Below are 909,245 nucleotides of genomic sequence, written 5' to 3' on the forward strand. Positions count from 1 at the left end.
CAGCCATGTGGCGATCAGTGCTCGAGCGTCCCAGGCCAGCCAGCAGGCGGCAATGCTGCTGCAGGATGATGCACGCTTCGTGCTCGGCAAAATGATTCAGGATATTCGGCAGGTGGGCATGTTTGGCTGCCAGGCCACGGCGTTTGTCGACAATGCGCCGGTGGCGTTTGAGCGGCCGATCAGTTGGCGTGCGACGGGAGGCTCGAAGTCGCTGACGTTGGTGACGGCCGATATGGGAGAGGGCAACGGCCTGCCGGATTGGACGGTGCTGTCCGACTGTTCCGGCCATGCGCAAGCCTTTGCCGGTGCACCGCCTTCGTTAACCCCAGGGCAGATACGTTTCGCGATACGGCAATTGACCTACACCTTCGAGTCGGGCCAGTTGAAGGTCAGCACCCCGGCGGCTCCGGCGAAAACGGTGCTGGTGGATAACGTGCAGGCGTTCGACTTGAGCTTTGGCGTGGCCGCTCGGTCCGAGTCGCGCCATGTTGTGCGTTATGAACAGAGCCCGGCGGACGAGTCGTTGATCCGTAGCGTGCGTATCCGCCTGACACTGCAGGACCCCACCGGGCGCGTGAAAAACCAGACCTACAGCGTCGTTGCGGCGCTGCGTAATCGGGTGGGATAGGGGGCGTATGTGCGCAATTGATCATCGGCAGAAGGGCATGGCGTTAATGATCAGCCTGGTATTCCTGCTGCTGTTGTCACTGGCCGGCCTGTCGTCGATGCAGGACGCTGTGTCGCAGCAGAAAAGCGCGGGCAGTGCGTGGCATCGCAATCAATCGCTGCAAAGTGCCGAAAGCGGCCTGAGATTGGGTGAGTCGAGCCTGCGTCGAGCCGCTGCCGCGTGGCCGTTGTGCGCATCGGTCATGACCTGTGGGCCACCGGGGGAGTCGGCTTCAGTGACGGGGCCTGGGACCCATCCTGTTTCGGCAGTGAAGTGGCTTGCCATGACGAACGGTTTCTATGGGGTTCAGTCGCTGGGGCCGACAACGGGGTTGCCGCATCTGCTGCCCCAGGCCGCGGCGCCGCTGTTTCGGGTCACGGCCGTGGGGATCAGTGGGCAGGTGCGTACCGTGCTGGAGGCCATGTACGCGCAGGTGGGAGAGGGGGAGGACGCGCAGTATCGGCGGGTCCTGTGGCGGCAATTGCACTAGGGAGCGTGTAAATGGGCAGGGATAGCAGGGGGTTTACCCTGATCGAGTTACTGATCGCCGTGGCGATCATCGCGTTGCTGGCCGGTATTGCCTATCCCGGCTACACCAGCCATGTAAAAAAGGCATACCGTGCAGAAATCGTCGCGTTGTTGACGCAGCAGGCGCAGCATCTCGAGCGCTTTTACAGCCGAAACGGCACCTTTATTGATGCGAGCGGCGTCAGTGATGGCAATGATCGCTATAGAATCACGGCTGCATTGGATCTCTACGCATTCAGCCTGCTCGCGACGCCTGTCGCCGATTCGGTGATGGCGGCTGATCCCTGCGGGGCATTCGGTCTCGCCAGCACGGGGGAGCGCACCAACCCGGGGGTGACCCCCGACATGTCGCGCAAGACATGCTGGGGGCAGTGATGAGCGTGCAGGAAGAATGGGCGCCGGGCGCGCCTTTCCCCTTTTATTGGCTGGATCAAATAATGGCTAAGCAACAGCAAGTGGTGATTGTCGGCGGCGGTGTAATTGGATTGCTGACGGCGTTCAACCTTGCCACTCAAGGGCTGGCAGTGGTTCTGTTGGACCGCGCCGGCCTTGGCCAGGAGTCTTCGTGGGCGGGTGGCGGGATCGTTTCGCCGCTGTACCCTTGGCGCTACAGCCCGGCAGTCACTGCACTGGCCCATTGGTCCCAGGATTTTTATCCACAGCTGGCAGCGCAATTATTTGCCGCAACCGGCGTCGATCCAGAGGTGTACACCACCGGTTTGTACTGGCTGGACCTGGATGACGAAGACGCAGCGCTGGCGTGGGCAGCCCGCGAAGGTCGACCGTTGAGCAAAGTCGATGTTTCGGCGGCGCACGATGCCGTTCCCGCATTGGGCGGCGGTTACGCCCAGGCCATCTACATGGCAAACGTGGCCAATGTGCGCAATCCGCGCCTGGTCAAATCCCTCAAGGCCGCGTTGTTGGCATTGCCGGGTGTGACCATTCAAGAGCAGTGCGAGGTCGATGGGTTCGTTCTGGACGGTGACACCGCGGTGGGTGTGAACACGCCAGCGGGTCCGATCCTGGGTGATCAGGTGGTGCTCGCGGCCGGCGCCTGGAGCGGGGAGCTACTGGCCAAACTGGGCTTGTCGCTGCCCGTTGAGCCGGTCAAGGGTCAGATGATTCTGTACAGCTGTGCGCCTGACTTTTTATCGAGCATGGTGTTGGCCAAGGGGCGTTATGCGATTCCCCGACGCGACGGTCACATTCTGATCGGCAGCACCCTGGAGCACTCAGGGTTCGACAAGACGCCAACCCGGTTCGCGCTGGACAGTCTCAAGGCGTCGGCCGTGGAGTTGATACCCGGGTTGGCGGATGCCGAAGTGGTTGGCCATTGGGCTGGTTTGCGCCCGGGCTCGCCGGAGGGCATTCCGTATATCGGCGAGGTGCCCGGCTTCAAGGGGCTGTGGCTCAACTGCGGGCATTACCGCAATGGCCTGGTGCTTGCCCCGGCATCCTGTCAGTTGTTCGCGGACTTGCTGCTTGAGCAGGTGCCGATCATCGACCCTGCGCCCTATGCGCCGGCAGGTCGGCTCAACGCTGGATAGATTTCGGCCCCTGCTCCAGGTGCGCCTGGGTGCAATACCAGTCCTGGTGCGAACTGATGGCGCGATCCTGCGGCAAATGCACGCCACAGTGGGCGCAGCGCACCATCAGCGCCGCGCCGGGTTCGCCGGGGCGTTGCTGCCGAGCTGCCGGGCTTTTGAACGTGCGCCATAACCATACCGCGGCAGCAATGACGGCAATCCAGAACAGTAGACGAACCATGATGGGCAGTTTCTCGACAGGGAATGCGGCAGTTTAGCCAAGGACGCGACGGGCGCACAGTGCATAAATACGCGCCCATGAAAAAGGGAGCTCCCGAGAGCTCCCTTTTGCGTTGCGTTGGACAGGTCAGTCGAACACGCCGAAGGTCATGTAGCTGAACCACGAGCGGTCCTGGTTATTGCCCAGGGCCTGTGGCTCCTGCTCCTCGATCACGTCACCGTTTTCGTCATGGGGCTTGAGCTCGGAAGGAATGGCATCCTTGGCGTCCTGGTACTGCTTGATCACGTCCTGGTTGGCGCGGGTTTCACCCGGCGGCAGCGGTGGACGGGAGTCGATCAGGCCCAGGGTGTACTTGCTCAGCCACGAACGATTGTCGGCTTCAGCCACCTGAGGCACGAACTGACCGTCTTTCAGGCTTGGGTGATCAGGGTAGTTGAGCTTCAGGGTTTCCAGGCTGGTGTTGGCCAGCTCGTCCAGGTGCAGACGCTGGTAGGCCTCGGTCATTACCGCCAGGCCGTCACCCACCGAAGGGGTCTCCTGGAAGTTTTCCACTACATAGCGACCACGGTTGGCCGCCGCTACATAAGCCTGACGGGTCAGGTAGTAGTGGGCGACGTGGATCTCGTAGGACGCCAGCAGGTTGCGCAGGTAAATCATGCGCTGCTTGGCGTCCGGCGCGTAGCGGCTGTTGGGGTAGCGGCTGGTCAGCTGGGCGAACTCGTTGTAGGAGTCGCGGGCAGCGCCCGGGTCACGCTTGGTCATGTCCAGCGGCAGGAAGCGCGCCAGCAGGCCTACGTCCTGATCGAACGAGGTCAGGCCCTTGAGGTAGTAGGCATAGTCTACGTTCGGGTGCTGTGGGTGCAGGCGGATGAACCGCTCTGCAGCGGACTTGGCAGCTTCCGGCTCGGCGTTCTTGTAGTTCGCGTAGATGAGCTCGAGCTGCGCCTGGTCGGCGTAGCGCCCGAACGGATAACGCGACTCCAGGGCCTTCAGCTTGGCTGTGGCACTGGTGTAGCTATTATTGTCCAGGTCTTTCTGAGCTTGCTGGTACAGCTCGACTTCGCTCAGGTTTTCGTCGACGACGTCCTTTGTTGACGAGCAAGCAGCAGTCATGGCGAGGATGGCGATCAGCAGCAGGTGTTTCACTTGCATGGCGGCTTGCGTCCCTATGACGGCCGCTGTCTTGGGCGGGGCCGTCCTGTTATGATGAGCGCCCCGTTGAAAGCCTCGGGGCAAAAGACGCCGTATTTAACCACAAGCGCGCAGCCGAAACCAAAGGCTGTGCCACGCCTAGTCTGAGCATGTCCGATAAAATTGAACTTCGCGCAGAGGTGCCGTCCGAATTGGGCGGCCAACGCCTCGATCAAGTCGCCGCACAATTATTCGCTGAGCACTCGCGCTCGCGCCTTTCCGCCTGGATCAAAGACGGCCGCCTGACTGTGGATGGAGCGGTTATCCGCCCGCGAGACATAGTCCATGGCGGTGCGATTCTTGAGCTGACTGCCGAGCAGGAAGCCCAGGGAGAATGGGTCGCCCAGGACATTGAGCTGGATATCGTCTATGAAGATGACGACATCCTGGTCATCAACAAACCCGCAGGCCTGGTGGTTCATCCGGCCGCCGGGCACGCTGATGGCACCTTGCTCAATGCCTTGCTGCACCACGTGCCGGACATCGTCAACGTTCCGCGCTGCGGCATCGTGCACCGCCTGGACAAGGACACCACCGGCCTGATGGTGGTGGCCAAGACCATCCAGGCGCAGACGCAGCTTGTTACTCAATTGCAGAGCCGTAGCGTCAGCCGGATCTACGAATGCATTGTGATCGGTGTGGTGGTGGCGGGCGGCAAGATCAACGCGCCCATCGGTCGCCACGGCCAGCAGCGCCAGCGCATGGCGGTCATGGAAGGCGGCAAGCAGGCCGTCAGCCACTACCGCGTGCTGGAGCGTTTCCGCTCCCACACCCATGTGCGGGTGAAGCTGGAAACCGGGCGTACCCACCAGATTCGCGTGCATATGGCCCATATCAACTTCCCGTTGGTCGGTGATCCGGCCTACGGCGGTCGCTTCCGCATCCCTCCTGCGGCGAGCCAGACCATGGTTGAATCGCTGAAAACTTTCCCGCGCCAGGCACTGCATGCCCGCTTCCTGGAGCTGGATCATCCGACGAGCGGTAAGCGGATGAGCTGGGAATCGCCGCTTCCAGACGATCTGGTCTGGTTGTTGTCGTTGCTCAAGCAGGATCGCGAGGCGTTTGTCGGATGAGTGACTGGCTGATTCCTGACTGGCCTGCGCCGTCTCAGGTTAAAGCCTGCGTTACCACCCGGGCGGGCGGCGTCAGTCTGGCGCCGTTCGACAGCCTCAATCTGGGCGATCATGTCGACGACGTTCTAGAGGCCGTGCTGGAAAATCGGCGGCGCCTTACCGATGCCTTCGCTATCGAGCCGGCCTGGTTACGCCAGGTCCATGGGGTTAGCGTGGTCGAGGCAGACCCTGGTCGCATTGCCGAAGCCGATGGCAGTTGGACCAGCACGCCGGGTATCGCCTGCACGGCCATGACCGCCGACTGCTTGCCGGCGTTGTTGTGCAATCGCGCCGGCACCCGTGTCGCGGCGGCCCACGCCGGTTGGCGTGGCTTGGCGGCTGGCGTGTTGGAGGCGGCGGTCGAAAGCCTGGCCACCGAGCCGGCCGACGTATTGGTCTGGCTCGGTCCGGCAATCGGCCCGCAAGCCTTTGAAGTGGGGCCGGAGGTGCGCGAAGCGTTCATGCACCAACTGCCGATCACCGAACGAGCCTTTGTACCCAGTCGCAATCCCGGCAAGTTCATGGCCGACATCTACGAACTGGCCCGCCTGCGCCTTGCTGCTCGGGGCGTAACAGCGGTCTACGGCGGCGGTTTTTGCACCGTGACCGACCCGCGTTTCTTCTCCTACCGTCGCAGCCCTCGCACCGGCCGATTTGCCTCCCTTATCTGGCTTGAACGCTAGACTCTCCTGATCCACGTCACGTGTCGCCCGCTTGAATCTTCCAGAATCCACCCCATCTATAAGGGTATCTGGCAGGTTTCTTCATTCAGGATGTGTTTACAGCTCCGGCCTGCTCAAAAGGAAGGTGACTAATGCGTATTGATCGTTTAACCAGCAAATTACAGTTGGCTTTATCGGACTCCCAATCTCTGGCGGTCGGCCTCGACCATCCGGCGATTGAGCCTGCTCATCTGATGCAGGCACTCCTGGAACAACAAGGTGGTTCTATCAAGCCCTTGTTGATGCAGGTGGGCTTTGACGTCAACAGCCTGCGCAAGGAGCTGAGCAAAGAGCTCGACCAACTGCCAAAAATCCAGAACCCCACTGGTGACGTGAATATGTCCCAGGACCTGGCACGCCTGCTCAACCAGGCCGATCGCCTGGCCCAGCAGAAAGGCGACCAGTTCATCTCCAGCGAACTGGTGCTGCTCGCCGCCATGGACGAGAACAGCAAGCTCGGCAAGTTGTTGCTGGGGCAGGGCGTGAGCAAGAAGGCCCTGGAAAATGCCATCAACAACCTGCGTGGCGGCGATGCGGTCAACGACCCCAATCATGAGGAGTCGCGTCAGGCACTGGACAAATACACTGTCGACCTGACCAAGCGCGCCGAAGAGGGCAAGCTCGACCCGGTGATCGGCCGTGATGACGAGATCCGTCGCACCATTCAGGTCTTGCAACGCCGCACCAAGAACAACCCGGTGCTGATCGGCGAGCCTGGCGTGGGTAAAACCGCGATTGCCGAAGGCCTGGCCCAGCGCATCATCAATGGCGAAGTGCCGGACGGCCTCAAGGGCAAGCGCCTGCTGTCGCTGGACATGGGCTCGCTGATCGCCGGCGCCAAGTTCCGTGGCGAGTTCGAAGAGCGCCTGAAATCCCTGCTCAACGAACTGTCGAAGCAGGAAGGGCAGATCATTCTGTTTATCGACGAACTGCACACCATGGTCGGCGCCGGCAAAGGCGAGGGCTCCATGGACGCCGGCAACATGCTCAAGCCGGCGTTGGCGCGCGGCGAGTTGCACTGCGTCGGGGCAACCACGCTCAACGAATACCGCCAGTACATTGAAAAGGACGCGGCCCTTGAGCGGCGTTTCCAGAAAGTGCTGGTGGAGGAGCCGAGCGAAGAGGACACCATCGCAATCCTGCGTGGCCTTAAAGAGCGTTACGAGGTGCACCACAAGGTGGCGATCACCGACGGCGCGATCATTGCGGCGGCCAAGTTGAGCCATCGCTATATCACCGACCGGCAGTTGCCGGACAAGGCCATCGACCTGATCGATGAAGCGGCCAGCCGCATTCGCATGGAGATCGACTCCAAGCCGGAAGTACTCGACCGTCTGGACCGGCGCCTGATTCAACTGAAAGTCGAATCCCAGGCCCTGAAGAAAGAAGAAGACGACGCTGCGAAGAAACGCCTGGAAAAACTCCAGGAAGAAATCCAGCGCCTGGAGCGCGAGTATTCAGACCTCGAAGAAATCTGGACCTCGGAAAAAGCCGAAGTGCAGGGCTCTGCGCAGATCCAGCAAAAGATCGAGCAGTCACGCCAGGAACTGGAAGCTGCGCGCCGCAAAGGCGACCTGAACCGCATGGCCGAGTTGCAGTACGGGGTGATCCCGGACCTGGAGCGCAGCCTGCAGATGGTCGACCAGCACGGCAAGTCCGAGAACCAGTTGCTGCGCAGCAAGGTGACCGAGGAAGAAATCGCTGAAGTCGTCTCGAAGTGGACCGGTATCCCGGTATCGAAAATGCTCGAAGGCGAGCGCGACAAGTTGCTGAAGATGGAGCACCTGTTGCACCAGCGCGTCATCGGTCAGGACGAGGCGGTGGTGGCGGTCTCCAACGCGGTACGGCGTTCGCGCGCCGGGTTGTCCGATCCGAACCGTCCGAGCGGCTCATTCATGTTCCTGGGCCCGACCGGTGTGGGCAAGACCGAGCTGTGCAAGGCGCTGGCGGAGTTCCTGTTCGATACCGAAGAGGCCATGGTGCGTATCGACATGTCCGAGTTCATGGAGAAACATTCGGTGGCGCGCCTGATCGGCGCACCGCCAGGCTATGTCGGCTATGAAGAGGGCGGTTACCTGACCGAAGCCGTGCGGCGCAAGCCTTACTCGGTGATCCTGCTGGATGAGGTCGAGAAGGCGCATCCGGATGTGTTCAACATCCTGCTGCAAGTGCTCGAAGACGGTCGCCTGACCGACAGTCATGGGCGTACCGTGGACTTTCGCAACACGGTGATCGTGATGACCTCCAACCTGGGCTCGGCGCAGATCCAGGAATTGGTGGGTGATCGCGAAGCCCAGCGTGCGGCGGTCATGGATGCGTTGACCACACACTTCCGTCCGGAATTTATCAACCGGGTCGATGAGGTGGTGATCTTCGAGCCATTGGCGCGGGATCAGATCGCAGGTATTACCGAGATCCAACTGGGGCGCCTGCGTGGACGTCTGGCCGAGCGAGAACTGTCGCTGGAGCTGAGCCGAGAGGCGTTGGACAAGCTGATCGCGGTCGGTTACGACCCCGTGTATGGCGCGCGGCCGCTCAAACGCGCCATCCAGCGCTGGATCGAGAACCCGCTGGCGCAGTTGATCCTGTCGGGCAGCTTCATGCCGGGCACCAGCGTCGAGGCGACGGTGGAGAACGACGAAATCGTTTTCCATTAAGCCCGGTCTGTACGCAAATAAAGAGAGGCCCCGCATTGCGGGGCCTTTTTTTTCGATAGGGCGTTGAACTGTAAGGCAAAGGCTTGTAAAGTGCGCCCCGCAGCAATGTCAGCCCACGGGTTTCTTCCCCCCAGGAAGAAATCAGAAAGAAGCGCAAATCCTTGTCTTGAAAGCAATTTAAAGGGTTGACAGAGGTTTTTAAGATTGTAGAATAGCGCGCCTCAGAGGCACTAACGTAGCGATACGGACGGGGCTGAAGAGGAAGTTACACCGCAGTAAAATTTGAAATATTCAGTTCCGTGATAGCTCAGTCGGTAGAGCAAATGACTGTTAATCATTGGGTCCCAGGTTCGAGTCCTGGTCACGGAGCCAATTTCAAACCGGGGTATAGCGCAGTCCGGTAGCGCGCCTGCTTTGGGAGCAGGATGTCGGGAGTTCGAATCCCCCTACCCCGACCATATTTGGGTCGTTAGCTCAGTTGGTAGAGCAGTTGGCTTTTAACCAATTGGTCGTAGGTTCGAATCCCACACGACCCACCATTTTTGAGACCAGTTCACGCTGGAATCAAATCTTAAGATCAGAGGCCAAAAGCGCTGATCGAAGAAGGCGACTGAAAAGTCGCCTTTTTTTTACCGGGGTATAGCGCAGTCCGGTAGCGCGCCTGCTTTGGGAGCAGGATGTCAGGAGTTCGAATCCCCTTACCCCGACCATATTCAGAAAAAAGGCGCCTCCATGAGGCGCCTTTTTTTTGCTCTGAATCTGGCAGTTGGGAATTGATGCTGCCAGGGTTTTCTATTCAGGCATCAAGCCGTTCAACTCCCCATACGTGAAACCCTTCAGTGCCTGCGTATCCAGCCTGCCGCGTTCCTGAAATGAGCGCGCGAGTCCTTCCATTGCTCCGTATAGAAATTCCGCGATGCTTGAGCCTGCACTCAAGCGCCTGACGCCCAGACGCGCCAGCTCATCCGGCGCGGGCAGGGCGTCACGCGCCAAAAGATTCACGGGCAGCCTCGATTCTTTGCACAGGATCCCTATCTCGGCCGGGTCGAGCATCCCGACGGCGAACAAGCCATTGGCGCCCGCTTCTGCATAAAGCGCAGCACGCCTGATGATCTCTTCGAGCTTTCGATCATTGGGCAAAAGGTTTTTCAGGTAAACATCGCTGCGCGCATTCACAAACAAGTTAACGCCGCGTTTTTCGGCTACCTCCCTGGCGACATTTATTTTGCGCACCAGTTGCTCGGGCGGCCCAACGCCATCTTCAATATTGATCCCCACCGCACCTGCCGCCACAACGGCATCGATGACGTGTGCAACGTGTTGCAGGTCGTCGGAGTATCCGCCTTCGATGTCCACGGTCAGCGGCACACGCAGCACCCGCGTCATGGACTCAACGTTGGCGGCCAACAGTGCCAGAGGGAGCTGATTGCCGTCTGCGTAGCCATTCGACCATGCCATACCGGCACTGGTGGTGGCGATTGCTGCGGCGCCCAGTGACTCCACAATCCGTGCGCCACCTGCGTCGCTTACGTTGGCCAGAATCAGTAGGCCCTGGTTGTGCAAATCATGAAAAACAGTGTCCAGTGACGTCATGTTATGTACCTCCGTGCGCTTTACGGGTCATTGGCGTTGGCGGCGCGGGTGGACGCGGGCGCTGTCCTTACGTCCGCCGCACCTGTGAGGATCAAGCCTTTATCACCTCGGCAGACCAGCCCAGCACGCGCTTGGCTTTCTCGTTGCTGACGGTTGGATTGTCCTCGGTAATGTTGAAAATACCCCCTTCCTCTGTCTGCAAGGCCAGCAAGGCGGCGCGCGCTGCGGCGTTTACATGCACGGGACTTGCACCGCTGGGCTCATCCGTGCCGGTGCCGGGCCCGTACAGTTGGCCATAACGCAGAACCGTGCCATGCAGTGTGGGTTCGCTCAGTACCTGATGTTCCAATGCTGCCACGCCTCCCACACTTATGCGGCGGGCACCCTCGGCCTCTACGTCCAGGGGATGGGTTTCCAGATAGGGCGTTTCGCCTGGGTAGTAGGCCCAGGCAATGCTTTGGGCGACCAGGCGACTGGCACCCGCGGCCTTTGCCGCAGCCACCAGATTGTGCGTCCCTTCGGTGCGGATGCGTGCGTTGTTTTCCACGGCCTTGGCCATCAGCTCGGGACTCAGCCCGCGTGGCAGATCCGTAAGTTGATGCACGACCCCCCAGGGCTGTATGCCAATCAACGCTTCTTCCAGGCGTTTCGCGTCGTAAACGTCAACGACCACCGCCGTTGCACCTGCCGCTTCGATGTCCTTCACCTTCTCGCTGTGACGCGTGGTGCCGTACACCTCGAACTGCGCCTCGACCAACAACTTGATCAAGGCGGTACCGATGACACCGGATGCGCCTGCGACCAGAACTTTACGCGACATTGCAATTACCTCTTTGAGCATTCATCGGGAACGAAGCAGGCCTGCGGCCAACACTTCAGAGACAACCATCCTAGCTGCTGTGAGTTATTCTCCTAGGGGCAAAAAACGTAAAACAGCCCATGACAAGAGTTGTCAGTCCCGAGGCTGCGGGCGCCCAGCCTTGTTTCAAATTCGATTTCTTGTCGTGTTCCAGTTGTCGAATCTTGTCCCTTAAACGGCCAGGTAGATCGGCCTACAGTCGCCGCATCGAAGACACCCTGGCGTCTGAATCGGACGACCAGTCAAGAATGAGAAGCTGACATGCCCGTATACCCCTCCTGGAAATTCGCGCTGATCCTTGCCCGTGTCGCATTAGCCAGTGCATTCCTTTCTGCGGTTGCCGATCGATTCGGCTTTTGGGGCGCGATGGGTCAGCCCGGCGTGTCGTGGGGCAGCATGCAAGGCTTCTATCTGCACGTGGCCAAGTTGGTGCCATGGGCACCAGACATGGCCGTGCCCGCGCTGGCCTGGTTCGTCGACATTCTGGAAGCAGTGCTCGGCATTCTTCTGTTGGCAGGCATTCAACTGCGTCGCACCGCATGGGTCAGCGGTGTCCTGTTGCTGGTGTTCGCCATCAGCATGGTGCTGTTCCAAAGCCTGAAGTTGGCCCTGAACTTCAGTGTGCTGACCTGCAGTGCCTGCTCCTTCCTCCTCTATCTGGCCTACGCCGCACCGCGCGACGTCGAGCCTGTGGCTGTGCCCCCGAAAGACGTTTGAGCTATTTCACTTCACACGAGAGATCCAAGGATGAACCCGATTACCCAGCAGCAGGCATGGGACACATTGTTCGCAGATCCGGAACTTGGTGCAGGAAACTTCCTGTCCAAGTCGGTAGCAGCCTACGGTCGGCTTGAAGCTGATTTTCTGTTCCTGGAGAAGGCGTTCGTGGGGCCCAGTGGTGAGTCGCACGAGGCATTCTCTCTGGACAGCCTGCACCACCAGGTGAAGCAATTGGCAGGCTGGTACCTGGGCTGCGGGGTGAGTGCAGGGCGTCACGTGTGTCTGTATCTGGGAGATGGCATCCCGTCTTTTCTGCACTTTCTGGCGTTGGGCACGTTGGGTTGCGTTCCCGTGTTGATCAACGGGCATCTGCGCGCCGACATCGCCACGCTGTACGCACAACGTAATCGGTTCGATATATTTGTGTGCGATCAGGAGACCCGCTCGCGCTGGAATCTGACCACAGAACTCGAAGGTCTGACGGTGCTGGATGCCCACTTTCGCGAAGGCTCGCCAGTCGCCTGTCTGCCGGTTCCCGAACAAGGCTGGCCGGTCACGAGAAAAGCTGAAGACATCATCATGGTGTGCCACAGCTCGGGAACCACCGGGATTCCCAAAGCCGTGCTGTTCGGCCATGAACAATTCTTCAATGGCAAGCGCGAGCGCCTGCGCAGCTTCGTGGAAGGCCCCGACGACAAACTGGCCACCGCCATGCCGCCCACTCATGCCGCCGGTATCAGTTACCTGATGACGGCCGTGATGCTGCAGTTGCCAACCCTGTCGCTCAATACTCAAACGGGTTCGGTGCTCGCTCACATGCTGGCGAGCTTTCAGCCCACGATCGTGACAGCGTTTTCGCAGAGTTATGCCTCGCTTGCCGAACTGAATTTGCCTGATGGCTACCTGGGCAGTATTCAACGTTTCTACAACACCGGTGATACCGCACACGAGGCGCATATTCGAGCGTTGTTGCGTCTGGCGCCCGAGGCTCGATTCACTGACATGTTCGGCGCCTCGGAGCTTGGGATGTCGCAGTTTTTCAAGGTGTCTCGTGAGGGCAGCGTCGCGAGCAAGCGTACCGTCGGACATGCCGCCAGCTATGCCCGCTGCGACATTCTTTCAGCGCAGGGCGAATTGTTGCCGGATGGCACCGCGGGCTATTTCGGCGTGCGCTCCCCCACGGTTACACCGGGCTACTACGGTCAACCGCATCTCACGGCGCTGACCGAACTGAACGATTACTGGCTGACAGGCGACGTGGGCTTGCGCATGGCCAATGGCGAATTCGTTCACCTTGACCGCATCGTTGACACCGTGCCGAGCAACCTTGGCGTTTCTGTCTACACCCTGTTGCTCGAAGAGCATTTGCTGGCGTTGCCAGGCGTGTTCGACGTCAGTGTCGTGGGCGTGTCCCGCGGACCTACCCGTGAAGAAGCCGTGCTGATACTGGTTCGTGGGCAGGACGCGGGTGTGGATGCCGATGAGGTGCTGCAGCATGCCATGACCTGCTACCCCTTCCAGGGACGAGGCGAGCTGCCAGGCTACACCCTCTGTGCTGGCATTCTGGCAAACACTTATGCGCTGCCGGCCGGCTCGACCGGAAAGATCCTCAAGCGCCAGATACGTGAGCACTTCTGGAACTGGCAGCGCGACTTTGACGAGGGCGACCGTTCAGTGCTGAGCGACCTGGTCTGGAACCAGTTTCTGCGTGAGCCGCCGTTGGCGACGACGCCGGTCAGCCTGCTGGAATATCTGCAGCCATGAGCACCGTATCGAGTCAGGACAGTGCTGTGTCAGAGGCCGCGTTTGCACAGCGGATCGACCGAGGCGACAAAATCGAGTCCCAGGACTGGATGCCCGAAGGCTACCGGCGCACGTTGCTGCGCCAGATCTCGCAGCATGCCCACTCGGAATACGTGGGCATGTTGCCCGAAGGTTTCTGGCTGACACGTGCGCCCAGCCTGCACCGTAAATGCGTGCTGTTGGCCAAGGTTCAGGACGAGGCCGGTCACGCCCAATATCTTTACAGCGCGCTGGAAAGCCTGGGTGTCGATCGCGACGAGGCGTATCAGGAGCTTCTGGCCGGGCGCGCGAAGTACCTGAACATATTCAATTATCCCGCGCTCACCTGGGCAGACGTTGGCATGATCGGCTGGTTGACCGACGGCGCTGCCATCGTCAATCAGGTCCCGCTGTCTCGCAGCTCGTATGGTCCCTACGCCCGGGCCATGGTGCGCATCTGCCAGGAAGAGAGTTTTCACCATCGCCAGGGTTTTGATTTGGTCCGCAAGCTGGTGGAAGGCACGCCCGAGCAACGGCTGATGGCGCAGCAGGCACTGGATCGCTGGTGGTGGCCGACGCTGATGGTGTTCGGTCCGCCGGATGCGGATTCACCCCATTCCCGGCAATCGATGAAATGGGGCATCAAGCTGTACTCCAACGACACCCTGCGTCAGAAATTCATCGACCAGACGGTCCCGCAGATTCACCACCTGGGCTTGAGCGTGCCCGACCCTGATCTGCACCTGAACCCGCACACGGGCCACTATGAAAGCGGCCCTATCGACTGGTCTGAATTCCGGCGCGTGATTGCGGGTAACGGGCAGTGCAACCGGCATCGCCTCAACAGCCGTCAGCGCTCCTGGGATCAGGGCGCCTGGGTTCGCGAGGCCGCTGCCTGCCATGCCGCCAAACAGGCAGCCCAATCTGCGAACGGGGGTGATGAGCATGCCGAATGAACTGAACACCTGGGAAGTTTTCGTGCGTAGCCAGAACGGTATTGCCCACCGTCATATCGGCAGCGTCCAGGCCAGTGATTCGCAGATGGCCCTGCAGTACGCGCGCGACGTGTACACCCGGCGGGATGCGTTTGTCAGCCTGTGGGTCGTGGCCTCCGAACACGTGATCAGCAGCGCCGGTCAAGACCAGGCTGCCTGGTTCGAAACCGCTCACGACAAGGATTATCGCCAGGCGACCTATTACCCGGTTCCCGACGGAGTGCAGCATCTATGAACCTGTCGGCCTCCTGCGACACCTCGTTGTCGGACTACCTGCTGCGCCTGGGCGACAACGCCCTGATCCTGTCTCAGCAGCTGTGTGGCTGGTGCGGGCACGCACCGACGCTGGAAGAGGACGTCGCACTGAGCAACATCGCGCTCGATCTGCTGGGGCAAGCCAGGCTGTGGCTGGAGTACGCCGGCGCCAGCATGGTTCCCGTTCGCGATGAGGATGACCTGGCCTACCACCGCGACGCCCATCAATTCACACATGTGCTGTTGGTGGAGCAACCCAACGGTAACTTCGCGGACACCCAGGTTCGGCAGTTTCTTTTCGATAGCTGGCATTGCCTGCTTCTGACCGAATTGTCCCGCTCCACGGAGCCGCGCATAAGCGCCATAGCAATCAAGGCGCGCAAGGAAGCCACCTACCATCTTCAGCACAGCAGCCAGTGGATAGTGCGCCTGGGCGATGGTACCGAGCGCAGTCATCGATACGCTCAGCGTGCGCTGGAACAGTGCGTTGACTACGTCGGCGAACTGTTTGCAATGGACGCGGTTGATCACGAGATGGTGCGTCTTGGCATAGGTGCCGACCTGGCCGCACTGCGACCACAGTGGCAGGCCTACGTGGAGCAGGTTCTGGCAGCAGGCAATCTGGTCTACCCGGCGAGTGCGCTCAGCGTTCAAGGTGGCAGACACGGCCAGCACAGCGAATTGCTGGTGGGGCTGCTGATGGAAATGCAGCACCTGGCACGCAGTTATCCGGGGGCTCAATGGTGAACCCTCATCAGGACGCCACGCAGGAGCAGGGCACGTCGGGAATCTGGGCACTGTTAGCTGAGATTCCAGACCCGGAAATGCCCTACATATCCATCGTTGACCTGGGCATTGTCCGCGAAGTGCGCTGGCAACCCGATGCCTTGAACGTGGTGCTGACACCCACCTACAGCGGCTGTCCGGCGCGCCGTGAAATTGAGCAAAGCGTGCGTGATGCGCTGCACCGAAACGGTATTCAGACGCTGTGCATCGAGACTCGCCTGCACCCGGCATGGACCACCGAGTGGGTCACCGCGCTGGGCAGAGAAAAGATGCGCGCTGCGGGTATCGCGCCGCCCCTGGCAGTGCTCGCAGAGTGGCAAACCTTGACGTTCTGGCCCTCGTCCAGTGACGCGCCCCGACCGCAGTGCCCCCACTGCGGCGCGGCGCAGACACGGCTGCAAAACCCGTGTTCAGGCAGCCGCTGCAAAGCGCTCTACCACTGCGATGCCTGCCGTAATCCGTTCGAGTATTTCAAGAGCTTTTGACTTTCAAGGGAATGACCATGTCGCAGTTCTTTGCTCTGACGCTCGCCCACGTACGCCGTGATACCCCGGACAGCATGGTGCTCACGCTCAATGTTCCCCACGAGCACCGGGCGCGTTTCGCCCATCGGGCGGGGCAGCACCTGACACTGCGCGCCTGGGTGGATGGGCAGGAGCTGCGCCGCTCCTATTCGCTGTGCAATGTGCAGGGTGATGGGTCCCCACAGTTGGCCATCAAGCGCATCGCCGACGGGCAGTTTTCCCAGTGGGCGCATCGGCATCTGCAGGCGGGCGCGGTGATCGAAGCAATGCCACCGACCGGAAGCTTCGGGCTTGAAAGTCCGTGCGGCGCCCCACGTCATCACGTCGCCTTTGCGGCCGGATCAGGCATTACGCCGATTCTGTCCATTCTGGAAACGGCGCTGCGCGATGAGCCAACCAGTCGCTTTACCCTGGTCTATGGCAATCGCGATCTGGCCTCCGTGCAATTTCGCGAGCGCTTGTGCCAGCTCAAGAACACTTACTTGACCAGGCTTTCCATTTTTCACTTTTTCAGCAATGAACCGCAGGACGTCGAACTGTTCAGTGGTCGCCTGGATGAGCGCCGTTGCGGGTCACTGCTCACCAGTTGCGTGCAAGTGTCCACCATCGACCACGTCTATCTATGTGGTCCGGCCGCCATGATGAAAGGCGTCAGCTCGGCCTTGCTGGCCAAAGGGTTTCCGGCCGGACGAATCCGCCAGGAGCGTTTCGGCACCGATCCCGCCGTGCGGCCGCCTTCGAGTGTGACTGTCTCGGCGTCCGGGGTCCAACTGACCGTTCGCATTGACGGTGCCACGCGACGATTGCGGCTGGCGTCGGGTGCCAGCTCCTTGCTCGACAGCATGCTCGCTGCCGGACTGGCGCCGCCTTACAGCTGCAAGGCCGGCGTCTGTGGAACCTGCCGCTGCAAGGTGCTGGAAGGCGAGGTGCAGATGCAATCGCCGCATGCGCTGGGACCTTCGGAAGTCGCTCAGGGCTACGTGCTGGCCTGCATGAGCAGCGTGCAATCCCCGACACTTGAGCTGGCATTCGATTAAGTGACTTTTATCCGCACTCAGGAAGACCGCTCAATGAACTCCGACACATCGATGTCTCGCGGCGTATTGGCCTTGTATTGCCTGGCGACAGGTTTCTCCGTGGCCGCCGTGGTGTATCACCAGTCAATGACTTTTCTGATTGCGGCGTCTTTCGGCCTGCCAGTCGACGCACTGTGGAGCCTTTCGCTGGCGACTCAGTTGGGCTACGGCGCGGGTCTTGTTTTGTGTCTGCCTCTGGGTGATGTGCATCCACCGCGCGTATTGATTCCTGGCGCACTCCTGTTGCTCGGCGTGACATTGCTGCTGCTGTCGGTGGCCCCGACGCTGACGGTGGTGATTGTTCTGTGTGCAGTGGCGGGCGTGCTTTCAGTCGGGGGTCAGCTGTTGATTGCGCATTGCGCCAGGACCTGTCTGCCCACCGAGCGGGCAGCTGTGATCGGCAGTCTGCTGTCTTCCCTCTTTGCCGGATTGCTGCTGGCTCGGGTGTTGGCAGGTTGGGGTGGGGAGGTGGTTGGCTGGCGTGGCATGTATCTGGTGGTGGGCATGCTTACGATGACACTCGGGCTTTTGATCCGTGCGCACCTGCGCATCGTGCCGCCAAGTGAGCCCATCGGCTATGGCGTGATACTGATCCGGCAATATCGACTGTGGATGGCCCATGCCCCGCTGCGCCGACTCGCACTGATCGCGGCCTGCTTCTTTGCGGCGTCCAACGGTATTTGGGCCAACCTGGGTTCGCTCACCCACACCACGCTTCAATGGAGCACCGCGCAGACAGGCTTGCTCGCCTTCACATCACTGGCGGCATTGCGCTCTCCCATGCTGGCCGACTACCTGCAACGCAAGATGCGATGGCAGGCCGTGGTCATGCTGCTGGGCACAGGTCTCATGCTCGTCTCGCTGGCCGGGGCCTTGATGGGCGCGCATGTCGTGATGATCGTCGTATTCCTGGTGGTTGCCGATATTGCCGTTCGGTCGGTGCAGGCCCTGACCCAATCGCGGGTATTGGCGATCAATCCAGCTGCCGCCTCCCGTCTCAACAGCCTTTACATGACCGTGTTTTTTCTCGGGGCGGCCGTTGGCTCATGGCTTGGCGGCGTGGCTGTGCACCACCTTGGCTGGCTGGGCATGTACCTGTTTCCGCTGTTCTGCACGCTGGCAGGTCTTGGGCTTCTGGTGTTCAGCGGGCATGACGAGTCAGACCCCACACTGTCGCCGGTGCTGCCCCAGCAGCCTCGTCCCTGAGATTTTCGATGTGCACATGCACCCAACAAGTTGCTTCCAGCCCCAACCCTGTAGTCCGATTTTTCAAGGAGATCCCCCTGTGCAAGCTATTGCGATCAAACCTCAGGAAGTAACGTCGTTGACAGGCATCAGCCCGCTCTGGTCTGACTGGCTTGTCGAGCAGGACCTGACTCGACTGGTTCAACACCCGCTGCTTGTGGCACTGGCGCGCAATGAGGTCAGTCTCGCGTCCCTCAAGACGATGCTGATCCAGCATAGCCACTACTCGCGCCATTTCACGCGCTACCTGTGTGCCCTGATGGGGCAGCTGGAGCATGCCGAAGATGTGCTGGCGTTGATGGATAACATGCGCGAGGAGATGGGTGTAGACGGTCAGGACCGTATTACCCATGCCGAGCTTTACCAACGTGCATTGCGCGTCCTGGGCGTGTCGACCGCTGATGAAGCGGCGCTGCCCGAGACGGCTGCGATGGCGCGCACCATGCTCGACCATTGCCAGAACAGCGACGCACTGGTGGGCTTGGCCGCCCTGTGCCTGGGGGCCGAAGCCATTGTTCCGCTGATCTATCGCCCCATCCTTCAGGCCCTGGAGCACAAGGGTTACGGCGAAGACGTCACGGAGTTTTTCAAGCTGCACATCGAAGAGGACGAAGATCACGCGCTGACCATGCTGGCGATCATGCAGCGCCTGATTCAGGGCGACGAAAAGCGTCATGCGCTCGCCACGCGCATTGGCCGCGAACTGATCGACTGCCGCATCGCAATGTTCGACGCGATCTGGGCGCAGTCGTTGGTCGTGGCGGTGGCCGAGACCGGGCACCGTGAACAGGCAAGTCGCTTCAGCTCTGCCGATTTCTGGCGCGTTCCCAGCCGTTTGCAGGCACGCCTGCCTGAACGGCTCAGCCACAGCCAGGTCATGCAGGCCAGCGATCAACGCGACGCAACCTTCTCTTCCCAGCGCAAACACAAGGTGCATATCGTCGACCTGCCGAGCCACAGCATCAGCATGACTTTGGGACGGTTGGACGTGACCGAAGCCACGCGGCTGCACCGACATAACTACGAGACACTGATTTACGTGATCCAGGGCGAGGGTTATTCACGCATTGGCGACCGCAATGTGCCGTGGTGTGCCGGTGATGCGTTTTACGTCCCGGTCTGGGCCGAGCATCAGCATGTCAATACCGGTGGCGGAGAATGCGTGTACCTGGCGTGTGAAAACGCTCCCATGCTGCAAAACCTGGGCGGTATCGCGCTGCGCGAAGAACTGGGTCCGGTCCACGCCTGAAAAACCGTCTGCCGCGTGATTGACTGCGCGCGGCAGTCTCCGCCTCTGAAACTCCACAGGACTGAGATCGACCATGCTGATTTCTCCCTCCGCCAGGCATCCCGATAATGGCAAGGCCGAATATTCGGCAACGGGAAGCAGCGGCCCTGAAGGCATGCTGCCTTTCAGGGCGCAGGCCCCCGCACCCGTGAACCTGGCCGCGCGGCTCATCGCGAGCCGCAGCGACAGCGACCGCCTCTGTTTTCATGGGCCGGGTTTTCAATTGAGCTACCGTCAGTTGGACCAGGCAGTGCGAGTCCAGGCGTTTGAGCTGTGCCAAAAGGGCGCCAGGGTCGATGACCGCATGTTCATCGCACTGGACGATGGTGCTGAACTGGCCATCCTGTTCTTCGCCGCATTGGCAATGGGTGCGCTGCCTGTCTTGCTCAATCCCAGGCTGGACGCGGCCGCTGTTGTTCAGTTGGTAGCGGATGCCCGGCCGACACTGTGTTTTGTCCATTCAGCGGCTGCCGAGCAATGGCGCGGCGCGCCAGGCCTGCATGTGCTGGAAGGCGACGCTTACAGCGGCTGGTTGAGCGCGTACTCGCCGAAGACTCATTGCCAGGCGTTTGCGCTCAAGGACCCCGGAGCGCCGGCCCTGATCCAGTACACCTCCGGCAGTACGGGTCAACCCAAGGGCGTGTTGCACAGTGCCCGTTCCATCCTGGCCTGCTGCGAGGATTTCGCCGTCAGGCAATTGGGGCTGGGCGAAAACGATGTGTTGTATTCAGTGCCCAAAACCTTTTTTGGTTACGGGATGGGCAACAGCCTGTTTTTTCCGCTTTACACAGGCGCCAGTGCGGTGCTGGACAGTGCCTGGCCAAGCGCACAGCGCGTGCGCGCCCTGCTGAATCAATACCGACCCAGCGTATTGTTTGCCGTGCCGACGCTGTACGCAATGTTGCTGGACGAGGCAATCGAGCCGACTGAGCTGGCACTGCGACTGGCCTTCAGCGCAGGCGCACCGCTACCAGCCAATATCGCCCTGCGCTGGCAGCAGCGCTTTGGAATCGGCTTGCACGACGGCATTGGTGCGACCGAGCTGGGTCATGTGTTTGCGACCAGTTACCCGGATGCCCAGCACCCTGGCAAGGTCGGGCGCATGTTGCCGGGCTGGGAGTCACGGATTGTGGACGCAGGCGGCCAGAGTGTCGTACCCGGTGAGTGTGGCGTGCTGCTGGTCAAGGCGCCCGGCATGGCCGTGGGCTACTGGGAGCGCCCGGACGATCAGGCAGAGCGCTTCAACGACGGCTGGTACCGCACCGGCGATCTATTCAGCCAGGACCGGCAGGGGCTACTGAGCTTTCATGGCCGAGAAGATGACCGTTTCAAGGTCTTCGGTCGCTGGGTGGTGCCCGTGGAAGTCGAAAACCTGCTGATCAGCCGGCTGCCAGAGCTGCGCGATTGTTATCTGGTGGCGGGTTGCACCGAGGATGAGTGTCGCCCGGTGCTGTTGGTGCGAGCCTCGGGTGCGGTAAACGATCTGACAGGCCGCATCGAAAACATCCTGCAAACGCAGCTGGAGAGCTACAAGCGCCCGGTTCGTATTGCATGGCTTGACGAACTACCTTTGAACCGCAACGGCAAGCCTGACCGCAGGGCGATGGCGCACATGGCCGATCAGTTGCTGCGTAGCGAAGTGGAGACCCCCGCATGTTGAGTCCTGAAGATTTTTTTGCTTACGGCGACGCAGGTTATAGCCACGTTCCACTTTGGCAACAGTTGACTTTGCCGGCAGGCGTTCAGGCGCTTTCGCTGTATGAGGCGCTGGCCAACCGGGGTCAGGATTACCTGTTCGAGACGGGGCAGTGGCAGCAAGGCACGTACGCGCAGACCTGCTCTGTGATCGGCCTGCCTTGCAGGCAGCGTGTAGAACTGGACGAAGGTGTCATGCGTGTTTACAGCGACGGGCAACTGGCTAGCGTCACCGAGTCGCCAGACCCACTGGCAGCGTTCTCTGCGCTGCAGGATGAGTTCCGCATTCCTCAGTGCCCGGGCCTGCCGCCATTCAGCGGCGGCTTCTTCGGCTATTTTGGCTTTGAGACGACGCGGCTTATCGAACCTCGCTTGCGCAACGCGCCTCGCAAACCTTCGGGCTTCGGTCTTCCCGACGTGCTGCAGTTGATCAGCACCGACTTGATCGTACTGGACCATGTCGAGCAGCAGATTTATTGCATCGTGCATGAACGGCCCAGGGCGCTTGGCGACTATCAGGCAGGGCAGGATCGACTCAATCAGCTGGTGGCCCGTGTTCGTCCTCTGCTTGTCCCGAGCGCACCGAGCACGCGGGCAGCGCCCACCCCGCTTTCAGAGGCCGAATCGTCCTTCCCACGGCCAGCCTTCATTGAGGCTGTGACGCGCATCAAGGACTACATTGCGGCGGGCGATGTGATGCAGGTTGTCCTGTCCCAACGCATGAGCCAGCCCTTCGAGCAGGATGCGATCAGTTTGTATCGCTCACTGGCGCAATTGGGGCATACGCCGTATCGCTATCTGCTGAACCTGGGTGATCACCAGGTGGTCGGCGCGTCTCCGGAGATGCTGTTCCGACAAGCCGGCCAACGGGTCACGACCCGGCCAATGGCAGGTACTCGGCGCCGCGGCGATTCGGCAGCCGAAGACGCTCGGCTCAAGGAAGAACTACTGGCCGACCCCAAGGAAGTGGCCGAGCACATGATGCTTGTGGATTTGTCACGCAATGACCTGGGCCGCCTTGCCAGCGTCGGGAGCGTGCAAGTGTCGCAACTATTGGACGTCGAATATTTCTCCCATGTCATGCACATCGTTTCTACGGTTATTGGCGACGTGCCCGACAGTGTCAGCGGCCTGGAACTGCTCAAGAGCCTCTTTCCGGCAGGCACGCTCAGCGGTGCCTCGAAGGTGCGCGCACTGGAAATCATCGCCGAACTTGAACCGCACGCCCGAGGCGTTTATGGGGGAGCGATCGGGTACCTGGACTGGAGCGGCCGGGCCAACCTCGCCATCGCCATTCGAACGGGACTTCTGCATGAGGGGCGTCTTTACGTGCAGGCGGGCGCGGGCGTGGTGCAAGACTCAGTGGCCGAACGGGAATGGCAGGAGACCATTGAAAAAAGCCAGATCATTCGCGTCGCAGCAGCGCGGTGCAAAACGGCCACGCCCTACCAGGAGGTAGCGTATGCACTTAATGATCGATAACTACGATTCTTTTACCTATAACGTTGTGCAATATCTGCGCATGCTCGGCGCCGATATAGACGTGCGCCGTAACGATGATATTTCACTGCAACAGATAGAGGACATGAAGCCCGAGTCGCTGATCATTTCGCCGGGTCCCTGTTCGCCCGCCGAGGCGGGTATATCGCTGTCAGCCATCAAACACTTCGCACAGCGTTTACCGATACTGGGCATCTGCCTGGGGCATCAAAGTATTACCGCAGCTTTTGGCGGCGAAGTGCGCCGTGCCCGCGAGGTGTTACATGGCAAGGTGTCGCGTATCTGTCATGACGGACGCGATCTGTTCGAGGGATTGCCGACAGAGTTGCAAGTGGCGAGGTATCACTCGTTAGTTGCCGGCGAGTTGCCGAGTGAGTTGGTGGCGACGGCACACGTCCTGGATCAGGACGGCAAGCGGGGCGAAATTATGGCGCTGCGTCACAGGGAACTGCCCATTTATGGCCTGCAGTTTCACCCCGAGTCATTGATGACGCCAACCGGCATGACGATGTTGGCAAATTACCTCCAACAGGTTGCGCAGGGTCAGGCCCTTCGCACTGTTGCCTGAACAGACCCCGTGGAACACATCATGGAAAATCCGCATTTCTCCAAAACCTATCTGATCCGTTTTCAACACTGCGACCCGGCAGGCATCGTTTACTTTCCCCAATATCTGGTGTTAACAAACTGGCTTGTGGAGGACTGGTTTACCGAAGGCTTGAACATCGATTTCTCTGACCTTATCGGTAAGCGCCAGTTGGGACTTCCGCTGGTAAAACTGAACTGTGAATTTACAGCGCCCTCGCGTCATGGAGACCAGCTGACATTTGATTTACGCGTTGAGCGCCTGGGTCGAAGCTCGTTGACTGTTGTTATCGAAGGGCATGTCAACGGCGCTTTGCGCATGCGCAGCCAACAAACGATGGTCCAAACCTGCTTGACGGACGGAACGTCCACGCCAATACCGGCAGATATTCGCCGTTCGCTGGGTCACTTTATTCCCGTGGCCGAGGGTGCCTTATGAATATCCTTCAACCACCCGGCTGGGATCGTCCGCGTGGCTACGCAAACGGTATTGTCGCCCGCGGGACGCTGATTTGCCTGTCTGGCCAGTTCGGCTGGGACGCTCAGAGCCGTCTGGTCAGTGATCGGTACGCAGAGCAGGCGATACAGGCGCTGCGTAACATAGTCACGGTGCTGGCAGAGGCGGGCGCTCGTCCGGAGCATCTGGTTCGTCTCACCTGGTATGTCAGTGATCGGGATGCCTATTTTTCCGAAGGTCGTGAAGTAGGGCTCGTTTACAAGACGTTAATAGGGCATTACCCACCCATGAGCGCTTTCCAGGTGCAAGGTTTGATGGTGGAGGGCGCCAAAGTGCAGATTGAGGCCATGGCGGTTATTCCTGACTAACGCGGGTCATCAACGTTGCCGGTGTGGCTCCACACTCAAGCGCAGTTGTCGAGCCAGACTGGCGGCCTGCTCCGGCGTAGCGATATTGGCAAATCCCAATAGCAGCCCTTTTCCACAATCATGTTCGATGCTGCGTGCCGACAATGACGCTATGCCGAACTGGTGGTCACGGGCACGCTGCGCCATCAGTTGGTCGTCGTCTTCCGGAGCGAGCCTGGCCAGGAGATGCAATCCTGTCGCCGGGGCGCTGAACGTTGCTCGCCCGCCAAACTCTGCCGTGAGGCTGTCGATTACCAGGGTTCTTCGTTGTGAGTAAGCCGCTCGCATCTTGCGCAAGTGTCGGGCGAAATAACCATTTTGCATGAATTCGGCGACAACAGCCTGGCTCAACAATGGACAGCCATCGTTGAGTTGATGGCACGCATTTTCAAATACTGAAACCAGCTTTTTGGGAACGACGAGATAACCAAGCCTTAATGACGGACTCAGCACTTTGCTGAATGTACCCAGGTACAGCACCTTGCCATTCGCGTCCAGGCTGGACAGTGCCGGCAGCGGCCGCGCGTCATAGCAATATTCACTGTCATAGTCGTCTTCAATGATGTAGGCGTCGTTGTGAGTGGCCCATGCCAATAGTTCAAATCGCCGTTTAAGGGATAACGTGACGCCGAGCGGACTTTGATGTGCGGGTGTGACCAGTGCGAACTTCGCATGCAGGGCGCGGGCTTTTCCGTCCTCCACTCTGAGGCCCTCTTCGTCCACGCGTACGGGTACAAGTTTGGCGCCCATCTGCGTCAGCAAGTGACGGTTAGGCGGGAAACACGGATCTTCTATCCACACCTCGTCCTCGGGTTTTATCAGCGTGCGGCCTACCAGTCTGAGTGCGCCTTGATAGCCCGCCGTGATGAATACCTGCTCCGGCGAACAATCCACTCCCCTCGATAGTTGAAGGTAGGCGCATACGCTGTCTCTGAGCGGTTGATAGCCTGTCGGGGTTGGATAGTTGAGCATCCTGTTCTGCAGCCGCATTTGCCTGGCGCTCAAACTGGACCACAACTTGTGCGGGAACAGGTCCAGTGCCGGTAAACCCAACTGATAAAAGAGTGGGCTGTCTGGCACTGCCTTTTCATGCCGCGCGCCAGGGCCGGTACTCTTTATGAGTGGCTTTGAAGTTTGGGGGTGTCCCTGCTGGGGTTTTCTTATGGAGGGCGTTGTTGAAACGTAGGTGCCCGCCTGACCGCGGGCTTCCAGATATCCATCGCTCATGAGCATGTTGTAGGCAATTTCAACGGTGTTCCTTGACACGTTCAACTCGCTTGCCAGCGAACGTATGGAGGGAACTCGCTGCCCAGGTCTTAAAGTCTCCTGGTAAATGGATCGGGCGATTCTGGAATAAACTTGTCTATACAGGCTTGGTCTTTCCATGATCTGCCTTATTAACTCTGCCGATTGCCGCCCATGTCCGACCCGTTTCGGGCTCACAAAATCCGCGTGGGCACGGATGTCGAGCGATAACGAAACCCGTGAATTATATCTTATTATTACGATCTAAAGTGCGCAACTTCTGTTTTTTTATAGCTTTATGGAATAAGAATGGCGCTTAAGGCGCATTATTCCCGCCGGTCGTCGCCTGTATTGAACCATTCTAGCCGTCAGCAGGGCATTAGCGGGCAGAGAGCGAGCAAGCTCGCTCCTGTGCGGATAACGTCAGTGCAGCTTCAAGCGCGGCTCCGTGCCCCGCCCGATCTTGCTGCCCAGCATCAACATCGCTGTACGAAAGAACCCATACAGTGCCACCTGGTGCATGCGGTACAGAGACACATAGAACATGCGCGCCAGCCAGCCCTCCAGCATCACGCTGCCGGTCAGGTTGCCCATCAGGTTACCCACCGCCGAAAACCGCGACAGCGAGATCAGCGAACCGTAGTCGGTGTATGTGTAGTGGGGCAGATCCTTGCCTTCGATGCGCAGCTTCAACGATTTGGCCAGCAACGACGCCTGCTGGTGCGCTGCTTGCGCACGGGGCGGCACGTTGCGGTCGGTGCCCGGTTGCGGACAGGCGGCGCAGTCACCGAAGGCAAAGATGTTTTCATCGCGGGTGGCCTGCAAGGTTGGCAATACTTGCAACTGGTTGATGCGGTTGGTCTCCAGCCCATCAATCTCCTTGAGGAAGGCCGGTGCGCGAATGCCGGCTGCCCACACCTTGAGGCTTGCGGGAATCGCCTGGCCGCTGCTGGTGATCAATGCGTCAGCGGTCACTTCGCTCACCGCTGCATTGGTCAGCACCGTCACGCCGAGCTTCTCCAGGGTTTTATGCACAGGCGCGCCGATGCGTTCCGGCAGCGCCGGCAACACTCGCGGCCCTGCTTCGATCAGGGTGATGTGCATGTTTTCCGGTTTGATGCGGTCCAGGCCATAGGCGGCCAGTTCATGGGCGGCGTTATGCAGCTCGGCGGCCAGCTCCACTCCCGTGGCGCCGGCGCCAACGATGGCCACGCTGATCTGCTCAACGGCATCGGTCTGCCCGGCATGGGCGCGCAGGTAGTGATTGAGCAACTGCTGGTGGAAACGCTCGGCCTGTTTGCGAGTGTCGAGAAACAAACAGTGCTGCGCCGCGCCCTCGGTGCCGAAATCGTTGGTGGTGCTGCCCACTGCAATCACCAGGCTGTCATAGCCCAGCACCCGTGCCGGCACCAGTTCGCGACCTTCTTCGTCGAGGGTGGCAGCCAGCTGGATTTTCTTCTGCTCACGGTCCAGCCCGCTCATGCGGCCCAGTTGGAACTCGAAGTGATTCCATTTGGCCTGGGCGACGTAATTGAGTTCGTCCTCCGAAGAGTTCAGGGAGCCGGCAGCCACTTCATGCAGCAGCGGTTTCCAGATATGGGTCAGGTTGGTATCCACCAGTGTGACGCTGGCAGTACCGCGCTTGCCCAGAGTCTTACCCAGGCGGGTAGCCAACTCCAGGCCGCCGGCGCCGCCGCCGACGATGATAATACGATGGGTCATGGGGATATCTCGCAAGGCTAAAGGAAATCGGAGCCGTTACCCTCGCGAGCGCCAGGCAGCTCATAGCGTCAGGTAACTCAAAAAGGCGGCTGGGCATACGAGCCTCGTCTGGTAGACGTTGCAAACGGGCGCCACGTTACAGGCGCGGTCTCAGAGGCTGATGCCCACATCGAACACTATGCTGCGCCCCAGATTGTTGCGCAAGAAATCCGGGGCGTTCGGGTGGGCGAACAGTACGCGTGCAAACGTCGGCCCTACCAGCGACAGTGAGCGCCAGCCCTGGCGCAGGTATTCGGTAGGCGGAGGGAAATGGCTATTGAGGTCCAGCACTTCGCGCTTGAGGCTGGTGAACGCGACGATATCCAGTTCGCCCAGGTCCATGCCGCGCTCTTTATAGTTATGCGCTTTTTTGCGCAGCGTTGGCGCCAGACGCAGCAGGAACTCATGGGCGGGAATGCGTCGTGGCTTGGCTTCGCGCCGCACCAATTGGCTGAGGGAAAACGCACTGCGCCTGCGCAGCAATTCATCGCGCCACTCATCGTTAAGACGGCGTCCCTCATCGAGCACGAAGAACACCTCGAAACTGGCGTCGCGAAACAGCACGTCCGGCGGTTCCTGCCCGGCGGCGTGAAACTCTTCGGCACGGAAGGGCACGTTCAGGCCTTGCAGCAGGCGCTGGCAGACCCAACGCTCACGCTCCCATTTGCGCGCATTGGACAGGAAAGCATTGGCTTGTTCGGCCGCCACGGTGAGCAGGCGCAAATAATCTGAGTCGTCCATGCCTGCAGCTTAGCGTTCAAACGATGACCGCAGGAAGTCCCACCTTTATACGACCTCAGTGTCGCGGCGTCAGATCCTCGGAGAACAGCTCGTCTTCGGCGTCCGGCGCCACCGGAATCTTGTGCTCTTCGGCAGCCCAGGCGCCCAGGTCGATGAGTTTGCAGCGGTCCGAGCAGAACGGCCGGTTGAGGTTGGTCGCTTTCCATTCCACGGGGGCGCCGCAGGTTGGGCAGTCGACGGTCAAGGGTTGGCTCATGATCGGCCTCCACGCAAAGTAAGGTAAAAGTGGTGCAGTCGCTCGACCTCGGCGTGCAGCCAGGCGAGGTCCTGGTCATTGACCAGTACGTCATCGGCATGGTTCAGGCGGTCTTCGCGGCTGGATTGGGCCTTGAGAATCGCCTGCACCTGTTGCTCGCTGATGCCGTCGCGCTGCAGGGTACGCTGAATCTGCAGCGATTGCGGCACGTCGATCACCAGGATGCGCTGGGTCATGCTGTACTGCCCGGATTCGATCAGCAGCGGCGACACCAGGATGGCGTAGGGGGACTGCGCACGCGCCAGGTGGCTGCGGATTTCCTCGGCGATCAGCGGATGCAGCAGGGCTTCCAGCCACAGACGTTGTTCGGGAACCTCAAAGATCAGCGTGCGCAGCGCGGCACGGTCCAGCTTGCCGTCGGGCATCAACACGCCGTCACCAAAGTGTTCGGCGATGCGTGCCAGCGCCGGGCGGCCGGGCTCGACCACCCAGCGGGCGGCGTGGTCGGCGTCGACCAAATCGATGCCCAGGTCGATAAAGTGCTGGGCCGCCGCGCTTTTGCCGCTGCCGATGCCGCCGGTGAGGCCGAGAATCCAGGGTGTTGCGACAGAAGAGGTCATCTGAAACCGACGAACTGCAAATAGAAGTCGGTTATTTGACCACCCCAGAGCAGCGCAATCCAGCCGGCAATTGCCAGATAGGGACCAAACGGTATCGGCGTGGAGGTTTGGGTCTTGTTCAGACTCATCAGGATCAGCCCCGTAATCACGCCCAGCAGCGATGAAAGCAACAGCGTCATTGGCAGGATTTGCCAGCCGCCCCAGGCACCGAGCAGCGCCAACAGCTTGAAGTCGCCGTAGCCCATGCCGTCCTTGCCGGTCATCAGCTTGAACAGCCAGAACACCGTCCACAGACTCATATAACCAAACACTGCGCCCCAGAACGCCTCGGGCAGTGGCACCAGCAGGTCGAAGCTGTTGCCGATCAGTCCCAGCCAGAGCAGGGGGAGCACCAACACATCCGGCAGCAATTGATGATCCACATCAATCAGGCTCATCGCCAGCAATCCCCAGCTCAACAGCATCACGGCGCCGGCCTGCCAACCGAAACCGAAATGCCACGCGACCACGGCCGAGACCACGGCGCATGCCAGCTCGGTAAGCGGATAGCGCGCACTGATCGGTTGATGGCAATGGGCGCAGCGTCCCCTGAGCATGAGGTAGCTGAGCAGTGGAATATTTTCCCAGGGCCGAATTGGCTGAGCGCAATGAGGGCAGCAGGAGTTCGGGTGCATCAGGTTGTACGGCGGCGCGGCGGGCTCCACGGGCAAGCCGAGCATCTCGCGGGCCTGCTCGCGCCAGTCCCGTTCGAGCATCTTTGGCAGGCGCCATACCAGCACATTGAGGAAACTGCCGACGACAAGGCCGAGCACCACCGCCAAGGTGACAAAAGCCCAGGGCTGCCCGATCAATAGCAGGTTCAAAAGGCCGTACCCAACTGGAACACCGGCAGGTACATGGCGATCACCAGCGCCCCGACGATGCCGCCCAGCACCACCATGATCAACGGCTCCATCAGACTGGTGAGGTTGTCCACCCGGTTATCCACGTCGGATTCGTAGTGGCTCGCGACCTTTTCGAGCATGTGCTCCAGGGTGCCGGATTCTTCGCCGATGGCGGTCATCTGGATCGCCATGCGCGGGAATAGCCCGCTGTTTGCCATGGACTGATGCAGTTGCATGCCCGTGGATACATCGTGACGCATATGCTCTATCGCCTGTTTGAACAGCTCATTGCCCACCGCGCCAGCCACGGACTCCAGGGCTTGCACCAACGGCACACCGGCCGCGAAGGTGGTTGAAAGCGTACGGGCGTAGCGGGCGACTGCGGATTTTTTCAGCAGTGTACCTGCCAGGGGCAGTTTCAACACACTGGCGTCCAGCCCATGACGAAAACCTGGTGAGGTGCGGCAGGCGTGGCGCAGCCCAACAACCCCCGCCGCCAGGCCCAGCGCGATGATCCACCAGGCTTGCTGCATGAACGCCGACAGCGCGATGACCTGCTGGGTAAATCCAGGCAGCGTGCCGCCGACCCCGGCGAACAATTGCTCGAACTGTGGCACCACGTGGATCAGCAGCACGCTGCACACGACGCCGGCGACCACGATGACGGCGATGGGGTACGTCATCGCCTTTTTGACCCTGGCCTTGAGCTGCTCAGTCTTCTCCTGATGGATGGCCACGCGTTCCAGCAGGGTTTCCAGTGCGCCGGCCTGCTCGCCCGCTGCTATCAGATGACAGTACAAATCATCGAAGTGGCGCGGCTGTTTACGCAGCGCCTGCGTCAGGCTGTTACCGGCGGCAACCTGCCGTTTCAAACCTTTGACCAGCGCCTGCATCTGTCGATTCTCAAAGCCTTCGCTGATGATGTCGAAGGCTTGCAACAGCGCAATCCCGGCCTTGAGCAGCGTGGCCAACTGGCGGGTGAACAGCGCTATATCGGATGGTTTGATCGGCTGGGTGAGGCCTGGCAGCCCTGGGTGCTTTTTACGCACGCGGCCAGGGCTGATCCCCTGCTGGCGCAATTGCGCCTTGAGCAGCGCAGGGTTGTGCGCCGTGGTCTGCCCTGACACCCTGCGGCCTTTGCGATTGATGCCTTCCCAGTCGTACATCGTTGAAGCGTTGTTCATGTCACGGTTCCGCACACAGGTCGTTGAAGACCTACAGCTTAGTCAGGGGAATGACTCGGGCAGGCTCGCGCTGAGCGGCAAAATGTCAGAATGTGCGACGAAGGCGCGATTGAGCGCCTGCGCATGAGTACACTGGCGCCGTTGCAGACTGCGGGGCGCAGGACGCGCCTTGTCATGGTTCTATTCTGGAGAGTGAATGTGATACGTCAAAAAGGCTTTACCTTGATCGAATTGCTCATCGTCGTGGCAATTATCGGCATCCTGGCCACCATTGGCCTGCCCATGTACACCACGCACCAGGCCAAGGCCAAGTTCACGGCCGGGCTGGCTGAAATCAGCGCGTTGAAGGCCGGCTACGAAGATACCCTCAACCAGGGGACCGTACCCACCGTCGCCTTGATCGGCGGCACCAGCCCCACCGCCAACTGCCGAATCGACGTGACAGGCGATGTCGCCACCGGCATCGGCTCCATCAGTTGCGAAATACTCGACGCCCCGGCGCCAGTGCTGGGCAAGAGCATTACTCTCACGCGCAGTGCCACCGAAGGTTGGAAGTGCGTGACCACCGCCGAGGCGAAATACGTCGCCAAAGGGTGTGGCGTCACAGGGGCATAAAGCGTGTTGCTAACCCGCACTCAGCGCGACAGCCTGTTTCTGATCGCCATGGCGTGCCTGCTGGCGCTGGGCATCTGTGCGCCGTTCAGCGGGCATGACCTGCAAAGGGGCACGCAGATCTGCCTGGGGCTGTGCGCGGTGCTGTACGGGTTGTCGGTCTCTTCACCCGAGCCGCCGGTGAATCGGCTTGCCGCTGCCGGCCTGGCACTGATTATGGTAGGGGGCCTGGTGTCGTCGGCACTTGCGCATCAGCCCCTGTGGGCACTCACCGAAGTGGCGCTGTTCATCTGCAGTGGGGCGATTGCGCTGGCGGTCAACTCGCTCAGGCGCCACGGCGGTGAGTCGATCGATAGCGCGCTGATGTTGATCGTGCTGATGTTGTGCGTGATCAAGTCAGTGCAGTACCTGTATGCGCTGATACTCGCGTTCGGCAGTGGTCAGCGCCTGCTCAACCTTGACCTGCTGCTGTCCGGGTTTTCCAACAAGCGCTTCTATGGTCAATTCCAGACGTTCACCCTGCCATTGCTCGCGCTGTCCCTGCTGATCCCCAAGGTCTCCCGCCCGGCCCGTGCGGCCGCGTTGGCGTTATTGTGTGTCTGGTGGTTGATTGCAATCAGCGGCGGCACCCGCGGTACATGGCTCGGCATGGCAGCCGCTGCGGCCGTGCTGATGTGGCTTGGCCCCTGGGGGCGGCGCTGGGTAGCCTGGCAATTGGCGGGCGTGTGCGGTGGGCTGTTGCTGTACGGTTGTTTGTTCATGCTGGTGGCGCACCATTTCGGCAACGAGATTGCCAGTGCCGCCGGTGACCGTCTCACTACGTCGCTGTCGGGACGTGGCCCGATCTGGTGGCAGGGCTGGCAGATGATTGTCGAACGCCCGTGGCTGGGCTTCGGGCCCATGCATTTTGCCGATGTGGCCAACCCCATTGCCGCCCACCCTCACCAGGCCATCTTGCAATGGGCCAGTGAATGGGGAGTGCCGTCGGCAGTGTGCGTGGCCATTCTCACAGGTTGGGGCGGCTGGGCCACTATTGGCCTGATCCGTGAGCGTGCCGTGCTTGCCACGCGTGCCGATCTTCTGCGTTTATGCCTGTTTGCGGCGCTGGTCGGTGCACTGACGCAGTCCATGGTCGATGGCGTGATCGTGATGCCCAACTCGCAGGTGTGGCTGGCGCTGGTGGTGGGCTGGCTGATGGCGCTGCATGTGCGGCGAGCCCCCGAGCCGGCTGCTGTGCCGCTGGCTGTTGGCGCATGGAAAGTAGCAACGGTGCTGGCAGTGGGGCTGTTGGTGTATGTGGTGATCCGCGACGTTCCGCATCTGGAGCAAGCCCGGCAAAGCTATCTGGGCGGGCGTGGTGATCATTTGCAGCCGCGCTTCTGGGCCCAGGGCGTGATTGCTCTGCCAAAGCCCTGAGGCAGCGGTTTTTAAACGTCCCGATAGTACTTGGCCGGTATGCCAAACCACACCTGATTATCGGGCACGTCCTTGCGCACCTGAGAGCACGCACCAATTTCGGCATTTTCCCCAATGGTCACAGACGGCATGATCACGACGCTGGCGCCGAAGCGTGAGCCTTTCTTGAGTGTGCCTACGCATTTTTCGTCATTTTTGGTCAGGTCGGGCGTATCAGTGACCACGAATGCATATTTCATCACCACATCATCTTCAACAATGGTGTTGGCGGAAAGTGTGCCTCGACTGCCCATCAGTACGCGGTTGCCCAACCGACAGTTGTCTCGAATTTCACAGTAGGAGGTGAATGAGCAATCATCGCCAATCACTGCATTCCGACCGATTTTCGTATAGGTGCCGATTTTTGTGTGTTTGCCGATTTTGGCGCCTTTGAGCACCATGGCATAGTCTTCGATCACAGTGCCTTCTTTGATTTCAACATCATCTTCAATGATGCAGAATCGGCCGATCACAACACCGTCGCCTATTACTGCCTTGTCTGAAACGATTGAGTAATTGTTCATTTCGATACTTTTAGTTTTTCAATGATTTTGGGACACCTGACAGATCGTCAGTTGCCGACTTCACCGTTTTGGCTGGCGTACCCATTACTAAAAGTCCGGGCTCGTCGATGTGTTTCACCACTACCGCTCCGGCGCCAACCACCGTGCGCTCGGCTATGCGCGTCTGTGGTCTTACGATAGCACCCGAGCCAAGAAAGCACTGATTTCCGAGCGTGACGTTGCCGGCAATCGATACGTTATTGGCAAAGTGGCACTCGTCGCCAATCAGTGAGCCATGACCAATTTTGCTGCCGTGTGCGATGACGCACCCCTGACCAATGGTGGTTGTCTCGTTGACCGAGCCACGCACCACGGTCACATCCGTGCCGAGGAAGGCGCCTTCCATGATTCGGGTGTAGCCGATCTGCGGCTGAATCACTCTTCGGCGCGTGGCCGGATCCCAGATCCAGGCCGCTCCCGTTGCGCCGACAGTGGAGTGCGATTCAATCGTGACATTTTCTTCGATGGTGCTTCCGCGCATCACGGTCACGTGGGAGTGAAGGTTCGCACCTGCCTTCACAACACAGTCCTCCAGTACACAGAAAGGTCCTATGTAAGCCGCAGGGTCGACTTCGCAATCCTCCCCAATAACGGCGGTAGGGTGGATGCCCTGACGTTTTTTACGGTCTGCCACCATGGCTTCCATCAGGCGATAAAACACAAGCTGTGGATGATCTACCTGGAGTATCACATTGCCTTCCCCGCACGCATCGGCTTCTTCGCGCAGGACAATGGAATGGGTTATGTGCGGCGGATGACCAATGCCTGGCGATAAAAAGTAAATCCCGCCTGGCTCAACCTGACGCAGGCTCTTGAATGCAAAGGCGCTTTGCGCAACTGTGCCGTGGCAGACAAAGGCAACACCCATTTGCCGGAGCTGGTGCTGGACCTGCGCAAGTGAGAAGGTCTTCGGGGCGGCGGGCAAATGCATTCTCCACGTAGGAATCTTGGTTCGATCGTCACTCATGAAACCTCAGGTAGTCAACGAACGAATGAGGTTTCGCCAGTCACATTCTGAGGGTGGCGATCTTTCGGCAGAGTGCCTATTATCGATCAGCGTGTCGGGCTGAGCGCCCGACGCGCGAACGGTTTCAACAGCAACACTGTTTTCAGCTGATCCCAGAATGGTTTCTGAAGGCCAGACGAGCAGGTATTGATGCCCGCTCTTTTGTATCTGCGCAACCTTGATGACCCAGATGCATTTCCATTCCCAGATCTGAGAGAACACCATGACCACGACTGAAGTGACCCAGGAAGCCCGGCACGAAGAGGCCCTCAAAAAATACCTTGAGGACACGCCGCAGCTCAAAGAAGAGATCAAGGACCTGAGCGCTGATGATCAGCGCGACCAGATCCAGTGGGCATTCGAGGATGAGGCCGAGAGCCAGAGTCTCCAGCCCTGGGAACTGACCCTCAAGTACACCTCGACATCTGAAGAGTTCGAGACCGCACGCCTGGCTTTGCACAAAGAGGCGGCCGAAGTGCTGGGTGTCGAATGGGACGAGTACTGCGAGATGAACAACCTGGTCGTCTGAACGCGAACCTGCGCAGGAGCGGGCTTGCTCGCTCCTGCATCAAACCGGCGTCAGATACTCAGTCGCATCGACAAATCCACTGCCTTCACATCCTTGGTCATCGCACCAATCGAAATGTAGTCCACCCCGGTTTCGGCGATGGGCAGCAAGGTGCTTTCGTTGATCCCGCCGCTGGCTTCCAGCCTGGCCTTGCCGCCGTTCAGGCGCACCGCTTCACGCATGTCGTCCAGGCTCAATTCATCGAGCATGATGATGTCGGCTCCCGCGTCGAGAGCTTCGCGCAGTTCATCCAGACTTTCCACTTCGATTTCCACCGGCTTGCCCGGCGCGATTCTGTGCGCGGCAGTAACCGCCTGGGCAATGCCGCCGCACGCCGCGATGTGGTTTTCCTTGATCAGGAAGGCGTCGTACAAACCGATGCGGTGGTTATGACAGCCGCCGCAGGTCACCGCGTATTTCTGCGCCAGGCGCAGGCCCGGCAGGGTTTTGCGCGTGTCGAGCAACTTGACCTGGGTGCTGGCGACGAAGTCCGCCAGGTACTGGGCACGCGTGGCAACGCCTGACAGCAGTTGCAGAAAATTCAACGCGCACCGTTCACCGCTGAGCAGCGAGCGGGCCGGACCCTCCAGGTGGAACAGCGCCTGATTGGGACTGACGCGCTCGCCGTCGGCCACCTGCCAATGCACGGCGACTCGCGGGTCCAGTTGGCGAAATACGGCATCCACCCAGGCTGTGCCACTGATAACCGCCGCGTCGCGGGTGATGATCGTGGCTTTGGCCAACCGTTCAGCCGGGATCAACTGCGCGGTGATGTCGCCACTGCCAATGTCTTCCAGCAGTGCGCGGCGCACGTTGGCTTCGATTTCGGCGGTGAGGTCGGCAAGACGGAGATTCGGCATAACAGGCTCCACAAACAATGTGCGCCGATTATAGGGGCACTGCGTGACCGAACCCACCGCCGCCTGCTCTTTTGCCGGTGAATCTCAGAGTTTGCTGGCGTAACGCCCCCTATTTGCAAGATAATCCCGCGCCTTGCAATTGGCGTCATAGCTTTGACGTCCCGGTGATAATCGGATATCGGCGGTGCCCGCCTGATCGTCCTACCCCCTTACACCGCCGTTTCAGGAGGCCAGGATGCACAATGACGGAAAGGTGGTGCCCATCAACAGGGCACAGGCTACGCCATCGCCGCTCGCGCGCCTGCCGGTGGTGTTGCTGCAGGTTCGCGACAAGGCTGCCCAACAGTTGCAACGCGGCTTGCAGGAGCTGTTTGATAACGCCGACGACACCTTGTTCGAAATGGCCGACAAGGCCCGCAGTAACGCCGATCACCATATCTTTTTTGAGGCCATGCGCGACCTGCGGCTCAAGCGCAAGAATTTCGAACGCGTCTTCATGGCGCAGCTGTTCCAGGCCTTTGCCCATCTTGGCCAGGTGGGCTGCGGTGATCCAAGAATGGTGCCGGTGGTGTCCTACGAGTCGCTGCCAGGGACCACTGGCGATGCCCGCGAAAAAGCCGTGGCGCTCGACGCGATGCTCGGTCGGGTGCGGCACCGTGATGGACTGGCCCTCGGGCAGTTGACCGCGCGTCTGAACGCAGTGCTCGGTACGCAGTTGGCCGAGCGCGAGAACCCTTTGGGCCCGGCCCTGTTGTGCGAGTTCTTCCTGCGCGCCGGGCGCAGTCTCGGCGTGGAAATCCGCGTCAAGCTGATCATGCTCAAGCTGTTTGAAAAATACGTGCTCAGCGACGCCGACCTGTTGTACGGCGAGGCCAATCAGTTGCTGGTGGCGACCGGTGTTTTACCCGAACTCAATAGTGTGCCTTCCCGTCGTCGTGCTGGATGCGTGGCGAGTGAGCCTGCCCCCCCAGGCAGCTTGCCAGGAACCGACCAGGCTCTGGATGAAAGCGGCCAGCAGGACTTCGCTGCGCTGCAGCAGTTGCTCGCGGCCGTACGCGGCAGTGTGGCGCCCACCCTGGAAGCCAGCGCCGAACCTCAGCCGATAGCCACCCGCGACCTGCTGCGCCTGCTTTCCCATCTGCAGCAATACGTCCCGGAGCCACAGGCCGAGGATGATTTCGACCTGCGTAATCAGCTTGAGCAACTGTTGACCCGCTTCAGCGTCAAGAGTGGCAAGTCCCGCGTGGTGGAGGGCGCCGACGAAGACGTGATCAACCTGGTCGCCCTGCTGTTCGAATTCATGCTCAATGACCCTGCGGTGCCTGAAGCCTTCAAGGCGTTGATTGCGCGCTTGCAGATCCCAATGCTGAAGGTGGCGTTGCTGGACAAGCGTCTTTTCAGTTGCGCCAGTCATCCCGCGCGGCAGTTGCTCAATGAAATAGCCGCCTCGGCCCTGGGCTGGAACCCGTGCGAGGATTATCTGCGCGACAGCTTGTACCTGCGCATCGAACAGGCCGTGCAGTGCCTGCTCAATGAATACGTCGACGACCCGGCGATTTTTTCCCGGTTGCTGACGCAGTTCAGCACGTTGCGCGCCGAGGAGCAGCGGCGCCGCGAGTTGATCGAGCAACACACCCACGACGCTGAAGACGGGCGCATTCGTGCCGATGCTGCACGCCAGCGTGTGGCTGACGTGCTCAACCGCCGGCTGATGGGCAAGGTGTTGCCGCAGGCCGTGGTGCAGTTTCTGCAACAGGCCTGGAGCCAGGTGTTGTTATTGGCCAGCCTCAACCATGGTGAGCAGTCGGTGCAGTGGCAGGCGGGGCTGCGCACCATGGACGAGTTGATCTGCAGCGTCAGCCTTCAGCAAGATACCGAGGCCGGTCGGCATCTGGTGGAGCACTTGCCGGGGTTGCTCAAGGCATTGCGGGACGGCTTGACCAGCGCAGCGTTCGATCCGTTCAGCACGCGCGATTTCTTTGTGCGCCTGCAGGCGTTGCATCTACCACCGGCCGAGGGTGTCGAGGCACTGATCGAGGTGCGTGAGCCGCTTGTGCTGGGCCCCGGTGCCGTCGATGCCACCGAAGGCCTGCCGGCGGACGACCCTGATCTGCTCAAGGCGTTGCAGCTGCGGATCGGAGGCTGGATCGAATGGCAGGACGAGCGGCCAGCCCCCGTGCGCTGCAAGCTGCTGGCGATCATGGCTCCTGCCGGCAGTTACGTGTTCGTCAACCGCTCGGGGCTCAAGGTCATGGAGAAAAGCGTCGGCCAACTGGCGTTGGCATTCAAGCATGACGCTCTGCGCCTGCTGGATGATGGCCCGCTGTTTGAGCGTGCATTGACTGCGGTGACCGGCAAACTGCGCCAACTCAATCGCGGCAAGTGATCGCAACGGCGGGGTGGAACGCGGCATACTGGTCACACTTAGTCACGTTCAAGGATCCTGCATGCAACTGGACCCCGTCAGTGGTTGGTGCCAGGGCATTCGTCACTGCCCTTCGCCCAACTTCAACGAACGCCCCTCAGGCGAAATCTCACTGTTGGTGGTGCATAACATCAGTTTGCCGCCGGCGCAGTTCGGCACCGGCAAGGTGCAGGAGTTTTTTCAGAATCGCCTGGATGTCACGGAACATGCCTACTTTGAAGGGATTGCCGACCTACGGGTGTCTGCGCATTTTCTGATTGAGCGTGACGGCGCGGTGACGCAGTTTGTGTCCTGCCTCGACCGCGCCTGGCATGCCGGTGTCTCATGCTTTGAGGGGCGTGAGACGTGCAATGACTTTTCCCTGGGCATCGAGCTGGAAGGCACGGACGACCTGCCGTACACCGATGCCCAGTACGCATCGCTGATCAGGCTGACGCGCCAGTTGCTGGCGGCTTACACGGGCATCACCCCTCAACGTATCCGGGGTCACAGCGATATCGCGCCGGGACGCAAGACCGACCCCGGTCCGGCTTTTGATTGGGCGCGCTTTCGCAGCGCCCTGCAGCAAGGAGAACGCACACAATGAGTTTCCTGGTGTTGGTACTGGCGGTATGGATCGAGAAATTCTCGGCCCTGCGTCAGCGGTTGCAGCGCGATGGTGGCTGGCTGCGTGAGCTGGCCAGGCTGGAAGCGAACCCGCGCCTGGGCAAGCAGCCCTGGCTGGTTCTGGTCGTGCTGGTGCTGTTGCCGGTCGCGTTGCTGGCGTTGCTGTTGCTGGTTCTGGAACCAGTGGCATACGGCCTGCTGGCACTGCCGGTGCACTTGCTGGTGCTGATTTACAGCCTCGGGCGTGGCGATCTGCTGGCGGCGCTCGGCCCGTTCCGTGACGCCTGGCGGCGCGGCGATTTGCAGGCCGCCGAACATGTGGCCGAACGTGATTTGAACGTGGGTGCCGACAGTGGCGAGCAGTTGCTGGAGCGTGTCCAGGGCCACCTGCTGTGGCAGGCGTACCAGAGTTTTTTTGCGGTGATTTTCTGGTACTTCCTGCTGGGCCCGGTCGCAGCCCTGGCGTATCGCCTGCTGGCCCTGGCCAGTGAGCACAGCCAGAACCCCCAGGTCGCCGAGCGTGCCGGGCAACTGCGGCATGCGTTTGACTGGGTGCCGGTACGCCTGCTGGCCGCGAGTTTTGCCCTGGTGGGCAACTTCGTCGCGGTTGGCCGGGTGATGCTTCACGAATTGCTGAGCTGGGACATCAGCGCCGCACAGCTGGTGGAAAAAGTCGGCCTGGTCGCCGCCGAAATCCCGCCGCCAGCCGTGGGTGCAGAAGGCATCAACAGCCTCGATCGCCTGTGGGAATTGCTGCTGCGCGCCGCCGTGCTGTGGTATGCCGGCTTCGCCATCTGGACCGTGTTGCCTTGATCAAGCGCCTCTTTTGGTGGGGCATGAGCTGATTCAGTCAACCACAGAGGCTCTGTTTGCTGCGTGACAGAGCCAGGTCGAAAGCTTGGCGGCGCTTTCCATATTTTGTAGGTGAGAGAAGGTTGTAAGCAGTTTCGTCCGGCGTTGTGGTTTATATCCTGATTTCCCCGCGTGGCGCTTTTGGCGACGAGGATGAGTGAGAATTTATATCATTCACTCACGTTCCAATGGAGGCACGACGATGACCGCTGCAATCGGCATCAAGGGGCACTGCGCCCATTGCGACATCACCTTTGAACTCAAGCCCTGGCAAATGAATGCCATCGCCATCCAGGAGCCCTTCGACTGCCCTTACTGTCAGCGCATCCTGCAGTTGAGTTGCCCCAGGCAGTTGCGCCGGTTCAAGGCCCTGGACCACTGGGCGCTGGTGCGGCCGGGCATGATTGTGCTGACCTGTGCCACGCTGATCGCGGCGCTGGTGGCGCAGTGGGTCGGGTTCATCCGCTTCACTGAACAACTGAACCTGTCGTTGGGCGTGGTGCTGGTGCATTTTCTGGTGTTGCGTTATGTCCGTCACCAGCAGCGGATGATCCTGGAGCTGCAAGTGGTCAGCCCGGCCCACGTGCTACCAATTGAACAGCTCGCGCGCATTGCGTGTGCTCGTCTCAGCCAGCACTAGAGGGCTGATGCCCATGCGTTCGGCCAGGGCCGCGCAGATGGCGGGCAAGTGCTGCGGGCTGTTGCGCTGGCCTGGGTACATGGCCGGCGGCATGTCCGGCGAATCCGTCTCCAGCACCACGGCCTCCAGTGGCAGTTGCGCAAGCACCCGATGCATGCGCAGGGCCTGGGGCCAGGTGGCTGCGCCGCCCAGGCCCAGTTTGAAGCCCAGCCTGATGTATTCGCGGGCTTCTTCCAGGCTGCCGGCAAACGCGTGGATGATGCCGCCCCTCGAGAGGCGGATGCGTTTGAGCGTGGCGATGACGGCAGCATGACTGCGGCGCACATGTACCAGCGCTGGCAACTGAAAGTCCACCGCCAACTTCAACTGGGCTTCGAACAGTGGTTGCTGGCGCTCACGGTCCAGCGTCTGAAGAAAGTAATCGAGACCAATCTCGCCCACGGCGCACAGTTGCCGATGGCCGTGCAGGCGCGTCAGCCAGTCACCGAGTTCAGTCAGGTCGGCGGTGCGATGCTGCTCGAGGTACACCGGGTGCAGCCCAAAAGCGGCGAACAGGCCGGCATCGGTCTGCACCATATCCCACACACGCTGCCAGTTCTGCTGATACACCCCGAGCACCACCATGCGCTGCACGCCGAGCTGTCGGCTATGCGCAAGGACGTCACGGCGGTCGCTGTCGAAGTCCGGAAAGTCGAGGTGGGTGTGGGTGTCGATCAGCTCCACGCTCAGGCCTCGATAATGCGCTGCTTGAAGGTGCGGCCAATGGCGTGCACGCCGGGCTGGTAATGTTCCGCTTCAATGGCGGCCAGGGCCAGGCGCAGTGCCGCGTCGGCAATCAACTGATGTTGCTGGGCCATGGCGTTGACCGGCAGCGGCAGGAAGTCCAGCAGTTGCGTGTCACCGAAGGTGCCCAGGCGCAGCGGTTGCGACTTGAGCGGATAATCGTGCAGCGCATCGAACACGCCTTGCAGCAGCACGTAGGACGTCGTCACCAGCGCGTCAGGCAAATGCCCCAGGCGTTGCAGTAATTGCTCCATCAACTGTCGGCCGCATTCACGGCTGAAGGCCTCGCCCTGTTCGATGATCACGTCGCCGGTAAAGCCTTGCAGCGCTTGGTGAAAACCTGCGGCGCGTTCCTGGCTGATGCTCAGCTCGGGCCGCGCGCCGATCAGCGCGATTTGACCGGGCAGCGGTCGCAGCAGGCTGCTGGTCAATTGCTGGCACGCCTGGCGGTCGTCGCTGACCACCGAACAGAACTGCTCTGCCTCCATCACCCGGTCGATGGCAATCACCGGCAGGCCCTTGGCTTGCAGTTCGCGGTAACTGTCATCGCTGGCCGGCAGGCAACTGGCGACGAACAGCGCGTCGCAGCGCCGCGCACGGAACAGTTGCAGCAACTGGCGCTCGCTGTCGGCGTCATCGTCTGAGCTGGCGATCAGTAACTGATAGCCACGCGCCCGCGCGCCTTGCTCCAGCAGCTTGGCGATGCGTGCGTAACTGGGGTTTTCCAGGTCCGGCAGGATAAAGCCCAAGGTGCGCGTGTGCCGGCTGCGCAACCCGGCGGCCTGAGGGTTAGGAGTAAAGCCATGGGCCTCGACCACGGCACGCACCCGCTCGACCGTCGCACTGCTGATGCGCTGCTGTGTGGCCTTGCCGTTGATGACGTAGCTGGCGGTGGTCACGGAAACACCGGCCAGGCGTGCGATATCGCTGAGTTTCAAAGCGGGATTTCCTTGTTTTTTGGCGCTTGCCCCGACATTTTGTCCAATCGTAACCGATTCCGGCATGCGACCAATGTCCAAGCTCAAGTGCCGAGTGGTCCTTCAAGCTTGCGCAATTAACGCGTAATCTGCCATAAATTCTAGATTAAACGTTTCAGCCAGCGTATTTTTGCGACGTTCGCGACTGACTGGCTACTGCCAATTGACCATCAGCCGTTTGGTTCATAAACACGCTTACACTGTTTTATTCAAAACAATACCTAGTGCGTTGCGCGCACTAACTAGGAGATCGGCATGCTTGAGCTCACTGTAGAGCAGATATCCATGGGCCAGGTGGCTGTGGATAAATCTGCTGCCTTGCAACTGCTCGCTGACACACTGGTGACCGACGGCCTGGTCGCCGAGGGCTACCTCAGTGGCCTGCAAGCCCGTGAAGCCCAAGGCTCGACCTTCCTTGGTCAGGGCATCGCCATTCCCCACGGCACCCCGGAAACCCGCGACCAGGTATTTTCCACCGGCGTGCGCCTGCTTCAGTTCCCCGAAGGGGTGGATTGGGGCGACGGCCAGATCGTCTACCTGGCGATCGGCATTGCCGCCAAGTCCGATGAACACCTGCGCCTGCTGCAACTCTTGACCCGCGCCCTCGGTGAAACCGACCTGGGCCAGGCGCTGCGCCGCGCCGAAAGCGCCGAAGCGCTGTTGAAACTGTTGCAAGGCGCGCCACAGGAACTGGCGCTGGACGCCCAGATGATCAGCCTGGGTGTGTCCGCCGATGATTTTGAAGAACTCGTATGGCGCGGTGCCCGGCTGCTGCGCCAGGCCGACTGCGTGAGCAATGGTTTCGCCGCCGTGCTGCAGCAGGTCGAGGCGCTGCCCCTGGGCGATGGCCTGTGGTGGCTGCACAGCGAGCAAACGGTGAAGCGTCCGGGCCTGGCCTTCGTCACCCCGGACAAACCCATGCGCTACCTCGGCCAGCCCCTCAATGGCCTGTTCTGCCTGGCGAGCCTGGGCGAAGCGCATCAGGCCTTGCTCGAACGCCTGTGCGCCTTGTTGATCGAAGGACGCGGCCAGGAATTGGGGCGCGCCACCAGCAGTCGCGCAGTGCTCGAAGTGCTCGGCGGCGAACTGCCGCCAGACTGGCCCAGTGCGCGCATCACCCTGGCCAACGCCCACGGCCTGCATGCGCGCCCGGCGAAGATTCTCGCGCAATTGGCGAAAAGCTTTGACGGCGATATTCGCCTGCGCATTGTCGATGGGGCGGTGGGCGCCGTGTCGGCAAAAAGCTTGAGCAAGCTGCTCAGCCTCGGCGCACGTCGCGGCCAGGTACTGGAATTTGTCGCCGAACCAGGCATTGCCGGCGACGCGTTGCCGGCCTTGCTGGCCGCCGTCGAGCAGGGCCTTGGCGAAGACGTCGAACCGCTGCCGACCGTGAGCGCCGAGCCCGCAATGGTCGATATCGAGCCGGTGATCAGCGCACCTGTTGCCGGCAGTCAGAGCCAGGCCATCGCCGCCGCTCCGGGCATCGCCATCGGTCCTGCGCATATTCAGGTGCAACAGGTGTTTGATTACCCGTTGCGCGGCGAGTCCTGCGCCATCGAGCGCCAGCGCCTGCAGGACGCGCTGGCCGATGTGCGCAGCGATATTCAGGGCCTGATCGAGCGCAGCCAGGCCAAGGCGATTCGCGAGATTTTTATCACCCACCAGGAAATGCTCGACGACCCGGAACTCACCGACGACGTCGACACCCGCCTCAAGCAGGGCGAAAGCGCGCAGGCGGCGTGGATGAGCGTGATCGAAAGCGCCGCCAAACAGCAGGAGTCGCTGCAGGACGCCTTGCTCGCCGAGCGCGCCGCCGACCTGCGTGACATCGGCCGCCGTGTGCTGGCGCAACTGTGCGGCGTCGAAAGCGCCCAGGAGCCGAGCGAGCCTTACATTCTGGTGATGGACGAGGTCGGCCCTTCGGACGTCGCACGTCTGGACCCGACTCGCGTGGCCGGGATCCTCACCGCCCGTGGCGGCGCCACGGCCCACAGCGCCATCGTCGCCCGTGCGCTCGGGATTCCCGCGTTGGTCGGCGCCGGGCCGGCCGTGTTGCTGCTGGCTGCCGGTACGCCGTTGCTGCTTGATGGCCAGCGCGGTCGCCTGCATGTCGACCCCGATGCCGCCACGCTGCAGCGTGCCACCGTGGAGCGCGACACCCGCGAGCAACGCCTGCAAGCCGCCTCGGCCCAGCGCCACGAGCCGGCCTGCACCCGCGACGGTCATTCGGTGGAAGTGTTCGCCAATATCGGCGAAAGCGCCGGCGTGGCCAGCGCGGTGGAGCAGGGCGCCGAAGGCATCGGCCTGCTGCGCACCGAGTTGATTTTCATGGCCCACTCCCAGGCCCCGGACGAAGCCACCCAGGAAGCCGAATACCGCCGCGTGCTGGATGGCCTCGACGGTCGCCCGCTGGTGGTGCGCACCCTGGATGTGGGCGGCGATAAACCGCTGCCGTATTGGCCCATTGCCCAGGAAGAAAACCCCTTCCTCGGCGTGCGCGGCATCCGTCTGACCCTGCAACGCCCGCAGATCATGGAAGCGCAACTGCGCGCCCTGTTGCGTTCGGCGGACAACCGCCCGCTGCGCATCATGTTCCCCATGGTTGGCAGCGTCGATGAGTGGCGCGCGGCCCGCGACATGACCGAGCGCCTGCGCCTGGAAATCCCGGTGGCCGACTTGCAGTTGGGCATCATGATCGAAGTACCGTCGGCCGCGCTGCTGGCACCGGTACTCGCCAAAGAAGTCGACTTCTTCAGCGTCGGCACCAACGACCTCACCCAGTACACCCTGGCCATCGACCGTGGCCACCCGACGTTGTCCGCCCAGGCCGATGGTCTGCACCCGGCCGTTTTGCAACTGATCGACATCACCGTGCGCGCGGCCCATGCCCATGGCAAATGGGTGGGTGTGTGCGGCGAGCTGGCCGCCGACCCGTTGGCCGTGCCGGTACTGGTGGGCCTGGGAGTGGACGAGTTGAGCGTGTCGGCCCGCAGCATTCCCGAAGTGAAAGCGCGGGTGCGTGAATTCAGCCTGAGCGAGGCCCAGAGCCTGGCGCAAAAAGCACTGGCGGTGGGTTCGCCCGCCGAAGTGCGAGCCCTTGTGGAGGCCGTGTAAATGGCGAAGATTTTGACCCTGACGCTGAACCCGGCGTTGGACCTCACGGTACGCCTGCCACGCCTGGCACCGGGCGAAGTCAACCGCAGCGAAAACATGCTCACCCACGCGGCGGGCAAGGGCGTGAACGTTGCCCAGGTGCTCGCCGACCTGGGGCATCAGTTGAGCGTGAGCGGCTTTCTCGGCGACGCCAACCCGCAGGCCTTCGATGCGCTGATCGCCCACCGTGGGTTTGTCGACGCATTCGTGCGCGTGCCGGGCGAAACCCGCAGCAATATCAAGATTGCCGAACACGATGGCCGCGTCACCGACATCAATGCCCCAGGCCCGCTGGTGAGTGAGCAGGCGCAAGCGCAATTGCTCGAGCTGCTCGCAGAGATCGGCCCCCGGTTCGACGCGGTAGTGGTCGCCGGCAGCTTGCCGCGCGGCGTCAGCCCGCAGTGGTTTCAGGCCTTGCTGGAAACGCTCAAAGCGCAAGGCTTGAAAGTCGCTCTGGACACCAGCGGCGAAGCCCTGCGCGCAGGGCTCCAGGCCGGGCCATGGCTGGTCAAGCCCAATACCGAAGAGCTGGCCGAAGCTATGGGCAATGCCCCGGATGCCATCAGCCGTCTGCATCAGCTGGGCGTGCAACATGTGGTGGTTTCCGACGGTGCTGCGGGCGTGAGCTGGTACAGCCCCGGCGCAACCCTGCACGCCACGCCGCCCAACGTAACGGTGGCCAGTACCGTGGGCGCCGGCGATTCGCTGCTGGCCGGAATGCTCCACGGCCTGCTCAGTGGCGATACGCCGGAGCAAACCCTGGGCCGCGCCACGGCGATTGCCGCGATGGCGGTGACGCAGGTCGGTTTCGGCATCGGCGACCACGCACAGCTGGACATTTTGCAGAGCGGCGTCCAAGTGCGCGCGCTGACAGAACAATAAGAGGGTTTGTCATGAAATTAGCCATCGTTACCGCCTGCCCGAACGGCATGGTCACCAGTGTGCTGTGCGCCCGCTTGCTGGACGCCGCCGCGCAGCGCCAGGGGTGGAGCACCAGCGTCGAAGTGATCGATGTGCAGCACCCTGAACGTCAGTTGTCCGAAGCGACCCTCAACGATGCCGAGTGGGTGTTGCTGGTCAGCAGCACGCCGGTGGACATGCAACGGTTCATCGGCAAGCGCGTGTTCCAGAGCACGCCGGCCCAGGCGCTGGCCGATGTCGAGGCGGTATTGCGCCGTGGGGCCGAAGAGGCTCAGGTGTACGTCGCCACGCAGGAAGCGGCCAGTCAGGCGCCGCGTATCGTCGCGATCACCGCCTGCCCAACGGGCGTGGCGCACACCTTCATGGCCGCCGAAGCCTTGCAGCAGACGGCCAAGCGCCTTGGGTACGACCTGCAGGTGGAGACCCAGGGCTCGGTCGGCGCACGGACACCTTTGAGCCCGCAGGCCATCGCCGAGGCCGACGTAGTGTTGCTGGCGGCCGATATCGAAGTCGCCACCGAGCGCTTCGCCGGCAAGAAGATCTATCGCTGCGGCACCGGCATCGCCCTCAAGCAATCGGAAGCGACCCTCAACAAGGCGCTGGCCGAAGGTGCGGTGGAAAGCGCCGCCAGCGGCGCGGTGGCCAGGCAGGAAAAAACCGGGGTCTACAAGCACCTGCTCACCGGGGTGTCGTTCATGTTGCCGATGGTGGTGGCGGGCGGCTTGTTGATCGCGTTGTCCTTTGTGTTCGGCATCCATGCCTTCGAAGAAAAGGGCACCCTGGCGGCGGCCCTCAAGAGCGTCGGCGACCAGGCTTTCATGCTGATGGTGCCGTTGCTCGCAGGCTATATCGCCTACTCGATTGCCGACCGTCCCGGCATCGCGCCCGGCATGATCGGCGGCCTGTTGGCCGGTACGCTGGGGGCGGGATTCATCGGTGGGATTTTCGCCGGTTTCCTCGCCGGTTACTGCGTCAAGCTGATCACCCGCGCGGTGAAGTTGCCCCAGAGCCTGGAAGCGCTCAAGCCGATCCTGATCATTCCGCTGCTGGCCAGTCTGTTCACCGGTCTGGCGATGATTTACCTGGTGGGCCCGCCCGTGGCGCGGCTGCTGACCGGCCTCACGGACTTTCTCAGCACCATGGGCACCACCAACGCCGTGCTGCTCGGCATCCTGCTGGGCGGCATGATGTGCGTCGACCTGGGCGGCCCGATCAACAAGGCCGCGTATGCGTTCTCGGTCGGCCTGCTGGCGGCCTCCAGCGGTGCGCCGATGGCCGCGACCATGGCCGCCGGTATGGTGCCACCGATTGGCATGGGCATCGCCACCTTCCTGGCGCGGCGCAAGTTTGCCCAGACCGAGCGCGAGGCCGGCAAAGCGGCGATGATTCTGGGCATGTGCTTCATCTCTGAGGGCGCGATTCCCTTCGCGGCCAAGGACCCGCTGCGGGTGATCCCGGCCAGCATCGCCGGCGGCGCGTTGACCGGTGCGCTGTCGATGTACTTCGGCTGCAAACTGGCCGCGCCCCATGGCGGATTGTTTGTGCTGATCATTCCGAATGCGATGAATCACGCGCTGCTGTATTTGCTGGCGATTGTGGCCGGCAGTGTGGTGACCGGTGTCGTGTATGCGCTGATCAAACGCCCGGAGGCGGTAGAGCTGGCAGTCGCGCCCGCCTAGAAGATTCGGCAGGGAAGCTTTATGTGGGAGGGGCTTGCTCCCGATAGCGGTCTATCAGTCGATGAATATCTGACTGACCCACCGCCATCGGGAGCAGGCCCCCTCCCACATTCAGCGCATTATTGGCTGTAAGGTCGGTGTCATATCGGCATGGTTTAGTGGCCTCTTTGCTACCCAGAGGGCACCCGCATGAGCCACTTCGATCTCGGCCGTCGCCGCGTGATGCAAGTCGTCGGCGCCGGCCTGTTGTTGCCTGGCCTGGCCCCGGCCGTGATCGCGTCGGTCAAGGACCGGCCGCAGCTCACCGAGGGTGTGCAGTCCGGCGACCTGCTGGGCGACCGCGCGATGGTCTGGAGCCGCAGCGACCGCCCTGCGCGCATGGTGGTGGAGTGGGACACCCGCAGCGTGTTCAGCAACCCGCGCCGGTTTGTCTCGGCGCTGGCCGACAGCCGCAACGACTTCACCGCCCGCGTCGAACTCACCGGCCTGCCGGTCGACCAGGCGATTTTCTACCGCGTGCATTTCGAGGACGCCCAGAGCGGCGTCGCCAGCGAACCGTGGTTCGGCCACCTGCGCAGCGTGCCGCAACAACGCCGCGACATTCGCTTTGTGTGGAGCGGCGACACGGTCGGCCAAGGCTTCGGCATCAACCCGGACATCGGCGGCATGCGCATCTACGAGGCCATGCGCCTGCGCCTGCCGGACTTCTTTATCCACAGCGGCGACACCATCTATGCCGACGGCCCGGTGCCGGCGCAACTGCCCACCGAAGGCGGCCGCATCTGGCGCAACCTCACCACCGAGTCCAAGAGCAAGGTCGCCGAAAGCCTCGACGACTATCGCGGCAATTATCGCTACAACCTGCTGGACGAAAACGTGCGGCGCTTTAACGCCGAGGTGCCGCAGATCTGGCAGTGGGACGACCACGAAGTGGTGAACAACTGGTCGCCCGGCAAGCAGCTCGACGAGCGTTACAAGGTCAAGGACATCAACACCCTGGTCGGCCGTGCACGCCAGGCCTGGCTGGAATATTCGCCGATGCGCAGGCAGGGCGCCGATGCCGGCGGGCGGATTTATCGCAAGCTCGCCTACGGCCCGTTGCTGGACGTGTTCGTGCTCGACATGCGCAGCTATCGCGGCCCCAACGATGACAACCTGGGCGGTGAAAAGCCCTTTCTCGGGCGTGAACAGCTGGACTGGCTCAAGCGCGAACTCAAGGCCTCGACGGCCCAATGGAAAGTCATTGCCGCCGACATGCCCATCGGCCTTGGCGTGCCCGACGGCGAAGTCAGCCCCGGCGTGCCGCGCTGGGAGGCCATCGCCAACAACGACCCGGGCCCGGCGCAGGGGCGTGAACTGGAAATCGCCGAACTGCTCGGGTTTCTGCGGGCGCAGCAGGTGCGCAACCATGTGTGGCTGACGGCGGATGTGCACTATTGCGCCGCGCATCATTACCACCCGGACCGCGCGGCTTTTCAGGATTTTGAACCGTTCTGGGAGTTTGTCGCCGGGCCCTTGAATGCGGGGAGTTTTGGGCCTAATCCACTGGACAAGACCTTTGGCCCCGAGGTGGTGTTCGAGAAGGCGCCGCCAGCGCAGAACACCTCACCGTTTGCCGGGTTTCAGTTTTTTGGTGAGGTGCAGATTGATGGGCAGACGGGGGAGTTGACGGTGGTTTTGCGGGATCTGGATGGGGTTTCTGTGTTTGAGCAGAGGTTGCAGCCTGTTTGATGCGGGGGCATTTTGGGTGCGTATATCCGGTTTCTGGGTGATGGCGGATAGGGGGTCCGCCCTTACGCGGGTCACCTTGGAAAAAAAGCCTCAAAGTGTGATTTCCATCAGACCAATGCAGATCCAAATGTGGAAGGGAGCAAGCCCCCCTCCCACATTTTGCACAGCGTTCGGCACATCAATACACATCCCGCCGATAACGCCCTTGCTCAATCAACCGCTCCACGGCCTCACTGCCCAGTATGTCCGCCAGCGCCTGATCCACCCCCGTCGCCATCCCTTGCAAACTCCCGCACACATAGATCGCTGCACCCTCGACCAGCCATTTGCGCAGCACGTCGGCCGATTCGCGCAGGCGGTCCTGCACGTAGATTTTTTCCGCCTGGTCGCGGGAAAACGCCAGGTCCAGTAGCGCCAGGTCACCACTGGCCAGCCAGCCTTGAAGCTCGTCCTGGCAGAGGAAGTCATGCTGGCGCGTGCGTTCGCCAAACAACAGCCAGTTGCGCTGCTGGCCCTCGGCGATGCGCGCTTTGAGCAAGCTGCGCAGGCCGGCGAGGCCGGTGCCGTTGCCCAGCAGGATCAGCGGCACCGGTACGTCGGGCAGGTGGAAGCCGCTGTTGCGGCGCAGACGCAGGCGGATTGCCGAGCCGATGGCGGCGTGTTCGGTGAGCCAGCCGGAACCCAGGCCCAGGCTGCCGTCGGCGTGGCGTTCCTGGCGCACGATCAGTTCGAGTACACCGTCGCTGGCAATCGAGGCGATGGAATACTCGCGCATGCCCAGCGGCACCAGTGCATCCACCAGCGCCTGGGCGTGCAGGCCGACCATGTGCGCAAGGTTGGCCGGCAACTGGCGTGTGGCCAGCGCTTGGGCGAGTGGTTGCGGCAGGCCGTCGATCAACACGCCTTCGCTGCCGTTCAGGCCCAGGCCCTGGAGAAACTGTTCGATGGCGTGCTGGCCATTGCACGGCAGGATTTCCACCAGATCACCGGCCAGCCAGGCGTGGGGCGACGCTGAGGTCAAGCCCAGCAGGTACACCGGCGCGCTCGCACTGTCGTGGTTCAGCAACGTGCGCTGGCTCAGCGTCCACTGTTCATACTGCGCCACCGGCCAGGCCGCTGGTGGCGCGTGGCCGGTGAGTTGGCCCAGTTGTTGTTGCCAGTCGAGCAGGGCGGTTGTGTCGCCGCTGTCGACTTCCACCGCGGCGAACAGCGGGTTGCCGCCCTGTTGGGTCAGCCAGAACTGCAGGCGCCGCGCAAAGCCGCAGAAGTGTGGGTACTGGCGATCACCCAGGGCCAGCACGGCGTAGTTCAAGCCTGTGAGGGACACGTCCTGGCCCAGGATGCTGCGCTCGAAACCACGGGCGTTGTCGGGGGCTTCGCCATCGCCGAAGGTGCTGATCACGAACAGTGCGTTTTGCGCCTGGCTCAACTCATCCTGGCTGAGACTGCCCAAGGGCTGCACATTCACCGGCAGGCCGGCGGACTGCAGTTGCCCGGCGGTCTGCCAGGCCAGTTGTTCGGCAAAGCCGCTCTGACTGGCGAAGCCGATCAGCCAGGCCGGTGCCTGGCTGTGGTGGTTCGCAAAGCCGCTGCGGGCCTCGCGCACCTGGCGTTTTTTGCGGCGGCGGTCGAGGTACAGCAGCCAGCCGGTGATGAAGAATAACGGCATGCACAGCGCGCTGACAGTGAGGATGACCCGCCCCACGACGCCGAAGTAGCTGCCGGTGTGCAGCGCATAAATGCTGGTGAGCAGCTGCGACTTGAGGCTTTTGCCGGCGTAGCGGTCATGGGATTTGACCTCGCCGGTGGCCGGATCGAGATTGATCTGATTCAGTGCGCGGTCATGGGACGCGTTGCGCAGCAGGTAATACACGATGGCCGGCTGCCCGGCGACGGTCGGCATGCGGATGTTGTAGGCGCTCAAGCCGGGGCCGGCGTTGCTGTAGATGCTGCTCCAGATCGCGGCGTAATTGGCCACAGGCAGGGCGTCTGCAGGCGCCGGGTTACGCGTGCGTACCCGTTCGTTCTGCGGCGCGTCGGACAGCAGTTGGGTCAGGCCCTTGTTGTACCAGTCGTAGGACCAGTACAAGCCGGTGAGCGCCGAGAACAGATAGAACAGCAGGCACCAGGTGCCGAACACCGAGTGCAGGTCCCAGTTGAAGCTGCGGCCCTTTTTGCGCCAGTCCAGGGTCAGCCAGGCGCGCCAGTTCGTCACCTGGCGCGGCCAGCGCAGATACAGGCCGGACAGGCAAAAGAACAGCAGGATCAGCGTGCAGGCGCCGGTGATCTGCCGCCCGGTCTCACCCATGGCGAGGAAGCGGTGCACTTGCAGGATAAAGCCGAACAGCTCCTGGCCCACCGCGTCGCCCATGTAGTCGCCGGTGTAAGGGTCGAAGTAGCGCATCTGGCCACGTCGCTCACCCGGTGCCGCGCTGAAGAACACACGTGCCGCGTTGCCGCTGTCGCTTTCCACCCAGAGCATCGACACGGTCTTGCCTTCGGTGGCCTGCAGCTTGCGCACCAGTTCGGCGGGTGGCAGCACGCCGGCTTCGCGTTTTTCGACCGTCAATACGCTGGGGTTGAGCGCCCTGAGTATTTCATCCTGAAACGACACCGCTGCCCCGGTAATCCCCATCAGGGCCAGCACCAGCCCGGCCGTGATGCCGAAGAACCAGTGCAACTGGAACAGGGTTTTCTTCAACACGTCGTACGGCCTCGCAAAACAGGATAGGGATTGACGGCGCTTAGTATGCCGTGGGTTGTCGAGAAACATTCCTTTTTACATGCAAAAAGCCCACGACAAGGCGTGGGCTTTTTGATCGGGCAGAGGTTACACGTAGAACGATTTCAACGGCGGAAAGCCGTTGAACTCAACCGCGCTGTAGCTGGTGGTGTAGGCGCCGGTCGACAGCCAGTACAAGCGATCACCGATGGCCAGGTTCAGCGGCAGGCCGTACTTGTAGTTTTCATACATGATGTCGGCGCTGTCGCAGGTGGGGCCGGCGATGACCACTTCTTCCATCTCGCCTTTCTTCTCGGTCCAGATCGGGAACTTGATGGCTTCGTCCATGGTTTCGATCAGACCGGAGAATTTGCCCACGTCGGTGTACACCCAACGCTCGACGGCGGTGCGCGATTTACGTGCCACCAGTACCACCTCGCTGACCAGGATGCCGGCGTTGGCGATCAGCGAACGGCCGGGTTCGAGGATGATCTCCGGCAGTTCGTCGCCGAAGTCTTCCTTGAGGAAGCGGATGATTTCTTCGGCGTAGGTTTCCAGGCTGTTGGTGCGGGTGATGTAGTTGGCCGGGAAGCCGCCGCCCATGTTGATCAGCTTGAGGTGGATGCCGTCTTCTTCCTTCAGGCGCTCGAAGATCACTTTGACCTTGGCGATGGCTGCGTCCCACACGCTGATGTCGCGCTGCTGTGAACCGACGTGGAAGGAGATGCCGTAAGGCACCAGGCCCAGGTCACGGGCGAGGATCAGCAGGTCCATGGCCATGTCGGTCTGGCAGCCGAATTTGCGCGACAAAGGCCAGTCGGCCGTGGTCGAGCCTTCGGTGAGGATGCGCACGTACACTTTCGAACCCGGTGCGGCCTTGGCGATGTTGCGCAGGTCGGCTTCGGAGTCGGTGGAGAACAGGCGCACGCCTTTCTCGTAGAAGTAGCGAATGTCTTTGGATTTCTTGATGGTGTTGCCGTAGCTGATACGGTCGGCGCTGACGCCGCGGTCCATGACCTTGTCCAGCTCGTAGATCGAGGCGATATCGAAGCTCGAGCCTTTGTCTTTCAACAGGTCGATGATCTCGACGGCAGGGTTGGCCTTGACGGCGTAATAGACTTTGGCGAATTCGAAACCGGCGCGCAGGTCATCGTAGGCCTGGCTGATCATCGCGGTGTCGATCACCACGAACGGGGTTTCCTGTTTGTCGGCGAACGCCTTCATTTTGTCAAAGGTGGCGCGCGCGAAATAATCTTCGACGTTGATCGACATGCTGGGAACTCCTAAGGGCAAACTGATTTGAGCAATGGGTGCAAATGAACGTCCTCCGTATCCCCACTTTGGTTCGCCTACTTCCCAAGGCATGTCGCCGAAAGCAAAAAGGCCATGGGATTTACGCGTCCCTTGGCCTTGCTGTCTCGTCGTCAGTACTTGAGCCGGATGGATCGTTTCCAGCATGGACGTTCGGCGCGAACTTTAGGGCTTGATGGGCGTGGGATCAACTAAAAATGTCGCGTTTTTGCACGCGTTCGTCGCGCGACCGCGTGCAGCTACTTATGTAACCGACCGGTGTGACGGAATGATGTTCCCCGCTGAGTGGTAATCGAGGCGATTTCCCTGACTCACCGAGGGGGAAATGTGAGAGGGGGCTTGCTCCCGATAGCGGTGGATCAGTGACAGATGAAGTGACTGACACACCGCCATCGGGAGCAAGCCCCCTCCCACATTTTTAACCGCAGGGAGTCAGATCAGGCCAGGGCAGTCTCGGCAGGCGAAACGATGCTGGTCTTGCCCCCACGGGACTTGCCGGAACTCAGGTACTCGGCAATCGACTCCTGAGTCACTTCACCCAGGAACACCCGCTCCGCGTCCATCACCGGCAGCCATGAGCGGTTGAACTCGTACATGCGCGACAACAGGATGCGCAAGTGCTCGTCATACGCCGCCGTGGCGTTGAATTCGCGCAGGTATTGGCCGCAAGTACCGGCCTGGCGGTGCAGGTCGCGGCGGCGTACATAACCCAGCGCCTTGTTCTCGGCGCAGGTGACCACCACATAACGGCGGTCATGCTCGTCCATCAGTTCCAGCGCATCGGCCACCGGGGTTTCCGGGCTTACCGACGGGGCGTTGTCTGCCGCGTCTTCGGCCTTCACCAGCAGCAGGCGCTTGAGGGTGCTGTCCTGGCCGACGAAGTTGCTCACGAACTCGTCAGCCGGGTGCGCCAGCAGTGTGTCCGGATGATCGATCTGCAGCAGCTTGCCGGCGCGGAAGATCGCGATCTTGTCGCCCAGCTTGATGGCTTCGTCGATGTCGTGGCTGACCATGATCACGGTCTTGTTCAGCGCGCGTTGCATCTCGAAGAACTCGTTCTGGATCATCTCGCGGTTGATCGGGTCGACCGCGCCGAACGGTTCGTCCATCAGCAGCAGCGGCGCATCGGCCGCCAGTGCGCGGATCACGCCGATGCGCTGCTGCTGGCCGCCCGACAGTTCACGCGGATAGCGGTGCAGGTACTGCTTGGGTTCGAGCTTGATCATGCTCATCAATTCGCGGGCGCGGTCGTGGCATTTCTGCTTGTCCCAGCCCAGCAGTTTGGGCACCACCACGATGTTTTCCTCGATGGTCATGTTCGGGAACAGACCGATCTGCTGGATCACATACCCGATGTTGCGACGCAGGGTCACTTCGTCGAGGTCGGTGGTGTCTTCGCCATTGATCAAAATCTTGCCCGAGGTGGGTTTGATCAGGCGGTTGATCATTTTCAGCGTGGTGCTCTTGCCGCAGCCCGACGGGCCGAGGAATACGCAAATCTCGCCTTCATTGACGGTCAGGCTTACGTCGTTCACGGCGGAGACAGTCTTGCCGTTGCTTTGAAAAGTCTTGGTCAGGTTTTGAAGTTCGATCATTTGAGCAGTCCTTTTGGAGTCAGCGAGCGTTGCAGCCATTGCAGAAGCAGGTCGGCGAAGATGGCCAGAAGACTGACCAGCACGGCGCCGACGATCAGCATCGACATGTCGCTGCGGCTGATGGAAGCCAGAATAAGTACACCCAGACCACCGGCGCCGATGGTGGCGGCAATGGTCATCACACCGATATTCATCACCACGGCGGTGCGCACGCCGGCGAGGATCACCGGCACTGCAATCGGCAGCTCGACCATGCGCAGGCGCTGGCCGAAGGTCATGCCGATGCCTTTGGCGGCCTCGCGGATGCCTGGTTCCACGCCGGTGAGGGCGAGGTAGGTGTTACGCATGATCGGCAGCAGCGAGTAGAGGAACACGGCGGTGATCGCCGGCATCGGTCCCAGGCCCTGGCCGAATTTGGAGTAGAACGGCAGCAACAGGCCGAACAGCGCAATCGACGGCACGGTCAGCAGCACCGTGGCGCTGGCCTGCAAGGGGCCGGCGAGCGTCGGGAAGCGTGTCATCAGCACGCCCAGGGGCACGCCAATGAAGATCGCCAGCAGTACGGCAATGCCGACCAGAGTGATGTGCTGCCAGGTCAGTTGCAGCACCTGGGCCCAATCAAGATGGGAAAAGGCGTTTAAAAATTCCATGTCTTCTCCTCGTTAGTTGATGGGATGTTGGCGCAGGAAATCTGCGGCAACGGCGGACGGGCTCTCATGGTCCACGTCGACCCGCGCATTGAGCTGGCGCATGGTTGTATCGTCGAACAGATCGGCCAGTGGCTTGAGCTCGGCGGCCAGTTGCGGATGCTGGTCGAGGTATTCCTGACGGATCACCGGCGCGGCCGTGTAGTCCGGGAAGTAGTGCAGGTCGTCTTCCAGCAGCTTCAATTTGAACGCGTTGAGGCGACCGTCGGTGGTGTAGACCAGCCCTGCAAACACCTGGCCGTTGCGCAGTGCGGTGTATACCAGGCCTGCGTCCATCTGCCGGGTATTCTCGCGGGTCAGGTTCATGTCGTAGAGCTTGACCATGCCGGCGAGGCCGTCGGAGCGGTTGGCGAACTCGGTGTCCAGCGCCACCAGGCGGTGTTCCCGGGTATCTGCCGCCATGGCCTTGGTGAGGTCGCTGATAGTGTTGATTTCGGGATGTTCCCTGGCCACCTTGTCCGGCAGCGCCAGGGCGTAGGTGTTGCTGAAGCGCGACGGCGACAGCCAGGTCAGGCCTTTTTTCGCGTCGAGCTCTTTCACCCGGGCGTAGGACTGTGCGCTGTCGAGTTTCTCGTCGATGTGGTTGTAGGCCACCAGCGACACGCCGGTGTATTCCCAGAGCAGGTCCAGTTGCCCGCTTTCCTGGGCACTGCGCGCCAGGTTGCTGCCCAGGCCGCCAGTGACGCGGGTGTCATAGCCTTTGGTGCGCAGGTATTGGGAGGTGATTTCGGCGAGCAGGGTCTGTTCGGTGAACACCCGGGCGCCGATGCGAATGACCGGTTTTTCGGCGGCTTGCGCGATGCCTGCACACAGCAGGACGCAGCTCAATATCAACGTTAGTTTTTTCATGTGAATTCCTTTACCCAGCCTTAAGACGGACGCAGCCCGCGTTCCAGCCAGAGGCGGCTGGCCATGGTCACCAGACCGTCAAGCAGCAACGCCAGCAGCGCGGTGCACGCGGCGCCGAGCAGCAGTTGCGGCTGGTTGTTCAGGGCAATGCCGGGGAAGATCAGGCTGCCCAGGCTGTTGGCGCCGATCAGGAATGCCAGCGGTGCGGTGCCGACGTTGATCGCCAGGGCTACGCGCACGCCGCCGATGATGATCGGCACGGCATTGGGCAATTCCACGCGAAACAGCACCTGGCGCGGGGTCATGCCGATGCCGGTGGCGGCTTCTTTCAGCGAGCCCTGCACATTCTTCAGGCCTTCGTAGGTGTTTCGCACGATGGGCAGCAGGGAGGCGAGAAACAGCGCGAAAATGGCCGGGCCGCTGCCGATGCCGAGGACGCCGAGGGCGATGGCCAGTACGGCCAGGGGAGGGACGGTGTTACCGATATTGAAGATCTGCATGAAGCGCTCGGCGCGCCCGACCATGTTCGGTCGGCTCAGCAGGATGCCGGCAGGGATGCCCACAATCAGGGCGGCCAGCATGGAGACTAAAACCAGAATCAGATGAGCTTGCAGGTAAAACAACAAATCGTCGCGGTACAGTTCGATCGTGTTGATGCCGATCCAGTGGACCAGCAGGGCCAGGAGCGCGACGACAACCGCACCTCCTATCAGCCCTTTGCCATAGCGAATAGCCACAGGCGGACTCCTTTTTTCTTTTGTCGGCGAACACATTCTCCGGCGGCAATGCCATTGCTGGCTGTCGGCGAAAGCGTTCGCGAAAAGCAGCTCGTCGATACCGGCAACGCGGTATGTATCGAGCCATGAGCGCAGCCCCGTCAGGCTAACTTGCTGATTTTTCAGCCCTGTTACGAGTGCGATAACAGGGGAGTGGACGTCTCCACCTTTTAAAAGGTTCCACACTTGGCAGCATTTAGCCACCCCTGATCGGGTGAACGGTGGTCCGACCCGTGGGGTTTGCGCTATACTCGCGCCCCTTTTTTGACTCACCTGCCAGGCGATTTCCCATGACCCACCAGGCCGCCGAAGTCGCGAAACGCCGCACTTTCGCTATTATTTCCCACCCCGATGCCGGTAAGACCACCATCACCGAGAAGCTGTTGCTGATGGGCAAGGCAATCGCAGTGGCCGGCACGGTGAAATCGCGTAAATCCGACCGCCATGCCACCTCCGACTGGATGGAAATGGAAAAACAACGGGGTATCTCCATTACCACGTCGGTCATGCAGTTCCCGTATCGCGACCACATGGTCAACCTGCTTGACACCCCGGGCCACGAAGACTTCTCCGAAGACACCTACCGCACCCTCACGGCGGTGGACTCGGCGTTGATGGTGCTCGACGGCGGTAAGGGCGTCGAGCCACGCACCATCGCGCTGATGGACGTGTGCCGCCTGCGCGACACGCCGATCGTCAGCTTCATCAACAAACTCGACCGCGACATCCGCGACCCGATCGAATTGTTGGATGAAATCGAAGCCGTCCTGAAGATCAAGGCCGCGCCGATCACCTGGCCGATTGGTTGCTACCGCGACTTCAAGGGTGTGTACCACCTGGCCGACGACTACATCATTGTCTACACCGCCGGCCACGGTCATGAACGCACCGATGTGAAAATCATCGAGAAGCTCGATTCCGATGAAGCCCGAGCCCACCTGGGTGACGAGTACGACCGCTTTGTCGACCAGTTGGAACTGGTGCAGGGCGCCTGCCACGCGTTCAACCAGCAGGAATTCCTCGACGGCCAACTGACCCCGGTGTTTTTCGGGACGGCCTTGGGCAACTTCGGTGTCGACCATGTGCTTGATGCCGTGGTGGATTGGGCGCCGAAACCGCTGGCCCGTGTCGCCAACGAGCGCACCGTGGAGCCGGTCGAAGAGAAATTCAGCGGTTTCGTGTTCAAGATCCAGGCGAACATGGACCCCAAGCACCGCGACCGTATTGCCTTCATGCGCATCTGCTCGGGTCGCTACGAAAAAGGCATGAAGATGCGCCACGTGCGCACCGGCAAGGACGTGCGCATCGGCGACGCCCTGACGTTCTTCTCCTCCGAGCGTGAACAACTCGAAGAGGCCTACGCCGGCGACATCATCGGCCTGCACAACCACGGCACCATCCAGATCGGCGACACCTTCACCGAAGGCGAAGCGCTGGGCTTCACCGGCATCCCGCACTTCGCCCCGGAACTGTTCCGTCGCGTACGCCTGCGTGACCCGCTCAAGTCCAAGCAATTGCGCCAGGGTTTGCAGCAGCTGGCGGAAGAGGGGGCTACCCAGGTGTTCTTCCCCGAGCGCAGCAACGACATCATCCTCGGCGCTGTGGGTGTGCTGCAGTTCGACGTGGTCGCCAGCCGTTTGAAAGAGGAATACAAGGTTGAGTGCTCGTATGAGCCGATCACCGTGTATTCGGCGCGCTGGATCGATTGCGCCGATAAGAAGAAGTTGGAAGAGTTCTCCAACAAGGCCGTGGAAAACCTGGCGATTGACGGCGGTGGGCACTTGACCTACCTGGCGCCGACGCGGGTGAACCTGGCGCTGATGGAAGAGCGCTGGCCGGATGTGAAATTCCGCGCGACGCGTGAGCATCACTAAGGTCTGAGCGGTAGATCCAAGGGCGAAGCTGTGATGGCTTCGCCCTTTTTTTAGGGTGGGGTTTACCTATACGTTGCTGCGGTAACGGCTGCAATTGTCTGCCGAAAGTTGTACAAAATGTGGGAGGGGGCTTGCTCCCGATGGCAGTGGGTCAGTCAACTTATGTGTAGCTGACCCACTGCCATCGGGAGCAAGCCCCTCCCACATTTGGATCTCCATTTGTCTGATAGGTATCACACCGTTTTTGATCTGCTTGGCTCTGGCTCTGGCTCTGGCTCTGGCTCTGGCTCTGGCTCTGGCTTTTGATCTTGATCTTAGGCGCCCCGTTAACCACGCTGGCCGAACGCAGGCTTGAATCCGTGGGTAACCCGGCAGGACGCCGGGTTAGCCGCACTGGGCCAGGGATGGCCCATTGCGGCGGCCCACGGATTCAAGCCTGCGTGCGGGCACACCGAGCGTGAGCGAGGTGCCGAGTGGTGGGGCAAGAGCGTTTTGCTTACTTTTGCGCTTTTCAAAAGTGAGCCGCCGTAAGGGCGGAACCCATATCCGCTATCACCCGAAAACGGATATGCCCCCGATCCAACCCCACCCTGCCCAGCCATTGGCGCTAACCCCACATAGGGTCTAGCGTCTACCTATCGACTGAAAAGGAGCCCCCCGTGCGAAACCTTCAATACGCAATCCATCTGGCATTGGCCGCGGCCCTGGGACTGACGGCTCTCCCCGCGTCGGCGGACAGAGGAACCCCACAATGGAAGGACACCGGCCCAGTCACCAAGAGAAAGCAGAACGAAGTCAATTCCGGCAGTTGGCAACCCCAAGCCCAACCCCAGCCTCAGGTAGATCCGGAGCAGCCGCTTAACGAAGGGGAAGACAGCGAAACCTACGACGACGGCGACACCTGAGTCGCCAAAAGAAAACCCCTCCCGCCAGGCTGATGCGCAACCTGACGGGAAGGGCTGTAGAACGCTATGTAGGGGAGCTGACCTATCCGGGAGTGTCAGTCGCGGCGCTGTCGACTGACCCACCGCCTTCGCGGGCAAGCCCCCTCCCACACGTTACCTAAGCAACGAATTGCTCCGCGTAATGGCAAGCCACCTGCCGATTATCCAGCGGCCGCAGCAGCGGCTCCTCGGTGCTGCACCGTGCGGTCGCGTAAGGGCAGCGCTTGTGGAACGCGCAGCCGGACGGCGGGTTCAGCGGGTTGGGCAGTTCGCCGACGATCTTGATCTTCGGCTTGTTCGGGTCCGGATGAATCGTCGGGGTGGCCGACAGCAGCGCCTGGGTGTACGGGTGCAGCGGACGCGCGTAGATGTCTTCCTTGGGGCCCACCTCAACCGGGCGGCCGAGGTACATCACCATGACGTCGTCGGCAACGTGCTGTACCACCGCCAGGTTGTGGGAAATGAACACATAGGCTGTGTTGAATTCCTGCTGCAGATCCATGAACAGGTTGAGCACCTGGGCCTGGATCGACACGTCGAGCGCGGAGGTCGGTTCATCCGCCACCAGCACTTTCGGTTGCAGCATCATCGCGCGAGCCAGGGCGATGCGCTGGCGCTGGCCGCCGGAGAACATGTGCGGGTAGCGCTGGTAATGCTCAGGGCGCAGGCCCACTTGCTTCATCATCGCCTGCACTTTCTCGCGGCGTTCGGCGGCGGACAGGTTGGTGTTGATCAACAGCGGTTCGCCGAGCTGGTCACCGACTTTCTGGCGCGGGTTCAACGAGGCGTACGGGCTCTGGAACACCATCTGCACGTCTTTGCGCAGTTGCTTGCGCTGGGCCTTGTCGGCGCCGGCGACTTCCTGGCCGGCGATTTTCAGCGAGCCCGAAGACGGCTCTTCGATCAGCGTCAGGGCACGGGCCAGGGTGGACTTGCCGCAACCCGACTCGCCTACCACGGCGAGGGTCTTGCCGGCTTCCAGTTCGAACGACACACCATTGAGCGCGCGTACCAGTGCATGGCCCTTGAACAGGCCACGGGACACTTCGTAGTGACGGGTCAGGTCGCGGGCGGTAAGAACGACGGCCATTACGCCACCTCCTGGTTCAAGGGGTAGAAGCAGCGCGCCAGGCTGTTGGTTTTAGGGTCGAGCGTCGGGCGCTGGGTGCGGCAGTTTTCCTGCACGTACGGGCAGCGCGGCGACAGCAGGCAGCCCTGCGGACGGTCGTAGCGGCCCGGCACGATGCCCGGCAGCGTGGCCAGGCGCGTGGCGCCCAGGCTGTGCTCGGGGATCGCCTTGAGCAGCGCTTCGCTGTAGGGGTGCGCCGGGATGTCGAACAGTTGCGGCACCTGGCCGACTTCCACGGCCTGGCCGGCATACATCACGCAGACGCGCTGGGCGGTTTCGGCCACCACCGCGAGGTCGTGGGTGATCAGCACCAGGCCCATGTTCTGTTCTTTCTGCAGGGCCAGCAGCAGTTCCATGATCTGCGCCTGGATGGTCACGTCCAGCGCGGTGGTCGGCTCATCCGCGATCAGCAGCTTGGGCTCGCCGGCAATTGCCATGGCGATTGCCACACGCTGGCTCATCCCGCCGGACAGTTGGTGCGGGTAGGCGTCCATACGGCTGGCGGCGCCCGGGATCTCGACTTTTTCCAGCAGCTCGATGGCACGTTTGCGCGCTTGCTTGCCGGACATTTTCAGGTGCAGGCGCAGCACTTCTTCAATCTGGAAACCCACGGTGTAGCTGGGGTTCAGCGCAGTCATCGGGTCCTGGAACACCATCGCCAGGTCTTTGCCGACGATCTGGCGGCGCTGGCGGTTGCTCAGCTTGAGCATGTCCTTGCCGTCGAAGGTCAGCGCATCGGCGGTGACAATGCCTGGATGCTCGATCAGGCCCATCAGCGCCATCATGGTCACGGATTTACCCGAGCCCGACTCGCCAACGATGGCCAGCACTTCGCCTTTGTCGACCGAAATGTCGAGGCCGTCGACCACCGGCACGGCGGTCGAGTCGCCGAAGCGCACATTGAGATTCTTGATTTCTAACAGTGACATGGGAATCTCCTCAGGCGGCGTTCTTGAGTTTCGGGTCCAGCGCATCGCGCAGGCCGTCGCCCATCAAGTTGATTGCCAGCACGCTGAGCAAAATGGTCAGACCCGGCAGGCTCACGACCCACCAGGCGCGTTCGATGTAGTCACGGGCCGAGGCCAGCATGGTGCCCCACTCAGGCGTTGGCGGTTGTACGCCAAGGCCGAGGAAGCCCAGGGCGGCTGCGTCGAGGATCGCCGAGGAGAAGCTCAGCGTGGCCTGCACGATCAGCGGTGCCATGCAGTTGGGCAGCACGGTGATGAACATCAGGCGTGGCAGGCCGGCACCGGCCAGGCGCGCGGCGGTCACGTAGTCGCGGTTCAGTTCGCCCATCACCGCAGCACGGGTCAGACGCACGTAGGACGGCAGCGAGACGATGGCGATGGCGATCACGGTGTTGATCAGGCCAGGGCCGAGGATCGCGACGATGGCAACGGCCAGCAGCAGTGAAGGCAAGGCCAGCATGATGTCCATCAAACGCATGATGGTGGGGCCAAGCAAACGCGGGAAGAACCCGGCGAACAGGCCCAGCAGGATGCCCGGAATCAGCGACATCACCACCGACGACAAGCCGATCAGCAGCGACAGGCGCGAGCCCTGGATCAGGCGCGAGAGCAGATCGCGGCCCAGTTCGTCGGTGCCGAGCAGGAACTGGATCTGCCCACCTTCGAGCCACGACGGCGGGGTCAGCAGGAAGTCACGGTATTGCTCGCTGGGGTTATGCGGTGCAACCCACGGGGCGAAGATCGCGCAGAACACGATCAGCAACATGAACGCCAGGCCGGCAACTGCGCCTTTGTTCTTGGAGAAGGCTTGCCAGAATTCTTTGTACGGGGACGGGTACAGCAGGCTTTGATCGACTGCTGACACTGGAGTAGGTGTGGTCATGGTCATGATCTCAGCGCTGGTGACGGATGCGTGGGTTGGCGAAGCCGTAGAGGATATCCACCACGAAGTTCACCAGGATCACCAGGCAGGCGATCAGCAGGATGCCGTTTTGCACCACCGGGTAGTCCCGCGCGCCAATGGCTTCGATCAGCCATTTGCCGATGCCGGGCCAGGAGAAGATGGTTTCGGTCAGGACTGCACCGGCCAGCAGGGTGCCGACTTGCAGGCCGACCACGGTGAGCACCGGGATCAGCGCGTTGCGCAGGCCGTGGACGAATACCACGCGCGCCGGCGACAGGCCCTTGGCCTTGGCGGTACGGATGTAGTCCTCACGCAGCACTTCGAGCATGGACGAACGGGTCATCCGCGCGATCACCGCCAGTGGGATGGTGCCGAGCACGATGGCCGGCAGGATCAGGTGGTGCAGCGCGTCCCAGAACGCGTCCGGCTCGTCAGCCAGCAGCGTGTCGATCAGCATGAAGCCGGTGCGCGGCTCGATGTCGTAGAGCAGGTCGATACGCCCGGACACCGGGGTCCAGCCCAGGCTCACCGAGAAGAACATGATCAGGATCAGGCCCCACCAGAAGATTGGCATCGAATATCCCGCCAGGGAGATGCCCATCACCCCGTGGTCGAACAGGGATCCTCGCTTGAGTGCCGCGATCACCCCGGCCAGAAGGCCCAGGATGCCGGCGAACAACAGGGCGGCCATGGACAGTTCCAGGGTCGCGGGAAAGAGGGCGGTGAACTCGGTCCACACGCTGGTGCGCGTGCGCAGCGATTCGCCAAGGTCGCCCTGGGCGAGCTTGCCGACGTAGTCCAGGTATTGCGCATACAGGGGCTTGTTAAGGCCAAGGCGTTCCATTGCCTGTGCGTGCATCTCGGGGTCGACGCGGCGTTCGCCCATCATGACTTCTACGGGGTCGCCGGGGATCATGCGAATCAACGCAAACGTCAGCAACGTGATGCCGAAGAACGTGGGGATCAATAACCCCAGTCGGCGGGCAATAAAACTAAACATCTTGTCGTTTACCTCAATCAGCCGGTTAGGCAGGTTCGGCACCGTCAATGTCGACGGTGCCGAGCGTTTCTCTTATTTACTTCACCTGGGTGGTGGCGAAGTTATTTGTGGTCAGAGGGCTTTGGATATAACCCTCGACGTTTTTACGCATGGCGGTGAACATTTTCGGGTAGGCCATGGGAATCCACGGTTGATCCTTGTCGAAAACGTCCATGGCTTGTTCATAGAGTGCGGCGCGCTGAGCGGGTTCAGCGATGGCGCGCGCCTTGTCGATCAAGTCTTGAAACTCTTTGTTACACCAACGGGCGTAGTTTTCGCCGTTTTTCGCTGCATCGCAACTCAAGTTAGGCGTGAGGAAGTTATCCGGGTCACCGTTGTCACCGGCCCAGCCGGCGGAAACCATGTCGTGCTCGCCGTTTTTAGCACGCTTGAGCATTTCGCCCCATTCCATAACTTTGATATTCACCTTCAGGCCAATCTGCGCCAGATCCGCCTGCATGCGCTGTGCGCCGAGCATCGGGTTCGGGTTGGTCGGGCCGCCGCCGTTACGGGTGAACAGGGTGAACTCAGTGCCTTCCGGCACGCCGGCTTCCTTGAGCAGGGCACGGGCCTTGTCGAGGTCACGCGGCGGGTTTTTCAGCTTGTCGCTGAAGCCCAGCAGGGTCGGCGGGTACGGGCCGGTGGCGTCAACGGCGTTGCCTTTGCCATACAGCGATTCGTTGTAGCCCTTTTTGTCGAACGCGATATTGATCGCGTGACGCACCCGCGCGTCGCTCATGTATTTGTGGGTGGTGTTCAGGGCGGTGTAGGCGGTGGTCATCGCCGCGAGTTCAGCGACCTTCAGGTTCGGATCGTTCTTGATGCTGGGCAGGTCATCGGGCTTGGGATACAGCGCGATCTGGCATTCGTTGGCCTTGAGCTTTTGCAGGCGCACGTTGTTGTCGACCGCAATGGCCAGGATCAACGGGTCGGCTGGAGGCTTTCCACGGAAATACTCCGGGTTGGCCTTGAAGCGCACCTGGGCGTCTTTCTGGTAGCGGGTGAAGATGAACGGCCCGGTGCCGATCGGTTTGCTGTTGAGCTCTTCGGTCTTGCCGGCAGCGAGCAGCTTGTCGGCGTATTCGGCGGAGTGGATGGCGGTGAACGGCATCGCAACATCGGCCAGGAACGGTGCTTCAGGGCGCGTTAGCGTGAAGACCACGGTGTGGTCGTCGGTCTTCTCCACGCTCTTGAGCAGATCCTTGAAGCCCATGCTTTCAAAGTACGGGTAGCCCACGTTGGACTTGTTGTGCCATGGGTGTTTCGGGTCCAGCTGGCGCTGGAAGCTCCAAAGCACATCATCGGCATTCATGTTGCGCGTGGGTTTGAAGTAGTCGGTGGTGTGGAACTTGACGTCGTCGCGCAGATGGAACGTGTAGGTCAGGCCGTCCTCACTGATTTCCCAGGAGCTGGCGAGCGCGGGCACGATCTCGGTAGTGCCGGGCTTGAAGTCCACCAGACGGTTGAACATGGTTTCGGCCGCCGCGTCGGCGGTGACGGCGGTGGTGTACAGCACCGGGTCAAAACCTTCCGGGCTGGCTTCGGTGCAGACCACCAGCGGTTTGGCCGAAACGCCGATCGCAACGCTCAACAGCGCAGCAGCAATGGCGGCTTGTAGCGGGAGCATTTTCATTCAGAGCCCTCTGCAATCGATGGGACCAGACAAACGTAGACGGCGGGCTCCTGGGAGCCCGCCGTCTACCTGGTGCTAATTAAAGGATGTTGAACGGGATGGTGGTGACCAGGCGGAATTCACGCAGGTTACCGTCAGACTGATTTTCGCTGGCGCGGTGCGTCACGTAGGTGGCGCGAACGGTGGTGGCTTTCAGAGGGCCGCTCTGGATGGCGTACGAGCTGCCAACGCCGTATTCCTGATGCTTCTCGCCGTCCTGGGACTGGATGCCGTTGTAGGCGAAGCCTTTCACGCCACCGTCGCCGGTGTAGTGAGTGCCGTCGATGCCCCAGCCGCGCGCCGAGTAGATGTTGAACTTCAGGCCTGGCACGCCGTATTCGGCCATGTTGATGCCGTAGGCGATCTGGAACGATTTCTCGTTCGGACCGTTGAAGTCGGACGTCAGGGAGTTGGCCAGGTAGATGCCGTTGGTTTCGTGCAGGTAGTCGAAGTACTCGTTACCGTTCACTTGCTGGTACGAGAAGGTCAGGCTGTGAGCCTGGTGGGTCAGGCCGAGCGACAGCGAGTACGTGTCGTTGTCGATCTTGCCCATCAACTTTTTGCCTTCGTCGACGGTCTTGTAGTAGTTCAGGCCGGTGGTCAGGCTCAGTTGCTGGCTGTCACCCAGTTCATGGGTAGCGCCGAAGTAGTACTGGTTCCAGAAATCCTTGACCTGAGCGCCGAATACGCTGGTTTTCAGGCTCTTGAACGGCTGGTAGTTCACGCCTGCGGTGTAGACGTGGTCAGCTTCCTGGCCATTGCCGTATTCGGAACGGAATTTCGACAGGCTTTGCTCGGTACGTGGCGACACGCGGTCGAAGTAAGCGCCCTGGAACGACAGGTTGCTGAACTCTTCGCTGTTGAGGGCGAAGCCTTCAAAGCTCGACGGCAGTGCACGGTTACCGATGGTGTCAACGATGCCGCTGCTGAAGTTCTGACGGCCGGCGGTCAAGGTGGTGTTCGAGACACGGAATTTGACGTTGGCCAGACCCAGTTTGCTCCACTGGTCGACTGCGTCGCCATCGGAGTCGGCCAGGGTACGGTTGGAGCCACCCTTGATGTCACGCTTGCTGCGGTCCAGCACGATTGCGTTGTAGGCCGCCACTTCAGTGGCCACGCCCACGGTGCCCTGAGTAAAGCCCGAGCTCAGGTTGAGAATGGTGCCTTGTACCCAGTTGGTACGGTAGGCGTCGGTGCGTGCCTGGCCGTGCTTCTGGTAGGTGAACTTGCCGCCACGAAACCGTTGTTCGTTGGAGAACCAGTTACGGGTGGTACCGCCCAGGCTTGCGCCGTCGACAAAACCTTTGGCCTCGCTTTGGGCGCTGGTGCCGGCCAGTGTGGTAGGCACGAAGTCCTGGCTCTGCGTGTCAGCGAAAGCAGTTGCCGTGATGCTGCTGATGGCCAGGGCCAGAAGCGCTTTGTTGCTCAGTTTCATGGGTGGAGCTCCTTTGGTTCTCTTTTTAATGCCGGTCTTTTTTGGTGATCCGGCTATTGGGTGTGTAACTCGTTCAAGCTGTTGCAAACGTTTGCTGTAGGAAATTTCCCTACAAAAGGCCGTACGTTTGCGCGAGAGCCCGATTCGCTCTCTGCAATCCGGTTATTTTCTTATGGGGTAATGCTGACGCCCGAGAACACGTTGCGGCCGAAGGGGCTCACTTTGAAGCCTTCGACTTTGGCGCTTAACGGCTGGTTGACCGTCGAGTGGGCGACTGGCGTGATCGGCACCTGCTGCTTGAGCAGTTGCTGCGCCTGTTTGTACAGAACAGTCCGTTGTTCGCGGTCGGTCACGACCTTGGCTTGCTTGATCAGCTTGTCGTACGCCGGGTCGCACCACATGGAGTAGTTGTTCCCGCCGATGGCGTCGCAGCTGTAGAGCGTGCCCAGCCAGTTGTCCGGGTCACCATTGTCACCGGTCCAGCCGATCAGGCTCACATCGTGCTCACCGTTCTTGGTGCGCTTGATGTATTCCCCCCACTCGTAGCTGACGATCTTCACTTTCAGGCCGATCTTGGCCCAATCGTTCTGCAGCATTTCGGCCATCAGCTTGGCGTTGGGGTTGTACGGACGTTGCACCGGCATCGCCCACAGGGTGATCTCGGTGCCTTCCTTCACGCCGGCGGCCTTGAGCAGTTCCCTGGCTTTTTCCGGGTTGTAGGCGGCGTCCTTGATGCTGTCGTCGTAGGACCACTGCGTCGGCGGCATGGCGTTCACCGCCAGTTGCCCCGCGCCCTGGTACACGGCGTTAAGGATGCTCTGCTTGTTCACCGCCATGTCCAGCGCCTGACGCACTTCGAGCTGGTCGAACGGCTTGTGGCGCACGTTGTAGGCGATGTAGCCCAGGTTGAAGCCGGGCTTGGTCAGCAACTGCAGGTTCGGATCGGCCTTGAGCGCGTCGACGTCGGCCGGGCGCGGGTGCAGGGTGACCTGGCATTCGCCGGCCTTGAGCTTCTGCACACGCACCGACGCATCGGTGTTGATGGCGAAGATCAACTGGTCGAGCTTGACCCGGCTCGGGTCCCAATACTGCTTGTTGGCCACATAACGGATCTGCGAATCCTTCTGGTAGCGCTGGAACACAAACGGCCCGGTGCCGATCGGCTTCTGGTTGATGTCGCTGGGCTTGCCGTCCTTCTGCAACTGCTCGGCGTATTCGGCCGAGAGGATGGCGGCAAAGCTCATGGCAATGTTCTGCACGAACGCGGCGTCCACCGTGTTCAGGGTCATCACCACGGTGTAGGGGCCGGTTTTCTCGACCTTGGCGATGTTCTTGTTCAGGCTCATCCCGTTGAAGTATGGAAACTCGGTGGGGTAGGCCTTGCGAAACGGGTGGTCGGGGTCAAGCATGCGGTTGAAGGTGAACAGCACGTCGTCGGCATTGAAGTCCCGCGTCGGCTTGAATTCCTTGTTGCTGTGGAATTTCACCCCTTCACGCAGGTGAAAGGTGTAGGTCAGGCCGTCTTCGGAAATATCCCACTTGGTCGCCAGGCCCGGCACAACATTGGTCTCACCTTTTTCAAACTCGACCAGACGGTTGTACAGCGGCTCGGCCGCATCGTTGTCGGTGGCGGTGGTGTATTGCGCAGTGTCGAAGCCTGCCGGGCTGCCCTCGGAGCAGAACACCAGGCTCTTCTTGTCGGCGGCCTGGCCCAGCGTGGCCACAGCCAGCAGGCTGGTGCCGAAAATCGCGGATAGAACGGTGGTATGGCGCATGACGATCCCAATCCTTGTTTGTAGTTATCGATCAGCAAGCAATCAACCGGGCGTCCTGCCAGGAAGACATTACTGATCCCACACACAGCAAGTGCCTTTCCGAACGTGGCATGTCTGCTGTCGTACGACGTTAGGGGTCGCGGACTTTGCAGTAAATGCGCAAATACGGATGGACCGTGTAGGCAGCGGAAGCACATATCGCAGTCCATTGCTGTAGGACGCAATGGATGCATATGTAGTCTTTTGCCTACGATCCGGGCAGAAACAATAACGGCGACGTTATGAAACGTCGCCGCCAGTGATGTTTACTTGCCGCTTACGCTGACGCCGTAGAAGGAGTTCAAGCCAAACGGGCTGATCTTGAAGTCCTGCACGGTGTTGCGCATGGGTTGATACACCGTCGAGTGCGCGATGGGTGTCATCGGTACTGCATCTTTGAGGATATGTTGCGCCTGCTTGTACAGCTCGGTGCGTTTGGCGACATCCGATGTAGCCTTGGCTTCTTTTACGATGCCGTCGAATTTCTTGTCGCACCATTTGGAGAAGTTGTTGCCGGCCAGGGAGTCGCAGCCGAACAGCACGTTCAGCCAGTTGTCCGGGTCACCATTGTCGCCGCTCCAGCCAATGATCATGGCCTGGTTCTCGCCGCCTTTGGAGCGCTTGATGTACTCGCCCCACTCGTAGCTGACGATGTTGACCTTCAGGCCGATCTGTTTCCAGTCGTTCTGCAGCATCTCGGCCATCAGCTTGGCGTTGGGGTTATACGGACGCTGTACCGGCATGGCCCACAGGGTGATCTCGGTGCCTTCCTTGACGCCGGCTTCCTTGAGCAGTTCCTTGGCCTTGGCAGGATCGTACTTGGCATCCTTGATGGTGGTGTCGTAGGACCACTGGGTCGGCGGCATGGCGTTGACGGCCAGTTGGCCGGCGCCCTGGTACACGGAGTCGATGATCTGCTGCTTGTTCACCGACATGTCCAGTGCTTCACGTACGCGCAGGTCGGACAGCGGGTTGGCTGCGGTCTGGCCCTTGAGTACCGGCATGACGTTGTAGGCGATGTAGCCCAGGTTGAAACCGGCCTGGTGCGGCAGTTTCAGGTCCTTGTCTTCGCCCAGCGCCTTGAGGTCGGCCGGACGCGGGAACAGGGTGATCTGGCATTCGTTTTTCTTGAGCTTCTGGATACGCACCGACGGGTCGGTGGTAATGGCGAAGATCAGGTTGTCGATCTTCACGTCTTCAGGTTTCCAGTAGTCCTTGTTGCCGGTGTAGCGAATGTTCGAGTCTTTCTGGTAGCTCTTGAACACGAACGGGCCGGTGCCGATCGGCTTCTGGTTGATGTCGGCAGGTTTGCCTTCCTTCAACAGTTGGGCGGCGTATTCGGCGGACTGGATCGAGGCGAAGCTCATGGCCAGGTTCTGGATGAACGCCGCGTCCACGGTGCCAAGGGTGAACTTGACGGTGTGGTCATCGACTTTCTCGATGTTCTTGATGTTGGTGTCCATCCCCATGTCCGTGAAGTACGGGAACTCGGTGGGGTAGGCCTTACGGAATGGATCGTCTTTGTTGATCATCCGGTTGAAGGTGAACAGTACGTCGTCGGCCGAGAATTCACGAGTCGGCTTGAAGTACGGGGTGGTGTGGAACTTGACGCCTTCGCGCAGGTGGAAGGTGTACGTCAGGCCATCCGGGGACACGTCCCAGCTGGTGGCCAAGCCAGGAACCACGGCGGTGCCGCCACGTTCGAACTGGCTCAGACGGTTGAACATGGTTTCGGCCGAAGCATCGAAGTCTGTTCCGGTGGTGTACTGGCCTGGATCGAAACCGGCCGGGCTCCCTTCGGAGCAGAACACCAGGTTAGTTGCCGCAAGGGCTGCAGGGGCGGCGGCCATTAGGCCCGCGCTCACTAATAACGGAAGGACTGCGTGTTTGAGCATGTTGGCCTCATGATTTGTTGTCATTTTTGGTGGTGAGGGCGACCTCGTGAGTCGGCCTGCGGATACTTATGCAGGCGCCATACCCATTGCAAGATGCTGAACCGCTGCAGGGCTCAAAGTGTGGTACGAGCGTACAGGAATGTCGCATTTATGAAAGTTTTGACATAAATGCATATATTTAGAGCGTTTTTTCGGTGCATCGGGCGCACCAGAAACGCCCAGTCGAGGCGCCTGGCGCACCCGGTTGGGGCGGTTGTGTTACTTCTCCAGACTCACGCCGTAGAACGGTGTCAGCCCAAACGGACTGATCTTGAAGTCCTGCACTTCCTTACGCAGCGGCTGGAAAACCGTCGAGTTTGCAATAGGCGTTATAGGCACCTGTTCCTTAAGGATTTTTTGTGCCTGTTGATACCACTTGATGCGCTGCTCGCGGTCATTGCTGACCTTGGCCTGCTGCACCAGCTTGTCGTAGGCCGGGTTACACCACTTGGCGTAGTTGCTGCCCTTGACCGCGGCACAACTGTAGAGCACGCCCAGCCAGTTATCCGGGTCACCGTTGTCGCCGGTCCAGCCGTAGATCATGGCGTCGTGTTCGCCGTTTTTAGCGCGTTTGATGTATTCGCCCCACTCATAGCTGACGATATTGGCCTTGATGCCGACCTTGGCCCAGTCCTGCTGGATCATCTGCGCCGACATGCGCGCGTTGGGGTTGGACGCACGCTGAACGGTCATCGCCCACAGGTTGATCGTGGTGCCGGGGGCAATACCTGCTTCTTTCAGTAGCGCCTTGGCCCTGGTCGGGTCATACGGGGCGTCCTTGATCGTCGGGTCATAAGACCACTGCGCCGGCGGCAGGGCGTTCTGCGCCAATTGTCCGGCGCCCTGATACACGGCTTTGATGATCGCCGGCTTGTCGATGGCCATGTCCAGCGCCTGGCGCACCTTGAGCTGATCCAGCGGCGGGTGGGTCACGTTGTAGGCGAGAAAACCCAGGTTGAACCCGGCCTGCTGCTGCACGCGCAGGTTGGGGTCCTGCTTGATCACTTCAATGTCCTGCGGGCGAGGGTAGCCGCTCACCTGGCATTCACCGGCCTTGAGCTTTTGCAGGCGTGAGGCCGCATCCGGGGTGATCGCGAACACCAGGTTGTCGAGTTTCACATCCTCGGGCTTCCAATACTGTTTATTGGCCACGTAGCGAATCTGCGAGTCCTTCTGGTAACGCTTGAACACAAACGGCCCGGTGCCGACGGGTTTCTGGTTGATGTCTTCGGCCTTGCCTTGCTTGAGCAACTGCGCGGCGTATTCGGCGGACTGGATCGAGACGAAGCTCATGGCCAGGTTCTGCACGAATGAGGCATCGACGTTGTTCAGGTTGAAACGCACGGTATGCGCGTCGATTTTCTCGACGTTCCTGATCGTGGTGTTCAGGCCCATGTCGGTGAAGTACGGCGATTCGGACGGGTAGGCCTTGCGAAACGGGCTGTCGGCGTCGAGCAGACGATTGAAGGTGAACAGCACGTCATCGGCATTGAAGTCGCGAGTCGGCGTGAAGAAATCAGTGGTGTGGAACTTCACGCCATCGCGCAGATGGAAGGTGTACGCCAGACCGTCTTTGGAGATATCCCAGCGGGTTGAAAGGCCGGGTTCGACTTCGGTGCCGCCGCGCTTGAACTGGGTCAGGCGGTTGAACACGGTTTCGGCCGAGGCGTCGAAGTCGGTGCCGCTGGTGTACTGGCTGGGGTCGAAACCGGCGGGGCTGGCTTCGGAGCAGTAGACCAGCGTTGTCGCCGCCTGGGCCATTGGCAGGAAGGCCAGCAGGCCTGCGGCGAGCAGCAGTGGTTTGATGGCAATTCTTTCCATGGAGACCCCTTAAATGGCAGGCATATAAAAGCTGCCCAAACGAAAACGGCGGTTACCGAGGTTACCGCCGTTTAGGTGTGCCAGGTAGGGGTTACTGCATCTGCACTTCGATCACGCCATCGGCGCTCATATTGACCTGACTGGTGCCAGCCTCTACCTCTGGCGTCGGCGCTGAATCAGCCATGGCCGCCTTCATCATCATCGCGCCATTGCGTGCGTAGGGCATCGGGTAGCCATTGGTGTTGAAGTTGAGGTTGACGATCTTGTAGCCCTTGCCACCCAAGGCATCGGTCGCCAATTGCGCACGGGCCTTGAACGCGGCCACTGCGTCCTTGAGCAACGCATCTTCGCTGGTCTTGCGCGTGGTGTCGGCGATAGCGAAGTCCATGTTCTGCATTTTCAGGGTGTTCAGCAGCTCGCCGGTGAGCTTGGACAGCGCCGGGAAGTCCGCGCTTTCCAGGCGCAGTTCGGCGCGTTCACGCCAGCCGGTGATCTTCTGGTTTTTGTTGTCGTAGATCGGGTAGCTGTTGCGGCTGCCCTGGCGCAGGGTCACGGCCTTGACTTCACGGGCCTGGCCGAGCGCGGTGTTCATGGTGTTGGTGATGTCGGCGGCGAGCTTGGCCGGGTCGCTGTTCTGCGATTCGGTGTAGAGGGTGACGATCATCTTGTCGCGGGCGACTTCCTGGCTGACTTCGGCGCGCAGGGAAATCTGGTTGTAATGCAGTTCGTCGGCGGCCAGCGCCGGCAGGCTGGCCAGGGTGCTGGCGCCGAGGGTGAGCAGGGCTGCGCTGCGAGTGAAACGAGACATGGAAGCTCCTTGGGGACAGTGGTGTTGGTATGACTGTAGACGTTGGTGTGGGGTTCTTCGGGTTTACACATTACCTACAATGCGGCGCATGCCGACGAACGGCGGTCTGTGCGGCCTGCGTCAAAGAGCCACACGCGCCCTGTCTGCGCTGCTGCTTCGTTTATACTCCTGGCGATCCGCCTGCAGCGCTCATCGGGAGAGCCCATGCTCGCCGCCGTAAAACTGACTTCCGCCACCCGCCAGAACCTCTGGCGCCTGACGTTTATCCGCACCCTGGTACTGGCCGCACAGGCCGGCTCCGTGGGGCTCGCCTATTGGTTCGATCTGCTGCCGCTGCCCTGGCTGCCGCTGGGTGTGACGCTGGGGTTCTCTACGGTGTTGTGCGTGTTTACCGTGATCCGGTTGCGTACCACCTGGCCGGTCACCGAGTTGGAGTATGCGCTGCAGTTGGCCTGCGACCTGTTTATCCACAGTGTGTTGCTTTATTTCTCCGGCGGTTCCACCAACCCGTTCGTTTCCTATTACCTGGTGCCGCTGACCATCGCCGCCGTGACCTTGCCATGGCGCTATTCGGTGGTGCTGTCGGGGATTGCGCTGACCCTCTACACCCTGCTGCTGGCCCAGTTCTATCCGTTGCAAACCTTCCCCATCGCGCGGGAAAACCTGCAGATCTACGGGATGTGGTTGAGCTTTGCGCTGTCGGCGGCGGTCATCACCTTTTTTGCCGCACGCATGGCTGAAGAACTGCGCCGCCAGGAAGAACTGCGTGCCATTCGCCGCGAAGAGGGCCTGCGCGACCAGCAACTGCTGGCCGTCGCCACCCAGGCCGCCGGCGCTGCCCATGAGCTGGGTACGCCGTTGGCGACCATGAGCGTATTGCTCAAGGAAATGACCCAGGATCATCATGACCCGGCCTTGCAGGACGACCTCGGCGTGCTGCAGGAGCAGGTCAAGCAGTGCAAGCTGACCTTGCAGCAACTGGTGCGCGCCGCCGAAGCCAATCGCCGCCTGGCGGTGCAGATGCAGGACGTCACCCAATGGCTCGACGAAGCCCTGAACCGCTGGCACCTGATGCGCCCCGAAGCCAGTTACCGCTTCACCCTGCTGGGCCAGGGCAACGTGCCGCGCATGGCGCCGCCGCCTGACCTCACCCAGGCGTTGCTCAACCTGTTGAACAACGCCGCCGACGCCTGCCCCGAAGGCCTGGGCGTGCAGTTGGACTGGGACGCGGAACACGTCACCATCAGCATCCGTGACCACGGCGCCGGCGTGCCGCTGGCCATTGCCGAGCAGATCGGCAAACCCTTCTTTACCACCAAGGGCAAAGGCTTCGGCCTGGGCCTGTTTTTGAGCAAGGCCAGCGTGACCCGCGCGGGCGGCTCAGTGAAACTCTACAGTCATGAGGAAGGTGGCACGCTCACCGAGCTGCGCCTGCCCCGTGTCGCACGAGGAGATAGCGATGAGTGACGAGATTCAAGTCGAAGGCGAAGAACTGCCGCACCTGTTGCTGGTAGACGACGACGCCACCTTTACCCGCGTGATGGCGCGCGCCATGAGCCGTCGCGGCTTTCGCGTGAGCACCGCAGGTTCCGCCGAAGAAGGCTTGAGCATCGCCCAGGCCGATCTGCCGGACTACGCCGCACTCGACCTTAAAATGGACGGCGACTCGGGTCTGGTGCTGTTGCCCAAGCTGCTGGAACTCGACCCGGAAATGCGCGTAGTGATCCTCACCGGGTACTCCAGCATCGCCACCGCCGTCGAGGCCATCAAGCGCGGCGCCTGCAACTACCTGTGCAAGCCGGCCGACGCCGACGACGTGCTGGCCGCGCTGCTCTCCGAGCACGCCGACCTCGACACCCTGGTGCCGGAAAACCCGATGTCGGTGGACCGCCTGCAGTGGGAGCATATCCAGCGTGTACTGACCGAGCACGAAGGCAATATCTCGGCCACCGCCCGCGCCCTCGGCATGCATCGCCGTACCTTGCAACGCAAGTTGCAAAAGCGTCCGGTGCGCCGCTGAACCTAAGCTGAACGACCCGTCTCAGGCCGCACGGAGCCTTGAACCGATCCCTTATGATCGGTTCAAACGCCTGCCATTTTTCCTACAGAGCCTGAACGATGAACCAGAACGCAGAGTATTCCGCGGTCAATGACGCCGTGCATGGGCAATTCTTCCGTCGAACCTGGGCGATGATCACGCCGTATTGGCGCAGTGAGGAGAAGGGCAGGGCGTGGTTGTTGCTGGCGGCAGTGATCGCGCTGTCACTGTTCAGCGTGGCGATCTCCGTGTGGATCAACCACTGGTACAAGGATTTCTACAACGCACTGGAGAAGAAGGACACCGCCGCGTTCTGGCAACTGATCGGCTATTTTTGCGGGATCGCGACGGTGGCCATTCTCGGTGCGGTCTACCGCTTGTACCTGACGCAGATGCTGACCATCCGCTGGCGCGCCTGGCTGACCGAAAAACACTTCGCGCGCTGGCTGGCGCACAAGAATTATTACCAACTGGAGCAGGGCGGTTACACCGACAACCCCGACCAGCGGATTTCCGAAGACCTCAACAGCTTCACGTCCAACACCTTGAGCCTGGGTCTGGGACTGCTGCGCAACGTCGTCAGCCTGGTGTCGTTTTCCGTGATCCTGTGGGGCGTGTCGGGCAGCATTGAAGTGTTCGGTTTCACCATCCCCGGGTACATGTTCTGGTGTGCGCTGGTCTACGCCGGGGTCGGCAGCTGGTTGACCCACCTGATCGGGCGTCGCTTGATCGGCTTGAGCAACCAGCAGCAACGCTTCGAAGCCGACTTGCGTTTCTCCATGGTGCGGGTGCGCGAGAATGCCGAGAGCATCGCCCTGTACAACGGCGAGCCCAACGAGAACCAGCGCCTGAAGACGCGCTTCGGCAGGGTATGGCACAACTACTGGGACATCATGAAAGTGTCCAAGCGCCTGACCTTTTTTACCGCCGGTTATGAGCAGATCGCTATCGTGTTCGCGTTTATCGTGGCGGCCCCGCGTTACTTCGCCGGCAAGATCGAGCTGGGCGAGCTGATGCAGATCAACTCGGCGTTCGGCAACGTGCAGGGCAACTTCAGCTGGTTTATCAGTGCCTACACCGACCTCGCCGCCTGGCGCGCCACCAGCGACCGTTTGTTGAGCTTCCAGCAAGCCATGACCGAAAACGAGCAGCGTCCGGCCGCTATTGAGGTGAATGCCGAAGGCGAACGTCTGATGGTGCAGGGCCTGGGCATGAACCTGGCCGATGGCCGTCACTTGCTCACCGACGCGAATATGATTGTCGAGCCGGGCCAGCGCCTGATGCTCAGCGGTCGCTCCGGCAGCGGCAAGAGCACCCTGCTGCGTGCCATGGGCCGCTTGTGGCCGGCGGGTCACGGCAGTATTCGCCTGCCAGCGGCACGTTATCTGTTCCTGCCGCAAAAGCCTTACCTGCCGATCGGCACGTTGAAGGCGGTGTTGAGTTATCCACAGGACGACAGCGCCTACACGGCCGAACGTTATGCACAGGTGCTGGAAACCTGCCGCCTGCCGCAGCTGGTTGCGCGCCTGGACGAGGCCAACCATTGGCAGCGCATGCTTTCGCCCGGCGAGCAGCAGCGTCTGGCTTTTGCCCGCGCCTTGTTGTTCGCGCCGCAGTGGCTGTACATGGACGAGGCGACATCGGCCATGGATGAGGAGGATGAGGCCAGCCTGTATCAAGCCTTGATCGATGAGCTGCCGGGGCTGAGCATCGTCAGCGTCGGCCATCGCAGCAGCCTCAAGCGCTTCCATGGGCGGCATGTGCGGATCGAGGGTGGCTGGTTGCAGGAGCAACCCGTTTCCTGAACCTTGGCTGCGGTCAGGGTGGGAGGGGGCTTGCTCCCGATAGCGGGGTGTCAGTTACAGCTGAGCTGACTGATGCATTGCTATCGGGAGCGAGCCCCCTCCCACATTTGATTTTTGTTGTGTTGGAGAAGCGAGTCTCAAACAAAAAGCCCGGCTGATCATCGATCAGCCGGGCTTTTTGTCGTGCCTGAAAAGACTTACTTCTTCAAGCCGTAATGCTCATCCAGCATGCCGGGGGCGTTCGGCGTTTTTGGCGCGTAGTCCCGTGGTGGCTCCTGGTTTTCCCGGGGTGGGGTCAGGCGTTCCCGTGGCGCTTGCGGTGCATCGGAATGCAGCGCGGCCAGCAGACGCTGGCGGGTGATGTCATCCAGGGCCAGGCGGTTGGCGCCATCGGCCAGATGATCCTGTACATCCTGGTAGCTCTGGGTGAGTTTCTTGACCAGGGTCGCGGTGCTGTTGAAGTGGGTAACAACCTCGTTCTGATAACTGTCAAAACGTTCCTGAATGTCATCCAGCTGACGCTGCGTGCGGTTAGGCGCGGCATTCGGCAGCAGGCGAGCAACCAGAAATCCAATGGCGACACCGGCAACCAGGGCAAGAGTCGGCAACAACCAAACTAAGAGCGAGTGTTCCACGAGTCCTTCCTCTATAAACGGCTTTGCTTTACGTTAACGGCTCGGACCTGCGCTGTATACCGCGATTAAGCTCGCAATGATGCCATGCACAGACTTTTAGCTAGACGAGTCGACCCTTTGAGAGGTCACGGAGTTCATCTCTTGCTCATGCGTGAAACCCCCGTTTTGATCGATGGCCCGGTGGGCCAATTGGAAGCCCTGTACCTGGATCACCCCGAGCCACGCGGCCTGGCGCTGATCTGCCATCCCAACCCGGTGCAGGGCGGGACCATGCTCAATAAAGTCGTTTCGACCCTGCAGCGCACCGCACGCGATGCTGGTTTGATTACGCTGCGTTTTAATTACCGTGGCGTCGGCGCCAGTGCTGGCACCCATGACATGGCCTCCGGTGAAGTCGACGATGCCGAAGCGGCTGCCACCTGGCTGCGGGAAAAACACCCTGACCTGCCGATCACCCTGCTCGGCTTTTCGTTCGGCGGTTATGTGGCCGCCAGCCTCGGCGGGCGCCTGGAAGCCAGGGGCGAACAACTCGCGCATTTGTTCATGGTCGCCGCTGCGGTGATGCGCCTGCGCGATAACGATGTGCTGCCGCTGGGTTGCCCGCTGACCGTGATCCAGCCGGAAACCGACGAAGTGGTCGACCCGCAACTCGTCTACGATTGGTCCGCCGCCTTGAATCGCCCCCATGAGCTGCTGAAAGTGGCAGAATGCGGGCACTTTTTTCATGGCAAGCTCACCGATCTGAAGGATCTGGTGCTGCCGCGCCTCTCGAATTGACAGCAGTCTGATAAGCGATTACCCATGACGACTCGTACCCGTATCCTCACCGGCATTACCACCACCGGCACGCCGCACCTGGGCAATTACGCCGGTGCGATTCGCCCGGCGATCCTCGCCAGCCAGGACGCCAATGCCGACTCCTTCTATTTCCTGGCCGACTACCACGCCCTGATCAAGTGCGATGACCCGCAGCGCATCCAGCGCTCGCGCATGGAAATCGCCGCGACCTGGCTGGCCGGTGGCCTGGATGTGAACCGGGTGACGTTCTATCGCCAGTCCGACATCCCGGAAATCCCCGAGCTGACCTGGCTGCTGACCTGCGTGGCGGCCAAGGGCCTGCTCAACCGCGCCCACGCGTACAAGGCTTCGGTGGACAAGAACGTGGAGGCCGGCGAAGACCCGGATGCGGGCATCAGCATGGGCCTGTACAGCTACCCGGTGCTGATGGCAGCGGACATCCTGATGTTCAACGCGCACAAGGTGCCGGTCGGTCGCGACCAGATCCAGCACGTGGAGATGGCCCGGGATATCGGCCAGCGTTTCAACCACCTGTTCGGCAAGGGCAAGGAGTTTTTTACCATGCCCGAGGCGCTGATCGAAGAAAGCGTTGCCACCTTGCCGGGCCTGGATGGCCGCAAGATGTCCAAGAGCTACGACAACACCATCCCGTTGTTCACCAGCGCCAAGGACATGAAGGACGCGATCTCGCGCATCGTCACCGATTCCCGCGCACCGGGCGAAGCCAAGGATCCGGACAATTCACACCTGTTCACCCTGTACCAGGCGTTTGCCAGCAAGGCCGAGGAAGAACAGTTCCGCGCTGAGTTATTACAGGGCCTGGGCTGGGGCGAGGCGAAGAACCGCCTGTTCCAACTGCTCGACGGCCAGCTTGGCGAAGCCCGCGAGCGTTATCACACGTTGATGTCGCGCCCGTCGGACATGGAAGACCTGCTGCTGGTGGGCGCGAAGAAGGCCCGTGCCGTGGCCGCACCGTTTCTGGCTGAACTGCGCGAGGCCGTTGGCCTGCGTTCGTTCGTCGAGCAGGCTGCAGCACCGGTCGCGACGAAAAAGAAAGCCGCGAAAACCGCGCGTTTTGTAAGCTTCCGCGAAGACGACAGTTTCCGCTTTCGTCTCCTGGCCGCCGATGGCGAGCAGTTGCTGTTGTCGCGCAACTTCGCCGATGGCAAAGCGGCGGGCGCGGTAACCAAGCAATTGCACAGCGGCGACGCGCTGGACGTGCGCAATGAAGGCTTGGCCTTCAGCGTATGGCTGGACGGCAACCCGGTGGCCGACAGTGCCGAGTTCGCCGACGAAGCGTCACGCGATGCCGCCATCGCCGCCTTGCGCATTGCGTTGACCCCCCTCGAGGATTAACCCGACCAAGGGTTGATTGCCATTATCCAGGGCCGTCGTTACAGTGACGGCCCGTTTTTGTTGCCTTGCTAACGAAATTATGACGCCCCTAGAACGATATCAAGCTGATCTGAAACGCCCTGAATTCTTCCATGATGCGGCGCAGGAAAATGCCGTGCGTCATTTGCAGCGCCTGTACGACGACCTCGTCGCGGCTTCGCAGAACAAGCCCGGGATGCTCAGCAAGCTGTTTGGCAAGAAAGACCAGACGCCGGTCAAGGGCCTGTACTTCTGGGGCGGCGTCGGCCGGGGCAAGACTTACCTGGTGGACACCTTCTTCGAAGCGCTGCCGTTCAAGGAAAAGGTGCGCACGCACTTTCACCGCTTCATGAAGCGCGTGCACGAAGAGATGAAAACCCTGCCTGGCGAGAAAAACCCGCTGACCATTATTGCCAAGCGCTTTTCCGACGAAGCCAAGGTGATCTGCTTCGATGAATTCTTCGTCTCCGACATCACCGACGCGATGATCCTCGGCACCTTGATGGAAGAGTTGTTCAAGAACGGCGTGACCCTGGTCGCCACCTCGAACATCGTGCCCGACGGTTTGTACAAGGACGGCCTGCAGCGTGCACGCTTCCTGCCGGCCATTGCGCTGATCAAGCAGAACACCGAAATCGTCAACGTCGACAGCGGCGTCGACTACCGCCTGCGTCATCTCGAGCAAGCGGAGTTGTTCCACTTCCCGTTGAACGAAGCGGCCCACGAAAGCCTGAAGAAAAGCTTCCGCGCGCTGACGCCGGAATGCACCCAGGCGGTGGAAAACGACAAGCTGATGATCGAGAACCGCGAAATCATCGCCTTGCGTACCTGCGACGACGTGGCCTGGTTCGAATTCCGCCAACTGTGCGACGGCCCCCGCAGCCAGAACGACTACATCGAACTGGGCAAGATCTTCCACGCGGTGATCCTCAGCGGCGTGGAACAGATGAGTGTGACCACCGACGATATTGCGCGGCGGTTCATCAACATGGTCGATGAGTTCTACGACCGTAACGTCAAGCTGATCATCTCGGCGGAAGTCGAGCTCAAGGATCTCTACACCGGCGGTCGCCTTAATTTCGAGTTCCAGCGCACCCTGAGCCGTTTGCTCGAGATGCAGTCCCACGAGTTCCTGTCGCGCGGGCACAAGCCGTAAGCAGTTTCCAGAGCTGTGGAGTTTTAATGTGGGAGGGGGCTTGCCCCCGATAGCGGTGAATCAGTCAGTGCATCATTGGCTGACAGACTGCTATCGGGAACAAGCCCCCTCCCACATTGGTTTTGTGTCTATCCCCAATTAAGCCGCTTGCTGGAATTGCTGGCGGTATTGGTTCGGTGAAAGTTCGGTGTGCTGCCTGAACAACCGCGCGAAGAAGCTCGCATCGTCATACCCCACCTCATAGCTGATGGTCTTGATGCTCTTGCGGCTGCCCGAGAGCAGGCCCTTGGCCGTCTCGATTCGCAGGCGTTGCAGGTAGTGCAGCGGCTTGTCGCCGGTGGCGGTCTGGAAGCGGCGCATGAAGTTGCGAATGCTCATACCGTGTTCGCGGGCCACGTCTTCGAAGCGAAACTTGTCGGCGAAATGCTCTTCGAGCCAGTGCTGGATCTGCAGGATGATCACGTCCTGGTGCAGCTTCTGCCCGCCAAAGCCAATGCGTCCCGGCGAATAATTGCGCTGCACCTCATAGAGGATGTCGCGGGCCACGGCCTGGGCGATATTGGCGCCGCAGAAGCGTTCTATCAGGTAGATGTAGAGGTCGCAGGCCGAGGTGGTGCCGCCGGCGCAATACAGGTTGTCGGCGTCGGTCAGGTGCTTGTCCTGATTGAGGTGCACCTGGGGAAAGCGCTCGCTGAAGGCCGTGAAGAAGCGCCAGTAGGTGGTCGCCTCCTTGCCATCGAGCAGACCGGCTTCGGCCAGCCAGAACACCCCGGTGGCCTCGCCGCAGAGTACGGCGCCGCGTGCGTGTTGTTCGCGCAGCCACGGCAGCACTTGCGGGTAGCGGGTGCACAGGGTCTCGAAGTCGTCCCAGAAGGCCGGCAACACGATGATGTCGGCGTCTTCCAGGCCGCCGTCCACCGGCATGATCACATCGCTGAAGCTGCGCACCGGTTGGCCGTCGGGGCTGACCAGGCGGGTTTCGAAGCCCGGGGTCAGGCCCAGGCCCTGCTGTTTGCCGTAGCGCAGGCTGGCGAGGTGAAAGAAATCCTTGGCTTGCATGAGCGTGGACGCGAACACCCGGTCAATGGCCAGGATGCTGACGCGCCGCAACGGCGTGGAGGCTTGGTTGGACATGATTTCATTTATTCTTATAGGGGAAAGTGGTCACCAGACGGCTGGATCGTCTTATTTTTCGTCGTGTGTGTCCAGTGCCCCGTGACGCCATCGAAAGCAGCTCCCCTGCGTGTTCACACATCAAGTGTGGAAGGGGCTTGCTCCCGATGGCGGTCTACTGATCAATCAGGGTGCAGGGTTAGGGTGCTCCTTCTGAATCGCCTCAATCCCTTCCAGCACTTCCTTCGACAGCGTCAGCCCGGCACTGGCAATGTTACTGTCCAGTTGTGCAAGGCTTGTGGCGCCAATGATATTGCTGGTCACGAACGGCTGTTGCGTGACGAACGCCAGGGCCATCTGCGCCGGGTCCAGGCCGTGTTCCCGTGCCAGCGCCACATAGCGGCTGCATGCCGCTTCCGACTGCGGGTTGAAATAGCGGCTGAAGCGGCTGTATTCCGTCAGCCGCGCCTTGGCCGGGCGCGCGCCGTTTTCATATTTGCCGCTGAGCATGCCGAACGCCAGCGGCGAGTAGGCCAGCAAGCCGCACTGTTCGCGAATCGCCACTTCCGCCAAGCCTACTTCAAAGCTGCGGTTGAGCAGGTTGTAGGGGTTCTGGATCGACACCGCGCGCGGCCAGCCGCGGGCTTCGGCCAGGGCCAGGAATTTCATGGTGCCCCATGGGGTTTCGTTGGACAGGCCGATGTGGCGGATCTTGCCGGCCTTGACCTGCTCGTCCAGCGCTTCGAGGGTTTCCTCCAGCGGGGTGATGTCCGGCTGATCCTCGTGCTGGTAGCTCAGCTTGCCGAAGAAGTTGGTGTTGCGCTCCGGCCAGTGCAGTTGATACAGATCGATCCAGTCGGTTTGCAGGCGCTTGAGGCTGGCGTCCAGCGCCTGGACGATGTGGGTGCGGTTGTGTTTGAGGTTACGGTCGCGGATATAGTCGATACCGTTGCCGGGGCCGGCGATTTTGCTGGCGAGGATCCAGTCGGCCCGGTCGCCGCGGCTTTTGAAGTAGTTGCCGATATACCGCTCGGTGGTGGCATAGGTGTCGGCCTTGGGCGGCACCGGGTACATTTCGGCGGTATCGAGGAAGTTGATCCCGGCCGCCTTGGCCCGCTCGATCTGTGCGAAAGCCTCTGCCTCGCTGTTCTGCTCACCCCAGGTCATGGTGCCCAGGGCTATCGCGCTCACGTTCAGATCCGTACGGCCCAGCTGTCGATAATCCATCGGGTACTCCTTGCAGGGAAAACAATCATAAAAGCAGGTTGAATTTTTTTTCGCAATCTGCATAATTGCCCACCTCTTTCTGCAGTGGAAGTGATGCGCCGTCTGCCGAAGAATCTTGCCGTTGAACGGACGCGCCGACCCGAGCCCCCGATAGCGTCTGTATCCGGCTGCCTTTGACTTGTCAAAGTACGCACTATTCAGTAAGATCCGCCGTCTAATTTACAGGGCGGCCCCTGAGGCTATTAAAGAATGACAACTTTTACTGCAAAACCGGAAACAGTTCAGCGCGACTGGTTTGTCGTCGACGCCGCTGGTCAGACCCTGGGTCGTCTGGCCACTGAAGTCGCCAGCCGTCTGCGTGGCAAGCACAAGCCTGAGTACACCCCTCACGTTGATACCGGTGACTACATCGTGATCATCAACGCTGAGCAGGTACGTGTTACCGGCAACAAAGCGCAAGACAAAATGTACTACCGTCACTCCGGTTTCCCAGGCGGTATCAAGTCTTCCAACTTTGAAGGCCTGATCTCCAAGAAGCCTGAAGCCCCGATCGAAATCGCGGTCAAAGGCATGCTGCCGAAGGGCCCACTGGGTCGCGATATGTTTCGCAAGCTGAAAGTCTATGCGGGCGCTGTACACCCTCATGCTGCTCAGCAGCCCCAAGAACTGAAGTTTTAACGGAATAGTTCATTATGTCGGCGACTCAAAATTACGGCACTGGCCGTCGCAAAACCGCAACCGCACGCGTTTTCCTGCGTCCGGGCACTGGTAACATCTCGATCAACAACCGCACTCTGGAAAATTTCTTCGGTCGCGAAACTGCCCGCATGGTAGTTCGTCAGCCGCTGGAACTGACCGAGACCGTTGAAAAGTTCGACATCTACGTCACTGTTATCGGTGGCGGTGTAAGTGGTCAGGCTGGCGCAATCCGCCACGGTATCACTCGCGCTCTGATGCAGTACGACGAAACCCTGCGTGGCGCTCTGCGCAAAGCTGGCTTCGTGACTCGCGATGCCCGTGAAGTTGAACGTAAGAAAGTCGGTCTGCGTAAAGCGCGTAAGCGTCCGCAGTACTCGAAGCGTTAATTCGCTTTACGTTCCACAAAAACGCCCAGTCTCCTCACGGAGCTGGGCGTTTTTTATTGCGCGGATTTTTCGTATTTTTTGCCGTGACAACATGCCGCGTCCTTATACTTCAAGGGCTGCTGGCTGGGCTCAGGGACATTCCCTATTCATCAGTCTGGCTTTTAACTACCATCCGACAACATTTTTACAGACAGACATTCAACGCTGAGCAGGTGCCTGATTTAGCAGGCTATAGAGCCGATGGGGAGAGGACTGAATGAGCAATGACGGCGTGAATGCAGGCCGGCGCCGCTTCCTGGTAGCAGCCACCTCCGTGGTGGGCGCTGCAGGAGCGGTCGGTGCTGCGGTTCCGTTCGTGGGGTCATGGTTCCCCAGTGCCAAGGCGAAAGCTGCGGGCGCGCCGGTGAAGGTGAATGTCAGCAAGATCGAGCCAGGGCAGCAGATGATTGCCGAGTGGCGCGGCCAGCCGGTGTTCATTGTGCGCCGTACGGAGGAAATCCTGAGGAACCTGAAAACCCTGGACGGCCGGCTGTCTGACCCCACCTCCGAGCATTCCGACCAGCCCGCCTACGCCAGGAATCAAGTGCGTTCGATCAAGCCCGAGATTCTGCTGCTGGTCGGTCTGTGTACTCACCTGGGTTGCTCACCTTCCTTTCGCCCTGAAGTAGCACCGATCGACCTGGGCAAGGACTGGGTCGGCGGCTACTTCTGTCCGTGTCACGGTTCCCACTACGACCTCGCCGGGCGCGTCTACAAGTCCCAGCCTGCGCCGCTGAACCTGCCCGTACCGCCGCATTCCTACGAAACGGACGACCTGATTGTCATTGGCCTCGACAGGGAGAATGGGTGATGAGCAAGTTCATGGACTGGATCGACGCGCGCTTCCCCGCCACCAAAATGTGGGAAGACCACCTCAGCAAGTATTACGCGCCGAAAAACTTCAACTTCTTTTACTTCTTCGGCTCCCTGGCGCTGCTGGTGCTGTTCAATCAGATCATCACCGGCGTCTGGCTGACGATGAGCTACACACCCACGGCTGAAGAGGCGTTCGCCTCCGTTGAAGGCATCATGCGTGACGTCAACCACGGAGCCATCATTCGCCTGCTGCACGCCGTGGGCGCTTCGATGTTCTTTATCGTCATCTACCTGCACATGTTCCGTGGCCTGCTCTACGGTTCCTACCAGAAGCCCCGCGAGCTGGTGTGGGTGTTTGGCATGCTGATCTACCTGGCGCTCATGGCCGAAGCCTTTATGGGTTACCTGCTGCCATGGGGGCAGATGTCGTACTGGGGCGCCCAGGTGATCATCTCGCTGTTCGGCGCGATCCCGGTGATTGGCAGCGACCTGGCCCAGTGGATCCGGGGCGACTACCTGGTCTCCGGCATCACCCTGAACCGTTTCTTCGCCCTGCACGTAGTGGCCCTGCCGATCGTGATCCTGGGTCTGGTGGTGCTGCACATTCTGGCGCTGCATGAAGTGGGGTCCAACAACCCGGATGGTGTGGACATCAAGCAGCACAAGGACGAGAACGGCATCCCGCTGGACGGCATTGCGTTTCACCCGTACTACACCGTGAAAGACCTTGTGGGCGTGGTGGTATTCCTGTTCGTGTTCTGCTCGATCGTGTTCTTTTTCCCGCAAATGGGTGGTTATTTCCTCGAGAAGCCCAACTTCGAGCCTGCCAACGCGTTCAAGACGCCTGAGCACATTGCTCCGGTGTGGTACTTCACGCCGTTCTACGCGATCCTGCGCGCCATCCCCGACAAACTCATGGGCGTGATCGCCATGGGCGCGGCCATCGCCGCGTTGTTCGTGCTGCCCTGGCTTGACCGCAGTGCGGTCAAGTCCATGCGCTACAAGGGCTGGCTGAGCAGGATCTGGCTGTGGCTGTTCTGCATTTCGTTCTTGACCCTGGGCGTGCTGGGGCTACTGGCGCCGACGCCTGGGCGCACGGTGCTGGCACAGGTCTGCACCTTTCTGTACTTCGCCTACTTCATGCTGATGCCGTTCTACACCCGGTTCGAGAAAACCAAACCGGTACCGGAAAGGGTGACGGGCCGATGAAAAAACTATTCATGGCATTGATGGTGGCGGCGCTGCCGCTGCTGGCCTGCGCCGCCGAGCAAGGCGCGCCGTTGGAGCACGTCGACATCGACGTGTCCGACAAGGCCGCCATGCAGGACGGCGCGCGCACCTTCGTCAACTATTGCATGGGCTGCCACAGCGCCAAGTACCAGCGCTATGAGCGCGTGGCCGACGACCTGGGCATCCCTCACGCACTGATGCTGGAGAAGCTGGTGTTCACCGGCGCCAGGATCGGCGACCACATGGACATCGGCATGCAGCCTGCGGACGCCAAGGCCTGGTTTGGCGCGGCACCGCCCGACCTGACCCTGGTGGCCCGGGTTCGTGGCACCGATTGGCTGTACGGCTACCTCACGTCGTTCTACGAAGACCCGGCCCGGCCATGGGGCGTGAACAACAAGGTCTCCCCGAATGTGGGCATGCCGAACGTTCTGGTCGGCCTGCAGGGTCGCCAGGTGTTAGGATGCACGCAGGTTCAGGTCGTTGAAGACGGCAAGAAGCACTATGATCCGTTGACCGGCACGCCGCTGACCCACCAAGCGTGTGATCAACTGACCATCGTGCCCAACACCGGTAAGCTGAGTGAAGCGCAGTTTGACGAGAAGGTCAGAAACCTGGTGACCTTCCTGGCCTATTCGGCCAACCCGGTCAAATTGCAGCACCAGCGCATCGGTACGTACGTCTTGCTTTACCTGGCTTTCTTCTTTGTATTCGCCTATCTGCTCAAACGTGAATACTGGAAGGATGTGCATTGATCCAACCGTGAGCAATTGCTGTTAATCTTGCGCGCCCAGCGGCTTCTCTGACTACACGGCGACCCGGTTGAACCGGATGCTGCAGAGAATCCCCCTGGGCGCGCTCGTTTTTGAGCTTTCGATAATTTCAACAAGCGAGGAGGACCGCCATGGGCGTGACCAACCGGTTGGCCTGTTACTCCGACCCCGCCGACCACTATTCCCACCGAGTACGCATCGTGCTCGCAGAGAAGGGTGTCAGCGCCGAGATCATCAGTGTGGAAGCGGGTCGTCATCCGCCGAAGCTGATCGAAGTGAACCCTTACGGCAGCTTGCCCACCCTGGTCGATCGTGACCTGGCGTTGTGGGAGTCGACCGTGGTGATGGAATACCTGGATGAGCGTTACCCGCATCCGCCTTTGCTGCCGGTGTATCCGGTGGCGCGTGCCAACAGCCGCCTGCTGATTCATCGGATCCAGCGCGATTGGTGCGGGCTGGTGGATGTGATCCTCGATTCGCGCAGCAAAGAGGCCGCCCGTGTCGTGGCGCGCAAGGAATTGCGCGAGAGCCTGACAGGCGTTTCGCCGTTGTTCGCGGATAAACCTTTTTTCCTCAGCGAGGAACAAAGTTTGGTGGATTGCTGCCTATTACCCATACTCTGGCGCTTGCCGATTCTGGGCATTGAACTGCCACGGCCGGCCAAGCCGTTGCTTGATTACATGGAGCGCCAATTTGCGCGTGAGGCTTTCCAGGCGAGTCTGTCTGGTGTCGAACGCGACATGCGCTAAGGCCTAAGGAGCCGTTGATGAACTCCAGTCGACCCTATTTGGTCCGCGCGCTCTACGAGTGGATTGTGGACAATGATTGCACCCCGCACATGCTGGTCAATTCCGAATTCCCCAAGGTGGATGTGCCGCAGGGTTTTGCCAGTGACGGACAAATTGTGCTGAACGTATCACCCAGTGCCGTGCGCCACCTGCACATGGACAACGAAGCCGTCAGCTTCGAAGGGCGTTTCGGCGGTGTGCCGCATACGCTGTTCGTGCCGATTGGCGCCATCCTCGGCATCTACGCCCGGGAAAATGGCCAGGGCATGGTCTTCGATCTGGAATCGCCTTTCGAGGACGAGCCGTCCATCGAAGGCGAGGGCGGTAATGATCTACCGCCGCCGGATTCGGAACCCCCGCGCCCCAGCGGCCGGCCGAGCTTGAAAGTGGTGAAGTAAAAGGTTTGTCCTTGCGGACGCACCGAATCAATGCCCCGGCGTGTGTCGGGGCATTTTTTTGCGCGCAGGATAGGGGTGAAAGTCGCGCCTGGACGGTGATCGTACAACCACCATGGGCTATGATGCGTGCTCAAGCTCACCGAGAAAGATGATTCATCATGGAAAACGCCAGCGCCGCCCCTCGTCTTCCCCGCAAGCGCCGCAGCCTTGCCCAGGAATTGGTCACGGTGTTGTCCGAGCAGATCCGTGACGGCCAGCTCAAGCGCGGTGACAAGTTGCCCACCGAGTCGGCGATCATGGACGCCCATGGCGTCAGCCGCACGGTGGTGCGCGAAGCCATCTCGCGCCTGCAGGCGGCGGGGCAGGTGGAGACCCGCCACGGCATCGGCACGTTTGTGCTGGATACGCCAAGCCCCAGCGGCTTTCGCATTGACCCGGCCACCGTGGTGACCTTGCGTGACGTACTGGCGATCCTCGAGTTGCGTATCAGCCTGGAAGTGGAGTCGGCAGGCCTGGCGGCCTTGCGCCGTAGCGATGAGCAACTGGCGGCCATGCGCGCTGCCCTCGACGCGCTCAACGAGAGCGCTGCCCACGCCGGCGATGCGGTTGCCTCGGACTTTGCGTTTCACCTGGAAATCGCCCTGTCCACCGGCAACCGTTACTTCACCGACATCATGACCCACCTGGGTACCAGCATCATTCCGCGAACCCGCCTGAATTCGGCGCGTCTGGCCCATGACGACCAGCAGCATTACATGGTCCGCCTGAGCCGCGAACACGAAGAAATCTACGACGCCATCGCCCGCCAGGATTCGGACGCAGCACGCGCCGCGATGCGCCTGCACCTGACCAACAGCCGCGAACGCCTGCGCCATGCCCATGAAGAGGCAGAGGCGCAGCGCAACTGAAGCAGAGGTTGCATGCGGTCAAAATGTGGGAGCTGGCTTGCCTGCGATGGCGATTTTTCGGTGTGCATATCCGGTGCTGCGGTAAAGGCGACTTAGGGTTCCGCCCTTACGGCGGCTCACTTTTGAAAAGCGCAAAAGTAAGCAAAACGCTCTTGCCCCAACACTCGGCACCTCGCTTAGGTTCGGCCAGCGTGTTTGACGGGGCGCCTCAGATCAAGATCAAGAGCGAGGCGGCCTGAGAGCCGACCGGGATTGTCTGCCGAACGCTGCACAAAATGTGGGAGCGGGCTTGCCCGCGAAGGCGTCGGCCCAGCAAACATTGACGTTGATTGACCCACCGCTTTCGCGGGCAAGTCGCACCGCCGCTCCCACAGGGGATCCGCGCTTAACTGACTGGCATCAGAGCAAGCCCCCTCCCTCATTGACTTCCATTGTCTGGAAAATCCCGCTGCACCCCCGTTGCGATGAATTGCAGTTGACGAATCCTTTTATGGTTGTACGATGACGTACGACATCACCACAACCAACAATAACCTTTCGACAGAAAGTCTTCGCCCAGGGTGTTCGAATAATGAATCCACAAGAACTGAAGTCCATCCTCTCCCACGGTCTGCTGTCTTTCCCGGTGACCGATTTCAACGCCCAGGGTGATTTCCACCAGGCGGGTTACATCAAGCGTCTCGAGTGGCTGGCCCCCTACGGCGCCACGGCCCTGTTCGCCGCCGGCGGCACCGGTGAGTTTTTTTCCCTGGCCGCCAGCGAATACTCCCAGGTGGTGAAAACCGCAGTCGATACCTGCGCCTCCAGCGTGCCGATTCTCGCCGGTGTGGGCGGTGCGACGCGCCAGGCCATCGAATACGCCCAGGAGGCCGAGCGCCTCGGTGCCAAAGGCCTGCTGCTGCTGCCGCATTACCTCACCGAAGCCAGCCAGGACGGGGTTGCCGCCCACGTTGAGGCCGTGTGCAAATCGGTCAAGATCGGCGTCGTGGTGTACAACCGCAACGTCTGCCGCCTGACTGCGCCGCTGCTGGAGCGCCTGGCCGAGCGCTGCCCGAACCTGATCGGCTACAAGGACGGCCTGGGTGACATTGAGTTGATGGTGTCGATCCGCCGTCGTCTGGGCGACCGTTTCAGCTACCTCGGCGGCCTGCCGACTGCAGAGGTTTACGCCGCTGCCTACAAGGCCCTGGGCGTGCCGGTGTACTCCTCGGCGGTGTTCAACTTCATCCCGAAAACCGCGATGGACTTCTACCACGCGATTGCCAAAGACGACCACGCCACCGTTGGCAAAATCATCGACGACTTCTTCCTGCCGTACCTTGATATCCGTAATCGCAAGGCCGGCTACGCCGTGAGCATCGTCAAGGCGGGTGCGAAGATCGCCGGCTACGACGCAGGCCCGGTGCGCACGCCGCTGACCGACCTGCTGCCGGAAGAATACGAAGCCCTGGCCGCGCTGATCGACAAGCAAGGCCCGCAATAACTTATCAACAAGGCCGCTGAGCAATCAGCGGCCTTTTGCGTCAGGAGAAGATTCGTGTCCCAAGCAAAGCGTTTTGAAAACTACATCAATGGCCAATGGGTAGCCGGTGCCGACTATTGCACCAACCTCAACCCGTCGGAGTTGTCCGATGTCATTGGTGAATACGCCAAGGCCGATGTCGCTCAGGTCAATGCGGCCATCGACGCCGCCCGCGCTGCGTTCCCGGCGTGGTCCACCTCCGGCATCCAGGCGCGCCATGATGCGCTGGATAAAGTCGGCAGCGAAATCCTCGCACGCCGTGAAGAACTCGGTACCCTGCTGGCCCGGGAAGAGGGCAAGACCCTGCCCGAGGCCATCGGTGAAGTGACCCGCGCCGGCAATATCTTCAAGTTCTTTGCCGGTGAATGCCTGCGCCTGTCCGGCGACTACGTGCCGTCGGTACGCCCGGGCGTCAACGTTGAAGTGACCCGCGAAGCCCTGGGCGTGGTTGGCCTGATCACCCCGTGGAATTTCCCGATTGCCATCCCCGCCTGGAAAATCGCCCCGGCCCTGGCCTACGGCAACTGCGTGGTGATCAAACCGGCTGAACTGGTACCCGGCTGCGCCTGGGCCCTGGCCGAGATCATCTCGCGCGCGGGCTTCCCTGCCGGTGTGTTCAACCTGGTGATGGGCAGCGGTCGCGTGGTCGGTGACGTGCTGGTCAACAGCCCGAAAGTCGATGGCATCAGCTTCACCGGCTCCGTGGGTGTCGGGCGCCAGATCGCCGTCAGTTGCGTGTCGCGCCAGGCCAAGGTGCAATTGGAAATGGGCGGCAAGAACCCGCAGATCATTCTCGATGACGCCGATCTCAAGCAGGCCGTCGAGCTGTCCGTGCAGAGCGCGTTTTACTCCACCGGCCAGCGCTGCACCGCATCGAGCCGCCTGATCGTCACCGCCGGTATTCACGACCAGTTCGTCGCGGCGATGGCCGAGCGCATGAAGTCGATCAAGGTCGGCCACGCCCTCAAAAGCGGCACCGACATCGGCCCGGTTGTGTCTCAGGCCCAACTGGACCAGGACCTGAAGTACATCGACATCGGCCAGAGCGAAGGTGCGCGGCTGGTGAGCGGTGGCGGTTTGGTGACCTGCGACACTGAAGGCTACTACCTGGCGCCGACGCTGTTTGCCGACAGCGAAGCCGCCATGCGCATCAGCCGTGAAGAAATCTTCGGCCCAGTCGCCAACGTGGTACGTGTGGCGGATTACGAAGCGGCACTGGCGATGGCCAACGACACCGAGTTCGGTCTGTCGGCGGGCATTGCGACCACGTCCCTGAAGTACGCCAACCACTTCAAGCGCCACTCCCAGGCCGGGATGGTGATGGTCAACCTGCCAACCGCCGGCGTGGACTATCACGTGCCGTTCGGTGGCCGTAAAGGCTCATCCTATGGTTCACGCGAGCAGGGCCGCTATGCACAAGAGTTCTACACCGTGGTGAAGACCAGCTACATCGGTTCGTAATACGCAACACCTGTGGCGCCCGCCTGGTGTGGGAGCTGGCTTGCCTGCGATAGCATTACCGGAGTGTGCCTGACACACCGCGGTGCCTGTATCGCAGGCAAGCCAGCTCCCACATGAAGCGGTGTGCGCAGCACAACTTGATTACCCGCAAAAAAAATAATTAGTGGGAGTACTTCTACATGCAAGCGACCAAGCCGACCCACGTCCGCTATTTGATCCTGCTCATGCTGTTCCTGGTGACCACGATCAACTACGCCGACCGGGCCACCATCGCCATCGCCGGCTCCAGCCTGCAAAAAGACCTCGGCATCGACGCGGTCACCCTCGGTTATATCTTCTCTGCATTCGGTTGGGCCTACGTGGCCGGGCAAATTCCCGGTGGCTGGTTGCTCGACCGGTTTGGCTCGAAGAAAGTCTATGCCTTGAGCATCTTCACCTGGTCGCTGTTCACCGTGCTGCAAGGCTATGTCGGTGAATTCGGTATCTCCACCGCCGTGGTCGCGCTGTTCATGCTGCGTTTCATGGTGGGCCTGGCCGAAGCGCCTTCGTTCCCCGGCAATGCCCGTATCGTGGCGGCGTGGTTTCCCACGGCCGAGCGCGGCACGGCCTCGGCGATCTTCAACTCGGCGCAGTACTTTGCCACGGTGTTATTCGCGCCGCTGATGGGCTGGATCGTCTACAGCTTCGGCTGGCAGCACGTGTTTATCGTGATGGGCGTGATCGGCATCGTCTTCTCGCTGGTCTGGCTGAAAGTGATCCACAGCCCGCGCCAGCACCCGATGATCAACGCCGCCGAGCTCGATTACATTGCGGCCAATGGCGCGATGGTCGACATGGATCAGGACAAGGGCAAAGGCAAGAAAACCGACGGTCCGAAGTGGGACTACATCCGCCAGTTGCTGACCAACCGCATGATGCTCGGCGTGTACCTGGGCCAGTACTGCATCAACGGCATCACCTACTTCTTCCTGACATGGTTTCCGGTGTACCTGGTGCAGGACCGTGGCATGACCATTCTCAAGGCCGGTTTCATCGCCTCGTTGCCGGCCATCTGCGGCTTTATCGGCGGTGTGCTGGGCGGGGTGATTTCCGACTACCTGCTGCGCAAGGGCCACTCGCTGACCTTCGCGCGCAAGGCGCCGATCATTGGCGGCCTGCTGATTTCCAGCAGCATCGTGGCCTGTAACTACGTGGATATCGAATGGATGGTGGTGGGCTTCATGGCCCTGGCCTTCTTCGGCAAAGGCGTTGGCGCACTGGGTTGGGCGGTGGTGTCCGACACCTCGCCCAAACAGATCGCCGGCCTCAGTGGCGGCTTGTTCAACACCTTCGGTAACCTGGCGTCGATCACCACGCCCATCGTGATCGGCTACATCATCAGCACCACCGGCTCGTTCAAATGGGCGCTGGTGTTCGTCGGTGCCAACGCACTGGTGGCGGTGTTCAGCTACCTGGTCATCGTCGGCCCGATCAAGCGTGTAGTCCTCAAAGAGCCGCCAAGCAAGGGGCCAGCGTTGACCAACCTAACCGAAGCGCATTCCTGAGAGGCCCCGTGATGCAATTGATTGAACATGCCGACTCGCCGCGCTCGATCCGTTTGCACGAGCGCGACAACGTGGTGATCGTGGTCAATGACCAGGGCGTCCCGGCCGGGACCGAGTTCCCGGACGGCCTGGTCACCGTGGATTTCATCCCCCAGAGCCACAAGGTGACCCTGGAAGATATTCCCGAAGGCGGTCAGATCATTCGCTATGGCCAGACCATCGGTTACGCCCTGGCGCCGATCCCGCGCGGCAGTTGGGTGCAGGAAGACCAGCTGCGCATGCCCACCGCGCCGCCATTGGACAGCCTGCCACTGTCCTCCGAGGTGCCCGAAGCCCAGGCGCCTTTGCAAGGGTTCACGTTCGAGGGCTATCGCAACGCCGACGGTACCGTGGGCACGCGTAATATCCTCGGCATCACCACCACGGTGCAGTGCGTCACCGGTGTACTCGACCACGCGGTCAAGCGCATCAAGGACGAACTGCTGCCCAAGTATCCTCATGTCGATGATGTGGTGGCGTTGACCCATAGCTACGGCTGCGGTGTGGCGATCACGGCGACGGATGCCTACATCCCGATCCGCACCGTGCGCAACCTGGCGCGCAACCCGAACCTGGGCGGCGAAGCGCTGGTGATCAGCCTGGGCTGCGAGAAACTGCAGGCCGGGCAGGTGATGCATGAGAACGACAGCTCGGTCGACCTGAGCGAGCCGTGGCTGTATCGGCTACAGGATTCCAGTCACGGGTTCACCGAAATGATCGAGCAGATCATGGCGCTGGCCGAAACCCGCCTGAAAAAACTCGACCAGCGCCGCCGCGAAACCGTGCCGGCGTCCGAGCTGATCCTGGGCATGCAGTGCGGCGGCAGCGATGCGTTCTCCGGCATCACCGCCAACCCGGCGCTGGGCTATGCCTCGGACCTGCTGTTGCGGGCCGGCGCCACGGTGATGTTTTCCGAAGTGACCGAAGTCCGTGATGCCATCTACCTGCTCACGTCGCGCGCGCAAACGAAGGAAATTGCCCAGGAGCTTGTGCGGGAAATGGACTGGTACGACCGTTACCTGGCCAAGGGCGAGGCCGACCGCAGTGCCAACACCACGCCGGGCAACAAGAAGGGCGGGTTGTCGAACATTGTCGAGAAGTCCCTGGGCTCCATCGTCAAGTCCGGCAGCAGCGCGATCAACGGCGTGCTGGGCCCCGGCGAGCGCTTCAAGAGCAAGGGCCTGATCTTTTGCGCGACGCCGGCCAGCGACTTTGTGTGTGGCACCTTGCAACTGGCGGCGGGCATGAACCTGCACGTGTTCACCACCGGACGCGGCACGCCCTACGGGCTGGCGATGGCGCCGGTGGTCAAGGTGTCGACGCGCACGGAGCTGGCGCAGCGCTGGCCGGACCTGATCGACATCGACGCCGGGCGCATCGCCACCGGGCGTGCGAGCATCGAGGAACTGGGCTGGGAGTTGTTCCACTTCTACCTGGACGTCGCCAGCGGCAAGAAACAGACCTGGGCCGAGCATCACAAGCTGCATAACGACATTACCTTGTTCAACCCGGCACCGATTACCTGAGACCGCGTCGCCTGCATCGGGAGCAAGCCCCTCCCACATTTGACTGCATTCACAGTTCAACATGTGGGAGCGGGCTTGCCCGCGAAGGCGGCCTACCAGACGCCACCGCGCCGCATGGCTTATCATTGACCTTCTGACGACGCTCAAAGGTTCTCCCCGGCATGCTGGCTATCTTCCTCACCACCCTTACCATCACCGCGCCGGTGTTTGCCATGCTGTTTCTCGGTGTGTTGCTCAAGCGCATCAACTGGATCAACGACAACTTTATCCATACCGCTTCCTCCCTGGTGTTCAACGTCACCATGCCGGCGCTGCTGTTTCTCGGCATCCTGCACGCCGACCTGCATGCGGCGCTCCAACCGGGCTTGCTGATCTATTTTGCGGTCGCCACCGTGCTGAGTTTTGCCGTGGCCTGGGGCTGGGCGATTTTTCGCTGCAAGCCGGCAGACCGGGGTATCTATGCCCAAGGCGCGTTTCGCGGCAACAACGGGGTGATCGGCCTGGCGCTGGCCGCCAGCATGTACGGCGACTACGGCATCTCCCTGGGCGCCGTCCTCGCGGCGCTGGTGATCCTGCTCTACAACACGCTGTCGACCATCGTGCTGGCGGTGTACAGCCCGGTGATCAAGTCCGACCCGTGGAGCATCTGCAAGAGTGTGCTGGCCAATCCGCTGATCATCAGCGTGTTCGTCGCCGCGCCGTTCGCCTACTTCCAGCTCGGCGTGCCCGGTTGGCTGGAAAAGTCCATGCAGTACCTGGCCGACACCACGCTGCCGTTGGCGCTGATCTGCATCGGTGGCACCTTGTCCCTGGCGGCGCTGCGCAAGAGTGGCAACATGGCGCTCAGTGCGAGCCTGATGAAGATGGTCTGGCTGCCGATCGTCGCCACCCTGGGGGCCTGGCTGCTGGGCTTTCGCGGGCCCGAACTGGGGATTCTGTTTCTGTACTTCGGTGCGCCCACCGCCGCAGCCAGTTATGTGATGGCCCGCGCGGCCGAGGGTAATCATGAGCTGGCGGCGGCGATTATCGTGATCACCACGCTGATGGCGGCGGTGACCACCAATATCGGGATTTTCGTGTTGCAGGCGGGTGGGTGGATCTAAGGTTGCGGTGGGCTTGCCTGCGATAGCTATCTGAAGATCACCGCTGCTCTGCCTGATACACCTCAATCACCTCCTGCGCCGCCCGGAATGCATCAATCGCCGCCGGCACCCCCGCATACACCGCGCAATGCAGCAGCGCCTCGCGAATCTCTTCCACCGTACAGCCATTGTTCAACGCCCCGCGCACGTGGCCCTTGAGTTCCTGCGGGCACTTGAGCGCGGTGAGGGCGGCGAGGGTAATCAGGCTGCGGGTCTTGAGCGGTAACCCCTCGCGGTTCCATACACTGCCCCAGGCATGGTCGTTGACGAAGTCCTGCAACGGCTGGGTGAATTCAGTGGCATTGCCCAGGGCGCGGTCGACGAACACATCGCCCATCACCTGGCGACGCATGGCTACGCCGGGTTTCTTCTGATCGGTCATTGCGGTTCCCTCTTGTGTTGGCGGCGCCAGGCGCGCAGCGTGCTGAACAACAGAAAAGCCACCAGCGCCGGCAGGACGTAATACAGCATCAGGTGTTCAAGCTTGCCGGCCAGGGGCATGCCCGTAGTAAACGCCATCACATGCAGCCCATACGCCAGGTACAGGCCCAGCATCACCAGGCCTTCGGCGCGGGTCACGCGGTAGCCGCTGTAGAACACTGGCAGGCACAGCACCACCACGCCGAGCATCACCGGCAGGTCGAAGTCCACGGCATTGGGCGACACCGACAGTGGCGTCGGCGCGAGCAGGGCGGTGAGCCCCAGCACCCCGAGCAGGTTGAACAGGTTGCTGCCGATCACGTTGCCTACGGCAATCTCGCGCTCGCCGCGCAGGGCGGCAATCAGTGACGTCGCCAGGCACGGCAGGGAAGTGCCGACGCCGATCAGCGTCAGCCCGACGATACGCTCCGACAGGCCCAGGTCGCTCGCCACGTCCACTGCCGCGCCAAGCAGCAGGTGCCCGGCCAGTACCAGCACCAGCAGCCCGCCAACGATGCGTATCACACTGCTCAGCCATGGCGCCCGGGCCACCGTGTCGAGAGTGCGCGGGCGCCGTGAATGGCGCGTCTGGTAATGCAGCACGCCGAGGTAGGCCAGCAGCGCGATCAGCAATAGCAGGCCGTCGAGGGGTGTCAGTTCCTCATTGGCCGCCAGGGTAAACACCAGCAGCGCGGCGATGATCATCACTGGGATGTCCAGGCGTACCAACTGGCGCGACACCCGCAGCGGAATGATCAGGGCCGCGAGGCCCAGGGTGACGAGGACGTTGAAGATGCTGCTGCCGATAACGCTGCCCACGGCGATATCGGTATTGCCAGCGAGGGTGGCCTGCAGGCTGACGGTCATCTGCGGCGCGCTGCTGCCGAAGGCGACGATGGTCAGGCCGATGATCAGCGGTCGCACCTTGAGGCTGGCGGCCAGGCGCACGGCGGCGCGCACCAGGACTTCGGCGCCGACGATCAGCAGTAGCAGGCCGCTGAACAGTTCGAGCAGGCTCCAGGGCGAGAGGGCTTTTAGTGCGAAAATGGCCTGTGCTCCTTCTTCAGTTGCTCATGGCCTGCACGCGAACCCGCGCAGTGCCGCGGCTCAGCATGCCCAATTGTGCGGCCGCCTGGCGTGAAAGGTCGATCAGGCGCCCACGTGAATGCGGACCGCGATCATTGATGCGCACGATCACGGAGCGGTTATTGTCGAGATTGGTCACCTTGACCTGCGTGCCGAAGGGCAGGCGCCGATGGGCGGCAGTCAGGGCGTTCTGGTTGAAGGGTTCACCGCTGGCGGTGCGGTTGCCATGGTGTTTGGCGCCGTAATAGGAGGCGGTGCCGGTTTCGTCGTAGCCATTGGGGTCGATGAGACCGCTGGCGCAACCGCCCAGCAGGGAAGACAGGGCCAGGAGACCGAGTAGACGCTTCATGTTCGACGTTACCCCCGTATCAACTGTGGAAGAAGAGGGCTGATGTGGGAGGGGCTTGCTCCCGATAGCGGTGTGTCAGACACAGGTGTGCAAGCTGATACACCGCTATCGGGAGCAAGCCCCCTCCCACATGGGGCCGATTCCACAAAGGGTCCGGGTGGGGTGTGAAATCCCGCCCGGCCCCGTCACCGCTATCAGCCTTCGAGCTTGCTTTTGAGCAGCTCGTTCACCTGTTGCGGGTTGGCCTTGCCTTTTGACGCTTTCATCGCCTGGCCGACAAAGAAGCCGAACATCTTGCCGCGCTTGGCTTCATCGGCCGCGCGGTATTGTTCGACCTGTTCGGCATTGGCCGCGAGCATTTCATCGAGCACGGCGGAGATGGCGCCGCTGTCGGTGACTTGCTTGAGGCCGCGCTTCTCGATGATCTCGTCAGCGTTGCCTTCGCCTGCCGCCATCGCTTCGAACACCGTCTTGGCAATCTTGCCGGAGATGGTGTTGTCCTTGATGCGCAGCAGCATGCCGCCCAGTTGCGCGGCCGAGACCGGCGCTTCGTCGATTTCCAGGCCTTGTTTGTTCAGCAGGCTGCCCAGCTCGACCATGACCCAGTTGGCCGCAAGCTTGGCGTCACCGGCAATGCTCACGACCTTTTCAAAGTAGTCGGCCTGCTCGCGGCTCGACGCCAGCACGCTGGCATCGTAGACCGACAGGCCGAACTGCGCCTGGAAGCGCTCGCGTTTTTGCGGTGGCAATTCCGGCAGGGTGGCGCGGATGTCGTTGAGGAACGAATCCTCAAGCACTACCGGCAACAGGTCCGGGTCGGGGAAGTAACGGTAGTCGTTGGCTTCCTCCTTGCTGCGCATGGCGCGGGTCTCGTCTTTGTTCGGGTCGTACAGGCGGGTCTGCTGGATGACCTTGCCGCCGTCCTCGATCAGTTCGATCTGGCGACGCACTTCGGTGTTGATCGCCTTTTCGATGAAGCGGAACGAGTTGACGTTCTTGATCTCGCAGCGTGTGCCGTACTCGGTCTGGCCTTTTGGCCGCACCGACACGTTGCAGTCGCAACGCAGGGAGCCTTCGGCCATGTTGCCGTCGCAGATGCCGAGGTAACGCACCAGCGCGTGGATCGTCTTGACGTAGGCCACGGCTTCCTTGGCGCTGCGCATGTCCGGCTCGGAGACGATTTCCAGCAGCGGCGTGCCAGCGCGGTTCAGGTCGATGCCGGTGGCGCCGTTGAATTCTTCATGCAGGCTCTTGCCGGCATCTTCTTCCAGGTGCGCACGGGTCACGCCGACGCGCTTGATGGTGCCGTCTTCCAGCGGGATGTCCAGGTAGCCCTTGCCGACGATCGGCAATTCCATCTGGCTGATCTGATAGCCCTTGGGCAGGTCCGGGTAGAAGTAGTTCTTGCGCGCGAACACGTTGTGCTGGCCGATTTCGGCGTCAATCGCCAGGCCGAACATTACCGCCATGCGCACCGCTTCCTGGTTCAGCACTGGCAGCACGCCGGGCATGCCCAGGTCGACGAGGCTGGCCTGGGTGTTGGGCCCTGCGCCGAACGTGGTGGCGCTGCCGGAGAAAATCTTCGATTGGGTGGCGAGCTGGGTATGAATCTCCAGCCCGATCACGACTTCCCATTGCATAGTGTTCTCCTCAGAAGCCGGTTGGGGTGCGAGTGTGCCAGTCAGTGTTCAACTGGTACTGGTGCGCCACATTGAGCAGGCGGCCTTCCTGGAAATACGGCGCGAGCAATTGCACGCCCACCGGCAGACCGTCAACGAAACCGGCCGGCATGGACAAGCCCGGCAGGCCTGCGAGGTTGGCGGTGATGGTGTAGAGGTCTTCGAGGTACTCGGCAATCGGATCGCCGGTCTTGGCACCGATCTTCCACGCCGGGTTCGGCGTGGTTGGGCCGAGGATCACGTCGACTTCTTCAAAGGCCGCCATGAAGTCGTTCTTGATCAGGCGACGGATTTTTTGCGCCTTGAGGTAGTACGCGTCGTAGTAGCCGGCCGACAGCGCGTAGGCGCCGACCATGATGCGCCGCTGTACTTCGGCGCCGAAGCCTTCGCCACGGGAACGTTTGTACAAATCGGAAAGATCTTTGGGGTTTTCGCAGCGGTAGCCGAAGCGCACGCCGTCGAAGCGCGACAGGTTGGAGGACGCTTCGGCCGGCGCGATCACGTAGTAGGCGGGAATCGCATGCTGGTTGTTCGGCAGGCTGATTTCCTTGATCACGGCACCGAGGCCTTCCAGCGTCTTGACGCTGTTGTGCACAAGATCGGCGATACGCGGGTCGAGGCCGGCGCTGAAGTATTCCTTCGGCACGCCGATGCGCAGGCCCTTGAGCGAGGTGTTGAGGCTGGCGCTGTAGTCCGGCACCGGTTCATCGATGCTGGTGGAGTCTTGTGCATCGAAGCCGGCCATACCTTGCAACAATATTGCGCAGTCTTCTGCAGTGCGGGCCAACGGGCCGCCCTGATCGAGACTCGACGCGTAGGCGATCATGCCCCAGCGCGACACGCGACCGTAGGTCGGCTTCAGGCCGGTAAGGTTGGTGAAGGCGGCGGGCTGGCGGATCGAACCGCCGGTGTCGGTGGCCGTGGCGGCCGGCAGCAGGCGCGCGGCAACGGCAGCGGCCGAACCACCGGACGAGCCGCCGGGCACGTGTTCCAGGTTCCACGGGTTTTTCACTGCCCCGTAGTAGCTCGACTCGTTGGCCGAACCCATGGCGAATTCGTCCATGTTGGTCTTGCCCAGGGTCACGGCCCCGGCGGCGGCGAGTTTGGACACCACAGTGGCGTCGTAGGGGGCTTTAAAGTTGTCGAGCATCTTCGAGCCGCAACTGGTGCGTATGCCCTGGGTGCAGAACAGGTCTTTGTGGGCGATTGGAGCGCCCAGCAGTGCGCCGTTTTCACCGTTGGCGCGACGCACGTCGGCAGCCTTGGCCTGGCTCAGGGCCAGTTCCTCGGTGAGGCTGATGAAGCTGTTGACCTTGGGGTCGAGCTCGGCGATGCGCGCCAGCAGGGTTTTGGTCAATTCTTCAGAAGAAAACTTTTTTTCGGCGAGACCGCGGGCGATCTCGGCCAGAGTCATGTGATGCATGAAAGGCTCTTTCCCTTTAGTCGATGACTTTCGGAACCAGATACAGGCCGTTTTCGACCGCTGGCGCGATGGACTGGTAGGCCTCGCGATTATCGCGTTCGGTCACGACGTCTGCGCGCAGGCGCTGGCTGGCTTCCAGCGGGTGAGCCAGGGGCTCGATGCCGTCGGTATTGACGGCCTGCATCTGGTCGACCAGCCCGAGAATGCTGTTCAGGGCTGCGGTGGTCTGTGGAAGATCGGCGTCATTCAGGCCAAGCGAGGCCAGATGCGCGATTTTTTCCACGTCGGAGCGTTCAAGCGCCATGGGTTTCTCCAGTGGAAAACAGAACGGAGGGCATCCGTGTGTTAGATTGTCGGAACACTACCGCATTTCTACGGTCATAAGGCCGCGATTGTGGGGGTTGGTGCACAGAAAGTCGGCCAATTTAGCACATTGGCGCCTTGCCCAAAATCCCTGTCGTTGTTAGAGTTTGCCGCACTTTTTTACCCACGCGTTGCCTAGGGTCCTTTCCCCATGTTCAAGAAACTGCGTGGCATGTTTTCCAGCGATCTTTCCATTGACCTGGGCACTGCCAACACCCTTATTTACGTGCGCGAGCGCGGTATCGTTCTGAATGAGCCATCAGTTGTGGCCATTCGGACCCATGGTAATCAGAAAAGTGTCGTTGCCGTCGGCACCGAGGCCAAGCGCATGCTCGGCCGAACACCTGGCAATATTGCTGCCATTCGTCCGATGAAGGACGGCGTGATTGCCGACTTCAGCGTCTGCGAGAAGATGCTGCAGTACTTCATCAACAAGGTTCACGAAAACAGTTTCCTGCAGCCCAGCCCTCGTGTGCTGATCTGCGTTCCGTGCAAATCCACGCAGGTGGAGCGTCGTGCCATCCGTGAATCGGCCCTGGGTGCCGGCGCCCGCGAAGTGTTCCTGATCGAAGAGCCGATGGCCGCTGCAATCGGTGCCGGCCTGCCGGTGGAGGAAGCGCGCGGTTCGATGGTGGTGGATATCGGTGGCGGTACCACCGAAATCGCCCTCATCTCCCTGAACGGTGTGGTATATGCCGAATCCGTGCGCGTGGGCGGCGACCGCTTCGACGAAGCGATCATCACTTATGTGCGTCGTAACTACGGCAGCCTGATCGGCGAATCCACCGCCGAGCGTATCAAGCAGGAAATCGGTACGGCCTACCCAGGCGGCGAAGTGCGCGAAGTCGATGTTCGCGGTCGCAACCTGGCCGAAGGCGTGCCACGTGCCTTCACCCTGAACTCCAATGAAGTGCTGGAAGCTCTGCAAGAGTCCCTGGCCACCATCGTTCAGGCAGTGAAAAGTGCGCTGGAGCAATCGCCACCGGAGCTGGCTTCCGATATCGCCGAGCGCGGCCTGGTACTGACCGGTGGTGGCGCCTTGCTGCGTGACCTCGACAAGCTGCTGGCCCAGGAAACCGGCCTGCCGGTGATCGTCGCCGAAGACCCGCTGACCTGCGTTGCCCGTGGCGGTGGTCGTGCACTGGAAATGATGGATAAACACACCATGGACCTGCTCTCCAGCGAATAAGATCGGCTGGTTGCGCCATGCTTCGCCCGCAGGCAGCACTTTGCAGTGCTGCCTGTCGGCGTTTATCTTCTTCAATCTGCATCCAGGCCGGTTTGATGCCGTATGAATAAAGAGAACATTTGCCCGGGAGGAGCGGCCTATTAAACCGCTTTTCGCCAAAGGCCCCTCATTGGGCGTGCGCTTGCTGGTGCTGGTCGTGCTTTCGGTCGCGCTGATGGTGGTCGACGCCCGCTTTGCGCTGCTCAAGCCCGTGCGCAGTCAAATGTCGCTGGTGTTGATGCAGACCTACTGGATCACCGACCTGCCGCAACGGCTTTATCAGGGTGTGGCAAGCCAGTTCGGCAGCCGCACCGAGCTTGTCGCCGAAAACGAAAAACTCAAGACTGAAAACCTGCTGCTGCAGGGACGCATGCAAAAGCTGGCGGCCCTCACCGAGCAGAACGTTCGGCTGCGCGAGTTGCTCAATTCTTCCGCGTTGGTCAACGAGAAGGTCGAAGTGGCCGAGCTGATCGGCATGGACCCCAACCCCTTCACCCATCGCATCATCATCAACAAGGGTGAGCGCGACGGTGTGGTGCTCGGCCAGCCGGTGCTCGATGCCCGTGGCCTGATGGGGCAGGTGGTCGAGTTGATGCCCTACACCTCCCGCGTCCTGTTGCTCACCGACACCACCCACAGTATTCCGGTGCAGGTCAACCGCAACGGCCTGCGTGCGATTGCCAGCGGCACCGGCAATCCCGAGCGCCTGGAGTTGCGTCACGTGGCTGACACCGCCGATATCAAGGAGGGCGACCTGCTGGTCAGCTCCGGTCTTGGCCAGCGGTTCCCGGCGGGTTACCCGGTGGCGACGGTCAAGGAAGTGATCCACGATTCCGGTCAGCCGTTCGCCATTGTGCGTGCCGTGCCGACTGCCGCCCTGAACCGCAGCCGTTACCTGCTGCTGGTGTTCAGCGATAACCGCACCCCGGAAGAGCGCGCCAACGATGCCGCGCAGGCCCAGGAAGCGGAAGACAAGCGCAACGGCACCCTGCCGGTCACGCCCGCCATCGTGCCCAAACCGGCCTTTGTAGGGCCACCGGCGCCGGCAAATCTTCCTGCAGCGGCGCCTGTGGCGACACCCGCCAAGCCCGCCACGCACAGCACTCGTCCGGCCAAACCGGCAGCCAGCACCACGCCTGCCGCGAAGCCGCCTGCCGGCGCTGCGACCACTACGCGACAGAGGGAGGAATAATGGCCAGTACTCATTCGCGCAATGGTTGGGTGGTGTGGCTGACGTTCGCCGTCGGCTTGCTGCTCAGCGTATCGCCGCTGCCGCAGTTCATGGAGATCCTGCGCCCGTTGTGGCTGGCCTTGCTGATGGCGTTCTGGGCGTTGCACCTGCCGCACAGGGTGGGCATGGTCACTGCGATGTTCCTGGGCTTGGCGGAAGATGTGCTCTATGGCACCTTGCTTGGCCAGAACGCGCTGATCCTGACCCTGATTACTTTTCTGGTGCTGTCGTTGCAGCAGCGTTTGCGCATGTTCCCGATGTGGCAGCAGTGCCTGGTGATCCTGGTGATCTTCGGCCTGGCGCAGTTGGTGCAACTCTGGCTCAGCGCCTTGACCGGCAACCGCCAGCCAACGCTGGCGCTGGTATTGCCGGCCCTGGTCAGTGCGCTGTTGTGGCCCTGGGTCAGTTTTGGCCTGCGTGGTCTGCGTCGCCGCTACAAAATCAATTGAATGGATTGCGAGGCTCTGCCTGGTTATCGAACCCCACAGGGAGAGTCTGCAATGAATTCGCTTTATCTGGCCTCGGGTTCTCCCCGGCGGCGTGAACTGCTGACCCAGATCGGTGTGCCCTTCACTGTGGTCAGCGCCGCCATTGACGAAACACCTCTTACCAATGAATCACCCGTTTCCTACGTCGAGCGTCTTGCGCGCGGCAAGGCAACGGCGGGTTTCGCCGTGCTTGAAACACCCTTCAATGCCTGTGTGCTGGGGGCTGACACGGCGGTGATTGTCGATGGCCGGATTCTCGGCAAACCCGTGGACCAGGCCGATGCCCTGGCGATGTTGATGGCCCTCGCGGGAAATGAACACGAGGTGCTGACCGCCGTTGCCCTGACGGAGGGTCAGCGCTGCGAAACCCTATGCGTCAGCAGCCGTGTACGTTTTCGCGAGATTGGCGTCGAAGAGGCGACCGCCTACTGGCACAGTGGCGAACCCCGGGACAAGGCGGGTGGCTATGCTATCCAGGGGCTGGGGTCGGTGTTTGTTGCCGGGCTCAATGGCAGCTATTCCGCCGTGGTCGGGCTGCCGGTGTGCGAAACCGCGCAACTGCTTAGCCGATTCGGCATACCCTGTTGGCAAAACCTTACCGTGCGCTGAACGCCGTATTACAGCGCCAAGCCTTGAGCGATCGGTCACTATTGTGAAAACGCCAGAACGAGACCCAGCCATGAGTGAAGAGATTCTGATCAATATCACGCCGATGGAATCGCGCGTGGCAGTGGTAGAGAACGGTGTTCTGCAAGAAGTGCATGTCGAGCGCACCCAGAAGCGCGGGATCGTCGGCAACATCTATAAAGGCAAGGTGGTGCGCGTGCTGCCGGGGATGCAGGCGGCGTTTATCGACATCGGCCTGGACCGTGCGGCATTTATTCACGCGTCGGAGATCTCTCTGCGCGAAGGGCCCGCGGTGGAGAGCATCAGTGCCCTGGTGCATGAAGGGCAGAGCCTGGTGGTGCAAGTCACCAAGGACCCCATCGGCTCCAAAGGCGCGCGGCTGACGACACAGCTGTCGATTCCTTCGCGTTATCTGGTGTACATGCCGCGTACCGCCCATGTCGGCATTTCCTTGAAGATCGAAGACGAAGGCGAGCGCGAACGCCTGAAAAAAGTGGTCAGCGACTGCGTGGCGGCCGAAGGCATCAAGGAAGCCGGCGGCTTCATCCTGCGCACCGCCGCCGAGGGCGCCGGTGCCGATGAAATCCTCATGGACATCCGCTACCTGCGGCGTCTGTGGGACCAGATCGGCGAGCAGATCAAGACCATTGGCGCGCCCAGCGTCATCTATGAAGATCTCGGCCTGGCGCTGCGTACCCTGCGCGACCTGGTCAGCCCGAAAATCGAAAAAATTCGCATCGACTCGCGCGAAACCTTCCAGCGCACCACCCAATTTGTCGCCGAACTGATGCCGGAAATTGCCGACCGCCTGGAGCATTACCCTGGCGAGCGGCCAATCTTCGACCTGTATGGCGTCGAAGACGAGATCCAGAAAGCCCTTGAGCGCAAGGTGCCGCTCAAGTCCGGCGGCTATCTGGTGGTGGACCCGGCGGAAGCCATGACCACCATCGACGTCAACACGGGGGCATTTGTCGGCCATCGCAACCTGGAAGAGACCATCTTCAAGACCAACCTTGAAGCGGCCACCGCGATTGCCCGCCAACTGCGCCTGCGCAACCTGGGCGGGATCATCATCATCGACTTCATCGACATGGAAGATGAAGAGCACCAACGCCAGGTGTTGCGCACCCTTGAGAAGCAATTGGAGCGTGATCACGCCAAGACCAATATCATCGGCATCACCGTGCTGGGCCTGGTGCAGATGACCCGCAAACGCACCCGCGAAAGTCTCGAACAGGTGTTGTGCGAACCCTGCAGCAGTTGCCAGGGGCGCGGAAAATTGAAAACCCCGGAAACGGTTTGCTACGAGATTTTCCGGGAAATCCTGCGCGAGGCACGGGCCTACCAGGCTGAAGGTTATAGAGTGCTGGCTAACCAGAAAGTGGTCGATCGGCTGCTGGACGAAGAGTCCGGCAACGTCGCTGAGCTGGAGGTGTTTATCGGGCGCACGATTCGCTTCCAGGTCGAAACCATGTATTCCCAGGAACAATACGACGTGGTGCTGCTCTGATCCCCAATCGCTTGTTTTCTTCGAGCCCGGCAGACCTTGATCTGCCGTCCGCCCACCGAGTTGAGGGTCGCCTGACATGGAGCGTCTGATACGCTTTTTTGCCGCTTTGACCCGCTGGGGCCTGGGCCTGTGCGCGCTGCTGCTGGTCTTGGCGGCGGTGTACGTGAGCCTGGGGCGTGAATTGACCCCGTTGGTGGCTGAATACCGTGCCGAGATCGAGGCCAAGGCCCAGTCGGCGGTGGGCATGCCCCTGCGTATCGGCAGCCTGGAAGGGCGCTGGAGCGGCTTTGCTCCCGTGTTGCTGGCTCACGATGTGATGGTCGGCGAGGGCAACAGCGCCTTGCGCCTGGACCAGGTCGAAGTGGTGCCGGATATCTGGGCCAGCCTGATTGCCCGTGAAGTGCGCCTTGCCCACCTGCAAGTCAGCGGCCTGCAATTGAGCGTCAAGGAAGACAAGGATGGCCACTGGGCCCTGCAGGGCTTGCCGCTGCCGGATGACCAGCCGCTGGACCCGCAGCAGTTGCTCGAGCGCATGCAGCGGGTCAAGCGGGTGTCGGTGCTCGACAGCCAGGTCACCCTGCAACCCTTCGATCAGGCGCCGGCGACCCTCACCTACGTTGGCCTGAGCCTGCACACCGGCACCGATCGCCAACGCCTGGATGCGCGCCTGACCCTTCCCGATGGCCAGCCGCTGGCCCTCAACCTGCGCACGCGCATCCGTGCCAGCCAATGGCAGGACGGCGAAGTCCAGGCTTACCTGAGCCTGCCCCAGAGCGATTGGGCCAAGTGGATTCCCGCCCGCCTCACTCAGCAATGGACACTCAGCGAGTTCAAGTCCGGCGGAGAATTTTGGCTGACCTGGGCCAAGGGCACCGTGCAAAGCGCTGCGGCGCGTCTCAACGCTCCCGAGATAAAAGGCAGTTATGCCGGGCGCAAGCCGGTGCATATCGAGAATTTTGCCCTGACGGCGTACCTGCAGCGCAGTGACACAGGCCTTAAGGTGCTGTTTGATTCGCTGGCGATGAACCTCGGCGACAACCGCTGGGAATCGCGCCTGCAATTGCAGCAGGCGCTGGCGACCGACAAGGCTCCGGAAACCTGGAAGTTGCAGGCCGATCGCGTGGACCTGACCCCGATTACTCCCCTGTTGAATGCCCTGGCGCCGCTGCCTGAAGGCTTCGCCAAAACCATCGCACACCTCAAGGCCACCGGCCTGCTGCGCAATGTGCTGGTGGATTTCCGCCCGGAGGACAGCACCGACCAAAAACTCAGCTTCGCCGCCAATCTTGAGCGCGTGGGTTTCGATGCCTATTCCGGCGCGCCGGCGGCGCGCAACGTGTCCGGCAGCATCAGCGGCGACCTGGGCCAGGGCGAGTTGCGCATGGACAGCAAGGATTTTTCCCTGCACCTGGACCCGATCTTCGCCAAGCCCTGGCAATACATCCAGGCCAATGCGCGGCTGACCTGGAAGCTGGATAAACAAGGCTTCACCCTGATCGCCCCGTATATCAAGGTGCTGGGCGAAGAGGGCAAGGTGGCCGCCGACTTCCTGATTCGCCTGCATTTCGATCATAGCCAGGAAGACTACATGGACCTGCGGGTGGGCATGGTCGATGGCGATGGGCGCTTTACGCCCAAGTACTTGCCGGCGGTGCTGAGCCCGGCTCTGGATGAGTGGCTGCGCACTGCGATTCTCAAAGGCGCGGTCGACCAGGGTTTCTTCCAGTATCAGGGGTCGTTGAACCATAACGCGTTGCCGGCTTCGCGCAACATCAGTCTGTTCTTCAAGGTGCATGACGCCGAGCTGGCGTTCCAGCCGGGCTGGCCTCATGTGAGCAAGGTCAACGGCGAAGTGTTCGTCGAGGAAAGCGGCGTGCGCATTCTGGCCAGCAAGGGCCAGTTGCTCGACACAAAGGTCAAGGACGTCTACGTCAATATTCCCCATGCCCCTGCGGGCAAGGACAGCCACCTGCTGTTGACCGGTGGTTTTTCCGGCGGCCTGGGCGATGGCCTGAAAATTTTGCAGGAAGCGCCGATTGGTACGGCGTCGACCTTTGCCGGATGGAAAGGCGAGGGCGATCTGCAAGGCAAGCTGGACCTGGATGTGCCGCTGGCCAAAGGCACCGAGCCGAAGATCGTGGTGGACTTCCAGACCGACAAGGCCCGCCTGCAGTTGGCCGATCCGACCCTGGACCTCAACCAACTGACGGGGAATTTCCGTTTCGACAGTGCCAAGGGCTTGAGCGGCGATCAAATCAGCGCCCAGGCGTTCGATCGGCCCATCAGCGCGCAGATCTTCGCCGAAGGCAGGCCGGGTGCTATCAGCACCCGCGTGGTCGCCAAGGGTCAGGTCACGGTCAAGCGGCTGACTGACTGGCTGAACGTTACCCAGCCGCTGCCCGTATCCGGCGATATCCCCTACCAGTTACAAGTCATCCTTAATGGCGCAGACAGTCAGTTGATGGTCAATTCCGACCTCAAGGGTGTGGCGGTGGATCTGCCGGCGCCGTTTGGCATGCCAGCGAGCCAGGGCCGAGACAGCACGTTCCGCATGACCCTGCAGGGCGCCGAACGGCGTTACTGGTTTGATTACGGGGAGCTGGCGAACTTCACCTTTGCCGCACCACCGGACAACTTCAATGAGGGGCGCGGCGAGTTGTTCCTCGGTGATGGCGATGCAGTGCTGCCGGGTGCGAAAGGCCTGCGCATTCGCGGCGTGCTGTCGGAGCTGGATATCGATCCGTGGAAGAAACTGGTTGGCCGTTACGCCGGTAATGACCCGGGTGGCAGCGCCAAGCAACTGCTCAGTGGCGCGGATTTCAAGGTCGGCAAGCTGACAGGCTTTGGCAAGCAGTTCGATCAGGTCAGCCTGCTGCTGGACCGCAAACCGGCGGCCTGGGGCCTGCAACTCGACAGCCAGCAGGCCAAAGGCTCGGTGAACCTGCCGGATGCGAAGGGCGCGCCCATCGCGATCAACCTGCAGTACGTAAAACTGCCTGCGGTTGACCCGACCGTGCAGGCGGATGAAAACGCGCCGGACCCGCTGGCCGACATCGACCCCAAGGACATTCCCGCGCTGGATATCAACATCGAGCAGTTGTTCCAGGGCCCGGACCTGATCGGTGCGTGGTCGCTGAAAATTCGGCCGACGGCCAAGGGCCTGGCCTTCAACAACCTGGACCTGGGCCTCAAGGGCTTGCAGCTCAAGGGCGCGGGCGGTTGGGAAGGCACGGCCGGCGACAGCAGCAGTTGGTACAAAGGGCGCCTGGACGGCAAGAATATTGCCGATGTGCTCAAGGGCTGGGGCTTTGCGCCTACCGTGACCAGTCAGGAGTTTCACCTCGATGTGGACGGCCGCTGGCCGGGTTCGCCGGCGTGGGTCGGGCCAAAGCGCTTCTCCGGCATGCTCGATGCCGATTTCCGCCAGGGGCAATTTGTCGAAGTCGAGGGCGGCGCCCAGGCGTTGCGCGTGTTTGGCCTGCTCAACTTCAACTCCATCGGTCGTCGCCTGCGGCTGGACTTCTCCGACCTGCTCGGCAAGGGCTTGAGCTATGACCGGGTCAAAGGCCTGCTGGCGGCCAGTGATGGCGTGTTTGTAACGCGAGAGCCGATCACCATGACCGGGCCTTCGACCAACCTTGAACTCAATGGCACCCTGGACCTGGTGGCCGACCGCGTGGATGCCAAGCTGCTGGTGACCCTGCCGGTGACCAACAACCTGCCGATTGCGGCACTGATTGTCGGCGCGCCAGCCATCGGTGGTGCGCTGTTTCTGATCGACAAGCTGATCGGTGACCGCGTTTCGCGCTTCGCCAGCGTGCAATACACCGTGCAAGGGCCGTGGAAGGATCCGAAGATTACCTTCGACAAGCCTTTCGAAAAGGCCAAGTGAGACTTGATGGAGTAGCCTGTGGCTATTCTTTTATGGAGTATCGGCCATGACGTTTGCGGTAATTCAGATGGTCAGCCAGAGCGACGTGCTGGCCAACCTGGCCGAGGCCCGGCGCCTGCTGGAGCAGGCCGCCCAGAGCGGTGCCCGGCTGGCGGTGCTGCCGGAAAACTTCGCCGCCATGGGCCGCCGCGACGTGGCCGATATCGGCCGAGCCGAAGCCTTGGGCGAAGGCCCGATCCTGCCATGGTTGAAACAGGCCGCCCGCGACCTCACCTTATGGATAGTGGCCGGCACATTGCCGTTGCCGCCCAGGGATCAGCCGAATGCCAAGTCCACTGCCTGCTCGCTGCTGATCGATGATCGCGGTGAGGTGGTTGCCCGTTACGACAAACTGCACCTGTTCGACGTCGACGTGGCGGATGCCCGGGGTCGCTATCGTGAATCCGACGACTATGCTTTTGGCAGCACTGTAATAGTGGCGGACACCCCCGTCGGGCGACTGGGCCTGACGGTGTGTTACGACCTGCGCTTCCCGGAGTTGTACAGCGAGTTGCGTGCGGCGGGCGCTGAGCTGATCAGCGCGCCCTCGGCCTTTACGGCGGTCACCGGCGCTGCGCATTGGGACGTGCTGATCCGCGCGCGGGCCATCGAAACCCAGTGCTATGTGCTGGCGGCGGCTCAGGGCGGCGTGCACCCGGGCCCAAGGGACACTCACGGACATGCCGCCATCGTTGACCCTTGGGGTCGCGTGCTGGCGCAACAGGACCAAGGCGAAGCGGTGTTGCTGGCCGCACGCGACAGCACGGAACAGGCGTCGATACGGGCGCGCATGCCGGTGGTGAATCACCGGCGCTTTTTCTCGCAGGGCGCGCAGCGACCTGCTTCAGAACGATGAATTTAAGGCCAAACCTATGAGCGAGTTGTTGTCCTCAGTCAGTGAACACCTCCTGGCACCCGGTGGCGTGACCATCGAAAGCTTGCAAACCGTGCTCGGTGACCTGGCCGGGCCAGGTATCGATGCGGCCGACCTGTATTTTCAGGGGCAGATTTCCGAGTCCTGGTCGCTGGAAGACGGCATCGTCAAGGAAGGCAGTTTCAACCTCGACCAGGGCGTGGGCGTGCGTGCGCAATCGGGCGAAAAGACCGGGTTTGCCTACAGCAACGCGATCACCCTCGAAGCGCTGGGCCAGGCTGCGCGTGCCGCGCGTTCGATCTCCCGCGCCGGCCAGAATGGCACAGTGCAGGCGTTCAGCACCCGGGATGTCGCCCAGTTGTACGGCCCGGATAACCCGCTCGAAGTGATCAGCCGTGCGGAAAAGGTCGAGCTGCTCAAGCGCATCGACGCCGCCACCCGTGCGCTGGACCCGCGAATCCAGCGAGTCACCGTAAGCATGGCCGGGGTGTGGGAGCGCATCCTGGTGGCGTCCACTGACGGCAGCCTGGCAGCGGATGTGCGCCCACTGGTGCGTTTCAATGTCAGCGTGATCGTCGAACAGAACGGCCGCCGCGAACGCGGAGGGCATGGCGGCGGCGGGCGCACCGACTACCGGTATTTCCTCGCTGACGACCGCGCCATGGGGTACGCCCGCGAAGCGCTGCGCCAAGCGCTGGTCAATCTGGAAGCCATTCCGGCGCCTGCGGGCACGTTGCCGGTGGTGCTGGGGTCCGGTTGGTCCGGCGTGCTGCTTCACGAAGCGGTGGGCCATGGCCTGGAAGGTGACTTCAACCGCAAGGGCAGTTCGGCCTATAGCGGGCGCATGGGCGAAATGGTTGCGTCCAAACTGTGCACGATTGTTGATGACGGCACGCTGGCCGGCCGTCGTGGCTCGTTGACGGTGGACGATGAAGGCACGCCGACCGAGTGCACCACCCTGATCGAGAACGGCGTGCTCAAGGGCTACATGCAGGACAAGCTCAATGCCCGCCTGATGGGCGTGGCGCGTACCGGTAACGGTCGTCGCGAGTCCTACGCTCACCTGCCGATGCCGCGCATGACCAACACCTACATGCTCGGCGGCGAAAGCGACCCGGCGGAAATCATTGCGTCGGTCAAGCGCGGGATCTATTGCGCCAACCTCGGCGGCGGCCAGGTTGATATCACCAGCGGCAAGTTCGTGTTTTCCACCAGCGAGGCGTACCTGATCGAAGACGGCAGGATTACTGCGCCGGTCAAAGGGGCGACCTTGATTGGCAACGGTCCGGAAGCGATGAGCAAGGTGTCGATGGTCGGTAATGACCTGTCGCTGGACAGCGGCGTGGGCACATGCGGCAAGGATGGGCAGTCGGTGCCGGTGGGTGTCGGCCAGCCAACGCTGAAGATTGATGCGATCACCGTGGGTGGCACGGGGTCGTAAGAGATGGAGCTTCGGGTGGCGCAGACCGCCACCCGGGGAAGAGGATCAGCGCAGGCCGCGTTGAGTCTCGTCCAGCTCACGGATGTACTTGAAGATTTTACGGCTGGTGGCTGGCGCCTTGTTATGCGCCTGCTCGTGCTGGGCCTGACGGATCAGGGAGCGCAGTTGCTGGCGGTCCGCGTCCGGGTAGTCCAGCACGAATTTCTCCAGCACGGCGTCATCGCCCGCAATCAGGCGGTCACGCCAACGTTCCAGGTTGTGGAAGCGTTCGTTGTACTGGCGAGTGGAGGCATCGGTTTGATCAAGCAGGGCCAGGATGGCGTCAATGTCCTGATCGCGCATCAATTTGCCGATAAACATGATGTGCCGTTTACGCGCGATATTCGCGCTGTGCTTGGGCGCATCGGCCAGCGCCCGGCGCATTTCGTCGGTCAGTGGCAGTTTGGCAATCAAATCTTTCTTGAGCGTTGTAAGGCGCTCGCCGAGGTCAACCAGCGCATGCAGCTCGCGTTTGACCTGGGTTTTGCTTTTCTCCCCATCGAGGGAGTCGTCGTAAGAATCAACCATGGTGGCAGTCCGCAAAGAAACGCCGCCATGATAACCAGTCGGGGGCCGCTTGTCCGGCCCGGTCGCTCGATGGCCTTAACCGAAAGCAGATTTTGAGTGGAGAAAACCATGAGTGCAGCCCAAAGCGTCGGTCCGCAAGCGTTACCGGCACTGCAGGAACAAGTCGAGCAGATCCTTGCCGAGGCCAAGCGCCAGGGGGCCGCTGCCTGTGAAGTGGCGGTGTCGCTGGAGCAGGGGCTGTCGACTTCGGTGCGTCAGCGGGAAGTGGAAACTGTCGAGTTCAACCGTGACCAGGGGTTTGGCATCACCCTGTACGTCGGTCAGCGCAAAGGCTCGGCGAGCACCTCGGCCAGCGGCCCGGACGCGATACGCGAAACCGTCGCCGCCGCCCTGGCGATTGCCAGGCACACTTCCGAGGACGAAAGCTCGGGCCTGGCCGACAAGGCGCTGATGGCCAGGGACGTGCAGGACTTCGATCTGTTCCACGCCTGGGACATCACGCCTGAGCAGGCGATCGAACAGGCGCTGACGTGTGAGGCCGCGGCGTTCGACGCAGATGCCCGCATCAAGAACGCCGATGGCACCACGTTGAGCACTCACCAGGGTTGCCGTGTGTATGGCAACAGCCATGGGTTTATCGGTGGTTATGCGTCGACTCGTCACAGTTTGAGCTGCGTCATGATTGCCGAAGCCAATGGCCAGATGCAGCGTGACTACTGGTACGACGTAAATCGCCAGGGCGAGTTGCTGGCCGACCCGGTCAGCATCGGCCAGCGCGCAGCACAGCGCGCCGCGAGCCGCCTCGGTGCGCGCCCGGTGCCAACCTGTGAAGTGCCGGTGCTGTTTTCCGCAGAGCTGGCCGGGGGCTTGTTCGGCAGTTTCCTGGGGGCGATTTCCGGTGGCAACCTGTACCGCAAATCCTCTTTCCTTGAGGGGGCTATCGGTCAGACGCTGTTTCCGGAGTGGATGACCATCGATGAGCGTCCGCACCTGATGCGCGCGATGGGCAGTTCATCGTTCGACGGTGATGGCCTGGCCACCTATGCCAAGCCGTTCGTCGAGCAGGGTGAGTTGGTGTCCTATGTGCTGGGTACCTACGCCGGTCGCAAGCTCGGCCTGCCCAGCACCGCCAACGCTGGCGGCGTGCATAACCTGTTCGTGAGCCATGGCGATGAAGACCAGGCCGCGCTGTTGCGTCGTATGGGACGTGGCCTGCTGGTAACCGAACTGATGGGGCACGGCCTGAACATGGTCACCGGGGATTACTCGCGCGGCGCCGCGGGTTTCTGGGTGGAGAACGGCGAGATTCAGTTCGCGGTCCAGGAAGTCACTATCGCTGGCAACATGCGCGATATGTTCAAGCAGATCGTAGCGGTCGGGAATGATCTGGAACTGCGCAGCAACATTCGCACAGGTTCGGTACTGATCGAGCGGATGACAGTAGCGGGCAGCTGACCCACCCTTCGTCTCAAATAAAAAGCGCGCTATTCCACACGGATAGCGCGTTTTTTTTATGCCTGGATTGTCGACGGACCACGCTGCCGCCATTGCGTTGATTCTGATTATCATTTAATAATAAATATCATTACCGAATGAGAGTGGGTTATGAGTCGCGTCCTGCATGAAGATCCCTACCTCGAAAGCTGGCGCTGGATGAGCCGTCAGATTCGCTGCGGCCTCGATCCCAACGAGCCGCGCCTGATCGAGCATTACCTCAACGAGGGTCGTTACCTCGCGTGCTGTACGGCGACTCACCCGTGGACAATTGCTGAAACCTCATTCCGCTTGCTGATCGACACCGCCAGCGATATTGCCCTGCCGTGGCACTGGCGATCGCTGTGCCTGGATCAGGCCTGGCGCCCGCTGCGCGACCTGGAAAAACTTTCCAGCTGTGCCTGTCGCCTCAAGCGCTGGCAGGCGTTTGCCTGGCAATTGGCGACGTGCCAATTGCAGCCCTCCCTTTCTGTTTCTGACCTGGTGCAAGGATCCTCCGATGAGTAACACCCGTATCGAACGCGACAGCATGGGCGAACTGCACGTACCGGCCGAGGCTCTGTACGGCGCCCAGACCCAGCGCGCCGTGGACAACTTCCCGATCAGCCATCAGCGCATGCCGGCGCCCTTCATTCGCGCGCTGATCCTGGCCAAGGCCGCCGCCGCCAAGGCCAATGTCGAGCTCAAACAGATCAGCGAAGGGCAGGGCAAGGCCATCGTCGACGCCGCCCAGGGTTTGCTCGAAGGCGACTTCATGCGCCACTTCCCGGTGGATATCTTCCAGACCGGTTCCGGCACCAGCTCCAACATGAACGCCAACGAAGTGATCGCCACCCTCGCCAGCCGCCTGCTGGGCGAGGGGGTCAACCCCAACGATCACGTCAACTGCGGGCAAAGCAGCAACGACATCATCCCCACCACCATTCACGTCAGCGCAGCAATGGTTTTGCATGAGCAAACGTTACCGGCGCTGCTGCATCTGGTGCAGGTTATCGAGCAGAAAGCCGAGCAGGTGCATCCGTTCATCAAGACCGGCCGCACCCATCTGATGGACGCCATGCCGGTACGCATGAGTCAGGTGCTCAACGGCTGGGCGCAGCAGCTCAAGGCCAACATCGGGCATCTGCAGGACCTGCTGCCCAGTCTGCAGGCCCTGGCCCAGGGCGGCACCGCCGTGGGCACGGGCATCAACGCACATCCCGAATTCGCCGCGCGCTTCAGTCAGCAACTGAGCAGCCTGACCGGCGTGAAATTCACCCCGGGCAAGAACCTGTTCGCGCTGATCGGCTCCCAGGACACCGCCGTTGCGGTGTCGGGCCAACTGAAGGCGACCGCCGTGTCGCTGATGAAAATCGCCAATGACCTGCGCTGGATGAACTCGGGCCCATTGGCCGGCCTGGGCGAAATCGAACTGCAGGCTTTGCAGCCGGGTTCGTCGATCATGCCCGGCAAGGTCAACCCGGTAATCCCCGAGGCGACCGCCATGGTCGCCGCGCAGGTGATCGGCAATGACACGGTGATCACCATCGCCGGCCAGTCGGGCAACTTCGAACTCAACGTGATGCTGCCGATCATCGCCCAGAACCTGCTCAGCAGCCTCGAACTGCTGGGCAATTCCAGCCGTCTGCTGGCGGACAAGGCGATTGCCGGCTTCAAGGTCAACGAAGCCCGGCTCAAGGAAGCGTTGTCGCGCAACCCGATCCTGGTGACGGCACTCAACCCGATCATTGGTTACCAGAAGGCGGCTGAAATCGCCAAAAAGGCCTATCAGCAGGGTCGCCCGGTGATCGATGTCGCCCTTGAACACACTGACTTGCCGCGTAGCCAACTGGAGGTCCTGCTGGACCCGGAAAAGCTCACGGCCGGCGGCGTGTAATCACCGACCTGCTTTGGAGGCTCACCATGGAGCACTGGAAACGCACGATCGAACGGGCCAATCGCTGTTTTATGGCCGGTGAACTGGTTGAAGCTCGCGAGGCCTACCTGCAAGCCCTGGCCCTGGCGCAAGTGTTGTTCGAACGCTGGGCGGATGCCGACGAAGCGGTGGCGGCCTGCGTCATTTCCCATCACAACCTGGCGGACCTGCACCTGCGCCTGAACCAGCCTGAGGAAAGCGCCGAATACCTCTGCGCGGTCCATCAGCGCCTGTTGCAGACCATGCAGGACCCGCGTCTGCCGCCGCAACTGCGTGAGGCGGCATTGCGCCAAAGCAGCAAAACCTACGTCGAACTGCTGAATTTCATCAGCGATCACGGTGAATACCCACGCACTCATCGCCTGCTGGGCGGTGCCGCGGTGCAACCGACCCCGTCTCAATACGGAGCACATTGATATGAGTTACACCTTGCCTGCCTTGCCCTACGCCTACGATGCCCTGGAACCGCACATCGATGCGCAAACCATGGAAATCCACTACACCAGGCACCATCAGACCTACATCAACAACTTGAACGCTGCGGTTGATGGTACTGAGTTTGCCGACTGGCCGATTGAAAAGCTGGTGTCCAGCGTCCAGCAGTTGCCCGAGAAGTTGCGCGCTGCGGTGATCAATCAGGGCGGGGGCCATGCCAACCACTCGTTGTTCTGGGCCGTCATGTCGCCCAAAGGTGGCGGCAAGCCCGAAGGCGCACTGGGCAAGGCGATTGATCAGCAATTGGGCGGCTTCGAAAGCTTCAAGGAGGCATTCACCAAAGCCGCGCTGACCCGCTTCGGCAGCGGTTGGGCCTGGCTGAGCGTTACTCCGCAAAAGACCCTGGTGGTGGAAAGCAGCGGTAATCAGGACAGCCCGCTGATGAACGGCAATACCCCGATCCTGGGTCTGGACGTTTGGGAGCATGCGTATTACCTGCTGTACCAGAACCGCCGCCCGGAATACATCAACGCCTTCTACAGCGTTATCAACTGGCCCGAAGTGTCTGCACGCTATCAGGCCGCTGTGGGCTGACATTTATCTCCATAACAAGACCTAAGGCCGACTATGGGTACTGGAACACTGGCGATCAGCAGCGTGCGATTGTTTCGCTATGCGTTTGGCTCGCTGCTGCTGCTGGCAGGCACTGCATTGCTGGTGGCCCACGGGCTGGCCTGGCTGGACCTGGAACCGCGCATCCTGCGTGCCCTGCAGGGCGGTGCGCTCTGCGCGCTCGGCACAGCTTTGGGCGCGGTGCCCGTACTGGTAATCCGGCGCATGCCGGTGGCGTTGAGCGATACGCTATTGGGCTTCGGGGCGGGGGTGATGCTGGCTGCGACCGCCTTTTCGCTGGTGGTGCCGGGTATTTCCGCCGCCGAAAGCCTGGGGCTTTCGCCTTGGGCCGCCAGTGGCCTGATCAGTTTCGGCATCATGCTGGGCGCATTCGGGCTGTATCTGGTGGATCGCAAGGTTTCCGGCACCAGTCCGGAGATGTTGGTGGGCACACCGGATAAACCGGTCATCCCGCCTCGAATCTGGTTGTTTGTATTTGCCATCATCGCCCACAACATTCCGGAAGGTATGGCGGTGGGGGTGTCCGCCGGCGGCGGCATGCCGGATGCCGACAGCCTGGCGATGGGCATCGCGCTGCAGGATGTGCCGGAAGGACTGGTGATCGCGCTGGTACTGGCGGGAGCAGGTATGTCGCGGGTCAAGGCGTTCCTGATCGGCGCCGCTTCAGGCCTGGTGGAACCGGTGTTCGCCGTGCTCTGTGCCTGGCTGGTCACCCTTGCAGAAGTGCTGTTGCCATTGGGCCTGGCATTGGCTGCGGGCGCGATGCTGCTGGTGGTGACTCACGAAGTGATCCCCGAGTCGCGGCGCAATGGTCACGACAAGCTTGCCAGCCTTGGGTTGTGCCTGGGGTTTTGCTTGATGATGGTGATGGACACTGCCCTGGGTTAGGCCGCGCTGCTACTCAGGTTGGCGGTTATTCACCTTCGTCAAACTTGTTGTTGATCAACTCCACCAAGGCTGCCATCGCTTCATCCTCCTGCTCACCTTCGGTTTTCAGATGAATCGTGGTGCCCTTGCCCGCAGCCAGCATCATCATTGCCATGATGCTTTTGCCATCGACCATCGACTCCGGTGTACGCCCGGCGCGGATCTGGCAAGGAAACTTCCCGGCAACGCCGACGAATTTGGCCGAAGCCCGGGCGTGGAGGCCCAGCTTGTTGATAATTTGAATTTCCAGAGCGGGCATCGCGGAGGTGTTCCTTTCAGCTTAGGTCGCGGTGGCGGACCTGAACGTTCTTGAGGGTTTGCTGCAGCACCAGGCCAAGACGTTCTGTCAGGTAGACGGAGCGGTGGTGACCGCCGGTGCAGCCGATGGCTATGGTGACATAAGCGCGATTGCTCGCGGCAAAGCGCGGCAGCCATTTGAGCAGGTAGGTGGAGATGTCCTGGAACATATCCTCCACATCCGGTTGCGCGGCCAGGTAATCGATCACCGGCTGATCCAGACCGGATTGTTCGCGCAACTCTGGCTTCCAGTAAGGATTGGGCAGGCAGCGCACGTCGAACACCAGGTCGGCATCCACCGGCATGCCGCGTTTGAAGCCAAATGACTCGACCAGAAAGGCCGTACCGGGCTCAGGCTGATTGAGCAGACGCAGCTTGATGGCGTCGCGCAGCTGGTACAGGTTCAGGTTGGTGGTGTTGATCTTGAGGTCGGCCAGATCAATGATCGGCCCCAGCAGCGTGGTCTCGTCTTCGATGGCCTCGGCCAGCGAGCGGTTCGGGCTGCTCAGCGGGTGGCGCCGGCGGGTTTCGGAGAAACGCTTGAGCAGCGTCTCTTCGTCGGCGTCCAGGTACAGCACATCACAATGAATATGCTTGCCGCGCACTTCTTCGAGCAGTTCAGGGAACCGCGAGAGGTGGCTGGGCAGGTTGCGTGCATCAATCGAAACGGCGACCAGCGGTTGCGCCAATTCGGTATGGATAAGCGCGCGTTCGGCCAGTTCCGGCAGCAGGCCGGCGGGCAAATTATCGATGCAATAAAAACCGCTGTCTTCAAGCACATTGAGTGCGGTGCTTTTACCCGAGCCGGAGCGGCCACTGACAATGATCAGGCGCATGGTTATTGCTCGTCCAGCACAACCTGATACAACGCCTCATTGCTGCTGGCGTTGCGCAGTTTATGACGTACTTCCTTGCGGTCGAGCATGCTGGCGATCTGCCGAAGCAGTTCCAGGTGAGCATCGGTGGCCGCTTCCGGGACCAGCAAAACGAAGAGCAGGTCGACCGGAGCGCCGTCGATGGCATCGAAATCAATGGGTCTTTCCAGGTGCAGCAAGGCGCTGACCGGTGTGTCGCAGCCTTTGAGTCGGCAGTGAGGAATGGCGATGCCGTTGCCAAAACCGGTGGAGCCCAGTTTTTCACGGTCGATCAGGGCCTTGAACACGACCTGCTCATCCAGCTCGGGCACTTCCCGGCTGATCAGGTTGGCAATGTGTTCGAGGGCTTTTTTCTTACTGCCTCCCGGCGCGTTCACCAGGGAACGGCCGGGGGTCAGGATGGTTTCAAGTCGGATCATGGGGGGGAGTTAACGACCTGTACCTTGCATCAGGTGCAGATTCTTTTCCTTATGCTTTATGAGTTGGCGGTCGAGCTTGTCGTAGAGCGAGTCAATCGCCGCGTACATGTCTTCGTGTTCCGCATTGGCGACGAGCTTGGCATTCGGTACGTGCAGGGTGGCTTCGATTTTCTGCTTGAGCTTGTCGACCTCCATGATGACCTGCACATTGGTGATCTTGTCGAAATGCCCCGCAAGCTTGTTCAGCTTGCTCTCGGTGTATTCACGCAGGGGCTTGGTGACTTCCAGCTGGTGTCCACTGATGTTGACTTGCATACAGCTTCTCCTTCGTTGCCAGTGCATAAAGCGACAGGCGAAAAGCGCCTGCCACTGGAACGCTGTGGCCCGCCCGTCACATCAACCGCTTACGCTCGCTGGAAGGCGCAATCCCAAGGGATTCGCGATACTTGGCGACGGTTCGACGGGCGACCTGAATGCCTTGTGCCTCCAGTAAACCAGCGATCTTACTGTCACTCAATGGCTTTTTCTGATTTTCCGCGGCAACCAGTTTTTTGATGATTGCGCGAATCGCCGTGGACGAGCATTCGCCGCCTTCGGAGGTGCTGACGTGGCTGGAGAAAAAGTATTTCAGCTCATATATACCCCGCGGGGTATGCATGAATTTCTGTGTGGTGACCCGCGAAATCGTCGATTCGTGCATGCCCACCGCTTCCGCGATATCGTGCAGCACCAGCGGTTTCATCGCTTCGTCGCCGTACTCCAGGAAGCCGCGCTGATGCTCGACGATCTGGGTGGCCACTTTCATCAGGGTTTCGTTGCGGCTTTGCAGGCTCTTGATGAACCAGCGGGCTTCCTGCAACTGGTTGCGCATGAAGGTGTTGTCGGCACTGGTGTCGGCGCGGCGCACAAAGCCGGCGTACTGCGGGTTGACCCGCAGGCGCGGCACGGATTCCTGGTTCAACTCCACCAGCCAGCGCTCGTTGTCCTTGCGGACGATCACGTCGGGGACCACGTATTCGGCTTCGCTGGATTCGATCTGCGAGCCCGGCCTCGGGTTGAGGCTCTGCACCAGCTCGATGACCTGGCGCAGTTCATCTTCCTTGAGCTTCATGCGACGCATCAGCTGGCTATAGTCACGGCTGCCCAACAGGTCGATGTAGTCGGTAACCAGGCGCTGGGCTTCAGCGAGCCATGGCGTCCTGGCGGGCAATTGACGCAATTGCAGCAGCAGGCATTCACTGAGGTTGCGCGCACCGATACCGGCGGGCTCGAACTGCTGGATACGGTGCAGGACGGCTTCAATCTCGTCCAGCTCGATATCCAGTTCGGGGTCGAAAGCCTCCAGAATTTCGTCGAGCGTCTCGTCCAGATAGCCCTGGTTGTTGATGCAGTCGATCAGGGTGACGGCGATCAGGCGATCAGTGTCGGACATCGGCGCCAGGTTCAGCTGCCACAGCAGGTGGCTTTGCAGGCTCTCGCCGACGGAGGTGCGGGTGGTGAAGTCCCACTCGTCATCATCATTGCTGGGCAAGCTGCTCGCGCTGGTCTGGTAGACATCTTCCCAGGCGGTGTCCACGGGCAGTTCGTTGGGAATGCGTTCGTTCCAGTCGCCTTCCTCGAGGTTGTCCACCGTGGGGGCAGTTTCCTGATAGGAGGGTTCCTGCACGTCCGGGTTGGGTTTTTGCTCGATGTTGTCGGCCAGTGGGTCTGCATTATCGAAGTCGTCGCCTTCTTCCTGGCGTTCGAGCATCGGATTGGACTCCAGGGCCTCCTGGATTTCCTGTTGCAGGTCCAGGGTCGACAATTGGAGCAGGCGGATGGCCTGTTGCAGCTGCGGTGTCATCGTCAGCTGCTGGCCCATTCTCAGGACTAGCGATGGTTTCATGGCAGGGGCTTAACACCTTATTCGCCGGCGCAATGCGCCATCCACGACAGGGCGCGCGAGCGCCAAACATAAGCAAATTATATGCCTGATATCAGGTGCTTTGCCTAGAGCGCGATGACAATAAAAATACTGAAGTTTTCATTGACTCGCGCGCTCGTCGGCGAACGCCCTGATACCACCGTGTCTACAGGCGGAACTCGTGACCCAGGTACACTTCCTTGACCAGTTCGTTGGCCAGGATAGTCGCCGAATCGCCTTCGGCGATCAGTTGGCCATCGTTGACGATATAGGCGGTCTCGCAGATATCGAGGGTCTCACGGACGTTGTGGTCGGTGATCAGCACACCGATACCCTTGGCCTTGAGATGATGGATGATCTGCTTGATGTCGCCGACCGAAATCGGGTCGACGCCGGCAAACGGTTCGTCCAGCAGGATGAACTTGGGTGCCGTCGCCAGGGCGCGGGCGATTTCCACGCGGCGACGCTCACCACCGGACAGACTCATGCCGAGGTTGTCGCGAATGTGGTTGATGTGGAATTCCTGCAGCAGGCTTTCCAGCTCCTGACGGCGGCCGTCGCGGTCGAGTTCCTTGCGGGTCTCGAGGATCGCCATGATGTTGTCGGCAACCGACAGCTTGCGGAAAATCGACGCTTCCTGTGGCAGATAGCCGATACCGGCGCGTGCGCGACCGTGCATGGGCTGGTGGCTGACGTCGAGGTCGTCGATCAGCACACGCCCCTGGTCGGCCTGGACGAGGCCCACGATCATGTAGAAGCAGGTGGTCTTGCCGGCGCCGTTGGGGCCGAGCAAGCCGACGATCTGGCCGCTGTCGATCGACAGGCTGACGTCGCGCACGACCTGACGGCTTTTGTAGGCCTTGGCCAGATGCTGGGCTTTCAGGGTTGCCATTACTCGGCCTTCTTCTTCGGCTGGATAACCATGTCGATTCGCGGACGGGGTGCAGTGACCTTGGAGCCATTGGCGCGACCGGCGTTGGCGATCTGCTTCACGGTGTCATAGGTGATTTTTTCACCTTCCGTGGAGTTGCCATCGGGGCTCAGCACCTTGGCCTGGTCGATCAGCACGATGCGATTCTGCTGGGCGTGATACTGGATGGTCTTGCCGTAGCCCTTCATCGGGCCGGTATCGGCAGGGGCCTGCTTCTGCTCGAAGTAGGCCAGGTTACCCACCGACGTCACCACGTCGATGTCGCCAGCCGGGGTGCGGGTGAGGGTCACCGTGTTGCCGGTGATCTTCATCGAGCCCTGGGTGATGATGACGCCGCCGGTGTAGGTTGCGACGCCTTGCTTGTCATCGAGCTGAGCATCGTCAGCCGAGATGTGGATCGGTTGCTGGCTATCGTTCGGCAGAGCCCAGGCGCTCACGCTTCCCAGTGCTGCGCCCAGACCGAGCAAAATAGGGAGAGTTTTAACGAGCCTCATACTGTCCTCTTACGTTCGATAGCAGGTGTATCCTGCTTTCTTTCAAATACGCTTTCATTCCCTTGCCAGTCGATACACCGCCAGCGCCGTCGATTCTAACGTCTTGCTCGGTCTGCGCATATTGCCTTTGTGGGAATACGGTCATGCGACTGCTGGTAATGATGGTGTCGCGGTTCTGCGCGTCAGTTCGTGCGACGCGCACCGAGTCGATCAGTTCCACCTCGGTGCCGTCCGGGTTGACCTCGCCACGCTTGCTGGTCACGTGCCACGGGAACTCGGTGCCACGGTACAGATTCAGGTCCGGGTTGGTCAGCAGCGTGACTTCGGAAGCCTTCAAATGCTCGACCTTGTCCGATGTCATCTCGTACTGCACCTTGCCATCGGGCAGAAACTGCACGCTGTAGGCGTTGGTTGCGTAATAGTCGATAACCCCTTCGTCAACCTGCGCAACAGGCTGGTCGAGAAAGCGCTCCGGGCTGATATTCCAGTAGCCTACCGCGAGGAACAGCGCGGCAATGACCCCGAATAACAGGAAGTTGCGAATCTTTTTGCTCAGCATAAAACGCTCTATAGGTAGGCGGCGTGGGCCGCTTCAAGGCGGCCCTGGGCACGCAGGATCAGCTCGCAGAACTCGCGGGCGGCGCCTTCGCCGCCGCGGGCGGTCGTGACGCCATGGGCGTGTTCACGCACGAACGCAGCAGCATTGGCGACGGCCATGCCCAGGCCCACGCGGCGAATCACCGGCAGGTCCGGCAAGTCGTCACCCAGGTAGGCGACCTGCTCATAGCTTAGGTTGAGTTGGCCAAGAAGCTCGTCGAGCACCACCAGTTTATCCTCACGGCCCTGATACAGGTGAGGAATACCCAGGTTTTGTGCGCGGCGTTCCACAACGGGTGTTTTTCGACCACTGATAATGGCCGTTTGCACGCCTGCGGCCATCAACATCTTGAGGCCCTGGCCATCGAGGGTGTTGAACGTCTTGAATTCGCTGCCATCTTCGAGGAAGTAAAGGCGGCCATCAGTCAATACGCCGTCCACGTCGAAAATCGCCAATTTGATGTGTTTGCCGCGTTGCAGCAGGTCGTCGCTCATTTACATCACTCCCGCACGCAGCAAGTCGTGCATGTTCAGGGCGCCAATCGGGCGGTCGTCGGCATTGACCACCACCAGCGCGCCGATCTTGTGGTCTTCCATGATCTTCAGCGCTTCGGCTGCCAGCATCTCGGGGCGTGCCGTCTTGCCGTGGGGCGTCATCACCGCATCAATGGTGGCCGTGTGGATATCGATGGTGCGGTCCAGGGTGCGACGCAGGTCGCCGTCCGTGAACACGCCGGCCAGTCGCCCGTCCGCTTCCAGAATAACGGTCATGCCCAGGCCCTTGCGCGTCATTTCCATCAGCGCATCCTTGAGCAGGGTACCGCGCTGGACGTGAGGCAGTTCATCGCCCGAATGCATCACATGTTCCACCTTGAGCAGCAGGCGGCGGCCCAGGGCACCACCGGGGTGGGAAAACGCGAAGTCTTCAGCGGTGAACCCGCGCGCTTCGAGCAGCGCCACGGCGAGCGCATCGCCCATCACCAGGGTGGCGGTGGTGGAGGAGGTCGGCGCCAGGTTAAGCGGGCAGGCTTCGTGGGTCACGTGTACGTTCAGGTTGACGTCGGCGGCCTTGGCCAGCGTCGACTCCGGGTTGCCGGTGACACTGATCATCTGGATGCCCAGGCGCTTGATCAGCGGCAGCAGGGTCACGATTTCGTTGGTGGTACCGGAGTTGGACAGGGCCAGGATCACGTCGTCGCGGGTGATCATGCCCATGTCGCCATGACTGGCTTCAGCCGGGTGCACGAAAAAAGCGGTGGTGCCGGTGCTCGCCAGGGTGGCGGCAATCTTATTGCCGACATGGCCGGATTTGCCCATGCCGACCACCACAACGCGGCCCTTGCTGGCCAGAATCAGCTCACAGGCGCGTACAAAATCCGCGTCGATATGGGCCAGCAAGCCTTCTACGGCTTCAAGCTCCAGGCGGATCGTACGTTGTGCGGATTGAATGAGGTCGCTGGATTGGCTCATGTCTGAAGTCGTATAGCCTGACGAAAAGTCGGCGATTATAGCGGTAATGAACAATTCCCTCACGCTAGATCGTCAGGGTTTATTCGATAGGCGCAAATTTACACTCGGTTACATCCCCGCGGTTTTTTCGCTGTCCTTATTCTGAACGAGCGATGTTCCGGCCTTGGGGGCTCTGCACCAGCGGTGATATAGTTCGCCGCTTGTTCGGCCCGCCCAGCACACGCGGCTATTTATATTGCGCAAGCGTGTAAACGTTTGTCGTTCACGTGGTGTCTGAGTGTGAGTCCGCATCCCAAGGAGTTTAGATGAGTGCCGATAACGCCTACGCGGTCGAGCTGAAGGGCCTTTCCTTCAAGCGCGGGACGCGCAGCATCTTCAATAACGTCGATATTCGCATTCCCCGCGGCAAGGTCACGGGCATCATGGGGCCTTCCGGTTGCGGCAAGACCACCCTGTTGCGTCTGATGGGCATGCAGTTGCGGCCCAGCGCCGGCGAAGTGTGGGTCAATGGCCAGAACCTGCCGACGCTGTCGCGCAGTGATCTGTTCGACGCGCGCAAGCACATGGGTGTGCTGTTCCAGAGCGGCGCGCTGTTCACAGACCTGGACGTGTTCGAGAACGTGGCCTTCCCGTTGCGGGTGCATACCCAGCTGTCCGACGAGATGATTCGTGACATCGTGTTGTTGAAACTGCAGGCCGTCGGCCTTCGCGGAGCCATCGACCTGATGCCGGACGAACTGTCCGGCGGCATGAAGCGCCGTGTCGCGCTGGCGCGAGCCATTGCCCTGGATCCGCAGATCCTCATGTACGACGAGCCCTTCGTGGGCCAGGACCCGATCGCCATGGGTGTCCTGGTGCGCCTGATCCGTCTGCTCAACGATGCGCTGGGAATCACCAGTATCGTGGTCTCCCACGACCTGGCCGAAACGGCGAGCATCGCCGACTACCTGTATGTCGTCGGCGATGGCCAGGTGCTGGGGCAGGGCACGCCCGAAGAGCTGATGAACGCCGACAACCCGCGCATTCGCCAATTCATGACCGGTGATCCCGATGGTCCGGTGCCCTTTCATTTTCCGGCAGCGGATTACCGCTCAGACCTTCTGGGGAAGCGTTGATGCGCAAGACATCTCTTATCGAGAAGGTTCGCCTTTTCGGTCGGTCCGGCATCGATATCATCGAAGTGCTGGGTCGTTCGACCATTTTCCTGTTCCACGCCCTGCTGGGGCGCGGTGGCATCGGCGGTGGCTTTGGCCTGCTGCTCAAGCAATTGCACGCTGTGGGCGTGATGTCGCTGGTGATCATCGTGGTGTCCGGGGTTTTCATCGGCATGGTGCTGGCGCTGCAAGGCTTCAACATCCTTTCGAGCTATGGCTCGGAACAGGCGGTAGGCCAGATGGTTGCCCTGACGCTGCTGCGTGAGCTGGGGCCGGTGGTGACCGCGCTGCTGTTCGCCGGGCGCGCAGGTTCTGCACTGACCGCCGAAATCGGCAACATGAAATCCACCGAGCAGTTGTCCAGCCTGGAAATGATCGGTGTGGACCCGCTCAAGTACATCGTTGCCCCACGCCTGTGGGCCGGCTTCATTTCCCTGCCGCTGCTGGCGATGATTTTCAGCGTGGTGGGCATCTGGGGCGGCTCTTGGGTGGCAGTGGACTGGCTGGGCGTCTATGACGGTTCCTACTGGGCCAACATGCAAAACAGCGTGACCTTCACGGGTGATGTGCTCAACGGCATCATAAAGAGCATTGTCTTCGCGTTTGTCGTGACCTGGATCGCCGTATTCCAAGGCTATGACTGTGAGCCCACTTCAGAGGGGATCAGCCGTGCCACCACCAAGACCGTTGTGTACGCCTCGCTGGCGGTACTGGGCCTTGACTTCATTTTGACCGCCTTGATGTTTGGAGACTTCTGATGCAAAACCGCACTGTGGAAATCGGTGTCGGCCTTTTCTTGCTGGCTGGCATCCTGGCTTTACTGTTGCTGGCCCTGCGGGTCAGCGGTCTTTCGGCCAGCCCCACCGCCGATACCTATAAACTTTACGCGTACTTCGACAATATTGCCGGTTTGACTGTCAGAGCTAAAGTGACCATGGCCGGTGTCACCATCGGCAAGGTCACGGCAATCGATCTGGATCGCGACAGCTTCACCGGGCGAGTGACGATGCAACTGGACAAGAAGGTGGATAACCTGCCGACTGACTCCACAGCATCTATCCTCACTGCGGGTTTGCTCGGTGAGAAGTACATCGGTGTCAGCGTGGGTGGGGAAACAGCCCTGCTCAAGGATGGTTCGACCATCCACGACACGCAGTCGTCGCTGGTGCTTGAGGACCTGATTGGTAAGTTCCTGCTCAACACGGTCAATAAAGACGCCAAATGAGGAATCTGTTCATGATCTCTACCTTGCGACGTGGCCTGCTGGTACTGCTTGCAGCGTTGCCGCTGATGGCAAACGCGGCAGGTTCTGCCCACGACCTGGTGCAGGACACGACCAACAAGATGTTGGCTGACCTGACGGCCAACAAAGAAAAGTACAAACAGGACCCGAGCCAGTTCTACAACGCGCTCGACACCATCGTGGGCCCGGTCGTGGATGCCGAAGGCATCTCCCGCAGCATCATGACGGTGAAGTATTCGCGCAAAGCCACGCCGGCGCAGATGCAGACCTTCCAGGAAAACTTCAAGCGCGGGCTGTTCCAGTTCTACGGCAACGCCTTGCTCGAGTACAACAACCAGGGCATTACCGTGGCCCCGGCCGGCGACGAATCGGGTGACCGCACCAGCGTCAACATGAGCGTCAAAGGCAACAATGGCGCGGTGTACCCTGTGCAGTACACGCTGGAGAAGGTCAAGGGCGAGTGGAAGCTGCGCAACGTGATCATCAACGGCATCAACATCGGCAAACTGTTCCGTGACCAGTTCGCCGACGCGATGCAGCGCAATGGCAACGACCTGGACAAGACCATCAATGGTTGGGCCGGTGAAGTGGCCAAGGCCAAGGAAACCTCCGACAAAGAAGCCGGGAAGTCTGCGCAATGACCGAGTCGGCTGTTCGTATCGGCGCTGCCGGCGAGCTGTTCCTCAGTGGCGTGCTGGATTACCGTACCGGGCCTGACCTGCGCAAGCAGGGCCAGGCGCTGATCCAGGCCAGCAGCGCACCTGCGCTGGTGCTCGATTGCTCGGCGGTGACCAAGTCCAGCAGCGTAGGTTTGTCCTTGTTGCTGTGCTTCATGCGTGATGCCGAAGCGGCCAACAAGCCGCTCAGCATTCGTGCGCTGCCCGAGGACATGCGTGAGATCGCCGAGGTTTCCGGTCTGACCGAGCTGCTGGCGCATCCTTAATACACGTTATTACAGGAGCCCCCCGTCAGAGTCCTGCTATGCGGGGTTCGCAGGCGCGGGGCTTTTTTGTATGATGTGCGACCCGTGCGCACTGGGCGCCGATAGAGGTTGAACATGCAGGCCCTAGAAGTTAAGAGCTTTCTCGAAGGAAAGCTGCCGGGAACGACCGTAGAAGTTGAAGGCGAAGGCTGCAATTTCCAGCTGAACGTGATTAGCGATGAACTGGCGGCATTGAGCCCGGTCAAGCGTCAGCAGCAGATCTATGCCCATTTGAACCCATGGATCACCGATGGCAGCATCCATGCGGTCACTATGAAATTTTTCAGCCGCGCGGCCTGGGCCGAGCGCACCTGAGCCCCCAAGGCGTCGAGATTCTTATGGATAAATTGATTATTACCGGCGGTGCCCGCCTTGATGGCGAGATCCGCATCTCCGGTGCGAAAAACTCCGCCTTGCCGATCCTGGCAGCGACCCTGCTGTGTGATGGCCCGGTCACCGTGGCCAACCTGCCGCACCTGCACGACATCACCACCATGATCGAGCTGTTCGGTCGCATGGGCATTGAGCCGGTGATCGACGAGAAGCTCTCGGTCGAAATCGACCCGCGCACCATCAAGACCCTGATCGCCCCGTACGAACTGGTTAAGACCATGCGTGCGTCGATCCTGGTGCTGGGCCCCATGGTTGCCCGTTTCGGCGAAGCTGAAGTGGCCCTGCCTGGCGGTTGCGCCATTGGCTCGCGTCCGGTCGACCTGCACATCCGTGGCCTTGAAGCCATGGGCGCGGTCATCGACGTCGAAGGCGGCTACATCAAGGCCAAGGCGCCAGAAGGCGGCCTGCGTGGCGCCAATTTCTTCTTCGATACCGTGAGCGTCACCGGCACCGAGAACATCATGATGGCCGCGGCCCTGGCTAATGGCCGCAGCGTCCTGCAAAACGCCGCGCGCGAGCCGGAAGTGGTCGACCTGGCCAACTTCCTGATCGCGATGGGTGCCAATATCAGCGGCGCCGGCACCGACACCATCACCATCGACGGCGTGAAGCGTCTGCACTCGGCCACCTACAAAGTGATGCCGGACCGTATCGAGACGGGCACTTACCTGGTTGCCGCCGCCGTTACCGGTGGCCGCGTCAAGGTCAAGGACACCGATCCGACCATCCTTGAAGCCGTTCTGGAAAAACTCAAGGAAGCCGGTGCTGAAATCACCACCGGTGAAGACTGGATCGAGCTGAACATGCACGGCAAGCGGCCAAAAGCCGTTAACGTGCGCACCGCTCCGTACCCGGCGTTCCCGACCGACATGCAGGCGCAGTTCATCTCCCTGAACGCAATCGCCGAAGGCACCGGTGCGGTGATCGAGACCATCTTCGAAAACCGTTTCATGCACGTGTACGAACTGCACCGCATGGGCGCCAAGATCCAGGTTGAAGGCAATACCGCCATCGTCACCGGTATCGACAAGCTCAAGGGCGCGCCAGTGATGGCTACCGACCTGCGTGCGTCGGCCAGTCTGGTGATCTCGGCGCTGTGCGCTGACGGCGACACCCTCATCGACCGCATCTACCACATCGACCGTGGTTACGAGTGCATCGAAGAAAAACTGCAGATGCTCGGCGCGAAGATCCGCCGCGTACCGGGCTAGTCCTGGCGCCGTAAACACCGCCGCTGTTGCGGCAAGTGGGCTCCTGCGGTGAGCGAGCTTTTGTGGCAAGCGGGCTTTTGTGGCGAGCGGGCTTGCCCCGCGTTGGACTGCGCAGCAGTCCCGCTTTTTGCGATCGCTACGCAACCCAGCGCGTTGCAAGCCCGCTCGCCACAGTGAGGTGCTTGCCGTTAAGTGAGCGGTGTGCTGAATTTGTTTCAAGTCGAGGCTGTCACGGCCTCGATCTGTGTCTGGCGCCGTTTGCGACCAGACCGCAATTGCCTGATGAAGGACTGACGTTCCCATGTTGACCATCGCACTGTCCAAGGGCCGCATCCTTGACGACACGTTGCCCCTGCTGGCTGAAGCGGGCATCGTGCCGACCGAGAATCCGGACAAGAGCCGCAAGCTGATCATCCCCACGACCCAGGACGACGTGCGCCTGTTGATCGTGCGGGCTACCGATGTGCCGACCTACGTCGAGCATGGCGCGGCCGACCTCGGCGTCGCCGGCAAGGACGTGCTGATGGAATACGGCGGCCAGGGCCTGTACGAGCCGCTGGACCTGCGTATTGCCCTGTGCAAGCTGATGACCGCCGGCCGTGTCGGTGATGTCGAGCCTAAAGGCCGCTTGCGGGTGGCCACCAAGTTCGTCAACGTTGCCAAGCGTTACTACGCCGAACAAGGCCGCCAGGTCGATATCATCAAGCTCTATGGCTCGATGGAGCTGGCGCCGCTGATCGGCCTGGCCGACAAGATCATCGACGTGGTCGACACCGGCAACACCCTGCGTGCCAACGGGCTTGAACCCCAGGATTTCATTGCCGATATCAGCTCCCGGCTGATCGTCAACAAAGCATCAATGAAGATGCAGCATGCCCGTATCCAGGCGTTGATCGACACCCTGCGCAAGGCAGTGGAGTCGCGACACCGCGGTTGACTCACCCGCGCGGCCTTAGGTCGCGCCCGTCTATCCGCCTCATAGCCAGAATTCTCAGGTGCCCAAGCGGATCGACTGCTAACGTTCGGCGCCTGAGCATTTTTGCCAATCCTATGAGGCCCTCGCTATGACCACGTCCACTGCAATTGCCCGACTCAACGCTGCCGACCCGGATTTCGCCCATCATCTGGATCATCTGCTGAGCTGGGAAAGCGTGTCCGACGACTCGGTCAACGGGCGAGTGCTCGACATCATCAAGGCCGTGCGCGAGCGCGGTGATGCGGCGCTGGTGGACTTCACCCGCCAGTTCGATGGCCTGGACGTCAAATCCATGGCTGACCTGATCCTGCCGCGCGAGCGCCTGGAGCTCGCACTGACGCGCATCACCGGCCCGCAGCGCGAAGCCCTGGAAGTGGCGGCGGCGCGGGTGCGCAGCTATCACGAAAAGCAGAAACAGGATTCCTGGAGCTACACCGAGGCCGACGGTACCGTGCTTGGCCAGAAGGTCACGCCACTGGACCGTGCGGGTCTGTACGTGCCGGGCGGTAAAGCCTCGTACCCCTCGTCGGTATTGATGAACGCGATTCCGGCCAAGGTGGCGGGCGTGACCGAAGTGGTCATGGTGGTGCCGACTCCGCGCGGCGAAATCAATGAGCTGGTGCTGGCGGCGGCCTGCATCGCCGGCGTTGACCGCGTATTTACCATCGGCGGCGCCCAGGCAGTTGCAGCCCTGGCCTATGGCACCGAGAGCGTGCCGAAGGTGGACAAGGTGGTCGGCCCCGGCAACATCTATGTGGCCACCGCCAAGCGCCATGTGTTCGGTCAGGTTGGTATCGACATGATCGCCGGCCCCTCGGAAATCCTGGTGGTGTGCGACGGCCAGACCGACCCTGACTGGATCGCCATGGACCTGTTCTCCCAGGCCGAGCACGACGAAGACGCCCAGGCGATTCTGGTCTGCCCGGACGCCGAGTTCCTCGACAAGGTCGCCGCCAGCATCGACAAGCTGCTGCCGACCATGGACCGCGCCGAGATCATCGAGAAGTCGATCAATGGTCGCGGCGCACTGATCCTGGTGCGCGACATGGAGCAAGCCATCGAGGTGGCCAACCGCATCGCGCCGGAGCACCTGGAGCTGTCCGTGGCCGATCCGCAAGCCTGGCTGCCGTCTATTCGCCACGCCGGTGCGATCTTCATGGGCCGCCACACCAGCGAAGCGCTGGGCGACTACTGCGCGGGTCCCAACCACGTGCTGCCCACCTCCGGCACGGCGCGTTTCTCGTCGCCGCTGGGGGTGTACGACTTCCAGAAGCGTTCGTCGATCATTTTCTGCTCGCCACAAGGCGCCTCCGAACTGGGCAAGACCGCCTCGGTGCTGGCCCGTGGTGAATCCCTCAGCGCCCACGCGCGCAGCGCCGAATACCGCATCCTTGAAGAGGGGAAATGACACATGAGCAAATTCTGGAGCCCCTTCGTCAAGGACCTGGTGCCTTACGTGCCTGGCGAGCAGCCCAAGCTGACCAAACTGGTCAAGCTCAACACCAATGAAAACCCCTACGGCCCATCGCCCAAGGCGCTGGCAGCAATGCGGGCCGAGTTGAACGACAACCTGCGCCTGTACCCGGATCCCAACAGCGACCTGCTCAAGCAGGCCGTGGCCAACCATTATGGGATCGATACCGGCAAGGTGTTCCTCGGCAACGGCTCTGACGAGGTACTGGCGCACATCTTCCATGGTCTGTTCCAGCACGACTTGCCGTTGTTGTTCCCGGATATCAGCTACAGCTTCTATCCGGTGTACTGCGGTCTCTACGGCATCACCTCCGCACCGGTGCCGCTGGATGAGCAGTTCCAGATTCGTGCGGCGGACTACGCCAGGCCCAACGGCGGGATCATCTTCCCCAATCCGAACGCCCCGACCGGCTGCGTGCTGGGGCTGGACGCGGTGGAGCAGATCCTCAAGGCCAACCCCGACTCGGTGGTAGTGGTCGATGAAGCCTATATCGACTTTGGCGGCGACACCGCCATCCGTCTGGTGGATCGCTACCCGAATCTGTTGGTCACTCAGACCCTGTCCAAATCGCGCTCACTCGCCGGTTTGCGCGTGGGCCTGGCCGTGGGCCACCCTGATTTGATCGAAGCGCTGGAGCGGGTCAAGAACAGCTTCAACTCCTACCCGCTGGATCGCCTGGCGATTGCCGGCGCGGCGGCGGCGTTCGAGGACCGCGAGTACTTCGCCAAGACCTGTCAACTGGTGATCGACAGCCGTGAGACGCTGGTGACGCAACTGGAAGGGAAGGGCTTTGAAGTGCTGCCGTCGGCGGCCAACTTCATCTTTGCCCGTCACCCACACCATGATGCTGCAGGCTTGGCTGCGAAGCTGCGTGAGCAAGGGGTGATCGTGCGGCACTTCAAGCAGGCGCGGATTGCCCAGTTCCTGCGGATCAGCATCGGTACGCCTGAGCAGAACCAGGCGTTGATCGACGGGCTTGGCGAGCTCTGACAGGCGCTGAAATACAATGTGGGAGGGGGCCTGCTCCCGATGGCGGTGTTCCAGTCAAGTATGCATCGACTGACACTCCGCTATCGGGAGCAAGCCCCTCCCACATTTGGTTTTGCGGTGTTAATTAGAGCATCGGCTCATCCGGCTTTTTGTGCTTCCAGCCATCATTGCCCGGCAGCAGCAGGTTCAAACCAATCGCCACCACCGCACACAGGGCGATGCCCTTGAGGCCGAAGTCATCCGGGCCGGTGCCGGTGCCAACCAGCACGCCGCCAATGCCGAACACCAGGGTCACTGACACAATCACCAGATTGCGCGCCTCGCCCAGGTCGATCCGATGGCGGATCAGCGTGTTCATCCCCACGGCGGCAATCGAGCCGAACAGCAGGCACAGGATCCCGCCCATCACCGGCACCGGAATGCTCTGCAGCAGTGCGCCGAACTTGCCGATAAACGCCAGGCTGATAGCGAATACTGCCGCCCAGGTCATGATCTTCGGGTTGTAATTTTTGGTCAGCATCACCGCGCCGGTCACTTCGGCGTAGGTGGTGTTCGGCGGCCCGCCAAACAGGCCGGCCGCCGTGGTGGCAATGCCGTCACCCAGCAGGGTGCGATGCAGGCCGGGCTTTTTCAGGTAGTCGCGACCGGTCACGCTGCCCACCGCAATCACCCCGCCAATATGCTCGATCGCCGGGGCCAGGGCCACCGGGACGATAAACAGGATCGCCTGCCAGTTGAACTCCGGCGCGGTGAAGTGGGGCAGGGCGAACCAGGGCGCGGCGGCGATTTTGGCCGTGTCGACCACACCAAAGTAGAAGGCCATGGCAAAGCCCACCAGCACGCCGGAAATGATCGGCACCAGGCGGAAAATGCCCTTGCCGAACACTGCAACGATCAACGTGGTCAGCAGCGCCGGCATCGAGATCATCATCGCCGTCTGGTAATGAATCAGCTCGGCGCCGTCGCCGGACTTGCCCATCGCCATGTTCGCCGCAATCGGCGCCATGGCCAGGCCGATGGAGATAATCACCGGGCCAATCACCACCGGCGGCAGCAGGCGATCGATAAAGCCGGTGCCTTTGATCTTCACTGCCAGGCCGAGAAAGGTATACACGAAACCGGCCGCCATCACCCCGCCCATGGTCGCCGCGAGCCCGAACTGGCCCTTGGCGAGAATGATCGGCGTGATAAACGCAAAGCTCGATGCCAGGAACACCGGCACCTGTCGCCCGGTGACCACCTGGAACAACAGCGTGCCCAGGCCTGCGGTGAACAGCGCAACGTTTGGATCAAGGCCGGTGATCAGTGGCATCAACACCAGCGCGCCAAATGCCACGAAGAGCATCTGTGCGCCGGACAAGATCTGGCGCCAAAGCGGGTCGTTGAATTCATCCTGCATGTTCACGCGTCCTTCTGCTTGGTGCCGAAGATCTTGTCACCGGCATCGCCCAGGCCCGGGATGATGTAGCCGTGTTCATTCAGGCGCTCGTCGATGGACGCGGTGTAGATCTGCACGTCCGGGTGGGCTTTCTCGACGGCGGCGATGCCTTCGGGCGCGGCAACCAGCACCATGGCGCGAATGTCCTTGCAGCCGGCCTTTTTCAACAGGTCGATGGTGGCAACCATGGAGCTGCCGGTGGCGAGCATCGGATCGATGATCATCGCCAGGCGCTCGTCGATTTCCGGGACGAGTTTTTCCAGGTAGGTGTGGGCCTGCAGGGTTTCTTCATTGCGGGCCACGCCCACGGCGCTGACCTTGGCGCCCGGGATCAGGCTGAGCACGCCTTCGAGCATGCCGATACCGGCGCGCAGGATCGGCACTACGGTGATTTTCTTGCCGGCAATTTTCTCCACCTGGACGGGACCGGCCCAACCGGGGATCTCGTAGGTTTCCAGGGGCAAATCCTTGGTGGCTTCGTAAGTCAGCAACGCTCCGACTTCCTGAGCAAGCTCACGGAAGTTCTTCGTGCTTATGTCGGCGCGGCGCATAAGGCCGAGCTTGTGCTGGATCAGCGGGTGGCGGATCTCGCGAGTGGGCATGGGAAAGGCTCCGGCGGCGGGCAAAAAAACCGGCCTAGATTAATCTATCCGAGGATGATGTCCTATAGACAATCAAGTACGTTAGTCCATAAAGGCTTGAACGTTGCCGCTCACATGCGTACCTTTGCCCGCTTTTCTTGCCACAGCACCCCCTTGGAGAGCGCCATGTCCGCTGATCTCGAGCATATCCGTCAAATCATGCGCGAGGCTGACTGCCTTTACAGCGAAGCGCAAGTCGAAGAGGCGATCGCCAAGGTTGGCGCGCATATCAGCCGCGAACTGGCCGATAGCAACCCGGTAGTGTTCTGCGTGATGAACGGCGGCCTGATCTTCGCCGGCAAGCTGCTGACCCATCTGCAGTTCCCGCTGGAGGCGTCCTACCTGCACGCCACCCGCTATCGCAATGAAACCAGCGGCGGCGACCTGTTCTGGAAGGCCAAGCCAGAAGTGTCGTTCATCGACCGCGACGTGCTGATCATCGACGACATCCTCGATGAGGGTCATACCCTGGGTGCAATCATCGACTTCTGCAAACACGCCGGTGCGCGTAAAGTGCACACCGCCGTGCTGATCGACAAAGACCACGACCGCAAGGCACGCCCGGACCTGAAAGCCGATTACGTCGGCCTGCCCTGCATCGACCGCTACATCTTCGGTTACGGCATGGACTACAAAGGTTACTGGCGCAACGCCAATGGCATCTACGCCGTCAAAGGGATGTAAGTCATGACCCGCTTTCTTGATCAGACGCTGTATGCCGAATTGGCCGAGAAGGCGGGCGCCAGCCCACGTGGCCGGCACCATCACAACTTTCACCAGATGGAAGAGCCGTGCCATCGCATGGCCGTCGGCCTGCAGCCCAGCACCTACGTGCCGCCCCATCGGCATTTGAGCGCCGATAAGGCGGAAACCCTGCTGGTGCTCAAGGGGCGCCTGGGTTTGCTGATCTTCAACGACACCGGTGAGGTGATCGCCAGGCGGGTGATGCAGGCCGGTGGCGAGTGCGCAGGTGTTGACTTGCCGCCGGGGGTTTTCCACGGGCTGGTGGTGCTGGAGCCCGACACGGTGATGTTCGAATGCAAGGCCGGACCGTATCGTCCGGTGGGCGAAGGTGAGCTGGCCAGTTGGGCGCCGCGTGAAGGCGATGCCGAAGTGGCGGCTTATCAAGCGTGGATGCTGGCCCAGTTCGACTAGGCGCTTCATCGCTTCCAAAGGTAGACTTCAGACCCCGTGAAAATGTCTGCAGGCTGGAGCCGGTAATGCGTAAAGATAAGAAACAGGTGATTGGTGACGAGATCGGCGACGACCAGATCAAGTTGTTCCTGGATTTCGAGCCGGTTGACGCGACTTCACCGTCTCTGCACAAGCTGATCAAGGCCTACCGTGGCCTGCGTATCGATGATTTCGAGCGCTTCCTTGGCTTTTTCAAGGCCGCCGGCCTGGATCTGGATGGCAAGGACGAGCATGGTCAGACCTTCGTCGACGTGATCAAGGACCAGCGCCACGCGCCCGAGTACATCGAGCTGATCGAAAAAGCCCGCGGCTGATGACCCCGGCCAAAAAAAACGCCCCTGCGAGGGGCGTTTTTTATTGCGTTCAGACCTCAAGCGTAGCTTTCAGCCTCGTCGCCTTGTTCAACCAGCTCCAGGCTGATGTTGTTCTGCGTGTTGATCCTGCGATACAGCTCGGCATCGGTTTCCAGCACTTTCTCACGTGCGGGGAAGATCTCGTGCAGCTTGGCCGCCCATTCGCCGGCAGCTTTTTCCGGGAAGCAACGCTCAATCAGTTCCAGCATGATCGAAACCGTCACTGAAGCTCCCGGAGACGCACCCAGCAGTGCCGCCAGCGAGCCGTCTTTGGCTGCGACCAGCTCGGTGCCAAATTGCAGCACGCCGCCTTTCTTCGGGTCTTTCTTGATGATCTGCACCCGTTGGCCGGCCACTTCCAGGCGCCAGTCTTCAGCTTTGGCTTGCGGATAGAAGCGGCGCAGGGATTCCAGGCGCTGTTCCATGGACTGGCGCACTTCGCTGACCAGGTACCTGGTCAGGTCCATGTTGTCGCGCGCCACGGCCAGCATCGGGCCGATGTTGCCGGCGCGAATCGACATCGGCAGGTCGAGGAATGAACCGTACTTGAGAAACTTGGTGGTAAAGCCGGCGTATGGCCCGAACAGCAGGGATTTCTTGCCATCCACTACCCGGGTGTCCAGGTGTGGCACGGACATCGGTGGCGAGCCCACCGCCGCCTGGCTGTACACCTTGGCCTGGTGATGCTTGACCACGTCCGGGTTGTCGCAACGCAGCCACTGGCCGCTGACCGGGAAACCGCCGAAGCCTTTGCTTTCGTCGATGCCCGACGCTTGCAGCAGCGGCAGGGCCGCACCACCGGCGCCGAGGAACACGAACCTGGCGTCGACTTCGCGGCTTTCGCCGCTGTTCACGTCCTTGATGCTCACCGTCCAGCCGGCACCGTTGCGCTTGAGGCCGGTGACCCGCTTGCAGTACTTGACCTGGGCCTCAGGTGTGCTGGTGAGGTGACCGAGCAACTGGTTGGTCAGGGCACCGAAGTTGACGTCGGTGCCGTTCATCACACGGGTGGCCGCGATTTTTTCATCCAGCGGGCGGCCGGGCATCATCAGCGGCATCCACTCGGCCATTTCGCCACGGTCTTCGGTGTAATGCATGTCCGAAAACGCATGGTGCTGCACGAGGGTTTCAAAACGCTTCCTGAGAAACGACACGCCGCTTTCACCCTGCACGAAGCTCAGGTGCGGCACCGGGCTGATAAAGGATCTGGCCGAGCCAAAGGTGCCCTTTTTGGTCAGGTACGCCCAGAACTGCTTCGACACCTCGAACTGGGTGTTGATATGCACGGCTTTCTTGATGTCGATGGAACCATCGGCAGCCTGCGGCGTGTAGTTCAGCTCACACAGGCCGGCGTGGCCGGTACCGGCGTTGTTCCACGGGTTGGAACTCTCCGCGGCACCCGAGTCCATCAGCTCAACGACTTCCAGCTTGAGGCCGGGGTCGAGCTCTTTGAGCAGCACGGCCAGGGTGGCACTCATGATGCCGGCCCCTACCAGTACTACGTCGACTGCTTCGTTATGCGCCATTTAACGCGTCTCCAAAATCTGCAGCACCAAATTGACGGCATGGCTGCCAGGAGTGACGGGGCGGTTCACGTGTTGCCCCAGGTTACCCATGGCCAGGATCGCCATGTCCGTTTCGCAATTCCTTGCAACTTCCAGCGCACGCTTGCTGCCGGGCTGATCTGCCTATGAACGCATTCATGGGCGCCTGTGGCAATTCGACTTATGGTCAAAGCGTGCGATTCGTGCAATCAATCCGTCGCGGACAGGCTCAAGCTCCGGTTATTGAGGCGTACTCGGTCCTGGGGGGGTGGGCTGTTCCAGACGCTGATGGTGCTTGTACAAACGCCAAACTATTCATTTGCTCGCCACACTCTTGTGAAGTTGTGAAAACCCGTTTTTTCACGCTCTTTTGAAGACGTGAACCTCAAAAAAGGGCTGCCTCAGCCTGGCACCTGGCCCGAAACACCTTTGCCGACACGCGGCAAAACGGGCAAACAACTCAAGTGGCCGAGCGCAATGGCAGCTCTGGCAGATGCGGTAAAGGCGGGTGGTCTGCAAGGAAAACAGCAAGCGCGCCAGCTTCACTCGATCTGTGTGGGCGGCTCTCTGTGGGCGATTCTTGGGTTAATGCCGAGGCATTAACGGTGCTGCGAGGCCCGATCAGGAGACGTCCTTATAATCGGGGGGAGATTGTAGCGAAGAACGCCGCAGAAATGGGCGTGTTTTATGACTTTTATTAGGCTTGTGGTCAGGAGGCCAACGCCTGGCGCGAATGTGCGTGCGCGACCCCCGGCCGAACCCGAGCGCTGGCGGGCAGTGGACGGTGCATCCAGCACAGGCGTGTCTCGGTGACTTCCACCCAGCCCTCGCCGACAGGTGGCAGGCTGCATTGCTTGAAGGCCAGGCAATGGCCCCTGGCGTCGAGCAGCGCGAACTGGCGATGGCGGGAGTGTGACATGAACAACGATTTGAGCAGGCGCATGGCGTGTACCGGTTGTGTTACATGCTTGAAGGTTGCCAGTCTGCCATGACACTGGAATGACGAATTTATGCGAAATTGTAATTTCGCCGTGGCTTCAGCTGCCGTTCAGGATCGCTGGTGAGTGGCGCGCGTGCACCGTTATACTGGCGGCCTGTTTGCATCTAGTCCTGGAGAAATGAGTATGTTGCAACGCCTGTTGTTCGGTTTGATCACTGTGACCAGTTTGACCCTGGTTGGCTGCGCCAACAGCCCGCAACAACTCAGCCCGCAACCCAAGATCACCACGCAGCTGGCGCCGGTGGGGCATGGTCAGCCGGTGTCGGTGCGTGTGGTGGACGGTCGTCCATCGCCAACCCTGGGCTCGCGCGGCGGCCTGTACCCGGAGACCGCATTGATTTCGGTGACCGGCCAGGACGTGCTGCCCAAGCTGCAGGCCCAGGCTGAAGCCGCCGTGCGCCTGCTGGGGTTCACGCCGACCACTTCGCCGGGTGCCCCCCAACTGACCGTTACCCTGGCCGAACTGAAATACCAGTCGCCCAAGGAAGGCCTGTACGTGACTGAAGCCTCCATCGGTGCCACGTTCAAGTCCGATGTCAGCGCCGGTACCCGTCGCTACAGCGGCCGTTACGCGGCGTCGCTCAACCAGCGCTTCGGCATGTCGCCGAACCAGGAAACCAACACCAAGCTGGTCAGTGACGTGCTCAGCGACGCGCTGACCCGCCTGTTCAAGGACCCCAGCATCGGCCAGTTGCTCAGCTCGCAGCAGTAAGCCGTTCACAAAAAAACCGGGCTCATCGCTGAGCCCGGTTTTTTTTCGCCGGGCGTTTCTTCACGCGGCGCTGTCGACGTGGAAGTCCAGCATGCTCACGCCCGTGAGCAGATCCATCTCCGGCCAATCCGCATGTTGATGCCCGCCCAGGGCGCAATACACCAGCCAGTGGCGGTCCTGAACGTTGAACGCCAAGCTGCCGATCAGCGCCTCCTGTTCATCACTTTGGGCGACCAGATACAACCGGTCCTGGTTCTGCGCATGCAACATGACAAGCTCCCGGGCGTTCGAAGGGCAACAGAATGGCTTGTTAAGGTGACGTTCAGGTGACGCTGTAAATTACTCGATACATTAATCGCAAGTGGACGGGATCGTTACAGGCGCAGGGCGCCACTACCGTTCAGGTGTGTCCGAATGGATATCAGCGTATGGGTTTACCGAGGTTTGCGATGGCGCTGCCCGCACTGTTGATCAATGTCATGGCTCTATTGCTGGCCGGCCTCGCGGCGGCGCTGCTGTTCATTGCGCGTTTTTGCGAGCAGCGCGCAATGGCCGACCTCACCGCCCAGAGCGAAGAGCGCGCGATCGACCAACCCATGCTGTTTCTGGATGTGCGCATCGAGCGGGCGCATCGCCTGGCTTACCGTATAGGGTTTGCAGGTCTCGGGCTGGCGCTGGTCCTGTCCTGGCTCAGCACCCATTTTTAAGATCACTGCAATACCCCCTGTGTGAAGGTGCTTACAGAGGGATTCCGGCTTTGACGCGGTACTGGTTGCGCACCGGCGTTGCGTACTGCGTCACCAGGTAGGGCCGGTGTTCCGCTGGGCACTCATTCAAACGCCTTTCCCATTCCGTTTTCGCCTTGGCCAGCTCATCGGCCGGGAAGACTTCAGCCGCGGTTGGCACCTGCAACTGCGGGTCTGCATCGGCCCACTGCGCATACGCCAGGTAATGCACCGGGAACAACCGATAACCGCCGAGAATCTGCCGGTCCATTTCCACGGCCAGCAGCTTGGTGTCCTCGAAGCGCTCGGTGATCGGCGGTGCGAAGTTGATGTGCACGCGGCCCTTGTAGCCGGTGATACCCAGCGCGATGCTCACATCGTCCTCGCCCGGCGCCTTGCTGTAGGTGCCGGTGGTGGCGCGGATATACAGCTCGCGCGCCTTCGCGGTATCGCAGGGGTCGTACTCGTAGCTGATGGATACCGGCGTCAGGTTCAACGACTGGATGACCTCGGCAAACGGCTCATCCTTGCGGCTCACGTGGAACATCTTGAGGATCGCCGATTCGGTGCGATCATCCCCGTCCTTGGCGCGGCCTTCGGCCTGGGCGATCCAGATGGACTGGCAGTCATTGCGGATCGAATGATTGATGTAGGCCGACAGCAAATGATACGCCGCCATCTTTTCCTTTCGCCCGGTGATCGAGCGGTGCACGATGAAGCTCTTGTTCAGGCGCATCAGGTCGCTGACAAACGGCTTTTGCAGCAGGTTGTCACCGATGGCGATGCGTGGCGTCGGCAGACCGGCGTGGTACACGGCATAGTTGACGAACGCCGGGTCCATCACGATATCGCGGTGGTTGGCCAGGAACAGGTACGCGGTGCCGGACTTGAGCTGTTCGACGCCGGTGTAGGTCACGCCGTCGGTCGCGCGGTCGATGGTGTGGTCGACGTAGTACTCGACCTTGTCCTGCAGCGTGGCCACGGTGGTGACGCCGGCGAATTCACGGCGCAGCTTGCGGGCAATCATCGGCTTGAGCAGCCAGCCCAGGGTGCCGGCGAAGCGGGGGAAGCGGAAGTGGGTCAGGATGTCCAGAAAGGCCTTGTCGCTGAACAGACGTGCCAGCACTGCCGGGACTTCGCTGTCGTTGTAAGGTCGGATGGTATCGAATTCGCCCATCATGCTCTCTTGTTGGAAACGGCTAGGATAAGTAGAGGAAATACCAGGGTGCGGCGCGGGTAATTGGCCCGGCCGATCAATAGCCCTGTCAATAGACCGGCGATTATACGCACAAGTCACCTGGGAGACTGCGATGCTGGAAACTGAACCGTATGATTGTCCTTATTGTGGTGAGCCGGCGGAGGCGGTGCTGGATCTTTCCGGTGGCGATCAGTGCTATATCGAGGATTGCCCGGTCTGTTGCCGACCGATCAATTTCATCCTGCAAACGGATGGCCATGAATGGATGCTTGAAGTCCACGCCGAGAACGAATAGCAGGCACGCCCATGCAGCGAATCTACGAACCGGAAAACCTCATGGAAGGCGAGTTGCTGCAACAGATGCTCGCCAGCGAGGGTATCGAGGCACATCTGGTGGGGCGCCATCTGCTCGGTGGCACTGGCGAGTTGCCGATTTTCGGCCTGCTGGGTCTGGAGGTTGATAATGATCACGCTGCCTATGCCCGTGAGCTGATCACCGCCTATATCGGCGCGCAGCCCCTGCCCGGTGATGAACCCGACAGCTTTCCCGACGTGCTGGTCTGTTAGGCTGTCGGTCGGTTTACCCCAAGAGTCGTGTTGCCCCATGTGTGGACGTTATGCCCTGTTTCGCTGGAATCCCGGCTTTGCCGCCCTGCCGGGCTTTCCGGCGGACCAGCAGGCCCAGTGGAACATTTCCCCGAATGACTCAGTGCTGATCCAGCGCCAGAGCGAAGGCCAGCGCACCCTGGCGCGTGCCCGCTGGGGCCTGACCCCGCCGTGGCTGACTGATCTTTCCCGCACGCCGGCCCATGCCCGCGCCGAAACCCTGGCGGAGCAACCGATGTTCCGCGAGGCGTTTCGCCAGCGTCGCTGCCTGCTGCCGGCCAACGGTTTTTACGAATGGCGCGGTACCCAGCGCAAACGCCCGTACTGGTTGACGCCGGGGGAGGGCTCGACGCTGTTTTTCGCGGCGATCTGGGAAGCCTACCCGGTGCAGGAACAGGTGTGGCTGAGCACTGCGGTGGTCACCCAGGCCGCGCAAAGCCAGCGCCGGCCGCTGATCCTGGATGCTGCGGGCCAGGCGGCGTGGCTCGATCCCGAGACCCCGTTGCACGTATTGCAGGCGCTGCTGGCCAGTGAGCCCACCGCGTTGCGCGAAAGGGTCCTGGCCAATATGGTCAACGATCCCAAGCTCAACGGCCCGGAGTGCCTGACCCCGGCCTGACAGTTGCTGCCGTCGGTACACTCTTGTGGGATGTATCGGAAATACAGCAGTTAAACGTCGTGTGTATCTGGCGCGGATACACACGAGGGCCTACGATACGCGCCATGTTTTCAGGGAGCGTCTCGCATGAAAAAGTCATTGGCAGTAAGTGTATTGGCGGCGGCCATGCTGCTGGCCGGGTGTCAGTCGGTCAACACCACCAGCGGCGGCGCCGTTGGGGTTGAGCGCAAGCAATACATGTTCAGCATGCTGTCGAGTCAGGAAGTCGACCAGATGTATGCCCAGTCCTACCAGCAGACGTTGGGCGAAGCCAGTGGCAAAGGCCTGGTAGACAAAACCAGTGCCAACGCCAAACGCGTGCAGGCGATTGCCAATCGGCTGATCGCCCAGGCGCCCACCTTCCGGCCGGATGCGGCGCAGTGGAAGTGGGAAGTGAACCTGATCAAGAGCGACGAGATGAACGCCAACTGCGGGCCTGGCGGCAAAATCTTCGTGTACAGCGCATTGATCGACAATCTCAAGCTCACCGATGACGAGCTGGCCGCAGTGATGGGCCATGAAATTGCCCACGCCTTGCGCGAGCATGGCCGTGAAGCCATGTCCAAGGCCTATGGCATCCAGATGGCCAAGCAAGGCGCCGGTGCGATATTCGGCCTGGGTCAGGACAGCCTGGCGCTGGCCGATACCGTGGCCAACTACGGCATGACCTTGCCCAACAGCCGCAGCAATGAAAACGAAGCCGACCTGATCGGCCTGGAGCTGTCGGCCCGCGCCGGCTACAACCCGAACGCGGCGATCACGCTGTGGAACAAGATGGCCAAGGCTTCCGAAGGCTCACCGCCCGAGTTCATGAGCACTCACCCGGCCTCCGATAGCCGGATCGCCTCGCTGCAGGCGGCCATTCCGAAAGTGATGCCGCTGTACCAACAGGCCAAAAAATCCTGATGTTCCAACGCTGATGAAGACCTGAGTGTGGGAGGGGGGTTGCTCCCGGTAGCAGTGGATCAGCCAAGGAATACCAGGCTGACGCACCGCAATCGGGAGCAAGCCCCTCCCACATTTGGCGCTAGATCCACCCGCTGCTTTGCATGGCCTTGTACACCGCCACAATCGCCAGGATGAAAAACGCCGTCGCTGCCAACCGGCGAATCAGGGTCAGTGGCAGTTTCTCCGCGGCAAAATTCCCTGCCAGCACCACCGGTACGTTGGCAATCAACATGCCCAGGGTCGTGCCGATAATCACTAGCCATAGCTCCGGGTACTGCGCCGCCAGCATCACCGTGGCGATCTGCGTCTTGTCACCGATCTCCGCGAGGAAGAACGCAATCAGCGTGGTCAGGAACGGTCCGAACTTGCGCGTGGTGCTGGCCTCGTCATCGTCGAGTTTGTCCGGTACCAGCGTCCACAAGGCCGTGGCACAGAAGCTTGCGGCGAGAATCCAGTGCAGCACCGCGTCCGAGAAAAAGCTGCCAAACCAGGCGCCCACGGCACCGGCGGCCGCATGGTTGGCCAGGGTCGCGGCGACGATGCCGGCGATGATCGGCCAGGGTTTGCGAAAGCGTGCGGCAAGGATGAGCGCGAGCAGTTGCGTCTTGTCGCCAATTTCGGCCAAGGCAACGATTGCGGTGGGGACGAGCAGAGAATCCAGCATCAGGTAGGTTCCAGGGGCGGGTCGACACGGCTATGACACGAACAGCCTTCCCGCCCCGGGTAAGGTGTGCGTGTCATAGGTCTTGTCAAACCCCGGTCCGTCTGTGCGGACTCCTGGGTCGCATACGCCATGGTCTGTTGACCAAGTATGTTGACGTATGCCGGACGAGATTGAACTCGTGGGAGACTACTCCCCTAGGACGGAGCGGATTCTGCCTAGCCAGGACACATTCGGCAAGCCTTCTTTTTCAAACGCCCGTTAGGGGCGCTTGGCGCGGTAAATGCGAAAACCGTTGCCCTCGGCCTTCACCGCACAGATGCCCAGGTGCTCTTCGATCAGCGGCTGATACTTCAGGAAGCTATTGGCGACCAGGCGAAGTTCGCCACCTTTTGCCAGGTGTTTCGCCGCTTTTCGCAGCAAGTTCTCGGTGGCGAAATAATCGGTGTGCACGCCGACGTGAAACGGCGGGTTGCTCAGGATCGCATTCAAACCCATCGGCGCGGCGTCGATTCCGTTGCCGGTCAGCACCTCGGCTTCCAGGCCGTTGGCCGCCAGGGTGAGGCGGCTGCTGGCGGTGGCGAAGGCGTCTACATCCAGCATCGTCACGCTGTTGTGCGGGTAGCGACGCTTGACCGCCGCCCCCAGCACACCAGCGCCGCAACCGAAGTCCAGCAGATGGCCGCTCGGCAGCTTGTCCAGATGCGCCAGCAGCAACTCGGTGCCGCGATCAAGGCGCCCGTGGCTGAACACGCCTGGCAGGCTGACCACTTTCAGCGGGCCCTCGGCCAGCGGCACCTCGAACACCTGTGCCAGGCTTTCCAGTTCTACGCTCTGCGGCGCATTGACCACGGTGATCTGCCACAGTTGGCAATGCCGCGCGTTGTCCAGCTTGCGCGGTTTGCCGAATGGGGCCAACTGCTTGGCGGCACTTTCGATACCGCCTTTTTTCTCTCCCACCAGAAACAGCTCGGCGCCGGGCAGGCGTGCGGCCACCGCATTGAGCAGGTAATCGGTGAGGTCCTTGGACTTGGGCAGGAAGATCACCGCCGCGTCGAACGCGCGCTCGGGTACATTCACGCCAAACGCGCTGCGCTCCGGGAAGCGTGCGTCGAGCGCCGCCTGGTCACCGGCGTGCCAGCACCAGCCGTGGGCATTGGGCAGACGACCGAGCAAGTCGTCGGCCGGCAAACCGACCAGCAGCAGGTTGCCTTGAAAAAGTTCGGGCTGGCGAAGCAGCACTTCACTGCGCGGATCCATGATCTGCTCCTTGAAAAAGGGGCGCAGTCTATCAACTGACGACCCGCAGCGGGGCGCCGTCGAAAAAGCCTCGGGCGTTTTCCGCCAGTTGGCCGACGATGCGCTGGCGCGCCTCGCGGCTGCCCCAGGCGTTATGCGGCGTGACGATCAACCGAGGAATATCGCCGGCCAGCAGCGGGTTGCCATTGACCGGCGGCTCCACGCTCAGCACATCCGTGGCGGCACCCCCCAGATGGCCGCTGCGCAACGCGTCGGCCAGCGCCTGTTCATTGATCAAACCGCCGCGCGCTGTGTTGACCACCAACGCGCCGGGCTTGAGCAGCGCCAGCTCGCGAGCGCCGATCATGTTGCGGGTGTGCTCGTTGAGCGGGCAGTGCAGGGTCAGCGCGTCGACCTGCGCCAGCAACTCATCCAGTGGCACCCGATCGGCGCGGGCAGGGCGTCCAGGAATGGCGCCCAGCAGCACGCGCATGCCAAAGGCTTCGGCCAGTTGCGCAACGGCACCGCCCAGTTCGCCATGGCCGAGCAAGCCGAGGGTTTTGCCTTGCAGCTCGACAATCGGATGGTCCAGCAGGCAAAACTGCGCGGCCGCCTGCCATTTGCCGGCGGCCACGTCGCGCTGATAGTCCTGCAGGCGCGTGGCCAGGTTGAGCAGCAGCATCAGCGTGTGCTGCGCCACCGACGGCGTGCCGTAGCCCTGGCAGTTGCTCACGGTGATGCCGTGGGCGCGGGCGGCCGCAAGGTCAACGTTGTTGGTGCCGGTGGCCGCTACGAGGATCAGCTTGAGCTCGGGGCAGGCGGCCAGCGTGTCGGCGTCGAGCGCGATCTTGTTGCTGATGGCGACCTGAGCTCCCTGCAGGCGCTCGATCAGATTCTGCGCGGTGGTCTGCTCGAACAGCTGCAGGTCGCTGAAGCAGGCCTGCAAACCGCTGAGGTCGAGGTCGCCCAGGTCGAGGGAAGGGTGATCGAGGAAGACGGCGCGGCGATTGTTCATGCTCAACTGTACCTTTTGCGACGAAGTTCGAAGGCGTACTCTGCCGAGACTATCAGATGAAATAATCCGTTACGTAAAGGGAGCGAACATGTACCTCGCCGAGTTTTTGACCGTGGCTCTGATTCACCTGTTGGCAGTGGCCAGCCCCGGCCCGGATTTCGCCGTGGTGGTGCGCGAAAGCGTGACCCACGGCCGTCGCGCCGGAACCTGGACTGCGCTGGGCGTCGGTTCGGCGATTTTCCTGCACGTGGGCTACTCGTTGCTCGGCATTGGCTTGATCGTGTCCCAATCCATCGTGCTGTTCAACGCGCTGAAATGGGCGGCGGCGGCCTACCTGCTGTACATCGGCTTCAAGGCCCTGCGCGCGCAGCCGGCCAAGCCCGTCGCCGAGGGCGAGTTGCACCGAGAAGTGGGCGAGCGCACGCCGCGCGGAGCGTTTACCGCCGGGTTCGTGACCAATGGCTTGAACCCCAAGGCAACGTTGTTTTTCCTCTCGTTGTTCACCGTGGTGATCAACCCGCACACACCGTTGGCGATCCAGGCCGGTTACGGCGTGTACCTGGCCGTGGCGACCGCGTTGTGGTTCTGCCTGGTGGCGATGCTGTTCAGTCAGCAGCGCGTGCGCGCGGGGTTTGCGCGGATGGGCCACTGGTTTGATCGGACGATGGGCGCGGTGTTGATTGCGATTGGGGTGAAATTGGCGTTTACCAGCGTGAAATAACCCGCTTGAGCGCCTCAACTGCTGGCGCAAAGCTAGCATTTGCAGCGCTCTGCAAATCATTCCTTTGGCTGATTTGGTTGAAACACAAGGTCTCTACAGTGCAAGTCTTCAAGCCAAGACCGTGCAGTCATAAAAAGGGATTCGTATGTTGCAGACCCGTGTTATCCCACCCGCCGAAGGCGCTTACCAATACCCGTTGTTGATCAAACGCCTGTTGATGTCCGGCACCCGCTACGAAAAGACCCGGGAAATCATCTACCGCGACAAACTGCGCTACACCTACCCGACGCTGATCGAGCGCGTCGCGCGGCTGGCCAATGTGCTCACCGACGCCGGGGTCAGGGCCGGTGACACCGTCGCAGTGATGGACTGGGACAGCCACCGCTACCTGGAATGCATGTTCGCCATCCCGATGATCGGCGCGGTGGTGCATACCATCAACGTGCGCCTGTCGCCGGAACAGATCCTCTACACCATGAACCATGCCGAGGACCGCTTCGTGCTGGTCAACAGCGAGTTCGTCGAGCTCTACCAGGCCATCGCCGGGCAGCTCACCACGGTGGACAAGACCCTGCTGCTCACCGACGATGACGCCCACACCGCCGAGTTGCCCAACCTGGTAGGCGAGTACGAAACCCTGCTGGCCGCTGCCAGCCCCACGTACACCTTCGAGGATTTCGACGAACACTCGGTCGCTACCACCTTCTACACCACCGGCACTACCGGCAATCCCAAGGGTGTGTACTTCACCCATCGCCAACTGGTGCTGCACACCATTGGCGTGGCGACCATCATGGGCAGCGTCGACAGCGTGCGCCTGCTGGGCACCAGCGACGTGTACATGCCGATCACACCGATGTTCCATGTGCATGCGTGGGGCCTGCCATACGTGGCGACCATGCTCGGTTTGAAGCAGGTGTACCCCGGCCGCTACGACCCGGAATACCTGGTGGAGCTATGGCACAAGGAGCGCGTTACCTTCTCCCATTGCGTGCCGACCATTCTGCAAATGCTGCTCAACGCCAAGGCTGCCCAGGACGTGGACTTTGGCGGCTGGAAAATCGTCATCGGCGGTAGCGCCCTCAACCGCACCCTGTATGAAGCGGCCAAGGCGCGGGGCATTCAGCTGACTGCCGCCTATGGCATGTCCGAGACCGGGCCGCTGGTGTCCTGCGCCCACCTCAACGATGAGTTGATGGCCGGCAGCGAAGATGAACGCACCACCTATCGCATCAAGGCCGGTGTGCCGGGGCCGCTGGTGGACGCGGCGATTGTCGACGCCGATGGCAACTTTCTGCCCGCCGATGGCGAGTCCCAGGGCGAACTGGTGCTGCGTGCGCCGTGGCTCAGTGAAGGCTATTTCAACGAGCCGCAAAAGGGCGCCGAGCTGTGGGCCGGCGGCTGGATGCACACCGGCGACGTGGCCACCCTGGACGCGTTTGGCGTGATCGATATTCGCGACCGCATCAAGGATGTGATCAAGACCGGCGGCGAGTGGGTCTCGTCCCTGGCCCTCGAAGACCTGGTCAGCCGTCACCCGGCGGTGCGCGAAGTCGCCGTGGTGGGCATCGCCGATCCACAGTGGGGCGAGCGCCCGTTTGCGTTGCTGGTGGTGCGCGATGGCCATGAGATTGGCGCGCGCGAACTCAAGGAACATCTCAAACCGTTCGTGGAATTGGGCCACCTGAGCAAGTGGGCGATTCCGAGCCAGATCGCCGTTGTTACGGAAATTCCCAAGACCAGCGTCGGCAAACTCGACAAAAAACGTATCCGCGTCGACATCATCGAATGGCAGGCCAACAACAGCACGTTCCTGTCCACCCTCTGAGTGCGTTCGCCGTGCCCGTTCGGGCAGGGCACTGCTCTATCTTGCGGCTTTACTTGTGATTTGCCGATTTTCAGCCATCCTTCCCGCGTCGGCCTTCGCCGACGTGGCGAAAGGACTGTGGCAGACGGGGTGGTGATGCAAATCACACTTTAGAGGGATCAAGCGGTATGCCCTGCTGGCTATAGTCACTCACAGAGTTTTTCAAGGATGTTGCACTTCAGGCCATGGGGGCCTGGTTGCCGGGCGGCATTGGAATCGTTGTATTCCGGCCGTTACACGCATCAACGAAAAAACTCACTGCCATAACAATAATGCACATGGAGTAGCGTCGATGACCTCAGTAAACCAGTTCTGGCGCCGGGCAAAACTGCCCCTGGCCGTCAGTCTCGCCTCTACGCTCGCCGGGCCTGCATTCGGCGTCAGTTTCAATATCGGTGAAATCGAAGGGAGCTTTGACTCGTCGCTGTCCGTGGGCGCCAGTTGGTCCACTGCCAAGGCCAATCGTGACCTGATCGGCGCCAACAACGGCGGCCGGGGTTTGTCCCAGACGTCCGATGACGGCCATCTGAACTTCAAGCGCGGCGAGACCTTCTCGAAGATCTTCAAGGGCATTCACGACCTGGAACTGAAATACGGCGATACCGGCGTGTTTGTGCGTGGCAAATACTGGTATGACTTCGAGCTCAAAGACGAAAGCCGGCCATTCAAGGACATCAGTGACAACAACCGCAAAGAGGGCGCCAAGTCCTCGGGCGGGCAGATTCTCGATGCGTTCATCTACCACAACTACAGCATTGCCGATCAGCCGGGTAACGTGCGGTTCGGCAAGCAGGTGGTGAGCTGGGGTGAAAGTACCTTCATCGGCGGCGGCATCAACTCCATCAACCCGATCGACGTGTCTGCGTTCCGTCGTCCGGGCGCCGAGATCAAGGAAGGCCTGATCCCGGTCAACATGTTCTATGTGTCCCAGACACTCACCGACAACCTGTCGGCCGAGGCGTTTTACCAACTGGAGTGGGACCAGACCGTTACCGATAACTGCGGCACCTTCTTCTCCCAGCCTGACGTGATTTCCGACGGCTGCAGCAATAACCTGCGCGTGCTGAACAAGCGCTCGACCATTCCGGGCGCAGCATTGCCGACCCTGAATGCGCTGGGCGTGGACGTCAACGGCGAGGGCGTGCTGGTGCGCCGTGGGCCGGACCGTGATGCGCGCGACAGCGGCCAGTTCGGCATGGCCATGCACTACAACTTCGAACCGCTGGACACCGAGTTCGGCGCGTACTTCATGAACTACCACAGCCGTGCGCCGATCTTCAGCGCCCAGGGCGCGCCGGCGTCGGCGTTCACTCGACCACTGGGTCCGCTGGCGGCACTGCGTCCGCTGATCGTGGCGGGCAGTTCCAACTACTTCGTCGAATACCCGGAAGATATCCGTCTCTACGGCCTGAGCTTCTCCACCACGCTGCCTACCGGCACCGCCTGGAGCGGTGAGCTGAGCTACCGTCCGAATGCACCGGTGCAACTGAGCACCACCGACATTCTGTTCGCCGGCGTCACGCCGATTCCGGGCTTTGGCAATGCGTCCGTGCTCAAGGGCAGCCCGGGCCAGGACCTGCACGGTTACAACCGCAAGGAAGTGACGCAGTTCCAGACCACCTTCACGCACTTCTTCGACCAAGTGATGGGCGCCAGCCGCCTGACCACCGTCGGTGAAATCGGTGTAACCCATGTGGGCGGGCTGGAGAGCAAGTCCCAGGCCCGTTATGGCCGTGATCCGGTCTTCGGCCCGGGCACCTTGCCGGGCGGCTTCTGCAATGCGCTCAACGCTTCCACCGCCAACGGCGCCGGTCTGCCCAATGCGGCCGGCCTGAACACCAACTGCAGCAACGACGGCTACACCACCGCCACCTCGTGGGGCTACCGCGCACGCGCCATCTGGGAATACCCGGATGTGTTCGCCGGGGTCAACCTCAAGCCGAACGTGGCCTGGTCCCATGACGTCAAGGGTTACTCCCCGGGCCCTGGCGGCAACTTTGAAGAAGGTCGCAAGGCGGTCAGCCTGGGCCTGGATGCCGAGTACCAGAACACCTACACCGCGAGCCTGGCCTACACCAACTTCTTTGGTGGCAAGTTCAGCACCGTGGATGACCGCGACTTCGTGGCCTTGAGCTTCGGCGCCAACTTCTAAGCACACTTTTCCAAGCGGCATGCATTTTCAGGAAGAACAACAACATGAAAATAAGCAAAAGTCTGTTGCACATCGGGGTGCTGGGGCTGTCGATCATGGCGAGCCACGTCATGGCGGCCGTCTCGGCGGATGAAGCCGCCAAGCTGGGCACAAGCCTGACGCCGATGGGCGCCGAAATGGCCGGTAACGCAGCCGGCACCATTCCGAAATGGTCGCCCATGCCAACCAACGCCGGTGCGGTCGATGCCCGTGGTTTCCTGGCCAACCCCTACGCCAGTGAGCAACCACAATTCACCATCACCGCGCAGAACGTCGAGCAGTACAAGGACAAGCTGGCGCCGGGGCAATACGCGATGTTCAAGCGCTACCCGGAAACCTTCAAAATGCCGGTTTACCCGACCCATCGTGGCGCCACCGTGCCGGCTGATGTGTTCGCCGCGATCAAGAAGAACGCTACCACCACCAACCTGGTGTCCGGCGGCAACGGCCTGGAAAACTTCTCAACGGCCGTGCCGTTCCCGATTCCGAAGACCGGCGTTGAGGTGATCTGGAACCACATCACCCGCTATCGCGGTGGCAGCGTGACGCGTCTGGTCACCCAGGCTACGCCGCAAACCAACGGTTCCTACAGCCTGGTGTACTTCCGCGACCAGTTCGTGTTCCGCGACAAGATGAAGGACTTCGACCCGAAAAACCCGGGCAACGTGTTGTTCTACTTCAAGCAGCAAGTGACCGCGCCGGCGCGTCTGGCCGGTGGCGTGCTGTTGGTGCACGAAACCCTGGACCAGGTGAAGGAGCCGCGTTCGGCGTGGGTCTATAACGCCGGTCAGCGCCGCGTGCGCCGGGCGCCGCAAGTGTCCTATGACGGGCCGGGCACTGCCGCCGACGGCCTGCGTACCTCCGACAACCTCGACATGTACAACGGCGCACCGGATCGCTACGACTGGAAGCTGGAAGGCAAGAAAGAAATCTACATCGCCTCCAACAGCTACAAGATCGACGACCCCAAGCTCAAGTACGCCGACATCATCAAGGCCGGCCACATCAACCAGGACCTGACGCGTTATGAACTGCGCCGTGTCTGGCACGTGGTCGCCACCCTGAAGGAAGGCCAGCGCCACATCTATGCCAAGCGTGACTTCTTCATCGACGAAGACACCTGGCAGGCTGCGGTGATCGACCATTACGACGGGCGTGGCCAACTGTGGCGCGTCGCCGAGGCCCATGCCGAGAACTACTACGACAAGCAAGTGCCGTGGTACGCCCTGGAAACCCTCTACGACCTGCAGTCCGGCCGCTACCTCGCGCTGGGCATGAAGAACGAAGAGAAACAGGCCTATGACTTCGGCTTCACCGCCACCACCAGCGACTTCACTCCGGCGGCTCTGCGTCAGGATGGTGTTCGCTAAGCGGTAACGGTAACCACTGTGGGAGGGGCTTGCTCCCGATGGCGTTGGATCAGTCGGTACATCGGTTGACTGATCCGCCGCCATTGGGAGCAAGCCCCTTTCACATTTCTTGTCGCAGTTCTTTTTAAGGCAAATGTTGCAAAGATATACAAGGCAGGCGCTTTTACCGCTAGTCTGCGGACATCTGCAATGCCGACAACAGCCTTCTACAAGAGCCCGGCGATGACTGATCTGTCCCGAATCCAGGGGCCTGCCAATGCGGTCATGCCGCCTCTGGAAGGTCGCTTTTACAGGCCTCCGCTGCCTGACGGCTACGTGCCGCGACCCCGCTTGTGCGAACGGCTGAGCGCGGGGCTCGAAGGGCGGTTGCTGCTGGTCAGCGCGCCTGCGGGGTTTGGCAAGAGTTCGTTGGCGGTGGAGTTCTGCCAGGCGTTGCCGCCCCATTGGCAGAGCCTGTGGCTGGGATTGAGCGCGAGGGACAGTGACCCGGGCCGATTCCTCGAACGGCTACTCGAAGGTTTGCAGCACTATTTCCCGCACATTGGCGCCCAGTCCCTTGGCCTGCTGAAAATGCGCCAGCGTCATCAGCCCTTCGCCTTCGAAGAATGGCTCGACGGCCTGCTCGATGAGCTTGCGCTGCACCTGTCCACCGGTGCGCCGCTGTTGCTGGTGCTGGATGACTACCATCTGGCCCAGGGCCCGGTGCTGGACCGCTGTCTGCAATTTTTCCTCAACCACTTGCCCGAGGGCCTGGTGGTGTTGGTCACCAGTCGCCAGCGTCCCGACTGGCACCTGGCGCGATTGCGTTTGTCCCGGCACTTGCTGGAGCTCAACGAGCAGGATCTGCGCCTGACCCATGCCGAATCCCTGGCAGTACTGGACCACCACAGCAGCTCACTGCGCGGCGAGGCGCTGGAGAACCTGATTCGCCGCAGCGAAGGCTGGGTGGCCGGCCTGCGTTTCTGGCTGCTGGCGGCGTCCGAAGCTGGTAGCGAAGAGGCGTTGCCGCAGAGTCTGCACGGCGGCGAGGGACTGATCCGCGACTACCTGCTCGAAGAGGTGATCGACTGCCTGCCGCCTGAAGTGCAGGCCTTTTTGTTCGATACCGCCCCCCAGGAACGCTTCTGCAGCGAACTGTGCGACGCCGTGCGCGAAGCCCACGACAGCGTGGAAATCCTGCGCTACCTGCAATCGCACCAGGTGTTTCTCGTCCCGCTTGACGATCAGGGCCACTGGTACCGCTATCACCATTTGTTCTCCGACCTGTTGCGCACCCGGCGTGCCAGTGCCGCCGTGCTGCCGGCGGCGAGCCTGCACCTGCGTGCCTGTCGCTGGTTCAATGCCCAGGGCTTGATCGACGAGGCCGTGGAGCAGGCGCTGCGCGCGGGCCATCTGGATGTAGCGGCCAATCTGGTGCAGAACCTGTCCGAAGAACAGCTATTGGCCGAGCAGAATATCGGCATGTTGCTGCGCTGGAAAATGGACCTGCCCGACAGCCTGCTGATCAGCACGCCGCGCCTGATCGTGCTGTACAGCTGGGCATTGGGCCTGGCCTGCCAGCTGGATGCGGCGGAAGAATTGTCCAGCTACCTCAGCCGCTTTCTGCCAGCGCCGTCGGCCACGGCGCAAAGGTCGATGCTGGCGCAGTGGCTGGCGCTGAGCGGGATCATCGCTCGGGGTCGGGGCGACCGCGAGTTGACCCAGCGTTATTGCAGTGAAGCGCTGGAAAGCCTTCCGCAGCGGCGTTATGGCCAGCGTCTGATGTGCCTGTCGACGCTGTCCAACCTGGCCATCGTCGACGCCGATCTGTGGCGTGCCCGTGGTCTGAACCGTGAGTCCCTGGAGCTGGCGCAACGCGTCGGCAACCCGTTGTTCGAGGCGTTGGCCCATTACGACCGCGCGCGGGTATTGCAGGCGCGCGGCGAGGTCCTGCGGGCCCTTGATGAAGTGCACCAGGGGCTGCAGCGCTTGAACGGCCTTGCGCCGCAACGGTTGTATGCGGTGCGCGCGCGGCTGTCGTTGTACGAAGGGTATCTACTGCTGATGCGTAATCAGCCCGACGCCGGTATCGCGCGCCTGCGCGCCGGCCTGACCGAGGCGCGGGCGTGCCGCGATATCAGCGTACTGATCGGTCATTGTGTGATCGCCAGTTTCGAAGGGCGCCGCGCGGATTTCGCCAAGGCCTTTGCCGAGCTGGCCGAGGCCGAGCGCCTGATGCATATCTGGGACGTGCCGCCGATCTACTACCTGGCAATGATCACCCTGATCAAATGCGAACTGTGGCTGGCCCAGGGCCGCACTGACCTGGCCGAAGCCTGGCTGGCGCGGCTCGCGCAAACCTACAGCGGCGAGCAGGCGGCCGCTGCGCCGGAATTTCATCCGCACCTGGCGCAGCATATCGAGCTGCAGCAGGCCACCCTCGATGCGATCCGCCATCAGCCCGATGCCGCACTGCAACGTCTCGACGATCTGGCGCAACACGCCCACGACAGCGGGCGGCAGATGATCGCCCTGCTGGCGCTGACCCAGCAGGCGCAATTGCTGCTCGACTGCGGCCAGGAAGCCAAGGCGCGGCCGGTACTGTCGCGTGCGCTCGAAGCGGGGGCGGGCGGCGCGCTGCTGCCATTCCAGCGACTGCTGGACGCGTACCCGGAGTGGATGCGCGAGCAACTGGGCAAAGACGCCCACGGCGTACTCAATCAGAGCTTGCTGGCGCTGCTGCCGGCAACGCTGGCGCCAGACGCCACGCCTGCTCATGAAACCCTGAGCAGCCGAGAGTTGGCGGTGCTGCAATTGATCGCCCAGGGCTGCTCGAACCAGGAGATCAGCAACCGGCTGTTTATTTCCCTGCACACGGTCAAGACCCATGCGAGCCATATCAACAGCAAGCTGGGGGTGGAGCGCAGGACGCAGGCCGTGGCGCGGGCGCAGGCGTTAAGATTGATTGGTTAGCGGAAAAGGGGGAGGGGGACAACCGGTTTCATCGCGCAGTTATTCTGGCGACATTCGTCCGAAAACGGTATCGCCTTGCGCGCAGCGTTGCAGCAAAACCGCAGGCCGCGTTCAGCCTGGGTCTGCTACGGTCTGTAAAGCGACAAGAACGGGCTGCCCTCGATGCACCTCGGTGAGCCGCAACGGAATCTTTACCATTTGTCGCGATCCAAACTCGGCACAGGCCAGTTGCCAATGTCCTCTGCATCACAGAATGCAAAAGTAGGAGCTCTCTTCATGTTCACTCCGCGTCGTCTGCTTGTTGTCGCCACCGCCGTAGCCCTTTTGTCCGGCTGCGCTTCTCCCAATCCCTACAGCGGCAATCAGGGGCAGGCCAGCAGTGGTTCCGAGGGCGGTATGAGCAAGACCGCCAAATACGGCGGCCTTGGTGCCTTGGCCGGTGCCCTGGCCGGTGCCGCCATTGACCACAACCATCGTGGCAAGGGCGCGCTGATCGGTGCGGCGGTTGCCGGTGCCGGCGCTGCCGGTTACGGCTACTACGCCGACCAGCAGGAAAAGAAACTGCGTGAAAGCATGGCCAACACCGGGGTTGAAGTGCAGCGCCAGGGTGACCAGATCAAGCTGATCATGCCGGGCAATATCACCTTCGCCACCAACTCGGACGCGATCGCCAGCAGCTTCTATCAGCCGCTGAACAACCTGGCCAACTCGCTCAAGCAGTTCAGCCAGAACACGATCCAGATCGTCGGCTACACCGACAGTACCGGCAGTCGCCAGTTGAACATGGACCTGTCCCAGCGTCGCGCCCAGAGCGTGGCCAACTACCTGACCTCCCAGGGCGTCAGCCCGACCAACCTGAGCGCACGCGGTGCCGGCCCGGATAACCCGATTGCCAGCAACGCCGACGTGAATGGCCGTGCGCAAAACCGTCGCGTCGAGGTCAATCTCGGCCCGATCCCAGGTCAGCAATACGGCCAACCTGCCGGTCAGCAGCAGGCGCCACAACAAAACAACCAGTTCCAGGGCAATCCGTACCAGCAGTACCAATAAACGCTGGCCACTAAAAAGGGCGCCGTGCAGTCAATGCACGGCGCCCTTTTTTATGGCGGCGGGTTCATATCAGTCGATGTATTCGAACACCTTCACGATCTTCTGTACGCCGGACACGCCCTGTACCAGGTTGGACGCGCGGGTCGCTTCCGCCTGGGTCAACAGACCCATCAGGTAAACGATGCCGTTGTCGGTGACCACTTTGATCCGCGAGCCTGGCACCGCATTGTCGGTGAGCATCTGCGCCTTGATCTTGGTGGTCAGCAGGGCGTCGTTGCTGATGGCCAGCAGCGTGATCGGGTCCATGACCTGCAGTTCATTGTGCACTTTCTTGACCCGCTGCACCGCCGAGGCGGCCTGTTCGGCCTGGGCCTTGAGGTCGGCGCGCGGCGTTTGTCCTGCCAGCAGTACAACGCCGTTGAAGCTGGTCACCACAATGCGCGAGGCGCCATTGCCCAGGTCTGTCGCGGCTTTGGCCACATTGACCTTGACCTTGGTTTCGATCAGCGAGTCATCAATGGTGCTGCCGAAGGTACGCGTGCCCCTGTCGTCCTGGATGGGGGTATCCCTTGTCGCGGTGATGGCCGTGCTGCAACCGCTGATGCCGAGGCACAGCGCAATAGTCACCAGGCTGAGTCGTTTAACGGTCATTCTTCACTCCCGAACAGTTGACTGTCGATCAGATCGCACAGGCAGTGGATCGCCAACAGGTGGACTTCTTGAATACGTGCGGTGACATTGGCCGGGACGCGAATCTCCACGTCTTCGGGCAGCAGTAGCGAGGCCATGCCGCCGCCGTCGCGTCCGGTCAATGCTACGACAATCATTTCGCGATCATGTGCGGCCTGGATCGCCTGAATAATGTTCGCCGAGTTGCCGCTGGTGGAAATCGCCAGCAGCACATCACCCGGTTGGCCCAGAGCACGGATCTGCTTGGAGAAGATTTCGTTGTAGCTGTAATCGTTGGCGATCGAGGTGATCGTCGACGAATCGGTGGTCAAGGCAATGGCCGGCAGGCTCGGGCGCTCGCGCTCGAAGCGGTTGAGCAGCTCGGAAGAGAAATGCTGGGCATCGCCGGCCGAACCGCCGTTGCCGCACGAAAGCATTTTGCCCTCGTTGAGCAAGGCGTTGACCATGACCTGACTGGCTTGCTCGATGTGCGGTGCAAGTACGTCCATCGCCTGTTGCTTGGTGTCGATGCTGGCCTGGAAAAGCTGGCGAATTCGGGATTGCATGTCCATCTGTGTGACCTTAAGTAGCGCGGCTGTTTGGCACAGAAATGTGCAGCCCGCAAAGCAAAGAGCAAAAATGTGGGGTGAAGATGCCGGGCGAATCAGCTGTCGAAGGCACTTTTGATCCAGTTCAGATCAGCCTTGCCAGACCGTGTGCTTTCTATGGCAACCACGTCGAAACGGCAGGGGGCGTCTGACCAGCGATGCTCCTTGAGCAGGAAAAACTGCGCGGCGAGTATCAGCTTCTGACGTTTGCGCCCGTCGATACTGGCGAGCGCGCCACCCCATTGTGCGTGTTTTCTGTAGCGGACTTCGACGAATACTACTGTATCGCCGTCAAGCATGACCAGATCAAGCTCTCCGCGTTTACACAACCAGTTCTGCGCCAGCAGGCGCAGACCCTGTTGCTGCAGGTAATTCAGAGCTTGCAGTTCGGCATCCTTGCCGCTTTGTGCGCTGGACCGCTCGGGCATCAGCGTGGGGTATCGGGAAGGCGCTGGACCTCGCCACCGACGAACTTCGCCCATGGCAGTTGACGGTCGACGCGTTGGTTGGTGCTGATGCCCAGGCTGCCCGACAGGCCGTCAATGCGGCTGTCCGGCAGTGCCTTGAGCTGGCCCAGGCGCGGCGCCAGGCGGTAGGCATCGACGCCCATCGCGTACAGACGGCCAAGGCTGCCATTGGCTTGCGGCCATTGTGCCGCCACCTGGTTGCGCAGCGGGTCAGTGGTGTTGAGCAGCCATGGTGTTTCGCAGAACATCACGTTGGTCATGTCCAGGTACTGGTTTTTGTCACCGCTGGCGCTGAACACGTGGGACGTGGCATACACCGGCACATCGCCGGCGTACTGGAAGTTCAGGGTCGGCTTGATCTGCTGGGCCAGTTGCGGCGGCACAGCCAGGAAAATGAACTCGATGTCCTGACGACGCGAAGGCTGGGCTGCGACGTCAGTGCCTACAGTGTTCTGCAGGCTCTTGGCGCGGCCTTCGCTTTTGCGCAACTGGAACAGTTCGGCGATCTGCTGGGCGAGCGCGACCGGTTGATCGACGTACTCGACGCCCAGCACGGTGCCGCCATTGGCTTCCCAATCCTGACGGAAGGCCTTGTAGACACGCTCGCCCCATTCGCCGCGAGGCACCATCGCAGCGGCGCGGTGCAGGCCGTCGGCGCGGGCGCGGCGCGACACTTCGCGGGCTTCGTCCTCAGCCGCCAGACCAAACTGGAACAACTGCGCCGGGCTTTGATCGGCTTCGCTGTAGTTCAGCGCCAGGGTGGTGATTGGCAATTGAGGGCGCGCGCTGAGCTGCTTGACCAGCGGCTTCTCCAGCGGACCGACCACCAATTGCACGCCGGCGGCCTGAGCCTTGGCATAGAAATCATCAAGAGAGGTCAAGCGCGAACTGTCGTAGAACTCGATCACCGGCGCTTTTTGCCCGGCCTGTTCAGCCTGGTAGTGCGCAGCCATGAAGCCTTCACGCAGCGCCTTGCCGACGGCGGCCAGCGGGCCATCCTGGGGCAGCAGCACGGCGATCTTGTTCAGGGGCTGGCTGGCCAGTTCCTTGAGCTTGGTCAGTGGCGTCGGCAACTGCACGGCGGCTGGGTGGCCAGGGTTCTGTGCGCGCCAGGTGTCGATTGCCGCCTGTTGTTGCTCCAGGGTGCCAGCACCCTTGACCGCCTTGGCCAGGCTGATCCAGCCGTCCAGCGTCGGATTGCCACTGGCTTGCAGTTGCTCTGCCGGCAGTGCGGCAATCAGGGCCCAGATCGCGTCGTGGTTGCTGCTGGCGGCATCGCCTTTGAGCCATGGCGCCATTGCCACGCGCTCGCGCGCAGCAGCCAGGGTCTGGCCATCGGCTTCATAGGCACGTGCATGCACGGTGCCGGTACGCACCTGTTGCTCTGCGGGCAGTTGATTCAGGTTTTGCAGGCTTGGATGGTTCAGCGCGGCTAACGCAGCCTTTGGCTGGTTGCGCGCCATCGCCAGTTCGGCCGCCAGGGTGCTGGCAAAGACTTGCGGGGCCGGTTTGAGGGCATTCAGGGGCACCTGCGCAAGAATCTGCGCCGAGCGGCCGGGGTTGTTCTGCCTGTAGGCCAGGTCGGCCGCGCTCAGGCGCAGCAGCGCAGCCTGTTCGGGCGTTTTGGCGGTAGTCGCCTGTTCGAGCAGTTGCTCGATACTGGCGTCCGGGGTCCGTGGAAGGTCGCCAAGGCTGGACGAGGGCGAGCTGGCACACGCGGCCAATAAGGCGGCGAGGCAGAGGGCGGAGAGCAGCCGCAGGCAAGCGATCATGTAAGTGTCCTGATACCGATCAAATTAGCGTGGAAGTGTACCCAAGCACTGGCCCAGGCGCGATGTTAGTGGCGTTAAAGCGTTGAATAAGGTCGTGCAAAAGGTGTTCATGACCACCCGCTGTCGAGTACGGGCAGGCCGTGATGGCACATTCTCAAGGCATCTACGCGCTACAATGCGGCTTTTGCCAAACATCGAGGTGTGCGTTTTGACTGCTCCAGGTCCTTTGAATTCCACTGCCGGCTCGCTTTTTGTGGTGGCGACGCCTATTGGCAACCTGGACGACATCAGTTCCCGGGCGCTGAAAATCCTGCGCGAGGTTAAATTGATCGCGGCAGAAGACACGCGGCACTCCCAGCGGTTGATGCAGCACTTTGGTATCAGCACGCCTTTGGCGGCGTGCCACGAACACAACGAACGGGAAGAGGGCAGCCGTTTTATCACCCGACTGCTGGCTGGGGATGATGTTGCACTGATCTCCGACGCGGGCACGCCTCTGATTTCCGATCCGGGTTACCACCTGGTTCGTCAGGCGCGTGCCGCTGGTATTACTGTAGTGCCTGTTCCCGGAGCGTGCGCGCTGATTGCTGCATTATCTGCCGCAGGCCTGCCATCGGACCGCTTCATCTTCGAGGGTTTCCTGCCGGCCAAGACGGTAGGGCGTCGGGCGCGTCTTCAGGCGGTAAGGGAAGAGCCGCGCACGTTGATTTTCTATGAGGCGCCGCACCGCATCCTTGAATGCCTGCAGGATATGGAGCTGGTATTCGGCGGTGATCGCCTGGCGCTGCTGGCGCGGGAACTGACCAAGACGTTCGAAACCCTCAAGGGCTTGCCGCTCGAAGAGCTGCGCGCCTTCGTTGAGGGCGACAGCAACCAGCAGCGCGGCGAGTGCGTGGTTCTGGTCGCGGGGTGGACCGCACCGGAGAGCGAGGATGCTGTCGGCAGTGAAGCCATGCGCATCCTCGACCTCCTGCTCAAGGAGATGCCGCTCAAGCGGGCGGCAGCTTTGGCAGCCGATATTACCGGGCTGCGCAAGAATGTTCTGTATCAGGTGGCGCTGGATAAACAGAAAGCCGAATAGTTCCGGGGGGTAGCCGGCATTTCGTCAGAACGTGATGGCATTGCTGCACTTTTAATACTTGTCCTGAGGCCGCCGGGCCGTTAACCTTCTCGGCGGAGAGTCGATTGGACAGTCGCTGCCCTCTATGAAAATTAGGGGGGGGAGGAAAGTCCGGGCTCCATAGGGCGAAGTGCCAGGTAATGCCTGGGAGGCGTGAGCCTACGGAAAGTGCCACAGAAAATAACCGCCTAAGCACTTCGGTGCCGGTAAGGGTGAAAAGGTGCGGTAAGAGCGCACCGCACGACTGGCAACAGTTCGTGGCTAGGTAAACCCCACTTGGAGCAAGACCAAATAGGGTCCCAAGGCGTGGCCCGCGCTGGGACCGGGTAGGTTGCTAAAGATGTCCAGTGATGGCCATCGTAGACGAATGACTGTTCAAGACAGAACCCGGCTTACAGATCGACTCTCCACCTTTTTCCTTCTGTCCGACTCCAGGGCAGAAAACCGGTAGTAACGCAAGAATCCCTCCCTGCCAAATCATTGGCAGATGCGTCTTCGTAATACCAAAAAAATCTTACTCTTAATAAATCACTTTAACTTTTGGCTCTAGTTCTTTGAGCTACTTACGCTTGATTAGCCAAAAACACCGTCGAACTCTGATTTCTCCTCCTTTAACGCTCCTAAATCTCCGTTCTGTAAGGCTTTTCCGCGTATTCGCGCCTTGACGGTGTGGTGGGCGCATTCCTATAGTGTGCGCAAGTGGCGGAAAGTGGCACAAAGTGGGTTTTTTGAACGTAAAACGCTAAAATTTGGAGAAACGCACCTGTGTTTCGCGGAGCTAATGCAATCAGTCTCGATGCAAAAGGCCGTCTCGCTATGCCGAGCCGGTATCGTGACGAGCTGATTTCGCGAAGTTCAGGGCAGTTAATCATCACGATTGACGCTGTTGACCCTTGTTTGTGTGTTTACCCGCTCGATGAGTGGGAGCTGATCGAAACCAAGCTGCGTGCCCTGCCTTCATTGCGTGAAGAAAACCGCCGTCTGCAGCGTTTGCTGATTGGTAATGCCGTCGACCTCGAGCTCGATGGCAGTGGTCGTTTCCTGGTGCCTCCGCGTTTGCGCGAATACGCCAGGCTCGACAAGCGCGCAATGCTGGTCGGCCAACTGAACAAGTTCCAATTGTGGGACGAAGATGCCTGGGATGCTGTTTCCGCAGCTGACCTGGCGGCTATTCAACAACCGGGTGCCATGCCCGACGAACTGCGTGATCTGATCCTGTGACTATTGATAGCGGCTTTAACCACATCACCGTACTGCTTGACGAAGCCGTTGAGGCTCTCGCCGTACGCGCGGATGGCTGCTATCTGGACGGCACGTTCGGCAGGGGCGGGCATAGCCGCCTGATACTCAGCCAGCTCGGGCCCGATGGCAAACTCCTCGGGTTCGACAAAGACCCTCAAGCGATTGCCACCGGGCAAGCGCTAGCGGCCGAAGACGGCCGCTTTGTCGTTGTGCAGCGCAGCTTTGCCGAGCTGGGTGCCGAAGTGGCCGAGCGCGGCATGGCGGGCAAGGTGGCCGGGGTTTTGCTCGACCTGGGCGTGTCTTCGCCGCAGCTCGACGATCCGGAGCGCGGCTTCAGCTTCATGAATGACGGCCCGCTCGACATGCGCATGGACCCTACCCGTGGCGTCAGCGCTGCGCAGTTCATCGCCACTGCCCCGGTGGAAGAAATCGCCCGCGTATTCAAGGAATACGGTGAAGAACGCTTCGCCGGCCGCATGGCGCGTGCCGTGGTCGAGCGTCGGGAGATCCAGCCGTTCGAGCGCACCGCAGACCTCGCCGAAGTGCTGAAAGTCGCCAACCCCGCGTGGGAAAAGGGCAAGAACCCGGCGACCCGTGCGTTCCAGGGCTTGCGTATTCACGTCAACAACGAATTGGGCGATCTGGAAGCCGGCCTCGAAGCCGCTCTGGAAGCGCTGGAAGTGGGCGGTCGCCTGGTGGTGATCAGCTTCCACTCCCTGGAAGACCGCATCGTCAAACTGTTCATGCGCCGCCTGGTCAAGGGCGAGTCCGACAACCTGCCGCGCAACCTGCCGGTGCGGTTCGAAGCCTTTGTGCCGAAAATCAAAGTCCATGGCAAAGCGCAGTTCGCCTCCGAAGCCGAACTCAAGGCCAACCCACGTTCCCGTAGCGCCGTTATGCGCGTCGCGGAGAAGTTGCGGTGAGCAAGCTTTTCGCCAAACCCCTGCCGGGCGGCAGCTTCTTTATGTTGCTGCTGTTTGTCGGCGTGCTGGTGTCCGCCATTGCGGTGTCCTACAGCGCGCACTACAACCGTCAATTGCTCAATACGCTCTACGGGGAGCTGAGCGTGCGTGACAAGGCGCAGGCCGAATGGGGTCGCTTGATCCTGGAACAAAGCACCTGGACGGCCCACAGCCGTATCGAAGTGCTGGCCACCGAACAATTGAAAATGCACATCCCCGGCGCGGCTGACGTGCGCATGGTGGCGCCATGATGAAGCTCGAGGGTGCACTCTACCCATGGCGCTTTCGCCTGATGCTCGGCCTGCTGGCCTTGATGGTGGGCGCCATCGCCTGGCGAATCATCGACCTGCAGGTGGTCGACCGTGACTTCCTGATCGGCCAGGGCGACGCTCGCAGCCTGCGGCATATCCCGATTCCAGCGCACCGTGGGCTGATCACCGACCGTAACGGCGAGCCGCTGGCCGTGAGTACGCCGGTGACCACCCTGTGGGCCAACGCCAAGGAATTGCAGGTAGCCAGGGACCGATGGCCGCAACTGGCCGCCGCCCTGGGGCAGGACCCAAAAGCCCTGGCCGAACGGCTTGAAGCCCAGGCCAATAAGGAATTCATCTATCTGGTGCGCGGCCTCACGCCCGAGCAGGGCCAGCAGGTGCTCGATCTTAAAGTCCCCGGTGTCTACGGCATCGAGGAATTTCGTCGTTTCTACCCGGCCGGTGAAACCACCGCGCACATGGTCGGCTTTACCGACATCGACGACCACGGCCGCGAAGGCGTCGAGCTGGCCTACGATGAGTGGCTGGCGGGCGTGCCCGGCAAGCGCCAGGTCATCAAGGACCGTCGCGGTCGGCTGATCAAGGACGTCCAGGTCACCAAGAACGCCAAGGCCGGCAAGCCGCTGGCGTTGTCGATTGACCTGCGCCTGCAATACCTGGCCAACCGCGAGCTGCGCAACGCGATCATCGAGAATGGCGCCAAGGCCGGCAGCCTGGTGATCATGGACGTGAAGACCGGCGAGATCCTTGCCATGGTCAACCAGCCCACCTACAACCCCAACAACCGTCGCAACCTGCAACCGGCGATGATGCGCAACCGCGCGATGATCGACGTGTTCGAGCCGGGTTCGACCATGAAAGCCATCTCCATGAGTGCCGCCCTGGAAACCGGACGCTGGAAACCCAGCGACAAGGTCGAGGTGTACCCGGGCACATTGCAGTTGGGCAAATACACCATTCGCGACGTATCTCGCACCGAAGGCCCGGTGCTGGACCTGACCGGTATCCTGATCAACTCCAGTAACGTCGGCATGAGCAAGGTCGCCTTCGATATCGGCGGCGAAACCATCTATCACCTGGCACAGAAGATCGGCCTGGGCCAACCCACCGGCCTCGACTTCCCCGGTGAGCGCGTCGGCAACCTGCCGAACTACCGTGACTGGAAAAAAGCCGAGACCGCCACGCTGTCCTACGGCTACGGCCTGTCGGTGACCGCGATCCAATTGGCTCACGCTTTCTCTGTATTGGCCAATAACGGCCGCATGGTTCCGTTGAGCCTGATCCACGTCGATGAGGCACCGAAAGCCACCCAGGTGATTCCGGAGAAAGTTGCCAAGACCATGCAGGGCATGCTGCAACAGGTGATCGAAGCGCCGCGCGGTGTATTCCGCGCCCAGGTGCCGGCGTATCACGTGGCCGGCAAGTCCGGTACCGCGCGTAAAACGTCGGTGGGCACCAAGGGTTACGCCGAGAACTCCTACCGCTCGCTGTTCGCCGGCTTCGGTCCGATGAGTGACCCTCGCTACGCCATCGTCGTAGTGATCGATGAGCCGAGCAAGGCTGGCTACTTCGGTGGTCTGGTCTCGGCGCCGGTGTTCAGCAAAGTGATGTCCGGCACCCTGCGCCTGATGAACATCACCCCGGACAACCTGCCGCCGACCCAGCAAGCCAACGCCGCACCTCCGGCCGCCGCTGTCAAAGCCAATGGAGGGCGCGGCTGATGTCTCTTAGTCTGAACAAGATTTTTGCCCACGCCGGCCGCGATCTGCTGATTCGCGAGCTGACCCTGGACAGCCGTAATGTCCGTGCCGGTGACCTGTTCCTGGCCGTGCCGGGTGGCAAGTTCGATGGTCGTGAACATATTGCCGATGCCTTGCAGCGTGGCGCCGCAGCTGTTGCCTATGAAGTGGAAGGCGCCACCGTGCTGCCGATCACCGACGTGCCGCTGATTCCGGTCAAGGGCCTGGCCCGACAACTGTCGGATATCGCCGGGCGGTTTTACGGTGAGCCAAGTCGTCACCTCAATCTGGTGGGCGTCACCGGCACCAACGGCAAGACCAGCGTGACCCAACTGGTCGCCCAGGCCCTTGACCTGCTGGGTCAGCATTGCGGCATCGTCGGCACCCTGGGCACCGGCTTTTATGGCGCGCTGCAAAGCGGTCTGCACACCACGCCGAACCCGATTGCCGTGCAGGCAACCCTGGCCGACCTGAAAAAGGCCGGGGCCAGGGCCGTCGCCATGGAAGTGTCGTCCCACGGCCTCGACCAGGGTCGCGTTACCGCGCTGGCCTTTGATGTGGCCGTGATGACCAACCTGTCCCGCGACCATCTTGACTACCACGGCACCATGCAAGCGTACGGTGCCGCCAAGGCCAGGCTGTTTGCCTGGAACGACCTCAAGTGCCGGGTGATCAACCTGGACGATGACTTCGGCCGGCAACTGGCTGCGCAGCACAGCGAAGCGCGCCTGATCACCTACAGCCTGGAAGATTCCAGCGCGTACCTGTATTGCCGTCAGGCCCAATTCAACGACGAAGGTGTGCGCGCCACCCTGGTGACGCCGCAAGGCGAGCACCACCTGCGCAGCACCTTGCTCGGCCGTTTCAATCTGAGCAACGTGCTCGCCGCTGTCGGCGCCTTGCTCGGACTGGATTACGCCCTCGACGAAATTCTCAACGTGCTGCCAATGCTTGAAGGCCCGGCCGGACGCATGCAGCGCCTGGGCGGCGGCACGCAGCCGCTGGTGGTGGTCGATTACGCGCACACTCCCGATGCGCTGGAAAAAGTCCTGTTGGCCCTGCGCCCGCATGCCAAAGGCAAGCTGCTGTGCCTGTTCGGCTGTGGCGGTGACCGTGATCGCGGCAAGCGCCCGCTGATGGCCGGCATTGTCGAGCGCCTGGCGGACGGCGTGCTGGTGACCGATGACAACCCGCGCAGCGAAGACCCCGCGCGGATTTTCGATGACATTCGCCAAGGCTTCAAAGACCCCGCGAACGTGACGTTCGTCGCCGGTCGTGGCGCCGCCATTGCCCAACTGATCGCCAGCGCCAGCGCGGACGACGTGGTGGTACTGGCCGGCAAAGGTCATGAGGACTATCAGGAAATCAACGGCGAGCGCCATGCCTTCTCCGATCTGGTCGAGGCTGATCGCGCGCTGACTGCCTGGGAGGCCGCCCATGCTTAAAGCCATGACGTTCCGCGAACTGGCCCAGGCCCTGTCGGCCCGTGTACTGTCCGGCGACTGCCGTTTCGACGGCGTCAGTATCGACAGCCGTAACATCACCCCCGGGCAACTGTTCGTGGCCCTGACCGGCCCGCGTTTCGACGGCCACGACTACCTGAACGACGTGGCCGCCAAAGGTGCCGTTGGCGCTCTGGTCGAGCACGAAGTGACTGACGCTGCCTTGCCGCAACTGCTGGTCGCCGACACCCGTCTGGCCCTGGGCCAGTTGGGTGCGCTGAACCGTGCCGCATTCGATAAACCCGTGGCGGCCATCACCGGCTCCAGCGGCAAGACCACGGTCAAGGAATTGCTCGCCGGCGTGCTGCGTACGCGCGGCCCGGTGCTCGCCACCCGTGGCAACCTGAACAATGATTTCGGCGCACCCCTGACCCTGCTCGAACTGGCCCCGGAACATACCGCCGCCGTGATCGAGCTGGGCGCCTCGCGCGTCGGCGAAATCGCCTACACCGTGGCGCTGACCAAGCCCCACGTTGCCGTGATCAACAACGCCGGCACCGCCCACGTCGGTGAGTTCGGCGGCCCGGAAAAAATCGTCGAGGCCAAGGGTGAAATCCTTGAAGGCCTGGACGCGTCGGGTACGGCCGTGTTGAACCTCGACGACAAGGCCTTCGAGACCTGGCGCATCCGCGCCGACGGTCGCAAGGTACTGACGTTTGCGGTGCTCAACGCCGCAGCGGATTTTCACGCCTCCAGCATCGCCGCCGATGCGCGTGGCTGCCCGTCCTTCACCTTGCACACGCCACAAGGCAGCGCGCAGGTGCAACTGAATCTGCTGGGCAACCATAACGTCGCCAACGCCCTGGCTGCCGCCGCCGCCGCCCATGCCCTGGGCGTCTCGCTGGCCGGTATTGCCAGCGGCCTGGGCGCGGTGCAGCCGGTCAAGGGCCGCACGGTCGCGCAATTGGCCGGCAACGGCATGCGCGTGATCGATGACACCTACAACGCCAACCCGTCTTCCATCAATGCGGCGGTCGACCTGCTCAACGGCTTTGCCGGGCGCAAGGTGCTGGTGCTGGGGGATATCGGCGAGCTGGGCGACTGGGCCGAGCAAGGCCATCGCGAAGTCGGCGCGTATGCCGCCGGCAAGGTCGACGCGCTCTACGCCGTGGGCCCGAATATGGCCCACGCCGTCGCGGCCTTTGGTGCCGGCGCGCAGCATTTCACGACTCAGGGCGAGTTGATCCAGGCGCTGACGGCGGCTGAACAAGACCCACAGACAACCCTTTTGATCAAGGGATCGCGCAGCGCGGTGATGGAAAACGTCGTCGCAGCCTTGTGCGGTTCCAGTACGGAGAAACATTAATGCTGCTGCTGCTGGCTGAGTATCTGCAACAGTTTCACAAAGGCTTCGCGGTCTTTCAGTACCTGACCCTGCGCGGGATTCTCGGTGTGCTGACCGCGTTGTGCTTGTCGCTGTTCCTGGGGCCGTGGATGATCCGCACCCTGCAGAACCTGCAAATTGGTCAATCGGTGCGCAATGACGGCCCGCAGTCGCACCTGTCCAAATCAGGCACGCCCACCATGGGCGGCGCGTTGATTCTGTCGTCCATCGGCATCAGCACCTTGCTCTGGGCCGACCTGCACAACCGCTACGTGTGGGTGGTGCTGCTGGTGACCCTGTTGTTCGGTGCCATCGGCTGGGTCGATGACTACCGCAAGGTGATCGAGAAAAACTCCAAGGGCCTGCCGAGCCGCTGGAAGTACTTCTGGCAGTCGGTGTTCGGCCTGGCCGCGGCGATCTTCCTGTACACCACTGCGCCAAGCGCCGTGGAAACCACCCTGATCATCCCGATGCTCAAGGACGCCAGCATCCCGTTGGGCATTGGCTTCGTGGTGCTGACCTACTTCGTGATCGTCGGCTCCAGCAACGCGGTCAACCTGACCGACGGCCTCGACGGTTTGGCGATCATGCCGACGGTGATGGTGGGCGGCGCGCTCGGCATCTTCTGCTACCTGTCGGGCAACGTGAAATTCGCTGAGTACCTGCTGATTCCCTACGTACCGGGCGCGGGTGAGCTGATCGTATTCTGTGGCGCGCTGATCGGCGCGGGCCTGGGGTTCCTCTGGTTCAACACCTACCCGGCGCAGGTCTTCATGGGCGATGTCGGCGCACTGGCGCTGGGCGCCGCCCTGGGCACCATCGCCGTGATCGTGCGCCAGGAAATCGTGCTGTTCATCATGGGCGGTGTGTTCGTGATGGAAACCCTGTCGGTGGTCATCCAGGTGGCGTCCTTCAAGTTGACCGGGCGCCGCGTGTTTCGCATGGCGCCGATTCACCACCACTTTGAACTCAAGGGCTGGCCCGAGCCACGCGTGATCGTCCGTTTCTGGATCATCACCGTGATTCTGGTCCTGGTCGGCCTTGCCACCCTGAAACTGAGGTAGAAACGAGTGTCCCTGATCGCTTCAGACCACTTCCGCATCATTGTCGGCCTCGGCAAGAGCGGCATGTCCCTGGTTCGCTTCCTGGCGAACCGGGGCACGTCGTTTGCCGTGGCCGACACGCGGGAAAATCCACCGGAGCTGGTCACGCTGCGCCGTGACTACCCGCATGTGGAAGTGCGTTGTGGCGAACTGGACGTCGAGTTCCTGTGCCGCGCCGATGAGCTCTACGTGAGCCCCGGCCTGGCCCTGGCGACCCCCGCCCTGCAAGCGGCGGCGGCACGTGGTGTGAAGCTGTCCGGCGATATCGACCTGTTTGCGCGTAACGCCAAAGCGCCGATCGTGGCCATCAGCGGTTCCAACGCAAAAAGCACCGTGACCACCCTGGTGGGCGAAATGGCCGCTGCGGCCGGCAAGCGCGTGGCGGTAGGCGGCAACCTTGGCGTGCCGGCGCTGGATTTGCTCAGCGACGACGTCGAGCTGTACGTAATGGAACTGTCGAGCTTCCAGCTGGAAACCACCCACGACCTGGGCGCCGAAGTCGCCACTGTGTTGAACGTGAGTGAAGACCACATGGACCGCTACAGCGGCCTGCCGGCCTATCACCTGGCCAAGCACCGGATCTTCCGCGGTGCACGGCAAGTGGTGGTCAACCGCCAGGATGCCCTGAGCCGTCCACTGATGGGCGAAGGCCTGCCGTGCTGGACCTTCGGCCTGGGCAAACCCGACTTCAAGGGCTTCGGCATTCGTGAAGAGAACGGCGAGAAATACCTGGCCTTCGAATTCCAGAACCTGATGCCGGTGCGCGAGCTGAAAATCCGTGGCGCCCATAACCAGTCCAACGCCCTCGCGGCCCTGGCGCTGGGGCATGCCGTGGGCCTGCCGTTCGACGCCATGCTGTCGAGCCTGCGCACCTTCGGCGGTCTCGAGCATCGCTGCCAATGGGTGCGCGACCTCGACGGCGTCGGCTATTACAACGATTCCAAGGCCACTAACGTCGGTGCGGCACTGGCGGCCATCGAAGGCCTGGGCGCCGACATCGATGGCAAGCTGGTGCTGATCGCCGGTGGCGACGGCAAGGGCGCCGACTTCAAGGACCTCAAGGCGCCGGTCGCCGCCCATTGCCGCGCCGTGGTGTTGATGGGCCGGGATTCGGACCTGATCGCCGCCGCCCTCGGCAACGATGTACCGCACGTACGTGCCGCCTCCCTGGACGACGCGATTGCCCGGTGCAAGGCGCTGGCCCAACCGGGCGATGCGGTGCTGCTGTCGCCGGCGTGCGCCAGTTTCGACATGTTCAAGAACTATGAAGAGCGCGGCCAGTTGTTCGCCCGCGCCGTGGAGGCTTTGGCATGAGCCTCAACCTGAGAAACATCATCAAGCCGTACCCGTCGCCGATCATCACCGGGCGCGGCATCGACCTCGATTTTCCGATGCTCGCCGGCTGCCTCGCGCTGCTGGGCCTGGGCCTGGTGATGATCACCTCGGCGTCGTCCGAAGTGGCCGCCGTGCAGTCGGGCAACACCCTGTACATGATGATCCGTCACCTGGTGTACCTGGTGATCGGCCTCGGCGCGTGCATCGTCACCATGATGATCCCCATCGCCACCTGGCAACGCCTGGGCTGGCTGATGCTGATCGGCGCGTTTGGCCTGCTGATCATGGTGATCCTGCCCGGCATCGGGCGCGAGGTGAACGGTTCGATGCGCTGGATCGGCTTCGGCGCGTTCAACGTGCAACCGTCGGAAATCGCCAAGGTGTTCGTGGTGATCTACCTCGCCGGCTACCTGGTGCGTCGCCAGAAAGAAGTGCGCGAAAGCTGGATGGGCTTCTTCAAGCCGTTCATCGTGCTGCTGCCGATGGCCGGCCTGTTGCTGATGGAACCCGACTTCGGCGCCACCGTGGTGATGATGGGCGCGGCGGCGGCGATGCTGTTCCTTGGCGGCGTCGGTCTGTTCCGCTTCACCTTGATGGTGGTGCTGGCGGTGGCTGCGGTTACCGTGCTGGTGCAGGCGCAACCCTACCGGATGGCCCGTCTGATTACCTTTACCGATCCCTGGTCCGATCAGTTCGGTTCCGGCTACCAGTTGACCCAGGCGCTGATTGCCTTCGGTCGCGGCGAGTGGCTGGGCGTGGGCCTGGGCAACAGTGTGCAGAAACAGTTCTACCTGCCGGAAGCCCACACCGACTTCGTGTTCTCGGTACTCGCCGAAGAGCTCGGCGTGGTCGGTTCGCTGTGCACCGTCGCGCTGTTCGTGTTCGTCTGCGTTCGCGGCATGTACATCGGCTTGTGGGCCGAGAAGGCCAAACAGTATTTCGCCGCTTATGTGGCGTACGGCCTGTCGTTCCTGTGGATCGGCCAGTTCCTGATCAACATCGGCGTGAACGTCGGCCTGCTGCCGACCAAGGGCCTGACCTTGCCGTTCCTCAGTTACGGCGGCAGTTCGTTGGTGATTTGCTGCGCGTGCCTGGGCCTGTTGCTGCGCATCGAGTGGGAGAGTCGAACCCACCTGGGCAGCGAAGAGATGGAGTTCAGCGAAAGCGACTTCGCCGAGGAGCCGACCCATGGGCGCTAATGTGCTGATCATGGCGGGCGGCACCGGGGGCCACGTGTTCCCGGCCCTGGCGTGTGCGCGTGAGTTCCAGAACCGTGGCTACAGCGTGCACTGGCTCGGCACACCGCGTGGCATCGAAAACGAACTGGTGCCCAATGCCGGCTTGCCGTTGCACCTGATCAATGTCACCGGCCTGCGCGGCAAGGGCAAATTGTCCCTGCTCAAAGCGCCGTTCGTCTTGCTCAAGGCGGTGTGGCAGGCACGCAAGGTCATCCGTCAATTGCAGCCGGTGTGCGTGCTCGGCTTTGGCGGTTATGTGACTGGCCCCGGCGGCGTGGCGGCAAAACTCGCCGGCGTGCCGGTGATCGTGCACGAGCAGAATGCCGTCGCCGGCACCGCCAATCGCCTGCTGGTGCCGCTGGCGGCGCGTGTGTGCGAGGCCTTCCCGAAGACCTTTGGTGCCTCGGACAAGTTACGCACCACCGGCAACCCGGTGCGCACCGAACTGTTCATGGGCATTGCCCGTCAGGCACTCGCAGGGCGCAAGCCGCACCTGTTGATTCTTGGCGGCAGCCTGGGCGCTGAACCGCTGAACAAATTGCTGCCTGAAGCGCTGGCGCAACTGCCCGTGGACCTGCGTCCCGAAGTGTTTCATCAGGCCGGCAAACATCACGATGAAGTCACCGCCCAGCGTTATCGCGAAGCGGGTGTGGAGGCTGATGTGCAGCCCTTCATCAAAGACATGGCCCATGCCTATGGCTGGGCCGACCTGGTGGTCTGCCGCGCTGGTGCGCTGACCGTCAGTGAACTGGCCGCCGCCGGTCTGCCGTCGTTGCTGGTGCCTTTGCCCCATGCCATCGACGATCACCAGACCCGCAACGCCGAATATTTGGCCGGGGAGGGCGCTGCCTTCCTGCTGCCGCAAAGAACGACTGGCGCCGCCGATTTGGCCGCACGCCTGACCGAGGTTTTGATGCAACCGGAACGACTCAACAGCATGGCGAGCACCGCAAGCCGCCTGGCCAAACCTGACGCAACCCGCACCGTGGTCGATATCTGCCTGGAGGTGGCCCGTGGTTGAGAATCAGAAAGCCATGCCGCAACCCGAAATGCGCCGCATCCGTCGTATCCACTTCGTCGGCATCGGCGGTGTGGGCATGTGTGGTATTGCCGAAGTGTTGCTGAACCTGGGCTACCAGGTGTCCGGCTCGGACTTGAAAGAGTCGCCGGTGACTGATCGCCTGAAAACCTTCGGCGCGCAGATCTTCATCGGCCACCGTGCCGAGAACGCTGCCGAGGCTGACGTACTGGTGGTGTCCAGCGCCGTGAACACGTCCAACCCGGAAGTGGCCACTGCCCTTGAGCGCCGCATCCCGGTGGTGCCGCGTGCCGAGATGCTTGCCGAGTTGATGCGCTACCGTCACGGCATCGCCGTGGCCGGCACCCATGGCAAGACCACCACCACCAGCCTGATCGCCTCGGTGTTCGCTGCCGGTGGCCTGGACCCGACCTTCGTTATCGGTGGCCGCCTGAATGCAGCCGGCACCAATGCCCAGCTCGGCACCAGCCGCTACCTGATCGCCGAAGCCGATGAAAGCGATGCGAGCTTCCTGCACTTGCAACCGATGGTCGCCGTGGTCACCAATATCGACGAAGACCACATGGCCACCTACGACGGTGACTTCAACAAGTTGAAGAAAACCTTCGTCGAGTTCCTGCACAACCTGCCGTTCTACGGGCTGGCGGTGCTGTGCCTGGATGATCCGGTGGTGCGTGAAATCCTGCCGCAGGTGAAACGTCCGACCGTGACCTATGGCTTCAGCGAAGATGCCGACGTGCGTGCGATCAACGTGCGCCAGGAAGGCATGCAGACCTACTTCACCGTGCTGCGTCCCGACCGCGAGCCGTTGGATGTATCGGTCAACATGCCGGGCAACCACAACGTGCTCAACTCCCTGGCAACCATCTGCATCGCCTCCGATGAGGGCGTCAGCGATGAAGCCATCGTCGAGGGCCTGTCGCGCTTTGCCGGCGTGGGCCGCCGCTTCCAGGTCTACGGCCAACTGCCGGTGGAAGGCGGCGACGTGATGCTGGTGGATGACTACGGTCACCACCCCACCGAAGTGGCAGCCGTGATCAAGGCCGTGCGCGGTGGCTGGCCGGAGCGCCGCCTGGTGATGGTCTACCAGCCGCATCGCTACAGCCGCACCCGCGACCTGTATGACGATTTCGTCAATGTATTGGCCGACGCCAACGTGCTGCTGTTGATGGAAGTCTACCCGGCCGGTGAAGAGCCGATCCCGGGTGCCGACAGCCGCAAACTGTGCAACAGCATCCGCCAGCGTGGGCAGTTGGACCCGATCTACATCGAGCGTGGCGTGGACCTGGCGCCGATCGTCAAGCCGCTGCTGCGTGCCGGCGACATTCTGCTGTGCCAGGGTGCCGGTGACATCGGTGGCCTTGCCCCGAAATTGCTCGCGAGCCCGCTGTTTGCGTCCGCCAAGGGGGCGTCGAAATGATCACCGACTACGCCTCCCTGTTCTCCACCATCACGCCTGCCGACTTCGGCCGCGTGGCCGTGTTGTTCGGCGGCACGAGCGCCGAGCGTGAAGTGTCGCTCAAGTCCGGCAACGCGGTGCTCCAGGCGCTGCAGAGCGCCGGTGTGAATGCGTTCGGTATCGACGTCGGCGATGATTTTCTCGCGCGTCTGCAGGCCGAAAAGATCGACCGTGCCTTCATCATCCTGCACGGCCGTGGCGGTGAAGACGGCAGCATGCAGGGCCTGCTGGAATGCGCCGGCATCCCTTACACCGGCAGCGGGATCCTCGCGTCGGCACTGGCGATGGACAAGCTGCGTACCAAGCAGGTGTGGCACAGCCTGGGCATTCCGACGCCGCGTCACCGAGTGCTGTGCAGCGAAGACGATTGTATTTCTGCAGCCAAGGAACTGGGCCTGCCTTTGATCGTCAAACCAGCCCATGAAGGCTCCAGTATCGGCATGGCCAAAGTGAACTCGGCCGCCGAATTGATCGACGCATGGAAAGCGGCCAGTACCTACGATTCGCAAGTGATGGTTGAACAGTGGATCCAGGGTCCCGAGTACACCATCGCCACCCTGCGTGGCCAGGTATTGCCGCCCATCGCATTGGGCACGCCCCACACCTTTTACGACTACGACGCCAAGTACGTGGCTTCCGATACCCAGTACCGGATCCCGTGCGGCCTTGACGCAGACAAAGAACAGCAATTGATGGACCTCACGGCCAAAGCCTGTGAGGCGCTGGGTATCGCCGGTTGGGCGCGGGCAGACGTGATGCAGGATGACCAGGGCAACTTCTGGTTCCTGGAAGTCAACACGGCGCCGGGCATGACCGACCACAGCCTGGTCCCCATGGCAGCCCGTGCCGCCGGTCTGGATTTCCAGCAGTTGGTGCTGGCGATCCTTGCCGAAAGTATTGAGCCAAGAGGCTAAGACATGAAAGGCGCATCGCTTCGTCATCAGCCCTCCCAAGCACCGAGCCGCAAGCCGGTGCCACGGGGTGCCAGCCGCATGGTGGCTAAAGAGCCGATGTCGGCGCGCCTGCCGAAAGCCAATTTTGCTTTCCTCAAGGCGCTGTTCTGGCCGGTGCTGCTGGTGGTGCTGGGCTTTGGCACTTATGAAGGTGCACAGCGGCTGCTGCCGTATGCCGACCGGCCGATCACCAAAATCAGCGTGCAGGGTGACTTGAGCTACATCAGCCAGCAGGCGGTACAGCAGCGCATCGGCCCGTACCTGGCGGCGAGCTTCTTTACCATCGACCTGGCCGGGATGCGCTCGGAGCTGGAGCAGATGCCGTGGATCGCCCACGCCGAGGTGCGCCGTGTCTGGCCGGACCAGGTGACGATTCGCCTGGAAGAACAATTGCCGGTGGCGCGTTGGGGCAACGAGGCGCTGCTGAACAACCAGGGCCAGGCGTTTACCCCGCGTGAGCTGGCCAACTATGAGCACCTGCCGCAGCTGTTCGGGCCGCAGCGGGCGCAACAGCAAGTGATGCAGCAGTACCAGGCCTTGAGCCAGATGCTGCGGCCGCTGGGCTTCTCCATTGCACGCCTGGAACTGCGTGAGCGGGGCAGCTGGTTTTTGACCACCGGGGCAGGCAGTTCCGGCCCGGGTATCGAGTTGTTGCTGGGACGCGACCGCTTGGTGGAGAAGATGCGCCGTTTCATTGCCATCTACGACAAGACCTTGAAAGAACAGATTACGAACATTGCGAGCGTCGACCTGCGTTACGCCAACGGCCTTGCCGTCGGCTGGCGTGAACCGGCTGCGCCGACGACAGACAAACCCGCTGTCGCGAAGAATTAAGAAGAGGCAGGACCCATGGCAAACGTGCAAAGCGGCAAAATGATCGTCGGTCTCGATATCGGCACCTCCAAGGTGGTGGCGCTGGTCGGTGAGGTCGGTGAAGACGGCGTGATCGAGATCGTCGGTATTGGCACGCATCCGTCCCGGGGCCTGAAGAAGGGCGTGGTGGTGAACATCGAGTCCACCGTGCAGTCGATCCAGCGCGCCATCGAAGAAGCGCAACTGATGGCCGGTTGCCGAATTCACTCGGCGTTCGTCGGCGTGGCCGGCAACCATATCCGCAGCCTGAACTCCCACGGCATCGTGGCGATCCGCGACCGTGAGGTCAGCGCCGCCGACCTTGAGCGCGTACTCGACGCTGCCCAGGCCGTGGCGATCCCGGCGGACCAGCGTGTGCTGCACACCCTGCCGCAGGACTACGTGATCGATAACCAGGAAGGCGTGCGTGAGCCCCTGGGCATGTCGGGCGTGCGTCTGGAAGCCAAGGTCCACGTGGTGACCTGCGCCGTCAACGCCGCTCAGAACATTGAAAAATGTGTGCGTCGCTGCGGCCTGGAAATCGACGACATTATTCTGGAGCAACTGGCTTCGGCGTATTCGGTACTCACCGACGACGAGAAAGAACTGGGCGTGTGCCTGGTCGATATCGGCGGCGGCACCACTGACATTGCAATCTTCACCGAGGGTGCGATCCGTCACACCGCCGTGATCCCGATTGCGGGCGATCAGGTCACCAACGACATCGCGATGGCGTTGCGTACACCGACCCAGTACGCCGAAGAAATCAAGATTCGCTACGCCTGCGCTCTGGCCAAACTGGCCGGCGCCGGCGAGACCATCAAGGTGCCGAGCGTGGGCGACCGGCCACCGCGTGAGCTGTCGCGCCAGGCCCTGGCCGAAGTGGTCGAGCCGCGCTACGACGAGCTGTTCACCCTGATTCAGGCTGAACTGCGTCGCAGCGGCTACGAAGATCTGATCCCGGCCGGCATCGTGCTGACCGGTGGCACCTCGAAGATGGAAGGCGCGGTCGAACTGGCCGAGGAAATCTTCCACATGCCGGTGCGCCTGGGCGTGCCCCATGGCGTCAAAGGCCTCGGCGATGTCGTGCGCAACCCGATTTATTCCACCGGTGTGGGCTTGCTGTTGTACGGGCTGCAAAAGCAGACCGACGGCATCTCCATGTCGGGCCCGAGTATCCGCGACAGCTACCGCAGCGACGACGAAGCGAAAGCACCGTTGTTCGAGCGGCTGCAGGCTTGGGTCAAAGGAAACTTCTGACGAAGTTAGCTTCAAGCGACAAGTTTTAAGCGTCAAGTAACACGCTTCAAGCTTGCAAGCTCATGGCTTGCAACTTGTAGCTGATGTAAAGCAGTAGGCGAAAAAACTAGAGAAAATGAAAGGAGAGGGAACATGTTCGAACTCGTAGACAACATCCCCGCTAGCCCGGTTATCAAAGTAATCGGTGTCGGCGGTGGCGGCGGTAACGCTGTCAACCATATGGTCAAGAGCAACATTGAAGGCGTTGAATTCATCTGCGCCAACACTGATGCCCAGGCGCTGAAAAGCATCGGCGCGCGGACCATCCTGCAATTGGGCACAGCCGTGACCAAGGGCCTCGGCGCTGGCGCCAATCCGGAAGTCGGCCGTCAGGCCGCCCTGGAAGACCGCGAGCGTATTGCCGAAGTGCTGCAAGGCACCAACATGGTGTTCATCACCACCGGCATGGGCGGCGGTACCGGTACCGGTGCTGCGCCGATCATTGCCGAAGTGGCCAAGGAAATGGGCATTCTGACCGTTGCCGTGGTAACGCGTCCGTTCCCGTTCGAAGGCCGCAAGCGCATGCAGATCGCCGACGAAGGTATCCGTCTGCTGTCTGAAAGCGTCGACTCGTTGATCACCATCCCCAACGAGAAGCTGCTGACCATCCTGGGCAAGGACGCAAGCCTGCTGTCCGCGTTCGCCAAGGCTGACGATGTACTGGCCGGTGCCGTGCGCGGTATTTCCGACATCATCAAGCGTCCAGGCATGATCAACGTCGACTTTGCCGACGTACGTACCGTCATGAGCGAAATGGGCATGGCGATGATGGGCACTGGCTGCGCCAGCGGTCCGAACCGTGCGCGTGAAGCCACCGAAGCGGCCATCCGCAACCCGCTGCTCGAAGACGTGAACCTGCAAGGTGCACGCGGCATCCTGGTGAATATCACTGCCGGCCCTGACCTGTCCCTGGGTGAGTACTCCGACGTGGGTAGCATCATCGAAGCCTTCGCGTCCGAGCACGCCATGGTCAAGGTCGGTACCGTTATCGATCCGGACATGCGCGACGAGCTGCACGTAACCGTGGTTGCCACCGGCCTGGGTGCGAAAATCGAGAAGCCTGTGAAGGTCATCGACAACACCCTGCACAGCAGCCAGGCGAGCCAGTCGGCTGCCGCTCCAGCGCCTGCGCGCCAGGAACTGCCGTCGGTGAATTACCGTGACCTGGACCGTCCGACCGTGATGCGCAACCAGGCTCAGGCCGGTGCTGCTGCGTCCCGTAGCCCGAATCCGCAAGATGATCTGGATTACCTGGACATCCCGGCATTCCTGCGTCGTCAGGCCGATTAATGGAATGTATCAGGGCTATGAAGGTGATTGGTGTTCAGCAAAGGTCTGGTCTGCTATTATCGCCAGCCTTTGTTGATACCAGTTCGCAATTTGCGCTGAAGCGGTCCAAGCCATGATTAAACAACGCACTCTGAAGAATATTATTCGTGCCACAGGTGTAGGTCTGCACTCCGGGGAAAAGGTCTACCTGACCCTCAAGCCTGCACCTGTCGACACCGGCATCGTGTTTGTGCGTGCCGACCTGGACCCTGTCGTGCAGATACCTGCGCGCGCGGAAAACGTTGGCGAAACAACCATGTCGACCACGTTGGTCAACGGTGACGTCAAGGTGGACACGGTGGAGCACTTGCTCTCGGCCATGGCCGGTCTGGGCATCGATAACGCCTACGTCGAGCTCTCCGCGTCCGAAGTCCCGATCATGGATGGCAGCGCTGGACCCTTCGTATTCCTGATTCAATCTGCCGGCCTGGAAGAACAGGACGCAGCCAAGAAGTTCATTCGCATTCTGCGGGAAGTGACAGTAGAAGACGGCGACAAGCGCGCCACCTTCGTCCCGTTCGAAGGCTTTAAAGTGAGCTTTGAGATCGATTTCGATCACCCGGTATTCCGTGACCGCACCCAAAGTGCAAGCGTGGATTTTTCCAGCACTTCGTTCGTAAAAGAAGTCAGCCGCGCCCGTACCTTTGGTTTCATGAGTGACATCGAGTACCTGCGCAAGCACAACCTCGCACTCGGCGGTAGCGTTGAAAATGCCATTGTGGTCGACGCGGACGGGGTACTGAACGAAGACGGCCTTCGCTACGAAGACGAGTTCGTGAAGCACAAGATCCTCGATGCAATCGGTGACCTCTACCTGCTGGGCAATAGCCTGATAGGCGAGTTCAAAGGCTTCAAGTCGGGCCACGCCCTTAATAACCAGCTGCTGCGCAAGTTGATTGAGCAGACAGACGCCTGGGAAGTCGTGACCTTCGAAGATGCCAGCACCGCACCGATCTCTTACATGCGTCCCGTTGCGGCGGTGTAAGTAACAACTCTCTTTCTTTAGTTTTTAAAGGCTGCCTTCGGGTGGCCTTTTTTTTTGCTGAAAATTCGGCGCAGATGATATTTTTTTGAAAGCAGTCATTGTTTTTGTGGGAACTGATACAGCTATACGTACCACAAGTTAAATATCAGATCGTCGAATAATCCAATATGCAAGTAGGGATGAGCTATTAATGGAGTGTGAATGTTGGATAAAGGTCGATATGGAAAATAAACTATTAGTAACAACTAAAGAGGTTGTTTATGAATGGCGTGTCTGCAGCTCAAACTTATCGTCCCGCTAATATTCGGTCACGCATTGAGGGCGATATAGGAAAACAGCAAAAAAAATCCGACGCCATCCAGGCACCGCGCGCTTTGACTGCCGCCTATACCGCGAATGTTTTCGGTGGTCAGGCCTCGTTTCAGCCAATCCCCACGCTTGTTTTTCGCCCTAAGACTTATCTCACGCTCAATGCGACAGCCAACCTGATTCCTGGTCTTGTCAGCGCGGGCGCCAGCAAGACCATTCGATTCGATCCGTTGATCAGGATCAGCCCGACAGACACTGGCGGCGTCACTGTGGGCTTCGCTCCACGGCTGGAAGTGGAATTAAGCGGAGCCGTCCGTGCAGGCCTGACGAATATCTTTAATACTGGACTGGGCGTGAATGGGGGGCTGGGTGGCGCACAGAAGTTTACGTTTGGTGCTCCGCAATTCAGGGCCAATCTCGAACCGACGGGCGTATTCAAAGCCAAGGCCGATTTACATCCCACGTTTGGCAGTGAGCAAACATTAAGCGTGAATGCTGGCGCGAACTTTGGTGCGGGCGCTGTCAGTGTCGGTGCGGATCAGCGTTTTTCACACAGTCTTGCGCAGCAGTTAAGAGTCGGTGGACCGGGCGTTCAGTTTCAGTTGAGTTCCACCGGCCAGCCAAGAATATCCAGCAATTTCGACAGAACGGTATCGATCTCGAACAGTTACACCTTTTCTCCCAAGACCCGCTTGAATGCGCAAATCAGTGCCGGTCAGGTAGATGCCCGCGCGAGTTTGGGAGCGGGACCATCATTTACCATTGAACACACAGTCACCTTCAATACCGACCCTGCAAGGAAGGCTCCTCCAAAGCATGATTTCTCGGTGAGGTCAGGGGCGAGTGTCGATGGTTCGTTCGGTTTCAGGGTGAACCTGCTTCCCAGCGGGTCGCCACTGAATATCTCGGTGGAAGTTGGTTTCAATCCAAGCGCTTCCCTATCCGGTGGTGGGCGCTACACGGTCTAACGGTTGACCTATGAATGTCAGGGTGCAAGCACGTCTTCCTCGTGACATTTGTTGAAACTACCTACGCAGTATTTGTAGGAACTGTTACTTCGCTGTGTCCCACATAGTTTGCGTAGACCCGTTGAATTACGACATTCGAATAGTTAATCGTCAATTCATCAGGTGCTGCACAAACCAATAAAGCGGGTGTATTAGCCATGAACCAGATTTCTGCAAATTCGCCGTATCGTTCGCCTACCCCACAGCCACAAAACAATAGTGAGGTGAATAAACAACAACACCCTTCGCGGGCCTTCACTGCCCCCTATACCGCCAATGTGTTTGGAGGCGAGGCCAAGTTTCAACCCATTCCCACCGTCACTTTTGTGCCCGCTACGTCTGCCACCATTGCGGCCAGAATCACTCCGTTGCCTGGCGGCCCGAGCGTGGGTGCAAGCGCGACGGCCAAGTTTCTACCCGAAATCGTCTTGCGTCCAAACGATGCGGGCGGCCTCAATGTCAGCGTAACGCCCAAGATGCAGCTCGAACTGAACGCCGATTTAACGGCTGGCATTCCCAATATCCTGGGGACGGGGATTGGCGTGAGGGGCGGCGGCAGTGCTTCCAAGTGGTTTACGTTCAATGCTCCGCAGGCCAGCTTCAATCTGAATCCGGACCTTTCATTTAACGTAAGCGCCAATCTCAATCCCGCACTGACAACTACCCAGCGTATTGGGCTTAATGGTGGGGTGCAGGGCCGTGTTTCAGCCTCGGGATTTGGGGCTGGCGCTGGGGTGGATCAGGCTTTTACGCATCAGACGCAGCAAGAGTTCAAGCTCGGCGGTCCAGGCGTCAAGTTCGAAATGACACCTGCTGGAAGGCCGACGATAACGCAGAACTTTGATAAAACGGTGTCCATCTCCAACAGTTACAGCTTCCTGCCGCGAACGTCCGTCAACGCGAACGCCCAGGCCGGTCCTCTTACGGTCAATGCGGGGGCCAGCGTCTCACCGGGTGTTACGGTCAAGTACAAAGTGACGTTCAGCACTGACCTTGCGAGCAAGACGCCCCCCAAAACTGAAGTGTCCGTGTCACCCGGAGTGCGGGTGGACGGGGACCTTAGCGTCGGCGTGTCGTTGTTACCCCGCGATTGGCCGGTCAGTCTCAGCGCTTCCGTTGCAGCTCAACCCTATGTCAGGTTCTCTGCCGACGCCAGCTATACGGTTTAAACGCCGGCACTCAGAAAACGCCTGTGCCAAAGGCAGGCGTTTTTCAACCCAGGGCTGCAGCATCCACAATCCGGTTGCGGCCCGTGTGCTTGGCTTCATACAACGCCTGATCCGCACTGAGCAGCAACGCCTCCAGGGAGGTTCGACTGCGCTTGTTCCAGGTGCTCATGCCGATGCTCACGGTGATGGGGCGGCCATCTTCGGCCACCCTGGGCAAATGCTCCACGCCGCTGCGGATATGCTCGGCAATCACCCAGGCGCCCTTGGCGTCGGTATGCGGCAGCACCACTGCAAACTCTTCCCCGCCATAGCGCGCCGCCAGATCGGCCGGGCGACGAATGTTGCTGCCGATCACCTGGGCCACGTTGCGCAGTGCCTCGTCGCCGCCGTTATGGCCATGCCGGTCATTGAAGGCCTTGAAGTGGTCCACATCGATCATCAGCAGCGTAAGCGACTCGGTTGAGCGCTGGGCGCGGTCCCATTCCAGGCGCAGGCGCTCATCGAGAATGCGACGGTTGGGCAGACCGGTCAGCGCATCGGTGGCGGCCAGTTCCGACAGCACGCGTTCGGCGCGATGCCGACGTCGCAGTTCGCGGCGCAGCATCCAGCTCAGCCACAGCACGCCAATGCACAATATGCCGGTGGCCCCACCGGTCAGCAGCGCCGCGCGGTGCCATTGGGCGAAGACATCCTCGCTGGACAGCGCCACCACCACGATCAGTGGCAGCGCGCCGACACTGGTGAAGGTGTACAGGCGCTCCTTGCCGCTGATGGCGGAAATCGCCTGGAAACTGCCCATGCCCTCACGCAGTATTCGCTTGAAGTTGGGACGGTCGCTCAGGTCCTTGTCGATCATGTCGCGCTCCATCAGCGGCTGTTGGGCCAATAGGACGCCTTTGCTGCTCAACAGGTTGATGCTGCTGCCGTTGCCGATGGTCAGGCTGCTGAACAACTGGTCGAAGTAGGCCAGGCGCATGGTCGCCACCGCGACGCCGGCGAACTCACCGTTGGGCCCCGACACACGCCGGCTGAATGCCATGCGCCAGACCTGGTCGCAGTTGCAGTGAATCCTGAAAGGGCGGCTGATGAACAAGCCGGTCTTTGCGTCGCTGGCGTGCGCCTGGAAATAATCACGTTTGGCAAAATTACGCGGCGTGGGCTTGAGGGTCGAGGAGTCCGCGATCACGTCGCCCTTGGCGTCCAGTAACAGCACTTCGCCCTTGTAAGGCGCGGCAGTAGACAGATCAAACTGCAGCCGATGGCGAATGTCCGCGGCTACCCCGGACAAGTCTCCGCGCTGCCTGGCCTCGATCAATCCGGTGAGGGCCAGGTCGTACAGCTCGACGTTGCGCAGCACATCGGCATTGATCAACTGGGCAATGTTGGTGGTCGAGCGCGTGGCCGCCAGCAGCGTGCTGGCATGCTCACGGATCAACAGCCCCGTGACGATGATCATAATCAGCGCGACGGTAAGACCGCTGCCCAACATCAGTAACAGTTCCGGGCGAGCAGGCGGGGTGCGACCAGAGCGTTTATTCATCGGGCAGACTTCAGCAGCGCAGATGCTGGCAGTTTAGTTCTACCCGATAAAAAGTGAATGCTCTGCTAAAAAGAAAGATTTGGCGCGTCAGAACACTTCGAATGCATAGTCGAGAATCATGCGGTACTCATCCACGTCCCGGTCCACCGCCGAGTAGCCGTTGCTACCCCGGTGGGTAGCCCATTGCAGACGTACGGCGAGGTCCTTGGCCTTGCCGCTCTGCACCACATACTTCAAATCGATATCCCGTTCCCAGTGCCTGGCATTCTTGCCGTCGGCGCTGTACCACGCGCTGTAGCCACGGCTCTGCGGGTCGACGCTGGTCAGGTCGGTCTGGCCGCTGATGTAGGACACGGCCGAGGTCAGGCCGGGCAGGCCCAGGCCACCGAAGTTATAGGCGTACTTGAGTTTCCACGAGCGTTCGTTGGGGCCGTTGAAGTCCGAGTACTGCTGGGAGTTGTCGAGGAACACGCTGTCGCCCTGGGCAATGTAGTCGAACGGGGTGTTGCCGTTGACCCGCTGGTACGCGGCAGTGACGCTGTGATGGCCGGCGGCGACGGTGAAGTGCAGGCTGTAGGTGTTGTTGTCGATAGCCCCCAGCAGCGACTGTCCGGTGTCCTGGGTATGGTAGTAGTGCAGGCCGGGATTGAGACTGATCATCTCGTTCACCACATAGGTGTAGTCCAGGTCGTAGTAGTACTGCTGCCATACGTCCTTGAGTTCGGAGGCGTAGAGGTTGCTGGTTACACTGGGAATGGCGCTGAACGATACGCCCGCCCAGTTCAGGTGCTGGCTGTCGGTGTTCAGCGGCAGCGCGCCGTAACTGGTGCCGATGCGTCGGTGGCCGCTCTGGTTGTAGGGCTTGGTGAAACTGGCCTGGCCGCCTTCGAGCAGCCAGCCGTCGATGCTGTGGTTGGTCAGGCTGACGCCACGGAAGGTCTGGGGCAGCATACGGGTCATGCCGCCGGCGATCACCGGGTTGTTGAGGAACAGGTCGCCGGCCTTGAGCTCCGTGTCGAACGCGCGCATTTTCAGGGTGCCGCCAGCGGTCGAGAACGCGCCGGGCGCCTTGCCGTTGCCGCCGCCGTAGGGAAGGATGCTGGAACCGTCGGTGCCGCCACCGCCGTCCAGCTTGAGGCCGAGCATGGCATGGGCGTCGAGGCCAAAACCCACGGGGCCCTGGGTATAACCTGATTCGAACGTGCCGAGAAAGCCCTGGCCCCACTCCTTGCTGTCGTCGGTATGAATGTCGCGACGGTCGCGGTTCATGTAGTAGTTGCGGGCATTGAGTTTGAGGCTGGAGCCTTCGACGAAGCCGTCGGTGGGGGTGGTGTCGGCTGCGTGGGCAAGGGGGCTGATCGTTGCTGCAATGGCGAGGAATAACGGGGTGAGCGAGGTCTGCACCGGTGGGCTCCTGTATGGATGGCAAAAAAAAACCGCTGAAGAGCAGCGGCTTTTGGAAGCGAGGAGTGTAACAAGATAATGACTGTTGCCCAAACCGCAACAGTGCTTAGAGGGGCAGGGTGATGCCGAAGGTATTCGCACCACTTTCGCTGCGCACGAACACATCGCCGCCGTGCATCAACGCAATCGCCTTGACGATGGCGAGCCCCAGCCCGTGATTGGCCCCGCTGTTGCTGCGCGACGCGTCCACCCGATAGAAACGCTCGAACAGCCGTGGCAGATGCTCGTCGGCAATCGCCTCGCCGGGGTTGGTCACGCCAATCACCACACGATCCTGTTGCACATCGATATTGACCTCAATGACCTGTCCCGGCGTGGTGTGTTGCACCGCATTACTCAGCAGGTTGATCAGTGCACGGCGCAGGTGGGCTTTTTCGATCTGCACCTGGGCGTCGCCCTGTACCCGTACCTCGACCTGAGCGTCTTCGAGGATGAAGTCCAGGTAGTCGAGCGTGGTCGCAACTTCATTGGCCAGGGAGCTTTCGATCAGTTTGGTGGCCTTGCTGCCCTGGTCGGCGCTGGCCAGGAACAGCATGTCGTTGATGATCGAACGCAGACGCTCGAGCTCTTCCAGGTTCGATTGCAGCACCTCGAAGTAATGCTCGGCCGAGCGCCCGCGTGTAAGGGCCACCTGGGTCTGGCCGATCAGGTTGGTCAGCGGTGAGCGCAGCTCGTGGGCCACGTCGGCATTGAACGATTCCAGGCGTGAATAGGCCTGTTCGACGCGGTCGAGGGTGGCGTTGAACGAGTTGACGAACTGACTCAGCTCCGGCGGCAGCGGCGACAGTTGCAGGCGTCCGGAAAGTTTGGGCGGCGCCAGCTTGCGCGCTTCGCCCGAGAGCCTTTCCAGCGGCTTGAGGCCGATACGCGCCACCCAGAAACCCAGCAGCGAGGCCAGCACCACGCCGGCCAGCGCCAGGCTGACCAATGCCACCAGCAGGTGGTGCTGGGTGGCGCGAAAGTTCTCGGTGTCGATGGCAATCATGAAACGCAGCGGCGGTCGCTGGTCCCGGGCGGCGAACTGGCTCACCAGCACTTTGAACGGGTAGGCATGGCCCGGCAGGCGCAAATCGCGCTTGCCGACGGGGCCTGCGGCGAATGCGCGAATCTGCGCGTCCGGTTCGCCGTACTCGTAGTTGGGGTCACTGCTGACCACCCAAAAGCGGATGCGTTTGTCTTCTTCACCGAGCAGCTTGAGCTTGGCGCGGATCTTCACCCAGTGCTCCGGCGTGCCGAAGCGATTGACCGAGGACTCCAGCACGCTGTAACGCGCGTCCAGCTCCGCCCCTGGCAACAGGCCAAGGCCGCGATCCACCTGCTGATACAGCACGCCGCCAATCAACAGAAAAATCAGCGCCGCCACCAGGGTGAACAGGCCGCTCAGACGCACGGCAATCGAGTTAACCGACACTGCGGTTCTCCAGCACATAGCCCATGCCACGAATGGTGTGCAGCAGTTTGTGCTCGAACGGCCCGTCGAGCTTGGCGCGCAGGCGCTTGATCGCCACTTCGACCACATTGGCGTCGCTGTCGAAATTGATGTCCCAGACCATTTCGGCAATCGCCGTCTTGGAGAGGATTTCACCCTGGCGCCGGGCCAGCACGCTGAGCAGCGAAAACTCTTTGGCGGTAAGGTCCAGGCGCACGCCGTTGCGGCTGGCCTTGCGGCTGATCAGGTCGATCCACAGGTCGGCGACCGTCACCTGCACCGGCTCGTGGCCGCCGCTGCGCCGGGTCAGCGCCTGCAGGCGCGCCACCAGTTCGAGGAAGGAAAACGGCTTGCCCAGGTAATCGTCGGCGCCTTCACGCAGGCCGCGAATGCGGTCTTCCACACGTTCGCGGGCAGTCAGCATGATCACCGGTGTCTGCTTGCGCGCGCGCAACGCCCGCAGCACGCCGAAGCCGTCGAGGCCGGGCAGCATCACGTCGAGCACGATCACCGCGTAATCGTTCTCCAGCGCCAGGTGCAAACCCTCGACGCCCTCGCGCGCCACGTCCACCGTGTAGCCTTGCTCGGTGAGGCCGCGGTGCAGGTAGTCCGCGGTTTTTTCTTCATCTTCGATAATCAGGACGCGCATGACACCGCCTCAGCGTGTGGTCGCCAGCTCGGCAGCTGGTTTGGGCCGGTGGAAAAACTTCTCGAGGTACAAGTATATGACCGGCGTGGTGAACAGCGTCAGTGCCTGGCTCACCAGCAACCCGCCGACCACCGCGATGCCCAGTGGCTGGCGCAACTCGGCACCGGGGCCGGCACCCAGCATCAACGGCACGGCGCCGAGCAGGGCGGCGAGCGTAGTCATGATGATCGGCCGGAACCGCGTGACACAGGCCTCGTAAATCGCCTCGTGGGGCGGCAGGCCGCGTACACGTTGTGCCTCCAGGGCGAAATCGATCATCAGGATGCCGTTTTTCTTGACGATACCGATCAGCAGCACCAGGCCGATCAGCGCCATGATCGAAAAGTCCTGGCCCATCAACGTCAGCATGATCAGCGCCCCCAGCCCGGCTGACGGCAAGGTGGAAATAATCGTCAGTGGGTGCACGAAGCTTTCGTACAGCACCCCCAGGATGATGTAGACCGCCACCAGCGCCGCGAGGATCAGCCAGGGCTGGCTGGCCAGCGAACTCTGGAACGCCTGGGCCGCGCCCTGGAAGTTGCCGATGATCGTGGTCGGCATACCGATTTCATTCTTGGCCTGCTCAAGCATGATCACCGCGTCGCCCAGGGCCACGCCGGGCGCGAGGTTGAACGACAGGTTGGCGGCCGGGAACATGCCGTCATGGCTGATCGACAACGGCCCGACCGCGGGTGCGTCGACCTTGGCCAGCGCCGACAGCGGCACCATTTCATTGGTCAGTGGCGAGCGCAGGTAAAAGTAGTGGAGGCTTTCGGCCTTGCCGCGTTGCCGAGTGTCCAGCTCCAGCACCACCTGGTACTGGTTGGTCTCGGTCTGGAACTCGTTGATCTGGCGCTGGCCGAACGCGTCGTACAGCGCCTGGTCGACATCGGTGGCGGTGAGGCCGAAGCGCGCGGCGGCCTGGCGGTCGATGCTGATGTGGGTGATGCTGCCGCCCAGTTGCAGGTCGTTGGACAGGTCGCGAAACGCCGGATTGCCACGCAGTTTTTCGGTGAGCCGCTGGGTCCAGGTGTTCAGCGTCGCACCGTCGTTGCTCTTGAGCACGTACTGGTACTGGGCGCGACTGGGGCCGGAGCTGAGGTTGATGTCCTGCCCCGCGCGCAGGTACAGGACGATGCCCGGCACCTTCGCCAGTTTCGCGCGGATACGGTCGATGAACTGGCTGGCGGACACATCGCGCTCGCCGCGGTCCTTCAAGGCGATCCAGAAGCGGCCGTTGGCGATGGTCTGATTGCTGCCGGTAACGCCCACCGAATGGGAAAACGCCAGCACCGCCGGGTCGTCCTTGACGATCTCGGCCAGGGCCTTGTGCTTGGCGACCATGTCCGGGTACGACACGTCGGCCGCTGCTTCGCTGGTGCCGAGCACAAAGCCGGTGTCCTGCACCGGGAAAAAGCCCTTGGGGATAAACACGTAGCCGATCACGGCCAGCGCCAGCGTCACCAGAAAGAGTGCCGCCATGCTGCGCTGATGGGCCAGTGCGCGGCGCAGGTTGCGCGCGTAACCGGCCAGCAGGCGTTCGCTGAAGCCCGGTTTGTCGTGGGCCGGGTGCGTGGGCGCGCGCATGAACAGCGCGGCGAGGGTGGGCGCCAGCGTCAGCGAGACCACCACCGAAATCAGGATGGTCGACGTCGCCGTCAGCGCGAACTCCTTGAACAGCCGCCCGACCACACCGCCCATGAACAATAGCGGAATAAACGCCGCCACCAGCGAAAAGCTGATGGACACCACGGTAAAGCCGATCTCACCGGCGCCCTTGATCGCCGCTTCACGCTGGCCCAGTCCGGCCTCGAGGTGACGGTGGATGTTCTCCACCACCACGATTGCATCGTCCACCACAAAGCCCACGGCGATCACGATCGCCACCAGCGTCAGGTTGTTCAGGCTGAAACCCATCAGGTACATCAAGGCGAAACTGGCGATCAGCGACACCCCCAGCACGCTGGACACAATCAGTGTGGCCGACAGCTGGCGCAGGAACAGCGCCATCACCGCCACCACCAGCAGGATGGCGATCAGCAGGGTCACTTCCACCTCATGCAGCGAGGCGCGAATGGTCCGGGTGCGGTCGGTCAACACGCTGACCTGCACCGACGCCGGCAACATCGCCTCCAGGCGCGGCAACTCGGCCTGGATGCGGTCCACGGTCTCGACGATGTTGGCGCCGGGCTGGCGCGAGATCACCAGGTTGACGCCGGGCGTATCGCCGGACCAGGCCTGCACGTAGGCGTTTTCCGAACCGTTGACAACGTTGGCGATGTCGCGCAGTTGAACCGGTGCACCGTTTCGGTAGGACACAATCAGTTGGGCGTAGTCCTCGGGTTGAAACAGCTGGTCGTTGGTCGACAAGGTCGACACGCTGTCCTTGCCGTAGATCGCGCCCTTGGCCAGGTTGAGGCTGGACTGCTGGATGGCCAGGCGCACGTCGGCCAGGGTCAGGCCGATGGCAGCGAGTTTGTCCGGCGAGGCCTGCACACGGATCGCCGGGCGTTGCTGGCCGGTGATATTGATCTGGCCGACCCCGTCGATCTGGCTGATCTGACGCGCCAGCAGGGTTTCCACGTAGTCGCTCAGCTCGGTGCCGGGCATGCTGCTGGAGCTGACGCTGAGGATCAGCACCGGGCTGTCGGCCGGGTTGACCTTCTTCCAGGTCGGCAGGTTAGGCATGTCACGGGGCAACTTGCCGGCCGCAGTATTGATTGCCGCCTGCACTTCCTGCGCGGCGGTGTCGATGCTCTTGCTGAGGGTGAACTGCAGGGTCAGCAGGCTTGAGCCCAGTGCGCTGCTGGAGGTCATCTGGGTCATGCCGGGGATGGCGCTGAACTGCACCTCCAGTGGCGTTGCCACCGATGAGGCCATGGTGTCGGGGCTGGCGCCGGGCAGTTGCGCGGTGACCTGGATCGTCGGAAATTCCGCCTCCGGCAGTGGGGCGATGGCCAGGCGCGGGAAGGCAATGATCCCGAGCAGCACCAGGGCGAAAGTCAGCAGCAGGGTGGCGACCGGGTGGTCGACGCACCAGGCCGAGGGCGACTTCATGGCTGCACCTTGGCATCGACGGTCTGGATCACCTGCGGCGGCTCCTTGAGGACGTCCACCTGGGCGCCGGCCTTGAGCCGCGATTGCCCGTCGCTCACCAGCACGTCGCCGGCCTGCACGCCCTTGATGATGTTGAGGTCGCTGTTCTGATAGATCACTTGCACGGGCACCGCTTCAACCTTGCCCGCGTTGACCCGGTACACAAAGTGCGTGTCCAGCCCGCGTTGCACCACGGTAGGCGGCACCACCAGGGCATTTTTGTCGAGGGCGGTCTGGATCTTGATGGTCACCAGTTGACCCGGCCACAGGCGTTGCGTGGCGTTATTGAACTCGGCCTTGGCGCGCAGGGTGCCGGTGGTGGAGCTGATCTGGTTGTCGATCAGGCTCAAGTGGCCGGCGCCGAGCAGGTCACCGGTCTGGCCGTCGGTGTCGGCGCCCAGATACGCGTCGACGCTGGCTTTGTCGGGGGCAGCGATCAGGGCCTGCAAGGTCGGCAGCATCTGTTGCGGCAGGGAGAACTCGACGGCAATCGGGTCGATCTGGGTGACCGAGAACAATCCCTGAGTGTCGCTTGTGCGCAGGAAGTTTCCTTCGTCGACGGTACGAATCCCCACGCGACCGCTGACCGGCGAACGAATTTGCGTGTAGGAAAGCTGCACCTGCGCCGCATCAATCGCCGCCTGGTTGCCTTGCGCAGTGGCCCTGAGCTGGTTGACCAGGGCCTGTTGCTGGTCATAGGTCTGCTTCGACACGCCATTATCGACGCTCAGTTCCTTGTAACGCTTGAGGTTGATCAACGCCACTTGCAACTGGGCCTGGTTCTCGCCCAATTGCGCCCTGGCCTGGGCGAGACTGGCGCGGATCGAGCGGTCGTCGAGGGTGGCAAGCAGGTCGCCGGCCTTGACCCGTTGGCCTTCCTTGACCAGCAATTGGGTAAGAATGCCGTCTACCTGGGGCCGAATGACCACGCTGTGCAACGACAGCACCGTGCCGATGCCGCTGACAAAGCGCGGAACGTCCTGCTGCGCCACGGTCACCACCCTTACGGGTATGGCGCTGGGCGCTGCCAGCCGGGTTTTGGCCGGGCGGGTCAGGGCCCAGGCGGTCACGGCCAGCACCGCGAGGAGGCCGACGATAAGAGCGGTTTTGCGTTGATTGGGCATCAGGTAGGCGCGCCGGGGCAAGGAGGGAGACGTGAGCGTTCTTTATAGCCGGGCAATCGGGTCAGCACGGTGACTGCTAACTGACAGCGCTGTCAGTAAACACCGACCATTCGTACGGACGTGCTTAAACATCTGAACCGCGCAGGTATACTGCGCGCCAACGTGGCCCGCAAGCCGGCCTCGCATCATTTTTTGCACGCCCGGAGCGCCCCATGACTTCCCCGACACAACCCCCTGTTGAAGCGACTAATCTCGTCGATCCGGCCAGCGCTGACGGCGTTGAAAAAGCCGGGATTGCGCCGTTCAAATTCCCGTTCAAACCGGGTGAACTGGCCGGCGCCAAGCAGACTGCCCAGCCCTGGTACAAGAACGGTGCCAAAAACGGTCACACCAAGTCGCCGGGCATGGCGCCACCGGGTACGCGTCGGTCAATGGGTAAACGTTGAGAATATTCGGCTGAGCACTTTATCGGCCTTTGCCTACAAAGCTGGCTGATATTTCCGCTTGTAGGTCCACGTCCGTTTCTTGAAAGCTTGCACGGCATTTGCCCATGGCCCCACCTGAAAGGGGCCGTTACCCATGCCGATCTCTCTGGAAAAGGACGTTCCCGTGGCCCAGATACGCACCTGCGTAGTGTTTGCCTTAGCGCTATCGACGGGTATTTTTCCCTTCGCCCTGGCGGATGATTCGCCGCGAAACGAAATCCGTTTTGCCGTCGTCGCACAATTTCCGCCCTTCCAAAGCCGTAATCGGCAGGACCAGTTGGTAGGGCTGCATATCGAGCTGGGCAGTGCCTTGTGCCAGCAGCTCAATGTGCGGTGCACCTGGGTCGACCAGGTGTTGTCAGAAAATTTCTCGGGCCTTGAGGCCAGGCAATTCGACGCGATCATGGGCATCGCCCCGACACCGCAGCGTCGCCGACAGGTGAGCTTCACCGACGACCTCTATCCGTTCACCACGCGCCTGGTTGCGCGCAAAAACTCCGGCCTGATGCCCTCCGCGCGCGCGCTCAAGGGCAAGTGCGTGGGCGTCTTGCTGGGCAGCAATCGCGAGGCCTTCGCCTTGGCCGAGTGGGCCCCCAAGGGGGTCAGGGTCAAGAGTTACTGGCTCAACGATCAACTGATTCGCGCGCTGGTGGCGGGGGATATCGACGCTACATTGCAAGGCACCGTGGAAATTCGCGAGGTGCTGCTCGACACCGCTGTTGGCCAGGATTTCGGCTTTCTCGGCCCGGTTGTCTCGTCGAGCCTCCTTGGCAACAGCGTAGCGATCGCGGTGCGCAAGTCCGATAGCGCGTTGCGGCGCGATCTCAACGGCGCGCTTGAGCAGTTGATGCACAACGGCGAGTACCAGCGGATCGTCCAGCCTTACCGCCTTGATGCGCTCGCTCCCCAGGGTGATGGCTGAGTGATCTGTGACGATGGACCCATGCCTTTCGGTGTCTCTGGGAAATTCCCTACGCGGTAAACGGACACGTCGCGCTTGGACATTGTCGGGTGCCTGCTAAAAAGTGTCTGCTGGAAAGTTATCTTCTGGAAAGTTGAGTGCGTTCGGGCCTGATCGGTTGAGCCGCGACGCCTCCCACCCTCTTTGCGCAGGACAGTTTGTATGACTAGACGAATACTGGCGCTTAGCCTGGCATTGTTTGCCGGGAGCGGATGTGCGGTTCCCCCGCCGCCTGCAGCTTCGTGGAGCGAAATACGTTTTGGCGTCGAAGCCGATGTGAAACCGTTCGAGTACCGGGATGAGCGAGGCGAGCTCAAGGGCCTGGATATCGAATTGGGCAATGCGCTGTGTGCCGAACTCAACGCACGCTGCGTGTGGGTCGATCAGCCCTATGCCACCAATATTGCGGCGCTGCAGAGCGGGCGCTTCGATGCAATCATGCCGATGACGCCGACCCCGGCGCGGCGCGAAACCCTCGACTTCACCCACCTGCTTTATCCATTGGAAAGCCGCCTGGTAGCGCGTACCGGGGCCAATCTGTTGCCCGATGCGCAATCGCTCAAGGGCAAGCGTGTCGGCGTATTGGCCGGCACCAGCCGGGAAGCCTTCGCCCAGGCACGCTGGGCGCCCCAGGGCGTGGTGGTACGCAGCTTCAACCTCAATGGTGAGTTGATCGCCAGCCTGTTCAAAGGCGAGTTGGACGCGACCTTGCAGAACACCATCGAAATCACCGAAGCCTTGTTGAACACCCCGAAAGGCGCTGCGTTTGCCTTCGCGGGCCCCAGCATTGTCGATGAAATGCTCGGCGGCGGTGTTGCGATTGCCACACGCAAGACTGACCCCGCTTTGACGGAAGCCCTCAACCGTGCCCTGCAAAACTTGAAAGACAACGGCAAATACGCGGCGATCACCCAGTCGTACCTGGCGCCGGCGGCCGCCAGGCCACAGCAGGCCACGATGGTTTACGTACCGGCAGGCGCTGGTCTGCCGTTTTCGCAAACCGTGCAACTGGGGCAAACCCTCTACCTCTCCGGGGTGCTGGGGCAGGATGAAAGCGGCAAGCTCGTGCGCGGTGGCATTCGCGCAGAAACGGCCCAGGCCCTTGAGACCCTGCGCAATACCCTCAAGAGCAGAGGCTTGGGAATGGACAGGGTGGCCAAGTGCACGGTGATTCTTGCCGACATCAACGATTTTTCGGCGATGAACAGCGTCTACACCCGCTATTTCCCGTCCGATCGCCTGCCGGCGCGTACCACGTTCGCCGCCGGCAAGCTGTTGGACGATGCCCGCATAGAAATCGAATGCCTGGCCGGGCTGTGAGCTGGCGCGCTAGGACGCGCGCAATGAAATAAAGGCGTAATTGGCTGGCACTTGTGTGGCAATCCGGGCGCCGGAATCGAGCATCTGTTCGGCAATGTCCATTGCCGACACATGAAACACCCACTCGTTGCTCTCTGCCGGCTGTTGCATAGCCAATTCGATCGCCTGGGCAAAGGCGTTCATATCCGGCAGGTACGCGGTAAATCCATCCCCTTTCAGGGCGGTGGTGCAGATGCCCAGCAGCGCGCACACCGCCTCCTTGGTCTGCACGTCATCGCGGTCGGCCTGGCGTGAACGCTTGATCAGCTCGGCCAATTCCCCGTCTACCAGTTCACCGCCAACGATCAGTGCAGGGCCCTGTTCCCAGGATTCCGGCGGGCAGTCCTTGGCACCGGGGTTGAGCGGGATGTGCGGGTTGATTTCCATCGGGTAGATACGGCACACCAATGGACGACGTTCATAGATGCCGCAGCGGTTGTCTTCGTCAAGATTCCGGCAGCGTCCGGCGTTGTAGGCGGCGAAGGTGATCGCCACGAACGCCTCGGCCGTGCCGCTGGGCACCACCACCGAACGGCGCTCGGCATGCTCGCGCTGGTCTGTCGGAAGGCCCAGGCCATTGCCGAGAAAAGCTTCCACCAGGATGATGACATTGCCGCCATCGGCCGCCCACTGGCGGGCCTCGGCGAGGGTGAGGGGCACGTGATGGTCAGTGCAGCACTTGCCGCAACCGACGCAGGAAAAGTGAGTGTTCATGGCGTATCTGTCACCAGGCAAGGTCAGAGGGCGCTCTTGAACGGCGGCGGTTTTTTACCGCTACCCAGCGTTCAGACTCTCTGGAAGCAAGTTATGCGCCAGTGGTTGTCAGGCGTCAGGCACCAGGTCGCGCAGGACGAATCTCATGCCGACGCTTTCATACAGCTGTCGAGCGCGCAGGTTGCTTTCGCGTACCTTGAGGTCGACACAGGGTTCGCCGCGCTGCTTGAACACTGCAAAAGCGTGCAGCAACAAGGCCCGGCCCAGCCCCTGGCCCTGGGCGCAAGGGTGTACGGACAGGTTCTTGATAAACGCGCTGGTCCAGCATTGCGCCACGCCGAGGACGGAATTCGCGCGACTGACCACCAGGCACAACGCAGGATCGAACTCGGCATCGGTGAAAAACGACTGGCGCCATTGCGCCAGACTGGCGACACGACCACCGCCCTGGTCTTCGGTCAGGCGCAACAGCGCATGAATCGCCGGCGCCAGCTCGTCGCGGTAAGGCTCCAGCCGCATAGCCGGCGGCCACTGCGGCGCGGGCAAGTTGCCCATGAGGTCGCGCCGCAGCAACTGGTAATACTCGGTCACCCTTTACAGGCCTTTTTGCGCCACGGTCTGTGCGGCCACCACCAGGCACTTGGTCAGCTCGGGCGAGGAGAACTTGGTCAGCACCGCGTCGGCGCCGGCCAGGCGGGCTTTTTCGCTGTTCATCGCGCTGTCCAGGGAGGTGTGCAGCAGCACGTAGAGGTTCTGGAAGTCCGGCGTTTCACGCAGGGTGCGGGTGAGGGCGTAGCCGTCCATTTCCGACATTTCGATGTCGGACACCACCACATTGATCTGCTCGACGGTGCCTTGCAGCTCCAGCAGCACATCGATGGCTTCCTTGGCGCTGCGCGCGGTGTGGCAGGTCAGGCCGAGGTTGCGCAGGGTGTGCACCGATTGCTGCAGGGCCACCTGGCTGTCGTCCACCACCAGAATGCGGGCGTTGCCGAGTACTTCGGCTTCGTCCATGGTCAAGTCGGTAGGCGCCGCTTCAATCGGTGCCGGCGCGATGCCGTGGATCACCTTCTCGATATCCAGCACCTGCACCAGGCCGCCTTCCACCTGAGTCACCCCGGTGATAAACGCACGGTTACCGCCCGAGCCGTAGGGCGGCGGGCGGATGTCGGTGGTCAGGCAATGCACGATCTTGCTCACTGCCTGCACATGCAGGCCCTGCTTGGAACGGCTCACATCGGTGACGATCAGGCAGCCACCGTCGGGGTCCGCCAGGGGCATTTCACCCAGCGCCCGGCTCAGGTCGATCACTGCCAGCGAGTTACCGCGCAGGGTGGCGATGCCTTTGACGTGCGGGTGCGACTCCGGCAGCTTGGTCAGCGGCGGGCAGGGGATGATTTCGCTGACCTTGAGCAGGTTGATCGCCATCAGCTTGCCGCTGCGCAAGGTAAAGAGCAGAAGCGAGAGTGAGTCTGCGCGGGCTTTGGTGGTGGGCATAAAAACCTTCTGTGGATCAGGGAAGACAGTCTATGAACCTTTATCGACTTGAAGAAGCCAGCCTTTAACCGATTTTTCGTTCATGTGGCGACCCAATGTGGGAGGGAGCAAGCCTTCTCCCACACTGTGTGTGCTGTCAGCCCTTCCACACCTGCGGGTTCACCAGATCCTGCGGGCGCTGGCCCAGCAGGGCGCTGCGCAGGTTGTCGAGGGCGCGGTTGGCCATGGCTTCGCGGGTTTCATCGGTCGCCGAGCCAATGTGCGGCAGCGTCACCGCATTGCTCAACTGGAACAGCGGCGACTCGGCCAGCGGTTCCTGCTCGTACACATCCAGCCCGGCGCCGCGAATGGTCTGGTTCTGCAAGGCCTGGATCAACGCCGGCTCATCCACCACCGGGCCTCGGGAAATGTTGATCAGGATGGCACTGGACTTCATCAGCGCCAGCTCCCGGGTGCTGATCAGATGACGCGTCTTGTCGCTCAACGGCACTACCAGGCAGACAAAGTCCGCCTCGGCCAGCAGTTGCTCCAGGCTGCGAAACTGCGCACCCAGCTCCTGCTCGAGGGCGGTCTTGCGGCTGTTGCCGCTGTACAGGATCGGCATGTTGAAACCCAGGCGCCCGCGCCGCGCCACGGCGGCGCCGATATTGCCCATGCCGACGATACCCAGGGTCTTGCCGTGCACATCGCAGCCAAACAGCGGTGCGCCAACGCTGGCTTTCCACTGCCCGGCCTTGGTCCAGGCGTCCAGCTCGGCCACCCGGCGTGCGCTGCTCATCAGCAGCGCAAAAGCGAGGTCAGCAGTGCTTTCGGTCAGCACATCCGGGGTGTTGGTGAGCATGATCCCGCGCTCATTGAAATACGCCACGTCATAGTTGTCGTAGCCCACCGACACGCTGGACACCACCTCCAGTTTGCTCGCGCCCTGCAACTGCTCGCGGCCCAGCTTGCGCCCCACGCCGATCAGACCGTGGACATGGGGCAGGGCTTCATTGAACTGCGCGTTGATGTCGCCGAGCTTGGGATTGGGCGCGATCACCTCGAAATCCTGTTGCAGGCGTTCGATCATGGGCGCGGTGATACGGCTGAAGGCGAGGACAGTCTTTTTCATGGCAGGCGGGCTCATCGACTACGGAAGAATGCCAGGCACGCTAACATCCCCACCGACAATTGTCAGGCCGCGCAGCCAGCACGAGCGGGCTTTGTTGTGGCAAGCCCTAATGCCGTTCAGTCAAGGAACATGTGTGGGCTTATTGTGGCGAGCGGGCTTGCCCCGCGTTGGGGTGCGAAGCGCCCCCAATCAAGAAACCCTCGGTATACCTGATACTACGCGGAGGCTGGCTTTGGGCCTGCTGCGCAGCCCAACGCAGGACAAGCCCGCTCGCCACAACAAGCCCTTAAGCCATAGCGATCTGGTCACCTGAAATAGCGGACAGCTCAGTTAGCCAGCCGCGCCCCGCTGAGGCTGCCACTCAGCTCATACGCCACCAGCTCCGCCTGATGCGCCGCCAGAATCTCCGGCAACGAACCGCGCAGGTATTCCACCCAAGTCTTGATCTTCGCATCCAGGTACTGGCGCGACGGGTAGATGGCGTACAGGTTCAGCTCCTGGGAACGGTAGTTGGGCATCACCCGCACCAGCGTGCCGTTGCGCAGGCCCTCGATGGCCGCATACACCGGCAGCAGGCCGATGCCCATGCCGCTGGTGATCGCGGTTTTCATTGCGTCGGCGGAGTTCACCAGAAACGGCGAACTGTTGATCGCCACGCTTTCCTGGCCTTCGGGGCCGTTGAAGATCCATTTGTCCAACTGGATCACCGGGCTGACCAGGCGCAGGCAGGCGTGGTTGAGCAGGTCATGGGGGCGATGGGCGCAGCCCTTGGCCTTGACGTAATCCGGCGAAGCGCAGGCGATGCTGTAGGTGATGCCCAGGCGCTGGGAGACGAAGCCCGAGTCCGGCAGTTCGCTGGCCAGCACGATGGACACGTCGTAGCCCTCGTCCAGCAGGTCGGGCACGCGGTTGGCCAGGGTCAGGTCGAAGGTCACGTCGGGGTGCGTGCGGCGGTAGCGGGCGATGGCGTCAATCACGAAATGCTGGCCGATACCGGTCATGGTGTGCACTTTCAATTGCCCGGCGGGGCGCGCATGGGCATCGCTGGCTTCGGCCTCGGCTTCCTCGACATAGGCCAGGATCTGTTCGCAGCGCAGCAGGTAGCGTTTGCCGGCTTCGGTGAGGGCGATGCGGCGGGTGGTGCGGTTGAGCAAGCGGGTTTGCAGGTGGGCCTCAAGGTTGGAGACCGCGCGCGAGACGTTGGCGGTGGTGGTGTCCAGTTGCACGGCGGCGGCGGTGAAGCTGCCGGCTTCGGCCACGCAACTGAACGCGCGCATGTTTTGCAAAGTGTCCATGGAGAGTTCTCAGGGGAGATGACAAATTGTGACAGAAAGTGGCCCCGTCCAGTGATCCCTACCAACGGATTATCGCGTGAACGGTAACAAAGATTCACAGGAATGCCAGCTTATCCTCCTCCAACGCCCCGCCTAGAATTGCGCCGCCTCTCCCGCACCTCACCTCAGGAATTCGCTTGCCGTGCCGCGTCGCATCAGCAGAGAGCTGAAGACTCTCAGTGTTTGGGCTTTATCGTTAGCAATCAGCGGCTGTATCGGAACCGCAGGCATCGCCCCCCAAGGCCAGTCCTTGAACGCCAATGACCTGGCCACCGATGAGGCTATCCAGCACGCCGCCCGAGACGCGCACTGGCCCACCGCGCAATGGTGGCAGGCCTACGGCGATCCTCAGCTCAACCGCTGGGTCGAGCTTGCCACCCACAGCAGCCCGAGCATGGCCATGGCCGCCGCCAGAGTGCGTCAGGCACGCGCGCTGGCCGGCATTGCCGAGTCGGCCGAATCCCTGCAGATCAACAGCGACACCACCCTCAAGCGCCACCATTGGCCGACGGATCAGTTCTATGGCCCTGGCGAGCTGAGCGGGTCGACCACCTGGGACAACACTTCATCCCTGGGCCTGAGCTACGCCCTTGACCTGTGGGGCCGCGAAAGCAATGCCACCGAGCGTGGCGTCGACCTGGCCCATATGCGCGCGGCCGAGGCGCGCCAGGCTCAGCTCGAGCTGCAAAACAACGTGGTGCGCGCCTATATCCAGTGGTCGTTGCATTACGCCAACCGCGATAGCGTGGCGGCCACGCTGGCCCAGCAACAGCAAATTCTCGATCTGGCCAATAAGCGTCTGGACGCGGGCATCGGCACGCATCTCGAGGTTAGCCAGGCTGAAACCCCATTAGCGGAAACCCGTCGCCAACTGGACGCTCTCGACGAAGAAATCGCCCTCGGCCGCAACCAGCTGGCGGCGCTTGCCGGTAAAGGGCCCGGCGAGGGCGCGCAGTTGCAGCGCCCGACGCTGTCACTCGCCGCGCCGCTGAAGTTGCCATCGCGCCTGCCTGCGCAGTTGCTCGGTCAGCGCCCGGACGTGGTCGCCAGTCGCTGGCAGGTCGCGGCGCAGGCACGTGGCATTGATGTCGCGCAGGCCGGTTTCTACCCCAATGTCGACCTGGTCGGCGGCCTTGGCTACATGGCCACCGGCGGCGGTTTGCTGGCCTTTCTGGCCGGCCACACATTCAACTACACCCTCGGGCCGGCGATCACCTTGCCGATCTTCGACGGCGGGCGGTTGCGTGCCGAGCTGGGAGAAGCCAGCGCCGGGTATGACATCGCCGTAGCGCACTACAACCAGACCCTGGTCAATGCACTCAAGGGCATCAGTGACCAATTGATCCGCCGCGAATCCATGGACAAGCAAGCCTCTTTCGCCGCGCAATCGGTGGCGTCAGCGCAGAACACCTATGACATCGCGACCATCGCCTACCAACGCGGCCTCACCGACTACCTCAATGTGCTGAACGCGCAGACCCTGCTGTTTCGCCAGCAGCAGGTCGAGCAGCAGGTGCAGGCCGCACGCCTGAGTGCCCATGCCGAACTGGTGACGGCACTGGGCGGTGGCCTCGACGCCGGGCAGGACGCGCCGCAATGAAATACCTGCAGTCCCTTGAATGGCGCCGTGGTTTCTTCGACTGGGCGCGCAGCGACGGCGTGACCTGGGTATCTATCTTCAAGGTGCTGATCGCCGCGTTCCTCACGCTATGGCTGGCCATGCGCCTGGAATTGCCGCAGCCACGCACGGCCATGATCACCGTGTTTATCGTGATGCAGCCGCAGAGCGGCCAGGTGTTCGCCAAGAGTTTCTATCGCTTGCTCGGCACCCTGGCCGGCTCGGCGGTGATGGTGTTGCTGATTGCGCTGTTTGCGCAGCACACCGAACTGTTCCTCGGCGCGCTGGCGATCTGGGTTGGCCTGTGCACGGCGGGCGCGACGCGCAACCGCAACTTTCGCGCCTATGGTTTTGTGCTGGCCGGCTACACGGCGGCAATGGTCGGCCTGCCAGCGCTGGCGCACCCGGACAGCGCCTTCATGGCGGCAGTGTGGCGCGTGCTGGAAATTTCCCTGGGGATCCTCTGCTCCACGCTGGTCAGCGCCGCGATCCTGCCGCAAACCGCCAGCGCCGCGATGCGCAATGCGCTGTATCAGCGTTTTGGCATGTTCGCGCTGTTTGTCACCGAAGGCCTGCGTGGGCGCTACCAACGCGATGGGTTCGAAACCGCCAATGTGCGTTTTATCGCCGAGGCCGTGGGCCTGGAAGGGCTGCGCAGCGTCACGGTGTTCGAAGACCCGCACATGCGTCGGCGCAACGGTCGGCTCAACCGCCTCAACAGCGAATTCATGAGCCTGACCACGCGCTTCAACGCCCTGCATCAGTTGCTCGCGCGACTGCGGGCGGGCGGCGCCGATCATGCGGTGGATGCAATCAAACCGGGCCTGCAGGACCTCGCAGAACACCTCGATGGTTTCTCGGGCCGCGCTCTCACCAGTGCCGACGCCGCACGCCTTGCCGAGCAACTGCGCGCCTATCGGCAAGACCTGCCCACTGCGCTGCGCAGCCTGCGTGCGCACTTTGAGCAGGGCAGCCCAGGCGACGCCGAGCAACTGGACTTCCATACCGCCTGCGAGCTGCTCTATCGCTTCGTCGACGACCTGCACAACTACGTGCAAACCCACGCGTCCCTGGCCGATCATCGCCATGCGCGCGAACAAGGGAACGAACCCTACACCCCCAAAACCAACTGGCTGGCCTGCGCCGCTTCGGGCATTCGCGCGGCGTTTATCCTGATTGTTCTGGGCAGTTACTGGGTGGCCACCGCCTGGCCCAGCGGAGCTACCATGACGCTGATCGCCGCTGCGACGGTCGGCCTTTCCGCCGCCACGCCCAACCCCAAACGCATGGCGTTCCAGATGGCCTGCGGCACCTTGATCGGCGCGCTGGTGGGGTTTGTCGAAATGTTCTTCATCTTCCCCTGGATCGACGGTTTCCCGCTGCTGTGCGTGGTGCTTGCGCCGGTGATCGTATTGGGTGCCTTCCTCGCCTCACGCCCGCAGTACGCCGGGGCGGGCCTTGGCCTGCTGATTTTCTTCAGCACCGGCTCGGTGCCGGACAACCTCACGGTCTACAACCCCTACACCTTTATCAACGATTACCTGGCCATGGTGATCGGCATGCTGGTGTGCGCGGCGGCCGGGGCGATCATCCTGCCGCCGAACAGCCGCTGGCTGTGGCGCCGCCTCGAACAGGACCTGCGCGAGCAAGTGGTGTATGCCATCGGTGGCAAACTCAAGGGCCTGGCCGCACGGTTCGAAAGCCGCACCCGTGACCTGCTGCACCAGGCCTACGGCCTCGCCGTCGCGCAGCCGCAGGTGCAACGCGACCTGCTGCGCTGGATGCTGCTGGTGCAGGAAGTCGGCCACGCGATCATTGAGTTGCGCAACGAGCAGGCGATGCTGCCGGTGCACCCGGCCTACGCCGAGTCCCAACCCTGGCGCCAGTCCATCCGCGTGATGGGCCGTGCGCTGATGCGCCTGTTCCTGCAACCCAACGCCGGCAATCTGGAGCGCGGGTTGATCGCCGTCGACCACGCGATCAGCCGCGTGCAGGCCACCGACGAACCCTTCGCCCCGCACTTCGACACCTCGGCCCTGCGCCGGATCAAAAGCTACCTGCACTTTATCCGCACCTCGTTGCTCGACCCGCAAGGACCGCTGCATGCCTCGTGAAATCGCGTTCCACGGCCTCTACATGCCAAGCATCAGCCTGATGTTCCTGATCGCGGCGGGCCTTGCCTGGGGGCTGGATCGCTGTATGGCGGGGTTTGATCTGTACCGTTTCTTCTGGCACCCGGCGTTGCTGCGCCTGAGCCTGTTCGTCTGCCTGTTCGGCGCCTTGGCGCTCTGCATCTACCGTTGAGAATGCCCCGATGAAAAAGTTTTTCAGCCTGCTCGCCACCTTGCTGGTATTGGCGCTGGCGATCTGGATTGGCCGCACGCTGTGGGTGCACTACATGGACACACCCTGGACCCGCGACGGCCGCGTGCGTGCCGACATCATCAACGTCGCGGCCGACGTGACCGGCGAGGTGGTCGAGGTGCCCGTGCGCGATAACCAGTTGGTCAAAAAAGGTGACCTGCTGATGCAGATCGACCCCGAGCATTACCGCATTGCGGTCAAGCAGGCGCAGTCCCTGGTGGCCTCCCGCAAAGCCACCTGGGACATGCGCAAGGTCAACGCCCACCGCCGCGCCGACCTCGACGCGCTGGTGATCTCCAGGGAAAACCGCGACGACGCCAGCAACATCGCCGACGCGGCCCTGGCCGATTACCAGCACGCCCTGGCGCAACTGGAGGCCGCCGAACTCAACCTCAAACGCACCCGAGTGCTCGCGGCGGTCGACGGCTACGTCACCAACCTCAACGTGCACCGCGGCGACTATGCACGCATCGGCGAAGCCAAAATGGCCGTGGTGGACATGAACTCGTTCTGGGTCTACGGCTTCTTTGAAGAAACCAAGTTGCCCCATGTGAAGGTGGGCGACAGCGCCGATATGCAATTGATGAGCGGCGAGACCTTGAAAGGCCATGTGGAAAGCATTTCGCGCGGCATCTACGACCGCGACAACCCCGAGAGCCGGCAGCTGATTGCGGATGTGAATCCGACCTTCAACTGGGTGAGACTGGCCCAGCGCGTGCCGGTGCGCATTCATATCGATCGGGTGCCAGAAGGTGTGTTGTTGGCGGCCGGGATCACCTGCACCGTAATCGTGAAGCCCGTGCGGCACTGAACCTTGGCGAACTGTGGCGAGCAAGCTGTGACGGCGGTCTTTTGTGGCGAGCGGGCTTGCCCCGCGTTGGGGTGCGAAGCGCCCCCAATCCAGCAAAATGCGGTGTACCTGATACGCCTCAGCGCCTGGTTTTGGGGCTGCTGCGCAGCCCAACGCAGGACAAGCCTGCTCGCCACAGTAGCCCGTCTGCCACAGGGCAGCCTTTGCCGATAGCTAAGGCCCAAACCGCACCAGCATGCGCTGCCCCACCCGCAGCGATGCCGGCGGTGGTTGGTCGAACGCGAGTATGCATTCGACCGTGCGCATATTGGCTCTGACCTGGGGGTCGTCTTCCAGGGTGCTGCTGCCCAGCACTGAGCTGATGCGCACCACGTGGGCGGTCAGCGGCGTGGAGCCGTTGACGCTGTCGTCGGTGACCTCGGCTTTCATCCCCGGGACCACCACGCCGGTGAATGACTCATTCAGCTCGGCGCGCACGATGCGTGGCTGGTTGGGCAGCAACACGAATGCTGCGCCCGATTGTGCGGAGACGGCGGCGCCAGGCTGGATCAGGCGGCGGACCACTTCGGCGTCGATGGGCGCACGCAGGCTGCGCCGGGTCAGTTCGTAGCGGGCCGCCGTCAGTTTTCTTGCGGCTGCCTGGGCGTCGCCCTGATTCTTTTCAAGCGCGTCGCGTAACCGCGCGGCGCTCTCGCGGGCCTCGTCGGCGCTCTGGCTATCGCCAGCACCGGCGGCAGCGGCCGTGCTCAGGCGCGTGGCCGTCTGCTCGGCGAACGTGAGTTGCCTGGCCAGTTGCCTGGCCTGGACCTCCACCTGCTGTTGCTCCCCCAACGCGGCAGCCACCGCCAGTTGCGCGGCCTCACTGTCCAGCGTGGCGAGCAGTTGGCCCTGCTTGACGGACTCGCCTTCATTGACCTTGACCTCGGCCACCACGCCGTCACGGGTGACGCCCAGCCTGAGCAGGCCGCCCTCCACGTCGATGCGGCCGCGCGCCACCGCGAGATAGGTCGGGGGCGCCGCAGCGGGCTTGGCCGGGACGTCTTCACGGGAGCAGGCACTCAGCACCAGCAGTGCGCTGCTCAACAACAGCCAGGGGCGAAACAGACGTGGGTTCATGCGCTGGGTTCCTGGGCACCGGCGATCGTCGCCGGCTGGAAGGGAGAAGGGGTGTCGTTGAGGATGCGGCCGTCTTCAATGGTCAACACCCGGTCGGCATTGCTGATCAACCGCGGGTCGTGACTGACGCACAGCACCGTGGTGCCCCGCGTGCGGGCGATGCGGTGCAGGATGTCGATCACGATGTGGCCGTTGGCGGCGTCCAGCGCACTGGTCGGTTCGTCGGCGAACAACAACTCGGGCGCCTTGGCCACTGCCCGCGCAATCGCGACGCGCTGCTTTTCGCCGCCGGACAATTCGGCCGGGCGCAGTTTCAGGCGCGCACCCAGGCCGACCTCTTCCAGCGCTTCGATGGCGCGTTGCTGGATTTCCCTGGCCGGCAGCCCGAGGTAGCCCAACGGCAGCGCCACCTGCTGCAGCGCGGTCAACGCCGGAAACAGGTTGAAGCCCTGGAACACAAAGCCGGTGTGCCGTAGGCGAAACTGCTCCAGGGCGCGTGCGTCGAAGCTGTCCAAGTCGTGCCCGAGTGCGCTGGCGCTGCCGCGGTCGGGCCGCTGCAGGCCGCTGAGAATCGCGAGCAGGGTGCTTTTGCCGCAGCCGGACGGGCCGGAGATCAGGGTCAGTTCGCCGGGGCGTATCGCCAGGGTGATGTCGTGCAGCACGGGGGTCACCACCCGTCCCGAGGTGAAGGATTTGCTGATCCCGCTGGCGTGCAGGGTGATAGGGGCTGCCGAGGTCAGGATGCGCATGGGCGGGTCATCTCAAAAGGCTCGCCGGGTCGGCGTGACGTAAAGTGCGGATGGCCGCCAGGCCTGACACCAGGGCCAGGGTCATGCTCAGCAGCAGGCACGCCAGGGCTGCGATGGGCGAGAGCTGCAGTGGCACGTTGTAGTAGCCGGCCAGCACGAAGAACAGCCCGGCCAGCAGCGAACTGCCGAGCAGGCCCAGGGCCCCGACCCAGAACGCCTGCTCCATCACCACTTTGCGCAAGGCCGTGACGCCGACGCCGAGGGCGTTCAAGGTGGCGTATTCGCGGATCGAGCCGACGACCGCAGCCACCAGCGTCTGGCTGGTGATCACGGCGCCCACCAGAAATACGATGGCCGCCAGAAACAGCACGCCGGCCCCGGCGCCCGTGTCGAACATCCAGTACCACTGCGAGCGCTGGGCGAACTGTTGTGCCGTCCACACCGCGTAGCTGCCGAACGCGGCGCCGTCGCCCAGGCGTGTGGCAACCGCCTCGGCCTGAGCCGGGTCGCGCACCTTGGCCACCAGGTAGGTAATGCGGTCTGCGGGAGCGGTGGTGTCGAGTTGTCGCGCGGTGGTCAGCGACGCCAGCACGTTCACCCCGCCCAGCGCGCGCAGGCCGCTGGCGATGCCGACCACGCGCACGCGATGGCCGTTGATGGTTGCGGCGTCCCCCAGGTTGACGCCCAGGCTGTCGAGGTCGGCGCGGTCGACGATCACGGCGCCGGGTTCGTCCAGGCGTGCGCGCAGATCGGTCGATAGCACGCGTTCAAACATCAGGCCTTGCGGACCCGCGTCGATACCCGACACAAACACCGACACGCCGCCGGTGTCCCGTGCGCCGCGCCAATCGGCGTCGACCCAGCGAAACGGTTCCACCCGCACCACATCGGCGTCCATGCGCAAGCGCATCTCTACGCCGGCGTCGATGGGCCTGCCGAGGTTGACGCTCTGGGTGCCGGGGTAACCGACCCACAGGTCGGCCGTGGAGCCGGTGATATACACGCTGGCGCTGCCAAAGATGCCCAGCACCAATGCGGCCTGCAGCAATTGCAGCAACCCGGCGAAGCCCACGGCAATGATTGCCGGCAGGAAGCGGCGCCATTCATGGATCAGGGTCAGGCGGGCGAGCGCAACCATCAGTCCGTTTCCTTGATTGCGCCGGCCGGCAACGGCGCGCCACCAAGCGCCTTGTACAGCGCGATGTAGGCGATACCCCGTTCAGTGCTGGCAGCGTCGGCCTGTTGCCGGGCCTGCTGCGCCTGCACCTCGGCGCCCGCCAGCTCCAGCGTGCTCATCAACCCCAGCTGCGTGCGCTGTCGCAAGGCGTGCAGGCGTGCTTGCGTCGCTGCCTGTGCCTGGCGGGATGCCTGTTCACGCAAGCGTGTCTGTTCCAGATCCCCCAGCGCCATTTCCACCTGAGTGACGCCTTGCAGGACGGCCTGGCGATAATCCAGCAGGGCGGCCTGCAGCAGGTGGTCGCTGGCGCGAGCGGCGCTGGCGCGTTGGCCCCAGTCGAACAGCGGAATGCTGATGCCCGGTCCGGCCGAGAAAATGCCGTTGCCGCTGGGCGTGCGTTTGCGGTTGCTGGCGATGTTCACCGACCACTGCAACGAGGCGCCCAGGCTCAGGCGTGGGTACATGTCGGCGCGGCTCATGCCCAGCTCACCGGCGGCGACCAGCACCTGGGCTTCGGCGCTGGCGATTTCCGGGCGTGTGCGCAGCAGGTCCGCCGGCAGGTTGTCGAGTTGCCACGGGCCAAGGGTGGGCAGCGGTCGCGGTTGCAGCCAGCGCGGTTCAGGTTCGGATTGGCCCGCCAGCAGCGCCAACTGTTGCGCGTGGCGGTTGATCAACTGACGCGGCGTGCTCAGGCTCATCTCGGCCTGCGCCAGTTCCACTTCAGCGGCGGCCACTTCGGCGGGCGAGGCCAGGGCCAGGTGCTCGCGCACTCGCAGCAGCGCCAGTTTTTCCCGCTGGGTGTCGCGCTGGCGGGTCAGGCTGAGCTGCGCCTGTTGCGCCGAACGCAGCTCCAGCCACTGCCGCGTGAGTTCGGCCACCAGTGACACTTGCACGCTGCGCACCTCGGCCTGCAGCAGCGCTTCATGGCCCTGGGCCAGGCGTTCGGCACTCTGCCGGGCACCGAACAGGGGCAACTCCCACTGCGCATCGAAGCCGATCAGAAAGTACGAGGTGCTGGTGTCAGGGCTGATCGCATCATGGGTCTTCACGCCCAGCGACGGCAGGTAAGGTGCCTGCGCGCTGCGGCTGAGCACGCGGGTGGCACGCAACCGCTCGATGGCCGCGCCCGCCTCCAGATTGTTGTGCAGGGCACGCACCACCAGGGCATCGAGTTCGGGGTCGTTGAAGGCGCGCCACCACTGATTGACGTCGGGCTTGCGCGGCGCCAGGTCTGGCGGGGTGTTGCGCCAGACCTGCGGCGTGGACGGTTTCAAGGCCGGCAGGGGGGCTACCGAACAGCCGGCGATCAACACCAGGGACAGGGTGCATAGCATGCGACACGAGCGCGATCTGCTAGGAAACTTGATAGGGGTCACCCAAGGGCGTGATTGGATCGAGGCGGACTACGATCAACGACAAACGCGAGAGGGGTCTGAGGATGCTGAGTCTGGATTCAGGACGCGACTGTACCCATAGCGCCCGTTCAGTTCTGTAGCGAAATTGTATTGCAGCGCAATGAGCGGGCTGGCGACCGCGCGCGCGGGCCAGCCTTGGGGAAGTGGCCGATCAGGCCTGGCAGTAGGTCTCGTGCAAATGGCGCCACAGCAGGGCGCCGCTGGCCAGCTTCTCGAACACCACCGTGGCCCGGCGGTCTGTCTGGGTGCCGCTGTCATCGACCTGATGCTCGCGGTAACTGACGATGGCCCCGCGTGCGTGCCGGTCAATGCCGGTCAGCTCGCTCAAGGTGATCTTCAACCCCGGCCGCTGCCCGCCGAGCCGCGTAAACAGATAATTGACCCCGGCCGCATTCATGCGCGTACCGGTGGACGGCGCAATCATGGTGAACTCCGGCGAGAAGCGCGCCAGCAACTGTTGCAGCGTGCCCTGCGGCGCGACACCGGCGAACCATTGCTCGATCTCGATGTGGGTCTGAATCACTTCTTCGAAAAAGTCGCTGTAGTCGATCATTTATAAACTCCCATTCAAGCCAAAGCGTTTCTTCAATGCTTTTTCCAATAAGCCCCTGGGCAACAACGCCGCCATCAGCGGCAACACCCGGCTGCCATTGCCCGAGCGCAGCAGGCGCGGGGGCTGTTGCCGCTGCGCGGCCTGGAGCACATGCGCCGCGAATACGCCGGCGGGTGTCGGCTTGTCCTGTGAGGCCTGGGTGCGGGCGCGGATGCTTTCGCGCAGGGGCCACCAGGGTGATTGTTCGTTGATCAACTGTTCGGCCTGGGCGCCGGCGTTTTTCGCAAATTGGGTATTGATCGCGCCGGGTTGCACTTCCATCACACGGATGCCGAACGGTGCCAGTTCCATGCGCAGGGCATCGCTCAGGGCGTGCACGGCGGCTTTGGAGGCGCAGTAGGCGCCGGCAAACGGGGTGACCAGCACACCGGAGACGCTGCCGATGTTCACCACCAGGCCCTTGTTGCGCCGCAGGGCGGGGAACAGCGCCTGGGTCACGCCGACAATGGAAAACACATTGGTCTCGAACTGGCGCTGCATGGCTTCGGTGCCGCCGTCGAGCAGCGGCCCCATGCCGCCGTAGCCGGCGTTGTTGACCAGCACATCCAGCTCGCCCAGTTGCTCGGCCAGGTGCTGCAGGGCGGCGCTGTCGTTGACGTCCAGTTGCACGGCCCGCAAGCCTGCGGCGGCGAGGGCGGCGACATCGTCCGCGCGGCGGGCGCTGGCCCACACGTCGAAGCCTGCGCTTTTAAACGCGTCGGCCAGGGCGCGGCCGATGCCGCTGGAGCAGCCGGTGATGAGTACGTTGGGCATGGGTCAATCCTTTGTCAGTCCGAGAAACTGCCTTGCAGGTGCTCGGCACGAAATTCCAGGGTTTGCGCGCGGTAACCGGGGCGCAGTGGCGGGGTGGGCAGGCAGTCGTCCCAGGTGGCGCCGGCCTGCAGTTCGCCGGGGCCGCGATAGCGCGGAGCGGCGTAGACGTTGTCGGCCAGGTTCACGCTGTCGCCCGGTGCGTAGGCGGCGACGCGCCAGCGCAGTTCGGTGAGGGGTACGTCGTTGCCGTTGTTCAGGGTCAGTTTCAGTGGGCGGTCGGCGGGGCATTCCTGGGGTGCGTAGACGATGCGCAGTTCAAGGCGCGCCAGTTGCGAGGCTTCGCGGTTGTCCAGCCACACCACCCACACCGCGACCAGACCCAGGCCTGCGGCGGCGGCCAGGGACACCGGCAAGGCTTTGGCCGGGTAGCGCAGCAGCAGGATCAACCAGGTGATGATCAGGAGAACGCCGAAGAACATGGAGACCGCCTCGCGAATGGATGGACCATCCTACTGTGAGGGAGGCGGGTTGACTATCCGGTGTGCTTTCGCACGCCATCGCAGGCAAGCCAGCGCTTATCAAACTTATTGATTTTAAAACCTGAAGTTTCAGGCAGCCACATTCCTGTGGCGAGCGGGCTTGCCCCGCGTTGGGGCGCGAAGCGCCCCCAATCAAAGAAAACGCGGTGTACGTGACACTACGCAGAACATGGTTTTGGGGCTGCTGCGCAGCCCAATGCGGGGCAAGCCCTGATGCCGTTCAGTCAAGTGCAGATGCTCTGTGGAAGCGGCGGTGCGACTTGCTCGCGAACGCTTACTGACTGAACAGCCAGTGTGAGTACGCGGGCGATGCCTGATACGTCGCTGGTGCGTTCGCGTGCATGTTTGATGGAGATGCCACCACACGTCCCAAAAAAAGCGGTGTCCAACTCGCTGCGGATGACGGGCGCAATGTTCTGCAATAGACATTAATCCTAACGGAGTGTGTTCGCGTTTTTTTGCTCGGATTGACACTCAGGTCATGACGTCCTTTCGGATAATTCCCAGACCAGATGGTCTGTCAACGTGTATGAGCCCCCGCCAATGATCACCGCTCCTCAGCGTTCGCAACATCAGACAGCTCCCAGTGAGCCTGCCTATCCGCCAGAGCCGGTGGCGGTGCGGTCTATGCCGCAAGAGCCTGTCCGTTCTGTCCCGTTGGCGGCACGCTCAAATGCCCCTGTGGTCGATACCGGGCAAGCCGCCAGGGCCTCGCTCGAGAAAGACAAGTTCAGCAAGCTTGCAATGAGTGCGGCGGCTGCACTCCCGGATGTGCGCGCCGAAGCCAGGCGATGCGCTGAAGCAATTGTGTTCGACCTGACCGGCTTGCAGGTGGATGCCGACAAGACCTACCTGAACCGTTTTCATGGTTCGCAATCGGCCTCGACCGCATCCGGTTGGGAACATCTGGATGAGGAACCAGCCTCCTCAATCAGCTTGACCGACGCAGTATTGAACAACTTTTCCGAGCATGATTGGGCTCCAGGCAATCTGGACCTGGAGGCCGGGTTGTATAAAGACGGCCCCGGCCAGAGTCAAAAATCAGGGTACGGCGCGCATAATCAAATTCCGCTGGCCCCGTCGGATTTTATGCGCGGCGTCTGGAAGTACGATTTGCAGGCGAAGGTCACCGAAAAAATTACCCGTTTCTGGAAAGATCATGCCGATGACTACCGAACAGTCCTGAAAGGCGAATTCATCTACCAGGCGCGTCAGCAACTGCAAACCCAATTGAACAGTCTGCCTGCCGAGCGGGCATTGCAGGTCCCTGAGCATCAGTTCTCCCGTAATGATTTTCGCAGGCTGATGGAAGCGATAGGCGGCGTGCCTGTGGATGAAAACCAGCCTCTGGGCGTCGAACAGTTGAAGGCCCCGTTTCCGGTCAGCGGCAGCGTGGACGTCCATGCCTTCGATATCAATGGATTCAAGTCCACTGATATTTTGCGTTTCACTCTGCCCGACACAGGCCCGCGCGAGTACTTGAAGGGCCGCCTCAACGGCAGGCAGATCCTCTATATACCGGGCGCCAGGCCCGCATTTCTTACATTCGCCTCACTGGAGAAAATGGACCAGTGGGTCGCCGACCAAGCCCGTTCTGCATCAACGCGAAAAGCTCTGGAATCGCACTTCTCATTAGAAAATCGGCAGGACAGGGGGGCCGATACCTTTTGGCTGAACCTGCTTCACGCCGTGAACCCGCTGACCGAGCTGATCGCGCTGATTCCCAGCCGCCCAAAGGAAGGCGTCGACGTGTCCCTGGAACATCTCGGTACGGGCGCCAGCGATAATCTGGAAGGTACCGTCATTGACCGCAGCAATTTCGCCATCAAGGACGATATTTTCAGCCACATGGCGCAACTGACCGCCGAGCGTATGTACAGCGACGCGGATGTTGCCATCAAATCCGACAGTGAAGTCACCCGCGACACCTGGCTTAACGACCTGTCGGTTGCTGCCCAATTGTTGGCCAGATTGGCGCCTCTGGGCGCGCCTGCTGCGGCGGCGGCCGTATTCACAGGCCTTGCGGAAGCTGCAGTGGGGGGCGAAAAAACTGTTTCTGGCGATACACAGGCAGAGCGTGCGGTTGGAAACGCCAAGGTGATCGACGGCATGCTCAACACCCTGTTTTCGATCAGTGGCGGGGCGAAAGTCGACGACCCCTTTACGCTTCCCCAGGAAGGGCCTCCCGTGATCGTGCCGGAGTTCAGCGAGGCCGATATCGGGTTACCTGACTTCAGCGAACACGCGTTGCCCGATGCCCTATTGGAGGGCTGCACGATCAAGGGCGACGGTACTTACCAGGTCGGGGAGCAGCACTATGTGCGCTACGGCGAAGGCGGGGGTGAACGCGGGGTTTTCGAAATCAGTCGTGTCTACAAATCCGGAGGACCTGTCTGGGTCATCAATCCGGTGACCAGAGCCAGGGTGATGCTGCTGGAGCCGACAGGCAACGGCCAGTGGCGCATGAACAGAATGCTCGGCGGTGGCAGGGAAGGGCAGCAGTTACCGAGCAAGCGCCCGCGAGACGCGACTGGGACCTCGGCTTCAGCAACGTCCAGCGACGGGCAGGCCGGGCAATCCACGTTCAAGCGGCCCAGGTTGGCTGAAGCCTTTCCCGGTGAAAAGGCTGAGCTGGAGCCGCCCGTCAAAGGAAAGAACGTGTTCTACAAATATACGTCGCAAGACCGTCAGGCTTCGTTCGCCGCGCAACGCGCCTTCGAGCCATCCTCCACGCATTTGAACGGAACCCCTCTGCCCCGAGGGCAGGGCAGGCACTACTTTACGGACCTGGCCCCTGAAGACAGGCCAACGGAGCAGATATCCCGGCTGATTTTCGGGCGGCGAAGATATGGCAACACGCTGGATAAAATGACCAACTATTTCGAGGTCAACACCTCAGGCCTGGTGCTGTTGAGCGACCCGGATTACCCACATATCTTCTATGTGGACACCAAGTTCGACATCCCATTGCAGTACAGGACCAGCCCTGGCTCGGGGCTGACCAATCGAGTCATCTCTCGTGGTGAGACGCCCTATATGCCGCCTAATCCTGGCTAGGCAAAAGCGCAGGGGCCTTCACAATCGCCAGCAATCCAAAAAAAAGCCCCCACCCGGCCCACTGCGGATAGGGGACGCAGTGGGCCGGGTGGGGGCTTGTTCTACGACCGTGTTACTGCGCGATAGTTTTCACCGACACGCCACGTTCAATCGGCGTCGAGCGGCCGTAGATGTCTTCGAAGCGCTCGATGTCGTCTTCGCCCAGGTAGCTGCCCGATTGCACTTCGATGATCTCCAGCGGGATCTTGCCCGGGTTGCGCAGACGGTGCACCGAGGCGATCGGGATGTAGGTGGACTGGTTCTCGCAGAGCAGGAACACGTTCTCGTCACAGGTGACCTCGGCGGTGCCGCTCACCACGATCCAGTGTTCGGCGCGGTGGTGGTGCATCTGCAGCGACAGGCACGCGCCCGGCTTGACCGAGATGTGCTTGACCTGGAAGCGCCCGCCCATGTCCACCGAGTCGTAGGAGCCCCACGGACGATAGACTTCGCAGTGGTTCTGGGTTTCGCTGCGGCCCTGCTCGTTGAGGGTGTTGACCATCTGCTTGACGCCCTGGACCTTGTCCTTGTGGGCAATCATCATCGCGTCCTTGGTTTCCACCACGACGATATTGTCCAGACCGATCACCGACACCAGCTTGCCGTTGCCGTGCACCATGCAGTTACGGCTGTCCTGGATCACCACGTCGCCCTTGCTCACGTTGCCGTTGGCGTCCTTTTCGTTGACCGCCCACAGCGAGGCCCAGCAGCCCACGTCGCTCCAGCCGGCGCTCAGCGGCACCACGCAGGCGCGCTGGGTTTTTTCCATCACGGCGTAGTCGATGGAGTTGTCCGGGCAGCAGGCGAAGGTGGCTTCGTCGAAGGTCACGGTGTCGGCGGTCTGCTCGCTGCGCTCCAGGGTCAGCAGGCAGGTGTCGTAGATGTCCGGATCGTGCTTTTTCAACTCTTCGAGGAAGCGGCTGGCGCGGAACAGGAACATGCCGCTGTTCCAGAAATAGCCGCCGCTTTTGACGAACTCGACGGCGCGCTTCTCGTTTGGTTTTTCCACGAACTGCTCGACGCGGCTGACGCCTTCGGGCAGCAGCGAGTCGTTGGCCGACTTGATATAGCCATAACCGGTTTCCGGGCGGGTGGCCGGGACACCGAACAGCACCATCTCGCCGCGCTCGGCGGCCACGGTGGCCAGGGCCAGGGCGCGTTGCAGGGCTTTCTGGTCGTCGATCACGTGGTCGGCCGGCAGCACCAGCATCAGGTCGTCACGGCCTTCGTTGACCAGCATCATCGCGGTCAGCGCCACGGCTGGCGCGGTGTTGCGGCCGAAGGGTTCCATCAGGATGCGCTGGCACTCGAGCTTGCGGGCGCTCAACTGCTCGTTGACGATGAAACGGTGGTCCTTGTTGCACACCACAATCGGCGCGTCCATGCCTTCGAACACCAGGCGCTCCAGGGTTTGCTGGAACAGGGTGTGCTCACCGGTCAGGGCCAGGAACTGTTTTGGGAACTGTTTACGCGAAAGCGGCCAAAGACGTGAGCCGCTGCCACCGGAAAGGATTACTGGAATCATCGGTATTTCTCCTTGAATCGATTGAGTCAGAGTCAATTTCAAAAGCTAATCAGCGGGTCGATACCGGGCGTTTCACCCACACTGGCGACAGGCTCGAACCTGTGCCGGTGACATACAGCACCGCCGCTTCACCACGTTCCAACGCAACCGGCTTCACATCGCCGACTTTCTTGTCACCGTCATACAACGCCAGGCTTACCTTCACCGGGTTGATTTCACGCTCGCCACGGCCCTTGGCGGCCACCGACTTGACCACATCGGTCTTGCCGTCGGCGGTTTTCAGGGTCAGGGCCTTGTCGCTGAGGTTCTGCACGCGCACCAGGGATTTCTGCTTGTTCTTGAACGGCGGCTCTTCGATCAGCTGCGGCTGGCCGCTGCCGCTGTTGACCAGGGTGTAGTAGTGATCGGCGGCCAGTTTGACCGGCACGGTCTGGCTGCCGACCTTGGCGCTGTAGTCACCGCCGGGCATGAAGCTGAAGTCGCTGCTGGCCAGTGGCGCAACCTCACTGAGGTTGGTGTTGCCCACGGTGGCGCTGACTTCCTGGTTGCTGGCGTTGTAGATGCGCACAAAGCTCGAGCCTTTTGGCGCGGTGGGGCCGTACAGGGCGGCGTCACCACCGGCGAAGGCGGACATCGATACGAAGCTTACGCCGGCAGCGATGGTCAGGGACTTGGCGAGATGGCGCGCAGTTGTAGTGAAAGTCATGTGAGTTACCTCTCTTTCAGTTTTGCGCCCGGTCGGGCGTCTCGGATTTTTTAAGGGTGTTGTTCAACGCCATGTCTTGCTGGCGCATACCGGCTTGTTTGAGCTGCGCAACCCAGTCGGGGTCGGCGTCGCCGATTTCGTTGTTCACAGGCAGATAACGTTCAGGAAATTCCCAGATCAGCACTTGCGGCGGATTGTTCTTGAAGTCATCGCTTTTCAGGTAGCTGAGCATCGGCAGGATCGGGCCGTGGCCGTCTTCGGAGTAGTTGATGACGTCGCTGTGCAGGGCCTGCTTGAGCGCGCCGACGAAGTTCCAGTTGGGGTTGGCGCTGTAGCTGGTGCCCACCAGTGCCACCGGGGTCTCGCTGTCGGCAAACAGGGCGTCGTCGCCTTTGTCTTCAGCCAGGTGCGTCACGCGCTTTTGCAGGGGCTCCTTGGGCGGCATCAGGTTTTCGAACAGCGGGTCCAGGGGCAGGAACAGGCGCAGGTCACCTTTGTGCGGCTCGGTTTTTTCCGCCTCCGTGACAAAGCGCTGCGGCTCGCCGCTCAACGGCGTTTTCTCGGAGATGGTTTTGGCCAACTGCCTGGCCGCGATTTCCGCGCCGTCCGGAGTCCAGTGGGTGTCGGTGCGCAGGAACACTTGCGTGCCAGCCAGCTTGGCCTGTTGCAGCGGCCCCAGCAGGTCCGGCGCGACGATCTTGTCGGCGGCGACACGGGCGTGGAAGTCCTGGTACAGGTTGGCGTGGATGCTCGCCGGTTTCACCTCATCCAGATGCTCCGGGTACAGGCGCACCTTGGCCGGCACAATCGCCATCACCAGCTGGATGCCACGGGCCTTGAGCTGCTGGCGTACGCCCTCGACCAGCGCGTAGTTGTCTTGCAGGTTCTGGTCCTGGTTGGCGATGGCGTTGAATTCCTCATCGCTGTACAGCCAGTGATCGCGACCCAGTACCACGCCGGTGCGGCCTTCGTTGAACAGCTTGTAGTCCAGCGCTGCCCACAGGTTGGTGCCCAGGCGTTTGATCGGGAACTCTTTGTCGTAATGGGTCTCGACGGCCTTGGTCCAGCGACCGTTGAGCACGGTCGCGTCGGCGTTGGTGCTAAAGCCCATGAAGCTGCGCAGCGACCAGGCGCCCAGGGCCAGCAGCAGCGCCAGGAACAGGCTTATATAGAGGACGCGTAATGAACGGGTCATGGTCGGCTCCCTCAGAATTGGAAGTAAAGGAACGGCGAGAAACTCTGCGCCGACAGTTTCAGAATCGACGCCACGAACAGCAGCAGCACCGCCGCGCGCATGGCGTAGCGTGGCCAGTCAGCGGTCCAGTAGGCCGGTTGCACGGCCGCATCGCGACCCACGCTGAAACCGGGCTGATGGATGCTGCCGGGGTTGTCGCCCGGTACCGCCTTGATCAGGCTCGGGTCGGCCGGTTTGGCTTTATCCGCAGGGCGGTTGGTGTAGAAGTCGCGCAGGCCGAAGAACGCCAGGGTGGCGTAGGCCACCACCAGGGTTGCCACTTGCAGGCCGGTGAGGCTGGAACGGTTGAGTTCCGACAGCGACCACTCGCCAAAGCTGAACATGGCGCCGTACATACGCCCGGCCACGTGCAGGTTTTCGGCGCGGAAGATCACCCAGCCCATCACCACCAGCAGGAAGGTGAAGGCCCAGCGCACCACGTTGAAGCTGCGCGGCGCGGTGTTCAGGCCAATGGCTTTTTCAATCGCCAGCCACATGCCGTGCCAGGCGCCCCACACGATGTAGGTGATGTTCGCGCCGTGCCACAGGCCACCGAGCAGCATGGTCAGGAACAGGTTGCGGTAGGTGGTCAGTGTGCCTTTGCGGTTGCCGCCCAGGGTGATGTAGAGGTAGTCACGCAGCCAGGTGGAGAGGCTGATGTGCCAGCGCCGCCAGAACTCGGTGATCGACTGGCTGATGTACGGCTGCTTGAAGTTTTCCATGAAGCGAAAACCCATCATCAAGCCCAGGCCGATGGCCATGTCGCTGTAGCCGGAGAAGTCGAAGTACAGCTGCGCGGTGTAGGCCAGCGCGCCGAGCCAGGCATCGCCCGTGGTGGGGTTTTGCAGGGCGAAGCAATGGTCGGCCACCACCGCGAGGGTGTCGGCAATGAATACCTTCTTTATGAAACCCTGCATGAACCGCGTGCAGCCCTCGGAGAATTTATCGAGGGTGTGCGTGCGGTTGTTGAACTGGTCGGCCAGGTCGCGAAAACGCAGCACGGGGCCGGCGATCAAGTGCGGGAAGATCGCCACGAACGCGGCAAAGTCGATGAGGTTGCGCGTGGCCGGGGTGTCGCCGCGATACACGTCGATGATGTAGCTGATGGACTCGAAGATGTAGAACGAGATGCCGATCGGCAACAGCACGTGGGTGAGGATGAACGGCTCCAGGCCCGCCGACTTCATCATCACGTTGATGCTGTCGACGCCGAAGTTGGCGTACTTGAAGTAGCCGAGAATGCACAGGTCGACGGCCACGCCCAGCAGCAGCCAGCGTTGGGCCGGCTTGGTGCGCACGCCCGCCGCACCGACCTTCAGGCCGATCCAGTAATTCCACAGCGTGACGGCGGCGAACAGCGCCAGGAAGTCCACTCGCCACCAGGCGTAGAACACATAGCTGGCAATCAGCAGCAGCAGGTTGCGATAGCGTTGCCCGCTCAAGTAGTACAAGCCGAGAAAGATCGGCAAGAACAGAAACAGGAACACATTGGACGAGAAAACCATCCCGATCTCTCCATGTTTAACCAACAGTCAAGGGCCAGAGCCCCCCCAAACCCCCCACGAAAAGACGGGGAGGGCGGTACAACATTCCTACTGACGAAACCGGCTCAAACTGTGGGAGGGGGCTTGCCCCCTCCCACATTTCTAACCGAGTTTGCTCAGGAACCTTTGTTGCCTTTTTCATGCGCCGGGTCGTAGACCTTGGTCAGGTCACCGCCCAGGCGGAAGGTCTTGAACGGTTGCATGCCGTGCTTGCGCTCGATCACGTCCGGGGCGCAGGTGTAGAGGGTGCAGAAGGGTTCGAGCCAGGCGAATTTCATGTCCTGTTTCAGGTCCTTCATGTCCTGCTCTTTGCCGTTCTTCTGCTCGAAGATCTCTGGGTCCTTGACCCCGGCCAGCACTTTGTCGCCCAGGCGCTTGAGCGCGCTGTTGTTTTCCTGGCGCAGGTCCACTCCATTCACCAGCGCGAAACTGGCGATCATCGACAGCGGCGGCAGGGCGTAGTTGTGGTACGACAGGGCGCGTTGCTGGCGCTTCAATTCATTCGGCAAAAAGCCCTGGTCGTCGACCTGGTTCACGCCGACCTTGTATTCCTTCACGGCCCAGTCAAACAGGTCGCGACGGTTGGTGGCGACGGACGTGGCCATCACCGACCAGGCGGCCCAGTAGGAATGATTGTTGTTTTTTTCCAGCGGCAGGTTGTCCCAGTCGCTCACCACCTGGTCGGCGAGTTTGTTGAACCAGGCTTCGATCAACTGCGATTCCTGCTGGTGATTGGCCAGCGGGTGCGAGTCGGAGAACTTCAGGCGCACATAGGCCGAGGCCATGCTGCCCAGTGCCCATTTGCGCATGGACTTGCCGGTGTGGTTGAAGTCCTTGGACATCAAGGCGTCGGCCTTGGCCCACGACACCAACCAGTTCAGTGTGCATTCAAGCTGCTGCGGACGGCCGTCGCGCATGAACTGCATCACCCGCTTGCTGGTGTCTTTTTCCAGCTTGGTGATGTCGGCGGTGCTGTCGCGAAAGGCTTTTTCAGACTGCAGGTTCAGCGTGGAACGTGCCTTGTCGGAGCCTTCGTATTTGCTGCGAAACTGCAATGGCCCGGTGTAGGGCGTGGGCATGGTGTCGCAGTTTTCCTTGAAGTCGCCGGTCTTGAACGCTTCGATCGGGGCGAAATAGCCCTGGGGCGGACGCAGCGGCGCGGCGGCGTTGGCGGCGCCGGCAAAGATTGCCAGGCCGAGCAACGATGGAATCAATAACTTTTGCATAGGTAACCTCACTTTCCGAGTTGGGCGGTCTGTTGACCACCGCCTGGAAATACGTTGCGTGTGCAAATTTTCGCTTCGACTTTCTGCGCGGCAGCGCCCGCTTCGGGGCCCTGCACTTCCACGGCCAGCAGGTTCTGCGAGGCCCAGTCTTCATCGGTGCGCAGTTCAAAGGCGAAACGCCCGTCTGTATCGGATGTTTCGGGTTTCTCGATCTTGATGTCCTCGTGGCGCCCGTTCATGTACCAGAGGGTGGCTTGCAAGGTTTTCACCGACGGATCGGCGAAGCGGATATCGACCTGGTGGTTCACGTTACGCAGGTCTTTGTTCGAACTGTTGACCATCAGTTCGTTCTTGCCGGGTTTGAGCGTGGTGCTGGCACTCATCTGCGCAGGCTTGCCTTCGCAGCCGTTGTCGAGCAGCGCCATCATCTGGCGGTAGATGGTTTCCTGGTCCAGGCGATACAGCGGCGAGAATTCCCAGATAAGGATTTTCGGCGGGGTTTTCTGGAATTCTTCGCTGCCCAGGTACTGGATCATCGAGCCTTCCAGGCCACCGCCGGGGAAGGCGACATTGAGGATGTCGGCGCCGATTTCCTGTTGGAGGAAGCCGGCGAAGTTGTAGTTCTTGCCGCTGTGGCTGGTGCCCACCAGGGTGATCTGCGGGTTGCCCGAATCGCTGAACAGGTCGCCGTCGCCCGCTTCGCCCTTGGGCTCGGTGGTGAACTGGTCCATGTACTGGATCGCGTAGCTGGTGCCGCACAGCTGGCCGGCCATGTTGTGCAGGGTGCCGGTCTTGCCCATGCGCCCGGAACGCTTGGTTTCGAATTCCTGGCGAGGAATATCGGCAAATTCCGGCAGTGAGCGCACCTTGGCGCCGACGATCTTCGCGGTGCGCTGGGCGCCGTACGGGGTCCAGTGCTGGTCGCCGCGGAAGTAGAAATCGTGGGCCGGCAATTCATCCGGCAGTTGCTCGTTGGTCAAGGGCGACAGGTCCGGCACCACGTAGCCCATTTTGGCGAAGCGGCCGAGCATGGTTTTGTAGTTGCCCAGTGCCTTGTCGAAATCGAAAGAGGCTTTTTCCGCCGGGTTGAGCTTGTTGCGGTTCACCAGGCCACGGGTCGGCTGGTACACCAGCACCAGTTCCACGCCCTTGGCCTTGAACGCATCGTGCAGCTGTTGCAGACGCTTGTAGCCGGCGGGGCTGGTGTCGAATTCGGTGCGCAGGTCTTCCTGGGTACGGAACAGCCAGTCGCCCTGGGCTTGCACCAGGGTGGTGAAGTTCTGCTGGTAGCGCGTGGTGTAGTTCTTCGCGTCATGGGCGGCCGGGCACAGGCTGCAGCACGGTTCGGCGGTGAAGGTCGGCGCCTTCACTTCGTCGGCGCGCACGCCCTGGCTGGCCGCCAGCAGGCCGAGGGTCAGACCCGAAAGGCTCAGCAGTTTGATCATGTGTGGGTGCATAAGGGTCATCCTCAGTCCAGCATTTCGGTCTGGCGTTCGACAGGGTCGATCAGCACGGCTTTCTGCTGGCGCACCAGCAGGTCGAGAATTTCTTCCTGGCGTTCACCGAGAATCCCGGAGAAGCTGATGCCACTGGTTTTGGTCGGTGCCAGCATCGACACGCGGTACAGCTCGATGCTCAACGGCGAGTCGATCGACAGCGGCCCGCTGCCGTTACCGGCCAGTTCACCGCCGACCACGATCAGCGAGACCTTGGCGTCGAACGGGTCGAGGGCGATGTCGCGGTCGGTGTCGGTCAGGTCCTTGATGTGGCCGTACACGCCGGTCAGCCCGTTGGCCATCGAAGTGTTTTCGTACAGCTTGATGTTCACGCTGTTACGCACGCGGATGCCGTGACGACGGTTGCTGATCACCTTGTTGCCCCACAGCAGGTTGTCGCCGCTCTCATAGAGGGTGATGCCGTCGGTGTGGTTGCGGTAGATCTCGTTATCGGCGATCAGGTTGTTGACGCTGTTACGGTCGATCACCAGGCCCGAGAGCTTGTTGTCGTAGCTGCGGTTGTTGAAGATGAAGCTGTCGTTCACTTCGCGGGAAATGATGATGCCGTGCTTCTTCTTCGTGCCGTACACGGTGTTGTCCGCGATGATCAGGCCGTGGGACCGGTCGTGGGGGTCAATGCCGTAGACGATGTTGTCCTTGTAGGTATTGCCCTTGATCACAAAGCCCGTGGTCTCGTAGCAGTAGAAGCCGTACCACATGTCCGAGAACTCTGAATCGATGATCCAGCCAGTCGGCTCAGGGCGCTTGAGCACCTTGGCCATGTTTGGCGTGTACTGGGAAATACTCACCCCGTACGACTTGCTGTTGGCGTAGCCGAAGCTGGCCATCTTGCTGTTGGCGATATAGGTCTGGGTACCGCCCCAGGCCAGCAGGAACGGGCGGAATTCGTTGGGCGACTTGAACAGCGCCGGGCCGTTGGTTTTTTCATCCCAACCGGTAATTTTGGTGTCGCGCACAAACAGCTGGCCGTCGTTGATCAGGAACGAACCGGCTTGCTGGGACAGGCGCAGCTCCTGGGTTTTCCCGTCGATTTCGAGGATGCCCTTGCGGCCCACCACGATTGGCAGCTTGGCCAGGAACACCCCCGGCGACGTTTCGCTCAAGTACTGTTTGGGCACTTTGGCCAACAGGTCCTTGAGGTTCATGTAGCCGTCGTCGACAAAGATCGCCTGGGGAATGCCGTGCTGGCGCACCACCCATTCGGCCATCTTGTTATCACCGCCGATAAAGTCCTTGAGCGCGTCTTCCTGCATCATGCGACGGATGCTGACCTTGCCCGGCTTGCTGCGCACGATCTTCTTTTCCATCGCCGCCGCGGTGTAGCCCGAGAGGTCGGGCAGCGCCGGCTTGGCCATTTCCAGCGGCGCGGTGGGCGGGCTGGAAATGGTGTAGGTCTTGGCCTGTTGCAGTTCCTTGGCGATGGTCGGCGCCTTGGCCGCCGTGTCGGCAAAGGCCGTGGCGCTGGCCATCAGCATTGCCGCGACGAGTAGGCTTTGAGCATTCATTGCACAGGCTCCCATCAGAACTTCCAGATCACGTCGACAAAGGCGCGATGCATGTACGAGTCGACCTGGCTGCCATAGGCGTCGCCCGGCTTGAACACGCCGGCGCGAAAGCGCACCAGCGCCGACGGCTCGTCAATCGACTGGCTGAGCGCGGCCGGCAGCAGGCCTTTCTTGAAGTATTTGGTGACGACCAGGTCCATCTCCTGGCCCAGGTCTTTCTTGCCGTCTTCCAGAGGCAGCGAGGTGCTGGAGAGGATCGCGCCGGTCACGTCATCGGTGTTGTTCTGCACCGCGTCGATGCCGTTGCTGCCCACCGGCTTGTTGCCGTCCACGCGCCAGAACTTGTGGTACACCAGGCTGGCGTCGTAGTCCTCACGCAGCTGCCAGGAACCGAACAGGCTCATGGACTGCATGTTGTTCATTTCGCCGCGAAACGCTTCGCCGAAGCGGTGCACGCGGGACTGGGTGCCGGTCCAGTTCGAACGGTTGCTTTGCAGGCCGTTCTGCTCGTACTCGGCGCTGGCACGGGAGTACGCCGCGCCCACTTGCCACTGCGGGTCCAGGCGCAGACGCACGCCCAGGTCGGTGGCCCAGCCGCTGATGTTGTCGCTGCGCTTGGCGGTGGCAGGGCGGCTGCCGTCGGCGTTCAGCGCGTTGACCGTGTCGCGGTCGCCTTTCATGCCGGTGACGCTGGCCCAGTAGTTGACGGTGTTGGTGTTGCGCCAGTTATAGGCGTCGCTGTTGGCTTCGATGCCGAGCCAGGTCAGGTCGCCGTTTTCGCGCTTGTCCAGCGAGTCGGTGGCCACGCCCGGTTCCGGGAAGTCGAGCTTGCCGTTGTCATGGGTGTGGTGCCCGCGCAGGCCGATCCACTGGCCCGGCGTCCACTGGTAGGCGGCGTCGGCGTAAAGGTGCTGGCGGTCCTTGTCGACCGGGGACAGTTCCTTGAGGTCGGTGCGGTATTCGCTGAAGCGTTCGGCGGCGCCCACATTGGCCTTGAGCAGGGTGGTGTCGAAGGTCCAGTTCAGCGCTTCGATGTTGGTGTCGCGCCATTGGCCGTCGTCATTGCGCAGGCGCTGGCGACCGAACTTGAGAAGCTCGCCGGGGTAGGGCGTGAAGCCGCCGTACGCCACCCAGAATTCGCGCATTGCCAGGTAATTCTTTTTGGTCTTGCGGTCGCTGTTGCTGGTTTGCTGGTTCTCGTCATTGGCCGACTGTTGCAGGGTGTCGGTTTCGATGATGTCGCTGGAGGCCACGGCCTGGCCCATGGCGTAAGCGCTCCAGTTGCCGCTTTCACCGTAGATCCACGGGCGCAGGTCGATACCGATACCGTTGACGTCGCCGCCTTTCTGGGTGCCCAGGTCGCGGTCGTCCTCGGACTGGCCGGTGACTTTGACTTCCAGGCCGAAGTTCTTCGCTTCGGTGAGCGCGGCCAGGGTCGGGCACGACCACAGCAGGGCGAAGGTCAGGCCGATACCGGCCTTGACGAATGGGTTGAGCTTCATAGGGATTCCTCGCCGTCGTCTTCTTCATCCAGGGCGTGCAATTGCAGCGTGCTCTGGGCCAGGGTGCCGCGGGCGGCCAATTCCTGTTGCACCAGGCGTTGGCCTTCGGTGCGTTGCTCAGGCGTCAGCGGTGCTTCGAGCTGGCTGGCCAACTCATTGGCTTCCGGGGTGTCCTGGGCCTTGGCCAGCTGGCTGAAGACATAGGCGTTCAATGGGTCGGGCTTGGTGCCTTTGCCTTGGGAAAACAGTTGGGCGATGGCGAAGTCGGCGCTGTTCTGGCCGTTGCGCGCAGCGGTCAGCAGGTGGTCCAGGGCCTTCTGCGGATAGACCTTGCCCAGGTAGCCACGGCGGTAGATCTGGCCGAGGTAGTAGTCGGCAGCGACTTCCCTGCCCACGGCTTTTTCGAAATGCGCTTCGGCGGCCTTGGCGTCTGCCGGCACCCATTTGCCTTCGTAGTAGAGCTTGCCCAGCAGCAGTTCGGCGCGCGGCTGGTCGGCGGCGCGGCCGTTGTCCAGGTACTGCATCATCTGGTCGACGTCGCCCAGTTCCGGGAAGTCGTAGAGCAGTTGCGCCAGGCTGACCCAGGAGGCCGGGTAGCCGGGGGCGATTTTTTCCAGCAAGGCCTGGGCGGTTTTTTCATCCGGGGTGCCGAGGGTGGCATCGCCAAGCACGCGGGCAACGCTGTCGACGCGCTGCGCAGTGACGGTGCCACGGCTGTAGCCGGCTTCCAGTTGCTTGAGCAGTTCGGCCTGTTTTTCCGGCGCGGCCTGTTTCTGGTACACGGTGGCCAGCTCGACATAGCAGATGTCGGTGGTGTTGAGCGCGGCCTTGCAGATGCGCTCGACGTCAGCCAGATGCTGGTCGTAGGTGTCCTGGGTGCGATACAGCAGCACCTGGGCCAGGCCGGCTTCCGGGTAACCGGCGGCTTGCCACTTGGTGATCTGTTGCTGCGCGTTCACGTTCGGGAAACTGTGCGGGTATTGCAGGTACAGCATCGCCAGCGGGATCAGCGTGTTGCCTTCGCCATTGGCAAAGGCTTTTTTCAGCAGGCCTTCGGCTTCATGGTGCTCGGCTTCGGTGCTGCCCGGCTTGGCCACCAGCAGGCGGCCGAGGCGGGCCTGGGCGCGCGGCGAGGTGTCGGCGGCGGCGCGGTAGGTGGCTTCGGCCTGTTTGATTTGCTCGGGGTCACGGGTACCGACCTGGATATCGGCCAGGCCCACTTGGGCCTCGCTGTAACCCAGCTCCGCCAGCTGCTGGTAGTTCTGCTGGGCGGTCACGGTGTCGCCGCGCTTGAGGGCTTCGTTGGCCAGGCGCTGGTCGGGCAGGCCGGCGCAACCGGCCAGGCTCACCGCAACCGCCAGCAACGCCACCGAACCCATGTGGGAGGGGGCTTGCCCCCGATGCAGGCGACTCGGTGAATCAGGCAAACCGCGCTGATCCCATCGCGAGCAAGCCCGCTCCCACAGCGATTGTGTTGTGCTTGAAATAGGCTTCACAGGCATGTCCTCGCTTACAGACCGTGAGCCATGGCTTTGTCGATCAGCCAGTTCAGCGACGGGCCACGGTCGCTGGTGACTTCCACCGGGCGGCCGGCGTAGGCGCTGTCCAGCGGTGCATCGGGCTTGATCTGCACGCGGATGTCGGAGGACAGGTCGGCGCTGTTCAGGCTGGTGCTGCTGACGATGGTGCCGGTACGCACCTGTTCTTCATCGGCCACCTGGAAACTCACCGGCGTGCCTGGGCGCACGTCGCCGAACTGGCGATAGGTGAAGCGCGCTTCGACATTGGCCTGGGCGCCGCGTGGCACCAGTTGGAAGATCACATCGCCTTTGCTGGCGTATTGGCCGTCGGCGACCATTTGCTGGGCAACCACGCAATCGCACGGCGAGGTCAGGGTGCCGGTCATTTGCTTGCCGAACAGCTCTTCAACCTTGGCCGGTTGCAGCTGGTCTTCGTCCAGATGGCCCTTGAGGACGTCGAGCATGCTGGTGCTGAAGGTGGCCAGCGGTGCGCCTTTAGCGGCAATCGCGTCACCTTTGAGCAGGCTCTGCACGGTGCCGTCGCGCGGCATGGTCACGTTCATGCCGGGCACGCTGACCAGGCCGGCCTGGGCGTGGCTGACAAAGTACATGCCGTACACCGATTTGAAGACAAACCCGAACGCGGCCAGGCCGACGATGAAGATACCGGCGCTGAACACCACGGCGCGCAGGCGACCGAACGCGGTCATGCCGCTGCCGCCGTCCTTGACCTTGCGCGCCTTGGTGAAGTTGTCACGCTGCAGGGTGGCGAGCACGTCGCCCATGGTCACGATGTCGCCGGACAGGTGCGAGGTGATCAAGTGGCGCAGGGTGGAAATATCCTGGGCGTCGAGGTTCTGGAACTGGCAACCGGTGCGGCCGGTCTGGCGGTCGTAGGAGCGGATCTGCAGCTCCACGTCCATCGCCAGGCCGAGGTTATCGATCACAAATTGCAGGCGGCCCTTGTGCACTTCACCCACGGTCAACGGCTGGGTGGCGGTGAACGCCAGGCCGCCGGCGGACAGGTCGATCACCCGTGCTTCGGTCTGGGTGCGGTCGGTGTTGAAAAAGCGCAGCTTGGCCGGGATTTTGACCCGGGCATGTTGGCGCTGGGCTTCGGACTCGTGGACAACGTTGGCGTTTACTTGGCTATTCATCGGTGTAATTCCTAGGTTAATTCAGGCTTGGCAGGGTCAGACCATCATCAAGAGCACGGCGACGAAAATGCTGCCGGCGGAGAAGGTCATGGTCCGAGACGACCAGGTGTTGAACCAACGTTGAAAGCTGGCCAAATCGCGGGTCAGTTTGGTGTCCTGGCGGGTCCAGGACTGTTGATCAAGGCGGAAGAACACGTAGATCTTCACCAGCGCGCCCATGATCTGGTTGTAATAGAGAATGACCGGGTAAGCCGGGCCGATGGTGTGACCGGAGCACGACAGCAGCAGGGTCAGGATCAGGCGGGTGATGCCGATCCACAGCAGGTACGCGAGGATGAAGGCGCCGCCGTACTTGAAAGTGGCAATGATCGCCACGGTCAGGCCGAGCAGGGAGGTCCACATCGACACGCGCTGGTCGAACAGCACGATGCTGGTGAACACGCCCAACCGACGCACACCCAGGCCCAGGGCACGGGAGTTCTGGCGCAGGTTGTTGCCATACCAACGGAACATCAGCTTGCGGCTGGCCTTGATAAAGCTCTTTTCCGGCGGGTGTTCCACGGTGTTGATCGCGGCGTCCGGCACGTAGAAGGTGTCGTAGCCCAGGCGCATCAGGCTGAACCAGCTGGACTTGTCATCACCGGTGAGGAACTTGAAGCGGCCCAGGCGCCAGTGTTGCAGCGAGTCGCTTTCCACGTCGGCGATAAAGCCCGGGTCGGTGACCACGCTGGCACGGAACACTGACATGCGTCCGGTCATGGTCAGCACGCGCTTGGACAGGGCCATGGAGCACATGTTGATGTGGCGCTGGGCGAAGCGCAGCTTGTGCCACTCGCTCATGATGTAGCCGCCGCGCACTTCGCAGAACTCGTTGGTGGTCAGGCCACCGACGTTGCCGAACAGCTGGAACCACGGCACGGTCTTGCGCACCACGCCTTCGGCCAGCACGGTGTCGCCATCGATCACGGCCACCACGGCGCGGTCATCCGGCAGGTGGCGGGAGATGGCGCGAAAACCGAAGGCCAGGCCGTCGCGCTTGCCGGTACCGGCGATGCGCACGAAGTCGAGCTTCACGTGCTCGGGTGGGTTCATCTTCTCCCACAGGCTTTTCACCAGCAGCTCATCGGACATTTCCACCAGCGAGCAGACCACGGTGGTGGGGAAGCCGCATTCGATGGCTTCGCGGATCACCGAGCTGTAGACCTGCGCGGTGGTCAGCGCATCGATACGAAAACTGGTGACCATGAGGAACACATGGGACGGGTCGGCAGCCTTGCCCAGCTTGCGCACTTTGCGGCGCAGGTGCGGGTACACCACATACAGGAACAGCATGCCGCGAAAGAAATGCGTCGCACCCATCGAATAGCGCCAGATACCCACGGCGCCAATCAGGAAAATAAAATTCTTCGACTCGGAGTCGAACGTGCTCGCCGGCAGCAGCAGGGCGAGTCCCATCAGCAGGCTGAGAAAGAACAGCCAGCCAGCCGATTGCAGGAGTACATGTTTTAACTTGGACATAAGCGTCATCCGAAGGTGAAGAAGGCTTCAAGCCGCAGGCGCCGAGTGCGCCTGCAGCTTGAAACTCGCCGTTGCTGTTACCAGCAAATGCCTTCGGTGCGGCCGCTGACGCTGGTGGCCTTGGACATGAAGCCCACCAGGTCGACCACTTGCTTGCCGTGCGGTGCGTTATGCGCCAGGGCGCGGAATTTCTCGTCACGGTTGCCGAGGATGATCACGTCGGAGTTGTTGATCACATCGTCGAAGTCGGCGTTGAGCAGGGACGACACGTGGGGGATCTTGCCCTCGATGTAGTCCTTGTTCGCGCCGTGGACACGGGCGTACTCGACGTTGCTGTCGTAGATGCTCAGGTCATAGCCCTTGCCGATCAGCATTTCGGCCAGTTCCACCAGCGGGCTTTCGCGCAGGTCATCGGTGCCGGCCTTGAAGCTCAGGCCCAGCAGGGCGATTTTGCGCTTGTCGTGGCTGGAGACGATGTCGAAGGCGTTCTGCACCTGGGACTCGTTGCTGCGCATCAGCGAGTTGAGCAGCGGCGCTTCCACATCCAGCGAACCTGCGCGGTAGGTCAGGGCGCGCACGTCCTTTGGCAGGCACGAGCCGCCGAACGCGAAGCCAGGGCGCATGTAGTACTGGGACAGGTTGAGGGTTTTGTCCTGGCAGACCACTTCCATCACTTCGCGACCGTCGACGCCGACGGCCTTGGCAATGTTGCCGATCTCGTTGGCGAAGGTCACTTTGGTGGCGTGCCACACGTTGCAGGTGTACTTGATCATCTCGGCAACGGCGATGTCCTTGCGGATGATCGGTGCGTCGAGTTCTTCGTACAGCGACTGCAGGACGTCGCCGGAGGCTTTGTCGAACTCGCCGATAACGGTCATCGGCGGCAGGTCGTAGTCGGCGATGGCAGTGGATTCACGCAGGAATTCCGGGTTGACCGCGACGCCGAAGTCGACGCCGGCCTTTTTGCCCGAGCAGTCTTCGAGAATCGGGATGACCACGTTGGCCACGGTGCCTGGCAGCACGGTGCTGCGCACTACCACGGTATGACGGGTGGCCTTGTCACGCAGCACAAAACCGATTTCGCGGCACACGGCTTCGATGTAGTCCAGTTCCAGGTCGCCGTTCTTCTTGCTTGGCGTACCGACGCAGATCATCGACAGGTCGGTGTCACGAATCGCTTCGGCGAAGTCGGTAGTGCCACGCAGTCGGCCGGTTTCGATACCCTGGCTCAACAGCTCGCCCAGACCGGGTTCAACGATAGGCGATTTGCCAGCGTTGATCAGGTCGATCTTGTCCTTGGAAATGTCTACGCCAACCACATCGTGGCCACGGGCAGACAGGCAACCGGCACAGACTGCGCCAACGTAACCCAAACCAAATATGCTGATGCGCATCGCAATTACCTCTGTATTTAAATCAGTGCCATTAGATGGCCGGAGTTCATGTTTGCAAGCGTCATTAATGCCGCGAAAGTTAGGCGAATAGACGCCGACTTGCCGCATACAGGCATGTTGAATAACGAGTGACTAACGATTGCACTCAAGTTGTGCGCAACGTGGCCTTATTATTGGGGCCTGCCCTCAAATGCAGCCAGCCTTCCTGGGAGAAGGACGTGGCGCCAGTGCCGCAAAGCCTTGATAGTGGCTATAAGCCTTTAATTATCAATAGCTTGGGTAGTCTCACTGACCCATCAGGGGAAGCTCGGCCTTGGCCTTATAGTGTGTGGCAATGCATCCTTATCGCCGCTCTTAACTAGTGGGTTGGTGTTGTGACCCCTGAGCGAAAGTTGATGTGACAACTTCGCTACTTCCGTTGGTCTGCCATGTAAGTCATCTCCTACAGAAACATAGAATTTCGTTACCGGTGGTATGAGCAGTGCTTTGAGGTGAAGTTCCTGGCCGCTCATCCTGTTTCTGGAAATTTCTTGAAATATTAGAAAAGATGGCACTGGTATTATATTGATAGCACTTGCTATTTAAGCCAGTAGTCATGGGGACATGATGCGCAAAGATAGTTTTGTGCCACTAGTGTTTTGGAAAAGTGGTGCCACTACGAAAAAAAACGCCGAATGTCGAGTGAAAGATTTTTCAGGATTTCATGTGAATTTTTTTTGACGCCAATAAAACGCCATTTCGTGGCGTGAGAGGCGGGTAGAAAAGTGGGAGGCTGCGTGCTCCCACCTGTGGATGTCAGTGTCGATCAGGCTCTATTGCGGTGCGTGATCGCGCAGGAACACCAGCTTGTCCGGTTTGGACTGCTCTGCATTGAAGCGATAGCCCTGCACGTCAAACTCCTTGAGCCTGGCCGGATCGTTGATGCGTTCTTCGATGACAAAGCGGCTCATCATGCCCCGGGCTTTTTTCGCGTAGAAGCTGATGATCTTGTACTGGCCGTTCTTCAGGTCCTTGAACTCGGTGTTGATGATCCGCGCCTTCAGGGCCGGGCGCTTGACCGCCGAGAAGTATTCGTTGGAAGCCAGGTTGAGCAGCACGTCATCGCCTTGTGCGGCCAGCGCTTCATTGAGCCATTCGCTGATGCGCGTGCCCCAGAAGGCGTACAGGTCCTTGCCACGGGCGTTGGCGAGTTTGGTGCCCATTTCCAGGCGGTACGGCATCATCAGGTCTAGCGGGCGCAGCAGGCCGTAGAGGCCCGAGAGCATGCGCAGGTGGTCCTGGGCGTAGCTGAAATCGTCGTCGCTGAGGGTGTCGGCGTTGAGGCCGGTGTAGACGTCGCCCTTGAACGCGAGCAGCGCCTGCTTGGCGTTTTCGGGGGTGAAGGAGGGCGTCCAGCTGCCGAAGCGCGCGGCGTTGAGGCCGCCGATCTTGTCGGAAACGTGCATCAACTCGCTGATTTGCGCCGGGGTCAGTTGGCGCAGTTGTTCGATCAGTTCCTGGGAGTGGTCGAGGTATTGCGGTTGGGTGAAGCGCTGGGTAGCCGGGGGGGATTCGAAGTCTAGGGTTTTGGCGGGGGAAATGACCGTCAGCATGGGTTGGCTCCTTTAGTCGTTGGGGGATTGTAGGGGGTTGCGGGGATTGGGGGTATATCCGTTGCTGCGGTAATGGCTGATAGGGGTTCCGCCCTTGCGGCGCGCCCAATAGCCGACCGGAATGGTTTGCCGAGCGCTGTGCAAAATGTGGGAGGGGGCTTGCTCCCGATAGCAGTGGGTCAGCTACCAATAAGCTGACTGACCCACCCTCATCGGGAGCAAGCCCCCTCCCACATTTGGATCTCCATTTGTCTGATGGATATCACACTGCTTTTGATCTGCTTGGCTCTGGCTTTTGATCTTGATCTCAAGTGCCCCGTCAACCACGCTGGCCTGCGTTTGGGCATGCCGAGCCTAAGCGAGGCACCGAGTGGTGGGCACCCACCCCAATCCCACGAGTCGATCAGCTATAGTGCCCAACAATTCCGGAAGGGAGTCCCCCTGTGCGATTAGCACTCTTATTGTCTGCATATCTGCTATGCCTGAACGCCCAAGCCGCCCCCGCTGACGTCGCCAGCCTGGACCGCGGCACCTGGCCCGAAAAGCTCGGCAGCCCGGCGCTGTTCGACGTAGCTTCACGCGCCGAAATCCTGATGTTCTCCCGCAGCCTGTTGGCCAGCGAGTCCCTCGATGAGCCCGCGCTCAAACAGCGCCTGGGCTTGAAGATCATCAACCTGGCCGCCATCGACGATCTGCGCCACCAACTGTGGAAACGCCTGCTGGCCAACTACACCTTCGCCCAGCAGAGCTGCGAGGAAGATGCCTCGTTCTGCTACCTGGTGGAGAGCATGGACGACCTGCGCGAGCAGGCCGGCAAGCTGCAGCTCAGCGAAGACTCCTTTTATATAGGCTGGGCCGCACCGAGCCATGCCTTCCATGAGCGTTACCTGGACGAATTACTGCGCAAGGCGGCCCTGTTCCCGCAGATCAGCAGCGAAGTTGCGCGCTTCGGCGACCATGAACGCAACGGCGACGAATTCAATGACCGCCTGTTCCTGCTCACCTTCGACGGCGGCCCGGCAGCGGTCGGCGGCAATACCGACTGGCTCACCGATTACCTGCGCAAACAGAAAATGAACGCGACCTTCTTCGTGCTCGGCAGCAGCCTGCAAACCCGTGTGGAGCGCAGTTCGGCCAGTGACGTGCAGGCGTTGTATCAGGGGCAGTGCGTGGGGACTCAGGGTTGGCAGTACCGTTCCCACAGCCACTGGGTCGACTGGCAAAGCTCCATCACCCGCAGCGCCACGCTGGCGCAGAACCTGATGCCGGAAAACTATGTGCCGCAGTTCCGGCCGCCGTATGGGCAGCGCCGTGCCGACAGCCAGGGCTTTTTCCAGTCCCAGGGCTTGCAGGTGGCGTTGTGGGATATCGACTCCCAGGACGAGCCGGGCAAACTCAAGGCCGATGAGTCGGCGCAGCGGGTGCTCACTCTCATGCTGTTATGGCGCAAAGGCGTGATCGTATTCCACGACACCCAGGACCGGGCGCGGTTGGCAGTGCCGATGTTGTTGCATGAAACGGCGCAGAGCGGGCTGGGATGGCAGGACTGTCGGGAGGCGTTTCGCTGAAAAGCGCAAGTGCCCGGCCCTGTTGGGTATGAGGCGTTTTTGCGGTGAATTTTCGAAGTATTTCAAGGCAGGCGGACTTCCGACTTTAGCGGGGTAGATGGCACTCGGCTAGTGCTATTCGTCATCCTGAAAAATAAACTTCAAAAAAGCGTCAAAGTGCTTTTTTCTGTCATGGGTTTTGCGGTATTACGAAGTCAGACCGCCGAACCCTGCAACACAGGTGGCGTCTTCCAAGACTCCTCCTGTGGGCAATGCACTTGACGTCACTCAGGTGTGCGCGGTGGTCGAATCGAGGCGCAGCACCGCTCAGGTATTGCGTCGAATGGCTCCCACAAAGGTGACCGAGTATGGATGATCATGGACGTAACCCTTCTTCCGACCAGCCAATCCTTTATGTGCTTGATACCAACGTATTGATCCACGATCCGAACGCACTGCTCAACTTCGAAGAACACCACGTCGCCATCCCCATGATCGTGCTTGAGGAACTCGACAAACTCAAAAGCGGGCACCACAGCGTGGCCGCCGAATGCCGCCAGGCCATTCGCTTGATCGACAAGACGCTGGGCGAGGCTTCGCCCGAAGACGTTGAAGTAGGCGTGCCGATCCAGCGTGGCAAAAGCGGACCCAAGGGCCTGCTGTCGATCCTGATGAGCAAGCGCGGCGAGCCCAACAGCCTGCTGCCGGAAAACCTCAACGACAACAAGATCATCAACCAATTGATCGACCTGCACGCGCGCGACAAGGACCTGCGCCTGGTGCTGGTGACCAAAGACATCAACATGCGCCTCAAGGCCCGCGCCTGCGGGATCGCGGCCGAGGATTACAGCACCGACCAACTGGTCGACGACGTGTCGATGCTCTCGCGCGGGTATCACACGGTGCCGGGCTCGTTCTGGGACCTGGTGGCCAAGGTCGAGACCCGTCAGGACCATGGCCGTACCTGGCACCAGGTGCAGTTGATCGACAATCTGCCATCCGTGCACATCAACGAGTTCATCATCGACGAACAGGGTTTTGTAGGCTGGATCAAAGAGATCCAGGTCGACAAGCTGCTGATCCTCGACCTGCATCAGGAGCCCCTGTTGCACCAGGAAGCCTGGGGCCTGAAACCGCGTGACATCTACCAGAGCCTGGCGCTGTATGCGTTGCTCGACCCGGACATTCACCTGGTCAACCTGACCGGAGCCGCAGGCTCGGGGAAAACCATCCTCGCCCTGGCGGCCGCCATCGAGCAGACCATGGTCACCAAGCGCTATCGCCGCATTATCGCGACCCGCAGTGTGCAGGGCCTGGACCAGGAGATCGGCTTTTTGCCCGGCACCGAGGCGGAGAAAATGGAGCCGTGGCTGGGGGCGATCACCGACAACCTCGAAGCCTTGCACATGGATGATGAAAACACCCATGGCAGCGTCGACTACATCCTCAGCAAAGTGCCGTTGCAGTTCAAATCCCTCAACTACATTCGAGGTCGCAGCTTCCAGCAGAGCCTGATCCTGATCGATGAATGCCAGAACCTCACGCCGCACCAGATGAAAACCATCATCACCCGTGCCGGCGCCGGTTCCAAAGTGGTGTGCCTGGGCAACCTGGCGCAGATCGACACCCCTTACCTGTCCGCGACCAGCTCCGGGCTGACTTACCTGACGGAACGCTTCAAGGACTTCCCGAACGGCGTGCACATTGCGCTGCAAGGGGTACCCCGCTCGATTCTGGCTGAATACGCAGAGTCGCATCTCTGAGTAGCAAGCTTTAAGCTACAAGCCGCAAGCGGGTCCAGTGAGCTTTTCACTTGCCGCTTGCAGCTTGTAGCTTTTTTTGCTGCCTCAAGGAGGCCCCGTGCTGACTCATCTCGATTCCCAAGGTCGTGCCCATATGGTCGACGTCACCGACAAGTCCGTGACGTTCCGTGAGGCGGTGGCCCAAGCGCGGGTGCGCATGTTGCCGGCCACCCTGCAAATGATTGTCGACGGCGCCCACCCCAAGGGCGACGTGTTCGCCGTGGCCCGCATCGCCGGGATCCAGGCGGCAAAAAAAACCAGTGATCTGATCCCTCTGTGCCACCCGCTGATGCTCACCGGCGTCAAGGTCGAACTCAGCGCCGAAGGCGTGGATACCGTGTGCATCGTGGCGCGCTGCAAACTCTCCGGCCAGACTGGCGTGGAGATGGAGGCCCTGACCGCCGCCAGTGTTGCCGCGCTGACGATCTACGACATGTGCAAGGCCGTGGACCGTGGCATGACCATCGAAAGCGTGCGTCTGCTGGAAAAGCACGGCGGCAAGAGCGGGCATTTCAAGGCGGATGAGCAATGAGCATCAATGTGCTGTTTTTTGCGCGCTACGCCGAAGCGGTGGGCTTTGATTCGCTGGAGATGGAGGGCGATTTCGCCACCGTCGATGCAGTGCGCCTGGCGTTGGCGAGCGACCCTGAATTCGCAGTGCTCAACGAGAGCAGCTTGATGTGTGCGCGCAACGAGGAATTGTGCGACCTCAATGAACCGGTGCAGGCCGGTGATGAAATCGCGTTTTTCCCGCCCGTGACCGGAGGCTGAACATGGCGATTCGTGTGCAGGCCGGCGCCTTTGACCCGGGCGCCGAGGTCAATGCGATGCACGCGGCCAATGCCGGTGTGGGCGCGGTGGTCAGTTTTGTCGGCTATGTGCGCGACTTCAATGACGGGCGCGATGTGTCGGGGATGTTTCTCGAGCACTATCCCGGCATGACCGAAAAGGCCCTGGCGAAAATCGGCGTGGAGGCCGAGCAGCGCTGGCCGTTGCTCAAGCTGGAAGTGCTGCACCGCATTGGCGCGCTGCAGCCGGGCGAGCCGATTGTGTTCGTCGCGGCCGCCAGTGCGCATCGCCAGGCTGCGTTTGATGCCTGTGCGTTTGTGATGGATTACCTGAAGACCCGGGCGCCGTTCTGGAAGAAGGAAAACACGCCGGACGGGGCGCGTTGGGTGGAAGGGCGCAGCAGTGATCACGCGGCAGCGGATCGCTGGAAATAGCCAGCCGGACACATATCTCAACACCAGCAGAGATCAAAATGTGGGAGGGGGCTTGCTCCCGATAGCGGTGGATCAGTCACAACATCATTGACTGACAACCTGCTATCGGGAGCAGGCCCCCTCCCACATTGTTGACCGCGTTTTAGCCCTTATGGGCGTTTGCGATCCACAGCCCGCAATAGATGCGTCGACGGCGTTTCACAGCTGATCTTGCGCCCCAGCAGCGTCTCGATCGACGGCAACTGATACGAGTCATCTTCCCCGGCAAAGCTGATCGACACGCCAGCGGCACCCGCACGACCGGTCCGGCCGATGCGGTGCACGTAGTCGTCCGGCACTTCCGGCAGGGTGAAGTTGATCACGTGGCTGATGCCGTCAATGTGAATCCCGCGTCCGGCCACGTCGGTGGCCACCAGCACGCGAATCTTGCCTTCGCGGAAGCCTTCGAGGGTCTTGATGCGCTTGTGTTGCGGCACATCGCCCGACAGTTGCGCGGCGTTGACGCCATCGCGCACCAGGCGCTCCTCGATGCGGCGCACTTCGTCCTTGCGGTTGGCGAACACCATCACGCGCTCCCAACCGTTGTCGTTGATCAGGTTGTAGAGCAGCTTGTACTTGTCGGCACCGGCCACGGCGTAGATGTGCTGTTCGACGTTTTCGCTGGCGACGTTCAGCGCTTCGATCTCGACGATGGACGGGTCAGTGGTCCACTGCTTGGCGAGGTTCATCACGTCTTCGGTGAAGGTCGCGGAGAACAGCAGGGTCTGACGTTCGTCTTTTGGCGGGGTCTGGCGAATGATCTGACGCACTTGCGGGATGAAGCCCATGTCGAGCATGCGGTCGGCTTCGTCCAGCACCATCACTTCGACCATGTCCAGGTGCACGTCGCCGCGCTGGTTGAAGTCGAGCAGGCGGCCTGGCGTGGCCACGAGGATGTCGCAGTGGCGGGCTTCGAGGTGCTTGAGTTGCTTGTCGAAGTCCATGCCGCCCACGAACGTCATGACGTTGAGGCCGGTGTACTTGGTCAGGTCGGCGGCGTCCTTGGCGATCTGCACCACCAGCTCGCGGGTGGGGGCGATGATCAGTGCGCGCGGTTCACCCATATAGCGCTCTTTGGGCGGTGGCGTCTGCAGCAGCTGGGTGATGATCGAGATGAGAAACGCGGCGGTCTTGCCGGTGCCGGTCTGGGCGCGGCCGATGGCGTCCTTGCCGGCGAGGGTGAAGCCCAGCACCTGCGCCTGGATCGGCGTGCAGTACGGGAAGCCCAGGTCCTGGATGGCGTGCATCAGTTCCGGGGCGAGCTTGAAATCGTGGAAGCGGGTCTTGCCTTCCTGAGGCTCGACGACGAAGTCTTCGAGTTTCCAGGGGATGACTACCGGTTTGGGCTTGGGCGCACGTTCGCGAGGTGGCCTGGGAGCGGCGACGGGTTCCACCGCTGCGGCAGGTTCAGGCGGTTGGGCAATCGGCGCGCTGCGTCCTGGCTGATGAGCGTCCGTGCGCCGAGGGGCGGCAGGAACAGGCGCACTGGCAACTGGCGCGAGCGGCTCAGCCTCGCTTTTGCCGAACATCTTCTTGAGTGCTTTGAGCACGGTGATCTCATTAATGGGTTAAGGAATGTACGCCGGCCAGTGTAATGCAAGAATCGGGCGCGGCGTAGTGCGTCTGTCATACGGCTACATAAAGGCCGGGTTCAGCTCAGTCGCGCGAGCAACCAGGCACCGATGTCGTGAATCTCCTGAGGTAACACTTCGTGGCCCATTGGGTATTCCTGCCATGTCACGGTGACACCACGGCTCTTCAAATGCTCGAAGGCGCTGCGGCCCATGGCGTTCTGTACCACCTCGTCGTACTGGCCATGCAGGCACAGCGCCGGAATACGCTGTTGGCTGGCGGACAAGTGCAGCTCGTCGTCGAAGGTAGGCGCATAGGTGGAGAGGGCGATCACGCCACCCAACGGCCCCTGCCAGTTCAGATACGCGGTATGAAATACCACTGCGCCGCCCTGGGAAAAGCCTGCGAGAAAAATCCGCGAGGCGTCTATTCCGGTTCTCTTCTGCGCTTCGATGAGGTCCGTGACCCTCTGCGTGGACGCGTCCAGCTCTTCCAGGCTGATCGAGCGTGCCGGGCTCATGGCCTTGATGTCGTACCAGCTGGGCATCGCGTAACCGCCATTGATGGTCACCGCGCGGGTCGGCGCCTGGGGCAGCACGAAGCGGGTCGACAGCAGGGTTTCCTGCAGCGCTTCGGCCACCGGCATGAAGTCGTAGCGATCAGCGCCCAGGCCATGCAGCCAGATAACGCAGGCGTCTGCGGGCTTGGCGGGCTGAAGAATCAAGGGGTCGGTCATGTCTGCTCCATAAATGTGCGGGCGCTCCGATTGGGTGCGTCGGAACGGTGCGTAGCGGGTTGATCTGTTAACAAAGTGTCGCAAGGTTGAATCTTTTGCTCTTGACCCTGTGCTGAATCGACTCAGTCGTCACTCTGGTACGGCGCTTGCTATGCACAGAGCGATGTCAGGTCTCTTTCACGTCGGTAACACTATCAGTGACGCCGCTTGTGGGATAGCAACTGGACTTATAGCGACAGCCTCAAACCGTTTGACCCCAAAAAAAGCCAACACGGGTCAAAGTCGCCTCAAAAGGGTGCGGTGGGGTTCGAGCTCCGACACAACAAGAGCAAAACTGGAGGTTTGAATGAAGGTATTGAAATCCACCCTGGCCATCGTCACTGCGGCCGCTGTATTGGGTGTCAGTGGTTTTGCCCAAGCTGGTGCCACCCTGGACGCCGTGCAGAAGAAAGGCTTTGTGCAATGTGGCGTGAGTGACGGCCTGCCGGGTTTCTCGGTACCGGATGCCAGCGGCAAGATCCTCGGGATCGACGCTGACGTGTGCCGCGCCGTAGCCGCTGCCGTCTTTGGCGACGCGACCAAGGTCAAGTTCAGCCAGTTGAATGCCAAGGAGCGTTTCACCGCGCTGCAATCGGGCGAAGTCGACATTCTGTCGCGCAACACCACCATGACCAGCTCTCGCGATGCGGGCATGGGCCTGAAATTCCCGGGCTTCATCACCTACTACGATGGCATCGGCTTTCTGGTAAACAACAAGCTGGGCGTTAAAAGTGCCAAGGAACTGGACGGTGCAACCATCTGTATCCAGGCCGGTACCACCACCGAGCTGAACGTTTCCGACTACTTCCGCGGCAACAACCTCAAATACACCCCGATCACCTTCGACACCTCCGATGAAAGCGCCAAGTCGCTGGAATCCGGGCGTTGCGACGTGCTGACCTCCGACAAGTCCCAACTGTTCGCCCAGCGCAGCAAGTTGGCTTCGCCGAAGGACTACGTGGTGCTGCCGGAAACCATTTCCAAGGAACCGCTGGGCCCGGTCGTGCGTAACGGCGACGACGAGTGGCTGGCCATCGTGCGCTGGGTTGGCTACGCCATGCTCAACGCTGAAGAAGCCGGCATCACCTCGAAAAACGTTGAAGCCGAAGCCAAGTCCACCAAGAACCCGGACGTTGCACGTCTGCTCGGTGCCGACGGCGAATACGGCAAAGACCTGAAAGTGAAGAAAGACTGGGTCGTGCAGATCGTCAAGCAAGTCGGTAACTACGGCGAAGTGTTCGAGCGCAACCTGGGCAAGAGCACCCCGCTGGAAATCGACCGCGGCCTGAACGCACTGTGGAACAACGGCGGCATCCAGTACGCACCCCCTGTGCGCTGATCGCTGATGGTTCTGTCACCCGGTGGGCCAACCGCCGGGTGATGTTCTGTTCCATTCTTTTCGGGGCACTTCATGCAAAATCAAATCGGCGCACCCAAGCAGAAGCTCAGCTTCAGCGATCCCAAAGTGCGTGCGTGGCTCTTCCAGATCATCACGATTGTGGCGGTGGTCTCGCTGGGCTGGTACCTCTTCAACAATACGCAAACCAACCTTCAGCACCGGGGCATCACCTCGGGGTTCGACTTTCTTGAGCGCAGTGCCGGCTTCGGCATCGCGCAGCACCTGATCGACTACACCGAATCGGACAGCTATGCCCGGGTGTTTGTGATCGGCTTGCTCAACACCTTGCTGGTGACCGTGATCGGTGTGGTCCTGGCGACCCTGCTCGGCTTCATCATCGGCGTGGCGCGCCTGTCGCCCAACTGGATGATCAACAAGCTGGCGACGGTGTATGTGGAAGTGTTCCGCAACATCCCGCCATTGCTGCAGATTCTGTTCTGGTACTTCGCGGTGTTCCTGACCATGCCGGGGCCGCGCGCCAGTCACAACTTCGGCGATACCTTCTTCGTCAGCAGCCGTGGCCTGAACATGCCGGCAGCGCTGGTCGCCGATGGGTTCTGGCCGTTCGTGATCAGTGTGGTACTCGCCATCGTCGCCATCGTGCTGATGACGCGCTGGGCCAACAAGCGCTTCGAGGCCACGGGCGTACCGTTCCACAAGTTCTGGGCCGGTCTTGCACTGTTCATCGTGATCCCGGCGTTGTGCGCCTTGATCTTCGGCGCGCCGCTGCACTGGGAAATGCCCAAACTGCAAGGCTTCAACTTCGTTGGCGGCTGGGTATTGATCCCCGAACTGCTGGCGCTGACGTTGGCGCTGACGGTCTATACGGCGGCGTTCATTGCCGAGATCGTGCGTTCGGGCATCAAGTCCGTCAGCCACGGCCAGACCGAAGCCGCGCGCTCCCTGGGCCTGCGCCCCGGGCCGACGCTGCGCAAGGTGATCATCCCGCAGGCGCTGCGGGTGATCATTCCGCCGCTGACCAGCCAATACCTGAACCTGGCGAAAAACTCGTCACTGGCCGCCGGTATCGGTTACCCGGAAATGGTTTCGCTGTTTGCCGGCACGGTGCTCAACCAGACCGGCCAGGCGATTGAAGTCATTGCCATCACCATGAGCGTGTACCTGGCGATCAGCATCAGCATTTCCCTGCTGATGAACTGGTACAACAAGCGCATTGCGCTGATCGAGCGGTGAGGAAACCTGCATGAGTTCGCATACGTTCAAACCTGATATGCCGCCGCCGAACAAAGTCTTCGGGCCGATGGCATGGATGCGCGCCAACCTGTTCTCCAGCTGGCTCAATACCCTGCTGACCCTGTTGGCGTTTTACCTGATTTATTTGGTGGTCCCGCCGATCCTCAGCTGGGCCATCCTCGACGCCAACTGGGTGGGTACGACTCGTGCCGACTGCACCAAGGAGGGCGCCTGCTGGGTGTTCATCCAACAGCGCTTCGGGCAGTTCATGTACGGCTACTACCCGGGCGACCTGCGCTGGCGCGTGGATCTCACCGTGTGGCTGGCCATCGTTGGCGTGGCGCCGTTGTTCATCTCGCGCTTCCCGCGCAAGGCGATCTACGGCCTGGGCTTTCTGGTGCTGTACCCGATCATCGCGTTCTTCCTGCTGCACGGCGGCGCCTTCGGCCTGACCAACGTGGCGACCAGCCAATGGGGCGGCCTGATGCTGACCCTGGTGATCGCCACGGTCGGCATCGCCGGCGCCTTGCCGCTGGGCATCGTGCTGGCGCTGGGACGGCGCTCGAACATGCCGGCGATTCGGGTGGTCTGCGTGACCTTCATCGAGTTCTGGCGGGGCGTGCCGTTGATCACGGTGCTGTTCATGTCGTCGGTGATGCTGCCGTTGTTTTTGCCCGAAGGCATGGGCATCGACAAACTGCTGCGGGCGTTGATCGGCGTGATCCTGTTCCAGTCGGCCTATGTGGCCGAAGTGGTGCGCGGCGGTCTGCAAGCCATTCCTAAAGGTCAGTACGAAGCGGCTGCGGCGATGGGCCTGGGTTACTGGCGCAGCATGGGCCTGGTGATTCTGCCGCAAGCGCTGAAGATGGTGATCCCCGGCATCGTCAACACGTTTATCGCGTTGTTCAAGGACACTAGCCTTGTGATCATCATCGGCCTGTTCGACCTGCTCAACAGCGTCAAGCAAGCCGCCGCCGACCCGAAATGGTTGGGTATGGCCACTGAGGGCTACGTGTTCGCTGCCCTGGTGTTCTGGATTTTCTGTTTTGGTATGTCGCGCTATTCCATTCATTTGGAACACAAGCTCGACACAGGCCACAAGCGTTAGGAGTTGATGTGATGAGCGAAGCGATCAAACAGCCTGTGAGCCCTGAAGGCATTATCCAGATGCAGGGCGTCAACAAGTGGTACGGCCAGTTCCACGTGTTGAAAGACATCAACCTCAACGTCAAGCAGGGCGAGCGAATCGTGCTGTGCGGCCCGTCGGGGTCGGGCAAGTCCACCACCATCCGCTGCCTCAACCGTCTGGAAGAGCACCAGCAGGGCCGCATCGTGGTCGATGGCGTGGAGCTGACCAACGACCTCAAGCAGATCGAAGCGATCCGCCGTGAAGTCGGCATGGTGTTCCAGCACTTCAACCTGTTCCCGCACCTGACCATCCTGCAGAACTGCACGCTGGCGCCGATGTGGGTGCGCAAGATGCCCAAGCGCAAGGCCGAGGAAATCGCCATGCACTACCTGGAGCGCGTGCGCATTCCGGAGCAGGCGCACAAGTTTCCGGGGCAACTCTCCGGCGGCCAGCAACAGCGTGTGGCGATTGCCCGCGCGCTGTGCATGAAACCCAAGATCATGCTGTTCGACGAACCGACTTCAGCGCTTGATCCCGAGATGGTGAAAGAGGTTTTGGACACCATGATCGGCCTGGCCGAAGACGGCATGACCATGTTGTGCGTGACCCACGAAATGGGCTTCGCGCGCACCGTGGCCAACCGCGTGATCTTCATGGACAAGGGCGAGATCGTGGAACAGGCGGCGCCGAATGACTTCTTCGACAATCCGCAGAATGATCGGACCAGGTTGTTCTTGAGCCAGATTTTGCATTGATCGAAGCGTGAATGAATAAACCCGGCCTGGCGCCGGGTTTGTTTTTTGGGGCTAGGACGCCTTGAGTGCTTCTGCGTCGTCGTTCACGGTGTAGGTGAAGGCGCCACGCAGATCAGCGCCGTCTGCCAGGATCTTCGCATCCGCAAGCAAGTGCGGGTGACGATCCAGAAGCCGCATCAGCAGTACCAACGGTTTGGGGGCAAGCAACTCGCCACGTTCGTAGCGAGAGAATGCGTTGTGACCGCCGCCGGACAGCAACTCCACCGCTTCCTTTTGTGTCAGGTGCAGTTTGCGGCGGATGCGTTTCATCTCGGCGCCGATCATTTGCCGAGCGGCGAGGATCAACTCATCCTTTGCTTGGCCGTAGCGGTCTGCGCTGTCGTTGTCCTGGTCCCAGAATCCGTCGCCGCATACCTTGCATTCCCAGCCTGATAGATTGTCGATCCGACGTTCCATGCCCTTGATGCTGATGGTTTCGCTGCGACCCTCGAAGTGGTGCAATGCGTCGGGGGCGCCGCAGATGTAGCACAGCTCTGCTTTTTTCATGGATTTTTCTCCTTGAAAGAGACTACCGGAGGTCTACCGTTTGTTCGGTACGTGACCTTGATGTAAATCTGCGTGCCTGTTGAGTGAGTGTGGTACACGTCCTGCCAGACTCGATGGTCTCCATAAGTGGTCATCGACTTGTACAACATCCAGTTCTGTAACTCATAAATGACGGCCTGCATGTCTTCGATGCTATAGCCAAGAGCCTCACCGCACTCCTCTGCCGTGCGGGTAAACGCTTTCCTGCCAAGCCGCCTCACATCCGCCTTTATCACCGCCAAATCGTAATGAGGTGTGTACTTTTCCATAAGACACCTGAGTCCAATAATTACCCTATAAGGGTAATTTTACCAATCGAAAATACTGCTCCTTTTCCTGCTTCAGAACCCTAGTGCCTTGCCTTTGTAGGCAACTCCGAATAGGTTGTAGGAAAATTCATCCTATGATTGGACGAAAGCACGAAATCCATGACAGACATCGCCCCCCTGATCAAACGCTCCCTGGTCGACCAGGCCTTGGAGCAACTGCGCTGGCGTATCACCGAAGGCAAATGGGCCATCGGCGAGCGCCTGCCCACCGAGCCGGAGTTGTCCGCCGAGCTGGGCATCAGCCGCAATACCGTGCGCGAGGCGATGCGTGTATTGGCGTTTTCCGGGTTGATCGAAATTCGCCAGGGTGACGGCAGTTACCTGCGTTCGATGAGTGACCCACTGGGCACGATGCGTGTGCTGTCCCATTGCTCCCTGGAGCAAGCGCAAGAGACGCGGCAGATTCTGGAAGTGCAAGCGATCGGCCTTGCAGCCCTGCGCCGTACCGAGCACGACCTCAAGGTCTTGCGGGTGGCACTCGAGGCCAGCGCCGCGCTGTACCACGGCGACCTGGAGGCCTATATCAGCGCCGACCTGGTCTTCCACCAATACTTGGTGGATGCCGCGCACAACACCGCGTTGAGCGAGCTGTACCAATACTTTTCCGCGATCGTCGGCGCGCAGTTGCGCCAGACCCTGAACATCACGCCACGTCGCCAGGCGGTGTTCGACCTGCACACCGAACTGCTCGATGCGGTGGAACAGCAAGATCCGCAGCGCGCCAAATCCCTCTGCCGGCAGTTGATCAATGAACCGTAAAACCAAACCTGCGACCGAACTCGAAGAACTGTTGATCGACGCTGAAATCGACGACGAGGTGGTGCAGCACAGCCATCCGGTCGTCACGCGGCCTTGGTTGCTGTTGCTGGGGTTGATCCTGGTGGCGCTGAATCTGCGTCCGGCGTTATCGAGCCTGGCTCCGCTGCTCAGCCAGGTGTCCGACAGCCTTGGATTATCGGCAGCCAGGGCCGGGTTGCTGACCACCTTGCCGGTGCTGTGCCTGGGCCTGTTCGCGCCGCTGGCGCCGATCCTGGCACGGCGCTTTGGCGCCGAGCGCGTGGTGCTGGGGATTTTGCTGATGCTGGCCGCTGGTATTACGCTGCGCAGCGCGTTCGGTGAGGCGGGCCTGTTTAGCGGCAGCCTGATCGCCGGTGCCAGCATCGGCATCATCGGCGTGTTGTTGCCGGGTATCGTCAAGCGCGACTTCGCCAGGCAGGCCGGTGCCATGACCGGTGTGTACACCATGGCCCTGTCCCTGGGGGCGGCGCTGGCGGCGGGGGCGACGGTGCCGTTGAGCCATTACTTTGCCGACAGCTGGTCGCTTGGCCTGGGCTTCTGGATGCTGCCGGCGCTTATCGCGGCGTTGTTCTGGTTGCCCCAGGCCCGGCACAAACACACCGCTCACCCTGTGGCTTCGCGGGTCAAAGGTCTGTTGCGCGATCCGCTGGCCTGGCAAGTGACCCTGTACATGGGGCTGCAATCGTCGCTGTCATATATCGTGTTTGGCTGGATGCCATCGATTCTGATCGACCGGGGCCTGAATGCGACGGACGCGGGGTTGGCGCTGTCTGGATCCATCGTCTTGCAACTGCTCAGCGCACTGACCGCGCCGTGGCTGGCCACGCGGGGCAAGGATCAGCGCCTGGCGATCGTGATGGTGATGCTAATGACGCTCGGTGGCTTGTTCGGCTGCCTGTACGCGCCGATCGACGGCCTCTGGGGTTGGGCGGTTTTGCTCGGCCTGGGGCAGGGTGGCACGTTCAGCCTGGCGCTGACCCTGATTGTGCTGCGTTCGCGGGACGCACACGTGGCGGCCAGCCTCTCGGGCATGGCCCAGGGTTTCGGCTACACCCTGGCGTCGATGGGGCCGCTGGCCGTGGGTTTGATCCACGACTGGAGCGGCGGCTGGAGCGCGGTCGGCTGGGCGTTCGGCGTGATCGGGGTGGCCGCCATCATCGCCGGCCTTGGCGCTGGCCGCGCGCTGTACGTGGGTGCCGGCCGCGCGCGGCGCTGAGGGCTACAGGTATTTGACTTCCAGCGTGGCTGAGCCGTCGATCGGCAGCTCATAGTCCACGTTCAGGTTGTCGGCGCGATAGATGATGGTGTCGACGCGCAGGTCGACCACCAGGTCTTTGGCCGGTAATACCTGGGAGGCATCGTCCTGCGTGGCGATCGAGGTGTAGCGGCCGGGTTTCATGAAATCGTGCTTGTACCAGGTGTCGCCCTGGTTATCGGAGCCGATTGTCTGCACCGCCACGTTGTCGGCGATCGCATTGGCCAGGAACAGTGTGTAATGGCCCAGCCGCTGACCGCCCGCGATGAAACCCAACCCGTATCGGTCGTCAAAAACGCTCGAACCGACGCGATTGTCGATCGAGTGCAAGGCGAGCGTGGTGGCGGCCTCACAGTTCACGTCCAGGGTCAGCAGGTGGCTTGCGATGAGGGTCGGTTCGGTCAGGTTCAGGTCTTTAATGGAGATTTTACCGTGATCGATCACGCCGCCACCGGACAGGCTCGGGGTGCAGGCACTGGGCGTGATCAGGCCGTGAACGCCAAGGTCGACGCTGGACGCTGCGACCGCGTGGCCCGCGCTCGCCATTACGGACGCGGCAAAAAACATGTTCAGGCGCTTCATGAAGTGTTCCTTTTTTCAGGGAAAGGGTGGGTGTCGTGTGTTTGTTTACAGGTACACAACTTCCAGGGTGGCCGAGCCGTCCATCAGCGTTTCCACACTGAGATCAAGGTTCTGCCGGGCGTTGATCGTGGCTTCAAGCGTCAGCGTGCTGGTCAGGCTTCGGATGGCCGAGGGGCCGGCAACGCTGCCCATCACGTCGGTGAATCCCAACAGGCTGCGCGAGCCAATATCGATGGGGTTGAGGTTGGCGGTGCGCCAGGCCACGCCGCCGGTGGTGGACTCGGTGCCGTACGCCACCGCCAGGTCGTCGACGACGGTTTGTTTCGGGTCGAAACTCACCGAATACACACCGATCTTGTTGCCGCTGGTGTCCAGTCCCAGGCCGTAGAAAATTTCGCTGTTGACGTGGGCCGTGCCGTCGCGGTTGTCGCGCATGCGCAGGGCGAAACGGCCGGGGGCGTTGCAGTTTACTGTCAGCGTCAAGTATTTAAGGGGCAGGCGGGTGCCTTTGGTGAGATTGAGGTCATTGCGGGAAATCTTGCCGAAGTCGATCAGGCCGCCGCTGGATAACAGCGGCGTGCAGGCCATCGGCGTGATCAGGCCCGTGACGGTCAGGTCAACGGTCGATGCGGCGTGCGCGGCGCCCGTCAGCAGGGGTAATGCAATAAGTGGCATCAGCAGGGGTTTCATGGTGGTGCTCCTAGGGATAGTGAATTTCGAGGGTGGCCGCGCCGTCCAGCCGCACCTCGCTGGCCAGGTCCAGGGAACTCAGCGGTGCGATCACCGCTTCCAGGCTCGCGGTGGCGCTGAGTTGTTGAATTGGCAAAGGGCCGCTGGTACTGCCGACGCTCGCGCTGAAGCCCAGGTAACGGCTGGCGCTTATCGAAAGCGGGCTGGCGCTGGCGCTGCTCCAGGCCGAGGTGCCCGTGGCCGAATCGGTGCGATACAGCTGTGGCCAACTGTCGGCGGTGGTGCGTGCGGGATCGAATATCAGGCGATAGCGGCCAATTCTGTTTTGCCGGGCGTCCAGGCCAAGGCCGAAGAGGGTGTCGTCGGCCGGCCCCGTTGCTGAGCCGACGCGGTTGTCCCCCAGGCGCAGGGTGAAGGCGCTGGGCGCATCGCACGCCACGCTAACGATCAAGGGACGTGCGGGCAGCGCGGTTTCCTTGTGCATGTTCAGGTCCATCACCGACAGTTTGCCGAAGTCCACCGTGCCGCCGCCGGACAGGCTCGGCGTACAGGCTGCCGGCGCAAAGCGTGCCTGCAGGCGCAGTTCCTGCGAGCGGCCGCCATTGATGGCATCGAACACGCCGCTTTCGTCCCATGTCTCCGCATCGTTGACCCGCGATGCGTCTGCGCTGGCCCAGGCGCTGACCTGAATCTGCACTGACAAGCTGCGCCCGCTCACCGGCACGCCGGCGCGCATCGGTACGATGCCGTGTTCCGGCCGCCAGCGCAGGCTTGTCGCGGTGCTGATCGGGGACTGGCCGCTGCCGGCGAGCAAGCCCAGGTCTACCGCCCGACCATCGAGCAGTGCATCGCCCACCTGCAACCCGTAGCTGCCGCGCGCGGTGAACGCGAAGCGCTCGATGCCTGCGCCCATGGCGCGATAGAACAGGCTCATGTCGGTGGTGTTAGGGCAATTGAAGGTCAGGCTCAAGCGCCGTTCGCCCAATAAACGGTCGGCCTTTGGCGTCAATGCGACGGCGCGATTCATCAGGCCGAAATCCACCAGCGATTCGCTCAGGTTCAACTGGCACTCATCCGCGCCGAAGGCGCAGGCGCCCGGCAGCAAGGCGAGGGCGAGCAAGGCAGGTTTCAAACCCATGGTTAAGGTCCTCATGGTTGGCACCGCGCCGGTGCGGTTTCGTAATACGCGTCGGGATTGCCGCGTTCGGGCAGCTCGAATTCGAGGCGGCAGCGGGCCTGGCCCGGCTCGCTGATCCACAGCGCACGGCGGTTGAGCACGTCGGGCAGGAACACCTGGCTGCCTTCCTGCACCAGGGTCACGAACTCGCCGTCGTCCGTACTCACGGCTGCGCCCCGTGCGAGCGGTCGGCCATCGGCAGTGCTGACGTTGAGCAGCGCGCGGCGCGTCAGGGCGACGCCGAACTCGACTTTATCCACCGCACCACGCCCGGCGGACAGCACCGCCAGGCCGTTGCTGATATCGGCATTGCGCGGCAGCGAACGGGTTTGCACTTCCACCGGGCTGCGCCCATACGGACTCAGTTGCGGCACCACGGCCTGGCCTTGCCAGTCGGTCCACACCGGGCCGCTGGGGGTGCTGACCTGGATACCGGCCATGTCGCCCACCGACATCACTGCAAAGGTCTCGCGCACGGGGTAGGGCGAGAAGGTCAGGCCGTCGCCGTGCAGCACCACGCCACCGCGCGCGCCGCCCTGATAGCTGGAACGCTCGGCATTGTTGCGGGTGTAGTTGAAGTCCAGTTGGCTGTAATAGGGCAGCGCCGAGACGCCGAGGGACGATTCCACCTCACGGTCGCGGCTGTCGCGTTCCACGCCCACGCGGTAGCTCAGTTGGTCGTTGAGCTGTTCGCTGAGTCCGGCGCCTGTACGCTGTTCGCCGCCGGCATTACGGGTCCAGGCGCGACCCCTGCGGTTTTCGCCCAGGGGCACGCTGATGTTCAGGTACACGCTGTCATCGCTCTGCTGGCGCCCGCCGACTTGCCACTCGGCACTGGCCGACACCGACACCCGACCAACACGGCTACCCCACGACGCCAATGCCCTGCTGCTGTTGTCGCCGGTGAAGTTGGAGGAGCGCGAGACCCCGGCGCTGAACGCGCCGAGCATCGGGTGCGACCAGGACGCTGTGGCGCTTTGCTGGTCGCGGTAGCGCGTACGTTGTTGTTCGCGGGTCGTGGTGGTGTAGGTGGAGTCTTCCAGGTCGCGGTAGCCCAGGCTGCGCCAGGAGCCGGCCGTGGTGATCGACCAGCTTTCGGACACGCGTTGGGACCACGAAAAATCGCTTTGCACGCCGCGTTCGTTGCCTTGGCGGCTGGCCTGGGCGAGCTGGGCCGAGACCTGAAACTGGCCGTCCTGCCAGGGCAACCACCCCAGGTTCAGGCCGCTGGCGCGGTAGTCTTCAGCGGCCAGCACGCCGGCGCCAATGCTGACCTGCGGGTGCAACGCGCCGCTCCAGCCGCCGCTTAGCACCCACGGCTCGGCGCCTTCACCTCGGCCGACCTTGCGCACCCGACCGGCGGCCACCGAATAGCCCGGTGCCGGCAGTCCCAGGCCGAGCATGGCGGCCGGCACCGTGAAGCGTCGCTCTTGCCCCGTGGTTTCCCTGATCGTGACTTCCACATCGGAGCGCCCGTTCAGGCGCCGCACGTCAGTCAGCGAAAACGGCCCGGCGGGCACCACGGTGGAATGAATCAGCGTGCCGTTCTGGCGCACCTCCACCTGGGCCGGGCTGTTGGCGATGCCGGTGATCGTTGCGCCCTGGTTCTGGTCCTGCAGTGCGGTTTCGTTCAGCACCTGGGCGCCGGTAATCTGCGCGCCGGCCAGCACCGGGTTGTACAGGGTGAGCTGTCCGGCCTGCAACACCGCCTGTTGTTCGGCGAAGGTGCGTTGGGCGTAGGCGTCCAGGTGCGTGGTGCGCGAGACCTTGTCCTGCCAAGTGCGCACCTGGCGGCTGCGCACGATCCAGTCACCGGCATTGAAGCCCACCTCGGTGTTGGCCGAGCCGAAGCGGCTGTTGTCTTCGCCATACTCGTTATACAGACCGGTGAGGTCGTAGTTGAGCAGCCCGGCAAACCCGCCGGTCTGGTAGCCGGACACGTCCTGCTCCGCCGGACGCAATGCATCCGTGGGCACCACCAGCGACAGGCTGAGGCTGGCCGGGTCTTGCTCGATGACGGTTTGCGGGTAGGCGTCGAGAAAACCGTGGCACTCGGCGTTGGCGTCCGGCGCGCGCAAATTGCCCGCGTCCAACAGCGCCTGGTTAAAGCACAGCGCGCCGCGGTCATCAAACACCACCTCCACGCGCCCGCGCCGCTGGCCATTGACGTTGAGGTTGAGGGCATGACGCCCGGACGCGAATCGGGGCGCCTGTAGCAGCAGGTTGGCAAGCTGCGGGTCGATGCCGCGCTGGGACAGGGTTTGTGGGTCGAACGAACCGGCGCTTTCGTCGGCCAGGCTATCGCCGTTCGGCAGCGTGGTGCCCAGGCTCAGCGCCAGACCTGCCAGCAGTCGGCGCAGTGTACGCGGTGAAACGCCGGGCATGGCTTTGCCGTCACGATCAGTCTTAACTGTGCTCACAAGGTGTACTCGTATTAGAGAGATGCGCCGCGCCACTCCCTGACTCGGGCACACTCCTGGTGGCCTTCAATGGGAGGCCACTTCGTCGTCAGGGCGCCGCAACCCGTCCTGCGGCGCTGTGATCAAAGGGTGATCGGTGCTTCGTAAGGCCCCACGGCAAACCCGTAGACGGTGGCCGGCTGCAATTGCACGGTGCTGGCCCGGGTCTGGCTGGCGGTGACCGTCAGGGTTTCGCCCGGCAACACATAGGTGCGTGGCAACAGTGCCGAACCGTTGCCCGGTAACAGCCTCAGCTCCTGGGCCAGGCGCACCACGTAGGGCGTCGGGTTATGCACGCTCAACTGGTTGTTTTGCAGGCTCCAGGTCAGGCCGGTCCAGGGCGTGCGGTTGGGGGCCAAGCCCTTGGGATGCAGGATCACCGGCAGGTTCTGGCGCACCGTTACGCCCACGCGGGCATGGCCGGCCTCGGCGGCGGCACGGCCCTGGGGCATGCCTTCGAAGATCACGCGTTTCAAGCGTTGCGTGGTCAGTGGCGTCGGTGATTGCAGGATGAAACGGATCAGCTGGCTTTTGGACGGCTCAACCCGCGTCAGCGGTGGTGTGACAAACAGCAGCGTTGCGGTGTCTTCCGGAATGTCTTCGAGGGTCACATGCAGCAGCGCCAGCTTTGAGTCGGTGTTGGTGACCGACACCGAGGCTTCGCCATCGGCTTCATTGACGATCACCACCGAAGTATCCGGCACCATGCCGTCGGCCAGCACCAGGGTCGGCCCCCACAAGGTCAGGGCCACGGCGGCCAGGTACAGGCCGGTGTAGCGAACAAGGTTGAACAACCGTGAGAGCAGGGCAAAACGCGGGGCGGGAAACATGGCTAGAGGTACCTCAGGTCGAGCACGATGGAGCCGTCTAGCGGCACGTCCTGGTCGAGAGTCAGAAAGGCGGCGGCGTTGATCGACGTGTCGATCTGCAAGGTGGCGTCGATCCTGCGATGGGGTTCAGGGATCAGCGTGCCGGGCGTGGCGAAGCCCATGTAATTGTCTGGATACGCATTGTCTTCCGGAAACCAGGTCTCGCCCTGGTTGCTCGACGCCAGGACCAGCACGCGCAGGCTGTCGCCGTACGCTTCGCGAATCGCCAGCGAGACCGATCCCAGGCGCTCACTTGGCGCATGAATGTTGTGGCCCAGGCCGTAATAAAATCCCGGCCCTACAGACGACGCGGCGCGGTTATCCACACCCACCAGCACAAACAGCACTGGCTGATTGCAGCTCACGTGCAGGTCAAGGTTGCGCGTGGGCAGCGCGGTGAATTCGTAGTGGTTGAGTGAGCGCGCCGGCACCCGTCCGTGATCGACAACGCCGTCGGAGGACAGGGACGGTGCGCAGGCGCTGGGCGTGATGACGCCGGTTAATGTCATCTCGGTGGACGACGCACACAGCGCAGGTGTGGCGGGAAGGCAGAGGCACAGCGTCAGCAGACGGCGCGAGAGCATGTTCATGGTCAGGTTTGAAACCGTGATTTAAGGAGACATCCGTGGCAATCGCGCCACGCCGTGCAGGCATGGCGGACCGGGCGTTAGAGGTACTTGACGGTCAGGGTGACAGAGCCGTCGATGGCCACTTCGTTGTTCAGGGTCAGGCCATTGGCGGGGGCTATCACCGGGCGGATAATCATGTCAGCGGTCATCTGGCTAACCGGCGTGGGCGTGTTCACGTCGCTTGCGGTGACCGAAAGAAGGGCGCCCTTTTGAAACATGTGCATCGGTGTCCAACTGGTGCCGTTGTTGAACGATGTGATAACTCGGGAAGCGACGCCATCGGCGGTTGCATTCAAGAGCGTCAGCTCCATCCCGCCGAGTTTCTCGCTGTCGTTGGTCATGCCCAGACCGAATAACCCCGTGTCGTTTTCGTACTCCGAGCCTGCGCGATTGTCCTTCGGCTCCAGGGCCATCAGGGTTGCCGCATCGCACCTCACGGTCAGTTGCAGCGACTGGAAGGGCAGAGCGGTATAACTGTCGGCCTTCAGATCTTTCGCGGAAATCTTGCCAATATCCACATTGCCACCATTCGGCAGGCTTGGCTCGCATGCACTCGGGGTGATCAGCCCGCGTACAGTCAGGTCAACGCTGGAGGCCGCCACTGCACTGCCGGCAGTGGTCAGCAGCAAGGCGGCGAAAAGGGTATTGAGGGGCTTCATGGTGGTACTCCTACAGGGGGAAGGGGGCAAACGGATTTACAGGTACTTGAGCTGCAACGTGGCCTGGCCATCGACGGGTACTTCGTCGATTAGCGTGAGCGCATTGGCCGGCACGATGATCGAGAACGCCCGCAGCCGAGCGTTCAGTTCCTTGATGGCGATAGGGGTGTTGGTGCCGATGGCGGCGAACGACGTCAGCCCATCGTGGCCGAGGTAATTGGACGCTGACCAACTGCTGCCGCCATTGCGCGAGACGATCACGTTGACCGCGTTTTCATCGGCCACCGGATCGAACAGGGTGAACGTCACGCTGCCGAGCTTCTCGTCTTTGGGGGTCAGGCCCAGGCCGTGGTCTTGCCGGTTGATGGCCGAGGTGCCCGCGCGGTTATCGATGGTGGTCAGGGTAAAAAACGTTTCACCCTCGCAGTGCACTTCCAGGCGCAACTCAGCCGGGTCCAGCAGCGTGGGCTGGGTCTGCTTGAGGTCCTTGGCGGTCATCTTGCCGTGGTCGATCAAGCCACCATTGGTGAGGGTGGGCGTGCAGGAACTGGGCACAATCGCCCCGGAGACGCTCAAGTCGGTAGTGCTGGCGGCGAAGGCGCCTGGCGCACAGGCCGCAAGCAGGAAGGCGAGGGTGGTTCTGTCCATAGGTACACGTCCTTGGGTTCTAAGAAAATTCCTGGGGGAAAGCCAAGCCACCCTGGTGGTGCAGTTGCCCAGGGCCGTCGTTAAAGCGCTGAAGGGCGCGTGGGAGTAAATTTAGCGCCGGGCCGGCGGAACGGAAATACAACTAATACGAATGACACGGTGGCAATGGAATTGAGGCCTTTTGTTGAGGGCATCGCCGCCGGTTGTGGTGTGGCGACCCTGCAGTGGAGCGCGACGTTGCCCTCTTCAAGCGTGTTGCACGTCAGAGGTACTGGATGGTCAGCGTGGCAGAGCCGTCGATTTGCACTTCATTGGCCAGGTTGAGGTCTTTGGCCGGGGCAATCATCGGCGCGACCACCAGGTCAGTCGTCAGCGCCTTGATCGGAATCGGCACCCACGGACCGTTCAAGCCGGCCCCGAAGGCTGCGAGGTTGTTGCGTTGCCATATGGCATCGTCAAGTTCCATCCACGTCACGCCGCCGTCGAATGATTCCATGGCCGCGACGACCGCGGTGTCCGCAACGGAATTGGCCATCAGCAAGTAGTAACGCCCGATTTTTTGCGTGTTGTCGATCAGGCCCAGGCCGTAGCCCGTCGAGGCCGTTGAGGACGAGGCGCGATTGTCGGTGCCTTGCAGGGCGAACAAGGTGCTGGCGTCGCAATCGATGCTCATCCGCAGCGTGCGTCTGGGCAGCACGGTGTTGGTGTCCTGCTTGAGATCTACGGCCGAAATCTTGCCCAGGTCAATGTTGCCGTTGCTGGACAGCCCGGGCGTGCACGCGCTCGGTGTGATCACGCCACTGACGCTCAGGTCGACGCTGCTGGCGGCGAAGGCGTTGCTCAGGCATCCAGTGAGAAGAATGGCCGAGCAGGCGGCTAAAGGCTTTTTCATGAGGCGCGGCTCCGGTGTCTGTTTTTTAAGTGGGGTAGGTCAGCGTTGTCCCCCTTGATGAGGCGCCGGGGAATTTAGCCAGAGGGGCTCCGTGGGGAAATGCAACTAATACGAGACTGAGCGAATGTCGTACAGCCACGGTCGGCAATGTCGGATCGCTTTATCAGATGGGAAGCGCCTACTGGAGTTTTCGTACTTGTTGTATCGCTGATGTGCATTCGTCCGGATATGTTCAAAGCTCGAAGCGCATTTATTTGAATCTCATCGTTGAGGTTCAGGGCATCGTCTTTGGGCGAAAGGTTCGCGTGTGACCACCGTCATGCCGGCTGGGCAGTTCGCTCTCGTGAAGAGGGCTTTATGTCGGGCACGTTTCCAGAAGGAAGTTCATGCCAGGCAGACCCCGACGCTGCCTGCGAGTGGCGTGAAAGTGGCGCTCGCGTGTTGGTGGTGGACGATCACGGCACCTACCGCCTGTTGCTCGGTTCTCTGTTGGAAAAGCTTGGCGTCTCGCATCTCTGTTGCAGTGATGGTCGTCAGGCGTTGAAGGCGTTGGAGGCGCTGCACTATGACGTGGTCATCACCGACTGTTGCATGCCGGTGATGGACGGCTACGCAATGACGCGTGAACTGCGCCGTCGCGAGCGTGCGGCGCGCAGCCCAGCCTGTTGCGTGCTGGCCTTTACCGCGAGCCTGGGGCCCGGGGATATCCAGCGCTGCCTGGCCTGTGGCATGGATGGCTGGCTGGTCAAGCCGATCGGCCTGGCCAAACTCCGTGAGGTGTTGCGCTATTGGTTGGCCGCGCCCCAGGTACGGGTGGGCGCAGTCGAGCCTTTCTCTTTGTCTGTGCACGGCAGGCGACCCACGCGCGCCAGTCTGGTCGCCATGTTCGGTTCCTGGGAAATGACCCAGCCGCTGTTAGTCAGCCTGATCCAGGAAGCCCGCCATGATCTCTTCATTCTGAAGCACGCCCTGGCCTGTCTGGATGGAACGTTGACCAGTCAACGGCTGCACCGTTTGATGGGCAGCGTCGCGTTTCTGGGCAACACCGGCCTTGAACCACGGGCCGTGCATTTGATTGAACGGGTCAATCAATCGGGTGTTTCGGACAATGCAGTGGCTCTGCAGGATTTTTTTTGGGATGTGGAACATTACCTACAGTACTTGGGAAGTCTCTAATCCTTAGTTGCTGTAGGAATACATCCTTCTGCGTCGTAGTACTTCTCTGTATGTAATTTCTTTTATTTCTGTGGGTAACAACTGATGGCACTTAAAACATTGGGTGGGGCCAATTTCACGCAGTTATTGACGGTTGTTGCCTACAGCCAGTCGGGATATTTTGCTACTAACTAATTGCCGTCATGGGAAAAACCGATGCTTCGCATAATTATTGCTGACGATCACCCTATCGTCCGAGTCGGGCAAAAAGTCGTGATAGAGGCGAGTGGTAAATGTAAAGTCGTGGGCGAGGCCAATGGCCCGGACGAACTGCTGGCGCTGGTGGCCAAGACCCCCTGTGATGTGATCGTGACGGACTTCGCCATGCCGGGCGACCAGCAAGCGGATGGCTACGGCCTGCTGGGCTTGTTGCACCGCCAGTTTCCCAAGGTGCCGGTGATCGTGGTGACCATGTTCGCCAACGTTGCGACCTTGCGCACAGCGCTGTCCCACGGTGCGCGGGCGGTGGTGGCCAAAAGTGCGTCGGCGCGTGAGTTGCCCCAGGCCCTGCAAACCGTAGTGCAAGGGCGCAACTTTATCAGTGAGTCCCTGCGTGCGCAGCTCGACCTGGCGGGCCTGGCCCAGCCCACGCAGGCACCGCAGCTGTCGGGCAAGGAACAGGAAGTGGTCAGGATGCTCGCCAGCGGCATGACCGTCAGCCAGATCGCGGCGCGGGTCAATCGCAGTATTTCCACCATCAGTAAACAGAAAAGCACTGCCATGCACCGCTTGTGTATCTCTACCGATGTGGACTTGTTTGCTTACGCGCGGGATGCAGGCATGGTGCCTTAGTGAATGCCCGTGGCTTTCCATTGCCGTGCAGACTATTGTGCGCTCCTACAAAAACGATTCACGGAGCTGCACATGAGTGATGCCCACACCGCGTTGATCACCCGTTTTTACGAGGCCTTCCAACGGCTGGATGCCGAAGCCATGGCCGCCTGCTACACCGAAGACGTGGTGTTCAGCGACCCGGCGTTCGGCGAACTGCGCGGGCGTGATGCCGGTGATATGTGGCGCATGCTCACCACGCGCGCCAAGAGTTTTTCCCTGACCTTCGACCATGTGCGCAGCGATGACAGCACCGGCAGCGCGCATTGGGTGGCGACTTACCTGTTCAGTGCGACCGGCAACACGGTGGTCAACGATATCGGCGCGCGGTTCGTGTTTCGCGATGGCAAGATCTGCGAGCACCATGACCACTTTGACCTGTCTCGTTGGTCGCGTCAGGCGCTGGGCCTCAAGGGCTGGCTGCTGGGCTGGTCGCCGGCGCTGAAAAACGCCGTGCGGGCCCAGGCGCGCAAAGGCTTGCAGGCATTCCAGGCCGGGCGTTGATAAGCTTGGCGCTTTCCCATTGTGCCGAATCGCCCCGTGACCCCTCCGACTGAAGCCAAGCCCTGGTACGTTTATCTGGTGCGTGCCGCCAATGGCTCCCTCTATTGCGGCATCAGCAACGATCCGCAACGCCGTTTTTCCATGCACCAGAGCGGCAAGGGCGCGCGGTTCTTCCTGTCCAGCCCGGCTGTGGCGCTGGTGTACACCGAGCAATGCGCGACGAAGGGCGAGGCGTTGCGTCAGGAACGGTTGATCAAGAAATTGAAAAAAAGCGCCAAGGAGTGCCTGGCCCGTAGTGGAGCATTGATCTGACTGATAGCGTCTCATCACGCCACCTGAGCACTTGGCGCGTTAAGCTGCGGGTTCATTCGCCAAGTGGACCGCCACATGTCTGAGCTCATCCTGCATCACTATTCAACGTCACCTTTCGCAGAAAAAGCTCGGCTGCTGCTGGGCTTCAAAGGCTTGTCGTGGCATTCCGTGCATATTTCGCCGGTGATGCCCAAGCCGGACCTGACCGCCTTGACCGGCGGTTATCGCAAGACCCCGGTGTTGCAGGTAGGCGCGGATATCTATTGCGATACCGCGCTGATCGCGCGCCGTCTGGAGCAGGAAAAAGCCAGTCCTGCGCTGTTCCCGCCGGGCCAGGAAATGATCACCCAGACCTTCGCCACCTGGGCCGACAGCGTGGTATTCGCCCACGCCGTGAGCCTGGTGTTCCAGCCGGAATCGGTGGCGGTGCGCTTCGGCAAATTGTCCCCGGACGCGGTCAAGGGCTTTCTTGCCGACCGCGCCGCACTGTTCAGCGGCGGCACGGCGAGCAGGTTGCCGGTGGAGCTGGCCAAGCATCAGTGGCCGGCGATCATGGCGCGCCTGGAGCAGCAGCTTAAGGCCGGACATTTTCTGTTCGGCGAACCCTCGATTGCCGACTTTGCCCTGGCTCATTGTTTGTGGTTTCTCACGGCCACGCCGGTGACTGCGCCGCTGGTGGATGCGTATCCGGCGGTGACCGCGTGGTTGGCGCGGGTGCTGGCGTTCGGTCACGGCAGCGCCAGTGAAATGAGTGCCGAACAGGCGCTTGAGATTTCCCGTAATGCCACGCCGGCCGCGTTGCCGGACGAGGTGTTCGAGGACTTGAATGGCTTCCACCCCGGGCAGGCAGTCACTGTCAGCGCAATCGACTACGGCGTTGATCCTGTTGCGGGCGAGCTGCTGTTTGCCGGGCGCGAAGCGCTGATCCTGCGCCGCACCGACGAACGCGCAGGCACCGTGCATGTGCACTTCCCGCGCTGGGGTTTTCGCATTCAGGCGCAATAATCGAAAATATTTGCAAACAAAATGTGAGGTAAACCGCCGGCCCATCCGTGTAGTGCTTGAAACTGCGAGCTATTCGCATTAACGGCTTTTCTACACGGGTTCCTTTGAACATGAAATCGATGGCGGGCGGTTGGGTAAAACAGTGGCTGGGAGCCTCGGTATTGGCGGTCTCGGGGCTGGCGTTGCTGCCCCTGTGCGTCGCGCAGGCGCAGGAGCAGCACAGTGCCCGGTTCAATTTTGCCCTGGCAGCCAAGCCGCTGCCCCAGGCGCTGAGCGATTTCAGCCGGGTGACCGGGATCAGTGTGATCTATACCGACGAGGCGCCCTACGGCCTCAACGCGCCGTCGATCAATGGGCAGATGAGCGCCACCGACGCCCTGCAACGGCTGTTGGGCAACTCCGGCTTTACCTTCCGCCAGATCGACGCCCGTACCCTGGCCCTCGAACCTTTACCCACCAGCGGGGCAGTCAACCTCGGCGCCACCACCATCAGCGGTGCCGGCCTTGCCCAGGACAGCACCAGCTATCAGCCGCCGCCCACCAGCTCGGTGATGCGCTCCCAGGGCTTGCTGCTGGAAACCCCGCAGACCGTCAACGTGGTGCCCGCCCAGGTGTTGCGCGACCAGACCCCGCGCAACCTCGACGACGCCCTGGCCAATATCAGCGGCATCACCCAGGCCAACACCCTCGGCAGCACCCAGGACGCGGTGATGCTGCGTGGCTTCGGCGACAACCGCAACGGCTCGATCATGCAGGACGGCATGCCCGTGGTGCAGGGCCGTGCGCTGAATGCCACGGCCGATCGCGTCGAAGTGCTCAAAGGTCCGTCGTCGCTGTTGTACGGCATTCAGGACCCGGGCGGCGTGGTCAATATCGTCAGCAAGAAGCCCGCACTGGTGCAGTCCACCTCCCTGACCGCGCGCGGCTCGACCTTCGGTGACGGCAAGAACGGCAGCGGCGGCAGCCTCGACACCACAGGCCCCATCGGTGACAGCGGGCTGGCGTATCGGCTGATCGTCGACCACGAAGACGAGGATTACTGGCGCAATTTCGGCACCCACCGCGAGACACTGGTGGCGCCGTCCCTGGCCTGGTATGGCGACACCACCAAGGTGGTGTTTGCCTACGAGCATCGCGAATTTCTCTCGCCGTTCGACCGTGGCACCGCCATCGACCCCAAGACCAACCACCCGTTGAACATCCCTGCAACCCGTCGCCTGGATGAGCCGTTCAACAACATGGAAGGTCGCTCCGACCTGTACCGTCTGGAAGTCGACCACGATCTTAACGACGACTGGAAGGCTCACTTCGGCTACAGCTGGAACCGCGAGACCTACGACGCCAGCCAGGTGCGTGTCAGTGCGGTGAACGCCAACGGTACCCTGACCCGCAGCATGGACGGCACCCAGGGCGCGATCACCACCGACCGTTTCACCACGGCCAGCCTGGAAGGCAAGGTGCAGGCCGGCGGGCTGCAACATGACCTGGTGTTCGGCCTGGATGACGAGTACCGCAAGGTCTACCGCGCCGATTTGATTCGGCAGAAGCCGCGCGGTGTCTTCAGCTACTTGAACCCGGTGTACGGCAACGAAGTGGCGGGCTCTACCGTCAGTGCCCCGGACAGCGCCCAGACCGACCTGCTGCGCAGCGACTCGCTGTTCTTCCAGGACGCGATCCACCTGACCGACCAATGGATTCTGGTGGGTGGCGCGCGTTACCAGATGTACGACCAGTACGCCGGCAAAGGCGTGCCGTTCAAGGCCAACACCGACGGCAACGGTCAGAAGTGGGTGCCGCGTGCCGGCCTGGTGTATCGCTACACCGATGAACTGTCGTTCTACGGCAGCTACACCGAGTCGTTCAAACCCAACTCCACCATCGCGGCGCTGGCCGATGGCAGCACCCTGAGCGGCAGCCTCACGCCGGAAGAATCCAAGGCGTGGGAGCTGGGCGCCAAGCTGGATATACCGGGGCGCATCACCGCCAGCGCCGCGTTGTTCGATATCAACAAGCGCAATGTGCTGGTGTCGGTGGGCACCGGGCTGGACACGGTCTACAGCGTCGCCGGCGAAGTACGCTCGCGCGGCCTGGAGCTGGATGCCACCGGCCAGCTCAGCGACAACTGGAGCCTGATCGGCAGCTATGCCTACACCGACGCCGAAGTCACCAAAGACCCGGCCCTGGAAGGCAAGCGCCTGCAGAACGTGGCCAAGCACACCGGCTCACTGTCGGCGGTGTACGACTTCGGCAGCCTGGTGGGCGGCGATGACCTGCGCGTGGGCGCCGGCGCACGCTATGTGGGCCAGCGCGAAGGCGACGCGAACAACAGCTTCAACCTGCCGGGCTACACCGTGGCCGACGCGTTTGCCACCTACGACACGCGGATCGAGGGGCAGAAGGTCAAGTTCCAGTTCAACGTGAAGAACCTGTTCGATCGCACCTACTACACCTCGGCGGCGAGCCGTCTGTTTGTGTCGATGGGCGATGCGCGGCAGGTGTCGGTGTCCAGTACGCTGGAGTTCTAGCGCTGAGCGGGTTTGCTGCGAAAAGGGCTGATGGGGGGCTGTTGTGGCGAGCGAGCCGTTCAGTTAAGCGCAGCTCCCCTGTGGCGAGCAGGCTTGTCCTGCGTTGGGCTGCGCAGCAGCCCCAAAGCCAGGCGCTGAGCCGTATCAGGTACACCGCGTTTTGCTTGATTGGGGGCGCTTCGCACCCCAACGCGGGGCAAGCCCGCTCGCCACAAGGGAGGCGAACTGGTAGCGTTGCCGCAACTTTTTTGCGGATACACCCTGGCGATGCATTTTGGACGATGGTTACATCCTCTCACGCTGCTGGCGGGCCTGAGCCTTTTACTGGGCGGCTGCGCAAGCGTCTCGCAGACGTCCATGGCCTCGCTGGACCCCCTGCTGGCGGATCCTGCGCTCAATGGCGCCACCGTGTCGCTGATGGTGCGCGACGCCCGCAGCGGCAGCACGCTGTACCAGCACAACCCGCGTACACGGCTGATTCCCGCGTCCAATCTCAAGCTGCTCACCACGGCGGCGGCGATGGATGTGTTGGGGCCGCAGTACCGCTTTGCCACGCAATTGTTGAGCAACGGCGCGCAGCAGGGTGATCGCCTGACGGGCAACCTGTACCTGCGTGGCCTGGGCGATCCCACCCTGCAATTCGCTGATTACCAGGCCTTGGCCGCGCAATTGGCGAGCCTCGGTGTGCGCCAGGTGCAGGGTGATCTGGTGGTCGACGACACTTGGTTTGACGCCGAGCGCCTGGGCGTCGACTGGGCCCAGGACGACGAATCCACCTACTACGGCGCGCAGATTTCGGCGCTGACCGTGTCGCCGAATGCTGATTTTGATGCGGGCACCTTGCTGGTCACCGCCAAGGCACCCGTGACGCTCGGGCAGCCGGTGAGCGTGGAGATCAGCCCCGCCACCGATTACGTGCAACTGAGCAATCGCGCCGTCAGCGGGCCGGGCAACACTTACGGCATCACCCGCCAGCACGGCACCAACCTGCTGCAACTGAGCGGCGCCCTGGCGCCGGGCAAGCAGAGCCGGCAGTGGGTCAGTGTGTGGGAGCCGACGCAACTGGTGGCCAATCTGTTTGAACAGGCGCTGGCGCAGCAGGGCATTCAGGTGATGGGCCGGCGGGTGATCGGTGGCGCCAGCCCGACCACCGCGTTGCTGTTGGCCGAGCACCACTCGGCACCGTTGCAGCAACTGATCACGCCGCTGCTCAAACTCTCGAACAACAATATGTCTGAAGCGCTGCTCAAGGCCATGGGGCGCAAGACCGCCGATGCCGGCACCGCGCAGGCCGGTGTGGCGGCAGTGGCGGCGTTCATGAGACGCCAGGGCATGGACCCGGCAACCTTGAGTCAGGTCGATGGTTCGGGGTTGTCGCGGCGTAATCTGGTGTCTTCGCAGAACCTCACGGACGTGCTGCTGGCGACGGCAAAACAGCCCTGGTTCGACGCCTGGTATAACGCGTTGCCGATTGCCGGCAATGCCGATCGCCTCACCGGCGGCAGCCTGCGTTATCGCCTGCGGGGCACCGCCGCCGCAAACAACCTGCACGCCAAGACCGGCTCGATGGCCGGGGTGTCGTCACTGAGTGGCTACATCACCGACGCCGGCGGGCGGCGTCTGGTGTTCTCGATGATCAGCAATAACTACGTCAGCGATGCGGCGCCAATTCGCGCCCTGGAAAATCGCCTGGCCGTCGCGCTGAGCCAGTGGCACGACTGATTCAAGGCTGGTAGCCCATCCGCCAACTCACGGCCCGGGTCGCCGCCAGCAGGCGCTGCGCCGCCGGGCCATGTTCATCGGCGTGGAACACCGAAGTGGGGCCGACCACGGTCATCACCGCCGCCACCTGCCCGACCGCGTTGAACACCGGCGCCGACAGCGCATCCACGCCGGGCATCAGCAAACCATGTACAAAATGCAGGCCGCGGCTGCGGATCTGCGCGCAGGTGCTGGCGTAAGCCTGATCGTCCGCCAGTACGTGGGCGATGCCGGCCTGGATTTCGCGCGCACGCAAGTCCACGGTTTCCCGCGCGGGCAGGTAGGCGCTGAACACCAGTCCGGTGGACGAGCCGAGCAGTGGCAGCACCGAGCCCAACTGCGTCACCACCGTAACCGCGCGCACCGCCGGTTCGATCTGCACCACGGTCGCGCCCTGGTTGCCCCACACCGCCAGGAAGCAGGTTTCATTCAAGTCATCGCGCAGTTCGGCCAGGGGCAGGGCGCCTACCTTGAGCACATCCATGCTGCCCAGCGCGGCGAGGCCCACGCGCAGGGCTTCGCGGCCCAGGCCGTAATGGTTGGTGGCGGCGTTCTGTTCGGCAAACCCCGAGGCGATCAATGCCTGGAGATAGCGGTGCACCTTGCTGGCCGGCATCTGCACATGCTCGGCCAGACGCGACAGCGAAGTGGCCGGTGACAGCTCGGCGAGGGCCTTGAGGATATCGGTGCCCACTTCGGCCGAGCGGACTTTCTGTTTACCGGTGTCGCGGGGCTTTTCCATGGAAGGGCGAGAATCCGAGAGATGAGTGGGCGTCTTTATAGCTTGACGCTCGACGGTGATCAAATTACGTTGTGCGTAACTGGATTACGATAAAAACAACTTCCTTGCAGAGGACGATCCATGCACCTGGACTACCTGTCGGGCTTCGGCAATCAATTTGCCAGCGAAGCCTTGCCCGGGGCCTTGCCCGTCGGCCAGAACTCCCCGCAAAAAGCGCCCTACGGGCTGTACACCGAACTGTTCTCCGGCACCGCCTTTACCGTGGCGCGCAGTGAAGCCCGGCGCACCTGGCTGTACCGCATTCAGCCGTCGGCCAATCACCCGGCGTTCGTCAAGCTGGAACGGCAGTTGGCCGGCGGGCCGCTGGGCGCGGTGACGCCTAACCGGCTGCGTTGGAACCCCCTGGATATTCCGGATGAGCCGACGGACTTTATCGACGGGCTGGTGGGGATGGTTGCCAACGCGGCGTCGGAAAAACCGTCAGGCATCAGCATTCATACCTACCGTGCCAACCGTTCGATGGAGCGTGTGTTCTTCAACGCCGACGGCGAACTGCTGATCGTTCCCGAGCAGGGCCGCCTGCGCATCGCCACCGAACTCGGCGTGCTGGACGTGGAGCCGCTGGAAATTGTCGTGCTGCCGCGCGGCCTCAAATTCCGCATCGAACTGCTTGATGCACAGGCCCGCGGCTACGTTGCCGAAAACCACGGCGCGCCACTGCGCCTGCCGGACCTCGGCCCGATCGGCAGCAACGGTCTGGCCAACCCGCGCGACTTTCTCAGCCCGGTGGCGCACTACGAAGACCTGAAAAAACCTACAACGCTGGTGCAGAAGTTCCTCGGCGAACTCTGGGCCTGCGAGCTCGACCATTCGCCGCTGAACGTGGTGGCCTGGCACGGCAACAACGTGCCGTACAAATATGACCTGCGCCGTTTCAATACCCTGGGCACCGTGAGTTTCGATCATCCTGACCCGTCGATCTTTACCGTCCTGACCTCGCCCACCAGCACCCACGGCCTGGCCAACCTCGACTTCGTGATCTTCCCGCCGCGCTGGATGGTGGCCGAAAAGACGTTCCGCCCGCCGTGGTTCCACCGCAACCTGATGAACGAATACATGGGCCTGATCCAGGGTGCGTACGACGCCAAGGCCGAAGGCTTCCTGCCCGGCGGCGCGTCGCTGCACAGTTGCATGAGCGCCCACGGCCCGGACGGCGAGACCTGCACCAAAGCGATCAACGCTGACCTTGCGCCGCATAAGATCGATAACACCATGGCGTTCATGTTCGAGACCAGCCAGGTGCTGCGGCCCACTCGGTTCGCCCTTGAGTGCGCGCAATTGCAACCTTCCTATGACGCCTGCTGGGCCTCGCTGCCCGCCACCTTCAACGCGAATCGGAGATAACCATGACGCAGCCAACCCTCACCCGCAGCTGGGTCGCCTCCGCCAACGGTCATCCTGATTTCCCGTTGCAGAACCTGCCCTTGGGCGTGTTCAGCGTCAACGGTTCTGCCCCGCGCAGTGGCGTGGCGATTGGTGACTGCATTCTCGACCTGAACGCCGCCCTGGATGCGTTCGAGGGTCAGGCGCGCCGCGCCGTCGAGGCCACCACTGGCGGCCAGTTGAACGCCTTCTTCGAACTCGGCCGTGGCCCGCGCGTGGCGTTGCGTGAACGCCTGCTGGAGCTGCTGGCCGAAGGCGGCTCACTGCAGGCGCGTGAGGCCCAGGTGCTGCATCGCGCCGCCGACTGCCAGATGCACGTGCCGGCCAGAATCAATGACTACACCGACTTCTATGTCGGCATCGAGCATGCACAGAACGTCGGCAAACTGTTCCGCCCCGACAGCCCGCTGCTGCCCAATTACAAGTATGTGCCTATCGGCTATCACGGCCGTGCGTCGACCATTCGCCCGTCGGGCACCGAGGTGCGTCGCCCCAAGGGCCAGACCTTGCCGGCCGGCCACACCGAACCGGTTTTCGGCCCCTGTGCGCGACTCGATTACGAGCTGGAGCTGGGCATCTGGATTGGCCAGGGCAATGCCATGGGCGACGCGATTGCCATCGGCGATGCGGCCGAGCATATCGCCGGTTTCTGTTTGCTCAACGATTGGTCGGCGCGCGATATCCAGGCCTGGGAATACCAGCCGCTGGGGCCGTTCTTGTCGAAGAGCTTTATTACCACCCTGTCGCCCTGGGTGGTGACGGTGGAAGCGCTGGAACCGTTTCGCAAGGCGCAGCCGGCACGACCCGAAGGTGATCCGCAACCGCTGTCCTACCTGCTGGACACCCGCGATCAAGCTGCCGGCGCCCTGGATATCGAACTCGAGGTGCTGCTGCTCACGCAGGCCATGCGTGAGCAGAATCTGCCGGCGCACCGTCTGGCCCTGAGCAACAGCCTGCACATGTACTGGACCGTCGCGCAGTTGGTGGCGCATCACAGCGTCAACGGTTGCCAGTTGCAGGCCGGTGACCTGTTCGGTTCGGGCACCCTGTCCGGGCCCGAAGCAGGACAGTTCGGCAGCCTGCTGGAGATGACCGAAGGCGGTAAACGGGTGGTCGAATTGCCGAACGGCGAGGTGCGCAAATTCCTTGAGGACGGCGATGAAATCATCCTGCGTGCACGCTGCCGCCGTGACGGGTTTGCGTCCATCGGATTCGGTGACTGCCGGGGTACTGTCATCGCGGCGCGCTGAGAGGGCAGGGCGATGCAACTCTATACCTACTACCGTTCCACCTCGTCGTACCGGGTGCGTATTGCGTTGGCGCTGAAAGGCCTGGCGTTCAGCGCGGTGCCGGTCAACCTGCTGGTGCCGCCGGGCGGCGCGAATCATCAGTCCGAGTACCTTGCGATCAACCCGCAAGGGCGCGTTCCGACGTTGCGCACGGATGACGGCGAACTGTTGATTCAGTCACCGGCGATCATTGAGTACCTGGAGGAGCGTTATCCACAGGTGCCGCTGCTGTCCAGAGATCTGGCGACCCGTGCCCACGAACGTGCGGTGGCGTCGATTATTGGCTGTGATATTCACCCGTTGCACAACTCCAGTACCCAGAACCTGCTGCGCCAGTGGGGACACGATGAGGCGCAGTTGCTGGAATGGATCGGTCACTGGATCAGCCAGGGCTTGGCCGCAGTCGAGCAGTTGATTGGCGATGAGGGGTATTGCCTGGGCGAGCAGCCGGGGCTGGCGGATGTGTTTTTGATTCCGCAGGTGTATGCCACGCAGCGCTTCAAGGTGTCGTTGGCGGCGTATCCACGAATTCAGCGGGTAGCGGCGTTGGCGGCGCAGCATCCGGCGTTTATCCGGGCACATCCCGGCAGTCAAGCTGACGCGCCTTAGCTTCAAATGCGGAAGGCTCTGTGACGAGCGGGCTTGCCCCGCGTTGGGGTGCGAAGCGCCCCCAATCAAGAAACACGCGGTGTGCCTGATACGGCTCAGCGCCTGGTTTTGGGGCGGCTTCGCCCCCCAACGCGGGGCAAGCCCGCTCGCCACAACAAGTCCGCTCGCCACGACAGGCCCTATCGCCATTCGGAGTGCACGTGTTCAGTGCACGACCGAGTTGGGGGGCAGATGACCCAGCCGTTCGGCCAGGCGCAGGCGCTGGATCGGGTCTTCGCTGAGCAGCAGCGCATGTTCCAGGTCAAACCGCTCGGCGCTGGGACAGTCCAGGCGCTGGTACAGACTGGCCCGCGCCAGGTAGTCGGCGGCGCTGGCGTTGCCCAGTTCCAGCACGCGCTCGGCGTCGACCAGCGCGGCCAGGTAATCATCGTTGGACAGGTGCAACTGCCGCAGGTTACGTGACAGCCGTTGCAGGATCGAACGCGGCTCGGCGGTGTGCAGGTGCTCGGATTTCAGCGTGAGGTTGGGGCCGTATTGACGTTGCAGCAGTTCGCGGCAGTCGTTGGGGTAGAGGCGTCGACCGCCGCAGGGGTCAAGCAGATGATCGGCACCGGGCACACGCAGCAGAAAGTGACCAGGGAAGTTCACGCCCTGCAGGGGGATTTCCAGGCGCCGCGCCAGTTCCAGTGCGATCAGGCCCATGGCCAGCGGTTGCCCGCGCTTGCGTTGCAGCACCTTGTCCAGCAGGGCCGCGGCGGGGCGTAGCGGGGTGAAGTCGTCCTGAGCAAAGCCCAGGTCATTCATGCGTCGCAGCAGCGGCTGGCCGAGTTCATCCGTCGGCAATATCGGCATGGCCAGGCTGACCTGTTGCTGCAGCAAGGCAACGTCACGCAGGATCGCCGCCGGTTGCACGGCCGGGTCGTGCTCGGCGGCAATCCACAGCGCGGCTTCAAACAGCGCAGGCGGCGAGCGTTGCAGGCAGGCGAAAAAGGCTTGGCGGGGAGTCATTGCAATCTCCGGCAGATGCCCCGTTTTAGCCTTGCTGCGAATGTACGTCCAGTGTCTTGAGAAATATCCTACCTGCTTATATCGGAACGCCTACCCATTCCGCCTGCTTATTCCAGCACGCTTCAGCGGATTTTTACCGCGAGCCTATACTTGGCCCACGACCAGACGTGATCCGGGAGCTTGACGATGTTTGCTCTCATGCATGACACCCGCCTTGAATCGCTGCACCTGAGCATCGACCCGGTGACCGGGCTGAAGGCGATCATCGCTATTCATAACAGCCGCCTCGGTCCTGCGCTGGGCGGTTGTCGCTACCTTGCCTACCCCGATGACGAAAGCGCCGTGGCGGATGCTGCGCGCCTGGCCCAGGGCATGAGCTACAAGGCGGCCCTGGCCGGGCTGCCGGTGGGCGGCGCAACGGCGGTGATCCTGCGGCCTGCCCATGTGGAAGACCGCGCGGCACTGTTTGAAGCTTTTGGCCGCTGCATCGAGCAGTTGGGCGGTCGCTACATCACCGCCACCGACAGCGGGACCTCGGTGGCCGATATGGACTGCATCGCCCAGCACACCCGTTTCGTTACCAGCACCAGCGCTGCCGGCGATCCTTCGCCCCATGCGGCCATGGGCGTGTTCGCCGGCATTCGCACCACGGCCATGGCCCGCCTGGGCAGCGACAACCTCGAAGGCTTGCGCGTGGCGATCCAGGGCCTGGGCAACGTGGGTTACGCGCTGGCCGAACAACTGCACGCCGCCGGTGCCGAACTGCTGGTCAGCGACATCGACCACGGCAAGGTGCAACTGGCCATGGAACAGCTCGGCGCGCACCCCATCGCCAACGATGCCTTGCTCAGCACACCCTGCGATATCCTCGCGCCCTGCGGCGTCGGTGCCGTGCTCAACCGCCAGAGCGTTGCCCAACTGCGCTGCGCCGCCGTGGCCGGTTCTGCCAGTGCACAACTGACCAACCTGCAGATCGCCGACCAACTGGAAGGGCGCGGCATCCTCTACGCCCCGGACTACGTGATCAACTCCGGCGGACTGATCTACGTGGCCCTCAAGCACAGCGGCGCGCAATTGCCGACCATCACCGCGCACCTTTCCAACATCGGCACGCGCCTGACCGAAATTTTCGCCCACGCCCAGGCCGAAAAACGCTCACCCGCACGCGTGGCCGACGAACTGGCCGAGCGCCTGCTCTACCGCTGACGGGGCATTAAAAAGGCCCTGAATCAAGGATTCAGGGCCTGTTCAATTCGGGCTTATTCCGCCGCTGCGTTGAGCAACTCGGACAACGCGTCCGGCTGGCTCTTGAACGCCTTGGCAAACACATCGCGATTTTTCGCCATGTAGATCCCGGCTTCCTCCACCTGCTGCTCGCTCAGAGACGGCACGGCTTTTTGCAACACTTCTGCCAGCAACTCAGCGAGTTCAAGCATTTTGTCATGACGGTCAGCTTCGGCTTTATCCATGAACAAACGCTCCAGATCTCGGCTGCTGCGGTATACCACTTCGACGGCCATTCACCACCTCACATGCCTTCACGATAGATGTCTTTTGCGACTACTGTATTTATATACAGCGAAAAGCATAAGCCAAATGCGGGGGTTTGGATAGCAGGATTTAATGTAGTCGGAAAATAGCGTCGCTTGATCAATCTGTGCCTCGTCGCGTCCCGCCACCCTGATACCTCTAACAGACTGTTCGCACGCTAGTGGGGCGGCCAAAAAAAACCGTCGCGCAAGCCTGGATTTTTCCTGTTACTCACTTCATCGCTTGGAGCACGACAGTAAAAGGGCCAGCGGCTAGACTCCTTCCTCATCGACAACGGAGCCTTCAATGGACACTTCCTTTTCCTCTGGTACCCACGCAGACACCGAAGAGCAGGCCGATGGCTACAACCGCTGGTTTCGCGCCAGGGTACAAGCTGCGCTTGATGACAAAAGCCCCGGTATTCCTCACGACGAGGTCATGGCTGAAATGAAATCGCTCATCGAGTCTAAACTCAAGAAAGGCGATGCTGATTGAGTGGCTACCCGCCGCGCGGGTGGAGTTTCGTCAAATTATTGATTATCTGAGTGATCGCAACCCTGTAGCAGCGCTGGAGCTTATGCGATCAATCGAGGCTTCTGTACTGGCTCTTTCTCGTAGGCCACATCTCTACCGTCCCGGAAGAATCAACGGCACGCGTGAGATGGTGGTACATCCCAATTATCTGGTCGTATACAAAGTGACGGACCACATCCGGATCCTTTCGGTTTTACACGCCCGCCAACGGTATCCATGAGCGACTGCTTCTCGGATGAGCGTAATATTCACTTTTCCAATTCCCAGACGTGCCCCGTCGCACCCCGCCGCCCTCTCACTTCCCGGCACTGGCCTTTTTTCTGCATGCAGAACAACCGTCACGTCCATCCCGCATTATCCGGTCGAGTCGACCTAAGGAAGCACCATCGTGAAAATCAACTGGGCCGAAAGGCTGCGCCGGCAGGTACACGGGCTGGCCGAGTCGCTGGGCAATCTGTTTGTCGAAACCTTCCACTATCTGGCGCTGTTCGCCATTGGTGCGGTGACCGCGTGGGCAGCGGTGATGGAGTTTCTGGGGATGCTGGAGAACGGGCACATCAAGATTGATGACATCCTGCTGTTGTTCATCTATCTGGAACTGGGCGCGATGGTCGGGATTTATTTCAAGACCAATCACATGCCGGTACGCTTCCTGATCTACGTGGCGATCACCGCGCTGACGCGCCTGCTGATTTCCAACGTGTCGCACCACAACCCGCCGGACCTGGGCATCATCTACCTGTGTGGCGGCATTCTGTTGCTGGCGTTCGCGATTCTGGTGGTGCGCTACGCCTCGTCGGCCTTCCCGTCCATGAAGATCGAAGGCCCGCGTCGCAAAGGCGAGGCGAGCCTGGAAACCGAGAAGGGCGAGCTCTAAAGCCCGGCGCTGAAGGGCTGGTTACGAGGGGGCGGTGGCTGCAGCATGTTGTGGCTGTCGCCATCGGTCATCACCGCCAGGATATCCATGGCGCTGTGACCCTGCTCGATGGCAATGCCGAACTGGATGCTCTGCACCAGGCGCTTGAGCCGTTTCGGGTCTTTGCGCTGTTCGGCGCTGATCATGCGTTTGGCCACCACGCCATCCTCGTTGGAGAGGGTGAGCATGATGCTGCCGTCCAGCCGCTGGATGCTCAGGTTGACGCGGTATTGAGGGCTGAAGGTGTCGGTGATGATCTGAAAAGGATTGTCCATGGTGCGTTACCGCCTGATAAGAACATGCAGTCATTGACGACCGGTGTCGGGATTGGTTCGCATTGCCTGACCACCGGTCACTCCGTCGCTGAGGGTTCACAAGGTCCGTTTTCCTCAATAGCTGTACAGCAAAGGGCGTGCCGTACAATGGTCCCTGTTACAAGGAGATGCAACTGTGGGAGGGGGCTTGCTCCCGATAGTGGTGTGTCAGCCAATGGATACTTGGTTGATGTACCGCTATCGGGAGCAAGTCCCCTCTCCACATGGGGTCGGTGATGTGGGGGGACGGGTGACCTGTTTCAGGGCAGCGCCGATAAAACGGTCGCTTGCAGCGCACTCAGCACTCCACCCAGTTGACCGCCAGGCCGCCGCGCGAGGTTTCCTTGTATTTGTCGTGCATGTCGGCACCGGTGTCGCGCATGGTGCGGATCACCCGGTCCAGCGAGATGAAATGCTTGCCGTCCCCGCGCAAGGCCATTTGCGTGGCGTTGATGGCCTTGACCGCCGCGATGGCATTGCGCTCGATGCACGGCACTTGCACCAGGCCGCCGACCGGGTCGCAGGTGAGGCCGAGGTTGTGTTCCAGACCGATTTCGGCGGCGTTTTCCAGTTGCTCGGGCGTGGCGCCGAGGATGTCGGCCAGGCCTGCGGCGGCCATGGCGCAGGCCGAGCCCACTTCGCCCTGGCAGCCGACTTCGGCACCGGAGATCGAGGCGTTTTTCTTGCACAGGATGCCGACGGCGGCGGCGGCCAGGAAGAAATTCACCACATCATCGTCAGACGCATCGGGGTTGAACTTCATGTAGTAGTGAAGCACCGCCGGGATGATACCCGCCGCGCCATTGGTCGGCGCAGTGACCATGCGCCCGCCGGCGGCGTTTTCTTCGTTGACGGCGAGGGCGAACAGGTTGACCCACTCCATGGCCGATAACGTCGAGGTGATGACGTTGGGCTTGCCGATCTCCAGCAGGCTGCGATGCAGTTTTGCCGCACGGCGCGGCACATCCAGGCCGCCGGGTAGAATGCCCTCATCGCGCAGGCCTTGCTCCACGCACTCGCGCATCACCGACCAGATATGCAGCAGGCCGCTGCGGATCTGTTCGTCACTGCGCCAGGCGCGCTCGTTGGCCATCATCACTTCGGAAACCCGCAGGCCGTGTTTATTGCACAAAGCCAGCAGTTCAACGGCGCTGGAAAAGTCGTAGGGCAATTCAACATCGCTGGTCGGCGCAATACCCGAGTCCGCTTCAGCCGCGTCGATGATGAAGCCGCCGCCGACCGAGTAGTAGGTTTGTTCGCTCAACAGCCCGTTGTCACCGTAGGCGTGCAGGGACATGGCGTTGGGGTGGTAGGGCAGGCTTTCGTCCAGCAGCAGGAGGTCGGTGTGCCAGTCGAAGGCGATTGCCTGTTGGCCTGCCAGCAACAGCCGGCCGGACTCGCGCAATTGCTGGATACGCGGGTTGATCGAAGTGGGATCGACCTGATCCGGCCATTCGCCCATCAGGCCCATGACGCAGGCGCGGTCGGTGGCATGACCTACGCCGGTAGCGGACAGCGAACCGTATAAGCGCACTTCGACGCGGCGTGTTGCCGCCAGCACCTGCTGGTCGATCAGCGCCTGGGCAAAGGTCGCCGCCGCCCGCATCGGGCCGACGGTATGGGAGCTGGAGGGACCGATGCCCACCTTGAATAGATCAAAAACACTGATAGCCATGCTAAACCCTTACAAGCAATGGAACAGAAATCGCTGCCATCTTTTGTGGGACGAGCGCAATTGGCGTGATACTGAGCGTGTGGATTGGTGCTGACCAACGAATTATCCTAAGAAACCCTTTAGCAGGACTAAACCCTATGCCACGTCCCCTTCATGGCCAGACCTATATGTGGCTGCACGTGTTTTCCTGCGCTGCGAGGCACTTGTCATTTACCCGCTGCGCAGAGGAGTTGCACATCACGCCGGGCGCAGTGAGCCAGCAAATTCGCCAGTTGGAGGAGCGTCTGGGCTTTCGGCTGTTTCATCGACGGGCTCGGGGCGTGGAGCTCAGCGCTGAAGGGCAGCGGCTGGCCGCCACGGTGGGGGAGGCGTACGGCAGCATCGACGCCGAACTGCAGCGGCTGGATGCGGGCATGATCAGCGGTACCCTGCGGCTGCGCTCGATCCCGTCGTTTCTCGGCAAATGGCTGACGCCGCGCCTGCCACGGCTGCAGCAGCGTTTCCCCGACATCCAACTGCGTCTGGTTGCCGAAGACAGCAGCGTCGCCCTGCACGAAGGCGATTTCGACCTAGCCATCGACCTGAATGACGGCAGCTACCCCGGCCTGTTATCCACCGCCCTGCTGGATGAGCAGATTTTTCCGGTGTGCGCCCCCAGCCTGCTGCGTGGCCGCCCGCCGCTGCACGGGCCGGCGGACCTGGCGCACTTTCCGTTGCTGCACGACATTACCGCCTGGCGTGGAAGTTATGAGTACGCGGAGTGGGAGTTCTACCTGAATGAAATCGGCTATCACCACGCCGATGTGCGCCGGGGGCACACGTTCAACCGCAACCACCTGACCATCGAGGCCGCCATCGCCGGCATGGGCGTGGCCATTGCGCGGCGCACCTTGCTCAACGATGAGCTGGAACGCGGCACCTTGATCGTGCCATTCGGCCTGGCGGTGCCCAACCATAAACGCTATGTGCTGCTGTACGCGCCGGGGGCGCTGAATCATCCGGGCGTGCGCGCGGTGCATGATTGGCTGGTGGAGGAAGCAGGTAATTTTCGCGCATTGCACCCGTTGGCGGAGGGGCAATCATGAGGAAATGTGGTCGTAAGAAGATGTAACCAACTCCCCACCCTAACAGCGTTTCTGCTTGTCGTCAGGGTTAATTTGTAATGTAGGATTTATCTTTGAAAAGGGGTTGAATTGTTTCAGCGGGTGCTCAATTGTGTAAGCAGGAGGTCATGGTTTCACCACCCCGGTGTTGCAGTTTGTGATCTCTGGCGAGCTAGCTGAAATAAGGGAAGAACTATGCAAATCCAAGTCAATAGCGATAACCATATTGAAAGCAGCATCCGACTGGAGGAGTGGGTACGTACTACCATCGAAAGCACGCTCGAACGTTATGAAGAAGACCTGACCCGCGTTGAGGTTTACCTGCGCGATGAGAACGGCGACAAGCCCGGTCCCCACGATTTAAGTTGCCGCCTGGAAGCACGGCCAAAGGGCCATCAGCCGCTGTCGGTCCTGCACAAGGCCGATACCCTGGAACAGGCAATCGACGGTGCAGCCACCAAGCTCGATCACGCGCTGGAGCACTTGTTCGGCAAACTGCAAGGCAAGCCCCGCGCTGCCGCGAAAAACCAGCCGATCAATAAAGTGAATGAAGATGCGCTGGAACAGGAATTCCTGGAAAACGAAAACGCCGCAATCAACAGCTGACGGTTTTTCACCCCCTGATAAAACGGGCCTGCAGATGCAGGCCCGTTTTCGTTCAAGCGTCGATCAGAACGCGATGGAGGTTTGCACGTACACCGTGCGCGGCTCGCCGACGTATTTGCCCTTGTTGTTATCGTCAAACGAGCGTATGTAGTACTGCTTGTTGAAGATGTTCTTGACGCCCACCGCCACGTTCAAATCCGACAGTTGCGGGCCGAAATCGTAGGCCGCGCGGCTGCTGAACAGCATGTAGCCGGGGATGCGCCCGTTGGCACCGTCGGCGCTTTCGGCGCGGGTGTTGGCGTTGTCGGCGAACTGGCTGCTCTGATAGCTGCTGTCCAGGTTGAGCTTCCAGTGGCCTTCGGTGTAGCCCACGCCCAGGGTGCCTTTGTGTTTGGACGAGAAGGGCACGCGGTTGCCCTTGTTCGGACCGTCTTCGCGGATGGTGGCGTCGACGTAGGCGTAGCTGGCGTACACATCAAAGCCGGCCAGCGCCGGGCTCAAGCCGTCGAGGGCGTAGTTGATGCTCGACTCGACGCCCTGATGACGCGTCTCGCCGCGAGCGATCACCGAATCGTTGGTCTGGTTGCTTTCGTACTGGTTGTCGAAGTTGATCAGGAACGCGCCGATTTCCGCGCGCAGGTTGCCGTTGTCATAGCGCGTACCCAGTTCCCAGGTGCGGGCCTTCTCCGGTTTCACTTCGCCGCTGCTCACGCGGTTGGGCATCTGGCTGTATTGCACGCTGCCGAACGAACCTTCGGTGTTGGCGTAGAGGTTCCACTCGTCGGTAAGGTGATAGAGCACGTTCAGCGCCGGCAGCGCGGTGTTGTAGTCGCCCTTGTACTTGACGTTGCTGAGGTTGTTGGTCTGCTGCGACTCGATCATCTCGTAGCGAATGCCCGGGGTGATGGTCCATTTGCCGATATCGATCCGGTCATCGATAAAGAACGCATTGGCTTCGGTGCCGCCACGGGTGTCGCGGTCGTTGCGACTGTTGGTGGTGGGCATCTGCTGGTTGTTGGCCGAGATCGGCGTGCGGTAGCGCAGCTCATGACCGGCTTCGTTGATGTAGCGGTAGCCCACACCCACTTCATGGCTGGTGGGGCCGAGGTCGAAGCCCTGGGCGAAGCGGGTCTCGATACCGCGTACCCAGTATTCGCGTGGCGACAGGGAAAGGAAGCTGCCCTGGTCCAGGTAACCGCTGCGCAGGGTCTTGGTGAAGAAGCTGTTGATGGTGAATTCGCGGCGGTCCTGCTCGTAGCGGTAGCCGACGTTGAACATCGTGCGGCGACCCCAGAATTTGTCGTAGGCGCGGGTGGACTGGTACGGATCGGCCTTGTAGTCGGCCACGTTCAGACCGCCGGGCATGTCGGCCTGGCCTTCGTAGTACTGCGCCATGGCGTTGAAGCTGTTGGCATCGTCCAGTTGGTATTTACCCTTGAGGATCAGGTCGTCGATACGCGTGTCGCTGTTTTCGCGCCAGTCGCCGCCGCGGGTGCCCGAATACAACAGGGCGCCGCCCAGGCCGTTGTCGGCGGTGCCGCCAGCAAGCAGGTTGCCGGTGGTCTTGAAGCCGTCGTGGCTGGAGGACGGGCTGGTTTCGGTCTGCAGGCCGCCCTTGACGGTGGGCGCATCCGGGATCGCGCGGGTCACGAAGTTGACCACGCCGCCCACGTTCTGCGGGCCGTAACGCACTGCACCACCGCCGCGCACGACGTCGACGGCGTCCATGTTGCCCATGCTGATCGGCGCGAACGACAGCTGCGGCTGGCCATAGGGCGCGAACGGCACCGGAATGCCGTCCATCAGCACGGTGGAGCGCGATGCCAGGCGTGGGTTGAGGCCGCGAATGCCGAAGTTCAGCGCCATGTCATGACTGCCGGTGCCGTTGTTGTCCGGGGCGTTGACGCCGGGGATGCGGTTGAGCACATCTTTGGCCTGAGTGGCGCCCTGGCGTTCGAATTCCTCGCGGCGGATCACATCGCGGGCGCCGGGGTGTTCGAAGACGTTGGTCTGCGCAGCATCGCCGAGCCAGTCGCCAACCACGCTGGAGGTGGCCAGCTCCAGCGTGGCCGGGGCGTCTGCCGGTTGCAGGCTGAAGGCGTTGTTGCCCTCAGCGCGGGCTTGCAGGCCGGTGCCTTCCAGCAGTTTCTGCAGGCCTTCGGCGGCGCTGTAATTGCCCGACAATCCACGGCTCTGCATGCCGGCCGTCACTTGGGAACCGAAGGAAATCAGCACGCCGGCTTCGCGGCCAAACTGGTTCAGGGCTGTTTCCAGCGAGCTGGGGGCGATGTGATAAGGCTTGGCGTCGGCCGCCATGACGGGCGGCAGCAGGGTGAAACTGAGGCTGGCGCCCAGTAACAAGTGGCGCAGGGTGCGGGCGAGCAGGGAGGGTTGCTGGGGCATGGGACGCGGTCCTGAGAAGACGGATCAAGGGGGCTTTCCTTCTCTGTCACGCGAGGTATGGAAAACGGCTCACTCGGTAGAAAAGTATTTTCAGGCGCGCGCCTGCACGGTGACCCAATAGCGGGTAAACCGCCGCACTTTTACCGGCAGGCTGACTTCCAGCAGGTCGAGAATGCGCTCGCTGTCGTCCAGCGGGTAACTGCCGGAGATCAGCAAGTTGGCCACCTGCGGGTCGCAATGGAGCTGGCCGCGCCGGTAGCGGCCCAGCTCGGCGAGGAAATCCTCCAGGCGCATGTGCGCGGCCATCAGCATGCCGTCGGCCCAGGCGCCGCTGTTGGCGTCGGTGGGCCGTGGCGTGTCCCAACCCTTGCGGGTGAAATTGACCTGACGCGCGGCGTCCACTGTCAACGGCAGGCCGCTGTAGCGGTTGGGCATCACCTCGACATGGCCGTCGAAGACCGCCAGTTGCGTATGGTCATTGAACTGACGCACGTTCAGCCGCGCTGCCGGGCTGCTGAGCAGGCCCTGGCCGGTCAGTACGCGCAGCGGTGTGTCGTCGGCGCGGACGGTCAGCAGTATTTCCCCCTCGAGCAGGCGGATCAGCCGCTGTTGACCATCGAAGTGCACATCCACTGCACTGCCGGTGTTGAGTTTGAGCTGACTGCCGTCCGCCAGTTGCACCGTGCGGCGCTGACCCACCGGGCTGCGGTAATCGGCGCTCAGCGGCGGCAGCATATGTTGCTGCCGCAGGCCCCAGGCCGCCGCCGAGCCGGCGCCGAGGATCAACAGCAATTTAAGCGCCTGACGCCGGCTGCTGGATGTGGGCGCGTTCAACGCCGCGTGTGCAAGAGGCGAAGGCATGCCGCGCAGACGCTGGTTGACACGCTGGATGTGGTCCCAGGCGCGCTGGTGTTCGCTGTGGGCATTCAGCCACTGTTGCCAGGCTGCCTGCTGGCGCGGGTTGAGCGCGCCTTGCTGCATTTCCATCAGCCAGTGCACGGCTTGTTCGGCCACCTGGGTCGAGAAATTCATAGGGCAAAGTAGCAGCGCATGGCCGCTTTGTTCAGGTGGCGTTTGACGGTGGCGAGGGAGATACCCAGTTCGGCGCCGATCTGCGCGTAGGTCAGGCCATCGAGCTGGGCCAGCAGGAATGCACGTTTGACGGGCGTTGGCAGGCCGTCCAGCAACTGGTCAAGTTCCAGCAGGGTTTGCAGGATGATCGCGCGTTCTTCTTCCGACGGCGCGACCTGTTCCGGCATCTGCGCGAGGGCGTCAAGATAGGCGCGCTCCAGGTCCTGGCGGCGGTAGAAGTTGAACAACACCCGCTTGGCGACGGTGGTGAGGAACGCGCGGGGCTCGATCAGTGTGGGGGTTGGCGGCGCGGTGAGCACGCGCATGAAGGTGTCCTGCGCCAGGTCTGCAGCACTTTCCGGGCAGCCGAGCTTGCGTCGCAACCAGCCGTTGAGCCAGTGGTGATGGTCCTGATACAAGACTTCGACGGTGGTGGACGGGCTCAACGCAAACACTCCGCAAGCATGAGCAAGCTTTAGAGAACAAGAATTGTTCGCATTGTAGGGCGCGCGAGTGGGTTCGGCAATGCGCCAGAGCAGGTGATTCATCCGTTCGGTTTTGCTTATGAGAATATTTATCATTAATATCGCCAACTGAATAATCTGGCGCCGCCGCGATGAAAAGCAAAACCACACTGCCCGTCTCCTACCGCCTCGCCGTCACCTCACGCGTGCTGGCGGCCGTGGTCGGCGGCTACCTGATGGCGTCTCTGGCCGCTGTTTGCCTGGCGCTGTGGCTGCCGACGTCACGTGCCGATGCGGTGGTGACCGGCATGATGAGCTCATTCGTGTTCTACCTGCTCGCGGTGCTCTGGTGCTTTGCCTGCCGCAGCGCCTGGCGGGCCTGGTTTGGCGTGATGCTGCCGACGGCGGCGTTTGCCACCCTGGCGGGCGTGGGTTTGTGGATGGTGCGCACATGAAAGAGGGCTTTCGTCAGGCCATGGCATGGTTGCACACCTGGGCCGGACTGATCTTTGGCTGGCTGTTGTTTGCGATTTTTCTGACAGGCACCCTGGCCTATTTCAAGGACGAGATTACCCACTGGATGCAGCCCGAGGTGCAGGCGCATCCGCTGGATGATGCGCGCAGCCTCACCGTCGCCCAGGCCTACCTGCAGCAGCAGGCGCCCGACGCCGCACGCTGGTTCATCACCTTGCCCAACAGCCGCGATCCCGGCCTGTCGGTGATGTGGCAAGACAAGCTCGACCCCGGCAAGCGCGGCAATTTCGTCCAGAAGGTCGTTGACCCGGTCAGCGGCCAGGCCGTTCAAGCCCGCGACAGCAAAGGCGGCGAGTTCTTCTACCGTTTCCATTTCCAGCTGCAAATGCCTTATCCATGGGGCCGCTGGCTGTCGACCCTCGCGGCCATGGTGATGTTCGTGGCGCTGATCACCGGCATCATCACCCACAAGAAAATCTTCAAGGACTTCTTCACCTTCCGCCCGCGCAAGGGCCAGCGTTCGTGGCTTGACGGGCATAACGCGGTGGGAGTGCTGGTGCTGCCATTCCACTTGATGATCACCTACAGCAGCCTGGTGATCTTCATGAGCATGGTCATGCCGGCGCCCATCATGGCGTCCTACGGCGACGACAGCCGCGCGTTCTTCAGCGAGCTGTTCCCCGCCACCGACAACGCGCCGGCCCTCGGGCAGCCGGCGCCGTTGCAGTCGCTGGTGCCGATGTACACGCAGGCTCGCGCGCAATGGGCGGGCGGGCAGGTCGGCCGGCTGGCGGTCAACAACCCGGGCGATGTGAACGCGTCGGTGAACATATTCCGCTCAGGCTCCGACCGTGTGGCGCAGGATTTTGGCAGCGTGGTGTCGTTTAACGGCGCCACAGGTGAGTTGCTGCGGGTGGGCGGCGGGCAGTCGTTGCCGACGCTGGTCAGCGGCACGTTCTATGGCCTGCACATCGGCCATTTCGCTGGCCCGATGCTGCGCTGGCTGTACTTCATCTGTGGCCTGGCCGGCACGGCGATGATCGGCACCGGGCTGGTGATGTGGCTGGGCAAGCGCCAGCTCAAGCACGCCAGGACCGGCGTCATGCCGTTTGAATTGCGACTGGTGGAGATGCTGAACATCGCCAGCATGTCCGGGCTGTTGATCGCCATCGGCGCATTCTTCTGGGCCAACCGCCTGTTGCCGGCGAGCTTTGCCGAGCGTTCCGACCGGGAGGTGCAGGCGTTCTTTATTGCCTGGGGCCTGAGTCTGTTGCATGCCGCGCTGCGCCGCGGGCGCCAGGGCTGGGTCGAGCAACTGAGCTGCGCTGCGCTGTTGTTTGCGGCCGTGCCGCTGTTGAACGCCCTCACCACCGATCAGCACTTGGGGGTGTCACTGGCCAGGGGCGACTGGGCCATGGCCGGCTTCGACCTGACATGCCTGGGCAGCGGAGCCTTCCTGGCCTGGGCTGCGTGGAAGATGCGGCACCGCACGGCGCCTCGGCCCAAGGCCGAACGCGCCCATCGGCTGAACCTCAAGCAGGAGGCTCACTGACATGCTGCTCGCGGTGCTGTTGTGCTACGCCGGATTCACTGCGCTGTGCCTGTCCACCGACCGGCACCACGGCGAGCTGCTGCACAGCAAGCCAACGCCACGTCGCCGTGTCGGTTTGCGCGTGAGCGGCTGGCTGCTGTTGCCCGGCTCGATCTGGCCGGCCGTCGCCGCTGCCGGCTGGAGCCAGGGCCTGGTGGAGTGGTGCGCGGTGCTGATGCTCAGCGCACTGCTGCTGGTGCTGCTGCTGCCGTACTGGCCAAGGCTGGCCTTGAGCCTGGCGGGTGCTGGGTTGTTGGCCAGCCCCGTTGCGGCGTTTGTGACCCTCTGAGCCCACGCCATGATCATCAGCACGCCACCGGATTCCGAAGACAGCCCGCCCGTTGATGCGATGTGCGGCCGTGCGTATTTTCTGCAGGTGTTTTTGTCCCAGCGTTCGCAGATGGAAGCCCTGGTGAGCCGGCGCGTCGGTTGCCGCGCGACAGCGGCCGACCTAGTGCAGGATTTGTTCCTGCGCTTCTGGCGCCGACCGCTGGTGCAGGTCGAAGAACTCAGCACCTACCTGCTGCGCTGCGCCGGCAATATCGCCATTGACCACCTGCGCAGCGAAGGCGCCCGTGTGCGCAGCCGCGAAGGCTGGCTGCCGGAGCAACAGGGCAATCACGGCGCCGAACCCGAGGCCGCGCTGGAGGCGGGCAACGACCTGCGCCACGTCGAAGCCGCCCTGCGCAGCCTGCCGGAGCGCACCCGGCAGATTTTCCTGCTCAATCGCATCCACGGGCGCAAATACGCGCAGATCGCCAAGGCCATGGGGCTGTCCCAAAGTGCCGTGGAAAAACATATGATGCGCGCCCTCGAAGCCTGCAAGGCCAGTCTTCGCGAGCCACCGCCTCCACGCACGCCAGGGAAAGCACCGTGAACGTCACCCCGACGCCCGCCCAGGAAAGGGCTGCACTCGAATGGCTTGGCCGGTTGCATGACCAGCCCAGCAGTGGCGATCAGGCTCTTTTCACCCGCTGGCTGCGTGCTGACCCTGCCCATGTCCAGGCCTATTCCCAGGCCCAGGTGCTGTGGGAACTGAGCGAAGCGCCTGCGCGAACACTCGCGGATGAAGAGGCGCTTGCGTTGCAGGGCTACCTGAACGCCATGGCCACCTCCAGGCGCTCGCGGGTGGCGCGCTGGTCGGGCGCGCTGGCGATGGCCGCCTGTCTGCTGTTGATGGTATCGATGGGCGCCGGCTGGCAGCCGTCGCGTTGGGTCGATGACCTGGGCGCCGATTACGTGACCGCGCCGGGGGAGGTAAAGACCTTTATGCTCGCCGATCAATCCAGCGTCACCCTCGATGCGGACAGCGCGATTGCCGTGGATTTCAGCCACGGTGAGCGGCTTATCCGGCTGCGTCGCGGTGCCGGTTTTTTCAAGGTCAGCCACACTGGCGAGCCCTTTGTGGTCGAGGCGGGCAGTGGCGAAGCGCGGGTGCTGGGCACACAGTTCGAAGTGCGCCTGCAACCGGCGGGCGTCGAGGTAACGGTGTTGTCCGGGCGGGTCGGTGTCACCGCGTCGAAGCAAGGCCCGCAACAGATCCTGACGGCCGGCCAGCAAGTGGCTTATGCCGCTGGGCGGGTCGAGCCCTTGCACGCGGTCGACAGCGAATCACGCCTGGCCTGGCGCGAGGGTTGGCTCAATTATTACAAGGCGCCGTTGGCCGACGTGATCAAGGACCTGGGCCGCTATTATCCGGGGCGCATCCTGTTGCTCAACGAGAAGATGGGCGCCAGGCGCGTGAGCGGCAGCTTTCCAAGCAAGGACCCGGCGGCCGTGCTGACGGCTTTGCAGGCCGTGCTGGGGTTTGAGCAACACAGCCTGCTGGGCCGGGTGATCGTGGTGCGCTGATTATTTCAGCGCCGCCATGATCGCGTCCGGGTTGTAATCCCGAATCAACGTGCCGTTCACGTCCACAAACGGAATGCCGCCGCCGCCCAGCGCTTCGTACGCCGTGCGGGCCTGGGCGTCCTTCTCTATATCGAAGGCCTGGTACGCAATGCCTTTCTTGTCCAGGAAGCGGCGGATCTGCTTGCAGTAGCCACACCATTGCGTGGAATAAAGCACCACGCGCGCCGACGTGCGTACCTGCTCCGACACCACCTGCGACGGGTTGAACAGCCGCTCGATCTTGCCCCAGTTCTGGATCGCCACCACGACCAGCAACACCAGCAGGACTTTTTTAAAGACCCCGCCGAGCATCAGTTGCGGCGCTTGAGCTGGTCGGTCAGTTGGGTCGGCAAGCCCTTGATGATCAGCGTGCCTGCGGCTTCGTCGTACTCGATCTTGTCGCCCAGCAGGTGCGCTTCAAAGCTGATCGAGAGGCCTTCGGCGCGGCCAGTGAAGCGGCGGAACTGGTTAAGGGTGCGCTTATCGGCCGGAATCTCCGGCGACAGGCCGTAATCCTTGTTGCGGATGTGGTCGTAGAACGCTTTGGGCCTATCCTCGTCGATCAGGCCCGACAGTTCTTCCAGGCCCATGGGCTCGCCAAGCTTGGCCTGGCTGCTGGCGTAGTCCACCAGGGTCTTGGTCTTTTCGCGGGCGGACTCGTCCGGCAGGTCTTCGCTCTCAACGAAGTCGCTGAACGCCTTGAGCAGGGTGCGGGTTTCGCCGGGGCCGTCGACGCCTTCCTGGCAGCCGATGAAGTCGCGGAAGTATTCCGAGACCTTCTTGCCGTTCTTGCCCTTGATGAACGAGATGTACTGCCTGGACTGTTTGTTGTTCTGCCACTCGGACACGTTGATGCGCGCCGCCAGGTGCAACTGGCCAAGGTCCAGATGGCGCGACGGGGTTACGTCCAGCTCGTCGGTCACCGCCACGCCTTCGCTGTGGTGGAGCAGGGCGATCGCCAGGTAGTCGGTCATGCCCTGTTGGTAGTGGGCAAACAGCACATGGCCGCCGGTGGAGAGGTTGGACTCTTCCATCAGCTTTTGCAGATGCTCGACCGCTGTGCGGCTGAAGGTGGTGAAATCCTGGCCGCCGTCGAAATACTCTTTCAACCAGCCGCTGAACGGATGCGCGCCGGACTCGGCATGGAAAAACCCCCAGGCCTTGCCCTGCTTGGCGTTGTAGCTCTCGTTGAGGTCGGCCAGCATGTTCTCGATGGCGGCCGATTCGGACAGCTCCGAGTCGCGCGCGTGAAGAACTGCAGGTGTGCCGTCGGGTTTTTTGTCGATCAGGTGGACGATGCAATGACGGATCGGCATAGGCTTCTCGGCTGGTTGAGGGGGAGCGGTGGGCCTCCCCAAAAAGTCGTCCAGTGTACCGCACCCATTGGTCGGGGGGCGCCTGGAAGGTGTTTTGCGCGCTCGCTTACGGGCCATATGCCTTTTTTTCACGGTTTAGAGCGATAAAGCTGACCAAATGGGTAGGTAGAGGCGGATATTTCCCCGTCTCTGTGCTAGTTTTGCCCGGTCTTGCGCCAAGTCTCGGCGTTAAGCGTGCATTCAGCATCTGTCAGGTCGAACCAATCCCTGTTTAGAGCATCTATAACCCCGATCTCCGACGGTTATAAGCCAGGGGTGCCAGGCCTAGATGGCAGGGCTCGATGGCTGACACTGCACTCTGCAATCCATATGAATTTGATAGGGAAGGAACACCACAATGGCTATTACTAAAGACCAACTGATCGCTGACCTGGCTGAAGCAGTAGACGCACCGAAAACCACCGTGCGCGCTCTGCTGGACCAACTGAGCCAGGTTGTTGCCGATCAGCTGGAAAACGGCGGCGAAATCACTCTGCCAGGCGTTGGCAAACTGAAAGTGACCGAGCGTCCTGCCCGTACTGGCCGTAACCCTTCGACTGGCGCTGCCATCGAAATCGCTGCCAAAAAAGTTATCAAGCTGGTTGTGGCCAAAGGCCTGACCGACGCTGTTAACAAGTAAGACGCAGCAAAAAAAACCGTGCTCCGGAGCGATCCGGGCACGGTTTTTTGTTGGCTGCGATTCAGTCCTAGCGCACCCAGCGCTGGCGCCACAGCTGCTGTTCGTTTTTGGTCTGGAAAGTCCAGGCCACGAACCGGCTCTGCTTTTGCCCCTGTGACATTTCCACTACCTGGCTCTCCAGCACGCCGGCTTTTTTCAGGGCGGTTTCGATGGCCGGCAGGTTGGAGGCTTTTGACACCAGGGTGCTGAACCACAGCACCTTGTGCGCAAAATGCGCGCTCTCGGCGATCAACTGCGTCACGAAGCGCGCTTCGCCGCCTTCACACCACAGCTCGGCCGACTGACCACCGAAGTTCAGCACCGGCAGCTTGCGCTTCGGATCGGCCCTGCCCAGGGCACGCCATTTGCGTTCACTGCCCTTGGTGGCTTCATCCATGGACGCGTGGAACGGCGGGTTGCACATGGTCAGGTCAAAACGCTCGCCCGGCTCCAGCAGGCCCAGCAGGATCTGCTTCGGGTTGGGTTGCAGGCGCAACTGGATAACCTTGCTCAGGTCGTTGGACTGCACGATGGCCTTGGCCGCTGCGACGGCGGTAGGGTCCACCTCGGAGCCGAGGAAGTTCCAGCGGTATTCCATATAGCCAATCAGCGGGTAGACGCAGTTGGCGCCCATGCCGATATCCAGCACCTTGACGATTGAACCACGCGGGATCTTGCCTTCATTGCCGCTGGCCAGCAGGTCGGCGAGGAAGTGCACGTAGTCGGCGCGCCCCGGCACCGGCGGGCACAGGTAGTCGGCCGGTATATCCCAATGCTGGATGCCATAGAACGACTTGAGCAACGCCCGATTGAAAACGCGCACCGCGTCGGGGCTGGCGAAGTCGATGCTTTCCTTGCCATACGGGTTGATAATCACGAATTGCGCCAGTTCCGGCGTGGTCTTGATCAACGCCGGGAAGTCGTAACGGCCCGTGTGGCGGTTGCGCGGGTGCAGGGTAGCCTCTTTGCGCGGTGCGACGGGCTTGGCCGTGGCGGCGGTTTTGGGCTTCTTGCGCGGAGGTTTGGGCGTAGTGGGGGCGGTCATGTTGATTCTGGTGTTGGCTCAAAGTGGTGGGCATTGTCACACATTCCCCCTGTCTACCTGGGTTAAATGTGGGAGGGTTTGCCACATAAAAAAAGAGACCCGAAGGTCTCTTTTCTCACACGGCTCAAGCCTTACAGGCTGGAAATCCGCGCATGCTGCTCCGCCAGCTTGCCCAGGGCCTGTTCAGCCTCGGCCAGCTTGGCGCGTTCCTTGTCGATCACTTCAGCCGGCGCCTTGTCGACGAATGCCGCGTTGGACAGCTTGCCGCCCACCCGTTGCACTTCGCCTTGCAGGCGCAGCATTTCCTTGTCGAGACGGGCCAGTTCCGCGCCCTTGTCGATCAGCCCGGCCATCGGCACCAGCACTTCCATGTCGCCCACCAGTGCGGTGGCAGACAGCGGTGCTTCGGCGCCATCAGCCAGCACGGTGATCGACTCCAGCTTCGCCAGTTTCTTGAGCAGCGCATCGTTCTCATCGAGACGACGCTGATCCTCGGCGCTGGCGTTCTTGACGAACACGGCGAGTGGCTTGCCCGGGCCGATGTTCATTTCGGCGCGGATGTTGCGCGTGCCGAGCATCAGCGTCTTGAGCCATTCGATATCGCTTTCGGCGGCTTCATCGATGCGGGCTTCATTGGCCACCGGCCACGGCTGCAGCATGATGGTTTTGCCGTCGATACCGGCCAGCGGCGCCAGGCGCTGCCAGATTTCTTCGGTGATGAACGGCATGAACGGATGCGCCAGGCGCAGCGCCACTTCCAGCACGCGCACCAGGGTACGACGGGTGCCGCGCTGGCGTTCGACCGGCGCGTTTTCGTCCCACAGCACCGGCTTGGACAGCTCCAGGTACCAGTCGCAATACTGGTTCCAGATGAACTCGTACAAGGCCTGCGCGGCCAGGTCGAAACGGAACTGGTCGAGCTGGCGGGTTACTTCGGCTTCGGTGCGCTGCAACTGCGAGATGATCCAGCGATCGGCCAGGCTCAGCTCATAGGCTTCGCCGTTCTGGCCGCAGTCCTCGCCTTTGTCCAGCACGTAGCGCGCGGCGTTCCAGATCTTGTTGCAGAAGTTGCGATAGCCTTCGACGCGGCCCATGTCGAACTTGATGTCGCGACCGGTGGACGCCAGCGAGCAGAAGGTAAAGCGCAGGGCGTCGGTGCCATAGCTGGCAATACCATCGGCGAACTCGTCGCGGGTCTGCTTCTCGATCTTCTTCGCCAGTTTCGGCTGCATCAGGCCCGAGGTGCGTTTCTGCACCAGGGTTTCCAGGTCGATGCCGTCGATGATGTCCAGCGGGTCCAGGACGTTACCCTTGGACTTGGACATCTTCTGGCCCTGGCCATCACGCACCAGGCCGTGCACGTACACGGTCTTGAACGGTACCTGCGGCGTGCCGTCCTCGTTCTTCACCAGGTGCATGGTCAGCATGATCATCCGGGCAACCCAGAAGAAAATGATATCGAAACCAGTGACCAGCACGTCGGTGGAGTGGAATTTCTTGAGGAATTCAGTCTGCTGCGGCCAGCCGAGTGTCGAGAACGTCCACAGGCCCGAGCTGAACCAGGTGTCGAGTACGTCGTTGTCCTGTTGCAGCGCAATGTCGGCTCCGAGGTTGTGCTTGGCCCGCACTTCGGCTTCGTCGCGGCCGACATAGACCTTGCCCGACTCGTCGTACCAGGCCGGAATACGGTGGCCCCACCACAGCTGACGGCTGATGCACCAATCCTGAATGTCGCGCATCCAAGAGAAGTACATGTTTTCGTACTGCTTGGGCACGAACTGGATGCGGCCGTCTTCGACAGCAGCAATGGCAGGCTCGGCCAACGGCTTGGTGGACACGTACCACTGGTCGGTCAACCACGGCTCGATGACGGTGCCGGAACGGTCGCCCTTCGGCACTTTCAGGCCGTGGTCGTCGACGCTGACCAGCAAGCCGGCGGCATCGAACGCTGCGACGATCTGCTTGCGCGCTTCAAAGCGGTCCAGGCCTGCGTATGCGGCCGGGATTTTGCCGTCGATGCTGTCGTTGAGTGTGCCGTCCAGGTTGAACACCTGGCAGGCTGGCAATACGGCGGCGTTTTTATCGAAGATGTTCAGCAGCGGCAGGTTGTGGCGCTTGCCGACTTCATAGTCGTTGAAGTCGTGGGCCGGGGTGATCTTCACGCAGCCGGTGCCGAATTCGGGGTCGCAGTAGTCGTCCGCGATGATCGGAATGCGGCGGCCGACCAGCGGCAGCTCGACGAATTTGCCGATCAGGGCCTGGTAGCGCTCGTCATTCGGGTTAACCGCGACGGCGGCGTCGCCGAGCATGGTTTCCGGACGGGTCGTGGCGACGATCAGGTAGTCGTTGCCTTCGGCGGTTTTGGCGCCGTCGGCCAGCGGGTACTTGAGGTTCCACAGGAAGCCTTTCTCGTCGTGATTTTCCACTTCAAGATCGGAGATTGCGGTGTGCAGCTTGGTGTCCCAATTGACCAGGCGCTTGCCGCGGTAGATCAGGCCGTCTTCATGCAGGCGCACGAAGGCTTCTTTAACGGCCTCCGACAGGCCGTCGTCCATGGTGAACCGCTCGCGGCTCCAGTCGACGGACGAACCCAGGCGGCGGATCTGACGGCTGATATTGCCGCCGGACTGGTCCTTCCATTCCCAGATCTTTTCCAGGAATTTCTCGCGGCCCAGGTCATGACGGCTTTGGCCGGTGGCTTCCAGTTGACGCTCCACCAGCATCTGCGTGGCGATGCCGGCGTGGTCGGTGCCCGGCTGCCACAGGGTGTCTCGACCCTGCATGCGGCGGAAACGGATCAACGCATCCATGATCGCATTGTTGAAGCCATGGCCCATGTGCAGGCTGCCAGTGACGTTCGGTGGCGGAATCATGATGGTGTAGGGGTCGCCCGCACCTTGTGGGGCGAAATAGTTCTCGGACTCCCAGGTGTTGTACCAGGAAGTTTCAATAGCGTGGGGCTGATAGGTCTTATCCATGCGCGGCGGGACCCTAGTTGGCATTTATTCAGGAAAGCCGGCAAGTATAACGGGGGATAGGGGAGAGGGCGAGACGAAGACAGGCTTAAGGGATACGCGATCAACTGTGGGAGGGGCTTGCTCCCGATAATGGCGGATCAGCTATGAATTGATGACTGACACACCGCTATCGGGAGCAAGCCCCCTCCCACACGGGATATGGGTGAAGCTCAGGACTGGTATTGGCTGAGCAACCGCTCCATTCGCGCATCCAGCCGGCGCTTGATCTCGGTTTCGATGTGCGGTGCGAAGTCGTCGATCACGTCCTGCATGATCAATTGCGCAGCGGCCCGCAGTTCGTTGTCCAGGTGCAGCAACAAGGCGTCCTGCGGTTTTTCCGCTGTGGCGGCAGCGGGTTGCGGCGTTGGCGTGTCGAACGCCATGGCAATCTGTGCCTCGTCCATGACCGCTTCGGTCAGCAACGGCGGCTGCAGGTCGTCATCACCCAGCAGTTGACGGATCGACTCGAGGTCGTCCAGTAAATGGTCGTCTTTTTTAATCGGGTTTGGCGTGTCCATCATCTACTCAAAGTCGTTGTAGCCGGTGATCCTGCAGAGGATAGCCCTGTTCGCGATAGAAACGAAAACTCTCCCGCGCGGCCTGACGAACAGCCGGATCTTCCACCACCACCTCCGCCACGCGGGCGAATGCACTGGCAAAGGCCGGTACTTTCAGGTCCAGGTTGATCAGCAGGTCCTGGTGATCGCCGCAGCCGTCGCCCAACCCCAGCACCACACGGCCGTCGGGCTCGGATTCTGCGGGGCCGTGGGGCACGAAGCTTTCGCCCTTGAAGCGCCACAGGCGCGCATCCAGCTCATCGCGCTGGCCGGCATCGCTGCAATGCAGGTAGATGCGGTGGCCCATGCGCCAGGCTTTTTCGGTGAGTTTGCAGGCAAAGTCCAGGCGCGCGAGCGGGTCGGCGCTGGGCAATATATAGAAGTCGACTTGGGTCATTGCGGTTCCTGAGGCCGGGACGGCGAAATGATCACCGCCCCGGCGTCTTCAGTTTCAGGCCTTGGCGCGATCCAGCAGGTACTGGGTCAGCAGGGGCACCGGACGGCCGGTGGCGCCCTTGTCCTTGCCGCCGCTGGTCCAGGCGGTGCCGGCGATGTCCAGGTGGGCCCAGTTGAAGTTCTTGGCAAAGCGCGACAGGAAGCAGGCGGCCGTGATGGTGCCGGCTTTCGGGCCACCGATGTTGGCGATGTCGGCGAACGGGCTGTCCAGCTGCTCCTGGTACTCGTCGAACAGCGGCAATTGCCAGGCGCGGTCGTCGGCTGCCTGACCGGCGCTGAGCAGTTGCTCGATCAGCTCATCGTTATTGCCCAGCAGGCCCGAAGTGTGGGCGCCCAGGGCGACCACGCAGGCGCCGGTCAGGGTGGCGATGTCGATCACGGCCTGTGGCTTGAAGCGCTCGGCGTAGGTGAGGGCGTCGCACAGCACCAGGCGGCCTTCGGCGTCGGTGTTGAGGATCTCGACGGTCTGGCCGCTCAGGGTAGTGACGATATCGCCCGGACGGGTCGCGCCGCCGCTCGGCATGTTCTCGGCGCAGGCCAGGATGCACACCAGGTTGATCGGCAGCTTGAGTTCCAGCACGGCACGCAGGGTGCCGAACACGCTCGCGGCGCCACCCATGTCGTACTTCATCTCATCCATGCCCAGGCCAGGCTTGAGGCTGATGCCGCCGGTGTCGAACGTGATGCCTTTACCTACGAGGGCGTAAGGCTTCTCGGATTTCTTGCCGCCGTTGTATTGCATCACGATCAAGCGTGGAGGCTGGTCGCTGCCCTGACCCACGGCGTAGAACGAGCCCATGCCCAGCTCCTTGATCTTTTTCTCGTCCAGCACTTCAACCTTCAGCCCCTTGAACTCCTTGCCCAGTGCCTTGGCCTGTTCGCCCAGGTACGTCGGGTGGCAGATGTTCGGCGGCAGGTTGCCCAGGTCACGGGTGAACGACATGCCGTTGGCAATCGCGGTGGCGTGGGTCACGGCGCGCTGCACTTCGGCCTGGGCGGCCTTGATGGTCAGCAGGGTGATTTTCTTGAGCGCGCGCGGTTCGGCTTTCTGGCTCTTGAATTGATCGAACACGTAGCCGCCGTCCACCAGGCTTTCGGCCAGCAGGCGGGTCTTGCCATAGCTGTCACGGCCCTTGACGACGATTTCATCGAGTGCCAGTACGGCCTCGGTGCCGCCCAGGCCCTTGAGGGTGGTGAGCAGGGTGCTGATGATCTTGCGGAACGGACGGTCGCCCAGTTCGGCGTCCTTGCCCACGCCCACCAGCAATACGCGGTCGGCCTTGAGGTTGGGCAGGCTTTGCAGCAGCAGGCACTGGCCCACTTTGCCGGCCAGGTCGCCGCGCTTGAGGATCGCGCTGATGGCGCCGCCGCTCAATTCGTCGAGTTGGCTGGCGGCGACGCCCAGCTTGCGGCCTTCGCCGATGGCGACCACGAGGGTGGCGGTCTTCAACGTTTCGGGGCTAACGCTTTTTACAACCAGTTCCATGTTCGGGTCCCTTATAAAGGTCGGTGAGCCTGGCGTCTGTATAGCCAGGCTTAAAGCGAGGCAGCTGTGTAAAAAACCGCCCGCGACAAGGGCCGCAGTTTGAACCTCGCAGGCGAAGCCTGACAACCCTCGGCGCACGCTTTGTGCTCGCGCATGAGGTTGCTCCGTGACAGGCGCGGTCAATCACAGGATAATGCGCCATCTTTTTAGCCGGCCCGTGCAAACGGGTCGCTCGGTATGCTTGCTTGTTTGGCCGCCTTAGCCTGACAACCCTGGAGTGTCTGGTTTGATCGTCTTCCGTTATCTATCCCGCGAAGTCCTGCTGACCCTGAGTGCCGTGAGTGCGGTATTGCTGGTCATCATCATGAGTGGTCGTTTCGTCAAATACCTGGCCCAGGCGGCTTCCGGCGCCCTCGACCCCGGTTCGCTGTTCCTGATCATGGGCTTTCGCCTGCCGGGTTTTTTGCAGTTGATCCTGCCGCTGGGCCTGTTTCTCGGGATCCTGCTGGCTTATGGCCGACTGTACCTTGAGAGCGAAATGACCGTGCTGTCGGCGACCGGCATGAGCCAGCAACGCCTGCTGGCCATGACCATGATTCCGGCAGCCGGCGTCGCGCTGATCGTGGCCTGGCTGAGCCTGAGCCTGGCGCCCCAGGGCGCCATGCAATTTCAGCTGGTGCTGAACAAGCAGGACGCCATGACCGAGTTCGATACCCTCGAACCTGGCCGCTTCCAGGCGCTCAACGATGGCACCCGGGTCACCTACACCGAAACCCTGACCGACGACCGCGCCAACCTCGGCGGGGTGTTCATCTCCGAAAAACGCCTGGGCCAGGACAAGAAGGACCGCGGCATCTCCGTGCTGGTCGCCGATGCCGGGCGCCAGGAAGTGCGGCCCGACGGCAGCCGCTACCTGATCCTGGAAAACGGCTATCGCTATGACGGCAGCCCCGGCCAGGCCGACTACCGCGCCATCAAGTACGACACCTACGGCGTGATGCTCGCGCGGCCGGACGTCAGCGACGAAGTCACCGACCGCGACGCGATCCCCACCCAGGAGCTGTTCGGCAGCACCGAACTGCGCTCCATCGCCGAGCTGCAATGGCGCATTTCCCTGCCGCTGCTGGTGTTTATCGTGACGCTGATGGCCGTGCCGCTGTCGCGCGTCAACCCGCGCCAGGGCCGCTTCCTCAAACTGCTGCCGGCGATCCTGCTGTACATGGCCTACCTCACCATCCTGATTTCCGCCCGTGGCTCCCTGGAGAAGGGCAAGCTGTCGCCGACCCTTGGCCTGTGGTGGGTGCACGGGATCTTCCTGGTGATCGGCCTGGGGCTGCTGTACTGGGAACCTATCCGCTTGAAAATGAAAAGCCGTCGTGGCCAGAAGGAGATGGCGCGTGGTTAAGCTCGATCGCTACATTGGCAAAAGTGTACTGGTCGCCATCCTGGCGGTATTGGGTATCATCCTCGGCCTGGCGTCGCTGTTTGCCTTTATTGATGAGGTCAGCAACGTCAGCGACACCTACACGGTGACCGACGTGCTGAGCTACGTGGCCCTCACCGCGCCACGCCGTCTCTACGACATGATGCCGATGGCCGCGCTGATCGGTTGCCTGATCGGCCTGGGCAGCCTGGCCAGCAACAGCGAACTGACCATCATGCGCGCTGCCGGGGTTTCCGTCGGCCGTATCGTCTGGGCGGTGATGAAACCCATGCTGCTGCTGATGGCGTGCAGCGTGCTGATCGGTGAATACGTCGCGCCGCCGGCCGAAACCACCGCCCAGGCCAATCGCGCCCTGGCCCAGGGTTCGGGGGATGCGCAAAGCGCCAAGCACGGCCTGTGGCACCGCCAGGGTGAAGAGTTCATCCACATCAACGCCGTGCAACCGGGCGGCCTGTTGATCGGGGTGACGCGCTACACGTTCGACAAAGAGCGCCACATGTTGTCGTCCAGTTTCGCCAAACGTGCGCAGTACAGCGCCAATCAGTGGCAACTGACCGACGTCACCACCACCTATTTCCGCAACGCGGGCCAGGGCACCAAGGCCAGCACCGAAGTGATCAACGTGCCGACCGAGCAATGGGACATCGCCCTCAAGCCGGAGCTGCTCAATACCGTGGTGATGATCCCGGAAAGCCTGCCGATCTCCGGGTTGTGGAGCTATATCCATTACCTCAAGGACCAGGGGCTGAACAACGGCCGCTACTGGCTGGCATTCTGGGTCAAGGTGTTGCAGCCGGTGGTCACCGCCGCGCTGGTGCTGATGGCTATTTCGTTCATCTTCGGCCCGTTGCGCTCGGTCACCCTCGGCCAGCGCGTCTTCACCGGTGTGCTGGTGGGCTTTACCTTCCGCATTGCCCAGGATCTGCTCGGGCCGTCGAGTCTGGTGTTCGGTTTCTCGCCGCTGTTTGCGGTGCTGGTGCCCACCGCCATCTGCGCCCTGGCCGGGTTCTGGCTGCTGCGCCGCGCCGGGTAAGAATGCCCCGGCAAGCGAAAGGCCCCGTATTGACGGGGCCTTTCGCGTTCTGGACAGCAAAGATGACGTCTGGCCCGAGCATCAGGTACAATTCCCGGCTATTTTTCAGCGGGCAATCTGCCTGCAGCCTTTTTGAGTGTTGATCCGTGAGTGATTTGAGTCATATCCGCAATTTCTCCATCATCGCCCACATTGACCATGGCAAGTCGACGCTGGCCGATCGATTCATCCAGATGTGCGGTGGCCTTGCCGAGCGTGAAATGGAAGCCCAGGTTCTGGATTCCATGGACCTCGAACGCGAGCGCGGGATCACCATCAAGGCCCACAGCGTCACCCTGTACTACACCGCCAAAGACGGTATCCGGTACCAGCTCAACTTCATTGACACTCCCGGCCACGTTGACTTCACCTACGAAGTCAGCCGCTCGTTGGCGGCCTGCGAAGGTGCGTTGCTGGTAGTGGATGCGGGCCAGGGCGTGGAAGCCCAGTCCGTGGCCAACTGCTACACCGCCATCGAGCAGGGCCTTGAAGTAATGCCGGTGCTGAACAAGATCGACCTGCCCCAGGCCGATCCGGACCGCGTCAAGGAAGAAATCGAAAAAATCATCGGCATCGACGCCACCGACGCCGTCGAGTGCAGCGCCAAGACCGGCCTGGGCGTGGACGAGGTGCTCGAGCGCCTGGTCAAGACCATTCCGGCCCCCACCGGCAACTACGAAGATCCGCTGCAAGCGTTGATCATCGACTCCTGGTTCGACAACTACCTGGGCGTTGTCTCCCTGGTACGCGTGCGCCACGGCCGTGTGAAGAAGGGCGACAAGATCCTGGTCAAGTCCACCGGCAAGATCCACCTGGTGGACAGCGTCGGTGTGTTCAACCCCAAACATACCGCGACCACGGATCTGAAAGCCGGTGAAGTAGGCTTCATCATCGCCGGTATCAAGGACATCCACGGTGCGCCGGTGGGTGACACCCTGACCCTCAGCTCCACGCCTGACGTCGACATGCTGCCGGGCTTCAAGCGTATCCAGCCGCAGGTCTACGCCGGCCTGTTCCCGGTCAGCTCCGACGACTTTGAAGACTTCCGCGAGGCCCTGCAAAAGCTGACCCTCAACGACTCGTCGTTGCAGTACACCCCGGAAAGCTCCGACGCCCTGGGCTTCGGCTTCCGCTGCGGGTTCCTCGGCATGCTGCACATGGAGATCATCCAGGAGCGCCTGGAGCGCGAATACGACCTCGACCTGATCACCACCGCGCCAACCGTTATTTTCGAGTTGTTGCTGAAAACCGGTGAAACGATTTACGTCGACAACCCCTCCAAGCTTCCAGACCTGTCTTCCATCGAAGACATGCGCGAACCGATCGTGCGCGCCAATATCCTGGTGCCCCAGGAACACCTGGGCAACGTGATTACCCTGTGTATCGAAAAGCGTGGCGTGCAGCACGACATGCTGTTCCTCGGTACCCAGGTGCAAGTGACCTACGATTTGCCGATGAACGAAGTGGTCCTGGACTTCTTCGACCGTCTCAAATCCACCAGTCGCGGCTATGCTTCGCTGGATTACCATTTCGACCGCTACCAATCGGCCAATCTGGTGAAACTGGATGTACTGATCAACGGCGACAAAGTGGACGCCCTTGCGCTGATCGTGCACAAGGACAACGCGCACTACAAAGGTCGCCAGTTGACCGAAAAAATGAAAGAACTGATTCCGCGTCAGATGTTCGACGTCGCGATCCAGGCCGCCATCGGCGGGCAGATCATTGCGCGAACCTCCGTCAAGGCTCTCAGAAAGAACGTATTGGCCAAATGCTACGGCGGTGACGTAAGCCGTAAGCGCAAGCTGCTTGAGAAGCAAAAGGCCGGTAAAAAACGCATGAAGCAAGTGGGCAATGTGGAAATTCCACAAGAAGCCTTCCTTGCGGTGCTCAGGTTGGATAGTTAGGTCCTATGTCACTAAATTTCCCGCTGTTGCTGGTCATTGCCGTCGCCGTCTGCGGCCTCCTGGCGTTGCTCGATCTGGTGTTCTTCGCGCCACGTCGGCGCGCGGCTATTGCGTCGTATCAGGGCAGCGTCAGCCAGCCTGATGCGGTGGTGGTCGAGAAGCTGAACAAGGAACCGCTGCTGGTTGAATACGGCAAGTCGTTCTTCCCGGTGCTGTTCATCGTGCTGGTGCTGCGTTCGTTCCTGGTGGAGCCGTTCCAGATTCCTTCGGGATCGATGAAACCTACCCTGGACGTGGGCGACTTCATCCTGGTGAACAAATTTTCCTACGGAATTCGCCTGCCGGTGGTCGACAAGAAAGTCATCGAAGTCGGTGACCCGCAGCGCGGCGACGTGATGGTGTTCCGCTACCCGAGCGATCCGAACGTCAACTACATCAAGCGCGTGGTCGGCCTGCCGGGCGACGTGATTCGCTACACCAGCGACAAGCGCCTGTTCATCAACGGTGAATCGGTGGCCGAGAAGCTGCTGGGCGCCGAGCCGAACACCCTGGGCAGCGCCGAGCTGTATCAGGAAAAGCTCGGTGCGGTGGAGCACCAGATCCGCAAGGAAATGAGCCGCTACCGCGCCACGCCCGATGGCGAGTGGAAAGTGCCGGCCGGGCACTACTTCATGATGGGCGACAACCGCGACAACTCCAACGACAGCCGCTACTGGGATGATCCCAGCATTCCCAAGGAGCTGCTGGGCATGGTCCCCGACCAGAATATCGTCGGCAAGGCCTTCGCGGTCTGGATGAGCTGGCCGGAACCCAAGCTCAGCCACCTGCCGAACTTCTCGCGGGTCGGGCTGATCAAGTAATACAGGCGGCGCTGTGAACACAGCGCCGAATGCTTTTCTGGGGCCTGGACAATGTCCGGCCTCACGCGGCAACTATCAGGATTTGAATTTGAACACTGCGTCAATCGTCGATGGCCGCCGGTGCCACCAACTAGATATGGATAAACCGTGACCGTTTCTCTGAGTCGTCTCGAGCGCCAGCTCGGCTACACCTTCAAGGATCAGGAATTGATGGTCCTTGCCCTCACACACCGCAGCTTTGCAGGGCGCAATAACGAGCGCCTGGAATTCCTCGGTGATGCCATCCTCAATTTCGCCGCCGGTGAGGCGTTGTTCGAGCGCTTCCCCCAGGCCCGCGAAGGCCAGTTGTCACGCCTGCGTGCACGGCTGGTGAAAGGCGAGACCCTGGCCGTGCTGGCCCGTGGCTTCGGCCTGGGCGAGTACCTGCGCCTGGGGTCTGGTGAATTGAAGAGCGGCGGCTTTCGTCGCGAGTCGATCCTGGCCGATGCCCTCGAAGCCCTCATCGGCGCGATCTACCTGGATGCAGGCATGGAGACCGCCAAAGAGCGGGTGGTCGCCTGGCTGGCCTCGGAGATCGAGAGCCTGACCCTGGTCGACACCAACAAGGATCCCAAGACCCGCCTGCAGGAATACCTGCAGTCGCGCGGGTGCGAACTGCCACGCTACGAAGTGGTGGATATCCAGGGAGAGCCCCATTGCCGCGTGTTTTTCGTGGAATGTGAAATCACCTTATTGAACGAAAAAAGCCGAGGTCAGGGTGTGAGCCGTCGTATTGCCGAACAGGTAGCGGCCGCTGCAGCACTGATTGCCCTGGGCGTGGAGAATGGCCATGACTGATTCAACCGCAACACGCTGTGGCTATGTTGCCATTGTTGGCCGCCCCAACGTGGGCAAGTCCACGTTGCTCAACCATATCCTCGGCCAGAAGCTTGCGATCACCTCACGCAAGCCGCAGACCACCCGGCACAACATGCTCGGCATCAAGACCGAAGGCCATGTGCAGGCGGTGTACGTCGACACTCCGGGCATGCACAAGGGTGGCGAGAAAGCCCTCAACCGCTACATGAACAAGACCGCCTCGGCGGCGTTGAAAGACGTCGACGTGGTGATCTTCGTCGTCGACCGCACCAAGTGGACCGACGAAGACCAGATGGTCCTGGAGCGCGTGCAGTACGTCACCGGCCCGTTGATCGTGGCGCTGAACAAGACCGACCGTATCGAAGACAAAGCCGAGCTGATGCCGCACCTGACCTGGTTGCAGGAACAGCTGCCGAACGCGCAGATCATGCCGATCTCGGCCCAGCACGGCCACAACCTCGAAGCCCTGGAGCGCGTGATCGCCGGCTACCTGCCGGAAAACGAACACTTCTTCCCGGAAGACCAGATCACCGACCGCAGCAGCCGCTTTCTCGCCGCTGAACTGGTGCGCGAAAAAATCATGCGCCAGATGGGCGCCGAGCTGCCGTACCAGATCACCGTGGAAATCGAAGAGTTCAAGCAGCAGGGCAAGACCTTGCACATCCACGCGCTGATTCTCGTCGAGCGTGACGGCCAGAAGAAAATCATCATTGGCGACAAGGGCGAGCGCATCAAGCGTATCGGCACCGAAGCGCGCAAGGACATGGAGCTGCTCTTCGACTCCAAGATCATGCTCAACCTGTGGGTGAAGGTGAAGGGTGGCTGGTCCGATGACGAGCGCGCGCTGCGCTCCCTCGGCTACGGCGACCTGTAAGAACACCGCTGGACCAAAAATGTGGGAGGGCTTGCTGTGGCGAGCAGGCTTGCCCTGCGTTGGGTTGCGAAGCAGCCCCAAAACCTGCCACTGAGGTCTGTCCGTAGAATCGGGTTGATCTTATAGGGGCTGCTCTGCAGGCCAACGCAGGGCGAGCCTGCTCGCCACAATAAGTGTTCATTCAGCACATCGATTGCTCTTCAGAGATTTCCCGTCTCATGTCCCAATCCCCACCTCCCAGCCAACTCGCCTACGTGCTGCACAGCCGCGCCTACCGCGAGACCAGCGCCCTGGTGGATTTCCTCACGCCACAAGGTCGCCTGCGCGCGGTGTTGCGCAGCGCGCGCGGCAAGGCCGGCACACTGGCCCGGCCGTTCGTGGCGCTGGACGTGGAATTTCGCGGCAAGGGCGAGCTGAAGAACGTCGGCCGCCTGGAAAGCGTCGGCACCTCCGCCTGGCTCAATGGCGATGCGCTGTTCAGTGGCCTCTACCTCAATGAACTGTTGATCCGCCTGCTACCCGCCGAAGACCCGCACCCCGGCGTGTTCGATCACTACGCCGCCACCTTGCTCGCCCTCGCCGAAGGCCGCCCGCTGGAGCCGTTGTTGCGCGCATTCGAATGGCGCCTGCTGGACGATCTGGGCTACGGCTTCGAACTGAGCAACGACGTGCACGGCGAGCCCGTCGCCGCCGATGGCATGTACCGCCTGCAGGTCGACGCCGGCCTGGAGCGCGTCTACCTGCTGCAGCCGGGGCTGTTCCAGGGCGCCGAGTTGCTGGCCATGAGCGAGGCGGACTGGACCGCGCCCGGCGCGCTGTCCGCTGCCAAGCGCCTGATGCGCCAGGCCCTCGCGGTGCACCTGGGGGGCAAGCCGCTGGTCAGTCGCGAGTTGTTTCGAAAGCCCTGACATCCCCGTGTATGCTGTGCACCGATTCTTTCCCTTTTCAGGAGCGCTTCCGTGAGCACCAGCAATCGCATTCTTCTTGGCGTCAATATCGACCATGTCGCCACCCTGCGTCAGGCCCGGGGCACCCGCTACCCGGACCCGGTCAAGGCCGCGCTGGACGCCGAAGAAGCAGGCGCCGATGGCATCACCGTGCACCTGCGCGAAGACCGTCGTCATATCCAGGAACGTGATGTGCTGCTGCTCAAGGATGTGCTGCAAACCCGCATGAATTTCGAAATGGGCGTCACCGAAGCGATGATGGCGTTCGCCGAGCGCATCCGCCCGGCGCACATCTGCCTGGTGCCGGAAACCCGCCAGGAACTCACCACCGAAGGCGGCCTCGATGTGGCCGGCCAGGAAGCGCGGATCAAGGCCGCCGTGGAGCGCCTGTCGCAGATCGGCAGCGAAGTCTCGCTGTTCATCGACGCCGACGAGCGCCAGATCGAAGCCTCGCGCCGTGTCGGTGCGCCGGCCATCGAACTGCACACCGGCCGTTACGCCGACGCCACCACGCCCACCGAAGTCGCCGACGAGCTGCAGCGCGTCATCGACGGCGTGAAGTGCGGCCTCGATCAAGGCCTGATCGTCAACGCCGGCCATGGCCTGCATTACCACAACGTGCAGGCGGTGGCCGCGATCAAGGGCATCAACGAACTGAACATCGGCCACGCGCTGGTGGCCCATGCGCTGTTCGTCGGTTTCAAAGGCGCGGTGGCCGAGATGAAGGCGCTGATCCTCGCCGCCTCCAGGGCCTGAAGAACGCAGAAAGTCCAGTGTGGGAGGGGGCTTGCTCCCGATAGCAGTGTGTCAGCCAGCCAATCCCTGCCTGACCCACCGCCATCGGGAGCAAGCCCTCTCCCACATTTTGATCGCCATCAGGCTTCAGCAATCAACTGCGTGGCAATGCGAAGCCTTACTGTTTAGCCCTCGCAGGTGTATCGTATCCGCCCTTTGCAGGCCCTGCGCCTGCGGCTGATACGCGAGGTTGTTGTGTCCCGATCCTTTTCCCGTCGACAAATCCTGGGTGGTCTTGCAGGCCTGGCCGTTGTAGGCGTCGGCGCCGGGGGCGGCTATCGCTACTGGCTGGGGAAGGTCGCCGAGTCCGAGGCGGGGCACGATTACGAACTGATCGCTGCGCCCCTGGATGTGGAGCTGGTCCCCGGCCACATTACCCAGGCCTGGGCGTTCGGCCCTTCGGCGCCCGGCACCGAGCTGCGGGTGCGTCAGGGCGAATGGCTGCGGGTGCGCTTCATCAATCACCTGCCGGTGGCCACCACCATCCACTGGCATGGCATCCGCTTGCCGCTGGAGATGGACGGCGTGCCCTACGTCTCGCAGCTGCCGGTATTGCCCGGCGAATACTTCGACTACAAATTCCGCGTGCCCGATGCCGGCAGCTACTGGTACCACCCCCATGTGAACAGCAGCGAAGAGCTCGGCCGTGGCCTGGTCGGCCCGTTGATCATCGAGGAACGCGAACCCACCGGCTTCAAGCACGAACGCACCCTCAGCCTGAAAAGCTGGCATGTGGACGAAGACGGCGCATTCGTCGCGTTCAGCATTCCACGCGAAGCGGCGCGCGGCGGTACGGCGGGGCGTCTGTCGACCATCAACGGCGTGTCCCAGGCGGTGATCGACCTGCCGGCCGGGCAGATCACCCGCGTGCGCCTGCTCAACCTCGACAACACCCTGACCTATCGCATCAACATCCCGGACGTCGACGCGCAGATCTACGCGCTGGACGGCAACCCCATCGAACCGCGCCCGCTCGGCAAGGAATACTGGCTGGGGCCCGGCATGCGCATTTGCCTGGCAATCAAGGCGCCGCCGGCGGGTGAAGAACTGTCGATCCGTAACGGGCCGGTGCGCTTGGGCACTTTCCGCTCGGTGGCCAATACCGACGCGCCCGGCCAATGGCCGCCCGCGTTGCCGGCCAACCCGATCAGCGAGCCGGACCTGGCCACTGCGGAGAAACTCAACTTCAATTTTGAATGGGTGGGCACGGTGTCGGTGGATGACGGCAAGCCGCCGAGCCTGTGGCAGATCAACGGCAAGGCGTGGGACATCACCGACAAGACCTGCGCCGACCGCCCGATTGCCAGGCTGGAAAAAGGCAAGAGTTACATTTTTGAACTGAAGAACATGACCCAGTACCAGCACCCGATCCACTTGCACGGCATGAGCTTCAAGGTAATCGCCTCGAACCGCCACAAGGTGGTGCCGTACTTTACCGACACCTACCTGCTGGGCAAGAACGAACGCGCCCGCGTGGCCTTGGTGGCGGATAACCCCGGGGTGTGGATGTTCCATTGCCATGTGATCGACCACATGGAAACCGGCCTGATGGCCGCCATCGAGGTGGCGTGATGCGCCAGATTCGCCCCGCAGCGATCATCGATCGCAGTCGCGACCAGCACTTCATGCGCGAAGCCCTGACCCTTGCCGCCCAGGGCGCGTCACTCGGCGAAGTGCCGGTGGGCGCGGTGCTGGTGCAAAACGGCGAAATCATCGGCCGTGGCTTCAATTGCCCCATCAGCGGCAACGACCCCAGCGCCCACGCCGAGATGGTCGCGATTCGCGCGGCAGCCCAGGCCATCAGCAACTACCGGCTGGTGGGCAGCACGCTGTATGTGACCCTGGAGCCGTGCAGCATGTGCGCAGGCTTGATCGTGCATGCGCGGGTTGCGCGGGTGGTGTATGGCGCGCTGGAGCCCAAGGCCGGGATTGTGCAGAGTCAGGGGCAGTTCTTTACCCAGGACTTTCTCAACCATCGGGTGTTGTTTGAAGGTGGGGTGCTGGCCGAGGAATGCGGAGCCGTTCTGAGCGAATTCTTCAAAGCCCGCCGAGCCAAACCCTCTTCTAGCTGACACCGGGAAACCAATGAGGGAGCAGGCAAGCCAGCTCCCACAGGTGATCTTCGTTTAGTCAGGGACGTTGTGGTTTATTTCCTGGCAATGATCACCGCCCGCATCGGTGCCGGCAGCCCTTCGATAGTCTTGCTGTGATCTTGCGGATCAAGAAAATCACTCAGCGACTGATACTTCATCCACTCGGTCCCGCGCTGTTCCTCCACCGTGGTCACGCTCACGTCCACGCAGCGCACTTCGCTGAACCCGGCGCGGCGCAGCCATAGCATCAGGGCCGGCACCGAGGGCAGGAACCACACGTTGCGCATCTGTGCGTAGCGGTCTTCGGGCACCAGCACCTGTTGCTGGTCGCCTTCCACCACCAGGGTTTCCAGCACCAGTTCGCCGCCCTTGACCAGGGTGTCTTTCAACGCCAGCAGGTGCTCGATGGGCGAACGCCGGTGATAGAACACGCCCATGGAAAACACCGTATCGAAGCCTTCGAGGTTCGCCGGCAAGTCTTCGAACGGGAACGGCAGGTGCCAGGCCCTGGGTTCGGACAGGTAGCGTTGCACCGCCTGGAACTGGCAGAAAAACAGCCAGTTGGGGTCCACGCCGATCACGCTGTCGGCACCGGCACCGAGCATGCGCCACATGTAGTAGCCGTTGCCGCAGCCCACATCAAGGATGCGCTTACCCGTAAGGTTCAGGTGCGGCGCCACCCGCGACCACTTCCAGTCCGAGCGCCATTCGGTGTCCACGTGCACGCCGAACAGGTGGAGCGGGCCTTTGCGCCACGGGCTCAGACCCATCAGGGCGGTGTGCATCTGCGCGCGGGTCTGATCGTCGCAATCGGTGTCCAGCGTCAGGCCGTTCAGCAGGTCGACGGTGCTTGGCTGAATGGCCGGCAGCGCATCCAGCGCGCTTTGCCAGCGCTCCAGATCGCCGTGACCTTTTTCCATCTTGCTATCGAGCTGCGCTTGCAGGCCCTGGGCCCACACGGCCAGGGGCGTGCCAACCAGATGGCGGGCGAGGGGGGACAGATCAATCATGGCAAGGCAATCAACGAGGCAAAGTTAAGACACTGAAACCACGGCACCACGCTCGAGAACCCGGCCGCCAGCAGGCGTTCGCGGTGTTCTTCGAGGCTGTCGGGCTTCATGACGTTTTCGATGGCGCTGCGCTTCTGGGCGATTTCCAGTTCGCTGTAGCCGTTGGCGCGCTTGAACGCGATATGCAGGTCGGTGAGCAGTGCGTGTTCCTGCGCGTCATTGAAGCGCAGCTTTTCCGAAAGAATCAGCGCGCCGCCCGGCACCAGCGCCTGGCGAATGCGCGAGAGCAAAGCCAGGCGCTCGTCCGGAGCGATGAATTGCAGGGTGAAATTCAGGGCCACCACCGACGCCGGCTGGAACTGCAAGGCAAGGATATCGCCTTCGATCACCTCTACCGGCAGCAGCTCCTGGAACATCGAGTCCTGGCCATTGAGGTATTCACGGCAACGCTCGACCATCGCCGCCGAGTTATCCACCGCGATCACCCGGCAGCCGTCCGTGCGCACATGGCGGCGCAGGGCCTGGGTGACGGCGCCGAGGGACGAGCCGAGGTCATAGAGCACGCTGCTCGGTTGGGCGAACTGCGCCGCGAGTACGCCGAGGTTTTCGACGATGGTCGGGTAACCCGGCACCGAGCGCTTGATCATGTCCGGGAACACCCGCACCACGTCCTCGTTAAAGGCGAAGTCCGGCACCTGGGGCAAGGGCTGGGCGAATAGGCGATCGGGTTCTTTGCTCACGGTTGTTCCGGCGACGAAAGGGAGGGGCCGGCATTTTAGCCAACTTGGCCCTTTGGTGCGCGGGTTGTCTGATGGGGTGCCCTAGTTCACCGTAATGGCGCAGTCGAAGGTGTCGACCGGTTCGGCTTCCGGCTCCCACGGTTGCTGGGAGGTGAGGCGCAAACGGCCCTGCCCGGCGGTGAACGCCTGGAACCGCCACGTGGACTGGCCGCCGCCGCCAATCACGCCGGATTCGCTGCTGCTGTAGACCTCGGGGCTCAGCGCGCGCAACACGCCGCCGGCCAAGTCCTGAATGGCCCAGCGGTAGCCGGTGGTGGGGTTGCTCGGCAGAGTGAGGATCAGGTTCTGGCCGGATTTGAGCTGCAGCGGGCAGGCGCTCTGGTCGTCCACGGTGATGTTTTGCTTCGGCGCGCTGGCGCACGCGGACAACAAGGCAAGGCTCAAGGGGAGAAACAGGCGGGCAACGGTCATGGGGGCTCCGGTTGTACACGACGAAGGGCGAGCATAACCGAAGATGGCGCGAGGGGTGACAGGCGAGGTGTGTGGTGTTGCGGATGGCGCTATCGGGAGCAAGCCCCTCCCACATTTTGAAGTGTGAATACCTTCAAATGTGGGAGGGGGCTTGCTCCCGATGAGGCCCTTACCGGCACTGCATAACGATCAGAACAACACTTTGGCCACATCCGCAAAGCGCTTGGCAAAGTGCACCGTCATGCCTTCCTTCAGGTACTCCGGCAACTCTTCGAAACTGCCACGGTTGGGCTCGGGCAGGATCAGCTCATGGATTTTCTGGCGCCGCGCCGCAATCACTTTCTCGCGTACTCCGCCAATCGGCAGCACGTGCCCGGTCAGCGTCAGTTCGCCGGTCATGGCCACGCCTTTTTTCGGCGCCTGGTTGCGTGCCAGCGACAGCAGCGCACTGGCCATGGTCACGCCCGCGCTAGGGCCGTCTTTTGGCGTGGCGCCTTCCGGCACGTGCAAGTGCACGAAGGCTTCGTCGAAGAACTTCGGGTCACCGCCAAACGATTTCAGGTTGGAGCTGATGTAGCTGTAGGCAATTTCAGCGGACTCCTTCATCACCTCGCCCAACTGCCCGGTGAGCTTGAAACCGCGATTGAGCGTGTGGATACGCGTCGCCTCGATCGGCAGTGTCGCGCCGCCCATGCTGGTCCAGGCCAGGCCGGTAATCACACCGGTGCCGGACAGCACTTGCTCATTGCGAAACACCGGCATGCCCAGTGAGCTTTCCAGGTCCTTGTTGCCGATCTTGATCACCGAGTCCGGCGCATCCAGCAACTTGACCACCGCCTTGCGCACCAGTTTGCCCAGTTGCTTCTCCAACTGGCGCACCCCGGCTTCGCGGGCGTAGCCGTCGATCAACGCACGCAAGGCGCCGTCGCTGATGGTCAGGCTGTTTTTCGCTACGCCGGCTTTTTCCAGCTGCTTGGGCCACAGGTGGCGCTTGGCGATGGCGACTTTTTCTTCGGTGATATAGCCCGACAGGCGAATCACTTCCATGCGGTCGAGCAACGGGCCGGGAATCGAATCCAGGGTGTTGGCGGTGCACACGAACAGCACTTTGGACAGGTCCAGGCGCAGGTCGAGGTAATGGTCGAGGAATTCGACGTTCTGTTCCGGGTCGAGGGTTTCCAGCAGCGCCGAGGCCGGGTCGCCCTGGAAGCTCTGACCCATCTTGTCGATCTCGTCGAGCATGATCACCGGGTTCATCACTTCCACATCCTTGAGCGCCTGCACCAGCTTGCCCGGCAGGGCGCCGATGTAGGTGCGGCGGTGGCCCTTGATCTCGGCCTCGTCGCGCATGCCGCCGACGCTGAAGCGGTAGAACGGCCGGCCCAGGGACTCGGCGATGGACTTGCCGACGCTGGTCTTGCCCACGCCCGGTGGGCCCACCAGTAGCACGATGGAGCCGGCAACCTCGCCTTTATAAGCACCCACCGCGAGGAACTCGAGGATGCGGCTCTTGATGTCGTCCAGCCCGGCGTGGTGTTTGTCCAGCACCTTGCGCGCGTGCTTGAGGTCGAGCTTGTCCTTGCCGTACACGCCCCACGGTACCGAGGTGGCCCAGTCGAGGTAGTTGCGCGTGACCGCGTATTCCGGCGAGCCGGTTTCCAGGATCGACAGTTTGTTCAGTTCTTCATCGATGCGTTTTTTGGCCTGGGTGGGCAACACCTTGCCCTCCAGACGCTGCTCGAATTGCTCGACGTCCGCGCTGCGGTCGTCCTTGGTCAGGCCCAACTCCTGCTGGATGACCTTGAGCTGTTCCTTGAGGAAGAATTCGCGCTGGTGCTCGCCGATCTTGCGGTTCACCTCGGCGGAGAGCTCCTTCTGCAGGCGCGCCACTTCCACCTCTTTGCGCAACATCGGCAGCACTTTTTCCATGCGCTTGAGCATGGGCACGCAGTCCAGCACTTCCTGCAACTCGTTACCGGTGGCCGACGTGAGCGCGGCGGCAAAGTCGGTGAGCGGCGATGGGTCGTTGGGGCTGAAGCGATTGAGGTAGTTCTTCAGTTCTTCGCTGTACAGCGGGTTGAGCGGCAGCAGTTCCTTGATCGCATTGATCAGCGCCATGCCGTAAGCCTTGACCTCATCGGTCGGCTCGCTCGGCTGGTGCGGGTATTCGACTTCCACCAGATAGGGCGGGCGATGGTGCTTGAGCCAGGTCTTGATGCGCACGCGGGTCAGGCCCTGGGCGACGAATTGCAACTTGCCGTTCTCGCGGCTGGCGTGGTGCACCTTGACCAGCGTGCCGTACAGCGGCAGGGCCGAGGTGTCGAAGTGGCGCGGGTCTTCCGGCGGGGTTTCCATGAAGAACAGGGCCAGGGAGTGGTGATCGGATTTGCTCACCAGTTCCAGGGTTTCGGCCCACGGCTCTTCGTTGACGATCACCGGCAGCACTTGCGCCGGGAAGAACGGGCGGTTGTGGATCGGGATGATGTAGACCTTGTCCGGCAGGTTTTGCCCAGGCAGCGCCAGCCCGGTGTTGGACGAAGCGGATTCAGCGTTTTCGGGATCGGCGTAATCGTTGATGTCGTAATCAGGGGAATCTTGCTGGTCGCTCATGGGGCACCTGCATAAGGAAGTATGGTGCTTAGATGGGGCGGGGCAGCGAGGGTTTCAATGGCGCGGCGGCGATAGCAACATATTGCATAAAATAACCGGCGTGACGCCGTCAGCTGATTTTGTGCAGGTAGGCCGGAATCGGCTGTTCCGGCAGTACCGACAACACTTTCAAACGCTGCAACATGCGCTGGCTGGCCCGTTGCAGGTGCTCGCGCAGGTTCAACGCGGCCGCATCCACGGCGCCGTGCAGCAACAATTCCAGGATCAGGCGATGTTCGGCCAGCATCGCCGGGTCGGCGCCGATGCCGAGCAGGCGATGGAAAATCCGGCTGATGATCATCGGGCTCTGGCCCTGGCGAATCAGCGCGGCCATCTTGCGGTTCTGCAGGCCGGCCAGGCAGCGCTGGTGCAAGTCCTCCTCGATCTGCTCGATGGCCTGCAGGCTGCATTGAGGGTTGTCCTGTGCTGCCAGCACCCGTTGCAGCATCGCCTGCAGTTCCTCGCGGTCGAGGTTCGGCGCGCTCTGGCGCAACGCCTCGGGCTCGAGGCACGCGCGCAGTTCGTAGTCTTCGGTGACTTCGCGCGCGGTCAGCGGGCCCGCCAGCCACTGGGAGTACGGCTCCTTTTCCACCAGGCCACGGTCGCGCAGGCGCATCAAGGCTTCGCGCACCACCGCGCGGCTGACCTTGAAGTGCTCGGCGGCGGCCTGTTCATCCAGGCGGTAATGGCCGAAGGCGATGCAGGTGGACAGCGCCGCGCCGATGTCCTCGACAATGCGCTCGCCCAGCGGCCGTGTGTCCACCAACTCGGCCTCGCCGTTGAGGCCCAGGTGCGCATGGCTCAGGGGCAGGCGCAGCGGCTCTATCGCCAGGTCGTCGGGGTTGATCAGGTAACCCCGTCCGTTGAAGCGGCAGATCAGCCCTTCGGCGTGCAGCAGGTCCAGTGCCTTGCGCACCGGCACGCGGCTGGTGCCGAACAGTTCGGCCAGAGGCGCTTCGAGCAATACCAGGCCATGACGCGCGGTGCCGTTGACGATCGAGTCACGCAATACCTGGTGAATCATCGCGTAACGGGAGGCCGGGGTGGACACTGCTTTCATCGGTTTCTCGGGACCTTGTAGGACGGGGCGACGGATTCTCTCATAGATGCAGTTGTCACTCTGCGTCACGTCGGCGGCGCTGTTTTGGGGCTGGTGTTACCTTTCTGCACCAAAATGTACTTTTTACTAAAAGATACATCATTTCATTCAAGACCCTTGGGGCGGGCTGCGCCAGTATTTTTATCGCTCCGCACACCCTCTAGCCCGCAGCTATGCTGTGAAAGCGCAAAGGCCGATGCAGAGACTGGCACGAAAGCTGCCTTTATAAAATGTACATTTTATTAATATGTACGTTTTATGAGGTTGATCCCGATGTCAGACGCCACCTCAATGGCCGAGGATTTCGCCAGCGGCCGTAACGACCCGGTGCAAGCCCTCGAACAGGCGCTCGAAAAAGCCGCCCGTTCACCCTCGGTGTTTATCAGCCTGAGCACCGAGCGCGCCCGCCGCGAAGCCGAAGCCGCCGCCGCGCGCTGGCGTGCCGGGCAGCCCTTGAGCCGGCTCGATGGCGTGCCGCTGGCCTGGAAGGACCTGTTCGACGTCGCCGGCAGCGTCACCACGGCGGGCGCCGCCTACCGCCGCGATGCGCCGGCCGCTCTGCTCGATGCGCCAGTGGTCGGCCTGTTATGCCGCGCGGGGATGGTCAGCCTGGGCAAGACCAACCTCAGCGAACTGGCGTATTCGGGGCTGGGCCTGAACCCGCATTTCGGTACGCCGCACAATCCCCATGGCCTTGATCAGCCGCGCATTCCCGGCGGTTCATCGTCCGGTTCGGGCGTGGCCGTCGCCGCCGGTATCGTGCCCATCGCCATGGGCACCGACACCGCAGGCTCGATTCGCATTCCCGCCGCCCTCAACGGTCTGGTGGGTTACCGCAGCAGCAGCCGGCGCTACAGCCGCGACGGCGTGTTCCCGCTGGCGCACACCCTCGACAGCCTCGGCCCGCTCACTCGCAGTGTGCGCGATGCGCTGACCCTCGACGACCTGCTGCATGGTCGCACTCAGCAGCACAGTGCCCGCAGCCTCAAGGGCCAGCGCTTTGTGCTGGCGCAACAGGACGTCGAACCGGCCGTGGGCAACAACCTGCTGCGCGCCATGGAGCAACTCAAGGCCCGGGGGGCGCTGATCGAAGAGCGCGAATGCCCGCCCTTCCAGGCAACGCTGGACCTGATCAAACACCACGGCTGGCTCGGCGCCTTCGAAGCCTTCGCCCTGCACCAGGCGCTGCTCGACAGCCCCGATGCCGAACGCCTCGATCCTCGCGTACGCTGGCGCCTTGAAGCTGCGCGGGCATTGCCGGCCAGCCAATTGATCCACCTGACCGACGCGCGCCGCCAGCTGCAACAGCAACTGCTCGACGACCTCGACGGCGCCATCCTCATCACCCCCACCGTGGCCCATGTCGCGCCGCCGTTGGCCGCGCTGGAAGCCGATGACGCGTTGTTCGTCAGCACCAACCTCGCCACCTTGCGCCTGACCATGCCCGGCAGCCTGCTCGACATGCCCGGCGTAAACGTGCCCAGCGGCCGCGATGCCCAGGGCCTGCCCACCGGGCTGCTGCTCAGCGCCCCCAGCGGCGAAGACGCTCGCCTGTTGCGCGCCGCGTTATCCGTTGAATTCGTACTGAATATTTAAGGAGACACACCATGGCTAAAGACATCCTCTGTGCATTTGGCGTCGACGTTGATGCCGTCGCCGGCTGGCTCGGTTCCTACGGCGGTGAAGACTCGCCGGACGACATCTCCCGCGGCCTGTTCGCCGGTGAAATCGGCGCGCCGCGCCTGCTCAAGCTGTTCGAGCGCTACGGCCTGCGCACCACCTGGTTCATCCCCGGCCACTCGATGGAAACCTTTCCCGCGCAAATGAAAGCGGTGGCCGACGCCGGCCATGAAATCGGCGTGCACGGCTACAGCCACGAAAACCCCATCGCGATGACCGCCGAGCAGGAAGAGATCGTGCTGGATAAATCCATCGAGTTGATCACCCAGGTCACCGGCAAACGCCCGACCGGCTACGTGGCGCCGTGGTGGGAATTCAGCAAGGTGACCAACGAGCTGCTGCTGAAAAAAGGCATCAAGTACGACCACAGCCTGATGCACAACGACTTCCATCCGTACTACGTGCGCAAGGGCGACAGCTGGACCAAGATCGACTACAGCCAGCACCCCGACACCTGGATGAAACCCTTGGTGCGCGGCGAAGAAACCGACCTGGTGGAGATCCCCGCCAACTGGTACCTCGACGACCTGCCACCGATGATGTTCATCAAAAAAGCCCCCAACAGCCACGGCTTCGTCAACCCGCGTCACCTCGAAGAAATGTGGCGCGACCAGTTCGACTGGGTGTACCGCGAACACGAACACGCGGTGTTCACCATGACCATCCACCCCGACGTGTCCGGTCGCCCGCAAGTGCTGTTGATGCTCGAGCGCCTGATCGAACACATCCAGAGCCATGCCGGCGTGCGCTTCGTCACCTTCGACGAAATCGCCGACGACTTTATCCGCCGCCAACCCCGAACCTGATTTCACCCCACCCTTGAGGCGCGCCCCATGTCCATCTACAACAAGCTTGACCTGACTGGCTGGAAACCCCGGCAACTGTCGTCCCAGGAAGTACGTTTCGCCACCTGGATCGCGTTTTTCGCCTGGGTGTTTGCGGTGTATGACTTCATCCTGTTCGGCACCTTGCTGCCGGAGATCGGCCGGCACTTTGGCTGGGGTGAAGTGGAGCAGGCGCAGATCGCGACCTGGGTCGCAGTGGGCACGGCGGTGGTGGCCTTTGCCATTGGCCCGGTGGTCGACAAGCTGGGCCGGCGCAAAGGCATCATCTTCACCGTGGCCGGCTCGGCCTTGTGCTCGGCGCTCACCGCCATCGGCGGGGCGTGGGGCAAGTCGCCGCTGATCCTGATCCGTTCGCTGGGCGGCCTGGGCTATGCCGAGGAAACCGTCAACGCCACCTACCTGAGCGAGCTGTATGGCGCCTCGCAGGATCCACGGCTGACCAAGCGCCGTGGCTTCATCTACAGCCTGGTGCAGGGCGGCTGGCCGGTGGGGGCGTTGATCGCGGCGGGATTGACCGCGCTGTTGCTGCCGATCATCGGCTGGCAGGGCTGCTTCGTCTTCGCGGCCATCCCGGCCGTCGTCATTGCGATCATGGCGCGCAAACTCAAGGAGAGTCCGCAGTTCCAGATTCACCAGCGCATCAGCCAATTGCGCAAAAGCGGCCAGGTGACCGAGGCGCAAAACGTCGCGGTGACCTACGGCGTGGACTATGACGAACACAGCAAGGCCGGCTTGAAAGCGGCTTTCCGGGGCCCGGCCCGTCGCGCCACTCTGGTGATCGGCGCTGCCTTGCTGCTCAACTGGGCGGCGATCCAGGTGTTCAGCGTGCTGGGCACCTCGGTGATTGTCAGCGTGCACCACATCTCGTTCGAGAACTCGCTGATCATCCTCGTGCTGTCCAACCTGGTGGGCTACTGCGGCTACCTCAGCCACGGCTGGATGGGCGACCGGATCGGCCGCCGCAACGTCATCGGCCTGGGCTGGATGCTCGGCGGGCTGTCGTTCGCCGGCATGCTGTTTGGTCCGAGCAATATGGCGATGGTGGTCGGGCTGTACAGTCTGGGCCTGTTCTTCCTGATCGGACCGTATTCGGCGGCGCTGTTCTTTATCAGTGAAAGTTTCCCCACCAGCATCCGCGCCACCGGCGGCGCAATCATCCACGCGATGGGCCCCATTGGTGCAGTGGTCGCAGGGTTTGGCGCCACGCAGGTGTTGTCCGCCGGCAGCGACTGGCAGACCGCCGCACTGTGGTTCGGCGCCGTGCCATGCTTTTTGTCCGGTGTGCTGATGTTTGCCGCACGCCATGTGCGCCCGGAAACCGTTCAGTAAGGAGTGATCGATGAGTCGCAAAGTGGCTGTGATTACCGGTGCCGCCAGCGGCATCGGCCAGGCGCTCGCGGTGGCCTATGCGCGCCATGGCGTTGCGGTGGTCGGCGGGTATTACCCGGCCGACCCGCACGACCCGTGCATGACCGTGTCGCAGGTGGAGGAGGCCGGCGGCGAGTGCCTGATGCTGGCGTTGGACGTGGGCGACACCGCCTCGGTCGACGCCCTGGCCGAGCAGGCGGTGCAGCATTTCGGCCGTCTCGATTACGCGGTGGCCAATGCCGGCCTGCTGCGTCGCGCACCGTTGCTGGAAATGACCGATACGCTGTGGGACGAGATGCTCAATGTCGACCTGACAGGGGTGATGCGCACCTTTCGCGCGGCAACCCGCCACATGCAGGAAGGCGGCGCGCTGGTGGCGATTTCTTCGATTGCCGGCGGGGTGTATGGCTGGCAGGAGCACAGCCATTACGCCGCGGCCAAGGCGGGGGTGCCGGGGTTGTGTCGGTCGCTGGCGGTGGAATTGGCGCCGCTGGGCATTCGCTGCAATGCGGTGATTCCGGGGCTGATCGAGACGCCGCAGTCGCTGGACGCGAAGAACTCGCTGGGGCCGGAGGGTTTGGCCCGGGCGGCGCGGGCGATTCCGCTGGGGCGGGTCGGGCGCGCGGATGAAGTAGCGTCGCTGGTGCAGTTTCTCACCAGTGAGGCGTCGAGTTACCTGACCGGGCAAAGCATCGTCATCGACGGCGGTTTAACCGTGCGCTGGCCCGACTGAGGGATGTACTCAATCCAAGTGTGGGAGGGAGCAAGCCCCCTTCCACAGGGGACCTGTGTTTGTTTGAGGAGAATTTACATGCTCGCTCTGTCTAATCGCCGCGCCGTCATCACTGGCGCCGGCAGCGGCATCGGGGCCGCCATCGCGCGAGCTTATGCTGCCGCAGGCGTCCGTCTGCTGCTGGCCGACCGTAACGCCGCGAGCCTCGCTGAAACCGCAATCACCTGCCGCAACCTCGGCGCCGAAGTGGTCGAGTGCGTGGCCGATGTGGGCACCGTCGAAGGGGCTCAGGCCAGCGTCGACCGCTGCGTCGAGCATTTCGGTAGCATCGATATTCTGGTCAACAACGCCGGCATGCTCACCCAGGCGCGCTGCGTCGACCTGTCCATCGAGCAGTGGAACGACATGCTGCGTGTCGACCTCACCAGTGTGTTCATCGCCAGCCAGCGCGCCTTGCCGCACATGCTTGCGCAGCGTTGGGGGCGGATCATCAACGTCGCTTCGCAGCTGGGCATCAAGGGCGGTGCCGAGTTGACCCACTACGCGGCAGCCAAGGCCGGGGTAATCGGCTTCACCAAGTCCCTGGCGCTGGAAGTGGCCAAGGACAACGTGCTGGTCAATGCCATCGCCCCGGGGCCGATTGAAACGCCGCTGGTGGGTGGCATCAGCGCCGACTGGAAACGCGCCAAGGCCGCCGAGCTGCCGCTGGGGCGCTTCGGCCTGGCCGACGAAGTGGCGCCCACCGCCGTGCTGCTGGCCAGCGAGCCGGGTGGCAATCTGTTCGTCGGCCAGACCCTCGGGCCGAACTCCGGCGATGTCATGCCATGAGCGGGGTGTAACCATGTGCGGACTCTGCGGATTGCTCGGCGAAGACCTGCACTGGAGCGACCCCCTGGGCGACGAAGTGCCCCGGCGCCGCGAACGCCTGCGCCGGATCGCGGCGATCAACCAGGTACTGGCGGTGTTCCGGCTCAAGGTCGAAGACTTCCAGGGCGCGTCGTACCTGCTGCTGGGGGCCACCGGCAAACAGGCATTGGCGAGCGGTCTGGATCAATTGTGGCAAGCGGCCGAGGCCATGCTCGGACGACCGCTGGACCCGCTTGATCCACGCCTGCTCGACCATCTGGAGTCAGCATGAGCATCGCCCTTAACGTCATCACCGGCTTTCTCGGCAGCGGCAAGACCACCTTGCTCACGCGCCTGCTGCAAGGTGAAAGCCTCGGCGACACCGCTCTGCTGATCAACGAATTCGGCGATGTGGGCATCGACCATCTGTTGGTGGAGGAAGTCGCGCCGGACACCGTGCTGCTGCCCAGTGGCTGCGTGTGCTGCTCGATTCGCGGCGAGTTGAAAGACGCGCTGCTGGGCCTGCTGCAACGTCGCGAGCGCGGGGACATTCCGCCGTTCAAACGGGTGATCCTGGAAACCACGGGCCTGGCCGACCCGGCGCCGATCCTCGCCACCCTGAACAACGACGTGCAACTGCGCGGGCGTTTTCATATTGGTTTGGTGATCACCCTGGTCGACGCCAGCCACGCCGCCCTGCAGGAACGCCTGCACCCGGAATGGCTGGCCCAGGTGGCGGCGGCCGACCGTCTGCTGCTGAGCAAGACCGACCTGGTGGACGACTGCGCGCCTTTGCGCGCGCACCTGCAGGCGCTCAATGCCGGCACGCCGATCCTCGACACCCACACGATCCACAGCGGCGACCAGTTGCTGCTCGGCGAAGGTCTGCGCAGCGCTGAACCGGCGCTGGAAGTGCGCCGCTGGCAACTGCATCAGGCCACCACCGTCACCCACGGCGACGCGCAAGTGTGCTGCCTCACGTTTGAACAGCCGCTCGACTGGGTCGGTTTCGGGGTGTGGTTATCGATGCTGCTAAGATGCCACGGCGAACGAATCCTCCGCGTCAAAGGACTGCTCAACGTGAACGCAAGCTCGGCCCCCATCGTCATTCATGGCGTGCAGCACTGCCTGCATGCCCCAGTGCACCTGCCCGCGTGGCCGGGCAGCGACCGCCAGTCGCGGCTGGTGTTCATCCTGCGCGGCCTCGACCCTGCGCAACTGCGGCGCTCCTTCGACGTGTTCTCGCGGCGTTTCGCGGCATGATCACCCTGCGCGTGCTCGGCACGTCGGTGACCCTGCTCGAATGTCTGCGAGTGAGGGCGGAGCAGGAGCTGGGTATTCGCCTGGTGTATCAGGTGCACGACGTCGCCCAGGCCCAGCGTATCGCGGTGATGCAGCCCGACAGCTACGACCTGTATGACCAGTGGTTCCACAACGTCGACTTCGTGTGGCCGGCGCGGGCGATCCAGCCTATCGATACGCGGCGCATCGCGCTGTGGCACGAGATCAACGACTTGCCCAAGCGCGGTCGGCTGTCGCCCAACGATCGCCTCGGCAGCGGCAGCGTACCCAGCGAGCGCCTGTTCGTGCAGCACGATGGCAGCCTGGGCAGCAGCGTGACCGAGCGTATCAGCATGCTCCCCCTGACCCATAACGCCGACAGTTTCGCCTACCGCCCCGAGCGCGTGCCCGAAGGGTTCAGTCACGGCAATGAAAGTTGGGGCTGGTTGCTCGACCCGGCGTGGGGCGCGCGCACCGCGCTGCAAAGCGATGCCGCCATCGGCGCGCTGGACGCGGCGCTGGCGATGCAGGGCGCGGGCCTGGCGCGCTTCAAGGACATCGGCAATATGAGCATTGAAGAGATCGATGTGCTGGCTGACATCCTCGTGCGCAAACAGAAGGCAGGGCACTTCGCGGCGTTCTGGTCTGACGATGAAGAGGCGGCGCAACTGATGCTCAGCCCGAATGTGGATATCCAGAGCCTGTGGTCGCCGACCCTGATGCGCCTGCATCGCGCCGGCGTGAAATACCGGCTGGCGGTGCCGCGCGAAGGCTATCGCGGGTGGTTCGGCGGTTTGTCGCTGTCGCGCCACGCCCAGGGGCCGGTGCTGGATGCGGCGTATGCGTACCTCAATTGGTGGTTGTCCGGCTGGCCGGGGGCGGTGATGGCGCGGCAGGGTTATTACATTGGCAATCCGGCGCGCAGCCGTGATCATTTGAGCGCGGCGGAATGGGATTACTGGTATGCCGGCAAGCCCGCGCGCGAGGAGTTGCTGGGGAGTGACGGGCTGCCCCTGATCGAGGTGGGGGAGGTGCGTGATGGGGGGGCGTATGAGCAGCGTATGGGGCATATTGCGGTGTGGAATTCGGTGATGGATGAGCATAATTATCTGGTGCGGCGGTGGGGGGATGTGATGCGGGCTCGGTTGGCTTGATTGGGGGTATATCGGTTATTTGGGTGATGGCGGGTATGGGTTCCGCAGCGCGGCGGCCTTGGAGCCGACCGGGGTTGTCTGCCGTACGCCGTAAAATGTGGGAAGCTCCGCCACGTCTTCGACTTAGCGCTGTCGTGCAGCAAACTGGGACCTCTGTGGCGAGCGGGCTTGCCCTAACGCCGTTAAGTTAAGCGCAGCTCCCCTGTGGCGAGCAGGCTTGTCCTGCGTTGGGCTGCGCAGCAGCCCCAGAGCCAGGCGCTGAGCCGTATCAGGTACACCGCGTTTTGCTCGATTGGGGGCGCTTCGCACCCCAACGCGGGGCAAGCCCGCTCGCCACAATAAGCCCACAAATTTTCCGTTCAGTTAAGCGCAGATTCCCTGTGGCGAGCAGGCTTGTCCTGCGTTGGGCTGCGCAGCAGCCCCAGAGCCAGGCGCTGAGCCGTATCAGGTACACCGCGTTTTGCTCGATTGGGGGCGCTTCGCACCCCAACGCGGGGCAAGCCCGCTCGCCACAATAAGCCCACACATTTTCCGTTCAGTTAAGCGCAGATTCCCTGTGGCGAGCAGGCTTGTCCTGCGTTGGGCTGCGCAGCAGCCCCAGAGCCAGGCGCTGAGCCGTATCAGGTACACCGCGTTTTGCTCGATTGGGGGCGCTTCGCACCCCAACGCGGGGCAAGCCCGCTCGCCACAATAAGCCCACACATTTTCCGTTCAGTTAAGCGCAGATTCCCTGTGGCGAGCAGGCTTGTCCTGCGCTGGGCTGCGCAGCAGCCCCAGAGCCAGGCGCTGAGCCGTATCAGGTACACCGCGTTTTGCTCGATTGGGGGCGCTTCGCACCCCAACGCGGGGCAAGCCCGCTCCCACATTTGGATCTCGGCTCTTTTCCAACAGTGACCCGCCGTAAGGGCGGGACCGTCAGCCGCCGTGACCCAAAAAACGGATATTCACCCAACCAAAACGCCAAAAACCCGCCACCCCTCTCAGCAATCTGCTAAAACCAATCACTCCACCAAAATAGATATATTCCTGACACCCCATCACCAGGCCGCAAGGAATGCACATACCGACAGCCACCCGCGGTCAAGAACGGCGAGCCTCTCCCGAAAGCTCCGCCATGACCTGGCGTCACACTTTCCAGACCCGCATCGCCGCGGTCCTGGCGCTGTTGCTGCTGATCGTCGTCGCCGCTACCTATTTCGCTGTCAAGGCCGCCACCACCCGTGCTGTGGAAAACCAGGCGCATGTCCAGATGAAAACCGGCAGCGAGGTATTCGAACGCCTGCTCGACCTGCGCGGTCGTCGCCTGCACTACGGTCTGGACTGGCTGACCACCGATGCCCCGTTCAAACAGGCCGTGGCCGAGGGCAACAGCGAGGCGATTCTCGCGGCGTTGCGTCGGCACGGCACTGGGATCAGTGCGAGCGAAGTATTTGTGCTGGGGCTCGACGGCAAGGTGGTGGTCAGCACTTTGCCGGTGTTCACGCGCGGCCAGCCGTTTCCCGTTGACGGCGTTCTGCGCCAGGCGCGGCGCAAGGGATTGCAGATGCTGATCGTGGCGATGGACGGGCGTCCCTACCTGCTGGTGCAGAAAGACGTGTACGACCCGTTGCCCATCGCCCGTGTGGTCATGGGTTTCCCCATGGACACGCAGTTCGCCAGTGAACTGCGCTCCATGAGCAACCTGGATGTGTCGTTTATCAGCGTGCATGGCGGTCAACCCGGCCCGCTGTTCAGCACCCAGCCCGAGGGCTGGCAGGCCGGCGTTGTCAGTCTGCTGCGTGAGGCGCCCCTCAACCCCGAACCACAGATCACCCGGTTTTATGGCGAGCGTGTGCTCAGCCAGGTGCTGGCCCTGGCCAACACCGGCGACAGCGGTGAGGTGCGCGTGCTGCTGCAAACTCCGCTGGACCAGGCGCTGGAGTCCTTTGAACCACTCGACCGGCAGTTTCTCGGTATCGCCCTGGCGGTGCTGCTGGTGTCGCTGGCCGGGGCGTTGTTCCTCGCGCGGCGGGTATCGCGCCCGCTCAGTGCCCTGGTGGACGCCGCCGCGCGCATCGGCGCCGGGGATTACCGCACGCCCGTGCGGGTGCGCGGCCAGGATGAGTTCGGCTTACTGGCCCGGGCGTTCAACGCCATGCAAAGCGGCATCGCCATGCGCGAGCGGCAATTGGCGCACAACGCGCTGCATGATCCGCTCACCGGCCTGCCCAATCGCGCGCTGGCGATGGAGCGCCTGGGCAGTGCGATCAGCGCGCGGCGGCCGGTGGTATTGCTGTACCTGGGGATTGAAAACTACCGGGTGATCAATGAGGGCTTCGGACCGGAGGGCGTCGAGGAAATGCTGCGTGAAGCCAGCCGCTGCCTGTCCATGAGCTTGCTGACCAGCGACACGGCGGCGCGCATCGCCGGCAGCGAGTTTCTGTTGCTGCTGGAAAACACCCAGGTCGACCGCGCCGTGGCCCGCGCGGACCGCCTGCATGCGTTGCTCACCGAGCCTCGGCGCATCGGTGATGACGAGGTGCGCCATGAAGTGAGCATCGGCATCGCCGCCTACCCCGCCGATGGTCAGCAGGTGGAAGAGCTGATCAGCCGCGCCGCCATCGCCCGGCATGATGCGGCGAGCCTGCCCGGCCACCTGCAGATCTATCAGCAGGACCGCGACCTGGCCCACCAGCGGCAGATCACGCTGATCCGCGACTTGCGCCGCGCCCCCGTCGAAGGCCAATTGCTGCTCTGCTACCAGCCCAAACTCGACCTCAAGCTCGGCCATGTGTGCCAGGCCGAAGCCTTGCTGCGCTGGCAGCACCCGACGCTGGGCCTGGTCTCGCCGGCCGAATTCATTCCCCTGGCCGAGCGCACCGGCAGCATGGGCCTGCTCACCGCCTGGGTGATCGAAGAGGCCATCCGCCAGATCGCCGACTGGGCGCAGCGCGGGCTGCTGATCCAACTGTCGGTGAACATTTCCGTGGATGACCTGGCCGACGATGACCTGGCCCTGCGTGTCACCGGGTTACTGGCGCAATACGGCGTGCCGGCCCAGCAACTGATTTTCGAGATCACCGAAAGCGCGATCATGCACAACCCGCAGCAGGCCCTCACTGTGCTGGAGCAACTGCGCGATTGCGGCATCAGCCTGTCGGTGGATGACTTCGGCACCGGTTACTCGTCGCTGGCGCAGTTGCAGCGTCTGCCGGTGCAGGAGTTGAAGATCGACCAGTCTTTCGTGCGCCACCTCGACAGCGCCACCGGTGACGGCGTGATCGTGCGGTCCACCATTGAAATGAGCCATAACCTGGGGCTCAGGGTGGTGGCCGAAGGGGTGGAATTCGAGCCCAGCCTCAGGTTGCTCAAGCTGTGGAACTGCGACACTGCCCAGGGTTACCTGATCAGCCGACCGTTGGAGGCGATGGCGTTCGAGCAGTGGATGGGTCAGCAAAGCGTGCCGGTCTGATCCCTACAGTTTTTGCGCAGGCAGGCGATAACCTCAATGAGCCTGACCGATTGCATAGGTTTTTTACCGACCGACGGTCAGGCGTGCGACGCTGTTCAATGGTGGCCCTTTGCCTTGTTTGCGGCATCATAGTTGCCATTGGTTCCAATTTTTGCCAAGGCTGGCCGCTTTCCTCCTTAATTCGCGGATCTCCCATGGGTCGAGTTGTTCAACTGCTATCTCGCGCGGCGCTGTTACTGGCGGCGGCTGGCCCCGTCTCGGCGGCCACGCTCGAGGTGGTCATGCATCAGGCCGATGGCAGCCCGGTGGCGGATGCAGTGGTCACCCTGCAGGGTCCGGCCCATGCGCCGACGGGGCTGCTCAAGGCCGATATGGACCAGCGCGGCCAGCGTTTCGCGCCTCATGTGCTGGCCGTGCACACGGGCACCCAGGTGCGCTTCCCCAACAGCGACAACATCCGTCATCAGGTGTATTCCTTCTCGGCCGCCAAGCGGTTCGAGTTGCGGCTTTATGAAGGCACGCCGAGCGAACCGCTGCTGTTCGACAAGGCCGGTGTGGTGGTGCTGGGCTGCAATATCCATGACTGGATGCTCGGCTACATCTACGTCACCGACGACCCGGTGTTCGGTGTCAGTGACGCTCAGGGCCGAGTGCGCCTGGAGCAACTGCCGCCCGGCGACTACCACGCCACCCTGTGGCACCCGCAACTCAAGGCCATGCAGCCGTTGGACGGCGGCACCCTGCACATTCCCGCTACGGGCCTGAGCCACAGCGTGGTGCTGGCCCTGGAACCGGTGTCCGCCGATCTTCCGCCCACGCCATCGGCGTTTGGCGATGCCTTCCATCGAGCCGCCCATGAAACTGCGCAGTAGTTTCCAGGCGCGGGTCGCCACGGTGCTGATCCTGCTGTCGCTGGTGGTGATCGGTGCGTTGTATTTCAGTGTAAAAGTCGCCACCCGCTCAGCGGTGCGCGGTCAGGCCATGACCCAATTGGAGGTAGGCTCGCGAGTGTTCGAGCGCCTGCTGGATGCGCGCAGCCGACGCCTGGCCGATGCTGTGCAACTGCTGGCCACCGACTTCGGCTTTCGCGATGCGGTGGCCAGTGGCGACTCGGCGACGATGCGCTCGGTGCTGCTTAACCATGGCAAGCGCATCAATGCCAGCGACATGATCCTGCTCGGCATGGACGGCAAAGTGCTGTCCAGTACCTTGAGCGAAGTGCCTGAAGGCTCGACCTTCCGCTACGACCAGGCACTGCGCGAAGCCAGAAGCAAGCACCAGGCCACGCTCATCGTGCCGCTGCAAGGCCGGCCGCACCTGCTGGTGGAAGCGTCGGTGCTGGCACCGCTGCCGATTGCGCGGGTGGTGATGGGCTTCAGCATGGACGGCACGTTTGCCGATGAGTTGCGCTCGTTGAGCAACCTGGAAGTGTCGTTCCTGGCAATCGACAAAGGCGTGCCCGGCGAGTTGGTCAGCACCCAGCCGCAGGCGCTGCGCGACAGCATCCTGGACCTGATGGAGGGTGATTCGAGCCGCCGGGGCGTGTCGACCACTGATCATCTGGAACACAGCTTCCTCAGCCAGTCGCTGGTGCTGGCCAGCGACGACGACGGCAAAGTGCTGGCGCTGCTGCAAAGCCCCTTGGATGCGGCAATGCAGGCGTTCGTGCCGCTCGATGAAAAGATCCTCGGCATTGCGCTGGTGGCCCTGCTGGCTTCGTTGATCGGCGCATTGCTGCTGGCGCGCACGGTGTCGCGGCCGGTGCAGGCGCTGGCGTCGGCGGCCGAGCGCATCGGTCAGGGCCACTACCTCACGCCGGTGACCCTGACCCGCAGCGACGAACTGGGTTTGCTGGCCGGCGCGCTCAATGCCATGCAAAAAGGCATCGCCGAACGCGAGCAGCAACTGGCGCACAACGCGCTGCATGATCGCCTCACCGGCCTGCCGAACCGTGCGCTGGCGATGGAGCGCCTGGGCAGCGCGATTGCCCAGCAGCGGCCGATTGCGCTGATTCACCTGGGCATCGATAACCTGCGTGCCGCCAGCGAAGCCGCCGGGCCGGACGCGGTGGACCAATTGTTGCTCACCGTCGGCCGGCGCCTGCAAGCGGTGCTGCGCCCCGGCGATACGCTGGCGCACCTGATCGCCGACGAGTTTTTGCTGTTGCTCGAAGGCGCCGGCAGCGACGAGGCGGTGGGCATGGCCGACAAACTTCAACAATTGCTGCTGCGCCCCCAAAGCATCAACGGCCATGACCTGGCGCTGGACTGTCGCCTTGGCATCGCGACCTACCCGGCCGATGGCGAAACCGCACACACCTTGCTCGAACGCGCCGCGATTGCCATGGCGGACGCCGCGAAAATTCCCGGGCGTCTGCAGGTTTACAAGCAGGGCAGTGACCTTGCCCATCGCCGCCAGATCACCCTGATCCGCGACCTGCGGCATGCGCCCGGCCAGGGTCAATTGCTGTTGCACTATCAGCCCAAGCTGGACATTCGCCAGGGCCAAGTGCGCCAGGCCGAAGCCTTGCTGCGTTGGCAGCACCCGCAGTTCGGCATGATCTCGCCAGCGGAATTCATCCCCCTGGCCGAGCGCTCCGGCAGCATACGGTTGCTGACCCAGTGGGTGATCGAGGAGGGCATCCGCCAGCTCTGCGAATGGAACCGGCGCGGCCTGTACCTGCAACTGTCGCTGAACATCTCGGCAGAAGACTTGCAGGGCGACGAACTGGCGCACCGCGTCTCGGCGCTGCTGCGGCGCTATGGCTTGCCGGCCGAACAATTGGTGTTCGAGATCACCGAGAGCGCGGTCATGCGCGAGCCGGAAAAGGCCCTGAAAGTCCTGCACCTGCTGCGCGACTGCGGTATCAGCCTGTCGGTGGATGACTTCGGTACCGGTTATTCATCGCTGGCCCACCTCAAGCGCCTGCCGGTGCAGGAGCTGAAGATCGACCAGTCGTTCGTGCGCAACCTCGATGAAACCAGTGAGGACGCGGTGATCGTGCGTTCCACCATCGAGATGAGCCACAACCTGGGCCTCAAGGTGGTCGCCGAGGGCGTCGAGTATGCCCACAGCCTGCGCCTGCTGGAGCGCTGGCAGTGCGACACGGCCCAGGGCTTCCTGATCAGCCGGCCCTTGAGCGCCGATGCTTTCGAAGCCTGGGTGGCGTTGCCGCTCAGTGCGCAAACTTCCCTGGTTCATTGAGTAGGCCGACGTGCGTCTTTTCCTGATCGGCTGCCTGGCCGCCCTGACTGTGCAAACCGCCCTGGCCGATAACGGCCGCCTGATCGCCACCGGCGGTGCCAGCAGCCTCGAAGGCGCGGCCGGCGGCGGCATCACGCCGTGGGCGGTACTTGCCGGTTATGGCGAACAGCACGAGTGGGGCGCCACGGCATTCGCCACCACGGTCAACCTGCCGGATTATCGCCTGGACGTGGCCGGGCTGGCGCTGGCCTATGACAACCGTGTCGAGCTGTCTTTCGCCCGGCAACGCTTTGACCTCGGCACCCTGGTGCACCGGCTCAACCTGCCGGATGACCACCTTGGCCAGGATGTGCTGGGGATGAAGGTGCGGTTGTTCGGCGACGTGATTTACGACCGTTTGCCCCAGGTGTCACTGGGCCTGGAGTACAAACACCAGAACACTTTCGATATCCCTCGCCTGGTCGGCGCCAGGCGCGACAGCGATGTGGAAGGCTACCTTGCCGCCAGCCGTTTGTTGATGGGCGCGGCCTTTGGTTACAACGTGCTGGTCAACGGCAGCCTGCGCTACAGCCGCGCCAATGAAACCGGCCTGCTCGGCTTTGGCGGCGACCGCCGCGACCGTCGCAGCCTGCTGAAGGAGGGCTCGGTGGCGGTGCTGTTCAACCCGCGCTGGGCGGTCGGCGTGGAATACCGGGAAAAACCGGACAACCTGTCATTTGCCGGCGAAAGCGATTGGGCGGATCTGTTTGTCGGCTACTTTCCCAACAAGCATGTGTCGGTGGTGCTGGCGTACGCGCGCCTCGGCGAAATCGCCACGCTGGCTGACCAGAACGGCACCTATCTGTCAGTGCAGGGGAGTTTCTGATGCGCTTTCTATCGGTTGTGCTGGCCGTGCTGCTCAGCGCCTGTGCCCAGCAGCCGCCCAGGGATGACAGCCTGTACCGCGACCTGGGCGCGATGCCCGGCATTACGCGGATTGTGGAAGGCATGCTGCTCAACGTGGCCCGTGATCCGCGCATCGTCGAGCACTTCCGGCGCGTCGATATCCAGCGTTTGCGCAACAAACTGATCGAGAAATTCTGCGTGGAGGCGGGCGGGCCGTGCACCTACACCGGGGACAGCATGGCCGAGACTCACAAGGGCCAGAACGTGACCCGCAGTGACTTCAATGCGCTGGTGGAGGATTTGATTGCGGCGATGGATAAGGAAGGCATCGCCGTACCGGTGCAGAACCGCCTGATTGCGCGGTTGGCGGCGTTGCGCGGTGAAGTGATCGAGCACTAGCCCGCGCCGTCGCACAGCAAACTGGAGATTCTGTGGCAAGCCCGCTTGTTGTGGCGAGCGGGCTTGCCCCGCGTTGGGGCGCGAAGCGCCCCCAATAAAGGAGGTCCCGATGTAGCTGACACGGCGCAGCGCATGGTTTTAGGGCTGCTGCGCAGCCCAACGCGGGGCAAGCCCGCTCGCCACAGGGATGGGGTTGTGCCTGAAACTTCTCACATTGAATGTTTATGCCCATGAAAAAGGCGGCTACCTGTTGAGGGTAGCCGCCTTTTTATGATCGCCCGTGCCGCTTAATCAGGCAGTTTGAACGCCATCACGTAGTCGCCCTGCTTGGTGCCCAGGGAGCCGTGGCCGCCGGCCATGACCAGCACGTATTGCTTGCCGTCCTTGCCGGTGTAGGTCATCGGTGTGGTCTGCGCGCCAGCTGGCAGGCGACCTTCCCACAGTTGCTTGCCGTTTTTCACGTCGTAGGCACGCAGGTACTGGTCGAGGGTGCCGCTGAGGAACGCGACGCCGCCGGCAGTGGTGAAGGTCCCGCCCAGGCTCGGTACGCCCATGGTCAGCGGGATCGGAATCGGCGAGCTGTCACGCACGGTGCCGTTCTTGTGCATCCAGATGGTCTGGTGGTTGGTCAGGTCGACCGCCGCCACATAACCCCACGCCGGTGCCTGGCACGGCAGGCCCAGTGGCGACAGCAGTGCTTCGAGGATCACGCCGTACGGCGCGCCCTTGTTCGGCTGCACGCCTTCGGTTTCGCTGACGCGCGGGCCTTGTTTGGCGATCTCGGCGGCCGGGATCAGTTTGGATTTGAACGCCATGTAGCTCGGGTTCACAAACGCGATCTGACGCACCGGGTCAACCGAAATGCCGCCCCAGTCGAACACGCCGAAGTTACCCGGGTACACGATCGAGCCCTGCAGCGATGGCGGGGTGAACGGGCCGTCGTAGCGCATGGATTTGAAATCGATGCGGCACAGCATCTGGTCGAACGGGGTTACGCCCCACATGTCGCGCTCTTTGAGCGGCGGCGGCATGAAGTTCAGCTCGGATTTGGGCTGGGTAGGGGAGGTGCGATCACCCGCCACTGCGCCTTGCGGCACTGCCACTTCGTGGATCGGCACCACCGGCTGGCCGGTCGCGCGGTCCAGCACATAGATGCTGCCTTGCTTGGTCGACGCCATCACGGCCTGCTTGACGCCGGCTTCGGTCTTGACGTCGATCAGCGACGGCTGGCCACCCACGTCCATGTCCCACAGGTCGTGGTGAGTGAACTGGAAGCTCCACTTCACGTGGCCGCTGTCGATGTCCAGGGCGGTGAGGCCGGAGGCGTATTTCTCGGATTCGTCGGTACGGTCGCCGCCGTACTGGTCGGGCATCTGGTTGCCCATCGGCAGGTAGAGCATGCCGAGTTTTTCATCCACGGCGAACATGGACCACATGTTCGGCGAGTTGCGTGTGTAGGTCTGGCCTTCGGCCAACGGGGTGGTGTCGTCCGGGTTGCCGCTGTCCCAGTTCCACACCAGCTTGCCGGTGTGTACGTCAAACGCGCGGATCACGCCGCTTGGCTCGTCGGTCGAAACGTTGTCGGTGACGTGGCCGCCGATCACTACGAGGTTTTTGGTGACCGCCGGTGGCGAAGTGGAGTAGTAACCGCCTGGCGCAAAGCTGCCGATGTTGGCGCGCAGGTCGATCTGGCCTTTGTCGCCGAAGTCTTCACACATCTTGCCGGTGTCGGCGTTGAGGGCGATCAGACGGGTGTCGGCAGTCGGTACGAAGATGCGTTTCGGGCAGGCAGTCGGCGCGGCGGCCGGGCTGGCGCTGCCGGTGGGGCTTTGCTCGGAGGCGTAGGCGGCGTCATCGTGATACGACACGCCACGGCAGGTCATGTGCGCCCACCCCTTGAAGTTCTCGGCGCCCTGGCTGCTGATCTTCGGATCGAAGCGCCAGATTTCCTTGCCGGTGTCCGGGTCCAGGGCAATGACCTGGCTGTGCGGGGTGCACACGTAGAGCATGCCGTTGACCTTGAGCGGGGTATTTTCCGCGGTGGTCTCGCCCGGGTCACCGGCGCCCGGGATGTCGCCGGTGCGGAAGGTCCACGCCGGTACCAGCTTGTGCGCGTTGGCCGGGGTGATCTGCGCCAGTGGCGAGTAGCGATCACCGAAGGCCGAACGGCCGTAGGAGTTCCAGTCGCCGTCGGCCTGGGCGGGCGCGGCGTTGGTCATGCCCGGCACCGCGTCGCGGTCGAGCTGGCCTTTCTTGACCATTACACCTGGCGTGGTGAACTGGCTGGCCAGTGCGGCGGCACCCGCCAGCACCACGGCCACGCTCAGCGCGCCAGTGCCCAGTGGCGCAGGTTGACCACGCAGCAACGGACGGCGAAACCACGGCAGCAGCATGACCAGACCCAGGGCGAACAGCAGCGCCAGGCGCGGCACCAACTGCCACCAGTCCAGGCCGACTTCCCACAACGCCCACACGGTGCTGGCGAACAGCACCAGCGCGTACAGGCCCAGCGCTGCGCGGCGGGTGGCCAGCAGCAGGACGCCGGTGAGGGTGAGGCCGATACCGGCCAGCAGGTAGTACAGCGATCCGCCGAGCATGCTCAGCTTGACGCCGCCGGCCAGCAAGGCCAGGCCCATGATCAGCAGCAAGACGCCAAGCAGCCTGGGCAGCAGGCGGCTTGGGCTCGAAGCACCATCAGTGCTCATAGTGTGTTTCTCCGTCACGTTGGAATAATTATGTAACCCCGCGCTTCACTGTAGATGACGATTCGACGCGGGCTTGGTTCAGGGTTTTTTTCTATTTCTGGGGAACGCGAGGCTTATCCACAGCCGGACGATAGATTCCCCAGACGCAGGCCGGTTTAAGACAGCGCTGTCTTTATGCCTGGGGGCTTTCGGCGAAAGGGGACGACCGGGAGGTGAAGCGTTTCAGATTGTTGCGAAGGATAATGCGGCGGGGCGTTTTGAGAAAGCGTAAATCGCAAGATGCATCATTTCAGATTTGGTAACAGTGACTGAATGTCGCGGCAAAAACTGAAGGGGATAGCGGGCTCATGTGGGAGGGGGCTTGCTCCCGATAGCGGTGGGCCAGTTGATATATATATGTCACTGACCCACCGCTATCGGGAGCAAGCCCCTCCTGCAGGGGGACCTGCGGTGCGGGCGTTAGAAGGTGGTGCGCACGCCGACCTGCACGCTGCGCCCCGGCGCCGGGGCGATGTCGCGCAGGATCGAGCTGGCGTAGCGCACGGTCTGGTTGGTCAGGTTTTCACCGTTGACGAACGCCAGCCATTGGCTGCCGCCCATGTTGAAGTGGTAACCGGCGCTGGCGCCCAGGGTGGTATAGCCGTCGGTGCCGCTTTCGTTGTCCGGCACGCGGCCCTGGCCGGCGGCATGTTCCACGTCGATGCGTGCCTGCCAGCGTTCCAGTTCCCACAGCAGGCCGCTGCTCATGCGTAATGGCGCAATGCGCGGCAGGGCTTCGCCGGTGTCGAGGTTGGTAGCTCGGGTGTAATCGCCCGACAGTTCCAGAGCGAACTTGCCGTAGGCGCTTTCGCCGAGCTTCCAGTGATCCTGGGCTTCGAAGCCGGCGAAACGGGCACGCACGCCGGAGTAGGTGTACTCGGGAATGCCGCTCGGGTCGGCTTCGCCTTCGTCGTTCAAAGTGCGACCGGTGCCCAGCAGGCCGATGTAATTGGAGAAGTGGCTGTAGAACACACCGAAGCTGCCCTTGTGGGTGCCGTTGTCGAAGCGCAGGGCGAGGTCGCTGGACACCGCTTTTTCTTTCTTCAGGTTGGCGTCGCCCAGTTCATAGGTGCCGGTGGCGACGTGCGCGCCGTTGGCGTACAGCTCGTAGAAGGTCGGCGCGCGCTCGGTGTAGCCCAGGGTGGCGGCCACCGACCAGATGGGGGTCAGCCTGTACACCGCGCCCGACGACAGGCTGCCGGCGGTGAAATCATTGCGGTTGTCGGCTGCGGCAAAGCGGGCGTTGCCCTTGGCATCGGGGTCGACGCTGGTGTGTTCCAGGCGCCCGCCGAGGCTGAGTTTCAGGCGCTCGGTGGCCTGCAGCTCTTCGAGAATAAACAGCGCGGCGGCATTGGTGTCGGTCTGTGGCACGAAGGCTTCTTCGCCCAATGCCGAGAATTCGTTGCGCGTTATCTGGGCGCCGACCACGCCGTCGAGCGGGCCGATGGGCTGGTGGCGCGCTTCGACGCGGGCCTCGTAGCCCTTGTTCTTGAAGATCGTGCCGGTCTCGCCGCCCTCGATTTCGCGGTGCTCGTAGTCGGTGTAGCCCGCGTCGAGTTTTACCGAGGTAAACGGGCCTTGCAGGTTGCGGATCTCGGAGGCGAAGGCGTAATGGTCCTGCTGCATGCGGATACGCACCGCCTGTTCGGCCGGCGAGCCGTAATTGGCGTCGTAAGTGCTGTAGGACAGCCCGGCATACCCGTCGTCCCAGGTGTAGGAGGCGCCCACGGCACCGCCGTCCTGGCGCCCGTCGCTGTTGCCCAGTCGCCCGTCTTTGCCAGGGCCGTCCTCGCTGACCGGCGCGTGTCGGCTGCGTGCGAAACCGGGGATCTTCAAATCGTCGAATTCCCGTGCGTTGGCGTCCAGGTGCAGCGCGAAGGCGCCGTTGCCGGCTTCCAGTTTGCCTGCGCTGCTGCGGGTGGTGTCGGCGCCGCCGTAGCGCAACTCGCCGGCACCGTGGATGCCTTCGATGGCTTCGGTGGGGATGCGATTGTCGAAGGTGTTGACCACGCCGCCGATGGCGCTGCCGCCATACAACAGCGCCGCCGGGCCGCGCACGATTTCCACGCGCTCGACATTGACCGGGTCCAGCGGCACCGCGTGGTCGTAGGACAGCGACGAGGCATCCAGCGCGCCGACGCCGTTGCGCAGGATGCGAATGCGGTCGCCGTCCTGGCCGCGGATGATCGGCCGACTGGCGCCCGGGCCGAAGTACGAAGACGATACGCCCGGCTGCTTGTTCAGGGTTTCGCCAAGGCTGCCTTTTTGTTGCAGGGTCAAATCGTCGCCTTCGAGCACGGTGGTGGGCGAGGCGAGCTGTTGGCTGCCCAGCGGGTTGCCGGTGATGACCTGGGGTTGCAGTTCGAGGGCGTGGGCTTCGGAGCAGATCAACAGGGCGGCAGCGAGTGGGGTCAGGCGCCACAAAGAGCAGAGAGACATCGTACATTCCTTGGTAAAACGTTTGATATTTGTAGTTACAATATAACATCTCTTTTTTCGCCGGGAAGGGGAACTTTTTTACCTGGATCGGCGCGGTGGTAAGGTGTACACCCTCGTGATCATTTCCCTGATAGGCCCCGCATGACCGCAACACACAACGACCCTCTGCATGGCGTGACCCTGCAACACGTCCTCACTACCCTGGTGGAACACTACGAATGGTCGGGCCTTGCAGAACGCATCGATGTGCGCTGTTTCAAGAGTGACCCGAGCATCAAGTCGAGCCTGACGTTCCTGCGTAAAACGCCGTGGGCGCGGGAGAAAGTCGAAGGGTTGTACGTCAAACTGATGCGCACCAAACGCCCGCTGGATTGAGCCGATGAAGCGTTTCATTGCGGCGGCGGCGTTGGCCGGGTGGGTAGGGCTGGCGATTCAGCAGTACCTGATTTTCCATTCGCGCTGGGAGACCGGCGCCAGCCTGTTGGGTGGGCTGGTCAATTTTTTCAGTTTCTTCACGGTGCTCACCAATACCCTGGCGGTGGTGGTGCTGAGCTATGCGCTGGTACCTCGGAGTGGCGCCGCCAAAGGTTTTTTCCTGGCGCCCAGGGTCAGCAGTGGGGTCGCCGTGAGCATCGTCTTCGTGAGCCTGGCTTACAACCTGCTATTGCGGCATTTATGGAGCCCGCAAGGCTTTCAGTTCATTGCCGATGAACTGCTGCACGACGTGATGCCGCTGCTGTTCTTCATCTACTGGTGGCGCTGCGTGCCCAAGGACTCATTGCGTTTCAAGCACATTGCGGGGTGGGTGATCTACCCGCTGGTGTACTTCGGCTATGTGCTGCTGCGCGGGGATTTGCTGGGACAGTATCAGTACCCGTTCATCGACGTGGGCACGCTGGGTTATCCACAGGTGTTTGTGAATGCCGCAGGCATTCTGCTGGGGTTTGTGTTGGTCGCGCTGGTCATGGTGGGGCTGGGCAAGTATGCGAAGACTTGCGCGAACTGATGGGCAGCAGCAGGCGCTATCTCAGGCAACCAGCGTGTTGTGATGCGCGGGCTTGTTGTGGCAAGCCCTAATGCCGTTCAGTTAAGCGCAGCTCCCCTGTGGCGAGCAGGCTTGTCCTGCGTTGGGCTGCGCAGCAGCCCCAAAGCCAGGCGCTGAGCCGTATCAGGTACATCGCGTTTTGCTCGATTGGGGGCGCTTCGCACCCCAACGCGGGGCAAGCCCGCTCGCCACAATAAGCCCACAAAATTTCCTTAACTGAACGGCATTAGGGCCAGTCCGCTCGCCACACAATGACATGTCGAGTCTTTCACAGGGGCGGGCTCAGGCTTCGTCGCTGCCTTCCGCGCGCCAGTAGCCGGCGGCCTTGAGGAACTCTTCGTTGACCTGATGTGTGTCCAGCAGCACGCGGCGCAGCTGGCGCGATAGTCTGGATTCCGTGGCGACGAAGCAGTACAGCGAGCCATCCGGCAGCGTCAGCTGCTGCACCGTATCCAACAAGTCATCGCGGCCACGTATGACCCAGATCACTCGTACGTCCGCCGCACTCTGCAGGGCCTGCTGCTCCGCTTCATTCTCGATTTCAATCACCGCCAGCACCTGGCGCCCGGCCGGCAGTTCTTCAAGGCGTCGGCCAATGGCCGGCAGCGCAGTTTCATCGCCGATCAGCAGGTAGCTGTCGAAGATATCCGGCACGATCATCGAACCCCGTGGCCCGCCGATATGCAGGTGCTGGCCGACCTTGACCTGCTCGGCCCAGGTGGACGCAGGGCCATCGCCGTGCAGTACGAAGTCGATATCCAATTCACCAATGTCCAGGTCAATGCGCCGTGGTGTGTAGTCGCGCATGGCCGGTTGCGGGCCGTCGCCCTTGACGCTGAACGTCGGGCTTTCCAGTGCGGCCTGTTCGGCGGCGTTCTGCGCAAACAGCAGTTTGATGTGATCGTCGCTGCCCAGGCTTACAAAACCCGCCAGCTCGGGCCCGCCGAGGGTGATGCGGCGCATGCGCGGGGTGATGTCGATCACGCGCAGCACCTCGAGGCGACGGCGTTTGATTTCATGGGTCACGCGATGGATGGCTTGGGTATTCATTGGTCCTTCCCGTCGGCAATGGCTTGCGCGGTGCGATTGAGCAGCGCCGCGACACGTTCGATTTCTTCCGGGCTCCAGCGCCCGTGGTGTGAGTGCAGGGCATGACGCACGTTGTGCACCGCCTCGTGGATCTGCGGCGGGCGGTCCTGGCCACGCAGCGAGCGCTTGCTCACGTCGATGCGCATGCGCACCCCGTCCAGGGCCACCGCCTGCTCGCTTATGAAGAGACGACCGGCGTCGGTGATTGTGTAGCGTTTTTTCCCGCCTTCGGCGTCGCCGCTGATCAATTCGCTCTCTTCGAGAAAGGTCAGGGTCGGGTAGATCACGCCGGGGCTCGGGCTGTAGGCACCGTCGAACAGGCCCTCGATGCGGCGGATCAGGTCGTAGCCGTGGCACGGCTGCTCGGCGATCAGCGCCGGCAGCAGCAGTTTCAGGTCACCCGGTGCAAACACGCGGGGGCCTCGGCCCCCGCGTTCGCGGCCCGGGCGTCTTTCAAAGCCGTCGCGGCTGTCGTGGTGGGGAGGATGATGATGCTCTTTCATGTGTCTGCTCTCCGTCATGGTTAGATACAACTTAAGATATATCTTGAAACGGAAGCAAGCCGTGCTGACGGACGGTCACGCAGCCTTCTAGGCGCGTTCATATCTGGATACGCGTTGTTTAGTTCATCTTAGTGCAACTTGTAATACCGTTCTTACAGTCGCTGATAGACACTAATAGTTCTCGAAAACTTCAAGTAGTCCATTTCTTACAGTCGAATTCAAAGTTTTGGCAAAGTGCCAGTTTTTTCCCATAAGTTGTATTGACTTTCGACTACTCGAGTAAGCGAAAGCGCCTGCTTACTTCACACAAGTAACTCGGGATACTTCTCCGGCGCTAATCGAGCGTCCTGTTGTCAATGCAACTTGTTGGAAAACACGGAAGCCTTTCCGTGTCACTGGTCCTCAACGCCCGTAGTTCGCGGGCAGCGGGGCCGGGCTCTCTTACTGGCATTTTTATTAGATGGATATGTGCAATATGAAAACCAAAATGAAAACCGCGCTGTTGGCTATCGGTTTGTTGGCAGGTTCGGCGTCTGTTCAGGCGGCTGACGGAACAGTAACGTTCACCGGTTCAGTGCATTCGGGCGCCTGCTCCATCAAGCCTGAGTCCGTCGATCAAACCATTCCGCTGGGCGCGATCGCCAAGCATCAGTTGCAGTCGGGAGGTCAATCCAACCCTCGGCAAGTCCTGATCAAACTCGAAGGCTGCGACTTGTCCGGCCTCACCGACAACACCGTAACCACCACCTTCACCGCAGCACCGTCGACTGTCGTACCGGGTGCGATCGGTACCGTCGGCAGCGCCGGCGGCGTGGGCATCATGATGAGCCACGGCGGCAGCCTGGTTGAGCTGGGCAAGCCTACTGCGCCGCAGATCATCAGCACGGGTGACAACACCCTGGAATTCGGTGCCTACGTGAAAGGCGCCGCCACCGACCCGATCATTCCGGGTGATTTCAGCGCCGTCACCAACTTCACCCTGGCTTACCAGTAAGTCTGTTCCCCCGCCGCACCGGGTGCGGCGGGGGAATCTGGCGGGAGATAAAGGTGAAAACATTCATAAGTCTCGCTGTCGCCTGCTCCCTGATGAGTTTCACCAGCCTTGGCATCGCAGCGTCCCAGGGCGAAGGGATCGTCACATTGGGGGGGCAGGTGATGGACTCGGCCTGCGGGCTGGAACTGGCCAGTCGTGATCAAACCATTGAAATGCCGCCCGAGCCTGTCGGTCGCCTGTTGCGCAATACGCAGGGGGACCCTCATCCCTTCGAGCTGCGCCTGGTCAATTGTTCGTTGAGTCGCCCCGATCCATTCCGCCCCGGCGGGAGCCTGCCGGATTGGGAGCACCTGCGTGTGATGTTCGACGGTGCCAGCGACATGGACGGGCGCTCCTTTGCGTTGTTTGGCGAATCCCAGGGCGTTGCGCTGGATATCACCGATGCGGACGGCCACGGCAGCGTTCCAGGTGAAGCCATGCCGCGCAAACCCTTGGTTGAGGGCGACATGACCCTGCACTTCACGCTTCGTCTGGTGGGTAACGGGCGCCCGATAGTTGTCGGGCCTCATCGTGCCGCTGTGCGGTTCAAGTTGGAATACTTTTGAAGAATGATGGGTTGCTTGCATGTGGAATACGTCGAAGGTCAGAAATACGCTTCGCCCCAGTCTCTTTGGCGGGTTGATGACACTGGCAGGAACAGCGCTCGGGGCTGGGGACATCGAGTTCAATACCGACGTTCTTGATCTGAGTGATCGCACCAATATCGACTTGTCTCGGTTTGCCCGCAGCGGGTTTATCCTGCCGGGTACCTACCCGATGGTCGTGCAGTTGAATGGCCAGTCTATTCCTGAGCAATCGGTGACGTTCCATGCACCGGATGATGATCCGAAGGGAAGCCAGGCCTGTTTATCCGCAAGCCTTGTCGAGCAGTTGGGCCTCAAAGCGGCCGCAGTGGCCAAGTTCACCTGGTGGAAAGGCGGCGAGTGCCTGGATCCGCAAAGCCTGCCCGGTATGGAAGTCAGTGGCGACCTGGCCACCTCCACGCTGAGCATCAGTCTGCCCCATGCCTACCTTGAGTACAGCACCATCAACTGGGACCCGCCCGCGCGTTGGGACGAAGGCGTTCCAGGGCTGTTGGTGGACTACAACCTGACGGCACAGTCCAACTACCGGAGAAACGACGGCACCCGAAACAACCTGAGTGGCAACGGTACCGTCGGCGCCAATGCCGGGGCCTGGCGCGTGCGCGCCGATTGGCAGGGTCGGGTCGAGCGCGCCAACGAAGGCGCGTATGGCAATCAGACGCTGGAATGGAGTCGTTTCTACGCGTATCGCGCCATTCCTGCACTGAAGGCGCGCCTGGTGGTGGGCGAGGACTACCTGTATTCGGACCTGTTCGACAGCTTCCGCTTTACCGGGGCGTCGCTCAATTCGGATCAGAGTCAGTTGCCGCCAAACCTGCGCGGTTATGCCCCCGAAGTGGTCGGGGTGGCCAAGACCAATGCCAAGGTCATCATCAGCCAGAAGGGCCGCGTGCTCTATGAAACCCTGGTGGCCGCCGGCCCGTTTCGTATCCAGGATCTTCACGATGCGGTGACGGGTTCGCTGGATGTGCGGGTTGAAGAGCAGGACGGTTCTGTGCACAACTTCAAGGTCGATACCGCCGGCGTGCCTTACCTGACGCGGCCCGGGCAGGTGCGGTACAAGCTGGCGGCCGGGCGACCGACCAACCTTCATTACGGCTCTGACGGCAACATGTTCGGCACCGGGGAATTCTCCTGGGGCGTCAGCAACGGCTGGTCGCTGTTTGGCGGCGGCATGACGGACAACAATTATCGCGCGCTGTCCGTCGGGGCCGGTCGCGACCTGCTGGCCTTCGGCGCTGTGTCGGTGGACGTCACGCAGTCCCACACCCAACTCTGGGGCGATACGCTGACGGGCAAATCCTACCGCCTGCAATATTCCAAGAACTTCGAGGAGTACGACAGCCAGGTGACGTTCGCCGGTTACCGCTTCTCCGAGAAGAACTTCCTGAGCATGAGCGAATACCTGGACGCCCGCCATTACGGGTTGAACGGCGAGCGCGCAGGCGGACGCGGCACACTCAACGAACACGGTGAATACGTCGAGAGCTGGAAGCCGATCGGCGGCAGCAAGGCGCTGTACACGGTCACGGTCAACAAGCAGTTTCGTGATCTTGGCGCTACGGTCTATGCCAGCTACAACAAGCAGACCTACTGGAGCCGGCCGGACACCCAGCGCTGGAACCTGTCGCTGTCGCGCTACTTCAACGTGGGCAGCGTCAAGAACATGAGCCTGTCGCTGAACCTGTACCGCAGCCAGGAATACCAGCACCAGGACAATGGCATGGCGCTCACGGTGAGCCTGCCGCTGGGGCGCACCGGCACCCTGTCGCTGGATTCCAGCCGGGCGGGTGGCAGCAACACCTTTTCATCGCGCTACAGCGACCGCCTCGACGAGCGCAACAGCTACCAGTTGAGTGCCAGCAACCGTTCGGCCAGTGCGTACCTGAGCCACACGGGCGATCAGGCCGACATCGACCTCAGCGCCAGCACGCAGGAAGGCGATTACCGCACCCTCAGCGTATCGGCTCGCGGCGGTGGCACGCTCACGGCACAGGGCGCTGCGCTGCACCGTACCGGCAGCACTGGCGGCACGCGGCTGATGGTCGACACCGGTGGTGTGCCCGATGTACCGGTGCGCGGCTACGGCTCGCCGACGCGCAGCAATGCGTTCGGCAAAGCAGTGATTTCCGATATCAGCAGCTATCAGCGCACGGCGGTGAGTGTCGATCTCGAACGCTTGCCGAGCAACGTCGAAGCCATGCAGTCGGTCACTCAACTGACGCTTACCGAAGGGGCCATCGGCTACCGATCCCTGGACGTGATTGCCGGAGCCAAGGCGATGGCAGTGTTACGCCTGGCCGATGGCAGCGCACCGCCGTTCGGCGCCACGGTAAAAAACGTCAAGCAGCAGGACACCGGCATCGTCAATGACGACGGCAATGTCTACCTCAGCGGCATCCAGCTCGGGGAGTTGATGATCGTCAGTTGGGGCGGACGCGAGCGCTGCATCCTCACGCTGCCCGACGTCCTGCCCGACGATGGTTTGACCGATGCCCTGCAACTCGGCTGCCGCCCGGTAGCCGCTGAACAATCCTCGCCCGAGCCAGCCGCGCTGCCCGGGAAGCACCTCGACATGGAGAACACCGCCACATGATGCTCACTACGCGTTTCACCCTGCTGGCCCTGGCGTTACTGGCCTTGAGCAACAGCGCCTTCGCCGCCGTTGGCCTGGACCGCACCCGCGTGATTTTCGACGGCGGCAAGGAGGCCACCAGCGTCAATATCACCAACAACAATACCCAGCTGCCCTACCTGGCCCAGGGCTGGATCGAAGATGAGAGCGGTAACAAGATCACCTCGCCGCTGATCGTGCTGCCACCGGTGCAACGCCTGGAACCGGGCAAGCAGAGCCAGGTGAAAGTGCAGGCGCTGCCGGCGGCCAAATTGCTGCCCCAGGACCGCGAGACGGTCTACTACTTCAACCTGCGCGAGATTCCGCCACGCAGCGAAAAGGCCAACACCCTGCAGATCGCCCTGCAGACCCGGATCAAGCTGTTCTACCGGCCGCAAGCGATCACGCCCAGCCAGCAGGACTTGTCCAACCCCTGGCAGCAAAAGCTGACCCTGACCCGCGAAGGCGAGCATTACAAGGTCAACAACCCGACGCCGTATTACGTGACGCTGGTGGATGCACGCAGCACCAAGGAGGGTAAAACCCTGCCCGGTTTCGAGCCGCTGATGGTGCCGCCAAAAGGCGCACTGGCCCTGGGGCCGACGGCTCAGTCGCTGGGCAATGCGCCTTACCTGGCCTATGTGAATGACTACGGCGGCCGCCCGGTGCTGGCCTTCACCTGCACCGGCAACACGTGCACGGTCGACGTGCAAGCGTCAACGCCCACTCAGTAATGCCTGCCGCTGGAGAACGTCATGAAGTCGCAACGTATCAAGGTGCTGGGCGGGCTGTTACTGGCCTTTGCGGGAGGCGCGCAGGCCGAGGATGTCGAGGGCATGCACGGGATGTTGAACATTCTCGGGTCCATGCACGAGGCCCCTTGCAGTCTGGAGATGAGCTCGATGCACCAGACAGTCGACCTGGGCGCGGTGTCGACCAGCCAGTTGCAGCGGCCTGGCGATCAAGCGCCCGCCAAGGCCTTTCAACTGCGGTTCCTAGATTGCCAGCGCCGCGAAGGCAGCATCCGCAGTGAACGAACCGGCAACCTGACCTGGAGCGCTTTTCAACCGGTGGTGTCGGTGGCGTTCGTTGCGCCCGCCGATGCCGATGATCCACGCCTGGTCAAGGTGCAGGGCATCAGCGGAATGGGCCTGCAATTGACCGATGCGCTGGGCCGCGATGTGCAATTGGGGCAACGGGGTGAACCCTTGTTACTGCCGATGGGTAACAGCACGCGCACCTGGCAGGTTCGGCCAACGCGAACCGCTGCGCCGTTGAGCAGCGGCGCGTTCAGGGCTGTAGTGGATTTCAGGCTCAATTATGAGTAAGGGCAGAACAATGGCTAAGTTAACCGGCGCTGGCGCCATGCTGGCGGGAGGCTGCCTGCTGTGGGCAGTCAGCCAGGGTGTGCAAGCCGACACCAACCTGATCATCCGCGCAACGATCATCGCGCCGCCGCCGTGCGTGATCAATGGCGGCGGCACGCTGGATGTGCCGTTCGGCAATGACCTGCAAACCTCACGGGTGGACGGCGTGAATTACCGGCGCAACGTGCCGTACACCGTCACCTGCGACTCGCCGTTCAGCAATGCGCTGACCCTGGAACTCAAGGGCTCCGGGGCCGCGTTCGACACACGCGTGCTCTCGACCCGCAAGGCGGATCTTGGGGTCAAGCTGTTCGTCAATGGCGGCGACTGGCCGTTGAATACCCGGGTGAATTTCACCCACCCCAACTTCCCGCAGGTGCAGGCGGTGCCTGTCAAACGCGCGGGCAGCCGACTCACGGGCGGCGCATTCGATGCCGCCGCCACACTGGTGGTGGATTACCAATGAGTACGCAAAAAGAAAAACGATCCATGACTGGTTGGCCGCCGCGAGCCTTGCTCGCCCTGTGCACCCTCGGCCTGTGCAATGGCGCCTCGGCCAACTTGACGTTCAGCGGAACGCTCAACGAGCCGCCGCCATGCACCATCGATGCGGGCAACACCATTGAGGTCGATTTTGGCGATGTCGGGATCAAGCGCATCGACGGCGTGAAATACCGCCGCGGGCTCGGCTACACCATCAGTTGCGGCACTGACACGCTGCCCTGGGAACTGCGCTTGAGCATCAAGGGCACGCCCACCGGGTTTGATACGGCGGCGGTGCAGACCAATGTGCCGGCCCTGGGTATTCGGGTGTTCCAGAACAACCAGCCGTTTGCGCTGAATGCGCCGATGGACATCAGCCTGTCATCGCCGCCGACTCTTGAAGTCGTCCCGGTGCAGCAGCCCGGCGCGATTCTGGCACCCGCCAGGTTTACGGCGGTGGCCACGCTGTTGGCCGAATACGAGTAGGAGTGGGTCTATGCGACATCCAATTGTTGAAAAGGCTGGGCTGGCGCTGCTGCTCGCGTGCGGCCTGTTGCCCACAGCGCAGGCAGCAGACAACCTCAGCTTCAAGGGCAACCTGGTGGAAGAGGCCTGCACGATCCGCCCCGGCGACGAGGCGATCTCCCTGGAACTCTGGGACCTGACCAGCAAGTACCTCTACCTCAACACGCGTTCGGTGGGGAAGGGCTTCAGGCTGCACCTGGAGGACTGCGACACCAGCGTCGGCAACACGGTCACCATCACCTTCGGCGGCCGGGAAAACCGCGAGCTGCCCGGGTTGCTTGCACTGGACAGTGGCAGCGGGGCGTCGGGTATCGGCGTGGGCCTTGAGACACCGGCCAGCAAGCCACTGCCATTGAACGCCACCAGCGACGAACAGGTGCTGACCAACGGCGCCAATGTGATCGAACTGAAGGCCTACGTGCAGGGTGAGCCCAAGGCTATCAGCGACCAGACCATCGGGCATGGCGCGTACACCGTGACGTCCACGTTTACCCTGGACTACCCCTAGCTCCCGCGGCCTGCCTGGGTCGAAGAATAAAGAGAGATCAAGATGAAGCAGATGCACGCAGTCATTGTGCTCCTGGCACTGATTGGCGTTACGACCACCGCGCAGGCTGTGGATTGCCGGGTCAATGGCGGACCCTGGGTCAACGGCAACCCCGACCTGCAGGTGCCCGTGACGGTTACTCTGAGCTCCGACCGCACGCGGATCCTGATGGAAGGCGCCAGGCTCGAATGCCGCTTTACCCCTGGTGGCCCGGCATGGGGCGAGGACTACTGGCGCTCGGGCAGTGTGGCAGGCACGCCCTGGTCGCCCGGACCCAAATTTGCCGGAGAAGGAACCGGATTACGCATCAATGCGTCGTTCTACAACACGCCGGTTCCGAGCGGTATTCATCTGGCCACGATGCCTAACAACGGTATGGGTTATCCGATCAACATCACGCCCTATATCGTGATGCGCAACAGCCCGACCAACCCGATCAATGTTCGCATCGGGGACAACCTCGGCCTGTTGCGTCTCACCGCAACAAACAATTACGACTCCCAGGTGGCGCTACTTACCGTGACTTACACCGCCGCCAACAATTTCGAGGTCTCGCCGTCAACCTGCACCATCAACAATAACAACGCGATTACGGTCGATTTCGGGACCGTGCACCAGCGCTCGATCGGTACCGATCCGTTGACAAGCACCACTGTCAGCAACCGCCGGTTGACCTATTCCTGTCCGGACGGTGGGATCAACTCGCCCATCACCATTACTTACCGGGGCACCCGCTCGTCGTTCGATTCGCGCCTGCTGCTGATGAGCAACCCGGACGTTGGCACTGCCATGGTCCACGCGGGGACTCCCGTCCCGGTCAACGGCTTGTTTCACACGCGCATCACCAACAGTGTCGGCGGCGATGACGTCACGTTCTCGCTGGTGCGCCGCGACGGCTCGATACCCACAGCGGGCGCCATCAGCGGCAGTGGTGTGCTGGTGATGGGCGTGCCCTGAAGCACTTGAACTCATAACCCCGTCTCTTCCTGGCAGGCTCAGCAAGCGAAATGTTTGCGCTGACCGTACCGGGTTGAGTAAGCAACGAGAAATGAAAATGAAAACACTCAAAAGCGCCCTCGTGCTTCTGCTCCTGGTGGGCATCAGCACGACCGCACAGGCCGTCGATTGTCGGATCAATGGCGGCGCCTGGTTTACGGGTAACCCGAACATGCAGGTTCCGGTGGCGGTCACCCTCAGCGCCGACCGCACGCGCATCCTGCTCGAAGGCGCACGGCTGGAATGCCGATACTCCCCTGGACAGGGTCCCGCCTGGGGCCAGGACTATTGGCGAACGGGCAATTCATCGGGCGCGCCGTGGACCCCCGGTCCCAAGTTCACCGGCCATGGCACGGGACTGCGTATCAACGGCGGGTTCTTTAACTCCCCGGTCCCATCGGGCATCCTGGTCGCGACCCTGCCCAATGACAAACAGACGTATCCGATCAACGTCAGCCCTTATATTCTGGTGCGTAACTTTCCGGCCAACCCGATCAACGTGCGCGTCGGTGATAACCTCGGCATGTTGCGTCTCACCAGTTCGAACAATTGGGATTCCAGTCAGCCGCAATTGAGCGTCCTCTACACCGCGGCCAACAACTTCGACATCTCGCCGTCCACCTGCACCATCAACAACAACGCCCCGATCGAGATCAACTTCGGCAACGTCCCGCAGCGCGCCATCGGGACCGATCCGCTGTCCACCACCATTGTCAGCAACCGCAGGCTCACCTACGCCTGCCCGGACGGCGGAGTGAACTCGCCCATCACCATTACCTATAAGGGCACGCGGTCGTCGTTCGATGCCCGTCTGTTGGCCATGAGCGCTCCGAACGTAGGCACGGCCATGGTGCGCGCGGGCGTAGCGGTTCCGGTCAACGGGTCTTTTCTTACGCGTATCACCAACAGCGTGGGCGGCGATGATGTGACCTTCGCGCTGGTTCGCAGCAGCAGTGCCTTCCCGGCCGCTGGATCCATCAGCGGCAGTGGTGTGCTGGTCATGGGCGTGCCTTGAGATAACAGCGCAGATCCATCGGGGGAGAGCAGGTGCTCCCCCCTTCCACCTTAAGGGTTTGCAGCGATGACACGTCTCTGGATGCTCGGCGGCGCCCTGTTGTTTGCGCCATTGACCCAGGCCAGCCCGCAGATCCATGTGGGAGGGGTCTACGACTGCCTGGATGCCGGACAAAGCAGCTATCTCAAGCAGGTGGTCCACCGCTTTCGTCAAGGTCGACCTCCTTGAGAGGGTCTACGACGCCAAGGGTGGTTACCGCGAAATCCCCATGCAAAGCTGCGTCTCGAGCAGGCAATTGGCCTATCGTGGGCGATTGGTACGATCGGCGGCGGCTGTCAACGCGGCGCGGGTCAGGCGGCGCATCCATTCCTGTTGGTTGTAGCCCAGGTCGTTGAGCAAGCGGTTGTACAGATCGTCGTTTATGGGGGCATCGGTCAATACCACGCTTTCGGGGGCCTGCACCGCGTCGGCCAGGGTTTTGAGGCGCTCGCGCAGGCGATCACGTTCGGAGGCCTCCAGGGTGTCGGCGCCGGCCCATTGTGCCTGCTCGGTCTGCAAGTCATCGAGCGCCAGAAAGCGCTCGCCATACTCGCGCTCGTTGTCGCTGCATTGGCTGTCGTAGGCATCACGCAAGTGCTGCTCCCACCAGGGTTCGAGCAGCATCTGATTGACCAGGCCGTCGCCTTCGCCCAGGGCCATCACCGAGGTAAACGCCTGCTCGATCCGTTCCGGGCTGACATTGGCGGTTACCCGGTAGAGCATGTGATCACTCAGCCAGGGCAGGTCGAGGCGATCAGCCAGTGAAGTCTGATACGCCAGGTGAACGTCCACTTCATCGATCTTGCCGGGCACTCCGGCGCGTACATCCGAGCTGAATCGCTGGCCCAGGCCGCCCTGATCCTTTGGCTTCAAGCGCCAGGCGATGTCCTGACCAACGACCTTTGTCAGGTGCTTCAGGCGGGCGCTGCCTTTGGCCAGGGTGACCAGTTGCGCTTCGAGCTCGGCGCTGGTGGGCGCGTTACGGTAGATTTCGCTGACCATCACCTCGACCCCCATCTCGTTGAAAATCTGCGCCCCGGCATCCGGGCACAAGCCGGGGAAGCTGGCCATCTTGAACAGTCGCTCACGTAACGGGCTGTCATCATGGGCCGCCAGCAGCACGCGCCAAACCTGTTGGGTGAGCAGCGGGCGATTAGCGGTGTAGCGACGCTGGTCACCGTCGTTTTCGAATTGACGCTCGAGCTGCAACGCCTCGATCACTTCGAAAAAACCCTGAGAGCCGTGCTCGCGCTCCAATGCTGTCCATAAGGCTTGCGACTTGCTGCGTTTGGAGGCCTCCATGCCTTCGAGCCAGAACGCATTGGAACCACGCGGCTCATAGGTGCGGTTGGGGTCAAGGCCTGCGTCATTGCGGTAGGTTTCGTAACGCTCGCGTGACTCCTCGTTGAGGGTGCGCCGGTCCAGGCGTGTGCGCGCCACGAGCCTGGCCTGGGCCGAGCCCTCTGCAACCTCGGGCAGGTGGTTGATGCGCGTGCCGTGCAGTTCAAGGATGAACTCATCGCCGCGCGGATGCGCAAACAGCCCACTGGGCCAGTTGTCCACCTGTGTGTTGGAGAGGGCCAGCATGCGCAGTCCGGGCATCCTGCTGATGTCCGGTGCCTGTTGCAAAGGGTTGTTGCTCAGGTCCAGGCTTTTGAGGTGCTTCATGGTTTTCAACTGTGCGAGCTCGTCGTCGTTTAGCGCCATGCGATTGCCAGAGAGTTTCAGGTCGCGCAGGAAACGCATGTTTCGCAACGCCTTGGGCACCCGCGTAAGACGGTTGTTCGCCAGGTTGAGCCCACGCAACGAGGGCAGATGTTTGAGGAAGTCACTGTGGGCATCGCCGAATTCGCAGTGGGTGGCCTCCAACACCGTGACGTGTTCGAAACTGGCACTCAGGGTGGGCAGCCTGGGCGGCAAGGGCAGGTGGTTGAAACGCAGCACGGCGCCTTTTTGCACATGGCCCCAACCGTCGGTGTAGTCGGCGAACCGATCAGCCCAGCAGCGCTCGAGCAGTTGCGCAACCAGCTTCTTGGACGTACGAATATCGAGGTCCGCGTTCAGGCTGTCGATGTTAAGCGTGAAGGTGTCTTTCCAGTTTTGCAGCTCGACATGCAGCAACTGCTTTTCTGCTTCAAGGGCTTTGAGCGTGTCGCTCAGGTCAAACTCCGGAACCTCCTCCAGGAACAGGCTCACGCGTTCCTCGGTCATGCTCGGGAACAGCAATTGCAAGGTCTGCCGTGCGTGCTCAAGTCGGGTTTGCGCGGTTGCGCCGGTGCAGCGACTGAGCACGGGACCACCGAGTAACTCACCGGTTTCGCGCGTCTGGACAACGGGCACCGGCGGTTCGGCGAGGACTACACGGCGCTCGGCCAGGGAGGCCACACGCTGCTTGATCCATTGTTTGAGCGCGCGCCCTTCGCCCAGCTCAAAGCCCAGCGCATTGCGCCGCTCGGATGGCAGCGCCTGCAGGATCGCCCGGTACAGCGAGGTGCGCGTGGCGGCTTGCGGGTTGGCGGGATCGACGAATAGATAACCCCGTGCATTGCGCACCAATATGCGCGTCTCGGCCGACAGCGGTCCGACTGCACAGAGCACCTTGCCAGTGGCCGACTGCTCGCGAATTTCCAGGCGCATCTTGCCAAACGTGTCGCTGTGGACCTTAAGGGCATTGAGCGCCAGGCGCTCGGACGCCAGTGGCAATGGTGCGGGCTGGTCAAACCCTTGGTAGGCCCGCGCCGATTCGTTGGCAAACGCCAGTTCCCGTGCCTGATTGCGCAGGCGCAGCGGCAATTGCTGCTGGCTGAGTGCTTCGCGCTCGGGCGGGGTGGCGCTGGCGAGCAGGGTGCGCGCGGTATTGGAATCCAGGTAGTCGAAGGGTTCGCGCAAGGTAACAAGGCTCGGGTCGTCGGTGAGTTGCCAGCTTTGATAGATTTTGTCGGTGATCTCGGGAGCATTGTGTAGCACCCGGTCGGCGAGTTGATCACGCAAGGCTTGCACCTGATGCTGTGGCGCAATGTCGCCAGCGAGCAAGGTGCCGACTGCGTCTTCATCGAGGTAGGCCAGTACCCGATCCGGCAAGTTGCCGGACAGCGCCTGGGATTGGCTGAGCGTCAGCGTATCGGCCTCGGTAGCCTCGGCATTGCCGAAGGTCAGGGCGGCGCCGGACGGGTCGCCGTCCAGGTACACGCTGAGCGCCTTGTCCCGGGGCCAACCCGGCAGTTCGGTGATAAGTTGTGGGAACCAGTCCGACGATGGCCCGTTGGGCAGTGGTTCACCGGCACGCACCTTACGGCTGACGGCCTCGGGAAACACCTGAGCTTCAAGACGCTCCAGGCTGGCGGCCAACAGCGGCGGCGTCGGTTCGTTGTAGCGGTACAGGCCGCGCAGGGTGCCTTCATCGGTGCCGCTGGCGATGCGCAGGTCTTCCAGTTGCTGGTCGCTGAAGCCCTTGACCCGTGGCCCCAGGCGCCGCATCAGCGTCTGGCTGTCCCAGCGTTGCGGCTGCTCGCCTTCATGCACGAAGGCGCCGTCGGCATTGAACACGACGCGCGGCTGGTAGGCGTCCGGGCGTGTGGGGTGCACGATGCGATGCTCATTCGCCTCGGCGTCGTGGCGCACCCTGTAGTGACGGTCCTGCAAGGCGCGCAGCCCCTCTGTCGAGCTGTCTGCGGGGTGGGCGTAGGGTGCGAGGTCCGGGTTCCACAGCTTGAGCTCGCCCCCGGTCGATGGCACCGGATGCATGCCCTCGACAAACGCCGAGAGTTTCGGGCGGATCACTTCGCCGACCTTGCCGGCACCGGCGAACACCGCGAACTGCACCAGGCTTTCCGCCACCCCCAACAGGTGTTCGGCAGCCTCCGCGCCCCGGCCCTGGGCCCAATCGAGCAGGCCTTCGAATGCCTCGTCGCAGAGTTGATACACGCTGTAGACCAGCATCATCTGGCCCAGCACCGGCACAAAGGGCGTGGCCACGAACAGCGCCGCGTTGAGCACATCCGAGAGGATTTTCTCCAGGTTGTCCCACCACGCCCAGCGCGCCAGCCGGTCGACGTAGGCAGTAGACACCGCCAGTTCGCGGGCGTTATTGACGATCTTGTTCAGCTTGACCCGGTACAGGTAGTGCCAGGGATTGTCCTTCTTCGGGTCGTCCGCGCGGTGGGTGGTGTCCTGGGTGATGTCCAGCAGGCTGAACTTCAGGTTGCTACCCGCTTTCACCTGCGCGAAGAAGGCACCGCGCTCGGCATGTGCCACGAATTGGCTGAAAAATACCGGGTAGTCGGGCCCGCTGCGTAACTGCCGCGTCAGCGTTTCGACAAAGGCCTTGGGCGAGGCGTATTGCTTGAGCGGGTGTTCGGGGTCCTGGGGCACCCAGGCGATGACGCGCCCGTGGGCTTGGCGCTGCTCCGGGTTGCTGGTGAACAGCATGACCCCGGCCAATGGGCTGCCGGCCACGCTCAGCGAGTAGCAGCGCAAACGCTGGCCATCGAGTGTTAGGTTGGCCGGGTTGTCGATAAAGCCCAGCAGCGCGTGATGCGTATCGGCCGGCAAATGATCGCTGTGCAGGCCCAGGTGCGCGCTGCTGCGCAGGTCCGCCTTGAGCTGGCTGACCACTTCAGCGCGCACCACGCTGGCCACTGCCGGTTGATCGAAGCCCAGAACAGTCCTTAGTTCGGCCTGGTAACTCGCGCCGATATCCAACGCGCGGCAGATCGCCTTGAAGTTATCGACCGTGAGTTTTTGCGCAGTGCTCTGATGCCGGATCGAGAGGATCTGGCGCTGGCCCCGGGCATCTTCCGGCCCCATGAAGGCATGGTCGACGAAGCGGTCGTCGGCGGCGAAGTTATGCAGGGCCATGTCCAGCAATGACAGGGTCTTGCTGTGTACACCGCCCTTGAGGTTGATTGACCACCAGGCCACAGGCGCGTCCACATAGACGCGCAGCGAGGTGTTGCGCACATCCACTTCGCCGTAGTGGGGCAGCAGCGCGCCCTTGAGCAACGACTCGGCAAAGGCGCGCAGGTCGTTCAGCGGGCCGAGGCGTTTATCCAGCGCCGTCTGGGCCTGCCAATGCTCGGCAACGGCGGTCTTGAGCGCTTGATGCTGTGCGGGCGAGGCCCTGGGGTAGGGCACCGGCGTTCCGAGGCCATCGCGCTGGAGGGTTTGGATACGGGCCGTATTAGTGTTTTTTATCCACGCGGGCAGTGCGTTTTGGATCAGCTCGACATGGCGGCCCTGGAACGGGGCTGCGGATAAATCAGTAGGCATGATGTGAACCTGAATAGACCAGTTGAGCACCTGAGTCTATTCACTCGATACGCCTGAAATAAGCTTAAAAATTAGTCGGTTAGGCGTGCCTAACGGTCAACATTTCAGCGCTGAAAACTACCGGGATGCCACCCTTTTTTCAGCGCGCCACACACAGCGTGTTCGCGCCGGGTTGCAGGTACGGTGTGAGGATCGGTGCCATGCCCTTGAGTACCTGCACCGGCAAGGCTGAGGTGAAGGTGAAATGCTCGGCCGATGCGCCGGGCACGAACGCGGTGAGTGTGCCGAAGTGATGCTCGCCGATGTAGAACACGAAGGTCGCGGTGCGATTGACGGATTTTGAGCTGATCAGGCGCCCGCCGGCGCCCATGGCCTGGATGCGGTTATCGCCGGTGCCGGTCTTGCCGCCCATCGACAGTGGCGTGCCGTCCGCCAGTTTGAAACTGCCGGCCACGCGCTTGGCCGTGCCAGCATCCACCACTTGCGAGAGCGCGCCGCGCAACGCCGTGGCGACTTCACTGGGCAGTACCCGCCGCGCGCGGTCAGGGTCGCTGACCAGGTGTGTTTCGTAAGGGGTGCCAGCGGCAAAGGTCAGTTGGTCGATACGCACCACGGGCAGGCGCACGCCGTCGTTGAGGATGATGCCCATCAGGTCGGCGAGGGCGGCGGGGCGGTCGCCGGAACTGCCGATGGCGGTGGCCAGCGACGGCACCAGGTGATCGAACGGGTAGCCCACGGCCTGCCAGCGCTGGTGGATGTCGAGGAAGGCTTCGATCTCCAGCATGGTGCGAATACGGCTGTCGCGGGCGCTCTGGTGACGGCTCTTGAACAGCCAGCTGTAGACTTCCTGGCGCTCGAACTCGCTGGCCTTGATCACCTCGGTGAAGGTCGCCTCGGGGTGGTTGAACAGATAGCCGAGCAGCCACAGGTCCAGCGGATGCACCTTGGCAATGTAGCCCTGGTCCGGCAGGTCGTAGGCGCCGGGACCGTAGCTCTGGTAGAGCGTGGCCAGGCGTTGGTCGCTGAGCGTGTCGGCGGTTTTGAGGTGCGCGCGCACGAAGCTGTTGAAGTTCTCCTGACTGGCCCTGGGCAGCAGGTAACGGTGCACGGCGGCCAGGCGGATAGCGGTGGGGTGCAGGCTGTCCATGAACGTGTCGAGCCGCGCCTGGGTGTCCTTGTTGCGGTATTTTTTCCAGAACTTGAGCAGAAATGCGCTGCCTTCACGGTCGGCGAATCTGGCCAGGTATTCCTGGCGGCGCGGGTCGCTGTCGTCCTTGAGCAATTGCGCGCTGGTGCTCTCATTGGCGTAGGTGACGTAGCGCACCACATCACGCATCAGGCGAATGAATGGCAGGTTGATCGACTCGCGCAACGCATCGCGCAAGGTCGGGTTGCGGCCGTTATCCTCGTTGCGAAAGTTGTGAAAGCGGTGCAGGCCGCCACCGGTAAAAAACGCCTCGCCGGGATTGGCCGAATAGGTGCGGTCGAGGGCCGCGTCGAGCATCTTCGACAACCTGCGCTCGGGGTTGCGTATCAGGTAATCCAGGGCCCAGCGCGACAACGCATCCTGTTCGGTCACCGCTATTTTTTTCAGCGCCTCGGCGGGTTGCGCGGCGTAGCGCCCGTGCAATTCGCTGATGATCTGCAGGTAGGTGGTCAGCACCCGCAGTTTGGCGGTAGAGCCCAGTTCCAGTTTGCTGCTCTGATTGATGTCGAAGGGCTGGTCGGTGTTGTCCGTTTGCACCCGCACGCGCGCACCGCCTGGGGTCAGTTCGAACAAGGTAAAGCTGTAACGCACCTGGGGCGTGCTTTGCGCGGTGAGCAGGCGCGGGCCAAGCAGGCCGATCTGCCCGGCGAAGGTCGGATCGGCCAGGCGCTTGAGGTAGTCGGTGGCCTGGGTTTGCAGGTCGTATTGCAGGGTGCTGCTGGCGGCCAGGTCGAGGCGGTCCAGGTCATACAGTGGGCGGTCGAGCAGGCTGGCGAGGCGGCTGCGCGCGACGGTGATGGCCTTGTTGGTATCCACCGGCTGCAGCGTCGGCTGCTGTTGCCAGTCGCGGTAGGTGACATGCCTGGCGAGTGCGGCCGCGGCCAGCGCCGGGTCGATCACCTTGCTTTGGGCCAACAGGCGGATATGGCTGTCGGTCAATTGCGCCAGTTCGTCACGGCCCTTGTTCAGATAGTGCGAGGGGCGCCGCTGGGCGATCATCAGCGACAGCACCTGGCGCAGGGCCAGGCCTTTTGGCGCGAGGTCCTGCGGCGCATCGTCAGCCAGCAGCGCATTGACCTGATTGAAGTCGGCGCCGAACCACACCCGCAAACCTTCGGCCATGCCATGCACTTCGCCGTGCCCCGGCACAGCCGAGAGCGGCACGGTGTTGAGGTAGTCGCGCACGATGTTCTGACGGCTGGCCAGGGTGTCCGGCCCCGGTTGATAGGCCCTGACGCTGGCGGAAATCATCTGGCGGATTTTCTCGCCGCCCGACAGGGTCAGGCCGTCGGGCGAATGGCGGTACTTTTCCAACTGGGTGGCGAGGGTGCTGCCGCCGGCCGTTTGCCCAGGCAGATGCAGGAGCCGGGCCACCTGTGACCCGGCAGCCCTGGCGAAGCGCGGCCAGTCCACGGCCGGGTTGGCCGTGGGGTGTTGGGGATCGAGCAAGTCGCGGTCTTCGATAAACAAAAGGCTTTGCACCACCTGCGGCGGGATCGCGGCGAAGCTGGCATACAGCTGTTGCGGGTAAGTAAAACTGTACAGCGGCTCAGCGTGGCAATCGGTGAGGCTCAGACCGGCCTGGACTTTTTCGGCGTAGGGCACGTACAGCCCGCGCTGGGCGTAAGCCATCAAGGCCGGGGAGAAGCGCGCCTGCGCCGCGATCAGGTAGTTGCGCTTGAGCAGGCGTGGCAGGAATTCATCGAGCGCGCTGTAGCCCAGGCGCTGATCGAAAGGGCCGGCGCCGGGGTAGATGATCGCGTCGCTGGCACCGGGCTCCACGCGGTAATCCAGCGACGCGGCAAACGGGCTCAAGTGCTCGGCTTGCAAGCGCGAGGTGCGCATTTCGTTGCTCGCGGACCACCCCAGCGCCACCAGCGCGATCACCACCACCAGCCACATCAGCCGCCACCATTGCGCTCGCGAGCGGGGGCCTTGTGGCAAGGGCGGCTGATCCGCGCTGTCGGTGTCTACCGCAGCTTTGTTCGAATCGGTTTGCCATAAAGCGCCCATAGTCGATTGATCCCTTCACGCCGATTGATTGGACCTGAATGAAGCGTAGTCGCTGGCGGCGCTGTGTGAAAAATTACTCGGACGCTTGGCTCACACGTCGCAATGCGGCCTGTGTGGCCAAGGTGAGCTGGCGCACCAGGCGGTTGTGTTCGTCGTTCTCCAAGTCAACCAGTGACTGACGTCGCTCCAGGTATTCGTCCGACTGCTTAGATGGCAGTTGTTTTTCCAATAACTGCACTTTGTATTCGATGGTCTCTTTCACGGTAGCAAAGGGCTCCGGGTGACTCTTGGTCAAGTACTCTATCCAGAACGCTTCCATCAGCAGCCATTCCTGCAAGGCCGGGCTTTTGCCCAGACGTTGCAGTTGAGTGCGTGCGTCTTCAAGCACTGCGGGGGTCACGTAGCTTTCAACGGTGTACAGCAACTCCAGTGGGTAAAAGGGCAGGTTGAACTCCTTGGCCAGGCGCGCGCGGAAAAAAATCGTGACCTCAGCCGGGTCAACCTCTCGGCCAGCCAGTTCTCGGGCATGAATGAACTTGTCGGAAATATGGTCCAGGTGGTTCAGGTAGAAGCGCCCGGTGGACAAGGCGATCAACGCCCGGTCGCTTTCGTAGGTGCGGCTCAGTGACTTGGACTGGTGGATCCGATGTTCCAGTTCCATATTGGTAAAGGCCAGCAGTGCACTGTCACCGCACGTCCCGGCCCCATAGGTGTTCAGGCACACGTTGTTGCGCAATTCGGTGGAATCGCCCATGGCCTGCAGCAAGGTCCAGACCCGAGTGGTGAGCGCTTGCCTGGCGTCGGTCGAGGCCTTGTAGGCGAACGTCTCTGGCAGGTCCCGGAGTACCTGGAACACATCGTCGGCGCGTACTTCTTCATTGGCGCGCAACTGCTCCCACAACCAGCTGCGTTCGGTTATCTCGGTGGCGGGGACGCCGGTGAGCCACAGGTTGATGTCGTCAGACTCCGGCGTGTTGTGCAGCGTAGCCTGCGGCGCGTCCACGTTGATGGGCCTGGGGGCCACGGCGTAGCGAATTCGCCGGCGGGCGGTGTCGGACAGCGGGTTGCCATGCAGGAAGGTCTCGCCTTCGGTCATTGACCGCGGGCCCGTGAACACCTGCTCGGGAACGCTGCTGATCAGGTTGTCTTCCAGGAACAGAGACCACAGCTGAGTCAGTTGCCAGGTGCCGGAAGGCCACTGGGTAATCCGGGTATTACGCAGGTTGAGTTTTCGCAGCTCACTGAGCCGGCTGACGTTGGGCGCAATGGCGAGCCTGTTGTGGCTCAAGTCGAGGTATCGCAGGCGGGTCATGTTGGCCAGGCGTGCCGACGATTCTTCGGTCAGCACCAACTGGTTGTAGGACAGGTCCAGTGAGATGAGTTGAGTCATGTCGGTGATGGCGGTGGGCAGTTCGGTCATGCCGCACCGGATGTGCAGTGATTTGAGCCCCGGAAACTTTTGCAGAAAGAGGTCGGCGCTGTCGGGAAACGCGCTGCCCAGGAGTGCCAGGTGCTCAATGTGGGCGAAGCCGGTCAACCCTGCCAGGAACAAGGCGGGAGGCAGTCCACCATGGTCTATCCGCAGCTCCAGCGAGGGTATTAAGAACAGGTCGTGCACGTAGGTATGCCGGCCATCGCGCCGCCAGGCCTGGCGAAGCAGTTCGGCCGTGAACAGGCGGTTTTCCCTTTGCAGTTCGAGAAGGTCGTTGGGGCCATTGTCCGACTGAGGGGCTTGCGCCCAGCGCCTCAGTTCGGTGTCCATGGCGTCGTATTCGGCCTTGCGCCTGTCCAGTTCGATCAGCGCGGCGGGGTCGCTCAGGTGCATCGAGCGGATAACGGCCCGGGCTTCGCGCCTGCTCAGGCTGGGGTACAGCTCGCGGGCCCTGGAGATCAGGTCGGGTGCGCCATTACCGCCGGAAAGCCAGCGCAATCCCCATATCGGGTACGCCAGAAACGAGCGGTCGACGTGCAGGGGTGGCTGCATCCAGGGCTGCAGGTGGGGCAGGTCCAGCCAGCCTTTGATTTCAATGCGGCGGCCGAGGGCCAGGGCGACGATCTGCTCGCGCCAGACTGACACGTCACCCTGCTCGGTGATGCCCAGGGACGCCTTTTCGCTGTCAGACAGAAGATGTGCCAACGCCTCCAGCAGTGAGTTCGACGCACTGCCCAGCGTGCCACCTTGAGCGTCATAGGCTTGATACGCACGGTTGCTGCGGGCCAGCCGACGGCGCGATGTACCGTCCAGGTGCCCCGCGCTTTCCAGCAATGGCCCCTGGTAGGTGTCTTGATGAATATCGACACGCAGGTTTTTTGGCCAGTCCGGCAGGGATTTGAGCAGGTTCAAGGCGATTTTGTCGCTGTCCGCGTTGGCGCAGGAGGGCAGGTAGAGGCCTTCGAAGGCCCGGTTCAACCGCAGGTCGTGGCTCGACAGGCGAGCCTGTTCCGAGAGCCGCAGGCCCACCTGGTTTTTTTCATGCAGTTGCTTGAGTTCCCGAGACGTCGCGTGACCCAGGATGACCTTGGCGGTGCTGGCAGGCAGGCTCGGGTACTTGGCCTTGAGGCGCTGCACTTGCTCGGAGCCATCGCGTTCGCTGCGTGCATAGATTGAATTGAGCAGTTTTGCGCGTTCCTGCTCGGTGAACGAGAGGATTTTTTCCACCAGCTTGAACAGACGTTCGTCGTGGGAAGTGGGCGTTTCGCCCAGCAGGCCTTCGCACACTTTGTCGTGCTCGAGCACGGTTGGAAGCAGCTTGCCGCTGTTGTAAGCCTGATCCGTCACCTTGACGGCCTGGACGTTTGGCAGATTGCTGTCCGGGTATTGTTTGAGCACGCGCTGCTCATTGTCGACAATTTGAAGCACATGGTCGGCCGGCCAGCCTTTGATCGCGGTCAGCACCAGTAATTGCAGCTCGGGGCGCGCAGGCGCGGCGGTCGGGTCGGTGCGCATTGCTTCGATGAACAGTTGGATTTCGTGATCGATCTTGAAGCGTTTGCAGGTGTCGGCCAGTAGTGGGGGCACGGGCTTTGCGGTGCAGTGAACCTGACGCAGGGCTTCGGGGGACGTGTCGGTCAACGCCATGATTTTGCCGGCGATTTCCTGGGTGAATAAGTACTGCTGATTGCCCAGGCGATAGAGCAGGCTGTGGTCGTCCCAGGTCATGGGGTTGTCGCTCGACAGGCGCCAGGCACCCTCGCCGTTCTGCTCGAGGGTGGGGGTGTTGACACCGGATTTTTTCGGATGGACCAGGCGCCACTTGAACAGGTTTTTATCGAACATGATCTGATACAGCGCGCCCAGCAAGGGCAGGTAGACCCGGGTGTTGAACTCGAAGACGCCGTTGGTCGCGGGCTTCATGTCCGGCGGCAGCTTCGGTTGTTGTTCGTATTGCACCAACGAGCGGTCGACCAGGCTGACGAATCTGTCGGGGCTGCGCTGGGCGCCCATGTAGTCGCCCAGTGTCTTGCGCAAACCCTTGGCATCGCTAGCACTGGTCATCCCCAGCAGTTGGCGTTCATGGGGTTGCAGCACCGAGCCGATGGCCAGGTAGAAACTGTCGACGACGGGCGCCACCGGAATCTCGCCGCCGTTGCGCATGTCGTAGGCCCGGTAGTCGCCGGCGCCGTAGTGACGCAATTCGACGGTCAGGTCGTCGGGCCCGGTGGAGATATAGGGGGTTTGGCCCCCTGCTTCGGTAATGACGAATGGGCGTTTGAGAGTGTTGCGAATCAGCGCCGCGGCAAACTCCCTCGCCCACTGGTCAGTGTCTTCGGCGTAGTCGCGTGGGTGGTACAGGCCGTCAATCACCGCGTCGATGCGCAGCACGGTGCGCTGTTGGTCTATCAGGTCGCGCAACTCGACCGGCAGGGTGCCGTGTTGCAAGTAGGCGGTTTGCTGACGGGGCGTGAGGGGTTGCTGTTCCAGCAGGCGCTCAAGGGTTGTGGGAGCGAGCGGTCGGTTGAGGTCGCGCAGTTTTTTCAGCAAGGGGGCAGGCGCCACCAGCCGTGGCGAGGCCTTGAGCGGCAAGAAGCGGCGGGCCTCGGCGGGGGGGACCAGGTCGGTTTTTTCGTAACCGTCGTAGTTGACCACGGTGCTGAACAGGGTCGTGCGTTCGTGGCCGGCCAACGTCGCCACCTGCTGGCGCACGGCCTGGATACGCTGGCCTTCGGTATGGGTAATCACAGCGTCCTTGCCCAGGGTCGAGGTGGCGGGCTGTTGCCGTATGATCAGGCGCAGCAGCGGGTCAAGCGTACCGGGCGGCAGACGCTGGTTGTCGACATCGGCGTAGCGGCCGTCTTCCTGCCGGGTGAGATTTACGCTGTGCGGTTTGGCGGAGAGCTTGGCCGACGGGCTGTAGGTTTCAATCACCCTGCCTTGTTCGTCGCGCACGCTGAGCAGGGTGTCGGCCGGCCAGTTGGGTAATTGTGTCAACAGGCTGAACACCAGGCCGTCGGCGTGGGGTGGCAGGTAGCCCGGTTCATTGAATCGCTCGGCGATCTGCCGAATCGCCTGGTCGGCCTGCATGCGCCGCACCCCTTCGATCAGGTTGAGCGGGGCAGGCTGCGCACTCCACACGGCGTCCAGGGTCGTGCGGGTGGTGGCTGTGCTGCGCAGCATCAGTTCCAGATCGGCAACCGCAATGATGTCCGAGCCATTGGGCAGCATGCGTTGCAGCAGTTGGGGGTCGGAGAGGGTGTGGGTGTTATTCAGGTCGAAGACCCACGCCTGCAAGGCCGGCTCGAAAATGATCGGCGGCGTGTATAGGCCGCCGTTGGTGTGCCTGAGCACATAGCGCATGGTGTTTGCGTCGTGGCTGACCTCGACCACCCGGGTCTGGTCGGCATGGTGCAGCTTGGCATAGGTGCGGTCTTGCACGTGATAAAGGCCCAGCGCGTCCGCTTCGCGGCCGTCGAGCAGGTGCTGCGACGCATGGGCATAGGGCTGGGCGTGGGGCCGCCACAACTCATCGACCCCGTCGGCGCGCGTGACCTTGCGCGGGTTGCCCAGGCTGTCGAGGTAGTTGAGCATCCGCCGTCGATGGGCGCGTCCGGCCACGCCGATCAATCGGCCGCTGATGGCCAGATCGGCGACATCCGACAGCGCCGAGGCGAAGCTGCCGGCTTCGCCTTTGACCGCCGCATCCAGGCCCTGGCCAAGGCTGTAGGTCATGCTGCCCATCACCGCCAGTTGCATGATCCGGTTCATCCCGGTGACACCGCCTGGCATGGGGGTCAGCAATAGTTGCAGGATCTCCCCGGCGACCGCTGCGACGCCATCCTTGAGCGCCTTCCAGTCGGCTTCCGAGCGGGTGGTGGCGAGGCTGGACAGGTCGGTCTGATAGCGCTGGATATGCCGCCCGACCAATGTGTTCACCAGTGACAATGTGCGCCCGGTCTTGGCGTCGGCGGAGAAGCGCACGCTGTCCAGCGTACGTTCCGGGAAGACCTCGTGGAACCCGTCATACAGCTTTGAGGCCAGCCAGCTCATGCCCTCGGGGCGCGGCTCCTGGGTCAGCAGTGGCTTGAACACCGACATACCGATCAGGGGCAACTGCCGGGAAAACCAGCCCAGGTCCTGTTGCTGATGACTGGTCTTGAGTTGCTGGCGAAGGCTGCTGTTCGCGCCCTTGGCATCCGCGTGATAACGGAACGCGCCACCGGGGCGCAGGGGGAAATATGACACCACCCCGAGGCTGGCGACGCGGATCACCAGCAGTGGCAACGGGATCGAGGTTTCCCAGGGTACGAAGGGCACGGCCACGATGGGGGTGGGCGCGCCGTTGAGGTTCAGGGTGTCGAAATCCAGCGGCGGGCCGTCCGGTTCGAGGGCGTTGCGCAGGGTGTCGTACATTGATTGCGCAAGGCCGGTGGCGGCCCGGGTACGCCATGATTCCAGCAGCTCGAAGCGCAACATGGCCCGGGTCGCGCTAACGAACAGACTGCGCAGATTGCCATTGACGGCCAGGGCCGTCTGCAGGCGCACTTGCAACTGGCCCCCGAGGTTCAGTTCGCGGGCAATGTTGATGAATGCCAGGGCGTCGAGCGGCTTACCGGGGCCGATAATTCTGCTCGACTCCACCAGGCTATAGCCTGAGTCCTGTATGACGGAATGGGTGAAGCCGAAGTTCAGGCAGGCGGCTTCCCACAACGTGACACGTTTGGTGTGCAGTGTATGGCGCCATTCGTCATAGGCGCGGCGCGGCCGCGATTCCGGTACACGCACCGGCGGGTCCAGGGGGAAGGGTTGCTCGCGTTTTTGCAGGTAGTCGGTTTCAAAGTGCAGTTGCTCGGGATCGCGGCCATCGAGTCTGGCGCGCAACTGCGTCATGCCTTCGGTCTTGAAGGCCGAAATCAGCGCGGCCTTCTTGGCTTCGAGGTCGGCAAGCGCCTGTTGTGCTTCGCGCAGCAATGTGAGGTAGTCGGTCTGCTCTTGTGCGCTCAGCGTGTGCATGGCCTGTACCACGTTGCGCTGGATCAGTTCCAGCGCCTGTTGCTGGCCCCATTCTGTGCTCGATTGCAGATTGCCGGACAGGTCGTTGAGGAGGTTGTAGGTGGTCACGTGTGCTCGCCTTCGCATTGAGTTGAAGGCTAATGGGAGCACGTCGTTTTTGGTTGCCGGGGCTATGTATTTAGCGGTTCGCGACCTTGCTCCGGTTGATTCAGGCGTTTATTGAATTCCAGCCATGCGGCCAGTGCCGCCATCAGCGCGACCCCCGCCAACGCGGTGCCAATTTGCAGGGTCGCGGTATCTCCGGTCAGCGCGTTGACCATGTCGGCCAACGGCGCCAGCAGCACGCCGAGGCAGAACACCTCCAGCGAATAACGGCCCATGCGGCACGTTTGCCGGGCCAGCCAGTTTTGCGTCCAGCCACGTCCCGGCAGCAGCTTGGCGGTGACGTAGGCAAGCGCGAGGAAATGCAGCAGGCGCACGGGTGAAAGGTCGGTCTTGCTGATCGGGTACAACAGGTCGCTCAGGGCGCTTGGCATCCACGCATCGTGGATCTCGGGCCAGCGCCAGGCCAGCGTGATCACCCCGGCGATCAGCGTGTAAAGCGCCGCCAGTACGAACAGCGGTTGCCTGGCAAGCGGTCGTGTGTGCACCGGACGCGGTCGGCTGGCGTGAATCGCCGCTGCACCGCCCAACACGAACAATAGCTGCCAGGTCACCGGGTTGAAGTACCACACGCCGTCGGCAATCGCCCGCAGGTTCCAGCCCATCCAGGGCGCCATCAGGTACACCGTGGCCGACACTGCCATCACCGCCCAGGTCATGCGCATCATCAGGGGCAACGCCAGCGCCAGCCCGGCCAGCAGCAAGATGTACAGCGGCAACGGGTCCATCAGGTTGGGCTTGAAGCGCAGCAGCAATTCATCGGTGAGCGCCTGTTGCGGGTGGGTGACGAAATGCGTCAGGCCCATCTCCGCCACGAGGTCGCGGGTTTCCACATGGCTGTTGGCAAAAAACACGATGCCCATCAGCATCGCCAGCAAAAAGATATGCACCACGTACAGCACCCAGGTGCGCCGCAGGATTTTCAACGCGGCGATCCAGTACCCCTCGCGCTGCAGCACCTTGCCGTACGCCAGCACCGAGGCGTAACCGGCCAGAAACACAAACACTTCGGCGGCGTCGCTGAAGCCGAAGTTGCGCAAGGTGATTTGACCGAGAGGATTGTGGGGGACGTGATCCCAGAAAATGAAGATCAACGCCAGGCCCCGAAAGAAATCGATGCGCGGGTCGCGTCCGTTCAGCATGACAGCGGGCTCTATGAACAAATTGTTTAGTAGGGACAGGCGCGCGCAGGGTGGTGCAGGCCGTGCGTCGGGCGGGCGCAGGTTGGCGGTATTTGTAAGCAATTGCAAAGTCTGGATATTACTGAATGTCTCAAACGCTTCGCCTCGTTCGGTTCAGTTCATGAAAACCCAACTAAACTCTTCACTGTCCGCCAGGAGGCAGTTGCCCAGACCGTAAGGAGCGCACACCGACGATCCGAGGTATTCCATGGGAGAGTCCGTTACGTTCACCGAGGCCGAGCGCCCGGTGGTGCTGTTGATCGATGCCCACCCCGATGTGTTGCAGCGCCTCACGCAGTTGCTGCGCCTGGAGCCTGTTGCGCTGCACAGCGCGACCTGTGCCGCTGAGGCGTTGGCCATTCTGGCCAGTCATCCCGTCGACCTGGTGATGAGCGCCGCGCGCCTGCCGGACATGGACGGCGCCTCGCTGCTGGCGCATATCCATCAGGCATACCCGCACACCGTGCGCATCCTGTTGACCGGCGAAACCGACCTGACCCTGATCGTCAAAGCCATCAACGAAGGCGAGATCTACCGCTACCTGAGCAAACCCTGGAAGGATGAGGAACTGCTGCTGGCCCTGCGCCAATCCCTGGCCCACCAGCATTCAGAGCGTGAGCGCGCGCGCCTGGAGCAGTTGATCCAGCGGCAGAACGATGAACTCAAGCAGCTCAACGTGTCCCTGGAAAAACGCGTGGCGGCGCGCACCAGTGAGTTGCAGCAAACCGCCGACATGCTCGACCTGGCCTATGAAGAGCTCAAGCACAGTTACGCCACCGGCACCGAGGTGTTTTCGCTGCTGGCCAACCTGCGCCTGCCGCGCGCCAAGCAGACCAACCGGCAAATCATCGAGCTGGTGCGCACCTGGTGTGTGTCCCACGGCGTCGATAGCGCCAGCAACCGCGACCTGACCATGGCCGCCGCGCTCTACAACATCGGCAAGCTGAGCTGGAGCGACAGCATGACCGCCGCGCCCTCGGACCTGCTGCACAGCACCGACCGCGAACGCTATCGTGCCTATCCGAGCCAGAGCGAATCGCTGCTGATGACCCTGGAGCCGATGAAAGACGCCGCACGGCTGATCCGCCATCACCAGGAACGCTGGGACGGCAGCGGGTTTCCCGACCACCTCAAGGGCGATGCTATTCCTGCGGGTTCGCGTTTGCTCAAGCTGGCGGTGGACTTTATCGAGCTGCAAAAGGGCCTGATCCTGGAGCGCCAGATGAACAGTGACGAAGCGTTGCTGTACATCCGCAAATACGCCGGGCGGCTCTACGACCCCAATCTGGTGGAAGACTTCGTGCGGGTCTGCGCCACCTACCTCAATGACGTGACCCTGGGCGATCCCAACGTCAAGGTGCTGGGCACCCGCGAGCTGGAAGAGGGCATGGTGCTGGCGCGCAACCTGAATGCAGACAACGGCATGTTGCTGCTCAATGCGGGCAAGTCGCTCAATTTGCCGTTGGTGGACAAGTTGATTGCGTTCGAGACGATGGAAGGCGCGCGGTACAGCGTGTTCATCAAGGCTCAAGCCGATTGAAGTGTGGGAGGGGGCTTGCGCCCGATGACGGCGGGTCAGTTCCAGGTAAGCTGACTGCCATACCGCCATCGGGAGCAAGCCCTCTCCCGCATGGATTTGCGGTGTAACCTTGGGCCATGTGATCCTTGCGCCTTTGCATTCAAGGCAGCCTGTCCATGACCTCAACCCTTCGCATCGCCGCCGCCCTCTTGATCGGGAATGACGGCCAGACCCTGCTGGTGCGCAAGCGCGGCACCCAGGCCTTCATGCAACCGGGCGGCAAGATCGACGCTGGCGAACAACCCGTGCAAGCCCTGGCCCGTGAGCTGTTCGAAGAGTTGAACCTGCGCATCGAGCCGGACGCCGCCGTCTACCTTGGCCACTTCTCGGCACCCGCCGCCAACGAGCCAGGCTTCACCGTCGAAGCCGAGCTGTTCCAGGTAAACATCGATGTGGCCGTGACGCCCGCCGCAGAAATCGAAGAAATCCGCTGGATTGACCCGGCTGGCGATGGTGGCCTGCAGCTGGCGCCGTTGACCCGTGACCTGATCCTGCCGTTTTATCGCGCCGCGCTCAGCGCATGATCCTGCGCCCGCTGCAGGCTCATGACGCCGAAGCCTATCGCGCATTGATGCTGCAAGCGTATGACGCCTATCCCCAGGCGTTTACCTCCAGCGTCGCCGAGCGTGCGGCGATGCCCCTGAGCTGGTGGGAAAAACGCCTCGACAACCCGCTGGACCGGCTGCTCGGCGCGTTTGCCGGGGACCTGCTTGCAGGCATTGTCGGCCTGGCGTTCGAGCCTCGGGAAAAGGCGCGGCACAAGGTGACCTTGTTTGGCATGTACGTGATCGAGGCGTATCAGCAGCAGGGCCTGGGCCGTCGGCTGGTGGAAGCGGCGCTGGCTGAAGCGCGCCGGCATCCTCGTCTCAAAGTGATCCAGTTGACCGTCACCGCCGGCAATGACGCTGCGTTTGCGTTGTACCGGCGCTGCGGCTTTATCCAGTACGGCCTGGAGCCGCTGGCGGTGCGGGTGGGCGTGGAGTATTTCGACAAGATTCACATGTGGCGTGAACTCAAGGCCGAGTGAGGCCGTGGTTATCACACCGCTCAATATGGGAGCTGGCTTGCCTGCGATAGCGGTCTGCCAGTGGAGGATGGAGTGGCTGGCACACCGTCATCGCAGGCAAGCCAGCGCTCGCCTGGTTTCATTGTGATGTTCAGCGCACGGCGCTCACGCCATCCAGCGTGGAAAACGACGTGTCTTTGGCTGTCAGCAGAAAATCGCGCATATACGGCGCGTCCAGCATGTCGGTGCGCACCCCCGCATACAGCGTGGCAAACAAGCCTTTCTCGCCCAGGCGCTTGGCTTTCACATAACCGCGCGAGCTGTATTCATGCAGCGCCCAATGGGGCATGCCGCACACGCCTCGGCCGCTGGCGACCAGTTGCATCATCATCACCGTCAGCTCCGAGGTGCGCACTTGCGCAGGCTCCACGTCGGCGGGCTCCAGAAAGCGCGTGAAGATGTCCAGGCGATCGCGCTCCACCGGGTAGGTGATCAGGGTTTCGCTGAGCAGGTCTTCGGGCACGATGTACGACTTGCCGGCCAACGCGTGCTGGTTGGCCACCGCCAGCATGGCTTCGTAGGTGAACAGCGGCACATAGGTGATGCCCGGCAGCTCCAGCGGGTCGGACGTCACCACCAGGTCGAGGTCACCGCGGGCCAGCGCCGGCAGCGGCGCGAAGGCGAAGCCCGAGGCCAGGTCCAGCTCGACCTCCGGCCACGCATCGCGAAACTGGTCGATGGTCGGCATCAGCCACTGAAAGCAGCTGTGGCACTCGATCGCCATGTGCAAGCGCCCGGCAGTGCCACCGGCCAACCGTGCAATATCTCGCTCGGCGCCGCGCAGCAGCGGCAGGGTGGCGTCAGCCAATTGCAGCAGGCGCAGGCCGGCGCTGGTAAAGCGCAGCGGCTTGGTCTTGCGCACGAACAATTGCATGCCCAGGCGCTCCTCCAATTCCTTGAACTGGTGCGACAGCGCCGACTGCGTCAGGTGCAGGCGTTCGGCGGCTTCGACCAGGCTGTCGGCTTCACGCAGGGCGTGCAGGGTCTTGAGATGACGGATTTCGAGCACGGGCTTTCCATGAAGGTAATTTGAGACAAACACACATAGAGTGAGTTTGTCTCATGTTCCCATGGGTGTCGACCGTGCCGTGGCTCACAGATCTTTGAATTGTTCGATAAATACTGCACGGCTGACGTCGCCGCGCCAGATCGGCGTATGGCCGGGCTGCTGTTTTTGCCATTCCAGGCCCAGTCGCCGCTGCTCCGGCAGTTTCAAGTGCGCTTTGACGACGCTATCGAAGGGTGTTGTGGCCGAGTCGTAATGCGCATGGACGTACCACAGCACCGGCTCACCGGGCCGGGTTAGGTCATGCACGGCGTACTCCTGGAGAAAATCGCTGCGATTGTCCTGGCGTTTTCCGTTGGCGATACGCGCTCCCAGTTTGCTCAGGCGGATCGTTTGCCGATCACCCTGTTGGGGCGAAAGCAGGTACTCGAGGAAGCCGCCGGTAGGCTGTTTACTGCTCATCGATTGCTGGACGCGCAGGTGTCGCCCGGCCACGGTCAACTCAGCAGCCTTGCTGCGCAATTGGCCGATGATGGGTTCGTCTGGGGATACACGTCCGATCCGATTGGCGCGCACGGTCAACTCTGCAGCTTCGCTGACAAGCATGTGCTCCAGGTTAAGCGGGCTCATGTTCTGTTGCGCATAGCTCTGGACCTTGCTTTGGTAGTGGTCCACGGCGCTGAGCCGGGACTGCGCGTCATTCACCAGGGTGGAGCGCGCAGGATTGAGTTCGGGAACCGGCGCCGATTGTTCAGTCACGGCTAGGCGGGCGCGATTGGAGTGCGGGTCCACGTGCCAGGTTTCGACGTGGCCGGTAGGTGTTTCGACGATGTATTGGCGGGCGCTGGTCTGTGGGTTGATTGTTTCGGTACCCACCTGCAATCGGTTTTCGTCGGTGGTAAAGACCTTGAGTCCTGGGTCTCGGGCACGGCTGGGCGTGATGCCGATGTCGTTGCGAGCAAGCTCGATCATTTTTTCCACGTCATCGAGAAGTGTACTCAGGCGAGGCTGATCGAAGTGCTGTGGGTAGCCCAGGTTCCAGGTTTTCAGATCGCGGCTGAAGTTCTGGTAGTCCTGGATACAGGCCTTAAGTATGGCCAGGCGTTCACTGCGAGTGGCGGGCGAACGGTCCAGGAGGAAGTGAAGGTTGAGCGCACGCGAGACACCGGCATGGCTCTTGAGGGACCGTTGGAATAGATAGAACCAGGACAACTCGCTGATGCCGTCATAACGATTGAAGCTTTCCAGACTGAAACTGATTTTGACGTGACGTCGATAGTCCGCGCCGAAATTGTGATTAAGCTCTGTGAGGTCTGTGTCCAACGCCTTGTAAGCACTCAGAATGCGGGGGTCAGTCTCGGTGAACTTGAAGTTACGGTCGTGCATGATTTTCCGATGCCAGGTGTTGGCCAAGTGTGCGCAACGCTCCACATCATCGAGCGCATCGCGAATCTCGAGGCTGACGGCTTTACGTCGCCTGGCGTAATCGATCAGGTAGCCAATCTCGATTCGTTCGATGGTCAGCGCGGAGAACTGCTCGATCCGGGTCAGCATTTCCCTTCTCGCATAATTGGCAAGCTGGATGTTATTTCTGACGATGCTTGCAGCATTCGCGCGGCGCACCGCCTGATGAAAGGTAATGGCCTCACGACTGGCGGGCCGAGGCAGTTGATCGAGGCTGCTGTCATGCCGCAGGGCAAGCTCGATTGATTCTCGCAGGGACTGGCGCAGGTCCGTCAGAGCGGCGGATTTGCCCTGGACCTCAGCGTTCAGGTACAGCAGTTCCAGGCGTTTTGTTTTGTTGATCTGGGTGCTGACGCGTTGGCCAAGGGTCATTACTTCATCTTGCAGACGCAGTTGCTGGCGCCATGCGCGATCGGTCCACCAGAGGGGCAGGCGCTCGCGAATCGCCACAGGCCAGACGGGATCGAGGCGGTCCGCCAGGTGCCCGAGCACACCACCGCCGCCGGCGAGTCCACCGTTGACCAGCGTGCCGTACACCGCGCCGTGGGTGTTCCAGTCGCCGGCCTCATCGAGCACGATGGGCTGTTTGTAGGTTTTGGTGCGCGTCCCTTTCAAGCGCAACGTGTGCAGGCTTTGATCCAGTTCGACCTCAAACACACGGCCCTGGCTGAGCATGAAATCCCCTCGTGCGTGCCGGTAGACGTTGCGGTAGATCCCTTCGCTGTGCGGTTGCAGGCCGTGCAGGGATAGTGGTTGTTCGTACTCGTAGCCGGCGAAGCGTTCGACGAGGGTTGACGACTTGCGCAATGACGGCGGCGACAGGTGGGCCCCGCTGCGGCCGATCCGAATCAACTGATGCAGGCGAACCTCGGGGCGGGTCGCACCGGGGGCGACACCCAGCCCTGTGCCCAGGTCGACGCCGGCGTCGATCAGCGCTTGCAGGCTGGATGCCAGGGCGTCGATACCCTCCTGAACATCGCCGCGCAGGAACGCCGCGACAGCCATGTTGGCTTGCACCCACGCGTCATACAGGCCTATAGCCGTGCCGACAAACGGCACGAATCCCATGGCCAGTTTTATGAAATACATCGCCTGCGCACCTTTGCCCGCCGATTCGCGCAGACGCTGTGCGCTGTTGGAGCGTGAGGTGTTGCGATGAGCTTCCAGCAGTTGCCCCATATGGATATTGAGCAGGTTTTTCGAAAGAGAGGTGGAGGCTGGCCAGGCGACGCCCACACCGATGATGGCGTCGTAGTGCTCGAGCAGCGCCTGCTTGATGCGGTGAGCGTGTTGCTCGGTTTTACCACCCAGTGCACGCCCCGCCACGTACTGGTGCATTTCTTCGCGAAAGCACCCGTTGAACAGCGCTTTTCGAGCCGCTTCCAGGGTGTCGAAACGGTAGAAAAACTGGCCATCGACGCGGTCGGGCAAGTACAACAGGGTAACGCCGCTGATCAATTCCTCGATAAAGGTCACGCCCAAGAGCGTTGAACTGAGACCCTCTGTGTCGCTGCCTCCGACTGTAAGGAGTGCCGGTTTCATGACGATCCGGCGATTGCCCTGGCGCCAGGCCTGGTCGGTGCTGGCGTCGATGGCGATGTCGAGGATCTGCAGCGCGTCGTCCTTGAGGTGCCCGCGGACCTTGGCAATGCTGCGTTGCAGTTTGAGCAGCAACCGCCAGTTTTCCAGCAGGGTTTCCTGCTGGTAGGCGTCACTGAAGCTGGGGGCGGCAGGCGTGCCCAGGAAAGTGCGGGTGATCAGGTCTTCATATTTTTGCGCGACGTCCAGTTCCGCGATGATCCGTTTGACGTAGGGGGCGGTGATGCCCATCAGCAGTCGCTGGCGCTCGGCCTCATCGTCGTTGAGCACCTCGACCTTCATGAACTCCAGGCGGTCCTTGAGTGTGTCGTCAACGGTGAACAGGGCGAGTTCGTGCAACGTCAGCGTGCTGCGCGCGGTACTGGCCTTGTTCACGGTGCGCGGTGAAAACGAGCCGGGAGCGCCTGAACCCAGCAGCGGTTGCTTTTCAACCGTCACCGGAAGGTCAAGGGTGAGTGTGAAGGGCTTGAGCAGCGAGAAATCCTCGCGCAGACGCTGGTCGACCTGGCCCTGGCTGAAGCGGCTGGCGGACGGCAGGTCGCGTTGCACCAGCACTTGCGATCGGCGCAATGCGTCCACACTGGCGTTGATCATTGGCTTGACCTCGGCTGCCTGGGCGTCGGACAGTTCACTGACCCATTGCGGCCGCTGTTCGGCCAGCGTGACGCTGCGCTGTTGTTCGACCAGTTGCGCATAGGCAAGGTCGCGCGCGTCATGGCGGTGCACCTGCCATTCGAGCCTGCATTTTTCCGGCAGTGCCTGCAGCTCGGCCGCGCGTGCGTGCAGCACGGTCGGGTCGGCGTCGGTTTCCATCAACAACGCGGCCTTTTGTGAGCATTGATGTGTCTGCGACTGCAGACCGTAGTCGAGCGCCTCGCGCAGCACCTCGGTCAGTTGCAGGCTCAGCTCGGCATCATCCGTTTGTATGTTGAACAGCGCGGTGTGCAGCGCCTCTCGCGAAGCGAAGCGTTGCAGCCCGCCTGACCGGCCCGGCCACCAGAGCAGCACGCCGTGGTCGCTTGACGGATCTTGCAGGTCAGCCGCATTGATGATCGCCAGCGGGCCTTGCAGCTCCTGGCTTTGCACCACGGTCTCGCCATATTCACCGTTGCTGCTGCGCTTGCTCACGAGCAGGCGGCAAGCCGCAACCGGCAGGGTGCGATCCTGGCGGTCGGGTTGGTTCAGGACCGCCTGCAGCCTCAGGTATTCGTCCTGGCTGATCTGCTTGAGCAAACGTTGTATCTCGGCTTCAGCGCGCAGGCCTTTGACGCGCGCGGCGTAGAGTTCGCTTTTGGCGCGTGAGGCGGTTTTGTGCAGGGTCTGCAACTGCAGGCCGGTCTTGTTTTCCAGCAGTGTGGCCAGTGCGCTGTCGGCCGAATTTTGTGCCGCGCTCAAGTCATCAATGTGGGGCTTGAGCCTGTGCAGGGGGTCGGCCTGCCCTGGGTCAAGTACGGTTTCCAGGGCCAGGCGCTGCTGCTTGAGCGTGGCCAGGCGTGTCGCCAGCGGCAGGTCGGCGCTGAGTAAACCGAAGGGTGTGGGTTCGCTGCCGCGCTCTTCGTCGGCCTCTGCCGTGACCGGTGAATCAGGCGGCGCCGGGAAGAGCCCGTCGTCGCGCAGTTGTCGGTAAGTCAAATCAATGGCGTGCAACGCGTTCGCACCTTGTGTTGCGAAGTCCGTGCCGCTGTTTTGGGTCAGCGCTGCCAGCAGGCGCGCCTCGGCGTCGGCGAGCCAGGCATCCATCGCGTCGGTAAAGGGGGTGTCGATCAGGTCATAGTCGATCTCCGACGCTGGTGTCGGGCGGTCCGATGCAATCAGTTGGCCTTGTTCGGCCAGCATCCAGCTTTCCAGCGCGTTGCGTTCCTTGAAAATCTGCAACACCGGTTGCCTGAAGGGCGTGTACAGCAACTGTGCGGTGAGGGGGACGGTGTCGATGGTCAGCACCAGTGCCGCGTGCAGAGGGACGCAATGGCCGTCGGCCCACTTGAAGCGCAATCGCTCGGCGTAGACGGCCCTGTCGGAGTCCTCGGGCAAGGCCAGTTTGGCCAGAGCCGGTTTGAGTTGCTCGGTATTCAGTTGTCCGAGGGCGAATGCCACTTGGGCAGCGGCTTCGAAGTGGCCTTTATACAGCTGGTTGGCGCGTGTGCGTCGCGACACCGGCGTGTGTGGCGCACGGTCATCCCAGTAGCGTTTCCAGCCATGGGTGATGAAACCCCGCAGGTCCAGCGAGTCCAGGCGCTCAAGCATTTCGCTCGCCGTCAACGCAAACAAGGGATGCGTGCTGCGCAGGCCCACCACAATGAAGTCCTGGTTAATGGAGGCCGGCACCTCAGGGCGCTGTTGCAGCAAGGCAAGCGCGTTGTTCACGTTGATGAAGGGTTTATCCGTGCTGCGCAGGCCAACGGTGTCGCCGTCCAGGTCCAGTTTTTCCAGGACCAGTTGCGCCACCAGACGTTGCGGGGACGGAATGGCGCGCATGAGATCGAGCATTGCCTGACGGCAGTCTGCCCAGTGTTGGAGGGCTGAGAGCAACAGGCTTTCGTCAACCCACAGACGTCCCAGGTGGGAGGTGTAGTTGAAGTCATCCAGGTCCGTTGCCGGGGTAATTGAGGGATGTTCGTGGGGCATGATCAGCGGGCCTCGTCGTGAGGAGCGGGCTGCTCCTCTTGCAAAGTCGCCATTGCACGGGAATTTGCGATGCGTCAGGCGGTATTCCTGTCTGGCATCCGGCGTAAATGACCGCTGGGCACTCTTCATCAAACTGTCATGCAACTGTGGCAGCGCGCTTGAACAAACTTCATCAGACTCGCGCTCTACTGGGGTTCTGCGTTTCGGTGTTTTCCATGCGTGTGTTGCTTTTACTGGCCGCTCTTTTATTCGGCCTGCCGTCTTTTGCGGCGTCTCGATGCGATGTCAATGTCCCGACCCAAACTGTCGACCTGGCGCAGGTGAGCATTGCCTACCAGAGCATCGGCCGTGCGTCCGACCCTGCCTTGCTGCTGGTGATGGGCCTGGGCGGGCAGTTGATCCACTGGCCTGACGAAGTGGTGGTCGCCTTGTGCGAGCAAGGCTTTCGGGTGATCCGTTATGACAACCGTGACGTCGGCCTGTCCACCTGGCGCCAGGCGCCGGCCAACGCCAACCTGACCTTCGAGGTGCTGCGCTACAAGCTCGGCCTGCCGGTGTCGGCGCCTTATACGCTGACCGACATGGCCGATGACGCCCTGGGCCTGATGGACGCTTTGCAGGTCCAGCAATTTCACGTACTCGGCGCGAGCATGGGCGGCATGATCGCCCAGCACCTGGCGGCCATGGCGCCGCAACGGGTGGAAAGCCTCACGCTGATCATGACCAGCTCCGGCGCCGAAGGCCTGCCTGCGCCGAACGCGGCCCTGGTGCAATTGCTGGCGCGGCGCAGCGCGCCCAACCGCGAAGTGGCGCTGGAGCAGCAGGCGGACCTGCTCGCGGCCCTGGGCAGCCCGAACGTGAAGGACGATCGCCAGGTGTTGCTGCATCAGGCGGCGCTGTCCTACGACCGTGCCTTCAACCCGGACGGCGTGAAGCGCCAGATCATGGCGATCCTCGCCGAACCGAGCCGCGTGCCGTTGCTCAACCAACTGCGCGTGCCAACGCTGGTGGTGCACGGCACCGCCGACCCGCTGTTGCCGGTGATGCACGGCATCCACCTGGCCGCGCATATCCAGGGCAGCCAGTTGAAGCTGATTCCAGGCCTGGCCCATCGTTTCCAGGAAGCGTTCAAGGCGCCGTTGCTGGCGGCGGTGCTGCCGTACCTGCAAGCCCACCGCGAGGATGCGGCGCACTGGGCGCAGATCGATGCGGTGGCGCCTTCGAAGGTGTTGTGACATTGGTGTATCGTGCAGCCTTTCCGGCACATTTTGCCAGCGAGGTTGCCTGCCATGAGTACTCCCCTGAAAATCGATTTCGTCAGTGACGTGTCCTGCCCCTGGTGCATCATCGGCCTGCGCGGCCTGACCGAAGCACTGGACCAGCTCGGCACCGAGGTGCAGGCCGAGATCCATTTCCAGCCGTTCGAACTCAATCCGAACATGCCTGCCATCGGGCAGAACATCGTCGAACACATCACTGAAAAATACGGCTCCAGTGCCGAAGAGTCCCAGGCCAATCGCGCGCGTATCCGCGACATGGGCGCCGCGTTGGGTTTTGCCTTTCGCACCGATGGCCAGAGCCGTATCTACAACACCTTCGACGCCCACCGCCTGCTGCATTGGGCCGGCCTTGAAGGCTTGCAGTACAACCTCAAGGAGGCGCTGTTCAAGGCTTACTTCAGCGATGGCCAGGACCCGTCCGACCACGCCACCCTGGCGATCATCGCCGAGAGCGTCGGCCTGGACGTGCAGCGCGCCGCCGAGATTCTCGCCAGCGACGAGTACGCCGCCGAGGTGTGCGAGCAGGAGCAGCTGTGGATCTCCCGTGGCGTGACCTCGGTGCCGACCATCGTGTTCAACGACCAGTACGCCGTCAGCGGCGGCCAGCCGGCCGAAGCCTTCGTCGGGGCGATTCGCCAGATCATCCAGGAAGCCAAGGGCTGAGCCTTTGGGCGGCGGTCAGTCGAATTTATAGCTGATCGCCGTCTGCAACTGGCCCTGGTCGACATGACCGGCTTGCTTGACGAGGCTGCTGTTGGCCGCCGAGCCGACCAGGTGCACCCAGCTGGCGCTGGTCAGCAGCGACCAGTGTGCGGCCAGGGGAAATTCGAAGCTCTGGGTCAGCGTGAGGTTCTGGAACCCCGCGCTGGCGTTATAGGCGCGGATCCCGGAAGCGGCCGACTCCCTGGCATCCACGCCGAAAAAGGTCTGGGTCTGACGCGCGTCGGCAAAGTGCGCCATCAGGCCGGTGCTGCCGATGACGCCGCCCAGCGGGTAGCCCAGCTCGCCGCCGAGCTTGCCGAGCACGCCACCCTGTTCGTTACCGCCGCCGACGGCCTGGCCCACTTGCGCATACACGCGCCAGAAATCGGCCGGGGCGTACTGGACGAAGCCGCCGATTTCGGCCATGTCCGGCACATCGTGCAGGCCGCGCAACGGTCCATTGCTTTCCCGGCCCTGCAGGTAATTGATATAGGGGCCGGCGCTGATGCCCTGGCTGTTGAGTGCGCGCCAGGTCAGGCCGTCATCGGTGTCCAGGCTGAGTGTGCCCCAGTCCAGGTCGAAGTAGGGGATGGGGCGCGCTTCGTAGTGGTTGCCGCTCGGGTCGTGGGGCTGATAGGCGAGGCCCGCGCCGACTTCTCCGCTGATGCCGGCGGCCAGCACCGCGCTGGAAAACACCCACGATAAACCGGCCAGTACAGCCGTCGTAACCTGGCGCATGGTGCGCACTCCTTGATCGGAACATGCGCGCATTCACGCGCGAAGGGCTGCTCCGGCGCAAGCACTCATCTTGTTTGTAGCAAGCTACAAAAATTGTAGCTTGCCGGGTACAAAACCCTCGCCAGAATCCGCCGAAAGCCCGGTTCCGTTGGGTTTTATCCACTTGGCACACTCCCTGCTCTATCCCTGGTGCAAGCGCACAGAGCGCGCTCTCACAAGGTACGACGCAGATGATTCACTGGCATATCGTGTGTGACTTCGACGGGACCATCACCCCCACCGACGTCATCGACAACGTCCTCCAACGCTTCGCCGGGCCCGAGTGGGAAACCATCGAACAGGAATGGCTGGACGGACACATCGGTTCACGCGAATGCCTGAGCCGCCAACTGGCGCTGATCAAGGCCACGCCCGCCGAGCTGCTGGCGTACTTCGACAGTGTCGAGATCGACCCGGACTTCCCGGATTTCGTCGATCACGTCATGGGCCTGGGCGCGACCCTCGAAGTGGTCAGCGACGGCATCGAGCAGGGCATCGCCCGCATCCTGTCGCGCAACTACGTGACCTTGCTGCCGATCCTCGCCAACCGCCTGCGCCAGGTCGACCAGAACAGCTGGCGCATCGACTTTCCTTATGCAAGCGACGCCTGCCGTGCCGCCTCCGGCAACTGCAAGTGCAAGTCCACGCCGGGCAACAAGCGCGTGCTGGTGATCGGCGACGGCAAGTCGGACATGTGCGTGGCCGCCACCGCCGACTTCGTGTTTGCCAAAGGCAGCCTCGCCGACTACTGCGTCGCCCACCACATTCCCCATGCGCGTTTCGACACTTTTGCCGAAATGCCCGCCTTGCTCGCGCAATTGCCCCAGGGCATCGCGGCCAACGCCACCTCCTTTACTGCTGCCGACAACCAGGAACTCTTCCACCATGTCTGATATCCGTATCGCCACCGCCGAAGACCAGATCCTTCTGGATAAAGAAGCCAAGTACTGCTCCTACGGCGACACCGTTCACTACATCGAGCCGCCGCGCATCTTCAGCCGTTGCGAAGGCTCCTACGTGTGGGACACCGAAGACCAGGCCTACCTCGACCTGCAGATGTGGTACTCGGCAGTGAACTTCGGCTACGCCAACCCACGCTTGAACAATGCGTTGAAGCAACAGATCGACACCCTGCCGCAAATCGCCAGCCAGTACCTGCACAAGGGCAAGATCGAGCTGTCGGAAATGATCGCGGTCGACGCCAAGAAGAAGTTCGGCCTCGACGGTCGCGTGCACTTCAATGTCGGTGGCTCGCAGTCCATCGAAGACTCGTTGAAAGTGGTGCGTAACGCCTCCAACGGCAAAAGCCTGATGTTCGCCTTCGAAGGCGGCTACCACGGGCGCACCCTCGGCGCCTCGTCGATCACCTCCAGCTTCCGCTACCGTCGACGCTACGGTCATTTTGGCGAACGCGCCAACTTCATCCCGTTCCCTTACCACTTCCGTGGCCCCAAGGGCATGACCAAGGAAGAGTACGGCAGCCACTGCGTGCAGCAATTCGCGCGTTTGTTCGAGACCGAATACAACGGGGTCTGGGACCCGAAAACCAACCAGTGCGAATACGCCGCGTTCTACGTCGAGCCGATCCAGGGCACCGGCGGCTACGTAATCCCGCCGATGAACTTCTACCGCGAGCTCAAGCATGTGCTGGATCAGCACGGCATCCTCATGGTGTCCGACGAAATCCAGATGGGCTTCTACCGCACCGGCAAACTGTGGTCCATCGAGCACTTCGACGTGCAGCCGGACGTGATCGTGTTCGGCAAGGCGCTGACCAACGGCCTCAACCCGCTGGGCGGCATCTGGGCCCGTGAAGAGTTGATCAACCCGAAGATCTTCCCGCCGGGCTCCACGCACTCCACCTTCGCCTCCAACCCGCTGGGCACGGCGGTGGGTCTGGAAATGTTCAAGATGACCAATGAAGTCGACTACGGCGCCATGGTCATGAACAAGGGCAAATACTTCCTCGAAGGCTTGCAGGACTTGCAGAAACGTTTCCCGATCATCGGCGACGTCGATGGCCTGGGCCTGGCGCTGCGCTGCGAAATCTGCGGCCCGGATGGCTTCACCCCGGACAAGGCGACCCTGGACTACATGGTCGAGGAAGGCATGAAGGGCGACATGGTGGTGGACGGCCGCAAACTCGGTTTGATTCTCGACGTGGGCGGCTACTACAAGAACGTGATCACCCTGGCACCGTCGCTGGAAATCAGCTACCCGGAAATCGACCTGGGCCTCAAGCTGCTCGAGCAACTGCTGGTGCGGGCAACCCAGCGGTGAACGGCGCAGGGATCGACCTCGGCGAAGGTACTGCCGGCTTCGTTCTCGGTGAAGGTCCGGTCGGGATCCTGTTGATCCACGGCCTGACCGGCACCCCGACGGAATTGCGCCAGGTCGCAAAGGGCCTGGTCAAGGCCGGTCATTGCACGGTGTACGTGCCGACCCTGGCCGGGCACTGCGGTGACAACAGCGACCTGCAGGCCACCGGCTGGCGTGACTGGTACGAAGGTGTGCGCAAGGCTTTCGTACAGATCAGACAGCGGCATGCGCAGGTGTTTGTCGGCGGCCTGTCCATGGGCGCGGTGATGTCGATGTACGTGGCCGCCGAGCACCCAGGGCAGGTGGCCGGCCTGTTGATGTATTCCACGACCCTGAAGTACGACGGCTGGAGCATCAGCAAGCTGGCGTTTCTGTCGCCGTTGCTGATGAAGATTCCGTTCGGCGTGCATGTCTGCCGCTTCGAAGAGAAGCCGCCGTACGGCATCAAGAACGAGCGCCTGCGGGCCGTTGTTGAACGCCAGATGAAAGAAGGGGAGAGCAGTGAGGCCGGCCTGTTGACCATGGAGGGCATCACGGTGCGCGAGCTGCACCGCATGAACGCCGTGGTCAAAAAACGCATGCGCGAGGTCAAGGTGCCGGCGCTGGTGCTGCATTCCATCGAGGACGACATCACCAGCCGCTGGAACGCCGACTACGTGGAGCGTCACCTCGGCGGCCCGGTGACCAAGATCCTGCTGGACAACTGCTACCACATGATCACCGTCGACCTGCAATACCGGCGGGTGATCGAGTTGAGTGCCCGGTTCGTTGAGCAACACACGACGATAAACACCACCGTGGTCAATGGGGGAGCTGGCTTGCCTGCGATTGCATCACGGCGGTCTGCCTGATCCACCGAGGGGCCTGTATCACAGGCAAGCCAGCGCCCACATGGGTTCGGTGCTCAGTACACAAATAAGGGAAATCCGTGATCACCACGCAAGCCTTCTCGACCATCCGGGCCATCCAGCGCAGTGCCTGGAACGACTGTTTTCCGGGTGCGCTGGAGGATTGGGACTATTACGTGGTGGTGGAGAACGCCGCCATCGCCGATTTCACATGGCGCTACCTGGCGGTCTATGAGGACGGCACGCTGGTGGCGGTGGCGGCCGCATTCATCACCCGTTATCGCCTCGACACCACGGTATCGGGCGCCGGCAAGCGTTTTACCGAACGCCTGGAGCGACTGTGGCCGGGTGTTTTGCAACTGCCGCTGTACGCCATCGGTTCGCCGATGGCCGAGCACTGTGATGCAGGCATTGCCAGCCGCGTGCCGCCGGCAAGGCGCCCGCTGTTGCTCAAGCAGTTGATCAAGGCCGCGCGCCAGGATGCCAGTGAATTCGGTATCAGCCTGGTGGCAGTCAAGGACGTTGCCTCACAGGACTCGCAGTGGGCCGCGAGTTGCCGCAGCGCAGGTTTCAAAAGCATGCCGGGCCTGCCCGGCGGCGTGTTGAAGGTGCCCTACGGCTCGGTGGACGCCTACCTCGGCTCGTTGTGCAAGTCGACCCGCAAGGACCTGCGCCGCAAACTGCGGGCGCCGGGGCCGCGCCTGGAGTGGCGGCGTAACATCGATGATGTGCTGCCCGAGGTCATGCGCCTGTACGATGCCACGCTCAGCCGCGCCGACCTGCAATTCGAGCGCCTGCCGGCCAGCTACTTCACCGGGCTGCTCGAACGGATGCAGGGGCGTGCGGTGTGTGTGCTGTATTGGGTGGGCGAACACCTGGTGGCGTTCAACCTGATCCTGGTGGACGAGCATCGGCTGATCGACAAGTTTTTCGGGCATGACAGCGCGTTCGGTCGCGAGTACAACCTGTACTTTCGCAGTTGGCTGACCAATGTCGACTATTGTATTGCGCACCGGATCCCGCTCTATGAGTGCGGTCAGGAAGGCTATGCCAGTAAACTGCGCCTGGGTTGCGAGTTCCAGGGCAGGCATTTGTTCTTTCGCCATCGCAACCGGGTGGTCAACGTGCTGCTCAACCTGGTGAAAGCGTTTCTTCGACCGGACCGTTCCGACCCTGCCATGGCTGCCGTGATAAGCGAAACCTGATGATCAACAAGACCCGCCAGAAAGCCCGTCCATTTGCCATTTCGCGCTGGAGTGTCCAGCGCAAGCTGGTGTTGGCGTTCTGGCTGGTCAGCGTTATTCCAACGATGATCGCCGCCGAACTGGCCGCGACCACGCTGTCGCAGATTTTCGACAGCAACGTGCGCATCTGGCTGCAGGAGTCGACCAAGATCGTCAAGGACGAGATTGGCGATATCCTCCACGACAACGCGCGCATGGCCAAGCTGTTCCTGCGCTACACCAGCCCGCCGTCGAGCCCGCAGGCGGCGCGGCACGACCGGCTGACCGCCGACATCGCCGATGCCACCGATATCGATGTGGTCGCGCTGATCCGCAGCAGCGATCAGAAGGTGGTGTTCAGTACCGCGTCCGAAGACGTGGTCAAGCAGATCAACCTCACCAGCAAAGCGGTCCTGCAAACCGTCAAGGTGGCCGGCGTGATGACCGGCCTGGTGGTGTCGACCTTCGAAACCAACCGCGATGGCGTGGACTACCAGCTGCTGGTGGCCACCTACCTGGACAGCAGTTTCCTCACCAGCGTGGCCGACGTGCATTCCCTCGACCTGCGCCTGTACCTGGCCAACCCCGAGGGTTTTTCGGAAATATTCTCGACCCAGCGTTTCGACGATCATCCGTTGCGCATCCCGGCAAATATCGAAACGGCCATGCGTGCCAGCCGCCAGCCGAGCGAGCAGTTCACCAGCAACTACAGCGGTTTGTACTGGCCGATCTTCAATGATGCCGGCGAACTGCAGGGCGTGATCTTCAGCGGCTTGCTGCGCCACACCAGCCTGGTGGGGCTGGTCAATCAGAGCAATTTGTTCGTGCTGATTTTCCTGCTGAGTTCGGCGCTGTCGCTGGCTGCCGGTGTGCTGGTGTCGCGGCGCCTGACCCGGCCGCTGCGCGACCTGTCCGAGGGCGTCGATGCCGTGATCGCGGGGGATTATCAGCACCGGGTGCGGGCCAGCGGCGGTGACGAACTGGCGCAATTGAGCAGCACCTTCAACCACATGACCGAGCGCCTGGGCGAGCTGCATCACCTCGAAGCCCAGTTGCGCCGGCGCGACCGGCTGCATGCCCTGGGCGAGGTTGCCATGGGCCTGGCCCACGAAATCCGCAACCCGCTGGGCATCATCAAGACCGCCACCCAACTGCTGCACCGCCGCGTCGACCTGCCGGACAGCGACAAGCGCCACCTGGAATACGTGATCAACGAAGTCAGCCGTATCAACGAGTTGATTACCGAGTTTCTCGATTTCGCCAAGCCCAACCCGCCGCTGCGGGTGCAGCAGGCGGCACGCCCGCTGGTGGAGGAAATCCTCGGTTTTTGCAGCCCGGAACTGACCACCCACAACATTGATGCGCGCATCGACGACCAGGCGCCCGGTGCGACCCTGTATGCCGATGCCAAGCAGCTCAAGCAGGCCTGCCTCAATCTGATCCTCAACGCCATCGACGCGATGCCCGACGGAGGCCGCCTGACGCTGGGCATTCGCAGCCAGGGCAGCAATACGGTGATCAGCATCGCCGACACCGGCCAGGGCATTGCGGCGGAGATGATCGAGCGCATCTTCACACCCTTTGTCACCACCAAGGCGTCGGGCACGGGCCTGGGCCTGGCCAAAGTCTATTCGATCATGGAAAGTCACGACGGCAGCATCGAGTGCACCAGCGAGAAAGATGCCGGCGCCACCTTCAGCCTGTACATTCCGGCTGACGGTGAAGACGACGGCGACGATGAGGAAGGTCATGACGCATAACGTATTGGTGGTCGACGACGAGCCCAAGCTCTGTGACCTGCTGTCATCCGCCCTCAGCCAGAGCGGCATCCAGGTGTTCACTGCGGGCAACGGCCTGCACGCGCTCAAGGTATTGGAACAGGAAGACATTGACCTGGTGATCAGTGACTGGCGCATGCCGGGCATGGACGGGCCGGCGCTGCTGGCCGAAATCCGTGTGCGCTACCCGCAGGTGCCGGTGATCGTGATGACTGCCTACAGCACCGTCAAAAATGCCGTGCAGTCGATGCGCAACGGCGCCTACGACTACATCGCCAAGCCGTTCGATATCGACGAGCTGGATATCACCGTGGCCAAGGCCCTGCAGTTTCGCGACATCACTCGCGACAACGCACGCCTGCGCGCCGAGCTGGACGAACACGCCCAGTTCGACAGCCTGGTGGGCGACAGCCCGGCGTTTCGCCAGGTGCTGCAAGCGGTGGATTCGGTGCGCGACAGCACCGCGACCATCCTGCTGACCGGCGAAAGCGGCACCGGCAAGGAAATGGTCGCCCGCGCCATCCACAAGCATGGCAGCCGTGCGGACAAGCCCTTCGTGGCAGTCAATTGCGCGGCCATTCCCGAAGGCCTGCTGGAAAGCGAGATGTTCGGCCACCGCAAGGGCGCCTTCACCGGCGCCGTGGCGGACCGGGTTGGGCGGTTCATGCAGGCCGACAAGGGCACGCTGTTTCTCGACGAAGTGGGCGACATGCCCCTGGCGTTGCAGGCCAAGATCCTGCGTGCCTTGCAGGAGCGGGTGATCGAGCCGGTGGGCGATCCGCGCGAGCGCAAGGTGGATGTGCGGGTGATTGCCGCCACCAATAAAAACCTGCTGGAGGCGGTGGCCAGGAAAGAGTTTCGCGAAGACCTGTATTACCGCCTCAACGTCTTCCCGATTCCGCTGCCGGCGCTGCGCGACCGCGCAGAAGACATCGTGCCGCTGGCCCGCCACTTTGCCCACACCATCAGCGCGACGGCCGGCAAACGTATCACCGGCTTCAGCCCCGAAGCGTTGCAGGCGATGGCGGCGTATCACTGGCCGGGCAATATTCGTGAGCTGCAGAACTGCGTCGAGCGGGCGACGATCGTGGCGGCATCGCCTGTGATCGAAGATATCGACCTGCCGGGTTACCTGTATGCCTCAAGGCCGACCGAGACGGTGCTGCGCAGCGACGCCCCGGACGTGCCCCAGGATCTGGATGCGGCGCTGGCGGAGGTGGAGAAGGGCTACATTCTGGCGGCGCTGCAGGAGAGCAACGGCGTGCAGGCCGCAGCCGCGGCGAAGATCGGGATTTCCGAAAGGAGCTTCTGGTATCGGCTGAAGAAGCTGGGGATTCAAGTGGACAAAATAGTGCGCTGAGAGGGATTTTCTGTGGGAGCGGCAGTGTGTCAGGTGTGAACCCTGACCCATACGCTCACCAGCAGCGTTGCCGCCATCAGCCAGGCGACAGTGGCGACGGCCAGCGAGGCTTCAAGGCGCATTCGGTCGACCATCACATACAGCGTCGCCAGGTACACAAAATACGGAATGATCGACCACATCCCGAACAGGATGGTGGTCTTCAAGTCGTCCACCGACCGGCCCTTGCCGACGATGTAGTGGGCGATCAGCGCAAAGGTCGGGAACAGTGGCACCAAGCCTGCGATGTAATAGTTTCGGGTCTTGGCCAGCGCGGCGAGTATCAACACCACCGCCGCGCCCAGGGCGGCCTTCAACAGTAGGTCCATCAGTGGCTCAACCCGTATTTTTTGACTTTGTCGAACAGCGTGGTCTTGGCCATCCCCAGTTCCTGGCTGGCCTGGGTCAGGTTGCCGCCGCTGCGCTGCAGGGCATCGGCGAGCAGGTTGCGCTCGAAGGCCTCCACCGCTTCGGTGAAGGCCAGCCCATGGGTGCTGCCGCCCGCGCCGGACTTTTTGAAGGCCGGAAGACCGAGGGCGAAGCGTTCGGCGACGTTGCGCAGTTCGCGCACATTGCCCGGCCAGTCGTGGCTCATCAGGCTCGACAGGGTCTGGTTGTCGAGGTCAGGCACGCTGCGGTCGAAGCGCAGGGATGACTGCTGCAAAAAGTGTTCGAACAGTTGCAGGATGTCTTCGCGACGCTCGCGCAGCGGCGGCAGTTCCAGGGTGACCACGTTGAGCCGGTAATACAGGTCGCTGCGGAACAGGCTGGCGCGGCTCAGTTCGTCGAGGTCGGACTTGGTGGCGGCGATCACCCGGCAGTCCACCGCCACGCTCTGGTTCGAGCCCAGGCGTTCGAGGGTGCGTTCCTGCAACACCCGCAGCAACTTGATCTGCAGGTTGATCGGCATGCTTTCCACTTCATCGAGGAACAGCGTGCCTTCGTGGGCGTGTTCGATCTTGCCGATGCGGCGTTTGCCCGCGCCGGTGAAGGCATTGGCTTCGTGGCCGAAGATCTCGCTTTCGAACAGATTCTCCGGCAGGCCGCCGCAGTTGAGCGCGACGAACTGATGGGAATGGCGGCGGCTGAAGTCATGCAGGCAACGCGCGACCAGTTCCTTGCCGGTGCCGGTCTCGCCTTCGATCAGCACGTTGGCCGAGGTGTCGGCGACATTGGCAATCAGTTCGCGCAGGTTCTGCATGGCTGGCGAACGCCCGATGATGCGGCCTTCCAGCGAGTCGCGCTCGGCCAGTTGGCGGCGCAGTGCCCAGACCTCCCGCGCCAGAGCGCGCTGCTCCAGGGCGCGGCGGGCGACATCGACCAGGCGTTCGGGGGAGAAGGGTTTCTCCATGAAGTCGTAGGCGCCATTGCGCATGGCGCCGACCGCCATGGCGATGTCGCCGTGCCCGGTGATCAGCACCACCGGCAGGCTTTTATCCAGCGCCTTGAGGCGGGTGAGCAGTTCCAGCCCATCGATGCCCGGCAGGCGAATATCGCTGATGACGATGCCGGCGAAGTGCTCGCCGACGTGCTTGAGCGCCTCTTCGGCGCTGCCCACGCCGACACTGGCAATGTCTTCCAGCGCCAGCGCCTGTTGGCAGCCGAGCAGCACATGGGGGTCGTCTTCGACGATCAGCACGGTGAGGTCTTGGGGCGTGATATTCATGTCGACTCAGTGGGTTGAGTGCCCGCCAGCGGCAGGCTCAGGACAAAGGCCGTGCCACCAGTGGCCGGGTGTTCCACGGCAAGGTTGCCGCCGGTGGCCGCCGCGAGGCTGGCCGACAGGGTCAGGCCAAGGCCAAGGCCCTGCTCGCCGGGTTTGGTGGTGAAGAACGGTTCGAACAAATGCTTGCGCGCCTCGGCGTCGACGCCGTGGCCGTTGTCGCGCACCCGCAGGCGGTATTTGCCGTCGCTGCTGCTGCCTTCGAGCCACAGTTCGGGCATCGGCTGGGCTTGCATGGCATCCAGCGCGTTGCCGATCAGGTTGACCAGGATCTGCTCCAGGCGCGTCTGGTCGATCTGCAACTGCACGGCGGCGAAGTCACGGTGCACGCTCAGCGGCAGGCTGTCCAGGCGCGCGCCGAGCACCTGGAATGCAGCGTCCACCGCCTTGCTGAGGCTGGCCTGGCTCTGGTCATCGCCACGCCGGGCAAACGAGCGCAGGCTGGCGGTGATGCGGCCCATGCGGTCGATCAGCTCGTTGATGGTCTTGAGGTTGGCGCTGGCGGTGTCCAGCGCGCCTCGCTCAAGGAAGCGCACGGTGTTGCCGGACAAGGTGCGCAGCGCGGCCAGGGGCTGGTTCAGTTCGTGGGCGATGCTGGTGGACATCTGGCCGATGGCCGCCAGCTTGCCGGCCTGTACCAGTTCATCCTGGGCGCGGCGCAGGGTTTCTTCGGCTTGGCGGCGCTCGCGAATCTGGCCCTTGAGCCGTTCGTTGCTGGCGCGCAGGTCGGTGGTGCGCTCGGCGATCCGCCGTTCCAGCTGGCTGTTGGCTTCCTGCAAGGCTTCGCGCGCGGCGAGGCGGGTGGCGATCACTTTGCGTCGCTCGTTCCAGGCGATCAGCAGGAATGCCACCAGCCCGAACGCAACCGCCACCAGAATGCCCTGGTTGATCGCGGCGCGGCGCAGGTCGTTGAGCGGGGTGAGCAGGGTGAAGTTCCACGGCGTATCGAGGAGCGGGCGGGTTTGCGCCAGGTAGCTCACCTCGTGGGCGTCGTTGACCACTTCGCTGTTGGCCGGGAAGGTCAGTTTTTCGCTGACCTCGTTGAGGCGTTCGCGGGCCAGGGGTTCGAGTTCGTTCAGCGTCGCCCAGTAATATTGCAGGCTGTGGGCCAGGCGGTCGCGGGTGTCATCGCTCAGCGGGCGCACGGCCTTGAGGCGCCGGGCCGGGTCGCTGGAGAGGATGATGATGCCGTTCTCGTCGCTGACGAACGCTTCGAGGCGCGCGCGCTGCCAGCGTTCTTCCAGGGCTTCGAGACGTACCTTGACCACGGCCACGCCAATGATCTTGCCGTGCTCTTCCAGGCCGTGGGCCAGGTAGTAGCCGGGTTCGCCATTGGTGCTGCCGATGCCGTAGAAGCGCCCGGGCTGGCCGCGCACGGCATTCTGGAAGTAGGCGCGAAAGGACAGGTCTTCACCCTGATAACTGTCGGCATCGCGCCAGTTACTGGTGGCCAGCACACGGCCGGTGGTGTCCATCACGTAGATGGCCCGACTGCGACTGCGTCGGTTCAGGCCTTCGAGGTAATCGTTGACGTTCTTGCGGGTTTCCTGATTGGGCTCGGCCAGCAGTTTGGACACGCTGGATTCCAGCTCCAGCAGGCTGGGCAGGTAGGTGTATTTGCCCAATTCGCTCTCGACCGTGCGTGCGTGCAGCTCAAGCTGGCGCTCGCCGGTGTCGCTGAGGGTGCGGATGCCATAGTACTCACTGATCCAGAAGCCGATGAAACCCAGGCCGATCATCAGGGCGACTACCAGTGGCGGCAGGAACAGTTGGCGTATCAGACGAGGTTTCACGGCAAGTGATGGCGGTGCGGCGCGAAATTGGTTGGGGTCGCATTTCATCACAGATGCCTTGGGTCAACCAGCGCTTGCCAGCCTGTGAGGTTCGGTGTGGGAGGGGGCTTGCTCCCGATAGCAGTCTGTCAGTCGATACATCTGTCACTGATCCACCGCTATCGGGGGCAAGCCCCCTCCCACATTGGCCCGGTTTCTACAGTGGGAGCCGTGGAGTACTTAGTGCTGCAGGATTTTCTCGAGGAAGTGCTGCGCGCGTTCGGAGCGGGCGCTGATGTCGCCGAAGAATTCCTCTTTCGGGCAGTCTTCGATGATCTTGCCGGCGTCCATGAAGATCACGCGGTCGGCCACTTTGCGCGCGAAACCCATTTCGTGGGTCACGCACATCATGGTCATGCCTTCCTGCGCCAGTTGCACCATCACGTCGAGCACTTCGTTGACCATTTCCGGGTCAAGGGCCGAGGTCGGTTCGTCGAACAGCATGACGATCGGGTCCATGGCCAGTGCGCGGGCAATCGCCACACGTTGCTGTTGCCCGCCGGACAACTGGCCCGGGTGTTTGTGGGCGTGTGCCGAGAGGCCGACCCGCTCAAGCAGTTGCAGGCCCTTTTTGGTGGCCTCTTCCTTGCTGCGGCCCAGTACCTTGATCTGCGCGATGGTCAGGTTTTCGGTGATGGTCAGGTGCGGGAACAGCTCGAAGTGCTGGAACACCATGCCCACCCGCGAGCGCAGTTTGGGCAGGTTGGTCTTCGGGTCGGCAATGGAGGTGCCGTCGACGACCACGTCGCCTTTCTGGAACGGTTCCAGTGCGTTCACGCATTTGATCAGCGTCGATTTGCCCGAGCCGGACGGCCCGCACACCACGATCACTTCGCCTTTTTTAACCTCGGTGCTGCAATCGGTCAGCACCTGGAAGTCGCCATACCACTTGTTGATGTTCTTGATAGAGATCATACGGCAAACCTTTTTTGCAGACGCTTGACCAGCAGCGAGGCGGAAAAGCTGATGATGAAGTAGACGACACCGGCGAAGATCAGGAACTCATTGGAGCGGCCGATGATGTCGCCGTTGGAGCGGGCGGAGTTGAGGAAGTCCACCAGGCCCACGGTGTAGACCAGCGAGGTGTCCTGGAACAGGATGATCGACTGTTGCAGCAGCAACGGGGTCATCTTGCGGAACGCCTGGGGCAGGATGATCAGGCGCATGGTCTGGCCGTAGGTCATGCCCATCGCTTGTGCGGCGGCCATCTGGCCCTTGGGGATCGACTGCACGCCGGCCCGCACGATTTCGCAGAAGTACGCGGCTTCGAACATCATGAAGGCCACGACGCAGGAGGTGAATGCGCCAATCGGTGTGTCTTCGCCGGTGATCCAGCGCAGCACGAACGGCACCGCCAGGTAAAACCAGGTGATCACCAGCAGCAGCGGGATCGAGCGGAAGTAGTTCACGTAGGCGCCGGCCACACGCGACAGCAGTTTGCTCGACGACAGGCGCATCAGCGCCAGCACCGTACCCAGCGCGATGCCGCCGATGACGCCCATGACCATCAACTGCAAGGTCATGAGCATGCCGTTCCACAGGCCCGGGATGGCGGGGATGATACCGCTGAAATCAAGTTCCATTATTTGCCCCCCACGGAGATCAGGCCGGGCACGGCGACTTTCTTCTCGACCACGCGCATCAGCAGCATCAGGCTCATGTTCAGGGTGAAGTAGATCAGCGTGGCCAGGGTGAAGGCTTCAAACAGGTTGGCCGAGAATTCGGCGGTCTGTTTGGTTTGCGCCAGCAGTTCCATCAGGCCGATCAGGGACGCCACGGAGGAGTTCTTGAAGACGTTGAGGAATTCGGAGGTAAGCGGCGGAATGATGATGCGGTAGGCCTGCGGCAGCAGCACGTTCCAGTAGATCTGCGGCAGCTTGAATCCCATGGCGCGGGCCGCGGATTCCTGGCCGCGTGGCAGCGCCTGGATACCGGTACGCACTTGTTCACACACACGGGCGGCGGTGAACAGGCCCAGGCACACGACGACGCTGAGGTAGGCCGAGGTGGTCGGGTTGAGGTCCTGTTTGTACCAGTCCTGCAGGTTTTGCGGCAGCAGGTCGGGTATCAGGAAATACCAGATGAACAGCTGAACCAGCAGCGGCACGTTGCGAAACAGCTCGACGTAGCAGGTCGCGATGCCCGCTACGAGGCGATTTGGCACAGTGCGCATGACGCCCAGAATGGACCCCAGCAGCAAGGCGATAATCCATGCCACGACGGCGATGGCAATGGTCCAGCCCAGGCCTGCGATGTACCAGTCGAGATAGGTCTCGCTGCCAACGCCGGTGGACTTGAAGAACACGCCCCAGTCCCAGTTGTAATTCATTAGGGTCTCCCCTCGAAATCGATCGATGTACAAGCACCCGCTTGGGGAAAGTCCATTCCCGCCCGACGTTGAACGCCAGGCACACGCGATCGGCTCGGAAACCGCCAGGTCGAGTGTTCCAAAAATACTGCCAGCAGGTAGTAACAGATGCCTGAGGGAGGGTGAACTCCCTCAGGCGATAAGGTTAGTTCAGTGTCAGATTTTTACGTCGGGCGCCGGCTTGTCGCTTGGGTTGGCGATCAGCTCTTTAACCTTTTCGCTCATCGGGAAGTTCAGGTTCAGGCCTTTGGGTGGGATCGGGCTTTCGAACCACTTGCTGTAGATCTTGTTGATCTCGCCGGATTTGAACAGGCCGACGATGGCGTCATCCACGGCTTTCTTGAAGGCCGGGTCGCCTTTGCGAACCATGCAGGCATAGGCTTCGAAGGATTGCGGCGTACCGGTGATGACCCAGTCGTCCGGCTTCTTGGCCTTGGCTTCTTCACCGGCCAGCAGCGCGTCGTCCATCATGAACGCAACGGCGCGGCCGCTTTCGAGCATCTGGAAGGATTCGCCGTGGTCCTTGGCGGAGATGACGTTCATGCCCATCTGCTTGTCGGCGTTCATCGCTTTGATGATGCGCTCGGACGTGGTGCCGGCGGTGGTCACGACGTTCTTGCCTTTGAGGTCGGCGAAATCAGCGTAGGACGGCTTGCCATCCTTGTCTTTCTTGACCAGCAAGCGAGTGCCGATTTCGAAGATGTTGGTGGTGAAGTCGACTTGCTGGGCGCGTTCGGCGTTATTGGTGGTGGAGCCGCATTCCAGGTCCGCAGTGCCGTTCTGGATCAGCGGAATACGGGTTTGCGAGGTGACCAGGTTGTACTTGGCCTTCAGGTCGGGTTTGTTCAGGTCTTTTTTCAGGGCTTCAACGATAGCCAGCTGAATGTCGTGGGAGTAGCCCACAGGTTTGCCCGAGCCATCTGCGATGTAGGAAAACGGAATGGAGCTGTCGCGGTGCGCGAGTGTGATGGTGCCGGAGTCGTTGATTTTCTTCAGCGTGCCGGTGAGTTCGGCGGCGAACACTGGAGTGCTGATCAGAGCAGCAGCGATAGCTGCGCCCAGGATATGGGGAACGATGCGCATCATTACTTCCTCGACATTTGTTTTTTTTATGAAGCCGGATAGGCGGCTCTCTTGTACGGCGAATGCCCATAACGGCTGCTGGGAGGCCCTGGGCAATCGTTGGGAAGTGTAGAGCATGAGTCGTGCCAGTCAGCGGTTAAAAGATTAATGCGCTGATTTGTATAGGAATTAACTTTATGTGACAGCGGATTTGCCAGGTGTGAGTACGGCAAACCGAATGGGGAGGGAGATGGCGTTCGGAAAACCGAATGGTGTGGGAGCGAGCAGGCTCGCTCCCACACAGGTCAGGCGGCTTCGATCTTGCGGTTTTGCTCGACCTTGGACAGATAACGCTGCAGCTTTTCCTGTTCTTCCGGGGTGGTGAACAGGCCAAGTTTGGTGCGGCGCCACAGTACATCCTGTGGCTGGGTCGCCCATTCTTCGGCACACAGGTAATCGACTTCGCGGGTGTACAGGCCGCCACCCAGGTGCTCGCCCAGGTCTGCCAGCGACTGCGCGCCTTCCAGCAGACGCCAGGTGCGGCTGCCGTAGGTCACGGACCAACGGCGGGCGATTTCGCCTGGCACCCAGTCGAATTTCTTAAGAATGGCGTCTGCCAGGGCTTGCGGCGTGGTCATGTCCTCACCGCCCGGCAGGCTGGCGGTGGCGGTCCAGCTTGGGCGCATCTGCGCGAAATAAGGTGCTAACTGGGCCATGGCCGACTCGGCCAGCTTGCGATAGGTGGTCAGCTTGCCGCCGAACACCGACAAAATCGGCGCCTCACCGGTGCCGCCGGACAGCGACAGGGTGTAATCGCGGGTGATGGCCGACGGGTTGTCCGACTCGTCGTTGCACAGCGGGCGCACGCCGGAGTAGGTGTGGACGATGTCGTCGCGGCTCAGTTGTTTCTTGAAGTGCGCGTTGACCACCTTGAGCATGTAGTCGGTTTCGCCTTCGGTCACTGCCACCTTGGCCGGATCGCCGGTGTATTCACGGTCGGTGGTGCCGATGATGGTCAGGTCGTTCAGGTACGGAATAGTGAAGACGATGCGCTGGTCTTCGTTCTGCAAGATGTGTGCGTGGGCGCCTTCATAGAGCTTGGGCACGATCAGATGGCTGCCCTGGATCAGGCGGATGCCGTACGGCGAATCCAGCTTGAGGTCGTCGCGGATGAACTTGGCGACCCATGGGCCAGCGGCATTCACCAGCGCCCTGGCGCGAATCGAGAACAGACTGCCGTCGGCGCGCTCCATGTTCATTTCCCACACACCCTGGCTGCGGTGTGCGCTGACACAACGGGTCTGGGTGTGGATATGCGCACCTTTCTCCCGTGCGGCCATGGCGTTGAGTACCACCAGGCGGGCGTCGTCGACCCAGCAATCGGAATATTCGAAGCCTTTGGTGATTTCGCTTTTCAGCGGGCTGTCGGCGCCGAAGGTAAGGCTCTTGGATCCGGCGAGCTTCTCGCGCTTGCCCAGGTGGTCGTACAGGAACAGACCGGCACGAATCATCCACGCCGGACGCAGGTGCGGGCGGTGCGGTAGCACGAAGCGCATCTGCTTGACGATGTGCGGCGCCTTGGCCAGCAGTACTTCACGTTCGGCCAGCGCTTCGCGCACCAGACGGAACTCATAGTGTTCCAGGTAGCGCAGGCCACCATGAATCAGTTTGCTGCTGGCCGAAGAGGTGTGGCTGGCCAGGTCGTCCTTTTCGCAAAGGAATACCGACAAACCGCGCCCGGCTGCGTCTGCTGCGATCCCGACGCCATTGATCCCGCCACCGATTACGGCAACGTCATAGACTTCGGCAAGGGGTGGAGCAGGCAAGGTAGAAGGGTTCATCGGCTGGCCTCGCAATCTTTTCATATTGGAATTCGAACATTAATGTTCATTTGCGAAAATGGTAGCTGATAAACGCGGGCACAGCCAGTCGACTTCGATTGAAAAAACTCATCGAAGGACGGGGAAGGGAAAATTTGTGAACATTCGCCTGGGGAAGGGCTTAACAAAAAGGTAACTGTCGGATTGTCACCGGGAGCAAGCTCCCTCCCACATGTTGACCGCATTCCTTCTATTGGAAACAGGTCAAGTGTGGGAGGGCGCTTGCTGCCGATGGCGGCGGTCCTGGCGCTACACCACTTCCAGCCTGACCTTGTGCTCATTTAACAACTGCACCAACGCCGGCACCGGCTGCTGATCGGTCACCAGACAGTCCACCAGGCTGATCGGCCCCAGGCGAATCATGGCATTGCGCCCGAACTTGCTGGAGTCCGCCGCCAGGATTACCTTGCGTGCATTGGCGATGATCGCCTGTGACACCCGCACTTCCTGGTAATCGAAGTCCAGCAGGCTGCCGTCTTCGTCAATCCCACTGATACCCACCAGGGCGAAGTCGACCTTGAACTGGTTGATGAAATCCACACTGGCCTGGCCCACTACGCCGCCGTCACGGCGCACGTTGCCGCCGGTCAACAGCACGTCAAAGTCGTCCTTGGCGCTGAGCATGGTGGCGACATTGAGGTTGTTGGTGATGATTTTCAGGTGGTTGTGATTGAGCAGCGCACGGGCGATGGATTCGGTGGTAGTGCCGATGTTGATGAACAGCGAGGCATGATCGGGGATTTGCGCGGCGATGGCTTCGCCGATGCGCAGTTTCTCGTCGCGCATCTGGTCGGCCCGCATAGCGTAGGCGGTGTTTTCGACGCTGGAATCATAGGCTGCGCCGCCGTGGTAGCGGCGCAACAGGTTGGCATCCGCCAGTTGGTTGATATCGCGGCGGATGGTTTGCGGGGTGACAACGAACAACTGCGCCATTTCCTCGATACTGACATAGCCGCGTTCGCGGACCAGTTCGAGGATTTGTTGCTGGCGGGGAGGCAGATTCATGGGGCGTCCTTTGGGCTGCCATACAAAAGTGGCCCATGATGACGCAGGAATCCGCTCCCTGCCAGTTACAACCCCAAGAGGGACCGGCGCTTGGCTTATTCGGCGCCTTCGTGCGGCTCCCAGTCGCGGGTGCGGCTTACCGCTTTCTGCCAGCCGGCGTAGAGTTTCTCTTTGGCGGCTTCATCCAGTTGCGGTTCGAATTCGCGTTCGATCACCGCCTTGCCGCGCAGTTCGTCCAGGCTGCTCCAGAAACCGCAGGCCAGGCCCGCCAGGTAAGCGGCGCCCAGAGCCGTGGTTTCACGCATTTGCGGGCGCTCCACCTGGGTGCCGAGGATGTCGGCCTGGAACTGCATCAGGAAGTTGTTGGCCACTGCGCCACCGTCCACGCGCAGGGCCTTGAGGCGTTCGCCCGAGTCCTGCTGCATGGCGTCGAGCACGTCGCGGGTCTGGTAGGCAATCGACTCGAGGGCTGCACGAATGATGTGGTCCACGCGTACGCCACGGGTCAGGCCGAACAGTGCGCCACGGGCATACGGGTCCCAGTACGGCGCGCCCAGGCCGGTGAAGGCGGGCACCAGGTACACGCCGTTGCTGTCCTTGACCTTGCCGGCAAAGTATTCGGTGTCGGTGGCGTCGGCGATGATTTTCAGTTCATCACGCAGCCATTGCACGGTCGAGCCGCCGTTGAACACAGCGCCTTCGAGGGCGTAAGCCACTTCGCCACGCGGGCCGCAGGCGATGGTGGTGAGCATGCCGTGCTTGGATTTGACCGCCTTGTCGCCGGTGTTCATCAGCAGGAAGCAGCCGGTGCCGTAGGTGTTCTTGGCCTGGCCGGGCTCCACACACATCTGGCCGAACAGCGCCGCTTGCTGGTCACCGGCGATGCCGCCGATGGCGATGCCGCTTTTGGTGCGGCCATAGATTTCCGACGACGATTTCACTTCCGGCAGCATCTCGCGCGGTACGTCGAGAATCTCCAGCATCTTCGCGTCCCACTCCAGGGTGTGGATGTTGAAGAGCATGGTGCGCGAGGCGTTGGTGTAGTCGGTGACGTGGGTTTTGCCGCCGGTAAATTTCCAGATCAGCCAGCTGTCGATGGTGCCGAACAGCAGTTCGCCGTTGCGCGCACGCTCGCGGCTGCCTTCAACGTTGTCGAGGATCCACTTGAGCTTGGTGCCGGAGAAGTACGGGTCGGTGACCAGGCCGGTGGCGTCGTTGATGTATTGCTCGTGGCCTTCGCGCTTGAGCTGCTGGCAGATCTCGGTGCTGCGGCGGCACTGCCAGACGATGGCGTTGTAGATCGGGCGGCCGGTGTTCTTGTCCCACACCACGGTGGTTTCACGCTGGTTGGTGATACCGATGGCGGCGACCTGGTCATGGTGCAGGCCGGCCTGTGCCAGGGCTTCGACCATCACCGCGCTCTGGGTGGCAAAAATTTCCATCGGGTCATGCTCAACCCAGCCGGCTTGCGGGTAATGCTGGGTGAACTCGCGCTGGGCGGTGCACACCACGTTGGCGTCACGATCGAAGATGATCGCTCGCGAACTGGTGGTGCCCTGGTCGAGGGCAATGATGTAGTTCTTATTCTGAATGTCGGTCATGTCGATTGCCTTGTACGAAAAAGGGAAGTCGGAAGTCAGCCTGGGCCGCAAAGGGCAGGGGACCAGGCCGGCGCTTTCAGGAAATACGCGTGTTGCCGTTGACAGCCGTGTCAGGTGTTTCAGCTACAGCAGGGACGGCGCTCGGCAGGTGACGGGCGATCAGCCCGCGGTAGGCCGCAGCACCCAGGCATGCGCCGACAATCGGCGCGAAAATCGGCACCAGGAAATAGGGAATGTCGCGACCGCCGGTGAAGGCTATTTCACCCCAGCCGGCGAAAAAGGTCATCAGCTTGGGCCCGAAATCCCGCGCCGGGTTCATCGCAAAGCCGGTCAGCGGGCCCATGGCGCTGCCGATCACCGCAATCAGCAGGCCGATCAGCAGGGGGGCAAGGGGGCCGCGTGGCAGCCCGTTGTTGTCGTCGGTCAGGGCCATGATCACGCCCATCAGGATGGCGGTGATGACCATCTCCACCAGGAACGCCTGGGCCGTGCTCAACAGGGCATGGGGGTAGGTGGAGAACACCGAGGCCAATTCCAGGCTGGCTTGGGTGCCGCGCACCAAATGGTGGGTTTGTTCGTAATCGAAAAACAGGTTGCTGTAGAGCGTGTACACCAGCGCCGCGGAACAGAAGGCGCCGGCGACCTGGGCGAGGATATAGAAAGGCAGTTTGCGCTTTTCGAAATCGGCAAACAGGCACAGGGCGATGCTGACCGCCGGGTTGAGGTGGGCCCCGGAAATACCGGCGGTGAGGTAGATCGCCATGCTGACGCCGATCCCCCAGATGATGCTGATTTCCCATAAACCGAAGCTGGCACCTGCGACCTTGAGCGCAGCGACGCAACCGGTACCGAAGAAGATGAGCAGCGCGGTGCCGAGGAATTCGGCCATGCATTGGCTCGAAAGTGAAGGCTGTTGAAGAGCAGTTGTCATGGAAAACCTCATTTGTTGTTCTTGTCTGGCGTACGGCCTCGTTGGGCCTTGCGCGATTTTCACCAATGACGAGGATCCCCATCCACGCCACGGCTTACTGCTTGAATACTGCGGAAACCATTCCTACAGCATTCGGAAACGAAAAAATATAGACAAGAATGACGGCTGTCAAAGGTCGAAAGTGAACTGTCAGTCATTTTCCAACTATTGGTCTGATGAATGATCATGCTTGTGACAGCATTTATTAGGGCAAGCGTGGCCCACGCTAGAGCGTTTTACGTGGGCTTGGCTTAACATCGGCCATCTGTTTGCCTGACCGGAGACATCATGACCCCCGCATTGGACCTGCTGAAGAAAGTTCGCGCCGAACATCGCATCCACAGTTACGAGCACGATCCCAAGTCGGCGTCATATGGTCTGGAGGCCGCAGAAAAATTGGGCCTCGACCCGGCGCGGGTGTTCAAGACCCTGCTGGCCAGCACTGAAAAGGGTGAGTTGCTGGTGGCGGTGGTGCCGGTCGTCGGAAGCCTGGACCTCAAGGCCCTGGCGCAGGCGGCGGGCGCGAAAAAAGTCGAAATGGCCGACCCGGCGGCGGCGCAGCGCGCTACTGGCTATTTGCTGGGGGGGATCAGTCCGTTGGGGCAGAAAAAGCGCTTACGCACGTTTATCGATGTGACGGCGCAGCCGCTCGAGACGATTTTTGTGAGTGCGGGGAGGCGAGGGCTGGAAGTGGAATTGACAGCTTCGGCGCTGGCTGAAAACACTCAGGCCACCTTCGCCCCGATTGGCAGAATATGATGTCGGGGCACTGAAAATCCAAGGTGGGAGCAAGCTCCCTTGCACTTTCAGCGTGCTGCCTGAAACAGCACCAGATGTTCTGCCGCAACCCGAATGCCTACATCCACGCCCACCTGATGGTCCGCATGGCTGGGGAAAATCGATTCCAGCTGCGCACCGGTCGGCAACTGCAGACGGTAGAGCGTCGAGGCGCCGAGGAAAGTCTTGCCGATAATCCGCGCTTTGAGGGCGCTGTCCGGCGCATGGACGATATCGTCCGGACGCAGCAACACCTCCACCGCTCCCCCCGCAGGCCAGGTGTAGGCGCGGTTGCCGCGCAGCTCACCCAGTTCGGTGTGCACGGACTCCGGCGAGCTCAATTGGCCACGGATGAAGTAACCCTGGCCGATAAAGCTGGCGACGTAAGGGGTCTGCGGTTCGTGATAAAGGTTGTAAGGCGTATCCCACTGTTCCAGCCGGCCTTCCTTGAACACGCCCACCTGATCGCTCACGGCAAACGCTTCTTCCTGATCATGGGTGACCAGGATCGCACTGGTGCCGCGTGCCTTGAGAATCTCGCGCACTTCATGGCTGAGCTTGCGCCGCAGTTCGCCATCGAGGTTGGAGAAGGGCTCATCGAGCAACAGCAGTTGCGGCTCCGGCGCCAGGGCGCGGGCGAGGGCGACGCGTTGTTGCTGGCCGCCGGAGAGTTCGTGGGGGAAGCGCTTGCCCAGGTTCTTCAGGTTGACCAGTTCCAGCAGTTCGGCAACCACGCGGTCTTTGTGCGGGTGCTTGCGAATGCCGAACGCAATGTTGTCGGCCACGCTGAGGTGGGGAAACAGGGCGTAGTCCTGAAACACCATGCCGATACGACGTTTCTCCGGTGCCAGGGTGAAACCGGCGCTGGAGATGACTTCACCGGCCAGGCTGATCTCACCTTCGTGCACCGGTTCGAACCCGGCAATCGCTCGCAGCGTGGTGGTCTTGCCGCAACCCGAGGACCCGAGCAGGCAACCGATATCGCCGGCATTGAGGTGCAGATTGAGGTTCTGCACCACCCGTTGATCGTGATAACCGCATGCCAGATTGCGCAGGTTCAGCAGTAGGGGCTGGCTCATGCGTGGTGGTACGACGGCGGCACAAGAAATTCGAGCAGGGCCTTTTGCGCGTGCAGGCGGTTTTCGGCCTGGTCCCACGCCACCGAGCGCTGATCGTCGAGCAGGTCGAGGCTGATTTCCTCGCCACGGTGCGCCGGCAGGCAATGCATGAACAGCACATCGGGCGCGGCCAGGTCGAGCAGGGCGCGGGTGACCTGGTACGGCGCGAACCGGGCCAGGCGCTTGGCGGTTTCTTCTTCCTGACCCATGGAGGTCCACACGTCGGTGCTCACCAGATGCGCGCCGGCCACGGCTTCACGCGGGTCGCGCACGAGGGTGACGCGGCTTCCGGCTTGTTCGAGGAAGCGCGCGTCAGGCTCGTAGCCTTCAGGGCAGGCAACACGCAGCTGGAAGTCGAACTGGATCGCCGCTTCTATATAGCTGTTGCACATGTTGTTGCCATCGCCGATCCAGGCCACGGTCTTGCCCTGGATCGAGCCACGATGCTCAAGAAAGGTTTGCATGTCGGCCAGCAACTGGCAGGGGTGCAGGTCGTCGGACAGGCCGTTGATCACCGGCACCCGCGAGTTGGCGGAAAATTCGGTCACGGTACTGTGGGCAAAGGTACGGATCATCACGGCGTCGAGCATGCTCGACATGACGATGGCGCTGTCGGCGACGGTCTCGCCTCGGCCCAGTTGCGTATCGCGCGATGACAAAAAGATGGCCTGGCCACCCAGTTGAATCATGCCGGCTTCGAACGACACGCGGGTGCGGGTCGATGACTTCTCGAAAATCATGCCGAGCACGCGGTTTTTCAAAGGCTCGAACAGTACGCCGCGGTTACGCAGGTCTTTAAGCTCAATGCCTCGACGGATCACGCCGACCAGCTCTTCGGGCGTGCAATCCATCAGGGAGAGAAAGTGCCTAGCGCTCATCATTAACTACCTTTTGCAACAGACCGCAGATACTCAAAGCCTTGTTTATTGTGACAACGGGCGAGACCTGCGGCGAAAGCCGCACGGGGCGACGAAATAGGGGAAGGCGCGATCTTATAATTAAATGTCGCGTCTTACCAATAGGGCTACGGTTTTTAAGGGTGTTCAGCGGGGCGTCAATGCGCGTTTGAAAACAACTTCCTGACAGCAGCGGGCCATTTGTACACTGGCGCCGTAACCTTTTGCAATGCGCGGCGGCGGGGCCAGGCCAGGCTGCGTCGGTTTTCTGCGACGATGCGTGCACCGTTGAAACATTTGCTCACGCTCTCGGCCATGGCCTGGCCTGATGCCAGTCGATTCATGCCGCGAAGGTTACTGGTGCCAAGGTTCCCGGCGGCCCATAGTTGCCCCAAAGCCCCTATAAAGAGACTGGCCATGACCAAGACTCTCCACCACCGTGCCTGCCATCTGTGTGAAGCCATTTGCGGTCTGACCCTGGAAACCACCCAGGCCGACGACGGCAGCCTGGCGATCACGTCCATCAAGGGCGACGCCGAGGACAGCTTCAGCCGTGGGCACATCTGCCCCAAGGCCGTGGCGTTGCAGGATATCCAGAATGACCCGGACCGCCTGCATCAGCCCATGCTGCGCGTCGGCAGCCAATGGCAACCGATCCCGTGGGAAGATGCCTTCGCGCTGGTGGCTGAACGTCTGTCAGGCATTCAGGCGCGTCATGGCCAGAACGCGGTGGCGGTCTACCAGGGAAACCCGAGCGTGCACAATTATGGGCTGATGACCCACAGTAACTATTTCCTGGGGCTGTTGAAGACGCGCAATCGGTTTTCCGCGACCTCAGTGGATCAACTGCCCCATCACCTCACCAGCCACCTGATGTACGGCCACGGCCTGTTGCTGCCGATCCCGGACATCGACCACACCGATTTCATGCTGATCCTCGGTGGCAATCCGTTGGCCTCCAACGGCAGCATCATGACCGTGCCGGATGTGGAAAAACGCCTCAAGGCCATCCAGGCCCGGGGCGGCAAAGTGGTGGTGGTCGACCCTCGGCGCAGCGAGACGGCGGCGATAGCGGACCAGCATCTGTTCGTGCGGCCTGGCGGTGACGCGGCGCTGCTGTTCGGCCTGCTCAACACCCTGTTTACCGAGAACCTGACCCGTACCAGCCATTTGCCGGTAGCCGGCCTTGAGGAGGTGAGACGCGCCATTGCCGGGTTTACCGCCGAGGCCATGAGCAGCCAGTGTGCCGTGCCCGCTGAACAGATCCGTCAGTTGGCGCGTGATTTTGCCGCCGCGGACAAAGCGGTGTGCTATGGGCGCATGGGGGTGTCGACCCAGGCGTTTGGCACGCTGTGTCATTGGCTGGTGCAGTTGATCAACCTGGTGACCGGCAATCTCGACCGGGTGGGCGGCGCGCTGTGCACCACGCCGGCCGTGGACCTGGTGGCGTCCACTGGTGGCGGGCATTTCAATCGCTGGCAGAGCCGCGTGTCCGGGCGTCCGGAGTATGGTGGTGAATTACCCGTGTCGGCCCTGGCGGAAGAGATGCTTACTGCAGGCGAAGGGCAAGTCCGCGCGCTGGTGACGGTGGCGGGCAACCCGGTGCTGTCCACGCCCAATGGCCGCCAGTTGGAGCAGGCGCTGGAGGGGCTGGAGTTCATGGTCAGTGTCGACCTGTATATCAACGAGACCACGCGCTATGCCGATCTGATTCTGCCGTCCACTTCAGCGCTGGAGAATGATCACTACGACACCACGTTCAATATGTTCGCGGTGCGCAACGTCACCCGTTTCAATCGCGCGATCCTGCCCAAGCCGGCGGGCGCTCTGCATGACTGGGAGATTTTTGTCGGTTTGGCCAAGGCCTTTGCCGCGCAGACCGGCGTGGTGCTCAAGCCGACGGTGGCGCCGGCGCAGATGATCGATGCCGGCCTGCGCGCCGGGACTTATGGTGATGCATCCGGTCACAAGCTGTCGGTGGCGATGCTGGCGGACCATCCCCATGGACTGGACCTGGGGCCACTGGCGGCCAACCTTGCTGCGCGCTTGAAAACCGCGGATGGCAAGGTGCAGGCAGCACCGGCGGTGATCCTTGCCGACCTCGTGCGCTTTGCGGCACAACCGGCGCCTGTGGCTGACGAGCTGCTGCTGATCGGCCGTCGCCATGTGCGCAGCAACAATTCGTGGATGCATAACTATCACCGGCTGGTGAAGGGCAAGCCACGGCACCAGTTGCACATGCACCCCGAGGACCTGGCGAGCCGGCAGTTGACTGATGGCCAGCGCGTGCGCGTCAGTTCGCGCATCGGCATGATCGAAGTTGAAGTGCTCGCCAGTCTGGAGATGATGCCTGGGGTGGTCAGCCTGCCCCACGGTTGGGGCCATGGCCGCCCGGGCGTGCGGATGACAATCGCCAGCAGCCAGCCGGGAGCGAGTGCCAATGACTTGACTGACGAACGGCAGTTGGATGAATTGTCCGGCAATGCCGCATTGAACGGAGTGCCGGTGCAGGTAGCGGCCGCATAAGGAGCCTGAGCATTGTGCCGGGATTTTGCGTTACAATGCGCCACCGTGCCGACCTGTGAGTCGCAAAGTTCCAGCCGAGGTGTTCCATGGATATCATCGAAACGATCAAAGAGCAGATTGCCAACAACACCATCCTGCTTTACATGAAAGGTGCACCGAACGCGCCTCAGTGCGGTTTCTCCGCGAAGGCATCCCAGGCCATCATGGCGTGCGGCGAGAAGTTCGCCTACGTGGATATCCTGCAGAATCCTGAAATCCGCGCCAACCTGCCCAAGTACGCCAACTGGCCTACCTTCCCGCAACTGTGGGTAGCTGGCGAACTGGTCGGCGGCAGTGACATCATCACTGAAATGGCAGCGGACGGTTCGTTGCAGGCGCTGGTCAAAGATGCAGCAGCCAATGCGGCGGCCAAGACCGACGCTTGATTGGCCCGCAATAAAAAGCCCCGCTTCTCGAAAGAGAGCGGGGCTTTTTTGTACCTGCGTGGTGTGGGTTATTCGCCCATCTGCGACTGCAGGTAATTCTCCAGGCTGACTTTGACGATCAGGCCCAGTTGGGTCTCCAGCCAGTCGATGTGCTCTTCCTGGTCTTCCAGAATGTCTTCCAGAAGCTCACGGCTGCCGAAGTCACCGTGGGTTTCGCAGTGGGCAATGGCAGCCTTGAGGTCGCTGTGGCTCTTGCGCTCAAAGCCCAGGTCGCTGTTGAGCATTTCCTGGGTGTGTTCGCCGATGTTCAGCTTGCCCAGGTCCTGCACGTTCGGCAGACCTTCCAGGAACAGGATGCGCTTGATCAGCGCATCGGCGTCCTTCATGGCCTTGATCGACTCTTTGTATTCGCGCTTGCCGAGCTTTTCCAGGCCCCAATCGTCGTACATGCGGGCATGCAGAAAGTACTGATTGATCGCGACCAGTTCATTGGCAAGGATTTTGTTGAGTTGCTGGATGACTGAGATGTCGCCTTTCATGACTGGGGTCCTGCCCTGTAATAGCTGTGTATGAGGCAGAGTTTGAGCGGCGGAAACCTTAGTGTCAAACCTAAGTTATTGAATAATAAATGAAAATTAATCGGAATAAGAATGTTTGTGTTCCGCGTCTTGGCGCTAACTAATTGAATTACAGGCATAAAAAAACCGGACTTCGGATCCGGTTCTTTAAAACAGCCTATTTAAGCGTGTGTAAATTCTGCTGAGTAGGGGAGCGCGCTCTGCGCTGTCTGCAGTTGGGTCAGCGTTTCCCGTACCACTTGCTTGGCGAGGCAGGCACATTTACCACACTGGCTGGCAACGCCGGTGGTTTCGCGCACTTCCTTGTAGCTGCAGCAACCTTCATAGATTGCTTCGCGGATTTGTCCGTCGGTGACGCCAGTACAAAGGCACACATACATAGGGAGAACCATCGCGGTGTGAGGCTTGGATGCGTTGGATCTTAATGTTAACGAGAATGATTGTCAAAGTACATTCACAGGGTATTTCCCGGCGCGGCGCCCGCGCTGACGAACGGTTTTTTCAGTGTATGATGCTCGGTCTTCACGAAGCGTGACTGCGTCACAGCTCTGTCGCTTGAACGCGGCAGACTCAAGGCCGGTCCTGTTACTTCAATCTTCACCCTTAACATCAGGAGATACCCAATGAGCGTACTCGTCGGCAAACAAGCCCCGGATTTCGACGTACCTGCCGTGCTCGGCAATGGCGAAATCGTAGACAGCTTCAAGCTGTCTGAAGCCATCAAAGGCAAATACGGCCTGGTGTTCTTCTACCCTTTGGACTTCACCTTCGTCTGCCCGTCCGAGCTGATCGCTCTGGACCACCGCATGGACGATTTCAAGGCGCGCAACGTTGAAGTGGTTGCCGTGTCCATCGACTCCCATTTCACCCACAACGCGTGGCGCAACACGGCCATCAACGATGGCGGCATCGGCAAAGTCAAATACACCATGGCTGCCGACATGAAGCACGAGATTGCCAAGGCCTACGACGTTGAATCCGAAGGCGGCGTGGCGTTCCGTGGCGCATTCCTGATCGACGACAAGGGCGTTGTGCGCTCGCAGATCATCAACGATCTGCCGCTGGGGCGTAACATGGAAGAGCTGATCCGCCTGGTCGACGCGCTGCAGTTCCACGAAGAGCACGGTGAAGTCTGCCCTGCCAACTGGAAAAAAGGCGACAAGGGCATGACCGCTTCCACCGAAGGTGTTGCGGCTTACCTGACCGAGAACGCCGGCAAGCTGTAAGCCGAATTCGAGGTACAAAAAAACCGGCCTGTGAGGGCCGGTTTTTTTATGCATGCATGGAAAAGGCTTTTTCGGGAGTGGGCTTGCTGCCACCCGTCTCAGTCGCCGAAGTCTTCCCAGCCGCCCATCTGCTTCCAGCGGTTAACGATGCCGCAGAACAGCTCGGCGGTCTTCTCGGTGTCGTAGCGCGCCGAGTGAGCCTCGCGGCCGTCAAAGTCGATACCGGCGGCCTGGCAGGCCTTGGCCAATACCGTTTGACCATAGGCCAGGCCGGCGAGCGTGGCGGTGTCGAAGCTGGAGAAGGGGTGAAACGGGTTACGCTTCATGTCCAGGCGCGCCACGGCGGCGTTGAGGAAGCCCAGGTCGAAGCTGCTGTTGTGGCCAACCAGGATCGCGCGTTTGCAGCCATTGGCTTTCAATGCCTTGCGTACGCCACGGAAGATATCGGTCAGCGCCGCTTCTTCACTGACCGCCATGCGCAGCGGATGGTCGAGCTTGATTCCGGTGAACTCCAGGGCGGCCGCTTCGATGTTCGCGCCTTCGAACGGCTCGACGCGGAAGAAATGCGTGTGTTCGGCAAACACGAAACCCTGCTCATCCATGCCGATGGTGGTGGCGGCAATTTCCAGCAAGGCGTCGGTGGCGCAGTTGAAGCCACCGGTCTCTACGTCGATGACAACCGGCAGATAGCCGCGAAACCGCTCGGCCATCGGATGGCGGGAGCCGCCACCGCTGTGCTCGTGTTCGTCGTCGTAATGGTCTTCACTCACTTGCTTTCCTCCAGCAGGCGCCAGCGCAGTGTTTCACCGGCGCGCAGCGGGATTACGGTCAGCTCGCCAAACGGCAGGCTGGCAGGGGCGGTCCAGTCTTCGCGGACCAGGGTGATGCGGTCGGTATTGGCCGGCAGGCCGTAAAAGCGCGGGCCATTGAGGCTGGCGAACGCTTCGAGCTTGTCCAGCGCATTGCGTTGTTCGAAAGCTTCGGCGTACAGCTCGATGGCAGCAAATGCGGTGTAGCAACCGGCGCAGCCGCAGGCGGCTTCCTTGGCATGCTGGGCGTGGGGCGCCGAGTCGGTGCCGAGGAAGAACTTCGGGCTGCCACTGGTGGCGGCGTCCAGCAAGGCGACCTGGTGGGTGTTGCGCTTGAGGATCGGCAGGCAATAGAAGTGCGGTCGAATCCCGCCCACCAGCATGTGGTTGCGGTTGTACAGCAGGTGATGGGCGGTGATGGTCGCGCCGACGTTTTCCGAGGCTTCGGTGACGAACTGCACGGCATCAGCGGTGGTGATGTGCTCGAACACCACCTTGAGGGTCGGGAACAGTTCGACCACGCGACGCATGTGCTCGTCGATGAAGATCTTCTCGCGGTCGAACACATCCACGTCGCCACGGGTGACTTCACCGTGGATCAACAATGGCATGCCGACCTCTGCCATGGCTTCGATGGCCGGCAGAATCTTGTCGATGCTGGTCACGCCGGAGTCGGAGTTGGTGGTGGCGCCCGCCGGATACAGCTTGGCGGCGTACACAAAACCGCTGGCACGGGCTTCGCGAATTTCTTCAGGCTGGGTGCGGTCGGTGAGGTAGAGCACCATCAACGGTTCGAAGTGGCTGCCGGCCGGTCGTGCAGCGAGGATGCGCTGGCGATAGGCGTCGGCTTGCGCGGCATTGCGCACCGGAGGTACCAGGTTGGGCATGATGATGGCGCGGCCAAACGTGCGCGCGACATCGGCCACGGTGTGGGGTAACGCAGCACCATCGCGAAGATGAATATGCCAGTCGTCGGGACGCAGCAGGGTCAGGCGGTCGGACATTGGGAATTCCAGGCGGGTCAATCTGGTGGGAATGCTACCGGAAAAGACTGTTGCAGGCACTCGCTATCAAGTTTTGCAGGATGCGACCGATAGCTGGGGGTATGCCTTAACGACGTATGACGCCTTGATGTGTTGTAGAAACCAGTGGAGCCGCCCGTGCGCCAGCATTATCTAGCCCTGCTCAGTGTGTTCGCCAGCCTGCCTGCAATGGCCCTCACGTTCCAGACACGTCTGGAGAACATTGAGTGGAAGGTGGAAGGCGATCAGTTCGAGTGCCGCCTGACCCAGCCGATCACCGATTTCGGCTCGGGTGAGTTCGTGCGCCGTGCCGGCGAGCAGGCGACGTTTCGCCTCAAAGCCTATAACGGTGCGCTCGGCGCAGGCTCGGCGACGCTGCTGGCGGCCGCTGCACCGTGGCAGCCGGGGCGCGGCGATATCAATCTGGGCGCGGTGCGGGTCGGCAGTGGCGATGTGCTGTTTAACAGTTCCCAGGCCCAGGCCGGGCGCCTGTTCACTGGCCTGCTGGAAGGGCGCAGCCCCACTGTGCGCCATTACGGGCGCGAGGGCGGCTACTCGGAGGTTCGCCTGTTGCCAGTGAAATTCAACAAGGCCTACAACGACTATCAGGTGTGCACCGCCAAGCTGTTGCCGATGAATTACGACCAGGTCAAACAGACCGAAGTCGGCTTCCCTGGCGGTGGCGTTGAACTGGACTCTGCTGCCAGGCAGAAGCTGTCGGTGATTCTTGCGTACCTGAAAGCCGATCCCACGGTTAACCATGTGGAGTTGAACGGTCACTCCGACAACAGCGGCAATCGCCTGACCAACCGCGACGTCTCGCGCCGCCGTGCCCTGGCGGTGATGGACTACTTCAAGGCCAATGGCATCCCGGAGTCGCAGATCACCCTGCGATTCCACGGTGAAAGCTATCCGCTGGCGCCCAACACCAACGCGGCCAACCGTGCGCGCAACCGTCGTGTGAACATTCAGCTTGAACGCGTGGCGGCCCCCGAAAAACCGGCACCGCAAGCTACCGCTCCAGGCAATCCGGCACACACTTCATAAGGTGCGACCCTCGGTCGCGCCGTCGACATAATCTGTCGCTTTATCTTCATTTGCTGTCGCGCCCCTGTAAATTCACGGTTTTGATCGGTAGAATCGTCGCCTTTCCGTACAACCCCGTGGAGTGATGGCATGGCCGACGTAAACAAGGTCGTTCTCGCGTATTCCGGCGGCCTGGACACTTCGGTGATCCTCAAGTGGCTGCAGGATACTTATAACTGTGAAGTGGTGACCTTCACCGCTGACCTGGGTCAGGGCGAAGAGGTCGAACCGGCACGTGCCAAGGCGCAAGCCATGGGCGTGAAAGAGATCTACATTGACGACCTGCGCGAAGAGTTCGTCCGCGATTTCGTCTTCCCGATGTTTCGCGCCAACACCGTCTACGAAGGCGAGTACCTGCTGGGTACTTCCATCGCACGTCCGCTGATTGCCAAGCGCCTGATCGAAATCGCCAACGAAACCGGCGCCGACGCCATTTCCCATGGTGCGACCGGCAAGGGCAACGACCAGGTGCGTTTCGAATTGGGCGCCTACGCCCTCAAGCCAGGTGTGAAAGTGATTGCACCGTGGCGTGAATGGGACCTGCTGTCCCGTGAAAAGCTGATGGATTACGCTGAAAAGCACGCAATCCCGATCGAGCGCCACGGCAAGAAGAAGTCCCCGTACTCGATGGACGCCAACCTGCTGCACATCTCCTATGAAGGCGGCGTGCTGGAAGACACCTGGACCGAGCACGAAGAAGACATGTGGAAGTGGACCGTCTCCCCGGAGAACGCTCCCGACAAGCCGCAATACCTGGAACTGACCTACCGCAACGGCGACATCGTCGCGCTGGACGGCGTCGAGATGACCCCGGCCACTGTGCTGGCGACCCTCAACCGCATCGGCGGCGAGCACGGTATCGGCCGTCTCGACATCGTCGAGAACCGCTATGTGGGCATGAAGTCCCGTGGCTGCTACGAGACACCCGGCGGCACCATCATGCTGCGTGCCCACCGCGCTATCGAGTCCATCACCCTGGACCGCGAAGTGGCTCACCTCAAAGACGAACTGATGCCCAAGTACGCCAGCCTGATCTACACCGGCTACTGGTGGAGTCCTGAGCGTTTGATGCTGCAACAGATGATCGACGCCTCCCAGGCCCACGTGAATGGCGTGGTGCGTCTGAAGCTGTACAAGGGCAACGTGATCGTCACGGGTCGCAAGTCCGAGGAGTCGCTGTTCGACGCCAATATCGCCACCTTTGAAGAAGACGGCGGCGCCTATAACCAGGCGGACGCGGCGGGCTTCATCAAGTTGAACGCACTGCGCATGCGCATCGCGGCCAATAAAGGTCGCAAGCTGTTCTGAGTGTTCCAGGTGATCTGAAAAAAGGCCCCTTATTCAAGGGGCCTTTTTTTGCCCGGAATTAATGTAGAGCGAACATCCTGTTTACTTATGTTTAAGATTGTTTGCTATTAAACACGCCACCCCTGATTTACGCCTCCTGTTCTGAAACTCTACAGGGACGAATGAATTGTTTACACCTGAGCAGGAACTGTTTCTTACAGAAAAATCACTCAAAGAAGTACAGCGTGAATGTAATGCGCTGAAATTTCTGTAGGAATTTTAAGGTGTGGACACCTATGTTGAATGGAACTGAATCAGAGGGAGTGTTTTCACCTGTGCGATCTCGTGAATGCCACAAGCAAGAGGCATTTCCTGAAAGTCGCGTGCGCCACGTTTACGGCCGCCCCTTTAATCGGTGCGTATTTCACTCAAAATATGTAGGGCAACGGAAAGTTCTGAAAGGCTGCATAAAGTCGAATGCACCCTCATTGTTGTTTTTTTGTAGGCTGATTCCGATATCGTTGTGGCTTGGGTCTCTGCTTGCTGTTGCTCGGGGGGGAACACTATGCCAACTAGGAAACGACTAGGCTATTGTGTTTGCTCTGAATAATTCGAACAGCGAAATTGGACTTTCTTATGAATAAAGTGCTGATCGTGGATGATCATCCCGTGATTCGTCTTGCTGTGCGTATGCTCATGGAACGTCATGGTTATGAGGTCGTTGCAGAGACCGATAACGGTGTCGATGCGTTGCAACTTGCGCGGGAGCATATGCCGGACATTGTCATATTGGATATTGGAATTCCCCAGCTCGACGGGCTGGAAGTTATTTGCCGACTGTCTTCCAGCAAACAGCCATCGCCGTTCAAGGTGCTGGTGCTCACCTCGCAGGCGCCTGGCCATTTCTCCATGCGCTGCATGCAGGCCGGGGCGGCGGGTTACGTGTGCAAGCAGCAGGACCTGACCGAGCTGCTGAGTGCCATCAAAGCGGTGCTTTCCGGCTACAGCTATTTCCCGAACCAGGCATTGAACTCGGTGCGCTCCACCATCGGCAACGCCAGTGAGGCGGACATGGTCGAGCGCCTGTCCGGGCGCGAGATGATGGTGTTGCAGCAATTGGCTCGCGGCAAGACCAACAAGGAAATTGCAGACGGCATGTTCCTCAGCAACAAGACCGTCAGTACCTACAAGACGCGCCTGCTGCTCAAGCTCAACGCGCGCTCACTGGTGGACCTGATCGAACTGGCCCAGCGCAACGGGCTGGTCTGAGGCACGCATTGACCCGCTATACCGGCAGAAAAAAGCCTCCGTAAGGGAGGCTTCTGGCCGTTTTCGGTTGTATCAGAGGTCGAAGTCGTAGTCGGCCAACTGTTTTTTCAAACGTCGCTCTTCAAGGAGATTGTCGATGGTGCGGCGTTTGCTCAAATTGGTCTTGGCCACCTCAACCACAGGCGTCTCTACCACGTCGTCATCCGACTCAACGAGGTCGTCGCTCATTTCCAGTTGTTCTTCGCCAGCGCTCATAAGGTTAACTCCGGGCTAAGACTGCCGTTGGCGCTCCTTATAACGATAATTCACGGGCGGGTAAAAAAGATTTTTTCAATCGTCGAATCAATAAAACCAATGATCGCTCAATCGTCGGAGGTTTTTTCCTTGTATTCACACAGGTCTTCGATGCGACAGCTGCCGCAGCGTGGCTTGCGTGCCTGGCAGACATAGCGACCGTGCAGGATCAGCCAATGATGGGAATCGAGCAGATATTGCCTTGGCACAAATTTCATCAGCTGCTTTTCCACTTCCACCACGTTTTTTCCGCGGGCAATACCGGTGCGGTTGCTGACGCGAAAAATATGCGTATCCACCGCCATGGTCAGTTGCCGGAACGCGGTGTTCAGCACCACGTTGGCAGTCTTGCGTCCCACGCCGGGGAGGGCTTCCAGGGCCTCGCGGGTTTGTGGCACTTCACCGCCATGCAGCTCCATCAGCATCCGGCAGGTCGCAATCACATTTTTTGCCTTGCTGTTGTACAGGCCGATGGTCTTGATGTATTCGGACAAACCTTCAACACCCAGCGCATGGATCGCTGCCGGCGTGTTTGCGACGGGATACAGCCTGGCCGTGGCCTTGTTGACGCCGACGTCCGTGGACTGCGCCGAGAGAATCACCGCAATCAGCAACTCGAATGGCGATGAGTAGGCCAGTTCGGTCTTGGGTTCCGGGTTGTCTTCGTGAAGCCTGCGGAAAATTTCCAGGCGTTTGGCGGCGTTCATCGGGCGGGTGTTCCTTGCTGGCGGTCAGCGTGATGTTGAGGTGGTTTCAAGCAGTGCGGCCAGCATGCGTTCCGCCGCCTCGAAGTGCTGCTGCAGGATGATCAGTTGTGACTGCTGTTCAAAGGTCGGCGGGTGACCGAACGCCTTCAGGGATTTATGCAGCTGTGCGCGACTCATCGCGACGCCGACTTTGGCTTTCTTGACGGCAGCCTCGGCGGCATCGATCGGTTTTGGGGGGGTAGGGAGTGGCGGCTGGACCCGCGCCAGGCGCTCGGCAATCCTGTGTGTGTCCTCCCGCTTCAGGCGTGCGTTGCGTTGTTCAAAGCGACGCCGCGCCCGGTCGCGCTTGATGCTGCGCAGATGGCGTTGATGATCGTTGGCCGCGAGGTCGCCGACAATCGGCAGGGCAGTAGTCAGGGGACGCATGTCGATGCAATCGACCGGGCAGGGCGCCACGCACAGGTCGCAGCCTGTGCATTCATCGATGATCACGCTGTGCATCAGCTTTGCGGCGCCAACAATGGCATCCACCGGGCACGCCTGAATGCATTTGGTGCACCCGATGCACTCGGCTTCGCGGATATAGGCAACCTGTGCCGGGGCTTCGCCACGGGCCGTGTCCAGATCCAGCACCGGCACATTCAGCAGGTGTGCAAGCCCGACGATCGTCTCCTGTCCGCCGGGCGGGCACTTGTTGATCGCCTCCCCCAGAGCGATGCCCTCGGCGTAAGGCCTGCAGCCCGGGTGCCCGCACTTGCCGCATTGGGTCTGCGGTAACAGCGCGTCGATACGTTGAATCAGGCTCATGCATTGAAACCTGTCATTACTACTTGATGCGCTGTCCCGGCTTGGCGCCGCTGTCCGGGCTCAGCAGGTAGATTTCCTCACCACCAGGGCCGGCGGCCATCACCATGCCTTCGGAGATGCCGAACTTCATTTTGCGCGGCTTGAGGTTGGCGACCATCATGGTCAGGCGCCCATCGAGCTTGGACGGGTCCGGGTACGCGCTCTTGATGCCGGAGAACACGTTGCGCTGCTCGCCACCCAGGTCAAGTGTCAGACGCAGCAGTTTATCGGCACCTTCCACGGCTTCGGCCTTGAGAATCAGTGCCACACGCAGGTCCACAGCGTCAAAGGCGTCGAAGTCGATTTCCGGTGACAACGGGTCCTTGGCCAGTTCGCCGTTGCCTACGGAGGTAGATGCGCCCGTGTCGGTCTGGCTGGCGATCAGGTCTTCTTTCGAGGCGTCGGTCATGGCCTGGACTTTCACCGGGTCGATGCGGGTCATCAGGGGTTTGAACGCATTCAATTGATGATTACCCAGCAGTGTGGCGTGATCGTTCCAGGTCAACGGCGCGACGTTGAGGAACGCCTCGGCATCGGCCGCCAGTAACGGCAGCACCGGTTTGAGGAAGATCACCAACTGGCGGAACAGATTGACGCCGGTGGCGCAGATTGCCTGCACTTCAGCCTCTTTGCCTTCCTGCTTGTTCAGCGACCATGGCGCCTTGTCGGCGATCCACGCGTTGGCGCGGTCGGCCAGGCCCATGATCTCGCGCATGGCGCGGGCGAAGTCACGGGCTTCATAGGCGTCGGCGATACCTGGCGCAGCGGCCAGGAAAGCCTCGGTCAGCTCCGGCGCGGCGTTGTCCGCCACCATGAGACCGGCGTTGCCCTTGTGGATGAACCCGGCGCAACGGCTGGCGATGTTTACGACTTTGCCTACCAGGTCGGAGTTGACCTTCTGTACGAAGTCCTCAAGGTTCAAGTCGAGGTCGTCGACGCCACGGCCCAGCTTGGAGGCGTAGTAGTAGCGCAGGTATTCCGGCGACAGGTGGTCCAGGTAGGTGCGCGCCTTGATAAAGGTGCCACGGGACTTGGACATCTTCTGGCCATTGACGGTCAGGTAGCCGTGTACGGCAATGCCGGTCGGCTTGCGATAACCCGAGCCTTCGAGCATCGCCGGCCAGAACAGGGCGTGGAAGTTGACGATGTCCTTGCCGATGAAGTGGTACAACTCGGCGGTGGAGTCTTTGGCCCAGAAGGCATCGAAGTCCAGGTCCGGCGTACGGTCGCACAGGTTCTTGAAGCTGGCCATGTAGCCGATTGGCGCGTCCAGCCACACGTAGAAATACTTGCCCGGCTCGCCCGGAATCTCGAAGCCGAAATACGGCGCATCGCGGGAAATGTCCCACTGTTGCAGGCCGGCATCCAGCCATTCGGCGATCTTGTTGGCGACGGCATCCTGCAGGGTGCCGCTGCGGGTCCAGGTCTGCAGCATCTCCTGGAAATCCGGAAGCTTGAAGAAGAAGTGCTGCGAGTCCTTGAGCACCGGCGTGGCGCCGGAGATGGCCGACTTCGGATTCTTCAGGTCAGTGGGGGCGTAGGTGGCGCCGCACTTCTCGCAGTTATCGCCGTACTGGTCATCGGTGCCGCATTTCGGGCAGGTGCCCTTGATGAAGCGGTCGGCCAGGAACATTTTCTTTTCCGGGTCGAAATACTGGGTGATCGAGCGCGTATCAATGTGCCCGGCATCACGCAGTCGCGTGTAGATCTGGCTCGACAGCTCACGGTTCTCTTCGGAGTGGGTCGAGTGGAAGTTGTCGAAATCCACCAGGAACTCGGCAAAGTCGGCGCTGTGTTCAGCCTGCACGTTGGCGATCAGTTGTTCCGGGGTGATCCCTTCCTTTTCGGCGCGAAGCATGATGGCCGAACCATGGGCGTCGTCGGCGCAGACATAAATGCATTGGTTGCCGCGATGCTTCTGGAAGCGCACCCACATATCGGTCTGGATGTACTCAAGCATATGGCCAAGATGGATGGAACCATTGGCATAGGGCAGGGCGCTGGTGACGAGGATCTTGCGTGGCTCGGACATGGGGCTCGGCTACTTGATGAAACGGAGGTCGGCCACTATAAAGCGCCGGGCGATTTATTTCACCCCGTGGCGCTGTTTCAGTCTCTTGCGCACAGCCGAAAGCATGCCGTTGAGCGAGCGGAACGGTTAGGATAGCCGCCTGTTTCAGTCAGTCCTTTTTCGGGAGTAGCCCATGAGCGCCGTCAATCGCGCAGCGGTGGAAGCCGTTCTTCGCCAGTACACCGACCCCTATTTGAACCAGGATCCGGTGAGTGCCGGTTGCGTACGCGCCATCGAGGTCCAGGGTGACCAGGTAACCGTTGAGTTGGAACTGGGCTATGCCGCAGGCCTGTTCAAGCGCGGCTGGGCGCAGATGCTGCAGATGGCCATCGAAGGCCTGGACGGCGTGCGTACAGCCACGGTCGACATTCAATGCGTGATCGCGCCGCACAAGGCCCAGGCGCAGATTCCTGGCCTGGCCAACGTCAAGAACGTGATCGCCGTAGCGTCCGGCAAGGGCGGCGTAGGCAAATCGACCACGGCCGCCAACCTGGCCCTGGCCCTGGCACGTGAGGGCGCGCGGGTGGGCATTCTCGACGCGGATATCTACGGCCCCAGCCAGGGCGTGATGTTCGGTATCGCCGAAGGCACGCGGCCGAAGGTCAAGGACCAGAAGTGGTTCGTGCCGATCGAGTCTCTGGGTGTGGAAGTCATGTCCATGGCCTTTCTCACCGATGACAACACGCCGATGGTGTGGCGCGGGCCGATGGTGTCGGGTGCGTTATTGCAATTGGTCACCCAGACCGCCTGGGGCGACCTGGACTACCTGGTGATCGACATGCCACCCGGCACGGGTGATATCCAGTTGACCCTGGCGCAAAAAGTCCCGGTGGCCGGCTCGGTCATCGTCACCACCCCCCAGGACCTGGCGCTGCTTGACGCCAGGAAGGGCGTGGAGATGTTCCGCAAGGTCAACATCCCGGTACTGGGTGTGGTGGAAAACATGGCCGTGCACATCTGTTCCAACTGCGGGCATGCCGAGCATCTGTTTGGCGAAGGCGGTGGTGAAAAGCTGGCGAGCCAATACGACGTCGAGCTGCTGGCCTCGTTGCCGCTGTCGATGAGCATTCGCGAGCAGGCCGACGGCGGCAAACCCACCGTGGCAGCAGAACCCGATGGCCAGATCGCGATGGTTTATCAGGAACTGGCGCGTCATGTCGGGGCGCGCATCGTATTGCAGGAAGCGGCAGCGCCGGCAATGCCGACCATTACGGTCAGCGACGACTGATCCTCACACTGCAGGGGCGAGCGTGCTCGCGCCTGCAAAACTACGCTTCAAGCGTGTCCTTGCGCTTTTACGCAATCGCTGATGTAAGCATTGGCTTACTTTTCCGTAAGTGTTTGGTTTTTTTGCTCGCCATGTCTGCCTTGAATCGCTGCGAGATTTTTCTATCCTTTTGAAAAACAACAATTATTTATAGAGTCTTGGACTCCAGCACCTGTCAGGAGCTCCGTAGTATCCGGTTGAACATCCCTTGGAACTCTTTAACATCAGCCCTGTGTCCACGGAATGACACGGCCATCAAGGAACGGTGGTTTGAAGGAACGTCGCAGGATGCGATTCATCAGGACGATGAAAAAGGAATACAGGGACAGGGAAGAAATGTGGGCGGGTCATACCGCCCCTTTTTTTCGCCTGCAGAAAAGTGAAATACCTGCCCTGGAATGCAAAAAAGGCCCGCAAAGGGCCTTTTTTATTGGGGCGGTGGTGCGTTTCAGCGCTCCAGGAATTCGATCTTGCCTGTCTTGCCGTCCCACTCGGCCGCGTCCGGCAGCGAGTCTTTCTTTTCGGTGATGTTTGGCCAGATCTCCGCCAGCTCGACATTCAATTGAATGAAGTTTTCCATACCTGCCGGAATTTCATCCTCGGAGAAAATCGCGACGGCCGGGCATTCAGGCTCACACAGGGCGCAGTCAATGCACTCGTCCGGGTGGATGACCAGGAAGTTCGGGCCTTCGTAGAAGCAGTCCACCGGACACACTTCTACGCAGTCGGTGTACTTGCACTTGATGCAGTTGTCGGTGACGACGAAGGTCATTTCTAATTCTCTCCTCAGGCGGCGGCAGCGAAACCCCTTGTGGCGGGGCTCGCGAGGTTCGGGAGCGATAGTCTGCAGGCCAGGCTAAGAGCCTGCAGCATCCCAAACCGCGCGAGAGTCTACCAGCTTGCAAGCGTCTGCGTTATATCCGAGTCTTCAGTGCATATAACATTTCGAGCGCTTTGCGCGGCGTCAGGTCATCGATATCGAGTTTGGCCAGTTCGTCCAGCACCGGGTGGGGCAAACTGGCGAACATATCGCTCTGATGCGGTGCGGCGGGTTTCCTGCTGGCCTTGGCGGGGCTGGCCACCACGTTTTCGTGGGGCAGCGCCGTGGTTTCCAGACGGCTGAGGTGCTCGCGGGCGCGGGTGATTACGTCGCCCGGCACGCCGGCCAGTTGTGCCACGGCCAGGCCGTAGCTCTGGCTGGCCGGGCCTGGCAGCACATGGTGCAGGAACACGATACGCTCGTTGTGCTCAGTGGCGTTAAGGTGCACGTTGGCCACCAGCGGCTCGCTTTCCGGCAGTACCGTCAGTTCGAAATAGTGGGTGGCAAACAGCGTATAGGCACGCAGGTGCGCCAGGCGCTCGGCAGCCGCCCAGGCCAGGGACAGGCCGTCGAAGGTGCTGGTGCCGCGTCCGACTTCGTCCATCAGCACCAGGCTGCGCTCGGTGGCGTTGTGCAGGATGTTGGCGGTTTCGCTCATCTCCACCATGAAGGTCGAACGGCCACCGGCCAGGTCATCGCTGGAACCAATCCGCGTGAAAATGCGGTCCACCAGCGACAACTCACAGCTCGCCGCCGGCACAAAGCTGCCGATATGCGCCAGCAATACAATCAAAGCGGTCTGACGCATGTAAGTGGATTTACCACCCATGTTGGGACCGGTGATCACCAACATGCGGGTATCGTCATCCAGCGCCAGGTCGTTGGCCACGAACGGGGTAGTCAATACCTGCTCCACCACCGGATGGCGACCCTGCACGATGCGCATGCACGGCTCGCTGACAAAACGCGGGCAGTTCAAGTCCAGGTTCAGCGCACGCTCGGCCAGATTGCTCAGCACATCCAGCTCCGCCAGGGCGGCCGCGGTGTCCTGCAGGGGCGCCAGGCGGCTGATCAGGTCTTCGAGCAGGGCCTCATAGAGCATTTTTTCCCGCGCAAGGGCGCGGCTCTTGGCCGACAGCGCCTTGTCTTCGAATTCCTTGAGCTCAGGGGTGATAAAGCGCTCGGCCCCTTTAAGGGTCTGGCGACGCTGATAGTCGATGGGGGCCGATTCGGCCTGCTTGCTTGGCAACTCGATAAAGTAGCCGTGCACGCGGTTGTAGCCGACTTTCAGGTTGGCCAGGCCCGTGCGCGCTTTTTCGCGGGCTTCCAGATCGATCAGGAACTGACCGGCGTTTTCGCTCAAGGATTGCAGCTCGTCCAGCTCGCTGTCGTAGCCGGTCTTGAGCACGCCACCGTCACGGATGATGGCGGGCGGGTTGTCGATAATGGCCTTTTCCAGCAGCGCGGCCAGATCCGGGTACGTACCGGCCGTCACCGCCAACTGTTGCAGGTGCGGCGTGTCCAGTTCGGTCATCGCCTCCTGCAACTGCGGCAGCGCGCTCAAGGCATCACGCAGTCGCGCCAGGTCACGGGGCCGCGCATTACGCAGGCCGATGCGCGCGAGGATGCGCTCGATATCACCGATTTCCTTGAGTTGCGGCTGCAGCTTTTCAAAGCGATAGCCGTCCAGCAGGCAGGTGATGGACGTCTGCCGCGCTTGCAGCACGCGCAAATCCCGCAGCGGACGGTTCAGCCAGCGGGTCAGCAAGCGGCTGCCCATGGCGGTCTGGCAACGGTCGACCACCGATTGCAGGGTGTTGTCACGTCCGCCGCTGAGGTTGGTGTCCAGCTCCAGATTGCGACGGCTGGCGCCGTCCAGCACCACGGTATCGTCCAGCCGCTCATGACGCAGACTGCGCAAGTGCGGCAGGGCGGTGCGCTGGGTTTCCCTGGCATAGCTGAGCAGGCAACCGGCCGCGCCAATGGCGAGGGTCAGGGTTTCACAGCCGAAGCCTTTAAGGTCCTGCACCGAGAATTGCTGGCACAGACTTTTCAGCGCCGAGTCACGCTCAAAATCCCACGGCGCGCGACGCTTGGTCCCACGGCGCTTTTCCGCCGGCAGGTCTTTGGGCCAGTCATCCGGGATCAGCAATTCCACCGGATTGATGCGCTCAAGCTCCGCCAGCAGATTCTCCCAGCCCTTGATCTCCAGCACGCTGAAATTGCCGCTGGTGATATCCAGCACCGAAAGCCCGAACAGACGCTCGTCACCCAGCACCGCCGCGATCAGGTTATCGCGCCGCTCATCCAGCAGCGCCTCATCACTCACCGTACCCGGCGTAATGATGCGCACCACCTGACGTTCCACTGGCCCTTTGCTGGTGGCCGGATCGCCGATCTGCTCACAGATCACCACTGACTCGCCCAGCTTGACCAGCTTGACCAGATAGCCTTCCAACGAATGGTAAGGAATCCCGCACATCGGAATCGACTGCCCCGCCGATTGCCCTCGCGCTGTCAGGGTGATGTCCAGCAGCTTGGCGGCCTTCTTCGCGTCTTCGTAGAAGATTTCGTAGAAGTCGCCCATGCGATAGAACATCAACTGATCAGGGTGCTGGTTTTTCAGGCGCCAGTACTGCTGCATCATTGGGGTGTGGGAAGACAGATCGGAGCTGTTTTTACTCATTGGATAGTAGGCAAATTCGTTGAAAGTGGTGGGGCAAAGGGGCGCTTGGCCCAGCATTTATTGCGATGGGCGCAAGGTTAACACGCGAGGTCGGGGGTTCGCAGGTTGCAAACGGCCAGGTAAAACACAAAAGGAGGACGATGCACTTATTCAAATGCGCCGCGCCCTTTTTGGCGCTTAGTCAGGTTTTTTCCTCGACCGGAACGCCGCCACTTTCATGCGATTGCCGCAGGTCGCCATGCTGCACCAGCGGCGACGGTGGGATTTGCTCAAGTCGTGGAAGAGCAGAATGCAGTCATGCGCCTCGCACTGGCGTACGAATTCAAACTTGTCGCCCGTCACCACATTCACCAACGCATCGGCTATCGGCCACAGCAAGCTTTCCGGGCTGTTGTCCGTTCGGTGAACGCCCAGCTGATATCCCTGCGCCTGGCTCTCCCATTCCAGCCTGCTGAACGGGCGACCTGCCTCAAGCACCTGGTTGATCACGCCGAGATCCACCGCAACGCCATTCATTGCAGCGTTCACCAGCGCCCTTGCAGCGTCACGCAGTTGGCGTGCTTCGGCGAGCAGGCCCTCGGGCGCTTGCAGTTGAGCGTTCTCCGGCAACAGCCCTGCCATCTTGAGCCAATTCATAACGCTTTGATCATCGCTGAGGCAGTCATGCTGTTGCTCGCCCACGCCGTACTCACTGTTGATGAAGTCGAGGGCGAGGTTGTCAGCCAGGAAGAGCGCGCCGGAGGCGGTAGGGGTCGAGGTCATCATTTTTTGTAACTCATAAAATATGTTTGACAGGTTACCAAAATCCTACGTAACCTTCAAACCTCAAATTTAACGGTTACAAGGAGATCGTCATGACATCGTCCAAACCCATTGCCGCTGCCGCGCTCGCGGCTTCCCTGTTGGCAGGCGGCGCGCAAGCCGCCGATGCAACGCGCCAGGTTCATCACCGCTACGAGCAAGTAGGTGATGTGAAAGTGTTCTACCGCGAGGCAGGCAACCCCAGCGCACCGACGGTGCTATTGCTTCACGGTTTCGCCGCTTCATCGTTCATGTTTCGCGACCTGATTCCCGAACTCGCCGATCGCTATCACGTGATTGCGCCAGACCTGCCGGCGTTCGGCTTTACCGAAGCGCCTGCGCGGGGCGACTATCCCTACACGTTCAGCCAACTGGCGAAGACCGTCGGCCAGTTCACCGAGCAGCTCAAGCTCCAGAAGTACGCGCTCATGGTTCACGACTACGGCGCGCCGGTGGGATGGCGTCTTGCGGTCGCCCATCCGGAGCGAGTCACGGCGATCATTTCGCAGAACGGCAACGCGTATGAGGAAGGTTTGGGCGACAGCTGGGCGCCTATCCAGAAGTACTGGCACGCACCGACGCAACAGAACCGCGACGCGCTGCATGACTTCCCGACACCGGCTTCCATCAAGTGGCAATACCTTGAAGGGGTGGCCGACAAGAGCACGGTGTCGCCGGACGGCTATACCCTGGAAGGGCTGCAAGTCACGAAGCCGGGCAATGCGGACATTCAGTTGGACCTGTTGCTGGATTACGCCTCGAACGTGGCCATGTACCCCGCGTTCCAGGCGTACTTTCGCGAGTACCAGCCACCGCTGCTGGCGGTGTGGGGGAAAAACGATCCGTTCTTCCTGCCGGCCGGGGCACAGGCGTGGAAGCGCGATCTGCCCAAGGCGGATATACGTTTTTACGACACGGGGCACTTCGCGCTGGAAACCCACGGCCGGGAAATCATTCCGGTGATTCGTGAGTTTCTGGATAAAAACGTTCGTTAGCCGCGATGTGCATGCCTGGCCAAGCACAGGAATCGCGCTCGGTTTGGAAGCTGTATTCACTTCCAGACCGAGCGCAATAACTGCGGTAACCGGCGAGGCTGAGAATGGATATTCGCGGTCTCTGGCCCTGGGGCATTTCTGATCTGTGAGCGTTTTCGACGTCAGATGCTTTTTGATTAGCACATCAAAGTGACGATAACCGCTTTCACGCGCCGCATTATCGGAATGCGGGATCACGATTCGGCCATAACGCATAAAATATGCAAATCAGCATTTGCCAAGCGCTGAATCTCTCGGCACTATCTGCCGTTATGCAAAAACGCAATGTTTCAATCGTCCTCAAAGAGCTGCTGGATCGCGACCGGATCTCCCCCACGGAGCTTCACCGGCGTACTGGTGTGCCTCAATCCACCCTGTCCCGGATCCTCAGCGGCAAGATCGTTGACCCGTCGGACAAGCACATTTCCCGCATTGCCGAGTACTTTCGCGTCAGCACCGATCAGTTGCGCGGACGCGCGGCCGTAGGCGCTCAGCGGGACGAAGAACGCGACCCGATGCATTCGGAACTCAAGGACATAAGCTTGTGGGACGACGACACCCCCGTGAATGACGATGAGGTGTCGATCCCCTTTCTGCGTGAGGTTGAATTGGCTGCTGGATCAGGAAGATTCGTCATCGAGGAAAGCGAAAAGGCCAGCCTGCGGTTCGGCAAGCGCAGCCTGCGGCATAACGGTGTGCAATTCGACCAGGCCAAGTGTGTGACGGTGCGTGGCAACAGCATGTTGCCGGTGTTGCGTGATGGCGCCACGGTCGGGGTGAATGCAGGCAAGAGTGGCATTGGCGATATCGTTGACGGCGACCTGTATGCAATCAATCACAACGGGCAATTACGGGTTAAACAGCTCTATCGCCTGCCTTCCGGGATTCGCCTGCGCAGCTTCAATCGCGATGAGCACCCGGACGAGGACTATAGCTTCCAGGATATACAGGACGAGCAGATCAGCATCCTCGGTCATGTGTTCTGGTGGGGCATGTACGCTCGCTAACCTTCCTCTGTAAGACAAAACCTGCCAACGAGCAGGTTTTTTTTCGCCTGCAAAACGCCTCAAGCCCCAGGCCGTCCTGGCTGAAAATGCGTTCATGCATTTAATTAGAAAAATAAATGCATTTATGCATTGACTGTATATGCATACATGCATATTCTTCACCTCAAGCCAGCCAACAAGGTCTGGTGGAGGCGGCAAGGATGCCGCCAGGGAAGACAAGGAAGGCACGCAACATCGGCAAGGATGCCATCGAAGCGATGGCAGGGAAGCCAGGCAACACCGGCAAGGATGCCGACGCTCTTTAGGGGTACCGCTTCAAAAACAGGCAGCGATGAACCGGCCTTAATGGTTCAGAGGGTTGGCAACTGACCCGGGTGTGCAGCGTAAAGCACCAGAAGCAGTTATCCGGCAGACAGGGATCGTGGTCGGAAAAACAATGAGGAAAGGACCGTACCGCGCCAGTAGCGCCGAAAGTCCGCGGACAGCATTACTGAAAAGCCCGGGCGACCGGGCTTTTTGGAATGCCTACCCATCGAACTATATGCGAATGAAAAACGGACTATCCAGTGCTCAGCCAGGAGGCGTGACATGACAAACGAACAACAGGCGTTAGCGGAAATGCCTATCTGGCTGGTCATCATATTGGCGGTGATCGGCGGTGTATCCGGCGAAATGTGGCGTGCCGACAAGGAAGGCGCCCGTGGCTGGTCGCTGATTCGGCGCCTGGCGCTGCGCTCCGGGGCCTGCATGGTCTGCGGCGTTTCAGCCCTGATGCTGTGTTACGCCGCCGGCATGTCGATCTGGACGGCCGGCGCCATCGGCTGCCTGACCGCCATGGCCGGCGCCGACGCCGCCATCGGGCTCTACGAGCGCTGGGCGGCCAAACGTATCGGGATCAACGAAGGCCCGCGCCAGGATCCGCGTTAATTGCTGCAAGGAAGCCACTGACATGACGTTCATCGAAAAACCATCCCAATTGCCGCAAGCCATCGGCCAGGCGCTGCATGTTGCCTTTCCCGACCTGAAAATCGGCAGCCATCAGGACTTTCAGGAGGGCGGTGTAAACACCGGCGTGCTGGTCACGGTCGAGGGCAATGGCCCCGGCATCCGCTCGCCCGAAGGGCGCAAGGCGCACGCCCTGGCCATTTCACTCAAGGCCATGGTTGCTGCGGGTGCCTTGCCGTTCGATGCCTGCGACCTGGCCAGTCAACTGATGGACCTGGTGCTGGACAACCGCTGGGGCCTGCCCCAGGCGCAGTGTGATTTGCCGACGAACATCGTTGCCACTCCGTCTTCGCGGACCGGTGCAGGAACGGACTACGACACCTGGACTGTTTCCTTCACCCAAACCCTCTACATCGGACCGGTGTTGCTCAACGACCCTACAGGCCAACCCTTGTTTGCCCGCACCTGGGAAGTCACCAACATCAACGACCCTGACCAATACAAGCCACTGGCGGAGTAACTCATGTTCGACGCGCTCTTACGCATGCAACTGGGGCCGATTGTCGAGCGTCTGGCAGAAATGGAAGCCCAACTCGAAGACCTGTATCGACGTGCCGACAGTTTCTGCCGAATCGGCGTTTGCCAGCAGGTCGATGCTGCCGCCAATACCTGCAAGGTCAGCCATGGCGATCTGGTCACGCCGGCTATCCGCTTTTTCAATCCCAGCGCCGGTGCGCAAACCGAAACGCGCATTCCATCGGTGGGTGAGCAGTGCCTGTTGCTCAACTACGGCGGCGGCGAAGGAGGTGCGCAGTCCGTGGCCTTGTTCGGCCTCAACAGCAGTCTGTTTCCGCCAGTCTCCAGCGTTGCGTCTTTAACCCGGCGCCGCCATCAGGACGGTACGCAGAGCGACTACGACGACGCCAGCCACACGTTCAACTGGGTCAACGGCCCGACCACCTTTACCGGTTCGCGCGAACAGATCGAGGCCCGAGTCGGCGCCGCCAGCCTGATCCTCAGCGCCCAGAGCATCGCGCTGCAAATCGGCGGCACCGCGTTGTTGCTTGACGCCGGTGGTGCCCATTTCAGTGGCCCGGTGGTGGACCACCAAGGGCGCCTCATCAGCCCCCGATAAGGACATCCCATGATCGGTATCGACCGAAACAGCGGGGCAGCCGTCGATGACTGGCTGCAATTCGTGCAGCGCGCCACCCGAGCGCTCACCACTCCCTTGGGCACTCGCCAGAAGCGTCCGTTGTACGGCTCGCGGGTGCCGCAACTGCTGGGCCAGAACCTTGGCGATGACCTGCTGATTCTTGCGCAGAGCCACGCCGCCCAGGCGTTCTACAACGCCCAGAACGGCATCGGCGACTTTCAACCCCAGGTCATCGTCGCCACTCGCCAGGGTGCCGGCTTGTTGCTGCGCTTCTCGGGCACCTGGAAAAACCGCCAACAAACCTTCGAGGTCGTGACATGAGCATGCTGATCCCAGGCCAGAACCAGCTGGCGGAACCGGCCATCATTGCGGTGGACGAGTTCGAACCCTTGCTGGCCGAATTCAAGGCGTTCGTGGTGGATTATGTGGCCACCCGCGCGCCGCAAAGCGCGGCCAAACTCAAGGTCAGCCTCGACAACGAAAGCGAACTGCTGACCCTGGCCCTGGAAGCCTTTTGCGTGCGTCTGCAAACCCATGAGCGCAAATACAACGCCCGCATCAAGCAGATGCTGGCGTGGTGGGCCACCGGCAGCAACCTGGATGCACGCCTGGCCGATATGGGCCTGGAACGCCAGGTGCTGGACCCCGGCGACCCGGCCGCTTTCCCGCCGGTGCCGCCGACCCTGGAAAGCGACGACGACGCCAGGCTGCGCTACTACCTCGCTCCCCACGCCCCGGCCGCCGGCTCACGCATGCAGTACCGCCGCGAAGTGTTCACCCTCGGCGAACGGCCGGCGGTGAATGTGCAGAGCGCGACACCGGGCGTGGTCACGGTCACGTATACCTTCGATCCGGACGGGTATGCGGTTCGGGTCAAGGATGGCAATGGGCGGCGAACCGCACCGGGTGAGGTCATGGTCACTGTCCTGGCGCGGGAGGGCGATGGCACACCGTCTGCCGACTTGCTGGACGGCGTGCGACGGCATTTCGCACGGCCTGATGTACGTCCGGAAACCGACCTGGTCAGTGTGCAAGGTGCGCACATCCTGCCGTACAAAATCCGCGTGGTTGCGAAGATCAATGCCGGACCGGATTCCGGACTTACCCAGGTCGCCGCGCAAAAGCTGCTGCAGGCATACGCCGAGTCCTGCCATCGCCTGGAAGGGCGGGTGGACCCGAGCTGGATCGACTATGCCATCCACAGTGCTGGCGCGGCGCAATTGCAGATCCTTGAACCGCTGGAGCCGATTGTCAGCTCGGCGTTCGAGGCCCCTTATTGCACGGGTGTCGAGGTGGAGGTGCGCACGCTATGAGTGAACTCAAAGCGAGTTTGTTGCCGGCCAACAGTTCACCGCTGGAAAAGGCGTTGGATTTGGGTTTTGGGGTATTGCTCGACCGGGTCATGCCGCCGTTTCCGGCGCTGATGAACCCGCTGCACACCCCGAGCGAGTTTCTTCCTTATCTGGCCGCCGATCGCGGTGTCAGCGAATGGGATGCCGATGCCAGCGAGTCAGAAAAGCGACTCACCGTGGCCCTGTCCTGGCAGATCCAGCGTCAGGCTGGCACCCCCAAGGCCTTGAGCCATGCGGTGGAGTCACTGGGTTTTACCCCCGACATCCATGCCTGGTTTCAGCAACACCCCATCGGTACGCCGTATACCTTCGACGTGCAGGCGATCATCGGGCGCAGTTGGTCCAGTGGTGATCACAATCGGCTGATCCGCCGCGTCAACGCCGCGAAAAGCGAGCGGGACCAGGCCACGATCACCATTGTTCACGAGACCGAAGGTCAGCTTGCGCTCACACAGGTTCTCGATGCCCCGTTAAGCGACGGGGAGTTTTATCTGGACGGCGCGTTGCCGGAATTGGCGCTGACTGCCCGGCTTAACAGTACCGGGCTCGCCCGGCACTACACCATTAACGACTACGACCTCAGGGCGCAGCCATGACAGATGACATCACGCGCCTGGTGCGCTTCACCTCCAAGGGATTGGATGAAGTGCTGCAGGCAAAGAACCAGGGCTTGAAAGGCGAAATCACCCACATCGGCGCCGGCACCGGCCGCTACACCCCCGACGGCACTGAAGTTGCCCTGCGCGATGAGCGCCAGCGGGTCGCCATTGTGGATTACGAAGACCTGGGCGATCACCAGCTCAGGATGGCGGCGCTGTTTGACGGCGACGGCGAGTATGAGATTGGCGAGTTCGGATTTTATCTCGCCAGTGGAACCTTGCTGGCGGTGTATGCCGTGGCCGGGAAGTTGCTGACGTATAAAGCGGCGGCGGCGCGGGTACTGCAAAAGTTTACGTTGGATGTTTCGCCGTTGCCGGCGGACAGCGTGACGATTGTGGTGGGGAGTGACAACTTGAATGTGCTATTGACTGATGAGATTGCGGCCTTGTCGGCCGCAAGTATAGACAATATGGCACGCGGTGTAGGGGTTCTATTTCGAGTAATGGAAATCGAAAAAAAATAGAGCGTTTTTATTGATTTTAAATGACGCTTTCTAAGCGTTTAGGAGCATTGTTTTGAGTATTGAACAGCAACTTTCTGCCGTCGTTAGCGCGGCAAATAGCTTGACTAATGTTGTTACCGGAAAAGTCGGGGAAATTGACAAGGCGATAGCGGATGCCCGCTTGGCGTATGACGCTCAATTGGCAGAGTTGAAAAATAGACTCCCAAGATTAGCGGTCAGTAAGAACTTTAATCTTTCCCCCAATGCTGACGGAACACTGATTGAAAATTGGGGGATTCATGCTGAAGTGACGCCCACTAAGCTGCGAGCTATCACCCCTGTGTCACAAGCGGCCGGACGCCCCCAAACTGATGTGGATTTCTTGCTTCAGGTGCAGGCAGATGTGCGTGAGCAATATCCAAACTTTGATATCAGGGCGAGCGACTATTGGCGTACGTTTGTATATCTGTGGCAAATGAAGTGGTCGGTGTCAGGAGTTAGTCCTTGGCTCGCGTTCCCTTACACGGTAGATATGGCGCTCGCGAATGGCTCTGGTGCAGTACCGCAGAACTCCTACCTGACCGTAGGCGCGTTCGTGCGTCTTTTGGAAGGTAGCGTTTCCGGAGCATGGAGCAATGGCGTTGAAAAGGGCAAGTGGCGTTGGTGTTCCAGTGTAATTTCTCCTACAGAATTGTTTGGAACTTATTACCATCTGCACCCGATGCGCACCTCATCAACTGGCGTTGTTGAGGTGATGCTGGCAGGGGCTTGCACAGGCGTTGTAACCAACCCAGGTGATTGGGGAACGATGTTGGCTCTAGGCTGAGGAGAGAATATGAAACCACTATTTATACCTGCTGAACTTCATCCGATTATCAAGTGGGAAATGATTCGTAACGCAAGAGATCAAGACTTGTCGGCGAGTGATTATGCAGCAATGCCAGACTATCCGATGCTAGACACCCATAAACTCATATTTGCTGAGTATCGTCAGAAACTGCGTGATATTCCAGATCAGGGAGGAGATCCAGACGCAGTTCTCTGGCCATCCAAACCCGACTTCCTGAAATAACTGATAACCGCGAAAGCGGTTTTTTTTCGCCTCCCAAAGCCCCTCCCGCAGGGGCTTTGGCGTTTTCCACCTGGAGAATTTCACCATGCCCACCCGCCAAACCTACACCGTCCTCATCCCATTCCCCATCGGGGGTGGCCACTGGTCCACCGCCGGCGAGGAACTGGAACTGCTGGACGTCGAAGCATCCGCGCTGCGCACCGCCGGCCGTCTGGAACTGACCAGCGTCCTCAACTCCACCCCCAAGAAGGCTGAATAATCATGGCTGAGGTTTTGAACTTCGAGCACAACGGCATCACCGTCAACGCCACCGAATCCCCCGAGGCCATGGGTGGCCTGGGCGATAACGTGATCGGTCTGGTCGGCACCGCGCCGAACGCCCACGGGTCGATCCCGAAAAACGCGCCGTTCCGTATCAACAGCTTCACCACCCAGGCGCTGCTGGACCCCACCGGCACTGAGTCGGGCACGCTGTTTCAAGCGGTGTACCAGATCCTCAAAGTGGTGAAGGTGCCGGTCTACGTGGTGATCGTGGAGGAGGGCGCAACCCCGGCCGACACCCTCAACAACGTGATTGGCGGCAACGAACCCGTCACCGGTCGCAAGCTGGGCCTGGCGGCCCTGAGCAGCGTCCCTGAAGACCTGACCATCATTGGCGCCCCGGGCTTCACCGGCACCAAGGCCGTGGCCAGCGAGTTTGCTGCCTTCGGCAAGCGCATCAAGGCCCGTGTGGTGCTTGATGGCAAAGACGCCAGTGTTGCCGACCAGGTGACCTACAGCGGTGAACTGGGCGGTGCCGACCTCGGCTTCGACCGCTGCCTGCTGGTACACAACATGCCGTCGGTGTACTCCAAGGCGGCGAAGAAAAACGTGTTCCTGTCGCCGTCGTCCCTGGCCATCGCCGCACTGGCCAAGGTCAAGCAGTGGGAAAGCCCGGGCAATCAGGTGACCTTCGCTGAGGACGTTTCCCGCGTGGTCGAGTACAACATCCTCGACACCTCCACCGAAGGCGACCTGCTCAACCGCTATGGCGTGAGCTACTACGCCCGCACCATCCTCGGCGGCTTCTCGCTGCTGGGTAACCGTTCCCTCACCGGCAAGTTCATCAGCTACGTCGGCCTGGAAGACGCCATCAGCCGCAAGCTGGTCAAGGCCGGGCAGAAAGCCATGGCCAAGAACCTCACCAAGTCCTTCATGGACCAGGAGGTCAAGCGCATCAACGACTGGCTGCAAACCCTGGTCGCCGACGAAACCATCCCCGGCGGCAGCGTGTACCTGCACCCGGAATTGAACAGCGTCGAGAAGTACAAGAACGGCACCTGGTTCATCGTCATCGACTACGGCCGCTACGCGCCGAACGAACACATGGTTTATCAACTCAACGCCCGCGATGAAATCATCGAGCAGTTCCTGGAGGACGTTCTCTAATGTTTACCAACCGAGTCAGACAGGCCATTGCGGCCACCCTTCAAGGCCTGCCATTGTCCGCGACCGTTGAGGAATTCACCCCGCCGAAGATCGAATTCGATATGGAAGCCATGTCCGGTGGCCGCTTCATTGCTGAAGAAATGGCCAAGAGCGGCAAGGTGCTCAATGCCACCTTGATCCTGCAGGGGGCCGGCCCGGAAATCATGCTGGCCCTGGGCGTACGCACGGGCGACGACATCCTGCTGAACGTGCGTGAGGCCGGTCAGGATCAGGACGGCAAGACCTATTTCACCTACCACACGGTCGGCGGCAAGTTGAAATCCCTGGGCGAAGCCAAGCTGAAAATGGGCGAAAAGGCGCTCACCACGTTGGAGCTGTCGTGCCGCACCTACAACCGTTTGGATAACGGCATTTCGGTGATCGACATCGACGTACGCACCCAGAAATTCGTACTCAATGGCGTCGACATTCTCGGCGACGCCCGCCGCGCCGTACTGATGCCCTAAACATTCCGGCAACCTGAAGCGCGCACGGTTTATGTGGGAGCTGGCTTGCCTACGATGGCATCCCCTCGATTCAGCAAATACACCGAGTCGCCTGCATCGCGGGCAAGCCCGGCTCCCACATTGACCGCGCCCGGCTTCACGGTTGCGCTGCTTTTATCCCACTTTCATCAAGGAATAGCCCCATGGCCTGGATGCCACCGCTGCACCGCCTGCTGTCCCCGATCACCGCCGACACCGGCGCTGCGATCGAGCAAGTGCAACTCAAACCGCTGTTCTACGCCGCGCAGAAAGACGCGCTGGCCCGGGCCGGTGATGACGAGGACGACCAGTTTTTCGAACTGGCGAAACTCGCCACCGGCCTGTCGGAAAAAGAGCTCGACCAACTCAAGCGCCCGGACTACGTGAGCATTGCGCAATACGTGCATGAAATGTCGACTCGCCCGGCGTCGTTCTTCCTGCAAACGCACGAAGAAAGTCGCCACGACCAACCCGTCCAGTTGCTGCTGCCGCTCAATGCCGCCGGCCGCACACTGACCGAACTGCCCCTGGAAATGCCCGCCCTGCGTGCCACCAAGGTGATGAAAAAAATCGCCACCAACAAAGAGCGCGCCGAGTTCATCACCGCTCACTGCACCGGCCTGATGATCCCTGACCTGGGCGACTTGACCGTGCCTGACTGGACGCAATTGCAGGAGCGCATCGACGATTTTTTAAATCAACCGGCGGACTTCTTTCGCAGCGCGACATCGAAGTGATCCTTGATGTGGTACCGCTGGTTTACTCGGTAAATGAAGCGGACATCCTCGATTGGGATGCCGCAAAAGCGTTGCGCCGCTACGACATCGCGATCACTCGCCTTGGCGTCAAACAGGAGTAAGCGGGATGCAGGACAAGTATTCGCTCGCATATGCCATGGTCAAGGATAGCCAGGGTGTATTCAGCAACGCAGGCGGCGCGAAGGGTGCCGGTAGTATTAACCCAGGCCAGTGGGTATCTGAAAATCATGCAGAGGCGGCGCCATTGTCCTCGATGGGCCTGGCGCTGACCAATGCCGGCTTGCAACTCAATGGTCTTTCGCTGTCCCTGGGATTACTGCGCGATGATGTGGACGCGCTGCAAGCCTCCTTTTCGCAGCTTAAGACGATGGGCATTGAACCGCCCAAACTTGAAAAGCGCAGCGATGAGAAGACAACCACCGAAGCTAAGTCGAGCACATCGCAAGAACTGCGGGTGATCCGTGAAGCCATGACGCTGCGCGACGTAAAGAGCCTCGATCCGGTCGCGGCCTTTCAACACTCGTTTGCTGTGCCAGCTATCAAGGAAAAAACCATAACGCAACTGCGCGAAGCGTCCTCAATGAGCGAGGAGCGGCTCTCCACGACGCTCAAGCCTGCACCGGTACTCTGGGAAGACGTGTGGCTCCAGACCAAGACCGACGTGATGGACGGAGCCAATGCTTGGGCCGGCACATCGCCGGCTGCCGCCACCACTGTGAAAACCGCTGAGGCGGTGATTCTCCCGGTGTTTTCACCTGTGTTTACCGACTTTTTTTCGGGTTTGGGAGATACGATAAAAAGTCGGGTGACTAGCAATGTGGTCGACGTGACGCTGGGCAAACTGCCTTGGGGACTCAGCAAACTGTTCAAGAGCGACGGCTTTAAAAAAGATCAGTCGTGCTGCTGTGCCACTGCAACCCAAGCCTCACTGAGCAGTCGCCGCTCCAGTCGCAGAGGCTCTTCTGCCAGGAAAAAGGGTAGCAATAGGCCCAACTCGCAGAAAAACCAGAGGGCGCGCAACACGCAGAAGAGACGGGAGGCGCAGAAGAAACAGGCCTCTGTGGCGAGGCCGGTGATTACAAAGCGGGCACCTGTGAAAAGCGGTGTCGTGATGTCGACGCTACGCAGCCTGTCTGAGCGCTTCATAAAACCCTTATTCCCGGCGCAGTCCAATGGTTTCCATGCCGGAGCACCCGGACAAGGCTTGCAGTCGCACAGCGTCCAGGTAAATAGCCGAACCACCAGCACTGATCTGCGTCATTCGATATCAAGTGGAACGCCGGGGCTGGTTGAAGCCTTGGAACGCGGGGGCGTGCCCCTGCTCTCCGAAGTTCGCGCAACCACCCAACCACACACGGCGCCCCCCAGCCATGAGCGTTCAGCCGTGCCCGTGGTAACTCATCCTCCAAAAATACCTACCTCTGGGCTGTTGGGCGCGATGAGTAAGCTGGAGTCTGCCGGCGCCCGCCGCCTTGGCCCGCTGAAGTATGTCGACACCGCCGTTGACGTGGTCCAGGGCGTACGCAATGGCGACGCCAAGGCCGTCGGTGCTGGCCTTAGCACCGCTGGCGGCGCCTGGGCAGGAGCATCCGCCGGCGCCGCGCTCGGCACCCTGGTTTTCCCTGGTATTGGCACCGCAGTCGGCGGCGCCATCGGTGGCTTGCTGGGCAGCGAAGCAGGCAGTTGGCTGGGTGACAAACTGTTCAGCTCAAATGATCGCTTGCCTGCGCCTAACGCGCTTAGCAAGGAACTCAACAGTGCCCGCACCGACAACGTCCAGGTCACGCTTTCACCCAGTATCCAGATCACCGGCGTCAACCTCGCCGATGCCCAGCAGGTCGTCAATCAGGTGATCCAGGCCCTGCAGTTCCAATGCCTGCCGATGGTGACCGACACCCTGGGCATCCGACGTAATGCGGCACTGGCCGATCCATCAGGAGGTGATTGATGCGACAACAAATGGTGCTCGGCGACTTTATTTTTGGCCTGTCCCGAGGGTTCGCCTATTCCACGCTGTCCCGCGCCAGCGATGGCGGCTGGCAGGACCTGGCGATTATCGCCAGCAAGCCGCAGTCGCGACAGAACGGCCAGAAGCTGGAAAAACTGACCTTCGGCGGTACCGCGATGTACGCCGTGGGCATGCAGCGACTGGACGAACTGCGTGCCTTGCAGAATGCCCGCGCGCCGCTGCCGTTGGTCGACGGTATCGGCCGCAATTGGGGCCTGTGGCGGATCAATTCGGTGACGGAAGCCCAAAGCAACGTGATCGATGACGGCACCGCCATGGTCATGACCTGGACCCTTGAACTGGAGGAATTCGTCAATGCGTAGAGTGCGAAGTATTGCCGGGGATTCGGTCAACCTGCTGCTCTACCGGGAGCTGGGCCGTTGCGACGATAGCGCGGAGGAAACGCTTTGGCGTCTGAACCCTGAGCTTGCCGAGTACGGCCCGGTGCTGCCGGCAGGTGTGTGGGTGATTGTGCCTGAGCTGGCGTCGCGGCCTTCTGCCGTGCGTCCCGTTTCGGCCTGGGATTAAGGAGGCGACATGGCACAGGGATTTACCCCCAGCGTGGAATTTTACGGCGCCAATGCGGCGCTGCTCAATCAACGCTTGATGCATTGGAGTCACACCGATGCGGCGGGCATTGAGGCCGATCGGCTGGAACTGACCCTCAATATCGAGGGCCTGGAGGGCTTGCCAAGCCTGAGCGGTAAGATCGGCCTGCGAGTCGGTTATCAGGAGTCAGGACTGGTGGAGAAAGGCGAGTTCGTGATTACCCAAAGAACGCCGGTGCTGTTTCCCATGCGCTTGATGATCGTCGCCACTGCTGCACCTTTCAGCGTGCAGGATGCCAGTGGCTATCGTCAGCGTCGCTCTGCCAGTTACGGGCCGACCACCCTGGGCGCACTGTTTCGCCAACTGGTCAGTCGCCACGGCTACTCACCGCGCGTGGCGCCCGAGCTGGACGGGATCGCGATTGCCCACGTCGACCAGTCCAACGAAAGCGACATGGCATTCATCACCCGTTTGGCCAAGCGTTATCGTGCGGTGACCAAGCCGATCAACGAGCTGTATGTGCTGGCGGAAGCCGGGCGGGTCAAAACGCTTTCCGGTCAACTGTTGCCGGACGTCACGTTATCGGTGACCCGCGACAATCGCCCCGGTGAACCGGCCTTCATCACCGCCACGCTCGACGAAAAATCGCGCTCGAAGTACATGGGCAGTCGCGCTGCCTGGTGGGATGCCGCAGCGGGCAAGCAACGTGTGGCCCAGGTTGGCGTCGCGCCGTTCAAAACACTGCGCCAGCGCTATCAGAACCAGGCCGAAGCGCAGTCCGTTGCTGAAGCGGAATTGCGTCGGGTCGGCCGCGAGGGCCTGACATTGATGATCGATTGTCCGGGTAACCCGCTGCTGGCCGCCGAAGGTCTGTTGCTGTTGGATGAGTCCTGGCCGTCGTACATGCAGGGCCGCTGGTCGATCAATAAGGTGACGCACGTGGGCGACCCGGCGACGGGCTATCGCAGTTCCATCATTGCCGGCGGTTTGTCGACATAGGCTTTTTCCAGAGTAACAACCATGGTGATATCACTCGCGCAGCTTATTAATGTCATGCCCTTGTCCCGCCCCAGAGCGGGCTTTTTTTTAACGGCGTTGAATGACGCCAGCGTCCTTTATGAGATCAATACCGCAAAACGCTGGGCGGCGTTCCTCGCACAGATCGGCCACGAGTCCGGCCAACTGCGCTATGTGCGCGAACTGGGCAGTGATCAATACCTCAGCAAATACGACACCGGTACCCTGGCCGCGCGCCTGGGCAATACGCCCCAAGCCGATGGCGACGGCCAGAAGTATCGGGGCAGGGGACTGATCCAGGTCACCGGGCGGCGCAACTACCTGGCCTGCAGCCAGGCACTGTTCGGTGATGACCGTCTGTTGCAACAACCTGAACTGCTGGAGCAGCCGCAGTGGGCCTGTGCGTCTGCGGCGTGGTTCTGGCAGAGCAATGGCCTGAACGAGCTGGCAGATATAGACCAGTTCACCACCATCACGCGGCGTATCAATGGCGGACTTAATGGCCTGGAGGATCGTTTGCAATTATGGGAACAGGCGAAGGCGGTGTTATGCGCTTTCTAGCGGTGTATCGACTGATCGGTTTCGGCCTGTTGATTGCCGTGGTGTGGCAGGTGCAGGCCTGGCGTTTGGGGGCGCAGCTTGAGCGCCAGTCGGCAGACCATGCACAGGCGCTCAGCCAGCAAAGCCAGGCGGCGTTGCGCCAGCAACAGGCAGAACAGGATAAACGCCTGGCCCTTGAGCAGCAGCTCAGCGCCAGCGACAAACAACATGCACAGGAGTTGAGCGATGCCCAACGTAACCAGACTGCTCTGCGTGACCGCCTGGCCACTGCTGATGTGCGGCTGTCAGTCCTTCTCGACCCCGCCGACGCCATCAGTTGCAGTGCAGTGCCTGCCCCCACCGCCACCGGCAGCGTGGTTCATGCAGCCCCGCGAGCCCGACTTGACCCGGCGCATGCTCAGCGAATTATCGGCATCACCGACGACGGTGATAACGCCCTGATCGCCTTGCGTGCGTGCCAGGCCTATGTGCGAGCGATTGTGCGTTAGCGTCTTGATGCACGCTGCAACTTGCATGGTTGATTGGCTCCTGTAGGGTAGGTGAACGCCCGCCCACTCCCGGAGACGACCGTGAACGAAATCACCCAGCTTGCCGCTGAACTTGGCCGCCGTTTGCAGGTGCTCAATGCCCATGTCACCACGGCCGAGTCGTGTACGGGCGGCGGCATCGCAGAGGCCATCACGCGAATCCCCGGCAGCTCGGCCTGGTTCGAGGCGGGTTATGTCACCTATTCCAATCGGCAGAAGACTCGGCAATTGAATGTGCCGGAGCCGTTGTTCGCCAAGGTTGGGGCGGTCAGCCAGCAGGTAGTGGAAGCGATGGTGCGTGGTGCGCAGGAGAAAAGCCTGTCGCGCTTTGCCGTGGCAGTCAGTGGCGTGGCCGGCCCCGATGGTGGTTCGCCGGACAAACCGGTGGGCACCGTCTGGCTGGCGTGGGGGGTGGGTGATGAGGTGTCGGCGCAGTTGGCGCACTTTCCCGGCAACCGGGATGAGGTCCGCCGACAAACGGTAAAGGCCGCGCTGGAGGGCTTGTTGCGACGAGCTGCAGCAGAAATGGAAAATCAGGGGTAGGCGATCTCTGATCTTTGTGGAACAATACTGTCTACTTATACAGGTGTTGGCCGCCAGGCCTTATTGATTACGTGAGGACTTTAATGGACGACAACAAGAAGAAAGCCTTGGCTGCGGCCCTGGGTCAGATCGAACGTCAATTCGGCAAGGGTGCCGTAATGCGTATGGGCGATCACGACCGTCAGGCGATCCCGGCTATTTCCACTGGCTCTCTGGGTCTGGACATCGCGCTCGGCATTGGCGGTCTGCCAAAAGGCCGTATCGTCGAAATCTACGGTCCTGAATCTTCCGGTAAAACCACTCTGACCCTGTCGGTGATTGCCCAGGCACAAAAGATGGGCGCGACCTGCGCATTCGTCGACGCCGAGCACGCCCTCGACCCCGAGTACGCCGGCAAGCTGGGCGTCAACGTCGACGACCTGCTGGTTTCCCAGCCGGACACTGGCGAGCAGGCCCTGGAAATCACCGACATGCTGGTGCGCTCCAACGCCATCGACGTGATCGTGGTCGACTCCGTGGCAGCCCTGGTACCCAAGGCTGAAATCGAAGGCGAAATGGGCGACATGCACGTGGGCCTGCAAGCCCGTCTGATGTCCCAGGCGCTGCGTAAAATCACCGGTAACATCAAGAACGCCAACTGTCTGGTTATCTTCATCAACCAGATCCGTATGAAAATCGGCGTGATGTTCGGCAGCCCGGAAACCACCACCGGTGGTAACGCGCTGAAGTTCTACGCGTCGGTCCGTCTGGATATCCGCCGTACTGGCGCGGTGAAAGAAGGTGACGAAGTAGTCGGTAGCGAAACCCGCGTTAAAGTCGTGAAGAACAAGGTCGCTCCGCCGTTCCGTCAGGCTGAGTTCCAGATTCTTTACGGCAAGGGTATCTACCTGAACGGCGAGATGATCGACCTGGGCGTGCTGCACGGTTTCGTCGAGAAGTCCGGTGCCTGGTATGCCTACAACGGCAGCAAGATCGGCCAAGGCAAGGCCAACTCGGCCAAGTTCCTGGCAGAGAACCCGGATATCGCGGCCACGCTTGAGAAGCAGATTCGCGACAAGCTGCTTACCGCAGCGCCGGATGTGAAGGCTGCCGCCAACCGTGAGCCGGTTGAAGAAGTGGAAGAAGCTGACACTGATATCTGAAGCAAACGATGACCGTTGTATTGGATACACTCGTCGCCGTTCGGCGCACTGCAATGGACCTGCTCGCTCGCCGCGAGCATGGTCGGGTCGAGCTGACGCGTAAATTGCGTCAGCGCGGCGCAGAGCCCGAAATGATCGAAACAGCCCTGGACCGTTTAACGGAAGAAGGGCTGCTGTCGGAATCCCGTTATCTCGAAAGTTTCGTGTCCTATCGAGCCCGCTCCGGTTATGGCCCTGCGCGAATCCGCGAAGAGCTGAGCCAGCGTGGTCTGCAACGTGCCGATATCGACCTTGCCCTGCGCGAGTGCGGTATCAGTTGGCAAGCGCAGCTGGAAGACACCTGGCGTCGCAAGTTTTCTGGCCATCTGCCAATTGATGCCAGGGAGCGCGCGAAGCAAGGGCGTTTTTTGAGTTATCGCGGTTTTTCGATGGAGATGATCAGTCGTTTGTTAAGCGGCCGGGATATGGACGATTGAACAGCATATAAGTAGGTGGGAGGGTTAAGTCTCTTCGTACCTTGAACGCGCTTGTAGTTAGAGCGCGGTGCAGAAAAAGCCCACTATGAAAATAGTGGGTTTTTTTTGTTCCAGAAATTCGTTGAGTCACAAAAATCGGAGCTTCGCTTTGATCCGCCATAAAGGAGTCCCATGAAACAGAAAGGAATCAGTATGAAGAAGATCATCATCGCGCTTATGTGCCTATTGTCTGCCGCAGCCCATGCCGAAAAATACTCTACCTATGCAGAGTCTCCTGGAACTGCTGTGGGATTCGTGACGTCAGTCGTTGACTATAGTCCTGGAAGTGGGGCATCTGGTGACGGCGCTATTCAAAGTAATGCAGTGGGCACGCCGGATGGTAAGTACCTGTCCCTGGGAAAGAGTGGCAGCGCAGTATTTAAAGTGGGCCCCAATGCGCTCAAGGCTGATGGTACTTCAGCTGTCGACATCTACGTGTATGAGGCTGGCTGGTGGGATTCATTTGATGTGTACGTCTCAGCCAATGGCGTGTCGTACACCAGGCTGACACCCACGATTGTCTCCCAGGCATCCGGTGGTTCAGGCTCTTGGGCAGGTTTCAATATCGACGGACAAGTCGATAAGGTGCTTGCTTATCCTTATGTGAAGGTGGTCGACACCAGCAACAGCACCAGTGTAATCCCGGGCACCGATGGCGCCGATGTCGATGCCATCATGATTACAAGTGCTGCCGAGCCGGTAGGCAACAATGTGCTTTATGATACCGACACGCTTAACGGTGACACCTACAACCTTTATGCAGATGCGGACTCTGGTGTTGTAGGGGTAAAAGTCATTACATCGAACGGTGCGGTTACCTATATTCCATTTTCAGCGGGTAACACGCTGACACCCATCGCTGTTTCCGTCCAGTCTGATGTGAACGGTGATTCGGTAAATGACATTAATGTACTGGCAACTCGTAAATCCGATAATGCGCAGCTCAATATCTACCGTGATTTGACTGGCGCGTTCATCAAGACCGTTGATAATTCCGCCATCAAATAATGCGTGTAAAAAATGTGGGAGGGGGCTTGCTCCCGAAAGCAGTGTTTCAGTCAGTACAACGGTGACTGAACTATCGCTATCGGGAGCAAGCCCCCTCCCACATTGAGTGTATTTGGCAAAATTTAAAGCACTGTGCAGAAAAGGCCCACTATGAAAATAGTGGGCCTTTTTTTTTGCTCAAAAATCAAGCTGGTTCCGGCGCCACTCGCTGCTGCGCTTTCCCCTGGGCCTCTGCCCAGTTCTCCGGCAAGTTGATGTAATCCACCAGCTCACGCAAACGGCCTTGATCGCGACCATTGAAGTTGAACACCAGTCGCGTCAGGTGGCTGAACCCCGGTTCATCGTGATCTTCGCCGGTGTAGGCCCGTTGCTGGAATTCTCCGCTCAAGCGCAGGCTGGCGAACTCATCCTGCAGGTGAGCCATTGCACGCTCGCTGAGGGCGTGATGCATGCGCAGCACAAACTCGCGCTTCAGCCAGCGTGTGGAATGGAAGTTGGCATAGAACTGGTTGATTTCTTCCACTGCTTCTTCTGCGCTGTACACCAATCGCACCAGCTTGAGGTCGGTGGGCAGGATATAGCGGTTGGCTTCCAGTTGGCTGTGGATAAAGTCCAAAGCGCCTTGCCAGAAACCGCCTCCCGGCGCATCCAGCAACACCACGGGTACCAGTGGGCTTTTGCCGGTCTGGATCAGCGTCAATACTTCCAGCGCTTCATCCAGCGTGCCGAAACCGCCGGGGCACAGCACCAACGCATCGGCTTCCTTGACGAAGAACAGTTTGCGGGTAAAAAAGAAATGGAAGGACAGCAGATTATCGGTGCCATCGATGGTCGGGTTGGCGTGCTGTTCAAACGGCAGGGTAATGTTGAACCCCAGGCTGTGCTCCAGGCCTGCACCTTCATGCGCCGCAGCCATGATGCCGCCACCGCCACCGGTGATGACCATCAGGTCCGAGCGTGCAAGGGCGGCGCCGACTTCCCTTGCAAGTGCGTACAACGGACTTTCCATCGGCGTCCGGGCTGAGCCGAACACGGTTACCTTGCGCCGGCCCTTGAACTGCTCCAGCACGCGAAAGGCATGGTCCAGCTCGCGGATGGCGCGCAGGGTGATTTTGGCATTCCAGCGGTCCCGATCGTCCTGGGCCATGCGCAGGACGGTAAGAATCATGTCGCGATACAAAGGGATATTCTGACTGTTGGGAGCGATCAGTTGGAGCTGCGCGTCGACCTGCTGCGTGAGATCAGTCCCGTTTTCTTCAAAGTGACGTAATAGAAGCTCATTCGATTCATAAGGCATTCAACTTCTCCTTTTTTGCCCTGAAAAATATTACAGAACAGCAGTGAAACTGCTGCGAGCGAAAGGATGGGATGGCTTGATCATGGGCCGAAAAACCCTTGGCTGGCAACCGCTTATTGGCGGTCAAGCAAGTGTCTGGCTGTACGGGAGAAACTGACGCGGGGGAGTCACGCGCCCAGGGTCCTGGGCACGAGAGGATCAAGCAGGGCTTACTTTTTCTTTTTCGCGGCGGTCGGTGCCGGGCAATCCGCTTCCACGAACTTGACCGACGCCACAGGGCGGTTGGTCTTGTTCTCGGTAATTTCGTAGCGCATTACCGCGCCCTTGGCCATCAGCTCGCGGTAACCCGGATTCAGGCATACGCTCTGGCCCAGCTGGAAATACACAGCCTTGGGGTTGGCGCGCATCTGTTCGGCGCGGTCAGGCAGAACGCTGAGGTGATCGATCAGTTGCATGCCTTCAACGGTGTAGGCCACTTCCAGGGTTTTTTCGTCGATTTCCCGGGGCAGGTCCTTGTTACTTTCGGCCGCGACGCTTTGCAGCTTCCTGTTCATTTGGGCCTCCAGCAGTGAGGCCGCCTGGGCGCCAACAGGCAGCACCAGCGCGAGGGCGATGGACGGGGCAGCAAGGCGCAGCATGGAACGCAGCATGAAACTCTCCTGATTCGGTTACTGGTGCATAGACCCGCCACAGGGCTGTGCGTTCAGTGGCGCGAGATTATAGGTGAGCCCTGGCCACTACAGCCAGGCGTATCGCTGGTAAACTGCGGCCACTTTTACCTGCCACGAGTTTTTCCCGTGTCGATTGACCCGATTTTGCGGCGCACCCGATGAGCCACGCCGTTTTCCGCCTGCGCACCGAGCGCCTGGCGCGAGCCGTGCGCCCCTTCCTCAACCGTGGTTCGCGCGCCGAACGTTGCCCCAACTGCCGTGTGATTCCCGAGTATTGCCTGTGCGCCTGGCGACCAGCGGTCCACGCCCGGTCGGCCATGTGCCTGTTGATGCACGATGTCGAACCGATGAAACCCAGCAACACCGGCTGGCTGATTGCGGATGTCATTCACGACACCCGCGCATTCGCCTGGTCGCGCACCGAGGTTGATCCGGGTTTGCTCACTTTGTTGGCCGACCCGCAGTGGCAACCCTACATCGTGTTTCCCGGTGAGTTTGTGACGCCTGAGCGGGTGGTCAGTGAAGTTCGCGTGGAGGAGGGCAAGCGCCCGTTGTTCATCCTGCTGGACGGCACCTGGAGCGAGGCGCGCAAGATGTTTCGCAAGAGCCCCTACCTGGAGCATCTGCCGGTGCTGAGCCTGGCGCCGGACCAGCTGTCGCGCTACAAGCTGCGGCGCTCCAAGCGTGATGATCATTTCTGCACGGCCGAAGTTGCAGCCCTGTGCCTGGAGCTGGCCGACGACCTGGTCGCCAGCGAAGTACTCGACGCCTACCTCGACGTGTTCAGCACCCATTACCTGGCCGCCAAATTCCAGTTGCCACTGGACCCGACCGACAACGTCCACACGCGCCTTGTGCCCTTTGTCCCGACGGCAAAGCCATGATGGCAAGGTAACGCCACAACCCGCTAAAATGCCCACGGCGTAGTGCTTGACCCTTCAGGCAGCGCTGAGCAAGCTGGGCGCCGATCAGGGGCCCCATAAAAACAGGATCATTTAATCAATGGCCACATACGAAATCCTGATAGCCGATGACCATCCGCTGTTTCGCAGTGCGCTGCATCAGGCCGTCACTCTGGGCCTGGGTCCGGATGTTCGCCTGGTCGAAGTGGCCAGCATTGCCGAACTGGAAGCACGCCTCACCGAAAAAGCCGACTGGGACCTGGTGCTGCTCGACCTGAACATGCCGGGCGCCTATGGCTTTTCCGGGCTGGTGCTGCTGCGTGGGCAGTATCCGCAGATCCCGGTGGTGATGGTCTCGGCCCAGGAAGACGCTGATGTGGTGGTGCGCTCCAAGGAGTTCGGCGCCAGCGGTTTCATCCCCAAGTCCAGCGCCATGGAAGATATTCAGCAGGCTGTGCGCACGGTATTGGACGGTGATGTGTCGTGGCCGCCGCAGGCGTTTGAAGAGATCAACGTGTCCGACGAAGCCAAGGCGGCCCGTGATGGCCTGGCGAGCCTGACGCCCCAGCAGTTCCGCGTATTGACCATGGTCTGCGAAGGGCTTCTGAACAAGCAGATTGCCTACGAGCTGAGCGTGTCGGAAGCGACCATCAAGGCCCACGTCACGGCAATCTTTCGCAAGCTTGGGGTGCGTACGCGAACCCAGGCGGCGTTGCTCTTGCAACAACTTGAGTCAATTTCGCAGCACTAAGCTGTTACCGCTTCACGCTTTTTTGACTTTGCGTGATCTAGTTTCCCCACTTCTTTGGTTCAGTTGCCTACATCTATGTCGCCTTTCAAGGGTCAAACCGGTATCAAACGTATCTTCAACGCTGGGGGCTATTCACTGGATGGCCTGCGCGCAGCCTTCACCGGCGAGGCGGCCTTTCGTCAGTTGGTGCTGCTCAACGTCGTCCTGGTGCCGCTGAGCTTTTTCCTGAGTGTCAGCCGGGTCGAGCGGGCGCTGATGATCGCAGTGTGCCTGCTGGCGTTGATCGTCGAGCTGCTCAATTCAGCGGTGGAAGCGGCCATCGACCGTATCTCCCTGGACCTCCACCCTCTGTCGAAGAACGCCAAGGACATGGGCAGCGCCGCGCAGTTTGTGGCGCTGACCATGATCGCGCTGGTGTGGGCCGTGATCCTCGTCTGATCCTCAGGCAATACTCGGCAGCACGATCTCGTCGCTGCGCTGGACGCCTGCGGTGAAGGCGCGGCACAGCTCCAGAAACTCGCGCATCGCCGAGGTCTGGTATTTCTGTTTATGCCAGATGAAGTAGAACTGCCGGGCCAGGTCCAGGTCCGGTGTTTCCACCGGCACCAGGCTGCCGCGGCGGAAGGCGTCGCGCAGCGCCAGGCGTGAGATGCAGCCAATCCCCAAACCCGATTCCACCGCGCGTTTGATCGCCTCTGTGTGCTCCAGCTCCAGGCGGATATTCAGCGTGCTGCGGTGATGGCGCATGGCTTGGTCGAAGGTCAGGCGCGTGCCCGAGCCTTGTTCCCGCAGAATCCACGCTTCACGGGTCAGCTCGTCCAGACTGGCCGTGCCGCGTTTAGCCAGGTGATGTTGCGGCGCGCAAAACACCACCAGCTCATCTTCCACCCAGGTTTGCACTTCGATATCCGGGTGGCTGCAGTCGCCTTCGATCAGACCCAGGTCAATCTCGTAGTGCGCCACCTGATGCACGATGTTGGCCGTATTCTGCACATGCAGCTTCACCTGACTTTCGGGGTGCTGCTGCATGAAGCTGCCGATCAGCAAGGTAGCCAGGTAATTGCCGATGGTCAGGGTCGCGCCGACCGCCAGGGAGCCGAAGCCGGACTTGCCGTTGAGCAGGTCCTCGATCTCCTTGGCCTGGTCCAGCAGCGCCACTGCCTGGGGCAAGAGCTGATGGCCGAGGGCGTTGAGGCTCAGGCGTTTGCCGGCGCGGTCGAACAATTGGCAGCTGGATTGACGCTCCAGCTCGGTGATCGAGGTGCTGGCGGCGGATTGCGATAAGGCCAGAAGGCCAGCAGCGCGCGAAACGCTTTCCTGCTGGGCGACGGCGACGAAGACTTGCAGTTGACGGAGAGTAAATCGCATATCGATATAACCGATAACCCTTATCTTAATAATCCAGTTAACAGATATTGTCGCCGCCATTAGAATGCTGTGCAATTGCGCATCCACATCTTTGGCGCAGACCCATTCCCAGGAGTCCCCCGTACATGAGCAACATGAACCACGAGCGTGTCCTCAGTGTTCATCACTGGAACGACACTCTGTTCAGCTTCAAGTGCACCCGCGATCCGGGCCTGCGCTTCGAGAACGGTCAGTTCGTGATGATCGGCCTGCAACAGCCCAACGGCCGCCCGCTCATGCGCGCTTACTCGATTGCCAGCCCGAACTGGGAAGAGCATCTGGAGTTCTTCAGCATCAAGGTGCCGGATGGCCCGCTGACTTCCCAGTTGCAGCACTTGAAGGAAGGCGACGAGATCATCATCAGCAAGAAACCGACGGGCACCCTGGTGCTTGACGATCTAAAGCCGGGCAAACACCTGTACCTGCTCAGCACCGGTACCGGCCTGGCGCCCTTCATGAGCGTGATTCAGGACCCGGAAACCTACGAGCGTTTCGAAAAAGTGATCCTGTGCCACGGCGTGCGTTACGTCAACGAAGTCGCCTACCGCGAATTCATCACCGAGCACCTGCCGCAGAACGAATTCTTCGGCGAGGCCCTGCGTGACAAGTTGATCTACTACCCGACCGTGACCCGCGAGCCGTTCGAAAACGAAGGCCGCCTGACCGACCTGATGCGCAGCGGCAAGCTGTTCACCGACATCGGCCTGCCGCCAATCAACCCCGAGGACGACCGCGCCATGTTGTGCGGCAGCCCGAGCATGTTGGACGAAACCAGCGAAGTGCTGAACAGCTTCGGCCTGAAGGTCTCGCCACGCATGCGTGAGCCGGGTGATTACCTGATCGAACGCGCCTTCGTCGAAAAGTAATACCGAGCCAGTAACAACACAGATCCAAAAAAATGTGGGAGGGGCTTGCTCCCGATAGCGGAGTATCAGTCACCCGAGACAGTGACTGACACTCCGCTATCGGGAGCAAGCCCCCTCCCACATCTGGTTTGCGTGCTATTGAGCCGGCAGCACTTCCAGCACGCAAATCATCCCGGGCTCCGGATAGTGCCAACGCACATCCACATCCCAGAACTGCGCCCCATATTCGCGCTCTGACGTTGGCACCTGATACGCCGGCCTCGGGTCTTGCGCCAGGCACTGCTCGATCAGTTCCACCAGCGGCTCTTCCAGGCGCTGGGCATGGCCTTGCGCCTGTTGCAACGCAGCCTTGAGCCACTGCACGCCGATCAGTTGCGGCGCAGCGCTGGCAACGTCGTTGGTGGCAGTGTCGATGATGTCGGCATACGGCACGTACGGTTTGATATCCAGCACCGGCGTGCCGTCGAGCAGATCGATCCCGGAAATCCACAGGCGGCCCGCTTCCACTTTGTCCAGCTTCACCACCGACTGGCCGATGCCATTGGGCCGATGGGTGGCGCGGGTGGCGAATACACCCATCGACGTGTTGCCGCCCAGGCGCGGCGGGCGCACTTTGAGGCGCGGCTTGTCTTCCAGCGCTTGATGGAACACAAACAGCAGCCACACATGGCTGACCTGCTCCAGGCCCTGCACCGCCTCACCCTTGTCGAACGGCGCCACCAGTTCCAGCACGCCCCGCGCGGCAGGCGCCAATTGCGGTTGGCGCGGAATGGCGAACTTCTCCTTGAAACAGGAGCGCACGAAGCCGACAGGCGAGACGTTGTAGGTCATGGCTTACGCACGAACCCGCAGCGTCAGACCCTTGAGGAAGTTACGCAGCAACTGGTCGCCGCACGGGCGATAGTTGGTGTGGCCGAACTTGCGAAACAGTGCGCTCAGCTCCGGCTTGGACACCGGAAACTCGGCGGCCTTGAGGATGGCGTGCATGTCGTCTTCTTTCAGTTCGAAGGCCACGCGCAGCTTCTTGAGGATGATGTTATTGGTCACCGGCGTTTCGATCGGCTGCGGCGGACGGCTTTCGTCCTTGCCACGCTTGAAGATCACCAAACCATCGAGGAAGTGCGCCATGACTTCGTCCGGGCAGAACACAAAGCCTTCTTCCTCATCTTTTTTGAGGTAGGTCAGCAGGTCTTCCTTGGTCACGTCCATGCCGCCGATCTTGATGATCTCGACCATCTTGTTGTCGCTGATGTCGAGCATGTAGCGCACGCTGCGCAGTACGTCGTTGTGAATCATGGTGGGCAATCCTGATATTCAACTGAGGACACCGCCCAATAGGCGGTGTCGAGAAAAGGGGAGCGGCGTTTAGAACTTCTCTTTGCCGGACAGATAGCGCCATTGGCCCACCGGCACCTTGCCGATGGACACGCCGCCGATACGGATGCGGCGAATGGCGACAACCTTCAGGCCAACGGCTTCGCAGAACAGCGCGATCACGCCCGGTTGCGGATTTTTCATCGCAAAGCGCAGGCGGTTTTCGTTCTGCCAGCTGGCCTTGACCGGCGGCAGTTCCTTGCCCTTGTACGTCAGGCCGTGGTTCAGGCGGTTGAGGCCGTGGGCAACCATGTCGCCTTCGACCTCCACCACATACTCCTGCTCGATCTTGGCGGCATCGGCGGTCAGCTTGCGCAGGATCTTCCAGTCCTGGGTGAACACCAGCAGGCCGCTGGCCTTGGCTTGCAGGTCAGCGCTGGCGGTCAGGCGTAGGAAGTGGCCCTTGAGCGGGCGCTTGCTGAAACGGTGTTCTTCGGACAGCGTCTCGGCGCTGATCGAGGCCATCGCCGTCTCGACATCCACGCCGGCCGGGGCGTGCAGCAGAATGGTCACCGGCTCCGGCACGGTGGCCTTGGCCTCCGGGTCCAGTTCGACCTTCTGCGTGGTGACCTTGAACTGCGGCTCGTCGATCACTTCACCGTCCACCGAGACCCATCCGCCTTCGATAAACAGCTCAGCCTCCCGACGGGAGCAACCGACCAGTTCGATAAGGCGTTTGGAGAGGCGTATGGGGTCAGTCATGACAAGGGCCGTAACAAAAAGGGGCGCCTATTGTACCTGCCTGGCGCCGGTTAATCCCGGCCCCATTTCAGCGCGCTTGAAAATGTGCGAGCGGGCTTGCCATGGATGGCTGACGCAAACGCAGGTGCAGCAACGGATAGGGCTGGCCCAGGCCGTCATGGGCCGTGCGTCCGACCACTTCAAAACCCTGCTTGAGGTAAAACCCCAGTGCCTTGGGGTTTTGCTCATTCACATCAAGCGCCTCGGCATTCAAATGCTCGATTGCATAGCGCAGCAATTGGCGACCCAGGCCCTGGCCTCGGTGCAGCGGGTTGATAAACAGCATTTCGACCTTGCCTGCCGCCACCCCGGCGAACCCGGTGATGCGCTGGCGCGTGTCCTTGGTGCACACCAGCATCACCGCATCGAGGTAGCGGGTGAGCACCAGGTTTTTCAGTAGCGCAATGTAACTGTCCGGCAGGAAATCGTGGGTGGCCCGCACCGAGTCTTCCCAGATGCGCGTCAACTCTGTGTAGTCGCCGGTGTTGGGTGTATGGATGACCGAATGCTCGCGCATGTCTGCTGCTCCTTGCCTCGCTCTGCTCTGATGGGCAAAACAATAGACCCAAAAAAGCCCCGCCTCTTGTCCAGAGGCGGGGCTTTTGTATTTCTTTGCAGATTCAGTCGCGCTTTTCGGCCCACAGGTCGTATTCGTCGGCGTCGGTCACGGTGCACCAGACCTTGTCGCCCGGCTTCAAGCCGCTGGCATCGTCGATAAACACGTTACCGTCGATTTCCGGTGCATCGAAGAAGCAGCGGCCAACGGCGCCTTGTTCGTCGACCTCGTCGATCAGCACTTCGATTTCCTTGCCGATGCGCAGCTGCAGGCGCGCCGAACTGATCGCCTGCTGGTGCGCCATGAAGCGCTCCCAACGGTCCTGCTTGACGTCGTCCGGCACCACGGCCAGGTCCAGCAGGTTGGCCGGAGCGCCTTCCACCGGGGAATACTGGAAGCAGCCGACGCGGTCCAGTTGCGCTTCGGTCAGCCAGTCCAGCAGGTACTGGAAGTCTTCTTCGGTTTCGCCGGGGAAGCCGACGATGAAGGTCGACCGGATGATCAGCTCCGGGCAGATCTCGCGCCAGTTCTTGATGCGCGCCAGGGTCTTGTCTTCGAACGCCGGGCGTTTCATCGCCTTGAGCACCTTGGGGCTTGCGTGCTGGAACGGAATGTCCAGGTACGGCAGGATCTTGCCGGCGGCCATCAATGGGATCAGCTCATCCACGTGCGGGTACGGGTAGACATAGTGCAGGCGCACCCACACACCCAGGCTGCTGAGGGCTTCGCACAGTTCGGTCATGCGGGTTTTCACCGGCGCGCCGTTCCAGAAACCGGTGCGGTATTTCACATCGACGCCGTACGCGCTGGTGTCCTGGGAGATCACCAACAGCTCTTTGACGCCGGATTTGACAAGGCGCTGTGCCTCGTCGAGGACATCGCCCACCGGACGGCTGACCAGCTTGCCGCGCATCGACGGAATGATGCAGAAGCTGCAGCTGTGGTTGCAGCCTTCGGAAATCTTCAGGTACGCATAGTGACGCGGCGTCAGCTTGATGCCTTGGGGCGGCACCAGGTCGATCAGCGGGTTGTGGTCCTGACGCGGCGGCACCACCTGGTGCACGGCGTTGACCACCTGCTCGTACTGCTGCGGACCGGTTACGGCCAGAACGCTGGGGTGCACGTTGCGGATATTGCCTTCTTCCACACCCATGCAGCCGGTCACGATGACCTTGCCGTTTTCCTTGATGGCCTCGCCAATCACTTCCAGCGACTCCGCCTTGGCCGAATCGATGAAACCGCAGGTGTTGACCACCACCACGTCAGCGTCCTGATAGGTGGACACCACGTCGTAGCCTTCCATGCGCAGTTGCGTCAGGATGCGTTCGGAGTCGACCAGAGCCTTCGGGCAACCCAGGGAAACAAAGCCAACCTTGGGGTTGGCCTTTGCGATGGTGGTGGACATGTCTAACCTCGGTATTGAATGACGCCGCCGGTCGGGCACGACAAGGCGGTTGCCGGGCACTGGGTGTGCCTCTGATCAAAAAGTGCGCAATTCTAGCGATGGGCGGCGCGCTTGACCAGCTTTATGCGGGGAAATGCGACGAGTGCTGCGTGGGTATTTTGTAGCCGCTTGCCATGTTCTCAAGCGTGGGCGTCCTGTTCTGAGCGATGCGCGACCACTCTGGACATGCCCACACCTAGCGCCTGTAGTACTTTCAGGAGAGTGGAGAGCTTTGGATCGCCGCCTGCTGCTATTGATCTGTAAAGATTTGCTCTGTTGAGTCCCGTGTTCTGAGACAAGTGGAGCATGCCACCGCGCGCTTCCGCGACACGCCGGACGGCGACGAGGAAGGCGTCCTCACCACCCGCTTCATCAATTTCTTCAAGCGCGACGCAGAGGTATTCGAGCGCAAATGCTTCGTCGTTTCGGAGCATTTCAAGGACGCTGTCTTCATGAGAGCGAGTACCAGTATTCATTGTTGCTGCACCTTGTAGGATTTCCAGAGAGTCTTGGCCTGATCAATGTCGTTCTGCTGTCTGGCCTTTGATCCACCGCCCAGCAGGAAAATAATTCTTCGATCCTGAATTGCGTAATACACGCGAAAGCCGGGGCCGAAGTCGAGTTTCATCTCAAACACCCCACCACCAACCGGCTCGGTCATTCCGAAGTGGCCAAGGGCTGCTCGGTCCAATCGGGTGGTGATTCTTGCTTTTGATCGCTTGTCTTGCACGGTGTCCAGCCAAGCTTGATAGATATCCACACCGTTGGCAGACAGTACGTGCTTCACTTCGTACATAACTAATGTACCTTAAAAGAGACATTTCGATGATTGAGTTTCTATATCGACTGAGCGCGTTATGAAGAGCCTCGATTGAAATAATCAGGTAATCCGGTCGAGAGTTCCGGTTCCGCCGCCCATGCACGACTGCTGAGTGGGGCGAAAATATACGGTCGGCAGTAGGTATGATCAATGAAGGCAAAAAGGCTCTAATACGACTTGATCAGCGAAATGCGACGAGTGCTGCGCTATGCTTCGCGCCTTTACTCACGGGCCAGCCCCGTGAGTCAATAAAACGTCTGTTACGAGAAGTTAAACGGCGCATGCTAGGGTCCGCTCAGGTGCGTTGTTTATAAATGGCCGCAGGTCAAAGGGCAGGAGTGGTTGATGGGTCAGGCAAGTAGTCAGGCGGCGGGTGCCGAGCATTCAAACGCCAAGCCGATAGGCATGCTGGTGGCGGCGGTTGGGGTGGTTTACGGCGATATCGGGACCAGCCCGCTCTATACCCTCAAAGAAGTATTCACCGGCGGTTATGGGGTGCAGGTCAACCATGATGGTGTGTTGGGGATTCTGGCGCTGATTTTCTGGTCGCTGATCTGGGTCGTGTCGATCAAATACATGCTGTTCGTGCTGCGCGCCGACAACCAGGGCGAGGGCGGCATCATGGCCCTGACCGCGCTGGCGCGACGTGCGGCGGGGGAGCGCAGGAGACTGCGCAGTTTCCTCGTGGTGTGCGGCCTGTGCGGTGCGGCGCTGTTTTATGGCGACAGCATGATCACCCCGGCGATCTCGGTGCTGTCGGCCGTGGAAGGCCTGGAGCTGGCCTTCGATGGCGTGGATAAGTGGGTGGTGCCCATCGCGCTGGTGGTGCTGGTCGCGCTGTTCCTTATCCAGAAGCACGGCACCGACCGTATCGGCAAGCTGTTCGGGCCGGTGATGGTCACCTGGTTTCTGGTACTCGGCGGCCTTGGCGTGTATGGCATCACCCTGCACCCCGAAGTGCTCAGCGCGCTGAACCCGATGTGGGCCGTGCGTTTCTTCGAGGCTCACCCCGGCATCGGTGTGGCGATTCTGGGTGCAGTGGTACTGGCGTTGACCGGCGCCGAGGCGTTGTACGCCGACATGGGCCACTTCGGGCGCAAGCCCATCGCCCGCGCCTGGTTCATCCTGGTGCTGCCGGCGCTGGTGCTCAATTATTTCGGTCAGGGCGCCATGCTGCTGGGCGACCCTGAAGCCGCGCGCAACCCGTTTTACCTGCTGGCGCCAAGCTGGGCGCTGATCCCGCTGGTGGTGCTGTCCACCCTGGCCACGGTGATTGCATCCCAGGCGGTCATTTCCGGGGCGTTTTCGTTGACGCGCCAGGCGATCCAACTGGGTTACATCCCGCGCATGCACATCCAGCACACGTCCAGCGCCGAGCAGGGCCAGATCTACATCGGCGCGGTGAACTGGTCGCTGATGGTCGGTGTGATCCTGCTGGTGCTGGGCTTCGAGTCCTCCAACGCGCTGGCCTCGGCCTACGGCGTGGCAGTGACCGGCACCATGCTGATGACCACCATCCTGGTGTCGGCCGTGATGCTGCTGCTGTGGAAATGGCCACCGATCCTGGCCGTGCCGGTGTTGCTCTGCTGCCTGTTGGTGGACGGGCTGTACTTTGCCGCCAACGTGCCGAAGATCATCCAGGGTGGCGCGTTCCCGGTGCTGGCGGGGATCGTGCTGTTCGTGTTGATGACGACGTGGAAGCGCGGCAAGCAACTGCTGGTGGAACGCCTCGACGAGGGCGGCCTGCCGCTGCCGATCTTTATCAACAGCATCCGCGTGCAGCCGCCTCACCGCGTGCAGGGCACGGCGGTGTTCCTTACCGCGCGGCCCGACGCAACGCCCCATGCGCTGCTGCACAACCTGCTGCACAACCAAGTGCTGCATGAGCAAGTGGTGCTGCTGACGGTGGTCTACGAAGACATTCCGCGCGTACCCACCGCCCGGCGCTTCGAGGTGGATGCCTACGGTGAGGGCTTCTTCCGGGTGATCCTGCACTTTGGCTTTACCGACGAGCCGGATGTGCCCCAGGCGCTGAAGTTGTGCCATCTGGAAGAGCTGGATTTCAGCCCGATGCGCACCACGTATTTCCTCAGCCGCGAAACCGTGATCGCCTCGCGCATCAAGGGCATGGCGCGTTGGCGCGAAGCGCTGTTCGCCTTCATGTTGAAGAACGCCAACGGCAACCTGCGCTTCTTCAAGCTCCCGGTAAACCGGGTGATCGAGCTGGGCACCCAGGTCGAAATGTAGACCGCAGCGCCCCGGGAGCCGGTAATCGGCTCCCGTGTTTCCTTCTGAACCCTGTGTGATCGACGGTTGTCGACTAGGCTCCAGGCACCGTTGATGTGCCCACAGAACCCGGAAGAGGTGCGCCATGAGTCAACTGCTCGAACCCTATACCCTGCGCCAACTGACCCTGCTCAATCGCATCGTGGTCTCGCCGATGTGCCAGTACTCCAGCGCCGATGGCCTGGCCAACGACTGGCATCTGGTCCACCTCGGCAGCCGTGCGGTGGGCGGCGCCGGGCTGATCTTTACCGAATCCACCGCCGTGACCGCCGATGGCCGTATCACCGCCCAGGACTTGGGTTTGTGGAACGACGCACAGATCGCGCCGCTGCAGCGCATCACCCGTTTCATCGCGGCCCAGGGCGCGGTAGCCGGCATCCAGCTGGGCCACGCCGGACGCAAGGCCAGCACGCACCGTCCGTGGATCGGCAAGCATGGCAGCGTCAAGCCGGAAGACGGCGGTTGGGTGCCGGTGGGGCCCTCGCCGATTGCATTCGACCCGCAGCACACCCAGCCCACGCCGCTGGACGAAGGGCAGATCCAGCAAGTGATTGCCGACTTCGTGGCGGCCGCCAGGCGCGCGTTGACGGCGGGGTTCCAGGTGGTGGAAATCCACGCTGCCCACGGCTACCTGCTGCACCAATTCCTCTCGCCCATCAGCAACCAGCGCCGGGACCAGTACGGCGGCTCCTTCGAAAACCGCATCCGCCTGGTGCTCGAAGTGACCCGCGCGGTACGCGATGTCTGGCCGCAGGAGCTGCCGCTGTTTGTGCGTGTGTCGGCCACCGACTGGGTAGAAGACGGCTGGAACCCCGATGAAACCGTGGAACTGGCGCGCCGCCTGAAGGACCTGGGCGTGGACCTGATCGACGTCTCCTCCGGTGGCACCGCCGCCAACGCCGAAATCCCCACCGGCCCCGGCTACCAGACGCGTTTTGCCGAGCGCGTGCGCAAGGAGTCCGGGATTGCCACCGGCACCGTCGGCATGATCACCGAGCCGGCGCAGGCCGAGCATATCCTGCGCACCTGCCAGGCGGACCTGATCTTCCTCGCCCGTGAACTGCTGCGCGATCCGTACTGGCCCCTGCATGCCGATGACGACCTGGGCGGACGCAAGGCAACCTGGCCGGCGCAGTATCAGCGTGCGACCCATCGCGACCAGCCAATCCACGAGTCCGATCTGCGCGATTGATCCTGCGCAGGCTGCACCAAAAACCCACCCGGGTCCGGTGGGTTTTTCTTTGTCCATCTGTGTGGGAAAAGGCTGTAGGTATTTGTTACCGAAGCAATTTTTTAAGTGAATACTCTAAAAAAATCCCACACCGGACGAGATTGTTTCTACGCTTAGGGTACGTCTGGTTCTGGCCCAGGAAGTCAGTCGGTTTGCCCGCGAAGGTATTGCGCTTTATCGCAGGCAAAGAATGGGCGCAAGGAGCATTTGATCGTTATCAGGAGAAACAGTCCATGGCCAAGTCCTATGGTGTAGCGGGTGTGGTGGCGTGTTTTCTGACCCGCAGGATGTCCCTGCGTAGTCGCAGGTTGAGTTCGGACGAGGCTGAATTGCTGGCGCAATATCGCGCCCTGACCGAGGACGATCAGGTGGCGATGCGGTACCTGGTGGGGGCAATGAAGAGTGTGTCGCGGTTTTAAAACCAGCGAAAATCAACGATGGGAGCGGCGGTGCGACGATTCGACTTGCCCGCGATGACGATTTTTCGGTGTACCTATCCGTTTCTGCGGTAACGGCTGCTGGAGGTTCCGCTCTTACAGCGGGTCACTTTTTGAAGAGCGCAAAAAGTAACCCAAAACGCTTCGCCCCAACACTCGGCACCTCGCTCAGGCTCGGTGTGCCCGAACGCAGGCTTTGGAGCGTGGGCCGCCGCGATGGGCCATCCTTGGCCCAGCGCGGCTAACCCGGCGTCCTGCCGGGTTACCCACGCTCCAAAGCCTGCGTTCGGCCAGCGTGTTTGACGGGGCGCTCCAGATCAAAAGCAAAAGCGTGGCGGCCTTAGAGCCGACCGGTATCGGGGCGTGTGAACGCGATCAACTGTGGGAGCGGGCTTGCCCGCGATGACGGTAGGCCAGTTGCTACATGAACGACTGACTCATCGCTATCGCGGGCAAACCTGTTCCCATATTTATAACCGGCGCCTCACGTGTACTTGCGCTTATCCGGCGCTGGCGGGAAGTACTGGTACAGCCAGGTTTCACTCAAGGTGCGGTCCTGGGTCCGGATAAACAGGCGCAGCTCGACTGGTTCCACGCTGTCGCTGGTGGGGTACCAGTCGAACAGGACGCGATAGCCCTTGATGTTGTCGAGCACCAGCACGCTGAAATCCTTGACCTCACCGTGTGAGCAAGTCACCACCGGCTCGATGCCGGTGCCGGCGGGCAGGCGGTCCAGGCCGCCGCCCTTGAAGTCCACGGCAAAGCGGCGCGCCCAGACTTCGGGGTAATGCTCGCCGGGTGCCCAGCCTTCGGTAAAGCCGCCCATGCCGGAACGGGTCGCGTCGACCTGCGCCAGCGGCGTGCTGACCGGGGGCAGGGCACTCCAGTACAACTTGTAGCCGTAATTGAGGGAGTCGCCGGCAGCCACGGGTTTTTTTGGGGTCCAGAAGGCCACGATATTGTCCAGGGTCTCGCCGGTGGTAGGGATTTCCAGCAGGTCGATCGAGCCCTCGCCCCAGGCGGTGGTCGGTTCCACCCACAGGCTTGGGCGCTTGCTGTACCAGTCCACGGTGTCCTGATAGCTGGCGAACTCATGGTCGGTCTGCACCAGGCCGAAGCCTTTTGGGTCAGTGTCGGCAAACGCGTTGAACTGCAACTTGGCCGGGTTGTTCAACGGGCGGCACACCCACTCGCCATTACCGCGCCACATCGCCAGGCGGTCCGAATCGTGGATTTGCGGGTGGATGGTGTCGCACATGCGCCGCTCATGGGTGCCGCAGCTGAACATGCTGGTCATCGCCGCGATGCCCAGTTGTTCGATGGCGGTACGCGCGTTGATATGCGCGTCGATCGCCATCACCACCTGGTTGGCCTGGCAGTCGATATCGAAGCGATAGGCACCGGTGGCGCTCGGTGAATCGAGCAGGGCGTACACCACAAAGCGTGTGGCGTTCTTTTCCGGGGTCTCGAACCAGAACTGCGTGAAGTCGGGAAATTCCTCGCGTTTTTTCGCGTAGGTATCAATCGCCAGGCCGCGCGCTGACAGGCCGTACTGGCCGGTGGAATCCACCGCTCGGAAATAGCTGGCGCCCAAAAATGACAACACGTCATGGCGGTCCAGCTCCGGCGCCTTGAACAGCTTGAAGCCGGAGAAACCCAGGTCGCCGGTCAGTTGCTTGGTGTCTACCGTGGTCTTTTCATAGTTGAACAGCGACGGGCGGAAATGCACCTCACGGGCTTCGCGGGTCCTGGGGTCGACGCTGTGCATGCGCACCGGCGTCTTGAAACCCATGCCGACGTGGAAGAACTGCACATCCAGCTGGCCGTTCAACTCCTTCCACAGCGAATGATTGCCGTCGTAGCCAATCGCGTTGAAATTTTGCGGGGTCATGTTCGCCAGCGTGGGCGGCAGCACCTGCCGCGTGTCTTTATAGGCTGCGCCGGCGAGCTGTTTGGCCTGGGCCTTGAGCGTTTCAAAATCGAATGCCACGGCCTTGCCATCGGCGGCACGGTTACCGGCCCAGGCCTGCGCGGCCAGCAGGCCACTGGCCGACAAACCGGTGTAAGCCGCAATGGCCATGGACGCTTTGAGCAAATTCCTGCGATGCATAGAGACAACCTGTCGTGAGCAAATCCCGCGCCGTTCCTGGCACGTAATGGATCAGAAATAACGGTTCGGACATGCCTTCGGCCAAACGCAACGGACATTAAACAGACGCCGGATAGCTTAAGCGGTTCGATGGGCAAGGAAAATTGATTGGTGGCACGGTAGTGGCTCTGCATGTGCGACAAGACATTTCCAAACCAGCGAAGGGGTGGCTGCGCACTTCAAACTACACAGGCGGTGTTACATCTGGAAGCACTCTAGCGAGCAGTAAATTTTGCACTTGGTTTTACGCTGAGGTCTGTTTGTCCTATGTACCCAAGTGCCTGGAGGCTATTTATGAATACCCGTGGATTGCTCGATCAGTTGCTTAAATCTGGTCAGGACATGTTGCAAAAAAAGGCTGGTGACCCGCGCAAATCGGATGAGAAAGGCGCGCTGGATGGCCTGCTCGGCAGTGGCGGCCTGGGCAGCCTGCTCGGCGGCGCAGGGGGTGGCGCTCTGGCGGCGGGCGCCATGGGCCTGCTGATGGGCAACAAAAAAGCGCGCAAATTCGGCGGCAAGGCGCTCACCTACGGCGGTCTGGCCGCCCTGGGCGTCATCGCCTACAAGGCGTACGGCAACTGGCAGGCGCAGCAGGCCAGCGCGCCCCAAAGCGAACCGCAAACCATCGACCGCCTGCCGCCGGCCCAGGTCGAGCAGCACAGCCAGGGCATCCTCAAGGCGCTGGTCGCCGCCGCCAAGGCCGACGGACACGTCGACGAGCGCGAGCGCGCGCTGATCGAAGGCGAGTTCACCAAGCTGGACAACGACCGCGAGCTGCAAAGCTGGCTGCACGCCGAACTCAACAAACCCCTGGACCCCGCCGATGTGGCCCGCGCCGCAGGCACCCCGGAAATGGCCGCCGAGATGTACATCGCCAGCGTGATGCTGGTGGACGAGGAAAACTTCATGGAAAAGTCATACCTCGACGAACTGGCCCGCCAACTCCGGCTGGAGCCCGGCCTGAAGGCCGAACTGGAGAAACAGGTGCGTCTGGCTCAGTAACCACAGGCGGTACGCAAATCAAGGTAGGGGAGGCCCCGCTTCTTGTGGCAAGCGGGCTTGCCCTAATGCCGTTCAGTTAAGGAAAATGTGTGGGCTTATTGTGGCGAGCGGGCTTGCCCCGCGTTGGGGTGCGAAGCGCCCCCAATCAGGAAACCCTCGGTATACCTGATACTACGCGGAGGCTGGTTTTGGGGCTGCTGCGCAGCCCAACGCAGGACAAGCCTGCTCGCCACAGGGAATCTTCGCTTAACTGAACGGCATTAGGACAAGCCTGCTCGCCACAGGAATGGGGTTGCCTGAACCGTCAGTCAGTCGTTTTGATACAAGCACACCGCCATCGCAAGCAACCCCCCTCGCACATTCCGCTCAGCTATACTCCCCTCCATTTGAATGGCCCTTCGAGGAATTACTGTGAAGAACTGGACGTTGCGCCAACGGATTTTGGCGAGCTTTGCGGTCATTATTGCGATCATGTTGCTGATGGTCGTGGTGTCCTACTCACGGTTGCTGAAGATCGAAGTCAGTCAGGAAGCCGTCAGGGATGATGCGGTGCCAGGGGTCTACTTAAGCTCCATGATCCGCAGCGCGTGGGTCGACAGCTATTTACAGACCATCGACATCATCGGCCTGCGCGAGGAAAAGACCCTCACCAATTCCGACAAGAATGACTACAAGTCCTTCGAAGCGCGAATTGAGCAGCAGATGGCCAACTATGAAAAAACCGTGCATGACCAGGCCGATCGCATGGAGTTCGACAACTTCAAGGCCGCGCACATCAATTACAACAAGGTTCTGGCCCAGGTGCTGGAACGCGTTGAAGCCAACGACCTGCCCGGTGCCAGCGTATTGCTCGAAGAGCAATTGACGCCGATCTGGACCGAAGGGCGCATGAAGCTCAACGACATCATCACTGAAAACAAGAACGTGTCCGACCGCGCCACGGCGGCCATTGATGAGGCCGTGCTGTCGGCCAAGATCAGCATGGTGGTGTCGCTGATCATCGCCGTCCTCGCTGCCGGCCTGTGTGGCCTGTTGCTGATGCGCGCGATCATGGCGCCGATGAAACGCATCGTCGACATCCTCGAAACCATGCGCACGGGCGACCTCAGCAAACGCCTGAACCTGGAGCGCAAGGACGAATTCAACGCCGTGGAAACCGGCTTCAACGACATGATGACTGAACTGACCGCCCTGGTGTCCCAGGCCCAGCGCTCCTCGGTGCAGGTCACCACCTCGGTCACCGAGATTGCCGCCACCTCCAAGCAGCAGCAGGCCACCGCCACCGAAACCGCCGCCACGACCACCGAGATCGGCGCGACGTCGCGGGAAATCGCCGCCACGTCCAAGGACCTGGTGCGCACCATGACCGAAGTCTCCACCGCCGCCGATCAGGCTTCGGTGGCGGCCGGGTCCGGCCAGCAGGGCCTGGCGCGCATGGAAGAAACCATGCACTCGGTGATGGGCGCCGCCGACCTGGTGAACGCCAAGCTGGCGATCCTCAACGAAAAGGCCGGCAACATCAACCAGGTGGTGGTGACCATCGTCAAGGTCGCCGACCAGACCAACCTGCTCTCGCTCAATGCCGCCATCGAGGCCGAGAAGGCCGGCGAATACGGGCGCGGCTTTGCCGTAGTGGCCACCGAAGTGCGACGGTTGGCCGACCAGACTGCCGTGGCCACCTACGACATCGAGCAGATGGTGCGCGAGATCCAGTCGGCGGTGTCGGCCGGGGTGATGGGTATGGACAAGTTCTCCGAGGAAGTGCGCCGCGGCATGTTCGAAGTGCAGCAGGTGGGCGAGCAGCTTTCGCAGATCATCCATCAGGTGCAGGCGCTGGCGCCACGGGTGTTGATGGTCAACGAAGGCATGCAGGCCCAGGCCACCGGCGCCGAACAGATCAACCACGCGCTGGTGCAGCTCGGTGATGCCAGCAGCCAGACCGTGGAGTCCCTGCGTCAGGCCAGCTTTGCCATTGATGAACTGAGCCAGGTTGCGGTGGGTCTGCGCAGCGGCGTGTCGCGTTTCAAAGTCTGATGAGCGACCTCGCGGCTAAACGCGGCGCCGTTACGGCAGCGAAAAAGGCGTTGTTCCTGCTGTTCCACATCGGCAGTGAACGCTTTGCCCTCAAGGCCACCGAAGTGGCCGAAGTGCTGCCGCGCCTGCCACTCAAGCCCATCGCCCACGCGCCCGCCTGGGTGTCGGGGATTTTTGCTCATCGCGGCGCGCTGGTGCCGGTCATCGACCTGAGTGCGCTGACCTTTGGCACCGCCGCTCAGGCCCGCACGAGCACGCGGCTGGTGCTGGTCAACTACCAGCCGCAATCCTGGGCCGAACCGCGCCGGCTGGGGCTGATTCTCGAACAGGCCACCGACACCCTGCGCTGCGACCCCGCCGAATTCCAGCCTTATGGCCTGGACAATCGCCAGGCGCCGTACCTTGGGCCAGTGCGCGAAGATGCGGCGGGCTTGACGCAATGGATCGGCGTCAATGACCTGCTCACCGAAGACGTGCGTGCCTTGCTGTTCTCTGCCGAGTTGAGCCTATGAGCAACGACCCGCGCTTTTTTGCCTATTTGAAAGAACGCATCGGCCTGGACGTCGCTTCGGTGGGCGAAGCCATTATCGAGCGTGCCGTGCGCCAGCGCAGCCAGGCGGTGCAGGCGCAGACAGCGGATGATTACTGGCAGCACCTGCAACGCTCCCACGACGAACAGCAGGCGCTGATCGAAGCGGTGATCGTTCCCGAGACCTGGTTCTTTCGCTACCCCGAATCCTTCGCAACCCTCGCGCGGCTGGCCAAGGCGCGTCTGGACGAGCTCAAGCAACTGCGCGCCTTGCGCATTCTGAGCCTGCCATGCTCCACGGGCGAGGAGCCCTATTCGATCGCCATGGCCCTGCTCGATGCCGGCCTTGCGCCGCACCAGTTCAAGGTGCAGGGCATGGACGTCAGCCCGCTGTCGGTGGAGCGCGCCCGGCGCGGCGTGTACGGCAAGAATTCGTTTCGCGGCGGCGACATCGACTTTCGCGACCGCCACTTCAGCGAACAGGCCGAGGGTTATCACATCGCCGACCGCGTGCGCGAACAGGTGCGCCTGCAGGTCGGCAACCTGCTTGACCCGGCGCTGCTCGCCAATGAATCGGCCTACGATTTCGTGTTCTGCCGCAACCTGCTGATCTACTTTGACCAGCCGACGCAACAGCAGGTGTTCGATGTGCTCAAGGGCTTGACCCACCTGGACGGCGTGCTGTTCATCGGCCCGGCCGAGGGCAGCCTGCTGGGGCGCCACGGCATGCGTTCGATTGGCGTGCCGCAGTCGTTTGCCTTCAGCCGCCACGCGGAACCGGTCAAGCCGGCGCCGGTGTTTGTACCCATGCCCAATCCCGTGCTTGCGCGCAGCGCGGCACCGATGCCGCTGCCGGTCAAGCCGCGACCGTTCAGCACGGCCAGCGCCCAGGTGGTGCCGATCAAGGCGCCGCCCTCCGACACGGCCGACTTGCTCAGCCAGATCGCCACCCTGGCCAACGCCGGCAAGAGCGCCGAAGCCCGCGCCGCCTGCGAACGCTATTTGAGCAACCACCCGCCGGCCGCCCAGGTATTTTACTGGCTGGGGCTGCTCAGCGATGTGGCCGGCAGCGCCCTGGAAGCCCAGGGTTATTACCGAAAAGCCTTGTACCTGGAACCCCAGCACCCGCAGGCCCTGATGCACCTGGCCGCGCTGCTCGAGTCCCAGGGCGACAGTGCGGGCGCGCGTCGCCTGCAGGCACGTGCCGCGCGCAGCGAGCGAGCTGACAGTGAGTCCAAACGATGAGTAGCACCAAGGCGCTCGACACCGCCGGCCTGGACCTGACCCTGGCCGACACCCAGGCCATCGACGATTGCTGGAACCGCATCGGCATTCATGGCGACAAGTCCTGCCCGCTGCTGGCGGAGCATATTCACTGTCGCAACTGCTCGGTGTATTCGGCCGCCGCCACGCGGTTGCTGGACCGTTACGCCCTGCAACAGGACGACCGCCGCCCGGCGGCGGCCGAGGTCGATGAGGACATCGTCACCCGTTCGCTGCTGATGTTCCGGCTCGGCGAGGAGTGGCTGGGCATCGCCACCCGCTGTCTGGTGGAGGTGGCGCCGCTGCAGCCGATCCATTCCCTGCCGCACCAGCGTTCCCGTGCGTTGCTCGGCGTGGCCAATGTGCGTGGGGCGCTGGTGGCGTGTCTGTCGTTGGTCGAACTGCTTGGACTGGATGCCACCAGCACCGGGGCGACAGGCGGGCGGATCATGCCGCGCATGCTGATCATCGCCGCGCAGGATGGCCCGGTGGTGGTGCCGGTGGACGAAGTCGACGGCATTCACGCGGTCGATGAGCGCACCCTGAAAGCGGCATCGGCCTCCGGCACCCAGGCCAGTGGGCGCTTCACCCAGGGTGTTCTGCAGTGGAAGGGCCGCAGCCTGCGCTGGCTGGACGAGGCACAATTGTTGTCCGCCGTGACCCGGAGCCTCACATGACCCCCGACCAGATGCGCGACGCCTCGCTGCTGGAACTGTTCAGCCTGGAAGCCGATGCGCAAACCCAGGTGCTAAGCGCCGGCTTGCTGGCCCTGGAACGCAATCCCACCCAGGCCGACCAGCTCGAAGCCTGCATGCGCGCCGCGCACTCGCTCAAGGGCGCGGCGCGCATCGTCGGGGTGGACGCCGGGGTCAGTGTGGCCCACGTAATGGAAGACTGCCTGGTCAGTGCCCAGGAAGCACGCCTGTACCTGCAACCTGAGCACATCGACGCGCTGCTGCAGGGCACCGACCTGCTGATGCGCATCGCCACGCCGGGCAACGACGTCTCGCCTGCCGATATCGCAGCCTATGTGGCGCTGATGGAGCGCTTGCTGGATCCGTCGCAGCCCACGGCAAAGATCGCAGCGCCAGCCGAGCCAGCGCCGGCTCCGACGCCTGTCATGGAAACCTTGCCGCTCGAGCCCGAGCCTGAGCCCGAACCTGCGCCGCCTGCTGCCAGCGAGCCCGCGCGTCCGGGCAAGCGCATGACCGAAGGCGGCGAACGCGTGCTGCGCGTCACCGCCGAGCGCTTGAACAGCCTGCTGGACCTGTCCAGCAAATCCCTGGTGGAAACCCAGCGGCTCAAGCCGTATCTGGCCAGCCTGCAACGCCTCAAGCGCATTCAAAGCCAGGGCGTGCGCGCGCTGGACTCCCTGGACGGCCAGCTCAAGACCCTGAATCTGAACCTCGAAGCTCAGGAAGCCCTGGCCGATACCCGTCGCCTGCTGAGCGAAGCCCAGGCCCTGCTGGCGGAAAAAGCCGCCGAGCTGGACGAGTTCGGTTGGCAGGCCGGGCAGCGTGCGCAGGTGCTTTACGACACCGCGCTGGCCTGTCGCATGCGCCCATTTGCCGATGTGTTAGCGGGGCAGGCACGCATGGTCCGCGACCTTGGCCGTACCCTGGGCAAGCGGGTGCGCCTGGAGATCGAGGGCGAAAAGACCCAGGTCGACCGCGACGTGCTGGAAAAACTCGAAGCGCCGCTCACCCATTTATTGCGCAATGCCGTCGACCATGGCATTGAAATGCCCGAGCAGCGCGTGCTCGCCGGCAAGCCTGCCGAAGGCCTGATCCGTCTGCGCGCATCCCATCAGGCCGGCTTGCTGGTGCTGGAACTGAGCGACGACGGCAATGGCGTCGACCTGGAGCGCCTGCGCGGCAGCATCGTCGATCGGCACCTGTCGCCGCTGGAAACCGCCCTGCGTCTGAGCGAGGAGGAGCTGCTGACGTTCCTCTTCCTGCCGGGCTTCAGCCTGCGCGACAAGGTCACCGAAGTGTCCGGGCGCGGAGTTGGCCTGGATGCGGTGCAGCATATGGTGCGGCAACTGCGCGGCGCGGTGGTGCTGGAGCAAACGGCGGGGCAGGGCAGCCGCTTCCACCTGGAAGTGCCGTTGACCCTGTCGGTGGTGCGCAGCCTGGTGGTCGAAGTCGGCGAAGAGGCCTACGCCTTCCCGCTAGCCCATATCGAACGCATGTGCGACCTGGCCCCCGACGACATTGTGCAGTTGGAAGGCCGCCAGCATTTCTGGCATGAGGGCCGGCATGTCGGCCTGGTCGCCGCCAGCCAGTTGTTGCAGCGCCCGCCAGGGCAGAACAATGACGAAACGCTTAAAGTCGTGGTGATCCGCGAGCGCGACGCGGTGTACGGGATTGCCGTGGAGCGCTTTATCGGTGAGCGCACGCTGGTGGTGCTGCCGCTGGATGACCGCCTTGGCAAGGTTCAGGATATTTCCGCCGGCGCTTTGCTCGACGATGGCTCGGTGGTGCTGATTGTCGATGTGGAGGACATGCTGCGCTCGGTGGACAAACTGCTCAACACCGGCCGCCTGGAACGCATCGCCCGCCGCAGCCAGCAGGCCACCGAAGCGCCGCGCAAGCGCGTGCTGGTGGTGGACGACTCGCTCACCGTGCGTGAGCTGCAACGCAAACTGCTGCTCAATCGCGGCTATGAAGTGGCCGTGGCGGTCGACGGCATGGACGGGTGGAACGCCTTGCGCTCCGAAGACTTCGACCTGCTGATCACAGACATTGATATGCCTCGTATGGACGGTATCGAATTGGTCACACTCCTGCGCCGAGACACGCGCCTGCAATCGTTGCCGGTGATGGTGGTGTCCTACAAGGACCGCGAAGAAGACCGGCGGCGAGGACTCGACGCCGGCGCCGACTATTATCTGGCCAAGGCCAGCTTCCATGATGACGCCCTGCTTGACGCCGTGGTCGAACTGATCGGAGGCGCGCGGGCATGAAGATTGCCATCGTCAACGACATGCCGCTCGCCGTCGAAGCCCTGCGCCGCGCCCTGAGTTTCGAGCCTTCGCACCAGGTGGTGTGGGTGGCCGGCAATGGCCTGCAGGCGGTGCAACGCTGCGCCGAACTGACCCCGGACCTGATCCTGATGGACCTGATCATGCCGGTGATGGACGGTGTGGAAGCCACCCGGCAGATCATGGCCGATAACCCGTGCGCGATTCTGCTGGTGACCGTCGACCGCCAGGCCAACATGAGCCGGGTGTTCGAAGCCATGGGCCATGGCGCCCTGGACGTGGTGGACACCCCCGCGCTGGGCGTGGGCAACCCCAGGGATGCGGCCGCGCCGTTGCTGCGCAAGATCCTCAATATCGGCTGGCTGATCGGCCAGCGTGGCAGCCGCGTGCGCGCCGAAACCGCGCCCCAGCGCACCATGGGCAAGCCCCACAGCCTGGTGGCGATCGGCTCCTCGGCTGGCGGCCCGGCTGCCCTGGAAAGCCTGCTCAAAGGGTTGCCGCGGGACTTTCCCGCCGCCATCGTGCTGGTGCAGCATGTCGATCAGGTATTCGCCGCGGGCATGGCCGAGTGGCTGAGCAGCTCCTCCGGCCTGCCGGTGCGCCTGGCCCGTGAAGGCGAGCCGCCACAAAGCGGCGTGGTGCTGCTGGCCGGCACCAACCACCATATTCGTCTGTTGAAGAACGGCACGCTGGCCTATACCGCAGAGCCGGTGAACGAGATTTACCGGCCGTCCATCGATGTATTTTTTGAAAGCGTGGCCAGCCACTGGAATGGCGATGCCGTCGGCGTGTTGCTGACCGGTATGGGGCGCGACGGGGCACAGGGACTTAAATCAATGCGTGAACAAGGCTATTTGACCATCGCCCAGGACCAGCAGAGTTCGGCGGTGTATGGCATGCCCAAAGCGGCGGCGGCGATTGAAGCCGCTGTTGAAATTCGCCCACTGGACAGGATTGCGCCCCGGTTGCTGGAGGTTTTTGCAAAATGATCAATGCCCCAGTCAACGCCGGCCTGCAGGTGGTAATTCAGGTGACTGCACATGAATGACTTACAGATCGATGACATCAAGACCGACGAAAATGCCGCCATGGTGTTGCTGGTCGACGACCAGGCCATGATCGGCGAAGCCGTGCGTCGCGGCCTGGCCCATGAGGAGAACATCGACTTCCACTTCTGCGCCGACCCGCACCAGGCGATTGCCCAGGCGATCCGCATCAAACCCACGGTGATCCTGCAGGACCTGGTGATGCCGGGCCTGGACGGTTTGACTCTGGTGCGCGAATACCGCAACCACCCGGCCACCGCGAACATCCCGATCATCGTGCTTTCCACCAAGGAAGATCCGCTGATCAAGAGCGCCGCGTTTGCTGCCGGTGCCAACGATTACCTGGTCAAGCTGCCGGATAACATCGAGCTGGTGGCGCGCATTCGCTATCACTCACGCTCCTACATGACCCTGTTGCAGCGCGATGCCGCCTATCGCGCGCTGCGCGTCAGCCAGCAACAGCTGCTGGACACCAATCTGGTGCTGCAACGCCTGATGAACTCCGACGGCCTCACCGGGTTGTCCAATCGCCGGCACTTCGACGAATACCTGGAACTGGAATGGCGCCGCGCCATGCGCGACCAGACCCAGCTCTCGCTGCTGATGATCGACGTGGACTTCTTCAAGACCTACAACGACAGCTTCGGCCATGTCGAGGGCGACGAGGCCCTGCGCAAGGTCGCCGCCGCCATCCGCGACGCCAGCAGCCGCCCCTCGGACCTGCCGGCGCGTTACGGCGGTGAAGAGTTCGCCCTGGTGCTGCCCAACACCTCGCCGGGCGGCGCACGGCTGGTGGCCGAAAAGCTGCGCATGGCCGTCGCCGCGCTGAAAATCCCGCACATCGCGCCCACTGAAGGTTCGAGCCTGACCATCAGCATCGGCCTGTCGACCCTCACGCCGGTGCAGGGCACCGATTGCCGGCAGTTGATCATGGCGGCGGACAAAGGGTTGTACATGGCCAAGCATAATGGGCGTAATCAGGTGGGGATCGAATGATCTGAGTGCGCCGCAAATCAACGTGTGAGAGGGGACTTGTTCCCGATAGCGGTGTATCAGCCACGCGGTGGGCGACTGACACGCTGCCATCGGGAGCAAGCCTCCTCCCACTTTTGGCCCGGCCTTTTCGCCAAGCGGGCTGCCGTTTGCGCCTGTTTGCCGTTATACTCGCCGGCTTTCAAAAGTTCGCCAACGAGTGCTGCCCGCCATGGAAATCAACCCGATCCTGAACACCATCAAGGACCTGTCCGAGCGCTCCGAAACTATTCGGGGGTATCTTTGACTACGATCAAAAGCATGAGCGTCTGACCGAAGTCAACCGCGAGCTTGAAGATCCTGCTGTCTGGAACAAACCTGAATACGCCCAGGAACTGGGCCGCGAGCGCTCGGCGCTGGCGCAGATCGTCGACACCCTCGACGAGCTGAACACCGGCCTGGGCGATTGCCGTGACCTGCTGGACATGGCCGTCGAAGAAGACGATGAAGGCGCAGTGGGCGATGTCGTCGCCGAGCTGGCCCGTCTCGAGGAAAACCTCGCCAAGCTTGAATTCCGTCGCATGTTCAGCCATGAAATGGACCCGAACAACGCCTACCTGGACATTCAGGCCGGGTCCGGCGGCACCGAGGCCCAGGACTGGGCCAACATCCTGTTGCGCATGTACCTGCGCTGGGCCGACAAGCGCGGTTTCGACGCGACCATCATGGAGCTGTCCGCCGGGGAAGTCGCCGGTATCAAGGGCGCCACCGTGCACATCAAGGGTGAATACGCCTTTGGCTGGTTGCGTACCGAGATCGGCGTGCACCGCCTGGTGCGCAAGAGCCCGTTCGACTCCGGCAACCGCCGTCATACCTCGTTCTCGGCGGTGTTCGTCTCGCCGGAGATCGATGACAAGGTGGAAATCGAGATCAACCCGGCCGACCTGCGCATCGATACCTACCGCTCCTCCGGTGCCGGTGGTCAGCACGTAAACACCACCGACTCGGCCGTACGGATTACCCACGTACCGACCAACACCGTGGTCAGCTGCCAGAACGAGCGTTCCCAGCACGCCAACAAGGACACCGCCATGAAAATGCTGCGGGCCAGGTTGTACGAGCAGGAAATGCAGAAGCGCAACGCCGCGTCCCAGGCGCTGGAAGACACCAAGTCGGATATCGGCTGGGGTCATCAGATCCGCTCTTATGTACTCGATGCGTCGCGGATCAAGGATCTGCGTACCAACATCGAACGCAGCGACTGCGACAAGGTGCTCGACGGCGACATCGACGAATACCTGGAAGCCAGCCTGAAATCCGGCCTGTAACACCCTATGTGGGAGCGGGGGGGACGCCTGGTCCTTGCCCCGCGATCCCCAGGCCGCAGGCCTGAGGGCAACGAACCTGTGATGGAATTTTTAAAGACATGAGCGACCAACAACTCGACCCGCAAGCCCTGCAACAGGAAGAAAACTCCCTGATCGCCCTGCGCAAGGAAAAGCTTGCTGCCGAGCGCGCCAAGGGCAATGCCTTCCCCAACGACTTCCGCCGCGACAACTACTGCGATGCCTTGCAGAAGCAGTACGTGGACAAGACCAAGGAAGAGCTGGCAGAGGCTGCGATTCCGGTCAAGGTGGCAGGTCGCATCATGCTCAACCGTGGCTCGTTCATGGTGATCCAGGACATGACCGGGCGTATCCAGGTCTACGTCAACCGCAAGACCCTGCCTGAAGAAACCCTGGCCTCGGTGAAAACCTGGGACATGGGCGACATCATTGCCGCCGAAGGCACCCTGGCCCGTTCCGGCAAGGGCGACCTGTACGTCGAAATGACCAGCGTGCGCCTGCTGACCAAATCCCTGCGCCCGCTGCCGGACAAGCACCACGGCCTCACCGACACCGAGCAGCGTTATCGCCAGCGCTACGTTGACCTGATCGTCAACGAAGACGTGCGCCAGACCTTCCGCGTGCGCTCGCAGGTGATCGCCCACATCCGCAGTTTTCTCGCCAAGCGTGACTTCCTCGAAGTGGAAACGCCGATGCTGCAGACCATCCCCGGGGGCGCCGCAGCCAAGCCGTTCGAGACTCACCACAACGCGCTCGACCTGCCAATGTTCCTGCGTATTGCGCCGGAGCTGTACCTCAAGCGCCTGGTGGTGGGGGGCTTTGAAAAGGTCTTCGAGATCAACCGCAACTTCCGTAACGAAGGCGTCTCGACCCGTCACAACCCTGAATTCACCATGTTGGAGTTCTACCAGGCGTACGCCGACTACGAAGACAACATGGACCTCACCGAGGAGTTGTTCCGCGAGCTGGCGCAGCTTGTTCTCGGGACGACCGACGTGCCGTACGGCGACAAGCTGTTCCACTTTGGCGAGCCGTTCGTGCGGCTGTCGGTGTTCGACTCGATCCTCAAGTACAATCCCGAGCTGACCGCTGACGACCTCAACGATATCGACAAGGCCCGCGCCATCGCCAAGAAAGCCGGCGCCAAGGTGCTGGGTTTCGAAGGCCTGGGCAAGCTGCAGGTGATGATTTTCGAAGAGCTGGTGGAGCACAAGCTGGAGCAGCCGCACTTCATTACCCAGTACCCGTTCGAAGTGTCGCCACTGGCGCGTCGCAACGACGACAACCCGAACGTCACCGACCGTTTCGAGCTGTTCATCGGCGGCCGCGAAATCGCCAACGCCTACTCCGAGCTCAACGACGCAGAAGACCAGGCCGAGCGGTTCATGGCCCAGGTGGCCGACAAGGACGCCGGTGACGACGAAGCCATGCACTACGACGCCGACTTCGTGCGTGCCCTGGAATACGGCATGCCGCCCACTGCCGGTGAAGGTATCGGCATCGACCGTCTGGTGATGCTGTTGACCAACTCGCCGTCGATCCGCGATGTGATTCTGTTCCCGCACATGCGGCCGCAAGCCTGACCGAAGTGAAATCCTGAGCCGCCTTTTATAAGGCGGCTTTTTTATGTGGCGTTTATAAGCGTCAAGCAAACAGCGCCAGGTTTTAATCAAATCCAAGGATGTGTGTGGTGAACCGCGTAATGGCTCAAGAAGGCGCCGCCGGCATTGCTGCTGCCGTGGCTGAAAGTGTCCAGTACCAGGGCCGCAAGGCCAGTCGTCGAGGCAGCGAACAGCGCCGGCAGGAGATTCTCGATGCGGCCATGCGCATCGTGGTGCGTGACGGCGTACGTGCCGTGCGCCATCGCGCCGTGGCGGCGGAGGCTGGTGTGCCGTTGTCAGCCACCACCTACTATTTCAAGGACATCGATGACTTGCTCACCGATACCTTCGCCCAATACGTCGAACGCAGCGCCGCGTTCATGGGCAAGCTGTGGGTGCGCAACGAAGGCCTGCTGCGCGAGATGGTCGCTTACGGCGACGGCAGCCCGGCATCGCGTTCGCAGTTGGCCGATGACATTGCGCGGCTGACGGCGGACTATGTGCAGCGCCAGTTGAGCAATCGGCGCGACTACCTGATGGCCGAGCAGGCGTTTCGCCAGGAAGCGCTGCTGAATCCGCGACTGGCCGAACTGGTGCGCTCCCACCAGCAGATTCTGTTGCAGGGCACCGGGCAGTTTTTCCAGGTATTGGGCTCGCGCGAGCCGCAGCAGGATGCCAAAGTGTTGACGGCGATTATCAGTCGGATGGAATATCAGGGCCTGTTGGGCGGTGCAGAGCCGCTGACCAGTGACGAGATGCTTGAGATCCTCAAGCGTTACATGCATTTGGTGTTGGCCTCGGTGTAGCCATGCCTGTGTGCGATCCGCTTTATGTGGGCGCTGGCTTGCCTGTGATGCAGACTCCCGGGTCGTTCAGGCACACCGCGGTGATGCTATCGCAGGCAAGCCAGCTCCCATACTTCATGGAGTACGCAATGAAAGCCTGGCGTGTCGCGGTCACCGTCCTGTCGTTCCTGCTGCTCAGCGGTTGCCTGGTGACCTTCAAAAACCCGCTGCTCACACGCGAAGCGGCGCCCAACGAGTTGCTGGGCAAATGGGTCAGCAGAAACGCCTGGGGCGAGCCGCTGAACATGCAGATTACCCGCGCCGGTGAACAGCGTTACAAAGCCGTGAGCTATCCTTCAGCCAAGCCGGGGCAGCGTGATGAATACCTGTTCAGCGTGTCGCGCCATGGCGGGCGCTGGTACCTGTCGGCGCCGCTGCCGGCCAAGCTGGGCGGGCATTTCATCCTGGCGGGTTTCGAATTCGACGAAAAGCACGAATTAGTGGTCTACAACCTCGACCTTGAGCAGATTCATCAAGCGATGGAACAGAAGACGCTGCAAGGCACTGCCGTGCAAACCGTCGAAGGCGACGGCGTGCTGATCGACAGTCCCATGGAACAGGTCTTCGCCTACCTGGATGACCCGGCCAACGCCGATGTATTCGTGCAAGCCGTACGCTACCGGCGCGCGGGCAAATAACGTTTAAAGAGGAAGCATCGGGTGGACGATTACCAGCAGACGATACGCACCTTGTCCGACCGCATTGTGCTGGCGCAAACACCGATTCGCGTGCTCGATGCCGTGAAGTGGGACGAGAACATTCGCCAGGGATTCCTCAAGGCCAAGGGCAGGGAGATGCCCGCCGTTGATCGCGACTATTACCTGAACCGGCCATTGGCGTTCGATTCCAGCGCGGTCAAGCTTGAGTTCCAGAACATCGAGCGTGACATCACCCGTCGCCTCGGCCAGTTCAGCCCGGTGGGGCAGATCATGCGCCGCATGTGCCGCGAATACCGCATGGTGGTGCGCATGCTGGAAGCGCGCGGCACCGAGGACTTCGGCCTGATCTCCCAGGAACTCTACGGCGCGGCCTCCGACGCCTTCCATGCCGGCGACCCGACCCTGGCCGACCTGGGCCTGATGCTCTCCGACTACCTGAACAATATCGACGGCCGCGGCGACCTCAAGGACGAAGCCAAGACCCTCACCGCCAAGGACGCCGTGGCGCTGCTGCAAACCCGCTTGAATAAAGTGTTTGGCGAGGCCGAAGAGACCATTCGCGTGTTCGAGTCCGATGGCATCGTCGCCGACGCCGCAGCGGGCGCCGACTACATCAAGATCCGCGCCGACGCGATGTTCAACGACCGCGACGTACGTGCCCTGGAAGTGCATGAAGGGCTGGTGCACGTGGGCACTACCCTCAACGGCCAGAACCAGCCGATCTGCACCTTCCTGTCCAAGGGGCCGCCGTCGTCCACCGTGACCCAGGAGGGCCTGGCGATTTTGATGGAGATCATCACGTTCGCCTCCTACCCCAGTCGCCTGCGCAAGCTCACCAACCGCACCCGTGCCATTCATATGGTGGAGGAGGGCGCGGACTTTCTGCAGGTGTTCGAGTTCTTCCGCGAGCAAGGTTTCGAGATTGCCGAAAGCTATGGCAACGCCAGCCGGGTGTTTCGTGGCTCGGTGCCGAACGGGCTGCCGTTCACCAAGGACCTGTCCTACCTCAAGGGCTTCATCATGGTCTACAACTACATCCAGCTTGCCGTGCGCAAAGGCAAGCTGGAGCAGGTGCCGCTGCTGTTCTGCGGCAAGACCACCCTGGAAGACATGCGCACCCTGCGCCAACTGGTCGACGAAGGCCTGGTGGTGCCACCCAAGTACCTGCCCGAGCAGTTTCGCGACATGAACGCGCTCGCGGCGTGGATGTGTTTTTCCAACTTCCTCAACCACCTGAGCCTGGACCGGATCGAAGCGGATTACTCCAATATCCTGTGACCGCACCCTGGAGCAAACGGTAATTTCAGCCAAATCAAGAGGTTTCAACGGATGAGAATCCTCGGCATCCTGTGCCTGCTGCTCACATTGAGCGGCTGTAGTTCCCTGCTGTTCTACCCCGAACCCGGTCTGCCGTTCACGCCGGAGAAAGCCCATCTGCAGTACCGTGATGTCACCCTTACCACCGCCGACGGCGTGAAACTGCATGTCTGGTGGCTGCCGGCCAAGCCGGGGGTGCCGCTCAAAGGCACGGTGCTGCACCTGCATGGCAATGGCGGCAACCTGGCCTGGCACCTGGGCGGCAGTTGGTGGCTGCCGGAGCAAGGCTATCAGGTGCTGCTGCTGGACTATCGCGGCTACGGGCTGTCGCAGGGCAAGCCCTCGTTGCCGGCGGTCTATCAGGATGTGGATGCCGCTTTCAACTGGCTCGACCGGGCCCCCGAAGCCCAGGGGCAGCCGCTGATCGTCCTCGGTCAGAGCCTTGGCGGTGCGCTCGCGGTGCACTACCTGGCAGAGCATCCACAGCGCCAGTCCCAACTCAAGGCGCTGGTGCTGGATGGCGTGCCTGCCAGTTATCGTGACGTAGGGCAATTCGCCCTGAGCACGTCCTGGTTGACCTGGCCGTTGCAGGTGCCACTGTCGTGGCTGGTGCCGGATGCCGACAGTGCGATTACGGCCATGCCCCGTCTTACCGGCGTGCCCAAACTGTTGTTTCACAGCCTGGACGACCCGATTGTGCCGGTCGCCAACGGCATCCGCCTGTATCAAGCCGCGCCGCCGCCGAGGGTGTTGCAACTGACCCGTGGCGGCCACGTGCAGACCTTTGCCGACAAGACTTGGCAAACCGTAATGCTGCGTTATCTGGATGACCCGCAGCACTTCAATGGCCTGCGCCGCCTGGGGGAAATTCCGAACTACCCCGCTCCCCAAGTCGATTCGTCAGAGACTCCGCAATGAGCGAAGAGCGCAACCTGATCCCGCTGATCCTCACCGGCATCGGCACCCTCATCGGTACGGTCGGCTGCCTGTGGTATTACGGCTACCTGCATTTCGCCAAACCCGAAGACGCGTTGCTGCTCAGCGACTTTACCCTGCTCAAAACCGTACCGGGCGAGGACTATAAGGTGTCACTGACCCCGGCTGCCCAAGTGGCGCAGTGTGTTGAAGGTGTGCTGGTGATGTTTGATACCGAACACAAAGGTTTGAGTGGCGTGCTGGTTAACGACAAAAAGCAGGCTGTTCGCTGCATGGGCCAGGAAACACCCACAGTGCGCGAGTAGCGTGCCCCTCACCTAAATCGCCCGATTCCAGAAATATCTGGAACGGTATTGCGTAAGACGCCACTGAGTGACATGTCAGTGTTGCTGGCAGACAACTTACGTATATCGATTCCGGGAGTGTAAACATGATTGGTGGAATGGGCGGAATTGGCGCAATCGCCAAGATGATGGAAATGGCCCAGGGCGCAGAAAAGCTGGGCCAGGGCGGCCAGCAAGGTGCCCAAGGCGCGCAGGACGGCCAGGCAAAACAGGATCCGATGAAAATGCTCATGGAGATTCTGTCCAAGGCCATGGGTGGCGCGCAGGGCGGTGGCGCTGGGGGCGGTGAAGGCGGCCAGATGGACCAGGAGGCGCTTGATAAAATGATGGCCGGTCGCCAAGGCATGGAGGCGATGATGCCGGAGAGTGACAGCGGTCGTAAGGTCGAAGTCTGATCGAAAAAAACCCACCGAAAGGTGGGTTTTTTTTGCAGCGTCAATCGATCAGTTAGCCATGGAAGAACGTGGCTTGACCGGCTGGTTGTCGTTGGAGATGGTCACTTCAACGCGACGGTTCATGGCGCGGCCCGAGGCGCTGCCGTTATCGGCAACCGGGTATTCCTTGCCATAACCCTGGGTCACGATGCGCGAGATGTCCACGCCTTGCTGGGCCAGTGCACGCTGTACGGAAGCCGCGCGGCGCTCGGACAGGCTCTGGTTGTACGAATCGGAACCGGTGCTGTCGGTGTAGCCTTCGACGATTACTTTGCGGTCCGGATTATCGCGCAGGAACTGCGCCAGCTTGGTGATGTTGACCAGGCCAGTGGATTTCAGATCGGACTTGTTGGTGGCGAACAGCACGTCACCGAAGGTCACCAGGGTGCCACGGTCGGTTTGCTTGGCGTTCAGGCTGTTCTGCAGCTGCTTGATCTGCGCATCACGCGCGTCCAGCAGAGCACGGGCACGGTCGTCGCCAGCGTTTTTCAGCTTGGCTTCGGACTCACGCAGGGAAATGGTGTCTTTGGCCACTTCAACGCGCTGGTTAGTCAGGTACGCCAGTTGGTCGACTTTCTTCTCGTCTTCCTTGTCGCGGTAGGCCTTGTCAGCCTTGTCCAGCCATTCACTGGCGTCTTTGGTTTCAAGCGCGGCCAGCTTGGTCGCTTGCGGGTTGGTTTGCAGGGCCGTGAAGTTGGTCCGTGCGTTTTCCAGGTTCGCGTTCGGCGGGGTGGAGCAAGCCGCCAGAGCAACGCTCATCGCCAGCAGGGCAGGGATCATCATTTGTTTACGCATAATCGTGTCGTCCTTTCAATTCGATATCAGGTGCGATGCAGTCATCAGTAGCAATGGCTTACTTCTGCTGGATAACGGCCGGGCGCATGCCTTCGCGGCGCAGATCGTCAACCGCCTTCTGGGAATCTTTCACAGCCTGGTCGGCTTTGGCGGCCTGAGCCTTACGCTCGGCAACGCGGGCATCCCACTCGGCTTGCTCAGCCAACTGACGCGCCTTGTCGTAGTTCTTGTCGTGCATGGCGATTTCAGCTTCTTTGAGCTTGTCCTGGGCCGCTTTCATTTCAACGGCCGCGAACTCGGTGCCGCCAGCGCTGACAGCGCTGTTCACCGCGGACTGGGTCACCGCGTACTGCTCGGTCGGAGGGTTGCCGGCGCAGCCCGCCAGAACGAAGCTGGTGCCGATTGCCAGCGCGGCCAACTTCAGCCCGCGCAGATGGTTAAACGAGGATTTGGCAGTGCTGGTCTTCATCGTCTTCAACTCCATTGGATAACTCCTGAAAAATATCAAAATCCGGTTCACTGGTTCAGCGGTAGGGGCCGACGGTGAAAAATCGACGTGCCCTTTAAAACGACCGTTCCAAGTGATGGCTTACTGGTTGTGACCGGAGGCTTTTTTCAAAAGTTCAGCGGAGATGGCGATTTGCCTAAAAAAATATCTGACTGAATGGTCAGCGTTTGAAATTTGGAACTTTGACGACGCGCAGTGGTACGCCGAGCCTGCTTGAGGCCCGGAATACAGGGGGGTATTCGAGTTCAGGAGTGCTTCGATTGATCGTCGTCGGCGGATAAATCATGCAGAAAGCGACGCGACAATTCGAGAAAGCGTGGCGTGGGGCCGACGTCTTCGTATAACGGATCGCCTTCCTCGTCAGTGGCCACCACGTGTTGGCCCTTGACGTAGGGAAAGCTCGCTTCCAGCTCTTCAAGGGCTGCGCCAATCAGTTCGCCGAGCAATTCTTCGGTTTGGCGCTTGGGGTACATTTCAGCGATGGCCGAGAGCCTTGCCGCAGCCTCCACGTCCAGGTGAATAGCGTACTCGGTCTTGGTCAATCGACCCGTGGCGGTTTCTTCCCAATGCTGGGCCAGATCTCGAATTTTCATGGCAACCTCAATAAAGCCTGTGTCTGCAGGCGGTGATGGGCGTCCAGCCGGCGGCGTGAATAAACCCGTCGACTCATGACTTGAGACTCGCGGCGAGCGCCAAGGTTTAAAGTGTCTTGTCAGAAACCGGCGCGAGCGGCACTCTGGAAAACCTGCGCGTCCCGCAAATTCTGGCTGGAGAGTGGCTGATGAGTGATATCGATGCACGCTTGCGTGAGGATGTTCACCTGCTGGGTGAATTGTTGGGCAATACCATTCGAGAGCAGTACGGCGATGCCTTTCTCGACAAGATCGAGCAGATTCGCAAAGGCGCCAAGGCTGACCGGCGCGGCGCTGGCGATGAGCTGAGCAGCCGGCTGAATCAGCTGCAGGAAGACGAGCTGCTGCCCGTGGCCCGTGCCTTCAACCAGTTCCTTAACCTGGCCAATATCGCCGAGCAGTACCAGTTGATTCACCGACGCGACGAGTCGCAACCCGCGCCGTTCGAGTCCCGCGTGTTGCCTGAGCTGTTGGCGCGCCTGCAGGCCGAAGGCCACAGCGATGAATCCCTGGCCCGCCAACTCGGGCGCCTGGAGATTGAGCTGGTCCTCACCGCTCACCCCACCGAAGTGGCCCGGCGTACCCTGATCCAGAAATACGATGCGATTGCCGCGCAACTGGCGCTGCAGGATCACCGCGACCTCACCACTGCCGAGCGCGAGCAGATCCGCGAGCGCCTGCAACGCCTGATTGCCGAGGCCTGGCACACCGAAGAAATCCGCCGCACCCGGCCCACGCCGGTGGATGAAGCCAAATGGGGCTTTGCGGTGATCGAGCATTCGCTGTGGCACGCCATTCCCAATTACCTGCGCAAGGCCGATCAGGCCCTGCATGCCGCCACCGGCCTGCACCTGCCCCTGGAGGCGGCGCCGATTCGTTTTGCCTCGTGGATGGGCGGCGACCGCGATGGCAACCCCAACGTGACCGCACCGGTCACCCGCGAGGTCCTGCTGCTGGCGCGCTGGATGGCTGCTGATCTGTACCTGCGCGATGTCGATCAATTGGCGGCCGAGCTGTCGATGCAAAAGGCCAGCGCCGCATTGCAGGCCAGGGTCGGCGACAACGTGGAGCCTTATCGCGCCGTGCTCAAGCAACTGCGCGAGCGCCTGCGCGCCACGCGCCAGTGGGCACATTCCGCGCTGAGCAGCAGCACCCCGGCGCCGGCGGAGGTGTTGCAGGACAACCGTGACCTGCTGGAGCCGCTGCAGCTGTGCTACCAGTCGCTGCATGAGTGCGGCATGGGCGTGATCGCTGACGGTCCGCTGCTCGATTGCCTGCGCCGCGCGGTGACGTTCGGCCTGTTCCTGGTGCGGCTGGATGTACGCCAGGATTCCACGCGCCACTGCGCGGCCATGAGCGAGATCACCGATTACCTTGGCCTGGGTCGCTATGAAGAGTGGGACGAAGACGCGCGCATCCGCTTTCTGATGCAGGAACTGGCCAACCGTCGACCGCTGCTGCCGGCTTATTTCAAGCCTTCGGCCGATACCGACGAGGTGCTCAACACCTGTAAGGAAATTGCCGCCGCACCTGAGGCGTCGCTGGGCTCGTATGTCATCTCCATGGCGGGCGCGGCGTCGGATGTGCTGGCCGTGCAATTGCTGCTTAAAGAGTCGGGCGTGCAACGGCCGATGCGCGTGGTGCCGCTGTTCGAAACCCTGGCCGACCTGGATAACGCAGGGCCTGTGATCGAGCAACTGCTGCTCTTGCCGGGCTATCGCGCGCGCCTGCATGGCCCGCAGGAAGTGATGATCGGCTATTCGGATTCGGCCAAGGACGCCGGCACCACCGCCGCCGCGTGGGCGCAATACCGGGCGCAGGAGCGTCTGGTGGATATCTGCCGCGAGCAACAGGTGGAACTGCTGTTGTTCCACGGCCGCGGCGGCACCGTGGGGCGTGGCGGTGGCCCGGCTCACGCGGCGATCCTGTCGCAGCCACCCGGCTCGGTGGCGGGGCGTTTCCGTACCACCGAACAGGGCGAGATGATCCGTTTCAAGTTCGGCCTGCCGGATATCGCCGAGCAGAACCTCAACCTCTATCTGGCCGCCGTGCTGGAGGCGACGCTGTTGCCGCCGCCGCCGCCCGAACCGGCCTGGCGCCATCTGATGGATGAATTGGCGGCCGACGGCGTCAGCGCCTACCGCGCGGTGGTGCGGGAAAATCCGCAGTTCGTCGAGTACTTCCGCCAGTCCACCCCGGAGCAGGAACTCGGCCGCTTGCCCCTCGGCAGCCGCCCGGCCAAGCGCCGTGCCGGCGGCATCGAGAGCCTGCGTGCGATTCCGTGGATTTTCGGCTGGACCCAGACGCGCCTGATGCTGCCCGCCTGGCTGGGCTGGGAAGCGGCGTTGAGCAAGGCGTTGGCGCGCGGTGAGGGCGATCTGCTGGGGCAGATGCGCGAGCAATGGCCGTTCTTCCGCACCCGCATCGATATGCTGGAGATGGTGCTGGCCAAGGCCGACGCCGATATCGCCCGTTTGTACGACGAGCGCCTGGTGCAACCGGACCTGTTACCCCTGGGCGAGCATTTACGCGACCTATTGTCGCAGGCGTGCGGGGTGGTACTGGGCCTGACGGGGCAGTCGCAACTGCTAGCCCATAGCCCGGACACCCTTGAGTTCATCCGCCTGCGCAATACCTACCTGGACCCCTTGCACCTGTTGCAGGCCGAACTGCTGGCCCGTTCCCGCGCGCAGGAAGCGGCACAGGACAGCCCTCTGGAACAGGCGCTGCTGGTGTCCGTGGCCGGTATTGCCGCCGGTTTGCGCAACACCGGCTAAGGTTTTTTGCGTGTTCTCAACGGCTTGCAGTTGAACAAGCGCGACCGCCCAAAACAGGGCGGTCGTTGTTCAGGCGCTCGGGTCGCACTCAGGCACACCCAGCCGGCAGCGCACGCACAGCGTGATTGACTGCGACTTTCGGCGGCTTGTGTGGTTAAGGCCCGCTGTGTATCTTGATCAGCCTTTGGCCGTTTGGTCGGCCTCGAACCCTATTTTTACGAGATTGGCCCCACGTGGCGAATCCGAGCGTCATCTCTATAAAAAATTGAGGAGCACATCGATGCGCGTCATTCTGCTGGGAGCTCCCGGGGCCGGTAAAGGTACTCAGGCAAAGTTCATCACTGAAAAATTCGGCATTCCACAAATCTCCACCGGCGACATGCTGCGCGCGGCCGTCAAGGCCGGCACCGAACTGGGCCTGATCGCCAAGAGCGTGATGGACAGCGGCGGGCTGGTCTCCGATGACCTGATCATCAACCTGGTCAAGGAACGCATCAGCCAGGACGATTGCAAGAATGGTTTCCTGTTCGACGGTTTTCCTCGCACCATTCCCCAGGCTGAAGCCCTGGTGAAGGCCGGCGTCGAGCTGGATGCCGTGGTTGAAATCGCGGTTGAAGATGAAGAAATCGTCCAGCGTATCGCCGGTCGTCGCGTTCACGAAGGCTCGGGCCGCGTTTACCACATCGTCTACAACCCGCCAAAAGTGGCAGGCAAGGACGATATCACCGGTGAAGACCTGGTGCAGCGCAAGGACGACACTGAAGAAACCGTGCGCCATCGCCTGTCGGTCTACCATTCCCAGACCAAGCCGCTGGTGGACTTCTATCAGAAACTGTCCGCTGCACACGGCAAGCCGAAATACAGCCATATTCCTGGCGTCGGTTCCGTGGAAGCGATTACCGCCAAGGTGCTGCAGGCACTGAGCTGATCGCTCCTCGATTGTCTACAACGGCCCGCTTGCGGGCCGTTGTTGTTTATACTGGCGCACTTTTTTCCGACCTGGATACCCACACCGATGAGCACCCTGCTGGCCCTGGACACCGCGACCGAAGCTTGCTCCGTTGCCTTGCTGCACGATGGCAAGGTAACCAGCCACTACGAGGTGATCCCGCGCCTGCACGCGCAAAAGCTGCTGCCGATGATCAAGCAACTGCTTGAAGACGCCGGCATCGCCTTGTCTGCCGTCGATGCCATCGCCTTCGGCCGCGGCCCCGGCGCGTTTACCGGCGTACGTATCGCCATCGGCGTGGTGCAGGGCCTCGCATTTGCGCTGGAGCGCCCGGTGTTGCCGGTGTCCAACCTCGCCGTGCTGGCCCAGCGGGCGCTGCGAGAGCACGGTGCGACGCAGGTAGCGGCAGCGATTGATGCGCGCATGGACGAAGTGTATTGGGGCTGCTACCGCGAGACGGCGGGTGAAATGCGTCTGGTGGGTGTGGAAGCCGTGCAGCCGCCCGAGTCCTCGCGGTTGCCTGACGATGCCAGCGGTGACTGGTTCGGTGCAGGCACCGGTTGGGGGTACGGCGAGCGCATCAATGTGCCGCTTGTGGGCCAGGACGCCACGCTGTTGCCCCATGCCGAAGACCTGTTGACCCTGGCGCGCTTCGCGTTCGAGCGTGGCGAGGCGATCCCGGCCGATCAGGCCGCCCCGGTTTATTTGCGCGATAAAGTCGCCCAGACCAAGGCCGAGCGGGGTCTCTGATCAAACGATCAGGCCCCTGTGGCGAGCGGGCTTGCCCCGCGTTGGGGTGCGAAGCGCCCCCAATCAAGCAAAACGCGGTGTACCTGATACGGCTCAGCGTCTGGTTTTGGGGCTGCTGCGCAGCCCAACGCAGGACAAGCCTGCTCGCCACAGGGCACAGTTGAAGAGGGCGTGGACTCCAAATTCTGCGCCAATCGTCAGAATCTGCCCCTGCTTTGAAACATTTTTCAAAATATGTGTTCTAGTTATCACCAGAGCATTTGCGCGCCACGGAAAGCGCCATTAAAGTGCCATCATTGATAGCGAGCTCGCATCCATGCGTATAGACGGCTTTTCTTCACAGTCCTACCCCATCAAGCGCAAGCCGCGTAAGGCGAACGTTCGGGTGGACGATGCCGTCGAGGATTCGCCCGACTTCATCGAAGTCCACGCCGAAGCACCCGCCCATGCCCAAAGTGGCGCAGGTGCGCGTATCAGCGGCCTGCCGGCCCGTCAGCAAGACATGGTCTTCCCCCGCTCCATGAGCAAAAGCGTCGCCACTGCCCTGGCCAGCTACCTGACCACCGCCGGTTTTGTCGAATGGGATATGGAAGTGCTGGGTCTCGACGTCCATATCTGATGCGTCTGCCTTACTACATCGGTTGCCCGTCCTGGAGTGAAAACGCCTGGCGCGAGTACCTGTATCCGGTCGATGCGCGCTCCAGCGATTACCTGGCGCTGTATTCACAGGTCTTCAACGCCGTTGAAGGCAACACCACCTTTTATGCTCGACCCTCGGCCGCCACGGTGCAGCGCTGGGCCGAGATCATGCCGGATGATTTTCGCTTCACCGCCAAGTTCCCCGGTGACATCAGCCACAGCGCCGACCTGCGCGAACAGCTGCCGGCGGCGGAAAGTTTCGTCGGCCTGATGAGCCCGCTCGGCGAGCGTGTGTCGCCGCTGTGGCTGCAATTACCCGCAACGTTTTCGCCGCAACGCCTGGGCGAGCTGGCCGGATTTATCGACGGATTGGAACGCCCGCTGGCGGTCGAGGTGCGTCATCAGGAGTTTTTCGCCAAGGGCGACGCCGAGCGCAGCCTCAACCGCCTGTTGCGCGACCGTGGCGTGGAGCGCATCTGCCTCGATCCGCGCGCGCTGTTCAGTTGCACCGCCACAACGCCTGCGGTGCTGCATGCCCAATCGAAAAAGCCCAAGGTGCCAACGCGCCCGGCAGCGCTGACGCAATGGCCACAGGTGCGCTTTATCGGCCATCCGGAGCTGGAGGCCAACGACCCGTTCCTGACGCCCTGGGTGGAAAAAGTCGCCGTCTGGATTGAAGAAGGCCGCACGCCGTACGTGTTCCTGCACACCTCCGACAACCGTCTCGCGGCGCAGCTGGCGTTGCGGTTTCACGCCAGACTGATGGCGCGTCTGCCGGGCCTGCCGGCGTTGCCGACCTTGCATCGCGAGCCCGCAGCGGAGCAACTGGGGTTACTCTAGGGCTCCCTTTCCCGCCAGGAGTCAGTCATGGATGCCCAAACCCTTCGCGCCGAAACCTTCCAGGCCCTGCACACCCGTGATCGCGCATTCGTGATGCCCAACCCGTGGGACGCGGGGTCCGCCATCATGCTTGCCCATCTCGGCTTTGAAGCCCTGGCCACCACCAGCGCCGGTTATGCCTTCAGCCTGGGTCGCCCGGATGCCGAAGGGGCGTTGTCGTTGGAGGACACGCTGGTCAACGCCGGGATGATCGCCAAGGCCACGGCGTTGCCGGTGGCAGCCGATCTGGAAAACGGCTTCAGCGACACCCCTGAAGGCTGCGCCCGGACCATCCTGCGGGCCGCGGCTGTGGGTATTGTCGGCGGCTCCATCGAAGATGCCACAGGTATTGCCGCCGACCCGATCTACGCCTTTGACCTGTCGGTCGAGCGTGTGGAGGCCGCAGTGGCCGCAGCACGCAGCCTGCCGTTCCCGTTCATGCTGACGGCCCGCGCGGAGAACCTCCTGCACGGTCGCCTGGATTTGCCTGACACCCTGCGCCGGCTGCAGGCCTATTCCGAGGCCGGTGCCGACGTGCTCTACGCACCGGGCCTGCGCAGTGCCGAAGAGGTGCTGGCGGTGGTCAAGGCCGTAGCCCCCAAGCCGGTGAATGTGTTGATGTCCGGTGGCCTCAAACTCAGCGTGGCGCAGTTGAGCGACATGGGCGTCAAGCGCATCAGCGTAGGGTCGGCCATGGCGCTGGCGGCGTATGGCGAGTTTTATCGGGCGGCGCAGGAGGTGTGTGGGTTGGGCACTTTTTCCTTTACCGAACGCTCGATGTCCTACAGCCAGGCCAGCCAATTCTTCAAGGAGTAAGCGGTGCGCGGCCTAAGCGTCACCGCCATGCTGTTGTTGCTCGCGGGCGCCGTCGCACTGGGTGCCTGGCGCGGCTGGCTGCCCTTGCCGAATCAATGGAATCCCTGGACGCCGCTGGATGTGCGCGACACGCCCAACCTGTTGACGCGCTTCAAGCTGGGGCGTCTACAGGATGACCCCGCCCTGTGCGACCAGGTGCTGCAGACCTCGGGCTTGCGCGTCAGCCATCAGGCGGATTCGCCGGCCGATGTTGCGTGCCCGTTGCGCAATGTATTGCGCGTGCAGGGCGCGCAGGTGACCTTGAGCAGCAGCTTTCTCGCCAGTTGCCCGCTGGCGGTGGCGTTTGCCCTGTTCGAACGCCACAGCCTGCAACCGGCCGCCCAGGCCGTGTTTGGCCAAGCGGTGACGCGTGTCGATCACCTGGGCAGCTTCGCCTGCCGTAATGTCTATAACCGCGCCGACGGGCGACTCAGCCAGCATGCGTCGGCCAATGCAGTGGATATCGCAGGCTTTCGCCTGGCGGACGGGCGCCGCATCAGTGTGCTCAAGGATTGGCCGGGGGAGGGCGACAGTGCGCGATTCCTGCGCCATGTGCGCGACAGCGCCTGTGATGATTTCAACGTGGTGTTGAGTCCGGACTACAACGCGGCACACCGCAATCATTTCCACCTGGACATGGGACGTGGGTGGGTGTGTCGTTAGGCGGCCAGGCGCAAGTTGTGCGCCACCAGCGGGCGTGCCCAGTAGGCGTCGAAGTCCAGGGCCTTTTGCTGCGCCACCAGCGCTTCGGCTGGGTACGGCTCGGCAGGCGCAGGCAGCAGGTCCAGTTCGAATTCGGCAATCGGCAGGTGCAGCGCGCGCGGTTGCGGCGCAGGGCCTGGCGCGGGTGGCTGCTGGCCGGCGGTCAGCACCAGAGGGCGCACCCAGCCGCTTTCGAAGTTCTGCTGACGCTGTTGAGCGACGAGTTCTTCTTCAGGGAACGGCGTCGCGGCCGGTGGCAGCAGGTTGGTCTCGAATTCGGCAATCGGTAAGAACAGCGGTTCAGGCGGGGCGATCGGGGTGTCGGTGACGTTGCATTCGCGCTGGGTGAGAATCTGCGACAGCACGTCGGCACCGGCGCTGGGCTCAACCGCCGGGTCCGCCACGGCTGGAGCCTGAGCCGCCTGCGCATCCGCCGTCCCGCCCAACTGTTCGGCCAGCGCGCGGGCGAAGAAGTCCTGCCACACATGACTCACCCCGGCCAGCGCTTGAGTATTGCGCAGTCCGTAGTGGTTGTGGGTCGGCAGTACACCGATGGTTAGGGGGAGAATGTCTGACATTTTTCTCGGTCGACGCTCAGCTCTGGCAAAATACCTGACTGTTGGTTTTATCGGCCGTTATTGGCCGATCCTTAATATTTTTGAGCGTAGCGATTGATGAGCGAACAACCAGCGGCCAGCCGCATTCGTGTCGAAGCCTTGGCCGACGGATTTCAGGCGCGCGCCGAGCAGTGGGCGGCGCTGCTCGGCTTGCCGGTGCAGCTCGAAGCGGCGGATTTTTCCCTGCAAGTGGGTGAGCACGGCCTGCAACTGCAACAGCTGGGGCCTGACGCGCCGGGGCCGGTGCGTGTTGACTTTGTTGAAGGCGGCGCTGCCCATCGGCGGCTATACGGCGGCGGCAGCGGGCAGATGATCGCCAAGGCGGTGGGGATTGCTCAAGGCGTACGGCCACGGGTACTCGATGCCACCGCAGGCCTGGGCAAGGACGCTTTCGTGCTGGCAAGCCTGGGTTGCGAGATGCGCCTGATCGAGCGCCAGCCGCTGATCGGCGCCTTGCTCGAAGACGGCCTCGCACGCGGCGCGGATGATTTTGAAGTCGCGCCGATTGTCGCGCGCATGCAGTTGCTCAAGGGCAACGCCATCGACCTGATGCTCAACTGGCAGGGCGAACCGCCCCAGGTCATCTACCTCGACCCGATGTTCCCGCACCGTGAGAAAACGGCACTGGTGAAGAAGGAAATGCGCCTGTTTCGGCCCCTGGTGGGCGATGACCCGGACGCCCCGGCCTTGCTCGCGGCCGCCCTGGCCCTGGCCAGCCACCGCGTGGTGGTCAAACGCCCGCGCAAGGCACCCTGCATTGACGGGCCCAAGCCCAGTCATGCGCTGGATGGCAAGTCCAGCCGGTATGACATCTATCCTAAAAAAGCGATTAGGCCTTAAGAGCAGCTGCAAGCTGCGAGCTGCAAGCACGGTTGCTTTTAGCTTGCAGCTAACAGCTAACCACTTACAGCTGCCCCTCTCCCATAAGCCCGCATGAACAACCCCACCACATCCTGCACATGGGCTTCGGCGGCGTGCTCACTCAGCTGCCCGCCGCAGCCATACAGCAGGCGAAAGTTCGCCGTGCCCTTGAGCAGGCAGAAGAAGTGTTCGGCCGCCGTAAACGGTTTGTCGATGCTCAATGCGCCGCTCTGGTCGATCTTGCCCAGCAGGCGCTCCATGCCTTGCAACATGCGCATCGGGCCCGCCTCGAAGAAGATCTGCGAGAGTTTCACGTCCTGATTGCCCGTGGTCATCATCAGGCGATGCAGGTTCACTGACTCTTCACTGTTGATCAACCGATGAAAGCCCCGCGCGATGTTCAGCAGCACCGTCTCCACGGGGATGCCGGCGGGCAGCTCGAAGTACATCACCGGCAGTTGTTCCTCGCAGGTGGCGACCACGGCGGCGGTGAACAAGGTTTCCTTGTCGGTGAAGTGGCTGTACACGGTGAGTTTCGACACGCCGGCCTCAAGGGCCACGGCGTCCATGCTGGTGCTGGCGTAGCCATTGCTCAAAAACAGCACCTTCGCTGCTTCGAGGATTGCCTGGCGTTTTGCCATGTCCTTGGGACGCCCAGGGCTATTGGTGTTGGCACGATTGTAGGACATTTTACCTTTAATACTGGACTGGTGAGTTTGGTATTAATAACATACCGGCCAGTATAATTATTCCGCGCTCCATTTGCGAAAGGTCCTTCAGCATGCGCAGCACTTTCCTGCCCCTTGCGTTGCCTGTCAGTCTGGTCTTCCTGCTGGCCGCCTGTGGCCACGAAGAAGCGGTCCAAACCAGCGTCCGCCCGGCCATGGTGGTGCAACCGCAGCCTTCGGCACAGGCGATGGACAGCTACACCGGTGAGGTGCGTGCCCGCTATGAACCGGACCTGGCCTTTCGCATCGGCGGCAAGGTCAGCCAGCGCCGGGTGGAGGAGGGTGAACGGGTCAGGGCCAACCAGCCACTGGCCGAGCTTGATCCGCAGGATGTGCGCCTGCAGCTGGACGCCGCGCGCGCCCAGGTGGCCGCCGCCGAGGCCAACCTGAACCTGGTGCGCGCCGAGCGGGATCGCTACAAAACGCTGATGGACCGGCAGATGGTCAGTCGCTCGCAGTACGACAACGCCGAAAACCTCTACCGGGCAGGTGAAGCACGGCTCAGACAGATCAAGGCTGAGTTCACCGTGGCCGGCAACCAGGCCGGTTACGCCGTGCTGCGCGCGCCGCAGGATGGCGTGGTGGCCCGGCGCGCGGTGGAAGTCGGCCAGGTGGTGTCCGCCGGGCAGACCGTGTTCACCCTGGCCACTGATGGCGAGCGGGAAGTGGCGATCAGCCTGCCGGAGCAGGGCTTTGCCCGTTTCAAAATCGGTCAGCCAGTGTCGGTGGAGCTGTGGAATCAGCCGGACCAGTGCTTTACCGGGCATATTCGCGAGCTGTCGCCGGCGGCCGATCCCAAATCACGCACCTTTGCCGCACGCGTTGCGTTCACGGGCGGCAAGGTCCCCGCCGTGCTGGGCCAGAGCGCGCGCGTATTCATACAGGCCGATGGCGTTATTCCGCTGTCGGTGCCGCTGTCCGCCCTCAGTGCGGAGAATGGGGCGTCCTACGTGTGGCGTGTGCGCCCGGACAGCACCCTGGAACGCACGCCGGTGCGTATCGGTGCCTTCGGTGAACACAGCGTACCGGTGCTGGAAGGTTTGCAACCCACGGATTGGGTGATTGCCGCCGGCGTGCATGTGCTCCACGAAGGCCAGCAGGTGCGCCCGGTGGATCGTGCCAACCGCGTGGTGAATCTGGCGGCCAAGGAGTAGTCCCCATGGGTTTCAATCTTTCCGCATGGGCGTTGCGTAATCGCCAGATCGTGTTGTTCCTGATGATCCTGCTGGCAGTAGTCGGTACGCTGTCCTACACCAAGCTGGGGCAAAGCGAGGATCCGCCGTTTACGTTCAAGGCCATGGTGATCAAGACCAACTGGCCAGGTGCCACGGCCGAGGAAGTCTCGCGCCAGGTCACCGAGCGCATCGAGAAAAAACTCATGGAGACCGGCGATTACGAGCGCATCGTGTCGTTCTCCCGGCCTGGAGAATCCCAGGTCACCTTCATTGCCCGCGATGCCATGCACTCGGCGCAGATCCCCGAGTTGTGGTACCAGGTGCGCAAGAAGATCAGCGACATTCGCCAGACCCTGCCGCCGGATATCCAGGGGCCGTTTTTCAATGACGAGTTCGGCACCACCTTCGGCAATATCTACGCGCTGACCGGTGACGGCTTCGACTACGCCGTGCTCAAGGACTACGCCGACCGTATCCAGATCCAACTGCAGCGCGTAGCGGATGTGGGCAAGGTCGAGTTGCTCGGCCTGCAGGACGAGAAAATCTGGATCGAACTGTCCAACCTCAAGCTCGCCACCCTCGGCCTGCCCCTGGCGGCGGTGCAGCAGGCGTTGCAGGAACAGAACGCTGTCTCCACCGCCGGCTTCTTCGAAACCCCGACCGAGCGCGTGCAACTGCGCGTGTCGGGCAACTTCAAAAGCGTAGAGCAGATTCGCGACTTCCCGATTCGCGTTGGCGAGCGAACCCTGCGTATCAGCGATGTGGCCGAGATTCGGCGTGGCTTCACTGATCCGCCTTCACCGCGCATGCGCTTCATGGGCGCCGATGCCATCGGCCTGGCCGTGGCGATGCGCGACGGTGGCGACATCCTGGTGCTGGGCAAGGCCCTTGAAGGCGAGTTCGCACGGCTGCAAAAGAACCTTCCGGCCGGGATGGAGCTGCGCAAGGTGTCGGATCAGCCGGCAGCAGTGAAAACCAGTGTCGGCGAATTCGTCCAGGTGCTCGCCGAAGCATTGGCCATTGTGCTGCTGGTGAGTTTCTTCTCCCTGGGAATACGCACCGGCATGGTGGTGGCCCTGGCGATTCCGCTGGTGCTGGCCATGACCTTCGCCAGCATGTATTACCTCGGCATCGGCCTGCACAAGATCTCCCTCGGCGCCCTGGTGCTGGCGCTGGGCCTGCTGGTGGACGACGCCATCATCGCCGTGGAAATGATGGCGATCAAAATGGAGCAGGGCTACGACCGCTTCAAGGCCGCCAGTTTCGCCTGGACCAGCACCGCCTTCCCGATGCTCACCGGCACGCTGATCACGGCAGCAGGCTTCCTGCCGATTGCCACCGCACAATCGAGTACCGGCGAATACACCCGCTCGATCTTCCAGGTAGTGACCATTGCGCTACTCGCTTCATGGGTGGCAGCGGTGGTGTTTGTGCCGTTCCTGGGGGAAAAACTTCTGCCGGACCTGGCGAAGATTCATGCGGCCAAGCATGGCGCCAGTGGGCCCGATCCCTACGGCACCGCGTTCTATCAACGTGTCAGACGTGTGGTGGAATGGTGCGTACGCCGACGTAAAACCGTGATCGTGCTGACCCTGTTGCTGTTTATCGGCTCGGTGGTGTTGTTTCGCTTTGTGCCGCAGCAGTTCTTTCCGGCCTCCGGTCGCCTGGAGTTGATGGTCGACCTGAAGCTGGCCGAAGGCGCGTCCCTGAGCAACACTGCCGACCAGGTCAAGCGCCTTGAAGGCTTGCTCAAGGAGCATGTGGGGGTCGATAACTATGTGGCCTACGTGGGCACCGGTTCGCCGCGGTTCTACCTGCCGCTGGACCAGCAACTGCCAGCCACCAGCTTTGCGCAGGTGGTGGTGCTCGCCAGCACCATTGAGGCGCGCGAAGACCTGCGCACCTGGCTGATCGAAACCCTCAACGAACAATTTCCCGACCTGCGTTCCCGCGTCACGCGCCTGGAGAACGGCCCGCCCGTGGGCTACCCGGTGCAGTTCCGGGTGACCGGCGAGCACATCGACGAAGTGCGCGCCCTTGCGCGGAAAGTGGCGGCCAGGGTTCGCGAAAACGCCCATGTGGTCAATGTGCACCTGGACTGGGAAGAACCGAGCAAGATCGTCTACCTCAATATCGATCAGGACCGTGCGCGCGCCCTCGGCGTGAGCACCGCCAACCTGTCGCGATTCCTCCAGCGCTCGTTGACCGGCGCCAGCGTCAGCCAATACCGCGAGGACAACGAGTTGATCGAAATCCTGCTGCGCGGCACCGTCCAGGAGCGTACGCAGTTGTCGCTGCTGCCCAGCCTGGCGGTGCCCACCGACAACGGCAAGAGCGTGGCGCTGTCGCAGATCGCCACCCTCGAATATGGCTTCGAGGAGGGCATCATCTGGCACCGTAATCGCCTGCCGACGGTGACGGTGCGCGCCGATATCTACGGCAAGGAACAGCCAGCGACCCTGGTCCAGCAGATCCTGCCGACCCTTGCGGAGGTGCGCGCCGAGTTGCCGGATGGCTACCTGCTCGAGGTGGGTGGCACCGTCGAAGATGCCGCCCGTGGACAGAACTCGGTGAAGGCCGGCGTGCCCTTGTTTATCGTGGTGGTGCTGACGTTGCTGATGCTGCAACTGCGCAGCTTCTCACGCACCGCCATGGTGTTTCTCACCGCACCGTTGGGCCTGATCGGCGTGACGCTGTTCCTGCTGGTATTCCGCCAACCTTTCGGCTTTGTGGCGATGCTCGGCACCATCGCCCTGTCGGGCATGATCATGCGCAACTCGGTGATTCTGGTGGATCAGATCGAACAGGACATCAAGGCCGGCCTTGCGCCCTGGCAGGCGATCATCGAAGCCACGGTGCGGCGCTTTCGTCCGATTGTGCTGACGGCGCTGGCGGCAGTGCTGGCGATGATTCCCCTGTCGCGCAGTGTGTTCTTCGGGCCGATGGCGGTCGCGATCATGGGCGGGCTGATTGTGGCGACGGCGTTGACGCTGTTGTTCCTGCCGGCGCTGTATGCGGCGTGGTTTCGAGTAAGGAAGGACGCGTAGCCTCCGGAACCATTTCTCTCTGGATACCACACAAGGATTACCCGACCGGTAGGTGCCGTCGCACACACAATGCGACGCTTTGGGTTCCGATGTGAATTCAGCTAGAAAGGAATATTTATGATCTTGCCAATACTGATGATGCTGCCGATGCAGATGATGAATTCGATGTTAGGGGGGAATGGACAAGGCCAGGACCAGGACAAAGATAAAAGCAAAGACAGGGAGGGTAACAAGCTGGACATCAATATCACGATCAACAATGAAAACAACAATGCCAACGAAAACTCGGGCATGTCGTTTTCTCAAAGTGGTAATTTCTCGTCCCAAGGCCGCATAAGTTACTGAGTGTGCTGACAAGCAAGCCCGGCACTCGGTTGAGCAAAAAAAAGCCCTGACACTGTCAGGGCTTTTTCATTCGTCAGTCAGGCTCAGCGTGCACCAAAGACTTTCCTGGCCAGGCTCGTCGCCGCCGCTGCCGGATTCTTGCGGATGGTTTCTTCCTGCTGCGCAATCATCTTGAACAAACCGTCCAGCGCCTGCTCCGTCACGTAGCTTTCGACATTCGCGCTCTTGGCATCCACCGCGCCAAAAGCCGCCGCCTTGCCGGCCAGGGCGTTGTACTGCTGGGCCACGCCGACCTTGTCGGTCGCTGCTTTGACTATTGGCAGGAACCTGGCGCGAATCTGCTCGCGGCTGCTCTTGTTCAGGTACTGCGTGGCCGAGTCCTGACCGCCGCTGAGAATGCCCTTGGCGTCGGTCACGCTCATGTTTTTCACGGCGTTGACCAGGATCGGCTGAGCCTGGGTCACGGCGGTTTCGGCGGCCTTGTTCATGCTGGTTTCCAACTGGGTGACCTGTTCACCCATGCCGAACATCTTGAGTTTGTCGGCGACTTTACCGAGCTTGCCCGGCAGGCCGATTTTTACCTCAGGGTTGTTGCTGAAACCGCCGGGGGTACCCAGTTGTTTCACGGCAATCTGCGCGCCCTGGGTCAGCGCATCCTTGAGGCCGCCACTGGCGTCGGCCTGGGACAGGCTGCCAAGGTCCAGGGCCATGGCGTTGGCACCGAGCAGCAGGCCGGCACACAGGGCAGTCAGGCGGAGCGTGTTACGGAGCATGAAAGGCTTCCTTATGTTCAGAGGTTGATCATTCAATCGGGTGGCTTTGTGCAGGTTCGACCGGCGCTTCGGCCGCGCCATCGACACGGTGCAGCGCCACCTGACGGATCGACAGGCGAATGTCGGCGGGCAATACGCGTTTGGCGGCGCCTTCGGCCAGCTCGCCGAGCAAATCGTGATAGCTCAATTTGCCGGCTTCGTCGCGGCGCAGCACATCTTGCTCCAGCAGCGTCTGGATGAAATGTCGGAAAAGGCTCTTGTCGAAGAATTCCGGGGCATTGAGGCCATGCAGGATCGACAGGCGCTGGGCCATGATCGTGCACAGGTCTTCCAGCTCTTCGGCGCTGATGCTGCTCTGGCCGCTGTTGAGCAGCAGCGAGATTGCCATATAGAAGCGTTGCAGGGTCTGGGCGATGCTCTTGGACAGCAATGTCAGCAGCACGAAATGCCGCGAACTCGGCGCCGGACGCAAGTACACCTCGTTTTCGAAGCGCAACAGGCCCTGTTCGACAAACGCTTGCAGCCATTGGTCGACCACCGCGTCGAGGTCTTCCAGGGACCAGCGGATAAACAGCTCCGATTGCAGGTACGGGTACAGCGCGTGGGTGTAGCGCAGCATCTGCTCGCGGCTCATGCGCGAGCTGCTCTGGAAGAAGCTCGCCAGCAGGGCCGGCAGGGCGAAGATGTGCAGCACGTTGTTGCGGTAGTAGGTCATCAGGACGGCGTTCTGCTCGTCCAGGTAAAGAATCTTGCCCAGGGCATCGCTTTGTTCCGACAGCAGGTCCATGTCCTTGACGTGCTTGATCAGCGCCAGGCCGTCACCTTCGGGCAAGGTGGTGTGCGGCGAGTAGGGCACGCGGCGCAACAGCGCCAGGTACAGGTCGAGCTGGCGGGCCATGGCCTGTTCGTCCAGGGCCAGGCGTGTGGTCGAGAGCAAGGCCAGGGCCACCAGGTTCACCGGGTTGACCGCCGCCGCTTCGTTGAGGTGGCGCGCCACCTGTTCGCCCAGGCGGTGCGTGGTTTCGTGCAGCCACGCCGGCTTGTAGTTCGGGCCCAGTTCCTGGGAGCGCCAGTCCGGCTGCTCGCTGTCGAGGAACTCGGCTAGCTTGATCGGCTCGCCGAAGTTGACCGCGACCTGGCCAAAGCGCTGCTTGAGCGCGCCGACCACTTTGAAAATATCGAAGATCGACTCTTTCTTCTTGCTCGCACCGCGCAGTTCGCCGAGGTAAGTGCGGCCTTCGAGCACGCGTTCATAGCCGATGTACACCGGCACGAACACGATTGGCATGCGCGAAGAGCGCAGGAAGCTGCGCAGGGTGATCGCCAGCATGCCGGTCTTGGGCTGCAGCATGCGCCCGGTGCGCGAGCGTCCGCCTTCAACGAAATACTCCACCGGGAAACCCTTGGTGAACAGGGTGTGCAGGTATTCGTTGAACACCGAGGTGTACAGCGGGTTGCCCTTGAAGGTGCGGCGCATGAAAAACGCACCGCCACGGCGCAGCAGGCTGCCGATCACCGGCATGTTCAGGTTGATCCCGGCGGCGATGTGCGGTGGGGTCAGGCCGTTCTTGAACAGCAGGTACGACAGCAGCAGGTAGTCGATATGGCTGCGGTGGCAAGGCACGTAGATCACCTCGTAGCCCTGGGCGACCTGTTGCACACCTTCGATATTGTTGACCTTGATGCCGTCGTAGATCTTGTTCCAGAACCAGCTCAGCACCACTTCGAGGAAGCGGATCGCGGTGTAGGTGTAGTCCGAGGCGATCTCGTTGCCGTAGCGCAGGGCCAGGGCCTTGGCTTTTTCCGGAGCGATCTTTTCCCGTTCGGCCTCATCCAGGATGGCCTGGCGCACCAGGGGCATGTTCACCAGGCCTTTCACCAGGTTGCGACGGTGGGACAGGTCGGGACCGATGACCGCCGTCTTCAGGTTGCGAAAGTGCACGCGCAGGATGCGCTGGGCCATGCGCACGGTGCGTTCGTGGCCTTTATTGTGCTCGATCAATTCGCGCAGGTTGATTGGCGCGGAGAATTGCACCCGGGTCTTGCGGCCCAGGATCAGGATGCTCAACAGGCGGCGCAGGCGCCCGGTGACAGCCCAGCTGTCGGCAAACAGCAGCTTCCACGGGCTGGACTCGCTCTCGGGGGACTGGCCCCAGAACACGCTGACCGGAATGATTTGTGCATTCTCTTCGGCGTGTTCGCTGAGGGTGTTGACCAGCCGCGTCAGGGTAGGCGGCGCCCCGCGCTTGTCCTGGCGGCCCAGCCAGTCCGGCTCCGGCGTGAGGTAGAAGAACGCAGCAGCTTCCATCAACGGGCCTACCGCCACCGGCAGCACTGGGCGCGGCAGGCCGGCCTTGGTGCACTCGGCATCGACCACGGCCAGTTCGGTGAGGGAAGGCGATTGCAGGACATAGAACACCGGCCGGCTGCGGTCGAGGTTGAGGGTCAGGGACGACTGGTTGATCGTCTCCGAGCGAACCCAGAGGTACAACAGTCGGCGCAAGGTGCCGAACACCAGACGGCGGAACGGGGAGCGGGTCATAGGCGAGCTGCTTGAAGTGGAAAAAAACCGAGCAGGCGCTCGGGTGGGTAGTGTGCCGTATTCGTCGAAAATCGGCAAAAAAGCAGCGATGTAAACTTGAGTTGATGGTTTTTGAGCCTGTCTTATACTCGGCAGTTCAATGCAGACAACTCAACAATAAAAATGCATGTGGGAGCAAGACGGATGACGACGCGCGAAACCGGCAATGTGAAGTGGTTCAACGATGCAAAGGGTTATGGCTTTATACAGCGTGAAGATGGCAAGGATGTGTTCGTGCACTACCGCGCCATTCGCGGTGAAGGCCACCGCTCGTTGGCCGAGGGCCAGCAGGTGGAGTACGCCCTGGTGAGCGGCGAGAAGGGCTTGCAGGCTGAGGATGTGGTCGGCCTGTAAGTCCACTACTGAACCCATGTGGGAGGGGGCTTGCTCCCGATTGCAGTGAGTCAGCTACACATAAGCTGGCTGACCCACCGCTATCGGGAGCAAGCCCCCTCCCACACGGTCAGGCGGTTTTCCAGGTGATCTGTTCTTCACCGTCGGCGCTGATGCGAATCCAGGTGTCGGCGCTTTCCTCACCTTCCTCCTCGACCCACGTGCCCGGCGCGCAGCGCACTTCGACGTTCAGCGCGGCAAAGGCGGCGCGGGCGCAGGCGATGTCGTCGTCCCAGGGAGTCTGGTCGCTTTCCAGGTACAGGCTGTTCCATTTGCCGACGGCTTTGGGCAGCCAGGTGACGGGCACGTTGCCGGCCGTGCACTTGTAGGTCTGGCCTTTCTGGACCCAGTCCGAGCAGGCGCCCAGGGCAGCGCCCAGCCAGGCGGCGATGGCCTTGTGGTCGACGTCGGCGTCCTTCAGGTAAATCTCGATATCGGGTTGGCGCATGGATGTTCCTCGTTGCGGGATTTTAAAAATCCATTCGCGGGTGCTGAAAGAGTCGGTTATTGAAGCACGAAATAATCGTAACGCATCGACACGGTGACCAGCAGCGGCTCGGCCGCTTCGATCACCCGGGCACGGCGCTCGGCGCTGGCGCGCCAGCCGTGGGGCGTCATCGCCAGCAGGTTGGCGCGGTCCCCGGGCTCGGCCAGGCTCAGGCTGAACTCGAGAGTTTCGCTGTGTGCCAGGCTCATGCCGTCCGGCACCAGGGCCAGGTGCTTGTCATCGGTGTACTCGCGCACTTCGTCGTACAGGCGTTCGCGCAGCTCCATCAGGTGGCCGCTTGTAGGGCCGACCTTCATCAGGCCGCCGCCGGGGCTGAGCAGGCGCTTGGCCTCTTCCCAGTCCAGCGGGCTGAACACGCTGGCGAGGAACTGGCAACTGTCTGACGCCAATGGCACACGGGCCATGCTGGCGATCAACCAGGTGACGGCGGGGTTGCGCTTGCACGCGCGTTTGACCGCTTCCCGGGAGATATCCAGTGCATAACCGTCGGCATTCGGCAGGGCTTCGGCGATCTGCGCAGTGTAGTAACCCTCGCCGCAGCCGATGTCGACCCAGCGCTGCGGTGCGCGTTCGGCGGCCAGTTCAGCCAGGCGCCTGGCCACCGGCGCATAGTGGCCGGCGTTGAGAAAGTCGCGACGCGCCTCGACCATCGCCAGGTTGTCGCCCGGGTCGCGGCTGTTCTTGTGCTGCACCGGCAGCAGGTTCAGGTAACCCTGACGCGCGCGGTCGAAACGGTGCCCGGCCGGGCACGCCACGCCGTTGTCCACCGGGTTGAGCGGGGCGCTGCAGAGGGGGCAGGCGAGCATCAGGCGAGCAACTTGATCAGGGTCTGGTAGTAGATCTCGGTGAGCACATCAAGGTCGCTGGCCAGGATGCGTTCGTTGACCTGATGGATCGTCGCATTCACCGGGCCCAACTCGACCACCTGGGTGCCGAGGGTCGCGATGAAGCGTCCGTCCGACGTACCGCCGCTGGTCGATGCCTGGGTTTCGCGACCGGTGATCGCCTTGATGCTGGCCGATACCGCATCGAGCAGCGCGCCCGGTTCGGTCAGAAACGGCAGGCCGGACAGCGCCCAGTCCACGTGCCAGTCCAGGCCGTGCTTGTCGAGAATCTGCGCAACGCGCTGTTGCAGGCCTTCCACGGTGGATTCAGTGGAGAAGCGGAAGTTGAACACCGCCGTCAGGTCGCCAGGGATCACGTTGGTGGCGCCGGTGCCGGAATTGAGGTTGGAGATCTGGAAGCTGGTCGGCGGGAAGAACGTGTTGCCATCGTCCCAGTGCTCGGCAGCCAGTTCCGCCAGGGCCGGCGCGGCCAGGTGAATCGGGTTCTTCGCCAGGTGCGGGTAAGCCACATGGCCCTGCACGCCGCGTACGGTGAGGGTTGCGCCGAGGGAGCCGCGACGGCCGTTCTTGACCACGTCGCCCACCAGGGTGGTGCTCGACGGTTCGCCGACGATGCACCAGTCCAGGCGTTCGTTGCGCGCGGCCAGGCGTTCGATCACGGCCTTGGTGCCGTGGTGCGCCGGGCCTTCTTCATCGCTGGTGATCAGGAAGGCAACCGAACCACGGTGGTCCGGGTAGTCCTGCACAAACCGCTCTGCCGCCACCAGCATGGCCGCCAGGCTGCCTTTCATGTCTGCCGCGCCACGCCCGCAGAGCATGCCGTGTTCGTCGATCAGCGCGTCGAACGGGTCGTTCTGCCAGGCCTGCAGCGGGCCGGTCGGCACCACGTCGGTGTGGCCGGCAAAGCACAGCACCGGGCCTTCATGCTGGCCGTGGGTGGCCCAGAAGTTGTCCACGTCCTCGATGCGCATCGGCTCCAGGGCAAAACCGGCGTCGCCCAGGCGCTGCATCATCAGCTTCTGGCAATCGGCGTCGATCGGCGTTACCGAGGGGCGACGGATCAGGTCGATGGCAAGTTGAAGGGTCGGCGAAAGGTCGGCATGGGCCGTCATGGGAAAACTCCGGGAAGCGTGTAATGGGCGCAGGACGAATGTGGAATACAGAACTTGAAACGGCGCAGATCCAATGTGGGAGGGGGCTTGCTCCCGATTGCAGTGAGTCAGCCAAAATGATGTCACTGACTTGCAGCCATCGGGAGCAAGCCCCTCCCACATAAGGCAATCGGTGCTTGCCTGATCCAACAAAACGGCCGTTATCTTATAGCAAAACGGCGACCAGAGGCCGCCGTTTAGTGCATTGCGCAAGTTTTTACGCCGCAGGCACAGGCTCGGGCGCCGCTGCCGGTTTGGGCAGTGACGACAGGAACGCCATGATCAGCGCGGCCACATACGGCAGCGACTGCACCAGCAGCATCACCACCCAGAAGCGCATGTCATTGCTTGGCAGGCCCTGCACCAGGTAGATCCCCAGCGCCGCGCCCCACAACAGCAGCATGATGAACATCTCTTCGCGCGCTTCGGAAATTGCCACCCAAAAGCCGTGGTTATCGGCGTTTTTCGGCGTACGGAAGAACGGAATGCTGGTGGTGAAAAAGCCATACAGCACCGCCTTGGCGATGGTGTGCGACAACGCCAGCCCGGCCAGGGCCGCGCAGAACGCGTCCTTGAGGTTCACGCCGACGGCGCGGCGGTACAGGAAGATGATCTTGCCCACCTTGAACACGAACAGCGCCAACGGCGGAATCGCGAAAATCAGCAACGGCGGGTCGACCCGCGTCGGCACGATGATCATCGCCGCCGACCACAACAGCGCGCCGACGGTGAAGAAGATGTTCATGCCGTCCGCCACCCACGGCAGCCAGCCCGCGAGGAAGTGGTAGCGCTGACCACGGGTCAGCTCGGTGCCCTTGCCGCGCAAGAGGCTCGCGGTGTGGCGCTTGATGATCTGGATCGCGCCATAGGCCCAGCGAAAACGCTGCTTCTTGAAGTCGATGAAGGTGTCGGGCATCAGGCCCTTGCCGTAGCTGTCGTGGTAATACGCCGCCGAGAGGCCTTTCTCGAATACCCGCAGGCCCAGTTCGGCGTCTTCGCAGATGCACCAGTCGGCCCAGCCGAGCTCTTCGAGCACCGAGCGACGGGTCATGGTCATGGTGCCGTGCTGGATGATCGCGTCACGGTCGTTGCGGGTGACCATGCCAATGTGGAAGAAGCCCTTGTATTCGGCGTAGCAGAGCTTCTTGAAGGTGCTTTCGTTCTGGTCGCGGTAATCCTGTGGCGATTGCACCACGGCGATTTTCGGGTCGGCGAAGTGCGGCACCATGTGCTTGAGCCAGTTGGGCGACACGCAGTAGTCCGAGTCGATCACCGCGATTACTTCGGCGTCCACGGCGGTGTGCGGGATCAGGTAGTTCAGCGCGCCGCCCTTGAAGCCGGCCAGGGGCGAGACGTGGAAAAACTTGAAGCGCGGGCCGAGGGTTTCACAGTAATCGCGCACCGGTTCCCACACCGCGGGGTCCTTGGTGTTGTTATCGATGATCAGGACTTCGTAGTCCGGGTAATCGAGGGCGGCCAGGGCGTCGAGGGTCTGTTTGACCATCTCCGGCGGCTCGTTGTAGCACGGCACATGGATCGATACTTTCGGGCGGTAATCCGAATCACCTTCCACCGGCAGGAATTCACGTCGACGCTTGTGCGTCCACACCGCTTCGGCCAATTCGTGGGCCTCGGTCAGTAACACGATGAACACGCCCATGGCACCCAGTGCCAGCAGGAATCCGACGGTCAGGCTGAACCAGGTGCTGTACTGCTGGCTGTAGTCGTAGCCGATCCACACCAGCACCGACCCGCACAAGAACGCAATAAAGGTCAGGAAGGTACGACCGCGCTGACGCAGCGCCGAGCCATCGATCATCAGCAGGGTCAGCGAGAGCAGGGCCAGCACCACCGAGCCGATCGCCAGCACCCGCCATTGCGGGATCGCGACCACCGGCCCTTCAAAGTTGAATTTCTGCTGGCGCGCCGCGTTGAACACGCCCCAGTAGGCGCCTGCCGAGCCTTCGTCGCTGACCTTCCAGGGCTGGTCGAACGCCTCGATCACGAAATAGTTAAAGCCCTGGCGATTAAGCTTGTTGACCAGTGTGCGCAGGTAGATCGCCTGGTCGGCCGGGGACGATTCATTGCCGCCACGCATGCGCCCGTTGCTCGGCCAGCCGACTTCGGACAGCAGCAGCGGTTTTTTCGGGAACAGTTTCTTCAGGTCGCGGGCGCGGTCGAGTACGTACTGGCCGGCCTTGTCCATCGGAATGAATTCCCAGAACGGCAGGATGTGCGCGGCGATCAGGTCGACGTGCCTGGCCAGTTGCGGGTTCTTTTCCCATATGTGCCATTGCTCGGAGGTGGTCACCGGCACTTTCACCGCGGCGCGCACCCGGTCCAGCAGCACGATCAGCGCTTCGGGGGTGATTTCTTCACGGAACAGCGCTTCGTTGCCCACTACCACGCGCACCACGCTGCGCGAGCTGTTGGCGATTTCGATGGCGCGCTGGATTTCACGCTCGTTGCGTTCCAGGTCCGGGCTGATCCAGATGCCCAGGGTCACGCGCAGGCCGAACTCTTCGGCCAGCTTGGGGATATCGCCCAGGGTGCCGTCGACCGAGTAGGTACGGATGTTGTCCGTCAGCTTGCTCATGATTTCGAGATCGCGACGCATCTGGTCGTCGCTCGGGTACTGATTTTTCTGCGGGTACTGGCCTTGCTGGAACGGCGAGTAGGAGAACCCCGAGATCTGTTCAGGCCAGTTGGGAGTGGTGACCGGGCGGTTGATCAGCGCCCAGAAACCGGTGAACAGCGCGGCAATTGCCAGCACCACCACCAGGTTGAGTCCAAATTTACGCGATGACATGGCGATTTCGGGTTCCAAAGGGTGCGGAACGAAAAGAGGCGTCGGCTAACGCCGAACGGCGCGCATCCTACACCGGCCTTTCCCTGAGCGTACAGCAAGCCGAGAAAAACCTGACTTTGGGCAGCGAAACGCCCACTAAGTTCTTCACCGGTCAGTTGTCGCTTAAAACTTGCCGCTGCGTAGCCCATACTGCGCGCCGGTTTTTGGGGTAATGGTCATGAGCACAGAAGATCCACGGTTTGCAGGCGTCGCTCGCTTGTATGGCATTGAAGGCCTGGAACGCTTGAAAGCGGCCCATGTGGCGATCGTCGGCGTCGGCGGCGTTGGCTCCTGGGCGGCGGAAGCCATGGCCCGTTGCGGGGTGGGTGAGATTTCGCTGTTTGACCTGGACGATGTCTGCGTCAGCAACAGCAACCGCCAGTTGCACGCGCTGGACAGCACCGTGGGCAAACCCAAGGTCGAGGTCATGGCCGAGCGCCTGCGCAGCATCAACCCGGCGTGCACGGTGCATGCAGTGGCCGATTTCGTGACCCGCGACACCATGGCTGAATACATCACGCCGAACATCGACTGCGTGATCGACTGCATCGACGCGGTCAACGCCAAGGCCGCGCTGATTGCCTGGTGCAAGCGCCGCAAGATCCAGATCATCACCACCGGCGGCGCGGGTGGGCAAATTGATCCGACGCTGATTCAGGTGTGCGACCTGAACCGCACGTTCAACGACCCGCTGGCCTCGAAAGTGCGCTCGACCCTGCGTCGTGACTACGGGTTCTCGCGCACGGTGACGCGTCATTACAGCGTGCCTTGTGTGTTTTCCAGTGAGCAACTGCGCTATCCGAAGCCGGATGGCAGCATCTGTTTGCAGAAGAGTTTTGTCGGCGATGGGGTGAAGCTGGACTGCGCGGGTGGGTTTGGTGCGGTGATGATGGTGACTGCGACGTTTGGGATGGTGGCGGCGACCAAGGCGGTGGATAAGATTGTGACGGGGGGGCGCAGGCCGTCGGAGCGGGTTAAGGCGAATTAGGTGGGGGTGGGGGGTGGGGTACATATCCGTTGCTGCGGTAACGGCTGATATGGGTTCCGCCCTTACGGCGGGTCACTTTTTGAAGAGCGCAAAAAGTAACCAAAAACGCTTTGCCCCACCACTCGGCACCTCGCTCAGGCTCGGTGTGCCCGCACGCAGGCTTGAATCCGTGGGCCGCCGCAATGGGCCATCCCTGGCCCAGTGCGGCTAACCCGGCGTCCTGCCGGGTTACCCACGGATTCAAGCCTGCGTGCGGCCAGCGTGGTTGACGGGGCGCTTGAGATCAAGATCAAAAGCCAAAGCAAAGCAAAGCAAAGCAGATCAAAAGCAGTGTGATATCCGACAGACAAATGGAGATCAACTGTGGGAGGGGGCTTGCTCCCGATGGCAGTGGGTCAGCTACACATAAGCTGACTGACACTCAGCCATCGGGAGCAAGCCCCCTCCCACATTTTGAACAGCGTTCGGCAGCCAATTCCGGTCGGCTCTAAGGCCGCCGCGCTTTTGCTTTTGATCTGTGGCGCCCCGTCAAACACGCTGGCCGAACGCAGGCTTTGGAGCGTGGGTAACCCGGCAGGACGCCGGGTTAGCCGCGCTGGGCCAGGGATGGCCCATCGCGGCGGCCCACGGTCCAAAGCCGGAGTGAGGGCACACCGAGCCCAGGCGAGGTGCCGAGTGTTGGGGCAAAGCGTTTTTGGTTACTTTTTGCGCTCTTCAAAAAGTGACCCGCCGTAAGGGCGGAACCCATATCAGCCGTTACCGCAGCAACGGATATGCCCCCCCTCAACTCTGCATACAACTCAACGCCCGCATACGCTGCAAAACCGCATTCAACCCATTACTACGCGAAGGCGACAACTGCCGAGACAACCCCAGTTGATTGAACCAATCAGGCAAATCCACCACCTGCAGCTCAGCCGCAGAAAGCCCATTAACCCGCGCCAGCAACAGCGCCACCAACCCACGAATCATCCGCGCCTCGCTGCTGGCGGTAAACTGCCAGTGCCCGTCCTGCAAGCGACCCACCAACCACACCAGGCTTTCGCAGCCCTGCACCAGGTTGGCCTCGACCTTGTCTTGCTCCGCCAGTATCGGCAGCCGTTCGCCCCATTGCATCAGCATCCGCGCGCGCTGCTCCCAGTTGCCCACGGCCTGGAACGCCTGCAGCGCGGCCACCGCATCCACCGGCAATTGGCTCATCGCAACATATCCAGGGCCTGATCCAGCGCCGCGAAGAATCGCTCCAGGTCATCCGAGTCGTTGTACAGCGCCAGCGACACGCGGATCGCCCCGGACAATTGCATGGCCTTGAGCAACGGCATCGCACAATGATGGCCGGCACGGATGGCGATGCCTTGTTCGGTCAGCAGGTGAGCCAGGTCGGCGTTGTGCGCGCCTTCGACCACGAAGCTGGCTAGTGCTGCCTGCGGCGCGCCCAGTACGCGCACGCCGTTGCGCGCTTGCAGGCCGCGCAGCAGGTAGTCATGCAGGGCCGCTTCATGGGCGACGATGGCGTGCGGGTCCAGGGAACTCAGGTAGTCCAGGCTGGCGCCCAGGCCGATCACGCCGGCAATCGGCGGCGTGCCGGCCTCGAAGCCCAGCGGCGCGGGGCGAAAGCTCGCGGCGTGGTACTCGGCCTGCTGCACCATCTCGCCACCGAACTGCCAGTGACGCAGGTGATGCAGGGCTTCGTTGCGGCCGAACAGCACGCCGACGCCGTCCGGGCCGTAGAGCTTGTGGCTGGAAAATACATAGAAATCGCAGCCCAGGGTTTGCACGTCGTGGCGACCATGCACAATGCCCTGGGCGCCGTCGACCACGCTCAGGGCACCTTGCGCGCGGGCCAGTGCCAGCAAGTGTTGCAGGGGTTGCCAGGTGCCGAGCACATTGGACAACTGGCTCACAGCCAGCAGCCGCGTACGCGGGCCAATCAGTTCGGCGGCGGCGTCGAGGTCGATCACACCGGCTGCATCGAGCGGCAATACCACCAGTTTCAGCGCGCGGCGTTTGGCCAGCTGCTGCCACGGTAAAAGGTTGGCGTGATGCTCCAGGGCGCTGATGACCAGCTCATCGCCTGCATTGAACAAGTGCTCAAGGCCATACGCCAAAAGGTTCAGCGCCGAGGTGGCGCCATGGGTGAACACGATTTGCCCGCTGTCGCCTGCGTTGAGCCACTGCGCGACCTTCAGACGGCTGTCTTCGAACGCCTGGGTGGCATGGGCCCCCGGCAGATGCTGGGCACGGTGCACATTGGCGGCGCCATTGGTGTAGTAATGGCTGATCGCATCCAGCAAGGCCTGGGGTTTTTGTGTGGTGGCGGCATTGTCCAGATAGGTCTGGTCCTGCCGTTGCAGGGTGGCAATGGCCGGGAAATCGGCGCGCCAGGGGGAGGGCACAAGCATGGTGGTCAAGACTCGTATAAGCGAACCGCACCCCGAGGGCGCGGCCCGCCAGTGGCATCGAGTGGCTGCTTAGTTGTGAGCGTGCAGCGCTTCGTTCAGTTCGATGGCCGATTTGTGGGTTTTGCACTCCACGGCACCGGTCTCGGAATTACGGCGGAACAGCAGGTCAGGCTGGCCGGCCAGTTCGCGCGCCTTGACCACCTTGACCAGTTGGTTCTGCTCGTCCAGCAGTGCCACCTTGGTGCCGGCGGTCACGTACAGGCCCGATTCCACGGTGTTGCGGTCGCCCAGTGGGATACCGATACCGGCGTTGGCGCCGACCAGGCAGCCTTCACCGACCTTGATCACGATATTGCCGCCGCCCGAGAGCGTGCCCATGGTGGAGCAACCGCCGCCCAGGTCCGAGCCCTTGCCGACGAACACGCCAGCCGAGACACGCCCTTCGATCATGCCCGGGCCTTCGGTGCCGGCATTGAAGTTGACGAAACCTTCGTGCATCACCGTGGTGCCTTCGCCCACATACGCGCCCAGACGGATACGTGCGGCGTCGGCGATACGCACGCCGGCCGGGACCACGTAATCGGTCATTTTCGGGAACTTGTCCACCGAGAACACTTCCAGCAGATCGCCACGCAGGCGCGCTTCCAGCTGGCGCTCCGCCAGTTCATTGATGTCGATCGCGCCCTGGCTGGTCCACGCCACGTTCGGCAACTGCGGGAACACACCCGCCAGGCTCAGGCCGTGGGGCTTGACCAGGCGATGGGACAGCAGGTGCAGCTTGAGGTACGCCTCGGGCGTGGACGTGAGCGCGGCGTCTTCGGCCAGCAGGGTGGCGACCAGCGGCGTGTGGCTCTCGGCCAGGCGGCTCAGCAGCGCGGCCTGTGCAGTGTCGACGCCTTTAAGCGCGTCGGCCAGTTGCAGAGCCTGGGACACGGTGAAGGTGATGGCCTGGTTACCTTCGGTGTAACCGAGGATTGGCGCGATGGCCGCGACGATTTCAGCCGACGGGTTGAGCAGGGGTTGTGCGTAAAACACTTCCAGCCAGGCACCCTGGCGGTTCTGAGTGCCTACGCCGAAGCCCAGGCTGAACAGGGAATGGGACATGCTGTTACCTCTACAAAAATGGAAGGCTGGCCTACTTGAGGGCCGCCGAATAACTTTCTGGCTTGAAGCCAATCAGGGTTCTGTCTCCGAGATCGAGCACCGGGCGCTTGATCATCGAGGGTTGTGCGAGCATCAATTCAATGGCTTTCGACTGATCGAGATCGGCTTTGCGTTCGTCTTCGAGTTTGCGAAAGGTGGTGCCCGCATGGTTCAACACCACTTGCCAACCGTGCTCATTGCACCATTGGGTCAAATGTTCGCGGTCGATACCGGCCGTTTTGTAATCGTGAAACTGATAGGTGACGCCGTGCTCGTCGAGCCAGGTGCGCGCCTTTTTCATGGTGTCGCAAGCTTTGATGCCGAAAAGGTGCAACGTTTTGCTTGAATCGGTCAAGGAATTGCCCCCTTTTGGACTAATGAAACCGAAGGATCGCGGATTATGCCATGCCCAGCGGATTTGGGTGCTGTAGGACTTTTGTGCACAAGCCAGCGCAGCATAGGCAGCTAATATGGCACTTCAACTGCCAATTGTTGCCTGATGTGTGTCATTGCAAGTCGATTGTCCGGGAACCCCGCTTTATGCAAACCGCTTACACCGTGCTTATCCTGCTGATGCTGGTCAGCGTTTCGCGTCTCGTCGGACGTGTCATCCCCCTGCCGTTGCCCCTGGTGCAGATTGCCGCCGGCGCCTTGCTGGCCTGGCCGACGCTGGGGCTGCATGTGGCGCTGGACCCGGAGCTGTTCCTGTTTCTGTTTTTGCCGCCGCTGTTATTCTCCGATGGCTGGCGCATGCCCAAGCGCGAGTTGTGGCGCTTGCGCGGACCGATCCTGACGCTGGCCGTGGGGCTGGTGCTGTTCACCGTGGTGGGCGCGGGCTATTTCATTCATTGGCTGTTGCCTGCGATCCCGCTTCCGGCGGCCTTCGCGTTGGCGGCGGTGTTATCACCAACGGACGCGGTAGCCGTGTCGGCCATTTCCCAGAATCGCCTGCCCAAGCCGCTTATGCACATGCTGCAGGGCGAGGCGCTGATGAATGATGCGTCGGGCCTGGTGACCTTCAAGTTCGCCCTGGCGGCGGCGTTGACCGGGGTGTTTTCCCTCGCAGACGCCAGTCTGACGTTTGTGTTGGTGGCGGTGGGCGGCCTGGCAGTGGGTGTGGCGTTGAGCTGGCTGGTCGGCCGTCTGCGCGCCTGGATGATCGCGCGCGGCTGGGACGATCCGGCCACCCATGTGGTGTTCATGTTGCTGCTGCCATTTGCCGCGTACGTATTGGCCGAGCGCCTGGGCGCGTCAGGCATCCTCTCGGCGGTGGCGGCGGGCATGATGCAAAGTTGGCTTGACCTGCTGCCGCGCCAGACCAGTACGCGCCTGCTCAATCGCAGCGTCTGGTCGTTGCTGGAATTCGCCTTCAACGGTCTGATATTTCTACTGTTGGGTCTGCAACTGCCGGACATCATCAAGGCTGTTGTCAGCCATGAGCCGACCGTGTGGCCAACCCTGTTGTACCGCTGTCTGGACGTGATTGCGATCTTCCTGGTGCTGGTGGTGTTGCGCTTTATCTGGGTGCAAAGCATCTGGCGCCTGTCAGTCCTGCTCCGACGTATACGTGGGAAAGGTGAGCTGACCCAGGTGCCGACCGCGCGCTCGTGCTGGCTGTTGACCTTTGGCGGCGTGCGCGGTGCCGTGACCCTGGCCGGTGTCATGTCGGTGCCCTTGCTGCTGGCGCCGGGTCAGGATTTTCCCGAGCGCGACCTGCTGATCTTCATCGCGGCCGGGGTGATTCTGTTGTCGCTGGTCGCAGCCTGCATTGCCTTGCCCCTGCTGTTGCGGGGTATCGAAAAGAGCCCGGATGAAAAACGCCACAACGAAGTGCGCGAGGCCTGGAAGAAAACTGCTGTGGCGGCGATCCATGCCCTTGAAGCCGAGGAATCCGCCGAAGCAGACCCTGCGGATGCCGCCAAGGCAGCCCTGGCGACCGAGTTGCGGGCGCGGTTGATGTCGGAGTATCGCCATCAGTTGGAAGTGTTCAACGACTCCGCCGAAGCCCAGGCTTTGGCGCTGCAAATGGACCAGCTTGAACGCAAGCTGCGCCTCAAGGCCCTGCGTGCGCAGCGCCTTGAATTGTACCGCCTGAGCCGTCTTCACCAGATTGGTGATGACGTGTTGAGGGAGGTGTTGGCGGAACTGGATATGAGTGAAGCGAATCTGGGGACAGTCAGGCCAGGATAGCTGCAACGTCTACCGGTAGGCAGTTGAATTGGCGTCGCTGCCTTTAAAGCGGCTGGGCGTATAAAGCGTGCGAATGATTGCCTGGTCTCCCTTGGATAATGAGTAGTTTGGCGGCACTGCTTTTCCATCGATAGTTTCGCCGACATTAATGTGGTAGTGCATGATTGATCGGTCGTCGTAGGGGGACAGGAGTAGATCGGGTCCGGTATGAGTACTAAACATGTTGATCTCAACCGTATCTGCATCCCAGCCTTCGCTGTCACTCATGGACTTATAGACGTAGTCCTTGTCCCAGTTGATCGTGTTATCCGGGTGTTGGTGTTCGTGCTCCATTCCCAGGGCATGCCCGATTTCATGCAAGGCCGTCGTGCGAAAGACTGCCGAGTCGTCATTCCTGTCCAGGTGCATCGTCGGCTCGTCCAACGGCGTGTTTTCTGCGTCGGTACCGATCTCCGACCAATTACCCTGCAAACCCTCGTCATCGCTGATTCGAATGTCGCCTTCCTTGCCGTCGACAACGTTGAACTGCAGTGCGGGGGTGTGATGAGCCCATTCCCTGAGTGCGTCGATTACCAGTGCCTTACTTCTGTTGTCTCTCAGGTCCAATGCGATATTAACAATGCCGTCAGGCCATCTCTTACCCGTGTCCGCAATGCCTCTTTTGGTTCGAGATACATGTTCGGAGGCTGAAGCTTCTCTATGCATGTCAGATGGGTGAGGAGTAAAGGTCGATACTTGAATAGGGAAACTCATGCTTTCTACGCTCGGAATAAGGTACCGAGTAGTGGAAGGCAGGGTTCAATTGGTTCCCAGGGAAAATTGACCCCGCACTGCATTGCACAGCGCGGGATTTGAAAGGGATTACCGGGCGCGCTGAATGAAATCGCGAATCCGCTCCGCCGCTTCTACGCACTCTGCCAGCGGTGCCACCAGCGCCAGGCGTACGCGACCGGCGCCAGGGTTTACGCCGTCCGCTTCCCGCGACAGGTATGAGCCCGGCACCACGGTCACATGCTCTTGCACAAACAGGTCGCGGCAGAACGCGGCGTCGTCACCCTGCACATTCGGCCACAGGTAAAAGCCTCCGTCCGGGTGTTGTACGTCCAGCACCGGCTTGAGGATGGCCAGCACCGCGTCGAATTTCTCGCGATACAGATCACGGTTGGCCTGCACGTGGGCCTCATCCTGCCAGGCCGCAATGCTGGCGAGTTGGGTCTGCACCGGCATCGCGCAGCCGTGGTAGGTGCGGTACAGCAGGAAGGCCTTGAAGATGTCGGCATCGCCCGCCACGAACCCGGAACGCAGGCCCGGCAGGTTGGAGCGTTTGGACAGGCTGTGGAACACCACGCAGCGCTTGAAATCCTGGCGACCCAGCTCGACGCAGGCGCTGAGCAGGCCCGGTGGCGGGGTGTGCTCGTCGAAGTAGAGTTCGCTGTAGCACTCGTCGGCGGCGATGACGAAGTCGTACTCGTCGGCCAGGGCGATAAGTTTTTTCAGGGTGTCGACCGGGATGAGTGCGCCGGTCGGGTTGCCTGGGGAGCACAGGAAGAGGATCTGGCAGCGCTTCCAGATGTCCGGTGACACCGCGTCGAAATCCGGGTTGAAGCCGTTTTGATCCAGGCACGGCAGGTAATGCGGCTTGGCTCCAGCGAGGAACGCGGCGCCTTCGTAGATCTGGTAGAACGGGTTCGGGCTCACCACCAGCGCATCGTCGCTGCGATTGACCACGGTCTGGGTAAAGGCGAACAGCGCCTCACGGGTGCCGTTGACCGGCAGAATATTGCGCGCCGGGTCCAGCCAGCCCTTGGGCACATTGAAGCGACGTTCGCACCAGGCACCAATGGCTTCGCGCAGTGCCGGGATGCCCAGGGTGGTCGGGTACACCGCCATCTGGTCGAGGTTGTTGCTCAGCGCCTCGGCCACGAAGGAGGGAGAGGTGTGCTTGGGTTCGCCGATGGACAGGGCAATCGGGCGCTTGTCCGGGTTTGGCGTGACGCTGCCGAGCAGCGCGCGCAGTTTCTCGAACGGGTAGGGCTGCAGCTGGTTCAGGGCGTTGTTCATTGCAAGTCTCGTCAAATTCAGTTGTCGGCACGCGGTCTGGTTGCCGGGGAACATCCACTGTGGGAGGGGGCTTGCTCCCGATTACGGTGTGTCAGTCAGCTGATTTTTATCTGATCCACTGCTATCGGGAGCAAGACCCCTCCCACATAATCCCGGCATGGCTCAAATAGTCAGGCGGGTCAGCTCAACGCCGGGCTCCTGGGTCACGCTCAATTGCTGCACGATCGCCGCCTGCAGGCGCAGGCACAGTTCGGGGTCGGACAGCGGCTGGTTGTCGGCGTCGGTAATAAAGAACACGTCTTCCACGCGCTCGCCGAGCGTTGCAATCTTGGCATTTTGCAGTGACAGATCGAACTCCAGGAAAATCCCGCCGATGCGCGCCAGCAGGCCGGGGCGGTCGGGCGCGCTGAGTTCCAGTACGGTGACCGGGCGCTGCGCATCGTTGGAGATGGTGACCTGGGGCGCAAAGGCAAAATGCTTGAGCTGGCGCGGCACCCGGCGCTGGATAATGGTCGGGTAATCGTCCGGGTTGTGCAGGGCGTCGGTCAGGCCATCGCGGATCTTCTTCACCCGCGCCGGGTTGTCGCCGATGGACTCGCCCTCGGTGTCGAGCACGATGTAGGTGTCGAGGGTGAACTGGCTGCTGGAAGTGATCACCCGGGCATCATGGATGTTCAGGTTGAGCTGGTCCATGGCCGCCACGGTTACCGCGAAGAAGTCATGCTGGTCGGGCGCATAGATGAAGATCTGCGTGCCGCCCTCGAATTCGCGCTGGGTGGTTTCCTTGATCAGCACCAGCGGGCCACCATCGGCCGGCTGCTGCAGGATCGCGTCGGTGTGCCAGGCCACATCGCCGGCGGTGTGGCGCAGGAAGTAATCGTCGCCCAGTTGCGACCACAGTTGCTCGACGTCGTCCGGGTCGTTGCCGCCGCGCACCAGAATGTCCAGGGCCGCGCTCTGGGTGCGACGGATCTGCTCTTCGCGGTCCACCGGGTTTTCCAGGCCGCGGCGCAGGGCGCGCTTGGTCTCGGTGTACAGCTGGCGCAACAGGCTGGCGCGCCAGGAATTCCACAGCGTCGGATTGGTGGCGTTGATGTCGGAAACGGTCAGCACGTACAGGTAATCGAGGTGGGTTTCATCGCCGACGATCTGCGCGAAGTCGTGGATCACCTGCGGGTCGGACAAGTCCTTGCGCTGGGCGGTGGTCGACATCACCAGGTGGTTCTGCACCAGCCACACGATCAGGCGGCTGTCCCACAGCGGCAGCTGGTGGCGCTGGCAGAATGCTTCGGCGTCGACCGCGCCGATTTCCGAGTGATCGCCATGCCGGCCCTTGCCGATATCGTGGTACAGGCCGGCGAGGTAGATCAGTTCCGGCTTGGGCAGCTTGGCCATGAGCTTGCTGGCCAGCGGAAACTTCTCCGACACCTGGGTGTACTGCAACTTGCGCAGATGCTTGATCAGGTTGAGGGTGTGGGCGTCGACGGTGTAGATGTGGAACAGGTCGTGCTGCATCTGCCCGACGATAAAGCCGAACTCCGGCAGGTAGCGCCCGAGGATGCCGTAGCGGTTCATCCGCCGCAGGTTGCGATGGATGCCAATCCTGCACTTGAACAGTTCGATAAACAGGCTGGTGTTTCGAATGTCGTTGCGAAACTCGTCATCGATCAGGTGACGGTTTTCCCGCAGCAGGCGAATCGTGTCGGCGCGCACGCCTTTGATCTCCGGCTGCTGGGCCATCAGCACGAAGATTTCGAGCATGGCGAACGGGGTGCGGCTGAACACGTTGTCGTTGCGCGCCTCGATGTAGCCGTCGTGCAACTGGAAGCGCGAGTTGATGGGCTGCGGCGGCGCCTCATCCTCGGGCGCGAGGATCACTTCTTCGAAGTGCTGGATGATCAGGTCGCTGAGTTGGGCAATGCTCATCACCACCCGGTAATACTGCTGCATGAAGCTTTCGATGCTGGTCTTTGCGTCTTCGCCCTCGAAGCCGAGCAGGGTGGCGATGGAGCGCTGGTGGTCGAACAGCAGGCGGTCTTCCGAGCGCCCGGCGAGCATGTGCAGCGCGTAGCGCACCTTCCACAAAAACTCCTGGGACGACGCCAGCAGGGCGTTTTCGCTTTCGACCAGGAAGCCTTCGCCGGCCAGGGCGCGCAGGTTCAGGGTGCCGTACTGACGCCGCGCTACCCACAAAATCGTCTGGATATCCCGCAGCCCGCCCGGCGAGCCTTTGACGTTGGGCTCGAGGTTGTATTCGGTGTCGTTGTACTTGTGGTGCCGGGCTTTCTGCTCGGTGCGCTTTGCCAGGAAAAACTCCTTGCTCGGCCACATGTGCGCGGTGCTGGTGACTTCCAGCATGCGCTGGCGCAGACGCTCGGGGCCGGCGATGGTGCGGCTTTCCATCAGGTTGGTGATGACGGTCAGGTCGGCCCGGGCCTCTTCGGCGCATTCGGCCACCGAACGCACGCTCTGACCGACTTCCAGGCCGATATCCCACAGCAGGGTGAGAAAGCGCTCTATGGAATCGCGAAAGATCTCGTGGTCGTCGCTGTCCAGCAGGATCAGCAGGTCGATGTCGGAGTAGGGGTGCAGTTCGCCGCGCCCGTAACCGCCGACTGCCACCAGGGCGATATCCGCCTCGCGGCTCCAGCTGAACTGCTCCCAGGCCTTTTGCAGGATGTTGTCGACGAACCAGGCGCGATCCTCGATCAGTCGACGAATGTCCCGGCCGCTGCGAAAGCGCGCATCGAGCACTTCGCGGGCCTGGCGGATGGCCTTCTTGAACGCGGCGATGGGGCTCGCCTTCAGGGCCAGTTCGGCCTGGAACTGGCCACGGTCGAAGAGTTCGGGATCCACCTGGGGCATCGATCGGCTTTCCTTTCTATCTATTGAGTCGCACGCAACGTGGGAAAACCAGCGCAAGCCTTATGGCGAGACGCGTGCAATCGTGTCGTCGGCGCGCAGGGTGAAGATCTCGTAGCCGGTCTCGGTGACGAGCAAGGTGTGTTCCCACTGGGCCGAAAGCTTGCGGTCCTTGGTGATGGCCGTCCAGCCGTCGCCCAGCACCTTGGTGTCGGCCTTGCCCTGGTTGATCATCGGTTCGATGGTGAAAGTCATGCCCGCTTTGAGCTCCATGCCGGTGCCGGCACGGCCGTAGTGCAGGATCTGCGGCTCTTCATGGAACACGGTGCCGATGCCGTGGCCGCAGAATTCACGGACCACCGAGAAGCCGTTCTTTTCGGCGTGCTTCTGGATCACTTCACCGATGTCGCCCAGGCGGCAGCCGGGTTTGACGATCTCGATGGCCTTGTACATGCATTCCTGGGTCACCTGGGACAGGCGTTCGGCCCAGACCGGCACGTTGCCGACATGGAACATGCGGCTGGTGTCGCCGAAGTAGCGGTCCTTGATCACCGTGACGTCGATGTTCAGGGTGTCGCCGTCCTTCAGCGGTTTGTCGCCCGGGATGCCATGGCACACCACGTGGTTGACCGAGGTGCAGATCGACTTGGGGAAACCCTTGTAGTTGAGCGGCGCGGGGATGGCGCCCTGCACATTGACGATGTAATCGTGGCAGATCTGGTTCAGGGTTTCGGTGGTGACGCCGGGCTTGACGTGTTCGGCGATCATTTCCAGCACATCCGCAGCCAGCTTGCCGGCGATGCGCATGCCGGCGATGTCTTCGGCGGTTTTCAAACTAACGGTCATACGGGCTCTCTCTAGCGCAACGCGCTGAAATCAATACGGTTCAAGGGCGTGCGATAAAAGGTTACAGAATTCGCACAAGCCGCAAAAAACGCGATTCTATCAGACGCGGGCGGCAAATCATGAGCCCCTGATGATCGCTTCTGTCTATAAGGTGGGGCTAAATTGGCGCTATTCAAAGGGTTACAGTCGGGTTGCGCAGGCCGGATGTGATTTCGAGTTCCGTTTTCGTCTTCGCCGTGGTATAAAATGCGCCGCTTTCCGGGGATACCCCGCAGAGCTTAAATCCACACACGTGTCGACACGATGACCTGGGTGCCGGAGGCCTTGATGCCGCTGGTTGGTCATTGGGATACGTGGAGGCCAAACCCGACTTATTAAGGAACTATCATGTCCCAAGTCAACATGCGCGATATGCTGAAGGCCGGTGTGCACTTCGGTCACCAGACCCGTTACTGGAACCCGAAAATGGGCAAGTACATTTTCGGCGCGCGTAACAAGATTCACATTATCAACCTTGAAAAAACCCTGCCGATGTTCAACGAAGCACTGACCTTCGTAGAGCGCCTGGCCCAGGGCAAAAACAAGATTCTGTTCGTCGGCACCAAGCGTTCCGCCGGCAAGATCGTTGCTGAAGAAGCAGCACGTTGCGGCTCGCCGTACGTCGATCACCGCTGGTTGGGCGGCATGCTGACCAACTTCAAAACCATCCGTGCTTCCATCAAGCGTCTGCGTGACCTTGAAGTGCAAGCCGAAGACGGTACTTTCGCCAAGCTGACCAAGAAAGAGGCGCTGATGCGCACTCGCGATCTGGAAAAGCTCGATCGTTCCCTGGGTGGTATCAAGGACATGGGCGGCCTGCCTGACGCACTGTTCGTGATCGACGTTGATCACGAGCGCATCGCGATCACCGAAGCCAACAAGCTGGGCATCCCGGTTATCGGCGTTGTCGATACCAACAGCAGCCCGGAAGGCGTTGACTACATCATCCCGGGCAACGATGACGCAATCCGCGCTATCCAGCTGTACATGGGTTCGATGGCCGACGCTGTTATCCGTGGTCGCAACCACGTTGCTGGTGGCACCGAGCAGTTCGTTGAAGAAGCTCCGGTAGCCGCAGCTGAGTAATTGACGCCCTGGCGTTGACTCAGTAAGCAAAAAGGGGGCTTGGCCCCCTTTTTGCCCCCTCGGAAACCGTTTGTCGGCGCCCACTTGTGGCAGCGCAACAGTGCAACTGTAACGTGCAGCGGCCTGCGACGGTGATTCGGGAAGAATTGATCCCCCGTTCGATCGGGTGGAATGGTTGAAAACCTATCCAAGAGGAATTTGAAAATGGCAGCAATTACTGCAGCGTTGGTTAAAGAACTGCGTGAGCGTACTGGCGAAGGCATGATGGATTGCAAGAAAGCCCTGGAAAAGGCTGACGGCGACATCGAAAAAGCCATTGATGACATGCGTGCTTCCGGCGCCATCAAGGCTGCCAAGAAAGCAGGCAACGTGGCCGCTGAAGGCGCGATCGCTCTGAAGGAAGACGGCAAATCTGCCGTGCTGCTGGAAGTGAACTCGCAGACCGACTTCCTGGCCCTGCAGGATGACTTCAAGGCGTTTGTTGCCGCCAGCGTTGAAAAAGCGTTCGCCGACAAACTGACTGACGTCGCTCCGCTGATCGAAGCTCAGGAAGCAGATCGCCTGGTACTGGTCGGCAAGGTTGGCGAAAACGTCAACATCCGTCGCCTGGTTCGCGTTGAAGGTGATGTTGTCGGTGGTTATCTGCACGGTAACAAGATCGGTGTTGCCGTTGTGCTCAAAGGCGGCAACGTTGAGCTGGCCAAGGACATCGCTATGCACGTAGCGGCCAGCAACCCTGAGTTCCTGCTGCCTTCGGAAGTTTCTGCCGAAGCCATCGAGCGTGAAAAAGCTGTGTTCCTGCAGCTGAACGAAGAAAAAATCAAAGGCAAGCCAGAAAACATTGTTGAGAACATGGTCAAAGGCCGTATCAGCAAGTTCCTGGCCGAAGCAAGCCTGGTTGAGCAGGCGTTCGTCAAGAACCCTGAAATCAAGGTTGGCGAGCTGGCCAAGAAAGCCGGTGCCGAAATCGTTTCCTTCACTTACTTCAAGGTAGGCGAAGGCATCGAGAAGCCGGTCGACAACTTCGCTGAAGAAGTTGCTGCCCAGCTGGCTGCCGCCAAGCAATAAGACAGGTTTCAACTGTCGCCCGAAAGAGGCTGCCCGCTCACGCGCGCAGCCTCTTTTCAAATGGGCAGGCCGATTTAATTTGGCTTCCCTTCGGAACTGGCTTACAAAGCCGTGTTCCGATGGCGCTGTGACAGCGTCCAGCTAGAGTGAACGCAAGCCGTAAACGGCTCGCCAAGAATTTTTAAAAAATACGCCGCAGGAGAGATTCGCAATGGCTCAGCAGGGCAGTGGTTATCAGGCTCGCTATAAACGCATTCTACTCAAGCTCAGCGGCGAGGCCCTGATGGGCTCGGAAGAGTTCGGGATCGATCCCAAAGTGCTCGACCGCATGGCGCTGGAAGTCGGCCAGTTGGTTGGCATTGGTGTGCAGGTCGGCCTCGTGATCGGCGGCGGCAACCTGTTTCGCGGTGCCGCGCTGAGTGCGGCCGGCATGGACCGTGTGACCGGTGACCACATGGGCATGCTGGCCACTGTGATGAACGCCCTGGCCATGCGTGACGCGCTGGAGCGAGCCAATATCTCGGCCATCGTGATGTCGGCTATTTCCATGGTGGGCGTGACCGATCACTATGATCGCCGCAAAGCCATGCGCCATCTCAATTCCAAAGAGGTGGTGATCTTTGCCGCCGGCACCGGTAACCCGTTCTTCACCACCGATTCGGCGGCGTGCCTGCGTGCCATCGAAATCGATGCCGACGTGGTGCTCAAGGCCACCAAGGTGGACGGTGTGTACACCGCAGACCCATTCAAAGACCCGCATGCCGAGAAGTTCGATCATCTGACCTACGATGAAGTGCTGGATCGCAAGCTGGGCGTGATGGACCTGACGGCTATTTGCCTGTGCCGCGACCACAAAATGCCGCTGCGCGTATTTAACATGAACAAGCCCGGCGCCCTGCTGAACATCGTACACGGCGGCGCGGAAGGGACTCTGATCGAGGAAGGCCAACAATGATCAACGAAATCAAGAAAGACGCTCAAGAGCGTATGCAGAAATCCCTGGACTCCCTGAACCATGCATTTGGTCAGATTCGTACAGGCAAGGCTCACCCAAGCATTCTGGGCAGCGTGATGGTGCCGTACTACGGCGCAGACACCTCCATCACTCAGGTGGCCAACATCACCGTAAAGGACTCGCGCACCCTGCAGGTCGTGGCGTTTGAGCGCAATATGCTCGGCGCCGTCGACAAGGCCATCCAGAGCGCCGGCCTGAACCTCAACCCGACCAACCTGGGCGAGTTGCTGCTGATCTCCATGCCGGCGCTGACCGAAGAGACCCGCAAGGGCTTCACCAAGCAGGCGCGTAGCGCGGCAGAAGATGCGCGCGTTGCCGTGCGTAACATCCGTCGCGATGCCCTGGGTGACCTGAAGAAGCTGGTCAAGGACAAGGAAATCAGCGAAGACGAAGAACGTCGTGCCGTCGCCGATATCGACAAGCTGACCAAGGATGCCGAGGCGCAGATCACCAAGGCTACCGACGAGAAAGAAAAGGACCTGATGGCCGTATAAGGGGTCAGGACGCCTTCATGGAAAAGACCAAGCAGACTGTGCCCTCCGTGGTGCCGCGCCATGTCGCGATCATCATGGATGGGAATAATCGCTGGGCGAAGAAGCGCTTTATGCCGGGTGTTGCCGGGCATAAAGCGGGTGTCGACGCGGTACGGGCAGTGATTGAGGTGTGTGCCGAGGCCAAGGTCGAGGTGCTCACGCTGTTTGCCTTCTCCAGTGAGAACTGGCAGCGCCCGGCCGACGAAGTCAGTGCCTTGATGGACCTGTTCTTCAAGGCTCTGCGTCGCGAAGCCAAGCGCCTCAATGACAACAAGATCAGCCTGCGTATTATTGGCGACCGCTCGCGCTTTCATCCTGAACTGCAGACCGCCATGCGCGAAGCCGAGGCGATTACTGCCGGCGCCGACCGTTTTGTGCTGCAGATCGCCGCCAACTATGGCGGTCAGTGGGATATCGCCCAGGCTGCGCAGCGACTGGCCAGAGAAGTGCAGGCCGGTCACTTGCAACCGGAAGACATCTCGCCCGAACTGTTGCAGACCTGCCTGGTGACCGGCGATCTGCCGTTGCCGGACTTGTGCATTCGCACCGGTGGCGAGCACCGCATCAGCAATTTCCTGTTGTGGCAGCTGGCTTATACCGAGCTGTATTTCTCCGACCTGTTCTGGCCGGACTTCAAACACGATGCCATGCGCAATGCGCTGGCTGATTTCGCTTCCCGTCAGCGTCGCTTCGGTAAAACGAGCGAGCAGATCGAAGCTGGAGCCCGGGTTTAAATGCTTAAACAACGAATCATCACGGCACTCATCCTGCTGCCTATCGCGCTGTGCGGGTTTTTCCTGCTCGACGGTTCCGGCTTTGCACTGTTTATCGGTCTGGTCGTGACGCTGGGTGCCTGGGAATGGGCGCGTCTGGCGGGCTTCACCAGCCAACTGCCACGTGTGGTCTACGCCGCGGTGGTGGCGGTGCTGCTGTTCCTGATGTACATCCTGCCGGACATCGCGCCCTGGGTGTTGGGTGCGGCGGTGCTGTGGTGGGCGATGGCGACATTCCTCGTGCTGACTTATCCGCGCACCAGCGGCCACTGGTCCAGCGTGGCCTGCAAATTGGTGATCGGCCTGCTGATTCTGCTGCCGGCCTGGCAAGGACTGGTGGAGATCAAGCGTTTCCCGATTGGTAACCAATTGATCCTGGCGGTGATGGTGCTGGTCTGGGGGGCGGACATTGGCGCGTACTTTTCCGGCCGTGCCTTCGGCAAGCGCAAGCTCGCTCCGGCCGTCAGTCCCGGTAAAAGCTGGGAGGGCGTGTACGGCGGGCTCGCGTTGACGCTGCTGATCACGCTGGTAGTCGGGATTGTGCGCGACTGGTCACTGAAGGAAATTCTCCTGGGTCTGGTGGGCACAGCGATCGTGGTGTTTATTTCGGTGGTGGGTGACCTCACCGAAAGCATGTTCAAGCGCCAGGCCGGGATCAAGGACAGCAGCAACCTGCTGCCGGGCCACGGCGGCGTGCTGGACCGTATCGACAGTCTCACCGCTGCCATTCCGATCTTTGCCGTGCTGTTGTGGATGATCGCTTCGTGAGTCGTGCGCAACAGGTAACGGTGCTGGGTGCTACGGGTTCGATAGGGCTGAGCACCCTGGATGTGATTGCGCGGCATCCTGAGCGCTATCAGGTGTTCGCCCTTACGGGCTTCACGCGCGTGAAGGAATTGCTGGCGCTGTGCGTGCGCCATGTGCCGCGCTTTGCCGTGGTGCCTGAGGCGGCGGCTGCGCGCGGCTTGCAGGATGATCTGCGCGCTGCCGGGCTGGCCACTCGGGTGCTGGTGGGCGAGGAGGGGTTGTGCCAGGTGTCAGCGGACGCCGAAGTCGACACGGTGGTGGCTGCCATCGTCGGTGCCGCCGGACTGCGTCCGACGTTGGCTGCAGTCGATGCCGGCAAGAAAATTCTGCTGGCCAATAAAGAGGCGCTGGTAATGTCCGGCGCGCTCTTTATGCAGGCGGTGCGCAAGAGCGGCGCCGTGCTGCTGCCTCTGGACAGCGAACATAACGCTATTTTCCAGTGCATGCCCGGTGATTTCGCCCGTGGCCTCAATCAGGTGGGCGTGCGTCGGATTCTGCTGACCGCCTCCGGTGGGCCTTTCCGGCAAACTCCGCTGGCGCAGCTGGAGCATGTATCGCCGGAGCAGGCGTGCGCCCATCCGAACTGGTCCATGGGCCGCAAGATTTCCGTCGACTCGGCCAGCATGATGAACAAGGGCCTGGAACTGATCGAGGCGTGCTGGCTGTTCGATGCGCGGCCGGAGCAGGTCGAGGTGGTGATCCACCCGCAAAGTGTGATTCATTCCCTGGTCGACTATGTGGACGGTTCGGTGCTGGCGCAGTTGGGCAATCCCGACATGCGTACGCCCATCGCCAATGCCCTGGCGTGGCCGGAGCGGATTGATTCGGGGGTCGCACCCCTGGACTTGTTTGCCATTGCCCGCCTGGACTTCGAAGCGCCGGACGAGCAGCGTTTTCCGTGCCTGCGCCTGGCGCGCCAGGCGGCAGACGCAGGCAATAGCGCCCCGGCGATGCTCAATGCGGCCAATGAAGTGGCCGTGGCGGCGTTTCTCGAACGGCGCATCCGCTTTCCGCAGATCGCGAGTATCATCGACGACGTCCTGAACCTTGAGCCGGTAGTGGCCGTGAATGAGTTGGCGGCGGTGTTCGAGGCTGATACAAAGGCCCGGGCCCTGGCCGAGCAATGGCTGAACCGCAACGCGCGTTAGTCGGTGGGCATGTTTGAGCCTGCGGGCACTGGATTGGAATGCGGAGAAATTAGATGAGTGCGCTCTACATGATTGTCGGCACCCTGGTTGCTCTGGGTGTGCTGGTTACCTTCCACGAATTCGGCCACTTCTGGGTGGCACGCCGTTGTGGCGTGAAGGTGCTGCGCTTTTCCGTCGGCTTCGGTATGCCGCTGGTGCGTTGGCACGACCGCCAGGGCACCGAATTCGTGATCGCAGCCATCCCGCTGGGTGGTTACGTCAAGATGCTCGATGAGCGCGAAGGCGAAGTGCCGGCTGATCAGTTGGACCAGTCCTTCAATCGCAAGACCGTTCGTCAGCGTATCGCCATTGTTGCCGCAGGCCCGATCGCCAACTTCCTGCTGGCCATGGTGTTCTTCTGGGTATTGGCCATGCTGGGCAGCCAGCAGGTGCGTCCCGTCATTGGCGCGGTCGAGGCGCAGAGCATCGCAGCCAAGGCCGGTCTGACGGCGGGGCAAGAGATAGTTTCCATTGATGGCGAGCCGACCACGGGTTGGGGCGCGGTCAATTTGCAGCTGGTGCGCCGCCTGGGTGAGAGCGGCACCGTCAATGTGGTGGTGCGCGAGCAGGATTCCAGCGCCAAAACCCCGCGTGCATTGGTGCTGGACCATTGGCTCAGGGGCGCTGACGAGCCTGATCCGATCAAATCCCTGGGTATCCGGCCGTGGCGTCCATCGTTGCCTCCGGTGCTCGCCGAGCTGGATCCGAAAGGCCCGGCCCAGGCCGCAGGTCTGAAAACCGGCGACCGCCTGCTGGCGCTCGATGGCCAGCCGCTGAATGACTGGCAGCAAGTGGTCGATCTGGTGCGTGTACGTCCTGACAGCAAAATTGTGCTGAAAGTCGAGCGTGATGCCGCGCAAATCGACGTCCCCGTGACCTTGTCGGTTCGTGGCGAAGCCAAGGCGGCCGGGGGTTACCTGGGTGCCGGAGTGAAAAGCCCGGAGTGGCCGCCGTCGATGGTGCGCGAGGTCAGCTTCGGGCCGTTGGATGCGATTGGCGAGGGCGCGAAACGCACCTGGACCATGAGTGTGCTGACCCTGGAGTCCCTCAAGAAAATGTTGTTCGGCGAGCTCTCGGTAAAAAACTTGAGTGGACCGATAACCATTGCTAAAGTGGCGGGCGCTTCTGCCCAGTCGGGTGTCGCGGATTTCCTGAATTTCCTGGCTTATCTGAGTATCAGCCTTGGAGTTCTGAATTTGTTGCCCATCCCTGTACTGGATGGGGGGCATCTGTTGTTTTATCTGGTCGAGTGGGTGCGTGGTCGCCCCTTGTCGGATCGGGTGCAGGGTTGGGGGATACAGATCGGTATCAGTTTGGTGGTCGGGGTGATGTTGTTAGCCCTGGTCAACGATCTGGGTCGTCTGTAACGCTTCGCTGAATTGCGAATCTGCCGCATTTTGCGGCAGTTTGTTTATTGCCAGTTGGAATAAGAAAGGACTTCATGAAACGTCTGCTGCTAACTGCGGTTCTCACCGTATTGATGATCGCCGAAGTTCACGCCGAGTCCTTCACTATCTCCGATATTCGCGTCAACGGCCTCCAGCGGGTTTCCGCAGGTAGCGTCTTTGGTGCCTTGCCGTTGAACGTCGGGGAACAGGCGGATGATCGTCGCCTGGTGGAATCCACTCGTGCGCTGTTCAAAACCGGTTTCTTTCAAGACATCCAACTGGGTCGCGAAGGTAACGTCCTGGTCATCACCGTCGTCGAGCGACCTTCCGTCGCCAGTATCGAGATCGAAGGCAACAAGGCGATCTCCACTGAAGACCTGATGAAGGGCCTCAAGCAATCGGGCCTGGCCGAGGGCGAGATCTTCCAGCGTGCCACGCTCGAAGGTGTGCGTAACGAACTGCAACGCCAGTACGTTGCCCAGGGTCGTTACTCGGCCACGGTCGAGACCGAAGTGGTGCCGCAGCCGCGTAACCGTGTGGGCCTCAAGGTCAACATCAACGAAGGCACCGTGGCCGCCATTCAGCACATCAACGTGGTGGGCAACACCAAGTTCGATGATGACGAACTGGTCGGCCTGTTCGAGCTCAAGACCACCAACTGGCTGTCGTTCTTCAAGAACGATGACAAGTACGCCCGTGAAAAACTCTCCGGTGACCTGGAACGGCTGCGTTCCTTCTACCTGGACCGTGGCTATATCAACATGGATATCGCTTCGACCCAAGTGTCCATCACCCCGGACAAGAAACATGTGTACATCACCGTCAACGTCAATGAAGGTGAGAAGTACAAGGTTCGTGACGTCAAGCTGAGCGGCGACCTGAAAGTCCCTGAAGACCAGGTCAAGTCCCTCTTGCTGGTGCAGAAAGACCAGGTGTTCTCGCGCAAACTGATGACCACCACGTCCGAGCTGATCACTCGTCGTCTGGGCAACGAAGGCTACACCTTCGCCAACGTCAACGGTGTGCCGACTCCCCATGACGAAGACCACACCGTGGACATCACCTTCGTGGTCGATCCCGGCAAGCGTGCCTACGTCAACCGCATCAACTTCCGTGGCAACACCAAGTCCGCCGACGAAGTGCTGCGCCGCGAAATGCGCCAGATGGAAGGTGGCTGGGCGTCGACTTACCTCATCGACCAGTCCAAGACCCGTCTTGAGCGCCTGGGCTTCTTCAAGGAGGTCAACGTCGAGACCCCGGCCGTACCGGGTGTGGACGACCAGGTTGACGTGAACTACGCCGTTGAGGAGCAAGCTTCGGGTTCGATCACCGCCAGCGTCGGCTTTGCACAGAGTGCCGGCCTGATCCTCGGTGGCTCGATCACTCAGAACAACTTCCTCGGTACCGGTAACCGTGTGTCCATCGGCCTGACCCGAAGCGAATACCAGAGCCGCTATAACTTCGGTTATACCGACCCCTACTGGACGGCTGACGGTGTCAGCCTGGGCTACAACGCCTTCTACCGCACCACCGACTACAAAGACCTCGATGTCGACGTGGCAAGCTACGCGATCGACAGCCTGGGTGCTGGCGTCAACATCGGTTATCCGATCAGTGAGACCTCGCGTCTGACCTTCGGCCTCACCGCGCAGCAGGATGAGATCAAGACAGGTGTTTACACCGTGGATGAGATCTTTGACTTCACCCGTCGTGAAGGCGACAAGTTCCTGAACTTCAAGGCGTCTGCCGGCTGGTCCGAATCGACCCTGAACAAAGGTGTATTGGCGACCCGTGGCCATTCCCAAAGCCTGACTGCCGAAGTCACCACGCCGGGCAGCGACCTGTCGTTCTTCAAGCTCGATTACCGCGGCCAGTTGTTCCAGCCGTTGACCGATAACTACACCCTGCGCCTGCATACCGAGCTGGGCTATGGCGACGGTTACGGTTCAACCAATGGCCTGCCGTTCTATGAGAACTACTACGCAGGTGGTTTCAACTCGGTACGTGGCTTCAAGGACAGTACCTTGGGTCCTCGTGGTACGCCGAGCCGTGGTCAGGCGTTTACCGGTAACCAGGGCACCCAGGTGGACTCGGACAACGACCCACTGCCGTTCGGTGGTAACGTGCTGATCCAGGGTGGCGCGGAAGTCCTGTTCCCACTGCCGTTCGTGAAAGACCAGCGGTCTCTGCGTACGTCGGTCTTCTGGGACGTGGGTAACGTGTTCGATTCCAAGTGTGACCAGATCACCAACCCGAGCGGCGTGAAGTCCAATACCCAGTGTAACGACGTGAGCCTCAGCAATCTGGCGAGCTCCGTGGGTGTGGGTGTGACTTGGGTGACCGCGCTGGGTCCGTTGAGCTTTGCTCTGGCCATGCCGATCAAGAAACCGGATAACGCTGAAACCCAGATTTTCCAATTCTCCCTCGGCCAGACGTTCTAAGCGTCTGACCCAAGATAACGACAACGGATTCTGTAGGAGTACATCGTGCGTAAGTTGACTCAATTGGTCCTGCTGGCCACCGTGCTGGTAACCACCCCGGCCTTCGCCGAAATGAAAATCGCCGTGCTGAACTATCAGATGGCCTTGCTCGAATCCGACGCGGCCAAGCGTTACGCCGTGGATGCCGAGAAGAAATTCGGTCCGCAACTGACCAAGCTCAAGACTCTGGAAAGCAGCGCCAAGGGCATTCAGGATCGTCTGGTCGCCGGTGGCGACAAGATGCAGCAGGGCGAGCGCGAGCGCCTGGAGCTTGAATTCAAGCAAAAGGCCCGTGACTACCAGTTCCAGTCCAAGGAACTGAACGAAGCCAAGGCTGTTGCCGACCGCGAAATGCTCAAGCAGCTCAAGCCGAAACTGGACAGCGCTGTGGAAGAAGTCATCAAGAAAGGTGCCTTTGACCTGGTGTTCGAGCGCGGCGCCGTGATTGACGTCAAACCTCAATACGACATCACCCGTCAGGTGATCGAGCGCATGAACCAGCTGAAGTAAGCCATGACCGCGACTATCAGGCTCGGCGAGTTGGCCGAGTTCCTGGGAGCCACCTTGTGTGGCTCCCCGGAGAAAGAAATCACTGGGCTAGCCACCTTGCAGGAGGCTGGCCCAGCTCAGTTGAGCTTCCTGGCGAAGCCCCAATACCGTAAGTATCTGGTCGACTGCCAAGCCGGCGCCGTGTTGCTTACGGCCGTCGATGCCGAAGGGTTTACTGGGGACGCGCTGGTGGTGGCTGACCCTTACCTGGCTTTTGCCCGGGCGTCGCACCTGTTCGCTCCAAAATCCAAGGCCAGCGCTGGTATTCATCCGTCTGCGGTGATCGCCGATGATGCCCAGGTTGATCCCTCGGCCAGCATTGGCGCCTTTGCGGTGATCGAGAACGGCGCACGTATTGGCGCGGGTGTAACGGTCGGCGCTCATTGCTTTATCGGCGCGCGTTGTGAAATCGGTGTCGATGGCTGGCTTGCTCCTCGCGTGACCCTTTACCACGACGTGCGTATCGGTGAGCGGGTGGTTCTGCAGTCGGGCGCTGTGATCGGTGGTGAAGGTTTTGGTTTTGCCAATTCCAAAGGTATTTGGCACAAGGTTGCCCACGTCGGCGGCGTATTGATCGGCGATGACGTGGAAATCGGCGTGAATACTGCCGTCGATCGTGGAGCCTTGGCCGATACGGTCATAGGCAACGGCGTGAAGCTCGACAACCAGATCCATATCGCTCACAACGTGCAGATTGGCGACCACACCGCCATGGCGGCATGCGTGGGCATTTCCGGCAGTACCAAAATCGGCAAGCATTGCATGCTCGCCGGTGGCGTCGGGCTGGTGGGGCACATCGATATTTGCGACAACGTCTTCATCACCGGCATGACCATGGTCACCCACTCGATTACCGAGCCGGGTTCCTATTCTTCCGGTACCGCCATGCAGCCCTCGGCTGAATGGCGCAAGAGTGCAGCACGCTTGCGGCAGATCGACGACATGGCTCGACGTCTCAAACAGCTGGAAAAGCGTGTTGGGGACGTGACCCCTGACGGTAATGCTTCATCACAAGGCTGATACCATTTCCATATCAAGTGTGCACAGCCGCTAGACTGCCTCCTTGATTTGCCAGCGGGGCGTGCCTTTAGTCCGCCCGCCCCCAATTTATTACAGGCTTCCCCCCGAAATGATGGACATCAACGAGATTCGCGAATACCTGCCTCACCGTTACCCGTTCCTGCTGGTGGACCGCGTAGTGGACCTGAACATTGAGGAAAAGCGCATTCGTGCCTACAAGAATGTCAGCATCAACGAGCCGTTCTTCAACGGTCACTTTCCTGCGCATCCCATCATGCCAGGCGTGTTGATCATCGAAGCGATGGCCCAGGCTGCCGGTATCCTTGGTTTCAAAATGCTCGACCTCAAGCCTGCCGACGGCACGCTTTACTATTTCGTGGGTTCCGACAAGCTGCGTTTTCGCAACCCGGTCACCCCGGGTGACCAGCTGATCCTGGAAGCCAGGTTCATCAGCTGCAAGCGCCAGATCTGGAAGTTCGAGTGCCAGGCTTCGGTGGATGGCAAGGCGGTGTGCTCCGCCGAAATCATCTGTGCGGAACGCAAACTATGAGTTTGATTGACCCTCGCGCAATCATCGATCCGTCGGCCGTTCTGGCCGCAGGCGTAGAGGTTGGCCCTTGGTCGATCGTCGGCGCAGGTGTGGAAATCGGCGAGGGTACTGTCATCGGGCCGCACGTGATCCTCAAGGGTCCGACCCGTATTGGCAAACACAATCGCATCTACCAGTTTTCGTCGGTAGGTGAAGACACCCCGGACATGAAGTACAAGGGTGAGGAAACACGCCTGGTAATCGGTGATCACAACATCATTCGTGAAGGCGTGACCATTCACCGTGGCACCGTGCAGGATCGTGCCGAAACCACGCTGGGTGATCACAACCTGGTGATGGCGTACGCGCATATCGGACACGACAGTGTCATCGGCAACCATTGCATCCTGGTCAACAACACCGCGTTGGCCGGCCATGTGCACGTTGACGATTGGGCGATCCTGTCGGGTTTCACGCTGGTGCATCAGTATTGCCATATTGGCGCCCACAGCTTTTCCGGCATGGGCACCGCCATCGGCAAGGATGTACCGGCATTTGTCACGGTCTTCGGCAACCCGGCCGAAGCCCGCAGCATGAATTTCGAAGGCATGCGCCGCCGTGGTTTCAGCGATGACGCCATCCACGCCTTGCGCCGCGCCTACAAGACGGTCTACCGCCAGGGCCTCACGGTTGAACAGGCGCTGACTGAATTGACCGAGCCGGCAACGCTGTTCCCGGAAGTCGCGGTGTTCCGTGACTCGATCCAGGCGTCGACTCGCGGCATCACCCGCTGATCATGGCCACTGTGCGTATCGCGCTGGTGGCCGGAGAAGCTTCCGGCGATATTCTGGGCGCAGGCCTGATGCGGGCGCTGAAGGCCCGCCACCCGGCAGTCGAATTCATCGGCGTCGGTGGGCCTCTCATGCAGGCCGAGGGCCTCACGTCCTACTTCCCCATGGAACGCTTGTCGGTCATGGGACTGGTTGAGGTACTGGGCCGTCTGCGTGAACTGCTGGCACGGCGCAAGCTGCTGATTCAGACCCTGATCGAAGAAAAGCCCGACGTCTTTATCGGCATCGACGCGCCGGATTTCACCCTTAATATCGAGCTCAAGCTGCGTCAGGCCGGGATCAAGACCGTGCATTACGTCAGCCCGTCCGTATGGGCATGGCGGCAGAAGCGCGTGCTGAAAATCCGCGAGGGCTGCGACCTGATGCTCACCCTGCTGCCCTTCGAGGCCAGGTTTTACCAAGAGCAGGGCGTGCCGGTACGGTTTGTCGGCCATACGCTGGCCGATGCGATTCCCTTGCAGGCTGACCGCGCTGCGGCGCGTGCCGAGCTGGGATTGCCTGATGGCCCGTTGGTTGCGCTGATGCCGGGCAGCCGCGGTGGCGAAGTCGGGCGCCTGGGCGCATTGTTTTTTGACGCCGCCGAGCGCCTGCTGGCCATGAAGCCGGGTATTCGCTTCGTGCTGCCCTGCGCCAGCCCGCAACGGCGTGCGCAGATCGAGACGCTGCTCGACGGGCGCAACCTGCCGCTGACCTTGCTCGATGGCCGGTCGCACCTGGCCCTGGCTGCCTGCGACGCGGTGCTCATCGCCTCGGGCACCGCGACTCTGGAGGCCTTGCTGTACAAGCGCCCGATGGTCGTGGCCTATCGCCTGGCGCCGCTGACGTTCTGGATTCTCAAGCGCATGGTCAAGAGCCCCTACATCTCCCTGCCCAACCTGCTGGCCCAACGCCTGCTGGTGCCGGAGCTGTTGCAGGACGACGCAACGCCTGCCGCCCTCGCGCAAACCCTACTACCCTTGATCGACGGCGGCGAAGAGCAGACCCGTGGTTTCGACGACATCCACCGCACCCTGCGCCGGGATGCCTCGAACCAGGCGGCCGATGCCGTGTTGAACTTGATCGGTCATACACAGGAGGCCTTATGAGCAAGCAAATGGGCCTGGATTTCAGCCTGGTTGCGCACGCCGACGAGCTGGTGGCCGGTGTCGACGAAGTAGGGCGCGGCCCGCTGTGTGGCGCAGTCGTGACGGCCGCCGTGATTCTCGACCCGAACCGGCCGATCCTGGGCCTGAATGACTCGAAAAAACTCACCGAAGCACGCCGTGAAAAGCTCTACGACGAGATCTGTGAAAAGGCGCTGAGCTGGCATATCGCCCGCGCCGAGGTCGAAGAAATCGACAGGTTGAACATTCTGCACGCCACCATGCTCGCCATGCAGCGTGCAGTGGAAGGCCTGCATATCACGCCGAAAATGGCGATGATCGACGGCAACCGTTGCCCCAGACTGGCGATGCCGTCCGAAGCGGTGGTCAAGGGCGACAGCAAGGTACCGGCGATTGCGGCGGCCTCGATCCTGGCCAAGGTCAGCCGTGATCGCGAGATGGCTGCGTTCGAGTTGATCTATCCCGGCTATGGCATGGGGGGTCATAAGGGCTATCCGACGCCCGTTCATCTGGAAGCGCTGGCCCGGCTGGGGCCCACCCCGATCCATCGACGCTCGTTCGCCCCGGTGCGCCAGGCCTATGAGCTGCGCGCGAGCCTGATCGAGGTTTAGTCCCAAAGCTGATGTTTTTGCCAAGGCCCGGTACAATCCCGGGCCTTGTTGTTTCCATGTTTGGACAGGATCACTATGCCGGCTTCATTCGTTCACCTGCGCCTGCACACTGAATACTCGCTGGTCGACGGCCTGGTACGCATCAAGCCGTTGGTCAAGACGCTGGTGGGCATGAACATGCCCGCAGTAGCGGTTACCGATCAGAACAACATGTGTTCCCTGGTCAAGTTCTACAAAAACGCCATGGGCGCCGGGATCAAGCCGATCTGCGGCGTCGACCTGTGGCTGTCCAACAAGGACCCGGATAACCCGCTGAGCCGCATCAGCCTGCTGGCGATGAACGGCGTGGGTTATCGCAACCTCACCGAACTGATTTCCCGTGGTTTTATCGACGGGCAGCGCAACGGTTCGATCATCATCGAGCGCGAATGGGTGGCGCAGGCCAGCGAGGGCGTGATCATGCTCTCGGCGGCTAAAGAGGGTGAGATTGGCATCGCGCTGCTGGGCGGCAATCCCCAGGAAGCCGAAGTGCTGGCGCGCGAATGGATGCAGGTTTTTCCTGATCGCTTCTACCTGGAAGTGCAGCGCACCAACCGCCCCAACGATGAAGAACACCTGCACGCCGCCGTGGCCCTGGCCGACAAGCTGGGCGCGCCGCTGGTGGCGACCAACGATGTACGCTTTATCAAGAAGGAAGATTTCGAAGCCCACGAAACCCGCGTGTGCATCGGTGAAGGCCGCGCCCTTGACGACCCGCGCCGCTCGAAAAACTACAGCGAAGAGCAATACCTCAAAAGCGCCGATGAGATGGCCGAGCTGTTCAGCGACCTCCCTGAGGCCCTGGAAAACTCCGTCGAGATCGCCAAGCGCTGCAATATCGAAGTGAAGCTGGGCAAGCACTTCCTGCCCAACTTCCCGATTCCCGATGGCATGACCATCGATGAGTATTTCCGCAAGGTGTCGTTCGATGGCCTGGAAGAGCGCCTTAGCGTGCTGCTGCCCAGGGACACCACCGAGGACTACGAGGCCAAGCGTCAGGTCTATGTGGATCGGCTGAATTTCGAGCTGGATATCATCATCCAGATGGGTTTCCCCGGTTACTTTCTGATCGTAATGGACTTTATCCAGTGGGCCAAAAGCAACGGCGTGCCGGTAGGCCCGGGCCGGGGGTCGGGTGCCGGTTCGCTGGTGGCTTATGTGCAGAAGATCACCGACCTCGACCCGCTGGAATATGACCTGCTGTTCGAACGCTTCCTGAACCCGGAACGGGTCTCCATGCCCGACTTCGACGTCGACTTCTGCATGGACGGTCGCGACCGCGTAATCGAATACGTGGCCGAAAAGTACGGCCGCAACGCGGTCAGCCAGATCATCACGTTTGGTTCCATGGCGGCGAAAGCGGTCATCCGTGACGTGGCGCGAGTGCAGGGCAAGTCCTACGGCCTGGCCGATCGCCTGTCGAAGATGATCCCGTTCGAAGTCGGCATGACCCTGGAAAAAGCCTACGAGCAGGAAGAAATCCTGCGCGACTTCATCAAGGTCGATGAAGAAGCCGCCGAAATCTGGGACATGGCACGCAAGCTGGAAGGTGTGGTGCGTAACGTCGGTAAGCACGCCGGCGGTGTGGTGATCGCGCCTACGAAGCTCACTGACTTTTCGCCTATTTATTGCGACGAAGAAGGCGACGGGCTGGTAACCCAGTTCGACAAGGATGACGTAGAGGCGGCCGGCCTGGTGAAGTTCGACTTCCTCGGCCTGCGGACCCTGACGATCATCGACTGGGCGCTCAAGACCATCAACCGCGAGCGCGCCAAGGTCGACGAAGCACCGCTGGATATCGCGTTTATTCCGCTGGACGACAAGCCGACTTACCAGTTGCTGCAAAAAGCGGAAACCACCGCCGTGTTCCAGCTCGAGTCGCGCGGCATGAAGGAGCTGATCAAAAAGCTCAAGCCCGACTGCCTGGAAGACCTGATCGCACTGGTAGCCCTGTTCCGTCCGGGCCCGCTGCAATCGGGCATGGTTGATGACTTTATCAACCGCAAGCACGGCCGCGCCGAGCTGGCCTACCCGCACTCCGACTACCAGTACGAAGGCCTCAAGCCGGTATTGGCACCGACCTACGGCATCATCCTGTATCAGGAACAGGTGATGCAGATTGCCCAGGTCATGGCCGGCTACACCCTTGGCGGCGCGGACATGCTGCGTCGCGCCATGGGTAAAAAGAAACCCGAGGAAATGGCCAAGCAGCGCGGCGGTTTCATTGAGGGGTGCGCGACCAACAATATCGACGCAGACCTGGCCGGTAACATCTTCGACCTGGTGGAAAAATTCGCCGGTTACGGCTTCAACAAATCCCACTCCGCCGCCTACGGGCTGGTGTCGTACCAGACCGCCTGGCTCAAGGCTCACTACCCGGCGCCGTTCATGGCTGCCGTACTCTCGGCGGATATGCACAACACCGACAAGGTCGTGACCTTGATCGAGGAAGTGCGCACCATGAAGCTGCGCCTCGACGCGCCGGACGTGAACGCCTCGGAGTTCAAGTTCACGGTGAACGACGAAGGCCGCATCATCTATGGCCTGGGCGCGATCAAAGGGGTGGGCGAAGGCCCGGTTGAGGCGATCACCGAAGCACGCCAGGATGGGCCGTTCACCGACCTGTTCGATTTCTGCGCGCGTGTCGACCTCAAGCGCATCAACAAGCGCACCCTGGACGGCCTGATCCGCAGCGGCGCCCTCGACCGCCTGGGCCCTTACTTCCATGATGAGCCCAAGGCGTATCAGGCCAATATCGACCGTAACCGTGCGGTGCTGCTGACCGCCATGGAAGAGGCGATCAAGGCCGCCGAGCAGACCGCCCGCACCCATGACAGCGGCCACGCCGACCTGTTTGGCGGGCTGTTCGTCGAAGAAGATGCGGATGTATACGCCAACCACCGCAAGGCCAAGGATCTGACCCTCAAGGAACGCCTCAAGGGTGAAAAAGACACCCTGGGCCTGTACCTCACCGGTCACCCGATCGACGAATACGAAGGCGAGATCCGTCGTTTCGCCCGCCAGCGCATCATCGACCTGAAGCCGGCGCGCGACACCCAGACCGTGGCCGGCATGATCATCGCGCTGCGCGTGATGAAAAACAAAAAGGGCGACAAGATGGGCTTCATCACCCTCGACGACCGCTCGGGCCGGATCGAAGCGTCGCTGTTTGCCGACGCGTTCCACTCCGCCCAGTCGCTGTTGCAGACCGACGCCATGGTGGTGGTGGAAGGGGAGGTCAGCAACGACGACTTCTCCGGCGGCCTGCGCCTGCGCATCAAGCGGGTGATGAGCATGGAGGACGCGCGCACCAACCTGGCTGAAAGCCTGCGTTTGAAGGTGAAAACCGAAGCGCTCAAGGGCGACCAGCTACGCTGGCTGGGGGATCTGCTCAAACGCCACCGTGGCGCCTGTCCGGTGACCATGGAGTACACCGGCAATGACGCCAAGGCCATGCTGCAATTCGGCGAGACCTGGCGAATTGACCCGGCCGATGGCTTGATTCAAGCATTGCGTGACCAGTTCGGCCGTGACAACGTCTTCCTCCAATACCGTTGACGGCCAGGCAGTTTTCTTTTTCATCAAGAGAAACGCCTGAACTCGACGAAACATTTAATCTCGACCTGGACGCGCCTCTCCCTTAAGGTAGGGCGCGAACAGACAACCGGCTGGCCAGGCATGCCCTGGCCGTCGACCCAAGACGGACGCTTATGAACCCGAATTTTCTTGATTTCGAACAGCCGATCGCTGACCTGCAAGCCAAGATCGAAGAACTGCGCCTGGTCGGCAATGACAATTCGCTGAACATCGGCGATGAAATCGCTCGCCTGCAAGACAAGAGCAGCACGCTCACCGAAGACATCTTCGGCAAGCTGACCAGCTGGCAGATCGCGCGCCTGGCTCGCCACCCGCGACGTCCGTACACCCTGGATTACATCCAGCACATCTTCACCGAGTTCGACGAACTGCATGGCGACCGTCACTTCTCCGACGACGCCGCTATCGTGGGCGGCATTGCGCGCCTGGACGACCAGCCGGTGATGGTGATCGGTCACCAGAAAGGCCGTGAAGTGCGCGAGAAAGTGCGCCGCAACTTCGGCATGCCGCGTCCGGAAGGCTACCGCAAGGCCTGCCGCCTGATGGAAATGGCCGAACGCTTCAAAATGCCGATCCTGACCTTCATCGACACGCCGGGCGCTTACCCTGGCATCGACGCTGAAGAGCGCAACCAGAGCGAAGCGATTGCCTGGAACCTGCGCGTCATGTCCCGCCTGAAAACCCCGATCATCGCCACGGTGATTGGTGAAGGTGGCTCCGGCGGTGCACTGGCGATTGGCGTGTGCGACCAACTGAACATGCTGCAATATTCGACCTACGCGGTGATCTCGCCGGAAGGTTGCGCCTCGATCCTGTGGAAAACCGCCGAAAAGGCGCCGGACGCCGCGGAAGCCATGGGCATTACTGCCGATCGCCTCAAGGGCCTGGGTATCGTCGACAAGGTCATCGCCGAGCCATTGGGTGGCGCGCACCGCGACCCGGCTGCGGCCGCCGCGACCATCCGTGCTGAATTGGGTTCGCAACTGGCGATGCTCAAGAAGCTGGATAACGAAGCGCTGCTGGCTCGTCGTTATGAGCGTTTGATGAGCTACGGTCTCTGATCAAGCACTGATCCGGCAGACAATGCAGTACTAATGTGGGAGCGGGCTTGCTCGCGAACGCGGTATATCAGTCGACATGTTCATTGACTGACACACCGCCTTCGCGAGCAAGCCCGCTCCCACATTTGCTTTGTGTATGCTTGGCTACCGTACTCCAGTTCTGCGCCGGTATTTTTGATGAAGCCAACGCTACCCGCCAAGCTCCTGCAAACCCTGGCCCCCTGGCGCAACGCGCCGGTCTGGCATGTCGCTTTTTCCGGCGGGCTTGATTCCACCGTCCTGCTGCATCTCCTGGCCACTCTGGCAAACACTCCTCCCCTGCGTGCTGTGCATGTCCACCACGGCCTGCAAACGGCTGCCGACGCCTGGCCCGAGCATTGTCAGGCAGTGTGTGACGGCCTGGGCGTACCGTTGCGGGTGATGCGCGTGCAGGTCCTGCCAGGCGCAAGCCTTGAGCGCGCCGCCCGTGATGCGCGTTATCAAGCGTTTGCCGAGCTGGTCGGGGCAGGGGAGGTGATCCTGACAGGCCAGCATCGCGATGATCAGGCCGAAACCCTGTTGTTCCGCCTGCTGCGTGGGGCCGGGGTGCGCGGGTTGGCGGCAATGCCCGCCCGTCGCGCGTTGGCGAGTGGGCACTTGGTGCGGCCGTTGCTGGATGCTGCGCGTGTTGAATTGGAAGCCTACGCCCATGAGCACCAATTGAAGTGGATCGAAGACCCCTCGAACGCCGATCCTCGGTTCTCGCGCAATTACCTGCGCCATCGTGTGCTCCCGGCGTTGACTGAACGGTGGCCCCAGGCCGTAACAAGCCTGGCCCGCACCGCCGAGCACTTGAGCGAAGCCCAGGGCCTGCTCGACGAATTGGCCGTCTCGGACCTGCAAGCCTGCGAACAGCCTTCGGCGTTTCCGTGGTTGCCGCTACCGTCATTGGCCATTGCGCCATTGCGTGAGCTTTCCGACGCCCGACAACGCAACGCTCTGCGCCACTGGCTGAACCCACTGACCCGTTTACCCGACAGCGACCACTGGGCCAGTTGGTATTCCCTGCGCGATGCCAAGGCCGACGCTCAGCCCATATGGCGCCTGGCGGACGGCGAATTGCACCGTTGCGGCGAGCGCATCTGGTGGTTGCCCGCCACGTGGTCGGAATTTTCCGATGCGTCGGTGAGCTGGCCCGATCCGCAAAACGCACTAGAGTTACCCGGCAATGGTCAGCTGAAATTTATCGGCAAAGCCCCTGACGGTCCGCTGGTGATCGGTTATCGCCAAGGCGGCGAAATCATCGAAGTGCCAGGTCGCGGGCGGCGCGACTTGAAGCGTCTGCTTAATGAAAGTGGGTTGCCGGGCTTCGTCCGTGGCAGATTGCCGCTGCTGTATCAGGGCGAGCGATTGTTGGCTGCCCCATGCCTTGCAGGGTTATGGGCCATGCCGCCGGGTGGCTGGCAATTGCATTGGGTGCCACAGAGCTGCGATCAAGGTTTGAGCTGATAGAGCCTTTCCGGTAGACTACGCTCCCTTCTTGATACAACTTCTGTGGATTCGCCTGAATCGCAGCAGTTGCCGATTACCAAGCAGTCTTTGCTGGGCGATTCCAAAAAATGTGTAGCGATCAACGTACCGGTGTTCCATTGCTGGTCTGTCACCACGCGGCGGTTTTTTTGAAAGGTGCACTGTGATTAATGCAGGTGATCGGGGGCTTCGGCCTTCCTTCGCTTTCCCCGGCGGCTCGGACCGCTTTAACGCAGACTTCTAGGGTTTTTCATGACGCGCTACATATTCGTCACGGGCGGTGTTGTTTCTTCATTGGGGAAAGGCATTGCCTCCGCTTCATTGGCGGCCATCCTGGAGGCGCGGGGACTTAAGGTCACCATGCTCAAGCTGGACCCGTACATCAACGTCGACCCGGGCACCATGAGCCCGTTCCAGCACGGTGAGGTGTTCGTCACTCACGACGGCGCCGAAACCGACCTGGACCTGGGCCACTACGAGCGGTTCATCCGCACGACCATGACCCAGAACAACAACTTCACCACCGGCCGTGTCTACGAGCACGTGCTGCGCAAAGAGCGCCGTGGTGACTACCTGGGTGCAACCATCCAGGTGATCCCGCACATCACCGACGAAATCAAGCGCCGCATCATCAAGGGTGCAGGCGATGCCGACGTGGCAATGGTCGAGATTGGTGGCACCGTAGGTGACATCGAATCCCAACCGTTCCTCGAAGCCATCCGTCAGCTGCGTTTCGAAATCGGCGCCAAGCGCGCGATGCTGATGCACCTTACCCTGGTGCCGTACATCGCCACCGCCGGCGAGACCAAAACCAAGCCGACCCAGCATTCCGTCAAGGAACTGCGTTCCATCGGCCTGCAGCCGGACGTACTGATCTGCCGCTCCGATCACCCGATCGACATCTCCTCGCGTCGCAAGATCGCGCAATTCACCAACGTTGAAGAACGTGCGGTGATTGGCCTGGAAGACGCCGACACCATCTACAAGATCCCGGGCATCCTGCATGCGCAAGGCCTGGATGATTTTGTGGTCGAGCGCTTCGGCCTGCAGTGCGGCAGCGCCGACCTCTCCGAATGGGAAGCGGTAGTCGACGCCAAGCTCAACCCTGAGCACGAAGTCACCATCGCCATGGTCGGCAAGTACATGGAACTGCTGGACGCGTACAAGTCGCTGATCGAAGCGATGAGCCACGCCGGTATCAGCAACCGTACCAAGGTCAACCTGCGCTACATCGACTCCGAAGACATCGAGAACCAGGGCACCGCGTTGCTCGAAGGTGTTGACGCGATCCTCGTACCCGGCGGTTTCGGCCTGCGTGGCGTGGAAGGCAAGATCACTGCCGTTCAATACGCCCGTGAAAACAAAGTGCCGTACCTGGGTATCTGCCTGGGCATGCAAGTGGCCGTTATCGAGTTCGCCCGTAACGTGCTGGGCTGGAAAGACGCCAACTCCACCGAGTTCGATCACACCAGCGGCCACCCGGTCGTAGGCTTGATCACCGAGTGGGAAGACGCCACCGGCGCCGTTGAAACCCGTACCGAAACCTCCGACCTGGGCGGCACCATGCGCCTTGGCGCACAGGACTGCCTGCTGGAGCCGGGTTCGCTGGTTCACGACTGCTACGGCAAGGACGTGATCGTCGAACGTCACCGTCACCGCTACGAAGTGAACAACAACCTGCTGCCGCAGATCAAAGAGGCCGGCCTGAAAATCTCCGGTCGTTCCGGTGACGGCAAGCTGGTCGAAGTGGTCGAGGCGCCGGATCATCCATGGTTCGTGGCATGCCAGTTCCACCCCGAGTTCACCTCGACACCGCGCGATGGTCATCCATTGTTCAGCGGTTTCGTCAAAGCCGCACTGACGCAACATCAGAAGAAGGCGTAACCCTGATGGCCCAGAAGATCATTCGCGTAGGCGATATCGAAATTGCCAACGACAAGCCGATGGTGCTGTTCGGCGGCATGAACGTGCTGGAAAGCCGCGACATGGCGATGCAGGTCTGTGAAGAGTACGTCAAGGTTACCCAGAAACTGGGTATCCCTTACGTGTTCAAGGCCAGCTTCGACAAGGCCAACCGCTCGTCCGTGACCTCCTATCGCGGCCCGGGCCTTGAAGAAGGCATGCGGATCTTCCAGGACATCAAGCAAGCCTTCGGCGTGCCGATCATCACCGACGTCCACGAGCCTGAACAGGCAGCCGTGGTCGCCGAGGTGTGCGACATCATCCAGTTGCCGGCTTTCCTGTCGCGCCAGACCGACCTGGTGGTGGCGATGGCCAGGACCGGCGCCGTGATCAATATCAAGAAAGCCCAGTTCCTCGCGCCCCAGGAAATGAAACACATCCTGAACAAATGCGTCGAAGCAGGTAACGACCAGTTGATTCTCTGCGAGCGCGGTTCGAGCTTCGGCTACAACAACCTCGTGGTGGACATGCTCGGTTTCGGCATCATGAAACAGTTCGAATACCCGGTGTTCTTCGACGTGACCCACGCGCTGCAAATGCCCGGCGGTCGCGCCGATTCCGCCGGTGGGCGCCGTGCCCAGGTGCTGGACCTGGCGAAGGCGGGCATCAGCCAGTCGCTGGCGGGCCTGTTTCTGGAAGCCCATCCGGACCCTGACAACGCCAAGTGCGACGGCCCCTGCGCCCTGCGCCTGGACAAGCTGGAGCCGTTCCTGGCTCAGCTCAAGCAACTGGACGAACTGGTCAAGGGATTTGCGACGGTAGAAACCGCGTAAGCGGCATTTCTCCGGTAGACTTTCCCACGCTTTATGCTCAGGCATGCGTGCCTGAGCCTTGTCGTCTGCAAGCCTGCCCTGTTGTTCCACCCTTGCGGTCGGTCAAAAGATTTCCTTCAGCTGCGTCGTTTTCGTCAACTTTGGAGTGTTCACAACAATGGCAAAAATCGTCGACATCAAAGGTCGTGAAGTTCTCGACTCCCGTGGCAACCCCACCGTCGAAGCCGACGTGCTTCTCGATAACGGCATCATCGGCAGCGCCTGTGCGCCGTCCGGTGCTTCTACCGGTTCGCGCGAAGCGCTGGAACTGCGCGATGGCGACAAGAGCCGTTACCTGGGCAAGGGTGTACTCAAGGCGGTAGCCAACATCAATGGCCCGATCCGTGACCTGCTGCTGGGCAAAGACCCGCTGGACCAGAAAGCCCTGGACCACGCGATGATCCAGCTCGACGGCACCGAGAACAAAGGCAGCCTGGGCGCCAACGCCATCCTCGCTGTATCCCTGGCCGCTGCCAAGGCTGCTGCCCAGGACCAGGACCTGCCGTTGTACGCCCACATCGCCAACCTGAACGGCACGCCGGGTGTGTACTCCATGCCGGTGCCGATGATGAACATCATCAACGGTGGCGAGCACGCCGATAACAACGTCGACATCCAGGAATTCATGGTGCAGCCGGTTGGCGCCAAGACCTTCTCCGAAGGCCTGCGCATGGGCACCGAAATTTTTCACCACCTCAAGGCCGTGCTCAAAGCCCGTGGCCTGAGCACCGCAGTGGGTGACGAAGGTGGTTTCGCGCCGAACCTGGCGTCCAACGAAGATGCACTCAAAGTGATCTCCGAAGCCGTGGCCAACGCCGGCTACACCCTGGGCACCGACGTGACCCTGGCCCTGGACTGCGCCGCCAGCGAATTCTATGAAGACGGCAAGTACAACCTGTCCGGTGAAGGCCAGGTGTTCAACTCCGAAGGTTTTGCTGAATACCTCAAGGGCCTGACCCAGCGCTACCCGATCATCTCGATCGAAGACGGCCTGGACGAGTCCGACTGGGACGGCTGGAAGATCCTCACCGACAAGATCGGCGAGAAAGTCCAACTGGTGGGCGACGATTTGTTCGTGACCAACACCAAGATCCTGAAAGAGGGCATCGACAAGAAGATCGCCAACTCGATCCTGATCAAGTTCAACCAGATCGGCACCCTGACCGAAACCCTGGAAGCCATCCAGATGGCCAAGGCTGCGGGCTACACCGCCGTGATCTCCCATCGCTCCGGCGAAACCGAAGATTCGACCATTGCCGACCTGGCAGTGGGCACCTCGGCAGGCCAGATCAAGACCGGCTCCCTGTGCCGTTCCGACCGTGTTTCCAAGTACAACCAATTGCTGCGTATCGAAGAGCAACTGGCGGGTAAAGCCAAGTACAACGGTCGTGGCGAGTTTCGCGGCTGACCGTTAACCGGTTAAAAATGTAAAAAAGTCGACGGACTGCGTCGGAAAACTCACGACAAAGTGAATTTCGACGTTAATCTGTTGGCCATCTAGCACAAGCCTGGTTTTTCCAGGCTTCGTGCTGTCAGTTGCTGCAAAAGTTTTGCATGGCGGTCTTTTTTCACTGGATACCCGATATTCGATGCGCAGTCCCAATTGGTTGTTCCTCGTCTTGCTCTTGTTGCTGGCTGGCCTGCAGTACCGCCTATGGGTGGGTAATGGCAGCTTTGCGCAGGTAAAAGACCTGACTGAGCAAATTGCTGCACAGCACGCCGAAAACGAAATCCTGCTGGAGCGCAATCGCGTCCTCGATGCCGAAGTGCTTGAGTTGAAAAAAGGCACGGAGACCGTTGAAGAACGGGCTCGTCATGAATTGGGCATGGTCAAGGAGGGCGAGACCCTCTACCAGTTGGCCCAATGACTCAGCGTTTGCCGGCCTTCTGGGCCGTGATTCCCGCCGCGGGCGTTGGTGCCCGTATGGCTGCGGACCGTCCCAAGCAATACTTGCAACTGGGCGGACGCACTATTCTCGAACACAGCCTCGGCTGTTTTCTCGATCACCCGATGCTCAAGGGTCTGGTGGTCAGTCTTGCTCCTGATGATCCTTACTGGCCTGGCCTGGCCTGTGCTGCCGACCCGCGTATCCAGCGTGCGGACGGCGGCTCGGAGCGCTCGGGCTCGGTGCTCAACGCGTTGCTGCAGCTCAATGCCCTGGGGGCCGGCGATGAGGATTGGGTGCTGGTGCACGATGCGGCAAGGCCGAATTTGAGCCGCGACGACCTCGACACGCTATTGGCCGAACTGGCGGACGACCCGGTGGGCGGCCTGCTGGCGGTGCCGGCGCGCGACACGCTCAAGCGTGCAGACAAGCGCGGCCGTGTGGTTGAAACCGTTGATCGCAGCCTGATCTGGCAGGCGTACACACCGCAGATGTTCCGCCTGGGCGCTTTGCATCGTGCCCTGGCTGACAGTCTGGTGGCGGATGCGGTGATTACCGATGAAGCCTCGGCCATGGAATGGTCAGGGCAGGCGCCGCGATTGATTGAGGGGCGTTCGGACAATATCAAGGTGACTCGGCCGGAAGATCTGGAGTGGCTCAGGTTGCGGTGGGCCAATCGTAGATAGTCAGTTAAACCGAGGCGCCTTCATCGCAGGCAAGCCAGCTTCCACACTTGATCGCAGTCATTGCAGACACCTCGGTCAACTGTGGGAGGCTCCGCCACGTCTTCGACTTAGCGCTGTCGCGCAGCAACCTGGGGCCTCTGTGGCAAGCCCCAATGCCGTTCAGTTAAGCGCAGATTCCCTGTGGCGAGCAGGCTTGTCCTGCGTTGGGCTGCGCAGCAGCCCCAAAACCAGGCGCTGAGCCGTATCAGGTACACCGCGTTTTGCTTGATTGGGGGCGCTTCGCACCCCAACGCGGGGCAAGCCCGCTCGCCACAGGCGTGTGGCTGCCTGAAACTTCAGCTTTAAAATCAATACGTTATTTTGTGTTTGATAAGCGCTGGCTTGCCTGCGATGAGGCCGGTGTAGTCAACGCCGACTCACTGGCTGTACTCCGGCCTCCCCGCCAACCCCTCCTTCAAAAAATCCACCAGCTTGCGCACCTTGGGCGACAAATGCCGCTGCTGCGGATACAGCCCCCACACCGCCGTATTCGGCGGCTGATGCGCCTCAAGCAGCGACACCAGCGCGCCACTGTGCAAGTGCTCCAGCACGTAGTAATCCGGCAACTGGCACAACCCAACGCCCTGCAACGCTGCGTCCAGCACCGCCTGCCCACTGTTGCAGCGCCAGTTTCCCTGGACCCGTTGGGAAAATTCGCGCCCGTCCTGGGCCAGTTGCCAGATATCCGAACTGCCGATCAGGCAGTTATGCCGACTCAACTCCGACAAGCTGTGTGGCCGACCATACCGCGCGAGGTAGGACGGCGACGCGCACACATACATACGCCGTGGCGCCAGGCGGCTGGCGACCATCCGCGAGTCCTGCAGGCGGCCAAGGCGGATCGCCAGGTCCAGGCCTTCATGTACCAGGTCCAACTGTCGGTTGCTCAGTTCGATATCCACGCGTAACTGCGGATACAGCGCCATGAAGCGCGTCACCAGCGGCACGATAAACCGCTCGCCGTAGGCCACGGCGCAGGTCATGCGCAGCATGCCCTTGGGTTCGCTGGCCAGATCGCCGACCGCGCGCAGGGCTTCCTCGCGGCCGTCCTGCAGGCGCTGGCAATGCTGCAGGAAGGTCTGGCCGGCTTCGGTCAGCGTCACCTTGCGCGTACTGCGGTACAGCAACCGCGTTTGCAGGCGCTCTTCCAGGCGCGCCACTTGCCGGCTGATATGGGACGAGGACACCCCCAGCCGCTCGGCCGCCGCCGTGAACTGGCTGCACTCGGCCACCGCCACGAACTCATCGATGCCTTCCCAGCGGTTCTCCAGCATTTGATTATCCCTGTACAGCAATAAAGTTTTGCTTTTGTCCGGATTATTAATCAAAGGGCGCTGATTTACACTCACCGTCTCAGTTTTAAATTCCCTGGAGAAACCCGGATGATCAAGTCCCGCGCCGCCGTAGCCTTCGAAGCCAACAAGCCCCTGGAGATCGTTGAAGTGGATGTCGCCATGCCCAAGGCGGGTGAAGTGCTGTTGCGGGTGGTCGCCTCCGGCGTGTGCCACACCGACGCCTACACCTTGTCGGGCGCCGACCCGGAAGGCATCTTCCCGTCGATCCTCGGCCATGAAGGCGGTGCGGTGGTTGAAGCAATCGGCGAAGGCGTGACGTCGGTGGCCGTGGGCGATCACGTGATCCCGCTGTACACACCGGAATGCGGCCAGTGCAAATTCTGCAAGTCGGGCAAGACCAACCTGTGCCAGGCCATCCGCTCCACTCAGGGCAAAGGCCTGATGCCCGACGGCACCACACGTTTTTCCTACAAGGGTCAGCAGATTTTCCACTACATGGGCACGTCGACTTTTTCCGAGTACACCGTGCTGCCGGAAATCTCCGTCGCGAAAATTCCTAAAGAAGCGCCGCTGGAAAAAGTCTGCCTGCTGGGCTGCGGCGTCACTACCGGCATCGGTGCCGTGCTCAACACCGCCAAGGTCAAGCCAGGCGATACCGTGGCCATTTTCGGCCTGGGCGGCATTGGCTTGTCGGCAGTCATTGGCGCGGCCAAGGCCAAGGCCGGGCGCATCATTGCCATTGACATCAACCCGGCCAAGTTCGAAATCGCCAAGCAACTGGGTGCCACCGAGTGCGTCAACCCGAAAGACTACGATCGCCCGATCCAGGACGTGATTGTCGACTTGACCGATGGCGGCGTGGACTTCTCTTTCGAGTGCATCGGCAACGTACAACTGATGCGCGCTGCCCTCGAGTGCTGCCACAAAGGCTGGGGCGAGTCGGTGATCATCGGTGTGGCGGGTGCGGGCCAGGAAATCGCCACGCGCCCCTTCCAACTGGTGACCGGTCGCGTCTGGCGCGGTTCGGCGTTCGGCGGCGTGCGCGGGCGCAGCGAATTGCCAAGCTATGTGGAAATGGCCCAGACCGGCGAAATCCCGCTGGACACCTTCATCACCCATACCATGGGCCTGGAAGACATCAACAAAGCGTTTGACCTGATGCATGAAGGCAAGAGCATTCGTACCGTCATTCATTTTTGAAGCAGCGGCAAGCTACAAGCTACAAGCTGCAAGTGGGTGTACGCCTGCTTGCCGCTTGAGACTTGCGGCTTGCAGTTGGGAGAACTCCCATGAGTCTGGAAAACCTGTCCTGCCAGAAAAGCTTCGGCGGCTGGCATAAACGCTACAAGCATCATTCGGCTGTACTCGATTGCGACATGACCTTCGCCGTCTACCTGCCGCCGCAGGCGGAGCAGGGTGGCAAGCTGCCGGTGCTGTACTGGCTGTCCGGCCTGACCTGCACCGACGAGAACTTCATGCAGAAGGCCGGCGCCCAGCGCATGGCTGCCGAGCTGGGCCTGATCATCGTGGCGCCCGACACCAGCCCGCGTGGGCCGGGTGTGCCGGACGACCCGGAGAATGCCTGGGATTTCGGCCTGGGCGCCGGTTTCTACCTGAATGCCACCCAGCAACCCTGGGCCACGCATTACCGGATGCATGACTACGTGGTGCAGGAGTTGCCGGCGTTGGTTGAAGCGCATTTCCCGGCTTCGGACAAACGCGGCATCAGCGGCCACTCCATGGGCGGCCACGGGGCGTTGGTGTGTGCACTGCGCAATCCCGGTCGCTACCTGTCGGTGTCGGCGTTTTCGCCGATCAACAACCCGATGGATTGCCCCTGGGGCCAGAAAGCCTTCTCCCGTTACCTGGGCGAAGAGCGCGCCAAGTGGCGCGAGTGGGATGCTTGCGTGCTGATCAGCGAGGCCTCGGAAAAGCTGCCGTTGTTGGTGGACCAGGGTGATCGCGACGATTTCCTCGCCGAGCAGCTCAAGCCCGAAGCCCTGCAGCAGGCGGCCAGGGCGGCCAACCATCCGCTGCAACTGCGCCTGCAACCGGGTTACGACCACAGCTACTTCTTTATTGCCAGTTTCATCGAAGATCATTTGCGCCATCACGGACGCGCTTTGCTCGGTTAATCTGCGGCAAAAGTAGGTAGAATCACGCCCTGAATTAAATCGGGGCGTTTTTTTATGCGTATTGGCCACGGCTACGATGTGCACCGTTTCGCCGAAGGCGAGTTCATCACCCTGGGCGGCGTGCGCATTGCACATCACCACGGGTTGCTGGCCCATTCCGACGGCGATGTTGTATTGCATGCCTTGAGCGATGCCTTGCTCGGCGCGGCGGCACTGGGCGATATCGGCAAGCACTTTCCGGATACCGACCCGACGTTCAAGGGCGCGGACAGTCGTGTGTTGCTGCGCCATGTGGTCGGACTCATCCACGCCAGGGGCTGGAAGGTCGGCAACGTCGATAACACTATCGTGGCCCAGGCACCGAAAATGGCGCCCCATATCGAATCGATGCGCGCGCTGATCGCCGCCGACCTGCAAATAGAACTGGATCAAGTGAACGTGAAAGCCACCACCACCGAAAAGCTCGGGTTTACCGGTCGTGAAGAGGGCATTGCGGTGCACTCTGTCGCCTTGTTGCTGCGCGCATGAATGAACTGCAATTGCTGGGCCCGCGGGCTTATGGCGAGGCGCTGGGCAGCGCGGTCCTGAAGGCGACCGCCGAGGACTTCCAGGTCGATGAGGTGCTGGACATTCCACTGAGTGGCGACGGCGAACACCTGTGGTTGTGGGTGGAAAAACGCGGCCTTAATACCGAAGAGGCGGCCCGGCGCATCGCCAAGGCGGCGGGTGTGCCGCTGCGCACGGTCAGTTACGCCGGGCTCAAGGATCGCCAGGCATTGACCCGCCAATGGTTCAGCGTGCAGCTGCCCGGCAAGGCCGACCCGGACATGAGCGGTGCGCAAGACCACACCCTCAAGATCCTGGAAATGAAACGCCACAAGCGCAAATTGCAGCGCGGTGCTCATTCGGCCAATGGCTTTACCCTGCGCCTGACGCAACTGGCCGGTGATACCGCCGCCATCGACGCGCGCCTGCAACTGATTGCCCAGCACGGTATTCCCAATTATTTCGGCACGCAGCGCTTTGGTCATAACGGCGGCAACGTCGTGGATGCCCGCGAATGGGCTGCGCGCAAAGCCTTGCCGGAGCAGCGCGCGGTGCGTTCGCGGTTGCTCTCCACTGCGCGCAGTTTCCTCTTCAATAAAGTGCTGGCCGCCCGCGTGGCGGACGGTTCCTGGCAGCGTGCACAGGTCGGCGACCTGCTGGCATTTACCGACAGCCGCAGTTTTTTCCCGGCGGGGGAGGCTGAATGCAACGACCCGCGCCTGGCGATCCTGGACCTGCACCCCACCGGCCCACAATGGGGCGAGGGCGACTCTCCGGCGAAAGGTCTTACCTTTGCGCTGGAGCAATCTGTCGCCGCCGGCGAAGCTGACCTGCGTGATTGGCTGGTGAATGCCGGAATGAGCCAGGAACGTCGCATTCTGCGGCTGCCCATTGGCGGGTTGACGTGGCATTATCCCCGGCCTGACATTCTGCAATTGGAATTCGTCCTGCCGGCCGGATGCTTCGCCACTGTCTTGGTGCGCGAGCTTGTTGATCTGGTGCCGGTGGGGCAGACGGACAGCCCATGCGTATTCTGATATCAAACGATGACGGTGCCACCGCACCCGGCCTCGCCGCGCTTCATGCTGCGCTGGCGGATTACGCCGAGTGCGTGGTGGTTGCCCCCGACCAGGACAAAAGTGGTGCCAGCTGTTCGCTGACACTTGACCGTCCGCTGCACCCGCACGTCCTCGCCAATGGTTTCATCAGCGTGAACGGTACGCCCACCGATTGCGTGCACCTGGCGATCAACAGCCTGCTGCAGCCGCAGCCGGACCTGATCGTGTCGGGCATCAACCTCGGCGCCAACCTGGGTGACGACGTGCTGTATTCCGGCACTGTCGGCGCGGCGCTTGAAGGGCGTTTCCTCGGGCGAACCTCGTTCGCGTTCTCTCTGGCGTCGCGCCAGCTGGACAACCTGCCCACGGCCGCCCATTTCGCGCGCAAGCTGGTCGAGGCGCATGCTTCCCTCGACTTGCCGCCGCGCACAGTGCTCAACGTCAATATTCCCAACTTGCCCCTCGACCATATCCGCGGTATCCGGCTCACGCGTCTGGGCCATCGGGCCCGCGCAGCGGCACCGCTGAAGGTGGTTGATCCGCGTGGCAAGGAAGGCTACTGGATTGCCGCAGCCGGCGATGCCGAAGACGGTGGCGAAGGCACGGACTTTCATGCGGTGATGCAAGGTTATGTTTCGATTACCCCGTTGCAATTTGATCGCACCTTCAGTGATGCCTTCAGTCGTCTCGATGGCTGGCTGGAGGGGCTGCGCTGATGGCTCGTGAACAGGACGACCTGCTGCGTCGCGGCATCGGGATGACCTCCCAGCGCACCCGCGAGCGTTTGATCCAGCGCCTGTATGAAGAGGGCCTGTCCAACGCCCAGGTGCTGGAAGTGATTCGGCGCACGCCTCGCCATCTGTTTGTCGATGAAGCCCTGGCGCATCGCGCCTACGAAGACACCGCGTTACCGATCGGCCATAACCAGACCATTTCCCAGCCTTACATGGTTGCGCGCATGAGCGAGCTGTTGCTGGCGGCGGGCCCACTGGACAAAGTGCTGGAGATCGGCACCGGTTCGGGCTACCAGACTGCCGTGCTGTCGCAGTTGGTGGAGCGGGTGTTCTCGGTAGAGCGCATCAAGGTGTTGCAGGACCGCGCCAAGGAGCGCCTGGTTGAGCTGAACCTGCGCAACGTGGTGTTTCGCTGGGGCGATGGCTGGGAAGGCTGGCCAGCATTGGCGCCGTATAACGGCATTATCGTTACGGCTGTGGCCACGGATGTCCCGCAGGCATTGCTTGATCAACTGGCCCCCGGTGGACGCCTGGTGATCCCGGTGGGGGCTGGTGAAGTGCAGCAATTGATGCTGATTATCCGTGAGGACGACGGCTTCTCCCGACATGTGCTTGGGGCGGTACGCTTCGTGCCGTTGCTCAATGGGCCGCTGGCCTGATCATTTATGGGCGGGCAGTGAATTCCGTTGCGTGGGATGTGTCTTACAGCGGGGTCTATCGAATCACGATGATCAAGCGTTGGTGGTCAACACGATGAGTCTTTCGTTTGCGCCGTGTACCGGTAAAAAGCCAATGCCCAGTTATACTTGCGGCATCTTTCAAGCCTGATACAGGCATTCATGTTCAGCCACCATCAAAGGGAGCGGCGGGTGAGTCTCACAGGTCTTGCGCAGCGTATGAGTAAAACTAGCTTTCAGCGACTGGTGCTTGGCCTTGTCTTGAGTTCGTTACTGGCAGCCTGCTCCAGCACGCCAAGCGGCGGCGCACGGGTTGTTGACCGTACCAAGGCGGTGCCGCAGAAACCTACGGTCACCACCGGGCAATATGTGGTGCGCAAGGGCGATACGATGTTCTCGATCGCCTTTCGTTATGGTTGGGACTACAAGGCACTCGCAGCTCGCAACAATATTCCCGTGCCCTATACCATCCATCCGGGACAGACGATTCGCTTCGACGGCCGTAGCGGTTCCGCGCCCGTGTCCGTGGTGACAAGCAGCGGCTCTTCGTCATCCTCCTCAAGCAAGACCACTATTACCACTCGGCCTGCCGGCACCGCGGCACCGACTGTCGCAAACAGGCCCGCACCCGCGCCGCTGCCCCCTGCGGGCCCTGCGCCGAAGGGCTGGGGATGGCCTTCAAACGGCGTGTTAATTGGAAAATTCTCTTCAAACGGCAGTTTGAATAAAGGCATTGATATCGCCGGGGATTTGGGACAGCCTGTTTTAGCTGCGTCTGATGGGACAGTGGTTTACGCCGGGAGTGGTTTACGGGGCTACGGCGAGCTGGTCATCATCAAGCACAGTGACACCTACGTCAGTGCTTACGGTCACAACCGCAGGCTGTTGGTTCGGGAGGGGCAGCAGGTCAAGGTCGGACAGACGATTGCTGAAATGGGGTCAACGGGGACAGACCGGGTGAAACTGCATTTTGAGATTCGCCGTCAAGGGAAGCCCGTCGATCCGCTGCAATTCCTACCCCGTCGTTGATGTGTTACCAGCCTGTTCCCTCACGTAGAAGGAGCAGGCTCCAGCGTTGCCAAGGATAAAGGCGCCGCTTGAGCTTGAGGTCGAACTCACCAAAGGACTATAACAATGGCTCTCAGTAAAGAAGCGCCGGAGTTGGACATCGACGATGAGGTTCTCCTTATGGAGACCGATATCGCTATGGAATCGATGTCGAATGAGGGACCTGCAACACCTTCAGTTCGTACCAAATCCAAGAACGCTTCCGCATTAAAGCAACACAAATACATTGACTACACGCGGGCGCTTGATGCGACGCAGCTGTACCTCAATGAAATCGGTTTTTCCCCTCTGTTGACCCCCGAAGAAGAAGTCCATTTTGCGCGGTTGTCGCAAAAGGGTGATCCGGCCGGGCGCAAACGCATGATTGAAAGCAACCTGCGGCTGGTGGTGAAAATCGCCCGACGTTACGTCAATCGTGGGCTGTCCTTGCTGGACCTGATCGAGGAGGGCAACCTCGGCCTGATTCGCGCGGTGGAAAAGTTCGACCCTGAGCGAGGCTTTCGGTTTTCCACCTATGCCACCTGGTGGATCCGCCAGACCATCGAACGGGCGATCATGAATCAGACCCGTACAATTCGTCTGCCGATCCATGTGGTCAAAGAGCTCAACGTCTACCTGCGGGCGGCACGTGAGCTGACACAAAAACTCGATCATGAACCTTCGCCCGAAGAAATCGCCAACCTGCTGGAGAAGCCAGTCGCGGAGGTCAAGCGCATGCTGGGCCTTAACGAGCGGGTGTCTTCGGTCGATGTCTCGCTGGGGCCGGACTCGGATAAAACTCTGCTGGACACCCTGACCGATGATCGTCCGACAGACCCCTGCGAGCTGTTGCAGGATGATGACCTTTCCCAAAGCATTGACCAGTGGCTGTCCGAGCTTACGGACAAGCAGCGCGAGGTGGTGATTCGCCGCTTTGGCCTGCGTGGCCATGAGAGCAGCACCCTGGAAGACGTAGGCCTGGAGATCGGCCTGACGCGTGAGCGGGTGCGGCAGATCCAGGTGGAGGGTCTCAAGCGCTTGCGCGAGATCCTGGAGAAGAATGGCTTGTCGAGCGAGTCGTTGTTCCAGTAGTAACGCAGTACAAAATGTGGGAGGGGGCTTGCTCCCGATTGCAGTGAAACAGTCACCGGTTGTACCGACTGTGCCACCGCTATCGGGAGCAAGCCCCCTCCCATTTTTTGTGCGCGGCATTCCATGGCGCAAAGGCCGAATTCCGGGCATAAAAAAACCCCGCTTTTAAGGGCGGGGTCTTTTCGACTGAGTCAGTACAAGTTAGATAACTTGAACTTCTTCAGCTTGCATGCCTTTCTGACCGCGGGTAGCGATGAAAGAAACCTGTTGGCCTTCTTTCAGGCTTTTGAAGCCGTCGGATTGGATAGCTTTGAAGTGAACGAACAGGTCGTCACCGGATTGTGGAGTGATGAAGCCGAAGCCTTTTTCATCGTTGAACCACTTAACGGTACCAGTTTGGCGATTAGACATGGTGTAACTCCTTGAACAAAGTTAACTGCGACTCAGGAAAAGCCCTGGCCGAGACTGAGTGCAAAGAGCAGGAAAAATTCTTGGAGATGGTTGGATCGAAATTCAACATATCGTGTAGAGATTCTCAGTGACACAAGCAACACAGTGACGCCACCTTAACCGTTTTTCCGGGACGTGCCAATGGTATTTCCACAGGTTTCTATAAATTCGTGACTGGCGGCGGTATTTACAGCGCGCTCTTGCGGCAGTCAGAGCCCGCCCCCGCTGGCTGTGGCTTGCAGCCACGCGCGCAGCCGCGAAGAAATGCCCCGCGCCCTTTGAACCCCATCGCCGGCCCCGGTAAGATGCCCCACAGCCTTTTTTCTACCTCGCTATTCAGGACACCCGCCATGAGCATCAAATCGGACAAGTGGATTCGCCGCATGGCGCAAGAGCACGGCATGATCGAACCCTTCGTCGAGCGCCAGATCCGTGGCGAAGGCAATGACCGCGTGATCTCGTACGGTGTTTCCAGCTACGGCTACGACGTGCGTTGCGCCGACGAATTCAAGGTGTTCACCAACATCAATTCGGCCACTGTCGACCCAAAGAACTTCGACGAAAAGAGCTTCGTCGATATCAAGAGCGACGTGTGCATCATCCCGCCCAACTCTTTCGCGCTGGCGCGTACCGTGGAGTTCTTCCGTATCCCCCGCGACGTGTTGACCATCTGCCTGGGCAAAAGCACCTACGCGCGTTGCGGCATTATCGTCAACGTGACGCCGCTTGAGCCGGAGTGGGAAGGCCATGTGACCCTGGAGTTCTCCAACACCACCACGCTGCCGGCGAAAATCTACGCAAATGAAGGTGTAGCACAGATGCTGTTCCTGCAGTCCGATGAAGCCTGTGAAGTGTCCTACAAGGACCGTGGCGGCAAGTACCAGGGCCAGCGTGGCGTCACTCTCCCACGCGCTTGATCGAAAGGTCTTACACGTTAAGGGAATTAGTCTGCAAGAAGTGACTCTATTGGGTGTACTGCCTCGGTGCGTGTAAAGCGCGCCGAGCCACGCTTGAGGAGTACCTTATGAAGATTGACCCGCGAATCAGCGCTGAACTTGCCCGGCTTGAACCCAACCAGATTGGTGTTTTAGCCTGGTCCCTGATGGCCAACCCTGCTCACGCGGGTGGCATTCCCGGCCAACCTACACCGGATTATCCCCAGCCGACCGAGCCAGGCGAGCCTGTCCTCCCGGATGAGCCACCGCCCGCACCGGTCGCCTGATAGATGCGCGGCCAGTCAGTGCCTCACTGAACGGGCCATACCTCGTGATCGCCGATCACAAACAGTCGGCGATCAACGTCCTGCTCAACCGCATAGCCACCAGTAAATGCGCCGAAGGCCGGCAGGAGGCTGACCTGTGTGCCTATCAGAAAGCACGGCAGGCGCAGGCTTTGCCGGCCCTTGCCGCGCAATCGGTACACCGGATGCACATGCCCCGCCAGCACGTGGTGGCTGGGATGGGCGTCCGGTTCGTGTTGCAGAGCGAAGGGGCCCATCAGAAGCGGTTCGGTGACCACCCCAATACGTAGATCGGCAGGTGGATCGCCTGCACGTTTATCGTGATTGCCGCGAATCAGCGTCATGGCCAGATCAGGCGTGCGATCACGCCAGGCCCTTAAGGTGCCCAGTGTTCCGCTGGCGTGGGAGCCGGGGCCATGCAGAAAATCACCCAGAAAGATCACCTGTTCGCAGGCAAACCCGCTTAGCACACGGTCAAGCCTGTGCAGATTGGCCGTGGTGGTCCCTTGCGGCACCGGTTGCCCGAGGCTGCGGTAGGCCGATGCCTTGCCAAAATGCGCGTCGGCAATCAGCAGCGTACGGCGGGCGGGCCAGTACACGGCCTTATCCGCCAGCAGCCAGAGCTCTTCCCCCTCAAGCGTGACTGAGCAATACATCAACGTTTCCCATTATCCGCGACTTTTTCCAGGTCCTTGACCATCCGCGCAATGCGCTCCGACAGTTTTTCCGAGCTCATGCTCTCGCGCATCCGTTCCACCAGCAGCGGAAAGGCCAGCGGGGTAGGCCGCTCAATCATATGCAGGTCGCGTTTGAGCGACGTCAGATGCAGCAACGTTTCTTCCAGCCGCCGAATATCCAACTCATCACGCAGGACTTCTTCCCCGGCCTGGGTCAGCAGCAGGTTGTGCGGATCGTATTGCTTGAACACCTCGAAAAACAAACCACTGGAGGCCTGCACCTGCCGGGTACTCTTCGGCGCTCCCGGGTATCCGGCAAACACCAGCCCGGCAATCCGCGCGATCTCGCGAAAGCGGCGCAGCGCCAGTTCCCCTGCATTCAGGCTTGCGGCGACGTCCGCCAGCAGATGCTCCGGGCTCAGCAGGGCCTCGTTCAATAGACGTGGCCAGTGCACCTCGGTGGCGCTCAGCAGCTCCAGCCCGTAATCGTTCACCGCAATCGAAAACGTCACCGGCTGTTGCTGGCTGACCCGCCATGCCAGCAGGCTTGCCAGTCCCAGGTGCACCTGACGGCCGGCGAAAGGGTAGAGAAACAGATGCCAGCCCTCGCGCGACTTCAGCGCTTCGGCCAGCAGGTGATCGTGGGTGGGCAGGCCCGACCAGCGCAATTGCGTTTGCAGCAACGGTTGCACCGCTTGCATCTCCGGGCCGTCGAAGCGCCCATGCGCCGCCGCGTCAAAGCGTTCGACCACCGCCTGCGCCAGCTCGTTGGAAAGCGGCATGCGCCCGCCATTCCAGCGCGGCACGGCGGCTTTTTTCGCGGTGCTGCGGCGTACGTAGGCGGTCATGTTCTCCACGCGCACCAGTTCCAGCAAGCGGCCGGCAAACAGAAACCCGTCCCCCGGCTTGAGCCGCGCAATAAAACCTTCCTCGACACTGCCCAGATTCTTGCCGCCGCCGCCCTTGCTCCAGTATTTGAGATGGATACTCGCATCGCTGACGATAGTGCCAACGCTCATGCGGTGACGCCGCGCCAGGCGCGCATCGGGCACGCGCCAGATGCCGTGTTCGTCCGGTTCCACGCGGCGGTAATCCGGGTAGGCGGTCAGCGACAGGCCGCCGTGGCGCACAAAGCCCAGCGCCCAGGCCCAGTCCTCCTCCGTGAGTTCGCGGTACGCCCAGGCACCGCGAACTTCCGCCAGCAAGGCATCTGGCGTAAAGCCGCCGCCCAAGGCCATGCTCACCAAGTGTTGTACGAGTACATCCAATGGCTTATGGGGCGATTCCCGCGCCTCGATGCGCCGTTCGGCGATTGCATCCTGCGCCGCCGCGGCCTCGACCAGCTCCAGGCTATGGGTCGGTACCAGCGTCACCCGTGACGGCCGCCCCGGCGCATGGCCGGAGCGCCCGGCGCGTTGCATCAGGCGCGCCACGCCTTTGGCCGAGCCGATCTGCAGCACGCGCTCCACCGGTAAAAAGTCCACGCCCAGGTCCAGGCTCGACGTACACACCACGGCCTTGAGCTGCCCGTCTTTCAAGGCGCGCTCCACCCAGTCACGGGTTTCCCGCGACAGTGAGCCGTGGTGCAGGGCGATCAAACCGGCCCAGTCCGGCCGCGCGTCCAGCAAGGCCTGGTACCAGATCTCCGATTGCGCACGGGTATTGGTGAACACCAGGCAACTGCTGCTCGAGTCCACTTCGGCCACCACTTGCGGCAGCATTTTCAAGCCAATATGCCCGGCCCATGGGAAACGTTCGGTGACGGGCGGCAACAGCGTGTCAATGATCAATTGCTTGGCAGTCTGCCCCTGCACATTGATCCCATCGCCCTGTGGGACCAAAACCTCCAGCGCGTGGGCCTGATTGCCCAGGGTCGCGGAAATGCCCCACACCATCAATTCAGGGTGCCAGCGCCGCAAGCGGGCCAACGCCAATTGCAGCTGCACGCCGCGCTTGTTGCCGATCAATTCATGCCATTCATCCACGATCACCATGCGCAAGTGTCCCAGGCTGGCCTCGCTGTCGGCGCGGGCGAGCATCAGGGTCAGGCTTTCCGGGGTGGTGACCAGCGCAGTGGGCTGGCGGCGGGTCTGGCGGGCACGTTCGCTGTTGCTGGTATCGCCGGTGCGCAGGCCGACGCTCCAGGGAATCTGCAAGTCAGCAAGCGGTGCTTCGAGGGCGCGGGCGGTGTCGGCGGCCAGCGCACGCATGGGGGTGATCCACAGCACGCTCAATGGTTCGGCCGGCGGCTTGCGTTTACCGGTGGCCGGCGGACGGGTGATGGCCAGGCGGTTGAGCGCGGCAAACCACAAGGCGTAGGTCTTGCCGGCTCCAGTGCTGGCGTGCAACAGGCCGGACCGGCCCTGCTTGACCGCCGCCCACACGTCTTTCTGAAACGCGAAGGGCTTCCAACCCTTGGCGGCGAACCATTGCCTGGCGAAGTCGTGGGGTTTTGCCATGCGGCAGCTGACGTCCTGAAGGGTCTATTCCACAGACCCTTCGCGCGGCATAAAGGTTTACTTCAAGTTGCCACTCAAAAATTGCTGCAGACGCTCGCTCTGCGGATTGCCCAGCACCGCGTCCGGCGTGCCTTCCTCTTCCACTCGTCCCTGATGCAGGAACAGCACCTGGCTCGATACCTTGCGCGCAAAACTCATTTCGTGAGTCACCATGATCATGGTGCGGCCTTCCTCGGCCAGGCCCTGGATCACCTTGAGCACTTCGCCCACCAGTTCGGGGTCGAGGGCCGAGGTGGGTTCGTCGAACAGCATCACTTCCGGTTCCATGGCCAGGGCGCGGGCGATGGCCACTCGCTGTTGCTGGCCGCCGGAGAGGAAGGCCGGGTATTGATCGGCCACCCGCGCAGGCAGGCCGACCTTGTCCAGGTAGCGGCGGGCACGCTCTTCGGCGTCCTTTTTGCTGCAACCCAGCACCCGGCGCGGGGCCATGGTGATGTTTTCCAGCACGCTCATGTGGCTCCACAGGTTGAAGTGCTGAAACACCATCGCCAGCCGCGTGCGCAGGCGCTGCAACTCGGCGTCGTCGGCCACGCGCATGCCGTGGCGGTCACTGACCATGCGGATCGCCTTGCCATCCAGGGTCATGGCGCCGTCGTCGGGGGTTTCCAGAAAGTTGATGCAGCGCAAAAACGTGCTCTTGCCCGAGCCGCTGGCGCCGATCAGGCTGATCACGTCACCGGTATTGGCCTTGAGCGTGACGCCTTTGAGCACTTGATTGTCGCCATAGCTTTTATGCAGGCCTTCAACGGTCAGTTTGTACATGGGGCGTGCATCCTCAAGGCGAAAGTAGATAGCCGCTGCGGTAGGCCTGTGCGCCTGCGACATGGCCGATAACCATCCCGGCAGTGGCCATGCGGCGCAGCGAACGGGCGTAAAGCAGGCCTGCGTGCCGGCAGTGCACGGGCGTTACGCGGTCGGTAATGGGGTCGATGATCTCGGCGATCCGTTGCCCGGCGTGCAGGTATTCCCCCGGCAGGGCGCTGTACACCAGCAAGCCGCCCACTGGCGTGGCCACCGGCTCCACGCCCGCCAGCGGGGTGGCCGGGTAGGGCAGGTCGGGCAGCGGCGGCGCCTGGCCGGCAATTGCACCGAAGTGAATCAGGTAGTCGATGATCGCCTGGCAGTCGAGGCTGGCCAGGCCATGGTTGACGTCACCCTGGCCGCGCAGCTCGACGGTGACTGCAAAACTGCCCATGGGCAGCGGGAAGCGCTCGCCGAAGCGTTGCTGCAACTGCCACCACACCAGCGTGAAACACTCGTCGAAGGACTGCCCGCCCGAGTCGGTGGCCAGCAGGTTGGCTTCGCTGCCGATATAGCGTGCCAACGGCTCCACCTGCGGCCAGGCCTCGGGCGTGGTGTACAGGTGCGCCACGGCTTCGAAGTCGCAATGCAGGTCCAGCACCATGTCGGCATCGCAGGCCAGGCGTTGCAGCACCAAACGTTGGGACTGCAACTGGGTGTCGGCGGTTTGCTCGGCCAGGGCGCCTGACAGCGCGGTGCGCACCCGCTCCACATTGCGCCGGGGATCGTCGTCCAGCAGCGCCTCCACCTGGTCGCCGACCTGCGCACTGAGGTCGACAAAATGGCGATTGAAGTTCTGCCCGCTTTCCAGCTCGTAGCGTCCCAGCGGGGTGTCCATCAACACTTGTTCCAGGCCGGCCGGATTGGCGATGGGCACCAGCACGATTTCGCTGCGCAGGCGCCCGGCTGCCGCCAGCTCGGCCAGGCGCTGTTTCAGATGCCAGGCCACCAGCATGCCTGGCAGCTCATCAGCGTGCAGCGACGACTGGATGTAGATTTTGCCGACGGCCTGTTCCGGGCCGAAGTGAAAACTGTGAATCTGCCGCGCCGTGCCGGGCACCGGCGCGATCAGATCATGTACCTGATGACGCATGAACACTCCTTAGCGGCTCGGCCCGAGGAAGGCCAGCCAGCGACGCTCCGCCAGTCGAAACAGACCGACCAGGGCGAAGGTCACCGTCAGATAGATCAGCGCGGCGATGCCGAACGATTGAAAGGTCATGTAAGTGGCCGAGTTGGCGTCCCGTGCGACTTTGAGAATGTCCGGCACGGTTGCGGTAAACGCCACGGTGGTCGAGTGCAGCATCAAAATCACTTCGTTGCTGTAGTAAGGCAGCGAACGGCGCAGGGCCGACGGCATGATCACATAGGCATACAGCTTCCAGCCGCTGAGGCCATAAGCCTTGGCCGCCTCCACTTCACCGTGGGCCATGCTGCGAATGGCGCCGGCGAAAATCTCGGTGGTGTACGCGCAGGTGTTGAGGGCGAAGGCGAGGATGGTGCAGTTCATCGCATCGCGAAAGAACGCCCCCAGCAGCGGCTGCTCGCGTACCGCCGCGATGCTGTAGATACCGGTGTAGCAGATCAGCAACTGGATATAGAGCGGCGTGCCACGAAACAGGTAGGTGTAGAACTGCACCGGCCAGCGCACCCGGCGTTTGGGCGACACCCGCGCGATGGACAGCGGGATCGACACGATAAACCCGATGACCAGCGCCGCGCTCAGCAGCCACAGGGTCATGGCCAGCCCCGTGATGTGCTGGCCGTCGCTATAAAGGAAGGGGCGCCAGTATTCCTGCAGGAGCTCGATCATCGCACTGCCTCCCGTGAGCCTGCCGAGTAGCGCCGTTCAAGCCGGCGCAGGACGAAATTGGATGCGCTGGTGATCAGCAGGTAGATCAACGCGGCGATGACCAGAAAATAGAACAGTTGATACGTGCTCTTGCCGGCATCCTGGGCGGCCTTGACCAGGTCGGCCAGGCCGATGATCGACACCAGCGCCGTGGCCTTGAGCATCACCATCCAGTTATTGCCGATGCCCGGCAGGGCAAAACGCATCATCTGCGGGAAGGTCACGTAGCGAAAGCGTTGCCCGCGCTTGAGCCCGTAGGCGGTCGCGGCTTCCAGTTGGCCACGGGGCACGGCGAGGATCGCGCCGCGAAACGTCTCGGTGAAGTACGCACCGTAGATAAAGCCCAGGGTGATGACCCCGGCGCTGAATGGGTCGATCTCGATGTAGTCCCATTCCATGAAGTCGGTAAAACCGGTCAGCCAGATTTGCAGGCTGTAGAAAATCAGCAGCATCAGCACCAGGTCGGGCACGCCGCGAATCAGGGTGGTGTAAAGCTGGGCGGGAATGCGCAGCAGGCGCAGGCTGGACAATTTGGCACTGGCACCGAGCAGGCCCAGCAGGACGCTGACGGCCAGGGATGCGACCGACAACTTGATGGTCATCCACGTACCTTGCAGCAACAGCGGGCCGAACCCTTTCAAGCTGAAGGCACTCAGCCCCAGGGTGTTCAGAAGATCTTCAAACATGAATTCAGGACCTATGGCGATAAAAAAGCGCCCACCGCAAAGCGATGGGCGCCAGCGTGTTATTTACCGCTGTACAGGTTCAGGTCGCCGAAGTGTTTCTTCTGGATGGTGGCGTAGGTGCCATCATCGTGTAACGCTTTGATACCTTTATCGAGCAGGGCCTTGAGGTCTTTGTTACCTTTTTTGATACCGATCGCGGTTTTCGACGGCAGCAACGGGTCGTCGATGGCGGCGCTGACTTCGTAACCGGCGCCGGCCGGCGACTTCAGAAAGCCCAGTTCGGCTTGCAGCATGTCCTGCACCGAAGCGTCCAGACGACCGGAGGTCAGGTCGGCGTACACCTGGTCCTGGTTGGCGTAGGCCTTGGTGGTCACACCGGCCTTATCCAGTACGGCCTTGGCGTAGGCTTCCTGGATGGTGCCCTGCTCGTAGCCCACGGATTTGCCCTTGAGGGATTCCGGCGTAGAGAACCCTGCGCCTTTCTTGAACACCAGGGAGGTCGGGCCCGAGAACAGCTCATTGGAGAAGTCGATCGCCTTTTCACGGGCTGCAGTCACGGTCATCGACGAAATCACGCCATCGAACTTGTTGGCGTTGAGGCCCGGGATCATGCCGTCGAAATCGCTTTCGACCCATTTGCACTTGACCTTCAGTTCCGCGCAGATCGCGTTGCCCAGGTCGATATCAAAGCCCACCAGGCTGCCATCGGCGGCCTTGGATTCAAACGGCGCGTAGGAGGGATCCACACCAAAACGCAATTCCTTGTATTCCTTGGCCGTGGCTACACCGGCGGCCATGCACAGGGCCAGTGCAGAAAGGGTCAGCAATGCTTTTTTCATTAGGTAATCCCTGGAAACCAAGATAAGCGCTTGTGGCGCGTTTAGGACTGTTACTGAACGGTGTCAGACGGCTCTCAAGTAGCAATTTCTGCACCATAGTTCCGAATGAGCGTTTTAAAAGGCAAGGCGAGGGCGTTGGGAGTGTAGGCGATGCCCAAAAATGGGCATCGAAAATACCGTGCACTCATTCGGACCATTAACGAGGACCAAATTATGGGAGGGGCTTGCTCCCACAGGGATTTGTATCAGGCGAGGAGGTCCTGCAGGGTGGCCAGGTTATCGGCTTCCTCCACCGCCTTGTCCTGGCGCCAGCGCAGCATCCGTGGAAATCTCACCGCAATCCCGCTCTTGTGCCGCTTGGACAGGGCAATACCTTCAAACCCCAGCTCGAACACCATGCTCGGCGTCACGCTGCTGACCGGGCCGAATTTTTCCACGGTGGTCTTGCGCACGATGGCGTCGACCTTGCGCATTTCTTCGTCGGTCAGTCCCGAATAAGCCTTGGCAAACGGCACCAGCGTGCGCTCGGTGCCGGGCGGCCCGTCCCACACGGCGAAGGTGTAGTCGCTGTACAGACTGGCGCGGCGGCCGTGGCCGCGTTGGGCGTAGATCAAAACGGCATCGACGCTGAACGGATCGACTTTCCACTTCCACCACAGGCCCATGTCCTTGGTGCGGCCAACGCCGTAGAGGCCTTTGCGATCCTTGAGCATCATGCCTTCCACGCCAAGACTGCGCGAAGCTTCACGCTGTTCGGCCAGTGCTTCCCAGGTGTCGGCCTGCAACAACGGCGAGGGCAGCAGCACGGGCTGGTCGCACGCGCGGATGACCTGTTCGAGTTGCGCGCGGCGTTCGGCCTGGACATGGTTGCGCCAGTCTTCGCCCTGATATTCCAGCAGGTCGTAGGCGAGTACCGCGACCGGGGCATCCTCCAGGACTTTTTTGCTCAACGTCTTGCGACCAATGCGCTGCTGCAGCAGGGCAAAGGGTTGCACCGCGTCTTTCCACACCACAATCTCGCCGTCGATCACCGTGCCGTCCGGCAGGCCGCTGACCAGGCTGTGCAGCTCGGGAAAGCGCTCGGTCACCAGTTCCTCACCTCGCGACCAGACCCACAAACGGCCTTCGCGCTTGACCAGTTGTGCGCGGATGCCGTCCCACTTCCATTCCACTTGCCAGTCATTCGGCGAGCCGAGCAGCGTGTCGAATTGCTCGACCGGCTGCGACAGGCCATGGGCCAGAAAAAACGGATAGGGCTGCCCGCCGCGTTGCGCGTGTTCGTCGGATGATTCAGGCGCAATCAGCTTGAGGTAGCCTTCGGCCGTAGGACGATTGGACAAATCGGTGTAGCCCACCAGCCGCTGCGCAACGCGCTTGCTGTCCAGATCGGCCATGGCGGCAAGGGCACGGGTGACCAGTAGCTTGGACACGCCGACGCGAAAGCTGCCGGTGATCAGCTTGATGCACACCATCAGGCTGGGCTGGTCCAGCTGTGTCCACAGCGCGGGCAGGCGTTCGGCCAGGTCCATTGGCGACAGGCCGCGCAGGGGCAACAGTTTTTCTTCCAGCCAAACGGCCAGGCCATCCTGCGAGGTGTAGGTGGATTCGGGCAATAGCAGGGAAATGGTCTCGGCCAGGTCCCCGACCGATTGGTAGCTCTCTTCGAACAGCCAGGCTTCGATGCCTGACGCTTGCGTGGCCATGTCCCTTAAAAGGCGCGTCGGCACCAGTTGCCGGGGTCGGCCACCGGATAAAAAGTACACCGCCCAGGCGGCATCCTCTGGCGGCGCCTGCAGGAAGTAGGCTTGCAATGCAGCCAGCTTGGCATTGCTGGAGGTGGTGGCGTCGAGGTTGGCGTACAGCTCGGCGAAGGCCTTCATGCGGTGGCCTCTTCTTCGTCGTCACCGTATTCGGTGGTGAAGCCCTGGGCGTCCAGGCCTTTTTCCCGCAGGTGGCGCACCAATACACCCACCGAGCCGTGGGTGACCATCACCCGTTCGGCGCCGGTTTGTTCGATGGCCCACAGCAAGCCCGGCCAATCGGCGTGGTCGGACAGCACAAACCCCCGGTCCACCCCGCGCCGCCGTCGCGTGCCGCGCAGGCGCATCCAGCCGCTGGCGAAGGCGTCGCTGTAGTCGCCAAAGCGCTTGATCCAGCTGCTGCCGCCAGCCGATGGCGGAGCAATGATCAGCGCCTTGCGCAACAGCGGGTCGGTTTTTTTGAAGTCACCTGCGTAAAGGGTTTCGGGAATGTAAATGCCGGCCTCGCGGTACACCCGGTTCAAGGGCTCGACGGCGCCATGGCTGAGGATCGGGCCGATGCTCGCGTCAATGCCGTGCAGAATGCGCTGGGCCTTGCCGAAGGAATAACAGAAAAGCACGCTGGCCTTGCCGGCGGCGACGTTGGCCTGCCACCAGTCGTTGATGCCGGCGAAGATCTGCGCCTGGGGCTGCCAGCGGTAGATCGGCAGGCCGAAGGTGGATTCGGTGATGAACGTGTGGCAGCGCACCGGTTCGAACGGCGCACAGGTGCCATCGGGCTCCACCTTGTAATCGCCGGATGCGACCCAGACTTCACCCTGGTATTCGAGGCGCACCTGGGCCGAGCCGAGTACGTGCCCGGCCGGATGAAAACTCAGGGTGACGCCGTGGTGCACCAGCCGTTCGCCGTAGGCCAGGGTTTGCAAGTTGATCTCCTGGCCCAGGCGCGAGCGCAGAATGCCTTCGCCGGGCGCCGCAGCCAGGTAATGCTGGTTGCCGGTGCGGGCGTGGTCGCCATGGGCATGGGTGATGACGGAGCGTTCCACCGGGCGCCAGGGGTCGATGTAGAAATCTCCGGCGGGGCAGTAGAGGCCTTCGGGGCGGGCGATGACAAGGTCCATGGGGTGACCGGGGAGGTGGGCTTGTCTATTTTGAGGCGGGGTCGCGCGGGTAAGTTCTATCTGAATGCATGGGGTTCAACGGTGGGAGGGGCTTGCTCCCGATAGCGGTGGATCAGTCAATAAATGCAGTGACTGACACTTTGCTATCGGGAGCAGGCCCCCTCCCACATGGTGACTCGGTTTCTTCAGTTTCCGGGTTACTTGCCAGGTGTCAGGGTGAGCCGGTTTTTGCCATACACCTTTTCGAAGTTCTGCGGCTGCATCGGGAAGCTCAGGTACTGCGCCTTGAGCGCCGGGTCGATGCCATTGGCATAGTCGGGGCTGGCCGGGTTGCCGGACTGGCCGCTGCCGCCCTGGCCCAGCATCGGTTCCACCTGACCGAAGTCGACAATCATGCGCAGTGCCGGCACCTGCGTGGTGTCGAAACTCTGGCCCCAGCTGTACGGCGCCGGGTTCAGGGTGTTGTGGTCGCCACCACTGGCAAACGGGCCACGGATGACCTGGCCACTGGTGCTCTTCCAGGTGGTGCTGTGCAGTTTGCCCCACTGCCAGGCCTTGTGATCAGTGCCCAGTTGGCTGTCGCCGGCGCTGATCGCGGCGGCGAGGCTGCGGGCAAGGATAGTGGGCTTGTCTTCTTTTTGCGCCGTGCGCACATCGTCCCAGAACGGGCTGTCTTCGCGGCCCAGCAGGTGGTCGGCGTTGGCCGAGTAAGAGAGGTTGGCATTGCTGACAAAGGCTTTCCAACTGGCGCTGGTATCCGGGCCGAGTTCGTCGAGGAAGATCTGCCGCGTACTCTCTTGCAGGAACAGCTCGTAGATCGCCGCGTCGGCGGAGGATGGCGCAAGGCGCCCATCGAACGCCATCAGGCGGCCCAGCGCTTCACGCGCCTTGGCCTGTTCGGCCGCAGGCAGCGCAGCAATCGCCTGTTTCAAGGGCTGGGCCATGCCTGGCGCCTGGAACATGGTCTTGAGCTTGGCGGCGAATAGGGTGGTCTGGTCGTACTGCATGGCGATCATGCTGCGGCTGTCATGCTTGCCGGCGTTGGCCAGTTGCGCCAGGCGCTCGCTGCGCTCCGGTGCGTCCCAGGAATTGGACAGTTGCATGCCATAGCCACGCGGCGCGGTGCGCTGGTTGGCGGTGCCTATCCAGCCCTGGACCGGGTCCTGGTCATAAGGGTGCAGCATCGCGTCGGCGTAGCCGTCCCAGTCAAAGCGCGTGTCCCAGCCCGGCGAGGGCAGCAGGCCTTCGCCTTCGCGGCGGTTGGGGAAGCGGCCGGTGACCTGCCAGCCAATGCTGCTGGCGTCGGCGAACACCATGTTCAGAGCAATCGCACGGATTTCGCGGGTGGCGTCCGACGCCTTGCCGATGTTTTGCGCGCGGGACAGGTCGAAGAACGCGTCCAGGCTCTTGTCGTCTTTGAGGTCGGCCGTTTGCAGGGCCAGGCCAAAACCACTGGTGAGTGCCTGGCTGCTGTTGAGCAGGGCTCCGTGGCGGGTTTCGTACACCACTTCACGAATCGAGCCACGGCCCTTGATGAAGAACGTTTCGTTACGCACGCCGGCCGGCAGCCACTTGCCGTTGTTCTCGTAGTACAACGCGCTGCCCTGGCGTTTGACCTTCTCCAGGAACAGGTCCTGGGTGTCGCCCTTGACCGTGCTCATGCTCCACGCCACTTTGCCGTTGAAACCGGACAGCAGGGTCGGCAGGCCGGCAATCGAGGCGCCCGCGGCCTGGTATTTCGGCGCGCGGATCTGCACGTAGCTCCACGGCGACGGCGCTTGCGGCTGGGCCGCGAGGTCGTTGGCCAACAGGCTCCTGCCGCTGCGGCTGCGTTGCGGGCCGATTGCCCAGTTGCTCGAGGTGGTCACCGCCAGCGCATTGAGCGTGCTCAGTTGCTGGCTGACCGTGTCCAGCCCGGCGAGGCCGGTGATCTGGCTGAGGTTCACGCCCTTGAGCTTCTCTGCCTCGGCCAGCGGGATGGGTTCGTCCGGCGCGCTGGGGGTGAGCCAGGCGAGTTTGTCGACGCCGACTTTTTGCGCCAGCACCAGCGAGGACAGCTCCTCCTGCAGGTTGGCCGACTCGCTGAAATTGAGCAGGCAGAACAACAGTGCCGAATCTTCCGGCTTCCAGTATTCGGGCTTGTAGCCGGTCTGGGCCAGGTCCGGCGGCAGCTTGTCGCGGTAGCGGAACAGGTAGGCATTGACCCCGCGCGCATACACTTCGAAGAAGCGCTTGAGGCGTGGGCTCGATGCGTTATACAGCTCGCCGGCGCTTTTTTTCAGGTTCACGGCGCGCATCAAGCGGTCGACATCCAGCACGTCAGGGCCGGCCATTTCCGCCAGACGGCCCTGGGCCAGCAGGCGCAGGGTGACCATCTGGTTGATGCGGTCGCTGGCGTGCACATAGCCGAGGCTGAACAGCGCATCGTGGAAGGTATTGCTCTCGATCAGCGGCATGCCCTGGGCGTTGCGGCGTATCGACACATTCTGGGCCAGGCCTTTGAGCGGCTGCACGCCGGCAACGGGCGGCAGGGTGTCCTGGGTGCTCTGGAGCTGGCAACCGGCCAGGCTTAACGCACTGGCCACTGCCGCGGCAACGCCGAACCGGGGAAGAAAACGTGAGAGGGCTGGCGAGGCCATGGCAAAGCTCCTGCGGGGGTAGTTTTGGGTAAAACATCGCACATCAACGTGGGAGGGGGCTGGCGCCCGATGGCTGAGTGCCAGTCGCTGCATCTGTTGACTGGTCCACCGCCATCGGGCGCAAGCCCCCTCCCACCTTTACAGCTTCAGGGTGACTTAGACCCCGTGGCACTTCTTGAATTTTTTCTCGCTGCCGCAGGGGCAGGGATCGTTGCGGCCAACGTCCTTCAATGCATTGCGCACCGGCTCCTGATGAGCGTGGCCGCAATTGGGGCCGTGGACATGGCCGTGGTCGTGATCATGGTGCTCGTGATCGTGGTTGCAGTCAGGACCATGGACATGGGGTTGCTGAGTCATCGATGTCGCTCCGGAATAAAATCGCCGGGGATTATCTCGCCATTGTGGGCCACCTGCACGTCATTACCGATGAACAAGCCGGTTTTCAGCTCGCCCTCCAGGCGATAGGGCACGGGCCGGTCGGGGTTTTTGAGCATATGCACCACCTCGCGGATCTGCGGCCAGAGGTTGGTGCGCACCGACACCCTGAACACCGCATGGCTGCGCGGCGCCACGGTGAGCCATTCGTTGGACTCGCCTTCGGTCAACACGAAGTCGCCCAGGCTGACCTTGTAGATCAGGCCGCGCACGGTGAGGTCGGCGTCGTCGCGGTTGTCCACGCGAAAATACAGCCTGAATTTCTGCTCCAGCAACTTGGCGCGTACCACTTCGACCTTGACCAGCGAGACGTGAGGCGGCGGCGAATCGTCCTCGAACCAGGAGGCGCAGCCGGTAAGACCCAGGGTCAACGCCAGCATCAAGCTGAATATACGAAGCATGGCGTGTCCCTGTTCTGGTGGTGTTAGAGGTAGCCTGCGCAACATTTCTTGAATTTTTGTCCGCTGCCGCACAGGCACGGATCATTGCGCCCGACCTTCACCTCAACGGTGGGATCGATGAAGTACCAACGCCCGTCATTCTGTACGAAAGAAGACTGTTCGCGGTGACTATGTTCACCCGTGCTGTCATGCCAGCGAGCGGTAAAGGTCACAAAGGCATGTTCCGGCTGGCCGCCGAGCACCTCGGAACGCTCCACCTCAAGCCCCAGCCAGGTACTCTGCGCGCTCCAGGCAGCGATGGCGGCTCTGTCGAGGCCGGGTTGCTGGGCCGGCAGCGTGGTCGCCACCAGGTAATCGACCAGGCCCAGCACATAGGCGCTGTAGCGCGAGCGCATCAGCGCGCTGGCGCAGGGAGCCGGGTGGCCGTTGTGGTAATGGCCGCAGCAGGCATCCAGCAGGTTGCCACTGCCGCAGGGGCAAATGGGTGTGCTCATGGGTTACCACCAATACTTTCCGAAATTTTCCGGATTGGCCCAGAAGCGGGCATTGAGCCAGTCCGGCACCTGTTTATAGTCAAGCAGATCGTAGGTGAACAGCGTCAGCACTTGTTCGTCGCGCTGGAAGCGCTCGCCGGCCTGCAGGGCCAAAGAGAAGAAGTCGGTGTCTTTCCAGCCACAGGCATCGAGGTCTGCCAGCACTGCGATGCGACTGGCATTGAGGTTGCGGATGCCGCCGAGCAGCGTCAGGCCCTGTGGCTTGGAAAGGTGTTCCAGGCAATCGACCGCCAGCGCCAGGTCAAAGCGCTGCGCCGCCAGGTGCGCAGGCAGCGGACCGGGTTCGGCGACGGCGATAAACGTGTCGGGGTGCGCCTGTTTAAACGCCTCCAGCGCCGGAAAGCGGCTGGCGCCCAACAGCAACAGGCGTTTGGGCTGGTGCAGGTCGAGCAGCGCGGCCAAGGCTTGCTGGGGAGTATGGGCAGAAATACCGGCGGTCATCACAGATCCTCACATCAGAGCCGTAGAGACTAGCGCGGCTGCGCCCGTGGGCCTAGAGCCAGGGAGACAGAAAAAACGCTGCTGAAGTTTTTTGATGCTTCACTGGCAAATAGCCTGCAGAAGTCGTTACTGTGGCCCGGATAACAATTTGAAAAGAGTCAGGAGCCCCATGATGCGTAAGGTTTTTCTGTTGGCCCTGTTGGTCAGCCCCATTGCCCTGGCCCAGAGCGTCAGTGTCGAAACCAACTCATTGATGCGCCTGCCCAGCAGCACCAGCGTGTTGCAACTCGAGCGCCTGGACGTAGCGGATTACGGCACTTTGCTGATTCCGGCGACGATCAGCCAGGTGACGGTGGATGAACTGCACCTGGGCCGCGAAGCACGCATCGCCATCGTGCCGGGCAATAGCGCCCTGCAGTTGCAGGTGCGCCAGGCTCAGTTGGAACATGGCAGCCAGATCACCTCGCGCGGAGCCCCGGGCACCCATGAAAAACCAGCCCGGGCAGGGCGCGATCTCACGTTGCGGATCAATTCGCTGACGGCTGAAACGTTGTTGGTGGACGCCCGTGGCGGCGCCGGAGCCCAGGGTTATGCCGGGCTCGATGGCGCCAATGGTGAAGACCCGGGTTGCACCTGGGGTTCGGCCGGCCGCGGTTTCAACGGTGATAACGGCGGCGACGGTTTGCCGGGTGCAGCAGGGGCGACGGTGCGGGTTGAACTGCCGCAGGACTTCCCGGCCGAGAGCATCAAGGTCTGGGTCGATGGCGGGCCTGGTGGCTTGGCCGGTACTGCGGGTAAACCAGGCAAGGGCGGGCAATCGAAGGGATGCGTGGTGTACCGCGCCGATGGCGGCGACAAGGGCCGGCCTGGTTTGGAAGGGCAGCCGGGGCCGGCCGGGCCTGCGGGGTCTGTGACCCTCCAGCGGCTGTGAGTTGCCTGGCCTGACGCTATCGGGAGCTTGCTCCCGATAGCGGATTAAAGGCCGCCTCAGAACATCGGCCGAGCCGAAGCAATCGCCACCACCACCAACCCCACAATCAAATTGATCCCCACCAGCCTGCGAATCTGCCCCAGCGCAGCAGCGCCCGCCGGCCAGTCCTCGGTCGCCACCGCCGCGCGCAATTGCGGGAACTTCAACGCCTGGATGCGGATAAACAACGCCGTCATCACCAGATACAACCCCATCATGACCTGCACGTAACGCGGCGCCGTTTCAAAGCCGCTGAAGCGCAGTTGCAGCAGTCCCACACCGCTGATCGGCAAAACCAGCACCGCCACCCATACCCACACGAAAAAACGTTGAAACACATTCGCCCACAACCTGAGCCGGGCAGGGCCCTCAAGTGCCGCCACAGCGGCGGGGCGCAGGATCATCCAGGCGAAAAACATACCGCCAACCCATATCAGGGCGGCCAGTACATGCAGGGTGTAAGCGAGGCTGAAGACGGTCATTGTGGTACTCCGTTCTGCGCGGGATTAATTAGCGGGGTATGATAGCGGCCGATCCGAACCACTGAAAATTTATCCAGCGTTTTTTGCGCCCGACTATCCATGATCAGCACTGAACTCAAAACCACGATCCAGGGCGCCTACTCGCGTTTTCTCGAAGCCAAGAGCTTGAAACCGCGCTACGGCCAGCGCCTGATGATCGCCGAAGTGGCGAAAGTCCTCGGGGATATCGCCACCGACGACGAAGGTCGCCGCGAGGGTGACCCTGCGGTCGTGGCCGTTGAAGCCGGCACCGGTACCGGCAAGACCGTGGCCTACAGCCTGGCCGCGATTCCCACGGCCAAGGCCGCCGGCAAGCGCCTGGTGATCGCCACCGCCACCGTCGCCCTGCAGGAGCAGATCGTCTACAAGGACCTGCCCGACCTCATGCGCAACAGCGGCCTGAATTTCACCTTCGCCCTGGCCAAGGGGCGCGGCCGCTACATGTGCCTGTCCAAGCTCGACGTGCTGTTGCAGGAAGGTCATGCGCAAACCGCTACCGCCTCGCTGTTCGAAGAGGAAGGCTTCAAGATCGAAGTCGATGAGGTCAGCCAGAAACTGTTCACCAGCATGATCGAGAAACTGGCCGGCAATAAATGGGACGGTGACCGCGACAGCTGGCCCACCGCCCTTGAAGATGCCGACTGGGCGCGCCTGACCACCGACCACAGCCAGTGCACCAACCGACATTGCCCCAACTTCGGCCAGTGCGCCTTCTACAAGGCCCGCGAAGGCATGGGCAAGGTCGACGTGATCGTCACCAACCACGACATGGTGCTGGCCGACCTCGCCCTGGGCGGCGGCGCCGTGTTGCCGGACCCGCGCGACACCCTCTACGTATTCGACGAAGGCCACCACCTGCCGGACAAGGCTATCGGTCACTTCGCCCATTACACGCGCCTGCGTTCCACCGCCGACTGGCTGGAAACCACCGCCAAGAACCTTACCAAGTTGCTCGCCCAGCACCCGCTGCCGGGCGACCTGGGCAAGCTGATCGAACAGGTGCCGGAGCTGGCGCGCGAGATCAAGACCCAGCAGCAGTTCATGTTCAGCGCCTGCGAGCAGGTGGCCGATTTCAAGCCCGGCGAAGACGTGGAAGGCCGTGAGCGCCCGCGCCATCGCTTCGTTGGCGGGCTGATCCCCGAGCACATGCGCGAAATGGGGATTGAACTGAAGAAGGGCTTTTCGCGCCTGACCGATCTGTTCACGCGCCTCACCGATCTGCTCAAGGAAGGCATGGACGGCGAGGTCAACATCGGCATCGCCAGCAATCAGGCCGAGGAGTGGTACCCGCTGTTCGGCAGCCTGCTGTCCCGTTCCCAGGGTAACTGGGAGCTGTGGACCGCCTTCACCGTTGAAGACCCGGAAGACAACCCGCCCATGGCCCGTTGGCTGACCCTGTCGGAAAGCGGCGCGTTGTTTGATATCGAGGTCAATGCCAGCCCGATCCTCGCCGCCGAAATGCTGCGCCGCAACCTGTGGAACGTGGCGTATGGCTGCCTGGTGACCTCGGCCACGCTGACCGCCCTGGGCACCTTCGACCGTTTCCGCATGCGTGCCGGCCTGCCTAAAAAGGCGGTCACGGCCGTGGTGCCGAGCCCCTTCCATCATGCCGACGCCGGCGTGCTGCGCGTGCCGGACCTCAAGGCTGACCCGCGTGATGCGCCGGCCCACACCGCCGCAATCATCCGTGACCTGCCGGGCCTGGTTGAAGGGTCGCGCGGTACTCTGGTGCTGTTCTCCTCGCGCAAACAGATGCAGGACGTGTTCGATGGTCTGGACCGTGACTGGCGCAAGCAAGTGTTCATCCAGGGCAACCTGTCCAAGCAGGAAACCCTGAACAAGCACAAGGCGCGGGTCGATGGCGGCGATTCCAGCGTGCTGTTCGGCCTCGCCAGCTTTGCCGAAGGCGTGGACTTGCCGGGAGCCTACTGCGAGCACGTAGTGATCGCGAAGATCCCGTTTTCGGTGCCGGATGACCCGGTCGAAGCGGCACTGGCCGAATGGATCGAGGCGCGCGGCGGCAATCCGTTCATGGAAATCTCGGTGCCGGATGCTTCACTCAAGCTCGTGCAGGCCTGCGGTCGCCTGCTGCGTACCGAGGAAGACCGGGGCACCATCACGCTGCTTGATCGGCGCTTGGTCACCCAGCGCTATGGCAAGGCTATTCTGAATGCCTTGCCGCCGTTCCGGCGTGAAATTTCCTAAGCCACTGTGGGCGAATTCGCCCACTTCGTGGTCTCTGTTATCGACGTATTTCATCAGGCCATTCATCGGCCGTCTGGAGAACCTTGCTCGTATGATTCGCACGCTGCCCGCTCTTTTTGCCCTGCTGTTCGCCGCGCCCTTGATGGCCGCGCCGTCCGGGCAACAAACGCTGTTCAACTTCGTGCGCCCCGCCGATGTGGTCAAGGTGGCGACCCAGGACGCCAGCCTGCCGCAGTACAACGCCGAGCAAACGGCCGAAGGCGAGGTGCTGCGCCGCATCACCTTCAGCCCTGCGGACGAACCGAGCCTGGTGCTCAGCCCCCAGAGCGGCACCTGGGACTGGTCGCAGTCCGGCGCCATGAGCCTGCGTATACAGAGCGCCATGGACTGGGCGCTGACCCTCTACGTCAAGGTGCAGAGCAGCGACGGCAAGACCCTGGTCAGCCGCATCGACCTGCCGGCCGGCCCGGCGCAGACCTTGGTGGTCCCGCTGCAGGCCAATTCTCCCTTGAGCCAGGGCATGAAGGCCGGCCCGCCGATGCCGATCAGCCTCGACGGCCAGCGCGTGTTGCTCGCCGCCAGCAGTGGAGAAATCGACCGCAGCCAGGTGGTGTCGGTGACGTTGTCGATGCTCAAGCCCAATGTCGCCCAAAGCATTCTGCTGGAGCGCTTTGGCGTGCAGGATATCGAACCGGTCATCAAGGCGGCCTATGGCGAACTGGTCGACGCCTATGGGCAGTCCACCCGTGCGCGCTGGCCGGAAAAGGTCAGCAGTGACGAGCAACTCAAGGCCGCCGCTGCCCGGGAGCAACAACAGCTCAAGGGCTGGCTGGCTGAGCGCGACACGTCCTCACTGGACACATTCGGGGGCTGGAACAAGGGGCCGGCCTTCGAGGCCAGCGGTTTTTTCCGCACCGAGAAGCGCGACGGGCGCTGGTACCTGGTGACGCCGCAGGGCCATCCGTTCTACTCGCTGGGCGTCAACACCGTGGCTGCGGACAACAACCAGACCTACGTGGGCGGTCGCGAATGGATGTTCGCTGCGCTGCCCAAGGCTGGTGAACCCTTCGACAAATATTACGGCAGCAGCGACAACCGCACCGGCAACGGCTCGGGCGAAGGCCGCAACTTCGCCTCGGGGCGCTGGTACGATTTCTACGGCGCCAACCTGCAACGTACCTACGGCAGCGAACACTTTGACCACAAGCGTTGGGTCAACCACACCCTCGACCGCCTGCAAGCCTGGGGTTTCAACACCATTGGTAATTGGAGCGACGAGGATCTGGCCGACGCCGAACGCGTGCCGTACACCTTGCCGCTGTCGATCGTCGGCGATTACGCCAGCATCAGCACCGGCACCGACTGGTGGGGTGGCATGCCCGATCCGTTCGACCCGCGCTTCGCAATGGCCACCGAGCGCGCCGTGGCCATTGCGGCCCGCGACCATCGCGACGACCCCTGGCTGATCGGCTATTTTGCCGACAACGAACTGGCCTGGGCCGGTCCCGGTGATGATCCCAAATCCCGCTATGCGCTCGCCTACGGCACCTTGCGCATGACCACCGACGTCCCGGCCAAGCGTGCGTTCCTCAAGCAACTGCGCGACAAATACCGCAACGAAGAAGGCCTCTCCAAAGCCTGGGGCATTCAACTGGCGGGTTGGGAATTGATGGAAGATCCGGGCTTTGAACCGCCGATGCCCAACCCTGAGCACCCGGAAATCGAAGCCGACTTCAAGTATTTCCAGAAGACCTTCGCCGATGCCTACTTCAAGACCATTTCCGATTCGCTGAAATGGCATGCGCCCAACCAGTTGCTGCTGGGCGGGCGCTATGCGGTGAGCACGCCCGAAGCCGTGGCCTCGTGTGCGCAGTATTGCGATGTGCTGAGTTTCAACATGTATACGCTCAAGCCTCAGGACGGCTACGACTTCGCCGCGTTGCGTGCGCTGGACAAGCCGGTGCTGATCACCGAATTCAACGTCGGCTCCGCCGACCGTGGCCCGTTCTGGGGCGGCGTGACGCAATTGGCCCGGGAAGAGGATCGTGGTGCGGCGTACGCCACCTTTCTCAAGCAGGCGATGGCCGAGCCGTCGATTGTTGGCGTGCACTGGTTTCAGTACCTGGACCAGCCGGTGACCGGCCGCTTGCTGGATGGCGAAAACGGACACTTTGGGCTGGTGGGTATAACCGATGTGCCGTTCCAGGGCTTTGTCGACAGCGCGCGCAAGAGCAACCTGGCGGCGGTCGAGCAACTGGGCAAGGCGGTCGGGCAAGCCAGGGCTGCCGGCGCGGTGCGTGAGCATGAAGGCGGCAAGGCCGGGCCGGCGGGCGAGGGCGCGGGTAAGGGGGCCGGGCATGCCGGTGGGCATTCCGGGAATGGCCATTGATTCGGTGCTGATGGGTTCACAAATCCTGCAAGGGCTGGAACAATGTCCGCCACTTTTAACGGCGTTTTCCGAGGGGGCTTCGGTGCAGGTTCAGGGTCATTACGCGCTCCAGTTTGAAGCCGTGCGCGAAGCGTTTGCCGCGTTGTTCGATGACCCGCAGGAGCGTGGTGCCGGGCTCTGCATCCAGATCGGTGGCGAAACGGTCGTCGACCTGTGGGCCGGCACCGCCGACAAGGACGGGGCCGAGGCCTGGCACAGCGACACCCTCGTCAACCTGTTCTCCTGCACCAAGACTTTTACGGCGGTTGCGGCCCTGCAACTGGTGGCCGAGGGCAAGCTGCGGCTGGATGCGCCAGTGGCCAACTACTGGCCTGAATTTGCTGCCGCCGGCAAGCAAGCCGTCACCCTGCGCCAGTTGCTCTGTCATCAGGCCGGGTTGCCGGCGATCCGCGAGATGCTGCCCGCCGAGGCGCTCTATGACTGGCAACTGATGGTCGATACCCTGGCGGCCGAGGCCCCGTGGTGGACGCCGGGCCAGGGCCATGGCTATGAGGCGATTACCTACGGCTGGCTGGTCGGTGAGCTGCTGCGTCGCGCCGATGGGCGTGGGCCGGGGGAGTCCATCGTGGCACGGGTTGCACGGCCATTGGGCCTGGACTTTCATATTGGCCTGGCAGATGAAGAGTTTTATCGTGTTGCCCATATAGCGCGCAGTAAAGGCACTATGGGCGACGCGGCCGCACAACGTTTATTGCAAGTAATGATGCGTGAACCGGCGGCCATGACGACACGCGCCTTTGCCAATCCTCCATCCATTCTGACCAGCACTAATAAACCCGAGTGGCGACGCATGCAGCAGCCGGCGGCTAATGGTCACGGTAATGCGCGCAGTCTGGCGGGTTTTTATAGTGGCTTGCTCGACGGTAGTTTGCTGGAAGCCGACATGCTCGAAGAATTGACCCGCGAACACAGTGTCGGGCCGGATAAAACATTATTGACCCAAACCCGCTTCGGCCTGGGCTGCATGCTGGATCAGCCGCAATTGCCCAATGCCACTTTCGGCCTTGGCCCGCGTGCGTTCGGGCACCCTGGCGCGGGTGGTTCGGTGGGGTTTGCCGACCCGGAGCATGATGTTGCATTTGGTTTCGTGACTAATACATTAGGTCCCTATGTACTTATGGACCCGCGTGCACAGAAGTTGGTCGGAATATTGGCCGATTGTCTGTAAACCGCTTGCCGTTTCACAATTTTTTGTTACAAATGCGACTATAAGAAGACGCTGACGGAATAATGTAATTTCAATGTTCTGTACGCGTCTGTTTAACGGGTCAGCCTGACCCTTCGGTTTTTCTCATTGTGTGGATATCTCATGTTATCGAACAAGTCCTTGGCACTGGCGCTGTGCCTCACTATTACAGGTTGCGCGCAAACGCCACAAAATGATGCCGAAGGAGGGCACTGGTGGTCATTTGGATCCGACAAGGCTGCTACCAAGGACGCAGTGACCCAAACCGACGCCAAGCCGGACGCCAAGCCAGCTGCGGGCGCCAAGCCAGCCGCAGCGGCCGCTGCAACTGCTCCGGCACCTGCCACCGCTGCCGCTCCTGCGCCGGCGGCCAAAGCCGACAGCGGCTTCAACTGGTGGCCGTTCGGCGCCAAGAGCGCCGACGACAAGGCCGCTGCCGACAAGGCTGACCTGAAAGCCGACGTCAAAGCCGCCACCCCGGCATCGGACGCTGCGCCTGCCGTCGCCAAGACCGACACCGACACACACTGGTGGTGGCCGTTCGAAAGCAAGCCCAAGCCATTGGCCAAGGTCGACGTCAGCAACGTGCAGATGCCTGACCCGAAAATTACCCAGGCCTGGTTGGACGACTACGAGCCACGCCTGCGTGAAGCGATCAAGGACAGCAACCTGCAGCTGGAACGTCGCGACAATGTACTGGTGGTGATCGCCCCGGTTGACGGCTCCTACAACCCCAAGCGTCCGGCCATGCTGCTGCCGGTGACCCTGGGCCCGTTCACTCGGGTGGCCAAGGCCGTTGAAGCCGATCCCAAAACAGCCGTACTGGTGCTCGGTCACGTTGATGCCACCGGCACCGCCCCGGCGAGCCAGGCACTGACCAAGGAACGTGCACAGTCCATCGCTTCGATTTTCAGCCTCAGCGGCCTGAAGCAGGATCGTCTGATGCTGCGCGGCATGGGCGACCTGATGCCGCGTGCGGCCAACGACAGCAACCAGGGCCGTGCGCTGAACCGTCGCATGGAAATCATGTTCACGCAGCGTACAACCATGTTGGCGCTGCTGAGCAAGTACAACTCGGGCAAGACCCCGCCTGTGGCTGAAATGGTTGCCGTGCAGAATGTTCCTGCACCGGCGCCGGCTGCCAAACCTGCGGCCAAGGCTCCAGCGAAAAAGGCTGCCACCAAGAAAGCCGCTGCCAAGCCAGCCGCCAAAAAGGCCCCGGCCAAACCGGCTGCGAAGAAAACCGCTCCGGCCAAGGCCAAGGCCGATGCACCCGCTGCGGCTGATCAGGCGAAAAACTGAGTCGTTGAACCACAAGGATAAAGCCGCATGACCCAGGCACTGGCCGATATGCGCCGTGATTACACACGGGACGGTTTGAGCGAGGCCCACGCCCCGAGCGAGCCGTTTGCCTTGTTCCGCCAGTGGTTTGCCGATGCGGTGAGCACCGAGCAGGCCCCGGTCGAGGCCAATGCCATGACCCTGGCCACGGTCGACGAGGATGGTCGCCCGCACTGCCGCATCCTGTTGCTCAAGGGCCTGGATGCGCAGGGCTTTACCTTCTTTACCAACTATCAGAGCGCCAAGGGCGAGCAACTGGCGGCGCGTCCGTTCGCGGCCATGACCTTTTTCTGGCCGACCCTGGAGCGCCAGGTGCGCATCGAGGGGCGGGTGGTCAAGGTTTCGCACGAGGAGTCGGATGCTTATTATCAGGTCCGTCCCCTGGGCAGCCGGCTGGGTGCCTGGGCTTCTCCGCAGAGCAAGGTCATTCGTGACCGTGAAGAACTGCAGGCTCTGCTCAAGAGCACCGAAGAGCGCTTCAGCGATACGCAGCCCGACTGCCCCGAGCACTGGGGAGGCTATCGCTTGCTGCCGGAGCGTATCGAGTTCTGGCAAGGCCGCTCCAGCCGCCTGCATGATCGGCTGAACTACCGCCTGCAAGGCATCGACTGGACACGCGAGCGCCTGGCGCCCTGAGCGTCACCTTTCGTCACTCGACTTGAATGATGCCTGCTGCGCTGGAGTCTTGACTCAACAGATTCCGGGCGCTTTCGGCCGTGCGGCTACACTGGTGAAGAGCGTTGTTGCAGTGTTATCCGCAACGGGACGGAAAACCGTTCGTCGATTTTTCGGGTGATGGCAGTCTGTACTCTGGCTGAATGAAAGCAATTTTCTGCCGCGCGTGTCGTGACAGGCGGCAAGTGGCAGCGTCTAATGAATACCTGTCCTTTGGAGTTGATGCTATGCGTAAGTCCGTTTTACTGGTTGCCTGCTTTACCACCCTGTCGTTTCTGCTGGGTGGCTGCGCCTCGAGTCTGACCGGCGACTCGTACTCCCGTGACGAAGCACGTCGTGTGCAGACCGTTCGCATGGGCACCATCGAATCCCTGCGTCCGGTGAAAATCGAAGGCACCAAGACCCCAATCGGCGGCGCTGCAGGCGCAGTCATCGGCGGCGTGGGCGGCAGCGCCATCGGCGGCGGCCGTGGCAGCATTGTCACCGCCGTCATCGGCGCCGTCGCCGGCGGCCTGCTGGGCTCGGCCACCGAAGAAGGCCTGACCCGCACTCAGGGTGTGGAAATCACCGTTCGTGAAGACGACGGCAGCACCCGCGCTTATGTGCAGGCCGTGCAGGAAAATGAAATTTTCCGCATCGGTGATCGCGTGCGCATCATGACGGTTGATGGCACCAGCCGCGTTACGCGCTAAACGTCGGTCGTGGAAACACAAAACCCCAACCGGGTGACTGGTTGGGGTTTTTTTATAGGCTAGGTTTTTTGTCGAATAGTGTTTCGGAGCGTTTCAGGTAAACATCTCGATGTCATCCGTGGCACTTCCAATAACACCGCTAAGCGCAGGGCATTTACGCTTAGCTTGTTGCAGTGCCGGTATCACCCTGTCCATGTCCAATGCTCCAAATCTACGTGCGATGTGGCCTATGGCAACTATTGCAGCTGAGGCGATCGCTTCGTTGTCGTCATGCATATATTGTAAGCAAACGCTTTGTGCCCAAGTACCATCGATTTCGTTGAGCCCAACTGAAATCAGTGCTGTGGTGACTTGGCTTACGTCACCGGTGGCAAGAGCATTTATCGATTCATCATGGGTCAAGTCAGGATCGTGATAGCGCATATTCATTTCTTGTCTCCCAGGATTTTTCCTTTGCGGTTGGTTTTTCCAGCCCTTATCAATGCATTTTTCATATGTTGGTTCAATGCACCCCATGGTCGTACGTGCCCGTGAAAAGTGTCGTCTGTTGACATATCAATAACCACAAACTCATTCGTGTGCGGATCGATACCTATTCTGCGAGGCTCGGCAGGTTTGACGAGCACAGAGTCGTTCAGGGCGTCCAGGCCGTTAGTTGGCTTTTTACTTTTAACTAAATTTCCCTTCTTGCTGTGATAAGGCGCGTCCTCATACTTCCAGCTTACGACGATATACAGGGGCCTGACCCCGGAGTCCGCGGGGAAGACGAGAATGAAGTCCCTGTACTCAGGCGGGTAAATCGGGTCGACAATAATCGTCGCGGCGTTTTCGGTCGGCGGATATACCCATATGTGCGGTGTCGATGGCGCCGCTTCCAGTGCCGGTATTCCGAGTGTATTGGCGGGGTCTGCGGCAGGTGTCCAGATCAGCTCAATGCCATCACCCAAGTGGGCGATGTATTGCGTTCCGGATACCTGAAACTGCACGACGTCGACCATCTCCCAGTCGAGATTCTTTCCGGTATAAAAGGCATAGCCCTTGAGCGTGCCGTCGTCTCGTTGTTCGATATGCAGTCGGACGCGGGTGCGTGCCCTGGCCATGGAGCGCAATTGTTCTTCGCTGTAGAGCGCACTGTCACCGAGGTTGGAGGGCCAGACCAGAGCAACCAGGCCTGCCAGAAAGCCCGCACCGACGGTACTGGCCCCGGCAGCGGCGATTGCTGCTGTGTGTTCTGCGATGGCGCTGCCGCCTAGTGCCAATGCCCCCAGCCCGGCAGGTATTGCCGTGCCGCTGACTTTTCGCAAGGGCAAACGGCCAGTGGCGTCAGCTTCCAGCGCTCCCAGCAGTGCGTACTCGCCGTAATCCTTGAGTTGATCCAGCGGCACATAACCGGTCGGATCGTGGTAATCGATGAGTGCGTCCGGCAAGTTGCATGACTTGGCAAATACGCAACCCACCTTGGGGGCCTGAGGCGGTGGTGGCTTCACCTGAAAGTACGCTTCTTCAGCAATCTGCCGGTCGATCATTTCTCCATGAGCGCGTTGCTGAATGGCCGTCCGGGCCGCTAACTGAGCTTCACTTATGGGCTCAAGTCGTCGATACCCGCCGGTCCCGGTGCCGTAGGATCGCCAGACTTGAACTACGTCCTTGTTGCTTGCCATTTTGCCCTCCTGGCGCGGTGCTTAACGAGATCCGGCGTAGAAGCCGGGTGCCGACGTTAGAGCAAGCCGAGGAGGGTGGATGTAGGAAGGAACTGCGAAAGAAGGAGGAATTGGATGAAGCAGGAGCCGGCTCACCGGCTCCTGCTAAATGGGTCAGGCCTTCTTGCGACTCGCCATCGCCGTCACCCCATAACCAATACACGCCGCGAGTATCGATCCGGTGAGGATCCCCATTCGATCCTCCCCGGCAAACTCGCTGGCGCCTGGCACAAACGCCAGCGAGCCGACGAAGAGGCTCATGGTGAAACCGATTCCGCACAGGATCGCCACGCCGAATACCTGGCCCCAGTTGGCACCGGCGGGCAGGGCGGCGAGGCCGGTCTTGATGGCCAGCCAGGTGAGACCGAAGACGCCGACGGTCTTGCCGATCAACAAGCCGGCTGCAATGCCCATGGGGACGTGGTGGGTGAAGCTGTCGAGGGTGACGCCAGTCAGGGAAACCCCGGCATTGGCGAAGGCGAACAGCGGCAGGATGACATAGGCCACCCACGGGTGCAGCGCGTGCTCCAGGCTCAGCAGCGGTGAAGTTTCGGCATTTTTGGTGCGCAGCGGAATACAAAGCGCTAGCGTCACCCCGGCGAGGGTGGCGTGCACGCCGCTTTTGAGCACGCAGATCCACAGAATCAGACCGATGATCAGGTACGGCCCAAGCTTGACTACGCCCAGCCGATTCATCGCGATCAGGGCCACGAGGCAGGCGGCTGCACCGGCCAGCGCAGCACTGGACAGCTCGGCCGAATAGAACAACGCAATGACGATGATCGCCCCCAGGTCATCGATGATGGCCAAGGTCATCAGGAACAGTTTCAGCGACACCGGCACGCGCTTGCCCAGCAGCGCCAGCACGCCCAATGCAAAGGCAATGTCGGTGGCCATGGGGATTGCCCAGCCGGCAAGCGCGGCGGGGTAGTCCTTGTTGATCGCCCAGTAGATCAGCGCCGGCACCACCATGCCGCCAATGGCGGCTGCGCCCGGCAGTACCACCTGGGACGGTTTGGACAGGTGGCCGTCAAGCAGTTCGCGCTTGACCTCCAGCCCGATCAGCAGGAAGAACAGGGCCATCAGGCCATCGTTGATCCACAACAGGGCCGGTTTGGCGATTTTCAGCGCGCCGATCTGCGCCACCACCGGCACATCGAGAAACGCGGCGTACAGGTGCGACAACGGTGAGTTGTTGATGATCAGCGCCAGGGCGGCGGCCGCGATCAGCAACAGGCCACTGGAGGCTTCCAGCTGGAAAAAACGGGTAAACGAGCTACGCAGAGGCAAGGGATGCTCTCCAATCCAGAGTCAATAGGCGGCTACCCTAACCCGTACCGTTAGTTGTTAAAACAAAAGTTATATTCTTATTTGTTATAAGTAAGGGTCTTAGTCGGGGTCGCACTTGAGCCTAGCAATTGTGTGTCCAATTGAGTCGTCACTGTATCTGTGTGATACGTAGGAAACCCCCTAATATCCTGGTTGAAATCCCTTGAGAACCTCCTGATGAGCGACCACCGTACCTGGGCCCGCGAAGCCATTCGCATCATTGAAGCGGACTTCCAGCGCAGCGCCGACACACACCTGATTCCTCTGCCATTACCGGGCCTGCCGGGCATCGAGTTGTACTTCAAGGATGAGTCCAGCCACCCCACCGGCAGCCTCAAGCACCGGCTGGCGCGGTCACTGTTTCTGTATGCGCTGTGCAACGGCTGGCTCAAACCCGGCGCACCGGTGATCGAGGCCTCCAGCGGTTCGACGGCAGTGTCGGAGGCTTATTTTGCACGCTTGCTCGGGCTGCCGTTCATTGCCGTGATGCCGAGCACTACGTCGCGGGAAAAGATTGCGCAGATTGCCTTCTATGGTGGCCAGAGCCATCTGGTCGATGACCCGATGCAGATCTATGCCGAGTCCGAACGGCTGGCGCAGGAAAGCGGCGGGCACTTCATGGACCAGTTCACCTTTGCCGAGCGCGCCACCGACTGGCGTGCCAACAACAACATCGCCGAATCGATCTTCCAGCAGATGCGCTTTGAGCAGCACCCGGAGCCGAGCTGGCTGATCTCCAGCCCAGGCACCGGTGGCACCACCGCGACGCTGGGGCGTTACGTGCGTTATCGCCAGCATTGCACCCGCGTGTTGTGCGCCGATGCCGAGCGTTCGGTGTTCTTCGACTATTATTTGAGCGGCGATGCCGGATTGCGCCTGGACTGCGGTTCGCGGATCGAAGGCATTGGCCGGCCACGGGTCGAAGCGTCGTTTCTGCCCAAGGTGATTGATGCGATGGTCAAGGTGCCGGATGCGCTGTCGCTGGCGGCCATGCACTACCTGGCGGCGCGGCTTGGGCGCCGGGTGGGTGGGTCCAGCGGGACCAACCTGATTGGCGCACTGATGGCCGCGCAGCAGATGAAAGCGGCGGGGGAGTCGGGCTCGATCGTGGCTATTTTGTGTGATGGTGGGGAGCGTTATGCCACAACTTATTACGACGAGACCTGGGTGGCGACCCAGGGGTACGCACTGCAAGGTCTGATCGCGATTGTGGCAGCCAGTGTGGAACAGGGTGAGCCGTTACCGGACAGCGTCCGGCGCGCCAATATCTGACACCACCCACACTCTGCGCAGGCAACTGCATCCCTGTGGCAAGCGCGTTTGTTGTGGCAAGAAGGCTTGTTGTGGCGAGCAGGCTTGCCCTGCGTTGGGGTGCGCAGCAGCCCCAGAACCAGGCTCTGAGCAGTATCAGGTACACCGCGTTTTGCTCGATGGGGGGCGCTTCGCACCCCAACGCGGGGCAAGCCCGCTCGCCACAACAAGCCCGCTCGCCACAACAGGCCTGCTCGCCACAACACAATCAGGCCTCGATACCCAACATATCCCGTGCCAGCGCCTCGGCAATCCGAATCCCGTCAACGCCCGCCGACAGGATGCCACCGGCATAACCGGCACCTTCGCCGGCCGGGAACAGGCCTTTCACATTCATGCTTTGCAGAGAATCGTCACGGGTAATGCGCAGTGGCGACGAGGTGCGCGTTTCGATCCCGGTCAGCACGGCGTCGTGCAGCGAGTAGCCCTTGATCTGCTTTTCAAACGCCGGCAATGCTTCGCGAATAGCCTCGATGGCAAACTCAGGCAGCGCCAGCGCCAGGTCGCCCAGTGACACGCCGGGTTTGTAGGAGGGCTCCACGCTGCCGATGGCGGTGGACGGTCTGCCCGCGATGAAGTCGCCCACCAGTTGCGCCGGTGCTTCGTAGTTGCTGCCGCCGAGCACATAGGCATGCGACTCCAGGCGCTCCTGCAACTCGATGCCTGCCAGCGGACCGCCCGGGTAATCCACGTCCGGTGTGATACCGACCACGATGCCGGAGTTGGCATTGCGCTCGTTACGCGAGTATTGGCTCATGCCGTTGGTGACCACGCGATTGGGCTCGGAGGTCGCCGCAACCACCGTGCCCCCTGGGCACATGCAGAAGCTGTAAACCGAACGGCCATTTTTGGCGTGGTACACCAGCTTGTAGTCGGCGGCGCCGAGTTTCGGATGCCCGGCGTACTTGCCCAGGCGCGCGGCATCGATCAGCGATTGCGGGTGTTCGATTCGAAAGCCCACCGAGAACGGCTTGGCTTCCATGTACACGCCACGACCATGCAGCATACGGAAGGTGTCGCGGGCGCTGTGGCCCAGGGCGAGGATCACGTGCCGGGAGAGGACCTGCTCGCCGCCGTCGATGACCACGCCGTGCAACTGGCCGTCCTCGATCAGCACGTCGGTCACGCGCTGCTCGAAACGCACTTCACCGCCCAGCGCGATGATCTGCTGGCGCATGTTTTCCACCACGCCGGTCAGGCGAAAGGTGCCGATGTGCGGTTTGCTGACATAGAGAATTTCTTCCGGCGCACCAGCCTTGACGAACTCGTGCAAAACCTTGCGGCCGAGGAATTTCGGGTCCTTGATCTGGCTGTAGAGCTTGCCGTCGGAAAAGGTCCCGGCACCGCCTTCGCCAAACTGCACGTTGGATTCAGGGTTGAGCACGTTTTTGCGCCACAGACCCCAGGTGTCCTTGGTGCGCTGGCGCACTTCCTTGCCGCGTTCGAGGATGATCGGTTTGAAGCCCATCTGTGCCAGCAACAGCCCGGCAAAGATGCCGCACGGGCCAAAGCCGACCACCACCGGCCGCTCGGTCAAACCCTGCGGGGCCTGGCCCACCACCTTGTAGCTGATGTCCGGTGCCGGGTTGACGTTGCGGTCATCGGCAAACTTGAGCAGCAGGGCGGCTTCGCCCACCACGTTCAGGTCGATGGTGTAAATGAAGCACAGCTCCGAGGTTTTCTTGCGGGCGTCGTAGCTGCGCTTGAACAGGGTGAAATCGAGCAGGTTATCACTGGCGATCCCCAGGCGCTGCACGATGGCGGGCCGCAGGTCTTCTTCGGGATGGTCGATGGGCAGCTTGAGTTCGGTGATTCGTAACATGACAGGATCCGGTAGGCGGCGGGCAAACAGGCCGGCTGTTTTGCAAACCGGCGATTATAAGCCCCAACTACGGTTTCCCGTCATGCTAAAACAGCGCAGGCGCCCATCAGTCGTCCCGCGAACCACCGAAAGCGGCGCAGCCACGCTGGACTTGACCGTTGATCCGCAATTCGGCGGTCATGTGTTGCAGGCTGCCGCTGACCGGGTCGACGCAGCGTTGCGGGGCTACCCACAGTTCGATGTGCTGGTTATTGGCCTCGGTCATCAGATTGAAACGGCCATCACCCAGTTGCTCTTCAACATAGGGCACCGGCAACGGCGGCTGGCCTTCGCGTTCCAGCACCATGCCCTTGGCAGTGACGTTGAGTGCCCAGGCCGGCTTGTGGCCGTTGGCGCGCAGGATCATGCGCTTGAAATCGGGGTCATCGCAGGCCGACGTCGAGCGCTCGACGCGGTAAAGCTGTTGCAGTTCGACTTCACCCTGGGTGCCGCTGGCCACCCCGGAAAACTTGCCGCGCAGGTCGGCAAACAGCGCGCCTTGCTGGCCGGCGAGCGACGCGGCCTCCTGCAGGATGCTGGTGCCGCCGGTGTCCTTGACCACGTAGTTACGCTGGTCGCGACATGGCTGGAACAACAGCTTGCCGCCCACTGCCGTGAGTTCGCCTTGCATGCGGGTCAGCCCGACGGTGGACGGTTTCGCAGGCTCCCGCTCGAACATCTGGCAGGCGGCGAACAGGGGGAGCAAGGCACACAGAGCAAGGGTACGGGCGGCACGCATTTTCGGGTCTCCTGACAAGTGCCGCCACGTTACGCAGACTGACTCTGCATCACAAGCCCGATGCCGAGCTTCAGGTGTTTCTTACAGACGTTGAATTCAACCTACGATAAACGTCTGCCCGGTCTGCAAGCCTTCAACACTCTTGGCGTAGGCCAGTCCTACATCGACCGCCGGGACCGGTTTGAAACCCCGGAAGTAGGGCGCATAGCTGTCCATGGCTTCTACCAATACCGTCGGGCTCACCGAGTTGACACGCAGGCCCCGTGGCAACTCGATCGCCGCTGCCTTCACAAACGCGTCGAGTGCACCGTTGACCAGTGCCGCCGAGGCGCCGGTGCGGATTGGGTCGCGGTTGAGGATGCCGCTGGTGAAGGTGAACGAGGCGCCATCGTTGGCGTACTCGCGACCGATCAGCAGCAGGTTGACCTGGCCCATCAATTTATCGCGCAGGCCCCGTTCAAAATCGCTGTCGCTCATGTCGCCCAGCGCGACAAAGTTCACGCTGCCGGCCGCGCAGACCAGTGCGTCGAACGTGCCGGTGTGTTCAAACAGTCGCCGGATCGAGGCGCTGTCGCTGATATCGGCCTGGAAGTCGCCACTGTGGCGGCCGACGCTGATCACTTCGTGGCGTTGTGCCAATTCTGCCTTGACCGCCGAGCCGATGGTGCCGCCGGCGCCTATCAACAGGATTTTCATCGCGCTGTTCCTCTGGGTCGAAATAAATGTTGGGAGGCCCAGTCTAGGCTGGCTTTTGAAGCGGATAAACGCGCTAATAGGCAACCTTTGGTTTTCAATTGGAAACAGTCTATGAGCGAGATGGACGACCTGGCGGCCTTTGCCGTGTTGATCGAAGCGGGCAGCTTTACCGTGGCGGCCGCGCGTCTGGGCTGCAGCAAGGGGCAGTTGTCCAAGCGCATCAGCCAGTTGGAAGCACAATTTGACGTGGTGCTGTTGCACCGCACCACGCGCAAGCTGAGCCTCACCGCTGCCGGCGTGGCCTTGTTGCCCCAGGCGCAGGCGTTGGTGGTACAGATGGAATGCGCGCGTCAGGCATTGGCGCGGCTCAAGGACGATGTGGTCGGGCCGGTGCGCATGACGGTTCCGGTTTCATTGGGCGAAACCTTCTTTGACGGCCTGTTGCTGGAGTTTTCCAGGCAATACCCGCAGGTGCAGGTCGAGTTGGAGCTCAACAACAGCTACCGCGATCTGGCGCGGGACGGATTTGACCTGGGGGTACGCGCGGGCGATATCGAAAATGAGCGGCTGGTGGCCAGGCCCTTGCTGGCCTGGCACGAGATGACCTGCGCCAGCCCCGCCTACCTCGAGCAGTACGGCGAACCGCAGACCCCGGCGGATCTTGCCGCCCACACCTGTTTGCTCAACAGCCACTACAGCGGCCGCGAGGAATGGCTGTACCACCAGCAGCACGAATTACTGCGGGTGCGCGTGAGCGGCACGTTTGCCTCCAACCACTACAACCTGCTGAAGAAAGCCGCGTTGGTCGGCGCCGGTATCGCCCGTCTGCCGTCCTACGCCTTGCCGGCGGAACTGGCTGACGGACGATTGCGCTGGCTCCTGCGTGATTACCAGACGCGGAGCATGCCGATGTACCTGGTTCATCCCTACCAGGGTGGCTTGCCGAGGCGCACTCAGGTATTGGCCGATTATCTGGTGGAGTGGTTCAGGCGCGGCGGCGAGGCGTTGAATCGCCTTTAACCGCAGCGACGGCCGATCAAGTGGTCGATGGACAGCCAGCCCGGGCCCTTGGCGACCAGCAGCAACAACAGTGCGATCCAGGTGCCATGTGTGGGGTAGGCGTCGGGGTAGACGAACAGTTGAATGGTCAGCGTCATGCCGATCAGCGCCAGGGCCGAAAAGCGCGTGGCGAACCCTATCAGGATCAGTGCCGGGAAGAGATGCTCGGCGAACGCCGCCATAGGGGCGGCCACTTCCGGCGACAGCAGAGGCACCGCATATTCACTGCGAAACAGCGGCACGGTCGATGCGGCAAGTGTGGGCGCGCCCAGTTCAAAGGTGCCGTTGATCAGGTCTATGGCAAAGCCTTCAACCTTGGTTTGCCCGGACTTCCAGAACACCGCCGCTATCGAGAAACGCGCGAGGAACGCGATCAGGCTGTAGGGGATGCGTTCGAACAGGGCAATGGCACGCTTTACCGGGCAGGGTGCTGATGTGTTCATGGCGATACCTTCTGTTGCAGATGCGTGATGGCGCCGTGGCTGATCAACAGCCCAAGGCATTGATGCAGGTCGAATTCGCTTGAGGCTTGGAGGGCATGCTCCACGGCCGTTTCAAGCGCCTTGCCTCGGCGCAGGCTGTTGATAAACGCCACCGAGCTGCTGTCGATACTGAAGACCTTGACCGCCAGCCCGTGGCGCAGCACGAGTGCACCTTGCGCCTGCCACGGGTTTGCGCTGGCGATGGCGCCCTCGGTCTGGTGGGCGGCCCATATCGTCACGGCCGCGTAGGGCGAGTGCAGCGTGGCGACGCACGGGTGCAGTTGCAGGCGCGACTGGCCGTTGAGTTGCTCAAGCATGCGCGGTTGATCCAGCGCCGGAATGTCTGCTGCGTGATAGGCGCGCACGCGCAGGCGCTCGAGTCTTGCGACGTCCGCCAGGTAAGGCACGCCTTTGGCCGGTTCAAATGCCTGGATAAAATCCGCCAGCGTGCCGCCGTACTCGCTGATCAAGGGGCTGCCGGGTGGGCATGTCTGCACGTAGAGGCCGGCCATGGCGCGGAAGAATTCATCGCCCACCAACTGCCGTGTCACTGGGTAACTGGTCGCCAGCGCATTGATCAACGAGCTGTGCACATTATTGCGATACACCGCAAAACGGCTGGCCGGGTCGGCGCCGTTACTGCTGAACACGCCCTCGGGGCAACCCGGTTCGTGGGCGAGCAGGGCGGCGCAAAACGCGTGCTGGGTACTCATGCCGTCACCTGCGATAAATGTCGTTCGGCCTGCTGCGCCTCGGCCTGCAGCACGTTGAAGGCCGGCACCTGATTATCGCGCTCGATCAACGTAGCGACCGGGCCCGTGCGCTCCAGCACCTGCTCATATAACTGCCACACCGCGTTGTCGATGGGGGCGCCGTGATCATCGATCAGCAGCCGGTCGCCGAGGCTGTCGATGTCTTCGGCAAAACCGGCCAGATGAATCTCGCCCGCCGCCTGCAAGGGCAAAGCGTCGATATAGGCCAACGGATCGCGCTGGTGGTTGATGCAGGACACGTAGACATTGTTGACGTCCAGCAGCAGGCCGCAGCCGGTGCGGCGGATGACCTCGCTGATGAAGTCGGTCTCGTCCAGGGTAGAACGCTGGAACAACAGGTAGGTCGACGGGTTTTCCAGCAGCATCGGCCGTTTGAGCGTGCTTTGTACCTGATCGATATGCGCGCACACCCGGTTCAGGGTGGCGTTGTCGTAGGCCAGCGGCAGCAAGTCATTGAGGAACAACGGGCCATGGCTGGACCAGGCCAGGTGCTCGGAAAAAGACTGGGGTTGATAGCGTTCGATCAGCGTGGCCAGGCGCGCCAGGTGCGCGCAATTGAGCGGGCCTTCGCCGCCGATGGACAGGCCTACGCCATGCAGCGACAGCGGATAGTGCTCGCGAATCAAGCCCAGGTAGTGATGAAAAGGCCCGCCGGCCACCATGAAGTTTTCGGCGTGCACTTCAAAAAAACCGATGTCAGGGCGGGTTTCGAGCACTTCAATGAAGTGCTCGCTTTTCAGTCCCAGCCCGGCCCGTAAAGGCAAGCCGGGCACCTGAGCCGGTGAGACCGTGTGGTGGGGTAAATGCGTCATCATCGGCACTCAGGTTGGCGGGAATCAGGACTTGGCGGTGAAGGCCTTTTCCTGGCCGAAGCCGGTCGGTGACGTGGTGCTGGGGAGTTGGCCGCAGGTGCCGGCCGGGACCAGTTTCCAGGCGTTGGCCTGGTCCTTGGTTTTGGCGGTGCCGGCGCAGGTTGTGCCGGCGCCCGCGCTGCAATCGTTCTTGCCGGCTTCTGCGACGCCGAAGCATTTCTGCATATTGTCGGCGGCAAAGGCAGGGGCGGTGAGGGCGGCCAGGCTCAGCGCCAGGACAAGGGAGGTGGCAGACAGTTTGGTGGTCATGGTGTGTCTCCAGCAGTGGGTTGAAGTAGCAGGCTCGATTGCCTGCCTGCACCACTAGAGGCGGTAGGACGATATTCATTACAAGGGCATTCAAAAAAACTGCCTGTCACCCAAAACCAATGTGGGAGGGAGCAAAGCCCCCTCCCACCGTTCAGAACCGGTTTCGCCAGCGAATGCGGGCTAGCCGCCCAGGTAGGCCTCACGCACTTTCGGATCGGTGAGCAACTGTTCCCCCGTGCCCTGCATCACCACCCGGCCGTTTTCCAGCACGTAGGCGCGGTCGGCGATTTTCAGCGCCTGGTTGGCGTTCTGCTCCACCAGAAACACCGTCACCCCGTCCTTGCGCAGTTGTTCGATGATGTCGAAGATCTGCTGGATGATGATCGGCGCCAGCCCCAGGGAAGGTTCGTCCAGCAGCAACAGCTTGGGTTTGCTCATCAGCGCGCGGCCGATGGCGAGCATTTGCTGCTCGCCGCCGGACATGGTGCCGCCGCGCTGGCTGAAGCGCTCCTTGAGCCTGGGGAACAGGTGCAGCACTTTGTCCATCTGTTCCTGGTAGTCGCCCTTGTCGGTGAAGAACCCGCCCATGGCCAGGTTCTCTTCCACGGTCAGGCGTGAGAACACACGACGGCCCTCGGGCACCACCGCGATGCTCTTGCGCATGATGTGCGACGATTCCTGACCCACCAGTTCTTCACCCAGGTAGCGGATGCTGCCGCTGTGGGCCTGGGGCGATCCGCACAGGGTCATCAGCAGGGTCGACTTGCCGGCGCCGTTGGCGCCGATCAGCGTGACGATTTCACCCTGACGTACTTCCACGTTGACGCTGTGCAGGGCCTGGATCTTGCCGTAGAAAGTGGAAACGTTTTCGAATTGCAGCATTTTACGCTTCCCCCAGATAGGCTTTGATCACTTCAGGATTGTCGCGGATCTGCTCCGGCGTGCCGTTGGCCAGGGGCGTGCCCTGGTTGATCACCACGATGTGGTCGGAAATGCTCATGACCAGTTTCATGTCGTGTTCGATCAACAGCACCGTGGCGTTGTGTTCTTCGCGCAGCACGCTGATCAGCGCCTTGAGGTCTTCGGTTTCCCTAGGGTTCAGGCCGGCGGCCGGTTCGTCGAGCATGAGGATCCGCGGACGGGTCATCATGCAGCGGGCGATTTCCAGGCGACGTTGCTGACCATAGGCGAGGGTGCCGGCGGGGCGGTTGGCGAATTCGGTCAGGTTGACCTTGTCCAGCCAGTACTCCGCGTATTCCATGGCCTCGCGCTCGCTTTTGCGGAACGCCGGGGTTTTGAACAGGCCGGCGAAGAAGTTGGTGTTCAAGTGACGATGCTGGGCGATCAGCAGGTTCTCGACCGCCGTCATGTCCTTGAACAAGCGCACGTTCTGGAAGGTGCGCACCACGCCCCTGCGGGCGATCTCGTGCCCGGCCAGGCCCTGGATCGGCTGGCCATCCAGCAGGATGTTGCCGCCGCTCGGCTTGTAGAAGCCGGTGAGGCAGTTGAACACCGTGGTCTTGCCGGCGCCGTTGGGGCCGATCAGCGCCACCACCTGTTTCTCTTTTACGGTCAGGGCCACGCCGTTGACCGCCAGCAAGCCGCCAAAGCGCATGCTCAGATTGTCGACTTTCAGGATCTCGCGGCTCATTTGCGCAGCTCCATGTGGGGACGTTGCATGGGCAGCAGGCCTTGCGGGCGCCAGATCATCATCAGCACCATCATGGCGCCGAACATCAACATGCGGTATTCGCTGAACTCACGCATCATTTCCGGCAGCAGGATCATCACGATGGCCGCAAGGATCACACCCAGTTGCGAGCCCATGCCACCCAGCACGACGATGGCGAGGATGATCGCCGACTCGATGAAGGTGAACGACTCCGGGGTCACCAGACCCTGGCGCGCGGCGAAGAAGCTGCCGGCAAAACCGGCAAATGCGGCGCCGAGGGTGAACGCGGAAAGCTTGATGATGGTCGGGTTCAGGCCCAGTGCGCGGCAGGCGATTTCATCTTCGCGCAAGGCTTCCCACGCGCGACCGATTGGCATGCGCAGCAGGCGGTTGATCACGAACAGTGCCGCCAGTGCCAGCAGCAGCGCCACCAGGTACAGGAACACCACTTTGCTTACCGGGTTGTAGGCGATCCCGAAGAACTCGTGGAAGGTCTGCATGCCTTCGGCAGCGGTGCGGTCGAACGACAGCCCGAAGAACGTCGGCTTGGGGATGCTGCTGATGCCGTTGGGGCCGCCGGTGATATCGGTAAGGTTACGCAGGAACAGGCGGATAATTTCGCCGAAGCCCAGGGTCACGATCGCCAAATAGTCACCGCGCAGGCGCAGCACCGGGAAACCCAGCAAAAAGCCGAACGTGGCCGCCGCCATGCCGGCCAGTGGCAGGCAGATCCAGAAGCCCCAGCCGAGGTAATGCGAGAGCAGCGCGTAGGTGTAGGCACCCACGGCGTAGAAGCCCACATAACCGAGGTCGAGCAGACCGGCCAGACCCACTACGATGTTCAGGCCCAGGCCCAGCAGCACGTAGATCAGGATCAGGGTGGCGATATCGACCGCACCGCGCGAGCCGAAAAACGGCCAGATCAGCGCGGCCACGATCAGGCCGATGATGATGTAGCGCTGGGTGCGCGGCAGGGTCAGGAACTGGCTGACCTTGGGCGACACCAGCGGGCCACGGTTGCCCTTGAACAAGGCACCGACCTGCTGGGTGAACAGCACGCGCAGGAACATCAGCACCGAACACAGGGCGATGATGGTCAGCGTCACGGGTCCGGTGCCATGCACCTCCAGGTTGATGCCCACAATGCTCAGCTTGAGACCCAACACCGGAAAGGCCACGGCCCATACCAGCAAGGCGCTGAAAAACGCCGATTTAAGATATCTGCTCATACTTTCTCAACCTCCGGACGGCCCAGAATGCCGGTCGGACGGAACAACAGCACCAGAACCAACAGGCCGAACGCGACGACGTCCTTGTACTGGTCGCCGAAGATGTCGGCGCCAAACGCTTCGGCCACACCCAGCACCAGCCCGCCGAGCATGGCGCCCGGAATACTGCCGATGCCGCCCAATACCGCTGCGGTAAAGGCCTTGAGGCCCACCAGGAAACCGGCATTGGGGTTGATCACGCCGTACTGCATGCTCAGCAGTACCGCCGCAACGGCCGCCAGCGCGGCGCCGATGACGAAGGTCAGGGCGATGATGTTGTTGGTGTTGATGCCCAACAGGTTGGCCATCTTGATGTCTTCTGCGCAGGCCCGGCAGGCGCGGCCCAGACGGGAGCGGGAGATGAACAGGGTCAGGCCCAGCATGGCCACCAGGGTGACGACGAAGACCAGGATCTGCATGTAGGAAATCAGCACTTCCTGTGCGCCACCCGGACCGAAGGAGAAGCTCCCCGGGATCAGGTTGGGGATGGATTTATCCTTGGAGTCCTGGGACAGCAATACGGTGTTCTGCAGGAAAATCGACATGCCGATGGCGGAAATCAGCGGGATCAGACGGTTGCTGCCACGCAGGGGGCGGTAGGCAACGCGCTCGATACTGTAGCCATAGGCACTGGTCACGATGATCGATGCGAGGAACGCAGCGGTCATCAGCAGCGGCAGTGAGTGGATGCCCATCATGGCCAGCCCGGCAAGGGCGATGAAGGCCACATAGGAACCAATCATGTACACCTCGCCATGGGCGAAGTTGATCATTCCAATGATGCCGTAAACCATGGTGTAACCAATGGCTATCAAGGCATAGGTGCTGCCAATGGTCAGGCCATTAACCAGCTGTTGGAAAAAATGATAGATCTCAGGCATTACAGCGCTCCTAAAAACCCGATACGCATTTCACTGGTGGAGTCATGTTCCGGCCTTGCGCTGTGTTCTGTGAGCACATTTGCACAAAGCGTTTGCCAGCGAACCGCTGGTGACGGTTTTAAGATTTTCAGGTGAGCCAGCGCCCGGATCGCGGGTGACAGGCCCATAAACCTCGTAAAACAAAGCCCACTGCTCTCACAGTGGGCTTGTTGGGGCAGTAACGCCTGGCTTACTGAGGGGAAACTTCGGTTTTTGGTTTGCCGAAGTGCCATTCGTAGACCACGAACTTGAAGTCCTTCAGGTCGCCCTTGGCATCAAAGCTCAGATCGCCGGTAGGGGTCTTGAAGGTGCCCGCGTGGATGGCTTCGGCCACTTTGGCGGTGTCTTCGCTCTTCGCGGCGGTGATACCGGCGGCGATCACTTCAACCGCCGAGTAGGCCGGGAACACGAACGGACCGGTCGGGTCCTGCTTGTTCTTGGCGAACTCTTCAACGATGGCCTTGTTGGCAGGGTCGGTGTCGAAGGATTTCGGCAGGGTGACCAGCAGGCCTTCGGAGGCGCCCTGGGCGATCTGCGAGATGGAGTCGTTGCCCACGCCTTCCGGACCCATGAACTTGGCGTTCAGGCCTTTCTCTTTGGATTGACGCAGGATCAGGCCCAGCTCCGGGTGGTAGCCGCCGTAGTAGACGAAGTCGACGTTGGCTTGCTTGAGCTTCTGAATGACCGAGGAGAAGTCCTTGTCGCCGGCGTTCAGGCCTTCGAAAACGGCCACTTTCACGCCTTTCTTCTCGAGGGTCTGCTTGACGGCGGTGGCGATGCCTTCACCGTACTGCTGCTTGTCGTGCAATACAGCGACGATTTTCGGTTTTACGTGATCGGCGATGTAGTTGCCGGCCGCCGGGCCCTGGGCGCTGTCCAGGCCGATGGTGCGGAAGATCAGCTTGTAGCCACGGGCGGTGATTTCCGGGCTGGTGGCGGCAGGGGTAATCATGATGACGCCTTCGTCTTCATAGATGTCCGATGCCGGCTGAGTGGAGCTGGAGCACAGGTGGCCCACCACGAACTTGACGCCGTCGTTGACCACTTTGTTGGCGACCGCCACGGCCTGTTTAGGGTCGCAGGCGTCGTCGTATTCCTTGGCTTCAAGCATTTTGCCATCGACGCCGCCCTTGGCGTTGATGTCGGCGATCGCCTGCTTGGCACCCATGAATTGCATGTCGCCGTACTGCGTCACAGGACCGGTCTTGGGACCGGCGATGCCGATCTTGATGGTGTCGGCTGCGAACGAATGGCCGGCAACCCCAGCCAGGACCATAGCGGCAAACAGTTTGGAAATCTGCTTAGTAGCCTTATTCATAGTGCTCCACTCATGCTGTTGTATTTTTTATAGTTCCAGCGGCCTTGTGGGCTGCAGAACCGGATCGGATATGCGGATATCCCCCCGGCGGTGCCCTGGCAACTGTACCGGTACAGTGTAGAGCGCCGGTTGATCGCTTGAAAAGCTGGGTGCTGGGGGCAAATCCAGGGGGTGTCGCTTAAATGAAAGTAAAAGACAGAATTGCGGCGGGGTAATGCCAGCATTCTGCGCAATCCTTGGCTTTCCTGACACTTTCTTTCGATGACGCATTTGCAACTGGGTTTTTCTGACTGAAGCTCAACGTTATGATTGCGCCGATTTTTTCTTCAGGTGAACTCCCATGACGCAAGAACCTAGCACCCTCTATGCCAAGCTGCTCGGTGAAACCGCCGAAATATCCTGGAAGGAGCTCGAGCCGTTCTTCGCCAAGGGTGCCCTATTGTGGGTCGATGCCGGCCTGGATTTGATCGAGGCCGCTGAGGGAATGGCCGAGGATAACCGCGACAAAGTCGCCGCCTGGCTGGCCGCAGGCCACCTTGGCGAAGTGTCTGCGACGCGGGCGCTGGACCTGGTGGAGCGCGACCCGAGCCTGTGGGCGGTGGTGGTCTCGCCGTGGATTCTGATCCAGGAAAGGGCGACGCAATAAATAGCCGCACAGAAAAGGTGCGTTATTTTTCGCGGGTGAAGTGTGTAGCGGAGTAACCGCTGCAGCGGTGATGGCACCTTGCCGTGGCAAAAGGTCACAGATAGGGTGACGTTAACGTCACGGGAACAGTTTTGAGCGGGAGCGCAGTCGGTAGAGATTGTTTCAGAATGTGGCAGAGCGATCATTATTGGTCGGCTGTCAGATTGTCTTCGCGAGCAAGTCCGTTCCCACACGTGATCGCATTCCTGAAGGATGAATGCGGTCAAATTGTGGGCGCGGGCTTGCTCGCGAAAATATAAACGGCGCCGCAGCCCTCATTGAATACCCGCAGCGTCACCGAATCGGCCTGACCAAGGCAGCAGGTCCCGGCTGGTTCGGCGCCGGCTCCTTGACCAGCGAAGCCTCGGGCGCCAGTGGATTACGCAGGTGAATCCCCTGAATCACCCCAATCACCTCGTTCGCGGGCACCGCCGGGCTCAACAGATAGCCCTGGATAAAATCGCAACCATGCTTGTGCAATAAGTCGAACTGCGCCTGGGTTTCCACGCCCTCGGTTACCACGTTCAGATGCAGCGTGTGCGCCATCCCGATAATGGCCTGGACAATCTCGATGTCGGCGGCGGACTTGGGCAGGTCCTGGATAAACGAGCGGTCAATCTTCAACGTGTTGAGCGGTAGTCGCTTGAGGTACGCCAGGGACGAATAACCGGTGCCGAAGTCATCGATGGCCAGGGATACCCCCAGCGCACGAATGTGCCGCAGCAGTGCCAGCGTGCTGCTGATATTGCCCATCAACGCATTTTCCGTGACTTCCAGTTCCAGGCGGGTAGCGGCGATCCCGCTGAAACGCAGGGCGTCCTCGACTTCATCGGCCAACTCATCACGTGCCAGGTTCAGCGCCGAGCAGTTCACGGTCATGTTCAGGTCGCCATAGCCCTTGTCGGAAAAAACGCTCAAGTCGTGACAGGCCTGGCGCAACACCCAGTTATCCAGTTCGGCAATCAGCCCATTGCTTTCGGCGATGCCGATAAAACGGTCGGGTGCCAGCAGGCCGTGTTGCGGGTGCTGCCAGCGCACCAGTGCCTCCAGGCGGGTGACCTTGCCCAGTTTCATGTCGAAGATCGGTTGATAGAACAGCACCAGTCCCGTGCGCTCGCGCAAGGCTGCACGCAACTCTTCCTCCAGCTGCAGCTCGAGGAAGGCGCGGGTTTTCAGGTTGGCGCTGAAGAAATTCAGGCTGTTGCGCCCCGCATCCTTGGATTGGTAGAGCGCCAGGTCAGCGGTTTTCAGCAGTTCTTCGCAGGTTACGCCGTCATCGGGAAACAGGCTGATACCAATGCTGGTGGTCATCACCATGCGCCGCCCGGCAAGTTCGATGGGCTCTTTCATCTGCTGCATGATGCGTTGGGCCAGGTGCCGCGCTTCGTCGCGGTGGTGGATGCTGATGAGGATGCAGAATTCATCGCCGCCAAAGCGCGCGACCACATCGGCATGGCTGCGCACCGAACTCTTGATATGGCTGGCCAGCACGGTCAGCAACTGGTCGCCGGCGTCGTGTCCGAGGCTGTCGTTGATGCGCTTGAAGTGGTCAATATCGAGGAAGATTACCGCCATCATGCCACTGGCAGCGGTTTTCTCCGCGAGCTTCTCCGCGAAGATCTGGTTGAAGCCCCGGCGGTTGAGCAGGCTGGTGAGTGCGTCGTAATGGGCCACCTGCTGCAGTGAAGCCCGCGCCTGGTCCAGTTCGCTGAGCAGTGCATTGACCCGCCGCAGGTCACGCTCCTTGTGCTGCAGTTTCTTGTCGGCCAGGGCGGCGCTGATGCTGCTGCCGATCACCAGCAGCGTGATCACTGCCACCGAGAGGCCCATTTGGATTGGATTATTGTCCGAAGGTGCGGACAGGTCGGCCCCGGCAGGCACCACCATCTGCATGGCCGCCATGCCGGTGAAATGCATGCTGATGATGCCGGCGCCAAGCACCAGGCTGGCGGCGTATTTGAGCAACTGGTGAAACACCCCCGCACCGTTGCGCAGGTAACTCGACAGCAACAGGGCCGCGAGGCTGGCGCCGATAGCAATGGCCACCGAGGCCATGAACAGCCCGGCGCCGAAATACACCTGGGCCTGGGAGCGCATGGCCGCCATGCCCACGTAGTGCATCAGCGCGATGCCCATGCCCATCCACAGCGACGCCAGCAGGTACTGATCAAAGCGCAGGGTCGCGTGGCTGAGGGTTTTCATGGCGAACAGCGACGCGACAAGTGCGATCAGCAGTGAGACGAACGTCGTGATCAGTTCATAGTGAATGGCGATCGGCACCTGAAAGGCCAGCATGCTGATGAAGTGGGTGGACCAGATGCCGCCCGCCAGGCACCCGGCACCCAGCCAGCGCCAGTGGCGACGCGCGGTGGGGTCTTCGACGTGGCCGACGCGCTCGGCCATGTCCAGCGTGCCGAAACCGGCCGCACAGGCGACGAGGTAGGCCAGCAGCACCAGAAAAGGGTTATGACTGCAATTGAGTAATAAGTGACCGTTGTGCGGTAGGTCGGTGAAAAAGTGCAGACCCAGCCATTCCATAGCATGTCCCGTCATTGCGTAGTTGCGTCACGGCCTACGGCGATGACCTATGGAGACGAGTATAGAAGGCTCATGGAATTCGCAAGGCGTAATGGCATATTGCTTTCAATTGATTTTGGCATGCCGGGCATAACGTTTGGTGCTAAGCGCTGATGGGCAACGCCAGTTCGAAGGGGGGCGCTTCCAGTGGCAACAGGCCGAACGCCGCGCGGGCCGCATCGCAATCGACGTTCTGCTCGCCCTGGCTCCACGACGCGTCAAACTCGCGGCACGGGCTCGAGCGCAGTTCATAAATCGAACAGCTGGTGCCTTTGCCCACTTCACCCTCCAGGCTGCAGCAACGCGCGGGTTTCTGGTCGGTGCCGATCATCGCCACGCGGGTCGGGTTGATCTGTACCACCAGGTCATCGGGCACCGTGCCGCCGGATGAGGCGCACTCACCCCAGAAGAAAGACACACGAAAGTATGAACAGCAGGCACCGCAATTCAGACACGGACTGGCTTCGGACATGGGCGTCATCGATAAGAAAGGTAAGGGGGAGGTACAACGGGAAGGCTCGCCATTCTATCCGGGCCGTGGCCGTTGGGAAGAGGGGACGCACTTATATTTTTTGTAGGAAAAGTCCCGGAACGCCGGGTCACATCATGCCCTATCAGCTTTACGAATCATTACAGACAAGCGCCGCTTGCCTGACTATGTTGCAGTGACCTGAGCAGGATGCATCGGGCATCGCTGCGCTCATAACAATAAAAAGAGACGGACCCCATGCAGAACTCGACCCAAGCGGCGAATGCCTGGCGCATTCTGTTCCTGCTGTTCCTGGCCAACCTGTTCAACTTCTTCGATCGCACCATTCCGGCGATCATCATCGAGCCCATTCGTATGGAATGGCACCTCAGCGACTTCCAGCTCGGCATCATCGGCACCGCGTTCACCCTTGTGTATGCCATTGCCGGCCTGCCACTCGGACGCCTGGCCGACACCGGCTCACGCAGCAAACTGATGGGCTGGGGCCTGTTTGCCTGGAGCGGGCTGACCGCCGTCAACGGTCTGGTCGGCAGTTTCTGGACCTTCCTGCTGGTGCGCATGGGCATCGGCATCGGCGAAGCCAGTTATGCGCCGGCCGCCAACTCGCTGATTGGCGACCTGTTTCCGGCGCACCGGCGGGCGCGGGCCATGGGCATCTTCATGCTCGGCCTGCCGCTGGGCCTGTTGCTGGCGTTTTTTACCATCGGCTGGATGGTCAAGGCGTTCGACAGCTGGCGCGCGCCGTTCTTTATTGCGGCGGTACCGGGGATGATCCTTGCGGTGTTCATGTTTTACATCAAGGAACCCAAGCGCGGCGCGGCGGAAACCGTGCAAGTCTCTCAGGAACGTATCGACCGCCCGATTCGCCGCGTGCTGGCGGTGCCGACCTTCCTCTGGCTGGTGCTGGCCGGGCTGTGCTTTAACTTCGCCACCTATGCGTGCAACTCGTTTCTGGTGCCGATGCTGCAGCGCTATTTTCTGCTGCCGCTGCAGGAGGCTGCAGTGGCCACCGGCGTAATCGTCGGCCTGACGGGGCTGGTGGGTCTGACGCTGGGGGGCTGGGTGGCCGACAAGATTCACCAGCGGGTCGCCAACGGGCGGTTGTTGTTTGCGGCGTTCAGCCTGATCATTTCCACCGTCACCACCGCCTGGGCCTTGCACGCCGGGCGCATCGAGATTGGCGTGTTCGTGGCGCTGTTCAGTGTGGGCTGGCTGTTTGCGTATAACTTCTACACCTGCGTGTACACGGCGATCCAGGACGTGGTCGAACCGCGTTTGCGCGCTACGGCGATGGCGTTGTTTTTCGCCGGACTGTACCTGCTGGGCGGTGGGATGGGGCCGATTGTGGTGGGCGGGCTGTCCGATCACTTTGCGCATTCAGCGATGTATGCGGCGGGGGCGCAGCAGATGACCGAGGCTTACAAGGCAGTCGGGTTGCATGACGCCATGTACCTGATTCCGGTGGCGCTGTTTCTGACCATGCTGTTTCTGTTTCAGGCGTCGCGCAGCTTTGTGCGCGATGCCAAGAAGATGAAGGAGGGGCTGGGAGCTGTTGGGGTGCCGGATGCGGTGGTGGCTTGAGGCCGGGTTGACTCTATCGGGAGCAAGCCCCCTCCCACAGGTTGAGCGGTGAATACCTGCAAAAAATGTGGGAGGCGGCTTGCTCCCGATGCGGCCGTCAAAGTCCCTGATATTCCCAAGTGAATAAAAAAGGCCCGCACGGTGCGGGCCTTCCTGTCAGCAGGGCAGGGTGGCAATCAACCCGCCACCAGCACCCGGATCGCTTCGAGTCGCAGCGCGGCCTTGTCCAGCATCGCCAGGCCTTGCTCGCGCTGATTGCGCAGCGCCACCAGCTCGCTGTCCCGCACCGTCGGGTTGACCGCCTGCAGCGCGGTCAGACGCCCCAGTTCTTCGTCGGTGTCCGCCGCCAGGCGGCGCTTGGCTTCGGCCACACGCTCGGCATGACGCGGGCTGATCTTCTCTTCGCCGGCGTTGATACGCGGGGTGAGTTGATCGCGCTGGGCCTGGATGAACTTGTTGGCGCTGGCCCGTGGCACGCTTTCGAGCTGGTCGTTGAGGGTCTCGAACGACACGCGCCCGGACAGGTCGTTGCCGTTGGGGTCCAGCAGGCAGCGCAGCGCCGCCGGCGGCAGGTAGCGACCCAGTTGCAGCGCACGCGGCGCGACCACTTCACTCACGTAGAGCAGTTCCAGCAGCACGGTGCCCGGCTTGAGTGCCTTGTTCTTGATCAGCGCCACCGCCGTGTTGCCCATGGAACCCGACAGCACCAGGTCCATGCCGCCCTGCACCATCGGGTGTTCCCAGGTGATGAACTGCATGTCTTCGCGCGACAGTGCCTGGTTACGGTCGTAGGTGATGGTCACGCCTTCGTCGTCGCCCAGGGGGAAGCTGGCGTCGAGCATTTTCTCGCTGGGCTTGAGGATCAGCGCGTTTTCCGAATGGTCTTCGCTGTCGATGCCGAACGCGTCGAACAGGGTTTCCATGTAGATCGGCAGGGCGAACTGATCGTCCTGTTCCAGAATGTCCTCCACCAGCGCATCGCCTTCACCCGCGCCGCCGGAGTTGAGCTCCAGCAGGCGGTCGCGACCGGTGTGCAGTTCCTGCTCCAGACGCTCGCGCTCGGCACGGGCCTCGTCGATCAGGGCCTGCCATTCGCTGTCGTCGGCGCTCTCCAGCAGCGGCAGCAGGCGCGGGCCGAACTGATGCTGCAGGGCGTTGCCGGTGGGGCAGGTGTTGAGGAAGGCGTTCAGCGCTTCGTGGTACCACTGGAACAGACGTTCCTGCGGGCTGGTTTCCAGGTACGGCACGTGCAGTTCGATGATGTGCTTCTGACCGATCCGGTCCAGACGGCCGATGCGCTGCTCCAGCAGGTCGGGGTGGGACGGCAGGTCGAACAGCACCAGGTGGTGAGCGAACTGGAAGTTGCGGCCTTCGCTGCCGATTTCCGAGCAGATCAGCACCTGCGCGCCGAATTCTTCATCGGCGAAGTAGGCAGCGGCGCGGTCGCGCTCGAGGATGTTCATGCCCTCGTGGAACACCGTGGCCGGAATGCCGGAGCGTACGCGCAGGGCGTCTTCCAGGTCCATGGCGGTTTCGGCGTGGGCGCAGATCACCAGGACCTTGGTGCGCTTGAGCATTTTGAGCTGGTCGATCAGCCACTCGACGCGCGGGTCGAAGCGCCACCAGCGGTGTTCTTCCTCGACGTCCGGCTGCGATTGGAAGCTGACTTCCGGATACAGCTCGGCGTGTTCGCCCAGCGGCAGCTCCATGTATTCGTCCGGGTTGGGCAGCGGGTAGGCGTGCAACTTGCGCTCCGGGAAACCCTGCACGGCGGCGCGGGTGTTGCGAAACAGCACGCGGCCGGTGCCGTGACGGTCGAGCAGCTCACGCACCAGGCGCGCACTGGCTTCGCTGTCGCCATCGTTGACGGCGGTCAGCAGCGCTTCGCCTTCGTTGCCGAGGAAACCCTGGATGGTCTTGTGCGCCTTGGGTGACAGACGACCCTTGTCCAGCAACTCCTGCACGGCCTCGGCCACCGGGCGATAGTTCTCGCTCTCGGCGCGGAAGGCGTGCAAGTCATGGAAGCGGTTCGGGTCGAGCAGGCGCAGCCGCGCGAAGTGGCTGTCCTGGCCCAGTTGCTCCGGGGTGGCGGTGAGCAGCAGCACGCCCGGGATCACTTGCGCGAGTTGTTCGACCAGCGAATATTCCTGGCTGGCTTTTTCTTCGTGCCAGACCAGGTGGTGGGCTTCGTCGACCACCAGCAGGTCCCAGCCGGCGGCGAACAGCGCGTCCTGGGCCTTCTCGTCATCCACCAGCCACTCCAGCGCCACCAGCGCGAGCTGGGTGTCTTCGAAGGGGTTGGAGGCATCGCTTTCGATAAAGCGTTCTTCGTCGAACAGGGCCACCTGCAGGTTGAAGCGCCGGCGCATTTCCACCAGCCATTGGTGCTGCAGGTTTTCCGGTACCAGGATCAGCACGCGGCTAGCGCGGCCCGACAGCAACTGGCGATGGATGACGAGGCCCGCTTCGATAGTCTTGCCCAGGCCCACTTCGTCGGCCAGCAATACCCGTGGCGCGATGCGGTCGGCGACCTCACGGGCGATGTGCAACTGGTGCGCGATGGGTTGCGCACGCACGCCGCCCAGGCCCCACAGCGAGGACTGCAATTGGCGGCTGGTGTGTTCCAGGGTGTGGTAGCGCAGCGAGAACCAGGCCAGCGGGTCGATCTGGCCGGCGAACAGGCGGTCGCTGGCGAGGCGGAACTGAATGAAGTTCGACAGTTGGGTTTCCGGCAGGGTGACCTGCTCGTTCTGCCCATTGAGGCCGTGGTACACCAGCAGGCCGTCGACGTCGTCGACTTCCTGTACGGTCATTTTCCAGCCTTCGAAATGGGTGATGGAGTCCCCCGGCGAAAACCTCACGCGAGTGAGGGGCGCATTCCGTAGCGCATACTGGCGTGTGTCGCCAGTGGCCGGATAGAGCACGGTCAACAAGCGTCCGTCCTGTGCCAGAACGGTGCCTAACCCCAGCTCTGCTTCGCTGTCACTAATCCAGCGTTGCCCCGGTTGATACTGCTGCGACATGCTGCCTGACTCCCGCCGTGAAAAAGCCGACTATCTTAACGGAACAAGGTCCGACCCCCAAGGACTCTGACGAAAACTACTCCGTTTGAGTGGGCGCGCGTGCCTTCAATCGACGGGTGGCGGGCACTTGTGAGTGTCGACTGAGTCACAGGTTGGCGATGCTGCGCTCAAGTTGGTGCGCAGCGCGCCGACAGCCTGAAGATCAGGAGAGTAATTATTATGCTGCCACCCATGTTGCCCGTCAGCGTCGTACCGGTCACGTCGCAACTGGACCCGGTAAGGCCCAAGCCGGATATCCCGCCCGTGGTGCCGGTACAGCCGAGTTCCAACGAAAGCACCATCGACCTGAAAAAGGGCGACGCTGAGCAGTCGAATTTCCTCCTGCGTGAAGAACAACGCCGCCAGCAGGAACAGCAGAAGCGCCGCCGCGAAGCCGATGAAGATCCGGAACAGCATCTGGCGATTCCAGGCGATGTGCTCAACGCCGACAACACCGTTCCCGTCATCCCTCTGATCGAGGATGAGCCACGTCAGGGGCTGTGGGTGGACGTCGAGGTGTGAAGGTGTATTTGCGGTCACGCGGGGCAGGCCGCATTATTGCGTCATCCCCGCCACAACGTAAGCCAAGCCATGAGTGACGATGACAAGCTGATCGATCTGAATGCCGAACGTGCCAAGCGCGTGCATGACCTCAATGACAAGCGCTTGAATGAAGTGCGCCAGGCGTTTGAACAGGCAATGCCTTTGGCAAAGCCGAAGAAAAAACCGAAGGGCAAGCCGAAAAAGCGCTGAAACAATGTGCATCCATTGACCCCGGTCAATTCCTCGCTCCACCGTCTCCGTTAACGTGGCCCTATTGATGTTTATCCGTAAAGGACTTTGCGGATTACAGGGCACGCAAGGCATTTTGGGCGACTTCGGTCGCCTTTTTTTGCCTGAAATTCAGCTGCCGAGTATTTGCGGGGTGACCCCATCCCTGTGGCAAACCCTATGCCGTTCAGTTAAGCCAGCGTGATGCTCGAAGCAATGAGCGGTGCGACTTTTCGGTGTACATATCTGTTTCTGCGGTAACGACGACTTAGGGTTCCGCCCTTACGCAGGCTTTGGAGCGCGGCTAACCCGGCGTCCTGCCGGGTTAGCCACGCTCCAAAACCTGCGTTCGGCCAGCGTGTTTGACGGGGCGCCTAAGATCAAGATCAAGAGCGCGGCGGCCTGAGAGCCGACCGGAATGGTCTGCCGAACGTTGTACAAAATGTGGGAGGGGGCTTGCTCCCGATGGCGTCGGCCCAGCAAACATTGATGTTGAAGACCCACCGCTTTCGCGGGCAAGTCGAATCGTCGCACCGCCGCTCCCCTGTGGCGAGCAGGCTTGTCCTGCGTTGGGCTGCGCAGCGGCCCCAAAGCCAGGCGCTGAGCCGTATCAGGTACACCGCGTTTTGCTCGATTAGGGGCGCTTCGCCCCCCAACGCGGGGCAAGCCCGCTCGCCACAATGAGTTCGCTCTGCACACAGGATTCGGTGCAGCCAATAAAAAAGGTGCGACCCTTGCGGATCGCACCTTTTTTTATTGCAGGCGGCTTATCAGCTGCCCAGCGCCTTGGACGCCAGCCAGAACAACCCGGCCGACAGGGCCACGGTTGCCGGCAGGGTCAATATCCAGGCCATCAGGATGGTCTTGACCGTGCCACCTTGCAGGCCGCTTTTATTGGCGACCATGGTGCCCGCCACGCCCGACGACAATACGTGGGTGGTCGACACCGGCAAGGCGAAGATGTTGGCGAAGCCGATCATGGTGGCGGTGGTGATCTGCGCCGACATGCCCTGGGCGTAGGTCATGCCCTGTTTGCCGATCTTTTCGCCGATGGTCAGCACCACCCGCTTCCAGCCCACCATGGTGCCCAGGCCCAGGGCCAGGGCGACTGCCAGAATCACCCAGAACGGCGCGTATTCGGTGGTGGCGGTCAGGTCTTTGCGCAGCTTGTCGAGGTCGGACTTCTCACGCGCATCCAGGCCAGGCAACTTGCCGACTTTCTTCGCGGTGTCGTCCAGGCAGAGCAGGTAGCGACGCACTTCGATGCGGTGGTCGGCACTCAGCGAATGATAGTCGGACACGCCTTTCAAGGTGTCGACCAGCGCATTGATGGTCGGCTCGGTCTGCTGCGGGTTGCACTGGAACTTGCCTGGCAGGTCGCCCTTCACGCTCTTGCCCAGTGCCAGGAACTCGCCAAGGGTGGCGTTGTTGCGCTGGTAGAACTGGCTCAAATGCACGGTGGCGTCGCGGGTGCGTTCGATCTGGTAGGTGGTGCTGCCCAGGTCGAGAACGAACTGCGCCGGCACGATGCCGATCAGTACCAGCATGATCAGGCCGATACCTTTCTGACCATCGTTGGAGCCATGCACGAAGCTCACGGCCATGGCCGAGATCACCAGCACCAGGCGGTTCCAGAATGGCGGGTGTTTCTTGTCGTCGAGCTTGCGGCGCTGGTCCGGGGTTTTGTGCATCTTTGACAGCGGACGCCACCACTTCAGGCCGATCAGCACCAGGGCTGCGACGATGAAACCGGCCATCGGCGAGAACACCAGCGAGGCGCCGATATCGACTGCCTTCTGCCAGTTCACACCGTCCGCCAGCGGAATATCGTTGATCAGGGCGTTGGCCAGGCCGACGCCGAGGATCGAGCCGATCAGCGTGTGGGAGCTGGAAGCCGGAATACCGAAGTACCAGGTGCCCAGGTTCCAGGTGATCGCCGCTGCCAATAAGGAGAAGACCATGGCCAGACCGTGGCCGGTGTTCACATTGATCAGCAACTCCACCGGCAGCAGATGCACGATGGCGTAGGCGACACCCACACCCCCGAGCAGCACGCCGAGGAAGTTGAACACCCCGGAGAAGAACACGGCCAGGTGTGGCGGCATGGCTTTGGTATAGATGACTGTGGCCACCGCGTTAGCAGTGTCATGAAAGCCGTTGATGAACTCGAAGGCGAGGACAAAGGCCAGGGCGAGCAACAGGCTCACTAGCACCCACGCATCCAGTCCGCTGAATAAATCGATCATGAAGGTTTTCTGACCCGGTCGTAAGGGGGCGCGATTATGCCAGAAAACCTCGGTAATCGATGCACTAGCTGCTCATCGGTAGCAATCTTCCCGGAAAAAATCTGTGGGAAACGCGCGCATCCCAGCGTTTCCGGGGCTTTGACAAGTCGTTGATTTATAACGCGCGGGGCTGCAATGACGCGGTTTTGTCACAAAATCGTCACTTCTGAAACATTTGTATGAAATTTCCCAGAGGTCCGTAGGCCGCTAACTGAAATGCAGAAAAAGACAGGTGCTCTCAGCCGACGCTCGACCGGCAAAGACTGCAACACCCTAGACGCCCACACCGAAGGACTTATGACTCTTCGGCCTTGAGTTCCTGTTCAATCTTCTCGATTTCCTGAGCAAATGCCTGATCGAGCAAGCTGGCACGCTTGCGCCAAGGCTTGCGCTCCGGCTCAGGCTGCGCGGCGTAGGTGGTGACTTCCCCGCCGTAAACGTCCTTGTAACGTTGTTCCTGGCGCTCAAGTTCCGCGCGCAGTTCGTCTTTCGTCACAGTTGTTACCTAATTGAGTTGAGTTTAATTAATGTGCAGCGATAAGGCAGAAACTCGCGATCGAGGGTTCGAATTGAACAGTTGAACCGTTCAAGTGGAACATTAATGCCCGAGAGGACTTCGTTTAACACCTTGCGTGTAACCGACGAAGCACTCAACGGGCGCCGTCAGGCGAGCTCCAAAGCCGATACTGATACCGGGCTGACCTCTGCACAGCCTGCATTATAGCGGCGCATTTGAATAACACTACTGGCATAAAGTTAAAAAGCCCTAACTTCGTGTGAGGGATTTGTTACACAGGAGTCAGTATTGGCTGAAGAAGCTGACGTCATCACTAGTTGGTTTCATCGCCGATGAAGACAGATTAATTCAAGGCGTTATAGCGGGACAAATTGCGATAATCGACTGCTCGTCCGATAATCGCCCAATGACGCCGGCCTCGTCTTGTCTGGCGGGTCGGTGCGGTTTGTAATGGCGAGCAGCCCTCCCTGCGCTTGCAGAACAAGAAAAAAGGACCCCAAATGAACGACCAATTGCGTAACGCCTTCGCATCGGTGGCGCCGCCAATCGTGGCTTCACCGGCCAAGCGCATCCAGGCGTTCACCGGCGATCCGGACTTCATGACCTCCCTGGCCCGCGGTCTGGCCGTGGTGCAGGCGTTCCAGGAGCGCAAGCGCCACCTGACCATCGCCCAGATCAGCCATCGCACCGAAATCCCCCGCGCCGCCGTGCGCCGTTGTCTGCACACGCTGATCAAGCTCGGCTACGCCACCACCGATGGGCGCACCTATTCGCTGTTGCCCAAAGTGCTGACCCTGGGCCACGCCTACCTGTCGTCGACCCCGTTGGCCGTGTCCGCCCAGCCGTACCTGGACCGCATGAGCGAGCAACTGCACGAAGCCTGCAACATGGCCACGCTCGAAGGCGACGACATTCTCTACATTGCCCGTTCCGCCACCACGCAACGCCTGATTTCGATAGACCTGTCGGTGGGCGGGCGCCTGCCGGCCTACTGCACCTCCATGGGCCGCATCCTCCTGGCGGCGCTGGACGACGCTTCGCTGCAGGATTACCTCGACCATGCCGACTTGCCCACCAAGACCAGTCGTACCCTGACCACTCCTCAAGCGCTGTTCGAATGCCTGCAACAGGTGCGCCAGCAAGGCTGGTGTATCGTCGATCAGGAACTCGAGCAAGGCCTGCGCTCCATCGCCGTGCCGGTGTACGACGCCTCCGGCCAGGTATTGGCCGCGCTCAATGTCAGCACCCATGCCGGGCGAGTCAGTCGCAGCGAGCTGGAGCAGCGTTTCCTGCCGAGCATGCTCAGTGCCAGTCGCGAGCTGAGTACCCAACTGTTTGCCTAAGCTGTTCGGTGACCGCACAGATCCGGGCGCGATGAATTGACGGTCTTTGCCCGCGCTGATTAAGGTGCGGCAGCGCTTCCGGGCGCACCCAATAATAATGACGACCTCAGGTCGTTGGCCCGCCATCGGTGTGGAATAACAATAATGACGCAACCTTCTGTTGGCTCCACCCTGGACGTCCAGTCCTTCATCAATGCCCAGCCACTGTCACGCTACCAGTGGCGTGTGGTGATCCTGTGTTTCCTGATTGTCTTCCTCGATGGCCTCGACACTGCCGCCATGGGCTTTATCGCTCCGGCGCTGTCCCAGGATTGGGGTATTGATCGCGCCAGCCTCGGCCCGGTGATGAGCGCCGCGTTGATCGGCATGGTGTTCGGCGCCCTCGGCTCCGGGCCGCTGGCGGATCGCTTCGGACGCAAGGTTGTGCTGGTGGGGGCGGTGCTGGTGTTCGGCGCCTTCAGCCTGGCGTCGGCTTACAGCTCGAATGTCGACCAACTGCTGGTGCTGCGCTTTCTGACCGGGCTGGGCCTGGGCGCCGGCATGCCGAATGCGACCACCCTGTTGTCCGAATACACCCCCGAGCGCCACAAATCTTTGCTGGTGACCAGCATGTTCTGCGGCTTCAACCTGGGCATGGCCGGTGGCGGGTTTATCTCGGCCAAGCTGATTCCGGCGTTCGGCTGGCACGCCTTGTTGATGATCGGCGGCATCCTGCCGTTGGTCCTGGTGGTGGCGCTGATACTGTGGCTGCCCGAATCGGCGCGCTACCTAGTGGTGCGCAATCGCGGCACCGACAAGGTGCGCGAAGCGCTGTCTCCCATCGAGCCCACGGTGGTCGCCCAGGCCAGCGCCTTCAGTGTGCCCGAGCAAAAAACCGTCAAGGCACGCAACGTGTTCGCGGTGATCTTCTCCGGCACCTACAACGCCGGCACCTTGTTGCTGTGGCTTACCTATTTCATGGGCCTGGTGATTGTGTACCTGCTCACCAGCTGGCTGCCGACCCTGATGCGCGACAGCGGCGCCAGCATGGAGCAGGCCGCCTTCATCGGCGCGCTGTTCCAGTTCGGCGGCGTGTTGAGTGCGGTCGGTGTGGGCTGGGCGATGGACCGCTTCAATCCGCACAAGGTCATCGGCACGTTTTACCTGCTGGCGGGGGTCTTCGCCTACGCAGTAGGGCAGAGCCTGGGCAATATCACCCTGCTGGCGACGTTGGTGCTGATTGCCGGGATGTGCGTCAACGGCGCGCAATCGGCGATGCCGTCTCTGGCCGCGCGTTTCTACCCGACGCAGGGCCGCGCCACGGGGGTATCGTGGATGCTCGGAATCGGCAGGTTCGGCGCGATCCTCGGTGCATGGATGGGCGCCACGCTGCTGGGCCTGGGCTGGAACTTCGAGCAGGTGCTGACTGCGCTGGTGATCCCGGCCGCGCTGGCCACTGCGGCCGTGATCATCAAGGGCATGGTCAGCCATGCGGATGCCACTTGAGGGCTGGTGGCGTTTAAAAATGTGGGAGGGGGCTTGCTCCCGATAGCGGTGTATCAGTCAGCACATCCTGGGCTGACACAATCCTATCGGGAGCAAGCCCCCTCCCACATTGGATTGAATTAGCTCGCTAACAAATGTTCGATTATCGAACGTTTAGTCGATTATCGGATTGTTTGGCGCCATGCCCTCGGCTTAATCTTCAGGCACTTCGGCGCCACCTCAGCGCCTTTTTCGATCCACACCGGGAGCCCCACCCCATGGCTGACATTCTCACCCTGCGTGATGCGGTCAAGCGCTTCGTGAACGACGGCGACACCGTCGCTCTCGAAGGCTTCACCCACCTGATCCCTACGGCCGCAGGCCATGAAATCATTCGTCAGGGCAAGAAAGACCTGACGCTGGTGCGCATGACGCCCGACCTGATCTACGATCAGTTGATCGGTGCCGGCTGTGTGCGCAAGCTGATTTTCTCGTGGGGCGGCAATCCGGGTGTGGGCTCTCTGCATCGCTTGCGTGACGCGGTGGAAAAACAGTGGCCGCAGCCGCTGGAGATCGAAGAACACAGCCATGCAGACCTCGCCAACGCCTACGTTGCAGGAGCCTCCGGGCTGCCCTTCGCGGTGCTGCGCGCCTACGCCGGTTCCGACCTGCCCAAGGTCAACCCGCTGATCAAGACCGTGACCTGTCCATTTACCGGCGAAGTGCTGGCGGCGGTGCCGTCGGTGCGCCCGGACATCACGGTGATTCATGCGCAGAAAGCCGACCGCAAGGGCAACGTGCTGCTCTGGGGCATTCTCGGTGTGCAGAAGGAAGCGGCCCTGGCAGCCAAGCGCTGCATCGTTACCGTCGAGGAAATCGTCGACGATCTGAATGCGCCGATGAACAGCTGCGTGCTGCCGACCTGGGCCCTGACCGCCGTGTGCCATGTACCTGGCGGCGCACATCCGTCCTACGCCCACGGCTACAACGAGCGCGACAACCGTTTCTATCAGGCGTGGGACCCGATTGCCCGCGACCGTGGGACCTTTACCGCCTGGATCGACGAATACATTCACGGCACTGCCGATTTCAGTGAATTCCAGGCCAAGCTGGCCACCGCGCAGGAGGCCAAGTAATGGCTTACTCGACCAACGAAATGATGACCGTCGCCGCCGCGCGCCGCCTCAAGAACGGCTCGGTATGCTTTGTCGGCATCGGCCTGCCGTCCAAGGCCGCCAACCTGGCGCGCCTGACCTCATCGCCCGATGTGGTGCTGATCTACGAGTCCGGCCCGATTGGCGCCAAGCCTTCCGTGTTGCCGCTGTCCATCGGCGATGGCGAACTGGCGGAAACCGCTGACACCGTGGTGCCCACCGGCGAGATCTTCCGCTACTGGCTGCAAGGCGGACGCATCGACGTCGGCTTTCTCGGTGCGGCCCAGGTCGACCGTTTCGGCAACATCAACACCACCGTGGTCGGTGACTATCACCAGCCCAAAGTACGCCTGCCGGGTGCCGGTGGCGCGCCGGAAATCGCCGGCTCCGCCAAAAGCGTGCTGATCATCCTCAAGCAGTCGGCGCGCTCGTTTGTCGACAAGCTGGACTTCATCACTTCGGTCGGTCACGGCGAAGGCGGTGATTCACGCAAGCGCCTGGGCCTGCCGGGTGCCGGACCTGTGGGCATTATTACCGACCTGTGCATCATGGAACCGGAAGAGGGCACCCATGAGTTCGTGGTCACCGCGCTGCACCCCGGGGTCACCCGCGAGCAAGTAATGGCCGCCACCGGTTGGGCGATTCGCTTTGCCGATCAGGTCGACACCAGTGCCGCACCGACAGAGGTCGAACTGACCGCCCTGCGTGACCTTGAAGCCCGCACGGCCGCCGCCCACGGCCAAGCGCCTGGAGAAGCCTGATGCGCGACGTATTTATCTGTGATGCCATTCGCACCCCCATCGGCCGCTTTGGTGGTGGCTTGTCCACGGTGCGCGCCGATGACCTGGCCGCGCTGCCGATCAAGGCGCTGATGGAGCGCAACCCGTCGGTGGACTGGAACGCGGTGGACGAGGTGTTCCTCGGCTGCGCCAACCAGGCCGGCGAAGACAACCGCAACGTCGCGCGCATGGCGCTGTTGCTGGCCGGCCTGCCGCAGAGCATTCCCGGCGTAACCCTCAACCGTTTGTGCGCCTCGGGCATGGACGCCATCGGCACTGCCTTTCGCGCCATCGCCAGCGGCGAAATGGAGCTGACGATTGCCGGCGGCGTCGAGTCGATGTCCCGTGCACCGTTCGTGATGGGCAAGGCCGACGCCGCGTTTTCGCGCAACATGAAGCTTGAAGACACCACCATCGGCTGGCGTTTTATCAACCCCTTGATGAAAGCCCAGTACGGCGTGGACGCGATGCCGCAGACCGCCGACAACGTTGCCGATGACTACAACGTGTCCCGCGCCGATCAGGACGCCTTTGCCCTGCGCAGCCAGCAACGCACGGCCGCTGCCCAGGCTGCCGGCTTCTTTGCCGAAGAAATCGTGCCGGTGCGGGTCGCCCATAAAAAAGGCGAAACCCTGGTGGAGCACGATGAGCATCCACGGGACACCACCCTTGAGGCCCTGACCAAACTCAAGCCGGTCAACGGCCCTGACAAGACCGTCACCGCCGGCAACGCGTCAGGCGTGAACGACGGTGCGGCGGCGCTGATTCTGGCGTCCGCCGACGCGGTGAAAAAACACGGCCTCACGGCCCGCGCCCGGGTATTGGGCATGGCCAGCGCCGGTGTTGCGCCGCGTGTGATGGGCATCGGCCCGGTGCCGGCGGTGCGCAAGCTGGTGGAGCGCCTGGGCCTGGCCGTCAGCGATTTCAATGTGATCGAACTCAATGAAGCCTTTGCCAGCCAGGGCCTGGCGGTGCTGCGTGAGCTGGGGATTGCCGACGACGCGCCGCAGGTCAACCCAAACGGCGGCGCCATTGCGCTTGGCCATCCGTTGGGCATGAGCGGTGCGCGGTTGGTACTGACAGCCCTGCATCAGTTGGAAAAAACCGGGGGCCGTAAAGGCCTGGCGACTATGTGCGTGGGCGTCGGCCAAGGTTTGGCCCTGGCGATTGAACGCGTCTAATAAGAGAGGATTGCTCCATGAGTGACAAGCCCGGTTACCGGCGCCCGCAAGCGGGCACTCAACCTGATTACCTGCACCCGGCCTACCAGTCGACGAACCTGCGTTCGCCGTCCCGGCCGCTGGTGTTCCTGCCCCATTCCCTGTCGGAAATCACCGGCCCGAGCATCGGCGCCGAGCGGGTCAATGAGACCGACAACGACCTCACCGCCCAGCATGACGGCGAGCCGCAAGGCGAACGCATCATCATCCATGGCCGTGTGCTGGACGAAAACGGTTTGCCGGTGCCGGGCATTCTGGTGGAAATCTGGCAGGCCAACGCCGCCGGCCGCTACAACCACCCGCGCGACCTGCACGATGCGCCGCTGGACCCCAACTTTACCGGCACCGGCCGCACCGTCACCGACGCCGATGGCTGGTACCAGTTCCAGACCATCAAGCCCGGTGCCTACCCGTGGGGCAATCACCACAACGCATGGCGCCCGGCGCATATCCACTTTTCGCTGTTCGGCCCCAGCGTGCTGACCCGGTTGGTGACGCAGATGTACTTCCCCGGCGACCCGCTGCTGGAATACGACCCGATCTACAACTGCGTGCCGGACACCTCGGCCAAGCAGCGCCTGATCGCCAGCTTCGACCTGGAAAAAACCATTCCTTCCTATGCCCTCGGCTACCGCTGGGACATCGTCCTGCGCGGCCGCGACGCCACGCCGATGGAGAAATGAGATGAGCCTGTATGCAACCACGTCCCACACGGTGGGGCCTTACTACCACATCGGCCTGACCTGGCTGAACCGCGAGGACTTGACCGTCGCCGCCACGCTGGGCGACCGCGTGGCGATCAGCGGGCAAGTGGTGGACGGCAACGGCGATGTCGTCAACGACGCCATGCTGGAGGTCTGGCAGGCCAACGCCGCCGGCAAGTACGACCACCCGGAGGATGAGCAGGCCAAACCCGTCGACCCGAACTTCGAAGGCTTCGGCCGCGTGCCGGTGGATGCCGAAGGGCGGTTCCGCTTTACCACGATCAAGCCGGGCAGCGTTCCCGGGCTCAAGGGTACGACCCAGGCGCCGCACCTGGTGGTGCTGGTATTCGCACGGGGCCTGGTGAAGCACTTGCTTACACGGATTTATTTTGCCGGCGAGGCGTTGAATCGGGATGACCCGTTGCTGGCCTGTGTGCCGGCCGAGCGGCGCGCGACGTTGATTGCCGAGCAGGATGGGGCCGGTGTGTATCAGTGGAATGTGATTTTGCAGGGCACCGACAGGGAAACAGTGTTTTTCGATTACTGAGTTGGCCTGACATCCAATCGGGAGCAAGCCCCCTCCCACATTTTGATTGGTGAATACATTCAAAAATGTGGGAGGGGGCTTGTTCCCGATGAGGCCCTTTGAGTCAGAACACCCTCAAACTCTTCTTGCAAGACATGGTTGTTGCAAAGTATGTCTAGGCTATACCCGTCCCACTGAGTAAAAAACCATGACAACAACAACGATTCACTACACCGGGGAAGAACGCCGCAAACGTATTTTTGCAATCGTCGGCGCGTCCTCCGGCAACCTTGTCGAATGGTTCGACTTCTATGTCTACGCCTTCTGCGCCATCTACTTTGCCCCGGCGTTTTTCCCCTCGGACGAACCCACGGTGCAGTTGCTCAACACCGCCGGTGTGTTCGCCGCCGGGTTCCTGATGCGGCCCATCGGTGGCTGGCTGTTTGGCCGGGTGGCCGACAAGCACGGGCGCAAGAACTCGATGATGATTTCGGTGCTGATGATGTGCGCCGGCTCACTGGTTATCGCCTTTCTGCCCACCTACAAGGACATCGGTGTCTGGGCGCCGGTGCTGCTGCTGATGGCGCGGCTGTTCCAGGGCTTGTCGGTGGGGGGCGAATACGGCACCACCGCCACCTACATGAGTGAAGTCGCCCTCAAGGGCCAGCGCGGTTTCTTCGCTTCGTTCCAGTATGTGACCCTGATCGGCGGGCAACTGCTGGCGGTGCTGGTGCTGGTGATCCTGCAACAGATTCTCAGCGACGAAGAGTTGCATGCCTGGGGCTGGCGCATTCCGTTCGTGATCGGCGCCATTGCAGCAGTCATCTCCCTGTTGCTGCGTCGCACCCTTAAGGAAACCGCCAGCACGCAAGTGCGCCAGGACAAGGACGCCGGCAGCATAGCCGCGTTGTTCCGCGATCACCGAGGGGCATTCATCACCGTGCTCGGCTACACCGCCGGCGGCTCGCTGATTTTCTACACCTTTACCACCTACATGCAGAAATACCTGGTGAACACCGCCGGCATGCACGCCAAGACCGCCAGCTACATCATGACCGGCGCGCTGTTTGTGTATATGTGCATGCAGCCGCTGTTCGGCATGCTCTCGGACCGGATCGGCCGGCGCACTTCGATGCTCTGGTTCGGCGCCCTTGGCACCCTGTGCACGGTGCCGATCCTGATGACCCTGAAAACCGTGACAAACCCGTTCCTGGCGTTTGTGCTGATCTCCCTGGCGCTTGCTATCGTCAGTTTCTATACCTCGATCAGCGGGCTGGTCAAAGCCGAGATGTTCCCGCCCCACGTACGCGCCCTTGGCGTAGGCTTCGCTTACGCCGTGGCCAACGCGATCTTCGGCGGTTCGGCGGAGTACGTGGCGCTGGGCCTCAAGTCCCTGGGCATGGAAAACACCTTTTACTGGTACGTCACCGGCATGATGGCCGTGGCGTTCCTGTTCAGCCTGCGCCTGCCGAAACAGGCAGAGTACCTGCACCACGATTTGTAAGGGATCCGTTATGACGCTGCGCACGAGCAACCAATTGTTCGACGCCTACTTCACCACCGACAGCATGGCCGAGGTGTTCTGCGACCAGGGCCGCTTGCAAGGCATGCTGGATTTCGAGGCGGCGCTGGCCCGCGCGCAGGCCCGGGTCGGGTTGATTCCGCAGGCCGCCGTCGCGCCGATTGCCCAGGCGTGCCTGGCCTCGCTGTACGACGTCGACGCCCTGGGCGTGGCGATTGCCACCTCGGGGAATTCGGCCATCCCGCTGGTCAAGGCACTGGGCAAGTTGATTGCCAGCGAGGACGCCGGGGCCGAGCGCTATGTGCATTTGGGCGCAACCAGCCAGGACGTGATGGACACCGGCCTGGTTCTCCAGGTGCGCCAGGCACTGGCATTGATCGACGCGGACCTGGCGCGCCTGGGGGACGTTCTCGCTGCCCAGGCCCAGCGCTACGCAGCGGTGCCACTGGCCGGGCGCACCTGGCTGCAGCACGCCACGCCGGTCACCCTGGGGATGAAAATCGCCGGTTGGCTGGGAGCGGTGACTCGCAGTCGCCAGCGCCTGGCGCAGTTGAAGCCACGCGTGCTGGTGCTGCAGTTTGGCGGTGCGTCCGGCACCCTGGCGGCGCTGGGTGAGCAGGCCATGCCGGTGGCCGAGGCGCTGGCGACGGAGTTGCAATTGAGCCTGCCCGAACAACCCTGGCACACCCAGCGTGACCGTCTGGTGGAGTTCGCTGCGGTGCTTGGCCTGATCGCCGGCAGCCTCGGCAAGCTGGGCCGCGACATCAGCCTGCTGATGCAGACCGAAGCCGCTGAAGTCTTCGAGCCGTCGGCGCCGGGCAAGGGCGGTTCATCCACCATGCCGCACAAGCGTAATCCGGTGGGCGCCGCCGTGCTGATCAGCGCCGCCACCCGCGTGCCGGGGCTGGTGGCGACCCTGTTCAGCGCCATGCCCCAGGAGCACGAACGCAGCCTGGGCTTGTGGCACGCCGAATGGGAAACCCTGCCGGACATCTGCCGGCTGGTGTCCGGTGCGCTGAAGCAGGCGCTACTGATGAGTGAAGGCCTGGAGGTCGACGCTGAACGCATGGCGCGCAATCTCGACCTCACCCAGGGCCTGGTGCTCGCCGAAGCAGTCAGCATCGTGCTCGCCCAACGCCTGGGCCGCGAAACCGCGCATCATCTGCTGGAGCAATGCTGCCAGCGTGCGGTCGCCGAGGGTCGGCATTTGCGCGCGGTGCTGGCCGATGAAGCGCAGATCACCGCCGAGCTGTCAGCCACCGAACTGGACCGCCTGCTCGATCCGGCGCACTACCTGGGCCAGGCACACACCTGGGTCAGCCGCGCCGTCACCGAACATTTTGCCTTGAACGCCTGAGGAGGCTGCCGTGCCCTTTGTCCAACTCGCCGACGGCGAACTGCATTACCAACTCGACGGGCCTGCCGATGCCCCCGTGCTGGTGCTGTCCAACTCCCTGGGCACCGACCTGCATATGTGGGATATCCAGATGCCAGCGTTTACCCGGCATTTTCGTGTGCTGCGCTGCGACACCCGTGGTCATGGCAAGTCACTGGTCACGCCGGGGCCCTACAGCATCGAGCAACTGGGCCGCGACGTGCTGGCGCTGCTGGATGGGCTGGGTATCCAGCGCGCACATTTCTGCGGGCTGTCCATGGGCGGGCTGATCGGCCAATGGCTGGGCATCAACGCCGGCACACGCCTGCAGCGCCTGGTGGTGTGCAATACCGCTGCGAAGATCGGCACCCCCGAGGTGTGGGACCCGCGCATCGAGACCGTGCTGCGGGACGGCGCGGCGGCAATGGTGGCGCTGCGCGATGCGTCGATTGCCCGCTGGTTCACCGCTGACTTTGCGGCGGCGAATCCGCATCAGGCGCAACAGATCACCGACATGCTCGCCAATACCTCGCCCGAGGGCTACGCCGCCAACTGTGCCGCCGTGCGCGACGCGGATTTGCGCGCGCAACTGGTCTCGATCAAGGTGCCGACGCTGGTGATCGCCGGCACTGAAGATGCCGTGACACCGCCGGCCGGCGGCCACTTTATCCAGAACCATGTGCAGGGCGCCGAGTACGCCGAGTTCTATGCGGCGCACCTGTCCAACGTTCAAGCGGGCGCCGCGTTCAGCGACCGCGTTATCGAGTTTCTGCTGGCCCACTGACCCAGTGATGGCTGGTCTTGCAATGGCGAGCGGTGTGGCTGTGGTGAGCGGGCTTGCCACAAAAAATCCGTTCGCCACATTTCCTGTTCAGAGGAGCTTTTTGTGGACGAGAAACAACGTTATGCCGAGGGACTCAAGGTGCGCCGCGAAGTGCTCGGCGATGCCCATGTCGATCGCAGCCTCAACGCCCTGACCGAGTTCAACGGCGAGTTCCAGGAGATGATCACCCGTCACGCCTGGGGCGATATCTGGACCCGCCCGGGCTTGCCTCGGCATACCCGCAGCCTGATCACCATCGCCATGCTGATCGGCATGAACCGCAGTGAAGAGTTGAAACTGCACCTGCGCGCCGCCGCGAGCAATGGCGTGACCCGTGCCGAGATCAAGGAAGTGCTGATGCAGAGCGCGATCTACTGCGGGATTCCAGCGGCGAACGCCACGTTCCACCTGGCCGAATCGGTGTGGGATGAGTTGGGGGTTGAGTCTCGCCAACAAGATCCGACGTGAAATACGCTCAGAAAGGTGGGAGCAAGCCCCCTCCCACAGGGGATTCTCACAGGCTCAACACATCAGTGTGAATCGGCATCCCACACCCAATTCCACACCCCCGGCAGGTGCACCGGCGCATTCACATCCTTGACCGTGCGTGCCAGCGCCGCGCGTTGCAGGGCGGCGGTGTCGGTGTAGAACGGCTCGGCGGCGGTCTTCATGCCGTTGACGCGCGCGCTGTCCAGCAGGATCTGCAGATACTCCTGCAGATGCCGCGCGGTATAGCGGTTGATATCGTGGAAGGTCACCACCACCGGAATCACCCCGTCCACCGTCGGCAGCTCACCCAGGGCAATGTGTTCGCGCACCACCGACAACTGCCGGTACAGGTTGGCGCGCCGCCGGGGGCTGGCGTTGAAGCCCCAGATCTTGCCGTCGTTGGCGCTCAGGTCGGTGAGCAACACGGCCATGCCATGGCGCTGGTAGGCGGCGAAGGTGCGCTTGTCGTAATTCCAGAACGGCGGACGTACCAGCACGGGCGGTGCGCCGGTGATCCCGGCAATGTCCGCTGCGCCCAGGCTGAGGGTGCGCGCCAGTTCGGCATCGCTCAACCAGCGGTGGTTGGTATGAAACGCGGTGGCGGTGTGGAACCCCAGCACATGCCCGGCGGCGAATTCACGCACCAGGGTCTTGCGCCCGCGCGGACTGCCGCCGGAACGCGCCCCTTCGGTCTGCACGAAAAACACCGCCTTGATACCCGGTAAAATCGGGTTGTGCGCCAGGTCACCCAACACCGAACGGCTCGGGTTGTTGTAGCCCGAGGCGCTGGGGCCGTCATCGAAGGTGATGAGAAAACGGATCGGCGCCTGAGCCTGCAAACGCTGCGCGGTCTGCGGCGTGAGGGCGATGGGTTGGCCGATACAGCCGCTGAGCAGAACCGACAAAAGGACAATGAGGTATTTCATGGCGGCCTTGGCGAAGAGGTAGGCGTCCGTGTCGTTGAGGTTCCTTTACCGTGTGAGGGCGCGTGCACGATACAGCATGCACACGCCGCGATCACCGGTATAAATGGCCGCCTGGCCAGGCGAGTCTGATTCAGGCGTAGCGGGTTCGCAGCGCCAGGCCCATTTCTGCGTTTAGCGTGTTTTCGGTAAACGGGGCTGGGTTGGTTGAGGTGGGAGGGGTGGAGGCGTTGTTGTCGAAGTCGAAAGGCGGCGCGTTGCTCACCAGGCCGACGGCTTGCAGTTCGCTGTTGGGTGGGCCCGGGCGCTCGGGTTGATCGCTGGTCGGCGCGCTCGCACCTGGCAGGAAGGTGCCGTTGGCGCCATTCCAGGCGTGCGCCATTTCATGGAAAAGCTGGTTGAGCGGCAAGAACAACGGGTCCGTCCCGTAAATAGTGGCCGGGTTGTAGAAAATCGTGCCTTTGTCGGCCCGTGACCCCGGTACCCCGTCCTGTATGTAACCCCACTTTGGGTCAGTGCGTTCAGTGGGAACCTGATTGTCCTGAGCCAGGTGTTGCAGCTCGGTGCTCCAGAAACGGTAGGAGTTACCGCGATCACTGGGCACGATGAGAACCGGACCGCCATTTTTTACGGCCATCTCATCCAGCGCTTTCAGCATCTTTTGCCCTTGTGGCGATGCGCGAAGCAAGGTCAGATCGTCTTCGACTCGCGCAACGAAGTCAGGTGGCCCCTGGATACTGAAGGCTTGTCGGCCTGCGTCGGTAGGTGTCACACGGGTGACCGTTGAGCCTTGTGTTTTCATCAGGCGATCTGTCGCTTGTGCATGGATGCGCGCCTTGATCGCAGTCGCGCGCAAGGTGTTGCGCCCTGGCCCTGAGTAAAATGTGGTGTTGCCGTGGCCCACCAGCAGGTCGTCACCCAGGCCACCGTTGAGCACCGTGTGCCCGTTGCCTGCGTACAGGTGGTCGTTGCCTGTACCGCCATCAAGATGGCTCTGTTTATCGGCCGGCCCGCTGCCGGCGTACAGGCGATCATTGCCGGCATTGCCGTACATTACCGTGTGGCCCCGGCCACCTTTGAGTATGTCGTTGCCCTCATTGCCTTCGGCGTAGCCGGTGTGGCTGCCGAGGGTAATATCGTCATCGCCACGCCCGCCATACACGCAGGTTTTGCCGCCGCCCGCCTGGACCACATCATTGCCGTCTCCGGCGTCGATCTCGACACGTACGTTGACGTTGGGGGCGATGGTAATACGGTCGTCGCCCGCGGCGGACTTGATGTGGAGCAGGGTTGGAATGTTCGAGCGCCCGTCTGGGGTATCGAGTACGTAATCACGACCGTTCACCTGAGCGTACAGCTGGCCATCAGGGCGTTGGCTGATATGAATCCGGTCGGCGCGTTCACCTGTTTCGAGGAACAGAACATTCGCCAGCGTCTCTGGACGCTCAGGGTTTTTCAGGCCCAGGGTGAGTGCCTGACCGGCGCGCAGATTTCCATCATCCACCAACACCCTTCTGTGGGTCTGAACAGGCGGTGGGCCGGACGGTGTGTTGGCCGACGGTCGTTCGGGCGCCATGGCGTGGTTGTGATGGGAAGTGACTGTGGTCATGGCCTGTACCTGTGTGTCGGATAAGGTGATGTGTAGCGCCGTCTTACAGCGCATGCCCTTCAGTCGTGCCATGGCAGGGAAACGTTCATGCGGTAAATGAGGCAATTTGCTACAAAAACAGCCACGACCCATCAGATCGTGGCTGTTGCGGGGTTACAGCAGGCTGATGGGGTAGCTGACAATCAAGCGGTTTTCGTCGAACTCATTGTTGCTGTAGTCACGCCGCATGCTGGAATTGCGCCAGCGCATCGTCAGGTTTTTCAGGCTGCCGCTTTGCACGGTGTAGCCCAATTCGCTTTCGCGGCCCCATTCCTTGCCGTCCGTCACGCTGCCGGTGTGCACGTTGCTGCCGCTGATGTAGCGGTTCATCAAGGTCAGCCCTGGCACGCCGAGGGCGGCAAAGTTGTAGTCATGGCGCACCTGCCAGGATTTTTCCTCGGCGTTGTCGTAGCTCGAGTTGTAGCTGTCATTGGCCAGGGTGCCGCCGCTGGTGCCGTTGACGCGCATCCATTGGCTGTCGCCGCTGAGTTTTTGCAGGCCCACATAGAAGGTGTTGCCGCCGTAGCGTGCGGAGAACAGGCCGGACCAGGTCTTGTTGTCCAGCTTGCCGGCGCGGGCGCTGCCGTCGTCGGTGCCGTAGAAAAACCCGAGGTTGGCGCCCAGGGTCCAGTCGCCCAGGGGCTGGCTGTGGATCAGGTTGATGAACTGCTGGCTGTAGATGTCCTTGAGCTGGGCATTCCACAGGCCGATCTGGGTGCGCTTGTCGTTGAACGCGTATTCGCCGCCCTGGAAGTTGAAGCGGTCGGAGGTGAACGCGGTTCTGCCGACCATCGACAGGTCAGTCATGCTGCTGTCGTCACGCGGGCTGTTGGCGCGGAACTGGCCGCCATAGAGGGTCAGGCCGTCGATTTCCTTCGCGGTGATCTGCCCGCCGCGCAACGTCTGCGGCAGGGAGCGGCCATCGTCGGCGCGCAGGATCGGCAGCACCGGCATCCATTCGCCGACCTTCAGTTCGGTTTTGGAAATGCGCGCCTTGAACGCCACGCCCAGGCGCCCGAAGTCGTCCGCCGGGCGGCCATCACGGTCCAGCGGCAGCAACTGGGTGCCGCCAGTGCCGCGCCCGCCATCGAGCTTGAGCGAGTACAGGCCCAGCACATCCACGCCAAAGCCGACCGTGCCCTGGGTGAAGCCGGAGCGGGCATCGAGGATGAAACTCTGCGTCCACTCCTGCGCGCCGCCCTGGGCTCTGGTCGGGTTGGTGAAATTGCGGTTGAAGAAGAAATTGCGCAAGTTGAGGTTGGCGCTGGCGTCTTCGAGAAAGCCGTGTTCCTCGGCGCAGACGGGCAGGGCAAGGCTTGCGACAGCGGTTGCCAGCAATAGCTGGCGCGGGCGAAACGTGCTCATGGCGTAGGACCTGTTGTTATTGGGGTTATGCAGGTGCGCGCATGGTGCGGGGCGGTGTGGGAGCGATGAAAGTGGGGCAGGGCGGGTTTTGGGCGATGATCGAACGCAAGTTGGCGCGGTTAAAAGAGAGGCATAAAAAAACCGCTTCCGATGACGGAAGCGGTTTTTGATTACATCCGGGCGGTCAGAACAACTTCAACGTCGGGGCTTCTTCTTTCACGGGCTCGTTCTGCGCGGTCTGCGCATTCCAGCCACCGCCGAGGGCCTTGTACAGGTTGACCTCGCTGGTGAGCTGCGCCAGGCGGTCGGTGATCAGCGACTGCTGGGCACTGAACAGCTGGCGCTGGGCGTCGAGGAAGGTCAGGTTGCTGTCCACGCCAATGCGGTAGCGACGTTCGGCCAGGCGGTAGTAATCCTGGTTGGCCGCGACGAAGCCGCGCTGGGCGTCCAGTTGCTGCTTGTAGGTCTCACGCGCGGCGAGGCCGTCGGACACTTCCTGGAAGCCGGTCTGGATGGCCTTCTCGTAGTTGGCCACGTTGATTTCTTTCTGGATCTTCGAGTAGTCCAGGCTGGCGCGCAGGCTGCCGGCATTGAAGATCGGGATGTTGATCTGCGGGGCAAACGACCAGGTACCCGAGCCGCCCTTGAACAGGCCGCCCAGGTCCGGGCTCAGGGTGCCGGCGTTGGCCGTCAGGCTGATGCTCGGGAAGAACGCCGCGCGGGCTGCGCCGATATTCGCGTTGGCCGCCTTGAGGTTGTACTCGGCCTGCACGATGTCGGGACGTCGTTGCAGCAGGTCCGAGGGCAACCCGGCCGGCACTTCGGCGAGCAGGTCATCGGACAGTGGCTTGCTGGCGATATTCGCCGGCAGCCCGGTGCCCAGCAGCAGGGTCAGGCTGTTTTCGTCCTGGGCCACCTGGCGCGTGTAGCGTGCCAGTTGCACCCGGGCGTTTTCCACCGAGGTGCGTGCCTGGCTGAGGTCGAGGGCCGAGGCCACGCCGACTTCGCTGCTGCGCGAGGTGAGCTTGAAGCTCTGTTCGAACGCGCCCAGGGTGTCCTGAGTGAGCTTGAGCAGTTCCTTGTCGGCCTGCCAGGTCAGGTAGGCGTTGGCCACGCTGGCCACCAGGCTGATCTGCGTGCTGCGCCGTGCTTCTTCGGTGGCGAAGTATTTTTGCAGGGCCTCTTCACTCAGGCTGCGCACACGGCCGAACAGGTCCAGCTCGTATGAGCTGATCCCGAGGGTGGCCGAGTACTGGCTGGTGATGCCCGATTGACCGGTCTGCGACATACGTGCCGGGGTGCGCTGGCGGCTGCCGGCACCGTTGGCCGACACGGCCGGGAACAGGTCGGCACGCTGGATGCGGTACTGCGCGGCATACGCGTCGATGTTCAGCGCCGCGACGCGCAGGTCGCGGTTGTTCACCAGGGCGGTCTGGATCAGTTGCTGCAGGGCAGGATCGTGGAAAAACTGCTTCCAGCCTTGTTCGGCAGCCGCCTGGCCCGGCGCCTGGGCCGACGAATACGCCGGCCCCTGCGGGTACTGCGCGGCCACCGGCGCTTCGGGGCGCTGATAGTCAGGTATCAGCGAGCAGCCACTGAGCACGAAGGCGGTGACGGCTAGGGAAAGTAGCGACTTGCTCATTGGCCAGCCTCGTTAGGGGTTTGCGTGGTTTCAGTCTTTTTGCGCTTGCCGATGGCCGACACGGTTGCGAAGAACAGTGGCACCCAGAAGATCGCCAGCACGGTTGCGGTGATCATACCGCCGATCACGCCGGTACCGATGGCATGTTGGCTGCCTGAACCTGCGCCCGAGGAGATCGCCAGCGGCAGTACGCCGAGGATGAACGCCATGGAGGTCATGATGATCGGGCGCAGACGCATGCGGGAGGCCTCGATGGCCGCCTCGACGATGCCCTTGCCCTGTTCGTGGAGTTCCTTGGCGAACTCCACGATCAGGATGGCGTTTTTCGCCGCCAGGCCTACCGTCACCAGCAAGCCTACCTGGAAGAACACGTCGTTGGACAAGCCGCGCATGCTGGTGGCGATCAACGCCCCCACCACACCCAGCGGCACCACGAGGACCACCGCTATCGGGATCGACCAGCTTTCGTAAAGTGCCGCCAGGCACAGGAACACCACCAGCAGCGACAGCGCGTACAGCGCAGGCGCCTGCGAGCCGGACAGGCGTTCTTCGTACGACAGGCCGGTCCATGCGTAGCCGATACCGGCCGGCAATTGCTTGGCGATGCGCTCGACCTCGGCCATCGCGTCACCGGTGCTGTAGCCCGGTGCCGGGGTGCCGAGGATTTCCATCGCCGCCACGCCGTTATAGCGCGACAGTTTCGGCGAGCCGTAGATCCACTTGCCCGAGGCGATGGCCGACAACGGCACCATCTTCCCGGAGTCGCTGCGCACGTACCATTTGTTCAGGTCTTCAGGCGACATGCGGCTGGCCGCTTCACCTTGTACGTACACCTTCTTCACACGGCCACGGTCGATGAAGTCGTTGACGTAGCTGCCACCCAGGGCAATCGCCAGGGTCTGGTTGATGTTCGACAGCGTGATCCCCTGGGCACTGGCCTTCTCGTCGTCGACGGTGAGCTCGTACTGCGGCTCATCGTTCACGCCGTTGGGGCGCACACCGGCGAGGATCTTGCTCTGGGCGGCCATGCCGAGGAACTGGTTGCGTGCCGCCATCAATTTCTCATGGCCGACACCACCCTGGTCCTGCAGGAACACGTCGAAACCGGTGGCGTTACCCAGCTCCAGTACCGACGGCGGCACGATGGCAAACACCATGGCGTCCTGGAACGTCTGCATGAAGTAACCCTGGGCGCGCTTGGCGATCTCGAACACCGAGGTGGAATCGTCACGCTCATCCCACGGTTTGAGCATCACGAAGGCCAGGCCCGAGCTCTGGCCGCGACCGGCGAAGTTGAAGCCGTTCACGGTAAATACCGATTTCACGCCCTTGCCTTCGCCCGGCTCGCCTTCCTTGTCGTTGAGCAGGTAGATACGCATGTCGTCGATGACTTTTTGCGTGCGTTCAGCCGTGGAGCCGACCGGGGTCTGCACCTGGGCAAAGATCACGCCCTGGTCTTCGTCGGGCAGGAACGCGGCCGGGATACGCATGAACAGCCAGATCATGCCGGCGAAGATCAGCAGGTACACCAGGAACGCCGGGATCTTGTGCTTGATCATGTTGCCCACGCCGCGCTCGTAGCTCAGTACGCCACGGTCGAAGGTGCGGTTGAACCAGCCGAAGAAACCGCGCTTGGGTTGGCCGTGTTTTTCCGGATCGATCGGCTTGAGCATGGTGGCGCACAGCGCCGGGGTGAAGATCAGCGCAACCAGTACCGACAGCGCCATGGCCGAAACGATGGTGATGGAGAACTGTTTGTAGATCACACCGGTGGAGCCGCCGAAGAACGCCATCGGCAACAGTACCGCCGAGAGCACCAGGGCAATACCCACCAGGGCGCCCTGGATCTGGCCCATGGATTTGACCGTCGCCTCCTTGGGCGACAGGTGCTCCTCGGCCATCACCCGCTCGACGTTTTCCACCACCACGATGGCGTCGTCCACCAGCAGGCCGATGGCGAGGATCATGCCGAACATGGTCAGGGTGTTGATGGTGAAACCGAACGCCGCGAGGATACCGAAGGTGCCCAGCAATACCACCGGTACGGTCATGGTGGTGATGATGGTGGCGCGGAAGTTCTGCAGGAACAGGAACATCACCAGGAACACCAGCACGATCGCTTCGATCAGGGTGTGTACGACACCGGAGATCGATTCGGTGACCACTGGCGTGGTGTCATACGGCACCACTGCCTTCATGCCTGGCGGGAAGAACGGTTCCAGCGACGCCACCGTGGCGCGGATGGCCTTGGCGGTGTCCAGGGCGTTGGCGCCCGAGGCGAGCTTGATCGCCATACCGGATGCCGGGTTGCCGTTGAACTGCGCGCTGATGCTGTAGTTCTGGCCGCCCAGTTCGATGCGGGCCACGTCATGCAGGCGCACCTGGGAGCCGTCGGCATTTACCTTCATCAGGATATTGCCGAACTGCTCGGCGTTTTGCAGACGGGTCTTGCCGATGATCGTCGCGTTCAGCTGGGTGCCGGGCAGGGCAGGCAGGCCGCCCAGTTGGCCGGTGGCCACCTGCACGTTCTGCGCGGCGATGGCGTTGCTGACGTCAACCGGGGTGAGCTGGAAGTTGTTCAGCTTGGCCGGGTCCAGCCAGATGCGCATCGCGTACTGCGAGCCGAACACCTGGAAGTCACCGACGCCCGAAGTACGCGAAATCGGGTCCTGGATGTTGGACACGATGTAGTTGGAGAGGTCGTCCTTGGTCATGCTGCCGTCTTCGGACACCAGACCGATTACCATCAGGAAGTTCTTCACCGACTTGGTCACGCGGATACCCTGCTGCTGCACTTCCTGCGGCAGCAATGGGGTCGCCAGGTTCAGCTTGTTCTGCACCTGCACCTGGGCGATGTCCGGGTTGGTCCCCTGGTTGAACGTCGCGGTGATGGTCATGCTGCCGTCGGAGTTACTGTCCGAGGCCACATAGCGCAGGTTGTCGATACCGTTGAGCTGTTGCTCGATCACCTGCACCACGGTGTCCTGCACGGTTTGTGCGGACGCGCCCGGGTAGGTCACCTGGATGTCGATGGCGGTTGGCGCGATGGCCGGGTACTGATTGATGGGCAGCTTCAGGATCGAGAGTGCGCCGACCAACATGATCACCAGGGCGATCACCCAGGCGAAAATGGGACGGTCGATAAAAAATTTCGACATGGATTACTCCCCTTTGCCGGCTGCGGCAGCAGGAGCGGCAGCGCCGGCAGGCTTGGCGTTGTCAGCCTCCTTGACCTTCACCTCGGCACCCGGCTTGACGTACTGCAGGCCTTCGGTGATCACACGGTCACCGGCGTCGAGGCCTTTTTCCACCAGCCAGTAGGCACCGGCGGTGCGGTTGGCGACCAGGGTGCGTTGCTCGACCTTGTTGTCCTTGTTCACGATCAGCGCGGTCGGGATGCCCTTGAGGTCACGGGTCACGCCTTGCTGCGGTGCGAGGATGGCCTTGCTGTTCACACCGGCCTGCAACTGGGCGTGCACGAACATGCCGGGCAGCAGGGTGTGGTCAGGGTTGGGGAAGACTGCGCGCAGGGTGACCGAACCGGTGGTCTGGTCAACCGACACTTCGGAGAATTCCAGCTTGCCGTCATGGCCGTAGTCGCTGCCGTCTTCGAGGGTCAGCTTGACCTTGGCGGCGTTGGCGCCGGCTTTTTCCAGCTGGCCGCTTTCCAGGTCGCGGCGCAGTTTCAGCATTTCGGCCGAAGACTGGGTGACGTCGACGTAGATCGGGTCCAGTTGCTGGATCACCGCCATGGCATCGGCCTGGCCGTTGCTGACCAGTGCGCCTTCGGTGACTGCGGAACGGCCAATGCGCCCGGAGATCGGCGCCAGCACCTTGGTGTAGCGCACATTGATCTGCGCGGTTTGCATATCGGCTTCTGCGGTCATGCGGTTGGCCAGGGCGGTGTCGTATTCCTGGCGGCTGACGGCTTGCTCATCGACCAACTGCTTGTAGCGGTCGGTGATCGACTTGGTCTGGGTCAGCTTGGCCTGGGCGCTTTTCAGCGTGGCCTCATACACCGACGGGTCGATCTGATAAAGCTGCTGGCCTTCCTTCACGTCTGCGCCTTCCTTGAACAGGCGCTTGAGAATGATGCCGTTGACCTGTGGCCGAACTTCCGCAATGCGGTAGGCCGTGGTGCGGCCTGGCAGTTCGGTGGTCAAGGTGAAGGCTTGCGGTTGAATAGTGACTACGCCGACCTGAGGGGTTTGAGCGGGCGGTGCCGCTTCTTCCTTTTTACATCCGCTGAGCAGCGATGCCAGGGCGACGGCAGTGACCAGAGCGGTAACAGCTGGCTTAAGTTGCATGAAGATCCTCGGGTCAGGCGCGCTGAGTGCGCACAAGAAGTGTGGAAGGGTGGAAAACAAGTGAGTGGATAAGTAGCTTGCTACGCAATATACTTACGTTCATGGTTGTTTGTAAACTCTTGACAGGCTTCGTGGAATGTTGACAAAGCAACGTGCGAAGCCTCGATTTCATTACGTTCGGTGCCCATGACGGTGTCGTCCCAAAAATATACGGATGATCGTTAGCGTCTATTAACTGCGCGTTAACGATAGTCTGAAGTGCCCTGATTGAGGTTTTACTGCCATGGTTCGTCGCACCAAAGAGGAAGCTCAGGAAACGCGCAGCCAAATTCTCGACGCCGCCGAGCACGCTTTTTACGAGCGCGGCGTGGCGCGCACCACGCTGGCGGATATCGCCTCGCTGGCGGGTGTCACGCGGGGCGCCATCTACTGGCATTTCAGCAATAAGTCCGATCTGCTGCAGGCGCTGCTCGACACGTTGCACGAACCCCTGGATGACTTGGCCCGGGCCAGTGAAAGCGAAGATGAACTTGACCCATTGGGCTGCATGCGCAAGTTGCTGATTCGTCTTTATCATCAAGTGGCTCTGGACCCGAAAACCCGGCGTATCAACGAGATCCTGTTTCATAAGTGCGAGTTCACCGATGAGATGTGCGACATGCGCCGCCAGCGCCAGACGCACACGCTCGAATGCAACCTGCGCATCGGGCTCACCTTGCGTAATGCGGTGCATCGCGGGCAACTCCCGGAAAACCTCGACACAGCGCGCGGCGCGGTGTGTATCCACGCCTACATTCACGGCTTGATCGGTCAATGGTTGCTGGTGCCCGACAGTTTTCAACTGCATCAGGACGCCGAGCGTTGGGTCGATGCAGGGCTGGACATGCTGCGCCTGAGCCCGAGCCTGCGCAATTGAGACAAAATGCGTAATTGCATCAGGTTGTGTCAACAGTAAAGCGCAGGGGCGGTCAATCGTCCCTCTGCCTATTCGTGGGATGACTTTATATACGGGCTGGCGCGCAGTTGATAGGTAGCCGGCTAAGTATTTTGTAGCGTTATTGTTTCGGTTCTGTGAAGCAATGTTTCCAAAGGGACACATCAGGTTTAAAAAATGTGGAGGGGGCTTGCTCCCGATGGCGGTATACCCGTCAGTAAATCAGCTGACTGGCACACGGCTATCGCAAGCAAGCCCCCTCCTATTTGGTTACAGCGCCAGGGTTGGGTAATCGATATAGCCGACCGGGCCCTTGGCGTAGAAGGTTTCCGGGTGCGCCTCGTTCAACGGTGCGTCGGTTTTCAGGCGCGCCGGCAGGTCCGGGTTGGCGATGAACGGAACGCCGAATGCCACCGCGTCGGCCTTGCCCGACGCCAGCCAGGCATTGGCGCTCTCTTTAGTGAAGCGTTCGTTGGCGATGTACACACCGCCGAAGGCTTCTTTCAGGCGCGGGCCGAGGCTGTCGCCGGCTTCCTTTTCGCGGGAGCAGATGAACGCGATGCCACGCTTGCCCAATTCGCGGGCCACATAGGTAAAGGTCTCGGCAGGGTTGTCGTCGCCCATGTCGTGGGCGTCGGCGCGCGGTGCCAGGTGCACGCCGACGCGGCCGGCGCCCCACACGTCGATGGCCGCGTCGGTCACTTCCAGCAGCAGGCGCGCGCGGTTTTCCAGGGAGCCACCGTACTGGTCGGTGCGCTGGTTGGTGCTGCTCTGCAGGAACTGGTCGAGCAGGTAGCCGTTGGCGCCGTGGATCTCGACGCCGTCAAAGCCTGCGGCCTTGGCGTTCTCGGCGCCGGTGCGGTAGGCGTCGACGATGTCGGCGATTTCAGCGGTTTCCAGGGCGCGCGGAGTTGGGTAGTCGGCCAGCGGACGCACCAGGCTGACGTGGCCCGCCGCCTGCACGGCGCTCGGCGCCACCGGGGCTTCGCCGTTCAGGTAGGACGGGTGGGAGATGCGGCCGACGTGCCACAGTTGCAGGAAAATCTTGCCGCCCGCGCCGTGAATCGCTTTGGTCACATTGGCCCAGCCGCGTACCTGGTCGTTGGACCAGATGCCTGGCGTGTCCGGGTAACCCACGCCCATCGGTGCCACGGACGTCGCTTCGCTGAGGATCAGCCCGGCGGAGGCGCGTTGCACGTAGTACTCGGCCATCATCGCATTGGGCACACGGCCTTCATCGGCGCGGCAGCGGGTCAGCGGCGCCATGATGATGCGGTTCGACAGTTCCAGGTCGCCCAGTTTGATCGGATCGAAAATAGTCGTCATCGAGAAAATACCTTTCTGTTTAGGTGGATCAGTCTGTTCAAGTGGATCAATGCGTCGCAGGGGCCAGGTCGGCATCGCCGCTCTGACGGAACGTCAGCAGGGTCACCAGCAGTGCGAGGATCGCCAGGGCTGCGGCCGCGAGCGGCACGCTGGTGAGGCCGAAGCCGTGGGCGATCACGCTGCCGCCGACCCAGGCGCCGAGGGCGTTGCCAATGTTGAAAGCGCCGATGTTGAGGGTGGACACCAGGTTTGGCGCCGCCTTGCCGAACGTCACCACGTTGATCTGCAGCGCGGGTACCGCGGCAAATGAGGCGGTGGCCCACAGGAACAGGGTGATTTCGGTGGGGATCAGCGCGACGCTGGTCCAGGTCAGCGCCGTGGAGATCACCGCCATGCTGATGAACACGCCGATCAGGGTGGCCGCCAGACGCTTGTCCGCCAGCTTGCCGCCGATGATGTTGCCCAGGGTCAGGCCCAGGCCGATCAGCAGCAGGGTCCAGGTTACGCCGTGGGGCGAGACGCCGGTGACGTCGCCGAGCAGCGGGGCAACGTAGGTAAAGAGGGTGAACATGGAGGCGGCGAACAGCGCGGTCATGCTCAGCGACAACCAGATGCCGGCGCCCTTTAGGGCGGCCAGTTCGGCACGCATGTCGAGTTTTTCTTCGTCACGCTTGGCTGGCAGAAAGCGGATGAGGCCGATCAGCGCCACCACACCAATCACCGTCACCGCCCAGAAGGTCGAGCGCCAGCCGGCCTGCTGGCCCAGCGCCGTGCCCAGCGGCACGCCGAGCACGTTGGCCAGGGTCAGGCCGGTAAACATCAGGGCCACCGCCGAAGCGCGCTTGTTGGCCGGCACCAGATTGGCCGCCACCACCGAACCAATGCCGAAGAACGCGCCGTGGCACAGCGCCGTGACCACCCGGGCGAACATCAGCACGTTGTAGTCGCTGGCCAGGGCGCAGAGCAGGTTGCCGACGATGAAAATGCCCATCAACGCCACCAGCGCTGCCTTGCGTGGCAGTTTGGCGGTGGCCAGCGCCATGAACGGTGCGCCGATGGCCACGCCGAGGGCGTAGCCGGTTACCAACCAGCCGGCGCCCGGGATCGATACGCCAAGGTCCGCCGCCACATCGGGCAGCAGGCCCATGATGACGAATTCGGTGGTGCCGATGGCGAAGGCGCTCAGGGCCAGTATGAGTAGCGAGAGGGGCATTGGGGTGTCCTGGGTTAGTGCGCTGCGCTGAGTTCAGCTATGAGCGCCGCGAGGAAAGCCTGGATCACTTCCTCGTTGCGTTTGAAAAAGTGCCACTGCCCGGCCTTCTGGCTGCTGATCAAACCCGCCCGTTGCAAGGTGGCCAGGTGGGCCGACACGGTCGACTGGGACAAGCCGCAGCGCTGGTCGATCTGCCCGGCACAGATGCCGTATTCGTGGTTGTGCAGTTGCTCGGGGAACTGCACTTTCGGGTCTTTGAGCCAGGTGAGGATGTCTCGTCGTACTGGGTGCGCCAGGGCTTTTATTATTTCGTCGAGGTCGATGGACATGGCAGGTGCTCGGTGTCGTGTAGCGTTATATCGCGATGAGGCGAACCTTAAATCGTTATAACCCGATATACCAATATGATTTTGCTCTGAGGTCAGCTCAAATCGGTATATCGGGTTATAACGATACGTTGACGGCAGTGCTAGACTGCGCGCCATGAATTATCTCGCACATCTGCACCTGGGCGGCCAACTTCCCGCGCAACTGCTGGGCAGCCTCTATGGCGACTTTGTCAAAGGCCGCCTGCAGGGCCAGTACAGCCCGCCAATCGAAGCGGCGATCCAGCTGCATCGTTCCATCGACCGTTTCACCGACAGCCATCCGTTGATAGGGGAGGCGTTGTCGCGCTTCAGCCTCACGCGTCGACGTTATGCCGGGATCGTCCTCGATGTGTTTTTCGATCACTGCCTGGCGCGGGATTGGGCACTGTATGCCGACCAGCCCCTGGAGCATTTCACCGCCCAGGTGTACCGCGTGCTGGCGGCTGAACCGCAACTGCCGGGGCGGCTGGCGCAGATTGCGCCCTGGATGGCAGCGGATGACTGGTTGGGTTCGTACCGCGAGTTTGCGGTGATGGACCAGGTATTGCGCGGGATTTCGCGGCGGCTGACGCAGCCCGAAGAGCTGAGCCATGCCATGCAGGAGTTGCGCACGTTATACGAACCGTTGAGTGACGACTTCCGACGCTTCTACCCTGAATTGCAGGTGTTCGCACAGTCTCAACTGACAACACAAGACTAACTGTGGGAGGGGGCTTGCCCCCGATAGCAAGGGTTCAGCCAGCACATGCAGTGACTGACACGCCGCCCTCGGGGGCAAGCCCCCTCCCACATGTTTGACCGTGCCCGTTTCAGGCAGCATAAGCAGGTCGCGCCGCCACGTGCTCAGCCTCCGGCAGCGGCCCGAACAACGCCTTCTGCACCGCCTGCTGCGCCTGGAATGCCAGCGCCGCGCGTTCCTGCCCAGCGCAGGCGATCGGCTTGAGCACATGAATTTCTACATCGCCCTGGTCATTGGCAAACAGGCGCATCAGGTGCGACAGCAAATCATCATCGCCAATAAACGGTGCCAGCGGGTCGACCTGGCCGTTGCGCAGGTAACGAATCGCCACCGGTTGCAGCGACACGTCGGCATCGATCGCACTGGCCAGCAGGCGCCCGTGGAACGTGCGCAGGCTGCGCCCGTCGGTGGTGGTGCCTTCGGGGAACATCAGCAGCGGGTGCTGTTGCTCGAGATGACGGGTCATCTGCTTGCGAATCAACTGACTGTCGCCCGAGCCCCGACGAATAAACAGGCTGCCGGCCTTGGCTGCCAGCCAGCCCGCCACCGGCCAGGTGCGCACCTCGGCCTTGGACAGAAACGACAGTGGCGTGACCATGCCCAGCAGCGGAATGTCGGTCCAGGACACGTGGTTGCTCACCCACAGCATCGGCGTGCGCGGCAGCTCGCCATGCACCGTCACGCGAAAGGGCAGGGCATTGCTCAAGCGTGCCATGAAGAAGCGCGACCAACGCTGGCGCCGCACCATCGAGTTGGCCACGCCCAGGCGCTCGAACAGGCCAAACACACTGGCCATGCTCAAGCCCAGCGCCACCACCAGCAGCACCCGGGCAATGCGCCCGTACACCCGCAGGCGGCCCATTACACAGCCGCCTTGAAGTGGCGCGCGTAACGCGGGCAGAGGTTGTCGCGCTTGAGCAGGATGAACACGTCGGCCACCTGGAAGTCTTCATCCCAGCACGGCTCGCCGCAGATTTTTGCGCCCAGGCGCATGTAGGCCTTGAGCAGCGGCGGCATTTCGGCGATGACGTTGGACGGCAGGTCCAGCGCCGGCAACGGTTTTTTCGGTTCGGCGCGCAGGTGTTCGTTGCACAGGTAGCGTTCGCGCAGGCGCTGCATGATGGCGTGGGCCTGGATGCCGCCGTCGTGCATCGGAATACTCGCGCAGCCCATCAGGTAGCTGTAGCCGCCCTGGTTGAGCACTTCGGCCAACTCGCCCCAGAGCACGGCGATGGTGCCGCCGTTGCGGTAGGCCGGGTCGACGCAGGTACGGCCGATTTCCAGGATCGGACCTTGCAGGTGCAGCAGGCCATGCAGGCTGAATTCTTCTTCACTGTAGAACCGGCCCAGGGTGCTGGCGGCCTGGTGATCGAGCAGGCGGGTGGTGGCGACCAGTCGACCACTGTTCAAATCCCGCACGCCGATGTGGCTGCAGTGAACATCATAGTCATCCATGTCCAGGCCCAGTTCCGCGCCTTTCAGCTTGGCGTTGAATTCGCCGCTGAACACGTTGAACCGCAGGGCCTGTGCTTCCTGCAAAGCCTGTGCGCCAACCAGGCGTTCGGCTTGCAGACGGCGTTCATTGCCGGTGTCGCTGATGCGGGCGATCTGAGTCATGGCGAATCTCCGAGTGCCAGCCACGTTTCGGCCGGTCGACTTGTTTGTCCAAACTCAGGCTATGTAGGCTCGGTGTCATCTCCATGAAGCTACGGTGACGGTTGGGTGACACGCCCCGTGTCGCCAAACTGTCATGGGCCTGGGCTAGCCTCGCGGGCTTGAATGCCCCCTTGAGTCTGCGTCCATGGTCAGAGGCCTGTTGTGTGTTGCCCTGCTGTTAGTCACCGCTGCCGCCCACGCAGAAACCTGGCCCGGCAAGGAGTGGGCCAGAGGTGAGCCACTGGCCGGGCCCGCCGTCGAGGCACTGGATGCCTACGCGTTTCCCGCGCGCGACGACGCGACCCGTCAGGGCGTTCGCACCGACGCGCTGCTGGTGATCCGCGATGGCCAGATCGTCTATGAACGCTACGCCACGCCCACCAGCGCCAGCACGCCACACCTGACCTGGTCCATCAGCAAGAGCCTGATGGCCACGGTGCTCGGCGTGGCCTACGGGCAAAATCGCTTCAAGCTGAGCGACCCGGCCGCACGTTTTTACCCGCCGATGAAACAGCACCCCAAGGTGACCATGGCCGATTTGCTGCACTGGGCCTCGGGCCTGGACTGGCAGGAAGACTACGAATACGCGCCGCTGAAGTCCTCGGTGGTGGCGATGCTCTACACCCGTGGCCATGGCGACATGGCCGAGTTCGCCGCCGACACCGACGCCGCCGTGGCGCCCGGCAAGGCCTTTCGTTACTCCAGCGGCGACAGCAATATCCTCTCCGCCGCGCTCAGAGGCATGCTTGGCCACAAGGCGTACGTGAGTTACCCCTGGGATGCGCTGTTCGAGCCGCTGGGCATTCGCTCGGCCACCTGGGAAACCGACGCCGACGAAACCTTCGTTGCCTCCTCCTATGCCTACCTCACCGCCCGCGATCTGGCGCGGGTCGGCCTGCTGATGGCGCGCGAGGGACGTTGGGGCGATGAACAAGTGCTGCCCAAGGACTGGGTGGCTTTCAACCGCAAGCCGTTCGACGGCTATAAGGCCGGCCAGGATGAAGCCGTACCGGGCGGTCAGTGGTGGCTCAACCAGGGCACGCCACGCCCCTGGCCCGACGCCCCCGCCGACACCTTCGCCGCACTGGGCCATTGGGGCCAGGCGCTGTTCGTCCTGCCCGACGAACACGTGGTGATCGTGCGCTACGGCGACGACCGCGACGGCACTTACGGCCATAACGAACTGCTCAAACGCGTGCTCGCGGCGGTGCAGCCATGATCCGTCGTCATCCGATTCTCAGCCTCTTTGCCGTGCTGCTGCTCGTCCTGCTCGGCTGGGTGTGGCATGAGCGCGTCAATCTGCAAGCCTTCCCCGACATCATTGCGGCCTACACTGCCAAGGAATATTGCTCGTGCCGCTATGTGGCGAATAATCCTGCGGAGTATTGCCGGGGCTACGTGAAACAATACGTGCCCACCAGTGCGTTTCGTGACAACCCGGAGCGCAGTGAGGTGACGGCGAGTGGGTTGGGCCGCACGCACAGTGCACGCTGGTTGGGCGAACGCCAGGGCTGTCGCCTGACTCCCTGAGACAATGGATTTGCGCGGGCCGTGACATTGCGCTTAAGGTTCGTGCAGGTTTTTTGCCCCATGAGTCGCTATGTTCTCTGTCAAACCCCTGGCCTTTGCGCTGCTGGCCTGCGCCGCCTTGCCGGCCCACGCTGCCTGGTACCTCGATAACGAATCCTCGCGCCTGTCGTTCGTCACCACCAAAAACACCGAGATCGCCGAAGTGCAGCGCTTTCTGGTGCTGCATGGCAAGGTCGACGGCAAGGGCGCGGCGCAGTTGCAAGTGGAGCTGGAGTCGGTCAACAGCGCCATCCCGCTGCGTGATGAGCGCATGCGCAACGAGCTGTTCGAGATCAAGACGTTCCCTGAAGCGCTGATCAATGCGCAGATCAATCTGCAGCCGATCAACGATCTGGCGCCGGGGGCACAAATCGAGCTGCGCCTGCCGATAAGCGTCACCCTGCATGGCAAGACCCAGACCTACAGCGCCGAGCTGCTGGCCACGCGCCTGGATGATCGGCGCTTTCAGGTGGTGACGCTGGAGCCGGTGGTGCTGCATGCCGAGGATTTTGACCTGATGCCGGGCGTGGCCGCGCTGCGCAAGGCGGCGGGGCTCAAGTCGATCAGTTTGTCGGTGCCGGTGGGTGCGGTGCTGATTTTCACGGCGCGCTGACGTGAGTGGCGCGGTGTTCCCGTGGCGCAGCGCCAACCGTTTCGAGTTGTTGATCGACGGCCCGCAGTTTTTTCCGCAGATGCTGGTGGGCATCGCCCGGGCCGAGCAACAGGTGGACCTGGAGCTGTACCTGGTGGAGGCGGGGGCGTGTGCCGAAGCGATGGTGCAGGCGCTGGTGCACGCTGCCGAACGCGGCGTGCGGGTGCGCTGCCTGTTCGACGATTACGGCAGCCTGGCGTTCACCTTTGGGCTGCGCAAGCGCTTGACCGACGCGGGAGTGCAGCTGCGGTTCTACAATCGCCTGAGCTGGCGCCGTTGGATGCGCAACCTGTACCGCGATCATCGCAAGCTGCTGCTGATCGACCAGGCAACCGCCGTGGTCGGCGGCACGGGCGTCACCGATGAATTCTGGACGCCAGGGCAGGACACCGCCGACTGGCACGAAGTGATGGTGCAGATCAGCGGGCCGCTGGTGCTGGACTGGCAGGCGCTGTTCGACCGCCAATGGCACGCCAACGCAGCGCGTCGGGCGTGGAAGCCGGCGACCCATTTCGGTTTGCCACGCCTGCCCAAGGTGCCGCCGACCGGCGCGGGCCTTGGCCGCGTCGCCTATGCCGACGCCCGTCAGCATCGCGATATCCTGCAGTCGCTGATCCGCGCCTTGAACAGCAGCCAGCGACGTATCTGGCTGGCCACGCCGTATTTTCTGCCGACCTGGAGCGTGCGCCGAGCCTTGCGCCGCGCAGCCGGGCGCGGGGTGGATGTGCGCCTGTTGCTCACCGGCCCGCGCACCGATCATCCCTCGGTACGTTATGCCGGGCATCGCTACTACCCGCGTCTGTTGCGCGCAGGCGTACAGATTTTTGAATACCAGCCGTGCTTCCTGCACTTGAAAATGGTGCTGGTGGACGATTGGGTGAGCATTGGCTCATGCAATTTCGATCACTGGAATTTGCGCTTCAACCTGGAAGCCAACCTGGAAGCGCTGGACCCGGCACTGACGCTGGCCGTGGCGAGCAGTTTCGAACGCGATTTTACCCAGAGTCAGGCGGTCAGTCTGGAGGCCTGGAAAGCGCGGCCGTTATGGCGGCGGGTGAAGCAGCGGGTGTGGGGCTGGATCGACCGGCTGGTGGTCAATCTGTTGGATCGGCGAGGGTAAGCCCCCGCCTGAACCCGCTTAAAACTGCAGCGAATATTGCGCCGTGATGCTCTGGTCCCGCGAGCGTTCACCGCGTTGCTGGTTGAAGCTCAGGTCGAGGGCACTGTCACGGCTCAGGCGCGCGGTGGCGCCCACTTCCAGCCGGGTGCTCTGGCGGTCCAGCGGTGCACCGCTGACACTCATCACCCGCCCGCCATCCCAGGCCGCCCTGGCAGTGGGTTGCAGGTCGCCGCTGGCGCGGGTGTAGGCCAGGCCGCCGCGCAAGCTCAGCCACGACGGGCCGATCTGCGCCTTGCCCAGGTCGAGGTTGACCCGCACACCGCCGGTGGCCAGATTGACGCTGTCTTTCGAGGCTTTACCGCGCAGTGCCGCGATGCCGCCGCGCTCGTTGAAGCCATCGCTGCGCTGTTGCACATTGGCCAGTTGCACGTACGGCTGCCAATCCCAGACGTCATGGCTGAATCGGTAGTTGGCTTCGGCAAAGGTCTGCAGGGTGCGGCTGGCGTACTGGGTGGACAGGCGACTTTCTACGCCGGGGAAGCTCACGCGGCGTCTGGTCTCGATCTCATGCCGGGCGTAAGCGATGCCGCCATACAGGCCGAACGCTTCCCAGGTGTGGCCGGCGTACAGGCCCAACTGGTAGCTGTCGACACTGGCCTTGCCCCTCGAGCCAGCCTTTACGTCGGTGCTGCTGCTGCCTGCCACCACGCCCAGGCGGGTGCCCTGTTCCAACTGATGATCGAAGCCGACCAGCAGGCCCGTGGTGCTGTGGGCTGCACGCGAGGTGCCGCTGTCGCCACCAAGCTGGCCGGACTGGCGAGGCATTTGCACCCACACACCGCGTTGGGTCGCGTTCGGCCCGGCTGAGCGATGGTCTGGCGCGAGGCGCTGACGGTCGAACACTGCCTGGCGCAGTACGCGGCTGTTTTCGATCAGCACCGCCTGGGTGCTGGCATGCAGTTCGCCGCTCAACTGGTCCAGGGCTGAGGGGGCCTGGTCGGGGAACAGCGCGGTCAGGCGTTGTGCCAGTGGCGAGGTCAGTGCGTCGCTGTCGGCGGTCTTGGCGACGGCCTGCTGGTTGGGCGTTTCGGCTGCCGAAGCCAGTGAGCGGCCACGTCCGAATTCCACCAGCAGGGCGTTGGCTTGCTTGACCTGGGACACGCTGAGGAACGGCGAAAACTCACGGCGGTCAATCGCGGCAAACTCGCCGCTCAAGGCGGCGTTGGCCTGCAGGATACTGTAGCGCTGGCCGAGGTAATAGCTGTTGGGTTGGGCGCTCAGGTACAGCGTGCCGCCGTTGATCGATACCTGATTGCTCACCTGCAGTTTTGCCGGTGCAGTCGGGGCGATCAGCCCGGTCATCAAGGTTGAGCCAGCGGCTTGCCGGTAGTTACCCTCAACCGCCAGGGACCCGTTGAGGCGCAACGTGCCGCCGTCGACATTGACGTCGCCCTTGAGATTATTGGTGCCGTCCAGCTCCAGAATGCCCTGCTTGAGGGTGGCCCCGGCAAAGCGGTTATTGCCGCTCAGGCGCAGCCAGCCGATACCGGTTTTTTCCAGGCGTCCGGGGCCGCTGATGTCGTTGCGCCAATCGTCCCAGGCGCCGCCTTGCCAGACGATTGCACCGCCGGCTGGGCGGTCCATGTTGACCACGGTGTCGACGCGCATCTGGCCGGGGCCATCGATGGCTTTTTTCAGGTTCATCAGGCCCCAGCCGTAGACATCGTCGACGCCTGGGTCGCCCAGGTCGGTGGCCGTGGTCAGCAACACGTCGCGGATTTGCGGGTTGTCGAGGTAGGGGAAGCGTTCCATCAGCAGGGCCAGGCCGCCGGTGACGTGGGGGGCGGCCATGGAGGTGCCGGAACTCACCGCATAACCTAATTCAGGTTGATCACCCGTTACTGTGAAGCCGTCGATATCACCGTTCTGGTCAAAGTGGTTCTGGGTTTGTATTGCACCGCTGACCCAGGACGAGTTGATGTCCGTTCCGGGCGCGGCCAGGCACCAGTCTTTGCTGAAGCCGCAGCGTTTGGAAAAATCGCCCAAGGTCAGCTCCCTGTTCAAGTTGACGACGGTCAACCAATAGGGCTCCAACTCTGCAATGGCACGTGGCAGGTTGGGCTGCAGTCCGGCATTTGGTGCTGTTTGAGGGGAGGCGTTTGCCGTGGGCAGGTTGCCTGCTGACCAGACGTGCAGCATCCCATACTTGCTGGCGTTGTCGGCTATGGCCTTGAGTTCTGTATAAACGGCGGTTCCGGTATCGCTTAATACACTGTCCAGCTCTGCTTCATTCGCAGGGGAAAATGGGCTCCCCCAACTATGGTTGACGACGCGCACATTCTGTCTGTGCAAATCGGCATAGGCGGCGCCTACCGCTGCTGCTGTCGGAAGCGGGGCTCTCCAAATATCGGTGATGGCAATGGGACCTCCCAGATAGGTATTACCGAACTTGCGCACTGCACTCAGATTAGCCCCGTAAGCCACACCCTGGACCCCGGAGCCATCGCGATTGGCAGTTGCTATACCGGCAACATGGGTGCCGTGCGCATCGTATGTAGTGCTTACCAGGCCGAGATATTCATCAAGTTGCTCCCGGGTAAGGCTGCCGTCGGCAATCAGTTCTTCAAGGGTCGCCAATGCGTCGGGTGGCAATGAGCCGATAACGGTTACAGCAGCACGATCACCTTCGGCGTAGAAGCAGCCATTTTCCAGCGAGGCCCCACTCAGGCAGCCGTTGTCAGCCATGAGCACGCCGATAGTTGGCTTCCAGGCAAATTCGCTATGGCGCAAGTCGGTTCCGGAGTCGTAAATGCCTATTTGAACCCCCGCGCCACTCAACCCCCGGGCATAAGCGTAATCCGCACCGACTGCACCCAACCCCCAGTTACTCTTGAACTCTTCACTGCGCCAACTGGCGGCATCGTGCAGGCGTCCCTGCTCGGTGTAGTTCGCCGCGGTAACGGGCGTACCCCACAGGCAGCCGAGCACACAGAGGGCGATCGCATTTCGTTTGAACGATGATTGAGCAGGCGTTGTTGCAGCGGCCGTTCGAGGGCGAATCGTAGGTGACATAGTTCGCACACTTGCACATAAAAATGGGCTGACAGCGTGTGCGAACGGGCGGGTCCATTGATGTAGGGATAGGCTTGGAGCGCAGAGCGAAAGTGGCTTTGCTGCTGGGGATACGTGTCAGCACGCAAGCCCCCTCTTCAGGGAAGAGGGGCTGCACGTATTACAACAGCTCGAAGGTCTGCTGCTGCACGTCCTGGGAATCCAACCCGATCTGCACATTGAACTCGCCCGGCTCGGCGGCGAATTTCAGTTGGGTGTTGTAGAACTTCAAGTCTTCCTCGGTGATGGTGAAGTGCAAGGTGCGTTCTTCACCGGCCTTGAGCATGACTTTCTGGAAGTTCTTCAGCTCCTTGACCGGACGGATCATCGAGCCGGCCACGTCCTGGATATACAGTTGCACCACCGTTTCGCCATCCACCTTGCCGGTGTTCTTCACCGTGACGCTGGCGTCGAGCTTGCCGGTCTTGTTCAGGGTGGTGGACGACAGCGCCATGTCCGACAGGGTAAACCGCGTGTAGCTCAGGCCATAGCCGAACGGAAACAAGGGGCCGGTGGTGTCATCGAAATACTGCGAGGTGTAGTTGCCCGGCTTGCCCGGGGTGAACGGCCGGCCGACGCTCAGGTGGTTGTAGTAGGTCGGGATCTGCCCCACCGAGCGCGGGAACGTGATCGGCAGCTTGCCCGACGGGTTGTAGTCACCGAACAGCACGTCGGCAATCGCATGACCGCCTTCGGTGCCGGCGAACCAGGTTTCCAGAATCGCGTCGGCTTGCTTGTTCTCGTCGACGATCGACAGTGGACGGCCGTTCATCAGCACCAGCACCAGTGGCTTGCCGGTGGCCTTGAGTGCCTTGATCAGGTCGCGCTGGCTTTGCGGGATGTTCAGGTCGGTGCGGCTGGAGGACTCATGGGACATGCCACGGGACTCGCCCACGGCGGCGACCACCACATCGGCGTCTTTGGCGGCCTTGACCGCTTCGTCGATCATTGCCTGGGCCGGGCGGGCGTCATCCACCACTTCCGGGGCATCGAAGTTGAGGAAGTTGAGGTAGTCGACCACGGCCTTGTCGTTGGTGATGTTGGCGCCACGGGCGTAGATGATCTTGCCTTTTTCGCCGATCACCGCGTTCATGCCGTCGAGCAGGGTCACCGATTGCTCGGGTTTGCCGGCGGCGGCCCAACTGCCCATCATGTCGATCGGTGCCTTGGCCAGCGGGCCCACCAGGGCGATGGTGGCGGATTTTTTCAGTGGCAGGGTGTCGTTCTGGTTTTTCAGCAGCACCAGGCTGCGGCGCGCGATATCGCGCGCATCGCTGCGGTGCAGGCGGCTTTCGGCGTAGGTGTCGGCCGGGTCGTCCTCGGCCTTGCCGATGCGCAGGTACGGGTCCTTGAACAGGCCCATGTCGTACTTGGCGGCGAGCACTTCGCGCACGGCGTTGTCGATGTCACTCTGTTCGATCTCGCCGGACTTGAGCAGCCCCGGTAATTCCTTGGCGTAGAGCGAGTCGTTCATGCTCATGTCGATGCCGGCCTTGATCGCAAGCTTGGCGGCTTCACGCCCGTCCTTGGCCACGCCGTGCTTGATCAGTTCGACGATCGCGCCGTGGTCGCTCACGGCCAGGCCCTTGAAGCCCCAGTCCTTGCGCAGCAGGTCGTTCATCAGCCAGGTGTTGGCGGTGGCGGGCACGCCGTTGATCGAGTTGAGCGCCACCATCACGCTGCCGGCACCGGCCTTGATCGCCGCGTGGTAGGGCGGCAGGTAGTCCTGGTACATCTTGACCGGGCTCATGTCGACCACGTTGTAGTCGCGCCCGCCTTCCACCGCGCCGTACAGGGCGAAGTGCTTGACGCTGGCCATGAGGCTGTCGGCATTGGCCGGGCTTGTGCCCTGGAAGGCCTTGACCATCACGCCGGCGATGCGCGAGGTCAGGTAGGTGTCTTCACCGAAGCCTTCGGAGGTGCGGCCCCAGCGCGGGTCGCGGGAGATGTCGACCATCGGCGCAAAGGTGATGTCGAGGCTGTCGGCGGCGGCTTCCTGGGCGGCGATGCGCCCGGAGCGGCCGATGGCGTCCATGTCCCAGCTGGAGGCCAGGGCCAGGCTGATCGGGAAAATGGTGCGGTGGCCGTGGATCACGTCGTAGGCGAAGAACATCGGGATCTTCAGGCGGCTGTGCATGGCCGCGTCCTGCATCGGACGGTTTTCCGCGCGGGTGATGGAGTTGAACGTGCCGCCGATGCGGCCGGCGGCGATTTCCTTGCGGATCAGCTCGCGGGGCATCTCGGGGCCGATGCTGATCAGGCGCAATTGGCCGATCTTTTCATCCAGGGTCATCTGCCTGAGCAGGTCGCTGACGAAGGCGTCCTTGTCTTTAAGCGCAGCAGGCTTTGTTTCCGCCCATGCGGGATGACTGGCCAGAGTGGCTACAAGGCCGAGCAAACACAGCTTCTTCATGAATATCCTTTTTCGGCTCACTGCACAGCACTGGGCTGATCGGCCGAAATGTGGGGAGCGTCTATTGTTGTTCGGGTGTTGTTCAGATAAATGCAGCACACTCTGAACTCTTTTTCGCGCTGGGCATCTTTGTAGCTGATTGGCTCGATGCATGCCAGTGGTGGCGGATTATGCCCCAAGCGTGTTGCTTGTGGGATGAGTCGTCACATTCCATCAAGGTTCGTCAGGAGAAATACCATGCAAGCAGCACTCCCTTACCGTTGGGGCTTCAAGGCCGCGGCATTGTTATTGATCAGCACGCTGCTGAGCGGTTGCGGCATCAACACCATTCCCACCCTGGACGAGCAGGCCAAGGCCGCCTGGGGCCAGGTGCAGAACCAGTACCAGCGCCGCGCTGACCTGATCCCCAATCTGGTGGAAGTGGTCAAGGGCTATGCCGCCCATGAGCAGGACACCCTCACTGCCGTGATCGAAGCACGGGCCAAGGCCACCTCGATCCAGGTGGATGCCAGCACCCTCGACAACCCGGAAAAACTCAAGCAGTTCCAGCAGGCCCAGGACGGCCTCAGCGGTGCACTCAGCCGTTTGATGGTGGTGTCCGAGCGCTATCCGGACCTCAAGGCCAACCAGAACTTCCTGGCCCTGCAGTCGCAACTGGAAGGCACCGAAAACCGTATCGCCGTGGCGCGTCGCGATTTCATCCAGGCCGTGCAGGCCTACAACACCGAAATCCGCACTTTCCCTGGTCGTCTGTGGCACAGCGTGATGTACAGCGACCTGCCGGTGCGTGCTTCGTTTGAAGCCACCAGTGCCGATGCCGATAAAGCGCCACAAGTGAAGTTCAAATAAGACTTTCCTGAGGTGTCGATGCGTTTATTACGGATAGGGTTGGCGCTGTGGCTGTTGGCCTGCGTGGGCGCAGCCCAGGCGGCGCTGAACTTCCCGGCGCTGACCGGGCGGGTGGTGGATAACGCCCAGATGATCGACCCGGCGGTGCGCGAGCAGTTGACCCGGCAGTTGCAGGCGCTGGAACAAACCTCGGGCGAGCAGATCGTGGTGGTCACTGTGCCGGACCTGCAGGGCGTGCCCATTGAGGACTTCGGTTATCAATTGGGCCGCGCCTGGGGCATCGGGCAGAAGGGCAAGGACAACGGCGCGCTGTTGATCGTTGCCCGCGATGAGCGCAAATTGCGTATCGAAGTCGGCTATGGCCTGGAAGGCGTGCTGACCGATGCGCAGTCCTGGGTGATCATCAACCAGGTGATCGCGCCCAAGTTCAAGGCCGGCAATTTCAGTCAGGGCATCAGCGACGGCGTGGCCGCGATGATCCAGGTGGTGGGCGGTGAGCCGCTGGCCGTGCCGGCCCATGTGGCGGACGCGAATTTTGCGCTGGATAACCCCGGATTTTCCATCGGCCTGTTTGTGCTGCTGATCGGCGTGTTATGGCTGTGCAACCGCATGGGCCTGCCGGTGGGCGCTATCTTGCTGGCGATCCTCAGCAGCAGCGGTCGCGGCGGCGGTGGGGGAGGCGGTGGCTTCCGGGGCGGCGGCGGTGGGTTTGGCGGCGGCGGTGCTTCAGGTGGCTGGTGATGACAACAACTAAAAACGGACATGTACAACCATGGCATTACTGACTGAACACGAACAACGCCAGGTCGCCGAAGCGATTGCGCGGGTCGAGCAACAGACCGACGCGGAGCTGGTGACCGTGCTGGCGGCGCGTGCCGACGACTACGCTTACATCCCGCTGTTGTGGGCCAGCCTGATCGCGTTGGTGGTGCCGGGTATCGTGCATTACCTGTCGGGCTACATGACCATGTACACCTTGCTGCTGGCGCAATGGGCGACATTCATCGTGCTGTGCCTGCTGTTTCGTCTGCCCAGCGTCACCACCCGCCTGATTCCGCGTTCGGTGCGCCACTGGCGCGCGTCCAACCTGGCGCGGCGCCAGTTCCTCGAACAGAACCTGCACCACACGCTGGGCAGCACCGGGGTGATGATTTTTGTCAGCGAGGCGGAGCGCTATGTGGAAATCCTGGTGGACGACGGCATCTCCAAACGCCTGGATGACAGCAGTTGGGACGCCATCGTCAAGGCGTTTACCCGGCAGGTGAGACAGGGGCAGACCCTGGCCGGGTTTATTGCCTGTATCGAGGCCTGTGGTGAGTTGCTCAAGGTGCATGTGCCGGTGACGCAGACGCGTAATGAGTTGCCCAATCGGCTGGTCGTGCTCGAATAATCCAGGCACACCCTGAGCCCTGTGGGAGCTGGCTTGATGTTGACTGACTGACCGTTGATCAAATAACTCCGTGCCCCCAACCGCCATCCCCCCTAAAATGCCCGGCATTTCCTGCCCGAGGCGTTTTTGTTCATGTCCGTCACCGCTAAACCCGCCAGCCCCGCGCCGGATCATCATGCCCGGTTCATCGAACTGCTGAACGCAAGCCTTGCGCAAAACGCCTTTATCAAGCTGGTGCTGGCCAGGTACGTCGGTGAGGAAGCCGAGCTGCAACGGCTGATCGTCAAGCCGGTAACGGTCAAGGAGCAGGCGTGCCTGTCCTTCGTGTACCGCTACAAGACCCGCGATATCACCCGCAACCTGCCGCTGGCGGACGGCGTGGCGGCGATTGCCGAGCTGCTGCCGGCCTCGTTCAAGAACGCGCACTTGTTGTCGCTGACCGACGAAGTGCAACTGGAATACAGCAAGAAAAACAAAAGCTCGCTGTTCAAAAGCAAGCCGCAGCAGCTGCGTGAGGCGCCGTCGGCCGAGCATAACCGTGAGAAGCACCGCTTTCTCGACCTGAGCCGGCCGTTCCTTGCCGATCTGGGGGTGACCGACGCCAGGCAGGCGCTGATCCCGTCGATGTCACGCAAGTGGAAGCAGATCAACAAGTTCATCGAAGTGTTCAGCCATGCGCTGACCTCGTCGCCCCTCAAACTCGACCAACCGGTGCGCGTAGCCGATTTCGGCTCGGGCAAGGGTTACCTCACGTTCGCGATCCACGATTACCTGCGCAACACCCTCAAGGCCGAAGGCGAAGTCACTGGCGTGGAGCTGCGCGAAGACATGGTGACCCTGTGCAACGCCGCCGCCGCCCGCCTCGAACACCCCGGGCTGCTGTTCAAATGCGGGGACGTGCGCAGCGTGGCGCCGAGCGAACTGGACGTGATGATCGCCCTGCATGCCTGCGACATCGCCACCGACTACGCGATCCACACCGGCATCCGCTCCGGCGCGTCGATCATCATGTGCTCGCCGTGCTGCCACAAACAGATTCGCCTGCAGATCCAGAGCCCGGCGTTGCTCAAGCCGATGTTGCAATATGGTCTGCACCTGGGCCAACAGGCGGAAATGGTCACGGACAGCCTGCGTGCGCTGTTCCTCGAGGCCTGTGGTTATGAGACCAAGGTGTTCGAGTTCATTTCGCTGGAACACACCAACAAGAACAAGATGATCCTCGCGGTGAAACGCGCGCAGCCGTTGGACAATGCGCAGTTGCTGGTGAAAATCCAGGAACTGAAGGCGTTCTATCAGATCACTGAGCATTGCCTGGAAACCCTGCTGCGCGCGGATGGTTTGTTGAGCTGAAGCGCGGGTTTATGGGCTCGGTTCGATCCGCAGGATGCCGTCCGCCGAGGCCACGGTTTTCACCGGCAGCAGCGCGGGCAGGGCATTGAGCAGGGCGTCGGGATCATTCACATCCAGGTTGCCCGACACCTTGAGCGCCGCAACTGCCTTGTTGACCTGCAACTGCGCCTGAGGGCGGTACAGGCTCAACTCGTCGATCAGGCTGGCCAATTCCAGGTTGCGAAACGACAAGTGGCCGCTGCGCCAGTCGGCCACCTCTTCGGCGGTGAGGGATTGCTGTTGCAGCGAGCCTTGGGCGTAGCGGTAAATCGCGCGGTGCCGGGCGTCGAGCAGGGCGACGGGTTTGTTTGCGTCCGGCTCGAACGCCACTTGGCCATGGGCGACGCTGACCACCAGTTGCTGCTGGCTGCGGCGCACATCGAAACCGGTGCCTACTGCCCGCACAGTCGCGGTGCCGGCCTGCACGTACAGGGGGCGTTCCTGGTCAGCGGCGACGTCGATGTACAACTGGCCCTGGTCCAGGTGAAGAATGCGTTGATGCGCGGTGAAGTCAACGCGGATGTGGGTGTTGGCGTTCACGTACAGCGTGCTGCCATCGGGCAGGGCGAGGGTGCGCATGCCCTTGGCGTGAACTGCCACCTGGCTGTGATACGGATCGCGGGGCGCGCCCAGGTGCGTGGCCAGCACGGCACAGAGCACGCCGGCTGCCACGGCCAGGGCCGGGCGCCAGAGGGACGGTTTGCGTGCAGGCAGCGCCACGGGCTTGTTCAGTTGTTGAAGTTGGGCGAGGTCGGCCCACAGCTGTTCGAATTCGGCATAGGCATGCGCATGCGCAGGCACCGACTGCCAGGCGGCAAAGGCTTTGCGCTCGGTGCGGCTCAGGTGGTTGCGGTTGCGTGCAAACCAGCTGGCGGCCTGCGCATCGATGGCGTCGCGTGCGTCGATGTCCAGGGCGTCGGTGTCGCTCAGGCGGCTCATTCTGGCTGCTCCGTGCCGGGGTCGGATTGAAGGCGCCTTCGCAATGCAGCAGGGCGATCTGCGCCTGGCTCATGCCCTCGAAGCGGTGCAGCATAAGGGCTTCTCGCCTGCGGGGCGAGCGTTCGGCGAGGACTTCGTGCAATTGTTCCAGACGCTGCAGGCACTGCGCGACTGCGCACGAGCTATTTCAGGCAACCACCCCCCTATGGCGAGCGGGCCTGTTGTGGCGAGCGGGCTTGCCCCGCGTTGGGGTGCGAAGCGCCCCCAATCGAGCAAAACGCGGTGTACCTGATACGGCTCAGCGCCTGGCTTTGGGGCTGCTGCGCAGCCCAACGCAGGACAAGCCTGCTCGCCACATGGCTAAGTGGAAGACTTGGCGCAGCCTCCCACCTTTTGATCAGCGCTCAACCGGGACGGAGAGTGCCGGGTTGCCCAGTGGATGGGTACGTGCGGCAAAGAACCGCACTTCCACGCCCGTGCCGTCCAACAACTGCGAGTAGCGCCTTTTCTGCTGACGGATAAACCCGTCACTGCGCCCCGACACCGCGATCGCCAGGGTACTCACATCCGCTTGGCGAATCGCATCCACCAGGTGTTGATCCTGCGGCCCCAGGTCATGGCCGAAGATGCACAGCGCGCCCTTGTGGCTGAGCAATTGTTCATAGCAGAACGACAGGTAATCCGAGCTGCGGATGGTCTTGAGCTTCTCCTGCACCGTGCCTTCGCTGACGAACAGCGGCACGTCGTCGAGGGTCTTGATCGTGTTGTTGATGGCAAAGCTGCTGAGCAGGGTGCTGTCGGTGGACGCCAGTTTGCGCGCGGTGCCGTCGAGGTTGCGCACCAGGTGCAGGCCGCCGTGCAGGTACAGAATGCGCGTGGCGTCGGTGCGGGTGTCGCGCAGGTCGAAGTGGGCGTCGGCACTGCGGAACAGGTCGTCGATGCCCGGCGTGTGCAGGATCGCCCAGTAATTGAGCAAATCGTAGTTGCTGGTGAACACCGTCGGGTAGCGCTGCAGTTCCTGGTTGATCGTCGCCAGTGTCGATGGCTGCACCAGGCGCCACGGGATATGCACGGCGTGGATGGTATTGATCAGCGCTTCCTTGATCGCGTAGTAGCGGTTGCGCGGCGCCGCCGAGCTGACGGCCAGTGCCTTGTTGACCCGGCTGGTGGTTTTCAGTGCGCCCAGGGCCTGCTCGAAACTGCGGGTTTGCAGGGTGTCGAACACGCTGAGCTCGGAGGGGCCCAGGGGTTTTTCTTCGACGGTGCGCGCGTTTTCGAACAGCGAGTCGTAGGCAAAGTCTTCCCAAATCGTGCGGCTGGCGCCGTTGCCGATCAGAATCCCACTGAAGTCGAGGGCAGCACGCAGCGTGCTCCAGTCTTCAAGGTGGGCGTCGATATCCTGGAAATCCTTCATTGCGGCGGGTCTACTCAAAATCGGCTGGACGGTGACTTTATCACGAGCGGGCATTGATCCTGGTCAACATGCGCCGTGCGGCAAGGGTTGATCCTGTCGGCCTAACGCCTCCGAGGATTGACCATGAGCAGCACCTTCTTCATTCCCGCCGTCAACATCATGGGCACCGATTGCCTGGACGACGCCATGCTCGCCATCCGCAACTACGGTTTTCGCAAGGCGCTGATCGTGACCGACGCGGGCCTGGCCAGGGCGGGCGTGGCCGGCATGATTGCCGAGAAGCTGGCGCTGCAGGACATTGACTCGGTGATCTATGACGGTGCCAGGCCCAACCCCAACGTGGACAACGTCGAGAAAGGCCTGGTGCTGCTGCAACAGAGCGCCTGTGATTTCGTGGTGTCACTGGGCGGCGGCTCGCCCCATGACTGCGCCAAGGGCATCGCGTTGTGCGCCACCAATGGCGGGCGTATCGGCGATTACGAAGGCGTCGACCGGTCGAGCAAGCCGCAACTGCCGCTGGTGGCCATCAACACGACTGCCGGCACCGCCAGCGAGATGACCCGCTTCTGCATCATCACCGATGAAACCCGCCACGTGAAAATGGCCATCGTGGACCGCAACGTTACGCCGTTGCTGTCGGTCAACGATCCCGCGCTGATGGTCGGCATGCCCAAGGGCCTCACCGCCGCGACGGGCATGGACGCGCTGACTCATGCCATCGAAGCCTACGTATCCACCGCTGCCACGCCGATTACCGATGCCTGCGCGATCAAGGCCATCGAACTGATCAGCGCCAACCTGCGCCTGGCGGTGCGCGACGGCAGCGACAAAACCGCACGGGAGAATATGGCCTACGCGCAGTTCCTCGCCGGCATGGCCTTCAACAATGCGTCACTGGGTTTTGTGCATGCCATGGCGCACCAATTGGGCGGCTTTTATGACTTGCCCCACGGTGTATGCAACGCGGTATTGCTGCCCCACGTGCAAAGCTTCAACGCCAGTGTCTGCGCCAGGCGCCTGAGTGATGTGGCGCGCGCGCTGGGTGCCGATGTCACCGGCATTACCGCCGAAGAGGGCGCCCAGGCCGCCATCGCCGCGATCCGCAGACTGTCCCACGACGTGGAGATCCCCGCCGGCCTGCGCGAACTCGGCGCGAAGTTGCAGGACATTCCACTGCTGGCGAGCAATGCGCTGAAGGACGCATGCGGGCTGACCAACCCTCGTCGGGCGGATCAGCGGCAGATTGAGGAGGTTTTTCGCAGTGCGTTTTGACAGCTGCAGCCTCGGTCGGCACTGATCAGCCCACCGTCGCCAGCGCCCGTGCCGGTGTGCTGCTGAACTGGATCAGCACCACGCCGCCCATCAACAACAGCGCGCCCACCACCCGAGGTGTATTCAGTTGGCGCTCGACCAGGCCGAACAGGCCGAAATGGTCAAGCAGCAGCGATGCGAGAATCTGCCCGGCCATGGCCAGGGCGATAAACCCCGACGCGCCGAGTTTGGGCAGCAGCATCAACGCCAGCGAAATAAAGCACACGCCGAACGCGCCACCGGCCCACATCCACAGCGGGGCCTGGGTGATAAATGCCAGGCTTGGCAACGGCAGGCGCAGGGCAAGGATCACCGGCAGCAGCACAATGATGCTCACCAGCAATGACGCCAGCGTGGCCCAGAGCGGATGGCCGAGGCCGCGCCCGAGGCTGGCGTTGATCGCACTTTGAAACGGCACCACCGCCCCGGCGATTACGGCCAACAGCAATAACCCGGCCCACTGCAACGTCGTCATGTCGAATCTCCCAGAGGTTTTGCTGGACTCTAGGGTATTCGTCGCGCAAATTTAAATTCCATTTACGTATATCTGGCATGCAGCTGATGAATGATCTGCGACGCATCGACCTCAACCTGTTGGTCATCCTCGACGCCTTGCTCAGTGAGCAACACGTCACCCGTGCCGCCGAGCGTCTACACCTGAGCCAGCCGGCCGTGAGCCATGCGCTGGCGCGCTTGCGTGACCTGCTCGGCGACCCATTGCTGGTGCGGCAGGGCGGTGCATTGGTTGCGACTGCCCGCGCGCTGGAGCTGGCCGCCCCGTTGGCCGAAGCCCTGGCCCAGGTGCAGGCATTGCTGGCGCCGAACCGGTTTGATCCGGCCACCGCCAAGCGTCGGTTTCGTGTGGCGATGTCGGACTACGGCGCGGCGATTTTTTTGCCACCGCTGGTGCGCACGTTGCGTCGGCAGGCGCCGGGCATCGACTTGCAGGTCGTCCAGGCCAGCCGTGAAGGCATGGTCGACGGTGTGCTCAATGGCGATCTGGACCTGGCCGCCGGCGTCTTTCCTGATCTGCCGGCCGAACTGCGGACTACACCGCTGTTTGAAGAGCATTACACCTGCCTGGTGGACCGCGACAGCCTGCCGGACAGTGGCGTGCTGGACTTGCCGACCTACCTGTCGCGGCCCCATGTATTGCTGGAGATGCGCGGCAGCGGCACTCCGGAAATCGAACGCGCCTTGAAAGCGATTCGGGAGCGGCGGCATGTGGCGATCAGCCTGCCCCACTGGGGCGTGGCGCCGCGGTTGATTCAGGGCACGGATCTGATCCTCACGGTTTCATCGCGGGGAGTCCTGGCCATTGATCAGGAGCAATTGCTGGCCGTGCCGCCGCCGTTTCATATCCCCACGTTTGCTTTTGAGTTGGCGTGGCATGCGCGGCGGGGTGGGGATGCGGGGTTGCAGTGGTTGAATGGGCAGGTGCGGGGTGTATTGTGCGATGGCCATTTATAACGGGAAACAACAGCATGCTTTCGGGACTCAATCACCTCACGCTGGCCGTCGTCGACCTGCAACGCAGCCTGCACTTCTACCACGAGCTGTTGCGCTTGCAGCTCGAGGCGACTTGGGCCAACGGCGCTTACCTCTCGCTGCCTGGGTTGTGGCTCTGTTTGTCCCTCGACCCGCTGCGCGACCCTGTGCCGGTGGTTGATTACACCCACTACGCATTCAGCACGCATGCTCGTGATTTTGATGCACTGGTTGAACGCCTCAGGGGCGCGGGTGTGCAGGAGTGGCGTGATAACCGCAGTGAGGGCGCTTCCTACTATTTTCTCGACCCTGATGGGCACAAGCTCGAGGTTCACGTCGGCGATCTGGCTTCGCGCCTGCAAGCCTGTCGTGAAAAACCTTACGCAGGCATGAAGTTTTACCCATAACGCCGGAACGTGCAGAATCCCTCCACCTCAACCCTCCGTCAGAGTCACGCCCATGACCCCATCCTTGCTGCTCGCTGTCCTTGCTTCAGGATTCATCTATGGCATTACGCCCGGTCCGGGCGTGCTGGCGGTGTTTGGCATCGGTGCCTCCCGTGGTCGCCGTGCCGGGGCGGGTTTTTTGTGCGGGCATTTGCTGGGGGATGTGGTGTGGTGCAGCACCGCGCTGATTGCGATTGTCGGCGCGCGCGAGGTCGGCAGCACGGCATTCGACGTGCTCGGCATGCTCAGCGGGTTGTATCTGTTCTGGCTCGGCTGGCGCGCGATTCGCACCCAGCGTCGCAACAGTGATGCGCCCCAGGGCGCGGCGCGGCATCCGTTTTGGCACGGCATCCTGTTTGGCCTGACCAATCCCAAGGCGTACCCGGTGGCAGTCGCGACGTTCACGGCATTACTCTCCAGCCGCGCCGAATTGCTGACTTGGGCGATGCTGCCGTCGCTGATTTTCCTGAGCTTTGTAGGCGGCCTGCTGGCCTACGCGATTCTGATCGGCGTGGTCGGCGCCCAGCGTGTGCGCACGGTGTATCAACGCCACGAAATATTGATCACTCGGCTGTGCGGTGTGATGTTCATCGGCTTTGCTATCAATGCTCTGGCCCATGCGTTGCCGGGCCTGTTTGGTAGCAAATCTGCCTGAAGCGAAGGTGACCGTTCGTCGCACTGACAAGTTTTTTCTAAACCTTTGCTGCCCTGAAAATTCGAATTCAGGGCGAGGTGTTTGTCCTCGCACCTATTTTTGCCCTGGAGGAACCCATCATGAGCCGCATGGCTATCCGGTTACGCACCGCCAGTTTCGCGATGCTGCTGGGCCTCGGCGCCAGCAATGCCTTCGCCCAGTCGCCTGCTGAATTCATCGAGCAGGCTTCGGCCAAAGGCATGGCCGATATCGAAACCAGTCGCATGGCCCACTCCAAAACCTCGTCCCAGGAAATCAAGGACTACACCATCGAGGTGATCAACGAGCGCACGCTGGCCAACCAGCACTTGGCAGCCATCGCCAAGAAGCTCGATCTGCCCGTGGCGCCGCGCGAAAAGATTGTCGACAAGGCCGAAACCCTGATGCCCGAACTCAAGGACGGCGACTCGTTCGACGCCGCCTACACGGCGCAGCAGGTCAAGGAAAACGAAGACGCCATCGCCCTGTTCAAGCGCGAGGGCGCGGCTTCCAGCGTTCCCGAGATAAAGGCACTGGTGGATGAGACATTGCCCAAGCTGGAGGAGCGTCTGCAAAAAGCGCGTGCGTTGGCGTCGACTTATGGCAAGGGTCACCAAGGCGACGGTTGAGACGCCGGCCTGAAATGAAAAACGGCGGTTGGAGCAGATCCAACCGCCGTTTTTTCATGCCTGGTTCAAGTCGGTTCTGACCTGTGCCCCATCGTCTGCAGCCATGCCGCAACTGCTGTTCAAGCTGACGGTGCCGGTTTTGCCGATGCTGCGGTATTCCTGGCGTAGTTTTTCCAGCTCTTTGCGGTCCAGGCCATCCAGGCTCAGCACCGCGTTCTGCGCGTCCTTGGAGACGCGCAGCAGCTCATCGATCTTGATGTGCAGGATGTCATTGTCGCGGTTTTGCGTGTTCTGGATCAGGAACACCATCAGAAACGTGATGATGGTGGTTGAGGTATTGATGATCAGCTGCCAGGTGTCGTTGTAGTGGAAGTACGGCCCGCTCAGGCTCCACAAGCAAATCAATGCGACGGCCGCATAGAACGTCCGGGCACTGCCTGCCCAGCGGGACAGGGATTGTGAGATGGCGGCGAATTTCATGACCTTTTTCCTTTGAAGTGGGTGATGAACATATCGACCGTGACTGGTTCGTGAAATTTCTTTTTACAATTAGCCTCCCACGCCAGTTGAGGCTTTTTTGATGCTCTTTTAGGAAACGGCTTACTGCGCGTTGCTGCGTCACATCCAAGACTGGGCTTTTGCCTGGATATTGCCCATGCCCAATGACAGCGCCTGTGAGCTGAGCGCGCTCTATCAAAAAACCGACGAGCATTTTTATTCCGCAACCTGCTTGCCGTATCGCTGCTATGGCTCGTGTGTCAGCACCTATTTCATCGATGAGAGCGACGGCCCGCAGAACCTGCTCATCGTTCGGTTGGGCTGCGTACCGTCGAGCGCTGAACTGGCCGCTGCGCTGGCTTTGATCCGCCGTACCACGCTGCCGATACGCCTGGTGATGCACGAGCAAAAGGTTGAGACGTTACGCGAGCTGCTCACGGGCCTTGGCTTTCGTGCTGCAGACGTGACCAGCGCAATGGCCCTTCAATTGCTACCGTTTACGTCAATGCAATGCAACGGCGCGGTGCAGATCAGCCTGACCCGCAACCTCACGCAATGGGCCGTCCCGCTTGTCAGTGCGTTCTCGTCGACCCCCGTAGAGGTCGCGCATTATCAACAGCGGCACGAACGGGCCCTTGAGGCGGGTGAAGCGCTGTACCACTTCGTGTTGTCTGCCGACGGCCAGGTAGCTTCTTCGTTGACGTTGTCGATGTGTGACGGGGCGGCGCGCATCAACGATTTTGGCACCGTCGCGGGTTTTCGCGGTAAAGGCTATGGCACTCGATTGATCCAGACAGCCCTGCTTCATGCCTGGCGCCTGGGCGGGCGGTTCTGTTTTCTGGAGGCGACTTCAGCGGCCACATCGCTCTATCGAGCCTTGGGTTTCGAGCGGCTGTTCGATTATCAGACCTTCGTGCGGGGCCCGGTTGCACAGGCGTAGTCAGAATCCCATGTTGGTCTGGTTGCGGTTTTCGAGCGTCAACAGATACTGCTTGGCCTCGAGTCCTCCGGCAAACCCGGTCAAGGTGCCCGATGCGCCAATGACGCGATGGCACGGCGCAATGATCGAGATGGGATTGCGACCGTTGGCAGCGCCTACTGCGCGAACGGCAGTAGGGTTGCCGATCTGCCGCGCAATCTGGCTGTAGCTGCGGGTTTCGCCGAAGGGAATGGTCAGCAGCGCTTGCCAGACCTGCTTCTGGAAAACGGTGCCGGCGAAATCCAGTTCCAGTTCGAAGTGGTTGCGCGTTCCGGCGAAGTATTCGTGCAACTGGCGCTGGGTTTCCAGCAGCACCGGGTTATCGCGGGCTTCGATCAGATTATCCAGGCGTACACGGTTGGCGCGCTCTGTTTCCCACAGGATGGCCGCGAGCTTGCCGGCGCGCGCCACCAGGGTGAGTTGGCCGACGGGCGAGGGCATGAGGATGTATTCGTGAGACATCAGCACGCTCCTGGGTCAATGGCCCTTCTGCAGTACCTTGAGTGCTGCCGATGCCAGAAAACCTGAACGGCTTTTTTCTTCCGGATGGTGCAGCACATAGTCATCAATGCGATTGAGCAGATAGCCAGGCAAGGTGATGTTGAGTTTTTGCGCCTTGCCCAAATAGCGGGTGACATCGATGTCCACCACTGCCCAGGTGCAGCCGGCGTATTGGGGGTTGGCGGCATGCACGGTGACTTTTTGCGCGCCGGGAATCGGCGAGCCGTCTTCGGCAAGGATTTCGAAGTGCCCTTCAATGGCTTCGCGGGCCATGGCCATGGCGTCGTCCAGGTCGTCGCCGGCCGAATAGCAGCCAGGGATATCCGGGACTTCCACGCCCCAGGCGTGGTCTTTGTCACCGGTTGAAATTGCGATGGGGTACAGCATGTTTTTGTCCTCCACAGACGTTTAACTCAGCAGAGCCTGTTTCAAAATGCTCTTGGCGGTCTTGTCCAACAGATCCTTTTTTGGATGAGGAATCGTCACCAGTCCCGGCTTGGTCGGGTGCTTGTAGTGATGATGACTGCCTCTGATACGCACCAGGTACCAGCCATCCGCAACGATATGACCTATCAAATATCGACTGTCCACAACACCTCCTTGTGGCGTGTGTTGGTGGTGACTATAACCACAGAAAATAAAATATCAACACTCTACCTACCGGAAGTTGATGAGCGGTATTTCGGTGAGTGGTCACTGCAGTGTATGAGCGCCTGGGAACAACGCTGGAGAGAGATATTGCGAGGTTTTGCTACGCAGGCGAAGCGTCTAGTGCGTTGCCGCGAGCGAAAACGGAATGCGCAAGGCACCGATAGGCCCGGTGCGCGTGCCACACATTTCGTCATGCACGCACTGCTGCACCAGCACACAGGGGAATGGCGGAACGCGCTGCAAGAGGTCGCGCAAGTGGGTGGTGGAGCGCAGGCGCAGGGTTTTGCCATGATCGTCCAGCAAGGTCAGTTCACCGTCATCGAGTGTCACACGAGCAATGTAGAAGCCGCCCTCCAGCGACAGCAGCTCCAGCTCCCGTATTGCGCCTTTCTCGGCCAGTTCGGTCAGCATTTGCACATTCATGATTCACCCTCGCGTTCAGGTTTATTGGCGACGAAAGAACAACGTGACCTGGCCCCACTCAACGCCGAACTTGGACATGCTCGAGCGGTTGATCAGCGTGTCTTCATCCATCAGGTACATCCAGTCGTCAAAACTGACTTCATACACCGAGCCATCCACCGGCAGGTTGAGCCGGTAGCGCCAGCGCAGTGCATTGCCGGCCACTTCGCCGATGGCGTCGCCCACCACATCACCGGCGCGTCCACGCCAGCGCCCAGGGCCATCGGGGGTGAGCGTCCACACCCGCTGCTGACGCGTGCCATCGCTGTACAGGAAGCGTTCGTCAAGGATCAGCGCATTGCCCTCGCGCCTGCTGGTGATGTCTACCTCGAAACGCTTGGCCACTTCGCCCGAGCGCTTCTCGAATATGCCCCAGGCCTTGACGGGCTTGCTGAAGAAACGCTGCAGATCCAATTGCGGTTGCTGATTGGCATAGTGCTCGACGCCCACATGGGCGCAGCCGCCCAGGCTCAATATCAGCAACAGTGAAACCAGAAGGCGCGGCATGGCCTGGCTCCTCGACCGCGCGCGGCGTATTACCGGCGCTCAAGGGTTGATGGTTGTACAAAATTATTGGTTTGTACAGGTCTTGAAGGGCAGTCTGACGCTTGACTCAAATCGCAGCCATAAAAAAACCGGCCATTCGGACCGGTTTTTCTGCATCTTCCGTCAACATTTTGCGACGTCGGACTCAAAAAGAGTGGAGCGGGTAGAGGGAATCGAACCCTCAACTAAAGCTTGGGAAGCTTTCGTTTTGCCACTAAACTATACCCGCTCAAAGCGGCTGACTTTGTACCAGATGTTCGCCGCGATTTGAAGTTTTTCTTCAAAAATGTATGAGTTCACTGTCGCGTCCACAGGGACGGCATTTCAGATTGCGAATGCCTGCTGCGTCCGTTCCTGCTGACCTCTCAACCGGTTCAATGGCCGCTCCCCTTTCAAGAATCCCACCACCGCCTCCTGGCTGTCCCGGCATGCCGCCTTGTGCTCCATGTCGAGGAAATGCCCGGTTGCCTGAATCGTGCTGAAGCTGCTGTGCGCCACGTGCTGTCCGAACAACCGGGCATCCTGGGGGCAGGTGTATTCGTCCCATTCGCCATTGATGAACAGCACCGGTATGTCGATGGCCTTGGCCGCCTTGAGATAACACTGTCGATCACCGTCCAGCATCCGGCGGATGTGAAAATGCATCTGCCCGTATTCGTGCTCGGCCAGGCTGCTGACGTGCTTGTAATTGAAGCGTTTGAACAGTGACGGCAGGTGCTTGCCGAGGGTGCTGTTGACCAGATGGCCGACGCGGTGGCGGTCGCGGTTGCCGAGGTAATCGGCGCCGCGCTCAAGATAGTCACGCATGGGCGCGTTGATCACCGGGGAGAACGAGCTGATCACCGCCTTTTCCACGCGCCGGGGCCGCTGGGACAAGGCCACCAGCGCCGCCGTGCCGCCCCAGGAGAAAGACAGCACGTGTTCGGCGGCGAAGTGGTCGATGAGTTCCAGCAGGATCCGGCCTTCGACTTCCTTCGTCAGCATGTGCTCATGGCGGTTGTGGATTCGGGAACGACCGGCGTAGGGCTGGTCATACAGAACCACATTGAATTGCGGGTGCAGGCTTTTCACGGTCTGGGCGAAGGAGGCCGTGGTGGCCATCGAGCCGTTGACCAGGACGATGGTCTTTTCAGCCGCGTCCGCGCGGTAGAACTCCGTGTAAACCCGATACTGACCCTGTATATCCAACACAGCGATTTCTGGCGTCATGTCGTAAGACTCCTGGCAAGCGGGTAGAGCGCGTAAACCACTCTGCACGTGCTTTATGACAGGCAGGCAATGCTGACACGGCCTCAGACGTGCTGAATCTCTTGCGGGTGCAACGGGCGATACTCGCCGGGCGCCAGCGCGCTATCCAGCTCAAGCGGCCCCATGCGCTCGCGGTGCAAGGCCAGTACCTTGTTGTCGAAGTGTCCGAACATGCGTTTTACCTGGTGGTAACGACCTTCGATGATGCTCAATCGCGCGGTTCTCGGCCCGAGCAACTCCAGCTCGGCCGGCTGGGTGGTGAGGTCTTCGAAGGCAAAGTACAGGCCGGCCTTGAACGTCACCGCGTACGCGTCGCCGATGGCCTGCTCGGTTTCCACCCGGTAAACCTTGGGCAGCTTGGTCGTCGGTTGCGTCAGGCGCCGCGACCACTGGCCGTCGTTGGTGAGCAGCAGCAGGCCGGTGGTGTTGAAGTCCAGGCGACCGGCGATATGCAACTCATGCTTGTCCGGTTCATCCAGCAGGTCGAGGACCGTGGGGTGTTGCGGGTCCGACGTGGCGCTCACGCAGCCCCGGGGTTTGTGCAGCATGAAATAGCGCGCCGGTTTACCGGCTTGCACCACCTCATCGTCCACGCACACCCGGCTGAATTCGCGCACGTCGTGATGCGGATCGCTGACCGCCACCCCATCGACGCTCACCCGCCGTTCCACCAATAACAGGCGTACCTGTTTGCGATTAAAGCGCGGCAGGTTGCTGAGCAAGCGATCAACGCGCATCGGGATTGCGCAATTGTTCGTCCACCTGGGCGCAACGCGGGCACAGGCAGGCCTTGTTGCGTAATTCATCGGGAAGGGCCTGCAGCAGCGCCGGGTCGATGCTGACGCTGAAGCACCAGCAGGCCATGCCTGCGGTGCGCGGGTCGGCCAGGGTGCAATCATTGCGGGCGCCGCAGGCGGGGCAGAGGGAGGGTGTGGTCATGGGGCTGGCGGTATCGAGCAAGGTTGCCTTGCACGATACAGCGCCCACCCGCGCCAGGCTACTTACAGCTTGAACTTGCTCACCAGCAGATTGAACGAGGTCGCCAGGCGTGAAAGGTCCTGGCTGGAAGCGTTGGTCTGGTTGGCACCGGCGGCGGTCTGGGCCGACAGGTCCTGGATGTTCAGCAGGTTGCGGTCGACCTCGCGGGCCACCTGAGCCTGCTCTTCGGACGCGGAGGCGATCACCAGATTGCGTTCGTTGATCTTCGCCACGCTGCTGGTAATCCGCTGCAACGCGTTCCCGGCGTTCTGCGCCAGGGTCTGGGTATTATTGGCCCAGGTGAGGCTCTTGTTCATCGCCGCCACGGCATCGTCGGCGCCGGCCTGTACTTCGCCGATCATTTTTTCAATGTCCACGGTGGAGGTCTGGGTGCGATGGGCCAATGCGCGCACCTCGTCGGCGACCACCGCAAAACCACGGCCCTGCTCGCCCGCGCGCGCCGCTTCGATGGCCGCGTTGAGCGCCAGCAGGTTGGTTTGGTCGGCGATGCCGCGAATCACATCGATCACTTTGCCGATTTCGCGAACCTGATTGGCGAGGTCGGCGACCGATTGCGTCGAGTCGTTGATTTCCACCACCATCGAGCTCATGCCGGAAACAGCCTGTTGCACCTGCTGCTGGCCTTCTTCAGCCTCTGTGGTGGCCTGGCTCGAAGCCTCCGAGGTGGACACGGCGTTGCTGGCCACTTCGTCGACGGCTGCGGTCATCTGGTTGACGGCGGTGGCGGCTTGCTGGATTTCGTCGTTCTGGCGGGTGAGGCTGCGCGTGCTCTCGTCGGTCACCGCGCTCAGCTCTTCAGCAGAGGATGCCAGTTGATCCGAAGCATTGGCGATTTCCAGTAGTGTGCTTTTCAATCCGCTCTGCATATCCGAAATTGCCATCAGCAGTTGACCGGCTTCATCGGTGCGATCGGTGAGGATCGCGTGGGTCAGGTCGCCCTTGGCGATCCGCTGGGCGCTTTCCACGGCCTGGGCGATAGGCCGCGTGATCAGTCGCGTGATCAGCAGGCCGACCGTGATAGCGATGATAAAGGCCAGCACGATACCGCCGATCATCCAATTCATGGCGCTGCTGCGCAGGTCATCGGCGGCGGCCGAGCCTTCTTTGATCTGGCGGTTGTTGGAATCGATCATGACGCGGATCAGTTCGCGGGCCTGCCTGAACATTTCGTTGTTGGTGCCGTTGAGTAGTGCTCGTGCCTGTTCGGTCTGGCCAGCGTCGAGCAATGCAACGATGCGTTCGGAGTTGCTGATATAGCCGGGCAACATCTGATCAAACTTGTCCCCAGCGGCGCGTTCGTCATCTTCCAGCGGTGTCGCGCGGTAAGTGGCGTAAGCGCTCAGGCCGGCCTTGAGTTGATTGGCAACATCTTGACGCACGCGCTCACGATCTTCACGCGCAACGTCGCCATTATTGGCGTCCATCAACCGGTACAAGCCACGGTTGTGTGACACCAGGCCATTGAGGGTCGCTGCAGTGTTGCTGACCGAGACCAGATTGTTGGAAAACGTTAAATCGAGGGCCGAAGCCAGACGGATCACGCCTTTGATGCCCAGTGCGCCAACGCCCAGGGTAATAAACGCACACATTACAAATGAGAGCAGCAGTTTGGTTGAAATCTTCATGGCGGAAATCCGAGGGTATAAGAGTAGGATGCTCGCTCTAGAGCCTCCGTGCTGTTGTGCGATGGCATAGTGACATTATCGAATTATTTAAAGTTTCATTTCGTCCAGAAATGTTCCGTTATTCAATGATCAAGTCGACCAGCGGTGAGGCAATATTCAAGCCAGTCGGGCGTTCAAAGGAGATGTATCAAGCTATTACCAAAACGCACCAGATTCAGTTTTTGATGTCAGATATTTCGTCATTCAGTGAAGGCTGAATGCCGCTCTCCAGCGTCGCTGGAGGTGCTCTTCCGCGGTCCAGGAGGCCGCCATGTATCGACGACTGCTGCTTGCTGCATTGCTCGGCGTGACGCTTTCCGGCTGTGTGCCCTATTACGAGGGCACCACCACCTACTACCGCTCCGAGGTCTACACCGAGCCGGCGCCTGTGTATTACTACGGCGGCGGCCCGGCGTATCAGTACCGGCGGGATTACTACCCGGCCCCGCGCTACTACACCCCGGCCCCTCGCTACTACCAACCGTCGCCGCGCTACTACGGGCCGCGCGCCGGATACCGGCCTTACCCGAATCAGGGTTGGGGTGACCGTTGGCATAACGGTGGACGAGGACGCGGCGGTGACCATGGCGGAGGGCGTGGCGGCCATCGATGAATGCTCTATTAACGGAAACGGCGCCCAAGGCGCCGTTTTTTTATGCCTACCGTTTGTCGGTACTGTCAGAATTAACAGGTATCTTATAAGACTCAAATGGACTTCACTGGGGACGGCCGTTGTGCCCTTGAAATGCCCAGGGAAATGGATGGAACTCTAAAATGATAAGAAACGTGATTTGTCTGTATTTGCTTATGGTTGGCGGGTTCGCCCAGGCCCACGACGAGTTTGGCTGTCCTTACCCATCGACAATCAGGTATGTCGAAGGCTTTTTCCTGACGTCCGATATGCGTTTGCCCTGGCAGAGTTCTAAAGTCCAACACCGGGATTTTGTCGACCGTTTCATTGGTGCGATTTTCATCCCGGAGAAGGATCAAGAGCGCGAAAACGGTCGCTTGGATAAGTGCGTTTACCGTACCGGCAGCGGCCAGAGCGTGGCGTTGCGCCCAGGAAAAGCTGACGTAGTCGAAGCCTTTTCATTGACAAGCACCTTGCACTGGCAGATCGCCAAGGACCCGCTTGAACAAGAAGTGTATATCTGCCAGGACAGTCAGCCTGACAACTGTGCATTCACACTCTCGAAGCCGAGGCTATAACTGTCAGAAGTAGGAAAAATCCGCCAGGGGATGTCGTCCCTCCCACGCCTTGTGAAAATGCGCCTGCACCACGGCTTCTGGCACTGTGTTGATATCGGGCCAGTGCCAACGGGGTTTCTGATCCTTGTCGATCAATCGCGCGCGAACACCTTCACTGAATTCCGGATGGCGGCAGCAGTTCAGCGTCATGGTGTACTCCATCTGGAACACCTCGGCCAGCGACAGGTGGCGTGCGCGCTGCAGCTGTTCCCACAGCAGATGTGCGGTCAGCGGGCAGCCTTCGCTGAGGGTCTTGCTGGCGCGGCTCAGCAGCGGGTCAGCGTGATCACTTAGCTGGCTCAAGGCGCGCCACGCACAGCGCACATCGCCCACGTCCAGCCAGTCGTCGATTTGCGCCCGGCGTGGCAGCCATTGCGCTTCGGGCTGCTGGTCGACGGCCTCCCGGGCCAGGGCCTTGAGCAGGCTGTTGAGTTGCATCGCGCTCTGTTCCTGCCAATTGAGTTGCAGCAGGCTTTCGAGCAGTTCGTCTTGCTGATCGTCGCGCAGGAAACGGTCGGCCAGACCCAGGTCCAGAGCGTCGCGGCCATTGATGTGCGCGCCGGTCAGGCCCAGGAACAGGCCGAGTTTGCCGGGCAGGCGCGACAGGAAGCGGCTGGCGCCTACGTCCGGGTACAGGCCGATGCTGATCTCCGGCATGGCCAGACGGCTGCCGGGCGTAACGATGCGTACAGACGCACTTTGCAGCAGGCCCATGCCGCCGCCCAGTACGTAGCCATGGCCCCAGCAAAGCACCGGCTTGGGATAGGTGTGCAGACGGTAGTCAAGGCGGTACTCGGCGGCGAAAAACTGCGCGGCCAGGGCCGGTACTTCGCCGGGTTGCTCAAGGCACGCCTGGGCCAGGCTGCGCACTTCGCCACCGGCGCAAAAGGCCTTGGGTCCGTTGCCGCGCAGCAGCACGCAGACGATGTTGGGGTCTTTGGCCCAGGCCTCCAGGCGTTCGCCAAGGCCCAGAATCATGGGCAGGGAAAGGGCATTGAGGGATTTTTCAGCGTCCAGGCTGGCGATGCCGATACGGGCGCCGCCGCTGCCGGTCAGCTCTTCGAAGTGCAGATTCATCGTGACCTCAAATCGAGAAGGTGAAGCATCAGTATGATCGCTCCACGGGAAAGTGCCGGTGGTGTGTCAGATCAATTGACAAGCGGGGGCACGTTTCCTAGGGTTCGCCCATTCTTTTTCTGCACGATGAACCCAACATGACCGACGGCGACCGTATCAAACTCGAGCCCAGCTGGAAGCACGCCCTGCGTGAGGAGTTCGACAAGCCCTATATGGCCCAATTGCGCGAGTTTTTGCGTCAGGAACATGCGGCCGGCAAGGAAATCTACCCACCGGGCCCGCTGATTTTCAACGCCCTCAACTCCACGCCGCTGGACAAGGTCAAGGTCGTGATCCTCGGCCAGGACCCTTATCACGGTCCCGGCCAGGCCCATGGCCTGTGTTTTTCGGTGCAGCCGGGCGTGCCGGCACCGCCGTCGCTGGTCAACATCTACAAAGAACTCAAGCGCGACCTGAATATCGACATTCCCAACCACGGCTATCTGCAAAGCTGGGCTGACCAGGGCGTGCTGATGCTCAATACCACCATGACGGTGGAACGCGCCAGCGCCAATGCGCATGCGGGCAAGGGCTGGCAGTTCTTTACCGATCGGATTATCGAAGTGGTCAGTGAGCATCAGCCGCATCTGGTGTTCCTGCTGTGGGGCGCCCATGCCCAGGGCAAGCAGAAGCTGATCGATGCCACCAAGCATCTGGTACTGACCTCGGTGCACCCGTCGCCCTTGTCGGCGTATCGCGGGTTTCTGGGCTGCGGTCACTTCAGCCGCACCAACAAGTTTCTTGAGCAGAATGGCGAGGCGCCAATTGACTGGCGGCTGCCGCCGATCTGAAGCCGGCGGCAGAAAAACGTCGAAGTTTTCACATGTTGTCGGGTTGGCGCTCCCAGCGCCGAAACAACGGCTCGGCCAAAAACAGCACGAACAACAAGCGCATCACCTGCATCGCCGTCACCAACGGCACCGACAGTTGCAAGGTCTCTGCGGTGAGGCTCATTTCCGCAATGCCGCCGGGCATCATGCCCAGGGTCAGTGAGCGCAGGTCCAATTGGGTCAGGGCGCTCAGCCCTACCGCCGCCAGTGTCGCCAGCGCCATGGTCAAGGCCGTGCCGATCAGGGTGCGGCCCATGAAGGAGGGCGCACGGCGAAAAAACTGACGGTTGAAGTGGCAGCCCAAACCACTGCCGATCAGCCACTGGCCAACCTGACTGCCGCCGTCAGGCAGGCCAATGTGCAGGTCCCAGGTCACGCTGGCAATGGCACTTACCAGCAACGGCCCGAACAGCCAGGGGTTGGGTTGGCGCAAGCGTTGCCAGCCCCAGGCGACCAGCGCGCCTACCGGGAACAGCAGGGCCAGCCAGGCCCAGTCGACGGGTGCCGGATGAAACTGTGGCGCACCGCCGCCCAGTAAATACTTGAAGATCGCCGGGATACACAGCACCACCACCAGCACGCGCAGGCTTTGCCCGGCGGCCACCCGGCTGAGCACGGCACCATTGCGTGCGCCGAGGTTGACCATCTCACCGGAACCGCCCGGCATGCTGGAGAAAAACGCAGTGGCGCGGTCTTCGCCGCTGCGCCGCATCAACCACACGCCGACCACGCTCGACAGGCTGGTGATCAAGGCACCGAAGAAAATCAGCCCGAAGTGGCTCATCACCTGCTCGATCACCACCGGGGTGAAATGCAGGCCGATGCCGATGCCCACCACCCATTGGCCGCACTTGCGCCCGCCGGGAATCTCGGCCAACTGCCAGGGCGTGAGGCAGCGCACCAGGATGATCGCCAGCAACGAGCCAACCATGTACGGCAAAGGCCAGCCGACGAGGCTGGCCAGGTAACCACCGGCCAGGCCGACCAGTGGTGTTCCCCACCATTGCTTGAAGGTGACGTCAGACATCGGCCAGGGCACGACGCTGCAGGGCGCGTTTACGGTAGATGCGGATCAGCGGGAACATCAGCATCAACGCGGTCAGTACCCACACACCCAGGGTGATCGGGCTCGACCAGAGAATCTCCAGCGCACCGTTGGAGATCGACAGCGCCCGGCGCAGGTTCTGTTCCATCAAACCGCCAAGGATGAAGCCCAGCAGCACCGGCGACAGCGGGAAGTCCAGCTTGCGCAGGATATAACCGAAGATACCGATACCCACCATCAGGAACAGGTCGAAGGTGGTGGCGTGAACCGCGTATACACCGATCGCGGTGATGATGGCGATCACCGGCACCAGCGCCCAGTTAGGCACGGCGAGGATGCGCGTGAAGATACGGATCATCGGAATGTTGAGGATCACCAGCATGATGTTGGCGATGAACAGCGAGGCGATCAGGCCCCAGACGATGTCCGGTTGCTGTTGGAACAGCAGCGGGCCCGGGGTGATGTTGTACAGCGACAGGGCGCCGATCATCACCGCGGTAGTGCCTGAACCGGGCACACCGAGCGTCAGCATCGGCACCAGCGCGCCGCAGGCGGAAGCGCCGATGGCGGTTTCCGGCGCAGCCAGACCGCGCATGTCGCCCTGGCCGAATTTGCCGCTGGCGCCGGCGATACGCTTCTCGGTCATGTAGGCAACCGCCGAGGCCAGCGTGGCACCCGCACCCGGCAGCACGCCCATGATGAAGCCCAGCAGGCCGCAACGGATGTTGACGACGAAGACCGCACCGGCTTCCTTCAGGTTGAACATCATGCGTCCGGTGGCCTTCACCGCTTCCTGGCCGCGGTGGGTTTTTTCCAGCAGCAACAGGATCTCACTGATGGAGAACAGGCCCAGCACCAGCACGACAAACTGGATGCCGTCGGTGAGGTGGATGTTGTCGCCGGTAAACCGGTACACGCCGCTGTTGGCGTCGATACCCACTGCTGACAGGAACAAGCCCATCAGCGCCGCCACAAAGGTCTTCAACGGCTTATCGCCGGCCATGCCGCCCAGGCACACAATCGCGAATACCATCAGGACAAAGTATTCAGCGGGGCCGAAGGCGATCGCCCATTTGGCCAGCAGCGGCGCAAACAGCACCATGCCGCAGGTGGCGATAAACGCGCCGATGAACGAACTCCATGCCGACAACGACAGTGCTACGCCGGCCAGGCCTTTACGGGCCATCGGATAACCGTCGAGGGTGGTCATCACAGTGGAGGCTTCGCCCGGGATGTTCAGCAGGATCGAGCTGATACGGCCGCCGTATTCGCAACCCAGGTACACCGCAGCCAGCAGGATCAACGCCGACTCCGGCGGCAGGCCCAGGGCGAAGGCGATAGGGATCAGCAGCGCTACGCCGTTGATCGGGCCCAGGCCCGGCAACAGGCCGACGACGGTACCGATCAAGGTGCCGCACAGGGCGGTCACCAGGTTATACGGGCTCAGCGCGACGCCGAAACCCTGGCCCAAATAGCCAAAAGTATCCATATCAGTTCTCCAGAACGTCGAGCAGGCCGAGGGGCAGCGGCACATCCATGGCTTTATCGAACAGCAGATAAAGGCCGACAGCCATCAAGGTCACGATCACCACGCTGGGCAGCCAGCGGCCGCCGTACAGGCGCGCCATCGGGATGCCGATCAGCATGCTGCTGAGAATGAAACCCAGGGGTTCGAAGGTGCCGGCAAACACGATCAGCAGCGCAACGCAGAGGCCGATCTTGACCAGGGTTTCGCGGTCCAGCGCCGGTTCTTCTTCGGTGTGCCGGGTGGGTTGCGGGCGAAACAGCATATAGATCAGGCCCAGGCTCATCAGCCCGAGCATCAGCAGCGGGTAGGCGCGAGGCCCGACCGGCTCGTAGGAAAACGCCGCCTGATACGGCCAGGCCATCAAGGCCAGGCCGGCGCAGACCAGCAGCATCATCGCGGCGAAAATGCGTTGTAAGAGCATGGGAAACTCCAAGGCCACTTCGGCAGGCTTGCCGAAGTGGCGTTACATGACGGGCGTTTACTGGATCAGGCCGAACTCTTTGGCCAGCACTTTGTAGTCAGCCACCTGTTTTTTCACGTAGGTGTCCAGCTCCGGACCGGTCATGGCAAACGGGAACAGCTCGCGCTGATCACGCAGCTTGGCGAATTCTTCGGACGCCAGCAGCTTGTCGAAGGCTTCTTTCCACCAGGCGTAGTCGGCATCACTGACCTTTGGCCCGAGGTAGAAACCGCGCACCACCGGCCAGACAATGTCGTAGCCTTGCTCTTTAGCGGTGGGGATATTCTTCATTTCCGGCTCATCCAGACGCTGCTCGGAGAACACCGCCAGCAGGCGCATGTCACCGCTGAGGATGTGCGGCATGGAGTCGGAGATGTCGGTGCTGCCCACCTGGATGTGACCACCGAGCAAGGCAGTGGCGATTTCACCGCCGCCCTCGAGGGCCACGTAGCGCAGCTCGCGCGGATTGATTCCGGCAGCCTTGGCGATCAGCGCGGTTTGCATCCAGTCCTGACTGCCCACGGTGCCGCCGGAACCGATCACCACGCTGCCCGGATCTTTCTTCAAGGCTTTTACGAGATCATCGAGGTTCTTGTAGGGAGAATCGGCTTTTACTGCGATGGCCCCGTAGCTGGTGCCCACCGCCGCCAGCCAGCGCACGGCGTTTTCATCGAAACGTCCGAACTTGCCCTGGGCCAGGTTCAACAGCGAACCGCTGGACCAGGCAACCAGTGTGCCGGCGTCGCCAGGGCGCTGGGCGACCACGGCGTTGTAGGCCACCGCACCGACGCCGCCGGGCATGTAAGTCACGCGCATCGGCTTGCTCAGCAGCTTCTCGTTGACCAGCGCGCTTTGCGCCAGCTTGCAGGTCAGGTCAAAACCACCGCCGGGGGAGGCCGGGGCGATGCACTCCGGGCGCTTGGGCTCGTCGGCGGCCAGCAGTTGGCCGGCGAACAGCATGCAGCCGGCGGCGAGGGCCAGTTTACGCAGTGAAAGGGTCATGGGTTTCTCCGTCATTGTTGTTATGAGTTGCTTACCAGAGTGCGACGCTGTAGCTCACCAGCACGCGCATTTCATCCGCATCACGGGCTGAATAGTTGGAGCGGTAAGTGGCGTTACGCAGGCGCACCGCCACATCCTTGAACGTGCCACTTTGCACCACGTACTTGATCTCGCTGTTGCGCTCCCATTCCTTGCCGGTCTCGCCGTTCCTCAGCCGGATGTTGTCACCCGACAGGTAACGGCTCATGAAGCTCAGGCCGGGAATGCCCAGTTTGGCGAAGTCGTAGTCGTAACGGGCCTGCCAGGAGCGCTCTTCGGCGCCGGCAAAGTCGTTGATCTGTACGAAGTTGACCAGGTACGGGTCGCTGCCATCCACGTAGGGGAACGCGCTGTCGCCGGACATGCGCTGGTAACCGGCGCTGAGCTTGTGGCCGTTGAGGGCATAGCTGAACAGGCCGCTGAGGGAGGTGTTGTCGATCTTGCCGCCGCGGGCGGCGCCGGTGTCGTCGCTGATGGCCAGCCGCAGGTCGGCGCCGAACGTGCCGGGGCCCATGGGACGGGCGGCGACCAGGCCGAGGAAGTGCTGACGGTAGACATCGTCGAGCTGGGCGAAGTGGTAGCTGCCGGTGATCTTGTCGGCGAATTTATAGTCCACGCCACCGAAGTTGAAGTGCTTGCCGGTGGCGCCGCTGAGGAAGCGGCTGTTCTTGTTGTTGAGGGCGATGTCCTCATAGTTGCTGTCGTCGCGGTCCTTGGCCTTGTCGAGGCGGCCGCCGGTGAACGTCAGGTTCTTGAGTTCCCTGGAGGTCAGCAGGCCGCCGTTGAAGGTCTGCGGCAGGATGCGCCCGTCGTTGGGCTTGAGGATCGGCAGTTCGGGCATCAACGCACCGATTTTCAGCTCGGTGGCGGACACTTTCACCTTGCCCGTCAGGCCCAGCTTGGAATATTCGTTGGCGGCGCGGCCATCGTCATGGGTGGGCAAGAGGCCGGTGCCGGTGCGGTCGGGGCTGGAGTCGAGCTTGACGCCGAGCATGCCCAGCGCATCCACGCCAAAGCCGATGGTGCCGTCGGTGTAGCCCGACTGAAGGTTGAGCATGAAACCCTGAGCCCATTCATCGCGCCTGGATTGCTGGGCGCTGGTGCCGTCGCGGAAGTCGCGGTTGAAGTACATGTTGCGGGTTTCGAGGGTCGCGCTGCTGTCTTCGAAGAAGGCAGCCTGGCCGAGCGGTGAAAAACCGGCAAGGGCCGCGGCGCTGGCAAGGGCAGTGTGGGTCATGCGGGGAAAACGAACAGGCGGGCAAGCCTGGGGCTGTGTCGACAGCATCGTTGTGCACTCCGTTATTGTTCTTATTTTTGGCGAAAACGCGTCGAGGCGTTTTCGGGCGCGACGGTCAGGTCGCTCGGCGGGCAGGAACCACCGTGTTTGGATCCTAAAGCGCGAAGCTTTCGCTAACCTTTCAGTAGCCTTTCAATGTTTTCGGGCTTCACAGGCCAGGCGGCGCCTGTAAACTGCCCGGCGAAGCGTGGCATCGACCACTCCTGAATGAGGTAGAAATCCATGCGTGTCCTCTTGGTTGAAGACCATTTGCAGCTCGCCGAAAGTGTCGCCCAGGCGCTCAAGAGCACGGGTTTGACCGTCGACGTGCTGCACGATGGGGTGGCCGCCGACCTGGCCTTGAACAGCGAGGATTACGCGGTGGCGATCCTCGACGTGGGGCTGCCGCGCATGGATGGTTTTGAGGTATTGGCGCGGCTGCGCGCCCGTGGGAAAAATCTGCCGGTGCTGATGCTGACCGCGCGCAGTGATGTGAAGGACCGTGTGCATGGTTTGAATTTGGGCGCTGACGATTACCTCGCCAAGCCGTTCGAACTGACGGAACTCGAGGCGCGGGTCAAGGCGCTGCTGCGGCGCAGTGTGCTCGGCGGCGAGCGCCAGCAGGCCTGCGGCGTGCTGGTCTACGACCTCGACACGCGACGCTTTACCGTCGGCGGCGAGCTGATGACCCTGACGTCCCGCGAGCAGGCCGTGCTCGAAGCGCTGATCGCACGGCCTGGCCGGGTGATGAGCAAGGAGCAGCTCGCCTCCCAGGTCTTCGGCCTGGATGAGGAAGCCAGCCCCGACGCCATCGAAATCTACGTGCACCGCCTGCGCAAGAAGCTCGACGGCCAGCCCATTGCCATCGTGACCTTCCGAGGCCTGGGCTACCTGTTGGAAGCCCGCGATGCATAAGCCCAGCAGCCTGCGCTGGCGCCTGCTGTGGAACCTCGCGCTGTTGCTGGTGGTGCTGATGATTGCCAGTGGCTTGAGTGCTTACTGGAACGGTCGCGAGGCCGCCGACACGGCGTATGACCGCACGCTGCTGGCCTCGGCGCGCACCATCGCCGCCGGCCTGACCCAGGTCGACGGCACCCTCAGCGCCAATGTGCCCTATGTGGCGCTGGACACCTTCGCCTACGACAGCGCCGGGCGCATTTATTACCAGGTCAATGATATTGATCAGAAGCTCATCTCCGGCTACGAGCACCTTCCCGGCCCGCCGCCGGGCACGCCGCGAACTGACGACTATCCGGCCTTGGCGCGTTTCTACAACGCGGTGTATCAAGGGCAGGAAGTGCGGGTGGTCAGCCTGCTCAAGGCCGTCTCCGAGCCGAACATGAACGGCATGGCGGAAATTCGCGTGGCCGAAACCGATGAAGCACGCGTCAGCATGGCCCGCAGCCTGGCGGCCGACACGTTGTTGCGCCTGGGCATGCTGGGCGTCGGTGCACTGCTGCTGGTGTGGTTTGCCGTGAGCGCGGCGCTGCGCCCGCTGGAGCGCCTGCGTACAGCGGTGGAAGAACGCCAGCCCGACGACCTGCGCCCGCTGCCGCTGGTGGAAGTGCAGCATGAATTCGGCCCGCTGGTGCGTTCCCTCAACCACTTCACCGAGCGCCTGCGCGGCCAGTTCGAGCGTCAGGCGCAGTTCATTGCCGACGCCGCCCACGAGTTGCGCACACCGCTGGCGGCGCTCAAGGCCCGGCTTGAGCTGGGCCTGCGCAGCGACGCGCCCGCCACGTGGCGCAGCACTCTGGAGAGCGCCGCCCAAGGCACCGACCGCCTGACTCATCTGGCCAATCAGTTATTGTCCCTGGCCCGCATCGAGAACGGTGCCCGCGCGATTGCCGAAGGCGGCGCGCAGTTGCTTGACCTCAGCCAATTGGCCCGAGAGCTGGGCATGGCCATGGCACCGCTGGCCCATGCGCGCGGCGTGGCCCTGGCGCTGGAGGCCGATGAGCCGGTGTGGCTGCGCGGCGAACCGACGCTGCTTAACGAGCTTTTGAGCAACCTGGTGGATAACGCCCTGGCGCATACGCCGCCGGGTGGCAATGTAATCCTGCGGGTCATGGCGCCGGCGGTGCTTGAAGTCGAGGACGATGGCCCCGGTATCCCGCTGGATGAACGCGACCGGGTGTTCGAGCGCTTCTATCGGCGCAGTCAGCAGGGCATGGGATCAGGCCTGGGGCTGGCGATTGTCGGCGAGATCTGCCGTGCGCATCTGGCGCAGATCAGCCTGCATGATGGCGAGTTGGCGGGGTTGAAGGTGCGGGTAAGTTTTGTCGCCGGTTGAATCAGTAGAACATCGAGCGTGCTTCATCCAGCTGCGCGCGCAGGGTCTCGCTGTCGGGGTCAATGCGCAGCTTGATGATCGACGGCACGTCGGTCAACGGCACGTCAGCCAGCGGATGATCAGTGCCGCGATGGCAATACAGCACAGCTGCCTGGACGATGTCGATGTAGTCGAGCCTGGCGGAATCGCGCTCCAGGTTCAGGTATTGGCCGGGCAGCTTGGCGAGCATTTCCGGAAAGTCCCAGACGCTCAGCAGCTTGTCGCCCAACAGCGGGTGGATGCTGTCGATCACGTGGTTGAGGCTGACCGGGTCGGACAGCAACTGGTAGTGATCTTCGGCGTAGGTGAGAATCGGCAGCACGCCGATCTGGTGTACCAGCCCGCCAAGGGCGGCCTGGTCCGGCTTGAGCTGTGAGTGACTGCGGCACAGGGCGTAGCTGACGCCCGCCACTTCCAGGCTGCGGCGCCACACGTCACGCATTTTCTGTTCGACCACCTCGGAGCGGGCATGGAAGATCTGTTCCATCACCAGGCCGATGGCGAGGTTGCTGCTGTAGTTGGTGCCCAGCCGGGTAATGGCGGTGTGCAGGTTGGTGACTTCCTGAGTGGCACGCAACAACGGACTGTTTACCACTTTGATCAGGCGTGCGGACAGCGCGGTGTCGCGACCGATCACTTTGCTCAAGTGGCTGATGCTGATATCCGGGTTTTCGGCGGCCTGACGAATGTTCAGGGCCACCTCCGGCAATGTCGGCAGAACCAGGTCATCGTTATCGATGGCCTTTACCAAAGCCTGTTGGACTTTATCCGCCAGTTTGTTCATTCATGCTCTCAAGGGTGCTGCAAAAAAGTACGGTGATCAGCGCTGAATCTCTCGATCTCGATCAAGTTGATAGGGCAGGTCGAGCAGTTGCAGGGCAGGCCCTTCCAGCGAGCCCAAATGCACGTCGCCATTATCGGCAGCTTCGGCTTGCAACACCGCCAGAAGTTCAATCGACAGGTCGGCTTTTGCCGCAATCACCACTTCGCCAATCGAGCTGCCGTGGCTGGGGGAGAACAGTGCAGTGCCGGGTTCTGGGGTCTGTGTGGCATCAAGGCTCAGGCGATACAGGCGGCGTTTGAGTTTGCCCAGGTACTGCATGCGCGCGACGATTTCCTGGCCGGTGTAGCAGCCCTTTTTGAAGCTGACACCGCCCACAGCCTGCAGGTTGAGCATCTGCGGAATGAACAGCTCGCGGGTCTGTGGCATCACTTGGCCAATCCCTGCGCGGATCTGGCCCAGCAGCCATTCGTTCAAACCCGCTTGGTCAAGCTGCGCGGCCAGGTGGCTGCGTACGGCTTCAGCGTGTTCGGCAGGTGCCCAGAGTTCGGCGCGGGCAGGGGAGACGCGAATGGCGATCAGCGCATCGGTACGCGCTACGCTGTCGGTGTCGTCCGGCAGCTCGAGGCCCAGGCTGCTCAGCGCTTTATCAGCATTTGCAAGACCGAAACGAACCCAGGCGGCGCTTTCGTCGGTGAGCCTGGATTTGGAAAATACCGCGTATTTTTTCAGGTCCGCCAGTTGCGGCTCCAGCAGCTCAGTGGCCATGGCCATCAGCACGCCGTCACCCTGCAACACAATGCGAAAGCTTGATTGCATGCGGCCTTTTTGCGTGCAGCGCGCGCCAAGGCTGGCCTGGGTGTCACTCAGGTAATTGAGGTTGCAGGTGAGTTGGCCCTGCAGGAATTTGGCGGCATCGGCGCCACGGACGGCGAGAACGCCTTCGTGGGACAGGGGGCAGAAGAAAGCAGAGTCGGCCATGGGTCATCGCAGGTCAAAAAGTCATGCGTGCATCATAGAGGGGCGCCCGGCAAATGGATAGTTTCCTCGGGGCGCGACCAACGCTGGCTGTTCGGGTGCCGCCGGGCCTGTATACTTGCGCGCTATTTGAGGAGCGTTCCATGGTCGAAGACGTAGAAATCAATCGCCTCTACTGGCACAGCCGCCGCGGCATGCTTGAGCTGGATGTGTTGCTGGTGCCGTTCACCAAAGAGGTGTACGCGACGCTCGATAAGGTGGATCGTGACCTGTACGTGCGGTTGCTGGAATGCGAGGACCAGGACATGTTCGGCTGGTTCATGGAGCGCGCCGAGTCTGAAGATCCGGAGCTGCAACGCATGGTTCGGATGATCCTGGATCGTGTCCAGCCCAAGTAATCGCTTTGAATGTCGCTGGCAGGCCTCGCGGCTGCTGCTGGCGGCGTATGTCCTCGCCCAGCTGTTGGCGCTGGGCGCCTTGCTGGTGCTCGACGTGCCTTTTGCCGCTCTTGGCATGCTGGCGTGCGTGGCCCATGCCGTCTGGGTGTTGCCGCGTCAGATTCTGCTGACTCACCGTTCGTCGATTCTGGGCCTGCGCCGTGATGAAGACGGCTGGCAATTATTCAGCGCCGAGCGCGGTTGGCACAGTGTGCAGCTGCGCCCCGACAGCCTGGCGTTGCCGCTGATCGTGGTGTTGCGCTTTCGATTGCCGGGGCAATGGCGGGTACGCTCTATCTGTGTGCCCAGAGATTCGCAGGTCGCCGATGTGCACCGGCGCCTGCGCACTCGCCTGAAATTCAGCCGCCGTAGGTGGTTGGCACCAGAATAGTGTTGCGGGCCTCGGGCAGCATCTGCGGGTAGTCGAGGGTGTAGTGCAGGCCGCGGCTTTCCTTGCGTTCCATGGCTGAGCGGATCATCAGCTCGGCCACTTGGGCGAGGTTGCGCAATTCGATCAGGTCGCGGCTGACTTTGTAATTACTGTAAAACTCGTCGATCTCATCCAGCAGCAGGCGCACGCGGTGCTGGGCCCGTTGCAGGCGCTTGTTGGTGCGCACAATCCCCACGTAGTCCCACATGAAGCGGCGCAGCTCGTCCCAGTTGTGGGCGATGATCACGTCTTCGTCCGAGTCCGTCACCTGGCTGGCGTCCCAGCGGGGCAGGGCGGCGGGTACCGGGATGTTTGGCAATTGTTCGAGAATGTCCGCCGCCGCTGAGCGAGCGTAGACGAAGCATTCGAGCAGCGAATTGCTGGCCATGCGGTTGGCGCCGTGCAGGCCGGTAAAGCTGGTTTCGCCAATTGCATAGAGACCAGGCACATCGGTGCGCCCATGCTGGTCGACCATCACGCCGCCGCAGGTGTAGTGCGCGGCCGGCACTACGGGGATTGGGCCCTGGGTGATGTCGATATTGAAGGCCAGGCAGCGCTCGTAGACAGTGGGAAAGTGCGCCTTGATGAACTCTGCCGGTTTGTGGCTGATGTCTAGGTACACGCAGTCGACGCCCAGGCGCTTCATTTCATGGTCGATGGCACGGGCGACGATATCTCGCGGCGCCAGCTCGGCGCGCGGGTCGAAGCGTTGCATGAACCGTTCGCCATTGGGCAGTTTCAGGTGCGCGCCTTCACCGCGCAGGGCTTCGGTGATCAGGAAACTTTTCGCCTGCGGATGATACAGGCAGGTGGGGTGGAACTGGTTGAATTCCAGGTTGGCCACCCGGCAGCCCGAGCGCCAGGCCATGGCGATGCCATCACCGCAGGCACCGTCCGGATTGCTGGTGTAGAGGTAGACCTTGGCTGCGCCACCCGAAGCGAGAATGGTGAAGCGTGCGCCGTAGGTGTCGACTTCGCCGCTGACGCGGTTGAGCACATAAGCGCCCAGGCAGCGTGCGCCGTCCAGGCCCAGGCGTTTTTCGGTAATCAGGTCAACGGCGACGCGTTGCTCCAGCAACTCGATGTTGGGACGCTGGCGCGCTTGCTCGAGCAGGGTCTTGAAGATGGCAGCCCCGGTGGCATCGGCGGCGTGGATGATGCGGCGTTGGCTGTGGCCGCCTTCGCGGGTGAGATGAAACTCGAACCCGCCATCGTCGCTGCCCGTATGCTCATCGCGGGTGAAGGGCACACCTTGATCGATCAGCCATTGGATGGCTTCGCGGCTATGCTCCACGGTGAAGCGTACCGCGTCTTCGTCGCACAGACCGCCGCCGGCATTGAGGGTGTCGTCGACATGGGATTGCACTGTGTCGTGCTCGTCCAGCACTGCTGCGACACCGCCCTGGGCCCAGAATGTCGAGCCGTTGGCCAGGTCACCTTTGCTCAGCACCGCAATGCGCAAATGGTTGGGGAGGGTCAGTGCCAGGCTCAAGCCGGCCGCTCCGCTGCCGATCACCAGAACATCGTGTTGAAACTGTTGGCTCATTGGAAGGATTCCGCAAAAAGCGATCCACAGGGCTGGCGCAAGCAGGAACGCCTGGATCGGCGAATCAAAGGGGCACACGGGCCACTAGTATATAGAGGGGGCGCGCGGCACAATAGCCGGGCGTTTGTGGCAATGTGAGATTACGGAGCGCGGTTCCGGTCTCACTTGGCCGGTTAGTAAGGTGGGAACTTTTTGCATGAGCCCCCACTCAATAGCCGGTTGCCCAAAACCTGGAAAAAGTTGAGTTTATTGGCCCGTCGGGAGCATTGGACGCGTCATCAAACCGGCGACAAGATTATTCGCGCAGTCGGCTTTGACCGTGCTGCGTTTTTCGTGTGTGCCAAATCAGTGCATGCCGGAAACTTGCTTGAAAGGGGGAGAACTTTTGCGAAAAGACCGAGTCTATGTTTGCAAGCCTGATCGTTTAGTTATGCAAGCCTCCTTCAAGCACCACGAGGAGTGTTCATGCTAACCCAGGAAGAGGATCAGCAGCTGGTCGAGCGCGTGCAACGCGGTGACAAGCGAGCATTTGATCTGCTAGTGCTGAAATACCAGCACAAAATTCTCGGGTTGATCGTGCGGTTTGTGCACGACACCCATGAAGCGCAGGACGTTGCACAGGAAGCCTTTATCAAGGCCTATCGTGCACTGGGCAATTTTCGCGGTGATAGTGCGTTTTATACGTGGCTGTACCGTATCGCCATCAACACGGCGAAGAACTATCTGGTGTCTCGCGGACGCCGCCCGCCGGATAGTGATGTCAGTTCAGAAGATGCTGAATTTTACGATGGTGATCACGGCCTCAAGGATCTCGAGTCGCCGGAGCGTGCATTGCTGCGCGACGAGATTGAAGGCACCGTCCATCGCACAATTCAGCAACTGCCAGAAGATTTACGGACGGCGTTAACTTTACGTGAATTCGATGGTCTGAGTTACGAAGACATTGCGAGCGTCATGCAGTGTCCGGTGGGGACTGTGAGGTCACGGATTTTCCGGGCCCGGGAAGCCATCGATAAAGCCTTGCAACCGTTGTTGCAGGAAAACTAAAGACAGCGGCGACAGCCAAGAGAGGAACCGCCATGAGTCGTGATGCCCTGCAGGAATCGCTGTCCGCAGTGATGGATAACGAAGCGGATGAACTGGAACTTCGTCGAGTGCTTAACGCATTTGATGATGCCGAAACCCGTGATACCTGGTCTCGTTACCAAGTCGCTCGGGCGGTGATGCACAAGGATCTTCTAATCCCTCGTCTGGATATTGCTGCGGCCGTTTCTGCTGCGCTGGCTGACGAAGCCGTTCCGGCAAAGGCTGCACGTGGTCCATGGCGTAGCCTGGGTCGCCTGGCAGTGGCTGCCTCGGTAACTGTTGCGGTTCTGGCCGGTGTTCGCCTGTACAACCAGGACGAAATCGCTGGTGCCGAACTGGCCCAACAGACCCAGCAACCGGTCATGGCTGGTCCGCAGGTCAAGGGCCCGGCAGTGCTGGCCGGCTACAAGGAAAGCTCTGATGCCACAGGCCCCATGGCCAACGGTGTGCTTCAAGGCCAATCCGGCTGGCAGGATCAGCGTCTTCCAGGCTATCTGCGCCAACACGCACAGGAATCTGCCTTGAAAGGCACTGAAAGCGCTCTGCCATACGCTCGTGCTGCAAGCCTGGAAAACCGCTGAACCTTTAAGGGGCCCTATGCGCGTCATATCGCTCCTTACGCTTTTACTCAGTGGTTGGTCTGCACTCCCCGCCCATGCCGATGAAGCTCAAAACTGGCTGACTCGACTTGGGCGTGCAGAGCAACAACAAAGTTTTGAAGGCACGTTCGTATACGAGCGTAATGGCAGTTTTTCTACCCACGACATTTGGCATCGCGTCCAAAAAGGTCAAGTCCGCGAGCGGTTATTGCAGCTTGATGGGTCTGCCCAGGAAGTCGTGCGTGTAGATGGTCGTACTCAATGCGTCAGCGGCGTCCTTGTCGCAGGCCTTGGCAATTCGCGTGAATCCCCTTCACGTGCGCTTGACCCAAAGAAACTTACTCAATTCTACGAGCTGGCAGTTATCGGTAAATCCCGTGTTGCCGGTCGTAATGCAGTGATCGTCTCGATCACGCCGCGTGACCAGTACCGCTTCGGGTTTGAACTGCATCTGGATCGCGAAACCGCTTTGCCGCTTAAATCCCTGCTGTTGAATGATCAAGGGCAATTGCTGGAGCGTTTTCAATTCACCCGGCTGGACACGTCTACCACCCCAAGTGATCGCGACTTGCAGCCTACGGGTGAGTGCAAGCCTGTCGCAGTTGTTCAGGAGCAGGCGCCAGAGGTCAAGTCCTCCGAGGCATGGCATCTTGAATGGGTGCCACCGGGTTTTCAGTTAATCAAGAGCAGTGCGCGCAAAGATGCGCAGACCAAAGCAACGGTCGAAAGCCTGATGTATGAAGACGGGCTTGCGCGGTTTTCGGTGTTTCTCGAACCCATCAGCGAAGTCAGCGCGACGGAAACCCGCACGCAAATTGGCCCTACGGTTGCGGTTTCTCGCCGCTTGAATACGGTGGACGGTGAAAGGATAGTGACCGTTGTCGGCGAAATTCCCATCGGTACTGCCGAGCGCATCGCTCTGTCCGTACGCAGTGACAAAACGGCTACTACCCAGCCGTGATTCGTTAATCCTATGTTCATCCTGACCTTTCAGTCTAAAGTCCATGCCAGGTTGGCTGGCGAGACCATGAAATGTATGGATCAGCATTTTCACTTGCAAAAAATCTCCATGTTTTTTATAGGTCAGGGCTTGTCAGCGCTGACCTTGTTTTGTTCGCGGAACAAAGTCGCCGGTCTCGGTTTCCGGCGTCTCTTGAACCCTGTCGCTCAACCCTGCTCGTCGTAACGGGAGCTGTATGTCGATACCACGTTTGAAGTCTTACCTATCCATAGTCGCCACGGTATTGGTGCTGGGCCAGGCCCTGCCTGCGCAAGCGGCCGAGCTGCCTGATTTCACCCAATTGGTGGAGCAGGCCTCGCCTGCCGTGGTCAACATCAGCACCACGCAAAAGCTGCCGGATCGCAAAGTTTCGAACCAGCAGATGCCCGATCTGGAAGGCCTGCCGCCTATGCTGCGCGAGTTTTTCGAGCGCGGTATGCCCCAGCCGCGCGCTCCGCGTGGCGGCGGCGGTGGTCAGCGTGAGGCGCAGTCTCTGGGCTCGGGCTTCATCATTTCGCCGGATGGCTACATTCTCACCAATAATCATGTGATTGCCGATGCCGATGAGATCCTCGTGCGCCTTGCCGACCGCAGCGAACTCAAAGCCAAGCTGGTGGGCACTGACCCGCGCTCCGACGTTGCGTTGCTGAAGATCGAAGGCAAGGACCTGCCCGTGCTGAAACTGGGCAAGTCCCAGGACCTCAAAGCCGGCCAGTGGGTGGTTGCGATTGGCTCGCCGTTCGGCTTTGACCACACGGTTACCCAAGGCATTGTGAGCGCCATTGGCCGCAGCCTGCCGAACGAAAACTATGTGCCGTTCATCCAGACCGACGTGCCGATCAACCCAGGCAACTCCGGTGGCCCGCTGTTCAACCTGGCCGGTGAGGTAGTGGGGATCAACTCGCAGATCTACACCCGTTCCGGTGGTTTCATGGGCGTGTCCTTTGCGATCCCGATCGATGTGGCCATGGACGTTTCCAATCAGCTGAAGAGCGGCGGCAAGGTCAGTCGCGGCTGGTTGGGCGTGGTCATCCAGGAAGTGAACAAGGACCTGGCTGAGTCCTTCGGTCTCGACAAGCCGGCCGGCGCCCTGGTTGCGCAGATTCAGGACGACGGCCCGGCTGCCAAGGGTGGCCTGCAGGTTGGCGACGTGATCCTGAGCATGAACGGCCAGCCAATCATCATGTCGGCAGACCTGCCGCATCTGGTGGGCGCACTCAAGGCCGGCAGCAAGGCCAAGCTGGAAGTGATTCGTGAAGGCAAGCGCCAGAACGTGGAACTGACCGTAGGCGCCATCCCGGAAGAGGGCGCATCCCTTGATGCACTGGGCAACGCCAAGCCGGGCGCCGAGCGCAGCAGCAATCGCCTGGGCATTGCCGTGGCCGAGCTGACCGATGAGCAGAAGAAAAGCTTCGACCTTAAGAGCGGCGTGGTGATCAAGGAAGTCCAGGATGGCCCTGCCTCCCTGATCGGCTTGCAGCCGGGCGACGTGATCACCCACCTGAACAATCAGGCGATCAACAGCACCAAGGAGTTCACCGACATCGCCAAGGCACTGCCGAAGAACCGTACGGTGTCGATGCGCGTCCTGCGTCAGGGTCGAGCCAGCTTCATCACCTTCAAGCTCGCCGAGTAATCTGCTAGCCCAATAAAAAGCCCCGCCGTCGGTTAACGATGGCGGGGCTTTTTTGTGGGCGATGGGTTTAACTCATCATCCCTTTCACCAGACGTTCCTGTTCAATCAGTTCACGCTGGCGAGCGTCGATCCGCGACGACAGCGGGAAATTGCTGCCAGCCCGACGCTTGGCGAAATCCAGTTGCTGGATTGCTTGCTGGAAGTCGCCTACCAAAGCGAAGTACTCGGCGCGCGCCTGATGCAGGCCGATGATATTTCCCGACAGTCCGCGTGTCTCGGCGACCTGATACCAGACATCCGGATCATCCGGACGAGACTTGAGCAAGCCATCCAGGGCTTTCTCCGCATCGGCAGTGCGGTTCTGTTTAAGCAGCAGGTCCACCCGAACCTGGTTAAGCGGGTAATTGCTGGGGTACTGGCTCAGCATGCGGTCGGTGCGTTGCTGCGCGTCCGGCATGCGGTTGTTGATGATGTCCAGCTCGATCTGCGCCAGATTGTAAGTGATGTCATTGGGAGCCTTGGCCAGCAATGGCGCCAGGTTTTCCCGGGCTTCCTTAAGCTGAGTGCCCTTTATCTGAGCGATTGCCAGACCATAACGGGCCACATCGTTTTTCGGATTCTCGTCCAACTGAGCCTGGAATCGTTTGGCCGCCAGACCTGGCGTGTCCTCGTACTTCAACTGTACGCGCGCGCGGATCAACTGATAACGCAGGCTGTCTTCCTTGCCGCCCGGCTTGGACTGTTCGGCGCGGTTGCGGGTGTCGGCAATCCGCGATTCGGTCACCGGGTGCGTCAACAGAAACTCCGGTGGCTTGGCATCGAAACGGTATTGGCGCATCAGTCGCTCGAACATGGTGGGCATCGAGCGTGGGTCGTAGCCGGCCTTCTCCAGGTTGAGGATGCCGATGCGGTCCGCTTCCTGCTCGTTCTGGCGGGAGAAACGTCGCTGCTCCTGGATCGCTGCGGCCTGGGTACCGGCGATGGCGGCGATACCCGCGTCGCCTGCGCCTGCCGCGGCCGCAATAATGCCGCCGAGCAGGGCCGCCATCATGGGAAGTTGCATGCGCTGCTGCGCTTCAACGCCTCGGGCGAAATGGCGTTGAGACAGGTGGGCCAATTCATGAGCCATCACCGAGGCATACTCGCCTTCGGTCTGAGCATTGAGAAACAGCCCGCCGTTCACGCCGACAATCCCGCCCGGTGCGGCAAAGGCGTTGAGTTGCGGGCTGTTGATCAGGATGAATTCCAGCCGTCGGTCGTTCACCTGGCTCGTCTCCACCAGCTTGTACACGCTGGTCTCGACGTAATCCTTCAGTTGCGGATCGTTCAGTTGCGACACCTGGCCGCGCAGGTAGGCCAGCCATGCACGGCCCAGTTGGTATTCCTGTTGTGGCGAGACAATGGCAGAACTGGCGTCGCCAAGTGACGGCAGGTCGTCGGCGAAGCCTGGGGAGGCCAGCAGGCAGGCCAGCGTCAACAGGGTAGGGCGCAAAAAAGTCATGCACAAAGCCTTTTGGGCAAAGAGCTTACTGTAGCCGGACACTGAGCTCCGGACCAGATATTCTAAGCAACCCAACGCTTGCCCGGAGTAAGACCATGACCGACGCTGCACCCTTTGATGCCGAACTCGATGCCAGCGGCCTCAATTGCCCGCTGCCCTTGCTCAAGGCCAAGCTGGAACTCAATCGAATGGCCAGCGGCGCGGTGCTCAAGGTGACCGCTACGGATGCGGGCTCCCAGCGCGATTTCCGCACCTTCGCCAAGTTGGCCGGCCACACCCTGGAACGCGAAGAAGATGAGGCGGGTGTTTACCGCTATTGGTTGCGCAAGGCCTGAATCGCATCAAGCCTTGTTCAGCGCCTGCGCTGCCGCCAACACCGCATCCACATGCCCCGGTACTTTCACGCCACGCCATTCCTGACGCAGAACACCGTCCTTGTCGATGAGGAAAGTGCTGCGATCCACGCCCAGGTATTCCTTGCCATACAGCTTCTTGAGCTTGATTACATCAAACAGCTGGCAAACCGCTTCGTCCTTGTCGCTGATCAGCTCGAACGGGAATGCCTGCTTGGCCTTGAAGTTCTCGTGGGACTTGAGGCTGTCGCGCGATACGCCGAACACCTCGGTGTTGGCTGCCTTGAACGCTTCATGCAGATCACGAAAACCCTGGCCTTGGGTGGTACAGCCCGGCGTGCTGTCCTTGGGGTAGAAGTAGATCACCACTTGCTTGCCCTTGAGGTCAGCAAGGCTGAAGGTCTGCCCGCTGGTGGCCGGGGCTTCGAAATCAGTGACCGGTGTATCGATGACTACCGCCATGAATAACCTCCTTACATTGGGTTCTGTGGGCGCCACGGCTCGATCAGCGCGTCCAGGTTGAGCGCGTCGGCGAAATCCAGGAACTGGTCGCGCAGCCAACTGATCTGCACACCGGCCGGCAGAGTCACGGTGAACGTGGCATTAAGCATGGTGCCGCCGGTTTGCGGCGCCTGGTAGGTATCGCAGGTAAGGTTTTCCAGCTCGACGTTATGGTCGATAAAAAACTGGCACAGCTCGTTGACGATGTCCGAACGGTACGCCGAGCTGACATACGCCACATAAGGCAAGGCCTGTGGGCGGTTCTCCAGCGCGGCGCTGCGCACCACATTGACAGTGAAGTCATGCTTCTTGGCAAGGCCCGGCAGGCCGGTTTCCAGGCGCGCCAGGGCGTCCCAGGTGCCGGAGATCTGCAGCACCAGCGCGCTGCATTCGCCGTGACGGGTCAGGCGCGAGGTTACGACGGCGCAGCGGTTTTCATGGCTGGCGCGGCACAGGACGTTGGTCAGCTCCATGGGGTTGGCGCCGAGGGCACTGATAACAAGGAATTGTTCGCGAACTGTGGGGGTGGACATGCAGCCTTCCTAAAACGATGAGCGGTCGATACTGTGAGGACTGTATCGATCAAAGGATCAAGGGTAGCGAAAAGCATCGCGAAGGGATAGGAGATGGCGTTTTCATTGTGTGAATGGCCTGCTTGCGGCAGCGCTTTTGCCCAATGATGGCATTGCCCGTCGTTTAGTTGCGCCAGAACGCATCCTCAGGCGGTACTTCGCTTGTACAAGCATCTTGGCGCCAGTACCATTACGGCTCTCTTTTTCCGGCAGGAGCGGTTGCATGATTGCGGGCAGTATGGTGGCACTGGTCACACCCATGGATGCACAAGGTCATCTCGACTGGGACAGCCTTGGCAAACTGGTGGACTTCCACCTGCAAGAAGGCACCAATGCCATCGTGGCGGTCGGCACTACCGGTGAGTCGGCCACCCTGGATGTGGAAGAGCACATCAAGGTCATCGAATTCGTGGTCAAGCGTGTGGCGGGCCGTATCGCGGTGATCGCCGGTACCGGCGCCAATTCCACGCGTGAAGCGATCGAACTGACCAAAAACGCCAAAAAATCCGGCGCCGACGCCTGCCTGCTGGTGACCCCGTACTACAACAAGCCGACCCAGGAAGGCCTGTACCAGCATTTCAAGGCCATCGCCGAAGCCGTCGATATCCCGCAGATCCTTTACAACGTTCCCGGTCGCACTGCCTGTGACATGAAAGCCGAGACAGTCATCCGTCTGTCCACCGTACCGAACATCATTGGTATCAAGGAAGCCACTGGCGACCTGCAACGCGCCAAGGACATTCTGGCCGGCGTGAGCAGCGACTTCCTGCTGTATTCCGGTGACGACGCCACGGCGGTCGAACTGATGCTGCTGGGCGGCAAGGGCAACATCTCGGTGACCGCCAACGTGGCCCCGCGTGCCATGAGTGACCTGTGCGCCGCTGCCATCGCCGGCGATGCCGTAACCGCGCGAGCGATCCACGAAAAACTGATGCCGCTCAACAAGACACTGTTTGTCGAATCCAACCCTATCCCCGTGAAATGGGCGCTGGTCGAGATGGGCATGATGCCGGACGGTATCCGTCTGCCGCTCACCCAGCTCAGCCAAGCCTTTCACGAACCGCTGCGACAGGCCCTGCGCCAGTCCGGCGTCCTGGTTTAATTGAGGAAGCACTACGCATGAAGCGATTGGCCGGACTTTCCGCACTTGCCTTGATTATCTCCAGCACCAGTGGCTGCGGTTGGATCTGGGGCCCGGAAGGCTACTTCCGTGACCGCGGCAGCGATTACCTGGAAGCACAAGCAACCAAACCGATGCAACTGCCGCCGGACGTCAATGTCGCCAAGCGCCTTGACCCGTTGCTGCCGATTCCGCGCAACGTTGCCGACGACACCACCAAGGGTGAGTACGTTGTGCCGCGCCCGCAGCCGATCGCAGCCGTGGCGGACGCCAGCGACTACAGCCTGCAGAAGAGCGGCGATTCGCGTTGGATCGTGGCCCAGCGCCCACCTGCCGAAGTCTGGCCGGTGGCGGTGCAGTTCTTCCAGGACAACGGGTTCCGCATTGACGAGCAGCGCCCGCAGACCGGTGAATTCACCACCGCATGGCAGCACGGCAGCGAACTGTCCGCCAGCATGGCCAAGCGCCTGCAGTCGAGTGGCGTAGCCGCCGACGGCGAGACCCGCGTGCGCGTGCGCATCGAGCCGGGTGTGCAACGCAATACCAGTGAAGTCTATGTGGTCAGCGCCGAGCGTCCTGCCGGCAGCACCGCCAATGTCGAGTTCACCAATCGTTCTGTCAATACCGGCGTCGACGCTGCCCTGGTCGACGAGATGCTGGCCAGCATGAGCCGTATCTCCGAGAAGGGCGGTTCCGTTTCCCTGCTCGCCGCACGCGATTACGACACCCCGAGCCGTGTCAGCCTCACCGAAGACGGCAGCGGCAACGTGGTGCTGAACCTGGGTGAAGACCTGGATCGCGCCTGGGCCAGTGTCGGTCGCGCGTTGGAACAAGGCCCATGGCGCGTTGAAGACATCAACCGCAGCCTTGGCCTGTACTACATCAACGTGGCTGAAAAGGCCGTGAAGAAAGACGACGAGCCAGGGTTCTTCGGCAAACTGTTCGGCAGCACGCCGACCAAGGAAGAAGTCGAAACCCGTGCCGAGCGCTACCAGGTTCGTCTGAGCAAGGTAGGCGAGAGCGTGCAGGTCACCGTCGAGAAGAACATCAATACCGTTGCTCCCGCTGAAACAGCGCGCAAAGTGTTGGGCGTCATTCAGGACAATCTGGGCTGATCCGATGCGTTTTGCCGTTCTCGGCAGCGGTAGCCAGGGAAACGGCACGCTGGTCGCTCATGACGACACGTACGTGCTGGTCGATTGCGGTTTCTCGCTGAGGGAAACCGAGCGGCGCCTGCTGCGCCTGGGGGTTCACCCCGCGCAGCTGAGCGCGATTCTGGTGACCCACGAACATGCCGACCACGTGCATGGCGTGGGTTTGCTGTCTCGGCGCTACAATCTTCCGGTGTACCTGAGTCGCGGCACCCTGCGCGGGATGCGCAAACCCATTGAACCTGCAGGTTTCCTGGCCGGCGGTGAGCAACTGCACATCGGCGCCTTGAGCATCGATGTGATCGCAGTCGCCCATGACGCCCAGGAACCCACGCAGTATGTCTTCAGTGACGGCCAGCGGCGCTTCGGCGTGCTGACCGACCTGGGTTCCTACTGCGCCAAGGTGCTGGACGGTTATCGCGACCTCGATGCGTTGATGATCGAGTCCAACCACTGTCGGGACCTGCTGGCGCGCGGTCATTACCCCTACTTTCTCAAGCAGCGGGTAGGTGGCGAACTGGGGCATTTGAACAACCATCAGGCGGCGTACCTGGTGTATGAGTTGGGCTGGCAAGACCTGCAGCACCTGGTCCTGGCCCACCTGAGCAGCAAGAACAACCTGCCGCAGCTTGCCCGGCAATGTTTCGTCGACACCCTCGGGTGCGACCCGGACTGGCTGCAACTGGCCGATCAAGATTCAGGGCTCGACTGGCGCCACATCGCCTAGCCCACCTCACTCAAAGCGGAGCCCATCATGGAAAAACGTGAAGAACTCTACCGCGGCAAAGCCAAGTCGGTGTACAAAACCGACGACGCCAACCGCCTGATCCTGCTGTTTCGCAACGATACCTCGGCGTTCGACGGCAAGCGCATCGAGCAACTTGATCGCAAGGGCATGGTGAACAACAAGTTCAACGCCTTCATCATGCAGAAACTCGAAGCAGCCGGTATTCCGACCCAATTCGACAAACTGCTGGGCGATAACGAATGCCTGGTGAAGAAGCTCGACATGATCCCGGTGGAGTGCGTCGTGCGTAACTACGCCGCCGGCAGCCTGGTCAAGCGCCTGGGCGTGGAGGAGGGCCTCAAGCTCAACCCTTACACTTTCGAGCTGTTCCTCAAGGACGACGCCAAGGGCGACCCGTTCATCAACGAATCCCACGTAGTGGCGTTCGGCTGGGGCACCGCTGAGCAACTGGCGCGCATGAAGGAGCTGTCCCTCAAGGTCAACGACGTGCTGAGCAAACTGTTCGACGACGCAGGCCTGCTGCTGGTGGACTTCAAGCTGGAGTTCGGCGTGTTCCACGACGGCTCCATCGTCCTGGGCGACGAATTCAGCCCGGACGGCTGCCGCCTGTGGGACAAGGACACCCGCAAGAAGATGGACAAGGACCGCTTCCGCCAGGGCCTGGGTGACGTCATCGAAGCCTACGAAGAAGTCGCCAATCGCCTCGGCGTACCGCTGTAATCGACGCAAGCATCTGATAGCACGGAAAAAAATCGCCTCGGCGCTTTGCATCCACGAACCATGCTGTTATGATGCGCGCCGTTGGAGAGATGCCAGAGTGGCCGAATGGGACGGATTCGAAATCCGTTGTACCTTCACCGGTACCTAGGGTTCGAATCCCTATCTCTCCGCCATTATTGAAAGTCCTTGTAAATCAATGAGTTACAAGGCATAAAAACGGTAATTTTGTAGCAAATTTCTGTAGCAAAGCCTAAGGGTGATGACACGGAAAAGCTCGCAAAATTACCGTTTTTTTTGACTGGCTTTTCTCATCACCGATGTTGCTCTGACAGTCTCTGCTTCAGTTCCCCTCACCACAACTGCAGTTCTAAGGGACAATGCGCTAGTGGATCGCGTTAACATGGCATACGGTACCATTTTGCGGTTGGTCCGATGTTGAGCGTAACGTCAGTGAGGCGTTTTAGAATTTTGGTTGCGTCAGCGTCTAGGTTGCCCTATATTTGCCTCACGCCAGCGACTAGGAGCAGCTCCAGTCAATAATGTTGGCCTCTACAGGTATCTAGTCTCCGTCTTACGTTTGTGCATGCTGAGTGGTCGTAGGCCAGTCAGCATGCACGGATAGTAAGGGTAATATCTCTGACATCCCCTCCGTCATCTCCCCGCCACCGCCACCGCATCCACTATTCTGCGTTGTTATCTCTTTTTTACGTCTTGCGGCTACCGCTGCGCGTTCACATCTTCGTCAGAACAAAATCTGGAAATATATGGTCCACTTTTCTCCAAGTCCGCTGGAAGAGGGTATTTAGGTAAGCTTTACCCTATCTCATTGTACGCCTCGCAGAAAGGTCTATCATTGTTGGCTGTCTGTAACGCAAACGGTTGATTAAGCCAGCCGAATCTCGAAACCAGAAAACAGTTGAAGTAAATATGATCAAAAGGCCACTTGAGCAGCTTTTTTTTGCAACATTCCGCGGAAAGCAGGATTTTCAAGATTTTATAAAGCTCGATCTAGCTGCTTCATCTGTAAAGAAAAATTTTGAAGGAAGATCGGTCTACGCTCCAGAGCCGAAGCTTAAGCTATATCTCGGGTTTTTGAGTAGGGTTTTATTTGATCGCCTGCCGTTGGCAGAGCAGGTTGTTTACTCCTACCGCAAAGGCGTGAATGTAGTTAATGCGGTCGAGAAACATAGTTCAAGCAAGTATTTTTTTCAAACTGATATCGAGTCTTTTTTTGGTAGTGTAAATAGAGAAATGATCAGGCGATCCATCTTGTGGTCTTTAGATTTTTGTCCTATATCTGATATTGATATCTGGATAGATCGAATACTGGATATTGTGACTGTTGACGGGCTTCTTCCTCCAGGATTTCCAACATCCCCTGCAATAAGTAATTGCTGTCTCGTTAAGTTTGATGAGGAATTTTTATCCTGGTGTGACAGTCAAGGCTTTATTTATACCCGTTACGCCGACGATTTGATTGTCTCGAGTAAAGTAGATCCGGGTGTTGATTTGTTGATTTCGAAAATTACCGAAATCTTAAATCAAATGTTCGATGGCGATTTTAAACTAAATCTTAATAAGACTAGGGTTGTCAGGCCAGGAAGTAAAGTGAAGCTACTTGGCGTTGTGATACTTCCTAATGGCAAGGTTTCAGTAGATGGCAACTTGAAGAAGAATGCTGAAACGGCTATGTATCATTTGCTTAAAAATAAAGAAAAGTTTGTTTCTTTTTTGAAAGAGCAGGAGCTAGATCGCGCATTGCAGAAGTTCTCTGGTCAATTGAATTATATAAACACCGTTGATCCTGATTTCCTAGATAAGTTGCGAAGGAAATATGGTGCAACCGCAGTGGATAAAATAATACATGTATCGGTGGCGGTATGACGTTACTGAGTATAGAGATCAGAAATGTTCAGCATGTCAGTGCCCTTAATTTTTCCTTGGATTTAAGTCGAAATGGACTGACATGTATAGTTGGGAAGAATGGCATAGGTAAGACTACGCTAATTAAAGCTATAAGAAACCTAAAGAGCGCCGATACATTTTCAAAAATGGCTCAGTCGGGTACAATTAAAGTAGATAGCCGAATAAATTATAACTATGATGGCGATGCTTATGAGTTTGAGTACGATTTTGAGGTGGAGGACCTTAATAGCAAGTCAATAATACCTGCTAGTCTGAAAAAAAGCATAGAAGTCGAGTTGCCGATGCCTTGGGGGCAACGGTTCAATAATTTTCAGAAAATCAGTTCCGCGGATAGCGATATTCGAACGGCAGTAATGCTTCAGGACTACTCTTCGCCCGACGAATTGATTGCATTATTAGGTGATGTTTACTGTGATGATAAATTTGCTGGGATAAAAGAAATCCGACTTGGTAAAGAAAGATTTTATGTTGTCCCTTTGGCTGATGATAGATATGTACGTGAAGATCATTTGAGCTCTGGCGAGTTTTTTTTGATATCGCTATACAGGAAAATACAGAATGCATCTAAGCTTATTGTTATTGATGAGATTGATATCTCACTGGATGCTGCTGCCCAAAGTAGGTTGATAGGTTGGTTGAGAGAATTCTGTGCAAAAGGTGGAGTGAACATAGTGTTCACTACGCACTCAATGGCTATCATGCGTACGATGCGCGAGGATGAGCTCCATTACATGTACAAGGATGGAGAGGGAGTATTAACTAGGTCTGCATCTTATAATTACATAAAGTCTGTGCTTTTTGGGTTCTCTGGTTGGGATAGATATATTTTGACCGAAGATCCTATGCTTGAAGGGTTTTTCAAGTTTTTAATCGTCACTCATAATATATCAAGCTTTTATTCTTTTCAGATTATTCCAGTCGGGGGCGGGGATAATGTTATTCAATTGCTAAGGAAGAACTCTGTGGAAGGTTTTTTTGCAGCGGAAGCAAATGTGATTGCTATACTTGATGGCGATTATGCAGGGACGCGAAATGAACGCCAAAAAAATGTCTATTGCATTCCTTTTCTTAGCATAGAGAAGAAGATATTTGAAGATTATGTTGGCGGAAAGTTTAAGTTTGAGAGAGAGTTTGATGTCGCCCCTAAAGACGATAAGCAATTTAAGAAGGCTATCAAGACACTTAAAAATATCACGAGTCAAGACTTTTATGTTTATTTGAATGATAACTATGCAGAGCAAATATCAGAGATCTGTGGGTTGTTGGCTGGATTTCTAGGCGGCATCAGAAAATAGCAAAGTGCGTTCCGTTAACTATTGTCTTTGATGCAAGCTTTTCATTGGTGTTGACCATTTGTTGGTAGGGTGACAAAACTGTACGGTGCGGATTTATAAACGGTACTCGATTAAGCATAAAGTTTTTCCACCTGACTCCCTCTCTGGTGGCTGGCTCGGTATGTAGCTTTTTTACGATTTTTGTAGCAAAAATATGTAGCAAAATCTGAGAAAACCCTTGTGGATACAGCGTTTTTGGGGCTCCCGAGGCATTTGTCCACTGCTCCCTATCTCTCCGCCATTATTGAACAAGACAAAGCCCCTGAAATGGTTAACCATTTCAGGGGCTTTTTCGTTCCCGGCGTTTAACTCCGACGAGCGTCGAGCCGTTCAATCGTAAGCGAACTGGTCAACCAATCCCAAACGAGGCACATGAGTATCGGGCCGCAACAGCGCGCCAGGAGCAATAACGGCGTTTGCGCCAATCTTGCAGCCGTCTCCCACCAGGGCACCGAACTTGTTTACGCCCGTCTCGATCACCTGATCCAGATAACGGATTTTGATTTGAGCCCCGTTCAGTTCGTTGCGGTAATTGGCAATGATCGCACCGGCCTCGATATTTACGCCCTCGCCAAGCAACGAGTCACCGACAAAGTTGAAGTGTGCCAGCTTGCTCCCATCCAGCATGAAGCTGCTTTTAAGCTCGCAGCTTGGGCCGATGATGCAATTCTTGCCCAGGTACACCCCTGCGCGCAGATAAGCACCCGCCGCCACGAAGGATCCTTCGCCGATGATGATCGCGCCCTTCAGCACAGCGCCTTGCTCGACAACCGCACTTTCGTGGATGGCACAGTTTACATGACGCCGATAACCCTTGCCGAGGCGTTCCAGCAACGCCATCACCTGGTTTTCACAGTCTTGTGCCACCCGCCAGGCCTCAACAGGCGTGAGGCCCAGAGTGGGCCATCGTTCAATGAATGCATTGATTTCAACCGGCGTCATGGAAAGTCATTCCGAAAAGGGTAAAGGTAGATCTGCATGGCCATGCTAAAACAATGACGTTACTTTTTACCCTCCGATTTTTTCGACGGTTTTTTATCCGTTTCCCTCACCGTCTCCCTCGGCCTTTTTTTGGCCTCACCCTCCGTCACGTATTCCCCTGTAACCGCATCACGATATCGCGTTGGCATATAAGCTCCCTGACAGTAGGTCGCCACAGCGGCGACACGTTTGAGGCTAGCTCGCAGGCTTGCGCGCGCAAGTTTCAGTGCGGGCATTCTCTTTACCAGGTTTTTCCAGATCGAATACCTCTGCGCCAAAACAAAAAAGGCCCGCCAAACGCATCGTTCGGCAGGCCTTTTCAACAGTTACCCGTCAGGCCGGTTGCGCCACCAGGCGGTTACTGACATTCCTTCCCAACACCAGCACCGTCACAAACCCGAAGCCTACCAATACCGTGGCGAGGCTCAACAGCACCGAGCTGCCCATCTGGTCGACGATGCGCCCGCCGAAGAACGAGCCCAGGGCAATGATCACCTGGAACAGCGCGACAAACAGCGGCATGCCACGCTCCACATCCTTGGGTGCTACCACGAACATCCAGATACTCGAGCACGCCGGGAACGCGCCGAATGCGAAGCCCCACAGCGCGATCAGCATCGCGGCGCCGGTCATGCCGGTGGCGAAGTGGGGGAACAGCGCGGTGCTGGTGCCGATCATCAGCGCGACCAGCAGCAGGGTGTTGCGCACGCTGCGGTTGGCGGCGAAACCGGCGAAAACATTGCCTGCCACGCCGGCCACACCAAACAGCAGCAGCAACGAGCTGATGGTCGGCCCATCGAAGCCGGCACTGTATTTGAAGAACGGCGCGACATAGGTGTAAGCAGCAAAGTGCGCCAGGCCGATCAGCAATACCGCAATCAGGCCCACCCGCGCCTGCGGGTTGTAAAACAACGCCGGGAGGTCACTGACACGAATCGCTTTTTCGGGGTTGAGCCGCGGCAACAGGAGCACCTGAGCCAGCAGCACCGGCACGCCCATCAGGGCGGTGACCAGAAAGGTCATGCGCCAGCCCATCAGGCCGCTGAGCCAGGTGCCCACCGGTACACCGAGCACGGTGGCCAGGGTCACGCCCATCATGATGATCGACGTAGCCTTCGCCACGTCGACGCCTCTGGGCGCCAGGCGGCCGCTGAGGGCGATGGCTGTGGCCCAGAAGCCGCCGATGCTGATGCCCAGCAGGACACGCCCGATCAACAGCACGTTGAAGTCACTGGCAAACGCCACGATACCGTTGGCGATGATCATGATCAGCGTCAGGCTGATCAGCAGATAGCGACGGTCCATCGCGCCAATGCTCACCGACAGAAACGGCGCGGCAAGGGCCGCCATGATGCCGGGCAGGGTCACCATCAGCCCGGCGTGGCCGGCCGTGATGCCCAGGTCGCTGGCGACGTCGTTGAGTACGCCCACCGGGAGAAACTCGCTGGTCACCAGGGCGAATGCGCCCACGGCAACCGACAGAATCGCCAGCCACTGCTGCTTGACGCTCTGTTGATTATGTTCGGGAAGGCCGCTGGAGGCCTGGCTGGCACTTGGCATGGTGTTGGGTTCCAAGGATGAATGTCGCCTGTCGTCAGGCGGGGGGAGGGATGTGGGAGGGGATTATAAGGATGACCGCCGGCAAATCGGCAGGCGGTCGTTTCGATAGTCATCATCAGTGTGATCGATGTGATGCTTCCGGCTCGAATCCACATCGGATATTCAGGATTGTTTATTTCCGATTTACCCCCTCAAGTCCAGGCCTGTCAGGCCGAAACCCTGTCATACGATGTCGTATCCCCCCCCAATAAGAGCCCTTAAAATGTCCCTTCGCAGCCTGTCCATCGCCCGCCGTGCCGGTCTGGGTTTTGCCTTGATTGCTTTGCTCGTGGCCCTGCTGGGCTTTTTCGCGCTGTCGAACATGGCGAGTATTCGCGCCCGGGCGGTGCAGGTGGAGAGTGGGCTGGTGCCGAAGATGCGGCTGGTGGCCGATATTCGCGAAATCATGCTGCGCATCCGCACGATTTCGTTGCGCATGGCGCTGGACCCCAACCCGGCCAACCTTTCAACCTACCGCGGTCAGATGGACACCCGCAGCCAGGACCTGACGAAGAAGCTGACCGAGCTCGACGCGTTGGTCGACACGCCTGAGGTGCGTGCGCTCTACGACCAGTTCCAGGTCTCGCTGCGCCAGTACCAGCAAGCGCTGGCGCAGTCGTTTGTGCTGGCCGACAAGCAGCAGGGCGCTGAACTCAACAAGCTGCTGCTGGTGGACATGAAAACCGTGGTCGATGGCTCCGGAGCCCAGCTCAATGCGCTCAGCGACTACTACAACGGCCAGATCAACCAGCTGGGCCAGGCGGCGGAGGCGCAGTACAGCCGCTCGCTCACCATGGTGTTCGGTTTTGTGATCCTGGCCGGCGTGAGCACCGTGGCCCTGGCCTGGCTGCTGACGCGCAGTATCGTCGGCCCATTGGGACAGGCCATGCGCGCTGCGGAAAACGTCGCACGCGGCGATCTGACCCAGACCGTTGAAGTCAGCGGCGACGACGAGGTCACCCGCTTGCTCGTCGCCCTGCAATCGATGCAAGGCAACCTGCGCGATACCTTGCAGCTGATTCGCCAGTCTGCGGTGCAAATGTCTGCCTCGGCCACCGACCTCAATGGCATCACCGACCAGAGCAGCCGCAGCCTGCAACAGCAAACGGCAGAGATCGAACAGGCGGCTACGGCGGTCAACGAGATGACCTCGGCCGCCGACGAGGTGGCGCGCAATGCGGTGTCGACCTCCGAATCCACCAGGCTTTCCAATGAAACCGCGCGCGAAGGCCAGCACCGCGTTGGCGAAACAGTCAGCGCGATTCAGGCCCTGAGCAGCAACATTGGCGAGACCTCCACCCTGGTGCAGAACCTGGCCGAGCAATCGCGGGACATCGGCAAGGTGCTCGACGTGATTCGTTCTATCGCCGAGCAGACCAACCTGCTGGCGCTTAACGCCGCCATCGAGGCGGCGCGTGCGGGTGAGTCCGGGCGTGGTTTTGCGGTGGTGGCCGATGAGGTGCGGGCGCTGGCCCATCGCACTCAGCAATCGACCCTGGAGATCGACCAGATGGTCACCGCCATGCGCACCGGCTCCAACGATGCGCTGGCGTCGATGCAGTCAAGCACCCAGCGCGCCACCGAGACCTTGAGCCTGGCCGAAGGGGCCGGTGGCGCGCTGAGTCGGATCACCGATTCGATCGATGAGATTCACCAGCGCAACCTGGTGATCGCCAGTGCGGCCGAGGAGCAGGCCCAGGTGGCCAAGGAAGTCGACCGCAACATCGTGAATATCCGTGACCTGTCGGCGCAATCGTCGTCCGGCGCCGGGCAGGTCAGCGGTTCGAGCCAGGAGCTGGCGCGTCTGGCGGTAGCGCTCAACGACGCCGTGGCGCGGTTCCGCTTGTAGGGCCTGTGGAGCGTCGGCCTAGACCTGGCGCTCCACCCCCTGGCGAATCTTCTCCAGCAGCTCATCGATATGAAACGGCTTGGTGATCAAGTCCATGCGCTCGCCCAGAAAGCTCTGACGATTGGCCGCATTTTCCGCGTAGCCGGTCATGAACAGAATCGGCAGGTCAGCGCGCAGCAGGCGTGCATGGTCGGCCAGTTCACGGCCGGTCATATACGGCAGGCCGTAATCGGTCAGCAACAGGTCGATGCTCGGGTCGGCCTGCAGGATCACCATGGCCTCGTCGCCGTCGGCGGCCAGGCTGCACTGGTAGCCGGCATCCATCAGCACTTCGGCGACAAAGCTGCGCACCGAAGGCATGTCCTCAACAATCAGAATGTGCTCACCCTGGCTCAATCCAGGCACCGCCAGCAGTTTTGTTGCCAGGGTGGCCGGGCCTTCGGCGGCCGGCAGCATGATGGTGACTTCGGTGCCCTGGCGGGTGACGCTGCGGATCTGCGCATCGCCGCCGGACTGGCGCGCGAAACCGTAGATGGTCGACAGACCCAGTCCCGTGCCCTGGCCCACCGGCTTGGTGGTGAAGAAGGGGTCGAACACTTTGTCGATCACGCTGTGGTCGATGCCCACGCCATTGTCGCGCACCGACAGCGCAATGTAGGGGCCGTTTTCCAGCTTGAGGTTGCCATTGGCATACGCCGGGTAAGTGGTGACCCAGATGATGCCGCCCTGGGGCAGGGCATCACGGGCGTTGATCACCAGGTTGAGCACCGCGCTTTCCAGCTGGATCGGGTCCACCAGCGCCACCGCCGGGTTGCTGGTCAGCTCCAGCTTCAGGGCGATGTGTTCGCCAATGGTGCGCATCAGCAGTTCTTCGAGTGAGCGGATATGCGCATTGATGTCGATGGCGCGCGTGTCCAGCGGCTGCTGGCGGGCAAAGGCGAGCAGGCGATTGGTCAGGCCGGCCGCGCTCAGCGCCGAGCTCAGGGCCGCATCGGCGTAGCCCAAAACCTTCTCGGTGCGCTGGCTCTCGATGCGTTTTTTGATCAGTTCCAGGCTGGTGATGATCCCGGTCAGCAGGTTGTTGAAGTCGTGGGCGATGCCGCCGGTGAGCTTGCCCAGGGCGTCCATCTTCTGCGCCTGCAGCAGTTGCGCTTCGGTGCGGGCCAACTGGCGCGCGGCATTGGCCAGTTCGGCCTGCTGATGGCGCTCGCGGTGGCGATGCTCAGTGACGTCTTCCACGAATACCAGGCTCAGCTCGGCGCGGTTGTACGGCGAAATCTGCCACTCGGTCTCGCGCAGCTCGCCATTCACGTTCAACTGCAGCGTGCCTTTCCAGCGCTCGCCGGCCGACAGGCGCTGGCACAGTTCGCCGATGACGGCGGCCTGGCCGTCGGCGAAGCATTCGAGCAGGGCGTCGGGGTTGCGGTTGTCATGAATCAATTGCGCGAAGGCGTGGTTGCATTCATGGACTTTGAGCTGCGCGTCCATCACCGCAATCGGCGCGCTGATATTGAAGAAAATCTCGCGAAAGCGCGCCTCGCTTTCGCGCAGCGCATATTCGGTGTCACGCACCCGCAGCAGGGTGCGCAGGGTCGCCAGCAGCACATCCGGGTCCACCGGGTGGATCAGGTAGGCGTCGGCCCCCGCGTCCAGGCCGGTGATGATGTCGCCGGTCTCGATGGACGCCGCCGACACATGCACCACCGGTAGCAACGCGGTGGACGGGTCAGCACGCAGGCGACGCACGATATCGAAGCCGCTCATGTCCGGCAGGTTGACGTCCAGGATCAGCGCATCGATTTTTTCGCGAGCAATAAGGTCCAGCCCATCCTGGCCGGTGCCGGCTTCCAGCACATGACCATAGTGACGCTCCAGGCGGCGGCGCAGGGCATAGCGCGTGGCGGCGTTGTCGTCGACGATCAGTAATCGAATGTCACGCTTCATCGACGTTCTCGTTTGCGATGGACAGGGGGATGATCACGTAGAACAGCGAGCCCACGCCGGGCGTACTTTCCACACCCACACGGCCGCCCAGCAGTTCGGCGAAGCGTTTGCACAGCGACAGGCCCAGGCCAGTGCCGCGCAGGCGTTTTTGCAGCGGAGAATCAATCTGCGAAAAATCTTCGAACAGGTTGTTGTGCAGCTCGGCGGGAATGCCCAGGCCAGTGTCCTGCACCGCAAAGCGGATCTCGCGGTCGTTCTCCATGCCGGCCGAAATCCGCACCTCGCCTTGCAGGGTGAATTTGAGCGCGTTGGAGATGAAGTTGCGCAGAATCTGCGCCAGCTTCTTGTCATCGGTATACAGCCTGGGCAGGCCGGCCGGCTCTTCGAAGATCAGGTCCACCGACGAGGCATCGACGATGGGCCGGAACATCCCGCGCAGCGCCGAGAACAGGTCGAACATGTCGAACCACGCCGGCGAGATGGAAATGCGCCCGGCCTCGATCTTGGCCAGGTCCAGCAGGTCATCGACCATTTCCCGCAGCTCGCGGGCAGAGCTGCGGATAAACCCGACCTGGGTGTGTTGTTCAGGGCTCAGCGGGCCATCGAGTTCATCCGCCAACAGGCTGGTGATGCTCAGGATAGAACCCAGCGGCGTGCGAAACTCATGACTCATGTACGACAGGAAGCGGCTCTTGAGGTCCGATGCCTGGCGCAGTTGGTCGGCCTGCATGTCGAGTTCGGCATACAGCGCCAGCACGCCCTGGTTGGTCTCGTCCAGTTCGGCGCGCAGGGCGTCCCCTTCCAGGCGCAGGCGTTTGACTTCATCGGCAAGGGAGGCAGTGGTTTCAGCCATTGATAGCCTCCAGGGCAATCACGAATACGGTAACGTCATCGCGGCCGCGACAGAAATCACGGTGCAGAATGGCGGCGATCAGGGCCGGGTGGCGGTGTACGAGGCCCGGGTAATCGGCAAGGTTCCAGCGTGACTGCAAGCCGTCGCTGTACAGGATCAGCAACTGGCCGGTCACTTGAGCGTAGTCGAAGGGCTGGGCCTTGCGATATTGCACGCCGACGATCCCCGGATGGGAGGCCAGCCCCCGAGACTTGCCGTGGCCGATCAGGCTGGCGCCGATGTTGCCGATACCGGTGAAGCGCAGGGTGTCGGCCGAGGCGTCGTATTGAGCAATCGCCATGGCGCCGCCGCGGGTGCCGCTCATGCCCACATGCAGGTCGTTCATCAGTACGACTGGGTCGAGAAATGCGTCCTGCGCAAACACCGCCTCACCGGCCTGCGCGGCGCGCTCGGCATCGATGCCATGGCCCAGTCCATCGGCCACCATCACGCTGAAGCGCCCCGGCTCGACCATCAGGTGCCAGGCGTCGCCGCAATGCGGGTCGTCGTGCAATGAATGCTGGCTGACCCCATAGCGGATGTCGCGGGCAGCCGAGGCTCGCGGATACAGGCGCGCAAGCATCGCTGTGCCACGCGCGTCGGCATGCACATCGAACACCTGGGCCAGGCGCGAAATCGCGCCCATGCCGATGCCCTGGGTGCCGCCCGTGGAGAAACCGTCCACCAGGCAGCTGTCCAGATCGAAGCCCTGGCCGCGGTCCACGGCAATCATCTCCACGCCGCCGTTGCCGGTGGCGCGCAGGTGCAACTGGCCGTGATCGGCATGCTTGAGGATATTGCTGGCAAGCTCGGTGGCCACCAGTGCCACGCGCCCGGCGTCGGTTTCGTCAAAGCCCAGTTGCTCGGCCAGCAGTTGCGCCGTGCGGCGCGCATAGCCCACCTGGCTGACGTCCTCGACCAATAACACCTGGGTCAGTGCACTGTGGATATTCAGGACCATCGAGTGATCGTCACGCGGGTGCCTTTACCCGGCGCGGTATCCAGTTCGAATTCGTCCACCAGGCGCTTGGCACCGGTCAGGCCCAGGCCCAGTCCGCCGCCGGAGGTCCAGCCATCGGTCATCGCCAGCTTGAGGTCGGGAATGCCCGGGCCTTCGTCGCGAAAGGTCAGGCGCACGCCGGGGCGCAGGTCTTTTTCAACTACCGCCCAATCCATGTAGCCGCCACCGCCGTACACCACGGTGTTGCGCGCCAGCTCACTGACGGCCGTGACCAGCTTGGTCAGGTCGATCAGGCGCATGCCGCATTCCTGGGCCAGTCTGCGTACCAATTGTCGCGCCAGCACAACGTCCTGTTCGATCAGCACAGGATGCGTGCCGCTGCTGGCTTCGATCATGAGTGTTCAACCCGGTCGCGCAGCAGCTTCATGCCGCGCTCCACGTTCAATGCGGTGGCCACGCCCGGCAGGTTCATGCCCAGTTCCACCAGGGTAATCGCCACGGCCGGCTGCATGCCCACCAGCACCGTCTGCGCGTCCATGATGCGCGACAGGCCCGAGATGGTGCCGATCATGCGCCCGATGAACGAGTCGACCATGTCCAGCGCCGAAATATCGATCAACACGCCGCGCGCCGAGGTGCGGCTGATGCGTTCCGACAGGTCGTCCTGCAGGGTCAGCGCGAGTTGGTCGTGCATGTCCACCTGGATGGTCACGAGCAGAAACTCGCCCATCTGCAAAATAGGGATGCGTTCCATGCTCAGACTGCCTTGCTGACGTTGACGCCCAGACGCTTGAGGGCCAGCGCCAGAGCGTCGGCCAGGTTGGCCTTGGTGACCACGCCTTGCAGGTCGAGCCCCAGGTGCACGATGGTCTGGGCAATTTGCGGACGCACGCCGCTGATGATGCAGTCGGCGCCCATCAGGCGGATGGCGGTAACGGTCTTGAGCAGGTGCTGGGCCACCAGGGTGTCGACGGTCGGCACGCCGGTGATGTCGATAATGGCGATTTCGGAACCGGTGTCGACGATGCGCTGCAGCAGCGATTCCATCACCACCTGGGTGCGTTGCGAGTCCAGTGTGCCGATCATCGGCAGGGCCAGCACGCCGTCCCACAGCTTGACCACCGGGGTGGACAGCTCGAGCAGTTCTTCCTGCTGGCGCTTGATCACCGCTTCACGGGACTTCTGGAACGTGCGGATGGTGTGCATGCCCAGGCCGTCGAGCAGTTCCGACACTTCCCACAGTTGTTCGGCCAGTTGCGCGCCGTCGCTGGCGTATTCGCGCTGCAGCAGGGCGAACACCGGGCCCTTGAGGGCGAAAATGAAGCTGGCGGTCTGCTGGGAATCCTGGCCGATCAGCGCACGGCTGTGGGACAGTTTCTCCAGGAACAGCCGGGTCTGTGCCCAGTTTTCGTGATTGATGTTTTGCGAGCCGCCGTTGTGCAGCGCGTCGGCGAGCAGGTTGAGGAACTCGCCGGTCTGTTGCTTGACGTCGTCCCCCTTGAGGTTGCGTGTGGCGCCCGTGGCCTCCAGGCTGTGCGTCCATTCGTTGAGCAGGTCAATGCGATTGTCTTGCAATGCCTGGACCGTTTTTGCCTGCAGAGTTGCCACGGGTAATCTCCTTTAAGCCATGAATAAAGTGATGGCAATTTATACTAAATTGCATTGCCCGGAACGTTTTTCAGCGAATCCAATGGCAACGCCCGGCCGGGCTGACTGCGCGTGAACCGTGCCTGTAAGGTAGTATCGCGATTCACTCTGAGCCAGCAGTCGACCCGTGATCATCAACTTCGACCTCAACGACCTCCAAGCCTTCCGCGCCGTGGTGGACAAGGGCAGCTTTCGCGGCGCCGCCGAGGCCATCCGCATCTCGCAACCGGCCCTGAGCCGGCGCATCGAAAAACTCGAGTCGGCGCTGGACGTGAAGCTGTTCGAGCGCACCACGCGCCGCGTCAGCCTGACCATGGTTGGCCGCGCGTTCCTGCCGCAGGTCGAGCGCATGCTCGACGACCTCGACATCGCGCTGATGGGCATCAGCAATGTCGCCTCCACGCGCATGGGCCACGTGACCATCGCCTGCGTGCCGTCCACGGCGTATTACTTCATGCCCCACGTGATCTCCGAGTTCCACAAGCTGTATCCGAAGATCCGCCTGCGGGTGCTCGATGCCAGTGCGGGTGAGGTGTGCAATGCGGTGGAAAGCGGCGAGGCGGATTTTGGCGTGAGTTTCAGCGGCAGCCTGGCCGATGAGGTGGAGTTCGAGTTGCTGCTGCAGGAGCGCTACGTGCTGGCCTGCCGGCGTGATCACCCGTTGGCCGAACGCGCGAGCGTAAGCTGGGCCGAAGCCTACGAGCACGACTACATCACGGTGGACAAGACCTCGGGCAACCGCTTCCTGCTGGACCAGGCCCTGCGTGGGGTGCGGGTGAAAAAACCGAGCATCTGCGAGACGCACCACGTGACCACGATGATCGGGCTGGTGGAGGCGGGGTTGGGCGTGGCGATGGTGCCATCGATTGCGATGCCGGCGTGCGAGCACCCGATTCTGGTGAGTGTGCCGCTGGTGGAACCGCAGGTGATGCGCAACGTGGGCTTGATAAAACGCCGCGGGCGGACATTGCCGCCAGCGGCGCTGGAGTTGGAACGGTTGGTGCGGGAGATGCCGTTTCGGTCAGCGTGATACCGAGTCCAGGCCGGTGGATTGCACCACCGGTTGCGCCTCGGGGGAGGCGAGGAATTTGAGCAGCGCTTTGGCCTCATCCTTGTGTTCGGCGTTGACCGGGATACCGGCCGCAAAGCGCGTTACCGATTGCACGTCTTCCGGCAGCTTGCCAACAAAGGTTACGCCCTTGACCGGCAACAATTCCGCCACCTGCTGCAAGCCCACTTCGTAATCACCCTTGGCCACCTGTTCGGCCACTGGCGCGCGTTCGATCATCGTGCCCTTGGCCGGCATGCCGAGTTTCTTGAACAGCTCTTTCTCGACATACACGCCGCTGGCGCTGTCCGAATAGGCCACGGACTTGGCCTTGCTCAGCACCGCCTTCAGGTCCGCATCGGTGTTGATCACCGGCTTGGCTGCGCCTTCCTTGACCACCAGGCCAATACGCGAGTCCGCCAGTTCCACACGGGAGGCCGGGTCGACCTTGCCCTGTTTGATCAGCTCATCCAGCGCATAGCCGACCATGATCACCACGTCGGCGTGTTCGCCACGGGCCAGGCGGTTGGGAATCGCTTCCGGCGCCTTGCCCATGGACGGGCCGAGGATGGTGTCGAGGGTGTCGCCGCTTTGCTTGGCGTACTGCGGGCCGAGCAATTTGTAGGCAGCGGTGAACCCACCGGAGGTCATCACCTTGAGTTGTTCGGCCTGGGCCGTCAGCGCCAGGGCACTGAGGGCCAGGGCGGTCAGGGTTTTAGCGAGAAACTTCATTACACCGCTCCTTGCATCACTTGCCCGCGGGCGTTGGCGCGACGATAGAGCGCCAGGGTCGAACACAGCGCACACAGCGCGGCAAACATCATCCAGTAGGCCGGCGAGGCCTTGTCGCCGGTGATATGGATAAACCAGGTGGAGATCGCCGGGGTGAACCCGCCGAAGATCGCCGTCGCCAGGCTATAAGCCAGGGAGAAGCCCGCCACGCGCACTTCCACTGGCATGATTTCGGTCAGCGCCGGAATCATCGCGCCGTTGTACATGCCGTAGAGGAAGGAGAACCACAGCAGGGTTTCCAGCATGTGCGCAAAGCTCGGTGCGTTGACCACGTAGGACAGCGCCGGGTAAGCGGTCAGCACAGTCAGCACGGTCATGGCCAGCAGCACCGGCTTGCGGCCGAAGCGATCGCTCAAGGTGCCGCCGATCGGCAGCCAGATAAAGTTGGAGATGGCCACCAGCAAGGTCACCAGCAGGGCGTCCGAGGTGCTCAGTTGCAGCACGGTCTTGCCGAAGGTCGGCGCATACACAGTGATCAGGTAGAACGCGGTGGTGGTCATGGCCACCATCAACATACCGCCGATGACCACAGTCCAGTTCTTCACCAGGGTTGCCATCACTTCACGCATGGTCGGGCGGTGCGTGCGGTTGGCGAACTCTTCGGTTTCCTGCAGGTTGCGACGCAGGATGAAGATGAACGGGATGATCACGCAGCCCAGGGCGAACGGAATGCGCCAGCCCCAATCGGCCACCACTGCAGGTTCCATCCACACGTTCAGGCCGTAACCCAGTGCGGCGGCGACCACGATGGAGATCTGTTGGCTGCCCGACTGCCAGCTGGTGTAGAAACCCTTGCGGCCCGGTGTGGCCATTTCCGACAGGTAAACCGATACACCGCCCAGTTCCGCACCGGCCGAGAAGCCTTGCAGCAGGCGACCCAGCAGCACCAGCAATGGAGCCCACAGGCCAATGGTCTGGTAACCCGGCACCAGCACGATCAACAGCGTGCCGCTGGCCATGATCGACAGGGTCAGGATCAGGCCTTTGCGACGACCCACGTCATCGATATAAGCACCCAAAATAATGGCGCCGAGCGGGCGCATCAGGAAGCCTGCGCCGAATACGGCGAAGGTCATCATTAATGATGCGAACTCATTGGCAGAGGGGAAGAACGCGGCAGCGATGTAGGTGGCGTAGAAGCCAAACAGGAAGAAGTCGAACTGTTCGAGGAAGTTACCCGAAGTAACGCGAAAAACCGCGCCGACTTTCGAGGAGGCAGAGGCGGGCCGGGAAGGGCTTGTCATGGTTTTGTGTCTCCAGCGTTCTTTTTAAAGTGCTTGTTTCGCTTAAGACCCGAGATAGTGGCTGACACATTTAGAAATGATAAGTGACAAATTTGGATAGATTGATGTGCGTTCGCTATCAATCCTCGGCGCCACCCCTAAAGCCCGTTCCCGTCTGGATGTGAGCTTTCGGCGCGTTCTACTGTGCCCACACCTCACCCTGATCATCGGCGGACCTTGATTCGGGCTGAATGCGCCGCGTACATAGACGCCGGCCCCGGCGCTTTCTACACTGCGGCTTGTCGTGGGGAAGGGGCAGGCGCCGATGAATCGCAATGAATTACGCAAGGCCGATATCAACCTGATGGTGGTCTTCGAAGCGTTGATGCTCGAGCGCAATGTAACGCGGGTGGCCGAGAAGCTGTTTCTCGGCCAGCCGACCATCAGTTCGGCGCTCAACCGTTTGCGCACCTTGTTCAATGACCCGCTGTTCATTCGCGTGGGCCACCGCATGGAGCCCACGGCGCGTGCCGAAGAAATCATCCAGCACCTGTCGCCGGCCCTGGACTCCTTGTCGTCGGCCTTGAGCCTGACCCACGATTTCGACCCGTCCATCAGCACCATGACCTTTCGTATCGGCCTGTCCGATGACGTCGAGTTCGGCCTGCTGCCGCCGTTGCTGCGCAGCCTGCGCCAGGAGGCGCCGCAGGTGGTGTTTGTGGTGCAGCATGTCGACTACTGGCGCATTCCCGACCTGCTCGCGTCCGGCGACATCACCGTCGGCATCACCCAGACCCGCGGCCTGCCGGCCAATGCCAAGCGCAAGCTGTTGCGCCATATCCACCCGCGCATCCTGCGCGCCGACGCCTCGCAAACGCCGCTGACCCTCGACGAATATTGCGCACGTCCCCATGTGCTGGTGTCCCACACCGCCAACGTGGCAGGGTTTGCCGATGAGTGGCTGGCAGAAATCGGCCGCAAGCGCCAGGTGGTGCTGTCGGTGCCGCAATACAGTGCGCTGCCGGCGCTGCTGGCCGGCACCGACCTGATTGCCAGCCTGCCGGACTACACCGCCGAAGCCATGGCGGTGTCGGGCAAACTGTTCTGCGAACCGTTTCCGTTTCAGACGCCAACCCTGGACCTGTCCATGGTCTGGCTCAGCCACGTGGACACCGACCCGGCCGAGCGCTGGGTGCGCTCGCGGCTGGAGGCGTTCATGAGCGATCGCGGGTTGGCCGCGCCGCTCTAGAGCAAGCCCTGGTCGGCGCAGGCCTTCACCACTTGTTCGCGAAACCAGCTGTTGGCGCTGTCCTGCGCGCCGGCTTCCTTCCACTGCATATCCAGCGTAAACCCCGGCAAACCGCTCGGCGCCTCGCAGTGGCCGAACACCGTGGCGGGAGCCAGCAGCTTCTGCACGCGGCGCGGCAGGGTAACGATGAAGTCGGTGCCGGTGATCATCTTCAACGCGGCGCTGTAACTGTTGGCGCGCGCGACCACCTGGCGCTTGTGGGCCTGGCGCGCGAGCCAGCCGTCGATCATGTTGGTGGCCGAGGTCCACGGCGTAGGGAACACGTGGCGCCGGGCCACGAAGGCTTGCAGGCTGAACACCGGCTCCGGCGGCGCCGCGCGTTTGTCGAACACACACACCAGGTCATCCTCCAGCAGCATCTGGGTCTTGAAGTCCTTGTGTGCGCGATGAAAGTGCGGGCCGAAGCAGATCACCAGGTCCAGGCGCCCGTCGCGCAGGTCGTCGGCGGGAATGTCGGTTTCGAGTCGCTGCACATTGACGATCACCGGCAGGTCGGCGCGGTCGAAGTCCTTCAACAGGCGCGGCAGGATCAATTGCTCGAAGTATTCCGGGGCGCACACGTTGAACGTTACGGCCTTCTGCGCAGGGTCGAACGGCTGGTCGCCGGCGTGGCACAGGTTGATGCTTTCGAGGATCCTCTGCACATGGCCGTACATGGTCGTGGCCTTGGACGTAGGACGCATGCCCGCGCGGGTGTTGATAAACAACTCATCTTCGAAACTGGTGCGCAGTTTCTTCAGGCTGTAGCTCACGGTGGACTGGCTGACGAACAGCGTCTCAGACACGTCGGTAACGCTGCTCTGGTCGTAGACGGCGATAAACACCATCAGGTCCTGCATATCGAGTTTTCTGAGCAAGTTACTGTTTAGCATCGGTTCCGTCCGCTAACCTTCGGTACCGAACTCAGTACACGACAGTGCAAAAGCTTAACGGAACGGTCGTGCCAATAGAAAGTTCTGTAGGGCGTTTCTATGTTTGTCGTGGGACAAATAATGTCCACAACACGACCTCAGCGAATATGTCGGGCGTAGTGCCGTGGATTGAAGCGCGTGACCATCAGCAGCATCACCACGACCACCGCGGTCAGCGACCACCAGGCCCACGTGAAGCTGCCCGAGCGTTCGCGGATCATCCCCGCGAGCAGCGGCGACAGGCCGGCGATCAGGTAACCGATGCCCTGCACGAAGGCGGTGAGGCTGCCGGCACGGCGCGGGTGGTCGAGGTGGTCCATGGCGAGGATCAGGCTCATCGGAAACAGCCCGCCGATGCCCAGGCCGAGCAGGCAAGGCCACAACAGACTCAGGTGCTGGGGCTTGAGGATCAGGCCGCAGAAACCGAGGAAGATCAGCACCAGCAGCACCGCGACCACGCCGCGTTTATCCTCGCGACGATTGGCGATGGCCGGGGTGATCAGGCCGGAGACCACTTCCATGGCGGTCAGCCAGCCCAGGAGCAGCCCGGCGTGCTGTTCGCTCCAGCCCTGCTCGACGTAGTAAGGCGCCAGCCAGGCCAGCACGCAGGTGTAGGAGGCGGTGCCGAGGCCGAAAAACAGCGCCAGCAGCCAAGCCCGGGCGTTGCCGAAAAAACCTCGCTGCGTGTCGGAACCCGCCTGGGGCAGGGCGGGTAGCGCCGCGCGTTGTGCACACCAGGCCAGCACCGCCAGCAGCGCGAGCACGGCCCAGATCGCCAGGCCTGCGCGCCAGCTGCCGGTGTACATTTGCACGAACGGGGACAGCGACGCCGCCAGCGCCGCGCCGCCCATGATTGCAGTGACGTACAACCCCATGAACAGCGAGACATTCGTGCTGAACCGTGACTTGATCAGCGCCGGCATCAGTGCCTGGATCAGCGCAATTCCGATACCAGCGGCCATTGCACTGACAATCAGCTCCAGCGCGGAATCGAGGAACAGCCGCGACAACGTCGCCACGCCAATCAGCAGCAACGACGCGACAACACTGCGGTGCTCGCCAAAGCGCCTGACCAGGCCCATGCCCACGAACATCGCCAGGCCCATGGTCATCACCGGCAGCATGGTCAGTAACGCCGCGTCGCTGAAGCTCAATGGCACATCGGCGCGAATCGACGCCAGCAACGGCCCCACGGCCGCCATCGACGGACGCAGGTTGAGGGCGATCAGGATCACACTGATCACCAGCCATACGGCGGTGGAGGGTTTCGTCTGCACGTTTTGCATGAGCCTGCCTTGAATGAACCAGAGCGAATCAGGCCACGTGCTGGGGGAGGGCGGCAAATCAGAAAATCACTGGAGCTATTGAAAAACTGCGGCCTGAGCCACCGCCAATCAAAGTGTGGGAGGGGGCTTGCTCCCGATAGCGGTGTGTCAGCCAAAGACGTCTCAACTGACCCGCCGCCATCGGGAGCAAACCCCCTCCCACATGTTTAACCGCGGTGTGTCAGTAGCCGACGGTGAAGCGTTGGCGCGAGTGCCTTGGGGTTTCCGCTTCGTCGATCAGTGCAATGGCGTAGTCAGCAAAGCTGATCCAGCTGCGTCCTGCGGCGCTGACCAGCAGCTCATCCTGACCCAGGCGGAATGTACCTGTGCGCGCAGCCTCCACGAATTCGGCCGATGGCGACAAAAAGGTCCAGTCCAGCTCCTTCTCCTCGCGCAGCGCTTCCAGAAACTCAGCCCCTGCACTGGCTTCGGCGCGGTATTCCTCAGGGAAACCGGCGCTATCGATCACCCGTCCACCGTCCGGCAGCAGCAGCGAACCCGCGCCGCCGACCACCAGCAGGCGGTGTACTCCGGCCTGTTTCACCGGCCCGATCACGGCGCTGGCGGGCAGGCTGGCGAAGTGCGCGGCGCTGATTACCACGTCGCTGCCGCTGATGGCCTGTTGCAAGGCCTTTGCGTCGAGTGCGTCCACTTGTTTGACGGTGACGCCTGGCTGCGCGGCGAGTTTTTCGGTGTTGCGCGCAATGGCCACCACGCTGTGCCCGCGCCGCAGCGCCTCTTCCAGCAATTGACTGCCCGCACGGCCAGTGGCCCCGATGATTGCGATCTTGCTCATGATGTTCTCCGGTTCGGTTAAGGATTGAAACGCTTCACCACTTCATTTCGCCCTTGGCGACTTTGGCGCTCAGGTCCAGCGAGCTTTCGTCGGCAAGGTCGGGGTAACGTTTTTTCATCGCCGCGATCAGGCCGGTGGAGTCCTTGGCCTTGGCGGTTTCGAGGTCGAATGCCTTGATGTAGTCAGCGGTAAAGGCCACGGAGGCCAGCGATGGCGTACCCAGGTAATGGCCCGGGACCACGGTGTTCGGCTTCAGGTCCTGAATGCGCTGCAGGGTGGTCAGCCAATCCTTGTGGGACTGCGCGCCCTGGGTGTCGGCCATCCACAGGTGAATGTTTTCGGAGACGACCACCCCGCCCACCACGGCCTTGATCGACGGAATCCACACAAAACTGCGGTCCGGCTGCGGGCCGTCGAGGCCGATCACCTGCAGTGCCTCGCCCTCAAGCGTCAGGCTATTGCCCTCAAGTACCTGCGGCACGAGGGTCTTGCCCGGCTTGTCGGCGCCCATTTTCGGGCCCCAGAACGCCAGCTTGCCGGCCACGGTCGCCTTGATATGGTCGACCACCGGCTGCGGCGCCACTACCTTGGCGTCCGGGAACGCGGCGGTGAGGGTATCGAGGCCGAAGTAGTAATCCGGGTCACCGTGGCTGATATAGATGGTGGTCAGGTGCTTGCCGCTGGCACGGATCTTCTGCACCAACTGCTCAGCCTGGCCCTTGCCGAATTGGGCGTCCACCAGTATCGCGTCCTTGGCGCCGCTGACCAGCACCGAACTCACCGGGAAAATCGCCGCTTCACCGGGGTTGTACACGTCGAGTTTCAGCTCGGCCGCCGCCGCGTGGGCGGCAAAGGCCAGGGCTGCGGTTACCAGCGTCAAGCGCTTGAAGGTTGAGAACATCGGGCAGCTCCTGCATTCGATAAGGGATGCGCACAGCTTAGTTGCCTGAAACATCACAAAAAATGCCATGCTGGGACATAGTTTGTTTCTAAAAGTGGGCAGATCATGGACCGTCTTCAGGCAATGCGCGTGTTTGTAAGCGTGGTGGAGCTGGGCAGCCAGTCGGCTGCCGCCGATCACCTGGACCTCTCGCGCCCGGTAGTGTCGCGCTACCTGGCCGAACTCGAAGACTTCGTCGGCGCGCGTCTGCTGCATCGCACTACGCGCAAGCTCAGCCTCACCGCCGCAGGCAGTGAAACCCTGCCGCGCTGCCGGCAATTGCTGGAACTGTGCAGCGACATGCAGGCCGCCGTCGGCACGCCGGATGACGCGCCGCGCGGGCTGTTGCGCCTGAGCGTGAGCACCTCGTTCGGCCAGGCGCAATTGGCCGACGCCATCGCCGCCTTCGTCAAGCGCTACCCCCTGGTGACCGTCGACCTGCAAATGCTCGACCGCACGGTGAACCTGGTGGACGAGCGCATCGACCTGGCCATCCGCACCAGCAATGACCTGGACCCCAACCTGATCGCCCGGCGCCTCACCGTCTGTCGCTCGGTGGTGTGCGCCACGCCGGCCTATCTGCTTGAGCACCCGGCACCGCAAAAAGTCGAAGAGCTGGCCCTGCACAACTGCCTGACCCACTCCTACTTCGGCAAAAGTCTGTGGCATTTCGAGGAAGGCGGTGAGCACGTCTCGGTGCCCATCACGGGCACGATCACCTCCAACGAGGCCAGCACTTTGCTGCGGGTAACACTGGCCGGGGCAGGGGTGGCGATGCTGCCCAGCTATCAGGCTGGCGATTACATTCGTCGCGGTGAGCTGGTGCGCCTGCTGCCCGAGGCCGAGCCTCGACAAATGAACATTTACGCGGTGTACGCCTCGCGCAAACACATGCCGTCAGCGCTGCGCAGCCTGCTGGATTTTCTGGTGGAGCGGTTTCCGGAAGAGCCGATCTGGGACATCGGTCTGTAAGTCGACATAAACGGTTTGAATATCGCCCAATAATGGCAACTCGCCCTGGCTGACCTATGCTTCAAACAGTCATCCAGAGGTCTGTGCCATGACCCTCAAAACCAGAAAGTACCTGACGATTTTCGCCCTTTGCGCCCTGGCCAGCGCGCTGTACGGCACGGCGGCCTACCGCGTCGAGCAAACGCGCATGCAGCCAAGCTTTGCGATCAGCTGCCACCAGGACCAATGCGTGCCGCACACCGGCAGTTTCAGTGCCTTGCGCTGATCGCGAGGCACCGAAGATCCAACCTGGCCAAGTCAATCCGACTTGAGTTGCTCGCGAAACGCCTTCGGCGAAAACCCTACGCGTCGACGAAACAATCGCGAGAAGTTGGTCGGGTCGGAAAACCCCAGCACGTCCGACATCTCGTTGATCGTCATGCTGGTATAGGTCAGCAGGCGCTTGGCCTCCAGCAACTGGCGGTCGTGCATGATCTGCAACGCCGGCTGCCCGCCCAGTTCGCGGCAGGTGCCATTCAGGTGTGACACCGAGATGCCCAGCTTGTGGGCCAGGTCCTCGATCCTGGGGTGCTCGCGGTAATGCTGCTCGACCAACTGCGTAAAGCGCCGAAAATATTCGCGCCCACGCGGGGCACGCGGGTGGCGACGCTGGATGGCCTGGCGGCTGACCCACACCAGCAGCACGCTGACCACGGCGTGCATCATCATGTCGCGGGCCGGCTGCTCGTTCACGTATTCGTCCTGCAGGCGCACGAACAGGCTGTTGAGGTAGTCGCTGTCCTTGCCGGCCGGGTAGCTGCCCAGGGTCTGCAAGCCGTCGACCGTCGCGCCCAACTGCCCCTGCAAATGGCTGATCAGCGGCGCGGACAACGTCACCACGTAACCTTCCACATCCTCGGCAAACCGAAACCCGTGCACACACAACGGCGGCAGCACCTGCAGGCTCGCTTCGCTGAGGGTGCTGCGCTGGCCTTCGATTTCCAGGTGTGCCTGGCCTTTGTGCACGTAGAGCAACTGGCACAGATCCGCGTGCCGGTGGGGCTGGATTTCCCACTGGTATTCCCGACTACGTCGCGAAATGGTTTCGCAGTGCAGCAAATCGGGGGTAGGCCACTGCAGGCTTTCCCCGTACAGCTTGAAGACTGGAATCGCGGTTTGGCTCATGGTTTCAATCCGATACTCAGGATAGTGGTGCGGTAATCGCCCCGATTGGTAAAAAGCGCAGCTTTTGGCGCAGTTTTCACCTTCTTGTAGCGGCCACTCAAGTGAAAAATGTCAGCAGCACGATCAATGACAACGCTTTCACCCGATCCGTTCGAGGTGGAACTTGCGGGCGATAAAAATAATGAAGACGCTGAAAACCCAAGTCGCCATCATTGGCGCCGGTCCTTCGGGATTGCTGCTGGGCCAGTTGCTGCACAACGCTGGCATCCAGACCCTGATTCTTGAGCGCCAGAGCGCCGACTATGTGCAGGGCCGCATCCGTGCCGGGGTGCTGGAGCAAGGCATGGTCGACCTGCTGCGCGAGGCCGGCGTGAGCCAACGCATGGACGCCGAGGGCCTGGTGCACGATGGCTTCGAACTGGCGCTCAATGGCCGGCTGACCCATATCGACCTCAAGGTACTCACGGGGGGCCAGTCGGTGATGGTCTACGGTCAGACCGAAGTCACCCGCGACCTCATGGCCGCCCGAGCTGCGGTCGGCGCCACCACGCTGTACGAGGCGCGCGACGTGCAGCCCCATGACCTGAAAACCGAGCGACCCTGGCTGAGCTTCGAGCATCAGGGCGAGATGTTTCGCCTGGACTGCGACTACATCGCCGGTTGCGACGGTTTCCACGGGGTGGCGCGGCAATCGATCCCGGCCGAATCGCTGCAGGTGTTCGAACGGGTGTATCCGTTCGGCTGGCTGGGCATGCTCTGCGACACGCCGCCGGTGCACCCGGAGCTGGTGTATGCAAGGCACCCGCGAGGTTTTGCGCTGTGCAGCATGCGCTCGCCAACGCGCAGCCGTTATTACCTGCAGGTACCCGCTGACGAGCCGGTCAGCGACTGGTCGGACGAGCGATTCTGGGCCGAATTGAAAAAACGCCTGCCCACTGAGCTGGCGGAAGCGCTGATTACCGGGCCCTCCCTCGAAAAAAGCGTCGCGCCGCTGCGCAGCTTCGTGGTCGAACCGATGCAGTACGGCCGTCTGTTCCTGCTGGGCGACGCCGCGCACATCGTGCCGCCCACCGGCGCCAAGGGCCTGAACCTGGCGGCCAGTGATGTGAGCACGCTGTATCGCATTCTGCTCAAGGTGTATGGCGAAGGGCGCGTCGACCTGCTGGAGCAATACTCGGCCATCTGCCTGCGCCGGGTGTGGAAAGCCGAGCGGTTTTCCTGGTGGATGACCTCGATGTTGCACCAGTTTCCCGAGTCCGACAGCTTCACCCAACGCATCGCCGAGAGTGAACTGGATTACTTCATCCACTCCCGCGCGGGCCGCCAGACCATCGCGGAAAATTACGTCGGACTTCCTTACGAGGCTATCGAATAGCCTGCTATCGTATCGAGCATTCCCGCAGGCCGTCTTTCCCGCGGGCCCTGCTCGAAGGTTCTGCCGTGACTCAGCTCAATCAGCCCGTTCCACCGGTTCCCGCCGTGCGCAGCATCCTCATCGCGTTGATGCTGGCGATCTTTCTCGGCGCGCTCGACCAGACCATCGTCGCCGTGTCGATGCCGGCCATTTCCGCGCGGTTCCACGACGTCGACCTGCTGGCCTGGGTGATCTCCGGCTACATGGTGGCGATGACGGTGGCGGTGCCGATCTATGGCAAGCTCGGCGACCTGTACGGGCGCCGCCCGATGATGCTGATCGGCATGGGCCTGTTCACCGTGGCGTCGCTGTTCTGTGGCATGGCGCAAAGCATGGAGCAACTGGTGCTGGCGCGGATTCTCCAGGGCATCGGCGCCGGCGGCATGATCTCGGTGAGCCAGGCGATCATCGGCGACATCATTGCGCCCCGCGAGCGGGGGCGCTACCAGGGCTACTTCAGCAGCATGTATGCGGTGGCCAGCGTGGCCGGCCCGGTGCTGGGCGGCCTGATGACCGAGTACCTGTCGTGGCGCTGGGTGTTCCTGATCAACCTGCCGCTGGGCGCCGGCGCCTGGTACGTGGCCCATCGCACCCTGCGCGGGCTGCCGGCGCCGCAGCGCAAACCGATCATCGATTACCTGGGCACCGTGCTGATGATCATCGGCCTCACCGCGTTGCTGTTGGGCATCACCGAAATCGGCCAGGGCCATGCCATGCGTGACCCGCAGGTGCTGGGCCTGCTGGTCTGTGCGCTGGTGGCGCTGTCGGTGTTCGTGTGGCACGAGCGCCGCGCCCGCGAGCCGCTGTTGCCGATGCACCTGTTCGCCAACCGCAGCGCGGTGCTGTGCTGGTGCACGATTTTCATCACCAGCTTTCAGGCGATTTCCCTGACCGTGCTGATGCCGCTGCGTTACCAGACCGTGACCGGTTCCGGCGCCGACAGCGCGGCCCTGCACCTGTTGCCGCTGGCGATGGGCCTGCCGATGGGCGCTTATTGTGCCGGGCGCCTCACCTCGGTGACCGGCCGCTACAAACCGATGATCCTCAGCGGTGCGCTGTTGAGCCCCCTGGCGATCCTCGGCATGGCCTTGAGTGCGCCGCAGGCGGTCGGGATGACGGCGTTGTTCATGGTGCTGTGCGGGATCGCCGCCGGCATGCAGTTTCCTACCTCACTGGTGGGCACGCAGAATTCGGTGGCGCAACGCGACATTGGCGTGGCCACCAGCACCACCAACCTGTTCCGCTCCCTCGGCGGGGCGGTGGGGGTGGCCTGCATGTCGGCGCTGCTGCTGGCGCTGTTACAGGATTCCAGCTTCGTCCACATGGCCAGTGGCGCGCTGGCGGCCGAAGGCAGTTCCGGCAGCGTGCTGCTCGACGGCCTCAACGCCGCCCCCGGCCCGGCGCAGGACGCCCTGCGCGCGGAGCTGGCGGTGACGTTCCGGCATTTGCTGATGGTGAGTGCGGCGGTGTCGCTGCTGGGCCTGGCGGCGGCCATTGCGATGCCCAATCAGGTGCTGCGCGGCCGCGAAGACAAAGCCGGCTGACTGATCAGCGAAGATCCATAGGTGGGAAGGGGCTTGCTCCCGATAGCAGTGCTTCAGTTAAAGCACCTGTGCCTGACACACCGCCATCGGGAGCAAGCCCCCTCCCACAAGGAACTGCATTTCAGCGCCGGATCATGGGCTGTAATAACCCACCGCCACCATGAAGTGCCCGCTCTTGCGCACATAGGCATGCTTGTTCTCGACCTTGCCGGTCACCGGGTTCTGCCAGCGGTATTTGTATTCGCCCTGGTCCTGCTCGGCCATTATTTTGAGAATGGGCTCGCCCACTGGCCTGCCGTCCGGGTCCTTGACCTTGCTGAAGTCGGTGTTGATCAGCCGCAGGGTGGTGCCATGGGCCACGTAGCGCCGGGTATTGAGGTCGACCACGAACACGTAGAGGTCGTCCTGCAGGAACCCGCCCTGCAACGAGTTGATCGATTTGAGCGTGCCCGCCTCATCCTTCACCAACGCGTTCACCGCCTTGTTGCGCAGCGCCCGCGCCTGCTCCGGGGTGGCCCGTGGCAGGTAATAGCCGACCGCCAGAATGCGCTCGCCCACCCGCTGGTAAAACACATGCTTGTGCTCGACCTTGCCGTCGTTCCAGTTCTGCCAGCGGTAGTCGGCCTGCTGCACGCCCTGGTTTTCCGGCACCTTGAGCGCGTCCTTGAACGACTGGCGCAACTCCGGGCCCAGCACTTCGGACACATCACGGCCAATCAATGCCGAGGACGGGCCGCCACTGGCCAGCAGTACGCCTTTAGTGTCGACCACGAACACATAACGGTCGTGGTCGACAAACTCCCCTTGGCGGCTGAATGCCGCGAGGGCCTTGTCACCATTGCTCTGATAGTAGGCCACGGCTTTTTGCAGCAACGCCTTGGCCGCCTCGGCGTCTTCTTCCTGCGCCGTCGCGGCATGCACCTGGCTGGCGCAGATCAGCAGCAGCCAGGTGATTCGCAGCAATGCCTTCATGTTTCATCCCTCTTTATTATTGATGTCACAGCAGCGTAGACGGACTTGGCTCAGGGCGCCGCCAGCCATTGGTTGACGATGCCGTCGTACACCCCGGTCGCCACGCTCATGTGCAGCCATTGGTCGACATAGCTTTTCCACGCCACATCATCGCGCGGCAGCAGGAAGGCTTTCTGGCTGTATTGCATTTGCCGCTCGGGGTTGACCGCGCACAGTCCGGGCTTGAGCTTTTGCTGGTAGCGCGCCTCGCTGGCGTCGGTGATCATCACGTCGGCCTTGCCGGCCAGCAGTTCGTCAAAGATCGTCACGTTGTCATGCAGGCGGATCTGCGCCTGGGCCAGGTGGGCGCGGGCGAACACCTCGTTGGTGCCGCCTGCCGGCTCGATCACCCGCACCTGCGGCTGGTTGATCTGCTCCACGGTCTGGTAGCGCTGCACATCGGCGCACCGCACCAGCGGGATCTTGCCGTCGACGCCGAGGGATTCGCTGAAGAAGGCTTTTTTCTGGCGCTCCAGCGACACCGAAATACCGCCCACGGCGATGTCGCAGCGTTGCGCGAGAAAATCCGGCATCAGGGTTTTCCAGGTGGTGGGCACCCAGTTGATCTTCGCGTTGAGGCTCTGGGCCAGGGACTCGGCCATGGCAATGTCGATGCCTTCATAGCTGCCGTCGGCGCGCAACGAGCTGTAGGGCTTGTAGTCGCCGGTGGTGCACACGTTGAGCGTGCCGCGCTGGATCACCTCATCGAGGCGTGACGGGGCGGGGTCGGCCAGGGCGGTGGTTGCCGAGCACGCCAGTACACACAGGGCCAGGGAAGCTTTCATGGGGGCGGGTCCTTGGGGCAGTTTTTTTGTAGGCGCGAGCATTGACGCGACGCCTGCGGCTTTCAACCTTTTTTTCACGTTGCACTGGTTAAGCTGTCCACCAAGGTCGTTCACTTCCGTTCCACCCTGATGAGCCCATGATGTCGCCACAACCTCCATCCTCCATCGAGATTGACTTCGCCGAGCGCTATGACCAGGAGCACGCGCGGGTCTGCGGCGACCCGCATCCGCCCAGGCTGCGGCGGCGCCTGGCGATGTGGCGCGACGAATGGCTGGTGCGCCAGGCCCTGAAAGTGGCCGGCGAACCGGGCCTGATCCTCGACCTGGCCTGCGGTTCGGGGCGATTCTGGCCGGTGCTGGGCGAGCACATCAACCGCGTGATCCTCGCCTCTGACAACTCCCAGGACATGCTCGACCACGCGCTTACCCACCACCCGGCGGCGTTGCTCAAGCGGGTCAAGACCTTCCAGGGATCAGCGTTTTCCATCGGCTTGTCGGCGAATGCAGTGGACTGCATTTTCTGCCTGGAGTTGTTTCGCCATGTGCCCAGCGCAGAAGGGCGTCTGGCGTTGCTGCGCGAGTTTCACCGGGTCAGCCGCGACACCGTGATTGTCTCCGTGCCCTCACGTACCTTCGTGGAAGGCGAATTTCGCCAGGCAGGCTTCAAGGTCCTGAAACATCAGGAATTCATGCCGGGCTCCCGGCTTTGGCGGGTTTACGTACTGCGTAAGAGGGGATAACTCCCGCCTGTCGGACTATTCTTCAGTGCCTGTCCGAGTTTTCATGATTGCCTGTGCACTGCGAATGCTCGCAAGGCCCTTTCGCGATATATACTGCGCGCCATTCTTCAAGGGAGAGCCGTGTGGCCATCGATATTCACTGGATCTGCGACAACGATAGCCTCGGCCAGCATTGCGCCGAATGGCAGCAGTTGCCATTCGTCGCCCTCGACACCGAATTCATGCGGGTCGACACCTTTTATCCCATCGCCGGGCTGATCCAGATCGGTGATGGCGTACGCGCTTACCTGATCGACCCCCTGACCATCGACAACTGGCAACCCCTGGCCGCGCTGCTGGAAAATCCGGCGGTGATCAAGGTGGTACACGCCTGCAGCGAAGACCTTGAAGTACTGCTGCGCCTGACCGGCAGCCTGCCGGTGCCGTTGTTCGACACCCAGTTGGCGGCCGCCTACCTGAACCTCGGCTTCTCCATGGGCTATTCGCGCCTGGTGCAGGCCGTGCTCGATATCGAGCTGCCCAAGGGCGAGACCCGCTCGGACTGGCTGCAGCGGCCATTGTCCGACACGCAGGTGAGCTACGCCGCCGAAGATGCGGTGCACCTGGCCGAGGTCTACATCCGCCTGCGTCCGCAGTTGTCCGACGATAAATACGCCTGGGTGCTGGAAGACGGCGCCGAACTGGTGGCCAACCTGCGCCGCGAGATCGACCCCTACGAGCTGTACCGCGATGCCAAGCTGGCGTGGAAACTGTCCCGCGCGCAACTGGCCGTGCTGCGTGAACTGTGCGCCTGGCGCGAGCAGCAGGCGCGGGCCCGCGACTTGCCGCGCAACCGCATCATTCGCGAACACTCGCTGTGGCCGTTGGCCAAATCCCAGCCGGACAATCTGGTCGCGCTGGGCAAGATCGAAGACATGCACCCGCGCACCGTGCGCCAGGACGGTCCGTTCCTGCTCGACCTGATCAAGCGCGCCGCCAGCGTGCCCATGGACCAATGGCCACCGGCCGTGGCCGAGCCGCTGCCGGTGGACGCCGCCACGCTGATCAAGCAGTTGCGCGCCCTCGGCCAGGCCGAAGCCGAACGCCTGGACATGGCGCCGGAGCTGATGCTGCGCAAGAAAACCCTCGAAGCCCTGGTCAAGAGTGGCTACCCCGATGGGCCTTATACATTGCCCGACTCGCTGCGTGGCTGGCGCCGCGCGTTGATGGGCCAGGCGCTGCTCGACAGCCTGGCCTCTGCCGGAGAACAGCCTTGAAACGTATTTGCTCCATCTACCGCAGCCTGAAAAAAGACGGCATGTACCTCTACGTGCTCAAAAGCGATGCCCTCGAGCGCGTGCCCGAGCCCCTGATGGTCGCCTTCGGCAAGCCGCATCACGCCTTCGACATGGTGCTGAGCCCGGAGCGCAAGCTGTCGCGCGAAGACATCCTGGTGGTCCTGGAAAATCTCGACAAGCAGGGCTACCACCTGCAAATGCCGCCGGCCGAGGACGAGTACATCGAACACTTGCCCGAAGAGCTGCTGCGCCGCAACGACCCGATGTGATCGGTGGGTGCCCTGCCCGGGGCACTTTCTTCAACGCAATCGTAATGAGTGGGCGGTGGCCGCAAGGATGCGGGCGGCCGTCTGCACTGTTTTTGAAAGGTTTTAACCATGCGTGTTCTGATTGCTGAACAGGATCACCCGCTCTACGCCCAACTGCTGCGCGACGCCGCGCCGGACCTTGAGGTACTGACCAGCGGCGACTCGGCCGAACTCTCGCGCCTGGCCGCCGATTGCCCGGTATGGCTGGGCCAGCCGGACCTGCTGGCGACCCTGCTGCGCCAGGGGCATCAGCCGCAGTGGCTGCAATCGACCTGGGCCGGCATCACGCCGCTGCTGGCCGACGGCCTGCCGCGCGGCTATCGCCTGACCCGTGCGGTGGGCATCTTTGGCCAGGTCATGGCCGAGTTCGTGCTCACCTATATGCTGGGCCACGAGCGTGAAGTGCTGGCGCGTCTGGTCAGCCAGGTGGAGCGCAAGTGGGACAATCGCACCGGCCAGAGCCTGGCGGGGCGCACGGCGCTGATCGTCGGCACCGGCGATATCGGCCAGCGTGTTGCCGAGTTCCTGGTGCCGTTCGGTGTGAAGCTGTACGGCATCGCCAGCACCGCGCGGGAGCAGGCGCCGTTCGTTGAAGTGGCCGCGCTTGATCAACTGGAGCGGCTGGTGGGAGAGGCGGACTACGTGATCAACCTGCTGCCCAACACGGCGCAAACCCACGACCTGTATAACGCGGCGCTGTTCAAGCAGTTCAAACCGACGGGCGTGTTCATGAACGTCGGGCGCGGCGTGGCGGTGGTCGACGCCGACCTGGTCGAGGCGCTGAAAGAAGGGCACCTGGCTGGCGCGGTGATCGATGTGTGTCGCCAGGAGCCGCTGCCGCAACGCCATCCGTTCTGGACCGCGTGGGGCCTGCTGCTGACCGGGCACAGCTCGGCGCCGACCTCGCCGTCGATGATGGTGGATTTGTTTGTGCAGAACCTGCGCGCGTATCAGGCCCGTGAAGCCCTGCGCGGTGAAGTGGACTTCGAACGCGGTTATTGACCCATCGCCAATGTGGGGAAAGTGCCTCCCCACATTGGCTGCCCGCCTGTTTACAGGCTGAAGTCGCCTTCGGACACTAATTCGCTCAACGGCTTGCGCGGGCTCGGCACTTCACGGCCCTGCAGGTAGTCCGGCAGGGTCGATTTGTCGCCCAGCTTGCCCACGGCCACCGCCGCGTGCAGCGCGTAACCCTCGGGAATCTTCAGTTCCTTGCGGGTCAATGCCTGATCGAAACCGGCCATGCCATGGGTATGCCAGCCGCTGAGGCTGGCTTGCAGCGCCAGGTGGCCCCAGGCGGAACCCGTGTCGAAGGTGTGCCACAGCGCCGGAGTTTCCTCGCTGGCGCCGGGCGCAATGAAGTCGGTTTTCGAGGCGATGATCACCAACGCCGACGCATGCTGCGCCCAGTTACGGTTGAATTCGTTGAGCAGGCCCAGGTAACGCTCCCAGTCCGGCGTGTCACGGCGCGCGTAGAGAAAGCGCCAGGGTTGCGAGTTGTACGCGGACGGCGCCCAGCGAGCTGCTTCGAAGAAACTCAGCAAGGTCTCCTGTGGAATGCTTTCGCCGGTGAAGGCGCGGGGCGACCAGCGCTCGGTGAACTGCGGGTGGATCGGGTAATCGGCAACACGTGTCATGGGGGCTCCTGATCGTCAATGTGGCGCTCAACGCTACTGCGCACTCGCCGGCCTGACAAGCTTTGTAACACCGCCAGTCGCCAGCGCTTGGTTCCAGGCGGCTTGGGCACTAGACTGGCGGCCTTTTCACCTACCGATACCGATGCAGAGCCATGGCCGCCAAAGTCGAACCCTTCTGGATACGCAAAACCCTTGAACACCTCGACCAGGAAGAATGGGAGTCGTTGTGCGACGGCTGCGGCCTGTGCTGCCTGCAAAAGCTTGAAGATGAAGACGACAACAGCGTCTATTACACGCGCATCGCCTGCAAACTGCTCGACCTGAACACTTGCCAATGCACCGATTACCCCAACCGCAGGGCCTCGGTGCCCGATTGCATCCAGCTCACCCCCGGCCAGGCCGACCAGTTCAAATGGCTGCCGCCCACCTGCGGCTACCGGCTGGTCAGCGAGCGCAAGGACCTGCCGTTGTGGCACCACCTGGTCTGCGGCGACCGCGACGCCGTGCACCACGAACGCATTTCCCAGTCCGGGCGCATGCTCAGCGAAGGCAGCGTGCCCGAGGATGACTGGGAGGATTACCTGATTTTCCGCGCGGGCTGAACCAGGAGTGGGTATGAGGGAAGTGATCAAGCTGGCGGTCGCCCTGACGCTGCTGACAATGAGCAGCTCGGCCTGGTGTGCGAAAAAGGTCGACCTGGACTATCACGTCAAGCTGCTGCCCCAGAGCGATCAGGCCGAAGTGCGCGTGAGCCTGTCCCACGGCGCGGCGGTGCGCAGCCTGAATTTCGAGCTGGGCCACGCGGGCGACTACAGCGACTTCAACGCCGACGGCCAGTGGAAGGTCACCGGCAGCCGTGGCCTGTGGCAACCCGATGCCGACAAGGCCAGCCTCACTTACCGCGTGCGCCTGAGCCATGCGCGCAAGCCGGGTACCTATGAAGCGCGGATGACGCCGAGCTGGGCGCTGTTTCGCGGTGAAGACCTGGTGCCGACCGCGCACCTGGACCAGCAGGACGGTGTCGAACTGGTCTCGCGCCTGGTGTTCGAGCTGCCGCCCGGCTGGAAAAGCGTCGAGACCGCCTGGCCGCGCATCGGCAAGCACAAATTCCGCATCGACAATGTGTCGCGCCTGTTCGATCGGCCCACCGGCTGGATGCTCGCCGGCACCCTCGGCAGCCGCCGCGTGCGCCTGGGGGACACCGACGTCACCGTGGCTTCGCCCAAGGGCCAGGCCATGCGCCGCATGGATGTGCTGACCTTGCTGACCTTCGTCTGGCCGCAGGTGGAGGCCGCGTTCCCGCGTCACCCGGCCAAGCTGCTGGTGGTGGGCGCCAGCGACCCGATGCGCCGTGGCGCGTTTGCGGCGCGCGACTCGATCTACCTCAACAGCCGCACGCCGCTGGTGAGTGAGAGCGGCAGCAGCCCATTGCTGCGTGAAGTGGTGCAGGCCATCGGGCGATTCAATGACCATGACACCAGCGACTGGATCAGCGAAGGGTTCGGCGAGTTTTATGCGATTGAGTTGATGCGCCGTGCCGGCGGGATTACCGATGAGCGCTATGCCGCAATTCAGGCGCGGCTGGGCAAGCAGGGCAAGGACGTGACCAGCCTGCGCGGCGAACACGTCAGCGGCGCCACGGTGGCGCGGGCGGTGCTGGTGTTGCAGGACCTGGACCGCGAGATCCGCGTGAAGACCCATAACAAGCGGTCCCTGGATGATCTGGCACAGGCGGTGATGCGGGCTGACAGCGTCAACACGGCGCAATTTGTGCAGTTGGCTGAAAGCATTATCGGTGAGCCATCAACGGTGCTCGATTCCAGATTACTGCACTGATCTGGAAGCACACACACCAGGGCAAATGTGGGAGGGGCTTGCTCCCGATGGCGGTAGTTCAGTCACTGATGTGTTGACTGACACACTGCCATCGGGAGCAAGCCCCTCCCACATTTGGATGTTCAACAGGCATGAAAGCCTGATCAGCCGGTGGTTTTTACCGCTTTCTCGGCGGCCACTTCGGCTTTGGTCTTGAGGTTGTTCAGCTCTGCGCCGGCCCGTTCGATCTTGGTGCGCAGGCTGTTCATCTCCTGACGACCCTGCTCCAGCTTGTCCTTGAGCGAACTGTGGCCGGTAAAGCCGCGCTTGAGCGCCACGCCGCCGATTGCAACCTGGATCAGGCCGAACACGCCGCCACGGCGCAGGCCTTTGCCCAGCATGATGAAACCGCCGGCTACCGAGCCGATGCGTTCCCAGCCGTGCACGTTTTGCTCATGCTGCGGGGCGGGCTGCAGGTGCTCGATGATAGGTCGCAGGTGTGTGCTGTCACTCATGATCCGTCTCCAACAAGGGCTAGTGTAAATAGCTGACTGCTGGCCGGCGCCGGATGTTCCCGAAAAATCAGTACTTGGGCCCCGAGCGGGTGTTGTTGCCCTTGGCCAGGCGGTCGTAGAGCACCACATTGACGGTGGCGGCAAGGTTCATGCAGCCGGTGGTCGGGATGTACACCACGTCTTCGCACCAGTCGCGGATCTCTTTATCCAGCGAGCCGTCTTCCGGGCCGAAGATATACAGCGCGCGGTCGGGATGGGTGTATTCGGGCAGCGGACGGGCGCCTTCCACCAGCTCCACGGCAACCGGGATGCAGCCCAGGGGCAGGATTTTCTTCAGGTCATCGATGCCGATCAGCGGAATGTCGTGGTGGACCTTTTTGGTGTCGGTGATGAAATCCCGCGCGCGCTCGTAACGCACGCCGGTGTAGAACACCGAGGCCACGCCGTAGCAGCCGGCGGCACGCATCACCGAGCCGACGTTTTCGGGTGATTTGGGGTTATACAGACCGATGCAGCTGTAGCGTTTATTGCCCACGGGGAAGGGTGCCTTGACGAAAAGGCGCGATTATACGGCCTTGAAGTGATGCGGTGCTTGCACGATCGCTGTCGGGAGCAAGCCCCTCCCACTGTTGGACTGCATTTCAGTGCGGGAGGGGGCTTGCCCCCGATGAGGCCGGTACAGGCGATGACGATGTTCAGCTGTCTTTCTTCATCAACCCCGCCAACGCCGCAAACGGGTTGTGCGTGGCCTTGGCAATCGTCGGGCTGCTGGTGGAGCCTTCGCCGAAATACTGCTGGTCGGTGTAGCGCGAGTGCTCGTTGTCATGGCAATACAGGCACAGCAATTCCCAGTTGGAGCCATCCTGAGGATTGTCATCATGGTTATGGTTGCGGTGGTGTACGGTCAGTTCGCTCAGGCGTTTGCCGGCGAACTCACGGGCGCAGCGGCCGCACACGTGGGGGTACATTTTCAGGGCTTTGTCGCGATAGCCCATTTCCCGGTCGCGCTGGGCATCGGCGAGAATGCGGTCCAGCTTGGCGGTGTGGGAGGGCGGGTTGGTCGAGCTCATCATGGCTCCTGGCTGTTTGAGGGTTCACGGATACCGTGGATTCTAGCCGCTCGCGCGCTAAATAACCGCTTCACTTTAGCCATAAGGATTCAACTTCATGCGTCTGCATTCATGGATTGCTGCATTGCTGCTGTGTGGGGTGACTGCCCATGCCCACGCCCTTTCTGCGCCCAGGCCCGGGCAGGTGATCGAAGTGGCCCTCGAGCAGTTGCATCCCACCCAGGCCGTGGTGGGTTTTGACCAGATCTATTACAGCCTGGGGCTGTTCGCCGCCAAACCGGCCAAGGTCTTTGACGAGTACTGCGAAACCAATGGCCAGGGCGAAGCGAAAAAGGTGCCGAAAAAGGCCGACCTGCATCACCCCGAGAGCTTTACCTGCGAGGATCCGGTAGGTGCTCACCCGGATGAGATGAAAACCGTCGTGGTCGGCCCCGGCGGCCAGCTGTACCTGACCGACGGCCACCACAGCTTCACCACGCTGTGGGAAGTGCCCGGCGGCGGGGCGCGCTTGAAAATGTGGGTCCGGGTGACCGACGATTTCAGCAGCAGCCCGGACATGAACACCTTCTGGCAGCGTATGGCAGCGGCGCGCAAAGTCTGGCTCAAGGACAGTCAGGGCCGGACCCTGGCGCCTGAGCAGTTGCCGGCGCATCTGGGCTTCAAGCACCTGCAGAACGACACCTTTCGCAGCCTGGTGTATTTCACCCGCAAGGCCGCCTATGGCAAGCCGGACGATGGCGAGATTGCCCCCGAATTTCTGGAGTTTTACTGGGGCGACTGGCTGCGCACGCAGATTGATTTGAGCCAGTACAACCTGGACAGCAAAGGCGGCTACAAGGACGCCATCGAAGCCGTTGCCAAGCGCATGGTCAGCCTGGCGCCAGGCTCGAAGGTGGGTGACAGCGGGTTTACCGCTCATCAACTGGGCGGCATGAGCGAGCTGGATCGCAAGGCGCTGGAGAAAACCTTCGACAATAAAGTGCCGTACATCTTTGACTACCGCAAATCCCTGCGCTGAAACAGGTCAGAAATGTGGGAGGGGGCTTGCTCCCGATCGCAGTGTGTCAGTCAACACATCGGTGACTGAGCTACCGCTATCGGGAGCAAGCCCCCTCCCACAGGGGATTTGTGGTGTCTGGTATCAGGCTTTCAGTTTTTCGGCGATCCAGATGGTGTGCCGGGTGCCTTTGTTGCCATGGGCAAATACCTGCACTTCCTCGGCCTTGAAGCCGGCCTTGCGCAGCTTGTCGCTGAACAGCCTGTCGGCGCTGGCCGACCACACGGCCAGTACGCCCTTGGGCCGCAGTGCCTTGGCACAGGCGGCCAGGCCACCGGCGGAGTAGAGCCAGCTGTTGGCTTTTTGCGTGAGGCCTTCGGGGCCGTTGTCGACGTCGAGCATGATCGCATCAAAGCCCTGGGGTTCGGCCTGCAGCACCTTGGCCACGTCTTCCAGGCGGATCACGGTGCGCGGGTCCAGCAGCGGGCGGCCGGATTTTTCGCCCAGCGGGCCGCGGTTCCACTCCACCACGCCGGGCACCAGCTCGGCCACCACCACTTCGGCGGTCTTGCCCAGGTGCTTGAGCGCCGAAGCCAGGGTAAAACCCATGCCCAGCCCGCCGATCAATACCCGTGAACCCGGGCGCCCGGCCACCTTGCGGCAGGGAATTTCCGCCAGGGCATCCTCGGAGCCGTGCATGCGGGTGTTCATCAGCTGGCCGCCGTCACCGCCCTGGATCTTGATGACAAAATCCTCGCCGTATTCGAACAGGCACAGGGCGCCGCCGTTGTCGGGGATCGGCGTGGTGTCGAGCAGAATGAAACGTTTCATGGAAATCTCATTGGGAAGGGCATTCTTGCGCGGTTGGGAGTAGCCTTGAGGCATTCCGGTCAGGCCATGGAGCCATCGATGAAGTGCAGCATTCTAACGGTCATTGTGCTCGGCGCGCTCACATTGGGTGCCGTGCAGGCGCAGGAGGTGCAGAGCGTACCGGCCGCCCCCGCGCCAACCCCAGGCGCGCCGGGCACTCCGACGCCGACGCTGTACCCGCAGGTGACGCCGCCGGCGTTGCCTAAAGCCAACGCCGACGGCTCGCCGGCGCTGGTGCCGATCGTGTTGCCGACGCCGCCCAAGGACCAGACCGTGCCTGGCCTGCAGCAGAACGACAGCAAACCGAAGACCCCCGGTGGTTAAGCGTCGAGTGCCAGCGCCTTGAACACAAACGCGTATTCCAGCGCCACGTCGCGTAACCCCTGGTAGCGACCGCTCATCCCGCCGTGGCCGGCACCCAGTTCGGTCTTGAGCAGCAGCAGGTTGTCGGAGGTGGCGGTGTCGCGCAGCTTGGCGACCCATTTGGCCGCTTCCCAGTACTGCACGCGGCTGTCGTTGTAGCCGGCGATCACCAGCAGCGCCGGGTAGGCCTGGGCGCTGACGTTTTCGTACGGCGCATACGCCTTGATGCGCGCATACACCTCGGGCTCTTCGGGGTTGCCCCATTCGTCGTACTCGGTGATCGTCAGCGGCAGCTCCGGGTCGAGCATGGTGTTGAGCACATCCACAAACGGCACTTCGGCAATCGCCGCCTGGAACAGCGCCGGACGCTGGTTGAGCACCGCGCCGATCAACAGACCGCCGGCACTGCCGCCGCTGATCGCCAGTTGCCGGGAGGTGGTCAGGCCCTCGGCAATCAGGTGTTCGGCGCACGCGATAAAGTCGCTGAAGGTGTTCTGCTTGTGGGCCTGCTTGCCGTTGCGGTACCAGGCTTCACCCAGCTCGCCGCCGCCGCGCACGTGGGCGATGGCGAATGCCACGCCACGGTCCAGCAGGCTCAGGCGCGCGTGGGAGAACCACGGGTCGAGGCTCTGGCCGTAGGCGCCGTAACCGTAGAGGTACAGCGGGGTCGGCTTGCCCAGTTGGTCGCGCTTGATCACCAGGCTGATCGGCACCTGAGTGCCGTCGGCCGAGGTGGCCCACAGGCGCTGGCTGACGTAGTCATCGGCATTGAATGCGCCGAGTACCGGGGTTTCCTTGAGTACCTGTTGCGCGCCGCTGGCCAGCTCCAACTGACGCACCTGGGCCGGGCGGTTCAGCGCTTCGTAGCGCAGGCGGATCCTGTCGCTGGGGAATTCCAGGCTGTTCTGTACGTAGAGGCTGTAGGCGGCGTCGGGTAACTCCACGCGATAGGCCGGCACGCCCTCGGCATGCACTTCGATCACCGGCAGGCCGCCGATGCGCAGGCTCAGGGTCATGGCGCGTGCATTCAGGCTCACGCCGTCGAGCATCACCTCGTCGCTGTGGGGGATCAGCGTGTGCCAGTCGGCCTCGCCGGGCACGGTGCCGGTGTCGGCGGCGACAAACAGCGCGTAATTGATGCCGTCGCGGTTGCTGCGGATAAACCAGGTCCACTCACCGTCAAGCTGGCCGTGGTCGACATCGTATTCATGGTCTTCGACGCGAGGCGCCAGGCAGGTGAAGTCCAGGTGCGGCTGGCCTGCGTCCAGTGCCCAGATTTCGCTGGTGGTCTTGCTGCCCAGGGCCAGCAGCAGCTGGCGCTCGGAACTGGAGCGGTAGCAATGCAGGAAGAAACGCCCGTCGGGTTCGTGGAACACTTCCTGCGCCGCCGTGCCGTCCAGGCGGTAGCGATACAGCTTGTGCGGGCGATGGGTGTCGTCCAGCTCGCCAAAAAACAGGGTGAGGCTGTCATTGGCCCAGGTCATGCTGCCGTCGCAGTCCTGGAATTCCAGTTCGCTGACCTTGCCCGAGGACAATTCCTTGACGAACAGGGTGTAGATCTCTTCGCCACTGGTGTCGAGGCTGTAGGCCAGGCGCTGGTGGTCGGGGCTGATGCTGAAGGCGCCCAGCGAGAAAAAGCCGCCGCCAGCCAAGGCGTTCGGGTCCAGCAGCAGTTCTTCGCTGTCCTCATCCACCTGATTGCTGTCGTCGACAGGGCGGCGGCAGCGGTAGTGGCGGGCGTATTCGTCGCCGGCGGTGGTGCGCGTGTAATACAGATACGGGCCCCACGGGGAGGGCAGCGACAGGTCGGTCTCGAGGATGCGGCCCTTGATTTCCTCGAACAGCGTGTCGCGCAGCGCCTGCTGGTCGGCGAGCTGGGCTTGCTGCCAGGCGTTTTCGGCCTTGAGGTAGTCGAGGACGTCTGCGTTATCGCGCTCCTGCAGCCAGGCGTACGGGTCTGGACCTGGGGCCTTGCGGGCGATCGGGGCATTGGATAGGGGCATGGATCACTCTCTGTCTGGCGGACGGTGGCAGGCATTGCAGCCGCGACACGCAAAAGCCGTTATCATAGCCGCCTCTTTGCCAGCCTTGCCATGGACACCATGACCGAGAACGATTATCTGATTGCCTGGGGCCTTTACGCCTTCGCCGCATTGGGCTGCCTGTTGGTGTGGTGGCGCATGACCCGCTGGATCTGGCGCTGGCTGCGCGAGCCACTGCAATTGCTGATGGCGGTGCTGCTGTTCAGCCCGACCATCGTCGATCCGGTCAAGACCCAGTTTGCGCCGGCCGTGGCCATTACCGCGCTGGACCTGGTGCTCAAGGTCGGCAACAACGCCTGGCGGGCGATTTCCGATTTGTTCATGTACACGATGATCGTCTTCGCCGTGTATATCGTCATCGTGTTGATTCGCTGGCCCATCGAGCGCGCCGCCAATGCGCGCCGCGAGCGCAAGGCGGCGTTCGATGCGGCGCTGGCCCAGGAGCCGGCTGAAGACGACGAGCCTTTCCACCGTCCGGCACCCGCCAGCGGCACGCGGGTCGAACCGCGCCTTTAACGTTGCAGCGAGAGCCCTGGCATGTGTGAATTATTGGGCATGAGTGCCAACGTCCCCACCGATATCGTGTTCAGCTTTACCGGGCTGATGCAGCGCGGCGGGCGCACCGGCCCGCACCGTGACGGTTGGGGCATTGCCTTTTACGAAGGCCGTGGCCTGCGCCTGTTCCAGGACCCGGCGGCGAGCAGCGAGTCGGAAGTCGCGCTGCTGGTGCAGCGTTATCCCATCAAAAGCGAAGTGGTGATCGGGCATATCCGCCAGGCCAATGTCGGCAAGGTCAGCCTGGCCAACACCCACCCGTTCGTGCGCGAGCTGTGGGGCCGCAACTGGTGCTTCGCCCACAACGGCCAACTGGCGCAGTTCAATCCGCGCGCCACCTTTTACCGCCCGGTGGGCGACACCGACAGCGAAGCGGCCTTCTGCGATCTGCTCAACCGTGTGCGCGAAGCCTTCCCTGAACCGGTGGACATCGAGCAGGTGCTGCCCGACCTGATCGCCGCCTGCACCGAATACCGCAGCAAGGGCGTATTCAACTGCCTGCTCAGCGACGGCGACTGGCTGTTTTGCTATTGCACGACTAAATTGGCGCAGATCACCCGACGCGCACCCTTTGGCCCGGCGCGCTTGAAGGATGTCGACGTGATCGTCGATTTCCAGGCCGAAACCACGCCCAATGACGTGGTGACGGTGATTGCCACCGAACCGTTGACCGACAACGAAAACTGGACCCGCTACGAACCGGGCCAATGGAGCCTGTGGCGACGCGGTGAATGCGTCAGCCAGGGCGTTACCGAGTAAGGATATCGACCATGTTGCTCAGCTATCTGCGGTTGGTGCTGTTTGCCATTGGCCTGTTGGTCGGCGTGCAAGTGCCGGGTTTCATCAACGACTATGCCAAGCGCGTCGAAGCCCACCTGATCGAGGCCCAGACCGGCCTGCGCGGGTTCGAGACCACCGCGCAGCAGTTTTTCAAGGGAGACCTGCAGGCGCTGGTGGCCCATTACCGCGCCAGTGATGACCCGGTGTTCCAGAGCGACGCCAACAGCCTGGGGGCCATGCTTGACCGCCAGCTTGCGTTGGACAAGCAGTTCCAGGCCATGCAAGGCCCCTGGTACATCCGCGCCCTGCAGGTGGCGGTGGCCGCCGACCCGGACATTCGCCGGGAGACCTGGAATGGCTACAGTTACCAGATCCTGCTGACCCCCGAAGCGATGGGCTGGGGGTTGGGTGGGGCGATGCTGTTGTCGTTCGGCATCGAATGCCTGTTCCGCCTGATCGACTGGGTGGTGCTGGGCGGCAAGCGTCTGCGCCAGAGCCGTCCGATTGAAGAGCGTGACCTCAAAGGCCTTTAAATAGCGGCTCGGTCCACTGTGGGAGCCAGCCCCCTCTTATCAAACACAAAATAACTTTTTGATTTAAAACCTGAAATTTCAGGCAGCCAGTTTCCTGTGGCGAGCAGGCTTGTCCTGCGTTGGGCTGCGCAGCAGCCCCAAAGCCGTGCTCCGGGCAGGGTCAGGTACACCGCGTTTTCCTTGATTGGGGGCGCTGCGCCCCCCAATGCCGTTCAGTTAAGCCAGCGTGATGTTCAAAGCAAAGAGCGGTGCGACTTTTTCGGTGTACATATCCGTTTCTGCTGTAACGGCTGCTGGCGGTTCCGCTCTTACAGCGGCTCACTTTTGAAAAGCGCAAAAGTAAGCAAAACGCTCTTGCCCCAACACTCGGCACCTCGCCTAGGCTCGGTGTGCCCGAACGCAGGCTTTGGAGCGTGGGCCGCCGCGATGGGCCATCCATGGCCCAGCGCGGCTAACCCGGCGTCCTGCCGGGTTACCCACGCTCCAAAGCCTGCGTTCGGCCAGCGTGTTTGACGGGGCGCCTAAGATCAAGATCAAGATCAAGAGCGCGGCGGCCTGAGAGCCGACCGAAATGGCAAGGCCGCTCGCCACAGAGGCCCCAGTTCGCTGCGCGACAGCGCTACGTCGAAGAGGTAGTGGGGACTCCCACCGTTATTTGGATAGAAAGCGCATGCCTTCTTCCAGCCCGCGCAACGTCAGCGGGTACATCTGGTCTTCCACCAACTCGCGCACGATCGCCGTCGACGCCGTATAGCCCCAGGTGTCCTTCGGGTACGGATTGATCCAGATCAGCTTCTTGTACTTGGCCATGAAGCGCTGCATCCACACATAGCCCGGCTCCTCGTTCCAGTGTTCGACGCTGCCGCCGGCCTGGGTGATTTCATAGGGCGCCATCGACGCGTCGCCGATAAAGATCACTTTGTAATCGGCGCCGTACTTGTGCAGCAGGTCCTGGGTTGAGGTGCGCTCCGAGGTGCGGCGCTGGTTGTTCTTCCACACCGACTCGTACACGAAGTTGTGGAAGTAGAAGTACTCCAGGTGTTTGAACTCGGTCTTGCACGCGGAGAACAGCTCTTCGCAGATCTTCACATGGGCGTCCATCGAGCCGCCGATATCGAACAGCAGCAACAGCTTGATGGTGTTGCGCCGTTCCGGGCGCATCTGGATATTCAGCAGGCCGGCGTCGCGCGCGGTGTGGTCGATTGTGCCGTCGATGTCCAGCTCTTCGGCCGCACCCTGGCGCGCGAATTTGCGCAGGCGGCGCAGGGCCACCTTGATGTTGCGCGTGCCCAGCTCGACCTGATCGTCGAGGTTCTTGTACTCGCGCTGGTCCCACACCTTCACGGCCTTGCCCTTGCGCTCGCCGGCATCGCCCACGCGTATGCCCTCCGGGTTGTGACCGCCGGAACCAAACGGGCTGGTGCCGCCGGTGCCGATCCACTTGTTGCCGCCGGCGTGGCGTTCCTTCTGTTCTTCGAGGCGTTTCTTGAATGCCTCGATCAGCTTGTCGAGGCCGCCGAGGGACTGGATCTGCGCGCGTTCCTCATCGCTCAGCGAGCGTTCGAACTCCTTGCGCAGCCAGTCCTCGGGGATCAGCGCCTGCAGGTGGTCGTCGAGTTTTTCCAGGCCGTTGAAGTAGGCCCCGAAGGCGCGGTCGAACTTGTCGAAATGCCGCTCGTCCTTGACCAGAATCGCCCGCGCCAGGTAGTAGAACTCGTCCATGTCGGCGAAGGTCACGCGCTGTTTGAGCGCGTTGATCAGGTCAAGCAGCTCGCGCACCGACACCGGCACCTTGGCGGCGCGCATTTCATTGAACAGGTTGAGCAGCATCAGCGATTACCGCGACGGCTCATGAACGCCAGCCGTTCCAGCAACTGCACGTCCTGCTCGTTCTTGACCAGTGCGCCGGCCAGCGGCGGAATGGCTTTGGTCGGGTCGCGCTCGCGCAGTACCGCTTCGCCGATGTTGTCGGCCATCAGCAGCTTGAGCCAGTCGACCAGTTCGGAGGTGGAAGGTTTTTTCTTCAGACCCGGCACTTTGCGCACGTCGAAGAACACGTCCAGCGCTTCGCTGACCAGATCCTTCTTGATGTCGGGGTAGTGCACATCGACGATTTTCTGCAGGGTGGTGCGGTCGGGGAAGGCGATGTAGTGGAAGAAGCAGCGGCGCAGGAACGCGTCCGGCAGCTCTTTTTCGTTGTTGGAGGTAATGATGATGATCGGGCGTTTCTTCGCCTTGATGGTCTCGTCGATTTCGTAGACGTAGAACTCCATCTTGTCGAGTTCCTGCAACAGGTCGTTGGGGAATTCGATATCGGCCTTGTCGATTTCATCGATCAGCAGGATTACCCGCTCTTCGGCCTCGAAGGCCTCCCACAGCTTGCCTTTCTTCAGGTAGTTGCGTACGTCGTGCACCTTGTCCACGCCCAACTGCGAGTCGCGCAGGCGGCTGACCGCGTCGTACTCGTAGAGGCCCTGGTGCGCCTTGGTAGTGGATTTGATGTGCCAGGTGATCAGCCGGGCGCCGAAGGATTCGGCCAGCTGTTCGGCGAGCATGGTCTTGCCGGTGCCCGGTTCGCCCTTGACCAGCAGCGGCCGCTCCAGGGTGATGGCGGCGTTGACGGCCAGTTTCAGGTCATCGGTAGCCACATAGGCCTGGGTGCCTTCGAACTTCATCGGTGTGTCCTCGGATTCATCAATGCCCGGACTATACCGCGCGGCCCCGGCGACTGTGAACGCAGACGGGTTATTCAGTCTCTGAATGGACGGTCACGTTCATTCCCGGCCAATGCAATCAATGTGGGAGGGGGCATGCCCCCGATAGCGTTGGTTCAGTCATGGATGTATAAACTGACACACCGCCATCGGGAGCAAGTCCCTCCCACCGTTTTAATCGGCGCTCGGCTTGGGTTGTTCGTAACGGGCATTGAAGGCCTGGATGAAGCCATTGCGCAGGATCGCGATGACCGCGCCAAACGCGCTGACATTCTGCTGATGCACGCTGCCGCTCAATTCCACGCGGGTGGCGAACTGATTTTTACGCTGGTTCTTGAGCACCGTCTCGCTGGCGCCGACCACGGCTTCCCAGATCGAACGGAATATATTCTTGTCCTTGTTTTCGACATCCTGCTGCCAGTCGAACACTTCCACATCGCGCAGCAGCGGCTTTATATAGCCGCGCAGCTGGCCTTTCTCGGCCTGGGCTTCGATCACTACATCACCGGTGCCGGCCTTGAAGTCGAACTTGCCATAGGCCGAGGCGAAGTCATTCATGCGCGTCAGTTGCAGGTCGCGGGCACGGAAGCGGAACTCGAACTCTTCGAAATCGCTCAGTGGGTCGAAGGTGGCGTTGGCTTCCAGAGGTGCCTGGCCTTGCAGCAGCGCCTTGCCTTCAAAGCGTGCGTCGCGCTTGCCTTCCACGTCCACCACGTTGGTCAGGTTGTAGAAACTGGCGTTGACCCCGGTGGCGTTGATATTGACCTTTGGCTTGGAGGTGAAGTTGTGGAACGCGATCTTGCCGTCTTCGATGCGCATTTCGTTGAGGGTGATCGGCAGCAGCTTGCTCAGTTGTTCCTGCCAGTCGGTGCCTTTACCGGTCTGGGACGCGGCCTTGTTGGCGCCGCCGTCGACGAAGTTGATTTCCGGACGCACAAAATGCCCCTCGGCGACCACCGCATGGTCGTACCACAGCGAATGCCAGCTCACCGCGAACTCGATCAGCGGCGCCTTGACGAAGGGCACCGGCACCTTGCCGTCCACCTTGACGATCTGCAGGCCGTTGATCCGGTAGGCGCCGCGCCACAGCGCGAGGTCCACGTCGGCAATCTCGCCACGGTAATCGCCCATGTTGGCGAGCTTTTCGTTCAGATAATTGCGCACCAGATAGGGCAGGGCGATGTTCAGTGCCACCAGGAAAACCACCAGTGCGGCGACGGTCCAAAGTGGCCAGCTGTAGCGACGTTTCATGAAAGGCTCCTCCGTGCAGATAGGGTGTGGACTGCCGCAGCAGGCGCAACGTTCCGCCGACTGGACGCCTCAAAGCCTGAGGCATACCCTTGTGGCCTTGTTCACATTGCCCCAGGGACCCGTCATGAGCCGCATTTTTGCAGATAACGCGCACTCCATCGGTAACACGCCTCTTGTTCAGATCAACCGCATTGCGCCGCGCGGCGTGACCATCCTGGCGAAGATCGAGGGGCGCAACCCGGGCTATTCGGTGAAGTGCCGCATTGGCGCCAACATGATCTGGGACGCCGAAGGCAACGGCAAACTCAAGCCGGGCATGACCATTGTCGAGCCCACCTCCGGCAACACCGGTATCGGCCTGGCCTTTGTCGCTGCGGCCCGTGGCTACAAACTGCTGCTGACCATGCCGGCGTCCATGAGTATCGAGCGGCGCAAGGTGCTCAAGGCCCTGGGCGCCGAACTGGTGCTGACCGAACCGGCCAAAGGCATGAAAGGCGCCATCGACAAAGCCGCTGAAATCGTCGCCGGCGACCCGGCCACCTACTTTATGCCGGCCCAGTTCGAAAACCCGGCCAACCCTGCCATCCACGAAAAAACCACCGGCCCGGAAATCTGGAACGACACCGACGGTGCGGTGGACGTGCTGGTGGCAGGCGTGGGCACCGGCGGCACCATCACCGGTGTATCGCGCTACATCAAGCACACCGCGGGCAAGCCGATCCTGTCGGTAGCGGTCGAACCGATGGCGTCGCCGGTGATCACCCAGGCGCTGGCCGGTGAAGAGATCAAGCCGAGCCCGCACAAGATCCAGGGGATCGGCGCCGGTTTTGTGCCCAAAAACCTCGACCTGTCGATGGTCGACCGCGTTGAGCGGGTGACCGATGAGGAATCCAAGGCCATGGCCCGGCGCCTGATGCAGGAGGAGGGCATCCTCTGCGGTATCTCCTGTGGCGCGGCGATGGCGGTGGCCGTGCGTCTGGCCGAGAAACCGGAGATGCAGGGCAAGACCATCGTGGTGATCCTGCCGGACTCGGGTGAGCGTTACCTGTCGAGCATGTTGTTCAGCGACTTGTTCACCGATCAGGAGAACCAGGCGTGATGCTCACCACAACTGCCGGCTGATCGCCGGGTTTGATTTGTGTCAGCTGGTCAGCCGGGGCCTTCTGCATACTGGCCCAAATGTTTATCATGGCCGGCTGCTACGTCTGCTGTTGGCCAGGCGCTTATTTTCAGGAGTTGCTGCATGACCTTTTCTTTGGCCGCCAAGTTGTCGGTGTTGCTGCTGTTTATCGGCAGTACGCTGTATGTGCACCTGCGCGGCAAGGCCCGTTTGCCGATGTTGCGCCAGTTCGTCAACCATTCGGCGCTGTTCGCCCCGTATAACGCCTTGATGTACCTGTTCTCCGCGGTACCGTCCAAACCTTACCTGGACCGCAGCAAGTTCCCGGAGCTGGACGTGCTCAAGGATAACTGGGAAGTGATCCGCGAAGAGGCCATGCACCTGTTCGACGAGGGTTACATCCGCGCGGCCGAAAAGAACAATGACGCCGGTTTCGGTTCGTTCTTCAAGAAGGGCTGGAAGCGTTTCTACCTCAAGTGGTACGACAAACCGCTGCCGTCGGCCGAGGCCCTGTGCCCGAAGACTGTGGCGCTGGTGAGCAGCATCCCCAACGTCAAGGGCGCGATGTTTGCGCTGTTGCCGGGTGGCAGCCACCTCAACCCGCACCGCGATCCGTTTGCCGGGTCCTTGCGTTATCACCTGGGCCTGTCAACGCCCAACTCCGACGATTGCCGCATCTTTGTCGACGGCCAGGTTTACGCCTGGCGCGATGGGGAAGACGTGATGTTCGACGAAACCTATGTGCACTGGGTGAAGAACGAAACCGAGCAGACTCGGGTGATCCTGTTTTGCGACATTGAACGTCCGCTGAGCAACCGTCTGATGACCCGTCTCAACCGTTGGGTCAGTAAGCAGCTGGGGCGCGCGACTGCGCCGCAGAATCTGGATGATGAGCGGGTGGGTGGGATTAACCAGGCTTATGCGTGGAGCAAGACGTTCAGCGACAGGTTCAGCGGTCGGGTCAAACAGTTCAAGCGCAAGTATCCCCAGGCTTACCGGATTGCGCGGCCGGTGTTGGCGGTGGGGGTGTTGGTGTTGTTGTGGAAGTGGTTGTTTGGCTGATTTGGAATAGGGTTAGAACTGGGGAGGGGCTTCTGGTGTTGGTGTACATATCCGTTGCTGCGCTAACGGCTACGTAGGGTTCCGCCCTTACGGCGGGTCACTTTTGGAAAAGAGCCCCAAAAGTAACCAAAAGGGCTCTTGCCCCACCACTCGGCACCTCGCTCAGGCTCGGTGTGCCCGCACGCAGGCTTGAATCCGTGGGCCGCCGCGATGGGCCATCCCTGGCCCAGCGCGGCTAACCCGGCGTCCTGCCGGGTTACCCACGGATTCAAGCCTGCGTGCGGCCAGCGTGGTTGACGGGGCGCCTGAGATCAAGATCAAAAGCCAAAGCGGTGTGATATGTATCAGACAAATGGAGATCAAATGTGGGAGGGGGCTTGCTCCCGATGAGGGTGGGTCAGCTACAAACAAGCTGACTGACCCACCCTCATCGGGAGCAAGCCCCCTCCCACCTTTGCATCTCCAGTGTTGCTTATGAGGCGATCAACTGGCGCAGCACGTAGTGCAGGATGCCACCGGCCTTGAAGTATTCCACTTCATTGAGCGTATCGATCCGGCACAGCACTTCCACTTTCTCGCCGCTGCCATCCTCCCGCGTAATCACCAGCGTCAGGTTCATGCGCGGCACGATCTCTACGTCGGTGAGGCCGAGGATGTCGATTTTCTCCTTGCCGGTGAGTTTGAGCGATTTGCGGTTCTGATCCAGCTTGAACTGCAACGGCAACACGCCCATGCCGACCAGGTTGGAGCGGTGAATCCGTTCGAAGCTTTCGGCAATGACTGCCTTGACGCCCAGCAGGTTGGTGCCCTTGGCCGCCCAGTCGCGGCTGGAGCCGGTGCCGTATTCCTGGCCGGCGATCACCACCAGCGGCGTGCCTGCGGCCTGGTATTTCATCGCTGCGTCGTAGATCGCCATGCGCTCGCCGGTGGGGATGTACAGCGTATTGCCGCCTTCTTCGCCGCCGAGCATTTCATTGCGGATGCGGATATTGGCAAAGGTGCCGCGCATCATCACTTCATGGTTGCCCCGGCGTGAGCCGTAGGAGTTGAAGTCGCGCGGTTCCACGCCTTGCTCTTGCAGGTAGCGCCCGGCGGGGCTGTCGACCTTGATGTTGCCGGCAGGCGAGATGTGGTCGGTGGTCACCGAGTCGCCCAGCAGCGCCAGCACGTTGGCGCCCGTGACGTCCTTGATCACCGGCAGGGGGCCGGCAATGTCGTCGAAGAACGGCGGGTGCTGAATATAGGTGGAGTCCTGCTGCCACACGTAGGTAGCGGCCTGGGGCACCTCGATTGCCTGCCATTGCTCGTCACCGGCGAACACTTCGGCGTATTCCTTGTGGAACATGCCCGTGGTGACTTGTGCCACGGCGTCGGCGATCTCTTTGCTGCTCGGCCAGATGTCTTTCAGGTACACCGGATTGCCGTCCTTATCGTTACCCAGCGGCTCGCTGCTGATATCGATACGCACGGTGCCGGCCAGCGCATAGGCCACCACCAGGGGCGGCGAGGCCAGCCAGTTGGTTTTGACCAGCGGGTGCACGCGGCCCTCGAAGTTGCGATTGCCGGACAGCACCGAGGCCACGGCGAGGTCGGCGGTCTGGATGGCTTTTTCAATCGGCTCGGGCAGCGGCCCGGAGTTGCCGATGCAGGTGGTGCAGCCGTAGCCCACCAGGTCGAAACCGAGTTTATCCAGGTACTGGGTGAGGCCTGCGGCGTGGTAATAGTCGGTGACCACCTTGGAGCCCGGCGCCAGGGAGGTCTTGACCCACGGCTTGCGGGTCAGGCCCTTTTCCACGGCCTTTTTTGCCACCAGCCCGGCAGCCATCATCACGCTGGGGTTGGAGGTGTTGGTGCAGGACGTGATGGCGGCGATCACCACCGCGCCGTTTTTCAGGCGATAGGTGTTGCCTTCGTATTCGTAGTCGGCCTCGCCCACCAGGTCTGCGTTGCCCACGGCCACGCCACCGCCGCCTTCGCTTTCAAGGCGGCCTTCTTCCTTGTTGGTCGGCTTGAATTGCAGGTCGAGAAAATCGCTGAACGCCTGGCCCACATTCGGCAGCGCCACGCGGTCCTGTGGGCGCTTCGGCCCGGCCAGGCTGGCTTCGACGCTGCCCATGTCCAGCGCCAGGCTGTCGGTGAACACCGGCTCTTGCCCTGCGTTACGCCACAGGCCCTGGGCCTTGGTGTAAGCCTCCACCAGTTTCACGGTTTCGCTGGGGCGACCGGACAGGCGCAGGTAGTCCAGCGTCACGTCGTCCACCGGGAAAAACCCGCAGGTGGCGCCGTATTCCGGGGCCATGTTGGCGATGGTGGCGCGGTCGGCCAGCGGCAGGTCAGCCAGGCCATCGCCGTAGAATTCGACGAATTTACCCACCACGCCTTTTTTGCGCAGCATCTGGGTGACGGTCAGCACCAGGTCGGTGGCGGTGATGCCTTCTTTCAATTTGCCGGTGAGCTTGAAGCCGATCACTTCCGGTATCAGCATCGACACCGGCTGGCCGAGCATGGCCGCTTCCGCTTCAATACCGCCCACGCCCCAGCCGAGCACGCCCAGGCCGTTGATCATGGTGGTGTGGGAGTCGGTGCCCACCAGGGTGTCGGGGAAGGCGTAAGTGCGGCCGTCTTCGTCCTTGGTCCACACGGTGCGGCCCAGGTATTCGAGGTTGACCTGGTGGCAGATGCCGGTGCCCGGTGGCACCACGCTGAAGTTGTCGAAGGCGCTCTGGCCCCAGCGCAGGAAGGCGTAGCGTTCGCCGTTGCGCTGCATCTCGATGTCGACGTTCTGCTCGAAGGCGTCGGCGTTGCCGAACTTGTCGACCATCACCGAGTGGTCAATGACCAGGTCCACGGGGGACAGCGGGTTGATGCGCTGCGGGTCGCCACCGGCCTTGGCCACGGCGGCGCGCATGGCGGCGAGGTCGACCACGGCAGGTACGCCGGTAAAGTCCTGCATCAGGACGCGGGCGGGGCGGTACTGGATCTCGCGGTCGGACTGGCGCTCTTTGAGCCAGGCGGCGATGGCCTTGAGGTCGGCGCCGGTGACGGTCTTGTCGTCTTCCCAGCGCAGCAGGTTTTCCAGCAGCACTTTGAGCGACATCGGCAGCTTGTCCAGGTCGCCCAGGCTCTTGGCGGCCTCGGGCAGGCTGAAATAGTGGTAGGTCTTGTTGTCGATTTGCAGGGTCTTAAGGGTTCTCAGGCTATCAAGGGATGACATGACACGACTCCTTATGGTCCGCACGGCTACGGACCTGGCGGGACGAACAGAGCGTTTAACTTAGCCCTGTTTTGAGTAGCAGGCTAATAACTGGACTGCCGGGTGAAGTCCAAGGTTCCGAACTCGGCTATCATGCTCGCGTTTTCATGACAGGCCTTGCACGACAGCAAGCCGGTGCCAGGAGATTCAATGAACACCCTTTTTATGCACTGCCGTCCAGGTTTCGAGGGCGAAGTCTGCTCCGAGATCGCCGAGCATGCCGCGCGCCTTAACGTTTCCGGTTACGCCAAGGCCAAGACCGGCAGCGCCTGCGCCGAGTTCGTCTGCACCGAGGACGACGGCGCCCAGCGCCTGATGCACGGCCAGCGCTTCGCCGAATTGATCTTCCCCCGGCAGTGGGCGCGCGGGGTGTTCATCGACCTGCCGGAAACCGACCGCATCAGCGTGATCCTCGCGCACCTGCATCCATTCCCGGTGTGCGGCAGCCTGTGGCTGGAGATGGTTGACACCAACGACGGCAAGGAGCTGTCGAACTTCTGCAAAAAATTCGAAGTGCACCTGCGCAAGGCCCTGCTCAATGCCGGCAAGCTGGTGGACGACCCGAGCAAGCCACGCCTGCTGCTGACCTTCAAAAGTGGCCGCGAAGTGTTCATGGGTCTGGCCGAGTCGAACAATTCGGCGATGTGGCCGATGGGCATCCCGCGTCTGAAATTCCCGCGTGACGCGCCCAGCCGCTCGACCCTGAAGCTGGAAGAGGCCTGGCATCACTTTATCCCCCGCGACCAGTGGGACGAGCGCCTGCACGGCGACATGACCGGCGTCGACCTCGGCGCCGCCCCCGGCGGCTGGACCTGGCAACTGGTTAACCGGGGCATGCTGGTGACCGCCATCGACAACGGCCCCATGGCCGAAAGCCTGATGGACACGGGCCTGGTGCAGCACTTGATGGCCGACGGTTTCACCTTCGTGCCAAAACAGCCGGTGGACTGGATGGTGTGTGACATCGTCGAGAAACCGGCGCGCAATGCCGCGCTGCTGGAAACCTGGATCGGCGAAGGCCATTGCCGCGAGGCGGTGGTGAACCTGAAGCTGCCGATGAAGCAGCGTTATGCCGAGGTCAAACGTTTGCTGGAGCGGATCGAAGAGGGCTTCAAGGCGCGCGGTATTCGTGTGGAGATTGGCTGCAAGCAGCTGTATCACGACCGGGAGGAGGTGACCTGCCACCTGCGTCGGCTTGAGTCTGCAAGGAAACCCAAGAGACACTGATCGCCCCTGAGGGAGCGGGCTTGCCCGCGATAGCGGTATAGCTGTCGAAATTATGTTGAATGTGCCCCCGTCATCGCGGGCAAGCCCGCTCCCACACTGGAGCGGGTGTGTTTCAGGAGTGATGTATGAGTGAATTACCCATTGACGGCACCCTCGACGCCACCGGCCTCAACTGCCCGGAGCCGGTGATGATGCTGCACCAGCACATCCGTGACCTGGCGCCAGGCGGCCTGCTCAAGGTGATCGCGACCGACCCTTCCACCCGTCGCGATATTCCCAAGTTCTGTGTGTTCCTGGACCACGAACTGGTTGAACAGAAAGAAGAGGCCGGCACCTACCTGTACTGGATTCGCAAGAAAGTCGATTAAACCCGCGCCTTACCGGCGTGAATACGCCGGCGTGCACTGCGCGCCAGGCGCACCAGCAACATGCCTGCGGCGCAACTCAAGCCGACGATCAAGCCTTGCCACAAGCCGCTCGGGCCGCTGGCTGCGCCCAGCCAGTCGGTGAGCCCCAGGGCGTAGCCCACCGGCAGGCCCACGCCCCAATAGGCGAACAAGGTCAGCACCATGGTCACCCGGGTGTCCTGGTAACCGCGCAACGCACCGGCGGCGGTGACCTGGATCGAGTCCGAAAACTGGAACAGCGCGGAAAACACGATCAGCGTCGAGGCGAGGTGGATCACCACCGGGTCCGGCGTATAGATCGCCGCGATCTGCTCGCGAAACAGCAGCATCAGGCTGCAGGACAGGCAGGCATAGGCCAGCGCCGTGCCCATGCCGACTCCGGCGGCAAAGCGCGCCTCACGGGGTTCGCCACGGCCCAGGGCCTGACCGACGCGCACGGTCACGGCCATGCTCAGGGAGTAGGGGATCATGAACACCAGCGAGCTGACGTTCAGCGCGATCTGATGGCCCGACACCACGGTGGCGCCAAGGCTGCCGAGCAACAGGGCGATCACGGCAAAAATGCTCGACTCGGCGAAGATCGCCACGCCAATCGGCAGGCCAATGCCCAGCACGCGTTTGATCACCGCCCATTGCGGCCAGTCGAAACGCTTGAACAGTTCGCTGCTCTGGTAGGCCGCGCCCCAGCGAGTCCAACAGGCCAGGCCGAGCATCATCACCCACATTGCAATCGCCGTGGCCCAGCCGCAGCCCACGCCGCCCATGGCCGGCACGCCGAAGTGGCCGTAAATGAAGATGTAGTTCAGCGGGATGTTCAGCGCCAGGCCGCACAGGCCCATGACCATGCTCGGCCGGGTACGGCCCAGGCCGTCACTGAAACAGCGCAGCACGTAATACAGCGCAATCGCCGGCATGCCGGCGGCGATGCCATGCAGGTAGCCCATGGAGGGCGCGATCAGGTCGGGCTCAACCTTCATCGTCTGCAGCACCGGCTCGGCGCACAGCAGCAACAGCGCGCCGCACAGACCGACCACCACCGCCAGCCACAGGGACTGACGCACCAGCGGCCCGATCTCGCTGAACTGGCCCGCGCCGTAACGCTGGGCGACTTTGGGCGTGGTGGCCAGCAGGGTGCCGGTCATCAGCAGGTACACCGGAATCCAGATCGAGTTGCCCAGGCCCACCGCCGCCAGGTCCTCAGGGCTGACCCGCCCGGCCATCACCGCGTCGACGAAGCTCATCGCGGTGGTGGCCAGTTGACCGATCATGATCGGCAGGGCAAGCGTCAGCAGGCCGCGCACTTCCCGGCGGATGCGGGCGGGACGGGTGAGGGGGGCGGTGGCAGTGTTCACGTACAGATGTCCAATCAAAGGCAAGGCGCAAGGACCGCGGATTCTACGCGTTGACGCAATGGTCAGGAAAAAACCTGTGTTGGGGATTTGTAAACGGCATCGGCCTGAGGTGGGAGGGGTTCTTCAGTGTGAGTCAGATCGCAAGGCTGTACACTGCCGTTCCGCCAAAGGAGCCCCGCCATGCTGATTGTTGCCGACGAGAATATTCCGCTGCTCGATGAGTTTTTCCAGGGCTTTGGTGAGATTCGCCGCGTGTCCGGCCGCGCCATCGACCGCGCCACGGTCGAGCAGGCCGACGTGCTGCTGGTGCGCTCGGTGACTAACGTCAATCGGGCCTTGCTCGAGGGCAGCCACGTCAAGTTCGTCGGCACCTGCACCATCGGCACCGATCACCTGGACCTCGACTACTTCCAGCAGGCCGGCATTCACTGGTCCAGCGCCCCCGGTTGCAACGCGCGCGGCGTGGTGGACTACGTGCTCGGCAGCCTGCAGACCCTGGCTGAAATCGAAGGCGCCGACCTCGCCCAGCGCACCTACGGCATCGTCGGTGCCGGTGAAGTGGGCGGGCGGCTGCTCAAGGTGCTCAAGGGGCTGGGCTGGAACGTGCTGGTGTGCGACCCGCCACGGCAGATCGCCGAAGACGCAGACTACGTGAGCCTGGACCAGATCATCGAGCAGTGCGATGTGATCAGCCTGCACACGCCGCTGATCAAGTCCGGCAATGGTGCAACCTGGCGCCTGTTCGATCGCGAGCGTCTGCGGCAGCTCAAACCTGGCACCTGGCTGATCAACGCCAGCCGCGGCCCCGTGGTGCACAACGCCGGCCTACGCGAGGTGCTGCTGGAGCGTGAAGACCTGCAGGCCGTGCTGGATGTGTGGGAGGGCGAACCGGAAGTGGACGTCGACCTGGCCGACCTCTGTGTACTGGCGACGCCGCATATCGCCGGCTACAGCCTGGACGGCAAGCAGCGCGGTACGGCGCAGATCTATCAGGCGTTGTGCGCGTACCTTGGCCAGGCGCCCGGCATTGCCCTGAGTGACCTGCTGCCGCAGCCGTGGTTGGCCGAGGTGCAGTTGAATGCATCCACCGACCCGGCCTGGGCACTGGCCACGCTGTGCCGCAGCGTGTACGACCCGCGGCGCGATGATGCGGATTTCCGCCGCAGCCTGGTGGGAACCGTGCAGGAGCAGCGCAAGGCCTTCGACCTGCTGCGCAAGCATTACCCCGAGCGCCGCGAAATCGATGGCTTGAAGGTGCGGATCAATGGCCAGTCGCCGGTGCTGTCGAACATTGCGCGCGCGTTGGGCGCCGAGGTCGTTTAAGCGCCCATAAAAAACCCGGCCATCAAGGCCGGGTTTACAAGAGCGTTGGCGCTCGCCTCATTGGGCAGGCTTGACCAATCGCTGCTCCAGTTCGCTGCAGGCTTGCTGGATCATCTCTTCGGTAATCTGTACTTCGCGGCCCTTGGCGTCGATATACGAGCAAGGCAACTGCTGCGGTTGGCGGATCACTTCAATCTTGGCATTGCTGCTGTTTTGCAAGGTCATGGCCTGTCTCCTCATCAGGTTGTGTCCCTATTCTAAAACCCCCGCGTGACCGCGCTGTGACAACTCCCTGCACACTCACCGGTTCGAACGACAAGTGCACCAGAAACCACCATGGATTTCCAGTCGCGCGTTAGACCGATAGCCTCTAGGAGCCCGGTTCGCTGGGCATAATTAACCTGACTCATTGTTATTCGGCCAAGTTCCCCCAATGTTGAGTACAGGTTCCCCATCGGTAATGCCCTCATGTTCTCAGTCCGTCAACGCCGTGCGATTCGCCTGGCCAGTCGCTTTATCGCGCCCTATCGCTGGCAGGCGCTCGGTGCCTTGCTGGCGCTGATCGTTACCGCTGGCATCACCTTATCCATGGGGCAGGGTATTCGCCTGTTGGTGGACCAGGGTTTCATGACGCAATCCCCGCACCTGCTCAATCAGTCCATCGGCCTGTTCATGCTGCTGGTGCTGGGCCTGGCAGTGGGCACGTTTGCGCGGTTCTACCTGGTGTCGTGGATCGGCGAGCGGGTGGTGGCGGACATTCGCCGGCAGGTGTTCAACCACCTGATCTACCTGCACCCAGGCTTCTATGAGAACAACCGCAGCTCGGAAATCCAGTCGCGCCTGACCACCGACACCACCTTGCTGCAATCGGTGATCGGCTCGTCGCTCTCGCTGTTTTTGCGCAATGCGCTGATGGTCATCGGCGGCATCGTGCTGCTGTTTGTCACCAACCCCAAGCTCACCAGCATCGTGGTGGTGGCGCTGCCGCTGGTGCTGGCGCCGATCCTGGTTTTCGGGCGGCGTGTACGCAGCCTCTCGCGGCAGAGCCAGGACCGCATAGCCGATGTGGGCAGCTACGTGTCCGAGACCCTCGGCCAGATCAAGACGGTGCAGGCCTACAACCACCAGGTGCAGGACGAGCAGCGCTTCGCCGTGACCGTGGAAGAGGCTTTCGCCACCGCGCGCAAACGCATCGCCCAGCGTGCCTGGCTGATTACCCTGGTGATCATGCTGGTGCTCGGTGCCGTGGGCGTGATGCTGTGGGTGGGCGGCATGGACGTGATCAACGGGCGCATTTCCGGGGGCGAGCTGGCGGCGTTCGTGTTTTACAGCCTGATTGTCGGCAGCGCCGTCGGCACCCTGAGCGAAGTGCTCGGTGAGCTGCAGCGCGCCGCCGGTGCGGCCGAGCGTATCGGTGAGTTGTTGCAGTCGAGCAACGAGATTAAAGCCCCGGTGGAGGGCACGGTGCGCTTGCCGGAGCGTGTCAGCGGGCGCCTGGAATTGCAGGACCTGCGCTTTGCCTACCCGTCGCGCCCGGACACTTACGCCATCGACGGCTTGAGCCTGAGCATCAACCCCGGCGAAACCCTGGCACTGGTCGGCCCGTCCGGCGCGGGCAAGTCGACGCTGTTCGACCTGCTGCTGCGTTTCTACGACCCGCAGCACGGTCGCATTACGCTTGAAGGCCACGCGCTGACCGAACTCGACCCTCTGGACCTGCGCCGCCACTTCGCGCTTGTTTCACAGAACCCGGCGCTGTTTTTCGGCAGCGTCGAAGACAACATCCGCTACGGCAATCCGTCCGCCACCCGTGAACAGGTTGAGGCCGCGGCGCGTATCGCCCATGCCCACGACTTCATCCTGCAAATGCCCGACGGCTACCAGACGCACCTGGGCGAAAGCGGGCTGGGCCTGTCCGGTGGCCAGCGCCAACGCCTGGCCATTGCCCGCGCGCTGCTGGTGGACGCACCGATCCTGCTGCTGGACGAAGCCACCAGCGCCCTCGACGCCCAGAGCGAACACCTGATCCAGCAGGCGCTGCCGCAACTGATGCAGGGCCGCACCACCCTGGTGATCGCGCATCGGCTGGCGACGGTAAAGAATGCGGACCGGATTGCGGTGATGGACCAGGGCAAGCTGGTGGCGGTGGGCACGCACCAGCAGTTGATTGCGAGCAATGCGCTGTACGCGCGCTTGGCGGCGTTGCAGTTCAGTGTGGACACGTAGTGCCACGCTTGTGGATACACTGAAAATCCAATGTGAGAGCCCCACGTTTCAGGCAGCCACACACCTGTGGCGAGCGGGCTTGCCCCGCGTTAAGGTGCGAAGCGCCCCCAATCAAGCAAAACGCGGTGTACCTGATACGGCTCAGCGCCTGGCTTTGGGGCTGCTGCGCAGCCCAACGCAGGACAAGCCTGCTCGCCACAGGGAATCTGCGCTTAACTGAACGGCATTAGGGCAAGCCCCGCTCGCCACGATAAGCGCGCTTTCACATTTGGCTATTACTGATCGTCGAAATAGCGCTCATGCCAATCCACCAACGGCTGTGGCGAATTGAGCTTCTGTCCGTAGATCACCGAATAAGACAGCACGTTTTGCACATACTGACGGGTTTCGTCGAACGGGATGCTTTCCACCCACACGTCGAAACTCAGGTGGTCGGCACCGCGCAGCCACTGGCGTACGCGGCCTGGGCCGGCGTTGTAGGCGGCGGAGGCGAGCACGCGGTTGCCGTTGAACTGGCTGTGCACCTGGCTCAGGTAGGCGGCGCCGAGCTGGATGTTCTTGTCAGGGTCGAGCACCTGGGCCGGTGAGGCCAGGGGGATGCTGAATTTGCGCGCGGTCTCCTTGGCGGTGCCCGGCATCAGTTGCATCAGGCCGCTGGCGCCGACGCCGGAGCGCGCGTCGTCCATGAACGCGCTTTCCTGGCGGGTGATGGCGAACACCCAGCTCGAATGCAAGCCACGCACTTTGGCTTCGCGCACCAGGGTGTCGCGGTGGGCCATGGGGAAGCGGATGTCCAGGTCATCCCAGTACTGCGCCTGGCTGATGGTGCGGATCGCCGGGAAGTACCATTTCATGTCGTAGGCCAGCCTGGCCTGGGCGACCATTTCATCGCGGTTGAAGTGACGGCTGACGTGATACCACTCGCGGCGCCCGTCGACGATCTGGCCACGCGCATAGAACTCCATTGCGCGGCGCACGCCCGGTGTATTGCGCACCTTGTTCATCAGCGCCTGGCTCATCACCAGCGGTTTGTTGGTGAGCTGGTACGGCGACCTGGAGCGGTCGGCGGCGAGGAAACCGTAGAAATCCCGTTCCTTGGCGACGTTTTTGTACAGCACCATGGCTTGCGGATTTTTCGGCTCGGCCAGTTCCAGGCTGCGGGCCTGCCAGTAGCGCCAGCGGTTAGTGGTGGCCAGGTCCTGTGGCAGTTTGCGGGTGAGCTGGTAGGCCTCTTCCCAACGTGCCAGGCGCAGCAGCAGGCGCAGGCGCCATTCGGATACCGTGTTGTCGCGCAGTTCGGGGTCGTACTGGGTCATCACGTCAAGGGCGCGCGGGTCATAGCGGCGGGCCAGGGTCAGGCCGATTTCGCGGGCGATCGACACTTTTTCGTCACGGGAAAAGTGCATGCTGCTGGCGTAGCCGTCGAGCAGGGCCATGGCCTTGTCCGGGTCCTGGCGTGCCAAACGACGCAGGCCCAGGCCCACGGCATCGGACATGGCCTCGTTGGCCGGCAGGAAGCGTGACGGGTCGCTGAGCATGTCGGGCTTTTGCGCCACATCCACCATCAAGCGGCCCTGGGCGCCGAGGGTGGGCAGGGTTTTCACCAGGCTATTGGCCAGCGCGTAGTTACGCGCTTCGGCGGCGAGCTTGGTGCGGTCCCAGATTTTCTGTTCGGTAAGTTGCCCGGCTGCCGCCCACTGGCCGAAGGTGACATCACAGGCGGAGGGTTGGGTTTTGCCGGTCATCCACAGCTTTTCGGCGGTCTTGTAGCCTTCGGCCTTCAGGTTGTGGGTGAGCTGGTATTGGCCGTGCAGGCAGTCCAGCTCAACAAAATTGAGCTTGGTGTCGTAGTACTTTTCAAAAGTCTGCCAGTCGCCACGTTCGGCGAGCCAGCGCAACCAACGTAGCTTCATCCAGTTGGCCTGGGGCAGGTCGCCGTTTTTGGCGAGGAACTGCTCGATTTCCTCGTTGCTCGCGCTTTTAAGGCGCGCGGTCAATTCGTCATAGGCCAGGTAGGGCGTCAGCGGATAGTCGGCCAGCGCCTGGCTGTATTGCATGTAGGGGCCGGTATCGCCCTTGGCCAGCGCACGTTTGGCTTCATCGTAGTATTGACGTTGGGTGGTGAGGTCCACGGCCTGGGCGGATTGGGCGGCGGTGGCGGAAAGAAGCAGACAGGATAAAAAGTTGAAAAGGCGACTGCGCATGAGACGTCCGTGCAGAGAAATCACGACTAGCACCGGCACCGCCGACACTGATTGCCCCTAGCTTAGCCTTTTGCCAGCGACCGGCGAAAGCTTTGCCGGGAGGTTCGTTGAAGTTCGACGGAAATGCCCTACAGAACGTGTCGACATCGAAAAAGCCGGCCGCATCCCACCCTCAACTCAGGTAGAATGCGCGCCCGGTTTTTGGAGAAGTGTATGACCCTGCTCAAATTCAGCGATGTGTCCCTTGCTTTCGGCGCTATGCCGTTGTTGGACAAGGTGTCCTGGCAGATCGCCCGTGGTGAGCGGGTGTGTATCATCGGCCGCAACGGCACCGGCAAGTCGAGCATGATGAAGCTGGTAAAGGGCGATCAGAAGCCCGATGACGGCTCTGTCTGGCGCGCTCCGGGCCTCAAGATCGGCGAATTGCCGCAGGAATTGCCGGTGGCCGACGGACGGACAGTGTTCGACGTGGTCGCCGAAGGCCTCGATGGCGTGGGCGAGTTGCTCGCGCAATACCATCACCTGGCGCAGAACTGCGTCACCGAAGAAGACCTGGACAAGCTGATGCACGTGCAGCAGGCGCTGGAAGCCCGTGACGGCTGGCGCTTGCAGCAACTGGTCGACAGCACCCTCAGCCGCCTGCAGTTGCCGGCCGACAAGACCCTTGCCGAGTTGTCCGGCGGCTGGCGTCGTCGCGTACTGCTGGCCCAGGCGCTGGTGTCCGAGCCGGATCTGCTGCTGCTCGACGAGCCGACCAACCACCTGGACATCGGCGCTATCGCCTGGCTTGAAGAGGCCATCAAGGACTTCCAGGGCGCCGTGCTGTTCATCACGCACGACCGGGCGTTCCTGCAGAGCCTGGCCACGCGCATCCTCGAGCTGGACCGTGGTGGTCTGATCGACTGGAACGGCGACTACGCCAGCTTCCTGGTGCACAAAGAGGCTGCGCTGTCCGCTGAAGAAACCGCCAATGCGCTGTTCGACAAGAAGCTGGCCCAGGAAGAAGTCTGGATCCGCCAGGGCATCAAGGCGCGCCGCACCCGTAACGAGGGCCGTGTGCGCGCACTCAAGGCCTTGCGTGTTGAGCGTGGTGAGCGTCGCGAGCGTACCGGCAAGGCCAATATCCAGCTGGACACCGCCGACAAGTCGGGCAAGCAGGTGATGGTGCTGGAGAACGTCAGCTTCCATCACCCGGGCGGTCCGTTGCTGATCAAGGACTTCTCCATGGTGCTGGCACGCGGCGACCGTATCGGTCTGCTGGGCGCCAACGGCACCGGCAAGACCACCTTGCTCAAGCTGATGCTCAATGGCCTGCAACCGACCAGCGGCAAGGTGGAAGAGGGCACGCGTATCGACGTGGCCTACTTCGACCAGTTGCGTCACCAGTTGGACCTGGAAAAAACCGTGATCGACAACGTTGCCGAAGGCCGCGACTTTATCGACATCGACGGCCAGAGCCGCCACGTGCTGAGCTACCTCGGCGACTTCCTGTTCAGCCCCCAGCGTGCGCGCACGCCGGTCAAGGCGTTGTCCGGCGGTGAGCGTGCGCGCCTGTTGCTGGCCAAGCTGTTCAGCAAGCCGGCCAACCTGCTGGTGCTCGATGAACCGACCAACGACCTCGACGTGGAAACCCTCGAACTGCTGGAAGAAGTGCTGCTGACCTTCAACGGCACCGTACTGATGGTCAGTCACGACCGGGCATTCCTCGACAACGTGGTCACCAGCACGCTGGTCTTCGAAGGTGAAGGCAAGGTGCGTGAATACGTCGGTGGTTATCAGGACTGGCTGCGCCAGGGCGGCTCGCCGCGTCTGCTGGGCGTGACCGAGAGCAAGTCCGGCAAGGCCGACCTGACCTCCGCCGTGGTTGCACCGGTGGCGGCCGCACCTGCGCCCGCGCAGGACGCAGCGCCGGCGGCCAGGAAGAAACTCAGCTACAAGCTGCAGCGCGAGCTGGAAGCCTTGCCGGGAGAGATCGAGGCCAAGGAGCAGCAGATCGCCGCAGTCGAAGCAGAAATGGCTGATGCGGGTTTCTACCTGCGCCCGGCGGCAGACACCGCCAAGGTCATCGCCTCCCTGGAGACGTTGAACCAGGCGCTGGAAGTGCTGGTTGAGCGTTGGGCCGAGCTGGATGCCTGAGTGATTGCTGGGCAATAAAAAACCCGGTGTTCATTTGATGAACACCGGGTTTTTTATATGAAGTGCGATTCAAAATGTGGGAGGGGCCATCGGTCTTACGAATTTTTTACCAGCTTGACGGCCAGTACATCGCACGGCGCGCCGTGCAGTACATCATTGGCAGTAGAGCCCAGCAACAACGCCAAACCGTGACGACCGTGGCTACCCACCACGATCAAGTCGCACGCCTTTTCCTTGGCCAAGTGGTGGATTTCCTGGCGCGGTTGGCCGTATGTCAGGTGGCAGTCTTCCTTTTTCAGGTGAGGGTATTTGAGAATCAAACGGTCCAGGCGCTCCTTGGCCTGGTCAAATTGTTGTTGCTGCAACTGGGAAAGGTCCATCGGTACGTCACCGCCAAAGGCCATGGCCATGGGCTCGACGATATGCACCAGCGACAATATGGCGCCATTGGCCAGTGCAGATTCCTGCGCGCGCTTGATCACCGGATCGCACTCTTCGGTCAGATCGACAGCGACCAGAATATGTTTGTAGGGCATGAGGCGTTCCTCCAAGGGACTGCAATAAGTTCAGTATGGCTGCTTTCAAGCGGATGGGGTTGCGTCAGGTCAAATCCGCTCATCTAGAAATTCGGGAGTACACATATGACGGTGTGGATAGTGGTGTCAATCCTTGCGGTGGTTTTAAGCCCCCTGGCTTGGCTGCGCCCATCGCGCCAGCAGAGCGGACGCATGGCCCTGCGCATGGAGGCGCGACGCATCGGCCTGGCCATGCAACTGGCGCCGCAGGAGTGGCCGCACTGGCTCAAGCACGAGCCGCCAAGCCCGTGTGCGCAGTATTGCCGGCCACGACGCGGCAGTGCGCCGGCCCTTTGGAGCTACTGGCAGCTGGAGCCAGGCGTGTGGGTCAACCAGTGGCGCGAGGTGTGCGTGGAGGAGGCCTTGCTGGCGCATTTTGCAACGCTGCCGGCCAATGTCTACAAGGTCGAAGCGGACAAGCAGATGATCGCCGTTTACTGGGGCGAAAAGGGCGCGGCGAGTGTACTCAGAGACATCGACGCGTTGCTCAAGGCCCTGGCATGAACGCCGCGCGATAAAAAGCCCGACATTCATCATCGGGCTGGAGTTGGCCAGGCAGGCCGGTAATGCTATTTGTCGCGTCGGATGTTCATCCTGGCGCAGTAAGGTACTCGCTAGCCTAGCGGGCTTACCTGTTCTGTACAGCCCTTTTGCATAATCCCTGCATTATTGATTCAGTGAATAATTGAATATTCCCTCTGTGCGGGGCTAGGGTTGTGGTTCCTGAAATGACTGGAAAGTCGTGTTTTTCCTGGCCTTTGGAGCGATTGACAATTGCCCGGAATTGGATGAAGGTGGCGTACCCAAATCAAACGGGCGTATGAATTGAGCGTTTGTCTGTCAGATGCTTCATACATAATCCCGACTATCGCATTGGCGGGTGTGCCTGGCGGATGGGCGTGAACATTGGGCAAAACCTCAATGTCCAACCCTAGGCCAGCGTCCAGTGTGTACTGTTCAGCTTCCATATCGTGGAGATCAGTTGATGATTTACGAAGGTAAAGCCATCACGGTTAAGGCTCTTGAAAGTGGCATCGTCGAATTGAAATTCGACCTCAAGGGTGAGTCCGTCAACAAGTTCAACCGTCTAACCCTGAACGAACTGCGTCAGGCCGTAGACACCATCAAAGCGGATGCTTCGGTCAAGGGCGTGATCGTCTCCAGCGGCAAGGACGTGTTCATCGTCGGCGCTGACATCACCGAATTCGTCGACAACTTCAAGCTGCCCGATGCGGAGCTTGTGGCCGGCAACCTCGAAGCCAACAAGATTTTCAGCGATTTCGAAGACCTCAACGTACCCACCGTTGCCGCGATCAACGGCATCGCGCTGGGCGGCGGCCTGGAAATGTGCCTGGCCGCAGACTTTCGCGTGATGTCGGCGACTGCCAAAGTCGGCCTGCCCGAAGTCAAGCTGGGCATCTACCCGGGCTTTGGCGGCACCGTGCGCCTGCCGCGCCTGATCGGTGCCGACAACGCCATCGAGTGGATCGCCGCCGGTAAGGAAAACAACGCTGAAGACGCACTGAAAGTCGGTGCCGTCGATGCTGTGGTTGCCCCGGACAAGTTGGCTGAAGCTGCGCTGAACCTGATCAAGGGCGCCATCAGCGGCGAATTTGACTACAAGGCCAAGCGTCAGCCGAAGCTGGAAAAGCTCAAGCTCAACGCCATCGAGCAAATGATGTCGTTCGAAACCGCCAAGGGTTTCGTGGCGGGTCAGGCCGGCCCTAACTACCCGGCCCCGGTTGAAGCGATCAAGACCATTCAGAAGGCGGCGAACTTCGGTCGCGACAAGGCCCTGGAAGTGGAAGCGGCCGGTTTCGTCAAACTGGCGAAGACCTCGGCGGCTCAGAGCCTGATCGGCCTGTTCCTGAACGATCAGGAACTGAAGAAAAAAGCCAAGGCCTACGACGAGATCGCCAAAGACGTGAAACAGGCTGCCGTACTCGGCGCCGGGATCATGGGCGGCGGTATCGCCTATCAGTCGGCGTCCAAGGGCACGCCGATCCTGATGAAAGACATCAACGAGCACGGTATCGAGCAAGGCCTGGCGGAAGCCGCCAAGCTGCTGGTCGGCCGCGTGGACAAAGGTCGCATGACCGCGGCGAAAATGGCTGAAGTGCTTAACGGCATTCGTCCTACGCTGTCTTACGGTGACTTCGGTCACGTCGATCTGGTGGTCGAAGCCGTCGTCGAAAACCCGAAGGTCAAGCAGGCCGTACTGGCCGAAGTGGAAGCGCAGGTCAAGGACGACACCATCCTGGCCTCCAATACCTCGACCATTTCCATCACGCTGCTGGCTCAGGCCCTCAAGCGCCCGGAAAACTTCGTCGGCATGCACTTCTTTAACCCGGTGCACATGATGCCGCTGGTGGAAGTGATCCGTGGCGAGAAGTCCAGCGAGCTGGCCGTTGCCACCACCGTGGCCTACGCCAAGAAAATGGGCAAGAACCCGATTGTGGTCAACGACTGCCCGGGCTTTCTGGTCAACCGCGTGCTGTTCCCCTACTTCGGCGGTTTCGCCAAGCTGGTCAGCGCCGGCGTGGACTTTGTGCGCATCGACAAGGTGATGGAAAAGTTCGGCTGGCCCATGGGCCCGGCGTACCTGATGGACGTGGTCGGCATCGACACCGGCCACCACGGTCGCGACGTGATGGCTGAAGGCTTCCCGGACCGCATGAAAGACGACCGCCGTTCGGCGATCGACGCGCTGTACGAGGCCAAGCGCCTGGGCCAGAAGAACGGCAAGGGCTTCTACGCCTACGAGGCCGACAAGAAGGGCAAGCAGAAGAAAGTGGCCGACCCGTCGGTGCACGAAGTGCTGGCGCCGGTCATCTACGAGCAGCGTGAGGTGTCCGACGAGGACATCGTCAACTGGATGATGATCGCCCTGTGCCTGGAAACCGTGCGCTGCCTGGAAGACGGCATCGTCGAAACCGCCGCCGAAGCCGACATGGGCCTGGTGTACGGTATTGGTTTCCCTCCGTTCCGTGGCGGTGCGCTGCGTTACATCGATTCGATCGGTGTGGCCGAGTTCGTTGCCCTGGCTGACAAATACGCTGATCTGGGCCCGCTGTACCACCCGACCGCCAAGCTGCGTGAAATGGCCAAAAATGGCCAGAGCTTCTTCGGTTAAGCGCCCCCGGACATTAGAGCGAGACTATTTATGAGCTTGAATCCAAGAGACGTCGTGATTGTCGACTTCGGTCGCACCCCGATGGGCCGCTCCAAGGGCGGCATGCACCGCAACACCCGCGCCGAGGACATGTCGGCGCACCTGATCAGCAAATTGCTGGAGCGCAACGTCAAGGTCGACCCCAACGAAGTCGAAGACGTGATCTGGGGCTGCGTCAACCAGACCCTGGAGCAGGGCTGGAACATCGCGCGCATGGCGTCGTTGATGACCCAGATCCCTCACACTGCAGCGGGCCAGACCGTGAGCCGCCTGTGCGGTTCGTCGATGAGCGCGCTGCACACCGCCGCGCAGGCGATCATGACCGGCAACGGTGATGTATTCGTGGTCGGCGGCGTGGAGCACATGGGCCACGTGAGCATGATGCACGGCGTCGATCCCAACCCGCACATGTCGCTGTACGCGGCAAAAGCGTCGGGCATGATGGGCCTCACCGCAGAAATGCTCGGCAAGATGCACGGCATTACCCGTGAAGCCCAGGACGCGTTTGGCCTGCGTTCCCACCAGCTCGCCCACAAGGCGACCGTGGAAGGCAAGTTCAAGGATGAAATCATCCCGATGAACGGTTACGACGAGAACGGTTTCCTCAAACTGTTCGACTACGACGAAACCATTCGTCCGGATACCACCCTGGAAAGCCTGGCGGCCTTGAAGCCGGCATTCAATCCGAAGGGCGGCACCGTGACGGCCGGTACGTCGTCGCAAATCACCGACGGTGCCTCGTGCATGATCGTGATGTCCGCGCAGCGTGCCCAGGACCTGGGTATCCAGCCGATGGCGGTGATTCGTTCAATGGCTGTGGCGGGTGTGGACCCGGCGATCATGGGCTATGGTCCGGTTCCGGCCACGCAAAAAGCCTTGAAGCGCGCAGGCCTGACCATCGCCGATATCGACTTCTTCGAACTCAACGAAGCTTTCGCCGCACAGGCCCTGCCGGTGCTGAAAGATTTGAAAGTGCTCGACAAGATGAACGAGAAGGTTAACCTGCACGGCGGCGCAATTGCCCTGGGTCATCCGTTTGGTTGCTCCGGTGCACGTATCTCCGGTACTTTGCTTAACGTGATGAAGCAAAATGGCGGCAACCTGGGTGTTGCAACCATGTGCATTGGTCTTGGCCAAGGCATCTCCACCGTCTTCGAACGCGTCTAAGCGTTGCTTGGCGGAACGCCGGGGCCCAGTGCCCCGGTTTTTGTTTTTTGGCGTTTTGTAATATTTTTTTTACGAATTTTCTAAGGGGGCCGCAGCATGAAAGTCGAACCAGGGCTCTACCAGCATTATAAAGGTCCGCAATACCGTGTTTTCAGTGTGGCGCGGCACTCCGAAACCGAAGAGCACGTGGTGTTTTACCAAGCACTGTATGGCGATTACGGCTTTTGGGTGCGTCCCTTGAGCATGTTCGTGGAGTCCGTCGAAGTTGACGGCGAGCAGGTCCCGCGCTTTGCTTTGGTGCAGGCCGAACCCAGTCTTTTTTCAGGGCAATAACGGCAGGTCGCGCAGAGTGCTGCGCTTGACCTCACCTTGTTGCCACTATATATAGCGTTGCCGCGTCAGGCGCCAACTGCCTTTCACTTCTCGAATTCAGGAATTTTCCGATCCATGGGCAAATCGCTGGTCATTGTGGAATCCCCGGCTAAGGCCAAGACCATCAACAAGTACTTGGGCAACGAGTACGTGGTGAAGTCGAGTATCGGCCATATCCGAGACCTGCCCACCAGCGGTTCGGCTAGCGCCAGCAAGGAGCCTGCCGCCAAACGCGGCAAGGCCGCCGCGGGCGAAGGTCCGGTACTCACGCCAAAAGAGAAAGCGCGCAAGCAACTGGTCTCGCGCATGGGTGTGGACCCGGATCATGGCTGGAAGGCCAAGTACGAAATCCTTCCGGGCAAGGAAAAGGTCATCGAAGAGCTGCGCCGGCTCGCCAAGGATGCCGACACCATCTATCTCGCGACGGACTTGGACCGCGAAGGGGAAGCCATTGCCTGGCACCTGCGCGAAGCCATCGGTGGTGACGACAGCCGCTACAAGCGGGTGGTGTTCAACGAAATCACCAAGAAAGCCATCCAGGAAGCGTTTTCCAAGCCGGGCGAGCTGGACATCGACCGTGTCAACGCCCAGCAGGCGCGTCGTTTCCTCGACCGTGTGGTGGGTTACATGGTTTCGCCACTGCTGTGGGCGAAGATTGCCCGTGGCCTGTCCGCCGGTCGGGTGCAATCGGTAGCGGTCAAGCTGGTGGTGGAGCGTGAGCGCGAGATCCGTGCGTTCAACCCCGAAGAGTACTGGGAAGTCCACGCGGACCTCGGCACCGCCAAGGGCAACAATGTGCGCTTTGAAGTGGCCCGCGAGAAAGGCGAGGCGTTCAAACCACTGAACGAAACCCAGGCCATGGCCGCGCTGGAGAAGCTCAAGGCCTCCAGCTACAGCATCGTCAAGCGTGAAGACAAGCCGACCAGCAGCAAGCCGTCCGCGCCGTTCATCACCTCCACGCTGCAACAGGCCGCGAGCAACCGCCTGGGCTTCGGTGTGAAGAAAACCATGATGATGGCCCAGCGTCTGTACGAAGCTGGCTACATCACCTATATGCGTACCGACTCCACCAACCTGTCCCAGGACGCGGTGACAATGGCGCGTACCTATATCGAAAGCGAATTCGGCAAGAAGTACCTGCCGGAGAAGCCGAACGTCTACAGCAGCAAGGAAGGCGCCCAGGAGGCTCACGAAGCGATTCGTCCTTCCGACGCCAACACTGAGCCGAGCAAGCTGAGCGGCATGGAGCGCGACGCCGAGCGCCTGTACGAGTTGATCTGGCGCCAGTTCCTGGCATGCCAGATGCTGCCTGCGCAGTACCTGTCCACCACGGTGAGCGTGGGTGCCGGCGACTTCGAGCTGCGTGCCAAGGGCCGCATCCTCAAGTTCGACGGCTACACCCGCGTGATGCCGCAAATCGCCAAACCGGGTGATGACGATGTACTGCCGGACATGGCCCAGGGCGACACGCTGAAGCTGATCAAGCTCGACCCGTCCCAGCACTTCACCAAGCCACCGGCCCGTTACTCGGAAGCCAGCCTGGTGAAAGAGATGGAAAAACGCGGCATCGGTCGTCCTTCGACCTACGCGGCGATCATCTCCACCATCCAGGACCGTGGCTACGTAGCGCTGCACAACCGTCGCTTCTACTCGGAAAAGATGGGCGATATCGTCACCGAGCGTCTGTCCGAGAGCTTCTCCAACCTGATGGACTACGGCTTTACCGCCGGTATGGAAGAGAACCTCGATGACGTGGCCCAGGGCGAGCGCGACTGGAAAAACGTGCTGGACGAGTTCTACGGCGACTTCAAGAAAAAGCTCGAAGTGGCCGAAAGCCCTGACACCGGCATGCGCGCCAACCAGCCGGTGATGACTGACATTCCGTGCCTGACCTGCGGCCGGCCAATGCAGATTCGTACCGCGTCCACCGGCGTGTTCCTCGGCTGCTCGGGCTACAGCCTGCCGCCCAAGGAGCGCTGCAAGGCTACCGTTAACCTGGTTCCGGGCGATGAAATCGCCGCCGATGACGAGGGTGAGTCCGAGTCGCTGGTGCTGCGTGGCAAGCATCGCTGCCCGATCTGCAGCACGGCGATGGACGCTTACCTGCTGGACGAGAAGCACAAGCTGCACATCTGCGGTAACAACCCGGATTGCAACGGTTACGAGATCGAAGAGGGCACCTACCGCATCAAGGGCTATGAAGGCCCGAGCCTGGAGTGTGACAAGTGCGGCAGTGAAATGCAGCTCAAGACCGGCCGTTTCGGCAAGTTCTTCGGTTGCACCAACCCGACCTGCAAGAACACCCGCAAGCTGCTTAAAAGCGGTGACGCAGCGCCACCGAAGATGGACCCGGTGAAGATGCCCGAGCTCAAGTGCGAGAAGGTCAACGACACCTATATCCTGCGCGACGGTGCGTCGGGGCTGTTCCTGGCGGCCAGCCAGTTCCCGAAAAACCGCGAGACCCGTGCACCGCTGGTGCTGGAAATCGTGCCGCACAAGGACGAAATCGATCCCAAGTACCACTTCCTGTGTGAAGCGCCGAAGAAGGACCCGGATGGTCGTCCAGCCGTGATCCGCTACAGCCGCAAAACCAAGGAGCAGTACGTGCAGACCGAAGTGGACGGCAAGCCGACTGGCTGGAAAGCCTTCTACGACGGTGGCAAGTGGAAGGTGGAGGACAAGCGCCAGGGCGCTTGATTCGCTAGTCTGTTAAGGTTGAAAGCCGTCTGTATAGACGGCTTTTGCTTTTTGTAGGAGCGAGTTTGCTCCCACACTGTCAGCATCAGGCTTATTCGTTGTGGAGATTGCCGTCATGGCCAACGAACTCTATACCCGTACCAACCAGAAAATTTACTTCGCGGGTTTGTCCCTGGAAGCCCTCGGCCGTGCCGAGCAAGGCAAAGAGATGAACGCTATCGCGCTGACCCAGGCCGGTCGGGAAGCTGCCTTGTTTCATCTGTATGGTGCGTTACTGGGGCTGTGCCATGAAATCGCCGGGTACTACCGTCTGCCGCAGGCCGGTGCGCCCCGTGCGGAATTGATCATGACCCGTGAAGTGCTGGAGAATATGGCTATTCCCGAGCTGGCCGAGTTGGTGGAAATGGCCCAGAGCCCGGACAGCTGGATAGCGCGCCTGCTCAAGGCTCATGCCGACATGTTCCAGCCGCCGCGTGTGCCTCACGTGCCCAAGGGGGATGTGACACAGCCGTTGATTGTGGCTATTTCGCTGGAAGACGATGAGCCCAAGCCGTTGAGCCGTGAGGAGTTGGAAAGCTGGCGCCAGGAGCTGAAAAAGCTGGCGTTGCGCTTTCGCGAAGGTTTGAACGAGTGCTGAAACGGCGTCACTGATGCTCACAGATAAAAGCTGTGGGAGGGGGCTTGCTCCCGATAGCAATGTGTCAGCAATGGAGATATCGACTGACATACCGCTATCGGGAGCAAGCTCCCTCCCACCGTTCGATTGTGTTTTTCGTATTTCTTGCGCTAAAGCGCCATTCATCAAGCCGTAAAGAAACCTCTTCAGTTCCACAGCGAAGCCGGGTGGATGACTGATATAATCCCGGCCTTTCGTGGAGAACAGATTTTTATGCCGACGTCCTTTCTGGAAATTGTTGAACTGCCTGACGGCCGCATCGAACTGCGCCGGGCTGAGGACGAAGGTTCTCTGGTTATTCTGGACTTTTCCGAGGACGCCAAGGTGTTCCTGCAAGGCCAGCACGTGGAAGTGGCGAAAGCCATGTTGAGCGTGGGTGTGCAGATGGCCGGTCGTCTGGCGGAAGGTGAGCCGGAGAAAGACGATGGCCCGAAGGTACTTCACTGAATCACTGCCAAGACTGAATGGATTTTTGTGGCAAGCCCGCGTGCCACAAAAACCCCGTTTACCCCAGTCGAATATTCAAACTCTGCGCATCACCCATGCGAGCAGCACTGATCAGTTGCTGTTTGGTTGTCGGGTTCAACGGATTCAACCAGCTCACCACCGTATGGCTACGGCCCAGGCGCAATGCTTCGCAGGTTAACTGCTGTGCGCTTTGCAGGCCGCGTGGCTGCAGCAACAGGATGCGCTCGCGATTAAGGCCGGCGTCCCGCAGCCAGGCCTGAGTAAGGCTGGCGGGCGGGGCGATCAGCGTCAACCAGCGCGCGTCCTGCTCCTCGCTCAATTCCCGAAGGATCGGCGCCAGCAGGCTCAGGCAGTTCCCGGCAGCACCGCGCAACGACAATTCACTGAACGCCTCGGCCTCGGACCCCCACGGGGCCTCGACCGTTTCCTTGAGCAGCGGCGCAAGTGGTTGAGCCATGAAGGCCTCAAACAGCGACAGTTGTGCCTGTTGCGGGGTGTGCATGAACTGCATGATGCCTCCTAGCGGCGTATGACGCCGACACTCAAGCCTTCGATCACCAGGTCCTGATCTTTCAGGTTCACTTCAATCGGGGCGAACTCAGGGTTCTCTGCCAGCAGCCAGACCTTGCTGCCTTCACGCTTGAAGCGCTTGACCGTCACTTCATCGCCGATACGGGCGACGACGATCTGGCCGTTACGCGCTTCGCGGGTGGTGTGCACTGCCAGCAGGTCACCGTCGAAAATGCCCACGTCCTTCATGCTCATGCCATGTACCCGCAGCAGGTAGTCGGCGCGAGGGTGGAAGAAAGTCGGATTGATGTTGCAGGATTCCTCGACGTGCTGCTGCGCAAGGATCGGCGCACCGGCAGCGACTCGGCCAATGATCGGCAGGGTCGACTCGTCGGCCTTGGCTTCAAAACCGGGGATGCGGATTCCCCGTGAAGCGCCTGGGGTCATCTCGATCGCGCCTTTGCGGGCGAGGGCCTTGAGGTGTTCTTCTGCGGCATTGGGGGATTTGAACCCCAGTTCCAGCGCAATTTCCGCTCGCGTCGGCGGGTAGCCGTTGTCATCGAGGCAGCGCTTGATAAAAGCCAGAATCTCAGCTTGGCGTGGCGTCAGTTTTAGCATGTTGATCGCTCTGTCTTTTTATACAGTGACTGGGATTATATACAGTGGACTGCGCTTGGCAATCATCCTTTTCCACACCGCCGCTGGACGGTCATTCGGCAGGCTTCCCACAAGGCAGAGATAGCGCTGCCTACACACCGTCAAGGATGTGATTAAATACCGGTGAAAAAGGTGACTGCCCGGCCGGAAAACGAACTCACAGGCTTGACAAGACATACCTTGAAACGTATGTTTCAAACAAGTGTTTGTCAGGCGGAGTAGCCATGGCCCAGTCGGAAACCGTTGAACGCATTCTCGATGCCGCCGAGCAATTGTTCGCGGAAAAAGGATTCGCCGAAACTTCATTGCGCCTGATCACCAGCAAGGCCGGGGTTAACCTGGCCGCAGTGAACTACCATTTCGGCTCGAAAAAAGCCTTGATCCAGGCGGTGTTTTCGCGCTTTCTGGGGCCGTTCTGCGCCAGCCTCGACCGCGAGCTGGAGCGCCGCCAGGCCAAGGCCGACCACAAGCCGAGTCTGGAAGACCTGTTGGAGATGCTCGTCGAGCAGGCCCTGGTGGTTCAACCGCGCAGCGGAAACGACCTGTCGATCTTCATGCGCTTGCTGGGCCTGGCGTTCAGCCAGAGCCAGGGCCACCTGCGTCGTTACCTTGAAGACATGTATGGCAAGGTGTTCCGTCGCTACATGTTGCTGGTCAACGAAGCCGCTCCGCGCATTCCGCCCATCGAACTGTTCTGGCGCGTGCACTTCATGTTGGGCGCGGCCGCGTTCAGCATGTCAGGGATCAAGGCACTGCGTGCGATTGCCGAGACCGATTTCGGCGTCAACACCTCCATCGAGCAAGTGATGCGCCTGATGGTGCCGTTCCTGGCCGCCGGCATGCGCGCCGAAACCGGTGTCACCGACCCGGCCATGGCTGACGCCCAACTGCGCCCACGCAGCAAAACTGCACCCGTGCCCGCCAAGGTTTGACCGCTGCGGGTGTGCTTGGCTGCTTGCATCCGCTAAAGTAGCCGCCATGCCGATTTCAGCTATTTACTCGCACCCCGTCGTGCTCACCGTACCTGGTGAGGGCGACGGGGTGTGCGCGTTATTAAAGGAAGGTTTATGACTGCTGCCCTGCAAGGTTCTTTGATGGTCGACGTTGCCGGCACATGGCTGACGGCCGAGGATCGCCACTTGTTGCGCCAGCCTGAGGTAGGCGGTCTGATCATTTTTGCGCGCAATATCGAGCATCCGCGGCAGGTGCGTGAGCTGAGCGCGGCGATACGCGCGGTGCGTCCGGACCTGCTTCTGGCGGTCGATCAGGAGGGCGGTCGCGTACAGCGCCTGCGCCAGGGTTTTGTACGCCTGCCGGCCATGCGTGCGCTGGCGGACAACCCCAACGCCGAATACCTGGCCGAGCAGTGCGGCTGGATCATGGCCACTGAAGTGCTGGCGGTTGGCCTGGACCTGAGCTTCGCCCCGGTGCTGGACCTGGACTACCGGCGCAGCGCCGTGGTGGGCACCCGTTCCTTCGAGGGCGACCCCGAGCGCGCTGCCGTACTCGCCGGTGCCTTTATTCGCGGCATGAACAGCGCCGGTATGGCCGCCACTGGTAAACACTTCCCCGGCCACGGTTGGGCCGAGGCGGATTCCCACGTCGCCATTCCCAATGACGAACGCAGCCTGGAGCAGATTCGCGCCAATGACCTGGTGCCTTTCGCGCGGCTGAGTCGGCAATTGGCGGCAGTGATGCCGGCGCACGTTATCTACCCGCAGGTTGACGCCCAGCCAGCCGGCTTTTCGCGACGCTGGTTACAGGACATCCTGCGTGGCGAGTTGCAATTTGACGGCGTGATTTTCAGCGATGACCTGTCCATGGCCGGCGCCCATGTGGTCGGCGACGCCGCCAGCCGTATCGAGGCAGCGCTGACTGCCGGCTGCGACATGGGGCTGGTGTGCAACGATCGCGCGGCCGCCGAGCTTGCACTCACCGCCGCGCAACGGATGAAGGTCACGCCCTCTGCGCGCATTGCGCGGATGCGCGGCCAGGCAATTGCGTCGACGGACTACAAGCAGGACCCGCGTTGGATGCTGGCGACAGGTGCGCTGCGGGATGCGCAATTGATCGAGTGACAAGCGGTGTTTGTCCGCGGCTTCAAGTGTAGGAAGCCTCCGAATCAAGTGGCTGTACGTTCGTACTGGTAGGCAGGACATATCCGTCTTTATCTGTTTAACGGCCGGTGTAAAGTGTGTACCCATGAGCGATCTGATCAAACGTCTCGCTAGCCTGGACTGGCAGGATAACTTTACGCGTAGCACGCTTGAGCGTGCTTTTGACTATGCCGATGAAGGCCGCATTTAACTGGTCGAGGTCGGCGCCCAGCGACTCATTGCAAAATGCAGAGGCTCTGGCGGCAATGTCTATTCGGTGGTGATCACGCTGGCCGCCACAGGCGGCCCGGGCTTCAGCGATATGCATTGCGTGTGTTCCTGCCCTGTGGGGATGGACTGCAAACATGCTGCTGCCGTCTTGTTCGAGTTGAGCATGAACATGCTATCGAATGAGCAGGATGAGCGAGGAGAACCTGCGCAGGCACCGAGCGAGCGTCTTCATCCGCAGATCGAGCAATGGCTCAACACGATCCCTGCCACCACTCCCGCGATTGAGTCATTACCCAGAGGCAGCACCATCTGCCTGTTGTACCAGCTCAACCCGGGTGCTTATTCAAATCGCTGGTCGCTGAGCGTCTACCGCGCGCGCCCCCTGAAAAAGGGCGATTTCGGCGACATCAAGGCCCTGTATTCCCTCGATGAAACCCTGTCGCGCGCGCCGGCGTACATGTTGGAGGTGGAGAAGCGTATTTGTCGGTTGCTGTTGCTTGGAAGAGCCTATGGGCGGCACGGCAGCAGTTTTCCGCTGGAGGGGGAGGACGGCGCTGAAATTCTCAAGCTGGCGCTCAAGACCGAGCGCCTCTACCTGGACTTCGATGCTCAGTTGCCCCTGAACGCAGGCGCCACGCGTGTGGCTCATTTCAACTGGGCCGTGCAATCGGACGGCAGCCACCGACCGCAGTGGCGAGCGGGCTTGCCCTAATGCCGTTCAGTTAAGGAAATTTTGATTGTTCCCACGCGTGGGAACGACCAAGAGGGCTCTTGTGGGCTTATTGTGGCGAGCGGGCTTGCCCCGCGTTGGGGTGCGAAGCGCCCCCAATCGAGCAAAACGCAGTGTACCTGATACGGCTCAGCGTCTGGTTTTGGGGCTGCTGCTCAGCCCAACGCAGGACAAGCCTGCTCGCCACAGGGAATCTGCGCTTAACTGAACGGCATTAGGGCTTGCCCCGCGTTGGGGTGCGAAGCGCCCCCAATCGAGCAAAACGCGGTGTACCTGATACGGCTCAGCGTCTGGTTTTGGGGCTGCTGCGCAGCCCAACGCAGGACAAGCCTGCTCGCCACAGGGAATCTGCGCTTAACTGAACGGCGTTAGGGCTCGCCCCGCGTTGGGTTCGCAGCCCCCCCCAATCAAGGACAACGCGGTCTGTCTGAGACTGCGCGGAGCCTGGTTTTGTGGCTGCTTAGCAGCCCAACGCGGGGTTAGCCCTAATGCCGTTCAGTTAAGGAAAATGTGTGGGCTTATTGTGGCGAGCGGGCTTGCCCCGCGTTGGGGTGCGAAGCGCCCCCAATCAAGCAAAACGCGGTGTACCTGATACGGCTCAGCGCCTGGATTTGGGGCTGCTGCGCAGCCCAACGCAGGACAAGCCTGCTCGCCACAGGGAATCTGCGCTTAACTGAACGGCATTAGGGCTTGCCCCGCGTTGGGGGGCGAAGCGCCCCCAATCAAGCAAAACGCGGTGTACCTGATACGGCTCAGCGCCTGGATTTGGGGCTGCTGCGCAGCCCAACGCAGGACAAGCCTGCTCGCCACAGGGAATCTGCGCTTAACTGAACGGCATTAGGGCTCGCCCGCTCGCCACAGAACCGCTCTATCCGGTCAACGCTTTTCCTGTTTATTGGGCAACGGCGCAAACAACGCCTCAATATCGTCATTGCCCAACTGCCAATCCCCGGTGGTTCGGCCGTCCAGTACGCCCGCCGCCAGATCCGACTTTTCCTTCTGCAGGTGCTGGATTTTCTCCTCCACCGTGCCCCGCGCAATCATCTTGTACACGAACACCGGCTTCTCTTGCCCGATGCGGTATGCGCGATCGGTGGCCTGGTTTTCGGTGGCCGGGTTCCACCACGGATCATAGTGGATCACGGTGTCGGCTTCGGTCAGGTTCAACCCCACGCCGCCGGCCTTGAGGCTGATCAGGAATATCTGCAACTTGCCGCTCTGGAAGTCCTTGACCGGCGTGCGCCGATCCCGGGTCTGGCCGGTGAGCAAGGCGTAGGCGATCCCGCGCTGTTGCAGCTCCACTTCGATCAGGCTCAGCATCGAAGTGAATTGCGAGAACAGCAGCACCCTGCGCCCCTCGGCAAACAACTCATCGAGCATCTGCATCAGGCTGTCGAGCTTGCCCGAGCTGCTGCCATGGGCGGGCAGGCTGGCGTCGTTGACCAGGCGCAGGTCACAGCACACCTGGCGCAACTTCAGCAGCGCCTCGAGGATGATGATCTGGCTGCGCGCCACGCCCTTGCGGGTGATCTCGTCACGGACTTTCTTGTCCATGGCCAGGCGCATGGTTTCGTACACGTCGCGCTGCGCCTCGTTGAGATCGACCCAATGAATGATCTCGGTCTTGGGCGGCAATTCGGTGGCCACCTGTTCCTTGGTGCGCCGCAACAGGAAGGGTTTGATCCGACCGTTGAGGTGCTGCAAGCGCACCTCACTGGCGCGCTTTTCGATGGGCACGCGGTAATCACGATTGAAGCTTTTGACGTCCCCCAGCCAGCCCGGCAGCAGGAAGTGGAACAGCGACCACAACTCGCCCAGGTGGTTTTCCAGCGGCGTTCCGCTCAGGCACAGGCGCTGGCGTGCATTCAGCTCGCGTGCCGCCTGGGCCGCCTTGCTGTTGGGGTTCTTGATGTACTGCGCTTCATCGAGGATCAGCACGTGCAAGGGCAGGGCGGCGAGCTGTTCGATGTCCTTGGGCAGCAGCGCATAGGTGGTCAGCAGCAGGTCGTAGTCCTGCAGGCTCTGATCCTTCGAAGGCACGAAATATTTCTTGCGCCCGGCGCCGTACAGCGCCAGCACCTTGAGTTGTGGAGTGAAATGCGCGGCTTCGTCGAGCCAGTTGGGAATCAGGCTGGTGGGCATCACCACCATGCACGGCCGGTCCAGGCGCCCGGCGGCCTTTTCCGTAAGGATATGCGCCAGGGTTTGCAGGGTTTTGCCCAGGCCCATGTCATCCGCCAGAATCCCGCCCACGTCCAACTGGCGCAGTGACTGCATCCAGCTCAGTCCCTCCAACTGGTACGGGCGCAGCGTCGCATTCAAGCCTTGGGGCGCGACGCAGGTGAAGTCCTTGATGTCGCGCAGGCGCTGGGCAAAGTTGCGAATCTTTTCGCCGCCTTCCCATTGCAGCGGCAGGTCTTGCAACGGGTTCAAGCGAATCGCGTCGGCCTTGGCCAGGCGCAGCGTGGTGGTGCCCGGCTCCTGCAGATAGAACTCGCCGAGGGTGGCCAGCACCGGTTTGAGTCGACCGTACGGCAGCGCCACCTGCAGCGGTCCGTGGCCGTTGGGCAGGCCGGGAATATTCACCAGGATCAGCTCTTCATCGCGGCGCCGCGCCAGTTTCTCCGGGTTGAGAATTTCGGTGTGGGAGCGCATCAGGTTCAGCAGAATCGGCAGCAGGCTCAGGCGTTCGCCGTTGACGATGATGCCCAGCTCCAGGTCGAACCAGTCGCGCTCCGGCGCTTCGTCGACGCTGGCGTACCAGTCGTCTACCGGGCTCAGGTCGAAGCCGAAATCCTCATCGATCTGCAGCTCCCAGCCCTCGGCGCGCAAGCCTGGCGATGCATTGAGGGTGAAGTTCAGCCAAGCGCTGTCGTTGACCATCTCGAACAGTTCGCCGGCGCTTTCCGGCAGTGCCTTGCTCTGGCGCGTGGCGATCTTGAAACCGAGCTGGCGCAGGCGCTCGCGATACGGTTGCTCAAGCTCCGGGTGGCGTTTGATGCGCAGGCTCCGGGTTTCCTGGCGTACGATGATGTCGGCGTTTTTCTGCCCGCTGACGTAGTTGCCCAGGTAGTTGAACGACAACGCCGCACGGTGCTGGATGTAGCGCTGCATCTTGCCGTTGCGCGGCTCGAACGCGCTGAACTCGACACTGGCCAGCCACAGGCGCGGCACCGGCAGCACATCCTCCTTCACCACCTGCGGCAGCACCACGCGGTTGTCGAGCACGGCCTGCAATTTACCCAGCAGCTCGGCGTCCTGCACCGCCGCCGGGTAATCCAGGGTTTCCTGGACCTTGAGCAACACCGCAGCGATGTGTTTGCAATTGGTGTGGACCGGGCAGGTGCAGCGGCTGTCCACCAGGATCAGCATGCCCTTGGCCGACTCACGCAACGAGATGGTCTGGCGATAGACGTTGCCGCCCGAGCCCTCGCAACTGGCGACGATGGTGCTGTCGCCGGATTCGACGATGCGCACGCGGTTTTCCAGCGCATACCGCCGGCCGCGCTCCAGGCTTTGCTCCTTGAAGCGGTTGGCCCACGAGGGGGCCAGGGGCTTGGTCAACGACGGCGTCAGGGACATGGCGCAGGATCAGTCCTGAAGGCCCGGCGGAGGCGCACTGGGGGGCTTGGCGGTCAGCGAAGTGATCTTGATCAGCAACGCCAGGTGGCCGCCGTCCAGGTAGTTGAGCTGATTGTTCTTGGTGCGCACGTCTTTCTGGGCCAAGTGTTCGCTGGCGATCACGCTGCCGTTGGCGTCGAACTGGTTGATCCAGAAGTCCGCGTCGATGTCGGTAAAGCGCCCCAGTTGCAGGCGCAGCACGCCCTGGAGGGGGAACTGGCCGAACTGTTCGGCGCCGTCGGTGATCGCGATTTTTACCGGTTGCTCACCGAGGTTCTGCTCCCAGGCCTTGTGCGCCAACACCGTGTAGCTTGAGTCGGCGCGCAGCTTGTCGACGATGGTGCCCAGGCGCGGCGGGCTCATCCGCTCGCCCAGGCGCGGTGCGCCGGCGTCCCAGTCTTCCGCGGCGGGGCGGCTGTTGATCAGCGGTTCCGCGTTCTGGCGCACCAGGATCATTTCGACCTGGTAGGGGCTGTCGGCCAATGCCGCAGGCGCCACAACCACCAGCAACAGGCTCAAGATGCGGAACAGGCGCATGGGGGCGTCCTTCATGCAGATTTCGGAATGAGGCGCTCAAACAGCGCCTCCAGGGTATTGAAGCGTTCTTCCGGACGTTCCATCGGCACCATGAATTTGAACAGCGTCGCCCCTTCGAATTTGTAGCGGTTGGGCTGGCCCTGGATCAGCTTGATCAGTACCAACGGGTCCACCGGCGTCTGCGCTTCAAACTCGATGCGCCCACCCTGCGGCCCGGCGTCGACCTTCTTGATGCCCAACTGCTCGGCCTGCAATTTGAGCAGGGTCAGACGCACCAGGTTCTTGGTCGGGTCGGGCAACAGGCCGAAGCGGTCGATCATCTCGACCTGCAGGTCCTTGAGGCCTTCTTCGTCGGTAGCCGAAGCGATGCGCTTGTACAGGATCAGCCGCGCGTGCACATCCGGCAGGTAGTCTTCGGGAATCAACGCCGGCAGGCGCAGGTTGATCTCCGGGCCGCCGCCCAGCGGTTGATCGAGGTTCGGTTGCTCGCCCTTGCGGATGGCTTTGACCGCGCGCTCCAGCATCTCCATATAAAGCGTGAAGCCCACGGCCTGGATCTGCCCGCTCTGGCCGTCGCCCAGCAACTCGCCGGCGCCACGGATTTCCAGGTCGTTGGTGGCCAGCACAAAGCCGGCACCCAGGTCCTGGGTGTTGGCGATGGCTTCCAGGCGCTTTTCGGCGTCCGAGGTGATCTGCTGGCGCGGCGGCGTGAGCAGGTAGGCGTAGGCCTGGTGGTGACTGCGCCCGACCCGGCCGCGCAACTGGTGCAACTGGGCCAGGCCGAACTTGTCGGCACGCTCGATGATGATGGTGTTGGCGCTCGGCACGTCGATGCCGGTCTCGATGATGGTCGAGGCGATCAGCACGTTGAAGCGCTTGTGGTAGAAGTCGCTCATTACCTGTTCGAGTTCGCGTTCGCGCATCTGCCCGTGGCCGATGGCGATGCGCGCTTCCGGTACCAGTTCGGCGAGGTCGGCGGCGCATTTCTCGATGGTCTTCACATCGTTGTGCAGGTAGTACACCTGGCCGCCGCGCAGCAGTTCACGCAGCAGCGCTTCCTTGACCGTGCTTTTGTTCTGCTCCATCACGAAGGTGCGCACCGACAGCCGGCGCGCCGGTGGCGTGGCGATGATCGACAGGTCGCGCATGCCCGACACCGCCATGTTCAGCGTGCGCGGAATCGGCGTGGCGGTGAGGGTGAGAATGTCGACTTCACTGCGCAGCGCCTTGAGCTGTTCTTTCTGGCGCACGCCGAAGCGGTGCTCTTCGTCGATGATCACCAGGCCCAGGTTCTTGATCTTCACGTCGTCCGACAGCAGCTTGTGCGTGCCGATGACGATGTCGATCCTGCCCTCGGCCAGGTCGGCGATGGCGGCGTTGACTTCCTTGGCCGACTTGAAGCGGCTCATCACTTCCACGCTCACCGGCCAGTCGGCAAAGCGGTCGCGAAAGCTGTTGTAGTGCTGCTGGGCGAGCAGCGTGGTCGGCACCAGAATGGCGACCTGGCGACCGCCGTGCACGGCAATGAACGCGGCGCGCATTGCTACTTCGGTCTTGCCGAAGCCGACGTCGCCGCACACCAGGCGGTCCATCGGCTTGGGCGCGAGCATGTCGGCGCGCACGGCTTCGATGGTGGTTTGCTGGTCCGGGGTTTCTTCGAAGGCAAAGCCGGCGCTGAAGGTGGCGTAGTCGGCCTTGGGGTCGGCGAACGCATAGCCCTCGCGCGCGGCACGTCGTGCGTAGATATCGAGCAGTTCGGCCGCCACGTCGCGCACCTGTTCGGCGGCCTTGCGCTTGGCTTTTTGCCAGGTCTCGGAGCCGAGGCGGTGCAACGGCGCCAGCGCATCGTCGCTGCCGGTATAGCGTGCGATCAGGTGCAGGCTGGCCACCGGCACATAGAGCTTGGCGCCCTCGGCGTATTCCATGGTGAGGAATTCGGCGGCCTGGTTGTCGATCTCCAGGGTCTGCAGACCGAGGTAGCGGCCCACGCCGTGGTCGATATGCACCACCGGCGCGCCTTCACGCAGCTCGGTGAGGTTCTTGATCACCGCATCATTGTTGTGGTCGGCGCGTTTTTCGCGGCGACGACGCTGCATCACGCGCTGGCCGAACAGCGGGCTTTCGGCGATCAGCGCCAGCGCCGGGTCGTCCAGCAGCAAGCCTTCATCGAGCGGCGCAATGGTGATCGCCAGGCGCTCCTGGCTGTTGACGAAGTCCGGCCAACTGTCGACAGTTTTCGGCCGCAGTTTGAGGCGCTCCAACAGCTCCAGCAGCACTTCGCGGCGCCCGGCGGACTCGGCGGTAAACAGCACGCGGCCCGGGAAGTCGCCGAGGAAGTTGGACAGCGCTTCCAACGGTTGCGTGGCTTTGGCCTGGATCGACAAGTCCGGCAGGGTCGCGGCGGGGAAGCGCTCGCGGCCACTGCCGGCGTCCACGTCCTGCTGGCTGGCGACCACACGCGGCCAGTTTTTCAGGCGGGCGAAGCAGTCTTCCACCGGCAGGAACAGCTCGGCGGGCGGCAACAGCGGGCGGGACGGGTCGACGCGGCGCTCTTCATAGCGGTTGCGCACGTCGTTCCAGAAGTTTTCTGCCGCCTGCTCGATGCCCGGCAGCGAGAACACCTGGGTGTCCTGGGGCAGGTAGTCGAACAGCGTGGAGGTTTCGTCGAAGAACAGCGGCAGGTAGTACTCGATACCGGCCGGGGTAATCCCGCTGCTCAGGTCCTGGAAGATCGGGCAGCGGCGGAAGTCGACGTCGAAGCGTTCGCGAAAGCGCGCCTTGAAGCGCGTGACCGCGTCCTTCTGCAGCGGGAACTCCCGGGCCGGCAACAGCTTGACCGAGTCGACTTTGTCGATGGAGCGCTGGTTTTCCGGGTCGAAGGTGCGCAGCGTCTCGATTTCGTCATCGAACAGGTCGATGCGGTACGGCAACTTGCTGCCCATGGGGAACAGGTCGATCAGCGCGCCGCGCACGGCGAACTCACCGTGCTCGTACACCGTGTCGACGCAACGGTAGCCGCTGGCCTCCAGGCGCGTGCGCATCTGTTCCACGTCGAGCTTCTGGCCGATATCCAGCACCAGGCTGCTGCCCAGCAGAAATTTGGTCGGCGCCAGGCGGTGCAAGGCGGTGGTGATCGGCACCACCAGCACGCCGTGGGCCAGTTCCGGCAGGCGGTACAGGCTGGCAATGCGCTGGGAAATGATGTCCTGATGCGGCGAGAACAGGTCGTAGGGCAGGGTTTCCCAGTCGGGAAAATGCAGCACCGGCAAATCCGGCGCGAAGAAGCTCAGCTCCTGCTCCAGCCGCTCGGCGCTCTGGCTGTCGGCGGTGAGCAGCAGGGTAAAGCGCTTGGCTGCGCTGGCAGCCTCGGCAATGGCCAGGCTCAGGGCGGCACCGGGCAGGTTGCCCCAGTGCTGTTTACCTGCCGCAGCAGGGAGGAGCGGTAGACGCAGGACGGGCACGGAAGGTTGAGCTCCAAGCGTTGCGACAAAGTCGGTAATTGTAACGGCCAGAGGTGCCGCCTGTCAGTTGCTGACTGTGCCTGATGCGGTTTTCGGGAAATGTAGTGGCTAAGACAAACAATGCTCGGTTTTGACTCAATATGTAGTGCCAAAAACGATGGATATTTCGGAGGGTTACGGACAAGTCGGCCGTGGCGTGCCACTGGTGGCCTTCTGGAACCCGCGTATTTCAAGGGCTGTGGCGGGGTGGTGGTTTTTTGCAAGGGGTTTTTGTTCGCCCTGGCGCATTGCTCATCGCGCACTCGGACGACATAATGTAGCCCCTTTTTTCAGCCCCTACATGTGGAAGGTTCCCGTGACTCAGAAGCCCGACCAGTGTCTTGGTGAATGGATCGACCGTGAAGCACTCGCAGAAGCGATGATCCCGCTTATCGGTCAGCTGTACCGCAATAACAATGTGGTGAGCTCGATCTATGGCCGCAGCCTGATCAACCAGTCTGTCATCGCGATTCTCAAAGCCCACCGCTTTGCGCGTCACCGTTCCGCCGACGACAGCGAACTCTCCGTCCACGAAACATTCCCGCTGCTCAAGGCCATGAGCGAGCTCAAGCTCGGCGCGGCCTCGGTCGACCTCGGCAAACTGGCCTACAAATTCCGCAAGGAAGGCGCCGGCCGCAGCGCCGAGCAGTTCGTGCGTGAAGAAATGGCCGACGTGGTTGGCCAGCAAAGCGCCGCCGCCCGCAAGGGCACCGACGTGGTGCTGTACGGTTTCGGTCGGATCGGTCGCCTGCTGGCGCGCATCCTCATCGAAAAAACCGGCGGCGGCGACGGCCTGCGCCTGCGGGCCATCGTGGTGCGCAAAGGTGCCGACAACGACTTGACCAAGCGCGCCAGCCTGCTGCGTCGCGATTCGGTGCACGGTCCGTTCAACGGCACCATCGTCATCGACGAAGAAAACAGCACCATCACCGCCAACGGTAACCTGATCCAGGTGATCTACGCGAAGAACCCGTCCGAGGTGGATTACACCCAGTACGGCATCAAGGATGCCCTGCTGGTGGACAACACCGGCGTATGGCGTGACGCCGAAGGCCTCGGCCAGCACCTGGCCTGCCCGGGTATCGACCGCGTTGTCCTCACCGCGCCCGGCAAGGGCAAGCTGAAGAACATCGTGCACGGCATCAACCATGGCGAGATCACCGCTGACGACAAGATTGTCTCCGCTGCGTCCTGCACCACCAACGCCATCGTGCCGGTGCTCAAGGCGGTGAACGACAAGTTCGGCATCGTCAATGGTCACGTCGAGACCGTTCACTCGTACACCAACGACCAGAACCTGATCGACAACTTCCACAAAGGCGACCGCCGTGGCCGCAGCGCTGCGCTGAACATGGTGATCACCGAAACCGGCGCCGCCACCGCTGCGGCCAAGGCCCTGCCTGAGCTGGCCGGCAAGCTGACCGGCAACGCGATCCGCGTGCCGACGCCGAACGTATCGATGGCCATTCTCAATCTCAACCTTGAGACTGCCGCCAGCCGTGAAGAGATGAACGAGTACCTGCGCTACATGGCGCTGCATTCGGATCTGCACAAGCAGATCGACTACGTTAACTCGCAGGAAGTGGTGTCCACCGACTTCGTGGGCTCGCGCCACGCCGGTGTGGTGGACGCCGAGGCCACCATCAGCCAGGACAACCGCGTTGTGCTGTATGTGTGGTACGACAACGAGTTCGGCTACAGCTGCCAGGTGGTGCGCGTGATGGAAGACATGGCCGGGGTTAACCCGCCGGCGTTTCCGCGTTAAGCCTGTGTGTTGAAATGAAAAGGCCCCGACTCGTTCGGGGCTTTTTTATGGCGGGCAGTTTGTGTTGTTTGTGAGGGCCTCATCGGGAGCAAGCCCCCTCCCACATTTCGACTGTGTGAATGCAGTCAAACTGTGGGAGGGGGCTTGCTCCCGATAGCGGCGGGGCAGTCAACATTCTTCTCAATTGAGTAACGCGCTGCGCAGGCTGTCGGACAAGCCCTTGGGCGCCAGCCAGATGCCCAGATAGGCCTTCGCCAGCGCCTCATCGCGACTGCTGAACACCACCTTGCCATTGATCTCCAGGTTCAAACCGCGTCCCGGTCGAACATCCAGTGCATAGCGATCGCCGCTGCGGATAGTGCGAAAACTGGCGTGCAACTTGTCCAGCTCCGGCTTTAACCGGGCGCTGGCCTGCTGGCGCTCCAGGGTAGCCGTGGCGGCCTTGATCACATCATTGCGGTCAATGTCGCGAAAGTAATAGAGCTCCAGGCGCAGCGCTTTCTGTTGATCCCAGGCTTGCCTTGCGCTCGAATCCGCTGGCGCATACAGAGCAGCCGCATACACATCCGCCCAGAGATAATTGAGCACCGCCTGATTTTTCAGCACCAGCCCCTCGACCTGCGGCCGGAAAGCCGCTTGCCTGAGCCGGTCGGCATCGTTGGCGTGCGCGGTGATCGACAGCATGAGCATCAAGCAGATAAAGAGTTGTCGCATAATGGCCCTTCCTGAATTCAGCGCTGATTTGGGTGCTGTAGTATGGCAAGACTGGCCTACGACGCGACCAAGGGTTAATGTGCGCGGCGGTGAGCCTTTTATAGACTGTGCCCCGGTTCACACACTTGAGCCAAATTGTCCTTCATGACCGCTGGCCGCGGCATGATTTAGCCAGGCGTCCAACCGTACGCCTGGCCTGTTCTGAGGAGTACGCATGGCTGTCTACAACTACGACGTGGTGGTACTGGGTTCCGGCCCGGCTGGAGAAGGCGCGGCAATGAACGCCGCCAAAGCGGGGCGCAAGGTGGCGATGGTCGACAGCCGTCGCCAGGTCGGCGGCAACTGCACCCACCTGGGCACCATCCCGTCCAAGGCCTTGCGTCACTCGGTCCGCCAGATCATGCAGTTCAACACCAACCCGATGTTCCGGGCGATTGGCGAGCCGCGCTGGTTCTCCTTCCCGGACGTGTTGAAAAGCGCCGAAAAAGTCATTGCCAAACAAGTGGCCTCGCGTACCGGCTTTTACGCCCGTAACCGCGTCGACCTGTTTTTCGGCACCGGCAGCTTCGCCGACGAGCAGACTGTCGAAGTGGTCTGCGCCAATGGCGTGGTCGAGAAGCTGGTGGCCAAGCACATCATCATCGCCACCGGTTCGCGCCCGTACCGCCCGGCGGACATCGATTTCCACCACCCGCGTATCTACGATAGCGACACCATCCTGAGCCTGGGCCATACCCCGCGCAAGCTGATCATCTACGGCGCCGGTGTGATCGGCTGTGAATACGCCTCGATCTTCAGCGGCCTGGGTGTGCTGGTCGAGCTGGTGGACAACCGCGACCAGTTGCTCAGCTTCCTCGACTCGGAAATCTCCCAGGCGTTGAGCTACCACTTCAGCAACAACAACATCACCGTGCGTCACAACGAAGAGTACGAGCGGGTCGAAGGCCTGGACAACGGGGTGATCCTGCACCTCAAGTCCGGCAAGAAGATCAAGGCCGACGCCTTGCTGTGGTGCAACGGCCGTACCGGCAACACCGACAAGCTGGGCATGGAAAACATCGGGGTCAAGGTAAACAGCCGTGGCCAGATCGAAGTGGACGAGAACTACCGCACCTGCGTGACGAACATCTACGGCGCCGGCGACGTGATCGGCTGGCCGAGTCTGGCCAGTGCGGCGCATGACCAGGGTCGTTCGGCCGCCGGCAGCATTATCGACAACGGCAGCTGGCGCTATGTGAACGACGTGCCGACCGGGATCTACACGATTCCCGAGATCAGCTCGATCGGCAAGAACGAGCACGAGCTGACCAAGGCCAAGGTGCCTTACGAAGTGGGCAAGGCGTTCTTCAAGAGCATGGCGCGGGCGCAGATTGCCGGTGAGCCGCAAGGCATGCTGAAAATCCTGTTCCACCGCGAGACCCTGGAAGTGCTCGGCGTGCACTGCTTCGGCTACCAGGCCTCGGAGATCGTGCACATCGGTCAGGCCATCATGAGTCAGCCGGGTGAGCAAAATACCCTCAAGTACTTTGTGAACACCACGTTCAACTACCCGACCATGGCTGAGGCCTATCGGGTAGCCGCCTACGACGGCCTCAACCGGCTTTTTTGAGCGGCTCCGGCCGGTGGCCTGAGCCGGCCGGGGAGACCGATTTCAGTAATTCCCGAGGGTGGCAGTGGCCAAACCGGGAAAGTCTGTAATCAGGCTATCTACGCCGAAGTCGGCGAGCCTGCGCATCAGCGCAGGTTCGTTGACTGTCCACACCGACACGTGCAAACCCTGGCGCTGGGCTTTTTCCAGCCGTTCAGGGGTGCACAGTGTCCAGTTCAAGGCCAGGTACTCACAGCCGTAGTTCTGCGCGACCTTCAACGGATCGAGCCAGGCGTATTCGGCCACCAGCCCGCGTGACAGGTCCGGGGTGAGGTCCACCGCCGCTTTCAATACTTCCCGCGAGCTTGAGGTGACGGTGACCTTGTCCATCAGGCCAAAGCGCACGGCCATCTCGCGAATCGCCAGCACGGTGGTCGCGGCGCGGGTGCGTGAGGCGCTTTTGACTTCCAGTTGCCAATGATCGAAATCGCACTGTTCGAACAACTGCTCCAGGCGCGGGATAGGGCACGGCTTCACCCAGCCGGGTCCGCCTTTGCGCGCATCCATTTTCACCAGGTCCGCCGCTGAATACTCGACCACCTTGCCGCGCCGGTCGGTGGTGCGCTTGAGGGTCGGGTCGTGGATGACCATCAGCTCGCCGTCCATGGACAGGTGCAGGTCCAGTTCGCAGCGGCGTACGCCGTGCTTGAGGCATTCCTGAAAGCTGGTCAGGGTGTTTTCCGGTGCTTCGCCTTTGGCACCGCGATGGCCGTAGATCAGGGTCACAGTTGCTCCTTTGCGCCAGGGTGGCTGGCGTAGTGAATTCGTAGTCAGAGGTCGTCGCTTTGTTCCCGCGCCAGGCGGCGTTCCTGCGCCTGTTTCTGCAGGATGTAGCGTGCCAGCAATTGGCGTTGGGCATCGGTCATGGATTCGAATTCCGTGGCCACCTCAAAGCCGTCGTCCTGTGGCGTGCACTGGGTGACTCGCGCACGCAGCAGCAGGCCGAGCGCCTGGGGCATCAGCACCAGCTTGACCGCCAGGTGCGAATCGGGTGCCACGGGGGCCGGGTGATGGAAGTCGATGCCGCCCTCGGAGATGATCACCGGCTGCGGCGCGCCGACTTCATCGAGCAGGCCGCGCGCCATGATCTGGCTGAGCAGGTCCAGACGTTTGTTCTGCACGCGCAGGAAGGCGGCGAGGGTGCGATCCTTCTCGCTCAGTTGGCGCAGCAGGTGCTGGGCTTCGAATTCGCTGAGGTGCAGTTCGCTGAGCAGATTGAACAGCGGTGAATCATCTAGCAACACTTCCTTGCCCGCCGCTTCGGGGGCCGACAAGGTTTTGATTTGAAGTGCGATCATGTCGTCGATACGGTAGTATTCGCGGCGCTCTTCTTCATCTAATGTCGACATGGCGAACCCCAGTTAGCGGCAATGGTCTGAGTGTAAAGCTGCTGACCAGCCCCCGCCACCGGGACGTCTTCTTTTCCTCCGAACAAGCCCCGACATGTTCAGACCTCTCTTCGTATTTATCGGCACGCGTTATACCCGTGCAAAGCGTCGCAATCATTTTGTGTCGTTCATTTCCCTGACCTCGATGATCGGTCTCGCCCTGGGCGTGGTCGTGATGATCGTGGTGCTGTCGGTGATGAACGGCTTCGATCATGAGATGCGCACCCGCGTGCTGGGCATGGTGCCCCACGCGACCATCGAGGGCGATGCACCGATCAGCGACTGGCAAAGCCTGGCCGCCAAGGTCAAGCAGAACCCCAAGGTGCTGGCCGTAGCGCCCTTTACCCAGATGCAGGGCTTGCTGACCCATGACGGCAAGGTGCAGAAAATCCTGCTCAATGGCGTCGACCCGGCCCAGGAACGCAACGTGTCGATCATCGACAAGTTCATGTTGCAGGGCAAACTCGACGACCTGGCTCCCGGCAGCTTCGGTATCGTGATCGGCGACAAGGCGGCGGCCAAGCTCGGCGTGGGCGTCGGCGACAAGCTCACCTTCGTCGCGCCGGAAGTGACCGTGACCCCGGCCGGCATGTTCCCGCGCATGAAGCGCTTTACCGTGATCGGCACCTTCCACGTCGGCGCCGGCGAGATTGACGGTTACCTGGGCCTCACCAACCTCACCGATCTTGCGCGCCTGCATCGCTGGCAGCCGGACCAGGTGCAAGGCCTGCGCCTCAAGTTCAACGACCTGTTCGATGCACCGCGCGGCGCCTGGGAAATTGCCCAGCACCTGGGCGAGTCCGAGTACTACGCGCGCGACTGGACCCGTACCCATGGCAACCTGTATCAAGCCATCCGCATGGAAAAAGCCATGATCGGCCTGCTGTTGCTGCTGATCGTCGCCGTGGCCGCGTTCAACATCATCTCCACCCTGGTGATGGTGGTGAATGACAAGAAGGGCGATATCGCGATCCTGCGTACGCTCGGCGCCACGCCGGGGCAGATCATGGCGATCTTCATGGTGCAGGGCACCGTGATCGGCGTGGTCGGCACCCTGATCGGCACGGCGGTCGGGATCCTGGCCGCACTCAATGTCAGCGCCGCGATTGCCGCGCTGGAAAAAGTGCTCGGTCACAAGTTCCTCAACGCCGACGTCTACTTCATCGACTACCTGCCGTCCCAGGTTCAGGCCCAGGACGTGTTGATGGTGGGCGGCGCCGCGTTGGTCCTGAGTTTTCTTGCCACCCTGTATCCAGCCTGGCGCGCGGCGCGTACCCAGCCAGCACAGGCCTTACGTTATGAGTGAATCGGGCATGAGTGAAAAAGCAATCCTGAGCTGCCGCAACCTGGGCAAATCCTACGAGGAAGGCCCGGAGTCGGTGGTGGTGCTGTCCAACCTGCAACTTGAGTTGCACCCGGGCGAGCGCGTGGCGATCGTCGGCAGTTCCGGCTCGGGCAAAAGTACCTTGCTCAACCTGCTGGGCGGCCTTGATACGCCGTCCAAGGGCAGCGTATGGCTGGCTGGCGAAGAACTGTCGGCCCTCGGTGAAAAGGCCCGTGGCCAGTTGCGCAACCGCTCGCTGGGCTTTGTGTACCAGTTCCACCATCTGCTGCCGGAATTCACCGCGCTGGAGAACGTGTGCATGCCGCTGCTGATCGGCAAGACCGCGATCCCCGAAGCACGCCAGCGCGCCAAGGCCTTGCTCGAGCGCGTGGGCCTCGGCCATCGCCTGGAGCACAAACCGGCCGAGTTGTCCGGCGGCGAGCGCCAGCGTGTGGCGATTGCCCGCGCCCTGGTCAACAACCCGGGACTGGTGATGCTCGACGAGCCCACCGGCAACCTCGACTCCCACACCGCCCAGGGCATCAAGGACCTGATGCTGGAACTGAGCACCCAGATGCGCACCGCGTTCCTGGTGGTGACCCATGACATGAGCATGGCCCGCCAGATGGATCGCGTGCTGCATCTGCAGGAAGGTCATCTGGTCGCCATCTGACCCGTTTCAGGCCCGGTGCTTCACGTGCCGGGCTTTTTCATTTTTTCAGACGGTGCCCGCTAATGTTCAGACCGTTATCGATTTTCATCGGCACGCGCTATACCCGCGCCAAGCGCCGCAACCGTTTTGTCTCGTTTATCTCGATGACCTCGATGATCGGCCTCGCCCTGGGCGTGCTGGCGATGATCGTGGTGCTCTCGGTGATGAACGGTTTCCAGCGTGAAATGAGCTCACGCATCCTCGGCATGGTGCCCCACGCCACCATCGTCGGCGTGAAGCCGATGGACGATTGGCGGCCGGTGGCAGCGGCGGCGATGAAGAATCCTGAAGTGACCGCTGCCGTACCTTTCACCCAGATGGACGGCATGTTTTCCTACAAGGGCGCCATGCAGCCGATCGAGATCAGCGGCGTCGACCCGGCACAGGAAGGCAAGGTGTCGATCGTGGCCCAGCACATCGTGCGCGGCAAACTCGACGACTTGAAGGCCGGCGAGTTCGGCGTGGTGATCGGTGACATCACCGCGCGGCGCTTTCGCCTGAACGTGGGCGACAAACTGACCCTGATCGTGCCGGAAATCAGTACCGCCCCCGGCGGCATCACCCCGCGCATGCAGCGCTTGAACGTGGTGGGTATCTTCAAGGTCGGTGCCGAGCTGGATGGCTCCATGGCGTTGATCCATATGGCCGACGCCGCCGAGATCCAGCATTGGCAACCCAATCAGGTGCAAAGCGTGCGCCTGGCGGTAAAGGACTTGTATGCGGCGCCCAAGGTCTCGGCCGATATCGCCGCCAGCCTCGGTGCGGCCTACAAACCGGATGACTGGACTCACACCCAGGGCAGCCTGTTCAGTGCGATGAAAATGGAAAAGACCATGATCGGCCTGTTGCTGCTGATGATCGTCGCCGTGGCAGCGTTCAACATCATTGCCACCCTGATCATGGTGGTGAACGACAAGGGCGCGGACATTGCGATTTTGCGCACCATTGGCGCCACGCCACGGCAGATCATGGCGATCTTCATGGTGCAGGGCACGGTCATCGGGATTGTCGGCACCCTGATCGGCGGCGTGCTGGGGGTGATTGCCGCGCTTAATGTAAGCGAGCTGGTGGGCTGGCTGGAGCGGGTGAGCGGGCAGCATATCTTCAGTTCGGACGTGTATTTTGTCAGCAACCTGCCCTCGGAGCTGCAAGGTGGGGATGTGCTGCTGATCTGCACGGCGGGGTTTGTATTGAGCTTTCTGGCCACGCTGTACCCGGCGTACCGGGCGGCGAAAATCGAGCCGGCGCATGCCTTGAGATATTCCTGATTAGATCATTGTGGGAGCGTTGAAATGACCTTGCGTACATCCTTGTTATTGGCAGGCTGCCTGCTGGTGTTGAGTGTCGATGCTCTGGCCGACGCGGCGCACGGCTTCGCCTTTGGTCATCCGTCGGCGGCGGATAAAGCCACGCGCAGTGTCGAGGTGACCCTGCAGGACATTGCGTTCGCGCCCAAGTCCCTGGATGTAAAGGCCGGCGAGACCGTGCGCTTTGTGCTGGTCAACAAAGGCCAGTTGCTCCATGAATTCAACCTGGGCGACGCGGCGATGCATGCCGAGCACCAGAAGGAAATGCTGCAGATGCTGGCCAGCGGCATGCTCACGTCCACTGGCATGGCGAAGATGGATCATGCTGCCATGGGCCATGGTGCGATGAAGCACGATGACCCGAACAGTGTGCTGGTGGAGCCGGGTAAAACCGCCGAGCTGACCTGGACCTTCGCCAAGGCCACCGGTCTTGAGTTCGCCTGCAACCTGCCGGGGCACTATCAGGCAGGAATGGTCGGCACGCTGACCGTTGAGTGAGGCGATGATTAAGGGCGGGCGCAAAGGCTGGTAGACTGGCGCGGTTTATTTAGCCAGGTTCCCGTCATGCATCCCGCCGCCGAACACTCACCGCTGGGCAAGTCCAGTGAATACATCAGCACCTACACCCCTTCGTTGCTGTTCCCGATTCCGCGCGCCGCCAAGTGGGCCGAGCTGGGCCTGAGCGCCGAGACCCTGCCGTACAAGGGCGTGGACTTCTGGAACTGCTTCGAACTGTCCTGGTTGTTGCCTTCGGGCAAGCCGGTGGTGGCCATCGGCGAATTCAGCATCCCGGCCGACTCGCCGAACATCATTGAATCCAAGTCCTTCAAGCTGTACCTCAATTCGCTGAACCAGACCGCGTTCGCCGATACCCAGGACCTGCAAGCCACACTGCACAACGACCTGAGCTTTGCCGCCGGCAAGCCGGTGAGCGTGCGTATCCGCAGCCTGGCCGAGGTCGAGGCCGAAGGCGTGATGGCTTTGCCGGGTGTGTGCATTGATGCGTTGGATATCAGCGTCAGCAACTACGAGCGTCCGCGTCCGGAACTGCTGCGCTGCGACGATTCGCGCGTGGTGGAGGAGAGCGTGCACAGCCACTTGCTCAAATCCAATTGCCCGGTCACCAGCCAGCCGGACTGGGGCAGCGTGGTGGTGGACTATCGCGGTGCGGCGTTGGATCACGCCAGTCTGCTGGAATACCTGGTGAGCTTTCGCCAGCATTCGGACTTTCATGAGCAGTGTGTGGAGCGGATCTTTCTCGACCTGCAGCGCTTGCTCAAGCCTGAAAGGTTGACGGTGTACGCGCGCTATGTGCGCCGTGGCGGGCTGGATATCAACCCGTATCGCAGCACTGAGGAGGTGGCGTTCCAGAACGTGCGTCTGGCGCGTCAGTAGCCTGCACATAAAACCCAATGTGGGAGGGAGCAAGCTCCCTCCCACATGAAGCGTTTAGATACCGATGTTGCCCAGGGTGATCATGATGTTGCGCAAGGTCCCGGAAATAACCGGGTGATCAGCGTCGAACTCAATGGCCGCCTGATTCACGTCGTCGGAAATGCTCGGCGTCTGGGTGGCCGGCTCCAGTTCAAGTTGCGTTTCAAACCTGGCAAGCAGGGCTTCCAGCGCTTCACGCTTTTCGGCCGGCAGTGGCGGATCCTGTTCCAGTTGCTCGCGCAGAATGTTGACCTGTTCTTGCAGTTTTTCGCGGGCAGGCATGGTGTTCTTCCTTTTATCGATAGGCACTGGCATAGACCGCGGCGTGCCGCGAAAGGTCTACGGGCTGATCGGTAGATTAATCCACTGCGGCCCGCCGTGCATGCTCTCGATCAGGGCTTCTCGCCTTTGAGCCGGCGCAGGCTGATGTCCGCCAGGCAGGTGCCGAGTTCACCGAGGTGGTCGATCACCGAGTGCACACCCAGCCCATACAGGGCCACAGTCGCCTTGCCGCGCTTTTGCTCGCGTTGCTGCTCGGTGAGCGCTTGCCACTGCTCGGGTGCCAGGCCGCACAGAGAGCCGCAGGAAGCCAGACCGATGGTCCACAGGCCGGCGTTGAGGCCCGATTGCAGCAGGCGCGGCTCGCCGCTGACCAGCACGCAGCCTTCCAGGCGTTCGATGTTCAATTCCATCAAGGCTTGCCAGCACGCATGAGGCGCGGGCCAGCGAATGGAGGAGGGCGATGTGGCCTTGATCCAGGCGGGCAGCGTAGCCGCCAGGGGCGCGGTCACCGAGGGCGGCAGTTCATCCAGCCAGGCGCAGGGCACGCCTTGTTCCTTCAGGCTGCGCAGACTGTTCAGTGCGCCGGGGGTGGCTTGGGAGTCGGGGGCTGGCGAGTCATTGCGGGCCAGGGAACCGAAGTCCACCAGGCAGCCACTCAGGCCAAATAGCACGGCAGTCAATGACGGGGCCGTGGCGACGGCAATCTCGGCGTGTGGCATCAGAACATCCCTGAAATAGCTCTGACGCTATCGAGTCGGCATGACAAATAAATGACACCGAGGCTGATTGTGAGAAATTTGCGCATTTTTCGTAAGACGTTTCCAGGTGGCTGCCTAAACCCGCACTTCCGTCATATACTGACGGCCAAATTCAGGGCATAGCGCCCATGACAGATCATTCAAGGAGCAAAAGCTATGCGCTGGAGCCAGTACTTCGCTCAGCTGTCGGTGTGTGCCACCGTACTATTCGTACCCTTTGCTGCACAGGCGGCATCGGAAGATGATCCATGGGAAAGCGTCAACCGCCCCATCTTCACCTTCAACGATACGGTTGATACCTACGCCCTCAAGCCAATTGCCCAAGGCTATCAGTTCATCACTCCGCAATTCGTGCAGGACGGCGTGCATAACTTCTTCCGCAACATCGGCGATGTCGGCAACCTCGCCAACAACGTGCTGCAGCTCAAGCCGCACAACGCTGGCGTGGACACCGCCCGTCTGTTGGTCAACACCACCTTCGGCGTGCTGGGCTTCGTCGACGTCGGCACCCGCATGGGCCTGCAGCGCAGCGATGAAGACTTTGGCCAGACCCTCGGTTACTGGGGCGTGGGCAGCGGTCCTTACGTGATGCTGCCACTGCTCGGCCCAAGCACCTTGCGTGATGCGCCGTCCAAATACGTCGACAGCTACACCTCGCCGTACCGCTACATGAATGACATCGACTGGCGCAACAGCGTCTTCGGCTTGAACCTGGTCGATACCCGCGCCAGCCTGCTCGACAGCGAAAAACTGATCACAGGCGACAAATACACCTTTATCCGTAACGCTTACCTGCAGAACCGCGAGTTCAAGGTCAAGGACGGCAAGGTCGTCGACGACTTCTAAGTCGAGACGTTTTGAAACGAAAAAGGCGACCCAATGGTCGCCTTTTTTGTGCGCAGCTTTTAGCGCATTTTCAGGATCCTGAGCCCCAGTTGCTGTTCTTCGCCCGTCGTCTTGGCCCATACCACTTCGGTATCAGCCTCCAGGCCCTTGAGGGCGGCGTGCTCCGAATCGATGCGGACGGTCAGCTGATCGCCGACGTTGAACTGGCGAGGTGCCTGCACCTGCATGCCGGAACTGGAAAGGTCCACGCAAACCCCGGCAATTTCCTGCCCGGCATGGATCAATGACACATCGGCATCCACCCGCATGCGGATGAAATCGCGTTTTTCAGCGTAGTCGCGCTCGTGTTCGCTCACAGGTTCCATCCTTACTTTGTGTTGTGGTGGTAGCTGTTCTTATAACTCCCGGTGATTTGCGGTGTAAAGAGGCTCGGCGACCATCGGCGTGAGCTTGAAACCCCTGACGGATGGGAGTACCGTCTGCGCCTTAGAAGGGCACCTCTGCTTTACAGTTGTGCGTGGGCAAAACGCCCGTGCTTTGTAGGACAGAGAGGCTAGAAAGCGAATCCAGTAGTGTGAGCCCGGCCATTGTCGCGCTGCCTACGCCAACCTAATTCTGGCGCCGTTTGCCCACATGCAAAAAACCAGTGCCACGCTGCTGATAATCGATGACGACGAAGTAGTGCGCGCGAGCCTCGCGGCCTATTTGGAAGACAGTGGCTTCAGCGTCCTGCAGGCCAGCAATGGCCAACAGGGTCTCCAGGTGTTCGAGCGCGACCAGCCCGACCTCGTGATCTGCGACCTGCGCATGCCCCAGATGGGCGGCCTGGAGCTGATCCGCCAGGTGACCGAGCGCGCGCCGCAGACGCCAGTGATCGTAGTGTCCGGTGCCGGCGTGATGAACGATGCCGTCGAGGCCCTGCGCCTGGGCGCCGCCGATTACCTGATCAAGCCCCTGGAAGACCTGGCCGTGCTGGAGCATTCGGTGCGCCGCGCCCTTGACCGCGCGCGCCTGCTGCAGGAAAACCTGCGCTACCGCGAAAAGCTCGAAACCGCCAACCGCGAACTCGAAGCCAGCCTGAACCTGCTCCAGGAAGACCAGAACGCCGGTCGCCAGGTACAGATGAATATGCTGCCGGTGAGCCCCTGGACCATCGACGACTTTCAGTTCGCTCACCAGATCATCCCTTCGCTGTACCTGTCGGGAGATTTTGTCGACTATTTCCGCGTGGATGAGCGCCGTGTGGCGTTCTACCTGGCCGACGTGTCCGGGCACGGGGCGTCCTCTGCATTTGTCACCGTACTGTTGAAGTTCATGACCACACGGCTGTTGTTCGAGTCCAAGCGCAATGGCACGCTGCCGGAGTTCACGCCTTCGCAGGTGCTGGGCCACATCAACCGGGGCCTGATCAGCTGCAAGCTGGGCAAGCACGTAACGATGGTGGGCGGCGTGATCGATGAAGAAACCGGTCTTTTGACCTACAGTATTGGCGGTCACCTGCCGATGCCTGTTCTATACACTCCAGACAGTGTGCGTTACCTGGAAGGCCGTGGTCTGCCGGTGGGCTTGTTCAATGAAGCCACCTACGAAGACCATATCCTGGAACTGCCGCCGACGTTCAGCCTTACGCTGATGTCCGACGGCATCCTGGATCTTCTTCCAGAGCCTACACTCAAAGAGAAAGAAGCCGCCTTGCCCCAAAAGGTCAAGTCGGCGGGCGGCAGCCTGGATGGCCTGCGGCAGGTTTTTGGATTGGCCACGCTGGGGGAGATGCCGGATGATATCGCCCTACTGGTGTTGAGCAGGAATCTTTGATGAGTACCGGAAGAATCCAATTCGCCGAGCAGGACGGAACCTTCGTCCTCAAATTCGTCGGTGAAGTGCGCCTGACCTTGTGTTCAGCGCTGGATGCGACGATTGAGCGGATCTTCACTGCGCTGAACTTCTCGGCGATCGTGATCGATCTGACCGAAACCCGCAGCATCGACAGCACCACCCTGGGGCTGCTGGCCAAGCTGTCCATTCTGTCGCGGCAGAAGGTCGGCCTGTTGCCCACCGTCGTCACCACCCACGACGACATCACCCGGCTGCTGCAGTCCATGGGCTTCGATCAGGTGTTCAACATCGTCGACCGTCCGATCCCGTGCCCGGAATGCCTCACCGACCTGCCGTCCCAGGACCAGTCCGAGGAGATCGTGCGGGTCAAGGTGCTGGAAGCGCACAAGATCCTGATGGGGCTCAACGAGTCCAATCGCGAAGCCTTTCACGACCTCGTGAATGCTCTCGAACGCCACTGATCCCCCACTGCTGGAACACAATCAAATGTGGGAGTTCGGCTTGGGATCAGCGACCACAAAAAAGGGCGGCACCCTCACAGGTGCCGCCCTTTTTGCTGCTGCCTGCCTTTACAGCTTGGCAGTCAACAACGCCTCCAGCTTCTCCTGATCGCGGGCAAACTGACGAATCCCCTCCGCCAGCTTCTCGGTCGCCATCGCATCCTCGTTGGACTCCCAACGGAACTGCGCTTCAGTCATGTGCACCCGCGCTTCACCGGCATGGCCTGGCGCCAACTTGCGCTCCAGCTTGCCTTCATCGGCCGCCAGCTTCTCCAGCAGGTCCGGGCTGATGGTCAGGCGATCACACCCGGCCAGCTCTTCGATCTGGCTCAAGTTACGGAAGCTCGCACCCATCACGACGGTCTTGTAGCCATTGGCCTTGTAGTAGTTGTAGATGCGCGTCACCGACTGCACGCCCGGGTCATCGGAACCGGTGTAGTCGTTGCCATTGGCCTTCTTGTACCAATCGTAGATACGGCCCACGAACGGCGAAATCAGGAACACCCCGGCCTCGGCGCAGGCTACGGCCTGGGCAAACGAGAACAGCAGCGTCAGGTTGGTCTGGATGCCTTCCTTTTCCAGTTGCTCGGCGGCGCGGATGCCTTCCCAGGTGGAAGCGATCTTGATCAGCACGCGGTCGCGGCCAACGCCGGCTTTGTCGTACAGGTCGATCAGACGGTGCGCACGCTTGAGTACGGCGTCGGTGTCGAACGACAGGCGGGCATCCACCTCGGTGGAAATACGCCCCGGCACCACCTTGAGAATCTCCTGACCCACCGCCACCGCAAAACGGTCACTGGCCAGGCCGACATCGCCGTTGCAGTCCTGCACACACTCGTCCAGCAGCTTGGCGTAGCCCGGGATCGACGCGGCCTTGAGCAGCAGGGAAGGGTTGGTGGTAGCGTCCTGCGGCTTGAGCTTGGCGAGGGTGGAAAAATCGCCGGTATCGGCTACCACGGTGGTGAATTGCTTGAGTTGTTCCAGCTTGGAAGTCATGGGCGTGCTCTGTCCTATGGGTCTGATGACATTACCCGAGCGCCAGCAGGCGCTCAAGGGCGCAAATGCGTTCGATCGTTTGCGAGGGCAACAACCTGAAAACAGCCGTTTGAATGGCGGGTCTTACTCGGTAATTGGAGGCCGCAATCGGTGGCAGGTTCAACCCGATTGCCGGATGTCACCCCGATCACAATGTGGGAGGGGGCTTGCTCCCGATAGCGCCAGCCCAGCCACCACACATTAACGATCAACGCCCCTCCAGCAACTCCCCCGCCTGATCCAGCAACGCCAACGGATCCGCAGCCTTGTGAATATCCACCGACAACAACTGCCGAAACTTCCGAGCCCCCGGAAACCCGGTGCCCAACCCCAATATATGCCGAGTAATGTGATGCATCGTCCCACCACTGGCCAGATGCTCAGCAATATAAGGCCGCAACTGCACCAACACCTGCGCCCGACTGATCACCGGCGCCTCGCTTCCAAACAACCGCTGATCCACCTGCGCCAGCACATAGGGATTGTGATAAGCCTCGCGGCCCAGCATCACCCCATCGAACGTCTGCAAATGCGCCTCGCACTCCTCCAGCGTCTTGATCCCGCCGTTGAGAACAATCTCCAGCTCGGGAAAGTCCTGCTTCAACTGCGCCGCCACGTCATAGCGCAATGGCGGAATGTCACGATTCTCCTTGGGCGACAACCCCTCCAGAATCGCGATGCGCGCATGCACGGTAAAACTGGTACAGCCCGCATCCTTCACCTGCCCGACGAAATCACCCAGCTGGGCATAACTGTCCCGTCCATTAATGCCGATACGATGCTTGACGGTCACCGGGATCGACACCGCATCACGCATCGCCTTCACACAATCGGCCACCAGCGCAGGATGCGCCATCAGGATCGCGCCAATCATGTTGTTCTGCACCCGGTCGCTGGGGCAACCGACGTTCAGGTTCACCTCATCGTAACCGGCAGCCTCGGCCATGCGCGCACACGCGGCCAGGTCGGCGGGAACACTGCCACCCAGCTGCAGCGCCAGAGGATGCTCGGCTTCGTTGTGGCGCAGGAAGCGCTCGTGATCACCGTGCAGGATCGCGCCAGTGGTGACCATCTCGGTGTAGAGCAGGGCGTGTTTGGAGAGCAGACGCAGGAAGTAGCGGCAGTGGCGGTCGGTCCAATCCATCATCGGGGCGACGGAGAAGCGGCGGGAGAGTGGGGCGGATTGTAGGTGCATTGGAGGGTCTGGATCATGGCGAATGACGCGCAGTTTATCAGGGATGCATGCTGGCTGTCGGAGCGGCGTATATTGCCCGTTTCACGACAGTGCTGGGCAAGGACGCAAAGCGCCTCTGTCGCCCGGGTCGCGTTCTGACGATGAGCGACGCCTTATCACGCGTCGGTAGGATCCGAGCTAGTATTGAAGGATGTGGTCTTAAAAAGTCAGCGCTTATTTCTCGCCGAAATTGCCGCGACGTTCTTGATGCCCATCATCGGTTCCCGGCCTGACCGCCAGGACGCAGCCAACCTATGTCCCTCTAGCCGTTCGGAGTGATCAGAAAACAATGATAACTATCCAGGAACTCAACGAGTTCACCAGCAACCCGGAGTTGACTGGCAGCATCGCCCAGGTTTGGGAACTGATCGGCCAGCATTTCGAACAGGCCCAGGCCAGCTTGCCGCCTGAGCAGGCGATGGAGCGTCGTGAGTTATCGTTCCATGATCACGTACGCCTGCTGGGCTACCTGTCGCTTTTGGTGGCCGAACTGCCGGGTGACGTGGTGGAAATCGGCGTGTGGAAGGGCAAGTCGTTGATGCTGATGAACGAGGTGTGCAATGGCGAGCGGCGTATCATCGGTATTGACCCGTTTGAGTTGCCGAACCAGTTTGAGGAGTTCAGTCACTATCGGGCGTTGATGCTGCCTGATGCGGTGGTGATTCGCGGCTTCTCGGAACTCAGTGCCGAGCGTTTCTACAATCTGGCGCCCAGGGTTGCGCTGTTGCATATCGATGGCGGTCACACCATGCGCAACGTGTTGCTGGATTTCCTGCTGTATTCGCCGAGCGTGGTGCCGGGCGGTTTTATTGTGCTGGACGATTATCGCGACTTTAAACACTCGCCTGAGGTGGGGCCTGCGGTCGATCTGCTCAGGGCTACGGGGTTCTTCAGAGACTTCAACGTGCTGGGAAGCGTGCATGGTTTTGAGAACAGCTACGTGTTACAGCGGATGTGAGCGTTTACCAGGTCGGCGCCCTGGACGCATCCTGTCCCCAAGCAAAATTTCATCATTCTCTGCCGTGTTGAGGTTTACGATTCTCTGCAAGAGAGGCCCAACGCCTCCAGCCTGCAGAGAACCCAGGAAATGACCTCAAACCTCGTCAAACTTTTGCTGATCAGCGGCACATTGCTATTGAACGCCTGCTCCTCGGGCGCGAACGTCAGCAGCGACCCATGCTTCTCGGGTGGATGCCAGGCGTTTGGCGACCATAGCCCGAGTAAAGCCGCCAAAATGAGTTTTGGCGGCAGCGGGCTGGGTAGCAGTTATGGAGAGTATGGTTCGGGGTTGTTGCATGATGATTGATGCGGCACTGGGCCAGCCAGTTTTGTGGTGACTGACCCATTGCTATCGGGAGCAAGCCCCCTCCCACAGTGGTACTGCGCAGGTTGGCGAGTTAGTGCCCGCCTTTCATGCGTCGGGCGATGAGGTAAAGGCCCAGGCCGAGCAGTGCGGTCGCTGCGCCGATGTAGCCAGTGCTGGTCCAGCCAAATCCCGCTGTAATCGCCATTCCCCCAAACCACGGCCCCAGCGCGTTCGCCAGGTTGAATGCCGCGTGGTTGGACGCGGCCGCCAGGCTTGGGGCTTCGTGGGCGATGTCCATCAGGCGGATCTGCAACGGTGCCGCCAGCGACACCATGGTGCCGACCAGGCCCATGCTCAGCAGCACGCCCCACAGCGACGATGCGGCGAACGGGAAGAACAGCAGCACGGCAATCGACCACACCAATATCAGCCCCACCGCGCGAAACTGCATGCGATCAAACAGTTTGCCGCCTGCGATGTTGCCGATGATCCCGCCGACACCAAACGCCGCGAGGCCAAACGGAATCCACTGTGGCGACACTTTGGTCACTTCCAGCATGGTCGGCGCCAGGTAGCTGAATACGCAGAACATCCCGGCAAAGCCAATCGCGCCGATGCACAGGGCCATCCACACCTGCGGTTTGGTGAAGGCGCGCATTTCCTTGCGCGGGTCGCTGCGTTCTTCGTCGTGGCGGTGGGGCACGAATTGCCAGACCAGCGCGATGGTGCACAGGGCAATCACGCTGACCAGGGCGAAGGCCGAGCGCCAGCCCAAGTGTTGGCCGAGGAAGGTAGCGATGGGGTTGCCCAGCAACATGGCGAGGGTCAGGCCCATCATCACGCGGGCGACGGCGCCGGCGCGTTTATCCGAGGGCACCATGCTCGAGGCGACCACCGCGGCGATGCCGAAGTAGGCGCCGTGGGGCAGGCCGCTGATGAAGCGGAAGGCCACCAGTGAGCTGAAGCTCGGGGTGAAGGCGGTGGCGAGGTTGCCCAAGGCGTAAAGCGCCATCAATAACAGCAGCATATGTTTGCGCAGCAGTTTGGCACCGAGGATCGCCAGCAGTGGGGCGCCGACCATCACGCCCAGGGCGTAGGCGCTGATGGCGTGGCCGACCTGGGGTTCGCTCAGGTTGAGGTTTTGGGCGATGTCGGGCATCAGGCCCATGATGGCGAATTCGCCGGTGCCGATTGCGAAAGCGCCCACGGCCATGGCCGCTTCCATTTTGGCGGCACTGCGCGCGGGCAGCAGGTGCCCGGGTGTTTGCTGGATAGACATGGATGGCTCTGTTTGAATGGGTGCACGAAAGACAGTCGTCGATGCTACGCACGCGACGGTGAAGGTGTCTAGAACAGCCGCTTGTCCGAGAGTTCCAGGCCTGTGACCTCAGGTCGCGCCTGCCAGCCTTGACACCTGCGCAATAAAAGCCGCGATTTAATGCTGTCAATTGGCCAAACGACCCATAAACGCTGTTTGGCATGATATTCTGCGCGCCGTTCTGGACAGGTCTTTCCCGGGTGCGTACATCCGTATACGTCCCGGCGGTGGGCTGTCGCCCAGGTAGCTGAAGCCAATAATGATAAAAAGTCAGCGCAGAAGGGACAAAAGTGAGGTCGATACGTCGGCCTTGTGTGCCCACCCTACGGTCTGCAGAGTCAGGGGCGGTAGGGCGGATGGCGTTTTATCATAGGTGCTACTGATGTTTAAAAAAGTAAACACTGCCCTGCTGGGGCTGGCTTTGTCGATGGGGATCACGTCCGTTCACGCGGAAGAGGCAAAGAAAGTCGATGTGCTGCTGATCGGCGGCGGCATCATGAGTGCAACCCTGGGTGTCTGGCTCAACGAGCTGCAGCCGGACTGGTCGATGGAGATGGTCGAGCGCCTCGATGGCGTGGCCGAAGAAAGCTCCAATGGCTGGAACAACGCCGGTACCGGTCACTCGGCCCTGGCTGAGCTGAACTACACCCCGGAAGACAAGAACGGCAACGTTGAGATCCCGAAAGCGGTCGAGATCAACGAAGCGTTCCAGATCTCCCGTCAGTTCTGGTCCTGGCAGGTCCAGCAGGGCGTGCTGAAGAACCCGCGTTCGTTTATCAACTCCACACCGCACATGAGCTTTGTGTGGGGCGATGACAACATCAAGTTCCTGAAAAAACGCTACGAAGCCCTGAAAGCGAGCCCGCTGTTCGCCGGCATGCAGTACTCCGAAGACCCGGCGCAGATCGCCAAGTGGGTTCCGCTGATGATGCAAGGGCGTGACCCGAGCCAGAAAATCGCGGCCACCTGGACCCCGATCGGCACCGACGTGAACTTCGGCGAGATCACCCGCCAGTTCGTCGCGCACCTGCAAACCACGCCGAAATTTGACCTGAAACTGTCGAGCGAAGTGCAGGACATCACCAAGAACGCCGACGGCTCGTGGCGTGTGAGCTACAAAAACCTGAAAGACGGCACCAAGACCGAAACCGACGCCAAGTTCGTGTTCATCGGCGCGGGCGGCGGTGCACTGCACCTGCTGCAGAAGTCGGGCATTCCTGAAGCCAAGGAATACGCAGGCTTCCCGGTCGGCGGCTCGTTCCTGGTGACCGATAACCCGGCCATCGCCGAGCAGCACATGGCCAAGGCCTACGGTAAGGCCTCGGTTGGCGCACCGCCGATGTCGGTTCCGCACCTGGACACCCGCGTGCTGGACGGCAAGCGCGTGATCCTGTTTGGCCCATTCGCGACCTTCTCCACCAAGTTCCTGAAGGAAGGCTCGTACCTGGACCTGCTGACCAGCACCACCACTCACAACATCTGGCCCATGACCAAAGTCGGTATTCGTGAATACCCGCTGGTCGAGTACCTTGCCGGCCAACTGATGCTGTCGGACGACGACCGCTTCAAGGCACTGCAGGAATACTTCCCGAACGCCAAGCAGTCCGACTGGCGCCTGTGGCAAGCCGGCCAGCGCGTGCAGATCATCAAGCGTGACGAAGAACAGGGCGGCGTCCTGAAACTCGGTACCGAAGTGGTCAGCTCCGCCGACAACACCATCGCAGGCCTGCTGGGTGCATCGCCAGGCGCGTCCACCGCGGCTCCGATCATGCTGACCGTGCTGCAGAAAGTGTTCAAGGACAAGGTGGCGACCCCTGAGTGGCAGGCCAAGCTGCACCAGATCGTACCGAGCTACGGCACCAAGCTGAACGACAGCCCGGAAGCGGTTGCCAAGGAATGGGCCTACACCGCCGGTGTTCTGCAATTGACGCCACCGCCTGCGATCCCGCAAATGGCGGCGCCAAAGGCCACCGAGGCTGCCAAACCTGCGGCTGAGCCGAGCAAGCCGGCGTCCGACCTGGCGCTGTAAGCTGCTCAGCAACACGCATCGCTGAAGAAAAAGCCCGCTGAACCGGTGACGGTCAGCGGGCTTTTTTATGGGCGACGTTCACACCTTGAAATGCCTGACCTGCTCATGCAGGCAGAATGGCTTGCCCCCTGGCATTGCGGCCATCATAGCCGCGCTGCAGCCGCTGATGACGGCGGCACTGTCCACCGGCAGCGATACCGAGCGCAGCGGCGGCTGGCAGTGGGTAGGGCTGTTGATCAGTTTTGTCGGCGTGGCGATCGTGAAACGACCGACAGTCGCATGCACCTCGTAAGGCGTGCAGGTTCAGCAAGCTGACAGACACATCCTGTTAAAAAATACCCAGGGCCATGCAGGAGCGTGGTTGCAGCAAGGGGGGATTTTTACCATTGCAGGGTGTAAGCGCCCGAGGGTTTTGTATGTTGTTACGTTATGCGGCATTGGCGGCAGTGGTCGTCGCAGCATCTGGATGTGTACAGGAGCGCGTGGTTCATGAACGCGTTCCGATGCAGCGTGATTACGTTGAAGTGGTCGCGCCACAACCGCCGCCGGTGCAGGTGATCGAGGTCGAGCCGGCGCCACGTTATGGCTATGTATGGTCGCGCGGTTACTGGCGCTGGACGGGCGGGCGGTATGTCGCGGTGCACGGCCATTGGGAGCCGGTTCGCGAGGGTTATCGTTATGTGCATCCGCACTGGGTGCAGCACAGCGATGGTTTCCACTGGCAGGTGGGTGGCTGGGTGCGCTGAGCCTGGTTAAATCGGCTTCTGGGTACCCAGGAGCCGAACCTCTCGCAGCAGTGCCGCCCCGAGTTGATCGGTGCCCAGCTCGCGATATCCCACCGCCTTGACGTCGCCGTTTTCCTCCGCCTGGATAATGATCACCGGTGTTTCCTTACCCGATGTTTCGTCCATATGCACCGCGTACTGCGGAATATCCAGCGCTATCGGCGTACCTGCGGCCTTGCCCTTCACATTGATCAGGAACGCCGCGCACCCGCTGTCCACGTCCTCATTGGTGGCCGAGCGGCCGCTGACGAAGCAGCTCTGCGGCAAGTCGGGCCAGACGATGGCATCGCCCAAGGCGAGGGCAGGCAGTAGGGTCACGGCTGTGAGCAGAAGCGTGCGCACGTTCGGTGTTCTCTTGATCAAGGGGACAGTCGATTTTTTAGCAAAGCTCGCCGTCAGCTGCAACGCCGCGGCTCAGCCCAGTCGCTTCATGCCCGTCGTTTTGGCGGCGTCGAGGTCGAATGTGGCGGTGTATTCGCAGCCGGCCGCGTGGGCGCAACGCTCGATCAGGCAGTCCGCAAAGTCGGCCTTGCTGGCGATGAACTTGCGCAGTGCCTTCCAGACGATATCGGCGTGTTCGATGGTCAGTTCGCGGGTGTGCAGCAGGGTCTCCAGCACCAGCACCACGTCGGCCTTGGCCGATTGGTAGCAGGACTGCAGGACCCACACCAATTCCACGATGGACACCACGCTGACAAAACCTGGCGATGCGGCAGTCAGTGATTCGATCAGGTGCGATGCCTTGGCCGACTGCACCGCATCGTCCTGGGTGACGTAGCGCACCAGCACATTGGTATCCAGGCCGATCATCGCGCTTTTGCTCCCCGGGCCGCGATGGCCTGATTCATGTCCTCGATGGATACGGGCCTGGCAGGCGTGTTGATCAGCCCCTTGAGATCCTTGACGGTTTTGCTCGCGGCAATCATGGAAAACTTGCCGTCTTCCATCTCGACGAACTCCACCCGGTCGCCTGTTTCCAGGCCCAGGGCTGTCCTGACCTGGACAGGAATAGTGATTTGCCCCTTCGACGTCAGTGTGGCGGTTGCCATGGTTAATACCTCCAACATAATGCCCCTTACCCTAGAGTAAGGAGTGCTGAAGGACAAGATCCGTTGGTCCATAGGTTGCTCGCAGAAGTGAGTTGGAATAGGAAAACCCTAGTCCGAACGCAGGATCCTCACACGCCCGCTCGTGCCCTAAAGCGCTACAAACTATGACCAACAGCGCGGGGCTTATTGCACCACGCGATAACACGGCACATACGCTGCGCCGCCCGGCAGTTTCATCCGGTGCTGGGCCACGAATGCCTTCAACAGCTCATCCAGTGGTTTCATGATCGCCGGGTCGCCGTTAATTTCGTAAGGACCGTTTTCCTCGATCAGGCGAATGCCCTTGTCCTTCACGTTGCCCGCCACGATTCCCGAGAATGCACGACGCAGGTTGGCCGCCAACTCATGGGGTGCCAGCGCATGACTCAACTGCAGGCTGGCCATGTTTTCGTGGGTGGGATCGAACGGACGCTGGAAGCCCTCGTCGATCTTGAGCAGCCAGTTGAAGTGAAACGCATCGTTGCGCTCGCGACGGAACTGCTTCACCGCCTTGAGGCCGGCGGTCATCTGGCGCGCCACTTCGGCTGGATCGTCGATGATGATCTGGTAGTGCTGTTGCGCGGCTTCACCCAGGGTGGCGCCGACGAACGCATGCAGTTGTTCCAGATAGGGCGCCGCGTGTTTGGGCCCGGTAAGCACTACCGGGAACGGCACGTCGCGGTTGTCCGGGTGCATCAGAATGCCCAGCAGGTACAGGAACTCTTCGGCCGTGCCTGCCCCGCCCGGGAAGATGATGATGCCGTGGCCCACGCGCACAAAAGCTTCCAGGCGCTTTTCGATGTCCGGCAGGATCACCAGTTCGTTGACGATGGGGTTCGGTGCCTCGGCGGCGATGATGCCAGGCTCGGTCAAACCCAGATAGCGCCCGCCGGTGATGCGTTGCTTGGCGTGGGAAATGGTCGCGCCCTTCATCGGCCCTTTCATCACGCCGGGGCCGCAGCCGGTGCACACGTCAAGGCTGCGCAGGCCCAGTTCGTGGCCGACTTTCTTGGTGTATTTGTATTCTTCGGTGTTGATCGAGTGCCCGCCCCAGCACACCACGATTTTCGGCTCGACGCCCGGGCGCAGCGTACGGGCGTTGCGCAGCAGGTGGAATACGTAGTCGGTGATGCCCTGTGAGTCGCTCAGGTCGATGCGCTGGCTGCCGAGTTCGTTCTCGGTGTAGACGATGTCGCGCAGGGCGCTGAACAGCATCTCACGGGTGCTGGCGATCATTTCGCCGTCGACGAATGCGTCTGCCGGCGCGTTCACCAGTTCGAGGCGTACGCCGCGGTCCTGCTGATGGATACGCACTTCAAAATCTTTGTAGGCGTCGAGGATGGTCTTGGCGTTGTCGATGTGCGCGCCGGTGTTGAGGATGGCCAGGGCGCACTGGCGAAACAGGGTGTAGATGCTTCCGGTGCCGGCGGCGCTCAGTTGCTGGACTTCGCGTTGGGAGAGGGTTTCGAGGCTGCCCTTGGGGCTGACGGAGGCGTTGATGACGTGACGTTGGGGCATTCTGATTCCTTGAAAGCACAGCCACCGCATCCTTTGGGATGCGTTGGCTTGAGAAGAGTGGGCGCCGTTGACGGCGCGCGAGCCGAATATTTACCTCAGGCGCAAGGCCGAGCGCAAATACCGTCCACCCCCATCATGCCGCAGAACCTACTGAATCAGCTTCCAGTTTTTGTAGAAAACCCGACGCAGGGTAAAGACCAGGCCGGCAAAACCGGCAATCACGGCATTCAGCACCGAGGGCAGCATTGTCGGCCGCACGATGTCGATAAACAGGCAGTAACGCTTTGCGTCGTTCTTGTTGAAGGAGGCGTGCATCAGCGTGTCATCGAAAATAAACAGCGGGTCGTCGTGCCAGTAGTGTTTGTGTTTGCCGACCTGGATGTACACGCCTTCGTGGTGCGGTGCCGGCGCCATGTTGTAGAGCACGCGAAACATCATGCGCAACGGGCCGAAGTGAAACGAGGTGGAGCGGTTTTCGTTGAACACCGATACGCCGATGGTCTTCACGAACGGCAGTTTCTTGCGCAGTTGCGGAATATCCAACGTGGTTTCGATCGGACGGCCGTACCACTGGAAAAACAGCATGCCGCGCTTTTTCTCGGCCATGCGCGTATCCAGGTAGCCGATGATTTCGTCCTTGTGGGCCATGGCGTCGTCGATCACCTGTTGCAGGTCCTCGCGCCAGGCCGGCGGCAGATCATGCATCGTATAAACATGGCGATTACGGCGGCTCAGCAGGTCGAGCAGGGTGTTGAGCGGTGCCAGCACCCAGGTGTTGCGTCCGTTTCCGATGAAATATTTCTTGATGGTGTCGCGGTCGTACAGGCCGTTGCGCAGGAAGTCGTACACACCGCACACCATTACCAGCCCAAGGAATACCGCCGAGGTCAGGGGGAACAGACCAATGATCAGCAGGATGCCTGCTACCCAGGCGAGCGACACTGCTCTTTTACGTAAAACCGACTTGCTCATCAAACTCAGCTCCAGCTGGACGCCATTCGACAGGTCCGGATCCATGGCCGCGAGTGGTTGGTTTTGAAACATATTGAAACAATCCGTTCATGATAAAGGCGTTCTACCGTTCGCGGGCGTTTTAAGTAGTGGGAAATTGTGAAGAATGCGCTCAGTTCTAACCCTAGCCGCACTTGGCCCGCTGTGCGGATTGGATTTTGTAAACGGAAGATTTGCGACTATCGTGACGCTTCGGTTTTTTGGGCGTCATAGACCGGTACGATTAAGTTGAATGGCCACCATTGGCCTTCGACACCTTGGAAGAGGCAGAATTTTTATGATCATCAAACCGCGGGTTCGTGGCTTCATCTGTGTGACCGCTCACCCTGTTGGCTGTGAAGCGAATGTCAAAGAGCAGATCGACTACGTGACTCAACATGGCGTCATCGAGGGCGGCCCCAAAAAGGTGCTGGTACTCGGTGCTTCCACTGGCTACGGCCTGGCCGCGCGCATCAGTGCTGCGTTTGGCTGTGGCGCCGACACCCTGGGCGTGTTTTTTGAGAAAGAAGGCGAAGAGGGCAAACTCAGTTCCGCCGGCTGGTACAACAGCGCGGCGTTCGAGAAGTTTGCCGTCGAGAAAGGCCTGTACGCCAAGAGCATCAACGGCGACGCGTTCTCCGACGAGATCAAGCGCCTGACCATCGACACCATCAGGAAAGACCTGGGCAAGATCGACCTCGTGGTCTACAGCCTGGCCGCGCCGCGCCGTACCGACCCGCAGGGCGTGGTGCACACCTCCACCCTCAAACCGATCGGCAAGGCCGTGACCCTGCGCGGCATCAACACCGACAAGGGCGTCGTGGTCGACACCACGCTTGAACCGGCCACCCAGGAAGAAATCGACGGCACCGTGAAAGTCATGGGCGGCGAAGACTGGCAGTTGTGGATCGACGCCCTGCGCGACGCCGACGTACTGGCCGAAGGCGCCAAGACCACAGCGTTCACCTACCTCGGCGAGAAGCTGACCCAGGACATCTACTGGAACGGTTCCATCGGCGAAGCCAAGAAAGACCTGGATAAAAAAGTCCTGACCCTGCGCGACAACCTCGCGGCGCTCAAGGGCGATGCCCGTGTGTCGGTGCTCAAGGCCGTGGTCACCCAGGCCAGCTCGGCGATCCCGATCATGCCGCTGTACCTGTCGCTGCTGTTCAAGGTGATGAAAGAGCAGGGCACCCACGAAGGCTGCATCGAGCAGGTCTATGGCCTGTTCAAGGACAGCCTGTACGGCAACGAGCCCAAGCTGGACGCCGATGGCCGTCTGCGCGCCGACCTGGCCGAGCTGGAACCGAAGGTTCAGGACGCCGTGGCCGCATTGTGGAATCAGGTGACCGACGACAACGTCAACGAGATCAGCGATTTCGCTGGCTACAAGGCTGAGTTCCTGCGCTTGTTCGGTTTTGAGGTCGACGGCGTGGACTACGAGGCCGACGTGAACCCGACCGTGAAGATCAATGGTTTGATCCAGGCCTGAGACACGGTTTAAACAATGTGGGAGGGGGTTTGCTCCCGATAGCGAGGTGTCAGCCACACACACGTTGACTGACACTCAGCCATCGGCAGCAGGCCTCCTCCCACAGTTGCTTTGGGTGTTTTTCAGAAGCGTCCTACGTGCTGACGCGCAGCTCCCGCCTGACAAACTCTGCCAGAATCCTTCGGCTATCACGCCATGCCAACGGAGGATCTGATGACGATTCGTGCAGTAGTTTTCGATTTCGGCGGTGTCCTGTTCGACTGGAGCCCGCTGCACCTGTACCGCAAGCTGATTGCCGACGACGATGAACGCCAGTGGTTCCTGGACAACATCTGCACCCAGGCCTGGAACACCGAGCAGGATGCCGGCCGCCCCCTGGCCGAGGCCACCCGCACACTGATTGATCAATACCCGCGCCACGAACCCCTGATCCGCGCCTACTACGACCGCTGGCCGGAAATGCTGCGTGGCCCGTTGCCCGAAGGCGTAGCGATTCTCAAGGCTTTGCACGCCGTCAATATGCCGCTGTTCGGGCTTACCAACTGGTCCGCTGAAACCTTCCCCTACGCCCGCGCCAACTACCCGTTCCTGCAGTGTCTGCGCGATATCGTCGTGTCCGGCGAGTTGAAGCTGATCAAGCCCGATCCCGCGATCTATCACGCCAGCCTCGAACAGGTGCGCGCCCATCTGCCGGATATCCAGGCGGGAGAAGTGGTGTTTATCGATGATGTGGCCGGCAATGTCGAGGCCGCCATCGCTCTGGGCTGGCAGGGCATTCATCATGTGTCAGCCGAGCGCACTGCCGCGCAGTTGCGTGGGTTGGGGGTGGGCTTTTAGCGCGCGAACTGTTCCACCACAAAGTCGACGAACGCGCGCAGTTTCGGCAAACGGTAGCGGTCCTGGCGATACACCAGGTGCATGGGGCGGCTGGGCAGTTGGTAGGTGGGCAGCAAGGCCACCAGCTTGCCGGCCTCCAGGTCCGGCCGCACCAGCGCATCGGGCAACATGACGATGCCCATGCCGTGCACGGCCGCCTGACGCAGGCCTTGTGAGCTGTTGAGGGTCAGTGAACCGGACACCTCGACCTCGATTTCCCCTTCGGCGCCGGTCATGCGCCAGAGTTTGTCGGCGTTGCGCCAATCGTCAGCGGCGGGGTAGGCGAAGGCGAGGCAGTCGTGTTGCCGCAGGTCTTCGGGTGTCTGCGGGGTGCCCTGGCGTGCCAGGTAATCCGGTGATGCGCACAGGGTGATGGTGTAGTCCTGCAATGGGCGAGCGATCAGGCCGGAGGTTTCCAGTTCGCCCAGGCGGATGGCGACATCGAAGCCGCTGTCGATCAGGTCCATACGCTCGTTGCTGAGCACCACATACAGCTTGATCAGCGGGTAGCGGCGGGAGAACTCACTCAGCGCCGGCGCGAGGCGCTCGGTGCCAAAGGCCGGCGGCGCGGTGATGCGCAAGGTGCCTTTGGGAATCTCGCTGAGCGCCTGTTCGGCCAGGTGCTCGGAGTCGGCCACCAGCCCCAGCACTTCCAGGCAGCGCTGGTAATACTGGCCGCCGAATTCCGTGAGGCTTTGCTTGCGTGTGGTGCGCTTGAGCAGACTCACGCCCAGGCGCTGCTCCAGTGCGCGCAGGTGGTTGCCGACCATGGTGGTCGACAGGCCGCACGCCTGGGCGGCGGCGGTCATGCTGCCGCTTTCGACCACCTTCACGTACACCGACATTGCCTGGAATAAATCCATTATCAAGCCCTGCTTTAAAGTCATTGCACGAAAGCGGAGTTTATCCAGCTGAGGTGGCTAACGATACTTCAAGCCACCCCAATAAAACACTGGAGCCCGCCACCATGACCGCCGCCTGCCTGATGAGCACTTATCAACCCCTGGCCCTGAGCTTCACCCGTGGCCTTGGCACGCGTCTTTGGGACCTGCAGGGCCGTGAGTACCTGGACGCGGTGGCAGGCGTGGCGGTGACCAACGTCGGGCACTCCCATCCCAAACTGGTGAGCGCCATCAGCGAACAGGCAGGACTGTTGTTGCACACTTCCAACCTCTACAGCATCGATTGGCAACAGCGGTTGGCCCGGCGGCTGACGCAGTTGTCCGGCCTGGACCGGGCGTTTTTCAACAACTCGGGCGCCGAGGCCAACGAGACGGCACTCAAGCTTGCCCGCCTGCATGGCTGGAAAAAGGGCATTGAGCAGCCGTTGGTGGTGGTGATGGAAAACGCCTTTCACGGCCGCACCCTCGGCACCATGGCGGCCAGTGACGGGCCTTCGGTGCGCTTGGGGTTTCAGCGTTTGCCGGGAGATTTCATCAAGGTCGGCTTTGGCGACCTGGCCGCCCTGGACACGATCACTGCACAGTGGGGCACGCGTATCGCGGCGGTTTTACTGGAGCCGATCCAGGGCGAAAGCGGTGTGCTGATGGCGCCGCCGGGCTATCTGAAAACCCTGCGCGACCACTGCACACGCCACGGCTGGCTGATGATGCTCGACGAAATTCAGACCGGCATCGGCCGCACCGGCACCTGGTTTGCCTTTGAGCATGAAGGCATCGTGCCTGACGTGATGACCCTGGCCAAAGGCCTCGGCAACGGCGTGCCCATCGGCGCCTGCCTGGCCAAGGCCTCGGTCGCTCAATTGTTCACGCCTGGCAGTCACGGCAGCACCTTTGGTGGCAACCCGCTGGCGTGCCGTGTGGGTTGCACGGTGCTGGACATCATCGAAGAACAAGGTCTGCTGCACAACGCGGCGCGCCAGGGCGAACACCTGCTGGCGCGGTTGCGCATGGAGTTGGACGAGTGCGCGCAGGTGGTGGCGATTCGCGGCAAAGGCTTGATGATTGGTATCGAACTGGCCAGTCCCCATCGTGACCTGGCCCGGCGCGCCGCCCATGAACATGGGCTGCTGATCAACGTGACCCGGGGCAAGATCATCCGTCTGTTGCCTCCGTTGACCTTGGACGGCAAGGAAGTGGAGATGATCGTGCGGGCCATCACCCGGCTGCTGAACTAAAAAAATGCAGTCTCACGGTGGGAGGCAGCAATCCCCCTCCCACAGGGGAACAGCGTGATGCTCAAAGGTCAGCGCCATTGAGCCACTCCTGGTTCAGCGTCTCGGTGTCTCCCAGGTACTCCAGCAACCACGCCATGGCCGGCGACAGTCTGTTCTGCGCCCAGGCCACGCACGACGGGCTGGCGGGGAAGGGCCGGTGCAGTTGCAGCGCCATCAACTCGCCACGCTCGATCCACGGCAACACCTGATGCGCCGGTGCCATGCCGACGCACAGACCGTCGCGCAGGCAGTCGATGGCCGAGGACCAGTTGGGCACCACCAGCCGCCGTTGATTGTCCAGCGTCCAGGTGTCGCGCTTGGGCAGGTTGCGGGAGGTATCGGTCATGCACAGCGAGGCGAACGGGCGCAGTTGATCGTCGCTGAGCAAGCCGTCCACAGCCGCCAACGGATGCCTGGCGCTGACCACGCACAGCCAGTTCATAAGGCCCATGTCACGAAAGGTGAAATGGCTGGCCACCGGCACCGCACTGGTGGCGCCGATCACGATGTCGGTGCGCTCATCGGCGAGGGCGTCCCACACGCCGTTGTACACCTCGTATTCCAGCAATAACTCCACGTCGGGAAACTGCCGGTAGAAATCCAGCACCAACTGCCGACAGCGCTGCGGTTTGACGATGGAATCCACCGCTACCTTCAACTGACCGCTCCAGCCATTGGCCACCTGCTGGCACAAGCGCCGGGTGCCGAGCATTTTTTTCATCACGCCACGGGCTTCATCAATAAACAGACGGCCGGCGGGGGTCAGTTCCACGTCCCGGTGGCGGCGGATGAACAGCGGCACCGCCAGCCATTCTTCGAGCTGCCGCACGGTGTAGCTGATGGCAGACGGCACGCGGTGCAGTTCCTGGGCAGCGGCGCTGAAACTGCCATGACGCGCCACGGCGTCCACCACATCCAGGGAGTATTCGGACCACATGAGCGGATGCCTTCAAATTAGTTGATAGGAATGTCCAATTATTCTCGCTTCACACAGGATCTGTCAGCTTCATAATGGGCGCCAGTCAGCAAATAGTTTGATGGCAAGGTAGAAAAGGCTTCAATGAAAAATTCGTTTGGTTTTATCGGGTATCTGGCGGGGCTGAGCATGCTCGGTTATCTCGCCATGGACATGTACTTGCCGGCGTTCGGCGCCATGGGCGAGCAGTTGCAGATCGGCGCGGGCGCAGTGGGCGCCAGTCTGAGTGTTTTCCTCGCAGGGTTTGCCGTGGGGCAGCTGCTGTGGGGGCCGCTGTCGGACCGCCTGGGGCGCAAGCCGATCCTGCTGACAGGTCTGAGCCTGTTCGTGCTGGGTTGTGCCGGGATGTTTTGGGTCGAGACCGCGCCGCAGTTGCTGGCCTTGCGTTTCATCCAGGCCATTGGCGTGTGTGCCGCCGCCGTGAGCTGGCAAGCGCTGGTGATCGACCGCTACCCGGCCGACAAGGCCCATCGCGTGTTTGCCAGCATCATGCCGCTGATGTCGCTGTCGCCGGCCCTGGCGCCGCTGCTGGGGGCGATGGTGTTGAACCATTTCGGCTGGCAGGCGATTTTCGCGGTATTGCTCGGGGTGTCGCTGTTGTTGCTGCTGCCCACCTTATTCCTGCGCAGCCCGCCGAAACGCCCTGCAGACAAACCGGCGGTACGCCTCGGCTACGGGCAGTTGCTCAGCTCGCGAGTGTTCACCGGCAATGTGATGATCTTTGCCGCGTGCTCCGCGAGCTTCTTTGCCTGGCTCACCGCTTCGCCGTTCATTCTCGGGGGCATGGGCTACAGCCCCAGCGATATTGGCCTGAGCTATGGGGTGCCGACGCTGGCCTTCCTGATCGGTGGCTACAGTTGCCGCAGTGCCCTGCAACGCTTCGAGGGCAAGGCGCTGCTGCCGTGGCTGCTGGTGGCGTACTGCATCAGCATGGTGGCGCTGTACCTGGTCGCCACCTTTACCGTGCCGACCCTCACCACCTTGCTGATTCCCTTTTGCCTCATGGCGCTGGTCAACGGTGCGAGCTATCCCATCGTGGTGGCGAACGCGCTGATGCCGTTCGCGGAAAATTCCGGCAAGGCGGCGGCGCTGCAAAACACGTTGCAGCTGGGCCTGTGTTTTTTCGGCAGCCTGCTGGTGTCGTCGCTGCTCGACCAGCCGCTGATGATCACCGTGAGCGTGATGCTGGCAACCGCGCCGTTGGCGGTGTTGGGTTATTGGCTGGCGCGGCCGAGAGCTGAGTGCAGCATGCTGGCGAGTGACATGTCCGGTTGATTGTATACAACTCTATGGACATATAGTCTTTACATTGCATACAGTGGTCTCACAACAAAAACAGAGACCCTCTCACCATGACTACCCCGAAGGCATCACCGCAGCGGCCAGAAGATGAGAATCTGGGCGTCGCCGCCAACCTGGCGTACGGCCTGCAGCATGTGTTGACCATGTACGGCGGCATCGTTGCCGTGCCGCTGATCGTTGGCCAGGCGGCCGGCTTGGCGCCGGCGGAGATCGGCCTGTTGATCGCCGCATCGCTGTTTGCCGGTGGCTTGGCGACCCTGTTGCAGACCCTGGGTGTGCCGTTTTTCGGCTGCCAGTTGCCACTGGTGCAGGGCGTGTCGTTCGCGGGCGTGGCAACCATGGTGGCGATTATCGGCAACGACGGCCCGGCGGGGCTGCCGGCGGTGCTCGGAGCGGTGATGGCTGCGTCGCTTATCGGCTTGTTGATCACCCCGGTGTTCTCGCGGATCACGCGTTTTTTTCCGCCGCTGGTGACCGGCATCGTGATCACCACCATCGGCCTGACCCTGATGCCCGTGGCCGCGCGCTGGGCCATGGGCGGCAACAGCCAGGCGGCGGACTTCGGCAGCGTGCCGAATATCGGCCTGGCTGCGCTGACCCTGGTATTGGTGCTGTTGCTGAGCAAGATCGGCAGCGCGGCCATCTCACGGTTGTCGATCCTGCTGGCGATGGTCATCGGCACCGTGATTGCGGTGCTGCTCGGCATGGCGGATTTTTCCGGCGTGACCCAGGGGCCGATGTTCGGTTTTCCTGCCCCGTTGCACTTCGGTATGCCCACCTTTCAGGTGGCCGCGATCCTTTCCATGTGCATCGTGGTGATGGTGACGCTGGTGGAAACCTCGGCGGACATCCTCGCGGTGGGTGAGATCATCGACACCCGGGTCGACTCCAAACGCCTGGGCAATGGCCTGCGTGCCGACATGCTGTCGAGCCTGTTCGCGCCGATCTTCGGCTCGTTCACCCAAAGCGCGTTCGCCCAGAACGTGGGTCTGGTGGCCGTTACCGGGGTGAAGAGCCGCTTTGTGGTGGCGACGGGCGGGGCGTTCCTGGTGATCCTTGGCCTGCTGCCGTTCATGGGCCGGGTGATTGCCGCCGTGCCCACGTCGGTGCTGGGCGGCGCGGGCATCGTGTTGTTTGGCACTGTGGCGGCCAGCGGTATTCGCACGCTGTCGAAGGTGGATTACCGCAACAACATGAACCTGATCATCGTCGCCACGTCCATCGGTTTTGGCATGATTCCGATTGCCGCGCCGAGCTTCTATGACCAGTTCCCCGGCTGGTTCGCGACCATTTTTCATTCAGGGATAAGTTCGTCGGCGATCATGGCGATTGTGCTGAACCTGGCGTTCAATCACTTCACCGCCGGCAACTCGGACCAGCAGTCTGTATTCGTGGCCGGCACCGAGCGCAGGCTGTGTTTTCACGATGTGGCGGCGTTGCGTGATGGCGATTATTTCCGCGGCGGCAAGCTGTTTGATGCCGAGGGGAAGGAGGTTCCGTTGTTGGCCGACATTCCAGGGAAAACAGCGAAACCTGAAATCACTGAGGTCTGAATGTGAGAGGGGGATTGCCCCACCCCTCGCATCACCTGTTCAACCGGCCTTGAGTTCAGCGTGCCGCACCGAACACACCTCATCCAGAAACTTCACCACCGTGCCCATGCACGCCTGGCGTTCTTCCACATGGGGCATGTGGCTGGAGTCTTCAAACAGTGCCCAGCGCACATCGGCGATCTCATCCAGGAACGGCTTGACCACCAGCGGCGTGGCCTCATCGTGCCGCCCGGAGATCACCAGCGTCGGCACGTTGATCGCCGACAGCCGGCCGATCACGTTCCAGTCCTTCAAGCTGCCGATCACGTGGAACTCGGTCGGGCCGCTCATGGCGTGGTACACCGTCGGGTCGGCGTCGACCTGGGCGAAGGTGCGCGCCACTTCTTCGGGCCACGGGTTGACGCGGCACACGTGCTGGTCATAGAAAATTCGCGAGGCGGTGAGGTATTCCGGGTCCTGGTAGGTGCCGGCTGCTTCGTGCTTGAGCAGGGTTTCATCGACGCCTTCGGGCAGCAATTTACGCAGGCGGTTGGCTTCGCTGACCCAGGTGCGCATGCAGGTGGGCGAGTTGGCCGGGATGAATGCGCGCAAGCCTTTGGGTTGCGCAATGGCGTGCTCGCTGCCGAGCATGCCGCCCCAGGATTGCCCGAGGATTGCGTAGTCATTGCTGATTTGCAGGTGGTCCAGCAGGTTGTTCAACTCATCGAGGAACAGGCTGACGGTCCAGAAGGAGGGGGGCTTGTCGGGCAGGTGGGTGGAGCGGCCATTGCCCAGTTGATCGTAGTGGATCACCGCGTGGCCGCTGGCGGCAACGTCCTTGAACGCGTCGACGTAATCATGGGTGCAACCGGGGCCGCCATGAAGGATGACCAGCGGCGTACGCCCGTTGCTCAGGTCGCCGGTGACGCGGTACCAGGTCTGGTAGGCGCCGAAGGCCGCGTAGCCTTCGCGGATTTTGTCGATGAATTCCATTTCGTACCCTGCTCTGAAAAAATGATCAGGGCTACGATAATTGGCCTGGGCGATTCCGGTAACTAGCAAAACAGCTAGGTTTTGCCGAGCGGTCAATCTTCCAGCAAACGGTAATGGCTGGCACGCACCACCGCCTGCACGCGGTTCCTGGCACCCAGCTTGTGCATCGCCGAGGCCAGGTGCAAGGTGACCACCGCCAGTGAGCGGCTCAACTGCGCAGCGATTTCGGCGGCGGTCATGCCCTCGGCGGCCCATTTGAGGCACTCGCGCTCGCGTTTGGTCAGGTGAACATGCGGGTAGGTGCGCAGCTCTTTGCTGAACAGCGGGTAGGCCGCTTCCTGCAAGGCGTGGGTAATCAGGCTGAAGTCCGGCAGCGTGTGCCGGGCATCCTGCAGCACCGCGCCGGCGCTGCCGGTGCGCAGGCCGGTCAGTGAAGCGAAGCCGCCGCGCGGCAAGTGGATAGGCACGCTGACGCCGCAGGTCAGTTGCTGGTCGTGCAGGTAAGAGGACACCGGGGCGTGGCAGGGGTCGATGATGGTTTGCAGCGCGGTTTCGGCCTTGGCCTCGTAGGACCACACGAACGGCGACACCGTGCGCAGGGCCAGGTGCTGCACCGGATCGATCTGGTAGAACCCTTCGCTGCACCACAAGGCGTGCCAGTCGGGCGGGGTATTGCGCAGTTCCAGCACCGAGGGGGTGATCAGGCTGCCGTCGTGGTCGATCGGCACCGGGGTGTAGTCGTAGACCAGCGCATCGAAACCCAACTGCTGGGCAAGAACAAACGTATTGTCCATCTGCTCATCCAGGCTCCTGCCCGGCATCAGACGATTGTTGATGGCAGTTAGCTTGGCCAGCATCCGTTCTGCTCCCGAATTCATTTGAATCTCGACTTGCGGCAAGTAGAATGCCACGCCCCGGCGAAGGACTGCCAGACCAAACCTATAAGAAATACTAGGTTATGGACACGCGGCATCCTCGGTAGTGTTGGCCTGATCAGTGGCCACTGCCAGCCAGGCCGATACCACACAAGGAATGTACGCATGTGGCGTGAAATTGCCCCCGACCAGCAGTACAACGTGCAAGTCGACGGCCACAACCTCGTGGTCTACAGCTTTGGCGAAGGCGATGAGGTGTTGCTGTGCCTCAACGGCGGCCCGGGCCTGCCGTGTGACTACTTGCGCGACGCCCATGGCTGGCTCAAGGACCATAACCTGCGAGTGGTTGCATTCGACCAGCTTGGCACGGGCGCTTCTGCCAGACCCACCGACGTCTCCTTGTGGGAAATCGGCCGTTATGTCGAGGAAGTCGAAACCGTACGCCACACCCTTGGCCTGGGCCGCGTGCACTTGCTTGGCCATTCCTGGGGCGGCTGGCTCGGCATCGAATACGCCATTCATTACCCGCACGCGTTGAAAAGCCTGATCCTGGAAAATACCGTCGGCGATATCCCGCACCTGTCCCAGGAACTGCAACGGCTGCGCGGCGCCCTCGGCAGCGAGACCGTGGCGATGATGCAGCGCCACGAAGCCATGGGCACCCTCGACCACCCGCAGTACCAGGCGGCAATCACCTTGCTCAACTATCGCCATGTGTGCCGCCTGGACGAGTGGCCGGAACCGGTCAAACGCTCCCTTGGCGACTGGAACATGGGGCCTTACGAAACCATGCAGGGCCCCAACGAATTCCTCTATATCGGCAACCTCAAGGACTGGAACCGCCTTGAGGAGATGGCCGCCTTCAGCATGCCGATCCTGATCACCACCGGCCAGCACGACGAACTCACGCCGGCCTGCGCACTGCGCATGAAACTGGCGGCCCGGCACGCCGAATTGCATGTGTTCCCCAACAGCAGCCATATGCCGTTCTACGAAGAACCCCAGGCGTATTTTCCGGTGCTGCTGGACTTTCTCGCGCGTCATCGAGGCTGACGAATGAACCTTGCGCGCTACCGTTTCGTGCTGTCCCGGCCGCTGCAATTGCTGCCGGTGCTGTTTGGCATCAGCCTGATCACCTTTGTGCTAGTGCGCTCGATCCCCGGCGACCCGGCGCGGGCCTTGCTCGGCTCGCGCAGCACGCCGGATGCGTTGCTGAAGATTCGCGCGCAGTTCGGCCTCGATCAGCCGCTGTGGCTGCAATATTTCTACTTCCTGAAAAACCTGCTCAAGGGCGACCTCGGCCAGTCGCTGCTGTACAAGGTCGATGCCCTGAAGCTGATCGTGACCCGCATCGAACCGACCCTGGTGCTGGTGCTCGGCAGCGTGCTGCTGGCGCTGCTGATCGCGGTGCCGCTGGCCACGGTGGCGGCGCGTCGCAAAGGTGGCTGGGCGGACAACCTGATCCGCGTGTTCACCACGCTGGGCCTGGGCATGCCGGCGTTCTGGCTGGGCCTGATGCTGATTCTTGTGCTGAGCGTGCAATGGGGGCTGTTCCCGGTGTCCGGTTACGGCCGTACCTGGCTGGACAAGGCGCACCACATGGTGCTGCCGTGCCTGACCATTGCCCTGGCGCTCTCGGCGGTGCTGGTGCGCAACCTGCGGGCGAGCATGTTGATGGAGTTGCAGGCCGACCATGTCACCGCCGCCCGGGCCCGTGGGCTGTCGGAACCGGCGGTGTTTCGCCGGCATGTGCTGCCCAATTCCCTGGTACCGGCGGTCAACCTGCTGGCGGTGAATATCGGCTGGTTGATCAGTGGCACGGTGGTTATCGAAAGCCTGTTCGCCATTCCCGGCATCGGCCAGTTGCTGGTACGCGGCATTTTTACCCGCGATTACATGGTGGTGCAGGGCGTGGCGATGGTGCTGGCGTGCGCGACGGTGCTGGTCAACTTCATCGCGGACATAGTGACCGTGACCCTCGACCCACGGGTGAAGATGCAATGAGCAGCGCCCCGATGATTGCGCCATGGCGCCTGCGCCTGCGGCTGGGCTTTCGCAATGGCCGGCTGACCGCCGCGTGGGGGCTTTTGGTATTGCTGGTGTGGCTGGCTCTGGCGCTGTTTGCGCCCTGGGTCGCGCCCTATGACCCGATTGCGCAGAACACCGAATTCAGCCTGCTGGCGCCGAGCCTGGCGCACCCGTTCGGCACCGACAACTATGGGCGCGACATTCTGTCCCGGGTGATCTGGGGCGCGCGGATTGACCTGCAACTGGCCATTGTCGGCGTGATCTTCCCGTTAATGATCGGCACCTTCGTCGGCGCAGTGTCCGGCTATATCGGCGGGCGCTTCGACAGCGTCTGCATGCGCGTGATCGACGTGATCCTGGCGTTTCCGTTCCTGGTGTTGATGCTGGCGATCATGGCCATCCTCGGTCCGGGCCTGAAAAGTTTTTATATCGCCATGGCGCTGGTGGGCTGGGTGTCATACGCGCGGCTGATCCGCTCGCAGATTCTGGTGCTCAAGGAAAGCGAGTTCGCCCTGGCTGCCAGAAGCCTGGGCTTTGGTCATGGGCGCATCCTGTTCCGGCATTTGCTGCCCAACGCGATGTTTGGCTCGATTGTGTTTTCCATGTCGGATGCGGTGCTGGTGCTGCTCAACGGCGCTGCCGTGAGTTACCTGGGCCTGGGCGTGCAGCCGCCGACGGCCGAGTGGGGCACCATGGTGGCGGAAGGGCAGGCATTCATCACCACGGCCTGGTGGATCTGCACCTTTCCAGGGCTGGCCATCGTGACCCTGGCCATGGGCTTCAGCCTGCTGGCCGACGGCGTGGCGCAGGTATTGGGAGACCGCACATGAGCCTGCTGCAGGTGCGCGACCTCAGCGTGATCGCCAACAACGCCGGGCGCGATGTCACGCTGGTCGACCGCGTGTCCTTCGACCTGGCCGAAGGCGAAATCCTCGGCCTGGTGGGCGAGAGCGGCTCGGGCAAGACCATGGCCTGTCGCGGCTTGATGCGCCTGCTGCCGTCGCCGAACCTGCGGGTACAAGGCGGCGCCGTGCGGCTGGCCGGCCAGGACCTGTTGCAGCTTGACGATGCCGGCATGCGCGCGGTGCGTGGTGGACAACTGGGCATGATCTTCCAGAACCCCGGCAGTCACCTCGACCCGTTGATGCGCATCGGCGAGCAGATCGCCGAAGGCATCCGCCTGCATCAAGGGGCATCGAAAAAGGAGGCGCGCCTTCAGGCTATCGAGGTGTTGCGCCAGGTGGGCATTCCCGACCCGCAGGCGCGGGTCGACAACTTTCCCCATGAGTTTTCCGGCGGCATGCGCCAGCGCGCGATGATCGCCGTGGCCCTGGGCTGCAACCCGAAGGTGCTGATCGCCGACGAGCCGACCACGGCGCTCGACGTGACGGTACAGGCGCAGATCCTGCGCCTGTTGCTGGACCTGCGTGACACGCGCGGCCTGTCGCTCATCATGATCACCCACGACCTCGGCGTGGTGGCGCAGACCTGTGACTCCATCGCCGTGATGTATGCCGGTCGCCTGTGCGAACACGGCAGCAAGTACGCGCTGCTGGCCCGTCCGCAGCATCCGTACACCGCCGGCCTGATCGACTGCCAGCCCGCCCACAGCAGTGGTCATGCCTTGCTGCGCACCATCCCCGGCCAGCCGCCGTTGCTGGATGCGCTGCCGTCCGGTTGCCGTTTCAACCCACGCTGCCCGCAGGTGGGCGCGTTATGCACCGAAGTGCTGCCCGAGGGCTCGCGGGTGGCGTGCCACTATCCACTGGGAGAGCACCCATGAGCCTGCTGCAGATCAAGGACCTGGAGGTGAAGTTTGCCGCGTCCGGCACCGGCTTGTTCGGCTTGAACACGCAGTGGGTGAGGGCGGTGAACGGGGTGTCGCTGAACCTGGAGGCCGGGCAAACCCTCGGTCTGGTGGGCGAGTCCGGCAGCGGCAAAAGCACCCTGGGCCGCGCGATTTTGCACCTCAACCCCATCAGTGGTGGTCAGGTGCTGTTCGATGGCATCGACATGGCCCACGGCAGCGCCATCGACATCGCCCGCCTGCGCCATGAAACCGCGATGATCTTCCAGGACCCGTACGCGGCGTTGAACCCGCGCCACACCATCGGCGAAACCCTCGCCGAAGTGTTGCGTGTGCAGCGCAAAGTCGCGCCGCAGCAGATCCCGGCGCGTGTGAATGAATTGCTCGATCTGGTCGGCCTGCGCCCCGAGCTGGCGTCACGCAAGCCTGGCTCCCTCAGCGGCGGCCAGTGCCAGCGCGTCGGCATCGCCCGCGCGCTGGCGGTGGAGCCGCGCCTGATCATTGCCGACGAGTGTGTGGCGGCGCTGGATGTGTCGATCCAGGGCCAGATCATCAACCTGCTGCTGGAACTGCAGCAGCGCATGAACCTGGCGATTCTGTTTATCGCCCACGACCTCGCCATCGTGCGCCGTCTGTGCGACCGCGTGGCGGTGATGTACCTGGGCAAAATCGTGGAGGAAGGACCGGTGGAAGCAGTGTTCACCGCGCCCCGTCATCCGTACACAGCGGCGCTGATCCAGGCGATCCCGGAGATCGATCCTCACCGGCCGTTACCTGCCGAGCCGCTGCCGGGCGAGTCACCCAGCCCGCTGAACCTGCCCGACGGCTGCGCGTTTCACCCGCGTTGCCGGCATGCGCGGGCCATGTGTTCCGTGGTGTTGCCGCCGACCCATTTCCTGCACGAGCATCGGTACAGTTGCGTGCTTGAAGAACCTTTGCTTTGACCCACCCCTGCCATTCATAGACAAGGAGTTATGACATGCAATCACGCCACTTGAAGTTGCTTGCCGCCGCCACATTGACCGCCTGGTCCCTCACCGCCGGGCTCGCCCAGGCCGCCGGGGTGCTGACCATCGGCTGCCGCGAGGACAGCACCACGTTCGACCCGATCAAGAGTGCACAGAACCGCGACACCTGGGTGTTCGCCAACGTTTATGATACCCTGGTGCGGGTGGATAACCTGGGCACCAAAATGGAACCTGGCCTGGCCGAAAGCTGGGAGATTTCCAGGGATGGCCTGACCTACACCTTCAAGCTGCGTGACGCGAAATTCTCCGACGGCTCGGCAATCACCGCTGCCGACGCAGCGTTCAGCCTGCTGCGCATCCGTGACAACAAAGCCTCGCTGTGGGCCGACCCGTTCAACCTGATCAACACCGCCAAGGCCGCCGACGCGAAAACCCTGGTCGTCACCCTGAAGACCCCGGCCGTGGCCTTCCTCTCGCAGTTGGCGTCGCCAACCGTGTCGATCCTGTCGGAAAAAGCCATGACCGAGATGGGCGAAGACGCCTACTCGGAAAACCCGGTGACCTCCGGCGCGTTCACCGTGGAGGAGTGGCGCAAGGGCGACCGTGTGATCCTGAAAAAGAACCCGAACTTCTGGCAGGCCAAAAACGTCAGCCTCGATGGCGTGGAATGGGTGTCGGTGACCGACGACAACACGCGCATGCGCATGGTGCAGAACAACGAGCTGGACACGGCGATCTTCGTCCCGTTTTCACGGGTTGAAGAGCTGAAGAAAGACAGCAACGTAGTGATCCACGCCGACCCGTCCACCCGTGAGGATCACCTGCTGATCAACCATGCCCACGGCTTGCTGGCCAAACAGCAAGTCCGTGAAGCGCTGGACATGGCCATCGACAAGCAGTCGCTGGTGAAGGCCGCCACCTACGGTCAGGGCACTGTGGCCTATTCCTACATTCCCAAAGGTTCGCTGTACCACTACGCCGACAACCTGCAACGCCCGTACGACCCGACCGCCGCCAAAAAGCTCCTGGAAGCGGCCGGTGCCAAGGACTTGAAGCTCAACTACGTGGTCAACGCCGGCAACGAAGCCGACGAGCAGATTGCGGTGATCATCAAGGACCAGTTGGCCAAAGTCGGCGTCACCGCCAACCTGCAGAAGGTCGACCCGACCCAGAGCTGGCAGATGCTGGTGGACGGTGAATACGATATTTCGGTGATGTACTGGACCAACGACATCCTCGACCCGGACCAGAAGACCACGTTCGTGCTGGGCCACGACACCAACCAGAACTACATGACCCGCTACAAGAACGACAAGGTCAGGGAACTGGTAGCCGCCGCGCGGATCGAGGCTGACCCGGTCAAGCGCGGGCAGATGTATGTCGAGTTGCAAAAGTTGGCTAAACAGGATGTGAACTGGATCGATCTGTATTACAGCCCGTACATCAATATCTCGCGCAAGAACGTGAGCAACTTCCTGCAAAATCCTCTGGGCCGCTTCACCCTCGAAGAGGTGGTGAAGAACTGAAAGACCACTGCAAACCCGATGTGACAGGGTACCTGTGGCGAGCGGGCTTGCCCCGCGTTGGGCTGCGAAGCGGCCCCAAAACCTGCCACCGTGGACTCTCGTTGAGATCGCGGTGACTTTACTGGGGCCGCTTCGCGGCCCAACGCGGGGCAAGCCCGCTCGCCACAAAGCCCCCTCCCAAACTGGGATTACTGCGCGTCGAATGCCTGCCCACTTACCCCGGCACTGTCCGGGCCCATCAGGTACAGGTACACCGGCATGATCTCTTCCGGTGCCGGCCTGTCCATCGGGTTTTCCCCGGGATACGCCTGGGCGCGCATGCTGGTGCGTGTGCCGCCCGGGTTGATGCTGTTGGCGCGTACCGCCGCCACGTCTTCCAGTTCATCGGCCAGGGTTTGCATCAAGCCTTCGGTGGCGAACTTCGACACCCCATAGGCGCCCCAATAGGCCCGGCCCTTGCGTCCAACGCTGCTGGAGGTGAACACCACCGACGCATCCTGGGACAGCTTGAGCAGCGGCAGCAGGGCGCGGGTCAGCATGAACATCGCGTTGACGTTCACCTGCATCACCTGCATGAAGTGTTCGCCGGACAACTGCTCGAGCGGCGTGCGCGGGCCGATGATGGAGGCGTTGTGCAACAAACCGTCGAGGCGGCCGAAGGCCTTTTCGATCATTACCGCCAGCTCATCGTATTGATGTGGCAGGGCGGTCTCCAGGTTGAACGGAATCACCACCGGTTGTGGCTGGCCAGCGGCTTCGATGTGGTCATACACCTCGGCCAGGTTGGCTTCGGTCTTGCCCAGCAGCAGCACGGTGGCGCCATGGGCCGCATAGGTTTTCGCCGCTGCAGCGCCGATCCCGCGACCGGCACCGGTTACCAGGATCACGCGGCCTTTGAGCAGTTCCGGGCGTGCTGAGTAATCAAACATAAACAACCTCGAATTTGAAAACACTGACGATCCCTTATGGGAGGGAGCTTGCTCCCGATGGCGGCGGATCAGTCAGTGCCTGTGTTGAATGACACACGGCGATCGGGAGCAAGCCCCCTCCCACAGGGGATGTTCATGGGGCAACAAGACCTTGCAACGCTCAGCAACTGCACAGTGCGTTATCCAGCACCTTGCGCAGTTCCAGCGGGTGGTCCACCACCACATCGGCGCCCCAGTGACGCGGGTTGTCGTCCGGGTGAATGTAGCCGTAGGTGACCGCAGCGGTACGCGTGCCGGCATCACGGCCGGATTCGATATCGCGCAGGTCATCGCCCACGAACAGCACGCTGGCCGGGTCGAGGTTGAGCATTTTGCACGCCAGGATCAGCGGCTCCGGGTCCGGTTTGCTGTTTTTCACGTGGTCCGGGCAGATCAGCAAGGCCGAGCGCTCGGCCAGCCCCAGTTGCTGCATGATGGGCTCGGCGAAGCGCAGCGGCTTGTTGGTGACCACGCCCCAGATCAGTTTGGACTTCTCGATGTCCTGCAGCAGCTGCTCCATGCCGTCGAACAACGTGCTGTGGATGGCGCAGCCCTTGAGGTAGCGCTCGAGGAATTCCTGGCGCAGGTCTTCAAAGCCTGGAGATTCCGGGTCCATCGAGAAGGTCACCGCGACCATCGCCCGTGCGCCGCCGGAGATTTCATCACGCACATGCTCGGGGTTGATCGGCGCCAGGCCGCGGTCGGCGCGCATGGCCTGGCAGATGGCGATAAAGTCCGGCGCGGTGTCCAGCAGGGTACCGTCCATATCGAAGAGAACCGCTCGCAGCTTCACAGGCTCACTCCTCGCGCAGGGTCTGGATCATGTAGTTGACGTCAACGTCGTTGGCCAGCTTGTAGTGCTTGGTCAGCGGGTTGTAGGTCAGGCCGATGATGTCCTTGACGGTCAGGCCGGCCTGACGGCTCCAGGCGCCCAGTTCGCTCGGGCGGATGAATTTCTTGAAGTCATGGGTGCCGCGCGGCAGCAGCTTCATGATGTATTCGGCGCCGATGATCGCGAACAGGTAGGCCTTGGGGTTGCGGTTGATGGTGGAGAAGAACACCTGGCCGCCGGGCTTGACCATGCGGAAACAGGCGCGGATCACCGACGACGGGTCCGGCACGTGCTCCAGCATCTCAAGGCAGGTGACCACGTCGAATTGCTCGGGCATCTCTTCGGCCAATGCTTCGGCGGTGATCTGGCGGTATTCGACGCTGACGCCCGACTCCAGCTGGTGCAGCTGGGCCACGGCCAGCGGCGCTTCGCCCATGTCGATGCCGGTCACGGTGGCGCCGCGCAGGGCCATGGCTTCACTGAGAATGCCGCCGCCGCAGCCCACGTCCAGCACCTTCTTGCCGGCCAGGTTGACGCGTTCATCAATCCAGTTGACCCGCAGCGGGTTGATGTCGTGCAGGGGTTTGAATTCGCTTTCGCGGTCCCACCAGCGATGGGCCAGGGCTTCGAATTTGGCGATTTCGGCGTGGTCGACGTTGCTCATGGTCAATCCTCTGAATCTGATAATCGGTTGGTCGGTGCTGGACGTACGGCCCAGCCCCTTCGTTATTCGTTATGCCCGCTGATGCGTTGGCCCCAGGCGATGGCCTTGGCGGTCAACTGTTGTTCATCCATGCGGGTCAGTTGCCGGTCGTCGAGCAACTGCTTGCCGGCGACCCACAGGTGTTTCACGCACTCGCGCCCGGTGGCATAGATAAGTTGTGAGACCGGGTCAAAGATCGGTTGTTGCGCCAGGCCTGAAAGATCGAAGGCGACCATGTCGGCGGCCTTGCCCACTTCCAGTGAGCCGATCTGGCTTTCCAGGCCCATGGCCCGCGCGCCGTTAAGGGTGGCCATGCGCAAGGCGCGGTGGGCGTCCAGCGCGGTGGCCGAGCCGGCCACGGCTTTGGCCAGCAGCGCGGCGGTGCGGGTTTCGCCGAGCAGGTCCAGGTCATTGTTGCTGGCCGCGCCGTCGGTGCCGATGGCCACATTGACCCCGGCCTGCCACAGGCGCTCCACCGGGCAAAAGCCGCTGGCCAGTTTCAGGTTGGATTCGGGGCAATGGATGAGGCTGGTGTTGCTCTCGACCAGCAAGGCCAGGTCGTCCTCGCTGATCTGCGTCATGTGCACGGCCTGGAAGCGCGGACCAAGCAAACCGAGACGGCCCAGGCGCGCCAATGGCCGCTCGCCGGTCTGTTCGACGGCCTGCTGCACCTCGAAGGCGGTTTCGTGCACGTGCATCTGGATGACGGCGTCGAGCTCTTCGGCGATGACCCGGACCTTTTCCAGGTTGGCGTCGCACACCGTGTAGGGGGCGTGGGGGCCGAAGGCGATCTTGATGCGTGGGTGGTGCTTGAGGTCGCCGAACAGTTCGATGCCCTGGCGGATCGCCTCGTCGGCGCTGCTGGCGCCGGGGATCGGGAAGTCGAGGATCGGGATCGCGATTTGCGCGCGCATGCCACTGTTGTGTACGCAGTCGCTGGCGACCTTGGGGTGGAAGTACATGTCGGCAAAGCAGGTGATGCCGCCCATGAGCTGCTCGGCGATCGCCAGATCGGTGCCGTCGCGTACGAAGGCTTCATCGACCCACTTGGCCTCGGCGGGCCAGATGTGTTTTTCCAGCCAGGTCATCAGCGGCAGGTCGTCGGCCAGGCCGCGAAACAGGCTCATCGCCGCGTGCCCGTGGGCGTTGATCAGGCCGGGACTGAGCAGCATGCCCGGCAGCTCGCGCACTTCGTTGGCCGCCAGCTTCAACGCGGCCGCCCGTGGCCCGATAAACGCAATGCAGCCATCGCGAATGCCCAGCGCATGCTCCTTGAGCACCACACCGGCGGGTTCGACAGGTACCAGCCAGGTCGGCAGCAGCAATAAGTCGAGCGGGGCGGCAGTGGCGGTCATCGCAGGCTTCTTCCCTGGCAGCTATAAAAAGAAGGGCGAAGTATACCCGAGCGTCCTGGCTGGCGGATCGCTATAATCGGCGGCTTTTGTTCATGAGTGCGGGGTTAGGCATGCGCGACCGACTGTTGGCTGCGGAGAAAGTGAAGGCCATCGAGTGGCGGGATGGCGCACTGTACCTGCTCGATCAGCGTACCTTGCCGGCCCGCCAGAGCTGGGTGGCCTGCTCGACAGCGGAGGAAGTGGCCACGGCCATTCGCGCGAGGGTGGTGCGCGGGGCATCGGCCATCGGCATCAGCGCCGCCTTCGGTCTGGTGCTGGCCGCCCGCGCGCGTATCACCGAAGGCGATGACTGGCAGGCGGCGTGGGAGGAAGACTACGCGCTGCTGGCCGATACCCGTCCGACCGCCGCCAATCTGTTCTGGGCACTCAAGCGCATGCGCGACCGCCTGGACCGCCTCAAGAAGCACGCCGACCCCCTGGCGGCGCTGGAAGCCGAAGCGATCACGATCCATGAGAGCGACCGCGAAGCCAATGTTGTCATGGCCCAATTGGGCATGGAGCGGATTCGCAAGCATCAGGGCAATGTCCAGGCGATCCTCACCCATGGCAACGCTGGCGCCCTGGCGACGGGTGGCGTCGGCACGGCACTCGGTGTGATTCGCGCGGCCTTTTTGGAGGGCCTGGTCGAGCAGGTTTATGCCAACGAGACCCGCCCCTGGCTGCAAGGCTCGCGACTGACCGCCTGGGAGCTGGCGGGCGACGGGGTCCCGGTCACGGTGAATGCCGACTCTGCCGGCGCACATATCCTCAAGACCAAGGGCGTGACCTGGGTGGTCGTCGGCGCCGACTGCATTGCGGCCAATGGTGACGTGATCAGCACCATTGGCACCTACCAGTTGGCCGTGTGCGCCATGCACCATGGCGTGCGCTTTATGGTGGTGGCGCCGAGTTCGACGGTCGACTTGATGATGGCCACCGGTGAGGAGGTGACGCTGGAAGAGCGCGATGTCGAGGAGTTGCTGGACATTGGCGGCCAGCGTCTGGAGGTGCCGGCGTTGAATCCGGCGTTCGACGTGACGCCGGCTGACCTGATTGATGTGATCGTCACTGAAAAAGGTGTTGTGGAGCGGCCGGATACCGCCAAGCTGGCCAGGTTGATGTGCCGCAAGCGACTGCATTGAAGGCTTTGGTGTCTGTGTCATTGCTATCGGGGGCAAGCCCCCTCCCACATGTTTGACTGTGTTCACCCTTCAAGTGTGGGAGGGGGCTTGCCCCCGATTGGCCCTCAAAGTCAATAAAACTCCCGGATTCACCCTCAAAAAACACCACCACCCCACCTCTGAGCCCCTCTCGTCCCCCTCAAGCCTGTCACCGGTCAAATTACTGGCCTCCATGCGCATGAGGGGGATAGGTGCGTGGCGGCGATTGTGATAACATCCGGCGGTTTCCAGGGCCACCCAAAGGGGTTGCCTGTAACGTGCAGATCCGTGTCATAACTCGTTGATTTGTCGTAAGTCGTTGTCAGGCACCCTGCCGGCAGCGGCGAGCTTCGTTCATCCCGAATGGATGTGACGAGGTTTCACCCGAAAAAGGAATCAGGCTTCTCATGGGCGAACTGGCCAAAGAAATCCTCCCGGTCAATATCGAAGACGAGCTGAAACAGTCCTACCTTGACTACGCAATGAGCGTAATCGTGGGTCGGGCACTGCCTGATGCGCGCGATGGCTTGAAGCCCGTGCACCGGCGTGTGCTGTTCGCGATGAGCGAGCTGGGTAACGACTGGAACAAGCCGTACAAGAAATCTGCCCGTGTTGTCGGTGACGTGATCGGTAAGTATCACCCGCACGGCGACACTGCGGTGTACGACACCATTGTTCGGATGGCCCAGCCATTTTCCCTGCGCTACCTGCTGGTAGACGGCCAGGGCAACTTCGGTTCGGTCGACGGCGACAACGCCGCGGCCATGCGATACACCGAAGTGCGCATGACCAAGCTGGCGCACGAGTTGCTGGCCGACCTGCACAAGGAAACCGTGGACTGGGTGCCGAACTACGACGGCACCGAAATGATCCCGGCCGTCATGCCGACCCGTATTCCCAACCTGCTGGTCAACGGTTCCAGCGGTATTGCCGTGGGCATGGCCACCAACATTCCGCCGCACAACCTCGGTGAAGTCATCGACGGTTGCCTGGCCCTCATCGACAACCCCGAGCTGACCGTCGATGAGCTGATGCAATACATTCCCGGTCCGGACTTCCCGACCGCCGCGATCATCAACGGTCGTGCCGGCATCATCGAAGCCTATCGCACCGGTCGCGGCCGCATTTACATGCGCGCCCGCTCGATCATCGAAGACATCGACAAGGTCGGTGGCCGCCAGCAGATCGTTATCACCGAACTGCCGTACCAGCTCAACAAGGCGCGTCTGATCGAGAAGATCGCCGAGCTGGTTAAAGAGAAGAAACTGGAAGGCATCACCGAGCTGCGCGACGAGTCCGACAAAGACGGTATGCGCGTGGTGATCGAGCTGCGTCGTGGCGAAGTGCCTGAGGTGATCCTCAACAACCTCTACGCCCAGACCCAGCTGCAAAGCGTGTTTGGTATCAACGTGGTTGCACTGATCGATGGCCGTCCACGCATCCTGAACCTCAAGGATTTGTTGGAAGCCTTCGTGCGTCACCGTCGCGAAGTGGTCACCCGCCGTACCGTGTTCGAACTGCGCAAGGCCCGCGAGCGCGGCCACATCCTGGAAGGCCAGGCGGTTGCGCTGTCGAACATCGACCCGGTCATCGCGCTGATCAAGGCTTCGCCGACGCCGTCGGAAGCCAAGGAAGCGCTGATCAAGATGCCGTGGGAATCCAGCGCCGTCGTGGCAATGGTTGAGCGCGCCGGTGCCGACTCCTGTCGTCCGGAGACCCTGGATCCGCAATACGGTCTGCGTGATGGCAAGTACTTCCTGTCGCCGGAACAGGCCCAGGCCATCCTGGAACTGCGTCTGCACCGTCTGACCGGCCTGGAACACGAGAAACTGCTGGCCGAGTACCAGGAGATTCTCAACCAGATCGGCGAGCTGATCCGCATCCTCAACAGCGCCGTGCGCCTGATGGAAGTGATCCGCGAAGAGCTGGAAGTGATCCGCGCCGAATACGGTGACGTGCGCCGCACCGAAATCCTCGATGCCCGCCTCGACCTGACCCTGGGCGACATGATTCCGGAAGAAGACCGCGTGGTGACCATCTCCCACGGCGGCTATGCCAAGACCCAGCCGCTGGCGGCATACCAGGCCCAGCGTCGTGGCGGTAAAGGCAAATCGGCTACCGGCGTGAAGGATGAGGACTACATCGCTCATCTGTTGGTCGCCAACAGTCACACCACGCTGCTGCTGTTCTCCAGCAAGGGCAAGGTGTACTGGCTCAAAACCTACGAAATCCCCGAGGCGTCCCGCGCCGCCCGTGGTCGTCCGCTGGTCAACCTGCTGCCCCTGGACAGTGATGAATACATCACCACCATGCTGCCGGTCGACGAGTACACCGAAGGTCACTTCATCTTCATGGCGACTGCCAAAGGCACCGTCAAGAAGACCCCGCTGGAATCCTTCAGCCGTCAGCGCAGCGTGGGCCTGATCGCCCTGGAGCTGGATGAAGGTGACGTATTGATCTCGGCCGCCATTACCGATGGCGCACGTGAAGTGATGCTGTTCTCCGATGGCGGCAAGGTCACGCGCTTCAAGGAATCCGACGTGCGTGCCATGGGCCGTACGGCCCGTGGTGTACGCGGCATGCGTCTGCCGGAAGGGCAGAAGCTGATTTCGATGCTGATCCCGGAAGAAGGCAGCCAGATCCTCACCGCTTCGGCGCGTGGTTACGGCAAGCGCACAGCCATCAGCGAGTTCCCCGAGTACAAGCGTGGCGGCCAGGGCGTGATCGCCATGGTCAGCAACGACCGCAACGGCCGTCTGGTCGGCGCGGTGCAGGTGCTCGACGGCGAGGAAATCATGCTGATTTCCGATCAGGGCACGCTGGTGCGTACCCGTGTGGCCGAAGTCTCGAGCCTGGGCCGTAACACTCAGGGCGTCACCCTGATCAAGCTGGCCAAGGACGAGAAGCTGGTAGGCCTTGAGCGTGTGCAGGAGCCTTCGGAAATTGAAGGTGAAGAGCTGGAAGGTGAAGAGTTTGACGGTGAGGTGATCGCAACCGGCGATGACAACATCGACGAGCCCACCCTCGATGCTGCCGCAGACGAAGAAGAACCGCAGGAATAAGCGGACACACAGGGGGCGGATGAAGATTCGCCCCCTTGTTGTTTGTGTCCCCTTTGAAATACCTATCCTTGGTCTGGCACCGATCCCTGTGGGCGCTGGCTTGCCTGCGATAGCATCACCGCGGTATCACTGGAACCACCGCAGTGCCTGTATCGCAGGCAAGCCCGCGCCTACAAGGGTTCGCTCCAGCGAAAGGTTGTTGCCGAACATGATTGCAGCCCCACCAGATCAGAGTGAGATTGGATGTGAGCAAGAGAGCCTATAACTTCTGTGCCGGTCCCGCGGCGCTTCCTGAAGCAGTCCTGCAACGCGCGCAGGGTGAACTCCTCGACTGGCATGGAAAAGGCCTCTCCGTGATGGAAATGAGCCATCGCAGCGATGAGTTCGTCTCCATCGCCACCAAGGCCGAGCAGGACCTGCGCGACCTGCTGGGCATCCCTTCAAACTACAAGGTGCTGTTCCTGCAAGGCGGTGCCAGTCAGCAGTTCGCCCAGATCCCGCTGAACCTGCTGCCCGAAGGCGGCGCGGCCGACTACATCGACACCGGCATCTGGGGGCAGAAGGCGATTGAGGAGGCCTCCCGTTACGGCAACGTCAATGTGGCAGGCACCGCCAAGCCCTACGACTACTTCGCTATTCCTGGTCAGAACGAGTGGAAGCTGACGAAGGATGCGGCCTACGTGCATTACGTGGCGAACGAAACCATCGGTGGCCTGCAATTCGACTGGGTGCCTGAAGTGGGCGACGTCCCGCTGGTGTGTGACATGTCCTCGGACATTCTTTCGCGCCCGATCGATGTGTCGCGCTACGGCATGATCTACGCCGGTGCACAGAAGAACATCGGCCCGAGCGGCATCCTGGTCAACATCATCCGTGAAGACCTGCTGGGCCGAGCCCGTGCGGTGTGCCCGACGATGCTCAACTACAAGGTCGCAGCCGACAACGGCTCGATGTACAACACCCCGCCGGCATTCGCCTGGTACCTCTCGGGCCTGGTGTTCGAGTGGCTGAAAGAGCAGGGCGGTGTCGCTGCCATGGGCAAGCTCAACGAAGAGAAGAAGCGCGTCCTGTACGACTTCATCGACGCCAGCGGCCTCTACAGCAACCCGATCAACCTCGGCAACCGCTCGTGGATGAACGTACCGTTCCGCCTGGCTGACGACCGCCTGGACAAACCATTCCTGGCCGGTGCCGACGCGCGCGGCCTGCTGAATCTCAAGGGCCACCGCTCGGTGGGTGGCATGCGCGCCTCCATCTACAACGCTGTGGACATCCACGCGATCAACGCGCTGGTTGCCTACATGGCAGAGTTCGAAAAGGAACACGGCTAATGTCTGAGCAAGAACTCAAGGCCCTGCGGGTCCGCATCGATAGCCTGGACGAGAAAGTCCTGGAACTCATCAGTGAGCGTGCGCGCTGCGCCCAGGAAGTGGCGCGGGTGAAGATGGCTGAGCTGGCCGAAGGCGAGGTGCCGGTGTTCTATCGGCCCGAGCGTGAAGCGGCGGTGCTCAAGCGTGTGATGGAGCGCAACAGGGGCCCATTGGGCAACGAAGAGATGGCGCGGTTGTTCCGCGAAATCATGTCCTCGTGCCTGGCCCTCGAGCAGCCGCTGAAAGTGGCTTACCTCGGCCCTGAAGGCACGTTCACCCAGGCGGCAGCCATGAAGCACTTCGGCCACGCCGTGATCAGCAAGCCCATGGCGGCCATCGATGAAGTGTTCCGTGAAGTGGCGGCCGGTGCGGTGAATTTTGGCGTGGTGCCGGTGGAAAACTCCACCGAAGGCGCGGTCAATCACACCCTCGACAGCTTCCTCGAGCACGACATGGTGATCTGCGGCGAAGTCGAGCTGCGCATTCACCATCACCTGCTGGTGGGCGAAAACACCAAGACCGACAGCATCAGCCGTATCTACTCTCACGCTCAGTCCCTGGCCCAGTGCCGCAAGTGGCTGGATGCCCATTACCCGAATGTCGAGCGCGTGGCAGTGTCGAGCAACGCCGAGGCCGCCAAGCGGGTCAAGGGTGAGTGGAATTCGGCGGCGATCGCCGGTGACATGGCGGCGGGCCTTTACGGGCTGACGCGCCTGGCCGAAAAGATCGAGGACCGCCCGGACAACTCCACGCGGTTCCTGATGATCGGCAGTCAGGAAGTGCCGCCGACCGGCGACGACAAGACTTCGATCATCGTGTCCATGAGCAACAAGCCAGGCGCCCTGCATGAACTGCTGGTGCCGTTCCACGACAACGGGATTGACCTGACGCGCATCGAGACGCGTCCTTCGCGCAGCGGTAAATGGACCTATGTGTTCTTTATCGACTTCATCGGCCATCACCGCGACCCGCTGGTCAAGGGCGTGCTCGAGAAGATCAGTCAGGAAGCGGTAGCACTCAAGGTGCTCGGCTCTTACCCGAAAGCGGTTTTGTGAGGCTTTGACATGAGTGGCAACTTCCTCGCCCTGGCGCAGCCGGGCGTGCAACAACTCTCGCCGTACGTGCCGGGCAAGCCTGTGGACGAACTGGCGCGTGAGTTGAACCTGGACCCTTCGAAGATCGTCAAACTGGCGAGTAACGAAAACCCGCTGGGCCCGAGCCCCAAGGTGCTGGCGGCGATTCGTGAAGAGCTGGCCGAGTTGACCCGTTATCCGGATGGCAACGGCTTTGCGCTGAAGTCGCTGCTGGCGCAAAACTGCGCTGTGGAACTTAACCAGGTGACCCTGGGCAACGGCTCCAACGACATTCTTGAGCTGGTCGGTCGTGCCTACCTGGCGCCCGGCCTGAATGCGGTGTTCAGCGAGCATGCGTTTGCGGTCTACCCCATCGTGACCCAGGCCGTTGGCGCCGATGCGCGGATAATTCCGGCCAGGGACTGGGGCCATGACCTGCCGTCGATGCTCGCGGCCATCGACGCGCAGACGCGCGTGGTGTTTATCGCCAACCCGAACAACCCCACCGGCACCTGGTTTGATGCGAAGGCGTTGAACGACTTCCTGCAAGACGTGCCCGAACACGTGCTGGTGGTGCTCGACGAAGCCTATATCGAGTACGCCGAAGGCGGCGAGTTGCCAAACGGCCTCGACTTCCTGGCGACCTACCCGAACCTGCTGGTGTCGCGCACCTTCTCCAAGGCCTATGGCCTGGCGTCGTTGCGCGTTGGCTACGGCCTGTCGACGGCGGTGGTGGCGGATGTGCTGAACCGCGTGCGCCAGCCCTTCAATGTCAACAGCCTGGCCCTGGCCGCAGCCTGCGCGGCGGTTAAGGACACCGAGTACCTGGAGGAAGGCCGTCGCATCAATGAACGCGGCATGCTGCAACTGCAGCAAGGTTTCCGTGAATTGGGCCTGGGCTGGATTCCGTCCAAGGGCAATTTCATCTGCGTCGACCTCGGTCAGGTGGCCGCCCCGGTATTCCAGGGCCTGCTGCGCGAAGGCGTGATCGTGCGCCCGGTGGCCAACTACGGCATGCCGAACCACCTGCGTATCACCATAGGCCTGCCGGCCGAGAACAGCCGCTTCCTTGAGGCACTGGCCAAGGTTCTCGCTCGTGGTTGATGTCACTGCATTGCAACCTGCTGTGCCTATGATCGGTCGCCTGGTGGTGGTCGGCCTGGGGTTGATCGGTGGCTCCTTCGCCAAAGGCCTGCGTGAAAGCGGGCTGTGTGGCGAAGTGGTCGGTGTGGACCTGGACCCGCAATCGCGCACGCTGGCGGTTGAGCTGGGCGTGGTCGACCGCTGTGAAGCGGACCTGGCCCTGGCTTGCCAGGGCGCGGATGTGATCCAGCTGGCGGTGCCGATCCTCGCGATGGAAAAGCTGCTTGGGGTATTGGCCGGCATGGACCTGGGCCAGGCGATTCTCACCGACGTCGGCAGTGCCAAAGGCAATGTGGTGCGCGCGGCGCAACAGGCGTTTGGCGGCATGCCGGCGCGTTTTGTGCCGGGCCACCCGATTGCCGGCTCCGAGCAGAGCGGGGTGGAAGCCTCGAATGCGCAGTTGTTTCGTCGGCACAAAGTGATTCTGACGCCGCTGGTGCAAACCGATCCGGCGGCGCTGGCCGTGGTTGATCGTCTGTGGCGCGAACTGGGGGCGGATGTCGAGCATATGCAGGTCGAGCGTCACGACGAAGTGCTGGCGGCGACCAGCCACCTGCCGCATCTGCTGGCGTTTGGTCTGGTGGATTCGCTGGCCAAACGCAACGAAAACCTGGAGATCTTCCGCTACGCCGCTGGCGGCTTCCGTGATTTCACGCGGATTGCCGGCAGCGACCCGGTGATGTGGCACGACATCTTTCTCGCCAATCGCGAAGCGGTGTTGCGCACCCTGGATACCTTCCGCAGCGACCTCGACGCCTTGCGCGACGCGGTCGATGCCGGAGATGGTCATCAGTTACTGGGCGTGTTCACGCGTGCGCGGGTGGCGCGTGAGCACTTCAGCAAGATCCTGGCGCGCCGGGCCTATATGGAAACCGCTGTGAGCGCTGATGAGGTGGTCTTCGTGGCCAGCCCGGGTGGTCGCTTGAGTGGTCGCATCCGTGTGCCGGGCGACAAGTCGATCTCCCATCGCTCGATCATGCTGGGCTCGTTGGCCGAAGGGGTCACCGAAGTGGAAGGTTTCCTGGAGGGCGAGGATGCTCTGGCGACCTTGCAGGCGTTTCGTGACATGGGCGTTGTGATCGAAGGTCCGCACCATGGGCGCGTGACGATCCATGGCGTCGGCCTGCAGGGGCTGAAGGCGCCACCGGGGCCGATCTACCTCGGCAACTCCGGCACCTCGATGCGCCTGCTTGCCGGGTTGCTCGCGGCGCAGCGCTTTGACAGCGTATTGACCGGCGACGCCTCGCTGTCCCGGCGCCCGATGAATCGTGTGGTCCAGCCGCTGCGGGAAATGGGGGCGGTGATTGAGACGGGGCCTGAAGGGCGTCCGCCGTTGAGCATTCGTGGTGGTCAGTCGTTGAAAGGGTTGAATTACACGCTGCCGATGGCCAGTGCCCAGGTCAAATCCAGTCTGCTGCTGGCGGGGTTGTACGCCGAAGGCAAGACCGCTGTGACCGAGCCTGCGCCGACCCGTGATCATACCGAGCGCCTGTTGCGCGGGTTTGGTTGCCCGGTGGCGGTGGAGGGCGCGACCGCTTCGGTGGAGTCGGGTCATGTGCTCAGCGCAGCGCATATAATAGAAGTGCCCGGGGATATCTCCTCGGCGGCGTTTTTCCTGGTGGCAGCTTCGCTTGCCGACGGGGCCGAGCTGCTGCTGGAGCATGTCGGCATTAACCCGACGCGCACCGGCGTGATTGATATCCTGCGATTGATGGGCGCTGATATCAGCCTGGAAAACCAGCGTGAGGTGGGCGGTGAGCCTGTCGCGGATCTGCGCGTGCGTTCGGCTGCATTGAAGGGGATCGAAATTCCCGAGGCGCTGGTTCCGTTGGCGATTGATGAGTTTCCGGTGTTGTTTGTCGCGGCAGCCTGCGCTGAAGGTAGAACGGTGCTGCGCGGTGCTCAGGAGCTGCGCGTGAAGGAATCCGACCGCATTCAGGTTATGGCCGATGGTCTGCTGATGCTCGGGGTGAAGTGTGAACCTACCGCCGATGGGATTATCATCGACGGCGGCCCGTTAAGCGGCGGCGAGGTGCAGGCCCATGCAGACCACCGGATTGCCATGGCCTTCAGCGTGGCTGGCCTGCGAGCGGCGGCGCCGATTCGTATCCATGACTGTGCCAATGTAGCGACGTCTTTTCCGAATTTTCTTACCCTGTGTGCCCACGTCGGCATGCGTGTTGCCCAAGAGGCTCAATTGTGAATATCAAAGCACCGGTGATTACCATCGACGGGCCAAGCGGCTCGGGCAAAGGCACTATCGCCGGCATCCTGGCCAAGCGCCTGGGCTGGTGCCTGCTGGACTCCGGCGCGCTGTATCGCCTGCTGGCGTTTGCCGCACGCAACCATGGCGTCGACCTTACCAACGAAGAATCCCTGAAACTGCTGGCGGCACATCTTGACGTGCAGTTCGTCGGCGCGACCGAAGGGCATCCGCAGCGCATCATCCTTGAAGGTGATGATGTGACCGATGACCTGCGTAACGAGCAGGTTGGCTCATGGGCGTCCCAGGTCGCCGCGCTGCCGGCGGTGCGTGATGCGTTGCTGCAGCGTCAGCGTGCATTCCAGGAGCCGCCAGGCCTGGTGGCGGATGGCCGCGACATGGGCACCGTGGTGTTTCCTGAGGCGCCGCTGAAGATTTTCCTGACCGCCAGTGCCGAGGAGCGTGCGCGCCGCCGTTACTTGCAGTTGAAGGGCAAAGTCGATGGTGTTAGTCTGTCGAGTCTGCTAGATGAGATCCGTGCACGCGATGAGCGTGATACCCAGCGTGCGGTAGCCCCGCTCAAGCCGGCGGCTGACGCCATACAGCTGGATTCCACGGAGCTTTCCATCGAGCAGGTGCTGGAACGCATCATGAGTGAGATCGCCATTCGCGATATCGCCGGGTGACCAAGAAGGCTGCAGGGGACCAGTCAAAGTCCTGCGGTGCTTCTTCTAAATGAAACTGACCCATACCGTCTGGGGTGTGGAGATGGGCGTATTCTTCGCCCTTATCAACAGGAATTAAAATGAGCGAAAGCTTTGCGGAACTCTTTGAAGAAAGCCTAAAAACCCTGAACCTTCAGGCAGGCTCCATCATCACCGGTGTTATCGTTGATATCGATTACCAAGCTCGCTGGGTAACCGTTCACGCTGGTCTGAAGTCTGAAGCTCTGATCCCGCTGGAACAGTTCTACAACGATGCTGGCGAGCTGAACATCAACGTCGGTGACGAAGTTCACGTTGCTCTGGACTCGGTTGAAGACGGTTTCGGTGAAACCAAGCTGTCCCGTGAAAAAGCCAAGCGCGCTGAATGCTGGATTGTTCTCGAAGCAGCCTTCGCAGCTGAAGAAGTGGTCAAGGGCGTTATCAACGGTAAGGTTAAAGGCGGCTTCACTGTCGACGTTAACGGCATCCGTGCGTTCCTGCCAGGTTCTTTGGTCGACGTTCGTCCAGTGCGCGACACCACGCACCTGGAAGGCAAGGAACTCGAATTCAAGGTCATCAAGCTCGACCAGAAGCGCAACAACGTTGTCGTTTCCCGTCGCAGCGTCCTGGAAGCAGAGAACTCCGCCGAGCGTGAAGCTCTGCTGGAATCCCTGCAGGAAGGCCAACAAGTCAAAGGTATCGTCAAGAACCTCACCGATTACGGCGCATTCGTCGATCTGGGTGGCGTCGATGGCCTGCTGCACATTACCGACATGGCCTGGAAGCGTATCAAGCATCCTTCCGAAATCGTCAACGTTGGCGACGAGATCGATGTCAAGGTTCTGAAATACGATCGCGAGCGCAACCGTGTTTCCCTGGGCCTGAAGCAACTGGGTGAAGATCCATGGGTTGCTATCAAAGCGCGTTACCCGGAAAGCACCCGCGTGACCGCGCGTGTAACCAACCTGACCGACTACGGCTGCTTCGCTGAGCTGGAAGAAGGCGTGGAAGGCCTGGTACACGTTTCCGAAATGGACTGGACCAACAAGAACATCCACCCTTCGAAAGTCGTACAAGTCGGCGACGAAGTGGAAGTTATGGTTCTGGACATCGACGAAGAGCGTCGTCGTATCTCCCTGGGTATCAAGCAGTGCAAATCCAACCCATGGGAAGATTTCTCCGGCCAGTTCAACAAGGGCGATAAGATCTCCGGCACCATCAAGTCGATCACCGATTTCGGTATCTTCATTGGTCTGGACGGCGGCATCGACGGCCTGGTTCACCTGTCCGACATCTCCTGGAACGAAGTCGGCGAAGAAGCTGTTCGTCGTTTCAAGAAGGGCGACGAGCTGGACACCGTTATCCTGTCGGTTGACCCAGAGCGCGAGCGCATCTCCCTGGGTATCAAGCAACTGGAAAGCGACCCGTTCTCTGAATTCGTTCAGGACAACGACAAAGGCGCAATCGTTAAAGGCATCGTGAAAGAAGTTGACGCTAAAGGCGCCATCATCACGTTGGCCGACGATATCGAAGCGACTCTGAAAGCCTCCGAAATCAGCCGTGACCGCGTTGAAGACGCGCGCAACGTTCTGAAAGAAGGCCAGGAAGTAGAAGCCAAGATCATCAGCGTTGACCGCAAGAGCCGTGTAATCCAGCTCTCCATCAAGTCGAAAGACGATGCTGAAGAGAAAGAAGCAATCCAGAGCCTGCGCGACAAGCCAGCTACCTCTGAAATTGCTGCTGGTCCTACCACTCTGGGCGACCTGCTGCGTGCACAAATGGAAAAACAGAACTAAGTTCTGTCAGACCATAGAAAAAGGGCGACTTCGGTCGCCCTTTTTTGTGTCTGAAATTCGTTGAATCATCCTCGGGTATCTCTGGTCTACAGGTCGTTGTCAGAACTGGCTATAGTCATTGTAAAAGCGCTCTCGGCGTTTTGTTTCAATAAGGATTTGAATGAACAGGCTTATCGTAGTGCTCGTATTGGTGATGCTGTCAGGCTGTTCCGTCACTAGCGCAAAAACGCACGTCAAGCGCGGTGTGAGTGGGATAGAGATCGACTGCTCGGGCCTTGGCGGTAATTGGGAGAAGTGTGAGAAGCGCGCTGCTCGCGAATGCAAGATGCAGGGCTATAAGGTGATCACGCGGTCCAGCGACGCGAAGGATGAAGAGGGCGATTACTTGTTTGGTTGGAATCCTGCCGGCGCAGTCACTCGAACGATGTTGGTCATCTGTAAATGACCCGCCGCGATTGCGTGGGCTGTTCAAATTCATCAAGTCATGCTAAAACCTTCGGAGCGCTTTTCCTAGCTGCTTGAAAAAGAAGGGAAAAATATGACGAAGTCGGAGTTGATCGAACGAATTGTCACCCATCAAGGGCTGCTCTCATCCAAGGATGTTGAGCTGGCTATCAAGACTATGCTTGAGCAAATGTCCCAGTGTCTGGCCACCGGCGATCGCATTGAGATCCGTGGCTTCGGCAGTTTCTCCCTGCACTACCGCGCGCCCCGCGTTGGCCGCAATCCAAAGACAGGCCAATCCGTCAGTCTCGACGGTAAATTCGTCCCTCACTTCAAGCCGGGCAAAGAGTTGCGTGACCGGGTGAACGAAGAAGAGGAAGAAGGCGTCTGAGTGTTTTTGAGGTAGGAGAAGGTTATGCGTGGGGTTAAGCGCGTTGTTGCGGTATTCGCGGTACTGATCGTTGCTTTGATAGTCCTGGCGTTTGTATTGGAAAATCAGCAGGGCGTATCGCTTTCGTTTCTGGGGCAGGCTACTAGGGAGCTGCCTGTTTCGGTGTTTGTTGTGGTGGCGTTGATTGTTGGGATGGTGATAGGGCCGTTGCTGGGTGTTTTGGTAGGGCGTCGTCATCGCAGGTCTATGGCAGGCGGGCGAAGCTGAAGTCTGCTCTAGCTTGTTTGGATTGGACTGAGTAAAGGGTCATGACCGCCTGTCAGAAAATATCGTTTGCGGGTAAGTCCAGGTCCCCAGGCGCTTTTCTACTTGGGAGTGCCTAGAGGCTTGGGGTTTCGTTAAATCATTGGCTGTGATCTGTCAGATCCGAAACTCTCCTTCCGCCTCGTTGTCACCCGGCATGACTGATATTGGTTTTTTTGGCGTTGTAGGTAAAGGCCTACAGACATGTCAAGTCTTGTAATAAACCAGAGAGATGGCAAAATGAAATCTGTTCTCGATAACAGGCAGTTTGTGCGCTCGGAATTTGGCAGAGACGCTCGGTTCAGGCGGTCATCCAATTAGAACAAACACACAATTTGTCTGCATAACGAGCCCGCAGTTTCTTCTTGAAGGCAGGTTTTTGTTGTGAGTAGTAGTCTTCGCGTCATTCCGGTACCCCCTGCGGAAAAATTCGGCCTTGAAATGCTTTTTCATGGGCTCTGGCAAAATAAGGTTCTAATTTTTGCCGTCGTCGTGCTTGCCGGCGCTCTGTCGGCTGTTTACGCCTTTTTAGTTACGCCAGAATATCAAGTGACCAGCGTCCTGCGCCCTGCCGCAATTAACGAACTGGACGCTTTGAATCGGTCTGAAGTTTATACGCTTCCACCGGCGCAGGCGTTGATTAAAGTGGGGGAGGCGCTTGAGTCTTACGATATTCGTCTTGGTTTCTTTCGCTCGCATCAAAATCTGTTCAAGGCTTTCTCGCGCCCAGGGAGAACATTGGAGCAGAGTTTTGAGGAGTTCAATAAAAATTCAATAAATCTTGAAGTTCCGGATCCCAAGAAATCGGACGAATTAAGCAACTATATTAAGCTTGAAATGACCTACCCCAAGGGGATAGATGGGGTGTCTATTCTCAATGGGTTTGTCGAATACGCAATTAATGCGCAGCGGCAGCAGATTGCTGCTGACTTGAGTGTGATTGTTAAAAATCGATTAACGGAAATTGAAGGAAAGTTGAGCGCAGCTCGCTCAAGTTACGAAATGGATAAAGAGGCCAGGATTGCAAAGTTGGCCGAGAAAGATGTGCTTCGTCGTGCTCAATTGCAAGATGAGCTCAAGGCACTGCGCGCTCAGCTAAAGGCCGCTCGTAGCGATCGACTGGCGCTGTTGGGTGAATCCATTGCAATTGCTAAATCACTTGGAATACAAAAACCATCTACGCTTTCGTCATTAGGTGATAAAAGCAATAATCGGTCATCCAGCGTCATTCGTACCGAAATCAATAATCAGCAACTCCCTCTGTACTTCATGGGGGTCGAGGCGCTGGAGGCAGAGCGTAGCGCTCTGCTACAGCGGAAGAGTGATGACTTTACCGATGTCCGTATCGCGCAAATCGCCAAGGACCTTCAATTGCTGCAGTCTAATCGCGAGATTGAATTGCTGAACAATCGTAAAAACGAAGATTTGTTTTTGAGTAATGTTGCGCCTCTTCGGGGGGAGCAGGCCCGGCTCCGTAGTCTGAATCTTGATATGGCGCAGTTGAAATTGGTCGTCATAGATAAGCTGGCGCTCGAGCCGATTAAGCCGATTAAACCAAAAAAGGCTCTTATTCTGCTGTCTGGTCTTATTATGGGCGGGGTCCTCGGTGTTTTGATCGCCCTGGCGCGTTCGCTGCTGTTAATTAAGCGTAGCGCCGCAGTTGGTAGGTTATCTCACTCACTGCCTGCACACGCAGAGGTAGAAAAAAGTGAGCGGTAGGCTGATATGAGGTTACCAGGCGCGCTGGCTTGAGGTGTTGATTTGCTGACCTGAAGCCAAAACGCTCACGCATTCATGGTGCCGGTAGCATATCTGGCTTTGGCAGATACATGTGGTGCGGTTTATGTTCTGCTGGCGCTTATTTGGTGAAGCATCTCGTAGTATTATGCTTACCAAACGTCCTCGCTCAAGGGTGTAGCGGGTTTACGCTGTTTTTGCAGGTGTTGACTTTTGAACGGTTAAGCTCGGCTAAACCATCCGGGTACAGGCATGGCAAAGTGATATTGGCTTGAGCGATCAATCAGCTGGCGCGCAGAAAGCGCCAGCAAGCAGCTGGAGATTTCTTGCCGGTGGGCGAGCTCAGCTTGCGGGGGACCTGCTGTCAGAGGTCTTGATTCACGGGGATGTTGACGTATTCAGCGCTGAAGATGGTTCAGTGAAATTTTATTTTATTATTAGGCTTTAATTATGCAAAAACTGGAAGATATTAAGCTCGCCATTATAGGTCTTGGATATGTTGGCCTGCCCCTCGCGGTGGAGTTTGGCAAGCATCGGACGGTGGTTGGGTTTGACATCAACCAGCCGCGTATCCAGGCCTTGAGAGCCGGGCACGACTCCACGCTGGAAGTGAGCGATGAGGAGTTGAAGCAGGCCGGTAAGCTCAGCTTCAGTTTTAATCTGGACGAATTGTCCAGCTGCAATACGTTTGTGGTGACAGTGCCTACGCCGATTGATGAGTACAACCAACCAGACCTTACGCCACTGATCAAGGCATCAGAAAGTATCGGTAAGGTGCTGAAGAAAGGCGACCTGGTTATTTATGAGTCGACCGTCTATCCCGGCGCAACTGAAGAAGACTGTGTGCCCGTCCTTGAGAAATTTTCCGGATTAAAATTCAACGTCGATTTCTTTGCCGGATACAGCCCTGAGCGTATTAATCCGGGAGACAAGGAGCATCGTGTCACTACCATCAAGAAGGTGACTTCTGGATCCACACCTGAGATCGCCGATCTGGTGGATGCTCTTTACAACCAGATCATCATTGCGGGCACGCACAAGGCAAGCAGCATTAAAGTTGCCGAAGCTGCAAAAGTTATTGAAAACACCCAGCGTGACTTAAACATCGCTCTGATCAATGAGCTGGCCATTATTTTCAATAAAATGGGTATTGATACGGAGTCAGTGCTCCAGGCTGCGGGCACGAAATGGAATTTCCTGCCATTCCGGCCAGGCTTGGTGGGCGGGCACTGCATCGGCGTCGACCCCTACTACCTGACTCACAAGGCTCAATCCATCGGCTATCACCCCGAAATCATTCTTGCGGGACGCCGTCTCAATGACGGAATGGGCGCGTATGTGGTCTCCCAGTTGGTAAAAACGATGGTTAAGCGCCGTATTCATGTCGATGGCGCTCGTGTATTGATTATGGGCCTGGCGTTCAAGGAAAACTGCCCGGACCTGCGTAACACGCGAATCGTGGATATTGTCAATGAGTTGAAAGAGTACAACATTGCAGTGGATATCTATGATCCATGGGTCAGCCCTGAAGAGGCCAACCATGAATATGGCATAACGCCTATTGCCGAACCGGGCACTGATGTCTATGACGGTATTGTGCTGGCCGTTGCGCATAATGAATTCAAGGCTCTGGGTGCTGAAAAAATTCGCAAGTTTGGTAAGGCTGAGCATGTTCTCTACGATCTGAAATACCTGCTGAGCCGTGAAGAGTCTGATATTCGTTTGTAATTTTATTTATGCGTTCTATTTTTCAATAAACGAAGAGCCAATTTATGTCCCGCTATGAAACGCTCCTGGAAACACTCAAGACTTCACCTAAAACGTGGTTGATCACTGGAGTAGCTGGATTTATTGGCTCCAATTTATTGGAGACTTTGCTTGGTCTGAATCAAGTTGTTGTCGGCCTTGACAACTTTGCGACGGGCCATCAGCGCAATCTCGATGAGGTTAAAGGTACGGTCACTGCGCAGCAGTGGGCTCGTTTTAGCTTCATCGAAGGTGACATCAAGGTATTGGATGACTGTCAGCGCGCATGTGGAGGGGTGGATTACGTATTGCACCAGGCGGCGCTTGGGTCGGTACCACGTTCCCTCAATGATCCAATCGCTACGAATGCTACCAATATTGATGGGTTCCTTAACATGTTGGTGGCGGCCAGGGATGCGCAAGTAAAAAGTTTCACTTACGCTGCCAGTAGTTCTACGTACGGAGATCACCCGGGTTTGCCGAAAGTGGAAGACGTTATTGGCAAACCTCTCTCCCCGTACGCAGTTACCAAGTATGTCAACGAGCTTTACGCGGAAGTATTCGCTAGGTGTTATGGTTTTGAAACCATCGGTCTGCGTTACTTTAACGTGTTTGGTAAGCGTCAGGATCCGGAGGGCGCCTATGCTGCGGTGATCCCTAAATGGGCCGCTTCCATGATTAAGAATCAAGAGGTTTTTATTAACGGAGACGGCGAAACCAGCAGGGATTTCTGCTTTATCGAGAACACAGTTCAAGCCAATCTGCTGGCCGCTACCGTGACTGAGTCCGCAGCGCGAAATCAAGTTTATAACGTCGCGGTCAGCGGGCGTACCGACCTTAATATGCTGTTTTCTGCGCTACGCCAGTCGTTGTCGCAGCACGGTATAAGTTATGAAAAATCGCCCGTGTATCGTGATTTTCGTGCAGGCGATGTTCGGCATTCTCAGGCTGATATCGGAAAGATAAAAACGCTGTTGGGCTATGAGCCGAAGTTTGATATTCAGCAGGGTATTACGAAAGCAATGGGCTGGTATTCGACTTTTCTGAAGTAATGGTTGCTTGCCTTATTTTCGGAGTGTCTCAGGCGCCCAATCTAGGGGCGCTCGAGCCTTTTGTTTTATTGTGCCTGCGGGCGGCTCACCGAAGAAGTCAGCGTCGATGAGTGCTGTACGGCCATTTATTTCTAATGAAATTTCAAAGGTTTTTTATTTTGTTAACGATAGGTCGTCCCCTGCTTTAGTTGTTCACGGCATACGATGCTGGTGACATCCTGAGACTGCTTGGGATATCTCGTAAGCTAGGATCGCGATTAAATACGTTCAGGGGAATTGAGGCATGTGTGGGTTTTCTGGTTTCTTCGCATCAGCCCCTCTGGGTGATGGCGCAAATGACATCCTGGCGGCGATGGGTAACGCGATTTACAGCCGCGGCCCCGATGATGCCGGAACATGGTCGGACGCATCACTTGGAATAGGCCTGTCGCACCGTCGGCTTGCAATTGTCGATCTTTCAGCCGCGGGCCATCAGCCCATGCATTCTTCCAGCGGACGCTACGTCATGGCGTTCAATGGCGAGATTTATAACCACCTTTCGTTGCGCAGCCTCCTCACCACCGAGTACGGCGAAACCTGGCGTGGGCACTCGGATACAGAAACCTTACTGGCCTGCTTCGAGCGATGGGGCGTGGAGAAAACCCTGCAGGCGACGGTAGGAATGTTTGCCATTGCGTTATGGGACACGCAGGAGCGCCAGTTGATACTGGCCCGCGATCGATTGGGAGAGAAACCCCTGTATTGGGGCTGGCATAACGATGTTCTGTTATTTGGATCGGAACTCAAGGCGCTTAAGGTACACCCGGCCTTTTCGGCCAATATCGATCGCGATGCTCTGGCACTGTACCTGAGGCACAATTATGTTCCGGCGCCGTACAGTATTTATCAGGGTATTGAAAAACTCGCGCCTGGACATTACGTCGCGATCTCGCTTGGGCAAAAGCGAGCGTCCGTCGATTTGATTCCATTCTGGTCTTTCAATGCTGCTGTAAAGGCCGGTCTCGGCAATCCACTGCAAGCCGATAGCAAGACTGTAGTGGACACGCTCGAGACCCAGCTTGATCAGAGTATTGGCATGCAAATGCTCGCCGATGTCCCATTGGGCGCGTTCTTGAGCGGCGGCGTCGATAGCAGCTTGATCGTGTCACTCATGCAGAAGCAAAGCTCGCGCCCGGTGAAAACCTTCACGATAGGTTTCAGCGAAGATGGTTTTAACGAAGCGGAGCATGCGCTCGCAGTTTCTCGCCACCTGCATACCGAACACAGTGAAATTTATATTCAAGCCAAGGATGCGCTGAATATCATTCCAGAATTGCCGCGCATCTATTGCGAACCGTTTGCCGACAGTTCGCAAATACCTACCTTCCTTGTCAGCCAAATGGCGCGTGAGCATGTCACCGTTACGTTGAGCGGTGATGCAGGTGATGAACTGTTTGGCGGGTATAACCCTTACCAGTTTGCGCCGCGCATATGGAGCAAGGTCAGCAAAGTACCAAGCGGGCTGCGCCACGTGGCGGCGAGTTCGTTGAAGCAGTTACCGCTTAAAGGCAGGGCTGAAAAACTGGTTGATATTCTTGATTGTCGTAATCGCGAGGACTTCTATTGCCAGCTTGTCAGCCATTGGAAGACGCCCTCGAACGCGCTAATCAGTGGAAATGAAGGCCCGACATTGCTCAACACGCCAGCCAAATGGCCGGCTGTGACGGGCTTTGAAGAGTGGATGATGGCAATGGATGCTCAGACCTACATGGTCGACGATATCCTTGTAAAGGTGGATCGCGCTGCCATGGCTAACAGTCTGGAGACACGCGTTCCGTTGCTCGATCATCGTGTTGTCGAGTTGGCATGGCGTATACCTCTGGATATGAAAATTCGTGGAGGGGTTGGTAAATGGGCGTTGAAAGAGGTTCTATACCGCCACGTTCCACGCGCGTTGATAGAACGACCAAAAAAAGGGTTTTCCATTCCGATTGCGGCCTGGTTGCGCGGGCCTCTCAGAGAGTGGTCGGAAGTGTTGCTGAATGAAAAACGTCTACAGCAAGAAGGATTTTTTCATCCATCGGTGATCCGAAGGGTGTGGGAGCAACATCTGAGCGGCCGGGCCGACCATTCGAGCAAGCTGTGGGGTGTATTGATGTTTCAAGCTTGGCTGGAGGAACAGGGACGTTGAAAGTAGCCCATATCATCGTTGGTCTGCATATTGGCGGTGCGGAGTTGATGCTGCTGCGCCTGTGTGAATCATTCAAGGCGCGTGGTGAGGATGAGCATCGCGTGATCTCCCTGACCGACCTGGGTGAAGTGGGGGTGCGGCTTCGAGCCAGCGGCATTGCCGTCGAAACCCTGCATATGCGCGGCAAGTGGGACTTGCTGGGCGTTACTATCAAGTTGGTCAGTGATCTTCGTCGGCAGAAGCCCGATATCGTGCAGACCTGGATGTACCACTCTGATCTCGTTGGAGGCATAGCAGCGCGTCTGGTCGGAGTGAGAGGTGTCATATGGGGCGTCAGGACTACGGATGTAAGCAGCGGTGGGGGCAAGGCCACGATTATCATTCGAAAACTGTGTGCGTGGCTCTCCAGATCCATCCCTGACGTGATTGTCTGCGCTGCACAAGCATCGCGAAAAACCCATGTTGAAGTCGGCTATGCGCCGGATCGAATGACGGTCATACCTAATGGCTTTGATCTTGCGCGACTGGTAGCCACACCCTCTGAGCGTGACGCCATTCGAGAAGCTCATGGCATTGGGCGTGATGAGCTTGTGATCGGCAGTCTCGGCCGTTTCAACGCGGTCAAGGACCACGCCAACTTTGTAAAAGCCGCAGGCATGGTTGCTGGTCAGTTTGCGAACGTCAGGTTTCTGATGGTAGGGCGCGATGTTGATCAGAATAATGCAGCGCTGATGGCCGATATTGCTTCCACCGGTCACGCAGATCGGTTTGTCCTGCTCGGTGAGCGTAAGGACGTTGCTGCCTGTTTCAAAGCCATGGATATTTTTTGCCTGCATTCATTCACCGAAGGCTTCCCCAACGTTCTTGGCGAAGCCATGAGTATGGCATTGCCTTGCGTCACCACCGATGTGGGCGATGCAGCATTCCTGTTGGGTGGATTGGGTCCGGTAGTGCCTGCACAGAATGCTCGGCGGCTATCCGAAGCATTCGTCTCGGTACTTTCTGCAACAGCGTCAGAGCGTGCCGCGATGGGGCAGAGCGTTTATAAGCGCATCGCCGAAAATTTCACAATGAAATGTACCGAGTATCAATACAAAGACCTATATCATCGCTTTCTTTCGAATCAGGGTGCCCAGTAAATGTGTGGTTTGAGCGGTATTTTCAGCTCGCGTAACGGCGAACTCGAGGCTGTTGTTCGGTTGATGAACACATCGCTCATTCATCGAGGCCCGGACGACAGCGGTGTGTGGGTTGACGAGAATGCGGGAATCGCCTTGGGGCATCGGCGTCTTGCAATTGTTGACCTCTCTGAAGCTGGGCATCAACCGATGCATTCCAGTTGCGGACGATTTGTCATCGTCTTCAATGGCGAGATCTATAACCATGGCGAACTAAGGCAAGCGTTGCATGACGATGGTCTTATCTCGACGGGCCTGAAAGGCCATTCGGACACCGAAGTGCTTCTGGCCGGGCTTGCGAGCTGGGGTGTTGAAAAGACCCTGAATGCATCGGTGGGCATGTTTGCGTTTGCGCTGTGGGACCGGCAAGAGCAGGTCCTGACGCTGGGCCGTGATCGTATGGGCGAGAAGCCGCTTTATTATGGCTGGCAGGATGACATCTTGCTCTTCGGCTCGGAGCTCAAAGCCATCAAGGCGTTTCCGGCGTTTCGCGCGGAAATTGATCGCAATGCGTTGACGCTGTTGCTTCGCCACAATTGCATCCCGGCGCCATACAGCATTTACAAAGGCATCGCCAAGCTTCAGAGCGGTCATTATGTTGTCCTGCCTCTGACTGATCTCTCTGCTGCGAAATCCGCTATCCCCCAGCCGTATTGGCGCCTTAATGACGCAGTGGCCAAAGGTCTTGCTGACCCGTTCACCGGCAGCCCCGAGGCGGCGACTGATCTGCTCGAGGCTCAATTGCGGTCGAGCATTGGTCAGCAAATGCTGGCCGATGTACCGGTGGGCGCTTTCCTGAGCGGAGGCGTGGACAGCAGCGCGGTTGTGGCCCTGATGCAAACCCAGAGCACCCAGCCGGTACGCACGTTCACCATCGGCTTCGATGAGGGAGGGTTCGACGAGGCGGTACATGCCAAGGCTGTGTCCAGGCACCTGGGCACCCAGCACACTGAGCTGTATGTACGTCCTCAGGACGCTGCAGCGGTAATACCGCGCCTGTCTTCCATGTATTGCGAACCTTTCAGCGATAGCTCGCAGATTCCCACCTTCCTTGTCAGTCAACTGGCCAGCCAACAATTGAAGGTTGTACTCAGTGGGGACGGCGGTGACGAATTGTTCGGTGGCTACAACCGGTACCTGAGCGCAAAAAAGATATGGTCGAAGATGCAGCATGTGCCGTCGTTCGCGCGACAGGCCAGCGCGAGCCTTTTACGATCGGTATCTCCCACCACGTGGGACAGTCTTTTCAACCTGGCAAAGCCGCTGCTTCCCAGCAGGTTTCATGTGAGCGGGCCTGGGGACAAGGCGCACAAACTGGCCAACGTGTTGAAGCTGGCGGACGGGCATGAATTCTACCTTCAACTGAACAGCCATTGGAGCGATCCGGCCAGCGTTGTCATCGGCGGTGAAGAGCCTGCGACAATGTTTACCGACGCATCCCGCTGGCCGAAGACCGATTCTTTCGAGCATTGGATGATGGCGATGGATGCTCAGACCTATATGTCGGATGACATCATGGTCAAGCTGGATCGGGCCTCCATGGCGGCGAGCATAGAAGGGCGTGTTCCCATGCTCGACCACCGAGTGGTCGAATTGGCGTGGCGTATGCCGCTTGATCTGAAAATCCGTAATGGTCAGGGGAAATGGCTGTTGCGTCAGGTCCTTTATCGCCACGTCCCGAAAGAGCTGATCGAGCGTCCCAAGCAAGGGTTTGGTATCCCGCTGGGTGAGTGGTTGCGCGGTTCTTTGCGCGAATGGGCCGAATCCCTCCTTGATGAAGCTCGCCTGGTCCGGGATGGCTACTTTCGGCCTGAGCCCATCAGGAAAATGTGGAGCGAGCATCTTCAGGGGCGAGGTAATTGGCAGTCTCACCTGTGGACCATCCTTATGTTCCAGGCGTGGTTGGATGAGCAGTGATGATTAAAACGTTGTTGTTTATAGTCAATGATCCGGGATTTTTTCTGTCCCATCGTCTGGCTGTTGCCAAAGGTGCGCAGGCGGCTGGCTATAAGGTTCATGTCGCCTGCATGCCAGGTGCTGCGGTTGCTGCAATCACGGCACAGGGTTTTGAGTTTCATCCTCTGCCGCTATCGCGCAGTGGCCGCAATCCGTTGGCGGAGCTGGGGCTGATGTTCACCATCTGGAAGTTGTTATGGCGCTTGAAACCAGATGTGCTTCACCTGGTGACCATCAAGCCGGTCCTTTATGGCGGCGTTGCTGCGCGCTTCGCTCCGGTTAAAGGCGTCGTCACGGCCATCTCCGGGTTGGGTTTCGTGTTTCTTTCCAAGGGCACCAAGGCTGCGCTGGTTCGGCGTCTGGTCAGTGCTTTTTATCGCCTGGCGTTGGGTAAGCGTAATCTGCGCTCGATCTTTCAAAACCCTGACGACCGAGACCTGTTGCTGGCGATGGGCGGGCTTACCGAGGCCAAGGTTGTGATGATTCGTGGCTCGGGTGTCGATCTGGCACTTTATGCGCACGTTCCAGAACCTCAGGGGCTACCTGTAGTCTGTCTCGCTGCGCGGCTTTTGCGCGATAAAGGCGTGGTGGAGTATGTTGAGGCTGCCAGGATATTGGCCAAGCGCGGGGTACAAGCCCGCTTTCAATTGATTGGCGATGTCGACCCTGGTAACCCTGCCACAGTCACCAGGGCTGAACTGGATGCGTGGCGCCAGGAGGGTATTGTCGAGTTGCTGGGATATCGCGACGATATTGCGCAACTGTTTTCAGACGCCAATATCGTAACCTTGCCCTCCTACCGTGAAGGGCTGCCGAAGGTGCTGGTTGAAGCTGCCGCCTGTGGTCGAGCTGTGGTTACCACCGATGTTCCCGGCTGTCGTGACGCAATTGACCCCGGCGTCACCGGGCTGCTGGTGCCGGTACGGGATGCACACGCGTTGGCCGATCAACTGCAACTGCTCATTGAAGATCCGGCGCTGCGGCGTCAGATGGGCGCTGCGGGTCGAGAACTGGCGGTACAGGCGTTTGCGATCGAAAAAATCGTGGAACAACATCTTGAGGTCTATCGTCAGTTGGAGCACACGGCTTGAATCATCAACACACATACTTCGTCACGGGTGCCAGCGGCTTCGTAGGTTCGGCAGTGGTCGAACGGCTGTCCTCGATGGCAGGTTGCACGGTGATGGCTCTGATTCGTCGCGATGGTGTTGCACTGCCGGCAACGGTCTCCCCGGTGAGAGCCGGCCCGGATTATCTGGCTGGCGAACCGCTTCCTCTTTGCGGTGTTGACGTTCTGGTGCACTGCGCTGCACGCGTTCACGTAATGTCCGATGCTTCCAGCGATCCGCTGACCGAATATCGCAAGGTCAACGTGGTGGGCACCTTGAAGCTGGCTGAACAAGCTGCGCAAGCGGGTGTGAAACGCTTTGTGTTCATCAGCTCGATAAAGGTCAACGGCGAGGGCACGCGTCCAGGGCAGCCTTACACCGCAGATGACGTCCCGGCTCCAGGCGATCCTTATGGCGTTTCCAAGATGGAAGCCGAGCAGCAACTTCGGTTGCTGGCGCAGAACACGGGCATGGAAGTCGTCATAATTCGTCCGGTGCTCGTTTATGGTCCAGGGGTCAAGGCCAATTTTCGCAGCATGATGAGTTGGCTGAACAAAGGTGTCGTGCTGCCTCTGGGCGCCATTGGCAACCAGCGCAGCCTGGTCGCACTGGATAACCTGGTGGACCTTATCGTAACTTGCATGACCCATCCGGCTGCGGCTGGCCAGACGTTTCTGGCCAGTGACGGTGAAGACCTCTCGACCACCCAGTTGCTCAGGCGCATGGGGGCGGCGCTGGGTAAGCCGGCACGACTGCTGCCGGTGCCAGCCATGCTGCTGGAGTGGGGGGCGGCATTGATTGGTCGCAAGTCTATCGGCCAGCGGCTGTGCGGGTCTTTACAAGTCGATATTACAAAGGCACGGGATCTGCTGGGGTGGGTGCCGCCCATGTCTGTTTCCGAAGCACTGAAAAAGACGGCGGCAAGTTTCAAGGAAGTTTGATTTAGAAGGAGGGTCCGTTCCCCGGACCGCCAATTGGAGCTGTGGATGATTCACTTATTGTGGCTTGCGCCCGTTGTGGCGGCCCTTGCACTTCTGCTTACCTGGATCCTGCGACGCTATGCGTTGGCAAACAGCATGATCGATATACCCAATGCCCGTAGCTCCCACTCCATTCCCACCCCCCGCGGGGGCGGTGTGGCGATCGTGTTGAGCTTCCTGATCGCACTGCCGATCCTGTATCTGGGAGACGAGATTTCACGCTCGGTTACATGGGCTTTGATGGGGGCGGGCGCTGCCATTGCGATCCTTGGGTTTCTCGATGATCACGGGCATGTCGCAGCAAGATGGCGTCTACTTGGCCATTTTGGTGCGTCCATCTGGGCACTTTTCTGGCTGGGCGGACTCCCTCCCATCAGCTTGCCTGGCATGGTCGTTGACCTCGGGTGGTTGGGTCACATACTCGCTGCGTTTTACCTGGTGTGGTTGCTCAACCTCTACAACTTCATGGACGGCATTGATGGGCTCGCCAGTATCGAAGCGTTGTGCGTCTGCCTGGGCGCCTGCCTGATCTATGCGGCGACGGGGAATCAGGCGCTCATCTGGGCTCCATTATTGTTGAGCATGGCAGTCCTGGGCTTTCTTTACTGGAACTTTCCGCCGGCGCGTATTTTCATGGGCGATGCCGGCAGTGGCTTTCTCGGCATCATCCTGGGCATATTTTCGCTGCAGGCAGCGTGGCAGGATATGGCATTTTTATGGGTGTGGTTGATACTGCTTGGCGTATTCGTTGTAGACGCCACCTTCACGCTTATCAGGCGCCTGCTGCGCGGCGACAAGGTTTATGAAGCTCATCGCAGTCATGCCTATCAATTCGCCTCACGTCAGGTTGGCCGACATTTGCCTGTCACCCTGGCGGTGCTCGCGATTAATTTATTATGGTTGATACCTATCGCACTTTCTGTGGCTTTATTGGGTCTCAATGGTTTGGCGGGTTTGCTTATCGCCTATATACCGCTGGTGCTGCTGGCTATCAAATACCGTGCGGGTGAGTTGGAAAAAACCGTCTCACCTTCGGCGTAATTCGCGTACAGAACAATAAGGCCATTCAAGTGTTCAATGCCGGTCATGCAGAGCAGGTCAGGAGCGTTAGAGGTGTTTAAAGGGTTATGAGTAAAATTCGATCTTACCTGCTGGCGCTTCCTCGCAGGCGCAAACGCATCCTGCAGGTCATCACAGATATCCTCCTGGTCTGGCTCGCCCTGTGGATGGCGTTTGTCGTGCGCCTAGGGGTGGATGACATGATCAACCCGGTGGCCCTTCACCAATGGTTGTTCCTCTGCGCTCCGGTTGTCGCTATTCCACTGTTCGTGCGTTTTGGCATGTACCGTGCTGTCATGCGGTACTTTGGCAACGACGCCCTGATTGCGATCATCAAGGCCGTCAGTCTTTCATCTTTGATTCTAGGTGTAGTGGTTTACTGGTACAGCAATCACCAGAACGTGGTGCCACGTTCCATCATCTTCAATTATTGGTGGCTTAGCTTGATCATGGTTGGCGGATTGCGTCTGGCCATGCGGCAGTACTTTCTGGGCGACTGGTTCGCTGCGGCTCAGCACGTGCCGTTCACCAGCCGTGACGACGGCTTGCCGCGGGTCGCGATCTACGGTGCAGGCGCGGCGGGCAACCAATTGGTGGCTGCGTTGCGCATGGGCCGAGTCATGCGTCCTGTCGCTTTTATCGACGACGATGACAGCATCTCTGATCGTGTCATCTCCGGGCTGCAAGTGTATAAACCCCGGCACATTCAACGCATGATCGACGCGACGGGCGCGCAGGAAATCCTGCTGGCAATTCCGTCTTCCAATCGTGGCAGGCGCCGCGAAATTCTCGGCTTCCTTGAAGGTTTCCCACTGCATGTACGCAGCGTCCCCGGCTTCATGGACCTTGCAAGCGGCCGTGTAAAGGTAGACGACATTCAGGAAGTGGATATTGCCGACCTGCTGGGGCGCGACGCCGTGCCGGCCCAGGAGGAGCTTCTGGAACACTGCATCAAGGGGCAGTCCGTGCTGGTCACAGGGGCGGGTGGTTCGATCGGTTCCGAACTCTGCCGACAGATCCTGTCACTGCAGCCCACCACCTTGTTGTTGTTCGAGCATAGTGAGTTCAACCTCTACAGCATTTTGTCGGAGCTCGAACAACGGATCGTTCGTGAATCGTTGCCGGTTCGTGTATTGCCCATACTCGGGTCAATACGCAATGAGGCGAAGTTGCTCGACATCATGAAAACCTGGAGCGTGGACACGGTTTACCACGCAGCCGCCTACAAGCACGTACCGATGGTCGAGCACAATATTGCCGAAGGTGTGCTTAATAATGTGATCGGTACCTTGAACACTGCCCAGGCTGCTCTGCAGGCCGGCGTGTTGAACTTCGTACTGATTTCAACCGATAAGGCGGTTCGCCCAACTAACGTGATGGGCAGCACCAAACGCCTCGCCGAACTGACACTGCAGGCCCTCAGTCGTGAACTGGCGCCGGTGTTGTTTGGTGACAGTGCCAATGTATCGCGCGTCAACAAGACCCGGTTCACCATGGTTCGCTTTGGTAATGTTCTAGGGTCGTCGGGATCGGTGATTCCGTTGTTCCACAAGCAGATCAAATCCGGCGGGCCGCTGACGGTCACTCACCCGAAGATCACGCGCTATTTCATGACTATTCCCGAGGCCGCCCAACTGGTGATCCAGGCTGGCTCCATGGGGCTTGGCGGAGATGTGTTCGTACTTGACATGGGGGAGCCGGTAAAGATTACCGAACTGGCGGAAAAGATGATTCATCTCTCCGGTCTTAGCGTTCGGTCCGAAAAAAATCCCCTCGGTGACATCGCGATTGAATTCACGGGATTGCGTCCTGGTGAAAAGCTTTACGAGGAGTTACTGATTGGTGACAACGTCGTTGCCACCCAGCACCCGATGATCATGAGTGCCAACGAAGATCACCTCTCCTGGGATCTGCTCAAGGACATGCTGACGCAACTGCTTGCCGCCGTAGAACAGCACGATTACACGCGCGTGCGTCAGCTCCTGAGGGACACCGTGAGCGGCTATTCCCCGGACGGCGAAATTGTCGATTGGATCTATCAGCAACGCCGCTTGGAACCCTGAGAAAACACCTTGTTACTCAGCCATTTTTGACGTTCTCCAAAGATCTTCTAATTTGAAAAAGCAGCTTCGGAAAGCTGCTTTCTCTTTTTAGATGTCATGGAGTGTCACCAATGCAAAACGCCTACATTTCCGCTCTCGTCTTTACCCTGCTTACAAATTTCTCACTTGCAGCAACAGCTGCTCCTGCACCCTCCCTCTACGTTGCTTCACCAATCCCGGTCGCTGCTCAGGTAGAAATCGCTGCGCAAAATGCCAAGGTCAATCTCAACACTGCCGACGCGCAAACGTTGCGACTCAACCTGTTTGGTATTGGTGCAGCCAAAGCCAAAGCGATTGTGGCTTATCGAGAAAGCAATGGGCCTTTCACAGCTGTAGATGAACTGCTTGAGGTGAAGGGAATAGGCAAAGCGCTAATGGAGAAAAACCGCGACAGATTGGAGATCAAATAACCCAATCAAACAGGCCGGTCATCGACCGGCCTGTTCCCGACTATAGTGGAGCTTTCTTAAGTGAAATTTCCCTACAGCCCGCAGCCGCAATCAGAAGCAGGAACGCAGGTGCGATAACCAGGGGTCTCTGAACAATCGACAATATCAATAGCAGCGAAAAAGCCATGCCATTGAAGTTCAAGAGCACTCTATGCCTCAGCGCAAAGCCCAACAGCGTCAGTACGAAGAATGCTGTGCCTAGAATGCCCGAGTGAAAGATGATTTTTTTGAAGCTGGCGGAGCCGCTGTCGTCTTCCTTCTCGCTGCCAAACATGAGTGAGCGCGCATCGGACGATTCCCACTCAGAAAATAGCTTGTTGAAGCCATCGGTATTGCGATTGTCTCCTGCGAGCCCCTCCGACTTATAGGCGAAGCGGTCATACATCACGGTCTTCAAATAATCATTTTGTGCAGACAGAATGACGAGTGCCACCATAACGCTTAATAGCACTATGTTACGTTTGTTACCGCGCACCGCTTCGATGGCGAAGTAAGCCAGGCTTAATATGAAAAACGCCATGGACAAACTTAGAATTCCGGAAATGAATATGATGAAGTTGCTGCGTGACCTCAGGTTGAACCTGTCTGCCGCCAGCAGCAGGGCAGCGAAGGTACCCAGCGCACCAGGCTCATCGAAAAAACCAAAAAACCGATAAAATGGATTGTCCAGCATATAGTCCAAAACCACGGTCATAGGGTAAACAAAATAGCCTACGCCATTTTGGGCTTTGAGTTGATCGGGAATTTTGTACTCAGGCAGAGGGCCCAGTAAGAATAATTTATTGTCACCGGTCAGATGATGCAAAAACCAGATGCATATACCGGGAAGCAGAAGAATGGCGATCAGCCGTTTTGATTTACGAAAAATATTCAAGATTTCGTTTGAGGGTATGCAATAAAAAACAAAATAGCCGGCCATGAAATATAAGCAGCCTAGAATACTGGCGCCGTAAAAATAGTAAAACAGGAAAACCATTACGGAGAAAAGCAGGCCAGAAAAGTATTCGCGTAGCGCAATATCTTTCTTGAGGAAAAAAAGCACCAGGCACACACCTGCGATCAGGGCCTGAAATTGAGGTGTATACCCCCAGATATAGAAAGGGTTCAATGCAATGACGATCCAGGTTGCCATCGCCCAGAGATAGGTTTTTTTTTGCAGCGTGAGACGCGTTTCTGAAATTTCAATCATCGATCAACCCGACATATAATCAGCGCCAATGCCAGCAATTTTTTGAAGCTCAAGTCGCCCAGAAGCGATCGAGTAATATATTTCAATGCGCCGCTATAATCCTTCTTTACCTTGTGCAGGTGCCGGGCGTATGAATAGTACAGGTTGCTTTTGCCTTTTTTTATAGCACTGTACAGTTCGGGGAAATAAAACTCGCACAGTGCCAGTGAAACCAGGCTGTCATCCAGGTAGCCCATATTTGACGCATGGCTCTGATGCACGCGGTATTGCGTCAGCGGTGTTTTTAATATGTAGATATCGCCTTTGCTGGCGATATGGTAGTAGAACAGGCTGTCTGATGCTTTAGGCAAGCGATAGTCGTAGCCAGAGGCTGGAATTCGATCAGCCCTCACCATAAAGCCCGGCACGGGCACCAGGGAGTTATTGGAGGCGATCAACTCATCGAGCCTGTAAACAGGGTTGTGTTTATTGAATTTGTCTTTCTGTATTTTTACCGCACGTCCCTGTCCGTCAATAACCTGCACATAGGACCCGCAGATGGAGAACTCAGGATGTTGCTCCAGGAACTCGACCTGTTGACTAATTCGTCCAGGCAGCATCAAATCATCGCCCGCAAACATGGCGACATATTTGCCTTTTGCAAGACGCAAGCCCGCATTGCAATTACCTGTTATCCCCTGGTTAGCGGAAGCAAGGTTAAGTATTATTTTTTCAGGGTTGGCGGCATGCATCTCCTGGAGAAGCGCGTCGGTACCATCTTTGGAAGCGTCATCACTGATGATAATTTCAATATTTGTGTAATCTTGCGATAAGATTGATTGAATGCACTCTTTGATATAGTTCGATTGGTTGTAAACGATGACCACAACGCTGACGAGTGGTTGTTCAGATAAGGGCAGCATCACGCTTGACTTAAGGCTCAATTAATTTTCCGCCATACGAAGAAATACAAAAATACCCAGTAGGCCATGTAGTTTACGCAGTAGCCCATTGTCGCCCCGATCAGACCGTAGGCGTTGGAGAATGCCACGACCAGTAGGCATAGTGTTATGGAGAAAATGATTTCAGAGATGATGAACTCTTTGATCATCGCCCGGCTAACCATCAAGTAGGATAAAATCCAGCTGCCTATTTTCATGGTGTCGCCAACCAGTTGCCACGTAAACAACGGGCGCATGGGTGCGAATTCCTTGGTAAACAATATCCAGATAATAAGGTCGCGAAAAACAAAAACGCCCAGCGACAGCAGCGCGGCCGCAGGCAGAATTATTTTATAGCCGGACATCACTTCGTGTTTGATCTGGCTGGCCGAAGTCAGTTCCGACAGCTTGGGCAGGTAATACACGCTCAGTGTCATTGTGACCACCATCATGTATGCACCGCTTAGCCGAGTCATCGCCTCCCAATAGCCAGCGGCTTCGGCGCTCAAGGAGTCATTCAGATAGGTCCTGATAAACAGGGAGCTCAGCGGAACGCATATGGCAGAGCACAGCGCCATAAATGTAAATCCGGTGAGTTTCCTCAGCGCACTGCGATCAAACTCGAAGGCAAATATACCGAGCCTGAACCAACTGGTTTTCAAGCAAACGCCCAATGTGAACAAACAGGCGATTGACTGATAAGACACCAGAGCAATGAGTGCCCCAAGAAAGTCGAAGCAATAAGCCAGGACCGCAGTAAAGAGCAACGAAAACAGGCTGCCCAGAATATTTGCGATCACATAGCCCTTGATCTCCTTCTTGCCGTTGAGTATGGCCAGGAGCAACGTGTTCACTACCATCGGCAACAGCCCGATGGCGAACACAATGAAAAGGTTGCTGTAGGCCCTGTCCCCGAGAAAAAACTCTGCGAGCTCTTTATCAAACACAATAATAAATATCGCACTGATGAGACTGCCCGATAACGCGATGCTGAAAGCCGTGCGCCAGACCTTCTCCTGCTTTAAAGCATCCTCTCCATACTCCGCGGTGTATTTGGTAACGCCGGTGCTGACCGCGCCACTCGCGAATGTCGAGAAAATCTGTACCGCATTTTGAAGCTGGCCTATGAGCGCGTAGCCCGAAGGACCGGTATAGATCGCGAGCACCTTATTTATGCCGAGCAGCGTAAATATTTTTACCAGCGACGCTATACCGCTCAACAGGCTTGTTTTTATCAGCTTCATGACGATACGTAGGCGTTGCACACTTCGATGACGTGCGAAACTTCATCATCACTGATTGTGGGATTCAACGGCAGACTCACCACTGTGTCGTGGATGTTCTCGGTGATCGGGAAGCTTTCAGTCGTCATACCGCGCAACGCCACTTGTTTGTGCGGAGCGGTGGGGTAATGGATTTGTGCTTGCACACCGTTATCGGAAAGATGGGACATGAACCCGTTGCGGTCGTCACATCGGATGACGAACAAGTGCCAGGCCTGGCTTTTGCCATCAGCCAGGTTCGGCAGCGTGATCAATCGATTATCGATGTTAGCAACGTAGTTCGCTGCAATCGCTCGCCGGCGGGCGTTTTCGTTATCGAGGTGCTTGAGCTTGACAGAGAGTATCGCCGCCTGCAGTTCGTCCAGTCGGCTATTGATCCCCGCATAACGATGTTGATATTTCGCCTCGCTGCCGTAGTTGCCCAAGGATCGAACAATGTCGGCAAACTCAGCATCATTGGTAGTGATCCCGCCGCCGTCGCCCAGCGCACCCAGGTTTTTCCCGGGGTAGAAACTGAAGCCTGCAGCATCTCCGAAGGCTCCTGCCTTCCTTCCGAAAGCCTCTGCGCCGTGTGCCTGCGCGGCATCTTCCAGAACCAGCAGACTATGAGCCTTGGCGATGTCATTGATTTTGTCCATTTCGGCCAATTGACCGTAAAGATGGACAGGTAACAAGACCTTGGTTTTTTCACTGATCCTGTTTTGAATTTGTCGGTGATCGATATTGTATGTGTCGAGGCATGGCTCCACTAGAACGGGTGTCAACCCACTTTCAATGATGGCCAGAATGCTAGCAATGTAGGTATTGGCTGGGACGATGACTTCATCGCCATCGTTAACCCGGCCTTGCTCTTTCCAGGCGCGCAGGGAAAGGGTGAGCGCGTCCAGGCCATTGCCCACACCGATGCAGTACTGGGTACCACAGTACGCTGCAAATGCCTGTTCAAACTGTTCGAGTTCTTCGCCCTTGATATACCAGCCGGACTTTATCACGCGCTCGGCGGCGGCCAGAATTTCTGCCTGGTATTGATCGTTGACTTGCTTCAAATCCAAAAACTTAATCATTCAATTCCAGCCTGTAAAAATCATGCACGATAGCCCGGGCGCTGAAGCTCTCTTTTTGTGCGATCAGCCCGGTGTTCAAGTAAAGCCCGCCACGCTCAGTCGAGATGCCGAAGCTGAAATACGCTTTGTCCGAGCGCTTGGCTTCATCAATGCAGCTTGCCAGGGTCAGATCGAGTGCCCCCGATTCCCTGCCGACTTCGTTTGCCGCGATGTATTGAGTATGCAAGACCTGCTCATAAGCAAATAGCAGCACACCACATATCAACTCTCCATCCTTGCGCACGACCCTCAGACGGATGTTTTCAGGAAAGCGCTCGTGGAGCAGAGCCATTTCATCGATCGAGTGAGTAGGTGTGGCACTGTGCTTCGATAGCACGCTGGAAAGCAGTGCGTGATAGGCCGACCAGTCCGTGGACTCCTCTACGCACAGACCGTTCTTCTTCGCTCTTGCAATCAACCATTTTCGGCCTTTTGAAAACTTGGGCTCTCGCTCCATATCAATGACGCTGGATATATCTCGCCGGAATAAGGTGGCGCCAACGATATTCAGCGCATACAAGTCTTCTTGAGCCGGGTGAGTGGCGAATATGTAAGGAATTGACTTGTATTCAAGGCGGCTGACAGTCTTTTCTTTCAGGAAGACTTTGAGCGTCTGCAGTATCTCAAGAACCTTCTCTGCTTTGACCTTGTGCGAAAGTATCAAGCCGCCGAACGTCAAACCTCCATGTGAATACACAACATTGTCCACAATGTTGGCGGGCAACACGGCAAGGAGTTGATCTTCTTCTTTGAACAGCAGAGAGAAGTCATTAAAGCGATCGGCGTGGTAATCCATGAAGGGGCGTTCGAAGATAAACAGCGGTGTCTTGCTGGTTCTGACGAACTCATTCCATTGGCTCTCGGCGTCTTGCTGATAAAGCTCGCAAATCACCATTGAACCAACTCCATCAGGCCAATACCTTCAACGCCCATATTGTTGCCATTGTAAAAAGCATAGACTTTATCCGCCGTGACACACAGGCGCGGATAGCACAGGTGCTGGTCGTCAAATCCTGCGTGCTCTGAAAGTGACATGCCTAATTCGTCATCCTTGCGCGTCCAGTTGATGCCGTCTTCGGAGTAGGCAACGCCTGGGAAATAATCCTTGCCGGTAATTCCGCCTTTTGTATAGAACATCATATAGCGACCGTTTATCTTGTAAACGGAGGGCCTGCCTATTCTATATTCATCACCTTCATTGTCGATGCAAAGATGATGGGGCCCTGGAAAGGAGATACCGTCAGGCGACTCTGTGTACCAGATGTTATAACGAGGGTATTGAACGCCGTTTATATCACACCAGCCATCTCCCAATGCATACCAAACCTTCCAACGCTCTTCGTCGTAGATCGCAGTATGTATTGCGCGGATCGTACGACCTTGGTGTACGCGATCAAGTACAGGCGCTTCAGAAACCCGGTCGAACCGAAGTCCGTCCTGGCTGGTCGCCAGGCCAGTGAAGGCAAGGAACTTCGCTTTTTTGACGATCTGGAAACCAACGTAGTACATTCTGATGGTGTCGCCATCGCGCACCACATCGCCCATGATGACGCCGTTATCGTCGAAACATCCGGGGCCACCCTCAGTCAATACTGGCTCTTTGCTAACACCCAGCACCTTGCGTGGGTCATGTGATGACACATCTACATAACCTATGCGGCTGACGCCGGCCTTGTCTCGAAACCCGGCATAAATTCTGATGACGTCCGGGTTCAATAAAAAAGGTGTTGGTGTAAGCGCTGAGTTCTCTGCCCAATCAGGAAGCTGGGTTCGAGCATCGAAGATCTGGCCTATCTTTTTCCAAAGCATGTCAATACCCTACAATTTAACTTTAAGACTGCTTTTTTTCGGCAGCATCTGCGCGGGCGAGCCATAATAAATTCGCTCTGGCTCCGGCAGGTTTTTATTAACCAGGGTGCCGGAGGCAATCACGCAGTCTTTGGGGATGCTGATGCGATCATTCAGTGTCGAATTGACACCGAGGAAACAGGATTCGCCGATATCGCAATAGCCTGACACCACGACATGTGAAGAGAGAAAGCAGTTGTCATTGATACGTGAACGATGCCCTATATGATTGCCGCTCCAGAGAATCACGTTGTTCCCAATCGATACGAAAGGTTGAACTGTATTATTCTCGAAGATAAAGCAGTTTTCACCGATTTCAGCATTGTGCCACACGAACGCACGCGAACTGATGTAGCTGGCGCACGTATAACCTTTGGACTTGACCATCTCATAGAGACGGGTTCTCAGTCGATTGAGTTGTGAGGCCGGTATCGCGACGAAGACTTCATAGTCGGCGGGCGGATATGTGGTTTCGATTGATTCCAGCGCTACAATGGGGAGATCGTACAGCGTGGTATTTTCGAGGTATTCCTTCTCGACGGAAAAAGCGCAGACCTGAAAATCAGAGTCATGTGTAAAGTACTCATAAGCAATCATGGCGAACTCACCCGCCCCAACGATTATCAGCTTTTTAGACATGCTTGCTCCTCAAGAAAAGTCTCATAAGATCTTATATAGTCGGATTCTTCATAATGTTCACTTGCCAGCACCAGCAATACGCAGTCAGGGCTGAAGTCATGCATTTCCCGCCATACCATACTCTCGATAACCAGCCCGCGTGTAGCGCTGTGCATAATGGTTTCTTCGCGAACAGTTCCATTGTCCAACACCATCTTGCAGGTGCCGGATACGCAGATCGCAATTTGCTTTAAATTTCGATGGGCATGAAAACCCCTGCTGATGCCGGGGGCTGTAGCATAGATGTAATAAACACGCTTTATTTCAAAAGGGATGATCTTGTCGACGCCAACTTCAATGGCAATCAGCTCCCCTCGGTTATCGCCCAGTCGCTCAAAATCCAGCCATCTGATCAATTCCATTTCACCCTCCATGCCTCATAATTTATGCTGTTTACCCGCACTGACGAGCCATGATAGTTAGGCAAATAAATTCAATTTCATACCCATACATGTCACTTCCGTTACTAACGTCGACCCCTTTACTGCCGCGACAGGGCCACCGTAGGCAGCACGCCACCTGTGTAGTTGCAAAGAGTCAGGTCCGTTCGGTTTCAGCGTCTCTCATCGAAAGGGGGCTCTCTGGTTCACCGTGCATCTGCGTAACTCGACACAAAGTGGCTTTGGATTGGCAACCCTAGCCATAGCTTGAAAAAGGTCGATTATGTCACGGGGTATGGTAAATACCCATACAAAAGCGGTTGCCGATCTCACTTTAAAACCCTTCAGTCCTGATACTGCGCACAGCGCTGGCATGAATGGTGATTATCTCTTATGCAGAAAATTCCCAAGTCGAGGCGTCCATCATGTACAAAAACTACCCACCCGCTTACCAGGTCAGCAAAGGCTCCGCGCTGCAGGTCGACATCGCCTTCTACGAACGAATCCGCAATCGTGCCGACCTGCGCACCCTGATCAACCACTTCGAAGTCCCAATCCGCACAGGACGCGCATGGAACGTCCCCGCCGGTCACGTCTTCCGTGTCACCACTCCGGTAGGCCCGCAAGTAGGCGACTTCAACGTCTGGAATGCTCACGACCCGCGCGAGCGCCTGTGGGCGGCACGCACCCGTCAATTGCAGGGCGCCCATGTCAGCACTCACGACCGACTATGGTCAAACCTGCCCTTTCTAAGGCCCCTGGTCACCATCACCGACGACAGCCTGGCCGGCTACGGTATCGATGAACACGGCGGCCGTCTGCACGATCTGCTCGGCACGCGTTGCGATCCCTATGTGAACCGCATGCTGACCGGCGAGGATTTCCATCATCACTGCCACTCGAACCTGACCCGTGCAATATTGCCCCACGGCCTGACAGAATTCGACGTGCACGACGTGCTGAATATTTTCCAGTGCACCGGGCTTAATCACGATGACCTCTATTTCATGAAAGCCTGCCCGGCGCAGAAGGGCGACTACCTTGAGTTTTTCGCCGAGATTGACCTGTTGTGCGCGCTATCGACGTGCCCGGGTGGAGATTTGTCGTTGCCGATGTGGGGGCCGCAGGCGCAGGACCCGCTGACGGTGTGTCGTCCTTTGGGCGTCGAGATCTACAGGCTGGAGGATGAGCTGCTGAGCGGCTGGAGCCAGCCGGAACGTGCTGCCTATAAAGGTCAGCACGGTTTGCATATTGCCGGGGCGGAGTGGGAGTAAACCCGGTTCAGCGGTCCTGCGCTTCCTTGGCATCCGCTTGCGCATTGCGCTGGGCCACGCGCTTGCGTTGTTCGTCGGTGAGTTCCACCTTGTTGGCGCTGTCACGCAGCATCATGAGGCCACCGACGATCGACCCGATCGCTACTACCATAATCAACCACGCATACCACGGCATAACGCTCTCCTTGAGGCAGATCGCCGTGGGAGAATTTTCCCACGGTAATAACTGCTTTGAGTGACGGGCTTTCTGAGTAGTTCAGTGTAGGCCCGTTCTGCCTCCCACGTCTTATAGGCCGGTCAGCATTGCGTCCGCCGGCGCATCGGCGCGGTCTTGTGCGGTCAATTGGAAGTACACGAAGCCGACGGCCATGAAGCCGAGGAAGATAAGCCCGATCAACGTGTTGAACCAGGCCATCGCGACCAGGCATACCACGGCCAGCACCAGTGCGATGCCGGGCACCAGTGGATAGCCCGGCGCGCGGAAGGTGCGCTCCAGCAGCGGTTCGGTCTTGCGCAGTTTGAACAGGCTGAGCATGCTCATGATGTACATGACGATTGCGCCGAACACAGCCATGGTGATCATCGCGGCGGTCAGGGTCATGCCGCCGAGGTTGATCAGGCCGTCACTGTAGATGGCCGCGATGCCGACGACGCCGCCGGCGATGATTGCGCGGTGCGGTGTCTGAAAACGCGACAGTTTGGCGAGGAAGGAGGGCAGGTAACCGGCGCGCGCCAGGGCGAAGAACTGCCGCGAGTAGCCGAGGATGATGCCGTGGAAGCTTGCCACCAGGCCGAACAGGCCGATCCACACCAGCATGTGCAGCCAGCCGGAGTTGTCGCCCACTACGGTTTTCATGGCTTGGGGCAGCGGGTCGTTGATGTTCGCCAGGGTGCGCCAGTCACCCACGCCGCCGGCGAAGAACATCACGCCCATGGCCAGAATCACCAGAGTGAGGATGCCACTGATGTAGGCCTTTGGAATGGTGCGCTTTGGGTCTTTCGCTTCCTCGGCTGCCATGGCTGCGCCCTCGATGGCGAGGAAGAACCAGATGGCGAAGGGGATCGCCGCAAACATCCCGGCAATCGCCGGTGCGCCAAACGTATCGGACCCCGCCCAGCCATTGAGGGCGAAGTTGCTGAAGCTGAACGCGGGGGCGACCACGCCCATGAACACCAGCAGCTCGGCGACGGCGAGTACGCACACCACCAGTTCGAAGGTGGCGGCGAGTTTCACGCCAAGGATGTTCAGGCCCATGAACACGATGTAAGCGCCGACGGCCGCGTGTTTCGGGTCCAGGGCCGGGAACTGCACGTTCAGGTAGGCGCCGATGGCCAGGGCGATGGCAGGTGGCGCGAATACGAATTCGATCAGGGTCGCGAGGCCGGCGATCAAACCACCTTTTTCACCAAAGGCGCGGCGGCTGTAGGCAAAGGGGCCGCCAGCGTGAGGAATCGCGGTAGTGAGTTCGGTGAAACTGAAGATGAAGCAGGTGTACATCGCGGCGACCATCAATGACGTCACCAGGAACCCGAGGGTGCCGGCCACGCCCCAGCCATAGCTCCAGCCGAAGTACTCCCCGGAAATCACCAGCCCGACGGCAATACCCCATAAATGCAGGGTGCCCAAGGTGGGTTTGAGGTGTGTGTTCATTGTGCTGCGCTCCTTGAACGGTTTGGAATGATTCAAGGTGTTGCAGCGGGCATGCCAGCATGAAAATCATGGTCGTAAAGTGGCGCATCCGTCGTATCGGGGACGGTTTGGTGTTTGAACATACTCACCACTGCACCAGGCAGGTGCAGTGGTGCCTTGGCCGGCGCCATCGCGGGCAAGCCCGGCTCCCACAGGTAACCGCATTCCAATGTGGGAGTCGGGCTTGCCCGCGATGAGGCCCGTTCAAGCAATGCAAACCCGCGGTGTAAACCCCGCATAAACCCACTCTTTACGCCGTCTTTACGCCCCGCCCACGCCCTCGCTCTCGTTCCTTTACACCACTCCTGCGGACAATTGCTCCACACGCGGCACTCGCCGCACAACGGAGAGACTTCCATGAGCGTTCTGGACGGGGTGTCACTGCTATTGGCCGTGGCGCTGTTCATTTATCTGCTGGTTGCGCTGTTACGCGCGGATCGGAACTAGGAGTTGGGCATGCACAGTTATGACTATTGGCTGATCATTGCCTTCTTTGCCGTGGTGCTGGTACCGGCACCCTTGCTCGGGCGTTTTTACTACAAGGTGATGGAAGGCCAGCGCACCTGGCTGAGCCCTGTGCTGGGGCCGGTGGAAAGAGCCTGCTATCGCCTGTCCGGCGTGGATGACCAACAGGAACAGAGCTGGCAGAAATACACGCTGGCCTTGCTCGCGTTCAACCTCGCGGGTTTCCTGCTGTTGTTCGCGATCCTGCTGTTTCAGGACTACCTGCCGCTCAATCCGCAGAAACTGCCGGGTCAGGAGTGGACGCTGGCCTTCAATACGGCGGTCAGTTTCATGACCAACACCAACTGGCAGTCCTACAGCGGTGAGGCGTCCCTGAGCTACCTCAGCCAGATGGCCGGCCTGACCGTGCAGAACTTCGTCAGTGCGGCCACGGGGCTGGCAGTCCTCGTCGCTCTTTGCCGTGGGATCGGTCGCAAATCCACCGCGACATTGGGTAACTTCTGGGTCGACATGACCCGCGCCACCCTCTACGGCCTGCTGCCGTTGTGCCTGGTGCTGGCGCTGTTCCTGGTGTGGCAGGGCGTGCCGCAAACCTTCGCCCACTACGTCGATGCCGTGACCCTGCAAGGCGTGGATCAAGTGATTCCGCTCGGTCCTGCGGCCAGCCAGATTGCGATCAAGCAACTGGGCACCAACGGCGGCGGTTTCTTCGGCGTCAACTCGGCGCACCCGTTCGAGGACCCGACCGCCTGGGCCAATCTGTTCGAGCTGGCGGCGATCATCCTGATTCCGGTGGCGCTGGTGTTCACCTTCGGCCACTACGTCAAGGACCTGCGCCAGAGCCGCGCGATCCTCGGCTGCATGCTCGCGCTGTTCCTGATCGGTGGCGCGACCTCGCTGTGGGCCGAATACCAGCCCAACCCCACCTTGAACAACCCCGCCGTGGAGCAGACCGCACCGCTGGAAGGCAAGGAAGCGCGCTTCGGCACCACCGGCACCGTGCTCTGGTCGGTGACGACTACGGCGGCGTCCAACGGTTCGGTCAACGGTATGCAGGACAGCCTCAATCCGTTGAGCGGCATGGTGGCGCTGGTCAACATGATGGTCGGCGAAGTGATCTTCGGCGGCGTCGGCGCCGGTATGTACGGCATGCTGCTCAACGTGCTGATCGCAGTCTTCCTCGCCGGCCTGATGATCGGCCGCACGCCTGAATACCTGGGCAAGAAACTCCAGGCCAAGGAAGTGCAACTGCTCGTGGTGACCCTGCTGGTGATGCCGGTTGGCGTACTGGTGCTGGGCGCCATCGCCGCCAGCCTGCCAGGCCCGGCCGGTGCAATCAGCAACCCCGGACCCCATGGTTTCAGCCAGTTGCTCTACGCCTACACCTCGGCCAGTGCCAACAATGGCTCGGCGTTCGGCGGCTTCAGTGGCAACACGCCATTCCATAACCTGATGCTGAGCCTGGGCATGTTGATCGGCCGCTTCGGCTACATCCTCCCGGTACTGGCCCTGGCCGGCAGCCTGGCGATGAAGAAGACCGCGCCGATTGGCCAGAACAGCTTTCCCACCCACGGCCCGCTGTTCGTGACCCTGTTGACCGTGACCATTTTGCTGGTGGGCGGCCTGACGTTCCTGCCGACGCTGGCATTGGGCCCTATCGCTGAACACCTGAGCATGGGCTTCTGAGGGATATGAAAATGAATATGCCTGCAAACAACGCGGCCCCGGTCAAACCCCAGGAACCCGCCAAAACCGCAATCTCCGCGCTGTGGCGCCCGGCGCTGGTCCAGGCCTTCGTCAAGCTCGACCCACGGCAACTGCAACGCTCGCCGGTGATGCTGGTGGTCGAATTGACGGCCATCCTCACCACCGTGCTGTGCTTCGTGCCCGACACCGCTGTGCCTACCTTTGTCGCCGCGCAGATTGCGCTGTGGCTGTGGTTCACCGTGCTGTTCGCCAACTTCGCCGAAGCGCTGGCCGAAGGGCGTGGCAAGGCCCGCGCCGACAGCCTCAAGGCCGGCAGTGAAGGCCTTGGCGCACGGCGCAAAGAGGCCGATGGCACCTTCAAGATGGTACCCGCTGCCAGCCTGCGCAAGGGCGACGTGGTGCGCGTGGTCGTCGGTGAAATGATCCCCGGCGACGGTGAAGTCATCGAAGGGATCGCCGCAGTCAACGAAGCCGCGATCACTGGCGAATCCGCCCCGGTCATCCGCGAATCCGGCGGCGACCGTTCGGCCGTCACCGGCAATACGCGGCTGGTGTCCGACTGGCTGCTGGTGCGCATCACCGCCAACCCCGGCGAATCCACCCTCGACCGCATGATCGCCCTCGTGGAAGGCGCCAAGCGCCAGAAAACCCCTAACGAGGTGGCACTGGACATCCTGCTGATCGGGCTGACCCTGATCTTCCTGATGGTCGTGGTCACCCTGCAGCCGTTTGCCCACTTTGCCAATGGCAGCTTGCCCCTGGTGTTCCTCGTCGCACTGCTGGTGACGCTGATCCCTACCACCATTGGCGGTTTGTTGTCGGCCATCGGTATCGCCGGCATGGACCGTCTGGTGCGCCTCAATGTGATCGCCAAGTCCGGCCGCGCCGTGGAAGCGGCGGGGGACGTGCATGTGTTATTGCTGGACAAGACCGGCACCATCACGTTCGGCAACCGCCGGTGCTCGGCGGTGGTCGCCGCGCCAGGCGTCAGTGGCCGCGAGGTGGCCGAAGGTGCCTTGTTCGCGTCCCTGGCGGATGACACGGCGGAGGGCAAATCCATCGTCGAATACCTGCGCGCCTTGCACCCCCAGGCCGAACCGTCGCTGGATGAATTGACCGCCGTGCCGTTCAGTGCCGAAACCCGCCTGTCCGGTGTCGACTACCAGGGCCGCGTATTTCGCAAAGGCGCGGTGGATTCGTTGCTGGCGTTTATCGGTTTGCAACGCAGTGACCTGTTACCGGCGCTCTCGCGGGAAATCGACAAGATCGCCCAGAGCGGTGGCACGCCGTTGCTGGTGTGTGCCGACGGCAAACTGCTCGGCGCGATCCACCTCAAAGACGTGGTCAAACCCGGTATCCGCGAGCGCTTCGCCGAGCTGCGCAAGCTGGGCATCCGCACCGTGATGGTCACCGGCGACAACCCGCTGACGGCCGCCGCGATTGCCGCCGAAGCCGGCGTGGACGACGTGCTGGCCGAGGCCACCCCGGAGAAAAAACTCGCGCGCATCCGCCTCGAGCAAAATGACGGGCGCCTGGTTGCCATGTGCGGCGACGGCGCCAACGACGCTCCGGCGCTGGCCCAGGCAGACGTCGGCATGGCGATGAACGATGGCACCCAGGCCGCCCGTGAAGCGGCCAACATGGTCGACCTCGACAGCGATCCCACCAAGCTGCTGGACGTGGTGCAGATCGGCAAGGAATTGCTGGTGACCCGAGGCGCGCTGACGACGTTCTCCATCGCCAACGACGTGGCCAAGTACTTCGCCATCCTGCCCGCGCTGTTCGCCGCGATCTACCCGCAGTTGGGCGTGCTCAACGTGATGCACCTGCAGAGCCCGCAGAGCGCGATCCTTTCGGCGATTGTGTTCAACGCGCTGATCATCGTAGTGCTGATTCCCCTGGCCCTGCGCGGTGTGCGCGTGCAGGCTGCGAGTGCGGCGGCGTTGCTGCGGCGCAACCTGCTGATCTACGGCCTGGGCGGCCTGCTGGTGCCGTTCGTGGGCATCAAGGCGATCGACATGCTGCTGACGGCGTTGCACCTGGTGTAACGCTCGCCTTCCCGACTTAATGAGGATTTGACCATGACTAACATGATCCGCCCGGCTTTGAGCCTGTTGGTGCTGATGACCCTGATCACCGGCGTCGCCTATCCGCTGGTGGTCACCGGTGTGGCTCAGGTGGCGTTCCCCGCCCAGGCCAACGGCAGTCTGGTGCGCGATGCCAGCGGCAAGGTGCGCGGCTCCAGCCTGATCGCCCAGGACTTTACCGGCGATGGCTGGTTCCACCCACGGCCTTCGGCCGGGGCTTTCGCCACGGTATCCAGCAGCGCCAGTAACCTGGGCCCAAGCAACCCGGCGCTGGCGACGCGCGTGTTCGACGACGCGACCAAGCAGCAGGTGCCAGGCCAGGGCCCGGTGCCGCTGGCCTCGTTGACCACCTCCGGCAGCGGCCTGGATCCGCACTTGCCACCGCCGGCGATTGCCTATCAACTGGCGCGGGTGGCCGCGGCGCGAAATGTGCCGGTGGCGACCCTGCAGCGCTTGCTGGATGAACACATCGAAAGCCCGTTGGTGGGCCCGCCGGTGGTGAACGTCCTGGCCCTGAACATGGCCCTGGAAAAGTTGTAGGCAGCGCCGCCGTGATCGCGGGCAAGCCCTAATGCCGTTCAGTTAAGGAAAATGTGTGGGCTTATTGTGGCGAGCGGGCTTGCCCCGCGTTGGGGTGCGAAGCGCCCCCAATCGAGCAAAACGCGGTGTACCTGATACGGCTCAGCGCCTGGCTTTGGGGCTGCTGCGCCGCCCAACGCAGGACAAGCCTGCTCGCCACAGGGAATCTGCGCTTAACTGAACGGCATTAGGGCTTCCCGCGATAAGGCCGTAAAAGCCCCTCCATAAACACCTGAAGGAACCCTGAAGCATGAGCGACTCCGGCCGCGCCGACGCCCTGTTAGCCGATCTGCCCCGGGATGGCCGTGGCCGACTGAAAGTTTTTCTCGGCGCCGCGCCCGGTGTGGGCAAGACCTACGCCATGCTCCAGGCCGCCCATAGCCAACTGCGCCAAGGCGTGCGACTGATCGCCGGGGTGGTCGAAACCCATGGCCGCGCCGAGACCGAGGCCTTGCTCGGCGGCCTGCCGCAACAACCGTTGCTGCGCAGCGAATACCGCGGCGTGATGCTCGAAGAAATGGACCTCGACGGCTTGCTCGCGGCCCGGCCCGCGTTGGTGCTGGTGGATGAACTGGCCCACAGCAATGCGCCCGGCAGCCGTCATGAAAAACGCTGGCAGGATATTCAGGAGTTGCTCGCGGCCGGTATCGACGTGTTCACCACAGTCAACGTCCAGCACCTGGAAAGCCTTAATGATCAAGTGCGCGGTATCACCGGCGTGCAGGTGCGTGAAACCCTGCCGGACTGGGTGCTGCAGGAAGCCGACGAACTGCTGCTGATCGACCTGCCGTCCCGTGAGTTGCTCGAGCGCCTGCGCGATGGCAAGGTCTATGTGCCGGAGCAGGCCCGCGCCGCCATCGATGCGTTTTTTACCCAGACCAACCTGATGGCCCTGCGCGAGTTGGCGATGCAAACCGCCGCCGCCCATGTCGACGATGACCTGGCCCAGGGCTATCGCCAACTCGGCCAGGCCGCACCGGCGGTGCGTGGCCGCTTGCTGGTGGGCGTGGACGGCGACGCGCAGGCCGAACGTCTGGTGCGCCATGCTAGTCGCGTGGCCCAGCGCCGGCATTTGCCGTGGAGCCTGGTGCATATCGATAACGGCCGGGCGCGCGATGAGCAGTCGCGCCTGCGTCTGCAAAACGCGCAGCAACTGGCCGAGCGCCTGGGCGGCGAAGTGGTGTTGTTGCGCGCCGGCGAGGTGGCCAGGACGTTGATCCAGCACGCCGCCGAACGTCGAGCCAGCCTGCTGCTGGTGGGGCAGTCGCGGATGCGCTGGCGCCGCCGGCTGCTGGGGGGTGGGCTGGCCGCACGCCTGTTGCGCCAGGCGCGGGGGCTGGAAATCAACGTGCTCGACAGCGACGAGTTGCCCGCGCCGCCGCGCTTGCCGCAGGTGATGGGGCTGCGCTGGTTCGATTACGCCCTGGCAGTGGTGGCCACTTTGGTGGCGGCCGCCGTGGCCTGGGGGGTGTCCAGCGTGATGCCGTTGCCGAACATCTCGCTGGTGTTTCTTGCCGCGGTGTTGCTGGTGGCGGTGCGCAGCAGCCTTGGGCCGTCGCTGGTGTGTGCCGCGCTCTCCTTCATGGCTTACGACTTTCTGTTTATTCCGCCGAATTTCTCTTTCGCCATCCAGCGCGAAGAAGACGTGCTGACGCTGTTGTTCTTTCTGTTGATGGCCGCGCTCACCGGCAACCTGGCCGCGCGGCAGCGCCAGCAATTGCAGGCGCTGCGCGATACCCAGGAAGAAACCAGCGAACTGCTGGACCTGTCCCGCAAGCTGACCGCCGCCACCGATCGCCAGGCGGTGATCAGCGCGGCGACCCTGCACCTGCAGGGTTGGAGCGACCTCGATCTGTGTCTGGTCAACCGCGACGGGCAGGGCGGCTGGACGGTCGAAACAGGTGGCCCGCTGACGTTCACCGAAGCCGAGCGCGCCGCCGCCGACTGGGCCTGGCAACATGACCAGCCGGCAGGCCGGGGCACTGGCACCTTGCCGTTTGGGCGCTGGTGGTGGTGGCCGTTGTCGGGCGAAGAAGGTCCGTTGGGCTTGCTCGGCGTGAGTGCCAAGCCGGGCCTTGAGCTGAGCGGCCAGCGTCGACGCCTGCTCACGGCCTTGAGCCAACCGCTGGCGCAGGCCCTGGCCCGCGCGCAGTTGGCGCAGGAACTCGAATCCGCGCGGTTGCATGGCGAAACCGAACAACTGCGCAGCGCCTTGCTCGCCTCGGTGTCCCACGACTTGCGCACGCCGTTGACCTCAATGCGCGGCAGCATCGACAGCCTGCTGGCGCTCGGCGAAGCGATTCCCCTGGACGATCGCCGCGAACTGCTGGAAGGCACCCGCGATGAAGCCGAGCGCCTGGACCGCTATATCCAGAACCTGCTCGACATGACCCGACTGGGTCACGGCGCACTCAAGCTGGCGCGCGACTGGGTGTCGCCCGGCGATATCGCCGGTAGCGCCCTCGGCCGTCTGCGCGCGGTGCTGGCGCCGTTGCAGGTGATCACCGAGGTGCCAGCGGAGCTGCCGTTGCTGTATGTGCACGCGGCGCTGATCGAACAGGCGCTGGTCAACGTGCTGGAAAACGCCGCGCGCTTTTCACCGGTTCAAGGCCGCTTGCAGTTGAGCGCCGGCGTCGCGGACGATCAGCTGTTTTTCGCCGTGGCTGATGAGGGGCCGGGGATTCCCGAAGATGAACGCGCGAAGATTTTCGACATGTTCTATACCGCTGCCCGCGGTGATCGGGGCGGGCAGGGCACGGGCCTCGGTCTGGCGATCTGTCAGGGTATGGTTGGCGCGCACGGCGGGCATATCCGCGTGGCCGATGGCATCGACGGACGCGGTACCTGCATCACCTTGTTTCTGCCTCTGCCGGCCCAGCCTGGCCTGGAGCGTGAGGCGTGAGATACCCTGTGTTCTCGACGATTTATGATTGGACACCATGAGCCAGACCGCGACGATTTTGGTCATTGATGACGAGCCGCAGATCCGCAAGTTTCTGCGCATCAGCCTGGCTTCCCAGGGCTACAAAGTGATTGAGGCCGGCACCGGCACCGAGGGCCTGGCCCAGGCGGCGCTGAACAAGCCGGACTTGCTGGTGCTCGACCTCGGCCTGCCGGACATGGACGGCCAACAGGTGCTGCGCGAGTTTCGCGAATGGTCCACGGTGCCGGTGCTGGTGCTGTCGGTCCGCGCCAGCGAAGGGCAGAAAGTCGAAGCCCTGGACGGTGGCGCCAACGACTATGTGACCAAACCGTTCGGCATCCAGGAATTCCTTGCCCGTATCCGCGCGTTGTTGCGTCAGGCGCCGGCGGGCGAGGCTCAGGAGGCCGCGTTGCGCTTCGGCCCGCTCACCGTGGACCTGGCCTATCGCCGGGTATTGCTCGACGGCGCCGAAGTGGCGTTGACCCGCAAGGAGTACGCGGTGCTGGCGCAACTGGCGCGCCATCCGGGGCGGGTGATCACCCAGCAGCAACTGCTCAAGGACATCTGGGGCCCGACCCATACCGAGGACAGCCACTATCTGCGTATCGTGGTGGGGCACCTGCGGCAGAAACTGGCGGATGACCCGACCCAGCCGCGATTTATCCTGACGGAGCCGGGGGTGGGGTATCGGTTGCTAAGCAACTGAGTGCCGTTGTATCTGGGCTGGCCTCTTCGCGGGCAAGCCGCCACTCTCAACCCTGTTCACTCTCATACCGATCCAACGTATCGCTGGCAATCTCCCGCCCCAGCGCGATCAACTCCGGCGCCTTGTAAAACTCGAAAAACCGACACACCCGCTTGGGCACGTTGATCAGCACATCGGGCGGGTACCCGGCGATCTTGTACTGCGCCAGCGATGTTTGCATTACCTCGAAACTCTGGTTGATCAAGTCCAGCAGCGACGCCGGCCCGACGTTATCGATAATGAACGAGCCGGTGGCCGACTTCGGTGCGCCGGGTTTTTCCGGCGCGGCGGCGGGCTGCTGGGATTCGGGCTCGGCCGACTCCAGCCACGGGTTGATTTCCGCCGCATGGGCCTGCAGGGCTTCCTGCTCGAGTTTCATCAACTGCTCGGCCTGCTTGCGGCGAAACGGCAAGTGCGAACCGAGCGATTTGGCCAGGCTGTTGAAGCGGCTCTTGAACGCCGGCGGGCGCTGGATCACCGGCAAATGGTAGTGCTTCTGGTTGGTGGCGTTGAGGTTGACCGCGATGATCAGGTCGCAATGGCTCGACACCACCGGCACGATCGGCAACGGGTTGAGCAGGCCGCCGTCCACCAGCATGCGGTTGCCCTGCATCACCGGGGTAAACAGGCTGGGGATTGCCGCCGAGGCGCGCATGGCCTGGTGCAGGCAGCCTTCCTGGAACCAGATTTCCTGCTGGTTGGTCAGGTCGGTGGCGACGGCGGTGTAGGGGATGCGCAGGTCTTCGATATTGATCTCGCCGACGATCTTGCGAATCTGCCCGAACACTTTCTCGCCACGAATCGCCCCCAGGCGAAAGCTCACGTCCACCAGGCGCAGCACATCGAGGTAGTCGAGGCTTTCGATCCAGTTGCGATAGTCGTTCAGCTTGCCGGCGGCGTAGATCCCGCCCACTACCGCGCCCATGGAACAACCGGCGATACAGGCGATGTCATAGCCGCGTCGTTCGATTTCCTCGATCACACCGATATGGGCGTAACCCCGGGCCCCGCCGGACCCCAACACCAAGGCAACACGTTTCTTCATAGTCCCTGTCCTACACAAAACAGGTGACCACAATGCACCCATTGAGGGGGCCGCTTCAATCGTCGCGGCTGCTTCACAATAGTTCTCCAGAATAGCGACGGGGCTAGGGTATGCTTTGGCAATCAGCGCTTCACGTTACAGGCCGTCCTACAAGGCACTTTTCTTCGTAGGCACCGTCTACAGCGTACGACTGTTTTTCTTATTTTGAGGTGTCATTGATGAAAGCCTGGATGTGTGTGCCCGTGATCCTGTTGGCCCTGGCCGGTTGCGCTGGTAAAACCGCTTACCGCGACAGCTGCGGGTCGCAATTGGATGCCGCCTGGAAAGAGCTGGACCTGGCCAAGGCCGAAGGTTTTGCCGGCACTGTCAGTTACTCCAAGGCTTTGTCGCTGTTGACGGGCGCCAAGACCCAGCAGCAATTCGAAGCGTTCGAGGGCTGCTCCAATAAAGCCGAAAAAGCGCGGTTCTATATTCGTGAGTCGCGCGCCGGACGTTGATCGGTTAAACAGGGTTTTCATCGAAAAGGGAGGACAGGATGCCAGCGTTGGTTGATCAGTTAGTCGCCCAGGTCATAGGCCTGGAAGTAGGGTTGCTGAGCTGCCAGGCTCGCCTTGCCGCCGTCACCGACGATGAAGCCCTGCACGACCTGCGCACCACCGTGCGCCGCCTGCGCAGTCTGTTGCGCCCGTTGCGTGAATTGCCGGGTGTCGAGCAGCTTGAACTGGCGGCCGGCACGGTGGGCCGCTTGACCACGCCGCTACGCGACCGCGAGGTGCTGGCGGCGTATTTGCATCAGCAAGGGTATCAAGCGGCTGCAGAGCGTCGGCTGCGTCTGCAGCCGGACGCCTATCGTCAGGTGGCGCAGAGCCAGGAGCTCGCGCACCTGCTGCAGATTCTCGATGCATTCCCACGGTTTATTCGTGCCGCCCAGCGTCAGAAATTGCTCAAGGGCCTGCGTTCGCTTATCGAGAAGCGCCTGGCCAGGCAGTGGCGCAAGCTCGGCGATGCGCTGAACGATCCGAGCCACGATCGCCACCGCCTGCGGCTGTTGATCAAGCGCGTGCGTTATGCGGCCGAGGCTTACCCCGAGTTGGACAAGCTACCGGCGAATGCCTTATCGCGTCTGAAAAAAGCCCAGGGCGCCCTGGGTGATTGGCATGATTGCTGGCAGTGGCTGGCCCAGGCCGAACAGCAGGTTGACCTGCTTCCCTGCGTGCCGGTCTGGCATACCACCATGACAAAGGCCGAGGCGCAGGCTGATCGCGTGCTGGATAAACTGCGCGCCGATTGTTTCTGAACCGCGTTTCGCCCGCGTCTGCAGGTCCGGTTTTTGGCGGGAACAGGCGCTGTACCGTAAAGGCGTGATGGTTAAGATGCGTCGATCGATTTTCCTGATATGAGGCTGCCATGCGCTTTAGTGATTTAATCGACGCAGTTCGTCGCAACCCGCTGGATGTCACCATCCCCGCCGAGTGGGGTCAGGGCCGCGCCAGCTTCGGCGGCCTGGTTGCCGCGCTGCTGTATGAAGCGATGATTGCCCAGGTGCCGGCCGGACGGCCGTTGCGCTCCCTGGCGATCACTTTTGTGGGGCCGGTGGCACCGGATGTGTCGGCCAGCTATCAGGTTGAAGTGTTGCGCGAAGGCAAGGCCGTCAGCCAATTGCTCGGTCGCGTGGTGCAGAACGGCGACGTCGCGACCTTGGTGCAGGCCAGTTTCGGCGCTTCCCGCGTATCGGAAATCGACGTGGCCAGCGAACCGGCACCGGTGTTCAAACATTGGGATGAAGTCGAGGACTTACCCTACATCAAGGGCGTCACCCCCGAGTTCATGCGGCACATGTCGATGCGCTGGACCGTGGGCGGCCTGCCGTTCAGCGGTCAGAAATCCCGCACCATGGGCGGCTGGATTCGTTTGCGTGGCGACGTGAAAGAGGAGCCCCTGACCGAAGCGCATATCCTCGCACTGGTCGACGCCTGGCCGCCGGCCTTGCTCCCGCACCTGAGCAAACCGGCACCGGGCAGTTCACTCACCTGGACCATCGAGTTCATTCAACCCCTGCAGGACCTCACCACCCTCGACTGGTGCCAGTACCACGTCACCATCGAACATGCCCGCGACGGCTACGGCCACACCGCCGCCGCCTTTTGGAGCCCGAACGGCGCACTGATCGCCATCAGCCGCCAGACGGTGACCGTGTTCGCCTGACCCTCAGCGACGTTGCAACCCCAAGCCCGCCAGGATCCCGACGACGCCTACGGCAACACTGGCCAGGCTGGTGCTGAACACACCCGAAGCGATCAGCAGAAAGCCGGTGATAAACAGCGGCACAGCGATCAACTGCAGCGCCTGGTGAGTGGCATGTTGCTGGTTTTGCGGGTCGTTGCGCCATTGCCAGGCGGGGAAATCAGGATGACGTTTGCCCATGATGGTAAATCCTCTGTCCGTTTAAACAACATGGGCAGAGTTTAGGTGGGGCAGGGCGGGCGCGGCGAATTGGGGTTGGCTATGGGGGTCATAGACGACATGAGTAAGCTGTCTTCAGGCCCAAATGACGCAGTCATGGTCGTTCATGTGTACCAGGAACGTAAGGTTGCCATCGGTCACTCAGAATGGATAACCTTGTTCAATAGCAAGCTGAGTCTGGATCATTCATGTATACGGATGGCCCGCTAAGAGCAGGATATTTAGTTCTAAATTCAATTAATGATCCTGTAGATTCCGCGCTTACGGAAAAGAAGTTTTCGTGCTTGTGTACTGACATGTTAAGCGTATCCAATGTGGGTAAGTTTTTTATGATGAGGTCAGTAATTTCGCCACAGCTAAGGCCTATTCGGCAAGTGTTGAATCCTTCTGCAATCCATTTTTCAGGCGGTCTGTCTGGTAGTTCAGGTATATCAAACTCCATATCTATATGGGCTCTGTTATTGTCTATGTTGAAGGAAAAAAGGGTTATTTTTCCTATCGGGATCGACGTAGAGAATACTTGATTAAAAAAATACTTCTTTCGAAATCATTCCAGAATTTCATTTTATTGGTCATAAAAATAGTGTTGTCCAGTTCGTTCCAATATTTCATTTTTACCCTTGAATAGCCCAGCAACTTGGGCTTTAGCCAGCAAATGCGTGACGTCTGCCACATTGGCCGCTGTGACCTCGAAGCTGTGCACCAGGCCTGACTCGTCGTCGGCGCCGATATGAGCTTTGGCGCCGAAATAGTACTGGTTACCTTTCTTGGTTTGATGCATCTCAGGGTCGCGTTTGCCATCTTTGTTCTTGGTCGAACTGGGCTCATGAATCAGCGTGGCATCGACGATAGTGCCTTGACGCAACGACAAGCCACGGTCGCCCAGATAACCATTAATTACGCTGAGAATCCCGATCGCCAACTCGTGCTTTTCCTGCAGACGACGGAAGTTGAGAATGGTGGTTTCGTCTGAAATGCGCTCCAGGCTCAGGCCTGAAAACTGACGCAGGATGGTCGTCTCATACAGCGCTTCTTCCATCGCCGGATCGCTGTAGCCGAACCAGTTCTGCATCAGATGAACACGCAGCATCGCCATCAGTGGGTAGGCCGGACGGCCACCTTCGCCTTTTGGATAATAGGGCTCAATCAGGGCAATCAAACCCTTCCAGGGCACCGCCTGATTCATCTCGATCAGGAACAATTCCTTACGAGGCTCCTTGCGCTTGCCGGCGTATTCGGCGTCGGCGAAGGTCATCTGTTTCATCATCGAAAAGCTCGGCAACTGGTATCCGGAGATTTTGCCAAATTAGAAAGTCGTTTTCAGAATTTCCTTAGAAGTAGAAAAAAACTCCCGTTTCCTTATCTAGTGCTAATTCATTAATGCTGATTAGTTTTTCCAGGAGTTTAGGGTTTTCGGGTAAAGAATGCTTTTTTAGTATTTTAAGCATTTGTTCGAGCTCCTTGTGAGCGACGATATATTCATCTTCATAATCGTCAATGTTTTTTATAAGAGATGTGTTGATAATGTTGAATAGTCCCGATTTTTCCAGTTGCAGATATTCAGAGTTTGTAAGGAGTAAACGTTCCAACAGGGTTGATGGGCAGGCATCAACGTCTAGTAGAGACATCGCTTTTTTAGAAAGTGGGGTACAAATTAATTTCACTGCTCTCTTCCTTTTTTAAAGTGTGTGACCTCATTGTACTCAGCTTGTGTCCTGCCCATTTGCTTTCCTGAAGGGGAGATTTTGTTGTTTGGTACTTTCCCCGCCAAACTCAGGTAGCGCCTCGAACCTGATAATGACGGATCGTAGATCCTAAAGTAGGCTCCATTCAAGTCCTCAACTACTTCAATACCACTTTCAGGGTTTTTGTATATCTTTTTGCCTTTGCTCGTAGTGGTTACTATTGAGTCGGAACCGGCGAATTTGATTACATTTTCGTTTAGATCCGCTGTTTGCCAGTTCGCAGAATATCGAGCTGCTCGCTGTGCGCCTCCTGTTTTTGGTAACTCGGTATCACCTTCATCAACTCGCACTGCCTTAATTGGATCATTAGCGTCTAGCTTTGGCTTACAGTCGTCTTCACCAGGACAAGTGTTCAGCCCCAGTGGATCGACCCAACCCGTAGGATTGGGCACATACTGGTACGCATTGATCCCGCCCGCCAGCTTCACCGGGTCCGGCGTCAGATAGCGCCCAATATCCGGATTGTAGTAGCGATGGCGGTTGTAGTGCAGGCCGCTTTCCTGATCGAAGTATTGGCCTTGAAAGCGCAGCGGGTTGTCGACTTTTCCTACGTCGAGGCGGCTGATGTGGCCGTAGGCGCGGTAGTGGGCGGACCAGACAATTTCGCCGTCTGCGGCGGTGAGTTCCTGTGGCGTGCCGAGGTGGTCGAGTTGGTAGTGATAGGGCTGGGTGGCGTTGGGGCCGAAACCTTCCAGCAGGGCCAATGGCCGGAAGCTGTCGGGTTCGTAGAGGTAGCTGCGGTGGCCTGTAAGTCCTGCGAGTGATCGGCGCGGGTCAGGCGGTGGAGCGGGTCGTAGGCGTAGTAGTGTTCGCCTTTGCGCGTATCGAGAATGCGAGCGAGGTTGCCGGATTTGTCGTAATCGTATTGGCGGCGGTAGTAGCGGTTTTCCTGTTGAGTGATGGCGTGGGCGGTCAGGCGGTTTTGTCGATCGTATTCGTACGCCAGCGCCCAGTGACCGTCTTCGACGCTGAGGAGGATGCATTCCGGGATTTCAAGCCTGCCGCTGGCATCTATCGTGCGATGGAGCGGGGCGCCCACAGCGCTGCCATCCGGGGCGATGGCCTGCACCATCACCGGCGTATCGCCGATGGGCACGAAGCGAGTGCTTTCGAACAGATGCACCAGGGTCAGCGAACCCTGGGCGGGGCAGGTCGCGACAACAGCGCTTGGCGTACGCGAAGACAGCGGTGCACTCAGCGTGATGTCGTCGCCGACCTTGAAGATCTGTTCAAGCTCCAGCGCCGAGCCGCTCCAGAAGCTCTCGGCCCATGCGTCGAAGGTGTTCAGGCAATCGCGAAAATCACGAAAAACGCTTTCGACGTCCGGTGCCTTGGCATCCATTGGCATCAGCACCAGCTTGGCAATGACCGGAATCATGAAGCAGCCCCGCAACCGGGGGCCTTAGCCAGCAACTCCATCTGCAATCCCTCGCACTGTGTGATCAGGCGAAGGACTTTGCAGAGGTTGAAAGATAAAAGAAGTCGGCCTTATTCGCGGGGGTAGCTAGGAAATTTCGCCAAAGCTTCAAGGTAACTGAGGCCCGGTTGTAGGAACCGGATTACGGGGTGAGCAGCCCTACAGCTTCAGTTGCCCAATCGCCATGCTCAGCTCTCCCGCCAGCGTCGCCAGCTCACTGCTGGTCGTGGCCGAACCCACCGTCTGCCTTACGGTGTTTTCGGTCACATCGCGAATGCTCACCACTGCACGGTTCATTTCTTCGGCGACGTGGCTTTGCTGCTCGGCGGCGACGGCGATCTGGGTGTTGCTCTCGCGCATCTGCGCCACGGCGCGGGTGATGTCGGCCAGTGCGGCACCGGCTTCCTGGGCTTGCTGTACGCAGTCGTCGGCCTTGAACGAGCTTTCCTGCATGAAGTCCACCGCGTCGCGGGTGCCGGCTTGCAGGGCTGATACCATGCGGGTGATTTCGTCCGTGGAGCTTTGCACGCGTTTGGCCAGGTTGCGCACTTCGTCGGCGACCACGGCAAAGCCACGGCCCATTTCTCCGGCGCGGGCGGCTTCGATGGCGGCATTCAGCGCCAGCAGGTTGGTTTGTTCGGCGATGCTGTGAATGACGCCGACCACGCTGTTGATCTTGTGACTGTCTTCGGCAAGTTTCTGGATCATTTCGGCGGTCTGTTGTACGCCGGTGGACAGCCCTGCAATCGAATGCTGCACGCGGGTGACCACGGCCTGGCCGCTGCCGGCCAGGGTGTCGGCAGTCTGCGAGAGGTCGCGAGTGGCGCCGGCGTGCTGGGCGATATGGTGAACGGTGGCCGTCATTTCATTGATCGCGGTGGCGGCCTGGTCGGTTTCGCTTTGCTGACCGAGCATGCCTTGCTGCACTTCATTCATGCTGCTGGCCAGTTGCGCGGCGCCTTCGTCCAGTTGCCGAGCAGTCTGCGCGACGGTGTTCACCACCCGTTGATAGCCCGCCTGCATGGCGTTAAAGGCACTGGCCATCTGCCCGACTTCGTCCTTGCACGCCAGCGGCACACGGGCCGACAGGTCGCCGGTTTTCTCCACGTGCAACATGATGTCCTTGAGGGTGTTGAGCTGGCTGAGCAGGAAGCGGATCAACAGTTGCGAGGCGCCGAGCATGGCCAGCATCAGAATCGCCACGGCCGCCGCGTAGCGGGTGAAGCGTTCGCCCAGCACCTGACTCAGGCTGGGTGCATACGCCAAAATGGCTATGTGTTGGCCATTGGCGCGGTTGATCACTTCAGCGCCTGTCAGCGGATTTTCGCCGAACAACGGTTCGTGTTTCAGTTCGACCCAGCCGCTGGCGCCTTTCAAGGCTGACAGATCCTGTGGGATTTGATCGTCGGTAAACGTCAGCCATGACTCGCCGGAAGGCAGCGGCTTATCGGCAGGCCAGGCGCTGAGCAAGCGTCCTTGCGCCTGCGCCGAAGCCTGGGACGCTTGGGTGCGCGCCTGTTGCTCCAACTGCACGGCATACAGCACCAGCAGCAGGGTGGTGATGAAGGCGACCGCGTTGACCGCCCAGAATTTGTATTTCAGCGAGATATTGCTAAGCCAGGCACCCATGGAAGGTTTTCTCTGATAGCGGAAACAGCATTGGCAAGGTGCCATTATTGTGCCGCTACTCAGGAACGTCTTTGTTGATATGGGTCAATGCGCCGTATCACGCCACGACAGGTAATCCGAAAAAGGCGCGGGCGCAGGCGGTGCTGTGTCGGGCCAGGTCTTCGGCGCTTTCGTTGCGGTGCAGGGCGACTTCGCGCAGCACCTCTGGCAGATAGGCCGGTTCATTGCGCCCGTTTTTTGGCTTGGGGCGCAGGCTGCGCGGCAGCAGGTAGGGCGCGTCGCTTTCCAGCATCAGACGTCCACGGGGAATTTCCCTGACCAGCGGATGCAGGTGCGTCCCACGGCGTTCGTCGCAGATCCAGCCGGTGATGCCAATGTGCAAGTCGAGGTCCAGGTAGCTGAACAGCGCTGCCTGTTCGCCGGTGAAACAATGCACCACGGCAGCAGTCAGGTGATCACGGTAATCCTTGAGAATCTCCAGCAGGCGTACGTTGGCGTCGCGCTCGTGCAGGAACACTGGCAGTTTCAGCTCTATGGCCAGGGCCAGGTGTTCCTCGAGAACTTTTTCCTGCTGTGGGCGAGGGGAGAAGTCCCGGTTGAAGTCGAGCCCGCATTCTCCCACGGCGCGCACGCGTGGTTGGCCGAGCAACCCGCGCAAACGCTGGGCGCTGTCGCCGTTCCAGTCGTTGGCAGAGTGAGGGTGCAGGCCAGCGGTGCTGAACAGGCATTGTCCGCTTTCGTCGAGTTTCTCGCACAGGTCCAGCGCCTGTTCGCTGCCGTCGACGCTGGTGCCCGTCAGCACCAGTTGCTGCACGCCTGCGGCATAGGCACGCTCGAGAACGGCCTGATGCTTCCCGTCGAAACTGGGGTTGGTCAGGTTGACGCCGATATCAATGAGTTGCATGGTGCTATCTCCGCCTTCGGCCGGAAAGCATATCAGAGCTGTAGATTTATAAGAAAATCTAAGAACTACAACAGGTTATAGCTGTCTTTGAACGTCACTCGCGACATTGTGATAGGCCGGGCGCCTTTCATGCTGCCGCCATTGCGTGCAAAGCCTGCGCATAAAGCGCTCTGTTTCTGACCTCCAGCACCGCGTTTTTCGCACGGGCGCTGGCCAGTATTCTTTCCGGAGAGCGGATGATCCGACCCTCGGCAATGCTTGTGATGTGCCTGACGCTGCTGCTGCTGCCCCTGGCGGCGGTGGCGCGTCTGGACGGGCCGGTGGAAGTGGTCAAGCCCGGCAAGGTGCGAGACCTCGCGCAAATTCGTTCCAGTCGCACCCTGCGCGTGCTGGTCAATCAGAGTCGTAACAGCTCCGGCGAGGTACAGGGGCAGGCCATTGGCGTCGAATATCATCGCCTGCGCGCCTTCGAGCAATACCTCAATGGCCACGCCCGTGATGGCCAGGAAATCAACCTCAAGATCATTCCCAAGGCCAAGGACCAACTGCTCGGCGCGCTGGCCCGTGGCGAAGGCGATCTGGTGGCACCCGGCGAACTGTTGGACATGAAGGCCGCACACAAGATCAGTACCAGCGACCCGATTGCCAGTGATGTGCCGTTGTGGCTGGTCGGGGTCAAGGGCGAACGACGCTTTACCCGGCTTGAGCAGTTGTCCGGCCGCACCTTGACGCTCACCACCGGCAGCGCGGCAGCGGACGCGATCAGCCAGGTCAACCAGAAGCTGGCCCTGCACAAGCAGGCGCCGATCAAGGTGGAATGGGTCGATCCGAGCCTGGCCGTGGAGGATGTACTGGAGATGGTTCAGGCCGGGATCTTCCACCTGACCATCGTGGAAAAACCGATTGCCGAACGCTGGTCGAAGATCCTGCCCCGGTTGCGTTTCGACAGGCAGGTGGTGATCAGTGAGCCCGGTGACGAGTACTGGTTCGTCCGCCAGGATGCATCCATGCTGCGCGCCAGCATTGACCGCTTTCTCAAGACCTACCGAACCCCGGCCGACCAAGACGTGGCGTTCCAGCGCATCTATCGTCGGCTCTACCAGGTGCGTAATCCACTGGCGCGTGCCGACCGCCAACGGCTGGAGAAACTGCGTCCTGTCCTGCAAAAGCATGCGCGCGAGCAAGGCATGGACTGGTTGAACCTTGCCGCGCTGGCGTTCAAGGAGTCGGCGCTGGATCCGGGCGCGCGCAACAGCGGCGGCCCCACCGGCCTGATGCAGATCACACCGTCGGCTGCGCAGCGGGTGGGCGTGAATAATATCGAGAGCCTGGATAGCAATGTGCAGGCGGGCGCGCGTTACCTGGCGATGATCCGCCGCAAATTCTTCTCCAGCCCCAAGCTCAACGAGCGTGAGCGCATGGCCTTTGTGCTGGCGGCCTACAACATGGGCCCGGAGCGGGTGCAGGGCATGCGCACCGAGGCGAAACGCCGTGGACTGAACCCCAACCAGTGGTTTTTTCAGGTTGAACGCATTGCCATGGAGCAAGTGGGGATGGGCGGCGTGAGCTATGTGAATAGCGTCAACAAGTATTACCTGGCGTTCGATCGGGAGAGAGAGTCGCTGGAGCCGCGGACGCCGAAAGTCGCCTCGCGGAAATAATCGATTTTATAGATGTTGATAAGGCGTTTTTTCGACTTTTATCATTGGTTAATCTGATTAATATAGCGGCCAACCCTCTTCTACCCACAAAAGGATTCACATCCATGAGCCCATTGATCACACGCGTTCTGTCCACTCGCGCCGGCTACGGCCTGACGATTCTGCGCATCTTTGTCGGCGTCATCTTCGCGGCGCATGGTTCGCAGAAACTCTTCGGCTGGTTTGGCGGCGGTGGCCTGGCGGGTACCGCGCAGTTCATGGAAAGCGTCGGCCTGGCACCCGGCACGCTGATGGCCCTGCTGTCGGGCGGCACCGAGTTTTTTGGCGGCCTGGCGCTGATCATCGGCCTGCTGGCACGTCCTGCAGCCTTGGGCCTGAGCGTGCTGACGCTGGTGGCGATCTTCTCGGTGCACATCCATAACGGCCTGTTCATGGCCAATAACGGTTATGAGTTTGCCCTGGCCTTGCTTGGCGGCGCGTTGGCGGTGTTGCTGGAAGGAGCGGGCAGGCTGTCCGCTGACCGCGCCATCATCCGCTGAAGCCTGCTTTAGCCCTTTCAAAAGGCCCGCCACGTGCGGGCTTTTTCGTTGCTCGGGATTCTTGACACTGCCCCACCGGCTTCTCTAGGATGCTGCTCATGCGCCGATTTAAACAGCTAATTGCGGGGCGCCACGGGACTGAATGCAGTCCGACAGAACTTTGCGCTCGTCAGCAGGCAGGGTTCGAAATACCGCTAAAGCGCTGGTTCGGTGTTGCCTCTCACCTGCCCGCAGACTTTTGAGGCAGAGACACGACACGATGAATGCACTAAGCCCCCTGATACGCCTGGCTCCCATTACTGCGGACCTGACCCAGCGCAATCCGAAAATTCTCCTCGGCGGCAAGCATCAGCCAACACTCCTTCGTTACCTGGACGGCTGGCCGCGTCGCACGGGGCGGCCTTCGGCGTTCCTTATCCAGTTTGTGGAAGACGGCGATCCCCTCTCGCGTTTTGCGAACAACAGCTTTGACCTGGCGGTTATCCAGGCACCCAGTGCCGACGACGCCCCTGAAGTGATTCGCCAATTGACGCGTATTGCCCGGCAAGGGTTGATTGCGCGTCGTTGACTGATCAGTAAGCGGCGGCCGCGTGCGCTGAACGGCGTCGGCGCTGGTGCAGCGCGAGTGCCCAGGCAATCAGGCATAGCGGCAACGGTATCGCCAGGACCATGAGCAATATCAACTCTCGCTTCAATCGCAGGACCTTCGCGTAGGCTTCGACTTTCAAAGCGTGCATTTCAATGGGCAGGCGCAGGCGTTCTTTATTGAGTGCCTGCAGTTGGACACTGGTGTCCACCGCTTGGGTGACAACACCCGTGTTGCGCGGACTCAGCTGTTGCCATGCCTGCTCCGTGCGCGCGAACCTTCGCTCGAGTTCGCCGGCATTCCGGGAATAGCTTTGTGCGGCGACCTCACGCATTTGCTCCAGAAGATGTGGCGTCGGGCTGTTCATTGCGCGGGGGCGAATGTTCGCAAGTGCAGCGGGTGCAGCCAGGTTGTCCAGCGTATTCAAGACAAACCGCACGTTGCTGTTGCCGGTTGAGCTGACGACGGTATCTGTAAGCATATCGGTGTCCGCGATCACTGTGACCTGGATCCGCGTCGCGTCCTGCAGGCCCGCGGGCAGGCCCTTGATGCCGTCGGGGAATGCCGAGTAGGCGGGCCCTTCGATGCGGGCAGCGATCACATGGGACTGCATGGGGGCATTCGCGTCATTGAGTAATTCCAGCGCAAGCGTTGCAGCGAAGCGCCTGGTATCCAGCATTATTGAGCGCCTGGAGCTCTGCAGCAGCGGTGTCAACGTCGTATGGCTTTTGCGGATAGGGGACAGCGCGCCGCTGCTCGACACCGTCACTGAGCTGAGATTCCAGCTGCTTATGTCATGGGTGTTCATGCCCTGGCGGAGCACGTTCAAGCGGGCGGCCTGTTGTACCGTGGTTGTTCCCGGGCCTGATAAGGTGGACGAGGCAGACACGTTATCGATCAGCATCTGCTCGCTCGGCATCTGGAGGCCCCAGGCCGCAAGGATTCCGTCCAGTGCGGAATCTGCCGGTGCCGGGCTCGGTGTCGTCTCGCTCAACGGATCGACAAAAATCATCAGCTTGCCGCCCCGCAGGACAAATTGTTCAATCGCGTAGAGCGCGCGCTCGGGCAGCAAACGGGGGTGCACCACCATCATCGTCTCGATGGAAGAGGGAATCTGGCCGGTAGTCGGCGACAACTCCACCAGCTTGAAATGCTTGTGCATCTGCTCCAGCAACTGTCCGGCAGCGGTTTGAAGTTTCAACCCTGACAGCACACCAACGGTCGGCGGCTCGGAACGCGTCAATGTGTGGATCAAATGGCCGATCTCATATTCAAGCAATGCTTCATGATCAGGGTTGAATGCACTGATACGCTGAGTGCCGATGCCTGCGCGGGCGCCTATGAGGCCGAGAAAACCGTGTTGGTCGTCAAGGCCGTACAGCGCGGCTTTGTAGGCGTCTTCCGAATAGGGCGCCGGGTCAATGATGTGCAGGTTGAGCATGCCTTTCGCCGCCTTTTCGTACTGCTTGAGCAGGTCCTCCACACGTTCGCCATAACGGTTTAACACCTGGCTTCTTCTCGGGTCATTTCTTGAGTTGAAATAATACAGGTCGAGCGGGCTTTCCAGTGTGGCGAGTAACTGCCGTGCGGGTAGCGATAAGGTGTGGACTTTTTGTTGAGAGGCGTCCCAGCGGATGTCGGGGATGTGTTTGATCCACACCAGGTTAAATGCCAGGAACAGCAATGATATGACGATTAGCGTCATACCCGGAAGAAGAGCGGATCGCATACGGTATTTCGCTTCTCAACGGCTTTTATAATTGAGCGTGACCGTAGATGCCGATAGAAAGGCAAGGATCATGCTAATGAAGAATAAACTGTCACTCAGTGTCAGTTTCCCATTATCAATAGTGTCAAAGCGTGAGAGCGGATCTAGGGAGATTAAACTGTCAATGACCCAAATCGGCATTTGATGGTCAAGCGCCTCAATGACCGAATACAGTCCGCTGACAGTGAGCAGTAAGCCTATGGTTAACAGGAAAATAACGACCTGTTGGCGGATCAACGTACAGATGAAACACGCTGCGGATAAATAACTTCCGGCCAGTAACCAGCTCGACAGAAATTGTGAGCGGATAACGCTGTTGTCCGCCTCGCCCAGGTGATTGGCGATGAGCACGATGGGCAGCATCAGCATCAGGACAATCGCGCAGACGAACCAGGCGGCCAGGAATTTGCCGAACACACACTCGAATGGGGTAATGGGCAGGGTTTTTATCAGCGTGCGAAAGCCCACGTCGTGCTCATCCGACCATAGCTGGATCGATAACGCTGGAATCAGCAGCAGGTACAGCCAGGGATGAAACTGGAAAAAAACCTGCAAGTCGCTGCTGTCCCGCTCAAGCCACTGACCCAACTGCAACCCCAGTCCCGCGCACAGCACCAAAAAAACCGCAGCACTCAGATAAGTGCTGGGCGAGCACGCATACCGGGTGAGCTGATGCGTAAAAATAACCGGAAGCCGTTTCAAGGACGCACCTCCTGACTAAGGTTGTGAATGACATCATTCAGGCGACCCTGCTCCAGGCTTAGCGAGGTTATATTCCAGCCGCGGCTGACAATGAGAGCGTTGATATGGGGATAAATGGTTTGCCCCGGCAGGGCGAGAACGGTCACCGTACCGGGCGCATGGAGGTCCTCTTCGATGCCCGCAACACCGGGTAAAACGGCGAGCGCCAGTAAATCCAGCGGTGCTTGCGCAGCCAGGGTTACCGCATGGTGATGCCGGGAGTTGCGCTGCAACTCGGGCAGCGGCGTGTCAGCCACCAGTTGGCCGTCTGCCATAACCAGCGCGCGCGCGCAGAGGGTGGACAGTTCGTCGCAGCGGCGAGAGGCAATGATGATGGTCATCTCGTCGCTCAAGGATTTGATGAGCATTTTGAATGGGAGCAGTTGGTCTGGTGACATGCCCTCAGTCGGCTCGTCCAGCAGCAAAAGGCGAGGTGTGTGCAGGATGGCCTGGGCGATTGCGACCTTGCGCTTCCATTGCGTGGACAGTACGGCCAGGGGAGCGTCCATCACCGGGAATAATTCCAGGCGTGTGGCGGTATTATTTATCCGCTCGCGCTTTTCGGAGCCGCTGAACCCTCGAAGGGCAGCAATGAAGTTGAGGACGCTTTTGACTGACATACGGTGATGATTGAGGCCACCCTGGAGTTGATAGCCGAGGGCTTCCTGAGCTTGATACGGGTGGGTTTGAGTATTGAAACCTGCAACGCTGATTCGTCCGCCCGACAGATTCGATAAGCCGGCGATCAAATTCAACAGTGTCGTCTTTCCCGCACCGCTGCTCCCGAACAGGCCAATGCATTCCTGGCGTTGAGCGGAAAACGAGAGATTATGGATAAGTTTTCTTTTGCCCAAGTACTTTGTAATACCGTCTATCTCGAGCATTTTCTTACCGAGTATTTTTACAGAACCTAATGTAGGTAATGCCGTGCAGGCATCGTTCAGCGCCTGAAAAAGGGTACGTTTAAACCTGATGCTTGGGAACGTAGGGGTGGATCAATAAGATAAGTCCTACGCTCGGCTGCCTGGCTAACTGAAACAATAAATTGACGTTGGCTTGTCAATGGCCGGATGTCTGTCTGGTGTTTTATTTATATAAGGTTTGCTCTTTTTCAGTGAGGCCTGATTATCATGATGCTGTTACGTACGCTTGTTCTTGAACATGGCGATCAGGGAGCTCCGGTCAACGGTGCGCTCCTGTGTGGATTTGCCGTGGCGCAGATCCAATCCAACTTTCTGGTCTATAGCCTGGATGAGGAAGTGGAACCCGGTAATTCCAGAGTCTATATCGCAGCTTTACGTAAAAAAGCCGATCGTCACTTTCTGAGTGGCGTCGAGTCCAGTGAAGACCTGCAAGTGGCTATGCAGGCGTTCAAACAAATTCTGATGGCGGCAGCGGCTTCCTCTAGCAGGACGGGCTCTGCCGAGGCTGCGGTCCCGTATCATTTCATTGATATGAAAGGTTGCAAGTTGCCTCCCGCCAGGCCCGAGGATCATCACTCGATGATCATAAAGAAGGCTCTGGTGATGAAGGTCATTACCTTGGGCATCTCTGCACCCGTGTTGCCGGCGATCGAAAGTGCTTCGTTGATCGTGCCGTCCATTCGCTTCTCGTCGCAAATGGTCTCGCCTCCCAGAATCGCCAAGCCGTCAAGGCAAGCAGCAGAGCAGGTGAGCGAGCCGGCGGTTAACGCGTCGTTGCAGGCTCCACTCGCAGTGGCGAAAGTTCCGACCCGGGTTGAGCCCACAGCGGTCACTCAATTTGAGCCAGATGAGTCGGCATCGCGCCACCCTGCGGCACAGACGGAACACGCCACGCTGGTTGAAGTGGACAATACGCTGACCAATCTGGCCAAGGTCGCTCAGGAGCTGGCGCAAAAGCAGCTTGCAGTTGTCGAACGAGAACAGATGCTTGAGCAGTGGGAAGCTCGATTGCAGCAGGCGCAGGCCGCCCATGATGAAAAAAGCCTTGACCTGGAGCAGCGCGAAACGCAATTGCACCAGCGAAATCTGCAGGTCGACCAGAAGGCCGGACGACTCTCGCAGGCGACAGCACAGGTGTCGGACATGCGACAGCACCTGCAGGATGTGCTCCTTGAGCTGGACCGGTCACTGGAGAGCTAGCCCGGGGTCAGGATGTTCCCTCACGTGTTTTCCACGGTTCATTTATCATCTGCCCTTGCCTGTCGATGCCAGGGCATGAAGCTGGGGCATATCGGCACCATTGGACATTGCCTGGGGATGCAAGGGTTTGAGCACCAAGCTGATTACCAAAGAAGGCCACGAAGCGCTGAAGAAAGAGCTGGATTACCTCTGGCGGGAAAAGCGCCCGGACACCACGCGCAAGGTGACCTGGGCTGCTTCCCTGGGGGATCGCAGCGAGAACGCGGATTACCAGTACAACAAGAAACTGCTGCGTGAGATTGACCGACGCGTGCGCTATTTGCGCAAACGTCTGGAAGACATGCGCGTGGTCGAGTACATGCCTGAACAGGAAGGGCGGGTATTTTTCGGCGCGTGGGTCGATATCGAGAACGAGCAGGGCGAGACCAAGCGCTTTCGTATCGTGGGCTATGACGAGATTTATGAGCGGATGGACTATATCTCCATCGACTCCCCCATGGCCCGTGCATTGTTGCGCAAGCAAGTCGATGACGAGGCTATAGTGCAAACCCCGGGCGGCGAAGTCTGCTGGTGGATTACCGCTATTGAATACGTGAAGTAGGCATGCATGGCCCGCCGTCTGTCCTGACGGCGGGCCATTGAGTTTCAGCCTTCGCGCAATACCGTCAACGGGCTGGCGTTCAGCGCCCGGCGGGTACCGAATACGCCGGCGCCTCCGATCAGAACCGCGCCAATCACCGGCAGCAGCAACAACCATGGGTGCGGTTGCCAGGCCAGGTCAAAAGCGTAGCGATACAGCGCCCAGGTAACCAGTTCGGTGCCCAACGCTGCCAGCACCCCGCTGACCGCCCCCAGCAAACCGAACTCGATGCGCCGCGCCTTCACCAGCAACCTGCGTTCCGCCCCCAGCGCACGCAGCAACGCCCCCTGGCGAATTCGCTCATCGAGGGTGGCCTGCAAGCCGGAAAACAGCACGGCCATTCCCGCCGCCAACACAAACAGCAATACGTATTCGACGGCCAGGGTGACCTGGGCGAGGATGCTGCGCAGCTGTTCCAGCAGGGCTTCGACCTGCAGGATAGAGACGGCCGGGAAGGCCCGCGACAGGTCGACGACCTGCTGGTCGTGGCCGGGCGCCAGGTAGAAGCTGGTCAGGTAGGTAGCAGGCAGGTCCTTCAGCGTGCCAGGCTGGAAAATCATGAAGAAGTTGGGCTGGAAATTATCCCAGTTGATGGTGCGCAGGCTGGTAACCCGCGCTTCACGGTTTTCCCCGGCAATGGTAAACACCAGATGGTCATCGAGCTTGAGCTTCAGGCTTTCAGCGACTTTGGCTTCCACCGATACCCCCGGCACTTCATCCGTGGGTTGCGACGACCACCAGGCGCCTGCCGTCAGGGCATTGCCCGGCGGGAGGTCGGCAGCCCAGGTCAGGCTGAGGTCACGCTGCACGGCGCGGTCGCCACTGGAATCCTTGCTGACAATATCCTGCACTGCCTCGCCATTGATGCTGATCAAGCGGCCGGGCACCACCGGATACAGTGGCGCCGAGTGCGCCTGCACCTCCATGAGGCGGGCGCTGAAGGCGTCCTTGTCGGCGGGCAGAATGTTCAACGCAAAATAATTGGGCGCGTCCTTGGGCAACTGGTTTTGCCAGGTGTCGAGCAGTTCGCCGCGCAACAGGGCGATCAAACCCATGGACAGCAGGATCAACCCGAACGCCAGCGACTGGCCCGCCGCCGCCAGCGGGTGGCGCAACAATTGGCCCAGGCCCAGGCGCCATGGCAGGGAGGCGCGGGCCAGCAGGCGACGCAGGCTTTGCAGTAACAGCAGGAGCAGACCGCCGAGGATCAGCGCAGCGACGACACCGCCGCCGAGCAGGGCGAAGGTGAGTACCAGGTCCAGGCTCAGGCGCCACATGATCAGGCCAAGGGCAAACAGGGCGGCGCCGTACACCATCCAGGTGCTGGAAGGAATCGGCAGCAGGTCGCGCCGCAATACCCGCAGCGGTGGCACGCGGCCCAGCGCCGCCAGGGGAGGCAGGGCGAAGCCGGCGAGGGCGACCAGCCCGGTGCCGATACCGGCCACGGCCGGCAGCAGCCCGCCGGGCGGCACATCGGCCGGCAGCAGGTCGTGCAGGAAGTAGAACAGGCCAAACTGCGCCAACCAGCCCAGCAAGGCGCCGGTCAGGCTGGCCAATAGGCCCAGTACGCTCAGTTGCAGGCTGAACAGCAACATCGCTTCGCGACGTGACAGCCCGAGACAGCGCAGCAGCGCGCTGGCATCGAAACGGCGACTGGCAAAGCGGTTGGCCGACAGCGCCACCGCCACGCCTGCCAGCAGTACCGCGACCAGGCTGGCCATGTTCAGGTAGCGCTCGGCCTTGCCCAGGGCGCCGCCGATCTGCTGGTTACCGTCCCGTGAATCCTGCAGGCGCTGGTTGGCCGCAAGGCCCGGCTTGATCAGGTCGCGGTAGGTTTGCAGCGCTGTGCTGCCTTGCGGTGCGCGCCACAGTTCGCGGTAGCTCACGCGGCTGCCGGGCTGCACCACGCCCGTGGCGTCCAGATCGGCCAGGTTGATCATGACTCGCGGCGTGAGGCTGTAGAAATTGCCGGCGCGGTCCGGCTCGTAGGTCAGGATGCGGCTCAGGCGCAGGGTTTTCATGCCCACGTCGATGCTGTCGCCTACTTTCAGGTCCAGCGCGGTCAGCAGCCGCGCCTCCACCCAGGCTTCACCGGGCTTCGGTTCGCCGCCGGAGGTTTCATCACCGAAGGGCACCGCAGCGCTTTTGAGTTGGCCGCGCAACGGGTACTGCTCGTTGACCGCCTTGATGCTGGAGAGCTGGATACCGTTGTCGGTGGCGATGACGCTGGAGAACTCCACGATTCGCGCGTGATCCAGGCCCAGCTCGGTGCCGGAACGGATTTGCTCCTCGCGGGCGGGTGAGCTGCCCTCGAGCACCAGATCGGCGCCGAGGAACTCGGTGGCACGCAGCAGCATCGCGCCATTCAGGCGTGCGCCGAAGTAGCCGATGGCGGTACTCGCCGCCACGGCCACCAGCAGGGCGAAGAACAACACGCGCAATTCACCGGCGCGGGCATCGCGCAGTAATTGACGCATGGCAATGCTGAACAGATGCAACAGCGGCAAACGTGCCATCAAGGCTCCAGGGGCGCGACCATCAGGCCGGCTTCAAGGCGGATCAGGCGCCGGCAACGGTGCGCCAGGCGTTCGTCATGGGTGACCAGCACCAGGGTCGTGCCGCTCTCTTTATTGAGTTCGAACAGCAGGTCGCTGATGCGCTCGCCGGTGTGGCTGTCGAGGTTGCCGGTGGGCTCGTCGGCAAACAGCACGTCCGGTTCGGCGGCGAATGCGCGGGCAATCGCCACGCGTTGCTGCTCGCCACCGGACAACTGGCGCGGCGAGTGAGTCAGTCGCTGGCCCAGGCCGACCCGCTCGAGCAAATGCCTGGCGCGCTCGCGGGCGTCCTTGCGGCCGTCCAGCTCCAGCGGCAGCATGACGTTTTCCAGCGCATTGAGGCTGTCGAGCAATTGGAATGACTGGAATACGAAGCCCACGTGCTCGGCGCGGATGCGCGCGCGCTGGTCTTCGTCGAGTGTGCTCAGGGCTTGCCCGGCGAGGGTGACTTCGCCACTGCTGGGCAGGTCGAGGCCGGCCAGCAGACCGAGCAGGGTGGATTTGCCGGAACCGGAGCTGCCGACGATAGCCAGGCTATCGCCCTTGTTCAGTTCCAGGCTCAGTTCGTGCAGGATAGTCAGATCACCTTCCGCGCTGGGAACCACTTTGCTGAGGTTCCGCGCGGTGAGAATGCTTGCGCCCATGGAGAATCCGATGCGAATGTGGTTTTTGAGTGCTGGCCTGGCCTTGATGTGCATGGCCCAGAACGCAGCGGCGGGTACAGTCCTGATCGTTGGCGATAGTATCAGTGCCGGTTTCGGGCTGGATACCCGCAAAGGGTGGGTGGCCCTGCTCGAGCAGCGGCTCAAGCAGGAGGGTTTCGACGATAAAGTGGTCAACGCCTCGATCAGTGGCGACACCAGTGCCGGAGGCCTGGCGCGGCTGCCGGCGGCGCTTGCAGAGCATAAGCCGGACGTGGTGGTGATCGAGCTTGGTGGCAACGATGGCCTGCGCGGGCAGCCGCCAGCGCAATTGAAACAAAATCTTGCGTCGATGATTGACCAGTCCAGGGCCGGCGGTGCGAAAGTGCTGCTGCTGGGCATGCAGTTGCCGCCCAATTACGGCCCGCGATACACCACGGCGTTTGCCGAAGTCTATGGCACGCTGGCCAAGGAAAAAGACATCCCGCTGGTGCCGTTTTTCCTTGAAGGCGTGGGCGGGCATCCCGAGCTGATGCAGGCGGACCAACTGCACCCGGCGGTCGGCGCCCAGGGCAAGTTGCTGGAAAATGTCTGGCCGACGCTAAAACCGCTGCTTTGACGCTTTTCTACCGGCAGGCTTTCGGCTAAGGTGGCGCCCCCCCGATCTGGAGCCCCCGATGTCGCGTCCTGCCTGGTCCCTGTTTAATTACCAACTGATCGAGCCGGACGAGCAGTTGGACCTGTTCGCCTGCCAGGAAGTGCGGGTGCATCTGGTGGCGCGTCAACTGGAACTGGGCGGCTCGATCGATCGCACGCTGTGCGGCACGCTGCTGCCTGCCCAGCCGCGCTGGTCGGCGGTGGATCGGATGGTTTTCCAGGACCAGCGCCTGTGCCCCTTGTGCCGGGCGATCCTCGAATCGCAGAAGCGCGGCACGCCGCCGATCTGGCCCGAGCTGCGTTTTGAGTTGTAGGCGCTGCCACAGGCTTGCAGCTAGGCGCCCGCTTCACGTATACAATCGAACTTTACCTCCCCGTCGTTCTGCGAAGGATTTTCCGGATGTTGTCGCGCCTCTCCGTCGTCACCTGCTGCCTGTCTCTTGCTGCCCTCTGCGCGGCCGGTTCCGCAGCGGCGTTGCAGTTGCCCTTGCCGCCGCCGGGCGAAGACATTGTCGGCCAGGTCCAGGTGATCAAGGCCAAGTATGAAGACACCTTCGCCGACCTGGGCACCACCTACGACCTGGGTTACTCGGAGATGGTCGCCGCCAACCCGGGGGTGGATGCGTGGTTGCCGGGAGCGGGCACCGAAATCGTGCTGCCGACCCGCTTCATCCTGCCGCCGGGCCCGCGCGAAGGCATTGTGATCAACCTGGCTGAGTACCGTCTCTACTATTTCCCCAAGGGCCAGAACGTGGTCTACACCTTCCCGCTGGGGATTGGACGTGAAGGCTGGGGCTCACCGATTGCTCACACCAGCATCATCGCCAAGACGCCGAACCCGACCTGGACGCCGCCCGCGTCGATCAAGGCCGAGCACGCCGCCAACGGTGATCCGTTGCCCAACGTGGTGCCTGCGGGGCCGGACAACCCTTTGGGGCCGTTCAAGTTCACCCTCGGCACACCGGGTTACCTGATCCACGGGTCCAACATGAAGTTCGGCATCGGCACCCGCACCAGCCACGGTTGCTTCCGCATGTTCAATAACAATGTGCTGGAAATGGCGGACATGGTGCCGGTGGGCACTTCAGTGCGCATCATCAATGATGCCTACAAGTTCGGCAGCAGCGGCGGCAAGGTCTATCTCGAGGCGCATACGCCGCTGAACGACGACGGCACGCCATCGGTGGTCGACAAGCACACGGCAGTGATCAATGCCCTGCTCAAGCGCGAAGACCTGGCCAACACGTTGCGGGTGAACTGGGATCAGGTGCGTGACGTGGTTGCCGCAGAGGATGGCCTGCCGACTGAAATCGGTGTACCGGGTGGGGCGCCGATGGCGTCGAGTACGCCGATCGATCTGCAGCAATAAAAAAACCTGTGGGAGGGGACCGGTGCAAGTCCGGAACCTTACACAGGAAATCCGGGCAATAAAAAAGCCGATCCAAACAGGGATCGGCTTGATAACAACCCCGAAGGATTATTACTTGCGGCTTGCTTTTTCAAGCATGCGCAGAGCGCGCTCGTTAGCTTCGTCAGCAGTCTGTTGTGCTTTTTGAGCAGCAGCCAGCGCTTCATCAGCTTTACGGTAGGCTTCGTCTGCACGAGCCTGGGAGCGAGCTGCTGCGTCTTCAGTTGCAGTCAGACGAGCTTCGGTTTCTTTGGAGACGCTGCTGCAACCGGTAGCCAGAACTGCGGCCAGAGCCAGAGCAGAGAATTTCAGAACGTTGTTCATCGTGTTCCCCTTCAAGGACTTTCTATTAAATGACTATTGTCTCAGAGTGAGCTAATAGCCGGCGTACATACTACCCATTACTTGTAGTAAGTAAACTGACGTTGCGCAAGAAGCAGAAAAAATTCTTGCGCGGAATCTGTGCTGGCTGGTCGTATGGCGGTTCGTATAACAAACGTCCGCTGCCTTACAGTCTGCCTAACATTGGATCCAGCCTGAAAGGGCCGGCCCGCATGCTTCAAACCGTGTATGTAGATGAAATTTTATATATCCAGCTCGGTACTTTCGTGCCGTGTGCCTTTACCGCCGGCGGCATCTTTCACGCCTCTAGAGGTGACTTTAAGAGCGGCAGTTCGTCTTAAGGTTCAACTGCCGGCGTTGTTCAGGCTTTCGGTCACAGGTATCGAAGCCCAGTCTATATCCGCCCATGGCAGGGAATGACGAGTGCACCTTGAGCAATGGCAGGTTTGGTGCCTACTATTTCCAAGTGCAGGGTGTGAGCGCCAGAGGTTTTCTCGTTGTCGAAACCGGCACGGGGTGGCGTAGATGTTTCTTCGCCGGAAAAACATCGGTAAGGTAGGGGTCAGAATCAAAGACCCGCGAGGAGTAGTGATGAGCGAGGCGTTGTCCATCCACCATGACCAGGCTGGTCATCAGTTCGAGACCAATGTGGACGGTCATCGTGCCTACCTGACCTACATGGACCTCGGGAAGCAGACCCTGGATATCTATCGCACCTTCGTGCCCAACGCGCTGCGCGGTCGTGGCATCGCCGCGGCGTTGACCGAAGAGGCGTTGAAGTTCGCCGAAGAGTCCGGCTATACAGTAATTCCGTCTTGCTCCTATGTGGAGCGCTACATGGAGCGTCACCAGCGCCATGCCGCCAAGCTCTGAGCGAGCCGCCATAAAAAACGCCGGGTAAACCCCGGCGTTTTTGTGTGCGCAGTTCAGCTTCAGGTGCGTTTGCGCTTGGGCAATACATCCTTGAGCTTGGCATGCATGCTGCGCAGAGTGGTCTCGGTGGCAGACCAGTCGATGCAGGCGTCGGTGATCGACACGCCGTATTGCAGGTCGGCGAGGTCTTTTGGAATCGCCTGGCAACCCCAGTTCAGATGGCTTTCGACCATCAGGCCGATGATCGACTGATTGCCTTCGAGGATCTGGTTGGCGACGTTCTCCATCACCAATGGTTGCAGGGCCGGGTCCTTGTTGGAGTTGGCGTGGCTGCAATCGACCATGATGTTCGGCTTGATGCTGGCCTTGTTCAGCGCCTGCTCGCACAGGGCAACGCTGACCGAATCATAGTTGGGCTTGCCGTTGCCGCCGCGCAGCACCACATGGCCGTAGGCATTGCCCTTGGTGGTGACGATGGACACGCCACCTTCCTGGTTGATGCCCAGGAAACGGTGCGGGCTGGACACCGACTGCAGCGCGTTGATCGCCACGGTCAGACCGCCGTCGGTGCCGTTCTTGAAGCCCACGGCCGAGGACAGGCCGGACGCCATTTCCCGGTGGGTCTGGGATTCGGTGGTACGCGCGCCAATGGCCGACCAGCTGATCAGGTCCTGCAGGTACTGCGGGGAGATCGGGTCGAGCGCTTCGGTCGCGGTCGGCAGGCCCATTTCGGCCAGGTCCAGCAGCAACTTGCGACCGATGTGCAAGCCATCCTGGATCTTGAACGAGTCGTCCAGGTACGGGTCGTTGATCAAGCCTTTCCAGCCGACGGTGGTACGCGGCTTCTCGAAATACACGCGCATGACCAGGTACAGGGTGTCGGACACTTCCGCCGCCAGTACCTTGAGACGCTCGGCGTATTCGTGGGCAGCCTTGAGGTCGTGGATCGAGCAGGGGCCGATCACCACGAAGAGGCGGTGGTCGGTGCCGTCGAGAATGTCACGGATGACTTCGCGACCCTTGGTGACGGTCTGCAGGGCAGCGTCGCTCAGGGGGATTTCGCGCTTGAGCTGATCGGGCGTGATCAGGGTCTCGTTGGATTCGACGTTCAGGTCGTTGATCGGTAAATCAGCCATCGTGTTACTCGTCAGGGTCACGGGTGCCGGCCGCCAGCCATCCCCGTGCGGCGGAGCACAGCATGATTTGGATGCAAGGGGGGAGGAACCTTAGCGCGTAACCGGGCTGCGCGACAATGGGCAATTGTGCGCCGCGCGGGCCGGCCTGCTAGTGTATGGCCTGCTTGAGGCCCCCCACAGGAGATCGCGTGGAAGAGTTGCAGCTGTCCGATTTTGATATTGATCGTCAATTGCTGGCGCTGCCGGGGGCATCGCTGCTGATATTCACTGGCGACGGCTGCTCCAGTTGTCGCTGGGCGCGCCAGCAGTTGCCAGGCTGGAATCTGCCGGTGGCGCGGTTGTGCTGGGTCAATGCCGGGCACAATGGCGGCGCGGTCGAGCGCTACCAGATCTTTCATTTGCCCGCGCTGTTCGTGGTGTGCGAGGGTCAGTTCCTTGGGCAGATTCATACACGTCTTGCGCCCGTCGACATCAGCGAAGCCATCACGACAGCGCTCAGTCGCACTCCGGAGGATTTGCCATGACAGCACAGTCGCCACGTATAGGCATTATCGGCACCGGTGCCATCGGCGGTTTTTATGGCCTGATGCTGGCCCGCGCCGGATTCGACGTGCACTTCCTGTTGCGCAGTGAATACGCCGCCGTCAGAGACCGTGGCCTGCACGTCAACAGCAGCATCCATGGGGCATTGAAACTGCATCCGGTGCAGGCCTACGCCAATGCCGCCGACATGCCGCCGTGCGACTGGCTGCTGGTGGGCACCAAGTCCACCGGCAATGTCGAACTGGCGCCCACGCTGGCCCAGGTGGCCGCGCCGGGTGCCAAGGTGGTGCTGCTGCAAAACGGCCTGGATGTGGAAGACAGCCTGCGCGAACATTTGCCGGCCTCACTGCATCTGCTCGGCGGCCTGTGTTATATCGGCGTGTACCGCTCCGCGCCCGGGGTGATCGAGCATCAGGCATTGGGCCGGGTCAATCTGGGCTATCACAGCGGTACGGCCGCCAACGACGAGGCCCTTCAGCAAATGATCGTGGAAGAGGGCGCGGCGCTGTTCCATCAGGCAGGCATCGAGTCCCAGGCCATGGCCAGTGTGCACCTGGCGCGTTGGCACAAGCTGGTGTGGAACGTGCCGTTCAATGGTCTTTCGGTGTTGCTGGGCACGGGGACCACGGCGCTGATGGCGGATGAGTCCAGCCGCGAGTTGATTCAGGCCCTGATGGTCGAAGTGATCAAGGGCGCGCATGCCTGCGGCCACGATATCCCGGCCAGCTATGCCGGGCAGATGTTCGCCATGACCGAAACCATGGACGATTACCTGCCCAGCATGTATCACGACCACCTGCACAAGCGCCCGCTGGAACTGGCGGCGATCTACGCCCGGCCACTGGCGGCCGCCAAGGCAGCCGGCTGCGAGCTGCCGCGCATGCAGGCGCTGTACCAGGCCTTGAGTTTTATTGATCGGCATAACCGCTGATTGGGGGGGAGAGCAGATGGCGAAGGGATTGGGCGACAAACTGGTGCTGGCGATTTCATCGCGGGCACTGTTCGACCTGAGCGAGAGCCACAAGGTCTACCTCGCCGAAGGGGTCGAGCCGTACCGCAAGTACCAGATCGAGCACGAGGAGGAAATCCTCGAACCCGGCGATGCCTTCCCGCTGGTGAACAAGTTGCTCAGCCTCAATGCCCGCCTGGGCCGGGCTCGGGTTGAAGTGGTGCTGGTGTCGCGCAACAGCGCCGACACCGGCCTGCGCGTGTTCAACTCGATCCAGCATTACGGTCTGGATATTTCCCGCGCCGCTTTCGCAGGCGGTCGTAGCCCCTATCCTTATCTGGCCGCCTTTGGTTGCCATCTGTTTCTTTCCACCCATGCTGAAGATGTGCGCAGTGCCCTCGATGCCGGGTTCGCTGCGGCGACGATCCTGTCGGGCGGCCCGCGTCGGGCCATGAGCGAGGAGCTGCGCATCGCGTTCGACGGCGACGCGGTGCTGTTTTCCGATGAGTCCGAGCGGGTTTACCAGAGCGGTGGGTTGGCGGCGTTCCAGGCCAATGAGCGCGAGTCGGCGCGCCAGCCGTTGCATGGCGGGCCGTTCAAGGGCTTTCTGGCGGCACTCAATTTATTGCAACGCGAGTTTCCTGACGAAGCCTGTCCGATCCGCACTGCGCTGGTCACCGCGCGTTCGGCGCCGTCCCATGAGCGGGTGATTCGCACCCTGCGTGAATGGGACATCCGCCTGGACGAGTCGCTGTTCCTCGGCGGCCTGGAAAAAGCCGCGTTTCTCGAAGCGTTTGCCGCCGATGTGTTTTTCGATGACCAGGCCGGTCATTGCGAGAAGGCCAGGGAGGTGGTGGCCACCGGGCACGTGCCCCACGGCATCAGCAACGAGGTCAAGGTGTGAGTCGGCCGAACTCTGTGCGGCGCTGCTAAGCTGAGTCAATCTTCGCCATCCTGGCAGCCCAGGGGGTTCTATGATTCGTTCGATGCTGTACGCCACGGACCTCGGCCTGTATGCGCCTTACGTGATGCAACATGCGTTGGCACTGGCGCGCACGTTCAAGGCTGACTTGTATGTGATTCATGTGGTCGAGCCCATCGGGCTGTTCGCCGAGTCGGTGCTGCAAAGCTACCTTGACGAGCAGGCTTTAAGTGAATGGCAGAACCAGGGGCTGACCACTGTGATAGCGACCATCGAACAGCGCGTGCAGGACAGTTTTCGCGAGGAGTTGGGGGATGGGGAACAGGACCTGAAGGTGATCCGCTCGGTAAAGGTGATCCAGGGCGATCCTTGCGACGTGATACTCGACCAGTTGCGCAAACTGTCCGTCGACCTGCTTATCCTCGGCAGTCACAGCCATGCAACGACGGCGGCGACGCCTTTGGGTCGCACCGCCACGCGGGTATTGCAGCTGTCGACGGTTCCCGTTTACATGGTGCCGTCGCTGCGGCGTCGACGCAGTGAAGAAATATGATCGCTGGAATAAATAAAAAGTTCTAGATTTATCTGTCTGACCTTTAATATAGTTATATACCGTCGCTGATACCCGTGGCGTCTATCTGCTTTGAGGGACACATATGAAGCTCCAACAACTGCGCTACATCTGGGAAGTGGCGCACCACGACCTCAACGTTTCCGCTACCGCTCAAAGCCTTTACACCTCGCAACCGGGTATCAGCAAGCAGATCCGCCTGCTCGAAGACGAGCTTGGCGTGGAAGTGTTCGCACGCAGCGGCAAGCACCTGACCCGCGTCACTCCCGCCGGTGAGCGCATTATCACCACTGCCGGCGAGATCCTGCGCAAAGTCGAAAGCATCAAGCAGATCGCCCAGGAGTTCTCCAACGAGAAGAAGGGCACGCTGTCCATCGCCACCACCCATACCCAGGCACGCTATGCCTTGCCGCCGGTGATCCGCGACTTCATCAAGCAGTACCCGGACGTCGCGCTGCACATGCACCAGGGCTCGCCGATGCAGATCGCCGAGATGGCCGCGGACGGGACCGTTGATTTCGCGATTGCCACTGAGGCGCTGGAACTGTTCGGCGACCTGGTGATGATGCCGTGCTACCGCTGGAACCGCTGCGTGGTAGTGCCTCAGGGCCATCCGTTGGCCAAACTGCCGAAATTGACCCTCGAGGCCCTGGCCGAATACCCGATCGTGACTTACGTGTTCGGCTTCACCGGCCGCTCCAAGCTCGACGAGGCGTTCAGCCATCGCGGCCTGACGCCGAAAGTGGTCTTCACCGCCGCCGATGCCGACGTGATCAAAACTTACGTGCGCCTTGGCCTGGGCGTGGGGATCGTGGCAAAAATGGCGGTCGACACCCAGCTCGACAAAGACCTTGTGGTGCTTGATGCCAGCGAGTTGTTCGAGTCCAGCGTGACCAAGATCGGTTTCCGCCGTGGCACCTTCCTGCGCGGTTTCATGTGCGACTTCATCGAGAAGTTTGCGCCGCACCTGACCCGCGAGGTCATGGCCAAGGCCATTCAGTGCCACAACAAGCAGGAACTGGAAGAGTTGTTCGCCGGCGTTGAATTGCCCGTTCATTAAAGCGTTTATCTGGCCTCGGTAACCGTAAAGTGTTGCCGGGCGCCTGCCACCAGAATCTCCACCTCATCCCCTTCGAACTTGCCCAGCAGGCTTTTGCCCAAGGGCGAGCGCGGGGTGATGACGGTCACCGGTTGCCCGACCACATCCACCTTCAGGCCCGCCGCATCCGGTGCGAGGAACAGCCATTGCTGGCGTCCGTTCTCGTCTTCCAGGCCCAGCAGCGCGCCGACCTCCACCCCACGTCGATCATCGTAGGCTCGCAGTGGCAGGTTCTGGCACAGCGCCAGCGATTGTTTGATTTCCTCGACCCGCCGGGCCTGTCCGGCCGCCAGGTAGGACGCCTCCAGGCCCAGGGTGTCGTACTTGTTCTCGGCGATGTTTTCTTCGTGGGTTGCGGTTTCGTAAGCGGTCTGCGCGGCGCGCTGGGCGATGTCCAGGTCGACGGCGAGCTTGTCCAGAATCAGCTGGAGCACGGCGCGTTTATTCATGGTGATCAGTCGCAGAGTTGCAGCACATTGGCGCGGGTCTTTTCAGTCGGTGCATTCTGGTCCTGTTGCAGCCAGAACTGGCATTTGGGGTTGGACAGGTTGCGCGGGTTGCTGCGCGCCTGCTCCAGGGTCTGTTGCTGTTCCTGTCTCTGCAGGTTCTGCTGGTACTGCTCGAACATACGGTTGGGCGGCTCCGGCGCAGCGGCCGCCGGTTTGCCCAACTGTTGGACCGCCTCGGCCACAGGCGCGAGGCTCTGCGCGAAGAGGTAGCGGGACGCCAGCCAGGTGGTCAGCGCAATGGCGATGAACCCCAGCCACATGCCCAGGGCGATGGCGATGCAGAGCTTGAGCAGCGACAACGGACGATCAGTCATGGTGGCCTCCCGGCGGGCATTGACGGCGTAGCGGCGATTGTCGCACAGCCACTGTGCAGAATAATCGCGATCAAGCCTTCTGCATCCGGGCATTTATGCGGACAATCGAGCCTTTGAGCGTTGGAGCCCGGAATGAAAGCCCGCTGGGATATATTTTGCAGTGTCGTCGACAACTACGGCGACATCGGCGTGACCTGGCGCCTGGCCCGGCAATTGGTGGCCGAACACGCGTGTGATGTGCGCCTGTGGGTCGACGACTTGCGCGCGTTCGAGCGCATGTGCCCCGAGATCGATGTGCAGTTGAGTCAGCAATGGCAAGCGGGCGTTGACGTGCGCCACTGGCCGGCCGAGTGGCCGGCAACGTCGGCAGCCGATGTGGTGATTGCCGCGTTCGCTTGCCAGTTGCCACCGGACTATATGGAAGCCATGGCTGCCTGCGCACGCACGCCGTTGTGGATGAACCTGGATTACCTGAGCGCCGAAGACTGGGTGGTGGGGTGTCATCGGCTGCCGTCGGTGAAGTTCAAGGGCGTGCAGAAGTACTTCTTTTTCCCGGGCTTTCGTCCGGGCACCGGGGGCCTGTTGCGTGAGGCTGGATTGCTGGACCAGCGTCAGGCGTTTCAGCGGGATGCCGTGGCACGGGAAACTTTCCTGCGCGATATGGGCGTATTTCCCGCCACCGATGCGCAACTGATCTCGCTGTTCGCCTACGAAAACGCCGGGCTGGCCGCTTGGCTCGACGTGTTGTCGACGGAAGGGCGTGCCACCCATCTGTTGGTGCCTGAAGGGCGCATCCTCGGCGAAGTGCAGCGCTGGCTCGGCGTGCAGGGGCTGGCGGCGGGGGCTGTGCATCAGCGCGGCGCGCTGACCGTGCAGGTGCTGCCGTTCGTGCCCCAGGCGCACTACGACCGACTGCTGTGGTGCTGCGACTTTAATGCGGTGCGCGGCGAAGACTCGTTCGTGCGTGCCCAATGGGCCGGGCGCCCGTTGTTGTGGCACATCTACCGCCAGGATGAAGACATTCACCTCGACAAGCTCGATGCCTTCCTGGCGCTGTACACCGCCGCGTTGTCACCGGCCCCAAGGACTGCGCTGATCGAGATGTGGCAAGTCTGGAACGCCGGGGGCGATATGGCCCAGGCGTGGAAAAAACTGCTGGAACACTGGCCTGAAGTCAGTCGACACGCTGAATCCTGGTGTCTGGAACAAGGCTTGCAGGCCGATCTTGCGACGGCGCTGGTACAGTTTTATGAAAGTTGGATATGATACGCCACCTTGATTTTTGTAAATCCCATCCAAATTTCGGATATACGCAATGAAAACTGGTAAAGAGCTGAAACCCGGTACCGTCATCAAGCTCGAAAACGACCCTTGGTTGGTTCAGAAAGCTGAGTTCACCAAGTCTGGTCGTAACAGCGCAATCATGAAGACCAAGCTGAAGAACCTGCTGACCGGCTACAAGACCGAGATCGTCTACAGCGCCGATGACAAACTGGACGACGTGATCCTCGACCGCAAAGAAGCGACCCTGTCCTTCATCAGCGGCGACACCTACACGTTCATGGACACCACCGACTACACCATGTACGAGCTGAACGCTGAAGATATTGAAGCCGTTCTGCCGTTCATCGAAGAAGGCATGGAAGACGTCTGCGAAGCGATCTTCTTCGAAGAGCGCCTGGTTTCCGTAGAGCTGCCGACCACCATCGTGCGTAAAGTTGCCTACACCGAAGGTTCCGCTCGCGGCGACACTTCCGGCAAGGTGATGAAGCCTGCCAAACTGGCTAACGGTACCGAGCTGCAAGTGGCCGATTTCATCGAAATCGACGACCTGATCGAGATCGACACCCGTGAAGGTGGTTCGTACAAAGGTCGCGCCAAGAAGTAATTCTGGCCCTGCCGATACGAAAAAAAGCCCGACCTTGAGTCGGGCTTTTTCATGGGCGTCATCTTTACTTCGCCGGGCTTACTTGAGGTGTTGCTTGAGTTCGTCCGACGCTTGCAGCAAGGCCGAACGTACCGCCGGCACCTGGCTGACCACGTTAAGCAGGCCGTAGTCGTGGATCATGCCGTTGTAGCGCACGGCGGTGACCGGTACACCGGCCTGGTCCAACTTGCGTGCATAGGCTTCGCCTTCATCACGCAGCACGTCCGCACCGGCGGTCTGGATCAGCGCGGGTGGCAGCCCTTTGAGCTGATCAGTCGTGGCCCGCAGTGGCGAGGCATAGACCTCGGCGCGCTGGTTGGCGTCGGTGGTGTAGTTGTCCCAGAACCACTTCATCATGTTGCGGGTGAGGAAATGCCCTTCGGCATACTGGTTGTAGGAACCGGTGTCAAAGTTGGCGTCGGTCACTGGCCACAACAACAGCTGGAACTTGATCGCCGGCGTGCCCTTGTCCTTGGCCATCAGGCTGACCACCGCCGCCATGTTGCCGCCGACACTGTTGCCCGCAACCGCCAGGCGCTTGCCGTCGACGTTGATCTCTTTGCCGTGTTCGGCGACCCACTTCGTTGCGCCGTAGGCCTGGTTGATCGCCACCGGGTAATGCGCTTCCGGCGAAGGCGTGTAATTGACAAACACCGCGACAGCCCCCGAACCCACCACCAAATCCCGCACCAGGCGTTCATGGGTCGGGTAATCCCCCAGCACCCAGCCGCCGCCGTGGAAAAACATGAACACCGGCAATGTACCCTTGACCCCGGCTGGCCGCACGATGGTCAGGTCCAGCGGCTGGCCATCGACCTGGATGGTCTTCTGGCTCACATCCGCCTTGGGCAGGGTCAGCTTCACACCGGCCTGGGCGCCGGTCAGTACAGCGCGGGCGTCCTTCGGCGTCAGTTGTTCCATCGGTTTACCGGTGCCTGCGTTCAACACATCCAGAAAGGCCTGGGTGTTGTGTTCGACCTCACCGGTCGCCGCAAAGGCGTTGGTGATGGACAGGGCGAGCAGGGTGCCGGTGAGCGCTTTACCAATTGTGTTCATTTCTTTCTCCAGGGGCGGCCGAGGTCATTTAGACGGTTACGTGCAGGCGCACATCGACGTTGCCACGGGTGGCGTTGGAGTACGGGCAGACTTGGTGAGCCGCGTCGACCAGGCTTTGCGCATCGTCCTGGGCCAGGCCCGGCAGGCTGATGTGCAGGTCGATGTCCAGGCCGAAACCGCCAGTGATCTGGCCGATGCCGACGTGGGCAGTGATCGAAGCGTCATCCGGGATTTTGCGTTTGGTCTGGCTGGCGACGAATTTCAGTGCACCGATAAAGCAGGCCGAATAGCCGGCAGCGAACAATTGTTCAGGGTTGGTGGCCTGGCCACCGGCGCCGCCCAATTCCTTGGGCGTGGAGAGTTTTACGTCGAGGATGTTGTCGCTGGAAACAGCACGACCATCACGGCCGCCGGTGGCGGTGGCTACTGCGGTATAGAGAGTTTGCATGGTGTCGTCCTCTGCGTGTTATGCGCTAAATGTTTGCGCGCTAATTAGTTGGCGAGTTGAATGTATAGCGACAATGTTTAGCGCGCAAGATAAATTTACAAAAATGTTTTAGGTTTTGAATAATGACGCGCCGCAGAACCCAATGTGGGAGCGGGCTTGCTCGCGAAAACGGTGTATCAGTGAATAAATTCAGTGACTGACACTGCGCCTTCGCCAGCAAGCCCGCTCCCACATTTTTGGTGCTTTGGTGCCTTTAGATTGCGTTCTGCAGATGACTGCGCAGAGCAACCAAGTCAGCCTGCAACTGGCGCAATTGCTCAAGCTCAAGGCCGCTGGCGCCGAGGATGCACTGCGGAATGCCCATGGCTTTTTCCTGCAAGGCGCGGCCGGCGGTAGTCAATTCCACCACCACCACGCGCTCGTCTTCACGGCTGCGCGTGCGGCTAAGCAGGCCTTCGGCTTCCAGGCGCTTGAGCAGCGGGGTGAGGGAGCCCGGGTCGGTCAACAGGCGGCTGCTGATTTCGCCGACGGTCAAACCATCCTCTTCCCACAGCACCATCATCGCCAGGTACTGCGGGTACGTCAGGCCGAGGGCTTGCAGCAGAGGCTTGTAGACCTTGGTCATCAGCAGCGAGGTGGAGTGCAGGGCGAAACACAGCTGGTTATCCAGCAGCAGGGATTCGCAAGGGTCAGGATTTTTGCTCATGGCGGTGCCTCGAAAAAAGCGTATCTGGCCTGGAATCTAGCGGGCAAACCTTTAATGCGCCAGATAATTCTGTCCAGTCGGTCAGACCAAGCCACTTTGCAGGGCCAGATCCCAGGGAGGGACCGGGCTGAATCGGGATTTCAGGTATTCCAGCAACAATCGACTGCGCGCATTGGGCTGTTGCTCCAGACGCAGCGCGTAAATCCCGGTGGTTTCCGGGCTAGGCAGGCCGCCTTCGCAGAACAGCGGCAAGAGCTCGCCGCGCACCAGGTACTCACTGGCCAGCCAGGTCGGCAGGTGGGCGATCCCCAGCCCGGCGAGCGCGCCGGACAACAGTGCTTCGGCATTGTTGGCGCTCATGCGGATGCGCTGCGGGCGACAGGTGGCGCGGCGCCCGTCCAGTTCAAAGCGCCAAGCGAACATCGGTGCCAGGCCGTCCCAGTCCAGGCCGTCATGCTCGCTCAGCTCGCGAGGGTGGGTGGGCGTGCCGCGGCTTTTCAGGTACGCCGGGCTGGCGCAAGCGATACGCACGATGCTCGCCAGGGGCGTAGCGATCAGCCGGGTATCGACGATATGCCCGGCACGCAGCACCAGGTCGACCTTGCCCAGGTGCGCGCCCTGCATATCAACAAAACTGTCGATCAAATGCAGGTGCACGTCCAGCCCAGGGTACACGTTCAAAAAGTCGGCGATTACTGGCGCCAAGTGGCGTCGGCCGAAGGCTGCCGGCGCGTCTACGCGAATCAGGCCTTCCGGCGCATGGCTCAGGGACACCGCCTCGGCCCGTGCCAATTGCAACTCGGTGACAATCCTGCGCGCTCGTTCGGCAAAAGCCAGGCCCGCGGGGGTGGGCACCACCGCATGGGTGCTGCGCTGAAACAAGCGGCTGCCCACCGAGCTTTCCAGGTTGTCGATGCGCCGAGCCACTGCCGAAGGCGTCAGCGGATGGCGCCGTGCGGCGGCAGAAAAGCTGCCGGTTTCCAGTACGTCGAGAAACAGGCCCAGTTGATCGGTCAGGGTGTTCGGGTTCATGGGCGAAGGCTTATGCGAGATTGGCATAGCCATTGTGCGTTGCTGTGCGTTTCCACGCTATAGCCGACTGCGTAGCATGCAAGGCTTGAGATTGTGGAGTAACGAGCGGTGTTGGATTTAGCGATATACCTGGTATTGGGCGCAGCCCTCGGCACGGTGGGCGGCTTGTTCGGGATCGGCGGCGGGCTGATTGCCATCCCGGTGCTCGGCGTGTTGTTCGGCCTGGACCAGCAACTCGCCCAGGGCACGGCGCTGGTGATGGTGGTGCCGAATGTAATGCTGGCCCTGTGGCGCTACCACCAACGTAATCGCATTGAATTGCGGCATGCCTTGCCGCTGGGCGTGATGGGTTTCAGTTTTGCCTGGCTCGGTTCGATCTGGGCGGTGGGGCTGGACGCAGGCGTGATGCGCATCGGTTTTATTGTGTTTCTGGTGGTGCTGGCGGCCTACAACGGGGTGCGCATGTTCACACGTAACGCGCCGCCGACGGCGCAGATGCGTTATTCCTGGCCCTGGTTGGGCGTACTGGGCGCCGCGTCCGGCGCCATGGGCGGGCTGTTTGGCGTCGGTGGCGCGGTGGTTGCCACGCCGGTATTGACCAGTGTGTTCGGTACCACCCAGGTGGTCGCGCAAGGCTTGTCACTGGCTCTGGCATTGCCCAGCACCGGCGTAACCCTGGTCACCTACGCCTGGCACCACGAAGTGGATTGGGCAATCGGCGTGCCCCTGGCCGTTGGCGGCCTGCTGAGTATCAGCTGGGGTGTGAAGGTCGCCCATGCGCTGCCGGAGCGCGTGCTGCGCGGGCTGTTCTGCGGATTTCTGGTGGTGTGTGCGGTGATGCTGACCTTTAAAGTCTGAAGCCTTCGAGGATGTATTGCGCCAGGCACTCGGTGATGGGCGAGGCCATCGCCGGGTTGCGCAGCAGCCGCAGGTTCATCGACGGCAGCGGCGGAAAGCCGTCTTCGCTGCCGAGTATGCGCAGGTCTTCGGTCACCAGGCTTTCCAGGCTGACCATCACCGCCAGGCCGGCGCTGACCACGGCCTGGATCGCCGCCACATTGGAGCTGTGATACGCCAGCCGGTAATCGAGCCCGACGCTGTCCAGCGCGGCCTGGCTCCACTGGGTGCCGAAGCACTCAACGCCGGACACCGCCAGGGGCAGGGTATCGTGTTCGTCCACGCAAAAGCACGCGGCGGCGGCCCACACCATTCGTTCAGTGCGCAGCAGTTCACCGACATCGTCGCCGGGCTGGCGGCTGATCACCGTCAAGGCCAGGTCGCGGCGCTGCATCAGCACGTTCGAGGCCTCGCAGTGCATCTCGATCTGGATCAGCGGATAAGCCTTGGAAAACCGCGTGAGAATCCCCGGCAGGTAGCGCATCACGTAGTCATCCGGCGTGCCGATGCGCACCAGCCCCACCATATGCGGCTCGCGCAGGGTATTGAACACCTCGCTGTGCAGTTTCAGGATGCGCCGCGCATAGCCCAGCAGCACCTGGCCCTCGGGCGTCAGGCGTACCTGTCGACCGTCACGTTCGAACAGCTTGCGTTGCAGCACATCCTCTTCAAGGCGTTTCATCTGCATGCTCACCGCCGATTGGGTGCGATTCACCCGTTCGGCGGCGCGGGTAAAGCCGCCCTGGTCGGCGATGGCGACGAAGGTGCGCAGCACGTCAGTGTCGATGCTCAGGTAGCCGGACAATTGATCAATCTCCGAGATGTATTGCATAAGAAACATTCGTTGGATTGATCATAGAGCCAGGCACACACTTTCGTCATCCCCACAGGAGGGCGAGAAGATGAAAGGTCAAAAAGGTTTTGTGTTGATCGCGAAGCGGCCTTTGGCCGGGCTGTTTCAGGGCATTGTGCGTTGGCACACGGTGTACCGGGAGCGCCGGTTACTGGCGACCCTGAACGACGACGCGCTCAAGGACATTGGGCTCAGCCGCGCCGACGTGGAGCAGGAAAGCCAACGGCATTTTTGGGACGACCCTTTGCGAAAGTAACTCGGGTTGTGGTTGGAGGGCTTGATTGTGCTTGACTGTGGCGAGCCCTAATGCCGTTCAGTTAAGCGCAGATTCCCTGTGGCGAGCAGGCTTGTCCTGCGTTGGGCTGCGCAGCAGCCCCAAAACCAGGCGCTGAGCCGTATCAGGTACACCGCGTTTTGCTCGATTGGGGGCGCTTCGCACCCCAACGCGGGGCAAGCCCGCTCGCCACCGGCAGTCCGTCAGCAGGCATTTCCAGCTACGGTCTTAGCGCTTGACCTGCTTCAGCGTTTCGGCAATCAGGAACGCCAGTTCAAGCGACTGATCGGCATTCATCCGAGGGTCGCAGTGGGTGTGGTAGCGGTCCGACAAACCGTCTTCGGTAATCGGCCGTGCGCCGCCGATGCACTCGGTGACGTTCTGCCCGGTCATCTCGATATGAATCCCGCCGGCATAGCTGCCCTCGGCCTGGTGCACCTGGAAGAATTCCTTCACTTCGCCGAGGATCTGCGCAAAGTCGCGGGTCTTGTAGCCGCTGCTGGCCTTGATGGTGTTGCCATGCATCGGGTCCGAACTCCACAGCACCTGCTTGCCTTCACGCTGCACGGCGCGGATCAGGTGGGGCAGGTGGTCGCCGACCTTGCCTGCGCCCATGCGCGCGATCAGGTTGAGGCGGCCGGGATCGTTGTTCGGGTTGAGAATGTCGATCAGGCGGATCAGGTCGTCAGGGTTCATGCTCGGGCCGACCTTGACGCCAATCGGATTGTTCACCCCGCGCAGGAACTCGACGTGGGCGCCGTCGAGCTGACGGGTGCGGTCGCCGATCCACAACATGTGGGCCGAGCAGTCGTAGTAATCGTTGGTCAGGCTGTCGCGGCGCACGAAGGCTTGTTCGTAGTTGAGCAGCAGCGCTTCGTGGGCAGTGAAGAAGCTGGTTTCGCGCAACTGCGGCGAGCTGTCCATGCCACAGGCGCGCATGAACGCCAGGGTTTCGTCGATGCGGTCGGCCAACTGGCTGTATTTTTCAGCCAGGGCGGAGTTGGCGATGAAGTCCAAATTCCACTTGTGCACCTGGTGCAGGTCGGCGAAACCGCCCTGGGCAAATGCGCGCAGCAGGTTGAGGGTGGCGGTGGACTGGTGATAGGACTGCAGCAGACGGTCCGGGTCGGGCACGCGGCTTTTTTCATCGAAGCCGATGCCGTTGACGATATCGCCGCGGTAGGCGGGCAGGGTGATGCCGTCGATGGTTTCATCGTTGGACGAGCGCGGCTTGGCGAACTGGCCGGCCATGCGCCCGACTTTCACCACCGGGCAGCCGGCGGCGAAGGTCATCACGATCGCCATCTGCAAGAGTACCTTGAAGGTGTCGCGGATTTTGGCGGCGGAGAACTCGGCAAAGCTCTCGGCGCAGTCGCCGCCTTGCAGCAGGAACGCGCGGCCCTCGGTGACTTCGGCAAACTGACGGCGCAACTCGCGGGCTTCCCCGGCAAACACCAGTGGGGGGTAGCTGGCGAGGTTCTGCTCCACTTGCAGCAAGTGCGCAGCGTTCGGGTACCGGGGTTGTTGCTGGATCGGCAGGGCGCGCCAGCTGTCGGGGCTCCAGGGTTGGCTCATCATGAACTCGATTGGCTGATTGACGGTCGGGCGCCAATGTTATCAGCAATTAGTGCGTGACCTGTTGCCGCCGGTTGGCCGACAATCGCGCCTTTGCCGTGCGGTAAACCCTTTAGGAGTAGTGATGACCGAGGAGCGTGTCGAGCGCCTGCTGGCCGAGGTCCATGATGACTTCGGCATGATCCGTGTGCTGGAAGTGGCCGATTACCGCTTTCTCGAGTTTGGCGACGCCATCGAGCAAAGCTGCGTGTTCACCGCCGACCCGAGCTGGCTGGAGTACGACTACACCCGCGCCATGCTGGTTGGCGCGTTGTGCCATGAGCAGCCGGACAGCGCGCTGTTTCTCGGCCTGGGCGCCGGCACCCTGACCCAGGCATGCCTCAAGTTCCTGCCGCTGGAAGACGTCGAAGCCATCGAGCTGCGCCCCGATGTGCCGCGCCTCGCCATCGAGTACCTGGGGCTGGACGATGATCCACGCCTGTATATCCGCATCGGCGATGCCTTGCAGTTGCTGGAAAGCGCTGAGCCGGCTGACTTGATTTTCGTCGACCTCTACACCGATGTCGGCCCCGGCGTCGGGCACCTGGCGTGGACGTTTCTGGAAAACTGCCAGAAAAAGCTCAACCCGGGCGGTTGGCTGGTGATCAACCAATGGGCCACCGACGATGGCAAACCGTTGGGGGCAGCGCTGTTGCGCGGGCTGTATCACCGGCATTACTGGGAGCTGCCGGTGAAGGAGGGCAATGTGATCTTGCTGGTGCCTTCGGAGCTGGATCAGGAACTGGAGCTGGAGGCGCTCTCGGCGCGTGCCGAGGCCTTGGCGCCGCGATTGGGGTATTCGTTGCAGCCGTTGATCAAGGCGATTCGGCCGGCGACTTAGGTGACTATCAGAGCCTCATCGGGGGCTTGCCCTAATGCCGTTCAGTTAAGCGCAGATTCCCTGTGGCGAGCAGGCTTGTCCTGCGTTGGGCTGCGCAGCAGCCCCAAAACCAGGCGCTGAGCCGTATCAGGTACACCGCATTTTGCTCGATTGGGGGCGCTTCGCACCCCAACGCGGGGCAAGCCCGCTCGCCACAATACGCCCACACATTTTCCTTAACTGAACGGCATTAGGGCTTGCCCCCGATGAGGCCCTCAGTGCCGCCATCAAATCCCCTTGAACACCCCCGGCCGCTTCTCGATCATCGCCCGCACGCCTTCCCTGGCATCCTCACTGTTAAGCAATTGATCCACCACCGCGGGCAAGGCGGCGGCCGCCACGGTTTCGCCTTCCATGCGGGCCAGACGCGCCGAGGTCAGTGTGGCCTGAACCCCAAGCGGCGCCTGGCGGGCGATGCGGCTGGCCAGTTCGATGGCGCGCGGCAACAGGTCTTCGCTGGCCATCACCTCCTGCACCAGCCCCAGGCGCAGGGCTTCATGGGCGTCGAACTCGTCGCCGGTGAGCAGCCAGCGCATGGCATTGCCCCAGCCGGCGAGCTGGTGAAAACGCAGCGTCGCGCCACCGAACGGAAAGATCCCGCGCTGCACTTCCATTTGCGCAAAGCGGGTATTGCTGGCGCAAAGGTTGATGTCCGCCGCCAGCATCAGCTCGATGCCGAGGGTCAGGCAATAACCTTGGGCCGCGATAATCACCGGCTTGCTGACCCTTGGTCCGGCAAACACGCCCCAGGGATCGCAGCCCCCCGGCGGCGGTTGCCAGCCGCCGGCCATCACGCCGCTGACATTGGCCAGGTCCAGCCCGGCGGTAAAATGGTCGCCATGGGCGAATACCACGGCCACCCGCGCGTCGTCGTTTCGATCAAATTCGCCATACGCCAGGCTCAGGTCCTTGAGCAAATCGAGGTCGAAGGCGTTGCGCTTGGCCACCCGGTCCAGGCCCAACAGCAGGACATGACCCCGGAGTTCACGGCTGACGCGGCTACTGCTGGCTTGATTCATCGGGCGTGCCCTCGGGCGCGGGAGTTAAGGTTTCGGACCGAAGGTGCGATCCAATCGGTGAATCGTTTAAGCGTTATGCCCAGCAGGGCCGGGCGTTTGCAAAACAGACCCTGCTGCGGGTATCTGCAAAACCTGTGACGCAGCGCGGTACATCGGTGCGTTGCGCGAAAAAAAGCTCCCTTTTTCAGGTATTTCCGGTATAGTGCGCGCCGGCCTTTAACCGGGCCGCGTTCAGGTAGCGCAATTCCCCGAAGCCAGCTTCGGCTGCACGTCCGCACAGCGGACTCTTCCTTGACGAATCTTTTTCATTCATTCGTTTTCGCAAATCCCCGCCGACAAAGCAGCCAGGGCGACTCTTGAGTCTCAACACGGCATGCGCAGCTTTGGAGCATGGGTCTTTGCGGATGCACTTAGAGGCAGACCCATGACCCAGGAAACCGGCGGCTTCGCCGCTTTTAATCTTAACCCGAACATTCTCGCTGCCGTCATCGCGACCGGCTACGAAGAACCTTCGGCGATTCAGCAGCAATCGATCCCGATCATCATGGCCGGCCAGGACATGATTGGCCAGGCGCAAACCGGTACTGGTAAAACCGCCGCGTTCGCCCTGCCTATCCTGCACTGCATCGATCCTGCCAAGCGCGAACCGCAAGCCCTGATCCTGGCGCCAACCCGTGAGTTGGCGCTGCAAGTAGCAACCGCTTTCGAAACCTACGCCAAGCAAATGCCAGGCGTTACCGTTGTGGCCGTTTACGGCGGCGCGCCCATGGGCCCACAACTGAAAGCCATCCGTAACGGCGCACAGATCGTTGTCGCCACCCCGGGCCGTCTCTGCGACCACCTGCGTCGCGACGAGAAAGTCCTGTCCACCGTGAACCACCTGGTGCTGGACGAAGCTGACGAAATGTTGAAGCTGGGCTTTATGGATGACCTGGAAGTCATCTTCAAGGCACTGCCTGCGACCCGTCAGACCGTACTGTTCTCGGCCACCCTGCCGCAGTCTATCCGTGCCATTGCCGAACGCCACCTGCGCGATCCGCAACACGTGAAAATCCAGACCAAGACCCAGACCGTTACCGCGATCGAACAGGCTCACCTGTTGGTTCACGCTGACCAGAAGACCTCGGCTGTATTGAGCCTGCTGGAAGTCGAAGACTTCGACGCCCTGATCATGTTCGTGCGCACCAAGCAAGCCACCCTGGACCTGGCCAGTGCCCTGGAAGCCAAAGGCTACAAAGCCGCTGCGCTGAACGGTGACATCGCCCAGAACCAACGCGAGCGCGTGATCGATTCCCTCAAGGATGGCCGTCTGGACATCGTTGTGGCGACCGACGTTGCTGCTCGTGGCCTCGACGTTCCACGTATCACCCACGTGTTCAACGTTGACATGCCTTACGATCCCGAGTCCTACGTTCACCGTATTGGCCGTACCGGCCGTGCCGGTCGCGAAGGCCGTGCATTGCTGCTGGTGACTCCGCGTGAGCGCCGCATGCTGCAGGTGATCGAGCGTGTAACCGGTCAGAAAGTTGCCGAAGTCCGCCTGCCGGATGCTCAGGCTGTTCTCGATGCGCGCATCAAGAAACTCACCAATAGCCTGTCGCCATTGGTGGCTGACGCTGAATCGACCCACGGCGAACTGCTCGACCGCCTGACTGCCGATATCGGCTGCACCCCACGTGCCCTGGCTGCAGCTTTGCTGCGCAAGGCTACCAACGGTCAGGCCCTGACCCTGGCAGCCATCGAGAAAGAACGCCCACTGGTGCCGAACAACGCCCCGCGCGGTGATCGTCCAGAGCGTACCGGCGACCGTCCGGACCGTGGTGATCGTGAGCGTCGTGCTCCGGTTCCATTGGCTGAAGGCCGCGCTCGTTGCCGTACCGCGCTGGGCGCGCGTGACGGTATCGCTGCCAAGAACCTGCTGGGCGCTATCCTCAACGAGGGTGGCCTGGCACGTGAAGCCATCGGTCGCATCCAGGTGCGCGACAGCTTCTCTCTGGTAGAGCTGCCGGAAGACGGCCTGGAAAAACTGCTGACCAAGTTGAAAGACACGCGCGTTGCCGGTAAGCAGCTGAAGCTGCGTCGCTACCGCGAAGATTGATTTGCCGCTACGGCTGATTGATCGCCCATAAAAAATCCCCGACTGGTTCGGGGATTTTTTTTGCCTGATATTTTTTTGGATCAGTCCCCGGTCAACTGTGGGAGGGGGGCGTGCTCCCGATGGCGGTACAAGGGCCAATACCTGCAAGGCTGAGCAAACCCGGCGTCAACCGAAGCGGTAGATGTCCATTCCAAGCGCACCCAGGGTGAAGCCTTGGTGCTCGATGCTGAAAGGGCCACCCGCACCGCGAGCGAAATACAGCGGTAGCAAATGTTCATCGCTGGGATGGCTGCGCAGCGCATGCGGCGCCAGGCGGCGATAGTCGTGCAGTATTGCCTCGTCATCGGCGGCGAGGGTCTCCACCATCCAGTCACGAAACTCCCTGGCCCACGGCTCGATGCTGTCCGGTCCGGCGCGCCAGTCCAGTTCACCCAGGTTATGGGTGATGCTGCCGGAACCGATCAACAGCACACCTTGCTCGCGCAGGCTGGCCAGCGCACGCCCGACACGGGTTTGCAGGGCCGGGCCCATGCGGCTGGGCAGCGAGACTTGCACCACCGGAATATCCGCCGCCGGATACATCAACGACAGCGGCACCCAGGTGCCGTGATCGAATGGGCGACGCTCGTCGATCTGCGCCTCCAGGCCGTCTGCGTGAAGCCGCTCGACAATGGCGCTCGCCAACTGCGGATCGCCCGGCGCCGGGTATTGCACCGCGAACAATTCGCGAGGGAAGCCGCCGAAGTCGTGCCAGGTTTGCGGCGCCGCACTGCCGCTGACCAGCAGCCCGGTGCTTTCCCAGTGCGCCGACACCACCACGATCGCCTCAGGCTTGGGCAGCTCTGCCGCCAGCCGCTGCAGAGCAGGGCCGCTGGCGCCCGGTTGCAGGGCGAGCATGGGCGAACCGTGGGAGATGAACAGGCTGGGCAACATGCGTAGGGTCCTGAGGGTTAAGATGCTGCCATCTTCAGTCAGATCATTGATCTAAATCCAATATAAGTTTTAGCGCTTTTTGATCGAATTTCCCGGGGGATTTATGCAGCCTGAATTTTGGCAAGCGCGTTGGGCGCGCAATCAGATCGGCTTTCACCTGCCCGAGGTCAACCCGTACCTGCAACGCCACTGGCCGACGCTGGGCGTGGCCGAGGCTGCAAAAGTGCTGGTGCCGTTATGCGGTAAAAGCCTGGATTTGATCTGGCTGGCCGCGCAGGGGTATCGCGTGATGGGCGTGGAACTGTCGGAGCAGGCGGTTCAGGCGTTCTTCAGTGAGCAGGGCCTGACGCCACAGGTCGTTGAGAAGGGCGCCTTCAAGGTTTATCAGACGGGACTGATCGAGCTGTGGTGCGGTGATTTCTTCGTCCTGGATGCGCAGGCGCTGGGTGATTGCAGTGCGCTGTATGACCGCGCGGCGCTGATCGCCTTGCCGCCGTTGATGCGTGCGCAGTATGCCGGGCATCTCACTGCGCTGCTGGGGGCCGGCACAAAAGGCCTGCTGGTCACGCTCGACTATGACCAGGTGCAAAAGGCCGGCCCGCCCTTTGCGGTGAATGATGACGAAGTGCGCATGTTGTTGTGTGAGGGCTGGAGCGTGGATGTGCTGCAAGAGCAGGACATCCTGGGCGAGAGCTGGAAGTTCGTGCAGGACGGCGTCACGCGACTGGAGGAGCGCGCCTATCGGCTGGACCGGCGCTGAGGTCTGCGCTGTTCATGCCAACGCCCTTGCGGGCAAGTCGAATTGTCGCGCCGGCGCTCCCACAGGGGATCTGCGCTTAACTGACTGACATTAGGGCTTGCCCGCGATGGCGTTTCAAGCACCCACAAAAAAGGAGCGATCAAGTCGCCCCTTTTCAGTGTCACTGCCTGACCGTCAGCCGCGACGGTGCAGTGCGTCGATTCGCTCTTCCAGCGGTGGATGGCTCATGAACAAGCGCGCCATGCCCTGTTTGATGCCGCCGTTGATACCGAAGGCCGTCAGGCTGTCCGGCATATGCACCGGCAGGCCCTGTTCGGAGCGCAGGTGCTGCAAGGCTGCAATCATCGCCCCGGTACCGGCCAGACGCGCACCGGCTTCGTCTGCACGGAATTCGCGTTTGCGCGAGAACCACATGGTGATCGCACTGGCCAGGAAACCCAGCACCAGCTCGGCGAAAATGGTCGCCACGAAGTAGGCGATGCCGCGACCCTCTTCGTTCTTGAAGATCACCTTGTCGACAAAATTGCCGATGATGCGCGCGAAGAACATCACAAAGGTGTTCACTACGCCCTGTACCAGCGCCAGGGTAACCATGTCGCCGTTGGCCACATGGCCGATCTCGTGGGCCAGTACCGCCTTCACTTCATCGTAGGAAAAGCGTTCCAGCATGCCCTGGCTGACCGCAACGAGCGCATCGTTCTTGTTCCAGCCGGTGGCGAAGGCGTTCGCTTCATAGGCCGGGAAGATCCCGACTTCGGGCATCTTGATGCCGGCCTCGCGGGACAATTGCTCGACGGTCTGCAGCAACCATTGCTCATGTCGGGTACGGGGCTGGGTGATCACCTGGGTACTGGTGCTCATTTTCGCCATCCACTTGGAGATGAACAGCGAAAACAGCGAGCCGGCAAAACCAAAGACCGCACAGAAAACCAGCAGCTGATTGAGGTTCAGGTCAACCCCGTTGGCCGCCATGAACCCGTTGAAGCCAAAAAGGCTCAGGGTGATGCTGGCAATCAGCACGACCGCCAGGTTAGTGGCCAGAAACAGCAGGATGCGCATCATGGTTGTAGAGTTCTCCTCATGCTTAATATGTCGCGTACTGCGGGGTATATAAGGTGCAGCCTGGGGTGATTCAACCGGGCGACTATTTCAAACTGTGTCCTACAGCTTTTATGTAAACCCTTGAAGGGATTTTCCTACCTGACAAACCGCTCGGCACGCGCTTTCAATCGCCTTGCGGCCTAGTGTTTACGGGGCCTGGCGGTTGCCTTGAGTTCAAGAGATGGGTCAGACCCAGGGCAGGCCAGAGAAGTGTTGCCAGATAATCGCTGTACGACCAAAAGCTGGCCGTACAGTGTCATTTTCGTTACTGGCGATAAGACTTGAGGAAGTTGCCGATACGGCCAATGGCCATTTCCAGGTCATCCACACGCGGCAGGGTCACCACACGGAAGTGATCCGGCCACGGCCAGTTGAACGCGGTGCCCTGGACTACCAGCAGCTTTTCCGACAGCAGCAGGTCGAGCACGAACTTTTCGTCGTTGAGGATCGGGCACACCTTCGGGTCGATACGCGGGAAGGCATACAGCGCACCCATGGGTTTGACGCAGCTCACGCCGGGAATGTCGTTGAGCAGCTCCCAGGTACGGTTGCGCTGTTCAAGCAGGCGGCCCTGGGGCAATACCAGATCGTTGATGCTCTGGTAGCCGCCGAGGGCGGTCTGGATCGCGTGCTGGCTCGGCACGTTGGCGCACAGGCGCATGTTGGCCAGTATGTCGATGCCTTCGATGTAGCTCTGGGCATTGTGCTTGGGCCCGGAAATCGCGATCCAGCCGGAGCGGAAACCCGCCACTCGATAGGACTTGGACAGGCCGTTGAACGTCAGGCACAACAGGTCCGGGGCCAGGGAGCCGGTGCAAATGTGCACGGCGTCGTCGTAGAGGATCTTGTCGTAGATCTCGTCGGAGAACACCACCAGGTTGTGCTGGCGTGCCAGTTCGAGCATGCCCAGCAACACTTCCCTGGAGTACACGGCACCGGTGGGGTTGTTCGGGTTGATGATCACCAGGGCTTTGGTATTGGGAGTGATCTTGGCTTTGATATCGGCCAGGTCCGGGAACCAGTCGGCGCCTTCATCGCACAGATAGTGCACCGGGTGGCCGCCGGCGAGGGTCACAGCGGCGGTCCACAGCGGATAATCCGGCGCGGGTACAAGCACTTCGTCACCGTTGTTGAGCAGGGCCTGCATGGACATCACGATCAGCTCGGACACCCCGTTGCCCAGGTAAATGTCCTCGATGCCGACACCTTCTACCTGCTTCTGCTGGTAGTACTGCATCACCGCCTTGCGCGCGCTGAACAGGCCTTTGGAGTCACTGTAGCCCTGGGCTGTCGGCAGGTTGCGGATCACGTCCTGGAGGATTTCTTCCGGCGCTTCGAAACCAAAGGGGGCCGGGTTGCCGATGTTCAGCTTGAGGATGCGATGGCCTTCCTCTTCCAGGCGTTTGGCGTGCTTGAGCACGGGGCCGCGAATGTCGTAGCAGACGTTGGCGAGCTTGTTCGATTTGCTGACCTGCATGGCGATGTGATCCTGAAAATGAACGATCCAGACGGCGAAGACACTACCGTACTGTGAATCCTGCGCGGTCCGCACCTGTAAATACGTTTGAATGGCGGTGGCGCGGGTGCCAGACTGGCGTTTTGAAGAGGCGCAATCATACGTGCCGCCTGATCCATGGAAAAGACACAGATCAGGGTTTTTCAGTGACCGAGGTGTACCGATGGATAAGTTGCAGAAAACCGTTGATGAATGGAAAGCGATGCTTGATCCGGAGCAATACAACGTATGCCGTCTCAAGGGCACCGAGCGCCCGTTCACCGGCAAGTACAACGAGACCAAAGCCGACGGCGTCTATCACTGCATCTGCTGCAATGAAGCGTTGTTCGACTCCACCACCAAATTCGACTCCGGTTGCGGCTGGCCCAGCTTCTACGCGCCGATTGCCGACAGCGCGATGATCGAGATTCGCGACGTCAGCCACGGCATGATCCGTACCGAAGTCACCTGTGCCAAATGCGATGCGCACCTGGGCCATGTGTTCCCGGACGGCCCGCCGCCGACCGGCCTGCGTTACTGCATCAACTCGGTGTGCCTGGACTTCGTGCCGCGCTGAAGTCCAATGCGGGAGGGGCCTTGCTCACTCCCGCATGCTGATTGCGCTCCATCAGCGCCATCGATGTAAATTGCGCACGATTGAGTTGCCCGCTATTTTTCAACCCCTTCCACTGATCGAGACTTTGTCATGGCCGACCCGCTGCTGAGCATCCCGTGCACCACCATCAAGGGTGAGCAGAAGACCCTGGCCGATTTTGCCGGCAAGGCCATCCTGGTGGTCAACACCGCCAGCAAATGCGGCTTCACCCCGCAGTACAAGGGCCTTGAACAACTCTGGCAGCAGTACAAGGACCAGGGCCTGGTGGTGCTGGGGTTTCCGTGTAATCAGTTCGGCAAGCAGGAACCGGGCGATGAAGGCGCGATTTCAGAGTTCTGCGAGCTGAACTTCGGCGTCAGCTTCCCGTTGTTCAAGAAAGTCGATGTCAACGGCAGTGATGCCCACCCCTTATTCGTTCAACTGAAAAAACAGGCGCCCGGCCTGTTGGGCTCCAAAGGCATCAAGTGGAATTTTACCAAGTTCCTGATTGGCCGCGATGGCCAGCAGGTCAAGCGGTTTGGTCCAACCACCAAGCCACAGGACCTGACCCGGGAGATTGAAGCTCTGCTCAAATGAGCGATGCGACGCGCATGTGCCTTGCGCAACTCAACGCGCTGCCGCCTCGGGAACCCACAGGTCCAGCAGCGCATTGAGTTCCTCGCGGCGGAATGGTTTGGCCAGGTAGTCATCCATCCCCGCCGCTCGGCAGCGCTCGCGTTCCTCGGACAGCGCATTGGCCGTCAACGCGACAATCGGCAGATCCGGCCAGCGGCCACTGCGGCGGATCTGGCGGCTGGCTTCGTAGCCGTCCATCACCGGCATGTTGCAGTCCATCAACACCATGTCAAAGCGCTGTTCCTCAAGAAACTTGAGCGCCTCGCCGCCATGGGCCGCCACGATCACTTCACAACCCAGCTTGGCGAGCATGCCTTTGGCCACCAATTGATTGACCGGGTTGTCCTCCACCAGCAGGATGCGCGCCCGGTGCGCCAGCGGCGCGGCTTCCCGCTGCACGGTATCGAGCGCCAACTGCGTGTCGCTGCGCAGGTTGCGTTGCAGGATCTGGTACAAGGCATTGCGGCTCAAAGGGCGCGCCTGTTGCTGCAAGGGCGCGAACGCGGCGACCTCTTCGCCGGGCATGAAATTGCCGTAGGCGGTGACCACGAGAATGGGCGCGGTAATGCCCGGGCGGATGCGGAACAGGCATTCCGGGCAGTCGGTGATCAGCAGGTCGGGCGTTTGCCCGGTCATGTCGTCATCCATCGTCAAACAGCGCGTGGTCAGCCCCCAGTGCGGCAGCAGCGAAGTGAGCAGCTCCGTCAGGCCGCTGCCGGTATGGGTGATCACCAGCACTTCACCTTTGAGCGGCGCCTGTCGGCTGGCGGGTAGATGGGTGGGCAACGGCAGTTCGGCGCAGAACTGGCTGCCAAAGCCCACCTCGGAACTGATGCTCAACCGTCCGTGCATGGCTTCACACAGGTTGTGGGTCAGCGCCAGGCCCAGCCCGGTGCCGCCAAACTGGCGGGTGATGCCGGCGCCGGCCTGGGTGAACGGCTGGAAGATCTTTACCTGCGCGTCCTGGGCGATGCCGATGCCGGTGTCGCAGACCTCGATTTTTACCTGATCGCCCTGGGCGCTGAGCCGCACATCCACGCGGCCGAAGCGCGTGAACTTCAAGGCGTTGGAGAGCAGGTTGCTGACGATCTGCCGTACCCGCGTCGGGTCACCGAGCACCTGTGCCGGAAATTGCGGATCGATCAGGCAGGTCAGCTCGACGCTCGGCGCCGCATTCTGCGACAGCAGGTTAGCGGTGTCTTCCACCATTGAACCCAGGTCGAACGGGATGCGCTCCAGTTCCAACTGGCCCGCGTCGAACTTGGAGAGGTCGAGAATATCGTTGAGCAAGTCCACCAGCACCTTGCCGGAGTCGTGGGCGATGGACAGTTGCTGGCGCTGTTCGGCGTTCAGCGGGCTGTCCAGCGACAACGCGATCATGCCGAGCAAACCATTGAGCGGCGTACGAATTTCGTGGCTCATGTTGGCCAGGAACGCTGCCCGCGCCTGTGCCATGCCCAGGGCGTTCATCTTCGCCGCCTCCAGCTCATCGTTGGATTGGCTCAGGCGCTGGTTGCTGGCCTTGAGCTCCAGAGTGCGCGCCGAAACGATATCTTCCAGCTGCCCCAGGTATTCGGTGAGGCGATCCTCGGCGTGGCGGCGCTGCTGGATTTCGGTTTGCATGTTGTCAAATTGCTGGTTGGCCACGTTGACCAGCACGCCGATCTCATCCTGCTCATGCCCTGGCGGGCAGTCCAGGCGCGCCTGCTTGCGGTCGCTCAATTCGCGGATGATGCGCACCAGTGGCTGCGTCAGCATCACGTAGAACAGGCCCAGCAGGATCCCGGTCAGCAAGAGGCTGCGCACGAACCCGTTGAGCAGAGTGATTTCGGCGCGACGCAGGAAGCGGCTGCCAAAGGCATAAGTGTCAACGTCCAGGTACAGCACGCCGAGTGACTCGTCGGGCATGTGGCTGAGGAACAGACGGTCTTCGAATTGGCGATTGGCGCCAAACAGGAAATCGCTGATGGGACGATAGGTGCTTTCGCTGCGCGGCCGATTGACGTCCGCGAGTATCACGCCGTTGTTGTCGACCAGTTGCGCACGGATGATGGCCGGGGAGTGCAGCAGGCCCAGCGTCAGCTCCTTGGCCAGTTCAGCGTCGATGTTGTAGGCGATGCGTGACGCCGGGTTATGGCTGATTTCGATCAGCGAGCGAATTTCACGGTTGATGGATGCGTCTTCGCTGGCATAATCAATGCCAATTTGCCCAAGGCTGAGCAAGGTTCCCAGGATGAAACCTACCAGCACAGTCAGTTTGGCTTGTTTATAAGACAAGCGGTGGGCGAACCTGATATCCATCGAGTGTTGAACCACTTCACGTTTCCTTTCGCCGGCAAGCATAGCTGAACATCCACAAGCCAAGGCTTGCCCGGCACGAATCGTTTATTTTTACAGGTGCAGCCTGTTGCGGCCAGCAGCACGGCTGCCAATACGCCATCTTTTGCAGGAACTTGCCAGAGGAATAGACGTGGACTCTCGATTGAACGCTTTTCTTGAGCGTGCCGACGCGGTACTCGCGCGGCTGGAACCCTTGTTACCCGCGCCCCGCCAAGCCATCGACTGGCATCAGTGCCTGGCCGCCCGTTGGCAGCGCGAAGGCCGCAGTGGCTTCCTGCTGCCGCTGGAGGTCAGCCTCGACATGCGCCTGTCCGACCTGATCGGCGTCGACAAACAGCGCGAGCAACTGGCGCGCAACACTCAGCAGTTTATTAACGGCCTGCCTGCCAACCATGCGTTGCTGTGGGGCTCGCGGGGCACCGGTAAATCTTCCATGGTGCGTGCCCTGCTGGCCGAGCACGCCAAGGCCGGCTTGCGCCTGATCGAGATCGAGCGCGACCACCTGGCCGATCTGCCGCGCGTGGTCGAGCAATTGCTCAAGCTGCCGCAGCGTTTCATCCTCTTCTGCGACGACCTGTCGTTTGAAGCCGGTGAGGGCGACTACCGCATCCTCAAGAGCGTGCTCGACGGCTCGCTCGAGCAGGCGCCGGACAACGTGCTGCTGTATGCCACCTCGAACCGCCGTCACCTGGTCCCGGAAAACCAGAGCGACAATGACAACTGGAAACGCGTGGACGGCGAGCTGCACCCCAGCGAAGCGGTTGAAGACAAGATTGCCCTGTCCGACCGATTTGGCTTGTGGCTGTCGTTCTACCCGTTTACCCAGGAGCACTTCCTCGATGTGGTCGAACACTGGATCGGCGAGCTGGCAAGCACGTCCGGGTTGCAGTGGCAGCGCGATGAAGCCCTCGACATTCTCGCCGTACGCTGGGCCACCGGACGGGGTAACCGCAACGGCCGTTGCGCGTATCAATTCGCCCGCTACTGGGTGGGTCTCAAATTGCTGGAGCGTCAACCATGATCGATTTGCAACACGCAGGCACCGGCCTGGACGGCTACGCTATGTTATGCGCGCAGTTGGAGTCGCTGCTGGCGGATGAGCGTGATTTCATCGCCAACAGCGCACAGTTTTCCGCGTTTCTGTACAACCAGTTGGACGACCTCAACTGGGCCGGTTTCTACCTCAATCGTAATGAAGAGCTGGTGCTGGGTCCGTTCCAGGGCCAGATTGCCTGTGTGCGTATTCCGTTTGGCCGCGGTGTATGCGGTGCGGCGGCGGCATCGCGACAAACCCAGCGGGTGGAGGATGTGCATGCGTTTGCCGGCCATATTGCCTGCGACAGCGCCTCGAACAGTGAACTCGTGGTGCCGCTGGTCAAGAATGGCCAGTTGATTGGCGTACTCGACCTCGACAGCCCGTCGCTGGCCCGCTTCACCGAGCAGGACCAGGCGGGTATCGAACAACTGGCGGCGATTTTTCTACGTTTGACGGATTGCTGATCAGCCTGGCGCCTTCAGGCTGTTGAGTTGTATGAGCAGCGTCCTTTCCAGCTCAAGCATGCCTTTTTCCAGGATTTTGATGGCCGCTTCGATTGCAGGCCAGTCATCTTCCCGGGCACAGGCCTGTTCCACGGTCTCGCACTGCGCGGCCAGAGTGCCGGCCTGGACGATGCGTGCAGCGCCCTTGATCTTGTGCGCCTGCTCGATGAACGCCTGGAGGCTCGCGCGCTGCGCGGTGAGGGCCATCAACTCCTGACGGTCATCACGACTGCTGCTCAATAACTCTTCCATCAGGCGGCGGCTCAATTGGGCGTCACCTCCCGTCAAGTGGTCGAGGCTGGCGAAGGCCGGCGGCGTGCCGCAGGATTGTCGCTCGACCTGCGCCAGTTGTCGCTCCAGCACCGTGAGGCTGATCGGCTTGAACAGGCAATCGTCCATGCCGGCCTCCTTGCAGCGCAGTTTTTCCTCCGGCTGGGCATTGGCGGTAAAGCCCAGCACCACACAGGGGGGGAGTTGCTCGCGCTGTTCATATTCGCGGATCGAGCGGCTCAACTCATAGCCGTTCATGATGGGCATGTTGCAGTCGGCGATGACCAGGTCGAAGCGTTCCTGACGCCACGCCTGGAAGCCGGCCGCACCGTGTTGGGCAGCGGTGAACTGATGCCCCAGATAGCCCAGTTGCTGGCACATCAGCAAGCGGTTGGCAGGGTGGTCATCCACCACCAGCACGTTGAGCACCGCAGCAGGGGCGGGGTCGGCCGGCTTTGGCTCGTCCACGCGCTCGACCGGCTGCAGGCTCGGCATTTTCAAATGGACATGCACCTGGGTGCCGACCATCGGCACACTGCTCAGGCTCAGTTGCCCGCCCATCATGGCGCACAGGCTGCGGCATATCACCAGCCCCAGACCTGCACCGCTCCTGGCCAGTTGCCCGGAATTGTCGGCCTGGGCGAAAGGTTCGAACAGGCGCATCTGGTCGTCACGGCTGATGCCGATACCGGTGTCCTCGACCACCAGCTTCATTTCCACCTGCTGCGGCTGGTCGGTGGGTTGCACGTCCACCTTGATCTTTACCTGCCCGTGTTCGGTGAACTTGATGGCATTGCTTACCAGGTTCGACAGCACCTGTTTGAAGCGCAGCGGGTCGATCAGCACTTCGGTAGCGTCCTGCTCCGGCTTGAACTCCAGCAGCAGGCTGAGGGTTTTCTGCCGCGCCAGTCCATCGAATACGCGCACCACCGACTCAATCACTTCTCGCAGATTCACGCGCTCCGGTGCCAGGCTCAAACGTCCGGATTCGATACGCGCGATGTCAAGGATATCGCCGATCAACTCCAGCAAGTCCTTGGCCGAGTTGTAGGCCACCTCGATGGCCGGACGATCAAGGTGGCCCTGGTCGGCGCGCTTGAGCGTCAGTTCGAGCATGCCGATTACCGCGTTCATCGGCGTGCGGATTTCATGACTCATGGTCGCAAGGAAGGTACTTTTTGCTCGATTGGCTTCGTCGGCGCGCTCCTTGGCCGCGCGCAGCTCGTCGAACAATTGGCGGCGATCACTGATATCGATCCAGCCACCGATGATGCCCTGGACCTCCCCGACCGAGTCGCGATAGGGAAGAATCCAGTGATAGATCGTCAGCTTTTTGCCCTGGATATGCAGGGTGCGATCCAGAATCAGCGGGTTGCCCTGCGCCACGACTCGCTGGTAGTCGGCGTGGTACTGCGCAGCTTCCGCCTCGATGGCCATGTTCATCTGGGTCACGTTTTTGCCGATCACGTCTTCACGCTGGACGCCAAACGCCTGCAGGTAACTGTCGTTGCAGGTCTGCAGCAAACCACTGCGATCCCGTACATAGATCGGATGCGGGGTTTCATTGACCAGTGCGCGCATGAATTCGAACTGATCGTTGAGCGCCCGCTCAGCGCGTTTTCGCTGGGTGATCTGGCGGCGCATGTAGGCGTTCCAGGTCAGGGACGTGAGCAGTAACAGCCCGGCGCCGATGATGATTTGCGTGATCAGACGGTGGTAGTTGCGCCAGTAGCTGTCGGAGGCTGTGGAGTATCCCCGCCAGCGGCTGTTGATGATGCCCAGTTCATCCGGGGCAATGCTCAGCAATGCTTTATCGAGGATCGAACTCAGCTCGGTGGCTTCGCGCGACGTGGCCAGGGCAAAGGTGGCCGGAAGGGTGCCAATGCTGGTGCTGATCTGCAGCTTGTCCTGGAACACCTGGGAAGACAGCAGGTAATTGGCGATCACCAGCGAATTCACTGCGCCGTCCACCTGTCCCTGTGCCAGCAGTTCGGAGGCCTTGAAGGTGTCGCCGGCCTCCACCTGTTGAATCAGCGGGAAGTCCTGGGCGAGCATCTTGACCAGCGGGTTGCCTTGGGTGATCGCCAGGCGTTTGCCTGCCATCTGTTCCAGGTTCAGTGGGGCTTTGGGCTCCTTGCGTGTCAACAGCACGTAGGAGTTTTCCAGATAGGGACGGCTGAAGTTCAGTTGGTTCTCCCGCTCATCGCTGGGAATAATTGCACCGATGATGTCGGCTTTTCCGGTGCTGACCTCTTCGATCATCGTGCTGACTTCACGCGTGCGCCGAATCTCGAAGCGCAGGCCGGTACGCAGCTGAATCAGTTCCAGCAAGTCGGCGGTGACGCCACGGAATTTGCCGTCTGCGTCAAAAAAGGTCAGCGGCGCAAAGGTTTCATTGACCAGCACGCTGACCACCGGATGTTCCTGCAGCCAACGCTCTTCGCGCGGCGTCAGGTGCAGCTTCTTGTCCGTCAGCAGGATATCGCTGCCGGCACTCCAGCGCTTGGCGATACTGTCTCGTTCGTTGATGGGCACCGCGGCCAGTACCGAATCGACAAGGGACAGCAGGATGCGTTGGTCCTGGCGTAACGCAAAGCTGAAACCATAGGCTTCATGTTTGCCGAAATTGGCCATGCGCACATTCTTCAGGTAGCCCTTATTGATCATGTAATGGGTGGAGATGGTATCGCCCAGAAACACGTCGGCCTGGTCGAACGCCACTGCATTCAAGGCGTTCTGGTACGAGGGATAGGTGCTGATGTGCGCTTGCGGGTACAGCTTTTCCACTTCGTCCAGCGGCAGGTAGTGATACACCAGGCTCAAGCGCAGCCCGGCCAGGTTATCGTTCAGGCTGCGGGTTTCTCCCTCGCGGGTCACCAGCACGGGTTGATCCACCGCGTACGGCTCCGACAGCACGAGGTTCGCGTTGGCGGCCTCGAAGCCATTGGCGGAGCCCAGCAGGTCTATGTCGCCCGATTCAAGGGCGCGGATTGCTGCCTCACGTGTGGGATAGCGCAATACTGTGATGGGCAGGTTCAGGGCATCGGCCAGCAGCCCTGCGTAGTCGGCGGTCAACCCCTCGTAGTCGCGACCGCTGGAGGTGAGGTCGAAGGGCGGGTAGTCGGGCGCAGCAGTCCCCAGCACCAGTTCGCGTTTGTTCTGCAACCATTGGCGCTGTGTCCTGTCCAGTCGAGACTCCAGTTGAACGGCACCCGCACGGCTCAGTAAGGTGAAGTGTTCCGGGCCGGTTTGATGATCGGCGGGCGCGGTCGTGCTGAAGCACACGCCGGCAATTAATATAACCAAATAGTCCTTTATACGGCTGGGCATCCGCTTTCTCACACTAGCGCGTTTCGTTTTGCCATCTCGATAAGTTCTACCAAGGACTTGGCTTTCAGTTTTTGCATAAGGCGTTTTTTATAAGTGCTCACGGTTTTATTACTCAAAAACATGCCTTTTGCTATTTCCTTGTTAGTACGGCCCTGGGCAAAAAGTTGCAAGACCATCAGTTCCCTGTCATTTACCATTTTAAATAATTCAAGTTCCTCCGCGTCGTTGCCGTCCGCGCTGCCGGCATTCAATGCCTGGCTGGGAAAATAGTTGTAGCCGGACAGTACGGCGCGGATGGCACTCAGCAGCTCACTCAGGTCACCCTCTTTGCACACGTAGCCGTCGGCGCCCGAGCGCATACAGCGCGTGGCGAACAGCGTCGGGCATTGGGCGGTGAGGATCAGAGTCTTCATCGACGTGTTCATGGCGTTGAAACGGCAGAGCACTTCCAGGCCATCCAGTTTCGGAATGCTGATATCCAGAATGATCAGGTCGGGCATGCATTCGCGCACCATCTGTATGGCGTCGCAGCCATTATCCGTTTCACCAACGACTTTATAACCTTCATGTTCCAGCAACATTCGAATCGCCAGCCTGATAACGGGATGGTCATCAATGATAAAAACGGTGTTCATAATCACATTCCATGCAAGTGCAAATAAAGCGGGCACATTAGCTCAGAAGATGAGGGGTGAGCATGAGCCTTGGGGAGACAGGTATAAAACAGGAAAATTCCTACATGAAAAAAGGTGGCAACCTACGCAGCGTTAAGGCTTTGTGGTATCTGGTGTAAGCAAATTTTGATGAAAAGTAATAACCGGTGGCACGAGGCAGTTCACGTTGCTTTTCAAGTAATTTTTTTCGCAGCCTGATGTTTAAAATCCTACAGTCAGCGTTGAAATAGTGGCGCCATTAACATTGAAAGTTCGT

At 61.2% G+C, this 909,245-nt stretch carries 843 protein-coding genes, 6 tRNA genes, 1 other RNA gene, 8 pseudogenes and 1 riboswitch (2 of these 859 running past the window's edge); of the genes and pseudogenes, 486 read left to right on the forward strand and 372 right to left on the reverse strand.

Annotated elements, in window-relative coordinates; genetic code table 11:
* The 4 genes from RHM60_RS20295 to thiO form a co-directional block, all read left to right on the forward strand.
* A protein-coding gene (locus tag RHM60_RS20295; RefSeq protein WP_322212614.1) for a PilW family protein crosses the window boundary here: on the forward strand, positions 1–628 show its 3' portion. The gene continues 80 nt to the left of window position 1, outside the view; the window shows 628 of its 708 coding nt (coding positions 81–708); the start codon falls outside the window, past its left edge; its stop codon occupies positions 626–628.
* 7 nt (positions 629–635) lie between these two features.
* Entirely contained in the window at positions 636–1,157 is a 522-nt protein-coding gene (locus tag RHM60_RS20300) for a pilus assembly PilX family protein (RefSeq protein ID WP_322212616.1), read from the forward strand.
* 11 nt (positions 1,158–1,168) lie between these two features.
* On the forward strand, positions 1,169–1,570 hold the full coding sequence (locus tag RHM60_RS20305) for a type IV pilin protein (protein ID WP_322212617.1): 402 nt from the start codon (positions 1,169–1,171) through the stop codon (positions 1,568–1,570).
* A gap of 62 nt (positions 1,571–1,632) precedes the next feature.
* A complete protein-coding gene (thiO, locus tag RHM60_RS20310; protein ID WP_322212619.1) occupies positions 1,633–2,742 on the forward strand; it encodes a glycine oxidase ThiO in 1,110 nt (369 codons plus the stop codon).
* Here thiO and RHM60_RS20315 read toward each other — a convergent pair.
* Both RHM60_RS20315 and RHM60_RS20320 read right to left on the reverse strand, forming a co-directional pair.
* Positions 2,729–2,962, reverse strand: a complete 234-nt coding sequence (locus tag RHM60_RS20315; RefSeq protein ID WP_231422484.1) for a PP0621 family protein — start codon at positions 2,960–2,962, stop codon at positions 2,729–2,731. The genes thiO and RHM60_RS20315 overlap by 14 nt on opposite strands.
* Positions 2,963–3,088: 126 nt before the next feature.
* Positions 3,089–4,114 (reverse strand): outer membrane protein assembly factor BamD, encoded by a 1,026-nt coding sequence (locus RHM60_RS20320; protein ID WP_004372374.1) that lies wholly within the window; start codon positions 4,112–4,114, stop codon positions 3,089–3,091.
* A 149-nt stretch (positions 4,115–4,263) separates the two neighbouring features.
* Between RHM60_RS20320 and rluD the strand changes: the two genes are divergently transcribed.
* The 7 genes from rluD to RHM60_RS20355 all read left to right on the forward strand — a co-directional run bounded on the left by rluD (position 4,264) and on the right by RHM60_RS20355 (position 9,354).
* Positions 4,264–5,226, forward strand: a complete 963-nt coding sequence (gene rluD / locus RHM60_RS20325) for a 23S rRNA pseudouridine(1911/1915/1917) synthase RluD (protein WP_015371141.1) — start codon at positions 4,264–4,266, stop codon at positions 5,224–5,226.
* A complete protein-coding gene (gene pgeF, locus RHM60_RS20330) occupies positions 5,223–5,948 on the forward strand; it encodes a peptidoglycan editing factor PgeF (protein ID WP_322212620.1) in 726 nt (241 codons plus the stop codon). The genes rluD and pgeF overlap by 4 nt, the downstream gene beginning before the upstream one ends.
* Positions 5,949–6,079: 131 nt before the next feature.
* Complete coding sequence (gene clpB, locus RHM60_RS20335; protein ID WP_057006965.1) at positions 6,080–8,644, forward strand: ATP-dependent chaperone ClpB; 2,565 nt, start codon at positions 6,080–6,082, stop codon at positions 8,642–8,644.
* A gap of 296 nt (positions 8,645–8,940) precedes the next feature.
* Positions 8,941–9,016, forward strand: a tRNA-Asn gene (locus RHM60_RS20340).
* A gap of 9 nt (positions 9,017–9,025) precedes the next feature.
* Positions 9,026–9,102: transfer RNA gene (locus RHM60_RS20345), tRNA-Pro, on the forward strand.
* Between the two features lie 5 nt (positions 9,103–9,107).
* Positions 9,108–9,183, forward strand: a tRNA-Lys gene (locus RHM60_RS20350).
* A 94-nt stretch (positions 9,184–9,277) separates the two neighbouring features.
* Positions 9,278–9,354: transfer RNA gene (locus tag RHM60_RS20355), tRNA-Pro, on the forward strand.
* Positions 9,355–9,436: 82 nt separating this feature from the next.
* Here RHM60_RS20355 and RHM60_RS20360 read toward each other — a convergent pair.
* Together RHM60_RS20360 and RHM60_RS20365 are read right to left on the reverse strand one after the other, a co-directional pair.
* The gene (locus RHM60_RS20360; protein WP_322212621.1) at positions 9,437–10,237 is read right to left on the reverse strand and encodes an isocitrate lyase/phosphoenolpyruvate mutase family protein; all 801 of its coding nucleotides are present in this window, start codon (positions 10,235–10,237) and stop codon (positions 9,437–9,439) included.
* A 91-nt stretch (positions 10,238–10,328) separates the two neighbouring features.
* Positions 10,329–11,057, reverse strand: coding sequence for an NAD(P)-dependent oxidoreductase (locus tag RHM60_RS20365; protein ID WP_322212622.1), 729 nt, complete (start codon positions 11,055–11,057; stop codon positions 10,329–10,331).
* 300 nt (positions 11,058–11,357) lie between these two features.
* Between RHM60_RS20365 and RHM60_RS20370 the strand changes: the two genes are divergently transcribed.
* The 14 genes from RHM60_RS20370 (at position 11,358) to RHM60_RS20435 (ending at position 24,372) form a co-directional block, all read left to right on the forward strand.
* Positions 11,358–11,813, forward strand: a complete 456-nt coding sequence (locus RHM60_RS20370) for a hypothetical protein (protein ID WP_057006962.1) — start codon at positions 11,358–11,360, stop codon at positions 11,811–11,813.
* 30 nt (positions 11,814–11,843) lie between these two features.
* The gene (locus RHM60_RS20375; RefSeq protein ID WP_057006961.1) at positions 11,844–13,580 is read left to right on the forward strand and encodes a class I adenylate-forming enzyme family protein; all 1,737 of its coding nucleotides are present in this window, start codon (positions 11,844–11,846) and stop codon (positions 13,578–13,580) included.
* A complete protein-coding gene (gene paaA, locus RHM60_RS20380) occupies positions 13,577–14,554 on the forward strand; it encodes a 1,2-phenylacetyl-CoA epoxidase subunit PaaA (RefSeq protein ID WP_231422488.1) in 978 nt (325 codons plus the stop codon). Before RHM60_RS20375 ends, paaA begins: the two co-directional genes overlap by 4 nt.
* Positions 14,544–14,828, forward strand: a complete 285-nt coding sequence (gene paaB, locus RHM60_RS20385; protein WP_231422489.1) for a 1,2-phenylacetyl-CoA epoxidase subunit PaaB — start codon at positions 14,544–14,546, stop codon at positions 14,826–14,828. The genes paaA and paaB overlap by 11 nt, the downstream gene beginning before the upstream one ends.
* Positions 14,825–15,595: a 1,2-phenylacetyl-CoA epoxidase subunit PaaC gene (paaC, locus tag RHM60_RS20390; RefSeq protein WP_057006959.1), complete on the forward strand. Its 771-nt coding sequence runs from the start codon at positions 14,825–14,827 to the stop codon at positions 15,593–15,595. Before paaB ends, paaC begins: the two co-directional genes overlap by 4 nt.
* Positions 15,589–16,119 carry a 1,2-phenylacetyl-CoA epoxidase subunit PaaD gene (paaD, locus tag RHM60_RS20395; RefSeq protein WP_057006958.1) on the forward strand — a complete coding sequence of 177 codons (531 nt, stop codon included), beginning with the start codon at positions 15,589–15,591 and terminating at the stop codon, positions 16,117–16,119. The genes paaC and paaD overlap by 7 nt, the downstream gene beginning before the upstream one ends.
* Positions 16,120–16,136: 17 nt before the next feature.
* Entirely contained in the window at positions 16,137–17,195 is a 1,059-nt protein-coding gene (locus RHM60_RS20400) for a 2Fe-2S iron-sulfur cluster-binding protein (protein ID WP_069665390.1), read from the forward strand.
* Positions 17,196–17,228: 33 nt separating this feature from the next.
* A complete protein-coding gene (locus RHM60_RS20405; protein WP_231422492.1) occupies positions 17,229–18,440 on the forward strand; it encodes an MFS transporter in 1,212 nt (403 codons plus the stop codon).
* A gap of 79 nt (positions 18,441–18,519) precedes the next feature.
* Positions 18,520–19,728 carry an iron-containing redox enzyme family protein gene (locus tag RHM60_RS20410; protein WP_322212626.1) on the forward strand — a complete coding sequence of 403 codons (1,209 nt, stop codon included), beginning with the start codon at positions 18,520–18,522 and terminating at the stop codon, positions 19,726–19,728.
* Positions 19,729–19,801: 73 nt separating this feature from the next.
* Positions 19,802–21,427, forward strand: a complete 1,626-nt coding sequence (locus RHM60_RS20415) for an AMP-binding protein (protein WP_322212627.1) — start codon at positions 19,802–19,804, stop codon at positions 21,425–21,427.
* Positions 21,421–22,944, forward strand: a complete 1,524-nt coding sequence (locus tag RHM60_RS20420; RefSeq protein WP_231422495.1) for an anthranilate synthase component I family protein — start codon at positions 21,421–21,423, stop codon at positions 22,942–22,944. The genes RHM60_RS20415 and RHM60_RS20420 overlap by 7 nt, the downstream gene beginning before the upstream one ends.
* Entirely contained in the window at positions 22,925–23,530 is a 606-nt protein-coding gene (locus RHM60_RS20425) for an anthranilate synthase component II (RefSeq protein WP_057006954.1), read from the forward strand. The genes RHM60_RS20420 and RHM60_RS20425 overlap by 20 nt, the downstream gene beginning before the upstream one ends.
* A 21-nt stretch (positions 23,531–23,551) precedes the next feature.
* A complete protein-coding gene (locus tag RHM60_RS20430; protein WP_231422496.1) occupies positions 23,552–23,986 on the forward strand; it encodes an acyl-CoA thioesterase in 435 nt (144 codons plus the stop codon).
* Complete coding sequence (locus RHM60_RS20435; protein WP_057006952.1) at positions 23,983–24,372, forward strand: RidA family protein; 390 nt, start codon at positions 23,983–23,985, stop codon at positions 24,370–24,372. The genes RHM60_RS20430 and RHM60_RS20435 overlap by 4 nt, the downstream gene beginning before the upstream one ends.
* Before the next feature lie 9 nt (positions 24,373–24,381).
* On the opposite strand, the gene RHM60_RS20440 is transcribed toward RHM60_RS20435, so the two are convergent.
* The 7 genes from RHM60_RS20440 to RHM60_RS20470 form a co-directional block, all read right to left on the reverse strand.
* On the reverse strand, positions 24,382–25,797 hold the full coding sequence (locus RHM60_RS20440; RefSeq protein ID WP_231422497.1) for a PLP-dependent aminotransferase family protein: 1,416 nt from the start codon (positions 25,795–25,797) through the stop codon (positions 24,382–24,384).
* Between the two features lie 282 nt (positions 25,798–26,079).
* Complete coding sequence (locus tag RHM60_RS20445; protein WP_322212628.1) at positions 26,080–27,378, reverse strand: NAD(P)/FAD-dependent oxidoreductase; 1,299 nt, start codon at positions 27,376–27,378, stop codon at positions 26,080–26,082.
* A 150-nt stretch (positions 27,379–27,528) separates the two neighbouring features.
* Complete coding sequence (locus tag RHM60_RS20450; protein ID WP_209988466.1) at positions 27,529–28,158, reverse strand: DUF1780 domain-containing protein; 630 nt, start codon at positions 28,156–28,158, stop codon at positions 27,529–27,531.
* A 55-nt stretch (positions 28,159–28,213) separates the two neighbouring features.
* Positions 28,214–28,414: a DNA gyrase inhibitor YacG gene (gene yacG, locus RHM60_RS20455; RefSeq protein ID WP_004372356.1), complete on the reverse strand. Its 201-nt coding sequence runs from the start codon at positions 28,412–28,414 to the stop codon at positions 28,214–28,216.
* On the reverse strand, positions 28,411–29,034 hold the full coding sequence (gene coaE / locus RHM60_RS20460; protein WP_209988473.1) for a dephospho-CoA kinase: 624 nt from the start codon (positions 29,032–29,034) through the stop codon (positions 28,411–28,413). Before coaE ends, yacG begins: the two co-directional genes overlap by 4 nt.
* Positions 29,031–29,897, reverse strand: a complete 867-nt coding sequence (locus RHM60_RS20465; protein WP_322212629.1) for an A24 family peptidase — start codon at positions 29,895–29,897, stop codon at positions 29,031–29,033. Before RHM60_RS20465 ends, coaE begins: the two co-directional genes overlap by 4 nt.
* Positions 29,894–31,102, reverse strand: coding sequence for a type II secretion system F family protein (locus tag RHM60_RS20470; protein WP_322212630.1), 1,209 nt, complete (start codon positions 31,100–31,102; stop codon positions 29,894–29,896). The genes RHM60_RS20465 and RHM60_RS20470 overlap by 4 nt, the downstream gene beginning before the upstream one ends.
* 201 nt (positions 31,103–31,303) lie before the next feature.
* Between RHM60_RS20470 and RHM60_RS20475 the strand changes: the two genes are divergently transcribed.
* Both RHM60_RS20475 and RHM60_RS20480 read left to right on the forward strand, forming a co-directional pair.
* Positions 31,304–31,717, forward strand: coding sequence for a pilin (locus tag RHM60_RS20475; RefSeq protein ID WP_122456787.1), 414 nt, complete (start codon positions 31,304–31,306; stop codon positions 31,715–31,717).
* A gap of 3 nt (positions 31,718–31,720) precedes the next feature.
* Positions 31,721–33,130: an O-antigen ligase family protein gene (locus RHM60_RS20480; protein WP_322212631.1), complete on the forward strand. Its 1,410-nt coding sequence runs from the start codon at positions 31,721–31,723 to the stop codon at positions 33,128–33,130.
* An 11-nt stretch (positions 33,131–33,141) separates the two neighbouring features.
* On the opposite strand, the gene RHM60_RS20485 is transcribed toward RHM60_RS20480, so the two are convergent.
* A complete protein-coding gene (locus RHM60_RS20485; RefSeq protein WP_209988485.1) occupies positions 33,142–33,693 on the reverse strand; it encodes a transferase in 552 nt (183 codons plus the stop codon).
* A gap of 10 nt (positions 33,694–33,703) precedes the next feature.
* Positions 33,704–34,699, reverse strand: a complete 996-nt coding sequence (locus RHM60_RS20490; RefSeq protein WP_322212632.1) for a hypothetical protein — start codon at positions 34,697–34,699, stop codon at positions 33,704–33,706.
* Positions 34,700–34,961: 262 nt separating this feature from the next.
* On the opposite strand from RHM60_RS20490, the gene RHM60_RS20495 reads away from it, so the two are divergent.
* A complete protein-coding gene (locus RHM60_RS20495) occupies positions 34,962–35,267 on the forward strand; it encodes a DUF6388 family protein (RefSeq protein ID WP_209988490.1) in 306 nt (101 codons plus the stop codon).
* Between the two features lie 50 nt (positions 35,268–35,317).
* Here RHM60_RS20495 and nadC read toward each other — a convergent pair whose 3' ends face one another.
* Complete coding sequence (gene nadC, locus RHM60_RS20500; protein WP_209988493.1) at positions 35,318–36,166, reverse strand: carboxylating nicotinate-nucleotide diphosphorylase; 849 nt, start codon at positions 36,164–36,166, stop codon at positions 35,318–35,320.
* A gap of 235 nt (positions 36,167–36,401) precedes the next feature.
* Between nadC and RHM60_RS20505 the strand changes: the two genes are divergently transcribed.
* From RHM60_RS20505 to RHM60_RS20520, 4 genes are all read left to right on the forward strand, one after another.
* Positions 36,402–38,552, forward strand: coding sequence for a DUF1631 domain-containing protein (locus RHM60_RS20505; RefSeq protein ID WP_231422502.1), 2,151 nt, complete (start codon positions 36,402–36,404; stop codon positions 38,550–38,552).
* A gap of 61 nt (positions 38,553–38,613) precedes the next feature.
* Positions 38,614–39,177: a 1,6-anhydro-N-acetylmuramyl-L-alanine amidase AmpD gene (gene ampD, locus RHM60_RS20510; protein WP_209988499.1), complete on the forward strand. Its 564-nt coding sequence runs from the start codon at positions 38,614–38,616 to the stop codon at positions 39,175–39,177.
* Positions 39,174–40,010 carry a regulatory signaling modulator protein AmpE gene (gene ampE / locus RHM60_RS20515; RefSeq protein WP_209988502.1) on the forward strand — a complete coding sequence of 279 codons (837 nt, stop codon included), beginning with the start codon at positions 39,174–39,176 and terminating at the stop codon, positions 40,008–40,010. Before ampD ends, ampE begins: the two co-directional genes overlap by 4 nt.
* Positions 40,011–40,251: 241 nt before the next feature.
* Positions 40,252–40,689, forward strand: a complete 438-nt coding sequence (locus tag RHM60_RS20520; RefSeq protein ID WP_209988505.1) for a hypothetical protein — start codon at positions 40,252–40,254, stop codon at positions 40,687–40,689.
* Here the strand turns inward: RHM60_RS20520 and RHM60_RS20525 are convergent.
* Complete coding sequence (locus RHM60_RS20525; RefSeq protein WP_322212634.1) at positions 40,636–41,412, reverse strand: TatD family hydrolase; 777 nt, start codon at positions 41,410–41,412, stop codon at positions 40,636–40,638. The two genes, RHM60_RS20520 and RHM60_RS20525, sit on opposite strands and share 54 nt — an antisense overlap.
* Positions 41,413–41,414: 2 nt before the next feature.
* Positions 41,415–42,410 carry a catabolite repressor/activator gene (gene cra, locus RHM60_RS20530; RefSeq protein WP_231422504.1) on the reverse strand — a complete coding sequence of 332 codons (996 nt, stop codon included), beginning with the start codon at positions 42,408–42,410 and terminating at the stop codon, positions 41,415–41,417.
* 294 nt (positions 42,411–42,704) lie between these two features.
* Between cra and ptsP the strand changes: the two genes are divergently transcribed.
* The 4 genes from ptsP (at position 42,705) to RHM60_RS20550 (ending at position 49,933) form a co-directional block, all read left to right on the forward strand.
* Positions 42,705–45,563, forward strand: coding sequence for a phosphoenolpyruvate--protein phosphotransferase (gene ptsP / locus RHM60_RS20535; RefSeq protein ID WP_322212635.1), 2,859 nt, complete (start codon positions 42,705–42,707; stop codon positions 45,561–45,563).
* On the forward strand, positions 45,564–46,484 hold the full coding sequence (pfkB, locus tag RHM60_RS20540) for a 1-phosphofructokinase (protein ID WP_322212636.1): 921 nt from the start codon (positions 45,564–45,566) through the stop codon (positions 46,482–46,484).
* Positions 46,485–46,495: 11 nt separating this feature from the next.
* Positions 46,496–48,202: a PTS fructose-like transporter subunit IIB gene (locus RHM60_RS20545; protein WP_209988519.1), complete on the forward strand. Its 1,707-nt coding sequence runs from the start codon at positions 46,496–46,498 to the stop codon at positions 48,200–48,202.
* Positions 48,203–48,391: 189 nt separating this feature from the next.
* A complete protein-coding gene (locus tag RHM60_RS20550; protein ID WP_231422506.1) occupies positions 48,392–49,933 on the forward strand; it encodes an alkaline phosphatase D family protein in 1,542 nt (513 codons plus the stop codon).
* Positions 49,934–50,111: 178 nt separating this feature from the next.
* Here RHM60_RS20550 and RHM60_RS20555 read toward each other — a convergent pair whose 3' ends face one another.
* The 6 genes from RHM60_RS20555 to RHM60_RS20580 all read right to left on the reverse strand — a co-directional run bounded on the left by RHM60_RS20555 (position 50,112) and on the right by RHM60_RS20580 (position 57,854).
* Positions 50,112–52,637, reverse strand: coding sequence for a sulfite reductase flavoprotein subunit alpha (locus RHM60_RS20555; RefSeq protein ID WP_322212638.1), 2,526 nt, complete (start codon positions 52,635–52,637; stop codon positions 50,112–50,114).
* A 126-nt stretch (positions 52,638–52,763) separates the two neighbouring features.
* A complete protein-coding gene (locus tag RHM60_RS20560; RefSeq protein WP_032861941.1) occupies positions 52,764–53,927 on the reverse strand; it encodes a type III PLP-dependent enzyme in 1,164 nt (387 codons plus the stop codon).
* A 476-nt stretch (positions 53,928–54,403) separates the two neighbouring features.
* Positions 54,404–55,561 (reverse strand): betaine/proline/choline family ABC transporter ATP-binding protein, encoded by a 1,158-nt coding sequence (locus RHM60_RS20565; protein WP_004372312.1) that lies wholly within the window; start codon positions 55,559–55,561, stop codon positions 54,404–54,406.
* The gene (locus RHM60_RS20570) at positions 55,558–56,211 is read right to left on the reverse strand and encodes an ABC transporter permease (RefSeq protein ID WP_004372310.1); all 654 of its coding nucleotides are present in this window, start codon (positions 56,209–56,211) and stop codon (positions 55,558–55,560) included. The genes RHM60_RS20565 and RHM60_RS20570 overlap by 4 nt, the downstream gene beginning before the upstream one ends.
* 12 nt (positions 56,212–56,223) lie before the next feature.
* Positions 56,224–57,117 (reverse strand): glycine betaine ABC transporter substrate-binding protein, encoded by an 894-nt coding sequence (locus tag RHM60_RS20575; protein WP_209988528.1) that lies wholly within the window; start codon positions 57,115–57,117, stop codon positions 56,224–56,226.
* A gap of 20 nt (positions 57,118–57,137) precedes the next feature.
* Entirely contained in the window at positions 57,138–57,854 is a 717-nt protein-coding gene (locus RHM60_RS20580) for an ABC transporter permease (protein ID WP_004372306.1), read from the reverse strand.
* 329 nt (positions 57,855–58,183) lie between these two features.
* Here RHM60_RS20580 and RHM60_RS20585 point away from each other — a divergent pair, with 329 nt between their 5' ends.
* Together RHM60_RS20585 and RHM60_RS20590 are read left to right on the forward strand one after the other, a co-directional pair.
* Complete coding sequence (locus tag RHM60_RS20585; protein WP_209988531.1) at positions 58,184–59,767, forward strand: peptide chain release factor 3; 1,584 nt, start codon at positions 58,184–58,186, stop codon at positions 59,765–59,767.
* 659 nt (positions 59,768–60,426) lie between these two features.
* Positions 60,427–60,672 (forward strand): hypothetical protein, encoded by a 246-nt coding sequence (locus RHM60_RS20590; RefSeq protein WP_209988534.1) that lies wholly within the window; start codon positions 60,427–60,429, stop codon positions 60,670–60,672.
* A 157-nt stretch (positions 60,673–60,829) separates the two neighbouring features.
* Here RHM60_RS20590 and RHM60_RS20595 read toward each other — a convergent pair whose 3' ends face one another.
* The 10 genes from RHM60_RS20595 to RHM60_RS20640 all read right to left on the reverse strand — a co-directional run bounded on the left by RHM60_RS20595 (position 60,830) and on the right by RHM60_RS20640 (position 74,235).
* Positions 60,830–61,801, reverse strand: coding sequence for a peptide ABC transporter ATP-binding protein (locus tag RHM60_RS20595; protein ID WP_322212641.1), 972 nt, complete (start codon positions 61,799–61,801; stop codon positions 60,830–60,832).
* The gene (locus RHM60_RS20600) at positions 61,801–62,769 is read right to left on the reverse strand and encodes an ABC transporter ATP-binding protein (protein WP_209988536.1); all 969 of its coding nucleotides are present in this window, start codon (positions 62,767–62,769) and stop codon (positions 61,801–61,803) included. Before RHM60_RS20600 ends, RHM60_RS20595 begins: the two co-directional genes overlap by 1 nt.
* 10 nt (positions 62,770–62,779) lie before the next feature.
* On the reverse strand, positions 62,780–63,691 hold the full coding sequence (locus tag RHM60_RS20605) for an ABC transporter permease subunit (protein ID WP_209988538.1): 912 nt from the start codon (positions 63,689–63,691) through the stop codon (positions 62,780–62,782).
* Positions 63,692–63,701: 10 nt separating this feature from the next.
* Positions 63,702–64,712: an ABC transporter permease subunit gene (locus tag RHM60_RS20610; RefSeq protein WP_003171721.1), complete on the reverse strand. Its 1,011-nt coding sequence runs from the start codon at positions 64,710–64,712 to the stop codon at positions 63,702–63,704.
* 76 nt (positions 64,713–64,788) lie between these two features.
* Complete coding sequence (locus RHM60_RS20615) at positions 64,789–66,384, reverse strand: ABC transporter substrate-binding protein (protein WP_322212643.1); 1,596 nt, start codon at positions 66,382–66,384, stop codon at positions 64,789–64,791.
* Between the two features lie 79 nt (positions 66,385–66,463).
* Complete coding sequence (locus RHM60_RS20620) at positions 66,464–67,858, reverse strand: OprD family porin (RefSeq protein ID WP_322212644.1); 1,395 nt, start codon at positions 67,856–67,858, stop codon at positions 66,464–66,466.
* Positions 67,859–68,028: 170 nt separating this feature from the next.
* On the reverse strand, positions 68,029–69,633 hold the full coding sequence (locus RHM60_RS20625) for an ABC transporter substrate-binding protein (RefSeq protein WP_209988547.1): 1,605 nt from the start codon (positions 69,631–69,633) through the stop codon (positions 68,029–68,031).
* Positions 69,634–69,938: 305 nt separating this feature from the next.
* Complete coding sequence (locus RHM60_RS20630; RefSeq protein WP_209988550.1) at positions 69,939–71,567, reverse strand: ABC transporter substrate-binding protein; 1,629 nt, start codon at positions 71,565–71,567, stop codon at positions 69,939–69,941.
* Positions 71,568–71,825: 258 nt separating this feature from the next.
* Complete coding sequence (locus RHM60_RS20635) at positions 71,826–73,427, reverse strand: ABC transporter substrate-binding protein (RefSeq protein ID WP_322212645.1); 1,602 nt, start codon at positions 73,425–73,427, stop codon at positions 71,826–71,828.
* 91 nt (positions 73,428–73,518) lie between these two features.
* Complete coding sequence (locus tag RHM60_RS20640) at positions 73,519–74,235, reverse strand: SIMPL domain-containing protein (RefSeq protein ID WP_322212647.1); 717 nt, start codon at positions 74,233–74,235, stop codon at positions 73,519–73,521.
* Between the two features lie 204 nt (positions 74,236–74,439).
* Here RHM60_RS20640 and RHM60_RS20645 point away from each other — a divergent pair, with 204 nt between their 5' ends.
* From RHM60_RS20645 to RHM60_RS20655, 3 genes are all read left to right on the forward strand, one after another.
* Positions 74,440–75,702 (forward strand): ATP-binding protein, encoded by a 1,263-nt coding sequence (locus tag RHM60_RS20645; RefSeq protein ID WP_322212648.1) that lies wholly within the window; start codon positions 74,440–74,442, stop codon positions 75,700–75,702.
* Complete coding sequence (locus RHM60_RS20650) at positions 75,695–76,255, forward strand: response regulator transcription factor (protein WP_004372278.1); 561 nt, start codon at positions 75,695–75,697, stop codon at positions 76,253–76,255. The genes RHM60_RS20645 and RHM60_RS20650 overlap by 8 nt, the downstream gene beginning before the upstream one ends.
* Before the next feature lie 98 nt (positions 76,256–76,353).
* A complete protein-coding gene (locus tag RHM60_RS20655; RefSeq protein ID WP_209988563.1) occupies positions 76,354–78,078 on the forward strand; it encodes an ABC transporter ATP-binding protein/permease in 1,725 nt (574 codons plus the stop codon).
* Positions 78,079–78,275: 197 nt separating this feature from the next.
* Here the strand turns inward: RHM60_RS20655 and RHM60_RS20660 are convergent, their stop codons facing one another.
* On the reverse strand, positions 78,276–78,713 hold the full coding sequence (locus RHM60_RS20660) for a YhcB family protein (RefSeq protein ID WP_004372274.1): 438 nt from the start codon (positions 78,711–78,713) through the stop codon (positions 78,276–78,278).
* A gap of 147 nt (positions 78,714–78,860) precedes the next feature.
* Between RHM60_RS20660 and RHM60_RS20665 the strand changes: the two genes are divergently transcribed.
* From RHM60_RS20665 to zapE, 3 genes are all read left to right on the forward strand, one after another.
* Positions 78,861–79,490 carry an alpha/beta hydrolase gene (locus RHM60_RS20665; RefSeq protein ID WP_231422512.1) on the forward strand — a complete coding sequence of 210 codons (630 nt, stop codon included), beginning with the start codon at positions 78,861–78,863 and terminating at the stop codon, positions 79,488–79,490.
* Between the two features lie 24 nt (positions 79,491–79,514).
* Complete coding sequence (locus RHM60_RS20670; protein ID WP_209988570.1) at positions 79,515–80,867, forward strand: tryptophan--tRNA ligase; 1,353 nt, start codon at positions 79,515–79,517, stop codon at positions 80,865–80,867.
* 79 nt (positions 80,868–80,946) lie between these two features.
* On the forward strand, positions 80,947–82,041 hold the full coding sequence (zapE, locus tag RHM60_RS20675) for a cell division protein ZapE (RefSeq protein WP_322212649.1): 1,095 nt from the start codon (positions 80,947–80,949) through the stop codon (positions 82,039–82,041).
* Between the two features lie 138 nt (positions 82,042–82,179).
* On the opposite strand, the gene RHM60_RS20680 is transcribed toward zapE, so the two are convergent.
* Together RHM60_RS20680 and RHM60_RS20685 are read right to left on the reverse strand one after the other, a co-directional pair.
* Positions 82,180–83,100: a GlxA family transcriptional regulator gene (locus tag RHM60_RS20680; protein WP_209990659.1), complete on the reverse strand. Its 921-nt coding sequence runs from the start codon at positions 83,098–83,100 to the stop codon at positions 82,180–82,182.
* A 240-nt stretch (positions 83,101–83,340) separates the two neighbouring features.
* The gene (locus tag RHM60_RS20685) at positions 83,341–84,381 is read right to left on the reverse strand and encodes an NADP(H)-dependent aldo-keto reductase (protein ID WP_209988573.1); all 1,041 of its coding nucleotides are present in this window, start codon (positions 84,379–84,381) and stop codon (positions 83,341–83,343) included.
* Between the two features lie 249 nt (positions 84,382–84,630).
* On the opposite strand from RHM60_RS20685, the gene rplM reads away from it, so the two are divergent.
* The 13 genes from rplM (at position 84,631) to RHM60_RS20750 (ending at position 97,613) form a co-directional block, all read left to right on the forward strand.
* Complete coding sequence (rplM, locus tag RHM60_RS20690) at positions 84,631–85,059, forward strand: 50S ribosomal protein L13 (RefSeq protein WP_003171742.1); 429 nt, start codon at positions 84,631–84,633, stop codon at positions 85,057–85,059.
* 14 nt (positions 85,060–85,073) lie between these two features.
* On the forward strand, positions 85,074–85,466 hold the full coding sequence (gene rpsI / locus RHM60_RS20695; RefSeq protein WP_003216038.1) for a 30S ribosomal protein S9: 393 nt from the start codon (positions 85,074–85,076) through the stop codon (positions 85,464–85,466).
* 256 nt (positions 85,467–85,722) lie between these two features.
* Complete coding sequence (petA, locus tag RHM60_RS20700) at positions 85,723–86,316, forward strand: ubiquinol-cytochrome c reductase iron-sulfur subunit (RefSeq protein ID WP_322212650.1); 594 nt, start codon at positions 85,723–85,725, stop codon at positions 86,314–86,316.
* A complete protein-coding gene (locus tag RHM60_RS20705) occupies positions 86,316–87,530 on the forward strand; it encodes a cytochrome bc complex cytochrome b subunit (RefSeq protein ID WP_322212651.1) in 1,215 nt (404 codons plus the stop codon). The genes petA and RHM60_RS20705 overlap by 1 nt, the downstream gene beginning before the upstream one ends.
* Positions 87,527–88,306: a cytochrome c1 gene (locus RHM60_RS20710; protein ID WP_322212652.1), complete on the forward strand. Its 780-nt coding sequence runs from the start codon at positions 87,527–87,529 to the stop codon at positions 88,304–88,306. Before RHM60_RS20705 ends, RHM60_RS20710 begins: the two co-directional genes overlap by 4 nt.
* Before the next feature lie 149 nt (positions 88,307–88,455).
* The gene (locus RHM60_RS20715; RefSeq protein WP_032886246.1) at positions 88,456–89,073 is read left to right on the forward strand and encodes a glutathione S-transferase N-terminal domain-containing protein; all 618 of its coding nucleotides are present in this window, start codon (positions 88,456–88,458) and stop codon (positions 89,071–89,073) included.
* A gap of 17 nt (positions 89,074–89,090) precedes the next feature.
* Entirely contained in the window at positions 89,091–89,510 is a 420-nt protein-coding gene (locus tag RHM60_RS20720; RefSeq protein WP_322212653.1) for a ClpXP protease specificity-enhancing factor, read from the forward strand.
* A 158-nt stretch (positions 89,511–89,668) separates the two neighbouring features.
* Positions 89,669–90,418 (forward strand): FadR/GntR family transcriptional regulator, encoded by a 750-nt coding sequence (locus tag RHM60_RS20725; RefSeq protein ID WP_209988589.1) that lies wholly within the window; start codon positions 89,669–89,671, stop codon positions 90,416–90,418.
* 571 nt (positions 90,419–90,989) lie between these two features.
* Positions 90,990–91,901 (forward strand): 5-dehydro-4-deoxyglucarate dehydratase, encoded by a 912-nt coding sequence (kdgD, locus tag RHM60_RS20730; RefSeq protein WP_209988592.1) that lies wholly within the window; start codon positions 90,990–90,992, stop codon positions 91,899–91,901.
* 54 nt (positions 91,902–91,955) lie between these two features.
* Positions 91,956–93,401: an aldehyde dehydrogenase family protein gene (locus RHM60_RS20735; RefSeq protein ID WP_209988595.1), complete on the forward strand. Its 1,446-nt coding sequence runs from the start codon at positions 91,956–91,958 to the stop codon at positions 93,399–93,401.
* A 179-nt stretch (positions 93,402–93,580) separates the two neighbouring features.
* Positions 93,581–94,945: an MFS transporter gene (locus RHM60_RS20740; protein ID WP_209988598.1), complete on the forward strand. Its 1,365-nt coding sequence runs from the start codon at positions 93,581–93,583 to the stop codon at positions 94,943–94,945.
* An 11-nt stretch (positions 94,946–94,956) separates the two neighbouring features.
* Positions 94,957–96,510 (forward strand): galactarate dehydratase, encoded by a 1,554-nt coding sequence (gene garD / locus RHM60_RS20745; RefSeq protein ID WP_322212654.1) that lies wholly within the window; start codon positions 94,957–94,959, stop codon positions 96,508–96,510.
* Positions 96,511–96,671: 161 nt separating this feature from the next.
* Entirely contained in the window at positions 96,672–97,613 is a 942-nt protein-coding gene (locus RHM60_RS20750) for an AEC family transporter (protein ID WP_209988603.1), read from the forward strand.
* A 37-nt stretch (positions 97,614–97,650) separates the two neighbouring features.
* Here RHM60_RS20750 and RHM60_RS20755 read toward each other — a convergent pair whose 3' ends face one another.
* From RHM60_RS20755 to gatC, 6 genes are all read right to left on the reverse strand, one after another.
* Positions 97,651–98,034: a carboxymuconolactone decarboxylase family protein gene (locus RHM60_RS20755; protein ID WP_209988606.1), complete on the reverse strand. Its 384-nt coding sequence runs from the start codon at positions 98,032–98,034 to the stop codon at positions 97,651–97,653.
* Entirely contained in the window at positions 98,031–99,077 is a 1,047-nt protein-coding gene (locus RHM60_RS20760) for a calcium/sodium antiporter (protein WP_322214645.1), read from the reverse strand. The genes RHM60_RS20755 and RHM60_RS20760 overlap by 4 nt, the downstream gene beginning before the upstream one ends.
* A 58-nt stretch (positions 99,078–99,135) precedes the next feature.
* Positions 99,136–99,507 (reverse strand): septal ring lytic transglycosylase RlpA family protein, encoded by a 372-nt coding sequence (locus tag RHM60_RS20765; RefSeq protein ID WP_057006887.1) that lies wholly within the window; start codon positions 99,505–99,507, stop codon positions 99,136–99,138.
* Positions 99,508–99,701: 194 nt separating this feature from the next.
* A complete protein-coding gene (gene gatB, locus RHM60_RS20770; RefSeq protein WP_322212655.1) occupies positions 99,702–101,147 on the reverse strand; it encodes an Asp-tRNA(Asn)/Glu-tRNA(Gln) amidotransferase subunit GatB in 1,446 nt (481 codons plus the stop codon).
* Between the two features lie 10 nt (positions 101,148–101,157).
* A complete protein-coding gene (gene gatA / locus RHM60_RS20775) occupies positions 101,158–102,609 on the reverse strand; it encodes an Asp-tRNA(Asn)/Glu-tRNA(Gln) amidotransferase subunit GatA (RefSeq protein WP_209988615.1) in 1,452 nt (483 codons plus the stop codon).
* A gap of 16 nt (positions 102,610–102,625) precedes the next feature.
* Positions 102,626–102,913 carry an Asp-tRNA(Asn)/Glu-tRNA(Gln) amidotransferase subunit GatC gene (gene gatC, locus RHM60_RS20780; RefSeq protein ID WP_057006884.1) on the reverse strand — a complete coding sequence of 96 codons (288 nt, stop codon included), beginning with the start codon at positions 102,911–102,913 and terminating at the stop codon, positions 102,626–102,628.
* A gap of 210 nt (positions 102,914–103,123) precedes the next feature.
* Between gatC and mreB the strand changes: the two genes are divergently transcribed.
* The 8 genes from mreB to tldD all read left to right on the forward strand — a co-directional run bounded on the left by mreB (position 103,124) and on the right by tldD (position 114,302).
* Positions 103,124–104,161, forward strand: coding sequence for a rod shape-determining protein MreB (gene mreB, locus RHM60_RS20785; protein WP_002555108.1), 1,038 nt, complete (start codon positions 103,124–103,126; stop codon positions 104,159–104,161).
* 139 nt (positions 104,162–104,300) lie between these two features.
* Positions 104,301–105,392 (forward strand): rod shape-determining protein MreC, encoded by a 1,092-nt coding sequence (mreC, locus tag RHM60_RS20790; protein WP_209990667.1) that lies wholly within the window; start codon positions 104,301–104,303, stop codon positions 105,390–105,392.
* Positions 105,392–105,880 carry a rod shape-determining protein MreD gene (gene mreD / locus RHM60_RS20795; protein WP_209988618.1) on the forward strand — a complete coding sequence of 163 codons (489 nt, stop codon included), beginning with the start codon at positions 105,392–105,394 and terminating at the stop codon, positions 105,878–105,880. The genes mreC and mreD overlap by 1 nt, the downstream gene beginning before the upstream one ends.
* A 51-nt stretch (positions 105,881–105,931) precedes the next feature.
* On the forward strand, positions 105,932–106,528 hold the full coding sequence (locus RHM60_RS20800; protein ID WP_231422524.1) for a Maf family protein: 597 nt from the start codon (positions 105,932–105,934) through the stop codon (positions 106,526–106,528).
* 70 nt (positions 106,529–106,598) lie between these two features.
* Positions 106,599–108,056, forward strand: a complete 1,458-nt coding sequence (gene rng, locus RHM60_RS20805; protein WP_209988625.1) for a ribonuclease G — start codon at positions 106,599–106,601, stop codon at positions 108,054–108,056.
* Positions 108,057–108,132: 76 nt separating this feature from the next.
* Entirely contained in the window at positions 108,133–111,948 is a 3,816-nt protein-coding gene (locus RHM60_RS20810) for a YhdP family protein (RefSeq protein ID WP_322212656.1), read from the forward strand.
* 46 nt (positions 111,949–111,994) lie between these two features.
* Entirely contained in the window at positions 111,995–112,843 is an 849-nt protein-coding gene (locus RHM60_RS20815; protein ID WP_322212657.1) for a carbon-nitrogen hydrolase family protein, read from the forward strand.
* A gap of 16 nt (positions 112,844–112,859) precedes the next feature.
* On the forward strand, positions 112,860–114,302 hold the full coding sequence (gene tldD / locus RHM60_RS20820; RefSeq protein WP_322212658.1) for a metalloprotease TldD: 1,443 nt from the start codon (positions 112,860–112,862) through the stop codon (positions 114,300–114,302).
* A 45-nt stretch (positions 114,303–114,347) separates the two neighbouring features.
* On the opposite strand, the gene yjgA is transcribed toward tldD, so the two are convergent.
* Positions 114,348–114,869, reverse strand: a complete 522-nt coding sequence (gene yjgA, locus RHM60_RS20825) for a ribosome biogenesis factor YjgA (protein ID WP_004372117.1) — start codon at positions 114,867–114,869, stop codon at positions 114,348–114,350.
* A 108-nt stretch (positions 114,870–114,977) separates the two neighbouring features.
* Here yjgA and pmbA point away from each other — a divergent pair, with 108 nt between their 5' ends.
* The 6 genes from pmbA to RHM60_RS20855 all read left to right on the forward strand — a co-directional run bounded on the left by pmbA (position 114,978) and on the right by RHM60_RS20855 (position 120,234).
* Positions 114,978–116,324, forward strand: a complete 1,347-nt coding sequence (pmbA, locus tag RHM60_RS20830; RefSeq protein ID WP_231422527.1) for a metalloprotease PmbA — start codon at positions 114,978–114,980, stop codon at positions 116,322–116,324.
* A 150-nt stretch (positions 116,325–116,474) separates the two neighbouring features.
* Positions 116,475–116,870, forward strand: a complete 396-nt coding sequence (locus tag RHM60_RS20835; protein ID WP_209988639.1) for a FagA protein — start codon at positions 116,475–116,477, stop codon at positions 116,868–116,870.
* Entirely contained in the window at positions 116,863–118,239 is a 1,377-nt protein-coding gene (locus RHM60_RS20840; RefSeq protein WP_209988642.1) for a class II fumarate hydratase, read from the forward strand. The genes RHM60_RS20835 and RHM60_RS20840 overlap by 8 nt, the downstream gene beginning before the upstream one ends.
* A gap of 26 nt (positions 118,240–118,265) precedes the next feature.
* The gene (locus tag RHM60_RS20845; RefSeq protein WP_322212659.1) at positions 118,266–118,694 is read left to right on the forward strand and encodes a hypothetical protein; all 429 of its coding nucleotides are present in this window, start codon (positions 118,266–118,268) and stop codon (positions 118,692–118,694) included.
* A gap of 1 nt (position 118,695) precedes the next feature.
* Positions 118,696–119,307: a superoxide dismutase gene (locus RHM60_RS20850; RefSeq protein ID WP_322212660.1), complete on the forward strand. Its 612-nt coding sequence runs from the start codon at positions 118,696–118,698 to the stop codon at positions 119,305–119,307.
* A gap of 33 nt (positions 119,308–119,340) precedes the next feature.
* A complete protein-coding gene (locus RHM60_RS20855; RefSeq protein WP_209988650.1) occupies positions 119,341–120,234 on the forward strand; it encodes a ZIP family metal transporter in 894 nt (297 codons plus the stop codon).
* 25 nt (positions 120,235–120,259) lie between these two features.
* Here the strand turns inward: RHM60_RS20855 and RHM60_RS20860 are convergent, their stop codons facing one another.
* From RHM60_RS20860 to RHM60_RS20905, 10 genes are all read right to left on the reverse strand, one after another.
* Positions 120,260–120,532 carry an HPr family phosphocarrier protein gene (locus RHM60_RS20860; protein ID WP_231422530.1) on the reverse strand — a complete coding sequence of 91 codons (273 nt, stop codon included), beginning with the start codon at positions 120,530–120,532 and terminating at the stop codon, positions 120,260–120,262.
* Positions 120,533–120,548: 16 nt separating this feature from the next.
* The gene (rapZ, locus tag RHM60_RS20865) at positions 120,549–121,406 is read right to left on the reverse strand and encodes an RNase adapter RapZ (protein ID WP_209988657.1); all 858 of its coding nucleotides are present in this window, start codon (positions 121,404–121,406) and stop codon (positions 120,549–120,551) included.
* A 2-nt stretch (positions 121,407–121,408) separates the two neighbouring features.
* Positions 121,409–121,864, reverse strand: coding sequence for a PTS IIA-like nitrogen regulatory protein PtsN (gene ptsN / locus RHM60_RS20870; protein ID WP_004372099.1), 456 nt, complete (start codon positions 121,862–121,864; stop codon positions 121,409–121,411).
* Positions 121,865–121,873: 9 nt separating this feature from the next.
* On the reverse strand, positions 121,874–122,179 hold the full coding sequence (gene hpf / locus RHM60_RS20875; RefSeq protein ID WP_003171804.1) for a ribosome hibernation-promoting factor, HPF/YfiA family: 306 nt from the start codon (positions 122,177–122,179) through the stop codon (positions 121,874–121,876).
* A 76-nt stretch (positions 122,180–122,255) separates the two neighbouring features.
* On the reverse strand, positions 122,256–123,749 hold the full coding sequence (locus RHM60_RS20880) for an RNA polymerase factor sigma-54 (protein ID WP_209988663.1): 1,494 nt from the start codon (positions 123,747–123,749) through the stop codon (positions 122,256–122,258).
* 184 nt (positions 123,750–123,933) lie between these two features.
* Complete coding sequence (gene lptB, locus RHM60_RS20885) at positions 123,934–124,659, reverse strand: LPS export ABC transporter ATP-binding protein (RefSeq protein ID WP_004372092.1); 726 nt, start codon at positions 124,657–124,659, stop codon at positions 123,934–123,936.
* Positions 124,659–125,192, reverse strand: a complete 534-nt coding sequence (lptA, locus tag RHM60_RS20890; protein WP_032870591.1) for a lipopolysaccharide transport periplasmic protein LptA — start codon at positions 125,190–125,192, stop codon at positions 124,659–124,661. Before lptA ends, lptB begins: the two co-directional genes overlap by 1 nt.
* Positions 125,179–125,751 (reverse strand): LPS export ABC transporter periplasmic protein LptC, encoded by a 573-nt coding sequence (gene lptC, locus RHM60_RS20895; protein ID WP_004372088.1) that lies wholly within the window; start codon positions 125,749–125,751, stop codon positions 125,179–125,181. Before lptC ends, lptA begins: the two co-directional genes overlap by 14 nt.
* Positions 125,752–125,759: 8 nt before the next feature.
* A complete protein-coding gene (locus tag RHM60_RS20900; RefSeq protein WP_322212662.1) occupies positions 125,760–126,284 on the reverse strand; it encodes an HAD family hydrolase in 525 nt (174 codons plus the stop codon).
* Positions 126,285–127,259, reverse strand: coding sequence for a KpsF/GutQ family sugar-phosphate isomerase (locus RHM60_RS20905; RefSeq protein ID WP_209988666.1), 975 nt, complete (start codon positions 127,257–127,259; stop codon positions 126,285–126,287).
* Positions 127,260–127,564: 305 nt separating this feature from the next.
* Here RHM60_RS20905 and RHM60_RS20910 point away from each other — a divergent pair, with 305 nt between their 5' ends.
* From RHM60_RS20910 to hisC (RHM60_RS20955), 10 genes are all read left to right on the forward strand, one after another.
* Entirely contained in the window at positions 127,565–128,374 is an 810-nt protein-coding gene (locus RHM60_RS20910) for an ATP-binding cassette domain-containing protein (protein ID WP_003216128.1), read from the forward strand.
* On the forward strand, positions 128,374–129,171 hold the full coding sequence (gene mlaE, locus RHM60_RS20915; RefSeq protein WP_005784853.1) for a lipid asymmetry maintenance ABC transporter permease subunit MlaE: 798 nt from the start codon (positions 128,374–128,376) through the stop codon (positions 129,169–129,171). Before RHM60_RS20910 ends, mlaE begins: the two co-directional genes overlap by 1 nt.
* The gene (mlaD, locus tag RHM60_RS20920) at positions 129,171–129,638 is read left to right on the forward strand and encodes an outer membrane lipid asymmetry maintenance protein MlaD (RefSeq protein WP_003171814.1); all 468 of its coding nucleotides are present in this window, start codon (positions 129,171–129,173) and stop codon (positions 129,636–129,638) included. Before mlaE ends, mlaD begins: the two co-directional genes overlap by 1 nt.
* A gap of 11 nt (positions 129,639–129,649) precedes the next feature.
* Positions 129,650–130,297 carry an MlaC/ttg2D family ABC transporter substrate-binding protein gene (locus RHM60_RS20925; protein ID WP_209988670.1) on the forward strand — a complete coding sequence of 216 codons (648 nt, stop codon included), beginning with the start codon at positions 129,650–129,652 and terminating at the stop codon, positions 130,295–130,297.
* Positions 130,294–130,599: an STAS domain-containing protein gene (locus tag RHM60_RS20930; RefSeq protein WP_209988673.1), complete on the forward strand. Its 306-nt coding sequence runs from the start codon at positions 130,294–130,296 to the stop codon at positions 130,597–130,599. The genes RHM60_RS20925 and RHM60_RS20930 overlap by 4 nt, the downstream gene beginning before the upstream one ends.
* Before the next feature lie 114 nt (positions 130,600–130,713).
* Positions 130,714–130,953, forward strand: a complete 240-nt coding sequence (locus tag RHM60_RS20935; RefSeq protein ID WP_231422533.1) for a BolA family protein — start codon at positions 130,714–130,716, stop codon at positions 130,951–130,953.
* Between the two features lie 23 nt (positions 130,954–130,976).
* Positions 130,977–132,242, forward strand: a complete 1,266-nt coding sequence (gene murA, locus RHM60_RS20940) for a UDP-N-acetylglucosamine 1-carboxyvinyltransferase (protein ID WP_004372068.1) — start codon at positions 130,977–130,979, stop codon at positions 132,240–132,242.
* 301 nt (positions 132,243–132,543) lie between these two features.
* On the forward strand, positions 132,544–133,179 hold the full coding sequence (gene hisG, locus RHM60_RS20945) for an ATP phosphoribosyltransferase (RefSeq protein ID WP_003188599.1): 636 nt from the start codon (positions 132,544–132,546) through the stop codon (positions 133,177–133,179).
* A gap of 127 nt (positions 133,180–133,306) precedes the next feature.
* Positions 133,307–134,626 carry a histidinol dehydrogenase gene (gene hisD, locus RHM60_RS20950; protein WP_057006862.1) on the forward strand — a complete coding sequence of 440 codons (1,320 nt, stop codon included), beginning with the start codon at positions 133,307–133,309 and terminating at the stop codon, positions 134,624–134,626.
* 3 nt (positions 134,627–134,629) lie between these two features.
* Complete coding sequence (hisC, locus tag RHM60_RS20955) at positions 134,630–135,682, forward strand: histidinol-phosphate transaminase (protein ID WP_322212666.1); 1,053 nt, start codon at positions 134,630–134,632, stop codon at positions 135,680–135,682.
* A gap of 124 nt (positions 135,683–135,806) precedes the next feature.
* On the opposite strand, the gene RHM60_RS20960 is transcribed toward hisC (RHM60_RS20955), so the two are convergent.
* Both RHM60_RS20960 and upp read right to left on the reverse strand, forming a co-directional pair.
* Positions 135,807–137,081, reverse strand: a complete 1,275-nt coding sequence (locus tag RHM60_RS20960; protein WP_322212667.1) for a uracil-xanthine permease family protein — start codon at positions 137,079–137,081, stop codon at positions 135,807–135,809.
* Between the two features lie 2 nt (positions 137,082–137,083).
* Entirely contained in the window at positions 137,084–137,722 is a 639-nt protein-coding gene (gene upp / locus RHM60_RS20965; protein ID WP_004372055.1) for a uracil phosphoribosyltransferase, read from the reverse strand.
* A gap of 165 nt (positions 137,723–137,887) precedes the next feature.
* Here upp and RHM60_RS20970 point away from each other — a divergent pair, with 165 nt between their 5' ends.
* From RHM60_RS20970 to RHM60_RS20980, 3 genes are all read left to right on the forward strand, one after another.
* Entirely contained in the window at positions 137,888–138,445 is a 558-nt protein-coding gene (locus RHM60_RS20970) for a hypoxanthine-guanine phosphoribosyltransferase (RefSeq protein WP_004372053.1), read from the forward strand.
* 3 nt (positions 138,446–138,448) lie between these two features.
* Positions 138,449–138,916, forward strand: a complete 468-nt coding sequence (locus RHM60_RS20975; RefSeq protein WP_231422535.1) for a WbuC family cupin fold metalloprotein — start codon at positions 138,449–138,451, stop codon at positions 138,914–138,916.
* Between the two features lie 65 nt (positions 138,917–138,981).
* Entirely contained in the window at positions 138,982–139,269 is a 288-nt protein-coding gene (locus RHM60_RS20980) for a PA4642 family protein (protein WP_209988692.1), read from the forward strand.
* 56 nt (positions 139,270–139,325) lie between these two features.
* On the opposite strand, the gene mqo (RHM60_RS20985) is transcribed toward RHM60_RS20980, so the two are convergent.
* Both mqo (RHM60_RS20985) and RHM60_RS20990 read right to left on the reverse strand, forming a co-directional pair.
* Entirely contained in the window at positions 139,326–140,834 is a 1,509-nt protein-coding gene (gene mqo, locus RHM60_RS20985; protein WP_322212668.1) for a malate dehydrogenase (quinone), read from the reverse strand.
* A 727-nt stretch (positions 140,835–141,561) separates the two neighbouring features.
* A complete protein-coding gene (locus RHM60_RS20990) occupies positions 141,562–141,795 on the reverse strand; it encodes a hypothetical protein (protein WP_322212669.1) in 234 nt (77 codons plus the stop codon).
* A gap of 181 nt (positions 141,796–141,976) precedes the next feature.
* Here RHM60_RS20990 and RHM60_RS20995 point away from each other — a divergent pair, with 181 nt between their 5' ends.
* Positions 141,977–142,564: a YajG family lipoprotein gene (locus tag RHM60_RS20995; protein ID WP_209988702.1), complete on the forward strand. Its 588-nt coding sequence runs from the start codon at positions 141,977–141,979 to the stop codon at positions 142,562–142,564.
* A 60-nt stretch (positions 142,565–142,624) separates the two neighbouring features.
* Here RHM60_RS20995 and RHM60_RS21000 read toward each other — a convergent pair whose 3' ends face one another.
* Entirely contained in the window at positions 142,625–142,834 is a 210-nt protein-coding gene (locus RHM60_RS21000; protein ID WP_209988705.1) for a hypothetical protein, read from the reverse strand.
* Positions 142,835–143,013: 179 nt separating this feature from the next.
* On the opposite strand from RHM60_RS21000, the gene RHM60_RS21005 reads away from it, so the two are divergent.
* Entirely contained in the window at positions 143,014–143,271 is a 258-nt protein-coding gene (locus tag RHM60_RS21005; RefSeq protein ID WP_322212671.1) for a hypothetical protein, read from the forward strand.
* A gap of 31 nt (positions 143,272–143,302) precedes the next feature.
* Here the strand turns inward: RHM60_RS21005 and RHM60_RS21010 are convergent, their stop codons facing one another.
* Positions 143,303–144,466, reverse strand: a complete 1,164-nt coding sequence (locus RHM60_RS21010; RefSeq protein WP_209988710.1) for a 1-acyl-sn-glycerol-3-phosphate acyltransferase — start codon at positions 144,464–144,466, stop codon at positions 143,303–143,305.
* Positions 144,467–144,599: 133 nt separating this feature from the next.
* Here RHM60_RS21010 and RHM60_RS21015 point away from each other — a divergent pair, with 133 nt between their 5' ends.
* The 4 genes from RHM60_RS21015 to RHM60_RS21030 all read left to right on the forward strand — a co-directional run bounded on the left by RHM60_RS21015 (position 144,600) and on the right by RHM60_RS21030 (position 146,657).
* A complete protein-coding gene (locus RHM60_RS21015; RefSeq protein ID WP_209988713.1) occupies positions 144,600–144,782 on the forward strand; it encodes a CPXCG motif-containing cysteine-rich protein in 183 nt (60 codons plus the stop codon).
* Between the two features lie 11 nt (positions 144,783–144,793).
* Entirely contained in the window at positions 144,794–145,054 is a 261-nt protein-coding gene (locus RHM60_RS21020; protein ID WP_209988716.1) for a putative signal transducing protein, read from the forward strand.
* 37 nt (positions 145,055–145,091) lie between these two features.
* Positions 145,092–145,712: an SOS response-associated peptidase gene (locus RHM60_RS21025; RefSeq protein ID WP_209988718.1), complete on the forward strand. Its 621-nt coding sequence runs from the start codon at positions 145,092–145,094 to the stop codon at positions 145,710–145,712.
* A 126-nt stretch (positions 145,713–145,838) separates the two neighbouring features.
* Complete coding sequence (locus tag RHM60_RS21030; RefSeq protein WP_209988721.1) at positions 145,839–146,657, forward strand: M48 family metallopeptidase; 819 nt, start codon at positions 145,839–145,841, stop codon at positions 146,655–146,657.
* A 121-nt stretch (positions 146,658–146,778) separates the two neighbouring features.
* On the opposite strand, the gene RHM60_RS21035 is transcribed toward RHM60_RS21030, so the two are convergent.
* The 3 genes from RHM60_RS21035 to RHM60_RS21045 all read right to left on the reverse strand — a co-directional run bounded on the left by RHM60_RS21035 (position 146,779) and on the right by RHM60_RS21045 (position 149,614).
* The gene (locus tag RHM60_RS21035) at positions 146,779–147,363 is read right to left on the reverse strand and encodes a TMEM165/GDT1 family protein (RefSeq protein ID WP_004372026.1); all 585 of its coding nucleotides are present in this window, start codon (positions 147,361–147,363) and stop codon (positions 146,779–146,781) included.
* A gap of 88 nt (positions 147,364–147,451) precedes the next feature.
* Positions 147,452–147,570, reverse strand: a riboswitch (yybP-ykoY riboswitch).
* Between the two features lie 51 nt (positions 147,571–147,621).
* On the reverse strand, positions 147,622–148,620 hold the full coding sequence (locus RHM60_RS21040; RefSeq protein ID WP_209988725.1) for a class I SAM-dependent methyltransferase: 999 nt from the start codon (positions 148,618–148,620) through the stop codon (positions 147,622–147,624).
* A gap of 31 nt (positions 148,621–148,651) precedes the next feature.
* Positions 148,652–149,614, reverse strand: a complete 963-nt coding sequence (locus RHM60_RS21045; protein ID WP_322212672.1) for a 2-hydroxyacid dehydrogenase — start codon at positions 149,612–149,614, stop codon at positions 148,652–148,654.
* Between the two features lie 88 nt (positions 149,615–149,702).
* On the opposite strand from RHM60_RS21045, the gene RHM60_RS21050 reads away from it, so the two are divergent.
* The 6 genes from RHM60_RS21050 to RHM60_RS21075 all read left to right on the forward strand — a co-directional run bounded on the left by RHM60_RS21050 (position 149,703) and on the right by RHM60_RS21075 (position 159,765).
* Positions 149,703–150,335: a LysE family translocator gene (locus tag RHM60_RS21050; protein WP_231422539.1), complete on the forward strand. Its 633-nt coding sequence runs from the start codon at positions 149,703–149,705 to the stop codon at positions 150,333–150,335.
* A gap of 145 nt (positions 150,336–150,480) precedes the next feature.
* Positions 150,481–152,163: a fatty acid--CoA ligase gene (locus RHM60_RS21055; protein WP_322212673.1), complete on the forward strand. Its 1,683-nt coding sequence runs from the start codon at positions 150,481–150,483 to the stop codon at positions 152,161–152,163.
* A 331-nt stretch (positions 152,164–152,494) separates the two neighbouring features.
* Positions 152,495–154,354 carry a DUF1302 domain-containing protein gene (locus tag RHM60_RS21060; protein WP_209988735.1) on the forward strand — a complete coding sequence of 620 codons (1,860 nt, stop codon included), beginning with the start codon at positions 152,495–152,497 and terminating at the stop codon, positions 154,352–154,354.
* A gap of 44 nt (positions 154,355–154,398) precedes the next feature.
* The gene (locus RHM60_RS21065; RefSeq protein WP_209988739.1) at positions 154,399–155,763 is read left to right on the forward strand and encodes a DUF1329 domain-containing protein; all 1,365 of its coding nucleotides are present in this window, start codon (positions 154,399–154,401) and stop codon (positions 155,761–155,763) included.
* A gap of 222 nt (positions 155,764–155,985) precedes the next feature.
* Complete coding sequence (locus RHM60_RS21070) at positions 155,986–158,715, forward strand: LuxR C-terminal-related transcriptional regulator (protein ID WP_322212674.1); 2,730 nt, start codon at positions 155,986–155,988, stop codon at positions 158,713–158,715.
* A 276-nt stretch (positions 158,716–158,991) separates the two neighbouring features.
* A complete protein-coding gene (locus RHM60_RS21075; RefSeq protein ID WP_209988747.1) occupies positions 158,992–159,765 on the forward strand; it encodes an OmpA family protein in 774 nt (257 codons plus the stop codon).
* A 69-nt stretch (positions 159,766–159,834) separates the two neighbouring features.
* On the opposite strand, the gene RHM60_RS21080 is transcribed toward RHM60_RS21075, so the two are convergent.
* From RHM60_RS21080 to RHM60_RS21095, 4 genes are all read right to left on the reverse strand, one after another.
* Positions 159,835–160,416, reverse strand: coding sequence for a BON domain-containing protein (locus RHM60_RS21080; protein WP_004371998.1), 582 nt, complete (start codon positions 160,414–160,416; stop codon positions 159,835–159,837).
* On the reverse strand, positions 160,413–161,006 hold the full coding sequence (locus RHM60_RS21085; RefSeq protein WP_007904374.1) for a phosphoheptose isomerase: 594 nt from the start codon (positions 161,004–161,006) through the stop codon (positions 160,413–160,415). Before RHM60_RS21085 ends, RHM60_RS21080 begins: the two co-directional genes overlap by 4 nt.
* Before the next feature lie 92 nt (positions 161,007–161,098).
* A complete protein-coding gene (locus RHM60_RS21090; protein ID WP_209988748.1) occupies positions 161,099–161,470 on the reverse strand; it encodes a YraN family protein in 372 nt (123 codons plus the stop codon).
* Entirely contained in the window at positions 161,470–163,281 is a 1,812-nt protein-coding gene (locus RHM60_RS21095; protein ID WP_322212677.1) for a penicillin-binding protein activator, read from the reverse strand. The genes RHM60_RS21090 and RHM60_RS21095 overlap by 1 nt, the downstream gene beginning before the upstream one ends.
* A gap of 175 nt (positions 163,282–163,456) precedes the next feature.
* Here RHM60_RS21095 and rsmI point away from each other — a divergent pair, with 175 nt between their 5' ends.
* From rsmI to RHM60_RS21195, 20 genes are all read left to right on the forward strand, one after another.
* Complete coding sequence (gene rsmI / locus RHM60_RS21100; protein ID WP_209990670.1) at positions 163,457–164,362, forward strand: 16S rRNA (cytidine(1402)-2'-O)-methyltransferase; 906 nt, start codon at positions 163,457–163,459, stop codon at positions 164,360–164,362.
* 96 nt (positions 164,363–164,458) lie between these two features.
* Positions 164,459–164,812, forward strand: an RNA gene (rnpB, locus tag RHM60_RS21105) — RNase P RNA component class A.
* A 354-nt stretch (positions 164,813–165,166) separates the two neighbouring features.
* Positions 165,167–165,622: a division/cell wall cluster transcriptional repressor MraZ gene (gene mraZ / locus RHM60_RS21110; RefSeq protein ID WP_004371993.1), complete on the forward strand. Its 456-nt coding sequence runs from the start codon at positions 165,167–165,169 to the stop codon at positions 165,620–165,622.
* Positions 165,619–166,566, forward strand: a complete 948-nt coding sequence (gene rsmH / locus RHM60_RS21115) for a 16S rRNA (cytosine(1402)-N(4))-methyltransferase RsmH (protein ID WP_373460486.1) — start codon at positions 165,619–165,621, stop codon at positions 166,564–166,566. The genes mraZ and rsmH overlap by 4 nt, the downstream gene beginning before the upstream one ends.
* Entirely contained in the window at positions 166,563–166,856 is a 294-nt protein-coding gene (ftsL, locus tag RHM60_RS21120; RefSeq protein WP_004371991.1) for a cell division protein FtsL, read from the forward strand. Before rsmH ends, ftsL begins: the two co-directional genes overlap by 4 nt.
* On the forward strand, positions 166,856–168,598 hold the full coding sequence (locus tag RHM60_RS21125) for a penicillin-binding protein 2 (RefSeq protein WP_322214647.1): 1,743 nt from the start codon (positions 166,856–166,858) through the stop codon (positions 168,596–168,598). Before ftsL ends, RHM60_RS21125 begins: the two co-directional genes overlap by 1 nt.
* Positions 168,598–170,061 (forward strand): UDP-N-acetylmuramoyl-L-alanyl-D-glutamate--2,6-diaminopimelate ligase, encoded by a 1,464-nt coding sequence (locus RHM60_RS21130; protein ID WP_322212678.1) that lies wholly within the window; start codon positions 168,598–168,600, stop codon positions 170,059–170,061. The genes RHM60_RS21125 and RHM60_RS21130 overlap by 1 nt, the downstream gene beginning before the upstream one ends.
* Positions 170,054–171,424 carry a UDP-N-acetylmuramoyl-tripeptide--D-alanyl-D-alanine ligase gene (locus tag RHM60_RS21135; protein ID WP_209988753.1) on the forward strand — a complete coding sequence of 457 codons (1,371 nt, stop codon included), beginning with the start codon at positions 170,054–170,056 and terminating at the stop codon, positions 171,422–171,424. The genes RHM60_RS21130 and RHM60_RS21135 overlap by 8 nt, the downstream gene beginning before the upstream one ends.
* Positions 171,424–172,506, forward strand: a complete 1,083-nt coding sequence (mraY, locus tag RHM60_RS21140) for a phospho-N-acetylmuramoyl-pentapeptide-transferase (RefSeq protein ID WP_004371987.1) — start codon at positions 171,424–171,426, stop codon at positions 172,504–172,506. Before RHM60_RS21135 ends, mraY begins: the two co-directional genes overlap by 1 nt.
* Positions 172,507–172,512: 6 nt before the next feature.
* Positions 172,513–173,859, forward strand: coding sequence for a UDP-N-acetylmuramoyl-L-alanine--D-glutamate ligase (gene murD, locus RHM60_RS21145; RefSeq protein ID WP_322212679.1), 1,347 nt, complete (start codon positions 172,513–172,515; stop codon positions 173,857–173,859).
* Positions 173,856–175,079: a putative lipid II flippase FtsW gene (gene ftsW / locus RHM60_RS21150; RefSeq protein WP_004371985.1), complete on the forward strand. Its 1,224-nt coding sequence runs from the start codon at positions 173,856–173,858 to the stop codon at positions 175,077–175,079. The genes murD and ftsW overlap by 4 nt, the downstream gene beginning before the upstream one ends.
* Positions 175,069–176,139, forward strand: coding sequence for an undecaprenyldiphospho-muramoylpentapeptide beta-N-acetylglucosaminyltransferase (murG, locus tag RHM60_RS21155; protein ID WP_231422544.1), 1,071 nt, complete (start codon positions 175,069–175,071; stop codon positions 176,137–176,139). The genes ftsW and murG overlap by 11 nt, the downstream gene beginning before the upstream one ends.
* Before the next feature lie 13 nt (positions 176,140–176,152).
* Positions 176,153–177,577, forward strand: a complete 1,425-nt coding sequence (gene murC / locus RHM60_RS21160) for a UDP-N-acetylmuramate--L-alanine ligase (protein ID WP_209990680.1) — start codon at positions 176,153–176,155, stop codon at positions 177,575–177,577.
* Complete coding sequence (locus tag RHM60_RS21165) at positions 177,574–178,530, forward strand: D-alanine--D-alanine ligase (RefSeq protein ID WP_231422545.1); 957 nt, start codon at positions 177,574–177,576, stop codon at positions 178,528–178,530. Before murC ends, RHM60_RS21165 begins: the two co-directional genes overlap by 4 nt.
* A gap of 3 nt (positions 178,531–178,533) precedes the next feature.
* Positions 178,534–179,403, forward strand: a complete 870-nt coding sequence (locus tag RHM60_RS21170; RefSeq protein ID WP_231422546.1) for a cell division protein FtsQ/DivIB — start codon at positions 178,534–178,536, stop codon at positions 179,401–179,403.
* A gap of 15 nt (positions 179,404–179,418) precedes the next feature.
* The gene (ftsA, locus tag RHM60_RS21175; RefSeq protein ID WP_057006830.1) at positions 179,419–180,681 is read left to right on the forward strand and encodes a cell division protein FtsA; all 1,263 of its coding nucleotides are present in this window, start codon (positions 179,419–179,421) and stop codon (positions 180,679–180,681) included.
* A gap of 132 nt (positions 180,682–180,813) precedes the next feature.
* On the forward strand, positions 180,814–182,010 hold the full coding sequence (gene ftsZ / locus RHM60_RS21180) for a cell division protein FtsZ (RefSeq protein ID WP_057006829.1): 1,197 nt from the start codon (positions 180,814–180,816) through the stop codon (positions 182,008–182,010).
* Positions 182,011–182,122: 112 nt separating this feature from the next.
* The gene (gene lpxC, locus RHM60_RS21185) at positions 182,123–183,034 is read left to right on the forward strand and encodes a UDP-3-O-acyl-N-acetylglucosamine deacetylase (protein WP_003171886.1); all 912 of its coding nucleotides are present in this window, start codon (positions 182,123–182,125) and stop codon (positions 183,032–183,034) included.
* 260 nt (positions 183,035–183,294) lie between these two features.
* Complete coding sequence (locus tag RHM60_RS21190; RefSeq protein WP_322212681.1) at positions 183,295–184,311, forward strand: hypothetical protein; 1,017 nt, start codon at positions 183,295–183,297, stop codon at positions 184,309–184,311.
* 197 nt (positions 184,312–184,508) lie between these two features.
* A complete protein-coding gene (locus RHM60_RS21195) occupies positions 184,509–185,519 on the forward strand; it encodes a hypothetical protein (RefSeq protein WP_322212682.1) in 1,011 nt (336 codons plus the stop codon).
* Between the two features lie 43 nt (positions 185,520–185,562).
* Here RHM60_RS21195 and RHM60_RS21200 read toward each other — a convergent pair whose 3' ends face one another.
* The 6 genes from RHM60_RS21200 to RHM60_RS21225 all read right to left on the reverse strand — a co-directional run bounded on the left by RHM60_RS21200 (position 185,563) and on the right by RHM60_RS21225 (position 194,860).
* Positions 185,563–187,059 (reverse strand): sensor domain-containing diguanylate cyclase, encoded by a 1,497-nt coding sequence (locus RHM60_RS21200; RefSeq protein ID WP_231422988.1) that lies wholly within the window; start codon positions 187,057–187,059, stop codon positions 185,563–185,565.
* A gap of 87 nt (positions 187,060–187,146) precedes the next feature.
* Positions 187,147–188,463, reverse strand: coding sequence for an OprD family porin (locus RHM60_RS21205; RefSeq protein ID WP_231422989.1), 1,317 nt, complete (start codon positions 188,461–188,463; stop codon positions 187,147–187,149).
* Positions 188,464–188,569: 106 nt separating this feature from the next.
* Entirely contained in the window at positions 188,570–189,934 is a 1,365-nt protein-coding gene (locus tag RHM60_RS21210; protein ID WP_231422990.1) for a heavy metal sensor histidine kinase, read from the reverse strand.
* Positions 189,924–190,601, reverse strand: a complete 678-nt coding sequence (locus RHM60_RS21215; protein ID WP_004371973.1) for a heavy metal response regulator transcription factor — start codon at positions 190,599–190,601, stop codon at positions 189,924–189,926. The genes RHM60_RS21210 and RHM60_RS21215 overlap by 11 nt, the downstream gene beginning before the upstream one ends.
* 9 nt (positions 190,602–190,610) lie before the next feature.
* Positions 190,611–193,697: a multidrug efflux RND transporter permease subunit gene (locus tag RHM60_RS21220; protein ID WP_322212684.1), complete on the reverse strand. Its 3,087-nt coding sequence runs from the start codon at positions 193,695–193,697 to the stop codon at positions 190,611–190,613.
* Positions 193,694–194,860 (reverse strand): efflux RND transporter periplasmic adaptor subunit, encoded by a 1,167-nt coding sequence (locus RHM60_RS21225; protein ID WP_322212687.1) that lies wholly within the window; start codon positions 194,858–194,860, stop codon positions 193,694–193,696. Before RHM60_RS21225 ends, RHM60_RS21220 begins: the two co-directional genes overlap by 4 nt.
* Positions 194,861–195,072: 212 nt before the next feature.
* On the opposite strand from RHM60_RS21225, the gene RHM60_RS21230 reads away from it, so the two are divergent.
* The 3 genes from RHM60_RS21230 (at position 195,073) to RHM60_RS21240 (ending at position 197,626) form a co-directional block, all read left to right on the forward strand.
* Positions 195,073–195,306, forward strand: coding sequence for a hypothetical protein (locus tag RHM60_RS21230; RefSeq protein ID WP_231422992.1), 234 nt, complete (start codon positions 195,073–195,075; stop codon positions 195,304–195,306).
* 133 nt (positions 195,307–195,439) lie between these two features.
* Positions 195,440–196,267 (forward strand): transporter substrate-binding domain-containing protein, encoded by an 828-nt coding sequence (locus tag RHM60_RS21235; protein WP_231422993.1) that lies wholly within the window; start codon positions 195,440–195,442, stop codon positions 196,265–196,267.
* A gap of 201 nt (positions 196,268–196,468) precedes the next feature.
* On the forward strand, positions 196,469–197,626 hold the full coding sequence (locus RHM60_RS21240) for a transporter substrate-binding domain-containing protein (RefSeq protein ID WP_231422994.1): 1,158 nt from the start codon (positions 196,469–196,471) through the stop codon (positions 197,624–197,626).
* Positions 197,627–197,635: 9 nt separating this feature from the next.
* On the opposite strand, the gene RHM60_RS21245 is transcribed toward RHM60_RS21240, so the two are convergent.
* The 5 genes from RHM60_RS21245 to RHM60_RS21265 form a co-directional block, all read right to left on the reverse strand.
* The gene (locus tag RHM60_RS21245; protein ID WP_231422995.1) at positions 197,636–198,379 is read right to left on the reverse strand and encodes a YkgJ family cysteine cluster protein; all 744 of its coding nucleotides are present in this window, start codon (positions 198,377–198,379) and stop codon (positions 197,636–197,638) included.
* 108 nt (positions 198,380–198,487) lie between these two features.
* Complete coding sequence (locus RHM60_RS21250; RefSeq protein ID WP_209988781.1) at positions 198,488–198,970, reverse strand: GNAT family N-acetyltransferase; 483 nt, start codon at positions 198,968–198,970, stop codon at positions 198,488–198,490.
* A gap of 3 nt (positions 198,971–198,973) precedes the next feature.
* The gene (locus RHM60_RS21255) at positions 198,974–199,876 is read right to left on the reverse strand and encodes a chemotaxis protein CheV (protein WP_209988784.1); all 903 of its coding nucleotides are present in this window, start codon (positions 199,874–199,876) and stop codon (positions 198,974–198,976) included.
* Between the two features lie 136 nt (positions 199,877–200,012).
* Positions 200,013–200,987 carry a 2-hydroxyacid dehydrogenase gene (locus tag RHM60_RS21260; RefSeq protein ID WP_209988787.1) on the reverse strand — a complete coding sequence of 325 codons (975 nt, stop codon included), beginning with the start codon at positions 200,985–200,987 and terminating at the stop codon, positions 200,013–200,015.
* 326 nt (positions 200,988–201,313) lie between these two features.
* Positions 201,314–202,282, reverse strand: a complete 969-nt coding sequence (locus tag RHM60_RS21265; protein ID WP_209988790.1) for a LysR family transcriptional regulator — start codon at positions 202,280–202,282, stop codon at positions 201,314–201,316.
* Positions 202,283–202,463: 181 nt separating this feature from the next.
* Between RHM60_RS21265 and RHM60_RS21270 the strand changes: the two genes are divergently transcribed.
* The 4 genes from RHM60_RS21270 to RHM60_RS21285 are packed head-to-tail and all read left to right on the forward strand — an operon-like array spanning position 202,464 to position 207,114.
* The gene (locus RHM60_RS21270) at positions 202,464–203,921 is read left to right on the forward strand and encodes an efflux transporter outer membrane subunit (protein WP_231422996.1); all 1,458 of its coding nucleotides are present in this window, start codon (positions 202,464–202,466) and stop codon (positions 203,919–203,921) included.
* The gene (locus RHM60_RS21275; RefSeq protein WP_231422997.1) at positions 203,918–206,053 is read left to right on the forward strand and encodes an FUSC family protein; all 2,136 of its coding nucleotides are present in this window, start codon (positions 203,918–203,920) and stop codon (positions 206,051–206,053) included. Before RHM60_RS21270 ends, RHM60_RS21275 begins: the two co-directional genes overlap by 4 nt.
* Positions 206,043–206,243 carry a DUF1656 domain-containing protein gene (locus RHM60_RS21280; protein WP_231422998.1) on the forward strand — a complete coding sequence of 67 codons (201 nt, stop codon included), beginning with the start codon at positions 206,043–206,045 and terminating at the stop codon, positions 206,241–206,243. The genes RHM60_RS21275 and RHM60_RS21280 overlap by 11 nt, the downstream gene beginning before the upstream one ends.
* Before the next feature lie 10 nt (positions 206,244–206,253).
* Positions 206,254–207,114 (forward strand): HlyD family secretion protein, encoded by an 861-nt coding sequence (locus RHM60_RS21285; RefSeq protein ID WP_231422999.1) that lies wholly within the window; start codon positions 206,254–206,256, stop codon positions 207,112–207,114.
* Between the two features lie 213 nt (positions 207,115–207,327).
* Here RHM60_RS21285 and RHM60_RS21290 read toward each other — a convergent pair whose 3' ends face one another.
* The 7 genes from RHM60_RS21290 to RHM60_RS21320 all read right to left on the reverse strand — a co-directional run bounded on the left by RHM60_RS21290 (position 207,328) and on the right by RHM60_RS21320 (position 213,416).
* Positions 207,328–208,230, reverse strand: coding sequence for an HlyD family secretion protein (locus tag RHM60_RS21290; RefSeq protein ID WP_231423000.1), 903 nt, complete (start codon positions 208,228–208,230; stop codon positions 207,328–207,330).
* On the reverse strand, positions 208,227–208,979 hold the full coding sequence (locus RHM60_RS21295; RefSeq protein ID WP_231423001.1) for an ABC transporter ATP-binding protein: 753 nt from the start codon (positions 208,977–208,979) through the stop codon (positions 208,227–208,229). Before RHM60_RS21295 ends, RHM60_RS21290 begins: the two co-directional genes overlap by 4 nt.
* A gap of 7 nt (positions 208,980–208,986) precedes the next feature.
* A complete protein-coding gene (locus tag RHM60_RS21300; protein WP_209988811.1) occupies positions 208,987–210,117 on the reverse strand; it encodes an ABC transporter permease in 1,131 nt (376 codons plus the stop codon).
* Entirely contained in the window at positions 210,117–211,490 is a 1,374-nt protein-coding gene (locus tag RHM60_RS21305; protein ID WP_231423002.1) for a TolC family protein, read from the reverse strand. The genes RHM60_RS21300 and RHM60_RS21305 overlap by 1 nt, the downstream gene beginning before the upstream one ends.
* Positions 211,491–211,722: 232 nt before the next feature.
* Positions 211,723–212,124 (reverse strand): DUF4440 domain-containing protein, encoded by a 402-nt coding sequence (locus RHM60_RS21310; protein WP_209988815.1) that lies wholly within the window; start codon positions 212,122–212,124, stop codon positions 211,723–211,725.
* Complete coding sequence (locus tag RHM60_RS21315; protein ID WP_322212689.1) at positions 212,125–212,937, reverse strand: SDR family oxidoreductase; 813 nt, start codon at positions 212,935–212,937, stop codon at positions 212,125–212,127.
* 14 nt (positions 212,938–212,951) lie between these two features.
* Positions 212,952–213,416 carry a multidrug transporter gene (locus RHM60_RS21320; protein ID WP_209988821.1) on the reverse strand — a complete coding sequence of 155 codons (465 nt, stop codon included), beginning with the start codon at positions 213,414–213,416 and terminating at the stop codon, positions 212,952–212,954.
* A 687-nt stretch (positions 213,417–214,103) separates the two neighbouring features.
* Between RHM60_RS21320 and RHM60_RS21325 the strand changes: the two genes are divergently transcribed.
* Positions 214,104–216,533: a dermonecrotic toxin domain-containing protein gene (locus RHM60_RS21325; RefSeq protein ID WP_322212690.1), complete on the forward strand. Its 2,430-nt coding sequence runs from the start codon at positions 214,104–214,106 to the stop codon at positions 216,531–216,533.
* Between the two features lie 112 nt (positions 216,534–216,645).
* On the opposite strand, the gene RHM60_RS21330 is transcribed toward RHM60_RS21325, so the two are convergent.
* The 13 genes from RHM60_RS21330 to yaaA all read right to left on the reverse strand — a co-directional run bounded on the left by RHM60_RS21330 (position 216,646) and on the right by yaaA (position 234,512).
* Positions 216,646–218,097, reverse strand: coding sequence for a mannose-1-phosphate guanylyltransferase/mannose-6-phosphate isomerase (locus tag RHM60_RS21330; protein ID WP_209988827.1), 1,452 nt, complete (start codon positions 218,095–218,097; stop codon positions 216,646–216,648).
* 49 nt (positions 218,098–218,146) lie between these two features.
* A complete protein-coding gene (locus RHM60_RS21335) occupies positions 218,147–218,803 on the reverse strand; it encodes an alginate O-acetyltransferase AlgF (protein WP_322212691.1) in 657 nt (218 codons plus the stop codon).
* A 16-nt stretch (positions 218,804–218,819) separates the two neighbouring features.
* Positions 218,820–219,998 (reverse strand): alginate O-acetyltransferase, encoded by a 1,179-nt coding sequence (locus RHM60_RS21340; protein ID WP_209988835.1) that lies wholly within the window; start codon positions 219,996–219,998, stop codon positions 218,820–218,822.
* A gap of 11 nt (positions 219,999–220,009) precedes the next feature.
* A complete protein-coding gene (locus RHM60_RS21345; protein WP_015371217.1) occupies positions 220,010–221,542 on the reverse strand; it encodes an MBOAT family O-acyltransferase in 1,533 nt (510 codons plus the stop codon).
* Between the two features lie 155 nt (positions 221,543–221,697).
* Positions 221,698–222,807, reverse strand: coding sequence for a mannuronate-specific alginate lyase (locus RHM60_RS21350; protein ID WP_322212692.1), 1,110 nt, complete (start codon positions 222,805–222,807; stop codon positions 221,698–221,700).
* An 8-nt stretch (positions 222,808–222,815) separates the two neighbouring features.
* Positions 222,816–224,264, reverse strand: coding sequence for an alginate O-acetyltransferase (locus RHM60_RS21355; protein ID WP_231423005.1), 1,449 nt, complete (start codon positions 224,262–224,264; stop codon positions 222,816–222,818).
* An 11-nt stretch (positions 224,265–224,275) separates the two neighbouring features.
* Positions 224,276–225,844 carry a mannuronan 5-epimerase AlgG gene (gene algG / locus RHM60_RS21360; RefSeq protein ID WP_322212694.1) on the reverse strand — a complete coding sequence of 523 codons (1,569 nt, stop codon included), beginning with the start codon at positions 225,842–225,844 and terminating at the stop codon, positions 224,276–224,278.
* On the reverse strand, positions 225,844–227,331 hold the full coding sequence (locus RHM60_RS21365; protein ID WP_322212695.1) for an alginate export family protein: 1,488 nt from the start codon (positions 227,329–227,331) through the stop codon (positions 225,844–225,846). Before RHM60_RS21365 ends, algG begins: the two co-directional genes overlap by 1 nt.
* On the reverse strand, positions 227,328–228,710 hold the full coding sequence (gene algK / locus RHM60_RS21370; RefSeq protein WP_322214650.1) for an alginate biosynthesis TPR repeat lipoprotein AlgK: 1,383 nt from the start codon (positions 228,708–228,710) through the stop codon (positions 227,328–227,330). Before algK ends, RHM60_RS21365 begins: the two co-directional genes overlap by 4 nt.
* 131 nt (positions 228,711–228,841) lie before the next feature.
* Entirely contained in the window at positions 228,842–230,008 is a 1,167-nt protein-coding gene (locus RHM60_RS21375; RefSeq protein ID WP_209988867.1) for an alginate biosynthesis protein Alg44, read from the reverse strand.
* A gap of 36 nt (positions 230,009–230,044) precedes the next feature.
* Positions 230,045–231,526 carry a mannuronan synthase gene (gene alg8, locus RHM60_RS21380; protein WP_209988870.1) on the reverse strand — a complete coding sequence of 494 codons (1,482 nt, stop codon included), beginning with the start codon at positions 231,524–231,526 and terminating at the stop codon, positions 230,045–230,047.
* Between the two features lie 77 nt (positions 231,527–231,603).
* The gene (locus tag RHM60_RS21385; protein ID WP_209988873.1) at positions 231,604–232,920 is read right to left on the reverse strand and encodes a nucleotide sugar dehydrogenase; all 1,317 of its coding nucleotides are present in this window, start codon (positions 232,918–232,920) and stop codon (positions 231,604–231,606) included.
* Between the two features lie 812 nt (positions 232,921–233,732).
* Positions 233,733–234,512 carry a peroxide stress protein YaaA gene (yaaA, locus tag RHM60_RS21390; protein WP_209988876.1) on the reverse strand — a complete coding sequence of 260 codons (780 nt, stop codon included), beginning with the start codon at positions 234,510–234,512 and terminating at the stop codon, positions 233,733–233,735.
* A gap of 443 nt (positions 234,513–234,955) precedes the next feature.
* Here yaaA and RHM60_RS21395 point away from each other — a divergent pair, with 443 nt between their 5' ends.
* The 5 genes from RHM60_RS21395 (at position 234,956) to moaE (ending at position 239,084) form a co-directional block, all read left to right on the forward strand.
* Complete coding sequence (locus RHM60_RS21395) at positions 234,956–236,080, forward strand: polysaccharide deacetylase family protein (protein WP_322212696.1); 1,125 nt, start codon at positions 234,956–234,958, stop codon at positions 236,078–236,080.
* A 347-nt stretch (positions 236,081–236,427) separates the two neighbouring features.
* Positions 236,428–237,822, forward strand: coding sequence for a PhoH family protein (locus tag RHM60_RS21400; RefSeq protein WP_209988883.1), 1,395 nt, complete (start codon positions 236,428–236,430; stop codon positions 237,820–237,822).
* Positions 237,823–237,919: 97 nt separating this feature from the next.
* Entirely contained in the window at positions 237,920–238,393 is a 474-nt protein-coding gene (moaC, locus tag RHM60_RS21405; RefSeq protein ID WP_209988905.1) for a cyclic pyranopterin monophosphate synthase MoaC, read from the forward strand.
* Positions 238,390–238,632, forward strand: a complete 243-nt coding sequence (moaD, locus tag RHM60_RS21410; RefSeq protein ID WP_209988908.1) for a molybdopterin converting factor subunit 1 — start codon at positions 238,390–238,392, stop codon at positions 238,630–238,632. Before moaC ends, moaD begins: the two co-directional genes overlap by 4 nt.
* A 2-nt stretch (positions 238,633–238,634) precedes the next feature.
* A complete protein-coding gene (moaE, locus tag RHM60_RS21415; protein ID WP_322212700.1) occupies positions 238,635–239,084 on the forward strand; it encodes a molybdopterin synthase catalytic subunit MoaE in 450 nt (149 codons plus the stop codon).
* Between the two features lie 149 nt (positions 239,085–239,233).
* Here the strand turns inward: moaE and rhlB are convergent, their stop codons facing one another.
* Together rhlB and RHM60_RS21425 are read right to left on the reverse strand one after the other, a co-directional pair.
* The gene (gene rhlB / locus RHM60_RS21420; RefSeq protein ID WP_209990694.1) at positions 239,234–240,679 is read right to left on the reverse strand and encodes an ATP-dependent RNA helicase RhlB; all 1,446 of its coding nucleotides are present in this window, start codon (positions 240,677–240,679) and stop codon (positions 239,234–239,236) included.
* 95 nt (positions 240,680–240,774) lie between these two features.
* A complete protein-coding gene (locus RHM60_RS21425; RefSeq protein WP_231423010.1) occupies positions 240,775–241,431 on the reverse strand; it encodes an alpha/beta hydrolase in 657 nt (218 codons plus the stop codon).
* Between the two features lie 346 nt (positions 241,432–241,777).
* Here RHM60_RS21425 and RHM60_RS21430 point away from each other — a divergent pair, with 346 nt between their 5' ends.
* From RHM60_RS21430 to RHM60_RS21445, 4 genes are all read left to right on the forward strand, one after another.
* Positions 241,778–242,809, forward strand: a complete 1,032-nt coding sequence (locus RHM60_RS21430; protein ID WP_053254520.1) for an amino acid ABC transporter substrate-binding protein — start codon at positions 241,778–241,780, stop codon at positions 242,807–242,809.
* 72 nt (positions 242,810–242,881) lie between these two features.
* The gene (locus tag RHM60_RS21435) at positions 242,882–244,063 is read left to right on the forward strand and encodes an amino acid ABC transporter permease (protein ID WP_322212706.1); all 1,182 of its coding nucleotides are present in this window, start codon (positions 242,882–242,884) and stop codon (positions 244,061–244,063) included.
* Positions 244,064–244,073: 10 nt separating this feature from the next.
* Positions 244,074–245,171, forward strand: coding sequence for an amino acid ABC transporter permease (locus tag RHM60_RS21440; protein ID WP_057006782.1), 1,098 nt, complete (start codon positions 244,074–244,076; stop codon positions 245,169–245,171).
* Between the two features lie 11 nt (positions 245,172–245,182).
* Positions 245,183–245,947: an amino acid ABC transporter ATP-binding protein gene (locus RHM60_RS21445; protein ID WP_065934436.1), complete on the forward strand. Its 765-nt coding sequence runs from the start codon at positions 245,183–245,185 to the stop codon at positions 245,945–245,947.
* Between the two features lie 51 nt (positions 245,948–245,998).
* Here RHM60_RS21445 and RHM60_RS21450 read toward each other — a convergent pair whose 3' ends face one another.
* Complete coding sequence (locus RHM60_RS21450) at positions 245,999–246,493, reverse strand: type II toxin-antitoxin system MqsA family antitoxin (protein ID WP_209988921.1); 495 nt, start codon at positions 246,491–246,493, stop codon at positions 245,999–246,001.
* Positions 246,490–246,801: a type II toxin-antitoxin system MqsR family toxin gene (locus RHM60_RS21455; protein ID WP_209988923.1), complete on the reverse strand. Its 312-nt coding sequence runs from the start codon at positions 246,799–246,801 to the stop codon at positions 246,490–246,492. Before RHM60_RS21455 ends, RHM60_RS21450 begins: the two co-directional genes overlap by 4 nt.
* Before the next feature lie 159 nt (positions 246,802–246,960).
* Here RHM60_RS21455 and RHM60_RS21460 point away from each other — a divergent pair, with 159 nt between their 5' ends.
* Positions 246,961–247,620, forward strand: coding sequence for a FadR/GntR family transcriptional regulator (locus RHM60_RS21460; RefSeq protein WP_209988926.1), 660 nt, complete (start codon positions 246,961–246,963; stop codon positions 247,618–247,620).
* Complete coding sequence (locus RHM60_RS21465) at positions 247,610–248,875, forward strand: CynX/NimT family MFS transporter (protein ID WP_322212711.1); 1,266 nt, start codon at positions 247,610–247,612, stop codon at positions 248,873–248,875. Before RHM60_RS21460 ends, RHM60_RS21465 begins: the two co-directional genes overlap by 11 nt.
* A 3-nt stretch (positions 248,876–248,878) precedes the next feature.
* Here the strand turns inward: RHM60_RS21465 and RHM60_RS21470 are convergent, their stop codons facing one another.
* The 9 genes from RHM60_RS21470 to RHM60_RS21510 all read right to left on the reverse strand — a co-directional run bounded on the left by RHM60_RS21470 (position 248,879) and on the right by RHM60_RS21510 (position 257,519).
* The gene (locus RHM60_RS21470) at positions 248,879–249,496 is read right to left on the reverse strand and encodes a DUF1120 domain-containing protein (RefSeq protein ID WP_322212712.1); all 618 of its coding nucleotides are present in this window, start codon (positions 249,494–249,496) and stop codon (positions 248,879–248,881) included.
* Between the two features lie 45 nt (positions 249,497–249,541).
* Positions 249,542–250,186: a DUF1120 domain-containing protein gene (locus RHM60_RS21475; protein ID WP_209988934.1), complete on the reverse strand. Its 645-nt coding sequence runs from the start codon at positions 250,184–250,186 to the stop codon at positions 249,542–249,544.
* 10 nt (positions 250,187–250,196) lie between these two features.
* Positions 250,197–251,324 carry a DUF1120 domain-containing protein gene (locus RHM60_RS21480; protein WP_322212716.1) on the reverse strand — a complete coding sequence of 376 codons (1,128 nt, stop codon included), beginning with the start codon at positions 251,322–251,324 and terminating at the stop codon, positions 250,197–250,199.
* 11 nt (positions 251,325–251,335) lie between these two features.
* Entirely contained in the window at positions 251,336–253,747 is a 2,412-nt protein-coding gene (locus RHM60_RS21485; RefSeq protein ID WP_416195190.1) for a fimbria/pilus outer membrane usher protein, read from the reverse strand.
* Positions 253,748–253,905: 158 nt separating this feature from the next.
* Positions 253,906–254,652 (reverse strand): fimbria/pilus chaperone family protein, encoded by a 747-nt coding sequence (locus RHM60_RS21490; RefSeq protein WP_231423015.1) that lies wholly within the window; start codon positions 254,650–254,652, stop codon positions 253,906–253,908.
* A gap of 2 nt (positions 254,653–254,654) precedes the next feature.
* Complete coding sequence (locus tag RHM60_RS21495) at positions 254,655–255,281, reverse strand: DUF1120 domain-containing protein (RefSeq protein ID WP_209988943.1); 627 nt, start codon at positions 255,279–255,281, stop codon at positions 254,655–254,657.
* Positions 255,282–255,358: 77 nt separating this feature from the next.
* On the reverse strand, positions 255,359–255,979 hold the full coding sequence (locus tag RHM60_RS21500; protein ID WP_209988946.1) for a DUF1120 domain-containing protein: 621 nt from the start codon (positions 255,977–255,979) through the stop codon (positions 255,359–255,361).
* Between the two features lie 36 nt (positions 255,980–256,015).
* The gene (locus RHM60_RS21505; RefSeq protein WP_322212721.1) at positions 256,016–256,627 is read right to left on the reverse strand and encodes a DUF1120 domain-containing protein; all 612 of its coding nucleotides are present in this window, start codon (positions 256,625–256,627) and stop codon (positions 256,016–256,018) included.
* 262 nt (positions 256,628–256,889) lie between these two features.
* Positions 256,890–257,519 carry a DUF1120 domain-containing protein gene (locus tag RHM60_RS21510; RefSeq protein ID WP_322212722.1) on the reverse strand — a complete coding sequence of 210 codons (630 nt, stop codon included), beginning with the start codon at positions 257,517–257,519 and terminating at the stop codon, positions 256,890–256,892.
* Between the two features lie 357 nt (positions 257,520–257,876).
* Here RHM60_RS21510 and RHM60_RS21515 point away from each other — a divergent pair, with 357 nt between their 5' ends.
* The 7 genes from RHM60_RS21515 (at position 257,877) to dacB (ending at position 265,633) form a co-directional block, all read left to right on the forward strand.
* Positions 257,877–258,695, forward strand: a complete 819-nt coding sequence (locus RHM60_RS21515) for a response regulator (RefSeq protein WP_231423018.1) — start codon at positions 257,877–257,879, stop codon at positions 258,693–258,695.
* 195 nt (positions 258,696–258,890) lie between these two features.
* On the forward strand, positions 258,891–259,526 hold the full coding sequence (locus RHM60_RS21520; protein WP_209988959.1) for a response regulator transcription factor: 636 nt from the start codon (positions 258,891–258,893) through the stop codon (positions 259,524–259,526).
* A 72-nt stretch (positions 259,527–259,598) separates the two neighbouring features.
* Positions 259,599–260,069: a nuclear transport factor 2 family protein gene (locus RHM60_RS21525; RefSeq protein ID WP_322212727.1), complete on the forward strand. Its 471-nt coding sequence runs from the start codon at positions 259,599–259,601 to the stop codon at positions 260,067–260,069.
* A gap of 36 nt (positions 260,070–260,105) precedes the next feature.
* On the forward strand, positions 260,106–260,381 hold the full coding sequence (locus RHM60_RS21530; RefSeq protein ID WP_209988965.1) for a GIY-YIG nuclease family protein: 276 nt from the start codon (positions 260,106–260,108) through the stop codon (positions 260,379–260,381).
* Positions 260,382–260,456: 75 nt separating this feature from the next.
* Positions 260,457–261,386: a glutathione S-transferase family protein gene (locus tag RHM60_RS21535; protein WP_209988968.1), complete on the forward strand. Its 930-nt coding sequence runs from the start codon at positions 260,457–260,459 to the stop codon at positions 261,384–261,386.
* A gap of 110 nt (positions 261,387–261,496) precedes the next feature.
* Positions 261,497–263,911 (forward strand): TonB-dependent receptor, encoded by a 2,415-nt coding sequence (locus RHM60_RS21540; RefSeq protein ID WP_322212731.1) that lies wholly within the window; start codon positions 261,497–261,499, stop codon positions 263,909–263,911.
* 267 nt (positions 263,912–264,178) lie between these two features.
* A complete protein-coding gene (gene dacB, locus RHM60_RS21545) occupies positions 264,179–265,633 on the forward strand; it encodes a D-alanyl-D-alanine carboxypeptidase/D-alanyl-D-alanine-endopeptidase (RefSeq protein WP_322212733.1) in 1,455 nt (484 codons plus the stop codon).
* Between the two features lies 1 nt (position 265,634).
* On the opposite strand, the gene RHM60_RS21550 is transcribed toward dacB, so the two are convergent.
* Positions 265,635–266,414, reverse strand: a complete 780-nt coding sequence (locus RHM60_RS21550; RefSeq protein ID WP_209988976.1) for an IclR family transcriptional regulator — start codon at positions 266,412–266,414, stop codon at positions 265,635–265,637.
* Positions 266,415–266,534: 120 nt separating this feature from the next.
* On the opposite strand from RHM60_RS21550, the gene hmgA reads away from it, so the two are divergent.
* The 3 genes from hmgA to maiA are packed head-to-tail and all read left to right on the forward strand — an operon-like array spanning position 266,535 to position 269,755.
* Positions 266,535–267,818 (forward strand): homogentisate 1,2-dioxygenase, encoded by a 1,284-nt coding sequence (gene hmgA, locus RHM60_RS21555; RefSeq protein WP_322212737.1) that lies wholly within the window; start codon positions 266,535–266,537, stop codon positions 267,816–267,818.
* Between the two features lie 2 nt (positions 267,819–267,820).
* A complete protein-coding gene (gene fahA, locus RHM60_RS21560) occupies positions 267,821–269,107 on the forward strand; it encodes a fumarylacetoacetase (protein WP_322212739.1) in 1,287 nt (428 codons plus the stop codon).
* A 12-nt stretch (positions 269,108–269,119) separates the two neighbouring features.
* Positions 269,120–269,755 (forward strand): maleylacetoacetate isomerase, encoded by a 636-nt coding sequence (gene maiA, locus RHM60_RS21565; RefSeq protein ID WP_322212740.1) that lies wholly within the window; start codon positions 269,120–269,122, stop codon positions 269,753–269,755.
* A 204-nt stretch (positions 269,756–269,959) separates the two neighbouring features.
* On the opposite strand, the gene RHM60_RS21570 is transcribed toward maiA, so the two are convergent.
* Positions 269,960–270,763: a SirB1 family protein gene (locus RHM60_RS21570; protein WP_322212741.1), complete on the reverse strand. Its 804-nt coding sequence runs from the start codon at positions 270,761–270,763 to the stop codon at positions 269,960–269,962.
* 186 nt (positions 270,764–270,949) lie between these two features.
* On the opposite strand from RHM60_RS21570, the gene RHM60_RS21575 reads away from it, so the two are divergent.
* Positions 270,950–271,969, forward strand: a complete 1,020-nt coding sequence (locus RHM60_RS21575; protein WP_057006761.1) for a Leu/Phe/Val dehydrogenase — start codon at positions 270,950–270,952, stop codon at positions 271,967–271,969.
* Between the two features lie 53 nt (positions 271,970–272,022).
* Here RHM60_RS21575 and RHM60_RS21580 read toward each other — a convergent pair whose 3' ends face one another.
* Complete coding sequence (locus RHM60_RS21580; RefSeq protein WP_003171979.1) at positions 272,023–272,283, reverse strand: YebG family protein; 261 nt, start codon at positions 272,281–272,283, stop codon at positions 272,023–272,025.
* A 316-nt stretch (positions 272,284–272,599) separates the two neighbouring features.
* Between RHM60_RS21580 and RHM60_RS21585 the strand changes: the two genes are divergently transcribed.
* The 3 genes from RHM60_RS21585 (at position 272,600) to RHM60_RS21595 (ending at position 273,704) form a co-directional block, all read left to right on the forward strand.
* Positions 272,600–272,788: an antitoxin gene (locus RHM60_RS21585; RefSeq protein ID WP_231423024.1), complete on the forward strand. Its 189-nt coding sequence runs from the start codon at positions 272,600–272,602 to the stop codon at positions 272,786–272,788.
* Positions 272,778–273,047, forward strand: a complete 270-nt coding sequence (locus tag RHM60_RS21590; protein ID WP_322212743.1) for a type II toxin-antitoxin system RelE/ParE family toxin — start codon at positions 272,778–272,780, stop codon at positions 273,045–273,047. The genes RHM60_RS21585 and RHM60_RS21590 overlap by 11 nt, the downstream gene beginning before the upstream one ends.
* Positions 273,048–273,215: 168 nt before the next feature.
* The gene (locus tag RHM60_RS21595; RefSeq protein WP_209988994.1) at positions 273,216–273,704 is read left to right on the forward strand and encodes a phosphate-starvation-inducible protein PsiE; all 489 of its coding nucleotides are present in this window, start codon (positions 273,216–273,218) and stop codon (positions 273,702–273,704) included.
* Here the strand turns inward: RHM60_RS21595 and RHM60_RS21600 are convergent.
* Together RHM60_RS21600 and RHM60_RS21605 are read right to left on the reverse strand one after the other, a co-directional pair.
* Positions 273,701–274,018 carry a DUF3509 domain-containing protein gene (locus RHM60_RS21600; protein WP_322212744.1) on the reverse strand — a complete coding sequence of 106 codons (318 nt, stop codon included), beginning with the start codon at positions 274,016–274,018 and terminating at the stop codon, positions 273,701–273,703. The genes RHM60_RS21595 and RHM60_RS21600 overlap by 4 nt on opposite strands.
* A gap of 337 nt (positions 274,019–274,355) precedes the next feature.
* Positions 274,356–275,732: an L-serine ammonia-lyase gene (locus RHM60_RS21605; protein ID WP_322212745.1), complete on the reverse strand. Its 1,377-nt coding sequence runs from the start codon at positions 275,730–275,732 to the stop codon at positions 274,356–274,358.
* A 137-nt stretch (positions 275,733–275,869) separates the two neighbouring features.
* Between RHM60_RS21605 and RHM60_RS21610 the strand changes: the two genes are divergently transcribed.
* Both RHM60_RS21610 and RHM60_RS21615 read left to right on the forward strand, forming a co-directional pair.
* Positions 275,870–276,817 (forward strand): LysR substrate-binding domain-containing protein, encoded by a 948-nt coding sequence (locus tag RHM60_RS21610; RefSeq protein WP_231423027.1) that lies wholly within the window; start codon positions 275,870–275,872, stop codon positions 276,815–276,817.
* 213 nt (positions 276,818–277,030) lie between these two features.
* Positions 277,031–277,441 (forward strand): HPF/RaiA family ribosome-associated protein, encoded by a 411-nt coding sequence (locus tag RHM60_RS21615; protein ID WP_057006756.1) that lies wholly within the window; start codon positions 277,031–277,033, stop codon positions 277,439–277,441.
* Between the two features lie 63 nt (positions 277,442–277,504).
* Here the strand turns inward: RHM60_RS21615 and fecA are convergent, their stop codons facing one another.
* The 3 genes from fecA to RHM60_RS21630 form a co-directional block, all read right to left on the reverse strand.
* Positions 277,505–279,844: a TonB-dependent Fe(3+) dicitrate receptor FecA gene (gene fecA, locus RHM60_RS21620; protein WP_322212746.1), complete on the reverse strand. Its 2,340-nt coding sequence runs from the start codon at positions 279,842–279,844 to the stop codon at positions 277,505–277,507.
* A gap of 90 nt (positions 279,845–279,934) precedes the next feature.
* On the reverse strand, positions 279,935–280,876 hold the full coding sequence (locus tag RHM60_RS21625) for a FecR domain-containing protein (protein ID WP_322212748.1): 942 nt from the start codon (positions 280,874–280,876) through the stop codon (positions 279,935–279,937).
* Positions 280,873–281,361: a sigma-70 family RNA polymerase sigma factor gene (locus RHM60_RS21630; protein WP_209989011.1), complete on the reverse strand. Its 489-nt coding sequence runs from the start codon at positions 281,359–281,361 to the stop codon at positions 280,873–280,875. The genes RHM60_RS21625 and RHM60_RS21630 overlap by 4 nt, the downstream gene beginning before the upstream one ends.
* A gap of 170 nt (positions 281,362–281,531) precedes the next feature.
* Here RHM60_RS21630 and RHM60_RS21635 point away from each other — a divergent pair, with 170 nt between their 5' ends.
* Genes RHM60_RS21635 through RHM60_RS21655 form a run of 5 tightly spaced genes read left to right on the forward strand, consistent with a single transcriptional unit; the run spans position 281,532 to position 285,295 of the window.
* Positions 281,532–281,834, forward strand: coding sequence for a DUF3649 domain-containing protein (locus RHM60_RS21635; protein ID WP_209989015.1), 303 nt, complete (start codon positions 281,532–281,534; stop codon positions 281,832–281,834).
* Positions 281,831–283,405, forward strand: coding sequence for a PepSY-associated TM helix domain-containing protein (locus RHM60_RS21640; RefSeq protein WP_322212751.1), 1,575 nt, complete (start codon positions 281,831–281,833; stop codon positions 283,403–283,405). The genes RHM60_RS21635 and RHM60_RS21640 overlap by 4 nt, the downstream gene beginning before the upstream one ends.
* A 1-nt stretch (position 283,406) precedes the next feature.
* The gene (locus RHM60_RS21645; RefSeq protein WP_209989020.1) at positions 283,407–283,733 is read left to right on the forward strand and encodes a DUF3325 domain-containing protein; all 327 of its coding nucleotides are present in this window, start codon (positions 283,407–283,409) and stop codon (positions 283,731–283,733) included.
* 9 nt (positions 283,734–283,742) lie between these two features.
* Positions 283,743–284,321, forward strand: a complete 579-nt coding sequence (locus RHM60_RS21650) for an RNA polymerase sigma factor (protein ID WP_322212752.1) — start codon at positions 283,743–283,745, stop codon at positions 284,319–284,321.
* Complete coding sequence (locus tag RHM60_RS21655; protein WP_322212753.1) at positions 284,318–285,295, forward strand: FecR family protein; 978 nt, start codon at positions 284,318–284,320, stop codon at positions 285,293–285,295. The genes RHM60_RS21650 and RHM60_RS21655 overlap by 4 nt, the downstream gene beginning before the upstream one ends.
* Here the strand turns inward: RHM60_RS21655 and RHM60_RS21660 are convergent, their stop codons facing one another.
* Both RHM60_RS21660 and yejK read right to left on the reverse strand, forming a co-directional pair.
* Entirely contained in the window at positions 285,296–285,646 is a 351-nt protein-coding gene (locus RHM60_RS21660) for a glutaredoxin family protein (RefSeq protein ID WP_322212754.1), read from the reverse strand. It lies immediately after the preceding gene.
* Complete coding sequence (gene yejK, locus RHM60_RS21665; RefSeq protein ID WP_231423034.1) at positions 285,646–286,650, reverse strand: nucleoid-associated protein YejK; 1,005 nt, start codon at positions 286,648–286,650, stop codon at positions 285,646–285,648. Before yejK ends, RHM60_RS21660 begins: the two co-directional genes overlap by 1 nt.
* A 397-nt stretch (positions 286,651–287,047) precedes the next feature.
* Here yejK and RHM60_RS21670 point away from each other — a divergent pair, with 397 nt between their 5' ends.
* The gene (locus RHM60_RS21670; protein WP_003188840.1) at positions 287,048–287,329 is read left to right on the forward strand and encodes an HU family DNA-binding protein; all 282 of its coding nucleotides are present in this window, start codon (positions 287,048–287,050) and stop codon (positions 287,327–287,329) included.
* A 67-nt stretch (positions 287,330–287,396) separates the two neighbouring features.
* Here RHM60_RS21670 and rlmF read toward each other — a convergent pair whose 3' ends face one another.
* From rlmF to RHM60_RS21695, 5 genes are all read right to left on the reverse strand, one after another.
* The gene (rlmF, locus tag RHM60_RS21675; RefSeq protein WP_209989037.1) at positions 287,397–288,413 is read right to left on the reverse strand and encodes a 23S rRNA (adenine(1618)-N(6))-methyltransferase RlmF; all 1,017 of its coding nucleotides are present in this window, start codon (positions 288,411–288,413) and stop codon (positions 287,397–287,399) included.
* 131 nt (positions 288,414–288,544) lie between these two features.
* Positions 288,545–291,391, reverse strand: a complete 2,847-nt coding sequence (locus RHM60_RS21680) for a valine--tRNA ligase (RefSeq protein WP_209989041.1) — start codon at positions 291,389–291,391, stop codon at positions 288,545–288,547.
* Positions 291,392–291,600: 209 nt separating this feature from the next.
* Positions 291,601–291,948: a hypothetical protein gene (locus RHM60_RS21685; RefSeq protein WP_057007053.1), complete on the reverse strand. Its 348-nt coding sequence runs from the start codon at positions 291,946–291,948 to the stop codon at positions 291,601–291,603.
* A gap of 7 nt (positions 291,949–291,955) precedes the next feature.
* The gene (locus RHM60_RS21690; protein WP_322212761.1) at positions 291,956–292,384 is read right to left on the reverse strand and encodes a DNA polymerase III subunit chi; all 429 of its coding nucleotides are present in this window, start codon (positions 292,382–292,384) and stop codon (positions 291,956–291,958) included.
* Positions 292,385–292,438: 54 nt separating this feature from the next.
* Positions 292,439–293,929, reverse strand: a complete 1,491-nt coding sequence (locus tag RHM60_RS21695) for a leucyl aminopeptidase (RefSeq protein ID WP_231423036.1) — start codon at positions 293,927–293,929, stop codon at positions 292,439–292,441.
* A 286-nt stretch (positions 293,930–294,215) separates the two neighbouring features.
* Here RHM60_RS21695 and lptF point away from each other — a divergent pair, with 286 nt between their 5' ends.
* From lptF to tadA, 10 genes are all read left to right on the forward strand, one after another.
* Positions 294,216–295,334 (forward strand): LPS export ABC transporter permease LptF, encoded by a 1,119-nt coding sequence (lptF, locus tag RHM60_RS21700; protein WP_003234122.1) that lies wholly within the window; start codon positions 294,216–294,218, stop codon positions 295,332–295,334.
* On the forward strand, positions 295,327–296,406 hold the full coding sequence (gene lptG, locus RHM60_RS21705) for an LPS export ABC transporter permease LptG (RefSeq protein ID WP_209989049.1): 1,080 nt from the start codon (positions 295,327–295,329) through the stop codon (positions 296,404–296,406). The genes lptF and lptG overlap by 8 nt, the downstream gene beginning before the upstream one ends.
* A 146-nt stretch (positions 296,407–296,552) precedes the next feature.
* Positions 296,553–298,352, forward strand: coding sequence for a translation elongation factor 4 (gene lepA, locus RHM60_RS21710; protein ID WP_057006741.1), 1,800 nt, complete (start codon positions 296,553–296,555; stop codon positions 298,350–298,352).
* 5 nt (positions 298,353–298,357) lie between these two features.
* Positions 298,358–299,212, forward strand: a complete 855-nt coding sequence (lepB, locus tag RHM60_RS21715) for a signal peptidase I (protein WP_057006740.1) — start codon at positions 298,358–298,360, stop codon at positions 299,210–299,212.
* Positions 299,213–299,359: 147 nt separating this feature from the next.
* Complete coding sequence (rnc, locus tag RHM60_RS21720) at positions 299,360–300,049, forward strand: ribonuclease III (protein ID WP_003188856.1); 690 nt, start codon at positions 299,360–299,362, stop codon at positions 300,047–300,049.
* Positions 300,042–300,944 carry a GTPase Era gene (gene era, locus RHM60_RS21725; RefSeq protein ID WP_124422514.1) on the forward strand — a complete coding sequence of 301 codons (903 nt, stop codon included), beginning with the start codon at positions 300,042–300,044 and terminating at the stop codon, positions 300,942–300,944. The genes rnc and era overlap by 8 nt, the downstream gene beginning before the upstream one ends.
* Positions 300,945–301,162: 218 nt before the next feature.
* Entirely contained in the window at positions 301,163–301,852 is a 690-nt protein-coding gene (gene recO / locus RHM60_RS21730; protein WP_003234110.1) for a DNA repair protein RecO, read from the forward strand.
* Positions 301,853–301,903: 51 nt separating this feature from the next.
* On the forward strand, positions 301,904–302,647 hold the full coding sequence (pdxJ, locus tag RHM60_RS21735; RefSeq protein WP_209989054.1) for a pyridoxine 5'-phosphate synthase: 744 nt from the start codon (positions 301,904–301,906) through the stop codon (positions 302,645–302,647).
* 234 nt (positions 302,648–302,881) lie between these two features.
* The gene (locus RHM60_RS21740; protein WP_322212763.1) at positions 302,882–304,258 is read left to right on the forward strand and encodes a multicopper oxidase family protein; all 1,377 of its coding nucleotides are present in this window, start codon (positions 302,882–302,884) and stop codon (positions 304,256–304,258) included.
* Positions 304,258–304,758 carry a tRNA adenosine(34) deaminase TadA gene (gene tadA, locus RHM60_RS21745; RefSeq protein WP_322212764.1) on the forward strand — a complete coding sequence of 167 codons (501 nt, stop codon included), beginning with the start codon at positions 304,258–304,260 and terminating at the stop codon, positions 304,756–304,758. Before RHM60_RS21740 ends, tadA begins: the two co-directional genes overlap by 1 nt.
* Positions 304,759–304,832: 74 nt before the next feature.
* Here the strand turns inward: tadA and cmoB are convergent, their stop codons facing one another.
* The 5 genes from cmoB to RHM60_RS21770 all read right to left on the reverse strand — a co-directional run bounded on the left by cmoB (position 304,833) and on the right by RHM60_RS21770 (position 310,709).
* The gene (gene cmoB / locus RHM60_RS21750; protein ID WP_209989062.1) at positions 304,833–305,789 is read right to left on the reverse strand and encodes a tRNA 5-methoxyuridine(34)/uridine 5-oxyacetic acid(34) synthase CmoB; all 957 of its coding nucleotides are present in this window, start codon (positions 305,787–305,789) and stop codon (positions 304,833–304,835) included.
* Entirely contained in the window at positions 305,786–306,529 is a 744-nt protein-coding gene (gene cmoA, locus RHM60_RS21755) for a carboxy-S-adenosyl-L-methionine synthase CmoA (protein WP_209989065.1), read from the reverse strand. The genes cmoB and cmoA overlap by 4 nt, the downstream gene beginning before the upstream one ends.
* 81 nt (positions 306,530–306,610) lie before the next feature.
* Positions 306,611–307,000 (reverse strand): protease inhibitor I42 family protein, encoded by a 390-nt coding sequence (locus RHM60_RS21760; protein ID WP_322212766.1) that lies wholly within the window; start codon positions 306,998–307,000, stop codon positions 306,611–306,613.
* Positions 307,001–307,189: 189 nt separating this feature from the next.
* Positions 307,190–309,610, reverse strand: a complete 2,421-nt coding sequence (gene lon / locus RHM60_RS21765; RefSeq protein WP_209989070.1) for an endopeptidase La — start codon at positions 309,608–309,610, stop codon at positions 307,190–307,192.
* A gap of 109 nt (positions 309,611–309,719) precedes the next feature.
* Positions 309,720–310,709 carry a GntR family transcriptional regulator gene (locus RHM60_RS21770; protein WP_209989073.1) on the reverse strand — a complete coding sequence of 330 codons (990 nt, stop codon included), beginning with the start codon at positions 310,707–310,709 and terminating at the stop codon, positions 309,720–309,722.
* Between the two features lie 312 nt (positions 310,710–311,021).
* Here RHM60_RS21770 and RHM60_RS21775 point away from each other — a divergent pair, with 312 nt between their 5' ends.
* The 13 genes from RHM60_RS21775 (at position 311,022) to RHM60_RS21835 (ending at position 326,594) form a co-directional block, all read left to right on the forward strand.
* Positions 311,022–312,344 carry an amidase gene (locus tag RHM60_RS21775; RefSeq protein ID WP_209989076.1) on the forward strand — a complete coding sequence of 441 codons (1,323 nt, stop codon included), beginning with the start codon at positions 311,022–311,024 and terminating at the stop codon, positions 312,342–312,344.
* An 11-nt stretch (positions 312,345–312,355) separates the two neighbouring features.
* Positions 312,356–313,234 (forward strand): polysaccharide deacetylase family protein, encoded by an 879-nt coding sequence (locus tag RHM60_RS21780; protein ID WP_046384579.1) that lies wholly within the window; start codon positions 312,356–312,358, stop codon positions 313,232–313,234.
* 27 nt (positions 313,235–313,261) lie between these two features.
* On the forward strand, positions 313,262–314,602 hold the full coding sequence (locus tag RHM60_RS21785) for an MFS transporter (protein ID WP_209989080.1): 1,341 nt from the start codon (positions 313,262–313,264) through the stop codon (positions 314,600–314,602).
* Positions 314,603–314,612: 10 nt separating this feature from the next.
* Positions 314,613–315,374, forward strand: coding sequence for an SDR family NAD(P)-dependent oxidoreductase (locus tag RHM60_RS21790; RefSeq protein WP_209989087.1), 762 nt, complete (start codon positions 314,613–314,615; stop codon positions 315,372–315,374).
* A gap of 78 nt (positions 315,375–315,452) precedes the next feature.
* Entirely contained in the window at positions 315,453–316,202 is a 750-nt protein-coding gene (locus RHM60_RS21795; RefSeq protein ID WP_322212767.1) for an SDR family NAD(P)-dependent oxidoreductase, read from the forward strand.
* A 13-nt stretch (positions 316,203–316,215) separates the two neighbouring features.
* Positions 316,216–316,512 carry a hypothetical protein gene (locus RHM60_RS21800; RefSeq protein WP_209989093.1) on the forward strand — a complete coding sequence of 99 codons (297 nt, stop codon included), beginning with the start codon at positions 316,216–316,218 and terminating at the stop codon, positions 316,510–316,512.
* The gene (locus RHM60_RS21805; protein WP_209989096.1) at positions 316,509–317,483 is read left to right on the forward strand and encodes a CobW family GTP-binding protein; all 975 of its coding nucleotides are present in this window, start codon (positions 316,509–316,511) and stop codon (positions 317,481–317,483) included. Before RHM60_RS21800 ends, RHM60_RS21805 begins: the two co-directional genes overlap by 4 nt.
* Entirely contained in the window at positions 317,480–318,655 is a 1,176-nt protein-coding gene (locus tag RHM60_RS21810; RefSeq protein WP_209989098.1) for an ABC transporter substrate-binding protein, read from the forward strand. Before RHM60_RS21805 ends, RHM60_RS21810 begins: the two co-directional genes overlap by 4 nt.
* Before the next feature lie 1,114 nt (positions 318,656–319,769).
* Positions 319,770–322,106 carry a putative bifunctional diguanylate cyclase/phosphodiesterase gene (locus RHM60_RS21815; protein ID WP_322212769.1) on the forward strand — a complete coding sequence of 779 codons (2,337 nt, stop codon included), beginning with the start codon at positions 319,770–319,772 and terminating at the stop codon, positions 322,104–322,106.
* Positions 322,107–322,300: 194 nt separating this feature from the next.
* Entirely contained in the window at positions 322,301–322,978 is a 678-nt protein-coding gene (locus RHM60_RS21820) for a methylamine utilization protein (RefSeq protein ID WP_209989104.1), read from the forward strand.
* On the forward strand, positions 322,962–325,310 hold the full coding sequence (locus RHM60_RS21825; RefSeq protein ID WP_209989107.1) for a putative bifunctional diguanylate cyclase/phosphodiesterase: 2,349 nt from the start codon (positions 322,962–322,964) through the stop codon (positions 325,308–325,310). Before RHM60_RS21820 ends, RHM60_RS21825 begins: the two co-directional genes overlap by 17 nt.
* Positions 325,311–325,320: 10 nt before the next feature.
* On the forward strand, positions 325,321–326,175 hold the full coding sequence (locus tag RHM60_RS21830; RefSeq protein ID WP_231423669.1) for a DUF3034 family protein: 855 nt from the start codon (positions 325,321–325,323) through the stop codon (positions 326,173–326,175).
* Positions 326,175–326,594: a group I truncated hemoglobin gene (locus RHM60_RS21835; RefSeq protein WP_209989114.1), complete on the forward strand. Its 420-nt coding sequence runs from the start codon at positions 326,175–326,177 to the stop codon at positions 326,592–326,594. The genes RHM60_RS21830 and RHM60_RS21835 overlap by 1 nt, the downstream gene beginning before the upstream one ends.
* A 287-nt stretch (positions 326,595–326,881) precedes the next feature.
* Here RHM60_RS21835 and RHM60_RS21840 read toward each other — a convergent pair whose 3' ends face one another.
* Together RHM60_RS21840 and RHM60_RS21845 are read right to left on the reverse strand one after the other, a co-directional pair.
* Complete coding sequence (locus RHM60_RS21840; RefSeq protein ID WP_209989117.1) at positions 326,882–329,299, reverse strand: glucose/quinate/shikimate family membrane-bound PQQ-dependent dehydrogenase; 2,418 nt, start codon at positions 329,297–329,299, stop codon at positions 326,882–326,884.
* Between the two features lie 459 nt (positions 329,300–329,758).
* Positions 329,759–331,777, reverse strand: coding sequence for a TonB-dependent receptor (locus RHM60_RS21845; RefSeq protein WP_322212771.1), 2,019 nt, complete (start codon positions 331,775–331,777; stop codon positions 329,759–329,761).
* A 141-nt stretch (positions 331,778–331,918) separates the two neighbouring features.
* On the opposite strand from RHM60_RS21845, the gene RHM60_RS21850 reads away from it, so the two are divergent.
* Both RHM60_RS21850 and RHM60_RS21855 read left to right on the forward strand, forming a co-directional pair.
* On the forward strand, positions 331,919–332,152 hold the full coding sequence (locus RHM60_RS21850) for a VF530 family DNA-binding protein (RefSeq protein ID WP_015371321.1): 234 nt from the start codon (positions 331,919–331,921) through the stop codon (positions 332,150–332,152).
* 4 nt (positions 332,153–332,156) lie between these two features.
* Positions 332,157–332,783 carry a Pr6Pr family membrane protein gene (locus RHM60_RS21855; protein WP_209989125.1) on the forward strand — a complete coding sequence of 209 codons (627 nt, stop codon included), beginning with the start codon at positions 332,157–332,159 and terminating at the stop codon, positions 332,781–332,783.
* Between the two features lie 321 nt (positions 332,784–333,104).
* Here RHM60_RS21855 and RHM60_RS21860 read toward each other — a convergent pair whose 3' ends face one another.
* Complete coding sequence (locus tag RHM60_RS21860; protein WP_322212773.1) at positions 333,105–333,872, reverse strand: siderophore-interacting protein; 768 nt, start codon at positions 333,870–333,872, stop codon at positions 333,105–333,107.
* The gene (locus RHM60_RS21865; protein WP_322212775.1) at positions 333,869–334,414 is read right to left on the reverse strand and encodes a PadR family transcriptional regulator; all 546 of its coding nucleotides are present in this window, start codon (positions 334,412–334,414) and stop codon (positions 333,869–333,871) included. Before RHM60_RS21865 ends, RHM60_RS21860 begins: the two co-directional genes overlap by 4 nt.
* Positions 334,415–334,889: 475 nt before the next feature.
* Between RHM60_RS21865 and RHM60_RS21870 the strand changes: the two genes are divergently transcribed.
* The 11 genes from RHM60_RS21870 to RHM60_RS21920 all read left to right on the forward strand — a co-directional run bounded on the left by RHM60_RS21870 (position 334,890) and on the right by RHM60_RS21920 (position 343,827).
* Positions 334,890–335,408, forward strand: coding sequence for a fimbrial protein (locus RHM60_RS21870; protein WP_209989134.1), 519 nt, complete (start codon positions 334,890–334,892; stop codon positions 335,406–335,408).
* 53 nt (positions 335,409–335,461) lie between these two features.
* Complete coding sequence (locus RHM60_RS21875; protein WP_209989137.1) at positions 335,462–336,013, forward strand: fimbrial protein; 552 nt, start codon at positions 335,462–335,464, stop codon at positions 336,011–336,013.
* A gap of 19 nt (positions 336,014–336,032) precedes the next feature.
* Positions 336,033–338,648, forward strand: coding sequence for an outer membrane usher protein (locus RHM60_RS21880; RefSeq protein ID WP_322212776.1), 2,616 nt, complete (start codon positions 336,033–336,035; stop codon positions 338,646–338,648).
* Entirely contained in the window at positions 338,645–339,400 is a 756-nt protein-coding gene (locus RHM60_RS21885; protein ID WP_322212777.1) for a fimbria/pilus periplasmic chaperone, read from the forward strand. The genes RHM60_RS21880 and RHM60_RS21885 overlap by 4 nt, the downstream gene beginning before the upstream one ends.
* 21 nt (positions 339,401–339,421) lie before the next feature.
* On the forward strand, positions 339,422–339,994 hold the full coding sequence (locus RHM60_RS21890; protein ID WP_209989145.1) for a fimbrial protein: 573 nt from the start codon (positions 339,422–339,424) through the stop codon (positions 339,992–339,994).
* 10 nt (positions 339,995–340,004) lie between these two features.
* Positions 340,005–340,499 (forward strand): fimbrial protein, encoded by a 495-nt coding sequence (locus RHM60_RS21895; protein WP_209989150.1) that lies wholly within the window; start codon positions 340,005–340,007, stop codon positions 340,497–340,499.
* A gap of 23 nt (positions 340,500–340,522) precedes the next feature.
* Positions 340,523–341,002, forward strand: a complete 480-nt coding sequence (locus tag RHM60_RS21900) for a fimbrial protein (protein WP_322212778.1) — start codon at positions 340,523–340,525, stop codon at positions 341,000–341,002.
* Positions 341,003–341,012: 10 nt separating this feature from the next.
* A complete protein-coding gene (locus tag RHM60_RS21905; protein WP_209989157.1) occupies positions 341,013–341,549 on the forward strand; it encodes a fimbrial protein in 537 nt (178 codons plus the stop codon).
* A gap of 42 nt (positions 341,550–341,591) precedes the next feature.
* Positions 341,592–342,545 carry a fimbrial protein gene (locus tag RHM60_RS21910; RefSeq protein ID WP_322212779.1) on the forward strand — a complete coding sequence of 318 codons (954 nt, stop codon included), beginning with the start codon at positions 341,592–341,594 and terminating at the stop codon, positions 342,543–342,545.
* Positions 342,546–342,636: 91 nt separating this feature from the next.
* Positions 342,637–343,599: a fimbrial protein gene (locus tag RHM60_RS21915; protein WP_322214653.1), complete on the forward strand. Its 963-nt coding sequence runs from the start codon at positions 342,637–342,639 to the stop codon at positions 343,597–343,599.
* A gap of 66 nt (positions 343,600–343,665) precedes the next feature.
* Positions 343,666–343,827 (forward strand): hypothetical protein, encoded by a 162-nt coding sequence (locus tag RHM60_RS21920; protein WP_322212780.1) that lies wholly within the window; start codon positions 343,666–343,668, stop codon positions 343,825–343,827.
* A 72-nt stretch (positions 343,828–343,899) separates the two neighbouring features.
* Here RHM60_RS21920 and RHM60_RS21925 read toward each other — a convergent pair whose 3' ends face one another.
* The 4 genes from RHM60_RS21925 to RHM60_RS21940 form a co-directional block, all read right to left on the reverse strand.
* Positions 343,900–348,906 carry an NEL-type E3 ubiquitin ligase domain-containing protein gene (locus RHM60_RS21925; protein WP_322212781.1) on the reverse strand — a complete coding sequence of 1,669 codons (5,007 nt, stop codon included), beginning with the start codon at positions 348,904–348,906 and terminating at the stop codon, positions 343,900–343,902.
* Between the two features lie 139 nt (positions 348,907–349,045).
* Positions 349,046–352,126: a transglycosylase domain-containing protein gene (locus RHM60_RS21930; protein WP_322212783.1), complete on the reverse strand. Its 3,081-nt coding sequence runs from the start codon at positions 352,124–352,126 to the stop codon at positions 349,046–349,048.
* A 73-nt stretch (positions 352,127–352,199) separates the two neighbouring features.
* Complete coding sequence (locus RHM60_RS21935) at positions 352,200–358,682, reverse strand: NEL-type E3 ubiquitin ligase domain-containing protein (protein ID WP_322212785.1); 6,483 nt, start codon at positions 358,680–358,682, stop codon at positions 352,200–352,202.
* Positions 358,683–358,744: 62 nt separating this feature from the next.
* Positions 358,745–359,878, reverse strand: coding sequence for an OpgC domain-containing protein (locus RHM60_RS21940; RefSeq protein WP_322212786.1), 1,134 nt, complete (start codon positions 359,876–359,878; stop codon positions 358,745–358,747).
* 247 nt (positions 359,879–360,125) lie between these two features.
* Between RHM60_RS21940 and RHM60_RS21945 the strand changes: the two genes are divergently transcribed.
* The 3 genes from RHM60_RS21945 to RHM60_RS21955 all read left to right on the forward strand — a co-directional run bounded on the left by RHM60_RS21945 (position 360,126) and on the right by RHM60_RS21955 (position 362,523).
* The gene (locus RHM60_RS21945; protein WP_322212787.1) at positions 360,126–361,457 is read left to right on the forward strand and encodes an HD domain-containing phosphohydrolase; all 1,332 of its coding nucleotides are present in this window, start codon (positions 360,126–360,128) and stop codon (positions 361,455–361,457) included.
* Positions 361,458–361,612: 155 nt separating this feature from the next.
* Positions 361,613–362,020 (forward strand): NUDIX domain-containing protein, encoded by a 408-nt coding sequence (locus RHM60_RS21950; RefSeq protein ID WP_322212788.1) that lies wholly within the window; start codon positions 361,613–361,615, stop codon positions 362,018–362,020.
* Positions 362,017–362,523, forward strand: coding sequence for a GNAT family N-acetyltransferase (locus RHM60_RS21955; RefSeq protein ID WP_209989198.1), 507 nt, complete (start codon positions 362,017–362,019; stop codon positions 362,521–362,523). The genes RHM60_RS21950 and RHM60_RS21955 overlap by 4 nt, the downstream gene beginning before the upstream one ends.
* A gap of 130 nt (positions 362,524–362,653) precedes the next feature.
* Here the strand turns inward: RHM60_RS21955 and metR are convergent, their stop codons facing one another.
* A complete protein-coding gene (gene metR / locus RHM60_RS21960) occupies positions 362,654–363,571 on the reverse strand; it encodes a transcriptional regulator MetR (protein WP_209989201.1) in 918 nt (305 codons plus the stop codon).
* Between the two features lie 84 nt (positions 363,572–363,655).
* Positions 363,656–369,256, reverse strand: a complete 5,601-nt coding sequence (locus RHM60_RS21965) for a dermonecrotic toxin domain-containing protein (RefSeq protein ID WP_322212789.1) — start codon at positions 369,254–369,256, stop codon at positions 363,656–363,658.
* A 215-nt stretch (positions 369,257–369,471) separates the two neighbouring features.
* Here RHM60_RS21965 and RHM60_RS21970 point away from each other — a divergent pair, with 215 nt between their 5' ends.
* Both RHM60_RS21970 and RHM60_RS21975 read left to right on the forward strand, forming a co-directional pair.
* Positions 369,472–370,491 carry an alpha/beta fold hydrolase gene (locus tag RHM60_RS21970; RefSeq protein WP_209989207.1) on the forward strand — a complete coding sequence of 340 codons (1,020 nt, stop codon included), beginning with the start codon at positions 369,472–369,474 and terminating at the stop codon, positions 370,489–370,491.
* A 54-nt stretch (positions 370,492–370,545) separates the two neighbouring features.
* Positions 370,546–371,199 (forward strand): DsbA family oxidoreductase, encoded by a 654-nt coding sequence (locus RHM60_RS21975; RefSeq protein ID WP_322212790.1) that lies wholly within the window; start codon positions 370,546–370,548, stop codon positions 371,197–371,199.
* Between the two features lie 15 nt (positions 371,200–371,214).
* Here RHM60_RS21975 and RHM60_RS21980 read toward each other — a convergent pair whose 3' ends face one another.
* A complete protein-coding gene (locus RHM60_RS21980; protein ID WP_322212791.1) occupies positions 371,215–371,976 on the reverse strand; it encodes a MipA/OmpV family protein in 762 nt (253 codons plus the stop codon).
* Between the two features lie 230 nt (positions 371,977–372,206).
* Here RHM60_RS21980 and RHM60_RS21985 point away from each other — a divergent pair, with 230 nt between their 5' ends.
* The 6 genes from RHM60_RS21985 to RHM60_RS22010 all read left to right on the forward strand — a co-directional run bounded on the left by RHM60_RS21985 (position 372,207) and on the right by RHM60_RS22010 (position 379,543).
* Positions 372,207–372,908, forward strand: coding sequence for an MtnX-like HAD-IB family phosphatase (locus tag RHM60_RS21985; protein ID WP_209989216.1), 702 nt, complete (start codon positions 372,207–372,209; stop codon positions 372,906–372,908).
* Positions 372,901–374,295, forward strand: coding sequence for an aspartate aminotransferase family protein (locus RHM60_RS21990; protein ID WP_209989219.1), 1,395 nt, complete (start codon positions 372,901–372,903; stop codon positions 374,293–374,295). Before RHM60_RS21985 ends, RHM60_RS21990 begins: the two co-directional genes overlap by 8 nt.
* Entirely contained in the window at positions 374,292–375,185 is an 894-nt protein-coding gene (locus RHM60_RS21995) for an alpha/beta hydrolase (RefSeq protein WP_209989222.1), read from the forward strand. Before RHM60_RS21990 ends, RHM60_RS21995 begins: the two co-directional genes overlap by 4 nt.
* 77 nt (positions 375,186–375,262) lie before the next feature.
* A complete protein-coding gene (locus RHM60_RS22000) occupies positions 375,263–376,387 on the forward strand; it encodes a GNAT family N-acetyltransferase (RefSeq protein WP_231423655.1) in 1,125 nt (374 codons plus the stop codon).
* The gene (locus RHM60_RS22005) at positions 376,387–378,165 is read left to right on the forward strand and encodes a sensor histidine kinase (RefSeq protein WP_209989229.1); all 1,779 of its coding nucleotides are present in this window, start codon (positions 376,387–376,389) and stop codon (positions 378,163–378,165) included. Before RHM60_RS22000 ends, RHM60_RS22005 begins: the two co-directional genes overlap by 1 nt.
* A complete protein-coding gene (locus tag RHM60_RS22010; RefSeq protein WP_322212792.1) occupies positions 378,155–379,543 on the forward strand; it encodes a sigma-54 dependent transcriptional regulator in 1,389 nt (462 codons plus the stop codon). The genes RHM60_RS22005 and RHM60_RS22010 overlap by 11 nt, the downstream gene beginning before the upstream one ends.
* 29 nt (positions 379,544–379,572) lie before the next feature.
* Here RHM60_RS22010 and RHM60_RS22015 read toward each other — a convergent pair whose 3' ends face one another.
* The 11 genes from RHM60_RS22015 to RHM60_RS22065 all read right to left on the reverse strand — a co-directional run bounded on the left by RHM60_RS22015 (position 379,573) and on the right by RHM60_RS22065 (position 391,984).
* On the reverse strand, positions 379,573–379,902 hold the full coding sequence (locus RHM60_RS22015) for a GlpM family protein (protein WP_173670288.1): 330 nt from the start codon (positions 379,900–379,902) through the stop codon (positions 379,573–379,575).
* A gap of 8 nt (positions 379,903–379,910) precedes the next feature.
* Positions 379,911–381,191 carry a sigma-54-dependent transcriptional regulator gene (locus RHM60_RS22020; protein ID WP_231423673.1) on the reverse strand — a complete coding sequence of 427 codons (1,281 nt, stop codon included), beginning with the start codon at positions 381,189–381,191 and terminating at the stop codon, positions 379,911–379,913.
* Between the two features lie 53 nt (positions 381,192–381,244).
* Positions 381,245–383,146, reverse strand: coding sequence for a sensor histidine kinase (locus RHM60_RS22025; RefSeq protein ID WP_322212794.1), 1,902 nt, complete (start codon positions 383,144–383,146; stop codon positions 381,245–381,247).
* A gap of 171 nt (positions 383,147–383,317) precedes the next feature.
* Positions 383,318–384,052 carry an amino acid ABC transporter ATP-binding protein gene (locus RHM60_RS22030; RefSeq protein ID WP_003208734.1) on the reverse strand — a complete coding sequence of 245 codons (735 nt, stop codon included), beginning with the start codon at positions 384,050–384,052 and terminating at the stop codon, positions 383,318–383,320.
* On the reverse strand, positions 384,049–384,720 hold the full coding sequence (locus RHM60_RS22035; protein WP_053133478.1) for an amino acid ABC transporter permease: 672 nt from the start codon (positions 384,718–384,720) through the stop codon (positions 384,049–384,051). Before RHM60_RS22035 ends, RHM60_RS22030 begins: the two co-directional genes overlap by 4 nt.
* Complete coding sequence (locus RHM60_RS22040; RefSeq protein WP_053133475.1) at positions 384,720–385,466, reverse strand: amino acid ABC transporter permease; 747 nt, start codon at positions 385,464–385,466, stop codon at positions 384,720–384,722. Before RHM60_RS22040 ends, RHM60_RS22035 begins: the two co-directional genes overlap by 1 nt.
* A 195-nt stretch (positions 385,467–385,661) precedes the next feature.
* A complete protein-coding gene (locus tag RHM60_RS22045) occupies positions 385,662–386,588 on the reverse strand; it encodes a glutamate/aspartate ABC transporter substrate-binding protein (protein WP_322212795.1) in 927 nt (308 codons plus the stop codon).
* 284 nt (positions 386,589–386,872) lie between these two features.
* Complete coding sequence (gene glpD, locus RHM60_RS22050) at positions 386,873–388,408, reverse strand: glycerol-3-phosphate dehydrogenase (protein ID WP_322214656.1); 1,536 nt, start codon at positions 388,406–388,408, stop codon at positions 386,873–386,875.
* A 288-nt stretch (positions 388,409–388,696) separates the two neighbouring features.
* Positions 388,697–389,452, reverse strand: a complete 756-nt coding sequence (locus RHM60_RS22055) for a DeoR/GlpR family transcriptional regulator (protein WP_209989253.1) — start codon at positions 389,450–389,452, stop codon at positions 388,697–388,699.
* Positions 389,453–389,547: 95 nt separating this feature from the next.
* Positions 389,548–391,053 (reverse strand): glycerol kinase GlpK, encoded by a 1,506-nt coding sequence (gene glpK, locus RHM60_RS22060; RefSeq protein ID WP_322212796.1) that lies wholly within the window; start codon positions 391,051–391,053, stop codon positions 389,548–389,550.
* A gap of 76 nt (positions 391,054–391,129) precedes the next feature.
* Positions 391,130–391,984 carry an MIP/aquaporin family protein gene (locus RHM60_RS22065; protein ID WP_209989257.1) on the reverse strand — a complete coding sequence of 285 codons (855 nt, stop codon included), beginning with the start codon at positions 391,982–391,984 and terminating at the stop codon, positions 391,130–391,132.
* Positions 391,985–392,311: 327 nt separating this feature from the next.
* On the opposite strand from RHM60_RS22065, the gene ybaK reads away from it, so the two are divergent.
* Positions 392,312–392,782 carry a Cys-tRNA(Pro) deacylase gene (ybaK, locus tag RHM60_RS22070; protein WP_231423652.1) on the forward strand — a complete coding sequence of 157 codons (471 nt, stop codon included), beginning with the start codon at positions 392,312–392,314 and terminating at the stop codon, positions 392,780–392,782.
* Positions 392,783–392,829: 47 nt separating this feature from the next.
* On the opposite strand, the gene RHM60_RS22075 is transcribed toward ybaK, so the two are convergent.
* A complete protein-coding gene (locus RHM60_RS22075; protein ID WP_209989263.1) occupies positions 392,830–393,879 on the reverse strand; it encodes an ABC transporter ATP-binding protein in 1,050 nt (349 codons plus the stop codon).
* Positions 393,876–394,796, reverse strand: coding sequence for an ornithine carbamoyltransferase (gene argF / locus RHM60_RS22080; protein ID WP_003231428.1), 921 nt, complete (start codon positions 394,794–394,796; stop codon positions 393,876–393,878). The genes RHM60_RS22075 and argF overlap by 4 nt, the downstream gene beginning before the upstream one ends.
* A 435-nt stretch (positions 394,797–395,231) precedes the next feature.
* Between argF and RHM60_RS22085 the strand changes: the two genes are divergently transcribed.
* Positions 395,232–397,340, forward strand: a complete 2,109-nt coding sequence (locus RHM60_RS22085; RefSeq protein WP_322212797.1) for a molybdopterin oxidoreductase family protein — start codon at positions 395,232–395,234, stop codon at positions 397,338–397,340.
* 86 nt (positions 397,341–397,426) lie between these two features.
* Positions 397,427–397,765, forward strand: coding sequence for a Grx4 family monothiol glutaredoxin (gene grxD / locus RHM60_RS22090; protein ID WP_057007688.1), 339 nt, complete (start codon positions 397,427–397,429; stop codon positions 397,763–397,765).
* Between the two features lie 68 nt (positions 397,766–397,833).
* Here grxD and bfr read toward each other — a convergent pair whose 3' ends face one another.
* Together bfr and RHM60_RS22100 are read right to left on the reverse strand one after the other, a co-directional pair.
* Positions 397,834–398,304, reverse strand: coding sequence for a bacterioferritin (bfr, locus tag RHM60_RS22095; protein WP_003231421.1), 471 nt, complete (start codon positions 398,302–398,304; stop codon positions 397,834–397,836).
* Between the two features lie 200 nt (positions 398,305–398,504).
* Positions 398,505–398,723: a bacterioferritin-associated ferredoxin gene (locus RHM60_RS22100; RefSeq protein WP_078047118.1), complete on the reverse strand. Its 219-nt coding sequence runs from the start codon at positions 398,721–398,723 to the stop codon at positions 398,505–398,507.
* Between the two features lie 243 nt (positions 398,724–398,966).
* On the opposite strand from RHM60_RS22100, the gene RHM60_RS22105 reads away from it, so the two are divergent.
* A complete protein-coding gene (locus RHM60_RS22105) occupies positions 398,967–399,569 on the forward strand; it encodes a peroxiredoxin (protein WP_003231418.1) in 603 nt (200 codons plus the stop codon).
* Between the two features lie 98 nt (positions 399,570–399,667).
* On the opposite strand, the gene rnt is transcribed toward RHM60_RS22105, so the two are convergent.
* Both rnt and pyrC read right to left on the reverse strand, forming a co-directional pair.
* Positions 399,668–400,339, reverse strand: coding sequence for a ribonuclease T (gene rnt / locus RHM60_RS22110; RefSeq protein WP_003231417.1), 672 nt, complete (start codon positions 400,337–400,339; stop codon positions 399,668–399,670).
* Positions 400,336–401,382 carry a dihydroorotase gene (gene pyrC, locus RHM60_RS22115; RefSeq protein ID WP_209989279.1) on the reverse strand — a complete coding sequence of 349 codons (1,047 nt, stop codon included), beginning with the start codon at positions 401,380–401,382 and terminating at the stop codon, positions 400,336–400,338. Before pyrC ends, rnt begins: the two co-directional genes overlap by 4 nt.
* A gap of 156 nt (positions 401,383–401,538) precedes the next feature.
* Between pyrC and RHM60_RS22120 the strand changes: the two genes are divergently transcribed.
* The 3 genes from RHM60_RS22120 (at position 401,539) to RHM60_RS22130 (ending at position 405,042) form a co-directional block, all read left to right on the forward strand.
* Positions 401,539–402,447, forward strand: a complete 909-nt coding sequence (locus RHM60_RS22120; protein ID WP_209989281.1) for a flagellar protein MotY — start codon at positions 401,539–401,541, stop codon at positions 402,445–402,447.
* A gap of 129 nt (positions 402,448–402,576) precedes the next feature.
* Positions 402,577–403,794, forward strand: a complete 1,218-nt coding sequence (locus RHM60_RS22125; RefSeq protein ID WP_209989284.1) for an argininosuccinate synthase — start codon at positions 402,577–402,579, stop codon at positions 403,792–403,794.
* 615 nt (positions 403,795–404,409) lie between these two features.
* Positions 404,410–405,042: a response regulator transcription factor gene (locus tag RHM60_RS22130; protein ID WP_003231407.1), complete on the forward strand. Its 633-nt coding sequence runs from the start codon at positions 404,410–404,412 to the stop codon at positions 405,040–405,042.
* A 72-nt stretch (positions 405,043–405,114) separates the two neighbouring features.
* Here RHM60_RS22130 and RHM60_RS22135 read toward each other — a convergent pair whose 3' ends face one another.
* From RHM60_RS22135 to metG, 4 genes are all read right to left on the reverse strand, one after another.
* The gene (locus tag RHM60_RS22135; RefSeq protein WP_373460609.1) at positions 405,115–405,270 is read right to left on the reverse strand and encodes a PA3496 family putative envelope integrity protein; all 156 of its coding nucleotides are present in this window, start codon (positions 405,268–405,270) and stop codon (positions 405,115–405,117) included.
* Positions 405,271–405,404: 134 nt separating this feature from the next.
* Positions 405,405–406,043, reverse strand: coding sequence for an endonuclease III (gene nth / locus RHM60_RS22140; protein ID WP_209989289.1), 639 nt, complete (start codon positions 406,041–406,043; stop codon positions 405,405–405,407).
* A 24-nt stretch (positions 406,044–406,067) separates the two neighbouring features.
* The gene (gene rsxB, locus RHM60_RS22145; protein ID WP_416195151.1) at positions 406,068–406,850 is read right to left on the reverse strand and encodes an electron transport complex subunit RsxB; all 783 of its coding nucleotides are present in this window, start codon (positions 406,848–406,850) and stop codon (positions 406,068–406,070) included.
* A 19-nt stretch (positions 406,851–406,869) separates the two neighbouring features.
* The gene (gene metG, locus RHM60_RS22150; protein ID WP_322212798.1) at positions 406,870–408,921 is read right to left on the reverse strand and encodes a methionine--tRNA ligase; all 2,052 of its coding nucleotides are present in this window, start codon (positions 408,919–408,921) and stop codon (positions 406,870–406,872) included.
* A 172-nt stretch (positions 408,922–409,093) separates the two neighbouring features.
* On the opposite strand from metG, the gene apbC reads away from it, so the two are divergent.
* A complete protein-coding gene (gene apbC, locus RHM60_RS22155; protein WP_209989310.1) occupies positions 409,094–410,188 on the forward strand; it encodes an iron-sulfur cluster carrier protein ApbC in 1,095 nt (364 codons plus the stop codon).
* A gap of 487 nt (positions 410,189–410,675) precedes the next feature.
* Here the strand turns inward: apbC and fdxA are convergent, their stop codons facing one another.
* The 3 genes from fdxA to RHM60_RS22170 all read right to left on the reverse strand — a co-directional run bounded on the left by fdxA (position 410,676) and on the right by RHM60_RS22170 (position 414,498).
* Positions 410,676–410,999 (reverse strand): ferredoxin FdxA, encoded by a 324-nt coding sequence (gene fdxA, locus RHM60_RS22160; RefSeq protein ID WP_057007697.1) that lies wholly within the window; start codon positions 410,997–410,999, stop codon positions 410,676–410,678.
* A gap of 142 nt (positions 411,000–411,141) precedes the next feature.
* Positions 411,142–413,733: a DNA mismatch repair protein MutS gene (gene mutS / locus RHM60_RS22165; RefSeq protein WP_322212799.1), complete on the reverse strand. Its 2,592-nt coding sequence runs from the start codon at positions 413,731–413,733 to the stop codon at positions 411,142–411,144.
* Positions 413,734–413,910: 177 nt separating this feature from the next.
* Positions 413,911–414,498 (reverse strand): CGNR zinc finger domain-containing protein, encoded by a 588-nt coding sequence (locus RHM60_RS22170; protein ID WP_322212800.1) that lies wholly within the window; start codon positions 414,496–414,498, stop codon positions 413,911–413,913.
* An 89-nt stretch (positions 414,499–414,587) separates the two neighbouring features.
* Here RHM60_RS22170 and RHM60_RS22175 point away from each other — a divergent pair, with 89 nt between their 5' ends.
* From RHM60_RS22175 to RHM60_RS22300, 26 genes are all read left to right on the forward strand, one after another.
* Positions 414,588–415,529, forward strand: coding sequence for an alpha/beta hydrolase (locus RHM60_RS22175; protein WP_322212802.1), 942 nt, complete (start codon positions 414,588–414,590; stop codon positions 415,527–415,529).
* A gap of 311 nt (positions 415,530–415,840) precedes the next feature.
* Positions 415,841–416,575, forward strand: a complete 735-nt coding sequence (locus tag RHM60_RS22180; RefSeq protein WP_209990705.1) for a LexA family transcriptional regulator — start codon at positions 415,841–415,843, stop codon at positions 416,573–416,575.
* 588 nt (positions 416,576–417,163) lie between these two features.
* The gene (locus RHM60_RS22185; RefSeq protein ID WP_003231384.1) at positions 417,164–417,502 is read left to right on the forward strand and encodes a phage holin family protein; all 339 of its coding nucleotides are present in this window, start codon (positions 417,164–417,166) and stop codon (positions 417,500–417,502) included.
* Between the two features lie 22 nt (positions 417,503–417,524).
* The gene (locus RHM60_RS22190; protein WP_209989319.1) at positions 417,525–418,040 is read left to right on the forward strand and encodes a hypothetical protein; all 516 of its coding nucleotides are present in this window, start codon (positions 417,525–417,527) and stop codon (positions 418,038–418,040) included.
* Positions 418,041–418,043: 3 nt separating this feature from the next.
* Positions 418,044–418,655, forward strand: a complete 612-nt coding sequence (locus RHM60_RS22195; protein ID WP_322212805.1) for a phage baseplate assembly protein V — start codon at positions 418,044–418,046, stop codon at positions 418,653–418,655.
* Positions 418,656–418,664: 9 nt separating this feature from the next.
* A complete protein-coding gene (locus tag RHM60_RS22200; RefSeq protein WP_015371360.1) occupies positions 418,665–418,997 on the forward strand; it encodes a hypothetical protein in 333 nt (110 codons plus the stop codon).
* On the forward strand, positions 418,994–419,989 hold the full coding sequence (locus RHM60_RS22205; protein ID WP_231421864.1) for a baseplate J/gp47 family protein: 996 nt from the start codon (positions 418,994–418,996) through the stop codon (positions 419,987–419,989). Before RHM60_RS22200 ends, RHM60_RS22205 begins: the two co-directional genes overlap by 4 nt.
* Positions 419,986–420,624 (forward strand): phage tail protein I, encoded by a 639-nt coding sequence (locus tag RHM60_RS22210; protein ID WP_322212807.1) that lies wholly within the window; start codon positions 419,986–419,988, stop codon positions 420,622–420,624. The genes RHM60_RS22205 and RHM60_RS22210 overlap by 4 nt, the downstream gene beginning before the upstream one ends.
* The gene (locus RHM60_RS22215) at positions 420,621–421,151 is read left to right on the forward strand and encodes a phage tail protein (protein ID WP_231421865.1); all 531 of its coding nucleotides are present in this window, start codon (positions 420,621–420,623) and stop codon (positions 421,149–421,151) included. Before RHM60_RS22210 ends, RHM60_RS22215 begins: the two co-directional genes overlap by 4 nt.
* Positions 421,152–421,203: 52 nt before the next feature.
* Positions 421,204–421,956: a hypothetical protein gene (locus tag RHM60_RS22220; protein WP_231421866.1), complete on the forward strand. Its 753-nt coding sequence runs from the start codon at positions 421,204–421,206 to the stop codon at positions 421,954–421,956.
* Between the two features lie 9 nt (positions 421,957–421,965).
* Entirely contained in the window at positions 421,966–422,202 is a 237-nt protein-coding gene (locus RHM60_RS22225) for a tail fiber assembly protein (RefSeq protein WP_231421867.1), read from the forward strand.
* Positions 422,203–422,287: 85 nt separating this feature from the next.
* Entirely contained in the window at positions 422,288–422,461 is a 174-nt protein-coding gene (locus tag RHM60_RS22230; protein ID WP_169793791.1) for a hypothetical protein, read from the forward strand.
* A gap of 2 nt (positions 422,462–422,463) precedes the next feature.
* Positions 422,464–423,630, forward strand: coding sequence for a phage tail protein (locus RHM60_RS22235; RefSeq protein WP_209989338.1), 1,167 nt, complete (start codon positions 422,464–422,466; stop codon positions 423,628–423,630).
* Positions 423,630–424,136 (forward strand): phage major tail tube protein, encoded by a 507-nt coding sequence (locus tag RHM60_RS22240; RefSeq protein WP_209989341.1) that lies wholly within the window; start codon positions 423,630–423,632, stop codon positions 424,134–424,136. Before RHM60_RS22235 ends, RHM60_RS22240 begins: the two co-directional genes overlap by 1 nt.
* Positions 424,137–424,318: 182 nt before the next feature.
* Entirely contained in the window at positions 424,319–424,891 is a 573-nt protein-coding gene (locus tag RHM60_RS22245; protein WP_322212808.1) for a phage tail assembly protein, read from the forward strand.
* Positions 424,888–425,013: a hypothetical protein gene (locus RHM60_RS22250; protein ID WP_015371366.1), complete on the forward strand. Its 126-nt coding sequence runs from the start codon at positions 424,888–424,890 to the stop codon at positions 425,011–425,013. Before RHM60_RS22245 ends, RHM60_RS22250 begins: the two co-directional genes overlap by 4 nt.
* 5 nt (positions 425,014–425,018) lie before the next feature.
* Positions 425,019–426,860, forward strand: a complete 1,842-nt coding sequence (locus RHM60_RS22255; protein WP_322212809.1) for a phage tail tape measure protein — start codon at positions 425,019–425,021, stop codon at positions 426,858–426,860.
* Positions 426,860–427,243, forward strand: coding sequence for a phage tail protein (locus RHM60_RS22260; protein WP_003231366.1), 384 nt, complete (start codon positions 426,860–426,862; stop codon positions 427,241–427,243). The genes RHM60_RS22255 and RHM60_RS22260 overlap by 1 nt, the downstream gene beginning before the upstream one ends.
* On the forward strand, positions 427,236–427,448 hold the full coding sequence (locus RHM60_RS22265) for a tail protein X (RefSeq protein ID WP_057007712.1): 213 nt from the start codon (positions 427,236–427,238) through the stop codon (positions 427,446–427,448). The genes RHM60_RS22260 and RHM60_RS22265 overlap by 8 nt, the downstream gene beginning before the upstream one ends.
* A 9-nt stretch (positions 427,449–427,457) precedes the next feature.
* The gene (locus tag RHM60_RS22270) at positions 427,458–428,468 is read left to right on the forward strand and encodes a contractile injection system protein, VgrG/Pvc8 family (protein WP_231421870.1); all 1,011 of its coding nucleotides are present in this window, start codon (positions 427,458–427,460) and stop codon (positions 428,466–428,468) included.
* Positions 428,469–428,489: 21 nt separating this feature from the next.
* Positions 428,490–429,047 carry a glycoside hydrolase family 19 protein gene (locus RHM60_RS22275; protein ID WP_209989360.1) on the forward strand — a complete coding sequence of 186 codons (558 nt, stop codon included), beginning with the start codon at positions 428,490–428,492 and terminating at the stop codon, positions 429,045–429,047.
* Positions 429,035–429,535 (forward strand): lysis system i-spanin subunit Rz, encoded by a 501-nt coding sequence (locus RHM60_RS22280; protein ID WP_322212811.1) that lies wholly within the window; start codon positions 429,035–429,037, stop codon positions 429,533–429,535. Before RHM60_RS22275 ends, RHM60_RS22280 begins: the two co-directional genes overlap by 13 nt.
* Positions 429,536–429,616: 81 nt before the next feature.
* Positions 429,617–430,117, forward strand: a complete 501-nt coding sequence (locus RHM60_RS22285) for a CinA family protein (protein ID WP_209989366.1) — start codon at positions 429,617–429,619, stop codon at positions 430,115–430,117.
* An 83-nt stretch (positions 430,118–430,200) separates the two neighbouring features.
* Positions 430,201–431,259 (forward strand): recombinase RecA, encoded by a 1,059-nt coding sequence (recA, locus tag RHM60_RS22290; RefSeq protein ID WP_003231359.1) that lies wholly within the window; start codon positions 430,201–430,203, stop codon positions 431,257–431,259.
* An 8-nt stretch (positions 431,260–431,267) separates the two neighbouring features.
* Positions 431,268–431,735, forward strand: coding sequence for a recombination regulator RecX (gene recX, locus RHM60_RS22295; protein WP_012722522.1), 468 nt, complete (start codon positions 431,268–431,270; stop codon positions 431,733–431,735).
* A 192-nt stretch (positions 431,736–431,927) separates the two neighbouring features.
* On the forward strand, positions 431,928–432,782 hold the full coding sequence (locus RHM60_RS22300; RefSeq protein WP_322212812.1) for a hypothetical protein: 855 nt from the start codon (positions 431,928–431,930) through the stop codon (positions 432,780–432,782).
* 184 nt (positions 432,783–432,966) lie between these two features.
* On the opposite strand, the gene RHM60_RS22305 is transcribed toward RHM60_RS22300, so the two are convergent.
* Complete coding sequence (locus tag RHM60_RS22305; protein ID WP_322212813.1) at positions 432,967–434,079, reverse strand: TIGR00730 family Rossman fold protein; 1,113 nt, start codon at positions 434,077–434,079, stop codon at positions 432,967–432,969.
* Between the two features lie 209 nt (positions 434,080–434,288).
* The gene (locus RHM60_RS22310; protein WP_057007719.1) at positions 434,289–434,729 is read right to left on the reverse strand and encodes a PA3611 family quorum-sensing-regulated virulence factor; all 441 of its coding nucleotides are present in this window, start codon (positions 434,727–434,729) and stop codon (positions 434,289–434,291) included.
* A gap of 179 nt (positions 434,730–434,908) precedes the next feature.
* Between RHM60_RS22310 and RHM60_RS22315 the strand changes: the two genes are divergently transcribed.
* The 3 genes from RHM60_RS22315 (at position 434,909) to RHM60_RS22325 (ending at position 436,841) form a co-directional block, all read left to right on the forward strand.
* Positions 434,909–435,634 carry a tRNA-uridine aminocarboxypropyltransferase gene (locus RHM60_RS22315; RefSeq protein ID WP_322212814.1) on the forward strand — a complete coding sequence of 242 codons (726 nt, stop codon included), beginning with the start codon at positions 434,909–434,911 and terminating at the stop codon, positions 435,632–435,634.
* A gap of 118 nt (positions 435,635–435,752) precedes the next feature.
* Positions 435,753–436,403, forward strand: coding sequence for a response regulator transcription factor ErdR (erdR, locus tag RHM60_RS22320; RefSeq protein ID WP_003231349.1), 651 nt, complete (start codon positions 435,753–435,755; stop codon positions 436,401–436,403).
* 75 nt (positions 436,404–436,478) lie between these two features.
* Entirely contained in the window at positions 436,479–436,841 is a 363-nt protein-coding gene (locus RHM60_RS22325; RefSeq protein ID WP_209989377.1) for a diacylglycerol kinase, read from the forward strand.
* A gap of 3 nt (positions 436,842–436,844) precedes the next feature.
* Here the strand turns inward: RHM60_RS22325 and RHM60_RS22330 are convergent, their stop codons facing one another.
* Positions 436,845–437,771, reverse strand: coding sequence for a LysR family transcriptional regulator (locus RHM60_RS22330; RefSeq protein WP_003231346.1), 927 nt, complete (start codon positions 437,769–437,771; stop codon positions 436,845–436,847).
* Between the two features lie 125 nt (positions 437,772–437,896).
* Between RHM60_RS22330 and fpr the strand changes: the two genes are divergently transcribed.
* Positions 437,897–438,676: a ferredoxin-NADP reductase gene (gene fpr / locus RHM60_RS22335; RefSeq protein WP_003231344.1), complete on the forward strand. Its 780-nt coding sequence runs from the start codon at positions 437,897–437,899 to the stop codon at positions 438,674–438,676.
* Positions 438,677–438,811: 135 nt separating this feature from the next.
* On the opposite strand, the gene tsaA is transcribed toward fpr, so the two are convergent.
* The 7 genes from tsaA to RHM60_RS22370 all read right to left on the reverse strand — a co-directional run bounded on the left by tsaA (position 438,812) and on the right by RHM60_RS22370 (position 443,587).
* Positions 438,812–439,507, reverse strand: coding sequence for a tRNA (N6-threonylcarbamoyladenosine(37)-N6)-methyltransferase TrmO (tsaA, locus tag RHM60_RS22340; RefSeq protein WP_209989380.1), 696 nt, complete (start codon positions 439,505–439,507; stop codon positions 438,812–438,814).
* A gap of 3 nt (positions 439,508–439,510) precedes the next feature.
* The gene (locus RHM60_RS22345) at positions 439,511–439,972 is read right to left on the reverse strand and encodes a DUF1456 family protein (RefSeq protein WP_057007725.1); all 462 of its coding nucleotides are present in this window, start codon (positions 439,970–439,972) and stop codon (positions 439,511–439,513) included.
* Positions 439,973–440,041: 69 nt separating this feature from the next.
* A complete protein-coding gene (locus RHM60_RS22350; RefSeq protein ID WP_322212815.1) occupies positions 440,042–440,752 on the reverse strand; it encodes an rRNA pseudouridine synthase in 711 nt (236 codons plus the stop codon).
* Positions 440,753–440,819: 67 nt separating this feature from the next.
* Entirely contained in the window at positions 440,820–441,308 is a 489-nt protein-coding gene (locus RHM60_RS22355; protein ID WP_322212817.1) for a GNAT family N-acetyltransferase, read from the reverse strand.
* A 103-nt stretch (positions 441,309–441,411) separates the two neighbouring features.
* Positions 441,412–442,752: a 30S ribosomal protein S12 methylthiotransferase RimO gene (rimO, locus tag RHM60_RS22360; RefSeq protein ID WP_046384502.1), complete on the reverse strand. Its 1,341-nt coding sequence runs from the start codon at positions 442,750–442,752 to the stop codon at positions 441,412–441,414.
* 179 nt (positions 442,753–442,931) lie between these two features.
* The gene (locus tag RHM60_RS22365) at positions 442,932–443,267 is read right to left on the reverse strand and encodes an addiction module antidote protein (RefSeq protein WP_231421894.1); all 336 of its coding nucleotides are present in this window, start codon (positions 443,265–443,267) and stop codon (positions 442,932–442,934) included.
* The gene (locus tag RHM60_RS22370; protein ID WP_231421898.1) at positions 443,264–443,587 is read right to left on the reverse strand and encodes a type II toxin-antitoxin system RelE/ParE family toxin; all 324 of its coding nucleotides are present in this window, start codon (positions 443,585–443,587) and stop codon (positions 443,264–443,266) included. The genes RHM60_RS22365 and RHM60_RS22370 overlap by 4 nt, the downstream gene beginning before the upstream one ends.
* A 369-nt stretch (positions 443,588–443,956) precedes the next feature.
* On the opposite strand from RHM60_RS22370, the gene RHM60_RS22375 reads away from it, so the two are divergent.
* The 3 genes from RHM60_RS22375 to RHM60_RS22385 all read left to right on the forward strand — a co-directional run bounded on the left by RHM60_RS22375 (position 443,957) and on the right by RHM60_RS22385 (position 447,547).
* Complete coding sequence (locus tag RHM60_RS22375) at positions 443,957–445,858, forward strand: potassium transporter Kup (protein WP_209989395.1); 1,902 nt, start codon at positions 443,957–443,959, stop codon at positions 445,856–445,858.
* 124 nt (positions 445,859–445,982) lie between these two features.
* Positions 445,983–447,089, forward strand: coding sequence for an NADH:flavin oxidoreductase/NADH oxidase (locus RHM60_RS22380; protein WP_231421906.1), 1,107 nt, complete (start codon positions 445,983–445,985; stop codon positions 447,087–447,089).
* Between the two features lie 272 nt (positions 447,090–447,361).
* A complete protein-coding gene (locus tag RHM60_RS22385; protein ID WP_209989400.1) occupies positions 447,362–447,547 on the forward strand; it encodes a hypothetical protein in 186 nt (61 codons plus the stop codon).
* 502 nt (positions 447,548–448,049) lie between these two features.
* Here RHM60_RS22385 and RHM60_RS22390 read toward each other — a convergent pair.
* Complete coding sequence (locus RHM60_RS22390; RefSeq protein WP_322212818.1) at positions 448,050–449,675, reverse strand: glucan biosynthesis protein D; 1,626 nt, start codon at positions 449,673–449,675, stop codon at positions 448,050–448,052.
* Between the two features lie 333 nt (positions 449,676–450,008).
* Here RHM60_RS22390 and RHM60_RS22395 point away from each other — a divergent pair, with 333 nt between their 5' ends.
* The 16 genes from RHM60_RS22395 to RHM60_RS22470 all read left to right on the forward strand — a co-directional run bounded on the left by RHM60_RS22395 (position 450,009) and on the right by RHM60_RS22470 (position 466,986).
* Entirely contained in the window at positions 450,009–450,716 is a 708-nt protein-coding gene (locus tag RHM60_RS22395) for a tellurite resistance TerB family protein (RefSeq protein ID WP_322212819.1), read from the forward strand.
* A gap of 411 nt (positions 450,717–451,127) precedes the next feature.
* Positions 451,128–452,750 carry a methyl-accepting chemotaxis protein gene (locus RHM60_RS22400; protein WP_209989408.1) on the forward strand — a complete coding sequence of 541 codons (1,623 nt, stop codon included), beginning with the start codon at positions 451,128–451,130 and terminating at the stop codon, positions 452,748–452,750.
* Complete coding sequence (locus RHM60_RS22405; protein ID WP_209989410.1) at positions 452,750–453,262, forward strand: chemotaxis protein CheW; 513 nt, start codon at positions 452,750–452,752, stop codon at positions 453,260–453,262. The genes RHM60_RS22400 and RHM60_RS22405 overlap by 1 nt, the downstream gene beginning before the upstream one ends.
* Complete coding sequence (locus RHM60_RS22410) at positions 453,259–454,524, forward strand: CheR family methyltransferase (protein ID WP_209989413.1); 1,266 nt, start codon at positions 453,259–453,261, stop codon at positions 454,522–454,524. The genes RHM60_RS22405 and RHM60_RS22410 overlap by 4 nt, the downstream gene beginning before the upstream one ends.
* A complete protein-coding gene (locus tag RHM60_RS22415; protein ID WP_209989415.1) occupies positions 454,521–455,219 on the forward strand; it encodes a chemotaxis protein CheW in 699 nt (232 codons plus the stop codon). The genes RHM60_RS22410 and RHM60_RS22415 overlap by 4 nt, the downstream gene beginning before the upstream one ends.
* Positions 455,216–457,507: a hybrid sensor histidine kinase/response regulator gene (locus tag RHM60_RS22420; RefSeq protein WP_322212821.1), complete on the forward strand. Its 2,292-nt coding sequence runs from the start codon at positions 455,216–455,218 to the stop codon at positions 457,505–457,507. The genes RHM60_RS22415 and RHM60_RS22420 overlap by 4 nt, the downstream gene beginning before the upstream one ends.
* Positions 457,504–458,514 (forward strand): chemotaxis response regulator protein-glutamate methylesterase, encoded by a 1,011-nt coding sequence (locus RHM60_RS22425; protein ID WP_322212823.1) that lies wholly within the window; start codon positions 457,504–457,506, stop codon positions 458,512–458,514. The genes RHM60_RS22420 and RHM60_RS22425 overlap by 4 nt, the downstream gene beginning before the upstream one ends.
* A gap of 51 nt (positions 458,515–458,565) precedes the next feature.
* Positions 458,566–459,567, forward strand: coding sequence for a diguanylate cyclase (locus RHM60_RS22430; RefSeq protein ID WP_057007744.1), 1,002 nt, complete (start codon positions 458,566–458,568; stop codon positions 459,565–459,567).
* Between the two features lie 208 nt (positions 459,568–459,775).
* Positions 459,776–460,871 (forward strand): peptide chain release factor 2 gene (gene prfB, locus RHM60_RS22435; protein ID WP_139136795.1). Its coding sequence is split into 2 segments (ribosomal slippage): positions 459,776–459,847 and positions 459,849–460,871, totalling 1,095 coding nucleotides; the frame shifts between segments, so codons are not numbered across the junction.
* A gap of 98 nt (positions 460,872–460,969) precedes the next feature.
* Positions 460,970–462,472 carry a lysine--tRNA ligase gene (gene lysS, locus RHM60_RS22440; protein WP_209989424.1) on the forward strand — a complete coding sequence of 501 codons (1,503 nt, stop codon included), beginning with the start codon at positions 460,970–460,972 and terminating at the stop codon, positions 462,470–462,472.
* 107 nt (positions 462,473–462,579) lie between these two features.
* Entirely contained in the window at positions 462,580–463,296 is a 717-nt protein-coding gene (locus RHM60_RS22445; protein WP_209989427.1) for a TetR/AcrR family transcriptional regulator, read from the forward strand.
* Positions 463,297–463,424: 128 nt separating this feature from the next.
* The gene (locus tag RHM60_RS22450; protein ID WP_322212825.1) at positions 463,425–463,973 is read left to right on the forward strand and encodes a hypothetical protein; all 549 of its coding nucleotides are present in this window, start codon (positions 463,425–463,427) and stop codon (positions 463,971–463,973) included.
* Between the two features lie 21 nt (positions 463,974–463,994).
* Positions 463,995–465,272, forward strand: a complete 1,278-nt coding sequence (locus RHM60_RS22455) for a flavohemoglobin expression-modulating QEGLA motif protein (RefSeq protein WP_209989431.1) — start codon at positions 463,995–463,997, stop codon at positions 465,270–465,272.
* Positions 465,273–465,323: 51 nt separating this feature from the next.
* The gene (locus RHM60_RS22460; RefSeq protein WP_322212826.1) at positions 465,324–466,229 is read left to right on the forward strand and encodes an alpha/beta hydrolase; all 906 of its coding nucleotides are present in this window, start codon (positions 465,324–465,326) and stop codon (positions 466,227–466,229) included.
* Positions 466,226–466,552, forward strand: a complete 327-nt coding sequence (locus RHM60_RS22465) for a hypothetical protein (protein WP_209989437.1) — start codon at positions 466,226–466,228, stop codon at positions 466,550–466,552. Before RHM60_RS22460 ends, RHM60_RS22465 begins: the two co-directional genes overlap by 4 nt.
* A 125-nt stretch (positions 466,553–466,677) precedes the next feature.
* Positions 466,678–466,986 carry a hypothetical protein gene (locus tag RHM60_RS22470; RefSeq protein WP_209989440.1) on the forward strand — a complete coding sequence of 103 codons (309 nt, stop codon included), beginning with the start codon at positions 466,678–466,680 and terminating at the stop codon, positions 466,984–466,986.
* A gap of 48 nt (positions 466,987–467,034) precedes the next feature.
* Here RHM60_RS22470 and RHM60_RS22475 read toward each other — a convergent pair whose 3' ends face one another.
* The 3 genes from RHM60_RS22475 to RHM60_RS22485 form a co-directional block, all read right to left on the reverse strand.
* A complete protein-coding gene (locus RHM60_RS22475) occupies positions 467,035–467,820 on the reverse strand; it encodes an OmpA family protein (protein WP_209989443.1) in 786 nt (261 codons plus the stop codon).
* A gap of 58 nt (positions 467,821–467,878) precedes the next feature.
* On the reverse strand, positions 467,879–468,304 hold the full coding sequence (locus RHM60_RS22480; protein ID WP_209989446.1) for a DUF4398 domain-containing protein: 426 nt from the start codon (positions 468,302–468,304) through the stop codon (positions 467,879–467,881).
* A gap of 269 nt (positions 468,305–468,573) precedes the next feature.
* Positions 468,574–468,921 (reverse strand): pilin assembly protein, encoded by a 348-nt coding sequence (locus tag RHM60_RS22485; protein ID WP_209989449.1) that lies wholly within the window; start codon positions 468,919–468,921, stop codon positions 468,574–468,576.
* 188 nt (positions 468,922–469,109) lie between these two features.
* On the opposite strand from RHM60_RS22485, the gene ppc reads away from it, so the two are divergent.
* The 7 genes from ppc (at position 469,110) to RHM60_RS22520 (ending at position 476,472) form a co-directional block, all read left to right on the forward strand.
* Entirely contained in the window at positions 469,110–471,737 is a 2,628-nt protein-coding gene (gene ppc / locus RHM60_RS22490) for a phosphoenolpyruvate carboxylase (protein ID WP_322212827.1), read from the forward strand.
* Positions 471,738–472,017: 280 nt separating this feature from the next.
* Positions 472,018–472,665 carry an adenylate kinase gene (gene adk, locus RHM60_RS22495; RefSeq protein ID WP_003231293.1) on the forward strand — a complete coding sequence of 216 codons (648 nt, stop codon included), beginning with the start codon at positions 472,018–472,020 and terminating at the stop codon, positions 472,663–472,665.
* An 87-nt stretch (positions 472,666–472,752) separates the two neighbouring features.
* Complete coding sequence (gene tsaB / locus RHM60_RS22500; RefSeq protein ID WP_322212829.1) at positions 472,753–473,436, forward strand: tRNA (adenosine(37)-N6)-threonylcarbamoyltransferase complex dimerization subunit type 1 TsaB; 684 nt, start codon at positions 472,753–472,755, stop codon at positions 473,434–473,436.
* A gap of 316 nt (positions 473,437–473,752) precedes the next feature.
* A complete protein-coding gene (locus RHM60_RS22505; protein ID WP_209989456.1) occupies positions 473,753–474,055 on the forward strand; it encodes a hypothetical protein in 303 nt (100 codons plus the stop codon).
* Positions 474,055–474,915 carry a DUF72 domain-containing protein gene (locus RHM60_RS22510; protein WP_209989459.1) on the forward strand — a complete coding sequence of 287 codons (861 nt, stop codon included), beginning with the start codon at positions 474,055–474,057 and terminating at the stop codon, positions 474,913–474,915. The genes RHM60_RS22505 and RHM60_RS22510 overlap by 1 nt, the downstream gene beginning before the upstream one ends.
* Before the next feature lie 27 nt (positions 474,916–474,942).
* Positions 474,943–475,770: an isocitrate lyase/phosphoenolpyruvate mutase family protein gene (locus tag RHM60_RS22515; RefSeq protein WP_322212830.1), complete on the forward strand. Its 828-nt coding sequence runs from the start codon at positions 474,943–474,945 to the stop codon at positions 475,768–475,770.
* Positions 475,771–475,797: 27 nt separating this feature from the next.
* Positions 475,798–476,472 carry an extensin family protein gene (locus RHM60_RS22520; RefSeq protein ID WP_322214658.1) on the forward strand — a complete coding sequence of 225 codons (675 nt, stop codon included), beginning with the start codon at positions 475,798–475,800 and terminating at the stop codon, positions 476,470–476,472.
* On the opposite strand, the gene RHM60_RS22525 is transcribed toward RHM60_RS22520, so the two are convergent.
* Positions 476,469–477,089 (reverse strand): energy transducer TonB, encoded by a 621-nt coding sequence (locus tag RHM60_RS22525; protein WP_322212831.1) that lies wholly within the window; start codon positions 477,087–477,089, stop codon positions 476,469–476,471. The two genes, RHM60_RS22520 and RHM60_RS22525, sit on opposite strands and share 4 nt — an antisense overlap.
* Positions 477,090–477,185: 96 nt before the next feature.
* Here RHM60_RS22525 and RHM60_RS22530 point away from each other — a divergent pair, with 96 nt between their 5' ends.
* The gene (locus RHM60_RS22530) at positions 477,186–477,968 is read left to right on the forward strand and encodes a class I SAM-dependent methyltransferase (RefSeq protein WP_209989468.1); all 783 of its coding nucleotides are present in this window, start codon (positions 477,186–477,188) and stop codon (positions 477,966–477,968) included.
* A gap of 56 nt (positions 477,969–478,024) precedes the next feature.
* Here the strand turns inward: RHM60_RS22530 and RHM60_RS22535 are convergent, their stop codons facing one another.
* Positions 478,025–478,678 carry a TetR/AcrR family transcriptional regulator gene (locus RHM60_RS22535; RefSeq protein WP_209989471.1) on the reverse strand — a complete coding sequence of 218 codons (654 nt, stop codon included), beginning with the start codon at positions 478,676–478,678 and terminating at the stop codon, positions 478,025–478,027.
* Between the two features lie 92 nt (positions 478,679–478,770).
* On the opposite strand from RHM60_RS22535, the gene RHM60_RS22540 reads away from it, so the two are divergent.
* The 3 genes from RHM60_RS22540 to RHM60_RS22550 all read left to right on the forward strand — a co-directional run bounded on the left by RHM60_RS22540 (position 478,771) and on the right by RHM60_RS22550 (position 483,284).
* Entirely contained in the window at positions 478,771–479,871 is a 1,101-nt protein-coding gene (locus RHM60_RS22540; RefSeq protein WP_322212832.1) for an efflux RND transporter periplasmic adaptor subunit, read from the forward strand.
* Positions 479,872–479,876: 5 nt separating this feature from the next.
* Entirely contained in the window at positions 479,877–482,939 is a 3,063-nt protein-coding gene (locus tag RHM60_RS22545) for an efflux RND transporter permease subunit (RefSeq protein ID WP_322212833.1), read from the forward strand.
* 117 nt (positions 482,940–483,056) lie between these two features.
* Positions 483,057–483,284, forward strand: a complete 228-nt coding sequence (locus RHM60_RS22550; RefSeq protein ID WP_209989480.1) for a hypothetical protein — start codon at positions 483,057–483,059, stop codon at positions 483,282–483,284.
* A gap of 83 nt (positions 483,285–483,367) precedes the next feature.
* Here the strand turns inward: RHM60_RS22550 and RHM60_RS22555 are convergent, their stop codons facing one another.
* Positions 483,368–484,057: a DUF4197 domain-containing protein gene (locus RHM60_RS22555; protein ID WP_322212836.1), complete on the reverse strand. Its 690-nt coding sequence runs from the start codon at positions 484,055–484,057 to the stop codon at positions 483,368–483,370.
* Positions 484,058–484,085: 28 nt separating this feature from the next.
* On the reverse strand, positions 484,086–486,599 hold the full coding sequence (gene plsB, locus RHM60_RS22560; RefSeq protein WP_322212837.1) for a glycerol-3-phosphate 1-O-acyltransferase PlsB: 2,514 nt from the start codon (positions 486,597–486,599) through the stop codon (positions 484,086–484,088).
* 183 nt (positions 486,600–486,782) lie between these two features.
* Here plsB and RHM60_RS22565 point away from each other — a divergent pair, with 183 nt between their 5' ends.
* Positions 486,783–486,992: a cold-shock protein gene (locus RHM60_RS22565; protein ID WP_057007767.1), complete on the forward strand. Its 210-nt coding sequence runs from the start codon at positions 486,783–486,785 to the stop codon at positions 486,990–486,992.
* Between the two features lie 109 nt (positions 486,993–487,101).
* Here RHM60_RS22565 and RHM60_RS22570 read toward each other — a convergent pair whose 3' ends face one another.
* From RHM60_RS22570 to RHM60_RS22585, 4 genes are all read right to left on the reverse strand, one after another.
* Positions 487,102–487,479, reverse strand: a complete 378-nt coding sequence (locus tag RHM60_RS22570) for a hypothetical protein (RefSeq protein ID WP_209989490.1) — start codon at positions 487,477–487,479, stop codon at positions 487,102–487,104.
* Positions 487,480–487,535: 56 nt separating this feature from the next.
* A complete protein-coding gene (locus RHM60_RS22575; protein WP_209989491.1) occupies positions 487,536–488,345 on the reverse strand; it encodes a putative RNA methyltransferase in 810 nt (269 codons plus the stop codon).
* Complete coding sequence (gene dapE / locus RHM60_RS22580; RefSeq protein ID WP_231421980.1) at positions 488,345–489,496, reverse strand: succinyl-diaminopimelate desuccinylase; 1,152 nt, start codon at positions 489,494–489,496, stop codon at positions 488,345–488,347. The genes RHM60_RS22575 and dapE overlap by 1 nt, the downstream gene beginning before the upstream one ends.
* Positions 489,497–489,752: 256 nt before the next feature.
* Complete coding sequence (locus RHM60_RS22585) at positions 489,753–492,344, reverse strand: glycosyltransferase (protein WP_209989497.1); 2,592 nt, start codon at positions 492,342–492,344, stop codon at positions 489,753–489,755.
* Between the two features lie 217 nt (positions 492,345–492,561).
* On the opposite strand from RHM60_RS22585, the gene tcdA reads away from it, so the two are divergent.
* Complete coding sequence (gene tcdA, locus RHM60_RS22590; RefSeq protein ID WP_416195152.1) at positions 492,562–493,371, forward strand: tRNA cyclic N6-threonylcarbamoyladenosine(37) synthase TcdA; 810 nt, start codon at positions 492,562–492,564, stop codon at positions 493,369–493,371.
* A gap of 783 nt (positions 493,372–494,154) precedes the next feature.
* Here the strand turns inward: tcdA and RHM60_RS22595 are convergent.
* From RHM60_RS22595 to RHM60_RS22610, 4 genes are all read right to left on the reverse strand, one after another.
* On the reverse strand, positions 494,155–494,571 hold the full coding sequence (locus RHM60_RS22595) for a SufE family protein (protein ID WP_209989503.1): 417 nt from the start codon (positions 494,569–494,571) through the stop codon (positions 494,155–494,157).
* Positions 494,568–495,773, reverse strand: a complete 1,206-nt coding sequence (locus RHM60_RS22600) for an aminotransferase class V-fold PLP-dependent enzyme (RefSeq protein WP_231421981.1) — start codon at positions 495,771–495,773, stop codon at positions 494,568–494,570. Before RHM60_RS22600 ends, RHM60_RS22595 begins: the two co-directional genes overlap by 4 nt.
* A gap of 69 nt (positions 495,774–495,842) precedes the next feature.
* The gene (gene dapD / locus RHM60_RS22605) at positions 495,843–496,877 is read right to left on the reverse strand and encodes a 2,3,4,5-tetrahydropyridine-2,6-dicarboxylate N-succinyltransferase (RefSeq protein ID WP_322212841.1); all 1,035 of its coding nucleotides are present in this window, start codon (positions 496,875–496,877) and stop codon (positions 495,843–495,845) included.
* 31 nt (positions 496,878–496,908) lie between these two features.
* The gene (locus tag RHM60_RS22610; protein WP_322214660.1) at positions 496,909–497,217 is read right to left on the reverse strand and encodes an arsenate reductase; all 309 of its coding nucleotides are present in this window, start codon (positions 497,215–497,217) and stop codon (positions 496,909–496,911) included.
* Between the two features lie 239 nt (positions 497,218–497,456).
* Here RHM60_RS22610 and RHM60_RS22615 point away from each other — a divergent pair, with 239 nt between their 5' ends.
* Positions 497,457–499,106 carry a Na+/H+ antiporter gene (locus tag RHM60_RS22615; RefSeq protein ID WP_209989514.1) on the forward strand — a complete coding sequence of 550 codons (1,650 nt, stop codon included), beginning with the start codon at positions 497,457–497,459 and terminating at the stop codon, positions 499,104–499,106.
* 9 nt (positions 499,107–499,115) lie between these two features.
* On the opposite strand, the gene RHM60_RS22620 is transcribed toward RHM60_RS22615, so the two are convergent.
* The 4 genes from RHM60_RS22620 to map all read right to left on the reverse strand — a co-directional run bounded on the left by RHM60_RS22620 (position 499,116) and on the right by map (position 504,875).
* On the reverse strand, positions 499,116–499,859 hold the full coding sequence (locus tag RHM60_RS22620) for a M12 family metallopeptidase (RefSeq protein ID WP_322212843.1): 744 nt from the start codon (positions 499,857–499,859) through the stop codon (positions 499,116–499,118).
* A gap of 108 nt (positions 499,860–499,967) precedes the next feature.
* Positions 499,968–501,167: a succinyldiaminopimelate transaminase gene (dapC, locus tag RHM60_RS22625; RefSeq protein WP_322212844.1), complete on the reverse strand. Its 1,200-nt coding sequence runs from the start codon at positions 501,165–501,167 to the stop codon at positions 499,968–499,970.
* Positions 501,168–501,329: 162 nt separating this feature from the next.
* Positions 501,330–504,032, reverse strand: coding sequence for a [protein-PII] uridylyltransferase (locus tag RHM60_RS22630; protein ID WP_231421986.1), 2,703 nt, complete (start codon positions 504,030–504,032; stop codon positions 501,330–501,332).
* 60 nt (positions 504,033–504,092) lie between these two features.
* Positions 504,093–504,875: a type I methionyl aminopeptidase gene (gene map, locus RHM60_RS22635; protein ID WP_209989528.1), complete on the reverse strand. Its 783-nt coding sequence runs from the start codon at positions 504,873–504,875 to the stop codon at positions 504,093–504,095.
* A 387-nt stretch (positions 504,876–505,262) separates the two neighbouring features.
* On the opposite strand from map, the gene rpsB reads away from it, so the two are divergent.
* The 23 genes from rpsB (at position 505,263) to ispD (ending at position 531,466) form a co-directional block, all read left to right on the forward strand.
* On the forward strand, positions 505,263–506,000 hold the full coding sequence (gene rpsB, locus RHM60_RS22640; RefSeq protein WP_003219330.1) for a 30S ribosomal protein S2: 738 nt from the start codon (positions 505,263–505,265) through the stop codon (positions 505,998–506,000).
* 204 nt (positions 506,001–506,204) lie between these two features.
* Positions 506,205–507,068 carry a translation elongation factor Ts gene (gene tsf, locus RHM60_RS22645; protein ID WP_003231235.1) on the forward strand — a complete coding sequence of 288 codons (864 nt, stop codon included), beginning with the start codon at positions 506,205–506,207 and terminating at the stop codon, positions 507,066–507,068.
* A 211-nt stretch (positions 507,069–507,279) separates the two neighbouring features.
* Entirely contained in the window at positions 507,280–508,023 is a 744-nt protein-coding gene (pyrH, locus tag RHM60_RS22650; protein WP_003189161.1) for a UMP kinase, read from the forward strand.
* Positions 508,020–508,577: a ribosome recycling factor gene (gene frr, locus RHM60_RS22655; RefSeq protein ID WP_003231233.1), complete on the forward strand. Its 558-nt coding sequence runs from the start codon at positions 508,020–508,022 to the stop codon at positions 508,575–508,577. Before pyrH ends, frr begins: the two co-directional genes overlap by 4 nt.
* 17 nt (positions 508,578–508,594) lie before the next feature.
* Positions 508,595–509,350 carry a polyprenyl diphosphate synthase gene (gene uppS / locus RHM60_RS22660; protein WP_209989532.1) on the forward strand — a complete coding sequence of 252 codons (756 nt, stop codon included), beginning with the start codon at positions 508,595–508,597 and terminating at the stop codon, positions 509,348–509,350.
* Positions 509,351–510,157, forward strand: a complete 807-nt coding sequence (locus RHM60_RS22665) for a phosphatidate cytidylyltransferase (protein ID WP_209989534.1) — start codon at positions 509,351–509,353, stop codon at positions 510,155–510,157.
* On the forward strand, positions 510,154–511,344 hold the full coding sequence (ispC, locus tag RHM60_RS22670) for a 1-deoxy-D-xylulose-5-phosphate reductoisomerase (RefSeq protein WP_231421988.1): 1,191 nt from the start codon (positions 510,154–510,156) through the stop codon (positions 511,342–511,344). Before RHM60_RS22665 ends, ispC begins: the two co-directional genes overlap by 4 nt.
* Before the next feature lie 53 nt (positions 511,345–511,397).
* Positions 511,398–512,750 carry a sigma E protease regulator RseP gene (gene rseP / locus RHM60_RS22675; protein ID WP_322212848.1) on the forward strand — a complete coding sequence of 451 codons (1,353 nt, stop codon included), beginning with the start codon at positions 511,398–511,400 and terminating at the stop codon, positions 512,748–512,750.
* Between the two features lie 74 nt (positions 512,751–512,824).
* Positions 512,825–515,212, forward strand: a complete 2,388-nt coding sequence (gene bamA, locus RHM60_RS22680) for an outer membrane protein assembly factor BamA (protein ID WP_209989542.1) — start codon at positions 512,825–512,827, stop codon at positions 515,210–515,212.
* A gap of 45 nt (positions 515,213–515,257) precedes the next feature.
* Positions 515,258–515,761: an OmpH family outer membrane protein gene (locus tag RHM60_RS22685; RefSeq protein ID WP_003189173.1), complete on the forward strand. Its 504-nt coding sequence runs from the start codon at positions 515,258–515,260 to the stop codon at positions 515,759–515,761.
* Positions 515,762–515,764: 3 nt separating this feature from the next.
* Positions 515,765–516,820 (forward strand): UDP-3-O-(3-hydroxymyristoyl)glucosamine N-acyltransferase, encoded by a 1,056-nt coding sequence (lpxD, locus tag RHM60_RS22690; RefSeq protein ID WP_322212850.1) that lies wholly within the window; start codon positions 515,765–515,767, stop codon positions 516,818–516,820.
* 109 nt (positions 516,821–516,929) lie between these two features.
* A complete protein-coding gene (fabZ, locus tag RHM60_RS22695; protein ID WP_057007789.1) occupies positions 516,930–517,370 on the forward strand; it encodes a 3-hydroxyacyl-ACP dehydratase FabZ in 441 nt (146 codons plus the stop codon).
* Positions 517,367–518,143 carry an acyl-ACP--UDP-N-acetylglucosamine O-acyltransferase gene (gene lpxA / locus RHM60_RS22700; RefSeq protein WP_209989550.1) on the forward strand — a complete coding sequence of 259 codons (777 nt, stop codon included), beginning with the start codon at positions 517,367–517,369 and terminating at the stop codon, positions 518,141–518,143. Before fabZ ends, lpxA begins: the two co-directional genes overlap by 4 nt.
* 2 nt (positions 518,144–518,145) lie before the next feature.
* Entirely contained in the window at positions 518,146–519,285 is a 1,140-nt protein-coding gene (lpxB, locus tag RHM60_RS22705) for a lipid-A-disaccharide synthase (RefSeq protein WP_322212851.1), read from the forward strand.
* The gene (rnhB, locus tag RHM60_RS22710; RefSeq protein ID WP_209989555.1) at positions 519,282–519,914 is read left to right on the forward strand and encodes a ribonuclease HII; all 633 of its coding nucleotides are present in this window, start codon (positions 519,282–519,284) and stop codon (positions 519,912–519,914) included. The genes lpxB and rnhB overlap by 4 nt, the downstream gene beginning before the upstream one ends.
* 75 nt (positions 519,915–519,989) lie before the next feature.
* Positions 519,990–523,511: a DNA polymerase III subunit alpha gene (gene dnaE / locus RHM60_RS22715; RefSeq protein ID WP_209989559.1), complete on the forward strand. Its 3,522-nt coding sequence runs from the start codon at positions 519,990–519,992 to the stop codon at positions 523,509–523,511.
* A 152-nt stretch (positions 523,512–523,663) separates the two neighbouring features.
* Complete coding sequence (locus tag RHM60_RS22720) at positions 523,664–524,611, forward strand: acetyl-CoA carboxylase carboxyltransferase subunit alpha (protein ID WP_003172288.1); 948 nt, start codon at positions 523,664–523,666, stop codon at positions 524,609–524,611.
* Positions 524,612–524,788: 177 nt separating this feature from the next.
* Positions 524,789–526,099 (forward strand): tRNA lysidine(34) synthetase TilS, encoded by a 1,311-nt coding sequence (gene tilS / locus RHM60_RS22725; RefSeq protein WP_322212853.1) that lies wholly within the window; start codon positions 524,789–524,791, stop codon positions 526,097–526,099.
* 273 nt (positions 526,100–526,372) lie between these two features.
* Positions 526,373–528,004: a CTP synthase gene (locus RHM60_RS22730; RefSeq protein WP_056857526.1), complete on the forward strand. Its 1,632-nt coding sequence runs from the start codon at positions 526,373–526,375 to the stop codon at positions 528,002–528,004.
* Between the two features lie 5 nt (positions 528,005–528,009).
* Entirely contained in the window at positions 528,010–528,855 is an 846-nt protein-coding gene (kdsA, locus tag RHM60_RS22735; RefSeq protein WP_057007795.1) for a 3-deoxy-8-phosphooctulonate synthase, read from the forward strand.
* Positions 528,856–529,012: 157 nt separating this feature from the next.
* Positions 529,013–530,302: a phosphopyruvate hydratase gene (eno, locus tag RHM60_RS22740; RefSeq protein WP_057007796.1), complete on the forward strand. Its 1,290-nt coding sequence runs from the start codon at positions 529,013–529,015 to the stop codon at positions 530,300–530,302.
* Between the two features lie 181 nt (positions 530,303–530,483).
* Complete coding sequence (gene ftsB / locus RHM60_RS22745) at positions 530,484–530,762, forward strand: cell division protein FtsB (protein ID WP_003231201.1); 279 nt, start codon at positions 530,484–530,486, stop codon at positions 530,760–530,762.
* Complete coding sequence (ispD, locus tag RHM60_RS22750; RefSeq protein WP_209989565.1) at positions 530,759–531,466, forward strand: 2-C-methyl-D-erythritol 4-phosphate cytidylyltransferase; 708 nt, start codon at positions 530,759–530,761, stop codon at positions 531,464–531,466. Before ftsB ends, ispD begins: the two co-directional genes overlap by 4 nt.
* A 416-nt stretch (positions 531,467–531,882) precedes the next feature.
* On the opposite strand, the gene RHM60_RS22755 is transcribed toward ispD, so the two are convergent.
* Complete coding sequence (locus RHM60_RS22755) at positions 531,883–532,779, reverse strand: LysR substrate-binding domain-containing protein (RefSeq protein WP_209989569.1); 897 nt, start codon at positions 532,777–532,779, stop codon at positions 531,883–531,885.
* A gap of 108 nt (positions 532,780–532,887) precedes the next feature.
* Between RHM60_RS22755 and RHM60_RS22760 the strand changes: the two genes are divergently transcribed.
* The 8 genes from RHM60_RS22760 (at position 532,888) to rpoS (ending at position 540,089) form a co-directional block, all read left to right on the forward strand.
* The gene (locus tag RHM60_RS22760) at positions 532,888–534,000 is read left to right on the forward strand and encodes an S-(hydroxymethyl)glutathione dehydrogenase/class III alcohol dehydrogenase (RefSeq protein ID WP_209989574.1); all 1,113 of its coding nucleotides are present in this window, start codon (positions 532,888–532,890) and stop codon (positions 533,998–534,000) included.
* An 89-nt stretch (positions 534,001–534,089) separates the two neighbouring features.
* Positions 534,090–534,935 (forward strand): S-formylglutathione hydrolase, encoded by an 846-nt coding sequence (gene fghA, locus RHM60_RS22765; protein WP_209989577.1) that lies wholly within the window; start codon positions 534,090–534,092, stop codon positions 534,933–534,935.
* A gap of 54 nt (positions 534,936–534,989) precedes the next feature.
* Positions 534,990–535,463, forward strand: a complete 474-nt coding sequence (ispF, locus tag RHM60_RS22770; RefSeq protein WP_209989580.1) for a 2-C-methyl-D-erythritol 2,4-cyclodiphosphate synthase — start codon at positions 534,990–534,992, stop codon at positions 535,461–535,463.
* The gene (truD, locus tag RHM60_RS22775; protein WP_322212855.1) at positions 535,460–536,518 is read left to right on the forward strand and encodes a tRNA pseudouridine(13) synthase TruD; all 1,059 of its coding nucleotides are present in this window, start codon (positions 535,460–535,462) and stop codon (positions 536,516–536,518) included. Before ispF ends, truD begins: the two co-directional genes overlap by 4 nt.
* Positions 536,506–537,255, forward strand: a complete 750-nt coding sequence (surE, locus tag RHM60_RS22780; RefSeq protein WP_057007803.1) for a 5'/3'-nucleotidase SurE — start codon at positions 536,506–536,508, stop codon at positions 537,253–537,255. Before truD ends, surE begins: the two co-directional genes overlap by 13 nt.
* Before the next feature lie 41 nt (positions 537,256–537,296).
* Entirely contained in the window at positions 537,297–537,932 is a 636-nt protein-coding gene (locus RHM60_RS22785; RefSeq protein ID WP_173670290.1) for a protein-L-isoaspartate(D-aspartate) O-methyltransferase, read from the forward strand.
* A 210-nt stretch (positions 537,933–538,142) separates the two neighbouring features.
* Complete coding sequence (locus tag RHM60_RS22790; RefSeq protein ID WP_209989587.1) at positions 538,143–538,979, forward strand: peptidoglycan DD-metalloendopeptidase family protein; 837 nt, start codon at positions 538,143–538,145, stop codon at positions 538,977–538,979.
* A 105-nt stretch (positions 538,980–539,084) separates the two neighbouring features.
* Positions 539,085–540,089 carry an RNA polymerase sigma factor RpoS gene (gene rpoS, locus RHM60_RS22795; RefSeq protein ID WP_209989590.1) on the forward strand — a complete coding sequence of 335 codons (1,005 nt, stop codon included), beginning with the start codon at positions 539,085–539,087 and terminating at the stop codon, positions 540,087–540,089.
* A gap of 201 nt (positions 540,090–540,290) precedes the next feature.
* Here rpoS and RHM60_RS22800 read toward each other — a convergent pair whose 3' ends face one another.
* On the reverse strand, positions 540,291–540,500 hold the full coding sequence (locus RHM60_RS22800) for a cold-shock protein (RefSeq protein ID WP_002554837.1): 210 nt from the start codon (positions 540,498–540,500) through the stop codon (positions 540,291–540,293).
* Between the two features lie 389 nt (positions 540,501–540,889).
* On the opposite strand from RHM60_RS22800, the gene dcd reads away from it, so the two are divergent.
* A complete protein-coding gene (gene dcd / locus RHM60_RS22805) occupies positions 540,890–541,456 on the forward strand; it encodes a dCTP deaminase (RefSeq protein WP_003231181.1) in 567 nt (188 codons plus the stop codon).
* Between the two features lie 107 nt (positions 541,457–541,563).
* Positions 541,564–541,761 carry a hypothetical protein gene (locus RHM60_RS22810; protein ID WP_322212857.1) on the forward strand — a complete coding sequence of 66 codons (198 nt, stop codon included), beginning with the start codon at positions 541,564–541,566 and terminating at the stop codon, positions 541,759–541,761.
* A gap of 23 nt (positions 541,762–541,784) precedes the next feature.
* Here RHM60_RS22810 and pdeM read toward each other — a convergent pair whose 3' ends face one another.
* From pdeM to RHM60_RS22880, 14 genes are all read right to left on the reverse strand, one after another.
* Positions 541,785–542,435, reverse strand: coding sequence for a ligase-associated DNA damage response endonuclease PdeM (gene pdeM / locus RHM60_RS22815; protein ID WP_322212858.1), 651 nt, complete (start codon positions 542,433–542,435; stop codon positions 541,785–541,787).
* Positions 542,435–544,915, reverse strand: coding sequence for a ligase-associated DNA damage response DEXH box helicase (locus RHM60_RS22820; RefSeq protein ID WP_322212859.1), 2,481 nt, complete (start codon positions 544,913–544,915; stop codon positions 542,435–542,437). Before RHM60_RS22820 ends, pdeM begins: the two co-directional genes overlap by 1 nt.
* 57 nt (positions 544,916–544,972) lie before the next feature.
* Positions 544,973–545,737 (reverse strand): ABC transporter ATP-binding protein, encoded by a 765-nt coding sequence (locus RHM60_RS22825; RefSeq protein ID WP_209989600.1) that lies wholly within the window; start codon positions 545,735–545,737, stop codon positions 544,973–544,975.
* Between the two features lie 13 nt (positions 545,738–545,750).
* A complete protein-coding gene (locus RHM60_RS22830; protein ID WP_322212861.1) occupies positions 545,751–546,869 on the reverse strand; it encodes a succinylglutamate desuccinylase/aspartoacylase family protein in 1,119 nt (372 codons plus the stop codon).
* 9 nt (positions 546,870–546,878) lie between these two features.
* The gene (locus RHM60_RS22835; protein WP_057007810.1) at positions 546,879–547,589 is read right to left on the reverse strand and encodes an ABC transporter permease; all 711 of its coding nucleotides are present in this window, start codon (positions 547,587–547,589) and stop codon (positions 546,879–546,881) included.
* Positions 547,586–548,314: an ABC transporter permease gene (locus tag RHM60_RS22840; RefSeq protein WP_057007811.1), complete on the reverse strand. Its 729-nt coding sequence runs from the start codon at positions 548,312–548,314 to the stop codon at positions 547,586–547,588. The genes RHM60_RS22835 and RHM60_RS22840 overlap by 4 nt, the downstream gene beginning before the upstream one ends.
* 59 nt (positions 548,315–548,373) lie before the next feature.
* Positions 548,374–549,153, reverse strand: coding sequence for a transporter substrate-binding domain-containing protein (locus RHM60_RS22845; RefSeq protein WP_003231167.1), 780 nt, complete (start codon positions 549,151–549,153; stop codon positions 548,374–548,376).
* Positions 549,154–549,398: 245 nt separating this feature from the next.
* Entirely contained in the window at positions 549,399–551,033 is a 1,635-nt protein-coding gene (locus RHM60_RS22850) for an ATP-dependent DNA ligase (RefSeq protein WP_322212862.1), read from the reverse strand.
* Positions 551,030–552,034 (reverse strand): ligase-associated DNA damage response exonuclease, encoded by a 1,005-nt coding sequence (locus tag RHM60_RS22855; RefSeq protein ID WP_322212863.1) that lies wholly within the window; start codon positions 552,032–552,034, stop codon positions 551,030–551,032. Before RHM60_RS22855 ends, RHM60_RS22850 begins: the two co-directional genes overlap by 4 nt.
* A gap of 197 nt (positions 552,035–552,231) precedes the next feature.
* A complete protein-coding gene (locus RHM60_RS22860; RefSeq protein ID WP_322212864.1) occupies positions 552,232–554,673 on the reverse strand; it encodes a penicillin acylase family protein in 2,442 nt (813 codons plus the stop codon).
* A gap of 156 nt (positions 554,674–554,829) precedes the next feature.
* The gene (locus RHM60_RS22865; RefSeq protein ID WP_003231158.1) at positions 554,830–555,030 is read right to left on the reverse strand and encodes an SEC-C metal-binding domain-containing protein; all 201 of its coding nucleotides are present in this window, start codon (positions 555,028–555,030) and stop codon (positions 554,830–554,832) included.
* The gene (locus tag RHM60_RS22870; RefSeq protein ID WP_057007815.1) at positions 555,027–555,509 is read right to left on the reverse strand and encodes an LEA type 2 family protein; all 483 of its coding nucleotides are present in this window, start codon (positions 555,507–555,509) and stop codon (positions 555,027–555,029) included. The genes RHM60_RS22865 and RHM60_RS22870 overlap by 4 nt, the downstream gene beginning before the upstream one ends.
* 23 nt (positions 555,510–555,532) lie before the next feature.
* On the reverse strand, positions 555,533–556,003 hold the full coding sequence (locus RHM60_RS22875; RefSeq protein WP_209989615.1) for a YchJ family protein: 471 nt from the start codon (positions 556,001–556,003) through the stop codon (positions 555,533–555,535).
* 3 nt (positions 556,004–556,006) lie between these two features.
* Positions 556,007–556,504, reverse strand: a complete 498-nt coding sequence (locus tag RHM60_RS22880; RefSeq protein WP_322212866.1) for a DUF6231 family protein — start codon at positions 556,502–556,504, stop codon at positions 556,007–556,009.
* Positions 556,505–556,676: 172 nt separating this feature from the next.
* Here RHM60_RS22880 and RHM60_RS22885 point away from each other — a divergent pair, with 172 nt between their 5' ends.
* Positions 556,677–557,435: a collagen-like protein gene (locus RHM60_RS22885; protein ID WP_209989621.1), complete on the forward strand. Its 759-nt coding sequence runs from the start codon at positions 556,677–556,679 to the stop codon at positions 557,433–557,435.
* Between the two features lie 56 nt (positions 557,436–557,491).
* Here the strand turns inward: RHM60_RS22885 and RHM60_RS22890 are convergent, their stop codons facing one another.
* The gene (locus tag RHM60_RS22890) at positions 557,492–557,956 is read right to left on the reverse strand and encodes a CopD family protein (protein WP_322212867.1); all 465 of its coding nucleotides are present in this window, start codon (positions 557,954–557,956) and stop codon (positions 557,492–557,494) included.
* A 99-nt stretch (positions 557,957–558,055) separates the two neighbouring features.
* Between RHM60_RS22890 and dinG the strand changes: the two genes are divergently transcribed.
* The 6 genes from dinG to RHM60_RS22920 all read left to right on the forward strand — a co-directional run bounded on the left by dinG (position 558,056) and on the right by RHM60_RS22920 (position 566,543).
* Complete coding sequence (gene dinG, locus RHM60_RS22895; RefSeq protein WP_209989627.1) at positions 558,056–560,200, forward strand: ATP-dependent DNA helicase DinG; 2,145 nt, start codon at positions 558,056–558,058, stop codon at positions 560,198–560,200.
* A gap of 91 nt (positions 560,201–560,291) precedes the next feature.
* The gene (locus RHM60_RS22900; protein WP_322212868.1) at positions 560,292–562,589 is read left to right on the forward strand and encodes a beta-galactosidase; all 2,298 of its coding nucleotides are present in this window, start codon (positions 560,292–560,294) and stop codon (positions 562,587–562,589) included.
* Positions 562,590–562,671: 82 nt separating this feature from the next.
* Entirely contained in the window at positions 562,672–563,817 is a 1,146-nt protein-coding gene (locus RHM60_RS22905) for a serine hydrolase domain-containing protein (protein WP_209990716.1), read from the forward strand.
* A gap of 141 nt (positions 563,818–563,958) precedes the next feature.
* Positions 563,959–565,137, forward strand: coding sequence for an OmpA family protein (locus RHM60_RS22910; RefSeq protein WP_322212869.1), 1,179 nt, complete (start codon positions 563,959–563,961; stop codon positions 565,135–565,137).
* 27 nt (positions 565,138–565,164) lie between these two features.
* Entirely contained in the window at positions 565,165–565,812 is a 648-nt protein-coding gene (gene pdxH / locus RHM60_RS22915; RefSeq protein ID WP_322212870.1) for a pyridoxamine 5'-phosphate oxidase, read from the forward strand.
* A 266-nt stretch (positions 565,813–566,078) separates the two neighbouring features.
* The gene (locus RHM60_RS22920) at positions 566,079–566,543 is read left to right on the forward strand and encodes a glycine zipper 2TM domain-containing protein (protein WP_322212871.1); all 465 of its coding nucleotides are present in this window, start codon (positions 566,079–566,081) and stop codon (positions 566,541–566,543) included.
* 93 nt (positions 566,544–566,636) lie between these two features.
* Here RHM60_RS22920 and RHM60_RS22925 read toward each other — a convergent pair whose 3' ends face one another.
* From RHM60_RS22925 to nhaA, 3 genes are all read right to left on the reverse strand, one after another.
* Positions 566,637–566,972, reverse strand: coding sequence for a hypothetical protein (locus tag RHM60_RS22925; protein WP_322212873.1), 336 nt, complete (start codon positions 566,970–566,972; stop codon positions 566,637–566,639).
* A complete protein-coding gene (locus tag RHM60_RS22930) occupies positions 566,969–568,204 on the reverse strand; it encodes an S-type pyocin domain-containing protein (RefSeq protein ID WP_322212874.1) in 1,236 nt (411 codons plus the stop codon). The genes RHM60_RS22925 and RHM60_RS22930 overlap by 4 nt, the downstream gene beginning before the upstream one ends.
* Positions 568,205–568,357: 153 nt before the next feature.
* The gene (gene nhaA, locus RHM60_RS22935; RefSeq protein ID WP_209989641.1) at positions 568,358–569,533 is read right to left on the reverse strand and encodes a Na+/H+ antiporter NhaA; all 1,176 of its coding nucleotides are present in this window, start codon (positions 569,531–569,533) and stop codon (positions 568,358–568,360) included.
* Positions 569,534–569,746: 213 nt separating this feature from the next.
* Here nhaA and RHM60_RS22940 point away from each other — a divergent pair, with 213 nt between their 5' ends.
* Positions 569,747–570,844 (forward strand): PLP-dependent cysteine synthase family protein, encoded by a 1,098-nt coding sequence (locus RHM60_RS22940; RefSeq protein WP_322214661.1) that lies wholly within the window; start codon positions 569,747–569,749, stop codon positions 570,842–570,844.
* 247 nt (positions 570,845–571,091) lie between these two features.
* Here RHM60_RS22940 and RHM60_RS22945 read toward each other — a convergent pair whose 3' ends face one another.
* The 3 genes from RHM60_RS22945 to RHM60_RS22955 all read right to left on the reverse strand — a co-directional run bounded on the left by RHM60_RS22945 (position 571,092) and on the right by RHM60_RS22955 (position 574,179).
* Positions 571,092–572,705: an NAD(P)/FAD-dependent oxidoreductase gene (locus RHM60_RS22945; RefSeq protein WP_322212876.1), complete on the reverse strand. Its 1,614-nt coding sequence runs from the start codon at positions 572,703–572,705 to the stop codon at positions 571,092–571,094.
* A 106-nt stretch (positions 572,706–572,811) separates the two neighbouring features.
* A complete protein-coding gene (locus tag RHM60_RS22950) occupies positions 572,812–573,483 on the reverse strand; it encodes a COG3650 family protein (protein WP_209989648.1) in 672 nt (223 codons plus the stop codon).
* A gap of 96 nt (positions 573,484–573,579) precedes the next feature.
* Positions 573,580–574,179, reverse strand: a complete 600-nt coding sequence (locus RHM60_RS22955) for a short chain dehydrogenase (RefSeq protein ID WP_209989651.1) — start codon at positions 574,177–574,179, stop codon at positions 573,580–573,582.
* Between the two features lie 111 nt (positions 574,180–574,290).
* Between RHM60_RS22955 and RHM60_RS22960 the strand changes: the two genes are divergently transcribed.
* On the forward strand, positions 574,291–575,199 hold the full coding sequence (locus RHM60_RS22960; RefSeq protein ID WP_231422013.1) for a LysR family transcriptional regulator: 909 nt from the start codon (positions 574,291–574,293) through the stop codon (positions 575,197–575,199).
* On the opposite strand, the gene RHM60_RS22965 is transcribed toward RHM60_RS22960, so the two are convergent.
* From RHM60_RS22965 to RHM60_RS23005, 9 genes are all read right to left on the reverse strand, one after another.
* Positions 575,196–575,681, reverse strand: coding sequence for a DoxX family protein (locus tag RHM60_RS22965; RefSeq protein WP_322212878.1), 486 nt, complete (start codon positions 575,679–575,681; stop codon positions 575,196–575,198). The two genes, RHM60_RS22960 and RHM60_RS22965, sit on opposite strands and share 4 nt — an antisense overlap.
* Positions 575,678–576,433 (reverse strand): DNA-binding domain-containing protein, encoded by a 756-nt coding sequence (locus RHM60_RS22970; RefSeq protein WP_322212879.1) that lies wholly within the window; start codon positions 576,431–576,433, stop codon positions 575,678–575,680. The genes RHM60_RS22965 and RHM60_RS22970 overlap by 4 nt, the downstream gene beginning before the upstream one ends.
* Positions 576,430–577,308 carry a DUF692 domain-containing protein gene (locus tag RHM60_RS22975; protein ID WP_322212880.1) on the reverse strand — a complete coding sequence of 293 codons (879 nt, stop codon included), beginning with the start codon at positions 577,306–577,308 and terminating at the stop codon, positions 576,430–576,432. Before RHM60_RS22975 ends, RHM60_RS22970 begins: the two co-directional genes overlap by 4 nt.
* 21 nt (positions 577,309–577,329) lie before the next feature.
* Positions 577,330–577,614 (reverse strand): DUF2282 domain-containing protein, encoded by a 285-nt coding sequence (locus tag RHM60_RS22980; protein ID WP_209989667.1) that lies wholly within the window; start codon positions 577,612–577,614, stop codon positions 577,330–577,332.
* 180 nt (positions 577,615–577,794) lie between these two features.
* Positions 577,795–578,496 carry an ABC transporter ATP-binding protein gene (locus tag RHM60_RS22985; protein ID WP_003231107.1) on the reverse strand — a complete coding sequence of 234 codons (702 nt, stop codon included), beginning with the start codon at positions 578,494–578,496 and terminating at the stop codon, positions 577,795–577,797.
* Between the two features lies 1 nt (position 578,497).
* Positions 578,498–579,265 (reverse strand): high-affinity branched-chain amino acid ABC transporter ATP-binding protein LivG, encoded by a 768-nt coding sequence (gene livG, locus RHM60_RS22990; protein ID WP_209989673.1) that lies wholly within the window; start codon positions 579,263–579,265, stop codon positions 578,498–578,500.
* Positions 579,262–580,515, reverse strand: coding sequence for a high-affinity branched-chain amino acid ABC transporter permease LivM (locus RHM60_RS22995; protein ID WP_322212881.1), 1,254 nt, complete (start codon positions 580,513–580,515; stop codon positions 579,262–579,264). The genes livG and RHM60_RS22995 overlap by 4 nt, the downstream gene beginning before the upstream one ends.
* The gene (livH, locus tag RHM60_RS23000) at positions 580,512–581,435 is read right to left on the reverse strand and encodes a high-affinity branched-chain amino acid ABC transporter permease LivH (RefSeq protein ID WP_209989679.1); all 924 of its coding nucleotides are present in this window, start codon (positions 581,433–581,435) and stop codon (positions 580,512–580,514) included. The genes RHM60_RS22995 and livH overlap by 4 nt, the downstream gene beginning before the upstream one ends.
* A 229-nt stretch (positions 581,436–581,664) precedes the next feature.
* The gene (locus tag RHM60_RS23005) at positions 581,665–582,792 is read right to left on the reverse strand and encodes a branched-chain amino acid ABC transporter substrate-binding protein (protein ID WP_209989684.1); all 1,128 of its coding nucleotides are present in this window, start codon (positions 582,790–582,792) and stop codon (positions 581,665–581,667) included.
* A 340-nt stretch (positions 582,793–583,132) separates the two neighbouring features.
* Between RHM60_RS23005 and RHM60_RS23010 the strand changes: the two genes are divergently transcribed.
* Positions 583,133–583,438, forward strand: a complete 306-nt coding sequence (locus RHM60_RS23010; protein WP_322212882.1) for a DUF2288 domain-containing protein — start codon at positions 583,133–583,135, stop codon at positions 583,436–583,438.
* A gap of 333 nt (positions 583,439–583,771) precedes the next feature.
* Here RHM60_RS23010 and RHM60_RS23015 read toward each other — a convergent pair whose 3' ends face one another.
* Both RHM60_RS23015 and RHM60_RS23020 read right to left on the reverse strand, forming a co-directional pair.
* Positions 583,772–586,015, reverse strand: a complete 2,244-nt coding sequence (locus RHM60_RS23015; protein WP_231422018.1) for a putative bifunctional diguanylate cyclase/phosphodiesterase — start codon at positions 586,013–586,015, stop codon at positions 583,772–583,774.
* 142 nt (positions 586,016–586,157) lie between these two features.
* A complete protein-coding gene (locus RHM60_RS23020) occupies positions 586,158–586,526 on the reverse strand; it encodes a YkgJ family cysteine cluster protein (RefSeq protein ID WP_209989689.1) in 369 nt (122 codons plus the stop codon).
* A 255-nt stretch (positions 586,527–586,781) separates the two neighbouring features.
* On the opposite strand from RHM60_RS23020, the gene RHM60_RS23025 reads away from it, so the two are divergent.
* Entirely contained in the window at positions 586,782–588,125 is a 1,344-nt protein-coding gene (locus RHM60_RS23025; protein ID WP_322212883.1) for an MFS transporter, read from the forward strand.
* Between the two features lie 176 nt (positions 588,126–588,301).
* On the opposite strand, the gene rapA is transcribed toward RHM60_RS23025, so the two are convergent.
* Positions 588,302–591,148 (reverse strand): RNA polymerase-associated protein RapA, encoded by a 2,847-nt coding sequence (gene rapA, locus RHM60_RS23030; RefSeq protein WP_209989696.1) that lies wholly within the window; start codon positions 591,146–591,148, stop codon positions 588,302–588,304.
* Positions 591,149–591,367: 219 nt separating this feature from the next.
* Between rapA and RHM60_RS23035 the strand changes: the two genes are divergently transcribed.
* Both RHM60_RS23035 and RHM60_RS23040 read left to right on the forward strand, forming a co-directional pair.
* Positions 591,368–591,709: an aspartate-semialdehyde dehydrogenase gene (locus RHM60_RS23035; protein WP_209989700.1), complete on the forward strand. Its 342-nt coding sequence runs from the start codon at positions 591,368–591,370 to the stop codon at positions 591,707–591,709.
* 69 nt (positions 591,710–591,778) lie between these two features.
* Positions 591,779–591,940, forward strand: a complete 162-nt coding sequence (locus RHM60_RS23040; RefSeq protein WP_209989703.1) for a hypothetical protein — start codon at positions 591,779–591,781, stop codon at positions 591,938–591,940.
* Positions 591,941–592,728: 788 nt separating this feature from the next.
* On the opposite strand, the gene RHM60_RS23045 is transcribed toward RHM60_RS23040, so the two are convergent.
* Together RHM60_RS23045 and RHM60_RS23050 are read right to left on the reverse strand one after the other, a co-directional pair.
* Positions 592,729–594,204 (reverse strand): inorganic phosphate transporter, encoded by a 1,476-nt coding sequence (locus RHM60_RS23045; protein WP_209989706.1) that lies wholly within the window; start codon positions 594,202–594,204, stop codon positions 592,729–592,731.
* Between the two features lie 334 nt (positions 594,205–594,538).
* Positions 594,539–594,739, reverse strand: coding sequence for a hypothetical protein (locus tag RHM60_RS23050; protein WP_003231079.1), 201 nt, complete (start codon positions 594,737–594,739; stop codon positions 594,539–594,541).
* Positions 594,740–595,260: 521 nt separating this feature from the next.
* On the opposite strand from RHM60_RS23050, the gene pcaR reads away from it, so the two are divergent.
* The 11 genes from pcaR to pcaC all read left to right on the forward strand — a co-directional run bounded on the left by pcaR (position 595,261) and on the right by pcaC (position 606,138).
* A complete protein-coding gene (gene pcaR / locus RHM60_RS23055; protein WP_209989709.1) occupies positions 595,261–596,103 on the forward strand; it encodes a pca regulon transcriptional regulator PcaR in 843 nt (280 codons plus the stop codon).
* 144 nt (positions 596,104–596,247) lie between these two features.
* Positions 596,248–597,588 (forward strand): MFS transporter, encoded by a 1,341-nt coding sequence (locus tag RHM60_RS23060; protein ID WP_322212886.1) that lies wholly within the window; start codon positions 596,248–596,250, stop codon positions 597,586–597,588.
* Between the two features lie 257 nt (positions 597,589–597,845).
* Positions 597,846–598,703, forward strand: coding sequence for a CoA transferase subunit A (locus tag RHM60_RS23065; RefSeq protein WP_209989716.1), 858 nt, complete (start codon positions 597,846–597,848; stop codon positions 598,701–598,703).
* Positions 598,703–599,482, forward strand: coding sequence for a CoA-transferase subunit beta (locus RHM60_RS23070; protein ID WP_209989718.1), 780 nt, complete (start codon positions 598,703–598,705; stop codon positions 599,480–599,482). Before RHM60_RS23065 ends, RHM60_RS23070 begins: the two co-directional genes overlap by 1 nt.
* Complete coding sequence (pcaF, locus tag RHM60_RS23075) at positions 599,479–600,681, forward strand: 3-oxoadipyl-CoA thiolase (protein WP_322214662.1); 1,203 nt, start codon at positions 599,479–599,481, stop codon at positions 600,679–600,681. Before RHM60_RS23070 ends, pcaF begins: the two co-directional genes overlap by 4 nt.
* Before the next feature lie 17 nt (positions 600,682–600,698).
* Positions 600,699–601,403, forward strand: a complete 705-nt coding sequence (gene pcaH, locus RHM60_RS23080; RefSeq protein WP_209989722.1) for a protocatechuate 3,4-dioxygenase subunit beta — start codon at positions 600,699–600,701, stop codon at positions 601,401–601,403.
* A gap of 1 nt (position 601,404) precedes the next feature.
* A complete protein-coding gene (gene pcaG / locus RHM60_RS23085; RefSeq protein WP_322212888.1) occupies positions 601,405–601,971 on the forward strand; it encodes a protocatechuate 3,4-dioxygenase subunit alpha in 567 nt (188 codons plus the stop codon).
* A 187-nt stretch (positions 601,972–602,158) separates the two neighbouring features.
* The gene (locus RHM60_RS23090; RefSeq protein ID WP_209989727.1) at positions 602,159–603,454 is read left to right on the forward strand and encodes an MFS family transporter; all 1,296 of its coding nucleotides are present in this window, start codon (positions 602,159–602,161) and stop codon (positions 603,452–603,454) included.
* A 10-nt stretch (positions 603,455–603,464) separates the two neighbouring features.
* Positions 603,465–604,829, forward strand: coding sequence for a 3-carboxy-cis,cis-muconate cycloisomerase (locus RHM60_RS23095; RefSeq protein ID WP_322212889.1), 1,365 nt, complete (start codon positions 603,465–603,467; stop codon positions 604,827–604,829).
* Between the two features lie 10 nt (positions 604,830–604,839).
* Complete coding sequence (gene pcaD, locus RHM60_RS23100) at positions 604,840–605,631, forward strand: 3-oxoadipate enol-lactonase (RefSeq protein WP_209989733.1); 792 nt, start codon at positions 604,840–604,842, stop codon at positions 605,629–605,631.
* Between the two features lie 102 nt (positions 605,632–605,733).
* Complete coding sequence (gene pcaC / locus RHM60_RS23105; protein ID WP_057007855.1) at positions 605,734–606,138, forward strand: 4-carboxymuconolactone decarboxylase; 405 nt, start codon at positions 605,734–605,736, stop codon at positions 606,136–606,138.
* 62 nt (positions 606,139–606,200) lie between these two features.
* Here pcaC and RHM60_RS23110 read toward each other — a convergent pair whose 3' ends face one another.
* From RHM60_RS23110 to RHM60_RS23135, 6 genes are all read right to left on the reverse strand, one after another.
* Positions 606,201–607,085: a polysaccharide deacetylase family protein gene (locus tag RHM60_RS23110; protein ID WP_209989735.1), complete on the reverse strand. Its 885-nt coding sequence runs from the start codon at positions 607,083–607,085 to the stop codon at positions 606,201–606,203.
* Between the two features lie 130 nt (positions 607,086–607,215).
* Complete coding sequence (locus RHM60_RS23115; protein WP_231422035.1) at positions 607,216–608,691, reverse strand: M91 family zinc metallopeptidase; 1,476 nt, start codon at positions 608,689–608,691, stop codon at positions 607,216–607,218.
* Positions 608,692–608,844: 153 nt separating this feature from the next.
* Positions 608,845–610,095, reverse strand: a complete 1,251-nt coding sequence (locus RHM60_RS23120; protein ID WP_322212893.1) for an OprD family porin — start codon at positions 610,093–610,095, stop codon at positions 608,845–608,847.
* A gap of 184 nt (positions 610,096–610,279) precedes the next feature.
* A complete protein-coding gene (adeC, locus tag RHM60_RS23125) occupies positions 610,280–611,737 on the reverse strand; it encodes an AdeC/AdeK/OprM family multidrug efflux complex outer membrane factor (protein ID WP_209989743.1) in 1,458 nt (485 codons plus the stop codon).
* On the reverse strand, positions 611,734–614,895 hold the full coding sequence (locus tag RHM60_RS23130) for an efflux RND transporter permease subunit (protein WP_231422040.1): 3,162 nt from the start codon (positions 614,893–614,895) through the stop codon (positions 611,734–611,736). Before RHM60_RS23130 ends, adeC begins: the two co-directional genes overlap by 4 nt.
* Before the next feature lie 3 nt (positions 614,896–614,898).
* Complete coding sequence (locus tag RHM60_RS23135; protein ID WP_231422042.1) at positions 614,899–616,044, reverse strand: efflux RND transporter periplasmic adaptor subunit; 1,146 nt, start codon at positions 616,042–616,044, stop codon at positions 614,899–614,901.
* A 283-nt stretch (positions 616,045–616,327) separates the two neighbouring features.
* Here RHM60_RS23135 and RHM60_RS23140 point away from each other — a divergent pair, with 283 nt between their 5' ends.
* Positions 616,328–616,960 (forward strand): TetR family transcriptional regulator, encoded by a 633-nt coding sequence (locus RHM60_RS23140; protein ID WP_057007860.1) that lies wholly within the window; start codon positions 616,328–616,330, stop codon positions 616,958–616,960.
* Positions 616,961–617,248: 288 nt separating this feature from the next.
* Here RHM60_RS23140 and RHM60_RS23145 read toward each other — a convergent pair whose 3' ends face one another.
* Genes RHM60_RS23145 through RHM60_RS23155 form a run of 3 tightly spaced genes read right to left on the reverse strand, consistent with a single transcriptional unit; the run spans position 617,249 to position 619,846 of the window.
* Positions 617,249–618,304, reverse strand: coding sequence for an alkene reductase (locus RHM60_RS23145; RefSeq protein ID WP_057007861.1), 1,056 nt, complete (start codon positions 618,302–618,304; stop codon positions 617,249–617,251).
* 46 nt (positions 618,305–618,350) lie between these two features.
* On the reverse strand, positions 618,351–619,517 hold the full coding sequence (locus RHM60_RS23150; RefSeq protein ID WP_231422044.1) for an MFS transporter: 1,167 nt from the start codon (positions 619,515–619,517) through the stop codon (positions 618,351–618,353).
* A gap of 14 nt (positions 619,518–619,531) precedes the next feature.
* Positions 619,532–619,846: an ArsR/SmtB family transcription factor gene (locus RHM60_RS23155; protein ID WP_209989754.1), complete on the reverse strand. Its 315-nt coding sequence runs from the start codon at positions 619,844–619,846 to the stop codon at positions 619,532–619,534.
* A gap of 154 nt (positions 619,847–620,000) precedes the next feature.
* Here RHM60_RS23155 and RHM60_RS23160 point away from each other — a divergent pair, with 154 nt between their 5' ends.
* Positions 620,001–620,585 (forward strand): ACP phosphodiesterase, encoded by a 585-nt coding sequence (locus RHM60_RS23160; RefSeq protein WP_209989757.1) that lies wholly within the window; start codon positions 620,001–620,003, stop codon positions 620,583–620,585.
* 109 nt (positions 620,586–620,694) lie between these two features.
* Here the strand turns inward: RHM60_RS23160 and RHM60_RS23165 are convergent, their stop codons facing one another.
* Both RHM60_RS23165 and olsB read right to left on the reverse strand, forming a co-directional pair.
* On the reverse strand, positions 620,695–621,486 hold the full coding sequence (locus tag RHM60_RS23165) for a lysophospholipid acyltransferase family protein (RefSeq protein WP_209989760.1): 792 nt from the start codon (positions 621,484–621,486) through the stop codon (positions 620,695–620,697).
* Positions 621,486–622,241, reverse strand: coding sequence for an L-ornithine N(alpha)-acyltransferase (gene olsB, locus RHM60_RS23170; protein ID WP_003233840.1), 756 nt, complete (start codon positions 622,239–622,241; stop codon positions 621,486–621,488). Before olsB ends, RHM60_RS23165 begins: the two co-directional genes overlap by 1 nt.
* 184 nt (positions 622,242–622,425) lie before the next feature.
* Between olsB and RHM60_RS23175 the strand changes: the two genes are divergently transcribed.
* The 4 genes from RHM60_RS23175 (at position 622,426) to RHM60_RS23190 (ending at position 625,621) form a co-directional block, all read left to right on the forward strand.
* The gene (locus RHM60_RS23175; protein WP_322212896.1) at positions 622,426–623,499 is read left to right on the forward strand and encodes a serine hydrolase; all 1,074 of its coding nucleotides are present in this window, start codon (positions 622,426–622,428) and stop codon (positions 623,497–623,499) included.
* Positions 623,496–623,810 carry an amidase gene (locus RHM60_RS23180; RefSeq protein WP_209989766.1) on the forward strand — a complete coding sequence of 105 codons (315 nt, stop codon included), beginning with the start codon at positions 623,496–623,498 and terminating at the stop codon, positions 623,808–623,810. The genes RHM60_RS23175 and RHM60_RS23180 overlap by 4 nt, the downstream gene beginning before the upstream one ends.
* 70 nt (positions 623,811–623,880) lie before the next feature.
* Positions 623,881–624,462, forward strand: a complete 582-nt coding sequence (locus RHM60_RS23185) for a YceI family protein (protein ID WP_231422048.1) — start codon at positions 623,881–623,883, stop codon at positions 624,460–624,462.
* Position 624,463: 1 nt separating this feature from the next.
* Positions 624,464–625,621, forward strand: a complete 1,158-nt coding sequence (locus RHM60_RS23190) for a phospholipase D-like domain-containing protein (protein ID WP_209989772.1) — start codon at positions 624,464–624,466, stop codon at positions 625,619–625,621.
* Between the two features lie 18 nt (positions 625,622–625,639).
* Here RHM60_RS23190 and RHM60_RS23195 read toward each other — a convergent pair whose 3' ends face one another.
* The gene (locus RHM60_RS23195) at positions 625,640–628,693 is read right to left on the reverse strand and encodes an autotransporter outer membrane beta-barrel domain-containing protein (RefSeq protein WP_322212897.1); all 3,054 of its coding nucleotides are present in this window, start codon (positions 628,691–628,693) and stop codon (positions 625,640–625,642) included.
* Between the two features lie 160 nt (positions 628,694–628,853).
* Positions 628,854–631,145 carry a beta-glucosidase BglX gene (bglX, locus tag RHM60_RS23200; RefSeq protein ID WP_209989778.1) on the reverse strand — a complete coding sequence of 764 codons (2,292 nt, stop codon included), beginning with the start codon at positions 631,143–631,145 and terminating at the stop codon, positions 628,854–628,856.
* A 237-nt stretch (positions 631,146–631,382) separates the two neighbouring features.
* On the opposite strand from bglX, the gene RHM60_RS23205 reads away from it, so the two are divergent.
* From RHM60_RS23205 to RHM60_RS23220, 4 genes are all read left to right on the forward strand, one after another.
* A complete protein-coding gene (locus RHM60_RS23205) occupies positions 631,383–631,994 on the forward strand; it encodes a LemA family protein (RefSeq protein WP_209989781.1) in 612 nt (203 codons plus the stop codon).
* 18 nt (positions 631,995–632,012) lie between these two features.
* Complete coding sequence (locus tag RHM60_RS23210; protein ID WP_322212898.1) at positions 632,013–632,735, forward strand: TPM domain-containing protein; 723 nt, start codon at positions 632,013–632,015, stop codon at positions 632,733–632,735.
* Between the two features lie 31 nt (positions 632,736–632,766).
* Complete coding sequence (locus RHM60_RS23215) at positions 632,767–633,384, forward strand: TPM domain-containing protein (protein WP_322212899.1); 618 nt, start codon at positions 632,767–632,769, stop codon at positions 633,382–633,384.
* Positions 633,385–633,516: 132 nt separating this feature from the next.
* The gene (locus RHM60_RS23220; RefSeq protein ID WP_231422053.1) at positions 633,517–634,734 is read left to right on the forward strand and encodes a class I SAM-dependent methyltransferase; all 1,218 of its coding nucleotides are present in this window, start codon (positions 633,517–633,519) and stop codon (positions 634,732–634,734) included.
* Positions 634,735–634,743: 9 nt separating this feature from the next.
* Here the strand turns inward: RHM60_RS23220 and RHM60_RS23225 are convergent, their stop codons facing one another.
* From RHM60_RS23225 to RHM60_RS23235, 3 genes and pseudogenes are all read right to left on the reverse strand, one after another.
* A complete protein-coding gene (locus RHM60_RS23225; protein ID WP_231422054.1) occupies positions 634,744–635,712 on the reverse strand; it encodes a FecR family protein in 969 nt (322 codons plus the stop codon).
* Positions 635,709–635,887 (reverse strand): annotated as a pseudogene (locus RHM60_RS23230) (sigma factor-like helix-turn-helix DNA-binding protein); the annotation flags it as partial. The gene RHM60_RS23225 and the pseudogene RHM60_RS23230, both read right to left, overlap by 4 nt.
* Positions 635,888–636,109: 222 nt before the next feature.
* Positions 636,110–637,126: a DUF4917 family protein gene (locus RHM60_RS23235; RefSeq protein ID WP_322212900.1), complete on the reverse strand. Its 1,017-nt coding sequence runs from the start codon at positions 637,124–637,126 to the stop codon at positions 636,110–636,112.
* A 123-nt stretch (positions 637,127–637,249) separates the two neighbouring features.
* Between RHM60_RS23235 and yiaY the strand changes: the two genes are divergently transcribed.
* Positions 637,250–638,398, forward strand: a complete 1,149-nt coding sequence (gene yiaY, locus RHM60_RS23240; RefSeq protein ID WP_209989799.1) for an L-threonine dehydrogenase — start codon at positions 637,250–637,252, stop codon at positions 638,396–638,398.
* Positions 638,399–638,423: 25 nt separating this feature from the next.
* On the opposite strand, the gene RHM60_RS23245 is transcribed toward yiaY, so the two are convergent.
* A complete protein-coding gene (locus tag RHM60_RS23245) occupies positions 638,424–638,912 on the reverse strand; it encodes a DMT family transporter (protein ID WP_322212901.1) in 489 nt (162 codons plus the stop codon).
* 77 nt (positions 638,913–638,989) lie between these two features.
* Between RHM60_RS23245 and RHM60_RS23250 the strand changes: the two genes are divergently transcribed.
* From RHM60_RS23250 to RHM60_RS23265, 4 genes are all read left to right on the forward strand, one after another.
* Positions 638,990–639,907 (forward strand): LysR family transcriptional regulator, encoded by a 918-nt coding sequence (locus tag RHM60_RS23250; RefSeq protein WP_322212902.1) that lies wholly within the window; start codon positions 638,990–638,992, stop codon positions 639,905–639,907.
* A gap of 14 nt (positions 639,908–639,921) precedes the next feature.
* The gene (fos, locus tag RHM60_RS23255) at positions 639,922–640,332 is read left to right on the forward strand and encodes a fosfomycin resistance glutathione transferase (protein ID WP_322212903.1); all 411 of its coding nucleotides are present in this window, start codon (positions 639,922–639,924) and stop codon (positions 640,330–640,332) included.
* Between the two features lie 52 nt (positions 640,333–640,384).
* Positions 640,385–641,026 (forward strand): LysE family translocator, encoded by a 642-nt coding sequence (locus RHM60_RS23260; RefSeq protein ID WP_322212905.1) that lies wholly within the window; start codon positions 640,385–640,387, stop codon positions 641,024–641,026.
* A gap of 119 nt (positions 641,027–641,145) precedes the next feature.
* Positions 641,146–641,673 (forward strand): DUF4142 domain-containing protein, encoded by a 528-nt coding sequence (locus tag RHM60_RS23265; RefSeq protein WP_209989876.1) that lies wholly within the window; start codon positions 641,146–641,148, stop codon positions 641,671–641,673.
* A 54-nt stretch (positions 641,674–641,727) separates the two neighbouring features.
* Here RHM60_RS23265 and RHM60_RS23270 read toward each other — a convergent pair whose 3' ends face one another.
* Entirely contained in the window at positions 641,728–642,153 is a 426-nt protein-coding gene (locus RHM60_RS23270) for a low affinity iron permease family protein (RefSeq protein ID WP_322212908.1), read from the reverse strand.
* Between the two features lie 175 nt (positions 642,154–642,328).
* Here RHM60_RS23270 and RHM60_RS23275 point away from each other — a divergent pair, with 175 nt between their 5' ends.
* Positions 642,329–643,111: a GNAT family N-acetyltransferase gene (locus RHM60_RS23275; RefSeq protein WP_209989880.1), complete on the forward strand. Its 783-nt coding sequence runs from the start codon at positions 642,329–642,331 to the stop codon at positions 643,109–643,111.
* Here RHM60_RS23275 and RHM60_RS23280 read toward each other — a convergent pair whose 3' ends face one another.
* From RHM60_RS23280 to RHM60_RS23325, 10 genes are all read right to left on the reverse strand, one after another.
* A complete protein-coding gene (locus RHM60_RS23280) occupies positions 643,112–643,612 on the reverse strand; it encodes a methylated-DNA--[protein]-cysteine S-methyltransferase (RefSeq protein ID WP_322212909.1) in 501 nt (166 codons plus the stop codon).
* Between the two features lie 15 nt (positions 643,613–643,627).
* Entirely contained in the window at positions 643,628–644,038 is a 411-nt protein-coding gene (locus tag RHM60_RS23285; protein ID WP_057007889.1) for a type II toxin-antitoxin system HicB family antitoxin, read from the reverse strand.
* Between the two features lie 21 nt (positions 644,039–644,059).
* Positions 644,060–644,242: a type II toxin-antitoxin system HicA family toxin gene (locus RHM60_RS23290; protein ID WP_003233882.1), complete on the reverse strand. Its 183-nt coding sequence runs from the start codon at positions 644,240–644,242 to the stop codon at positions 644,060–644,062.
* Between the two features lie 177 nt (positions 644,243–644,419).
* Positions 644,420–644,725 (reverse strand): DUF6482 family protein, encoded by a 306-nt coding sequence (locus RHM60_RS23295; RefSeq protein ID WP_231422063.1) that lies wholly within the window; start codon positions 644,723–644,725, stop codon positions 644,420–644,422.
* A 21-nt stretch (positions 644,726–644,746) separates the two neighbouring features.
* Positions 644,747–645,271 (reverse strand): DUF3833 domain-containing protein, encoded by a 525-nt coding sequence (locus RHM60_RS23300; protein ID WP_322212910.1) that lies wholly within the window; start codon positions 645,269–645,271, stop codon positions 644,747–644,749.
* 194 nt (positions 645,272–645,465) lie between these two features.
* Positions 645,466–645,539: transfer RNA gene (locus RHM60_RS23305), tRNA-Gly, on the reverse strand.
* 95 nt (positions 645,540–645,634) lie between these two features.
* Positions 645,635–646,519, reverse strand: coding sequence for an alpha/beta hydrolase (locus RHM60_RS23310; protein WP_322212911.1), 885 nt, complete (start codon positions 646,517–646,519; stop codon positions 645,635–645,637).
* Positions 646,520–646,602: 83 nt separating this feature from the next.
* Positions 646,603–647,295: a pseudouridine synthase gene (locus tag RHM60_RS23315; protein ID WP_209989893.1), complete on the reverse strand. Its 693-nt coding sequence runs from the start codon at positions 647,293–647,295 to the stop codon at positions 646,603–646,605.
* Positions 647,285–647,497, reverse strand: a complete 213-nt coding sequence (locus RHM60_RS23320; protein ID WP_209989897.1) for a cysteine-rich CWC family protein — start codon at positions 647,495–647,497, stop codon at positions 647,285–647,287. Before RHM60_RS23320 ends, RHM60_RS23315 begins: the two co-directional genes overlap by 11 nt.
* A gap of 62 nt (positions 647,498–647,559) precedes the next feature.
* Complete coding sequence (locus tag RHM60_RS23325) at positions 647,560–649,182, reverse strand: methyl-accepting chemotaxis protein (RefSeq protein WP_322212912.1); 1,623 nt, start codon at positions 649,180–649,182, stop codon at positions 647,560–647,562.
* Between the two features lie 310 nt (positions 649,183–649,492).
* Between RHM60_RS23325 and RHM60_RS23330 the strand changes: the two genes are divergently transcribed.
* Complete coding sequence (locus tag RHM60_RS23330) at positions 649,493–649,834, forward strand: hypothetical protein (RefSeq protein WP_209989903.1); 342 nt, start codon at positions 649,493–649,495, stop codon at positions 649,832–649,834.
* A 161-nt stretch (positions 649,835–649,995) separates the two neighbouring features.
* Positions 649,996–650,430: a DUF3757 domain-containing protein gene (locus tag RHM60_RS23335; protein WP_322212914.1), complete on the forward strand. Its 435-nt coding sequence runs from the start codon at positions 649,996–649,998 to the stop codon at positions 650,428–650,430.
* 3 nt (positions 650,431–650,433) lie between these two features.
* Here RHM60_RS23335 and RHM60_RS23340 read toward each other — a convergent pair whose 3' ends face one another.
* Complete coding sequence (locus tag RHM60_RS23340; RefSeq protein WP_322212915.1) at positions 650,434–651,546, reverse strand: enoyl-CoA hydratase/isomerase family protein; 1,113 nt, start codon at positions 651,544–651,546, stop codon at positions 650,434–650,436.
* 137 nt (positions 651,547–651,683) lie between these two features.
* On the opposite strand from RHM60_RS23340, the gene ung reads away from it, so the two are divergent.
* Positions 651,684–652,376 carry a uracil-DNA glycosylase gene (ung, locus tag RHM60_RS23345; protein WP_322212916.1) on the forward strand — a complete coding sequence of 231 codons (693 nt, stop codon included), beginning with the start codon at positions 651,684–651,686 and terminating at the stop codon, positions 652,374–652,376.
* 28 nt (positions 652,377–652,404) lie between these two features.
* Here the strand turns inward: ung and RHM60_RS23350 are convergent, their stop codons facing one another.
* From RHM60_RS23350 to RHM60_RS23370, 5 genes are read right to left on the reverse strand one after another with little or no spacing between them, the layout of a single operon-like run.
* Entirely contained in the window at positions 652,405–653,442 is a 1,038-nt protein-coding gene (locus RHM60_RS23350) for an AbrB family transcriptional regulator (RefSeq protein WP_231422078.1), read from the reverse strand.
* The gene (locus RHM60_RS23355; protein WP_057007900.1) at positions 653,435–654,949 is read right to left on the reverse strand and encodes a tripartite tricarboxylate transporter permease; all 1,515 of its coding nucleotides are present in this window, start codon (positions 654,947–654,949) and stop codon (positions 653,435–653,437) included. The genes RHM60_RS23350 and RHM60_RS23355 overlap by 8 nt, the downstream gene beginning before the upstream one ends.
* 1 nt (position 654,950) lies before the next feature.
* On the reverse strand, positions 654,951–655,409 hold the full coding sequence (locus RHM60_RS23360) for a tripartite tricarboxylate transporter TctB family protein (protein ID WP_209989916.1): 459 nt from the start codon (positions 655,407–655,409) through the stop codon (positions 654,951–654,953).
* Between the two features lie 57 nt (positions 655,410–655,466).
* A complete protein-coding gene (locus RHM60_RS23365; protein ID WP_209989919.1) occupies positions 655,467–656,450 on the reverse strand; it encodes a Bug family tripartite tricarboxylate transporter substrate binding protein in 984 nt (327 codons plus the stop codon).
* Between the two features lie 31 nt (positions 656,451–656,481).
* Positions 656,482–657,774, reverse strand: a complete 1,293-nt coding sequence (locus RHM60_RS23370; protein WP_322212917.1) for an OprD family porin — start codon at positions 657,772–657,774, stop codon at positions 656,482–656,484.
* Between the two features lie 234 nt (positions 657,775–658,008).
* Between RHM60_RS23370 and RHM60_RS23375 the strand changes: the two genes are divergently transcribed.
* Positions 658,009–658,680, forward strand: coding sequence for a response regulator (locus tag RHM60_RS23375; protein ID WP_057007903.1), 672 nt, complete (start codon positions 658,009–658,011; stop codon positions 658,678–658,680).
* Positions 658,673–660,058: a sensor histidine kinase gene (locus RHM60_RS23380; protein WP_209989925.1), complete on the forward strand. Its 1,386-nt coding sequence runs from the start codon at positions 658,673–658,675 to the stop codon at positions 660,056–660,058. The genes RHM60_RS23375 and RHM60_RS23380 overlap by 8 nt, the downstream gene beginning before the upstream one ends.
* A 1-nt stretch (position 660,059) precedes the next feature.
* Here RHM60_RS23380 and RHM60_RS23385 read toward each other — a convergent pair whose 3' ends face one another.
* Both RHM60_RS23385 and RHM60_RS23390 read right to left on the reverse strand, forming a co-directional pair.
* The gene (locus RHM60_RS23385; protein WP_322212919.1) at positions 660,060–660,881 is read right to left on the reverse strand and encodes an HDOD domain-containing protein; all 822 of its coding nucleotides are present in this window, start codon (positions 660,879–660,881) and stop codon (positions 660,060–660,062) included.
* Positions 660,882–660,917: 36 nt separating this feature from the next.
* Positions 660,918–661,859: a folate-binding protein YgfZ gene (locus RHM60_RS23390; protein WP_322212920.1), complete on the reverse strand. Its 942-nt coding sequence runs from the start codon at positions 661,857–661,859 to the stop codon at positions 660,918–660,920.
* A gap of 140 nt (positions 661,860–661,999) precedes the next feature.
* Between RHM60_RS23390 and RHM60_RS23395 the strand changes: the two genes are divergently transcribed.
* Together RHM60_RS23395 and RHM60_RS23400 are read left to right on the forward strand one after the other, a co-directional pair.
* Positions 662,000–662,254, forward strand: coding sequence for a succinate dehydrogenase assembly factor 2 (locus RHM60_RS23395; protein ID WP_003233917.1), 255 nt, complete (start codon positions 662,000–662,002; stop codon positions 662,252–662,254).
* Positions 662,238–662,684 carry a protein YgfX gene (locus RHM60_RS23400; RefSeq protein ID WP_209989934.1) on the forward strand — a complete coding sequence of 149 codons (447 nt, stop codon included), beginning with the start codon at positions 662,238–662,240 and terminating at the stop codon, positions 662,682–662,684. The genes RHM60_RS23395 and RHM60_RS23400 overlap by 17 nt, the downstream gene beginning before the upstream one ends.
* Here RHM60_RS23400 and nadB read toward each other — a convergent pair.
* On the reverse strand, positions 662,653–664,269 hold the full coding sequence (nadB, locus tag RHM60_RS23405; protein ID WP_209989936.1) for an L-aspartate oxidase: 1,617 nt from the start codon (positions 664,267–664,269) through the stop codon (positions 662,653–662,655). The genes RHM60_RS23400 and nadB overlap by 32 nt on opposite strands.
* A gap of 465 nt (positions 664,270–664,734) precedes the next feature.
* Between nadB and rpoE the strand changes: the two genes are divergently transcribed.
* The 4 genes from rpoE to RHM60_RS23425 all read left to right on the forward strand — a co-directional run bounded on the left by rpoE (position 664,735) and on the right by RHM60_RS23425 (position 668,590).
* Complete coding sequence (gene rpoE / locus RHM60_RS23410; RefSeq protein WP_003172477.1) at positions 664,735–665,316, forward strand: RNA polymerase sigma factor RpoE; 582 nt, start codon at positions 664,735–664,737, stop codon at positions 665,314–665,316.
* 32 nt (positions 665,317–665,348) lie between these two features.
* Positions 665,349–665,936: a sigma-E factor negative regulatory protein gene (locus RHM60_RS23415; protein ID WP_034096393.1), complete on the forward strand. Its 588-nt coding sequence runs from the start codon at positions 665,349–665,351 to the stop codon at positions 665,934–665,936.
* Positions 665,937–665,952: 16 nt separating this feature from the next.
* Positions 665,953–666,915, forward strand: coding sequence for a MucB/RseB C-terminal domain-containing protein (locus tag RHM60_RS23420; protein WP_322212921.1), 963 nt, complete (start codon positions 665,953–665,955; stop codon positions 666,913–666,915).
* 235 nt (positions 666,916–667,150) lie between these two features.
* Positions 667,151–668,590: a DegQ family serine endoprotease gene (locus RHM60_RS23425; protein ID WP_322212922.1), complete on the forward strand. Its 1,440-nt coding sequence runs from the start codon at positions 667,151–667,153 to the stop codon at positions 668,588–668,590.
* 67 nt (positions 668,591–668,657) lie between these two features.
* Here RHM60_RS23425 and RHM60_RS23430 read toward each other — a convergent pair whose 3' ends face one another.
* Complete coding sequence (locus tag RHM60_RS23430; protein ID WP_209989945.1) at positions 668,658–670,091, reverse strand: M48 family metalloprotease; 1,434 nt, start codon at positions 670,089–670,091, stop codon at positions 668,658–668,660.
* Positions 670,092–670,186: 95 nt separating this feature from the next.
* Here RHM60_RS23430 and RHM60_RS23435 point away from each other — a divergent pair, with 95 nt between their 5' ends.
* Positions 670,187–670,426, forward strand: a complete 240-nt coding sequence (locus RHM60_RS23435) for a sulfurtransferase TusA family protein (protein ID WP_231422087.1) — start codon at positions 670,187–670,189, stop codon at positions 670,424–670,426.
* 6 nt (positions 670,427–670,432) lie between these two features.
* Here the strand turns inward: RHM60_RS23435 and RHM60_RS23440 are convergent, their stop codons facing one another.
* Both RHM60_RS23440 and RHM60_RS23445 read right to left on the reverse strand, forming a co-directional pair.
* Positions 670,433–670,906, reverse strand: coding sequence for a peroxiredoxin (locus RHM60_RS23440; protein WP_209989950.1), 474 nt, complete (start codon positions 670,904–670,906; stop codon positions 670,433–670,435).
* Between the two features lie 11 nt (positions 670,907–670,917).
* The gene (locus RHM60_RS23445) at positions 670,918–671,478 is read right to left on the reverse strand and encodes a glycine cleavage system protein R (RefSeq protein ID WP_003172487.1); all 561 of its coding nucleotides are present in this window, start codon (positions 671,476–671,478) and stop codon (positions 670,918–670,920) included.
* Positions 671,479–671,740: 262 nt separating this feature from the next.
* On the opposite strand from RHM60_RS23445, the gene dapA reads away from it, so the two are divergent.
* From dapA to RHM60_RS23480, 7 genes are all read left to right on the forward strand, one after another.
* Positions 671,741–672,619 (forward strand): 4-hydroxy-tetrahydrodipicolinate synthase, encoded by an 879-nt coding sequence (gene dapA / locus RHM60_RS23450; RefSeq protein ID WP_209989953.1) that lies wholly within the window; start codon positions 671,741–671,743, stop codon positions 672,617–672,619.
* A 17-nt stretch (positions 672,620–672,636) separates the two neighbouring features.
* On the forward strand, positions 672,637–673,752 hold the full coding sequence (gene bamC / locus RHM60_RS23455; protein ID WP_209989959.1) for an outer membrane protein assembly factor BamC: 1,116 nt from the start codon (positions 672,637–672,639) through the stop codon (positions 673,750–673,752).
* Between the two features lie 4 nt (positions 673,753–673,756).
* Positions 673,757–674,515, forward strand: coding sequence for an MBL fold metallo-hydrolase (locus tag RHM60_RS23460; protein WP_209989962.1), 759 nt, complete (start codon positions 673,757–673,759; stop codon positions 674,513–674,515).
* A gap of 27 nt (positions 674,516–674,542) precedes the next feature.
* Entirely contained in the window at positions 674,543–675,256 is a 714-nt protein-coding gene (gene purC, locus RHM60_RS23465; protein WP_003211975.1) for a phosphoribosylaminoimidazolesuccinocarboxamide synthase, read from the forward strand.
* An 83-nt stretch (positions 675,257–675,339) separates the two neighbouring features.
* Positions 675,340–675,429, forward strand: a tRNA-Ser gene (locus RHM60_RS23470).
* Positions 675,430–676,135: 706 nt separating this feature from the next.
* On the forward strand, positions 676,136–677,140 hold the full coding sequence (locus RHM60_RS23475) for a reverse transcriptase domain-containing protein (protein WP_322212928.1): 1,005 nt from the start codon (positions 676,136–676,138) through the stop codon (positions 677,138–677,140).
* A complete protein-coding gene (locus tag RHM60_RS23480; RefSeq protein WP_322212929.1) occupies positions 677,137–678,477 on the forward strand; it encodes an ATP-dependent nuclease in 1,341 nt (446 codons plus the stop codon). The genes RHM60_RS23475 and RHM60_RS23480 overlap by 4 nt, the downstream gene beginning before the upstream one ends.
* A gap of 369 nt (positions 678,478–678,846) precedes the next feature.
* Here the strand turns inward: RHM60_RS23480 and RHM60_RS23485 are convergent, their stop codons facing one another.
* Both RHM60_RS23485 and RHM60_RS23490 read right to left on the reverse strand, forming a co-directional pair.
* Positions 678,847–679,458: a DapH/DapD/GlmU-related protein gene (locus RHM60_RS23485; protein ID WP_322212930.1), complete on the reverse strand. Its 612-nt coding sequence runs from the start codon at positions 679,456–679,458 to the stop codon at positions 678,847–678,849.
* Between the two features lie 372 nt (positions 679,459–679,830).
* Entirely contained in the window at positions 679,831–681,057 is a 1,227-nt protein-coding gene (locus RHM60_RS23490; protein WP_209989973.1) for an MFS transporter, read from the reverse strand.
* A 262-nt stretch (positions 681,058–681,319) separates the two neighbouring features.
* On the opposite strand from RHM60_RS23490, the pseudogene RHM60_RS25745 reads away from it, so the two are divergent.
* Positions 681,320–682,042 (forward strand): annotated as a pseudogene (locus RHM60_RS25745) (MCP four helix bundle domain-containing protein); the annotation flags it as partial.
* Positions 682,043–682,348: 306 nt separating this feature from the next.
* Positions 682,349–682,945, forward strand: a pseudogene (locus RHM60_RS25750) (methyl-accepting chemotaxis protein); the annotation flags it as partial.
* Positions 682,946–682,963: 18 nt separating this feature from the next.
* Here RHM60_RS25750 and RHM60_RS25755 read toward each other — a convergent pair.
* The 7 genes and pseudogenes from RHM60_RS25755 to RHM60_RS23525 form a co-directional block, all read right to left on the reverse strand.
* A complete protein-coding gene (locus tag RHM60_RS25755; protein ID WP_416195191.1) occupies positions 682,964–683,713 on the reverse strand; it encodes a response regulator in 750 nt (249 codons plus the stop codon).
* 213 nt (positions 683,714–683,926) lie between these two features.
* Positions 683,927–684,889: pseudogene (locus tag RHM60_RS25760) on the reverse strand (response regulator); the annotation flags it as partial.
* Positions 684,879–685,742, reverse strand: a complete 864-nt coding sequence (locus RHM60_RS23505; RefSeq protein ID WP_231422097.1) for a sensor histidine kinase — start codon at positions 685,740–685,742, stop codon at positions 684,879–684,881. The pseudogene RHM60_RS25760 and the gene RHM60_RS23505, both read right to left, overlap by 11 nt.
* The gene (locus tag RHM60_RS23510) at positions 685,735–686,742 is read right to left on the reverse strand and encodes an ATP-binding SpoIIE family protein phosphatase (RefSeq protein ID WP_231422099.1); all 1,008 of its coding nucleotides are present in this window, start codon (positions 686,740–686,742) and stop codon (positions 685,735–685,737) included. The genes RHM60_RS23505 and RHM60_RS23510 overlap by 8 nt, the downstream gene beginning before the upstream one ends.
* The gene (locus RHM60_RS23515) at positions 686,733–687,137 is read right to left on the reverse strand and encodes an anti-sigma regulatory factor (RefSeq protein ID WP_209989985.1); all 405 of its coding nucleotides are present in this window, start codon (positions 687,135–687,137) and stop codon (positions 686,733–686,735) included. The genes RHM60_RS23510 and RHM60_RS23515 overlap by 10 nt, the downstream gene beginning before the upstream one ends.
* Positions 687,134–687,496 carry an STAS domain-containing protein gene (locus tag RHM60_RS23520; RefSeq protein ID WP_003233973.1) on the reverse strand — a complete coding sequence of 121 codons (363 nt, stop codon included), beginning with the start codon at positions 687,494–687,496 and terminating at the stop codon, positions 687,134–687,136. The genes RHM60_RS23515 and RHM60_RS23520 overlap by 4 nt, the downstream gene beginning before the upstream one ends.
* 2 nt (positions 687,497–687,498) lie before the next feature.
* A complete protein-coding gene (locus RHM60_RS23525) occupies positions 687,499–688,350 on the reverse strand; it encodes an STAS domain-containing protein (RefSeq protein WP_231422101.1) in 852 nt (283 codons plus the stop codon).
* Between the two features lie 166 nt (positions 688,351–688,516).
* On the opposite strand from RHM60_RS23525, the gene RHM60_RS23530 reads away from it, so the two are divergent.
* Positions 688,517–689,419: a LysR family transcriptional regulator gene (locus tag RHM60_RS23530; protein ID WP_231422102.1), complete on the forward strand. Its 903-nt coding sequence runs from the start codon at positions 688,517–688,519 to the stop codon at positions 689,417–689,419.
* Here the strand turns inward: RHM60_RS23530 and RHM60_RS23535 are convergent.
* Together RHM60_RS23535 and RHM60_RS23540 are read right to left on the reverse strand one after the other, a co-directional pair.
* Positions 689,411–690,169 (reverse strand): substrate-binding domain-containing protein, encoded by a 759-nt coding sequence (locus tag RHM60_RS23535; RefSeq protein ID WP_209989992.1) that lies wholly within the window; start codon positions 690,167–690,169, stop codon positions 689,411–689,413. The genes RHM60_RS23530 and RHM60_RS23535 overlap by 9 nt on opposite strands.
* Entirely contained in the window at positions 690,169–691,473 is a 1,305-nt protein-coding gene (locus RHM60_RS23540) for an MFS transporter (RefSeq protein WP_209989993.1), read from the reverse strand. The genes RHM60_RS23535 and RHM60_RS23540 overlap by 1 nt, the downstream gene beginning before the upstream one ends.
* A 304-nt stretch (positions 691,474–691,777) precedes the next feature.
* Between RHM60_RS23540 and RHM60_RS23545 the strand changes: the two genes are divergently transcribed.
* A complete protein-coding gene (locus RHM60_RS23545; RefSeq protein ID WP_003233981.1) occupies positions 691,778–692,701 on the forward strand; it encodes a LysR family transcriptional regulator in 924 nt (307 codons plus the stop codon).
* On the opposite strand, the gene RHM60_RS23550 is transcribed toward RHM60_RS23545, so the two are convergent.
* The 4 genes from RHM60_RS23550 to RHM60_RS23565 form a co-directional block, all read right to left on the reverse strand.
* Positions 692,698–693,633, reverse strand: a complete 936-nt coding sequence (locus RHM60_RS23550; protein ID WP_322212938.1) for a LysR family transcriptional regulator — start codon at positions 693,631–693,633, stop codon at positions 692,698–692,700. The genes RHM60_RS23545 and RHM60_RS23550 overlap by 4 nt on opposite strands.
* A 137-nt stretch (positions 693,634–693,770) precedes the next feature.
* The gene (locus RHM60_RS23555) at positions 693,771–694,958 is read right to left on the reverse strand and encodes a cyanate transporter (RefSeq protein ID WP_322212939.1); all 1,188 of its coding nucleotides are present in this window, start codon (positions 694,956–694,958) and stop codon (positions 693,771–693,773) included.
* 220 nt (positions 694,959–695,178) lie between these two features.
* A complete protein-coding gene (locus RHM60_RS23560) occupies positions 695,179–695,793 on the reverse strand; it encodes an NAD(P)-dependent oxidoreductase (protein ID WP_322212941.1) in 615 nt (204 codons plus the stop codon).
* Between the two features lie 34 nt (positions 695,794–695,827).
* Positions 695,828–696,694: an MBL fold metallo-hydrolase gene (locus tag RHM60_RS23565; protein WP_209990002.1), complete on the reverse strand. Its 867-nt coding sequence runs from the start codon at positions 696,692–696,694 to the stop codon at positions 695,828–695,830.
* 105 nt (positions 696,695–696,799) lie between these two features.
* On the opposite strand from RHM60_RS23565, the gene RHM60_RS23570 reads away from it, so the two are divergent.
* Entirely contained in the window at positions 696,800–697,705 is a 906-nt protein-coding gene (locus RHM60_RS23570; protein WP_322212942.1) for a LysR family transcriptional regulator, read from the forward strand.
* Between the two features lie 88 nt (positions 697,706–697,793).
* A complete protein-coding gene (locus tag RHM60_RS23575; RefSeq protein WP_209990006.1) occupies positions 697,794–697,970 on the forward strand; it encodes a hypothetical protein in 177 nt (58 codons plus the stop codon).
* Positions 697,971–698,002: 32 nt separating this feature from the next.
* Here the strand turns inward: RHM60_RS23575 and RHM60_RS23580 are convergent, their stop codons facing one another.
* Positions 698,003–698,869, reverse strand: coding sequence for a helix-turn-helix domain-containing protein (locus tag RHM60_RS23580; protein ID WP_209990008.1), 867 nt, complete (start codon positions 698,867–698,869; stop codon positions 698,003–698,005).
* 190 nt (positions 698,870–699,059) lie between these two features.
* On the opposite strand from RHM60_RS23580, the gene pobA reads away from it, so the two are divergent.
* A complete protein-coding gene (gene pobA, locus RHM60_RS23585; RefSeq protein ID WP_322214663.1) occupies positions 699,060–700,244 on the forward strand; it encodes a 4-hydroxybenzoate 3-monooxygenase in 1,185 nt (394 codons plus the stop codon).
* Between the two features lie 65 nt (positions 700,245–700,309).
* Complete coding sequence (locus RHM60_RS23590) at positions 700,310–701,827, forward strand: MDR family MFS transporter (RefSeq protein WP_322212944.1); 1,518 nt, start codon at positions 700,310–700,312, stop codon at positions 701,825–701,827.
* 132 nt (positions 701,828–701,959) lie between these two features.
* Here RHM60_RS23590 and RHM60_RS23595 read toward each other — a convergent pair whose 3' ends face one another.
* Both RHM60_RS23595 and RHM60_RS23600 read right to left on the reverse strand, forming a co-directional pair.
* Entirely contained in the window at positions 701,960–702,799 is an 840-nt protein-coding gene (locus RHM60_RS23595; protein ID WP_209990012.1) for a cache domain-containing protein, read from the reverse strand.
* Between the two features lie 50 nt (positions 702,800–702,849).
* Positions 702,850–703,623 (reverse strand): transporter substrate-binding domain-containing protein, encoded by a 774-nt coding sequence (locus tag RHM60_RS23600; protein WP_322212945.1) that lies wholly within the window; start codon positions 703,621–703,623, stop codon positions 702,850–702,852.
* Positions 703,624–703,763: 140 nt separating this feature from the next.
* Between RHM60_RS23600 and RHM60_RS23605 the strand changes: the two genes are divergently transcribed.
* The 4 genes from RHM60_RS23605 (at position 703,764) to RHM60_RS23620 (ending at position 706,950) form a co-directional block, all read left to right on the forward strand.
* Positions 703,764–704,363: a class I SAM-dependent methyltransferase gene (locus RHM60_RS23605; RefSeq protein ID WP_209990016.1), complete on the forward strand. Its 600-nt coding sequence runs from the start codon at positions 703,764–703,766 to the stop codon at positions 704,361–704,363.
* 122 nt (positions 704,364–704,485) lie between these two features.
* Positions 704,486–705,619 carry a ribonuclease D gene (rnd, locus tag RHM60_RS23610; RefSeq protein ID WP_003233994.1) on the forward strand — a complete coding sequence of 378 codons (1,134 nt, stop codon included), beginning with the start codon at positions 704,486–704,488 and terminating at the stop codon, positions 705,617–705,619.
* Positions 705,616–705,909 (forward strand): YcgL domain-containing protein, encoded by a 294-nt coding sequence (locus RHM60_RS23615; RefSeq protein ID WP_322212948.1) that lies wholly within the window; start codon positions 705,616–705,618, stop codon positions 705,907–705,909. The genes rnd and RHM60_RS23615 overlap by 4 nt, the downstream gene beginning before the upstream one ends.
* A 108-nt stretch (positions 705,910–706,017) precedes the next feature.
* The gene (locus tag RHM60_RS23620) at positions 706,018–706,950 is read left to right on the forward strand and encodes a D-2-hydroxyacid dehydrogenase (protein ID WP_209990025.1); all 933 of its coding nucleotides are present in this window, start codon (positions 706,018–706,020) and stop codon (positions 706,948–706,950) included.
* Between the two features lie 50 nt (positions 706,951–707,000).
* Here the strand turns inward: RHM60_RS23620 and RHM60_RS23625 are convergent, their stop codons facing one another.
* Positions 707,001–707,585 carry a nitroreductase family protein gene (locus RHM60_RS23625; protein WP_322212949.1) on the reverse strand — a complete coding sequence of 195 codons (585 nt, stop codon included), beginning with the start codon at positions 707,583–707,585 and terminating at the stop codon, positions 707,001–707,003.
* Between the two features lie 152 nt (positions 707,586–707,737).
* On the opposite strand from RHM60_RS23625, the gene RHM60_RS23630 reads away from it, so the two are divergent.
* Together RHM60_RS23630 and RHM60_RS23635 are read left to right on the forward strand one after the other, a co-directional pair.
* Complete coding sequence (locus tag RHM60_RS23630) at positions 707,738–708,187, forward strand: YcgN family cysteine cluster protein (RefSeq protein ID WP_209990028.1); 450 nt, start codon at positions 707,738–707,740, stop codon at positions 708,185–708,187.
* A gap of 13 nt (positions 708,188–708,200) precedes the next feature.
* Positions 708,201–709,421, forward strand: coding sequence for a hypothetical protein (locus RHM60_RS23635; protein ID WP_322212950.1), 1,221 nt, complete (start codon positions 708,201–708,203; stop codon positions 709,419–709,421).
* 143 nt (positions 709,422–709,564) lie between these two features.
* Here RHM60_RS23635 and RHM60_RS23640 read toward each other — a convergent pair whose 3' ends face one another.
* From RHM60_RS23640 to RHM60_RS23650, 3 genes are all read right to left on the reverse strand, one after another.
* Complete coding sequence (locus RHM60_RS23640; protein ID WP_231422120.1) at positions 709,565–709,915, reverse strand: DUF2892 domain-containing protein; 351 nt, start codon at positions 709,913–709,915, stop codon at positions 709,565–709,567.
* Between the two features lie 67 nt (positions 709,916–709,982).
* Entirely contained in the window at positions 709,983–710,450 is a 468-nt protein-coding gene (locus tag RHM60_RS23645; protein WP_003189607.1) for an RNA methyltransferase, read from the reverse strand.
* A gap of 160 nt (positions 710,451–710,610) precedes the next feature.
* Complete coding sequence (locus tag RHM60_RS23650) at positions 710,611–710,985, reverse strand: YajD family HNH nuclease (protein WP_003172528.1); 375 nt, start codon at positions 710,983–710,985, stop codon at positions 710,611–710,613.
* Between the two features lie 97 nt (positions 710,986–711,082).
* On the opposite strand from RHM60_RS23650, the gene RHM60_RS23655 reads away from it, so the two are divergent.
* Positions 711,083–712,003 (forward strand): ParB/Srx family N-terminal domain-containing protein, encoded by a 921-nt coding sequence (locus tag RHM60_RS23655; protein ID WP_322212955.1) that lies wholly within the window; start codon positions 711,083–711,085, stop codon positions 712,001–712,003.
* Between the two features lie 123 nt (positions 712,004–712,126).
* Here RHM60_RS23655 and RHM60_RS23660 read toward each other — a convergent pair whose 3' ends face one another.
* Positions 712,127–712,813 carry a spermidine synthase gene (locus RHM60_RS23660; RefSeq protein WP_057009540.1) on the reverse strand — a complete coding sequence of 229 codons (687 nt, stop codon included), beginning with the start codon at positions 712,811–712,813 and terminating at the stop codon, positions 712,127–712,129.
* Between the two features lie 78 nt (positions 712,814–712,891).
* Here RHM60_RS23660 and RHM60_RS23665 point away from each other — a divergent pair, with 78 nt between their 5' ends.
* Positions 712,892–713,176, forward strand: a complete 285-nt coding sequence (locus tag RHM60_RS23665; RefSeq protein ID WP_231422125.1) for a hypothetical protein — start codon at positions 712,892–712,894, stop codon at positions 713,174–713,176.
* Here the strand turns inward: RHM60_RS23665 and RHM60_RS23670 are convergent.
* Positions 713,173–715,218 carry a S9 family peptidase gene (locus RHM60_RS23670; RefSeq protein ID WP_209990043.1) on the reverse strand — a complete coding sequence of 682 codons (2,046 nt, stop codon included), beginning with the start codon at positions 715,216–715,218 and terminating at the stop codon, positions 713,173–713,175. The two genes, RHM60_RS23665 and RHM60_RS23670, sit on opposite strands and share 4 nt — an antisense overlap.
* Before the next feature lie 24 nt (positions 715,219–715,242).
* Here RHM60_RS23670 and RHM60_RS23675 point away from each other — a divergent pair, with 24 nt between their 5' ends.
* From RHM60_RS23675 to RHM60_RS23685, 3 genes are read left to right on the forward strand one after another with little or no spacing between them, the layout of a single operon-like run.
* Entirely contained in the window at positions 715,243–715,773 is a 531-nt protein-coding gene (locus RHM60_RS23675) for a hypothetical protein (protein ID WP_057009543.1), read from the forward strand.
* Between the two features lie 21 nt (positions 715,774–715,794).
* On the forward strand, positions 715,795–716,571 hold the full coding sequence (locus RHM60_RS23680) for a class II glutamine amidotransferase (protein WP_003234016.1): 777 nt from the start codon (positions 715,795–715,797) through the stop codon (positions 716,569–716,571).
* 11 nt (positions 716,572–716,582) lie between these two features.
* Complete coding sequence (locus RHM60_RS23685; protein WP_057009544.1) at positions 716,583–717,125, forward strand: DUF2937 family protein; 543 nt, start codon at positions 716,583–716,585, stop codon at positions 717,123–717,125.
* A 651-nt stretch (positions 717,126–717,776) separates the two neighbouring features.
* Here the strand turns inward: RHM60_RS23685 and RHM60_RS23690 are convergent.
* From RHM60_RS23690 to RHM60_RS23700, 3 genes are all read right to left on the reverse strand, one after another.
* A complete protein-coding gene (locus tag RHM60_RS23690; protein WP_322212957.1) occupies positions 717,777–718,955 on the reverse strand; it encodes a VWA domain-containing protein in 1,179 nt (392 codons plus the stop codon).
* On the reverse strand, positions 718,955–719,800 hold the full coding sequence (locus tag RHM60_RS23695; RefSeq protein ID WP_209990058.1) for an AAA family ATPase: 846 nt from the start codon (positions 719,798–719,800) through the stop codon (positions 718,955–718,957). The genes RHM60_RS23690 and RHM60_RS23695 overlap by 1 nt, the downstream gene beginning before the upstream one ends.
* A gap of 213 nt (positions 719,801–720,013) precedes the next feature.
* Complete coding sequence (locus RHM60_RS23700; protein ID WP_209990060.1) at positions 720,014–721,090, reverse strand: DUF748 domain-containing protein; 1,077 nt, start codon at positions 721,088–721,090, stop codon at positions 720,014–720,016.
* 124 nt (positions 721,091–721,214) lie between these two features.
* On the opposite strand from RHM60_RS23700, the gene cysK reads away from it, so the two are divergent.
* Both cysK and RHM60_RS23710 read left to right on the forward strand, forming a co-directional pair.
* On the forward strand, positions 721,215–722,189 hold the full coding sequence (gene cysK / locus RHM60_RS23705; RefSeq protein WP_231422131.1) for a cysteine synthase A: 975 nt from the start codon (positions 721,215–721,217) through the stop codon (positions 722,187–722,189).
* Between the two features lie 144 nt (positions 722,190–722,333).
* Positions 722,334–723,272: an aspartyl/asparaginyl beta-hydroxylase domain-containing protein gene (locus RHM60_RS23710; protein WP_209990065.1), complete on the forward strand. Its 939-nt coding sequence runs from the start codon at positions 722,334–722,336 to the stop codon at positions 723,270–723,272.
* Between the two features lie 472 nt (positions 723,273–723,744).
* On the opposite strand, the gene acnA is transcribed toward RHM60_RS23710, so the two are convergent.
* A complete protein-coding gene (acnA, locus tag RHM60_RS23715; RefSeq protein WP_322212959.1) occupies positions 723,745–726,486 on the reverse strand; it encodes an aconitate hydratase AcnA in 2,742 nt (913 codons plus the stop codon).
* 189 nt (positions 726,487–726,675) lie between these two features.
* Here acnA and rlmM point away from each other — a divergent pair, with 189 nt between their 5' ends.
* Positions 726,676–727,752, forward strand: coding sequence for a 23S rRNA (cytidine(2498)-2'-O)-methyltransferase RlmM (gene rlmM / locus RHM60_RS23720; protein ID WP_231422134.1), 1,077 nt, complete (start codon positions 726,676–726,678; stop codon positions 727,750–727,752).
* Between the two features lie 125 nt (positions 727,753–727,877).
* Positions 727,878–728,120 (forward strand): sulfurtransferase TusA, encoded by a 243-nt coding sequence (gene tusA / locus RHM60_RS23725; protein WP_209990075.1) that lies wholly within the window; start codon positions 727,878–727,880, stop codon positions 728,118–728,120.
* Here the strand turns inward: tusA and RHM60_RS23730 are convergent.
* Positions 728,117–729,511, reverse strand: a complete 1,395-nt coding sequence (locus RHM60_RS23730) for an MATE family efflux transporter (RefSeq protein ID WP_322212960.1) — start codon at positions 729,509–729,511, stop codon at positions 728,117–728,119. The two genes, tusA and RHM60_RS23730, sit on opposite strands and share 4 nt — an antisense overlap.
* A gap of 180 nt (positions 729,512–729,691) precedes the next feature.
* Here RHM60_RS23730 and pdxB point away from each other — a divergent pair, with 180 nt between their 5' ends.
* Positions 729,692–730,834, forward strand: coding sequence for a 4-phosphoerythronate dehydrogenase PdxB (gene pdxB / locus RHM60_RS23735; protein ID WP_322212961.1), 1,143 nt, complete (start codon positions 729,692–729,694; stop codon positions 730,832–730,834).
* 57 nt (positions 730,835–730,891) lie between these two features.
* Here pdxB and RHM60_RS23740 read toward each other — a convergent pair whose 3' ends face one another.
* Positions 730,892–731,059, reverse strand: coding sequence for a PA1571 family protein (locus RHM60_RS23740; protein WP_209990085.1), 168 nt, complete (start codon positions 731,057–731,059; stop codon positions 730,892–730,894).
* Between the two features lie 243 nt (positions 731,060–731,302).
* Between RHM60_RS23740 and RHM60_RS23745 the strand changes: the two genes are divergently transcribed.
* Complete coding sequence (locus RHM60_RS23745; protein WP_322212962.1) at positions 731,303–733,060, forward strand: ABC transporter transmembrane domain-containing protein; 1,758 nt, start codon at positions 731,303–731,305, stop codon at positions 733,058–733,060.
* Positions 733,061–733,335: 275 nt separating this feature from the next.
* On the opposite strand, the gene RHM60_RS23750 is transcribed toward RHM60_RS23745, so the two are convergent.
* The gene (locus tag RHM60_RS23750; RefSeq protein ID WP_209990091.1) at positions 733,336–735,264 is read right to left on the reverse strand and encodes a transglycosylase SLT domain-containing protein; all 1,929 of its coding nucleotides are present in this window, start codon (positions 735,262–735,264) and stop codon (positions 733,336–733,338) included.
* 213 nt (positions 735,265–735,477) lie between these two features.
* Here RHM60_RS23750 and RHM60_RS23755 point away from each other — a divergent pair, with 213 nt between their 5' ends.
* Positions 735,478–737,400, forward strand: a complete 1,923-nt coding sequence (locus tag RHM60_RS23755; protein WP_322212963.1) for an ATP-binding cassette domain-containing protein — start codon at positions 735,478–735,480, stop codon at positions 737,398–737,400.
* Between the two features lie 95 nt (positions 737,401–737,495).
* Here RHM60_RS23755 and RHM60_RS23760 read toward each other — a convergent pair whose 3' ends face one another.
* Positions 737,496–737,936, reverse strand: a complete 441-nt coding sequence (locus tag RHM60_RS23760) for a universal stress protein (RefSeq protein WP_043047503.1) — start codon at positions 737,934–737,936, stop codon at positions 737,496–737,498.
* 105 nt (positions 737,937–738,041) lie between these two features.
* On the opposite strand from RHM60_RS23760, the gene RHM60_RS23765 reads away from it, so the two are divergent.
* The 7 genes from RHM60_RS23765 to RHM60_RS23795 all read left to right on the forward strand — a co-directional run bounded on the left by RHM60_RS23765 (position 738,042) and on the right by RHM60_RS23795 (position 746,506).
* The gene (locus RHM60_RS23765) at positions 738,042–738,479 is read left to right on the forward strand and encodes a hypothetical protein (protein WP_209990100.1); all 438 of its coding nucleotides are present in this window, start codon (positions 738,042–738,044) and stop codon (positions 738,477–738,479) included.
* A 481-nt stretch (positions 738,480–738,960) separates the two neighbouring features.
* A complete protein-coding gene (gene fadB / locus RHM60_RS23770; protein WP_209990103.1) occupies positions 738,961–741,108 on the forward strand; it encodes a fatty acid oxidation complex subunit alpha FadB in 2,148 nt (715 codons plus the stop codon).
* A 30-nt stretch (positions 741,109–741,138) separates the two neighbouring features.
* Positions 741,139–742,314 (forward strand): acetyl-CoA C-acyltransferase FadA, encoded by a 1,176-nt coding sequence (gene fadA / locus RHM60_RS23775; protein ID WP_003234046.1) that lies wholly within the window; start codon positions 741,139–741,141, stop codon positions 742,312–742,314.
* A 96-nt stretch (positions 742,315–742,410) separates the two neighbouring features.
* Entirely contained in the window at positions 742,411–742,647 is a 237-nt protein-coding gene (locus tag RHM60_RS23780; RefSeq protein WP_322212965.1) for a DUF1653 domain-containing protein, read from the forward strand.
* Between the two features lie 114 nt (positions 742,648–742,761).
* On the forward strand, positions 742,762–745,383 hold the full coding sequence (gene topA, locus RHM60_RS23785; protein WP_322212966.1) for a type I DNA topoisomerase: 2,622 nt from the start codon (positions 742,762–742,764) through the stop codon (positions 745,381–745,383).
* A gap of 115 nt (positions 745,384–745,498) precedes the next feature.
* Positions 745,499–746,020, forward strand: coding sequence for a DUF6586 family protein (locus RHM60_RS23790; protein ID WP_322212967.1), 522 nt, complete (start codon positions 745,499–745,501; stop codon positions 746,018–746,020).
* A gap of 252 nt (positions 746,021–746,272) precedes the next feature.
* Entirely contained in the window at positions 746,273–746,506 is a 234-nt protein-coding gene (locus RHM60_RS23795; RefSeq protein WP_209990112.1) for a hypothetical protein, read from the forward strand.
* 58 nt (positions 746,507–746,564) lie between these two features.
* Here the strand turns inward: RHM60_RS23795 and sulA are convergent, their stop codons facing one another.
* Together sulA and lexA are read right to left on the reverse strand one after the other, a co-directional pair.
* Positions 746,565–747,038, reverse strand: a complete 474-nt coding sequence (sulA, locus tag RHM60_RS23800; protein ID WP_209990116.1) for an SOS-induced cell division inhibitor SulA — start codon at positions 747,036–747,038, stop codon at positions 746,565–746,567.
* A gap of 8 nt (positions 747,039–747,046) precedes the next feature.
* The gene (gene lexA / locus RHM60_RS23805; RefSeq protein WP_003172575.1) at positions 747,047–747,655 is read right to left on the reverse strand and encodes a transcriptional repressor LexA; all 609 of its coding nucleotides are present in this window, start codon (positions 747,653–747,655) and stop codon (positions 747,047–747,049) included.
* 263 nt (positions 747,656–747,918) lie between these two features.
* Between lexA and RHM60_RS23810 the strand changes: the two genes are divergently transcribed.
* Both RHM60_RS23810 and nagZ read left to right on the forward strand, forming a co-directional pair.
* Complete coding sequence (locus RHM60_RS23810) at positions 747,919–748,626, forward strand: TetR/AcrR family transcriptional regulator (RefSeq protein WP_003234056.1); 708 nt, start codon at positions 747,919–747,921, stop codon at positions 748,624–748,626.
* 135 nt (positions 748,627–748,761) lie between these two features.
* Entirely contained in the window at positions 748,762–749,772 is a 1,011-nt protein-coding gene (nagZ, locus tag RHM60_RS23815; protein ID WP_322212972.1) for a beta-N-acetylhexosaminidase, read from the forward strand.
* 97 nt (positions 749,773–749,869) lie between these two features.
* On the opposite strand, the gene RHM60_RS23820 is transcribed toward nagZ, so the two are convergent.
* Positions 749,870–750,118, reverse strand: coding sequence for a hypothetical protein (locus tag RHM60_RS23820; protein ID WP_322212973.1), 249 nt, complete (start codon positions 750,116–750,118; stop codon positions 749,870–749,872).
* 66 nt (positions 750,119–750,184) lie between these two features.
* Here RHM60_RS23820 and RHM60_RS23825 point away from each other — a divergent pair, with 66 nt between their 5' ends.
* Positions 750,185–750,733 carry a hypothetical protein gene (locus tag RHM60_RS23825; protein WP_322212975.1) on the forward strand — a complete coding sequence of 183 codons (549 nt, stop codon included), beginning with the start codon at positions 750,185–750,187 and terminating at the stop codon, positions 750,731–750,733.
* A gap of 894 nt (positions 750,734–751,627) precedes the next feature.
* Here the strand turns inward: RHM60_RS23825 and RHM60_RS23830 are convergent.
* The 3 genes from RHM60_RS23830 to mfd are packed head-to-tail and all read right to left on the reverse strand — an operon-like array spanning position 751,628 to position 758,370.
* Complete coding sequence (locus RHM60_RS23830; RefSeq protein ID WP_322212976.1) at positions 751,628–754,333, reverse strand: DEAD/DEAH box helicase; 2,706 nt, start codon at positions 754,331–754,333, stop codon at positions 751,628–751,630.
* Positions 754,334–754,342: 9 nt separating this feature from the next.
* Positions 754,343–754,909 (reverse strand): CsiV family protein, encoded by a 567-nt coding sequence (locus tag RHM60_RS23835; protein ID WP_209990132.1) that lies wholly within the window; start codon positions 754,907–754,909, stop codon positions 754,343–754,345.
* 11 nt (positions 754,910–754,920) lie between these two features.
* Positions 754,921–758,370: a transcription-repair coupling factor gene (gene mfd / locus RHM60_RS23840; RefSeq protein ID WP_231423190.1), complete on the reverse strand. Its 3,450-nt coding sequence runs from the start codon at positions 758,368–758,370 to the stop codon at positions 754,921–754,923.
* A gap of 340 nt (positions 758,371–758,710) precedes the next feature.
* Between mfd and RHM60_RS23845 the strand changes: the two genes are divergently transcribed.
* Entirely contained in the window at positions 758,711–760,174 is a 1,464-nt protein-coding gene (locus RHM60_RS23845) for a glyceraldehyde-3-phosphate dehydrogenase (protein ID WP_032870509.1), read from the forward strand.
* 180 nt (positions 760,175–760,354) lie between these two features.
* Here RHM60_RS23845 and RHM60_RS23850 read toward each other — a convergent pair whose 3' ends face one another.
* Positions 760,355–760,888, reverse strand: coding sequence for a chalcone isomerase family protein (locus RHM60_RS23850; RefSeq protein ID WP_209990137.1), 534 nt, complete (start codon positions 760,886–760,888; stop codon positions 760,355–760,357).
* Between the two features lie 214 nt (positions 760,889–761,102).
* Between RHM60_RS23850 and sthA the strand changes: the two genes are divergently transcribed.
* Positions 761,103–762,497, forward strand: a complete 1,395-nt coding sequence (gene sthA / locus RHM60_RS23855; RefSeq protein WP_057009571.1) for a Si-specific NAD(P)(+) transhydrogenase — start codon at positions 761,103–761,105, stop codon at positions 762,495–762,497.
* Between the two features lie 42 nt (positions 762,498–762,539).
* Here the strand turns inward: sthA and RHM60_RS23860 are convergent, their stop codons facing one another.
* Positions 762,540–763,262: a glycerophosphodiester phosphodiesterase gene (locus tag RHM60_RS23860; RefSeq protein ID WP_057009572.1), complete on the reverse strand. Its 723-nt coding sequence runs from the start codon at positions 763,260–763,262 to the stop codon at positions 762,540–762,542.
* A gap of 44 nt (positions 763,263–763,306) precedes the next feature.
* Positions 763,307–763,885 (reverse strand): PilZ domain-containing protein, encoded by a 579-nt coding sequence (locus RHM60_RS23865; RefSeq protein ID WP_209990140.1) that lies wholly within the window; start codon positions 763,883–763,885, stop codon positions 763,307–763,309.
* Positions 763,886–763,979: 94 nt separating this feature from the next.
* On the opposite strand from RHM60_RS23865, the gene RHM60_RS23870 reads away from it, so the two are divergent.
* The 5 genes from RHM60_RS23870 to queF all read left to right on the forward strand — a co-directional run bounded on the left by RHM60_RS23870 (position 763,980) and on the right by queF (position 768,662).
* Entirely contained in the window at positions 763,980–765,230 is a 1,251-nt protein-coding gene (locus tag RHM60_RS23870) for a lipoprotein-releasing ABC transporter permease subunit (protein ID WP_060549107.1), read from the forward strand.
* Between the two features lie 7 nt (positions 765,231–765,237).
* Positions 765,238–765,921: a lipoprotein-releasing ABC transporter ATP-binding protein LolD gene (gene lolD, locus RHM60_RS23875; protein ID WP_167325114.1), complete on the forward strand. Its 684-nt coding sequence runs from the start codon at positions 765,238–765,240 to the stop codon at positions 765,919–765,921.
* Between the two features lie 62 nt (positions 765,922–765,983).
* On the forward strand, positions 765,984–767,228 hold the full coding sequence (locus tag RHM60_RS23880) for a lipoprotein-releasing ABC transporter permease subunit (RefSeq protein ID WP_209990150.1): 1,245 nt from the start codon (positions 765,984–765,986) through the stop codon (positions 767,226–767,228).
* Positions 767,229–767,252: 24 nt separating this feature from the next.
* A complete protein-coding gene (locus RHM60_RS23885; protein ID WP_209990154.1) occupies positions 767,253–767,765 on the forward strand; it encodes a cupredoxin domain-containing protein in 513 nt (170 codons plus the stop codon).
* Positions 767,766–767,831: 66 nt separating this feature from the next.
* Entirely contained in the window at positions 767,832–768,662 is an 831-nt protein-coding gene (gene queF, locus RHM60_RS23890; protein ID WP_322212979.1) for an NADPH-dependent 7-cyano-7-deazaguanine reductase QueF, read from the forward strand.
* Between the two features lie 54 nt (positions 768,663–768,716).
* Here the strand turns inward: queF and RHM60_RS23895 are convergent, their stop codons facing one another.
* Together RHM60_RS23895 and RHM60_RS23900 are read right to left on the reverse strand one after the other, a co-directional pair.
* Positions 768,717–768,983 (reverse strand): DUF4404 family protein, encoded by a 267-nt coding sequence (locus RHM60_RS23895; RefSeq protein WP_057009578.1) that lies wholly within the window; start codon positions 768,981–768,983, stop codon positions 768,717–768,719.
* A gap of 110 nt (positions 768,984–769,093) precedes the next feature.
* Entirely contained in the window at positions 769,094–769,702 is a 609-nt protein-coding gene (locus RHM60_RS23900) for an HAD family phosphatase (RefSeq protein ID WP_231423182.1), read from the reverse strand.
* A gap of 195 nt (positions 769,703–769,897) precedes the next feature.
* Between RHM60_RS23900 and RHM60_RS23905 the strand changes: the two genes are divergently transcribed.
* Complete coding sequence (locus RHM60_RS23905; protein ID WP_057009580.1) at positions 769,898–770,587, forward strand: VacJ family lipoprotein; 690 nt, start codon at positions 769,898–769,900, stop codon at positions 770,585–770,587.
* Between the two features lie 59 nt (positions 770,588–770,646).
* Here the strand turns inward: RHM60_RS23905 and RHM60_RS23910 are convergent, their stop codons facing one another.
* Complete coding sequence (locus tag RHM60_RS23910; protein ID WP_322212982.1) at positions 770,647–770,943, reverse strand: PilZ domain-containing protein; 297 nt, start codon at positions 770,941–770,943, stop codon at positions 770,647–770,649.
* A 277-nt stretch (positions 770,944–771,220) separates the two neighbouring features.
* On the opposite strand from RHM60_RS23910, the gene rssB reads away from it, so the two are divergent.
* Positions 771,221–772,402: a two-component system response regulator RssB gene (gene rssB / locus RHM60_RS23915; protein ID WP_209990164.1), complete on the forward strand. Its 1,182-nt coding sequence runs from the start codon at positions 771,221–771,223 to the stop codon at positions 772,400–772,402.
* Positions 772,402–772,884, forward strand: coding sequence for an anti-sigma factor antagonist RssC (gene rssC / locus RHM60_RS23920; RefSeq protein WP_003235194.1), 483 nt, complete (start codon positions 772,402–772,404; stop codon positions 772,882–772,884). The genes rssB and rssC overlap by 1 nt, the downstream gene beginning before the upstream one ends.
* Before the next feature lie 108 nt (positions 772,885–772,992).
* On the opposite strand, the gene tal is transcribed toward rssC, so the two are convergent.
* Together tal and dusA are read right to left on the reverse strand one after the other, a co-directional pair.
* Positions 772,993–773,919, reverse strand: a complete 927-nt coding sequence (gene tal, locus RHM60_RS23925; RefSeq protein WP_322212984.1) for a transaldolase — start codon at positions 773,917–773,919, stop codon at positions 772,993–772,995.
* Positions 773,920–774,166: 247 nt separating this feature from the next.
* Positions 774,167–775,153: a tRNA dihydrouridine(20/20a) synthase DusA gene (dusA, locus tag RHM60_RS23930; protein WP_322212985.1), complete on the reverse strand. Its 987-nt coding sequence runs from the start codon at positions 775,151–775,153 to the stop codon at positions 774,167–774,169.
* A gap of 328 nt (positions 775,154–775,481) precedes the next feature.
* Here dusA and RHM60_RS23935 point away from each other — a divergent pair, with 328 nt between their 5' ends.
* Positions 775,482–776,150, forward strand: a complete 669-nt coding sequence (locus tag RHM60_RS23935) for a class I SAM-dependent methyltransferase (RefSeq protein WP_322212986.1) — start codon at positions 775,482–775,484, stop codon at positions 776,148–776,150.
* 129 nt (positions 776,151–776,279) lie between these two features.
* On the forward strand, positions 776,280–776,498 hold the full coding sequence (locus tag RHM60_RS23940; protein ID WP_322212987.1) for a hypothetical protein: 219 nt from the start codon (positions 776,280–776,282) through the stop codon (positions 776,496–776,498).
* Positions 776,499–776,589: 91 nt separating this feature from the next.
* Here RHM60_RS23940 and RHM60_RS23945 read toward each other — a convergent pair whose 3' ends face one another.
* Positions 776,590–777,777, reverse strand: a complete 1,188-nt coding sequence (locus RHM60_RS23945; protein WP_322212988.1) for an MFS transporter — start codon at positions 777,775–777,777, stop codon at positions 776,590–776,592.
* A 421-nt stretch (positions 777,778–778,198) separates the two neighbouring features.
* Here RHM60_RS23945 and mqo (RHM60_RS23950) point away from each other — a divergent pair, with 421 nt between their 5' ends.
* The 3 genes and pseudogenes from mqo (RHM60_RS23950) to RHM60_RS23960 all read left to right on the forward strand — a co-directional run bounded on the left by mqo (RHM60_RS23950) (position 778,199) and on the right by RHM60_RS23960 (position 780,591).
* On the forward strand, positions 778,199–779,845 hold the full coding sequence (gene mqo, locus RHM60_RS23950; protein WP_209980318.1) for a malate dehydrogenase (quinone): 1,647 nt from the start codon (positions 778,199–778,201) through the stop codon (positions 779,843–779,845).
* 112 nt (positions 779,846–779,957) lie between these two features.
* Positions 779,958–780,107: pseudogene (locus RHM60_RS23955) on the forward strand (EamA family transporter); the annotation flags it as partial.
* A 154-nt stretch (positions 780,108–780,261) separates the two neighbouring features.
* Positions 780,262–780,591: a YXWGXW repeat-containing protein gene (locus RHM60_RS23960; protein WP_057009591.1), complete on the forward strand. Its 330-nt coding sequence runs from the start codon at positions 780,262–780,264 to the stop codon at positions 780,589–780,591.
* A 6-nt stretch (positions 780,592–780,597) separates the two neighbouring features.
* Here RHM60_RS23960 and RHM60_RS23965 read toward each other — a convergent pair whose 3' ends face one another.
* The 5 genes from RHM60_RS23965 to RHM60_RS23985 all read right to left on the reverse strand — a co-directional run bounded on the left by RHM60_RS23965 (position 780,598) and on the right by RHM60_RS23985 (position 784,208).
* Positions 780,598–780,972 carry a hypothetical protein gene (locus RHM60_RS23965; protein WP_322212990.1) on the reverse strand — a complete coding sequence of 125 codons (375 nt, stop codon included), beginning with the start codon at positions 780,970–780,972 and terminating at the stop codon, positions 780,598–780,600.
* 72 nt (positions 780,973–781,044) lie between these two features.
* Complete coding sequence (locus tag RHM60_RS23970; protein ID WP_231423165.1) at positions 781,045–781,440, reverse strand: PIN domain-containing protein; 396 nt, start codon at positions 781,438–781,440, stop codon at positions 781,045–781,047.
* A complete protein-coding gene (locus tag RHM60_RS23975) occupies positions 781,437–781,751 on the reverse strand; it encodes an AbrB/MazE/SpoVT family DNA-binding domain-containing protein (RefSeq protein ID WP_209980324.1) in 315 nt (104 codons plus the stop codon). Before RHM60_RS23975 ends, RHM60_RS23970 begins: the two co-directional genes overlap by 4 nt.
* A 111-nt stretch (positions 781,752–781,862) precedes the next feature.
* The gene (gene ppnN, locus RHM60_RS23980; RefSeq protein WP_209980327.1) at positions 781,863–783,236 is read right to left on the reverse strand and encodes a nucleotide 5'-monophosphate nucleosidase PpnN; all 1,374 of its coding nucleotides are present in this window, start codon (positions 783,234–783,236) and stop codon (positions 781,863–781,865) included.
* Positions 783,237–783,383: 147 nt separating this feature from the next.
* A complete protein-coding gene (locus RHM60_RS23985) occupies positions 783,384–784,208 on the reverse strand; it encodes an aspartyl/asparaginyl beta-hydroxylase domain-containing protein (protein WP_322212991.1) in 825 nt (274 codons plus the stop codon).
* Positions 784,209–784,524: 316 nt separating this feature from the next.
* Here RHM60_RS23985 and fabV point away from each other — a divergent pair, with 316 nt between their 5' ends.
* Both fabV and RHM60_RS23995 read left to right on the forward strand, forming a co-directional pair.
* A complete protein-coding gene (gene fabV / locus RHM60_RS23990) occupies positions 784,525–785,718 on the forward strand; it encodes an enoyl-ACP reductase FabV (protein ID WP_209980331.1) in 1,194 nt (397 codons plus the stop codon).
* Between the two features lie 213 nt (positions 785,719–785,931).
* Positions 785,932–786,555, forward strand: coding sequence for an HAD family hydrolase (locus tag RHM60_RS23995; protein WP_231423162.1), 624 nt, complete (start codon positions 785,932–785,934; stop codon positions 786,553–786,555).
* Here the strand turns inward: RHM60_RS23995 and RHM60_RS24000 are convergent.
* Positions 786,552–787,457, reverse strand: a complete 906-nt coding sequence (locus tag RHM60_RS24000; protein ID WP_322212992.1) for a LysR family transcriptional regulator — start codon at positions 787,455–787,457, stop codon at positions 786,552–786,554. The two genes, RHM60_RS23995 and RHM60_RS24000, sit on opposite strands and share 4 nt — an antisense overlap.
* A 104-nt stretch (positions 787,458–787,561) precedes the next feature.
* Between RHM60_RS24000 and RHM60_RS24005 the strand changes: the two genes are divergently transcribed.
* Positions 787,562–788,731, forward strand: coding sequence for an aspartate aminotransferase family protein (locus RHM60_RS24005; protein WP_322212993.1), 1,170 nt, complete (start codon positions 787,562–787,564; stop codon positions 788,729–788,731).
* A gap of 61 nt (positions 788,732–788,792) precedes the next feature.
* Here the strand turns inward: RHM60_RS24005 and punR are convergent, their stop codons facing one another.
* Positions 788,793–789,707 carry a DNA-binding transcriptional activator PunR gene (punR, locus tag RHM60_RS24010; RefSeq protein WP_209980339.1) on the reverse strand — a complete coding sequence of 305 codons (915 nt, stop codon included), beginning with the start codon at positions 789,705–789,707 and terminating at the stop codon, positions 788,793–788,795.
* A gap of 123 nt (positions 789,708–789,830) precedes the next feature.
* Between punR and punC the strand changes: the two genes are divergently transcribed.
* Both punC and RHM60_RS24020 read left to right on the forward strand, forming a co-directional pair.
* Positions 789,831–791,021 (forward strand): purine nucleoside transporter PunC, encoded by a 1,191-nt coding sequence (gene punC / locus RHM60_RS24015; RefSeq protein WP_322212994.1) that lies wholly within the window; start codon positions 789,831–789,833, stop codon positions 791,019–791,021.
* A gap of 77 nt (positions 791,022–791,098) precedes the next feature.
* Positions 791,099–792,601, forward strand: coding sequence for a nucleobase:cation symporter-2 family protein (locus tag RHM60_RS24020; RefSeq protein WP_322212995.1), 1,503 nt, complete (start codon positions 791,099–791,101; stop codon positions 792,599–792,601).
* Between the two features lie 39 nt (positions 792,602–792,640).
* Here the strand turns inward: RHM60_RS24020 and RHM60_RS24025 are convergent, their stop codons facing one another.
* Both RHM60_RS24025 and RHM60_RS24030 read right to left on the reverse strand, forming a co-directional pair.
* The gene (locus RHM60_RS24025; protein ID WP_209980345.1) at positions 792,641–793,573 is read right to left on the reverse strand and encodes a proline iminopeptidase-family hydrolase; all 933 of its coding nucleotides are present in this window, start codon (positions 793,571–793,573) and stop codon (positions 792,641–792,643) included.
* A gap of 92 nt (positions 793,574–793,665) precedes the next feature.
* Entirely contained in the window at positions 793,666–794,430 is a 765-nt protein-coding gene (locus RHM60_RS24030; RefSeq protein ID WP_209980347.1) for a LuxR family transcriptional regulator, read from the reverse strand.
* A gap of 183 nt (positions 794,431–794,613) precedes the next feature.
* On the opposite strand from RHM60_RS24030, the gene RHM60_RS24035 reads away from it, so the two are divergent.
* Genes RHM60_RS24035 through RHM60_RS24060 form a run of 6 tightly spaced genes read left to right on the forward strand, consistent with a single transcriptional unit; the run spans position 794,614 to position 800,777 of the window.
* The gene (locus RHM60_RS24035) at positions 794,614–795,501 is read left to right on the forward strand and encodes a proline iminopeptidase-family hydrolase (RefSeq protein ID WP_231423152.1); all 888 of its coding nucleotides are present in this window, start codon (positions 794,614–794,616) and stop codon (positions 795,499–795,501) included.
* Between the two features lie 3 nt (positions 795,502–795,504).
* Positions 795,505–796,452, forward strand: coding sequence for an ABC transporter permease (locus RHM60_RS24040; RefSeq protein WP_322212999.1), 948 nt, complete (start codon positions 795,505–795,507; stop codon positions 796,450–796,452).
* On the forward strand, positions 796,449–797,306 hold the full coding sequence (locus RHM60_RS24045; RefSeq protein ID WP_322213000.1) for an ABC transporter permease: 858 nt from the start codon (positions 796,449–796,451) through the stop codon (positions 797,304–797,306). Before RHM60_RS24040 ends, RHM60_RS24045 begins: the two co-directional genes overlap by 4 nt.
* Positions 797,303–798,259, forward strand: coding sequence for an ABC transporter ATP-binding protein (locus RHM60_RS24050; RefSeq protein WP_322213001.1), 957 nt, complete (start codon positions 797,303–797,305; stop codon positions 798,257–798,259). The genes RHM60_RS24045 and RHM60_RS24050 overlap by 4 nt, the downstream gene beginning before the upstream one ends.
* The gene (locus tag RHM60_RS24055) at positions 798,256–799,227 is read left to right on the forward strand and encodes an ABC transporter ATP-binding protein (RefSeq protein WP_322213002.1); all 972 of its coding nucleotides are present in this window, start codon (positions 798,256–798,258) and stop codon (positions 799,225–799,227) included. Before RHM60_RS24050 ends, RHM60_RS24055 begins: the two co-directional genes overlap by 4 nt.
* 35 nt (positions 799,228–799,262) lie before the next feature.
* Positions 799,263–800,777 carry an ABC transporter substrate-binding protein gene (locus tag RHM60_RS24060; RefSeq protein WP_231423150.1) on the forward strand — a complete coding sequence of 505 codons (1,515 nt, stop codon included), beginning with the start codon at positions 799,263–799,265 and terminating at the stop codon, positions 800,775–800,777.
* Between the two features lie 188 nt (positions 800,778–800,965).
* Here the strand turns inward: RHM60_RS24060 and RHM60_RS24065 are convergent, their stop codons facing one another.
* The 4 genes from RHM60_RS24065 to RHM60_RS24080 all read right to left on the reverse strand — a co-directional run bounded on the left by RHM60_RS24065 (position 800,966) and on the right by RHM60_RS24080 (position 804,635).
* Positions 800,966–801,706 carry a YciK family oxidoreductase gene (locus RHM60_RS24065; protein ID WP_209980357.1) on the reverse strand — a complete coding sequence of 247 codons (741 nt, stop codon included), beginning with the start codon at positions 801,704–801,706 and terminating at the stop codon, positions 800,966–800,968.
* Between the two features lie 160 nt (positions 801,707–801,866).
* A complete protein-coding gene (gene mupP / locus RHM60_RS24070) occupies positions 801,867–802,538 on the reverse strand; it encodes an N-acetylmuramic acid 6-phosphate phosphatase MupP (protein ID WP_209980359.1) in 672 nt (223 codons plus the stop codon).
* Positions 802,539–802,542: 4 nt separating this feature from the next.
* Positions 802,543–803,241: a bifunctional 2-polyprenyl-6-hydroxyphenol methylase/3-demethylubiquinol 3-O-methyltransferase UbiG gene (gene ubiG, locus RHM60_RS24075; protein ID WP_057009609.1), complete on the reverse strand. Its 699-nt coding sequence runs from the start codon at positions 803,239–803,241 to the stop codon at positions 802,543–802,545.
* A 62-nt stretch (positions 803,242–803,303) separates the two neighbouring features.
* Positions 803,304–804,635, reverse strand: coding sequence for a TRZ/ATZ family hydrolase (locus RHM60_RS24080; RefSeq protein WP_322213005.1), 1,332 nt, complete (start codon positions 804,633–804,635; stop codon positions 803,304–803,306).
* 110 nt (positions 804,636–804,745) lie between these two features.
* On the opposite strand from RHM60_RS24080, the gene mtnA reads away from it, so the two are divergent.
* From mtnA to RHM60_RS24190, 22 genes are all read left to right on the forward strand, one after another.
* Positions 804,746–805,816: an S-methyl-5-thioribose-1-phosphate isomerase gene (gene mtnA / locus RHM60_RS24085; RefSeq protein ID WP_322213007.1), complete on the forward strand. Its 1,071-nt coding sequence runs from the start codon at positions 804,746–804,748 to the stop codon at positions 805,814–805,816.
* Between the two features lie 425 nt (positions 805,817–806,241).
* Positions 806,242–808,896: a DNA gyrase subunit A gene (gene gyrA, locus RHM60_RS24090; protein WP_209980365.1), complete on the forward strand. Its 2,655-nt coding sequence runs from the start codon at positions 806,242–806,244 to the stop codon at positions 808,894–808,896.
* Between the two features lie 245 nt (positions 808,897–809,141).
* Complete coding sequence (serC, locus tag RHM60_RS24095; RefSeq protein ID WP_322213009.1) at positions 809,142–810,227, forward strand: 3-phosphoserine/phosphohydroxythreonine transaminase; 1,086 nt, start codon at positions 809,142–809,144, stop codon at positions 810,225–810,227.
* Positions 810,227–811,321 (forward strand): prephenate dehydratase, encoded by a 1,095-nt coding sequence (pheA, locus tag RHM60_RS24100; RefSeq protein WP_057009614.1) that lies wholly within the window; start codon positions 810,227–810,229, stop codon positions 811,319–811,321. The genes serC and pheA overlap by 1 nt, the downstream gene beginning before the upstream one ends.
* Before the next feature lie 9 nt (positions 811,322–811,330).
* Positions 811,331–812,443, forward strand: coding sequence for a histidinol-phosphate transaminase (hisC, locus tag RHM60_RS24105; protein ID WP_322213012.1), 1,113 nt, complete (start codon positions 811,331–811,333; stop codon positions 812,441–812,443).
* Positions 812,444–812,471: 28 nt separating this feature from the next.
* A complete protein-coding gene (locus tag RHM60_RS24110) occupies positions 812,472–814,685 on the forward strand; it encodes a bifunctional prephenate dehydrogenase/3-phosphoshikimate 1-carboxyvinyltransferase (protein WP_322214664.1) in 2,214 nt (737 codons plus the stop codon).
* On the forward strand, positions 814,682–815,371 hold the full coding sequence (gene cmk, locus RHM60_RS24115) for a (d)CMP kinase (RefSeq protein WP_012722932.1): 690 nt from the start codon (positions 814,682–814,684) through the stop codon (positions 815,369–815,371). Before RHM60_RS24110 ends, cmk begins: the two co-directional genes overlap by 4 nt.
* 119 nt (positions 815,372–815,490) lie before the next feature.
* Positions 815,491–817,185 carry a 30S ribosomal protein S1 gene (gene rpsA / locus RHM60_RS24120; protein WP_322213015.1) on the forward strand — a complete coding sequence of 565 codons (1,695 nt, stop codon included), beginning with the start codon at positions 815,491–815,493 and terminating at the stop codon, positions 817,183–817,185.
* Positions 817,186–817,345: 160 nt separating this feature from the next.
* Positions 817,346–817,630, forward strand: a complete 285-nt coding sequence (locus RHM60_RS24125) for a hypothetical protein (RefSeq protein ID WP_231423142.1) — start codon at positions 817,346–817,348, stop codon at positions 817,628–817,630.
* A 93-nt stretch (positions 817,631–817,723) separates the two neighbouring features.
* Positions 817,724–818,020, forward strand: coding sequence for an integration host factor subunit beta (gene ihfB / locus RHM60_RS24130; protein ID WP_003189779.1), 297 nt, complete (start codon positions 817,724–817,726; stop codon positions 818,018–818,020).
* Positions 818,021–818,044: 24 nt separating this feature from the next.
* Positions 818,045–818,287 carry a lipopolysaccharide assembly protein LapA domain-containing protein gene (locus RHM60_RS24135; RefSeq protein ID WP_231423141.1) on the forward strand — a complete coding sequence of 81 codons (243 nt, stop codon included), beginning with the start codon at positions 818,045–818,047 and terminating at the stop codon, positions 818,285–818,287.
* 420 nt (positions 818,288–818,707) lie between these two features.
* Complete coding sequence (locus RHM60_RS24140; protein ID WP_416195153.1) at positions 818,708–820,042, forward strand: Wzz/FepE/Etk N-terminal domain-containing protein; 1,335 nt, start codon at positions 818,708–818,710, stop codon at positions 820,040–820,042.
* 468 nt (positions 820,043–820,510) lie between these two features.
* Positions 820,511–821,788 carry a Vi polysaccharide biosynthesis UDP-N-acetylglucosamine C-6 dehydrogenase TviB gene (tviB, locus tag RHM60_RS24145; RefSeq protein WP_209980379.1) on the forward strand — a complete coding sequence of 426 codons (1,278 nt, stop codon included), beginning with the start codon at positions 820,511–820,513 and terminating at the stop codon, positions 821,786–821,788.
* 44 nt (positions 821,789–821,832) lie between these two features.
* Positions 821,833–822,858, forward strand: coding sequence for an NAD-dependent epimerase/dehydratase family protein (locus RHM60_RS24150; RefSeq protein WP_322213022.1), 1,026 nt, complete (start codon positions 821,833–821,835; stop codon positions 822,856–822,858).
* Positions 822,859–823,141: 283 nt separating this feature from the next.
* A complete protein-coding gene (gene asnB / locus RHM60_RS24155) occupies positions 823,142–825,028 on the forward strand; it encodes an asparagine synthase (glutamine-hydrolyzing) (protein ID WP_322213023.1) in 1,887 nt (628 codons plus the stop codon).
* Entirely contained in the window at positions 825,025–826,167 is a 1,143-nt protein-coding gene (locus RHM60_RS24160) for a glycosyltransferase family 4 protein (protein WP_209980389.1), read from the forward strand. The genes asnB (RHM60_RS24155) and RHM60_RS24160 overlap by 4 nt, the downstream gene beginning before the upstream one ends.
* The gene (gene asnB / locus RHM60_RS24165; protein ID WP_322213024.1) at positions 826,168–828,123 is read left to right on the forward strand and encodes an asparagine synthase (glutamine-hydrolyzing); all 1,956 of its coding nucleotides are present in this window, start codon (positions 826,168–826,170) and stop codon (positions 828,121–828,123) included.
* Complete coding sequence (locus tag RHM60_RS24170; RefSeq protein WP_209980394.1) at positions 828,123–829,253, forward strand: glycosyltransferase family 4 protein; 1,131 nt, start codon at positions 828,123–828,125, stop codon at positions 829,251–829,253. Before asnB (RHM60_RS24165) ends, RHM60_RS24170 begins: the two co-directional genes overlap by 1 nt.
* Positions 829,250–830,212, forward strand: coding sequence for a UDP-glucose 4-epimerase family protein (locus RHM60_RS24175; protein ID WP_209980396.1), 963 nt, complete (start codon positions 829,250–829,252; stop codon positions 830,210–830,212). The genes RHM60_RS24170 and RHM60_RS24175 overlap by 4 nt, the downstream gene beginning before the upstream one ends.
* A gap of 45 nt (positions 830,213–830,257) precedes the next feature.
* Complete coding sequence (locus RHM60_RS24180; protein WP_209980398.1) at positions 830,258–831,292, forward strand: MraY family glycosyltransferase; 1,035 nt, start codon at positions 830,258–830,260, stop codon at positions 831,290–831,292.
* A gap of 86 nt (positions 831,293–831,378) precedes the next feature.
* Positions 831,379–833,373, forward strand: a complete 1,995-nt coding sequence (locus tag RHM60_RS24185) for a polysaccharide biosynthesis protein (RefSeq protein WP_209980401.1) — start codon at positions 831,379–831,381, stop codon at positions 833,371–833,373.
* A 110-nt stretch (positions 833,374–833,483) separates the two neighbouring features.
* Complete coding sequence (locus RHM60_RS24190; protein WP_322213026.1) at positions 833,484–833,822, forward strand: ComEA family DNA-binding protein; 339 nt, start codon at positions 833,484–833,486, stop codon at positions 833,820–833,822.
* A gap of 40 nt (positions 833,823–833,862) precedes the next feature.
* Here RHM60_RS24190 and RHM60_RS24195 read toward each other — a convergent pair whose 3' ends face one another.
* The 8 genes from RHM60_RS24195 to RHM60_RS24230 are packed head-to-tail and all read right to left on the reverse strand — an operon-like array spanning position 833,863 to position 841,244.
* Complete coding sequence (locus RHM60_RS24195; RefSeq protein ID WP_322213027.1) at positions 833,863–835,050, reverse strand: hypothetical protein; 1,188 nt, start codon at positions 835,048–835,050, stop codon at positions 833,863–833,865.
* On the reverse strand, positions 835,047–835,973 hold the full coding sequence (locus RHM60_RS24200; protein WP_209980407.1) for a glycosyltransferase family 2 protein: 927 nt from the start codon (positions 835,971–835,973) through the stop codon (positions 835,047–835,049). The genes RHM60_RS24195 and RHM60_RS24200 overlap by 4 nt, the downstream gene beginning before the upstream one ends.
* Positions 835,970–837,214, reverse strand: a complete 1,245-nt coding sequence (locus RHM60_RS24205; protein WP_209980409.1) for an O-antigen translocase — start codon at positions 837,212–837,214, stop codon at positions 835,970–835,972. The genes RHM60_RS24200 and RHM60_RS24205 overlap by 4 nt, the downstream gene beginning before the upstream one ends.
* The gene (locus RHM60_RS24210) at positions 837,211–838,317 is read right to left on the reverse strand and encodes a DegT/DnrJ/EryC1/StrS family aminotransferase (protein ID WP_209980411.1); all 1,107 of its coding nucleotides are present in this window, start codon (positions 838,315–838,317) and stop codon (positions 837,211–837,213) included. Before RHM60_RS24210 ends, RHM60_RS24205 begins: the two co-directional genes overlap by 4 nt.
* Positions 838,310–839,251 carry a GNAT family N-acetyltransferase gene (locus RHM60_RS24215; protein WP_209980412.1) on the reverse strand — a complete coding sequence of 314 codons (942 nt, stop codon included), beginning with the start codon at positions 839,249–839,251 and terminating at the stop codon, positions 838,310–838,312. Before RHM60_RS24215 ends, RHM60_RS24210 begins: the two co-directional genes overlap by 8 nt.
* Positions 839,245–840,165, reverse strand: coding sequence for a hypothetical protein (locus RHM60_RS24220; RefSeq protein ID WP_322213031.1), 921 nt, complete (start codon positions 840,163–840,165; stop codon positions 839,245–839,247). The genes RHM60_RS24215 and RHM60_RS24220 overlap by 7 nt, the downstream gene beginning before the upstream one ends.
* A gap of 9 nt (positions 840,166–840,174) precedes the next feature.
* Complete coding sequence (locus RHM60_RS24225; RefSeq protein ID WP_231423126.1) at positions 840,175–840,843, reverse strand: acetyltransferase; 669 nt, start codon at positions 840,841–840,843, stop codon at positions 840,175–840,177.
* The gene (locus RHM60_RS24230) at positions 840,828–841,244 is read right to left on the reverse strand and encodes a sugar 3,4-ketoisomerase (protein WP_209980418.1); all 417 of its coding nucleotides are present in this window, start codon (positions 841,242–841,244) and stop codon (positions 840,828–840,830) included. The genes RHM60_RS24225 and RHM60_RS24230 overlap by 16 nt, the downstream gene beginning before the upstream one ends.
* Positions 841,245–841,687: 443 nt before the next feature.
* Between RHM60_RS24230 and RHM60_RS24235 the strand changes: the two genes are divergently transcribed.
* On the forward strand, positions 841,688–842,536 hold the full coding sequence (locus RHM60_RS24235) for an urea carboxylase-associated family protein (RefSeq protein WP_209980421.1): 849 nt from the start codon (positions 841,688–841,690) through the stop codon (positions 842,534–842,536).
* Positions 842,537–842,543: 7 nt separating this feature from the next.
* Here RHM60_RS24235 and RHM60_RS24240 read toward each other — a convergent pair whose 3' ends face one another.
* On the reverse strand, positions 842,544–842,711 hold the full coding sequence (locus tag RHM60_RS24240; RefSeq protein ID WP_322213034.1) for a DUF2897 family protein: 168 nt from the start codon (positions 842,709–842,711) through the stop codon (positions 842,544–842,546).
* Between the two features lie 111 nt (positions 842,712–842,822).
* The gene (eat, locus tag RHM60_RS24245; protein ID WP_322213036.1) at positions 842,823–844,187 is read right to left on the reverse strand and encodes an ethanolamine permease; all 1,365 of its coding nucleotides are present in this window, start codon (positions 844,185–844,187) and stop codon (positions 842,823–842,825) included.
* A 396-nt stretch (positions 844,188–844,583) separates the two neighbouring features.
* Here eat and kdpF point away from each other — a divergent pair, with 396 nt between their 5' ends.
* From kdpF to RHM60_RS24275, 6 genes are all read left to right on the forward strand, one after another.
* Positions 844,584–844,673, forward strand: a complete 90-nt coding sequence (kdpF, locus tag RHM60_RS24250; RefSeq protein WP_003218754.1) for a K(+)-transporting ATPase subunit F — start codon at positions 844,584–844,586, stop codon at positions 844,671–844,673.
* A gap of 9 nt (positions 844,674–844,682) precedes the next feature.
* Positions 844,683–846,377: a potassium-transporting ATPase subunit KdpA gene (gene kdpA, locus RHM60_RS24255; protein ID WP_322213037.1), complete on the forward strand. Its 1,695-nt coding sequence runs from the start codon at positions 844,683–844,685 to the stop codon at positions 846,375–846,377.
* Between the two features lie 11 nt (positions 846,378–846,388).
* Positions 846,389–848,446 (forward strand): potassium-transporting ATPase subunit KdpB, encoded by a 2,058-nt coding sequence (gene kdpB, locus RHM60_RS24260; protein ID WP_209980427.1) that lies wholly within the window; start codon positions 846,389–846,391, stop codon positions 848,444–848,446.
* 33 nt (positions 848,447–848,479) lie between these two features.
* A complete protein-coding gene (kdpC, locus tag RHM60_RS24265; protein ID WP_057009635.1) occupies positions 848,480–849,025 on the forward strand; it encodes a potassium-transporting ATPase subunit KdpC in 546 nt (181 codons plus the stop codon).
* Between the two features lie 289 nt (positions 849,026–849,314).
* Positions 849,315–851,966 (forward strand): sensor histidine kinase KdpD, encoded by a 2,652-nt coding sequence (locus RHM60_RS24270; RefSeq protein WP_322213038.1) that lies wholly within the window; start codon positions 849,315–849,317, stop codon positions 851,964–851,966.
* 37 nt (positions 851,967–852,003) lie between these two features.
* Positions 852,004–852,693, forward strand: coding sequence for a response regulator (locus RHM60_RS24275; protein ID WP_322213039.1), 690 nt, complete (start codon positions 852,004–852,006; stop codon positions 852,691–852,693).
* Between the two features lie 46 nt (positions 852,694–852,739).
* Here the strand turns inward: RHM60_RS24275 and RHM60_RS24280 are convergent, their stop codons facing one another.
* On the reverse strand, positions 852,740–853,777 hold the full coding sequence (locus tag RHM60_RS24280) for a patatin-like phospholipase family protein (protein ID WP_322213041.1): 1,038 nt from the start codon (positions 853,775–853,777) through the stop codon (positions 852,740–852,742).
* A 218-nt stretch (positions 853,778–853,995) separates the two neighbouring features.
* Here RHM60_RS24280 and RHM60_RS24285 point away from each other — a divergent pair, with 218 nt between their 5' ends.
* The 3 genes from RHM60_RS24285 to RHM60_RS24295 all read left to right on the forward strand — a co-directional run bounded on the left by RHM60_RS24285 (position 853,996) and on the right by RHM60_RS24295 (position 855,982).
* Positions 853,996–854,274 carry a hypothetical protein gene (locus tag RHM60_RS24285; RefSeq protein ID WP_003238638.1) on the forward strand — a complete coding sequence of 93 codons (279 nt, stop codon included), beginning with the start codon at positions 853,996–853,998 and terminating at the stop codon, positions 854,272–854,274.
* Between the two features lie 38 nt (positions 854,275–854,312).
* Positions 854,313–855,074, forward strand: coding sequence for a CHAD domain-containing protein (locus RHM60_RS24290; protein ID WP_209980432.1), 762 nt, complete (start codon positions 854,313–854,315; stop codon positions 855,072–855,074).
* A gap of 110 nt (positions 855,075–855,184) precedes the next feature.
* Positions 855,185–855,982 carry an acyl-CoA thioesterase gene (locus RHM60_RS24295; protein ID WP_209980434.1) on the forward strand — a complete coding sequence of 266 codons (798 nt, stop codon included), beginning with the start codon at positions 855,185–855,187 and terminating at the stop codon, positions 855,980–855,982.
* Between the two features lie 9 nt (positions 855,983–855,991).
* On the opposite strand, the pseudogene RHM60_RS24300 reads toward RHM60_RS24295, so the two are convergent.
* The 7 genes and pseudogenes from RHM60_RS24300 to RHM60_RS24330 all read right to left on the reverse strand — a co-directional run.
* Positions 855,992–856,201: pseudogene (locus tag RHM60_RS24300) on the reverse strand (terminase); the annotation flags it as partial.
* Between the two features lie 199 nt (positions 856,202–856,400).
* Positions 856,401–856,745, reverse strand: coding sequence for an Imm50 family immunity protein (locus tag RHM60_RS24305; protein WP_322214666.1), 345 nt, complete (start codon positions 856,743–856,745; stop codon positions 856,401–856,403).
* 147 nt (positions 856,746–856,892) lie between these two features.
* Positions 856,893–857,504: pseudogene (locus RHM60_RS24310) on the reverse strand (IS5 family transposase); the annotation flags it as partial.
* 67 nt (positions 857,505–857,571) lie between these two features.
* Positions 857,572–857,904, reverse strand: a complete 333-nt coding sequence (locus tag RHM60_RS24315; RefSeq protein ID WP_057009643.1) for a hypothetical protein — start codon at positions 857,902–857,904, stop codon at positions 857,572–857,574.
* A pseudogene (locus RHM60_RS24320) lies at positions 857,901–858,949 on the reverse strand (RHS repeat domain-containing protein); the annotation flags it as partial. The gene RHM60_RS24315 and the pseudogene RHM60_RS24320, both read right to left, overlap by 4 nt.
* A 612-nt stretch (positions 858,950–859,561) precedes the next feature.
* Positions 859,562–861,031, reverse strand: a complete 1,470-nt coding sequence (locus RHM60_RS24325; RefSeq protein ID WP_322213045.1) for a methyl-accepting chemotaxis protein — start codon at positions 861,029–861,031, stop codon at positions 859,562–859,564.
* Positions 861,032–861,128: 97 nt separating this feature from the next.
* On the reverse strand, positions 861,129–861,935 hold the full coding sequence (locus RHM60_RS24330) for a TatD family hydrolase (RefSeq protein ID WP_209980446.1): 807 nt from the start codon (positions 861,933–861,935) through the stop codon (positions 861,129–861,131).
* Positions 861,936–862,171: 236 nt separating this feature from the next.
* On the opposite strand from RHM60_RS24330, the gene RHM60_RS24335 reads away from it, so the two are divergent.
* The 3 genes from RHM60_RS24335 (at position 862,172) to RHM60_RS24345 (ending at position 864,703) form a co-directional block, all read left to right on the forward strand.
* Positions 862,172–863,596 (forward strand): transglycosylase SLT domain-containing protein, encoded by a 1,425-nt coding sequence (locus tag RHM60_RS24335; protein WP_322213048.1) that lies wholly within the window; start codon positions 862,172–862,174, stop codon positions 863,594–863,596.
* Positions 863,597–863,700: 104 nt separating this feature from the next.
* Entirely contained in the window at positions 863,701–864,135 is a 435-nt protein-coding gene (locus RHM60_RS24340) for a DoxX family protein (protein ID WP_322213049.1), read from the forward strand.
* 259 nt (positions 864,136–864,394) lie between these two features.
* Positions 864,395–864,703, forward strand: a complete 309-nt coding sequence (locus tag RHM60_RS24345) for a class I SAM-dependent methyltransferase (protein WP_322213050.1) — start codon at positions 864,395–864,397, stop codon at positions 864,701–864,703.
* Positions 864,704–864,707: 4 nt separating this feature from the next.
* Here the strand turns inward: RHM60_RS24345 and RHM60_RS24350 are convergent, their stop codons facing one another.
* From RHM60_RS24350 to RHM60_RS24360, 3 genes are read right to left on the reverse strand one after another with little or no spacing between them, the layout of a single operon-like run.
* Positions 864,708–866,450, reverse strand: coding sequence for a GldG family protein (locus RHM60_RS24350; protein ID WP_322213051.1), 1,743 nt, complete (start codon positions 866,448–866,450; stop codon positions 864,708–864,710).
* A gap of 15 nt (positions 866,451–866,465) precedes the next feature.
* Complete coding sequence (locus tag RHM60_RS24355; protein ID WP_322213052.1) at positions 866,466–867,191, reverse strand: ABC transporter permease; 726 nt, start codon at positions 867,189–867,191, stop codon at positions 866,466–866,468.
* Positions 867,188–868,114 (reverse strand): ABC transporter ATP-binding protein, encoded by a 927-nt coding sequence (locus RHM60_RS24360; RefSeq protein WP_209980459.1) that lies wholly within the window; start codon positions 868,112–868,114, stop codon positions 867,188–867,190. The genes RHM60_RS24355 and RHM60_RS24360 overlap by 4 nt, the downstream gene beginning before the upstream one ends.
* A gap of 246 nt (positions 868,115–868,360) precedes the next feature.
* Here RHM60_RS24360 and RHM60_RS24365 point away from each other — a divergent pair, with 246 nt between their 5' ends.
* Positions 868,361–869,353 (forward strand): hypothetical protein, encoded by a 993-nt coding sequence (locus RHM60_RS24365; protein WP_322213053.1) that lies wholly within the window; start codon positions 868,361–868,363, stop codon positions 869,351–869,353.
* 127 nt (positions 869,354–869,480) lie between these two features.
* Positions 869,481–869,954: a transcription elongation factor GreB gene (gene greB, locus RHM60_RS24370; protein ID WP_209980463.1), complete on the forward strand. Its 474-nt coding sequence runs from the start codon at positions 869,481–869,483 to the stop codon at positions 869,952–869,954.
* Between the two features lie 44 nt (positions 869,955–869,998).
* Here the strand turns inward: greB and RHM60_RS24375 are convergent, their stop codons facing one another.
* Together RHM60_RS24375 and RHM60_RS24380 are read right to left on the reverse strand one after the other, a co-directional pair.
* Positions 869,999–872,509 carry an ABC transporter permease gene (locus RHM60_RS24375; RefSeq protein WP_322213055.1) on the reverse strand — a complete coding sequence of 837 codons (2,511 nt, stop codon included), beginning with the start codon at positions 872,507–872,509 and terminating at the stop codon, positions 869,999–870,001.
* On the reverse strand, positions 872,509–873,192 hold the full coding sequence (locus RHM60_RS24380; protein ID WP_003233397.1) for an ABC transporter ATP-binding protein: 684 nt from the start codon (positions 873,190–873,192) through the stop codon (positions 872,509–872,511). Before RHM60_RS24380 ends, RHM60_RS24375 begins: the two co-directional genes overlap by 1 nt.
* 10 nt (positions 873,193–873,202) lie before the next feature.
* Here RHM60_RS24380 and RHM60_RS24385 point away from each other — a divergent pair, with 10 nt between their 5' ends.
* The 3 genes from RHM60_RS24385 to RHM60_RS24395 all read left to right on the forward strand — a co-directional run bounded on the left by RHM60_RS24385 (position 873,203) and on the right by RHM60_RS24395 (position 875,215).
* The gene (locus tag RHM60_RS24385) at positions 873,203–873,808 is read left to right on the forward strand and encodes an arylesterase (protein ID WP_209980468.1); all 606 of its coding nucleotides are present in this window, start codon (positions 873,203–873,205) and stop codon (positions 873,806–873,808) included.
* A 58-nt stretch (positions 873,809–873,866) separates the two neighbouring features.
* On the forward strand, positions 873,867–874,160 hold the full coding sequence (locus tag RHM60_RS24390) for a hypothetical protein (RefSeq protein ID WP_209980471.1): 294 nt from the start codon (positions 873,867–873,869) through the stop codon (positions 874,158–874,160).
* 86 nt (positions 874,161–874,246) lie between these two features.
* On the forward strand, positions 874,247–875,215 hold the full coding sequence (locus RHM60_RS24395; protein WP_231423108.1) for a L,D-transpeptidase family protein: 969 nt from the start codon (positions 874,247–874,249) through the stop codon (positions 875,213–875,215).
* Positions 875,216–875,326: 111 nt separating this feature from the next.
* Here RHM60_RS24395 and oprI read toward each other — a convergent pair whose 3' ends face one another.
* On the reverse strand, positions 875,327–875,578 hold the full coding sequence (oprI, locus tag RHM60_RS24400) for an outer membrane lipoprotei OprI (protein WP_003172710.1): 252 nt from the start codon (positions 875,576–875,578) through the stop codon (positions 875,327–875,329).
* A gap of 609 nt (positions 875,579–876,187) precedes the next feature.
* On the opposite strand from oprI, the gene RHM60_RS24405 reads away from it, so the two are divergent.
* The gene (locus RHM60_RS24405) at positions 876,188–876,469 is read left to right on the forward strand and encodes a GNAT family N-acetyltransferase (protein ID WP_003233387.1); all 282 of its coding nucleotides are present in this window, start codon (positions 876,188–876,190) and stop codon (positions 876,467–876,469) included.
* 59 nt (positions 876,470–876,528) lie between these two features.
* Here the strand turns inward: RHM60_RS24405 and RHM60_RS24410 are convergent, their stop codons facing one another.
* Positions 876,529–877,605, reverse strand: a complete 1,077-nt coding sequence (locus RHM60_RS24410; protein WP_209980475.1) for a 3-deoxy-7-phosphoheptulonate synthase — start codon at positions 877,603–877,605, stop codon at positions 876,529–876,531.
* Between the two features lie 155 nt (positions 877,606–877,760).
* Here RHM60_RS24410 and RHM60_RS24415 point away from each other — a divergent pair, with 155 nt between their 5' ends.
* From RHM60_RS24415 to cysB, 5 genes are all read left to right on the forward strand, one after another.
* Positions 877,761–878,129 carry a thioredoxin gene (locus tag RHM60_RS24415; RefSeq protein ID WP_322213059.1) on the forward strand — a complete coding sequence of 123 codons (369 nt, stop codon included), beginning with the start codon at positions 877,761–877,763 and terminating at the stop codon, positions 878,127–878,129.
* Positions 878,126–879,079, forward strand: coding sequence for a putative 2-dehydropantoate 2-reductase (locus RHM60_RS24420; protein WP_231423105.1), 954 nt, complete (start codon positions 878,126–878,128; stop codon positions 879,077–879,079). Before RHM60_RS24415 ends, RHM60_RS24420 begins: the two co-directional genes overlap by 4 nt.
* A gap of 16 nt (positions 879,080–879,095) precedes the next feature.
* Positions 879,096–880,001: a 5'-nucleotidase gene (locus RHM60_RS24425; protein WP_209980481.1), complete on the forward strand. Its 906-nt coding sequence runs from the start codon at positions 879,096–879,098 to the stop codon at positions 879,999–880,001.
* A gap of 70 nt (positions 880,002–880,071) precedes the next feature.
* Positions 880,072–880,572 carry a universal stress protein gene (locus RHM60_RS24430; protein ID WP_209980483.1) on the forward strand — a complete coding sequence of 167 codons (501 nt, stop codon included), beginning with the start codon at positions 880,072–880,074 and terminating at the stop codon, positions 880,570–880,572.
* 103 nt (positions 880,573–880,675) lie between these two features.
* Positions 880,676–881,650 carry an HTH-type transcriptional regulator CysB gene (cysB, locus tag RHM60_RS24435; protein WP_209980485.1) on the forward strand — a complete coding sequence of 325 codons (975 nt, stop codon included), beginning with the start codon at positions 880,676–880,678 and terminating at the stop codon, positions 881,648–881,650.
* A 5-nt stretch (positions 881,651–881,655) separates the two neighbouring features.
* Here the strand turns inward: cysB and RHM60_RS24440 are convergent, their stop codons facing one another.
* Positions 881,656–882,138: a GreA/GreB family elongation factor gene (locus tag RHM60_RS24440; RefSeq protein ID WP_322213063.1), complete on the reverse strand. Its 483-nt coding sequence runs from the start codon at positions 882,136–882,138 to the stop codon at positions 881,656–881,658.
* A gap of 5 nt (positions 882,139–882,143) precedes the next feature.
* Complete coding sequence (locus RHM60_RS24445) at positions 882,144–882,512, reverse strand: hypothetical protein (RefSeq protein ID WP_322213065.1); 369 nt, start codon at positions 882,510–882,512, stop codon at positions 882,144–882,146.
* A gap of 132 nt (positions 882,513–882,644) precedes the next feature.
* Between RHM60_RS24445 and earP the strand changes: the two genes are divergently transcribed.
* Positions 882,645–883,778, forward strand: a complete 1,134-nt coding sequence (earP, locus tag RHM60_RS24450) for an elongation factor P maturation arginine rhamnosyltransferase EarP (RefSeq protein WP_322213068.1) — start codon at positions 882,645–882,647, stop codon at positions 883,776–883,778.
* Between the two features lie 49 nt (positions 883,779–883,827).
* Positions 883,828–884,400, forward strand: a complete 573-nt coding sequence (locus RHM60_RS24455) for an elongation factor P (RefSeq protein ID WP_209980494.1) — start codon at positions 883,828–883,830, stop codon at positions 884,398–884,400.
* A gap of 78 nt (positions 884,401–884,478) precedes the next feature.
* Here RHM60_RS24455 and RHM60_RS24460 read toward each other — a convergent pair whose 3' ends face one another.
* The 4 genes from RHM60_RS24460 to RHM60_RS24475 all read right to left on the reverse strand — a co-directional run bounded on the left by RHM60_RS24460 (position 884,479) and on the right by RHM60_RS24475 (position 887,681).
* A complete protein-coding gene (locus RHM60_RS24460) occupies positions 884,479–885,495 on the reverse strand; it encodes an alpha/beta hydrolase (protein ID WP_209980496.1) in 1,017 nt (338 codons plus the stop codon).
* Between the two features lie 28 nt (positions 885,496–885,523).
* Positions 885,524–885,943: an organic hydroperoxide resistance protein gene (locus RHM60_RS24465; protein ID WP_012722993.1), complete on the reverse strand. Its 420-nt coding sequence runs from the start codon at positions 885,941–885,943 to the stop codon at positions 885,524–885,526.
* A gap of 253 nt (positions 885,944–886,196) precedes the next feature.
* Positions 886,197–886,649, reverse strand: coding sequence for a MarR family transcriptional regulator (locus tag RHM60_RS24470; protein ID WP_322213070.1), 453 nt, complete (start codon positions 886,647–886,649; stop codon positions 886,197–886,199).
* An 81-nt stretch (positions 886,650–886,730) separates the two neighbouring features.
* Complete coding sequence (locus RHM60_RS24475) at positions 886,731–887,681, reverse strand: LysR family transcriptional regulator (RefSeq protein WP_322213072.1); 951 nt, start codon at positions 887,679–887,681, stop codon at positions 886,731–886,733.
* A 108-nt stretch (positions 887,682–887,789) separates the two neighbouring features.
* Between RHM60_RS24475 and RHM60_RS24480 the strand changes: the two genes are divergently transcribed.
* Positions 887,790–888,539 (forward strand): sulfite exporter TauE/SafE family protein, encoded by a 750-nt coding sequence (locus RHM60_RS24480; RefSeq protein WP_231423558.1) that lies wholly within the window; start codon positions 887,790–887,792, stop codon positions 888,537–888,539.
* On the opposite strand, the gene RHM60_RS24485 is transcribed toward RHM60_RS24480, so the two are convergent.
* Entirely contained in the window at positions 888,529–889,410 is an 882-nt protein-coding gene (locus tag RHM60_RS24485) for a LysR family transcriptional regulator (protein ID WP_322213075.1), read from the reverse strand. The two genes, RHM60_RS24480 and RHM60_RS24485, sit on opposite strands and share 11 nt — an antisense overlap.
* 70 nt (positions 889,411–889,480) lie before the next feature.
* Here RHM60_RS24485 and RHM60_RS24490 point away from each other — a divergent pair, with 70 nt between their 5' ends.
* Positions 889,481–889,687: a DUF1127 domain-containing protein gene (locus RHM60_RS24490; protein WP_057008389.1), complete on the forward strand. Its 207-nt coding sequence runs from the start codon at positions 889,481–889,483 to the stop codon at positions 889,685–889,687.
* Positions 889,688–889,933: 246 nt separating this feature from the next.
* Here the strand turns inward: RHM60_RS24490 and RHM60_RS24495 are convergent, their stop codons facing one another.
* Positions 889,934–891,280 (reverse strand): class II 3-deoxy-7-phosphoheptulonate synthase, encoded by a 1,347-nt coding sequence (locus RHM60_RS24495; RefSeq protein WP_322213079.1) that lies wholly within the window; start codon positions 891,278–891,280, stop codon positions 889,934–889,936.
* A 124-nt stretch (positions 891,281–891,404) separates the two neighbouring features.
* Here RHM60_RS24495 and RHM60_RS24500 point away from each other — a divergent pair, with 124 nt between their 5' ends.
* Positions 891,405–892,160: a spermidine synthase gene (locus RHM60_RS24500; protein ID WP_209980505.1), complete on the forward strand. Its 756-nt coding sequence runs from the start codon at positions 891,405–891,407 to the stop codon at positions 892,158–892,160.
* A gap of 266 nt (positions 892,161–892,426) precedes the next feature.
* Here RHM60_RS24500 and RHM60_RS24505 read toward each other — a convergent pair whose 3' ends face one another.
* On the reverse strand, positions 892,427–893,218 hold the full coding sequence (locus tag RHM60_RS24505) for a crotonase/enoyl-CoA hydratase family protein (protein ID WP_322213082.1): 792 nt from the start codon (positions 893,216–893,218) through the stop codon (positions 892,427–892,429).
* A gap of 424 nt (positions 893,219–893,642) precedes the next feature.
* Here RHM60_RS24505 and RHM60_RS24510 point away from each other — a divergent pair, with 424 nt between their 5' ends.
* Positions 893,643–895,316 carry a DEAD/DEAH box helicase gene (locus RHM60_RS24510; protein ID WP_209980508.1) on the forward strand — a complete coding sequence of 558 codons (1,674 nt, stop codon included), beginning with the start codon at positions 893,643–893,645 and terminating at the stop codon, positions 895,314–895,316.
* Positions 895,317–895,481: 165 nt separating this feature from the next.
* Here RHM60_RS24510 and RHM60_RS24515 read toward each other — a convergent pair whose 3' ends face one another.
* The gene (locus tag RHM60_RS24515; RefSeq protein ID WP_231423563.1) at positions 895,482–896,249 is read right to left on the reverse strand and encodes a DODA-type extradiol aromatic ring-opening family dioxygenase; all 768 of its coding nucleotides are present in this window, start codon (positions 896,247–896,249) and stop codon (positions 895,482–895,484) included.
* Positions 896,250–896,352: 103 nt separating this feature from the next.
* Here RHM60_RS24515 and RHM60_RS24520 point away from each other — a divergent pair, with 103 nt between their 5' ends.
* The gene (locus tag RHM60_RS24520) at positions 896,353–897,009 is read left to right on the forward strand and encodes a thiopurine S-methyltransferase (RefSeq protein ID WP_322213086.1); all 657 of its coding nucleotides are present in this window, start codon (positions 896,353–896,355) and stop codon (positions 897,007–897,009) included.
* Between the two features lie 174 nt (positions 897,010–897,183).
* Here the strand turns inward: RHM60_RS24520 and htpX are convergent, their stop codons facing one another.
* Both htpX and RHM60_RS24530 read right to left on the reverse strand, forming a co-directional pair.
* On the reverse strand, positions 897,184–898,071 hold the full coding sequence (gene htpX, locus RHM60_RS24525; protein ID WP_322213088.1) for a protease HtpX: 888 nt from the start codon (positions 898,069–898,071) through the stop codon (positions 897,184–897,186).
* Positions 898,072–898,375: 304 nt separating this feature from the next.
* Complete coding sequence (locus RHM60_RS24530) at positions 898,376–899,587, reverse strand: pyridoxal phosphate-dependent aminotransferase (protein WP_209980516.1); 1,212 nt, start codon at positions 899,585–899,587, stop codon at positions 898,376–898,378.
* 202 nt (positions 899,588–899,789) lie between these two features.
* On the opposite strand from RHM60_RS24530, the gene msrB reads away from it, so the two are divergent.
* Together msrB and RHM60_RS24540 are read left to right on the forward strand one after the other, a co-directional pair.
* Positions 899,790–900,182, forward strand: a complete 393-nt coding sequence (gene msrB, locus RHM60_RS24535) for a peptide-methionine (R)-S-oxide reductase MsrB (protein WP_322213092.1) — start codon at positions 899,790–899,792, stop codon at positions 900,180–900,182.
* A 129-nt stretch (positions 900,183–900,311) separates the two neighbouring features.
* Positions 900,312–900,797, forward strand: coding sequence for a glutathione peroxidase (locus tag RHM60_RS24540; RefSeq protein ID WP_322213094.1), 486 nt, complete (start codon positions 900,312–900,314; stop codon positions 900,795–900,797).
* Positions 900,798–900,827: 30 nt separating this feature from the next.
* Here the strand turns inward: RHM60_RS24540 and RHM60_RS24545 are convergent, their stop codons facing one another.
* Positions 900,828–903,137: a hybrid sensor histidine kinase/response regulator gene (locus RHM60_RS24545; protein ID WP_231423591.1), complete on the reverse strand. Its 2,310-nt coding sequence runs from the start codon at positions 903,135–903,137 to the stop codon at positions 900,828–900,830.
* A gap of 169 nt (positions 903,138–903,306) precedes the next feature.
* Between RHM60_RS24545 and RHM60_RS24550 the strand changes: the two genes are divergently transcribed.
* The gene (locus RHM60_RS24550; RefSeq protein WP_209980523.1) at positions 903,307–904,197 is read left to right on the forward strand and encodes an ATP-binding protein; all 891 of its coding nucleotides are present in this window, start codon (positions 903,307–903,309) and stop codon (positions 904,195–904,197) included.
* Positions 904,194–904,676: a GAF domain-containing protein gene (locus tag RHM60_RS24555; RefSeq protein WP_231423567.1), complete on the forward strand. Its 483-nt coding sequence runs from the start codon at positions 904,194–904,196 to the stop codon at positions 904,674–904,676. The genes RHM60_RS24550 and RHM60_RS24555 overlap by 4 nt, the downstream gene beginning before the upstream one ends.
* On the opposite strand, the gene RHM60_RS24560 is transcribed toward RHM60_RS24555, so the two are convergent.
* The 3 genes from RHM60_RS24560 to RHM60_RS24570 all read right to left on the reverse strand — a co-directional run.
* The gene (locus tag RHM60_RS24560) at positions 904,677–908,315 is read right to left on the reverse strand and encodes a transporter substrate-binding domain-containing protein (protein ID WP_231423569.1); all 3,639 of its coding nucleotides are present in this window, start codon (positions 908,313–908,315) and stop codon (positions 904,677–904,679) included.
* 8 nt (positions 908,316–908,323) lie between these two features.
* Positions 908,324–908,950: a response regulator transcription factor gene (locus tag RHM60_RS24565; protein WP_209980529.1), complete on the reverse strand. Its 627-nt coding sequence runs from the start codon at positions 908,948–908,950 to the stop codon at positions 908,324–908,326.
* A gap of 254 nt (positions 908,951–909,204) precedes the next feature.
* A protein-coding gene (locus tag RHM60_RS24570) for a response regulator (RefSeq protein WP_209980530.1) crosses the window boundary here: on the reverse strand, positions 909,205–909,245 show its 3' end. It continues 355 nt past the right edge of the window; the window shows 41 of its 396 coding nt (coding positions 356–396); its start codon lies off the right edge, out of view; its stop codon occupies positions 909,205–909,207.

This window comes from Pseudomonas sp. MH9.3 (genome assembly GCF_034354675.1).
Lineage (GTDB): Bacteria > Pseudomonadota > Gammaproteobacteria > Pseudomonadales > Pseudomonadaceae > Aquipseudomonas.

Excerpts from the sequence above, each read along its gene's own strand:
- RHM60_RS20300 (WP_322212616.1), top strand. The coding sequence starts at position 636 with ATGTGCGCAATTGATCATCGGCAGAAGGGCATGGCGTTAATGATCAGC.
- RHM60_RS20305 (WP_322212617.1), top strand. The coding sequence starts at position 1,169 with ATGGGCAGGGATAGCAGGGGGTTTACCCTGATCGAGTTACTGATCGCC.
- thiO (WP_322212619.1), top strand. The coding sequence starts at position 1,633 with ATGGCTAAGCAACAGCAAGTGGTGATTGTCGGCGGCGGTGTAATTGGA.
- RHM60_RS20315 (WP_231422484.1), bottom strand. The coding sequence starts at position 2,962 with ATGGTTCGTCTACTGTTCTGGATTGCCGTCATTGCTGCCGCGGTATGG.
- RHM60_RS20320 (WP_004372374.1), bottom strand. The coding sequence starts at position 4,114 with ATGCAAGTGAAACACCTGCTGCTGATCGCCATCCTCGCCATGACTGCT.
- rluD (WP_015371141.1), top strand. The coding sequence starts at position 4,264 with ATGTCCGATAAAATTGAACTTCGCGCAGAGGTGCCGTCCGAATTGGGC.
- pgeF (WP_322212620.1), top strand. The coding sequence starts at position 5,223 with ATGAGTGACTGGCTGATTCCTGACTGGCCTGCGCCGTCTCAGGTTAAA.
- clpB (WP_057006965.1), top strand. The coding sequence starts at position 6,080 with ATGCGTATTGATCGTTTAACCAGCAAATTACAGTTGGCTTTATCGGAC.
- RHM60_RS20360 (WP_322212621.1), bottom strand. The coding sequence starts at position 10,237 with ATGACGTCACTGGACACTGTTTTTCATGATTTGCACAACCAGGGCCTA.
- RHM60_RS20365 (WP_322212622.1), bottom strand. The coding sequence starts at position 11,057 with ATGTCGCGTAAAGTTCTGGTCGCAGGCGCATCCGGTGTCATCGGTACC.
- RHM60_RS20370 (WP_057006962.1), top strand. The coding sequence starts at position 11,358 with ATGCCCGTATACCCCTCCTGGAAATTCGCGCTGATCCTTGCCCGTGTC.
- RHM60_RS20375 (WP_057006961.1), top strand. The coding sequence starts at position 11,844 with ATGAACCCGATTACCCAGCAGCAGGCATGGGACACATTGTTCGCAGAT.
- paaA (WP_231422488.1), top strand. The coding sequence starts at position 13,577 with ATGAGCACCGTATCGAGTCAGGACAGTGCTGTGTCAGAGGCCGCGTTT.
- paaB (WP_231422489.1), top strand. The coding sequence starts at position 14,544 with ATGCCGAATGAACTGAACACCTGGGAAGTTTTCGTGCGTAGCCAGAAC.
- paaC (WP_057006959.1), top strand. The coding sequence starts at position 14,825 with ATGAACCTGTCGGCCTCCTGCGACACCTCGTTGTCGGACTACCTGCTG.
- paaD (WP_057006958.1), top strand. The coding sequence starts at position 15,589 with ATGGTGAACCCTCATCAGGACGCCACGCAGGAGCAGGGCACGTCGGGA.
- RHM60_RS20400 (WP_069665390.1), top strand. The coding sequence starts at position 16,137 with ATGTCGCAGTTCTTTGCTCTGACGCTCGCCCACGTACGCCGTGATACC.
- RHM60_RS20405 (WP_231422492.1), top strand. The coding sequence starts at position 17,229 with ATGAACTCCGACACATCGATGTCTCGCGGCGTATTGGCCTTGTATTGC.
- RHM60_RS20415 (WP_322212627.1), top strand. The coding sequence starts at position 19,802 with ATGCTGATTTCTCCCTCCGCCAGGCATCCCGATAATGGCAAGGCCGAA.
- RHM60_RS20420 (WP_231422495.1), top strand. The coding sequence starts at position 21,421 with ATGTTGAGTCCTGAAGATTTTTTTGCTTACGGCGACGCAGGTTATAGC.
- RHM60_RS20425 (WP_057006954.1), top strand. The coding sequence starts at position 22,925 with ATGCACTTAATGATCGATAACTACGATTCTTTTACCTATAACGTTGTG.
- RHM60_RS20430 (WP_231422496.1), top strand. The coding sequence starts at position 23,552 with ATGGAAAATCCGCATTTCTCCAAAACCTATCTGATCCGTTTTCAACAC.
- RHM60_RS20435 (WP_057006952.1), top strand. The coding sequence starts at position 23,983 with ATGAATATCCTTCAACCACCCGGCTGGGATCGTCCGCGTGGCTACGCA.
- RHM60_RS20440 (WP_231422497.1), bottom strand. The coding sequence starts at position 25,797 with ATGGAAAGACCAAGCCTGTATAGACAAGTTTATTCCAGAATCGCCCGA.
- RHM60_RS20445 (WP_322212628.1), bottom strand. The coding sequence starts at position 27,378 with ATGACCCATCGTATTATCATCGTCGGCGGCGGCGCCGGCGGCCTGGAG.
- RHM60_RS20450 (WP_209988466.1), bottom strand. The coding sequence starts at position 28,158 with ATGGACGACTCAGATTATTTGCGCCTGCTCACCGTGGCGGCCGAACAA.
- yacG (WP_004372356.1), bottom strand. The coding sequence starts at position 28,414 with ATGAGCCAACCCTTGACCGTCGACTGCCCAACCTGCGGCGCCCCCGTG.
- coaE (WP_209988473.1), bottom strand. The coding sequence starts at position 29,034 with ATGACCTCTTCTGTCGCAACACCCTGGATTCTCGGCCTCACCGGCGGC.
- RHM60_RS20470 (WP_322212630.1), bottom strand. The coding sequence starts at position 31,102 with ATGAACAACGCTTCAACGATGTACGACTGGGAAGGCATCAATCGCAAA.
- RHM60_RS20485 (WP_209988485.1), bottom strand. The coding sequence starts at position 33,693 with ATGAACAATTACTCAATCGTTTCAGACAAGGCAGTAATAGGCGACGGT.
- RHM60_RS20490 (WP_322212632.1), bottom strand. The coding sequence starts at position 34,699 with ATGAGTGACGATCGAACCAAGATTCCTACGTGGAGAATGCATTTGCCC.
- RHM60_RS20495 (WP_209988490.1), top strand. The coding sequence starts at position 34,962 with ATGACCACGACTGAAGTGACCCAGGAAGCCCGGCACGAAGAGGCCCTC.
- nadC (WP_209988493.1), bottom strand. The coding sequence starts at position 36,166 with ATGCCGAATCTCCGTCTTGCCGACCTCACCGCCGAAATCGAAGCCAAC.
- RHM60_RS20505 (WP_231422502.1), top strand. The coding sequence starts at position 36,402 with ATGCACAATGACGGAAAGGTGGTGCCCATCAACAGGGCACAGGCTACG.
- ampD (WP_209988499.1), top strand. The coding sequence starts at position 38,614 with ATGCAACTGGACCCCGTCAGTGGTTGGTGCCAGGGCATTCGTCACTGC.
- ampE (WP_209988502.1), top strand. The coding sequence starts at position 39,174 with ATGAGTTTCCTGGTGTTGGTACTGGCGGTATGGATCGAGAAATTCTCG.
- RHM60_RS20520 (WP_209988505.1), top strand. The coding sequence starts at position 40,252 with ATGACCGCTGCAATCGGCATCAAGGGGCACTGCGCCCATTGCGACATC.
- ptsP (WP_322212635.1), top strand. The coding sequence starts at position 42,705 with ATGCTTGAGCTCACTGTAGAGCAGATATCCATGGGCCAGGTGGCTGTG.
- pfkB (WP_322212636.1), top strand. The coding sequence starts at position 45,564 with ATGGCGAAGATTTTGACCCTGACGCTGAACCCGGCGTTGGACCTCACG.
- RHM60_RS20545 (WP_209988519.1), top strand. The coding sequence starts at position 46,496 with ATGAAATTAGCCATCGTTACCGCCTGCCCGAACGGCATGGTCACCAGT.
- RHM60_RS20550 (WP_231422506.1), top strand. The coding sequence starts at position 48,392 with ATGAGCCACTTCGATCTCGGCCGTCGCCGCGTGATGCAAGTCGTCGGC.
- RHM60_RS20560 (WP_032861941.1), bottom strand. The coding sequence starts at position 53,927 with ATGTCGATCAACGTCGAAGATTATTTCGCGCGCGCCACCTTTGACAAA.
- RHM60_RS20565 (WP_004372312.1), bottom strand. The coding sequence starts at position 55,561 with ATGATCGAACTTCAAAACCTGACCAAGACTTTTCAAAGCAACGGCAAG.
- RHM60_RS20570 (WP_004372310.1), bottom strand. The coding sequence starts at position 56,211 with ATGGAATTTTTAAACGCCTTTTCCCATCTTGATTGGGCCCAGGTGCTG.
- RHM60_RS20575 (WP_209988528.1), bottom strand. The coding sequence starts at position 57,117 with ATGAAAAAACTAACGTTGATATTGAGCTGCGTCCTGCTGTGTGCAGGC.
- RHM60_RS20585 (WP_209988531.1), top strand. The coding sequence starts at position 58,184 with ATGACCCACCAGGCCGCCGAAGTCGCGAAACGCCGCACTTTCGCTATT.
- RHM60_RS20595 (WP_322212641.1), bottom strand. The coding sequence starts at position 61,801 with ATGGCCGTCGTTCTTACCGCCCGCGACCTGACCCGTCACTACGAAGTG.
- RHM60_RS20600 (WP_209988536.1), bottom strand. The coding sequence starts at position 62,769 with ATGTCACTGTTAGAAATCAAGAATCTCAATGTGCGCTTCGGCGACTCG.
- RHM60_RS20605 (WP_209988538.1), bottom strand. The coding sequence starts at position 63,691 with ATGACCACACCTACTCCAGTGTCAGCAGTCGATCAAAGCCTGCTGTAC.
- RHM60_RS20610 (WP_003171721.1), bottom strand. The coding sequence starts at position 64,712 with ATGTTTAGTTTTATTGCCCGCCGACTGGGGTTATTGATCCCCACGTTC.
- RHM60_RS20615 (WP_322212643.1), bottom strand. The coding sequence starts at position 66,384 with ATGAAAATGCTCCCGCTACAAGCCGCCATTGCTGCTGCGCTGTTGAGC.
- RHM60_RS20620 (WP_322212644.1), bottom strand. The coding sequence starts at position 67,858 with ATGAAACTGAGCAACAAAGCGCTTCTGGCCCTGGCCATCAGCAGCATC.
- RHM60_RS20625 (WP_209988547.1), bottom strand. The coding sequence starts at position 69,633 with ATGCGCCATACCACCGTTCTATCCGCGATTTTCGGCACCAGCCTGCTG.
- RHM60_RS20630 (WP_209988550.1), bottom strand. The coding sequence starts at position 71,567 with ATGCTCAAACACGCAGTCCTTCCGTTATTAGTGAGCGCGGGCCTAATG.
- RHM60_RS20635 (WP_322212645.1), bottom strand. The coding sequence starts at position 73,427 with ATGGAAAGAATTGCCATCAAACCACTGCTGCTCGCCGCAGGCCTGCTG.
- RHM60_RS20640 (WP_322212647.1), bottom strand. The coding sequence starts at position 74,235 with ATGTCTCGTTTCACTCGCAGCGCAGCCCTGCTCACCCTCGGCGCCAGC.
- RHM60_RS20645 (WP_322212648.1), top strand. The coding sequence starts at position 74,440 with ATGCTCGCCGCCGTAAAACTGACTTCCGCCACCCGCCAGAACCTCTGG.
- RHM60_RS20650 (WP_004372278.1), top strand. The coding sequence starts at position 75,695 with ATGAGTGACGAGATTCAAGTCGAAGGCGAAGAACTGCCGCACCTGTTG.
- RHM60_RS20655 (WP_209988563.1), top strand. The coding sequence starts at position 76,354 with ATGAACCAGAACGCAGAGTATTCCGCGGTCAATGACGCCGTGCATGGG.
- RHM60_RS20665 (WP_231422512.1), top strand. The coding sequence starts at position 78,861 with ATGCGTGAAACCCCCGTTTTGATCGATGGCCCGGTGGGCCAATTGGAA.
- RHM60_RS20670 (WP_209988570.1), top strand. The coding sequence starts at position 79,515 with ATGACGACTCGTACCCGTATCCTCACCGGCATTACCACCACCGGCACG.
- zapE (WP_322212649.1), top strand. The coding sequence starts at position 80,947 with ATGACGCCCCTAGAACGATATCAAGCTGATCTGAAACGCCCTGAATTC.
- RHM60_RS20680 (WP_209990659.1), bottom strand. The coding sequence starts at position 83,100 with ATGCAAGCCAAGGATTTCTTTCACCTCGCCAGCCTGCGCTACGGCAAA.
- RHM60_RS20685 (WP_209988573.1), bottom strand. The coding sequence starts at position 84,381 with ATGGATTATCGACAGCTGGGCCGTACGGATCTGAACGTGAGCGCGATA.
- rplM (WP_003171742.1), top strand. The coding sequence starts at position 84,631 with ATGACAACTTTTACTGCAAAACCGGAAACAGTTCAGCGCGACTGGTTT.
- rpsI (WP_003216038.1), top strand. The coding sequence starts at position 85,074 with ATGTCGGCGACTCAAAATTACGGCACTGGCCGTCGCAAAACCGCAACC.
- petA (WP_322212650.1), top strand. The coding sequence starts at position 85,723 with ATGAGCAATGACGGCGTGAATGCAGGCCGGCGCCGCTTCCTGGTAGCA.
- RHM60_RS20705 (WP_322212651.1), top strand. The coding sequence starts at position 86,316 with ATGAGCAAGTTCATGGACTGGATCGACGCGCGCTTCCCCGCCACCAAA.
- RHM60_RS20710 (WP_322212652.1), top strand. The coding sequence starts at position 87,527 with ATGAAAAAACTATTCATGGCATTGATGGTGGCGGCGCTGCCGCTGCTG.
- RHM60_RS20715 (WP_032886246.1), top strand. The coding sequence starts at position 88,456 with ATGGGCGTGACCAACCGGTTGGCCTGTTACTCCGACCCCGCCGACCAC.
- RHM60_RS20720 (WP_322212653.1), top strand. The coding sequence starts at position 89,091 with ATGAACTCCAGTCGACCCTATTTGGTCCGCGCGCTCTACGAGTGGATT.
- RHM60_RS20725 (WP_209988589.1), top strand. The coding sequence starts at position 89,669 with ATGGAAAACGCCAGCGCCGCCCCTCGTCTTCCCCGCAAGCGCCGCAGC.
- kdgD (WP_209988592.1), top strand. The coding sequence starts at position 90,990 with ATGAATCCACAAGAACTGAAGTCCATCCTCTCCCACGGTCTGCTGTCT.
- RHM60_RS20740 (WP_209988598.1), top strand. The coding sequence starts at position 93,581 with ATGCAAGCGACCAAGCCGACCCACGTCCGCTATTTGATCCTGCTCATG.
- garD (WP_322212654.1), top strand. The coding sequence starts at position 94,957 with ATGCAATTGATTGAACATGCCGACTCGCCGCGCTCGATCCGTTTGCAC.
- RHM60_RS20750 (WP_209988603.1), top strand. The coding sequence starts at position 96,672 with ATGCTGGCTATCTTCCTCACCACCCTTACCATCACCGCGCCGGTGTTT.
- RHM60_RS20755 (WP_209988606.1), bottom strand. The coding sequence starts at position 98,034 with ATGACCGATCAGAAGAAACCCGGCGTAGCCATGCGTCGCCAGGTGATG.
- RHM60_RS20765 (WP_057006887.1), bottom strand. The coding sequence starts at position 99,507 with ATGAAGCGTCTACTCGGTCTCCTGGCCCTGTCTTCCCTGCTGGGCGGT.
- gatB (WP_322212655.1), bottom strand. The coding sequence starts at position 101,147 with ATGCAATGGGAAGTCGTGATCGGGCTGGAGATTCATACCCAGCTCGCC.
- gatA (WP_209988615.1), bottom strand. The coding sequence starts at position 102,609 with ATGCATCACATGACTCTGGCCGAGATCGCCCGCGGTCTCGCCGAAAAA.
- gatC (WP_057006884.1), bottom strand. The coding sequence starts at position 102,913 with ATGGCGCTTGAACGCTCCGACGTGGAAAAAATCGCGCATCTGGCCTCG.
- mreB (WP_002555108.1), top strand. The coding sequence starts at position 103,124 with ATGTTCAAGAAACTGCGTGGCATGTTTTCCAGCGATCTTTCCATTGAC.
- mreD (WP_209988618.1), top strand. The coding sequence starts at position 105,392 with ATGGCCAGTACTCATTCGCGCAATGGTTGGGTGGTGTGGCTGACGTTC.
- RHM60_RS20800 (WP_231422524.1), top strand. The coding sequence starts at position 105,932 with ATGAATTCGCTTTATCTGGCCTCGGGTTCTCCCCGGCGGCGTGAACTG.
- rng (WP_209988625.1), top strand. The coding sequence starts at position 106,599 with ATGAGTGAAGAGATTCTGATCAATATCACGCCGATGGAATCGCGCGTG.
- RHM60_RS20810 (WP_322212656.1), top strand. The coding sequence starts at position 108,133 with ATGGAGCGTCTGATACGCTTTTTTGCCGCTTTGACCCGCTGGGGCCTG.
- RHM60_RS20815 (WP_322212657.1), top strand. The coding sequence starts at position 111,995 with ATGACGTTTGCGGTAATTCAGATGGTCAGCCAGAGCGACGTGCTGGCC.
- tldD (WP_322212658.1), top strand. The coding sequence starts at position 112,860 with ATGAGCGAGTTGTTGTCCTCAGTCAGTGAACACCTCCTGGCACCCGGT.
- yjgA (WP_004372117.1), bottom strand. The coding sequence starts at position 114,869 with ATGGTTGATTCTTACGACGACTCCCTCGATGGGGAGAAAAGCAAAACC.
- pmbA (WP_231422527.1), top strand. The coding sequence starts at position 114,978 with ATGAGTGCAGCCCAAAGCGTCGGTCCGCAAGCGTTACCGGCACTGCAG.
- RHM60_RS20835 (WP_209988639.1), top strand. The coding sequence starts at position 116,475 with ATGAGTCGCGTCCTGCATGAAGATCCCTACCTCGAAAGCTGGCGCTGG.
- RHM60_RS20840 (WP_209988642.1), top strand. The coding sequence starts at position 116,863 with ATGAGTAACACCCGTATCGAACGCGACAGCATGGGCGAACTGCACGTA.
- RHM60_RS20845 (WP_322212659.1), top strand. The coding sequence starts at position 118,266 with ATGGAGCACTGGAAACGCACGATCGAACGGGCCAATCGCTGTTTTATG.
- RHM60_RS20850 (WP_322212660.1), top strand. The coding sequence starts at position 118,696 with ATGAGTTACACCTTGCCTGCCTTGCCCTACGCCTACGATGCCCTGGAA.
- RHM60_RS20855 (WP_209988650.1), top strand. The coding sequence starts at position 119,341 with ATGGGTACTGGAACACTGGCGATCAGCAGCGTGCGATTGTTTCGCTAT.
- RHM60_RS20860 (WP_231422530.1), bottom strand. The coding sequence starts at position 120,532 with ATGCCCGCTCTGGAAATTCAAATTATCAACAAGCTGGGCCTCCACGCC.
- rapZ (WP_209988657.1), bottom strand. The coding sequence starts at position 121,406 with ATGCGCCTGATCATTGTCAGTGGCCGCTCCGGCTCGGGTAAAAGCACC.
- ptsN (WP_004372099.1), bottom strand. The coding sequence starts at position 121,864 with ATGATCCGACTTGAAACCATCCTGACCCCCGGCCGTTCCCTGGTGAAC.
- hpf (WP_003171804.1), bottom strand. The coding sequence starts at position 122,179 with ATGCAAGTCAACATCAGTGGACACCAGCTGGAAGTCACCAAGCCCCTG.
- RHM60_RS20880 (WP_209988663.1), bottom strand. The coding sequence starts at position 123,749 with ATGAAACCATCGCTAGTCCTGAGAATGGGCCAGCAGCTGACGATGACA.
- lptB (WP_004372092.1), bottom strand. The coding sequence starts at position 124,659 with ATGGCAACCCTGAAAGCCCAGCATCTGGCCAAGGCCTACAAAAGCCGT.
- lptA (WP_032870591.1), bottom strand. The coding sequence starts at position 125,192 with ATGAGGCTCGTTAAAACTCTCCCTATTTTGCTCGGTCTGGGCGCAGCA.
- lptC (WP_004372088.1), bottom strand. The coding sequence starts at position 125,751 with ATGCTGAGCAAAAAGATTCGCAACTTCCTGTTATTCGGGGTCATTGCC.
- RHM60_RS20900 (WP_322212662.1), bottom strand. The coding sequence starts at position 126,284 with ATGAGCGACGACCTGCTGCAACGCGGCAAACACATCAAATTGGCGATT.
- RHM60_RS20905 (WP_209988666.1), bottom strand. The coding sequence starts at position 127,259 with ATGAGCCAATCCAGCGACCTCATTCAATCCGCACAACGTACGATCCGC.
- RHM60_RS20910 (WP_003216128.1), top strand. The coding sequence starts at position 127,565 with ATGAGTGCCGATAACGCCTACGCGGTCGAGCTGAAGGGCCTTTCCTTC.
- mlaE (WP_005784853.1), top strand. The coding sequence starts at position 128,374 with ATGCGCAAGACATCTCTTATCGAGAAGGTTCGCCTTTTCGGTCGGTCC.
- mlaD (WP_003171814.1), top strand. The coding sequence starts at position 129,171 with ATGCAAAACCGCACTGTGGAAATCGGTGTCGGCCTTTTCTTGCTGGCT.
- RHM60_RS20925 (WP_209988670.1), top strand. The coding sequence starts at position 129,650 with ATGATCTCTACCTTGCGACGTGGCCTGCTGGTACTGCTTGCAGCGTTG.
- RHM60_RS20930 (WP_209988673.1), top strand. The coding sequence starts at position 130,294 with ATGACCGAGTCGGCTGTTCGTATCGGCGCTGCCGGCGAGCTGTTCCTC.
- RHM60_RS20935 (WP_231422533.1), top strand. The coding sequence starts at position 130,714 with ATGCAGGCCCTAGAAGTTAAGAGCTTTCTCGAAGGAAAGCTGCCGGGA.
- murA (WP_004372068.1), top strand. The coding sequence starts at position 130,977 with ATGGATAAATTGATTATTACCGGCGGTGCCCGCCTTGATGGCGAGATC.
- hisG (WP_003188599.1), top strand. The coding sequence starts at position 132,544 with ATGTTGACCATCGCACTGTCCAAGGGCCGCATCCTTGACGACACGTTG.
- hisD (WP_057006862.1), top strand. The coding sequence starts at position 133,307 with ATGACCACGTCCACTGCAATTGCCCGACTCAACGCTGCCGACCCGGAT.
- hisC (WP_322212666.1), top strand. The coding sequence starts at position 134,630 with ATGAGCAAATTCTGGAGCCCCTTCGTCAAGGACCTGGTGCCTTACGTG.
- RHM60_RS20960 (WP_322212667.1), bottom strand. The coding sequence starts at position 137,081 with ATGCAGGATGAATTCAACGACCCGCTTTGGCGCCAGATCTTGTCCGGC.
- upp (WP_004372055.1), bottom strand. The coding sequence starts at position 137,722 with ATGCCCACTCGCGAGATCCGCCACCCGCTGATCCAGCACAAGCTCGGC.
- RHM60_RS20970 (WP_004372053.1), top strand. The coding sequence starts at position 137,888 with ATGTCCGCTGATCTCGAGCATATCCGTCAAATCATGCGCGAGGCTGAC.
- RHM60_RS20975 (WP_231422535.1), top strand. The coding sequence starts at position 138,449 with ATGACCCGCTTTCTTGATCAGACGCTGTATGCCGAATTGGCCGAGAAG.
- RHM60_RS20980 (WP_209988692.1), top strand. The coding sequence starts at position 138,982 with ATGCGTAAAGATAAGAAACAGGTGATTGGTGACGAGATCGGCGACGAC.
- mqo (WP_322212668.1), bottom strand. The coding sequence starts at position 140,834 with ATGGCGCATAACGAAGCAGTCGACGTAGTACTGGTAGGGGCCGGCATC.
- RHM60_RS20990 (WP_322212669.1), bottom strand. The coding sequence starts at position 141,795 with ATGCGCCTGCTCAAATCGTTGTTCATGTCACACTCCCGCCATCGCCAG.
- RHM60_RS20995 (WP_209988702.1), top strand. The coding sequence starts at position 141,977 with ATGTTGCAACGCCTGTTGTTCGGTTTGATCACTGTGACCAGTTTGACC.
- RHM60_RS21000 (WP_209988705.1), bottom strand. The coding sequence starts at position 142,834 with ATGTTGCATGCGCAGAACCAGGACCGGTTGTATCTGGTCGCCCAAAGT.
- RHM60_RS21005 (WP_322212671.1), top strand. The coding sequence starts at position 143,014 with ATGGCGCTGCCCGCACTGTTGATCAATGTCATGGCTCTATTGCTGGCC.
- RHM60_RS21010 (WP_209988710.1), bottom strand. The coding sequence starts at position 144,466 with ATGGGCGAATTCGATACCATCCGACCTTACAACGACAGCGAAGTCCCG.
- RHM60_RS21015 (WP_209988713.1), top strand. The coding sequence starts at position 144,600 with ATGCTGGAAACTGAACCGTATGATTGTCCTTATTGTGGTGAGCCGGCG.
- RHM60_RS21020 (WP_209988716.1), top strand. The coding sequence starts at position 144,794 with ATGCAGCGAATCTACGAACCGGAAAACCTCATGGAAGGCGAGTTGCTG.
- RHM60_RS21025 (WP_209988718.1), top strand. The coding sequence starts at position 145,092 with ATGTGTGGACGTTATGCCCTGTTTCGCTGGAATCCCGGCTTTGCCGCC.
- RHM60_RS21030 (WP_209988721.1), top strand. The coding sequence starts at position 145,839 with ATGAAAAAGTCATTGGCAGTAAGTGTATTGGCGGCGGCCATGCTGCTG.
- RHM60_RS21035 (WP_004372026.1), bottom strand. The coding sequence starts at position 147,363 with ATGCTGGATTCTCTGCTCGTCCCCACCGCAATCGTTGCCTTGGCCGAA.
- RHM60_RS21040 (WP_209988725.1), bottom strand. The coding sequence starts at position 148,620 with ATGGATCCGCGCAGTGAAGTGCTGCTTCGCCAGCCCGAACTTTTTCAA.
- RHM60_RS21045 (WP_322212672.1), bottom strand. The coding sequence starts at position 149,614 with ATGAACAATCGCCGCGCCGTCTTCCTCGATCACCCTTCCCTCGACCTG.
- RHM60_RS21050 (WP_231422539.1), top strand. The coding sequence starts at position 149,703 with ATGTACCTCGCCGAGTTTTTGACCGTGGCTCTGATTCACCTGTTGGCA.
- RHM60_RS21055 (WP_322212673.1), top strand. The coding sequence starts at position 150,481 with ATGTTGCAGACCCGTGTTATCCCACCCGCCGAAGGCGCTTACCAATAC.
- RHM60_RS21060 (WP_209988735.1), top strand. The coding sequence starts at position 152,495 with ATGACCTCAGTAAACCAGTTCTGGCGCCGGGCAAAACTGCCCCTGGCC.
- RHM60_RS21065 (WP_209988739.1), top strand. The coding sequence starts at position 154,399 with ATGAAAATAAGCAAAAGTCTGTTGCACATCGGGGTGCTGGGGCTGTCG.
- RHM60_RS21070 (WP_322212674.1), top strand. The coding sequence starts at position 155,986 with ATGACTGATCTGTCCCGAATCCAGGGGCCTGCCAATGCGGTCATGCCG.
- RHM60_RS21075 (WP_209988747.1), top strand. The coding sequence starts at position 158,992 with ATGTTCACTCCGCGTCGTCTGCTTGTTGTCGCCACCGCCGTAGCCCTT.
- RHM60_RS21080 (WP_004371998.1), bottom strand. The coding sequence starts at position 160,416 with ATGACCGTTAAACGACTCAGCCTGGTGACTATTGCGCTGTGCCTCGGC.
- RHM60_RS21085 (WP_007904374.1), bottom strand. The coding sequence starts at position 161,006 with ATGGACATGCAATCCCGAATTCGCCAGCTTTTCCAGGCCAGCATCGAC.
- RHM60_RS21090 (WP_209988748.1), bottom strand. The coding sequence starts at position 161,470 with ATGCCCGAGCGGTCCAGCGCACAAAGCGGCAAGGATGCCGAACTGCAA.
- RHM60_RS21095 (WP_322212677.1), bottom strand. The coding sequence starts at position 163,281 with ATGATCGCTTGCCTGCGGCTGCTCTCCGCCCTCTGCCTCGCCGCCTTA.
- rsmI (WP_209990670.1), top strand. The coding sequence starts at position 163,457 with ATGCGGCTTTTGCCAAACATCGAGGTGTGCGTTTTGACTGCTCCAGGT.
- RHM60_RS21125 (WP_322214647.1), top strand. The coding sequence starts at position 166,856 with ATGAAGCTCGAGGGTGCACTCTACCCATGGCGCTTTCGCCTGATGCTC.
- RHM60_RS21130 (WP_322212678.1), top strand. The coding sequence starts at position 168,598 with ATGTCTCTTAGTCTGAACAAGATTTTTGCCCACGCCGGCCGCGATCTG.
- RHM60_RS21135 (WP_209988753.1), top strand. The coding sequence starts at position 170,054 with ATGCTTAAAGCCATGACGTTCCGCGAACTGGCCCAGGCCCTGTCGGCC.
- mraY (WP_004371987.1), top strand. The coding sequence starts at position 171,424 with ATGCTGCTGCTGCTGGCTGAGTATCTGCAACAGTTTCACAAAGGCTTC.
- ftsW (WP_004371985.1), top strand. The coding sequence starts at position 173,856 with ATGAGCCTCAACCTGAGAAACATCATCAAGCCGTACCCGTCGCCGATC.
- murG (WP_231422544.1), top strand. The coding sequence starts at position 175,069 with ATGGGCGCTAATGTGCTGATCATGGCGGGCGGCACCGGGGGCCACGTG.
- murC (WP_209990680.1), top strand. The coding sequence starts at position 176,153 with ATGCCGCAACCCGAAATGCGCCGCATCCGTCGTATCCACTTCGTCGGC.
- RHM60_RS21165 (WP_231422545.1), top strand. The coding sequence starts at position 177,574 with ATGATCACCGACTACGCCTCCCTGTTCTCCACCATCACGCCTGCCGAC.
- RHM60_RS21170 (WP_231422546.1), top strand. The coding sequence starts at position 178,534 with ATGAAAGGCGCATCGCTTCGTCATCAGCCCTCCCAAGCACCGAGCCGC.
- ftsA (WP_057006830.1), top strand. The coding sequence starts at position 179,419 with ATGGCAAACGTGCAAAGCGGCAAAATGATCGTCGGTCTCGATATCGGC.
- ftsZ (WP_057006829.1), top strand. The coding sequence starts at position 180,814 with ATGTTCGAACTCGTAGACAACATCCCCGCTAGCCCGGTTATCAAAGTA.
- lpxC (WP_003171886.1), top strand. The coding sequence starts at position 182,123 with ATGATTAAACAACGCACTCTGAAGAATATTATTCGTGCCACAGGTGTA.
- RHM60_RS21190 (WP_322212681.1), top strand. The coding sequence starts at position 183,295 with ATGAATGGCGTGTCTGCAGCTCAAACTTATCGTCCCGCTAATATTCGG.
- RHM60_RS21195 (WP_322212682.1), top strand. The coding sequence starts at position 184,509 with ATGAACCAGATTTCTGCAAATTCGCCGTATCGTTCGCCTACCCCACAG.
- RHM60_RS21200 (WP_231422988.1), bottom strand. The coding sequence starts at position 187,059 with ATGAATAAACGCTCTGGTCGCACCCCGCCTGCTCGCCCGGAACTGTTA.
- RHM60_RS21215 (WP_004371973.1), bottom strand. The coding sequence starts at position 190,601 with ATGCGCGTCCTGATTATCGAAGATGAAGAAAAAACCGCGGACTACCTG.
- RHM60_RS21220 (WP_322212684.1), bottom strand. The coding sequence starts at position 193,697 with ATGAAGTCGCCCTCGGCCTGGTGCGTCGACCACCCGGTCGCCACCCTG.
- RHM60_RS21225 (WP_322212687.1), bottom strand. The coding sequence starts at position 194,860 with ATGCCCAATCAACGCAAAACCGCTCTTATCGTCGGCCTCCTCGCGGTG.
- RHM60_RS21230 (WP_231422992.1), top strand. The coding sequence starts at position 195,073 with ATGACTTCCCCGACACAACCCCCTGTTGAAGCGACTAATCTCGTCGAT.
- RHM60_RS21235 (WP_231422993.1), top strand. The coding sequence starts at position 195,440 with ATGCCGATCTCTCTGGAAAAGGACGTTCCCGTGGCCCAGATACGCACC.
- RHM60_RS21240 (WP_231422994.1), top strand. The coding sequence starts at position 196,469 with ATGACTAGACGAATACTGGCGCTTAGCCTGGCATTGTTTGCCGGGAGC.
- RHM60_RS21245 (WP_231422995.1), bottom strand. The coding sequence starts at position 198,379 with ATGAACACTCACTTTTCCTGCGTCGGTTGCGGCAAGTGCTGCACTGAC.
- RHM60_RS21255 (WP_209988784.1), bottom strand. The coding sequence starts at position 199,876 with ATGCCCACCACCAAAGCCCGCGCAGACTCACTCTCGCTTCTGCTCTTT.
- RHM60_RS21260 (WP_209988787.1), bottom strand. The coding sequence starts at position 200,987 with ATGAAAAAGACTGTCCTCGCCTTCAGCCGTATCACCGCGCCCATGATC.
- RHM60_RS21265 (WP_209988790.1), bottom strand. The coding sequence starts at position 202,282 with ATGGACACTTTGCAAAACATGCGCGCGTTCAGTTGCGTGGCCGAAGCC.
- RHM60_RS21275 (WP_231422997.1), top strand. The coding sequence starts at position 203,918 with ATGAAATACCTGCAGTCCCTTGAATGGCGCCGTGGTTTCTTCGACTGG.
- RHM60_RS21280 (WP_231422998.1), top strand. The coding sequence starts at position 206,043 with ATGCCTCGTGAAATCGCGTTCCACGGCCTCTACATGCCAAGCATCAGC.
- RHM60_RS21285 (WP_231422999.1), top strand. The coding sequence starts at position 206,254 with ATGAAAAAGTTTTTCAGCCTGCTCGCCACCTTGCTGGTATTGGCGCTG.
- RHM60_RS21290 (WP_231423000.1), bottom strand. The coding sequence starts at position 208,230 with ATGAACCCACGTCTGTTTCGCCCCTGGCTGTTGTTGAGCAGCGCACTG.
- RHM60_RS21295 (WP_231423001.1), bottom strand. The coding sequence starts at position 208,979 with ATGCGCATCCTGACCTCGGCAGCCCCTATCACCCTGCACGCCAGCGGG.
- RHM60_RS21300 (WP_209988811.1), bottom strand. The coding sequence starts at position 210,117 with ATGGTTGCGCTCGCCCGCCTGACCCTGATCCATGAATGGCGCCGCTTC.
- RHM60_RS21305 (WP_231423002.1), bottom strand. The coding sequence starts at position 211,490 with ATGCTATGCACCCTGTCCCTGGTGTTGATCGCCGGCTGTTCGGTAGCC.
- RHM60_RS21310 (WP_209988815.1), bottom strand. The coding sequence starts at position 212,124 with ATGATCGACTACAGCGACTTTTTCGAAGAAGTGATTCAGACCCACATC.
- RHM60_RS21315 (WP_322212689.1), bottom strand. The coding sequence starts at position 212,937 with ATGCCCAACGTACTCATCACCGGCTGCTCCAGCGGCATCGGCCGCGCC.
- RHM60_RS21320 (WP_209988821.1), bottom strand. The coding sequence starts at position 213,416 with ATGTTCTTCGGCGTTCTCCTGATCATCACCTGGTTGATCCTGCTGCTG.
- RHM60_RS21325 (WP_322212690.1), top strand. The coding sequence starts at position 214,104 with ATGCCGCAAGAGCCTGTCCGTTCTGTCCCGTTGGCGGCACGCTCAAAT.
- RHM60_RS21330 (WP_209988827.1), bottom strand. The coding sequence starts at position 218,097 with ATGATTCCAGTAATCCTTTCCGGTGGCAGCGGCTCACGTCTTTGGCCG.
- RHM60_RS21335 (WP_322212691.1), bottom strand. The coding sequence starts at position 218,803 with ATGACTTTCACTACAACTGCGCGCCATCTCGCCAAGTCCCTGACCATC.
- RHM60_RS21340 (WP_209988835.1), bottom strand. The coding sequence starts at position 219,998 with ATGACCCGTTCATTACGCGTCCTCTATATAAGCCTGTTCCTGGCGCTG.
- RHM60_RS21345 (WP_015371217.1), bottom strand. The coding sequence starts at position 221,542 with ATGGTTTTCTCGTCCAATGTGTTCCTGTTTCTGTTCTTGCCGATCTTT.
- RHM60_RS21350 (WP_322212692.1), bottom strand. The coding sequence starts at position 222,807 with ATGCAAAAGTTATTGATTCCATCGTTGCTCGGCCTGGCAATCTTTGCC.
- RHM60_RS21355 (WP_231423005.1), bottom strand. The coding sequence starts at position 224,264 with ATGCACCCACACATGATCAAACTGCTGAGCCTTTCGGGTCTGACCCTC.
- algG (WP_322212694.1), bottom strand. The coding sequence starts at position 225,844 with ATGGGAGCCTGTGCAATGAATGCTCAAAGCCTACTCGTCGCGGCAATG.
- RHM60_RS21365 (WP_322212695.1), bottom strand. The coding sequence starts at position 227,331 with ATGAAGCTCAACCCATTCGTCAAGGCCGGTATCGGCCTGACCTTCGCC.
- algK (WP_322214650.1), bottom strand. The coding sequence starts at position 228,710 with ATGGGTTCGGTGGCGTTGCTGGCGGTTGCGGTGAGCCTGGCCGGTTGC.
- RHM60_RS21375 (WP_209988867.1), bottom strand. The coding sequence starts at position 230,008 with ATGAATAGCCAAGTAAACGCCAACGTTGTCCACGAGTCCGAAGCCCAG.
- alg8 (WP_209988870.1), bottom strand. The coding sequence starts at position 231,526 with ATGTCCAAGTTAAAACATGTACTCCTGCAATCGGCTGGCTGGCTGTTC.
- RHM60_RS21385 (WP_209988873.1), bottom strand. The coding sequence starts at position 232,920 with ATGCGCATCAGCATATTTGGTTTGGGTTACGTTGGCGCAGTCTGTGCC.
- yaaA (WP_209988876.1), bottom strand. The coding sequence starts at position 234,512 with ATGCTGACGGTCATTTCCCCCGCCAAAACCCTAGACTTCGAATCCCCC.
- RHM60_RS21400 (WP_209988883.1), top strand. The coding sequence starts at position 236,428 with ATGGATGATCATGGACGTAACCCTTCTTCCGACCAGCCAATCCTTTAT.
- moaD (WP_209988908.1), top strand. The coding sequence starts at position 238,390 with ATGAGCATCAATGTGCTGTTTTTTGCGCGCTACGCCGAAGCGGTGGGC.
- moaE (WP_322212700.1), top strand. The coding sequence starts at position 238,635 with ATGGCGATTCGTGTGCAGGCCGGCGCCTTTGACCCGGGCGCCGAGGTC.
- RHM60_RS21425 (WP_231423010.1), bottom strand. The coding sequence starts at position 241,431 with ATGACCGACCCCTTGATTCTTCAGCCCGCCAAGCCCGCAGACGCCTGC.
- RHM60_RS21430 (WP_053254520.1), top strand. The coding sequence starts at position 241,778 with ATGAAGGTATTGAAATCCACCCTGGCCATCGTCACTGCGGCCGCTGTA.
- RHM60_RS21435 (WP_322212706.1), top strand. The coding sequence starts at position 242,882 with ATGCAAAATCAAATCGGCGCACCCAAGCAGAAGCTCAGCTTCAGCGAT.
- RHM60_RS21440 (WP_057006782.1), top strand. The coding sequence starts at position 244,074 with ATGAGTTCGCATACGTTCAAACCTGATATGCCGCCGCCGAACAAAGTC.
- RHM60_RS21445 (WP_065934436.1), top strand. The coding sequence starts at position 245,183 with ATGAGCGAAGCGATCAAACAGCCTGTGAGCCCTGAAGGCATTATCCAG.
- RHM60_RS21450 (WP_209988921.1), bottom strand. The coding sequence starts at position 246,493 with ATGAAAAAAGCAGAGCTGTGCTACATCTGCGGCGCCCCCGACGCATTG.
- RHM60_RS21455 (WP_209988923.1), bottom strand. The coding sequence starts at position 246,801 with ATGGAAAAGTACACACCTCATTACGATTTGGCGGTGATAAAGGCGGAT.
- RHM60_RS21460 (WP_209988926.1), top strand. The coding sequence starts at position 246,961 with ATGACAGACATCGCCCCCCTGATCAAACGCTCCCTGGTCGACCAGGCC.
- RHM60_RS21465 (WP_322212711.1), top strand. The coding sequence starts at position 247,610 with ATGAACCGTAAAACCAAACCTGCGACCGAACTCGAAGAACTGTTGATC.
- RHM60_RS21470 (WP_322212712.1), bottom strand. The coding sequence starts at position 249,496 with ATGAAGCGCCTGAACATGTTTTTTGCCGCGTCCGTAATGGCGAGCGCG.
- RHM60_RS21475 (WP_209988934.1), bottom strand. The coding sequence starts at position 250,186 with ATGAAACCCCTGCTGATGCCACTTATTGCATTACCCCTGCTGACGGGC.
- RHM60_RS21480 (WP_322212716.1), bottom strand. The coding sequence starts at position 251,324 with ATGGGTTTGAAACCTGCCTTGCTCGCCCTCGCCTTGCTGCCGGGCGCC.
- RHM60_RS21485 (WP_416195190.1), bottom strand. The coding sequence starts at position 253,747 with ATGCCCGGCGTTTCACCGCGTACACTGCGCCGACTGCTGGCAGGTCTG.
- RHM60_RS21490 (WP_231423015.1), bottom strand. The coding sequence starts at position 254,652 with ATGTTTCCCGCCCCGCGTTTTGCCCTGCTCTCACGGTTGTTCAACCTT.
- RHM60_RS21495 (WP_209988943.1), bottom strand. The coding sequence starts at position 255,281 with ATGAACATGCTCTCGCGCCGTCTGCTGACGCTGTGCCTCTGCCTTCCC.
- RHM60_RS21500 (WP_209988946.1), bottom strand. The coding sequence starts at position 255,979 with ATGAAGCCCCTCAATACCCTTTTCGCCGCCTTGCTGCTGACCACTGCC.
- RHM60_RS21505 (WP_322212721.1), bottom strand. The coding sequence starts at position 256,627 with ATGGACAGAACCACCCTCGCCTTCCTGCTTGCGGCCTGTGCGCCAGGC.
- RHM60_RS21510 (WP_322212722.1), bottom strand. The coding sequence starts at position 257,519 with ATGAAAAAGCCTTTAGCCGCCTGCTCGGCCATTCTTCTCACTGGATGC.
- RHM60_RS21515 (WP_231423018.1), top strand. The coding sequence starts at position 257,877 with ATGTCGGGCACGTTTCCAGAAGGAAGTTCATGCCAGGCAGACCCCGAC.
- RHM60_RS21520 (WP_209988959.1), top strand. The coding sequence starts at position 258,891 with ATGCTTCGCATAATTATTGCTGACGATCACCCTATCGTCCGAGTCGGG.
- RHM60_RS21525 (WP_322212727.1), top strand. The coding sequence starts at position 259,599 with ATGAGTGATGCCCACACCGCGTTGATCACCCGTTTTTACGAGGCCTTC.
- RHM60_RS21535 (WP_209988968.1), top strand. The coding sequence starts at position 260,457 with ATGTCTGAGCTCATCCTGCATCACTATTCAACGTCACCTTTCGCAGAA.
- RHM60_RS21540 (WP_322212731.1), top strand. The coding sequence starts at position 261,497 with ATGAAATCGATGGCGGGCGGTTGGGTAAAACAGTGGCTGGGAGCCTCG.
- dacB (WP_322212733.1), top strand. The coding sequence starts at position 264,179 with ATGCATTTTGGACGATGGTTACATCCTCTCACGCTGCTGGCGGGCCTG.
- RHM60_RS21550 (WP_209988976.1), bottom strand. The coding sequence starts at position 266,414 with ATGGAAAAGCCCCGCGACACCGGTAAACAGAAAGTCCGCTCGGCCGAA.
- hmgA (WP_322212737.1), top strand. The coding sequence starts at position 266,535 with ATGCACCTGGACTACCTGTCGGGCTTCGGCAATCAATTTGCCAGCGAA.
- fahA (WP_322212739.1), top strand. The coding sequence starts at position 267,821 with ATGACGCAGCCAACCCTCACCCGCAGCTGGGTCGCCTCCGCCAACGGT.
- maiA (WP_322212740.1), top strand. The coding sequence starts at position 269,120 with ATGCAACTCTATACCTACTACCGTTCCACCTCGTCGTACCGGGTGCGT.
- RHM60_RS21570 (WP_322212741.1), bottom strand. The coding sequence starts at position 270,763 with ATGACTCCCCGCCAAGCCTTTTTCGCCTGCCTGCAACGCTCGCCGCCT.
- RHM60_RS21575 (WP_057006761.1), top strand. The coding sequence starts at position 270,950 with ATGTTTGCTCTCATGCATGACACCCGCCTTGAATCGCTGCACCTGAGC.
- RHM60_RS21580 (WP_003171979.1), bottom strand. The coding sequence starts at position 272,283 with ATGGCCGTCGAAGTGGTATACCGCAGCAGCCGAGATCTGGAGCGTTTG.
- RHM60_RS21585 (WP_231423024.1), top strand. The coding sequence starts at position 272,600 with ATGGACACTTCCTTTTCCTCTGGTACCCACGCAGACACCGAAGAGCAG.
- RHM60_RS21590 (WP_322212743.1), top strand. The coding sequence starts at position 272,778 with ATGCTGATTGAGTGGCTACCCGCCGCGCGGGTGGAGTTTCGTCAAATT.
- RHM60_RS21600 (WP_322212744.1), bottom strand. The coding sequence starts at position 274,018 with ATGGACAATCCTTTTCAGATCATCACCGACACCTTCAGCCCTCAATAC.
- RHM60_RS21605 (WP_322212745.1), bottom strand. The coding sequence starts at position 275,732 with ATGGCTATCAGTGTTTTTGATCTATTCAAGGTGGGCATCGGTCCCTCC.
- RHM60_RS21610 (WP_231423027.1), top strand. The coding sequence starts at position 275,870 with ATGCCACGTCCCCTTCATGGCCAGACCTATATGTGGCTGCACGTGTTT.
- RHM60_RS21615 (WP_057006756.1), top strand. The coding sequence starts at position 277,031 with ATGCAAATCCAAGTCAATAGCGATAACCATATTGAAAGCAGCATCCGA.
- fecA (WP_322212746.1), bottom strand. The coding sequence starts at position 279,844 with ATGCCCCAGCAACCCTCCCTGCTCGCCCGCACCCTGCGCCACTTGTTA.
- RHM60_RS21625 (WP_322212748.1), bottom strand. The coding sequence starts at position 280,876 with ATGAATTTCTCGACCCAGGTGGCCGAACAAGCCGTGCACTGGCTGATG.
- RHM60_RS21635 (WP_209989015.1), top strand. The coding sequence starts at position 281,532 with ATGAAAAGCAAAACCACACTGCCCGTCTCCTACCGCCTCGCCGTCACC.
- RHM60_RS21640 (WP_322212751.1), top strand. The coding sequence starts at position 281,831 with ATGAAAGAGGGCTTTCGTCAGGCCATGGCATGGTTGCACACCTGGGCC.
- RHM60_RS21645 (WP_209989020.1), top strand. The coding sequence starts at position 283,407 with ATGCTGCTCGCGGTGCTGTTGTGCTACGCCGGATTCACTGCGCTGTGC.
- RHM60_RS21650 (WP_322212752.1), top strand. The coding sequence starts at position 283,743 with ATGATCATCAGCACGCCACCGGATTCCGAAGACAGCCCGCCCGTTGAT.
- RHM60_RS21660 (WP_322212754.1), bottom strand. The coding sequence starts at position 285,646 with ATGCTCGGCGGGGTCTTTAAAAAAGTCCTGCTGGTGTTGCTGGTCGTG.
- yejK (WP_231423034.1), bottom strand. The coding sequence starts at position 286,650 with ATGCCGATCCGTCATTGCATCGTCCACCTGATCGACAAAAAACCCGAC.
- RHM60_RS21670 (WP_003188840.1), top strand. The coding sequence starts at position 287,048 with ATGGCTATTACTAAAGACCAACTGATCGCTGACCTGGCTGAAGCAGTA.
- rlmF (WP_209989037.1), bottom strand. The coding sequence starts at position 288,413 with ATGACCGCCCCCACTACGCCCAAACCTCCGCGCAAGAAGCCCAAAACC.
- RHM60_RS21680 (WP_209989041.1), bottom strand. The coding sequence starts at position 291,391 with ATGGATAAGACCTATCAGCCCCACGCTATTGAAACTTCCTGGTACAAC.
- RHM60_RS21685 (WP_057007053.1), bottom strand. The coding sequence starts at position 291,948 with ATGGACACGCCAAACCCGATTAAAAAAGACGACCATTTACTGGACGAC.
- RHM60_RS21690 (WP_322212761.1), bottom strand. The coding sequence starts at position 292,384 with ATGACCCAAGTCGACTTCTATATATTGCCCAGCGCCGACCCGCTCGCG.
- RHM60_RS21695 (WP_231423036.1), bottom strand. The coding sequence starts at position 293,929 with ATGGAACTGGTTGTAAAAAGCGTTAGCCCCGAAACGTTGAAGACCGCC.
- lepB (WP_057006740.1), top strand. The coding sequence starts at position 298,358 with ATGTCACTAAATTTCCCGCTGTTGCTGGTCATTGCCGTCGCCGTCTGC.
- era (WP_124422514.1), top strand. The coding sequence starts at position 300,042 with ATGACTGATTCAACCGCAACACGCTGTGGCTATGTTGCCATTGTTGGC.
- recO (WP_003234110.1), top strand. The coding sequence starts at position 301,163 with ATGTCCCAATCCCCACCTCCCAGCCAACTCGCCTACGTGCTGCACAGC.
- tadA (WP_322212764.1), top strand. The coding sequence starts at position 304,258 with ATGCGCCAGATTCGCCCCGCAGCGATCATCGATCGCAGTCGCGACCAG.
- cmoB (WP_209989062.1), bottom strand. The coding sequence starts at position 305,789 with ATGATTGATCTGTCCCCCCTCGCCCGCCATCTGGTTGGCACGCCCCTG.
- RHM60_RS21760 (WP_322212766.1), bottom strand. The coding sequence starts at position 307,000 with ATGACCGTTGCCCGCCTGTTTCTCCCCTTGAGCCTTGCCTTGTTGTCC.
- lon (WP_209989070.1), bottom strand. The coding sequence starts at position 309,610 with ATGAGCGACCAGCAAGATTCCCCTGATTACGACATCAACGATTACGCC.
- RHM60_RS21770 (WP_209989073.1), bottom strand. The coding sequence starts at position 310,709 with ATGAAAGCAGTGTCCACCCCGGCCTCCCGTTACGCGATGATTCACCAG.
- RHM60_RS21775 (WP_209989076.1), top strand. The coding sequence starts at position 311,022 with ATGTCAGACGCCACCTCAATGGCCGAGGATTTCGCCAGCGGCCGTAAC.
- RHM60_RS21780 (WP_046384579.1), top strand. The coding sequence starts at position 312,356 with ATGGCTAAAGACATCCTCTGTGCATTTGGCGTCGACGTTGATGCCGTC.
- RHM60_RS21785 (WP_209989080.1), top strand. The coding sequence starts at position 313,262 with ATGTCCATCTACAACAAGCTTGACCTGACTGGCTGGAAACCCCGGCAA.
- RHM60_RS21790 (WP_209989087.1), top strand. The coding sequence starts at position 314,613 with ATGAGTCGCAAAGTGGCTGTGATTACCGGTGCCGCCAGCGGCATCGGC.
- RHM60_RS21795 (WP_322212767.1), top strand. The coding sequence starts at position 315,453 with ATGCTCGCTCTGTCTAATCGCCGCGCCGTCATCACTGGCGCCGGCAGC.
- RHM60_RS21800 (WP_209989093.1), top strand. The coding sequence starts at position 316,216 with ATGTGCGGACTCTGCGGATTGCTCGGCGAAGACCTGCACTGGAGCGAC.
- RHM60_RS21805 (WP_209989096.1), top strand. The coding sequence starts at position 316,509 with ATGAGCATCGCCCTTAACGTCATCACCGGCTTTCTCGGCAGCGGCAAG.
- RHM60_RS21810 (WP_209989098.1), top strand. The coding sequence starts at position 317,480 with ATGATCACCCTGCGCGTGCTCGGCACGTCGGTGACCCTGCTCGAATGT.
- RHM60_RS21815 (WP_322212769.1), top strand. The coding sequence starts at position 319,770 with ATGACCTGGCGTCACACTTTCCAGACCCGCATCGCCGCGGTCCTGGCG.
- RHM60_RS21820 (WP_209989104.1), top strand. The coding sequence starts at position 322,301 with ATGGGTCGAGTTGTTCAACTGCTATCTCGCGCGGCGCTGTTACTGGCG.
- RHM60_RS21825 (WP_209989107.1), top strand. The coding sequence starts at position 322,962 with ATGAAACTGCGCAGTAGTTTCCAGGCGCGGGTCGCCACGGTGCTGATC.
- RHM60_RS21835 (WP_209989114.1), top strand. The coding sequence starts at position 326,175 with ATGCGCTTTCTATCGGTTGTGCTGGCCGTGCTGCTCAGCGCCTGTGCC.
- RHM60_RS21840 (WP_209989117.1), bottom strand. The coding sequence starts at position 329,299 with ATGAGCACTGATGGTGCTTCGAGCCCAAGCCGCCTGCTGCCCAGGCTG.
- RHM60_RS21845 (WP_322212771.1), bottom strand. The coding sequence starts at position 331,777 with ATGTCTCTCTGCTCTTTGTGGCGCCTGACCCCACTCGCTGCCGCCCTG.
- RHM60_RS21850 (WP_015371321.1), top strand. The coding sequence starts at position 331,919 with ATGACCGCAACACACAACGACCCTCTGCATGGCGTGACCCTGCAACAC.
- RHM60_RS21855 (WP_209989125.1), top strand. The coding sequence starts at position 332,157 with ATGAAGCGTTTCATTGCGGCGGCGGCGTTGGCCGGGTGGGTAGGGCTG.
- RHM60_RS21860 (WP_322212773.1), bottom strand. The coding sequence starts at position 333,872 with ATGAATACCCAAGCCATCCATCGCGTGACCCATGAAATCAAACGCCGT.
- RHM60_RS21865 (WP_322212775.1), bottom strand. The coding sequence starts at position 334,414 with ATGAAAGAGCATCATCATCCTCCCCACCACGACAGCCGCGACGGCTTT.
- RHM60_RS21870 (WP_209989134.1), top strand. The coding sequence starts at position 334,890 with ATGAAAACCAAAATGAAAACCGCGCTGTTGGCTATCGGTTTGTTGGCA.
- RHM60_RS21880 (WP_322212776.1), top strand. The coding sequence starts at position 336,033 with ATGTGGAATACGTCGAAGGTCAGAAATACGCTTCGCCCCAGTCTCTTT.
- RHM60_RS21885 (WP_322212777.1), top strand. The coding sequence starts at position 338,645 with ATGATGCTCACTACGCGTTTCACCCTGCTGGCCCTGGCGTTACTGGCC.
- RHM60_RS21890 (WP_209989145.1), top strand. The coding sequence starts at position 339,422 with ATGAAGTCGCAACGTATCAAGGTGCTGGGCGGGCTGTTACTGGCCTTT.
- RHM60_RS21895 (WP_209989150.1), top strand. The coding sequence starts at position 340,005 with ATGGCTAAGTTAACCGGCGCTGGCGCCATGCTGGCGGGAGGCTGCCTG.
- RHM60_RS21900 (WP_322212778.1), top strand. The coding sequence starts at position 340,523 with ATGACTGGTTGGCCGCCGCGAGCCTTGCTCGCCCTGTGCACCCTCGGC.
- RHM60_RS21905 (WP_209989157.1), top strand. The coding sequence starts at position 341,013 with ATGCGACATCCAATTGTTGAAAAGGCTGGGCTGGCGCTGCTGCTCGCG.
- RHM60_RS21910 (WP_322212779.1), top strand. The coding sequence starts at position 341,592 with ATGAAGCAGATGCACGCAGTCATTGTGCTCCTGGCACTGATTGGCGTT.
- RHM60_RS21915 (WP_322214653.1), top strand. The coding sequence starts at position 342,637 with ATGAAAATGAAAACACTCAAAAGCGCCCTCGTGCTTCTGCTCCTGGTG.
- RHM60_RS21920 (WP_322212780.1), top strand. The coding sequence starts at position 343,666 with ATGACACGTCTCTGGATGCTCGGCGGCGCCCTGTTGTTTGCGCCATTG.
- RHM60_RS21925 (WP_322212781.1), bottom strand. The coding sequence starts at position 348,906 with ATGCCTACTGATTTATCCGCAGCCCCGTTCCAGGGCCGCCATGTCGAG.
- RHM60_RS21930 (WP_322212783.1), bottom strand. The coding sequence starts at position 352,126 with ATGGGCGCTTTATGGCAAACCGATTCGAACAAAGCTGCGGTAGACACC.
- RHM60_RS21940 (WP_322212786.1), bottom strand. The coding sequence starts at position 359,878 with ATGCTGAACGGACGCGACCCGCGCATCGATTTCTTTCGGGGCCTGGCG.
- RHM60_RS21945 (WP_322212787.1), top strand. The coding sequence starts at position 360,126 with ATGGGAGAGTCCGTTACGTTCACCGAGGCCGAGCGCCCGGTGGTGCTG.
- RHM60_RS21950 (WP_322212788.1), top strand. The coding sequence starts at position 361,613 with ATGACCTCAACCCTTCGCATCGCCGCCGCCCTCTTGATCGGGAATGAC.
- RHM60_RS21955 (WP_209989198.1), top strand. The coding sequence starts at position 362,017 with ATGATCCTGCGCCCGCTGCAGGCTCATGACGCCGAAGCCTATCGCGCA.
- RHM60_RS21965 (WP_322212789.1), bottom strand. The coding sequence starts at position 369,256 with ATGCCCCACGAACATCCCTCAATTACCCCGGCAACGGACCTGGATGAC.
- RHM60_RS21970 (WP_209989207.1), top strand. The coding sequence starts at position 369,472 with ATGCGTGTGTTGCTTTTACTGGCCGCTCTTTTATTCGGCCTGCCGTCT.
- RHM60_RS21975 (WP_322212790.1), top strand. The coding sequence starts at position 370,546 with ATGAGTACTCCCCTGAAAATCGATTTCGTCAGTGACGTGTCCTGCCCC.
- RHM60_RS21980 (WP_322212791.1), bottom strand. The coding sequence starts at position 371,976 with ATGCGCCAGGTTACGACGGCTGTACTGGCCGGTTTATCGTGGGTGTTT.
- RHM60_RS21985 (WP_209989216.1), top strand. The coding sequence starts at position 372,207 with ATGATTCACTGGCATATCGTGTGTGACTTCGACGGGACCATCACCCCC.
- RHM60_RS21990 (WP_209989219.1), top strand. The coding sequence starts at position 372,901 with ATGTCTGATATCCGTATCGCCACCGCCGAAGACCAGATCCTTCTGGAT.
- RHM60_RS22005 (WP_209989229.1), top strand. The coding sequence starts at position 376,387 with ATGATCAACAAGACCCGCCAGAAAGCCCGTCCATTTGCCATTTCGCGC.
- RHM60_RS22010 (WP_322212792.1), top strand. The coding sequence starts at position 378,155 with ATGACGCATAACGTATTGGTGGTCGACGACGAGCCCAAGCTCTGTGAC.
- RHM60_RS22025 (WP_322212794.1), bottom strand. The coding sequence starts at position 383,146 with ATGAAATGCGACCCCAACCAATTTCGCGCCGCACCGCCATCACTTGCC.
- RHM60_RS22030 (WP_003208734.1), bottom strand. The coding sequence starts at position 384,052 with ATGATCTCTATCAAGAACATCAACAAGTGGTATGGCGACTTCCAGGTG.
- RHM60_RS22035 (WP_053133478.1), bottom strand. The coding sequence starts at position 384,720 with ATGGAACTTGATTTCAGCGGTATCATCCCCGCCATCCCGGGCCTGTGG.
- RHM60_RS22040 (WP_053133475.1), bottom strand. The coding sequence starts at position 385,466 with ATGAATTACAACTGGGACTGGGGCGTGTTCTTCAAGTCCACCGGCGTT.
- RHM60_RS22045 (WP_322212795.1), bottom strand. The coding sequence starts at position 386,588 with ATGCGCATCGTTCCCCATATCCTGGGCGCAGCTATCGCTGCTGCTCTG.
- glpD (WP_322214656.1), bottom strand. The coding sequence starts at position 388,408 with ATGAACCCTTCTACCTTGCCTGCTCCACCCCTTGCCGAAGTCTATGAC.
- RHM60_RS22055 (WP_209989253.1), bottom strand. The coding sequence starts at position 389,452 with ATGAATCTGCCTCCCCGCCAGCAACAAATCCTCGAACTGGTCCGCGAA.
- glpK (WP_322212796.1), bottom strand. The coding sequence starts at position 391,053 with ATGACCGACATTCAGAATAAGAACTACATCATTGCCCTCGACCAGGGC.
- RHM60_RS22065 (WP_209989257.1), bottom strand. The coding sequence starts at position 391,984 with ATGACAACTGCTCTTCAACAGCCTTCACTTTCGAGCCAATGCATGGCC.
- ybaK (WP_231423652.1), top strand. The coding sequence starts at position 392,312 with ATGACCCCCGCATTGGACCTGCTGAAGAAAGTTCGCGCCGAACATCGC.
- RHM60_RS22075 (WP_209989263.1), bottom strand. The coding sequence starts at position 393,879 with ATGAGCCAGCCCCTACTGCTGAACCTGCGCAATCTGGCATGCGGTTAT.
- argF (WP_003231428.1), bottom strand. The coding sequence starts at position 394,796 with ATGAGCGCTAGGCACTTTCTCTCCCTGATGGATTGCACGCCCGAAGAG.
- RHM60_RS22085 (WP_322212797.1), top strand. The coding sequence starts at position 395,232 with ATGACCAAGACTCTCCACCACCGTGCCTGCCATCTGTGTGAAGCCATT.
- grxD (WP_057007688.1), top strand. The coding sequence starts at position 397,427 with ATGGATATCATCGAAACGATCAAAGAGCAGATTGCCAACAACACCATC.
- bfr (WP_003231421.1), bottom strand. The coding sequence starts at position 398,304 with ATGAAAGGCGACATCTCAGTCATCCAGCAACTCAACAAAATCCTTGCC.
- RHM60_RS22100 (WP_078047118.1), bottom strand. The coding sequence starts at position 398,723 with ATGTATGTGTGCCTTTGTACTGGCGTCACCGACGGACAAATCCGCGAA.
- RHM60_RS22105 (WP_003231418.1), top strand. The coding sequence starts at position 398,967 with ATGAGCGTACTCGTCGGCAAACAAGCCCCGGATTTCGACGTACCTGCC.
- pyrC (WP_209989279.1), bottom strand. The coding sequence starts at position 401,382 with ATGTCCGACCGCCTGACCCTGCTGCGTCCCGACGACTGGCATATTCAT.
- RHM60_RS22125 (WP_209989284.1), top strand. The coding sequence starts at position 402,577 with ATGGCCGACGTAAACAAGGTCGTTCTCGCGTATTCCGGCGGCCTGGAC.
- RHM60_RS22130 (WP_003231407.1), top strand. The coding sequence starts at position 404,410 with ATGAATAAAGTGCTGATCGTGGATGATCATCCCGTGATTCGTCTTGCT.
- RHM60_RS22135 (WP_373460609.1), bottom strand. The coding sequence starts at position 405,270 with ATGAGCGACGACCTCGTTGAGTCGGATGACGACGTGGTAGAGACGCCT.
- nth (WP_209989289.1), bottom strand. The coding sequence starts at position 406,043 with ATGAACGCCGCCAAACGCCTGGAAATTTTCCGCAGGCTTCACGAAGAC.
- rsxB (WP_416195151.1), bottom strand. The coding sequence starts at position 406,850 with ATGAGCCTGATTCAACGTATCGACGCGCTGTTACCGCAGACCCAATGC.
- metG (WP_322212798.1), bottom strand. The coding sequence starts at position 408,921 with ATGTCCGAGCCACGCAAGATCCTCGTCACCAGCGCCCTGCCCTATGCC.
- apbC (WP_209989310.1), top strand. The coding sequence starts at position 409,094 with ATGAGCGCCGTCAATCGCGCAGCGGTGGAAGCCGTTCTTCGCCAGTAC.
- fdxA (WP_057007697.1), bottom strand. The coding sequence starts at position 410,999 with ATGACCTTCGTCGTCACCGACAACTGCATCAAGTGCAAGTACACCGAC.
- mutS (WP_322212799.1), bottom strand. The coding sequence starts at position 413,733 with ATGAGTAAAAACAGCTCCGATCTGTCTTCCCACACCCCAATGATGCAG.
- RHM60_RS22170 (WP_322212800.1), bottom strand. The coding sequence starts at position 414,498 with ATGATGACCTCGACCCCTACCGCCTCCGGCGCGCTCTTCCTGGCTGAC.
- RHM60_RS22175 (WP_322212802.1), top strand. The coding sequence starts at position 414,588 with ATGACATCGTCCAAACCCATTGCCGCTGCCGCGCTCGCGGCTTCCCTG.
- RHM60_RS22180 (WP_209990705.1), top strand. The coding sequence starts at position 415,841 with ATGCAAAAACGCAATGTTTCAATCGTCCTCAAAGAGCTGCTGGATCGC.
- RHM60_RS22185 (WP_003231384.1), top strand. The coding sequence starts at position 417,164 with ATGACAAACGAACAACAGGCGTTAGCGGAAATGCCTATCTGGCTGGTC.
- RHM60_RS22190 (WP_209989319.1), top strand. The coding sequence starts at position 417,525 with ATGACGTTCATCGAAAAACCATCCCAATTGCCGCAAGCCATCGGCCAG.
- RHM60_RS22195 (WP_322212805.1), top strand. The coding sequence starts at position 418,044 with ATGTTCGACGCGCTCTTACGCATGCAACTGGGGCCGATTGTCGAGCGT.
- RHM60_RS22200 (WP_015371360.1), top strand. The coding sequence starts at position 418,665 with ATGATCGGTATCGACCGAAACAGCGGGGCAGCCGTCGATGACTGGCTG.
- RHM60_RS22205 (WP_231421864.1), top strand. The coding sequence starts at position 418,994 with ATGAGCATGCTGATCCCAGGCCAGAACCAGCTGGCGGAACCGGCCATC.
- RHM60_RS22210 (WP_322212807.1), top strand. The coding sequence starts at position 419,986 with ATGAGTGAACTCAAAGCGAGTTTGTTGCCGGCCAACAGTTCACCGCTG.
- RHM60_RS22215 (WP_231421865.1), top strand. The coding sequence starts at position 420,621 with ATGACAGATGACATCACGCGCCTGGTGCGCTTCACCTCCAAGGGATTG.
- RHM60_RS22225 (WP_231421867.1), top strand. The coding sequence starts at position 421,966 with ATGAAACCACTATTTATACCTGCTGAACTTCATCCGATTATCAAGTGG.
- RHM60_RS22230 (WP_169793791.1), top strand. The coding sequence starts at position 422,288 with ATGCCCACCCGCCAAACCTACACCGTCCTCATCCCATTCCCCATCGGG.
- RHM60_RS22235 (WP_209989338.1), top strand. The coding sequence starts at position 422,464 with ATGGCTGAGGTTTTGAACTTCGAGCACAACGGCATCACCGTCAACGCC.
- RHM60_RS22240 (WP_209989341.1), top strand. The coding sequence starts at position 423,630 with ATGTTTACCAACCGAGTCAGACAGGCCATTGCGGCCACCCTTCAAGGC.
- RHM60_RS22245 (WP_322212808.1), top strand. The coding sequence starts at position 424,319 with ATGGCCTGGATGCCACCGCTGCACCGCCTGCTGTCCCCGATCACCGCC.
- RHM60_RS22255 (WP_322212809.1), top strand. The coding sequence starts at position 425,019 with ATGCAGGACAAGTATTCGCTCGCATATGCCATGGTCAAGGATAGCCAG.
- RHM60_RS22260 (WP_003231366.1), top strand. The coding sequence starts at position 426,860 with ATGCGACAACAAATGGTGCTCGGCGACTTTATTTTTGGCCTGTCCCGA.
- RHM60_RS22265 (WP_057007712.1), top strand. The coding sequence starts at position 427,236 with ATGCGTAGAGTGCGAAGTATTGCCGGGGATTCGGTCAACCTGCTGCTC.
- RHM60_RS22270 (WP_231421870.1), top strand. The coding sequence starts at position 427,458 with ATGGCACAGGGATTTACCCCCAGCGTGGAATTTTACGGCGCCAATGCG.
- RHM60_RS22275 (WP_209989360.1), top strand. The coding sequence starts at position 428,490 with ATGGTGATATCACTCGCGCAGCTTATTAATGTCATGCCCTTGTCCCGC.
- RHM60_RS22280 (WP_322212811.1), top strand. The coding sequence starts at position 429,035 with ATGCGCTTTCTAGCGGTGTATCGACTGATCGGTTTCGGCCTGTTGATT.
- recA (WP_003231359.1), top strand. The coding sequence starts at position 430,201 with ATGGACGACAACAAGAAGAAAGCCTTGGCTGCGGCCCTGGGTCAGATC.
- recX (WP_012722522.1), top strand. The coding sequence starts at position 431,268 with ATGACCGTTGTATTGGATACACTCGTCGCCGTTCGGCGCACTGCAATG.
- RHM60_RS22300 (WP_322212812.1), top strand. The coding sequence starts at position 431,928 with ATGAAGAAGATCATCATCGCGCTTATGTGCCTATTGTCTGCCGCAGCC.
- RHM60_RS22305 (WP_322212813.1), bottom strand. The coding sequence starts at position 434,079 with ATGCCTTATGAATCGAATGAGCTTCTATTACGTCACTTTGAAGAAAAC.
- RHM60_RS22310 (WP_057007719.1), bottom strand. The coding sequence starts at position 434,729 with ATGCTGCGTTCCATGCTGCGCCTTGCTGCCCCGTCCATCGCCCTCGCG.
- RHM60_RS22315 (WP_322212814.1), top strand. The coding sequence starts at position 434,909 with ATGAGCCACGCCGTTTTCCGCCTGCGCACCGAGCGCCTGGCGCGAGCC.
- erdR (WP_003231349.1), top strand. The coding sequence starts at position 435,753 with ATGGCCACATACGAAATCCTGATAGCCGATGACCATCCGCTGTTTCGC.
- RHM60_RS22325 (WP_209989377.1), top strand. The coding sequence starts at position 436,479 with ATGTCGCCTTTCAAGGGTCAAACCGGTATCAAACGTATCTTCAACGCT.
- RHM60_RS22330 (WP_003231346.1), bottom strand. The coding sequence starts at position 437,771 with ATGCGATTTACTCTCCGTCAACTGCAAGTCTTCGTCGCCGTCGCCCAG.
- fpr (WP_003231344.1), top strand. The coding sequence starts at position 437,897 with ATGAGCAACATGAACCACGAGCGTGTCCTCAGTGTTCATCACTGGAAC.
- tsaA (WP_209989380.1), bottom strand. The coding sequence starts at position 439,507 with ATGACCTACAACGTCTCGCCTGTCGGCTTCGTGCGCTCCTGTTTCAAG.
- RHM60_RS22345 (WP_057007725.1), bottom strand. The coding sequence starts at position 439,972 with ATGATTCACAACGACGTACTGCGCAGCGTGCGCTACATGCTCGACATC.
- RHM60_RS22350 (WP_322212815.1), bottom strand. The coding sequence starts at position 440,752 with ATGACTGACCCCATACGCCTCTCCAAACGCCTTATCGAACTGGTCGGT.
- RHM60_RS22355 (WP_322212817.1), bottom strand. The coding sequence starts at position 441,308 with ATGCGCGAGCATTCGGTCATCCATACACCCAACACCGGCGACTACACA.
- rimO (WP_046384502.1), bottom strand. The coding sequence starts at position 442,752 with ATGTCCACCACCATCGCAAAGGCCAACCCCAAGGTTGGCTTTGTTTCC.
- RHM60_RS22365 (WP_231421894.1), bottom strand. The coding sequence starts at position 443,267 with ATGAATACTGGTACTCGCTCTCATGAAGACAGCGTCCTTGAAATGCTC.
- RHM60_RS22370 (WP_231421898.1), bottom strand. The coding sequence starts at position 443,587 with ATGTACGAAGTGAAGCACGTACTGTCTGCCAACGGTGTGGATATCTAT.
- RHM60_RS22375 (WP_209989395.1), top strand. The coding sequence starts at position 443,957 with ATGGGTCAGGCAAGTAGTCAGGCGGCGGGTGCCGAGCATTCAAACGCC.
- RHM60_RS22380 (WP_231421906.1), top strand. The coding sequence starts at position 445,983 with ATGAGTCAACTGCTCGAACCCTATACCCTGCGCCAACTGACCCTGCTC.
- RHM60_RS22385 (WP_209989400.1), top strand. The coding sequence starts at position 447,362 with ATGGCCAAGTCCTATGGTGTAGCGGGTGTGGTGGCGTGTTTTCTGACC.
- RHM60_RS22390 (WP_322212818.1), bottom strand. The coding sequence starts at position 449,675 with ATGCATCGCAGGAATTTGCTCAAAGCGTCCATGGCCATTGCGGCTTAC.
- RHM60_RS22395 (WP_322212819.1), top strand. The coding sequence starts at position 450,009 with ATGAATACCCGTGGATTGCTCGATCAGTTGCTTAAATCTGGTCAGGAC.
- RHM60_RS22405 (WP_209989410.1), top strand. The coding sequence starts at position 452,750 with ATGAGCGACCTCGCGGCTAAACGCGGCGCCGTTACGGCAGCGAAAAAG.
- RHM60_RS22410 (WP_209989413.1), top strand. The coding sequence starts at position 453,259 with ATGAGCAACGACCCGCGCTTTTTTGCCTATTTGAAAGAACGCATCGGC.
- RHM60_RS22415 (WP_209989415.1), top strand. The coding sequence starts at position 454,521 with ATGAGTAGCACCAAGGCGCTCGACACCGCCGGCCTGGACCTGACCCTG.
- RHM60_RS22420 (WP_322212821.1), top strand. The coding sequence starts at position 455,216 with ATGACCCCCGACCAGATGCGCGACGCCTCGCTGCTGGAACTGTTCAGC.
- RHM60_RS22425 (WP_322212823.1), top strand. The coding sequence starts at position 457,504 with ATGAAGATTGCCATCGTCAACGACATGCCGCTCGCCGTCGAAGCCCTG.
- RHM60_RS22430 (WP_057007744.1), top strand. The coding sequence starts at position 458,566 with ATGAATGACTTACAGATCGATGACATCAAGACCGACGAAAATGCCGCC.
- lysS (WP_209989424.1), top strand. The coding sequence starts at position 460,970 with ATGAGCGACCAACAACTCGACCCGCAAGCCCTGCAACAGGAAGAAAAC.
- RHM60_RS22450 (WP_322212825.1), top strand. The coding sequence starts at position 463,425 with ATGAAAGCCTGGCGTGTCGCGGTCACCGTCCTGTCGTTCCTGCTGCTC.
- RHM60_RS22460 (WP_322212826.1), top strand. The coding sequence starts at position 465,324 with ATGAGAATCCTCGGCATCCTGTGCCTGCTGCTCACATTGAGCGGCTGT.
- RHM60_RS22465 (WP_209989437.1), top strand. The coding sequence starts at position 466,226 with ATGAGCGAAGAGCGCAACCTGATCCCGCTGATCCTCACCGGCATCGGC.
- RHM60_RS22470 (WP_209989440.1), top strand. The coding sequence starts at position 466,678 with ATGATTGGTGGAATGGGCGGAATTGGCGCAATCGCCAAGATGATGGAA.
- RHM60_RS22475 (WP_209989443.1), bottom strand. The coding sequence starts at position 467,820 with ATGCGTAAACAAATGATGATCCCTGCCCTGCTGGCGATGAGCGTTGCT.
- RHM60_RS22480 (WP_209989446.1), bottom strand. The coding sequence starts at position 468,304 with ATGGAGTTGAAGACGATGAAGACCAGCACTGCCAAATCCTCGTTTAAC.
- RHM60_RS22485 (WP_209989449.1), bottom strand. The coding sequence starts at position 468,921 with ATGAAAATTCGAGATCTGGCCCAGCATTGGGAAGAAACCGCCACGGGT.
- ppc (WP_322212827.1), top strand. The coding sequence starts at position 469,110 with ATGAGTGATATCGATGCACGCTTGCGTGAGGATGTTCACCTGCTGGGT.
- adk (WP_003231293.1), top strand. The coding sequence starts at position 472,018 with ATGCGCGTCATTCTGCTGGGAGCTCCCGGGGCCGGTAAAGGTACTCAG.
- tsaB (WP_322212829.1), top strand. The coding sequence starts at position 472,753 with ATGAGCACCCTGCTGGCCCTGGACACCGCGACCGAAGCTTGCTCCGTT.
- RHM60_RS22505 (WP_209989456.1), top strand. The coding sequence starts at position 473,753 with ATGCGTATAGACGGCTTTTCTTCACAGTCCTACCCCATCAAGCGCAAG.
- RHM60_RS22510 (WP_209989459.1), top strand. The coding sequence starts at position 474,055 with ATGCGTCTGCCTTACTACATCGGTTGCCCGTCCTGGAGTGAAAACGCC.
- RHM60_RS22515 (WP_322212830.1), top strand. The coding sequence starts at position 474,943 with ATGGATGCCCAAACCCTTCGCGCCGAAACCTTCCAGGCCCTGCACACC.
- RHM60_RS22520 (WP_322214658.1), top strand. The coding sequence starts at position 475,798 with ATGCTGTTGTTGCTCGCGGGCGCCGTCGCACTGGGTGCCTGGCGCGGC.
- RHM60_RS22525 (WP_322212831.1), bottom strand. The coding sequence starts at position 477,089 with ATGTCAGACATTCTCCCCCTAACCATCGGTGTACTGCCGACCCACAAC.
- RHM60_RS22530 (WP_209989468.1), top strand. The coding sequence starts at position 477,186 with ATGAGCGAACAACCAGCGGCCAGCCGCATTCGTGTCGAAGCCTTGGCC.
- RHM60_RS22535 (WP_209989471.1), bottom strand. The coding sequence starts at position 478,678 with ATGTCCTACAATCGTGCCAACACCAATAGCCCTGGGCGTCCCAAGGAC.
- RHM60_RS22540 (WP_322212832.1), top strand. The coding sequence starts at position 478,771 with ATGCGCAGCACTTTCCTGCCCCTTGCGTTGCCTGTCAGTCTGGTCTTC.
- RHM60_RS22545 (WP_322212833.1), top strand. The coding sequence starts at position 479,877 with ATGGGTTTCAATCTTTCCGCATGGGCGTTGCGTAATCGCCAGATCGTG.
- RHM60_RS22550 (WP_209989480.1), top strand. The coding sequence starts at position 483,057 with ATGATCTTGCCAATACTGATGATGCTGCCGATGCAGATGATGAATTCG.
- RHM60_RS22555 (WP_322212836.1), bottom strand. The coding sequence starts at position 484,057 with ATGCTCCGTAACACGCTCCGCCTGACTGCCCTGTGTGCCGGCCTGCTG.
- plsB (WP_322212837.1), bottom strand. The coding sequence starts at position 486,599 with ATGACCCGCTCCCCGTTCCGCCGTCTGGTGTTCGGCACCTTGCGCCGA.
- RHM60_RS22565 (WP_057007767.1), top strand. The coding sequence starts at position 486,783 with ATGACGACGCGCGAAACCGGCAATGTGAAGTGGTTCAACGATGCAAAG.
- RHM60_RS22570 (WP_209989490.1), bottom strand. The coding sequence starts at position 487,479 with ATGCGCCAACCCGATATCGAGATTTACCTGAAGGACGCCGACGTCGAC.
- RHM60_RS22575 (WP_209989491.1), bottom strand. The coding sequence starts at position 488,345 with ATGCTCGCCTGCCCCCTCTGCAGCGCCCCGCTCAACCCGGTGGACAAC.
- dapE (WP_231421980.1), bottom strand. The coding sequence starts at position 489,496 with ATGACGGCCCATGCCGACCTTTCGCCGACCCTTCAACTTGCCATCGAC.
- RHM60_RS22585 (WP_209989497.1), bottom strand. The coding sequence starts at position 492,344 with ATGTCATCGCGTAAATTTGGACTCAACCTGGTGGTGGTGCTGGCAATT.
- tcdA (WP_416195152.1), top strand. The coding sequence starts at position 492,562 with ATGAGCACAGAAGATCCACGGTTTGCAGGCGTCGCTCGCTTGTATGGC.
- RHM60_RS22595 (WP_209989503.1), bottom strand. The coding sequence starts at position 494,571 with ATGAGCCAATTGCCGGTGGATGCGGTGGCCGCGCTGCAGGCGTTCCAG.
- RHM60_RS22600 (WP_231421981.1), bottom strand. The coding sequence starts at position 495,773 with ATGCTTGTGCCCTCCCCCTGGCGCGCCGATTTCCCGGCCATTGCCACC.
- dapD (WP_322212841.1), bottom strand. The coding sequence starts at position 496,877 with ATGTCCCATTCCCTGTTCAGCCTGGGCTTCGGCGTAGGCACTCAGAAC.
- RHM60_RS22610 (WP_322214660.1), bottom strand. The coding sequence starts at position 497,217 with ATGAAAAAGGCGCGCACCTGGCTCGACGAGCACGGCGTCACCTATCAG.
- RHM60_RS22615 (WP_209989514.1), top strand. The coding sequence starts at position 497,457 with ATGCAAACCGCTTACACCGTGCTTATCCTGCTGATGCTGGTCAGCGTT.
- RHM60_RS22620 (WP_322212843.1), bottom strand. The coding sequence starts at position 499,859 with ATGAGTTTCCCTATTCAAGTATCGACCTTTACTCCTCACCCATCTGAC.
- dapC (WP_322212844.1), bottom strand. The coding sequence starts at position 501,167 with ATGAACAACGCCCTGAACCAGCTGCAGCCCTACCCGTTCGAGAAACTG.
- RHM60_RS22630 (WP_231421986.1), bottom strand. The coding sequence starts at position 504,032 with ATGCCCCAGGTGGATCCCGAACTCTTCGACCGTGGCCAGTTCCAGGCC.
- map (WP_209989528.1), bottom strand. The coding sequence starts at position 504,875 with ATGACCGTTAGTTTGAAAACCGCCGAAGACATCGCCGGCATGCGCATC.
- rpsB (WP_003219330.1), top strand. The coding sequence starts at position 505,263 with ATGTCCCAAGTCAACATGCGCGATATGCTGAAGGCCGGTGTGCACTTC.
- tsf (WP_003231235.1), top strand. The coding sequence starts at position 506,205 with ATGGCAGCAATTACTGCAGCGTTGGTTAAAGAACTGCGTGAGCGTACT.
- pyrH (WP_003189161.1), top strand. The coding sequence starts at position 507,280 with ATGGCTCAGCAGGGCAGTGGTTATCAGGCTCGCTATAAACGCATTCTA.
- frr (WP_003231233.1), top strand. The coding sequence starts at position 508,020 with ATGATCAACGAAATCAAGAAAGACGCTCAAGAGCGTATGCAGAAATCC.
- uppS (WP_209989532.1), top strand. The coding sequence starts at position 508,595 with ATGGAAAAGACCAAGCAGACTGTGCCCTCCGTGGTGCCGCGCCATGTC.
- RHM60_RS22665 (WP_209989534.1), top strand. The coding sequence starts at position 509,351 with ATGCTTAAACAACGAATCATCACGGCACTCATCCTGCTGCCTATCGCG.
- rseP (WP_322212848.1), top strand. The coding sequence starts at position 511,398 with ATGAGTGCGCTCTACATGATTGTCGGCACCCTGGTTGCTCTGGGTGTG.
- bamA (WP_209989542.1), top strand. The coding sequence starts at position 512,825 with ATGAAACGTCTGCTGCTAACTGCGGTTCTCACCGTATTGATGATCGCC.
- lpxD (WP_322212850.1), top strand. The coding sequence starts at position 515,765 with ATGACCGCGACTATCAGGCTCGGCGAGTTGGCCGAGTTCCTGGGAGCC.
- fabZ (WP_057007789.1), top strand. The coding sequence starts at position 516,930 with ATGATGGACATCAACGAGATTCGCGAATACCTGCCTCACCGTTACCCG.
- lpxA (WP_209989550.1), top strand. The coding sequence starts at position 517,367 with ATGAGTTTGATTGACCCTCGCGCAATCATCGATCCGTCGGCCGTTCTG.
- lpxB (WP_322212851.1), top strand. The coding sequence starts at position 518,146 with ATGGCCACTGTGCGTATCGCGCTGGTGGCCGGAGAAGCTTCCGGCGAT.
- rnhB (WP_209989555.1), top strand. The coding sequence starts at position 519,282 with ATGAGCAAGCAAATGGGCCTGGATTTCAGCCTGGTTGCGCACGCCGAC.
- dnaE (WP_209989559.1), top strand. The coding sequence starts at position 519,990 with ATGCCGGCTTCATTCGTTCACCTGCGCCTGCACACTGAATACTCGCTG.
- RHM60_RS22720 (WP_003172288.1), top strand. The coding sequence starts at position 523,664 with ATGAACCCGAATTTTCTTGATTTCGAACAGCCGATCGCTGACCTGCAA.
- tilS (WP_322212853.1), top strand. The coding sequence starts at position 524,789 with ATGAAGCCAACGCTACCCGCCAAGCTCCTGCAAACCCTGGCCCCCTGG.
- RHM60_RS22730 (WP_056857526.1), top strand. The coding sequence starts at position 526,373 with ATGACGCGCTACATATTCGTCACGGGCGGTGTTGTTTCTTCATTGGGG.
- kdsA (WP_057007795.1), top strand. The coding sequence starts at position 528,010 with ATGGCCCAGAAGATCATTCGCGTAGGCGATATCGAAATTGCCAACGAC.
- eno (WP_057007796.1), top strand. The coding sequence starts at position 529,013 with ATGGCAAAAATCGTCGACATCAAAGGTCGTGAAGTTCTCGACTCCCGT.
- ftsB (WP_003231201.1), top strand. The coding sequence starts at position 530,484 with ATGCGCAGTCCCAATTGGTTGTTCCTCGTCTTGCTCTTGTTGCTGGCT.
- ispD (WP_209989565.1), top strand. The coding sequence starts at position 530,759 with ATGACTCAGCGTTTGCCGGCCTTCTGGGCCGTGATTCCCGCCGCGGGC.
- RHM60_RS22755 (WP_209989569.1), bottom strand. The coding sequence starts at position 532,779 with ATGCTGGAGAACCGCTGGGAAGGCATCGATGAGTTCGTGGCGGTGGCC.
- RHM60_RS22760 (WP_209989574.1), top strand. The coding sequence starts at position 532,888 with ATGATCAAGTCCCGCGCCGCCGTAGCCTTCGAAGCCAACAAGCCCCTG.
- fghA (WP_209989577.1), top strand. The coding sequence starts at position 534,090 with ATGAGTCTGGAAAACCTGTCCTGCCAGAAAAGCTTCGGCGGCTGGCAT.
- ispF (WP_209989580.1), top strand. The coding sequence starts at position 534,990 with ATGCGTATTGGCCACGGCTACGATGTGCACCGTTTCGCCGAAGGCGAG.
- truD (WP_322212855.1), top strand. The coding sequence starts at position 535,460 with ATGAATGAACTGCAATTGCTGGGCCCGCGGGCTTATGGCGAGGCGCTG.
- surE (WP_057007803.1), top strand. The coding sequence starts at position 536,506 with ATGCGTATTCTGATATCAAACGATGACGGTGCCACCGCACCCGGCCTC.
- RHM60_RS22785 (WP_173670290.1), top strand. The coding sequence starts at position 537,297 with ATGACCTCCCAGCGCACCCGCGAGCGTTTGATCCAGCGCCTGTATGAA.
- rpoS (WP_209989590.1), top strand. The coding sequence starts at position 539,085 with ATGGCTCTCAGTAAAGAAGCGCCGGAGTTGGACATCGACGATGAGGTT.
- RHM60_RS22800 (WP_002554837.1), bottom strand. The coding sequence starts at position 540,500 with ATGTCTAATCGCCAAACTGGTACCGTTAAGTGGTTCAACGATGAAAAA.
- dcd (WP_003231181.1), top strand. The coding sequence starts at position 540,890 with ATGAGCATCAAATCGGACAAGTGGATTCGCCGCATGGCGCAAGAGCAC.
- RHM60_RS22810 (WP_322212857.1), top strand. The coding sequence starts at position 541,564 with ATGAAGATTGACCCGCGAATCAGCGCTGAACTTGCCCGGCTTGAACCC.
- pdeM (WP_322212858.1), bottom strand. The coding sequence starts at position 542,435 with ATGTATTGCTCAGTCACGCTTGAGGGGGAAGAGCTCTGGCTGCTGGCG.
- RHM60_RS22820 (WP_322212859.1), bottom strand. The coding sequence starts at position 544,915 with ATGGCAAAACCCCACGACTTCGCCAGGCAATGGTTCGCCGCCAAGGGT.
- RHM60_RS22825 (WP_209989600.1), bottom strand. The coding sequence starts at position 545,737 with ATGTACAAACTGACCGTTGAAGGCCTGCATAAAAGCTATGGCGACAAT.
- RHM60_RS22830 (WP_322212861.1), bottom strand. The coding sequence starts at position 546,869 with ATGCGTCATCAGGTACATGATCTGATCGCGCCGGTGCCCGGCACGGCG.
- RHM60_RS22835 (WP_057007810.1), bottom strand. The coding sequence starts at position 547,589 with ATGATCGAGCTCCTGCAGGAATACTGGCGCCCCTTCCTTTATAGCGAC.
- RHM60_RS22840 (WP_057007811.1), bottom strand. The coding sequence starts at position 548,314 with ATGTTTGAAGATCTTCTGAACACCCTGGGGCTGAGTGCCTTCAGCTTG.
- RHM60_RS22845 (WP_003231167.1), bottom strand. The coding sequence starts at position 549,153 with ATGAAAAAAGCATTGCTGACCCTTTCTGCACTGGCCCTGTGCATGGCC.
- RHM60_RS22850 (WP_322212862.1), bottom strand. The coding sequence starts at position 551,033 with ATGAAGGCCTTCGCCGAGCTGTACGCCAACCTCGACGCCACCACCTCC.
- RHM60_RS22855 (WP_322212863.1), bottom strand. The coding sequence starts at position 552,034 with ATGGACCTTGTCATCGCCCGCCCCGAAGGCCTCTACTGCCCCGCCGGA.
- RHM60_RS22860 (WP_322212864.1), bottom strand. The coding sequence starts at position 554,673 with ATGGCCTCGCCAGCCCTCTCACGTTTTCTTCCCCGGTTCGGCGTTGCC.
- RHM60_RS22865 (WP_003231158.1), bottom strand. The coding sequence starts at position 555,030 with ATGACTCAGCAACCCCATGTCCATGGTCCTGACTGCAACCACGATCAC.
- RHM60_RS22870 (WP_057007815.1), bottom strand. The coding sequence starts at position 555,509 with ATGCTTCGTATATTCAGCTTGATGCTGGCGTTGACCCTGGGTCTTACC.
- RHM60_RS22875 (WP_209989615.1), bottom strand. The coding sequence starts at position 556,003 with ATGAGCACACCCATTTGCCCCTGCGGCAGTGGCAACCTGCTGGATGCC.
- RHM60_RS22880 (WP_322212866.1), bottom strand. The coding sequence starts at position 556,504 with ATGACCGCCGGTATTTCTGCCCATACTCCCCAGCAAGCCTTGGCCGCG.
- RHM60_RS22885 (WP_209989621.1), top strand. The coding sequence starts at position 556,677 with ATGCGTAAGGTTTTTCTGTTGGCCCTGTTGGTCAGCCCCATTGCCCTG.
- RHM60_RS22890 (WP_322212867.1), bottom strand. The coding sequence starts at position 557,956 with ATGACCGTCTTCAGCCTCGCTTACACCCTGCATGTACTGGCCGCCCTG.
- dinG (WP_209989627.1), top strand. The coding sequence starts at position 558,056 with ATGATCAGCACTGAACTCAAAACCACGATCCAGGGCGCCTACTCGCGT.
- RHM60_RS22900 (WP_322212868.1), top strand. The coding sequence starts at position 560,292 with ATGATTCGCACGCTGCCCGCTCTTTTTGCCCTGCTGTTCGCCGCGCCC.
- RHM60_RS22910 (WP_322212869.1), top strand. The coding sequence starts at position 563,959 with ATGTTATCGAACAAGTCCTTGGCACTGGCGCTGTGCCTCACTATTACA.
- pdxH (WP_322212870.1), top strand. The coding sequence starts at position 565,165 with ATGACCCAGGCACTGGCCGATATGCGCCGTGATTACACACGGGACGGT.
- RHM60_RS22920 (WP_322212871.1), top strand. The coding sequence starts at position 566,079 with ATGCGTAAGTCCGTTTTACTGGTTGCCTGCTTTACCACCCTGTCGTTT.
- RHM60_RS22925 (WP_322212873.1), bottom strand. The coding sequence starts at position 566,972 with ATGAATATGCGCTATCACGATCCTGACTTGACCCATGATGAATCGATA.
- RHM60_RS22930 (WP_322212874.1), bottom strand. The coding sequence starts at position 568,204 with ATGGCAAGCAACAAGGACGTAGTTCAAGTCTGGCGATCCTACGGCACC.
- RHM60_RS22945 (WP_322212876.1), bottom strand. The coding sequence starts at position 572,705 with ATGTTACGAATCACCGAACTCAAGCTGCCCATCGACCATCCCGAAGAA.
- RHM60_RS22950 (WP_209989648.1), bottom strand. The coding sequence starts at position 573,483 with ATGCGTGCCGCCCGTACCCTTGCTCTGTGTGCCTTGCTCCCCCTGTTC.
- RHM60_RS22955 (WP_209989651.1), bottom strand. The coding sequence starts at position 574,179 with ATGAAAATCCTGTTGATAGGCGCCGGCGGCACCATCGGCTCGGCGGTC.
- RHM60_RS22960 (WP_231422013.1), top strand. The coding sequence starts at position 574,291 with ATGAGCGAGATGGACGACCTGGCGGCCTTTGCCGTGTTGATCGAAGCG.
- RHM60_RS22965 (WP_322212878.1), bottom strand. The coding sequence starts at position 575,681 with ATGAACACATCAGCACCCTGCCCGGTAAAGCGTGCCATTGCCCTGTTC.
- RHM60_RS22970 (WP_322212879.1), bottom strand. The coding sequence starts at position 576,433 with ATGAGTACCCAGCACGCGTTTTGCGCCGCCCTGCTCGCCCACGAACCG.
- RHM60_RS22975 (WP_322212880.1), bottom strand. The coding sequence starts at position 577,308 with ATGATGACGCATTTACCCCACCACACGGTCTCACCGGCTCAGGTGCCC.
- RHM60_RS22980 (WP_209989667.1), bottom strand. The coding sequence starts at position 577,614 with ATGACCACCAAACTGTCTGCCACCTCCCTTGTCCTGGCGCTGAGCCTG.
- RHM60_RS22985 (WP_003231107.1), bottom strand. The coding sequence starts at position 578,496 with ATGCTGCAATTCGAAAACGTTTCCACTTTCTACGGCAAGATCCAGGCC.
- livG (WP_209989673.1), bottom strand. The coding sequence starts at position 579,265 with ATGAGCCGCGAGATCCTGAAAGTCGACAATCTGAGCATGCGCTTTGGC.
- RHM60_RS22995 (WP_322212881.1), bottom strand. The coding sequence starts at position 580,515 with ATGAGCAGATATCTTAAATCGGCGTTTTTCAGCGCCTTGCTGGTATGG.
- livH (WP_209989679.1), bottom strand. The coding sequence starts at position 581,435 with ATGCCTGAGATCTATCATTTTTTCCAACAGCTGGTTAATGGCCTGACC.
- RHM60_RS23005 (WP_209989684.1), bottom strand. The coding sequence starts at position 582,792 with ATGAATAAGGCTACTAAGCAGATTTCCAAACTGTTTGCCGCTATGGTC.
- RHM60_RS23010 (WP_322212882.1), top strand. The coding sequence starts at position 583,133 with ATGACGCAAGAACCTAGCACCCTCTATGCCAAGCTGCTCGGTGAAACC.
- RHM60_RS23015 (WP_231422018.1), bottom strand. The coding sequence starts at position 586,015 with ATGGAATGGCTGGGTCTGCACTTTTTCACCGACCTACCGCACAACGGT.
- RHM60_RS23020 (WP_209989689.1), bottom strand. The coding sequence starts at position 586,526 with ATGTCCGAAGCCAGTCCGTGTCTGAATTGCGGTGCCTGCTGTTCATAC.
- RHM60_RS23025 (WP_322212883.1), top strand. The coding sequence starts at position 586,782 with ATGCAGAACTCGACCCAAGCGGCGAATGCCTGGCGCATTCTGTTCCTG.
- rapA (WP_209989696.1), bottom strand. The coding sequence starts at position 591,148 with ATGTCGCAGCAGTATCAACCGGGGCAACGCTGGATTAGTGACAGCGAA.
- RHM60_RS23035 (WP_209989700.1), top strand. The coding sequence starts at position 591,368 with ATGCTGCCACCCATGTTGCCCGTCAGCGTCGTACCGGTCACGTCGCAA.
- RHM60_RS23040 (WP_209989703.1), top strand. The coding sequence starts at position 591,779 with ATGAGTGACGATGACAAGCTGATCGATCTGAATGCCGAACGTGCCAAG.
- RHM60_RS23045 (WP_209989706.1), bottom strand. The coding sequence starts at position 594,204 with ATGATCGATTTATTCAGCGGACTGGATGCGTGGGTGCTAGTGAGCCTG.
- pcaR (WP_209989709.1), top strand. The coding sequence starts at position 595,261 with ATGAACGACCAATTGCGTAACGCCTTCGCATCGGTGGCGCCGCCAATC.
- RHM60_RS23060 (WP_322212886.1), top strand. The coding sequence starts at position 596,248 with ATGACGCAACCTTCTGTTGGCTCCACCCTGGACGTCCAGTCCTTCATC.
- RHM60_RS23065 (WP_209989716.1), top strand. The coding sequence starts at position 597,846 with ATGGCTGACATTCTCACCCTGCGTGATGCGGTCAAGCGCTTCGTGAAC.
- RHM60_RS23070 (WP_209989718.1), top strand. The coding sequence starts at position 598,703 with ATGGCTTACTCGACCAACGAAATGATGACCGTCGCCGCCGCGCGCCGC.
- pcaH (WP_209989722.1), top strand. The coding sequence starts at position 600,699 with ATGAGTGACAAGCCCGGTTACCGGCGCCCGCAAGCGGGCACTCAACCT.
- pcaG (WP_322212888.1), top strand. The coding sequence starts at position 601,405 with ATGAGCCTGTATGCAACCACGTCCCACACGGTGGGGCCTTACTACCAC.
- RHM60_RS23090 (WP_209989727.1), top strand. The coding sequence starts at position 602,159 with ATGACAACAACAACGATTCACTACACCGGGGAAGAACGCCGCAAACGT.
- RHM60_RS23095 (WP_322212889.1), top strand. The coding sequence starts at position 603,465 with ATGACGCTGCGCACGAGCAACCAATTGTTCGACGCCTACTTCACCACC.
- RHM60_RS23110 (WP_209989735.1), bottom strand. The coding sequence starts at position 607,085 with ATGAAATACCTCATTGTCCTTTTGTCGGTTCTGCTCAGCGGCTGTATC.
- RHM60_RS23115 (WP_231422035.1), bottom strand. The coding sequence starts at position 608,691 with ATGACCACAGTCACTTCCCATCACAACCACGCCATGGCGCCCGAACGA.
- RHM60_RS23120 (WP_322212893.1), bottom strand. The coding sequence starts at position 610,095 with ATGAGCACGTTTCGCCCGCGCCAGCTATTGCTGGCAACCGCTGTCGCA.
- adeC (WP_209989743.1), bottom strand. The coding sequence starts at position 611,737 with ATGAGCAAGTCGCTACTTTCCCTAGCCGTCACCGCCTTCGTGCTCAGT.
- RHM60_RS23130 (WP_231422040.1), bottom strand. The coding sequence starts at position 614,895 with ATGTCGAAATTTTTTATCGACCGTCCCATTTTCGCCTGGGTGATCGCC.
- RHM60_RS23135 (WP_231422042.1), bottom strand. The coding sequence starts at position 616,044 with ATGCAACTTAAGCCAGCTGTTACCGCTCTGGTCACTGCCGTCGCCCTG.
- RHM60_RS23140 (WP_057007860.1), top strand. The coding sequence starts at position 616,328 with ATGGTTCGTCGCACCAAAGAGGAAGCTCAGGAAACGCGCAGCCAAATT.
- RHM60_RS23145 (WP_057007861.1), bottom strand. The coding sequence starts at position 618,304 with ATGACGACTATTTTCGATCCGATCAAACTGGGCGACCTGGAACTGTCG.
- RHM60_RS23150 (WP_231422044.1), bottom strand. The coding sequence starts at position 619,517 with ATGCCCCTCTCGCTACTCATACTGGCCCTGAGCGCCTTCGCCATCGGC.
- RHM60_RS23155 (WP_209989754.1), bottom strand. The coding sequence starts at position 619,846 with ATGTCCATCGACCTCGACGAAATAATAAAAGCCCTGGCGCACCCAGTA.
- RHM60_RS23160 (WP_209989757.1), top strand. The coding sequence starts at position 620,001 with ATGAATTATCTCGCACATCTGCACCTGGGCGGCCAACTTCCCGCGCAA.
- RHM60_RS23165 (WP_209989760.1), bottom strand. The coding sequence starts at position 621,486 with ATGGGCCGCCTGCGGGTGTACGGGCGCATTGCCCGGGTGCTGCTGGTG.
- olsB (WP_003233840.1), bottom strand. The coding sequence starts at position 622,241 with ATGACTCAGATCGCCCGCATCAGCGACACCGGCAATGAACGCCGTCTG.
- RHM60_RS23175 (WP_322212896.1), top strand. The coding sequence starts at position 622,426 with ATGGTCAGAGGCCTGTTGTGTGTTGCCCTGCTGTTAGTCACCGCTGCC.
- RHM60_RS23180 (WP_209989766.1), top strand. The coding sequence starts at position 623,496 with ATGATCCGTCGTCATCCGATTCTCAGCCTCTTTGCCGTGCTGCTGCTC.
- RHM60_RS23185 (WP_231422048.1), top strand. The coding sequence starts at position 623,881 with ATGTTCTCTGTCAAACCCCTGGCCTTTGCGCTGCTGGCCTGCGCCGCC.
- RHM60_RS23195 (WP_322212897.1), bottom strand. The coding sequence starts at position 628,693 with ATGTCACCTACGATTCGCCCTCGAACGGCCGCTGCAACAACGCCTGCT.
- bglX (WP_209989778.1), bottom strand. The coding sequence starts at position 631,145 with ATGAAGAAGCTGTGTTTGCTCGGCCTTGTAGCCACTCTGGCCAGTCAT.
- RHM60_RS23205 (WP_209989781.1), top strand. The coding sequence starts at position 631,383 with ATGCAAGCAGCACTCCCTTACCGTTGGGGCTTCAAGGCCGCGGCATTG.
- RHM60_RS23210 (WP_322212898.1), top strand. The coding sequence starts at position 632,013 with ATGCGTTTATTACGGATAGGGTTGGCGCTGTGGCTGTTGGCCTGCGTG.
- RHM60_RS23215 (WP_322212899.1), top strand. The coding sequence starts at position 632,767 with ATGGCATTACTGACTGAACACGAACAACGCCAGGTCGCCGAAGCGATT.
- RHM60_RS23220 (WP_231422053.1), top strand. The coding sequence starts at position 633,517 with ATGTCCGTCACCGCTAAACCCGCCAGCCCCGCGCCGGATCATCATGCC.
- RHM60_RS23225 (WP_231422054.1), bottom strand. The coding sequence starts at position 635,712 with ATGAGCCGCCTGAGCGACACCGACGCCCTGGACATCGACGCACGCGAC.
- RHM60_RS23235 (WP_322212900.1), bottom strand. The coding sequence starts at position 637,126 with ATGAAGGATTTCCAGGATATCGACGCCCACCTTGAAGACTGGAGCACG.
- yiaY (WP_209989799.1), top strand. The coding sequence starts at position 637,250 with ATGAGCAGCACCTTCTTCATTCCCGCCGTCAACATCATGGGCACCGAT.
- RHM60_RS23245 (WP_322212901.1), bottom strand. The coding sequence starts at position 638,912 with ATGACGACGTTGCAGTGGGCCGGGTTATTGCTGTTGGCCGTAATCGCC.
- RHM60_RS23250 (WP_322212902.1), top strand. The coding sequence starts at position 638,990 with ATGCAGCTGATGAATGATCTGCGACGCATCGACCTCAACCTGTTGGTC.
- fos (WP_322212903.1), top strand. The coding sequence starts at position 639,922 with ATGCTTTCGGGACTCAATCACCTCACGCTGGCCGTCGTCGACCTGCAA.
- RHM60_RS23260 (WP_322212905.1), top strand. The coding sequence starts at position 640,385 with ATGACCCCATCCTTGCTGCTCGCTGTCCTTGCTTCAGGATTCATCTAT.
- RHM60_RS23265 (WP_209989876.1), top strand. The coding sequence starts at position 641,146 with ATGAGCCGCATGGCTATCCGGTTACGCACCGCCAGTTTCGCGATGCTG.
- RHM60_RS23270 (WP_322212908.1), bottom strand. The coding sequence starts at position 642,153 with ATGAAATTCGCCGCCATCTCACAATCCCTGTCCCGCTGGGCAGGCAGT.
- RHM60_RS23275 (WP_209989880.1), top strand. The coding sequence starts at position 642,329 with ATGCCCAATGACAGCGCCTGTGAGCTGAGCGCGCTCTATCAAAAAACC.
- RHM60_RS23280 (WP_322212909.1), bottom strand. The coding sequence starts at position 643,612 with ATGTCTCACGAATACATCCTCATGCCCTCGCCCGTCGGCCAACTCACC.
- RHM60_RS23285 (WP_057007889.1), bottom strand. The coding sequence starts at position 644,038 with ATGCTGTACCCCATCGCAATTTCAACCGGTGACAAAGACCACGCCTGG.
- RHM60_RS23295 (WP_231422063.1), bottom strand. The coding sequence starts at position 644,725 with ATGAATGTGCAAATGCTGACCGAACTGGCCGAGAAAGGCGCAATACGG.
- RHM60_RS23300 (WP_322212910.1), bottom strand. The coding sequence starts at position 645,271 with ATGCCGCGCCTTCTGGTTTCACTGTTGCTGATATTGAGCCTGGGCGGC.
- RHM60_RS23310 (WP_322212911.1), bottom strand. The coding sequence starts at position 646,519 with ATGACGCCAGAAATCGCTGTGTTGGATATACAGGGTCAGTATCGGGTT.
- RHM60_RS23315 (WP_209989893.1), bottom strand. The coding sequence starts at position 647,295 with ATGCGCGTTGATCGCTTGCTCAGCAACCTGCCGCGCTTTAATCGCAAA.
- RHM60_RS23320 (WP_209989897.1), bottom strand. The coding sequence starts at position 647,497 with ATGACCACACCCTCCCTCTGCCCCGCCTGCGGCGCCCGCAATGATTGC.
- RHM60_RS23325 (WP_322212912.1), bottom strand. The coding sequence starts at position 649,182 with ATGAAGATTTCAACCAAACTGCTGCTCTCATTTGTAATGTGTGCGTTT.
- RHM60_RS23330 (WP_209989903.1), top strand. The coding sequence starts at position 649,493 with ATGTATCGACGACTGCTGCTTGCTGCATTGCTCGGCGTGACGCTTTCC.
- RHM60_RS23335 (WP_322212914.1), top strand. The coding sequence starts at position 649,996 with ATGATAAGAAACGTGATTTGTCTGTATTTGCTTATGGTTGGCGGGTTC.
- RHM60_RS23340 (WP_322212915.1), bottom strand. The coding sequence starts at position 651,546 with ATGAATCTGCACTTCGAAGAGCTGACCGGCAGCGGCGGCGCCCGTATC.
- ung (WP_322212916.1), top strand. The coding sequence starts at position 651,684 with ATGACCGACGGCGACCGTATCAAACTCGAGCCCAGCTGGAAGCACGCC.
- RHM60_RS23350 (WP_231422078.1), bottom strand. The coding sequence starts at position 653,442 with ATGTCTGACGTCACCTTCAAGCAATGGTGGGGAACACCACTGGTCGGC.
- RHM60_RS23355 (WP_057007900.1), bottom strand. The coding sequence starts at position 654,949 with ATGGATACTTTTGGCTATTTGGGCCAGGGTTTCGGCGTCGCGCTGAGC.
- RHM60_RS23360 (WP_209989916.1), bottom strand. The coding sequence starts at position 655,409 with ATGCTCTTACAACGCATTTTCGCCGCGATGATGCTGCTGGTCTGCGCC.
- RHM60_RS23365 (WP_209989919.1), bottom strand. The coding sequence starts at position 656,450 with ATGACCCTTTCACTGCGTAAACTGGCCCTCGCCGCCGGCTGCATGCTG.
- RHM60_RS23370 (WP_322212917.1), bottom strand. The coding sequence starts at position 657,774 with ATGCTGTCGACACAGCCCCAGGCTTGCCCGCCTGTTCGTTTTCCCCGC.
- RHM60_RS23375 (WP_057007903.1), top strand. The coding sequence starts at position 658,009 with ATGCGTGTCCTCTTGGTTGAAGACCATTTGCAGCTCGCCGAAAGTGTC.
- RHM60_RS23380 (WP_209989925.1), top strand. The coding sequence starts at position 658,673 with ATGCATAAGCCCAGCAGCCTGCGCTGGCGCCTGCTGTGGAACCTCGCG.
- RHM60_RS23385 (WP_322212919.1), bottom strand. The coding sequence starts at position 660,881 with ATGAACAAACTGGCGGATAAAGTCCAACAGGCTTTGGTAAAGGCCATC.
- RHM60_RS23390 (WP_322212920.1), bottom strand. The coding sequence starts at position 661,859 with ATGGCCGACTCTGCTTTCTTCTGCCCCCTGTCCCACGAAGGCGTTCTC.
- RHM60_RS23395 (WP_003233917.1), top strand. The coding sequence starts at position 662,000 with ATGGTCGAAGACGTAGAAATCAATCGCCTCTACTGGCACAGCCGCCGC.
- nadB (WP_209989936.1), bottom strand. The coding sequence starts at position 664,269 with ATGAGCCAACAGTTTCAACACGATGTTCTGGTGATCGGCAGCGGAGCG.
- rpoE (WP_003172477.1), top strand. The coding sequence starts at position 664,735 with ATGCTAACCCAGGAAGAGGATCAGCAGCTGGTCGAGCGCGTGCAACGC.
- RHM60_RS23415 (WP_034096393.1), top strand. The coding sequence starts at position 665,349 with ATGAGTCGTGATGCCCTGCAGGAATCGCTGTCCGCAGTGATGGATAAC.
- RHM60_RS23420 (WP_322212921.1), top strand. The coding sequence starts at position 665,953 with ATGCGCGTCATATCGCTCCTTACGCTTTTACTCAGTGGTTGGTCTGCA.
- RHM60_RS23425 (WP_322212922.1), top strand. The coding sequence starts at position 667,151 with ATGTCGATACCACGTTTGAAGTCTTACCTATCCATAGTCGCCACGGTA.
- RHM60_RS23430 (WP_209989945.1), bottom strand. The coding sequence starts at position 670,091 with ATGACTTTTTTGCGCCCTACCCTGTTGACGCTGGCCTGCCTGCTGGCC.
- RHM60_RS23435 (WP_231422087.1), top strand. The coding sequence starts at position 670,187 with ATGACCGACGCTGCACCCTTTGATGCCGAACTCGATGCCAGCGGCCTC.
- RHM60_RS23440 (WP_209989950.1), bottom strand. The coding sequence starts at position 670,906 with ATGGCGGTAGTCATCGATACACCGGTCACTGATTTCGAAGCCCCGGCC.
- RHM60_RS23445 (WP_003172487.1), bottom strand. The coding sequence starts at position 671,478 with ATGTCCACCCCCACAGTTCGCGAACAATTCCTTGTTATCAGTGCCCTC.
- dapA (WP_209989953.1), top strand. The coding sequence starts at position 671,741 with ATGATTGCGGGCAGTATGGTGGCACTGGTCACACCCATGGATGCACAA.
- bamC (WP_209989959.1), top strand. The coding sequence starts at position 672,637 with ATGAAGCGATTGGCCGGACTTTCCGCACTTGCCTTGATTATCTCCAGC.
- RHM60_RS23460 (WP_209989962.1), top strand. The coding sequence starts at position 673,757 with ATGCGTTTTGCCGTTCTCGGCAGCGGTAGCCAGGGAAACGGCACGCTG.
- purC (WP_003211975.1), top strand. The coding sequence starts at position 674,543 with ATGGAAAAACGTGAAGAACTCTACCGCGGCAAAGCCAAGTCGGTGTAC.
- RHM60_RS23480 (WP_322212929.1), top strand. The coding sequence starts at position 677,137 with ATGACGTTACTGAGTATAGAGATCAGAAATGTTCAGCATGTCAGTGCC.
- RHM60_RS23485 (WP_322212930.1), bottom strand. The coding sequence starts at position 679,458 with ATGACGCCGGTTGAAATCAATGCATTCATTGAACGATGGCCCACTCTG.
- RHM60_RS23490 (WP_209989973.1), bottom strand. The coding sequence starts at position 681,057 with ATGCCAAGTGCCAGCCAGGCCTCCAGCGGCCTTCCCGAACATAATCAA.
- RHM60_RS23505 (WP_231422097.1), bottom strand. The coding sequence starts at position 685,742 with ATGGCTGAAACCACTGCCTCCCTTGCCGATGAAGTCAAACGCCTGCGC.
- RHM60_RS23510 (WP_231422099.1), bottom strand. The coding sequence starts at position 686,742 with ATGGTCCTGAATATCCACAGTGCACTGACCCAGGTGTTATTGGTCGAG.
- RHM60_RS23515 (WP_209989985.1), bottom strand. The coding sequence starts at position 687,137 with ATGATCGAAGCCAGCAGCGGCACGCATCCTGTGCTGATCGAACAGGAC.
- RHM60_RS23520 (WP_003233973.1), bottom strand. The coding sequence starts at position 687,496 with ATGGAACGCATCCCTATTTTGCAGATGGGCGAGTTTCTGCTCGTGACC.
- RHM60_RS23535 (WP_209989992.1), bottom strand. The coding sequence starts at position 690,169 with ATGAAGTTTCTCGCTAAAACCCTGACCGCCCTGGCCCTCAGTGCCCTG.
- RHM60_RS23540 (WP_209989993.1), bottom strand. The coding sequence starts at position 691,473 with ATGACAAGCCCTTCCCGGCCCGCCTCTGCCTCCTCGAAAGTCGGCGCG.
- RHM60_RS23545 (WP_003233981.1), top strand. The coding sequence starts at position 691,778 with ATGAATCGCAATGAATTACGCAAGGCCGATATCAACCTGATGGTGGTC.
- RHM60_RS23550 (WP_322212938.1), bottom strand. The coding sequence starts at position 693,633 with ATGCTAAACAGTAACTTGCTCAGAAAACTCGATATGCAGGACCTGATG.
- RHM60_RS23555 (WP_322212939.1), bottom strand. The coding sequence starts at position 694,958 with ATGCAAAACGTGCAGACGAAACCCTCCACCGCCGTATGGCTGGTGATC.
- RHM60_RS23560 (WP_322212941.1), bottom strand. The coding sequence starts at position 695,793 with ATGAGCAAGATCGCAATCATCGGGGCCACTGGCCGTGCGGGCAGTCAA.
- RHM60_RS23565 (WP_209990002.1), bottom strand. The coding sequence starts at position 696,694 with ATGTTCTCAACCTTCAAGCGCTTGACGCTGGTAACCGCAGCCCTGGCC.
- RHM60_RS23570 (WP_322212942.1), top strand. The coding sequence starts at position 696,800 with ATGGACCGTCTTCAGGCAATGCGCGTGTTTGTAAGCGTGGTGGAGCTG.
- RHM60_RS23575 (WP_209990006.1), top strand. The coding sequence starts at position 697,794 with ATGACCCTCAAAACCAGAAAGTACCTGACGATTTTCGCCCTTTGCGCC.
- RHM60_RS23580 (WP_209990008.1), bottom strand. The coding sequence starts at position 698,869 with ATGAGCCAAACCGCGATTCCAGTCTTCAAGCTGTACGGGGAAAGCCTG.
- RHM60_RS23595 (WP_209990012.1), bottom strand. The coding sequence starts at position 702,799 with ATGAAGGCATTGCTGCGAATCACCTGGCTGCTGCTGATCTGCGCCAGC.
- RHM60_RS23600 (WP_322212945.1), bottom strand. The coding sequence starts at position 703,623 with ATGAAAGCTTCCCTGGCCCTGTGTGTACTGGCGTGCTCGGCAACCACC.
- RHM60_RS23605 (WP_209990016.1), top strand. The coding sequence starts at position 703,764 with ATGTCGCCACAACCTCCATCCTCCATCGAGATTGACTTCGCCGAGCGC.
- RHM60_RS23620 (WP_209990025.1), top strand. The coding sequence starts at position 706,018 with ATGCGTGTTCTGATTGCTGAACAGGATCACCCGCTCTACGCCCAACTG.
- RHM60_RS23625 (WP_322212949.1), bottom strand. The coding sequence starts at position 707,585 with ATGACACGTGTTGCCGATTACCCGATCCACCCGCAGTTCACCGAGCGC.
- RHM60_RS23630 (WP_209990028.1), top strand. The coding sequence starts at position 707,738 with ATGGCCGCCAAAGTCGAACCCTTCTGGATACGCAAAACCCTTGAACAC.
- RHM60_RS23635 (WP_322212950.1), top strand. The coding sequence starts at position 708,201 with ATGAGGGAAGTGATCAAGCTGGCGGTCGCCCTGACGCTGCTGACAATG.
- RHM60_RS23640 (WP_231422120.1), bottom strand. The coding sequence starts at position 709,915 with ATGAGTGACAGCACACACCTGCGACCTATCATCGAGCACCTGCAGCCC.
- RHM60_RS23650 (WP_003172528.1), bottom strand. The coding sequence starts at position 710,985 with ATGAGCTCGACCAACCCGCCCTCCCACACCGCCAAGCTGGACCGCATT.
- RHM60_RS23655 (WP_322212955.1), top strand. The coding sequence starts at position 711,083 with ATGCGTCTGCATTCATGGATTGCTGCATTGCTGCTGTGTGGGGTGACT.
- RHM60_RS23660 (WP_057009540.1), bottom strand. The coding sequence starts at position 712,813 with ATGAAACGTTTCATTCTGCTCGACACCACGCCGATCCCCGACAACGGC.
- RHM60_RS23665 (WP_231422125.1), top strand. The coding sequence starts at position 712,892 with ATGAAGTGCAGCATTCTAACGGTCATTGTGCTCGGCGCGCTCACATTG.
- RHM60_RS23670 (WP_209990043.1), bottom strand. The coding sequence starts at position 715,218 with ATGCCCCTATCCAATGCCCCGATCGCCCGCAAGGCCCCAGGTCCAGAC.
- RHM60_RS23680 (WP_003234016.1), top strand. The coding sequence starts at position 715,795 with ATGTGTGAATTATTGGGCATGAGTGCCAACGTCCCCACCGATATCGTG.
- RHM60_RS23685 (WP_057009544.1), top strand. The coding sequence starts at position 716,583 with ATGTTGCTCAGCTATCTGCGGTTGGTGCTGTTTGCCATTGGCCTGTTG.
- RHM60_RS23690 (WP_322212957.1), bottom strand. The coding sequence starts at position 718,955 with ATGCTGCTCAACCTGTTCAATGAAATGCGCGCCGCCAAGGTGCCGGTG.
- RHM60_RS23695 (WP_209990058.1), bottom strand. The coding sequence starts at position 719,800 with ATGAAGTTCGAAGGCACCCAGGCCTATGTGGCTACCGATGACCTGAAA.
- RHM60_RS23700 (WP_209990060.1), bottom strand. The coding sequence starts at position 721,090 with ATGAAACGTCGCTACAGCTGGCCACTTTGGACCGTCGCCGCACTGGTG.
- cysK (WP_231422131.1), top strand. The coding sequence starts at position 721,215 with ATGAGCCGCATTTTTGCAGATAACGCGCACTCCATCGGTAACACGCCT.
- RHM60_RS23710 (WP_209990065.1), top strand. The coding sequence starts at position 722,334 with ATGACCTTTTCTTTGGCCGCCAAGTTGTCGGTGTTGCTGCTGTTTATC.
- acnA (WP_322212959.1), bottom strand. The coding sequence starts at position 726,486 with ATGTCATCCCTTGATAGCCTGAGAACCCTTAAGACCCTGCAAATCGAC.
- rlmM (WP_231422134.1), top strand. The coding sequence starts at position 726,676 with ATGAACACCCTTTTTATGCACTGCCGTCCAGGTTTCGAGGGCGAAGTC.
- tusA (WP_209990075.1), top strand. The coding sequence starts at position 727,878 with ATGAGTGAATTACCCATTGACGGCACCCTCGACGCCACCGGCCTCAAC.
- pdxB (WP_322212961.1), top strand. The coding sequence starts at position 729,692 with ATGCTGATTGTTGCCGACGAGAATATTCCGCTGCTCGATGAGTTTTTC.
- RHM60_RS23740 (WP_209990085.1), bottom strand. The coding sequence starts at position 731,059 with ATGACCTTGCAAAACAGCAGCAATGCCAAGATTGAAGTGATCCGCCAA.
- RHM60_RS23745 (WP_322212962.1), top strand. The coding sequence starts at position 731,303 with ATGTTCTCAGTCCGTCAACGCCGTGCGATTCGCCTGGCCAGTCGCTTT.
- RHM60_RS23750 (WP_209990091.1), bottom strand. The coding sequence starts at position 735,264 with ATGCGCAGTCGCCTTTTCAACTTTTTATCCTGTCTGCTTCTTTCCGCC.
- RHM60_RS23755 (WP_322212963.1), top strand. The coding sequence starts at position 735,478 with ATGACCCTGCTCAAATTCAGCGATGTGTCCCTTGCTTTCGGCGCTATG.
- RHM60_RS23760 (WP_043047503.1), bottom strand. The coding sequence starts at position 737,936 with ATGCCCTACAAACATATTCTGGTCGCTGTCGATCTGACCGAAGAGTGC.
- RHM60_RS23765 (WP_209990100.1), top strand. The coding sequence starts at position 738,042 with ATGACGGTGTGGATAGTGGTGTCAATCCTTGCGGTGGTTTTAAGCCCC.
- fadB (WP_209990103.1), top strand. The coding sequence starts at position 738,961 with ATGATTTACGAAGGTAAAGCCATCACGGTTAAGGCTCTTGAAAGTGGC.
- fadA (WP_003234046.1), top strand. The coding sequence starts at position 741,139 with ATGAGCTTGAATCCAAGAGACGTCGTGATTGTCGACTTCGGTCGCACC.
- RHM60_RS23780 (WP_322212965.1), top strand. The coding sequence starts at position 742,411 with ATGAAAGTCGAACCAGGGCTCTACCAGCATTATAAAGGTCCGCAATAC.
- topA (WP_322212966.1), top strand. The coding sequence starts at position 742,762 with ATGGGCAAATCGCTGGTCATTGTGGAATCCCCGGCTAAGGCCAAGACC.
- RHM60_RS23790 (WP_322212967.1), top strand. The coding sequence starts at position 745,499 with ATGGCCAACGAACTCTATACCCGTACCAACCAGAAAATTTACTTCGCG.
- RHM60_RS23795 (WP_209990112.1), top strand. The coding sequence starts at position 746,273 with ATGCCGACGTCCTTTCTGGAAATTGTTGAACTGCCTGACGGCCGCATC.
- sulA (WP_209990116.1), bottom strand. The coding sequence starts at position 747,038 with ATGCAGTTCATGCACACCCCGCAACAGGCACAACTGTCGCTGTTTGAG.
- lexA (WP_003172575.1), bottom strand. The coding sequence starts at position 747,655 with ATGCTAAAACTGACGCCACGCCAAGCTGAGATTCTGGCTTTTATCAAG.
- RHM60_RS23810 (WP_003234056.1), top strand. The coding sequence starts at position 747,919 with ATGGCCCAGTCGGAAACCGTTGAACGCATTCTCGATGCCGCCGAGCAA.
- nagZ (WP_322212972.1), top strand. The coding sequence starts at position 748,762 with ATGACTGCTGCCCTGCAAGGTTCTTTGATGGTCGACGTTGCCGGCACA.
- RHM60_RS23820 (WP_322212973.1), bottom strand. The coding sequence starts at position 750,118 with ATGCATATCGCTGAAGCCCGGGCCGCCTGTGGCGGCCAGCGTGATCAC.
- RHM60_RS23825 (WP_322212975.1), top strand. The coding sequence starts at position 750,185 with ATGAACATGCTATCGAATGAGCAGGATGAGCGAGGAGAACCTGCGCAG.
- RHM60_RS23830 (WP_322212976.1), bottom strand. The coding sequence starts at position 754,333 with ATGTCCCTGACGCCGTCGTTGACCAAGCCCCTGGCCCCCTCGTGGGCC.
- RHM60_RS23835 (WP_209990132.1), bottom strand. The coding sequence starts at position 754,909 with ATGCGCCTGTTCCGCATCTTGAGCCTGTTGCTGGTGGTTGTGGCGCCT.
- RHM60_RS23845 (WP_032870509.1), top strand. The coding sequence starts at position 758,711 with ATGTGGAAGGTTCCCGTGACTCAGAAGCCCGACCAGTGTCTTGGTGAA.
- RHM60_RS23850 (WP_209990137.1), bottom strand. The coding sequence starts at position 760,888 with ATGCGACAACTCTTTATCTGCTTGATGCTCATGCTGTCGATCACCGCG.
- sthA (WP_057009571.1), top strand. The coding sequence starts at position 761,103 with ATGGCTGTCTACAACTACGACGTGGTGGTACTGGGTTCCGGCCCGGCT.
- RHM60_RS23865 (WP_209990140.1), bottom strand. The coding sequence starts at position 763,885 with ATGTCGACATTAGATGAAGAAGAGCGCCGCGAATACTACCGTATCGAC.
- RHM60_RS23870 (WP_060549107.1), top strand. The coding sequence starts at position 763,980 with ATGTTCAGACCTCTCTTCGTATTTATCGGCACGCGTTATACCCGTGCA.
- lolD (WP_167325114.1), top strand. The coding sequence starts at position 765,238 with ATGAGTGAAAAAGCAATCCTGAGCTGCCGCAACCTGGGCAAATCCTAC.
- RHM60_RS23880 (WP_209990150.1), top strand. The coding sequence starts at position 765,984 with ATGTTCAGACCGTTATCGATTTTCATCGGCACGCGCTATACCCGCGCC.
- RHM60_RS23885 (WP_209990154.1), top strand. The coding sequence starts at position 767,253 with ATGACCTTGCGTACATCCTTGTTATTGGCAGGCTGCCTGCTGGTGTTG.
- queF (WP_322212979.1), top strand. The coding sequence starts at position 767,832 with ATGCATCCCGCCGCCGAACACTCACCGCTGGGCAAGTCCAGTGAATAC.
- RHM60_RS23895 (WP_057009578.1), bottom strand. The coding sequence starts at position 768,983 with ATGCCTGCCCGCGAAAAACTGCAAGAACAGGTCAACATTCTGCGCGAG.
- RHM60_RS23900 (WP_231423182.1), bottom strand. The coding sequence starts at position 769,702 with ATGCCACACGCCGAGATTGCCGTCGCCACGGCCCCGTCATTGACTGCC.
- RHM60_RS23905 (WP_057009580.1), top strand. The coding sequence starts at position 769,898 with ATGCGCTGGAGCCAGTACTTCGCTCAGCTGTCGGTGTGTGCCACCGTA.
- rssB (WP_209990164.1), top strand. The coding sequence starts at position 771,221 with ATGCAAAAAACCAGTGCCACGCTGCTGATAATCGATGACGACGAAGTA.
- rssC (WP_003235194.1), top strand. The coding sequence starts at position 772,402 with ATGAGTACCGGAAGAATCCAATTCGCCGAGCAGGACGGAACCTTCGTC.
- tal (WP_322212984.1), bottom strand. The coding sequence starts at position 773,919 with ATGACTTCCAAGCTGGAACAACTCAAGCAATTCACCACCGTGGTAGCC.
- dusA (WP_322212985.1), bottom strand. The coding sequence starts at position 775,153 with ATGCACCTACAATCCGCCCCACTCTCCCGCCGCTTCTCCGTCGCCCCG.
- RHM60_RS23935 (WP_322212986.1), top strand. The coding sequence starts at position 775,482 with ATGATAACTATCCAGGAACTCAACGAGTTCACCAGCAACCCGGAGTTG.
- RHM60_RS23940 (WP_322212987.1), top strand. The coding sequence starts at position 776,280 with ATGACCTCAAACCTCGTCAAACTTTTGCTGATCAGCGGCACATTGCTA.
- RHM60_RS23945 (WP_322212988.1), bottom strand. The coding sequence starts at position 777,777 with ATGTCTATCCAGCAAACACCCGGGCACCTGCTGCCCGCGCGCAGTGCC.
- mqo (WP_209980318.1), top strand. The coding sequence starts at position 778,199 with ATGTTTAAAAAAGTAAACACTGCCCTGCTGGGGCTGGCTTTGTCGATG.
- RHM60_RS23960 (WP_057009591.1), top strand. The coding sequence starts at position 780,262 with ATGTTGTTACGTTATGCGGCATTGGCGGCAGTGGTCGTCGCAGCATCT.
- RHM60_RS23970 (WP_231423165.1), bottom strand. The coding sequence starts at position 781,440 with ATGATCGGCCTGGATACCAATGTGCTGGTGCGCTACGTCACCCAGGAC.
- RHM60_RS23975 (WP_209980324.1), bottom strand. The coding sequence starts at position 781,751 with ATGGACCAACGGATCTTGTCCTTCAGCACTCCTTACTCTAGGGTAAGG.
- ppnN (WP_209980327.1), bottom strand. The coding sequence starts at position 783,236 with ATGCCCCAACGTCACGTCATCAACGCCTCCGTCAGCCCCAAGGGCAGC.
- RHM60_RS23985 (WP_322212991.1), bottom strand. The coding sequence starts at position 784,208 with ATGAGCAAGTCGGTTTTACGTAAAAGAGCAGTGTCGCTCGCCTGGGTA.
- fabV (WP_209980331.1), top strand. The coding sequence starts at position 784,525 with ATGATCATCAAACCGCGGGTTCGTGGCTTCATCTGTGTGACCGCTCAC.
- RHM60_RS23995 (WP_231423162.1), top strand. The coding sequence starts at position 785,932 with ATGACGATTCGTGCAGTAGTTTTCGATTTCGGCGGTGTCCTGTTCGAC.
- RHM60_RS24000 (WP_322212992.1), bottom strand. The coding sequence starts at position 787,457 with ATGGATTTATTCCAGGCAATGTCGGTGTACGTGAAGGTGGTCGAAAGC.
- RHM60_RS24005 (WP_322212993.1), top strand. The coding sequence starts at position 787,562 with ATGACCGCCGCCTGCCTGATGAGCACTTATCAACCCCTGGCCCTGAGC.
- punR (WP_209980339.1), bottom strand. The coding sequence starts at position 789,707 with ATGTGGTCCGAATACTCCCTGGATGTGGTGGACGCCGTGGCGCGTCAT.
- punC (WP_322212994.1), top strand. The coding sequence starts at position 789,831 with ATGAAAAATTCGTTTGGTTTTATCGGGTATCTGGCGGGGCTGAGCATG.
- RHM60_RS24020 (WP_322212995.1), top strand. The coding sequence starts at position 791,099 with ATGACTACCCCGAAGGCATCACCGCAGCGGCCAGAAGATGAGAATCTG.
- RHM60_RS24025 (WP_209980345.1), bottom strand. The coding sequence starts at position 793,573 with ATGGAATTCATCGACAAAATCCGCGAAGGCTACGCGGCCTTCGGCGCC.
- RHM60_RS24030 (WP_209980347.1), bottom strand. The coding sequence starts at position 794,430 with ATGCTGGCCAAGCTAACTGCCATCAACAATCGTCTGATGCCGGGCAGG.
- RHM60_RS24035 (WP_231423152.1), top strand. The coding sequence starts at position 794,614 with ATGTGGCGTGAAATTGCCCCCGACCAGCAGTACAACGTGCAAGTCGAC.
- RHM60_RS24040 (WP_322212999.1), top strand. The coding sequence starts at position 795,505 with ATGAACCTTGCGCGCTACCGTTTCGTGCTGTCCCGGCCGCTGCAATTG.
- RHM60_RS24045 (WP_322213000.1), top strand. The coding sequence starts at position 796,449 with ATGAGCAGCGCCCCGATGATTGCGCCATGGCGCCTGCGCCTGCGGCTG.
- RHM60_RS24050 (WP_322213001.1), top strand. The coding sequence starts at position 797,303 with ATGAGCCTGCTGCAGGTGCGCGACCTCAGCGTGATCGCCAACAACGCC.
- RHM60_RS24055 (WP_322213002.1), top strand. The coding sequence starts at position 798,256 with ATGAGCCTGCTGCAGATCAAGGACCTGGAGGTGAAGTTTGCCGCGTCC.
- RHM60_RS24060 (WP_231423150.1), top strand. The coding sequence starts at position 799,263 with ATGCAATCACGCCACTTGAAGTTGCTTGCCGCCGCCACATTGACCGCC.
- RHM60_RS24065 (WP_209980357.1), bottom strand. The coding sequence starts at position 801,706 with ATGTTTGATTACTCAGCACGCCCGGAACTGCTCAAAGGCCGCGTGATC.
- ubiG (WP_057009609.1), bottom strand. The coding sequence starts at position 803,241 with ATGAGCAACGTCGACCACGCCGAAATCGCCAAATTCGAAGCCCTGGCC.
- RHM60_RS24080 (WP_322213005.1), bottom strand. The coding sequence starts at position 804,635 with ATGACCGCCACTGCCGCCCCGCTCGACTTATTGCTGCTGCCGACCTGG.
- mtnA (WP_322213007.1), top strand. The coding sequence starts at position 804,746 with ATGCGCGACCGACTGTTGGCTGCGGAGAAAGTGAAGGCCATCGAGTGG.
- gyrA (WP_209980365.1), top strand. The coding sequence starts at position 806,242 with ATGGGCGAACTGGCCAAAGAAATCCTCCCGGTCAATATCGAAGACGAG.
- pheA (WP_057009614.1), top strand. The coding sequence starts at position 810,227 with ATGTCTGAGCAAGAACTCAAGGCCCTGCGGGTCCGCATCGATAGCCTG.
- hisC (WP_322213012.1), top strand. The coding sequence starts at position 811,331 with ATGAGTGGCAACTTCCTCGCCCTGGCGCAGCCGGGCGTGCAACAACTC.
- RHM60_RS24110 (WP_322214664.1), top strand. The coding sequence starts at position 812,472 with ATGATCGGTCGCCTGGTGGTGGTCGGCCTGGGGTTGATCGGTGGCTCC.
- rpsA (WP_322213015.1), top strand. The coding sequence starts at position 815,491 with ATGAGCGAAAGCTTTGCGGAACTCTTTGAAGAAAGCCTAAAAACCCTG.
- RHM60_RS24125 (WP_231423142.1), top strand. The coding sequence starts at position 817,346 with ATGAACAGGCTTATCGTAGTGCTCGTATTGGTGATGCTGTCAGGCTGT.
- ihfB (WP_003189779.1), top strand. The coding sequence starts at position 817,724 with ATGACGAAGTCGGAGTTGATCGAACGAATTGTCACCCATCAAGGGCTG.
- RHM60_RS24135 (WP_231423141.1), top strand. The coding sequence starts at position 818,045 with ATGCGTGGGGTTAAGCGCGTTGTTGCGGTATTCGCGGTACTGATCGTT.
- tviB (WP_209980379.1), top strand. The coding sequence starts at position 820,511 with ATGCAAAAACTGGAAGATATTAAGCTCGCCATTATAGGTCTTGGATAT.
- RHM60_RS24150 (WP_322213022.1), top strand. The coding sequence starts at position 821,833 with ATGTCCCGCTATGAAACGCTCCTGGAAACACTCAAGACTTCACCTAAA.
- asnB (WP_322213023.1), top strand. The coding sequence starts at position 823,142 with ATGTGTGGGTTTTCTGGTTTCTTCGCATCAGCCCCTCTGGGTGATGGC.
- asnB (WP_322213024.1), top strand. The coding sequence starts at position 826,168 with ATGTGTGGTTTGAGCGGTATTTTCAGCTCGCGTAACGGCGAACTCGAG.
- RHM60_RS24170 (WP_209980394.1), top strand. The coding sequence starts at position 828,123 with ATGATTAAAACGTTGTTGTTTATAGTCAATGATCCGGGATTTTTTCTG.
- RHM60_RS24180 (WP_209980398.1), top strand. The coding sequence starts at position 830,258 with ATGATTCACTTATTGTGGCTTGCGCCCGTTGTGGCGGCCCTTGCACTT.
- RHM60_RS24185 (WP_209980401.1), top strand. The coding sequence starts at position 831,379 with ATGAGTAAAATTCGATCTTACCTGCTGGCGCTTCCTCGCAGGCGCAAA.
- RHM60_RS24190 (WP_322213026.1), top strand. The coding sequence starts at position 833,484 with ATGCAAAACGCCTACATTTCCGCTCTCGTCTTTACCCTGCTTACAAAT.
- RHM60_RS24195 (WP_322213027.1), bottom strand. The coding sequence starts at position 835,050 with ATGATTGAAATTTCAGAAACGCGTCTCACGCTGCAAAAAAAAACCTAT.
- RHM60_RS24205 (WP_209980409.1), bottom strand. The coding sequence starts at position 837,214 with ATGAAGCTGATAAAAACAAGCCTGTTGAGCGGTATAGCGTCGCTGGTA.
- RHM60_RS24210 (WP_209980411.1), bottom strand. The coding sequence starts at position 838,317 with ATGATTAAGTTTTTGGATTTGAAGCAAGTCAACGATCAATACCAGGCA.
- RHM60_RS24215 (WP_209980412.1), bottom strand. The coding sequence starts at position 839,251 with ATGGTGATTTGCGAGCTTTATCAGCAAGACGCCGAGAGCCAATGGAAT.
- RHM60_RS24220 (WP_322213031.1), bottom strand. The coding sequence starts at position 840,165 with ATGCTTTGGAAAAAGATAGGCCAGATCTTCGATGCTCGAACCCAGCTT.
- RHM60_RS24225 (WP_231423126.1), bottom strand. The coding sequence starts at position 840,843 with ATGTCTAAAAAGCTGATAATCGTTGGGGCGGGTGAGTTCGCCATGATT.
- RHM60_RS24230 (WP_209980418.1), bottom strand. The coding sequence starts at position 841,244 with ATGGAATTGATCAGATGGCTGGATTTTGAGCGACTGGGCGATAACCGA.
- RHM60_RS24235 (WP_209980421.1), top strand. The coding sequence starts at position 841,688 with ATGTACAAAAACTACCCACCCGCTTACCAGGTCAGCAAAGGCTCCGCG.
- RHM60_RS24240 (WP_322213034.1), bottom strand. The coding sequence starts at position 842,711 with ATGCCGTGGTATGCGTGGTTGATTATGGTAGTAGCGATCGGGTCGATC.
- eat (WP_322213036.1), bottom strand. The coding sequence starts at position 844,187 with ATGAACACACACCTCAAACCCACCTTGGGCACCCTGCATTTATGGGGT.
- kdpF (WP_003218754.1), top strand. The coding sequence starts at position 844,584 with ATGAGCGTTCTGGACGGGGTGTCACTGCTATTGGCCGTGGCGCTGTTC.
- kdpA (WP_322213037.1), top strand. The coding sequence starts at position 844,683 with ATGCACAGTTATGACTATTGGCTGATCATTGCCTTCTTTGCCGTGGTG.
- kdpB (WP_209980427.1), top strand. The coding sequence starts at position 846,389 with ATGAATATGCCTGCAAACAACGCGGCCCCGGTCAAACCCCAGGAACCC.
- kdpC (WP_057009635.1), top strand. The coding sequence starts at position 848,480 with ATGACTAACATGATCCGCCCGGCTTTGAGCCTGTTGGTGCTGATGACC.
- RHM60_RS24270 (WP_322213038.1), top strand. The coding sequence starts at position 849,315 with ATGAGCGACTCCGGCCGCGCCGACGCCCTGTTAGCCGATCTGCCCCGG.
- RHM60_RS24275 (WP_322213039.1), top strand. The coding sequence starts at position 852,004 with ATGAGCCAGACCGCGACGATTTTGGTCATTGATGACGAGCCGCAGATC.
- RHM60_RS24280 (WP_322213041.1), bottom strand. The coding sequence starts at position 853,777 with ATGAAGAAACGTGTTGCCTTGGTGTTGGGGTCCGGCGGGGCCCGGGGT.
- RHM60_RS24285 (WP_003238638.1), top strand. The coding sequence starts at position 853,996 with ATGAAAGCCTGGATGTGTGTGCCCGTGATCCTGTTGGCCCTGGCCGGT.
- RHM60_RS24290 (WP_209980432.1), top strand. The coding sequence starts at position 854,313 with ATGCCAGCGTTGGTTGATCAGTTAGTCGCCCAGGTCATAGGCCTGGAA.
- RHM60_RS24295 (WP_209980434.1), top strand. The coding sequence starts at position 855,185 with ATGCGCTTTAGTGATTTAATCGACGCAGTTCGTCGCAACCCGCTGGAT.
- RHM60_RS24325 (WP_322213045.1), bottom strand. The coding sequence starts at position 861,031 with ATGGGTGCCTGGCTTAGCAATATCTCGCTGAAATACAAATTCTGGGCG.
- RHM60_RS24330 (WP_209980446.1), bottom strand. The coding sequence starts at position 861,935 with ATGCAACTCATTGATATCGGCGTCAACCTGACCAACCCCAGTTTCGAC.
- RHM60_RS24335 (WP_322213048.1), top strand. The coding sequence starts at position 862,172 with ATGATCCGACCCTCGGCAATGCTTGTGATGTGCCTGACGCTGCTGCTG.
- RHM60_RS24340 (WP_322213049.1), top strand. The coding sequence starts at position 863,701 with ATGAGCCCATTGATCACACGCGTTCTGTCCACTCGCGCCGGCTACGGC.
- RHM60_RS24345 (WP_322213050.1), top strand. The coding sequence starts at position 864,395 with ATGAATGCACTAAGCCCCCTGATACGCCTGGCTCCCATTACTGCGGAC.
- RHM60_RS24350 (WP_322213051.1), bottom strand. The coding sequence starts at position 866,450 with ATGCGATCCGCTCTTCTTCCGGGTATGACGCTAATCGTCATATCATTG.
- RHM60_RS24360 (WP_209980459.1), bottom strand. The coding sequence starts at position 868,114 with ATGCTCGAGATAGACGGTATTACAAAGTACTTGGGCAAAAGAAAACTT.
- RHM60_RS24365 (WP_322213053.1), top strand. The coding sequence starts at position 868,361 with ATGATGCTGTTACGTACGCTTGTTCTTGAACATGGCGATCAGGGAGCT.
- RHM60_RS24375 (WP_322213055.1), bottom strand. The coding sequence starts at position 872,509 with ATGGCACGTTTGCCGCTGTTGCATCTGTTCAGCATTGCCATGCGTCAA.
- RHM60_RS24380 (WP_003233397.1), bottom strand. The coding sequence starts at position 873,192 with ATGGGCGCAAGCATTCTCACCGCGCGGAACCTCAGCAAAGTGGTTCCC.
- RHM60_RS24385 (WP_209980468.1), top strand. The coding sequence starts at position 873,203 with ATGCGAATGTGGTTTTTGAGTGCTGGCCTGGCCTTGATGTGCATGGCC.
- RHM60_RS24390 (WP_209980471.1), top strand. The coding sequence starts at position 873,867 with ATGTCGCGTCCTGCCTGGTCCCTGTTTAATTACCAACTGATCGAGCCG.
- RHM60_RS24395 (WP_231423108.1), top strand. The coding sequence starts at position 874,247 with ATGTTGTCGCGCCTCTCCGTCGTCACCTGCTGCCTGTCTCTTGCTGCC.
- oprI (WP_003172710.1), bottom strand. The coding sequence starts at position 875,578 with ATGAACAACGTTCTGAAATTCTCTGCTCTGGCTCTGGCCGCAGTTCTG.
- RHM60_RS24405 (WP_003233387.1), top strand. The coding sequence starts at position 876,188 with ATGAGCGAGGCGTTGTCCATCCACCATGACCAGGCTGGTCATCAGTTC.
- RHM60_RS24410 (WP_209980475.1), bottom strand. The coding sequence starts at position 877,605 with ATGGCTGATTTACCGATCAACGACCTGAACGTCGAATCCAACGAGACC.
- RHM60_RS24415 (WP_322213059.1), top strand. The coding sequence starts at position 877,761 with ATGGCCTGCTTGAGGCCCCCCACAGGAGATCGCGTGGAAGAGTTGCAG.
- RHM60_RS24420 (WP_231423105.1), top strand. The coding sequence starts at position 878,126 with ATGACAGCACAGTCGCCACGTATAGGCATTATCGGCACCGGTGCCATC.
- RHM60_RS24425 (WP_209980481.1), top strand. The coding sequence starts at position 879,096 with ATGGCGAAGGGATTGGGCGACAAACTGGTGCTGGCGATTTCATCGCGG.
- RHM60_RS24430 (WP_209980483.1), top strand. The coding sequence starts at position 880,072 with ATGATTCGTTCGATGCTGTACGCCACGGACCTCGGCCTGTATGCGCCT.
- cysB (WP_209980485.1), top strand. The coding sequence starts at position 880,676 with ATGAAGCTCCAACAACTGCGCTACATCTGGGAAGTGGCGCACCACGAC.
- RHM60_RS24440 (WP_322213063.1), bottom strand. The coding sequence starts at position 882,138 with ATGAATAAACGCGCCGTGCTCCAGCTGATTCTGGACAAGCTCGCCGTC.
- RHM60_RS24445 (WP_322213065.1), bottom strand. The coding sequence starts at position 882,512 with ATGACTGATCGTCCGTTGTCGCTGCTCAAGCTCTGCATCGCCATCGCC.
- earP (WP_322213068.1), top strand. The coding sequence starts at position 882,645 with ATGAAAGCCCGCTGGGATATATTTTGCAGTGTCGTCGACAACTACGGC.
- RHM60_RS24455 (WP_209980494.1), top strand. The coding sequence starts at position 883,828 with ATGAAAACTGGTAAAGAGCTGAAACCCGGTACCGTCATCAAGCTCGAA.
- RHM60_RS24460 (WP_209980496.1), bottom strand. The coding sequence starts at position 885,495 with ATGAACACAATTGGTAAAGCGCTCACCGGCACCCTGCTCGCCCTGTCC.
- RHM60_RS24465 (WP_012722993.1), bottom strand. The coding sequence starts at position 885,943 with ATGCAAACTCTCTATACCGCAGTAGCCACCGCCACCGGCGGCCGTGAT.
- RHM60_RS24470 (WP_322213070.1), bottom strand. The coding sequence starts at position 886,649 with ATGAGCAAAAATCCTGACCCTTGCGAATCCCTGCTGCTGGATAACCAG.
- RHM60_RS24475 (WP_322213072.1), bottom strand. The coding sequence starts at position 887,681 with ATGAACCCGAACACCCTGACCGATCAACTGGGCCTGTTTCTCGACGTA.
- RHM60_RS24485 (WP_322213075.1), bottom strand. The coding sequence starts at position 889,410 with ATGCAATACATCTCGGAGATTGATCAATTGTCCGGCTACCTGAGCATC.
- RHM60_RS24490 (WP_057008389.1), top strand. The coding sequence starts at position 889,481 with ATGAAAGGTCAAAAAGGTTTTGTGTTGATCGCGAAGCGGCCTTTGGCC.
- RHM60_RS24495 (WP_322213079.1), bottom strand. The coding sequence starts at position 891,280 with ATGAGCCAACCCTGGAGCCCCGACAGCTGGCGCGCCCTGCCGATCCAG.
- RHM60_RS24500 (WP_209980505.1), top strand. The coding sequence starts at position 891,405 with ATGACCGAGGAGCGTGTCGAGCGCCTGCTGGCCGAGGTCCATGATGAC.
- RHM60_RS24505 (WP_322213082.1), bottom strand. The coding sequence starts at position 893,218 with ATGAATCAAGCCAGCAGTAGCCGCGTCAGCCGTGAACTCCGGGGTCAT.
- RHM60_RS24510 (WP_209980508.1), top strand. The coding sequence starts at position 893,643 with ATGACCCAGGAAACCGGCGGCTTCGCCGCTTTTAATCTTAACCCGAAC.
- RHM60_RS24515 (WP_231423563.1), bottom strand. The coding sequence starts at position 896,249 with ATGTTGCCCAGCCTGTTCATCTCCCACGGTTCGCCCATGCTCGCCCTG.
- RHM60_RS24520 (WP_322213086.1), top strand. The coding sequence starts at position 896,353 with ATGCAGCCTGAATTTTGGCAAGCGCGTTGGGCGCGCAATCAGATCGGC.
- htpX (WP_322213088.1), bottom strand. The coding sequence starts at position 898,071 with ATGATGCGCATCCTGCTGTTTCTGGCCACTAACCTGGCGGTCGTGCTG.
- RHM60_RS24530 (WP_209980516.1), bottom strand. The coding sequence starts at position 899,587 with ATGCAGGTCAGCAAATCGAACAAGCTCGCCAACGTCTGCTACGACATT.
- msrB (WP_322213092.1), top strand. The coding sequence starts at position 899,790 with ATGGATAAGTTGCAGAAAACCGTTGATGAATGGAAAGCGATGCTTGAT.
- RHM60_RS24540 (WP_322213094.1), top strand. The coding sequence starts at position 900,312 with ATGGCCGACCCGCTGCTGAGCATCCCGTGCACCACCATCAAGGGTGAG.
- RHM60_RS24545 (WP_231423591.1), bottom strand. The coding sequence starts at position 903,137 with ATGGATATCAGGTTCGCCCACCGCTTGTCTTATAAACAAGCCAAACTG.
- RHM60_RS24555 (WP_231423567.1), top strand. The coding sequence starts at position 904,194 with ATGATCGATTTGCAACACGCAGGCACCGGCCTGGACGGCTACGCTATG.
- RHM60_RS24560 (WP_231423569.1), bottom strand. The coding sequence starts at position 908,315 with ATGCCCAGCCGTATAAAGGACTATTTGGTTATATTAATTGCCGGCGTG.
- RHM60_RS24565 (WP_209980529.1), bottom strand. The coding sequence starts at position 908,950 with ATGAACACCGTTTTTATCATTGATGACCATCCCGTTATCAGGCTGGCG.